This window comes from Candidatus Brevundimonas colombiensis (assembly GCA_029202665.1).
Classification (GTDB): Bacteria; Pseudomonadota; Alphaproteobacteria; order Caulobacterales; family Caulobacteraceae; genus Brevundimonas; species Brevundimonas colombiensis.
Genome location: CP119326.1, coordinates 1,020,510 through 1,923,589, shown reverse-complemented (window position 1 = coordinate 1,923,589; position 903,080 = coordinate 1,020,510). Strand labels below are relative to the sequence as shown.

General features: G+C 66.8%; 870 protein-coding genes, 8 tRNA genes, 3 other RNA genes, 5 pseudogenes and 1 riboswitch (1 of these 887 only partly in view). Of the genes and pseudogenes, 379 read left to right on the top strand and 507 right to left on the bottom strand.

The genetic code is table 11. The features are described 5' to 3' along the window. Positions 1–34 precede the first annotated feature (34 nt). The gene (locus P0Y50_09195) at positions 35–469 is read left to right on the top strand and encodes a PaaI family thioesterase (protein WEK38727.1); all 435 of its coding nucleotides are present in this window, start codon (positions 35–37) and stop codon (positions 467–469) included. Here the strand turns inward: P0Y50_09195 and P0Y50_09190 are convergent. From P0Y50_09190 to P0Y50_09175, 4 genes are all read right to left on the bottom strand, one after another. Continuing rightward, a complete protein-coding gene (locus P0Y50_09190; protein ID WEK38726.1) occupies positions 453–1,091 on the bottom strand; it encodes a YoaK family protein in 639 nt (212 codons plus the stop codon). The genes P0Y50_09195 and P0Y50_09190 overlap by 17 nt on opposite strands. A 7-nt stretch (positions 1,092–1,098) precedes the next feature. Beyond that, positions 1,099–1,719 carry a glutathione S-transferase gene (locus tag P0Y50_09185; protein ID WEK38725.1) on the bottom strand — a complete coding sequence of 207 codons (621 nt, stop codon included), beginning with the start codon at positions 1,717–1,719 and terminating at the stop codon, positions 1,099–1,101. A gap of 37 nt (positions 1,720–1,756) precedes the next feature. Next, entirely contained in the window at positions 1,757–3,031 is a 1,275-nt protein-coding gene (locus P0Y50_09180) for a nucleoside transporter C-terminal domain-containing protein (protein ID WEK38724.1), read from the bottom strand. A 132-nt stretch (positions 3,032–3,163) separates the two neighbouring features. After that, positions 3,164–4,042: a branched-chain amino acid aminotransferase gene (locus P0Y50_09175; protein ID WEK38723.1), complete on the bottom strand. Its 879-nt coding sequence runs from the start codon at positions 4,040–4,042 to the stop codon at positions 3,164–3,166. A gap of 88 nt (positions 4,043–4,130) precedes the next feature. Between P0Y50_09175 and P0Y50_09170 the strand changes: the two genes are divergently transcribed. The 3 genes from P0Y50_09170 (at position 4,131) to P0Y50_09160 (ending at position 6,815) form a co-directional block, all read left to right on the top strand. After that, positions 4,131–4,862, top strand: coding sequence for a response regulator transcription factor (locus P0Y50_09170; protein ID WEK41554.1), 732 nt, complete (start codon positions 4,131–4,133; stop codon positions 4,860–4,862). 16 nt (positions 4,863–4,878) lie between these two features. After that, positions 4,879–6,246 carry an ATP-binding protein gene (locus P0Y50_09165; protein WEK38722.1) on the top strand — a complete coding sequence of 456 codons (1,368 nt, stop codon included), beginning with the start codon at positions 4,879–4,881 and terminating at the stop codon, positions 6,244–6,246. An 86-nt stretch (positions 6,247–6,332) separates the two neighbouring features. Then, positions 6,333–6,815 carry a hypothetical protein gene (locus tag P0Y50_09160; GenBank protein WEK38721.1) on the top strand — a complete coding sequence of 161 codons (483 nt, stop codon included), beginning with the start codon at positions 6,333–6,335 and terminating at the stop codon, positions 6,813–6,815. A gap of 10 nt (positions 6,816–6,825) precedes the next feature. Here P0Y50_09160 and P0Y50_09155 read toward each other — a convergent pair whose 3' ends face one another. From P0Y50_09155 to P0Y50_09145, 3 genes are all read right to left on the bottom strand, one after another. Then, a complete protein-coding gene (locus P0Y50_09155; protein WEK38720.1) occupies positions 6,826–7,623 on the bottom strand; it encodes a pyrroline-5-carboxylate reductase dimerization domain-containing protein in 798 nt (265 codons plus the stop codon). Continuing rightward, on the bottom strand, positions 7,623–8,126 hold the full coding sequence (locus tag P0Y50_09150; GenBank protein WEK38719.1) for a YbjN domain-containing protein: 504 nt from the start codon (positions 8,124–8,126) through the stop codon (positions 7,623–7,625). The genes P0Y50_09155 and P0Y50_09150 overlap by 1 nt, the downstream gene beginning before the upstream one ends. A 76-nt stretch (positions 8,127–8,202) precedes the next feature. Then, positions 8,203–8,478, bottom strand: coding sequence for an accessory factor UbiK family protein (locus P0Y50_09145; GenBank protein WEK38718.1), 276 nt, complete (start codon positions 8,476–8,478; stop codon positions 8,203–8,205). A 174-nt stretch (positions 8,479–8,652) separates the two neighbouring features. Here P0Y50_09145 and lgt point away from each other — a divergent pair, with 174 nt between their 5' ends. The 3 genes from lgt to pgeF are packed head-to-tail and all read left to right on the top strand — an operon-like array spanning position 8,653 to position 11,406. Further along, positions 8,653–9,528 carry a prolipoprotein diacylglyceryl transferase gene (lgt, locus tag P0Y50_09140; protein WEK38717.1) on the top strand — a complete coding sequence of 292 codons (876 nt, stop codon included), beginning with the start codon at positions 8,653–8,655 and terminating at the stop codon, positions 9,526–9,528. Beyond that, positions 9,525–10,622 (top strand): SAM-dependent methyltransferase, encoded by a 1,098-nt coding sequence (locus tag P0Y50_09135; GenBank protein ID WEK38716.1) that lies wholly within the window; start codon positions 9,525–9,527, stop codon positions 10,620–10,622. The genes lgt and P0Y50_09135 overlap by 4 nt, the downstream gene beginning before the upstream one ends. Positions 10,623–10,635: 13 nt before the next feature. Further along, positions 10,636–11,406, top strand: a complete 771-nt coding sequence (gene pgeF, locus P0Y50_09130; GenBank protein ID WEK38715.1) for a peptidoglycan editing factor PgeF — start codon at positions 10,636–10,638, stop codon at positions 11,404–11,406. 110 nt (positions 11,407–11,516) lie between these two features. On the opposite strand, the gene lpxC is transcribed toward pgeF, so the two are convergent. The 8 genes from lpxC to murC form a co-directional block, all read right to left on the bottom strand. Continuing rightward, positions 11,517–12,416: a UDP-3-O-acyl-N-acetylglucosamine deacetylase gene (gene lpxC, locus P0Y50_09125; GenBank protein ID WEK41553.1), complete on the bottom strand. Its 900-nt coding sequence runs from the start codon at positions 12,414–12,416 to the stop codon at positions 11,517–11,519. Positions 12,417–12,629: 213 nt separating this feature from the next. After that, positions 12,630–14,213: a cell division protein FtsZ gene (gene ftsZ, locus P0Y50_09120; protein ID WEK38714.1), complete on the bottom strand. Its 1,584-nt coding sequence runs from the start codon at positions 14,211–14,213 to the stop codon at positions 12,630–12,632. 237 nt (positions 14,214–14,450) lie between these two features. Continuing rightward, entirely contained in the window at positions 14,451–17,867 is a 3,417-nt protein-coding gene (locus P0Y50_09115) for a TonB-dependent receptor (protein WEK38713.1), read from the bottom strand. A 233-nt stretch (positions 17,868–18,100) separates the two neighbouring features. Next, entirely contained in the window at positions 18,101–19,435 is a 1,335-nt protein-coding gene (gene ftsA / locus P0Y50_09110) for a cell division protein FtsA (GenBank protein WEK38712.1), read from the bottom strand. A gap of 13 nt (positions 19,436–19,448) precedes the next feature. Continuing rightward, a complete protein-coding gene (locus tag P0Y50_09105; GenBank protein WEK38711.1) occupies positions 19,449–20,336 on the bottom strand; it encodes a cell division protein FtsQ/DivIB in 888 nt (295 codons plus the stop codon). Then, positions 20,324–21,265 carry a D-alanine--D-alanine ligase gene (locus P0Y50_09100; GenBank protein ID WEK38710.1) on the bottom strand — a complete coding sequence of 314 codons (942 nt, stop codon included), beginning with the start codon at positions 21,263–21,265 and terminating at the stop codon, positions 20,324–20,326. The genes P0Y50_09105 and P0Y50_09100 overlap by 13 nt, the downstream gene beginning before the upstream one ends. A 224-nt stretch (positions 21,266–21,489) precedes the next feature. Beyond that, complete coding sequence (murB, locus tag P0Y50_09095; GenBank protein ID WEK38709.1) at positions 21,490–22,395, bottom strand: UDP-N-acetylmuramate dehydrogenase; 906 nt, start codon at positions 22,393–22,395, stop codon at positions 21,490–21,492. Then, positions 22,392–23,804 (bottom strand): UDP-N-acetylmuramate--L-alanine ligase, encoded by a 1,413-nt coding sequence (murC, locus tag P0Y50_09090; GenBank protein ID WEK38708.1) that lies wholly within the window; start codon positions 23,802–23,804, stop codon positions 22,392–22,394. Before murC ends, murB begins: the two co-directional genes overlap by 4 nt. Before the next feature lie 166 nt (positions 23,805–23,970). On the opposite strand from murC, the gene P0Y50_09085 reads away from it, so the two are divergent. The 4 genes from P0Y50_09085 (at position 23,971) to P0Y50_09070 (ending at position 30,911) form a co-directional block, all read left to right on the top strand. Further along, positions 23,971–26,055 (top strand): catalase, encoded by a 2,085-nt coding sequence (locus P0Y50_09085; protein ID WEK38707.1) that lies wholly within the window; start codon positions 23,971–23,973, stop codon positions 26,053–26,055. A 136-nt stretch (positions 26,056–26,191) separates the two neighbouring features. Further along, entirely contained in the window at positions 26,192–27,283 is a 1,092-nt protein-coding gene (locus P0Y50_09080) for a site-specific DNA-methyltransferase (protein WEK38706.1), read from the top strand. A gap of 196 nt (positions 27,284–27,479) precedes the next feature. Beyond that, a complete protein-coding gene (locus tag P0Y50_09075; GenBank protein WEK38705.1) occupies positions 27,480–28,595 on the top strand; it encodes a glycosyltransferase family 4 protein in 1,116 nt (371 codons plus the stop codon). A gap of 168 nt (positions 28,596–28,763) precedes the next feature. Then, complete coding sequence (locus P0Y50_09070; protein ID WEK38704.1) at positions 28,764–30,911, top strand: amylo-alpha-1,6-glucosidase; 2,148 nt, start codon at positions 28,764–28,766, stop codon at positions 30,909–30,911. Here P0Y50_09070 and P0Y50_09065 read toward each other — a convergent pair whose 3' ends face one another. Genes P0Y50_09065 through mutY form a run of 3 tightly spaced genes read right to left on the bottom strand, consistent with a single transcriptional unit; the run spans position 30,912 to position 32,474 of the window. Next, a complete protein-coding gene (locus P0Y50_09065) occupies positions 30,912–31,175 on the bottom strand; it encodes a BrnA antitoxin family protein (protein ID WEK38703.1) in 264 nt (87 codons plus the stop codon). It lies immediately after the preceding gene. Next, positions 31,129–31,407 (bottom strand): BrnT family toxin, encoded by a 279-nt coding sequence (locus tag P0Y50_09060; protein WEK38702.1) that lies wholly within the window; start codon positions 31,405–31,407, stop codon positions 31,129–31,131. Before P0Y50_09060 ends, P0Y50_09065 begins: the two co-directional genes overlap by 47 nt. An 11-nt stretch (positions 31,408–31,418) precedes the next feature. Continuing rightward, positions 31,419–32,474, bottom strand: a complete 1,056-nt coding sequence (mutY, locus tag P0Y50_09055; protein WEK38701.1) for an A/G-specific adenine glycosylase — start codon at positions 32,472–32,474, stop codon at positions 31,419–31,421. A 21-nt stretch (positions 32,475–32,495) separates the two neighbouring features. On the opposite strand from mutY, the gene P0Y50_09050 reads away from it, so the two are divergent. The 5 genes from P0Y50_09050 to P0Y50_09030 all read left to right on the top strand — a co-directional run bounded on the left by P0Y50_09050 (position 32,496) and on the right by P0Y50_09030 (position 38,284). Continuing rightward, entirely contained in the window at positions 32,496–33,062 is a 567-nt protein-coding gene (locus tag P0Y50_09050; protein ID WEK38700.1) for a DciA family protein, read from the top strand. Positions 33,063–33,157: 95 nt separating this feature from the next. Beyond that, on the top strand, positions 33,158–33,802 hold the full coding sequence (locus P0Y50_09045; protein WEK38699.1) for a DsbA family protein: 645 nt from the start codon (positions 33,158–33,160) through the stop codon (positions 33,800–33,802). 10 nt (positions 33,803–33,812) lie between these two features. Further along, positions 33,813–34,424 (top strand): thioredoxin domain-containing protein, encoded by a 612-nt coding sequence (locus P0Y50_09040; protein ID WEK38698.1) that lies wholly within the window; start codon positions 33,813–33,815, stop codon positions 34,422–34,424. Between the two features lie 12 nt (positions 34,425–34,436). Next, on the top strand, positions 34,437–37,874 hold the full coding sequence (gene smc, locus P0Y50_09035; GenBank protein ID WEK38697.1) for a chromosome segregation protein SMC: 3,438 nt from the start codon (positions 34,437–34,439) through the stop codon (positions 37,872–37,874). Further along, complete coding sequence (locus P0Y50_09030) at positions 37,871–38,284, top strand: hypothetical protein (protein WEK38696.1); 414 nt, start codon at positions 37,871–37,873, stop codon at positions 38,282–38,284. The genes smc and P0Y50_09030 overlap by 4 nt, the downstream gene beginning before the upstream one ends. Positions 38,285–38,400: 116 nt before the next feature. Here the strand turns inward: P0Y50_09030 and P0Y50_09025 are convergent, their stop codons facing one another. The 22 genes from P0Y50_09025 to P0Y50_08920 form a co-directional block, all read right to left on the bottom strand. Next, positions 38,401–38,961 (bottom strand): hypothetical protein, encoded by a 561-nt coding sequence (locus tag P0Y50_09025; GenBank protein WEK38695.1) that lies wholly within the window; start codon positions 38,959–38,961, stop codon positions 38,401–38,403. A gap of 56 nt (positions 38,962–39,017) precedes the next feature. Continuing rightward, positions 39,018–40,007 carry a contractile injection system protein, VgrG/Pvc8 family gene (locus P0Y50_09020; GenBank protein ID WEK38694.1) on the bottom strand — a complete coding sequence of 330 codons (990 nt, stop codon included), beginning with the start codon at positions 40,005–40,007 and terminating at the stop codon, positions 39,018–39,020. After that, positions 39,998–40,207, bottom strand: coding sequence for a tail protein X (locus tag P0Y50_09015; GenBank protein ID WEK38693.1), 210 nt, complete (start codon positions 40,205–40,207; stop codon positions 39,998–40,000). The genes P0Y50_09020 and P0Y50_09015 overlap by 10 nt, the downstream gene beginning before the upstream one ends. After that, positions 40,204–40,596, bottom strand: coding sequence for a phage tail protein (locus P0Y50_09010; GenBank protein WEK38692.1), 393 nt, complete (start codon positions 40,594–40,596; stop codon positions 40,204–40,206). Before P0Y50_09010 ends, P0Y50_09015 begins: the two co-directional genes overlap by 4 nt. Then, positions 40,596–43,034, bottom strand: a complete 2,439-nt coding sequence (locus P0Y50_09005) for a hypothetical protein (protein WEK38691.1) — start codon at positions 43,032–43,034, stop codon at positions 40,596–40,598. The genes P0Y50_09010 and P0Y50_09005 overlap by 1 nt, the downstream gene beginning before the upstream one ends. A gap of 3 nt (positions 43,035–43,037) precedes the next feature. Further along, positions 43,038–43,181 (bottom strand): GpE family phage tail protein, encoded by a 144-nt coding sequence (locus tag P0Y50_09000; GenBank protein ID WEK38690.1) that lies wholly within the window; start codon positions 43,179–43,181, stop codon positions 43,038–43,040. Between the two features lie 20 nt (positions 43,182–43,201). After that, positions 43,202–43,468 (bottom strand): phage tail assembly protein, encoded by a 267-nt coding sequence (locus P0Y50_08995; protein ID WEK38689.1) that lies wholly within the window; start codon positions 43,466–43,468, stop codon positions 43,202–43,204. Positions 43,469–43,478: 10 nt separating this feature from the next. Beyond that, on the bottom strand, positions 43,479–43,982 hold the full coding sequence (locus P0Y50_08990) for a phage major tail tube protein (GenBank protein ID WEK38688.1): 504 nt from the start codon (positions 43,980–43,982) through the stop codon (positions 43,479–43,481). A gap of 13 nt (positions 43,983–43,995) precedes the next feature. Next, positions 43,996–45,210 carry a phage tail sheath subtilisin-like domain-containing protein gene (locus P0Y50_08985; GenBank protein WEK38687.1) on the bottom strand — a complete coding sequence of 405 codons (1,215 nt, stop codon included), beginning with the start codon at positions 45,208–45,210 and terminating at the stop codon, positions 43,996–43,998. Beyond that, the gene (locus P0Y50_08980; GenBank protein WEK38686.1) at positions 45,203–45,667 is read right to left on the bottom strand and encodes a phage tail assembly chaperone; all 465 of its coding nucleotides are present in this window, start codon (positions 45,665–45,667) and stop codon (positions 45,203–45,205) included. The genes P0Y50_08985 and P0Y50_08980 overlap by 8 nt, the downstream gene beginning before the upstream one ends. A gap of 12 nt (positions 45,668–45,679) precedes the next feature. Continuing rightward, positions 45,680–47,767, bottom strand: a complete 2,088-nt coding sequence (locus P0Y50_08975) for a hypothetical protein (protein ID WEK38685.1) — start codon at positions 47,765–47,767, stop codon at positions 45,680–45,682. Positions 47,768–47,847: 80 nt separating this feature from the next. Then, positions 47,848–48,399: a phage tail protein I gene (locus tag P0Y50_08970; GenBank protein WEK38684.1), complete on the bottom strand. Its 552-nt coding sequence runs from the start codon at positions 48,397–48,399 to the stop codon at positions 47,848–47,850. Then, the gene (locus P0Y50_08965) at positions 48,392–49,288 is read right to left on the bottom strand and encodes a baseplate J/gp47 family protein (GenBank protein ID WEK38683.1); all 897 of its coding nucleotides are present in this window, start codon (positions 49,286–49,288) and stop codon (positions 48,392–48,394) included. The genes P0Y50_08970 and P0Y50_08965 overlap by 8 nt, the downstream gene beginning before the upstream one ends. After that, on the bottom strand, positions 49,288–49,638 hold the full coding sequence (locus P0Y50_08960) for a GPW/gp25 family protein (GenBank protein WEK38682.1): 351 nt from the start codon (positions 49,636–49,638) through the stop codon (positions 49,288–49,290). Before P0Y50_08960 ends, P0Y50_08965 begins: the two co-directional genes overlap by 1 nt. Next, a complete protein-coding gene (locus P0Y50_08955; protein WEK38681.1) occupies positions 49,635–50,246 on the bottom strand; it encodes a phage baseplate assembly protein V in 612 nt (203 codons plus the stop codon). Before P0Y50_08955 ends, P0Y50_08960 begins: the two co-directional genes overlap by 4 nt. Then, the gene (locus P0Y50_08950) at positions 50,239–50,811 is read right to left on the bottom strand and encodes a hypothetical protein (GenBank protein WEK38680.1); all 573 of its coding nucleotides are present in this window, start codon (positions 50,809–50,811) and stop codon (positions 50,239–50,241) included. Before P0Y50_08950 ends, P0Y50_08955 begins: the two co-directional genes overlap by 8 nt. After that, the gene (locus P0Y50_08945; protein ID WEK38679.1) at positions 50,808–51,266 is read right to left on the bottom strand and encodes a phage virion morphogenesis protein; all 459 of its coding nucleotides are present in this window, start codon (positions 51,264–51,266) and stop codon (positions 50,808–50,810) included. Before P0Y50_08945 ends, P0Y50_08950 begins: the two co-directional genes overlap by 4 nt. Beyond that, the gene (locus P0Y50_08940; protein WEK38678.1) at positions 51,266–51,685 is read right to left on the bottom strand and encodes a DUF1320 family protein; all 420 of its coding nucleotides are present in this window, start codon (positions 51,683–51,685) and stop codon (positions 51,266–51,268) included. Before P0Y50_08940 ends, P0Y50_08945 begins: the two co-directional genes overlap by 1 nt. Further along, a complete protein-coding gene (locus P0Y50_08935; GenBank protein ID WEK38677.1) occupies positions 51,685–52,113 on the bottom strand; it encodes a hypothetical protein in 429 nt (142 codons plus the stop codon). Before P0Y50_08935 ends, P0Y50_08940 begins: the two co-directional genes overlap by 1 nt. A gap of 2 nt (positions 52,114–52,115) precedes the next feature. After that, the gene (locus tag P0Y50_08930) at positions 52,116–52,994 is read right to left on the bottom strand and encodes a Mu-like prophage major head subunit gpT family protein (protein ID WEK38676.1); all 879 of its coding nucleotides are present in this window, start codon (positions 52,992–52,994) and stop codon (positions 52,116–52,118) included. 12 nt (positions 52,995–53,006) lie between these two features. Beyond that, positions 53,007–53,450: a hypothetical protein gene (locus P0Y50_08925; protein WEK38675.1), complete on the bottom strand. Its 444-nt coding sequence runs from the start codon at positions 53,448–53,450 to the stop codon at positions 53,007–53,009. A 2-nt stretch (positions 53,451–53,452) separates the two neighbouring features. Continuing rightward, positions 53,453–54,484, bottom strand: a complete 1,032-nt coding sequence (locus P0Y50_08920) for a phage protease (GenBank protein WEK38674.1) — start codon at positions 54,482–54,484, stop codon at positions 53,453–53,455. Positions 54,485–54,626: 142 nt separating this feature from the next. Between P0Y50_08920 and P0Y50_08915 the strand changes: the two genes are divergently transcribed. Then, positions 54,627–54,956, top strand: a complete 330-nt coding sequence (locus tag P0Y50_08915) for a hypothetical protein (GenBank protein ID WEK38673.1) — start codon at positions 54,627–54,629, stop codon at positions 54,954–54,956. 230 nt (positions 54,957–55,186) lie between these two features. Here P0Y50_08915 and P0Y50_08910 read toward each other — a convergent pair whose 3' ends face one another. The 28 genes from P0Y50_08910 to P0Y50_08775 all read right to left on the bottom strand — a co-directional run bounded on the left by P0Y50_08910 (position 55,187) and on the right by P0Y50_08775 (position 72,082). After that, positions 55,187–56,368 carry a phage minor head protein gene (locus P0Y50_08910; GenBank protein ID WEK38672.1) on the bottom strand — a complete coding sequence of 394 codons (1,182 nt, stop codon included), beginning with the start codon at positions 56,366–56,368 and terminating at the stop codon, positions 55,187–55,189. Between the two features lie 5 nt (positions 56,369–56,373). Beyond that, complete coding sequence (locus tag P0Y50_08905) at positions 56,374–58,023, bottom strand: DUF935 domain-containing protein (GenBank protein ID WEK38671.1); 1,650 nt, start codon at positions 58,021–58,023, stop codon at positions 56,374–56,376. After that, positions 58,023–59,507, bottom strand: coding sequence for a terminase family protein (locus P0Y50_08900; GenBank protein ID WEK38670.1), 1,485 nt, complete (start codon positions 59,505–59,507; stop codon positions 58,023–58,025). Before P0Y50_08900 ends, P0Y50_08905 begins: the two co-directional genes overlap by 1 nt. Continuing rightward, entirely contained in the window at positions 59,507–60,067 is a 561-nt protein-coding gene (locus tag P0Y50_08895) for a DUF3486 family protein (protein ID WEK38669.1), read from the bottom strand. The genes P0Y50_08900 and P0Y50_08895 overlap by 1 nt, the downstream gene beginning before the upstream one ends. Positions 60,068–60,070: 3 nt before the next feature. Then, positions 60,071–60,373 (bottom strand): hypothetical protein, encoded by a 303-nt coding sequence (locus P0Y50_08890; protein ID WEK38668.1) that lies wholly within the window; start codon positions 60,371–60,373, stop codon positions 60,071–60,073. Continuing rightward, positions 60,370–60,675, bottom strand: coding sequence for a hypothetical protein (locus P0Y50_08885; protein WEK38667.1), 306 nt, complete (start codon positions 60,673–60,675; stop codon positions 60,370–60,372). Before P0Y50_08885 ends, P0Y50_08890 begins: the two co-directional genes overlap by 4 nt. Next, the gene (locus P0Y50_08880; protein ID WEK38666.1) at positions 60,672–60,959 is read right to left on the bottom strand and encodes a hypothetical protein; all 288 of its coding nucleotides are present in this window, start codon (positions 60,957–60,959) and stop codon (positions 60,672–60,674) included. Before P0Y50_08880 ends, P0Y50_08885 begins: the two co-directional genes overlap by 4 nt. Then, a complete protein-coding gene (locus P0Y50_08875) occupies positions 60,956–61,402 on the bottom strand; it encodes a hypothetical protein (GenBank protein WEK38665.1) in 447 nt (148 codons plus the stop codon). The genes P0Y50_08880 and P0Y50_08875 overlap by 4 nt, the downstream gene beginning before the upstream one ends. Next, positions 61,399–62,091, bottom strand: a complete 693-nt coding sequence (locus P0Y50_08870) for a hypothetical protein (GenBank protein WEK38664.1) — start codon at positions 62,089–62,091, stop codon at positions 61,399–61,401. Before P0Y50_08870 ends, P0Y50_08875 begins: the two co-directional genes overlap by 4 nt. Before the next feature lie 107 nt (positions 62,092–62,198). Further along, a complete protein-coding gene (locus tag P0Y50_08865; GenBank protein ID WEK38663.1) occupies positions 62,199–62,621 on the bottom strand; it encodes a helix-turn-helix domain-containing protein in 423 nt (140 codons plus the stop codon). Beyond that, positions 62,618–62,830, bottom strand: a complete 213-nt coding sequence (locus P0Y50_08860; protein ID WEK38662.1) for a hypothetical protein — start codon at positions 62,828–62,830, stop codon at positions 62,618–62,620. The genes P0Y50_08865 and P0Y50_08860 overlap by 4 nt, the downstream gene beginning before the upstream one ends. After that, positions 62,830–63,348 (bottom strand): regulatory protein GemA, encoded by a 519-nt coding sequence (locus P0Y50_08855; protein ID WEK38661.1) that lies wholly within the window; start codon positions 63,346–63,348, stop codon positions 62,830–62,832. Before P0Y50_08855 ends, P0Y50_08860 begins: the two co-directional genes overlap by 1 nt. Next, positions 63,345–63,629, bottom strand: coding sequence for a hypothetical protein (locus P0Y50_08850; GenBank protein ID WEK38660.1), 285 nt, complete (start codon positions 63,627–63,629; stop codon positions 63,345–63,347). The genes P0Y50_08855 and P0Y50_08850 overlap by 4 nt, the downstream gene beginning before the upstream one ends. Then, entirely contained in the window at positions 63,626–64,153 is a 528-nt protein-coding gene (locus P0Y50_08845; GenBank protein WEK38659.1) for a hypothetical protein, read from the bottom strand. Before P0Y50_08845 ends, P0Y50_08850 begins: the two co-directional genes overlap by 4 nt. Further along, positions 64,150–64,545: a helix-turn-helix domain-containing protein gene (locus P0Y50_08840; GenBank protein ID WEK38658.1), complete on the bottom strand. Its 396-nt coding sequence runs from the start codon at positions 64,543–64,545 to the stop codon at positions 64,150–64,152. The genes P0Y50_08845 and P0Y50_08840 overlap by 4 nt, the downstream gene beginning before the upstream one ends. After that, positions 64,542–64,802, bottom strand: coding sequence for a hypothetical protein (locus P0Y50_08835; protein ID WEK38657.1), 261 nt, complete (start codon positions 64,800–64,802; stop codon positions 64,542–64,544). The genes P0Y50_08840 and P0Y50_08835 overlap by 4 nt, the downstream gene beginning before the upstream one ends. Then, entirely contained in the window at positions 64,799–65,308 is a 510-nt protein-coding gene (locus P0Y50_08830; GenBank protein ID WEK38656.1) for a hypothetical protein, read from the bottom strand. Before P0Y50_08830 ends, P0Y50_08835 begins: the two co-directional genes overlap by 4 nt. Beyond that, positions 65,305–65,532, bottom strand: coding sequence for a hypothetical protein (locus P0Y50_08825; protein ID WEK38655.1), 228 nt, complete (start codon positions 65,530–65,532; stop codon positions 65,305–65,307). Before P0Y50_08825 ends, P0Y50_08830 begins: the two co-directional genes overlap by 4 nt. Next, positions 65,532–65,870: a hypothetical protein gene (locus tag P0Y50_08820; protein WEK38654.1), complete on the bottom strand. Its 339-nt coding sequence runs from the start codon at positions 65,868–65,870 to the stop codon at positions 65,532–65,534. The genes P0Y50_08825 and P0Y50_08820 overlap by 1 nt, the downstream gene beginning before the upstream one ends. Further along, positions 65,867–66,544, bottom strand: a complete 678-nt coding sequence (locus P0Y50_08815; protein ID WEK38653.1) for a DUF3164 family protein — start codon at positions 66,542–66,544, stop codon at positions 65,867–65,869. Before P0Y50_08815 ends, P0Y50_08820 begins: the two co-directional genes overlap by 4 nt. After that, on the bottom strand, positions 66,544–66,939 hold the full coding sequence (locus tag P0Y50_08810) for a hypothetical protein (GenBank protein WEK38652.1): 396 nt from the start codon (positions 66,937–66,939) through the stop codon (positions 66,544–66,546). Before P0Y50_08810 ends, P0Y50_08815 begins: the two co-directional genes overlap by 1 nt. Before the next feature lie 11 nt (positions 66,940–66,950). Next, a complete protein-coding gene (locus P0Y50_08805) occupies positions 66,951–67,913 on the bottom strand; it encodes an AAA family ATPase (GenBank protein WEK38651.1) in 963 nt (320 codons plus the stop codon). 81 nt (positions 67,914–67,994) lie between these two features. Continuing rightward, the gene (locus P0Y50_08800) at positions 67,995–69,977 is read right to left on the bottom strand and encodes a transposase domain-containing protein (GenBank protein ID WEK38650.1); all 1,983 of its coding nucleotides are present in this window, start codon (positions 69,975–69,977) and stop codon (positions 67,995–67,997) included. Continuing rightward, the gene (locus P0Y50_08795) at positions 69,974–70,447 is read right to left on the bottom strand and encodes a hypothetical protein (GenBank protein WEK38649.1); all 474 of its coding nucleotides are present in this window, start codon (positions 70,445–70,447) and stop codon (positions 69,974–69,976) included. The genes P0Y50_08800 and P0Y50_08795 overlap by 4 nt, the downstream gene beginning before the upstream one ends. Continuing rightward, a complete protein-coding gene (locus P0Y50_08790; protein WEK38648.1) occupies positions 70,440–70,685 on the bottom strand; it encodes a hypothetical protein in 246 nt (81 codons plus the stop codon). Before P0Y50_08790 ends, P0Y50_08795 begins: the two co-directional genes overlap by 8 nt. 55 nt (positions 70,686–70,740) lie before the next feature. Beyond that, positions 70,741–70,977 carry a hypothetical protein gene (locus P0Y50_08785; protein ID WEK38647.1) on the bottom strand — a complete coding sequence of 79 codons (237 nt, stop codon included), beginning with the start codon at positions 70,975–70,977 and terminating at the stop codon, positions 70,741–70,743. Next, a complete protein-coding gene (locus P0Y50_08780; GenBank protein ID WEK38646.1) occupies positions 70,974–71,195 on the bottom strand; it encodes a hypothetical protein in 222 nt (73 codons plus the stop codon). Before P0Y50_08780 ends, P0Y50_08785 begins: the two co-directional genes overlap by 4 nt. Continuing rightward, positions 71,192–72,082: a ParB/RepB/Spo0J family partition protein gene (locus P0Y50_08775; protein WEK38645.1), complete on the bottom strand. Its 891-nt coding sequence runs from the start codon at positions 72,080–72,082 to the stop codon at positions 71,192–71,194. The genes P0Y50_08780 and P0Y50_08775 overlap by 4 nt, the downstream gene beginning before the upstream one ends. A gap of 328 nt (positions 72,083–72,410) precedes the next feature. On the opposite strand from P0Y50_08775, the gene P0Y50_08770 reads away from it, so the two are divergent. From P0Y50_08770 to P0Y50_08760, 3 genes are all read left to right on the top strand, one after another. Beyond that, positions 72,411–73,082, top strand: coding sequence for a S24 family peptidase (locus tag P0Y50_08770; protein WEK38644.1), 672 nt, complete (start codon positions 72,411–72,413; stop codon positions 73,080–73,082). A gap of 12 nt (positions 73,083–73,094) precedes the next feature. Next, the gene (locus P0Y50_08765) at positions 73,095–73,520 is read left to right on the top strand and encodes a hypothetical protein (protein WEK38643.1); all 426 of its coding nucleotides are present in this window, start codon (positions 73,095–73,097) and stop codon (positions 73,518–73,520) included. A gap of 722 nt (positions 73,521–74,242) precedes the next feature. Continuing rightward, positions 74,243–74,590 carry an endonuclease domain-containing protein gene (locus P0Y50_08760; GenBank protein WEK38642.1) on the top strand — a complete coding sequence of 116 codons (348 nt, stop codon included), beginning with the start codon at positions 74,243–74,245 and terminating at the stop codon, positions 74,588–74,590. Here P0Y50_08760 and P0Y50_08755 read toward each other — a convergent pair. The 12 genes from P0Y50_08755 to rnpB form a co-directional block, all read right to left on the bottom strand. Then, the gene (locus tag P0Y50_08755) at positions 74,511–75,686 is read right to left on the bottom strand and encodes a mechanosensitive ion channel family protein (protein ID WEK38641.1); all 1,176 of its coding nucleotides are present in this window, start codon (positions 75,684–75,686) and stop codon (positions 74,511–74,513) included. The two genes, P0Y50_08760 and P0Y50_08755, sit on opposite strands and share 80 nt — an antisense overlap. Before the next feature lie 187 nt (positions 75,687–75,873). Beyond that, complete coding sequence (gene murG / locus P0Y50_08750) at positions 75,874–76,965, bottom strand: undecaprenyldiphospho-muramoylpentapeptide beta-N-acetylglucosaminyltransferase (GenBank protein WEK38640.1); 1,092 nt, start codon at positions 76,963–76,965, stop codon at positions 75,874–75,876. Positions 76,966–77,379: 414 nt separating this feature from the next. After that, the gene (locus P0Y50_08745; protein ID WEK38639.1) at positions 77,380–78,555 is read right to left on the bottom strand and encodes a putative peptidoglycan glycosyltransferase FtsW; all 1,176 of its coding nucleotides are present in this window, start codon (positions 78,553–78,555) and stop codon (positions 77,380–77,382) included. Next, complete coding sequence (gene murD, locus P0Y50_08740; protein WEK38638.1) at positions 78,552–79,940, bottom strand: UDP-N-acetylmuramoyl-L-alanine--D-glutamate ligase; 1,389 nt, start codon at positions 79,938–79,940, stop codon at positions 78,552–78,554. Before murD ends, P0Y50_08745 begins: the two co-directional genes overlap by 4 nt. A 133-nt stretch (positions 79,941–80,073) precedes the next feature. After that, a complete protein-coding gene (gene mraY / locus P0Y50_08735) occupies positions 80,074–81,183 on the bottom strand; it encodes a phospho-N-acetylmuramoyl-pentapeptide-transferase (GenBank protein ID WEK38637.1) in 1,110 nt (369 codons plus the stop codon). 9 nt (positions 81,184–81,192) lie between these two features. After that, positions 81,193–82,611, bottom strand: coding sequence for a UDP-N-acetylmuramoyl-tripeptide--D-alanyl-D-alanine ligase (gene murF, locus P0Y50_08730; protein ID WEK38636.1), 1,419 nt, complete (start codon positions 82,609–82,611; stop codon positions 81,193–81,195). Next, positions 82,604–84,061 (bottom strand): UDP-N-acetylmuramoyl-L-alanyl-D-glutamate--2,6-diaminopimelate ligase, encoded by a 1,458-nt coding sequence (locus P0Y50_08725; protein ID WEK38635.1) that lies wholly within the window; start codon positions 84,059–84,061, stop codon positions 82,604–82,606. The genes murF and P0Y50_08725 overlap by 8 nt, the downstream gene beginning before the upstream one ends. Further along, the gene (locus P0Y50_08720) at positions 84,058–85,842 is read right to left on the bottom strand and encodes a penicillin-binding protein 2 (protein ID WEK38634.1); all 1,785 of its coding nucleotides are present in this window, start codon (positions 85,840–85,842) and stop codon (positions 84,058–84,060) included. Before P0Y50_08720 ends, P0Y50_08725 begins: the two co-directional genes overlap by 4 nt. Continuing rightward, positions 85,839–86,300, bottom strand: a complete 462-nt coding sequence (locus P0Y50_08715; GenBank protein ID WEK38633.1) for a cell division protein — start codon at positions 86,298–86,300, stop codon at positions 85,839–85,841. The genes P0Y50_08720 and P0Y50_08715 overlap by 4 nt, the downstream gene beginning before the upstream one ends. Continuing rightward, entirely contained in the window at positions 86,297–87,280 is a 984-nt protein-coding gene (rsmH, locus tag P0Y50_08710; GenBank protein WEK38632.1) for a 16S rRNA (cytosine(1402)-N(4))-methyltransferase RsmH, read from the bottom strand. The genes P0Y50_08715 and rsmH overlap by 4 nt, the downstream gene beginning before the upstream one ends. Beyond that, positions 87,277–87,753, bottom strand: a complete 477-nt coding sequence (locus P0Y50_08705; protein ID WEK38631.1) for a division/cell wall cluster transcriptional repressor MraZ — start codon at positions 87,751–87,753, stop codon at positions 87,277–87,279. Before P0Y50_08705 ends, rsmH begins: the two co-directional genes overlap by 4 nt. Before the next feature lie 441 nt (positions 87,754–88,194). Then, an RNA gene (gene rnpB / locus P0Y50_08700) (RNase P RNA component class A) lies at positions 88,195–88,572 on the bottom strand. 79 nt (positions 88,573–88,651) lie between these two features. Between rnpB and P0Y50_08695 the strand changes: the two genes are divergently transcribed. Next, on the top strand, positions 88,652–88,843 hold the full coding sequence (locus P0Y50_08695) for a hypothetical protein (protein WEK38630.1): 192 nt from the start codon (positions 88,652–88,654) through the stop codon (positions 88,841–88,843). Further along, positions 88,844–89,137 carry a type II toxin-antitoxin system RelE/ParE family toxin gene (locus P0Y50_08690; protein WEK38629.1) on the top strand — a complete coding sequence of 98 codons (294 nt, stop codon included), beginning with the start codon at positions 88,844–88,846 and terminating at the stop codon, positions 89,135–89,137. Here the strand turns inward: P0Y50_08690 and P0Y50_08685 are convergent. The 3 genes from P0Y50_08685 to sppA form a co-directional block, all read right to left on the bottom strand. Then, positions 89,134–89,895, bottom strand: a complete 762-nt coding sequence (locus P0Y50_08685) for an N-acetylmuramoyl-L-alanine amidase (GenBank protein ID WEK38628.1) — start codon at positions 89,893–89,895, stop codon at positions 89,134–89,136. The genes P0Y50_08690 and P0Y50_08685 overlap by 4 nt on opposite strands. A 12-nt stretch (positions 89,896–89,907) precedes the next feature. Beyond that, positions 89,908–90,231, bottom strand: a complete 324-nt coding sequence (locus tag P0Y50_08680) for a hypothetical protein (protein WEK38627.1) — start codon at positions 90,229–90,231, stop codon at positions 89,908–89,910. A gap of 104 nt (positions 90,232–90,335) precedes the next feature. Next, complete coding sequence (gene sppA, locus P0Y50_08675; GenBank protein ID WEK38626.1) at positions 90,336–92,114, bottom strand: signal peptide peptidase SppA; 1,779 nt, start codon at positions 92,112–92,114, stop codon at positions 90,336–90,338. 214 nt (positions 92,115–92,328) lie between these two features. Here sppA and P0Y50_08670 point away from each other — a divergent pair, with 214 nt between their 5' ends. Next, positions 92,329–92,685 carry an aspartate 1-decarboxylase gene (locus P0Y50_08670; protein WEK38625.1) on the top strand — a complete coding sequence of 119 codons (357 nt, stop codon included), beginning with the start codon at positions 92,329–92,331 and terminating at the stop codon, positions 92,683–92,685. A gap of 111 nt (positions 92,686–92,796) precedes the next feature. On the opposite strand, the gene P0Y50_08665 is transcribed toward P0Y50_08670, so the two are convergent. Then, entirely contained in the window at positions 92,797–93,594 is a 798-nt protein-coding gene (locus P0Y50_08665) for an SIMPL domain-containing protein (protein ID WEK38624.1), read from the bottom strand. A gap of 214 nt (positions 93,595–93,808) precedes the next feature. Here P0Y50_08665 and P0Y50_08660 point away from each other — a divergent pair. Together P0Y50_08660 and P0Y50_08655 are read left to right on the top strand one after the other, a co-directional pair. Then, positions 93,809–93,884, top strand: a tRNA-Ile gene (locus tag P0Y50_08660). A gap of 425 nt (positions 93,885–94,309) precedes the next feature. Further along, positions 94,310–95,098 (top strand): alpha/beta hydrolase, encoded by a 789-nt coding sequence (locus P0Y50_08655; protein WEK38623.1) that lies wholly within the window; start codon positions 94,310–94,312, stop codon positions 95,096–95,098. Positions 95,099–95,265: 167 nt separating this feature from the next. Here the strand turns inward: P0Y50_08655 and P0Y50_08650 are convergent, their stop codons facing one another. Continuing rightward, positions 95,266–95,439, bottom strand: coding sequence for a DUF1328 domain-containing protein (locus P0Y50_08650; protein ID WEK38622.1), 174 nt, complete (start codon positions 95,437–95,439; stop codon positions 95,266–95,268). A 173-nt stretch (positions 95,440–95,612) separates the two neighbouring features. Between P0Y50_08650 and P0Y50_08645 the strand changes: the two genes are divergently transcribed. The 6 genes from P0Y50_08645 to P0Y50_08620 all read left to right on the top strand — a co-directional run bounded on the left by P0Y50_08645 (position 95,613) and on the right by P0Y50_08620 (position 101,606). Beyond that, entirely contained in the window at positions 95,613–96,110 is a 498-nt protein-coding gene (locus P0Y50_08645) for a GAF domain-containing protein (GenBank protein ID WEK38621.1), read from the top strand. A 58-nt stretch (positions 96,111–96,168) separates the two neighbouring features. Continuing rightward, positions 96,169–96,846 carry an SDR family NAD(P)-dependent oxidoreductase gene (locus P0Y50_08640; GenBank protein WEK38620.1) on the top strand — a complete coding sequence of 226 codons (678 nt, stop codon included), beginning with the start codon at positions 96,169–96,171 and terminating at the stop codon, positions 96,844–96,846. Next, positions 96,846–97,676: a CoA ester lyase gene (locus tag P0Y50_08635; GenBank protein ID WEK38619.1), complete on the top strand. Its 831-nt coding sequence runs from the start codon at positions 96,846–96,848 to the stop codon at positions 97,674–97,676. Before P0Y50_08640 ends, P0Y50_08635 begins: the two co-directional genes overlap by 1 nt. Positions 97,677–97,776: 100 nt before the next feature. Continuing rightward, the gene (locus tag P0Y50_08630; GenBank protein ID WEK38618.1) at positions 97,777–99,843 is read left to right on the top strand and encodes a capsular polysaccharide biosynthesis protein; all 2,067 of its coding nucleotides are present in this window, start codon (positions 97,777–97,779) and stop codon (positions 99,841–99,843) included. A 162-nt stretch (positions 99,844–100,005) separates the two neighbouring features. Continuing rightward, on the top strand, positions 100,006–101,157 hold the full coding sequence (locus tag P0Y50_08625; protein ID WEK38617.1) for a beta-ketoacyl-ACP synthase III: 1,152 nt from the start codon (positions 100,006–100,008) through the stop codon (positions 101,155–101,157). Between the two features lie 188 nt (positions 101,158–101,345). Then, positions 101,346–101,606: a hypothetical protein gene (locus P0Y50_08620; GenBank protein WEK38616.1), complete on the top strand. Its 261-nt coding sequence runs from the start codon at positions 101,346–101,348 to the stop codon at positions 101,604–101,606. Between the two features lie 69 nt (positions 101,607–101,675). On the opposite strand, the gene P0Y50_08615 is transcribed toward P0Y50_08620, so the two are convergent. Together P0Y50_08615 and ppdK are read right to left on the bottom strand one after the other, a co-directional pair. Then, on the bottom strand, positions 101,676–102,203 hold the full coding sequence (locus P0Y50_08615) for a porin family protein (GenBank protein WEK38615.1): 528 nt from the start codon (positions 102,201–102,203) through the stop codon (positions 101,676–101,678). Positions 102,204–102,468: 265 nt separating this feature from the next. Continuing rightward, entirely contained in the window at positions 102,469–105,147 is a 2,679-nt protein-coding gene (gene ppdK / locus P0Y50_08610) for a pyruvate, phosphate dikinase (protein ID WEK38614.1), read from the bottom strand. A 213-nt stretch (positions 105,148–105,360) separates the two neighbouring features. Here ppdK and P0Y50_08605 point away from each other — a divergent pair, with 213 nt between their 5' ends. Further along, positions 105,361–105,714, top strand: coding sequence for a DUF559 domain-containing protein (locus tag P0Y50_08605; GenBank protein WEK38613.1), 354 nt, complete (start codon positions 105,361–105,363; stop codon positions 105,712–105,714). 155 nt (positions 105,715–105,869) lie between these two features. Here the strand turns inward: P0Y50_08605 and glyS are convergent, their stop codons facing one another. The 5 genes from glyS to P0Y50_08580 form a co-directional block, all read right to left on the bottom strand. Continuing rightward, positions 105,870–108,251, bottom strand: coding sequence for a glycine--tRNA ligase subunit beta (glyS, locus tag P0Y50_08600; protein WEK38612.1), 2,382 nt, complete (start codon positions 108,249–108,251; stop codon positions 105,870–105,872). A gap of 156 nt (positions 108,252–108,407) precedes the next feature. Further along, on the bottom strand, positions 108,408–109,301 hold the full coding sequence (locus P0Y50_08595; protein ID WEK38611.1) for a glycine--tRNA ligase subunit alpha: 894 nt from the start codon (positions 109,299–109,301) through the stop codon (positions 108,408–108,410). A gap of 109 nt (positions 109,302–109,410) precedes the next feature. After that, a complete protein-coding gene (locus P0Y50_08590; GenBank protein WEK38610.1) occupies positions 109,411–110,286 on the bottom strand; it encodes a 4-(cytidine 5'-diphospho)-2-C-methyl-D-erythritol kinase in 876 nt (291 codons plus the stop codon). Between the two features lie 168 nt (positions 110,287–110,454). Then, on the bottom strand, positions 110,455–112,326 hold the full coding sequence (locus tag P0Y50_08585) for a tetratricopeptide repeat protein (GenBank protein ID WEK38609.1): 1,872 nt from the start codon (positions 112,324–112,326) through the stop codon (positions 110,455–110,457). A 114-nt stretch (positions 112,327–112,440) separates the two neighbouring features. Next, the gene (locus P0Y50_08580; GenBank protein ID WEK41552.1) at positions 112,441–114,096 is read right to left on the bottom strand and encodes an electron transfer flavoprotein-ubiquinone oxidoreductase; all 1,656 of its coding nucleotides are present in this window, start codon (positions 114,094–114,096) and stop codon (positions 112,441–112,443) included. Between the two features lie 195 nt (positions 114,097–114,291). Between P0Y50_08580 and P0Y50_08575 the strand changes: the two genes are divergently transcribed. Together P0Y50_08575 and P0Y50_08570 are read left to right on the top strand one after the other, a co-directional pair. Further along, positions 114,292–115,104: a uracil-DNA glycosylase gene (locus tag P0Y50_08575; GenBank protein WEK38608.1), complete on the top strand. Its 813-nt coding sequence runs from the start codon at positions 114,292–114,294 to the stop codon at positions 115,102–115,104. 94 nt (positions 115,105–115,198) lie between these two features. Beyond that, positions 115,199–116,890 carry a lytic transglycosylase domain-containing protein gene (locus tag P0Y50_08570; protein WEK38607.1) on the top strand — a complete coding sequence of 564 codons (1,692 nt, stop codon included), beginning with the start codon at positions 115,199–115,201 and terminating at the stop codon, positions 116,888–116,890. A gap of 4 nt (positions 116,891–116,894) precedes the next feature. Here the strand turns inward: P0Y50_08570 and P0Y50_08565 are convergent, their stop codons facing one another. The 3 genes from P0Y50_08565 to P0Y50_08555 all read right to left on the bottom strand — a co-directional run bounded on the left by P0Y50_08565 (position 116,895) and on the right by P0Y50_08555 (position 118,112). After that, the gene (locus tag P0Y50_08565) at positions 116,895–117,035 is read right to left on the bottom strand and encodes a hypothetical protein (GenBank protein WEK38606.1); all 141 of its coding nucleotides are present in this window, start codon (positions 117,033–117,035) and stop codon (positions 116,895–116,897) included. An 87-nt stretch (positions 117,036–117,122) separates the two neighbouring features. Next, positions 117,123–117,773, bottom strand: a complete 651-nt coding sequence (locus P0Y50_08560) for a glutathione S-transferase N-terminal domain-containing protein (GenBank protein WEK38605.1) — start codon at positions 117,771–117,773, stop codon at positions 117,123–117,125. Positions 117,774–117,791: 18 nt separating this feature from the next. After that, entirely contained in the window at positions 117,792–118,112 is a 321-nt protein-coding gene (locus P0Y50_08555) for a multidrug efflux SMR transporter (protein WEK38604.1), read from the bottom strand. A 163-nt stretch (positions 118,113–118,275) separates the two neighbouring features. Here P0Y50_08555 and purB point away from each other — a divergent pair, with 163 nt between their 5' ends. The 4 genes from purB (at position 118,276) to P0Y50_08535 (ending at position 121,677) form a co-directional block, all read left to right on the top strand. Then, entirely contained in the window at positions 118,276–119,574 is a 1,299-nt protein-coding gene (gene purB, locus P0Y50_08550) for an adenylosuccinate lyase (protein WEK38603.1), read from the top strand. Then, the gene (locus P0Y50_08545) at positions 119,575–120,087 is read left to right on the top strand and encodes a DNA-deoxyinosine glycosylase (protein WEK38602.1); all 513 of its coding nucleotides are present in this window, start codon (positions 119,575–119,577) and stop codon (positions 120,085–120,087) included. Beyond that, positions 120,087–120,938 (top strand): formyltetrahydrofolate deformylase, encoded by an 852-nt coding sequence (purU, locus tag P0Y50_08540; protein ID WEK38601.1) that lies wholly within the window; start codon positions 120,087–120,089, stop codon positions 120,936–120,938. Before P0Y50_08545 ends, purU begins: the two co-directional genes overlap by 1 nt. Positions 120,939–121,044: 106 nt before the next feature. After that, complete coding sequence (locus tag P0Y50_08535; protein ID WEK38600.1) at positions 121,045–121,677, top strand: fasciclin domain-containing protein; 633 nt, start codon at positions 121,045–121,047, stop codon at positions 121,675–121,677. A gap of 184 nt (positions 121,678–121,861) precedes the next feature. Here P0Y50_08535 and P0Y50_08530 read toward each other — a convergent pair whose 3' ends face one another. Next, a complete protein-coding gene (locus P0Y50_08530) occupies positions 121,862–122,185 on the bottom strand; it encodes a DUF1476 domain-containing protein (GenBank protein WEK38599.1) in 324 nt (107 codons plus the stop codon). Between the two features lie 315 nt (positions 122,186–122,500). On the opposite strand from P0Y50_08530, the gene P0Y50_08525 reads away from it, so the two are divergent. The 4 genes from P0Y50_08525 to P0Y50_08510 all read left to right on the top strand — a co-directional run bounded on the left by P0Y50_08525 (position 122,501) and on the right by P0Y50_08510 (position 125,319). After that, positions 122,501–123,259 carry a phosphoribosylaminoimidazolesuccinocarboxamide synthase gene (locus P0Y50_08525; protein WEK38598.1) on the top strand — a complete coding sequence of 253 codons (759 nt, stop codon included), beginning with the start codon at positions 122,501–122,503 and terminating at the stop codon, positions 123,257–123,259. Continuing rightward, positions 123,259–123,495: a phosphoribosylformylglycinamidine synthase subunit PurS gene (gene purS / locus P0Y50_08520; protein ID WEK38597.1), complete on the top strand. Its 237-nt coding sequence runs from the start codon at positions 123,259–123,261 to the stop codon at positions 123,493–123,495. The genes P0Y50_08525 and purS overlap by 1 nt, the downstream gene beginning before the upstream one ends. Positions 123,496–123,584: 89 nt before the next feature. Next, entirely contained in the window at positions 123,585–124,064 is a 480-nt protein-coding gene (locus tag P0Y50_08515) for a YbhB/YbcL family Raf kinase inhibitor-like protein (GenBank protein ID WEK38596.1), read from the top strand. 52 nt (positions 124,065–124,116) lie between these two features. After that, positions 124,117–125,319: an MFS transporter gene (locus P0Y50_08510; GenBank protein WEK38595.1), complete on the top strand. Its 1,203-nt coding sequence runs from the start codon at positions 124,117–124,119 to the stop codon at positions 125,317–125,319. Positions 125,320–125,323: 4 nt separating this feature from the next. On the opposite strand, the gene P0Y50_08505 is transcribed toward P0Y50_08510, so the two are convergent. Further along, entirely contained in the window at positions 125,324–125,542 is a 219-nt protein-coding gene (locus P0Y50_08505; GenBank protein WEK38594.1) for a helix-turn-helix transcriptional regulator, read from the bottom strand. A 128-nt stretch (positions 125,543–125,670) separates the two neighbouring features. Here P0Y50_08505 and P0Y50_08500 point away from each other — a divergent pair, with 128 nt between their 5' ends. The 4 genes from P0Y50_08500 to P0Y50_08485 are packed head-to-tail and all read left to right on the top strand — an operon-like array spanning position 125,671 to position 127,797. Continuing rightward, positions 125,671–125,868, top strand: a complete 198-nt coding sequence (locus P0Y50_08500) for a hypothetical protein (protein ID WEK38593.1) — start codon at positions 125,671–125,673, stop codon at positions 125,866–125,868. An 11-nt stretch (positions 125,869–125,879) separates the two neighbouring features. Next, positions 125,880–126,233, top strand: a complete 354-nt coding sequence (locus P0Y50_08495) for a helix-turn-helix transcriptional regulator (protein ID WEK38592.1) — start codon at positions 125,880–125,882, stop codon at positions 126,231–126,233. Between the two features lie 33 nt (positions 126,234–126,266). Then, positions 126,267–126,929 carry a phosphoribosylformylglycinamidine synthase subunit PurQ gene (purQ, locus tag P0Y50_08490; protein WEK38591.1) on the top strand — a complete coding sequence of 221 codons (663 nt, stop codon included), beginning with the start codon at positions 126,267–126,269 and terminating at the stop codon, positions 126,927–126,929. 31 nt (positions 126,930–126,960) lie between these two features. Next, the gene (locus P0Y50_08485; GenBank protein WEK38590.1) at positions 126,961–127,797 is read left to right on the top strand and encodes a hypothetical protein; all 837 of its coding nucleotides are present in this window, start codon (positions 126,961–126,963) and stop codon (positions 127,795–127,797) included. Positions 127,798–127,804: 7 nt separating this feature from the next. On the opposite strand, the gene P0Y50_08480 is transcribed toward P0Y50_08485, so the two are convergent. Together P0Y50_08480 and P0Y50_08475 are read right to left on the bottom strand one after the other, a co-directional pair. After that, positions 127,805–127,996 (bottom strand): hypothetical protein, encoded by a 192-nt coding sequence (locus P0Y50_08480; protein ID WEK38589.1) that lies wholly within the window; start codon positions 127,994–127,996, stop codon positions 127,805–127,807. A gap of 57 nt (positions 127,997–128,053) precedes the next feature. After that, complete coding sequence (locus P0Y50_08475; GenBank protein ID WEK38588.1) at positions 128,054–128,464, bottom strand: hypothetical protein; 411 nt, start codon at positions 128,462–128,464, stop codon at positions 128,054–128,056. A 116-nt stretch (positions 128,465–128,580) separates the two neighbouring features. Between P0Y50_08475 and P0Y50_08470 the strand changes: the two genes are divergently transcribed. Beyond that, entirely contained in the window at positions 128,581–129,372 is a 792-nt protein-coding gene (locus tag P0Y50_08470) for a hypothetical protein (GenBank protein WEK38587.1), read from the top strand. A 4-nt stretch (positions 129,373–129,376) separates the two neighbouring features. On the opposite strand, the gene P0Y50_08465 is transcribed toward P0Y50_08470, so the two are convergent. Both P0Y50_08465 and P0Y50_08460 read right to left on the bottom strand, forming a co-directional pair. Then, a complete protein-coding gene (locus P0Y50_08465; GenBank protein WEK38586.1) occupies positions 129,377–129,625 on the bottom strand; it encodes a Tat pathway signal protein in 249 nt (82 codons plus the stop codon). Beyond that, positions 129,622–129,765 carry a hypothetical protein gene (locus tag P0Y50_08460; GenBank protein WEK38585.1) on the bottom strand — a complete coding sequence of 48 codons (144 nt, stop codon included), beginning with the start codon at positions 129,763–129,765 and terminating at the stop codon, positions 129,622–129,624. The genes P0Y50_08465 and P0Y50_08460 overlap by 4 nt, the downstream gene beginning before the upstream one ends. Positions 129,766–129,878: 113 nt before the next feature. Here P0Y50_08460 and purL point away from each other — a divergent pair, with 113 nt between their 5' ends. The 7 genes from purL to P0Y50_08425 all read left to right on the top strand — a co-directional run bounded on the left by purL (position 129,879) and on the right by P0Y50_08425 (position 136,001). Then, complete coding sequence (gene purL, locus P0Y50_08455; GenBank protein WEK38584.1) at positions 129,879–132,107, top strand: phosphoribosylformylglycinamidine synthase subunit PurL; 2,229 nt, start codon at positions 129,879–129,881, stop codon at positions 132,105–132,107. Further along, a complete protein-coding gene (locus tag P0Y50_08450) occupies positions 132,104–132,445 on the top strand; it encodes a DUF305 domain-containing protein (GenBank protein WEK38583.1) in 342 nt (113 codons plus the stop codon). The genes purL and P0Y50_08450 overlap by 4 nt, the downstream gene beginning before the upstream one ends. Positions 132,446–132,499: 54 nt before the next feature. Next, positions 132,500–132,757: an addiction module antitoxin gene (locus tag P0Y50_08445; protein ID WEK38582.1), complete on the top strand. Its 258-nt coding sequence runs from the start codon at positions 132,500–132,502 to the stop codon at positions 132,755–132,757. A gap of 5 nt (positions 132,758–132,762) precedes the next feature. Next, positions 132,763–133,074 (top strand): type II toxin-antitoxin system RelE/ParE family toxin, encoded by a 312-nt coding sequence (locus P0Y50_08440; protein ID WEK38581.1) that lies wholly within the window; start codon positions 132,763–132,765, stop codon positions 133,072–133,074. Between the two features lie 26 nt (positions 133,075–133,100). Further along, complete coding sequence (locus P0Y50_08435; protein WEK38580.1) at positions 133,101–134,492, top strand: cytochrome P450; 1,392 nt, start codon at positions 133,101–133,103, stop codon at positions 134,490–134,492. 182 nt (positions 134,493–134,674) lie between these two features. Then, a complete protein-coding gene (locus P0Y50_08430) occupies positions 134,675–134,797 on the top strand; it encodes a hypothetical protein (protein WEK38579.1) in 123 nt (40 codons plus the stop codon). A 112-nt stretch (positions 134,798–134,909) separates the two neighbouring features. Further along, positions 134,910–136,001 (top strand): glycosyltransferase family 4 protein, encoded by a 1,092-nt coding sequence (locus tag P0Y50_08425; protein ID WEK38578.1) that lies wholly within the window; start codon positions 134,910–134,912, stop codon positions 135,999–136,001. A 19-nt stretch (positions 136,002–136,020) separates the two neighbouring features. On the opposite strand, the gene P0Y50_08420 is transcribed toward P0Y50_08425, so the two are convergent. From P0Y50_08420 to P0Y50_08390, 7 genes are all read right to left on the bottom strand, one after another. Continuing rightward, complete coding sequence (locus P0Y50_08420) at positions 136,021–136,842, bottom strand: TIGR00282 family metallophosphoesterase (GenBank protein WEK38577.1); 822 nt, start codon at positions 136,840–136,842, stop codon at positions 136,021–136,023. Continuing rightward, a complete protein-coding gene (locus tag P0Y50_08415; protein ID WEK38576.1) occupies positions 136,839–137,384 on the bottom strand; it encodes a 5-formyltetrahydrofolate cyclo-ligase in 546 nt (181 codons plus the stop codon). The genes P0Y50_08420 and P0Y50_08415 overlap by 4 nt, the downstream gene beginning before the upstream one ends. Continuing rightward, the gene (locus P0Y50_08410) at positions 137,381–137,860 is read right to left on the bottom strand and encodes an RES domain-containing protein (protein WEK38575.1); all 480 of its coding nucleotides are present in this window, start codon (positions 137,858–137,860) and stop codon (positions 137,381–137,383) included. The genes P0Y50_08415 and P0Y50_08410 overlap by 4 nt, the downstream gene beginning before the upstream one ends. Continuing rightward, positions 137,857–138,279: a DUF2384 domain-containing protein gene (locus P0Y50_08405; GenBank protein ID WEK38574.1), complete on the bottom strand. Its 423-nt coding sequence runs from the start codon at positions 138,277–138,279 to the stop codon at positions 137,857–137,859. The genes P0Y50_08410 and P0Y50_08405 overlap by 4 nt, the downstream gene beginning before the upstream one ends. Before the next feature lie 136 nt (positions 138,280–138,415). Next, a non-coding RNA gene (gene ssrS / locus P0Y50_08400) (6S RNA) lies at positions 138,416–138,576 on the bottom strand. Positions 138,577–138,628: 52 nt separating this feature from the next. Then, positions 138,629–138,949, bottom strand: coding sequence for a cell division protein ZapA (gene zapA, locus P0Y50_08395; GenBank protein ID WEK38573.1), 321 nt, complete (start codon positions 138,947–138,949; stop codon positions 138,629–138,631). Beyond that, the gene (locus P0Y50_08390) at positions 138,949–139,215 is read right to left on the bottom strand and encodes a hypothetical protein (protein WEK38572.1); all 267 of its coding nucleotides are present in this window, start codon (positions 139,213–139,215) and stop codon (positions 138,949–138,951) included. Before P0Y50_08390 ends, zapA begins: the two co-directional genes overlap by 1 nt. Before the next feature lie 96 nt (positions 139,216–139,311). On the opposite strand from P0Y50_08390, the gene tkt reads away from it, so the two are divergent. The 4 genes from tkt to P0Y50_08370 all read left to right on the top strand — a co-directional run bounded on the left by tkt (position 139,312) and on the right by P0Y50_08370 (position 145,297). Next, positions 139,312–141,303: a transketolase gene (gene tkt / locus P0Y50_08385; GenBank protein ID WEK38571.1), complete on the top strand. Its 1,992-nt coding sequence runs from the start codon at positions 139,312–139,314 to the stop codon at positions 141,301–141,303. Positions 141,304–141,474: 171 nt separating this feature from the next. After that, complete coding sequence (purT, locus tag P0Y50_08380; GenBank protein ID WEK38570.1) at positions 141,475–142,671, top strand: formate-dependent phosphoribosylglycinamide formyltransferase; 1,197 nt, start codon at positions 141,475–141,477, stop codon at positions 142,669–142,671. Between the two features lie 312 nt (positions 142,672–142,983). Then, a complete protein-coding gene (locus P0Y50_08375) occupies positions 142,984–145,071 on the top strand; it encodes a carbon starvation CstA family protein (GenBank protein ID WEK38569.1) in 2,088 nt (695 codons plus the stop codon). Positions 145,072–145,114: 43 nt separating this feature from the next. Beyond that, positions 145,115–145,297 carry a YbdD/YjiX family protein gene (locus P0Y50_08370; GenBank protein ID WEK41551.1) on the top strand — a complete coding sequence of 61 codons (183 nt, stop codon included), beginning with the start codon at positions 145,115–145,117 and terminating at the stop codon, positions 145,295–145,297. 1 nt (position 145,298) lies between these two features. Here P0Y50_08370 and P0Y50_08365 read toward each other — a convergent pair whose 3' ends face one another. Next, a complete protein-coding gene (locus tag P0Y50_08365; protein ID WEK38568.1) occupies positions 145,299–146,552 on the bottom strand; it encodes a S41 family peptidase in 1,254 nt (417 codons plus the stop codon). 116 nt (positions 146,553–146,668) lie between these two features. Here P0Y50_08365 and P0Y50_08360 point away from each other — a divergent pair, with 116 nt between their 5' ends. The 5 genes from P0Y50_08360 to P0Y50_08340 all read left to right on the top strand — a co-directional run bounded on the left by P0Y50_08360 (position 146,669) and on the right by P0Y50_08340 (position 155,171). Then, complete coding sequence (locus tag P0Y50_08360) at positions 146,669–147,367, top strand: HAD hydrolase-like protein (protein WEK38567.1); 699 nt, start codon at positions 146,669–146,671, stop codon at positions 147,365–147,367. Positions 147,368–147,700: 333 nt separating this feature from the next. Beyond that, positions 147,701–150,994 (top strand): TonB-dependent receptor, encoded by a 3,294-nt coding sequence (locus tag P0Y50_08355; protein ID WEK38566.1) that lies wholly within the window; start codon positions 147,701–147,703, stop codon positions 150,992–150,994. 197 nt (positions 150,995–151,191) lie between these two features. Next, positions 151,192–151,506 (top strand): hypothetical protein, encoded by a 315-nt coding sequence (locus P0Y50_08350; GenBank protein ID WEK38565.1) that lies wholly within the window; start codon positions 151,192–151,194, stop codon positions 151,504–151,506. Between the two features lie 25 nt (positions 151,507–151,531). Then, complete coding sequence (gene carB / locus P0Y50_08345; protein WEK38564.1) at positions 151,532–154,831, top strand: carbamoyl-phosphate synthase large subunit; 3,300 nt, start codon at positions 151,532–151,534, stop codon at positions 154,829–154,831. Positions 154,832–154,949: 118 nt separating this feature from the next. After that, a complete protein-coding gene (locus P0Y50_08340; GenBank protein ID WEK41550.1) occupies positions 154,950–155,171 on the top strand; it encodes a DUF1294 domain-containing protein in 222 nt (73 codons plus the stop codon). A gap of 3 nt (positions 155,172–155,174) precedes the next feature. Here P0Y50_08340 and P0Y50_08335 read toward each other — a convergent pair whose 3' ends face one another. Both P0Y50_08335 and P0Y50_08330 read right to left on the bottom strand, forming a co-directional pair. Further along, a complete protein-coding gene (locus P0Y50_08335; GenBank protein ID WEK38563.1) occupies positions 155,175–156,254 on the bottom strand; it encodes a GDSL-type esterase/lipase family protein in 1,080 nt (359 codons plus the stop codon). Between the two features lie 16 nt (positions 156,255–156,270). Beyond that, positions 156,271–157,566 carry a cation:dicarboxylase symporter family transporter gene (locus P0Y50_08330; GenBank protein WEK38562.1) on the bottom strand — a complete coding sequence of 432 codons (1,296 nt, stop codon included), beginning with the start codon at positions 157,564–157,566 and terminating at the stop codon, positions 156,271–156,273. 129 nt (positions 157,567–157,695) lie between these two features. Here P0Y50_08330 and P0Y50_08325 point away from each other — a divergent pair, with 129 nt between their 5' ends. The 8 genes from P0Y50_08325 to P0Y50_08290 all read left to right on the top strand — a co-directional run bounded on the left by P0Y50_08325 (position 157,696) and on the right by P0Y50_08290 (position 162,797). Next, the gene (locus P0Y50_08325; GenBank protein WEK38561.1) at positions 157,696–157,920 is read left to right on the top strand and encodes a cysteine protease; all 225 of its coding nucleotides are present in this window, start codon (positions 157,696–157,698) and stop codon (positions 157,918–157,920) included. Between the two features lie 55 nt (positions 157,921–157,975). Beyond that, entirely contained in the window at positions 157,976–158,641 is a 666-nt protein-coding gene (locus P0Y50_08320; GenBank protein ID WEK38560.1) for a glutathione S-transferase, read from the top strand. A gap of 54 nt (positions 158,642–158,695) precedes the next feature. Beyond that, entirely contained in the window at positions 158,696–158,896 is a 201-nt protein-coding gene (locus P0Y50_08315; GenBank protein ID WEK38559.1) for a hypothetical protein, read from the top strand. A 144-nt stretch (positions 158,897–159,040) separates the two neighbouring features. Further along, positions 159,041–159,514, top strand: coding sequence for a transcription elongation factor GreA (greA, locus tag P0Y50_08310; GenBank protein WEK38558.1), 474 nt, complete (start codon positions 159,041–159,043; stop codon positions 159,512–159,514). A 4-nt stretch (positions 159,515–159,518) separates the two neighbouring features. Then, positions 159,519–159,941: a VOC family protein gene (locus P0Y50_08305; GenBank protein ID WEK38557.1), complete on the top strand. Its 423-nt coding sequence runs from the start codon at positions 159,519–159,521 to the stop codon at positions 159,939–159,941. Beyond that, positions 159,938–160,924, top strand: coding sequence for a mitochondrial fission ELM1 family protein (locus tag P0Y50_08300; GenBank protein WEK38556.1), 987 nt, complete (start codon positions 159,938–159,940; stop codon positions 160,922–160,924). Before P0Y50_08305 ends, P0Y50_08300 begins: the two co-directional genes overlap by 4 nt. 50 nt (positions 160,925–160,974) lie before the next feature. Next, on the top strand, positions 160,975–161,982 hold the full coding sequence (gene trxB, locus P0Y50_08295) for a thioredoxin-disulfide reductase (GenBank protein ID WEK38555.1): 1,008 nt from the start codon (positions 160,975–160,977) through the stop codon (positions 161,980–161,982). A gap of 20 nt (positions 161,983–162,002) precedes the next feature. Beyond that, positions 162,003–162,797: a hypothetical protein gene (locus P0Y50_08290; GenBank protein WEK38554.1), complete on the top strand. Its 795-nt coding sequence runs from the start codon at positions 162,003–162,005 to the stop codon at positions 162,795–162,797. A gap of 6 nt (positions 162,798–162,803) precedes the next feature. Here the strand turns inward: P0Y50_08290 and P0Y50_08285 are convergent, their stop codons facing one another. The 4 genes from P0Y50_08285 to P0Y50_08270 form a co-directional block, all read right to left on the bottom strand. Continuing rightward, complete coding sequence (locus tag P0Y50_08285) at positions 162,804–163,763, bottom strand: aldo/keto reductase (protein WEK38553.1); 960 nt, start codon at positions 163,761–163,763, stop codon at positions 162,804–162,806. A 71-nt stretch (positions 163,764–163,834) separates the two neighbouring features. Beyond that, positions 163,835–164,242, bottom strand: a complete 408-nt coding sequence (locus P0Y50_08280) for a response regulator (protein WEK38552.1) — start codon at positions 164,240–164,242, stop codon at positions 163,835–163,837. Positions 164,243–164,306: 64 nt separating this feature from the next. Next, positions 164,307–166,244 (bottom strand): PAS domain-containing protein, encoded by a 1,938-nt coding sequence (locus tag P0Y50_08275; GenBank protein ID WEK38551.1) that lies wholly within the window; start codon positions 166,242–166,244, stop codon positions 164,307–164,309. Positions 166,245–166,323: 79 nt separating this feature from the next. Next, entirely contained in the window at positions 166,324–167,502 is a 1,179-nt protein-coding gene (locus tag P0Y50_08270; GenBank protein WEK38550.1) for a cell wall hydrolase, read from the bottom strand. 200 nt (positions 167,503–167,702) lie between these two features. Between P0Y50_08270 and P0Y50_08265 the strand changes: the two genes are divergently transcribed. After that, complete coding sequence (locus P0Y50_08265) at positions 167,703–170,990, top strand: PAS domain S-box protein (GenBank protein ID WEK38549.1); 3,288 nt, start codon at positions 167,703–167,705, stop codon at positions 170,988–170,990. Positions 170,991–171,052: 62 nt separating this feature from the next. Here the strand turns inward: P0Y50_08265 and P0Y50_08260 are convergent, their stop codons facing one another. Beyond that, positions 171,053–171,409, bottom strand: a complete 357-nt coding sequence (locus tag P0Y50_08260; protein WEK38548.1) for a DUF6481 family protein — start codon at positions 171,407–171,409, stop codon at positions 171,053–171,055. A gap of 252 nt (positions 171,410–171,661) precedes the next feature. Further along, the gene (locus tag P0Y50_08255; protein WEK38547.1) at positions 171,662–171,844 is read right to left on the bottom strand and encodes a hypothetical protein; all 183 of its coding nucleotides are present in this window, start codon (positions 171,842–171,844) and stop codon (positions 171,662–171,664) included. A gap of 504 nt (positions 171,845–172,348) precedes the next feature. On the opposite strand from P0Y50_08255, the gene P0Y50_08250 reads away from it, so the two are divergent. Continuing rightward, positions 172,349–173,452 (top strand): cell wall hydrolase, encoded by a 1,104-nt coding sequence (locus P0Y50_08250; protein WEK38546.1) that lies wholly within the window; start codon positions 172,349–172,351, stop codon positions 173,450–173,452. A gap of 22 nt (positions 173,453–173,474) precedes the next feature. On the opposite strand, the gene nadC is transcribed toward P0Y50_08250, so the two are convergent. Genes nadC through nadA form a run of 4 tightly spaced genes read right to left on the bottom strand, consistent with a single transcriptional unit; the run spans position 173,475 to position 177,831 of the window. Beyond that, entirely contained in the window at positions 173,475–174,332 is an 858-nt protein-coding gene (nadC, locus tag P0Y50_08245; GenBank protein WEK38545.1) for a carboxylating nicotinate-nucleotide diphosphorylase, read from the bottom strand. Further along, the gene (locus P0Y50_08240) at positions 174,329–175,849 is read right to left on the bottom strand and encodes an L-aspartate oxidase (GenBank protein WEK38544.1); all 1,521 of its coding nucleotides are present in this window, start codon (positions 175,847–175,849) and stop codon (positions 174,329–174,331) included. Before P0Y50_08240 ends, nadC begins: the two co-directional genes overlap by 4 nt. Next, a complete protein-coding gene (locus P0Y50_08235; GenBank protein WEK38543.1) occupies positions 175,846–176,697 on the bottom strand; it encodes a peptidase M50 in 852 nt (283 codons plus the stop codon). Before P0Y50_08235 ends, P0Y50_08240 begins: the two co-directional genes overlap by 4 nt. A 54-nt stretch (positions 176,698–176,751) precedes the next feature. Then, positions 176,752–177,831, bottom strand: coding sequence for a quinolinate synthase NadA (nadA, locus tag P0Y50_08230; protein ID WEK38542.1), 1,080 nt, complete (start codon positions 177,829–177,831; stop codon positions 176,752–176,754). Between the two features lie 211 nt (positions 177,832–178,042). Here nadA and ilvA point away from each other — a divergent pair, with 211 nt between their 5' ends. Then, complete coding sequence (gene ilvA / locus P0Y50_08225; protein WEK38541.1) at positions 178,043–179,569, top strand: threonine ammonia-lyase, biosynthetic; 1,527 nt, start codon at positions 178,043–178,045, stop codon at positions 179,567–179,569. 121 nt (positions 179,570–179,690) lie between these two features. Then, on the top strand, positions 179,691–181,118 hold the full coding sequence (locus P0Y50_08220; GenBank protein ID WEK38540.1) for a metallophosphoesterase family protein: 1,428 nt from the start codon (positions 179,691–179,693) through the stop codon (positions 181,116–181,118). Positions 181,119–181,170: 52 nt separating this feature from the next. Here P0Y50_08220 and P0Y50_08215 read toward each other — a convergent pair whose 3' ends face one another. After that, positions 181,171–181,572, bottom strand: a complete 402-nt coding sequence (locus P0Y50_08215) for a host attachment protein (GenBank protein WEK38539.1) — start codon at positions 181,570–181,572, stop codon at positions 181,171–181,173. 255 nt (positions 181,573–181,827) lie between these two features. Between P0Y50_08215 and P0Y50_08210 the strand changes: the two genes are divergently transcribed. Beyond that, entirely contained in the window at positions 181,828–182,595 is a 768-nt protein-coding gene (locus P0Y50_08210) for a tetratricopeptide repeat protein (protein ID WEK38538.1), read from the top strand. Here P0Y50_08210 and P0Y50_08205 read toward each other — a convergent pair. Genes P0Y50_08205 through P0Y50_08180 form a run of 6 tightly spaced genes read right to left on the bottom strand, consistent with a single transcriptional unit; the run spans position 182,592 to position 186,795 of the window. Continuing rightward, positions 182,592–183,128 carry a methylated-DNA--[protein]-cysteine S-methyltransferase gene (locus P0Y50_08205; GenBank protein ID WEK38537.1) on the bottom strand — a complete coding sequence of 179 codons (537 nt, stop codon included), beginning with the start codon at positions 183,126–183,128 and terminating at the stop codon, positions 182,592–182,594. The genes P0Y50_08210 and P0Y50_08205 overlap by 4 nt on opposite strands. Further along, positions 183,125–184,246, bottom strand: a complete 1,122-nt coding sequence (locus P0Y50_08200) for an Ada metal-binding domain-containing protein (protein ID WEK38536.1) — start codon at positions 184,244–184,246, stop codon at positions 183,125–183,127. Before P0Y50_08200 ends, P0Y50_08205 begins: the two co-directional genes overlap by 4 nt. A 59-nt stretch (positions 184,247–184,305) precedes the next feature. Beyond that, entirely contained in the window at positions 184,306–184,515 is a 210-nt protein-coding gene (locus P0Y50_08195) for a helix-turn-helix domain-containing protein (GenBank protein ID WEK38535.1), read from the bottom strand. Continuing rightward, the gene (locus tag P0Y50_08190) at positions 184,508–185,209 is read right to left on the bottom strand and encodes a hypothetical protein (GenBank protein ID WEK38534.1); all 702 of its coding nucleotides are present in this window, start codon (positions 185,207–185,209) and stop codon (positions 184,508–184,510) included. Before P0Y50_08190 ends, P0Y50_08195 begins: the two co-directional genes overlap by 8 nt. 54 nt (positions 185,210–185,263) lie before the next feature. After that, positions 185,264–186,397, bottom strand: a complete 1,134-nt coding sequence (locus P0Y50_08185; protein ID WEK38533.1) for a hypothetical protein — start codon at positions 186,395–186,397, stop codon at positions 185,264–185,266. Positions 186,398–186,423: 26 nt separating this feature from the next. Beyond that, positions 186,424–186,795 (bottom strand): helix-turn-helix transcriptional regulator, encoded by a 372-nt coding sequence (locus P0Y50_08180; protein WEK38532.1) that lies wholly within the window; start codon positions 186,793–186,795, stop codon positions 186,424–186,426. Positions 186,796–186,903: 108 nt separating this feature from the next. Between P0Y50_08180 and P0Y50_08175 the strand changes: the two genes are divergently transcribed. Together P0Y50_08175 and uvrB are read left to right on the top strand one after the other, a co-directional pair. After that, complete coding sequence (locus tag P0Y50_08175) at positions 186,904–190,296, top strand: class I SAM-dependent DNA methyltransferase (protein ID WEK38531.1); 3,393 nt, start codon at positions 186,904–186,906, stop codon at positions 190,294–190,296. Positions 190,297–190,369: 73 nt separating this feature from the next. Further along, positions 190,370–192,712: an excinuclease ABC subunit UvrB gene (gene uvrB, locus P0Y50_08170; protein ID WEK38530.1), complete on the top strand. Its 2,343-nt coding sequence runs from the start codon at positions 190,370–190,372 to the stop codon at positions 192,710–192,712. Positions 192,713–192,730: 18 nt separating this feature from the next. Here the strand turns inward: uvrB and P0Y50_08165 are convergent, their stop codons facing one another. Beyond that, positions 192,731–193,477 carry a glucose 1-dehydrogenase gene (locus P0Y50_08165; protein ID WEK38529.1) on the bottom strand — a complete coding sequence of 249 codons (747 nt, stop codon included), beginning with the start codon at positions 193,475–193,477 and terminating at the stop codon, positions 192,731–192,733. 96 nt (positions 193,478–193,573) lie between these two features. Between P0Y50_08165 and P0Y50_08160 the strand changes: the two genes are divergently transcribed. Together P0Y50_08160 and P0Y50_08155 are read left to right on the top strand one after the other, a co-directional pair. Next, positions 193,574–194,035, top strand: coding sequence for a MarR family transcriptional regulator (locus tag P0Y50_08160; GenBank protein ID WEK38528.1), 462 nt, complete (start codon positions 193,574–193,576; stop codon positions 194,033–194,035). Between the two features lie 135 nt (positions 194,036–194,170). Beyond that, the gene (locus P0Y50_08155; protein WEK38527.1) at positions 194,171–194,803 is read left to right on the top strand and encodes an IS5 family transposase; all 633 of its coding nucleotides are present in this window, start codon (positions 194,171–194,173) and stop codon (positions 194,801–194,803) included. 13 nt (positions 194,804–194,816) lie between these two features. Here P0Y50_08155 and P0Y50_08150 read toward each other — a convergent pair whose 3' ends face one another. Beyond that, positions 194,817–195,857 (bottom strand): hypothetical protein, encoded by a 1,041-nt coding sequence (locus P0Y50_08150; GenBank protein WEK38526.1) that lies wholly within the window; start codon positions 195,855–195,857, stop codon positions 194,817–194,819. A 351-nt stretch (positions 195,858–196,208) separates the two neighbouring features. Here P0Y50_08150 and P0Y50_08145 point away from each other — a divergent pair, with 351 nt between their 5' ends. The 3 genes from P0Y50_08145 to P0Y50_08135 all read left to right on the top strand — a co-directional run bounded on the left by P0Y50_08145 (position 196,209) and on the right by P0Y50_08135 (position 201,576). Beyond that, positions 196,209–198,812 (top strand): TonB-dependent receptor, encoded by a 2,604-nt coding sequence (locus P0Y50_08145; GenBank protein ID WEK38525.1) that lies wholly within the window; start codon positions 196,209–196,211, stop codon positions 198,810–198,812. A 20-nt stretch (positions 198,813–198,832) separates the two neighbouring features. Further along, positions 198,833–199,735 carry a tyrosine-protein phosphatase gene (locus P0Y50_08140; GenBank protein ID WEK38524.1) on the top strand — a complete coding sequence of 301 codons (903 nt, stop codon included), beginning with the start codon at positions 198,833–198,835 and terminating at the stop codon, positions 199,733–199,735. Positions 199,736–200,076: 341 nt separating this feature from the next. Continuing rightward, positions 200,077–201,576 carry a DEAD/DEAH box helicase gene (locus P0Y50_08135; GenBank protein WEK41549.1) on the top strand — a complete coding sequence of 500 codons (1,500 nt, stop codon included), beginning with the start codon at positions 200,077–200,079 and terminating at the stop codon, positions 201,574–201,576. 115 nt (positions 201,577–201,691) lie between these two features. Here P0Y50_08135 and P0Y50_08130 read toward each other — a convergent pair whose 3' ends face one another. Further along, positions 201,692–203,044, bottom strand: coding sequence for an outer membrane protein transport protein (locus P0Y50_08130; protein WEK38523.1), 1,353 nt, complete (start codon positions 203,042–203,044; stop codon positions 201,692–201,694). Positions 203,045–203,391: 347 nt separating this feature from the next. On the opposite strand from P0Y50_08130, the gene map reads away from it, so the two are divergent. The 3 genes from map (at position 203,392) to radC (ending at position 205,759) form a co-directional block, all read left to right on the top strand. After that, positions 203,392–204,210 carry a type I methionyl aminopeptidase gene (gene map / locus P0Y50_08125; protein ID WEK38522.1) on the top strand — a complete coding sequence of 273 codons (819 nt, stop codon included), beginning with the start codon at positions 203,392–203,394 and terminating at the stop codon, positions 204,208–204,210. Positions 204,211–204,232: 22 nt separating this feature from the next. Beyond that, positions 204,233–204,949 (top strand): hypothetical protein, encoded by a 717-nt coding sequence (locus P0Y50_08120; protein WEK38521.1) that lies wholly within the window; start codon positions 204,233–204,235, stop codon positions 204,947–204,949. A 69-nt stretch (positions 204,950–205,018) separates the two neighbouring features. Beyond that, positions 205,019–205,759: a DNA repair protein RadC gene (gene radC, locus P0Y50_08115; protein ID WEK38520.1), complete on the top strand. Its 741-nt coding sequence runs from the start codon at positions 205,019–205,021 to the stop codon at positions 205,757–205,759. 180 nt (positions 205,760–205,939) lie between these two features. Here radC and P0Y50_08110 read toward each other — a convergent pair whose 3' ends face one another. Continuing rightward, positions 205,940–206,647: an NAD-dependent deacylase gene (locus tag P0Y50_08110; GenBank protein ID WEK38519.1), complete on the bottom strand. Its 708-nt coding sequence runs from the start codon at positions 206,645–206,647 to the stop codon at positions 205,940–205,942. Continuing rightward, a complete protein-coding gene (locus tag P0Y50_08105; GenBank protein ID WEK38518.1) occupies positions 206,644–207,534 on the bottom strand; it encodes a LysR family transcriptional regulator in 891 nt (296 codons plus the stop codon). Before P0Y50_08105 ends, P0Y50_08110 begins: the two co-directional genes overlap by 4 nt. A 168-nt stretch (positions 207,535–207,702) precedes the next feature. Between P0Y50_08105 and P0Y50_08100 the strand changes: the two genes are divergently transcribed. From P0Y50_08100 to P0Y50_08070, 7 genes are all read left to right on the top strand, one after another. Further along, positions 207,703–208,809: an S-(hydroxymethyl)glutathione dehydrogenase/class III alcohol dehydrogenase gene (locus P0Y50_08100; GenBank protein WEK38517.1), complete on the top strand. Its 1,107-nt coding sequence runs from the start codon at positions 207,703–207,705 to the stop codon at positions 208,807–208,809. 81 nt (positions 208,810–208,890) lie between these two features. After that, on the top strand, positions 208,891–209,277 hold the full coding sequence (locus tag P0Y50_08095) for a VOC family protein (protein WEK38516.1): 387 nt from the start codon (positions 208,891–208,893) through the stop codon (positions 209,275–209,277). A gap of 13 nt (positions 209,278–209,290) precedes the next feature. Continuing rightward, positions 209,291–210,139: an S-formylglutathione hydrolase gene (fghA, locus tag P0Y50_08090; protein WEK38515.1), complete on the top strand. Its 849-nt coding sequence runs from the start codon at positions 209,291–209,293 to the stop codon at positions 210,137–210,139. A 143-nt stretch (positions 210,140–210,282) separates the two neighbouring features. Beyond that, on the top strand, positions 210,283–211,107 hold the full coding sequence (locus P0Y50_08085) for a DUF4350 domain-containing protein (protein ID WEK38514.1): 825 nt from the start codon (positions 210,283–210,285) through the stop codon (positions 211,105–211,107). A gap of 15 nt (positions 211,108–211,122) precedes the next feature. Then, positions 211,123–211,347: a hypothetical protein gene (locus P0Y50_08080; protein WEK38513.1), complete on the top strand. Its 225-nt coding sequence runs from the start codon at positions 211,123–211,125 to the stop codon at positions 211,345–211,347. A gap of 106 nt (positions 211,348–211,453) precedes the next feature. Beyond that, positions 211,454–212,065 (top strand): superoxide dismutase, encoded by a 612-nt coding sequence (locus P0Y50_08075; protein ID WEK38512.1) that lies wholly within the window; start codon positions 211,454–211,456, stop codon positions 212,063–212,065. Positions 212,066–212,153: 88 nt separating this feature from the next. Continuing rightward, positions 212,154–213,098: an MBL fold metallo-hydrolase gene (locus tag P0Y50_08070; protein WEK38511.1), complete on the top strand. Its 945-nt coding sequence runs from the start codon at positions 212,154–212,156 to the stop codon at positions 213,096–213,098. A 3-nt stretch (positions 213,099–213,101) separates the two neighbouring features. Here P0Y50_08070 and P0Y50_08065 read toward each other — a convergent pair whose 3' ends face one another. After that, positions 213,102–213,323 (bottom strand): hypothetical protein, encoded by a 222-nt coding sequence (locus tag P0Y50_08065; protein ID WEK38510.1) that lies wholly within the window; start codon positions 213,321–213,323, stop codon positions 213,102–213,104. 257 nt (positions 213,324–213,580) lie between these two features. Between P0Y50_08065 and rpsD the strand changes: the two genes are divergently transcribed. The 4 genes from rpsD to P0Y50_08045 all read left to right on the top strand — a co-directional run bounded on the left by rpsD (position 213,581) and on the right by P0Y50_08045 (position 217,852). After that, positions 213,581–214,198, top strand: a complete 618-nt coding sequence (rpsD, locus tag P0Y50_08060) for a 30S ribosomal protein S4 (GenBank protein ID WEK38509.1) — start codon at positions 213,581–213,583, stop codon at positions 214,196–214,198. A 133-nt stretch (positions 214,199–214,331) separates the two neighbouring features. Next, complete coding sequence (locus tag P0Y50_08055) at positions 214,332–214,715, top strand: hypothetical protein (protein ID WEK38508.1); 384 nt, start codon at positions 214,332–214,334, stop codon at positions 214,713–214,715. 97 nt (positions 214,716–214,812) lie between these two features. After that, positions 214,813–217,176: an EAL domain-containing protein gene (locus P0Y50_08050; GenBank protein WEK38507.1), complete on the top strand. Its 2,364-nt coding sequence runs from the start codon at positions 214,813–214,815 to the stop codon at positions 217,174–217,176. A 295-nt stretch (positions 217,177–217,471) separates the two neighbouring features. Next, positions 217,472–217,852 (top strand): hypothetical protein, encoded by a 381-nt coding sequence (locus P0Y50_08045; protein WEK38506.1) that lies wholly within the window; start codon positions 217,472–217,474, stop codon positions 217,850–217,852. Between the two features lie 122 nt (positions 217,853–217,974). Here P0Y50_08045 and P0Y50_08040 read toward each other — a convergent pair whose 3' ends face one another. From P0Y50_08040 to P0Y50_08020, 5 genes are all read right to left on the bottom strand, one after another. Continuing rightward, the gene (locus tag P0Y50_08040; protein ID WEK38505.1) at positions 217,975–218,409 is read right to left on the bottom strand and encodes a thioesterase family protein; all 435 of its coding nucleotides are present in this window, start codon (positions 218,407–218,409) and stop codon (positions 217,975–217,977) included. After that, positions 218,409–218,762: a Grx4 family monothiol glutaredoxin gene (grxD, locus tag P0Y50_08035; GenBank protein ID WEK38504.1), complete on the bottom strand. Its 354-nt coding sequence runs from the start codon at positions 218,760–218,762 to the stop codon at positions 218,409–218,411. The genes P0Y50_08040 and grxD overlap by 1 nt, the downstream gene beginning before the upstream one ends. A 93-nt stretch (positions 218,763–218,855) precedes the next feature. After that, positions 218,856–219,761, bottom strand: a complete 906-nt coding sequence (locus P0Y50_08030) for an oxidoreductase (GenBank protein ID WEK38503.1) — start codon at positions 219,759–219,761, stop codon at positions 218,856–218,858. A 4-nt stretch (positions 219,762–219,765) separates the two neighbouring features. Continuing rightward, entirely contained in the window at positions 219,766–220,008 is a 243-nt protein-coding gene (locus tag P0Y50_08025) for a BolA family transcriptional regulator (GenBank protein ID WEK38502.1), read from the bottom strand. Positions 220,009–220,285: 277 nt separating this feature from the next. Continuing rightward, entirely contained in the window at positions 220,286–220,837 is a 552-nt protein-coding gene (locus P0Y50_08020; GenBank protein ID WEK38501.1) for an OmpA family protein, read from the bottom strand. Between the two features lie 375 nt (positions 220,838–221,212). Between P0Y50_08020 and P0Y50_08015 the strand changes: the two genes are divergently transcribed. Further along, positions 221,213–222,049 (top strand): hypothetical protein, encoded by an 837-nt coding sequence (locus P0Y50_08015; GenBank protein ID WEK38500.1) that lies wholly within the window; start codon positions 221,213–221,215, stop codon positions 222,047–222,049. 209 nt (positions 222,050–222,258) lie between these two features. Here P0Y50_08015 and P0Y50_08010 read toward each other — a convergent pair whose 3' ends face one another. The 4 genes from P0Y50_08010 to P0Y50_07995 form a co-directional block, all read right to left on the bottom strand. Beyond that, on the bottom strand, positions 222,259–222,582 hold the full coding sequence (locus P0Y50_08010; GenBank protein ID WEK38499.1) for a YnfA family protein: 324 nt from the start codon (positions 222,580–222,582) through the stop codon (positions 222,259–222,261). A 214-nt stretch (positions 222,583–222,796) separates the two neighbouring features. After that, positions 222,797–223,576 (bottom strand): RNA methyltransferase, encoded by a 780-nt coding sequence (locus P0Y50_08005; protein WEK38498.1) that lies wholly within the window; start codon positions 223,574–223,576, stop codon positions 222,797–222,799. Positions 223,577–223,639: 63 nt separating this feature from the next. Then, positions 223,640–224,659, bottom strand: a complete 1,020-nt coding sequence (locus P0Y50_08000) for a S1/P1 Nuclease (GenBank protein WEK38497.1) — start codon at positions 224,657–224,659, stop codon at positions 223,640–223,642. 122 nt (positions 224,660–224,781) lie between these two features. Beyond that, complete coding sequence (locus P0Y50_07995) at positions 224,782–226,650, bottom strand: monovalent cation:proton antiporter-2 (CPA2) family protein (protein ID WEK38496.1); 1,869 nt, start codon at positions 226,648–226,650, stop codon at positions 224,782–224,784. 155 nt (positions 226,651–226,805) lie between these two features. Here P0Y50_07995 and P0Y50_07990 point away from each other — a divergent pair, with 155 nt between their 5' ends. The 4 genes from P0Y50_07990 to P0Y50_07975 all read left to right on the top strand — a co-directional run bounded on the left by P0Y50_07990 (position 226,806) and on the right by P0Y50_07975 (position 232,243). Next, complete coding sequence (locus P0Y50_07990) at positions 226,806–228,641, top strand: von Willebrand factor type A domain-containing protein (GenBank protein ID WEK38495.1); 1,836 nt, start codon at positions 226,806–226,808, stop codon at positions 228,639–228,641. Between the two features lie 75 nt (positions 228,642–228,716). Then, positions 228,717–229,124 carry a CBS domain-containing protein gene (locus P0Y50_07985; GenBank protein ID WEK38494.1) on the top strand — a complete coding sequence of 136 codons (408 nt, stop codon included), beginning with the start codon at positions 228,717–228,719 and terminating at the stop codon, positions 229,122–229,124. Between the two features lie 75 nt (positions 229,125–229,199). Next, the gene (locus tag P0Y50_07980) at positions 229,200–229,769 is read left to right on the top strand and encodes a hypothetical protein (protein WEK38493.1); all 570 of its coding nucleotides are present in this window, start codon (positions 229,200–229,202) and stop codon (positions 229,767–229,769) included. An 89-nt stretch (positions 229,770–229,858) separates the two neighbouring features. Then, positions 229,859–232,243 (top strand): ATP-binding protein, encoded by a 2,385-nt coding sequence (locus P0Y50_07975; protein ID WEK38492.1) that lies wholly within the window; start codon positions 229,859–229,861, stop codon positions 232,241–232,243. A gap of 31 nt (positions 232,244–232,274) precedes the next feature. Here the strand turns inward: P0Y50_07975 and P0Y50_07970 are convergent, their stop codons facing one another. Both P0Y50_07970 and P0Y50_07965 read right to left on the bottom strand, forming a co-directional pair. After that, complete coding sequence (locus P0Y50_07970) at positions 232,275–233,375, bottom strand: cytochrome c peroxidase (GenBank protein WEK38491.1); 1,101 nt, start codon at positions 233,373–233,375, stop codon at positions 232,275–232,277. Beyond that, positions 233,372–235,912: a TonB-dependent receptor plug domain-containing protein gene (locus P0Y50_07965; protein WEK38490.1), complete on the bottom strand. Its 2,541-nt coding sequence runs from the start codon at positions 235,910–235,912 to the stop codon at positions 233,372–233,374. The genes P0Y50_07970 and P0Y50_07965 overlap by 4 nt, the downstream gene beginning before the upstream one ends. Positions 235,913–236,013: 101 nt before the next feature. Between P0Y50_07965 and P0Y50_07960 the strand changes: the two genes are divergently transcribed. The 4 genes from P0Y50_07960 (at position 236,014) to P0Y50_07945 (ending at position 241,375) form a co-directional block, all read left to right on the top strand. Beyond that, positions 236,014–236,754, top strand: a complete 741-nt coding sequence (locus P0Y50_07960) for a TonB family protein (protein WEK38489.1) — start codon at positions 236,014–236,016, stop codon at positions 236,752–236,754. A 255-nt stretch (positions 236,755–237,009) separates the two neighbouring features. Then, positions 237,010–239,292: a TonB-dependent receptor gene (locus P0Y50_07955; protein ID WEK38488.1), complete on the top strand. Its 2,283-nt coding sequence runs from the start codon at positions 237,010–237,012 to the stop codon at positions 239,290–239,292. Further along, positions 239,289–239,867 carry a hypothetical protein gene (locus P0Y50_07950; GenBank protein WEK38487.1) on the top strand — a complete coding sequence of 193 codons (579 nt, stop codon included), beginning with the start codon at positions 239,289–239,291 and terminating at the stop codon, positions 239,865–239,867. The genes P0Y50_07955 and P0Y50_07950 overlap by 4 nt, the downstream gene beginning before the upstream one ends. Beyond that, complete coding sequence (locus tag P0Y50_07945; protein ID WEK38486.1) at positions 239,867–241,375, top strand: PepSY-associated TM helix domain-containing protein; 1,509 nt, start codon at positions 239,867–239,869, stop codon at positions 241,373–241,375. The genes P0Y50_07950 and P0Y50_07945 overlap by 1 nt, the downstream gene beginning before the upstream one ends. 118 nt (positions 241,376–241,493) lie before the next feature. Here P0Y50_07945 and P0Y50_07940 read toward each other — a convergent pair whose 3' ends face one another. The 20 genes from P0Y50_07940 to P0Y50_07845 all read right to left on the bottom strand — a co-directional run bounded on the left by P0Y50_07940 (position 241,494) and on the right by P0Y50_07845 (position 268,343). Continuing rightward, complete coding sequence (locus P0Y50_07940; protein ID WEK38485.1) at positions 241,494–241,796, bottom strand: DUF2149 domain-containing protein; 303 nt, start codon at positions 241,794–241,796, stop codon at positions 241,494–241,496. Next, a complete protein-coding gene (locus tag P0Y50_07935; GenBank protein ID WEK38484.1) occupies positions 241,796–242,272 on the bottom strand; it encodes a MotA/TolQ/ExbB proton channel family protein in 477 nt (158 codons plus the stop codon). The genes P0Y50_07940 and P0Y50_07935 overlap by 1 nt, the downstream gene beginning before the upstream one ends. After that, the gene (gene cobN, locus P0Y50_07930) at positions 242,259–246,110 is read right to left on the bottom strand and encodes a cobaltochelatase subunit CobN (GenBank protein ID WEK38483.1); all 3,852 of its coding nucleotides are present in this window, start codon (positions 246,108–246,110) and stop codon (positions 242,259–242,261) included. The genes P0Y50_07935 and cobN overlap by 14 nt, the downstream gene beginning before the upstream one ends. A 4-nt stretch (positions 246,111–246,114) precedes the next feature. Next, on the bottom strand, positions 246,115–248,073 hold the full coding sequence (locus P0Y50_07925; GenBank protein WEK38482.1) for a TonB-dependent receptor: 1,959 nt from the start codon (positions 248,071–248,073) through the stop codon (positions 246,115–246,117). Between the two features lie 215 nt (positions 248,074–248,288). Continuing rightward, a complete protein-coding gene (locus P0Y50_07920) occupies positions 248,289–249,338 on the bottom strand; it encodes a phosphotransferase family protein (protein ID WEK38481.1) in 1,050 nt (349 codons plus the stop codon). 4 nt (positions 249,339–249,342) lie between these two features. Then, complete coding sequence (locus P0Y50_07915; GenBank protein ID WEK38480.1) at positions 249,343–250,524, bottom strand: acyl-CoA dehydrogenase; 1,182 nt, start codon at positions 250,522–250,524, stop codon at positions 249,343–249,345. A gap of 140 nt (positions 250,525–250,664) precedes the next feature. After that, a complete protein-coding gene (locus P0Y50_07910) occupies positions 250,665–251,798 on the bottom strand; it encodes an acyl-CoA dehydrogenase family protein (protein WEK38479.1) in 1,134 nt (377 codons plus the stop codon). 37 nt (positions 251,799–251,835) lie between these two features. Next, complete coding sequence (locus tag P0Y50_07905) at positions 251,836–252,618, bottom strand: SDR family oxidoreductase (protein WEK38478.1); 783 nt, start codon at positions 252,616–252,618, stop codon at positions 251,836–251,838. Between the two features lie 25 nt (positions 252,619–252,643). Further along, positions 252,644–253,903 carry an acetyl-CoA C-acetyltransferase gene (locus P0Y50_07900; protein ID WEK38477.1) on the bottom strand — a complete coding sequence of 420 codons (1,260 nt, stop codon included), beginning with the start codon at positions 253,901–253,903 and terminating at the stop codon, positions 252,644–252,646. Between the two features lie 483 nt (positions 253,904–254,386). Then, entirely contained in the window at positions 254,387–255,997 is a 1,611-nt protein-coding gene (locus P0Y50_07895) for an FAD-dependent oxidoreductase (protein ID WEK38476.1), read from the bottom strand. Positions 255,998–256,036: 39 nt separating this feature from the next. Next, a complete protein-coding gene (locus P0Y50_07890) occupies positions 256,037–257,599 on the bottom strand; it encodes a long-chain-fatty-acid--CoA ligase (GenBank protein ID WEK38475.1) in 1,563 nt (520 codons plus the stop codon). A 9-nt stretch (positions 257,600–257,608) separates the two neighbouring features. Then, a complete protein-coding gene (locus tag P0Y50_07885) occupies positions 257,609–258,619 on the bottom strand; it encodes an NAD(P)-dependent alcohol dehydrogenase (protein WEK38474.1) in 1,011 nt (336 codons plus the stop codon). Beyond that, the gene (locus P0Y50_07880; GenBank protein ID WEK38473.1) at positions 258,616–259,710 is read right to left on the bottom strand and encodes a CaiB/BaiF CoA-transferase family protein; all 1,095 of its coding nucleotides are present in this window, start codon (positions 259,708–259,710) and stop codon (positions 258,616–258,618) included. The genes P0Y50_07885 and P0Y50_07880 overlap by 4 nt, the downstream gene beginning before the upstream one ends. Beyond that, a complete protein-coding gene (locus P0Y50_07875) occupies positions 259,710–260,885 on the bottom strand; it encodes an acetyl-CoA C-acetyltransferase (protein WEK38472.1) in 1,176 nt (391 codons plus the stop codon). Before P0Y50_07875 ends, P0Y50_07880 begins: the two co-directional genes overlap by 1 nt. A gap of 29 nt (positions 260,886–260,914) precedes the next feature. After that, entirely contained in the window at positions 260,915–262,993 is a 2,079-nt protein-coding gene (locus tag P0Y50_07870; protein ID WEK38471.1) for a 3-hydroxyacyl-CoA dehydrogenase NAD-binding domain-containing protein, read from the bottom strand. 64 nt (positions 262,994–263,057) lie between these two features. Further along, a complete protein-coding gene (locus tag P0Y50_07865) occupies positions 263,058–263,375 on the bottom strand; it encodes a 2Fe-2S iron-sulfur cluster-binding protein (GenBank protein WEK38470.1) in 318 nt (105 codons plus the stop codon). Positions 263,376–263,450: 75 nt separating this feature from the next. Next, the gene (locus P0Y50_07860) at positions 263,451–265,754 is read right to left on the bottom strand and encodes a TonB-dependent receptor (protein ID WEK38469.1); all 2,304 of its coding nucleotides are present in this window, start codon (positions 265,752–265,754) and stop codon (positions 263,451–263,453) included. Between the two features lie 547 nt (positions 265,755–266,301). Next, entirely contained in the window at positions 266,302–266,937 is a 636-nt protein-coding gene (locus tag P0Y50_07855) for a TetR family transcriptional regulator (protein ID WEK38468.1), read from the bottom strand. A gap of 135 nt (positions 266,938–267,072) precedes the next feature. Then, positions 267,073–267,879, bottom strand: a complete 807-nt coding sequence (locus tag P0Y50_07850; protein WEK38467.1) for an SDR family NAD(P)-dependent oxidoreductase — start codon at positions 267,877–267,879, stop codon at positions 267,073–267,075. Continuing rightward, positions 267,876–268,343 (bottom strand): thioesterase family protein, encoded by a 468-nt coding sequence (locus P0Y50_07845; GenBank protein ID WEK38466.1) that lies wholly within the window; start codon positions 268,341–268,343, stop codon positions 267,876–267,878. The genes P0Y50_07850 and P0Y50_07845 overlap by 4 nt, the downstream gene beginning before the upstream one ends. A gap of 141 nt (positions 268,344–268,484) precedes the next feature. Here P0Y50_07845 and P0Y50_07840 point away from each other — a divergent pair, with 141 nt between their 5' ends. Genes P0Y50_07840 through P0Y50_07815 form a run of 6 tightly spaced genes read left to right on the top strand, consistent with a single transcriptional unit; the run spans position 268,485 to position 275,353 of the window. Further along, positions 268,485–269,636: an acyl-CoA dehydrogenase family protein gene (locus P0Y50_07840; protein ID WEK38465.1), complete on the top strand. Its 1,152-nt coding sequence runs from the start codon at positions 268,485–268,487 to the stop codon at positions 269,634–269,636. Between the two features lie 47 nt (positions 269,637–269,683). Next, positions 269,684–270,523, top strand: coding sequence for an SDR family NAD(P)-dependent oxidoreductase (locus tag P0Y50_07835; protein WEK41548.1), 840 nt, complete (start codon positions 269,684–269,686; stop codon positions 270,521–270,523). A gap of 11 nt (positions 270,524–270,534) precedes the next feature. Further along, positions 270,535–271,239 carry an NIPSNAP family protein gene (locus tag P0Y50_07830; protein WEK38464.1) on the top strand — a complete coding sequence of 235 codons (705 nt, stop codon included), beginning with the start codon at positions 270,535–270,537 and terminating at the stop codon, positions 271,237–271,239. A gap of 39 nt (positions 271,240–271,278) precedes the next feature. Continuing rightward, positions 271,279–272,454: an alpha/beta hydrolase gene (locus P0Y50_07825; GenBank protein ID WEK38463.1), complete on the top strand. Its 1,176-nt coding sequence runs from the start codon at positions 271,279–271,281 to the stop codon at positions 272,452–272,454. Next, entirely contained in the window at positions 272,445–274,094 is a 1,650-nt protein-coding gene (locus P0Y50_07820; protein ID WEK38462.1) for a class I adenylate-forming enzyme family protein, read from the top strand. The genes P0Y50_07825 and P0Y50_07820 overlap by 10 nt, the downstream gene beginning before the upstream one ends. Beyond that, positions 274,091–275,353: an FAD-dependent oxidoreductase gene (locus tag P0Y50_07815; protein ID WEK41499.1), complete on the top strand. Its 1,263-nt coding sequence runs from the start codon at positions 274,091–274,093 to the stop codon at positions 275,351–275,353. Before P0Y50_07820 ends, P0Y50_07815 begins: the two co-directional genes overlap by 4 nt. A gap of 96 nt (positions 275,354–275,449) precedes the next feature. Here P0Y50_07815 and P0Y50_07810 read toward each other — a convergent pair whose 3' ends face one another. The 11 genes from P0Y50_07810 to P0Y50_07760 form a co-directional block, all read right to left on the bottom strand. Further along, complete coding sequence (locus tag P0Y50_07810) at positions 275,450–276,616, bottom strand: acetyl-CoA acetyltransferase (protein ID WEK41498.1); 1,167 nt, start codon at positions 276,614–276,616, stop codon at positions 275,450–275,452. 11 nt (positions 276,617–276,627) lie between these two features. Further along, positions 276,628–277,266: a 3-oxoacid CoA-transferase subunit B gene (locus P0Y50_07805; GenBank protein ID WEK41497.1), complete on the bottom strand. Its 639-nt coding sequence runs from the start codon at positions 277,264–277,266 to the stop codon at positions 276,628–276,630. After that, positions 277,266–277,976 (bottom strand): CoA transferase subunit A, encoded by a 711-nt coding sequence (locus P0Y50_07800; protein ID WEK41496.1) that lies wholly within the window; start codon positions 277,974–277,976, stop codon positions 277,266–277,268. The genes P0Y50_07805 and P0Y50_07800 overlap by 1 nt, the downstream gene beginning before the upstream one ends. A gap of 27 nt (positions 277,977–278,003) precedes the next feature. Continuing rightward, entirely contained in the window at positions 278,004–279,266 is a 1,263-nt protein-coding gene (locus P0Y50_07795; GenBank protein WEK41495.1) for an MFS transporter, read from the bottom strand. 125 nt (positions 279,267–279,391) lie between these two features. After that, complete coding sequence (locus P0Y50_07790; protein ID WEK41494.1) at positions 279,392–281,575, bottom strand: TonB-dependent receptor; 2,184 nt, start codon at positions 281,573–281,575, stop codon at positions 279,392–279,394. A 217-nt stretch (positions 281,576–281,792) separates the two neighbouring features. Then, complete coding sequence (locus tag P0Y50_07785) at positions 281,793–282,410, bottom strand: VOC family protein (GenBank protein WEK41493.1); 618 nt, start codon at positions 282,408–282,410, stop codon at positions 281,793–281,795. Positions 282,411–282,485: 75 nt separating this feature from the next. After that, the gene (leuD, locus tag P0Y50_07780) at positions 282,486–283,136 is read right to left on the bottom strand and encodes a 3-isopropylmalate dehydratase small subunit (protein WEK41492.1); all 651 of its coding nucleotides are present in this window, start codon (positions 283,134–283,136) and stop codon (positions 282,486–282,488) included. Beyond that, complete coding sequence (leuC, locus tag P0Y50_07775) at positions 283,133–284,542, bottom strand: 3-isopropylmalate dehydratase large subunit (GenBank protein ID WEK41491.1); 1,410 nt, start codon at positions 284,540–284,542, stop codon at positions 283,133–283,135. Before leuC ends, leuD begins: the two co-directional genes overlap by 4 nt. After that, the gene (locus P0Y50_07770) at positions 284,542–285,444 is read right to left on the bottom strand and encodes a hydroxymethylglutaryl-CoA lyase (protein WEK41490.1); all 903 of its coding nucleotides are present in this window, start codon (positions 285,442–285,444) and stop codon (positions 284,542–284,544) included. Before P0Y50_07770 ends, leuC begins: the two co-directional genes overlap by 1 nt. Positions 285,445–285,452: 8 nt before the next feature. Continuing rightward, positions 285,453–286,655, bottom strand: a complete 1,203-nt coding sequence (locus P0Y50_07765; protein ID WEK41489.1) for a CoA transferase — start codon at positions 286,653–286,655, stop codon at positions 285,453–285,455. Positions 286,656–286,760: 105 nt separating this feature from the next. After that, on the bottom strand, positions 286,761–287,975 hold the full coding sequence (locus P0Y50_07760) for a cytochrome P450 (protein ID WEK41488.1): 1,215 nt from the start codon (positions 287,973–287,975) through the stop codon (positions 286,761–286,763). 234 nt (positions 287,976–288,209) lie between these two features. On the opposite strand from P0Y50_07760, the gene P0Y50_07755 reads away from it, so the two are divergent. Then, positions 288,210–289,319, top strand: a complete 1,110-nt coding sequence (locus P0Y50_07755; GenBank protein ID WEK41487.1) for a Gfo/Idh/MocA family oxidoreductase — start codon at positions 288,210–288,212, stop codon at positions 289,317–289,319. Here P0Y50_07755 and P0Y50_07750 read toward each other — a convergent pair. From P0Y50_07750 to P0Y50_07715, 8 genes are all read right to left on the bottom strand, one after another. Beyond that, on the bottom strand, positions 289,306–290,076 hold the full coding sequence (locus P0Y50_07750; GenBank protein WEK41486.1) for an enoyl-CoA hydratase-related protein: 771 nt from the start codon (positions 290,074–290,076) through the stop codon (positions 289,306–289,308). The genes P0Y50_07755 and P0Y50_07750 overlap by 14 nt on opposite strands. Further along, positions 290,073–290,435, bottom strand: a complete 363-nt coding sequence (locus tag P0Y50_07745; GenBank protein ID WEK41485.1) for an OB-fold domain-containing protein — start codon at positions 290,433–290,435, stop codon at positions 290,073–290,075. The genes P0Y50_07750 and P0Y50_07745 overlap by 4 nt, the downstream gene beginning before the upstream one ends. A 2-nt stretch (positions 290,436–290,437) precedes the next feature. After that, positions 290,438–291,607, bottom strand: a complete 1,170-nt coding sequence (locus P0Y50_07740; GenBank protein ID WEK41484.1) for a thiolase domain-containing protein — start codon at positions 291,605–291,607, stop codon at positions 290,438–290,440. A gap of 8 nt (positions 291,608–291,615) precedes the next feature. Further along, positions 291,616–292,062: a MaoC family dehydratase gene (locus tag P0Y50_07735; GenBank protein WEK41483.1), complete on the bottom strand. Its 447-nt coding sequence runs from the start codon at positions 292,060–292,062 to the stop codon at positions 291,616–291,618. A 2-nt stretch (positions 292,063–292,064) separates the two neighbouring features. After that, a complete protein-coding gene (locus P0Y50_07730) occupies positions 292,065–292,955 on the bottom strand; it encodes an SDR family NAD(P)-dependent oxidoreductase (protein ID WEK41482.1) in 891 nt (296 codons plus the stop codon). A 27-nt stretch (positions 292,956–292,982) separates the two neighbouring features. Further along, complete coding sequence (locus P0Y50_07725; protein ID WEK41481.1) at positions 292,983–293,399, bottom strand: nuclear transport factor 2 family protein; 417 nt, start codon at positions 293,397–293,399, stop codon at positions 292,983–292,985. A gap of 24 nt (positions 293,400–293,423) precedes the next feature. Further along, positions 293,424–294,224, bottom strand: a complete 801-nt coding sequence (locus P0Y50_07720) for an SDR family NAD(P)-dependent oxidoreductase (protein ID WEK41547.1) — start codon at positions 294,222–294,224, stop codon at positions 293,424–293,426. Between the two features lie 89 nt (positions 294,225–294,313). Further along, entirely contained in the window at positions 294,314–295,114 is an 801-nt protein-coding gene (locus P0Y50_07715) for a helix-turn-helix transcriptional regulator (protein ID WEK41480.1), read from the bottom strand. A 280-nt stretch (positions 295,115–295,394) separates the two neighbouring features. Here P0Y50_07715 and P0Y50_07710 point away from each other — a divergent pair, with 280 nt between their 5' ends. The 3 genes from P0Y50_07710 to P0Y50_07700 are packed head-to-tail and all read left to right on the top strand — an operon-like array spanning position 295,395 to position 297,735. After that, positions 295,395–296,618, top strand: a complete 1,224-nt coding sequence (locus P0Y50_07710) for a phosphotransferase (GenBank protein ID WEK41479.1) — start codon at positions 295,395–295,397, stop codon at positions 296,616–296,618. Continuing rightward, complete coding sequence (locus P0Y50_07705) at positions 296,615–297,382, top strand: SDR family oxidoreductase (protein WEK41478.1); 768 nt, start codon at positions 296,615–296,617, stop codon at positions 297,380–297,382. The genes P0Y50_07710 and P0Y50_07705 overlap by 4 nt, the downstream gene beginning before the upstream one ends. Before the next feature lie 32 nt (positions 297,383–297,414). Next, positions 297,415–297,735 (top strand): 2Fe-2S iron-sulfur cluster-binding protein, encoded by a 321-nt coding sequence (locus P0Y50_07700; protein WEK41477.1) that lies wholly within the window; start codon positions 297,415–297,417, stop codon positions 297,733–297,735. Positions 297,736–297,892: 157 nt separating this feature from the next. On the opposite strand, the gene P0Y50_07695 is transcribed toward P0Y50_07700, so the two are convergent. The 6 genes and pseudogenes from P0Y50_07695 to P0Y50_07670 form a co-directional block, all read right to left on the bottom strand. Then, positions 297,893–299,353: an aldehyde dehydrogenase family protein gene (locus P0Y50_07695; GenBank protein ID WEK41476.1), complete on the bottom strand. Its 1,461-nt coding sequence runs from the start codon at positions 299,351–299,353 to the stop codon at positions 297,893–297,895. Then, positions 299,346–299,579, bottom strand: a pseudogene (locus tag P0Y50_07690) (GMC oxidoreductase). Before P0Y50_07690 ends, P0Y50_07695 begins: the two are co-directional and overlap by 8 nt. Next, a complete protein-coding gene (locus tag P0Y50_07685; protein ID WEK41475.1) occupies positions 299,542–300,069 on the bottom strand; it encodes an FAD-dependent oxidoreductase in 528 nt (175 codons plus the stop codon). Before P0Y50_07685 ends, P0Y50_07690 begins: the two are co-directional and overlap by 38 nt. Next, entirely contained in the window at positions 300,066–300,383 is a 318-nt protein-coding gene (locus P0Y50_07680) for a 2Fe-2S iron-sulfur cluster-binding protein (protein ID WEK41474.1), read from the bottom strand. Before P0Y50_07680 ends, P0Y50_07685 begins: the two co-directional genes overlap by 4 nt. 10 nt (positions 300,384–300,393) lie before the next feature. After that, positions 300,394–301,671, bottom strand: coding sequence for a cytochrome P450 (locus P0Y50_07675; GenBank protein ID WEK41473.1), 1,278 nt, complete (start codon positions 301,669–301,671; stop codon positions 300,394–300,396). Continuing rightward, entirely contained in the window at positions 301,668–302,321 is a 654-nt protein-coding gene (locus tag P0Y50_07670; protein ID WEK41472.1) for an SDR family NAD(P)-dependent oxidoreductase, read from the bottom strand. Before P0Y50_07670 ends, P0Y50_07675 begins: the two co-directional genes overlap by 4 nt. Between P0Y50_07670 and P0Y50_07665 the strand changes: the two genes are divergently transcribed. From P0Y50_07665 to P0Y50_07650, 4 genes are all read left to right on the top strand, one after another. Then, positions 302,275–302,646 carry a carbohydrate porin gene (locus P0Y50_07665; protein WEK41471.1) on the top strand — a complete coding sequence of 124 codons (372 nt, stop codon included), beginning with the start codon at positions 302,275–302,277 and terminating at the stop codon, positions 302,644–302,646. The two genes, P0Y50_07670 and P0Y50_07665, sit on opposite strands and share 47 nt — an antisense overlap. 391 nt (positions 302,647–303,037) lie before the next feature. After that, the gene (locus tag P0Y50_07660; GenBank protein ID WEK41470.1) at positions 303,038–304,129 is read left to right on the top strand and encodes a Zn-dependent alcohol dehydrogenase; all 1,092 of its coding nucleotides are present in this window, start codon (positions 303,038–303,040) and stop codon (positions 304,127–304,129) included. Between the two features lie 128 nt (positions 304,130–304,257). Then, positions 304,258–305,679, top strand: coding sequence for an aldehyde dehydrogenase family protein (locus P0Y50_07655; protein WEK41469.1), 1,422 nt, complete (start codon positions 304,258–304,260; stop codon positions 305,677–305,679). A gap of 252 nt (positions 305,680–305,931) precedes the next feature. Continuing rightward, a complete protein-coding gene (locus P0Y50_07650; protein WEK41546.1) occupies positions 305,932–306,864 on the top strand; it encodes an AraC family transcriptional regulator in 933 nt (310 codons plus the stop codon). Between the two features lie 75 nt (positions 306,865–306,939). Here P0Y50_07650 and P0Y50_07645 read toward each other — a convergent pair whose 3' ends face one another. From P0Y50_07645 to P0Y50_07615, 7 genes are all read right to left on the bottom strand, one after another. Next, positions 306,940–307,131, bottom strand: a complete 192-nt coding sequence (locus tag P0Y50_07645) for a hypothetical protein (protein WEK41468.1) — start codon at positions 307,129–307,131, stop codon at positions 306,940–306,942. Positions 307,132–307,245: 114 nt separating this feature from the next. Beyond that, positions 307,246–308,544 (bottom strand): HipA domain-containing protein, encoded by a 1,299-nt coding sequence (locus tag P0Y50_07640; protein ID WEK41467.1) that lies wholly within the window; start codon positions 308,542–308,544, stop codon positions 307,246–307,248. Further along, the gene (locus P0Y50_07635; GenBank protein WEK41466.1) at positions 308,534–308,869 is read right to left on the bottom strand and encodes a helix-turn-helix transcriptional regulator; all 336 of its coding nucleotides are present in this window, start codon (positions 308,867–308,869) and stop codon (positions 308,534–308,536) included. Before P0Y50_07635 ends, P0Y50_07640 begins: the two co-directional genes overlap by 11 nt. A 171-nt stretch (positions 308,870–309,040) precedes the next feature. Beyond that, on the bottom strand, positions 309,041–309,586 hold the full coding sequence (locus P0Y50_07630) for an acyl-CoA dehydrogenase family protein (GenBank protein WEK41545.1): 546 nt from the start codon (positions 309,584–309,586) through the stop codon (positions 309,041–309,043). Between the two features lie 27 nt (positions 309,587–309,613). Then, positions 309,614–310,696, bottom strand: coding sequence for a LacI family DNA-binding transcriptional regulator (locus P0Y50_07625; protein ID WEK41465.1), 1,083 nt, complete (start codon positions 310,694–310,696; stop codon positions 309,614–309,616). Then, positions 310,635–312,836: a glycoside hydrolase family 3 C-terminal domain-containing protein gene (locus P0Y50_07620; GenBank protein WEK41464.1), complete on the bottom strand. Its 2,202-nt coding sequence runs from the start codon at positions 312,834–312,836 to the stop codon at positions 310,635–310,637. The genes P0Y50_07625 and P0Y50_07620 overlap by 62 nt, the downstream gene beginning before the upstream one ends. A gap of 90 nt (positions 312,837–312,926) precedes the next feature. Beyond that, positions 312,927–314,015: a LacI family DNA-binding transcriptional regulator gene (locus P0Y50_07615; GenBank protein ID WEK41463.1), complete on the bottom strand. Its 1,089-nt coding sequence runs from the start codon at positions 314,013–314,015 to the stop codon at positions 312,927–312,929. 265 nt (positions 314,016–314,280) lie between these two features. On the opposite strand from P0Y50_07615, the gene P0Y50_07610 reads away from it, so the two are divergent. Both P0Y50_07610 and P0Y50_07605 read left to right on the top strand, forming a co-directional pair. Continuing rightward, entirely contained in the window at positions 314,281–315,762 is a 1,482-nt protein-coding gene (locus P0Y50_07610) for a carboxylesterase family protein (GenBank protein ID WEK41462.1), read from the top strand. 187 nt (positions 315,763–315,949) lie between these two features. After that, positions 315,950–317,563 carry a tannase/feruloyl esterase family alpha/beta hydrolase gene (locus P0Y50_07605; protein ID WEK41461.1) on the top strand — a complete coding sequence of 538 codons (1,614 nt, stop codon included), beginning with the start codon at positions 315,950–315,952 and terminating at the stop codon, positions 317,561–317,563. A gap of 168 nt (positions 317,564–317,731) precedes the next feature. Here the strand turns inward: P0Y50_07605 and P0Y50_07600 are convergent, their stop codons facing one another. After that, a complete protein-coding gene (locus P0Y50_07600; GenBank protein ID WEK41460.1) occupies positions 317,732–320,611 on the bottom strand; it encodes a TonB-dependent receptor in 2,880 nt (959 codons plus the stop codon). Between the two features lie 527 nt (positions 320,612–321,138). On the opposite strand from P0Y50_07600, the gene P0Y50_07595 reads away from it, so the two are divergent. Continuing rightward, a complete protein-coding gene (locus P0Y50_07595; GenBank protein WEK41459.1) occupies positions 321,139–323,052 on the top strand; it encodes a glycoside hydrolase family 3 N-terminal domain-containing protein in 1,914 nt (637 codons plus the stop codon). Positions 323,053–323,122: 70 nt separating this feature from the next. Here P0Y50_07595 and P0Y50_07590 read toward each other — a convergent pair whose 3' ends face one another. Genes P0Y50_07590 through P0Y50_07575 form a run of 4 tightly spaced genes read right to left on the bottom strand, consistent with a single transcriptional unit; the run spans position 323,123 to position 328,131 of the window. Then, positions 323,123–325,126 carry an alpha/beta hydrolase domain-containing protein gene (locus P0Y50_07590; GenBank protein ID WEK41458.1) on the bottom strand — a complete coding sequence of 668 codons (2,004 nt, stop codon included), beginning with the start codon at positions 325,124–325,126 and terminating at the stop codon, positions 323,123–323,125. After that, positions 325,126–326,436, bottom strand: coding sequence for a citrate:proton symporter (locus P0Y50_07585; protein WEK41457.1), 1,311 nt, complete (start codon positions 326,434–326,436; stop codon positions 325,126–325,128). Before P0Y50_07585 ends, P0Y50_07590 begins: the two co-directional genes overlap by 1 nt. A 55-nt stretch (positions 326,437–326,491) precedes the next feature. Continuing rightward, positions 326,492–326,797 (bottom strand): hypothetical protein, encoded by a 306-nt coding sequence (locus P0Y50_07580; GenBank protein ID WEK41456.1) that lies wholly within the window; start codon positions 326,795–326,797, stop codon positions 326,492–326,494. After that, a complete protein-coding gene (locus tag P0Y50_07575) occupies positions 326,797–328,131 on the bottom strand; it encodes a DUF1446 domain-containing protein (GenBank protein WEK41455.1) in 1,335 nt (444 codons plus the stop codon). Before P0Y50_07575 ends, P0Y50_07580 begins: the two co-directional genes overlap by 1 nt. 100 nt (positions 328,132–328,231) lie before the next feature. Between P0Y50_07575 and P0Y50_07570 the strand changes: the two genes are divergently transcribed. Further along, entirely contained in the window at positions 328,232–329,116 is an 885-nt protein-coding gene (locus P0Y50_07570; protein ID WEK41454.1) for a LysR family transcriptional regulator, read from the top strand. A gap of 13 nt (positions 329,117–329,129) precedes the next feature. Here P0Y50_07570 and P0Y50_07565 read toward each other — a convergent pair whose 3' ends face one another. The 4 genes and pseudogenes from P0Y50_07565 to P0Y50_07550 all read right to left on the bottom strand — a co-directional run bounded on the left by P0Y50_07565 (position 329,130) and on the right by P0Y50_07550 (position 335,098). Then, positions 329,130–331,568 carry a glycoside hydrolase family 3 N-terminal domain-containing protein gene (locus P0Y50_07565; GenBank protein ID WEK41544.1) on the bottom strand — a complete coding sequence of 813 codons (2,439 nt, stop codon included), beginning with the start codon at positions 331,566–331,568 and terminating at the stop codon, positions 329,130–329,132. Positions 331,569–332,116: 548 nt separating this feature from the next. Then, entirely contained in the window at positions 332,117–333,052 is a 936-nt protein-coding gene (locus P0Y50_07560) for an aspartyl protease family protein (GenBank protein ID WEK41453.1), read from the bottom strand. Positions 333,053–333,131: 79 nt separating this feature from the next. Next, positions 333,132–333,422: an ATP-binding protein gene (locus tag P0Y50_07555; protein WEK41543.1), complete on the bottom strand. Its 291-nt coding sequence runs from the start codon at positions 333,420–333,422 to the stop codon at positions 333,132–333,134. Positions 333,423–334,576: 1,154 nt separating this feature from the next. Further along, positions 334,577–335,098 (bottom strand): annotated as a pseudogene (locus P0Y50_07550) (Plug domain-containing protein). Between the two features lie 940 nt (positions 335,099–336,038). On the opposite strand from P0Y50_07550, the gene P0Y50_07545 reads away from it, so the two are divergent. The 3 genes from P0Y50_07545 (at position 336,039) to P0Y50_07535 (ending at position 338,791) form a co-directional block, all read left to right on the top strand. After that, on the top strand, positions 336,039–336,392 hold the full coding sequence (locus tag P0Y50_07545; GenBank protein ID WEK41452.1) for a helix-turn-helix transcriptional regulator: 354 nt from the start codon (positions 336,039–336,041) through the stop codon (positions 336,390–336,392). After that, positions 336,392–337,621, top strand: coding sequence for a type II toxin-antitoxin system HipA family toxin (locus tag P0Y50_07540; protein WEK41451.1), 1,230 nt, complete (start codon positions 336,392–336,394; stop codon positions 337,619–337,621). The genes P0Y50_07545 and P0Y50_07540 overlap by 1 nt, the downstream gene beginning before the upstream one ends. 228 nt (positions 337,622–337,849) lie before the next feature. Further along, a complete protein-coding gene (locus P0Y50_07535; GenBank protein WEK41450.1) occupies positions 337,850–338,791 on the top strand; it encodes a hypothetical protein in 942 nt (313 codons plus the stop codon). Positions 338,792–338,881: 90 nt separating this feature from the next. Here P0Y50_07535 and P0Y50_07530 read toward each other — a convergent pair whose 3' ends face one another. The 3 genes from P0Y50_07530 to P0Y50_07520 form a co-directional block, all read right to left on the bottom strand. Beyond that, a complete protein-coding gene (locus tag P0Y50_07530) occupies positions 338,882–341,431 on the bottom strand; it encodes a S8 family peptidase (protein ID WEK41449.1) in 2,550 nt (849 codons plus the stop codon). 60 nt (positions 341,432–341,491) lie between these two features. Beyond that, positions 341,492–342,493: an ATP-binding protein gene (locus P0Y50_07525; protein WEK41448.1), complete on the bottom strand. Its 1,002-nt coding sequence runs from the start codon at positions 342,491–342,493 to the stop codon at positions 341,492–341,494. A 243-nt stretch (positions 342,494–342,736) separates the two neighbouring features. Beyond that, a complete protein-coding gene (locus P0Y50_07520) occupies positions 342,737–343,798 on the bottom strand; it encodes a site-specific integrase (protein ID WEK41447.1) in 1,062 nt (353 codons plus the stop codon). Positions 343,799–343,910: 112 nt separating this feature from the next. Here P0Y50_07520 and dusA point away from each other — a divergent pair, with 112 nt between their 5' ends. Both dusA and P0Y50_07510 read left to right on the top strand, forming a co-directional pair. Continuing rightward, positions 343,911–344,957: a tRNA dihydrouridine(20/20a) synthase DusA gene (dusA, locus tag P0Y50_07515; protein ID WEK41446.1), complete on the top strand. Its 1,047-nt coding sequence runs from the start codon at positions 343,911–343,913 to the stop codon at positions 344,955–344,957. Positions 344,958–345,390: 433 nt separating this feature from the next. Next, positions 345,391–345,897, top strand: a complete 507-nt coding sequence (locus P0Y50_07510) for a 3D domain-containing protein (protein ID WEK41445.1) — start codon at positions 345,391–345,393, stop codon at positions 345,895–345,897. Between the two features lie 80 nt (positions 345,898–345,977). Here the strand turns inward: P0Y50_07510 and P0Y50_07505 are convergent, their stop codons facing one another. From P0Y50_07505 to P0Y50_07495, 3 genes are all read right to left on the bottom strand, one after another. Continuing rightward, positions 345,978–346,868 (bottom strand): hypothetical protein, encoded by an 891-nt coding sequence (locus P0Y50_07505; GenBank protein ID WEK41444.1) that lies wholly within the window; start codon positions 346,866–346,868, stop codon positions 345,978–345,980. Between the two features lie 89 nt (positions 346,869–346,957). Then, positions 346,958–347,281 carry a DUF962 domain-containing protein gene (locus P0Y50_07500; GenBank protein ID WEK41443.1) on the bottom strand — a complete coding sequence of 108 codons (324 nt, stop codon included), beginning with the start codon at positions 347,279–347,281 and terminating at the stop codon, positions 346,958–346,960. Positions 347,282–347,374: 93 nt separating this feature from the next. After that, the gene (locus P0Y50_07495; protein ID WEK41442.1) at positions 347,375–349,273 is read right to left on the bottom strand and encodes a DEAD/DEAH box helicase; all 1,899 of its coding nucleotides are present in this window, start codon (positions 349,271–349,273) and stop codon (positions 347,375–347,377) included. Positions 349,274–349,479: 206 nt separating this feature from the next. On the opposite strand from P0Y50_07495, the gene P0Y50_07490 reads away from it, so the two are divergent. Further along, positions 349,480–349,689 (top strand): flagellar basal body rod C-terminal domain-containing protein, encoded by a 210-nt coding sequence (locus P0Y50_07490; protein ID WEK41441.1) that lies wholly within the window; start codon positions 349,480–349,482, stop codon positions 349,687–349,689. Between the two features lie 9 nt (positions 349,690–349,698). Here the strand turns inward: P0Y50_07490 and P0Y50_07485 are convergent, their stop codons facing one another. After that, the gene (locus P0Y50_07485) at positions 349,699–350,382 is read right to left on the bottom strand and encodes a winged helix-turn-helix transcriptional regulator (GenBank protein WEK41440.1); all 684 of its coding nucleotides are present in this window, start codon (positions 350,380–350,382) and stop codon (positions 349,699–349,701) included. Between the two features lie 59 nt (positions 350,383–350,441). Between P0Y50_07485 and P0Y50_07480 the strand changes: the two genes are divergently transcribed. From P0Y50_07480 to P0Y50_07465, 4 genes are all read left to right on the top strand, one after another. Further along, positions 350,442–350,885, top strand: a complete 444-nt coding sequence (locus tag P0Y50_07480; protein ID WEK41439.1) for a VOC family protein — start codon at positions 350,442–350,444, stop codon at positions 350,883–350,885. Further along, positions 350,885–351,367: a VOC family protein gene (locus P0Y50_07475; protein WEK41438.1), complete on the top strand. Its 483-nt coding sequence runs from the start codon at positions 350,885–350,887 to the stop codon at positions 351,365–351,367. The genes P0Y50_07480 and P0Y50_07475 overlap by 1 nt, the downstream gene beginning before the upstream one ends. Before the next feature lie 22 nt (positions 351,368–351,389). Next, on the top strand, positions 351,390–351,743 hold the full coding sequence (locus P0Y50_07470) for a DUF1428 domain-containing protein (protein ID WEK41437.1): 354 nt from the start codon (positions 351,390–351,392) through the stop codon (positions 351,741–351,743). A gap of 66 nt (positions 351,744–351,809) precedes the next feature. Further along, complete coding sequence (locus P0Y50_07465) at positions 351,810–352,676, top strand: Ku protein (GenBank protein WEK41436.1); 867 nt, start codon at positions 351,810–351,812, stop codon at positions 352,674–352,676. A 57-nt stretch (positions 352,677–352,733) separates the two neighbouring features. Here P0Y50_07465 and ligD read toward each other — a convergent pair whose 3' ends face one another. From ligD to P0Y50_07435, 6 genes are all read right to left on the bottom strand, one after another. Next, complete coding sequence (gene ligD, locus P0Y50_07460) at positions 352,734–355,292, bottom strand: DNA ligase D (GenBank protein ID WEK41435.1); 2,559 nt, start codon at positions 355,290–355,292, stop codon at positions 352,734–352,736. A gap of 34 nt (positions 355,293–355,326) precedes the next feature. Continuing rightward, positions 355,327–356,070, bottom strand: a complete 744-nt coding sequence (locus P0Y50_07455; GenBank protein WEK41434.1) for an extensin family protein — start codon at positions 356,068–356,070, stop codon at positions 355,327–355,329. Positions 356,071–356,125: 55 nt separating this feature from the next. Then, positions 356,126–356,284 (bottom strand): DUF2256 domain-containing protein, encoded by a 159-nt coding sequence (locus tag P0Y50_07450; GenBank protein WEK41542.1) that lies wholly within the window; start codon positions 356,282–356,284, stop codon positions 356,126–356,128. Positions 356,285–356,354: 70 nt separating this feature from the next. Next, positions 356,355–358,301 (bottom strand): RNA polymerase sigma factor RpoD, encoded by a 1,947-nt coding sequence (gene rpoD, locus P0Y50_07445; protein ID WEK41433.1) that lies wholly within the window; start codon positions 358,299–358,301, stop codon positions 356,355–356,357. A 74-nt stretch (positions 358,302–358,375) separates the two neighbouring features. Beyond that, entirely contained in the window at positions 358,376–360,235 is a 1,860-nt protein-coding gene (dnaG, locus tag P0Y50_07440; GenBank protein WEK41432.1) for a DNA primase, read from the bottom strand. A 267-nt stretch (positions 360,236–360,502) separates the two neighbouring features. Then, entirely contained in the window at positions 360,503–361,336 is an 834-nt protein-coding gene (locus tag P0Y50_07435) for an LD-carboxypeptidase (protein WEK41431.1), read from the bottom strand. Between the two features lie 158 nt (positions 361,337–361,494). Here P0Y50_07435 and P0Y50_07430 point away from each other — a divergent pair, with 158 nt between their 5' ends. Continuing rightward, positions 361,495–362,889 carry a Mur ligase family protein gene (locus tag P0Y50_07430; protein ID WEK41430.1) on the top strand — a complete coding sequence of 465 codons (1,395 nt, stop codon included), beginning with the start codon at positions 361,495–361,497 and terminating at the stop codon, positions 362,887–362,889. Positions 362,890–363,007: 118 nt separating this feature from the next. On the opposite strand, the gene P0Y50_07425 is transcribed toward P0Y50_07430, so the two are convergent. From P0Y50_07425 to P0Y50_07370, 12 genes are all read right to left on the bottom strand, one after another. Then, positions 363,008–364,387, bottom strand: coding sequence for a sulfite reductase subunit alpha (locus P0Y50_07425; protein WEK41429.1), 1,380 nt, complete (start codon positions 364,385–364,387; stop codon positions 363,008–363,010). Beyond that, positions 364,384–365,493, bottom strand: a complete 1,110-nt coding sequence (locus P0Y50_07420; protein ID WEK41428.1) for an FAD:protein FMN transferase — start codon at positions 365,491–365,493, stop codon at positions 364,384–364,386. Before P0Y50_07420 ends, P0Y50_07425 begins: the two co-directional genes overlap by 4 nt. Before the next feature lie 9 nt (positions 365,494–365,502). Further along, positions 365,503–366,303: a DUF4198 domain-containing protein gene (locus tag P0Y50_07415; GenBank protein ID WEK41427.1), complete on the bottom strand. Its 801-nt coding sequence runs from the start codon at positions 366,301–366,303 to the stop codon at positions 365,503–365,505. Between the two features lie 11 nt (positions 366,304–366,314). Beyond that, the gene (locus P0Y50_07410) at positions 366,315–366,827 is read right to left on the bottom strand and encodes a DUF2271 domain-containing protein (protein ID WEK41426.1); all 513 of its coding nucleotides are present in this window, start codon (positions 366,825–366,827) and stop codon (positions 366,315–366,317) included. Positions 366,828–366,838: 11 nt separating this feature from the next. Next, a complete protein-coding gene (locus tag P0Y50_07405; GenBank protein WEK41425.1) occupies positions 366,839–367,516 on the bottom strand; it encodes a PepSY-associated TM helix domain-containing protein in 678 nt (225 codons plus the stop codon). Between the two features lie 67 nt (positions 367,517–367,583). Then, a complete protein-coding gene (locus P0Y50_07400; protein ID WEK41541.1) occupies positions 367,584–368,270 on the bottom strand; it encodes a Fe2+-dependent dioxygenase in 687 nt (228 codons plus the stop codon). Between the two features lie 74 nt (positions 368,271–368,344). After that, entirely contained in the window at positions 368,345–370,678 is a 2,334-nt protein-coding gene (locus tag P0Y50_07395; GenBank protein WEK41424.1) for a TonB-dependent receptor, read from the bottom strand. 94 nt (positions 370,679–370,772) lie between these two features. Further along, on the bottom strand, positions 370,773–371,522 hold the full coding sequence (locus P0Y50_07390) for a peptidase (GenBank protein WEK41423.1): 750 nt from the start codon (positions 371,520–371,522) through the stop codon (positions 370,773–370,775). A 103-nt stretch (positions 371,523–371,625) separates the two neighbouring features. Next, on the bottom strand, positions 371,626–372,468 hold the full coding sequence (locus P0Y50_07385; protein ID WEK41422.1) for a transglutaminase family protein: 843 nt from the start codon (positions 372,466–372,468) through the stop codon (positions 371,626–371,628). A gap of 2 nt (positions 372,469–372,470) precedes the next feature. Further along, positions 372,471–373,409, bottom strand: coding sequence for an alpha-E domain-containing protein (locus P0Y50_07380; GenBank protein ID WEK41421.1), 939 nt, complete (start codon positions 373,407–373,409; stop codon positions 372,471–372,473). After that, entirely contained in the window at positions 373,409–374,830 is a 1,422-nt protein-coding gene (locus tag P0Y50_07375) for a circularly permuted type 2 ATP-grasp protein (protein WEK41420.1), read from the bottom strand. Before P0Y50_07375 ends, P0Y50_07380 begins: the two co-directional genes overlap by 1 nt. A gap of 111 nt (positions 374,831–374,941) precedes the next feature. Next, positions 374,942–376,147, bottom strand: coding sequence for an FAD-dependent oxidoreductase (locus P0Y50_07370; GenBank protein WEK41419.1), 1,206 nt, complete (start codon positions 376,145–376,147; stop codon positions 374,942–374,944). A gap of 141 nt (positions 376,148–376,288) precedes the next feature. On the opposite strand from P0Y50_07370, the gene P0Y50_07365 reads away from it, so the two are divergent. The 13 genes from P0Y50_07365 to P0Y50_07305 all read left to right on the top strand — a co-directional run bounded on the left by P0Y50_07365 (position 376,289) and on the right by P0Y50_07305 (position 388,571). Beyond that, positions 376,289–376,573, top strand: coding sequence for a YerC/YecD family TrpR-related protein (locus tag P0Y50_07365; GenBank protein ID WEK41418.1), 285 nt, complete (start codon positions 376,289–376,291; stop codon positions 376,571–376,573). A 10-nt stretch (positions 376,574–376,583) separates the two neighbouring features. Next, positions 376,584–377,465, top strand: coding sequence for an ATP phosphoribosyltransferase (gene hisG / locus P0Y50_07360; protein WEK41417.1), 882 nt, complete (start codon positions 376,584–376,586; stop codon positions 377,463–377,465). After that, positions 377,465–378,796, top strand: coding sequence for a histidinol dehydrogenase (hisD, locus tag P0Y50_07355; GenBank protein ID WEK41416.1), 1,332 nt, complete (start codon positions 377,465–377,467; stop codon positions 378,794–378,796). The genes hisG and hisD overlap by 1 nt, the downstream gene beginning before the upstream one ends. Continuing rightward, positions 378,793–380,217, top strand: a complete 1,425-nt coding sequence (hisB, locus tag P0Y50_07350) for an imidazoleglycerol-phosphate dehydratase HisB (GenBank protein WEK41415.1) — start codon at positions 378,793–378,795, stop codon at positions 380,215–380,217. Before hisD ends, hisB begins: the two co-directional genes overlap by 4 nt. Further along, a complete protein-coding gene (gene hisH, locus P0Y50_07345) occupies positions 380,214–380,816 on the top strand; it encodes an imidazole glycerol phosphate synthase subunit HisH (GenBank protein WEK41414.1) in 603 nt (200 codons plus the stop codon). Before hisB ends, hisH begins: the two co-directional genes overlap by 4 nt. Continuing rightward, positions 380,810–381,541, top strand: coding sequence for a 1-(5-phosphoribosyl)-5-[(5-phosphoribosylamino)methylideneamino]imidazole-4-carboxamide isomerase (gene hisA / locus P0Y50_07340; GenBank protein WEK41413.1), 732 nt, complete (start codon positions 380,810–380,812; stop codon positions 381,539–381,541). The genes hisH and hisA overlap by 7 nt, the downstream gene beginning before the upstream one ends. Continuing rightward, positions 381,538–382,305: an imidazole glycerol phosphate synthase subunit HisF gene (hisF, locus tag P0Y50_07335; protein WEK41412.1), complete on the top strand. Its 768-nt coding sequence runs from the start codon at positions 381,538–381,540 to the stop codon at positions 382,303–382,305. The genes hisA and hisF overlap by 4 nt, the downstream gene beginning before the upstream one ends. A 142-nt stretch (positions 382,306–382,447) precedes the next feature. Next, positions 382,448–383,077, top strand: a complete 630-nt coding sequence (hisIE, locus tag P0Y50_07330) for a bifunctional phosphoribosyl-AMP cyclohydrolase/phosphoribosyl-ATP diphosphatase HisIE (GenBank protein WEK41411.1) — start codon at positions 382,448–382,450, stop codon at positions 383,075–383,077. A gap of 42 nt (positions 383,078–383,119) precedes the next feature. Then, the gene (gene zwf, locus P0Y50_07325) at positions 383,120–384,580 is read left to right on the top strand and encodes a glucose-6-phosphate dehydrogenase (GenBank protein ID WEK41410.1); all 1,461 of its coding nucleotides are present in this window, start codon (positions 383,120–383,122) and stop codon (positions 384,578–384,580) included. Continuing rightward, positions 384,573–385,289: a 6-phosphogluconolactonase gene (gene pgl, locus P0Y50_07320; protein WEK41409.1), complete on the top strand. Its 717-nt coding sequence runs from the start codon at positions 384,573–384,575 to the stop codon at positions 385,287–385,289. The genes zwf and pgl overlap by 8 nt, the downstream gene beginning before the upstream one ends. Beyond that, on the top strand, positions 385,289–387,193 hold the full coding sequence (edd, locus tag P0Y50_07315; protein ID WEK41408.1) for a phosphogluconate dehydratase: 1,905 nt from the start codon (positions 385,289–385,291) through the stop codon (positions 387,191–387,193). The genes pgl and edd overlap by 1 nt, the downstream gene beginning before the upstream one ends. Before the next feature lie 31 nt (positions 387,194–387,224). Further along, complete coding sequence (glk, locus tag P0Y50_07310; protein ID WEK41407.1) at positions 387,225–388,196, top strand: glucokinase; 972 nt, start codon at positions 387,225–387,227, stop codon at positions 388,194–388,196. A gap of 72 nt (positions 388,197–388,268) precedes the next feature. Beyond that, positions 388,269–388,571 carry a hypothetical protein gene (locus P0Y50_07305; GenBank protein ID WEK41406.1) on the top strand — a complete coding sequence of 101 codons (303 nt, stop codon included), beginning with the start codon at positions 388,269–388,271 and terminating at the stop codon, positions 388,569–388,571. Positions 388,572–388,638: 67 nt separating this feature from the next. On the opposite strand, the gene P0Y50_07300 is transcribed toward P0Y50_07305, so the two are convergent. From P0Y50_07300 to P0Y50_07285, 4 genes are all read right to left on the bottom strand, one after another. Further along, the gene (locus tag P0Y50_07300; GenBank protein WEK41405.1) at positions 388,639–389,004 is read right to left on the bottom strand and encodes a hypothetical protein; all 366 of its coding nucleotides are present in this window, start codon (positions 389,002–389,004) and stop codon (positions 388,639–388,641) included. Then, positions 389,001–390,296 carry a homogentisate 1,2-dioxygenase gene (gene hmgA, locus P0Y50_07295; GenBank protein ID WEK41404.1) on the bottom strand — a complete coding sequence of 432 codons (1,296 nt, stop codon included), beginning with the start codon at positions 390,294–390,296 and terminating at the stop codon, positions 389,001–389,003. The genes P0Y50_07300 and hmgA overlap by 4 nt, the downstream gene beginning before the upstream one ends. Positions 390,297–390,366: 70 nt before the next feature. Beyond that, positions 390,367–390,624 (bottom strand): Lrp/AsnC ligand binding domain-containing protein, encoded by a 258-nt coding sequence (locus P0Y50_07290; GenBank protein ID WEK41403.1) that lies wholly within the window; start codon positions 390,622–390,624, stop codon positions 390,367–390,369. A gap of 72 nt (positions 390,625–390,696) precedes the next feature. Next, the gene (locus P0Y50_07285) at positions 390,697–391,209 is read right to left on the bottom strand and encodes a GNAT family N-acetyltransferase (GenBank protein WEK41402.1); all 513 of its coding nucleotides are present in this window, start codon (positions 391,207–391,209) and stop codon (positions 390,697–390,699) included. A 208-nt stretch (positions 391,210–391,417) separates the two neighbouring features. Here P0Y50_07285 and P0Y50_07280 point away from each other — a divergent pair, with 208 nt between their 5' ends. Next, the gene (locus tag P0Y50_07280) at positions 391,418–392,095 is read left to right on the top strand and encodes a bifunctional 4-hydroxy-2-oxoglutarate aldolase/2-dehydro-3-deoxy-phosphogluconate aldolase (protein ID WEK41401.1); all 678 of its coding nucleotides are present in this window, start codon (positions 391,418–391,420) and stop codon (positions 392,093–392,095) included. A 5-nt stretch (positions 392,096–392,100) separates the two neighbouring features. Here P0Y50_07280 and P0Y50_07275 read toward each other — a convergent pair whose 3' ends face one another. The 13 genes from P0Y50_07275 to P0Y50_07215 form a co-directional block, all read right to left on the bottom strand. Continuing rightward, the gene (locus tag P0Y50_07275; protein ID WEK41400.1) at positions 392,101–392,655 is read right to left on the bottom strand and encodes a periplasmic heavy metal sensor; all 555 of its coding nucleotides are present in this window, start codon (positions 392,653–392,655) and stop codon (positions 392,101–392,103) included. Further along, positions 392,652–393,059 (bottom strand): hypothetical protein, encoded by a 408-nt coding sequence (locus tag P0Y50_07270; GenBank protein WEK41399.1) that lies wholly within the window; start codon positions 393,057–393,059, stop codon positions 392,652–392,654. Before P0Y50_07270 ends, P0Y50_07275 begins: the two co-directional genes overlap by 4 nt. Next, positions 393,056–393,631 carry an RNA polymerase sigma factor gene (locus tag P0Y50_07265; protein ID WEK41398.1) on the bottom strand — a complete coding sequence of 192 codons (576 nt, stop codon included), beginning with the start codon at positions 393,629–393,631 and terminating at the stop codon, positions 393,056–393,058. The genes P0Y50_07270 and P0Y50_07265 overlap by 4 nt, the downstream gene beginning before the upstream one ends. Before the next feature lie 66 nt (positions 393,632–393,697). Further along, positions 393,698–394,348: an EF-hand domain-containing protein gene (locus P0Y50_07260; GenBank protein WEK41397.1), complete on the bottom strand. Its 651-nt coding sequence runs from the start codon at positions 394,346–394,348 to the stop codon at positions 393,698–393,700. Positions 394,349–394,394: 46 nt separating this feature from the next. Continuing rightward, a complete protein-coding gene (locus P0Y50_07255; protein ID WEK41396.1) occupies positions 394,395–397,319 on the bottom strand; it encodes a bifunctional [glutamine synthetase] adenylyltransferase/[glutamine synthetase]-adenylyl-L-tyrosine phosphorylase in 2,925 nt (974 codons plus the stop codon). A 148-nt stretch (positions 397,320–397,467) separates the two neighbouring features. Continuing rightward, positions 397,468–398,889 carry an ATP-binding protein gene (locus P0Y50_07250; GenBank protein WEK41395.1) on the bottom strand — a complete coding sequence of 474 codons (1,422 nt, stop codon included), beginning with the start codon at positions 398,887–398,889 and terminating at the stop codon, positions 397,468–397,470. Between the two features lie 133 nt (positions 398,890–399,022). Then, positions 399,023–399,694, bottom strand: coding sequence for a response regulator transcription factor (locus P0Y50_07245; protein ID WEK41394.1), 672 nt, complete (start codon positions 399,692–399,694; stop codon positions 399,023–399,025). Positions 399,695–399,778: 84 nt separating this feature from the next. Then, the gene (locus P0Y50_07240; GenBank protein ID WEK41393.1) at positions 399,779–401,317 is read right to left on the bottom strand and encodes a Do family serine endopeptidase; all 1,539 of its coding nucleotides are present in this window, start codon (positions 401,315–401,317) and stop codon (positions 399,779–399,781) included. Between the two features lie 107 nt (positions 401,318–401,424). Then, positions 401,425–401,931, bottom strand: coding sequence for a cytochrome c-type biogenesis protein CcmH (locus tag P0Y50_07235; protein ID WEK41392.1), 507 nt, complete (start codon positions 401,929–401,931; stop codon positions 401,425–401,427). After that, positions 401,928–403,916: a heme lyase CcmF/NrfE family subunit gene (locus tag P0Y50_07230; GenBank protein ID WEK41391.1), complete on the bottom strand. Its 1,989-nt coding sequence runs from the start codon at positions 403,914–403,916 to the stop codon at positions 401,928–401,930. The genes P0Y50_07235 and P0Y50_07230 overlap by 4 nt, the downstream gene beginning before the upstream one ends. Next, complete coding sequence (gene ccmE / locus P0Y50_07225) at positions 403,913–404,407, bottom strand: cytochrome c maturation protein CcmE (protein WEK41390.1); 495 nt, start codon at positions 404,405–404,407, stop codon at positions 403,913–403,915. Before ccmE ends, P0Y50_07230 begins: the two co-directional genes overlap by 4 nt. 58 nt (positions 404,408–404,465) lie before the next feature. Further along, positions 404,466–405,284 carry a c-type cytochrome biogenesis protein CcmI gene (ccmI, locus tag P0Y50_07220; GenBank protein ID WEK41389.1) on the bottom strand — a complete coding sequence of 273 codons (819 nt, stop codon included), beginning with the start codon at positions 405,282–405,284 and terminating at the stop codon, positions 404,466–404,468. Between the two features lie 68 nt (positions 405,285–405,352). Then, the gene (locus tag P0Y50_07215) at positions 405,353–406,705 is read right to left on the bottom strand and encodes a hypothetical protein (GenBank protein WEK41388.1); all 1,353 of its coding nucleotides are present in this window, start codon (positions 406,703–406,705) and stop codon (positions 405,353–405,355) included. A 159-nt stretch (positions 406,706–406,864) separates the two neighbouring features. On the opposite strand from P0Y50_07215, the gene P0Y50_07210 reads away from it, so the two are divergent. From P0Y50_07210 to P0Y50_07190, 5 genes are read left to right on the top strand one after another with little or no spacing between them, the layout of a single operon-like run. Next, complete coding sequence (locus tag P0Y50_07210; protein ID WEK41387.1) at positions 406,865–407,797, top strand: ABC transporter ATP-binding protein; 933 nt, start codon at positions 406,865–406,867, stop codon at positions 407,795–407,797. Then, complete coding sequence (locus P0Y50_07205; protein ID WEK41386.1) at positions 407,794–408,561, top strand: ABC transporter permease; 768 nt, start codon at positions 407,794–407,796, stop codon at positions 408,559–408,561. Before P0Y50_07210 ends, P0Y50_07205 begins: the two co-directional genes overlap by 4 nt. A gap of 41 nt (positions 408,562–408,602) precedes the next feature. Then, positions 408,603–409,625, top strand: a complete 1,023-nt coding sequence (locus P0Y50_07200) for a hypothetical protein (protein WEK41385.1) — start codon at positions 408,603–408,605, stop codon at positions 409,623–409,625. A 54-nt stretch (positions 409,626–409,679) separates the two neighbouring features. Continuing rightward, complete coding sequence (gene tldD, locus P0Y50_07195; GenBank protein WEK41384.1) at positions 409,680–411,110, top strand: metalloprotease TldD; 1,431 nt, start codon at positions 409,680–409,682, stop codon at positions 411,108–411,110. A 59-nt stretch (positions 411,111–411,169) separates the two neighbouring features. Beyond that, entirely contained in the window at positions 411,170–411,475 is a 306-nt protein-coding gene (locus tag P0Y50_07190) for a hypothetical protein (GenBank protein ID WEK41383.1), read from the top strand. An 18-nt stretch (positions 411,476–411,493) separates the two neighbouring features. On the opposite strand, the gene P0Y50_07185 is transcribed toward P0Y50_07190, so the two are convergent. Further along, positions 411,494–412,402: a TraB/GumN family protein gene (locus tag P0Y50_07185; protein WEK41540.1), complete on the bottom strand. Its 909-nt coding sequence runs from the start codon at positions 412,400–412,402 to the stop codon at positions 411,494–411,496. A 181-nt stretch (positions 412,403–412,583) separates the two neighbouring features. Between P0Y50_07185 and P0Y50_07180 the strand changes: the two genes are divergently transcribed. Next, on the top strand, positions 412,584–414,653 hold the full coding sequence (locus tag P0Y50_07180; GenBank protein ID WEK41382.1) for a TonB-dependent receptor plug domain-containing protein: 2,070 nt from the start codon (positions 412,584–412,586) through the stop codon (positions 414,651–414,653). A 76-nt stretch (positions 414,654–414,729) separates the two neighbouring features. Here the strand turns inward: P0Y50_07180 and P0Y50_07175 are convergent, their stop codons facing one another. After that, on the bottom strand, positions 414,730–416,661 hold the full coding sequence (locus P0Y50_07175; protein WEK41381.1) for an oligopeptide:H+ symporter: 1,932 nt from the start codon (positions 416,659–416,661) through the stop codon (positions 414,730–414,732). 285 nt (positions 416,662–416,946) lie between these two features. Here P0Y50_07175 and P0Y50_07170 point away from each other — a divergent pair, with 285 nt between their 5' ends. After that, entirely contained in the window at positions 416,947–418,095 is a 1,149-nt protein-coding gene (locus tag P0Y50_07170; GenBank protein WEK41380.1) for an N-acetyltransferase, read from the top strand. Here P0Y50_07170 and mscL read toward each other — a convergent pair whose 3' ends face one another. From mscL to aroA, 6 genes are all read right to left on the bottom strand, one after another. Continuing rightward, complete coding sequence (gene mscL, locus P0Y50_07165; protein WEK41379.1) at positions 418,096–418,515, bottom strand: large-conductance mechanosensitive channel protein MscL; 420 nt, start codon at positions 418,513–418,515, stop codon at positions 418,096–418,098. Positions 418,516–418,546: 31 nt separating this feature from the next. Then, positions 418,547–418,837: an integration host factor subunit beta gene (locus P0Y50_07160; protein WEK41378.1), complete on the bottom strand. Its 291-nt coding sequence runs from the start codon at positions 418,835–418,837 to the stop codon at positions 418,547–418,549. Positions 418,838–419,056: 219 nt separating this feature from the next. Then, entirely contained in the window at positions 419,057–420,760 is a 1,704-nt protein-coding gene (rpsA, locus tag P0Y50_07155) for a 30S ribosomal protein S1 (GenBank protein ID WEK41377.1), read from the bottom strand. Between the two features lie 201 nt (positions 420,761–420,961). After that, the gene (gene cmk, locus P0Y50_07150; protein WEK41376.1) at positions 420,962–421,606 is read right to left on the bottom strand and encodes a (d)CMP kinase; all 645 of its coding nucleotides are present in this window, start codon (positions 421,604–421,606) and stop codon (positions 420,962–420,964) included. 189 nt (positions 421,607–421,795) lie between these two features. Then, positions 421,796–421,975: a hypothetical protein gene (locus P0Y50_07145; protein ID WEK41375.1), complete on the bottom strand. Its 180-nt coding sequence runs from the start codon at positions 421,973–421,975 to the stop codon at positions 421,796–421,798. Further along, entirely contained in the window at positions 421,975–423,282 is a 1,308-nt protein-coding gene (gene aroA / locus P0Y50_07140; protein ID WEK41374.1) for a 3-phosphoshikimate 1-carboxyvinyltransferase, read from the bottom strand. Before aroA ends, P0Y50_07145 begins: the two co-directional genes overlap by 1 nt. Positions 423,283–423,407: 125 nt before the next feature. On the opposite strand from aroA, the gene P0Y50_07135 reads away from it, so the two are divergent. From P0Y50_07135 to P0Y50_07125, 3 genes are all read left to right on the top strand, one after another. Next, entirely contained in the window at positions 423,408–423,872 is a 465-nt protein-coding gene (locus tag P0Y50_07135; protein WEK41373.1) for a TIGR02300 family protein, read from the top strand. Between the two features lie 269 nt (positions 423,873–424,141). Beyond that, positions 424,142–424,217, top strand: a tRNA-Ala gene (locus tag P0Y50_07130). A gap of 320 nt (positions 424,218–424,537) precedes the next feature. Further along, positions 424,538–425,455, top strand: coding sequence for an alpha/beta hydrolase (locus P0Y50_07125; GenBank protein ID WEK41372.1), 918 nt, complete (start codon positions 424,538–424,540; stop codon positions 425,453–425,455). On the opposite strand, the pseudogene P0Y50_07120 reads toward P0Y50_07125, so the two are convergent. After that, positions 425,432–425,598: pseudogene (locus P0Y50_07120) on the bottom strand (DUF3363 domain-containing protein). The gene P0Y50_07125 and the pseudogene P0Y50_07120 overlap by 24 nt on opposite strands. Positions 425,599–425,736: 138 nt before the next feature. Then, positions 425,737–425,931, bottom strand: a complete 195-nt coding sequence (locus P0Y50_07115; GenBank protein ID WEK41371.1) for an energy transducer TonB — start codon at positions 425,929–425,931, stop codon at positions 425,737–425,739. Positions 425,932–426,015: 84 nt separating this feature from the next. Between P0Y50_07115 and P0Y50_07110 the strand changes: the two genes are divergently transcribed. The 5 genes from P0Y50_07110 to P0Y50_07090 all read left to right on the top strand — a co-directional run bounded on the left by P0Y50_07110 (position 426,016) and on the right by P0Y50_07090 (position 433,886). Then, entirely contained in the window at positions 426,016–428,184 is a 2,169-nt protein-coding gene (locus tag P0Y50_07110; GenBank protein WEK41370.1) for a TonB-dependent receptor, read from the top strand. Positions 428,185–428,286: 102 nt separating this feature from the next. Then, positions 428,287–428,787: a sigma-70 family RNA polymerase sigma factor gene (locus tag P0Y50_07105; GenBank protein ID WEK41369.1), complete on the top strand. Its 501-nt coding sequence runs from the start codon at positions 428,287–428,289 to the stop codon at positions 428,785–428,787. Positions 428,788–428,851: 64 nt separating this feature from the next. Continuing rightward, positions 428,852–429,784 carry a FecR domain-containing protein gene (locus P0Y50_07100; protein ID WEK41368.1) on the top strand — a complete coding sequence of 311 codons (933 nt, stop codon included), beginning with the start codon at positions 428,852–428,854 and terminating at the stop codon, positions 429,782–429,784. A 288-nt stretch (positions 429,785–430,072) separates the two neighbouring features. Beyond that, on the top strand, positions 430,073–433,279 hold the full coding sequence (locus tag P0Y50_07095) for a TonB-dependent receptor (protein ID WEK41367.1): 3,207 nt from the start codon (positions 430,073–430,075) through the stop codon (positions 433,277–433,279). Positions 433,280–433,370: 91 nt separating this feature from the next. Then, entirely contained in the window at positions 433,371–433,886 is a 516-nt protein-coding gene (locus P0Y50_07090; protein ID WEK41366.1) for a hypothetical protein, read from the top strand. Between the two features lie 390 nt (positions 433,887–434,276). On the opposite strand, the gene P0Y50_07085 is transcribed toward P0Y50_07090, so the two are convergent. From P0Y50_07085 to P0Y50_07040, 10 genes are all read right to left on the bottom strand, one after another. Further along, a complete protein-coding gene (locus P0Y50_07085; protein WEK41365.1) occupies positions 434,277–434,936 on the bottom strand; it encodes an energy transducer TonB in 660 nt (219 codons plus the stop codon). Between the two features lie 76 nt (positions 434,937–435,012). Continuing rightward, positions 435,013–435,435 carry a YbaN family protein gene (locus tag P0Y50_07080; protein ID WEK41364.1) on the bottom strand — a complete coding sequence of 141 codons (423 nt, stop codon included), beginning with the start codon at positions 435,433–435,435 and terminating at the stop codon, positions 435,013–435,015. Beyond that, the gene (locus tag P0Y50_07075; GenBank protein ID WEK41363.1) at positions 435,419–436,009 is read right to left on the bottom strand and encodes a biliverdin-producing heme oxygenase; all 591 of its coding nucleotides are present in this window, start codon (positions 436,007–436,009) and stop codon (positions 435,419–435,421) included. Before P0Y50_07075 ends, P0Y50_07080 begins: the two co-directional genes overlap by 17 nt. A 25-nt stretch (positions 436,010–436,034) precedes the next feature. Beyond that, the gene (locus P0Y50_07070) at positions 436,035–439,541 is read right to left on the bottom strand and encodes a TonB-dependent receptor (GenBank protein WEK41362.1); all 3,507 of its coding nucleotides are present in this window, start codon (positions 439,539–439,541) and stop codon (positions 436,035–436,037) included. Positions 439,542–439,791: 250 nt separating this feature from the next. Next, a complete protein-coding gene (locus P0Y50_07065) occupies positions 439,792–440,502 on the bottom strand; it encodes a FecR domain-containing protein (protein ID WEK41361.1) in 711 nt (236 codons plus the stop codon). A gap of 462 nt (positions 440,503–440,964) precedes the next feature. Then, entirely contained in the window at positions 440,965–441,468 is a 504-nt protein-coding gene (locus tag P0Y50_07060) for a sigma-70 family RNA polymerase sigma factor (GenBank protein ID WEK41360.1), read from the bottom strand. A 232-nt stretch (positions 441,469–441,700) separates the two neighbouring features. After that, on the bottom strand, positions 441,701–443,278 hold the full coding sequence (locus P0Y50_07055) for an alkaline phosphatase D family protein (GenBank protein ID WEK41359.1): 1,578 nt from the start codon (positions 443,276–443,278) through the stop codon (positions 441,701–441,703). Next, on the bottom strand, positions 443,278–446,550 hold the full coding sequence (locus P0Y50_07050) for a TonB-dependent receptor (GenBank protein ID WEK41358.1): 3,273 nt from the start codon (positions 446,548–446,550) through the stop codon (positions 443,278–443,280). The genes P0Y50_07055 and P0Y50_07050 overlap by 1 nt, the downstream gene beginning before the upstream one ends. Before the next feature lie 92 nt (positions 446,551–446,642). Further along, positions 446,643–447,614 carry a FecR domain-containing protein gene (locus tag P0Y50_07045; protein ID WEK41357.1) on the bottom strand — a complete coding sequence of 324 codons (972 nt, stop codon included), beginning with the start codon at positions 447,612–447,614 and terminating at the stop codon, positions 446,643–446,645. After that, positions 447,526–448,137, bottom strand: coding sequence for a sigma-70 family RNA polymerase sigma factor (locus P0Y50_07040; GenBank protein WEK41539.1), 612 nt, complete (start codon positions 448,135–448,137; stop codon positions 447,526–447,528). The genes P0Y50_07045 and P0Y50_07040 overlap by 89 nt, the downstream gene beginning before the upstream one ends. A 645-nt stretch (positions 448,138–448,782) precedes the next feature. On the opposite strand from P0Y50_07040, the gene P0Y50_07035 reads away from it, so the two are divergent. Then, entirely contained in the window at positions 448,783–449,034 is a 252-nt protein-coding gene (locus P0Y50_07035) for a DUF2171 domain-containing protein (GenBank protein ID WEK41356.1), read from the top strand. 19 nt (positions 449,035–449,053) lie between these two features. Here P0Y50_07035 and P0Y50_07030 read toward each other — a convergent pair whose 3' ends face one another. After that, a complete protein-coding gene (locus P0Y50_07030; protein ID WEK41355.1) occupies positions 449,054–449,704 on the bottom strand; it encodes a DUF1345 domain-containing protein in 651 nt (216 codons plus the stop codon). Between the two features lie 133 nt (positions 449,705–449,837). On the opposite strand from P0Y50_07030, the gene P0Y50_07025 reads away from it, so the two are divergent. The 3 genes and pseudogenes from P0Y50_07025 to P0Y50_07015 all read left to right on the top strand — a co-directional run bounded on the left by P0Y50_07025 (position 449,838) and on the right by P0Y50_07015 (position 453,362). Continuing rightward, the gene (locus P0Y50_07025; protein WEK41354.1) at positions 449,838–452,009 is read left to right on the top strand and encodes a TonB-dependent siderophore receptor; all 2,172 of its coding nucleotides are present in this window, start codon (positions 449,838–449,840) and stop codon (positions 452,007–452,009) included. Between the two features lie 82 nt (positions 452,010–452,091). Then, positions 452,092–453,183: pseudogene (locus tag P0Y50_07020) on the top strand (PepSY domain-containing protein). Beyond that, on the top strand, positions 453,180–453,362 hold the full coding sequence (locus P0Y50_07015; protein ID WEK41353.1) for a hypothetical protein: 183 nt from the start codon (positions 453,180–453,182) through the stop codon (positions 453,360–453,362). Before P0Y50_07020 ends, P0Y50_07015 begins: the two are co-directional and overlap by 4 nt. Positions 453,363–453,449: 87 nt before the next feature. Here the strand turns inward: P0Y50_07015 and P0Y50_07010 are convergent. Then, positions 453,450–453,524 (bottom strand) — tRNA-Val (locus P0Y50_07010). Between the two features lie 125 nt (positions 453,525–453,649). Continuing rightward, positions 453,650–454,006: a response regulator gene (locus tag P0Y50_07005; GenBank protein WEK41352.1), complete on the bottom strand. Its 357-nt coding sequence runs from the start codon at positions 454,004–454,006 to the stop codon at positions 453,650–453,652. A gap of 110 nt (positions 454,007–454,116) precedes the next feature. On the opposite strand from P0Y50_07005, the gene P0Y50_07000 reads away from it, so the two are divergent. After that, on the top strand, positions 454,117–454,941 hold the full coding sequence (locus P0Y50_07000; GenBank protein ID WEK41351.1) for an N-formylglutamate amidohydrolase: 825 nt from the start codon (positions 454,117–454,119) through the stop codon (positions 454,939–454,941). A gap of 244 nt (positions 454,942–455,185) precedes the next feature. Here the strand turns inward: P0Y50_07000 and P0Y50_06995 are convergent, their stop codons facing one another. Then, entirely contained in the window at positions 455,186–455,869 is a 684-nt protein-coding gene (locus tag P0Y50_06995; GenBank protein ID WEK41350.1) for a DUF599 family protein, read from the bottom strand. A 130-nt stretch (positions 455,870–455,999) separates the two neighbouring features. Between P0Y50_06995 and ppa the strand changes: the two genes are divergently transcribed. Beyond that, on the top strand, positions 456,000–456,560 hold the full coding sequence (gene ppa / locus P0Y50_06990; protein WEK41349.1) for an inorganic diphosphatase: 561 nt from the start codon (positions 456,000–456,002) through the stop codon (positions 456,558–456,560). A 94-nt stretch (positions 456,561–456,654) separates the two neighbouring features. Here the strand turns inward: ppa and P0Y50_06985 are convergent, their stop codons facing one another. Further along, complete coding sequence (locus P0Y50_06985) at positions 456,655–457,185, bottom strand: GNAT family protein (protein ID WEK41348.1); 531 nt, start codon at positions 457,183–457,185, stop codon at positions 456,655–456,657. Positions 457,186–457,305: 120 nt separating this feature from the next. Here P0Y50_06985 and hslU point away from each other — a divergent pair, with 120 nt between their 5' ends. Further along, entirely contained in the window at positions 457,306–458,607 is a 1,302-nt protein-coding gene (gene hslU / locus P0Y50_06980) for an ATP-dependent protease ATPase subunit HslU (GenBank protein ID WEK41347.1), read from the top strand. Between the two features lie 9 nt (positions 458,608–458,616). Here the strand turns inward: hslU and P0Y50_06975 are convergent, their stop codons facing one another. Further along, entirely contained in the window at positions 458,617–459,894 is a 1,278-nt protein-coding gene (locus P0Y50_06975; GenBank protein ID WEK41346.1) for a YihY/virulence factor BrkB family protein, read from the bottom strand. Between the two features lie 77 nt (positions 459,895–459,971). On the opposite strand from P0Y50_06975, the gene prmC reads away from it, so the two are divergent. Next, a complete protein-coding gene (gene prmC, locus P0Y50_06970) occupies positions 459,972–460,883 on the top strand; it encodes a peptide chain release factor N(5)-glutamine methyltransferase (GenBank protein ID WEK41345.1) in 912 nt (303 codons plus the stop codon). A 240-nt stretch (positions 460,884–461,123) separates the two neighbouring features. Continuing rightward, positions 461,124–461,480: an endonuclease domain-containing protein gene (locus tag P0Y50_06965; protein ID WEK41344.1), complete on the top strand. Its 357-nt coding sequence runs from the start codon at positions 461,124–461,126 to the stop codon at positions 461,478–461,480. A gap of 615 nt (positions 461,481–462,095) precedes the next feature. Here the strand turns inward: P0Y50_06965 and clpB are convergent. Beyond that, positions 462,096–464,696: an ATP-dependent chaperone ClpB gene (clpB, locus tag P0Y50_06960; GenBank protein WEK41343.1), complete on the bottom strand. Its 2,601-nt coding sequence runs from the start codon at positions 464,694–464,696 to the stop codon at positions 462,096–462,098. Between the two features lie 141 nt (positions 464,697–464,837). After that, positions 464,838–467,078 (bottom strand): TonB-dependent receptor, encoded by a 2,241-nt coding sequence (locus P0Y50_06955; GenBank protein WEK41342.1) that lies wholly within the window; start codon positions 467,076–467,078, stop codon positions 464,838–464,840. 160 nt (positions 467,079–467,238) lie between these two features. Between P0Y50_06955 and P0Y50_06950 the strand changes: the two genes are divergently transcribed. The 3 genes from P0Y50_06950 (at position 467,239) to P0Y50_06940 (ending at position 471,381) form a co-directional block, all read left to right on the top strand. Further along, positions 467,239–469,140, top strand: a complete 1,902-nt coding sequence (locus P0Y50_06950) for a BCCT family transporter (protein WEK41341.1) — start codon at positions 467,239–467,241, stop codon at positions 469,138–469,140. Between the two features lie 46 nt (positions 469,141–469,186). Then, the gene (locus P0Y50_06945; GenBank protein ID WEK41340.1) at positions 469,187–470,827 is read left to right on the top strand and encodes a serine hydrolase; all 1,641 of its coding nucleotides are present in this window, start codon (positions 469,187–469,189) and stop codon (positions 470,825–470,827) included. Positions 470,828–470,925: 98 nt separating this feature from the next. Then, complete coding sequence (locus P0Y50_06940) at positions 470,926–471,381, top strand: hypothetical protein (GenBank protein ID WEK41339.1); 456 nt, start codon at positions 470,926–470,928, stop codon at positions 471,379–471,381. A gap of 171 nt (positions 471,382–471,552) precedes the next feature. Here P0Y50_06940 and P0Y50_06935 read toward each other — a convergent pair whose 3' ends face one another. From P0Y50_06935 to P0Y50_06920, 4 genes are all read right to left on the bottom strand, one after another. Further along, complete coding sequence (locus P0Y50_06935) at positions 471,553–472,314, bottom strand: DUF4893 domain-containing protein (GenBank protein WEK41338.1); 762 nt, start codon at positions 472,312–472,314, stop codon at positions 471,553–471,555. 63 nt (positions 472,315–472,377) lie between these two features. Then, positions 472,378–473,085, bottom strand: coding sequence for a DUF4893 domain-containing protein (locus tag P0Y50_06930; GenBank protein WEK41337.1), 708 nt, complete (start codon positions 473,083–473,085; stop codon positions 472,378–472,380). 42 nt (positions 473,086–473,127) lie between these two features. Continuing rightward, positions 473,128–474,438: a hybrid sensor histidine kinase/response regulator gene (locus P0Y50_06925; protein WEK41336.1), complete on the bottom strand. Its 1,311-nt coding sequence runs from the start codon at positions 474,436–474,438 to the stop codon at positions 473,128–473,130. Between the two features lie 71 nt (positions 474,439–474,509). Beyond that, a complete protein-coding gene (locus P0Y50_06920) occupies positions 474,510–475,460 on the bottom strand; it encodes a DUF4167 domain-containing protein (protein WEK41335.1) in 951 nt (316 codons plus the stop codon). A gap of 371 nt (positions 475,461–475,831) precedes the next feature. Here P0Y50_06920 and P0Y50_06915 point away from each other — a divergent pair, with 371 nt between their 5' ends. Then, positions 475,832–477,040, top strand: a complete 1,209-nt coding sequence (locus P0Y50_06915) for an NAD-dependent epimerase/dehydratase family protein (protein WEK41334.1) — start codon at positions 475,832–475,834, stop codon at positions 477,038–477,040. Between the two features lie 23 nt (positions 477,041–477,063). Here P0Y50_06915 and P0Y50_06910 read toward each other — a convergent pair whose 3' ends face one another. Beyond that, entirely contained in the window at positions 477,064–477,495 is a 432-nt protein-coding gene (locus P0Y50_06910) for a protease inhibitor I42 family protein (GenBank protein ID WEK41333.1), read from the bottom strand. A gap of 94 nt (positions 477,496–477,589) precedes the next feature. On the opposite strand from P0Y50_06910, the gene P0Y50_06905 reads away from it, so the two are divergent. Then, positions 477,590–478,483: an SDR family NAD(P)-dependent oxidoreductase gene (locus P0Y50_06905; protein WEK41332.1), complete on the top strand. Its 894-nt coding sequence runs from the start codon at positions 477,590–477,592 to the stop codon at positions 478,481–478,483. A 148-nt stretch (positions 478,484–478,631) separates the two neighbouring features. Here the strand turns inward: P0Y50_06905 and P0Y50_06900 are convergent, their stop codons facing one another. From P0Y50_06900 to P0Y50_06865, 8 genes are all read right to left on the bottom strand, one after another. Further along, the gene (locus P0Y50_06900; protein ID WEK41331.1) at positions 478,632–479,243 is read right to left on the bottom strand and encodes a DUF1134 domain-containing protein; all 612 of its coding nucleotides are present in this window, start codon (positions 479,241–479,243) and stop codon (positions 478,632–478,634) included. 125 nt (positions 479,244–479,368) lie between these two features. Continuing rightward, entirely contained in the window at positions 479,369–479,872 is a 504-nt protein-coding gene (locus P0Y50_06895; protein WEK41330.1) for a hypothetical protein, read from the bottom strand. A 19-nt stretch (positions 479,873–479,891) separates the two neighbouring features. Further along, positions 479,892–482,330 carry a phenylalanine--tRNA ligase subunit beta gene (pheT, locus tag P0Y50_06890; protein ID WEK41329.1) on the bottom strand — a complete coding sequence of 813 codons (2,439 nt, stop codon included), beginning with the start codon at positions 482,328–482,330 and terminating at the stop codon, positions 479,892–479,894. 7 nt (positions 482,331–482,337) lie between these two features. Then, positions 482,338–482,814, bottom strand: a complete 477-nt coding sequence (locus P0Y50_06885) for a hypothetical protein (GenBank protein WEK41328.1) — start codon at positions 482,812–482,814, stop codon at positions 482,338–482,340. Beyond that, positions 482,814–483,206: a hypothetical protein gene (locus P0Y50_06880; protein ID WEK41327.1), complete on the bottom strand. Its 393-nt coding sequence runs from the start codon at positions 483,204–483,206 to the stop codon at positions 482,814–482,816. The genes P0Y50_06885 and P0Y50_06880 overlap by 1 nt, the downstream gene beginning before the upstream one ends. Continuing rightward, positions 483,203–483,616, bottom strand: coding sequence for a hypothetical protein (locus P0Y50_06875; GenBank protein WEK41326.1), 414 nt, complete (start codon positions 483,614–483,616; stop codon positions 483,203–483,205). The genes P0Y50_06880 and P0Y50_06875 overlap by 4 nt, the downstream gene beginning before the upstream one ends. A 12-nt stretch (positions 483,617–483,628) precedes the next feature. Further along, the gene (gene pheS / locus P0Y50_06870) at positions 483,629–484,705 is read right to left on the bottom strand and encodes a phenylalanine--tRNA ligase subunit alpha (GenBank protein ID WEK41325.1); all 1,077 of its coding nucleotides are present in this window, start codon (positions 484,703–484,705) and stop codon (positions 483,629–483,631) included. Between the two features lie 42 nt (positions 484,706–484,747). Then, positions 484,748–485,731, bottom strand: coding sequence for a polysaccharide deacetylase family protein (locus P0Y50_06865; protein WEK41324.1), 984 nt, complete (start codon positions 485,729–485,731; stop codon positions 484,748–484,750). A gap of 172 nt (positions 485,732–485,903) precedes the next feature. Between P0Y50_06865 and P0Y50_06860 the strand changes: the two genes are divergently transcribed. Then, positions 485,904–487,505, top strand: a complete 1,602-nt coding sequence (locus P0Y50_06860) for an ATP-binding protein (protein ID WEK41323.1) — start codon at positions 485,904–485,906, stop codon at positions 487,503–487,505. A 242-nt stretch (positions 487,506–487,747) separates the two neighbouring features. Here P0Y50_06860 and rplT read toward each other — a convergent pair whose 3' ends face one another. The 6 genes from rplT to P0Y50_06830 form a co-directional block, all read right to left on the bottom strand. Continuing rightward, the gene (gene rplT / locus P0Y50_06855; protein WEK41322.1) at positions 487,748–488,101 is read right to left on the bottom strand and encodes a 50S ribosomal protein L20; all 354 of its coding nucleotides are present in this window, start codon (positions 488,099–488,101) and stop codon (positions 487,748–487,750) included. A 110-nt stretch (positions 488,102–488,211) separates the two neighbouring features. Then, complete coding sequence (rpmI, locus tag P0Y50_06850; GenBank protein ID WEK41321.1) at positions 488,212–488,409, bottom strand: 50S ribosomal protein L35; 198 nt, start codon at positions 488,407–488,409, stop codon at positions 488,212–488,214. Positions 488,410–488,571: 162 nt separating this feature from the next. Beyond that, the gene (locus P0Y50_06845) at positions 488,572–489,858 is read right to left on the bottom strand and encodes an MFS transporter (protein WEK41320.1); all 1,287 of its coding nucleotides are present in this window, start codon (positions 489,856–489,858) and stop codon (positions 488,572–488,574) included. Between the two features lie 28 nt (positions 489,859–489,886). Next, entirely contained in the window at positions 489,887–491,869 is a 1,983-nt protein-coding gene (locus tag P0Y50_06840; protein ID WEK41319.1) for a S9 family peptidase, read from the bottom strand. Positions 491,870–491,992: 123 nt separating this feature from the next. Further along, positions 491,993–492,514 carry a translation initiation factor IF-3 gene (infC, locus tag P0Y50_06835; GenBank protein WEK41318.1) on the bottom strand — a complete coding sequence of 174 codons (522 nt, stop codon included), beginning with the start codon at positions 492,512–492,514 and terminating at the stop codon, positions 491,993–491,995. A gap of 125 nt (positions 492,515–492,639) precedes the next feature. Further along, a complete protein-coding gene (locus P0Y50_06830) occupies positions 492,640–493,632 on the bottom strand; it encodes a glycosyltransferase family 9 protein (protein WEK41317.1) in 993 nt (330 codons plus the stop codon). Positions 493,633–493,810: 178 nt separating this feature from the next. Between P0Y50_06830 and P0Y50_06825 the strand changes: the two genes are divergently transcribed. Further along, positions 493,811–494,551 (top strand): alpha/beta hydrolase, encoded by a 741-nt coding sequence (locus tag P0Y50_06825; GenBank protein ID WEK41316.1) that lies wholly within the window; start codon positions 493,811–493,813, stop codon positions 494,549–494,551. 136 nt (positions 494,552–494,687) lie between these two features. Here the strand turns inward: P0Y50_06825 and aguB are convergent, their stop codons facing one another. The 5 genes from aguB to P0Y50_06800 all read right to left on the bottom strand — a co-directional run bounded on the left by aguB (position 494,688) and on the right by P0Y50_06800 (position 502,994). Next, entirely contained in the window at positions 494,688–495,551 is an 864-nt protein-coding gene (aguB, locus tag P0Y50_06820) for an N-carbamoylputrescine amidase (GenBank protein WEK41315.1), read from the bottom strand. Beyond that, the gene (locus P0Y50_06815; protein WEK41314.1) at positions 495,548–496,567 is read right to left on the bottom strand and encodes an agmatine deiminase family protein; all 1,020 of its coding nucleotides are present in this window, start codon (positions 496,565–496,567) and stop codon (positions 495,548–495,550) included. Before P0Y50_06815 ends, aguB begins: the two co-directional genes overlap by 4 nt. A gap of 148 nt (positions 496,568–496,715) precedes the next feature. Next, positions 496,716–500,003 carry a TonB-dependent receptor gene (locus P0Y50_06810; protein ID WEK41313.1) on the bottom strand — a complete coding sequence of 1,096 codons (3,288 nt, stop codon included), beginning with the start codon at positions 500,001–500,003 and terminating at the stop codon, positions 496,716–496,718. Positions 500,004–500,179: 176 nt separating this feature from the next. Beyond that, entirely contained in the window at positions 500,180–501,430 is a 1,251-nt protein-coding gene (locus P0Y50_06805; GenBank protein ID WEK41312.1) for a capsular biosynthesis protein, read from the bottom strand. A gap of 406 nt (positions 501,431–501,836) precedes the next feature. After that, complete coding sequence (locus tag P0Y50_06800) at positions 501,837–502,994, bottom strand: outer membrane beta-barrel protein (protein ID WEK41311.1); 1,158 nt, start codon at positions 502,992–502,994, stop codon at positions 501,837–501,839. A gap of 154 nt (positions 502,995–503,148) precedes the next feature. Here P0Y50_06800 and P0Y50_06795 point away from each other — a divergent pair, with 154 nt between their 5' ends. Together P0Y50_06795 and P0Y50_06790 are read left to right on the top strand one after the other, a co-directional pair. Beyond that, complete coding sequence (locus tag P0Y50_06795; GenBank protein ID WEK41310.1) at positions 503,149–504,054, top strand: SDR family NAD(P)-dependent oxidoreductase; 906 nt, start codon at positions 503,149–503,151, stop codon at positions 504,052–504,054. 149 nt (positions 504,055–504,203) lie between these two features. Continuing rightward, positions 504,204–505,406: an acetyl-CoA C-acyltransferase gene (locus P0Y50_06790; protein WEK41309.1), complete on the top strand. Its 1,203-nt coding sequence runs from the start codon at positions 504,204–504,206 to the stop codon at positions 505,404–505,406. Positions 505,407–505,557: 151 nt separating this feature from the next. On the opposite strand, the gene P0Y50_06785 is transcribed toward P0Y50_06790, so the two are convergent. Genes P0Y50_06785 through P0Y50_06775 form a run of 3 tightly spaced genes read right to left on the bottom strand, consistent with a single transcriptional unit; the run spans position 505,558 to position 507,286 of the window. Then, positions 505,558–506,121 carry a demethoxyubiquinone hydroxylase family protein gene (locus P0Y50_06785; GenBank protein ID WEK41308.1) on the bottom strand — a complete coding sequence of 188 codons (564 nt, stop codon included), beginning with the start codon at positions 506,119–506,121 and terminating at the stop codon, positions 505,558–505,560. A gap of 4 nt (positions 506,122–506,125) precedes the next feature. Beyond that, positions 506,126–506,671, bottom strand: coding sequence for a disulfide bond formation protein B (locus P0Y50_06780; GenBank protein ID WEK41307.1), 546 nt, complete (start codon positions 506,669–506,671; stop codon positions 506,126–506,128). A 39-nt stretch (positions 506,672–506,710) separates the two neighbouring features. Continuing rightward, positions 506,711–507,286 carry a DedA family protein gene (locus P0Y50_06775; GenBank protein WEK41306.1) on the bottom strand — a complete coding sequence of 192 codons (576 nt, stop codon included), beginning with the start codon at positions 507,284–507,286 and terminating at the stop codon, positions 506,711–506,713. Between the two features lie 193 nt (positions 507,287–507,479). On the opposite strand from P0Y50_06775, the gene P0Y50_06770 reads away from it, so the two are divergent. The 7 genes from P0Y50_06770 to P0Y50_06740 all read left to right on the top strand — a co-directional run bounded on the left by P0Y50_06770 (position 507,480) and on the right by P0Y50_06740 (position 512,724). Next, positions 507,480–509,078: a hypothetical protein gene (locus P0Y50_06770; protein ID WEK41305.1), complete on the top strand. Its 1,599-nt coding sequence runs from the start codon at positions 507,480–507,482 to the stop codon at positions 509,076–509,078. 141 nt (positions 509,079–509,219) lie between these two features. Then, a complete protein-coding gene (gene hppD / locus P0Y50_06765; protein ID WEK41304.1) occupies positions 509,220–510,320 on the top strand; it encodes a 4-hydroxyphenylpyruvate dioxygenase in 1,101 nt (366 codons plus the stop codon). 6 nt (positions 510,321–510,326) lie between these two features. After that, positions 510,327–510,506 (top strand): hypothetical protein, encoded by a 180-nt coding sequence (locus tag P0Y50_06760; protein WEK41303.1) that lies wholly within the window; start codon positions 510,327–510,329, stop codon positions 510,504–510,506. Between the two features lie 141 nt (positions 510,507–510,647). Then, positions 510,648–510,926 carry a hypothetical protein gene (locus P0Y50_06755; GenBank protein ID WEK41302.1) on the top strand — a complete coding sequence of 93 codons (279 nt, stop codon included), beginning with the start codon at positions 510,648–510,650 and terminating at the stop codon, positions 510,924–510,926. Positions 510,927–510,970: 44 nt separating this feature from the next. Beyond that, entirely contained in the window at positions 510,971–511,990 is a 1,020-nt protein-coding gene (locus P0Y50_06750) for a fumarylacetoacetate hydrolase family protein (GenBank protein ID WEK41301.1), read from the top strand. 60 nt (positions 511,991–512,050) lie between these two features. Further along, entirely contained in the window at positions 512,051–512,587 is a 537-nt protein-coding gene (locus P0Y50_06745; protein WEK41300.1) for a DUF1453 family protein, read from the top strand. A 52-nt stretch (positions 512,588–512,639) separates the two neighbouring features. Further along, positions 512,640–512,724, top strand: a tRNA-Leu gene (locus tag P0Y50_06740). Positions 512,725–512,736: 12 nt separating this feature from the next. Here the strand turns inward: P0Y50_06740 and P0Y50_06735 are convergent. Both P0Y50_06735 and P0Y50_06730 read right to left on the bottom strand, forming a co-directional pair. Beyond that, complete coding sequence (locus P0Y50_06735; protein WEK41299.1) at positions 512,737–513,588, bottom strand: alpha/beta hydrolase; 852 nt, start codon at positions 513,586–513,588, stop codon at positions 512,737–512,739. A gap of 65 nt (positions 513,589–513,653) precedes the next feature. Next, a complete protein-coding gene (locus tag P0Y50_06730; protein WEK41298.1) occupies positions 513,654–515,696 on the bottom strand; it encodes an AsmA family protein in 2,043 nt (680 codons plus the stop codon). 182 nt (positions 515,697–515,878) lie between these two features. On the opposite strand from P0Y50_06730, the gene P0Y50_06725 reads away from it, so the two are divergent. Further along, on the top strand, positions 515,879–516,196 hold the full coding sequence (locus P0Y50_06725) for a hypothetical protein (protein ID WEK41297.1): 318 nt from the start codon (positions 515,879–515,881) through the stop codon (positions 516,194–516,196). Between the two features lie 79 nt (positions 516,197–516,275). Here P0Y50_06725 and P0Y50_06720 read toward each other — a convergent pair whose 3' ends face one another. Beyond that, a complete protein-coding gene (locus P0Y50_06720; protein ID WEK41296.1) occupies positions 516,276–518,399 on the bottom strand; it encodes a S9 family peptidase in 2,124 nt (707 codons plus the stop codon). Positions 518,400–518,530: 131 nt separating this feature from the next. Here P0Y50_06720 and P0Y50_06715 point away from each other — a divergent pair, with 131 nt between their 5' ends. From P0Y50_06715 to P0Y50_06675, 9 genes are all read left to right on the top strand, one after another. After that, positions 518,531–519,385: a 1-acyl-sn-glycerol-3-phosphate acyltransferase gene (locus P0Y50_06715; protein WEK41295.1), complete on the top strand. Its 855-nt coding sequence runs from the start codon at positions 518,531–518,533 to the stop codon at positions 519,383–519,385. After that, positions 519,382–519,840, top strand: coding sequence for a tRNA (adenosine(37)-N6)-threonylcarbamoyltransferase complex ATPase subunit type 1 TsaE (gene tsaE, locus P0Y50_06710; GenBank protein WEK41294.1), 459 nt, complete (start codon positions 519,382–519,384; stop codon positions 519,838–519,840). Before P0Y50_06715 ends, tsaE begins: the two co-directional genes overlap by 4 nt. Beyond that, positions 519,827–520,924 (top strand): phosphotransferase, encoded by a 1,098-nt coding sequence (locus tag P0Y50_06705; GenBank protein ID WEK41293.1) that lies wholly within the window; start codon positions 519,827–519,829, stop codon positions 520,922–520,924. Before tsaE ends, P0Y50_06705 begins: the two co-directional genes overlap by 14 nt. Positions 520,925–520,953: 29 nt before the next feature. Further along, complete coding sequence (locus tag P0Y50_06700; protein WEK41538.1) at positions 520,954–521,649, top strand: nucleotidyltransferase family protein; 696 nt, start codon at positions 520,954–520,956, stop codon at positions 521,647–521,649. 71 nt (positions 521,650–521,720) lie between these two features. Then, positions 521,721–524,777, top strand: a complete 3,057-nt coding sequence (addB, locus tag P0Y50_06695; GenBank protein WEK41292.1) for a double-strand break repair protein AddB — start codon at positions 521,721–521,723, stop codon at positions 524,775–524,777. Beyond that, on the top strand, positions 524,774–528,193 hold the full coding sequence (addA, locus tag P0Y50_06690; GenBank protein ID WEK41291.1) for a double-strand break repair helicase AddA: 3,420 nt from the start codon (positions 524,774–524,776) through the stop codon (positions 528,191–528,193). The genes addB and addA overlap by 4 nt, the downstream gene beginning before the upstream one ends. 289 nt (positions 528,194–528,482) lie before the next feature. Next, a complete protein-coding gene (trxA, locus tag P0Y50_06685; GenBank protein ID WEK41290.1) occupies positions 528,483–528,818 on the top strand; it encodes a thioredoxin in 336 nt (111 codons plus the stop codon). Between the two features lie 108 nt (positions 528,819–528,926). After that, complete coding sequence (locus P0Y50_06680; GenBank protein WEK41289.1) at positions 528,927–529,475, top strand: hypothetical protein; 549 nt, start codon at positions 528,927–528,929, stop codon at positions 529,473–529,475. A 51-nt stretch (positions 529,476–529,526) separates the two neighbouring features. Continuing rightward, positions 529,527–529,721: a hypothetical protein gene (locus P0Y50_06675; GenBank protein WEK41288.1), complete on the top strand. Its 195-nt coding sequence runs from the start codon at positions 529,527–529,529 to the stop codon at positions 529,719–529,721. Positions 529,722–529,894: 173 nt separating this feature from the next. Here the strand turns inward: P0Y50_06675 and P0Y50_06670 are convergent, their stop codons facing one another. The 11 genes from P0Y50_06670 to P0Y50_06620 all read right to left on the bottom strand — a co-directional run bounded on the left by P0Y50_06670 (position 529,895) and on the right by P0Y50_06620 (position 538,941). Continuing rightward, complete coding sequence (locus P0Y50_06670) at positions 529,895–531,181, bottom strand: bifunctional folylpolyglutamate synthase/dihydrofolate synthase (protein ID WEK41287.1); 1,287 nt, start codon at positions 531,179–531,181, stop codon at positions 529,895–529,897. A 5-nt stretch (positions 531,182–531,186) separates the two neighbouring features. Further along, positions 531,187–532,077, bottom strand: coding sequence for an acetyl-CoA carboxylase, carboxyltransferase subunit beta (accD, locus tag P0Y50_06665; protein ID WEK41286.1), 891 nt, complete (start codon positions 532,075–532,077; stop codon positions 531,187–531,189). 10 nt (positions 532,078–532,087) lie between these two features. Next, positions 532,088–532,927: a tryptophan synthase subunit alpha gene (gene trpA / locus P0Y50_06660; GenBank protein WEK41285.1), complete on the bottom strand. Its 840-nt coding sequence runs from the start codon at positions 532,925–532,927 to the stop codon at positions 532,088–532,090. A 301-nt stretch (positions 532,928–533,228) separates the two neighbouring features. Continuing rightward, entirely contained in the window at positions 533,229–533,705 is a 477-nt protein-coding gene (locus P0Y50_06655) for a hypothetical protein (protein ID WEK41284.1), read from the bottom strand. Continuing rightward, a complete protein-coding gene (gene trpB / locus P0Y50_06650) occupies positions 533,702–534,919 on the bottom strand; it encodes a tryptophan synthase subunit beta (GenBank protein ID WEK41283.1) in 1,218 nt (405 codons plus the stop codon). Before trpB ends, P0Y50_06655 begins: the two co-directional genes overlap by 4 nt. Positions 534,920–534,951: 32 nt before the next feature. Continuing rightward, positions 534,952–535,593: a phosphoribosylanthranilate isomerase gene (locus P0Y50_06645; GenBank protein WEK41282.1), complete on the bottom strand. Its 642-nt coding sequence runs from the start codon at positions 535,591–535,593 to the stop codon at positions 534,952–534,954. Then, positions 535,590–536,003, bottom strand: coding sequence for a type II toxin-antitoxin system VapC family toxin (locus P0Y50_06640; GenBank protein WEK41281.1), 414 nt, complete (start codon positions 536,001–536,003; stop codon positions 535,590–535,592). The genes P0Y50_06645 and P0Y50_06640 overlap by 4 nt, the downstream gene beginning before the upstream one ends. A gap of 2 nt (positions 536,004–536,005) precedes the next feature. Next, the gene (locus tag P0Y50_06635; protein ID WEK41280.1) at positions 536,006–536,266 is read right to left on the bottom strand and encodes a type II toxin-antitoxin system prevent-host-death family antitoxin; all 261 of its coding nucleotides are present in this window, start codon (positions 536,264–536,266) and stop codon (positions 536,006–536,008) included. Between the two features lie 19 nt (positions 536,267–536,285). Further along, complete coding sequence (locus tag P0Y50_06630; GenBank protein ID WEK41279.1) at positions 536,286–537,020, bottom strand: pseudouridine synthase; 735 nt, start codon at positions 537,018–537,020, stop codon at positions 536,286–536,288. 181 nt (positions 537,021–537,201) lie between these two features. Continuing rightward, entirely contained in the window at positions 537,202–538,101 is a 900-nt protein-coding gene (locus P0Y50_06625; protein WEK41278.1) for a class I SAM-dependent methyltransferase, read from the bottom strand. A gap of 39 nt (positions 538,102–538,140) precedes the next feature. Continuing rightward, positions 538,141–538,941, bottom strand: coding sequence for an undecaprenyl-diphosphate phosphatase (locus P0Y50_06620; GenBank protein ID WEK41277.1), 801 nt, complete (start codon positions 538,939–538,941; stop codon positions 538,141–538,143). A gap of 138 nt (positions 538,942–539,079) precedes the next feature. On the opposite strand from P0Y50_06620, the gene P0Y50_06615 reads away from it, so the two are divergent. Together P0Y50_06615 and P0Y50_06610 are read left to right on the top strand one after the other, a co-directional pair. Beyond that, the gene (locus tag P0Y50_06615) at positions 539,080–540,075 is read left to right on the top strand and encodes a cation diffusion facilitator family transporter (protein WEK41276.1); all 996 of its coding nucleotides are present in this window, start codon (positions 539,080–539,082) and stop codon (positions 540,073–540,075) included. Positions 540,076–540,119: 44 nt separating this feature from the next. Continuing rightward, a complete protein-coding gene (locus tag P0Y50_06610; protein WEK41275.1) occupies positions 540,120–540,806 on the top strand; it encodes a glutathione S-transferase family protein in 687 nt (228 codons plus the stop codon). Positions 540,807–540,810: 4 nt separating this feature from the next. On the opposite strand, the gene P0Y50_06605 is transcribed toward P0Y50_06610, so the two are convergent. Continuing rightward, positions 540,811–541,143, bottom strand: coding sequence for a GIY-YIG nuclease family protein (locus tag P0Y50_06605; protein WEK41274.1), 333 nt, complete (start codon positions 541,141–541,143; stop codon positions 540,811–540,813). Positions 541,144–541,202: 59 nt separating this feature from the next. On the opposite strand from P0Y50_06605, the gene P0Y50_06600 reads away from it, so the two are divergent. Both P0Y50_06600 and queG read left to right on the top strand, forming a co-directional pair. Further along, entirely contained in the window at positions 541,203–541,721 is a 519-nt protein-coding gene (locus P0Y50_06600; protein WEK41273.1) for a DUF2239 family protein, read from the top strand. 130 nt (positions 541,722–541,851) lie between these two features. Continuing rightward, complete coding sequence (gene queG, locus P0Y50_06595) at positions 541,852–542,970, top strand: tRNA epoxyqueuosine(34) reductase QueG (GenBank protein ID WEK41272.1); 1,119 nt, start codon at positions 541,852–541,854, stop codon at positions 542,968–542,970. 331 nt (positions 542,971–543,301) lie between these two features. On the opposite strand, the gene P0Y50_06590 is transcribed toward queG, so the two are convergent. Together P0Y50_06590 and P0Y50_06585 are read right to left on the bottom strand one after the other, a co-directional pair. Beyond that, entirely contained in the window at positions 543,302–543,817 is a 516-nt protein-coding gene (locus P0Y50_06590) for an FKBP-type peptidyl-prolyl cis-trans isomerase (GenBank protein ID WEK41271.1), read from the bottom strand. Beyond that, positions 543,798–545,000, bottom strand: coding sequence for a threonine ammonia-lyase (locus P0Y50_06585; GenBank protein ID WEK41270.1), 1,203 nt, complete (start codon positions 544,998–545,000; stop codon positions 543,798–543,800). The genes P0Y50_06590 and P0Y50_06585 overlap by 20 nt, the downstream gene beginning before the upstream one ends. A 177-nt stretch (positions 545,001–545,177) precedes the next feature. Between P0Y50_06585 and P0Y50_06580 the strand changes: the two genes are divergently transcribed. Next, positions 545,178–545,696 (top strand): hypothetical protein, encoded by a 519-nt coding sequence (locus tag P0Y50_06580; protein WEK41269.1) that lies wholly within the window; start codon positions 545,178–545,180, stop codon positions 545,694–545,696. Positions 545,697–545,837: 141 nt separating this feature from the next. Beyond that, positions 545,838–546,032: a hypothetical protein gene (locus tag P0Y50_06575; GenBank protein ID WEK41268.1), complete on the top strand. Its 195-nt coding sequence runs from the start codon at positions 545,838–545,840 to the stop codon at positions 546,030–546,032. Between the two features lie 25 nt (positions 546,033–546,057). Here the strand turns inward: P0Y50_06575 and P0Y50_06570 are convergent, their stop codons facing one another. The 5 genes from P0Y50_06570 to P0Y50_06550 form a co-directional block, all read right to left on the bottom strand. Beyond that, on the bottom strand, positions 546,058–546,618 hold the full coding sequence (locus tag P0Y50_06570) for a GNAT family N-acetyltransferase (GenBank protein ID WEK41267.1): 561 nt from the start codon (positions 546,616–546,618) through the stop codon (positions 546,058–546,060). A 139-nt stretch (positions 546,619–546,757) separates the two neighbouring features. Further along, a complete protein-coding gene (gene rpmA, locus P0Y50_06565; GenBank protein ID WEK41266.1) occupies positions 546,758–547,045 on the bottom strand; it encodes a 50S ribosomal protein L27 in 288 nt (95 codons plus the stop codon). A 91-nt stretch (positions 547,046–547,136) separates the two neighbouring features. Then, positions 547,137–547,646 carry a 50S ribosomal protein L21 gene (rplU, locus tag P0Y50_06560; GenBank protein WEK41265.1) on the bottom strand — a complete coding sequence of 170 codons (510 nt, stop codon included), beginning with the start codon at positions 547,644–547,646 and terminating at the stop codon, positions 547,137–547,139. 162 nt (positions 547,647–547,808) lie between these two features. Then, the gene (locus tag P0Y50_06555) at positions 547,809–548,342 is read right to left on the bottom strand and encodes a phosphoribosyltransferase family protein (GenBank protein WEK41264.1); all 534 of its coding nucleotides are present in this window, start codon (positions 548,340–548,342) and stop codon (positions 547,809–547,811) included. Beyond that, positions 548,335–549,279: a zinc-ribbon domain-containing protein gene (locus P0Y50_06550; protein WEK41263.1), complete on the bottom strand. Its 945-nt coding sequence runs from the start codon at positions 549,277–549,279 to the stop codon at positions 548,335–548,337. The genes P0Y50_06555 and P0Y50_06550 overlap by 8 nt, the downstream gene beginning before the upstream one ends. A gap of 98 nt (positions 549,280–549,377) precedes the next feature. Between P0Y50_06550 and P0Y50_06545 the strand changes: the two genes are divergently transcribed. From P0Y50_06545 to P0Y50_06525, 5 genes are read left to right on the top strand one after another with little or no spacing between them, the layout of a single operon-like run. Beyond that, complete coding sequence (locus tag P0Y50_06545) at positions 549,378–550,070, top strand: ATP-binding cassette domain-containing protein (protein ID WEK41262.1); 693 nt, start codon at positions 549,378–549,380, stop codon at positions 550,068–550,070. Further along, positions 550,067–550,981, top strand: coding sequence for an ABC transporter permease (locus P0Y50_06540; GenBank protein WEK41261.1), 915 nt, complete (start codon positions 550,067–550,069; stop codon positions 550,979–550,981). The genes P0Y50_06545 and P0Y50_06540 overlap by 4 nt, the downstream gene beginning before the upstream one ends. Further along, a complete protein-coding gene (locus P0Y50_06535) occupies positions 550,978–551,622 on the top strand; it encodes a YdcF family protein (GenBank protein ID WEK41260.1) in 645 nt (214 codons plus the stop codon). Before P0Y50_06540 ends, P0Y50_06535 begins: the two co-directional genes overlap by 4 nt. Further along, a complete protein-coding gene (locus P0Y50_06530) occupies positions 551,619–552,356 on the top strand; it encodes a lysophospholipid acyltransferase family protein (protein ID WEK41259.1) in 738 nt (245 codons plus the stop codon). Before P0Y50_06535 ends, P0Y50_06530 begins: the two co-directional genes overlap by 4 nt. Before the next feature lie 35 nt (positions 552,357–552,391). Continuing rightward, positions 552,392–553,171, top strand: a complete 780-nt coding sequence (locus P0Y50_06525; protein WEK41258.1) for a MipA/OmpV family protein — start codon at positions 552,392–552,394, stop codon at positions 553,169–553,171. A 273-nt stretch (positions 553,172–553,444) separates the two neighbouring features. On the opposite strand, the gene hisC is transcribed toward P0Y50_06525, so the two are convergent. From hisC to P0Y50_06500, 5 genes are read right to left on the bottom strand one after another with little or no spacing between them, the layout of a single operon-like run. After that, on the bottom strand, positions 553,445–554,548 hold the full coding sequence (gene hisC, locus P0Y50_06520; protein WEK41257.1) for a histidinol-phosphate transaminase: 1,104 nt from the start codon (positions 554,546–554,548) through the stop codon (positions 553,445–553,447). A 14-nt stretch (positions 554,549–554,562) separates the two neighbouring features. Then, a complete protein-coding gene (locus P0Y50_06515; protein WEK41256.1) occupies positions 554,563–555,249 on the bottom strand; it encodes a hypothetical protein in 687 nt (228 codons plus the stop codon). After that, positions 555,249–556,304 carry a DUF2125 domain-containing protein gene (locus P0Y50_06510; protein ID WEK41255.1) on the bottom strand — a complete coding sequence of 352 codons (1,056 nt, stop codon included), beginning with the start codon at positions 556,302–556,304 and terminating at the stop codon, positions 555,249–555,251. Before P0Y50_06510 ends, P0Y50_06515 begins: the two co-directional genes overlap by 1 nt. Before the next feature lie 48 nt (positions 556,305–556,352). Next, the gene (ybaK, locus tag P0Y50_06505) at positions 556,353–556,826 is read right to left on the bottom strand and encodes a Cys-tRNA(Pro) deacylase (protein ID WEK41254.1); all 474 of its coding nucleotides are present in this window, start codon (positions 556,824–556,826) and stop codon (positions 556,353–556,355) included. A 1-nt stretch (position 556,827) separates the two neighbouring features. Beyond that, positions 556,828–559,584, bottom strand: coding sequence for an ATP-dependent DNA helicase (locus tag P0Y50_06500; GenBank protein ID WEK41537.1), 2,757 nt, complete (start codon positions 559,582–559,584; stop codon positions 556,828–556,830). A gap of 195 nt (positions 559,585–559,779) precedes the next feature. Between P0Y50_06500 and P0Y50_06495 the strand changes: the two genes are divergently transcribed. From P0Y50_06495 to P0Y50_06475, 5 genes are all read left to right on the top strand, one after another. Beyond that, positions 559,780–560,019 (top strand): hypothetical protein, encoded by a 240-nt coding sequence (locus tag P0Y50_06495; protein WEK41253.1) that lies wholly within the window; start codon positions 559,780–559,782, stop codon positions 560,017–560,019. Then, the gene (locus P0Y50_06490) at positions 560,016–560,453 is read left to right on the top strand and encodes a type II toxin-antitoxin system VapC family toxin (GenBank protein ID WEK41252.1); all 438 of its coding nucleotides are present in this window, start codon (positions 560,016–560,018) and stop codon (positions 560,451–560,453) included. Before P0Y50_06495 ends, P0Y50_06490 begins: the two co-directional genes overlap by 4 nt. Then, positions 560,450–562,951, top strand: coding sequence for a ligase-associated DNA damage response DEXH box helicase (locus tag P0Y50_06485; protein WEK41251.1), 2,502 nt, complete (start codon positions 560,450–560,452; stop codon positions 562,949–562,951). Before P0Y50_06490 ends, P0Y50_06485 begins: the two co-directional genes overlap by 4 nt. Continuing rightward, positions 562,948–563,700 carry a ligase-associated DNA damage response endonuclease PdeM gene (pdeM, locus tag P0Y50_06480; protein ID WEK41250.1) on the top strand — a complete coding sequence of 251 codons (753 nt, stop codon included), beginning with the start codon at positions 562,948–562,950 and terminating at the stop codon, positions 563,698–563,700. The genes P0Y50_06485 and pdeM overlap by 4 nt, the downstream gene beginning before the upstream one ends. Before the next feature lie 108 nt (positions 563,701–563,808). After that, complete coding sequence (locus tag P0Y50_06475; protein WEK41249.1) at positions 563,809–564,273, top strand: hypothetical protein; 465 nt, start codon at positions 563,809–563,811, stop codon at positions 564,271–564,273. 6 nt (positions 564,274–564,279) lie between these two features. On the opposite strand, the gene P0Y50_06470 is transcribed toward P0Y50_06475, so the two are convergent. The 5 genes from P0Y50_06470 to P0Y50_06450 all read right to left on the bottom strand — a co-directional run bounded on the left by P0Y50_06470 (position 564,280) and on the right by P0Y50_06450 (position 568,117). Then, on the bottom strand, positions 564,280–565,587 hold the full coding sequence (locus P0Y50_06470; protein WEK41248.1) for a sorbosone dehydrogenase family protein: 1,308 nt from the start codon (positions 565,585–565,587) through the stop codon (positions 564,280–564,282). Further along, complete coding sequence (locus tag P0Y50_06465; protein ID WEK41247.1) at positions 565,584–566,009, bottom strand: hypothetical protein; 426 nt, start codon at positions 566,007–566,009, stop codon at positions 565,584–565,586. The genes P0Y50_06470 and P0Y50_06465 overlap by 4 nt, the downstream gene beginning before the upstream one ends. A 99-nt stretch (positions 566,010–566,108) precedes the next feature. Continuing rightward, positions 566,109–566,669 (bottom strand): HNH endonuclease, encoded by a 561-nt coding sequence (locus P0Y50_06460; protein WEK41246.1) that lies wholly within the window; start codon positions 566,667–566,669, stop codon positions 566,109–566,111. A 141-nt stretch (positions 566,670–566,810) separates the two neighbouring features. Then, positions 566,811–567,470 (bottom strand): trimeric intracellular cation channel family protein, encoded by a 660-nt coding sequence (locus tag P0Y50_06455; protein ID WEK41245.1) that lies wholly within the window; start codon positions 567,468–567,470, stop codon positions 566,811–566,813. After that, positions 567,467–568,117 (bottom strand): DNA-3-methyladenine glycosylase 2 family protein, encoded by a 651-nt coding sequence (locus tag P0Y50_06450; protein WEK41244.1) that lies wholly within the window; start codon positions 568,115–568,117, stop codon positions 567,467–567,469. Before P0Y50_06450 ends, P0Y50_06455 begins: the two co-directional genes overlap by 4 nt. A gap of 112 nt (positions 568,118–568,229) precedes the next feature. Here P0Y50_06450 and P0Y50_06445 point away from each other — a divergent pair, with 112 nt between their 5' ends. From P0Y50_06445 to gluQRS, 3 genes are read left to right on the top strand one after another with little or no spacing between them, the layout of a single operon-like run. Next, positions 568,230–568,478, top strand: a complete 249-nt coding sequence (locus P0Y50_06445) for a type II toxin-antitoxin system ParD family antitoxin (GenBank protein ID WEK41243.1) — start codon at positions 568,230–568,232, stop codon at positions 568,476–568,478. After that, positions 568,475–568,765, top strand: coding sequence for a type II toxin-antitoxin system RelE/ParE family toxin (locus tag P0Y50_06440; GenBank protein ID WEK41242.1), 291 nt, complete (start codon positions 568,475–568,477; stop codon positions 568,763–568,765). The genes P0Y50_06445 and P0Y50_06440 overlap by 4 nt, the downstream gene beginning before the upstream one ends. 3 nt (positions 568,766–568,768) lie before the next feature. Continuing rightward, on the top strand, positions 568,769–569,629 hold the full coding sequence (gluQRS, locus tag P0Y50_06435) for a tRNA glutamyl-Q(34) synthetase GluQRS (GenBank protein ID WEK41241.1): 861 nt from the start codon (positions 568,769–568,771) through the stop codon (positions 569,627–569,629). Here the strand turns inward: gluQRS and P0Y50_06430 are convergent. The 3 genes from P0Y50_06430 to P0Y50_06420 form a co-directional block, all read right to left on the bottom strand. Beyond that, positions 569,613–570,434 carry a TIGR02186 family protein gene (locus P0Y50_06430; GenBank protein ID WEK41240.1) on the bottom strand — a complete coding sequence of 274 codons (822 nt, stop codon included), beginning with the start codon at positions 570,432–570,434 and terminating at the stop codon, positions 569,613–569,615. The two genes, gluQRS and P0Y50_06430, sit on opposite strands and share 17 nt — an antisense overlap. After that, positions 570,431–571,354, bottom strand: a complete 924-nt coding sequence (locus P0Y50_06425) for a sulfite exporter TauE/SafE family protein (protein WEK41239.1) — start codon at positions 571,352–571,354, stop codon at positions 570,431–570,433. The genes P0Y50_06430 and P0Y50_06425 overlap by 4 nt, the downstream gene beginning before the upstream one ends. A 61-nt stretch (positions 571,355–571,415) precedes the next feature. After that, a complete protein-coding gene (locus P0Y50_06420) occupies positions 571,416–574,265 on the bottom strand; it encodes a hypothetical protein (GenBank protein WEK41238.1) in 2,850 nt (949 codons plus the stop codon). A 219-nt stretch (positions 574,266–574,484) separates the two neighbouring features. Here P0Y50_06420 and P0Y50_06415 point away from each other — a divergent pair, with 219 nt between their 5' ends. The 3 genes from P0Y50_06415 (at position 574,485) to P0Y50_06405 (ending at position 576,159) form a co-directional block, all read left to right on the top strand. After that, on the top strand, positions 574,485–574,703 hold the full coding sequence (locus P0Y50_06415) for a hypothetical protein (GenBank protein ID WEK41237.1): 219 nt from the start codon (positions 574,485–574,487) through the stop codon (positions 574,701–574,703). A 74-nt stretch (positions 574,704–574,777) separates the two neighbouring features. Continuing rightward, the gene (locus P0Y50_06410) at positions 574,778–575,275 is read left to right on the top strand and encodes a pyridoxamine 5'-phosphate oxidase family protein (GenBank protein ID WEK41236.1); all 498 of its coding nucleotides are present in this window, start codon (positions 574,778–574,780) and stop codon (positions 575,273–575,275) included. Between the two features lie 95 nt (positions 575,276–575,370). Then, positions 575,371–576,159, top strand: a complete 789-nt coding sequence (locus tag P0Y50_06405; protein ID WEK41235.1) for a hypothetical protein — start codon at positions 575,371–575,373, stop codon at positions 576,157–576,159. Positions 576,160–576,166: 7 nt separating this feature from the next. Here P0Y50_06405 and argF read toward each other — a convergent pair whose 3' ends face one another. The 5 genes from argF to P0Y50_06380 form a co-directional block, all read right to left on the bottom strand. Then, complete coding sequence (gene argF / locus P0Y50_06400; protein WEK41234.1) at positions 576,167–577,081, bottom strand: ornithine carbamoyltransferase; 915 nt, start codon at positions 577,079–577,081, stop codon at positions 576,167–576,169. 144 nt (positions 577,082–577,225) lie between these two features. Then, the gene (locus P0Y50_06395) at positions 577,226–578,419 is read right to left on the bottom strand and encodes an aspartate aminotransferase family protein (protein ID WEK41233.1); all 1,194 of its coding nucleotides are present in this window, start codon (positions 578,417–578,419) and stop codon (positions 577,226–577,228) included. Positions 578,420–578,510: 91 nt separating this feature from the next. After that, positions 578,511–579,032, bottom strand: a complete 522-nt coding sequence (locus tag P0Y50_06390) for a YcxB family protein (GenBank protein WEK41232.1) — start codon at positions 579,030–579,032, stop codon at positions 578,511–578,513. Further along, entirely contained in the window at positions 579,032–580,030 is a 999-nt protein-coding gene (locus tag P0Y50_06385) for a M20/M25/M40 family metallo-hydrolase (GenBank protein ID WEK41231.1), read from the bottom strand. Before P0Y50_06385 ends, P0Y50_06390 begins: the two co-directional genes overlap by 1 nt. Positions 580,031–580,073: 43 nt before the next feature. After that, a complete protein-coding gene (locus tag P0Y50_06380; protein WEK41230.1) occupies positions 580,074–580,904 on the bottom strand; it encodes an ABC transporter permease in 831 nt (276 codons plus the stop codon). Positions 580,905–581,225: 321 nt separating this feature from the next. Between P0Y50_06380 and P0Y50_06375 the strand changes: the two genes are divergently transcribed. After that, positions 581,226–581,765: a GcrA family cell cycle regulator gene (locus P0Y50_06375; protein WEK41229.1), complete on the top strand. Its 540-nt coding sequence runs from the start codon at positions 581,226–581,228 to the stop codon at positions 581,763–581,765. Between the two features lie 336 nt (positions 581,766–582,101). Here the strand turns inward: P0Y50_06375 and apaG are convergent, their stop codons facing one another. Then, on the bottom strand, positions 582,102–582,509 hold the full coding sequence (apaG, locus tag P0Y50_06370) for a Co2+/Mg2+ efflux protein ApaG (GenBank protein ID WEK41228.1): 408 nt from the start codon (positions 582,507–582,509) through the stop codon (positions 582,102–582,104). Between the two features lie 81 nt (positions 582,510–582,590). Here apaG and P0Y50_06365 point away from each other — a divergent pair, with 81 nt between their 5' ends. Further along, the gene (locus tag P0Y50_06365) at positions 582,591–583,616 is read left to right on the top strand and encodes a 2'-deoxycytidine 5'-triphosphate deaminase (protein ID WEK41227.1); all 1,026 of its coding nucleotides are present in this window, start codon (positions 582,591–582,593) and stop codon (positions 583,614–583,616) included. 81 nt (positions 583,617–583,697) lie between these two features. On the opposite strand, the gene P0Y50_06360 is transcribed toward P0Y50_06365, so the two are convergent. Further along, positions 583,698–584,990, bottom strand: a complete 1,293-nt coding sequence (locus P0Y50_06360) for an MFS transporter (GenBank protein WEK41226.1) — start codon at positions 584,988–584,990, stop codon at positions 583,698–583,700. 66 nt (positions 584,991–585,056) lie between these two features. Here P0Y50_06360 and dapE point away from each other — a divergent pair, with 66 nt between their 5' ends. From dapE to P0Y50_06340, 4 genes are all read left to right on the top strand, one after another. Continuing rightward, positions 585,057–586,241, top strand: coding sequence for a succinyl-diaminopimelate desuccinylase (dapE, locus tag P0Y50_06355; GenBank protein WEK41225.1), 1,185 nt, complete (start codon positions 585,057–585,059; stop codon positions 586,239–586,241). Between the two features lie 57 nt (positions 586,242–586,298). Beyond that, positions 586,299–586,790 carry a hypothetical protein gene (locus P0Y50_06350; GenBank protein WEK41224.1) on the top strand — a complete coding sequence of 164 codons (492 nt, stop codon included), beginning with the start codon at positions 586,299–586,301 and terminating at the stop codon, positions 586,788–586,790. Between the two features lie 116 nt (positions 586,791–586,906). Further along, the gene (locus P0Y50_06345) at positions 586,907–587,263 is read left to right on the top strand and encodes a hypothetical protein (GenBank protein WEK41223.1); all 357 of its coding nucleotides are present in this window, start codon (positions 586,907–586,909) and stop codon (positions 587,261–587,263) included. A 46-nt stretch (positions 587,264–587,309) separates the two neighbouring features. Beyond that, positions 587,310–587,744, top strand: a complete 435-nt coding sequence (locus P0Y50_06340; protein ID WEK41222.1) for an SRPBCC domain-containing protein — start codon at positions 587,310–587,312, stop codon at positions 587,742–587,744. On the opposite strand, the gene P0Y50_06335 is transcribed toward P0Y50_06340, so the two are convergent. The 9 genes from P0Y50_06335 to P0Y50_06295 all read right to left on the bottom strand — a co-directional run bounded on the left by P0Y50_06335 (position 587,741) and on the right by P0Y50_06295 (position 596,969). Beyond that, a complete protein-coding gene (locus tag P0Y50_06335) occupies positions 587,741–588,721 on the bottom strand; it encodes a type II secretion system F family protein (GenBank protein ID WEK41221.1) in 981 nt (326 codons plus the stop codon). The two genes, P0Y50_06340 and P0Y50_06335, sit on opposite strands and share 4 nt — an antisense overlap. Before the next feature lie 10 nt (positions 588,722–588,731). Continuing rightward, positions 588,732–589,709 carry a type II secretion system F family protein gene (locus P0Y50_06330; GenBank protein WEK41220.1) on the bottom strand — a complete coding sequence of 326 codons (978 nt, stop codon included), beginning with the start codon at positions 589,707–589,709 and terminating at the stop codon, positions 588,732–588,734. 3 nt (positions 589,710–589,712) lie between these two features. Further along, a complete protein-coding gene (locus P0Y50_06325) occupies positions 589,713–591,353 on the bottom strand; it encodes a CpaF family protein (GenBank protein ID WEK41219.1) in 1,641 nt (546 codons plus the stop codon). 3 nt (positions 591,354–591,356) lie between these two features. Next, a complete protein-coding gene (locus P0Y50_06320; protein ID WEK41218.1) occupies positions 591,357–592,898 on the bottom strand; it encodes an AAA family ATPase in 1,542 nt (513 codons plus the stop codon). Between the two features lie 3 nt (positions 592,899–592,901). Further along, positions 592,902–593,579, bottom strand: a complete 678-nt coding sequence (locus tag P0Y50_06315) for a CpaD family pilus assembly protein (GenBank protein WEK41217.1) — start codon at positions 593,577–593,579, stop codon at positions 592,902–592,904. A gap of 8 nt (positions 593,580–593,587) precedes the next feature. After that, the gene (locus P0Y50_06310) at positions 593,588–595,126 is read right to left on the bottom strand and encodes a type II and III secretion system protein family protein (protein ID WEK41216.1); all 1,539 of its coding nucleotides are present in this window, start codon (positions 595,124–595,126) and stop codon (positions 593,588–593,590) included. An 11-nt stretch (positions 595,127–595,137) separates the two neighbouring features. After that, a complete protein-coding gene (gene cpaB / locus P0Y50_06305; GenBank protein ID WEK41215.1) occupies positions 595,138–596,055 on the bottom strand; it encodes a Flp pilus assembly protein CpaB in 918 nt (305 codons plus the stop codon). Positions 596,056–596,174: 119 nt separating this feature from the next. Beyond that, positions 596,175–596,693, bottom strand: coding sequence for a prepilin peptidase (locus tag P0Y50_06300; protein WEK41214.1), 519 nt, complete (start codon positions 596,691–596,693; stop codon positions 596,175–596,177). Between the two features lie 99 nt (positions 596,694–596,792). Further along, entirely contained in the window at positions 596,793–596,969 is a 177-nt protein-coding gene (locus tag P0Y50_06295; protein WEK41213.1) for a Flp family type IVb pilin, read from the bottom strand. A gap of 238 nt (positions 596,970–597,207) precedes the next feature. Here P0Y50_06295 and P0Y50_06290 point away from each other — a divergent pair, with 238 nt between their 5' ends. From P0Y50_06290 to P0Y50_06280, 3 genes are read left to right on the top strand one after another with little or no spacing between them, the layout of a single operon-like run. Further along, positions 597,208–597,609 carry a pilus assembly protein N-terminal domain-containing protein gene (locus tag P0Y50_06290; GenBank protein WEK41212.1) on the top strand — a complete coding sequence of 134 codons (402 nt, stop codon included), beginning with the start codon at positions 597,208–597,210 and terminating at the stop codon, positions 597,607–597,609. 10 nt (positions 597,610–597,619) lie between these two features. Beyond that, positions 597,620–598,195 (top strand): pilus assembly protein, encoded by a 576-nt coding sequence (locus tag P0Y50_06285; protein ID WEK41211.1) that lies wholly within the window; start codon positions 597,620–597,622, stop codon positions 598,193–598,195. Continuing rightward, positions 598,156–598,722 (top strand): pilus assembly protein, encoded by a 567-nt coding sequence (locus tag P0Y50_06280; GenBank protein ID WEK41210.1) that lies wholly within the window; start codon positions 598,156–598,158, stop codon positions 598,720–598,722. The genes P0Y50_06285 and P0Y50_06280 overlap by 40 nt, the downstream gene beginning before the upstream one ends. 7 nt (positions 598,723–598,729) lie before the next feature. On the opposite strand, the gene P0Y50_06275 is transcribed toward P0Y50_06280, so the two are convergent. The 7 genes from P0Y50_06275 to P0Y50_06245 all read right to left on the bottom strand — a co-directional run bounded on the left by P0Y50_06275 (position 598,730) and on the right by P0Y50_06245 (position 602,958). After that, positions 598,730–600,043, bottom strand: a complete 1,314-nt coding sequence (locus P0Y50_06275; GenBank protein ID WEK41209.1) for an anthranilate synthase component I family protein — start codon at positions 600,041–600,043, stop codon at positions 598,730–598,732. Continuing rightward, positions 600,040–600,819, bottom strand: a complete 780-nt coding sequence (locus tag P0Y50_06270; protein WEK41208.1) for a tyrosine-protein phosphatase — start codon at positions 600,817–600,819, stop codon at positions 600,040–600,042. The genes P0Y50_06275 and P0Y50_06270 overlap by 4 nt, the downstream gene beginning before the upstream one ends. Positions 600,820–600,840: 21 nt before the next feature. Beyond that, a complete protein-coding gene (locus P0Y50_06265) occupies positions 600,841–601,143 on the bottom strand; it encodes a transcriptional regulator (protein WEK41207.1) in 303 nt (100 codons plus the stop codon). 2 nt (positions 601,144–601,145) lie between these two features. Then, positions 601,146–601,769, bottom strand: a complete 624-nt coding sequence (locus tag P0Y50_06260) for a hypothetical protein (GenBank protein ID WEK41206.1) — start codon at positions 601,767–601,769, stop codon at positions 601,146–601,148. 139 nt (positions 601,770–601,908) lie between these two features. Continuing rightward, positions 601,909–602,091, bottom strand: coding sequence for a DUF1328 domain-containing protein (locus tag P0Y50_06255; protein WEK41205.1), 183 nt, complete (start codon positions 602,089–602,091; stop codon positions 601,909–601,911). A gap of 112 nt (positions 602,092–602,203) precedes the next feature. Further along, a complete protein-coding gene (locus P0Y50_06250; GenBank protein WEK41204.1) occupies positions 602,204–602,614 on the bottom strand; it encodes a hypothetical protein in 411 nt (136 codons plus the stop codon). Then, the gene (locus P0Y50_06245; GenBank protein WEK41203.1) at positions 602,614–602,958 is read right to left on the bottom strand and encodes a DUF883 domain-containing protein; all 345 of its coding nucleotides are present in this window, start codon (positions 602,956–602,958) and stop codon (positions 602,614–602,616) included. Before P0Y50_06245 ends, P0Y50_06250 begins: the two co-directional genes overlap by 1 nt. Positions 602,959–603,094: 136 nt before the next feature. Between P0Y50_06245 and P0Y50_06240 the strand changes: the two genes are divergently transcribed. The 3 genes from P0Y50_06240 to P0Y50_06230 all read left to right on the top strand — a co-directional run bounded on the left by P0Y50_06240 (position 603,095) and on the right by P0Y50_06230 (position 605,410). After that, a complete protein-coding gene (locus tag P0Y50_06240) occupies positions 603,095–603,763 on the top strand; it encodes a fumarylacetoacetate hydrolase family protein (GenBank protein WEK41202.1) in 669 nt (222 codons plus the stop codon). Continuing rightward, positions 603,760–604,395, top strand: coding sequence for a maleylacetoacetate isomerase (gene maiA, locus P0Y50_06235; GenBank protein WEK41201.1), 636 nt, complete (start codon positions 603,760–603,762; stop codon positions 604,393–604,395). The genes P0Y50_06240 and maiA overlap by 4 nt, the downstream gene beginning before the upstream one ends. 94 nt (positions 604,396–604,489) lie before the next feature. Next, complete coding sequence (locus P0Y50_06230; GenBank protein ID WEK41200.1) at positions 604,490–605,410, top strand: aldo/keto reductase; 921 nt, start codon at positions 604,490–604,492, stop codon at positions 605,408–605,410. Here the strand turns inward: P0Y50_06230 and P0Y50_06225 are convergent. After that, complete coding sequence (locus tag P0Y50_06225; GenBank protein WEK41199.1) at positions 605,394–607,223, bottom strand: TonB-dependent receptor; 1,830 nt, start codon at positions 607,221–607,223, stop codon at positions 605,394–605,396. The two genes, P0Y50_06230 and P0Y50_06225, sit on opposite strands and share 17 nt — an antisense overlap. Before the next feature lie 169 nt (positions 607,224–607,392). Next, positions 607,393–607,535, bottom strand: a riboswitch (cobalamin riboswitch). A gap of 97 nt (positions 607,536–607,632) precedes the next feature. On the opposite strand from P0Y50_06225, the gene mutS reads away from it, so the two are divergent. Continuing rightward, positions 607,633–610,314, top strand: coding sequence for a DNA mismatch repair protein MutS (mutS, locus tag P0Y50_06220; GenBank protein ID WEK41198.1), 2,682 nt, complete (start codon positions 607,633–607,635; stop codon positions 610,312–610,314). 60 nt (positions 610,315–610,374) lie between these two features. Here mutS and lpdA read toward each other — a convergent pair whose 3' ends face one another. Both lpdA and P0Y50_06210 read right to left on the bottom strand, forming a co-directional pair. Beyond that, entirely contained in the window at positions 610,375–611,781 is a 1,407-nt protein-coding gene (lpdA, locus tag P0Y50_06215; protein ID WEK41197.1) for a dihydrolipoyl dehydrogenase, read from the bottom strand. Positions 611,782–612,019: 238 nt separating this feature from the next. Beyond that, positions 612,020–614,917: a TonB-dependent receptor gene (locus P0Y50_06210; protein ID WEK41196.1), complete on the bottom strand. Its 2,898-nt coding sequence runs from the start codon at positions 614,915–614,917 to the stop codon at positions 612,020–612,022. Between the two features lie 242 nt (positions 614,918–615,159). Between P0Y50_06210 and P0Y50_06205 the strand changes: the two genes are divergently transcribed. The 3 genes from P0Y50_06205 (at position 615,160) to P0Y50_06195 (ending at position 617,396) form a co-directional block, all read left to right on the top strand. Then, complete coding sequence (locus tag P0Y50_06205; GenBank protein WEK41195.1) at positions 615,160–616,260, top strand: phytase; 1,101 nt, start codon at positions 615,160–615,162, stop codon at positions 616,258–616,260. A 234-nt stretch (positions 616,261–616,494) separates the two neighbouring features. Then, positions 616,495–616,920 carry an organic hydroperoxide resistance protein gene (locus P0Y50_06200; GenBank protein ID WEK41194.1) on the top strand — a complete coding sequence of 142 codons (426 nt, stop codon included), beginning with the start codon at positions 616,495–616,497 and terminating at the stop codon, positions 616,918–616,920. Positions 616,921–616,934: 14 nt separating this feature from the next. Next, positions 616,935–617,396 carry a MarR family transcriptional regulator gene (locus tag P0Y50_06195; protein WEK41193.1) on the top strand — a complete coding sequence of 154 codons (462 nt, stop codon included), beginning with the start codon at positions 616,935–616,937 and terminating at the stop codon, positions 617,394–617,396. Between the two features lie 75 nt (positions 617,397–617,471). Here P0Y50_06195 and P0Y50_06190 read toward each other — a convergent pair whose 3' ends face one another. From P0Y50_06190 to P0Y50_06170, 5 genes are all read right to left on the bottom strand, one after another. Next, positions 617,472–617,744 (bottom strand): HPr family phosphocarrier protein, encoded by a 273-nt coding sequence (locus P0Y50_06190; protein WEK41192.1) that lies wholly within the window; start codon positions 617,742–617,744, stop codon positions 617,472–617,474. Beyond that, a complete protein-coding gene (locus P0Y50_06185) occupies positions 617,741–618,145 on the bottom strand; it encodes a PTS sugar transporter subunit IIA (GenBank protein WEK41191.1) in 405 nt (134 codons plus the stop codon). Before P0Y50_06185 ends, P0Y50_06190 begins: the two co-directional genes overlap by 4 nt. A 119-nt stretch (positions 618,146–618,264) precedes the next feature. After that, positions 618,265–618,708 (bottom strand): HPr kinase/phosphatase C-terminal domain-containing protein, encoded by a 444-nt coding sequence (locus tag P0Y50_06180; protein WEK41190.1) that lies wholly within the window; start codon positions 618,706–618,708, stop codon positions 618,265–618,267. After that, on the bottom strand, positions 618,705–620,330 hold the full coding sequence (locus P0Y50_06175) for an ATP-binding protein (protein ID WEK41189.1): 1,626 nt from the start codon (positions 620,328–620,330) through the stop codon (positions 618,705–618,707). Before P0Y50_06175 ends, P0Y50_06180 begins: the two co-directional genes overlap by 4 nt. After that, a complete protein-coding gene (locus tag P0Y50_06170) occupies positions 620,299–621,003 on the bottom strand; it encodes a response regulator transcription factor (protein ID WEK41188.1) in 705 nt (234 codons plus the stop codon). The genes P0Y50_06175 and P0Y50_06170 overlap by 32 nt, the downstream gene beginning before the upstream one ends. Before the next feature lie 249 nt (positions 621,004–621,252). Between P0Y50_06170 and P0Y50_06165 the strand changes: the two genes are divergently transcribed. Beyond that, the gene (locus P0Y50_06165; GenBank protein ID WEK41187.1) at positions 621,253–622,971 is read left to right on the top strand and encodes a hypothetical protein; all 1,719 of its coding nucleotides are present in this window, start codon (positions 621,253–621,255) and stop codon (positions 622,969–622,971) included. Between the two features lie 34 nt (positions 622,972–623,005). On the opposite strand, the pseudogene P0Y50_06160 reads toward P0Y50_06165, so the two are convergent. The 3 genes and pseudogenes from P0Y50_06160 to ahcY form a co-directional block, all read right to left on the bottom strand. After that, positions 623,006–623,310, bottom strand: a pseudogene (locus P0Y50_06160) (zf-TFIIB domain-containing protein). 473 nt (positions 623,311–623,783) lie between these two features. After that, positions 623,784–624,989, bottom strand: a complete 1,206-nt coding sequence (locus P0Y50_06155; protein ID WEK41186.1) for an NAD(P)/FAD-dependent oxidoreductase — start codon at positions 624,987–624,989, stop codon at positions 623,784–623,786. Positions 624,990–625,013: 24 nt separating this feature from the next. Next, complete coding sequence (gene ahcY / locus P0Y50_06150) at positions 625,014–626,405, bottom strand: adenosylhomocysteinase (protein WEK41185.1); 1,392 nt, start codon at positions 626,403–626,405, stop codon at positions 625,014–625,016. A 209-nt stretch (positions 626,406–626,614) separates the two neighbouring features. Between ahcY and P0Y50_06145 the strand changes: the two genes are divergently transcribed. The 3 genes from P0Y50_06145 to P0Y50_06135 are packed head-to-tail and all read left to right on the top strand — an operon-like array spanning position 626,615 to position 629,594. Next, on the top strand, positions 626,615–628,099 hold the full coding sequence (locus P0Y50_06145) for a methyl-accepting chemotaxis protein (protein WEK41184.1): 1,485 nt from the start codon (positions 626,615–626,617) through the stop codon (positions 628,097–628,099). Positions 628,100–628,142: 43 nt separating this feature from the next. Then, entirely contained in the window at positions 628,143–629,162 is a 1,020-nt protein-coding gene (gene bioB, locus P0Y50_06140) for a biotin synthase BioB (protein ID WEK41183.1), read from the top strand. 12 nt (positions 629,163–629,174) lie between these two features. After that, on the top strand, positions 629,175–629,594 hold the full coding sequence (locus P0Y50_06135) for a Tat pathway signal protein (protein WEK41182.1): 420 nt from the start codon (positions 629,175–629,177) through the stop codon (positions 629,592–629,594). Positions 629,595–629,606: 12 nt separating this feature from the next. On the opposite strand, the gene P0Y50_06130 is transcribed toward P0Y50_06135, so the two are convergent. Beyond that, the gene (locus P0Y50_06130) at positions 629,607–631,769 is read right to left on the bottom strand and encodes a primosomal protein N' (GenBank protein WEK41181.1); all 2,163 of its coding nucleotides are present in this window, start codon (positions 631,767–631,769) and stop codon (positions 629,607–629,609) included. Between the two features lie 30 nt (positions 631,770–631,799). Here P0Y50_06130 and fsa point away from each other — a divergent pair, with 30 nt between their 5' ends. The 4 genes from fsa (at position 631,800) to P0Y50_06110 (ending at position 635,262) form a co-directional block, all read left to right on the top strand. Continuing rightward, positions 631,800–632,453 carry a fructose-6-phosphate aldolase gene (fsa, locus tag P0Y50_06125; GenBank protein ID WEK41180.1) on the top strand — a complete coding sequence of 218 codons (654 nt, stop codon included), beginning with the start codon at positions 631,800–631,802 and terminating at the stop codon, positions 632,451–632,453. A 51-nt stretch (positions 632,454–632,504) separates the two neighbouring features. Continuing rightward, on the top strand, positions 632,505–633,218 hold the full coding sequence (locus tag P0Y50_06120) for a DUF484 family protein (protein ID WEK41536.1): 714 nt from the start codon (positions 632,505–632,507) through the stop codon (positions 633,216–633,218). A gap of 157 nt (positions 633,219–633,375) precedes the next feature. Beyond that, positions 633,376–634,305 carry a tyrosine recombinase XerC gene (locus P0Y50_06115; GenBank protein ID WEK41179.1) on the top strand — a complete coding sequence of 310 codons (930 nt, stop codon included), beginning with the start codon at positions 633,376–633,378 and terminating at the stop codon, positions 634,303–634,305. Between the two features lie 9 nt (positions 634,306–634,314). After that, positions 634,315–635,262, top strand: a complete 948-nt coding sequence (locus tag P0Y50_06110; protein ID WEK41178.1) for an NAD(P)-dependent oxidoreductase — start codon at positions 634,315–634,317, stop codon at positions 635,260–635,262. Here P0Y50_06110 and P0Y50_06105 read toward each other — a convergent pair whose 3' ends face one another. Next, positions 635,263–635,475, bottom strand: coding sequence for a hypothetical protein (locus P0Y50_06105; GenBank protein ID WEK41177.1), 213 nt, complete (start codon positions 635,473–635,475; stop codon positions 635,263–635,265). A gap of 211 nt (positions 635,476–635,686) precedes the next feature. Further along, positions 635,687–636,478, bottom strand: coding sequence for an SDR family oxidoreductase (locus P0Y50_06100; protein WEK41176.1), 792 nt, complete (start codon positions 636,476–636,478; stop codon positions 635,687–635,689). 144 nt (positions 636,479–636,622) lie between these two features. Between P0Y50_06100 and P0Y50_06095 the strand changes: the two genes are divergently transcribed. Next, positions 636,623–637,000 (top strand): hypothetical protein, encoded by a 378-nt coding sequence (locus tag P0Y50_06095; protein WEK41175.1) that lies wholly within the window; start codon positions 636,623–636,625, stop codon positions 636,998–637,000. Positions 637,001–637,187: 187 nt separating this feature from the next. On the opposite strand, the gene P0Y50_06090 is transcribed toward P0Y50_06095, so the two are convergent. Further along, on the bottom strand, positions 637,188–637,811 hold the full coding sequence (locus P0Y50_06090; GenBank protein ID WEK41174.1) for a recombinase family protein: 624 nt from the start codon (positions 637,809–637,811) through the stop codon (positions 637,188–637,190). A 155-nt stretch (positions 637,812–637,966) separates the two neighbouring features. Next, the gene (locus P0Y50_06085) at positions 637,967–638,500 is read right to left on the bottom strand and encodes a hypothetical protein (GenBank protein ID WEK41173.1); all 534 of its coding nucleotides are present in this window, start codon (positions 638,498–638,500) and stop codon (positions 637,967–637,969) included. Positions 638,501–638,929: 429 nt separating this feature from the next. On the opposite strand from P0Y50_06085, the gene P0Y50_06080 reads away from it, so the two are divergent. Beyond that, positions 638,930–639,154 (top strand): hypothetical protein, encoded by a 225-nt coding sequence (locus tag P0Y50_06080; GenBank protein WEK41172.1) that lies wholly within the window; start codon positions 638,930–638,932, stop codon positions 639,152–639,154. A gap of 1,234 nt (positions 639,155–640,388) precedes the next feature. Here P0Y50_06080 and P0Y50_06075 read toward each other — a convergent pair. After that, positions 640,389–640,532: a hypothetical protein gene (locus P0Y50_06075; GenBank protein ID WEK41171.1), complete on the bottom strand. Its 144-nt coding sequence runs from the start codon at positions 640,530–640,532 to the stop codon at positions 640,389–640,391. A 499-nt stretch (positions 640,533–641,031) separates the two neighbouring features. Between P0Y50_06075 and P0Y50_06070 the strand changes: the two genes are divergently transcribed. From P0Y50_06070 to P0Y50_06060, 3 genes are all read left to right on the top strand, one after another. Further along, complete coding sequence (locus P0Y50_06070) at positions 641,032–641,232, top strand: hypothetical protein (GenBank protein WEK41170.1); 201 nt, start codon at positions 641,032–641,034, stop codon at positions 641,230–641,232. Between the two features lie 498 nt (positions 641,233–641,730). Continuing rightward, positions 641,731–642,177 (top strand): hypothetical protein, encoded by a 447-nt coding sequence (locus P0Y50_06065; protein WEK41169.1) that lies wholly within the window; start codon positions 641,731–641,733, stop codon positions 642,175–642,177. A 149-nt stretch (positions 642,178–642,326) separates the two neighbouring features. Further along, positions 642,327–642,695, top strand: coding sequence for a hypothetical protein (locus tag P0Y50_06060; GenBank protein WEK41168.1), 369 nt, complete (start codon positions 642,327–642,329; stop codon positions 642,693–642,695). A 65-nt stretch (positions 642,696–642,760) separates the two neighbouring features. Here P0Y50_06060 and P0Y50_06055 read toward each other — a convergent pair whose 3' ends face one another. Next, positions 642,761–643,264 (bottom strand): hypothetical protein, encoded by a 504-nt coding sequence (locus P0Y50_06055; protein WEK41167.1) that lies wholly within the window; start codon positions 643,262–643,264, stop codon positions 642,761–642,763. Positions 643,265–643,396: 132 nt separating this feature from the next. On the opposite strand from P0Y50_06055, the gene P0Y50_06050 reads away from it, so the two are divergent. From P0Y50_06050 to P0Y50_06040, 3 genes are all read left to right on the top strand, one after another. Continuing rightward, positions 643,397–643,771: a hypothetical protein gene (locus tag P0Y50_06050; GenBank protein WEK41166.1), complete on the top strand. Its 375-nt coding sequence runs from the start codon at positions 643,397–643,399 to the stop codon at positions 643,769–643,771. Further along, positions 643,764–644,759 carry a hypothetical protein gene (locus tag P0Y50_06045; protein ID WEK41165.1) on the top strand — a complete coding sequence of 332 codons (996 nt, stop codon included), beginning with the start codon at positions 643,764–643,766 and terminating at the stop codon, positions 644,757–644,759. Before P0Y50_06050 ends, P0Y50_06045 begins: the two co-directional genes overlap by 8 nt. An 85-nt stretch (positions 644,760–644,844) precedes the next feature. Continuing rightward, complete coding sequence (locus tag P0Y50_06040; GenBank protein WEK41164.1) at positions 644,845–645,801, top strand: DNA cytosine methyltransferase; 957 nt, start codon at positions 644,845–644,847, stop codon at positions 645,799–645,801. On the opposite strand, the gene P0Y50_06035 is transcribed toward P0Y50_06040, so the two are convergent. Then, the gene (locus P0Y50_06035) at positions 645,798–646,580 is read right to left on the bottom strand and encodes an HNH endonuclease signature motif containing protein (GenBank protein ID WEK41163.1); all 783 of its coding nucleotides are present in this window, start codon (positions 646,578–646,580) and stop codon (positions 645,798–645,800) included. The genes P0Y50_06040 and P0Y50_06035 overlap by 4 nt on opposite strands. 60 nt (positions 646,581–646,640) lie before the next feature. Between P0Y50_06035 and vsr the strand changes: the two genes are divergently transcribed. The 3 genes from vsr to P0Y50_06020 are packed head-to-tail and all read left to right on the top strand — an operon-like array spanning position 646,641 to position 647,524. After that, positions 646,641–647,066 (top strand): DNA mismatch endonuclease Vsr, encoded by a 426-nt coding sequence (vsr, locus tag P0Y50_06030; protein ID WEK41162.1) that lies wholly within the window; start codon positions 646,641–646,643, stop codon positions 647,064–647,066. Between the two features lie 39 nt (positions 647,067–647,105). Next, on the top strand, positions 647,106–647,336 hold the full coding sequence (locus P0Y50_06025; GenBank protein WEK41161.1) for a hypothetical protein: 231 nt from the start codon (positions 647,106–647,108) through the stop codon (positions 647,334–647,336). Further along, entirely contained in the window at positions 647,333–647,524 is a 192-nt protein-coding gene (locus P0Y50_06020; protein ID WEK41160.1) for a hypothetical protein, read from the top strand. The genes P0Y50_06025 and P0Y50_06020 overlap by 4 nt, the downstream gene beginning before the upstream one ends. On the opposite strand, the gene P0Y50_06015 is transcribed toward P0Y50_06020, so the two are convergent. After that, entirely contained in the window at positions 647,508–647,756 is a 249-nt protein-coding gene (locus P0Y50_06015) for a hypothetical protein (GenBank protein WEK41159.1), read from the bottom strand. The genes P0Y50_06020 and P0Y50_06015 overlap by 17 nt on opposite strands. Before the next feature lie 23 nt (positions 647,757–647,779). Beyond that, entirely contained in the window at positions 647,780–648,706 is a 927-nt protein-coding gene (locus P0Y50_06010) for a hypothetical protein (protein ID WEK41158.1), read from the bottom strand. A 373-nt stretch (positions 648,707–649,079) separates the two neighbouring features. Here P0Y50_06010 and P0Y50_06005 point away from each other — a divergent pair, with 373 nt between their 5' ends. Then, positions 649,080–649,613 carry a hypothetical protein gene (locus tag P0Y50_06005; protein ID WEK41157.1) on the top strand — a complete coding sequence of 178 codons (534 nt, stop codon included), beginning with the start codon at positions 649,080–649,082 and terminating at the stop codon, positions 649,611–649,613. Between the two features lie 155 nt (positions 649,614–649,768). Then, the gene (locus tag P0Y50_06000; GenBank protein ID WEK41156.1) at positions 649,769–650,392 is read left to right on the top strand and encodes a recombinase family protein; all 624 of its coding nucleotides are present in this window, start codon (positions 649,769–649,771) and stop codon (positions 650,390–650,392) included. Between the two features lie 424 nt (positions 650,393–650,816). On the opposite strand, the gene P0Y50_05995 is transcribed toward P0Y50_06000, so the two are convergent. Then, positions 650,817–652,127 (bottom strand): site-specific integrase, encoded by a 1,311-nt coding sequence (locus P0Y50_05995; GenBank protein WEK41155.1) that lies wholly within the window; start codon positions 652,125–652,127, stop codon positions 650,817–650,819. Between the two features lie 264 nt (positions 652,128–652,391). Beyond that, positions 652,392–652,467, bottom strand: a tRNA-Ala gene (locus tag P0Y50_05990). 161 nt (positions 652,468–652,628) lie between these two features. Between P0Y50_05990 and P0Y50_05985 the strand changes: the two genes are divergently transcribed. The 7 genes from P0Y50_05985 (at position 652,629) to P0Y50_05955 (ending at position 658,663) form a co-directional block, all read left to right on the top strand. Then, positions 652,629–652,934, top strand: coding sequence for a YggT family protein (locus P0Y50_05985; GenBank protein WEK41154.1), 306 nt, complete (start codon positions 652,629–652,631; stop codon positions 652,932–652,934). Positions 652,935–653,038: 104 nt separating this feature from the next. Then, complete coding sequence (locus P0Y50_05980; protein ID WEK41153.1) at positions 653,039–653,920, top strand: 3-hydroxybutyryl-CoA dehydrogenase; 882 nt, start codon at positions 653,039–653,041, stop codon at positions 653,918–653,920. After that, entirely contained in the window at positions 653,917–654,474 is a 558-nt protein-coding gene (locus tag P0Y50_05975) for a phthalate transporter (GenBank protein ID WEK41152.1), read from the top strand. The genes P0Y50_05980 and P0Y50_05975 overlap by 4 nt, the downstream gene beginning before the upstream one ends. A 75-nt stretch (positions 654,475–654,549) precedes the next feature. After that, entirely contained in the window at positions 654,550–655,371 is an 822-nt protein-coding gene (locus tag P0Y50_05970) for a hypothetical protein (protein ID WEK41151.1), read from the top strand. Between the two features lie 24 nt (positions 655,372–655,395). Next, positions 655,396–655,767: a DUF418 domain-containing protein gene (locus P0Y50_05965; GenBank protein ID WEK41150.1), complete on the top strand. Its 372-nt coding sequence runs from the start codon at positions 655,396–655,398 to the stop codon at positions 655,765–655,767. A 41-nt stretch (positions 655,768–655,808) separates the two neighbouring features. After that, positions 655,809–657,692: a cobaltochelatase subunit CobT gene (gene cobT / locus P0Y50_05960; GenBank protein WEK41149.1), complete on the top strand. Its 1,884-nt coding sequence runs from the start codon at positions 655,809–655,811 to the stop codon at positions 657,690–657,692. Beyond that, positions 657,689–658,663 carry an esterase-like activity of phytase family protein gene (locus P0Y50_05955; GenBank protein WEK41148.1) on the top strand — a complete coding sequence of 325 codons (975 nt, stop codon included), beginning with the start codon at positions 657,689–657,691 and terminating at the stop codon, positions 658,661–658,663. The genes cobT and P0Y50_05955 overlap by 4 nt, the downstream gene beginning before the upstream one ends. A 140-nt stretch (positions 658,664–658,803) precedes the next feature. Here the strand turns inward: P0Y50_05955 and P0Y50_05950 are convergent, their stop codons facing one another. The 3 genes from P0Y50_05950 to otsB are packed head-to-tail and all read right to left on the bottom strand — an operon-like array spanning position 658,804 to position 662,806. Continuing rightward, entirely contained in the window at positions 658,804–660,216 is a 1,413-nt protein-coding gene (locus P0Y50_05950) for a trehalose-6-phosphate synthase (GenBank protein WEK41147.1), read from the bottom strand. A gap of 42 nt (positions 660,217–660,258) precedes the next feature. Next, on the bottom strand, positions 660,259–662,043 hold the full coding sequence (locus P0Y50_05945; GenBank protein WEK41146.1) for a glycoside hydrolase family 15 protein: 1,785 nt from the start codon (positions 662,041–662,043) through the stop codon (positions 660,259–660,261). A gap of 4 nt (positions 662,044–662,047) precedes the next feature. Beyond that, positions 662,048–662,806, bottom strand: a complete 759-nt coding sequence (otsB, locus tag P0Y50_05940) for a trehalose-phosphatase (GenBank protein ID WEK41145.1) — start codon at positions 662,804–662,806, stop codon at positions 662,048–662,050. A 174-nt stretch (positions 662,807–662,980) separates the two neighbouring features. Here otsB and P0Y50_05935 point away from each other — a divergent pair, with 174 nt between their 5' ends. The 9 genes from P0Y50_05935 (at position 662,981) to truA (ending at position 670,134) form a co-directional block, all read left to right on the top strand. Further along, positions 662,981–663,973, top strand: coding sequence for a KpsF/GutQ family sugar-phosphate isomerase (locus P0Y50_05935; GenBank protein ID WEK41144.1), 993 nt, complete (start codon positions 662,981–662,983; stop codon positions 663,971–663,973). A 32-nt stretch (positions 663,974–664,005) separates the two neighbouring features. After that, positions 664,006–665,262 carry a glycosyltransferase family 1 protein gene (locus P0Y50_05930; GenBank protein ID WEK41143.1) on the top strand — a complete coding sequence of 419 codons (1,257 nt, stop codon included), beginning with the start codon at positions 664,006–664,008 and terminating at the stop codon, positions 665,260–665,262. 30 nt (positions 665,263–665,292) lie between these two features. Then, complete coding sequence (locus tag P0Y50_05925) at positions 665,293–666,462, top strand: polysaccharide export protein (protein ID WEK41142.1); 1,170 nt, start codon at positions 665,293–665,295, stop codon at positions 666,460–666,462. Between the two features lie 22 nt (positions 666,463–666,484). Further along, on the top strand, positions 666,485–667,048 hold the full coding sequence (locus P0Y50_05920) for a hypothetical protein (GenBank protein ID WEK41141.1): 564 nt from the start codon (positions 666,485–666,487) through the stop codon (positions 667,046–667,048). 32 nt (positions 667,049–667,080) lie between these two features. Continuing rightward, positions 667,081–667,482: an acyl-CoA thioesterase gene (locus tag P0Y50_05915; protein WEK41140.1), complete on the top strand. Its 402-nt coding sequence runs from the start codon at positions 667,081–667,083 to the stop codon at positions 667,480–667,482. Positions 667,483–667,552: 70 nt separating this feature from the next. Beyond that, on the top strand, positions 667,553–668,128 hold the full coding sequence (def, locus tag P0Y50_05910) for a peptide deformylase (GenBank protein ID WEK41535.1): 576 nt from the start codon (positions 667,553–667,555) through the stop codon (positions 668,126–668,128). Further along, a complete protein-coding gene (locus tag P0Y50_05905; protein WEK41139.1) occupies positions 668,128–668,370 on the top strand; it encodes a hypothetical protein in 243 nt (80 codons plus the stop codon). The genes def and P0Y50_05905 overlap by 1 nt, the downstream gene beginning before the upstream one ends. A gap of 97 nt (positions 668,371–668,467) precedes the next feature. Continuing rightward, on the top strand, positions 668,468–669,391 hold the full coding sequence (fmt, locus tag P0Y50_05900) for a methionyl-tRNA formyltransferase (protein ID WEK41138.1): 924 nt from the start codon (positions 668,468–668,470) through the stop codon (positions 669,389–669,391). Next, a complete protein-coding gene (truA, locus tag P0Y50_05895) occupies positions 669,391–670,134 on the top strand; it encodes a tRNA pseudouridine(38-40) synthase TruA (GenBank protein WEK41137.1) in 744 nt (247 codons plus the stop codon). The genes fmt and truA overlap by 1 nt, the downstream gene beginning before the upstream one ends. Before the next feature lie 21 nt (positions 670,135–670,155). Here truA and P0Y50_05890 read toward each other — a convergent pair whose 3' ends face one another. From P0Y50_05890 to P0Y50_05875, 4 genes are all read right to left on the bottom strand, one after another. Beyond that, positions 670,156–671,199 (bottom strand): aspartate-semialdehyde dehydrogenase, encoded by a 1,044-nt coding sequence (locus P0Y50_05890; GenBank protein WEK41136.1) that lies wholly within the window; start codon positions 671,197–671,199, stop codon positions 670,156–670,158. A 415-nt stretch (positions 671,200–671,614) separates the two neighbouring features. Beyond that, positions 671,615–672,832, bottom strand: coding sequence for a beta-ketoacyl-ACP synthase I (fabB, locus tag P0Y50_05885; protein WEK41135.1), 1,218 nt, complete (start codon positions 672,830–672,832; stop codon positions 671,615–671,617). 66 nt (positions 672,833–672,898) lie between these two features. Then, positions 672,899–673,435: a 3-hydroxyacyl-[acyl-carrier-protein] dehydratase FabA gene (gene fabA / locus P0Y50_05880; GenBank protein WEK41134.1), complete on the bottom strand. Its 537-nt coding sequence runs from the start codon at positions 673,433–673,435 to the stop codon at positions 672,899–672,901. 69 nt (positions 673,436–673,504) lie between these two features. Then, positions 673,505–674,077 (bottom strand): SH3 domain-containing protein, encoded by a 573-nt coding sequence (locus P0Y50_05875; protein WEK41133.1) that lies wholly within the window; start codon positions 674,075–674,077, stop codon positions 673,505–673,507. 67 nt (positions 674,078–674,144) lie between these two features. Between P0Y50_05875 and P0Y50_05870 the strand changes: the two genes are divergently transcribed. Beyond that, entirely contained in the window at positions 674,145–675,131 is a 987-nt protein-coding gene (locus P0Y50_05870) for a D-glycerate dehydrogenase (protein WEK41132.1), read from the top strand. Here P0Y50_05870 and P0Y50_05865 read toward each other — a convergent pair. Beyond that, entirely contained in the window at positions 675,128–676,330 is a 1,203-nt protein-coding gene (locus P0Y50_05865) for a hypothetical protein (protein ID WEK41131.1), read from the bottom strand. The two genes, P0Y50_05870 and P0Y50_05865, sit on opposite strands and share 4 nt — an antisense overlap. 121 nt (positions 676,331–676,451) lie before the next feature. On the opposite strand from P0Y50_05865, the gene P0Y50_05860 reads away from it, so the two are divergent. Further along, positions 676,452–676,703, top strand: a complete 252-nt coding sequence (locus P0Y50_05860; protein ID WEK41130.1) for a hypothetical protein — start codon at positions 676,452–676,454, stop codon at positions 676,701–676,703. A 4-nt stretch (positions 676,704–676,707) separates the two neighbouring features. On the opposite strand, the gene moeB is transcribed toward P0Y50_05860, so the two are convergent. Continuing rightward, on the bottom strand, positions 676,708–677,445 hold the full coding sequence (gene moeB / locus P0Y50_05855) for a molybdopterin-synthase adenylyltransferase MoeB (GenBank protein ID WEK41129.1): 738 nt from the start codon (positions 677,443–677,445) through the stop codon (positions 676,708–676,710). A 44-nt stretch (positions 677,446–677,489) separates the two neighbouring features. After that, complete coding sequence (locus tag P0Y50_05850; GenBank protein ID WEK41128.1) at positions 677,490–677,900, bottom strand: BLUF domain-containing protein; 411 nt, start codon at positions 677,898–677,900, stop codon at positions 677,490–677,492. A 119-nt stretch (positions 677,901–678,019) separates the two neighbouring features. On the opposite strand from P0Y50_05850, the gene hslV reads away from it, so the two are divergent. Next, positions 678,020–678,592, top strand: coding sequence for an ATP-dependent protease subunit HslV (hslV, locus tag P0Y50_05845; protein WEK41127.1), 573 nt, complete (start codon positions 678,020–678,022; stop codon positions 678,590–678,592). A gap of 9 nt (positions 678,593–678,601) precedes the next feature. On the opposite strand, the gene P0Y50_05840 is transcribed toward hslV, so the two are convergent. After that, positions 678,602–679,183, bottom strand: a complete 582-nt coding sequence (locus P0Y50_05840) for a peptidase S14 (GenBank protein ID WEK41126.1) — start codon at positions 679,181–679,183, stop codon at positions 678,602–678,604. Then, positions 679,180–679,401 carry a hypothetical protein gene (locus P0Y50_05835; GenBank protein ID WEK41534.1) on the bottom strand — a complete coding sequence of 74 codons (222 nt, stop codon included), beginning with the start codon at positions 679,399–679,401 and terminating at the stop codon, positions 679,180–679,182. Before P0Y50_05835 ends, P0Y50_05840 begins: the two co-directional genes overlap by 4 nt. Positions 679,402–679,534: 133 nt before the next feature. Between P0Y50_05835 and hisS the strand changes: the two genes are divergently transcribed. Next, positions 679,535–681,025, top strand: coding sequence for a histidine--tRNA ligase (gene hisS, locus P0Y50_05830; protein WEK41125.1), 1,491 nt, complete (start codon positions 679,535–679,537; stop codon positions 681,023–681,025). A 352-nt stretch (positions 681,026–681,377) separates the two neighbouring features. Here the strand turns inward: hisS and P0Y50_05825 are convergent, their stop codons facing one another. Further along, on the bottom strand, positions 681,378–683,501 hold the full coding sequence (locus tag P0Y50_05825; GenBank protein ID WEK41124.1) for a peptidase M13: 2,124 nt from the start codon (positions 683,499–683,501) through the stop codon (positions 681,378–681,380). A gap of 155 nt (positions 683,502–683,656) precedes the next feature. On the opposite strand from P0Y50_05825, the gene P0Y50_05820 reads away from it, so the two are divergent. Both P0Y50_05820 and P0Y50_05815 read left to right on the top strand, forming a co-directional pair. Further along, complete coding sequence (locus P0Y50_05820) at positions 683,657–685,501, top strand: cation:proton antiporter (GenBank protein ID WEK41123.1); 1,845 nt, start codon at positions 683,657–683,659, stop codon at positions 685,499–685,501. 187 nt (positions 685,502–685,688) lie between these two features. Next, positions 685,689–686,330, top strand: coding sequence for a TetR/AcrR family transcriptional regulator (locus P0Y50_05815; GenBank protein WEK41122.1), 642 nt, complete (start codon positions 685,689–685,691; stop codon positions 686,328–686,330). A 76-nt stretch (positions 686,331–686,406) separates the two neighbouring features. Here the strand turns inward: P0Y50_05815 and P0Y50_05810 are convergent, their stop codons facing one another. The 3 genes from P0Y50_05810 to P0Y50_05800 are packed head-to-tail and all read right to left on the bottom strand — an operon-like array spanning position 686,407 to position 687,847. Continuing rightward, positions 686,407–686,994: a Smr/MutS family protein gene (locus P0Y50_05810; protein ID WEK41121.1), complete on the bottom strand. Its 588-nt coding sequence runs from the start codon at positions 686,992–686,994 to the stop codon at positions 686,407–686,409. Next, entirely contained in the window at positions 686,991–687,230 is a 240-nt protein-coding gene (locus P0Y50_05805; protein ID WEK41120.1) for a helix-turn-helix transcriptional regulator, read from the bottom strand. The genes P0Y50_05810 and P0Y50_05805 overlap by 4 nt, the downstream gene beginning before the upstream one ends. 23 nt (positions 687,231–687,253) lie before the next feature. Then, the gene (locus tag P0Y50_05800) at positions 687,254–687,847 is read right to left on the bottom strand and encodes a DUF2975 domain-containing protein (protein WEK41119.1); all 594 of its coding nucleotides are present in this window, start codon (positions 687,845–687,847) and stop codon (positions 687,254–687,256) included. Between the two features lie 454 nt (positions 687,848–688,301). Between P0Y50_05800 and rdgB the strand changes: the two genes are divergently transcribed. Further along, positions 688,302–688,904: an RdgB/HAM1 family non-canonical purine NTP pyrophosphatase gene (rdgB, locus tag P0Y50_05795; protein WEK41118.1), complete on the top strand. Its 603-nt coding sequence runs from the start codon at positions 688,302–688,304 to the stop codon at positions 688,902–688,904. Next, the gene (gene hemW, locus P0Y50_05790) at positions 688,897–690,078 is read left to right on the top strand and encodes a radical SAM family heme chaperone HemW (GenBank protein WEK41117.1); all 1,182 of its coding nucleotides are present in this window, start codon (positions 688,897–688,899) and stop codon (positions 690,076–690,078) included. Before rdgB ends, hemW begins: the two co-directional genes overlap by 8 nt. Before the next feature lie 658 nt (positions 690,079–690,736). On the opposite strand, the gene P0Y50_05785 is transcribed toward hemW, so the two are convergent. From P0Y50_05785 to P0Y50_05770, 4 genes are all read right to left on the bottom strand, one after another. Continuing rightward, positions 690,737–691,099: a helix-turn-helix transcriptional regulator gene (locus tag P0Y50_05785; protein WEK41116.1), complete on the bottom strand. Its 363-nt coding sequence runs from the start codon at positions 691,097–691,099 to the stop codon at positions 690,737–690,739. A gap of 30 nt (positions 691,100–691,129) precedes the next feature. Next, the gene (locus P0Y50_05780; protein ID WEK41115.1) at positions 691,130–691,375 is read right to left on the bottom strand and encodes a hypothetical protein; all 246 of its coding nucleotides are present in this window, start codon (positions 691,373–691,375) and stop codon (positions 691,130–691,132) included. 180 nt (positions 691,376–691,555) lie between these two features. Next, positions 691,556–691,921, bottom strand: a complete 366-nt coding sequence (locus P0Y50_05775; GenBank protein ID WEK41114.1) for a hypothetical protein — start codon at positions 691,919–691,921, stop codon at positions 691,556–691,558. 27 nt (positions 691,922–691,948) lie between these two features. Next, positions 691,949–692,569, bottom strand: a complete 621-nt coding sequence (locus P0Y50_05770) for a helix-turn-helix transcriptional regulator (GenBank protein ID WEK41113.1) — start codon at positions 692,567–692,569, stop codon at positions 691,949–691,951. A 231-nt stretch (positions 692,570–692,800) separates the two neighbouring features. Between P0Y50_05770 and P0Y50_05765 the strand changes: the two genes are divergently transcribed. Continuing rightward, positions 692,801–693,154: a helix-turn-helix domain-containing protein gene (locus tag P0Y50_05765; protein ID WEK41112.1), complete on the top strand. Its 354-nt coding sequence runs from the start codon at positions 692,801–692,803 to the stop codon at positions 693,152–693,154. 27 nt (positions 693,155–693,181) lie between these two features. Here the strand turns inward: P0Y50_05765 and P0Y50_05760 are convergent, their stop codons facing one another. The 4 genes from P0Y50_05760 to P0Y50_05745 form a co-directional block, all read right to left on the bottom strand. Further along, positions 693,182–693,532, bottom strand: a complete 351-nt coding sequence (locus P0Y50_05760) for a hypothetical protein (GenBank protein ID WEK41111.1) — start codon at positions 693,530–693,532, stop codon at positions 693,182–693,184. Positions 693,533–693,535: 3 nt separating this feature from the next. Then, complete coding sequence (locus P0Y50_05755; protein WEK41110.1) at positions 693,536–694,000, bottom strand: hypothetical protein; 465 nt, start codon at positions 693,998–694,000, stop codon at positions 693,536–693,538. 14 nt (positions 694,001–694,014) lie between these two features. Then, positions 694,015–694,356 carry a hypothetical protein gene (locus tag P0Y50_05750; protein WEK41109.1) on the bottom strand — a complete coding sequence of 114 codons (342 nt, stop codon included), beginning with the start codon at positions 694,354–694,356 and terminating at the stop codon, positions 694,015–694,017. Positions 694,357–694,443: 87 nt separating this feature from the next. Further along, positions 694,444–694,830 (bottom strand): helix-turn-helix transcriptional regulator, encoded by a 387-nt coding sequence (locus P0Y50_05745; protein WEK41108.1) that lies wholly within the window; start codon positions 694,828–694,830, stop codon positions 694,444–694,446. A 147-nt stretch (positions 694,831–694,977) separates the two neighbouring features. Between P0Y50_05745 and metK the strand changes: the two genes are divergently transcribed. After that, positions 694,978–696,183 carry a methionine adenosyltransferase gene (gene metK, locus P0Y50_05740; GenBank protein WEK41107.1) on the top strand — a complete coding sequence of 402 codons (1,206 nt, stop codon included), beginning with the start codon at positions 694,978–694,980 and terminating at the stop codon, positions 696,181–696,183. A 7-nt stretch (positions 696,184–696,190) separates the two neighbouring features. On the opposite strand, the gene P0Y50_05735 is transcribed toward metK, so the two are convergent. The 4 genes from P0Y50_05735 to P0Y50_05720 form a co-directional block, all read right to left on the bottom strand. Next, positions 696,191–697,462, bottom strand: coding sequence for a pentapeptide repeat-containing protein (locus P0Y50_05735; GenBank protein ID WEK41106.1), 1,272 nt, complete (start codon positions 697,460–697,462; stop codon positions 696,191–696,193). A 66-nt stretch (positions 697,463–697,528) separates the two neighbouring features. Beyond that, complete coding sequence (locus P0Y50_05730; GenBank protein ID WEK41105.1) at positions 697,529–698,158, bottom strand: bifunctional diaminohydroxyphosphoribosylaminopyrimidine deaminase/5-amino-6-(5-phosphoribosylamino)uracil reductase RibD; 630 nt, start codon at positions 698,156–698,158, stop codon at positions 697,529–697,531. After that, positions 698,155–698,868: a 2,3-diphosphoglycerate-dependent phosphoglycerate mutase gene (gene gpmA, locus P0Y50_05725; protein WEK41104.1), complete on the bottom strand. Its 714-nt coding sequence runs from the start codon at positions 698,866–698,868 to the stop codon at positions 698,155–698,157. Before gpmA ends, P0Y50_05730 begins: the two co-directional genes overlap by 4 nt. A 229-nt stretch (positions 698,869–699,097) precedes the next feature. After that, on the bottom strand, positions 699,098–701,830 hold the full coding sequence (locus tag P0Y50_05720; GenBank protein ID WEK41103.1) for a TonB-dependent receptor: 2,733 nt from the start codon (positions 701,828–701,830) through the stop codon (positions 699,098–699,100). Positions 701,831–702,170: 340 nt separating this feature from the next. Here P0Y50_05720 and rpsT point away from each other — a divergent pair, with 340 nt between their 5' ends. From rpsT to gyrB, 6 genes are all read left to right on the top strand, one after another. Next, a complete protein-coding gene (gene rpsT, locus P0Y50_05715; GenBank protein WEK41102.1) occupies positions 702,171–702,440 on the top strand; it encodes a 30S ribosomal protein S20 in 270 nt (89 codons plus the stop codon). 472 nt (positions 702,441–702,912) lie between these two features. Next, positions 702,913–704,376, top strand: coding sequence for a chromosomal replication initiator protein DnaA (dnaA, locus tag P0Y50_05710; GenBank protein WEK41101.1), 1,464 nt, complete (start codon positions 702,913–702,915; stop codon positions 704,374–704,376). A 173-nt stretch (positions 704,377–704,549) separates the two neighbouring features. Further along, positions 704,550–705,668, top strand: coding sequence for a DNA polymerase III subunit beta (dnaN, locus tag P0Y50_05705; protein WEK41100.1), 1,119 nt, complete (start codon positions 704,550–704,552; stop codon positions 705,666–705,668). Then, positions 705,665–706,201 carry a hypothetical protein gene (locus P0Y50_05700; protein WEK41099.1) on the top strand — a complete coding sequence of 179 codons (537 nt, stop codon included), beginning with the start codon at positions 705,665–705,667 and terminating at the stop codon, positions 706,199–706,201. The genes dnaN and P0Y50_05700 overlap by 4 nt, the downstream gene beginning before the upstream one ends. Positions 706,202–706,235: 34 nt before the next feature. After that, the gene (gene recF, locus P0Y50_05695; protein WEK41098.1) at positions 706,236–707,369 is read left to right on the top strand and encodes a DNA replication/repair protein RecF; all 1,134 of its coding nucleotides are present in this window, start codon (positions 706,236–706,238) and stop codon (positions 707,367–707,369) included. Positions 707,370–707,525: 156 nt separating this feature from the next. Further along, positions 707,526–709,961: a DNA topoisomerase (ATP-hydrolyzing) subunit B gene (gene gyrB, locus P0Y50_05690; GenBank protein ID WEK41097.1), complete on the top strand. Its 2,436-nt coding sequence runs from the start codon at positions 707,526–707,528 to the stop codon at positions 709,959–709,961. A gap of 18 nt (positions 709,962–709,979) precedes the next feature. On the opposite strand, the gene P0Y50_05685 is transcribed toward gyrB, so the two are convergent. The 6 genes from P0Y50_05685 to P0Y50_05660 all read right to left on the bottom strand — a co-directional run bounded on the left by P0Y50_05685 (position 709,980) and on the right by P0Y50_05660 (position 716,018). After that, positions 709,980–710,435 (bottom strand): hypothetical protein, encoded by a 456-nt coding sequence (locus P0Y50_05685; protein ID WEK41096.1) that lies wholly within the window; start codon positions 710,433–710,435, stop codon positions 709,980–709,982. A gap of 87 nt (positions 710,436–710,522) precedes the next feature. Continuing rightward, complete coding sequence (locus tag P0Y50_05680; protein WEK41095.1) at positions 710,523–710,915, bottom strand: DUF6491 family protein; 393 nt, start codon at positions 710,913–710,915, stop codon at positions 710,523–710,525. Positions 710,916–710,943: 28 nt separating this feature from the next. Beyond that, positions 710,944–712,773 (bottom strand): FAD-dependent 5-carboxymethylaminomethyl-2-thiouridine(34) oxidoreductase MnmC, encoded by a 1,830-nt coding sequence (gene mnmC, locus P0Y50_05675; GenBank protein WEK41094.1) that lies wholly within the window; start codon positions 712,771–712,773, stop codon positions 710,944–710,946. 87 nt (positions 712,774–712,860) lie between these two features. After that, positions 712,861–713,154, bottom strand: a complete 294-nt coding sequence (locus P0Y50_05670) for a hypothetical protein (protein ID WEK41093.1) — start codon at positions 713,152–713,154, stop codon at positions 712,861–712,863. Between the two features lie 102 nt (positions 713,155–713,256). Next, positions 713,257–714,123 carry a flagellar motor stator protein MotA gene (motA, locus tag P0Y50_05665; GenBank protein WEK41092.1) on the bottom strand — a complete coding sequence of 289 codons (867 nt, stop codon included), beginning with the start codon at positions 714,121–714,123 and terminating at the stop codon, positions 713,257–713,259. A 95-nt stretch (positions 714,124–714,218) separates the two neighbouring features. Continuing rightward, positions 714,219–716,018 carry a long-chain-acyl-CoA synthetase gene (locus P0Y50_05660; GenBank protein ID WEK41091.1) on the bottom strand — a complete coding sequence of 600 codons (1,800 nt, stop codon included), beginning with the start codon at positions 716,016–716,018 and terminating at the stop codon, positions 714,219–714,221. Positions 716,019–716,343: 325 nt separating this feature from the next. Here P0Y50_05660 and P0Y50_05655 point away from each other — a divergent pair, with 325 nt between their 5' ends. Next, positions 716,344–716,916 (top strand): hypothetical protein, encoded by a 573-nt coding sequence (locus P0Y50_05655; GenBank protein ID WEK41090.1) that lies wholly within the window; start codon positions 716,344–716,346, stop codon positions 716,914–716,916. A 76-nt stretch (positions 716,917–716,992) separates the two neighbouring features. Here P0Y50_05655 and P0Y50_05650 read toward each other — a convergent pair whose 3' ends face one another. Beyond that, complete coding sequence (locus tag P0Y50_05650) at positions 716,993–717,535, bottom strand: lipocalin family protein (GenBank protein ID WEK41089.1); 543 nt, start codon at positions 717,533–717,535, stop codon at positions 716,993–716,995. A gap of 181 nt (positions 717,536–717,716) precedes the next feature. Between P0Y50_05650 and cysD the strand changes: the two genes are divergently transcribed. The 3 genes from cysD to P0Y50_05635 all read left to right on the top strand — a co-directional run bounded on the left by cysD (position 717,717) and on the right by P0Y50_05635 (position 721,685). Then, positions 717,717–718,661: a sulfate adenylyltransferase subunit CysD gene (gene cysD, locus P0Y50_05645; GenBank protein ID WEK41088.1), complete on the top strand. Its 945-nt coding sequence runs from the start codon at positions 717,717–717,719 to the stop codon at positions 718,659–718,661. Next, complete coding sequence (cysN, locus tag P0Y50_05640) at positions 718,661–720,574, top strand: sulfate adenylyltransferase subunit CysN (protein WEK41087.1); 1,914 nt, start codon at positions 718,661–718,663, stop codon at positions 720,572–720,574. The genes cysD and cysN overlap by 1 nt, the downstream gene beginning before the upstream one ends. A 64-nt stretch (positions 720,575–720,638) precedes the next feature. After that, complete coding sequence (locus P0Y50_05635) at positions 720,639–721,685, top strand: mechanosensitive ion channel (protein ID WEK41086.1); 1,047 nt, start codon at positions 720,639–720,641, stop codon at positions 721,683–721,685. 144 nt (positions 721,686–721,829) lie between these two features. On the opposite strand, the gene P0Y50_05630 is transcribed toward P0Y50_05635, so the two are convergent. Next, a complete protein-coding gene (locus P0Y50_05630; protein ID WEK41085.1) occupies positions 721,830–723,986 on the bottom strand; it encodes a malate synthase G in 2,157 nt (718 codons plus the stop codon). 242 nt (positions 723,987–724,228) lie between these two features. Here P0Y50_05630 and P0Y50_05625 point away from each other — a divergent pair, with 242 nt between their 5' ends. Next, positions 724,229–724,603, top strand: coding sequence for a hypothetical protein (locus P0Y50_05625; GenBank protein ID WEK41084.1), 375 nt, complete (start codon positions 724,229–724,231; stop codon positions 724,601–724,603). Positions 724,604–724,628: 25 nt separating this feature from the next. Here P0Y50_05625 and P0Y50_05620 read toward each other — a convergent pair whose 3' ends face one another. Next, on the bottom strand, positions 724,629–724,787 hold the full coding sequence (locus P0Y50_05620; GenBank protein WEK41083.1) for a hypothetical protein: 159 nt from the start codon (positions 724,785–724,787) through the stop codon (positions 724,629–724,631). Positions 724,788–725,009: 222 nt separating this feature from the next. Here P0Y50_05620 and P0Y50_05615 point away from each other — a divergent pair, with 222 nt between their 5' ends. The 4 genes from P0Y50_05615 to P0Y50_05600 all read left to right on the top strand — a co-directional run bounded on the left by P0Y50_05615 (position 725,010) and on the right by P0Y50_05600 (position 730,059). Next, on the top strand, positions 725,010–726,605 hold the full coding sequence (locus P0Y50_05615; GenBank protein WEK41082.1) for a hypothetical protein: 1,596 nt from the start codon (positions 725,010–725,012) through the stop codon (positions 726,603–726,605). Between the two features lie 31 nt (positions 726,606–726,636). Then, positions 726,637–728,268 (top strand): peptide chain release factor 3, encoded by a 1,632-nt coding sequence (locus P0Y50_05610; GenBank protein WEK41081.1) that lies wholly within the window; start codon positions 726,637–726,639, stop codon positions 728,266–728,268. 109 nt (positions 728,269–728,377) lie between these two features. Next, positions 728,378–728,716, top strand: a complete 339-nt coding sequence (locus P0Y50_05605; GenBank protein ID WEK41080.1) for a hypothetical protein — start codon at positions 728,378–728,380, stop codon at positions 728,714–728,716. Between the two features lie 119 nt (positions 728,717–728,835). Further along, positions 728,836–730,059, top strand: a complete 1,224-nt coding sequence (locus P0Y50_05600) for a hypothetical protein (GenBank protein ID WEK41079.1) — start codon at positions 728,836–728,838, stop codon at positions 730,057–730,059. Positions 730,060–730,068: 9 nt separating this feature from the next. Here P0Y50_05600 and cysQ read toward each other — a convergent pair whose 3' ends face one another. Next, entirely contained in the window at positions 730,069–730,911 is an 843-nt protein-coding gene (gene cysQ, locus P0Y50_05595; protein WEK41078.1) for a 3'(2'),5'-bisphosphate nucleotidase CysQ, read from the bottom strand. Between the two features lie 96 nt (positions 730,912–731,007). On the opposite strand from cysQ, the gene P0Y50_05590 reads away from it, so the two are divergent. The 3 genes from P0Y50_05590 (at position 731,008) to P0Y50_05580 (ending at position 732,960) form a co-directional block, all read left to right on the top strand. Continuing rightward, the gene (locus P0Y50_05590) at positions 731,008–731,679 is read left to right on the top strand and encodes a histidine phosphotransferase family protein (GenBank protein ID WEK41077.1); all 672 of its coding nucleotides are present in this window, start codon (positions 731,008–731,010) and stop codon (positions 731,677–731,679) included. Between the two features lie 91 nt (positions 731,680–731,770). Further along, the gene (locus P0Y50_05585; GenBank protein ID WEK41076.1) at positions 731,771–732,148 is read left to right on the top strand and encodes a response regulator; all 378 of its coding nucleotides are present in this window, start codon (positions 731,771–731,773) and stop codon (positions 732,146–732,148) included. After that, complete coding sequence (locus P0Y50_05580) at positions 732,145–732,960, top strand: protein-glutamate O-methyltransferase CheR (GenBank protein WEK41075.1); 816 nt, start codon at positions 732,145–732,147, stop codon at positions 732,958–732,960. The genes P0Y50_05585 and P0Y50_05580 overlap by 4 nt, the downstream gene beginning before the upstream one ends. A gap of 21 nt (positions 732,961–732,981) precedes the next feature. Here P0Y50_05580 and P0Y50_05575 read toward each other — a convergent pair whose 3' ends face one another. The 4 genes from P0Y50_05575 to fliQ all read right to left on the bottom strand — a co-directional run bounded on the left by P0Y50_05575 (position 732,982) and on the right by fliQ (position 737,225). Then, positions 732,982–735,033, bottom strand: a complete 2,052-nt coding sequence (locus tag P0Y50_05575; GenBank protein ID WEK41074.1) for a response regulator — start codon at positions 735,031–735,033, stop codon at positions 732,982–732,984. A gap of 62 nt (positions 735,034–735,095) precedes the next feature. Beyond that, positions 735,096–736,172 carry a flagellar biosynthesis protein FlhB gene (gene flhB / locus P0Y50_05570; protein ID WEK41073.1) on the bottom strand — a complete coding sequence of 359 codons (1,077 nt, stop codon included), beginning with the start codon at positions 736,170–736,172 and terminating at the stop codon, positions 735,096–735,098. Beyond that, positions 736,165–736,950, bottom strand: coding sequence for a flagellar biosynthetic protein FliR (fliR, locus tag P0Y50_05565; GenBank protein ID WEK41072.1), 786 nt, complete (start codon positions 736,948–736,950; stop codon positions 736,165–736,167). Before fliR ends, flhB begins: the two co-directional genes overlap by 8 nt. An 11-nt stretch (positions 736,951–736,961) precedes the next feature. Beyond that, positions 736,962–737,225, bottom strand: coding sequence for a flagellar biosynthesis protein FliQ (gene fliQ / locus P0Y50_05560; GenBank protein WEK41071.1), 264 nt, complete (start codon positions 737,223–737,225; stop codon positions 736,962–736,964). 123 nt (positions 737,226–737,348) lie between these two features. Between fliQ and folE the strand changes: the two genes are divergently transcribed. The 4 genes from folE (at position 737,349) to P0Y50_05540 (ending at position 744,468) form a co-directional block, all read left to right on the top strand. Next, entirely contained in the window at positions 737,349–737,933 is a 585-nt protein-coding gene (gene folE, locus P0Y50_05555; protein WEK41070.1) for a GTP cyclohydrolase I FolE, read from the top strand. 63 nt (positions 737,934–737,996) lie between these two features. Beyond that, entirely contained in the window at positions 737,997–739,154 is a 1,158-nt protein-coding gene (locus P0Y50_05550; protein ID WEK41069.1) for an acyltransferase, read from the top strand. Between the two features lie 180 nt (positions 739,155–739,334). Continuing rightward, positions 739,335–741,008 (top strand): MFS transporter, encoded by a 1,674-nt coding sequence (locus P0Y50_05545; protein WEK41068.1) that lies wholly within the window; start codon positions 739,335–739,337, stop codon positions 741,006–741,008. A gap of 91 nt (positions 741,009–741,099) precedes the next feature. Then, positions 741,100–744,468 (top strand): PAS domain-containing hybrid sensor histidine kinase/response regulator, encoded by a 3,369-nt coding sequence (locus tag P0Y50_05540; protein ID WEK41067.1) that lies wholly within the window; start codon positions 741,100–741,102, stop codon positions 744,466–744,468. Here the strand turns inward: P0Y50_05540 and P0Y50_05535 are convergent, their stop codons facing one another. Further along, positions 744,469–745,080 carry a response regulator transcription factor gene (locus P0Y50_05535; protein WEK41066.1) on the bottom strand — a complete coding sequence of 204 codons (612 nt, stop codon included), beginning with the start codon at positions 745,078–745,080 and terminating at the stop codon, positions 744,469–744,471. Positions 745,081–745,258: 178 nt separating this feature from the next. Between P0Y50_05535 and P0Y50_05530 the strand changes: the two genes are divergently transcribed. From P0Y50_05530 to P0Y50_05515, 4 genes are all read left to right on the top strand, one after another. Further along, complete coding sequence (locus P0Y50_05530; protein ID WEK41065.1) at positions 745,259–746,623, top strand: DcaP family trimeric outer membrane transporter; 1,365 nt, start codon at positions 745,259–745,261, stop codon at positions 746,621–746,623. 22 nt (positions 746,624–746,645) lie between these two features. After that, positions 746,646–748,583 (top strand): acetate--CoA ligase, encoded by a 1,938-nt coding sequence (acs, locus tag P0Y50_05525; GenBank protein WEK41064.1) that lies wholly within the window; start codon positions 746,646–746,648, stop codon positions 748,581–748,583. Positions 748,584–748,682: 99 nt separating this feature from the next. Next, complete coding sequence (locus tag P0Y50_05520) at positions 748,683–749,687, top strand: bile acid:sodium symporter (protein WEK41063.1); 1,005 nt, start codon at positions 748,683–748,685, stop codon at positions 749,685–749,687. Between the two features lie 17 nt (positions 749,688–749,704). Continuing rightward, positions 749,705–749,778, top strand: a tRNA-Gly gene (locus tag P0Y50_05515). Positions 749,779–749,809: 31 nt separating this feature from the next. On the opposite strand, the gene P0Y50_05510 is transcribed toward P0Y50_05515, so the two are convergent. The 4 genes from P0Y50_05510 to P0Y50_05495 all read right to left on the bottom strand — a co-directional run bounded on the left by P0Y50_05510 (position 749,810) and on the right by P0Y50_05495 (position 752,795). Further along, a complete protein-coding gene (locus tag P0Y50_05510; protein WEK41062.1) occupies positions 749,810–750,793 on the bottom strand; it encodes a TraB/GumN family protein in 984 nt (327 codons plus the stop codon). Between the two features lie 58 nt (positions 750,794–750,851). Then, on the bottom strand, positions 750,852–751,040 hold the full coding sequence (locus P0Y50_05505; protein ID WEK41061.1) for a helix-turn-helix transcriptional regulator: 189 nt from the start codon (positions 751,038–751,040) through the stop codon (positions 750,852–750,854). A gap of 3 nt (positions 751,041–751,043) precedes the next feature. Continuing rightward, positions 751,044–751,484, bottom strand: coding sequence for a hypothetical protein (locus P0Y50_05500; GenBank protein ID WEK41060.1), 441 nt, complete (start codon positions 751,482–751,484; stop codon positions 751,044–751,046). A 93-nt stretch (positions 751,485–751,577) separates the two neighbouring features. Next, entirely contained in the window at positions 751,578–752,795 is a 1,218-nt protein-coding gene (locus P0Y50_05495) for a DNA recombination protein RmuC (GenBank protein ID WEK41059.1), read from the bottom strand. Positions 752,796–752,936: 141 nt separating this feature from the next. Between P0Y50_05495 and P0Y50_05490 the strand changes: the two genes are divergently transcribed. Next, on the top strand, positions 752,937–753,293 hold the full coding sequence (locus tag P0Y50_05490) for a hypothetical protein (GenBank protein WEK41058.1): 357 nt from the start codon (positions 752,937–752,939) through the stop codon (positions 753,291–753,293). A 6-nt stretch (positions 753,294–753,299) separates the two neighbouring features. Here P0Y50_05490 and recR read toward each other — a convergent pair whose 3' ends face one another. Further along, entirely contained in the window at positions 753,300–753,902 is a 603-nt protein-coding gene (recR, locus tag P0Y50_05485; protein WEK41057.1) for a recombination mediator RecR, read from the bottom strand. Further along, positions 753,902–754,231 carry a YbaB/EbfC family nucleoid-associated protein gene (locus tag P0Y50_05480; protein ID WEK41056.1) on the bottom strand — a complete coding sequence of 110 codons (330 nt, stop codon included), beginning with the start codon at positions 754,229–754,231 and terminating at the stop codon, positions 753,902–753,904. The genes recR and P0Y50_05480 overlap by 1 nt, the downstream gene beginning before the upstream one ends. Positions 754,232–754,389: 158 nt before the next feature. On the opposite strand from P0Y50_05480, the gene P0Y50_05475 reads away from it, so the two are divergent. After that, a complete protein-coding gene (locus tag P0Y50_05475) occupies positions 754,390–755,004 on the top strand; it encodes a malonic semialdehyde reductase (protein ID WEK41055.1) in 615 nt (204 codons plus the stop codon). A gap of 80 nt (positions 755,005–755,084) precedes the next feature. On the opposite strand, the gene P0Y50_05470 is transcribed toward P0Y50_05475, so the two are convergent. Next, positions 755,085–755,804, bottom strand: a complete 720-nt coding sequence (locus tag P0Y50_05470; GenBank protein WEK41054.1) for a cytochrome c family protein — start codon at positions 755,802–755,804, stop codon at positions 755,085–755,087. A 139-nt stretch (positions 755,805–755,943) separates the two neighbouring features. Between P0Y50_05470 and P0Y50_05465 the strand changes: the two genes are divergently transcribed. Next, the gene (locus tag P0Y50_05465) at positions 755,944–756,681 is read left to right on the top strand and encodes a 3-deoxy-manno-octulosonate cytidylyltransferase (GenBank protein WEK41053.1); all 738 of its coding nucleotides are present in this window, start codon (positions 755,944–755,946) and stop codon (positions 756,679–756,681) included. 422 nt (positions 756,682–757,103) lie between these two features. Here the strand turns inward: P0Y50_05465 and nudC are convergent, their stop codons facing one another. Then, positions 757,104–758,024 (bottom strand): NAD(+) diphosphatase, encoded by a 921-nt coding sequence (gene nudC / locus P0Y50_05460; GenBank protein ID WEK41052.1) that lies wholly within the window; start codon positions 758,022–758,024, stop codon positions 757,104–757,106. A 48-nt stretch (positions 758,025–758,072) separates the two neighbouring features. Between nudC and ffs the strand changes: the two genes are divergently transcribed. Continuing rightward, an RNA gene (gene ffs / locus P0Y50_05455) (signal recognition particle sRNA small type) lies at positions 758,073–758,166 on the top strand. Between the two features lie 257 nt (positions 758,167–758,423). Here ffs and P0Y50_05450 read toward each other — a convergent pair. Beyond that, positions 758,424–760,079: a phosphatidylglycerol lysyltransferase domain-containing protein gene (locus P0Y50_05450; protein ID WEK41051.1), complete on the bottom strand. Its 1,656-nt coding sequence runs from the start codon at positions 760,077–760,079 to the stop codon at positions 758,424–758,426. A gap of 156 nt (positions 760,080–760,235) precedes the next feature. Between P0Y50_05450 and P0Y50_05445 the strand changes: the two genes are divergently transcribed. Further along, a complete protein-coding gene (locus tag P0Y50_05445; protein WEK41050.1) occupies positions 760,236–760,751 on the top strand; it encodes a hypothetical protein in 516 nt (171 codons plus the stop codon). 145 nt (positions 760,752–760,896) lie between these two features. Here P0Y50_05445 and P0Y50_05440 read toward each other — a convergent pair whose 3' ends face one another. Next, positions 760,897–761,151, bottom strand: coding sequence for a GlsB/YeaQ/YmgE family stress response membrane protein (locus tag P0Y50_05440; GenBank protein ID WEK41049.1), 255 nt, complete (start codon positions 761,149–761,151; stop codon positions 760,897–760,899). A gap of 186 nt (positions 761,152–761,337) precedes the next feature. On the opposite strand from P0Y50_05440, the gene P0Y50_05435 reads away from it, so the two are divergent. From P0Y50_05435 to P0Y50_05425, 3 genes are all read left to right on the top strand, one after another. After that, a complete protein-coding gene (locus P0Y50_05435; GenBank protein WEK41048.1) occupies positions 761,338–761,715 on the top strand; it encodes a helix-turn-helix domain-containing protein in 378 nt (125 codons plus the stop codon). A gap of 49 nt (positions 761,716–761,764) precedes the next feature. Further along, on the top strand, positions 761,765–762,550 hold the full coding sequence (hisN, locus tag P0Y50_05430; protein WEK41047.1) for a histidinol-phosphatase: 786 nt from the start codon (positions 761,765–761,767) through the stop codon (positions 762,548–762,550). A gap of 86 nt (positions 762,551–762,636) precedes the next feature. Further along, positions 762,637–763,860: a S41 family peptidase gene (locus P0Y50_05425; GenBank protein WEK41046.1), complete on the top strand. Its 1,224-nt coding sequence runs from the start codon at positions 762,637–762,639 to the stop codon at positions 763,858–763,860. Here the strand turns inward: P0Y50_05425 and P0Y50_05420 are convergent. The 3 genes from P0Y50_05420 to P0Y50_05410 form a co-directional block, all read right to left on the bottom strand. After that, positions 763,857–764,903 carry an alpha/beta hydrolase gene (locus P0Y50_05420; GenBank protein ID WEK41045.1) on the bottom strand — a complete coding sequence of 349 codons (1,047 nt, stop codon included), beginning with the start codon at positions 764,901–764,903 and terminating at the stop codon, positions 763,857–763,859. The two genes, P0Y50_05425 and P0Y50_05420, sit on opposite strands and share 4 nt — an antisense overlap. Beyond that, positions 764,900–765,826 (bottom strand): methyltransferase, encoded by a 927-nt coding sequence (locus P0Y50_05415; GenBank protein ID WEK41044.1) that lies wholly within the window; start codon positions 765,824–765,826, stop codon positions 764,900–764,902. The genes P0Y50_05420 and P0Y50_05415 overlap by 4 nt, the downstream gene beginning before the upstream one ends. A gap of 90 nt (positions 765,827–765,916) precedes the next feature. Next, on the bottom strand, positions 765,917–766,732 hold the full coding sequence (locus tag P0Y50_05410) for a methyltransferase (protein ID WEK41043.1): 816 nt from the start codon (positions 766,730–766,732) through the stop codon (positions 765,917–765,919). Positions 766,733–766,998: 266 nt separating this feature from the next. On the opposite strand from P0Y50_05410, the gene P0Y50_05405 reads away from it, so the two are divergent. Continuing rightward, the gene (locus tag P0Y50_05405) at positions 766,999–767,463 is read left to right on the top strand and encodes an Hsp20 family protein (protein ID WEK41042.1); all 465 of its coding nucleotides are present in this window, start codon (positions 766,999–767,001) and stop codon (positions 767,461–767,463) included. A gap of 50 nt (positions 767,464–767,513) precedes the next feature. Here the strand turns inward: P0Y50_05405 and P0Y50_05400 are convergent, their stop codons facing one another. Further along, positions 767,514–767,990: an RNA pyrophosphohydrolase gene (locus P0Y50_05400; GenBank protein ID WEK41041.1), complete on the bottom strand. Its 477-nt coding sequence runs from the start codon at positions 767,988–767,990 to the stop codon at positions 767,514–767,516. Positions 767,991–768,083: 93 nt separating this feature from the next. Then, a complete protein-coding gene (locus tag P0Y50_05395; protein WEK41533.1) occupies positions 768,084–769,277 on the bottom strand; it encodes a divergent polysaccharide deacetylase family protein in 1,194 nt (397 codons plus the stop codon). A gap of 184 nt (positions 769,278–769,461) precedes the next feature. On the opposite strand from P0Y50_05395, the gene ppc reads away from it, so the two are divergent. After that, positions 769,462–772,158, top strand: coding sequence for a phosphoenolpyruvate carboxylase (gene ppc / locus P0Y50_05390; protein WEK41532.1), 2,697 nt, complete (start codon positions 769,462–769,464; stop codon positions 772,156–772,158). A gap of 147 nt (positions 772,159–772,305) precedes the next feature. Here ppc and P0Y50_05385 read toward each other — a convergent pair whose 3' ends face one another. Then, entirely contained in the window at positions 772,306–773,271 is a 966-nt protein-coding gene (locus P0Y50_05385; protein ID WEK41040.1) for a magnesium and cobalt transport protein CorA, read from the bottom strand. A 227-nt stretch (positions 773,272–773,498) separates the two neighbouring features. Here P0Y50_05385 and P0Y50_05380 point away from each other — a divergent pair, with 227 nt between their 5' ends. Next, entirely contained in the window at positions 773,499–773,786 is a 288-nt protein-coding gene (locus P0Y50_05380; protein ID WEK41039.1) for a UrcA family protein, read from the top strand. Between the two features lie 122 nt (positions 773,787–773,908). Here the strand turns inward: P0Y50_05380 and P0Y50_05375 are convergent, their stop codons facing one another. Next, entirely contained in the window at positions 773,909–776,101 is a 2,193-nt protein-coding gene (locus tag P0Y50_05375) for a M3 family metallopeptidase (GenBank protein WEK41038.1), read from the bottom strand. 129 nt (positions 776,102–776,230) lie between these two features. Here P0Y50_05375 and P0Y50_05370 point away from each other — a divergent pair, with 129 nt between their 5' ends. Beyond that, positions 776,231–777,088, top strand: coding sequence for an aspartate/glutamate racemase family protein (locus P0Y50_05370; GenBank protein WEK41037.1), 858 nt, complete (start codon positions 776,231–776,233; stop codon positions 777,086–777,088). A gap of 127 nt (positions 777,089–777,215) precedes the next feature. Here the strand turns inward: P0Y50_05370 and P0Y50_05365 are convergent, their stop codons facing one another. The 5 genes from P0Y50_05365 to argH all read right to left on the bottom strand — a co-directional run bounded on the left by P0Y50_05365 (position 777,216) and on the right by argH (position 781,924). Continuing rightward, positions 777,216–778,211, bottom strand: coding sequence for a cation diffusion facilitator family transporter (locus tag P0Y50_05365; GenBank protein ID WEK41036.1), 996 nt, complete (start codon positions 778,209–778,211; stop codon positions 777,216–777,218). 74 nt (positions 778,212–778,285) lie between these two features. Further along, positions 778,286–778,942 carry a hypothetical protein gene (locus P0Y50_05360; protein ID WEK41035.1) on the bottom strand — a complete coding sequence of 219 codons (657 nt, stop codon included), beginning with the start codon at positions 778,940–778,942 and terminating at the stop codon, positions 778,286–778,288. Between the two features lie 52 nt (positions 778,943–778,994). Further along, positions 778,995–780,269 carry a diaminopimelate decarboxylase gene (gene lysA, locus P0Y50_05355; protein WEK41034.1) on the bottom strand — a complete coding sequence of 425 codons (1,275 nt, stop codon included), beginning with the start codon at positions 780,267–780,269 and terminating at the stop codon, positions 778,995–778,997. A gap of 3 nt (positions 780,270–780,272) precedes the next feature. Continuing rightward, positions 780,273–780,515 carry a hypothetical protein gene (locus P0Y50_05350; GenBank protein ID WEK41033.1) on the bottom strand — a complete coding sequence of 81 codons (243 nt, stop codon included), beginning with the start codon at positions 780,513–780,515 and terminating at the stop codon, positions 780,273–780,275. Continuing rightward, complete coding sequence (gene argH, locus P0Y50_05345; GenBank protein WEK41531.1) at positions 780,512–781,924, bottom strand: argininosuccinate lyase; 1,413 nt, start codon at positions 781,922–781,924, stop codon at positions 780,512–780,514. Before argH ends, P0Y50_05350 begins: the two co-directional genes overlap by 4 nt. A 25-nt stretch (positions 781,925–781,949) precedes the next feature. Here argH and P0Y50_05340 point away from each other — a divergent pair, with 25 nt between their 5' ends. Then, on the top strand, positions 781,950–782,609 hold the full coding sequence (locus P0Y50_05340) for a TlpA disulfide reductase family protein (GenBank protein ID WEK41032.1): 660 nt from the start codon (positions 781,950–781,952) through the stop codon (positions 782,607–782,609). A gap of 25 nt (positions 782,610–782,634) precedes the next feature. Here the strand turns inward: P0Y50_05340 and P0Y50_05335 are convergent, their stop codons facing one another. Together P0Y50_05335 and P0Y50_05330 are read right to left on the bottom strand one after the other, a co-directional pair. Next, complete coding sequence (locus P0Y50_05335; protein ID WEK41031.1) at positions 782,635–782,943, bottom strand: hypothetical protein; 309 nt, start codon at positions 782,941–782,943, stop codon at positions 782,635–782,637. A gap of 73 nt (positions 782,944–783,016) precedes the next feature. Continuing rightward, positions 783,017–783,093, bottom strand: a tRNA-Met gene (locus P0Y50_05330). 188 nt (positions 783,094–783,281) lie between these two features. Between P0Y50_05330 and P0Y50_05325 the strand changes: the two genes are divergently transcribed. The 4 genes from P0Y50_05325 to P0Y50_05310 all read left to right on the top strand — a co-directional run bounded on the left by P0Y50_05325 (position 783,282) and on the right by P0Y50_05310 (position 788,436). Beyond that, entirely contained in the window at positions 783,282–784,523 is a 1,242-nt protein-coding gene (locus tag P0Y50_05325) for a PQQ-dependent sugar dehydrogenase (GenBank protein WEK41030.1), read from the top strand. Positions 784,524–784,582: 59 nt separating this feature from the next. Then, entirely contained in the window at positions 784,583–784,807 is a 225-nt protein-coding gene (locus P0Y50_05320) for a hypothetical protein (GenBank protein ID WEK41029.1), read from the top strand. Positions 784,808–785,020: 213 nt separating this feature from the next. After that, positions 785,021–786,226: an acetyl-CoA C-acetyltransferase gene (locus P0Y50_05315; protein ID WEK41028.1), complete on the top strand. Its 1,206-nt coding sequence runs from the start codon at positions 785,021–785,023 to the stop codon at positions 786,224–786,226. 17 nt (positions 786,227–786,243) lie between these two features. Next, the gene (locus tag P0Y50_05310; GenBank protein ID WEK41530.1) at positions 786,244–788,436 is read left to right on the top strand and encodes a 3-hydroxyacyl-CoA dehydrogenase NAD-binding domain-containing protein; all 2,193 of its coding nucleotides are present in this window, start codon (positions 786,244–786,246) and stop codon (positions 788,434–788,436) included. A 430-nt stretch (positions 788,437–788,866) separates the two neighbouring features. On the opposite strand, the gene recA is transcribed toward P0Y50_05310, so the two are convergent. The 6 genes from recA to P0Y50_05280 all read right to left on the bottom strand — a co-directional run bounded on the left by recA (position 788,867) and on the right by P0Y50_05280 (position 794,753). Further along, positions 788,867–789,949, bottom strand: coding sequence for a recombinase RecA (gene recA / locus P0Y50_05305; GenBank protein WEK41027.1), 1,083 nt, complete (start codon positions 789,947–789,949; stop codon positions 788,867–788,869). Between the two features lie 179 nt (positions 789,950–790,128). Beyond that, complete coding sequence (locus P0Y50_05300) at positions 790,129–791,976, bottom strand: M20/M25/M40 family metallo-hydrolase (GenBank protein WEK41026.1); 1,848 nt, start codon at positions 791,974–791,976, stop codon at positions 790,129–790,131. Positions 791,977–792,045: 69 nt separating this feature from the next. Then, the gene (locus P0Y50_05295) at positions 792,046–793,008 is read right to left on the bottom strand and encodes a right-handed parallel beta-helix repeat-containing protein (protein WEK41025.1); all 963 of its coding nucleotides are present in this window, start codon (positions 793,006–793,008) and stop codon (positions 792,046–792,048) included. A 1-nt stretch (position 793,009) separates the two neighbouring features. Next, entirely contained in the window at positions 793,010–793,813 is an 804-nt protein-coding gene (locus P0Y50_05290) for a phosphatase PAP2 family protein (GenBank protein WEK41024.1), read from the bottom strand. After that, the gene (locus P0Y50_05285; GenBank protein WEK41023.1) at positions 793,810–794,310 is read right to left on the bottom strand and encodes a hypothetical protein; all 501 of its coding nucleotides are present in this window, start codon (positions 794,308–794,310) and stop codon (positions 793,810–793,812) included. Before P0Y50_05285 ends, P0Y50_05290 begins: the two co-directional genes overlap by 4 nt. Positions 794,311–794,387: 77 nt before the next feature. Further along, positions 794,388–794,753, bottom strand: coding sequence for a ribonuclease (locus P0Y50_05280; protein WEK41022.1), 366 nt, complete (start codon positions 794,751–794,753; stop codon positions 794,388–794,390). A gap of 103 nt (positions 794,754–794,856) precedes the next feature. Here P0Y50_05280 and P0Y50_05275 point away from each other — a divergent pair, with 103 nt between their 5' ends. Continuing rightward, the gene (locus P0Y50_05275) at positions 794,857–795,849 is read left to right on the top strand and encodes an LLM class flavin-dependent oxidoreductase (protein ID WEK41021.1); all 993 of its coding nucleotides are present in this window, start codon (positions 794,857–794,859) and stop codon (positions 795,847–795,849) included. A 5-nt stretch (positions 795,850–795,854) separates the two neighbouring features. On the opposite strand, the gene P0Y50_05270 is transcribed toward P0Y50_05275, so the two are convergent. Further along, complete coding sequence (locus P0Y50_05270) at positions 795,855–796,838, bottom strand: alpha/beta hydrolase (GenBank protein WEK41020.1); 984 nt, start codon at positions 796,836–796,838, stop codon at positions 795,855–795,857. A 47-nt stretch (positions 796,839–796,885) separates the two neighbouring features. On the opposite strand from P0Y50_05270, the gene P0Y50_05265 reads away from it, so the two are divergent. Next, positions 796,886–797,722, top strand: a complete 837-nt coding sequence (locus tag P0Y50_05265; protein WEK41019.1) for an aldo/keto reductase — start codon at positions 796,886–796,888, stop codon at positions 797,720–797,722. Positions 797,723–797,873: 151 nt separating this feature from the next. Here the strand turns inward: P0Y50_05265 and P0Y50_05260 are convergent, their stop codons facing one another. Next, the gene (locus P0Y50_05260) at positions 797,874–798,272 is read right to left on the bottom strand and encodes an HIT family protein (GenBank protein ID WEK41018.1); all 399 of its coding nucleotides are present in this window, start codon (positions 798,270–798,272) and stop codon (positions 797,874–797,876) included. Between the two features lie 2 nt (positions 798,273–798,274). Further along, positions 798,275–799,171, bottom strand: a complete 897-nt coding sequence (locus P0Y50_05255) for an SIMPL domain-containing protein (protein WEK41017.1) — start codon at positions 799,169–799,171, stop codon at positions 798,275–798,277. Positions 799,172–799,307: 136 nt separating this feature from the next. Between P0Y50_05255 and mdh the strand changes: the two genes are divergently transcribed. Then, positions 799,308–800,270, top strand: a complete 963-nt coding sequence (mdh, locus tag P0Y50_05250; protein ID WEK41016.1) for a malate dehydrogenase — start codon at positions 799,308–799,310, stop codon at positions 800,268–800,270. A gap of 255 nt (positions 800,271–800,525) precedes the next feature. On the opposite strand, the gene zapE is transcribed toward mdh, so the two are convergent. Then, on the bottom strand, positions 800,526–801,617 hold the full coding sequence (gene zapE, locus P0Y50_05245) for a cell division protein ZapE (protein WEK41015.1): 1,092 nt from the start codon (positions 801,615–801,617) through the stop codon (positions 800,526–800,528). Positions 801,618–801,759: 142 nt separating this feature from the next. On the opposite strand from zapE, the gene P0Y50_05240 reads away from it, so the two are divergent. Next, positions 801,760–802,806 (top strand): aspartate-semialdehyde dehydrogenase, encoded by a 1,047-nt coding sequence (locus tag P0Y50_05240; GenBank protein WEK41014.1) that lies wholly within the window; start codon positions 801,760–801,762, stop codon positions 802,804–802,806. A 207-nt stretch (positions 802,807–803,013) separates the two neighbouring features. Further along, a complete protein-coding gene (rarD, locus tag P0Y50_05235; GenBank protein ID WEK41013.1) occupies positions 803,014–803,934 on the top strand; it encodes an EamA family transporter RarD in 921 nt (306 codons plus the stop codon). A gap of 3 nt (positions 803,935–803,937) precedes the next feature. Here the strand turns inward: rarD and P0Y50_05230 are convergent, their stop codons facing one another. The 8 genes from P0Y50_05230 to P0Y50_05195 form a co-directional block, all read right to left on the bottom strand. Continuing rightward, positions 803,938–805,071: a serine hydrolase gene (locus P0Y50_05230; GenBank protein ID WEK41012.1), complete on the bottom strand. Its 1,134-nt coding sequence runs from the start codon at positions 805,069–805,071 to the stop codon at positions 803,938–803,940. A 45-nt stretch (positions 805,072–805,116) separates the two neighbouring features. Continuing rightward, the gene (locus tag P0Y50_05225; protein WEK41011.1) at positions 805,117–805,950 is read right to left on the bottom strand and encodes a hypothetical protein; all 834 of its coding nucleotides are present in this window, start codon (positions 805,948–805,950) and stop codon (positions 805,117–805,119) included. 81 nt (positions 805,951–806,031) lie between these two features. After that, positions 806,032–806,301, bottom strand: coding sequence for an ATP synthase F1 subunit epsilon (locus tag P0Y50_05220; GenBank protein ID WEK41010.1), 270 nt, complete (start codon positions 806,299–806,301; stop codon positions 806,032–806,034). Beyond that, complete coding sequence (locus tag P0Y50_05215; GenBank protein WEK41009.1) at positions 806,301–806,819, bottom strand: hypothetical protein; 519 nt, start codon at positions 806,817–806,819, stop codon at positions 806,301–806,303. Before P0Y50_05215 ends, P0Y50_05220 begins: the two co-directional genes overlap by 1 nt. A gap of 2 nt (positions 806,820–806,821) precedes the next feature. Beyond that, a complete protein-coding gene (gene atpD / locus P0Y50_05210; GenBank protein WEK41529.1) occupies positions 806,822–808,378 on the bottom strand; it encodes a F0F1 ATP synthase subunit beta in 1,557 nt (518 codons plus the stop codon). Between the two features lie 16 nt (positions 808,379–808,394). Continuing rightward, complete coding sequence (locus P0Y50_05205) at positions 808,395–809,273, bottom strand: F0F1 ATP synthase subunit gamma (protein ID WEK41008.1); 879 nt, start codon at positions 809,271–809,273, stop codon at positions 808,395–808,397. Positions 809,274–809,305: 32 nt separating this feature from the next. After that, positions 809,306–810,838: a F0F1 ATP synthase subunit alpha gene (gene atpA, locus P0Y50_05200; protein ID WEK41007.1), complete on the bottom strand. Its 1,533-nt coding sequence runs from the start codon at positions 810,836–810,838 to the stop codon at positions 809,306–809,308. A 72-nt stretch (positions 810,839–810,910) separates the two neighbouring features. Continuing rightward, on the bottom strand, positions 810,911–811,465 hold the full coding sequence (locus P0Y50_05195) for a F0F1 ATP synthase subunit delta (protein ID WEK41006.1): 555 nt from the start codon (positions 811,463–811,465) through the stop codon (positions 810,911–810,913). A 332-nt stretch (positions 811,466–811,797) separates the two neighbouring features. Between P0Y50_05195 and P0Y50_05190 the strand changes: the two genes are divergently transcribed. Beyond that, positions 811,798–812,625 carry a TerC family protein gene (locus tag P0Y50_05190; GenBank protein ID WEK41005.1) on the top strand — a complete coding sequence of 276 codons (828 nt, stop codon included), beginning with the start codon at positions 811,798–811,800 and terminating at the stop codon, positions 812,623–812,625. 5 nt (positions 812,626–812,630) lie between these two features. Then, positions 812,631–813,422: a glutaminyl-peptide cyclotransferase gene (locus P0Y50_05185; GenBank protein WEK41004.1), complete on the top strand. Its 792-nt coding sequence runs from the start codon at positions 812,631–812,633 to the stop codon at positions 813,420–813,422. Here the strand turns inward: P0Y50_05185 and P0Y50_05180 are convergent. Next, entirely contained in the window at positions 813,409–813,990 is a 582-nt protein-coding gene (locus tag P0Y50_05180; GenBank protein WEK41003.1) for a DJ-1/PfpI family protein, read from the bottom strand. The two genes, P0Y50_05185 and P0Y50_05180, sit on opposite strands and share 14 nt — an antisense overlap. 129 nt (positions 813,991–814,119) lie before the next feature. After that, the gene (gene katG, locus P0Y50_05175) at positions 814,120–816,390 is read right to left on the bottom strand and encodes a catalase/peroxidase HPI (GenBank protein ID WEK41002.1); all 2,271 of its coding nucleotides are present in this window, start codon (positions 816,388–816,390) and stop codon (positions 814,120–814,122) included. Between the two features lie 140 nt (positions 816,391–816,530). On the opposite strand from katG, the gene P0Y50_05170 reads away from it, so the two are divergent. Together P0Y50_05170 and P0Y50_05165 are read left to right on the top strand one after the other, a co-directional pair. Beyond that, positions 816,531–817,430 carry a hydrogen peroxide-inducible genes activator gene (locus tag P0Y50_05170; GenBank protein ID WEK41001.1) on the top strand — a complete coding sequence of 300 codons (900 nt, stop codon included), beginning with the start codon at positions 816,531–816,533 and terminating at the stop codon, positions 817,428–817,430. 39 nt (positions 817,431–817,469) lie between these two features. Then, positions 817,470–817,748 carry a hypothetical protein gene (locus P0Y50_05165; protein ID WEK41000.1) on the top strand — a complete coding sequence of 93 codons (279 nt, stop codon included), beginning with the start codon at positions 817,470–817,472 and terminating at the stop codon, positions 817,746–817,748. Positions 817,749–817,784: 36 nt separating this feature from the next. Here the strand turns inward: P0Y50_05165 and acnA are convergent, their stop codons facing one another. Next, entirely contained in the window at positions 817,785–820,511 is a 2,727-nt protein-coding gene (gene acnA, locus P0Y50_05160) for an aconitate hydratase AcnA (protein ID WEK40999.1), read from the bottom strand. A gap of 367 nt (positions 820,512–820,878) precedes the next feature. On the opposite strand from acnA, the gene ccmA reads away from it, so the two are divergent. The 6 genes from ccmA to P0Y50_05130 are packed head-to-tail and all read left to right on the top strand — an operon-like array spanning position 820,879 to position 824,076. Further along, complete coding sequence (gene ccmA / locus P0Y50_05155) at positions 820,879–821,502, top strand: heme ABC exporter ATP-binding protein CcmA (protein ID WEK40998.1); 624 nt, start codon at positions 820,879–820,881, stop codon at positions 821,500–821,502. Then, positions 821,499–822,212, top strand: coding sequence for a heme exporter protein CcmB (gene ccmB, locus P0Y50_05150; GenBank protein ID WEK40997.1), 714 nt, complete (start codon positions 821,499–821,501; stop codon positions 822,210–822,212). Before ccmA ends, ccmB begins: the two co-directional genes overlap by 4 nt. 39 nt (positions 822,213–822,251) lie before the next feature. Further along, positions 822,252–822,971, top strand: coding sequence for a heme ABC transporter permease (locus tag P0Y50_05145; protein WEK40996.1), 720 nt, complete (start codon positions 822,252–822,254; stop codon positions 822,969–822,971). Positions 822,972–822,985: 14 nt separating this feature from the next. Continuing rightward, positions 822,986–823,201 (top strand): heme exporter protein CcmD, encoded by a 216-nt coding sequence (gene ccmD / locus P0Y50_05140; GenBank protein ID WEK40995.1) that lies wholly within the window; start codon positions 822,986–822,988, stop codon positions 823,199–823,201. Next, the gene (locus P0Y50_05135) at positions 823,198–823,758 is read left to right on the top strand and encodes a DsbE family thiol:disulfide interchange protein (GenBank protein ID WEK40994.1); all 561 of its coding nucleotides are present in this window, start codon (positions 823,198–823,200) and stop codon (positions 823,756–823,758) included. The genes ccmD and P0Y50_05135 overlap by 4 nt, the downstream gene beginning before the upstream one ends. Before the next feature lie 45 nt (positions 823,759–823,803). After that, positions 823,804–824,076, top strand: coding sequence for a hypothetical protein (locus tag P0Y50_05130; protein ID WEK40993.1), 273 nt, complete (start codon positions 823,804–823,806; stop codon positions 824,074–824,076). Here P0Y50_05130 and P0Y50_05125 read toward each other — a convergent pair whose 3' ends face one another. The 3 genes from P0Y50_05125 to P0Y50_05115 form a co-directional block, all read right to left on the bottom strand. Next, entirely contained in the window at positions 824,077–824,832 is a 756-nt protein-coding gene (locus P0Y50_05125) for a M48 family metallopeptidase (GenBank protein ID WEK40992.1), read from the bottom strand. It abuts the gene before it with no gap. Between the two features lie 178 nt (positions 824,833–825,010). After that, positions 825,011–825,085, bottom strand: a tRNA-Gly gene (locus P0Y50_05120). Positions 825,086–825,305: 220 nt separating this feature from the next. Further along, positions 825,306–826,088 carry an SDR family oxidoreductase gene (locus tag P0Y50_05115; protein WEK40991.1) on the bottom strand — a complete coding sequence of 261 codons (783 nt, stop codon included), beginning with the start codon at positions 826,086–826,088 and terminating at the stop codon, positions 825,306–825,308. A 55-nt stretch (positions 826,089–826,143) separates the two neighbouring features. Between P0Y50_05115 and P0Y50_05110 the strand changes: the two genes are divergently transcribed. Next, on the top strand, positions 826,144–826,542 hold the full coding sequence (locus P0Y50_05110) for a YkvA family protein (protein ID WEK40990.1): 399 nt from the start codon (positions 826,144–826,146) through the stop codon (positions 826,540–826,542). A gap of 146 nt (positions 826,543–826,688) precedes the next feature. Here the strand turns inward: P0Y50_05110 and P0Y50_05105 are convergent, their stop codons facing one another. Further along, positions 826,689–827,690: an NADPH:quinone oxidoreductase family protein gene (locus tag P0Y50_05105; GenBank protein ID WEK40989.1), complete on the bottom strand. Its 1,002-nt coding sequence runs from the start codon at positions 827,688–827,690 to the stop codon at positions 826,689–826,691. Between the two features lie 226 nt (positions 827,691–827,916). On the opposite strand from P0Y50_05105, the gene P0Y50_05100 reads away from it, so the two are divergent. Continuing rightward, positions 827,917–828,801: an isoaspartyl peptidase/L-asparaginase gene (locus tag P0Y50_05100; GenBank protein WEK40988.1), complete on the top strand. Its 885-nt coding sequence runs from the start codon at positions 827,917–827,919 to the stop codon at positions 828,799–828,801. Between the two features lie 94 nt (positions 828,802–828,895). Continuing rightward, positions 828,896–831,763 carry a pitrilysin family protein gene (locus P0Y50_05095; GenBank protein ID WEK40987.1) on the top strand — a complete coding sequence of 956 codons (2,868 nt, stop codon included), beginning with the start codon at positions 828,896–828,898 and terminating at the stop codon, positions 831,761–831,763. 479 nt (positions 831,764–832,242) lie between these two features. On the opposite strand, the gene P0Y50_05090 is transcribed toward P0Y50_05095, so the two are convergent. The 3 genes from P0Y50_05090 to P0Y50_05080 all read right to left on the bottom strand — a co-directional run bounded on the left by P0Y50_05090 (position 832,243) and on the right by P0Y50_05080 (position 833,941). Further along, positions 832,243–833,073, bottom strand: a complete 831-nt coding sequence (locus tag P0Y50_05090) for a serine protease (protein ID WEK40986.1) — start codon at positions 833,071–833,073, stop codon at positions 832,243–832,245. A gap of 16 nt (positions 833,074–833,089) precedes the next feature. Further along, positions 833,090–833,530 (bottom strand): DUF350 domain-containing protein, encoded by a 441-nt coding sequence (locus tag P0Y50_05085; GenBank protein ID WEK40985.1) that lies wholly within the window; start codon positions 833,528–833,530, stop codon positions 833,090–833,092. A gap of 69 nt (positions 833,531–833,599) precedes the next feature. After that, positions 833,600–833,941 carry a metalloregulator ArsR/SmtB family transcription factor gene (locus P0Y50_05080; GenBank protein WEK40984.1) on the bottom strand — a complete coding sequence of 114 codons (342 nt, stop codon included), beginning with the start codon at positions 833,939–833,941 and terminating at the stop codon, positions 833,600–833,602. 80 nt (positions 833,942–834,021) lie between these two features. On the opposite strand from P0Y50_05080, the gene P0Y50_05075 reads away from it, so the two are divergent. Both P0Y50_05075 and P0Y50_05070 read left to right on the top strand, forming a co-directional pair. After that, positions 834,022–834,930: an acyl-CoA desaturase gene (locus P0Y50_05075; GenBank protein ID WEK40983.1), complete on the top strand. Its 909-nt coding sequence runs from the start codon at positions 834,022–834,024 to the stop codon at positions 834,928–834,930. 1 nt (position 834,931) lies between these two features. Further along, on the top strand, positions 834,932–835,366 hold the full coding sequence (locus P0Y50_05070; protein ID WEK40982.1) for a hypothetical protein: 435 nt from the start codon (positions 834,932–834,934) through the stop codon (positions 835,364–835,366). On the opposite strand, the gene rlmN is transcribed toward P0Y50_05070, so the two are convergent. Then, positions 835,338–836,495 carry a 23S rRNA (adenine(2503)-C(2))-methyltransferase RlmN gene (rlmN, locus tag P0Y50_05065; protein WEK40981.1) on the bottom strand — a complete coding sequence of 386 codons (1,158 nt, stop codon included), beginning with the start codon at positions 836,493–836,495 and terminating at the stop codon, positions 835,338–835,340. The genes P0Y50_05070 and rlmN overlap by 29 nt on opposite strands. Positions 836,496–836,576: 81 nt before the next feature. Next, positions 836,577–836,876: a DUF6356 family protein gene (locus tag P0Y50_05060; GenBank protein WEK40980.1), complete on the bottom strand. Its 300-nt coding sequence runs from the start codon at positions 836,874–836,876 to the stop codon at positions 836,577–836,579. Between the two features lie 130 nt (positions 836,877–837,006). On the opposite strand from P0Y50_05060, the gene P0Y50_05055 reads away from it, so the two are divergent. Both P0Y50_05055 and P0Y50_05050 read left to right on the top strand, forming a co-directional pair. Next, positions 837,007–838,368 (top strand): trypsin-like peptidase domain-containing protein, encoded by a 1,362-nt coding sequence (locus tag P0Y50_05055; GenBank protein WEK40979.1) that lies wholly within the window; start codon positions 837,007–837,009, stop codon positions 838,366–838,368. Between the two features lie 330 nt (positions 838,369–838,698). Then, positions 838,699–839,034, top strand: coding sequence for a DUF2794 domain-containing protein (locus P0Y50_05050; protein WEK40978.1), 336 nt, complete (start codon positions 838,699–838,701; stop codon positions 839,032–839,034). Between the two features lies 1 nt (position 839,035). On the opposite strand, the gene P0Y50_05045 is transcribed toward P0Y50_05050, so the two are convergent. Together P0Y50_05045 and P0Y50_05040 are read right to left on the bottom strand one after the other, a co-directional pair. Next, the gene (locus P0Y50_05045; GenBank protein ID WEK40977.1) at positions 839,036–839,836 is read right to left on the bottom strand and encodes a hypothetical protein; all 801 of its coding nucleotides are present in this window, start codon (positions 839,834–839,836) and stop codon (positions 839,036–839,038) included. A gap of 114 nt (positions 839,837–839,950) precedes the next feature. Further along, on the bottom strand, positions 839,951–840,700 hold the full coding sequence (locus P0Y50_05040; GenBank protein ID WEK40976.1) for a Bax inhibitor-1/YccA family protein: 750 nt from the start codon (positions 840,698–840,700) through the stop codon (positions 839,951–839,953). Positions 840,701–840,830: 130 nt separating this feature from the next. On the opposite strand from P0Y50_05040, the gene thpR reads away from it, so the two are divergent. The 4 genes from thpR to mmcB are packed head-to-tail and all read left to right on the top strand — an operon-like array spanning position 840,831 to position 843,022. Further along, positions 840,831–841,370, top strand: coding sequence for an RNA 2',3'-cyclic phosphodiesterase (gene thpR / locus P0Y50_05035; GenBank protein WEK40975.1), 540 nt, complete (start codon positions 840,831–840,833; stop codon positions 841,368–841,370). 5 nt (positions 841,371–841,375) lie between these two features. Beyond that, the gene (locus tag P0Y50_05030) at positions 841,376–841,951 is read left to right on the top strand and encodes a GNAT family N-acetyltransferase (GenBank protein ID WEK41528.1); all 576 of its coding nucleotides are present in this window, start codon (positions 841,376–841,378) and stop codon (positions 841,949–841,951) included. 56 nt (positions 841,952–842,007) lie between these two features. Then, positions 842,008–842,532 (top strand): lipocalin family protein, encoded by a 525-nt coding sequence (locus P0Y50_05025; GenBank protein ID WEK40974.1) that lies wholly within the window; start codon positions 842,008–842,010, stop codon positions 842,530–842,532. 46 nt (positions 842,533–842,578) lie between these two features. Further along, the gene (gene mmcB / locus P0Y50_05020; protein WEK40973.1) at positions 842,579–843,022 is read left to right on the top strand and encodes a DNA repair putative endonuclease MmcB; all 444 of its coding nucleotides are present in this window, start codon (positions 842,579–842,581) and stop codon (positions 843,020–843,022) included. Here the strand turns inward: mmcB and P0Y50_05015 are convergent. Both P0Y50_05015 and P0Y50_05010 read right to left on the bottom strand, forming a co-directional pair. After that, entirely contained in the window at positions 843,019–843,804 is a 786-nt protein-coding gene (locus P0Y50_05015; GenBank protein ID WEK40972.1) for an NlpC/P60 family protein, read from the bottom strand. The genes mmcB and P0Y50_05015 overlap by 4 nt on opposite strands. 270 nt (positions 843,805–844,074) lie before the next feature. Continuing rightward, entirely contained in the window at positions 844,075–845,475 is a 1,401-nt protein-coding gene (locus P0Y50_05010; GenBank protein WEK40971.1) for a leucyl aminopeptidase family protein, read from the bottom strand. A gap of 88 nt (positions 845,476–845,563) precedes the next feature. Between P0Y50_05010 and P0Y50_05005 the strand changes: the two genes are divergently transcribed. From P0Y50_05005 to P0Y50_04975, 7 genes are all read left to right on the top strand, one after another. Next, the gene (locus tag P0Y50_05005) at positions 845,564–846,403 is read left to right on the top strand and encodes a tetratricopeptide repeat protein (protein WEK40970.1); all 840 of its coding nucleotides are present in this window, start codon (positions 845,564–845,566) and stop codon (positions 846,401–846,403) included. 42 nt (positions 846,404–846,445) lie between these two features. Continuing rightward, complete coding sequence (locus P0Y50_05000; GenBank protein ID WEK40969.1) at positions 846,446–847,105, top strand: HAD-IA family hydrolase; 660 nt, start codon at positions 846,446–846,448, stop codon at positions 847,103–847,105. Positions 847,106–847,297: 192 nt separating this feature from the next. Next, complete coding sequence (locus P0Y50_04995) at positions 847,298–847,753, top strand: iron-sulfur cluster assembly scaffold protein (protein ID WEK40968.1); 456 nt, start codon at positions 847,298–847,300, stop codon at positions 847,751–847,753. Between the two features lie 79 nt (positions 847,754–847,832). Next, positions 847,833–848,105 carry a membrane protein insertion efficiency factor YidD gene (gene yidD, locus P0Y50_04990; GenBank protein ID WEK40967.1) on the top strand — a complete coding sequence of 91 codons (273 nt, stop codon included), beginning with the start codon at positions 847,833–847,835 and terminating at the stop codon, positions 848,103–848,105. Beyond that, positions 848,102–850,039: a threonine--tRNA ligase gene (thrS, locus tag P0Y50_04985; protein ID WEK40966.1), complete on the top strand. Its 1,938-nt coding sequence runs from the start codon at positions 848,102–848,104 to the stop codon at positions 850,037–850,039. Before yidD ends, thrS begins: the two co-directional genes overlap by 4 nt. 87 nt (positions 850,040–850,126) lie before the next feature. After that, positions 850,127–850,633, top strand: a complete 507-nt coding sequence (locus tag P0Y50_04980) for a ferritin-like domain-containing protein (GenBank protein WEK40965.1) — start codon at positions 850,127–850,129, stop codon at positions 850,631–850,633. A gap of 123 nt (positions 850,634–850,756) precedes the next feature. Beyond that, the gene (locus tag P0Y50_04975; protein WEK40964.1) at positions 850,757–852,079 is read left to right on the top strand and encodes an ATP-binding protein; all 1,323 of its coding nucleotides are present in this window, start codon (positions 850,757–850,759) and stop codon (positions 852,077–852,079) included. Here P0Y50_04975 and dapD read toward each other — a convergent pair whose 3' ends face one another. Genes dapD through argB form a run of 3 tightly spaced genes read right to left on the bottom strand, consistent with a single transcriptional unit; the run spans position 852,080 to position 854,531 of the window. Then, positions 852,080–852,949, bottom strand: coding sequence for a 2,3,4,5-tetrahydropyridine-2,6-dicarboxylate N-succinyltransferase (gene dapD, locus P0Y50_04970; protein ID WEK40963.1), 870 nt, complete (start codon positions 852,947–852,949; stop codon positions 852,080–852,082). Then, a complete protein-coding gene (locus P0Y50_04965; GenBank protein ID WEK40962.1) occupies positions 852,946–853,605 on the bottom strand; it encodes a pyrimidine 5'-nucleotidase in 660 nt (219 codons plus the stop codon). Before P0Y50_04965 ends, dapD begins: the two co-directional genes overlap by 4 nt. Next, the gene (argB, locus tag P0Y50_04960; protein WEK41527.1) at positions 853,602–854,531 is read right to left on the bottom strand and encodes an acetylglutamate kinase; all 930 of its coding nucleotides are present in this window, start codon (positions 854,529–854,531) and stop codon (positions 853,602–853,604) included. Before argB ends, P0Y50_04965 begins: the two co-directional genes overlap by 4 nt. 145 nt (positions 854,532–854,676) lie before the next feature. Between argB and P0Y50_04955 the strand changes: the two genes are divergently transcribed. Further along, on the top strand, positions 854,677–856,023 hold the full coding sequence (locus P0Y50_04955) for a glycosyltransferase family 1 protein (protein ID WEK40961.1): 1,347 nt from the start codon (positions 854,677–854,679) through the stop codon (positions 856,021–856,023). Positions 856,024–856,060: 37 nt separating this feature from the next. Here P0Y50_04955 and putA read toward each other — a convergent pair whose 3' ends face one another. Next, the gene (gene putA, locus P0Y50_04950; GenBank protein WEK40960.1) at positions 856,061–859,192 is read right to left on the bottom strand and encodes a bifunctional proline dehydrogenase/L-glutamate gamma-semialdehyde dehydrogenase PutA; all 3,132 of its coding nucleotides are present in this window, start codon (positions 859,190–859,192) and stop codon (positions 856,061–856,063) included. Positions 859,193–859,301: 109 nt separating this feature from the next. Here putA and P0Y50_04945 point away from each other — a divergent pair, with 109 nt between their 5' ends. From P0Y50_04945 to P0Y50_04915, 7 genes are all read left to right on the top strand, one after another. Beyond that, positions 859,302–859,763 (top strand): Lrp/AsnC ligand binding domain-containing protein, encoded by a 462-nt coding sequence (locus tag P0Y50_04945; GenBank protein ID WEK40959.1) that lies wholly within the window; start codon positions 859,302–859,304, stop codon positions 859,761–859,763. A gap of 119 nt (positions 859,764–859,882) precedes the next feature. Next, positions 859,883–862,099: an AGE family epimerase/isomerase gene (locus P0Y50_04940; GenBank protein WEK40958.1), complete on the top strand. Its 2,217-nt coding sequence runs from the start codon at positions 859,883–859,885 to the stop codon at positions 862,097–862,099. Between the two features lie 86 nt (positions 862,100–862,185). Then, a complete protein-coding gene (locus P0Y50_04935; protein WEK40957.1) occupies positions 862,186–863,286 on the top strand; it encodes a glycosyltransferase family 1 protein in 1,101 nt (366 codons plus the stop codon). A 10-nt stretch (positions 863,287–863,296) separates the two neighbouring features. Further along, positions 863,297–864,796, top strand: a complete 1,500-nt coding sequence (locus P0Y50_04930; protein ID WEK40956.1) for a phosphomannomutase/phosphoglucomutase — start codon at positions 863,297–863,299, stop codon at positions 864,794–864,796. 85 nt (positions 864,797–864,881) lie between these two features. Continuing rightward, entirely contained in the window at positions 864,882–865,145 is a 264-nt protein-coding gene (locus tag P0Y50_04925; protein ID WEK40955.1) for a hypothetical protein, read from the top strand. After that, positions 865,142–865,885 carry a Crp/Fnr family transcriptional regulator gene (locus P0Y50_04920; GenBank protein ID WEK40954.1) on the top strand — a complete coding sequence of 248 codons (744 nt, stop codon included), beginning with the start codon at positions 865,142–865,144 and terminating at the stop codon, positions 865,883–865,885. The genes P0Y50_04925 and P0Y50_04920 overlap by 4 nt, the downstream gene beginning before the upstream one ends. 52 nt (positions 865,886–865,937) lie before the next feature. Next, positions 865,938–866,579 carry a helix-turn-helix domain-containing protein gene (locus P0Y50_04915; protein ID WEK40953.1) on the top strand — a complete coding sequence of 214 codons (642 nt, stop codon included), beginning with the start codon at positions 865,938–865,940 and terminating at the stop codon, positions 866,577–866,579. Here P0Y50_04915 and glmS read toward each other — a convergent pair. Next, positions 866,566–868,380, bottom strand: coding sequence for a glutamine--fructose-6-phosphate transaminase (isomerizing) (gene glmS, locus P0Y50_04910; protein WEK40952.1), 1,815 nt, complete (start codon positions 868,378–868,380; stop codon positions 866,566–866,568). The two genes, P0Y50_04915 and glmS, sit on opposite strands and share 14 nt — an antisense overlap. Before the next feature lie 161 nt (positions 868,381–868,541). On the opposite strand from glmS, the gene glmM reads away from it, so the two are divergent. Continuing rightward, the gene (glmM, locus tag P0Y50_04905) at positions 868,542–869,891 is read left to right on the top strand and encodes a phosphoglucosamine mutase (GenBank protein WEK40951.1); all 1,350 of its coding nucleotides are present in this window, start codon (positions 868,542–868,544) and stop codon (positions 869,889–869,891) included. A 47-nt stretch (positions 869,892–869,938) separates the two neighbouring features. Here the strand turns inward: glmM and P0Y50_04900 are convergent, their stop codons facing one another. Then, a complete protein-coding gene (locus tag P0Y50_04900) occupies positions 869,939–871,096 on the bottom strand; it encodes a hypothetical protein (GenBank protein ID WEK40950.1) in 1,158 nt (385 codons plus the stop codon). A 371-nt stretch (positions 871,097–871,467) separates the two neighbouring features. Here P0Y50_04900 and P0Y50_04895 point away from each other — a divergent pair, with 371 nt between their 5' ends. Further along, on the top strand, positions 871,468–872,910 hold the full coding sequence (locus tag P0Y50_04895) for a hypothetical protein (protein WEK40949.1): 1,443 nt from the start codon (positions 871,468–871,470) through the stop codon (positions 872,908–872,910). Beyond that, positions 872,907–874,376: a hypothetical protein gene (locus P0Y50_04890; GenBank protein WEK40948.1), complete on the top strand. Its 1,470-nt coding sequence runs from the start codon at positions 872,907–872,909 to the stop codon at positions 874,374–874,376. The genes P0Y50_04895 and P0Y50_04890 overlap by 4 nt, the downstream gene beginning before the upstream one ends. 46 nt (positions 874,377–874,422) lie before the next feature. On the opposite strand, the gene P0Y50_04885 is transcribed toward P0Y50_04890, so the two are convergent. The 5 genes from P0Y50_04885 to P0Y50_04865 are packed head-to-tail and all read right to left on the bottom strand — an operon-like array spanning position 874,423 to position 877,460. Further along, positions 874,423–874,743 carry a hypothetical protein gene (locus P0Y50_04885; protein ID WEK40947.1) on the bottom strand — a complete coding sequence of 107 codons (321 nt, stop codon included), beginning with the start codon at positions 874,741–874,743 and terminating at the stop codon, positions 874,423–874,425. An 11-nt stretch (positions 874,744–874,754) separates the two neighbouring features. Beyond that, entirely contained in the window at positions 874,755–875,468 is a 714-nt protein-coding gene (locus tag P0Y50_04880) for a glycosyltransferase family 2 protein (protein WEK40946.1), read from the bottom strand. Next, positions 875,465–876,091, bottom strand: a complete 627-nt coding sequence (locus P0Y50_04875) for an HAD family phosphatase (protein WEK40945.1) — start codon at positions 876,089–876,091, stop codon at positions 875,465–875,467. The genes P0Y50_04880 and P0Y50_04875 overlap by 4 nt, the downstream gene beginning before the upstream one ends. After that, complete coding sequence (locus P0Y50_04870) at positions 876,088–876,711, bottom strand: hypothetical protein (protein ID WEK40944.1); 624 nt, start codon at positions 876,709–876,711, stop codon at positions 876,088–876,090. Before P0Y50_04870 ends, P0Y50_04875 begins: the two co-directional genes overlap by 4 nt. Beyond that, complete coding sequence (locus tag P0Y50_04865; GenBank protein WEK40943.1) at positions 876,705–877,460, bottom strand: glycosyltransferase family 2 protein; 756 nt, start codon at positions 877,458–877,460, stop codon at positions 876,705–876,707. Before P0Y50_04865 ends, P0Y50_04870 begins: the two co-directional genes overlap by 7 nt. Positions 877,461–877,627: 167 nt before the next feature. Here P0Y50_04865 and P0Y50_04860 point away from each other — a divergent pair, with 167 nt between their 5' ends. Genes P0Y50_04860 through P0Y50_04845 form a run of 4 tightly spaced genes read left to right on the top strand, consistent with a single transcriptional unit; the run spans position 877,628 to position 881,179 of the window. Beyond that, on the top strand, positions 877,628–878,437 hold the full coding sequence (locus P0Y50_04860; GenBank protein ID WEK40942.1) for an ABC transporter permease: 810 nt from the start codon (positions 877,628–877,630) through the stop codon (positions 878,435–878,437). Positions 878,438–878,478: 41 nt separating this feature from the next. Continuing rightward, on the top strand, positions 878,479–879,642 hold the full coding sequence (locus P0Y50_04855; protein WEK40941.1) for a chain-length determining protein: 1,164 nt from the start codon (positions 878,479–878,481) through the stop codon (positions 879,640–879,642). After that, the gene (locus tag P0Y50_04850; protein ID WEK40940.1) at positions 879,639–880,313 is read left to right on the top strand and encodes an ATP-binding cassette domain-containing protein; all 675 of its coding nucleotides are present in this window, start codon (positions 879,639–879,641) and stop codon (positions 880,311–880,313) included. Before P0Y50_04855 ends, P0Y50_04850 begins: the two co-directional genes overlap by 4 nt. Beyond that, complete coding sequence (locus tag P0Y50_04845) at positions 880,313–881,179, top strand: hypothetical protein (GenBank protein WEK40939.1); 867 nt, start codon at positions 880,313–880,315, stop codon at positions 881,177–881,179. Before P0Y50_04850 ends, P0Y50_04845 begins: the two co-directional genes overlap by 1 nt. A 22-nt stretch (positions 881,180–881,201) precedes the next feature. Here P0Y50_04845 and P0Y50_04840 read toward each other — a convergent pair whose 3' ends face one another. From P0Y50_04840 to P0Y50_04820, 5 genes are all read right to left on the bottom strand, one after another. Beyond that, on the bottom strand, positions 881,202–884,426 hold the full coding sequence (locus P0Y50_04840) for a glycosyltransferase (protein WEK40938.1): 3,225 nt from the start codon (positions 884,424–884,426) through the stop codon (positions 881,202–881,204). Between the two features lie 70 nt (positions 884,427–884,496). Further along, positions 884,497–885,636, bottom strand: a complete 1,140-nt coding sequence (locus tag P0Y50_04835; protein WEK40937.1) for an AGE family epimerase/isomerase — start codon at positions 885,634–885,636, stop codon at positions 884,497–884,499. After that, positions 885,633–886,859: an HAD-IIIA family hydrolase gene (locus P0Y50_04830; GenBank protein ID WEK40936.1), complete on the bottom strand. Its 1,227-nt coding sequence runs from the start codon at positions 886,857–886,859 to the stop codon at positions 885,633–885,635. Before P0Y50_04830 ends, P0Y50_04835 begins: the two co-directional genes overlap by 4 nt. Positions 886,860–886,881: 22 nt before the next feature. Then, positions 886,882–887,769: a dehydrogenase gene (locus tag P0Y50_04825; GenBank protein WEK40935.1), complete on the bottom strand. Its 888-nt coding sequence runs from the start codon at positions 887,767–887,769 to the stop codon at positions 886,882–886,884. Positions 887,770–887,909: 140 nt separating this feature from the next. Then, positions 887,910–892,835: a methyltransferase domain-containing protein gene (locus P0Y50_04820; protein ID WEK40934.1), complete on the bottom strand. Its 4,926-nt coding sequence runs from the start codon at positions 892,833–892,835 to the stop codon at positions 887,910–887,912. 261 nt (positions 892,836–893,096) lie between these two features. Between P0Y50_04820 and P0Y50_04815 the strand changes: the two genes are divergently transcribed. From P0Y50_04815 to P0Y50_04805, 3 genes are read left to right on the top strand one after another with little or no spacing between them, the layout of a single operon-like run. Further along, positions 893,097–894,059 carry an NAD-dependent epimerase/dehydratase family protein gene (locus P0Y50_04815; GenBank protein WEK41526.1) on the top strand — a complete coding sequence of 321 codons (963 nt, stop codon included), beginning with the start codon at positions 893,097–893,099 and terminating at the stop codon, positions 894,057–894,059. A 49-nt stretch (positions 894,060–894,108) separates the two neighbouring features. Continuing rightward, complete coding sequence (locus P0Y50_04810; protein WEK40933.1) at positions 894,109–895,086, top strand: hypothetical protein; 978 nt, start codon at positions 894,109–894,111, stop codon at positions 895,084–895,086. Between the two features lie 17 nt (positions 895,087–895,103). Further along, positions 895,104–895,730: an SIS domain-containing protein gene (locus tag P0Y50_04805; GenBank protein WEK40932.1), complete on the top strand. Its 627-nt coding sequence runs from the start codon at positions 895,104–895,106 to the stop codon at positions 895,728–895,730. A 12-nt stretch (positions 895,731–895,742) separates the two neighbouring features. On the opposite strand, the gene rfbA is transcribed toward P0Y50_04805, so the two are convergent. The 4 genes from rfbA to rfbC are packed head-to-tail and all read right to left on the bottom strand — an operon-like array spanning position 895,743 to position 899,155. After that, positions 895,743–896,612 (bottom strand): glucose-1-phosphate thymidylyltransferase RfbA, encoded by an 870-nt coding sequence (gene rfbA, locus P0Y50_04800; protein ID WEK40931.1) that lies wholly within the window; start codon positions 896,610–896,612, stop codon positions 895,743–895,745. After that, on the bottom strand, positions 896,609–897,511 hold the full coding sequence (gene rfbD, locus P0Y50_04795; GenBank protein ID WEK40930.1) for a dTDP-4-dehydrorhamnose reductase: 903 nt from the start codon (positions 897,509–897,511) through the stop codon (positions 896,609–896,611). The genes rfbA and rfbD overlap by 4 nt, the downstream gene beginning before the upstream one ends. Further along, positions 897,504–898,562 carry a dTDP-glucose 4,6-dehydratase gene (rfbB, locus tag P0Y50_04790; GenBank protein WEK40929.1) on the bottom strand — a complete coding sequence of 353 codons (1,059 nt, stop codon included), beginning with the start codon at positions 898,560–898,562 and terminating at the stop codon, positions 897,504–897,506. Before rfbB ends, rfbD begins: the two co-directional genes overlap by 8 nt. An 11-nt stretch (positions 898,563–898,573) precedes the next feature. Then, the gene (gene rfbC / locus P0Y50_04785; protein ID WEK40928.1) at positions 898,574–899,155 is read right to left on the bottom strand and encodes a dTDP-4-dehydrorhamnose 3,5-epimerase; all 582 of its coding nucleotides are present in this window, start codon (positions 899,153–899,155) and stop codon (positions 898,574–898,576) included. Between the two features lie 136 nt (positions 899,156–899,291). Here rfbC and P0Y50_04780 point away from each other — a divergent pair, with 136 nt between their 5' ends. After that, positions 899,292–901,154 carry a glycosyltransferase gene (locus P0Y50_04780; GenBank protein ID WEK40927.1) on the top strand — a complete coding sequence of 621 codons (1,863 nt, stop codon included), beginning with the start codon at positions 899,292–899,294 and terminating at the stop codon, positions 901,152–901,154. Positions 901,155–901,755: 601 nt separating this feature from the next. Here the strand turns inward: P0Y50_04780 and P0Y50_04775 are convergent. Together P0Y50_04775 and P0Y50_04770 are read right to left on the bottom strand one after the other, a co-directional pair. Beyond that, positions 901,756–901,965 (bottom strand): transposase, encoded by a 210-nt coding sequence (locus P0Y50_04775; GenBank protein WEK40926.1) that lies wholly within the window; start codon positions 901,963–901,965, stop codon positions 901,756–901,758. Between the two features lie 432 nt (positions 901,966–902,397). After that, a protein-coding gene (locus P0Y50_04770; protein WEK40925.1) for a DUF3857 domain-containing protein crosses the window boundary here: on the bottom strand, positions 902,398–903,080 show its final stretch. It continues 2,398 nt past the right edge of the window; only the last 683 of its 3,081 coding nucleotides appear in the window; its start codon lies off the right edge, out of view; the stop codon is at positions 902,398–902,400.

The following is a 903,080-nucleotide window of genomic DNA, read 5'->3' as shown; positions in this document are numbered from 1 at the left end:
TGCACCGCACGCCCATAAGTAAGGCCCTGTCCGCATGCCGAAGAAAATCACCATCACCGAGGGCGAGTTCGCCGGCTGGCAGACCTATGATCTGCACGACACCTTCGACACCGTGGTCGGCCCGTTCTACGGCCGGCCTGACCCGGACGGGGACATGCGCTGCGCCTTCCGCGCCGAGCAGAAGCATATGAACGCCGGCGGCCGGATGCACGGCGGCTGTCTGATGACCTTCGCCGACATCGCCATGTTCCAGATCGCCTATCAGGAGATGGAGGGCGCCTCGGGCGTCACCGTGCAACTGGACTCCACCTTCATCGACGGCGGCTACGTGGGCGAGTTGATCGAGGCCACGGGTCAGGTGACCAAGGCGGGCAAGAGCCTGATCTTCGTGCGGGGTCAGATCAACACCGGCGAACGTCTGCTGATGACCTTCTCGGGCGTCATCCGAAAGTTCACGCCGCGCGGCTGAACCGGGTCGCGGCGGCCAGCACGAAGGCGAAGGCGGCCGCTGGCCACAACGCCGCCAGCCCCAGCCGTCCGAACGTCAGGGCGCCGACGACCGCCCCGCCGGTCAGGCCCAGCCACAGGATCACATACGGTCCGAACGCCCGGCGGTCGCCGCCCGTCGCGGCGGCGGCCAGGCTCTGGCCCAGCTTGACCAGCGTGCCGGTCATATAGGTCAGGCTGACGGCTACCTCGCCATTACGCAGAAAGACCGAATTCTCGGCGGCCATCGCCATGACCATCAGGCCGATGGCCACGGGCTTGTGGCCCATCCAGGCCGCCGCCGCCGCCAGCGTCAGCAGCACGCCCTCGAACGCCAGAACCCGGCTGCGCGACCGCCCCTCCTGCCCCCGCGCGATCAGGGCGCCGCAGAACGACCCCATGACGAACAGGATCAGAATGCCGGCCAAGCCCAGGGCCGCCGTCCATCGCCCCTCGGCCAGACTGGCGGCCAGGCGGGTGGAGTTGCCGCTCATGAAGGAGACGAACACCCCGCCCAGATGCAGGAAACCCAGACTGTCGACATAGCCGGCCAGCACCGCCAGCGACAGGGCCAGCGCCTGGTGCGGGGGCGCCAGGGCGCGCATGGTCGGTTCAGACCCCCGCCTTGGCCGCCGGACGCGCCCGGCAGGTTTCCAGCCAGCGCGCCAGATGCTCGAACTCGGACGGCGGGCTGTATTTGACCAGGCGCGCGAAATCCAGGCCGACCACGCCCACGATGTCGGCGATGGTGAACCGGTCCAGCGCCAGGAAGTCGCGTGTCGCCAGATGGGCGTCCAGCGTCTTCATGAACCGTTCGGCCGACAGGCGATTGTATTGCGCGATCTGCGGCGTCTGGGTCGCCTCAAGCGCGGCCAGCGCCGGATGGGTGTGGCGCACGTTCAGCATGATCGGCGTGGCCAGATAGAATTCGCATCGCCGCGTCCACATCTCGACTTCGGCCTGTTCCAGCGGATTGCGGCCGAACAGATTCGGCTCGGGGTGCAGCGCTTCCAGATAGCGGCAGATGGCGATGGATTCCGACAGGATCGTTCCATCGTCCAGCTCCAGCGCCGGCAGGTGGGGCACGCCCACGCGGTCGCGGAAGGCGGGCTTCTTGTGCTCGCCCGCCATGATGTCGATCTCGACCATCTCGACGTCAGAGACGCCCTTCTCGGCCATGACCCAACGAACCCGGCGCGGGTTCGGCGCACGGTTGGAGGTGTAGAGTTTCATGGGCGACTCTCATGGCCGATGACGACGAAGCGAAACGCTAGCGCCCGAACACCGCCGCGGGCAAGGCGCCCACGATGGCGGCGGTCATCAACGTGGCCAGGAAGCCCGCGAACAGACCTTTCCAGATCATGCTCAGAACCTCTTCGCGCCGCTCGGGCATCAGAACCGACAGACCCGTCACCGTGATGCCGACCGAGCCGATGTTGGCGAAGCCGCACAGGGCGTAGGTCATCAGCATCCGCGTCCGCTCGGTCATCTCGCCGGCCGGAACCTTGCCCAGGTCGATGAAGGCCACGAACTCGGTCAGGGTCAGCTTGACGCCAAGCAGCCAGCCGGCGACGTCGGCGTCCTTCCACTCCACCCCGATCAGCCAGGCGACGGGGGCGAAGATCCAGCCCAGCATCCGCTCGACCGTCAGCGGGGCGTCAAACACCACGAAGCCGCCCAGCATGACGTTGACCAAGGCCACGAAGGCCACGAAAACGATCAGCACCGCCGAGATGTTCAGCACGACCATCAGGCCGTCCGACGTGCCCTTGACGATGGCGTCGATGGCGCTGTCGTATTTCAGCGCCGAGTCATAGTCGGCGACCGCGCCGCCCATGCCTTCCTTCTCGGGAATGATGATCCGGGCCAGCAGCACCCCGGCCGGCGCCGAGACGATGGAGGCGACCAGAACGTGGCCCGCCGCATTGGGCAGCACCGGCGCCAGGATGGTCGCATAGGCCACCATCGTCGAACCGGCGACGGTGGCCAGGCCGACCACCATCATCAGGAAGATTTCCGACCGGGTCAGCTTGTCCAGATAGGCGCGAATGACGATGGGGCTTTCGATCATGCCCAGGAAGATGTTGGCCGCGACCGCCAGGGCAGAGGCGCCGCCCAGGCCCATCGTCTTCTGGAACAGAAAACCGAAGCCGAGCGTGATCCACTTCAGGATCTTCCAGTGCCACAAAAGGGCCGACAGGGCCGAGATCACCAGGATCAGCGGCAGAACCTGAAAGGCGAAGGTGAACAGCGCGCCCTGATTCTCCACGGCGTAGGGCTGATCCCCGCCCGCCAGATAGCCGAACACGAACTTGGTGCCCTCGGTCGTGGCGACCGCCAGCCCGTCCACCGCCCCCGTCACCGCCGCCAGCACGCCCTGCGACCCGGGAATGGCGAACAGCGCCAGCACCAGCCCCGCCTGAACCGCGATGGCCCCCAGGGTCAGCCGCCAGGGAAAGGCGCGCCGGTTCTCCGAGATCGCCCAGCAGACCGCGACGATGACGACCAGCCCCAGAAGGCTCTGGAGGTTCAGAAGGCTGAACATGAAAGACGATCCCCTATCCGGCGCGCCCGCCGGTCTTTCTTCGCTTCAAGGACAAAGTGACGCGGCTGGCAAGCGAAACGAAAAAGGGCGGCCCCTTAGGGGACCGCCCTCATCAGGCCATGGCGCCTGAGCCTACAGTTGGCCGCGCACCAGCTTGCCGTAGTGATCCATCAGGTCCAGCGACAGGGCGCCGGGGGTGAAGCGATACTCGCCCACCTCGGCGACCGGCGTCACCTCGACGGCCGTGCCCGTCAGGAAGCATTCCGAGAAGTCCGACAGTTCTTCCGGCAGGATGTTGCGCACCACGACCTCGACGCCCTTGGACTGGGCGATCTCGATGACGGTCTGGCGGGTGATGCCGTCCAGGATGTGGTCCACCTTGGGCGTGTGGAGGACGCCGTCCTTGACGAAGAAGACGTTGGCCCCGGTCGCCTCGGCGACATAGCCGCGCCAGTCCAGCATCAGGGCGTCGGCGAAGCCGTTACGCTCGGCCGTGTTCTTGGACATGGTGCAGATCATGTACAGGCCCGCCGCCTTGGCCGTCGTCGGCGCCGTCGCCGGATCGGGGCGACGCCACTTGGACCATTCCAGATTCAGACCGCGCGCCTTGACCTCGGGGTCGAAATAGCTGGGCCAGTCCCACACGGCGATGGCCAGATGGACCTTGTTGTTCAGGGCCGAAACGCTGGTCTGCTCCGCCCCCAGATAGGCGACGGGACGCACGTAGCAGTCGGTCAGACCGTTCTTGGCGCAGGTTTCGTTACACAGGGCGTCGATTTCGGCGACGCTGTAGGGTATCTCGAAATCGAGCAGGTTCGCGGACCGCTTCAGGCGCTCGGAATGCTGGGTGAGCTTGAAGATTTCGCCGCCATACATACGCTCTCCCTCGAATACCGACGAGCCATAGTGCAAGGCGTGGGTCAGAACGTGCGTTTTCGCTTCCCTCCAGGGGACGAAATCGCCATTCACCCAGATCCAGCCGTCACGATCGTCGAAAGGAACGAAGGCCATTGAAATACGTCTCCCGCGAAACTGACGGTCTTAGAGCCCCACGAATCGTTCAGGTCAACGCCCGGAGCGGGGGAAACGTCGCATGAGCATGACGGAATCGCGTCCGCACGGCCGCTCGGGCCCTATCGCCGGCCCCGGCGTCGGTCGCCATCTGCTGATTGTCGACGACGACGACCGCATTCGCGAGTTGCTGAAGGAATTCCTGGCGCGCGAGGGCTATCGCGTCACCGGCGCCGCCCACGCCGCCGCCGCCAAGCGGATGATGGAACTGATCGAGTTCGACCTGGTCGTGCTGGATGTCATGATGCCGGGCGAAAGCGGCCTGGACCTGACCTCCTGGGTCCGAAGCAAGGCCGAACTGTCCAAGACGCCGGTCCTGCTGCTGACCGCGCGCGGCGGCCCCGAGGACCGGATCGAGGGTCTGTCGCGCGGCGCTGACGACTATATGTCCAAGCCGTTCGAACCGCGCGAACTGGTGCTGCGCATCGACGCCATCCTGCGCCGCACGGGCGGCAAGCCGATCGGGCCCAAGGAAATCAAGCTGGGGGCCGCCGTCTTCGACATGGAGCGGCTGGAGCTGACCCGCGACGGCGCCCCCCAGCGCCTGACCGAGGCCGAGGCGCAACTGCTGAAGACCCTGGCGCTTCACGCCCACGCCCCGGTCGAGAGAATGAGCCTGTCGCCCGACACCGCCGACATCACCGGCCGCGCCGTGGACGTCCAGGTGACGCGCCTGCGCCGCAAGCTGGAGGTCGATCCCAAGAACCCCCGCTATCTGCAGACCGTGCGCGGCGTCGGCTATATGCTGGCCCCCGACTGAGGCGCCGCGCGACGCCATGCGGCTTCTGCCTGCCTATCTGTGGCCGCGGTTTCTGAAGCGGCGCCTGCCGACCTCGCTGTGGGGACGGTCGCTGCTGATCATCGTCCTGCCGGTGCTGGTCATGCAGATGGCGGTGACCTGGGTGTTCTTCGACGCCCACTGGCAGACCGTGACTGCACGCCTGTCCGAGGGCCTTGCCGGCGACATCGCCTGGGCGGTGCAGAGCTATGAGGACGATCCCACACAGGCCAATCTGGACAAGCTGGCCGACCGGGCCGAACGCTCCATGTCCTTGTCCATCGTGCTTCAGGAAGGCCGCACCCTGCCGACCGAGACGCGGCGCGGCCCCATCGGGGTGGTGGACCGGGTGCTGGACCGGGCGCTGCGTGCGCGTCTGGACCGCGCCTACTGGTTCGACACCACCCGCTATCCCGCCTATGTCGATATTCAGGTGCAGGAGCCGCAGGGCGTGCTTCGCATCATCGCCCCGCGCGAGCGGGCGGTGGCGACCCAGGCGCATATCTTCGTGCTGTGGCTGACCATCGCGACGGTGCTGCTGATGGGCGTGGCCATCCTGTTCATCCGCAATCAGGTCCGGGCCATCGAGCGGCTGGCCGATGCGGCCGAGGCCTTCGGGCGCGGCGAGACGGTGCCGCGTTTCAAGCCGCACGGCGCGCGCGAGGTCCGCGCCGCCGCCGTCGCCTTCATGGCCATGCGCGACCGCATCCAGCGCCATATCGACCAGCGCACCGTCCTGCTCGCCTCCGTCAGCCATGACCTGAGGACGCCTCTGACCCGTCTGCGTCTCGAACTGGCGCTGGCCCCGCCGTTCAAGCGGCAGGCCGCCATGCGTGGCGATCTGGACGAGATGGAGCATATGATCGACGAATACTTGGACTTCGCGCGCGGCGAGGCGGGCGAGCCGCCAAGGCCCATTTCCATCTCCGACGTGCTGAAGGCGGCGGCCGAGGACGCCAGACGCGCCGGCGCCGTGGTCGATGTGGTCGTGCCCGAGGGCATGACCGCCTCCTTGCGCCCCCTGGCGTTCAAACGCGCCCTTGTGAACCTGGCCGGCAACGCCGCCTCGCATGGCGAGCACGTCCGGCTGTCGGCGCGCGCCTTGGCTTCGGGGGGGCTGGAGGTCGTGGTCGAGGACGACGGCCCCGGCATTCCCGAGGCCATGTACGACGAGGCCTTCCGGCCCTTCTCGCGACTGGACGAATCGCGCAATCAGAACCGCAAGGGCGTCGGCCTGGGGCTGGCCATCGCCCGCGATGTGGCGCGCGCCCATGGCGGCGACGTCACCCTGGACCGCAGCGATCTGGGGGGGTTGAAGGCGATCGTGCGCGTGCCCGGCGCCGTCTCCATCGTCGAAAGCGTCTGAGCCGCGCGGATTTGCTGAGCCCGCCCCTAGCGGAACCGGGTGTTCGGGATCATCTTAGGCGGGACAGGGCCAGGAGATCACAACTGATGCGTAAACTCGCCTTCTTCGCACCGCTGGCGGCCACCCTCGCTGTCGCCGCCATCGCCCAGGCGCAAGTCCCCGCCCCGACCGTCAACGTCACGGTCGGCCCCGAGCTTCGGCGCGAGGTCGACAAACTGGGCGACCGCGACGTCAACGAACAGATCGCCGGCCTCCAGTCCCAGGTCGGCAAGGCCCTGGCCCAGCGCTATCCCGGCGCGACCGCCAACCTGGTGCTGGTCGATCTGAAGCCCAACCGCCCGACCATCGAACAGGTTCGCCGTTCACCCGGCCTCGACCCGATCCGCAGCGTCTCCATCGGGGGCGCGGCGATCAAGGGCGAGATCGTCCTGGCGGATGGTCAGACGCGGCCGGTCGACTACTCTTATTTCACGCCTGATCTGCGCGACGTCTGGGGCTACAGCGTCTGGCGCGACGCCGATCGCGCCTTCGAGCGTTTCGGCGACCAGATCGAGCGCGGCCGCTTCTGAGGCGGTTGGCCTAGGCGCCCATTTCACGGTTGCGGTGCACCGCCGCCGCGACCGTGTCGTCCAGCATCGTCTGCAACCGACCGTCCCGATCCAGGGCGTCCAGACCAGCGCGCGTCGAACCGCCGGGCGAGGCGATACGGCCGATCAGGGCGTCCAGCGCGTCGTCGCCCATCGAATCCGCCGCCGAGCGCAGGGTGGCGCGCGCCAGGATGTCGGCGGTCGCCGCGTCCAATCCCGCCGCCTGCCCCGCCCGCGCCAGCGCCTCGGTGAAGGCGTAGAAATAGGCCGCGCCTGATCCGGCCACGGCAGTCGCCGCGTCCATCAGGGCCTCGTCCTTCAGGACGACCGTTTCGGCCATCGCCGCAAACAGATCGCGTCCCAGCGCCTCCGCACCCGGGTCGGCTGACCAGACAGACGCCACGCCGCGCCCCCGCGACACGCCCGTCGTCGGCATGACCCGCACGATGGGCCAACCGCCGATCCCCTCCGCCAGGCTGGGCCCCGTGACGCCCGCCATCACCGACAGGATCACCGCCTGATCGTTCAGGAAAGGGGCCAGCGGGGCCATGACCTCACGCCACTTCGCCGGCTTGACCGCCAGCACCACGACCCGCGCGTGCCTCAGGGCTTCCAGCGGCGGATTGATCCGTGCGCCCCTGACGCGGGCCGCCTCGCTGGCCGGCTTTTCCGAGGGGCTGAGAACGATCAAATCCTGGGCCGCGACCGTCTCGGTCAGCAGCCAGCCTTCCAGGATGGCCGATCCCAACCGGCCGCATCCGACCAGAACGACAGGTCCCGGAACGCCCATCAGGCGGTGCCGACGGTCTCGAACAGGCAGGCATCGATGGCCTCCTGCGGCTTCTTGTTGCCGCGCACCATGAAGTCGAACGCCGGATAATAGCGGTCCGACGCCTCGATGGCCGCGTCGATCATCGAGGCCGCCTGGGCCAGCGTCGGGCGTTCGCCCATCGGCAGGGCCAGGGAGTGGCGGAAGACGATCTCGCCGTCCTCGGCCCAGACCTCGAAATGGCCCATCCAGGTGCGCTGGTTGATCAGGCCGACCAGTTCATAGGCCGCCGTCTTGCGGCTCTTGGCCACCTTCAGGTCCAGCGCGCAACACAGCTGAAGGCAGTCGCCTTCGGGACGCCAGGCGAACCACAGCTCGTAATCCTTCCAGTCGCCGGCCAGGGCGAAGGCCAGGTCGCCGTCGTCGGTGCGGTCGAACGGCAGGTTCTCGGCCGTCAGGACATGCTCGACGACCTCAAGCGGGTCGAACGGCACGTCCGTTTCCTCTGGCCGGGCGATATCCATCAATAGTCTCGATTCGAGCTGCGTCCGCGAGAATCGCGGGCGTTAACAGAACGGTAAGCCTGTTCGCAGATTCGGCTCAACCGCCTGCGTCCCCGGGTTGAGTTCCATCTGTGGACGTTCCCTCGACAGGCTTGCCGGGGGTCTTCAGCGCCGCGATCTCGGCGCGCAGGGCGGCGATCTCGTCCTTCAGCACATCGAACTCGTCGCGTCGGACCAGGTCCATCTCGGCGGCGATCCGGTCGGCCTGGGCGCGCCAGGCGGTCTTGGCCTCTTCCCCCGCCGCCTGGGCCAGGCCCATGGCGCCCGTGGTCAGCTTGGCGAACTCATCCAGGATGGGATTTCGGGTCTGCATGGCGGCCTCCGACCTTGACGTCGTTAACGAAGGTTCACCGACTATGGTGAACGAAACCTTTCTTTCTGCTGCTTCGGGTCCGCCATCAAGGCGTCGTGATACGTCTTCACAGGCGACGGATGCGGCGGCGCTTGCTAGACCGCCTTCAGAGACCGTCCATCACAGGAACGCCCCTTGCCCTTTCCCGAATTCGATCCGGTCCTGATCCACCTGGGACCGCTGCCGATCCGCTGGTACGCCTTGGCCTATGTCGCCGGCATCGTGCTGGGCTGGTGGTATGCGGCGCGTCTGGCGAAGACGCAGCGGCTGTGGGCGCCCGGCAAGGCCCCGATCACCCCCAGTCAGTTGGACGACCTGGTGCTGTGGATCGTGCTGGGCATCATCCTGGGCGGTCGACTGGGCTACGCCCTGTTCTACAAGCCCGTCATGTACGGCCAGTTGTTCACCGGCCAGACGCTGGGCGAACGGTTCGAGCTGTTCCAGCTGTGGACCGGCGGCATGAGCTTCCATGGCGGCTTCCTGGGCGTCAGCCTGGCCATCGTCCTGTTCGCCCGCGCCCAGAAGATCGACATGCTGCGCTTGGGCGATCTGGTCGCGCCGGTCGTGCCGATCGGTCTGATGTTCGGGCGGCTGGCCAACTTCATCAATGGCGAACTCTGGGGCCGCGAAACGACCGTCCCCTGGGCCATCCGCTTCTGCAACGCCCGCATCGAACAGATGTACGGCTTCTGCCCCGCCGGAAACGCGCCGCGTCATCCCAGCCAGCTCTATGAGGCGGGGCTTGAGGGCGTCGTCCTGTTCTCGGTGCTGTCCATCGCGATCTGGAAGTTCGATCTGCTGAAGAAGCCGGGCTATATCACCGGCCTGTTCCTGATCGGCTACGGCGTCTGCCGCGCGGCGCTGGAGAATGTGCGCGAGCCGGACTTCGGCATGCCGAACTTCCCGCTGGGCCTGACGATGGGAATGATGCTTTCGATCCCGATGATCCTGGTCGGCGCCTGGCTGGTCTGGCGCGCCTGGAAGCGTCCGCCGGCCGCCGCCGAGGCATGAGCCAGCCTGAAACCCTGAAGACCCGTCTGGCGCGCGAGATCGCCCTGACGGGTCCGATGACGGTCGCCGACTACGTCACCCGCTGCCTGCACGATCCCAAGGGCGGCTACTACGCCTCGCGCCCCGCCCTGGGCGAAGGCGGCGACTTCATCACCGCCCCCCTCATCAGCCAGATGTTCGGCGAATTGATCGGCCTGTGGGTGGTCGAGACCTGGAACCGGCTGGGCGCGCCCGAGCGGTTCCGGCTGGTCGAGGTCGGCCCCGGCGACGGCACGTTGATGACCGACGCGCTGAGAGCGATCGGGGGCGCCGCCCGTCTTGCGCCCGGCTTCCTGGAGGCCTGCGACCTGATCCTGATCGAGCCCAGCGGCCCTCTGCGCGATCTGCAGGCCAGGGCCCTGGCCGGCGCGGACCTGTCGCCACGTTGGGTGCGCGACCTGACGCGGATCGAAACCGACGTCCCCGTGATCGTGATCGCCAACGAGGTGCTGGACTGCATGCCCGCCCGCCAGTTCGTGCGCACCGAAAACGGCTGGGCCGAGCGTCGCATCGGCGTCGACGACCAGAACGCACTGATCTTCGGCCTGACGGCAATCACCAGCGGCTTCAGGAAGCCGGCCTTCGACGTGCCACCCGGCGGCGTGATCGAGATTTCGGACCAGCAGGCGATCTTCGGCCGCGACCTGGGTTCGCTGATGAAGGCCGCATCAGGGGCCGCCCTCTTGATCGACTACGGCCGCGCCCGACCCGAGGCGGGCGATACGCTTCAGGCCCTGTATCGTCACCAGAAGGTCGACCCCCTGGCGGACCCCGGCGCGGCGGACCTGACGCAATGGGCCGATTTCCCCGCAGTGCTGGAGGCCGCCGTACGCACAGGTGCCGACGTGACGGGCTGCCTGCCACAGGGCGAGTTCTTGCGGCGCCTGGGCGTTCATCCGCGCGCCGAGGCGTTGAAGGCCGCCCGTCCCGCGGCCGCGCCGGTGATCGACCGCCAGCTTCATCGCCTGACCGCCGACGACCAGATGGGCGCACTGTTCAAGGCCGCCGCCATCTTCGCACCCCGCACCCTGGTCGTGCCGGGCTGGGACGTCTGATACAAGGGCCAGCATGACCGACCTGGCCCCCGTCACCCACCCGCTGCTGGCCGCCGCCGGCATCGCCCACGGCTTCTTCACGCGCGAAGGCGGCGTCTCGACCGGCCTCTACGCTGGGCTGAACGCGGGCATAGGCTCAAAGGACGACCCGGCTTGCGTCACCGAAAACCGCCGCCGTGTCGCCGCCCATTTCGGCGCCGAACCGGGCCATCTGAACGGCTGCTATCAGATCCACTCCGCCGTCGCTCGCGTGGCGGAAACGCCCTGGAATGGAGACCGGCCCGAGGGCGACGCCGTCGTTTCAGCCGAACCGGGCCTGCTGTGTTCCGTCCTGACCGCCGACTGCGCCCCGATCCTGATGGCCGATCCCGAGACCCGGATCGTCGCCGCTGTCCATGCCGGATGGAAGGGCGCCCTGAGCGGCGTCGTCCATTCCGCCGTATCGGCCATGCAGGCCCTGGGCGCAGAGCCCCGCCGCATTCTAGCCGTCGTCGGCCCGTGCATCGCCCCCGCCAGCTATGAGGTCGGGGTCGATTTCGAGGACCGGTTCGTCCACCACGACCCCGGCAGCGTCCGTTTCTTCCGGCCAGGCGAAATCGACGACAAGCGCCAGTTCGATCTACCAGGCTTCGTCCTGTGGCGGCTGCAGCAGGCCGGCGTCGGCCAGGCCGTCTGGACCGGCCACGACACCTGTGCCGACGCACAGCGCTTCTTCTCCAACCGTCGCGCCTTCCAGCATGGCGAGGCGGACTTCGGCCGGTTGATCAGCGTAATCGGCGCCTGATCCCGGACGTCGCACTTCTACCGGGTCGTCATCCCAGATCCTGCGCGCAGGACGACGACTTAAGGACAGGTGGCCCGCCGCTTCAGTGGCGAAAGGCGTAGTCGCGCCTGTCAGCCCGCCTGCGCCAACTCCGGCACGCGGGTCACTTCACGCCACGCGTGGGGCGCGGCCAGAAGCGCGCGAACCAGCTTGTTGTTCAACGCATGCCCGGCCTTGTAACCTTCGTAACGACCCAGCAGCGGCGCACCCAGAACATACAGGTCGCCGATGGCGTCCAGCGCCTTGTGACGCACGAACTCGCGCTCCATACGCAGGCCGCCAGGGTTCAGGATGTCGTCGCCGTCGATGACCACGGCGTTCTCCAGCGAGCCGCCGCGCGCCAGGCCTGCCTTGCGCAATGCCTCGACCTCATGGGCGAAGCCAAAGGTGCGGCACGCCATGATCTCGCGCCGGAACGTCGCCTCGTCCACGACGAAGTCTATGACCTGGTTGCCGATCACCTTGGACGGAAAATCGATTTCGAACCGCATCTCGAAACGGTCGCACGGCATCAGGGCGGCGTGCTTGTCGCCCTCGACCACATGGACCGTTTCCAGGATTTCGATGTAGCGCTGCGGCTGCGGCTGCGGACGGAAGCCCGCCCGGTCCAGCAGCTTGACGAACTCCAGCGCCGAACCGTCCAGAATCGGCAGCTCCGGCCCGTCCACCTCGACCACGGCGTTCGACACGCCCAGGGCCGAGAAGGCGGCCATCAGATGTTCGATGGTCGACAGGCGCACGTCGTCGCCATTGGCGATCATCGTGTTCAGGCGCGCATCCACAACCGCTTCGCCCGAAACCGGGATGCGGTTGTCGCGATCGGTGATGTCGGTGCGCACGAAGACGATACCCGCGCCCGATGGCGCAGGCCGCACCGCCAGCCGCACCCGACGGCCCGTGTGCACCCCCACGCCGGCGATGATGGCCGGCGCGACGATGGTGCGTTCGTAATGGTCGTTCCTGACCGACAAACCCAAACTCGCTTCTCTCAATGCGTCCGCACCTCGTGCGGATTACGCCCCGTCGTTCGTGTAACGGGCGCGTCGCAACGACAAAACCAAAGTCCGGTTTCGGATTGTTTCGCTCTGACACAGCTCAATTGTCGCCCCCGTGAAACGCCGAACGCCCCGTGGCCCATGGCCTCGGGGCGTCCTGGTCGACCCTGGGTTCAGGATCGCGGCGTCTTAGTTCGCCAACCGACGGAGAAAGGATGGGATTTCCAGGTCGTCATCGGCCTGTCCCGCCTCCGGTTCCGGCTGCTGCGCGGCCTGGACGGAACCGCGTGTCTGTTGGCCGTGCTGGGGTGCATAACCCATGTCGGCCTGAGGTTGGGTCCGCTTGCCACGGCCGAACAGGCTCCAACCGCTGCGGCGATGATCGCGGTCGTCGTAATTCTCTTCGGCCTGCGGCTGAGACGCCGTCCGCTCACCGTACAGATCGCCCGGGGGCGCGCGGCGCGCAGCGGGCGCGCGGGTTTCATATTCCTCGACCCACGGATCGACGATGGGATCCAGGGTGCGCGGCTGCGGTTCGGCGACGCGGATCACCGGCTCGGGGCGCGGTTCCGGTTCGCGAGCGGGCGGGGCCTGAAAGGTCGGCACGACCGGCGCTGGCTCGATACGCGGTTCGGGCGCGCGGGGCGCCTCGGCGCGGACCGGCTCGCGATAGGTTTCACGCGTCGGTTCGGGCGCACGCGAGGTTTGCGTCCCATAATGACCGCCGGCGGCGCGACGGGCGTCGTGGTTGGCCAAGGGCGCGGCCCCGGGAGCCTGCGGCGCGATCGGTTCGATGCGACGCACCTCGCCCTCGTCCATGCCGGTGGCGACCACGGAGACGCGGATCTTGCCGTCCAGGGCCGGATCGAAGGCGGCGCCGAAGATGATGTTGGCGTCGCCGTCCACTTCCGCGCTGATCGCGTTCGCGGCCTCGTCCACCTCCAACAGGGTCATGTCCAGACCACCGGTGATGTTGACCAGAACAGCCTTGGCGCCCTTCAGGCTGGTTTCGTCCAGAAGGGGGTTGGCGATGGCGTTCTGAGCCGCCAGCAGCGCCCGGTCGTCGCCCGAGGCCTCGCCCGTACCCATCATCGCCTTGCCCATCTCGGACATGACGGCGCGCACGTCGGCAAAGTCCAGGTTGATCAGGCCGGGCAGGATCATAAGGTCGGTGATCGAGCGGACGCCCGAATGCAGCACCTGGTCGGCCATGCCGAAGGCGTCGGCGAAGGTGGTGCGCTCGTTGGCGACGCGGAACAGGTTCTGGTTTGGAATGACGATCAGGGTGTCGACATAGCGTTGCAGCTCGGCGACGCCCGCGTCGGCCAGGCGCATCCGGTGACGGCCTTCGAAGGTGAAGGGCTTGGTCACGACGCCCACAGTCAGGATGCCGCGATCACGCGCGCATTTGGCGATGACGGGCGCGGCGCCCGTGCCGGTCCCGCCGCCCATGCCGCAGGTGATGAACACCATATGGGCGCCTTCGAGGTGCTGATGGATCTCGTCGGCGGATTCCTCGGCGGCGTTCATGCCGACTTCGGGGTGGGCGCCGGCGCCCAGGCCTTGGGTGATTGTCTCGCCCAGTTGAATGCGGCGATCCGTCTTGGCGAAGCTGAGGTGTTGCGCGTCCGTATTGGCGACGACGAACTCGACGCCCTCCAGACCAGCGTCGATCATGTTGTTCACGGCGTTGCCGCCGGCGCCGCCGACGCCGAACACGACGATGCGGGGCTTCAGTTCAGTGTGTTGCGGCTTGACCAATGAGAGCGACATTTTCGTGTTTCCGACCTGCTGACCCGCCCCTTCCAACCAACCGACCGCCCCGCCGAATCGCTTTGGTTATGAGCGCGTTAAGGATTGCGCCCACGAAGGTTAAGAGAAGGTTACAGCGATAATGTGAGTCGGCGGTTACGCCATCCCCATCCAAAAGCTTGGCCGCAGTTTTCCTTGTACATAAAAACAAAGGGCGGCCCCGGAGGACCGCCCTTTCCTGATCGTCTTCCAGCCGACTTACCAGGGACGGTAGTTCAGGCTCACGTTAAAGCGACGTCCGTATGGATCGAAGTTTGAGTACAATGTATTCCCCAACCACGGAGCCGGCTCTTCTGCAAAGATATTCGTGACCTTTGCACGCACCGTCACTTCATCATTCACGTTGTATCGCACGCCGAAATCATTACGGATGAAGTTTCCGGTGCGAAGATATTCGATCGGGCGGTCATCAATGTTCGAGATTTGAGTACGATACTGATAAATATCCTGCGAAGTTTGGAAGTCCGTCGTCCAGGTCAAGGCAAGAGCGTCGTTTGGCATCCATGTGAGCGTGTTTGCAAAGCGTACGCGGGGGTACGAACCACCGGTCTGCAGGGTGCTCGCATATTCCGTGAAGTCATCCGGATTTGCGATGTTGTTGAACTGCTTCTGCTCAATCAGCCACGATCCCTGCAACGAGTTCGTGAAGGTGCCCAGATTCCAACTAAAGGCTTCCCGCGTGTCGATTGTGTAATTAGCCGTGAAATCGACTCCACGCGCTGTTCGTTTGGCGTAGTTGATAGCACCCTGAATGAAACCACCAAATGGACCGCCCGATCCGACCTTGAATGCTTCCGAACGATCAATGTTGTTGCCCGGATTGGCGACCGGGGTGTTCTCACGGAAGATTGTCGAGCACGCTCCGGCGTTCAGCGATGACCCGTTCACACAAACGTTCGCCGCAGTTTGAGCAGTTACGGAAGCGATAACGTTCGAAATTTCGATCTCGTAATAGTCCAACACTACGCTCAACCGAGGAGCGAAGCGAGGCTGGAAGACCGTCGAAAAGGTGAACGATTCCGACTCTTCTGGCTGGAGGAACGGGTTACCGCCGTTCACACCAGGAATACCGCTGGTGTAAAGTGGAGTGTAATCATCATCCCTGGTCTCGGTCGCTCCTGCGAAATCGTACGTCAGGTTCTTGGCCGCTGCCAAGGCCGTGCAGTTTGCTATGCGATTTGTCCGATACTCCGAGTTGGAAGCATTGTTGATCGATGAAGTGGAGCAGGGATCGGTAAAGTTGTTCGCAAACGTCTGGGTGTAAGGCGAATAAAGCTCACCAAGGTTTGGAACACGTACCGACGTGTTAAAGCTGGTCTTGAACGAAATGTCTCGAACGGGGCGATAGACCAAGTTCACCCCATAGACGTCGACGTTTCCAACATTGGTGTAATCGGAATAACGATAGGATCCGCTGAGCTCCGCGTATTCACCCAGGATGCTGTCACGGAACAGCGGCAACGAAACTTCCGAGAAGAACTCTTTGCTCTCATAGGAAGCGGGCGCGAAATCCGGGCCAGTGTTCAAGAATAACTGGCGATCACCGGTGTCCGCACTGCGCCCGATCCCTTGCGTAAATTCTTTACGCCATTCGGCACCGATGGCTACACCGATCGGCCCTGCCCCCCAGAAGTCCCAGAACTGACCGGAGAGCGAGCCAACGGCGTCTTGCTGTTCATTACGTTGGCGGACGTTCACAGACGCGTCAACGTAGTTGAGGGCGTCAGCGCTTTGGTTGCCTTTGCCGAAAATATTGAGTGGCACGCACTCATTGATGGCCGCCCGGCCTTCTGCCCGCGCGCGGACGTCGCCGTAAGTACCCGCTGTTTGCCCTGCCCGGTTGGAATAGTCACGAATTCCGCCAGCGCCCGTCTGTGCATTGGTCAAAGCGGGGTTTTGCGCATTCAGCAACTTGACCCGGCAGACCACCTCGCCGGCTCGGCCGTTAACGAGACCAAGCGTGTCAACTACTGAATCTGCAGCGAACACCAAGCGCTGCACATCGACGCCGCGCTCGTTGTTCAGGTTATCCATTCGACCATAGGTATAGCCGAGATCCCACGAAACGTTCTTTACGAAGCCAATATCGCCGTGATCTCCCTTAAATCCAATGACATAGCGCTGCAATTCGCGCTCGTTCGTCTGATCGCGGTTGGGACCAAACATTGTGTGGCGTGCCCACGGCGCGGCCGTGGCGGCTAGCGCTTGGCCCGAAGCATTCAAGGTAGGGGCACCATAGTTTGTCACAGTGTTCGCCGCAATCGCCGCCTTCAACGTAGCAGGTATGAATGCGTTGTCGGACACCCGCAGGCCGTGGCTCTGGTTGCTGGGCGCGCCACCTGACAGATAGGTGACGGGCGCAGCCCCGGCACCATAGATCGAATCGCTCAGATAGAAGTCAAAGAATGTCGGCTGCCCGACAGCATACGTATCCTCTCGCGTGTATTTTGCCTCTGCATAGGCAGAAATCTGATTGGTCACCTTGAAATTGGAACCGACCTGGAAGCGGTAGGCGTCCGTTCGCGGTAGACGATCATCCTGGCTGAATGTGCCGATCGGCTCCCCATCTCCGCCGATGTTCAATGGACGATTCGACCCCGTGTTGCCTATCCGCTGACCGAAGTTAGCCAAACGCGCCGTCGTGCCGTCAAACCACCATGTCTTGGACGGATCGACGCTGTAGCACGCCGCTGCCGTAACGCCGGTGCAGTTGGCCTGAGGAACGTTGGGGTTGGTCGTCGGGCTGGGTTGCTGCGCATTCGCCAACGTTGTGGAACCCCACCGCGGGCGGTCCAAGCGGTACAGACCGGAGAACAGCATGTTATCGTAAACGCCGTCGATCGCAGGGCCAATAGATGCGGTGATCGGGTCCGCATCAACGCCGACCAGCGCCGTGCCGCGAGCGATCCACTTGAGGTCCATGCTGTCGACCTGCGGGATACGCTCATATTCGCCGAAGCCATAAACATTTAGGCGGTCGTCGAAGAAATTCTGACCGATCAAGGCCGAGATGCGATACTGGTCGTTCCGGCCTTTTTCCGTGATCCTTGCATAGCTGGAGTCGATTTCGAGCCCTTCGAAATCCTTGCGAAGCTGGAAGTTCACAACGCCTGCAACGGCGTCAGCGCCATAAATCGAGGACGCGCCTCCCGTAATGATCTCGATGTTTTGGATCAGGAGACGCGGAATCGTATTGACCGACACGCTCAGCGTGCCTTGCTGTGAGCCTACATGACGACGACCGTCAACCAGGGTAAGGGTCCGCGAGTTTCCAAGGGCGCGCAGGTTGGCGATCGCTAGGCCGCCAGCATTGAGGGTAGATCCCGTGTTATCCGACGGAACCTGCGAGTTCGAAAGCGCGGGAATCTGCGCCAGATAGTCGATGACTGTATTCTGACCCGCGCTCAAAAGCTCTTCTCGCGCCACCTGAATTAGAGGAGTTGGCGCGGTGGTCGGATCGCGACGTATACGTGACCCCGTGACGACGATCTCGTCAACTTGGGTAGCGCTCGAAGGTTCGGCATTTTGAGTCTGAGCCGATGCTGGAGCCGACAAGGCCACAATCCCCGCCAGGATCGTCGTCCCAAATAAATAGTTACGCTTCAGCTTCATCATGGATAGCCCCCACTAAATTTAAACTTAACCGGTCGAGTCGTAACGTCTCTACGGCTTAGACTCCTTCCCTAGCGAATTATGGCGTTCAGGCAACCATTGTGTCTCAAATCGGGCCGCCTCAAGTCATTTATGTTACAGCCAAGACACAGTTATTTTGGCGGCAGGCGGATTGCAACTGTTAGGAAGTGAGGAGGCGCTGAAAGGGGGACGCTCAACCCGCACACTCCGATGTCCTACAGATTATCCCGCAACCATCCCGCCACCCGGCCCACAACGTTGCCGCGATGAACACGTGGCGCATCCGCAGCTGTGATCTGCCTGGCCATCAGCTTCCTTGCTGATACGGCTTCACGCGGGCCGTAGGCGGCGCGGAGCAGAACGCCGGCGGTGGCGCAGAAGGCGGGGCCGGAGGCGGCGTCGGCCAGGTGGGGGGCGCGTTGCGGCTTGCCCAGGCGGACGGGACGGTCGAAGACGCGGACGGCCAGTTCGCGCACGCCGTTCAGTTGGCTGGCGCCGCCGGTCAGGACCAGGCCCGCGCCCGGCTCTAGGCCCAAGCCCGCGGTTTTCAGCCGGTCGCGGAGCAGTTCCAGGGTTTCCTCGACGCGCGGGGCGATCACGGTCTTCAGCATGGCGCGCGGTACGATGACGGGGCCGGCGGAGGCGTCTTCGCCACGCGGCGGAGCCTCCAGCATTTCACGGTCTTCGTTGGCGCTGGCCATGGCCGAGCCGTGCAGGGTCTTCAGACGCTCGGCCCCGACCTTGGACGTCGACAGGCCGCGCGCGATGTCGGAAGTGACGTGGTCGCCGCCGACGTTCAGGCTTTCGATATGCAACAGCGAACGCCCGCCCCAGACGGCGGCGCTGGTCGATCCGCCGCCCATGTCGATACAGACGGCGCCCAGGTCCATCTCGTCCTCTTCCAGCGCGGCCAGCGAGGAGACGACGGGCGCTGCGGCGACGCCCTGCAGGTCCAGATGCGCCAGCTCCAGGCAATGGCTCAGGGTCGTGAAGACGTTCTCGGCCATCGACACCACCAGCAGGTCCAGCCCCAGCGAGCCGCCGCGCATCGAGCGTGGATCATGAACGCCGCGCGCGCCGTCGACCGACCAGCCGATGGGCAGGACGTGGATCGGGCGACGGTTGGGCAGGCGGATCTGGGCCAGGGCCATGCCGATGGCGCGCGCCAGATCGGCGTCTCCCACCGGATTGGCGCCCAGCGACACACGGGCCTGGACACGGTGGCTGGCCATCTGACCGATGGCGGTGGTGACGACGACGCCGGAGACCGGGCTTTGGGCCGCGCGTTCGGCGCGTTCGACGGCGTGGCCGATGGCCTGGGCGGCCTCGTCCATATTGATGATGGCCCCGCCCTTCACGCCCTTGGACTGGACGTGGCTGGCGCCGGCGACACGGATGGTGCGGTCGGCGTGACGCACGCCGTCAGGCTTCATGATGAAACACGAGACCTTGGACTGGCCGATGTCCAGGGCGGCGATCACGGGCGCGCGGCCGGCGCGGGGGTCCAGACCCCGACCCTGATCATTGGCTGCGCGCGGCTTTCCCGACATCTGGTCCTGGTCCTTAAGCGTCGCCGGTGGGTCGCACGGCGACCTCGTCCGGGGTTCTGAGATCGACGCGGGCGAAACCCAGGTCGAGCAGGCGTTCGCGCTGATCCAGCGCATCGAGGCGGATCAGGGCCGCCTCCTGTTCGGTGGCGGGCAGCTGGATCAGGCTGCCGTCCTTGAGCCGCAGATCCCAGCGCCGTTCGTCCACGCGGACCAGGGCGTCGATCTTGTTCATCAGGCGCGGACGCTGAGCCAGAAGCGGCAGGATTTCGCCCGCCGCCACGTCTGCGCCCTTGCCCACCACCAGCGGCAGCGTCGGATAGCGGCGCGCGTCGGCGCCCGTAATCACCTGACCCCGCGCGTCGATGACCTTGATCTGTCCCGCCTCTTGCCAGACGGCCAGACGGTCATGCTCCTTGACCTCGACGATCAGGGTGTCCGGCAGCAGACGCACGACCCGCGCCGACTTGACCCAGCCCACGCCCTGCACGCGGTCGCGAATGGCGTCCAGCTTCAAACTGGTGATCGGCTGACCGGAATAGAGGCCCAGCGCCTGACGGATCGCCGGTTCGGCCTCGGCCGAGGCGCCGGTGATATGCACCCGCTTCAGCGTCAGCCCCATGCCGGCCGTCAGATTGTCGACGCCATGCGAGACCGAGGCGCCGATCCGTTCAGCGCGCGCGCCCGTCGCCAGCACCCCGACCAGCAACAGCGCGCCGGCGCCCAGGGCGATGATCGCAGTCCGGGGGGAAATGTCGACACGGCCGATGGCCGCCATCTTTCCGGGAATGGCCGAGGCGTTCTGGACGCCGCCGCGCGACCGCCCGCCGTTCCTGGGTTGGGCGCCGCGTCCCGGCGCCGGGCCCGAACCCTGCCGCCGACCGCCGCGAACTACCGCGGGCATGAGGCGTCCTCCACCATCCACCGAACCAGAGCGTCATAGCTCATTCCAGCATAGGCGGCCTGCTCGGGCGCGAGCGAGGTCGGGGTCATGCCGGGCTGAGTATTGATCTCCAACAGGACCAGATCGTCCTTAACATCGTCGTAACGGAAGTCGGACCGGGACACCCCGCGGCAGCCCATGGCCGTATGGGCCAGCTCGGCCTGACGAAGGGCCGTTTCGAACACATGGGGCGGCAGGACGGCCGGCAGGACATGGACTGATCCGCCCGGCGCATATTTGGCCTCGTAGTCGTAGAAGCCCTTGGTCGGGGTGATGTCGGTGACGGTCAGGGCGCGCGGGCCGCCGGCCTCGCCGATCACGGTGACGCACAGCTCCTTGCCCGGAATATAGGGTTCGACCACCACCTGGTCGCCATAGGCCCAGTCCGGCTCGCCCACCTCGGCGACCGGGCGGTTCGCCCCTTCGCGCACCAGGAAGACCCCGACGGACGAGCCTTCGGCGTTCGGCTTGACGACATAGGGCGGGTCGATGACGTGGCGACTGGCGACCTCGTGGCGATCATACAGACCGCCGCCCGGCACCTTGACCCCCGCCATCCGCAGCACGGCCTTGGACTTGTCCTTGTCCATCGCCAGGGCCGAGGCCAGCACGCCGGAATGGGTGTAGGGAATCTTCAGCGTCTCCAGCACGCCCTGGACGCAGCCGTCCTCGCCCCAGGCGCCGTGCAGACAGTTCAGCACCACATCGGGCTTGATCAGGCCAGACAGCACATTGGCCAGGTCGCGCCCGGCGTCCACGCGGCTGACCCGCACGCCCTGATGCTCCAACGCCTGGGCGCACTGTTCCCCCGACGACAGCGACACCTCGCGCTCGGCGGACAGACCGCCCATCAGGACGGCGACGTGAAGAGAGGAGAAGGGGCGGGTCATGGGCGGCTCCAGAACCGTCTGGATGCCGCGCAGGTCGTTAACAGCCCGTCAACCAAACCCTCTTGAGGTCATTGAAGTGTTGAAGACCAGCGTGTTTCCCGCTTCGATTCCACCCGCGCAACCGCCACGCTTGGCGCAGCCGCCTCGCCCGCAACCCTGCACGGCCCGCACCGCCTCGACGCCTCGGGTCAGGTCGAGCGCCGTTTTCGCCCACGACCTGGGATTTACGACAGCGCGCGGCCGATCCGCTTGATCTCCCAGTCCAGCTGGATGCCGGTCTTGGCCAGGACATCGGCGCGGACGGTTTCGCCCAGCCCCTCGATGTCGGCGGCCGTGGCCTCGCCGGGATTGATCATGAAGTTGGAGTGCAGTTCGCTGAACATGGCGCCGCCGCCGGTTTCGGCGTGCAGCCTGCCGCGCCATCCGGCCTGATCCACCAGCTTCCATGACGAATGGCCGGGCGGGTTCTTGAAGGTGGAGCCACCGGTCTTCTCGCGGATCGGCTGGGTCGTCTCGCGGCGGCTGGTGATCTCGGCGATGCGGGCGGCGACGGCCTCGGGCGCATCGGGGGTTCCGCGATAGGTCGCCTCGACCCAGATGATGTCGCTTGGCGCCTGGGAATGGCGATAGGTGTAGCCGAAGTCGGCCAGCGCATAATCCACCCGCTCGCCCGCCCGCGTCAGACCCCAGGCCGAGACCAGAACGTCACGGGTCTCCGCGCCGTAACAGCCCGCGTTCATGGTCAGGGCGCCGCCGACCGCGCCGGGAATGCCGGCATAGAACTCCAGCCCCGCGATGCCCGCCTTGGCCGCCGCGCGCGCCACCATGGCGTCCAGCGCCCCGGCGCCCGCCGTAATGGTCAGGCCGTCGGTCGCGACCTGCCCCCAGGCGCGCCCGGCCAGGCGGATCACCACCCCCTCGACCCCGCCGTCGCGCACGATGACGTTTGAGCCTACGCCCAGCACCGTGACCGGCACGGCGGGGTCCAGGGCCTTAAGGAAGGCGGCCAGATCGTCGGCGTCCGCCGGAATGAACAGGGCGTCCGCCGCCCCGCCCACCCGGAACCAGGTGTAGGGGGCCAGGGCCTCGTTTCGCAGCAGCTTGCCGCGCACTTCGGGCAGAGCGATCACGCCAGCGTCTCCAGCTGCGCCGGCAGGGCATAGGCCCAGCTGGTGATGTCGCCGGCGCCCAGCAGCACGACCACGTCGCCGGGCCGGGCCTCGTCTTTGATCAGGCGCGGCAGGACGGCGGCGTTCTCCAGCGCCTGGACCTGGCGGTGGCCATAGCGGCGCACGCCGTCGGCCAGGGCGTGTTTGTCCACGCCTTCGATCGGCTGTTCGCCGGCCGGATAGACATCGGCGACGATCACGCTGTCGGCGTCCGAGAAGCTGGTGGAGAACTCGTCCATCAGGTCGCGCAGCCGGGTATAGCGGTGCGGCTGGACCACGGCGATCACCCGCCCCTCCGTAACCTGACGCGCGGCCTTCAGCACCGCGGCGATCTCGACGGGGTGGTGGCCATAGTCGTCCACGATGCGTACGCCGTTCACGACGCCCGTGGTGGTGAAGCGGCGCTTGACCCCGCCGAACCCGGCCAGGCCGGTGCGGATCGCCTCGTCCGACACGTCCAGTTCGCGCGCCACGGCGATGGCCGCCAGGGCGTTGGAGACATTGTGCCAGCCGGCCATGGGCAGGTGCAGGTTTTCGATCGAGTGCGTCTCGCCGTTCTGAATCACCACGTCGAAGCGACAGCCGTCTGGCCCCATCTCGACATTTTCGGCCCGCACCATGGCCTGCGGATTTGTCCCATAGGTCACGAGCCGCCGGTTATCGATGGAGGCGACCAGCTTCTGCACCTCGGGGTGGTCCAGGCAGACAGCGGCGAAACCGTAGAAGGGAATGTTCTCCACGAAGTCCACGAACGCCTTACGCACCGCGTCGAAGTCGCCGTAGTGGTCCAGATGTTCCGGGTCGATGTTGGTCACGATGGCCACGGTCGACTTCAGGCGCAGGAAACTGCCGTCCGACTCGTCCGCCTCGACCACGATCCAGTCGCCGTCGCCGACCTTGGCGTTGGTGCCATAGGCGTTGATGATGCCGCCGTTGACCACCGTGGGGTCCAGGCCCGCCGCGTCCAGCAGGGTCGCCACCATCGAGGTGGTGGTGGTCTTGCCGTGGGTCCCGCCGACCGCGATCGAGAATTGCAGCCGCATCAGCTCGGCCAGCATCTCCGCCCGGCGCACGACCGGAATGCGCCGTGCCCGCGCGGCCTTCATCTCGGGATTGTCGGCCTTGACCGCCGTCGAATGGACCACCGCCGATACGCCTTCGCCGATATGCGCTGCGTCATGGCCGATGAAGATCTTGGCGCCCAGCGTCTCCAGCCGTTCGGTGTTGGCGCTGGCCTTGGCGTCCGATCCCTGAACCGAATAGCCGATCTTCAGCATGATCTCGGCGATGCCGCTCATGCCGATGCCGCCTATGCCGACGAAATGAACAGGACCGAGGTCGAAGGGGACGGGACGAAGGCGTGCGATCATTCACAAGCCTCTTAAACGCCGTCTTGGCCACTGCGAAGGGTGCGAAGGCGTCCGGCGTGAACTTTTCTGTTCGTTCGTCACAGCCGAATTTTCTGCCGTAAGGCTGGGACCAATCCGGCCCGGCGGCGTTCGTGCTTCGCATGCCCATGCCGCCAGGGAGGTTATTATGACGAAGACCAGTAAAAGCGCCGACGCCACGCTGGGCGACGGCGGCGAACTGCACCAGACCGCCTCGACCCCGCAAACGCGCACCACCACCAATCACGGCACGCCGATCAGCGACAATCAGAACTCGCTCAAGGCCGGGCCGCGCGGCTCGACCCTGCTGGAGGACTTCATCCTTCGCGAGAAGATCCAGCACTTCGACCACGAGCGCATCCCCGAACGGATCGTCCATGCACGCGGCTCGGCCGCCCACGGCTTCTTCGAACTGACCGACAGCCTTTCCGACTTCACCACGGCGAAAATCCTGACCGAAGTCGGCAAGAAGACCGAACTGTTCACCCGCTTTTCGACCGTCGCGGGCGGGGCGGGTTCGGTGGACACGCCGCGCGACGTGCGCGGCTTCGCGGTCAAGTTCTACACCACCGAAGGCAACTGGGACCTTGTCGGCAACAATATGCCGATCTTCTTCATTCAGGACGCGATCAAATTCCCGGACCTGATCCATTCGGTGAAGATGGAGGCGGACAAGGGCTATCCCCAGGCCGCCAGCGCCCACGACACCTTCTGGGACTTCATCGGCCTGATGCCGGAAAGCACCCATATGCTGATGTGGGCGATGTCGGATCGCGCCATTCCGCGCAGCTTGCGGATGATGGAAGGGTTCGGCGTCAACACCTTCCGCCTGATCAACGCCAAGGGCGAGGCGACGCTGGTCAAATTCCACTGGCGGCCCAAGCTGGGCACGCAGTCCACCTGCTGGGACGAGGCGGTCAAGATCGCCGGCGCCGACCCCGATTATCACCGCCGCGACCTGTACGAAGCCATCGCCCAGGGCGACTTCCCCGAATGGGAGTTCGGCGTGCAGCTGTTCACCCAGGAGCAGGCCGACGCCCTGCCCTTCGACATTCTGGACGCCACAAAGCTGGTTCCCGAGGAGGACTATCCGATCCGCGTGATCGGCCGCATGGTCCTGGACCGCAACCCCGACAACTTCTTCGCCGAGACCGAACAGGCCGCCTTCCTGCCGACCAACATCGTGCCGGGGATCGACTTCTCGGAAGACCCGCTGCTGCAGGGCCGGCTGTTCTCCTATCAGGACACTCAGCTGTCGCGCCTGGGCACCGTCAACTTCCACCAGATTCCGATCAACCAGGCCAAGGGCTGCCCCTTCCAGAACTTCCAGCGCGACGGCCATATGCAGATGGCCGTGCCCAAGGGCCGCGCCAACTATGAACCCAACAGTCTGGCCCAGGCGGGCGAGGACGGCGGCCCGCGCGAGGATCCCAAGGGCGGCTTCCGCACCGCGCCCATCGCCGTCGAGGGCGAAAAGGTCCGGCTGCGCGCAGAGACCTTCGCCGATCACTACAGCCAGGCGCGTCTGTTCTTCCGTTCCCAGACCGAGATCGAGCAGGCCCACCTGGCCAGCGCCATCGTCTTCGAACTGTCCAAGGTGTCGCTTGACCATGTGCGCCAGCGCATCATGGCCAATCTCCAGAACGTAGATCAGACCCTGGCCCAGCGCGTGGCGGACGGCCTGAACCTGCCGCTGCCCAAGGCGTCCGAACCGGCCGTCGCGCCCATAGACCTGGACGCGTCGCCCGCGCTTCGCATCGTCGGCAAATATCCAGAGACGTTGAAGGGGCGCAAGGTCGCCATCCTGGTCGCCGACGGCTCCGACGGCGCGGTCGTCGATGCGGTCAAGGCGGCGATCGAAGGCGATGGCGGGTCGGTCTTCATCGTCGCGCCCAAGATCGGCGGCGCCAAGCTGAAGGGCGGCAAGACCCTGGCCGCCGACGGTCAACTGGCCGGCAGTCCGTCGGTCCTGTTCGACGCCGTCGCCATCGTCCTGTCCGAGGATGGCTGCGCGCAGTTGCTGAAGGAAGGCGCCGCGGTCGATTTCGCCAAGGACGCCTTCGGCCATCTGAAGGCGGTCGGCCACACCCCCCAGGCCCAGCCGCTTCTGGACAAGGCGGGCGTCGAGGCGGACGCGGGCGTGATCGACCTGTCCAAGGACGCGAAAGCTTTCCTCCCCGCTGCCCGCACCCGACAATGGAACCGCGAGCCCAAGGTTCGAATGCTGGCCTGATCCTGGCCGGTTTCACGTCATTCTCGCCCTTGTGGCGAGGATGACGCGTCAGGCTTTCGGATATCGCGGATTTCAACACTGCCTTAACCGTAAGGATTCACCATGACGGCTCTGTTTGTTTCGGGGCCGCGTTTCCATGTCCGATCTGAAGACCTCCCTCCTCGCCAAGGACGTCATTCACCGCGGCGACTGCATCGAGGTTCTGAAAAGCCTGCCCGACGCCTCGGTCGACATGGTCTTCGCCGATCCGCCCTATAATCTGCAGCTGGGCGGCGACCTGCTGCGTCCCGACAACTCCAAGGTCGACGCCGTCGACGACGACTGGGACAAGTTCGGCAGTTTCGCCGAATATGACGCCTTCACCCGCGCCTGGCTGGCGGAATGCCGCCGCGTGCTGAAGCCCGAGGGTTCGATCTGGGTGATCGGCTCCTATCACAACGTCTTCAGGCTGGGTTCGGCGATTCAGGACCTGGGCTTCTGGGTGCTGAACGACATCATCTGGCGCAAGTCCAACCCGATGCCGAACTTCAAGGGCACCCGTTTCACCAACGCCCACGAAACCCTGATCTGGGCCGCGCGCAGCCGCGAGCAGAAGCGCTACACCTTCAACTACGACGCGCTGAAGGCCTTCAACGAAGACACCCAGATGCGGTCCGACTGGACCTTCGCCCTGTGCACCGGCGAAGAGCGGATCAAGGACGCCGACGGCAAGAAGGCGCACCCGACGCAAAAGCCCGAGGCCCTGCTCCACCGCGTGCTGCTGTCGGCGACACGTCCCGGCGACGTGATCCTGGACCCCTTCTTCGGCACCGGCACCACGGGCGCCGCCGCCAAACGCCTGGGCCGCCATTACATCGGCATCGAGCGGGACGAGACCTATGCCGACGTCGCCGCGACCCGCATCGCCTCGGTCATCCCCGCCAGCGCCGAAGACCTCATCGTCACCAGTTCCAAGCGCGCCGAGCCCAAGGTGCCGTTCGGCGCCCTGGTCGAGGCCGGCCTGCTGCAGCCCGGCGATCGCCTGTATTGCCCCAAGGGCGAGCGCGAGGCCCGCGTCCGCGCCGACGGCTCGCTGGTTCACGGCTCTCTGACCGGGTCGATCCACAAGCTAGGCGCCCTGTTGGAAAATGCGCCCGCCTGCAACGGCTGGACCTACTGGCGGTTCAAGACCGATCAGGGGCTGAAATCCATCGACGCCCTTCGGTCGGAAGTGCGCGCCGCGATGTGATTGGCGCGACACGCCGTCGCGCCAATCACATCAATCACTTAGGCTTTCAGGGTACGATTCCGCACACGGACGGACAGGTCAGCTTCGCCGTAACCCGTCGAAACTGTTGTGAAAATTCGCTAGCGACGGCGGAACTTCGCATTTGCGAGACCATTGTTGTTCACGACCCGCCGTTGCGGTGTCGGAGCATTCCGTCATGAAAATCGCGCAGATCACCCCGCTGTATGAAGCCGTCCCGCCGAAACTGTATGGCGGCACCGAACGCGTGGTCGCGCATCTGACGGACGCCCTGGTCGATCTGGGCCACGACGTCACCCTGTTCGCCAGCGCCGACGCCCAGACCAAGGCCCGCCTGGTTCCCGTGCGCGATCAGGCTATCCGCCTGGACCCCGCGCCGTTGAAGTCCGACCTGGCCGCCCACCTGTCCATGCTGGGCGAGGTGTTGGACCGCGCCGAGGATTTCGACGTGATCCATTTCCACACCGACATGATCCACTTCCCGCTATTCCAGAAATACGCGGACAAGACCCTGACCACCCTGCACGGTCGGCTGGACATGAAGGATTTGCCCGGCGTCTATGCCCGGTGGAGCGAGTTCGGTCTGGTCTCGATTTCCGACGATCAGCGCAAGCCCCTGCACTTCGCCAACTGGAAGGCGACAGTTCATCACGGCATGCCGGGCGAGCAATATATCTTCTCGCCGAAATCCGAGGGCTATCTGGCCTTCCTCGGACGCATCTCGCCTGAGAAACGGCCTGACCGCGCCATCGAGATCGCCACCAAACTGGGCAAGCGGCTGAAGATGGCCGCCAAGGTCGACGCCGCCGACAAACGCTATTGGGAAGAGACCATTCGCCCGCTGGTCGAGGGCAATCCCCTGATCGAGTTCATCGGCGAGATCGGCGATCATCAGAAGTCCGCCTTCCTGGGCGGCGCCGACGCCCTGCTGTTCCCCATCGACTGGCCCGAACCCTTTGGCCTGGTGATGATCGAGGCCATGGCCTGCGGCACGCCGGTCGTCGCCTTCCGCTGCGGCTCGACGCCCGAGGTGATCGAGGACGGCGCCACCGGCTTCCTGGTCGATACGATGGAACAGGCCGTCGCCGCCGCCGGGCGGGCGCATCTGCTGGATCGCGAGGCCGTGCGCGCCCGTTTCGACCTGCGGTTCTCGGCCAACGCCATGGCGCGGCGTTATCTGGACGTCTATGGCGATCTTCTGGCCCGCCGTCCGTTCGCCGAGGCGCCGATCGACAGCGTGGTCACGCCGATCCGCCCCCTGTTGGAAGACCGCAGCTTCGCCGCCCTGGCCTGAGTATTTTCAGGCGCAGGACCGAGGCGTTTTGATTTTGCGATAAAATTCGGGCGGCGGAGGTGAACCCTCCGTCGCCTTCATCAGTTGACCATCCAAGCGGCCACTCAGCGCCGCATTCGGGTGTGACACGTTCGGCCGAGGCCTCACAACCAACGGGGAAGAGACCGCATGGACGACGCCTATTCCACCCAACTGACCGCCGGCGAATCCGTCGAGGCCTCGGGCCTCGAACAACTGATGGCGCTGAAGGACGGCGACACCTTCCTGGTCGCCGACGGCTGGGGCGACATGAAGGGCGGCGCCGACGGCCTGTTCGCCAACGACACCCGCGTCCTGTCGCGCTGGACCATGACGGTGGGCCTGTTGAAGCCGTCGCGCCTGTCGTCAGGCGTCAGCCAGGACAATGTCTTCTTCTCCTGCCACACCACCAACCGCCCCCTGCCCCCGATGGGCGGCCGATCCGCGCCGGCCGGGGTGCTGCATATCGAGCGCCGCCGCTTCCTCTGGGGCCGACGCATGTTCGAGCGGGTGCAGATGGTCAATCACGGGGTGGAGGACATCCTGCTTCCCCTGGCCTTCGACTTCGGCGCCGACTTCGCCGACATCTTCCAGGTGCGCGGCACGCCCCGTGCCAAACGCGGGACCATCCACACCCCGACCACCGACGGACGGCGCGTCACCTTCCGCTATACCGGGCTGGACGATGTGGAGCGGATTTCCTGCCTGGCCTTCTCCGAACCCCCGGCCCGGCTGACGCATCAGCGCGCCGAGTTCATGTTCAGCCTGCCCAAGGGCCGCACCCTGGACCTCTATATCGAATGCGGGGTGGACACCTGCGAGGCGCCCGATGACCGGCGCTGGCGGCTGAACGCGATCCAGGCGCGGCTGGCCATGCGGGCCAAACGCCGTCGCGGGGCGTCGGTGCGCGGTCCGCGCAGCCCGCGCTTCAACGACTGGCTGGACCAGTCGCGGGCCGACATGGCCCTGTTGACCACCGACCTGCCGACCGGCCCCTATCCCTATGCTGGCACCCCTTGGTTCTCTACGCCGTTCGGGCGCGACGGCATCATCGCCGCCTGGCAGATGCTGTGGCTGGACCCATCGCTGGCCCGTGGCGTCCTGACCTATCTGGCCTCCCGCCAAGCGACCGAGACCTCGCTGTTCCAGGACAGCCAGCCCGGCAAGATCATGCACGAGACGCGCGGCGGCGAGATGAGCGCCCTGCACGAGGTGCCCTTCGGCCTCTATTACGGCGGGGTCGACACCACCTGCCTGTTCGTGGCCCTGGCCGGCGCCTACGCCAACCGGACCGGCGATCTGGACCTGATCCGCAAGCTCTGGCCCAATCTGATCGCCGCCGCCAACTGGATGCGCGACTATGGCGACAGCAATAACGACGGGCTGATCGACTATCAGCGCGGCGCCGACACCGGCCTGTCGAACCAGGGCTGGAAGGACTCTGAGGACTCAATCTTCCACGCCGACGGGCGTTTCCCCAAGGGGCCGATCGCGCTGCTGGAGGTGCAAGGCTATGCCTTCGCCGCCTGGAAGGCGCTGGGCGACCTGGGCGAACGATTGCACGACGACCGCGCGCCCGAATGGCGGATGCGCGCCGAACAGGTCCGCGCCCTGGTCGAGGACAAGTTCTGGATGGAGGATCAGGGCTTCTACGCCGTGGCCCTGGACGGCGACGGGGAACAGTGCCGAGCCATCGCCTCCAACGCCGGCCATCTGCTGTTCACCGGCCTGCCGTCGCTGGAACGCGCGCGGCGCGTCAGCAAACGTCTGCTGACGACGGGGTTCCGCACCGGCTGGGGCATCCGCACGCTGGAGGTCGGCCAGGCCCGGTTCAATCCGATGAGCTATCACAACGGCTCGGTCTGGCCCCACGACACGGCCATGGCCGCCGCCGGCATGGCGGGCTATGGCGAGCGCGACGCCGTCGCCGAAATCCTGGCCGAAATTTACGCCGCCGCCGCCCATTTCCATCTGCGGCTGCCCGAACTGTTCTGCGGCTTCCCCCGCACGCCGGGCGAACCGCCCATCGCCTATCCGGTCGCCTGCCTGCCCCAGGCCTGGGCGGCGGGATCGGTGTTCCTGATGCTCCAGGCCAGCCTGGGTCTGACCATCGACGCCTGGAACGAGACCGTCGATCTGACCGACCCCGTCCTGCCCGCCGGGCTGGACAGGCTGAACATCACAGGACTGGAGATCGGCGCCTCGGTCGTCGATCTGAACATCCAGCACCTGGAAGGCCGCGCCGTCGTCATCCCCCGCCACAAGACCGGCAAGGTCGCGATCCGCACCCTGCGCTGATCACGCGGCGTTCTTGGCCAACCAGTCGCGCAGAGCCTGGTTCATTCGGGTCTGCCAACCGGCGCCGTCGCGTTTGAACGCGGCCAGAACATCGGCGTCGAACCTTATGGTGGTCGAGACCTTGTCCGCCCCCTTGGGTCGCCCCCGTCGAACCAGCGTCTCTCCGCGATGGTGATCCGCCTTTTCGAACCAGGCGTCGTCCAACTCTGGCGCGTCGTCAGGATCGACCCAGACGGTCTTCGTAGCGTCGCTGTTCACGGTCATTGGCCTTCCTCATCGAAATGATGTGGCGCGCGTCGCCGCGCGGCGTCCACACCAGCACCACCATCCGGTCGATCAAACGCCCGATGGTGATCAGGCGTCGTTCTCCATAGTCCTGACGATCATCCTCGAACGTCAGATGATCGCCTTCGAACACGATCGCCGCCTGAGCGAAATCAAGCCCTCGCTCTGCCAGGGTGCGCTCGCGCTTGCTTGGATCGAAGGTAAGGCGCACGATTTTTGTTACTACAAAAAAAGATCAGGTTCAACAAAGGCCCTATCCAGCGCCTTGGCGAAGACGGTGGGCAGGGCGGCGCGGGCGTCCTGAACCGGCATCCAGCGCCAGTCCGCGTGCGGCGTCTGGCCCTGGGCCGTCATCACCGTCAGCGTCAGGCTGAAATGGGTGAAGACGTGTTCCACCGCCCCGGCCATGCGCCAGTCGGCTGGCACGGGCGGCGGACCTGACGGGTCTTCGATGGTCCAGTCGCCGGTCGGCAGGCCCAGCATTCCGCCCAAGAGCCCCTTTTCCGGGCGGGTCTCTACCGCGACCCGGCCTTGGTCGTCGAACAGCACATAGGCCCGGCCCCGGCGGTGCGGGCGGTCCGCCTTTTTCGCTTTGACCGGAAACCGCGTCGGCTCGCCCGTCGTCAGACCCCGGCACTGGTCGGAAACCGGGCAGATGTCGCAGGACGGCGACTTGGGCCGACAGACGGTCGCGCCCAGGTCCATCAGCGCCTGCGCCCAGTCGCCCGGCCGGTCGCCCGTGACGAACAGGCCCGCCAGCCGCCGCAGCTCGGGCCGGGCGGCCGGAACCGGCGTCTCGACGGCGAACAGGCGCGCCATCACCCGCTCGACATTGCCGTCCACCACATTGGCCGCGCGGTCGAAGGCGATGGCCGCGACGGCGGCGGCCGTATAGGCGCCCACGCCGGGCAACGCCAGCAGCCCCGCCTCTGTATCCGGGAAGACGCCGCCGTGATCGCCCGCCACCGCCCGCGCGCAGGCCAGCAGATTGCGGGCGCGGGCGTAGTAGCCCAGCCCCGCCCAGGCCCCCATCACCTGCGCATCCTCGGCCGCCGCCAAATCCTCGACCCTGGGCCAGCGCGTGGTGAAGGCGTGGAAATAGGGCGTGGCGTGCGGCACGGTCGTCTGCTGCAGCATCACCTCCGACAGCCAGACGCGATAAGGCTCCGTCCGCGCCGCCCCGACCGCCGCCCGCCACGGCAGGCTGCGCGCATGAGCGTCGTACCAGGCCAGCAGCCGGGCGCGGATCGATGAGATGTCGGGAGAGACGTCGGCCATGGGATCGCGCTATATAGGCGCATGCGCCGCTCCCTGCCCACAGACGCCGAGGTCCGCGAGATCCTGTCTCGCCGCCGCACCCGCCCGGCGCCGCGCCCCGCGCCCCGCGCGGGCAAGGCGTTGACGCCCCTGATCAAGAAGCTGGACGCCCAGTTCGGGCGCGGCGCGGGCGCCCTGGAGCCGCGCTGGCGCGAGATCGTCGGCGACCGCCTGGCCCGCGTCACCCGGCCGCAGAAGCTGACCAAGGGCAAGGGCGGCGGCCCCGGCGTGCTGGAGCTGCGCGTCGCCGGGGCCGCCGCCCTGCTGGTCCAGCATCAATCCGAGGACATCCTGGCCCGCGTCAATCTGTTCCTGGGCGCCGGATCGGTGGATCGGCTGCGCATCGCCCAAGGGCCGGTCGCACCGCTGAAGGACGCCGCCGCCCGGCCCAAACGCGCCGCCAAGACCGCCCCCCTGCCCGCCCAGGCCGAGGCCGATCTGGCCGCCTCCATCGCCGCCGCGCCCGAAGAGCTGCGCGCCGCCCTGGCCCGCCTGGGGCGCGCCGCCCTTTCGCGCGCGGATCCATCCCGCCGGGAGGGGCAGGATTGACAAAACTTCGCCGCACCTGTTCTCGACTAGTCAGGGGTTGCGCCATTCCGGGGAATCGCGCCGCCATTCGCCAATGATCCGACCGAGGAAATCCCATGGCCGATACTGAATCCCGCTTCGCCCGCATGAGCCGCCGTGCGGCCATCACCGGCGCCGCCCTGGCGACCATGGCCCTGGCCGCATGCGGCGGCGGGGCCAAGGGCGCGGCCGACGGCGACATGAGCCTGGGCGCCGCCGACGGCGCCAAGGTCACGGTGGTCGAATATGCTTCGGTCACCTGCCCGCACTGCGCCCTGTGGCAGAAGAACACCTGGCCGGCGTTCAAGGCTAAATACGTGGACACCAACAAGGTCCGCTACATCTTCCGCGAGCTGCCGACCCCGCCGGTCGATGCCGCCACCGCCGGCTTCCTGGTCGCGCGCTGCGCCGGCAAGGACAAGTATTTCGACGTGGTCCACCAACTGATGGCCACCCAGCAGGAGATGCTGACCTCCTCGCCGCGCGACTGGCTGCTGCGCACCGCCCAGGCCGCCGGCCTGTCGGAACAGCAGTTCAACGACTGCGTCACCGACAAGGACGCCGTCGCCGCCATGGAGAAGCGCGTCCAGTTCGCCCGCACCCAGGGCGTGACCGGCACCCCGGCCTTCTACGTCAACGATCAGCAGATCCTGACCCCCGGCGGCGAGGGCGCCAGCCTGGCCGACCTGTCCACCGCCATCGACGCGGCCCTGGCCAAGTAAGGCGACGCCGATGATCCGCCGCGCCGTCCTGGCCCTGTCCCTGACCGCCGCCCTGTCGATGGGCGCGGCGTCATCATCGTTCGCCGCCGAGGCGCCGCCCCCCGTCACGGCCCAGGATCATGTCCTGGGTCGGGCGGATGCGCCGGTGACGGTCATCGAATACGCCTCCTTCACCTGCTCGCACTGCGCGGACTTCCACAACACGGTCCTGCCGGCGTTCAAGGCCAAATACATCGATACCGGCAAGGTCCGACTGGTCCACCGCAACCTCCCGACCTCGCCGGCCAATGTCGCGGCGGCCGCCGCCGCCGTCGCCCTTTGCGCCGCGCCCGACAAGTATTTCGACGTCGCCGCGGTCTTCATGCGCGATCAGGCGAACCTGGCCACGACCGGGGCGCAACCCTGGTTCGCCGCCGGGGTCGCCGCCAGCGGCAAGACCCACGCCGAGATCGAGACCTGCCTGCAGGCCCCCGCCACCCGCGCGGCGCTGGAAGCCCAGATCGCGGGCGCCCAGGCGGCGGGCGTCACCGGCACGCCCACCCTGTTCGTCAACGGAACACTGGTGGCTGACCATTCGCTGGACGCCCTGTCGGCCGCCATCGACCCCCTGCTGCGTCGGTGACGCTCTAGGTCCATGCAATTCCAGCGCCTCCGGCTGGTCGGCTTCAAGTCCTTCGTCGATGCGGCGGAGGTCCAGATCGAATCCGGCTTGACCGGGGTGGTCGGACCCAATGGCTGCGGTAAGTCCAATGTGCTGGAGAGCCTGCGCTGGGTCATGGGCGCCAACTCGGCCAAGGCCATGCGCGGTCAGGGCATGGACGACGTCATCTTCGCCGGCGCTGCGGGCCGCCCCCCGCGCAGCCACGCCGAAGTCCAGCTGACCATCGACAATGCGCAGCGCCGCGCGCCCCAGCCCTTCACCGACAGCCCGATGCTGGAGGTGTCGCGCCGCATCGACCGGGGTCAGGGCTCGACCTATCGCATCAACGGCAAGGAGGTGCGGGCGCGCGACGTCCAGCTGCTGTTCGCCGACGCCTCGACCGGCGCCAACTCCCCCGCCCTGGTGCGTCAGGGCCAGATCAGCGAGTTGATCGCCGCCAAGCCCCAGAACCGCCGCCGCATTCTGGAAGAGGCGGGCGGGGTCGCGGGCCTGCACACCCGTCGGCATGAGGCCGAGCTGCGGCTGAAGGCGGCCGAGACCAATCTGGACCGGCTGGACGACATCGGCCGCGAGCTGGAGACGGCGCTGAACCGGCTGAAGCGCGAGGCCCGTCAGGCCGAGAAATACAAGAAGATCTCGGCCGAGATCCGCGCCCTTCAAGCCGCGCTGCTGTTCGTCCGCTGGAACGACGCACGTCTGGCCGCAGAGGCCGCCGCCGCCGAACTGCGCGCGGCCGACGCCGCCGTCGCCGAGACCACGACCGCCGCCGCCGCCGCCCAGACCGCCGCCCTCGCCGCCCAGGAAGCCCTGAAGCCCGCGCGGGAGGAGGACGCCGTCGCCTCGGCTCTGCTGCACCGCGCCAGTCTGGAGCGGGACCGGCTGGACATGGCCGAACAGGCCGCTCGCGCCGAGGTGGATCGGCTGAAGGCCGAGGCCGCCCGCATCGCCGCCGACGCTGCGCGCGAGGACGCCATGGCCGCCGACGCCCGCCGCGAGCTGGAGCGGCTGGACCACGAGCTGACCCGGCTGAAGGCCGAAATCGCCGCCGCCCCCGAACGCGGCCCCGAACTGGACAAGGCGTTGCTGGTCGCCGAGGACGCGCGCAAGGCCGCCGACGCCGAGGTCGAACGGCTGGCCGGGACGCTCGCCGCCGTCGAGGCCCGCGCCGCCGCCGAGACGGCCCGGAAGCGCGACGCCGAGGCCCGACTGGCGCGCGTGACCGGCCAGTTCGATCAGGCCAGACGCGAACGCGAGGCGCTGGGGCCGCTTGAGACGCCCGAACTGGAGGCCGCCCGTCAGGCGCTGGAGACCGCCCAGGCCGATCTGGCCGCCGCGCGCGAGGCTGTCGAGGCCGCAGAAGCCAGACGCGGCGATCTGGCCCGCGCCGAACAGGAGACCCGCACCGCCGCCCGCACCGCCGAGGACCGGCTAGGTCGCCTGCAGACCGAGGCGCGGGGTCTGGCCCAGTTGCTGGTCACCGGTAAGCGCGACCACCCGCCCGCACTGGACAAGGTGCGCGCCGACAAGGGGTATGAGGCCGCCCTGGCCGCCGCCCTCGGCGACGATCTGGACGCCGCGCTGGACGCGCGCGCCGCTGCTTACTGGGGCGGGGCGGATGCGTCAGTTCAGACCTGGCCCGCAGGCGTCACGCCCCTGTCGGCCCATGTGCAGGCGCCGGATCAGTTGACCGCCCGCCTCGCCCTATGCGGTGTGGCGGCGAGGGCCGATGCGGCCCGGCTGGCGCAGACCCTGCCCACCGGCGCCCGTCTGGTGACGGTCGAGGGCGATCTCTATCGCTGGGACGGCTTCGTCAGCCGCGCCGAGGCGCCCCGCCCTGCCGCCGTCCGTCTGGCCCAGCGCACGCGGCTGGCCGAGCTGGAGGCCGAGATCGACAAGGGCAAGCCCGCGCTGGATCAGGCGCAGGCGACCCAGAAGTCCGCCACCGAGGCCTTCCGCGTCGCCGAGGACGAGGTGAAGGCCGCCCGCCTGAAACCCTTCGCCGCCGACAAGGCCGCGACCGTCGCCCGCGACCGGGTCGAAAATCTGGCCCGCGAACAGGCCCGTCGCGAGGCCCGCGCCCAGGCGCTGGACGACACCGTGACCCGGCTGGAGGCCGAGGTGGCCGAGGCGAAGGCCGCGCTGGACGCCGCCCTGACCGCCGACGCCCCGTCCGAGACCGTCGCCGGTCTGCGCGAGGCGCTGACGGCCGCCCGCGCGGCCGCCGACACGGCCCGCGCCGCCGCCCAGACCGCCCGCTCCGACCGCGACGCCGAGGCCCGCGACCGTCAGGGGCGCGAACAGCGGCTGGGCAGTCTGACCCGCGCCCGCGACGGCTGGGTCAGCCGGTCCAAGGACAGCACCGCCCGCATCGCCGCCCTGGCCAAGGACGCCGACAAGACCGCCGCCCTGCTGAAACAGGCCGAGGTCGCGCCCCAGGGTTTCGCCGACCAACGCGGCAAGCTGCTGGACACCCTGAGCGCCGCCGAACAGCGCAAACAGGCCGCGTCCGACGCCATGGCCACGGCCGATACGGCGGCCGGCGAAGCCGACCGCGCCAGCCGCGCCGCCGACGCCGCCGCCGCTCAGGCCCGCGAGGCCCGCGCGGGTCTGGCCGCCCGCTCGGAAGCCGCCGCCGAGAAGCTGACCGAGGCCGAGACCACCCTGCGCGAAACGGCGCAGATGTCGCCGCAGGAACTGGGTCAGAAGCTGACCGACGACGCCATCGCCCGCCCGCCCGACGCCGCCGGAGCCGAAAGCCTGCTGTTCGGCCTGGAGCGCGAGCGCGAGGCGCTGGGTGCCGTGAACCTGCGCGCCGAGGACGAGGCGGTCGAATACGGCGACCGCCTGAACAGCATGAAGTCCGAACGCATCGACCTGACCCAGGCGATCGCCAAACTGCGTGACGGCATCGACGAACTGAACGCCGAGGGACGCGAACGACTGGTCGCCGCCTTCGACGTCATCAACACCAACTTCAAGACCCTGTTCGAGGCCCTGTTCGGCGGCGGTCAGGCCGAGCTGAAGCTGGTCGAATCGGACGATCCGCTGGAGGCGGGGCTGGAGATTTACGCCTGCCCGCCCGGCAAGCGGCTGTCGGTAATGAGCCTGATGAGCGGGGGCGAACAGGCCCTGACGGCGGCGGCCCTGATCTTCGGCGTCTTCCTGGCCAACCCGGCGCCGGTCTGCGTGCTGGACGAGGTGGACGCCCCGCTGGACGACGCCAACGTCGACCGCTTCTGCCGGATGCTGCACGAAATGCGGTCGCGCACCGACACCCGCTTCATCGTCATCACCCACAACCCCGTGACCATGAGCCGGATGGACCGCCTGTACGGCGTCACCATGCCCGAACGCGGCATGAGCCAGCTGGTCAGCGTGGACCTGCATCAGGCGGAGACCCTGGTCGCATGATCGCCCTGCTGCTGGCCCTGAGCGACCCTGCCCTTGTCTCGACCGGCGTGGGACGGTTCGCCATATACGCCGACGTCGCCTCCATCGCGCGTGAGGGCGACACGGCCCGGATGCGGGAGTTGCAGGTGACCGAGACCGGCTTCAAGGTCGGCGACGTGGTCTATGTCGGCGGCTGGTCGCGGTGGGCGTTCAACTGTCGGGCCAGAACGGCGGATCGGCTGGACTTCGCCTCCCTGCGCGCCGACGGAACCGAGGGCCCCGCCACGCCTGACGCCGCTCCTGCCTATCCTGCCGCGCCGGGCGGGGATGCCGCCGAACTGCTGGCCATCGCCTGCGCGCCTGAACGCCCCGCCGAGACCCTGACGCTGGATCAGGCGATCAGGCGAGGACAGGCGGCTCTGGCGGATTGACCACTTGCCATCTCCCTCCCCTTCAGGGGAGGGTGGTCGAGCGCAGCGAGACCGGTGTAGCGCGACATTTGTTTCTGGAAATTGGGACACTTGAAGTTGGAGCAAAAGCGACGGCGTTAAGCGGCATCGGACAGGTCGATCTTGGGGCCGAAGATGGCCGGCAACGCAGTCATCGCAGACGTTAGATGTAAGGCGATGGCGTGGGCCTTGTCCAAGTGATCGGCCGCGCGCTCGGCATCGAAGCTGACCAGATGATAGTGGTGCTGGTTGCCTGCCTTCCATAAGTCGAACAACTGGTCCCGTAGCCCGGTGCCGAACAGGAAACGCGATCGGTCGATCGCATTCCGAAACTCCCGTTCAACATCCCCGACGGGCTTCTTTCCATCTTGGGCGAACCGGACCAGCCAGGCCTCGGCCGCGCTGTAGACCTTCATCCGTTCGTCGAAGAGCGCCATGCGGCCCTTCATCTCTTCCAGCTTCAGCTGGCCAGCCTGTATCTCGACCTGACGTTCGACGATCTCGGCCTGCCGCGTGGCGATGCCGACCTGACGCAAGCCGATCCAGATCGCGCCGCCGACCGCCGCCGCGCCCGTCGCAAGAGTAGCGAACGCAGTCCACGCGCCGGCAACGAAGGTGGCCGCAGCTTCCCAGGACACCGGTTCGACTTGAAATGGCATCGTCACGTCCCCTTAGCCGTGCCTGAAGGCCCCGTAATGACACCTTCAGGCGGCGATTACGACGCCTTCCTGCGGCCGGTCAGAACGGTGGTGAAGCCGCCGCTTTCATAGTCCTGGGTGTGGACGGCGGTTTCGACGATCCAGGCGCCCGACAGCTCGGCGCGCAGGCCGGTGACCGTGATGGGGGTCTGGGCGACGATGTCGGCCCGGCCGTCCATCGTCAGCTCCACCCCGTTCTCGGCGCCCTTCAGCCGGGTCAGCTCGGCCTCGGCCGCCGCCTTCGCCGCCGCCTCGTTGGGATAGAGGTTGCGCAGGGTCTTCACCGGATCGCCGCTTCCGGCCTCGGCGAACTTGGTGCGGCCGGCGCCGGTGTCGCGCCAGCGGGCGCGGACCTTGCCGTGTTCGTCTCGGTCGGCCTGGACGGCGCGCCAGCGGGTCAGATCAGCGCGATCCAGGGTGACGCCCGTCAGGGCCTGACCCGAGACCGACAGGCCCGTGGCGGTCGGTGCGAACACCAGCTTGCCATCCTTGGGCGCCGCCACCGCCCCATGCTCGCGGCCGAGCCGCGTCAGGAAGTGCAGATCACTTTCGTTGGCCTGGTCGCGGTGGGCGACGACGCGGCTGGCCAGCTCGGTCGCGACGGCCGGTTGAAGGCCGTTCTCGTCGGCGATCCGGGAGACGATGGCCCCGATGGTGGTGTTGCGGAAGGCGCGGGTGCGCTGGACCTTCAGGCCCTCGCGCATGTCGGCCGCCTTGGCGCGGATGGTGATGATGTCGGGCGGCCCTTCCGGCTCGACCTCGTCCACAGTGAACTTGCCGAGGTAGAACAGGCCGTCGTCGCGATAGCCCATCGACACGGACAGCACCCGGCCGCGCGGGGGGCTTTCGACGGCGTTGTCCCGGTCGTCGATGACGATTTCCAGCGTGTCCGATTCCTCGCCGCTGTTGTCGGTTACGGTCAGGGTCTTCAGCCGGTCGCGGACGACGGCCGTCAGATCGTCGTCGCCGAGGGTCAGGCGGAAGTCCGGGAGCGACTTCAGGCCCACAGGCGCACCGTGGGCTTGGTCTCGGCCGTGGCCAGATCGGGCAGGACAACGACGACGCCGGCCGGCAGACGCGGCGGCAGGCCGGCGAGCTGGGGATTGGCGTTCAGCAGCGCCTCGGTGGCCTCGGTGGTGCGGCCATAGACCTGCTTGGCGATCTGATCGACCACATCGCCCTGTCGGGTGGTCATCGTCCTGGTCATGCCGCGTCCTCGCCGTAGGCGCCCAGGCGGATGCGGAAGTCCTGGCGTTGGGGGACGCCGTTGGACAGCAGCTCCGATCCGCGCTCGCTCACGCCCTCGATCACAAACAGGCCCCAGACCGTCCCCGTGCCGTCCGTCAGCATCTGGGGCTTTTGAGTGCGCGCGACCTCCCGGAAGCTGTCCACCCGATCACGGGCGTGGCGCTGGCCAGGATAGCAGACGCCCTCGATGTCGATGGTCTCGTCCAGGCCAAGGGTCTGGCGGGCCGACTGGCGACCGGCGCGGGCGATCTTCGCCGTCATGATCTCCAGTTCGCGGTTCAGCGAGCGATAGGCCCCTTCCGCCACCGAAAAGCGGATGTCGCCCAAGGTCATCAGAACTTCGCTCATCAGCTCAATCCGTCATAGAGGCGCGCCCGGAAGCTGTCGGCTGCCGCGCGACCCGCCATGCCGCCCTGACGCGTCGCGTCGGCCCCGGCCGGGATCGAAACCTGAATCAAAACCTGCTCGATATGGACGCCGCCTGACGCCCCGCCACGCGTGCCGGCCGAGGCCGCATCAGGCGCGGCCGACAGGCTGGCGAGCACGGCCGGCATGGCGCTTCCGGCCGGCCCGGCCGTGGCGCCCGGCATGGCCGCCACCAGGGCACCGCCGACCGCCGCGACCTGACCGATGGCCGACCGGCCGCCACGCGTCAGGCCCATTGTCAGGCCTTCCATCGTATAGCCGCCCAGGGCTGCGAAGACGCGGCTGGGGGATTTGATGCCCAGCACGCCCTTGAACCTGCTGACGGCGCCGTTGGCCACGCCGACCACGGCGGACGCCACTTCGCCCAGCATGGCGCGGACGCCGCCGATCAGGCCTTGCATGATCGCCCGGCCGAACCCGTTGAACCGCGTGATCAGGCCGCCGAAGAAGCCGGTCACGCCCGACCAGGCCTGGCGCAGCGTCTCCATCGGCCGCCAATTCATGGCGCCCTGGATGAAGCGGAAGGCCGTCATGACGCCGCGCGCGAAGATGCCGATCGGCGACAGGTTGAAGGCCAGAACCAGCATCCGGCCGAAGTTGCGCCCGGCGTTGGACGCACCGTCCAGTTGCCCCTTCGTCGCCTGCATCGGCTGCATCAGTCGTCCGATCCAGCCGAAGAACCGACCGACCGCCCCGGCGACAGCGTCCCACAGCGGCTTCAGCGGACGCAGCGCGCCGCCGATAGCACTCAGCGCCGGGCCGAACGCTTCGCCCAATGCCGCGCCGACGCCGCCGAAGAAGGCCTTGATGGGCTGCCAATACTTGCGGATCAGGACCGCCGCCAATCCGATCACGGCGATGGCCGCCATGACGCCCAAGACGACAGGATTGGCCAGCATCGACAGATTGAAGCCGATGGCCGCCAGGCGCATGCGCCCCAGCCAGGTCACCACCTTGCCGGCCATCATACCGAAACCAGCTCCCCCTAGGCCCGACGGTCCCAGAAGCGTTTTCATGATGAAGAGCGGCCCGAGGATGCCGACGACGGCATGGCCGACCATCCCCGCTCCGACCGCCAGCCCGGCCATGCCGGCGAAGGCCCAGACGGCGGCCTTGGCGAGCCACGATCCGCTCTCGCTCGCCTCGGTCATCCAGTTGGCGACCTTGCTCAGCAGCCCGGCCGCGAGACCCACGGCCGGGGCTAGGATTGTGCCGGTGGCGATGCCGGCGATGGCGATGCCGGACTTGTAGCGATCAAACGAAGCGGCCGGCCCTTGCAGCGCGCGGTCTAGGTCCGCGAAATAGCCCTTCAGCACGTCGCCAGACTGAAGCTCACGGCTCATAGCCTTGAACTCGTCCAGGTTCTGAACCAGCGCCATCAGACCATCCTTGGCCTGTTGATCGCCGAACAGCTCCCCGATCCTGAACTGATCGGCCTTCGTCTGGCGGCCCGTGATTTCAGCGACGGTTTGGAGCGGCGAGACGCCACGCAACACCCCCGCCTTGATCTCCTTTTCCATGTCGATGCCGATCTTGGAGAAGTTCCGTAGAACCTCCGGGCTGGCCAGCTTCGACATGAGGTTGGAGATGTTGTTGGCGGCTTGGTCGTTCGACCCCGCGAGACGCTTCGCCAGTTGGTTTGCGGTCAGCAGATCGGCGAGGCCCTTCTCGTTGGCGAAGTTTAGGCCGACCAGCGCGCCCGTTTGGCTGGGCAGGAACTTGGCGAGGGTGGCGCCGCTGACACCGCCTTGCTGCGCCGACCGATTGACCATGGCGTTGGCCTGATCGAGCTGGTCCGCGCGCAGTTTGAGGCTGGACCCCATGGCGGCAGAGAAGGAGCCGGCCTCCGCATCAGACAGGGGTTCGCCCATGACGGCCTGAAGGCGCTGAAACTTCGCCATGGCGACGCCGGCGCGGGACAGCTCGCTCTCGGTCTTATAGACGCCTTCGGCGAGGACCGCGCCGAAGGTCGCCTGGACGGTGGATGGGAGGGCGCCGATCTCGTTGGCGGTGGAGAAAATGGTGGCGCGCAGCGGGGCTAGTTTGGCGTCGGTCATCTGGGCGGTGATGCCGATGCCGGTCATGCCGCGATTGAACTCGGCCGAGGCGACGACGCCTGCCTTCAGCGGACGCATCATCGCCTCGCCGGCCCGGCCGAGGCCGTCGGTCACCAGGGAGGCAGACGCCAGTCGGTTCAGACGGCTGTCGAGCTGGTCCAGCCCCTTGGACCATTGGGACGAGGCGGCGGCGGCCATCTTCTGTCCCCGCTCGATCATGCCGACCGCGCGCACCGCGCCCCTGGACGGCCCCGACAGGCGGTCCATGAAGCGCAGAGTAAGGGCGGCGACGAGGTTCTTCACGGTCTATCCAATGAGGGGGCAACGGGCGCGGCCCATGAAGTCGATCCGTTCCTTGGCGCGCGCCTGCCAAACTTCCATCTGGTCCAAGGTGAGATCGTCGAGAACGTCAGGGGTCCAACCGTAGGCGAAGGCGATGATTTCCTGCATCGCCTCCACCCGGTCGGCCGTCAGTTTCCCAGAAGGGTCTCCAGCCAGGTCTCGATCTGGCGAACGTCCACGCCGTCCATCTCGTCGAAGAGCGCTTCCGGCTGTTCGGCAAGGTTGGCCATCATAGCGAAGGTGATGTCGCCGCTCTGGGCGCCGGGTTGGGACGCCTTGTTGCGCATCTCACGGATTTCGCGCCCCTTCGGACGGCGAAGCCGCACCTGGGCGACGTTCTGCCCTTCGTGGTCGAAGGGAGCCTTCAGGTCGAAGGTCTTGTTCGGATCGATCATCACGCCCTCCTTAGACGCCCAGGGCCGCGCGACGCGCCGCCAACTGGTCAGTGCCGCCGATCCGGCGGATGCCGTTCAGCAGGTCGATTTCGTAGATTTCCTCGCCGCCGATCCGCAGGCGATAATAGTTGGGCGTCAGGGCCAGCTTGACCTCGCCCTTCTTGGGATCGCCCCACTCGCCGGGATCGGCGCTCGTGACCAGGCCACGGAACTGACCGATGACCGGGACGGCGGACGCGGTGCCTTCGCCTTCCATCGACCCGCGCAGGGTGATCGGCGTGTTGCGGCTCAGCACGGCTTTCAGGACGCGGGGGTTCAGCTCGGCGAAGGTCAGCTCGGCTTCCAGCTTTTCAATGCCGAACTCCAGCTCATCCTCACCATCCATGCCGCCGTCACGATAGGCTTCGGTCTTAGCTTTAATCGGGGGCAGCTTGCCGCCCGTGGTCAGGCCGATCATGCCGAAGCCGTCGATGAAGGCGGTGTAGCCCTTGATGGACCGGGGTAGTGTTCGCATGGCTCAGGTCTCCTTAAGCGGCTTGCGCGCCAGCGCTGGAGACCAGTTCGGCGTAGTAGCCGGTCTCGCGCTGGAACAGGAAGGTCAGGCGGTCCAGCGGGGCGGGAGCCTCGCCGTCCAGGTTCACGTAGAGACGGCCCGACCGGAACGTCGCCTCGGTGTTCAGTTCAGGGTCGAGCCAGACCCGGCCGCCGAGCTGGGCGCCACGCGCCTTGAGGGTGCGCTGATAGGCTTCCAGCTCGCCCGCGATGTCGTCCAGCAGATTGGCGCTGAACGGCCGGTCCTGCGCCCAGCGGAACGAACCCTCGATCGCGTCGAAGACCATGTCCATGCAACGGCGCTGGGCCAGGAACTCGTATTCGCCATCGTTGGGCGGGGTCCGGTTGCCGACCAAGCGGAAGCCGTCGTCGTTGACGATCACCGCCACCCCGGCCGCGTTCAGGATGTTGGAGCTGGCGGTGGCGTCCGACCGGCTGAACTCGATCGGGCGGCCGATCGAGACCACCCCGTTGAGGGTGCGGTTGGATGGCGACCACCAGAAGCCGCGCTCCTGATCGGACAGGGCGATGACGCCCGCGACATGGGCCGAGGACGGCCGCTGGACGATGGCGCCGGTACGCGCCAGGACGCCCACGGTCGGATCGACGGGATAGATGCGCTCGCCGGCCTCCAACGTCGCCTTGGACACGGCATGGCTGTCGGTATCGCTGGGCCCGTCCGCCACGACCACGGCCCGAAGGCGGTCGGCAACGCCGCGTAGGGCCATGACGACAGCGTTGGCCGCGCCGTTGGTCTGCTGATGAGTGAAGCCGGTGGCGATCAGGATTTTGGGCGTCATGCCCGTTTCGGACTTGGCCGCCAGCAGAGCGTAAACCCCGGTCCTGGTCAGCGCCGTTCCGACCACCAGCGCCTGTTGCGCCGTGGCTGAGGCGTCGGCGGCGACACGGACCACGACGATGGGCGTCCGGGTCTGGTCGTAGATGGCCTGGATCGCGGTCGGCAGGGTGCCTTCGGCGTCCAGGGCCGCGTTGGCCGCGAGGGTCTTGGTCAGTGCGGCCGCCTGGGTCGCGCTGGTCACCAGCACCGGCCGATCCAACGGGAAGGCATCGGGATCGGCGAACGGGGCGGTTCCGACCAGGCCGATCACGGCAGTGGACGGCGTGGTGATCGAGCGCGAGGCGGTCTTCAGTTCGACGACCTCGACACCGTGCAGATAGGCGTCAGTCATTTAGGTATTCTCCGGGGGTTTGGGTTTCGTCTTGTTCGGTTGGGCCGGCAGGAAGGACAGGCCAATCGATGGCGTCTGGGAAATCAGCCTGCGCCGGCACGTCGCGAAGAGCCTGGATGTGATCCAGCAGCGCGGCATAGGCGTCGGCCGACAAGGTCGTGGTCCGCTCCATCTCCGTTTCATCGCGATGGCGGTCGATCATCCAGCGCAAGTCCGCGATCTCGGCGTCACGACGGCGGCGGACGCGTTGCGCCAGGGTCTCGAACGGCGGCGCCGGGGCATCCACCGCCACCGGCGCACCGTCCGGTCCGGCCTGGATGACCTTGCCCAGGCTGGAGGCTTCCAGCAGGGCGGCGTGATCCTCGGCCGAGACCTCGGTCGCGTCATCAGGCAGAGGCGCGTCCCAGAAGGCGTCGTCATAAAAGGCGCCCGTCGACGGGCTGTAGAAGATGGTCATGTCCGTTCCTGATCAAATCTGCTGCTGCTCGTCGCCGCCGCCACCGCCGGCGCCGCCGCCGCCGCTGCCTGAGCCGCCTCCGCCGCCGGTTCCGCCGCTGCCGCCGCTGGAATAGGCCGGGTCAGGCGTGCCGCTGACGCGGCCGATCGCCAGCCATTCGAACCCGTCGAGATTGCCGGCCGAGCCGTTGGCCCGGTTGGCGAAGAAGGCGATCCGATCGATGAAGTGGCCTGCCACCTGCATGTAGTAGTCGGTGTTGATGTTGCGGCTGACGTTGCGCGGGTTGGCCAGGGCGACCAGGCAGCCGCCTCCGAAAGCGACGGGCAGAGAGGCGTGGGTTTCGCCTTCGGGGATGTTCGCCGTCGTCAGGCCCCACTGGATCATCAGGCCCGTGCCGGGGATGACGGCATAGCCCGGCGAACCCATGTTTCGGGCGAACGACCAGAGCGCGGCGGGCGTGATGAACTGATCCGTCGCCGCCCCGGCGGCGGTCGCGGTGGGCGACGCGGCATCATTAAGGTGGACTAGCGCTTGGCCGGGGGCGGCCACGGCACCATCTACACGCGCCACCATGCGTGAGCCGTTCCAACCTAGCGAGATCGCGTGGGCATAACCGTCGGGATTGAAGACATCGACCTTGCTTGCGGGGTTGAAGTTGACCGTCGTCCAGACCGTGCGCCATGGACCCCAGGCGCCGTTATTGTCGCTTCTCCGAAACTTGAACTGCTCGGACGTGTCAGTGTCTGTGATCGCTGTTTGGACGCCCCAACCCGATCCGGCGCGACGGGAGGTGAAGTAATGCCAGCCCTGCGTTCCTTGGCCGATGTTCGCGTCGCCTGAGGACACGCCGATAGGCGCGTCATCGGGGTTGCTGTTGTGCGCCCGCGTCATTGGCACACGCGAGTTCGGGTCAAAGGTCGCTGAGGTCCAGACGACGCCGCCATTCACGATCAGTGGGGCGCCAGGCATGTTGTAGTTGGCGCTGTCGAAGTAGACGTAGTGCGATAGGTCGCCGAGGTAGACGACGCCTGTGCCGTTGCCTCTGAAAGCCCGGATGTCGGCGAAGGTGACGCTGTCGCCGAGGGTGGCCTTGGTCTGGGGGCCGAAGTTCGAAGTATCCCAAACGCCGTGCGCGCTGCCCGAATGCGCGACCCAAAGGCGATTATCGTCGGCGATCCAAATGCCTCCGAGGCCAACATTCGGGTCGCTGGCCGCGACGCGGTTGGTCGGGAAATAATCCGGCTTGTTCCCCAGCTTACCCCATATGAAATCGGCGGAGGTGAGCTTAGCAGCCAGGGCGTTGCTGAGCCCGGTGACCTTCTCCATCGCCAGGGCGGGAATGCGCGCCACATCGAAGACGCCGCTGTTCGTGTCCGAAGCGTCGTGTTTGTGCCCGACCGCCGACTTGCCGCTCAGCGCCTGGGCCAAACCGTCGATGTCAGCCATGACATGGCCGTGGAGGGCGGCGGCCTTGCCCGTCAGGGCGTCAATCAGCCCGGTGATCCGGTTTTGCGGCAGCGCGGGAATGCGCGCCTCGCTGAAGGTTCCCGACGTCACGTCGCCAGCCGCGTGTTGGTGGAGAGTGTTGGCCTTGCCCGCGAGGGCTTGAGCAACCTGGTCGAAGGTCGCCTGGATCGCCGCCATCATGGCCAACGTGGCCGCCTTCAGCCCTTTGGGCGTGACCGCTTTGGAGTGGTCAGCGCCCAACACGACCTCGTCCACCGGCGCCAACTTAAGGACGCCCTGGACTGTCTCGGATGCCTGGGGGTTCAACCACCCGCCGCCGGTGAACGTGATGGCGTTGGCCTGGGGCGACGACAGCTTGATGGCGGCTTCCAGCACGGCCATGGCCGGGGCGGCCTTCTCCAGCAGGGGCGCGGCCTGGCTATAGACGCCGAAAAGAACGCCCGTGTTCAGATAGAGGCCGATCGTGCGGACGGTGTAGGTGTCTTCGGTCTGGTCGCCAGCCGAGATATAGAACTGATCGTCGGCGACCACCTGGCCAGCGACGCCGGCGATACGCTTGACCTCTCCAGGGATGGCCGCCGTCGCCGCCGTCGCCGCGATCTGGGTCGGACTGATGCCCAGGCTGGCGATCACGACGTTGGACACGCCCGAGTTCTGGGCGTTGACCAGGGCGTTCAGGCCGGCCGTGGTGATGATGATCGGAAGGGCTGACATCAGGCGGCTTGCTCGAATTCCATGCGGCGGATCACGACGGGACGAAGCGCGCCCTGGACGGCGACGCCGCCCGAGAGCGACAGGCCCTGGGTGAAGGTGAAGTGGGCGCGCGCCGGCTTGGCGCGGTCGATCTCGGCGACGACCTCTTCCACGAAGCGCGCCGTGACCGGCTCGCCCGACTGACCGTTCAGGGTCAGGACAATGGAGAAGGTGAAGGGCGGCCCCATGGGGGTGAGCTGCCACCACTCGCGGATGGCCAGCGAGCCGCCAAAAGCCTCGACTACGTCGCGGACGGACTGAACGGACCCCTTGCGGCGCGCGGTCGGGATCGCGTTCCTGACGACCGAGCGGCGCACCATCTCTGGCCAGTCGGCGTTCCAGGTGCGCAGGCCGAAGCTGTAGCCAAGCCAGGGCAGCGAGGCGACCGGGATCACGTCGGCGTTCAGCGTGTCCTTGATGGGGACTTGCAGGGCGTCCAGACGAGTCGCCAAGGCCTTCTCAAGGGCGCGTTCAAACCGGGTCGCGTTGGGCGGCAGCAAGGTCTCAGTCATCGAGACCGCCATGGGTCAGGACGACGCCGGTGCAGAAGGCGGCCTCGGTCTCGTCGCACACGATGTTGGCGGCCGGCTGAACCAGGTCCACCCGCATGACGCCCGGAACCGTCAAGGCGGCGTAGAGGGCGGACAGGTTGATGTCGCGGCCCAGGCGATGCGCCTCGGCGACATAGGCCTTCACCGCCTTGTCGGCCGCCGCCATCACCACCAGCGGATCGGGGCCGGAATAGGTGCGGATGGTCGCCTCGATCGCGAAGGGCTTGATGGTCGCGGACTGGACCTGGACGAAGTCGGTCAAGGGTCGGACGGTGTCGGCGCTGACGACGCCTTCGACCGTGGCCAGCAGCGCGGGCGCGGCCGTGCCGTCGCCTGTGCGCGCCAGCACCGTGACCACCACCACGCCCGGCGTCGGGCTGACGGCGCTGGCGTCCAGCACCTGGCCCGAGGCCGACAGCGCATGGAACTCATAGGCCCCGGCCGGACCAGCGACCGAATAGCCTTCCGGCGCCAGGATGAAGCGCTGACGGAAGGCGTCGTCGCTCTCATAGGTCGGGGCCACGCCCTCGGCCGGGTTGCCCGGATCGATGACCAGGCGCTGGATACCGACGATCAGGCCGAGGCCGTCCAGGTCCGCGCCGGTGGCCAGGGCGGGCATGACGGCGCGGACGCCGGCATTGATCTCGTTGACCTTCAACATCAGGCGGAAGGCGAAGGCGCGGCCGGCGCGAACGATCATCTCGCTCTTCAGCGCCAGCGCCGGAGCGGCGTCGGGGGCGACGGCGAGGATGTCGGCGACGATCTCGTCCCACATGGCTTCGAAGTCGAGCGGAGCCAGGGCGTCGGGCAGAGGCAGGTGCGACAGGTCGATGGTGCTGCGACCAGCCATCAGATCACCCCTTCCAGCATGACGACGCGGCCCTTGATCTCGACCAGCAGATCAAGGGACAGGCGGCCGGCGGCTGCCGACGCGACCAGGACGCGCTTCAGCACGACGCGGGGTTCCCAGCGGTAGATCGCCTCGGCGGTCGCGGCGACCAGGTCGGCGATGACGGCCGGCCCGATCGGGGCGTCCAGCAGCGCCGGAACCCGCGAGCCGAAGTCGCGGTCCATGACGCACGACCCGATCAGGGTGGTCAGGATGGTGCGCAACGACAGGCGCAGGTGATCGTCGCCCGAAACCGTGGCGCCCGTGACCGGATCGACGCCTTTGAAATCTTCCAACAGGCGCAGGGTCATGCCGCCGTCACCTTGCTCGACCCGGCCGCGATCTTGCCGCTGACCACGGCGTCGCCGACGCGGGCGACAGCCGCGCCGCCCGATCCGCCCAGGGCGACGGGGCCGTCCAGGACGATGGGCGATCCGGTCAGGGTTATCGGCTTGCCGGCAGCGGTCAGAGTGATCCCGCCGTCGCGGATATGAATCGAGAGCGGCCCGACATCGAACGTCAGGGCGCCGCCAGCCGGGATCGAGATGGCGCGGGTCTTGGTCTCTTCGTCGTAAAGGTCGGTCGCGCCATCGGGCCAGCTCGCCAGCACCGTCAGCAGCTCTTCCGACGCCGGTTCGGCGAAGTCGGCGAACGGCAGGCCACGCAGGGCGATGCCGGCGCCCAGCTCGCCGCCCGGCGAGAAGACCAGCACCTGTTCGCCGACGATAGGCGCGGACCAGGACTTCACCCGGCCGGCCGAGAGCTGGAACAGCGGAAGGTCATCGGAGACCCAGCCGTCTTCAAACTCAACGCGCACCGTCGAAGGCGTGGACGCCAGGTCGAACGACGCGACCTGACCAAAGCGGATCAGGCTGGCGAGGCGGTTGGCATTGTCGGCCTGGGCGAAGCCGTCAGTCATGACTGGCCTCACCGCCGACGATCGGGCCGAGGTAGTCGGCCTCATGCGCTGCGCCGATCTTGGGCGCCACGCCGATGTAGAGTTCGCGAAGGAAGCCGGGCGGCGGCTCTGCGTTCGCCTCGCCGTCCAGGGCGACGGGTTGATTGATCTCGATCGACCACAGGGCGCGGCCGGCCGAGAGGGTTTCGCCGCTGAACAGGTTTTGGGCGCCAGCCGGTTGCGCCGGCCGGGCGAAGGCCAGACCCCAGCGCGCGCCGATGGCCAGGCGCAGGATGCGTTCGACCGCCGCCAGCGCCGCCGTGTCGCGCGTCAGCTTGCCCACGCCATCCTTCGTGACGACGTAGATGCCCAGAACGGCGGTCGCGTCGAGGTCTTCGCCGGTCAGACCGGCAGCAGCCGGGTCGCGAAGGCCCAGCACGGCGACGCGGATAGCCGGGGCGAACGTCAGGAAGGTCTTCAGATCGGCAGCGCTGAACCGGCCCAGGTGCCCCTCGACGCCGAACGTCGGCAGCGCCGCCTTAATCGCGTCCACGACAGCGTCGCGCAGTTGGATGAGCTGGCTCATGCCGTCAGCCCCTCGATCCAGTCGCTCATAGCGTCCTCGATCTCGACGACGTTGGCGTCCGACAGGCCCAGGTGTTGGCGGGCCGGGATGGCGGCCGGCCCCGGCGCCATGTCGTCGGTCCCACCGAAGTTGAGGATGGCGGCCTGGACCATGTTGGAGCCGACGCGCAGCGCGTCGCCGTTCAAGTCCCAGGCATAGCTGTCGCGATAGGCGCCGGTGGCGACCAGAAGGGTCTGACCCTTCTTGCGGGTCGCGGCGTAGGTCTCGGACCAGGCCGCCCAGGCTTCGCCATCCGGCGACGGGCCGCCCTCGGTGATCCGATCCTTGGTCTGGTTCTCGATCAGGCCGCCGATGTTGGCCAGGCCCTGCGCCAGCCGGCGCGGCTGACCCAGCCCGTTGAGCATGGCGAGGATCGGCTGAAGACCGTCCAGCTCGGTCGTGACGTGGACCGCCATTAGAACCCCCTCAGGCGGTCGCGTGTGAACAGCTTGCCGCCTGTCGAGGCGACGATGGGTTGAGGCCGCTCGCCCTGTTGGACGCTCGGCAGGCCGAGGTTCATCTGACCTTCGGAGATGGCGCGCAGATCGGCGCGGGCCTGTTTCTCGCGATGCTTCAGATCGTCGGTGAGCTGGGCCGCATCGGCCGAGGCCAGACGCGCCATCGCCAGATCACAGGCGATGGCGGTCAGGATCATCGGCACGGCCGGCAGCGGCAGGCTGAACCGCACGGACAAGGCGGCATCGATCAGCCCGTCCGCATAGGTCAGCGCGCGCGTCACCGCCTCCGATCCATCCTCGTCGCCGGGACGGATCGAAAGACGATCGACGTTGTCGGGGCCGAAGGCCTCGACCATGTCCGCGCGCGCCGCATACATCAGCCCGCGCTCTCGGTCTGGGCGGCCTTGTCGGCCTTGGCCTGATCAGCCGCAGCCCTGGCGGCCCGCTTGGCCTCGGCCTCGGCGGCCTTCTCGGCCGCCGCCTGGGCCTTCTCGGCCGCTTCGACGCGATCCAGCAGCTCGGCGACGATGGCGTCGAACCTTGCCACGCCTTCCGGGTCTTCAGCGGTCACGCCGATCAGGTCGCGCGGCACGTCGGCGAAGACGTCCGTCACCGGATCGACCAGGCGGAAGTTGATCGCCACGTCGTCCACCAGGCGCAGGATGCGCGTGGCGTCGAGCGAGCCTTGCTCGACCAGGACGGCTTCGCGGTTGGACGCGAAGTCGATGCCGGCGCGGGTGTAGGGCGCCCGCGACGACATCAGGCCGATCATCAGCCGGGTTTTGAGGTTGGCGGTGTCCCTCATGGTCAGCCCACCCACGGGGCTTCGACGATCTCAACATCCTTGTAGAGGGTGTTGGTGTCGCCGCCGCCGACCAGCATGGTGTCGAACAGCTTCTTGGCGCGGGCGCGATTGCCCGGTCCAACGACGATCACCGTCGGGCGGACGTTCAGGACGCCGCCTTCCTCGTTGCGCTGCGAGGTCATGGCTTCGAAGGCCGCCTCATAGTTCTGGGCGGTCAGCTCGGCCTTCGAGCCGAAGGCCAGTTGCCAGAAGCCGAAGCCGGCATTGCAGCGGGTGTCCACGCCGTAGCGGAACTCCTTGGCGGTGAAGACGGCCTCGTCGGTCAGGGCCGTCATGGCCACGAACTCGGGCTTCTTGCGCTGCTGGAAGATCAGCGGCTTCAGCGGACGACGAGTGTCCAGCAGATACCAGCCCTCGCCAGCGCCCGCCTGCATGTTGGAGACCTTCGTGTCGCCGACCGGATGTTCGTCGTCGAAGAAGTTCTGGCCGTCGTAACAAGGCGTCGTGAAGCCGTTCTTCAGCAAGCCGAAGACCAGCACGTCCGGTTGTTCGGCCGCGACCTGGGCCATGCTGGCCATCATCGGGCCGTAGATGCCGAACTCGTCGTCATCGATCGCGTTGCGCGGAACGCCGACCGTGCTTTCGTAGTCCTTGTTCGTGATCTGGTAGCTGCTCTCCGACAGCGACTTTACCTGGCGATCGCCGATCCACTCGCGCATGCCGGGCCACGCGCCCAGCCAGCCATAGGTGTTGGAAGACCGGCTCGACGGCACAAGGGTGGCGACCTTGTCCCAGACCGGCTTGATGCCGGCCAGACCGGTATTGAAGTCGTTCCTGAAGCCCGTGTTCAGTGCCGCGATTGCGGCGGCGGTTACGATCATGTCGTCAGCTCCTTATCGACCGGCGCCGACGCGGACCCAAACGCCCGCGTCTTCGAGGTCATCGACGATCCCGGCTCGCGCGCGGGTGTTGTTGGGGGAGGTCTTGGCCACCGTCTCGTCATCGACGACGAAGCAAGGCTTGCCGATGTCCGCACGGGTCACGGCGTCAGTGGACAGGTTGTCGAACAGGAAGCATCCCGCCCGTGTTCTGACCCGCGCGTCGCCGTTGGCGGGACCGCCTGTCACGGCTTCCTCGGCGATGCCCACGACCTGAAGGGTCGCAGCGTCGGCGGCCTTGGCGGCGTTGTCGGCACCGGCCCCGGTGCGGCCGGGTGCGGCCCAGCCGGCAGCGAGAACGACCAGCGCCCCCGCATGGATGACGGCGTTGGCGGCGACGGGGTGACCGTGCTGCTTGCCGCCGCGTTCCTGGACCTTTCGGCCTTGGGTGAGCGCCATGGTCAGTTGGCCTTCTTCTGGTTGGACTTGAAGGTCGCCTCGTCCTGACCCAGCGCGCGACAGACCGCCCGCTCTTCATCGGTCAGGTCCGAGCCGGTGTTGGCGCTCTCGGCCTTATTCGAGGCGCGGCTTTCGGCGGCCCCGGCGATGACCGGCATGGTCTTCACCAGGTTGTTGAACCGATCCAGCCCGCCTTCGGCGGTGCACATGGCGCGGTAGTCATCCACCGAGGCGGGGATGATCTTGCCTGCGTCCTGGGCGGCCGCCAGGGCGGCGTCGATGGCCTTGGCGTGGTCTTCATCCGTCTTGGCCTTCAGGGCGGCCTCGGCGGTGTTGGCGCGGTTCACGGCGGCGTCGAGATCGGCGCGGGGCGCATAGCTCGACAGGTCCACCGATCGGTTGGCGGCTTTCGCCTCCGTCACGGCGGTGACGATCTGGTCGTCCGTCGCGTTGGCGGCCAGTCCGAGGACGGTCGCCAGTCGTTGTGCGATGCTCAAGGGGTTCTCCTGCTCGCGGTTGGGCTGATCCGTGCCGTGGTCGTCGGACTGACGATTGAGGGCCGTGAGCAGCAGATTGGGGGTGTTGGTCAGGGCTGCGCTGACAAGGCGGCGGATCACGCCGGTGACCTTGTCGTAGGCGAAGACCGGGCTGATGAAGCGATACTCGCGGGCCTCAACCATGGTTCGGCCGCGCAGGGTCCAGTCTACCCGGCCCCAGATTGCGCCGCCGTCGCGGACGGCTGTCTCTTCGATCCAGCCAGCGGCCGGGGCATCGAGACCTTGGGGGGCGCGGTTTTCGGTGGCGTGCTCCCAATCCAGCGGCAGCGGATGGGTATCGGCGGCGGTGGCAGTCACCACCCCTTGCGGGTCCGGATTGATCCAGGCGCGGCCATCACGGCCCTGCACGTCGAAGCCGGCCGGGATCAGCTCGATCCACTCGGGCGCGGTCCCCGCTTCATTGAGGGCGATCGACTGGATCGGCGTTGAGATCGTCGCGCCGGTCTGTTTGTTTGCTGTTGCCGAAGGCGTGTTCATGACGCCATGATCGGGGCGCGGACGGCGTCACCACACCCCGAAGGTTTTCGGGGTCACGTCGATTTCAGCAGGATCGCGGCGGGGTTGTTGTCGCTGCTTCGCTTCCCATGTGTCGGTTTCGACAAATCACTGGGAGGAAACCATGCCTATCACCGCCATCGACGGCCGCCGTGTGATCGAACACGGCAGCTTTGTCATCCCCCATGGATCGACGGAAGCCCGTCTCGATCTCGCGCCGCTGTTTCTGCGCATTCGGATCGACCCAAACCGGGAGGCTGGCGACACGGTCGCGGAAGGGACACCTGATGGGCCGGTGCTCTATATCGGCAAACTGACGCTAACCCAGCTCGCCGCCTGGTCCGGCCGGCTTGAAGCCGAGGGGCATGCGTTCATCATCAGCATTTCCGTTCGGGCTATCGTGACCGACGAAGTGGCGATCCACACCGTCGATTACACTGTGACCGCGCCCTAACCCTCCGCTTCCACCGTCTAAGGACGTTTAAGGCCTCTAATGACGCCCTCGGAGCCGGTTCAGGCGCGCTTGGACCGGCCCCATCCGTTTCGGCGCTCCTGACGCGTTTTCTGTGATGGGGTGACTTCGCCGGCCGAAACCCCCATATTCAACCCAGATCGGGCGAGCCATTCCGTTTCCGGGCGCTTGCGCCGCGAGGATGTAACGACCCTCCGTCCGATCTGCCTTCCCTACTTTTTCAACCCCAACCGCCGCACCTTGCGCGCGCCGATCGGGAAGAGCGACGCGAGGATCAGCTCGCCCTTCGCCGAGGTCTTGACCACGGCCTGATACCAGCCGCCGTCCATCTCCATCGCATAGACCGCGTTCGCGCCGGTGCGCTCGACCAGTTGGCCATCGTCGAGGATCGCCTGGAGCCGGCCGAGGTCCGCCGCCTTCAGCCCGCGCTCGCCGTCGCCGTGCTTCTCCAGCTTGGTCTTCAGCGTGTCGCTGGACACCATCACCAGCAGGGCCTCGGTCCCGAGTTCGTTCTGAAGCCGCGCCGGGGCGATGGCGGCCGGGGCGAAGGTGCGGGCCGGCAGATGTGTGAAGGCCTCGGGTGTCGAGCCTTTCCAGAAGTCCGTCATCAGGGCGCGCGCGGCCGGTTCGCCTGAGGCGATCAGCCGGTCGGCCATGTTGGTCATCAGGGTCTTGGCCCGGTTCAGGCCGGGGTTGGTCTGCCAGCCTGGGTCGATGCCCTGGGGAACCGTGACGCGCTCGGTCGATCCATCGTCCAGGGTCCGACTGAAGGTGCGATTAGGCACGTCGAACGGCGGCGTCACGCCGCGCCTGGTCGCCTCGGCCTTGGTGATCTGGCGCAGCCAGCATTTGCAACCCCAGCCGTTGGGCGGGAACCAGGCCGTCCAGAAGGGATCGTCCACCGGGCGGACCACGCCTTCCTTGGAGACGTGTTCGGGCCGGTGCCGTTCGCTGGGGCCGAGCTGGTAGAGATAGAAGGGCAGCACGGCCTTGGTCCGCTGGCCTCGCTCCCACTGACCGGCCGCCCGCGCGCTGCGCAGATTGGCGTCGTAGATGATCCGCAGCCGGCGCGGCGTCCCCAGCTCGCGCGGTTTGACCTCGCCGGTCGCCGGGTCGGCCATCTCGACGGCTTCGCCCCACCAGCCCTTGGCCTGAAGCGACGGCTTCAGATCGCGCGCCCACTGATCATAGGGGACGCCCTTGTCGATCGCGGTCTGAAGGCTTTCGCGGATCGCGCCCAGCACGTCGGCCGACGTGGCCTTGGCGACGGTGAAGGCATAGGCGTGTTCCTCGCCCCAGACCTCGGACCAGCGGAAGGCCGGCCGGTCTCCCTTCTGACGGAAGTAGGCGCTGACCTCAGACGGCGGTTCAGCGCTGAAGGAAAAACCCGCCACGCTGATCAGTCCTCGGGATCGTCATGCACATCGCCATGGGCGCGGGCCTTGAAGAAGGCGGCGCCCAGGGTGCGGGCCAGGACCGAGGCGTCCATGCCGGCGACGGCGTCGGAGATGCCGGCTTCGAACTCGGCATAGCTGTTCGCCGTCTTCGCCAGCCGTTCGAACGGCTCGATCATCGGATCCAAGTCTTCGGTCCAGCCGGCCATGGCTTCGGCCGCCAGCTCTTCCATCCGGTCGGCCGGCTTGCCGTCGTCGTCCTGGGCGCGATTCGCCGCGCGGGCCTGGCGGCGGTTCTGGGCCTTGTCGTCCGACGCCGCCGCCTCGACGGGGGGCGTGGTGGTCGGCTTGACCTGGGGGCCAAGAACTTCGTCGTCGCCTTCAGGCGTCTCCAGGCCGAACTTCTCGCGGAGCTGGCTGGACTTCACCTTCAGGCCGCGATCGATCATCGGCGCCAGCGCTTCCGACAGCGCCTTCAGGTCTTCGGTCTCGGGTGTTTCCAGGCGCAGGCCGGGGATGGCCGCGTCTGGGCCGTAGTTGAACAGGACGAAGGGTTCGATCACGTCGCGGCGGATCGTGCGAGCGAGCTGCTTTGCGTCGGTCTCGCAAATGTCGCCCCGGACCCCGTCCAGAACCTTGGCTTGGGCATATCCGCCGCCCGACTGCATCGACGACGTGCCATCCTGACCGACGACGGCCTTGGACACCTGCTTGTCCAGGAACTCTGCGAACTTCTGATAGAGGTCGGCGCCCGAGCCGGTGCCGCCCTCGGCCTTCACGAACTCGATCTCCATGGCCTTGGGGATCACGGCGGCGCAGTCGGTGCCGATCATGGAGACGGCGTTGAACAGGATGTCCACGTCCTTGGGCGTGGCGCTGGCGTCGTATTTGCCCAGGCGAAGCGGCTGGCCATAGCTCTCGGCGAAGGTGGCCCAATCCTTCACGCCGTAGAACTTGAACAGGAAGGCCCAGGCCGCCAGGCGCGCCAGGCCGCCGCGCACAGGCAGGCCCATCTTCAGGTTGGGACGGTGGACCGCGAACTTGAAGGGGCGAAGCTCGACGCCGTTGGCCATGTCGGCCGTGTCCAGCATCCGCAGGGAATGGCCGGTCTCGCGATCCCACTGGAACCAGCGCGGATCGCGCCACGCGTATTGGTTCGGAACCCAGCGCTTGCCGGTGGACCAGCCGATTTCGACGACGGCATAGCCTTTGCCCAGGGCATCGAGCGCGCCAGCGCATAGGTCTTCGAAGGCCTCGTCTTCAATGATCTCGGTCCTGACGGCCTCGGCGATCTCGATGTCGCGCGGGTCGTCGGAGGCCGCCTTGACGTTGCGGTCCAGGCCCATGACCGCCAGCTTCCGCTTGCCCAGCTCGGACGCATAGTGCCAGTCGCGTTCCTCCATCTCCTCGGCGAGGGTCAGATAGTCGTGGGCGTCGCCATCGGCCGCGCGCTGAAGCATCGACGCCAGGCGGCCCGGCGTCAGGCCGGCCGCGACGGTCGAGTTGTTCCAGGCCTGGCGGACGCCGGTCGTCGTCGGCCGGGCCACGACCTCGGCGATCTCGGCCTTGGTCGCGGCCGATGCGACGTTGAGCGGCCGGCCATAGAGGTCGATCAGGCCAGACTTGGAAAGGCCGGGTTGGACGAGGTCGGTCATCAGTGAATCCTTCGGCCGCCGTAACGCGAGCGGCTGACATGGTCGGACTGGCGGTCGCCTGGGCGCGGCCCGGATCGGCTGGCGCCGCGATAGTCGTAGGGCTGGTAGGGCGTGTCGGCGGCGCGGCAGGCCAGCGCCGTGGCCCAGAACTCGTCGGCGTGGACATCGCCGTCATCGACGATCCGAACCGCCCCGCCGACGCCGCCTTCCTTCTTGATCGCCCGATAGTCGGTGCGAAGATCGACCAGGGACGGGATGCGGATGGCGCAGTTTTCGACGCGATCCTTGAAGGCGGTCGCGAGGTCCAGGCGGTTGGGGCCGGTCAGCAACTGACCGACGATGCGGGTCTCGCCGTATTTGAGCTGAAGATCTTCGACGACCTTTTCACCCATGCCGGTCTGGTCGATCCAGGCCGAGGCGATGCGGCGCGTCTTCCAGATCGCGTCGAAGGCGTCGTCTTGGGCGCGGAAGGTGGCGGCCCGCGCGACCCAGCGATCACGCATCCACAGCACGTCGCCCACCAGCTCGAAGGCATGGATGACGGACAGGTCGCGGCGGCGCGCCACGTCGCGGCCCAGATAGACCAGGCCGCCCGTGTAGAGTTCCGGCTTGCCGGCGTCGGCGTGTTCGCAGGTCGAGAGCTTGACCGGGTCCAGCCACGACCCAGAGCCAGCGGCCGGGATACAGTCCAGTTCCTCGGCCGCGTCGTCGCCATAGGTGTCGCGGATGTCGGCGATCCACTCTTCCTTCGACCCGATCTGGCGGCCCTTGATCTCGGCCGACAGGCGAACGCGCTCATATAGACCGTCCGCAATCGCATCGTCGAACGTGATCGTCTGGACCTCGCCCTTGCGCTTCTTGGCGCGGATGTCGTCCAGCAGCAGGTTGAACGGGTTCGCCGATCCGTCGTGGGTCGAGACCACCACCACCTGACCGCCCCACATCAACAGGGCGACGGCGGCCTTCAGGACTTCAGCCAGGTCTTTGTGGAAGGCGGCCTCGTCGATGATGACCAGGCCCTGTTTACCGCGCAGGGCGCGCGGCACGGACGGCAGCGCCACAATCTTGAAGCCCGAGGCGAACTTCAGGCGGAAGGCCTGGACCTTCTCGCCGTCGCCTTCCAGGATTTCCTCGTCGGCCTCTTCGGCTGCGATGCCGAACGCCCTGGCCCACATGACGCACACGTCGATGAACTCGCGCGCCATCTCCTGGTCATAGCCCATATACCAGGCGTTCATTCCGCCGGCCGAACCCTGGGCGGCGGCCTTCAGCACGGCGTAGGCGGCCAGCGCCCAGGTCAGACCGATGCGCCGGCTCTTCTCGATGGCGACCAGCGACACGCCGGTCATCAGCAGTTCGAGCGTCGATGCCTGATAGCCCAAGAGCAGGTCGCCCTTCGGCAGACGCGCGAACGCGGCCTCGGCCGCCTCGCGTTCCCAGACCTTTTGATCGGCGTCGGGTTTGGCCTGGGGACGAAGGACCATCAGGCGATGCCGAGGACGGCGTGTTTGATCGCATCCATCGTCTCCTTGGTCAGGCCCTTGGCCTTGCCGACCGTTTCGACCGCCTTCGCGGCTTCCTTGGCGACTTCGACGCGCACCTTCAGCAGACGATCCGTGTCGGTCTTCTGGGCCGTGGCCAGCGATTGCAGCGACCGGGCCAAGAACATGGTGTCTTCCGGTGTGAAGGTGACGGCGCCCGGCTCGCCGTCCTCGCCCTCGGTCGTGGCGGTGATCGCCTGCATGACCAGGCCGTGCATCAGTTCGATGTTGAGGCGCGCAACGCGGTTGTCCGGTTCCTCGCCGAACCGCGAGACCAGGGCGGCGGCGACCTCGCGCGAATGGCGCAGCCGTTCGCCGACCTCGGCCAGGCCCTTGATGTGACGGCCCAGCGCCGAACGCGACACGTCGGCGTCCAGTTCGTCCAGCTTGGCCTTGATCTGGTCGATGGTCGCGCCGTTCTCGCGCAGGCGGCCGATCAGTTCCCGGATTTCGGGCGGCAGCTTGTCGATCGAGGACGGGCTACGCCGGGCTGCGCGGGCCATGGGTCAGGCGCCGGGCGTCGGCTGGGTCACGCCGTCCACGGTGATGAAACCCTTGGACACCTTGGCGCCGCGTTCGGTGATCGTCGCGACCATGACGGTGTCGCGGAACAGGTCGATGGTGACGCAGCCGGTCGTCTCCAGGAACTTCATCTGCTCGCGGACATAGGCGCGGTCCACGCCGACGCGGTGGCCCAGGCTGGTCAGCCCGGATTCGATCACCCGTTCGTTCCCCATGCCGTGGTCCTGCATCAGCAGTTCCAGGATCAACAGACGGCGGTCGGCGGTGACATCGTCCTGGTAGCTCATTTTGCGCCTCGCATCAGAAGTTGCTCGATGCGGATCACGCCCGCATCCGTGTTCTTGACCAGCTGCTCCAAGCCGTTGACCTCGGCGGTCAGGCGGGCCACGTCGGCCTTGGTGGCGACGTTCTCGAACCGGGCCTTGAACCCGGTGATGTCGTTCTCGACCAGCGTCAGCCGGGCCAGAATGGCCTTGGCGTCGTCGCTCTCGCGCCACTGGGCCGCCCGGCGATAGGTCGCCAGCAGCAGGACGACGTTGATCGCCGACAGGCCGGCGGACAACAGGATCATGACGTGGGTGAAGCTCACGGCCTGCCCCCCGCGCAGCCGTCCAGGGCGGCCTGCAGCACCGCCTCGCGGGCCTGGCGCTGATCGCGTCCAGCGATCCGCAGCTTCATCGCCTCGAAGATGTCGGCGGCCGTGCGCAGGGCCTCGTCGGAATCAACATAATCGGGCGCAGGTCCGACCGACACGCGGCACGGCGTGGCGATGGGAACCAGGACGTCCACCGTCCTGACGACAGGTTCGGGCGCCGGGCGGGTGGCGCAGGCGGTCAGCATCAGACAGGCCAGGACGACGGTGACGCGGATCATGAAAGGGCCTCTTGATGCAGCCTGAAGGCGGCGTCGCACCGGCTTTCGCCGTCGCGGGGTTGAGCCTGAAGCACTGCCCGCGCCCGGCGATCGGCGGCGATGGCCTGGGCCTGCGCGGCCTGGACCAGCCGTTCGGCGCGCGCGGCGTCCTCGGCTGCGGTCTTCTGCAAATCCCTGACCGCTTCGCTCTGGCGGTTTACGGCGGCCTCGGCGCCCGACAGGCTGGCGGCGCAGCGACCCAGACGCGCGGCGTAACCCGTCGTCGGATCGGCGATCTGGGCGTGATAGGCGTCGGCGGCGGCCTGGGCCTGCCGACGATCATGCTCGGCGACGCCACCCGTCCAGCCCAGCCAGATCGCCAGCGGGATAAAGATCAGGCAGCCGACAACGGCCGCCAAAGTGAGGCGCGACGGAAAGATGGCGCTCAGTCGGTCCAGGTTCACGAGAGCGTCTTTCGCTGGCGCGCGAACCGGGACCAGATTACGACCCCGCACCCGATCAGCGACAGCAGCACGATCAGCGCCTGAACCAGCGGCGACAGTCCGGCCGCAGGGGCCAGCTGATCACGGGCCTTGCCCAGGGTTTCGACGACTTCGGCGCTGGAAACCGCAACCAGGGGCGCGGCGGCGAGGATGCCCTGGATTTCCCCCGCCTTCAGCAGCGGACGGGCCTTGGCGTCGGCGACGCCCGCCAGACGCAGGCCCTCGTCGATCACCCCGGCCGGATAGGCGAAGCCGGCGTTTTCATGGGCGATGATGGCGACGACCAGGGGCCGCATCACCGCGACGGTGTCCACGTCCAGCCTTTGGTCGGCGTTGATGGTGCGACCCAGGCTGCGACCGACATCGCGACACACGGCGTCGATATAGGCGGCGGTGTTGTTCTCGCGCGGCGGCGCCCAACGGTTGATGATGCCGCGAACGGTCGCGAGTTTGTGCTGCTTGAAATAGGTCAACAGCGTCCGGGCCAGGGCGCGAACGCCCATCTCGGCCGAGATGAAGACGACGAAGCGCGGGTCGGTCTGATCCTTGGCCGCGCCGATCCAGTTGGTGCCGGCGACGCGGTCGATATTGCCCGGATTGTTGTTGCGAACCCCGCGCGTCGGGCGGCGGGTCTGTTGGCCCTGTGTCATGAAAAGGTGAAGCCCTGCTGACGCGCCGCCCTGCGCGGACGCAAGGGAACAGAGCCGGATCAGCGGGCTTCAACACACCCCGAAAGGTTTCGGGGTCACGGCTGAAATCAGCGGTCGAACAGGTCCAGGGTGTCGTCGTCGCGGATGGCCAGGCCGGCTTCGCGATCACGCTGCTGGCGAACTTCCACAGTCCGAAGGTGGATGCCAAGCGTTTTTGCGATCGCCGCATTGGTGGCGCCTTCGGATCGCATCCGCCGAATGGCCGCCGCTCGACGCTTGGGCGACGAGGTCGGCCCCATCGGAACCAGCAATTTGCCGACGCGCAGCGCGTCCGCCATCTGCCGGGCCGAGGCCAGGCCCAGCGCGACGGCCAGGTGATGGCCCTCGTCGATCGCTTCGGGCGTCGGAATATAGATCTCGCGGCCGCCGTAGGATCGGGCCAGGCGCAGGGCCACACCGGCGCCGCAGCATTCCGCCACCCGTTGCAGCAGTTCGGGCCAGTCGGCCCAGGTCGGCTCGGCGGCGCTCATGCCTCGGCCTCGCGGCACGCGGCGCTCAGGGCCAGTTCGGCGTTCAGGGCGGCGGCGACGGCCGCCTTCAGATCGGCCTCGCGCTGACGCTTGACGCCATGCGGGGCGAACAGCGCGCGGCGTTGGGCGGCGGCCTGTCGGGCATGGGCGTCGGCGACGGCGGCCTGAGCCCTCCGCACCGCTTCCCATTCGAACAGGCCGCCCGCCATCACTCGGCGCGCCTCGCCGCCAGGGCAGCTTCCAGCCGGGCCTTCAGCACGGCGACGTGCTGATCGCGCGGAACCAGGTATAGGTCTTGTCCCCAGCCGGCACGTTCGGCCATGGCCTTCAGCGCCTCGATCAGACGATAGGCCTGGCCCTCGTCGGCCCAGACCAGCTTGTCCACGCCCAGCTGACGCCGGCCGAAGGCTTCCAGGGCGCTTTCGCGCGGATCGCGCACGGCGCCCAGCTGGTGCAGCGAAATCCACATGGCCCGCGCCTTCTTGGCCATGCGCGATTGCGCCGGCTGGACCTTGCTGCGCGGTCCCTTCCGACCGCCCTGAACGATGCGGGGCTTCCACCCCTTGGCCTTCATCTCGTCCAGGACGCGGGCCAGTTGCGCCTCGCTGCAATGGGCGGCGGACGACTGCCCCGTGATCCGGGCCAGCATGGCGCGATAGGTGTCGTCGTCCAGCCCGAGTTCTTTGGCGGCGATCTTCACCTTGGCGATGGCGGCGCGCGGGCTCATGCCGCCTTCGCCTTCATGACGTAGCGAACTTCGATCTTCTCTTCCAGGACGGCTTTGCGAACGGGATCGATCCGAACCGTTGCGCGCCACACGGCGCCGTCGTCTGCCGTGAAGTCGGCGACATAGCTCCAAGTCCTCGATCCGACGCGGATCAGCACGTCCTTCGGCTGTGTCCAGCCGTTTGCGCCGCAAAGGCGGAAGAGCTTGGAGAACGGTTCGTCCCAGGGCAGGCGTTTTGTCTGGACGCGCGGGGTCGCCTTCCGGCGTTTACGGGTGGTCATTTGGCGGCTCCAAGGGCGCGGATAAGAAGGGCGTCAGGGCCGAGGCTTGAAACCTCGCGGTGGCTTTCCGGCCCGCGTTGCTCAACCAGACCGCGCTTGATCAGGATCGCAGCGGCGACGCGGGCATAGGGTTCGTCGGGCGCCACATCCCAGCATGACAGGTCGGCTGCGCAGGCTTCGCCCCAGCGCGCCAGCAAGTCCTCGCGATAGCGAATGAGGCCCGTCAGCCGCGCCAGCCAAACATCGACATCGACGGCGAGGTCCGCCACGGTCATGGCGCCAACGCGGACCAGTTCGCGGGCGCCCGCTGTGCTGACCGATACGATCCAGCCGGTGCCCCAGGCGGGCTGTTCGATGGTCAGCAATCCACGGACAGCAAGGCCCCTGACCGTCGCCCAGATGGGATCGAGCCTGTTCAAAATCGCCAGCCTGTTGCGCTGACCGAACCGATGGTCGCCGATGACATGGGCCATCAGATCGATCTCGTCGGCCGACAGGCTATGGACCGGAATCAAGGCGTTCATGCCGACCGCTCCCCGGTCAGCAGGGCCAGACGCGACCGGCAGTTCGCCAGGTGGTGTTCGGCCGTCACGATCTCCGCATTCAGCCAGGCCCGCTCGTCGTCTGACGCCAGGGCCAGCAGGCCGTTCACGGCTTGCGCTTCGTCCGCATCAGCTCTGATGCGCTGACCGACCTTGTCGATGGCATGGATCACGGTCGTATGGTCTCGACCGCCGAAAATCCGACCCAGGCGCGGCAGGCTCACATCGGGGCGCAGTTGGCGCGACACATACATGGCGCGCTGGCGTGGGCGGGCGATGGCGCGGCTCTGATCGCGCGCCAGCAGTTCGTCCACCGTCAGGCCTTCCAGGCGCGCGGCGGTTTCGATGACCGTGCGGATCAGGACGCGCCTCATGCCGTCCTCGGCTGTTCGATCGCTGCGCCCGCCTCGAAACAGGGGCAACGGTCGCACTGGCCGGGCCGCCACAGATCGGCGGCCAGCGCCGCCTTCGTCAGCCAGGGCGGCGTGTCTGCCAGCTTGGCGACCGCGTCGGGATGATAGTGCGCCCAGACGCACAACATGGCGGGCGCCGGGGTCGGCGACAGGCGGCGCATATCGACGCCGGTCTGATACGCGTCGGCGGCGACCAGGAAGCGGCAGGGGCGGGTCATGACCGCACCGCCCACATCACGCGCCCCAACTGCGCCTCGATCTCGCGGCCCCAGTTCTGCCGCAGCCGATCCAGGCCGGTGCGCGTCGGCGCTTCGATCCGGGCGCCGGGGAAGCTGATGGTGATCGTGAGCGGCGCGACATAGGACGCCCAGGCCGCCGCGCCGATCTGCGGATACAGCGGGGCCAGCGGATGCTCAGGGTTCGGTCCAGCCGCGCGCTGGGCCGAGGCCGGAACCTCCGTCGTCATCCATTCCTCGAACCGCTCCTGCGCCAGCCAGGTCCGGGCGTGGGGCGTGAACTGGGCGTCGAACCCCTTGGACTTCACATGGGCCGCGAAGGCGCCGGCCGCACGGACCAGCGCCTCCGGTTCTGCCCCGTCCGTCACCAGCTGGACGAAGGCTTTCAACGCCGGCTTCTTCGGATTGTCGCGGCGGGGCGGATAGGCCGCCCAGAAGCGGTCGAACGCCGCCTGGACGGCCGCAGGCACGGCGGGGGCGCGGCTCATGCCGCCATCCCCGCCGCCGTCAGGTCTTGGCGTGGGGCGGCGACCATGGCGGCCAGGGCGTCGCCGACCACGCGAGCTTCCCCGGCCGAGAGGACGCCGCGTCCGAGGACGACGCGGTCATGCGCCTCTCGCACAGTCTCGGCTTCGAAGTCGGCCAGGACTTCCCGGCGCGTGTGCATCAGCGCGTTGGCCCGGATCAGCAGGACGGTTTCGGGGGGCAGCATCAGGCCAGGCCCTCCGCAACCGCCGCCTCGCGGTCCAGCCGCTCGATCTCGGCCACGGCCAAGGCCGCCGCACGGACTAGATCACGGCGCTGATCGCCGGGCTGCCAGCTGTGACCGGGCCACGGCCAATAGAGCGAGGCGTGGGTCTGGCCGGCCGCGTCCAGGGCGTAGGCCCCAGCCGCGCGCGCCAGTTCGCGATCGATATAGGCGTCGTCCAGAACCAGCGAGTGGCCAAGTGCGACTTGGCGCTGACGCTCGGCCGCGATCTCGGCCAGCACCTTCCACAAGATGCCATCGTGCGGTTCAGCGACGACGGGATGCTCCAGCGGCGAGGTCATGCCGCCACCCCGTCGATGATCGAGGCCGAGGCCACATCGATTGTGACCGCCGACCAAGCCGCGCGCGCGTGGGGCCGCCGATAAAAGCGGACGTATTCCTTTGTCCCTTCAACCCGGATGCTCTCCTTGATCGCCTTCATGGCGCGCTTCCAGCGATCGTCGGCGATCTCAAGCCGCAACAGACCGAACAATTCGGCCCGGTTCACCAGGCCTTCCTTGTCCGTGTTGAAGGCGCGCTGAACGATGGCCTGAAGCTCGGGGCGGCTGTCCGTGGACCACTCGACCAGGCATTCATCGACAAGCTTCTTCGCCGACTGAAGTTCGGGACCGAAGGTGATCTGGTCCGCGATCGCCAGCTGCACCTTCTGGGTGCCGTCGAAGGTGGTCAGGGTGACGTTGCCCTTCGCCCCGCCCAGCTTCACGCCGTGTTCCTGGTCCAGCAGGGCCAACACAGCCGACACGGCTTCCAGCGTATAGGCCTTCAGCTTGGCGATTTGGCCGTGGGTGTCGTGGGCCAGATACATGACCCGGCGAACCGTCTCGTCCACCAACAGATCGGTCGGCTTGACGGTCTCGATCGGGACCAGGGCGCCCTTGGGGTCGGGGATGAAGGTCTTGCCGTTGACCTCCTGGGCGTTTGGCGGCGCGTAGGTCTCTGAGGTTGGGTCGGCCATTACAGGCTCCTTTCGTGGTCTTGAGGGGTGTGGCAGCGGCCGCCGTCAAAAACGGTCAGGCCGCCGTAGCGACGGCCCGCGCGGTTCTCGCCGAGGCGTCTGGGATCGGGCTTCAGCCCATCGCGGGCGAAGGCGACGCGGTCGCGCAGCGAACCCATGATCTGGTCGAACCAGTCGCGCGTCAGGCTTTGGTCCTCGGTCGCGCGGACCAGCAGATCGAGGCGGTCGCGCAGCCGTCCGTCGCGGTCCAGATCGGCGGCGACGATGGCTTGGCGGATGCGGCCGACGCGCAAGGCGAACTCGGCCTCGTCCAGGCTGCCGTGGCGGCCCCGGCGAACCAGGGCGCCGATCTCGGCCAGCAGGGCGTCCAAGGGGTGAAGGGCGTGAACGATCATCGGGGCGGCCCTCACGCGGCCATGTCCGGCGCGCGCTGCGCCCAGGCTTCACGGATCACGGCGGGCGACATCGGCGTGTCGGTCATCGCCGCCATCCGTCGCGCCAGCAGCAGGGTCTTGGTCACGCCGCGCAGGGCGCCCGGCTTCTGCGCCATGTCGCGCAGCAGCTTGATCGACGGCCCGTCCGTGACGCCGTGGGCGATCGCCAGGATTTCGGCGTCCTCGGCATAGGGGCGCGACTGACGGTGACGGATGCCGATGCGCGAATGGAACTGGGCGAAGGCGGCGCGGCGCGTCCCGTCGAACAGCTGAAACACGCTCTCGTCGCCCGAGAAGACCAGGCCGACGCCCGTGCGGTCATGGATCGACCGGAACTCGTCAACCGCTTGTTGCGACAGGTGCTGGGCCTCGTCGATCACGATCAAGCCGCCCGGCCCGGCCTTCTTCTGAACCCGGCGCGACAGGGCCTGGGGCGTTCCCTTGGCCTCGTCTTCGCCCATGGCCTCAAGCATGGCGACCAGGGCGTTGGGAACGCCCCGGCTGCTGGGCGACATGGCGGCGGTCCAGACACGCGGACGCGTCGCCTTGAACTGCGCGATGGTGTGGGTCTTGCCCAGGCCCGGCCCCATGCCGAGGACGCCCATGTCGCCGAACACCTGGCAATGCTCTAGGACGGTCAGGATTTTGACGGCCGTCTTGGTCTGTTGCCACGACGGGGCTTCCGGCACGGTCGCCACCAGGCGGGCTTGTTCTTCACGGCTAACGATCAGGCGGTGGACCTTTGCCGCGACCGTGTCGTTGTTCCCGGCATACTGACCGTTCAGCCAGGGGCCGAACGTGCCTTCAGCCACATCGGCGTCGGCGGCGAACTGGCGCTTGGTCATTCCGTTGCGCTCGATATAGGCCGCAACGTCCTGGCGCAGCTTCGCCATCTCAGCGTCGGTGAAGGTGGTTTTGCCTAGATTGGGTGACATGATAGGGTTCCTCAGTTCTCTCGGGTTTTTTGGTTCTCGGGGTTCAGGCCCGGCCGGGGTTGCAGCCCCGCCGGGCCGTCTTCATTCGATCAGCCGCAGATGATCCGGGCGCTGTCGCGCCAAGGCTTCCGCATACCGATCCATGATCTGGGCCGACGCCTCGACCGGGGCCGCCACCGGCGCCGCAGCCAGGCCGCCGAGCATCCGCACGACGCGGGTCGGCTCGGGCGTGAAGTCCTCGTCCTCGGCGACATCGGGCAATAGGTTCGCGACATCGGCCGCCGACAGCCGCCGCTCCAGCGCCAGCATGTCCTTCTGCGAGCGCAGCCAGGCCGCCTTGACCCGGCCGTGTTCACGGGCGGCAGTCGCGTCGGAGAAGCCTGACGCCTCCTGCATTTCCGCCGCGCCCAGGTAGTTGCCGCCCATCGAATAGACGTGCGCCGGCTCCTGATGCAGGCGGTCGGGGTCGAAGCGGACCACGACCTTCTCGCCGCGATGCTCGCTCAGGAACTCCGACCAGTAGCGATTGCCGAACAGGTTGACCGCGCCGGTCAGGCGGTCGGCCGTCACGCTTTCATGAGCCAGCAGGCACATGCGGAGCTGGGCCTCGGTGGGGCGGGTGATGACCGCCGTCGCGATCGAAGCCTGATAGGCCTGGTCGAACGACAGGACGCCCCGGCAGACGCGCGTCCGACGACCGACGCGGGCGTTGTGGCGGCGGATCACGTCGTTGACCACGGCCGTGAACACGTCCAGCGGCACGGCGCGGCTGGCATAGTCCTCGGGCTTCGCCATGGGGCTGTTGCCGGTGTAGGCGCCTTGGAACTCGGGATGCTTGGCGCCGTGTTCGCAAAGGTCGCGGAAGGCCCGTTCGATGGGCTTCGAACGACCTGAATAGGGCCGTGTGAAGCGCACGTCGCAGCCCGCCGCAGTTAGGACGCCGACCGGATCGGACGGCTTCACCTTGAACCGGAAACGGGTCGGCGTCCCGCCAGTGATCCATTTGGACGCAAAGCCCCGGCCGTTGTCCAGCCAGACCAGATCGGGGACGCCGTGGTCGCGGAACAGGTCGCCAAAGGCCAGGCTGACAGTGTCCGCACCCTCATTTTCGGCGATGCGCCAGGCGAGGATTTTGCCCGAATAGAGGTCTTGGATCGCCAGCATCAACGGGCGCATCGGCTTCGGTTTGTCTGGGAAGGAAACAAACACGTCCCAGCGGTGACCGTCGGCGTTGACGGCCTGAAGGGCATGGAACTCGCTGCGATCGCGGATGATCGGCGGGAACATGCGCTCCAGCTTTTCCAGTCCGTCGCGAGCCAGGACGCGCACAGGCTCGGGGATTTCCTTTTCCAGCCGGCGCGCCAGGGTCTTCGGCGACGGGATCGACCAGCCGTTCATCGCCGCCGTGTCCGACAGCCGCTCCATGCAGCTCTCGAAGGTCGGGGCCGACAGGCGCAGGTAGTCGCTTTTCAGGAACTCCCAGGCATTCGGATCGCAGTCGGCCGTCGCCGTGCGGCCCTGGTGGCGTGGCGCCAGCGCGGGCAACCAGTCGCCCTTGGCCAGACCGCGCACGGCCTTCTTCCAGTTAGCCACGGTGGCGGCGCTGAAGTCGTGTTGCGCACCTTCGCCGGCCCTGGCCTTCGCCTTGTGCAGCGCGACGACATGGGCGACGGCGCCTGTCGCCGAGGCGCCCGCCGTCCGCAGGGCTTCGATCTCGCGCAGCACGTCCAGGCGGAACCGCGCCTTGGCCTTCTTGTCGTCAGGCAGGGCGTCGAACGCGGCCCAGGCCTCGGAGGCCGGGACGACGACGGCCTGTGCGCCCTGGTTCATGACCAGGCCCCGCGCCGCCAGTGCCGCCACGGCCGGAACCGGCAGGACGGTGTAGTGATATTCCAGGCCGCCGCCGCGTCCCTTGCGGGGACGGGCCAGCCGAACGCCCGTCGCGTTGGTCCGCTCGGCCCAACCCTGCTGCGCCGCCATCTCGTTGATCTTGCGCTTGGTCGAAGGCAGGCCCGGAAGGGTCTGCATCGCCAGTTCCTGCGCCGTCCACCACACCGCGTTCATGCCGTGCGCCCTTCGAAGGGTTGGGCCTTGCCGACCAGGTCGCGCTCGATCGCGCGCAGCCGGCGCATCTCGGCCTGGACGTGTCCGAGCTGGGCCAGCACGAACTCTTCGCCTTCCAGCACCCGACAGCCGATGCGGGTCACCAGGGCATCCAGGGCGTCCGAGCGTTTGGTGGCGACGATCAGCGCAAGGAACCGCGCCACCGATATGTTGTGGCTGGTCTTCGCCGGTGCGGCGTAGGCGTAGAGCATATCGACCGAGACATCGTCCCCCAGCACCGCCGAGATGGCGGCGGCGACTTCGGCCTGCGATCGGGCGTCGTCCTGGACGATCCGCGACACCAGACCGGCGACATAGGTATCCAGGCCGGCGAGCAGCCCTTCGGTCGGCGTCACGCGGGGCGGGGCATCGAACGACAGGGCCATCTGGCGCGGGTCTTCGCGGTGGCGTTTGCGATGGTGCTTAGGCATGTCGCCGGTTCCAGACTTCAGCAGTCATGCGGCCGGCCTCGGTCAGCATGCCGTTCTCGTCGATCAGGCCGATCTCACGCATGGCGGTGATGGCCCGCGCGCGTTCGGTGAAGGCGTCTTGCGCCTCGGGCGACTGCGCTGGATGGCCGGCTTCCCAGCCATGCCAGGCCGAGCGCTGGGCCAGCAGGTTGTTCAGCACTGCGATGCCGCCGCGCGGGATGGATATGGCGTCGGTCAAAGCAGGCGCTCCTTGCCCGTCAGGCGCAGGATGATCGTGTGGAGGATGGTGAGGATCACTCGGGCCACTCCTCGCGCAGCAGCTCGACGCTGGCGTCCAGGCTGTCGTTCAGGCCATCAAGGCGCGAGATCATGCTTTCGACCTCGCCCACCATGCCCTCGTCGATGTCGGCCCAGATGCCGATCACCTCGACCAGGGACGCCTTGGCCTTGTTGATCCGGCTGACGCTGCCACGGCGCATCTGCGCCGGCTTCACGCCCAGGCTTTGGGCGCGGGTGGGTGCGGCGCTCATTGGCCTTTCTCCACGGTCCAGCCCTTCGGCAGGTCCGATTTCGACAGTGTTTCAAGAAACAGGCGGCGCTCTTTTTCGCTCGCTGATCCCCATTCGGCGGCGAGTTCAATGAGGGCGCTTTGGCTTTCGCTGCGGCGTTCACGACGCAAGCGCATGGGCGTCTTGAGGAAACCGATGACGGCTCGCTGCCACGGCTCAAGGGTGCGTGGCGGCATCATTTCGACGCCCCCGCCGTATGGCCTTCAAAGGCGCCTGATTTCATCAGCAGGTCCAGAAACTCGCGCTTGGTCTTGGCGCTCTGGCGGCTGAACTGGTCAAAGGTCTTCGTCGCCCAGAGTTCGGCCGCTGGCTTCACGGCCTTTCCGTCCAGGCGGTCGAACGCGGCGTTGACCGAGGGTGCCGGGTTCTCGGCCGCGAACAACTGGTCCAGCGCCGCCAACTGCCGCTCATGCGGTTGTTTCGACAGGGCCTCTAGGGCGGCCTGGTTCGACGCCAAGGGTGTGTCGCGCAGCCGAGCGATCGCGGCGGGCGCGAGGTTTTCGATCAACGCCACGGCGCGGAAGACGGTGCGTTCAGAAAGGCCCGTCTTTTCGGCGATGTCGGCGCTGAAGGACCAAACTGCCACGTTGGCAGTTTGGTCCGAACGGCGGTCGCCGCCGCGTTTTGCAGCCGGGTTTAGCGCCTCAAACAGCCGTTTCCGTTCCGACAGGAAACGCGCGCGATCCAGTGCCGTCAGTTCGTGACGGATCAGGTTTTCGTCGATCTCGCGCAGGCGCAGACCAGCGTCGGTCAGCGTCACGATCTCGGCGTCGATCTCTTCCCAGCCGTTGATCTGGTGAGCGCGCAGACGGTGCGCGCCATAGACCAGCCGATAGCCATCGCCTCGCTGGACCAGTTCGACCGCTTGGAGCTGACGACGACCGCCAGCCGTCTCATGCTCCAGCATGGAAGCCGCGATGACCTGGGCGTGGGCTTCGCTGATTTCGCGCAGTCGTTCGCTGGCGTCGATCTGGGCGATCTTGACCCTGACCACCGAACGAACGGCTGGCGGGTCGATCATCACGGCGGCCTGGGCCGTCATGGGCGCTTCGTCACCGCGCGCCATGTCTAGCGCGCCTCCGCAGTTAGACGGTGCGATCTACGCTGTAGCGGACTATTGTCCGCTTTCAGGGACGAATCATTGAAGCCGTAGTGCTTCGGAAAGACCTTATGGATCGGCAAATTCAGAGCGGCGGCGATCGCGGCTTCAGCACGGGAGGAACGGCGGCCTCGCAAGGTGTCGCTGACAAGCCCGCGCGGAAGATCGACGCGCTCCGAGAACGAGGCGAGCGATCCATATCGCTTTCGGAGTTCAGACTTGATGTCTTCGCAATGCATTAGCGAAATCCGTTACGTCGTAGGTATCTACGTTTTAACGGACAGTAATCCGGTATTTGGAGTCGGTCAACGTGGTTGATGACGATATTGCAGGGCCGTATTCCGATTTCGCGGATCGCCTCCGCTCGGCTATGGGTGCAGTGCCTCAGACGCTGGTGGCCAAGCGCGCGGACATGTCTCTGAGCGGGTTCAATCAGTTGCTGAAGGGCCGAAGCGAACCAGGCGCATTCAAGCTTGCGCGGATCGCTAAGGTGCTAGGCGTGAGCTTGGAATGGTTGGCGACCGGAGACGGCAAGCCAAACTCGGGGCCGTTCGGCTATGTTGATATTCCGCTGCTCGACGTTCGTCTGGCGGCTGGGGCAGGCTCGATCACAGAACTGGCAAAGCAGATCGGCGTCGTTCCGATGACGCGGGAGATGCTTCAGATCATGGGCATGGCGAATGCCGAAGGCCTGCGATTTGTCATGGCCGAAGGTGACAGTATGGAGCCGCTGATTTCTGACGAAAGCAGCGTCCTCGTCGATATTCGGGATACTCGCCTTCGCGAGGGCGTCTTCGCTTTCCGGCTTGGCGAGGAACTGCGCATCAAACGTCTGCGCCGCCTAGGCGTTGACGGCGTCGAGGTCATCTCGGAAAACCCGCGCTATGAACCCGAGGTTCTACAGGGTCACGACCTTGAACAGTTCGCCATCCTCGGCCGCGCCCTTGGCGGCTTCAACATCTATTAGGGGCGCTCCGCCATGGCCCGCATCCGCTTCCTGATCGCCCCCATGTTGCTGCTGTCAGCATGCAGCCAGGCAACCGCTCCGGCGAAAACGGGCGACATCGCGGAGACGGTGACGCTGAAGTCGTGTCCAACCCCTGACCCTGGCAGGGCTTGCGAATACGATCACGCCACCCTGCCGGGTGAGATGACGAAGGCCATGGCCGGCGACTATCAGGCCCAGCGCAACGTCTCCGAAGCCTTCACCAACGACGCGCCTTGGATCGTCAAGGATGCCGTCGCGGGCTGCGCCTGGCGGATCGTCGCGATCGCCAACCGCCCGGCCACTTCGACCTATGATGACGACGGCATGTATCGCGTCCAATGCGAGCGGCTTTCCCCGACTGACCTCGCCCAGGCTCGCGGACAGGCGGCCCAGATCACAGAAGCGGTGCGTCCCTGATGTTCGCGCGCTTCACCCAACCAGAAACGGGGCTGCCCGTCCGCATCCGCGCAGCGCGGGTCCAGGCCTTCGCCGCGACTGAAGACGGCGCCACGCGTATCTTCCTCGGGGGCGCGCTCAGTTGCCTAGTTGCAGAGGACGAAAAGACCGTCCTCGCCGCCTTGGAGCCGGCGTCAGACCAGCCGTAAAAACGGTCCCACTTCCATGCCCCGCCACGCAGGCCGCTTTCCGCCCTAAACCCAGGCGGGGCCGATATCGCCCGGTTCACACCGAACTGGGACCGCCTGGTCCCACTTCCGCCCCGCGTTCCAACAGCTGGCGCGCAGCGATCACCCGCCTCGCAATGACCACCGCCGCCGAACCCGACGCCCCATTAAAGAAGCCCGCCCCAGCAAGGACGGGCTTTAAGGGCGCTCAAACGCCCCTTCGGCAACCCTCTAAGGGATTTCTGAAGACGCTTACGACGCCGCCGCCTCCGACAAATTTTTTCTAGGTTCAAGTGGTCGGTCAGTGTCTAAATCAACCATCATGTTAGACACCGCTCGCCGCCGCCTGCCGACAAATTTTTTTGGTCGAAACCCTTATGGGGCTTGGGTTCATCCCACCCAGTCCCGGCCAATCCCGCCGTATCCCGCCCTTCTAGTTTCTAATGTCCCCTAACAACCGGGTGGGGGCGGCCCAGAATGGCGAGGATCGCAAAGGCCAGAGCGATGCGGAAGGCCATGTCCCCGCCAGAGGCCCGGCTGTGGCTGGCCTTGCGGGACCTACGAAAGCAAGGGTTTCATTTCCGCCGCCAACACCCTCTGCTTGGCTACTACCTAGACTTCGTTTGCCTGGGACGCGGCCTGGCGGCGGAGGTCGATGGCGGTTCGCACGAGGGACGGGGCGACTGGGACCGGCGACGGGACGCCGCCCTGGCCCAGTTCGGATTGAAGACCCTGCGGATAGAAGCCTCGGATATTCGGGATCGCCTGCCGGACGTGATGGACTTCATTCTTCGGGAGTTGACGGCGGCCGCCCCCACCCGGCCGCTTCGCGGCCACCCTCCCCGAGACGGGGAGGGAGACTAGCAGGCTCGCCCTGCGGCCATTCCAGACGATCGCGCGGCAGGGCCTCGCGGCAGTGATCGCGCATATAGGCCATCAGCTTCTCGCGGATTTCGCAGCGCAGATCGAAGGCCACCCCGGCGGACCGGGCGCTGGCCAGACAGCGCAGTTGCAGAACCCGTTCGGTGATGTCGGTCACCTGCATGACCTGGACGTCGCCGTCCCAGTGTTTCGACGCCTGGACAATGCCTTCGTAGGCGACGCGCAACTGATCCACCGGCGCCTCGTAATCGACGTAGAAGAAGGCCACGCCGATCAGGCGGGCGTTCTCGCGCGTCCAGTTCTGGAAGGGCGTGGTGATGAAATAGGACAGGGGCAGCACCATCCGGCGCCAGTCCCACAGCTTGACCACCACATAGGTCGCGGTGATCTCCTCGACATTGCCCCACTCCTTCTCGACGATGACGGCGTCGTCGATGCGGATCGGCTGGGTCAGGGCGATCTGGATGCCCGCCACCATATTGGTCAGGATGGGTTGCAGCGCCAGGCCGGCGATGATGCCGACCACCCCCGCCGAGGCCAGCAGACTGACGCCCCACTGGCGAAAGCCCGAAATGGTCATCAGGGCCAGGCCCACGGTGACGATGAACAGGATCACCTTGGCCACCCGCTGCAGGATGCGGGTCTGGGTCAGGTGCTTCCTGGCCAGCAGATTATCCTCGACGGCGATATTGTACCGCTTCAGGTGCATGACCGACCACATGTCCAGCACCCCCGACGCCAGCCAGCCCAGCGTCAGGATGGACAGGAACAGCAGCACCGAACGGATGTCCGCCGACGGCGCCGGGGCCATCGGCGAGACGGTCACGCCGATGCCGACGCCGATGATGATGATCAGCACGCGCAGCTTGATCCGCGCCCGCTCGACCACGCCGCGCCAGAAGACGTCCTTGGTCCTGACCACGCGGCGCAGGATGGCGAAGGCGATCTTGTGCGTCAGCCACCCGCCGCCGACGAAGACCAGCAGGACCAGGCCGGTCACCGCCCATTCGGGCAACCAGTCGAACCGATGCCACAGGGCGCGGACTTGGCGGGTCAGGGCGATGATTTCGGGCGGCATGGGAAGGCTAACGCATCAGGGTCGCAAGAGTTGAAGTCTCCTCCCTGTCGCGCAGCGATGGGGAGGTGGCGCGGCGCATCTTCGCGCCGTGACGGAGGGGTTCTTCACCGCACCGCAGGCGTCTGTGGGACTTCAAGAGCCCCTCCACCGCTACGCGGTCCCCCTCCCCACAAGTGGGGAGGAGACATCAGGTGCGCCCCGCCGTCGCCTCGGTCAGGTCGGCCAGGCGCTGGGCAGCGTCGGGGATGGCGACGGAGCGGGCGGCGGCGGACATGGCCGACAGGCGCGCCGGATCGGACAGGACGGCGGTCAGGGTCGAGGACAGGCGGTCGACGCTCAGGTCGTCCTCAAGGATCACCTCGGCCGCGCCCGCATCGACCAGAGCCTTGGCGTTCAGGCGCTGGTGATCGTCGGTGGCGATCTTCAGCGGGATCAGGACGGACGGCAGGGCGGCGACGGCCAGTTCGGCGCAGGTGGAGGCGCCGGAGCGGCCCACGACCAGATGGGCGGCCGACAGCCGCTGGGCCATGTCGCGGAAGAAGGGCGCGACCTCGGCCTCGATCCCCGCGTCCAGATAGATCTGCTGCGCGGCCTCCAGGGTCTCGGGCCGCGACTGCTGCTGCATCTTCAGGCGACGACGCAAGGGTTCCGGCAGGGCGGCCAGCGCGCGGGGCGTGGTCTCGGACAGGATGCGGGCGCCCTGGCTGCCGCCCGTGACCAGCAGATGAATGGGGCCGCCGTCGACCGGCGCGACATAGGGGCGATCGAACAGGGCGCGGATTTCGGCGCGCACGGGCGAGCCGACGACGTGCGACCGGCCCTGCACCCTGGCCGGCGCCCGCTCCAGCGTCGGAAAGGACGAGGCGACCTGGTTCACATAGGGCGCCAGAATACGGTTGGTGCGGCCCAGGACCGCGTTCTGCTCATGGATCACGGTCGGGCGCTGCGACGTCACCGCCGCCACCAGCGCGGGCGCCGAAGGATAGCCGCCGAAGCCCACCACGACATCGGCGCCCAGCCGATCGAACGCCGCCCGCGCCTGCATCACCCCCTTGAAGATCGTCACACCCGCCTTGATCAGGCCCAGCGGCCCAGAGCCTGTCGCCGCATCCAGCGCCAGCCGCTCTTCGGCGGGAAAGTCCTGGGCGTATTGCTCGCCGCGATGGTCGGTGGCCAGCACCACGCGCCAGCCCCGCGACGCCATCTCGCGCGCCAGGGCCTCGGCCGGGAACATATGGCCGCCGGTGCCGCCGGCGGCGACGACGCAGAGCTTGGACATGGGGCGGGCGCTCCGAAAAAAGAGAGTCTGAATAGTGCACTTCGTCTGAAATCCAGACGGCGGGGCGTGAAAAACACCGTCTGAATCGTGCAATTCGTCTGAAATCGGCGATGGGCGGTCGAGGCGGAAGGGATCGGCCGCAGGATCGCACGGTTTTGGGGTGTGGGCAGGAGACGGTCGCTGGTTCAGCCTAAGACATTGTCCAAGCCTGTCTCTTTTCAAAGAGGAATGATGGATGTTCCACTTTCGTCATCCTCCGGCGAGCGGAGCGAGACCGGGGGACCCAGCGGCGCCGAAGGCGATGCGTCTGCCGCACACTGTCCTGGTCACCCTTTCGGCGACAGGTTCGCGCTATCGCGCGCCGCTGGGTCCCCCGGTCTGCGCCGCAAGCGGCTTGCCGGAGGATGACGAAGTTTAAATGAGCCGCCGGCCCATCGTCAGGCTGGCGCCTGGTTCGTAGGCGCCGGGACGGCGGCGCGTCAGGGCCAGGGCGAAGCCCATGGTCAGGCCCATGGCCAGCATGGACGAGCCGCCATAGCTGATGAACGGCAGGGTCATGCCCTTGGTCGGGATCAGGTTCAGGTTCACCGCGACGTTGATGCAGGCCTGAAGCCCGATCAGCATGAACAGGCCCGCCGCCGCCGTCTGTTCGAACGGGTCGGTCAGCTTCATGGCCCGGCGCATCCCGCGCACGACGATGAAGGCGTAGAGGCCGATCATGATCAGGCTGAGGACCAGGCCGAACTCCTCGGCGCCGACGGAATAGATGAAGTCGGTGTGCAGGTCGGGCACGTGGCGCTTCATCACCCCCTCGCCCACCCCGCGTCCCAGCAGGCCGCCGGCGCGAATGGCCTGGGAGGCGCTGTCGATCTGGTGGGTGTCGGTGGTCTCGGGCGAGAAGAAGCGGCTGAGGCGGTCGCGCATATGGCCGAAGACGAAATACAGCGAGACCAGCCCCGCCATGCCCAGACTGGCCAGGACCGCCATCCATTTGAACGGCACCCCCGCCATGAAGAAGACGGCCATGAAGGTGGTGGTGATCAGCAGGGTCTGGCCGATGTCCGGCTGAATCAGCAGCAGACAGACGGTCAGGGCGTAGAGGCCGAAGGCGATGGTGACGCCCGGCACGCCCTGGCCCTTCTGCGCCTCGGCGAACATCCAGGCGGCGAAGACGATCAGGCCGGGCTTGGCGAACTCGGACGGCTGCAGGCTGAACGGCCCCAGGTTCACCCAGCGCGCGGCGCCCTTCACCGTGTCGCCGATGAACGGCAGGGCGGCCATGACGACGATGGCGCCGAACAGGGCCAGGACCGCGATCCGGCGCACCCCGCGCGGCGACATCAGCGAGGTGGTCAGCATGACCGTCAGGCCGACGCCGGCGAAGACCATCATCCGCCAGGAATAGTGGAAGGGGTCGGTGATCGATTCATCGGCCAGGATGGCGGCGGGGCTGGAGGCGAAACTGAGCGAGACGCCCAGCGCCATCAGGGCCAGGGCCGCGCCCAGCAGGCCGCGATCCACGGTCCAGAACCAGCGCGCGATCAGGCTCTGGTCGTTGCGGGAGAAGGCGGGGGTGTAAGGGGCGCTCATGCGGCGCTCTCCGGGGTGGACGCCAGGGTCTGCACGGCGGCGCGGAAGGCCTCGCCCCGCGCCTCGAAATCGGCGAACTGGTCGAAACTGGCGCAGGCGGGAGACAGAAGGACGACCTGCTCGCCCCCGGCGGCTGCGGCGTCTGCGGCGGCGGCGACGACGGCGGCGTCCAGAGTCTGAGAGATGACGTGGGGCGCAGCGCCCAGGGTCGCGGCGAAGGCGTCGGCCGCCTGTCCGATCAGATAGGCTTTGCTCACGCGCGGGAACAGGTCGGCCAGATCGTCGATGCCGCCCGCTTTGGGCACGCCGCCGGCGATCCAGAAGACGGAGGGATAGCTGGACAGGGCCTGACGGGCCGCATCGGCGTTTGTGGCCTTGGAATCGTTGACGAAACGCACGGCGCCGACCCGAGCCACCGTCTCCATACGATGGGCCAGACCAGGGAAGGTGAGAAGGCCCTTGACGGCGGCGGCGTGGGAGACGCCCAGCGCGCGGGCGGCGGCATAGGCGAAGGCGGCGTTCTGGGCGTTGTGCCGGCCGGGCAGCGAACGGGCGGGGGTGAGGTCGGCGATGTGTTCGCCGTCTTTCCAAAGGGCGCCGGCCTGCGCGACGTATCCTTCTCCCCTTGGGGGAGAAGGGATGGTGGAGACCGCGATCACGCGCTGGGACAGTTGGGACGCGATCCCCCTGCCCCAGTCCTCGTCCACGCCGATAAGCGCCACCGCATCGGGCGCCTGATGGGCGAAGATCCGGCGCTTGGCCGCCACATAGCCCTCCATGCCGCCGTGGCGGTCCAGGTGGTCGGGGCTGATGTTGGTCAGGATGGCGACGTCGGGGGCGAAGCTCGTGGTCAAATCCAGCTGATAGCTGGAGATCTCGATCACATAGACGGCGTCGGGCGTCGGTTCGGGCAGGGCCAGGACGCCGATGCCGATATTGCCGCCGACATGGACCGTCAGGCCGGCGGACTTCAGCACCCAGCCGATCAGGGCCGTGGTGGTGGACTTGCCGTTGGTGCCGGTTATGGCGACGACGCGAGGCCGCTGGTCCTTGGGACGCGCGGCCAGGGCGCGGGCGAACAGTTCGACGTCGCCGATCACGGGCACGCCCGCCTGATGCGCGCGCTCGACCGTCCAATGCGGTTTCGGGTGGGTCAGGGGCGCGCCGGGCGACAGGACCAGGGCGGAGAAACCGGACCAGTCGGCGGCGGTCAGGTCCTGGACCTGAAACCCTTCGGCCTCGGCCTGCATCCTGCCCGAGACGCCGTCATCCCACAGGATGGGGAGGGCGCCCCCGGCCTGAAGCGCGCGCGCGGCCGTGATCCCCGACCGTCCCAGGCCGAAAACCGCAACCCGCCTGCCCTCGAAACCGGGAACGGCGATCATGCCGACGCTCCGTCATCCTCGGGCTCGACCCGAGGATCGAACCGTCCGCCGCACAGGCGACCGTCCAGGCGCACGACCCGATCGGCGCCCGATCCTCGGGTCGAGCCCGAGGATGACGATTTGTGGTGCGTATTCAACGCAGTTTCAGCGTGGACAGGCCGATCAGGGCCAGGGCGCCGGCGATGATCCAGAAGCGGATGACGACGGTGGATTCCGGCCAGCCCATCTTCTCGAAATGGTGGTGGACCGGCGCCATCAGGAAGATGCGCTTCTTGGTCAGTTTGTAATAGCCGACCTGGATCATGACCGAAGCGGCCTCGGCGACAAACAGGCCGCCGACGATGCCCAGCACCAGCTCGTGCTTGGTGGTGACGGCGATGGCGCCCAGCGCGCCGCCCAGGGCCAGGGAGCCGGTGTCGCCCATGAAGATCTTGGCCGGCGGGGCGTTATACCACAGAAAGCCCGCGCCCCCGCCGATGATGGCGGCGCAGAAGATGGCCAGCTCGCCCGCCCCGGGCACATGGTGAACCTGCAGATACTGGGCGAAGACGAAGTTGCCGGCCAGATAGGAGATCACCCCGAAGGCGCCCGCCGCCATCATCACCGGCACCGTCGCCAGACCGTCCAGCCCGTCCGTCAGGTTCACCGCATTGGAGAAGCCGACGATGGTGAAAGCCGCGAACGCCACATAGAACCAGCCGATGTTCAACAGCACAGCCTTGAAGAAGGGGAAGGCGATGGAGGTCTCAAGCCCCGGCGAGGTCGGCGAACGGGTCATCCACAGCACCGTCAGCACGCCCGCGACCACGGCGACGACGGTCTGGGCCAACAGCTTCTGTTTGGAGGTCAGGCCGGCAGACGTCTGTTTCGTCACCTTGGCGTAGTCGTCGATGAAGCCCAGCACGCCGAACGCCGCCGTGACGCCCGACACGATCCAGATATAGGGGTTGGTCAGGTCGCCCCACAGGAACACCGCCACCCCGATCCCGGCCAGGATCATCAGCCCGCCCATGGTGGGGGTGCCCACCTTGGACAGGTGCGACACGGGGCCGTCGTCGCGGATCGGCTGGCCCCGGCCCTGTTTGGCGCGGATCCAGTTGATGAAGCGGCTGCCCATGGCGACGGCCACGATCATGGCCGTGGCCAGGGCCAGGGCCATACGCACCGTCTGGTACTGGACCAGGTTCAGCAGCGGATACTGGTGCGCGACATCGGCGTAATAGAGGTAGAGCAGGTAAAACATGGGTGTCCCCTATCGCGTCGCGGGCGCCGTGTCGCGGTATTGCAAATCCGCCAGCGCCTTGGCCACCAGCGAGGCCCTGGAGCCGTTCGAACCCTTGACCATGACCACGTCGCCGGGCGCGACCAGAAGGGCGGCCTCCACAGCCAGTTCGGCGGCGGTGTCGCGCCACAGGCCGCGACGCGACACCGGCAGGGCGTCATAGAGCCAGCGCATCTGCGGCCCGGCGGCGTGGACCAGGTCCAGGCCCGCCGCGTCGATGGGACCGGCCAGACCCTCATGCAGGCTGCGGCTCTGGTCGCCCAGCTCCAGCATGTCGGTCAGGACCACGACGCGGCGACCCGAGACGGCGCGGGCGCCCAGGCTCTTGAACCCGGCGGTCATCGACAGGGGATTGGCGTTATAGCTTTCGTCGATCAGGGTGAAGGCGCCGTCGCCCAAGGCCACCTGGCGCGTCTGGCCCCGACCGGCCAGGGGCTGGAAGTCGGCCAGGGCCTGAAGCCCCGTTTCCAGCGGCACGTCCAGCGCGTCCAGCATGGCCAGGACGCACAGGCTGTTCAGGCCCCAGTGGGCGCCCGATTGCGCCAGGCGATATTGCAGCGGCCGACCGAACAGCTCGGCCGCGACCGTCGCCCCCTCCGCGTCAGGCCGGAAGTCCAGCAGGCGGGCGTCGTGGCCGGCCTGGGTCCCGAAGACGACGAGGCGGGCGTTCGCCGCGCGGGCGGCCTGGGCCAGAACCCCGGCGAAGGCCACGTCGCCATTGGCCACGGCGGTTCCGCCGGGGACCAGCCCCTGGAAGATGGCCGCCTTTTCGCGCGCCACCCCGGCCTCGCCGTCGGCGAAGGCCTCGATATGGACCGGGCCGACGGTGGTGACGCAGGCGGCGTGGGGGGCGACGAAGCGCGACAGGGGCGCGATCTCGCCCGGCGCATTCATGCCGATCTCGAAGATCGCGCGCCGCGTCTCGACCGGCATCCGGGCCAGGGTCAGCGGCACGCCGATATGGTTGTTATAGCTCTTGATCGAGCCGTGAGCAGGACCGGCGAGATCGAGGCCCGCCTTGATCGCCTGAGTGACGCTGGTCTTGCCGACGCTGCCGGTGACGGCGCCGCGCTTCACATGGGGGGCGCGTTCGCGGGCGGCGACGCCCAGTGCTTCCAGCCCATGCAGGGTGTCCGGCACAACGACACAGGGTCCGCCCTCGACCGGATGGTCGACCAGGGCGGTCGCGGCCCCGGCGGCGAAGGCGTCCGCTGTGAACTGATGCCCGTCGCGGGCGCCCTTCAGCGCCAGGAACAGGTCGCCGGGGGCGATCTCGCGGCTGTTGTAGGTGACGCCCGTGATCGGGCGGTCGTCGCCGTGCAGCACGCCGCCCGTGGCGGCGGCGACTTCGGCGGCCGTCCAGAGCGGGCGGGCGGATGTATCAGGCATTCAACGACAGGGCCTCGGACGCGACAGCGGCGTCGTCGAAGGGGTGGGTCACGCCCGCGACGATCTGACCCTGTTCATGCCCTTTTCCGGCGATGACCACCACATCCCCTTCGCGCATCATTTCGACGGCGGCGGCGATGGCGGCGCGGCGGTCGCCGATCTCCAGCGCATCCGGGCAACCGGCGCGGACCTCGGCGCGGATGGCGGCGGGGTCTTCGGACCGGGGATTGTCGTCGGTGACGATGGCGACGTCGGCCAGACGCCCGGCGATGGCGCCCATCAGGGGGCGTTTGCCGCGATCCCGGTCGCCGCCCGCGCCGAACACCGCGATCAGACGGCCGGTCGCATGGGGACGCAGGGCGTTCAGCACCGTTTCCAGACCGTCGGGCGTGTGGGCGTAGTCGACATAGACCTCGCCCCGCCGCTGTTCGGCGCCGACGCGCTGCAGCCGCCCCTGCGCGCCCGTCAGACCTTCAAGCGCGCCGATCACGGCGTCGGGGGCGTCGCCCGCGGCGATGCACAGGCCCGCCGCCACCAGGGCGTTGGACGCCTGGAAGGCCCCGGCCAGCGGCAGCAGGATGTCGCGGACCTGGCCGCGCACGTCCAGGGTCAGGCGTTGACCCTCAGGCGTCGCCTTGCGGCCGATCAGCGTCAGGTCGCGGCCCCGCTCGCCCACCGCCATCACCCCCAGGCCGGCCATGATGGAGGCCGAAGCGAAGGCGGAATAGGCGTCGGAATCGGCGTTCAGGACGGCGGTGCGGCCACGCGGCAGCAGGGCCTCGAACAGACGCATCTTGGCGGCGCGATAGTCCTGCATCGTGCCGTGATAATCGAGATGGTCCTGGGTCAGGTTGGTGAAGGCGGCGGCCTTCAGCGCCACGCCGTCCAGCCGGCGCTGGTCGATGCCGTGCGACGAGGCCTCCAGCGCGACGTGGGTGACGTCCTTCCTGGCCAGTTCGGCCATCAGGCGCGCGGCCTCGGCGGCGTCGGGACTGGTCAGGCCGGGACCGGTCAGGGCGTAGGTCTTGTCGCCCTTCTGACCGACGACGCCCAGGGTGCCCATGCTGGCGGACTTGTGGCCGACCCCGGCCCAGAGCTGGCGGCAGAAGGCGGCGACCGAGGTCTTGCCGTTGGTGCCGGTCACGGCCACGCAGGTCTTGGGCTGGGCGCCGTAGAAACCGCGCGCGGCGAGGGCGTAGGCGCGGCGCACGTCGCCCGAAGTGACCAGAACCGGGGCCGCCCCATCGGGCGTATCGGTCGGGGCCAGAACCGCCGCCGCGCCCTGGGCCAGGGCCTGGGGGATAAAGGCGCGGCCGTCGGCGACGCTGCCGGGCAGAGCCACGAACAGGGCGCCGGGCGCGACCTTGCGGCTGTCGGCGGTGACGCCGGTGATGACGGGATCGGACGCCACGTCGCGGCGCAGCAGATCGGACAGGTGAAGCGCGCTCACAGTCCGTCCCCCGCCACGTCCTGATAGGCCGGAACCTTCTCGCCCATGGCGGTGCGCCAGCGGTCCTCGCGCCGTTCCACGCCGAGGAAACCCGCGATGCGGTCGGCGATGTTGCGAACGGCCGGCGCCGCGACATAGGCGCCGGTCTTGGGGTAGCTCCCCGGCTCATCCATCAGGATGAAAATGGCGTAGCGTTTGCCGTTCAGCGGGCCGTCGACGGGGAAGACCGCCGCAAAGGAGCCGAGCGCGTGGCTGGGGTCGTAGCGACCGCCGACCAGCTTGTTCGCGGAACCTGTCTTGCCGCCGACCCTGAGGCCGGGCGCATCGGCGAAGCCGCCCGAACCCTTGACCACATTGCGACGCATCAGGTCTAGAATGGCGCGCGAGGTCTCCTCGGTAACGACCTGTTGGGGCTGGACGTTACGGGCGCCACCCTTGCGCAAGCTGAGCGGGATCATCCGCCCGCCGTTGGTCAGGGCGCCCATGGCCTGGACCATCTGGGCCGGGGTGATCATGATGCCATAGCCGAACGACAGCGACGCCAGGGTCGAGTTGTCCCAGCGACGCGGGGCGACCGGCCTGGCCGATTCCTTCAGTTCGATCCGGGCGGCGTCCAGCAGGCCGAAACGCTGGAAATAGCTGCGCATCACATCCGGGCCCATCTGCAAGGCCAGTTGCGAGGTGCCGATGTTGGAGGAGTGCAGATAGACTTCCTCCAGCGTCATCACCCGGTTCTGGGCGTGGAAGTCCTTGATCTTGCGATCGCCGATCTGGAAGACCTGGGAGGCGTCGAACAGGGTGTTCATGTCGGCCCGGCCGGTGTCCAGACCGGCGGCGATGGTGAAGGTCTTGAACACCGACCCCATTTCGTAATGGCCCGAGACGGCGCGATTCAGCGTCGCGCCATCGGGCGCCGCACCGCGATTGGCCGAGTTGAAGGTCGGCCAGGAGGCCATGCCCAGCACCTCGCCGGTCTGGACATCGGTGACGATGCCCACGGCGCCCTTGGCCTGGGCCTTGATCGCCGCGGCGGCCAGCTCGTTTTCCAGCACGCCCTGGACGCGCAGGTCGATGGACAGGGGGAAGGCCTCGCCCCGCTGACCCGCCGCGCGGATTTCGTCGTTGAAGGCCAGTTCGGCGCCGGACACCCCCTGCCCGCCCGTATCGGCGTCGCCGATAAGATGAACGGCCGAGGTTCCCAGCGGATAGGCGCGCCGATCCTCAGGCTCGAAGGTCACGCCGCCCAGGGCCAGGTCGTGGACGGCGGCTTTCTCCTGCGGCGTCAGGCCGGTCAGGGCGATCAGACGGCGATCGCCGGCCAGAACCCGCTTCAGCCGGTCGCTGGAGATGCGCGGCAGGGCGCGGCGGATCTGGCGATAGGCCAGGTCGCGATCCCAGATCTCGGCCGGGTCGATATAGAGGCCGTAGTGGACGATGTTGCTGGCCAGCAGTTCGCCGTTGCGGTCCGTCAGATCGCCGCGCACCAGGGCGTCGGGATTGAGACCCGCGCCGCGTCCGCCGCCGGGCGCCAGCAGCGCCTTGTAGGAGGCGCCCAGCGCCAGCCCGGCGAAGACGCACGAAAACACCGTCAGGATCAGGAAGATGCGGACGCGCGTGTCCTCTTCCGGCCGGGCGTCGGCGCGGGCCCGTTCGAACCCGTGCTCCAGCCGCCAGACCAGTTCCGACAGCCAGCGCCAGAACGGCGACAGGCGGCCCTGCAGCCGCTCCTGGAAGTCGCCGCCCGGCGCGGGGCGGTGATAGCGATGGTCCTGAACGCTCATTGCAGCGCCTCATGAGCGGGCGTGGGCGCGGCGTCGTCGGATATGGCGGGAGCGGCGGGCGCAGGCGCAGGCGCAGGCGCGTGCGCAGGCGCAGGCTTGGCGGCGGAGGCGGTCGGCTTCAGCGCGGTCAGCCCCCCCTCCTCGGCCTGGCGACGGACATCGACCGGACCCATGCCGATCTGGCGCGACAGAGCCTCCAGCCGGGCGGGCTGCTCCAGACGGGCGACCTCGGCGCGCAGCAGGCGGACCCGCTGGCCATTCTCGCGGATGTCCTGCTCCAGCTGGGCGATGCGGCTGCTTTCGCGCGCGGCGGCGGCCTTGGCGGCATAGACCGACACGATCATGATCGCGACCAGGGCCACGCCGACGATCTCGATCCAGCGCACGCCGCGCACCTTCCAGTCGAACAGACGCTGAAGGGCCGAGCGGGAATAGGTGAAGAAGGGCGCCGTGGTCATGCCGCCGCTCTCCCGCTGATGGCGCCCCAGGCCGGGGCGTCGGTGCGGACGGCGGCCCGCAGCTTGGCCGAGCGGGCGCGGGGATTGGTCGAACGTTCCTGGTCGCCCGCCTCGCGCGCGCCCTTGAACTGCAGCGTGAAGCTGGGCTTGCGCGGATCGACGGCCATGGGCGCGTGGCGCGATCCGGCGGGGGCATTGCCCGTCCGCTCGGTCAGGAAGGCCTTGACGATGCGGTCTTCCAGCGAATGGAAGGTGACGACGGCCAGACGCCCGCCGGGGGCCAGGGTCGCCTCGGCGGCTTCCAGACCACGCTCCAGCTCGCCCAGTTCATCGTTCACGGCGATCCGCAGCGCCTGGAACACGCGCGTCGCCGGATGGATGGGCGCGCCGCGACGGCCGCCCAGGGCCTTTTCGACGACCTCGGCCAGATCGAGCGTGCGGGTGAAGGACTGCTCGACGCGACGGCGCAGGATGGCGGTGGCGACGCGGCCCGACTGACGCTCCTCGCCATACAGTTTAAAGATATGGGCCAGCGGGCCGTGATCCCAGGTGTTGACGATGTCGGCGGCGGTCGCCCCCTCATCGGACATCCGCATATCCAGCGGACCGTCGCGCATGAAGGAGAAGCCGCGCTCAGCCTGATCCAGCTGCATCGAGGAGACGCCGATATCGAAGACGGCGCCGTCCAGACGGGCCTCGCCGCTGTCGGCGAAAGCCTGGGCCAGACCCGAGAAAGGCGTGCGGATCAGCTGGAACTGGCCGGGAAAGTCCTTGGCCACGGCCTCGGCGTGCGGCTGAACCGTCGGATCGCGATCCAGGGCGACGACCCGGGCGCCGGTCTTCAGGATGGCGCGGGTATAGCCGCCGGCGCCGAAGGTGGCGTCAATCACCACGCCGCCGGGCGCGGGCGACAGAGCCTCGATCACCTCGGCCAGCAGGACCGGAGCGTGAGGATTGGGAGCGTAGGGCGCTTCGGTCACGACCCGCCTCCCGCCAGCTTCATCTGGGCCTGCAGCTTCAGGGCGCCGATCTGGGCCATGCCGGCCTTGGCCAGGGCGCGCTGTTCGGCGCGGCGGGCCGCCCATTTCTCGCGCGACCAGATCTGGAAGCGGTCGTTCAGGCCGACGATGACGACAGTCTCGTCCAGACCCGCCTCGGCGCACAGGGCCTCAGGCAAGGTGATGCGGCCGCCGGAATCATAGGCCAGGCGCACCTGTTCGCCCATGACCTGCCACTCCAGGGCCGAACGTTCTTCGGATCCGAACGGCAGCGCCTCGATCATCTCGGCATAGACGGCGAACAGGCGGTCGCCGCCCGCTTCCAGGCAGTCGGCCTCAATGGATGGGAAGATGAAGACGCCGCCGGCGGCGCCGTTTTCAGCCGTGCGGAAATCGTTGGGGATCAGGAGACGGCGCTTGCCATCCAGCTGCTTCTCGTAGGTCGAGAGAAACACGCCCTGCCCAATCGGACCCTTCGGCCCGTCCCTAGATGCCTGACGAACGCCCGCCGCGCACGCCTTATCAGCCCCAAATCATGATCCTGGGATAGCATGGGATGAAATGGGTCTCAATGGGATTGAGACTAAGATTTAACCATGTTTTGACGTGTGGCGACGTGAACACGGCCATAAACATGGAACATACACAGAACAACCGAAGTATTCACAGCCTGTGAAGCGTTCTAACCTTCGTTGAACAGACAATAGGTTAACGCCCGAAAACCTGCGGGACCCCTGCCAGAACACTGAAATGCGGGGATAATCCGCACGCGGATCGAGGCGCCAACGCGCAGACAGCGGTGCCTATCGACTGCATGGGCAACACCGCCAACAGTCTCAAGTAGGCCGAAGGCCGATAGGCCCTAAAGCTGACCTCAAGTGGGCCAAACAGATAATTATGCCAGACGGCCTGTAAGCCGGGTTTTGTTCCGCTCCGAAGAACGGCGACGATCATTCCTCTGGACCGACCATTGCTGATCGGTTCTCGCGACCTACCCGGACATCTGAGGCGGTGAGCCCCGCGAGCGAACCCGCGCGATGTCCCTATTTGGTCTTGCTCCAGGCGGGGCTTGCCATGCCGTCGACGTTGCCGCCTACGCGGTGGGCTCTTACCCCACCCTTTCACCCTTACCGGCCTCGCAAGGCCGGAGGTTTGCTTTCTGTGGCGCTATCCCTCGGGTCGCCCCGGGCGGAAGTTATCCGCCGCCTTTTCACCGTGGAGCCCGGACTTTCCTCGACGGACGCAAGGTCCGCCGCGACCGCCCAGCCGTCTGGCGCGCGCTAGATGCGCCTTGCGGCTTGAGGGGTCAATATCGGCGATGCATGATCGCGCCGATTGCGATATGATCGCGTCATGGCCTCCGCTGTTCCGAAATCCAACCACGACCATGAAACGCCAGACGAGCGCCAGGCGCGGCCGGAGCGCATGCGTGCATTCCTGAACGAAGGTTTGGCTGACATGGCCGCCGGTCATTTTATCGAAGGCGAAGCCGCCGACCGCTGGCTGGAAGGCGAGATTGCGGAAGCAGAGGACGCCGCACGCTGAATGGCGCGTCGCTATGCGCTGAGGATCGCAACGCGCGCCCAACACGACATTCTGCAGGCCAAGGCCTGGCTGACGCAGCCGGGCAGCGGCTCGCGTGGGTCGGCGCGCTACAGCAGGATCAATCGAGCCCTGCTTGATCTGAAGGATGCGCCGTTACGATGGCCGGTCGGCGATTACGGGATGCGCGAGAGGCCGGTCGAAGGTCACTGCATCTTCTACCAGGTCGATGAGGCCGCTCGGCGTGTCGCAGTGATCCGGGTTTACGGCCCCTTCCAGGACCGTCTGGACCTTTAGTTCAGCACGCCCGTGACACTGTCGGCGCTGGCGAGTTGGAGCAAGCCGACCAGGCGGGCGCGGGTTTCGCCGTCGGCGACGCCGTCGATGCGGGCCGGGCGCCAGTGGCGCTGGAAGGCGCGGACGGCGGTTTCGGTGTCCACGTCATAGTCGCCGCCGGGTTTCAGGCCGTAGCCCAACCGATGCAGGCCGGCGCGCAGGACGATGACACCGATGCCCTGATCGCCCTTCTGCAGCAGGCCGCCCAGGGCCTGGATGCGTTCCGGCGCGGGTTCGAACCACAGGCCGTGGCCCGCCTCGGCCAGACGTTTCCAGGGAAACAGTTCGCCGGGGTCTTCCTTGCGGTCCGGCGCCAGGTCGGAATGGCCGATGATGCGGTTGTCGGGGATGGTCCAGCGGCTGCGGATGTCGTCGATCAGGACGATGACCGCCGCGATCTGGGCCTCGGGAAAGGCGCGATAGCCGAACTCATGCCCCGGATTGACGATCTCTATGCCGATCGATGCGGCGTTGCAGTCGTCCTGGCCCTGCCAGACGCCGCGACCGGCGTGCCAGGCGCGGCGTTCCTCGGGCACGAGGCGGAAGATGCGGCCGTCTTCCTCGACCAGATAATGGGCCGAGACCTTGGCCTCGGGGTCGCGCAGGCGGGCCAGCGCAGCCTCGCCGGTCTGCATCCCGGTATAGTGCAGCACCAGCATGTCGGGCGGCGCGCGGCGCGCGTCGAAGCTGGGCGAAGGCGCGTCGATGAAGGCGATCATGAAGACGTCGGCTCAGCGGCCGTTGCGTTCCCAGCCATAGGCGACCCAGGCGCCGTCCACCTTGTGCGCCTCGATCAGGTCGGGATCGCCCGCGCGGCGGCGCGGCGTCATGGTGCGCCGGGTCCGCATGACCAGACCGACCAGGAAGACCAACACCCCGGCGAACAGGGCGATCACCGCCACGGCCGCAGCGGTGAAGACGGCCAGAACCGCGCCGACGGCCATGGCCGCGACGGCCGCGATCATGCCCGCGAGCCACATCGCAGAGGCGACAAAACCATTGGGACGGCGGCGGGCGGCCAAACCGAGGCTGGCGAGACGTTCAGGCTGGAACATGGATCATCCTTTCAGGCGATCCGGAGAACGCCTGATCCGCAATGTCGGTCCATCGGCCCCTGCGGTCAATGGACTGCGTCGCACGGCCGCGCACCGGCGGCCCGTCAGAACACCGGCTGGTCGGCCAGGACGACGGCGCCCTGGCTGCGCATCCGGTCGCTGCTCACCCGCTGCATCACCGCCTGGGCCTGGGGATCGGCCATCACCCCGCCCAGCATGACCAGGGCCTTGGCGGCTTCGGTCTGGACGCCGAACATTTCGGACAGGGCCTGCCACGGCGACTTCTCCTTGGGGAAGTGTTTGAAGCGCACGGACTGGTCGGCGGGAATCTTGGCCAGCTCCTTGGCCTTGGCCACGGCCTCAGTCAGGCCGCCCATCTGATCCACCAGCCCCAGCGGCAGGGCCTGGGCGCCGGTCCAGACGCGGCCCTTGGCGATCTCGCGCACCCTTTCGACCGGCAGTTTGCGGCCCGTCGCGACGCGGCTGATGAAGTCGTCGTAGATGCGGTCCATCTGGCCCGAGAAGGCCGCGCGCTGGGCCGGGGTGAAGCTCTGGCCGGGCGAGAAGGCGTCGGCGTATTCGCCGCCCACCGTCAGGCCGCGCATGTCCACGCCGAACCGGCCCAAGGCGTCGGCCAGCACGAACTTGCCGCCGAACACGCCGATGGATCCGGTCAGGGTGGTGGGCTGGGCCACGATCCAGTCGGCCTCCGAACTGACCCAATAGCCGCCCGAGGCCGCGTAGGCGCCCATGGAAACGACCACCGGCTTGCCGGCCGCCCGCGCCGCGCGCACGGCGGCCAGGATCTGTTCGGACGCCTCGGGCGAGCCGCCGGGCGAAGAGACGCGGAAGACGATGGCCTTCACGTCCTTGTCCTTGATGGCGTCGTAGATGGCCTCTGCCGTGTCGTCGGAATGGATGGAGGAGCCGCCGCCGAAGCCGCCCCCGCCGCCCCGGCCGGTGACGATGGCCCCCTCGCCGCCCACGATGGCGATGGCGTTGCGGCCCGAGCCGGTGCGTTCGCCCTTCTGGCTGAGATATTTGCCGAACTCGACGATCTCGGCGCCCTTGCCCGCGCGGCCCTTGACGGCGATCTCGGCCTCCTCGACCTGACCCACCTTGTCGATCAGCTTGTTGGAAAGCGCCTGTTCGGCCGTATAGGGGCCGGCCTCGATCAGGGTCTTCAGCGCCGGGGCCGTGGTCTTGCGATCCTTGGCGGCATTGGCCAGGGCCGTGTCGTAGATGGAGGTCATCCAGGCGGTCATGGCCTCGCGGTGGGGCCCGGTATAGTCGCTCTGGGTGTATTCGTTGACGGCGTTCTTGTATTCGTAGCGCTGTTCGAACTCGGGCTTCACGCCGTATTTCTGGAAGGCGCGGCCCAGGAACAGGCTGTCGGCCGAGAAGCCGGTCGCCTGGAAGCCGGCGGTGTTCTGCATCCACAGCTCGGACGTCGAGGCCCCGACCATATAGGTCGACATCACCGCGCCGGAGGGGGCGAAGCCCTGGCTGTGGGCGATGACCGGCTTGCCGGAGTTGCGGAAGCGGTGGATGGCCTGGCGCAGTTCGTCGGCGGTGGCCGGGGTCATGCCGCCTTCGGGCAGGCGGATCAGCACGGCCTTGACGCTGGCGTCGCCTTGCGCCTGGTGCAGGCCGTCGACCACCTGGGTCAGGGCCAGGCCCGAACCGCCGAAGGCCGCGAACGGATTGGACGAGGGCTGGTCGGTGACGCCGCTGCGCAGATCCAGCTCCAGCACCGTATTGACCGGGATCGTCGGCTTGGACGACGAGGCGACGGCGACCGTCAGCAGAACCACGGGCACGACGACCACGAACAGGATCAACCCGGTGAAGACACCCAGGACCGTCAGGAAGAATTGCTTCATCGGATGAGAAAACGCGCGTTCGCAGGCCGGAAATGGCCGGGCCAGCATAGGGTGCCGTGGGCCGCCGTCAAATGAAGCTGTCGCAGGACTTGGCCCGACGCCGCCCGTCATGTTGCAATGCAGCGGCGACGATTGATGCAGACGGCGAAAATCCCTATATGAGGCGCCTGTCGGCGCGGCTTGAAATCGCGCGTGTGTTACGAGGAGACCGCAGATGCTGGTCACCCTGATGAAGTCCAAGCTGCACCGGGCCACGGTGACCCAGGCCGATCTCGACTACGAGGGATCGATCGCGATCGACATGGACCTGCTGGACGCCGCGGGCATCTATCCGCACGAACAGGTCGACGTGCTGAACATCACCAATGGCGCGCGCTTCACCACCTACGCCATCGAGGCGCCGCGCGGTTCTCGCGTGATCGGCGTCAACGGCGCCGCCGCCCGCCTGGTCCAGAAGAACGACAAGGTCATCGTGGTCACCTATGGCCAGATGCCCCAGGAAGAGGCCCGCCAATGGAACCCGAACGTGGTGCTGCTGGACGACGCCAACGAGATCAAGCACGCCGGCTGAAGCCGCCTCTTCTCCACAGGCTGTGAAGGGCGGCGCAGGGTTCGCCCCCTATCGCCAACCGATAAAAAGGCCCGCCGTCGCCGGCGGGCCTTTCTTCTTTTCCGTCAAGGTTCAGCGACCGATGTCGTAAACGCCCGTGATGTCGATCCGCACCGTCAGTTCGCCGGCCGAGACGGGCGTCGACACGTCGGCCGAGGCCATTTGCGCGCGCGCGAACATCGGCATCGGCGGCTGGGGCGCATAGCCGCCGCCCTCGGTCAGGTTGCGGATGCCCGACAGCTGGACGTTCAGCGACTGGGCGTACAGCTGGGCCTTGGCCTGAAGGTTGCGGACGGCCAGCTGGCGCGCCTGGTTCTCGGCCGCCGTGGGGTCCTTCAGGCCGAAGCTGATGCCGTCGATCTGATTGACGCCGGCCGCGACCACGGCGTCGGCCGTCGTCCCCACCTTGGTCAAGTCGTTGATGACCACCGTCACCCGGTTGACCGCCTCATAGCCGCGCAGCTTGGGCGGCTCGTTCTGCTGATAGTCATATTGAGCGGACAGATTCAGGCCCGAGGTCTGGATATCGCGTTCGGCGACGCCCGCCCGACGCAAGGCGGCGACGACGCGCGTCATCTGGGTCGCATTGTCGCGCATGGCGGCCTGAGCGGTCGGGGCCTCCGTCTGAACGCCGAAAGTGATGGTGGCCATATCGGGCGCCGTCTTGACCTCCCCATAAGCCGACAGGTTCAGCGACGGCGCGGGCTGCATCATATGCATGGCTCCCATGGAGGGTTGGGCGGTCTGGGCCATGGCGCGCGGCGTGGCGGCGGCCATGAAGGCGGCGGCGGCGACCGCGCCGCCCAGCGCCAGCGTCTTCAGGGCGGGCGTGGTCTGGCGTTTGGCCGGGGCCGTCAGGGTGCGGGTCATGCGATTTGTCTCCGTATTCGATCCAGAAGCGACAGGCTCGTCGATCCGTTGCGTGGACCTTGGCTGTTCTCGCCTGAATGAACGCCCTTCGCGGCCTTGCAGTTTCCGTTCATCTTCATGAATTCGACGAAAGACGACCTTCTGATGCGCGCTCGCTTGGCAAATCGCGCCCGCGCCTGCTAGGCGAGACCTCTTCCGCCAAGGCGCGCCCTGGGGGCCTGTAGCTCAATGGTTAGAGCCGACCGCTCATAACGGTCTGGTTGGGGGTTCGAGTCCCTCCGGGCCTACCACCCCCTATGTTTTCGGCAGTGAAAACAAGGGGTTTAGAAGGTTTGACACTCAGGGTTTGACACGGGGTGTTCTATTTTGGCCTTTTCTAGCTTGGCGATGGCCGTGTCGGCCAGCTTCGCCTGGTCGGCCGAGCGGGTATAGGTTTCGGCCTCGTCCAAGCTGGTGTGACCGAGGACGGCGGCGATTTCCTTGGTCGTCGCGCCAGCCTCGGCCAGCCGGCGGCCTGCCGCTACGCAAACGTCGTCGATTGCCGCCAGCTTTGGATAGGCGTCAGAGGTGTTTTCTCAGTGCGACCGGGAAAGGGGAAAGTTGGTTCAATCAGCAGGGTTGACGTAGCCGGGACAAGATGCGAGGCAGCCCGAGTATCAGCACCGCCCGAGCGGCGGTTGAGATCTTTTTGGCAAAACGCCAAAGGAGATTTCATATGAGCTTTGATACAAGCCCTGCGATCATTGGTTATAAAGCGATAGGCGATGGTCCGCAGAAGGTCATCGTAATGCATGACTGGCATGGCGATCACACGACATATGATCCCATACTACCGTATCTTGACGGTAAAAATTTCCACTACATCTTTGCTGATCTTCCCGGCTACGGATTATCGAGCGAATACACGGTGCCGGTTAACATTCAAAAAATTGCATCGAATGTTATTGCATTGGTTGATTATCTTGATTGGCCCCGATTTCATATCGTAGGGCACTCACTATCTGCAATGATAGCCCAGTACGTTGCTGTATTGGCAGCAGATCGTGTGACCAGCCTTACTGCCATCTGCCCACTACCAGCCAGCGGTTCTCTTGCAAGTGATGATGCGCTGAGATTCTTCGCTTCTACGGCCAACGACGACGACGCATTTCGCAGGTTAATCGGGTTTTTGTCTGGTCAGCTATCCGATGGTTGGATGGATGCTAAACGGAACCGCAGCCGACTTTCCTCAACTTCGGAGGTGAAAATGCAGTATTTTCATCTTTTTCGGACAAATTTTTCCGCTGAGCTTTCCGGCTCGAATACCAAAGTCAATCTTATCCTTGGGGATCATGATCCAGGACTAGACGAGGCCACCCTTGCCCCTCTATTCCGCAATTGGTTTAGCAATCTAAGTTTGAATGTGATTCCCAATTGCGGTCATTATCCAATGGAAGAGGCCCCACCTTATTTTGTTTCTATTCTTGAGAAATTTTTGACAAGGACTTCCGTCAGCCTTTCATAACTAAATTACTGCCCCTTGGCTTTGTCGCCGTTCAGGCTGAGGGGCAGTCTTCAAACAACTCTCCGACTTTTAGAAGTGGCTATCTCTCACAATCGGGAGCCAACCATAAATCAACGAAAACGGCGGCCCCGAGGGGCCGCCGCGTCGGATCGAGATAACCTGATCGATCAGGTGACTTTCTTGGCGACGGTGAAGCCCAGCACCAGGAAGACCGCGAAAACGATCAGGGCCACGACGAACAGAAGTTTGGCGATGCCGGCGGCCGCGCCCGCGATTCCGCCGAAGCCCAGCAGGCCCGCCACCACGGCGATTACTGCGAAAATCAAAGCCCATTTCAACATTGTGTTCTCCTTTGACTGCACAACGACAGTTGTGCGGGCGGGTTCCGAAACCGCCAGGAAATCAGACACCGACTGGCCCGGATCGAAGGTGCGGACCGGGGCCGCGCGCCGCCCCTCCCCTCGTCGCCCCGACGGCCCTATATGGCGGACCTGATCGTTTTCGGAGTTTCCCCATGGCCTATGTCGCCCGCACCGACCGCCCCGCCGACAAGGCCGCGCGCTATGCTGAGGTGGAGGCGGAAATCCTGGCCGTGCTGGACGGCGAACCCAATGTGACGGCGCGGATGGCGACCGTGGCCTCGATGCTGGCCGATGCGTTTGACCACTATTTCTGGGCCGGCTTTTATGTCGTGGCCCCGGACAAGGCGGACGAACTGGTGGTCGGGCCGTATCAGGGGACGCTGGGATGCCTGCGGATCGCCTTTGGGCGCGGGGTGTGCGGGGCCGCCGCCGCGACGCGAAAGACGCAGTTGGTCGAGGACGTCAACGCCTTCCCCGGCCACATCGCCTGCGACAGCCGCTCGGCCAGCGAGATCGTGGTTCCGGTTCTGGACGCCTCGGGCGCGCTGATCGCGGTGTTCGATGTGGATGCGACGACCCCGGCCGCCTTCGACGCAGAGGATCAGGTCGCGCTGGAGCGTCTGATGGCGCGGGTGTTCCGCGCGGGTTGATCGCCCGGTTGATCGTGTGGCGGGCGGCTCTATGGTCCCCGGCGGGATGGAGGATGTGATGACCCAGCGGACAGTCGCGATCACCGGCGGGCACGGCGTCCTGGGCGGCGCTGTGCTGGAGGCGGCTCTGAACGCCGACTGGCAGGTGGCCGTCATCGACCATGCTGCGGGCCACGCGGCGCCGAGCGGGGTGTTGGAGGTCGGCGGGATCGACCTGACCGACGCCGACCAGGCCCAGAGAGCGGTGGATAGGGTGATCGCGCGGTTCGGACGGCTGGACGCCCTGTTGAACATCGCGGGCGGCTTCGTCTGGCAGACGACCGACGACGCCGCGCCGGCCTGGGACCGGATGCACGCCCTGAACGTGACCACGGCGCTGAACGCCAGCCGCGCCGCCCTGCCCGCGCTGAAGGCCGCGCCCGAGGGGCGGATCGTCAATGTCGGATCGGCCGCCGCGCTGAAGGCCGGGGCGGGCATGGGGGCCTATGGCGCGGCCAAGGCCGGGGTCCACGCCCTGACCCAGGCGCTGGCGGAAGAGTTGAAGACCACCCGCGTCACCGTCAACGCCGTCCTGCCTTCCATCATCGATACCCCCGCCAACCGCAAGGCCATGCCGGACGCCGATCCCGCCGCATGGGTCGCGCCGGCCGATCTGGCGGCGGTGATCCTGTTCCTGGCCTCGCCCGAGAGCCGGGCCATGACCGGCGCCCTGGTTCCCGTGACGGGGCGCGTCTGATGCGCGCCGACCGGGTCCGCAGCGTGCTTTACCTGCCCGCCTCCAACGCCCGGGCCATCGAGAAGGCGCGCACGCTTGAGTGCGACGTCGCCGTGCTGGATCTGGAGGACGCGGTGGCGCCCGAGGCCAAGGCCGCCGCGCGCGACGCCGCCGTCGCCGCGGTTCGAGACGGCGGGTTCGGGCCGCGCCTGGGGGTGCGGATCAATGCGCTGGACACCGACTGGGGGCTGGACGATCTGGCGGCGATGAAGGCGGCGGGCGCCACGCTGGTCGTCGCGCCCAAGGTGGAGACGCCCGAGGCGGTCCACGCCCTGTCCCACGGCTTGGCCAGGGGCTGCGCCCTGTGGGCCATGATCGAGACGCCGCGCGCCCTGTTGGCCCTGACCGACATCGCATCGGCGGACGGGGCGCTGGACGGGCTGATGCTGGGGGTCAACGATCTGGCCAAGACATTGGGGACCGGGGCGTCCCCGGACCGCGAGCCGTTCAAGCCGTGGCTGGCCGTGTTGGTCGCGGCGGCACGAACCAACGGCCTGCTGGCCCTGGACGGGGTGTTCAATCGGATCGAGGACGCCGACGGACTGGCGGCCGAGGCGGCGCAGGGGCGGATGTACGGGTTCGACGGCAAGAGCCTGATCCACCCGTCGCAGATCGCGGCGGCCAACGCGGCGTTCTCGCCGTCCGAGACCGAGATCGCCCACGCCCGCGCGGTGGTCGCCGCCTTCGCCGCGCCTGAGGCCCAGGGTCAGGGCGCGATCCGCGTGGGCGGGGCGATGGTGGAACGGCTGCATCTGGAGCAGGCCAAGACCTTGCTGGCGCAGGCGGATTAGCCTGTCTCCTCCCCACTTGTGGGGAGGAGACGGAAGCGTCGGGCCTAGCCGCCTTGAGCCAACCGCCCTAAACCTCGCGTCGAACCTCAGCGGACCCGCCTTGCCCCGACCGACCGATACGCCTTCGAGAAACCCGGCCTGGGTGTGCGCCCCCGGCGTGCTGAAGGTCCCGTTTCTCGATGTCTTCCTGGCCGACTACGACCTGCGGCGCCTGCCGGGGGAGGATGTGCAGGCGGTGCTGGGCTGGGGGATGAAGCCGACGGCGGCGGCGGGGCGACGGTGGGCCCAGAAGAACGGGCGGCCCTATGTGGCGCTGGAGGACGGGTTTCTGAGATCGGTCGGCATCGGTGAGGCGGGGGCGACCAGTCTGAGCCTGATCGTGGACGATCTGGGCGTCTATTACGATGCGACGCGGGCCAGTCGGCTGGAGCATCTGATCCAGACGGCCGACGACTGGTGCGACGCCGCCATGACGGCGCGGGCGCGGGGGCTGATCGACCGGATCATCGTCTCAGGCGTGTCCAAGACGAACATGGGCGAGCCGCTGGATCATGGCCTGCTGAAGCCCGGTCGGCGGGTGCTGATCGTGGACCAGACGTTCGGAGACGCCTCCATCGGCTATGGCCTCGCGACGGCCCGGAGCTTCGACGAGATGATCGCCGCCGCCCGGCGCGACGAGCCGGACGCCCAGCTGATCGTCAAACGCCATCCGGCGGTGGCGGCGGGGAGGAAGCGCGGCTGCGTCACCGATCTGGACGGCGTCACCCTGATCGACGCCGACGTGCGGCCCGCCGACCTGCTGGCGGCCGTGGATGCGGTCTATTGCGTGACCTCGGCGCTGGGGTTCGAGGCCTTGTTGCGCGGCCTGCCGGTGCGGTGTTTCGGGGCGCCCTTCTATTCCGGCTGGGGCCTGACGACCGATGCGGTCCAGACCGGACGGCGCGGCGTCGCGCGGTCCATCGAACAGGTCGCGGCCGCCGCCCTGATCGCCTACAGCCGCTATGTCGATCCGGTGACGGGGCTGCGGTGCGAGGCCGAACAGGCGCTGGAGCGGTTGATTGCGCTCCGCGACCGGGCCGACCGGCTGGCGGGATCGTGGTCGGCGGTCGGGTTCGCGCCCGCCAAGCGTCCGCCGGTGCGCCGCCTGCTGAACTCGCCCAAGGCGACGATGCGTTATTTCATGTCGCCGTCGCGGGCCGCCGCCCATGCGAAGGCGACCGATGGCCGACTGATCTGGTGGGCGGGCAAGGAGAGCGAGGCGACGCGCCGGGCGGCGGCTTCGTTTGGCGGCCCGACGGTGCGGATGGAGGACGGCTTCATCCGTTCGCGCGGCCTGGGGTCCGATTTCGTCGGCGCCCTGTCGGTCGCCCTGGACGACCAGGGCGTCTATTACGACCCGTCGCGGCCCTCGCGGCTGGAGACCCTGATCGAGACGTCCGACCTCTCGCCGGTTCAGCTGGCGCGGGCGGCGGGCTTGCGGACGCGCGTGGTCGATGCGGGCCTGTCGAAATACAATCTGAAGGGTCACGCGCCCACCGGGTGGACGCCGGACAGGATTGGGGATCGCGACATCCTGCTGGTCGTCGGTCAGGTCGAGAACGACAAGTCGATCCTGCTGGGCTGCGCGCCTGATCTGAACACCAACTCTGCCCTGGTCGAGGCGGCGCGGCGCGATCATCCCGACGCCTTCCTGGTCTATCGCAACCATCCCGACGTGCTGGCGGGCAACCGGCCTGGGCGGCTGGACGCGGGGGCCATGGCCTCGGTCGACGCAGTGGGCGACGGGCTGGACATCGTGGACTGCCTGAGCGCCTGTCGGCGGGTGGCGACCCTGACGTCGCTGACCGGGTTCGAGGCCCTGATGCGGGGCAAGGCGGTCTCGGTCTATGGGCGGCCCTTCTATGCGGGATGGGGCCTGACCGACGACCGGTTGGGGTTCGAGCGCCGCAGTCGCCGGGCGACGGTCGATCACCTGGTCCACGCCGCCCTGATCGCCTATCCCCTCTATGTCACGCCCGAGGGCTGGCCGTGCGAGGCCGAGGATCTGGTGGCCCGGCTGATCGCCGCGCGCAGCCAGCCGACGCCCAGGGCGCCGCGCGGACAGGTGCAACGCTGGGCCGCCGGCATCATCGCCAGTCTCGACCGCAGGCCGCCGCCGTCCTATTGACGCGTTCGGATGGAAACGGACTGTCCCGAAGCAGCGAGACGCCGCGCGTCGAGCGACAGGAACGACTATCCTCAAGCAGCGAGGCCTCGCGGGCCGAGCGATAGGAACGACTATCCTCAAGTAGCGAGGCCCCGCGGGCCGAGCGATAGGAAAAAGAACAAAGTGACCCACGCCGTCATCGCCTCAACCGGCCTCTTCACCCCCGAACAGTCGGTGTCCAACGCCGAACTGGTCGACAGCTACAACGCCTGGGCCGACGGCTGGAACGCCCGCCACGCCGCCCAGATCGAGGCCGGCGAACTGGAGGCCAAGGCCCACTCCTCGCCCGAGTTCATCGAAAAGGCGTCGGGCATCAAGAGCCGGTTCGTGCTGGACAAGGCCGGGATCATCGATCCCGAGCGGATGGCCCCGAACCTGGCCGAACGCTCCAACGACGAACTGTCGATCCTGGCCGAGATGGCGGTCAAGGCGGCGCGTCAGGCAATCGCGGCCTGGGGCAAGCCGGTGTCGGAGATCGGCGCGGTCCTGTGCGCAGCGTCGAACATGCAGCGCGCCTATCCCGCCATCGCCATTGAGGTGCAGCAGGCGCTGGGGATCGAGGGCTTCGCCTTCGACATGAACGTGGCGTGCAGTTCGGCGACCTTCGGCATCAAGACGGCGGCCGACTTCATCGGCGGCGGCTCGGTCAAGGCCGTGCTGATGGTCAACCCCGAGGTCTGTTCGGCCCACCTGAACTTCACCGACCGCGACAGCCATTTCATCTTCGGCGATGTGGCGACGGCGGTGATCGTGGAATCGTCCGACACGGCGGGTCCGGGCGGCTGGGACGTGTTGGGCACGCGGCTGAAGACGACCTTCTCGAACAATATCCGCAACAACTTCGGATTTTTGAACCGCAACGCCCGCGACACCGCCCATCTGGACAGCCCCCAGGCCGACGACAGCGTCCAGAACGACAAGCTGTTCATCCAGCAGGGCCGCAAGGTGTTCCGCGACGTGGTGCCGATGGTGTCGGAGATGATCGTGGATCACGCGGCGGAGCTGGGCGTCGATCCGCACGGCCTGACGCGGCTGTGGCTGCACCAGGCCAACATCAATATGAACACCATGATCGGCAAGAAGGTGCTGGGCCGCGAACCGTCCTCGGACGAGAACGTCATCATCCTGGACGACTACGCCAACACCTCCTCGGCCGGGTCGATCATCGCCTTCCACCTGCACAACGACGGGTTCGCGGCGGGCGAAACGGGCCTGATCTGCAGCTTCGGCGCAGGCTATTCCGCCGGCACCGTCTTCGTTCGCAAGCGCGCCTGACGTCTGAAAGGCGGCGTCAGCGGGTCGGATCGAAATTCGTCGTGATGTCCTCTCGTGAGAGAACCAAAGCCTGCGACCCGCGTTATCGCAGGTTAATTCGCATCCGCGCTGATTCTTTCGCGGCCACGCTTGAAACTGTCACAAGTTTTTGTCACCCATTCTTTCGTCGAGAACAGGGGACGTCCCAGATGGCTCACAACACGCCGAAGCAGGTTCTGGAAAGCTTGGCCAAGGACATCGCCGCCGTGCTGAAAAGCATGGGCGGTTCGGCGCATCAGAATATGGTTGTCGACTGCGTCGCCGCCATGAAGCGTCAGCGCGGCGAGGCGGTCAATCCGCCCGATCTGCGCCAGAAGATCATCGAAACCTTCGAACAGTATCGCGACTGGTTCGTGCGCCCGTTCGGCGAGGGTTCGCAACGCTGGGCCCTGGCCGGCGACTTCGCCTGACACTGTGATAAAAGACGAAAGGCGCGCTCCTTGCGGAGCGCGCCTCGTCGTTTGACCTGATCGTCTGGATCAGAAGCGACGGATGTAGCTGACCGAATAGGCGTCGGCCTTGCCCGCGTCGTCGCGGTAGTCGCGGCGTGTCCAGTCGGCGCGCACGCCGTTCACGCCATCCACGAAATAGTTGGCGCCCGCGCCGTAGTTCCAGCTGTCGCCGCCGACGTCGGTGTCGGCGCCCGGGAACTTCTGCTTCAGTTCGGTGTGGCCGTAGCCGCCGCGTGCGAACAGTTCCAGCTTGTCGGACACCGGCACCTTGCCGACGACATAGCCCGCGGCATCCCACTCCTGCTTGATCTCGCCATCTACGCCGGCGACGGTGAAGTCGTCATGTTTGACGCCGACCGAAGCTTCGGTCTCGACAGCCAGGTAACGGTTCAGGTTCACGCCAAGACGACCCGTGACGGCGCCGGTCGTTGCATTGTCACCTTCAAGATGAGTGTAGCCCAGCGAGCCGTAACCACGCGGCTCGGGATTGGTCTGAGCAAATGCCGGCGCGGCGATTGCGGAAACGGCGACGGCGGCGAGAAGAATGTTACGCATTGTTTCTTATTAACTCCTAGATGCGATGACCGAGCCGATCATCAGCCCCATCCAGCGAGTGCTTAAATAGGTCACGCCCTTTTCTGTTCCAGAGGCAGTCAAAAGCTGCGAATGCCTGTTGACGGCAAGACACACACGCCGTTCCGCCAAGATTGGCAGTTTTGTGACGGACACGAAAAAGGGCGGCCTCGCCGGAGGCCGCCCTTTCATCTTTTCCACCCGTCATCCTCGGGCTCGACCCGAGGATGACGGATCTTGGATAGCCCTACCGGTCCTTCTCGCGCTCCACGTTCAGCGCCGCCTGGGCGGCCGCCAGACGCGCGATCGGCACGCGATAGGGCGAGCAGGAGACGTAATCCAGGCCCGTCTTCTCGCAGAAGGCGATGGACGAAGGATCGCCGCCATGTTCGCCACAGATGCCCAGCTTGACGCCCGGACGCGCGGCGCGGCCCCGCTCGGTCGCGATCTCGATCAGGCCGCCGACGCCGTCCTGATCCAGACGCACGAAGGGATCGTTCTCGAAGATGCCCTTGTCCAGATAGGCCTGCAGGAAGCGGCCCGAGTCGTCGCGGCTGATGCCGAAGGTCGTCTGGGTCAGGTCATTGGTGCCGAAGCTGAAGAACTGGGCGTATTCGGCCAGGTCCCCGGCGCGGATGGCGGCGCGCGGCAGTTCGACCATGGCGCCGACCAGATAGTCGACGTCCTGACCCGCCTCGGCGAACACCGCCTTGGCGGTGCGGTCGGTCAGTTCGCGCAGATATTTCATTTCCAGACCCGTCGCCACCAGCGGGTGCATGATCTCGACGATCGGCGCCTGGCCCGACTTGGACTTCACATCCAGAGCGGCCTCCAGCACGGCCCGGACCTGCATCTCGTAGATTTCCGGATAGGCCACGCCCAGGCGGCAGCCGCGATGGCCCAGCATGGGGTTGGTTTCGTGCAGTTCCCTGGCGCGCCGCTTCAGCTTGTCGGCGTCGATGCCAGACGAGGCGGCCAGGGCGTCGATGTCCTCGTCCGTGTGCGGGATGAACTCGTGCAACGGCGGGTCCAGGAGGCGCACCGTGACAGGCAGGCCCGCCATGATGGTGAACAGTTCCACAAAGTCGGACTTCTGGAACGGGGCGATCTTGGCCAGGGCGGTGCGGCGGCCCTTTTCGTCGTCGGCCAGGATCATCTCGCGCACGGCGGCGATGCGGCTGTCGTCGAAGAACATGTGCTCGGTGCGGCACAGGCCGATGCCCTCGGCGCCGAAGCCGCGCGCGGTCTTGGCGTCCAGCGGGGTTTCGGCGTTGGCGCGGACCTTCAGGCGGCGCACCTTGTCGGCCCAGCCCATCAGGGTCTGGAAGTCGCCGGTCAGCTCCGGTTCGATCATCGGCACGGCGCCGTCCAGAACCTCGCCCTTCGAGCCGTCTATGGTGATGATCTCGCCGGCCTTGAAGGTGCGGCCGCGCGCGGTGAAGAGGCCCTTGGCCTCGTCGATATGGATTTCGCCGACGCCGGACACGCAGGCCCGGCCCATGCCGCGCGCCACAACGGCCGCGTGGCTAGTCATGCCGCCGCGCGCCGTGACGATGCCGCGCGCCGCGTGCATGCCGTGGATATCCTCGGGTGACGTTTCCTCGCGCACCAGGATGACCGCCTCGCCCAGGCCGGCCGCGCGTTCGGCCTCGTCGGCGTCGAAGACGATCTTGCCGGTCGCGGCGCCGGGCGAGGCTGGCAGACCGGCGGCGACCACGGTGCGGGCCGCGTCAGGGTCCAGCGTCGGGTGCAGCAGTTGGTCCAGCGCCGACGGCTCGACCCGGCTGATGGCCTCTTCCCGAGAGATCACGCCCTCGGCGGCCAGATCGACCGCCACCTTCAGCGCCGACTTGGCCGTGCGCTTGCCGTTGCGGGTCTGCAGCATCCAGAGCCGGCCCTGTTCGACCGTGAACTCGATGTCCTGCATGTCGCGATAATGGCTCTCCAGCGTGTTCACCACCGTGACGAACTGGCCGAACACCTCGGGCATGGCCTCTTCCATCGAGGGGGCGGTCTCGCCCATCTCCTCGCGGCCGACCTTGGTCAGGCTCTGCGGCGTGCGGATGCCCGCGACGACGTCCTCGCCTTGCGCGTTGATCAGGAACTCGCCGTACAGGCGCGCCTCGCCGGTCGAGGGGTTGCGGGTGAAGGCCACGCCCGTCGCGGACGTCTCGCCCATGTTTCCGAACACCATCGACTGGACGCTGACGGCCGTGCCCCAGCTTTCGGGGATGTCGTGCATGCGGCGATAGAATTTGGCCCGATCGTTCATCCAGCTGGCGAAGACGGCGCCGATCGCGCCCCACAACTGGTCCTTCGGGTCCTGCGGGAAGGCGTGGCCCAGTTCGCGCTCGACCACGGCCTTGTAGTCGGCGACCACCTTCTGCCAGTCCTCAGCCGTCAGGTCGGTGTCGACCGTGACGCCCAGACGATCCTTGTGCTGGTCCAGCACCTCTTCGAAATCGTCGTGGCTGAGGCCCAGCACCACGTTGGAATACATGGTGATGAAGCGGCGATAGGAGTCGAAGGCGAAGCGGCGATCGCCCGACAGGGTCGCCAGACCCTCGACCGTCTGGTCGTTCAGGCCCAGGTTCAGCACCGTGTCCATCATGCCCGGCATGGACGCCCGCGCGCCCGACCGCACCGAGACCAGCAGCGGATTGCTCACGTCGCCGAACACCTTGCCGACGATGCCCTGAACCTTCTCCAGCGCGGCCTGCACCTGGGTCTCCAGATCGGCCGGATAGGTTTCGTTATTGGCGTAATAGTGGGTGCAGACTTCGGTGGTGACGGTGAAGCCCGGCGGCACCGGCAGGCCCAGGGACGACATCTCGGCCAGATTGGCGCCCTTGCCGCCTAGAAGGTTCTTCATCGACGCATCGCCGTCGGCGGAGCCTCCGCCGAAGCCGTACACCCACTTGGTCATCTTGCAGTCCCTGAGCTTTTCGGATCGTCCGGCGGGTTCGCCCCGCTCGCACATGCAGCACGATCTAGCGCGGAGGAACCGGCTTGGCCATGGCGGATGTAACAATCCGTGACCGGACGGGCCGTTTCCTTGACGGCGAGCGTGCACAACCTTGACATCCTTGTCCCCTCCCCATGGAATGGGGAGGGAGACGGCGAAGCCGTGGAGGGGTTCTTGACGAACGACGGCTCCGTCTCACGCGCTCGCATTCTGCGTCGCGCTCTGACGCCGCCCGAAGCCCGACTTTGGGTCAACCTGCGCCGCCGCGCGCTGGGTGGTCTGAAGTTCCGCCGCCAGCATCCGGTCGGCGTCTATGTGCTGGACTTCTATTGCGCAGAGGCGATGCTGGCGGTCGAAGTGGATGGCGAAAGCCACGAGGGTCGTGGCGAGCACGATGCGCGACGCACGCGGTGGCTTGCGACCCAAGGCATTGCTGTCATCCGCGTCTCCGCGGAACAGGTGCGGGTGCATCTCGGTGACGTTCTCGATTTCATCGCCGACAAGGCGAGAGAGCGCATTCAAAGCTAACACATCCGTCTCCTCCCCATTCCATGGGGAGGTGGCTCGGAGCGCAGCGGAGAGACGGAGGGGTTCATCACCACATCGCAGGTTTGGGACGTCAAAAGCCCCTCCACCACTTCGTGGTCCCCCTCCCCACAATTGGGGAGGAGACGATGCGGCCCCTACCCCGCGATCTGGCCGAAGTCGGCGACCTGGCCCATCACGTCGCGGACCTGACCCAGCAGTTTCAGGCGGTTGTCGCGTTCGGCCGGGATGTCGGAGTTGACCATGACCGCCTCGAAGAAGCCGTCCACCGGGGCGCGCAGGGCGGCGAGGGCCGTCATGGCGGCGGCGAAGTCCTCGGTTTCCAGCGCGGCCTCGACGGCGGTGCGGGCGGCGCCGACGGCGAAGGCCAGGGTGGTCTCAGCCTCGGGTTGGTTCGCAAGGCCGGTCTGGACCATGCCGGTCGGCAGGGGGCCTTTCTTCTCTTCAGCGCGCAGGATGTTGGAGGCGCGCTTGTAGCCGGCCAGCAGATTGGCCCCGTCGTCCGTGGCCAGGAAGGCGGCCAGCGCCTCCACCCGACGCACGATCCGCACCAGATCGTCGTCGCCTAGGGCGAAGACGGCAGCGACGAGGTCGTGGCGCTGGCCACGGTCGCGGAGAAGGACGGTCAGACGGTCAGCAAAGAAGGCAAGTAGGTCGCCCGCAAGCGGCTGCAACTTCTTCCCGATCTCCGCGCGCTGTTTGCGGAGGCTCTCAGGAATTTCTGTTCCCCGCCCCTCAGCCTCCCAGAGGCTGATTGGATAGTTCACCAGACCTTCGAGAACCTCCGGAAGAGAGCGTTCCAACTCGGCAAGCTCGCCAATCGTTTGGCCCGGTGCAAGACTGTAGAAGCCATCTTTGAAGGAGCTCAGGTACCTGTCAACCGTCCCATCCTGGGTTACGATATACCCCCAGACGCCTACTCGCTTCATCTCTCCGACGAACGAGAGGATTTCCTGCATAGATCCAGCAGCGCCAATTAGCTCGGTTCGAGGGAAATCCCGAAGGTTCATGTGCTCAAAGTTGATAAGCGCCGTTTCGGTAAACACCTCAATCAGAGACGCCCGCACCCCATTCTCCAGCAACAACCGGATCACGCCCAACGCCGCTCTCCGCAGAGCGAACGGGTCCTTCGACCCCGTGGGCTTTTCGTCGATGGCGAAGAAGCCGACCAGGGTGTCCAGCTTGTCGGCCAGGGCGACGGCGACCGTGACGGGCGCGGTCGGGACCGTGTCGGCGGGGCCTTGCGGCTTGTAGTGGTCGCGCACGGCGTCGGCGACGGCGTCGGAATGGCCGGCGAGACGGGCGTAGTATCCGCCCATGATCCCCTGCAGTTCCGGGAATTCGCTGACCATGCCCGACAACAGGTCGGCCTTGGATAGGCGGGCGGCGGTTTCGGCCTCGTCGGCGTCGGCGCCGACCAGCGGGGCGATCTCGCGGGCAAGCGCCGCGATGCGTTCGACCCGCTCGGCCAGCGTGCCCAGCTTGGCGTGGAAGGTGACGCCGGACAGTTTGGCGTTCCAGGCGTCGAAGCCGACCTTCTGGTCCTCCTCCCAGAAGAAGCGGGCGTCGTTCAGGCGGGCGGACAGCACGCGGCTGTTGCCGGCGGCCAGGGCCTTGCCGCCGTCGGTGGCCTCGACATTGGCGACGACCAGGAAGTTGGGGGCCAGGCCCTCCTTGGACGGATCGCGGACGGCGAAATATTTCTGGTGGACCTTCATCGACAGACGCACGACTTCCAGCGGCAGGGCCAGGAACTGCGGGTCCATGTCGCCCAGGATCGGCGTCGGCCATTCCGCCAGACCCGCCACCTCGTCCAGCAGGCCGTCGTCATCGACCAAAGCCAGCCCCCGCGCGGCGCAGGCGGCCCTGGCCTGTTCCAGAATCCGCAGCTTGCGGTCGGCCACGTCGATCAGGACGAAGTTCTTCTCCAGCTGGGCGCGGTAGTCGGCGAAGTCGCTGACCCGCAAGGGGGCGCCCGAACCCATGAAGCGGTGCCCCTCGGTGATCGCGTCGGACGCAATGCCGTCGATCTCGAACGGGACCACCGCCCCGTCGAAGATGCACAGGATGCGTTTGATCGGCCGCACCCAGCGCAGGCTTCCCGTGCCCCAGCGCATCGACTTGGGCCAGGGGAAGGCGCGCACGATCTGATCGACCGTCTCGGCGACCAGATCGGCGGTCGCGCGCCCCTTGGACGACAGGACGGCGAACAGGACGCCGTCGCGCTCCACCAGCTGTTCGCGGCTCAGGCCGGTCTTCCTCAGAAAGCCTTCCAGCGCCTGGGGCGGGGCTGAGGCTTTCGGTCCCTTGACCTCTTCCTCGCGGTCGGGCGTGGCGGCGGGCAGGCCGTCGATCACCAGCGTCAGGCGGCGCGGTCCGGCATAGGTGGTCAGCGCGTCCCACGTCAGGCCAGCGGCCTTCAGACGCTCGGTCGCCATCCGCTCCAGGTCGCGCGCGGCGCCCTGCTGCATCCGGGCGGGGATTTCTTCGGAGAAGATTTCAAGGAGGAGTTGGGGCATCAGGGTCTCAAATCTGTCCGCTCATCCCCGCGAAGGCGGGGACCCAGCGCTTTGGGCGCACAACCGGCGCCGTATGGGCTTCAACCGCAATCCTAGACATCGCGCCTCGCGACAGGACTGGGTCCCCGCCTTCGCGGGGATGAGCGGAAGGGAAAATCACGCCGTTTTCCGCTCTTGTTCGACGTAAGCGAGGGCGCAGGCTTTGCAGAGTTCGCGGATGCGGCCGATGTAGCTCTGACGTTCGGCCACGGCGATGGCGCCGCGCGCATCCATCAGGTTGAACAGGTGGCTGGCCTTCAGCACCTGATCATAGGCGGGCAGGACCAGGGGCTGGCCCTGCGGCCCGCGCATGTCCAGAAGGCGCTGAACCTCGGACACCATGTCCTCGAACCGGCGCTTCAGCCCGTCCACGTCATAGCCGTGGAAGTTGGCCTCTGACTGCTGGCGCTCGTTCTCCAGGAACACCTCGCCATAGGTCAGACCCTCCTTGGTGAACTTCAGGTCGTACACATTGTCCACGCCCTGCACATACATGGCCAGACGCTCCAGCCCGTAGGTCAGCTCGCCCGACACCACATCGACCTCGATGCCGCCGACGCCCTGGAAATAGGTGAACTGCGTCACCTCCATCCCGTCGCACCAGACCTCCCAGCCCAGCCCCCAGGCGCCGACGGTGGGGTTTTCCCAGTCGTCCTCGACGAAGCGGATATCGTGCAGTTTCGGGTCGATGCCGATGGCGGCCAGCGACCCCAGATACAGTTCCTGCAGATTGTCCGGGTTCGGCTTCAGTATGACCTGATACTGGTAATAGTGCTGGAGCCGGTTGGGGTTCTCGCCATAGCGGCCGTCGCCGGGACGGCGGCTGGGCTGGACATAAGCGGCCTTCCACGGCTTTTGCCCCAAGGCGCGCAGGACGGTCGCCGGGTGCAGCGTCCCCGCCCCCACCTCGATGTCATAGGGTTGCAGGATGGCGCAGCCCTGATCGCCCCAATAGCGGTGAAGGGTCAGGATCAGGTCCTGAAACGCGAGCGGCTCAGTCGGGGTGGTCAAATCGGGCTCGGGAGGGGCTGCAAAAAAGACGGCGGACCATAGGGCCCGCCGCCTCTCGCTTCAACACGCCGCGTCCCTACATTCTGCGGCGGACGCGGATCGGTCCGTTTCAGGGCTGCGCCGCCAGCCGGGTCGACTGAACCCAGGCGGTCGGATGATGGTCGGCCAGGGCGACAGCCGCCGCCCTGGCGGCCTCGACAGTGGGATAGAAGCCAGCCACCGTCGCGCCGGACCCGGACATCCGCGTCAAGGCGACGTCGGGCGTGGCGGCGACGGCGTCGAGGGCGTCGGCGATGGCGGGCGTCAGGGCCACAGCCGGCGCCTCTAGATCATTGCGCTGGGCCGACAGCCAGTCGATCACGCCGCCGACGCTCCAGTCTGCGGGCGGCGCGGGGCGGTCCGCCGACGCGACAGGACCGGCGTCATAGGCCCGGTAGACGCCGCCGGTGGGCGACGGGACGCCCGGATTGAACAGGACGACCGGCAGGGGCGGCAAACGCGGTTCGTCGGTCAGCAAATCGCCGCGCCCCTCGGCCCAGGCGCTCCGCATCCGCAGGCACATGGGACCATCTGCGCCGACCACGGCCGCCACCGCCTCAAGCCCCGCATCATCAATGTCGAGCGCCAGGACTTCGCGCGCCAGCTTCAGCGCCGCGCCCGCGTCGGACGATCCGCCGCCCAGACCCGCCGCGATGGGCAGCCGCTTGTCCAGCACCAGCTTCAACCCCGGCTCGCCTACACCCGTCGCCTCGCCCAGCCGCCGCAGGGCCCGCAGGATCAGATTGTCCCCGTCGCCCGACAGGCCGCCCGCGAAGGGACCGACGATATCCAGCGACAGCCGCGCGGCGGGCTGAGCCGACACCCGGTCGCCCACATCGGCGAAGGCGACCAGACTGCTGAGCGGATGATAACCGTACCCGTCCACGAGCCCGACATGCAGGAACAGATTGATCTTGGCCGGGGCCAGGGCGGTGCGGACGGTCATGGGCGCTGACTAACCCAAGCCCTTGCACATTTCATCCGCTCATCCCCGCGAAAGCGGAGGCCAGTGCTTTCGCGCCACCCAGAGAACTCTCCATTCGTCATTCCGGGGCTGAGCGCAGCGAAGAACCCTTCGGACGCCCCGGAATGACGGTTCAGCGCCGTGCGCGGATCAGTTGGAGACGCCGCCCGTCGAACCCGGCTTATCCAACCCGTCGGCGATCTTGCGTTCGACTTCGGCGCGGCGTTCGTCGTCGGGGTCCAGCACCAGGACGCGGTTCCACAGCCAGACGGCCTCGCGCTGGCGGCCCACCTTCCAATAGGCGTCGCCCAGGTGGTCGTTGATCTCGGCGTTGGCCGGCTCCTTGTCGACGGCCTGTTCCAGGTTGTCGACGGCGGTCTCGTACTGGCCCTGTTTGAACTGGGCCCAGCCCAGCGAGTCCTGGATGTTGCCGTTGTCGGGTTCCAGCGCATGGGCGCGGGCGATCATGGCGGCGCCTTCCTGGATCCGCAGCCCCTTGTCCACCCACAGATAGCCCAGATAGTTCAGCATGTCGGCGTCGTTGGGCGCGGCCTGAAGCGCGGCCCACAGTTCGGCCTCGGCCTCAGTCGTGCGGTTCAGCGCCTCATAGGCGGCGCCGCGCAGGAAGTGGACGCTGGCGCCCTGATCGGCCGTGTTCAGCACCGGGCCGTCCAGCAGGGCCAGCGCCTCTTCATGCTGCTTCAACTGCATCAGCTGACCGGCCAGAACCAGGGCGATCTGGCGATTGTCGGGGCTGGCGGCCGAGGCCCGGCGCAGTTCGGTCAGGGCGTCCTGCGACTGCCCCTCCTCCTCCAGGCTGACGGCCATCTGGGCGCGGGCGGCGGCGTAAAGGGTCGCATCCCCGGCCCCCACGCGCGACAGGGCGGCGCGGGCCGAGCTTTTCAGCCCGGCGCGGGCCAGGACCTGGGCCAGCTGATATTCGGTCTCGTCGGCGGGATAGAGGTTTTGCGCCAGGCGCAGATAGACGGCGGCGAATTCGTTGCCCCGCTCGGCCGAGGCCTGGGCGGCGGCGGTGATCAGGGACTGGGATGCGCCCTCGCGCAGATCGGGCAAGACGGGGGCCCGTCCGCCCGTCTCGGCCCGTTGCAGGGCGCGCGTCACGCCCGGATCGACCGGCTGGACGGCCATGGCCGCGCGATAGAGGGCGATGGCCTCGTCGCGGCGGCCGCGCCGCTCCATGAACTCGCCATAGGGGCGTTTGAACAGGGCGCCGATGGTCGGAGCATCGGCCGCCGCCTTCAGTTCGACCTCCGCCTCGGCGTATTTGCGGCGGCGCTCAAGCAGGGCCGCGCGATTGATGCGGGCGAAGGCCAGGGTCAGCGGGTCGCCGGCGGTCGGCGCGGGCTGCAGCGCGCGGGTCCAGTCGCCGGCCGCCGCCGCGATCCACGGCGAGACCAACAGGCCGGCGCGGGCGTGCGGCGCCCCGATCGGCTGGGCCGCCAGGGCGGCGTCGGCGGCGCGGGCGTCGCCGTGGGCGTAATCCTGAACCAGCCGCACCAAGCGCCCGCCCTCGACGAAGGCAGGCGACGCCGTGGCGTCGGTCGGGGCCAGGGCCGCCGCGACATCCAGGTCGCCGGTCAGAAGCGCGGAGGTGAAGGCCTGTTCGCGCACGCGGGGCTGTTCCGGCGCCAATCGCTCGGCCTGGGCCAGATAGTCGGAGCCTTGCGCGCCCTCCCCCTGCATCAGGGCCAGCTTGCCGGCCAGATACAGACCATAGGCGCTGCGGCCCTCGGCGTTGGTGGGGATGGGTGCCCAGACCGCCGGAATGGCCGGCGTCGCGGGCGTGTCGGTGATGATGATGTGCGGATCGGGCGCCGCATCCGGCGTGGTCGGCGTTTCCTGACCGGGAATGGGCTGGCCCGGCTCCAGGATCACAGCCGGCGGATGGCTTTGCGGCGTCGGGGCAGGCGGCGTCGTGTCCTGGGCCGAAGCGTGACCAGCAAGCGCCACGGCGAGCACGGTCAGGGAGGCGGCGAACAGGCGGGAACGGGAAGCGATCATGCCCGGACCCTTCACGGTTTCATCCGCCCCCGCAAGGGGACAATGCCCCTCTATCTTTTCCGCTCATCCGCGCTTTCGCGGGGATGAGCGGGCCATAGGATGCGTGAAGGGACCCTACATATTCGGATAGTTGGGGCCGCCGCCGCCCTCGGGCGTGGTCCAGACGATGTTCTGCGACGGGTCCTTGATGTCGCAGGTTTTGCAGTGGACGCAGTTCTGGGCGTTGATGACGAAGCGCGGATCGGCCTTGGCCGCCTCGTCGCCATAGACGACCTCATAAACGCCCGCCGGGCAGTACAGCCGCGCCGGCTCGCCGTATTCGGGCAGATTGACCCGGATCGGGATCGACGGGTCCAGCAGCTTCAGGTGCGCCGGCTGGTCTTCGGCGTGATTGGTGTTAGAGATGAACACCGACGACAGCTTGTCGAACGACAGCTTCCCGTCCGGCTTGGGATACTGGATCGGCTTGTGGTTCGCCGCCCGTTCGGTCGAGGCGGCGTCGGTCTTCTCGTGCTTCAGCGTCGGGATCGGGGACCAGCCGCCCAAGAGGGTGCGGCACCACATGTCGATCATGCCGAACGCCCCGCCCAGGGTCGTGCCGAACTTCGACAACAGCGGCTTGGCGTTGCGAACGACCGACAGCTCCTTATGGACCCAGCTCTTTTCGAAGGCCGTTTGATATTCGACCAGTTCGTCGCCCGACCGCCCGGCCTGAACCGCCTCATAGGCGGCGTCGGCGGCCAGCATGCCGGTCTTCATGGCGTTGTGACTGCCCTTGATGCGCGGCACGTTCACGAAGCCGGCCGAACAGCCGATCAGGGCGCCGCCGGGGAAGCTGAGTTTCGGGATCGACTGCAGCCCGCCCTCGGTGATGGCCCGCGCGCCGTAGGAGATGCGGGTCCCGCCCTCCAGGTGCTTGGCGATGTCGGGATGGTGCTTGAACCGCTGGAACTCGTCGAACGGCGAGAGGAAGGGGTTCTTGTAGTTCAGGTGGACGACATAGCCGACGGCCACGTAGCGGTCGCCGAAATGATACAGGAAGCTGCCGCCGCCGGTGTGTTCGTCCAGCGGCCAGCCGGTCGTGTGCTGGGCCAGGCCCGGCTGGTGCTGTTCGGCCGGCACCTGCCAAAGCTCCTTCAGGCCGATGCCGTATTTCTGGGGCGACCTGCCGTCCTGAAGCTTGTGGCGGGCGATGATGGTCTTGGCCAACGAGCCGCGCACGCCCTCGGCGATGAAGACATATTTGCCGTGCAGTTCGATGCCGGGCTGGAAGTCGTCGGTCGGCTTGCCCTCGCGGTCGATGCCGAACACCCCGGCGACGACGCCCTTGACCCGTCCCGTCTCATCGTCCCAGACCACATGGCTGGCGGCCATGCCGGGATAGACCTCGACGCCCAGCGCCTCGGCCTGCTCGCCCAGCCAGCGCGTGACATTGCCCAGAGAGGCGATGTAGCAGCCGTGGTTGTGCATGAAGGGCGGCAGCAGCGGCATCGGCAGGGGCGCCGACCCCTGCGGCCCCAGCAGCAGGAAGCGATCCTTCGTCACCGGCGTCTCCAGCGGCGCGCCGCGTTCCTTCCAGTCGGGGAACAGTTCGTTCAGTGCCTTGGGGTCGATAACGGCGCCCGACAGGATGTGGCCGCCGACCTCGGCCGCCTTTTCCAGCACGGCGACGCTGACCTCCTTGCCGTCCTTTTCCGCACGCTGCTTCAGGCGGATGGCGGCCGACAGGCCCGCCGGGCCGCCGCCGACGATCACGACATCGTAGTCCATCACCTCGCGCTCGACGCCGTTCAGCGCCTCCAGCGGCGGCAGATTGTCGATGATGGCGTCCTGACGGGCGTTCTTGGCGCCGCCTTCGATGACGTCTTCGGCCATATTTCCCCCTGAATCCCGGTTGTCCGTGTGGTTATGCCGCTTATCGGAAGGTGACGCGAGGGCGGTCAAGGCCTATCGGTACCCTGGACCATGAACGCGCAACCCCATGACATCGCTGCAGTCGAAAGCCTGCTCGCCTTCTGGCGAGATGCGGGGGTCGACGCCTGCTATGGCGATGCGCCGGTCGATCACACCCATATCGCGCCGCCCCCGGCGGTTAAGGCGGTGCTGCGCGCGACCGCCTCGGTCGCCCCGCCCCTGGCCGGACACGCCGCCGAGGACGCGGCGGCCGAGGCCCGTCGGCTGGCCGCGGGCGCCGCGACGCTTCAGGATCTGGCCGCCGCCGTCGCCGCCTTCGAGGGCTGTCCCCTGCGCGGCATGGGCGCGACCCAGTCGGTGTTCGGGCGCGGCAATCCCAACGCCCCGGTCCTGATCGTCGGCGAAGGCCCCGGCGCGGAAGAGGATCGGATGGGCCAGCCCTTTGTGGGCAAGGCCGGTCAGTTGCTGGACCGGATGCTGGCGGCGGCGGGCCTGACGGACAAGGTCTTCATCACCAACACCGTCTTCTGGCGCCCGCCCGGCAACCGCACGCCCAGCCCGCAGGAGCAGGCGGTCTGCGCCCCCTTCGTCGACCGCGCCTTCGCCCTGCTGAAGCCGCGCGCGGTGCTGCTGCTGGGCGCCGCTTCGTCCAAGTCCGTGCTTCAGGCCGAGGAAGGGATCATGAAGCTGCGCGGGCGCTGGCACGAATGGCGGCTGGCGGAAGGCGGCGTTTCCGCCCCCGTCATGCCGACCCTGCACCCGGCCTTCCTGCTGCGTCAGCCCCAGGCCAAGCGTCAGGTCTGGGCCGATCTGCTTTCGCTGGCGGTTCGCCTTGAAACGGACTCGGTTGAAGAACAAGGCTAACGGCGGCATTGTGACATGCTGACGACCATCGCCATACACGCGCCGCCTTTGTGCTTATGAAGGACGGCCGTCGCCAACGAGGGGGCCGCCGCTTATGCACCTGTTCCGCCGCGCGTTTCTTGCGCCGACGCTGGCTGTCGCCGTCTGCGCCGTATCGTGCGCGGCCTTGGCCGAGACGCCCTATGCCGGTTCAACGGCCGATTCGAGCGCCGGTTCCGGCCGCCCCGTCGCCCTCAGCTCCGCCGACCGGATTTCCTATACGACCGCCTTCGACGCTCTGCGGCGCGGCGACATCGAGACGGCGCGGACCTCGGCCCGCCAGGCCCAGGACCGTGTTCTGCTGGGCCAGGTCGAGTTCGAGAGCCTGTTCCACCCCGATCACGTCGCCACCTATGAAGAGCTGACGGCCTGGCTTGAGACCTATTCCGACCTGCCCTGCGCCGACCGCGTCTATACGCTGGCGCTGCGTCGCCGTCCGGACGGCGCGCCCGAGCCGACGCGCCCCGGCGGCGTGATCGGCCGGACGTGGAACAGCCTGGTGACGGCCGTTTCCGGCGGCGGCGGGGTCGACGATCCGGCCAAGGCGGCGCGGGTCGCCTACAATAACGACGACCTGACCGGCGCCTCGGCGGTCGGTCGCCAGATCGGCGACTGGTGGACGGTCGGCCTGGCGGAATGGCGGCTGGGCCAGTTCCACGAAGCCTTTTCCGCCTTCGAACGCGTCGCCAATGATCCGACCGAGGACCCGTGGGTGCGCGCCGGCGCCGCCTACTGGACCGCGCGGGCGGCGTCGCAGTCCGGCCGCCAGGACCGAGTCAACGAATACCTGCATCTGGCCGGTCAGTGGCCCGCCACCTTCTATGGCCAGATCGCCCTGCGTCAGCTGGGCGAGGAGCCGACCATCGAGAACATGGGGCCGCGCGCCTATGAAGCCGAGCCGCGCCTGCGCCGCGCCGCCTATGTGCCCCAGAGCGCCAGCGTCGAGGCGACAGCGCTGGAGGCCTTCGTCCAGACCGACGCCCGCGCCCGCCGCACCGTCGCCTTCTACGAGGTCGGCCGCCGGGCCGACGCCGAGACCGAACTGCGCTCCAACCTGCGCACCGCCGTCGGCGACGCCGCCAGGATGTGGACCGCCCTGGCCCGCGCCATCCTGCCGGTGAACACCGCCGCCGAGGCCAGCCGCATCGACGCGACCCGCTATCCGATGCCCGACCTAACGCCCGAGGGCGGCTTCGTCATCGAAAAGGCGCTGGTCTATGCGCTGGCTCGCAAGGAGACCGACTTCAACGCCACAGCCCGCTCCAGCGTCGGCGCCTATGGGCTGATGCAGGTGATGCCGACGACGGCGGCGGAGCTGAGCGGAGACCGGGGCTTCGTCAGCAATCCGACCCGTCTGTTCGATCCGGCGGTCAATCTGCGGCTGGGCCAGGCCTATATCAACCGGATGCTGGCCCTGCCCGCCTTCCAGGGCGATCTGCTGCGGGCCGTGGCCTCCTACAACGCCGGACCGGGCCCGATGCTGGCGGCGGTCAGGAAGCTGGGACCGGACGCCGATCCTCTGCTGCTGATCGAGACCATCGACGTGCCCCAGGCCCGCGACTATGTCGAAAAGGTCGTGGCCAGCTACTGGATCTATCAGCGGATGTTCGGCGGGCCGTTGAAGACGCTGGACGCCCTGGCCTCGGGCGCCCGGGCCGCGCCGATCGCCCTGGATTACGTCGCCCCGCCGCCTCAGGCCGAGCCGGTGCTGATCGCCCAAGCCAGCGCCGTCGGCGGCGAGCGATAGCCGCCTAGAAGATCGCCACCAGCAGACTGGCCCAGAAGGCCGCGCCGATCAGGGCGGCCAGACCATAACCCACGACCGGATGCATGACGCGCGGCGCCGCGACCTCGGTCTGGGGTTGGATGATCGGCATGGCCGGGTGGGTCATCTGACAGGTCCGCATGTGGGGTTCGCCGCGCCTTCAAGGTAACGGCGTCAGCTTAACGCGCCGTCTGCCGAAATGGTTCTCGGGCAATTAGGATTGAACCCCAGCCTCGACCTCCCACTGCCTGAAATCAGGGTGCGCCAGAAGGGCCGCCAGATAGTCGGCGCCCACGCCGTCGTCGCCGTGATCGGCCAGATCGATCTGGAAATGGCGCAGCCGGGCCGCAACCGGCGTATAGAAGACATCGGCGATGCAGCGCCTTGAGAACAGCCAGGGGCCGCCTTGGCCGAAGCGCGCCCGCATCTGGCCGAACAGCGCCACGAGCCGGGCCAGATCGCGGTCCAGCGCCGGATCGGACGGCGTCGCGGCCCGAGCGTCGCCCACCATGGGATGATCCGGCCCCGTGCCGCAGATGCTGCGAAGCGCCACGAAGCCGGAGTGCATCTCGGCCGCAACCGAACGCGCCACGGCCCGCGCCGAGGCGTCGGCAGGCCACAGCCCGGCCTGCGGATAGGTCTCGGCCGCCCACTCGGCGATCGCCAGAGTGTCCCAGATCACCTCGCCCCCGACCCGCAGCACGGGCACGAAGCCGGACGGCGACAGCCGTTCCAGCGCGGCCTTGTGTTCGGGCGTGTCATAGCGGGCGTCGATCACGGCGAAGTCGGCGCCGGTCATCTTCATCGTCAGCCAGCCGCGCAGCGACCAGGTGGAATAGGCGGGCGGCCCGATGATCAATTCCATGACAACCCTCTCCGACCTCTAATGGGCGGACGCCAGTTTCAGCACGATCAGGCCCGACGCCACCAGGGTCACGCCCGCGATCCTGAGCGGCGTCAGCGGCTCGCCCAGGAAGACCGCCCCGACCGCGAAGGCGCCCACGGCCCCGATGCCGGTCCAGATGGCGTAGGCCGTGCCCAGCGGCAAGGTCTTCATCGCCATGGACAGCAGGCCGAACGACCCGATCATGAAGACGATCATCCCCACCGTCGGCCACGGGCGCGTGAACCCGACCGACGCCTTCATCAGAAAGGCCCAGACCACTTCGAGCAGACCGGCGAAAAGAAGAAACACCCAGGCCATGACATATCTCCCTGCATGGCGCCGGGTCGTCCCGGCGTTGATCCCATGTGGGGGAGGTCGTCCTCCTGAATGCGCGCTCAATGTGGGACAGGCGCGCGTAAAGTCAAGGCCGGGGCCCGGCGAACCTTGACTCCGGGGGCTGTCGGACCGACACGACCCGCCCATGATCACGCGCTATTCCCGCCCCGTCGCCGCCGCCCTCTGGTCGCAAGAGACCAAGTACAAAATCTGGTTCGAGATCGAGGCCCACGCCGCCACCAAGATGGCCGAGCTGGGCGTCATCCCGACCGAGGCGGCCCAGGCCATCTGGGCCAAGGGCGAGAACGCGACCTTCGACGCCGACCGCATCGACGAGATCGAACGCACCACCAAGCACGACGTCATCGCCTTCCTGACGCACGTGGCCGAGATCGTCGGCGACGAGGCCCGCTTCCTGCACCAGGGCATGACCTCCTCGGACGTGCTGGACACCTGTTTCGCGGTTCAGCTGGCCCGGTCGTCGGACCTGCTGATCGAGGGCGTGGACCGGGTTCTGGCCGCGCTGGAAACCCGCGCCAAGGAGCATAAATACACCCCGACCGTGGGCCGGTCGCACGGCATCCACGCCGAGCCCGTCACCTTCGGCCTGAAGCTGGCCGGCTATCACGCCGAGTTCCAGCGGGCCAAGCGCCGCCTGATCACCGCCAAGGAAGAGATCGCCACCTGCGCCATCTCGGGCGCCGTCGGCACATTCGCCAATGTCGATCCGGCGGTCGAAGCCTATGTGGCCGAAAAGATGGGTCTGCAGGTCGAGCCGGTCTCGACCCAGGTGATCCCGCGCGACCGCCACGCCGCCTTCTTCGCCGCGCTTGGCGTCGTCGCCAGTTCGGTCGAACGCCTCGCTGTCGAAATCCGCCATCTTCAACGCACCGAAGTCCTCGAAGCCGAAGAGTTCTTCGACAAGGGCCAGAAGGGCTCGTCGGCCATGCCGCACAAGCGCAACCCGATCCTGACCGAGAACCTGACCGGACTGGCCCGTCTGGTGCGTTCGGCAGTCACGCCCGCGATGGAAAACGTCGCCCTGTGGCACGAGCGCGACATCAGCCATTCCTCGGTCGAACGCGGCATCGGCCCGGACGCCACCATCCACCTGGACTTCGCCCTGCACCGCCTGGCGAACGTGGTCGAGCGGCTGAACGTCTATCCCGAGAACATGCAGAAGAACATCGACCGCCTGGGCGGTCTGGTTCATTCGCAACGGGTCATGCTGGCCCTGACCCAGGCGGGCATCTCGCGCGAGGCCGCCTATGCCGCCGTGCAGGAAAACGCCATGAAGGTCTGGCGCGGCGAAGGCGCCTTCCTGGACTTCCTCAAGGCCGACGAACGCGTCACCCTGCCCCACGACCAGCTCGAAGCCCTGTTCGACCTCGGCTATCACACCAAGAACGTGGACGTGGTGTTCAAGCGGGTGTTCGGAGACTGAGTGTCCAACCCGCGCCGCATCGGCTTTGATCCCATTGTCGATGCGGACACGCGCCTGCTGATCCTGGGCAGTCTGCCGGGGGACGCGTCTCTCAAGGCGGCGCAGTATTATGGCCATCCCCGCAACGGCTTCTGGCGGCTGATTGGCGGGGTGTTGGGCGAAGACCTGCCCGCCCTGCCCTATGAGCAGCGTCTGGCGCGGTTGAAGACGCGAGGCGTCGGGCTGTGGGACGTAATCGCCTCGGCGGAGCGGTCGGGCAGTCTGGATGCGGCCATCCACTCGCCCGAGGCCGCTGACCTGCGCGGACTGATCGCAAGCCTGCCGGAATTGCGCGCGGTCGCCTTCAATGGCGGGCTGGCGGCCAGGCTTGGGCGGCGCATTCTGAGCAGCCTGGATGGGGTCGAACTGGTCGATCTGCCGTCATCCAGCCCCGCCCATGCAATATCTTTGTCGGCAAAGTCGCAAACCTGGGCCATACTGGGGAAGTTTCTCCCGGATAAGCCTGCCGACTGATGATCCTGACCCTTTCCTGCCCTGACCGCCACGGCATCGTCGCGGCGGTTTCCTCATTTCTGCTGGCGCGCGACGCCAATATTTCGGACGCGCAGCAGTTCGGCGACGCCTTCAGCGCCACCTTCTTCATGCGGGTCGTGTTCGAGCCTGCCGAGGGCGACGTCGAGGCCACGGTCCGCGAGGCCTTTGCGCCGCTGGCCGAACGGTTCCAGATGGACTGGACCCTGCGCGGCGCCGAACCGCGCAAGGTGATGATCCTGACGTCGCGGTTCGATCATTGTCTGGCGGACCTGCTGTACCGCTGGCGGATCGACGAACTGCCGATGCAGGTGACCGCCATTGTATCGAACCATCCGCGCGAGCTGATCGGCCATGTCGATCTGGGCGATCTGCCCTTCCATCACCTGCCGCTGAAGGCCGGGGACGCCGCCGCCAAGGCCGAGCAGGAACTGATGCTGCTACGCCTGATCGAGGAGACCGGCACGGAGCTGGTCGTGCTGGCGCGCTACATGCAGATTCTGTCGGACGACCTCAGCCGGGCGCTGGCGGGACGCTGCATCAACATCCACCACTCCTTCCTGCCGGGGTTCAAGGGCGCCAAACCCTATCATCAGGCCCATGCGCGGGGCGTGAAGGTGATCGGCGCCACGGCCCACTATGTCACGCCCGACCTGGACGAAGGCCCGATCATCGAACAGGACGTCGAGCGGATCAGCCACCGCGACACGCCCGAAGACCTGATCCGCAAGGGCCGCGACATCGAACGCCGCGTACTGGCGCGCGCCGTCCGCCGCCATCTGGAAGACCGCGTTTTGCTGCATGGCGCAAAGACGGTGGTGTTCGAAGACTAAGGGGTGAAACCGCGATGTCTTGTCGCGCGACACGCATCCTTTCGCCTCTCCCAAACGTAACGTTCCCGTTACCGCCTCGTGAGCGGCAAATAGGGAACGAAACATCATGACCAATCTTCGCAATCTCATGCTCGTCGCCGTGTCCGGCGGAGCGCTGATGGCGCTGGGCGCCTGCAACAACAACGAGCCGGCCAAGACCGCCCCGGCGGAATCGACCGCCATGGCGCCGGCCGAGGGCGCAGCCATGTCTCCCGCCACCGATCCGATGGTCGGCGGCGCGGCGATGAGCCCGAACGACACCATCGTCGCCAACGCCTCCAAGGCCTCGAACCTGACCACCCTGGTCTCGGCCGTCAAAGCCGCCGGTCTGGTCGACACCCTGCAGGGCGCAGGCCCCTTCACGGTCTTTGCGCCCGACAACGCCGCCTTCGAGAAGATCCCCGAGGCGACGCGCACCAGCCTGATGCAGCCCGCGATGAAGGCCGACCTGACCAAGATCCTGACCTATCACGTGGTCGCCGGTCGTTTGACCGCCGCCGACATCGCCGCCCAGGCCCAGGCCAACGGCGGGACCGCCACGCTGAAGACGGTTCAGGGCGAAGAACTGAAGGTTTCGGCCGGCTCGAACAATACCTGGGTCATCACCGACGCCAAGGGCGGCAAGTCCACCATCACCCAGGCGGACGTGGCCCAATCGAACGGCATGGTCCACGTCGTGGACACGGTTCTGATGCCGTAAAAAATAATTTGGTTTCGGCGCTTCGGCGCTGAAACCAAAATCGTGCGCCCGTGTTCTTCTGGGGCGCGAGACGCACAGTACGCCGGGTGAGACATCCCCCAACGTCCCCGGCAAAAAGAAAGGGCCGCACTTTCCCCCGGGTGCGGCCCTTTCGAATTCCAGAATGGCCCGAAGGCCGATCGCCTTACTCGCCGGCGCGAATGCCTTCGCGGGCGATTGAGGCCAGTTCGTCGATCTTGGAGCGAATTTCGCCTTCCGATACCGACAGGCCTGAGGCCTTGAAGTCGCCGGCCACCTTGCGGAACACGTCCTCGTCGCCCGGCTGCTCGAAATCGGCGCGCACCACGGCGGCGGCGTATTGATCGGCGCTTTCGCTCGAAAGGCCCATCTTCTCGGCGGCCCACAGGCCCAGCATCCGGTTGCGCCGGGCGATGGCCTTGAACTCCTGCTCCTGATCGAGGACGAACTTGGCCTCGAAGGCCCTTTCCCGATCGTCGAAGGTCGTCATTTCGCTCAGCATAGCTCCGTACGCCCCGCTAACGTCGGGGCACCGGCCGTCTATAGCCCGCCCGGCCATGAACGCAACCTGACTTCCGTCGGGTGGGACGCACTGTCCTCATCGTTCGCCTTCGCCGCCACCTTGTCGGCAGGGCGCGCACGCCTTCCTCATTTGTATCGAAGCCCGCCTTCGGCTAAGGAGACCCGGAACGAGATTGACTGCCCGAACGATTCCAAAACGCGCCGCCAGGACCGGGTCTTGCCCTTCCACTCATGGCCGCGCGATTTTTGTTTCTGGAGGGCGCCCGTAAGCCGGGACCGGACGATGAACAGCAAGCGCAAGAAAATCTACGAAGGCAAGGCCAAGATCCTTTACGAAGGACCCGAGCCCGGCACCCTGATCCAGTATTTCAAGGACGACGCCACCGCCTTCAACGCCCAGAAGAAGGCCGTGCTGGAAGGCAAGGGCGTGGTCAACAATCAGATCAGCGAATTCATCATGTCGCGCCTGAACGGCATCGGCGTGACCAACCACTTCATCAAGCGCCTGAACCTGCGCGAGCAGTTGATCCGCGAAGTCGAGATCATTCCGCTAGAGGTCGTGTGCCGCAACATCGTCGCCGGTTCGATGAGCCAGCGCCTGGGCATCGAGGAAGGCACGCCCCTGCCCCGCTCGATCATCGAATTCTACTACAAGAAGGACGAGCTCAACGACCCAATGGTCACGGAAGAGCATATCACGGCCTTCAACTGGGCCTCGACCCAGGAACTGGACGACATGCTGGCCATGACGGTGCGGGTTAACGACTATCTGTCGGGCATGTTCGGCGCCGTCGGCATCACCCTGGTCGACTTCAAGATCGAGTTCGGCCGCGTGTGGGAAAACGACTTCAGCCGCGTGCTGCTGGCCGACGAGATCAGCCCCGATAGCTGCCGCCTGTGGGACGCCTCCACCGGCGAGAAGCTGGACAAGGACCGCTTCCGCCGCGACCTGGGCAATGTGATCGAAAGCTATACCGAGGTCGCGCGTCGCCTGGGCATCATGAAGGGCATGCCCACGGTGATCCAGGGGGGGCTGCACTGATGGCTAAGGTCAAGGTTCACGTCTTCCTCAAGCCCGGCGTGCTGGACGTTCAGGGCAAGGCCGTAGAAGGCGCCTTGCAGGGCCTGGGCTGGCCCGGCGTGTCCAACGCCCGCGTCGGCAAGCTGATCGAATTCGATCTGACCGGCGTCGAAGACCCCGAAGCAGAAGCGAAGAAGATGTGCGAGCAACTGCTGGCCAATACGGTGATCGAAAGCTACCGGATCGAGGCGGCTTAAGGATCGCGTTTCCATTTCATGGAGAGAAGACGGTTGCATCCTTCGACATCGACGCCAGTTTAGCAGACGGCTTGATCGACGGAGCGCCCATGACCTTCACCCTCACCTCCACCGACATTCAGGACGGCGGCGTGCTGCCGGACGCCCAGGTGCACGCCAAGGGCAACCTGTCGCCGCAGTTGGCATGGTCCGGGGCGCCCGAGGGGACCAAGAGCTACGCCGTCACCTGTTTCGATCCAGACGCCCCGACCGGTTCGGGTTTCTGGCACTGGACGGTGGCCAATATTCCGGCGGACGTGACGGAACTGGCGGCGGGAGCCGGGTCGGCGGGCGGTCAGTTGCCGCATAGCGCGATCCAGGGCCGCACCGATTTCGGCCAGACCGGTTTCGGCGGCGCCGCCCCGCCTCCCGGCCACGGGCCGCACCGTTACATCTTCACCGTATTCGCGGTGGACGTGGAAGGCCTGGACGTGACGGCGGACAACTCCGGCGCCGTGTTCGGTTTCAACCTGCATTTCCACACCCTGGCCAAGGCGTCGATCACCGCGACCTACGAAAACCGGGGCTGATCACGGCTTTGCCCTTGCCGGGTCATCAGGCGCGCCTATGTTGCGCCGCAACATGACCCAGGCCGCTCTCGCTCCCGAATCGCCCAAGCTTTCTCGCGGTGCGGTGGCGCTTGTGCTTGTGGCGCTGGCCATGGGCGGTTTCGCCATCGGCGTGACCGAGTTCGCGGCGATGAGCATTCTGCCCGATTTCGCCGCCGGCCTGGGCGTCGATGCGCCGACCGCCGGTCATGTCATCAGCGCCTATGCGGCCGGTGTCGTGGTCGGGGCGCCGATCCTGGCGGTGCTGGGGGCGCGTCTGCCGCGCTGGCGATTGCTGATCGGCTTCATGGCCCTGTTCGCCATCGGCAATGTCGCCAGCGCCCTGGCCCCCACCTATGGCTGGATGCTGGTCTTCCGCTTCCTCAGCGGCCTGCCGCACGGGGCCTATTTCGGCGTGGCGGCCCTGGTCGCGGCCTCTGTCGTGCCGCTGCATTTCCGCACCCGCGCCGTCTCGACCATATTGATGGGCCTGACAGTGGGCACGGTTCTGGGCGTGCCGGTGGTCAATATCATCAGCCACGCCTACGGCTGGCGCTGGACCTTCGCCATCGTCGGCGTCCTGGCCGTGGCGACCATGGCGCTGGTCGCCCTGTTCGCGCCGCGCGATCCCGCCCATCCCGACGCCAGCCCCTGGCGAGAACTGGGGGCCCTGAAACGGGGGCAGGTCTGGCTGACCCTGGGCGTCGGCGCGGTCGGCTTTGGCGGGATGTTCGCGGTCTACGCCTATCTGGCCTCGACGCTGCAGGCGGTCACGGGCGCGGGCGCGGACGTCATGCCCTGGGTCTTCGCCGTCTTCGGCGTGGGAATGTTCATGGGCAATATCCTGGGCGCCTGGGCGGCCGACCATGTGGGGTTCAAGGCGGCGGGCGGCCTGTTGCTGTGGAGCGCGGCGGCCCTGGCGCTCTATCCGATGGCGGCGCCGCACCTGTGGGCCATGATGATCGTGGTCTTCCTGATCGGGGCCGGCGGCGGTCTTGGGTCGATCCTGCAGACCCGGCTGATGGACGTGGCCGGCGACGCACAGACCCTGGCCGCGGCGCTGAACCACTCGGCGTTCAACACCGCCAACGCCATCGGCCCGCTGCTGGGCGGCATAGCGATCGCGGCCGGCTATGGCTGGACGTCCACCGCCTGGGTCGGCGTGGGCCTGTCGCTGGGCGGTTTCGCCATCTTCGTCGTCGCCTGGCTGACAGGGCGGGCGAACGGGCCAGACTAAGGCGTCAGGAGGCGTCGGGACGCACGAACAGCGCTGACGGCGACACGTTCATCGCTGCGGCGATCGCGACGATGGTTTCCAGCGATGGATTCTCCTCGCCCCGTTCGACACCCGCCAGATACCTCAGGGACAGATTCGCCTCGCCCGCGAGGGTCTGCTGCGACCATCCCTTCGCCTTCCGACACTGGCGGATGTTCCGCCCCAGCCACACCTTCCAATCCATGCGGGGAGGCGTCGTCGGAACCGCAGCGATTGGAAAGGTGATATACTACCAGCAATATGTTGCTTTGATAAAATACACCCTTATGTTAGCAGCTTGACCATTCTCGATTGCAAGAATGGGGCTGGGCGGTGATTACCAACGACTTGCTGGAACGAATCGGGCAGGTGGCGCTGGAGATCGAGGAAGGGTGTCGGCCGCCGCAAACGGCGGACCAGATCCATTTGGCGCTGAGCGAGTTGAACCGCGCGATTCGCCTGCCGCCGCGCGACGCCCAACGCGCCAAGATACTGAATCGCGTCGCCGCCCTTCTGCGGACCCTGGACTGAGGCCGCCGCCCATGACGCCGCAACCCGTCGACATCGAGGTCGGTCGCCGCATCCATGCCCTGCGCCGCCGGCTGGGTCTGACACGGCGCGACCTGGCCCAGGCGGCCGGGGTCACCTTTCAGCAGATCCAGAAGTATGAGGACGGACAGAACCGGATATCGTCCGCCCGTCTGGCCGCCATCGCCCTGCGGCTGGGCGTCTCGCCAGCGGCGCTGTTCGGCGAAACGGCCGACCCGGCCCAGCAGGCCGCCGAAATCGAGACCCTGCTGACGGCGTTCGATGACATACAGGACCCCGCCCAACGGCGCAGCCTGCTGACGGTGGCGACGACGATGGCGCGCGCCACGGGTCGCCTGCCCCGCTGACAAAGCCTTCCATCGGTGCTAGAGGCCCGCCCCATGAGCGCCGCCGTCATCGTCTTCCCCGGGTCCAACTGCGATCGCGACTGCAAGGTCGCCGTCGAACGCTCTACCGGCGAGGCCGTCAGCATGGTCTGGCACGCCGAGACGGAACTGCCCCAGGGGCTGGACCTGATCGTCATTCCCGGCGGCTTTTCCTATGGCGACTATTTGCGCTGCGGCGCCATGGCGGCCCAGTCGCCGGTGATGCAGGCGGTCAAGCAAGCGGCTGATAGGGGCGTCGCCGTGGTCGGCATCTGCAACGGCTTCCAGATCCTGTGCGAGGCCGGACTGCTGCCCGGCGCCCTGTTGCGCAATCAGGGTCTGAAATACGTCTGCAAACCCATCGCCCTGACCGTGGCCAACGGCCAGACCCGTTTCACCGCCGGCTATCAGGGCCAGCGCGAGGTGACGATGACGCAGGGCAACGGCGACGGAAACTTCTTCGCCGACGCCGAGACCCTGGCCCGCATCGAGGGCGAAGGTCAGGTCGTGTTCCGCTATGTCGACAATCCCAATGGCTCGGTCAACGCCATCGCGGGCATTCAGAACGCGCGCGGCAATGTGCTGGGCATGATGCCCCACCCGGACCGCGCCTTCGAGGCCGAACTGGGCTCGGCCGACGGCGCGGTGCTGTTCCAGAGCATCTACGCGGCGGCTTGACGGCAATCTGAAGTTGGCGCCCATTCAGGCGATGCATGATCGCCTTCGATTCACCGCCGCCTTGCTGACGCTCGCCGCTGCAACGCCTGCTCTGGCTCAGGAAACCCCGCCTCCGGCCGAGGACTGGATGCTGGCGTCCGTGCCGGAGCGGAAAGCCACGATCGCCACGATCAACTTCACCTCCGATCTGGGTATCGTGGCCCGATGCGTCGACGGGGTTTACGACATCCTGATCACCGGCCTGCCCGAAGCGCCGCGGCGCGCCATGTCGCGCGATCTGGGCATCCAGGTGGGCGATCAGGAAGAGCCCTATACCTCCGTCTGGACGGTGGGCACGAACCGCAATACGGCGTTCAGCCGCATTCCCGCCGTCGTGGCGCGCGATCTGGCGAAGGGCGGTAAGCTTCAGGTCATCGTGCCGCCGCCGACGCCCGGCGCCCCGCGAACGCGCTATGTCATGGACCTGAACCCGTCCAGCACGGCCATCGAGCAGACCCTGACAGCCTGCGGTCGCCCCATGGTCGATCCGCGCGAGGTCCGAGCCGAAGAAATCGACGGCAATGGTCAGGACGGCCTGCCGGATACGGTGCAGTGGGAATCCTTGCCCCGCCCGACCTTCCCGGAATCGGTCAACGGCCGCAGCCCGCTAGAGGGCTATGTGGTCCTGTCCTGCGTCCTGACGGCCGAGGGTCGGATGACCGAGTGCCAGACGGAAAGCGAACAGCCGTCGGGCTACAATCTGTGGCGATCCGTCGAACGCTCGCTGCCACGCGCCCGTTTGAAGCTGTCTGACGAAGCGGCTGCGGCCGGCCTGTCTCTGGCCGGCCGAATGGTCCGTTTCTCGGTCAACTTCAAGATGGAGCCGTAAGACGGTCTCAGACCTCCTTGATCTGAGCGCGTCCATCCGACAGGTCGGCGCCGTCGTGGTCTTCGTCGTCCACGGCCTTTTCACCGGCCTCGCGCTGGGCGGCCAGTTCGCGAGCGCCGACGCCCAGGCCCTGTTCGATCGCCAGATTGGCCTGGACCTCGTCGGTCAGGTTCAGATCTTCGTTGTCCGGGTCGGCCATGGTCGCATCCTCTTTCAGGGGTTCCCGCGAACAACCGACCGCAGGCGTCTTCGGTTCCTAGCGGCTGAAGAAGGGCTCCAGGCTGGCGCGCGACAGGGGGCGGAACACCAGGAACTGGCCGCCCACCGTCACCGTGACCTCGTGCGCCTGGGGACGTTGCATCAGCGCCGGATCGTCCAGCGACACCGCGCGGCCCGAGGCGATGTCGCGGGCGTCCATCGGCGGCGGGGTGGGACGCCGTTGCCACGCCGCCAGCGCCGACAAGAAGCCGCGCACGGCGTTGGCCTGCTGGGCGGGGGTCAGAGCGGCGCGCACCTGCCCCCAGGCGTCCAGAACCGAGGCGGGCAAGGGCGTCGTCTGGCCGGTCGATTGTTGAGCGGTCGAGGGCTGCGCGACGGCCGGAACCGAGGCGGCGGCGACCGCCGCAAGGGCGAGGATCGACAGGAGCGGGCGATGAAACAATAGCATCCGCGCACCAGACCCTACCCACCGCAGGCAATGCAAGCTTCACTTTTCCGCCCCGCCAGGTGAACCTCCGGGTCTCCGGCGCGTATGGCCCGGACAAGCGTCGCACTGGAAAGCTCATGTCCTCCATCATTCGCCCCACGCCCCGACAGCGCACCCGCCGCCTGGTGGTCCTGGCCGCCGCCCTGTTCGCCATCGTCGTTCCCCTGGTCCAGACCCTGTCCGGCCTGGGCCTGACCCAGGCGGAATTCGCCGCCGAGGGGAACAGCACCCTGCGCGTCGCCGGTTACGCCTTCTCGATCTGGGGGCTGATCTATGCGGGCATCCTGGCCTACGCCGTGCGTCAGGCCCTGCCCCAGACAGGAGAAAGCCCGCTGCTGACGCGGATGGGCCTGCCATCGGCGGTCGCCTTCTTCGGCATCGGCTTCTGGATCGTGGTGGCGGCGATGAACCTGAAGGCGGCCAGCGTGGCGGTGATCTTCGCCGCCCTTCTGGCGCTTCTGCTGCCGTTGCTGACGGTTTCCGGCGCCGTGCGCGCTCTGCCGCGCATGGATCGCGAGCGTCTGTTGCTGGTCTGGCCCCTGGCGGCGCTCGCGGGCTGGTTGACCGTGGCGGCGCCGCTGAACCTGATCACCACCCTGACCGCCTTTGACGCCCTGCCCGCCGCCCTGTCGCCCAGCCTGTGGGCCATCGTCGCCATCGTGGCGGTGACGGTCGTGGCGCTGGGGGTGACGGCGATCCTGCGGACGATGGCCTATCCGCTGCCTGTCGCCTGGGGTCTGCTGGGGGCGTTCGTCGCGGAACAGTCCGAAAAGCCGGCCGTGGCCTTTACCGCCCTGGCCGGCGCGGTCGTCCTGCTGATCGCCGGCGTGCTGTTGAGCTTCCGCCTGCGCCCCGGCGTGGAGCGCTGATCCGTCAGGGCTTTGCAGGCGTGACGATCGCGTCGTCCTGAGGATCGTTGTCGTCCGCGCCCACGTCGAAGGCCCCGACGCTGTCGAAGTCGACGCTGCCGACGCCGACGGCCGATCCGGTCAGGCGTTGACGGCTGGCCAGGGCCGCGTCCGGCGCGGCGGCGTCCAGTTCGGCGGTGGTTTCGGGATCGTTCGAGCGATCCATCTGCTGGCCCGACGCCGGGACGATGCGTTCGATGCGCGGCTTGCTCATTGGTCCTTCTCCTCGGCGTCGCCTTCAGCCTTCTTCTGAGCGGCTTCGGCCAGGGCGGAGGCGCCCGCGTCGTCGGCGGCGATTTCCGGCCGGTCGTCGTCGTCCGGCGTTGCGGCGGGGTCGATAGGCGTGTCGGTCATGATCGGCTCCTTGAAGACTGTCGCCGGAATCAACCGTCCACGATGGTCGATGTTCCCCGATCTTGCGCCGTGCGGGCTGACATTTCCCCCATCTGCGGCTAGAAGCCCCGCCCATGAGCGCACCTGAAAAGACCCCCGCCAAGTCGATGGCCGAACTGGCCGCCGAATACGGTCTGGCCCCGAACGAATATCAGGTCGTCCTGGACCGACTGGGGCGCGAGCCGAACCACGTCGAATTGGGCGTCTTCTCGGTCATGTGGTCCGAGCACTGCTCCTACAAGTCCTCCAAGATCCATCTGGGCAAGTTCCCCACGACCGGCGAGCGCGTCATCTGCGGGCCGGGCGAGAATGCGGGCGTCATCGACATCGACGACGGCGACGCCTGCATCTTCAAGATGGAGAGCCACAACCACCCCTCCTACATCGAACCCTATCAGGGCGCGGCGACGGGCGTGGGCGGCATCATGCGCGACGTCTTCACCATGGGCGCGCGCCCCGTGGCCCTGCTGAACGCCCTGCGTTTCGGCGATCCCAGCCACGAGAAGTCCAAACGTCTGGTCAAGGGCGTGGTCGCCGGCATCGGCGGTTACGGCAACTGCGTCGGCGTGCCGACGGTGGCGGGCGAGACCAACTTCCACAAGGGTTACAACGGCAACATCCTGGTCAACGCCATGTGCGTGGGCCTGGCCCGCGCCGACGAGATCTATTATTCGGCCGCGCCCGAGGCGGGCCATGACGTGGTCTATTTCGGCTCCAAGACCGGCCGCGACGGCATCCACGGCGCCACCATGTCCTCGACCGAGTTCGACGACGAGTCGGAGGCCAAACGCCCGACGGTCCAGGTCGGCGACCCCTTCGCCGAAAAGCTGCTGATCGAGGCGACGCTGGAGCTGATGGCCTCGGGCGCCGTCGCCGCCATTCAGGACATGGGCGCGGCCGGCCTGACGTCTTCGTCCGTCGAAATGGCGGGCAAGGGCGGCGTCGGCGTCGAGCTGAACCTCGACAAGGTGCCCCAGCGCGAAACCGGCATGACGGCCTATGAGATGATGCTGTCGGAAAGCCAGGAGCGGATGCTGGCGGTGTTGAAGCCCGGCTATGAAGACGTCGGCTATCGCATCTTCCAGAAATGGGGCCTGGACTTCGCCGTCATCGGCAAGACCACCGACACCGGCCATCTGGTGCTGACGCATCATGGCGAGACGGTCTGCGACGTGCCTCTGGCGCCCCTGTTCGACGACGCCCCCCTGTATGACCGCCCCTGGGTCCAGCCTGAGCTGCAGCCGACACTGAACCACGCCGAAATCCCCGCCCCCGCCAACTGGGCCGATGCGGTGATGAAGGTCGTCGCCTGCCCCGACATGGCCTCCAAGCGCTGGATCTGGGAGCAGTACGACCGCCACGTCATGGCCGACACCCTGCAGGATTCCGCCACCGGCGCCGACGCGGGCGTGGTGCGGGTGCATGGCACGGACAAGGGTCTGGCCGTCACCTCGGACTGCACCCCCCGCTATGTCCAGAACGACCCTTATGAGGGCGGCAAACAGGCGGTGGCCGAGGCGTGGCGCAACCTGACCGCCGTGGGCAGCCGCCCCATCGCCATCACCGACAATCTGAACTTCGGCAATCCGCAGCGGCCGGAGATCATGGGCCAGATCGTGCGCGCCATCGACGGCATGGCCGAGGCCTGCCGCGAACTGGTCTTCCCGGTCGTGTCCGGGAATGTGTCGCTGTATAATGAGACCAACGGCGTCGCCATTCCGCCGACCCCGACCGTCGGCGCCGTGGGCCTGCTGCCCAACTACGACGTCGTCACCGGCTTCGGCGGCATGGCCGAGGGCGATACGCTGGTCCTGATCGGCCAGACGCACGGCGAACTGGGCGCCTCCATCTATCTGCGCGAGGTTCTGGGCCGCGAGGACGGCGCACCGCCGCCCGTCGACCTGAGGCTGGAAAAGCAAACCGGCGACTTCGTGCGCGGCCTGATCGAGGGCGGCGACCTGACCGTGGTTCACGACCTGTCCGACGGCGGTCTGATCGGCGCCGCCGCCGATCTGGTGCTGGCCTCGGACGTCGGCGCAACGTTGGACGCCTCCAGCGCCGCCCACGCCCACATCTTCCTGTTCGGGGAGGATCAGGCTCGTTATCTGGTCGCCGTGACCGACGCCGACGCCCTGATCGCCAAGGCCCAGGCCGCCGGGCTTCACGCCTCGGTCGTCGGCCATGCGGGCGGCGACGCCTTCGCCTCCAAGGGCGACAAGGGCGAACTGTTCAGCATTCCCGTCGCCCATCTGCGCGAATGGCACGAAGGCTGGATGCCCGGCTGGCTGGGCGACGCCGCATGATCCGCGCCGCCGTTCCCGTCGCCCTGGTCCTGATGCTGGGGGCCTGCGACGGCGGCGGCGATCCGGTGCAGCAGGCGCTGCGCGACACCTCCGCCGCCAATCACGCGGCGGCGGCCCACACGACGGCCGAAGCCGAGGCCGCCAGCCAGACGGCCGATCAGGCCTATGTCGCCAAGATGATCGCCCACAACGAGGGCGCCGTCGCCATGGCCCGGATCGCCCTGCGCGACAGCCGCGACCCCGCCATCCGCCGCATGGCCCAGACCGTGATCGACACCCGGTCCCGCGAGATCGCCGAAATGAAAGCCTGGACTCCCGCGACGCCGCCGACGCGCTGACGCCCCCTTGCATCGTCCTCGATATTCCTCACATTGAGGACGGAGGAGAGCGCCATGTCCACTTCCATGACCCTCAATGTCCGCGTCACCGGGCCGTTGAGCGAGTTCGTCGCTGCCAATGTGGGCGAAAACGGCGCCTATGAGAACGTCAGCGAATATGTCCGCGACCTGATCCGGCGCGATCGCGAGCGGGTGGAGGCCGAACGGTTCGAACGGCTGAAGGCGGAGCTGACCGCCGCGTTCGATGCGCCGGAAAGCCGTTATTGTCCGCTCGACGCCGAGGCTGTGTTCGCGCGCAACGCCCGGCGCTAACGGACATGGCCGGCTTTCGCATTCAGGACGCGGCCGGCCGGCGCCTCGACGACATCTACACATACAGCCGCGACGCCTGGGGCGAGGCGCAGGCGCAGACCTACATCCGCCAGCTCTTCGTCTGTTTCGAGGACATCGCGGCCCGCCGTGTCGCGTGGCGCGCCATTCCCGCCGAGTTCGGCGTCGACGGCTTCTACGTCCGATGCCGCCATCACTATGTCTATTGGCGCCTGTTGTCCGACGGGTCGGTCGGGATCGTGACGATCCTGCATGAACGCATGCATCAGATCGCGCGTTTCGAAGAGGACGCGGGTTGAGCCGTCGATCAGTGAAGGAGCGTGCGATGGACGCCATAACCGCCGATGTTTTTCGTCCCGCGATCCCGCCGCGACGCACGGGCAAGCCGTTGTCGCTGCTGCCCTTCCTGTGGGTCAGCTGGCGCGATCCCATCCGCATGTGGTCGGAGCGGCATTTCACCGAGCCGCAGATTTACGGCCGGTCGGCCTTTGGCGAGGTCCTGGTGGTCAGCCACCCGCAGGGCGTGCGTCACGTCCTGACCGAGAACGCCGCCAACTATGAGAAGGGCGAGTTGCAGCGTCGAGTGTTGGGGCCGATGCTGGCTGACGGCCTGTTGCTGACCGAGGGCGACACATGGCGCCGCGCCCGGCGCATCCTGGCGCCGCTGTTCACCCCGGCGAAGATGGCCACCCTGAACGCCCGCATGGCCGAGGTCTGTCACGCCCGCGTCGCCGCCTGGGCGCTTTCGGCGCGCGGGCGGGTGCTGGATGTGGATTCCGAGATGTCGGGCCTGACCTTCGACATCCTGTCGGCGACCATGTTCTCGGACGAGCTGGGCGGCGAGGCGCGCGGCTTCGAGCGGGCCCTGAACCAGTTTCTGGCCAATGGCGCCCGCATCGATCCGCTGGACGTGCTGGGCGCGCCGGACTGGGCGCCGCGTCTGGGCCGGCTGGCCAGCTTCCGCTCGGCCCGCTTCTTCGAACAGCGCGTGACGCGACTGGTCGAGGCGCGACGCGCCCATATCCAGGCCGGCGACGCCCCGCCCGCCGATCTGCTCAGCGCCCTGCTGCTGGCCAGGGACGAGACCGGCGGCCCCGGCCTGTCGGACGAAGAGGTCGCCGCCAACATCCTGACCTTCATCCTGGCGGGCCACGAGACCACGGCCCGCGCCCTGGGCTGGACCCTGCACCTGCTGTCGCGCCAGCCTGAGTATCTGGCCCGGTTGCAGGCGGAGGCGGAGGGTTTCGACGTCGGCGATCCCAAATGGGCCGAGGCCCTGCCCTGGACCCGCGCCGTGCTGGAGGAGACCATGCGCCTGTTTCCGCCCGCCCCCACCATGGCCCGCACGGCCCTGGCCGATGACGAGATCGGCGGGCAGGCGATCAGGGCGGGCGCCACGGTCATCATCTCGCCGTGGATTCTGCAACGCCACCGGCTGCTGTGGGACGATCCCGACGCCTTCCGGCCCGAACGCTTCCTGCCCGAGACCCGCAAGGCCGTGGACCGATACGCCTACATCCCCTTCAGCGCCGGTCCCCGGGTCTGCATCGGCGCGGCCTTCGCCATTCAGGAGGCCATGATCGCCCTGGCCGCCATCCTGCGCGTGGCCGAGGTGGAGCCCCTGACCATGGCGGAGCCTCGTCCGGTCCACCAGATCACCCTTCGCAGCCGCGAGCCGATGCGGTTGCGCCTGCGGGCGCGCCGCAAGGCCGCCTAAAGCCCCAACTCGGCCCGACTGCCGCGGGTCGTTCAAATTACTGTTGCGATGAGCCGATAGGGTGGTCGTCAAACGAACCTTGACCCGCATGACCCCCGGCATTTTCCCTACACCAACCGCGGCATCGGTATCTGCGGTCAGGCCAAGTGAACCGATCGGGATTTCAGCACAGCATACGCCTGGTGGTGAACCTGCTCGATGTGATCCGAATTCGTCCTGGCGTGATGGACAGGTCATCGACGGCGTTCGGCGCATCGCGCCCCAATCCGCACGACGAAGCGATGAAGCGCACCGGCGCGCGATGAAGGACGGAACTGAACCGCCACCACCTTTGAGGCGCCCAGCGACAACCAGCGGGGGCGCTTTCCGACCGACGATGTACGATATCAAAACTCAATCTCTCTCAGGCCTCCTCTCGTGAAGATCGCGATCGTTCTCGCACCCGGTAGCCGCTTTTCGCAGTCGCGCCCGAACTCGATGGAGACAGTGGTGCGGACCCTGGCGGAGGTCAGCCGTTATCGGTCGTCGATCCGCATATTCTGCCCCGAGGGCGCCGACGACCATGGCGACTTCGATGTCCAGACCGTGACGGAAGGCCGGAACGTCCGTATCGAGGCCCTGACCCGTTGCATCAGCGACTATGCCCCTGACCTGATAGAAGTGCACCAGAAGGTCGTGGATGCCACCCGTCTGGCCCGCCGTTTTCCGCACGCGACCCATCTGCTGTACCGCCATCACGCGCTCAAGTCCCCCAAGACCCTGCTGGATCGCTGGCGATACCAGGTGCGTTACGGGATACAGGATGGGCTGGTGTTCGTCAGCCAATCAGAACGCGACCGTTTCGTCGCCCAGCATCCCCGACTGGCGGACAAGAGTTTCGGCATTCCCAATCCTATTCAGGCAGGGCCGTGGCTGGCGTCGCCCCTTGATCGCGAACAGGTCATCGCCTTCGCTGGCCGCGCCATGCCGGAAAAGGGGTTGGACATCCTGTGCGCCGCCCTGCCCGCCGTGCTGGACAGGCATCCGCACTGGCGCGCAGTTCTGATGCTGAACGACTGGGACGACCATTGCGAATGGGCAGCCCCCCATGTCGCGCCGCTTCTGCGATACGGGGATAGGGTGACCATCCTGCACTCGGCCCCTCTGGGCCAGGTGCGCGAGATCATGAAGACGGTCGCCATTGCTGTGACCCCGTCCGTCTGGGCCGAACCTCTGGGCCTGACAGCGTTGGAAGCCCATGCGGCGGGCGCCGCCCTGATCTCTTCCGGACGCGGCGGCCTGCGCGAGGCCAGCGGTCCCCACGCGCTGTATGTTGATGAGGTGACGCCCGCCAGCCTGATCGACGCGATGGAGACCCTGATTGCGGACCCGGTCCGCCGCACCACGATGGCCGTCGACGCCCAACGCCATGTGCTCAGCACCCATGCCCCCGACCGACGTTCGCGCGAGTTGGACGCCCTTCGGCTGAAACTGCTGTCGAAGCGGACGACCGCGCGGGTTCCGGCCTGATCCGGCGCCCGAACCGTCGTCAGACGACCGGGATCGCCTGAGACAGTCGCCCGCCGACGCGGATCGGCTCGACGCGCGTGGCCAGGCCGGTGCGGTCGTCGGTCTCGACGAAGACGCCGCAGATGGTGGCGGGGCCGGAGGCGGGCGTGTAGCGGCCGCCCGAGATGCGGGTGGTGAAGCGGCGCAGCGGCTCTTCCTTCTCGTTGCCGATGACGCTGTCATAGTCGCAGCAGCCGCCCGCGTCGGTCTGATAGGCCGTGCCGCCGGGCAGGATCTGGCAGTCGGCGGTCGGGACGTGGGTGTGGGTGCCCACGACCAGCGACGCGCGCCCATCGCAGAAATGGCCCATGGCCATCTTCTCGGACGTGGCCTCGCAGTGCATGTCCACGATCACCGCATCGGCGACGGCGCCCAGGGGGGCGGCGGCCAGTTCACGCTCCACCGCGCCGAATGGATCGTCCATCGGGTCCATATGCACCCGGCCCAGCACGTTCATGACCAGGACGGTGCGGCCCGAATGGGTCTCGAACAGGTTGGCGCCCGCGCCCGGCGCATCCATCAGACGCGGATAGTTGGCCGGACGGATCAGGCGCGGCTCGCGCACGATATAGGTCAGGGCCTCGCGCTGGTCCCAGCTGTGGTTGCCCAGCGTCAGACAGTCGGCGCCCGCCATGAACAGCTCGCGCGCCGTGTTCTCGGTGATGCCGAACCCGCCCGCCGCGTTCTCGGCGTTCACCACCACGAAGTCGAGCTTCAGGTCGCGCTTCAGGCCCGGAAGATAGTCGCTGATGCCGTCACGGCCGGACTTGCCGATGACGTCGCCGAAAAATGCCAGTCTCATTCGAAAGCCGTATAGCCGTTCTGGGTCAGAACGCCATGCAGGCGGATGTCGTGTTGCTCCAGCGCCAGCCGTTCCACCGCCTGTCCGGCATAGGCGAAACCGACGCGGACCGTCTGCGGACGCTGGGCGAAGGTGCGGTCGTAATAGCCCCCGCCCTGCCCCAGCCGCCCGCCGAATCGATCGAAGGCCAACAGCGGCGTCAGGATCAGATCGGGATCGACCCCCTCCGCAAGGGGTAGGGGCGCGGGGCATCCGGCGACGTCCATCTCCAGTGGTTCGCCGGGCGACCAGGCGCGAAAGATCATGGGCGCGTCCCGGTGCAACACCACCGGCAGGCACAGCCGCCGCCCCGCCGCCTGCAGCGCCACGGCCAGTGCGTCGGTGTCCAGTTCCGACCCCATGGCCCGGTACAGGGCCACGGTTTCACCGGCGGGCAGTTGATCGACATGGCCAGCCGCCCGCCCCGCAGCCTCAGGTTCCAGTCCCGCCAGATGTTTGCGGATCGCCCGCATGGCGGCGCGCTGTTCTGATTTCTGGATCATGGGAACAGTCTCGCATCCCAATAGACGGGGGTGTTCAGACCGGTCGTGACCCGACCAAACTCGGCATGGGACGGATTGATCAGGATGTTGCTGTCCAGCCGCGCCACCACCGACGGCACGATCAGGATCAGCGACCGTCCCGCCCTCTGCCACTGACAGCCGAACGCCCGGCTGACGGCGCCATTGGCCAGGTCCCAGCCCGAATGGGCGGCGGGCTGGAACACCTCATAGCTGGCGCCCGCCGGTATGGTGATCTCGACATAGTGCTGGTTCGGCGGCAGGGCGCCCGAGCCATGCACCAGCTTCTCCAGCAGGGTGGTGGAATAGTGCTGCGCTGCATAGATCAGCGGATGGACCGGGTCGTTCCAGCGCCCCGGATTGATGGTCGAGCCGGTGGCGTCGAAAATCGGATAGGCCCCCGCGGGATCGCCGATCCGATAGGCGGTCAGCCCCTGGTCCAGCCGCTGGGGCTTCAAGCCGCCGAGCCGTAGCGCAGTCGGCCCAGGATGTCGCAGACCAGTTCGGCGCCCAGTTCACTGCCGATCGCCACCGTCATCGGCGCCTGGTTCTCCAGCATGGCGTGGGGCCGGAACAGGAAGCCGCGCGCCGCGACGTCGCCGCCCCAGACCGACACAGCCTCGGCCCAGACCCGGGCCACGCGGGCGACCCGCTCGCTGGCGGCGGGCGACAGCAGGCCCGACTTGTTGCGCGCCGCCGTCGCACGCGGCACGACCCGGTGACGGAAACCGTTGTCGTCAGGGCTGACGGCGTCGGCGACCAGGGTCAGGGCCCGCGTCGGCAGGCCCGCGCTGACCGAACGCGCTAGATCCATCGGCGAAATGCTGGCGGCGTCCTCGACCCCCAGCGCATAGGCGACGGCGGAATAGTCAGACATGATCGACCTCGCTCAACACAGACAATATCTCGTCTCGCATGAGACAATTGTCAATATTCGCTGGGCCGCACGACCACGCGCTCAGGCCATGCGCGACCGCGTCGCGCGCGTTAGCGCACTAAAATAAAGAGAAGGTGGCGGCGCCGCGCGAACCGTGAAGAACGTTTAAATCCTCTCGACCTGGGTAGCCAGGTGGGCTCCATATGCCCAGGCCCTCGAGCCCGGACAGGGACAGATCCCGTAGAGTGAATTAAGGTCAGAAGGATATGTTGTCTTCGACGTGGGCCGCAGCATGACCCGCCGTCGGGCAAGATAGGGCCTTGCGGCCGAACGCGCCAGCGGCCGGGCCTCAGATATTTTGCGCGATCTTCTCGATCCGCGCCGCGACGGCGTTCAGGGCTTCGGCCACGCCATCGGGCGACGGCGCGGGCTGGGCGGGCGGCGCGTGACCCGGCTTGCCGCTGCTCAGCCGCGCCTCATGCAGTTCGTCGGCCAGGATCAAGGCCGACATCAGGAACAGGCGCAGGTCGCCGACCTGGCCCACGTCCTGGGCCACGGCCCGGACCTGGTTGTCGAACTGTTTGGCCAGGATGCGGACCCGCTCCTCCTGACCGTCGGCGCAGCCGACCGCATAGGGGCGGCCGTTCACATCCACCGTCACCGTGGCCATCAGCGGTCCTCGCCTTGCGTTGCGTGCTCGGCTTCGTTCAGCACCTCGCGCACGGCCTCGGCGGCGCGGCCCAGGGCGTCGGACGCCTGGCGTCCCGCGGCTTCCAGCTCGGCCACGCGCGCATCCGACGGCCGGGGCGCGAACAGGTCGTCGTCCGCCACGGCGGGCGCCGAGGCCGGACGCGCCTTCAGCTCCAGGATCTTGCGTTCCAGATCGGCCAGGGCGCGATCGATGCGCGCCCGTGCGGCCGTGGTGGCGTCTGCCATCGGTCGCTCCTTGCAAATTGCGTATAGAACCCGAGCACGCGCCGGGGTAAAGCGGCGCCGCCTCTTAAATTCCGCATCGCCCGAAAGGTCTCCGCCATGACCGACGCCAAATCCGCACCGAAGGCCACCCCCGAGCAGATGGCCAACGCCATTCGCGTCCTCGCCATGGACGGCGTGGAGAAGGCCAAGTCGGGCCACCCCGGCATGCCGATGGGCATGGCCGACGTCGCCACGGTGCTGTTTTCGAAGTTCCTGAAGTTCGATGCGTCGCGCCCCGACTGGGCAGACCGCGACCGCTTCATCCTGTCGGCCGGTCACGGCTCGATGCTGATCTACGCCCTGCTGCACCTGACGGGCTACAAGGCCGCGACCAAGCAGGAACTGTCCAACTTCCGCCAGTGGGGTTCGAAAACCGCAGGCCACCCGGAATACGGCCATATGCCGGGCGTCGAGGTCACGACCGGCCCGCTGGGTCAGGGTCTGGCGACCTCGGTCGGTTTCGCGCTGGCCGAGCGGCATCTGGCCGCCAAATACGGCGACGACTTGGTCGATCACCGCACCTGGGTCATCGCCGGCGACGGCTGCCTAATGGAGGGCGTGTCGCAGGAAGCCATCGCGCTCGCCGGCCGCTATAAGCTGAACAAGCTGACCGTGCTGTGGGACGACAACGAAATCACCATCGACGGCAAGGTGTCGCTGTCGGACGCCGTGGACCAGAAGGCCCGCTTCAAGGCCGCCGGTTGGGCGGTCAAGGCCGTCGACGGCCACGACATGAAGGCGATCAAGTCGGCGATGCAGTGGGCGATCCGTCAGGACAAGCCCGTCCTGCTGGCCTGCAAGACCAAGATCGGCAAGGGCGCCGCCACCATGGAAGGCAGCCACAAGACCCACGGCGCGGCCCTGGGCGCCGCCGAGATCGCCGCCACCCGCCTGGGTCTGGCCTGGGATCACGCCCCGTTTGAAATGCCCGAGACCATCCTGTCGGCCTGGCACAAGGTCGGCCGTCGGGGTTCCAAGGACCGCAAGAAGTGGGAGGCCCGCCTGGCCGCCTCGGCCCAGGCCGCCGACTTCACCCGCGCCATGAAGGGCGACCTGCCCGAGGCCGCCTTCGACGCCCTGAACGCCAAGATCGCCGAACTGATCGAGACCCAGCCCGCACAGGCCACGCGCCAGTCGTCGGGCGCCGCGCTGGATGAACTGTTCGCCGCCATCCCCGAACTGGTCGGCGGCTCGGCCGACCTGACCGGATCGAACAACACCTTCGTCAAGGGCACGCCGATCCTGGACGCCCCGACCTATGAGGGCCGCTACGTCAACTGGGGCATTCGCGAGTTCGGCATGGCCGCCGCCATGAACGGCCTGGCTTTGCACGGCGGCGTCATCCCCTATGGCGGCACCTTCATGGTGTTTTCGGACTACAGCCGCCCGGCCATCCGTCTGGGCGCCCTGATGGGGGTGCGCGCCATTCACGTCCTGACCCACGACTCCATCGGTCTGGGCGAAGACGGCCCGACGCACCAGCCGGTCGAGCATCTGGCGGCGCTTCGCGCCATTCCGAACCTGTTGGTCTTCCGCCCCGCCGACACGGTCGAGGCGATGGAGTGCTGGCAGGTCGCGCTTCAGACCAGGACCGCCCCCTCGGCCCTGGCCCTGTCGCGCCAGAAGACCCCGGCTGTCCGCACCGTCCCCTCGGGCGAGAACCTGTCGGCCAAGGGGGCCTATGAGATCAAGGCCGCCGATGGCGAGGCCAAGGTCACCCTGTTCGGCACCGGCACGGAACTGGCCCTGGCGCTGGACGCCGCCAAGGTTCTGGAGGCCGAAGGCACGCCCACTCGCGTCGTCTCCGTCCCCAGCTTCGAATTGTTCGAACAGCAGGACGCCGCCTATCAGGCCGCCGTCATCGGTCGCGGCACGGTGCGCGTCGCCGTCGAGGCCGCCATCAAACAGGGTTGGGAACGCTTCATCGGCGAGGACGGCGCCTTCATCGGCATGTCCAGCTTCGGCGCCTCGGCCCCGGCCGAAATCCTCTACGAAAAATTCGGCATCACCGCCGAAGCCGTCGTCGCGGCGGTCAAGGCCCGGCTGTAAGAACACGACCCTTCTCCCAATGGGAGAAGGTGGCCCGCAGGGCCGGATGAGGGTCGGCGGGCGGACCAGTTCGCACCGTCCGGCCCTCACCCTTTCGCGCGAGAACGACGCTTCGCCGCCGTGCGCTCAAGCCCTCTCCCAATGGGAGAGGGACAGAATGTGGAGCCTTCGATGAAACTCGGCACCCCGCTTTCCGACACCGCCGTCCGCGTCATGCTGCTGGGAGCGGGCGAACTGGGCAAGGAGGTCGCGATCGAGCTTCAGCGGCTGGGCTGCGAGGTCATCGCCGTGGACCGCTATCCGAACGCCCCGGCCATGCAGGTGGCGCATCGCAGCCATGTCATTCCGATGACCGACGCCCAGGTGCTGAACGGCGTCATCCTGGCCGAGGCGCCGCACATCATCGTGCCCGAGATCGAGGCCATCGCCACTGAGGTTCTGGCCGACATCGAGGCGGCGGGCATGGCGCGCGTGATCCCCACCGCCCGCGCGGTGCAGCTGACCATGAACCGCGAGGGCATTCGCAAACTGGCGGCCGAGGACCTGGGACTGCCCACCAGCCCCTACGCCTTCGCCGGTTCGGCCGAGGAGCTGGCGGCGGGCGCCGAGGCCGTCGGCTATCCCAACTTCGTCAAGCCGGTCATGTCGTCGTCGGGCAAGGGGCAATCCTTCGTCGAAAGCCCCGATCAGATCGCCGACGCCTGGACCTATGCCCAGGAAAGCGGCCGGGTCGCGGGCGCCCGCGTCATCGTCGAGGGCCGGATCGACTTCGATTTCGAGATCACCCTGCTGACCGTCCGCTCGCGCGGGGCCGACGGCGAGACGGGCACGGATTTCTGCGCCCCCATCGGCCACCGTCAGGTCAAGGGCGACTATGTCGAGAGCTGGCAGCCCCAAGCCATGAGCGCGGCCGCCCTCGCCTCGGCCCAGGACATCGCCGCCAAGGTCACGGACGCTCTTGGCGGTTACGGCGTGTTCGGCGTGGAGTTGTTCGTCAAGGGCGATCAGGTCTGGTTCTCCGAAGTCTCGCCCCGTCCGCACGACACCGGCCTGGTCACCCTGGCCAGCCAGATCATGAGCGAGTTCGCCCTGCACGCCCGCGCCATACTGGGCCTGCCGGTCGATGTGACCCAGCGCGAACCCGCCGCCAGCGCCGTCATCTATGGCGGCATGGAGGCGCAGGGCGTGGCCTTCGAAGGCGTCGCCGAGGCCCTGTCGGTCCCCACCGCCGACCTGCGCCTGTTCGGCAAACCTGAAGCCTATGAGCGCCGCCGTATGGGCGTCGCCACCGCGCGCGGCGCCGACGTGGACCAGGCCCGCGAGCGCGCGCGGGAAGCCGCCGGGCGGGTGAAGGTGGTTCGGGCGTAGTCTCCTCCCCACCCGTGGGGGTGGGGCCTTTTACTGTCTCCTTTCGTCATCCTCCGGCGCGAAGCGACCTGGGGACCCAGCGGCGCGCGAGAGCGCGAACCTGTCGCGCACGCATAGCTTCAACAGTCTCGTGGCGGCTGCATCGCCTTCGGCGCCGCTGGGTTCCCCGGTCTGCGCCGCCAAGAGGCGGCTTGCCGGAGAATGACGAAAGAAGATCGGCGTCCTCTACGACTTTGGTCGATTGGCCTTGTCCCGCATTGTGGTGCAAACCAAGGGCGAGGGCCGCAGTCAGTCGGTCGGGAGGAATCTGTCGTGGGCAAGCTGAGCACACCCATAATCTTCGGCGCTATCGCCATTCTGGGGGCCGTGTCCCTGGGCGTCATCGCCCTGCATCAGGGCGAGAGCATCAGCGCGGTCTGGATGGTGGTCGCCGCCGTCTGCACCTACGCCATCGCCTATCGGTTCTACGCCCGGTATCTGGCCAACAAGGTCATGGGGCTGAACGCCGCGCGCCCGACGCCGGCCATGCGCCGCAACGACGGGCTGGACTATGTGCCGACGCCCAAAAACGTCCTTTTCGGCCACCACTTCGCCGCCATCGCGGGGGCCGGGCCGCTGGTCGGGCCGGTGCTGGCCGCCCAGATGGGCTATCTGCCCGGCGTATTGTGGATCCTGGTCGGCGCCGTTCTGGCGGGGGCGGTGCAGGACATGATGGTCCTGTTCATGTCCACGCGCCGCGACGGCAAGTCGCTCGGAGATATGATCCGCACCGAAATGGGCAATATCCCCGGCATCATCGCCCAGGTCGGCGTCCTGATGATCATGGTCATCATCCTGGCCGTCCTGGCCCTAGTGGTGGTCAAGGCCCTGGCCGAAAGCCCGTGGGGAACCTTCACCGTCGCCGCCACCATCCCCATCGCCATTTTCATGGGTCTTTACACTCGCTTCCTGCGGCCCGGCCGTGTGGGCGAGGTGTCGGTGATCGGCGTGGTCCTGCTGATCCTGGCCATCATCGGCGGCGGCCATGTCGCGGCCGATCCCTACTGGGGCCCGGCCTTCACCCTGACCGGCCCGACGCTGGCCGTGCTGATGATGGTCTATGGTTTCATCGCCTCGGTCATTCCGGTCTGGCTGCTGCTGGCGCCGCGCGACTATCTGTCGACCTTCCTGAAGATCGGCGCCATCCTGGCCCTGGCCATCGGCATACTGATCGTGCGTCCGCATCTGCAGATGCCCGCCATCACCCCCTTCATCGACGGCACGGGCCCGGTGTTCGCCGGCGCCCTGTTCCCCTTCCTGTTCATCACCATCGCCTGTGGCGCCGTGTCCGGCTTCCACGCCCTGATCTCGTCAGGCACCACGCCCAAGCTGCTGGAGAACGAAGCCCAGATTCCGATGATCGGCTATGGCGCCATGCTGTGCGAAAGCTTCGTCGCGGTCATGGCCCTGATCGCCGCCACGGTTCTGGACCCGGCGGTCTATTTCGCCATGAACAGCCCGGTCGCCGTGATCGGCAAGGACGCCGCCTCGGCCGCCGCCGCCGTGGCCCAGTGGGGCTTCCACATCACGCCCGGAGAGCTTGAGCAGTTGGCCCGCGACGTGGGCGAACACTCGATCCTGTCGCGCGCGGGCGGCGCCCCGACGCTGGCGGTCGGCATGGCCCACATCCTGTCCAACGTCATCGGCGGCAAGGCCATGATGGCCTTCTGGTATCACTTCGCCATCCTGTTCGAGGCCCTGTTCATCCTGACCACCGTCGATGCCGGCACCCGCGTCTGCCGCTTCATGATCCAGGACCTGCTGGGCGTCGCGGTTCCCAAGATGCGCGAAACCAAGTCCTGGGGCGCCAATGTCGTGGCCACCGCCCTGACGGTCAGCCTGTGGGGCTATTTCCTCTATACGGGCGTGGTCGACCCGCTGGGCGGCATCAACAGCCTGTGGCCCCTGTTCGGCATCGCCAACCAGATGCTGGCGGCGGTCGCCCTGATCCTGGGCACGGTCGTCCTGTTCAAGATGAAGCGCGAAAAGTTCGCCTGGGTCATGGTCGTCCCGGCGACCTGGCTTCTGATCTGCACCCTGACGGCCGGTTTCCAGAAGCTGTTCCACCCGGACGTCCGCATCGGTTTCCTGGCCCACGCCAGAAAGTATCAGGAGGCCCTGGGCGCCGGCGACTTGATCGCCCCGGCCAAGTCGGCGGCGGACATGCACCGGATCGTGGTCAACGACTACGTCAACTCGGCCCTGACGGCGGGCTTCCTGTTCGTGGTCATCACCATGGTCGTCTATGGCGTCCTGGCCTGCCTGAAGGCCTATCGGAACAACCGCCCGACCGTGCGCGAATATCCCGAGAGCCACGCGCTGACGGCGGCCGACGACGCGGCGGACGTCGCCCGTGCCTGATCCGTCGCAAGACGATCTGCTGTGCCTGTGCCGCGACGCCGCCCTGCGGTGGGGTCGCGGCGTCCGGCGCACGGCCGGGGCCATGATCGGCCAGCCCGACTATCAGGCCTATGTGGATCACGCGGCGGCGACCCATCCCGACCAGCCGCCGATGGACAAGACCGCCTTCTTCCGCCTGCACGAACAGCGCCGTTTCGGCGGGGCGGGCGGATTCAAATGCTGCTGACCTAAAGCCCCGTGGCCGCGGCCCGGTCCCTGCCGCGAAGCGCCGCGATCGCCGCTTCCAGCGTCGGGTCGTCGCCGGCGCGACGCTGGGCCACGGTGCGGGGGGCGGCGACATCCGGCGTCACCCCGCGCTTTTCCAGCCGCATCCCCCCGGCCGTCACGAAGTCCGCCCGGCTGAGCGTCAGCCGACCGCCGTCGGGCAGATTGGTCTCCTGCGCGATCAGGACCGAGCCGCCGGTCCTCTCCCCCACCACGATCCCGCGACGCGCCTCCTGCAACGCCGCCGGCGTCAGCTCCGCCGCGCTGCGGCTGCCCTGATCGACCAGCACCGCGACCGGATTGGCCAGTGGATCGCGCCGGTCGCCGCAGTTTCCCGCCGCCCTCAGCACCACCGCCCGCCCCGTGCGCCCGGTACGTGTGGCCCAGGCCTGACCGCGCGGCAGGAAACAGGTCAGCACCGATTCCGCCTCCATCAACCGCCCGCCCGGATTGCCGCGCAGGTCCAGAACCACGTCCACGTCAGGCGGCAGACCCTCCAGCGCGCTGCCCATCCACGGCCCCAGCCCCTTGTCGAACTGCTCGACGCGCAACACCAGAACGCCGGGCCGCGATGTATCGGCGACGAAGGGCTGGACCGCCTCCATGATGCGCGGCGTCAGGGTGATCTCGCGCCTTTGACCCGTTTCATCGGTCAGGACCAGACGCACGGGCCGACCGTCGAACGTCTCCACATCCGGCCCCCACGGTTGTCCATCGACGCTGTTCAGCGCCCAGCCGATCTGAACCCCCGCCGCCTCGGCCGGAGAGCCGGGACGAACGCGCTCTACAGTCCAGTCGTCCGGCGTCGCCCCGAGCATCAGGGTCAAGCCCATCACCGCGCGGCGCGCGAACTGCGCCTCCTGTCTTCGAACCGCCGCCGGCGGGCTGGCGGCCGCATGGCCGTCGTCCAGCAGGTCCAGCATGGCGTTCAGCACCCGGTACAAGGCCCGTTCGTCCGGCGCCGCCAGGGCCTGGGGTCGGAACTGCGCCCGCGCGACGCCCCAATCCACCCCATGCAGGCTGGGGTCGTAATAGCCGCGCCTGACCTCGTCCCACACCCGGTCGAACACCTGCTGGTTCAGCCGCGCCTGCTGGCGTGTCGGCCCCGCCGCCACGACCGCCGCGCCCGGGTGCGCCGCATCGGCCGCCGCCGCCTGCCCCATGGGCAAACCCAGCAACAGGACGCCGAACAGCCGTGCGGAAAAGGAAAGGCGCATGAGCTTCATCTGACCCACGGCCCGCCCGGCCTCAAGTCACGAATGCGCGTCATTCGGGCGCGTCGATCCGCTCATCGCGTCTCCCGTCGCGTCGCATCCCATGATAGGGGCGCGGCATGAGCATCACCACGGTCGGCCTGGATGCCGACGACACCCTTTGGCACAACGAGACGATCTTTCGCCTGACCCACGCGCGATTCGTCGATCTGCTGTCCGACCACGGCGACGAGGCGGCCATCGAGGCGCGCCTGGCCGAGACCGAGCAGCGCAATCTCCGCCTCTACGGCTATGGCGTGAAAGGCTTCACCCTGTCGATGATCGAGACGGCGATGGAGCTGACGGGCGGCGCCGCGCCGCCCCACGTCGTGCGTGAAATCCTGGCCGCCGGCCGCGAAATGCTGGCCCACCCCGTCGAGACCCTGCCCGGCGTGGACGAGGTGATCGCCGAACTGGCCGACAAATACCGCCTCGTTCTGATCACCAAGGGCGACCTGATGGACCAGGAGCGCAAGCTGGCCGCGTCCGGCCTGGGGGAACGGTTCAGCGCCGTCGAGATCGTGTCGGAAAAGGACAGCGCCACCTATCAGCGCGCCTTCGCCCGTCACGGCACCGGCGCCGCAGAGGCCGTCATGGCCGGCAACTCGATGAAGTCCGACGTCCTGCCCGCCATCGCCGCCGGCGCCTTCGGCGTCCACATCCCCTACGCCGTCACCTGGGCCCACGAACTCGCCGACGCGCCCGAGAACGAGCCCCGCTACGTCTCCCTGGCCCGCATCGACGAACTGCCCGACTGGATCGCCGCGGTCCAATGTTGACGCCGGACCTGTTCGATGAGTCATATGGTCACAGTTGAACTCAACGCAAAATGCTGACCGTGAATCTTAAATAACATTCGACAACGCCAAAGCTCAGTAAAAGCGAAGCTTCGAGAACTGAAGAGAAAGTGTGTCTATTGCAAAACACCCCCTATGTATAACGTCGTTATGTTCCCCATACGCGACCTCTAACTTGACGCCTCCTTCTGTGTCAGGTTTGTGACCCGCAAGCGGCGGATCAACGACGTCCTTTGACGCCCTTCCCCATCGGCCGCGCTATACGGAGTCCATATGCGAAATATTCTATTGTCTTCGACAGTCCTTGCCGGTGCCTTGATCGCCACCACCGCTTTCGCGCAAGATTTGCCGACCCAAACTACCTCTCCCTCAGACGCATCAGCCACACAACTTGATGAAATCATCGTCACCGGCTCGCGCATTCGCCGCAGCGCCGCCAATGCACCAACGCCTCTGATTCAAGTATCGCAGGACGAAATACTGTCGACCGGTCAGACGAGCGTCATCGATTATCTGGCCACAATTCCTGCACTTCAGAACTCCACCGTACCCTCAGACACAACGGGTTCGAACTTGAACACCGGCGGCCTTTCCCTGCCCAACCTCCGCTCGTTGGGCGCCGGTCGCACTCTGACGCTAGTCGATGGCCGCCGTCATATCGGTTCTTCCGGCGGTGAGTTGTCGGTCGATGTGGATACGATCCCCCGCCTCTTGATTCAGAATGTGGAAATTATCACGGGCGGCGCCTCCTCGGTCTACGGGGCGGACGCAGTTTCAGGCGTAGTCAACTTCATCCTAAAAAAGGACTTTGAAGGCCTCGAGATCGACGCCAATTATGGCCAAATCAACGATAATGGTGAGGCCAGCCGCCGCATTTCTGGCCTGATCGGCAAGAATTTCTTCGATAACCGGTTGAACGTCTATGCCCACGCTGAATATGAAAAGATCGACAACGTCGATTCGATGGACATCGACTGGATTCGCCGTGCGCCGATCCGCTTGTCGATCGACGCCGATCCGACGACCGCTCCTTATGATGGCCGCCTTGATGCTGCAGTCTTCTATGGCGTCAACCGGCTGGACATCCTGCCTTGGGGGCAAACCACGCTGGCCAACCTCCAGCAGCCCAGCAACCTGACCAATCCCAACATCCCGTATCAGAATTGCTTTAGCGGAGGCAATTTCACCTACGCTGCAAACTGCTACGGCATTACGCCTGGCAAGACTTATGTTTACGATGGCGCCAACGGCCGCCTGGCTAACTTCGGTCAGCGCGTCGGCAACGTTGGCATCAACCGTCCCTATAACATCGGTGGCGACGGGATGCCGTTGGGCGAAGTGGCGGGCTACAGCCGCGTCCCTGCGTCCGAATCGCAGCGTTATCAGGTCGGCGCCAACTTCAAGGTCACGGATGCCATCAGCTTTTATACAGAAGCGAAATACGTCACTGAAGATACCTTTATGCGGGGTCAGCGGACCTTCTTCGATGTCGATTTGGACAATGACTCCTACGGTACGAACGACACAAACTCCATTTGGGCTAACTCGGCGTTTGACCTGCGATGGGATGACAATGCCTTCCTGCCGCTAAACCTGAAAACGGCGATCGCAGCCAATCGGATCGATATTTACGCGCCGCCCACTGCGGCGAATGCCGGCGAGTTGATCCGCAGCCAAGCGTTGCCGATCGCACGTCACAGCTTCTTCGGCCCTGACCGCACGCAATCGAACACCCGCGACATTCAGCGCTATGTTGCTGGTTTCAAGGGCGACCACGGTCCAATGGGCTTCGCCAAGTCGCTGTCTTGGGACCTTGGCTACACCTACGGCAAGGCCGAGATCGAAAACATCGAGCGCGCTGTCGATTCGCAACGTATGGCTCTCGCCGCCGACTCCGTGATCGACAGACTGGGTGTCGCTGGCCCGGCAGGGTCCATCGTCTGCCGATCCAGGCTGCTTCAGGCGCAAGGCGCAACCTTCATCGCCGACAAGCACCGCAAGGACGCAAACGGCGATCCTACCAACCTGCTGGACACGGAATACGGCCGCAACTCGATCGCCCAGTGTGCGCCGCTGAACATCTTCGGCGCCGGCAATCAATCGGCTGAAGCGCTGCAGTATGTGGACGCCGCCGTTGTTGTTAAGGAGATGAACGAACAGCAGCAGGCTGTTGGCTCGATCTCGACCGAGCTCTGGGATCTCTGGGGCGCCGGCAACCTCGGCTTCGCCTTCGGCGGTGAATGGCGCAAGGAAACGACATCGGCCATCGGTCGTAGCGCGACGGCCGGCGATCGCCTGCTGTTCCTCAACACCGGGGCGGACTTCCCTGAAGTCAGCTATGAGTCCAAGGAATTGTTCACGGAGCTGTCCGTGCCGCTGTTCCGCGACTCCCGTCTTGGTGAATACGCCGAACTCAGCGGTTCGTACCGCTGGGCTGACTATTCGACGGTTGGCAATGTCGATGTGTATGGCGTGAACCTGGTTTATCGCCCGATCCGCGACATCACCTTCAAGACCAGCTTCAACTCCTCGGTTCGCGTTCCGAACCTCGGCGAGAACTACGCACCGTTCGGCCAAACCTTCGCGAACAACTTCGTTGATCCGTGTGCGACCGCTAGCATCGCCGCGGTGAATGACCAGGAAACCAAGGCCAACCGCATCAAGAACTGCACGGCCTTGGCCGCGCAGAAGGGTCTGACGTTCGACTTCGCCGGCGCGACCGCCACCAACACCGACGACTTCCGCCCGGACTACACCTCGGGCATCGCAGGCGTCAGCGGCGGCAACCCGAACTTGGTGCCGGAAGAATCCGAATCCTTCACCTTCTCGACCGTGTTGCAGCCGCGCTTCATCCCCGGCCTGACCATGACGCTGGATTACTATGAAATCCGCATCGACAAGGTGATCGCCTCGGTTTCGGCTGAAGGGATTGCGAACAACTGCGTCAATGGCGCGGAACTGAACCTGGACGCCTGCAACTCGATCTTCCGCAACTCGCCGAACATCCCGTTCGGTGTCGGCGCACCGTCCGGCAATGCGATCGGCGGCTTTATCGAGCGGTCGTTCAACTACGCCGCTCTTGAAACCCGCGGACTCGATTTCGGCGCCAACTACACGCTGGAAACGGCTGACTTCGGCAAGAACTGGGGCGCCTTCGACTGGCGTGTGAACGGCTCGTGGCTGATTGAGCAGAAGCAATATCTGAACGAATCTGACCCGAGCGACTACGATGAACTGGCCGGCAGCATCGGTCTCAGCGGCACCAACGTTTATCCGCGGGTGCGACTGAGCTCGTCTCTGGCATGGCGTCCGAACGACACTTGGAACATCAACTGGACGGCCGATTGGCAGTCGAGCGCCAACATCATTCGGGCGCGCGACTTCGTCAACAACGCCGACGCTCGCTTGGTCGATCAGATGGATACTGGACCGTTCGTCCGTCACGATCTGACCGTACGCTACAAGGTGCGGGACGATCTGACGCTGCGCGCCGGCGTCGTGAACCTGTTTGACGCAGAACAGCGCGACATCCTGGGGACGACCATCTATTCCAACTTCGACCCCTACGGCCGTCGCTTCTTCGTCGGCCTGAACTTCCGCCCCTTCTAAAGCGGGTTCACTCCTGAGAATGAAGGGCGGCGTCGCAAGACGCCGCCCTTTTTCTTTGCCTGACGTCACCCCCACCTTGTCAGGGGGGATGACCCTCTCTAAACGGGCCGCTTAACCGACAACCCGACGCGAACGTCGCATGGCCCTGCCGTGCGGGGGCTTCTCGCGCGCGTAGAGACCGAAGGAAGACGCCGCACTTGCTCGCCCCGGACATCAGTCATGACGAACGCGACGCCATGGTGCGCGCGGCGCTGGCCGAACAGGGCGACAGCGGCCTGACGCCGCGCCACACGCGGTTCTACTTCTATGGCGAGGGCGATCATGGCGACCTGAACGAGGTCGCGCGGCGCGCGGGCTTTCTGACCAGCGGCGCCGACGATTCCACCATTCTAGAGACCACCATGGCGGTGGATGCGGCGTCGTTCGCTGCGACCTCGGCCATGATGCAGACCTGGGCCGCGGCCTTCCAGCTGGACTATGACGGCTGGGACTGCGCGGTCGTGACCCATTAGCGTTCAATAAGAAGAAGAGCTGGCGATGCCCAAGCGCACAGACATCAAGTCCATCCTCATCATCGGCGCCGGCCCGATCGTCATCGGCCAGGCGTGCGAGTTCGACTATTCCGGCGTTCAGGCGTGCAAGGCGCTGAAGGCGGAAGGCTACCGGGTCATCCTGGTCAATTCGAACCCCGCCACCATCATGACCGACCCGGAGGTGGCCGACGCCACCTATATCGAGCCGATCACGCCCGAGATGGTCGAGAAGATCATCATCAAGGAAAGGCCCGACGCCCTGCTGCCCACCATGGGCGGCCAGACGGCGCTGAACACGGCGCTGGCCCTGCATGAATCGGGCGCCCTGGCCCGCCACGGGGTCGAGATGATCGGCGCCAAGGCCGAGGTCATCGACAAGGCCGAGGACCGCCAGAAGTTCCGCGACGCCATGGACAAGCTGGGTCTGGAGAGCCCCCGCTCCAAGGCCGCCCATTCGATGGAAGAGGCGCTGGAGGGGCTGGAGTTCGTCGGCCTGCCCGCCGTGATCCGCCCGTCCTTCACCCTGGCCGGCACCGGCGGCGGCATCGCCTTCAACCGCGAGGAGTTCGAGGAGATCGTCCTGCGCGGCCTGGACCTGTCGCCGACGACCGAGGTCCTGATCGAAGAATCGGTGCTGGGCTGGAAGGAATACGAGATGGAGGTCGTCCGCGACACGGCGGACAACTGCATCATCATCTGCTCCATCGAGAACGTCGATCCGATGGGCGTCCATACGGGCGACTCGATCACCGTCGCCCCCGCCCTGACGCTGACGGATAAAGAATATCAGCGGATGCGGACCGGCTCGATCAATGTGCTGCGCGAAATCGGCGTGGAGACGGGCGGATCGAACGTCCAGTGGGCCATCAACCCTGCCGACGGCCGCATGGTCGTGATCGAGATGAACCCGCGCGTGTCGCGCTCCTCGGCCCTGGCGTCCAAGGCCACCGGCTTCCCCATCGCCAAGGTCGCGGCGCGTCTGGCGGTCGGCTATACGCTGGACGAGCTTCAGAACGACATCACCCAGGTCACGCCCGCGTCGTTCGAGCCGTCGATCGACTATGTCGTCACCAAGATCCCGCGCTTCGCCTTCGAGAAATATCCCGGTTCCGAGCCTCTGCTGGGCACCTCGATGAAGTCGGTGGGCGAGGTCATGGCCATCGGCCGCACCTTCCAGGAATCGATGCAGAAGGCCCTGCGCGGGCTGGAGACGGGTCTGGACGGCTTCGACGAGATCGAGATCGAGGGCGTGGCCGGGGCGGCCGACGACGCGACCGCGCGCGGCGCCGTGGTGCGGGCGCTGGGCGTGCCGACGCCCGACCGCATCCGCGTCATCGCCCAGGCCTTCCGCCACGGCCTGTCGGTGGAAGAGGTCAACGCCGCCTGCGCCTATGAGCCGTGGTTCCTGCGCCAGATCGCCGACATCGTGCGCGAGGAGGGCCACGTCCGCGTCAAGGGCCTGCCGACCGATCCGACCGAGTTCCGCCGCCTGAAGGCCAAGGGCTTCTCCGACGCCCGCCTGGCCCATCTGACCGGCGCGACCGAAAAATCCGTGCGTCTGGCCCGTCGCGGCCTGAACGTCCGTCCGGTGTTCAAACGCATCGACACCTGCGCGGCCGAGTTCGCCAGCGCCACCGCCTATATGTATTCGACTTATGAGACGGGCGCCCTGGGCCAGATTCCCGAGTGCGAGAGCGCGCCGTCGGACAAGAAGAAGGCCATCATCCTGGGCGGCGGTCCCAACCGGATCGGCCAGGGGATCGAGTTCGACTACTGCTGCTGCCACGCGGCCTTCGCCTTCGACCAGATCGGCGTCGAATCGATCATGGTCAACTGCAACCCTGAGACCGTCTCGACCGACTACGACACCTCCGACCGCCTGTATTTCGAGCCGCTGACGGCCGAGGACGTGCTGGAGCTGATCGAGGTCGAACGCTCGAACGGCGAACTGATCGGCTGCGTCGTCCAGTTCGGCGGCCAGACCCCGCTGAAACTGGCCCATGCGCTTCAGGACGACGGCATTCCGGTGCTGGGCACATCCGTCGACTCCATCGACCTGGCCGAGGACCGCGAACGCTTCCAGCAGATGCTTGAGGGCATCGGCCTGCGCCAGCCGCCCAACGCCCTGGCCCGTTCGGCCGAGGAAGCCGCGCAGAAGGCCGAAGAGGTCGGCTATCCGGTCGTCCTGCGCCCCTCCTACGTCCTGGGCGGACGCGGCATGATGATCGTCCACGACCGCGAGCAACTGGACCGTTACGTCCATGAGGCCATGCGGGTGTCGGGTTCCGATCCCGTCCTGATCGACCACTATCTGAACCGCGCCACCGAGGTCGACGTCGACGCCCTGTGCGACGACGAGACGGTCTTCGTCGCCGGCGTGCTGGAACATATCGAGGAGGCCGGGGTCCACTCGGGCGACAGCGCCTGCTCGATGCCGCCCTACTCCCTGTCCGCCGAAACGGTGGCCGAGCTGAAGCGCCAGACCACCGAAATGGCCAAGGCCCTGAAGGTGCGCGGCCTGATGAACGTGCAGTTCGCGATCGAGGAGCCGCACAGCGCCGAACCCCGCATCTTCGTGCTGGAGGTGAACCCGCGCGCCAGCCGCACGGCGCCGTTCGTCGCCAAGACCATCGGCCAGCCCATCGCCGCCATCGCCGCCAAGGTCATGGCGGGCGTGCCGCTGAAGTCCTTCGGCCTGACCGACAGGTCTTACGACCATATCGCGGTCAAGGAGGCGGTCTTCCCGTTCGCCCGCTTCGCCGGGGTCGACACCATCCTCGGCCCGGAAATGCGTTCGACCGGCGAGGTCATGGGTCTGGACTGGAAGCGCGACGGCGAGGCCGACATGGCCCCCGCCTTCGCCCGCGCCTTCGCCAAATCCCAGATCGGCGGCGGCGTCACCCTGCCGACCTCGGGCTGCGCCTTCATCTCGGTCAAGGACGAGGACAAGCCCTTCATCGTCGACGCCGCCCGGACCCTGCTGGCCGAGGGTTTCAGCCTGATCGCCACCGGCGGCACCCACGCCTATCTGGTCGAACAGGGGCTGGAGGTGAAGCTGGTCAAGAAGGTGCTGGAAGGCCGCCCGCACATCGTGGACGCCATGAAGAACGGCGAGGTCCAGCTGGTCTTCAACACCACCTCGGGCAAGCAGTCGCTGCAGGACAGTTTCTCCCTGCGCCGCACCGCCCTGATGATGAAGATGCCCTACTACACCACCACCGCCGGCGCGCTTGCGGCGGCCCAGGCCATCGGCGCCATCAAGGCCGGCGACCTGGATGTGAAGGCGATCCAGGCCTACGGCTGACATTCAGTCATCGGCCGCACCCTGCGCTGACGGTGCGGCCGATGACAGGGAAACCCTGACGATTTCGACGCTCGACAAGGCCCTGATCGCCATTCTGATCGCGGAGGCGGCGGGCTTTCTGGCCTTCGCCTGGGACAAGCGGAAGGCCAGGAGCGGCCTGTGGCGCACGCCGGAATCGACGCTCCTGCTGTTCGGCCTGATCGGCGGCCTGGGCGCTTGGATGGGCCAGCATCTGATGCGCCACAAGACGCGCGAGGAACCGTTCAGGACGCGGTTCGGCGTGGTGGTTTCGCTGCACCTGATCCTGCTGCTGGCCGGGGCGGCCTGGGTCGTCTTCTGACCGTCAGGGCGTGGGCCGCCAGTCGCCGTCCATCGTCGTGATCGCCCGCTCGACCAGGCTCGCCAGCTTGACGTGATCGGCCTGGGACGGGTGCCAATCGCAGGCCTGCAGGTCCAGCCCGTCGGACGGGAGGGCGGTGGCCAGGTTCGGCGTCCGCGCATTCACCGTCGCCGCCACCTGGGCGATGTCCGCCCCCACGGTGTTCACCCATCCCATCAGGATGAACCGCGCCTGGGGCTGAGCCCGGTGCAGCTCTTGAAGGAAATCCACATAGCGCCGGCGATAGGCGTCGCGCAGGGCCGCCTCGTCCGCCCAGGCTTCGCCCGCGTGCAGCGGGGTCGAGAAGTCGTTGACGCCCAGGTTGACGACGATGATCGCAGGCCTCCAGTCCGGGTCCGCACCGACCGCCGCTCGCGGATCGTCCGGCTTCAGGCGCGCATAGAGGGTCGGCAGGCTGGCCCCCGGGTCCTTGCCGCCATAATTGCGAACGACGCCATAGCCGGAATAGGCGTTGATCCGGTAATCGGCGTCGAACCGGCGCGCCACCAGCGGACCGAAGGCGCGCTGGGTGTCGGTCGTGTCATGAATTTCCTGCGGCGTGCAGGTGCGGGCCGACGACACGTCGCCATAGCCCACCGAATAGGAATCGCCGATGAACTCGATCTGGCGGCTGCGCGCCGGCGCCGGCAGGGGGCGGCCGTCGCCTGTCGGGAAGAAGCCCGTGAACCGCCCGCCGCCGGTCTGGCTCTCGCTCTGTTTCTCCAGCCGCACGACGTGATCCCCGGCCCCCAGGTCCTCCAGCGTCAGATCGACGCGTCCGGCGTTTCGGAACAGGGTGCGCTCGCGCCCGTCGACCAGCAGCCGCAGGTTCTGCTCTGGCGCGTCGAAACGGACCCGCACCCCCGTCCCGTTGAAGCGACTCTCGAAATAGACGCACGGCCAGCCGAAGCTCAACCCGTCCGCCGCGCGGATCACCCGCCCGCCGACATGGACCGGCAGGGGTTCGCTCGACGCCATCGCCGGCGTCTGGATCAGGGCCAGGGCGGTCAGGCCGAACGCGGCGGCGACAGGAAGCTTGGGCACGGGCAAGGTTCGATCCCTATTCGATGTCAGGTGTGGCAGCGGCGTCATCCCGCCCCGCCACGATCCGGGTTGCGGCGAGGTCGGCGGTGACATTGCCGACGGTGCGGAAGATGTCGGGGATGACCTCGACCGCCAACAGCAGCGGCAGCACACCGAGCGGCAGGCCCATGGCCAGGCAGATCGGCCCGATGGCGGCGAAGAAGCTGACCTGGCCCGGCAGGCCGACCGAGGCGATGGACACGGCGATGGCCGTCAGCCCGCCGGCGATCAGCACGCCGAGGCCCAGATGCACCCCGTTCAGCTGCGCCACATAGAGGCAGACCGCCAGGTTGGCGACGGGGCTGGTGATGCGGAACACCGCCACCGCCAGCGGCAGAACCAGGCCCGCGGAGGTCTGGGGCACGCCTAGCCAGTCGCGCGCCCGTTCGATCATCACCGGCAGGCTGGCCAGCGACGACTGGGTCGAGACGGCGACGACCTGGGCCGGGGCCGCCGCGCGCGCAAACCGGGCCAGCGGGATCCGCCCCCAGACGATGGCGACGACATAGGTGATCAGGATCAGACCGATCTGGCTCAGGCAGACAATGGCCACATAGTGGGCCAGCGTCCCCGCCACCCCCAGACCGGCGCGCAGACCCACGCCCAGCGCCAGGGCGAACACCCCGAACGGCGCGGCCAGCAGCACCCAGTGAACGATCACCACCATCGTCTCGGCCACCGCCTCGAAGAAGCCGGCCAGCGGTCGACGAAGCTCGGTCTTGATCCGAGTGGCGGCGAAACCGAACGCCACGGCGAAGACGACCACGGCCAGCACCCCGTCGTCGGCGGCCGCCTTGACCACATTCGCCGGCGCCAGACTGGCCAGGAAGGCGCGCAGGCCATCCGTCCGCGCCGCGTCGCCCACGGTCGCCAAGGCGTCCGCGCTGACGCCCGACAACAGGCTCTGGCCCGCCTCCGGGTCAATGGGCCAGATCGCCAGAAGCCCCAGCCCCGCCAGGATGGCATAGACCGTAGCCCCGACCAGCAGCACGCCGAACACCCCCAGCGACCGCACCGCGATCCGCCCCGTCGCGGCGGCGTCGGCGATGGAGACGATGCCCGTGACCAGCAGGCTGAACACCAGCGGAATGACGGTCATGCGCAGCGCGTTCAGCCAGACCTGGCCCAGACTTTCGACCACGCCCAAACCGCCCGTCAACCACGGCGCGTCGGCGCCCTGGGCCATGGCCCCGACCACCACGCCCGCGACCAGGGCGGCGATGACGAAGAAGCTGAGAGAGGTGAAGAAGGCGGCGAGACGGGAAGAGCGCATCGGCCAGAGCTAGCACCCCTTTTCGCCATGCGCGCGCCAAACCTTCTGACGCCCGTTGGCAGATCAGGTCGTCGCAGCACGAAACGCGAACCGCGCCGGTGCGTTTGGACAGGAACAAGGAGATCAACCATGTCCCGTCTGCACAAACTGGTTCCCATGATCGGCGGCCTCTTGCTGTCCAAGGCCGGACGCCGCCTGGCGGGCCGTCACGCCGGAAAGCTGGCCCTGGCGACCTTGGCCTATGAGGTGTGGCGCAGCCGCCGTAACGGCGCCCGCCCCCAGGCCGCCTCTCAGACACAGGCGCAGGATCGCCCACGCGCCCGCAATCGCTGGAGCGGCCGCGCGCCGCGATAGTCCTCGACTTCCCCCGGGCGCGCCCCGATAGTCGACGCCCGCCCGGAGATGAGCCATGATCAAAGTCCATCACCTGAACGACAGCCGCTCGCAGCGCGTCCTGTGGCTGCTGGAAGAATTGGGGCTGGACTATGAGGTGGTGCGTTACGAGCGCAATCCCGGCAACCGGCTGGCCCCGCCAGAACTGCTGAAAATCCACCCGCTGGGCAAGTCGCCGGTGATCGAGGACGGAGAGATTACGGTCGCAGAGACCGGCGCCGTCGTCGAATATCTGCTGGATGCCTATGGCGCCGGCCGGCTGCGCCCGGCGGCGGGCACAGAGAATGCGCGCCGATTCACCTATTGGCTTCACTACGCGGAAGGGTCGGCCATGCCGCCGCTGCTGCTCAAGCTGGTCTTCAGCATAATGCCTCAGCGCGCGCCCGGGCTGATGAAGCCCCTGGTCAAGGGCGTTGCGAACAAGGCCCTGGCCAGCTTCGTCGAACCGCAACTGCGCACCCATGTCGCCTTCTGGGAGGCCGAACTGGAACGGTCAGAATGGTTTGCGGGCGATCAGTTCACCGCCGCCGACATCATGATGAGCTTTCCGGTCGAGGCCGGGGCCGACCGAGCCTTCGACGCCGCGACCAAGCCGCGCCTCAGGGCGTTTCTGGACCGAATTCATGCCCGCCCCGCCTACCGTCGCGCCTTGGAGCGGGGCGGCGAATATAGTTATGCGTGATCGGATCGTGATCGGTTGATCGCAACCCGACGAGGCGCAAGACGTTAACAAGCCATGCGCCTTCACACCATTCAGATCATCGCCGGGCTCGCCGCCGCCGTCGCCTTCGTTCTGGCCTTCATGGCCGCAGGGGCCGCACTCATTTCCGGCCTGTTCATGTTCGCCGGACTGGCCGCCATCGGCTGGTTGGCCTATAGTCTGATCAAGGGCGTTCTGCGCCGCGACCCCAAGTCGGAGCCTCCTGCGCGTGCCTGAAATATGGCTCGCCTGGGGTGGCGCTCTTGATTTCAGGACCGATATCCCCTAGCTTTGATGCCCGGCCGCGCCCGCCCCGCGGCCTTTTGTGTGCCTATTTCGCGTCTTTCCAGTCTCCGGGCGAACAAGAAAAATCACGACACAATGGAAAAAGTGCCGATGACGGCCGAGGGCTATCGCGCTCTCGACGATCAACTGAAGCAATTGAAGTCGGTCGAAAGGCCCAGCGTGATCGCGGCCATTTCAGAGGCCCGCGAACACGGTGACCTGTCCGAAAACGCCGAATATCATGCCGCCAAGGAGCGGCAGGGCTGGATCGAAGGCCAGATCGCCGAGATCGAGGACAAGATCAGCCGCGCCCAGGTCATCGACGTGTCCAAACTGTCCGGCAACCAGGTGAAGTTCGGCGCCACCGTCACGGTGGTGGACGAGGACACCGAGGAAGAGAGCCGGTACCAGATCGTCGGCGAGCATGAGGCCGACGTGAAACAGGGCCGCATCTCCATCGCCTCGCCGATCGCCCGCGCCATGATCTCCAAGGAGGTCGGCGACGTGGTCGAGGTCAACACCCCCGGCGGGGTGAAGGCCTATGAGATCCTCAAGGTCGAGTGGAAATAAGACCGTGACCGACGCCGCCGAAACACGCCCGCCCCTGGTGTCGCATGTTTCGGTGGGCGTCACCGATCTGGTTCGGACCGGCGTCTTCTACGACGCCGTGTTCGCAAGCCTGGGCGTCGGCCGGGTGATGGAACATCCGATGGGGCTGGCCTATGGCCGCGCCTTGCCCGAATTCTGGGCCTCCATCCCTCACGACCGTCAGGCCGCCTCGGCCGGCAATGGCGCCCATGTCTGTTTCGCCGCGCCGGATCGGGACGCGGTCGATCGCTTTCACGCCCAGGGCCTTGCCGCCGGCGGTCGCGACGATGGCGCGCCCGGTTTCCGCCCCGACTATGCGCCCGGCTATTACGCCGCCTTCCTGCGCGATCCTGACGGCAACAAGATCGAGGCCATGACCTGGGTTCGGGCCGCGCCCGGCCAGGCGTGACGTCCATTCCGCCGTCCCGCCCCCTCAGCGTCTGGGTGGTCTCGGACGGCCGCGCCGGGATCGAGAACCAGGCCCTGGGCCTCGCCGAGGCGGTGCAGCGCCTGACCCCGGCCGAAGTCACGATCAAACATATCCGCTGGCGGGCTTTGTTCGACCGCTGGCCGTCGGCGTTGAAGACGCGGGCGATGCTGGACCCCGCCTCGGACGCCCTCGCCGCCCCCTGGCCCGATCTGTGGATCGCGACGGGCCGCGCCACCCTGCCGCTTTCGACACGGGTCAAACAATGGAGCGGCGGCAAGACCTTCGTCGTTCAGACCCAGGACCCGCGCTGGGCCAACCCCCGCTACGACATGATCGTCGCCCCCGCCCACGACAACCTGTCGGGCGACAATGTCTTCGAGATCACCGGCTCGCCGCACCGCATCACGCCCCAGCGGATCGCCGAGGCGGCCCCCGACTTCGCCGACCGGATCGCTCCCCTGCCCCATCCGCGCATTGCGGTCCTGATCGGCGGTCGGTCCAAGGCTTTCGACCTGCCCGCCGCCCATGCCGCCGCTCTGGCCGACCGGATCGCGGACGCCGTGCGGGCGGCGGGCGGATCGCTGATGCTGACCTTCTCGCGCCGCACGCCTGAGCTGGCCAAGGCGGCGATGACCGCACGCCTGTCCGACCTGCCCGGCTGGATCTGGGACGGGACCGGCGACAACCCCCTGTTCGGCTTCCTGCATTACGCTGACCATGTGCTGGTCACAGAGGACAGCGCCAACATGGCCGCCGAAGCCGCCTCGACCGGCAAGCCGGTTCACATCCTGCCGATGGTCCCGCTGAAATCCCCCGGCAAGTTCGCCCGCCTGCACGATGATCTGCGTTCGCGCGGCGCCGCCCGGCCGTTCGACGGCGCGCTGATCCCCTGGACCTACGAACCCCTGGCCGAAACCGACCGCGCCGCCCGCGCGGTTCTGGAGGCGATGCGGACGCGATAGAAACTGAGGACCAGCATCGCGCAAACGGGAATCACCGCCTAAATAGGCGCATGACCCAAGCTCGTACCGTTCGCGTCGCCATCATTGGTTCCGGCCCCGCCGGCTGGACCGCCGCCATCTATGCGGCCCGCGCCTCCCTGAACCCTGTCGTCATCGCCGGCATCCAGCCCGGCGGCCAGCTGACCATCACCACCGACGTCGAAAACTATCCCGGCTTCGCCGAGACCATCCAGGGCCCGTGGCTGATGGAGCAGATGCAAGCCCAGGCCCTGCACGTCGGGACCGAGGTCATCCACGACATCGTCACCTCCGCCGACCTGTCCCAGCGTCCGTTCCGGCTGAAGCTGGACGGCGGCGACGAGATTCTGGCCGAGACGGTCATCATCTCCACCGGCGCCCAGGCCAAATGGCTTGGGCTGGAGTCGGAGGCCGCCTATCAGGGTTTCGGCGTCTCGGCCTGCGCTACCTGCGACGGCTTCTTCTATCGCGGCAAGGAAGTGGTCGTGGTCGGCGGCGGCAATACGGCGGTCGAAGAGGCGCTGTTCCTGACCAACTTCGCCTCCAAGGTCACGGTCATCCACCGCAAGGACGAGTTCCGCGCCGAAAAGATCCTGCAGGACCGCCTGTTCGCCAACCCCAAGGTCGAGGTGATCTGGAACGTCGCCATCGAGGAGATCGTCGGCGTGGTGGACGGCATCGCCCGCAACGTCACGGGCGTCCGCCTGAAGAACGTCAAGGACGGATCGACCCGCGACATCCCGGCCGACGGCGTCTTCATCGCCATCGGCCATGCCCCGTCGTCGGAACTGTTCAAGGGCCAGTTGGAGACCAACTCGGGCGGCTATCTGCGGGTCAAGCCCGGCACGGCGTCCACCGCCATCGAGGGCGTCTGGGCCGCCGGCGACGTCACCGACGACGTCTATCGCCAGGCCGTCACCGCCGCCGGCATGGGCTGCATGGCCGCGCTGGAGGCCGCCCGGTTCCTGGCCGAAGAAGACCACGCCAAGGCCCACCACCCCATCAGCCACGCCGAGGCGGAAAAGATCGGCGTCTGGTAAGGCCGCGAGGAGGACGGATCGTGAAGGGATCGATCACGCTAGGGATGGCGGTCGCTGCGGCGCTGCTGATCCTCCCGGTCACGACCGCGAAAGCTCAAATCACCGAGCCTGAACCGTCTCGGTTTTCGGACGCCATCGTCTTTCCCGTCGTCTTGAGGCCGACGCGAAATCAGGCCTCGACCGAACCCGGCTATTTGTTCGACTTCCGCCTGTCGAGGATCGCCGCACGAAGCGTGGCGCGCGAGATTCCGGCCGCCGGGTTCGGCGAAGAAGCCATCAAGATCGACGATCCGCTTTGGATGGCCGCCACCACGCGGTCGGGCCAGACCGTCTATTGTTCGGACCAGAACTATTCAGCGCGCTGTCTTCGCGACGCCGACGATGATGGTCGGTTCGAGCAGTTCTGGTGGGCGATGCGGGGCGGCTGCAGCCTTCTGCGCGAGGCGGCGTGCCGCGAACCCACGCCGCTGGCCTATCAGGGGCGACAAACGATAGAGGGCGGGCCGGTCGCCTATTCTGCGCTGAATGCCGATCATCTGACCGATCCGCGCGCCCTGAGCGGCCAGGCGCGCGTGATCTGGAACCGCCGGGCGGGCGCCTATGAGGTGGTCCTATCGACGGGCGAGGGACGGCGCAAACGTCCGCTGGCCAGCCCTTTCACGCCTATCCGGCCGCAGACGCCGCGCGGACCGGCCCTGCTGGACCAGCACGGCCTCAAAGTGCGGATCGAGGGCGTCGATCCCAGCGGCGCGGTGACGATCGGAAGCGCCGAACTCCCTGCCGAGTTCGGCGGCTTCTTCATGCCGATCGGCTAAGGTCCTTCAGTAGGCGCTGGCTTCCGTCAGCTCCGTCACATCCTCGGGCGATAGGGTCAGACCGGCGGCCTTCAGCGTATCGGCCAGTTGCGCCAGCGTCGTGGCGCTGACGATGGGCGCCGTGACGCCGGGTTGGGCCAGCAGCCAGGCCAAGGCGACCTGGGCGGAGGTGGCCTCGTTGCGCTGAGCCACGGCGTCCAGCACCGCCAGGATGCGCACGCCCCGCTCGTCGAACCGGCCCTGCAGCATCCCTTCGCGCTTGGTCCCGGCGATCTGATCGGCGGTCTTGTACTTGCCGGTCAGGAAGCCGCTCTCAAGGCTGAAATAGGTGATGACGCCCAGCCCCTTTTCGATCGCGACGTCCTGCAATGGCCCTTCGAAGGTGTCGCGGCTGTAGAGGTTGTAGTGGGGCTGGATCGAGGCGTAGGCGGCCAGGCCGTCGCGCTCGGAGATGGCCAGGGCCTCGGCCACCTGGTCGGCGGAGTGGTTGGACGTGCCGATGGCGCGCACCTTGCCCGCCTTCACCAGATCGTCGAGCGCGCGCAGGGTCTCTTCCTGGGGCGTCTCCGGGTCGGGCCAGTGGGTCTGATAAAGGTCGATATAGTCGGTCTGGAGCCGACGCAGGCTGTCCTCGACCGCCTTGCCGATCCAACCCGGCGACAAGTCCTTGCGGCCCTGCCCCATGTCCGACCCGACCTTGGTGAAGATTTTCACCGCGTCACGACCGCCGCGCGCCTTCAGCCACTCACCGATGACCGTCTCGCTCTCACCGCCCGAATGTCCCGGAACCCAGCGCGAATAGGCGTCGGCCGTGTCGATGGCGTCGAACCCGGCCTCGACGAACCCATCCAGCAGGTCGAACGACGTCTTACTGTCCGCCGTCCAGCCAAAGACGTTTCCGCCGAAAACGAGCGGGGCGATGTTCAGGCCGCTGCGGCCCAGGGCGCGTTTGTCGGGATTGCTCATAAGGGAGGCTCCGTTTCGGGGAGCCCTGCACATAGGCGACAGCGAAGCGACCGCAACCGCTGCGGTGGCGATCACCCGAACAGTTGAAGTCCGGGCGGCGCGTAATCGGTCGGCTGACCCTGCCGACGCCGCAGGGCGTAGTCCACGGCGGTCTGAACGGCCCGTTCGTCGGTGGGCTTGGACAAGACGCCGATGGTGCCGGCCACGCCGTCGCGAACCATGCCGGGATTGGCGGTCATGAACAGGACGCTGACACCCATTTCCTGGCCCAGCTCTCGACCCAGTTCGATCCCGGTGGGACCATCGGAGAGGTGAATATCGACCAGGGCCAGATCCACATCATTTTCGCGCACGAGATCCTGCGCGGCCTTTGCGGTCGCGGCGACACCCATGACCTGATGACCCAGGTCTTCCAGGACGAACCGAAGCTCCATGGCCACCAGGGCCTCGTCTTCGATGATCAGGATACGCGCGGTCATGATTCAAGCTTGTGATCGTTGGCGTACCTAACGCAGGTTCTCGATATCGGTTTCATACTAAAGACTAGATTCTTCCGGAAACGGCGGCTCTGCGGCGCGAAAGGGCTGTCGCCGGCAGGTCGACAATCACCTTCAGTCCGGCCGCGTTCCACTCGCGCTGGAGTTTTCCACCCAGTTGCCCCTCGACCGACAGGGTCGCCAGCGACGAACCGAAGCCCGAACGCGAGGGCGGCCCGTCGATGCGGGGACCGTCACGTTCGCTCCAGGTCAGGACGAAGCGATCGCCGTCCTGCGCCGTATGCAGCAGAACGCTGCCCTCCTTTTGCGATAGGGCGCCGTATTTGGCGGCGTTGGTGGCCAGTTCGTGGAACAGCAGGGCGACCGACGTGGCCGCCTGATCATCGAACACCGCATCGTCCCCGCTGATGATCACCCGCGCCAGACCCACATCGTCGGCATAGGCCTTGAACAGGTCCGCCAGGAAGGTGTGCAGCGTGGTGGCGCCGACCGTGGGCTGGGACGTCTCGGTGTGCGGCCGCACGAACTCGTGCGCGCGGGCCAAGGCGGCGATGCGGGTGCGCAGCGACGCGGAGAACGCCTTGGCCTCCGGATACTGGCGAGCCGACAGGGCGACCAAGGCAGAGACCACAGCGAAGATGTTCTTGATGCGGTGGCTTAGCTCCTGGCTTACCAGTTCACGACCCTGCTCAAGCCGCTTCAGTTCGTCGATATCGGTGCAGGTGCCGAACCAGCGGGTGATCCGCCCCTCTTCGTCGTGGATGGCCACCGCGCGCCCCAGGGTCCAGCGATAGGCGCCGCTGTGGTGCTTCAGCCGATATTCGATCTCGTAGGGATCGCCCGTCTCCAGCGAATGCCGCCACGTCGTCCAGGCGCGTTGCTGATCGTCGGGATGGAAGATGTCGCTCCACCCCTGCCCGTCCGTGGAGCCGACGGGAACGCCGGTGAATTCATACCAACGGGCGTTGTAGTAGTCGTGGAACCCGTCGGGCCGGGTCGACCAAACCATCTGCGGCATGGCGTCGGCCAGGATGCGGAACCGGGCCTCGCTTGCACTGAGCGCGCGTGCAGTCTCGGCCAGATCGGTCTCGGTCTGTTTGCGCTCGGTGATGTCGACAGCGACGCCGGGCAGGCGCACCGCCGCGCCGGAGCGATCATATTCGACCCGACCGCGCGCCAGCATCCATCGCACCCGTCCGTCGACGACGAGCCGGTATTCGCTGACGAACAGCCCCTCGCCGTCCAGCGCACGCTGGATGTCCGCATCCCGACGAACGAGGTCGTCGGGATGGACGCTGGCGCGAAACACCGCGATGGGCGCGCCTTCGCGCGCGGCGACGGGATCGACGCCGTACATCCGCGCGAACCGCTCGTCGGCCACCACGCGGTCGGTGGCGATGTCCCAATCCCAGGCGCCGACATAGGCCGAGGCCTCTATGGCCAGCCGGGCGGTCTTCTCGCTGCGGTCGCGGTCCAGCAAGGCGCGACGCAGCTCCAACTGGGTCATCACCTGGTCCGCCAGGGTCTGCATCGCCAAGGCCTGAAGTTCGGTCAGCCCTTCCGGACGCGCGCGACGGTCCAGAACGCACAGCGCGCCGAGCGGCACGCCCTCGGGCGTCTTCAACGGATAACCGGCGTAGAAGCGTATATTGGGCGCGCCGGTGACCAGCGGATTGTCCGCGAAACGCGCGTCGAGACAGGCGTCGGTCACCACCATCGGCCGGTCGCTGACCATGGCGTGGGCGCAGAAGGATGTGGGACGCGGCGTCTCGGACACGCCCAGCCCGACCTCGGCCTTGAACCACTGACGCTCGGCGTCCACCAGACTGACGGCGGCCATGGGGGCCTCGCACAGCCGCGCCGCCAGATTGGCCAGATCGTCGAACGCGGCCTCAGGCGTCGTGTCCAGCACCCCGTATCTCTTGAGCGCCGCAAGGCGATCCGCCTCGTCCCACCGGGAACGGCCGACTTCTGGGTGGTTCAACGAGGCATCCTCTTAAGCCCGGCGCGCTTGTGTGAGTTCATCAATGCCCCGAGCCGCGAAACCGTTGCAAGCCGGCTTTTCAGTTCGTCGGCCGACCGACTTCCTCGACATCCATGGTCGTGACGCCGGCGGGCGCGGGCGCCGCGGCCTTGGGGCGCTCCAGCACGGTCAGACGGGCGTTGATGGCGGCGACCTCCTCGCGGGTCGGCAGGCGCCGCCCGCCCAGACTGGCGACGCCGACGACGCGCTGCTGGCCGTCGATCTCGACCGTCCGCAGGGGCGCGTCCTTCACCGCGGCCGCGGGGGCGTCGGGATCGGGTCCGCCGGTCGCCGCGCCGGCGGGCAGGACCGCGCGCGGACGCGAGAAGCGCGCCTCGTCGATCGCAGGCTCGCGCCCCTTGTAGACATTGCGCAAGGCGGCGGGTTCGCCATAGACGCCCTTCCAGCGATAGAAGATGTGCGCGCCGATCTGCGTCACCTTGGCGACCGTGGGCGCCCACCAGGGGTGCACATAGTCGGCGTGATAATGGGTGGCGGCGCCGACCTGCTGCGCGACCGCGCCGTCCAGCGCCTTTTCCGCCACGCGACGGGCCCGATCCCACGCCCAGGGGACCGTAGACTGGGCCAGGGAGCCGTCGCAGGTGAAGCTGAACTGGCAGCCCGTGGTCCGTTCGGCGCCTTCGAACACCACGCCGCAGACGGTGTTGGCGTAGTTGGGATCGCGCACCCGGTTCAGAACGACCTGGGCCACGCCCGCCTGGCCGCTGTCCGGCTCCAGCGCCGCCTCGAAATAGACCGCCTGGGTCAGGCAGCGCAGCGCGCGGCGGCGATCCTCGGCGCTGCCTTTGAAGATAAAGGGCTGGGCGGGACGCAGGGCGCCGGGGGCGGGCGCCATGGCCGCGTTCAGGCGCTGGGCCTCCAGCCCGCTCTTGCCCGGCTCAAGCCCAGGCTTGCCGGCCAGGGTCAGGCTTTCCCAACCGGGCGTCAGTCCATAGAGGGCCGGCTGCAACAGCGCAGGGTCGTGACGCATGGCCTCGGCCAGCTGGGCCGGGGTCAGGCGCGCCTTGATCGCCGCCAGACCATCCACGCCCAGATCGCCGCCGGTGATGCGCGACACCGCCTCGGCCGTGCGGTCGGCGTCGGGCCGCACGCTGGACCCGGCGGCCATGGCGACGCCCAGCACCGCGCCCGCCGCCGGCAGGGCCGCCGCCGACCGCCGCAGCGTCTTCAACATCGTCTTCCAGGGCGTCAGGGTCATTCACGGTCCGAAGAGGCGTTCGACAACGTCGCCGATCGCCAAAGGTTCGCGCCTTTTAACGGCAAACCTAGACCAATTTCCGGCGCCCGGGCGACCACCGTTACGTCGTGCGTCGGCAGGCGCGGTTCAAGATGGGGTGGCCGGTCGCGATGCAAGGTGTAAAGCTATGTGGAGTTCGCCTGATCGAGACGGGACCGGGGATGCGAAAAACCAGGGACGACAGGGCGTCGTCGTGGCGCATGGCGGCGGCGGACAGCTGGCTGATTGGCTTGGCGCGGTTGTCGACCCCTTCCATGTTCAGCCGCCTGGTGATCGGTTTCGGGTTCGCGGCCGCAGCCCTGCTGGGTCGGGCCGCCCTGTCGACGGTCTATGGCGACGTGACCAGTTTCTCGATTCTGCTGCCGGCGATCAGCCTGGCGGCGTTGGCCGGCGGATGGACGGCCGCTCTGACGGCCTTGATCGTCTGCATCGGCGGCGGCTGGGCCATCGTGGGTTTGACCGCGACCGGTGAGGACGGCGTGCTCAACGCCATCGCGGGCGTCGCCACCGTCAACTTCGTCATGGTCGGCTTGTTCATGGCCGGGGTCAGCGCGGCCCTGCGCGGCGCTTTGCTGCGTATCAGCGAAAGCGACACCCGGTTCCGGCATCTGGCCGACACCACGCCCTCGCCCATCTGGCTGCGCAACGCCGACGGCGCGTTCGAATTCGTCAACGCCGCTGTCCTGGATCTGCACGGCTTGGACAAGGCGGACCTGGCCGACGGCGGGTGGCGCCAGGTCTTTCATCCCGACGATCTGGCCACGATCGACGCCGTGGAAGCCGAGGCCGCCAAGGACCGCAAACCCTATGCATTCGAGGCCCGCGTGCGCGGGACCGACGGCGACTGGCGATGGATGCGGGCCGTCGCACGCCCGCGGTTCGACGAACAGGGGCGGTTCCTGGGTCACACCGGCATCGCCTTTGATGTGACCGACAGCCACGAGGCGCTGGAGGCGTCGGCCCGGGCGGAACGCCGCCACGCCTTCCTGCTGGACCTCAGCGACCGGCTGCGCGACCAGACCGATCCCGACGAGATCATGGGCCAGGTCGAAAGCGCCCTGGGCGGCCTGTTGGACGCCGAACGGGTGGGCTATGGCGAGGTCGACCAGACGGCGGGCGTCGTGTCCATGACACGCGACTGGACCGCCGGCGTCGCCAGCGCCCAGGGCCAGTTCAGCCTGCACGCCTTTGGCGAGGGCCTGATCGCGGATCTGGCCGAAGGCCGCACGATCCAGATCGAGGACGTGCGCAACGACCCCCGCACAGCCGCCTTCGCCGGCGCCTTCGACGCCATCCAGACCCGCGCCCTGATCCGCGCGCCCCTGATTCGAGGCGGCCGCCTGCGCGCCTTCCTCTATGTCCACGCCTCGCAGCCGCGCGCCTGGACCGAGGCCCAGGTCAGCCTGGTCGAGGAGGTCGCCGACCGCACCTGGGCCGAGGTCGAGCGCGCCCGCGCCGAGAACGAGACCCGCGAGAGCGAGCAGCGCTTCCGCGTCATCGCCGACACCGCCCCCGTCCTGATCTGGGTGACCGGTCAGGACGCGAGGCGCAGTTTCGTAAACCAGACCTATGTCGACTTCTTCGGCGCGGGTTACGAGGCGGCGCGCGACCTGGACTGGCGCGAGGCCATCCACCCCGACGACCAGGCGCGCATCCTGGCCGAAGCCGTGGCGGGGGAGGCCTCGCACGCGCCGTTCTCGCTGGAGGCCCGCTATCGCCGACACGACGGCGAGTGGCGCTGGCTGAAGTCGTTCTCGCGCCCGCGCCTCAGCGGTTCTGAGGTGATCGGGTTTGTCGGCGTCGCCTTCGATGTGACCGAGACCCGCGCGGCCCAAGCCCGGCTGGAGGAATCCGAGAACCGTTTCCGCACCGTCGCCGACAGCGCGCCGGCCCTGATCTGGATGAGCGACGACGCCGCCCAGCTGGTCTTCGCCAATCGTCGTTACCGCACCTTCTTCGGCGTGCACGGCGAGGTTCATCTGCCCGACAGCTGGCGCGCCCTGGTGCATGCCGACGACGAGGCGGTCTTCTCGGCGGCCTTCATGCGCGCCTTCGAGGCGCGGGATCGTTTTGAGGCGCTGAGCCGGGTGCAGCATCCGTCGCTGGGCCTGCGCTGGCTGCGTACAGAGGGGGTGCCGCGCTTCGACGCCTCCGGCCTGTTCCAGGGCTATGTGGGGGCTTGTCTGGACGTCACCGACGCCAAACGGGCCGAGGACGATCTGAAGCGGATCAACGAACTGCTGGAAGAGCGGGTCGACGAAGCCTTGATCGAAAAGGCCCAGGCCGAGGCCCAGTTGATGCACGCCCAGCGGATGGAGGCGGTCGGACGGCTGACTGGCGGGGTGGCGCACGACTTCAACAACCTGCTGACCGTGGTGATCGGCGCGCTGGACATCATCCTGCGCAGTGACGATCCGGCCAAGCGCCGCAAGCTGGGCGAAGCCGCCCTGGCCGCCGCTCGCCGTGGCGAAAGCCTGACCCACCAGTTGCTGGCCTTCTCGCGGCGTCAGGCCTTGCGGCCCGAGCCCATTGACCTGAACGCCCTGATCCGCGAGGGCGAACCCCTGTGGCGTCGGGCGGTGGGCGAGACGGTGGACTTCAAGGTCAAATTGAAGCGCGGCGGCGCGCGCGCCAACGTCGATCCCGCCCAGTTCGAGGCGGCCCTGCTGAACCTGATCGTCAACGCCCGCGACGCCCTGGGCGACGTGACCGGGCCCAAGGGGCGCGGCGGCGCGCGCATCACGGTGCAGACGCGCGAGCTTCAGGTCGCGGCCGGCCAGGTCGCCGAACTGGCGCCGGGCGCCTATGTCTGCGTCGCGGTGATCGACAACGGCGAGGGGATGTCGCCCGATATCCAGGACCGGGTATTCGAGCCCTTCTTCACCACCAAGGGCGTCGGCAAGGGCACGGGCCTGGGTCTGAGCCAGGTCTATGGTTTCGCCCGCCAGTCGGGCGGCGGGGTGCAGATCGTCTCTGCGCCGGGACGGGGGGCGGAGATCCGGCTCTATCTGCCGCCCTTGTCGCCTGACGAGGCCGCCAGCGACGGCGCCCCGGTCGAGACCGACGCCAGCCGTATCGAGGGCGGCCGGCTGCTGCTGGTCGAAGACGATCCGGGCGTGGCGGCGGTGGCCCTGGAAATCCTGGAAGAGCTGGGTCTGGACGTCGATCTGGCCCAGAACGGTCAGGACGCCCTGCGCGCGCTCGAGCAGGCTGCATTCGACATGATGCTGACCGACGTGGTCATGCCGGGCGGGATGAGCGGCGTCGACCTGGCGCGCGCGGCGGCCCGATCCTGGCCCGAGATGCGGATCGCCCTGGTGTCGGGTTATGTCGGCGAGGATGTGGACGAGGTGCTGTCCGACACGCCCTGGCCGCTGCTGCGCAAACCCTATTCGTCGGACCAGCTTCGCGGTCTGCTGGAACAGCTGACGACCACGCCGGTCGCCTGACCGGAAAAGAAAAACGCGCCGCAGAGCCTGCGGCGCGTTGATCGTTCAGAAGCGGGCGATGCTTAGCGACGCGCCTTGCGGGCGGCGTAGCGGGCGTCGCGCTTGGCCTTCTGCTCTTCCTTGGTCAGTTGCTTGCGAGCCTTGCGGTCCGCGCGCTTCTCGGCGTCGATCTCTTCCTGAGCGGCCAGTTCGGCCGCCATGCGGGCGGCTTCCTTCTCGGCCTTTTCGCGACGAAGCTCGGCCTTGGCCAGTTCGTGCTGCTGGCGCAGGGCTTCCTTTTCGGCGGCGCGCTTCTCGGCCAGCTTTTCGAATTCGGGATCAGGCGCGGCGGCCTTGGGCTTGAACTTGGCGAGCAACGCCTTCTTGGCGTCCTGCTGGGCGGTAATGCGGTCGGAGAATCCGGTCTTCAGATCTTTCATGCGAAAGCGTCAGGGTTCCTTGTGAGCGGCCAGGAGCGGCCGTCGGGGGTCAGGCGGCGAAGAAAACGCGCGGCCTGAAGCGGGGCGCACAAAGCCGATATGCGAGCAAAAATCAAGGTTCGCGGCGACGAAATCGACGGCAAAGCCCGATTCAATGGGTCGCGGCGGCGCGGGCGCAACACCGCCCGAACAGAGAGGGCGCGCCCGTCGGACGGCGAGAGCCGCCTTTCCGAATGACGCGCCGCTCAGGGCTCAGCGCGGCTTCTGCGACTGGCCGACCGCGGTTCCAGCTGCGCCGCCGACGGCCGCGCCAACCGGGCCGCCGACGACGGCGCCCGCGACCGCGCCGCTGGCGGCCTTCTGTTCGATGGTGGCCCCGCAGGCGGCGAGGGCCAGGGTTCCCAGGACGGCGACGGCGGTGATGACGGTTTTCATGAGGTCTCTCTCCAAAAGCCACGCTTGAACGCCGAAAGCCGTGTCGCGGTTCCGATGGCGGATTTCAGTCACGGATCAGACGCGATGTCACATTTCAAAACCATGCAGGGACGGTTTTTTAGTCATCAACATCAAATACGCCGATTTGTGACAAAGTGAACAAATGAAGCAATACAGTATTGGCGATATCGATTGCACCTCCAACGTCCGTTTTTGGTCACATCGCAGGCGACTGCTGAAAAATACATAGACGCTTCTGTCGCTTAACCAACCGATTGCGAATCGACCACATTACCGCCATAAAGGGCTGGCTATAGGCCCGTCCTCGACGCCCGGGCCAGTGAGCCGAGCGCCGGAATTGCAGGCTGGAAAGCGACCGCCAGTGTCGCCTGGCCGGCAAGACTACCCCCGGGGGCCGCGTTTCTCGCCCTGCTGAACAGGACTACCTCGTTGTCGCATTCTTCGCAGACGCGCGCCTTTCTGCGCGCCGATCGTGTGGCCAGAATGAAGCCCATTACGGCCGCCGCAGCGATCGGCGGTCTGGTGGGTCTGGCGATCGGATGCGCCTATCTGGGCGGCACGGCGGCGCGCGCGACGACGCTGCGCGCCCAGGCCGAGCGGATACAGGGCGCGACCTCCGCCGGTTTCACCGAAGAAGCCCTTGCCGCCGCCGCAGGCGGTCTGGACGCCAGCGCCCTGACCATCGCGCGTCGGCATGATCCCTACACCAGCGCTGGGTCCGCCCAGCGCGACCGCCAGTCCGAACTGCTGGCCGCTCGTCTTGAACAGCTTCGCACCTCGGATGGTTCCAATCTTCGTCGCGCCAGCCTGACGGCGCCCGACCCCGCCCGCCCCTTCCGCATGGACCACGCGCTGGACGCCAGCCGCGATCTGGATTGCCTGACCCAGGCCGTCTATTACGAAGCGCGCGGCGAAGGCGCCGACGGCATGAAGGCCGTGGCCCAGGTGGTTCTGAACCGCGTTCGCCACCCCGCCTTCCCCAAGACTATCTGCGGCGTGGTCTTCCAGGGCGCCGCGCGCAGCAGCGGGTGCCAGTTCTCATTCACCTGTTCCGGCGCGATGCGCGGCCGGGTCAACGCCTCGGCCTGGAGCCGCGCGCGTTCGGTGGCGTCCAGCGCCCTGTCGGGGTCGGTCTTCGCCCGCGTCGGCAACGCCACCCATTTCCACACCACCCATGTCGCGCCCGGTTGGCGGTCGTCGCTGGTGCAGGTCAGCCAGGTGGGCAGCCATCTGTTCTATCGCTTCGGCGGACGTTCGGGCGGGAGCAACGCCTTCACCTACGCCGCCCATCCGTCGTCCGAGGTCGAACGTCCCCGTCTGGTTCAGGCCAGCCTGAACCCGGTGGAGACCGCCCGTCAGGCGGGGCAGGCCGTGGCCTATTCGCTGGTGCTGGCCCAAGATGGTCTCAGCGTTCCGACCGCCCACGCGGCGTCGCCCCAGGCGCGTCCGGCCAACGCGCCGACACAGACCCCGGCCCCGCCCGCCGCTCGCACGACCGGCGCCCCGGCCCCTGCCGCGCGGCCCGCCCGCCCCGCCGAGACGGCCGCCAAGGCCGAGATGGCCGAAACCGCCGCCAGCCCCGCCTGACCGGCGGCGGCGGTGGCGCGGCTCAAAGCGCGTCCAGACCGATATCCAGAACCGGCGCCGAATGGGTCAGGGCGCCGACCGAGATGACGTCCACGCCCGTCTCGGCGATGGCGCGCACCGTGGTCAGATCGACCCCGCCCGACGCCTCCAGCACGATCCGGCCGGCCACGCGACCGACCGCCGTGCGAAGATCGGCCAGGCTGAAGTTGTCCAGCATGATCACGTCAGGCGCCGCGCCTTCGTCGATCAGGGCCAGAACGGCGTCCAGCTGATCCAGGCCGTCGACCTCGACCTCCACCTTCATCAGATGCGGCGCAAAGGTCCGGGCGCGACGCACCGCCTCGGCGACCCCGCCGCAGACGGCGACGTGATTGTCCTTGATCAGAATGGCGTCATCCAGACCGAAGCGATGGTTCATGCCGCCGCCACAGGCCACGGCGTGCTTCTCCAGAGCGCGCAGGCCGGGGGTGGTCTTGCGGGTGTCGGCGATCCGCGCAGCCGTGCCCGAGACGGCCTGGACATAGGTCCGGGTCAGGGTGGCCACGCCCGACAGCCGCCCGACCAGGTTCAGCGCCGTGCGTTCGGCCGACAGGAAGGCGCGGGCGTCGGCCTCGACCACCGCGATGACCGCTCCGGGCGTCAGGGCGTCGCCGTCGTACAGGCGCTGATCGATCCGCGCCTGGGGATCGAGGGCCAGAACGGCCAGACGCACGGCGTCCACGCCCGCCAGCACGCCGAAACTGCGGCTGGCGAAGGCCGCCGTCATCCGCGCATCCTCGGGGATGCAGGCCATGGCGGTGACGTCCCCCGCCCGGCCCAGGTCCTCGGTCAGGGCCAGTCGCACGACCGGTTCGATCAGGATGTCGGGCAATCGTCTCATTCCGCCGCCTCCAGCGCCGCCGGGGTCGCCAGCCGCACGCGCGTATGTTCGGCCCGGGCGGCCGTTTCGGGGTGGTCGGCGCGGTAGTGGCCGCCACGGCTCTCGCGCCGGTCCAGCGCCGCCTGCGCGATCAGCCGCGCGGCCAGCAACGCGGCCGCCGCACCGTGCCGCGCCTCCAGATCGTCGATCAGGGCGATCAGGGTCGCCAGCCCCTCGGCCGTCCGCACCACGCCCGCGTGGGTCGTCATGGCGTCCCGCAGGTCCGCCAACGCGGCGTCCGGCAGGTCCGGCGCGATCCGGACGGGGTTGGGCCGTCCACCGCCCGTCTGGGCCGCCGCCGCCCGCCCGGCGCGACGCCCGAAGGCGGCGGCTTCCAGCAGGGAGTTCGAGGCCAGGCGGTTGGCGCCATGCACCCCGGTCGCGGCGCATTCCCCCACGGCGTAGAGGCCGGGCGCCGTCGTGCGTCCGTCCACGTCGGCGGCGATCCCGCCCATGTGATAATGGCAGGCGGCCATCACCGGAATGGGGCTAACACGCGGGTCCAGGCCGGCGCGCATACAGGCGGCGAAGACGGCCGGAAAGGCGTGGGGGAACTCGTCCCCGATGGCGGTTCGCGCATCCAGATAGGCCCCGCGCCCTTCGATGCGCGCGGCGTGAACGGCGCGGGCCACGACGTCGCGCGGCTTCAGATCGGCGTCGTCCGCCGCGCCCAGCAGGAACCGCCCCTCGCCGTCGATCAGCCGTGCGCCCTCGCCGCGCAGGGCCTCGGTGGCCAGCGGCGCCGGGTCCAGCCCCACGTCGATGGCGGTGGGATGAAACTGCACGAACTCGGGATCCATGATCTCGGCGCCCGCCAGGGCGGCCAGGGCCATCCCCTCCCCCTTCAGGGCCGAGGGCGTGGTGGTGGCGGCGAACAGGCCGCCCGCCCCCCCGGCGGCCAGAACCACCGCCGTCGCCGTGATCTCGACCCGGCGCCCCGTCGGTCCGCGCGCGATAACGGCCCCGACCACCCGGCCGTCGGCGTCCTGCGTCAGGGCCTTCAGCCGCGCGTCGTCCCAGATCGTGATCCGTTTTTCAGCCCGCACCGCCGCGACCACGGCCGACAGGATGGCCCGGCCCGCGCCGTCGCCGCCGACCCGCGCCACGCGGGGGGTGGAATGGGCGGCCTCCAGGCTGACGACGAAGCCGCCGTCCGCATCCCGGTCGAACGGGGCGCCCAGGGCGGCAAGCCATTCCACCGTCTGACGTCCCACGCCGGTCAGGGCCCGCGCCGCCGTCGCCTCGACCAGACCGGCGCCCGCCGCCTCGGTGTCCCGCGCGTGCAGTTCGGGGGAGTCGATGGCCGTCAGGGCCGCGGCCATGCCGCCCTGCGCCCAGGCCGAGGAACAGGCGTTCAGCAGCGGCTCGGGCGTGACCACCAGCACCTGCGCCCCCGCCCGCGCCGCCTCCAGCGCCGCAGACAAACCGGCCAGGCCCGCACCGACGATCAGCGGGCCGTCGTGTCGCATCCGGTTCATCGTCCAACCCCGAGATAACTCAGTCCCAGCCGCACCGCCCCGGCCGGGTCGCCCTCGGTCAGGGGCAACAGGGCGCCGATCGACGCCGCCGCGCAGATCGCCAGGGTCAGCAGATACAGGGCCAGGCTCTTGCCCGCCTCGGACCAGCTCAGCGTGCCCCAGGCCGCGCGCCAGACGCCGCGCTTCAGATGGGCGAAGACCGACAGGGCCAGGAAGACGGCCAGGATGAACCGGCCCGTGGACACGCCCCACCAGACCACGGCCACGCCGACCGCCAGCAACACCGCCTGCTCCAGCCGGGGATGCACCCGCGTCAGCACCGGCCCCAGCGCCTTGGACCCGTCCAGCGGCGGAGCGGGAACCAGGTTCACCAGATTCAGCAGGGCGATGAAGAAGGCGCCGGCCAGCCATTCGGGCTGCCTCAGAACCAGACCCACGGCGACGAAGGGAATCATGGCCAGAAGGCCGAACGCCGGCCCGGCCAGCGACACCAGAACCCCGTGCCATTCGCTCTTCGGTTCGCGCCGCGCCTTGGCCAGACCGCCCAGGAACGGGATGATGTAGATGCGCGCCGGTCCCATGCCCAGCCGGTTCATGGCCAGGGCATGCCCAGCCTCATGCACGAACAGGCCGATCAGGACGGCCCCAGCGACGACGGCGCTGCCGCTGATCCACCACAGGAAACCGCCCATCAGCGCCGTCGAGGCCAGGGCCAGTATCAGGCTCTGATCCTTATCGGCCGGCCGTTCGGCGACAGCCGGGGCGACGGCGGGTTCGGGCGTGCGGGGCGCCGCTGGCTGGGCGTCCCAGGGGCCGGGCTTGCGGGAGGGTGTGTCGATGTCGCTCATGGCGTCCAGATGGGCGTTGCGCCCGGCCCTGACGACAGGACCGAACGCCGCGCCTCAGATCAGCTCCACATCGACGTGATGGCGCGCCTTGACGATGTCGTAGCGCGCCGGAACGGCGGGCGGCGGCAGGTCGATCATCCGCTGCACCGCCAGACGCCCGCGTTCGATCATCTCCTCGGGCACCGTCACCTCGAACTGCAGGTTCACCAGACAGTCGCGGATGTTCTGGAGCGTGATCCGCTTCATGTGCGGGCACAGGTTGCAGGGGCCGACGAACTCCACGTTGGGCACGTCGCCCTTGATGTTGGACGCCATCGAACATTCGGTGATCAGCACCACCCGTTTGGGTTTGCGCTGTTCGACATAGTCGGTCATGGCCGCCGTCGATCCGGCGAAGTCGGACGCCGCCAGGATTTCCTCCGGGCATTCGGGGTGGGCCAGAACCTCGGCGTCGGGCCAGGCGTCGCGCATGTCGGCGATGTCCTGGGCGGTGAAGCGTTTGTGGACCTCGCAGTGGCCCTTCCAGGCGATGATCCCCACCGTCGTCTGGGCCGCGACATTGCGCGCCAGGAACTCGTCGGGGATCAGGATGACGCGGTCCACGCCCCATTCCCTGGCCGCCCATTCCACCACCTGCACGGCGTTGGCGCTGGTGCAGCAGATGTCGGTCTCGGCCTTCACCTCGGCGGTCGTATTGACATAGGTGATGACCGGCAGGCCCGGATAGCGCTGCTTGATCAGCCGCACGTCCGCCCCCGTGATCGAGGAGGCCAACGAACAGCCCGCGCGCAGATCGGGGATCAGCACGGTCTTCTCCGGCGACAGGATCTTGGACGTCTCGGCCATGAAGTGGACGCCTGCCTGGACGATGACCCTGGCGTCCGACCGCGCGGCCTCCTTGGCCAGGCCCAGGCTGTCACCGACATAGTCGCCGACGCCGTGGAAGATTTCCGGCGTCATATAGTTGTGGGCCAGGATCACGGCGTCGCGCTCGCGCTTCAGCCGGTTGATCTCGCTGATCAGCCGCGCCTGCTCGGGCCATTCCAGCGGCGTGACGTGGTCCCTGACCTTGGCCCACACCCCGGCGGTCTCCCGCTCCAGATCCTTCGTCAGACCGAACATGCCGTCCGCCATGACCGCCTTCTCCCTACCCTTATGCTCAGAGTTAGCATAAGCAGGATCAATGTAGGCCGATGCAGACCCCGCGCAAGAGAAAACAGACGCGGATGTGACGTGGACCACGGACGAACCCAGCCAATGGCGCAAAAACCTTGCCCAACAGTGGGGCGATCGCCTAGACGAAAGCCCGTTTCGTTTCCCACTTCAGCGTCTTTTCGATATTTCCATGCAGGACACCATCCGCCGCATCCTGACCGCCCGCGTCTATGACGTGGCCGAGGAGACGCCGCTTGATCCGTTGCGCCGTCTGTCGGCGCGACTGGATCGGTCCATCCTGTTGAAGCGCGAGGACCTGCAGCCGGTCTTCTCGTTCAAGATCCGGGGCGCCTACAACAAGATCGCCGGCCTGTCCGAAAGCGAACTGGCGCGGGGCGTCATCTGCGCCTCGGCGGGCAATCACGCGCAGGGCGTGGCCCTGGCGGCGGCGCGACGCCATACGCCCGCGACCATCGTGATGCCGACCACCACGCCGGGCATCAAGGTTGCGGCCGTGCGCGCGCTGGGCGGCGAGGTCGTGCTGCATGGCGACAGTTTCGATGAGGCCTATGCCCATGCGCGACTGCTGGAGGAGCAGACCGGGGCGGTCTTCATCCATCCGTTCGACGATCCCGACGTCATCGCCGGCCAGGGCACCGTGGGGCTGGAGATCGCCCGCCAGCACGCCGATCCGATCGAGGCAGTCTTCGTGCCCATCGGCGGCGGGGGCCTGGCCGCCGGCGTCGCCGCCATCGTCAAATTCCTGAGGCCCGAGACCCGGGTGATCGGCGTAGAGCCGGTCGACGCACCGACGATGAAATCCGCCCTGGACGCCGGTCAAGTCGTGACGCTGAACGAGGTCGGCCTGTTCGCCGACGGCGTGGCCGTGCGCCGGGCGGGCGAACGGACGTTCGACCTGTGCAAGACCCTGCTGGACGAGATCGTGCTGGTCGATACCGACGCCATCTGCGCGGCGATCAAGGACATCTTCGACGACAGCCGTGCCATCGCCGAACCGTCCGGCGCCGTGGCCCTGGCCGGTCTGAAGGCCTGGGCGGCCGCCAATCCCGGCCCCGATTTCAGAAAGGGATCTCTGATCGCGATCAATTCGGGCGCCAACGTCAACTTCGACCGGCTGCGTCATGTCGCCGAACGGGCCGAGATCGGCGAGGGCGCCGAGGCCCTGCTGGCCGTGGCGATGAAAGACGACCGCGACGACTATCGCCGCTTCCTGGACAGTCTGGACGGCCGGGCGGTGACCGAGTTCAACTATCGCTGGTCCGGCGACGGTCAGGCCCAGATCTTCGTCGGGGTGGCGCTGAGAAACGGCCCGCACGAGCGCGACGACCTGATCGCCGCCCTGCGATCAGGCGGCTATGCCGTCGAGGACATGAGCGACAACGAGACGGCCAAGCTGCACGTCCGCTACATGGTGGGCGGCCGCACCGTGGGCCTGCCGCACGAACGCATCCTGCGCTTCCAGTTCCCTGAACGGCCCGGCGCCTTCCTGCGCTTTTTGAACAGCCTGCAACCCGCCTGGGCCCTGACCTTGTTCCACTATCGCAACCATGGCGACGATGTGGGTCGGGTGCTGGCCGGGATCAGCGTGCCGCCGCAGGATCAGGATCGCCTGGCCGCCGCCCTGGCGGACCTGGGCTATCCCTACGTCGAGGAGACCGACAATCCCGCCTGCCGCCTGTTTCTGGACGGCGTCTGAGGAACGGGCGGCGACGATCCGTCGCATGGGGACGGAGCGATCATGACGAAACCGTCGCATCTTCGTCGCCGACTCGACACGCGACGCCCCTAGCTGGCCTCGGATCGATCGGGGGACCGCCATGCGACTGTTTTCGACCATCGCGCTTTGCGCGCTCATCGGCGCGGGCGCCGCCCAGGCCCAGATCGTCGCGCCGCCCGATCCCGATCCCCTGCCCCCGCCCGCCCAGGCGCCGAACGGCCGCTACGCCGCCAAGGGCTGGGCCGACCGGATCGTGCTGTCGCCCGGCGCCGACGCCGCGCGCGCGATGGCCGTCGCCTGGCGCACCGACACGCGCCAGACCCGCGCGGAAGCCCAGATCGCCCTGGATATCGCCGGCCCCCTGCTGGGCCATGCGGCCCGAACGGTGACGGGGGAAACCCTCGCCGCTACGGCCGAGAACGGGCCCGCCCATCACCACCACATCCGCTTCACCGACCTGACGCCGGGCGCCCGCTATGTCTATCGGGTGAAGGCGGCCGACGGCTGGTCGGAATGGCTGCCCTTCACCACCGCCAAGGCCGAGCCTGCGCCGTTCCGCTTCCTCTATTTCGGCGACACCCAGAACGACATTCTGGAGATCGGATCGCGCGTCATTCGCCAGGCCTTCCTGTCGTCCGGCCCGGTCGCCCTGGCGGTCCATGCGGGCGACCAGGTGGCCCAGCGCGAGACCAAGGTGAACGACGACGAATACGGCGAATGGACCCAGGCGGGCGGCTACGCCTTCGCCATGATCCCCCAGGCGGTCGCCGCCGGAAATCACGAGTATCGCGACGCCATCGCCGCTGACGGCTCCGAGACCCGCGAGCTGGGACCGGGCTGGACGCCCCACCACGCCCTGCCCGCCAATGGCGCGGCTGGCGCCGAGGCGACCTCCTATGTCTTCGACTATCAGGGCGCGCGGTTCGTGGTGCTGGACGGCACCTCGGCCATCGACCTGGGCACGCTGGACAGCCAGACCGCCTGGCTGGAGCGGGTGCTGACCGAGAATACGGCCCGCTGGACCATCGTCCTGATGCACCAGCCGATCTTCACCTGCGCGCGGCCGAACGACACCGCCGCCCTGAAGACGGCCTGGAAGCCAATCTTCGAACGCCACAAAGTCGATCTGGTCCTGCAAGGCCATGATCACTGTTACGCCCGCGTTTCCAATGATGCCGGAGCGGCCGCGTCTCGCGCGGCGTCCGATGCGGGACAGCCGGTCGGGCCGGTCTATCTGGTCTCGGTGACGGGGTCCAAGATGTACGGGCTGAACGACCGCGCCGACACCCAGCCGGTGCGCGCCGCCGAAAACACCGAACTCTATCAGGTCATCGACGTCGCCGACGACCATATCGCCTTCCAGGCCTTCACCGCCGACGGCGGTCTCTATGACGCCTTCACCCTGCAGCGAGGGGCGGACGGTCGCAATCGACTGGTCGAGACGGATCGGCCGCTGGTCGCCGCCCGTCGCTGCGACGGCGCGATGGGGCCGGACGACGGCCCCTGCACCGCAGAGATCAAGGACTGACGACAAAAAAGGGGGCGCTTGCGGCGCCCCCCTTTATGCATCGGCTTCAGCCTCACGCCTTGGCGATGGCCGTCGCGATCTGGTCGGTGGAATGGCCGGTCAGGTCCTTGGCGATCTCGCCGACCAGCTTGCTCTGCAAATCCTTGTGCCAATGTTTTCGCAGTTCGCCCAGGGTCTTGGGCGCGGCGATCACCAGCAGTTCGTCGGTCTTGTTGGTGACCGACCATTTGTTCAGCACCTCGGCCACGCCCATGGCGAACCCGTCCTCCGCCTGGGTGTCGTTGTCGGGATTGGCCTCATTGGAACGGCGTCCCGCCGAGCCGGAGACACGGTCGGCGATGGGCGGATTCTCCAGCGGGACTAGGGTGATGTCCGATCCGTTCGTGTTCTTGAACAGGGCCAGTTTCTCGCCGTCCACCACGGCCACCAGCGCGCCATTGGAAAGTTTCATCATCGGTTCTCCAGTCTCTTTCGGGTTGGAGATAACGAACCCAGGCCCATGCCGTTGCCTGACGGCGAAGAGGCCCGATGTCGCGGACGCGTCGTCGAAAAAGGCCATGAGCGGCGCCGCTCCGCTCCACGCGCTGAACACCCGCCGCGCAGGATGGGCTCGCAACCGCCCCCAGGTTGTGGTTAGGCTTCACCCGGTCTGGGGGAGTAGATCGCGATGTTGAAAATTCTGGCTGCGGCCTTGGCGATATCGACGGCCGTGCTGACGACGAGCCCGACGCTGGCGCGCCCATCCGCCGCCGTCGCCGCCGCGCCGCAGATGTCGCGACAGGAACGCCAGGACCACGACCTGTTCGTGCGGGCCAACACCGAGTTTCAGCGCCAGGGCTATCCGGCCCTCGCCCGCCGCCTTCCCGCTCTGCGCCAGGCGCTGGATCGCATGCCGGCCGATTACGGACAGGCGTTCGAGCAGGACGGTCAGACTGTCGTTCGACTGACCGATCCGGGCGATGTGCTGGTCAGCATGGTCGCCGTGTCCGCCGCCGCGAAGGGCGGAGAGGCCAAGGGCGCGACGGCCATGCCGAACGTCTATGGCGACATCGCCCTGATGCTCGCCTCCGAAGCGGTCGAGGCGCGTCGTTATGAGGAGGGCATCGCCTATCTGGATCGCGTTCTGAAGGTTCAGCCCAAGAACTGGCTGTTGCTGGTCGAAAAGGCGGCCGCCTTGCAGGGACTGGCCCGGTGGGACGACGCTCTGACCTTGGCGGACGCGGCCCTGGCCGACGATGATCTGCTGATGACCCTGCATCGCGGGCCGTTTCATCGCCGCCGGGGGTTCAGCCTGATCGAACTGGGTCGGCTGGACGAGGCCAAGGCCGCCTATGACGCCGCGCTGGCGATCGACCCGGACGACGCCAACGCCAAACGCGAGCTGGAGTATATTTCACAGCTGAAGGCCGGGGCGGCGCCCACCCCGCCCCAGGTGGTCGCACCCCTGTCCCCGGTCCCGCCGCCTCCGACCCGCTAAAGCAGCCGGCCGGCCGCCTCGTGCGCCAGCAGCCAGCGTTTGCGCTCCAGGCCGCCCGCATAGCCGGTCAGGGTTCCGTTGGCGCCGATGACCCGGTGGCAGGGCACGATGACGCCGACGGGGTTTGCGCCGTTCGCCAGGCCGACCGCCCGCACCGCCTTGGGCGCGCCGATGGCGGCGGCCAGTTGGCCATAGGTGCGCGTCTCGCCTGGGGGGATGTCGCGAAGGGCCCGCCAGACCGCGCGCTGAAACACGGTGCCGCCGGTGCGGACCTCAAGTCCGTCGAAGGCGGTCAGGTCGCCGCCGAACCAGGCGGCCACGGCGTCGCGCACCAGCTGCGGCGCCCGGCCTTCGCTCAACGCAACCGCGCCATAGTGCCGGTTCAGCAAGCGCCGCAGCCGGGGCTCATAGTCGTGGAAATCCAGTGCGCGAACCGCGCTGTCCGCGTCGGTCACGACCAGCACCTCGCCGACCGGCGAAGCGATCCGGTCCAGGGTCAGCGTCAAGGCAGGGGCCGTCTCTTGCGGGGTCATTTCGCCATTCCTTCACTCAAGGTCCAATAGAGGGCGCCATAGGCTCGCCACGGCCGCCATTGCTCCGCGCGCGCCAGCAGATCGCCGTCGGTCGTCGTCAGCCGGTCGCTGGGTGCATCCTCGCCCGTGTCAATCCAGTCGCCCGCCGGTCTCAGCCCCGGCCGCGCCTGCAGCGCCGCTTTGAGCCGGGGATCGGCCGACAGGTCGCGCGTGATCGCCTCGGGATCGGCGGCCAGGTCGAACACGCGCCGTATGCGGGCCAGGACGCCCGGCAAGGCCTTCAGCTCGCCGATCCGCGCCTGGACCGCGGCCTTGCCCTCGGCGGCCGGACGGACAGTCACTGATCCGTCCGTGCCGTCCACCGCCGCGCGCAGTCGTCGCGTCCAAACACCGTCGGCCACCGTTTCGTCCTCTGCGTCGCGCGTCGCCAGCGCGTCCATCATGGCCGGCCAGTCGTAGGGCGGGCGATAGGCCAGGCCGATCCTGATCGTTCCGCCCGCCTCGCCGCCGACTTCGCCGTCAAACTTGCGACGCCGCAGATCCGACGGCGCGCGTCCATACAGGGCCTGAAACGTCTCATTGAAGCGCCGCACGCTGCCGAAGCCCGCCGCCAGCGCCACATCGGCCATGGACAGATCGGTCTCGTGGATCAGCTGTTTGGCCAGAAGCACGCGCCGTGTCTGGGCCACGCTGACCGGGGCGGCGCCCAGATGCTGGCGGAACAGACGGCGCAACTGACGTTCGCCCAGACCCAGGCGTCCGGCCAGGGCCTCCGTGTCGCCCGTGTCCAGCGCCCCCGCCTCGATCAGGGCCAGCGCCCGGCTGACCGTGTTGGAGGTTCCGCGCCAGGCGCCGCCGCGCGCGGTCTCGCCCCGCCAGCCCGCGAAATCGGGGGCCGTTTCGGGCCGGCAGCGCAAACAGGCCCTGAGGTTCGCCGCCTCCGCCGCCGCCGCCGTGCGGTGGAAGACCACGTTCTCGCGCTTGGGTGTTCGCGCCGGGCAGACCGGACGGCAGTAGATGCCGGTCGAGACGACGCCGGTGAAGAAGCGCCCGTCGAAACGGGCGTCCCTCGCCACCACCGCGCGCCAGCAGGCGTCCTGATCCAGACCTGTGTCCATAGGAGGCAGGATGCCCCGCCCCGCGCGTCATGTCTCGCGGTTTTCGGACATGGATCGGATCAGTCCTTCAGGAAGAACAGCGCCTCCACCGTGGTCTCCAGCGCCCGCGCCAGATCCAGAGCCAAAAGAGTGGAGGGAATGAAGACCCCGTTCTCCACCGTATTGATAGTCTTGCGCGAGACCCCGGCCTTGTCGGCCAGCGCCTGTTGCGTCAGGCCAGCGGCGGTGCGGACGTCCTTCAGCCGCGACCCCAGGCGCGGATCACCCATCGCGGCCGGCCTCCCTGTCCAGCCAGGCGAAGCGCAAACCCGCCGTGGCGCCGCCCAGCGCCAGCACATAGGGCAGCGCCATCACCCCGTAGTCGGCCCGCCACAGCCCAAGGCCGAGCGCCATCGTGATCCCGCCCATCAACACGACGAAGGCCAGGATCATCGAACGCGCCCGCATGACCTGGGTCAGTTCGTCCTCCAGCAGGCGGCGGTTGCGTCGGGCATGCAGGTCCCAACCCATGACCAAAACCGGGATCAGCCAGCCGTACAGGACGGGCAACACAATCTGCACATAGGCGCCCAGGTTGTGATCACCGCCCAGCACCCGCTGCATCCCCATCTGCGCCTGAGCCATGAACATCAGCAGCACCAGGGGGAAGACCACCAGTTGGCGCGTCCGTTCGCGTTGCAGCTTTTCGCGACGGACGCTGTCGCGACTGGCGGCCGGATCGACCGGCCTTCCCGGCCGGCCCCACCACATCGCAAGCCCTCCCAGCACAATGAAGGCCAGGCCCATGCCCGCCGCGACTCCGGCGATCGTCGCCCGGTCGCCGTCGGTTCCGTTCACCAAGGCGAACCCCGTCCCGCCGATCAGGCCCAAGGCGCCGATGAGAGCCAGGGCGACGCCGGCCCACCAGCATCGCCCTCGCTCCGTCGTCACCCGCCGCACGGCGTTCGCTTCGTCATTGGTCATCGCAACCTCCTCAAGTCACCTTGAGGTTACATATCACCTATAGGTTACACGGCGTCAAGCCGTCTTCGACTCGGCACCGACGATCAGACGCGCCGACGCCCCGACGATGCGCGCCACCTCGACCGCAAAGGCCCAGACCACGACCACCATCAATAGGGTCGCCAGGCCGCCGACGTGATCGCCATCGCGCTCGAACAGCAGCCTCACCCTCTGGTAGAAGTCCGTCGCCGTGCCGACCCAGATCACCGGGGACAGGGTCGACCAGAACCAGATCCACAGCACGCCCCAGGCGGCGGCCAGACCGAACAAAATATCGCCCGCCGCCGTCAGCCGCACATTCCCGCCAGAAACCGCGCGCATCAGGTCGAAACCGATGCGGCACACAGCGAACAGGATGACGGGCCAGTAGGCGGCGGCGAACATCTGGCCCAGGATGCGGCCATAGTTCACGCCGTCCACGACGCCGGCCCATTCCTCCGGCTGGATCGGCCGAATCTGAAGCAGGCCCGTCCACCACAGCAGCAAGACCGACCAGCCGATAGCGCTGGCCACGGCGCGCGCGACAGGCGACATCTGGGCGCCCTTGCGAACCTCGCGACCCGATTTCGACGGGTGTTCGCGCCCCCGGCTGAACCATTCGCCCCTGGCGATCCGTTCGCTGGTCCAGCGCTCCGGGTCGAAGTCGCCGCCCAATTCGAACACGCCCAGATCCTTGACCCGCCAGTTGGCGATGAAGTCGGGTTTCTTCTCCTGTCGTTCCAGGAAGAAACCGGCGAGCGTCAGCAGACCGATCACGGTGACGGCGCCGCTGAACAGGCTGGCGAAGGCCTGGCCCACAGCCTGTCCCACATAGACATCCCCGACCAGCACCCGGACCGCCAGACCGACCAGGGTGACGCAGGCCATGACGACCAGACCGACCTTTGCCCCGAACAGCCACCACGGATAGAGCGTCGGCCCGATCAGCGCCTGCGGCCCGGGGCGATAGCGGGCCGCCACGCTCAACGGATGCCCCACCTCGCGCAGCAGGGCCTCGATTTCGCCGTCCGTTGGCGCGCGCCCCAACCGCGCTTCCAAGGCCTCCAGCCGCCCCATGATCTCGTCGCGCAACTCCGCCACGATGTCCTCGCGAACAGCCTTGGGCAGCTGCGCCGCCACGGCGTTCAAATAGCGTTCCACCAGGTCCATCCCTGTCCCTCCTCCGATCCCGTTCTTCACAGCATTTTCTCCAGCGAGGCCGACAGAGCCCGCCATTCCGCCGCCAGCCGCGCCAGCATCGCTTCGCCACGCGGCGACAGACGGTAGAACCGCTTCTTGCGCCGCTCTTCCTCGCGCCACTCGCTGTCCAGCAAACCCTGGCTCTCCAGCCGACGCAGCAGCGGATACAGGGTGCTCTCCTCCATCTCGACCCCCGCCTCGCCCAGCGCGACCCGCAGCGAATAGCCGTATTGTTCGCGCCTCAGGCTGGCCAACACGGCCAGGATCAACGACCCCCGCCGCAGTTCCAGCCGCAAGCTCTCGAACAGCAGCGCCTCTTCATTCTGGCCCAAAATCACGCCCCGGATGCCATATAGTGTACGATACACAGTGTATGCGACATACTGTACGACCCTGTCAAGGACGGACGGCCCAACCTGCGATCTTGCAAATACTATTTCTACGTGTGTTATTGCATCATCGCACGCGGGGGCTGCATGAATATCGACGCCTTCATTGCGTTCTGGGCGAATACGGAAGGCGGCGCCGAACGCGCCAATACCGCGCCCTATATTCTGGGGCTGCTGCGGGCGCTGGGTTTGCCGCCGCCCGACCCGGCCGGGGCGACCACGCTGCACAACGACTATGTGTTCGAGCGCGCCGTGCGTCCCAGCTTCCATTCGGGCCACCCCAAACGCATCGACCTCTACAAGCGCGGCTGCTTCCTGATGGAGGCGAAACAGTCGCGCCTGTGCGGCACATCGAAGCTGTCGCCGTTCGGGGATTTGCCCAACCCTTCCCCGCTGTCGCACGGCCCCGGCTGGGACACCCTGATCCGGAATGCGCGCGCTCAGGCGTTCGCCTATGTGTCGATGTTGCCGGCCGATCATGTCGCACCGCCCTTCGTCATCATCTGCGACGTGGCGCATTCATTCGAAGTCTGGGCGGATTTTTCCGGCACGGGTCGGGGCTATGCCCCCTTTCCCGATCGCCTGGGCCATCGGTTCACCCACGCCGATCTGGCCAGACCTGAAATTCAGGCCAGGCTGCGCGCCATCTGGACCGACCCGCACAGTCTGGACCCCGCGCGGATCGCCGCCGTCGTCACCCGTGAGATCGCCGACGAACTGAGCGTCATCTCGCGGCGACTGGAGCAGCAGGGGGTTTCGGCCCAGGATGCGGCCCATTTTCTGATGCGGTGCATCTTCACCATCTTCATCGCCGACGTCGATCTGATCCCCAAACCCAGGCTGGTCGAGATGCTGGAGGGCTGCGTCCGTTCTCCAGCGCGTTTCGCCCCGATGATGGAGGATATGTGGACCCGCTTCGATCAGCCGGCCAGGCCCAAGAGGTTCTACTCGGGTTTCGGGGACTATCTGCCCCACATCAATGGCAACCTGTTCGCGGATTCGCGCGCCTTTCCTCTGGGCGCGCCGGAGATTCGCCGCCTGATCCTGGCCGCCTCCAAAGATTGGAAGGATGTCGAGCCCGCCATTTTCGGCAGCCTGCTTGAGCACGCGCTGGAGCCGACCGAACGCCGCCGGCTGGGCGCCCACTACACCCCGCGCCGCTTCGTCGAACATATGGTCGAGCTAACGGTGATGGAGGTGCTGCGCGCCGACTGGTCACAGGTTCAGCAAAGCGTCGAAATGGCCTGTGACGAAGGCGATGCGCGCGGCGCCGTGCGACTGGTCAAGACCTTCCACCAGACCCTGTGCCGGACGCGCGTGCTGGACCCGGCCTGCGGCACCGGCAACTTCCTGTACGTCGCATTGGAACAGATGAAAAAGCTGGAGGGCGAAGTCCTGCAGACGCTGCTGGACCTGGGCCAATCGGACACCTTGGCCCTGGATACGGTGGATCCGCATCAGTTCCTGGGGCTGGAGTTGAACCCGCGCGCCGCGGCCATCGCCGATGTCGTGCTATGGATCGGTTTTCTGCAGCAGCATTACCGCAACCACACAGGTCACCCGTCCCAACCCATCCTGAAGGCGCACGGCAACATAAGATGCACCGACGCCGCGTTGGATTGGGATGGCGCCCCGGCGGTGGTGACCGGCTATCACGACGGCGCGCCGGTTCAGCTGTGGCCCAATCCCCGACCGGCGACATGGCCCGAGGCGGAATTCATCGTCGGCAACCCGCCCTTCATTGGCGGCAAGGACCTGCGCTCCCGACTGGACCCGGGCTATGCCGAAGCCTTGTGGGCGGCGCATCCGCGCATGAACGAAAGCGCCGATCTGGTCATGTATTGGTGGGATCAGGCCGCCGACATCCTGACGCGGCCCGGCGCGACGCTGCGTCGCTTCGGCTTCGTCACCACCAACTCGATCACCCAGGTGTTCCAGCGCCGCACCGTCGAGCGCTGGCTCGACGGCCCTCGCCCGCTCAGCCTGATCCATGCAGCGCCGGACCACCCCTGGACCAAGGCCAGCCGCGACAGCGCCGCCGTCCGCATCGCCATGACCGTTGTTCAGGCCGGCCGTCACGACGGCACGCTGCTGACGCGGGTATCCGAGTCCGCGCTGGATACGGATGAACCCGTCATCGAACTGGCCGTCTGCTCCGGCCGCATCAATGCGGACCTGACCATCGGCGTCGATGTCACCAAGGCCCTGGCGCTGAAGGCGTCGTCCGGCCTTTGCTCGCCGGGCGTCAAACTGCATGGCTCCGGCTTCATCGTCACCAAGCCCCTCGCCATTTCGCTCGGCCTTGGACGCCGCCCCGGGCTGGAACGTCACATCCGCCCCTATCGCAACGGCCGCGACCTGACCGGGCGATCTCGCGACGCCTGGGTGCTGGACTTCTTCGGCCTGACGGCGGACGACCTGCGCCTGCACTTCCCAGAGGCCTATCAGCATGTGGTCGAACAGGTGAAAGAGCTGCGCGACGACCAGGGCGTCCTTGTTGGTCGCGACGCCAACCGCCGCGCCTGCTACCGCGACAACTGGTGGACGTTCGGAGAACCGAGGTCCGATTTCAGGCCCGCGATCGAAGGCCTTCACCGCTACATCGCCACGGTCGAAACCGCCAAGCACCGGGTGTTCCAGTTCCTCGACGCCGAGATTCTGCCCGACAACAAGCTGATCGCCTTCGCCCTCGATGACGCCGCCGATCTGGCCATACTCAGCTCCCGGACGCATACGGCCTGGTATCTGGCCAATGCGGGCAAGCTTGGCGTCTATGACCGTGACGCCGTCTATGTGAAATCCCGTTGCTTCGACCCCTTCCCTTTCCCGCCCCGCGACGAGACCATGCGCCAGCGCCTGCGCGAGGCGGGCGAAGCCCTGGACGCCCACCGCCGCGCCGTCCTCGCCGATCATCCCGACCTGACCCTGACCGGCCTCTACAACTGTCTGGAGCAGGTTCGGTCCGGCGTTCCGCTCGACGCCAAGGCCGAAGACGTGAAACAGCGGGGCCTGATCCTCATCCTGCGCGACCTGCATGACGTCGTCGATCGTCTGACCCTCGGCGCCTACGGCTGGCCGGACACCCTGACCGAGGCGCAGACCGTCGCCCATCTGGTCGCTCTGAACGACGAACGCGCTGCCGAGGAACGAAATGGCCGTGTCCGCTGGCTGCGTCCCGCCTATCAACAGCCGCGCAGCGGACTGGCCCCGGCGCAGGCCCGCTCGCTGTCGCTGGTGCCGCTGGCCGCCCAGACCAAACGCGCCCGCCCGGCCTTTCCCAAGGACCGGTACGAGCAGCCGCTGGCCATACAGGCCGCCCTTCAAACCATCGGCCCCGTCGCCCCGCCCGAACTCGCCCTCCGGTTCAGCGGCGGCTCCCGGCTGGAGCCGCGCATCACGCGCGTCCTGGCGACGCTGCACCGCTATGGCCATGTGGAGCGTCTGCCCGACGGACGCTGGATCACATCCCGCGCCGCCTGACGCATCCTGGCCGCAACCGTCTTCGGCGCGGCGCGCTATGGCGTCGTCCCACCCCGCGCACTAAGTTCTGTTCATGAACCGTTCTTCGACGCCGAAGCCCGCCGCCGCAAAGCCCGCCAAGCCCGTCCACGTCCCCAATCCGGGCGTGCAGGAGGCGTCGGCCGCCTTCATTCGCGATACGGGCAAAATGCCCATGTTCGCCCCCGTCTCCGGCCCGCGTCTGACGCCTGAGGAGCCGATCGCCGCGCCATCGGACTGGGTCCCGCACCGTCCCTCCCGCGAGGGCACGAAGAAGGGCGGCGTTTTCCGGCTGGAGACTAAATACACGCCCGCCGGGGACCAGCCCGCCGCCATCGCCGAACTGGTGGCCCAGGCGGATGCGGGCGACCGGGACCAGGTGCTGCTGGGCGTCACCGGCTCGGGCAAGACGTTCACCATGGCCAAGGTCATCGAACAGACCCAGCGTCCGGCCCTGATCCTGGCCCCGAACAAGACCTTGGCTGCCCAACTCTATTCCGAGTTCAAGAGCTTCTTCCCGGACAATGCCGTCGAATATTTCGTCAGTTATTATGACTATTATCAACCGGAAGCTTATGTCCCAAGAACAGACACTTACATCGAAAAGGACTCGTCCATAAACGAGCAGATCGACCGGATGCGCCACTCGGCGACGCGGGCGATCCTGGAGCGGGACGACGTGATCGTGGTCGCTTCGGTCAGCTGCATCTACGGCATCGGGTCGGTCGAGACCTATACCGCCATGACCTTCACCCTGAAGGTCGGGGACCAGATCGACGAGGCCAAGCTGCGGGCCGATCTGATCGCGCTGCAGTACAAGCGCAACGACCTGAACTTCGAACGGGGCATGTTCAGGAAGCGCGGGGACGTGATCGAAATCTTCCCGGTCCACCTGGAGGACCGCGCCTGGCGCATCAGCCTGTTCGGGGACGAGCTGGAGACGATCCAGGAGTTCGATCCCCTGACGGGCAAGAAGACCGCCGACCTGACCGAGATCACCGTCTATGCCGCCAGCCACTATGTCACCCCGCGCCCGACGCTGAACCAGGCGACCACCGGCATCAAGGCCGAGCTGAAGGAGACGCTGGACTGGATGGTCGAGAACGGCAAGCTCTTGGAGGCGCAACGACTTGAGCAACGCACCCGCTTCGACCTGGAGATGATGGAAGCCACCGGCAGCTGCGCCGGGATCGAGAACTATTCCCGCTGGCTGACCGGCCGCGCGCCGGGCGAGCCGCCGCCGACCTTTTTCGAATACATCCCCGACAACGCCCTGCTGTTCGTGGACGAGAGCCACGTCACCGTCGGCCAGATCAACGGCATGTTCCGGGGCGACTACCGCCGCAAATCCACGCTGGCGGAATACGGCTTCCGCCTGCCCTCCTGCATCGACAACCGCCCGCTGAAGTTCGAGGAATGGGAGGCCATGCGCCCCCAGACGGTTCACGTCAGCGCCACCCCCGGCCCGTGGGAGATGGAACAGGCGGGCGGCGTCTTCGTCGAACAGGTCATCCGCCCCACCGGCCTGATCGACCCGCCGGTCGAAATCCGCCCAGTCAGCGGCAAGACCCGCAACCAGGTCGACGACGTCATCGACGAGGTCAAGGCGACGACCGCTAAAGGCTATCGCAGCCTGGTCACCACCCTGACCAAGAAAATGGCCGAGGACCTGACCGAATATATGCACGAACAGGGGGTGCGCGTCCGCTACATGCACTCCGACGTCGACACGCTGGAACGGATCGAGATCCTGCGCGACCTGCGGCTGGGGACGTTCGACTGTCTGATCGGCATCAACCTGCTGCGCGAGGGGCTGGACATCCCCGAGTGCGGCCTGGTCGCCATTCTGGATGCGGACAAGGAGGGCTTCCTGCGCTCCGAGACCAGCCTGATCCAGACCATCGGCCGCGCCGCCCGCAATGTGGACGGCCGCGTCATCCTGTACGCCGACCGCATGACCGGCAGTATGGAGCGCGCCATCGCCGAGACGGACCGCAGGCGCGAACGTCAGGTCGCCTACAACACCGAACACGGCATCACGCCCGAAAGCGTCAAGCGCGACATCAAGGAGATCATGGACAGCCCCTATGAGTCGCGCGAACTGGACCGCCTGACCCGGCCGGGCGTGGCCGAGGCCTCCAAACCCTTCGTCGGCTCCAACTTCCAGGCCGCCCTACGCGATCTGGAAGGCCGCATGCGCGAAGCCGCCTCCAACCTGGAGTTCGAGGAAGCCGCCCGCCTGCGCGACGAGATCAAGCGCATGAAGCTGATGGACCTGGAGTTCGCCAACGAAGCCCTGACCGGCGCGGGGGAAGAGGTGGACAAGTCCGCGCCGAAGAAATGGCGCAAGGAGGCGGCGGCGGAAGCGCAGGAGCGGTTCAGGAAGGGGCGGCTGTAAACGCCCCTTCCCCCGGCGCTACTGCGCCATCATCCCCGCATCGACCAGATGCTCGGCGCCAGTGATATAGGAGGCTTCATCGGACGCAAGAAAGAGCACCAGATTGGTTACTTCGCTCGCCTCGGCAATACGGCCCAGCGGGATCATGGCGACGGCCTCTCCACCATTCTCATCGGTTCCCTCGACCATCATCGGCGTGCGGATGAAGCCTGGATGCACGGAGTTAACGCGGATATTGTTGGCGCCGTACTCGATCGCAGTCGCCTTGCTCATGCCTCGGACGGCGAACTTGCTGCCCACATAGGCGAGGCTGGGGAAGCCGTAGTTGGCGGCGATGCCGGCGATGGACGAGACGTTCACAATCGATCCGACGCCCGCACGCAGCATCGATGGGATCGTCGCCTTCATACCCAAGAAGACGGCGGTCTGGTTCACGGCGCAGACCTTGAGGAAGGCGTCCTCGGAAATGTCCGCCGTCTTGGCGATCGGACCGAGGATGCCGGCGTTGTTCACGAGAATGGAAACGTCACCGAACGCCGCCACCGCCCTGCTGACCACGTCGGCCCAACCTTCGCTGCTCGTCACATCGTGATGGACGAACAGCGCATCATGGCCGAGCTTCGCCGCGAGCGCCGACCCGGCCTCGCTGTTCAGATCGGTCATGACGACCTTAGCGCCTTCCGTGACGAACCGCTGCGCGTGCGACGCGCCCATGCCCTGCGCCGCGCCCGTGATGATCGCGACCTTGCCTGTCAACCTGCCCATCGGGTCTTTTCTCCTTTATGCGTCGCCATCCCCATTGGATGGTCTGGTCCACATCGGAGACGGGACATGGGTAATAGATGACGAGTCAACAATAGCATGTCTGTTAAATCCACCGATGATTGGGCCACTTCGCTCACCTGGACGCTGCTTCCGGTCGGTAGGGCTTGGCAGAAAGCCGCCGGGATGGAGTTCAATCGGTTGGGAATGTCGCTATCGGAGGGGGCGGCCTTGCTGGTCGTCGCTCGCTTGGGCGACGGCGTCAGCCAGCGGGATGTTGCGGAAGAGGCAGTCATAGACCCCGCCGCGATCGCGCGATCAGTATTGGCCTTAGAGAGAGACGGACTTCTTGCGCGGCGGCGAAACCCCACGGACTCCAGAGCGAAGGCGCTGTTTCTGACGCCGGCTGGCGCCAGCCGCGCGCAACAGCTCGACGCTGCGTTGCACGAACTGCGAAGTCGTGCGCTGGCGGGATTAGACGACGCCGACGGCCGCGCCGCCGTCCGCGTATTGGTCACGCTGGATCGGGCATGTCGGGCCATGCTGACGACGCCTTCCTGAACTCGCGCCCGTTACAAACTCGGCGGCGACGCGACGACGCGGCATGCGTCGTAAAGTATGCGGCTGTCGACTTATCGGCGATAAGCGCCCATTTGCGCGGCGTCGCACACTCGCGATCTCCGGCGTTTCCAGCGCGTGTGGGTCCGTTTCGGACCTGTCTGTAGCAGCCGCCGGTTCCTCAAGTTCATTCGCTGCCCGGACACGCGGGGCGGCGCCCGATCTACCCCGCAGGCCCGCTGTCGCAGGCCCCGTCGGGACTGGCGGTGCGCGGCCCGACGGCGTTTCGACCCTGGTTCGGGCCCACCAGCAGGCGACGACAGGCCGGGGCAGCGGTTCAAAAAAGGGGGCCTCGATCCGGCTGCGGGGCGTTCCCGAGGCGGACTGACGACCAGGGTCCACATGGCGTGCGACACGCTCGGGCGGCCTGTCCGGCTCTTGATCGCACCCGGTCAGAGCCACGACATCCTCGCCGTCCCGGCGCTTCTGGAAGGTCACCGCCCCAAGGCCGTCCTGGCCGACAGGGCCTATGATGCAAACAGTCTTCGGGCGCATCTGGCCGGGATCGGCGCCGAGGCCGTCACCCCCTCGACCTGCTCACGCAAAACCCCGATCCCGCACGATCCCCTGATCTACAAGCTGCGCAATCGCATAGAGCGATGCTTCAACACGCTCAAACACTTCCGACGGTTCGCCACCCGCTTCGACCGGGTCGCCCGACACGACCTTGCCTTCGTCCACATCGCCGCATCAATGATCTGGATGCGGTGAATGTCGATTCGTCCTAGTCCCTGCTGAAGAGCACCTTGGCCCAGTGAGAAAACTGGCGAACGGCCTCATCCTGGCGTTGATGCCCGGCGTTCGCTGATCGGCCGACGCTCAAAATCCAGTGGGAGAGGAGCACGCCGTCAAGGCGTGTCAGGTCCGGTGCGACCGGTGTGAGGAATCGCAGGGTGTTGAGGCCGCGACTGTAACGGACCCTCGCGGCGAAGGGCGTCAGGGCTTCGTCGCGCGTGGCCGCCAAAAAGAAGAGTTCGAAGGCGCCGGCGCCGGGCGCGCCCGCGCTGATGTCGAGCATCGACGAGAGGTGCAGGCCCAGGTCGCCATGTTCGGCCGTGCGGCCCCCGGGGCCTTGGGCGGCGTCGACGAGACGTTGATAGAGACAGGCGTAGCCGGCGGCTGTCAGCGCCGAACGCGTGGGGAAGTGGTGGGTCACGGCGCCCAGGCTCAGCCCCGCCCTCTTTGCCGCCGCCCTATGGGTCAGTCCCTCTTCGCCGTCTTCATCGACTGCGGCGACGACGGCTTGCGCGATGCGTGCGGCGGCGCCCGTCAAGGGCGGGAACCCCGTCTCCTGCTGGGTCAATCGTTCGGCGCCGGAACGCCAGGGCGAAGCTCTCGCCAGAAGCGAGGCGTCTCCCGACAACCGGGCGACCAGCCGGACGCAGACCTCTTCGAGCCCGGCGCGATCATGCGGCCAACGCCAGCGCGCCAGATGAGCCAGCCGTTCGGACTGCAGAATGGACGAGACGATGGGCGCGTGCTCGGGATCAAGCGTGAACAGGGGCAGAAGCTGCACCCAGAATTGATCCCACAGATCGATCCACAGGGGGACGGTCTCCGACGGAACCCGCGATCGGCTCATGAGATCGCAGGCTTCGGCCTGGGCTTCGACCCTGCGAGTGTCGACCCAGGCGTCGATCATTTCGGCCGCAAAGGCGGGAAAGGCCTCGGCGGGCCATGGAGCGCCCGCAGCCGCATCCATCAATCGGCTGTCGAGCCAGCTGTCCGCCTGTTGGATGGCCCGCCTTTGGCTGGACCCGTACAATTGTTCTATCGATCCAAAATGGTAGTTGATCGAGGATGCGGAGGCGGAGGCGCGAGTCGCGACATTTCGTGCGGACGCCCCCTGCGCCCCCGAGACGGCCATCTCAGCCAGGAAGGCGTCAACAAGCGCGTCAGCACGACTAGAGGCGGCAAGGTCCACAATAGGGACGGGTGCGGATGGCTTTGGCATGCCCCTGATGTGCCCGCAGATGACGCCTCAGGCAATGGCGGCGATCCGCCGTCGCAAAAGCGTCGCCGGAACATCTTTGAAGAGACGTACATATGTTCGAAATTTGAGAAACAATCGTTCTAATTCCCCCGGCCAAGCTTTGAGGCCGAAGGGGGCGCCATCATGATTTTTCACCACAGTTTTTCCTCACGCGGCGCCTTGTGCGCTGGCGTCGCGACAGCAGCTCTGATCGCGGGCGGAACCGCTCAGGCGCAGGACGCCGCGCAAGAAGCCGCCGAGGTCGATGAAATCGTCGTCACCGCTTCGCCCATCGTCGGCAGCCAGCGCGCGGCCCTGCGCCAACAACGCAACGCCGACAACCTCATCAACGTCATCGCCGCCGACACGGTCGGCCAGTTTCCGGATCAGAACTCGGCGGCCGCCCTGGCGCGGCTTCCGGCCGTGGCGGTGCAACGCGACCAGGGCCAGGAACGGTATCTTCAGGTGCGCGGCGGTCCGAACCGCTGGACCAGCGTCTCGATCGACGGCGTCAACATCATAGGGGTCGACGAGGGCGGCGAAGGCCGCGCCTTCCGCTTCGACGCCGTGCCGGCGGTGATCCTGAGCGCGCTTGAGGTCAACAAGTCCCTGACGCCGGATCTGCCGGCCGAGGCGGTGCTGGCGCGGGTCAATCTGAACACCTTCTCGCCGTTCCAGCAGCGCGGTTTCCACGCCTTCGCCGACCTCGGCTATGGCGAGATGAAACTGGGCGGCGGCGCCCAGGAACAGGCCGCCGCACGCGCCTCCTGGTCGGGCGACCGTTTCGGAATCGTGGCCGCCGCCTCTCATTACGAGCGTGAACAGACTACCGACAACCGCGAGTTCGACTATGACACCGCGGGTCTGCCGACCCAGTTCGACTTCCGCTCCTATCAGGTCACACGTTCCAGCGACGCCGCCATGCTGGGCCTGGCCTTCCGCCCGGCCGAAGGCCACAAACTGTTCTTCAACTCGCTCTATTCGGACTTCAACGACGAGGAGAAGCGCAACCAGTATGTGTTCCTGCTGGGCGGCGCGCGGCGCACCCTGTCGCGCACCAGCGAGTCCGGCGATCTGGTCGGGGTCGGCGTCCGCGGCATGTTCAACCGCGGCGAATACGAGAACAGCAACTGGATCAACACCCTGGGCGGCGACCATCGGATCGGCGGCTGGGACGTCGACTGGCGGATCAACTACACCGAGACCGAGAACACCACCTTCCTGCCCATCGTCCTCCAGAACCAGACTTCGAACACCGACCGGGTGTCGCTGACCTATGACGCCAAGGACCGGAACTTCCCGATCCTGAACCTCTACGACACGGTGGTCGACGGCGCCGGCGTGCTCCAGCGCGGGACCGCGCGCACCTCGCTGAACCAGGGGGCGTTTGGCATGAACCTGCTGTTGCCGATCGTCGGAAAGATCGAGACCGAAAGCTGGGTCTACAAGCTGGACGGACGCCGGTCGTTCTTCCTGGCCGGCCGAGACGTCGAGCTGTCGGCCGGCCTGTCCTACGACAGCCGCAGCATCAAAGGCTCCTCACTGGTCCAGGGGTCGCTGATCAATGTGACCTCGGCGATCAAGGCTGCGGACTATGTGACGGACGATCTCTGGGACAGCCGGTTCCCGCGCGGCTTCGACGTCCGCAAGGTCGACAACGACCGGATGCGCGACGATATCGACCGCGTGCTGGCCGCCGCCGCCTTCGACCGCCAAGCGATCGTCAAGCCCACCGACCGTTATGACATCGACGAAGACGTCATCGCCGGCTACGCCATGGCGAAGTTCCGCCTGGGCCTGGCCCAGATCGTGGCGGGCCTCAGGATCGAGCAGGCCAGCCAGGACATCGCCGGCTTTGTCGACACCACGCCGGCCACGGGCGGCGACCGCGTCTATTCGTCCCTGACCGCCAGCCAGGACGACACCAGCGTCTTTCCCAGCATCAACGCCAAGTTCGACCTGACGGACGACATCGTCCTGCGCCTTTCCGCCCAGACCGGAATCTCGCGCCCGTCTTTCGCCGTGGTTCGCACCAGCGCCTCGATCGACGATACGAACACCACCGTGAAGGCAGGCAATCCGTGGCTGGAGCCCGAGCGTACCTGGGGCGGCGACGCCTCGCTGGAATGGTATCTTCCGGGCGCGGGCCTGGCCTCGGTCAGCGGCTTCTACCGCAATGTCGAGAATGTGCTGTTCAACAGCACCACCAAGGTCCGCGACAACCGCTACAATGCGCCGGGCATCGACCGCTCGAACTATGACTACGTCACCACCCTGAACGGCGGCGAAGGCAAGCTGTATGGCCTGGAAGTGTCCTATCAGCAGCAGTTCGTCTTCCTGCCGGGCGCCTGGGAGGGTCTGGGCTTCCAGGGCAACCTGGCGATGCTGGCCGGCGACTTCGAGGCGCCGGGAGGACGCACCGTCGACTTCCCCGGCGTTTCCGACACCATCGCCAACGCCTCGCTGTTCTATGAGAAGTACGGGATTTCGGCGCGGGTCAGCTGGCAATGGCGTTCGGACTGGATCGACACCCTGGACTTCGGCGGCTGGGGCGACCAGACGCGCGCGGCCTATGAGAGCGTCGACGTATCGCTGCGTTATGCGATCAACGACCGCGTGTCCCTCTATCTGGACGCCAACAACCTGACCGACGAACAGTACATCGCCTTCGAGGGCGACAAGGACCATCCGACCGAAGTGGAACAGATCGGCCGTCGCATGATGGCTGGCCTGCGCCTTCGCTTCTGAAATAAAAAAGGATCAATGGGATGAAACGCCTTCTTCTTTGCGCCGGGGCGATCGCCGCCCTGGCCTTGTCGGCCTGCGCCACGAGCGCTTCCGTTTCGGCCGTCCAGGCTCAGGCGACCCAAGGTTCGGCGGCCGCCCCGAATGCGCCGGCCGATCACGAGCGTCTGCTGCCGCTTCAGGGGGTTCAGAACGCCCGCGACATCGGCGGCTATCGCACCGTCGACGGCCGCACGGTGAAATGGGACGTCATCTATCGCACCGGCGAATTGTCCGCCCTCACGCCCGATGATGTGGCCTTCCTGCGCGGGCATGGACTACGTGCGATCCACGACCTGCGCACGGTCGAGGAACGGCGCAGCCACCCGACGGCCTGGACCGGCGAAGGCGCGCCGCCGATCACGGCCACCGACTATACGCTGGACATGCTCAGTTTTTCCGACCTGTTCAAGGACGGCGTTCCCACGGCTGAGCGAGCGCGCGAAGTCTTCACCGCCTCCTATCCCCAGTTGCTCAAGATGCAGCGGCCCCAGCACCGGGCGCTGTTCGCCGACCTGCTGAAGGGCGACGGACCGATCCTCTATCATTGCACGGCCGGCAAGGACCGCACCGGCATGGCGACGGCGCTGATCCTGTCGGCGCTCGGCGTGCCGCGCCAGACCATACTGGCCGATTATGAGCTGTCGAACCGCTATTATCGCGGCCAGGCTTCCGCCGCGGGCGCCGAGGCCGATCCAGGCATGTCGGCCTTCCTGCAGATGCCGCCAGACGTCCGCGCCGTGTTCATGGGGGTGGACGCCCGGTATCTGCAGGCCGTTTTCGATCTCATCGATCGCGACTACGGTTCGGTCGAAATTTATCTGGATCGCGAACTGGATGTGGACGCGGCCGACCTCCAGCGACTGCGCACCCTTTACACGCAGTAAGGCGGAGTTCTCCACCGCGCCTGTTCGCCCCGCCTGTGCACCACGGCGGGGCGTCCACTGTTGACTTATCGGCGATAAGCGCCCATTTGCGCGGCGTCGCACACTCGCGATCTCCGGCGTCTCCAGCGCGTGTGGGTCCGTTTCGGACCTGTCTGTAGCAGCCGCCGGTTCCTCAAGTTCATTCGCTGCCCGGACACGCGGGGCGGCGCCCGATCCACCCCGCAGGCCCGCTGTCGCAGGCCCCGTCGGGACTGGCGGTGCGCGGCCCGACGGCGTCATGCCATGGCCGATGCGCGTCGCCGCACGCGAAAGACATTGCTGTGAGCATCACCTTCGAATCCATGGGCCTGAACAAGGCCCTTCTTCAGGCTTTGGCCTCTACCGGCTATACCAAGCCCACGCCGATCCAGGAAAAGTCCATCCCCGACGTCATGGCCGGCAAGGACCTGCTGGGCATCGCCCAGACCGGCACCGGCAAGACCGCCGCCTTCGCCCTGCCGATCCTGCATCGCCTGGCCGAGAACCGCATTGCGCCAAAGCCGCGCACCACGCGCGTGCTAGTCCTGAGCCCCACGCGTGAGCTGGCGACCCAGATCGGCGACAGCTTCAAGGCTTACGGCGCCCACCTGGGCTTCCGGGTCGCCGTGATCTTCGGCGGCGTGAAATACGGCGGTCAGGAACGCGCCCTGCAACAGGGTCTGGACATCCTGGTCGCGGCGCCCGGCCGCCTGCTGGACCATATCCAGCAGAAGAACCTGGACCTGTCCTCGACCGAAATCTTCGTGCTGGACGAGGCCGACCAGATGCTGGACCTGGGCTTCATCAAGCCGATCCGCCAGATCGTCAGCCGCATCCCGGCCAAGCGTCAGAACCTGTTCTTCTCGGCGACCATGCCGTCCGAGATCGGCAAGCTGGCGGGCGAACTGCTGAAAGACCCGGTCAAGGTTCAGGTCACCCCGCAATCGACCACCGTCCAGCGCATCAGCCAGTCGGTGGTCTATATCGAACAGGGCAAGAAGCGCGCCCTGCTGACCGAAATGTTCAGCGACCCGGAATACAAGCGCTGCCTGGTCTTCACCAAGACCAAGCATGGCGCCGACAAGGTCGCCGCCTATCTGGAGACCGGCGGCGTGGAAGCAGGCGCGATCCACGGCAACAAGTCCCAGCCCCAGCGTGAACGCACGCTGGAAGCCTTCAAGAAGGGCAAGCTGCGGGTGCTGGTCGCCACCGACATCGCCGCGCGCGGCATCGACGTGGACGGCGTCTCGCACGTCGTGAACTTCGAACTGCCGCACGTGCCGGAAAGCTACGTCCACCGCATCGGCCGCACCGCGCGGGCGGGCAAGGACGGCACCGCCGTCAGCTTCGTGGCGGGCGACGAGATGAAGCTGCTGCGCGACATCGAAAAGGTCACGCGCCAGAAGATCCCGGCTGCGGATCGCCGCAACGACAAGCAGCTGGCGGCTCTGGACGCCTCCATCATGTCGGCGGGCGTGGCCAAGAAGGCGACCATGCCGGAACGTGAGGGCGGCGAGCGCAACGAAGGCGGCCGTGGGGGTCGTGGCGGCGGGCGCAACCGCGCGCCGCACCGCGAGGGCGTCCGCCCGGAAGGCGGCGGCCAGCCCCACCGTCAGCGTCGCAACCGCCCCGGCGGCGAGGCGGCGGCTCCGCGTCCCGAGAAGACCTACAACCCGATGGCGGGTGAAAAGACCACGCCGCGCGAACCCCGCCCGTCCGACAACCGTCAGTCCGAGCCGCGTCCCGAAGGTGAAATGAAGCGCCGCCCCCGTCGCCGCCCGTCGAACGGCGGCAAGGGCTATGGCGCGGCCGCCAAGGGATAACAGCTTGCCGTCACCCTCGGGCTTGACCCGAGGATGACGCGGAGAAAAAGGCGGGCGATAAAAAACGGCGGCGTCTTTGCAGACGCCGCCGTTCTCATGTCAGCCTGTACGGACCTTAGAAGTTCCAGGTCGCGCCCAGCGAGAAGCCGACGCCATTGCCCTTGGCCTCGCCGCGCAGGTTCGAGACGACCAGGCCGTTGCCATAGACATCGCGCGTGTCGTTGATCGCGGCGTCGCTGATGTCGATATAGGTCACGGCGCCATCGAAGGTCATCGCCCCCACCGTCTTGGACAGACCGGCGGCGTAGAGCCAGCGGTCGCCGTCCGGGATGCGGGCGGTGCGGTGGTCGTCCGGGGTCGGGGTCGGGTCATAGCCCACGCCCGCGCGGAAGGTCATGGTCGGGTCGATCTTGTAGTCGAAGCCGACCGCGCCGGTGGTGACGTCGTCATAGTCCTGAACGATGATCGAGGAACCGTTGGCGCCATAGTTGACGCGGATGGCGTCGAACTTGCTCCAGCCGATCTGGTTGACTTGGGCGTTCAGCGTCAGGCGGTCGTTGACGGCGTAGCGGGCCGAGACGGTCGCGTACCAGGGCGTGGTGAACTTGGCCGTGCCGTCCGCCGAGACGTTGCCGCCGGCCAGGACGCCGGTCAGACCCGAGATGTTCACCGTGCCGTCAAGCTCGTGCTTGACTTCCGACCGGTAGGACAGACCCAGGTCCAGCTTGCCGAAATGCATCTGGGCGCCGGCGTTCCAGCCATAGTTCCAGCCGTCGCCTTCCAGCTGGTTGCGGCCGTCGGTGGACGGCGAAATCACATAGGCGGGGGACAGGACCGCCGGGATCGGCGCGTTCGGAAGGGCCGCCGACAGCGTGGACTTGGCGTACTGGGCGTCAAAGCCCGCGCCGATGTCCAGCCAGTCGGTGACCTTGGCGGCGGCGACCAGGCTGACGTTGGCCGAGCGCAGTTCCGAGGTCAGGGCGTCGTAGCGGGCGAAGTCGTCCGGCAGATATTTGGTGGTGAAGTTGTAGGGCGCCTGGACGGCCAGAGCGACGTTGAACCGGTCGCCGATGGGGGTCGAGATGGCGAAGTTCGGTACGATGCCGCTTTCGACCACGTCATGGACGTGCGGATCGCCGTTGACGGGATAGGTGCGGCTGACCACGCCGACGCCGGTGACGGGGACGTTGTACGTCAGGCTGGAGCCGCGGTCGTCGACGCTGGAATCCAGGATCAGGCCGTGCATGCCCATATAGACTTCGCGCTGGGTTCCGGCGATGGCGGCGGGGTTCCACCACAGCGACTGGACGCCCTTGTCGGCGCCGACGCCGGCGTTGGCGCGACCCTGCGCGCGGGTCGACTGTTCCTGAACGTAGAAGGAGCCGGCCATGGCCGGGGCGGCGACGCCGGCCAGCAGGGCGGTGGTCAGGGCGATGCCGCCCATGCGAGCGATGTTCCTGGAGGTCATGTACCATTCCTAAGTGGAGCCCCCGCCATCAAACGCGGCGGTGGGGTGTCGGGGGAGAGACGTTGCCGCAGCGCTTTCGACCAGAAAGCGTTGCACGCATGGCCGCTCTCTGCTCCGATCCGGGCGAAACTGTGTCGCAAAAGCTGCACAAGATCACACCCGCGCGAGGTTCCGTTGCGGCAAGATGCTGTCGCTGAATCACACACTTACGCAGCGGAAAGGGCGCGACAGGCCGCTGCGGCGGATTTCCTTACCCGGCCTCGGTCGCCCCAAGATCGCCTTGTGCATCCGTGATATAAGGGCCATCTGCACCGCGCCCCGCCGTAAAGCCTGATCGAAGCTCCCCCATGTACGAAACGCCCGAACTGGAAACCGACGTCCTGATCCGTTCCAGCGCCATCCGCGTCCACACCCCCGAAGATTTCGAGGGGATGCGCAAGGCCGGCCGGCTGGTCGCCGAAGCCCTGGACATGATCGCCGCCCATGTGAAGCCGGGCGTGACGACCGGAGAGATCGACGACCTGGTGCGTGAGTTCACCCTGGACCACGGCGGCCTGCCCGCCTGCCTGGGCTACAAGGGCTATGAGAAGACCGTCTGCACCTCGATCAACCACGTCGTCTGCCACGGCATTCCCGGCGACAAGGTTCTGAAGGACGGCGACATCGTCAACATCGACCACACGGTCATCGTCGACGGCTGGCATGGCGATTCCAGCCGCATGTACGCGGTCGGCGAAATCAACGCTCGCGCCAAGCGCCTGATCGACGTCACCTATGAATCGCTGGAGCTGGGACTGGAACAGGTCAAGCCGGGCAATACGTTCGGCGACATCGGCTTCGCCATCCAGAAGTTCGTCGAGGCCCAGCGCATGAGCGTGGTGCGCGACTTCTGCGGCCACGGCATCGGCCGCGTCTTCCACGACAGCCCCAATGTCCTGCACTACGGCCGTCGCGGCGAAGGCGCGGTTCTGAAGCCCGGCATGTTCTTCACCGTTGAGCCGATGGTGAACCTGGGCAAGCCGCAGGTGAAGGTGCTGTCCGACGGCTGGACCGCCGTGACCCGCGACAAGTCGCTGTCCGCCCAGTGCGAACACACCATCGGCGTGACCGAGGACGGGCTGGAAATCTTCACCGCCTCGCCTGCGGGCCTGTTCCGCCCGAACTGATCGTGAGAGGGGCGGGATTCGCATGAAACAGGCTGCGATCCCACTTCTTCTTCTCGTAGTCGGTTGTGCGCCCAAGTTCGACCAAGCGGGAATGTTGGTTCAGTTGGACACTGGCTACAGCCAGATTTCGATTCCGTCCGAAGAGAGGCCGGCTGCTCAACTTCAATCCTATTCCGCGAGAGATCTGGCGCTTTGGCTCGTGCCTGAACGCGCGGATGATATCGAGACCGCATCCGTGGTGTCGTCCGCACCGTTCGGGAACGTCGTGCTCGAACTTGTCGAAACGACCCAAGCGCGCGCCGGAAACGTATGCGAGACAGCATTGAACACCTTCATCGGCACTGACCAAACGGTCCAAGGCAAGACGGTCGTCAAGGTATTCAGTGGATATCGTCAAATCCTCTATCGCGCCGGCGACGAAAGCGGTGGCTGTCGCCACAGGACAGGGACACCCTCTGGATTTGCAGCGCCGTCATCCGACGTCGCAACCGAAATGCTGCGCGCCTATCAGGATGCGGTGCAAGCCATGCCGAAAAAGGATCGCGCGTCCGACCCTTCGCCGAATTTTGTCTCGCCTGATCGGATCGTCTCGGCGACGCCATGCTTGGCTGAAGCAAGATGCCTTTCCTTCAGGCTGGCCCCATCACAGGCTGCGCCTCATGGGTGGGACGTGACATATCGATATGGCCTGCTCCGGCGGACGCGATTGGAAGTCGTGTCTCCGCCCCCAACGTTCTAGCTTGGATATGACAGCGCACCCTTGATCCTCCCTCGCATTCCGCACAGGTTGCAGGCAACGGAGGGGGATATGCTGGACAGTGGGGAGTCGGATCAAGGCGCAGCCAAGCCCAAGCCCCGCCACAGCGGCCATCGCGACCGCTTGCGCGAGCGGGCGGCGAAGGGGGGACTGGGCGCCCTGCCCGACTATGAGCTGCTGGAGCTGCTGCTGTTCCGCAGCGTGCCTTACAGGGATGTAAAGCCCCTGGCCAAGGACTTGCTCGCGCGGTTCGGGGGGCTGGAGGGGATCGGCGCGGCCAGTCACGAGGCCATCGAGGATCAGGTGGCGCGGTCGATGGGCTATGTCGCCGGCAAGGCGACGCGGGCGGTGGCGCTGGACCTGCAGCTGATCTTCGACGTGACACGGCGTATCGCGCGCGAACCGGCCGCCAAACGCGCCGTGATCTCGTCGTGGACGGCGTTGCTGGCCTATGTCCGCATCGCCTTACAGCATGAGCCGCGCGAACAGTTCCGCGTGCTCTATCTGGACAAGAAGAACCAGCTGATCCTCGATGAGGTGCAGAACAAGGGCACGGTCGATCATGCGCCGGTCTATCCCCGCGAAGTGGTGCGCCGCGCGCTGGAGCTGTCGTCCAGCGCCCTGATCCTGGTGCACAACCATCCGTCGGGCGATCCCACCCCCAGCCGCGCCGACGTGGAGATGACGAAACAGGTCGTGCTGGCCGGGCGCGCCCTTAACGTCGAGGTTCACGATCATCTGGTCGTCGGCCGCGACGGCGTGGCCAGTCTGAAACAATTGGGGCTGATGTGACGACCACGCTGACGACGTAACGCCCGGTCCTGAAGAACCGGGGCTTCACCGCCTTCATCATCGGCCGCGTCTATCTCTTCGCGGGTTGGTTGTGCCTCGTTGTGCGCGTTGTGATGAAACCCAGGTGTCTTGCTGAGGCCCGCTATCGCGGAGCGGACGCGCCAAAACGCGATGTGATTCTTAAGGTTTCAGGACGTTGAAAAAGGTCGGCACGGCCTGCGTCGCCGGGCCATAGACGCCTTCGTCGAACAGGCGCGCGCCTGTGGTCGGCTCCAGATTGATCTCCACCGTCCGCGCCCCGGCGGCCCGCGCCGCCTGGACAAAGCCCGCCGCCGGATAGACCGCGCCCGAGGTGCCGATGGACACGAACAGGTCGCAGGCCTCCAGCGCCCGCTCGATGCGTTCCATCCGCAGCGGCGTCTCTCCGAACCAGACGATGTGCGGCCGCATCCGACCCAGCGGATGATGCGGCGAGGCCTGATCCGCCGCCATGTCGCCTGTCCAATCCATAACCGCGCCGGAGCGGGTGCAGCGGCCTTTCAGCAGTTCGCCGTGCATATGGATCAGTTCGAACCCCTCGGCCGGCTGCGTCTCGGCGTGCGCCCGGTCGTGCAGATCGTCCACGTTCTGCGTCACCAGCAGGAAGTCGCCCGCCCACCGCGCCGCCAGGTCCGCCAGCGCCCGATGCGCCGCATTGGGCCGAACCTGCGCCAACTGCCGCCGCCGCTGATTGTAGAAGTCCTGCACCAGGGCCGGGTCCGCCGCATAGCCCTCAGGCGTCGCCACATCCTCGACCCGATGGCCGCACCACAGGCCGTCCGACGCCCGAAACGTGGGCACCCCGCTCTCGGCCGATATGCCGGCGCCGGTCAGGACGACGAGGTTCATGCAGGAGCTCTCCGGGCGGACGACAGACGATCATACAGCCAGTCGATCATGGCGCGCACCTTGGGCGGGACGTGGCGGGGATGCGGATGGACGGCCCAGACGCCTTCATCGGGCGGGCGGGCGTGATCCAGCAAGGACACCAGGGCGCCCGACGCCAGGGCTTGTGTCACATAGAAGTCCGGCAACTGGCACAGGCCCAGCCCCTGCAACGCCGCGTCCAGCACCGCAGCGCCCGAGTTGCAGCGCCAGCGGCCGATGGGGCGCAAGGCCACCTCGCGTCCCGCCTCGGTGAAACGCCAATGCTCGGCCGAGCCGATCAGCCCGTCATGGCTGGCGATTTCAGACAGGTCGCGCGGCGCGCCCCGCTTCTCCAGATAGTCGGGACTGGCGCACAGGATCAGCCGCCGCGACGCCAGACGCCGCGCCATCAGCCGCGAGTCGGTCAGATGCCCAAACCGCACCGCCAGATCATAGCCATCGCCCACCAGGTCGCGCAGCCGATTGTCCAGGTCCAACTCGATCCGCAGTTCCGGGTTCTGGCGGGCGAAGGCGTTGACGGCGGGAGCAATGAACCGCTCGCCATAGGAGACGGAACAGGTCATCCGCAACAGACCGCGCGGGGCCTGGTCATCGGGCTGGACGGCGGCCAGAGCCTCGTCCCGGTCGTCGATCAGCCGGCGACAGCGCCCCAGGAAGTCGCGGCCCGCGTCCGTCAGTTCCACCCTGCGGGTCGTGCGATGAAGCAGCCGGGTCTGCAGCCGATCCTCCAACCGCGCGATCTCTCGGCTGACGGCCGAGGTCGACAGACCCAGCCGACGCGCGGCGGCCGAGAAGCTGGCCTGTTCGGCGACAGCGGTGAATTCGTCGATCCCGTCCCAGCGGCTCATGCGAGCCTTGGATCAGGATTGTTGCGACACGACAATAATGTTTTGCGTTTGTCGCGCTTTTAACGCTCGGCCTGAGGCGTAGAAGAAGCCCAATACACTCACCGCCTGTCCCTCAAGCAGCGCGCCGCCGCGCGGCAAGCGATAGGGACGTCCGAAGGACCAAGAACAATGAAAACTCGCGCCGCCGTCGCGTTTGAAGCCAAACGTCCGCTGGAGATCGTCGAGGTCGATCTGGAGGGGCCGCGCGCGGGCGAGGTGCTGATCGAGATCAAGGCCACCGGCATCTGCCACACCGACGCCTATACGCTGGACGGTCTGGATTCAGAGGGCATCTTCCCGAGCATCCTGGGCCACGAAGGCGCGGGCGTGGTGGTCGAGGTGGGGCCGGGCGTGACCTCGGTCGCGGTCGGTGATCACGTCATCCCGCTCTACACCCCCGAATGCCGCCAGTGTAAGTCGTGCCTGTCGCGCAAGACCAACCTGTGCACCTCGATCCGCGGCACGCAAGGCAAGGGCCTGATGCCGGACGGCACGTCGCGCTTCAGCTACAAGGGCCAGGCCATCGCCCACTATATGGGCTGTTCGACCTTCTCGAACTTCACCGTCCTGCCCGAGATCGCGGTGGCGAAAATCCGCAAGGACGCGCCCTTCGACAAGGCCTGCTACGTCGGCTGCGGCGTGACCACCGGCGTGGGCGCCGTGGTCAATACGGCCAAGGTCGAGCCGGGCGCCAACGCCGTGGTCTTCGGCCTGGGCGGCATCGGCCTGAACGTCATCCAGGGGCTGAAGATGGTCGGCGCCGACATGATCGTGGGCGTGGACATCAACGGCGACAAGGAAGAATGGGGCCGTCGCTTCGGCATGACCCATTTCGTCAACCCCAAGGACGTGCCGGACGTGGTGGCCCATCTGGTCGACCTGACCGGCGGCGGCGCGGACTACACCTTCGACTGCACCGGCAACACCGTGGTCATGCGCCAGGCGCTTGAGGCCTGCCACCGCGGCTGGGGCGAAAGCGTCGTCATCGGCGTGGCCGAATCCGGCAAGGAGATCGCCACCCGCCCGTTCCAGCTGGTCACCGGCCGTGTCTGGCGCGGTTCGGCCTTCGGCGGCGCGCGCGGCCGCACCGATACGCCCAAGATCGTCGACTGGTACATGGACGGCAAGATCGAGATCGACCCGATGATCACGCACACCTTCGCCCTGGAAGACATCAACACCGCCTTCGACCTGATGCATGAGGGCAAGAGCATCCGTTCGGTCGTGGTGTTCTGAAGCAAGCGTTGCCAAACGAAACTAAGTCCGCCTAGGTTGCGACGCCCGGTGAAACGGCCGGGCGGTTGGAGCGAGAGAATCATGTTCACCCACGTCACCCTGGGCGCCAATAACCTTGAGGCGTCGCAAAAATTCTATGATGCGGTGCTCGGCGCCCTCGGTCACCAGCCGGGCGTGGCCAGCGACCTTCCCATGCCGGGAATCTGGTACATGACGCCGCGCGGGATGCTGGGCGTGGTCAAGCCGCGCGACGGTCAGGCCGCCTGTCACGCCAACGGCGGCACCATCGGCTTCGCCGCCGCCACGCCTGAGGCTGTTGTCGCCTTTTCAGAGGCGGGCGCCGCAGCGGGCGGCACGGTGATCGAAGACCCGGCCGGTCCGCGCACCTCTCCGTTCGGTGTATTGCATCTGGCCTATCTGCGTGATCCCTCGGGCAACAAGATCTGCGCCGCCCACCGGGCGAGCTGAAACAGAAGACGTCATGCAAACCACAAAGACCCACATCGTCCACGGCGGAAGCCTTCGCTATCTGAAGCATGACAGCGAGACGACCGGCACGCCCATGACCCTGTCGGTCTTTGTCCCCGCCGGAGACGGACCGTTTCCGGTCCTGATCTGGCTGTCGGGCCTGACCTGTACGGAAGACAACTTCACCACCAAGGCCGGGGCCTATGCCGCCGCCGCGGAACACGGCGTCATCATCGTGGCGCCCGACACCTCGCCGCGCGGCGCCGATCTCAAGGGAACGAGTGTGGCGGACGACCCGGCCTATGATCTGGGGCAGGGAGCGGGCTTCTATGTCGATGCGACCGAAGGGCCGTGGGCGGCGCATTTCCGCATGGAATCCTATGTCGTCGGCGAACTGGTCCGCCTGATCGACGACAATTTCCCCACGACCGGCGTGCGTTCGATCAGCGGCCATTCGATGGGCGGGCATGGCGCCCTGACGCTGGCGCTGAAACACCCCGACCTGTTCCGCTCGGTCTCGGCCTTTGCGCCCATCGTGTCGCCATCCGTGGTGCCGTGGGGCGAGAAGGCCTTCACCGCCTATCTGGGCGAAGACCGCGCCGTCTGGGACCAGCATGACGCCGCCAAGCTGATTGCATCAGGCCGGGCCAAGGGCGTCTTCGACGACATCCTGATCGACCAGGGCGACGCCGACAGCTTCCTGACCGACCAGCTGAAGCCCGAACTGCTGCAAGCCGCCGCCGACGCCGTGGGCCAGAAGGTCACCATCCGCATGCAGCCCGGCTACGACCACTCCTACTTCTTCATGACCAGCTTCATCGCCGACCACATCGCCTTCCACGCCGAACGGTTGAAGGGTTGAAAGCGATGCGGCGCCGCAGTCTGCTCCTCGGTTTCGCCGCCTTGACCGCCTGTCCGATGGTCGCGATAGCGCAGGAGCAGGTCCCGGACTTGGAGTGGAGACCGGCCGTACCGGCGCCTGCCTACGCTTCGGCCTCCGGCCCGATGATCCTGATCGACGAGGCGCACGATACGCTTCAGACTGTGCACGGTCGATATTCCGGCTTCGCAGCTCTAGCGCGCGCCGATGGTTATCGCGTGCAGCCTTTGCGCCGACGTCTGGATGAGCCGGACGCTCTGCGAGAAGCGGATGTGCTGGTCATTTCCAATCCGCGCCTTGCCTCATCCGAAACCGGCCCTTCCGCGTTCTCCGACACGGAAATCGCCGCCGTCGCGACCTGGGTCGAACAGGGCGGCGCGCTTCTGCTGCCGATCGATCATGCGCCCTATGGCGCGGCGGCCGAGGCGTTGGGGCGTCGGTTCGGCGTGACTATGGGCAAGGGCTACACCTTCCAGCGCGTGGGGAACGACCTCACGACCAATCTCGCCTTTCCGTCGCCAGCTCTGGCCAATCATCCGATCATCCACGGTCGCTCCCCAACCGAGATGGTGCGCACGTTGCGGACCTTCACTGGACAGTCTCTGCGCGGGCCTTCCTCGGCCGCCATCCTTCTGGCTATGAGCGACGATGCGTACGAGGCGCCCGACTTGGCTGCGCTTCAGACCATTCGAGAGCGTTTGCGGGCTGGCGAGGACGCCAGGATCGTGACGACCGAACTGGCGCGTCCCGCGCTTCCCGCGCAGGGTTTGGCGTTCGCCTTCGGGCGCGGTCGGGTGGTCGTTCTGGGCGAGGCTGGGATGCTGACGGCGCAGGTGGTGCGCTTTCCCGATGGACGCCCACCACGCAAGATGGGGCTGAATACGCCGGGACACGACGACCAGCAGTTCGCGCTGAACCTTCTGCACTGGCTGTCGCGTCTTCTTCCCTGATGATACAGGGGCCCCATGAGCGCCCCCGACCCTTACGAACCCCTATTTTCCGCCCTGTGCCGCGAGGTGGGGTTTTGCCTGCACGAGAAGGGTCAGAAGCGGGTGGTCGAGGCCCTGCCCAAGGGGCTGGACGCCGCCGTGCGCGCGGTCTTCGCCGCCGAGGGCGTGGATGAGCCCAATGCGCCGGGCGATCTGAAGCGGGCGGTGCGCGACTGCCTGAAGGCGAACTTGCCAGCTTGACCGTTCCGGGCCGATAAGTCGGAACGAATCCGGGCTTTGTCGCTTGGGTTTTACGAACGGGCGCCTATGTGCAGCCCATCAAGATTTGTCGCGAGAGGAACCTCCCATGGCCTTCACCCTGCCCCCGCTGCCCTACGCCTATGACGCGCTGGAACCGGCCATCGACAAGGAGACGATGGCCTTCCACCACGACAAGCATCACCAGACCTATGTCGACAATCTGAACAAGGCGGTGGACGCCGACGCCAGCCTGCAGGGCAAGTCGCTGGAAGACATCTTCGCCAACATCTCCAAGGCCCCCAAGGCCGTGCGTAACAATGGCGGCGGTCACTGGAACCACAGCCTGTTCTGGGAACTGCTGGCTCCGGCCGATCAGGCCGGCGAACCCTCGGCCGAGCTGAAGGCCGCCATCGACGCCGATCTGGGCGGGATGGACAAGTTCAAGGAAGACTTCAACGCCGCCGGCGCCGCGCAATTCGGCTCGGGCTGGGCCTGGCTGATCGTTCAGGACGGCAAGCTGAAGATCACCTCGACGCCGAACCAGGACAATCCCCTGATGGACGTCGCCGACGAGAAGGGCGCCGTCGTCCTGGGCGCCGACGTCTGGGAACACGCCTATTATCTGAAATACCAGAACCGCCGCGCCGACTATCTGAAGTCCTTCTGGACGGTGGTGAACTGGAACAAGGTCAACGAACTGTACGCCGCCGCCAAATAAGGCCCGTTAGAGATCGAGACATGACGACGCCCGCCGGAACCTCCGGCGGGCGTTTTCGATTCTGCTCTCGCATGTGGAGGACCAAGCGATGCGGATGTTGATGACGGGCGGGGCATTGGCCGGCCTGATGCTGGCGGCCTGCCAGCCGGCGAACGACAAAAAGCCCGGCGATCCCGCCCCGCCCAATCCGACCCAGACAGTCGCGGCTCCGGCCGAGAAGCCTGTGTATCGCTTCAAGATCGGCACCCTGGACGCCATCGCCTTGTTCGACGGTCAAAATCCCGTCCCGAACGACAACAAGGTCTTCGGCGTCGGCCTGACGCCTCAGGCGGTCGCCGCGCCCCTGACGGCCGCCGGCCAGCCGACGGATGTGATCATGCTGGAGATTCATCCGCTGCTGGTCAGGAAGGACGACCGGACAATGTTGTTCGACACCGGTCTGGGCGAAGGCAAGGGGCTGTTGATGCAGAGCCTGCGCACGGCGGGCGTCGAGCCGGCCAGCATCACCGACGTCCTGATCTCGCACGGACACCCCGACCACATCGGTGGCCTGGTCGCGAACGGCGCCTTGGCCTTCCCCAACGCCGCTATTCGAATGTCGGAGGCCGACTGGGCCTTAATCCGCGCCAATCCCGAACTGGCCGATCTGGTGCGGATCATCACGCCCAAGGTCCAGACCTTCAAGCCGGGCGCAGAGGCGGCGCCGGGCGTCACGGCCCAGGATACGGCCGGCCACACGCCGGGCCACGTCGCCTATCTGATCGCCGATGGTCAGAACCAACTGCTCTATACCGGCGACCTGATGCACCACTGGATTCTGTCGGTTGAGCACCCCGACTGGCGCGTCGGCTACGACGACGATCAGGCGGCGGGCGAGAAGGCGCGGCTGGACGAGGTGACGGCGCTGCGCAACTCCGGCGCTCACATCTATGCCTATCATTTCCCCTTCCCGGGTCTGGGCAAGATCGCCACGCGCGAAGGCCGCGCCATGTTCATCTCTGAAGCCCAGTCGACCCAGTCGGTCTCGAAATAGATCTCAGACGCGCAAGTCCACGCCAGGCGGCATCAGATCCTGCATCCGTTCGGCGTGATGGCGGCGCACCGCGCGGCGCTGGCGCAGCATTTCATGGATGCCGTCGGCCAGTTCCAGAAGCTGGCCGTCGGTCAACGGTTCCACCAGATCGACCAGCTGACGTTTCAGCGCCTCGAAGCCCTGGTCCGACAGGCCTGTCTGGAAGCTCTTGTCTTCGCGATGCATTCTACTCTTCCCTTGTCCGAATGCGGGGTTCGGTTGCGTCACAAGGCAGAAGGGCGGGATCGCGCGTTCGTTCCCCGCCATCGTCCTTAACGGACCCGTCCGCCTTGACTCTGCGGGCGCGTCTGGTCATAAGCGCCGCCTTCCACGTCCGACGGTTCGCCGCCGGGCGCGGTCATGACGGAAGATGCGTGGACCGCCGTTGAGATCGCATTCCCAATCGAGGGGATGCCGGGCCGTATCGTTGAAAAGAGAATAGAATGTCCAAGCGCCACAGCGCCAAGTACAAGATCGACCGGGCCATGGGTGAGAACCTGTGGGGCCGCGCCAAGTCGCCGGTCAACAAGCGTTCCTACGGTCCCGGCCAGCACGGCCAGCGCCGCAAGTCCAAGGTTTCCGACTTCGGCCTGCAACTGAAGGCCAAGCAGAAGCTGAAGGGCTACTACGGCAACATCACCGAGAAGCAGTTCGCCAAGACCTATGACGAGGCCGCTCGCCGCAAGGGCAACACCTCGGAGAACCTGATCGGCCTGCTGGAATCGCGCCTGGACGCCGTCGTCTATCGCGCCAAGTTCGTCCCGACCGTCTGGGCCGCCCGCCAGTTCGTCAGCCACGGCCACGTCCTGGTCAACGGCAAGAAGGTCGATATCGCCTCTTACCGCGTGAAGCCGGAAGACGTCGTCACCGTGAAGGAAAAGTCGCGCAACATGGCGCTGGTGCTGGAAGCCCAGCAGTCGTCGGAACGCGACGTGCCGGACTATCTGGAACTGTCGGATCGTTCGTTCTCGGTCCGTTATGTCCGCGTGCCGGAACTGTCGGACGTGCCCTACGCCGTCAAGATGGAACCGAACCTGGTCGTCGAATACTACGCTTCGTAAGTCGAGCCTCGACCCATCGAGTTGCAAGGGCCCCGGATTCGTCCGGGGCCCTTCGTCTTTCACCCTGTTCCCTTGACGGGCGAACAGGCGCACTCTGGGCCGATCAGGCTTGGAGATCTGGGGAGGTCGTCAGTTGAACGGCTCCATCATCAAACGCTTCGTCGTCGTCGGCGCCCTGGCCTGCGCCGCTGTCGTGTCGGGCTGCGCCACGTCGGAGCCGACCGTCTCGACGCGCGGCATGCCCGGACAGCTTGAGTCCATACACGCCGCGACCTTCACCAAGGACGAGGCCATCTTCTGGGTCAGTTCCAACGGCTGCACCAAGAAGGACGACCTGATCCCCATCGTCAGCCTGCGGGATGGTCAGGCCGTCATCACCCTGCGCCGCATCGACGAGGACAAGTGCCGTCAGGACCTGGTCGAGGGGGTCGAGCTGAAGTGGTCGTTCCAGGAACTGGGCCTGACGCCCGGCGCGCCGGTCAGCGTCAACAACCCCTACCAGTTGCCGCGCTCCTGAGCCTTTCATCCATAGGGTTTCGTTAAGCCTGTTCGGGCGCGTCTGGTTAAAGTTCGTTCGCTATCGAAACGGGCCGTGTCCCTCTGGTTCGTAGTCCATGCGTTTCTTCACCTGCCTGACCGACAACCATAATCTTTGGTTGGTCGGCCTCGCGGCCGTCCTCTGCCTGATCGGCTCCATCATCACTTTTCGGCTTTTCCGGCGCCTGCGCGCGGCCGAGAAGGGCACACGCCTGGCCTGGAGCTTCATGGGCGCGGTGGCGACCGGGGCGACGATCTGGTGCACGCATTTCGTGGCGATGATCGCCTATGAACCGGGCGCCATCGTCCACTACGAACCCCTGCTGACCGGCCTGTCGCTGGGTGTGGCCATGTCGGGCAGCGGCGCGGCCCTGTGGGTCGCCTCGCGCGCCATGCGCGGGTCCGCCGAGCTGGGCGGCGTGCTGTTCGGCCTGACCGTGGTGGCGATGCATTATACCGGCATGGCCGGCTTCGCGACGGACGCGATCATTCATTGGTCAATGGCCTATGTCGCCGCCTCGGTCGCCGGGGCCGTGGTGTTCGGCGGTCTGGCCTTCCATCTGGCGCGACGCCCCGGCAAGCTGGCGCCGGTCGTCCTGATGGTCCTGGGCATTGTCGCCCTGCATTTCACCGGCATGGCCGCCATGACGGTGATCCCGCTGGCGCCCGTGACGGACGCGACGGCGGCCGATAGCGCCAATGTGGTTCTGGCCTTCGCCGTCGCCGCTGTCGGTCTGATGATGCTGGGCACCGGCATCGCCACCCACGCCCTGGACATGCAGTTCCGCATTCAGGCCAAGGCGCGGCTGGACCATCTGCTGGAAGGCAGCGTCGATGGCATGGTGGTCGAGCAGGACGGGCTGATCCTGGCCGCCAACGCCGCCTTCGCCGATCTGGTCGGCGTCGATCACGGCGCCCTGGTCGGCGAGCCCATGTCGCGCTGGATGGAGGACGCCGCCCATCTTCATGTCGGCGCCCTGACCCAATCGCGCCTGATCGGTCCTGGAGGACTGGATATCCCGGTCGAGATCGCCGCCCGTCGCGACGGCGGCCGTGCGGTCGAGAGCGACCTGATGATCTATGCCGTGCGCGATCTTCGCACGCGTCTTGCTCAGGAACGTCGCATCGCCCATCTGGCGCGCAACGACAGTCTGACCGGCCTGCCCAACCGCTCGTCCTTCCTGGAATGGCTGACGCGCCAGACCGCCGATCCCGTCCCCTCCGGCAAGGTCGCCCTGCTGGCCATGGACATGGATCGGTTCAAGGAGGTCAACGACGTCCACGGCCACGCCGCCGGCGACCAGTTGCTGATCCAGGTCGCCGAGCGGATGCGCGCGACCCTGCGTCCGGGCGAGTTCGTGGCGCGTCTGGGCGGGGACGAGTTCGTCGCCGTCGTGCCGGTCCAGCGTCGCGAAGAGGCTTTGGATCTGGCGGAGCGCCTGCGCGCCGCCGTCACCGCGCCCGTCATGCTGGATCACGCCGAGGTCTCCTGCGGCCTCAGCGTCGGCATCGCCGTCTGGCCGGACGACGCCGACAACGCCTCTGCCCTGATCAACGACGCCGACCTGGCCATGTATCGGGCCAAGGCTTCTCTGGGCGTGGACGTCTGCTTCTACGAGGAAGAGATGGACGAGGCTGTCCGCAGCCGCCGCCGCATGGCCCAGCAGATGCGCGAGGCCCTGGACCAGGGGCAGTTCAGCCTGAACTGGCAGTTGCAGGCCGCCGTCGATACGGGGACGATCACGGGCTATGAGGTGTTGCTGCGCTGGATCCAGCCGGACGGGACCTTCATCTCGCCGGCCGACTTCATCCCCCTGGCTGAGGAAAACGGTCTGATCCTGCCGATCGGGGAGTGGGTGCTGCGCACCGCCTGCGCCGAGGCGGCCCTCTGGCCCGAGCCGCACAAGATCGCCGTCAACCTGTCGCCGGTCCAGTTGGGCCACGTCGACCTGCCGCGTCTGGTGCATCAGGTCCTGATCGAGACCGGCCTGTCGCCCTCGCGGCTGGAGCTGGAGATCACCGAAACCGCCATGATCACCGACATGGAGCGCACGACCCACGTCCTGCGCCAGTTGAAGCTGCTGGGCGTCTCCATCGCCATGGACGACTTCGGCACCGGCTATTCCTCGCTGTCGACCCTGCGCGCCTTCCCATTCGACAAGATCAAGCTGGACCGCTCCTTCATGTCGGAACTGGATGGCGGGCCGGAATCCGCCGCCATCATCCGCGCGGTCCTGGCCCTGGGCGAAAGTCTGCACATCCCGGTCCTGGCCGAGGGGGTCGAGACGCTGGATCAGCTCAGCTTCCTGCGCGATCAAGGCTGCGACGAGGTGCAGGGCTATCTGCTGGGTCGACCGCAAAAGACGGTGGAGGGCGAAATCCAGGCCGCCGCCCGCGTTCTCTGGGACACCGCCCCGGTCAAGGTTGCAGCCGCGGCCTGACGGAGCGAACGCTCGTCCTGGACGCGTCCGAGGGACGAACCCGGAATCCAGGGGGCCAATAGGGCGTGGGACGCCATGGGTCTCCGCCTTTCCGATTGTTCATCCAGCTTGCCGATAATTCACGTGTGCGGACGCGGCCCTCGCGGCACAAAGGGTCAAGCTTTCAATGGGGAACCCAAATGCTTCGTCTCGCTCTCGCCATCGCCATCGCCGCGCCGCTGCTGTCGGGCTGCATCATCGTCTCGACCGAAAAGCCGACCACGCGCGTCATCACCGCTCCGGCTGCGGGTCAGTAATGCGGGTTCTGGTCAAGGGTCTGGCGGCGGCGGTCCTGGCCGCCCCCCTGCTGTCCGCCTGCGTCATCTATGACAGCACCGCGGGCGAGAACGTCTCGGTCAACGTCACCCGCAACGACGCCCCGCCGGCCGAGGCCATACGCGAGGCTCGTTTCGCCGACGGCGCCCTGGTCGTGCGCGTCGATTCCAACGGCTGCACCCAGGCCTCGGATTTCGAAGTGGCGGTGGCGGACAACAACCCGGTGGAGATCACCCTGCGCCGCACCAGTCCGGACCTGTGCAAGGCCCTGGTTCCCAACGGCGTCGAACTGCGCTGGACCTACGTCGACCTGGGCCTGGACGCCGGCACGCCCGCCCGCATCCTCAATCCGCTGAAATAACGCGCAGAGCCCTCCATCCAAATCATCATCCTCGCCCTTGTGGCGAGGATCCCTACTCCCGGCATGTCCGCGACCTACGCTGAGGTCGGACAAAGGCCCAGGAGGACGGGGCGTTGAAAGGCTCAGCCTGCCGCTGTCTCGAACACGCTCAGCATGTCGGGCGGAATGCGCTGGGGCCTCAGGGTCTTTGCATCGACCAGCACCCATTCGGTCACGCCCTGGGCGCAGACGCGGCCCTGGTCATCCTCGATACGGACATAGCGGTTGAAGCGGGGGCCTTGCGGTTCTCCGACCCAGGTGCGGGCCGCGACGCCCGTCGCGCCGGGCGCGATGCCGCGCAGATAGTCGATCTCGTGCCGGGTCGCGACCCACGACCATTTCGCCCGCGTCGCCTCGTCGAAACGCGCGTTCCAGTGGGCCGTGCCCGCATCCTGCAGCCAGCCGACATAGACCACGTTGTTCACATGGCCGTTGGCGTCGATATGCTCGGGCCGCACGTCCAGCGGCACGACGAAGACCTCCCGGTCCTCTCTTGGCGTCAGCGTCTTGCGGGCCATCAGGCCTCGCCGAGCGGAACGCCCTTTTCGACCATCAGCGCCTGAAGTTCGCCGGCCTGGAACATCTCGCGGATGATGTCCGATCCGCCGACGAATTCGCCCTTCACATACAGCTGCGGGATCGTGGGCCAGTCGGTGAAGCTCTTGATGCCTTCGCGCAGGGCCTCGTCCTGCAGGACGTCCACGCCCACGAAGGCGGCGCCGACATGATCCAGGATCTGAACCGCCAGGGACGAGAAACCGCAGCGCGGCTGATCCGGCGTGCCTTTCATGAACAGAACCACGTCGTTCTGGGCGACGGTTTCGCCGATGAAGGCGTGGACGGGATCGGCGGCTTGAGCGGTGTCGGTCACGGGAAGGGCCTTTCGTGAAGCCCGTCAGCTAGGGAGCGCAAAGGGCGCGGTCAAGGCGTGCGCGACGATCCGCCCGCCTTTCGCGCCAATGAATCAGGCGGCGCTGGCCGCAACGCGCGCCATCTCGATCTGGGCCGCCAGACCCGGCGGCATGTCGCGTTCGGGCGCTGCGGCCAGCACGGCCAGCCGGTCGGTGTCCGTCGGTCCCACGATCACGCTGGACACCGACGGATCGGTCAGGACGTAGGACAGGCAGATGGCCTCGGCCGTCCAGTTCGGGGTGCGATAGAGGAACCCGAAGGCGTCTGTCTTGGGCGTCTCCACCGCCCGCCTGCCGCCGCCCAGGCCGAACAGCCCCTTCTTGAACACCGGCGCGTCGGGCTGGCGCGTGCGCCGGTCGATGAAGACGTCATAGGCGAAGACGGCCATGTCCTGTTCGCGCGCCGAGCGGATGCGGTTGCGGATCGGCCAGCCGACGTTGATGTCGAGCGGGGTCAACAAGGCGTCGAACGCGCCGGTCGAGACATAGGCGTCCATCACCGAACCGCCCCCGGCGATGCCCAACAGACGGATGCGTCCGGTCTTGCGCAACGCCTTCAGCGCCGCCAGCGACGATTGCGCCAGCTCGGTCTCGCCCGGCTCTTGCAGCACGGCCATGTCGATCCAGCCCAGGCCCGAGAAATGCAGCACCCGATCGATGGCGCTGGTCATGCCCTCGGCCGAGAAATCGCGCGCGCCCGCCTCTCCCTGGCCATCGCCGACCCCCAGGGTCACGCTGACATAGACCAACTTGCGCTCCACATGCGCCAGGGCCTCGCCCAGCACCTCGGCCGCCACGGGGTCGGCGGTCTCCAGCCGATAGCTGTTAATCCCCGCCTCCAGCGCCGAATATAGCAGGTCCAGTCCCGCCGCCCGCCCGCGCGCCAGCGCCGCCGCCCCGAAACTGAGCGTCAGGTTCGAGATCGCGGCGCCGGAAACGCCGAACGGGCGATAGCGCATGGCTCTATCCCTCCTTGGCCGGCGCCGAGGTTTCCAGCGCCAGGGCGTGCAGCTCGCCGCCCATCTGCCCCTTCAGCGCCGCATAGACCATCTGGTGCTGGCGCACGCGCGACAGGCCGGAAAAGGCGTCGGACACGATGCGGGCGCGGTAATGGTCGCCGTCGCCGGCCAGATCCTCGATGGCGATCTCGGCGTCGGGAAAGGCCTGGACCAGATGCTGGCGCAGGGTTTCGACGGGCATGGGCATGGGCGAGACTCTCGGAACTATCCCCGCCAGCGTGACCTATAAACCTTAATGGCTGACTACGGGGCGTCGCCAGCGCGTTCGAACAGCCGGACCTGATGGTCGTTGCAGGTCGCCTCGGCGCAGGGCCGCCAGCCGATGCGCAAGACCTGTTTCAGCAAGACTAGGGTGTCGGGGGAAGTCAGGCAGACGGTGCGCCGAGCGCCCGGACGGCGTTCCGCACCATTAAAAAGGCGGCCGCATCGCTACGGCCGCCTCTTCGGTCTCGGCGTTCGGCGGATCAGGCCAGGACGACGATGGTCACGCGGCGGTTCTGCGAACGGCCTTCGGGCGTGTCGTTCGAGGCCACCGGCTGTTCCTGACCATAGGAGATGGTCGCCATCCGGTTCAGGGCGACGCCCTGACGGTTCAGGAAGCGACGAACGGCCTCGGCGCGCTGCTCGCCCAGCTGATCATTGTGCTGGGGCGTGCCGGTCGCGTCCGTATAGCCCTGGATTTCCAGATAGACGTTGCGGTTTTCGCTTTGCAGACGCTGGGCGAACTGGGCCAGGCGCTGTTCGGCTTCCGGCGACAGGGCCGCGGCGTCGGTGGGGAATTTCACGGAATCGTCGGACAGCACGACCTGATAGAGGAACTTGCCCTCGGCCAGCTTGTGCGCGTCATTGGCGCGTTGCAGGGCCTGACCCGCCGTGCCTTCGACGGTGGTCACGCGGTTGTCGACGACTTCGACCTGATCACGCACGAAACGATGGCTGGCGCAGCCGCTGGCCGCAAGGCCGAGGGCGATGAGGGCGCCGCCGACGACCGCCGTCCTGAGTTTCGATCTGCTCAAGTTCTGTCTCCTTCTAGCCGGGGGCGCCACGCCCAGTTCATGCGCAAGATGAAAATGGCGTAGGCTGAAAGGCGGAGTAATGACGTGCGTTGGGCAGGAAAATGTCAGCTTGACCATAAGCGACTGCTCCGGTTTCGCAGATTTTCACCACCGCATGGAACCGACGAGCGAGATGCGACGTTGGTCCGCCGACGGCCATGCCGGAGGGCGGCCTGCCTGATCTCAATGAAATCTGAAACGTCGCCCGGTTGTATTGGGCCTGCGCCTCTTTCCTGACGCGCCCGAATGTTTTCAACAGGCCATCGTGATTTTTTACAGGCGTTTCGTTGCGATGACCATGCGACCAAGGCTGCCGGCCTCATCACGGATCGGCGATTGAGACCGGCGCGGACACGGCGATGGGCGCTGGCGGCGACGCCGATCCTGGCGGCGCACCTGGGCCTGGGTCTGCTGATCGCCGCCCAGACGCCGGCCGCGCCCGGGGCGCCGGAACCGCCGTTGATGAGCGTCGAGCTGGTCGATCCGCCCCCGCCCCCTGCCCCGCCACCGCCCGCCCGCGTCATCGCGCCCGAGCCGTCGCCGAAGCCTGACGCCCCGGCGGCCGCGACGTCGGCCGCGCCGCCGAAGCCTGCGCCGCAAGCGCGTCCCCCGGCAGTGGCCGCGGCCCGACCGCGCCCGGTCGTCGCCAAACGCCCGCCCGACGTCGAACCGCTGCACGTCGCCCCCGCCCCGCCGGGACCACCCCTGCCTCTGCTGGGTCCGGCCGAGATCGCCGGCGCCCTGACCGTGGGCGCTGGACCGGGCGGAGGCGGCGGCCAGGGCCCTGGCGCGGGCGTCGGCGGCGGGCCGGGCGGGACCGGAACGGGACGCGGCGGCGGGTCGTGCGACATGGTGCGCTGGGTCCAGGACGCGGTGCGCGACGACGCCGCCGTGCGCCGCGCCGTCATCGACGCCGCCCAATCGATGAACGCCTCGGGCCGCGCCATCCTGGTGTGGAACGGCGACTGGCTGCAGAGCCGAAATCAGTCGGGCAAGGGTCTGGCCGGGGTGCGCCAGGCCATCGCCCTGGAGGTCGCCTTCGCCCCGGCCGAGTGCAAGGCCCAGCGCATGACCGGGCTGGCGGTGCTGAAGCTGGAAGACCGCCCCGGCGGCGCGCAACTGGCCCTGGGCAGGGGCAGTTGGCGGTGGTCGGACCTGCTGGGCGCGGGTTAGGAAGCCGCCGTTGTTTCAGACGGTCGGCTGCAAAAAACACCGTCTGAATAGTGCACATCGTCTGAAATCCGCGCTCCCCGGCTGTGTGTCCCATCCATCGCGGACGAGCGGAGACAGGATCGCACGGATTTGAACGGCGACCGGAAAGATGACGCTGGCGGGCGGCAGGGCGTTGAAATCCTTGCGATCAGACGTCGCGAATAGGACGGCTAGGCCCTGGGACCAAACAGGATGATCCCCGCGCCGGCCAGGCAGACCAGCCCGCCCAGCCCGTCCCACCGATCCGGCGCCGTCTTCTCGACCACGGCCATCCAGACGAGCGAGGCGCAGATATAGACCCCGCCATAGGCCGCGAACGCCCGCCCCGCCGCCTCGCTGGGGACCAGGGTCAGCAGCCAGGCGAAGACGATCAGGCAGGCGACGCCAGGCGCCAGCCACAGCGGCGAGCGATCCAGCTTCAGCCAGGCCCAGAAGGCGAAACAGCCGCCGATCTCCGCCAGCGCGGCGAGGGGGTAGATGAGGATGGGTTTCATCGCAGCTTCTTACGCCGCCCTTCCCGTCCTCGTCATCCTCGGGCTTGACCCGAGGATCGGATCGTCCGCCTGAAAACTGGCGGAAGGGGATTGGCGCCCGTTCGGCCGCATCCTCGGGTCAAGCCCGAGGATGACGGAGGAGAGGCAGGCGCCACGTGGGATGAGAGGGCGCCAGGCTCCGGGTTCTTCGCTGCGCGAAGCCCCGGAAGGACGATCAATCTGCGTCCTTGGCCGCCCGTTCGGCCGCCAGCTTGGCCAGCACCCGGCCGCGACCGCGCGATAGGGCGTGGATGGCGCCGCGCATGGTGGCGACCTCCTGTTCGGAGAAGGCGGCCCGGCCCAGCATGACGCGCAGGTTCTGGCTCATGGAGCGCTTCTTCTCGGGCGGATAGAAGAAGCCGCCGTTCTCCAGCTCATCCTCCAGATGTTCGTACATGCCGATCAGCAGGGCGTTGGAGGCGGGCGGCTCGCCGTCCCGGAAGCGCGGCGGCGGGGCGTCCAGGATCAGGGTGCGCCACTCATAGGCGTTGATCGCCACGGCCTGCGCCAGGTTCAGCGAATGGTGTTTCGGGTCGATGGGGATGGTGACGATGCCGGCGCACAGGGCGATGTCGGTCGTCTCCAGACCCGCCCGCTCGCCGCCGAACAGCAGGCCGGTCTTCAGGCCCGACGCCGTGTCGTCATACAGGACGCGGCTGGCCTCACGCGGGGTGCGGACGGGCTGGCGCGTCTCGCGCGGGCGGGCGGTGGTGGCGAAGACGGTGTTCAGGTCGGCGATGGCCTCGGCGACGCTATCAAACACCCGCACGCCTTCCAGCACCCAGTCGGCGCCGGACGCGGTGGCCCAGGCCCGTTCCTGAGGCCAGCCATCGCGGGGGCTGACCAGGCGCAGGTCCGTCAGGCCGAAATTGGCCATCACCCGCGCCACGGCGCCGATGTTCTCAGCCATCTGGGACTTGTCGAGGATGACGGCGGGGGGAGTGAGGTCGGACATTCGATGCACATACTCTTTCCGCTCATCCCGGCTTTCGCCGGGATGAGCGGATTCAAACGAAGATCAGTCCTGGCCCACCATGGCGATCCAGGGGTCGGCGGTTCCGGCCTCGACCTCGGCGACCTTGACGGCGGGCCAGCCGATGGAGGCGCTGCTGGATGCGGTCCAGGCGGTGACGATGAAGTCGCGCAGTTCGCCCGCGCCCGCCGCCAGACGTTCATTGACGAAGGCCGCGCCGCGCGGGTCGGCGTCCTTGAAGCCGCCGGCCTTTTCCAGCCGATAGAAGGGGATCACCGTGCCCAGGGTGGTCTTCAGATAGGCGACGGTGCGCGCCTTGGGATCGAAGCCGTCCAGGTTTGCGGCGGGCATGGCGGCCTCGATGGCGTCCAGACGGGCGACGCGATTGGTGAACTCACCCTCGAACAGGGCGTGGGTCTGGCGCGAGTTGGTGAAGCCTTCGGGGTTCGGGAAATCGCCCCAGCCGTTGAAGTGAATGCTGGTGTGATGCGGTTGCGAGCCGTCGCCGACATAGTGGCCCATCACGCCGATGTCGCGCAGGATCAGGGCCTCGCGACGCAGGCGGTCGGCCCGATACCAGGCCTGGCGTTCCATGTTCGTCTCGCGCTTTTCGGCGGCGTTCAGCACGCGCCAATAGGCGAAGTCGCGGCCCAGCTGCTGCCAGCCGTCGATCATGGCGTAGGGCAGATAGCCGGCGTCGTTGACGTCCAGCCCGGCCTTGGTCAGGGCGGCGTCATATTCGGATTTCAGGCGCGGCAGGTCGTCGATGCTCATGCCGCGCTGGTCGAAGACATGGCCCTGGTCGTCCAGATCGACGAAGTGGGCGGTGTCGCGCTCGCGGTCGTGCGGTTGGCCGGCGCCCTTCCAGCGGTCGGGTTCGCGCGCCAGTTCGCCGACGTCGGCGATGGCGCCGGGCGTGCGCAGGAAGGCGGGCAGGTCGTCCGGCAGGGCGCGCATGGCCGCCACCCCGATCAGGCGGTGGCCGGTGTTGCCCCAGGCGGTGACGGTGACGGCCGGCGCGGCGACCGCGACGAGGGCCAGGGCGGCGATGGCGAGACGTTTCATGAGAGGACTCTGACGAGGGGTTTGTCAGCTCCTAAGAGCATGATCGGGGGTGGGTGAATAGTGTTCGTGAGCAAGGGGTGAGCGGCTGGCCGGACGCTGGCGCGCACTCTTTATCCCCCTGTTCAAACCACCGGCTCGCGCGCGACCGGCGCGGGCGGGCCCGCCTCGTCGTCGTTCAGCAGGCGGCCTTCGCGGCGGGGCTTGATGTAGGGGGCGGGCTGGGGCGTGGGGATATTGCCGCGCATCAGCTGACGGCCGGCCTTGAGGCCGCCGGTCAGTTGCAGGTCCAGACGCGCGTCGTCGCGGCGGCGCACGTCGCCGATGGTTTCGGCCGCCTCCTGCTCGTCCAGCCCCAGTTCGACCAGGGCGCGCTCGCCGAACTTCAGGGCGGATTCGAAGGTCTCTCGGATCTGATAGTCGACCCCGGCCTGGATCAGACGCATCGAATGGCCGCGGTCGAAGGCGCGGGCCATGATCTTGGTGGTCGGGAACTCGGACTTGACCAGTTCGACGATGCGGTCGGCGGCCTCGGGCTTGTCGACGCAGACCAGCACGATCTCGGCCTCCTCCGCGCCGGACGCTCTGAGGGTGTGCAGCTGGGCGCCGTCGCCGTAATAGACCTTGAACCCGAACTGGGAGGCGGCCTGGATCATCTCCACGTCGTTCTCGATGATCGAGACGTCCACGTCGCGGGCCAGCAGCGGCTGGGACACCACCTGGGCGAACCGGCCGAAGCCGATGATCAGCACCTGGCCGCGCAGGTCCTTGGCGAAATCCACGCCGTCGGTGTCCTCGGCCGACAAGGTCGGCTTGGGCAAGAGGCGCGCGATCAGGATCGAGGTCAGGGGCGTCAGGGCCATCGACAGGATGACCACCGCCGACATCATCGCCCCGATCCGGGCGTCGAACAGGCCGGCGGCGACGGCGGCGCCATACAGGACGAAGGCGAACTCGCCCCCTTGCGCGAACAGGCCCGCGCGCTCGACCGCCTCATGGTGGGACGCCCTGAACAGGCGCGCGACCACATAGATGCCGACGCCCTTGACCAGCATGAAGACCACGACCCCGCCGATCACCAGACGCCAGTCGGCGATCACCACCGACACGTCCAGCGACATGCCGACCGACAGGAAGAACAGGCCCAGAAGGATGGCGCGGAACGGCTCCACATCCGCTTCCAGCTGATGGCGGAAGGTGGATTCCGACAGCAGCACCCCGGCCAGGAAGGCGCCCATGGCCATGGACAGGCCGCCCAGAGACATGGCCCAGGCGGCGCCGACCACGACCAGCAAGGCGGCGGCCGTCATCACCTCGCGCCCGCCATAGCGGGCCAACAGGCGAAAGATCGGATTGACCGCGTACCGGCCCGCCAGCAGCACCCCGCCGACCGCCGCGACCGCAAGACCGACGGTCTGCCACAGGGGCGGGGCGTGTTCGGCGGCGCGGCCGGTCAGGGAGGCCAGGACGGCGACGATGGCCAGAAGCGGCACAATGGCCAGGTCTTCCAGCAGCAGGATGGAGACCGCCCGCTGGCCCGGGCCGCCCGCGATCTCGCCCCGCTCCTCCAGCATCTGCATGATGACGGCGGTGGAGGACAGGACGAAGCCCATGGCCCCGACGAAGGCGACCGAGGGCGAAAAACCCGCCAGCATCGCCGCGCCCGTCAGGATCAGGCCGCAGAACAGCACCTGGGCTGCGCCCAGGCCGAAGATGTCCTTCCTCAGGCCCCACAGGCGTTTTGGCCGCATCTCCAGTCCGATGATGAACAGGAAGATGACCACGCCGAATTCGGCGACGTGCAGGATGGTCTGGGGCTCGCGGAACAGTTTCAGGCCGAAGGGGCCGATGGCCAGACCGGCCGCCAGATAGCCCAGCACGGACCCCAGGCCGATGCGTTTGAACACCGGCACCGCCAGCACCCCCGCCGCCAGGAGGGCGGCCGCCGCGCCCAGATCCAGTCCCGCCGTCGCCTCGGCCATCGCGCACCCCATCAAGCTTGGCCCCTATTGTGGGGCGCGCCGCGCTCTATTGCGAGAGGACGCAAAAGACACGGTCGAAGATCGTCGTGCGGCGGAGCGGTTCGACCGCCACAGTTTCGCCCCAGGCCGACCCGCGACTGGCGGTGACGAAACAACCGGAGGAAGCCATGTCACGCATCACCAGGATCGCGGCCCTATCCGTTCTGAGCCTGTCGTTCGCCGCGCCGCCGGTGGCCATTCCGACGGTCGCCCTGGCCGAGCCGCTGGATGGCGAACCGACGCAGGCGGCGTGCCTGCCGCTGGGCTTCAACATCGATCCGCCCCTGGTCCAGCCGGTCGCCGCGCAGCCTTTGCGGCGCAACCTTCCGCCGCCGGTGAACATAGCGCCGACCAAGAAAGAGGATCGCGTCGAATACGCCGCGCCGCCCCCGCCCCCGCCTCCGGCCCCGCCGCCTCCCCCGCCCCCGCCGTCTCCGATGACGGGCGATATCGCCGTCACGGGTTCCCGGGTTTCGCCCATCATGCCCGCGCCCACGCGCCTGCCCGCGCCGGCCGACACCGAACGCTATCCCGACGCCACGCCCAATCCCGTGAAGCGGACCAGCGATCAGCCGGTCTCGACCTTCTCCATCGACGTGGACACGGCCTCCTATTCGAACGTGCGGCGCTTCATCGACGAGGGGCGCGCGCCGCCCAAGGATGCGGTGCGGGTCGAGGAGATGATCAACGCCTTCTACTATGACTACGCCCGGCCGACATCGCAGAACCGCCCCTTCGCCATCACCACGGCGGTCGCGGCCTCGCCCTGGGGGCCCCAGGGCCAGAGAGGGGGGCGTCAGATCGTTCATATCGGCCTGCAGGGCTATGAGTTGCCCGCCGAGCAGCGGTGTCCGCTGAACCTGACCTTCCTGGTCGATGTGTCCGGGTCGATGCGCAGCCCCGACAAGCTGGACCTGGCCAAGAAGGCGATGAACCTGGCCATCGACCGGCTGCGGCCCCAGGATACGCTGGCCGTCACCTATTACGCCGAGGGCGCGGGCACCACCCTGCAACCGACGCCGGGCGATCAGAAACTGAAGATGCGCTGCGCGGTCGCCAGCCTGCGGGCGTCTGGCGGCACGGCCGGGGCGACCGGCATGACCAACGCCTATGACCAGGCCCAGGCCAGTTTCGCCCGCGACAAGGTCAACCGCATCCTGATGTTCACCGACGGCGACTTCAACGTGGGCGTCACCGACAATAAGCGGCTGGAAGACTATGTCGCCGAACGGCGCGGGACCGGCGTCTATCTGTCGGTCTATGGGTTCGGGCGCGGCAACTATCAGGACGCGCGGATGCAGACCATCGCCCAGGCGGGCAATGGGATCGCGGCCTATGTCGGGGACCTGAGGGACGCGCGCAGGCTGTTCGGCCCGGCCTTCGACAAGGGCGCCTTCCCCATCGCCGACGACGTGAAGATTCAGGTCGAGTTCAATCCCGCCCGCGTCGCCGAATGGCGGCTGATCGGATACGAGACCCGGCTGCTGAACGAGCAGGATTTCGCCAACGACCGCATCGACGCGGGCGAGGTCGGATCGGGCGCCAGCGTCACGGCCCTGTATGAGATCACCCCCGTCGGCGGCCCGACGCAGATCGCAGAGCGGCGCTATCCCGACAACCGCATCGGCGTGGGCGGCGGCGATCCGAACGGCGAGATCGGCTTTGTCCAGGTGCGCTACAAACAGCCGGGCCAGAGCCGGTCGGAGCTGATCCAGCAGCCGCTGACCAATCGCGCGTCCGGCCCCGTCAGCGCCCAGCCGCCCGAGGCCACGCGCTGGGCCCTGGCCGTCGCCGCCTTCGGCCAGAAGTTGCGCGGCGATCCGTGGATGGCCGCCGACTATGGCTGGGACCGGATCGTCGAACAGGCGCAAGGGGCCAGGGGCGACGATCCCTATGGCGACCGGGCCGAGTTCGTCCAGCTGGTGCGGGCGGCCGGAACCCTGCCCCCGCAACGAACGCCATGATGGGGACGCCCTGACCGGAACCGCCACGCTCGCGGCGGGTTTTCAGCGCAACCTTCACCTCAAAGGAAGCCTGCCATGAAGATTCGCGACGTGATGACCAAGGACGTTCATCTGGCCCGCCCCGGCGACACCATCCAGGACGTCGCCAGCCGCATGGCCAAGGGCGGTTTCGGCTTCGTGCCCGTGGCGGACGGCGACCAGCTGATCGGCACGATCACAGATCGCGACATCGTCGTGCGCGCCCTGGCGACCGGCGCGGCGCCCAGCGCGACGGTGGTGGAGTTCATCACCCGCGACGCCCAGACCGTGCTGGACACCGACGACCTGAAGATCGTGCTGGACCTGATGGGATCCAAACAGATCCGCCGCGCGCCGGTCGTGGACAAGCACGGCCGCGTGGTCGGCGTGGTCTCGCTGGGCGACCTGTCGACGCGGGTGAAGGAAAAATACGCGGGCGAGACGCTGGAAAGCATCTCGCGTTAAGGTCTGCGTAACCGCGCCCTCACACTGGGCGTCAACGATCGTCATTCATCCTGACCTTTGGTTTCGGAGAGTGGCATGGCGCGTGCGCAGTTCCAGAAGGGTCAAAAAGTCTGGGTCGAATGCGTGGGCGCCTGGGCGTTCGTCGAACAGGTCCAGCCCGTCTGGGCCAAGGGGTTCGACGAACCCGTGCGCGTCACCTACGACGTCGGACTGGGGCGCGAGTTCTTGGCCAACGAGCTGATGATGGCCGCCGACGACCCCGGCGCCGACCGGGGCGGCGAGGATTGGCGGATTCTGCGCGCCCGCAACAAGTGGCAGCAGCCCGAGGACTGTCTGCATCATCCCCAGCCCGGCACCTATCCGGTGGTGGTGACGGATCGGGCCGACTGGGGCGGCTGGCGCGTGCCCGGCGCCGAATACGACCGCGACCCCCAGCAGATCGAACGCCAGGCCCGTCTGATCGCCTGCGCGCCGCAACTGATGCAGGTGGCGCAAGGGCTGGTGGATCTGGTGTCGGAAAGCCCCGACGAGGCGCCGCCCGCCGTGCTGGGGCTGGCGCGACAGGCGCGCGATCTGCTGCAAGGCGTGAACCGGGTGCTCGAGGCGCCCCCCCACCGCCTGCCCGCCCCCGTCGTCGCAGCCTAAATCCGACGAAAAGACCGGTCGAAGGGTCGACACGAATCCGCGACGCAGCCTAGATTCCCGTCTCGACTGGATTTGCCGGGAGGGGTGGCTTGCGCGACGCGGAGCGGCGGGAACATGGGCGGGGACGACGCGCGTCGGACCGCGCCCCTGGCGCGCCCGCCTGGCTGCGCATCGGGGTGCTGGTCGCAGCCCTGCTCTCGACCGGTTATGTGCTTCTGGCGTCTCGTGAAATCAGCCGGCCGACGCGCGAGGCGGATCGGCTGACGGTCGAGAATCTGGTGCTGACCGCCCGACTGGCGGCCAGCCGGATCGAGGGTCTGACGCGCGCGGCGGACGCCGGTCTGGCCGCCGGAACCGCCGTCGCCGCCACCGGCCGTCCTGCCGCCGAGGTGATCGAGGCCGCGCGCCGCGCCGCCCCGGAAGCCGGGTTCGCCTTGATCGGCTCGGACGAAACCGTGCTGGCCCGCGTCGGCGACGGCGCCCTGCCGGTCGGTTCGGCGACGACACGCGCCGGCCGGCTGGAGGCGCGCATCGCCCCCCCGACAGAGGTCGCCAAAGGGATGCGGGTCGTGTCGCCCGCCGGAGTGGTCCTGGCCTCCGCCCGCAACGCCGAGATCGGCCAGCCGATCCGCGCCCTGATCGGCGCGGACGTCGCCGCCCTGGATCAACTGACCACGCCGGGGCCGCTGTCCATCGCGGGACAGGAGCGGCTGACGGCGTCGGCGCGCGCGGGGGCGCAGGGCCCCTATGTGATCGTGACGGCGGATCATCCGGGGTCGGCGCTGTTGGACGACGCCTGGCTGATCGGGTCGCCGCTGCTGCTGGGGCTGGCGGTCGTGGCTATGTTCGCCATCTACGGTCTGCGCCGCAATCGCCAGCATCGCGACCGGATCGCCACCGAAAAGCGGTTCCGTATCGCCGTGGAGGCCGCCCGCTGCGGCGTGTGGGAATGGGACCTGGCCAGGAACGAGGTGTCCCTGTCCGACTATATGGCGACGCTGCTGGGCTTTCCGCGCGGAGGATCGGCCACAGCGGAAGAGGTGATCGCCCGGGTTCATCCGCGCTTTCACGAGGATTTCCGCCACGCCCTGCGTCAGGCGGCGGCCTATGGCGCGTTCGAGATCACCTTCCCCGTGCCGGGCGCGGACGGGCGTGCGCGCTGGATCGACGCGCGGGGCCAGGCGCGCGGCCCGCGCGGGGATGCGGGCTTCTCAGCCATATTGGGCGTCGCGCTGGACATCACCGAGGCCCGCCGCGCCAGGGCCGCCGCCCAGGCCGCCGAGAGCCGGCTGCGCGACGGGGTGGAGAGCATTTCCGACGCCTTCGTCCTGTTCGACCGCCAGGGGCGGCTGATCCTGTGGAACCAGGCGTTCGAGGACGCCTTCGGCTTCGACAACGGCGTGGTGCGGCGTGGCGCCCTGAAGGACGAGTTGAACCGCATCGCCGGTCTGGCCATCAAGGCCGAACATCCGCCGGCGGGCGGACGGGCGGGCCTGCGCGAGGTCGAACTGCACGACGGGCGCTGGCTGCAACTGTCCGAACGCTTCACCTCCGAGGGCGGCTCGGTCGTCACCGCCGCCGACATCACCGCCATCAAACGCGAGGAGGCCGAGCGCCGCCGCGCCGCCGACGACCTGCGCGCCACCGTCGACCAGCTGGAATCCAGCCAGGAGAAGCTGTCCCTGCTGGCCCGCAAATACGAGGTCGCCATGACCCGGGCCGAGGCCGCCAACCAGGCCAAGTCCGAGTTCCTGGCCAATATGAGCCACGAGCTGCGCACGCCGCTGAACGCCATCAACGGCTTCTCCGAGATCATGGCCAGCGAGTTGTTCGGGCCGCTGAACGAGAAGTACAAGGGCTATGCCGCCGACATCCTGAAGTCGGGCCAGCATCTGCTCAGCCTGATCAACGACGTGCTGGACATGGCCAAGATCGAGGCCGGCAAGATGACCCTGCACTATGAGCCGGTGTCGTTGCAGGCGGTGTGCGAGGACGCCGTGCGCCTGATGCGCGGCAAGGTTCAGGACGCGGGGTTGAAGATCGCTGTCGAGGGCGGCGACATGCCCGACATCGAGGCCGATCAGCGCGGCGTCAGACAGGTGATGCTGAACCTTATCTCCAACGCGGTGAAGTTCACCCCCGAGGGCGGGGCGATCACCCTGTCCTTGACGCCCTTCGTCGGCGCATCGGGTGAAGACCGCATCCGCGTCGCCTGCGCCGACACCGGCATCGGCATCGCGCCCGAGGACCTGGTCCGCCTGGCCCGCCCGTTCGAACAGGTCGAGGGCCAGCACTCCAAGACCACGCAAGGGACAGGCCTGGGCCTGGCCCTGACCAAGTCCCTGATCGAAATGCACGGCGGCCAGTTGACCATGGAAAGCGAACCCGGCGTCGGCACGGTCGTCAGCTTTGACCTGCCGGTCAAACGCCCCGACCAGACGGTTCAACCGATCCGGGCGGCCTTCGCGGCTTAGGGCTCACGCCTGGCGCCATGTCCGTTGATCGTCACAGCGTTCCCAGGAACGCCGTCACGTCCTCACGCTCGTCCGCAGTCAGATCACGGCGGCGCAGCAGACGATCGGTTTTCGGAAACAGCGGATCGTCCGCTTGATCGGGCCGGGGGCGAGGGTTGGCGCCGCCCGCATTGTAGAAGCGCAGCACATTGTCCAGCTCGCTGAACAGGCCATTGTGCATATAGGGCGCAGTCCTTCGCACGCCGAGCAGGCTGGGGGTGCGGAACGCGCCGACGTCCTCGGGCTGGCCTGTCACCTGATAACGCCCCAGATCTTCCAGCGCCCGCCCATAGAAGTGAAGGCCCAGGTTGTGGAACTTCTGGTCTGTGAACAACGGACCATTGTGACAGTTGGCGCACCCCGCCTTGGTCCGGAACAGGTGAAGCCCGCGCAGTTGCTGGTCCGTCAGCGCCGCGCGATCCCCATTTATGAACCGGCGCCAGCGACCGCCCGCCGGCTTCAGGGATCTCTGGAAGGCGGCCAGCGCCTGGGCGACGCGCGGCATGGTCACTTCGGGATCGCCAAAGGCGGCCGAGAACAGCGGGCCATAGGCCGCCTCCGCCGCCACCTGACCGCGCACAGCGTCCAGCGACCCCGCCATCTCCAACGGATCGACCAAGGGGTGCAGGCTCTGCGCCTCCAGGGTCGTGCTTCGGCCGTCCCAGAACAGGCTGTCCATCCAAGCCGACACTGCGACAGAGGGCGCATTGCGCGCGCCCCGCTGGCGGTCATGACCGAACGAGGTGCGCAGACCGTCGGCGAAGCCCAGCTCTTGCAGATGACAGGAGCCGCAGGCGATCTGGCCCGACCGCGACAGCTTCGGATCCTCGAAAAGCCGTGCGCCCAGAGCGACCTTTTCCGGCGTCGTCGGATTGTCCGGCGGAGACGGCGCAGGCGGCAAGGGGCCGAACTCCGTGAAGTTCGCGCCCGGTTCCAGCGTCGGCCGCGGCCACGTCTCGGGCGCGCCTTGATAGGCCAGGCGCAGTTCGCTGATCGTCGCCGGCGCCTGGACGCGCGACATCGCCGCCCCGGCCGCCGCGAACATCACGGCCGTGGCGGCGAGAACAATCAGACTGTCGCGTGCGGTGCTCAATACCGATACTTCAGCGAAATCCAGGTATTGCGCCCCATCTGATACGGTTGGGACGTGCTGGAGTAATCCTGCTCCAGGACAGTGTTGAACAGGTTGTTGACCCGAACATCCAGCAGCGCCGTGCCCCACGAAGTGCGCGCCAGCTCCAGCGAGGCGGACAGATTGGCGCTGAACGAGGAGGAGAACTTCACCGTGTCGAACACATCGTAGCGCACGCCCCCGACCATGATGTTGACGCCCGTGTCTTCAATCCGCTCGAAGCCGTCCCGCCAGTGTGCGTTGACATTCGTCCGCAGCCGTCCGCCGAACCAGTTGGCGCCCCAGTCTGCGTTCAACATCAGCGGCGCCGCATAGTCGGCCAGTTGGTTGTCCGCCGTCACCTCAAGCAGCGGCCTGATCTCACCTTGGTAATAGACTAGGGTCTGATCGTATTCAGTGTCGTCCGCCAGGTCGAAATAGCTGATGTTGGACGATGAGGTGTGGGAGACATTGGCGCTGAAGGTGATCGCGTGATGGTCCCCAAGTTGCCTGACATACTCCAGCGACAGCCCCTTGTACCGGGTCGAGCCGTCATTGGTGATCGTATAGATTTGACGCGTCGAGGTTCCGCCCGTCTCGCGGTCATAGACCTGACTTGTGGCGCGTGAACTGGCGAACTGGTCCTCGCCGTTTCGCGTGATCCCCTTCAGGCGGAAGTCGCCGCCGATCACCGGCACGCGTCCTGTCAGCACCGCCGTCAGCTCGTCCGAGTAAGGCGTCGCCAGATTGGCGTTCGAATATCCCGCCGTCTCGGAATGGTTGGTCAGATACCAGGTGTTCGACCAGATCCGCTGCGTCCCCACGATGGTCGGTCGGCGTTGATAGATGCGGTTGCCGGGATAGTCCTCGCGCAGGGCGTAACCCAGGAAGCTGCGGCCGTAATACCGGTTCGCCCCGACCGTCAGGTTCAGGTTCCACGGCAGATCCCGGCTGATCGACAGGCGGGGCGCCAGATTGTGGTTGCCCAGGAAGGTCTCGTAGTCGTAGCGCAGCCCGGCCCGAACCATGAATCCGCGCAAGTCCGTCTCGTACTCGGCCCACAGTCCCGTGCTGGTCAGATCCCTCTTGGTGTGGAAGGCCGTCGCGTCGTTGCGTTGGGCCAGGGCGTAGCGCCCGGTCACGCAGGTGCCCGCCGCCTCCTCCGCCGGATCGGCGCAGACGGTGTTCGGATTGATCTCGTTCGGGATGACCGGATAATCCTTCGTGCTGACGTGACGATAGGCGGCGCTGTAGGGCTGCCCCTTTTCCCCTTCGATGTAGGCGAGTTGGAATCCGGCGCTCAGCGCGCCTCCCAGCAACGGCTGCGCCCACCGACCCTCCAGACCGGTCTCGCTCTGGCTCTGCTCCAATATGCCCGGCCCGCCCAACGAACAGCTGCTTCCCGAGCACCAGTCGATGCCCGACCCGCCGCCGGTGTTCACATTCACCGTTCCGGGATGATCGCTGTCACGGTCGTTGTTCGAGAAGGCGTGGCTGAGTTGCAGCTCCCAGCGCCCCACGCCCAGCCGCCCTTCCAGCCCCATCTTGCCGGTGAAGCCGCCGCCGTTCAGGGTCACATAGTTGTCGATCCCGTTGGCGTGCGACGAGCGGCTCTCATATGGACTCCAGACGAACTGCGACGTCAGCAGCAGGTTCGCCCCCAGGTCCGCCTCCGCCTTCAGCATCACCGTCTCGTTGCGGCTTGTCAGGCCATAGTCGCCGTACTTCAGCCAGTTCGGCCCGCGATAGTTGGTCACCGTCACATCGGACAGGTTGTAGGCCAACAAAGTCCGGACCCGATCTCCGAACGGCATGTCGATCGTCAGGCCATAGCGATGTTTCTCGTAGTCCGGCTCTTGCGGCAGCGGCCCTGTGATCGCGTCCCGAACGCGATCCGACACCCGAAACTCCGCGAGCCCCGGACTGGTCTCGCCATAATAGGTCTCCGCCCCGAAGCGTCGCCCTGGTCTGCGCGTCGCGATCTCCAGCACGCCGCCGGTGAACTGGCTGTATCGCGCCGACACGTTGGAATCGCGCAAGGTCAGCGATTCCACCAGATTGGAGTCCACCCACACCGTCTGGGCCGACGCCGCAGTATTGCCATCGATATAATGCTGCGGATTCGTGCCCGACACGTCCAGGCGCGAGTTCACGCCCACGCCGTCGATGACGAACAGGTTCTCATAGATCGACCCGCCCGAGATCGACAGATTCTCGGGCCTCAAGTCCTGCAGTTCAGTCCGTGTGGCGCGGCCCTGCCGGCTGCTGAACTGTACGGTCGGCAGCGCCTTCAGCACCTCGTTGACATCGCCTGATCCTGGCGCACGGCTCTCGACCGAGCCACGATCGATCTTCGTGGTTCCCGAATCCACGGGGTCCCCGAAGCGATAGACCGGGGCCGCCTTCTCGTCCGCCTCGACCACCACCGTTGGAATCTGGGTCTCCTGTGCAGCGGCCGGAACCGCGATCGCCGCCATCATCGCGGCAAGACTGGAGGTATGCAGAATAAACGTTCGCATGGCGGCCCTTCCCAAAACTGGCGGGCGGCTTAGCGGCGCGACTTCATTAATGCAAGCGATTCGCAATTGCATATCATGTCCCCATCCCTTAGGGGGACCGCATGCGCGGACATACCCTCCAGATTCCGCTGCGGGGTTTTGTCGTTCTGTCGGTGACGGCCGCCCACGCGGCCCTGTTTCTGGCGAACCTGCCGCCCGAACACCCGGCCCTGCAAACGCAAGGGGGCGCGCCGGTCGTCAATCTGACGCTGGAGCCTTCGCCCCGCTTCGATGACACGTCTTCAGCCGCCAGCCAGGTCGCGCGCCCCGCCCCGGCCGCTTCGTCGAAACGGCCTGCGCCCCAGCCCAAACCCCGCCAGCCGCTCCTGCATCCCTTGGCGCCCGAAATGGTGTCCGTGTCTCCAGACCCGGCGCCCCGGTATGTCGCACAACCGCCGACATCATCCGTCGCCAGCATCGCGCCCGACGTGCCTAGCTTGACCTGGAACAGCGACATCGCCCCCTCCCGCGCCGGCCGGACGCAGGGCGGCGGCGCCCGCACCCTGGGCGCGACCGCCACCCCGGACGAGGATCGTTACGCCGCCCGCGTGATCGCCTGGGTCGAGGCGCACAAGGGTCGTGCGGCCGGACGAAGCACGGGCGTCGCCACCATTCGCTTTGTTCTGAACCGTAGGGGCGGCGTCGATGACAGCGCCGTATTCGCCACCAGCGGCGATCCGGGCCTGGACGCCCTGGCGCTTGACGCGATCCGAAACGCCACGCCCTTCCCGCGCGCGCCCAGAACCGCCGACTGGCGCACGCGGACATTCTTCGTGCGCATCGACTATCGTCGCAAAGCTTAGGCCCCATCGATAGTCCGCCTCGAAACCTCATTCGCGGTGTCAAAAACACGAAAAGGCAAACCGGCAGGCGGCGCCCGGCGTCGAATGCGTGCGAAAGTGTTCCGGGTTCCTCGCCCATGCTAGCCTCGCAATACCCATCCGACGCGGTTCATGACCGATCCCCTATCATTATGGCGATGGGCGAGGACAGGAAAATGCGATTGACTTGCAAAACTATTCTCATTAGCCCGCTCCAGTCATTCGCGGAGGGGCGTCATGTCAGGCAATCAAGGGTTACTGCTGGCCGGCGTTGGGCTGGCGGCTCTTCTGACAGCGGGTTCCGCTAGCGCACAGTCGCAGTCCGAGGCGACCGCGCTGGAAGAGATCATCGTCACCGGCGAAAAAACCGATCGCGCGCTTCAGGACACGCCGACCAGCGTGGGTGTCACCACCGCGCGCCGCATCGAACGCGAGGCCATCCAGACCCTGGGCGAGGTGTTCGAGCGGACGGCGAACCTGACCGAAACCTTTGGCCACGCGGGTTTCACCATTCGCGGCATCGGAAATCAGGGCGTGTCGGGCGGCGGGGACGCAGCCCTGGCGACCATCTATGTGGACGGCGCGCCCATGCCGCCCACCCTGACCTTTTCTGGTCCGACCGACGCCTGGGACGTGCGCCAGATCGAGATCTTCCGGGGTCCCCAATCCACGCTGCAGGGCCTGAACGCCCTGGCTGGCTCGGTGGTGATCCGCACGGTCGAGCCGGGGTTTGACTGGGACCTGCGCGCGCGGGCCATCATCGCCGATCCGAAGGAGACCGCTTTTGCGGTCGCCGGCGGCGGGCCGCTGATCAAGGACGAACTGGCGTTCCGCATATCGGCCGAGAAGCGGGACGGCGACGGCTTCGTTCACAACGAAACACGCGACGCCCCGGAAGACCCGATCGACAAGCTGACGGTGCGCGCCCGCCTGCTGTGGACGCCCAAGACCCTGCCGGGCTTTGAGGCGCGGCTGGGCTACACCCACTATGAAAGCGACGGCGGCTATCTGTTCGTTTACGCCAATACCGACGTGCCGAACTTCTACAAGAACCGCCGGGCCTTTTCGAACACGCCGGACAGCAGCCATATCGAGACGGACGTGACGACGCTGGAGCTGACCCAGGCCCTGTCGCCCTCTCTGACCCTGTCCAGCGCCACATCGTGGAGCGACGTCAAACAGTTCCAGCAGTTCGACAGCGACGCCACGGCCGCCAATCTGGGCTATGGCTTCAACGACTATGACTACACCACCCTGACGCAGGAGGTGCGGCTGAACTATCGCGGGTCGCGCGCGCACGGCCTGATCGGCGCCTTCTATTTCGACCGCGATCAGAAGCGCGATTCCGGCAGCCGCGCCTTCGTACCGACCCCGGTCAGCACGATCTTGGCCCTGCTTCAGGGCAGAGTGTCCACCGACGACGCGAAAAGGATTGCGGGAAACTATGTCAGCGCGCTGCCGGCCATTCCGGTCGATTATGCGGCTCAGTATCCCGTTCAGGTGACGACCTACGCCCTGTTCGGCGACGGGGAATGGTCGCTGAACGACCGCCTTTCGCTGGTCGGCGGCTTCCGCTGGGACCATGAAGAGAACACTGTCCAGGTCACGCAGACCGCCCTGTTCGCCGGCGTCTATCCCGATCCGGACGCCTTCGCCCCCGCCGGGACGCTGGAGAACGCCATAATCAGGGGCATCAACGCGGGCGTGGCGAGCATCGTGGGTCAGGCCAACTCCAACACGCCCGAGGAGACGCGCGACTTCGACGCCTTCCTGCCCAAGCTGGGCGTGCTCTATAAGCTGACGCCGGACATGACGGCGGGCTTCGTCGTCCAGCGGGGCTATCGCTCGGGCGGGTCCAGCGCCAATGTGGCGCGCTCTCAGGTCGTCGCCTATGACCCCGAATACACTTGGAACTATGAGGCGTCGTTGCGTTCGTCGTGGCTGGACGGCGCCCTGACCGTCAACGCCAACGCCTATTACATCGACTGGAAAGATCAGCAGGTGGCGGTCAACTTCGGTCTGAACCTGTATGACTATCACACGGTCAACGCCGGAAAGTCGCACCTTTACGGCTTCGAACTGGAGGCGACCCACCGGCTGTCCTCGGCGCTTCAGGTCTATGCCTCCGCCGGCTATTCCCGCACCAAGTTCGATGAGTTCGTGTCCCAGACGAACGGGACGGCCAGCGATCTGTCGGGCACGGAGTTCGCCTATGCCCCCCGCTGGACCCTAGCGGTGGGCGGCGACTATCGCTGGCGTTCGGGCTTCGTGGCCAATCTGAACGCCAACTACCGCTCGGAGGTCTTCACCGAGACCGGCATCTACCAGCCGGGCAGCCGGGTGGCCGCACGCACCCTGGTCAACGGGCGCTTCGGCTATGAAACCGAACGGTGGGGCGCCTATGTCTATGGCAAGAACCTGCTGGACGAGCAGTATCTCAGCTATGACCGATCATCGACGAACCAGGCGGTGCTGGGCGACCCGCGCGTCGTGGGCCTGATGCTTCAGGCCCGCTGGTGAGCCCGGAGCTGACGACGACCCTGTGGACCGTTCCCGTGCTGGCCGGGGCGCTGTGCGCCGCGCAGCTTCTGCGGCGCGCGTGGAACGACCGCACGGCCTCGCGGCCCGGCTGGATCATCGCCGGCTGGTCCGCCGTGGCCGTCGCCACCCTGTTCTCCGCCCTGGTCCTGGGCGGGGCGCGAGGCCCGTTCATCGCCTGGACGCTTGTTTCGGTCGCGGCCCTCGCCATCGTGGCCAGGGGCGTACAGGTCCGCGCCGCCCGCGAGCGCGCCGAGCGGGGCCTGGCGCCGGAACCGTCTGATCGGGTGTCCAAGGCCTGGCGCGGCTGGTTACGCGCCCTGCTGGCGGGACCGCTGGGCATGATCGCGGCCATGGGCATGGCCATCGCCTTCGTCGCCTTCTGTCCCGGCGCCGCCCAGACGCGGTTGATCCTCGGCGGGCTGATGGTGCCCGTGCTGTGGGGCGGGGCCATGGCCTGGACGCTGGCGGACGACAAGATTCTGCGCGCCACCGCCGTCCTGATCGGCGTCGCCGTGGCGACTTTCACCGCCGCCGTTCTGAAGGGCTTCTCGTGATGACCGATACGCCCCGGAAGCCCGGCAAGCCGATCTGGCCCAAGGTTCCCGCCGGTTTCGTGCGCTCGGTGCTTGCGGGTCACTCCGCCCTTGGCCTGGCCTTCGCGGCCCTGATCTATCTGGTCTGCTTCTCCGGCTCGGTCGCCGTTTTCGCGCGCGAGTTCCAGCGCTGGGAACAGGCCGACGCCCCCGCCCTCGTCCAGGTCACGCCCCGCGCGGTCCAGACGGTGATGCAGGAGGCGCTGAAACACGCCGGGGCGGACGTCGAACATATCTACATCACCCTGCCGACGCCCGACCTGCCGCGCCTGTCGGTCATGACGGACGCGCACGGCCAGCGTCACACCTATCTGGCGAACGCCTCGGGCCAGTTGGTCGAAGGGGGTGAAGCGGTCTGGACCGAGTTCATGACGCGGCTTCACATCCATCTGCACCTGCCCCAGACCTGGGGCATGTTCGTGGTCGGCCTGACCGGGGTGGCGCTGCTGTCGTCGCTGATCTCCGGGGTTCTGGCCCACCCGCGGGTGTTCAAGGACGCCTTCCACCTGCGCTGGGGCGGTTCAAAACGCCTGCAGGAGGCCGACATTCACAACCGGCTCGGCGTCTGGGCCCTGCCCTTCCATGTGATCGTGTCCCTGACCGGCGCGCTGCTGGGTCTGACCACCCTCATCGTCGGCGTGCTGGCCATGGCCATGTTCCAGGGCGACACCTCAAAGGCCTATGCCCTGTTCCTGCCGCCGATCGTCGATGACCCGCGCCCGGCCGCCGCCCTGCCCGACCTGGTCGCAGCGATGGAGGCCACCCAGAGACTGGCGCCCGGCTCCCGCCCCACCTTCGTCGGCCTTGAGCACCCGACCGAGCGCGGACAGGCCGTGATGGTCAATGTCGCCACGCCCAACACCCTGGTTTCGGGACAGACCTATTATTTCGACGGTCGGGGCCAGACGCTCGGCGGGGTCAAACGCGACAAGCCTGTTCTGGGCGAGAAGATCCAGAGATCGCTGGGCCCTCTGCATTTCGGCTGGTACGGCGGCATCGTCATCAAACTGGCCTATGGCCTGCTCGGCCTGGCCCTGACCTCGGTCACGGCCAGCGGCGTCGCCATCTGGCTGGCGCGGCGTCGCGACAAGGGCCGACCGGCGCCGCGTTGGGAACGCCTGTGGATCGGCACGGTCTGGAGCCAGCCTCTGGCCTTCGCCGCCTCGGCCCTGGCGACGATCGGACTGGAGGCGGGCCGACTGGGGGCGAGCGATGCCGTCGCGGTCGCCGTTTGGGCCGCCGTCACCCTGGTCACGATCGCCGCCTCGTTGGCGTTCGAGCCCGCGCGACTGTCGCGCCTGCTGCGCCGCGCCTCGGCGGCCTTGATCGCGGCGACCGTCGGCCTTCATCTGATCCGCTACGGCGGCGTCTACGCCGATCCCGCCGCCTGGGGCGTGCAACTGGCGCTGCTGGGCGTCGCCGCAGCCCTTATTCTGACGACGCTGCCTCGGCGAAAGTCGGCGACTTAGCGGTGATTTTGGCGCGTTCGGTCCCACGACCGAACGCGTCGCCCGACACGCGCGCCCATAGTCGCCGGATCGTCTCGTACGGACTGCCGGTTTCTACAGGTCCTTGTTCACAAACCCTCTATTCCGGCACATAGATCAGGTTGCCGTTCGGCAGGCGATAGGCGGACCCGGCCTTTTCGCCCTGGCCCTCGCCGATCTGACCCTGGGATTCGTAGCGGGTCAGGTCTTCGCCTTCCTTGACCGTGATCCGCATATTGGCCTCGCCCGGATTCTCGATCACCACCAGATTGCGGGCGTTGAAGGGGTTCAGCGGGTTCTGGACCAGCACGACCAGCAGTATGGCGATGATGACCACGAACAGGTCCACCAGATTGACGACCGAACTGATGGGATCATCGTCGTCCTCGTCCAGGAAACGCATCAACGGCTCTCCCGCGCGCGCTCGATGGCCCGCAGGTCCTGCAGCAGCCAACGGCGACGCACCGTAAGGACATAATGGGCGATGCTGGCCGCGATCAGCGCCAGGGTGACGCCCGAGAAGGCCACCACCATGTTCTGCCCGACACCCGATGCGTCGCCACGCCCCAGGGACAACAGGGCCGGTCCCATCGGGATCATGGTGGCGACCAGGCCCAGCATCGGCGCGCTGCGCGACACGATGCGCAGACCCTCCAGGTCTTTCAGGATCATCAGTTCCAGGTCGTCACTGGCGGCGTCCGTCCGGGCCTGACGACGCGACAGCGACGAGCGCCAGCCGGGACGTCGGCGTTGCACGGCCTCGACGACAAAGGCCCCCAGGGCGAAGACGGCGTACAGCAGGGCGGCCAGGATCAGGACCAGGGCCGGGATGAGGAACAGGCTGGAGACCTGATAGAGACCGGCTTCAAGTTGAGGCATGGGCGAACTTTCGACGGAAGAAGAGACGGCTGGCGCCGCCGGCGAGAAAGACGAGAACAAGGATCAGACCACCCCAGGGCGCAGGCGAAGCGGGGGGCGCGGGGGGGGTGATCCTTTCCAGAACCTGGCCGCGAATCCTGTTGGGGGCCGCCGGCGGCGCCGCTTGCGCCGTCGTGGGGGCCGAGCCCGTGTCAGGCGCAGTCGCCGCCGCCTGCGCTGTCAGCCCGCCGCGACCGAAGCCGGCGGCTGCTGCGCGGGGCGCGGGGGCGCCGATCTGGGCCAGACGCGCGTCCAATTCACGGCGGGTCTGGTCGTCCGGCGTCCAGAACCCCTTGCCGATCGCGTCCTTCAGGCGATTCAGAACCTGCCGCTCGGCCGAGGGATTGTTCGCCGCGAACCAGTCCCGCACGCCCAGGCCGCGTTCATCGCGGACATAGACGTCATGCAGGGCCTGCCATTGATCCGGCCGAACCATGCCGGGCGCCGTCGCCTGCCAGCCGAACAGATTGTCGGCAAGATCGACCACCGCCAGGGTTCCGGCATAGCCTTCGGCCTGCATGGCCTTGATCCAGCTGCGGTTCAGGTAGCGGCTGCGCATTTCGGCGGCCAGAAAATCGCGCGCCGCGACCGTCGTGGGCGCGCCCGCGCGCGCGTCGGTGATGTAGAGCGACGGCGCCGTCCCGCCCGCGCGACGGATGGCCAGCGACAGGCCGCCCAGATATTCGAACGGATGGTCGGTCGACAGGACGCCGTGCAGATTGCTGGAGCGCGACAGGGCGGCGGCCTGCACCCCGGCCAGTTGGGCGGCGAAGACGTCGGCGCCCTGAACCTTGGCGCCCCAACGGCCCGCGCCATAGACATAGCCCAACCGATCCAGGAACGGGTCCGCCAGGGCGGCCGGATCGTCCCAGCCCGCCGTATCCCGCACGGCGTCGGGCAGGCCGCTGCCGTAATCGCCGGGCGCATTGCTGAAGATGCGCGCCCGCCCCAGCGTCGTCGCCGTCTCGGCCTCGACTCCTTCGGCCATCAGGCGCCGGGCGGCGATCCGACTGTTTTCGGCGACCGGATCGTTCGGCTCGTCCAGGGCGACGATGCGATCCACCGCATCGGCCAGAAGGCGCAGGAAGCCGTCGAACTGATCGCGATAGACCCCGGTCGCGTGAACGACGACGTCGATGCGCGGCCGGCCCAGCTCCGCCGCCGGGATGATGTCCAGGGCGACCACCCGCCCGCCGTCGTCCCAGCGGGGACGCAGGCCCAGAGCCTGCAGGATCTCGCCCTCGGGCAGGCCAAGGGTGCGGATGGTTTCGGATGACCACAGGGTGATCGCCAGCTTGGTCAAAGGCCGCCCCTGATGGTCGTCGGCATAGGCGTCCGCCAGGGTCTTCAGGGCGCCGGCTGCGGCGGCATAGGCGGCGGGGGCGGGCATCTTGTCCGGCTCGAAGGCGTAGAGGTTGCGCCCACCGACGGCGTCGGGATTGCGGATGGGATCGCCGCCTTCGCCTGGCCGAACGAACCGGCCCGCCAGGGCCTGAAGCAGCCCCTCGGTCTCGCCGGTCTCGGCCAGACGCTGATCCAGCAATCTCGCGCGCGTCAGCGGCTCACGCATTGGGGCTTCGGCCGTCTCGATCGGCAGGCCGTCCCGCAGATAGGATTTCAGGATGGTGAAGGCGCGGCTGGACCGCAGGCCCGCCTCGTCCCTGGCCATTGTCTCGGTGTCGTCCTCGCCCAGGGCGTCGAAGAAGGGGCGGCCCAACTGCTGCAGCACCGTCGTCAGACGATGGTCCGGCGAGGCCGGACGGCCGAAGGTGTGCAATCCCATTGGCGTCGGCGCCCCGCCCACCTGATGCAGATAGTCGTGAAGCTCGCCCAGGAAGACCGGCAGGTCCGCGCGCGCCCTGGCCGGGGTCCAGCCCATGTCCGCATCAATGTGTCGCTGGGCCGCAAGGCTCAGAATCTGGTCGCCCACCGCGTCGCGCACCGCCCCTTCGTCCACCAGAAGATATTGATGGATCAGGTCGTGCAGGGTCTTCAGCTCGTCATTCAGCCCGGCGGGCGCGAACGGCGGGGTCTGGTGGCTGACGGTCACGGCGCGACCCCGGCGCTTGGCCTGGGTGGCCTCGCCGACATTGTCCTGAATATAGGGATAGATGACCGGCAGGTCGCCCAGCGCCAGAAAGGCGTCGTCGGCGACCGAAAGCCCGCGATCCTTGCCGGGCAGGAACTCCTGCGTGCCATGGGTTCCCAGATGGATCAGGGCGTCCGCCCCGCTGACCTCGCGCACCCACAGATAGGCCGCAAGATAGAGGTGGTCCGGCGGCACGGCGGTGTCATGATAAGCCTCTCCCACCCGCGCGGCCCGCGGCGGCTGCGGCATGACGGTCAGGGCGCCGTCCTGGAAGGCGGGGATCAGGAAGACCGGCTCGCCATTCACCGTCCGCACCGCCCAATGCCGCGCCGGATCGCCCCAGCGCGCCAGGATCGGGTCGCGGCTGGCCGCCGGCAAGGCGTCCAGCCAGGCGCGGTATCGGGCCACCGGCAGGGTCGCCACCAAGCCCTGAGCCGACAGGTCGTCCAGCGTCTCATGTCGATAGAAGGCGCCCAGCATGGCGCGGGCCGCCTCGATCCAACGGGCCTCCGCAAGGGGCGGAACAGCATAGCCGGCGGCGTTCAGATCCGTGCTCATGGCCTCCAGACTGCGCGGGACATTGAGGTTCGAGGCCGAAATGTTCGCTTCCCCGCCCGGATGGTTCCAGAACATCAGGGCCAGCCGTTTTTCGGCGTTGGGCGTGCGGCGCAGGGCGACCTGACGCGCAGCGCGGGCGGCGACGGCCTCGATCTGTTCGGGGATGGGAACAAGCGCGCCCCGATCGACGGCGGAGACGATCATCGGATCGCTCATCCCCCAGGTCTCGGCGGGGGCCATAAGGGCGGCGGCCGAACGGCTGTTCAGGCCCGCCGAAGCCGCACGCCAGGCGGCGGCGTCCCCTTCGCGATAGGAAAAGGTCATGACGGCGGGCACGTCCAGTTCGACCAGTTGATCGCGGATTACGCCCCCGGCGACGATATGCTGGGTGTTGATCAACAGATCCGGATTCAAAGGCCGCACCGCCTCGATCAGGCCACGGGGCAGACGCTGGTCGAACCACACGGCCACGCCGTCGACGCCATGCGCGTCCAAAGCGGCGATCAGGGCGTCGACCACGCCCGTATCATCGTCCGCTATCGTCGAACTGCTGATCAGTATGGCGGCGCGGGGCCGGTCGGGCCGGGTTGTCCGCCAGGCGGTGAAAGCATCGGGCGCATAGGTCGGCGCGGCCGGATGATAATAGCCGACCGCGCCCAGCGGGGCGGGCGGCGGCACGGCCGACAGGTCGCCGCCCGTCTTCCATTGTTTCAGATAGGCGAACAGGGCGGTGAAGTTCCGCCTCCCGCCGGCGGCGTAATAGGCCGCGATCCGGCGCGCGACCTCTGGCGACAGACCGCCAAACGCGGGCGGGCCGCCGCCGATCCGCACCCAGGGCCGGTCCTGCGCGCGCAACGCCTCGCCGATGCGCGCCTCCACCGCCTCCGCATCGGCCGGACGCGGCGTGTCCAGAATGATCAGGTCCGCATCGCCCCAGATCGCGGACGGGGGCGGCGCAGACACGGACGATCCGCGCACCGTCACGCCCTCTGACCCCGCGAAGGCGGCCAACCGCTCATATTTGGCGGGCAGGACGAAGTCGCTGCCGATCACCTGAACCTTCACGGTCGGCGCCGACTGGGCGATCGCCGCGCCCCCGACGGCCATGACGCCCAGGACCGCGAGCAACAGCGCGTGAACAAGCCGCTTCAACAGCTTAGAAACCCGCCGTGAAGCTGAGGTAGTAGAAGCGGCCCGGCTCGGCGAATGAGAAATAGGACGATTCATCGGCCAGCCGCACGTCGCCCAGGTTCTGCACCCCCGCCCGGACCCACAGATTCTCCTCCAGCCGCAGCCCGCCTTCCAGCGACACAAGGGTGTAGTCCGGCACGCCGTACTGGACGGAGTTCGACAGCATTTGCTGCTCACCCACATATTCGCCGCGCACCTGTACGAAGCGACGATCGTCAGGCTCCCAGCGCAGGGTCGCATGGCCACTGTGGCGCGGGCGTTCCGACAGGACCTGTTTCGTCGTCCGGTTCTCGCTGTCCAGATAGGTGTAGTCGCCGCGCAGGCTGAACCCGGCAGGGAGCCGCGTCTCGCCGCCCAGCTCCAGACCGGTGATCCGGGCCTCGTTGATGTTCTGATACAGCCGCACCTCACGCCCACGCACGCCGCAGAAGGCCGTGCAGCGCGTCTCGATCAGGTTCTCGATGTCGTTGACGAAGCCGCCCAGATGCACCGCCCAACCATCGCGCCGATAGTCCGCCGACGCCTCATAGGATGTGCCCACCTCAGGCTTCAGGTCGGGGTTGCCATAGATGGTGAAACGCCCCCCGGCGGCCACGGTCACGAACTCGGACGACAGCTGTTTCAGGCTGGGCGACTTGAAGCCCCGGCCGCCCCCGCCCTTCAGGGTCAGACCCGCGACCGGCGTCCAGACGGCGTAGAGGCGTGGGCTGGTCTGCCACCCATACTGGTCGTGATGGTCGAAGCGGGCGCCGCCGGTCAAGGACAGCACGGGCGTCAAAGCCCATTCGTCCTGAGCGAAGATCGCATAGCGCTCGCTCGTCAGCCTGCCCGACACGGCCGCCGCTGCATCTTCAAGGTCTTCGCGCCGCCATTCGCCCCCAAGGCTGAAACGATGGCCGGCGATGGCGTCCAGGGTGGCGCGTCCGTCGACGATGTCTTCCTGCATGTCGACCGGGCGCGACGCCGTCTGGCCGTTGGTGACGGTGTTGGTCCGGTCCAGGGTCGAGCGATAGGCGCGAACCGCGGTCTCGCCCCACCCCCATCGTCCGGTGTGCGACAGGGCGTACTGCCGCCGTTCCACCGCGTCGGCATAGCGGTAATAGACCGGCCTGCCGCCTGTCGTGACGGTGTCGCGCTTGCGATCGTCGCGCCCGGCCAGAACGGTGAAGTCGATGCGCTGGGCCGCATCGGGCGTCCAGCTCAAGGTCGCCGATCCGGACAGGGATTCGCGGCCCTCCAGGTCCGACAGGCGGGCGTCGGCGGCCTGGGGCGTATCGCCCCGCGCCTTTGATTCCGCATAAAGGCTCAGACCCAGACGGTCGCGGATCAGCGGCCCGCCCGCATAGGCGCCGAGCTGATAGGTCTCGCCGCCGCGCCCATCCTCGCGCAGGCCGCCCATGGCCCGCAGACTGCCGCGCCAGGTGTCGGTCGCGCTGCGGGTGATGACGTTCACCACCCCGCCCAGGGCTTCTGAGCCATAGAGGGACGACATCGGGCCGCGCACGATCTCCACCCGGTCCATCGCCTCGACCGGGACCCAGTTCAGCTCGAAATCCGCGTGGGCGATGGCGCTGGCCGAACCGTTGACGCGCCGCCCGTCGACCAGAAACAGCGTGTGCTCGCTTGGCATGCCGCGAATGGAGATCCCGCGCCGCGTCAGACCGGCGCCGTTCACTGTCACCCCTGGCACGTCACGCAGGATATCGGTCAGATCCTGAACAGGTCGGCGCGACAGGGCCTGCTGATCCACCACCGTGACGCTTGCCGGCGCCGTCCGAAGCGCCCGGGGCGTCGCCGTGGCCGTCACCACGACGTCCGCCAGGGCCTGCGGTGCTTCGACCTCGATCTCGGCATGGGCCGACAGGCCCGGCCACGAGACGGCGACGAAGACGGCTGCACCGGATGCGGAACGAATAAATGACATGAACGACCCCTTTAGAAGGCCGCGTAATGTTATTACGTAACGTTTCTGTCAATCTCTTTTGGGTTTCGGGTGTGGACAGGCTTGGGACGACGCTGTCGCCATCGACCTGAGCGGGCTGGAACGCCTCGCGTCGTCCTGTGAACGCCGGATCGAACCACACGACCGCCTTTGAGACGCGAACAGAAGCCTCGTCACGCCGTCCCCGCGCCGTTCCGTCACAGCCTCTCGGCGATCCGGCGGGCCGCGGCGGCCAGGACATCCATCTGCGGGATCATGGCGCCGGCGTCGGCCGACGAGGCGTTGCCACGCAGCATGCGCCCCTTGATGCCGTGAATGATCGCCGCCAGCCGGAACAGGTTGAACACGATATAGGCGTCCAGATCGGGAATGGCGTTTCGCCCGGTTCGACGGCAGTAGGCGGCGACGTAGTCCGCCTCGCTGGGCAGACCCAGCGCTTCAAGGTCGTATCCAGCCAGGCCCCAGGGGATGTCGGCCGGCGCGCGGTACATCATCACATTGTAGGTGAAGTCGACGAGCGGATGGCCCAGCGTCGAAAGCTCCCAATCCAGCACCGCCGCCACCTCTGGCCGGGAGGGATGGAAGATGATGTTGTCCACGCGGAAATCGCCGTGGACGATGCGCATCTCTTCGTTGTCCGGCGCATGGGCGGGCAGCCACTCCACCAGGAAATCCATATCCGCCGTGCGCCCGGCCAAGGCATCGTCCTGATACTGGCGCGACCAGCGGTCAATCTGGCGGGCGAGGTAGCGCCCGGGGCGCCCATAGTCGCCCAGGCCGATGGCATTGGGATCGAGATTGTGAAGCCGAGCCAGCACGGCGTTCATCGCGTCCATGTGCGCCGGCCGAGCTTCACGCGGCGCTTCGGGGAAGGCGCTGTCCCAGAAAATGCGCCCGTCGATCAGGTCCATCACATAAAAGGCCGTCCCGATGACGTCGTCATCCAGACACAGGCCATGGACGTGCGGCGCGGGAAAACCCGCGCCTTCCAGAGCCTGCATGACGCGCGCTTCGCGATCGATCGCATGGGCGCCCTTCAGCAAGGGCCCAGCAGGCTTGCGACGCATCACATAGGATCGGTCAGGCGTTGAAAGCCGGAAGGTCGGATTGGACTGGCCGCCGCTGAACTGAGCCACATGCAGCGGCCCGGAAAAGCCGGGGATGTGGTCCGTCATCCAACGCGCCAGCGCCTCTTCGTCAAACCGCGCATTGCCGCGCACCGCTGTCGTCGCTCCGCCCACGCTCATGACGTCACTGCCCCTGAATGGCGTTGCGTTTGATGGTCTTGGCCAGGCTCCATTTATGGACCTCGGTAGGGCCGTCGTAGATGCGGAAGGCGCGAACCTCGCGGAACACCTGTTCGACGATGGTGTCGCCCGAGACGCCGGTTCCCCCCATGACCTGCACGCAGCGGTCGGCGACACGCATCAGCGCCTCGCTGACGGACACCTTGGCCATGGAGCTTTCGACCGTGCCCAGGGCGCCGGTGTCGAGAACATCGGCGCACCAGTCGATCATCAGTTCGGCCTGTTTCAGGTCGATCATGTTCTCGGCGAGCATGAATCCCACGCCCTCATGATCGATCAGGGCCTTGCCGAAGGCCTGCCGTCTGACTGCATAGGCGACGGCGATCTCCTGGGCGCGCGTACAGGCCCCCAGCCAGCGCATGCAGTGGGTCAATCGCGCGGGCGCAAGGCGCACCTGCGTCAGCTTGAACCCCTCGCCCGGCTGGCCCAGGACCTGATCGTGCGGCACCCGAAGATCGTCCAGGGCGACCACCGAATGGCCGCCCGGCATGGAACTGTCGATGGTGTCCAGCACGCGTTCGATCCTGACGGAAGGGTCGGGCAGGTCCGCGAGGAACAGGGTGGCCCCCTCCTCCGTGCGCGCCATGACGATCCCGACGCTGGCGCCCTGGGCGCCGGTGATGAACGCCTTTCGACCCCGGATCAGCCAATGGTCGCCATCACGGACGGCGGTGGTGCTGAGCAGCGACGGGTCGGAACCCGCGCCGCCATCCTCGGCCGGCTCGGTCATGAAGAAGGCCGACCGCGCACGCCCCCTGACCAGCGGATCGAGAAAGCGGCTCTTCTGGGCCGACGTCGCCACACGGCCCAACAGATACATATTGCCCTCGTCCGGCGCCGCCACATTGACCGCAACGGGGCCGAGCGGCGAAAGGCCGGCCGCCCGCAGCACACGGGCCGTTTGACGATGCGACAGATGACCGCCGTCGGACAGGATATGCGGCGTCATCAACCCAGCCTGTCGCGCCAGATCGCGCAATTCCTCGACCAGGTCTTCTGCCGGGCCATGCGCCCCCAGACGGGAATCCCGCTCATAGTTCGCGACCGTTTCGCGCACGAAGGCCTCGACACGCGCGGCGATCTGATCGCCGCGATCCTCGCGCGGCGCAGCGTCGGAAATCGTCATCTTCTACGGTCCTTCAAACTCAACGATACGGCTCTTCGTCCCACAACGGGCCAGCCTTGGCCACGACAACGTCGACGATGCCGTCCCTGACGCTGAACCGGATCGCCTGGCTCGTGACGGGAGGTCCCGTCTCGATGCCGTCATTGATCGAGAGTCCTGGCGATCAGGACCTTCATGATCTCGTTCGCGCCGCCATAGATGCGCTTGACCCGGACATCCTTGTACATCTGCGCGATGGGATATTCGGTCATGTACCCATAGCCCCCGAACAGTTGCAGACAGGCGTCGACGATCTTCTGGGCCCGCTCCGACACCCAGTATTTGGCCATGCTGGCGGTGGCCGCGTCCAGCGCGCCTTCGCCGAAACGCACGATGCAGTCATCGACGAAACTGCGCGCGATCGTCGCCTCGGTCTTGCATTCCGCCAGAACGAACTGCGTGTTCTGAAAGTCCAGAAGACGCTGTCCAAAGGCCCGGCGCTCGCGGACATAGGCGATGGTGTGATCCAGCGCGGCCTCCATGATCGCCACGCACTCGATGGCGATGATCAACCGCTCCTTCGGCAGTTCCTTCATCAGCTGATAAAGGCCCTGGCCTTCTTCGCCGCCCAGCAGGTTTTCGACCGGCACGCGGACACTGTCGAAGAAGAGCTCGGAAGTGTCGCCCATCTCCACCCCGATCTTGTCGAGGTTTCGTCCGCGACTGAATCCCGGCGCGTCGGCCGTGTCGACCAGCAGCAGCGAGATTCCCTTTCCACCCGCCTCGGGATCCGTCTTGGCGACGACGATGATCAACTCGGCCAGTTGGCCGTTGGTGATGAAGGTCTTCTGCCCTTGCAGGACGTAATGGTCCCCTTCACGGCGCGCCGTGGTTCGGATGCCCCTCAGATCGGATCCGGCGCCCGGTTCGGTCATGGCGACCGCCGTAATGCGTTCACCCGAGACGATCAGCGGCAGCCAGCGCTGTTTCTGGGCTTCCGTGCCGTACTTCTCGATGTAGGCGGCGCAGATGGCGTTGTGCAACGGGATCGCCCAGCCTTCGGCGCCGATCACCCCCAGGCGGCGCATGATCACCGCCTCATGGCGGAAATCGCCGCCCGCGCCGCCATAGTCGGGCGATACGGAGACGCCCAGGAGGCCCGCCTGCGCCGCCTCGGTCCAGGCGGCCCGGTCCACGATGCCGTCCCGGCGCCAGTCCTCCATCCGCTGCGCGGTCGCCGCTTCCGCGAAGAAGCGCGCGGTCGATTCCTCAAACAGGATCGTCTCTTCGTCCATCCATCGCGATGGAGCCGCGAAAACTCCCGACATCAGATCACCGGGGAGCCATGCGGATGCCGCCGTCCAGCCGCACGTCTTCGCCGTTGAAATAGCTGTTCTCGATCATGGTGAGCGCAAGATTGGCGTATTCACGCGGATCGCCGAGACGTTTGGGGAAGGGTACGGATGCGGCCAGGGCGTCCTTCACCGTCTGCGGGGCGCCCAGCATCAGCGGCGTATTGAAAATGCCGGGCAGGATGGTGTTGACCCGCACACCCTCTCCCATCAGGTCCCGCGCGATGGGAAGCGTCATACCCACGACGCCGCCCTTGGAGGCGGAATAGGCCGCCTGGCCCATCTGACCGTCCTCGGCGGCGACGCTGGCGGTCATGACCACAGCGCCCCTCTCGCCGTCCTCGAGCGGCGACAGCGTCAACATGCCTGCGGCCGCCTTGGCCACGCAGCGGAACGTGCCGACCAGGTTGATCTGAATCAGCCAGTTGAAGGCGTCGAGCGGGAAATGCTTGATGCTGCCGTCCTCTTTAGCGCGGCTGGCGGTCTTGATCGCATTGCCCGTACCGGCGCAACAGACCAGGATTCGTTCCTGACCATGGGCCGAGCGGGCCTTGGCGAATCCCGCATCGACGCTCTCGTCGCTGGTGACGTCGACCTTGCAGAACACGCCGCCGATGTCGGCGGCGACCGCCTGGCCCTTCTCGTCCTGAAGATCAAAGATGGCGACCTTGACGCCCTTGGCCGCCAGGGCGCGGGCCGTCGCTTCGCCCAGCCCCGATGCGCCGCCCGTGATGACCGCAGATACTGTGTCGTTGAGTTGCATGAAATTCCTCCCTTAGCTCGTCAGCTCAGCTGTCGATCCGTTCGATGATGATCGCCGGCGCCATGCCGCCTGCGGCGCACATGGTGACCAGGCCGTAGCGGCCGTTGGTCCGTTCAAGCTCGTCCAGGATGGCGCCGATCAACATCGCGCCGGTCGCGCCGATCGGATGGCCCAGCGCGATGGCGCCCCCGTTCACATTGACCTTGGCGGGATCAAGCCCCAGGTCCCGAATGAACTTCACGGCGACGACGGCGAAGGCTTCGTTGATCTCCCACAAGTCGATGTCATCGACCGTCAGGCCGGCCTTGGCCAGGACCTTGCGCGCCGCCGGAACCGGCGCATTCAACATCAGGGTCGGGTCATCGCCGAGGTTCGCCGTGGCCACGATCCGGGCCCGCGGCTTGAGGCCATTGCGTTCCGCATAGGCGCGAGACGCCACGACGATGGCTGCTGCGCCGTCCACGACGCCCGAGGAATTGCCGGCGTGATGGACCGGCTCGATCTTCAGATCGGGATAGCGGCGCTGAATCTGACCCCGGAAAGTGTGTCCCTGCTCGTCGTAGGCCCAGTCCGCCAGGGCGGTGAAGGCGGGCTTGAGTTGGCTCAGCCCCTCCAACGTCGTCTCAGGCCGGGGATATTCGTCGTGGTCCAGAATAATATTCCCGGCATCGTCCTTGACCGGCACGATCGACCGGTCGAAGCGGCCCTCATCCATCGCCACCTTGGCCCGCCGCTGGCTTTCCAGACCGAAGGCGTCCAGGGTTTCCCGGCTGATCCCCTCCAGGCTGGCGATGGCGTCGCCGCACACGCCCTGATGCGACTGTGGGTGGCGCGCATCCAGGTGTTCATTGGCCGAGCCCATCAGAGCAGGGGCAAAGCCCGCAGCCTGCTCTTCGGCGGCCACGGCATTGGTGTAGCTCATCATCTCGACGCCGCCGGCGATCACCAGATCCTCCATGCCGGACATCACCTGGGCGGCGGCGAGATTCACCGCGGTGATGCCGCCCCCGCAGAACCGGTCCAGGGTCATGCCGCTGGCCACGATGTCGTAGCCCGCGTCCAGCGCCGCCATGCGGCCCAGATCGCCGCCCTGCTTGCCCTTCTGCGTCGACGTCGACCAGATGACATCCTCGACGTCGGCCGTATTGAGGCCGTTTCGTTCAGCGACGGCCGCCAGCACGACCGCCGCCAGATGCTGGGGATGCAGATGCGCCAGCGCACCCTTTCCAACCTTGCCGATCCCTCGCGGCGTACGCACTGCGTCGATGATGAGCGCTTCGGACAACAGACATCTCCTGCAAATAGGCTGAAGTGTAATTGACCGATTAAATAACTATAGGCAACGCTTTTTACGCTGTCGCATCGCGTGAAGCCTCACCCACCGCCAGGATGCTGGGCTCCACAGGCTTCAGCACCCCGGCGGAGATACGTCGGGCGGCGTCCTCAAGGGCTGTCGTCAGCCATTTGCGCCGGATCGATTCGCCATGGCTCCGGCCAGTGGCGCAGGCCACAGCGGGGCCGCCGACAAGGCGTCCGTGCAGGCGTGGCGGCGCTTAGGGCGACGCAAGGGACGGCGACGACCTTGGTCGCGAACGGCCGACAGGCGGCGAGGTCGGCGGTCGTCGGGGATCGGGGTCGGACGCCTGTGAACGCCCTTGTCGCCCGCCCTAAAAACAAGGAGTCGCGAGACGGCGCCCTGGTCGATGGCTCGCGCCCGAATGAGCGTGGCGGGCGTCCAGAACTGGACGCGCCGATCCTGCGATCTGGCTTATGCGGCGTCTGTCTCCCGCAGGATGATGTCGGCTGCACGCCAGGCCATGGCCATCGTCGGACCGTTCGTATTGCCTGAAGGGATTATCGGCATGACCGATGTGTCGATGACACGCAGCCCCTCGACGCCCCTGACCCGCAGGGCGGGATCAACCACCGACGCGGGGTCGCGGCCCATCCGGCAACTGCCGACGGCATGATAGCCGCAGGTGCCGAAGCGGTCATAGGCTTCGAGGATCTGATCATCGGTCTGATAGCCGGGCCCCGGCAGGGTCTCCTCGACGATCATATCGGCGATCGGCGCCTTGCCGGCCCAGTCGCGGACACCGCGGATAGCGCCGATCATCGCCAACCGATCCTGTTCGGTCGCTCGGTAGTTGGGTTTGAAGCTGGCCGGAACATTCTCGTCCAGGGTTTCGATATGGATGGAGCCCTGCGACGTCGGCCGCAGCGGATAGACCACGGCATTCATGCCGGGGAAGCGTTCCAGCGCGGTGCGCTGTTTCTCCATATCGAAGCTGTAGGGTGCGAGCAGCATCTGGACGTCGGGCCGGTTCAGGCCGGGCTGCGACTTGAACCAGCCGCCGATCTCATAGGCGGCCGACGCCATCGGACCATCGCCCGTGAGATAGTATTTGGCCACAGCTCGAAGCAGCCGCCATCCGCCGAATTCGCGGTTTTGGGAAAGACTGGCGGTTTTCAGCTTCCACTGCACGATCAGGCCGCGATGCTCGATCAGCCCCTCGCCCACCTCGGGGCTGTGATGGACGACCGTCACACCCAGCGCTTCGAGGCGGGACGCGTCGCCGATGCCCGATCGCTCAAGGACGCCCGGACTGGCCATTGCGCCGCCGCACAGAATGACTTCGCGTCGGGCATGGACCGTCTCCAGCGCGCCGCCGTGACGGATTTCAACGCCGGTCGCGCGTCCTGCCTCGAATACAACGCGGCGAACGGTGCGATCCGTCAGCACGGTCAGATTGGGACGTTTTTCCGCTGGCCGAAGAAAAGCGGTCGCGGCGCTCTGCCGCTTGCCGCGAAAAATCGTGCGCGGCGAATAGCCGAAGCGGGCGACGTCGTCCGGCTCGTTGATATCGGACTTGATGGCCCAGCCCATGGCGCGTGCCGCCAGGACCTGCGCCTCGCTGAGCCGATTGCGAATGGTGGGCATCGAGATTCGAAGCGGACCCTTTTCACCCCGCGTCGGCGCCGCCCCCAGCTCATGAGCCTCCAGGGCGCGGTAGGCCTCGGCGATGCGCGCCCAGCCCCAGTCGTCGCTGGTCTGTTCGGCGATCGCCTCGAAATCCGCCGGCTGGCCCCGCACATACATCATGCCGTTCACGGAGGACGAACCGCCCAGCACCCGGCCCCGCACCCAGGCCTCTGACTGTTGAGCCGTGGAAGCCTCGGGCTGGCTCATATGCACCCACAGGTGCGCAGGATCCGCCATTACCTTCGCCAGGCCCTTCGGCATGGTGATGTAGGGATGAGAGTCGCGCGGCCCGGCCTCGACGAGGGCCACCTTGATGGCCGGATTTTCGCTGAGCCGATAGGCCAGCACGCACCCGGCCGCCCCGGCGCCGACAATGACGTAATCAAAGTCCGTCATGCATTCCTCCCGGGACTTTGGCCCCTTTATCTATTCACATTAGGTAAGGGGGTCGGGCGTGGTCTGGCAAGCGGCGTAACGGGCGCGCAACTCGGTTTTCAGCACTTTCCCGGCGGTCGAAAGCGGCAAGGCGTCGAACACGGCCACGGTCTTGGGAATCTTGTAGCCCGCGATCAGCCTGCGGCAGTGCTGGCGCAGCGTCTCGGCCGTCGCCACGGCCCCCGGCTGGAGAACGACGACCGCATGCACCCGCTCGCCCCAGCGGTCGTCCGGCAAACCGATGACGGCCGCCTGAATGACGTCAGGATGGGCGGTCAGGGCGTTCTCGACTTCGGCCGAATAGACGTTCTCGCCGCCGGTCACGATCATGTCTTTCAGCCGATCGACGACGGTCACATAGCCCTGATCATCCATCCAGCCGACATCGCCGGTGTGCATCCAGCCGTCGCGCAGCGCCGCCAAGGTCTGATCAGGCACCCCCCAGTAACCCAGCATCACGCCGCCGCCCTTCGCCACGACCTCCCCGCGGTCGCCGCGCGGGACCTCCTGACCGTGCGGATCGACGATGCGGACTTCGGTCGATGTGGTGGCCCGCCCTGCCGACCGACCGCGACCCTGGCGCCGCGCCGCCTCGCTGTGATCGTCCGGCCCCAGCAGGGTCGCGATCGGAGACAGTTCGGTCATGCCATAGGCCTGAACAAAGGCGGCGCCAGGCAGCAATGTCATGGCCTGATCCAGCAGGGCGTCGTCGATGGACGAACCGCCGTAGACGATCCGCTCCAGGCTGTTCAACAGGCCCGGCGCAAAGCCGGGATCAGACAGAATGGCGCGCAGCATGGATGGCACCAGAAAGACGTCCGAAACCTGTTCGGCGCCCACGGTTTCGATGACCCGTGCTGGATCGAACGCGGGAAGGAAGACCTGCGTGGACCCCGCCATCAGCGAGGTGAACATCCCCGACAAGGCCCCGATGTGGAACAGGGGCGCGACATGCAGATAGCGGGCGCCGGGCCGGGCGCCCGGAAACGCCAGATAGCCGTTCGCCGAGGAAAGCAGATTGACGTGGCTGAGCATGACGCCCTTTGGCCGACCTGTGGTGCCGCCGGTGTAGAGGATGGCCGCCAGCGTCTCGCCGGACGCCCGGACGTCTTCCGGACCAGGCGCGTCCGCGATCCAGCGCTCGAAGGCGATGACGTCTCCGCCGGGCGCGCCGCCCCGCTGAACCACGATGTCCAGGCCGGGCGCCGCCTCCCTGATTGCCGGAATCAAGGCGGAGAACCGATCCTCGACGATCAGCAGGCGCGTTTGGCAATCCTCGAGGGAAAAGGCGATCTCAAGCGGCGACCAGCGCGTGTTGACCGGATTTATGACGGCGCCTGCCCAGAACACACCCAGCACATAGTCCAGATGAATGTCGCCGTTGCTGGCCAGCAAGGCCACACGATCGCCGGGCCTCACCCCCGAACGGACCAGGGCCCCGGCAAAAGCTCGGGCCGCCGTTGCGACTTCGGCCCAGTCGCGCCTGCGGGCGCCGTCGATCGAGGCCAGGGCGTCGGGCGCGCGTTGAACCAGGCGGTGAAGAGATTGGGTTCCATAAACCATGGCGCGCGATCAGACTTCCACCACGATCTTTCCGAAATGCTTCTGGCGGGCCAAGGCCTCAATCGCCTCGTGCGTCGTCTCGAGGTTGAAGACGCTGTCGATGACCGGCCGATATCCGCAATGCTCGACGCCCCTGCACATGGCCTGAAGATCGGCTGTCGAGCCCACGGTGACGCCGCGCAGGGTGGCGTTTCGCGCCATCACGCGGTTCAGCGGGAAATCCGGGGCGCTCAGGCCGGTCAGCACGCCGATGACCGACAGATGCCCCCCCGTCTTCACCGCCCTGACGGCTTCGCCCAGGGTCGCGCCCCCTCCCACATCGACGATCAGGTCCGCCCCCTGCCCGTCGGTCGCATCGATCACGGCCCGCGACCATTGCGGGGTCCGACGATAGTTGACGAGGATGTCGGCGCCGAGCGCGCGGGCCCGCTCCAGCTTCTCGTCCGAGGACGAGGTTATGATCGTTCGTGCGCCCAGCATCTTGGCAAAGCCCAGGGCGAACAGGGAAACGCCCCCCGTGCCCTGAATCACGACCGTCTGACCGGGACGGATGCCCGCCTCGACGACTACGCTGCGCCAGGCGGTCAGTCCCGCGCATCCCAGGGTTGCGATCTCCTGGTGACTGAGATGGCTCGGCGCGCGGGCGACGGCCTGGGCCGGCACGCAAAGATGGGACTGCAGCGTCCCATCCAGATGATCGCCCAGGATCCGCCCCAGCGCCCGTCGGGTCGGCGGTCCGCTGCGCCATTCCAAAAAGAAGCTTGGAATCACCGCATCGCCGACATGGAATCCCTCAACGCCGGGCCCAAGGGCCTCCACGGTCGCCGAAGAGTCTGAGAAGGGCACGCGAGGCACCGGCAGCCCCGGCAAACCGCCCCGCACCCCGATCATGTCATGATAGTTGACGCTGGTGGCATGGACGCGCAGCAGCAGTTCGCCGGGCCCGGGTTCGGGCATCGGCTGGACCAGCACCGGCGAGAGGCGACCGTCGCCGACGACCTGACGCGCTCTGCGGGTCATGACGCCACCTGCTGGGACAGACCCTGGACCAGGACCTGATCGGCGCCGGGCGTCGGCGGAGGGGTGGGCGCGGCGCACGGCGTTGCGGAGTAACGGGGCGCGGGCGCGGGCTGAACCACGCCGCCGACGTCGATGAAGACGTTGCGGGCGCGATTATGCGGATGCTGGACGGCCTCGGCGAAACCAAGCACGGGCAGACAGCAGGCGTCCGTGCCTTCCAGCAGGGTCGACCAGTCTGCGCGGGTGCGGGTGCGGAAGATCGCGGCCAGCGCCGCCTTCTGTTCGGGCCATCGGCTGGGATCGTCCTGGCTGTCCAGATCGCGCCGATCGGCGATCCCGACGCGTGCGCGAAACTCGGCATAGAACTGGGGTTCGATGGCCCCCAGCGCGACATGGCCGCCGTCGGCGGTCTCGTAGGTGTCATAGAAGGGCGCGCCCGTGTCGAGCAGGTTGACGCCGCGCGCATCACGCCATTCGCCCTGGGCTCGAAAGCCCCACATCATCGCCATCAGCAGGGCCGAACCGTCCGTCATGGCGCAGTCGACCACCTGCCCGGATCCGCCCATTCGAACATGCAGCAAGGCGGCCGTCATGCCGAACGCCAGCATCATGGCGCCGCCGCCGAAGTCTCCGGCCAGATTGATGGGAGGCGTGGGCTTGTCGCCCTCCCGGCCGCACGCCGCGAGGACGCCCGAGAGCGCGATATAGTTGATGTCGTGGCCGGCGGCCGACGCCAGAGGTCCATGCTGGCCCCAGCCCGTCATGCGCCCATAGATCAGCTTGGGATTGTCGGCCAACAGGATGTCGGGCCCCAGGCCCAGACGCTCCATGACGCCCGGCCGGAAGCCTTCGATCAAGCCGTCGGCTGAGCGGCAAAGATCGCGCACCCTGTCCCGATCTTCGTCGGACTTCAGATCGAGAACCACCGACCGACGTGATCGCAGCAGGGGATCCGTCGGGTTGGCGACGGCGCCGGGCCGCTCTATGCGAATGACCTCGGCGCCATGGTCGGCCAGCATCATCGCCGCGAACGGCCCTGGGCCGATGCCGGCGAATTCGATGATCCTGAGTCCCGACAGCGGCCCGGCCATTACAGGGCTTCCAGGATTGTCACATTGGCGACGCCGCCGCCTTCGCACATGGTCTGAAGTCCATATCGCCCGCCGCGCGCGCGAAGGGCGTGGATCAGGGTGGTCATCAGTCGGGCGCCCGAAGCGCCGAGCGGATGGCCCAGGGCGATGGCGCCGCCGTTGACGTTCAATCGATCCGGGTTGCCGTCCAGGGCCTGAAGCCAGGCGAGCGGGATGGGCGCGAAGGCCTCGTTCACCTCATAGAGATCGATCTGATCCAGCGAGAGACCGACGCGCCGCAGAGCCTTGCGTGTCGCCGGTATCGGCTCTTCCAGCATGATGACGGGATCCCCCGCCGTCACCGTCAGCCCATGAATGCGGGCCAGCGGCGTCAGCCCATGGGTCTTCAGGGCGCGCTCGCTCACGACCATGACGCCTGCAGCGCCGTCGCATATCTGGCTGGCGGTGGCGGGGCTGATGCGACCGCCCTCCTGAAGAGGCTTGACCGCGCCGATGCTTTCCAGCGTGGCGTCGGGACGCACCCCCTCGTCCCTGACGTGCTGGCCGCGGACGCCGTTTTCGTCCTCGATCGTCAATGCCGTGATCTCGGCGTCGAACCGTCCGGCCTCCTGTGCGGCAGCGGCTCGGCGGTGACTTTCCAGTGCGAACTGGTCCAGACGTTCGCGCGACAGACCGTATTTCTCGGCGATCCGTTCCGCGCCGGAGAACTGGCTGAACTCGGCGACGCCATAGCGTTCCAGAATTCGCGGCGACCACGCCCCTTGGCTGAGACCGTGCTGAGCGGGCAACCAGGCCGCCATGCCCATCGGCACGCGTGTCATGCTTTCGACGCCTGCGGCGATCACGATGTCCTGCGTACCGGACATCACAGCCTGGGCGGCGAAATGCACGGCCTGCTGAGATGATCCGCACTGACGATCGATGGTGACCGCCGGCACGCTGTCGGGCAGGCTTGAGGCCATGACGGCGCTACGCCCGACCTGCATGCTCTGCTCGCCGACTTGTCCGACGCACCCCATGACGACGTCATCCACCGCCGCCGGATCAAGACCGGTGCGCGCGATCAGCGCGTCCAGAACAGCGCCGCCCAGGTCAGACGGGCGCCAGTCTTTCAGCCGGCCGTTGCGCCGGCCTCCGGCTGTGCGGGTGGCGGCGACGATATAGGCTTCGGGCATCGATCGATCCTGCAACAAATGGGAGGGGTTCAGTCGCGAACGAAGCGGCGGCCTTCGGCCGCATACCGTTCCAGAAGGGGAGACAGGACGATCGCCTCACCTGCCGCGATCCGCGCCTTAAGACGGTCGACGATCCCCTGGAGGCCCACGGTGTCGCCCCAGAACATCGGCCCGCCCTGATAGACAGGCCAGCCATACCCCGCCACCAGAGCCATATCGATGTCGGAGGCCCGCAGGGCGATCCCTTCGTCGAGAAGGCGCACGCTCTCGTTCACGACCGGGTCAAGCAGTTCGTTCAGCAACTCCGCGTCGGATCTGGGCCGCTGCGATACGCCCGCGCGGGCACGGATCGTCTCGATCGCTTCGACGGCCGCCCTGGATGGCTCGACCTGTCCTTGCGGCCCATATTCGTAGTATCCGATCCCGGTCTTCTGTCCCCAATGCCCCGCCTCGCACAGGATTTCCTGGACCGTGCGTCCGGCGCTGGCCTCGCGATCCCAGCCGATGACGTCCAGCCCGACCAGGTCCATCATGGCGAAACTGCCCATCGGGAAGCCGTAGACTTCCAGCACGCGATCGATGTCCCTGGGCCAGGCGCCTTCCAGAATCAGGCGATCGGCCGCCTCGCCGCGACGCGCCATCACCCGATTGGCGATGAAGCCGTCGCAAACGCCCGACAGAACCGCCACCTTGCCCAGGCGACGGCCGAGCGCCATGGCCGTGACCAGAACAGCATCTGACGTCTTCGCCCCGCGTACGACCTCAAGCAATCTCATGATGTTGGCGGGCGCGAAGAAGTGAAGACCGACCACGTCCTGGGGACGCGAGACCACGGAAGCGATGGCGTCCAGATCCAGGAACGACGTGTTGCTGGCCAGAACGGCGCCCGGGCGCGCCAAGGCGTCGATCTCCTTGAAGACACCCTGTTTGAGGTCCAGCCGTTCGAACACGGCTTCGATGATCAGATCGACCTGTCCCACGGCTGTCAGGTCGCTGGACGCGGTAAGGGCGCCAAGACAGGCCTGAGCCTTCTGCTGGGTCAATCGTCCCTTCCTGACCAGATCCTGGTATGTCCGGTCGATACGCGCCACGGCCTTGTCCAGCGCCTCTGTCGCGCGATCGATCAGCGTCACCGCGATCCCCGCGGACAGCAAGGCGATCGCGATGCCCGTCCCCATCGTCCCGGCGCCGATCACGGCGGCGCTCTGTATGTCCAGAGGTCTGACGTCGGCGGCCAAGCCGGGAATTTTGGAGACGGCGCGCTCGGCGAAGAAAATATGGCGTTGCGCGGCCGATTCATCGCTGGCCATCAAGGCGTTGAAAAGCTCGCGTTCGCGCTCAAGGCCAGCGTCGAAGGAACGGTCGGTCGACGCCTTGACGGCCAGCAGAATATGCCCCGGCGCCTTGAACCCGTTGAACAGCTTGGGATTACGCGCCTGATAGGCCTCGGCCGCCGCCTCGGCCGCTTCCGGCGTCAGATCCACCGAAAGATCGCGCGCGCGTCTCAGGGGCGCGCCATCGCTGGCTAGATCGCGCGCATAGTCGACGGCCGACTCCAGCAGATCGCCGCCTTCGACCACACGATCGATCAGTCCCATCGCCAGGGCGCGCTCGGCATCGACAGGCGCGCCGGCTGCGATGAGTTCGATCGCCGCCGCGACGCCGACCAGCCTGGGCGTCCGCTGCGTCCCGCCTGCCCCAGGCAGAAGCCCCAGGCTGACTTCAGGCAATCCCACCTTCGCGCCGCGCGCGGCGATCCGGTAGTGGCAGGCCAGGGCCAGTTCAAGCCCGCCTCCCAAGGCCGTGCCGTGCAGTGCGGCGACGATGGGGACGGAGGCGGCCTCCATGATTTCGAACACCTGGTTCAGATCCGGCGCCGAGAGGGGGCGACCAAACTCCGAGATGTCGGCGCCTGCGCAGAAGGTGCGACCCGCGCAATGCAGAACCACGGCGCGGACGTCGGGATCGCCAAGCGCCTGGCGCAAGGCCAGGCTGACGCCTTCCCGAACGGGCTGCGACAGGGCGTTCACAGGCGGCGAATCGATGATGACGACAGCGACGTTCTGACGATGATCGAGGCTGACGACGGAGTTGATTGAGGAGGACACGATTAAATCTCATGGCGACGTCCGACGACGCCGTTGGAAGGAATGGCGAGAGGTCGACGGGCTTTCAGTCTTCGGGGGCGATGGTCACACGCAGCCCCTCGAGATCGGGACCGAACGGGATTTGACACGACAGCCGCGAGTTCGCGGCGCGATGCTCCGAACTGTCGAGAAGATCGCTTTCGGTCTCGCTGAGTTCAGGAAGGCGGTCCAGGTCGGCCTCGTCGACATAGACGTGGCAGGTCGCGCAGGAGCAGGAGCCGCCACACAGGGCCAAAACCTCATCGAAGCCCGCCCGACGCAGCGTCTCCATCAGACTGCGCCCCCCTTCGCCTTCGACCTGGTGCTGGACGCCGTCGCGTGACGTCACCGTGAGTTGGGGCATCAAGACTGTTTCTGTTCTTCAAAATCGGTTGAGCGGGAAGACAGCGCAGGGATGGCCCTGCGCTGTCCTGGGTGATCAGAACTTCCAGGCGAACTCGATCAGGACCTCGCGCGGGTTGTCCACAAAGGCCGACATGTCGGCGACGACGCCCGAGGTCGTGCCCGTCCCCGTGCCGCCGGCGAACGGAATGTCGTTTGCGGCCGCGACGACCAGTTCGTCGGTGAGGTTGCGTCCGATCAGGGACACGGTCCACCGCTCGTCCGGCGCCACGAGACTGATCGACGCATCGACCTTGTAGAAGCCGTCCTGAACCGCATCGGGCCGCAAGGCGTCCGAGAAGTTGTAGGAGGAGGTGTAGCTGACGTCGCCGTTGACGCGCAGCATGACCCCCGACCCCGTCACCGAACGTTCGAAGGTGCTGCCGAGACGTGCGGCGAATTCCGGCGCCTTGGGCGGCCTTTGGCCATCATAGTCCTGACCGTTGAAGACGCCGCCCGCCGGCAACAGGTTGCAGCCGCCAGCGACCGTCTGGCCCGAATAGCACTGGCCGATGTAGTTGCGATACTCCGCGTCGTTCCATGCGGCCGAGCCGCGTAGGCTCAGACCGTCGATGGTGGGCATGCGATAGCTGAAGTCCGCCTCGATCCCTTGCGTCAGCAGTTCGCCCGCGTTCCCGGCTGTCAGCGACACCGTTGCGGGATCGAAGAACTGCACCTGCAGATCGGAATAGATGTATCGATAGGCGGTGATGTTGAAGCTGAGATTGCGGGCGAACGCCAGGGTGCGAAGACCGACCTCGCCGCCCTCGGCCGTTTCGGCGCCGAAGCGTCCCGCTGCGACGGTCGACGCCGGGGTCAGCACCTGCGAGATGTTGTAGCCGCCCGCCTTGAACCCCTGCTTGTAGGCCGCATACACCGTGGTGTCGCGGCTCGGCTTGTACCGAAGGGTGACCTCGGGCGAGAAGTTGGAGTCGTCGTAGCTATCCTTCAACTCGAGCCCGCCCGTGAAGGCGGCAGCAAAGGCGCTATGGGCCGCCAGGGAGCGCTGGTAGCTGTCACGCTCTTCCCAACTGTAGCGGCCGCCGGCGCTCAGCTCCCACCGTTCGGAGAAGTTGTACGTCCCCTGCAAGAACAGCGATCGGGAATCCGTATCGAACCCGTTATCGCGACTGAAGGTCGTATAGGTGTTCGTCGTCGGATCCAGCGGCACGGGGAAGATGTAGGCGTCCGTGTTGAACTCGAACTCGCCGTGCGCCCAGAAGCCGCCGAACAGCAGATTTAGCGGCCCGTCGAACTTGGTCTGAACCCGCACCTCCTGGGAGGTCTGCTTGAAATCCGCGAACTGGCTGAAGCTCGCCGGATAGCCTTCGCCGGACACATTGCTCAGGTCCGTCTGGCGGAAGTGATAATAGCCGGTGACCGAGGTGACATCGAACTTGTCCGCCTCGTAGCTGCCGGTCAGCACGGCGTACTGGGATGCGAAATCGCCGTACATCTTGCCGTCACGCGCCCAGCGGTAGTTGGCGTTCACCACATCGGAGGGCAAAGAGGCGCTGTCGGAACGACCGTCGATCCGGCAGTCGGCGTTCGGGCTCGGCGGGACGCCGTTGGCGGACAAGGGCGTCGTGCGCCCGCCGCCGCAGAGACGTTCGACGATGTCTGTCGGACCGCCGTCCTTGACGGAGGTGGCGCCGGCCTTGAACTTCACATTCAGAGCCGAGCTTGGATCCCAGTCCAGGCTCAGGCGGGCGCTGGCGCTTTCGGACCCGCCACGGCGGGCTCCCGTGCTGGTGCGGACCTGGCCGGGGATCGGCGTCGGATAGGTCTCGGCGGCCGTGTTGGTGAACGCCCCCTCGCTGTCCGACAGACGAGCCGCCAGCCGCGCCCGCAGCGTGTCGCTGATCGGACCGGAAACATAGGCCTCGCCATACTTGTCGCGCGCCTCGAACCCATAGCCTACGCGTGCGCCAGCCTGGAAATTCGACGTCGGATTGTTGGAGGCGATGCTGATCAGGCCGCCGGTGGTGTTCTTGCCAAAGAACAGGGCCTGTGGTCCGCGCAGAACCTCGACGCTTTGAATGTCGAACTGCGGCAGACTGATCTCGCGTCCGCGGCTCATCGGGAGGCCGTCGATGACGAAGGAAACCGACTGGTCAAAGCCAGCCGACAAGGCCGTGGAGCCGACGCCGCGCAGGAAGATGCTGGCCGACGAACCCGACGCGGCCTTGCCCGCCACCATCGACGGCACCATGGTCGCCAGATCACTGACCGTCGTCACGGCATAACCGTCCATGGCCTCGGCGCTGACGGCGGTGACCGCCACGGGAACATCGAGCAGACGCTCATCCTTTCGACGAGCCGTGACGAGAATCTCGTCCAATTGCGTCGGATTTTGCGGGTTGGCCTCCGCGGTTCTGGTGTTGTCGACGACGTCCTGCGCCGCCGCAGACCCCGCCGAACACGCAGCCGCCAATGCAACCCAGGCCGCACCCGCGCAAAGATATGCCTTGCCTCTCATTTCACCCTCCCAGACGCCGATTTTTCTCGGCTTATCGATGGCAGTTTAGACCTCCGTTCAGGCCTGAGGTCAAATTGTTTTAATCGATTGATTAGTTTCAGGCTCAGCCCGAACGCCAACCGCCCGGCGCGACGCCCTTAGGCCGGCCATTCCGCGAAGCGAAGATGGCCTCCCTTTTGCATTGAGGTTTAGTCTTGGCGCGTCCCTCATCCTCAGAGATGGGACCGGCAAAGCGGCTCTAGACGTCGTGGGTGGAGTTGGTACAGCCAACTCAGCTTCGGTTTTATTCCCAGCACGGGTGCTGTGCGGCAGCGCCGGCTATCACATCCTCCATAAAGGCCTTTTTGGCCCCTTCAGGAAAACCTGATTCCGTTAGATTACGGTCGCAAGCGCCGCCGTCGTATGCGCGTCACGGCTTCGCCAGGATTCCGCCGAAGCAGAGGTCGATTACATGCTGCGCATAGGCCTGTTTGGTCTCTTCGGTCAGGCGCTCGATGCCGAGGGTCGTGGGGATGGAGTAGGAGGCGTAGAAGATATGCTCGCACGCGCCGACAGTGCTGTAATACAGCATGCCTGGGTCCACCGACCGGAAACGTCCTTCGTCGACGCCCTGACTGACGATCCGCCGGTAGGCGTCGATCATCGGCTCGACGAAGATTTCGGCCACTCTTTGGGCCGAAGCCGGCTGGCCCTGGACGATCATATAGTTGATCAGCCGGTTGATATAGGGTGACCGGTAGTAGGTGTTGATGATCCCCTTAATATGGATTTTCAGCTTCTGCTCGGCGGAAATCGGCATGTCGACGAGCTCCGAAAGCGCCTCCATCGACGCCTCGGCGTCCCGCTCCAGGACAGCCATGAACAGGCCCTCCTTGCTGCCGAAGTAGTATTTGATCAGCGCCGAATTCAATCCGGATCGCACGGCGATCTCGCTCAGCGACGTATCGGGAATAGACTTCTCTGACAGCAGTTGGGCGGTCGCAGAGATCAGCGCCAGCCGGGACTCCGGCCTAACCGCCTTCTCCAATCTGCTTTTCAACGCCATTGCATCGCAACCTCAGTGTCAAATCGGGGTAACCGTTTGACTAAATTACGTCAACATCTATGGGCCCCAAGCTTGGCTCCAGGCGCGCCGAGCGCTTAATCATGTGATTTTGTCGGGCGAGACATCCCCAACCTGTTAAGCGGGTTCGTCGCTCGCCACAGGCTTGTTGGAAGAATAGGCGCCGCAGCTCCAACCGCCGTCGACCACGAGTTCCGTCCCCGAGATGTAGCCGGCCTCCCGCCCCAGGAGAAAGGTGGTAGCCGAGGCGACCTCTTCTGGTTCGCCGACACGATTCATGGCGACTTCGGGAAACCGGTCGGCGAAGGCGCCTTTCGACCCGCGGCTGAGATCGGCGAACATCTTGGTGTTTATCGCTCCTGGGTGGACCGAGTTCACCCGGACGCCAAACGGACCCAGTTCCTTGGCCGCCGTGCGCGTTAGTCCCCGCAGTCCCCACTTCGCCGTCACATAGGCCCCTTGTCCAGCGCGGCCCATCAGGCCGGCGATGGAGGAGACGTTCACGATAGCCCCCCGGCGGGCGGCCTTCATGCTCGGCGCGACAGCCCGGATGCCCAGCCATGGCCCCAGCAGATTGATGTCAAGAACCTGATGGAAGACGCTTTCCTCAGTCTCGTCCAATCGGCCTGTCGCATAGATGCCCGCATTGTTGACCAGGCCGTCGATCCGACCATGCGCCTTGAGCGTCGTCTCCGCGAGCGTCGCCCAGTCCGCGGCCGAGGCGACATCCAGACGAGAAAAGGAAGCGGTCCTTCCAAGACTGCGGGCGACATCTCGGCCCATCTCTTCGTTGATGTCCGCCAGGATCACCACAGCGCCATCTGCACATAGCCGTTCCGCCGTTGCGCGTCCCATCCCCTGACTGGCCCCGGTTACGATGACCACGTCGGGAGAACTGGAGGGAGAGCTTGCGGCGCCCGTCATGCGCTTTCGCCGTTCTGGCTCGTCATCGCGCGAAGAAGCCTGGCCCGGATTGGGTCTGGCAGGCGCACGGCCGCCTTCCCAGCGACATAGGCGAAGGTGGCGTCGCAAAGCGAGACTGGCTTGTCGTCCTGGGTCGCCAACTGATGCGTCGAGAAGGATTTCTCGCCCACGCGCACAACCGCATTGTGAATGACGATAGGGGCCGGATAGTGGGTCTCGGCGATGAAATCGATCTTGAGAGACGCGACCATCATCACTCCCTCGGCGCCGATGTCGTCGCGCGCCTGCGGAGCCGTCCAGACGCCATAATCCATGTAGAACCGCGTCCGACCGTCCTCGTAAACAGCCGCGAGCGCCAGGTTGTTGATGTGGCCCAGATCGTCGACATCGGCGTAACGTGAGGCGATCTCGACAGCATGCGGGTAATAGTCGAGCCTGAATCGCCGAAGATCGTGTCTGTCCATTACGGCCCCTTCTTCATTCGGTTATGACCCTCTCGTGAGGCGCGAAGCAGTCCCCTCCGCAGGTGACTCCGCCGTGCGATATCTTGACCTAGTGCGATTAGACTTGGCGCGGCGCGCCGCGCTGCAAGGATAAGTCCAAAGATGACTGTCACCGACCTTTCCCGCCCCCGTTTCCTTGAAGACGAGGACGTGTCGATCTTCGAGCGTTCCGTCATCCGCTTCTTGGACGATCAGATCGACGAGACGGTCATTCAACGGTGGCGAGACCAGAAATCGGTGGGCCGCGAAATCTGGCGCGAAGCCGGCGCGGCAGGTCTTCTTGGCGTCAGCGTGCCGGAAGCCTACGGTGGCTCAGGGGGTGATTTCCGCCACGAGGTCGCGATCATCCAGGCGGTGTGCCGCATCGGCGCCGAGGCCTTTGCGATCGCCGTCCATAACCCGGTCGTGCTGCCCTATCTGGTGGAGTTCGGCACGGAAGCTCAAAAACAGAAGTGGCTGCCGGACCTGTGCACCGGCGACCGCATCAGCGCGATCGCCATGACGGAGCCTGCCGCCGGGTCCGACCTGCGGGGCATGCGCACGACCGCCAAGAAGGTTGGCGACACCTATGTTCTGAGCGGGCAGAAGACCTTCATCACCAATGGCCAGCTGAGCGACTTCATTCTGGTGGCGGCGAAAACCGAAGGCGGCATCTCTCTGTTCGTCGTGGAGCCGGACAAGGTGGAAAGCGGCTTCGAGCGGGGGCGCAACCTCGACAAGATCGGACTGGAGGGCCAGGACACATCCGAACTGTTCTTCGACAACCTCGTCCTGCCGGCGGAAAACCTTCTGGGCGAGCAGGAAGGTCAGGGCCTGCGTCAGCTGATGGCCAAACTCGCCCAGGAACGCATCGTCATCGCCTGGCAATCCATGGCCATGATCGAACGCGCCCTTTCCGAAACAATCGCCTATGTCCGCTCGCGCGAGATGTTCGGACAGACTCTGGCGGACTTCCAGAACACCCAGTTCAAGCTCGCCGAATTCAAGACCGAGGCGACCATAGCCAAGGTCTTCATCAACCACTGCACGGAGCTTCTCCTGGAAGGCAGTCTGGATGGGGACAAGGCGTCGATGGCGAAATACTGGATTTCGGACCTGCTGGGCAAGATCGTGGATGGATGCCTGCAGTTCTACGGCGGCTACGGCTTCATGAAGGAATACCCCATCGCCCGCATGTATCAGGATAGCCGAATCCACCGCATTTATGGCGGCGCCAACGAGGTCATGAAGCTTCTTATCGCCAGGAACCTGTGACCTCGCCCGCCACGGATCCGCGCCTGTTTCAGGCCGAGATCATCGCCGTGACAGGCGGCGGATCCGGCCTGGGCCGGCGATACTGCCTTGATCTCGCTGCTGCTGGCGCGCGGGTTCTTGTGGTCGGGCGAGGAGACAATGTCCACACGACCGCCGCGGCGATCCGCGACGCCGGCGGCGACGCCCGAGCCTGCCGGGCGGCTGTGGACGACGGCGCGACCGTCGTCGCAGCCGCGCTCGACTGGGCTGGAAGACTGGATGGTCTGGCGCTGAACGCCGGTCACGTCCAGGATCGCAGCTTCGCAAAGATGAGCACAGACGAATGGCGCGACGTGATCCAGGTTCACCTCAACGCGGCCTTCGCCCTCGCCTCGGCGGCTTGGCCGCATCTGGCCGCCGCCCCTGCCGGACGCCTGGTCTTGACGACTTCAGGCGCGGGCCTTCATGGCAACTTCGGACAGGTGAACTACGCGGCCGCCAAGGCCGGTCTCATCGGCCTCATGAAGACTTTGTCCATCGAGGGCGCACGCCATGGAATCAAGGTCAATGCGGTCGCTCCTATGGCGGCGACGGCGATGACCAACGGGATATTCGATCAACAGGTCGCCGCCGCCCTGTCCGACGAGGGCGTGTCGCCGTTCGTGATGGCGCTGCTTCACCCCGGCTGTGAAATATCCGGGCAGATTCTCGAGGTTGGAGCGGGTTGGGCGGGCGTCGTTCGCTGGCAGCGCTCGCAAGGCCTGCGCGTCGGCGCAGGAGCGGCCGGCGCCGCCGAAGTTCTAGCCGGATGGGACCAACTGCTTGATTTCGAACGCGGCTCCGATCATCCGACCTCGGTCCGCGACAGTCTGCGCGGTGCCCTTCCCCATCTGTTTCCCACAGCGTAGCCAGAGCGCCGATGTTCTTTGAATTCAGACTCTACAAAGTCGTCGGCGGGCGGATGAAGGACATCCACGGCCGCTTCCGTGACAAGCTGCCCCCGCTCTTCGCGCGCCACGGCATCCGCAACATCGGATGTTGGACCGCCCTCTCAAGCCCTGCCGGACCGACGTGGGTCTATCTGCTCGCCTATACCTCCCTCGCCGAACGCACCCATCAATGGGACAGCTTCTATGCGGACCAGGATTGGTGGAAGGCGCGTTCGGAGACCAACGATGGCGAGGAAATGGTGGAGCGTTTCGACACCCACTTCCTGACACCGAACCCCGTATTGGAGATTCCACGGCCCGACCCCGCCTCGCCAGGACTGGACGAACTGCGCTTTGTCGAGATCGCCCTGGGGCAGACAGCGGCCGCCAACACCTTGTTGCGTGACGTCTATCTGCCAAAGATCGTAGCTTCAGGCGGCAGGCCGAGGCTGGTGGCCGACGCCCTGACCGGCCCAAGCCTGCCGCGCGTCGCCCTGCTCATTCGGTGGCCGGATGCGGAGGTCTGGGCCGCCGCCCGCGAGGCCGAGGAACGCGACCAGACTCTTTCGAGCCTCGCGAAAGACCAGCGGGCTTCGATCGGCCGGACCCTCCTGGGCCGCTCAGAAACCTATCTGCTCCGGCCTGCGGAATGGATCACCGCAGGGCTTTGGGACTGGATCCACGTCCCGGCGTGAAGGGACAGGCACGCAGCGACGCGACCGTTACCTTTAGGCATGGATACTGAACGCGAACTCGAATTCGAATGGGTGCATCTCGCCTACGACGAGACGGCGAGTTTTGCAGAGACCTACGGATTCTCGGGCACCCAGGGCGCGGTGAACATCGAAGGCGTGAGAATACGGCCCAAGGGCGTCGCCTCCGACACTCTGTTGATCTTCATGCATCCCGCATCAACCTTGCAGCTTCTTCCGGCGCCGCGCGAAGCGGCCCGGCAGGGCGCCCACGTTCTGTGCGCCGGCAGCCGTTACGCGCGCAACGACACGGCTGGCATCCTGGAGAAAGTCCTCCTCGATCTGGGCGCCTATATTCGGCACGCCAAGACCGTATGGGGCTATACCAAGGTTGTCCTTGTTGGGTGGAGCGGGGGCGGTTCGCTGTCGTTGTTCTATCAATCCCAGGCGGAGCGCCCGACGATCACCGCAACCCCCGCCGGCGATCCGGTCGATCTCGTCAAGGCGAGGCTCATTCCCGCCGACGCGGTGATTTTTCAGGCGGCCCACATCTCGCGGGCGCGGCTTCTTGTCGACATCATCGACCCTTCGGTGATCGATGAGACCAACCCTGATCTTCGGGATCCGGAACTGGACCTCTATGATCCAGCCAATTCCAATCAACCGCCGTACAGCGACGAGTTCATCACGCGCTACCGCTCCGCGCAGGTGGCGCGGGTCAGACGTATAACGGCCTGGGTGAAGCAAACGCTCGACCAGTTGCGCGCCGCCGGGGGCAAGGAGGTGGAACGCGGTTTCGTGACCCATCGAACCTTGGCCGACCCACGTTTTCTCGACGCCGCCCAGGATCCGAATGATCGGCCCATCGGCCGTTGCTATCTGGGGGACCCTGAGACTGTGAACAGCGGCCCCGTCGGCCTGGCGCGCTTTTCCACCTTGAGAGCCTGGTTGTCTCAATGGTCGATCGACGACAGTCGGGGAGATGGGATCGCCTGCGCCTCCGTCATATCGGCGCCCCTGCTGGTGATCGAGAACACGGCCGACGACGCGGTTCCTCAACCCCATGCACACCTTGTTTTCGAGGCCTCGGCGTCCGTCGACAAGCAGTTTGCGCGCATCCACGGGGCCTCGCACTACTATATGCAACAACCCGAACTTCTGGCGGAAGCGACGGGTGTCATTCGAACCTGGCTGGAGGAGCGCGGGCTTTGGAACTGAACGATTCAGCCCCCTACGGCCGGACGCGGATCGAACGCGAACGCTTCTATCGGGAACGCGGCCTCTGGACCGATGAATGCCTCGGCCTGCTTCCCGCAACGGCCGCAAGCCGCTGGCCGGACCGGGAGTTCGTCTATTGCGACGGGCGTCGCTACACCTATCAGGAATTCTGGCGCTGGACGCTGGCCGTCGCGCACGACCTGACGGCGCGCGGCCTCAAGCCGGGCGACCACATTCTCCTTCAGATGGCCAACGGCATGGAGGTTCTGGTCCTGCAGTTCGCGGCCTGGCGCATCGGCGCCGTCTCGATCCCGGTCGTTCCAATGTTCCGCCTCCGGGAGCTGACCACTATCGTCGATGAGCTGCACCCCAAGATGATCGCGGTTTCCGCCCAGGTGGGATCGCGCAATCTGGCGGACGAAGTCGACAAGGTGGTCGCCGAGACCGGGCTCAAGCCTTTGGAAATGTATCTGGTCGGGGGAGCCGACCGCGGTGGATGGCGCCGCCTCCCCGCCTCGCCCGCGCCATCGACGCCTCTCGATGAGGCCGGGCTGCCTTCGCCGCCGCCCGCGGACAAGTGCTGTCTGACCCTATACACATCGGGCTCGACGGCCGCCCCGAAAGGCGCGCTTCTGACGCCGCGCGCCATTCTGTCCAACTCGATGACCTATCGGCTGACCCACGGGCTGGACGAATCGATGGTCGCCCTCGCCGCCTCGCCGCTGGCCCATGTCGCAGCGCTCGCTACCGGAATAATCAACCCGATGACGGTCGGCGGCCGCACCGTCGTCATGTCGACCTGGCGTCCCGAGGCCGGCATTCAACTTATCGAACAGGAACGGGTGACCCATTTCGGTACGGTGGTGACCTATCTCCAGGACATCGTCGAACTCTATGAAAAGGGCGACGGCGGCGATCATCGCATTCGCATCGTTTCCGTGGGCGGCGCGCCGACGCCCCCGACGCTCATCCATCGCGCCGATGCGATCGGCATCGGCGCGATCAATCAGTATGGAATGACAGAGGTCGCCTGCAACTCCACCTTGGGCCGCCCCGACCATCCACTGGAGCGTCGCGCAGTGAACTCCGGGCGCGTTGTGTATGGCACCGAGATACAGGCCGTCGACGAGGACCGCAGGGCCCTGCCGCCTGGCGAGGTCGGCGAGCTGCGTATTCGCAGTCCCCAGTTGATGTTGGGCTATACGAGCCCAGAGGCCACGGCGGAGTGCATGGACGAGGATGGCTGGTTCTACACAGGCGACGTCGGTTCGGTGGACGACGAGGGCTGGTTGCGTATCCACGGACGTATCAAGGACATCATCAATCGCGGCGGCGAGAAGTTTTCGGCCCAAGACATCGAGATCGCCTTGGCCGGCTTCCCCGGAGTCGCCGCCGTCGCCGCCGTCGGCGCTCCCGACGCGCGGTTCGGCGAGGTTGTCGCCGCCTTTGTCAAACTCGCCCCCGACGCAGAATGGGCCGGCCCGGAGCCGCTTCTGGCGCATCTGGAAACCCTGCGCATGGCGCGGTCGAAATTCCCGGTCATCTGGCGGGTGGTCGACCAGTTTCCAGTAACGGCTGCAGGAAAGATTCAGAAGCAGGCTCTGCGCGACCAGCTGAAAGCCGAGATGCTGGTCGAATGATCAAACAGCAGCTGCCTAGACCTCTAAACGGCGAAGAACCTCATGGCGTGGTCATCGTCGGGGCCGGACATGGCGGGGCGCAAACGGCCATCGCCCTACGGCACGCCGGTTTCGCCGGACCCATCACCCTGATCGGCGACGAACCTGATCAACCCTATGATCGCCCGTCGATGTCCAAGGACTACCTGGCCGGAAAGAAAGCCTTCGAGCGCACCCTGCTGCGGTCGTCGGCCTTCTGGGCGGATCGGAACATCGGGCTGCGGCTTGGAGAGCGCGTCGTAGGGGTTGACGCCGCTGAGCACTGCGTAACGCTCGGATCGGGCGAAGCCATTGCCTATGACAGGCTTGTCTGGGCGGCCGGCGCGGCGCCGCGACGACTGCCTGACGTAGAGACGCTGGCCGGTGTTCACGCCATCCGGGGTCGCATGGATGTGGACGCGATGCTCGCCGATCTGCCGGATGCACGCCGCATCGTCGTGGTGGGCGGCGGCTACATTGGATTGGAAGCCGCGGCGGTCCTGCGTGGTTTCGAAAAGTCCGTCACCGTGCTGGAGGCGGCGGACCGCGTTCTGGCCCGTGTAGCCGGACCGGAGATTTCCGGGTTCTACGAGCAACAGCATCGGGCCAAGGGCGTGGACGTCCGCACCGGGGTTGGGGTCGCGGGCTTGTCGTCCCAGGCAGGGCGCGTGACTTCCGTCGACCTCGCCTCGGGTGAATCGCTCGTGGCGGATTTGGTCATCGTGGGCATCGGCGTCATCCCTGCGGTGGCTCCTCTTGTCGAAGCCGGCGCCCAGGCCGGGGACGGCGTAGAGGTGGACGCCTATTGTCAGACCTCGCTGCCCGATATCTTCGCCATCGGAGACTGCGCGAACCACGCCAATAACTTCGCCCGAGGCGCGCGACTGCGCCTTGAGTCGGTCCAGAACGCCATGGAGCAGGCCAATGTCGTCGCCAAGGCGATCGTCGGAGCCCCCGCGCCCTACGATAGTCTGCCGTGGTTCTGGTCGAACCAGTATGAGTTCAAGTTACAGACGGTGGGTCTTTCTCGCGGCTATGACCAGATCGTCGTGAGAGGCGCCCCGGAGACCGCCAGCTTCTCGGTCGTCTATCTTCATGACGGCAAGGTGGTGGCGCTGGATTGTGTCAACGCCGTCAAGGATTACACGCAGGGACGGGGCCTGATTCTCTCGGAGATCAGGCCGTCTATCGCCAGTTTGATAGATCCCTCGACGCCGCTCAAAGCCCTTCTTCAGGTTTGACCCTCTCGACGTTGAACCATCAGTCAGCAATGTCGGTTTGGGTCCGGGCGATTTAGGCCTCTCCCGCGTGACAATCCGATCGACGCATAGCGATCCTCAGCGAACCCGCTCGAGGATTGAGACATAGTTGGCCACGCCGCTGCCCCCCATGTTGAAGACCCCGGCGATCTGGGCGTCGGGGATCTGCATCCCTTCCGGCGCCTGGCCGCAAACCTGCATTGCGGCGATGGCGTGCATGGAAACGCCGGTGGCTCCGATAGGGTGTCCCTTGGCCTTCAGCCCGCCTGACGGGTTGATGGGGAGGCGGCCGCCGATTTCGGCCAGTCCTTCTTCGACCACGCGGACGCCCTGCCCCGGCGCGGCAAGCCCCATCGCCTCATATTCGATCAGTTCAGCGATGGTGAAACAGTCGTGCGTTTCGACCAGATCAAGGTCGGCCAGGCTCATTTGGGCCGACGCCAGCCCTTGTTTCCACGCCTTGGCGCAGCCTTCGAATGCGATGGGATCGCGGCGCGACATCGGCAGGAAGTCCTGAACGTGGGTCATGCTGCGTAACCGAACGGCGCGCGGCGCACTGGCTGCCAGGTCGTCGCGGGTCAGCACCACTGCGGCCGCTCCATCCGATACAGGCGAACAATCCGTTCGTTTCAGGGGCCCCGCGACGAAGGGATTGCGGTCGCTGGGCGTGCGACAGAAGTCGTAATCCAAATCCTTGCGAAGATGCGCATAGGGGTTCGAAAGCGCGTTGCGATGACTTTTGGCGGCGATCCGCGCCAACGCGTCGCTCTGGTCGCCGTATGTCGCGAAATACCGGGACGCGATCTGGCCGAAGACGCCGGCGAACCCACCCTGTATTTCACCGTCCTCGGGCAGATAGGCCGCGCGAAGCAGGTTGGCGCCGACCTCCGCACCCGAACACCCGCTCATGGTCTCCGCTCCCACGACCAGGACGGTCCGGGCGTCGCCGGCGCGGATCGCGCGCGCGCCCTGAAACAAGGCGGCCGAGCCGGTGGCGCAGGCGTTCTCGACCCGTGTGGCGGGCTTGAAACGCAAGGCCGGATCCGCCTGATGGACCAGACTCGCCGTAAAGCCCTGGCGTGAGAAGCCGGTGTTGAAATGGCCGAGAACGACCTCGTCAATATCTACAGGCGACAAACCGGCGTGGGCGATCGCCTCGCGCGAGACCTCCACGATCAGGTCTTCCAGCGTCCGCGCGTCCAGCTTGCCGAAGGGCGTGTGCGCCCAGCCGATGATCATCGTCATGGAAATCTATCTCAAGCGGTCACGAATGCAGCGGTCGTGCGATCGCGGACATCGTCGACCGTGACGCCCGGAGCCGTCTCGACCAGCACGAACGGAGAGCGCCTGTCCGGGCGCCGGAAAACGCAGAGATCGGTGACGATCATATCGACGACCCCGCGTCCGGTAAGCGGAAGCGTGCAGGCCGGAATGAACTTGGGCGATCCGTCCTTGGCGCAGTGGTCCATGGTGACGATGATCCGTTTTACGCCCGCGACCAAATCCATGGCGCCGCCCATCCCCTTGATCATCTTGCCGGGGATCATCCAGTTGGCGATGTCGCCGGTCTCCGAGACTTCCATCGCCCCAAGGATCGTCAGGTCGATGTGACCGCCGCGGATCATGGCGAAACTGTCGGACGACGAGAAGAAGCTGGACGACGGCAAGGCCGAGATGGTCTGTTTGCCCGCGTTGATCAAATCCGCGTCCACCTCGTCGTCGTAGGGGAAGGGTCCGATGCCGAGCATGCCGTTCTCCGACTGAAGGGTGACTTCGACGCCGTCGGGAATAGTGTTGGCCACCAGGGTCGGGATGCCGATGCCCAGGTTGACATAGTATCCATCCTGTAATTCGCGCGCCGCGCGCGCGGCGATCTGTTCACGCGTCCACGCCATCAGGCGACCTCCCTTTGGCGAACTGTGCGAAACTCGATCTTCTTTTCCGGGGCGGGGTTGAGGAACACCCGTTTCACGAAAATCCCCGGGACATGGATCGTGTCCGGGTCCAGCGAACCGGTCGGAACAACCTGTTCCACCTCGGCGACCGTCACCGCCCCAGCGGTCGCCATCGGCTCATTGAAGTTTCTCGCTGTCTTTCGAAAGACCAGATTGCCCGCTTCGTCGGCCTTCCAGGCCTTGATAATGGACAGATCGGCCTTGATGGCGTGTTCGAGAAGATAGGTCTCTCCCTCGAACTCGCGGATCTCCTTGCCCTCGGCCACGACCGTTCCGACGCCGGTTCGGGTGTAGAAGGCGGGTATTCCCGCCCCGCCCGCTCGGCAACGCTCGGCAAGCGTGCCTTGCGGGCAGAACTCGACCTCCAGTTCCTTGGCGAGATATTGCCGCTCGAACTCGCGGTTTTCGCCGACGTAAGAGCTGATCATCTTGCGGATCTGTCGCGACCGCAGCAGCTTTCCCAACCCTTCGTTATCGACGCCGGCATTGTTCGACACGCAGATCAGGTTCCTGACGCCACTGTCGCGGATGGCGTCTATGAGCCTTTCCGGCACGCCGCATAGACCGAACCCGCCCGCGCAGATCGTCATGCCGTCGAAGAGCAACCCATCCAGGGCGTGGCGGGCGTCAGTGTGAACAGGTCGGGCCATTGGGCTCCCTCCAATGCGAGCCTCTTTTTAGGAGGGTTGCCTTCCCTCGGACGCCCCCGTCGCCGGGGACCGCGAGCCCAGCACGCGCGACGTCCAATAATAGGCGCCGGCGGCCATCAGATAGACGGGAGCGAGAAGAATGAGGGCGACCGTCAGGCCCTGCTGACCCAGACTGGGCGTCAGAGCGTCGCTGACCAAACCGACGAACAGTGGTCCCCCTCCCTGGCCGACGATATTGCCGCAGAACATATAGATCGCCGAGAACAGACTCCGCTGATCTGGAGCCGAGGCATTTTGAACCAAGGCTGTCGCAGGCCCCAGATAGAGAAGACCGAACAGGGTCGGGAGCATCAGAAGCCCCAGCGCGACGGGCCAGGCGTCGGCCAGGAGGGCGATCACCAGGGTCGGAGCCGCCACAAGCACCCCGCCCATGGAAACCAGGGCGTACATCCTTTCACCGCCCCGGCGCACCAGGACCTGGGCCAGATATCCGCCCAGCCAAAGGCCAAGCGCCATCGAGATTGCGTTGGTCACGCTATAGTATTTTCCCACCTCCCCCAGATCCATGCCCCGCACGCGTATCAGATAGGTCGGCGCCCAAACCAACAGGCCGAGGAAAACGAAGGAGGTGAGCGAGGTGGCGACCGTCGTTCGCAACAAAACCGGGGTGCGGAGATACTGCAGGATTCCCGTCATCAATGGGACGGACGGCTGGGGTGATGAAGCTGCGCCGTCCAGACGGCCACGGGTCGGTTCACGCACCAGCACCAGCAGTAGGATCGACATGACCAGGCCGGGCGCGGCGGCGACGTAGAAGGCCGTCCGCCACCCATGAACCGCCGCGATCGAGCCCGCGATCGCAATGCCGCAGCCGATACCGATCGGAAAGCCCAGGTTGAAGACCGCCATGGCCAGCCCGCGCCTTTGCGGCGGGAAGTAGTCCGAGATGAGAGAATAAGACGGAGCCGCTCCGCCCGCCTCGCCGATCCCGACGCCTATACGCGCGAGCACAAGCATCAGGGCATTGATGCTGGCGCCCGAAATAGCCGTGAACAGACTCCACAGGGCGCACGCCGCCGCCACGATCCGCACGCGATTGGCCCGGTCCGCCAATTTGGCGATCGGAATGGCGACCGTCATGTAGAAGGCGGCGAAAACGATCCCGGACAAGAGCCCCAACTGCGTGTCCGACAAGGCGAACTCCGCCTTGATGGCTTGCGCCAGAATCGGCAGCAACTGCCGGTCCATCAGGTTCAAGGCGTAGATTGCCGTCAAGATCGTCAGGACCATCCACGGAGGGGCGCCTTTCGACCGCGAGGTTGAGGTCGTTTCGGTCATTTAACGTCCTTGGACTGAAGATGATGCGCCCGGATCGAGCGCTCGCGGCGGGGCGCTCCAAGCCCCGCCGCCAGGCTTCAGAAACGGACGCTGAAGTCCACGCCGTAGGTGGCGGGCATTCCCGCGTATCGGACCACGGCGTCTCCACGCCGAGTTGCTGTCGTCCAATAATATTCGTCGGTGACGTTGCGGCCGTACACGCCCAACCGCCAGTTTCCGCCGTCGCTTTCAATACCAGCGCGCAGATCGATCAAAGTATAGCCATCGATCGCCAGGCGAGGGTCCGGCTTGAAGTCGCCGTTCGTATCGCTTCGATAATTGGCGTTGGCCCCGACATAGGCCCCCAGCGTATCGGACACCGGCCATCTGTATTCGACACTGGCGTTCGCCTGCCATTTCGGCGTGTTGGCGAACCCATAGCCCTTGAAGTCGATCGGCTGACCGAAAGCCGAGAAGTTGTTGAATGTGCCCGTGATCTCGGTATCGAGATAGGCTGCGCCCAATCCAAACCTCAAACCCGTGACGGGCAGCCAGTCGATCTGGATTTCAGCACCCTTGATCGAGGATTCCGGCACGTTCACCAGGGCTTCCAGGAAGTTGAAGATCGGCACGTTGGTGCGCCCCTTCACCTGCTTGTCCGCGTAGTCGTAGTAGAAGACGGCGCCATTGAGCTGAAGCGTGCGTTGCGCCAGCGAGGTCTTGAAGCCGATTTCATAAGCGGTCAGTTCTTCCTGCTTGACCGGCCGATATTGATCTTCGCTCGAACCGGGCAGATTGGAATAGCCGCCAGCCTTATAGCCCCGGCTGATATTGGCGTAGATGAGCATCCGTTCGCGCGGCGTGTAATCTAGGCCGACGCGCCATGAAATATTGTCCTCGCTGATATTTCCCGACGCCTGGCCGAACTGAGTGACGCCGTTGCGGACGACGATGGTCGAGCATTGGCCGATCGGAATGTTGGGAATGCCCAACAGGCGGCTGAAGCCCAGTCCGCGCGACCCGTTGCCGCCGTTGATGACGCACCCGGTGAAATCGGTGGTCGTGTCAGTGTAGCGCGCGCCCGCGTGCAGCTTCAGTTGTTCCGTCAAGTCGTAGTCGACGTTGGCGAAAATGCCGTAGCTTTCATACGTCGTGTCGGTGATCTGCGGAATAATGTCGAACGGGGCGACGCCCAGACCGGCGAAGGCGCCGGCCGACGACGAGTTCAACAGGCGCTGCTCGACCAGTTCCGGCCCGCCGCTATGTTCGTAGTTGGCGCCCAGGATCCAGGAGCCGCGCGTGAAATCGCCCTGAAGACGCAGTTCCTGGAAGTAGGATTCGACGTTGCCGGTGATCCGCAGGTCGGAGATGATCAGGTCTGTGCCGTCGCCGTCCTGCGTCTGGTCCTGCCGGTATTTCGAATAGGATGTGAGCGAGGTCAGCGTCAGGGTTTCGGACAGGTTGTAGTCCAGGCGCAAGCTGCCCTGGAACAGCGTGTTGTCGCGCGACCACGGGAAAGTCGCGCCCCAGTCCGCTTGTCGGGCGTTGTCGATCGCTGCCGGATAGGTGACCAATCGCGGGTTCAACACAGAACTAACGGTCTGTTTGAAGGGTTCGACAAACTGCGGCGCTTGGGTGTCCGACCGATCGATAAAGCCGCTTAGCGTGAGCGTGGCTTGCAGCGCATCGTTCGGGCGCCACTGCAAGGCCAGACGGCCCTGGGTGAAGTTTCGCGCGCCTAGACTGTCATCGCGCGTGGTGCTTCGTTGCCAATCGTCGCGCACCTCACGCCGAACGGCCAAACGCGCAGACAGCGTATCGGTCAGCGGCCCGCTCAAGAAGCCGGTCGTTTCCAGTGCGCCAAAGTTGCCGGCGCTTCCGCTGAGGCCGGCCTTGAAAGTGTCGGTCGGTTTGGCGGCGATGTAGTTGATCGCACCGCCGGTGGCGTTGGAGCCGAACAGAGTGCCCTGGGGCCCCTTCAGAACCTCGACGCGTTCCAGGTCGAACGCCGCCCCGGCCGTCATGTTGGAGAAGGCCAGGGGAATTTCGTCGACATAGACACCGACCGTCGGCTTGGCGACCATGGTCGTCTCGAAATAGCCGACCCCGCGCAAATAGTAGACCGGCGAACCGTAGCTGGAATCCACGGCATTGAAGCCTGGCACGATCTTGGTCAGGCTGCCCACGTCGGTAACGCCGAGCGATTGCAGAGCCTGCCCTGTCGCCGCCGTGATCGACATGGGCACGGTGTTGACCGCCTCCGAACGCTTGGTGGCGGTCACGACGATCTCGTCAAGAACGCTGGCGGTGCTTTGTTTGGCAGAGGCCGGATCGGGCTCCGTTTGCGCTGACGCCGCGGTCGTGGTCTGGGCCAATGCCGCCGTTCCGAAGACTGACGACAGGGCAATGACGGATACACCCGCCAATATGCTTCTCATGTTACACTCTCCCCGGTTGTTATTATTGGTTTTATTTCTAGTCCATCTGATGATGGTCTCTTTACTCGAGACTTTTGGTCGATTTTTTTTTCTTTATTACGTCGATCATGAACTGAGAAATACTTCCGCCGGCGGCCACGGCGTCTCGTTTCGCGGCGTTCCACATATCCAGATCCGCCTTGGCCTGATCGCAGTGACTGTTCCATTCCAAGTCCAGGGGCGTGGTGATCTCCAGACGCATGCCGTTCGGATCCTTGAAGTAGATGCTGTAGATCAGACCGTCGTGATTGGTTGGGCCAACGACTTCTATGGCGTTGCTCGCCAGCCAGGCGTGCCAGCGATCAACCTCCTCAGGACTTTCGACTTCCATCGCGAAGTGATCGAAGATGTTGTACGCTGCATGCGTCACTGCGGGACGCGCGGGCAGCCCCGGCACCTCGAAGAAGGCGATCGTCGATCCGTCCCGCATTTTGAAGAAGATGTGGAAGTAAGGCAGATCGTCGCCGGTCGATGGCACTCGCGCACCATAGACGGTGCTGGCCAGTTCCATGCCCATGATGCGGGTGTAGAAGTCCGCCGTCGCCTCCACATCATGCGTCACCCATGCGGCGTGATTCAGCATAAGCGGGGTCAACCCCGGATTGGCCCGCTTCTCGCGGCCGTCGGCTGGCGTGGTCATGTGGGCGGGTCCCTATCCAGGCGGCGTTCAGTTGCTGGATGGGAGTTTGGCCAAGACGCCGGAGGGCCGCAGTCCCTATCCGGCGGGACGACGCCGGAGCCCTGAAACCGCCGTCGACGTCGACGGGAAGCGATAGGCCTCCGCCTGCCGGCCGGTTTCGAAGGCCTCGATCCGGTGCAATAGGCGCAGGGTGCCGCCGATTTCGTCCAGCCCTTCGACAAGCCGTTTCTTGGCTCCGGGCGCGATGTCGAAGGCGAAGCGTCGGTCGCCCGCCTGCAGCGTCTGCTCCGGTAGATCGACGGCCAGGACGGCGGTCTCGGGTTTGCTGACACGGTCGATCAGCCAGTCGATATCCGCGCGGGTGAGAACCACCGGCAAAATACCGTTCTTGCTGCAGTTATTGGCGAAGATGTCCGCGAAGCTTGGCGCAACGATGCATCTTACGCCGAAATCGGCCAGCGCCCAGGGTGCATGTTCGCGACTCGACCCGCACCCGAAATTGTCGAGCGCCACGATGAAGACCGCATGGTCGTAAGGCGGCTGATTAAGGACGAAGTCCACACGAGGCGCGCCATCCGGGTGGCGTCGCATGGAATCGAACAACGCCTCGCCCAATCCTTCTCTCTTGATGGTCTTCAGGAAACGTCCTGCCAGGATTTTATCGGTGTCGATATTGGTGATCGGCAGGGGGGCCGCGACCCCGCTCAGGGTGGTGAAGGGGGTCACGAGAGCATCGTCCTGACATCCACGATCCGGCCGGTCACCGCGGCGGCGGCCACCATGGCGGGCGACATCAGATGAGTGCGGCCGCCGGGGCCCTGCCGTCCCTCGAAGTTCCGGTTAGACGTGGAGGCGCAGCGCTCTCCAGGCTGAAGCCGATCAGGATTCATGCCCAGACACATGGAGCAACCCGCCTCGCGCCATTCGAACCCGGCCTCGATGAAGACGCGATCCAGGCCCTCTTGTTCGGCGGCGGCTCTGACCAGACCGGACCCCGGCACCACCAGCGCCCGAACGCCTGGCGCGATCCGTCTCCCCCGCGCGACCAACGCAGCCGCTCTAAGGTCTTCCAGCCTGCCGTTCGTGCAGCTGCCGATGAAGGCGACGTCGATGGGAAGGCCACAGAGCGGGCTATCGGGATCAAGACCCATATAGGTCAGCATCTGCTCGACCTGCTGTCGGGACGCCTCATCCGCGAGCGCCGACACTTCGGGGGTCCGTCCGCCCACGGCCACCACCGCCTCGGGCGTCGTGCCCCAGGTGACCATCGGTTCGAACTGCGAAGCATCCAAGGTCACCCCGGCGTCGAACACGGCGTTCGCATCCGAGGCCAGGGTTCGCCATCGGGCGATGCTGCGTTCTAGATCGCCGCCCTTGGGGGCATGCGGGCATGTCCTCAGATAGTCGAACACGACGTCGTCCGGGGCGATCAGGCCCGCTCTGGCCCCCGCTTCGATCGACATGTTGCAGACCGTCATTCGGCCCGCCATGTCCAGGCTGCGGATCGCGCTGCCGGCGTATTCGATGACGTGGCCTGTGGCGCCCGCAGTCCCCACGGCCTGGATGACGCTCAGCACGATGTCCTTTGCGGTGACGCCGACCGGGGCCCGGCCGTCGACCTTGACCAGCATCGTCTTGGCCTTGCGCTCGACCAGGGTCTGGGTCGCCAGCACATGCTCGACTTCCGAGGTTCCGATGCCGAACGCCAGAGCGCCGAAAGCGCCGTGGGTGGACGTATGACTATCCCCGCAGACGATCGTCATTCCGGGCAGGGTCAGGCCCAACTCGGGACCGATGATATGCACGATCCCCTGGCTGGCGCTATCCAGCGGCACATAAGGAACGGCGAACTCCCGGACATTCGCCTCCAGCGTCTCAACCTGCAGCCGGCTTTCGGGATCCTGGATGCCCGCGCGGCGGTCCGTCGTCGGGACATTGTGGTCGGCCACCGCGATGGTGTTCTGGGGACGGCGGACCGAACGACCGTTGACCCGCAGCCCCTCGAAAGCCTGCGGGCTGGTCACTTCATTGACCAGATGCCGGTCGATGTAGAGCAGCGTCAGACCGTCGCCGAGTTCATCGACGGCATGATCGTCCCAGATCTTCTCGAACAGGGTCCGCGGCTTTGTCATCAGGCCGCCCTGCAGGCGTCGCGGCGCGATATGGCGGTGCGGACCCTTCCGCCGGTTTCCGCCCCGGGAAGCGCTACAATCTCTGCGGCGACAGGAAGAAGACGATCGAAATCGACTCCCGTGCGGCGCCCCATGCCCTCGAACGTCCAGACGACGTCTTCCGTGGCGACATTTCCCGTCGCGCCGGGCGCAAAGGGGCACCCGCCAAGGCCGGCGATGGATGCGTCGAAGGTGCGCACGCCCGCTTCATACGCCGCCAGAACGTTCGCCACGCCGACGCCATAGGTGTCGTGGCCGTGAAAGGTCCAGGACGCGGCCTGGGGAAAGCGTTCCTGCGCGCGGCTGAAGAGACGTCGCACATGGTCGGGCCGGGCGCGCCCGGTCGTGTCGCACAGCGTGAACTCCGCATCGGGCCGCAGACCGACCAGGGCGTCAAGGAGCGCCAGAGTCGCGTCCTCCTCCACAAGTCCGGTTTCGGGGCAGTCGAAAGCCGTCGCCACATTGACCCGCAGACGGACACCAGCCCGAACCACGTCCACGATCCGGGCAAATTCCGCGACCGACTCGAGGGGCATGCGCCGGACGTTGTTCAGATTGTGCCACTCGGACACGGACAGGACAAAGCCGACGTGATCCACGCCCGCCGCCATCGCACGCTCCACCTGACGAAGCGTCGGCGCCAGGACTTGGGGATCCAGACCGGGAAGATCGCACGCGGCCGACCAGACGGCCTCGGCATCGGCCATTTGCGGCAGCGCCGTAGCGCTTACAAAGGAGCCGACCTCGATCCGACGCATCCCGGCGGCGTAAAGCGCCTTGATCAGCGCGATCTTGCGATCTGTCGGAATGAAGGGATCGACAGCCTGAAAGCCGTCGCGGGGGCCCACCTCGACCAGGGTCACATCAGCGCTCACGCCACCACCCCCCGTTCGCGAAGGGTCGCGATCCTATCCGCCGAAAGGCCGGCGACATCCGTGAGCACCTGATCGGTATGTGCGCCGATGCTCGGTCCAGGCCAGCGAATGTCCGCCGCGGTCCCCACGACGCGCGGCACGATGCCGGTGTGAAGAACAGATCCAAACAATGGATCCGCCACCTCCCGCACCATGCCCCGGAACCGGAACTGTTCATCCGCCGCGCAGTCGGCCGCAGTATAGACCTTGCAGGCTGGCACGTCCGCCGCCTCCAGGCGCGCCAGCAATTCGGGCGCCCCGGTCTGTTGCGACCAGTCCGAGATCAGCGTGTCCAGATCGACCGCATTGGCCACGCGGGCGCGATTGTCGATGAACCGCGCATCTGTGGCCAGCTCGGGTTGGTGCATTAGGGCGGCGAGTTTGGCGAAGAGAGGGTCGGAGTTCGCCGCGATCAGCACCCAGTCGCCATCGGCGGTCGGATAGGCGTTGGAAGGCGCAGCGGTGGCGATCGCCCCCCCTGTCGGCCGTTTCACACGCCCAAGGGCGCCATATTCGGGCAGCATGGCCTCCATCATGCTGAAGACGGACTCGGTCAGGGCGACGTCGAGCGTTCGTCCCGCCCCATCGCCGCCCGGCTTGTCCCGGGCCCAGAGCGCCGCCATCACGCCGAAAGCGGCGTAAAGGCCTGCGATCGAGTCGCCGATGCTGACACCGACACGGACAGGCGGTCGGTCGTGATCGCCTGGCGCATCGTTCGTGAGATAACGAAGTCCTCCCATCGCTTCCCCGATCACGCCAAAGGCCGCACGGTTGCGATAGGGGCCGTCCTGGCCGTAGCCGGAAATACTGGCGATGATCAGCCCGGGTCGCCGCGCCCTCAGCGCGTCGGGTCCCAGACCCAGCCGCTCCAATTGCCCAGGGCGGAAGTTCTCGACGACGACGTCGCAGGACTCCACCAGGTCCAGCACCAGACCCTTGGCCTCTTCAGACTTCAGGTCCATGGCGACGCTGCGCTTGTTTCGCCCATGGACGGACCACCAGAGGCTGGCCCCATCGACCTGTGCGCCCCATTTGCGCACCGGGTCGCCGGCGATCGGTTCGATCTTGATGACATCGGCGCCGAGGTCGGCGAGAAGACGCGTGCAAAACGGTGCAGCCACGAAGTGACCGATCTCCAGAACCCGGAGACCAGACAGCATCGGGGCCAAGTCAGGCGAGGCGGCGAGCGTCAAGACGTCAGTCCTTATCCAACCCGCGCACCGGTATCGCTCCGCGGGCGTTTCCGTGTTTCAGAAGGGGGGTGGTTATTTCCACACAACCCGTAGCGGCAGGGAATCCAGCGTCCTTAGTTGGTTCATCGGCCGAAAGATCGGCTCGCCCGCCAGTTCGATCGTCTCGATGCGGCTGACCATCTCGGCCAGGAGCGCCTCCGCTTCGAGCCGGGCCAGCATCTGGCCGATGCAGGCGTGGTCGGCCGTGCCGAAGGACAGGTGGACGCCAGCGGATCGACGGGTCAGGTCGAAGCGGTCGGCGTTCTCCCACTTGCGCGGATCGCGGCCGGCCGCACCCAGGAAGACGCCGATCTTGGCGTCTCCTTCCAGCGCGAAACCCGCCAGCTCGGTCGGACCGCGCGTAGTGCGGTAGGTGACCTGGAACGGCGCCTCCATGCGGATGCCTTCGTCGAGCGCGGTTTTCACCTTGGAAGGGTCCGCCGCCAGAATCGCCCATTGGTCGGGGTCCTGGGCGAGATGACGCACCGTCGTGCCCAGGCCGCTTATGGTCGAATCCGTTCCCCCGCCGACAAACGAGCGGACAATGTTCGAAGCGACGCCTTCTGGAAGCGAACCCGCATCCTCGGCGTCGAACAGGAGGTCCGAAATGGATCCCGAAGCCACCTTGGCGCGTGAGCAGCTTTCCTCAAACCACTCGAGATAGGGCTGCGCATTGGCGATGGCCCGATGATAAAGAGCGTTGGGCGGACCCGACTGGTTGAAGCGCATCTCGCCGATCGCGAGGGTCTCGGTGCGCGGCAACTGTACGCCGACAACCTTGGGAAAGGCGCGCAGAACATAGGCCTCGACCAGATCATCAACGCCATTGAACGCTTCGCGGTCGCGAAGACCGTCCAGGACGGCCTCGGCCTCCTGCTTCACATCATCCTTGGCTTTTCGGATGACGAGAGGACTGAGGATGCGGTTGACGACCGTGCGAATGGCGGTGTGATCAGGCGGGTCGTTCTCCAGCAAACGACTGGGAATACGAAAATTGCCAGGCTTGCGAATGTCCTGAAGCCCGATCCCGGCGCCAGCCATGAAGCGGCTATGGTCCGTCAGAACAGACTTGGCTTCCTCGTGGCGACCCACGGCGTAGATATCATGCTCCGCAATCCTCACGACTGGACCGGCGTCCCGCAACGCAGCCTGGAATGCATAGGGCGCCTCAAGCACCTCGAGGCCGTAAGGATCGGTGGCGAACGCTGGCGGCTGTTCCGCGCGGACCTCCAGAGCGTCGGTCATCATCAATGGCTCCCAAATGATTGGCGGAGGCGGCGATCAGCGTTTGCTTCCCCGCCTGAGGCAGCCAGTCTATCACCCGATCATTGGCTTCCGCAGGCCTCCGGTCTGTCCCTTTGCTTGGGGACCAGCCTGAGGGTCGACTTAGGCGGCGGTCCCTCCCGCCCGGGATAGGATACGGGCCGGCATCGGCTATGCTTCTTATTCAAAAGGGAAATGCAGATGTCAGCGACCGTCGGCGTGGGGATCATCGGATTGAGCGCCAATGGGGGATGGGCCGCCAACGCCCACCTGCCCGCGCTGCGGGCGCTGGGTTCACGATATGAGGTCAGGGGCCTTTGTGGATCCTCGCCGGAGGCAGCTCGCGCCGCAGGCGAGAAGCACAACGTCGCCTTTCACACTGACGACCCCCACGTCCTGGCGAACCGTCCCGATATCGACTTGATCGTGATCGCCGTCAAAGTTCCGGAACACAAATCCTTGACGGAAGCCGCGATCAGCGCGGGCAAGGCTGTCTATTGCGAGTGGCCCCTGGGGAACGGCCTGGATGAAGCGATCTATCTGGAGCGGCTGGCCGCAGACAGAGGCGTCGCGAACTTCGTCGGGCTTCAGGCGCGCTCCGCCCCGGTTCTGCGCCAGGTCCGAGATCTGATCGCCAGCGGCTATGTCGGTCGCGTTCTCTCCACAACGATTGTCGCGGACGGCGGACGACCATGGGGCGGCGTCACCTATCCTTCAGGCGTCTATCTCAACGACGTCTCGACAGGGGCGACAATGTTGACGATCCCCTTCGGACACACTGTGGATCTGGTGCAGTGGGCGTTGACCCCGTTCCAAAACGTGTCGGCCACGCTCGCCGTTCGGCGCCCGCTGGTGGAGGTCATTCCCGGGGGTGATCGTATCAAAGCCACGGCGCCCGACCAGGTCGCCGTGCATGGCGAACTGCAGGACGGCGTCGTGGCCGCATTTCATTTCCGGGGAGGCGCATCACGCGGCCCGAACTTCAACTGGCAAATCCTGGGCGACGAAGGCGAACTCTGGATATCGGGCGGCAACGGCCATCTTCAGTATGGCCAGGTCACGCTTTCAGGCGCGCGCGACGCAGCGAAAGGTCTGGCCCCGATGCCCGAACCCGACTTCATGCAGGATTTCGATGTCCCGCCGTCATCCCATGCCTTCACCGTGGCGAACGCCTATGCTGCGCTTCACAGCCAGCTGACCCGTCACATCGGAGACGTCCCGACCTTTGCCGACGCCGTGAAGACACACCAGCTCATTCAGGCCATTCAGACGTCTGCGACAGAAGGGCGCCGTATGGCTGTGGAAGACGTCCGGCTCAACATCCCCTGAACTGCGGGATGCGTCGCTCCATAATGGCCGCCACGGCTTCCGCATGGTCCTGGGTCAAGAACGCCGCGTCCTGACTACGAACTTCTTGAGCAAGGGCGTCTTCCAACGTCGCGTCTTGCGCGAAATGAACGCCTTGGCGGATGAGCGCATAGGCGCGGGTGGGACCTGTCGCGAACCGTTCCGTGGCTTCAAGGGCGCGGTCGAGCAGCGCCTCGTCGTCCACCGCGCGGTAAATCAGGCCCCAGCGTTCGGCCAAATCCGCAGGCGTCCGCTCGGCAGTCAGCAACATGGCGTTAGCGCGCGCGCGCCCGATGAGCCGGGGAAGGACCCAGGTCGCACCTCCGTCAGGCGCCAGCCCCACGTTAGCGAAAGACTGCTGGAAAAAGGCCGACCGGCCGGCAAGGACAAGATCGGCGCACAGCGCCAACGAGCAACCGATGCCTATCGCGGCGCCATTCACCGCTGCGACGACCGGAAGCTCCAAGGCGAAAATCATCTGGATCAGCGGATTGAAATGGCTCTCCAGCACGCGTGGGGTTCGGGCGCACGGATCCCTCAGATCGGCCCCCGTGCAAAAGGCACGCCCAGATGCATTGATCAGCAGAGCGCGAGACCCGTCTGCTCGCACCTGCTGCAGCAACTCCAAGAGCCGATCGACCATCTCGAGGCTGAAGGCGTTCAGCACATCGGGCCGATTCAATGTGAGGACCGCCATGTCGCCCTCGCGGCGATGGAGGATCGACGGTTCGGCGGTCACGTCAGCAGAGCGAAGCAAGGCGCAGGGGCTCCACCGAGGTCCCGAACGACCATTGAGACCTCCGCGCCGATGACTATGGTTTCCGGCGTGCAATCGACGATGCGCGTCAGAAGCGTTGGCCCCTCCTCCAGAATGACCATGGCCAGCACAAAAACGTCCGGTCCCATGCGACGCACGGCGCTGAAGGCATAGATGCGCCCTTTGCCCGATGCGGCCACGGCGTCGGCGACGTTGAGCGTTCGCGGCGCCAGGGGGCGCGGCGGGTAGAACGCCGATCCGGTCACCGTATCCCGACCGATCAACAGAGCGCCCTCCGGCGACAGCCAAGCCGGAGCATTCACGTCGATGACTTCACCCATGGCTAGATTCTTTCCAGAATGACGGTGGCCGCGCCATGCCGGGTGGGAAGGTAGCCCCCCAGACCGTTGACGAGCGCCAGACCACAGTTCGGAACCTGAACCGCCGGATGCGCCTCCCCCCGCAGTTGTCGAACGGCTTCGATCATCTTGGGCATCCCGCCTCGGAAGGCAGGGTGATTGTTGCAGAGCCCGCCGCCGTCCGTATTCACCGGCAGGGAACCGATCCCCGATATGAGCCCCCCGTCGGCCACGAAACGTCCGCCCCGCCCCTTGGGACAAAAGCCGAGGTCTTCAAGCTGCACGATCACGGTGATCGTGAAGCTGTCGTAGAGGGAAGCGTACTGGATGTCCGTCGGCTTGACCCCCGCCTCTTTAAAGGCGATCTCACCCGAGACGGCCGCCGCAGATGTGGTGATGTCGGGCGATGCCGCATCAAGATAGCTGATGGCCTCGCCGGCGCCGCGAAGCTTGACCATGGGGCGCGCCAGGCGGCGAGCGACTTCCGGGCTGACGATCACCAGCGCGCCGCCCCCATCGCTCGTGACGCAGCAGTCCAGCTTGTGCAGGGGGTCGGCGATCATCGGCGACGCCAGCACATCATCCACGGTCACGACATCCCGCAACATGGCGTGGGGGTTGTGTCGGGCGTGTTCTGACGCCGCAACCTTGACCCATGCAAGCTGCTCGCTCGTGGTGCCGAACTGGTGCATGTGACGCCCGGCTGAGAGCGCGTAGAGACCCACGGTGGCGGGATTGAAGGGTAGTTCGTAGGGCACGTCGGGCGCCGCGGGATCGCTCATGTAGGCGATTTCGCCGCCCACCGATTGCCCCATGCGCGGCATGCCGGCCATGGTGATCAGAACCACGGAGCATTTCCCCGTCGCGATGGCCTGGGCCGCATGGCCGACGGCCAGGATATAGGCCGATCCGCCGGTGTTCGTATTGTCGACGTAGCGCGGCCGGATACCCAGATACTCCGCCATCGACAAGGCGCCGAGGCCAGGCGCATCGCTGGCGCAGAAATAGCCATCCACGTCGGACAGACTGAGGCCGGCGTCGTCCAAGGCTCCCTTCGCCACCTCGGCATGCAACTGGGCGATCGTCTTGCCGATCGCCTTGCGGGTCGGGTGTTCGAATGCTCCCGCCACATAGGCGGCGCCGTTCAGACTCATCGCGGACCTCAATCGAGATAGAGAAAGATATAGCTCGCGATCAGCGCCGGTTTTTCCAAGCCCTCGATCTCGATGGCGAGTTCACAAGTGACGCGCGCACCGTTGGAAACGGCGTCACAAGCTTTCGGGCTGACCCGCGCCCGGATCCGTGCGCCAGACGGGACGGGCGCCAGGAACCTCAGCTTGTCGACGCCATAGTTCAGGACCGTACGAGCCTGAACCGAATAGAGTTCGGGGATCAGCCGTCCCAGGAGGGAGAGCAGCAGATATCCGTGAGCGATCGTCTTGCCGCCGGGCATCTCGCGCGCGGCGCGATCAGGATCGGTGTGAACCCATTGGCGGTCGCCGGTCAGGTCGGCGAAGGCGCTGATCATCTCCTGATCGACCGTCAACCATGACCCGGGACCGAAGGTTTCTCCGATGGCGTCGGCCAGTTCAGAAGCAGCGCCGAACATCCTCATTCGGGCGCGTCCCAACGACCGACGGCGCGAAGACGCTCTTCGAACCGTCCGAAGGATCCCGGCACGCTGGGAATGGGCCTCTTCAAATCGCGGATCGTGTCGATGGACTCGGCCACCATCTGCGGCGTCACCGAAGCCAACGGATCAAACTGAACGCCTTCGGTCTCGAAGTAATGGTACCGAGCGAATCCGCCCGCTGCCGCCCAGAAAATTTCGCCTGACACATTGCATTCGTCGCTGGCGAGCCAGGCGACCATGGGCGAGATAAGGGCAGGGTCCAGATAGGGGACCAGATGCGCTGGATTGACGGCCTCCGTCATACGGGTCTGCGCGCCGGGCGATACGGCGTTGATGAGCACATTGCTCTTGCGCCCCTCCAGAGCGAGACAGTTCATCAGGCCGATCATACCCATCTTGGCGGCGCCATAGGCCGACTGGCCAAAGTTGCCATTGAGGCCGGCGACCGAAGTCGTCAGGATGACCCGTCCATGCTTCTGCTCGATCAGATGCGGCCAGGCGGCATGGGTGCAATAGATCGCTCCCATGAGGTGGACGCGCAGGACCAGTTCGAAATCGGCCAGCTCCACCTTGGCGAACGACCTGTCGCGCAAAATCCCGGCGTTGTTCACCAGAATGTCCAGCCTTCCGAACGCATCGATTGCGGTGGCTATGATCCGCTGCGCAGCGACTGCGGTGTCCACGCTGTCGTAGTTGGCGACGGCCTTTCCCCCAAACGCGCGGATTTCGTCCACGACGCGATCGGCCATTGGCGCCTGGGTTTCCGGGTGCGCGCCGATGTCGTTGACCACCACTGAGACGCCATGACGGGCCAGCAGGATCGCGTGTTCGCGCCCCAGACCGCCGCCTGCCCCCGTGACGATGGCCACCCTGTTGTCATAAGTCACAGTCATGCCTCAGGCCTTATGCAAGGCGTTAAGCTCGTGTGTGTCCCAGTAATAGGGACGTGTACGGATGATCTTTCCGTCCTTGAATTCCCACAGTTCGAAGATGGTGGTGTCGAAGGTCTTGCCGGTGACCGAGGATGCGCCGCTCACGCGATACATTTTTCCGAACTGGTCGCCATTCGGATCGCCGATGGTCCATAGCGGCGTGACGCGAACCGGATTCCAAATCGTTTTGATCGTCGCGATCAAATCGCCCCAACCCTTGAGACCGCGGTAGGTCCCGCCATAGGGAAGACCCGGCGCCTCGATGATTTCGAAGTCTTCATGCAGCAGGGACTGCTGAATCTTGAGCGCGTCGTCGGCGTCCTTGGCGAAAACCGCCGCCTTTCCAAAGCGGTTCAACTTGTCCAGGTTTGTGTCGGTCACGTCAGACTCTTTCGATGTTGGGTGTCATTGTTTCTGCGCGGTCGCCGCATAGCCGGACGACAAGGCCGCCGTTCCGCCGTCGACATTCATGATCAGTCCGTTGACGGACCGCGCCCGATGGGACGCCAGGAAGACGATCGCATCCGCCTGGTCGTCCGGTTTCGCCGCGATACCAAGAGGAATACGGGCGAGGCGTTGGGCATAGGCGTCAGCGCGCCCTTCCCAGGCCGAGACGACCATGGGCGTCTCCGTCAGCCCCGGGCAAACGGCGTTGACGCGAATGCCGCAAGGTCCCCATTCGACAGCCAGCGCCTTGGTGAGGCCGACGACGCCGTGTTTGGCGGCGGTGTAGGGCGCGGACCCCGGTCCAGCTACCAAGCCGGCCAGCGAGGACACATTGACGATCGCCCCCTCGCCCTGGCGCAACATGCTGTGTCGCGCCGCTGCTTGCGACCAGAAAAAGACGCCGTCCAGGTCGACCGCGATGACCCGACGCCACGCCTCCGCCGATACGTCTGCGGCGGGTCCGTGGTAGAACACACCCGCGCTGTTCACGAGCACGTCGATCTTTCCATGACGCTCGACAACCGTCGCCACCGCCTGATCAACGGCTTCTGGATCGGTGACGTCCGCGACAGCAGCCGACGCTCGATATCCCTTCGAAACAAGATCATCGACAACGACGCCCACGGCGTCGGACGTCCGGTCGTTTACACAGACAGCGGCGCCCAGACGGGCGAAGGCAGCCGCCGCAGCCAGGCCGATGCCTGAAGCGGCCCCTGTCACCAGGACCGTCTTGTCGACGAAATAATCCGCGTCCGTCAAAGCCAAGCCACCCAGCGATCCCAACCACCCATCGGATATCGCACCCTATCGCGGACTCGCGTGCGGACTATCCCCCCGAAAGGGGACCGTCAGTGAACCAGCGGCTGTCCGGACGCCGACGACGCGAGGCAGCCGCGCACCTGGCTCCATTGACGCAGATACCAGACCAGCAACTCGCGCTGGCTGCCGATGGCGAGACGCTGATAGATTCGCTTGCGATAGGTCATGACGGTTTCCTCGCCGATCCCGAGATCGGAGGCGATCCCGGCTGTGGCGACGCCATAGAGAATTCGGGCGCAGACCTCGGCTTCCCGGCGCGGGAAACTCTCTTGCGCGGCGGCGATCGCCTCTTCGATTTCACCCAGAGACGTCAGCGAAATCGACAGATCGAACCGGGGAAAGCTGAACCGGGCGTGGCGATCGACCAGCGTCAAGAGCGTCGCCGCCGCCTTGGTCAATCCATCAAGCTCGGCGTTCGAAAACGCGCCCCGGCTATGAGATCGAAGCAGGCTTAGTCCAATGGTGGCGTGTTCGGTCTTGCCCACCATCAACACGCGCTCGCAGATTTGCTTGCTGCCGTAGATCAGGTCCCGCAGCTCGTTGTGGGGCAGGCCCTGAACATTCATCCGGTAAAGCCCCGATCCACCGTCGCTCATGGCCTTGCGGGCCTCGATCATCGTGGGGTCGCGCCGCCAGTGCTGGCCATTGAGATAGAGATTGGTCTGTCGGTGCGCCGTGTCCGTGCCGTCAAGGCTGCTCGACAACAGCTCATTGGGTCTTCCCTGATCGAACAGGAAAGCCGCAAAATGTTCAGCTCCACAGGTCTCGGACAGAAAATCCAGAAGCCGGCCGGCAAACGCCTGCTCTCCGATCGCTCCTATCACACTCATCGGCAAAACGCCCGCGATCGGCTGCGTCCCGTCCAGCGCGGTCGTAGAACAGGCCGTCAAGCTTGTTGATAACAAAGCCGTTCTCCCCAATAAATGTGACCAGCCTTCTTATGATGAGCCGGTTCAAGGTCTCCACTATATGCAAATGGCGACCATCAGCAACAATAGCGGATTTAGGAATCCGGGCCGTCCCTCGCGCAAGGGACACCCTCAGACCCTTCCTCGCCTTAGTCTCGACGCCGCCTGAACCCTCTCGGGCCATGACGGCGGGGACTGACGAATGCGCGCTGGCGCGGCGGCCAAGACTGTTCAGGCGTCCGCGAAGGTCGCCAGCGACCTATTGCGCGCTCGCATCCGCCATCGCCATGTTCATGTCGCCAAGGAAATACCCGGATCGTTGAGCGAACTCACCTGCGCGTGGCTCACGGATGTTCTGTGCCGCGACAGCCCCGGAGCGCGAGTCCTCTCGTTCCGTTTCGGCGCGGGAAGCCGAGGGACGCACGAGCGACGCGCGTTGATCCTAAGCTATAACGAACTGGGTGAGCGAGATCCCGCATTGCCGGGTTCTGTGTTCACCAAGACCCTGCCGACATTCCTCACGCGGATGCTGGTCGGCTTCATGGGCCATGCCCGTTACGAGATGCTGTTCTACACCCGCATCAGGCCGCACCTCTCCATCGATACGCCGCATTGCTACTATTCGGCCTCCGATCGCGAGACCTTCGCGGCCATCCACGTCATCGAGGACGTCGCTGCCTCAGGCCGTACGGAGTTTTGCGACGAGCGCACCCTGATCGATCTGGGTTCCGCCGAAAGCATGGTGAATCTGTTGGCGGACTACCACGGTCCGCTTCTGGGCGACGCGCGTCTGGATCAGGATTGGCGCTGGCTGCTCGGTTATGACGACTGGTTCCGAGCCGGTATCGAGAAGGTGCAGCTCGACCACAACAGCCGGCGTGCGATCGCCAAGGCCGCGCACGTCATACCACCCCGCCTGCTGGACCGCCGAAATGAAATCTGGCCTGCGACGCTGAAGGGACTTTCGCTCCACGCTCGCGGCGCAGCCAAGAGAACGGTCCTTCATTCCGACGTGCACATCGGCAACTGGTATCGGCGCCCGGAAGGCCCGATGGGTCTTCTGGACTGGCAATGCATTTCACAGGGTCATTGGGCGCGCGATCTAAGCTACGCCCTGTCCAGCGCTCTGAAGATCGAGGATCGACGCGCCTGGGACCGCGCGCTGATCGCCCGCTATGTCGCGCGCATGAACGACAAGTGGAATGCGGGCATCGATCCGACGGATGCCGTCCTCCGCTATCAGCAACAGCTTTTCCACGCCTTGGCCATGTGGACGCAGACCCTCTGTCATCCTCTGTTTCAACCTAATTCTCAGCGCGACGAGATGACGTACGAGTTGATCAGGCGGATCACCACCGCCATCGACGATCACGACAGCCTCGACAGCTTCAGCGCGCCTGGAACCGTCGCGGGATATTCGTCATGATCGTGGACCTGACCGGCCGGACCGCCATCGTCACCGGCGGATCGCGCGGCATCGGCAAGGCGATCGCGACCGCGCTCGCGAAGGCGGGCGCGTGCGTCACCATCGTTTCGCGCAAGGCCGAGGTCTGCGCGCAGGCGGCCGCCGATATAGGCCACGGTTGCGCCTGGATCGCCGCCAACGTCGGAGACGAACAGGCGGCGGCGGATGTGGCGCGCAAGATCGTTGCAGCCCAAGGCCGCATCGACATTCTGGTGAACAACGCCGCCACCAACCCCTATGTCGGACTGACCGTCGATGTCGATCTGGCCAGGTGGAACAAGACCCTCCAAGTCAACCTCACCGCCCCATTGCTATGGACGCAAGCCGTATGGCGCGCCGCGATGCGCGACGGAGAAGGCGGTTGCGCGATCCTGAACGTGGCGTCGGTCGGAGGACTTTGGACCAGCGTCGATCATGGCGTCTATGACGTCAGCAAGGCGGCGCTGATGCATCTTACCCGCCAGCATGCCGCCGAACTTGGCCCGAAAGCTCGCGTCAACGCCATAGCGCCGGGCCTGACCAAGACCGATTTCAACGCCGTGATGTTTACCGACGATCCAGAAGGCCAGCGATACGCCCAGGACTATCCGATGCAGCGCTTGGGCGATCTGCAAGACATGGCTTCGGCCGCAACCTTCCTCTGTTCGGATCACGCCGGATGGATCACGGGCCAGACGCTCGTGATCGACGGCGGCGGACAAACCGGCTTCGCCCGCGTGGGCTGATCAACCCCCACCTCTTTCAAGGACACAGACCAGTGAACCATGTCATCGTGATCGGACGAAACGGCGAGGCATCGCGAATTTCCGCCGAGCCAGGGCTTTCCCTGATGGAGGTCATTCGCGACAGCGGCTCTGACGAACTCCTGGCGATTTGCGGCGGCGCCTGCGCCTGCGCGACCTGCCACGTCTATGTCGATGAGCGCTGGTACGAAGCGGTCGGCGCCCCCGGCGAAGATGAAGACGAACTGCTTGAAGCGTCCGACGTTCGAAAGACGACCTCGCGCCTGTCATGCCAGATCGGCTTCAATCCCGACTTGGACGGCCTGCAGGTCGAGGTCGCACCCGAAGGAGAATAACCGAGCCGCTTTGGCCTGGTGGATCCCGGTCTTGAGGTGGGCCTCGACCTTGTCCTTCGTGTCGAGGGGTCGCGCAAAATGGGATTGAGCGATGGCTCGAGCAGTAGCCTGGGTGGGTTGAGCCGACGTGACAGTTCTGGCCTAAGAGACGTCAGCTTCAGGCGTGGATGGTCAGGGGTGAGGACGCGGCAGCCTCGGGGTCGAAGCCGATGATCGATTTGACTTCCACGAAAGCCTCCAGGCCGTAAGGTCCATATTCTCGACCGTTGCCCGAATGCTTGACCCCGCCGAATGGCGCGGCGAGGTCGGGAGCCGCACTGTTCACGATCACCTGACCGGCGACCAGTCGGTCAGCGACCGAGATCGCCTCTTCCAGATCTCCGGCCTCGACATAGGCCGCGAGCCCGTAGTCTGTGTCGTTCGCCAGAGCGATGGCCTCGTCGACATCGTCATAAGCCTGAAGCACCAGCACGGGACCGAAGATTTCTTCTCGAACGATCGTCATATCCGGCGTCGTGTCGGCGAACACCGTCGGCTGGACATAGAATCCGGTCTCCAAGCCATCGGGTCGGCCAGGACCGCCGATCAGGGCGGTCGCGCCTTCGGCCACGCCCTTCTCGATCAGGGCTTGAATGCGCGAAAACTGCGAAGCGTTGACGACGGGTCCAATATAGCCCTTTCCGCCAGGCGCGCTCGGCTGAATCGCCTCGGCGACCTCGGCGACCGCTTCCCTCACAAGATCCATCTGAGCCTTGGGCACGAGCATCCGCGACGGCAATGAGCACCCCTGCCCACCGTTGATCATCAGCATCTTCACGCCACGCGTCACCGCCGCCTTGATATCTGCGCTGGGCAGGATGACGTTGGCGCTCTTGCCGCCCAGTTCCTGATGGACCCGCTTAATGGTCGGCGCGGCGGCTTGCGCGACCGCGACGCCGGCTCGGGTGGATCCGGTAATGCTGACCATGTCGACATCAGGATGGCTGGAGATCGCCGTACCGACAGTCTCTCCGTCACCGAACACCAGGTTGAACACCCCTTCAGGCGCGCCGGCCTCGTGCAAGATCTCAGCGAACAGGCGCGCAGAGATGGGCGAAAACTCCGAGGGCTTCAGCACCATGGTGCAGCCCACCGCCAAGGCTGGAGCCACCTTGCAAGTGATCGTTGAAACCGGGAAGTTCCAAGGCGTGATCAGGGCGCAGACACCGATCGGGACCATCCGAACCATCGTGGAGCCCATTGGACGGTTGAACTCGAAAGTGCGCGCATGCTCTGCCGCTATGCGCACATGCGCGATGGCCAGGGGGATTTGCGCGCTTTCGGCAAGCCAGGCCGGGCAACCCATTTCCTCGGACACAGCGCGCGCCAACGCCTCGGCGCGCGCCTCCATGCACTGCGCAATGCGGTCGAGCAGGGCGGCCCGGTCCTGGACAGTCCAGCGCGAATAGGTCGGCAGCGCTCGACGCGCAGCGGCGACGGCCGCATCAGCATCAAGGGCGTCCCCCATCCAGACCTCGCCGATCTTGCTCTCAATGGCCGGGTTGATGAGATCGTGGCGACGTGCGCCCCGCGACTTCACCCAGGCGCCGTCGATGTAGTTCTCGTCAAACTTAAGCATAGGCTTTCTCTCTGACTTGGTTGGTCGGTCGCACCTCGGCTGGGGGCAGGACCTTTCCTCGAATGAGATCTGCGGCTCTCTCGCCGATCATGATGGAGGCGGGGTTGGTGTTGCACGAGACGACCACCGGCATGACCGACGCATCGACGACGCGAAGCCCGTCGACCCCGCGGACCCGCAGGTTCTCGTCAACGACGGACAGGTCGTCCTGCCCCATCCGGGCCGTAGCCTCCGCCGATAATGCAGACCTTGCGATCCGGCGATAGCCGCTCAACCAGATCGTCCGCGTCGGCCAGGTCCCTGAGATAGACCACCCCGTCCAAATCCGCGCCAGGCAGGGGCAATCGTCGTGCGCGACCACCCGCCGCCCAGACCAGGTCGCCGTAGCCTACGATTTCGCCATTCCCGAGGGTTGCCGAGCGGGTTTGCGGATCGACGGCCACGACAGGCTGACCGAGACGCAACACGGCGGAAGCGGCGCCCCAGTAGGCCGGCTCACGCAGGGCCAAACCCGCGCGATCCAAGTCGCCCTTGAGATAGGCCTTGGACAAGGGCGGGCGTTCGTAGGGTTGATGCGGCTCGTCGCCGATCAGCATGACCGAGCCCGCGTAGTTGTTCTGCGCCAGCGAAAAGACCAACTGCGCCCCGGCATGACCGGCGCCGACAATAACAATGTCCGCGTAGGTCGAAGATTCTGATCGCGGCCCTCTCGTCATGAGTTGGCGGCCGCCCGGACGGTCAAACCATTCAAAGCCGGCGACAAGGTCAGCTGACAGCAGAGACGGCTGTTCGGCTGCAGATCCTCGACGACCTCGAGCATATCGTGCTCGTCGGCGCCGGCCGGCCCGACAGCCTCCATCCACTCCCGCTCGACGTGCACATGACACGTGCCGCAGCTGAGATCACCGCCGCACTCTCCTACGATGCCCGCCACGTCATTATTGACGGCGAGGGACATCAGATCTTGTCCATCGCGCCCCTCCAGAGTTCGGGTTTCTCCGTTGGCGTCGATAATATGTACTTGAACCATCTCTAGACTTTCAGGCCGCCGCCTTGCTCGTGGTGCGAACTTCGGCGGGGTTTCTGGGGGTAAATCTGACCGGGAGGCGTTTCAGCCCCGCGGTGTTCGTCGAGGCTACCCATTCGGCCTCGCCGGCTGCGTGGATGTCCGGGAAGGCGCCGAAGATTCTATCGAGCAGAATCTGGATTTCGAGACGCGCCACGTTGCGGCCCAGGCACAGATGTTCGCCATCGCCGAAGCCCAGATGCCGATTTGGGGTGCGGTGGATGTCGAACACCTGGCCGTCGGGGAAGACGTCCTCGTCGCGGTTGGCTGAAACGACCCAGCCGACCACCCAGTCGCCCTTCTTGATCGACTTGTCTCCGATCTGACAGTCCGCCATCGCCATGCGCAGCCGATTTTTCGACGGGGTGACCCAGCGAATGATTTCTTCGGTGGCGCTCTTCGCGACGGCGGCGTTACCCGGGATCAGTCGGGACTGTTCCGGGCGGGCCATCAGTTCCATCATCCCGATAGCGACGGCGTTCCGGGTGGTTTCGAGCCCCCCCGCCACCACCGAGAAGGACATCCAGGCGGCGTCACGCGGGTCCAGAAGCTTGCCGTCGACTTCGATATTGGCGATCAGCGAGGCGAAGTCCTCGGTCTTCTTGCCACGACGCGAGCTCGTATGGGCGGCAAGATAATCGTAGAGTTGCGCGAAGGCGGACACTTCCACTGCGCTGGCGTCCTTGCCCGCGTTATGCTCGGGATCCTGGGCGTGCAGCATGGTGACAGTGATGTCCCGCAGATGCCGCCAATCCGATTTGGGAATGCCCATCAGCGACAGGAACAGGTTCACCGGCAACTGGGCGGCAATATCCTCGACCAGCTCCGCCTCGCCCTTTTCAGCGATATTGGCGAGGATGTCGTCGACGATCTCTTCGCACTGCTGATCCCACTTAGAGACCCACGGCACGCTGAAGTACTTGTTGAACGGGCGTCGCTTTTGCATGTGGATCGGTGGGTCCTGCGCCACGAGCTGGACGTCAAATCCCATGGCGTAGCGTTCTTCCGCCGTCAGCTCGCGGCCGGAGGGCGGCAGGTGCGGCCCCAACTGGTTGCTGAACAGCTCGGGCTCTTCAAGCAGGCGCAGGCAGTCCGCATATTTGGTCACCGACCAGAAGGGGCGACCATAGTTCGCGCTGTCGGTCCACCGGACGGGCTCGGCGGCCCGTAGGTGGGTGAACAGGTCATGGTAGCCCGGCCCGGCGAAGAAGGCCGCGTTCGTCAGCTTGTTATCGATGTCAGTCCAGATCATGCGTCGGCCTTGTTGGTGTCGCCCGGACCTTCGGCCTGGACGAGCGAGGGGTTGTGCCCGGCGCGCCAGTCCTCGAGGCGGCGGGAAAGCGTATCGACGGGTGCGGGATGGGTGAGACAGTAGGGACGGTTCTGCTCGATCGCCTCGATCACCATCGCCCCTACGCTCTCGGCCGCGACCGGCGCATTGTGCGCGCGCGGAGGCAAGGTGAAGGGATAGGGCGTCACGCCTCGCGCGTCGGATCGGTCGGCGGCGTCCCGGAGCCGTTCGCTGGTCCCGATACGTGTGGGCACATAGCCAGGATACAGGATGGTGACGCCGATATCCTGAGCGTGGTCTTTCAACTCAGCGCGGAGCGCGTCCGAGAAGGCGTCGACCGCGCCTTTCGACGCTCCGTACATCGCATGACCCGGCACCTCTTCCAGCGTCACCATCGACGAGGTGTTGACGATGTGCCGGTGGCCCGTCTGGGTCATCATGCGAGGCAGGAACGCCAGCACGCCGTGCACGACGCCGAAATAGTTGATCTCCATCATCCAGCGATAATCACGGATGTCGGCTTCCCAGATCGCCCGGAAAGGCCGCATCGTGACGCCGGCGTTGTTGCAGAGAATATCGACGCGGCCAAACTCCGCGAAGATCGGCTTCACCGTCAACTACGCCCCGGACGAGCAGAACCTGTTCACGAACTACTATGAGGGCCGTGTTTACGGCATCGGGCTGCTGCCCAACCGTCCCTTCGACATGGCGTCCGTGGTTGCGAGCTATAACGGCCTGGGTCGCCCCGGTCTGGACGCCATCGCCCCGACCGGAGAGAGCGACGACCATACGGTGTCGGTGATCGGCAGCTACGCCTACCGTCTCAAGCCCGGTGTCTTCCTGCAACCCGGCGCCGGCGTGGTCTTCAATCCGTCCTTCTACCCCAAACGGGACACCGCCCTGAACCTCTACCTGGGCGTCACCTTCATTCTGTAGCGTTTTTGCGCCTGCCCACGCGACAGGACTGAACCGCGCCGGTTTTCCCGGAGGCTCCAACTCCTGAGTAGGAGTGAGCCCGATGGGCAAGACGACCAACTAGTTTTCATCTGACGTCCGCGATCGTGCGGTGCGGATGATGCTGGCTCATGGCGAGGAGCATCCGTCGCGCTGGGCGGCGGTTGTTCCGGTGGCGAACTTGCCTCTGTCGTCGTTCACAACGGACAGCGTGCGCGACGGGATCGGGCAATAATTAGACAAGATCGGGCTAAAAGACCCCTGCGGGGCTTGCCAGATCATCTCCTGACAATCTGCTGCAGGAGAATGGCCCGATGGTTCGGGGTCCTGCAACCGGTTCAACGATCTTGAACGCTAGTCAGGAGGAACCATCGTGAAAGCATCCATCTGCAAGGGGCCGGGCCAGGGCTTCACCGTCGTGGAGATCGAGATCGATCAACCCAAGGGTCGAGAGGTTCTGGTCGAGGTCAGGGCGTCGGGGCTCTGCCATACCGACCTCACCATGTCAGAGTCGGATTTTGGCCTGCCTCTGCCGGCCGTCCTCGGTCACGAGGTGGCGGGCGTCGTGCTTCAGGTGGGGCCGCAGGTGACGGACATCGCCGTCGGCGATCATGTCGTGGCCTGCCTGATCCAGTTCTGCGGCAGGTGCATCGCCTGTCTTGGCGGCCGGACGTTCGAATGCACCAATCCAGACGCCACATTGCGCGCGCCTGACGCATCGCCGCGGCTTTCCGGCCCTGATGGACCTGTCTACCAGTTCGTCGGCATCGGCGGTTTCGCGGAACAGGTCCTGGTGCATGAAAACCAGCTCGCCGTCGTCAACAAGACCATTCCATTTCCTCAAGCGGCTGTGCTGGGTTGCGGCACAGTCACGGGCGCGGGCGCCGTCATCAACAGCGCGCAGGTCAGACCTCGGGATAGCGTCGCCGTATTCGGAACAGGCGGCGTCGGTCTGAACGCCATCAACGCCGCCCGGCTGTCGGGGGCGTCCATCATCGTCGCCGTCGATCTCGTCGACGCCAAGCTGGAGCGCGCCCAGCGCTTCGGCGCAACCCACGTCGTCAACCCAGGCAAGACCGATCCTATAGAAGCGATCCGCGCGATCACCGGGACGGGCGTCGATTATGCGTTCGAGGTGATCGGCCTTCCGGCAACGCAACAGCAGGCCGTCGAAGCCACGCGCCCGGGCGGCACGACCATGCTGGTGGGCATGGGGAAGCCTGGCTCTGCGATCACCTTGCCGACCTCGATGGAGATGCTGCTCGGGCACAAAACGATCAAGCCGGTGTCGATGGGCTCGACCCACCTCAAGCGCGACATTCCCTATTACGCGGACATGTATGTCGACGGGCGGCTTCTGCTCGATGAAATCGTCACCCAGGAAATCGCGCTAGACGAGATCGACGCCGCCTACGAGCAGCTCAAGCATGGCGAGGGCATTCGCTCCGTCATCACCCGCTTCTGAGACCCGGCGACGATCAAAGATCCGAGCGTACAGCGCGCTTCAACATAGAGGGCGGCTCAGACCGCCGCCCCGCCAAATCAACCCGTTACGCCACGCCAACCAAGGCAATACCAGGGAAGACATCAGATATGGACGACCATCAATCAAAACGGGCGACCCCATCGACGTCCGGGACATCGACCGACGCCTACCGCACGTTCAACCCGGCCACCGGTGAACTGGTAAAGGTCTTTCCAACGCTCGCGGACGCCGAGGCGGATGCGCTGCTTTCGCGCGCCGACGAGGCGTTTTCATCCTGGCGCTCACAGCCGGTGGCGCGTCGTGTCGAACTCTTCCTCACCCTTGCCGACCTTCTGGACGCCAATCTCGACCGGATCGCCCGCCAGGTGACGATCGACATGGGTAAACCGCTGGCGCAGTCCAAGATGGAAGCTCAACTCGGCCCGGTGATCCTGCGATACTACGCCGAACACGCCGAGAAGTTGCTGGCGGGCACGGACGTCGCCCTGGCTGGATTTTCCCGGGTCTATACACTTCGGGAGCCGATCGGTGTCGTTGTCGCCATCGAGCCCTGGAATGGTCCGGTCTATCAGGCGGTTCGCGCCATCGCGCCAAACCTGATGGTGGGCAACACCGTGATCCTGAAACCGGCCGAGATCGTCGCGGGAACCACGCTGATCCTGGACGAACTGTTTGCCGAAGCCGGCTTCCCGCCGTCCGTCTACCAGACGGCGCTCGCCTCTCGCGAGCAGATATCAAGATTTATCGCCGATCCGCGCGTACGGGCCGTCACGCTCACCGGATCCGATCGCGCCGGTGCGTTGATCGGCGAACAGGCCGGTCGCAATATCAAGCCGGTGGTGCTTGAACTCGGCGGATCGGACGCCTTCATCGTCCTTGATTCCGCCGATATCGCCGCGGCGTCGCAGATGGGAGCAGTCTGCCGCCTTGCCTTGGGAGGCCAAATCTGCGTTTCGCCGAAACGCGTGATCGTCACCGAGAAGGTCGCCGACGAATTCATCCGGCAATATACTGAGGTCTTCGCCAGCCAGAAAGTCGGCGATCCGTTCGATCCCGCGACGACGCTTGGGCCGTTGTCAAGCATCGAGGCCGCCGATGCTCTTCAGACACAGTATCAGGATGCGCTCGACAAGGGCGCGACAGTGCTGCTGCCGGGCGGGCGGGCGGAAGGCGCAGGCGCCTTTTTCAAGCCTGCCGTGCTGACCGGGATCACGCCCGACATGCGTCTCTATCACGAGGAAGCCTTCGGCCCCCTGGGCCTCATATTCCGGGCGCCGGACGCGGACGCGGCCATCGCGCTCGCCAACGACACCAAGTACGGTCTCGGCGGCACAGTCTATGGACAGGATCTCGATGAGGCTCGCCGTGTTGCGCAGGCGCTCGACACCGGCATGGTCGGCATCAACCAATATCTGGGCGCGCCGATCGAGATTCCGTTCGGTGGAACCAAGTCATCCGGCGTCGGTCGGGAACTCGGGTTGAGCGGTATGGACGCCTTCTCCAACATCAAGACATACGCAGTCGCCTGAGCTTGCCGCTCCTGGGTCGGGACGATCTCACGGCCCAGGGGCGTTCGCAGGTTCTCGGTCCGCTCGCAACCGGATCAGGCAATTGTTGTCATCCTCTACAATCGACCGGCGGGCTTACTATTTCTCTGTGCGACCACGAGGAGGTTCCAACGATATGGGCGTTGGGCTCATAGAGACTTGAGCGAGAAAATGTCGAACCGAACACGGGACAGGGATGCCAACGAGGCTTTGCTAGAGGCCATTCGTGAACGGATGGCCCAGGTCATAACCCGTCATCTGGGACAGAGGCCGTCAAGCGACACCTGCATATCCGGGCTATCCCTACATCGGCAAACATCCCCGTTCGGACCCAAGTCATATTTCTTCGAGCCGTCATTCACGTTCACGGTCCGGGGGATGAAACGCGTTGTCCTGGGCGACGAGACTTACGCCTATGATCAGTCCCATTTTCTGCTGACGGCGGTCAACCTGCCCACGGTGATGCAGGTTTTACAGGCATCGGACGAACATCCCTACATGTGCGTCATGCAGAAGATCGATCTGGAACTCGCCCGCTCTCTGATGACGGAGATGGATGCGCAGAGGGGGGAAACCTCAGCCGACGATGCCGGGCTGGTGCTCGGCCCAGTGACCATGCCGCTCGCTGCGGCGACAATGAATCTGCTCGATCTGATCGAGACGCCGCAGGATGCGCCTTTTCTGGCTGAATCCACCCAACGGGAAATCTTGTTTCGGCTGCTGACGAGCCCTGTAGGCGGCCGCCTACGTCAGGCGGTTCAGGTCGGAACGCGAACCAACGGCATATCAAAGGCGATCCGGTGGATTCGCGATCATTTCGCCGAGCCTTTGCGCGTTCAAGACCTGGCGGGAATCGCGAGCATGGGCGAGTCGACATTTCACCATCATTTCCGCGCGCTCACCACCATGAGCCCGCTTCAGTATCAGAAGCAGTTGCGCTTGCACGAGGCGCGCCGGCTCATGATCAATGACAAGATGGACGCGAGCCTTGCCGCCCATCGCGTCGGTTACGAGAGCGCGACCCAGTTCAATCGCGAATATCGTCGTCTCTTCGGCGCCCCACCCAAACGCGATATCCGATCCATTACCTTCTCTGATCGAGCGTTTTTCGACGAGGGGTTTCCGGTGATCGGGCAACCTCAATCGGGGCCGGCAACGCTGCAATGAGCGCCATAGGATGGCTGCGGCCTGTTACGCGCATGGCACCCTCCACAAATCGCGCCCGGTCGTCTGGCCTTCCTCTCAGCCGTCAAGCAGCGGACCAAGAGCGTGACGGACGCGCTGCAATCGCTGTTCTTGTCGAGACCGTGCAGGTCTCAGGCCGTGCACTGCGGCGGCATGTGAGAGGACCATCTTGATCGCGCCAATGTCGACGCCCAGCGTCATCGGGCCGGCGCCTTCGGCTGCGCGCTCCCGTCCGAAGTCGATGAACAACTGCCTATCTTGGCCACCCTCGAAAGAATCTCCCGCTGACCCCAAGCCCTGCGATGCGTGCGCCAATCGGTTCAGCTGGGTCTTCCTGACCTTGTCCGTTTTTGCCGTCTCCCGTCACAAATCGTCTGGAGCGCCGTCGACATAGCCTTCGAACGCATAGTCGTTGAGAAACTGCCGTCGCCACAGGAACGTCCGATCGACCTCGCTCAACTCCGCTTCGTCACAAACCTCGACCCACCCGGCCCGAATGCTCGCGATCTGGCTCGCAATCACATCGCGTGCGTCCGCATCACTCAGCAGGAAAGACGAAGCCGAGAGTCGGCAATTCTGCAGCAGGCTACGGCGATCCTCACCATGAACCGCCATCGCCTGGTTCGTCTCGCGTCCGGTTCGGGCCTGCGGGCAGATGTCGTAGGCGGGGGTGAGCGTCAGATTCGCGCCATCCCAGAAGGCGGCATGGTTGCGGGCATGATCGTCGCTGTTGCCGGTCAGCACATTGAACACCATGCGCGCGAATAGTTCGCGCAGCGTCGGTTGCGCATCTGTGAAGCGCGCGCGCACGATCTGGGCCAGGTCGATATAGCTGGCATAACGCGCCTGCATCTCGCTGAGGCCGAGCATCGTCAGGGCGGAGACCATACCGCGGCGTCGCCAGGCGCCATCCCGATATTCGCGATCGAAGCGCTGCACGAGCAAGACATCCTTTCCGTTCGCTCTGGCCAGTCGCACCGGCGCGACCTGCAATCCCGCCAACAGGGCCAGACGCATGGCGACATATTCGGCCTTCACGACCGCATAGGTGTCGTTGGTCGCCGAGAACTTGGCGATGAACTTGGTGTCGCCATCCTGGATCAATGCCTTGGGCCGTGCGCCGCCGATCGAACTGCCGTGGAACAGCGCCTTGTCGAGTGCGGGTGGAACGGGCTCACCCCGTTCGACCCGCTCGGCGGCCTCAAGTAGCTCCTCAAGCGTTGCATTCTCCTGCTCGCGCGCGACATAGCACTCCGCCGACGCCTGAAAATCGAGTGCGCCGATCCGGTCGGAACCGGAGTTGAGCATGAAGGTCAGTTCGTCGAACTCGACGTTCTGCGCCGCCGCGCCGCCAAGCCCGGTCAAACGATTGATGATTACGCGCCGTCCCCAGGCATCGGGCGCCCCGTCGCGCAGGCAACTGGCCATGTCGAGCGGCGGCGTGGGCGTCATCGCACCCCGCCCAAGGGGAAGCTCGGGCAGATAAATCGGGACCGCATCGGCCCGCTTCAGGTAGGAACGGCCATAGTTGAAGACGTACAGGCTGCCTTCCGGCGCGATCCGGCCGGCCACGACCGGCTTGACCGCGCCGGGCAACCATATCCACACATAGGCTTCATCCGCCGGGCGGCCTTGTCCGGCGGGCTTCGGTTCAGAAGTCATCCTTCACCTCCGAACGGCGCTGGCGAACGGCCTGGGGCAACAAAGCCAACTTATCCTCTATCCGCTCGATCTGGGAGGTGAGCCGAGACGGCTCGGATACGAACAGCGGCACGCCCACGAGCGTGGCGGCCTCGAACACCAGACCGATCTCCACCTTCTCATGACCCTTTTCGATCAGTTGCAGGGTGCTGCGCGCGATCCCGATGCGCCCCGCCAGATCGGCCTCGGACATCTTGCGCTGTTTACGGGCAAGACGGATTTGCCCTCCCATCAGAATGAGTGCCTCCTGGGTTGTGCGCGAATAGGTGCGAATATGAGTTCCCATGCTAAAGTCGCCTGTTCTAGCGGTCACAAAGCTATTTTATGACCGCAATATCGGTCATCTAACATTTCCGAACCCAACAATCAATAAATTGACCGGCAGGACAGGCATAGAAGGCCTTAATGACTGCTATAACGGTCAAAATAATTGTTTGCTTTCAGCTATCGAGGGCAGTCAGCCCGTCGCGGAGAAAAGCCAGGCAAGTTCGTGATCGGTGAGACGAAGACCAACGCGGTTCTCAACCGGATCGCGGAAACCCAGGCAGAGATCATTCAAACCGCCCGAGATGACCGGAACGTCCCAGGGCTGACCGACGCAGACTGCAGCGACATGAATGCGACCACGGTCCAGAACCTTCATTGCAGTTCTGAAGCCAAAACCTTCCTTACCGCCCAACACAGCGGTCGCCGGCACGCGCACATCGTCCGGGAAGACATCGGCCGACAAAGCGCCCCCCCTGCCACATCTTCCGATCCTTTGCACCGATGCGCACGCCGGGGTCCCAGCCGGAACAAGGAACGGCGTCACGTGAGCATTGCCGGGCAGACGATCCGCAGCCGTTCGCGCCATTACGGTGATCAAACCAGTCATCGGGGCATTCGTAATGTAACGTTTGGCGCCGTTAAGAACATCGTCTTCACCGTCCCGAACGGCCGTGGACATGAGAGCAGCGGCATCCGAACCTGAGTCTGGCTCGGTTAAGGCGAAACTGGCGGTGATCTCCCCCGAAGCGATACGCGACAGCGATCAGACGCCTTTGCGCAGATTCACCGTCATCGGCGGGGGTGCAGGCGATCGGGTCAGAAGCATGTCGAGCGCTGCCCGCGCCATGGCGGCCAGGGGGGCCACGCCACGGGTCACGCCGGGGGCCAGCAGGCGAAGGCTGCTTGTGTCTTCCAGACAGATCAATGGCGGGGGCGCCTCTTCTTCCCCCTCCCACGCCGACAGGAACCCATGGGCGAAGGTGGCGGATTCGCAAAGGAACACGGTTTGCCCATAGTCCGTCCGACGGACCGCTTCCCCATAGGCCCGCCCGGTGTCGAAACCGCCGTCGCCAACCGCCTCAAGCGTGAACGACAGGCCGACTGAAGCCATGGCGGCCCCAAGCGCCTGCCCTCGCAACCGGCCCAGCCAGCCCTGGCTGTCGGATTGAGCAAAGACCAGTGCGTCATGCCCTGCCGTCTTCGCCACCTCGACCATAAGCCCCTGGTGATCCACGGCGATCAGACCGGCCGGATTGGCCGGGTCTGCGTCGATGCGGGCGTAGGGGACCTGTCGGCGCTCCAGCATGGCCAGGACTTCCGGATCATCGGCCGTTCGGTTCCAGAGGATTACGGCCTCTGGTCGCACGCGATCCAGGACGCCTTCGATCAGCGGCGTCGGCGCGGCTCCGCCCGGCGCACGCTCAACGATCAGATGATAGCCCAGTTCGCGGCAACGCAGCAGCGCGTGACGCTGGAATTCGCCCGAAGCATCCGGCGTCTCGGGGACGATCACCATGACGACGATGAAGGAGCGGTCGCTGGAGAGCCCCCGGGCGAATGCGTTTTGCTGGAAGCCCAGGGCGACCACCGCCTCCTTCACACGCTTGGCCGCCTCAGCGCTGACATATGGCTGGTTGTTCAGCGCACGCGAAGCCACCATGACGGAGACCCCCGCATGTGCCGCAACATCCTTGATCGTCGGGCGCCTCAACTCGGCGTTGCTCCAGGTTGGTGTGGGGTCGGGCACGCCCTGAGGACGACAGATTGATTGCGACGTCAATGATTCACGGCCGAAGACGCGCCGCCCGCACCCGCGCCGAACCTTCCAGGACGGGGGTCGCGGCATCCTCGCCGACAAAGACGCGATAGACGCCGCCGGCCAAGGCCCAGCCATGTCGCCCTTCGTCCCAATCGGCGAGCAGTCGACGATCCGCGGTGACGGAGACGCTGCGGCTCTGACCCGGCTCAAGCGTCACCGCCTCGAAGCCGATCAGGCGCTGTTGCGACCGAACAGGCGAATCCGACAGATAGACCTGCGGCACGTCCGTCCCCGCGCGTGAGCCGGTGTTGGTGATCTTGAAGCGAACGGTCACGGTCTGGCCGCCCTCGACCTTCAGGTCGCTGTAGGCGAAGTCGGTGTAGGACAGGCCGAAGCCGAAGGGGAACAGCGGCCGCTGGTTCCGGGCCTTGAACCAACGATAGCCGATATCCGAGCCTTCGATGTTGTAATCGATCGGGAAGCTCGCCTGCGTTTGACCCATTGCGACCATGCCCACAGGCTTCAGATCGATGCCGGGCAGGACGGGACGGGGCAACTGCTCCGTGGCGGCGGGGAAGGTGACCGGCAGGTGGCCGGATGGATTCACATCACCAAACAGAATGTCGGCGATGGCCTCGCCGCCCTTTGCACCCGAATACCACGCCTCCAGCACGGCCGGCACGTGGTTCAGCCACGGCATGGCGACCGGGCCGCCCGTCTGCAGGACCACGATGGTGTTGGGGTTGGCGGCCGCCACGGCCTCGATCAGGGCGTCCTGACCGTTCGGCAGCGACAGGTCGGGAACATCCACCGCCTCCGTGGTCCACTGACCGACGAAGGCGATGACCACATCGGCCTCCTTGGCCAAATGCACGGCTTCGGCCGGATAACGGCCCGTCGCGAACCGCACCGTGGCGTTGGGCGCTTCCGCCTTGATCGCCGCCAGGGGCGAAGACGCATGATAGAGGGCGTTGCTGAAGGGCCCCAGGGCGTTCTCACCGCCGATGCGGACCGTCGCGGCCGGACCGCCGGGACCGGCGACTTGAGAAGATCCGCCGCCTGACAGGACGCCCACGTCCGCTTGGTCGCCGATCACCAGGATATTGCGCGCCGTCCGGGCCAATGGAAGCGCGCGCCCCTCGTTGCGAAGCAGAACAATGCCCCGCTCGGCCACACGGCGGGCGACCTGGGCGTTCTGGTCGAAATCGATGGCGCCGCCCGGCGTGACGGGATTGTCGAGCAGGCCGGTCGCGGCCATGGTTCGGACGATCCGTCGCGCCGCGTCATCGACCCGCGCCGCATAACCGGCTTCACCGGCCGACAGCGAATTCAGCAGCAGGCTTCCGAAGAAGGGCGCGCGATCCAACTGTTCGCCCGACTGCTGGTCGAGGCCATGCAGCAATGCGGCGGTCGAGTGGACGGCCCCCCAGTCCGACATCACCCAGCCCTTGTAGCCCCAGTCGCGCTTCAGCACGTCGTTCAGCAGGGTCGGGTTTTCGCAGGCATAGACATCATTGACCCGATTGTAGGCGCACATCACCGAACCCGGCTGTCCGCGCTCGATGGCGATCTGGAAGGCCAAAAGGTCGCTTTCCCGACCGGCCGCCTCACCAATGTTGGTGCTGTGGAAATTACGGCCGTTCTCGTTTCCGTTGAAGGCGAAATGCTTGATCGTGGAGATGATGTGGTTGCTTTGAACGCCACGGATGGATTCACCCGCCAGAATTCCCGCCAGCAGAGGATCCTCGCCCAGGTACTCGAAATTCCGGCCATTGCGCGGATCGCGTGTCAGATTGACGCCGCCCGCCAGCAGGACATTGAAACCCTTGGCTCGGGCTTCACTGCCGATCATGACGCCGCCTTCGTAGGCCAAGGCGGGGTCCCAGGTCGCCGCCAACGCGACGCCCGAGGGCAGCGCAGTCGCCCCATCCCCTCTCAAACCCGCCACCCAGGACACGCCCAGGCTGGCGTCGGTTTCCTTCAGCGCGGGCACGCCCAGCCGCTCGACGCCAGTGATATAGCCCGCCCCGAAGATCGCGCCCGTCGGTATCGGGGCATCACCAAAGAACGGTAACGGCATTGTCCCGTGCAGCAGCGACACACGCTCTTGCACTGTCATCCTGCCGACCAGTTCGGCCGCGCGTGCGTCAGGATCGGCGGAAACCGAGGGGGTGGCCGCCGCCAGGACGCCGACCAAAGCAGTGGACGCGAAAAGGGTCTTCAACATCGGTCGGTTCCTGGACATGTGGGGGCTGGCTCCCCAGCTTTGAATTTAAGACAACGTTACCATATCGCGTCCAAACGAAACCGCAATGCCTCAGCCCACGATTTCGTCAGAGCGCTTGGCGCTTCTGACCGCGCCGGGATTCGGCGGCGAAATGGTAGCTCCGGCAAGCTGAACATAGTCCAGAACCGATGCAGGCGGGGCGTCGCCCAGAATGATGGCATGCGCCGCATCAATGGCGGCCCGCGCCATTTCGTATAGGGGTTGTCGCACGGTCGTCAGTGTCGGCCAGCCGTCGAGAACAGTCGACAGACCATCGAAGCCGACGACAGACAGATCGACGGGCACGGTCAGGCCGCGTTCCCGGGCGGCGCGACGGACCCCCACCGCCATATTGTCGTTGGACGCAAAGATTGCGGTGGGCGGGTCGGCGACATCCAGCAGAAGCCGAGCCGCTTCGAAGCCGGACTCTTCGGTGAAATAGCCCTGCGCGATCAGCGCCTCGTCGATGTCGAGACCTGCCGCCAAGAGTGCGCGGACATGCCCGCGACGCCGTTCCGAAGCCGAGCCGTGACGGGGGTGGCCCGCCACCAGGCCGATCCGGCGATGACCGGCCTCGATAAGCGCAGTGGTCAGAGCAAAGGCGGCGGCGTCATCATCCATCCGCACATGGGCGGTGCGATCCAAACCCCAGGTCGGCGAAAAACGAACAAGAGGCGCGCCTGTTTTTTCCAGGGCCGCCAACACTTCGGCGTCGTCGGACACGGGCGGCAACAGGATCAGCGCATCTCGCGCCATGCCGCCAAGAGCCGCGCGCAGTTCATCCTTTGGATCCGCCTCGGCGCGGACCACCTCTATCGCCAGGCTGTAGCCAAGCTCCCGACACCGGTCGAGCAGCCCCGCCTCTATGGCCAGCAGATAGCTGTAGTTGTCGCGGAAGTCCTCTTCCGTCTGCTGACTGATCAGTCCGATCAGGAAGGAACGGCCGCCGCTGAGGCTTCTGGCGGCGAGATTCGGCTTAAAGCCCAAGGCCTCGACCGAAGCGTTGACCCGTTCGCGCAATTCGGCGCGTACGCCGGGCTCGTTGTTGACCACGCGAGAGACGGTCTTGAAAGACACACCCGCGTGCTGCGCCACATCCTTGATGGTCGGTCGGCGCTGCGAAGAAGAGGTCTCGGTCACGAGCGAGATAATAGGCCATGATCAGGTTTTTCGCCAACACCAGCCGCGAAGACTTGACCTCGATGAGGAACTGGATAGCGTGTAAGGTAACGTTGTCACGCGCCATAGAGCCGGGCTGAGGGAGAGATCGGGAATGCAAACGAAACAGGGGTCCCGTTTTGGCGACGTGCCGCGTGGTGCGTATCAGCGATTAGGCTTGGCGGTCTGTGCAGCCGCGCTGCTGATCGGCGGCGGCGCATCTGCCGGTGATCGGCAGGGCCCCGTCGTGGCCACAACGGACGGGCAGGTGGCCGGCGCGGTCGCCGATGGCGTGGCGTCCTGGAAGGGCATTCCTTTCGCACAGCCCCCTGTCGGCGCTCTGCGCTGGCGTGCGCCGCAGGCGCCCGCACCTTGGTCGAACGTTCGGCCTGCAACCGCCTACAGCCATGACTGCATGCAGATTCCCTTCGCCGGGGACGCCGCACCTTTGGGGACGCCGCCGACTGAGGACTGCCTCTACCTCAATGTGTGGCGGCCCGCTGCGGCGGCTGCGAACGCCAAACTTCCCGTCATCGTCTGGATTTATGGAGGCGGCTGGGTGAATGGCGGGGCGTCCCCCGCTGTTTATGACGGCTCGCCGTTGGCGCGCGAGGGCGTCGTCGTCGTCAGTTTCAACTACCGCCTCGGCCGCTTCGGCTTCTTCGCCCACCCGGCCCTGACCGCCGAGAACGCTGACGCCGGCCTGCTTGGCAACTATGGCTATATGGATCAGGTCTCAGCGCTGAAGTGGGTCAACGCCAATATCGCGGCCTTCGGCGGCGACCCCGCAAACGTCACCATCATGGGGGAATCCGCCGGTGGCGGATCGGTCCTGAACCTGATGACGACGCCATTGGCCGAGGGCCTGTTCCAGCGCGCGATCGCCATGTCGGCGCCCGCCCGCATGGACGCGACAATGAAGCCTCTGCATGCGGACAACGGCCCGGACGCGGAAGATGACGGCGTCGGCTTTGCGAATTGGGCCGGCGTGACCGGCGAGGACGCCGCCGCCCTGGCTGCGCTGCGCGCCCTCCCGGCGGACAAGGTCGTGGCCGGAACCGGCATGGCTGAGCGCCCCGTTGCGCCGGCGAGCGGACCGATGCGCGACGGCCGGGTCATCGTCGGCGCGAGCCAGGCCTTCCGTGACCTGCGCCAGGCGCATGTGCCCTTGATGGTCGGCGCCACCAGCCGGGACATCGGGTTCGGTCCGCCGACAAGCCGTGAACAGCTCTATGCACAGTTCCCGGACCCTGCCGCCGCCCGCGCCGCCTACGACGGCATCACCGACGACACGGCATTCCGTCAGGCCGTGTATTCGGACATGTTCATGGTCGAGCCCGCGCGTTTCGCCGCGCAGCAGCAGACACGCCTCGGGCAACCGGCCTGGCACTATCGTTACGGCTACGTCGCTGAGACGATGCGCGCCGAATGGCCGGGCACGCCGCACGCGACCGAAATTCCGTTCTTCATGGGCACGATCAAGGCTCGCTATCCTGACAAGGTGACGCCGGCCGACCAGGCGGCCTCCGCGTTGATCGTCGGCTATGTGGTCAACTTCGCCCGCACGGGAAATCCAAACGGGACAGGCCTGCCCCAATGGCCCGTCTATGAAGACGGCGGCCGCCCCGTCATGAACTTCACCAACACCGGCGTTCGCGGTGGTCAGGACCCCTGGCGCGCACGCCTGGACATCACCCAGGCCGCCGCCGAGCGGCCGTCGGCCCCTTGACGCCCCCTGAGGCGAACTCGGGCGCCGCAATCACTGCGGCGCCTTTTTTTACGAAAGCCCAAGATTCCCGATCTTCGGAGCCGCCGCCGTCGCGAAAGAGCGGGCCTTGCACATCGTCCGCTAAATCATTCACCTGAAGAGGCGTCTTCAGCCTCTGCCCAAACCCGGATTTCAAGGGGGTAAAGCCATGAGACTGCTTCTGCTCGCCACCACGGCCATGGCCCTGATAGGCTTTTCTGGAAAAGCCATGGCCATGGACACCGCCTGTCTGGACCTGAAAGGCAAGGTTGTCGGCGACGCCGCCGTCCTGACCTCCGAAGCCGTCGAAAACCGATTCATCGCGCCCGGGGGACAAGCCTTCGAAACCGGCGCCTTCTGCCGCATCGTCGCGCGCGCCACGCCCTCCCCGCAGTCGAACATCGTCATGGAGATCTGGCTGCCGGACGCGCAGCGTTGGAACGGCAAATTCTTGGGCACGGGAAACGGCGGCTTCGCGGGGGATATCCGTTACGCTGGGCTGGCGGGCGGCCTAAGACGGGGCTACGCCGTCGCCAACACCGACATGGGCTCCTATCCGGCCGCTGCGGCCGGCGTCGGTTATGAGGCGGGCAACGAACGCCCTGAGGTGGTTCGTGACTGGGCCTATCGCGCCACACACGAGATGACCCTGGTCTCAAAGGCGATGGTCAGTCGCTACTATGGCCGCAGGCCCGACTACAGCCTGTTCGCAGGCTGTTCGACCGGCGGACACCAGGGGCTGATGGAAGCCCAGAGATACCCGGAGGATTACGACGCCATCCTGGCCGGGGCGCCTGGGCACAACCGCACCCATCTGCACGCCGCCTTCACCCATCTGGCGCTGGCGACGCGACAGTCGGGCGGCGACATCGTCTCTCCCGCCAAGCTGGGGCTGTTCTCCGCCGCAGCACTGCGGGCCTGCGTCGGCAAGGACGGCGGGGCGCCTGGCGACAGCTTCCTGACCGATCCGACCAAATGCGGCTTCCGCCCGCAGGACCTTGCCTGTCGCCCGGACCAGGTTTCGGCGGAGTGCCTGACGGCAGGCGAAATCAAGACGCTTCAATGGACTCTGGATGGGATACGAAACCCGCGCACGGGTGAGCTGATCTATCCAGGCCTGACCCTTGGCTCCGAAGGAATTCTGGCGTTTCTCGCAGGCGGTCTTCCAAACGGTCGACTGCCGGCGGAACTGGCGCGATGGGTGTTCGGGCCCGACTGGGATCCCTCCACCTTCAGCTTCGACGCGGACATGACGCGCGTCGACAACGAACTGGCGCCGATCGTCAACGCCATGGACGCCGACCTCAGCCGCTTTGTGGCGCGGGGTGGAAAGCTGATCCTCTATCACGGCTGGTCCGACTTCGTGGTCCGGCCGATCGATTCCGTCCTATATTATGACCGTCTGACGGCCGCCGGTGCAGACCAGACCGAGTTCGCGCGACTGTTCATGGCCCCAGGGGTGAGCCACTGCCAGGACGGCCTTGGTCCTGATAATTTCGGCCAGAGCGCCGAAGCGGTCACCGAAGGCGGCCCTGACACCGATTTGCTGGCGGCCCTGGATCAGTGGGTGACGACCGGCGTGGCTCCTGAGCAGGTCATGGCGACACGCTTCGACCAGCCCCGCTCGCCGGAGCGCAAGGTGATCGCGACGCGGCCGATCTGCGCCTATCCGAAGGTGGCGAGATACAATGGCCATGGCGACGCCGCCCAGGCCGATAGTTTTGACTGCTCGGCGGCGGAGCCGGCCCGCTACGAGCCTCCGGCGCAGGCCTATCTGCGCTGACCGCACGCACAGGACGCCTTGGTAACGCCGCCGGAGTTCGCTCCGGCGGCTTTTTTCTGGAGCCTATGCCCTGGTCCCGGTTCATCCTGGCCAAGAAAAAGGCCGCCTCGGGGTCGAGGCGGCCTGAGCAGGTAAGGATGCTTTAAACCGCGGCTACCGCCGAAGTTTCTAGAAACTGGCCGTCAACTGGGCGCTGAAGGTCCGGCCATAGGGGTGCGAATAGGCCCCGTTGAAGGCGCCCTGGCTGGTGATCACATAATGCGGATCTTCATCCGTCAGGTTCTGGACCGTCAGAGAGGCGCGGAACCCCTTCACGAACCCGGCCGCCGGCGTCGCAAAGGCCGTGGCGTAGGCCAGGGTGAGATCGGACGTGATCCAGGCGTCGACCTTTTGAGGAGGGATCGACACCCCCATCGCGTTGACCGCCAGGTCGTTGGTGTAGCCTCCGGTGTAGTTGATGAAGAGGTTCGCGCTGTAGTCCTGCCAGGCGGCGCCCACAGAGGCGCGGCCGCGCCATTCGATCGGCGTGCTGTAAAAGCCCAGACGATCTTCGAACGGCTGGCCTTCGGCGACCTGCTGGTCATTGCTCATCGTCCAACTGACCGCGAGTGAGGCGTTCATCTTCACCTCGCCGACATCACGCGTGTAGAAGGCGCTGGCGTCGAGGCCGTCCTGACGTGTGGCCGCCAGGTTGGTGTTGCGCTGATCGATCAGGACGTTCACGGCGCAATAGTCCGGGATACCGCCGTAGAGCACCGTCCGTCCCAGATAGGCCTGCAGGACCGGATCCGCCGTCGACAGATTGGAATTGGAGCACGTCGCCGGATTGTTGATTGGAATAATGTTCGGCGCAAAGCCGCGGTAATCGGGGTACAGCCCCGCCTGGTAGGCGGCCAGCGCATCAGGCTGTGCAATCCGGCCGGTATAGGCGATGTTGTAGTAGGACAAGCTCAGTTTCAGACTGCCCAGATCCAGATCGGCCCCAAGCGACCAGTTCGTGGCCTCTTCCGGCTTCAGGTCAGTGTTGGACCCAAGGATCAGACCCACATTGGCCAGGGTGAGCCCGGCGCCCGGCAGGTCAAGAAAGCCGTTCTTGACACGCGGGTCGCTGTTCGAGGACGGGAAGCCAGCCGATGCCGAGAAGGCGAACAGATTGACGTCAGGCAGAGACGGCGCGCGGAACGATGTTCCCCACGACCCCCGAAGGCTCAACACGTCATTGACGTCCCAGGTGACGCCGATCTTGGGATTGGTCGTGCTGCCGACATCGGAATAGTCGTCATAGCGAATGGCGGCGTCCAGGATCAGGCCCTGAACAAGCGGCACATTCATCCCGGCGCCGATCAGCGGGACGTACAACTCCCCGAAGACTGAAGTTATCGACCGATCAAGCTTGCTTGTCGCCTCGGTCGTATCATACTCGAAACCATTGAGCGCCGTGCGGTTTGCGCCGTTGACGTTGTAATTATAGGACGTGTTGTACTCGCCGCCGAAGGCTGCGCGCATCATGCCGCCCGGAAGCTCGAAAACCGGGCCGTTGAACTTCACGACAAGGTCGTCCAGGCCGTTGCCGCTGCTCTGGATATTGTCCCCAAGCAGCATCGCCAGCTGTGCGCTCGTCAGCGGGTCGCTGCTGAGCGGGTTAATCTCACCGGTGTTGATGCGATACTGCAGCGCCGTGGGATTCAGGTTCAGCCTAGTCTGGCAGTAGTTGCATGCTTCATCTCGCGCATAGGTATAGGACGCATCCATTTTCCAGTTAAACGGAAGCATCGCGCGGAAACCTGCAGTTACGCTGTAGGTTTCGGAATAGTTATCGAAATTGCTGGAACCGATGTCCTTGAACGCGCCATATTGAACATTCAGGGGCGCCCCCGGCGCAACGCCCGGCACGCCGGCGATGTAATAGGGATTGGGCGTCGCGGTCGGATTGCCCGCGGCGTCGAACAGAACGGGTGACAAGGTCACGTTTCGCGTCAGTGTCGCAGCCGAGCGCGAATAGGTGTCACGCTTGTTGTACGACGCCTGTAGGAAACCCTCTATGTGCTGTCCGAACTGCTGGTTCGCAAACAGCGAAACCTGGTGCCTTTTGGACTCGCCGACGTAATCTGTATAGTAACCCGTGTCGGTGAGATTAGGCTTGTTCAACAACAGGGCCGACGCAGACAGACCGACATTCGATCCATTGGGAAGTCCGTAATAGGTAAAGGCGCCGGCGCGCGGCAGGGTGGTGTTTTGAGAGCCATCCGCGTTCTGAACATAGATGTTGGCAGGGCCCGATACGGTCGCCGTCGTGCCGTTCAATCGGTTGTCCGGGCCGCCGAAAGCGGTCAGATCCTGCATCAGCAAGGGATTTTTGGAGCGCAGATAGCCGTCGCGGGACGTGTATTCGTAGGCCAGCAGAACATTGCCGCCGCCTAGACCGCCCAGGTCGCTCCAAGCCTTACCTGTGGTGATCGCCGGAGTGTACTCCATGCCGCCGGTCTGGTTGGTGACCCGCACCGAGGCCTCGACGCCATCAAAGTCCTTGCGCAGCACATAGTTCACCACGCCGGCGACGGCGTCCGAACCATAGAGCGCCGAGGCCCCGTCCGCGATCACTTCGATCCGCTCCACGGCCGCCAGCGGCACCTGATTGGCCTCGGTGAAATTCGACGCCGCGCCTGTCGCCACCAGGCGATGCCCGTCAACGAGGGTCAGCGTCGCCTGCGCCCCGAGCCCGCGCAGGTTGATGGCGTTGCCCTGTTGCGAATTGTACGAACCCTGGGTTCCACCCTCGCGGAAGTCGCCCAGATTCCGGACCTGGGGCAGCGTGCGGACCGCGTCGGCGACGTTGCTGACGCCGCTCGACATGATGTCCTCACGCGACAGTGTGACGGTCTGACTGCCCACGGGTTTCACGCCGGCGATATTGGTGCCCGTCGCGGTGACGATGATGTCGTCGAGTTGGGTTTCGTCCTGATCTTCATTGACGGGGTCGGCGACCTGGGCCCAGGCGCCAGAGGCCGCCAGGCTGACAGCCAGGGCGCCGGCCGCCGCTGCGGTCATCCAGCGCCTGCGGCTGCTCGCGTTCGGAATAATTGGATTCATTTGACTTCCCCTCCTGCGAGGCTGCGCCTCGCTTATGTTTGTTAGCGCACTCAAACCCACCGTCGGTCGACCAGCGGCGACATCTTCCGGAAATGCGGAATGCGTTTCTGTCCTCCGTCCCCCTGATCTCAGCGCCAGGTCGGACCGCTGCGAAGCATAACCCCGCCTATCGTTTTTGACAACGATACCATTTCAGCGTGATCGTCGTTTTCCAAATGGGCTGTAGCGCCGCGTACGGGATGCGCCGCCTCACCCGACGCGGCCCCGCGAAAGCGGAATGATGCAAGACGTCTCCCTAGACGCGTGCAGCTTTGCTTGCGCCAATGATGCGAACCTCCCGCTTGATGACAGCGCTGAAAGGCGATGCTAAGCGATATGGTAACGCTGTCAAGCACGGCAATTTTCAAGGGGAGGAACAGACCATGATCCCATTTCCATCGCTTCGCAGAGTGCTTTTGGTCGGGTGTGGGGCCAGCCTATTGGCCATGCCGGGCGCGGGACGCGCCGATACGCCCGTCGACGCCGCCGCTTCCCTTGCTGTGGACGGTCAATCGTTTCGCGACCTAAATCATAACGGGAAGCTGGATCCCTACGAAGATCACCGCCTGCCGATGGACGCCCGGATCGCCGACATTCTGGGGCGCATGACCCTGGCGGAAAAGGCGGGGCTCTTGGTGCACGGCACGGCTCCGGCCCTGCCCGACCCTGCCGGCGGCGGCCTTCCGGGAGCCGGTCAGGCGGCCTATGACCTCAAGGCTTTCGAAGGCTTGGTCGAACGCACCCACATCAGCAGCGTCATCACCCGCCTGTCGGTCGAACCGCGTCGCTTCGCTGAACAGAACAACGCGCTTCAGAGCGTCGCCAGCCGATCCCGGCTGGGCGTTCCCGTGACGATCAGCACCGATCCCCGAAATCATTTTCAACATGTCGACGGCGCCAGCGTGGCGGCCGGCGGCTTCTCACAGTGGCCAGAGACGCTGGGTTTGGCCGCCATCGGCGATGCAGCACTGGTTCGCCGGTTCGGCGACGCCATTCGCGCAGAGTACCGCGCGGTCGGCATCCATATGGCCCTGTCGCCTCAAGTCGATCTGGCGACCGAGCCCCGCTGGTCGCGCATCAACGGCGCGTTTGGCGAAGACGCACAGTTGGCCCGCCGCATGACGCAGGCCTATGTGATCGGCTTCCAGGGCGGGCCCCAGGGCCTGCGGCCGGATGGGGTGGCCACCGTGGTCAAACACTGGGTGGGATATGGCGCCTCGCCGCAGGGCTGGGACGGCCACAACTATTACGGCAGATTCTCCAGGCTGAGCGATTCGGACCTGGCGCAGCACGTCATTCCCTTCCTGGGGGCCTTCGACGCGGGGGTCGCCGGGGTCATGCCCACCTACAACATACTCCAGGGCCCCACGCTCAACGGTCATCCGCTGGAAGCGGTCGGGGCCGGTTTCAGCCGGGAGCTGCTGACAGACCTGCTGAGGGGTCGATACGGCTTCAAAGGCCTTGTCCTCTCGGACTGGGCGATCACCAATGACTGCAACGACAACTGCCGAACCGGCGCTCGGCCGCATGGATTCGGTGACATCGCCATGCCCTGGGGGGTCGAAGACCTCAGTGAAACCGAACGGTTCGCCAAGGGCGTCAACGCCGGGGTCGACCAGTTCGGCGGCACCGACAGGTCGGACCGCATCGTCGCGGCTGTACAAGCCGGCGACATTCCCGTCGCCCGCATGGACGAGGCGGCGCGCCGGGTTCTGCGGCTCAAGTATGAGCTAGGCCTGTTCGACAATCCGTTCGTCGACCCCGATCAGGCCGCCGCCACGGTGGGCCGACCGGATATCCAGGCGGAGGCCGACGCCGCGCAGCGGCGCGGAATGGTAGTGCTGGAGAATCGGCTGCCGAAACCCCTGGCCGCTGGCGCGCGGATTCATCTGACTGGCATCGAGGCCGAGGCGGCGCGCCGGGCCGGGCTGGTGGTCGTCGACGATCTGTCCCAGGCGGATTTCGCCCTGGTCCGCACGGTCGCGCCGTACGAACGACCGCACCCGAACTTCTTCTTCGGCAGTCGCCAGAACGAGGGATCGCTGGCCTTTCTTCCCGATCATCCGGCGCTGACGCAGGTTCGGAGAGCGGCGGCCGCAGACGTGCCGGTCATCGTAGGCGTTTATCTGGATCGACCCGCGATCCTGACGCCTCTGCAGCCCCTGGCCGACTTGTTGCTGGGCGAGTTCGGCGCGAGCGACGCGGCGTTCCTGGCCGTCGCCATGACCCCCTCGCTCGCCGAGGGACGCCTGCCCTTCGCTCTTCCGCGCTCAATGGCCGAGGTCGAGGCCCAGTCGCCGGGCACGCCGAACGACCTGCAGGACCCGCTGTATCCTATCGGATATCACAAGGCCGATTAGCGCCTTCGACACTGATCGCATCCGGCCCCGCGCCGGATGCGATCAGCGGCGCACGCGGCGTCATCGGGAATCACGGGGTCGGCCTGAGGATGCTCGACGCCTCCGCCTCGGTGATCAACCGCGCCGCGTCAGCCGGCAGAAGAAAGCGTTGATCCACCAGTTGCCGGGTCGCACGACGAACGGCGGCCACATAGCCGGCATGGTCGCGGTAACGTTCTTCAAGCGACAAACGCGGATCACCCGCCGCCTCACGCTCGGCTCGGGTGGAGTGGAACGGGATGAAACCGCCCTGAAAGCCGCAGCCCTGTCCCGCATAATAGCCCGACGCCTGCTGGTTCCAACCGAGGTAGGAGCCCAGAGGCGCCATATAGAGGGCCGACTTGACGCCGACGCGCTCGTTGCCGTCCGCGTCCACCCGCGGCGCGCGTTGCGGAATTTCACGCACGACCGTCGGCGGGACCTGGCTCATGACCCCGGTCAGGTCGTCGGGTTGGAAACCCGCGCCGAAATCATAGACGAGGAAGCTGTTGATCTTGCCGTCCGGCGACGGAACGCCCGGGATAGTCGGAAAGCCGAGCGCCTCTGTCGTGGGTTCGACCAGTTCGCCGGACGCCAGGGTGGGATAGACGCTCGGCGGCGGTTCGACGCCCTGGGCGACCCAGGCGGTCAGCGACACGGTCAGAGCCTTCAACGTGTCGTACGTCGGATTGGGATTGCCGGGCAGCACGCAGCCGACCGTCGGCGTTCCCACACTGTCGAACCCGCCCGGACCGCCGCCATGCGTCGTGCCCGGGAAATAATAACGGCGGACATTGTCGGGCAACGGCAGGTCGGCGACCGCGTCCATGCCGACAAGATTGGGCGACATGCGAAGCCCCCAGAACTCCGCCGAAGTGAAGGTCTCGAAAATCCGGGGACACGTCCTGGTCGCGGTGCAGCGCGCCTGCAGACTGGTCGGACCGCGCCCTCGAACGACGTCGTCATAGGTCGCCCACCAGAGCGGCCCCTCGCTGCCCGCCTCGTAAAGCTGCGCCGCTCCGCCAGGGACAGCAAAGCGGAAATTCAGCGGCGTGTGCCGGGCGGCGATCTGGGGATTCAGGCCGTCGAAAACGATCCTGCCCGCCTCGTCAGCATTGAAACCCAGATGCAGGAAGCCCCGCAGATAGTTTCCGGCCTGGCTGACGCCCACGCCGATGGTCCACCTCGCCTGGCCGGCTATGGGGTTCACCGCCTCGGCCGAGCCGCGACTGTACCTCAGGAAGCTGACCAGATCGCGCGTCGCCGCATAGCCGACGCCAAGCACCAGCGGGTCCTTGCCGGTGTAGGTCAGTTCATAGGCGAAGGCCGGATCAAACCCCTCCTTCAGGCACAGGCTGGTCGGATCCGGCGTGCCGGGAAAGGCCATGCCGGTGCAGTCGCCGAAAGCCCAGGCGTCCGGCGCAATGACTTCCGCCGTCGCATGATCGCCCCGCTTGCGCACCAGACGAGCGGAATGGGTGTCCAGGCTTGCCGGATGGGGGCGCTGGACCCCGGCCCCGATCCCGCCCCGGATCGGCAGGGTCGTCGCCCCCGCGGGCGCATCGACGAACCGGACCAGGATCGGCCCGGTCAGGCTTTTTCCGCCGGCCCCGCGCGCCGTCGGAACGGTCAGGGTCTGAAGGGCGCCGGAGGGAGCGATATCGCCCTGCCAGCCGCTGACCAGATGAATGTGGCCGTCGGCGTCGCCGCCGATCCGGAAATTGCCCCGGTTGGGCACGTCGTAGAAGAGAAAACCGCTGGCCTTCGCCGGGTCCGCAGGCCTGCTCAGGGCGAAGGTGGCCGAATACTCCACCCTGCCCCGGGCGTTGCGCGGCGCATGGTCCAGATCGGTGATGATCGCATTGGAGGGATGGTTCGGGTCCAGTTCTCCGAACACGTGACCGGTCAGAAGTTCGTAGCCGCCTGCCGCGCCGAACTCGCCCGCAATGGGTGCCCGGGTATCGATCTGAACACGGACGATTTCCGCCTCGGACGCTTGCGGCGCCAGGCTGAGAAGAGCAGCGCCGGATACGGCGACGAGACTGCGTGACTTCATCAGAGTGCTCCGGTGAGGGCCGCCACAGCGGTCATCACGAGGGTGGTGGCGAACGCCCATTTGAACGCAAACCTTTGGTGCTGCCGAAGCGTGACCCCGGACAGACCCAGAAGGATGAAGGTGGAGGCGGTCAGGGGGCTGAGCGGGAAGCCGGTCGTCATCTGGCCCATCAGGGCGGCGCGACCGATGGCGACGGGGTCATGCCCGACGGCCGCCGCCGTCTCGGCGAAGACCGGCAGAACGCCGAAATAATAGGCGTCCGGCGTGAACACGAGGCTCAACGGCATGCTGGTGACGGCCACGATTCCGCTGAGCCAGGGCGCCAGCGGCTCAGGCACGGCGCCGGCGAGAACCTCGGCCATGGCGGTGATCATGCCACTGCCGTTCAGCACGCCGGTGAAGACGCCGGCAGCCAGGATCATGGACGTCACCAGCACCACGCTCGGTGCGTGATTGGCCAGCTGCACCTGTTGTGCCGCCCAATCGCGGCGATTGACCGGAAGCGCTATGGCGAAGGCGCCCATGAACAACAGGGGTGCGGGAAGGGTCGGCAGACCGATCGCATCAGCATACAGGCCCTGGAACAGCAGGACGATCAGCCCCACCGTCAGGACGGCGTTGAAAATGAAAAGACGGTCGATTCTCACCGGCTCGGTTGGGTCCGCCTGCGGTCCGCCCACGGGCGGGCCGGCCAGCGCAAGGCGGCCGCGTTCCGATCGTCCCATGAGATAGGCGGCCAGAAACACCCAGGCGATCCCCGCCGTCATGGCGGGCAGAAGCGGAATGAAGATCTGCCCGACATCCGCATTGAGGGCCGTCATGGCGCGGGCGGTCGGCCCTCCCCAAGGCAGGAGGTTCATCACGCCTGCCGAAAGCGCCACGATCCCCGGCAGAACCACAGGCTGCATGCCCATTCGCCGGTGCACCGGCAGCAGAGCCGTGACCGAAATCAGGAATGTGGTCGCCCCGTCGCCGTCGAGGGCGACAAGCATCGGAAGGGCGGCGGTGACCAGGCACAGCCGCACGGGGTCGCCGCCCGCCAGACCCACCAGTCCCCTGACCAGCGGTTCGAACAGCCCCGCGTCAAGCATGAGACCGAAATAGAGAACCGCGAACATCATCAGGGCGGCGATCGGCGCCACTGTCCGCAGCCCGTCTATCGCCATCCCGCTCATCTGATCCGAAACACCGCCGACGACGGCGGCGGCGATCGGCACGAGAATCAGCGCCACCAGTACGGGCGTGCGGGTGAGCAACACCAGACCCAAGAAGGCCGCGAGCGTCAGAAAACCCAGCAACGCCAGGTCCATGTCCCCTCCTCCCAACGGCGGCGGGCGTCCCCCCGCTTCACCGCTCTCTCTATGTTCAGTCAGCCACTTCCAGGCCCAGCAGCCACGCGCCGAGACATTTGCCATGGGCGTCCAGCGCCGCCGAGCGGGTCACGCCGCCGGCCAGAAGACCATGAATGACGAAGTTCAGCGCGCTCAAGGTCGGCAGTTCATGACGTTGGATGGTCTGGACCTCATCCAGCCCCAACCGCGCACGAACGCGCGCAGGCGTCAGAAACGCGGACAGCCGTTGATAGGCGGCGGGATCGTGCGCGACGACGGCGATGTTCGACACATCGCCCTTGTCCCCGGTTCGGGCATGCGCCAGGTCTCTCAAAATCATCAGCTGATCTCCCAGGTCAGGCTTGTCACGACGCGGTCACGGTCGATCAGAGCCGACACGATGCCCACGACCGCCTTGACCGTGCTGGCCGCTCCGCCGCCGCCCGCCGGTCCGTTGGTGTAGAGGCCGGCGACCTCGCGGCCGACGCGACGCGCCTCGGCCTCTGTGCGCACCCGGCAGGCGACGCGCGCCCGGACTTCATACGGCTCCCTGTCGCCGTCGGAGGATCGTGAGACGGCGTCAATGCCGATCAGGTCGAAGCGCGCATCCAGCACCTCCACGCCGGTCAGGGAAAGCCGCTCATCGACAATGGCCAAGGCCAGATGCCCGCGCGCCACACAGCCCGGCCCCGCATAGGATATCTGTCCTTCGCCCAGCCAACCCTCGTCGATCCCGACCGAGACCTTAAGCCGCCGGGGACGCTCGCGCCCCCCGCCGCCGGACAGGGCGACACGATCCTCCCCGAGGTCTTCAAATCGGATCGAACTGAAGTCCGCCGTGACGTCCGGGGTCAGATAGGCCGATGGATCATGCAGTTCGTAGAGCAACTGCTCCGTACAGGTCGCAACCGAAAGCCGTCCGCCGGACCCTTCCAGCTTGCTGAAGACGGCCGTGCCGTCCGAACGGACTTCCGCGATAGGGAAACCAAGCCCCGCAAGATTCGGGACGTCCTTGACGCCCGGGTCCGCGAAATATCCGCCGGTCAGTTGACCCGCGCATTCCAGCAGATGTCCAATGGCGGTGCCGCGCCCAAGCCTCTCCCAGTCATCCTCATCCCATCCGAAGGCGTAGGCCATCGGCGCAAGAAACAGGGAGGGGTCCGCCGTTCTGCCGGTCAGGACGACGTCTGCGCCGTCGCGCAAAGCCTCGACGATGCCTTGATGTCCGACATAGGCGTTGGCCGATATCGGCTGTTCATAGGGCAGGCCTTCGTCGGTGAACGGTTGCAGGGATTCGAGGCGATCCGAAACGTCATCGCCCTGCACGGCTGCGATCTTCAGGCCTTTCAGGCCCAGGCGCCGTGCGATGTCGGCCACCCGACGCGCCGCCCCCGCCGGATTGGCCGCGCCCATGTTGCTGACGATGGTGACATGGTTGCGGACGCAGTGCGCCAGCACTTCTCCGATCCGCTCGTCCAACAGGGGATCGAACCCCGACGCATCATCCAACCGGCGCGCGGCGACCGCCTGCGCGATCGTGCGCTCGGCAAGGCATTCGAACACCAGCACGTCCAGACGGCCATGCATGGCCAGGTCGACCGCCGGATCGATCCGATCCTCAGCAAAGCCCGCGCCCGAACCGATGCGCAACGTCTCGTATAGCCCTTCCCTCATATGGACATTAGGGGCGCCCGAAACCCTGATGGCAAAGACCGAATGATGATGGTCTCATCAGGATTTTGCATGAAGCGCTTTTTTGCTATGCAGCATTTCAATGACGTTCGACCTGCGCAACCTTCAGCATTTCATCGCCGTAGCCGATAACGGCAGCTTCACCGGAGCGGCGGATGCGCGCGCTCTGTCCCAACCCGCTCTCAGCCGCGCCATCCGGCTGCTTGAGGAGGATCTGAACGCCCGCCTGTTCGATCGCGAAGGGCGCGAGATCAACTTGACGCCGGCCGGGCTTCGCCTGCTTCCGATCGCGCGCCGTCTGGTGCGGGAGGCCGAACTGGGCCTTCATGACATGCAGGCCTTCATTCAGGGCTCACGCGGGCGGGTGGTCGTCGCGGCCCTGCCCTCTCTGGCAGCAACCCTGCTGCCCGACGCCTTGGCCGCCTTCAGGGACGCCCATCCTGACATCGACGTCCAGGTTCTGGACAGACTGGCCGGCGAGGTGATCGCTGCGGTCAACGAGGGTCACGCCGACGTCGGGTTGACGATCCGGCCGACCGATCCGTCAGAACTGCGTTTCAACCACCTTCTGGACGATCCGTTCTGTCTTGTGCGGAGCCAGGATGGCGAACCCGTTCCAGAGAGCGTGAGTTGGGCCGAGCTCGCTTCGGCGCCCTTCATCGCCATGGCGAAAAATACGAGCGTGCGCGAAACCACAGACCGCGCCTTCGCCGAGGCCGGCAAGGCCCCCCGCCCGCTTTTTGAATGCAGTCACGTCGCGACCGTCGGCGCCCTGGTGGCCAAGGGATTCGGCGAGACGGCCCTGCCTGCGCTGACCCTCAGCCATCTGGCCAGCGACCGACTGGCCTGGGCGCCTCTGGTGCTGCCCATGGTCTGCCGCGACATCGGCCTGGTGACGCGTCCGGACCGCGTTTCAACGCAGGCGCGCCAGTTTGCGGACCTGATCATGTCGCAACGGGCGACATGATCAGGCGACGCCTTCACAGGCCCATTCTTGCGACCGGCGGACAGACGGCGCCCGGCGCGGGCGCCGCAATCACGATGTCGGCGAGCGAGAGGCGCGCCGGTCCCATGGTCATCAGGGTGAAGGGGTGATCCACCGAGGACAGATCGACGCCAGCCGCCGTCAGGCATGACAGGGGTATCGAGAGGGTCTTCCATTCGCCGACGCCCGGCAGCAAGGGCTGAAGATCGAGCAACGAGAAGCCCATGCCGACCATCATTGACGCCGCCGGCGCCGCATCCAGCCGCAGCCTGAACGTCAGCGCCCGTTCCGCCACGGGCGAGAAGTCACTGGCGTCACCGGCGATCTGGACCATTCCGCCTTGCGGCAGGGTCAGGGAAAAACCGTCCTCCTGCGCGCTGGAATCAACCTTGGCATAGACCACGCCCTGGGGCGTGGTCAGGGCCTCGGTCCCCAGTTCGGTGACGCCGGCCATGTCTCGAAATGTGAGCGTCCAGGGGGCCTGGGCGCCGCCGCCCGTAAAGAGCCGATCCAGATTGACGATGACCGGCGCCACGCCGGATTCTTCGGACAGAGCGCCGACATGACCAGGCGTCCGATATGTCAGGCCGTATCCATAGGCGAACAGCGGATCATAGTTTGGCTGGCCGATGTTCAGCGGCTCTCCGACCGCCGTCCTGGGCCATGAGAACGACAGGCGCCCGACGAAGTCATTGCGGGGCTTGCCGTCGCGCCCGGCCACCAGCACCTCGCCCACGGCGCCCGCCTGACTGCCTGGCAGCCATCCCGCGACGAAGGCGTCGGATGCGTTGAGCTCGGGATTGACCCACAAGGGGCGTCCGGACAGGAAGACCGACACGGTCGGTATGCCCGCCGCCTTCAGACGTCGCAGGATGGCCAGGGGTTCCTCAGGCCGATACTCCAGGTTCCGCACATCCCCCAGGGTTTCGGCATAGGGCTGCTCGGAGAAGACGACGATGGCGACGTCGGGTTTCTCGCTGAAACTGCCGTCACCGCTCAGATTTGCGCGACCGCCGATTTCGCGGACCGATTCCTCTATGCCGCCGAAGACCGACTGGCCCAGCGGGAAGTCGGTGTTCTTGTTGCCCGTGCCCTGCCAGCTGATGGTCCATCCGCCGGACGCCCGACCGATATCGTCCGCGGCCGGCCCAGCGACCAGAACCCGCGCCCCGGGACGAATGGGCAGAACCGAACCTTCGTTTTTCAGAAGCACGATGGACTTGCGCACCGCTTCTCGGGCAAGCGCGCGATGCTCGTTGGTGTTGAGCAGATCGAGACGCCCTGCGATCTCATGCCGCTTCGCATCGAACAGGCCCAGTTTCACCTTGACGCGAAGTATCCGCGTCACCGCCTCATCCAGCCGCTGCATAGGGATTTCGCCGGAACGCACCTGAGCGAGCGTGTTGTCGTACAGGCCTCGCCAGCTATCCGGCGCCATGAACATGTCGAGGCCCGAGTTGAACGCCAGGGCGCAGCTGGTATTCGAACATCCCGGCAACTGACCATGGGCGTTCCAGTCGCCGATCGTGAAGCCCTTGAAGCCGAGCGGACCACGCAGGACGTCGGTCAGCAATGACCGATTGCCCGTCACCTTGACCCCGTTCCAACTGGAAAACGACGGCATGATCGTCAGGATTCCGGCGTCGATGGCCTGGGTGTATCCGCTCAGATGAATATCGATCAATTCCTGCTCGGACATCTCCGCATCGCCCTGGTCGCGACCATCGGTCGTCCCTCCGTCAGCCAGGAAATGCTTGGCCGAGCCTGCAATGTGATAGGGGTCGACCGGGCGGCCAGCCTCCAGACTCCCCTGCAGCCCTTGCGTCATCTGGGCGGCATAGGATCGCTGAACCTCAGGGTTTTCGCTGTATCCCTCGTAGGTCCGGCCCCAGCGATCATTGCGCGGAACCGCCAGCGTCGGCCCAAACGTCCATTCAGCGCCAACGGCGGCCACTTCCTGGGCCGTCGCCGTTCCAATTCGATGGATGAGATCCGGATCGCGCGCCGCGCCCAATCCGATGTTGTGGGGGAAGATGGTGGCGCCCGGCACATTGTTGTTGCCATGAACGGCATCGATGCCGAACATCAACGGCACCTGTGCGCCGGGACGCTGCTGCGCGGCCTCTCTGAACCCACGGATCAGGTCGACCCATGCCGTCGCCGAAGCCCTGTCATCGCCGCCGGGCCCGGAACTGCCGCCAGCAAGAACGGAACCCAGCGGATATCTCAGCAAATCTTCCGCGCGGATCGATGCAATATCGGCCTGAATGGTCTGGCCGACTTTTTCCTCGATGGTCATCCGCGCCAGCAATGCGGCGATGAAACCTTCGCTTTCGGGGTCAGATAGGACAGAAGGGCTGGCGGAATGCGGCCAGATTGCCGGATGAGCCTGCGATGATGCGACATCTCGCACCGTCTGCGCCGAAGCTGACATCGCCAGCGACGAGACCGCCGCCACCAACGCGACGCGGCTGATCATTTTCTGAATCATCTCTTCCCCCGATGAACCAACTTTTCGCGGCTCTTAAACCTATCCCCACTGACAACGCTACCATTTACAGCCTGATTGGCAAGGGACTCCGTCAGACGATCCAGAACTGTGGCGCTTAAACGCTGAGACTTGTCGTCAAAGCCCTGACAATCAGCACCTCCGCCGGTGATGGCTGATCACCCTGGTGGGCTGAGAGACAGCTCGGGTTGGGACAGGGATCAGGTCGGGCCGGCCTCCTGGCCTATCCCCTCCGACTTCCGCCATGCCGCGGCGTCCGCGCTGGCCCCGCCCTCTTGATCATCCCGCCCCGCCGTTTTCCATCGAGCCTCAAGAAGGTCGCAGGGCCGATGCCACGACTGCTGAACCCCATCGCTTTCGATATCGGCAACATCGCGGGCGGCGCAGGGTTGAGGATGCACGGCCGGCGAAATTAAGCCGACAACCCTCTGGATAAGCGGCGAGCACTCAAGCTGACTGCGCCACGGCGCCGGTCACGGAACGCGGATCAGCAGTTCGGCCTTGGGGAAGTCGAGGGCGAAAGCGTCGAGCGCGCCAAGCAGGTCTGAGCCTAGGATGAGAGTGGGCTTGGGCGCCGTTTCGGCGGCCTTTTCCGCCGGGACATCCGGCGTGAAGACCAGGTTCAGGTCACGGAAATTAACCGGGCCGAGCCGAACGAGGCCGACATGGCCGGATTGGACCAACGTTTCCTGACGTCCTGCACCGGTGATGGCGCCGGCGGGCTTCAGCCGCGGATCATTCGGACCCCAGCCCAGCGCTTTCAGCGCGCCGCCCGACGCGACCGAGACCGCAGCGCCCGTATCGACCAGGGCGTCGAACGCCACGCCGTCGATTTCCACCGGCACGACCAGCAGACCCGTTTCGTCCAGCCGCCCCTTGACGACGGCGTAGCCTTCAGCGGGCGCATCCGACGGCTGATAGGTGACGGCGTGAGCGGCTGGGTCGAACGTCAGCCGCCCCCCGGCGAACATTTCCATCCCCACGATGCCGCGCGCCTCGGTGGCGCCGGCGTTGGGAAGGGCGAGCAAGGCGACACCCTCGGCGTCGAATAGATCCGTCGAGAAGCGATCGACGCCGTAGAGGTCGGCCTGAACCTGACCGCTGGCCCCGGCGATGCTCATCTGCTGGCCCAGCGCGGGCAGACCCAGGTCGCGCGCCAGCGGCGCGGTGACAAGACTGGTCTGGGCCGCGGTGTCCAGCACCATGGCGTAGGCCCCCTGTCCGTTGATCGTCGCCGCGATGATCGGTCGCCCCCGCGTGTCACGCGACAGAGGTGTGGACCGGGACGGCGATACGGCCGGCGCGCGATCGGCAGCGGACGCCGCCGCAGGCGAAGCAGTTTGGGCTGGGCTGTGAACGGCGCCATGGGCGGCGCTCAGCGTGACGGTGGCGAGAAGGGAAACGAGCAAGGCGACCTCCGATTTCCTTTCAGGCTAAGATCGCAAGCTGATCGGAAGCTGGCGCCGCAAGTTTGGGGAGCGGGCGCAATCAGCCCGGCGTCGCGGGCGAGAAACGCAGCGACACCTCGGCCCCGCCGGCCTCCGCCGCCTTGACCTCAACGGCGCCGTCATGGCGTTCGACGACAGCCTTGACGATGGCGAGGCCGAGGCCATAGCCGCTGCGCCCGGTCGAAAAGCGGGTGAAGGGTTCGAACAGGTCCTTGATCTGCTCCTTGGGAATGCCCGGACCCTGATCGCGAACGCGCACCCAGCCGTCCTTGTCCAGCCTGACCGTGACCCTCTGGCCTTCGGCCGAGAAGGACAAGGCGTTGTCGACCACATTACCGAGTAAACCTTGCCGGCCGGCAGTGTCTTCAAGACGCCGTTCATTTGAACGTCGTAGGTTTCCAGACGGGATGATCGACCTTCACGCGCGTCGCGATAATAGAAGTCCGCGATACTCGAACCGCCGCCGTCGGCCGTCGATTTCCATGGGTTGAAAGCCTGACTGGCGTTCGCGCTGCTGAGCGCCAGACATTGGCGATCGAACGCCGCCCTCATGCCGTCACGCACATTCGCCGCGTAGCGATTGTTCGCGATCAGGAAATTGTAGCACGAGAAGCCTGTCGGTGACGAGGAATTCCTAACGAAATCTGCAAGTGAGTTGAACACCATTTGATCGCCGCCGGATACCGATTGCGACGTAGTGTAGTTGGCCTCGATCCGGTTCTCGTCGTTCAGCTTGAAACGAACGCCCGCATTGATGTTCCAGGACTTGTAGGTGTTCTCGATGTGCTCGCTGGTTAGAATACCGGCCTCCACCTCGGAACGAGGATTATAATAGACATCGACGCCAGGACTGAATGTGCTGAAATTGTAGGCCGGGAACGGGTTATAATACTGACCCGGAGCCATAGTGAGGCGAATGCCCGAAAATTCGATCTCCTGAGTATTTTTTGAGCGCGAATACAGTCCGCTGTCAAAAACACTCAGACAAATGGTCAATTTTTGCTCAAAATTCAGGGTCAGACTGGCGTTTTCCGTCTCGTTGCCCGCATACTTCGGCACGAAGTCAGGCAGGGGTTCACGTCCGATGGTCAGGAAGTCCGCAATCGCCGGACGCTCGGTGAAGCCAGGACGAACGGTCAGGCCACGGGGCGTATAGACGGAATACCCCAAGCTTGGATCGTATACATACTGAGGCTGGTCGATGACGCCGGGCTGGAGACCTTGCGTAGACCTACGTCGATCCCAGTTGGGATTGCCGCTGTAATAGCTGGAATAGTCGTTGGTGACGTAGCCGGTCTTGCGATTAAGGATCGGGTCGCGACGACTGTAATCCAACGTGCCTGTCAGATTGCCGCCGCGCCAGCTGTAACTGGAAAACAGGCTGATGCGGCTGTTGTCCGCGCCGTTATTCGAATACTCGGTCTGAGCCGTCACCGTCGTGCCGACGAAATCGCGCTTCAGAATGAAGTTGATGACGCCCGCCGTGGCGTCCGCACCGTAAACTGCGGACGCACCGCCAGTCGTGATTTCGACGCGGGCTATAGCGCTCAACGGAATGCCGTTCAGATTGGCGAAGCCGTCCTCGATCCCGGCTGCGCCGGCGACCCGGCGACCATTGACCAGAACCAGCGTATTGCCCGCGCCCATGCCGCCTAGATTGGCGGCGGAGACACCCAGCGCCCAGGCGCGTACCGGTGCCGTGCGGTCCCGCAGAGGTCCCTTGGCGCGCGCATTGGTCAAGGCCCCGACATTAGCTACATTTTGCGGCAGGGTGCGGATCAACTCCTCGATCGAGGTGACGCCACGCGCCTTGATTTCCTCTTCAGTGATGACCTGAACGTTTGCCGTGACATCTCCATTTCGCAGACGGCTTCCGGTAACCTGAACCTGCTCGACCTCAGCCGGCTCATTGCTGGTCTGCGCGGGCGACGTGCGCGCCGTCACCTGCGGGTTTGCAGCTGTCGTCGCACTCGCCTGCGCCCAGGCACCTCCCGCACCCGCACTCATGGCCAGCGCCAAAACGGAAGTCATCATTCCACGCGTCGTCACAGTTCCCCCAGACCAGCCCTCGGCCGATGCGATTGCTCCTCGCCAGACAGCCGTGCGCCGACACGCCCTTCCCCGACGCGCCTGCGACAAACCTGTCGCGACACCGTCACCATTAGGTCTTCAAGCTTGCACCAATCTGGCGCGACGTCGCCATTCAGTCGATTATTCCATTACCCGATGCTGCAGTGCGACATGACGCACGGAATGACGCCCTAATGCCTTGCTGGCGCAATACGTTCACGAAAGCCCCTGGAAACCTGGTCGCCATTGCGATCAAGCGAATGCGCCCTTGCCGCGCTTACTCAGCCGGGCTCAGGACTCATTGATTCAGAGATTATGACGGCGGCCATGGATGTATCGCCTCGCATCATCGCGTTCGAGAAAGGTCTCGCCTATATAGCGACCTTTCATTCCCACCTGAATCCGCCATGTTCCGGATGGAAGTGTCGACTACGTCGCCATTTCGCGTGCGGCCTGTGTGATGAGTTGTCGAAACTCCAGAGAAGACGGCGTAAAATCTAGCGCCCTCGCCGCCTTACAACTTTTTGATCTTACTGAAGTAATGCTGAAAAATCAAGATCGTAGGCTGTCCGTGGCGCCGATGATGGATCGGATAACTTATTGATTTAATTCAATAAGTTACGAGTGCGCGTGTGCGAAATTTGCACACACAGTTCCCATTTTCTTTCCTTTTCGTTCTTCCGATATCGCGCGATTTTCCCCTTACGCTGCGGAAGGATCGCTCGAAATCGCCCTTTAAGCGGTGACGACGGCGTGCCCCTCGGCGTAACGTCTTCAAGAAAGCCTATATCGATTTAATTGATCATATATGGCATATTGAGGCTTACAGTTTGTCACATACGGTGCTCTTATGGGATCGCCCAAGTCAAAACCCGCCTTGGAACGTCTGGGCCGCGATCTGCGGGGAGCCCGGCTGCGACGCCGTATGGCCATTGCGGACTTGGCCGTGCGGGCGGGAACCTCGCCGAGCACCCTGACGCGCCTCGAGAAAGGCGACGCCGGCGTAGGGCTCGGGACCCTAGCCGATGTTCTCGTCGCCCTGGGCCTTGTCGATCGGCTTGCCGATCTGATCGACATCCGGTCCGACGATCTCGGCCTGGCGCTTTCCGAGGAACGCCTGCTCAAGCGCGGACGATCGTCCAGCGCGCGCCTGCGCAGGGCCGTATCCTCGGATGCGAAGGCGGCGGGCGCGGGAACGGACATCGTGGATCCGGACGGGGCGGCCTTCTGATGACGGACTTTTCAGCGCAGGTCTCGCTCGGCGAAAGTCTGGTCCGGATCGGACGGCTGCGTTTCACCCATGCCGGACCGCGTCAGTTCTCCAACTTCACCTATGACCCGGACTGGGTCGAGGATGAACGGGCCTTCGCGCTTCAGCCTGATCTCCCTTTGGATGGCGCATCCTTCTACGCATCGGGACAACCGGGTCACATGAGGGATGCTCTGGCCGGCGTCTTCTCGGATGGGGCGCCGGACACCTGGGGGCGACGTCTGCTCGAGCGGGCCTACGGCGCCGGCCTGTCGGAATTTGAATACCTCACCCTGTCGGACGACACCTGCCGACAGGGCGCCCTGCGTTTCCTGGATGAGGAAGGCGAGGTTATTCGAGGCGCGGCCGAGGCGGTGCCCCGTCTGGTCGATCTGGAAGCGATTACACAGATCGCGCGGGCCTATGAACAGGGGCAGGACATCTCCGCCGCCGACATGCAGGCCCTTGCGGGCGCGGGCGGCTCCGGTGGCGCTCGCCCCAAGGCCAATGTCCAGGACGGAGACGCGCTCTGGTTGGCGAAGTTCACTTCGGCCCACGATCAGGCCCCGATCGAGCGGGTCGAGGTGGCGACGCTGCGTCTGGCTCGGGCCTGTGGGATCCGGACGCCGGAGGTGCGTCTGGAACTGGCGGGCAGCACCTTTCCCGTGGCTCTCATCCAGAGGTTTGATCGGCGCGGTAGAGCGCGCATCCCCTATATCTCTGCGCGCACCGCTCTTCTGAAGACCGGCGCCGAACTCGGAGCCTATACGGAAATCGTCGACTTCATCCGCAGCTGGGGCGCCGATCCTGCAGCGGATTTTCGCGAGCTCTATCTGCGCCTGATATTCACTATCCTGGTCTCTAACAAGGACGACCATCTCAAGAACCATGGCTTCCTCTATGTCGGCGGCCAGCGCTGGCGTCTGTCACCGGCCTTCGACATCAATCCCGCGCCGGACCGAAACCCTCACCTAGAGACGGCGATCATGGAAGGCGGAACGCACGACCGGTCTATCCTCCTGGCCCTGAAAGCCAGCGCCTTCTTCGAGATACCGAAACAGGAGGCCAAGACCATGATCCGAGCGGCCGCCGAGCAGATCGCCCGGCGTTGGCGTGAGGCGTTTCGCGAGGTCGGCGTCACCGGGGACTTGGCCCGCGCCTATGAGTCTGCTTTCGATCACGCCGAGGCCGATCTTGCCTTAGGCTTGTAAAAAGATCAGATTTGAACGTTTTTACCTCGTTACTGGTCATATACGGCTTATTAAAGCGCTTTTGACGTCGCGCGACGATCCTCTGGTCGGATCAAAGCCCTCAATCCGATCCTGGTCGGCGCTGTCGGCTCCTTCTGCGCCGACTTCTTGTCCGAGGCGCTCTGACACTGACCTGCTCCTGAAAACTAGAACGACTTGAGCTAGAGTCTTCCGTCTCGCCTATGAGCCATGGTCGGCAACCGCCTCGCCGGCGGCGACGACGCCGCAACCGCCGTGAGGCTCGGCGGCTGCAGCGGCGCACCGATCGATGCCGATTGGCCGCAGGCCGTGCCGCAGAAGGAGGCGCTCTGGTACCAAGCGGCCGCCGTCGAGCGCCAGCTTGGTCTTAACATCGGCGTCGGGGCCGAGGTGCAAGCGCGTGTGCGCGGCCGGCGCATCATCGCCTTCGAGCTGGCCTTTGGCTTCAGCCGTCTTGAGGATGCGGCGCTCGGCACCTCCGTGGACGAGCTCGTCGATGCCCTACGAAATGGGGCGCGCATCGTAGCTCACGTCGATCGGGGCGGTCTAGAAAGCGTCGAGTCGGCCATCCATGAGGTGGCCGATGTCATGCCTTGGGAGGCCCTACCCGTAGATCTGGCCGAGCCTCGAATTTGTGCCCCGGTCGACGATGCGGTCGCTGTGTTCGTCGTTGGCAATGTGCTGCGCGACCCTGCTTTCGACGTCGCAGCCTTGGCGGCGCGGTTTGAAGCTGCGCCGGACACCGCCCTTCTCGGCCCGATGGTGAGGCGGTGGGACGGGCCGCTTACGGTCGACCTCGACGCCGTGCCCGCGAGTCTCGCGGCCACAGCCCTCATCATCCGTCCGCCCGTGGGAGACGCCTCCCTCCTGATGCTGGCGAGCTTCCGGATATGGGAGTGGCTGGAGCGATCAATCACCGCACGACGACTGGAATCGGTCCTCGCCGGCCGGATCGCGGCGCAGTGGTCCCATCTCGCCGACCGGGCGCAGTTCGCCCTTCGCACGCCGGTCCTGACGGCTCCGGCGATCCGGCAGGCCGCCCGGGACACCGTGCATCGGCGGTCCCTCGGTAGACTCCTGCTGGCCGCTAACGACGCTGTGCGACCAAATCTCGGAGAAGGTGCCAAGGCGGCAATCCGAGCGACCTTCTGAGCATCGAATTTTGAAAGCTACACCAAGGTTAGTGAGTACCGATTGCTCGTCGGAAGAATGTGCTCCGATCTGTACAATCCACAAGAGCCGTTAGACTTCGATCTCGGCCGCCTTGGCTTCCACTAACGCCATTACCTCGCTGTGCAGGTCAATCTCCTGCCCCGGTGCCGAGATGGTGACAGTCAGACTGTAACGGCAACGGTCGGTGACTCGCCGTTGGCCCAGATGGGATTTCCACCAACCACCGACGGGAACGATGGCGATGGCGTCATGCAGCGCCAGATCGACCGCGTGGCCTCGCCATAGATCGCAGTGGAGTGACCCTGCCGAGATCGCGTTCGGCCCCAACAGCCAATAGTCAGCCTCACCGTCGGCAGCGTCACCGTCGTGTTCCTGAGCCGCGTTGACACGCGCCCGGAACTGCTCGGTCGTCTCACCACGCTTCTTGATGCGAAAGCGCAGGCCGAAGGAGCGATAGGTATCTGGTCGTGTCGCAGCCCGGCCGGTCAGGTTGGGCTCTATGAAATAGGAGAGCGTCACCTTCATCGTGACGATCGTGTTCTCCAACTGCTGCAAGGCCTCACGGGGCCACGGCAGGTCGTAGAAGTGCATATCGTTGTAGACGGCAGACCCGCCGTTCTGGGACAGGGCAAACGGTTGGAGCTCTGCCTGCGCGGTCAGTGTCAGATCATTCATGGCCGAGGCCGTGGTGCGCGACACGTCCGGCACGCCGTAGCCGACGCGGCGCAGAAGCTTCTGCTTGGCCGCCTTTGTGGCCACCGCTCTGCCCGAACTCCAGTGCGCGCCACGCCCCACCAGGGCCGTTTTGATTGGCGCGGGCCAATTGGCGGACTGGACCGTGAGTGCGCGATAGGTTTCAGGCCACAAGCCGGGTAGAGTCGCTTCAAGCTGTCCGAGGAAATTGCCGGCAATCCCTGTCGCGGCGCTCGTCGCCCAGATCGGCGTCAGGGGTTCGACCGCGACATCATTCCCGGCGCTCAGCAGGGACACCGAAGGACTCCAACCGCAGAAGTCCGCCGCATCGGCCAGCATGTTGCCGGCCTCGAACAGCACCTCGGGTTTGATCGGGGTCAGGTCGTCTGGCAGCATGTCGGAGCTGCGCGAGAAGGGGCTGACCGTATTGGCGGGGGCGACCGCCGTCTTGTTTCCATCCTCGGCCGCCAGCCGGTCCAAGGTGGTGTAGCCACCCACAGTCAAAGCGTTCCAGCTTTGGGCTGGGTCTTCGATCGGATGGTGAGCGGTCACGAAGTCCCGCATTCCGCCCTCGACGTTTCCGGCAGACACGACAAGCAACCGTTTTGGCCGGTCGTGGGCAGGCAGGGACGGATCTCCGGCGTCGCCGACGGAAGATCCCGCTGCGATCTGATCGAGAGCGCCGCTCCACGCCGAGGGCCGCTCGGGCGCGAACTCGTCGGTGGTCACCGCCATGCAGAAGGTTCGCACGGCAACGCCGTGTGCGATCTCGACCTGGGCGATCGCGCCTTGGGTGATAAGGCCATAATGTTGGGGCGCGTTCGGCGGCATCCCGCCTGGCGGCAGGAGCTTCATGGAAACGACGCCATGGGTCAGGTCAACGGCCCGGTTGTCCTGCATGGAAAACGAGAGGTCGCCATAGAGGATCAGGCTACTCATCCCGGTCCCGTGACCGCCGCCGCCGATATGGTCATCGACACCCCAGGCGTCGTCGTAGGCATAGGCTCCGGCCAAGCCGGGTGCGATCAGAGGGTGTTCACCGGCGACCCCGGTATCCAGCAGACCGACTAGTGGCGCTTCTGCACTCGGCGCGCTTACGCGCCCCGTCAGGTCCGCGACGAAGTCCGCCTGACCGACAACGGTGTCGCCGCGTTCAAGGAAGGGACAGATGGTGCCCGTGGCGGGCCGGATCTCAGCGATGGCCCCCGGCGTCTGCTGCGCGAAAAGAAGAAGATCAGCAGGCCGCGCGTGGACAAGGACTACAGTCGTGTCGGGGAAATACAGGCGCTCGCCGTGCACATCGAACTCCCGTGCGCGAGCGGCGACGGCAACGCCGTCCGCGACCGACTGCCGGGCCCAGAGTTCCCACCAGATCGCCGGCCCATTCGGATCGATTTCGACCGCAAACAGGGAGGCCGCGGTCGTGGCGGCGATGGTCTCCACGACTTCGAACCGATCAACGTCCGGCCGCTTGGCATTCCCGAGGTTGGCGTTCCCGTAGCCCGCGACCCGACTCCTGAGGTAGGCCTGCGAGGTATCAGGGACAAAGACGATCGCGCCCTCGGTTCGATCATCTCGTCGTTCCGATCGGAGGACGACGATGTCTTGAGCTGTGAAGTCGAACCCGGTCGGCATCTTCACAGCCTTGGTGCGTGCGTTCTCGTCGGGCGCGAGGGTGCCGACCGCGATAAGTGTACCGGGTTGAAGACCATTGAGCCGAGTTCGGGTGTCGGCGTCCGGAGCCGGTGGCGGCGGCAAGGCGGCCGCGAGTTGCTCGAGCAGCGCCCGTCCATGTGCGACGTAGTCATCACGCAGCGGCTTACGCTGCTGTGCGCGTTGCGGAAACTCATAGCCGACACTCTCCCGCCACGCGTCTATCGCGATGTGGGGCTTATCTCGCTTGTCGAAGTCGTTTGGCTCGGCCATCGGCCCCTACACACAACGAATCGTTGAAAGGGCTTATTGTCCGATTCGAGCGACGTTCGCTCAAGCCGTCCGATGGAACTGCGCGCGGAAAGCCTGTCGGTCTTTCAGGGCCTTGCCCAGAGCATCGGCAGGTGCGGTTTTGCTGCCTTCCAGAATGGCCAGCTTCACGACCGCGTCGGCTGCACGCGTAAGTTCACCCTGGCTGAGACCTTCGGCGTCGTCGGCGACGCCCTTCCAAGCCTTGTCGGTCAGCTTGAACCGCCCCAAACGCCGCCTCACCACTTCGCGCGCGCCGGCGGCGTCGGGCAGTTCGTAGGAGACCACTTCGTCGAACCGGCGCGCCAAGGCCGTATCCAGCACTTCGGCATGGTTGGTGGCGGCGATGACCAGGCTGTCGGTTGAGTTGGGCTCTTCCATGAACGCCAACACCGAATTTAGAACGCGCCGAATCTCGCCCACATCGTTGGATTCGGCGCGGCGTTGGCCGATCGCATCGAATTCATCGAGCAGATAGACGCCGCGCGTCTGGGCAACCTGATCGAACAGCAAGCGAAGTTTGCCAGCGGTCTCACCAAAGAAGCGGCTAAACAGAGATTCCAGCCGCACGGTGAAAAGAGGCAGACGAAGTTCGCCCGCTAAGGCTGACGCTGTCATAGTCTTGCCGGTTCCCGGTGGGCCGACCAGAAGAAGGTGGGTCGCCGGCGCCTGGCCATGATCGCGCAGAACGGCGCGCTCCTGCTGTTCCCGCACCAACCGATCGAGCCTCGAACGGACGTCGTCGGACAGGACCATGCTGTTCAAGGTCGTCTTGGGATAGGTGCTTTCGACGAGACCCTGGAGTTCTCCCCGAGGACGCGCGAGCGGAACAGGCGTGGCGCGGCCCGCTATGGGCGCGCGCTTCTGATCACGCGCACGTTGAACGATCCGCTTCAGGCGTTCCGCATCATCGGTGCGACCGGCTCGCGCTTCGCTGGCGGCTACCTGCAAGGCGATCGACAGGAATTGTTCGTCATCGCCCTCGATGTGGGAGGTCAGGAGAGCGGCGATCTGCTTGACGGACATCGACTCCCCTCTTTCTGGTCTGGGCGGATCTCAGCGAGCAGCATGTGGCCCGTGCGCCGCTTAATAGCGGGTTAAAGTAGCCTTAACTCTACTCAACGGCGGACGCCACGGTTACACACTGCTCACAACGGTCTTGCCTACGAGAGTTGGACGCCGTTGCCGAAACGCACTCGTGTATATGAATGTTCCTCTTTTGTTCCAATCGTCAAGGGTGCTTGATGATTGGAACCTTTGGTGGCAAAGCTACGCAGCGAGGCTTGCTGCGAACAGATGTAGAGATTCTGGACGCAGGTGTGTGTAACGCCGGAGCATCTTCCAATCCTTGTGCCCGGTGACCAGGGCGACCTGCTGGATCTGGAAACCCGCCTCAAACAGTCGGCTGGTCCCTTCGTGACGAAGATAATGGAAGTGCAGGTCGACGATCCCAAGATTCTTGCAGGCCCTGGTGAAGGCCGTGCCGGCCGAGCGATGGTTGAACGCAAAGATACGCTGTTCAGCGTTGGTGCGTGATGAACGCCGGGCTTCGATGAGGGCCACGGCATCAAAGCCGGAGACCGCGAGAAGGGGGATGCGCTGATCATTTCCGGTCTTCTCCCGCGGATCCTTTCGGTCGCGGATCGTCAGCATCTTGGTTCGGGCGACATAGTCGTCCCAGACGACGCGAAAAATCTCCTCCTGGCGCATCGCCGTGGCGATGGCGAACCGGATGATCTCTCCCATGGGAATGGTCTGACGCGGATTGCCTTCGAAGTGGGCGAGCAGACGTTCGATCTCATCTTCTGTAGGGCGCCGATCACGCTCGACGCCTTTCCCGACGAGCCCCAACCGCTTGAGTGCGAGACGAGCCAGGTCCACGACCTCTGTCGAGATCGCCAAGTCGTGCACCGCGGCGGCATGCGAGATGACCAGCTTGATCGCGCCGATGTCGATGCCCAGCGTCATTGGGCCGGCGCCTTCGGCTGCGCGCTCTCGTCCGAAGTCGATGAACAACTGCCTATCCAGTTGAGCGATCTTCTTTCGTCCGAGACGGGCCTTGAGCATCTTCAGCGTGGCGGCCTTCGAACGCCTTGGCGCTTTCCCGACGGACTTCATGTCCGCGATATGCAGGTCGATGAGTTCCCCGAACGTCCGGAGCTTCGCTGCACGCGATGGTGTTGGCGTCTCGCCGCGATCAATCCTCCCCTCGGCTTCGGTCGCCCATCGCCGTGCGTCATCGCGTTTGAGGAAGGTCTCGCTTATATAGCGGCCCTTCCTTCTCACTTGGACCCGCCACGATCCTGACGGGAGTTTCGAATACGTCGCCATTTCGTGTGCGCTCTATGTGCACCGGGGTGTCGAAAAGCCGGAAAAAACGTCGCAACACGTCGTAAATTCGAGTGCTTCAGCCGCCGTCCAACTTTTTGATCTTACTGGAATAATGCCGAAAAATCAAGATCATAGGCTGTCCGTCGCCCCGATGATGGACTGGACCGACCAGCATTGCCGGGCGTTTCATCGGGCGCTGTCGTCGCGGGCTTTGCTGTATACGGAGATGGTGACGGCGCCGGCGGTGGTGCATGGGGATCGCGAGCGGCTGCTGGGGTTCGAGGGGTTGGAGCATCCGGTGGCGCTGCAGATCGGGGGGTCCGATCCGGCGCAACTGGCCGAGGCCGCCCGGATCGGCGAGGCCTTCGGCTATGACGAAATCAATCTGAACGTCGGCTGCCCGTCCGACCGGGTTCAATCGGGCAGGTTCGGAGCGTGTCTGATGCGCGAGCCGGCGCTGGTCGCTGACTGCATGGCCGCGATCCGCGAGGCCGTCAGCGTGCCGGCCACCGTCAAATGTCGCATCGGGGTGGACGATCAGGACCCCGAGATCAGCCTGTTCGCCACGGTGGACGCCTGCGCCGCCGTCGGGATCGAGGTGTTTATCGTCCATGCGCGCAAGGCCTGGCTGAAGGGGTTGTCGCCCAAGGAGAACCGCGACGTGCCCCCGTTGGACTATGGTCTGGTGCGCCGGTTGAAGCGCGAGCGGCCGCATCTGAACGTGTCGATCAACGGCGGGATCGCGTCGTTGGACGCCGCCGAGGCGCTGCTGGCCGAGGACGAGGGCGTGCGGTTGGACGGGGTCATGCTGGGGCGCGCAGCCTATCACCAGCCGGCCATCCTGGGTCAGGCGGATCGCCGGCTGTATGGAGAAGCGATCGCCGACGTCGACGCCTTCCAGGCGGTCGAGCGTCACCGGGCCTATATGGCCGCACGTCTGGCCGAGGGCGTCGCCCTGTCGGCGATGACGCGCCATATGCTGGGGCTGATGCACGGCCGACCAGGGGCGCGGGCGTACCGGCGCATCCTGACGGTGGAGGCGATCCGGCCGGGCGCGGGACTGGAGGTCGTGGACCAGGCCCTGGAGGCCGTGCGCGAGGCCGAAACGCGGCGCGACAAGGCGGCGGACGAGCCGTCTGCCCAGGGCCGCGCGGCGTAAGCCGATCTTTGAGCAGGGCGGTCAGCCTGGATCGCCCCCTTCAGTTGGCGGACCCCCGATCTCGCCTCGCCCGCTGGCCGTCGCCGCCTGCAATGTGCGCCTAGCGCCAGAGGGTCCGGGGGCGGCTATGACGTTCTGAATTGGGATGGGCGCCGGTCGTACAGGCTGGCTTTAATGCTTGATACCAAGCCTCCAAGGCGCGGCCTACAGCGACCTGCCAGCCGATCGACACCGAGAAAAACGTCATATATTCAACTAGTTAACCACGAAACAAATCGTAATACGACGCGCGCCGACCAGGTTCGCCGCTTTCTCGCCACAAGTTAACGCGACAAGGTGCGCGCCGGCGGCGTTGGGAGCCGGTGTCTCCTGAGCCAAGCCTATGATCGGCGCATCCGCTGCTCTCGCCATGTTTTGGGCCGCCCTATCGTCGATGACGACCGGACCCGTCCCCTACAATGTCGCAGTCGCGGCGGATCAAGTCAGGGCTGAAACCCCTGCCGAGACGATCGGTTCCGAAGCTGTTGAGACGGCGCTGAACGCCGAACAGACCGAGTTGATGGCCAGCGATCCCGACTGGCGCGCCTCGGCCCGCCTCTATCACGCCGGCGGCGGCGGAGCGACGGGCAATGATTCTCTGGGCTGCCGTCCGATCGCCATGCGCACCGTCGCGGTCGATCCGCGCGTCATTCCCCGCCGCACCAAGCTGTTCATCCGCGAGACGGTCGGCATGCGTCTGGCCGATGGCACGATCCACGACGGTTACTGGTATGCGTCCGACACGGGCGGCGCGATCAAGGGTCAGAAGGTCGACCTGTTCACCGGCAATGGCCGTGGTTCAATGACCCAGGCGCAACGTCTGAACATGCGCACCCTGACCATCGTGGACGCCGGTGATTTCGATGGCTGCCCCCCGGCCTGGACCAACGCCTCCAACTGATCCCGCCCGCATGAAAAACGCCGGCTGACCGTTCGGGTCAGCCGGCGTTTTCGCGTCTGCGCCAGGACGCCCGACGGGCGTCAGTCCAGTTCGGACACTTCCAGCGTGGATTGGACCATGTTGTCGTTATAGGTTCCGACCCAGATGTCGTAGCGGCCCGCCTGCGGGTTGGTGATCGTGACCTTGGGATCCAGCTGCCCGGCGCTGTCGTCGTCGCAATAGAAGCGGCCGTTCGGCGTGTTGACCAGAAGGGTTGTGTCCTCGGACGCGCGAACGCGTAAGGTCAAATCGCCTTCGCCCGGCTCGAAGAAGATCTGGAGGTCCGGCGCGGCGCTGACCGACCCCGAGCAGCCGGACTTGGCGGCCGAAGCGGGCACGGAACCACCGGCCAGGATCGACTTGGTCCACGGATCGGGCGTGAAGCCGCCGCGCAGATTGACCGTGCCGTAGTTGGGCTCCAGATTGATATCGGGCGCGGCGCCGGACGTGCTGTCCGAACCGCCCAGTTCGCTGATCTGCAGCGTCGACTGGACCATGTTGTCGTTATAGGTGCCCAGCCAGATGTCGTAGCGACCGCTTTCGGGGTCGGAGATGGTCACCAGCGGATTGTACTCGCCGCCGCCGTCATCGTCGCAATACCAGCGCCCGCTGGGCGTGTTGATCAACAGGGTGGTGTCCTCGGACGCCACGGCGCTGATCGTCAGGTCCAGGTCGCCGGCGGTATAGTTCAACTGCAGATCGGGGGCGGCGCTGACCTTGCCCTCGCAATCGGACTTGGCGGCCGAGGCGGGAATGGAGCCGCCGGCCCGGATCGACTTGGTCCACGGATCGGGCGTGAAGCCGGCCTCCAACCGCACCGAGCCGTAGTTGGGCTGCAGGGTGAAGTCGGGCTTGGCGGCGCTCTTCTGAGCCAGGCTGACGCCGGGGGCCAGAAGGACCGAAGCGGCGGCGACGAAGGCGATGGATTTCATTGAGGCTCCCTCCAGCAACGGCAGACCGCCGCGGGCGACACCCTAATGGCTTTCAGGTAATGGCGCAGCTTAAAATCGACGCCTTCGCCTTAGAACTTTCGGCGACCTGTCACCGTCTCGAAGAACAGGCGAAAATCGCCCCTCAGGCTCCAGAGCGGATATTTGAATGTCGCCGGACGGTTCTTCTCGAAGAAGAAATGGCCGACCCAGGCGAAGCCGTAACCCACCAGCGGCATGGCCAGCAGCCACCATGGGTTCCAAGTCACCAGGAACGCCGCGAAGGCCAGAATGACCAGCCCCGTCCCCACGACGTGGATACGCCGACAGGTGCGGTTGGAATGCTCGTGAATATAATAGGGATAGAAGGCCTCGAACGAGGCGTATCGTCCCTCGGGCGCGGACGGCGTGCTCATGGGCGAAGGGTGCGCCGGGATGGGGCCGGTTGGCAAGCACCCTCTATTCCGCGCCCGTCCCCGCCTACGCGGGGATGAGCGGAGATTTCGAGATCAGCCCTTCGGCTTGCCCTTGAAGCCGTCCTTCTTGAAGCCGGGCTTGGCCTTGAAGGGCTTCTTGGCGAAGGGCTTGTCGCCCGATGCGTTCGAGCGCGGATTGCCGCCGCCGTCGGCCTTCGGCGCCCAGGGCTTCTTCTTGAACGGCGGGCGGGCGTCGCCCTCGCCGCCCTCGGCGCGTTTGTAGGGGGTTTTCTTGAAGGGGCGATCGCCGTCTTCACGCGACTTGCCGGCGAAACGGCTGGCCTTCATCGACCCCGGCGTGGGGGCTTCGGACGGGGTGATGCGGACCTCGTCCTTGGACGCGGCGATGGCTTCGCGGAACGCCTTCTCGTGGGTCTTGGCGATCTCGAACCGGGTCTCGTCGGGGAAGGTGCGGATCGCGCCGATCTGGGGCTTGGAAATGCCGCCGATGCGGCAAATCAGCGGGATCAGCCACTTGGGATCGGCGTTCTTGTTGCGGCCCACGTCCAGGCGGAACCAGGTCACGTCATCGGCGCCCAGGCGTTCGCCCGGCCAGGGCGTCGCCGACGTGCCGTCGTCGCTGCGAACCACGCGTTCGCGTTTGGCGGGGCCGCGGTCCGAACCCGGATCGGACAACTCCTCGGGCGCGGGCTGTTCCTTGCGGAGCAGGCGCACCAGGGCGGCGGCGATCTCGTCGGGCGTGCGCTCGGCGATCATGCGCTTGGCCACGACCATGTCCTCGTCGGACACGTCGGCCTCGAAGAACTCGGGCGACAGCAGACGGCCTTCATCGGCCTTGCGGATTTCATCGAAGGTCGGGGCGCCCGACCACACGGCGTCGACCCCGGCCTCGTCCATCAGACGCTCGGCCTTGCGACGGCGCGAGTGCGGAACCAGCATCACCGACACGCCCTTCTTGCCCGCCCGGCCCGTGCGGCCTGAACGGTGCAGCAAACCGGCGCGGTTCATCGGCAGTTCGGCGTGGATGACCAGACCCAGGTCCGGCAGGTCGAGACCGCGCGCGGCGACGTCGGTGGCGACGCAGACGCGGGCGCGGCCGTCACGCAGCGACTGAAGCGCATCGGTCCGCTCGCGCTGGCCCATTTCGCCCGACAGGGACACGGTCGAGAAGCCGCGCTCCAGCAGCGAGGACTGCAGGTGACGCACACTGTCGCGCGTCGAGCAGAAAACCATGGCGCGCGGCGCCTCGTACCAGCGCAGGGTGTTGACCACCGCGTGTTCGATCTCGTTGGGCGCGATGCGATAGGCGCGATATTCGATGTCGGCGTGCTGGCGCGTCTTGTCCGTCGCGTCGATGCGGACCGCATCCTTCTGGTAGCGCTTGGCCAGGGTGACGATGTCACGCGCGATGGTGGCCGAGAACAGCAGGGTGCGGCGTTCGGCCGGGGCCTGGTCCAGAATGTGCTCCAGGTCCTCGCGGAAGCCCATGTCCAGCATCTCGTCCGCCTCGTCCAGGACGGCGACCTTCAGTTCGGACAGGTCCAGATTGCCCCGGTCGATGTGGTCCTTCAGGCGACCCGGCGTGCCGACGACGATGTGAACGCCGAAGCCCAGAGCGCGGGCCTCGCGACGGGCATCCATGCCGCCGACGCAGGTGGCGATCTTGGCGCCCGAGTCGGCGTACAACCATTGCAGTTCGGCCGCGACCTGCATGGCCAGTTCGCGGGTCGGCGCGATGGCCAGGCACAGCGGCGCGCCGCCGGGGCCGAAGATCGGCTTGTCGCCCAGCAAGGTCGGGGCGGCCGCCAGACCGAACGCCACCGTCTTGCCCGATCCGGTCTGGGCCGAAACCAGCAGGTCGCGATCCGCGTGTTCGCCTTCCAGCACGGCGGCCTGAACCGGGGTGGGTTCGGCATAGCCCTTGTTGATCAGGGCGCGGTCGAGCGCGGGGTGGACGGCGGGAAAGGGCATGGGAAACCTGGAACAACGGACAAGGGCGGTCGCCGAAACGACCGCGCCCGGCCGAGGTCAGACCTCAGGCCGGGCGAATGGTGACGCTCTATACACGGATAAAGGCTGAAGCGGGGCGGAAAACGCCGTTCACCCTGTTCCTTCAGGCGATGTTGACCCGAAAGACGCACTTTGGCGAAAGACAGAACCTTGCCCGGAGCCCGCCCTTGCAGGCCCTTTCCATCGCCGCCGCCGGAATGGCCGACGCCCAGCAGCGTTTCGAGACCAGTGCGCGCCGCACCGCCCAGGCGCCGCTGGACGATACCGCCGAAGCCGTCGTCGACCAGATCGAGGCCAAGACCGCCTTCAAGGCCAACGCCGCCGTCCTGCGCACCGCCGACGACATGACCCGAACCCTGCTGGACATCCTGGCCTGACCCTGCTGCTCAGACGGCGGCCTTTTCCGGCAGGTTGAAGAAGCCGACGAAGCGGTCGAACACGGCCCTGTCGCCGGTGATCGTCATCAGCCCCTCGGCCTCAAAGGCGGCGGGGGGAGCCTTGCCATAGACACAGGCCGCGACCAGCGGCGGCTGGGTCGTCACGACGACCTCGGCGTCGGCCGGGGCGCCCCGTGCCGTCGTGATCTCTCCGTCCGCGATCCGCACCACGAACGACTCGTCGCCGAAGACGAAGCCCAGGGTCATGTCCGCATCGCCCGCCAAGGCCGGATCGAACATCGTCTCGAACGACTGCATGATCGACACCGCGCTGATCGGCAGGGTCGGATCGTGCAGCGGCGAGCGCGCGGCCCAGCGGCCCAGCACCATGAAGACCGGCTTGATCTCGTACCCCCAGGCCGTCAGCTCATAGACCTGAACCGACGCGGGCGGCGGCAGCTTCCGACGTTGCACGATACCAGACGCCTCCAGCCCCTCCAGCCGCTGGGTCAGCACATTGGCCGACAGGCCGTGCAGGTCCTTCCTCAAATCACCGAACCGGCGCGGCCCCATCATCAGTTCGCGGATGACCAGCAGCGCCCACCGCTCGCCGATCAGGTCCAGGCCGTGCGCGGCCCCGCAGGCGTCGTGATACTTGCGTCCCGGCTTTTCAGTTATCTTTTCTAACTTCATGGTTGACTATCGTAATCATCGGAGTCAGGTTTCGCAAATAACAAGGATAAGGAAACGCCGTGCCCCAGCTGATTTTCATCAACCTGCCCGTCGCCGACCTGCCCAAGTCCATCGCCTTCTACGAGGCCGTCGGCGCGGCCAGGAACCCCATGTTCAGCGACGAGACCGCCGCCTGCATGGTCGTGTCGGACGTGATCCACGTCATGCTGCTGACCCACGACAAATGGCGCACCTTCACCGACCGCCAGATCCCCGACGCCCACGCCTCGGCCCAGGTTCTGCTGTGCCTGTCACAGGACAGCCGCGCGGCGGTCGACGCGGTCGTCACCCAGGCCGGGCCTGCGGGCGGCAGGGTCGATCCCAACCCGACCCAGGACTACGGTTTCATGTATGGCCGCAGCTATGCGGACCCGGACGGCCACATCTGGGAGGTCATGTGGATGGACGCCGCCGCCGTCGCCGCCGGTCCCGAAGCCTTCGCCGCCGACGCCGGGGTCTCGTGATGACCGACAAGATCGTTCCCTGCCTGTGGTTCGACGGCGAGGCAGAGGCGGCGACCGCCTTGTATGTCGGCCTGCTGCCCGACAGTCGCGTCACCGCCGCCAACCGTTCGCCGGTCGATACGCCGTCAGGCCCCGCCGGTTCGGTGCTGACGGTCCAGTTCGTCCTGGCGTGCCGCGAATATGTGGCGCTGAACGGCGGATCAGCCTTCCGTTTCACCGAGGCCGTCTCCTTCATGGTGATGACCGAGGATCAGGCCGAGACCGACCGACTGTGGAACGCCCTGATCGCCGACGGCGGGCGCGAGAACGCCTGCGGCTGGCTGAAGGACCGCTGGGGCCTGTCGTGGCAGATCACGCCTCGCCGGTTGATGGACCTGACCACCGACGCCGATCCGGCCCGCGCGGCGGCGGCCATGACGGCGATGATGACCATGACCAAAATCGACATCGCGGCCCTGGATCGCGCCGTCGCCGACCTCTGACCCTGCGCCAAGGAGACGACCGATGACCTATGTGACCGGCTTCCTGACGCCCGTGAAGGCCGAGGACAAGGCGCGCTACGTCACGTCCGCCCAGGCGTCCTGGCCCCTGTTCCAGACATACGGGGCCCTGTCCCAGACCGAGACCTGGGGCGAGGACGTGCCGGACGGCGCCCTGACCAGCTTCCCCATGGCGGTGAAGCTGGAAGAGGGCGAGGTCGTGGTCTTCTCCTGGGTGACCTGGCCCGACCGCGCCACCGCCGACGCCTGTTTCGCCAGGATGCAGGACGACCCCGGTTTCGCCGACATGGACATGCCTTTTGACGGCAAGCGCATGATGTGGGGCGGGTTCGAGATGATCTTCGACGGCAAGGCCTGACCGCCGGCGGCCAAGTCCGAACGCAAATCGTCCTGGCGCATTGTCAGGGATCGAGGAGGAATCGACATGGCCGCCCGCCCAACCTGGCAAGGACATCTGAAGCTGTCGCTGGTCACCTGTCCGGTGGCGCTCTACACGGCGACGACCAGCACGAACGACGTGCGGTTTCACCTGGTCAATCCCGACACCAACAACCGCATCCGCATGGTCCCGACCGACCCGGACGTCGGCCCGGTCGAGCGCAGCGACCTGGTGCGCGGCTACGAGGTGTCCAAGGACGAATATGTCCTGTTCGACGACGCCGATTTCGACAAGGTGAAGCTGGAAAGCACCAAGACCATCTCGATCGACAAGTTCGTCGACGAGGCGGATATCGACCGGCTGTATTGGGACGATCCCTTCTTCGTGGTTCCGGAAAAGGGCGCGGGCGTCGAGGCCTTCGCCGTCATCCGCGACGCCATGAAGAAACAGGGCAAGGTGGCGCTGGGCCAGTTGGTTCTGCGCGGCAAGGAACGGCAGCTGGCGCTGGAGGTCCGGGGCAAGGGGCTGGTCGCCTACACCCTGCGCGCCCATGACGAGGTGCGCGATTCCGACGACTATTTCGATGATATTCCGACCGTGAAGGCCGATCCCGACATGGTCGAGATCGCCGCCCGCATCATCGGCCAGAAGGAGGCGGAATTCGATCCGTCCGACTTCAGGGACGGCTACGATGACGCCCTGCGCGCCATGATCAAGGCCAAGTCCAAGGGCGGCAAGGGCGTGGTCGACGTCGCCGAACCCGACGACACCAATGTCATCGACCTGATGGCGGCCTTGCGGAACAGCCTGAAGGGTTCCGCGACGGGGGCGCAAAAGCCGGCGAAGAAGACGCCGACGAAAAAGGCTCCCGCGAAAAACAAGACCGCTGCAAAGAAGAAGACTGCCGCCTGACGCATTTCATATCCGATCATCCCGGCTTTCGCCGGGATGATCGGGGTCAGGTGACAGCTAAATTCCCATCTTTCTCAACGCCGGTTTCAGACTGACCGCCGAGGCTCGGAAATCCGCCCACGGATCGGGCTTTTTCAGCAGCGTCTCATAGGTCCAGAGATTGAACGCCGCCGGGTCCAGTCCCACCTTCACCTGGCCCCATGACAGCGGGAAGGCGATCCCCGCGCCCGGCCGTGCGCGCGGCGACCACGGCGCGACCGCCGTCGCCATCCGGCCGTTCCGCAGATAGTCGATGAAGATCTTTCCGCCCCGCGCCTTCTTGGCGAGGGTGATGGTGAACCGATCCGGCGCATCGGCGCGAATGGCCTCGGCCACAGCCTTGGCGAAGGCCTTGTTCTGGTCCCAGGTCACGCGGGATCGAGCGTCGGTCTTGATGGGGACGACGACGTGCAGCCCCTTGCCTCCCGTCGTCTTGACGAAGGCCGCCAGGCCCAGCCGCTCGATGCGTGTCTTCACGACTTTTGCCGCCGCGATCACGTCGCTGAAGTCCAGCCCTTCGTCGGGGTCCAGGTCGAAGGTGATCTGTTCGGGGACTTCCGGCATGCCCGGCGCGCAGCCCCAGGGATGCAGTTCCAGCCCGCCGGATTGCGCGATGGCGGCCAGGCCGCCCACATCTATGGCGGCGACATAGGGCGTGCGCGCCTTCACGTCGATCAGCTTCAGGCGTGGGTTGGACCCCGCCATGGCGTGACGCTGGAAGAAGGTCTCGCCGCCGATCCCCTCGGGCGCCCGGATGATCGACGTCGGCCGGTCCGAGACATGGGCCAGAATCCGCTCGGCCGCCGCCTCATAGTATCGCGCCAGATCGGCCTTGGTGATCGCGGGCCGGTCGCCCACAGCGGGCCACAGCACCTTGTCGGGGCTGGAGATCGTCACCCCCGCCACGACCACCTTCCCGGCCTTGCCGGCCGCGCGCACGGTCGTCGTCTTTTTGGCCTCGCCCATCTCGGTGGGCGGCTGGGGCGCGTCGGTCACCTCGGCGGCCGCCTTGTCTTCGCGCAAGCCCTTGAACGCCGCCTGCCTCAGCGAGCCCGCTTCGGTATAGCCGCCATGCTCGACCTCGGCGACCAGCACCGGCTTGACCCAGTGAACGTCCTTGGCGGTCTTGGGCGCGCCCTCGCCGGTAAAGGGCGACCTGTCCGCCGCCACGCCCTTCAAGGCCGGAACCAGCGTCTTCGTGACCGCCTCGCCATAGCCGGTTCCAACCCGGCCCAGATAGCGCAGACCCTTCCTGTCGCGCACCCCGACCAGCAGCGAGCGGAACCGGGTTCCGCCCTCCGACGACCAGCCGCCGATCACTACCTCGTCGCGGCCCCGGCATTTGGATTTCAACCAGGTCGACGACCGCCCCGCATGATAGGGCGCGTCCAGTTTCTTGGAGATCACCCCTTCCAGATCCATCCGACAGGCACTCTCCAGCACCGCCTGCCCGGTCGAGGCGAAATGTTCGACGTAGCGCAGGCGCCCCGCCCCTGGCTTGCCGATCCGGTCCACATAGGCCTGCAGCCGCGCCTTGCGATGCGACAGCGGCAGCTTGCGCAGATCCTCCGCCCCTTCGAACAGCAGGTCGAAGGCGAAATAGACCAGGCCGCCCGTCTTCTCGTCCGAAATGGCCGCCTGCAACGCCCCGAAGTCCGGCATGTGATCATCGTCCAGCGCACACAGTTCGCCGTCGATCACCGCATCGGGCCAGGTCGCCGCATCCGACGCCAGGTCAGGGAAACGGTCGCTCCAGTCCAGGCCCTTGCGCGTCCTCAGCACAGCACGACCGCCGCCGACGCCGATCTGGATGCGGTAGCCGTCGAACTTGATCTCGTGCGCCCAACCCGTCCCGCCCGGCGGATGGTCGGCGACCTTGCACAGCTGGATCGGGACGAAGGCTGGCGGCTTTGTCGCCTTCGTCGCCGCCTTTGACGGCTTGGGCTTGGCCGGCCCTTTGCGCTCCGTGGGCTTTGACGCCGTCCATTCCCTGGTCCCGTCCGCGATCTCGGCCAGAGACCGCCCGGTCGTCACCGAGGCGTCGATCTCGGCCAGGGCATCCCCCTCGCCAGCCACCGCGAAATCGTCCTTCTCCTTCAACAGCAGCCAGTTGTTCCGTTTGGACGGCTTGCCCCGGTCGCTTTTCAGCCGGATCAGCGCCCATTTCCCTTTCAGCCGCTCGCCGTGAAGGATCATCTTGATCTGGCCCTTGGCCCAGGCCGCCTCCAGGTCCGGCTCCTGCGGCTCCCAGGTCCCGACGTCCCACATCTGCACCGTGCCGGCGCCATAGTTGCCGTCGGGGATCGTGCCCTCGAACGATCCGTAATCCAGCGGATGATCCTCGACCTCGACCGCCAGCCGCTTGACCGCCGTATCGCGCGACGGCGCCTTGGTCACGGCCCAGGATTTCAGCACCCCGTCCGCCTCGATGCGAAAGTCGTAATGCAGACGCGTCGCCGCATGACGCTGGATCAGATAGCGGAACCCGCCTTTCGAGCGGCCGCCCTTGGCGCCCTTGGGCTCTGGCGTCTCGCCGAACCGGCGCTTGGCCTGATAGGTTTTCAGTTCACCGCGCATGGGGGCGTAATCCCCCCCGGCCGAAAGCGTTGCGTTAGCGGCAGAAGCGCGTGTCGGTCGCCTCAAGATGCAGGTGGTCGTGGTGGACGGCGTTGTAGTCGGGGCTCAGGGTCGTTCCGAAGATGCGGCAGGCGTCGTCGCGGATGCGGCGCAGGAAGCGCGCCTCGGCCGTGTCGCCCGACCAGTCCCTGGTCACCGTGATCCGCCGGCCATCCCTCAACCGCACCCCGGCGAAGTCCAGCGCCGCCGCCTGGGCATGGGCGCTGATGCGGTTAGACCCCACGCCGTTGTTCACGTTGCGACAGGCATAGGCGCCCATGTGGTCGATCTGGACCACGTCCGAGCCTAGGATCTCGCGCGCCGCCGGTTCCAGCGATTGACGCCGCCAGATGCTCAGGGCCAGCGCCGTCTGGCACGTCATCTCCACATCGCCCGGCGCCATGCGCGCCACCGTGCCCAGGTCGGCGCCCAACACGCCACCCTGGCTGAGGCCGCAGACGGCGGTGTTCTGGCGATCCGGCACGGGGCTGAACCGCACCCGCGCGGCGTTCAACTCGGCCAGGCACCGCCCCAGATCGCCGCCCTCGCGCACGACCAAGGCCTGGGTGCCGCCGTCAATCGGCCGGTCCACCAGCCCGCCGACCAGCGGCGCCTCGGTGCGAGACGGATAGGGCGAAGACGGCCGCAAAGGCTCGGGCGGCCGCCGCACGCAGCCGCTCAGGATCAGGATGATACCGACAGCGATCAGAAACGGCGAAGCGCGGAACACGGAGAGCATGGATCAGACGCTATCTGATTCCCCGAACATCCGCGGTCACGAGGCGGAGAGCCGCCTATCGCGGGTCGTCGGACGCACCCTTGGCCCGGCATCGATCCGAGCAGAACCGCACCTGACCCCAGTCGCGCGCCCACTTCTTGCGCCAGGCAAACGGCAAGCCGCAGGCGACGCAAACCTTCTGCGGCAGGTCGGACTTGGCGGGCGCCGCGCCCAGGTTGACATGTTTTCAGGCCATCGGTTCGCAACGAAAAAGGGCGGCCCTTTCGGCGCCGCCCCTGATCGTATCAGCTGTCCAGGAAGGACCGCAGCTTACGCGACCGCGAGGGGTGCTTCAGCTTACGCAGCGCCTTGGCCTCGATCTGACGGATGCGTTCGCGGGTAACGCTGAACTGCTGGCCGACTTCTTCCAGCGTGTGGTCGGTGTTCATGCCGATGCCGAAACGCATCCGCAGGACCCGTTCCTCGCGCGGCGTCAGGGACGCCAGAACCCGCGTCGTGGTCTCGCGCAGGTTCGACTGGATGGCGGCGTCGATGGGCAGGACGGCGTTCTTGTCCTCGATGAAGTCGCCCAGGTGGCTGTCTTCCTCGTCCCCGATGGGGGTTTCGAGGCTGATCGGCTCCTTGGCGATCTTCAGGACCTTGCGCACTTTTTCCAGCGGCATGGCCAGCTTTTCGGCCAGCTCTTCCGGTGTCGGCTCGCGGCCGATCTCGTGCAGCATCTGGCGCGAGGTGCGGACGATCTTGTTGATCGTCTCGATCATGTGGACCGGGATGCGGATGGTGCGCGCCTGGTCGGCGATGGACCGCGTGATCGCCTGCCTGATCCACCATGTGGCGTAGGTCGAGAACTTGTAGCCGCGACGGTACTCGAACTTGTCGACCGCCTTCATCAGGCCGATGTTGCCCTCCTGGATCAGGTCAAGGAACTGCAGGCCGCGGTTGGTGTATTTCTTGGCGATGGAGATCACCAGGCGCAGATTGGCCTCGACCATCTCCTTCTTGGCCTGACGGGCTTCGCGCTCGCCCTTCTGCACCGTCTGGACGATGCGGCGGTAGTCGTCGATCGGCAGTCCGGCTTCCAGCGCCACCGCCGCCACGTCGGAACGGATGGTGGCGATCTGGTTGGCTTCATTCTCGCTGAACTTGGTCCAGCGCACGCCCTGTTCCTTGATCCGATCCGTCCAGGTCGGGTCCAGTTCGGCGCCGAAATAGGCCTTGAGGAACTCGGGGCGCGAGATGCCGTAGCTGTCGGCCAGACGCAGCAGGCGGCCTTCAAGACCGATCAGGCGCTTGTTGATCGCATAGAGCTGCTCGACCAGCGCCTCGATGCGGTTGTTGTTCAGCTTCATCGTCTTCAGACGGTCCGAGATGGACAGCGTCAGCGCGCGATAGGCCTTCTCGTCCTTGGCGCTCAGCACCTCGCCCTTAAGGCGGGTCTGGACCAGCTTGTCCTGCAGGCCGCGGAATTCGCCGAAGTCGGCGGCGATCAGGTTCAGAACCTCCATCACCCCGTCGCGCAGCTCGGCTTCCAGCGCCGAGATGGACATGCCGCCGCCGTCGTCGAAATCATCGTCGTCGTCGTCATCGGATTCAGGCTTGTCTTCGGCCGCCGGCTTTTCCTCGGCCTCTTCTTCCTCTTCGCTCTCGGGCTGGGCGGCGCCCGGCAGGGAGGAAGGGTTCAGAACGCCGTATGTCGCGTCCAGGTCGATGACCTCACGCAGCAGGATGCGGTTGTTCTCAAGCTCGTCGCGCCACACCATAATGGCTTCGAACGTCAGGGCGCTTTCGCACAGACCCGAGATCATGGCGTCACGACCGGCCTCGATCCGCTTGGCGATGGCGATTTCGCCCTCGCGGCTCAGCAGTTCGACCGAACCCATTTCGCGCAGATACATCCGCACCGGATCGTCGGTGCGGTCATAGGCGGCCTTGGCGGGCGCCTCGGCCACGCCGGTCGATGCGGCGGCGGCGACGTCGGTGGACTGCTGCTCCTGCGCGTCCTCTTCGGCCTCGACGACGTTGACGCCCATCTCAGACAGCATGGCCAGGGTGTCCTCGATCGCGTCGGGGGTCACCTCTTCGGACGGAAGAACCTTGTTCAGTTCCTCCATCGTCACATAGCCGCGAGCTTTCGCCTGCTTGATGAACTTCTTGACGCCGGCGTCGGTCAGATCGAGCAGGGGTCCATCGGTCGAAACCTCGGCGTCCTGCGTCTCGGTCTGTGCGTTCATATTCAGTCCGTCTCCAGCCGGAGGGGTGATCAATCCGCCCCGGCGAAAAATATAATGCCTGACGGGGCGTAAGGTTACGCGCCCGCGCTGTCTTCCCAAATCGTCCCGGCTTTGATCGCACGGCGAAGCGCATCCCGCTCGGCCTTCAGCCGACGGAAAGCTTCATCCTGCCCAGGCACGCCACGCGCCTGGGATAAGGCGTCCTCCAATGCGGCGACCCGCATCGAAGCGTCAAACGCCTGCGACCATCGGACCCTTGCCTCGGCGAGGGGCGCATTTGCGGCCAGGAATGGCGCGCCGGACTTTGCCGCCGCCTTCTCGACCTCGCGCACTAAGGCATCATGACCCGATTGCGCCAGATGGCGTCGCATGGCGGCAGAGTCAAGAGATCGTCCCGACAGACGTAGGCGAACAAGCTCCTGCGCCAACCCGTCCAAACCCTTGTCGCCGAAACCGTGGGCCGAAATCTCCTCCAGATGATTGTCCATCCGTTCGGGATCATCGATGGCGCCGTGGGCCAGGGCGGCGGGCACCGGCTCGATGGCGCGAAACAACGACTGCATGGCCTGGGCGCCCTCGGCGGTCTGGCCCAGTTTCGGCGGCGGGCCGAACCGACCCCTGCCCTGCCCCGGCGTCCAGGGCGCGCGTTGAGGCGCGCGCGGAAAGAGCGCGTCGAACCGCTCGAACAGGTCGCGCCTGTATTGTTCGGCCAGATCCTTGTCCTGAATGGCCGACGCCGTGTTGCGCAGGCGCGCCTTGAAGCCCGCCTTCCGCTCCGGCGTGTCCAGCGGCTCCAGTTCCTGTTCGCGACGGAACAGCACCTCGGCGAAACCGTGTGTCTCGGCCAGAGCCTGCCGCAAGGCCGGCGCCCCCTTGTCGCGCAGAATGTCGTCGGGGTCCTGACCGCCGCTCAGCAGCGAGAACCGGAACGACCGCCCCGCCTTCAGCAGCGGCAGCGACCGTTCGATGGCGCGATAGGCGGCGCGCAGGCCCGCCGCATCGCCGTCGAAACACAGCACCGGCTCGTGCGACACGCGCCACAACCGCTCCATCTGTTCTTCGGTCAGGGCCGTGCCCATCGGCGCCACGGCCGGCAGGCCCGCGCGCTGACAGGCGATGACGTCCATATAGCCCTCGACCACGATGATGGCCTGATCGTTCCTGGATTCCGCGCCCAGAATGCGCCGCGCCTCGGGCAGGCCGTAGAGCGTCGCGCCCTTGTGAAACAGAGGGCTTTCCGGGCCGTTCAGATATTTGGCCCGGTCGTCGGGGTTCATGGCCCGGCCGCCGAAACTGACGATGCGGCCGCGCGCGTCCAGGATCGGGAACATCAACCGGTCGCGGAACCGGTCATAGGGCTGTCCGCCGCTTTCGGGCGAAATCAGCAGGCCCGCCTCGACCAGTTCGGCGGGCTTGGCCCCGCGCTGGACCAGCGCCTGTTTCAGCCCCTCGCGGTCGTTGGGGGCGTAGCCAAGACCGAACCGCTCCCACTGATCCTCGGGCAGGCCGCGTTTTTCCAGGTATTCGCGCGCCGCCTTGCCCGGCGTGCGTCGCAGATTGGCGGCGAACCATTTCTGGGCCAGGTCCATCCAGTCCGACAGGCCCGCCCGCTTCTGCTCGCGCTCGGCCTCCTTGGGGTCTTCGGCGGGCAGCTGCATCCCCGCCTCGCCCGCCAGACGCTGCACCGCCTCGACGAAGCTCAGCCGCTCGGTTTCCTGCAGGAAACTGATGATGTCGCCGTGCTTTCCGGACGAGAAGTCGTGGAAAAAACCCTTGTCGTCATTGACGAAGAAGGACGGCGACTTCTCCTTCGAGAAGGGCGACAGACCGACGTATTCCCGCCCCTGACGTTTCAGCTTCACCGTCCGCCCGATCACGTCGGACGGCCGAAGGCGGGCCTTCAGTTCATCGATGAATCTTTCGTCGAAACGCACGCGGCGATCCTTAGGCGTTCAGCCCCTTCACGTCGACGGAATAGGGGGCGATCAGGCGGTTCATCCAGGCATCCCCCGAATTCCAGATGAACCGCCGCATCGCAGAAGGCGTAAACCGCAGCGTCCCCCAACGCCTTGGCTTAACGAAGTCCTAACGCCTCGCGGACCTGCATCTGACGTTGAGACCCGGCCGCTGTCGAGAGGGGCGCAAGCTTTGCCTTACCGATCAAGGCAAGACTGTGTCTTTTGCGCCGCGCACGGTTTGACTCATCGAAGGCCGAACGGCACGATCTTGTTGGCGCCGTCGTGCCCGATATCCGCCGATCCAAGGTAGGCTATGCCCGATCTGAGGCACCAGTACCGGACGATCTCTTCCGGTGTCTGGCCAAAATCGGGATCATTTTCCGGGACGTCCGACACGCGCCCAAGGCGAACACCCGCAACTCGACGAATGCTGGCCTGGCCCGTCAAATGAAACATCATGCGGTCGACACGATAAGCCGCCTCGGCCACCTCCTCCAGCATCAGGACATGGCCGGTTAAATCCGGCTCCAGAACCGTGCCCAGCAGTTGGTCGATGATCGTCAGGTTGAAGGCGACGGCCGGACGTGGATCATCGGCCAACGACGGTTCGATCCAGTCGCTGCGTCCGGTGGTCAGCCAAGCGACGGCGCCCGCAGCCGTCTCATCATGGCGCACGGAATCCGAGGCCATCGGCCCGTGGGCCAGATGCGGAAACCCGGCCTTGTACAGTCCAGCCAACAGGCTGCCCGCGTCGGAATAGCCGAGGTAGCGTTTCTTGCGCGCCACCGCATTCAGCCGGGGAATGACGGATTCGGCGATGCGGCACGATCCGTATCCGCCGCGTGCGAACCATATGGCGTCGATGCGCGGATCATTGGCGAACTCGACAAAGGCGTCGGCCCGCGCCCGGTCGTCGCCCGCGAAATGGCCGTGCTTGAGGAAACAGGCGGGATGAAAGACCACCGCCACATCACCGTCGGGATGGTGTTCAGCGAACCAGGCATTGATGGCGTCGGCCCGCTCACGGGAGAAACGTGAACTGGCGCAGACGATGCCGATCTTGAACGTCTTGCTCACGCCGTCGTCTCCAGCGCGCCCTGGATCCCCTTTTGCAGGTCGATCATCACCAATGCGGTCTTGCGGGGATCGCGTTCCGGGGCCACGACATCTCCTGACGGATCTACTTGCACTTCGCAGGCGCCGCCGTCGGGCGCCGACGGCATTCCTATCGCACCATGACCGACACCGTCTCCTACTTCTTCTGCGGCATCGGCGGGTCCGGCATGCTGCCGCTGGCCATGATCGTTCAGGCGCAGGGCCATGCCATCGAAGGCTCTGACCGCGCGCTGGATCAGGGCCGCACGCCCGATAAGTTCGACTGGCTGCGCGCCCATGGCGTGACCCTGCACCCGCAGGACGGATCGGGCGTCACCCGCGCCAGCCAGCAGGTCATCGCCACGGGCGCCATCGAGGAGACGGTCCCTGACATAGGCGCGGCGCGGCGCGCGGGCGCCCGCATCCAGACGCGGCCCGAACTGCTGAGCCAGTTGTTCAACGCCGCCCCGACCTCCATCGGGGTGGCGGGCACCAGCGGCAAGTCTACCATCACCGGCATGATCGCCTGGATCCTGCATCAGACGGGCCGAAACCCCACCGTGGTCAATGGCGCGGTGATGAAGAACTTCACCGACGCCGACCACCCCTTCGCCAGCGCCCTGATCGGCGGTCCAGACGTGTTCGTCGCCGAGGTGGACGAAAGCGACGGCTCCATCGCCCGCTACGACCCGACCGTGGCGGTCGTGTCCAACATCTCGTTGGATCACAAGTCGATGGAGGAGCTTCGCGACCTGTTCGGCGGCTTCACCAACCGGGCGACGACGGCGGTGCTGAACCTCGACAATCCCGAGACGGCGGCGCTGGCCCAGACCCTGCCTGCGGGCAAGGCCATCACCTTCGGTCTGGGCGAGGAGCAGGCCGACCTGTCCGCTCACGACCTGCAGCCGCTGCCGACCGGAATGAAGTTCCGCCTGATCGCGGGCTGGACCGAATATGACGCCGTGCTGAACGTTCCCGGCGCCCACAATGTCGCCAATGCGCTGGCGGCGCTGGGCGCCGTCAAGGCGCTGGGCGTGCCGGTGGGAGAAGCGGTGAAGGCGCTGGAGACCTTCGCCGGCATCCGTCGCCGCATGGAGGTCGTGGGGACCGTCAACGACATCACCGTCATCGACGACTTCGCCCATAACCCGGACAAGATCGCCGCCACGCTGAAGACCTTGCACGCCTTCGACGGTCGTCTGCTGATCCTGTTTCAGCCGCACGGCTTCGGGCCTCTGAAGCTGATGAAGCATGAGTTCATCGAAGGTTTCGCCGGACTGATGCGTCCCGACGATGTGCTGCTGATGCCGGAGCCCGTTTACTACGGCGGCACGACCGACCGCAGCGTAGGGTCCGAGGACATCGCCTCCGGCGTTCGCGCCGCCGGGCGTCAGGCCGAGGCGCTCGCGACCCGCGCCGACTGCGGCGACCGGATTCTGGCGCTGGCCAAGCCGGGCGACCGGATCATCGTCATGGGCGCCCGCGACGACACCCTGTCGACCTTTGCGGCGGAGTTGCTGGGACGGTTGGGCTAACCTTTAAGTCGTCATCTTCGCCCTTGTGGCGAGGATCCATACTGCCGATGACGGCCGGGTCTCACCTTCATCGACGAGCGTATGAATCCCAGGCGCAGGGCCTAGGATGACGGATCTTTTAGTACACGTCCCGCCGATAGCGACCGTCTTCCAGCATCCGCAGCAGGACATCGGCGCCCAGCCCCTGTTCCAGCGCGGCGTGAACGCCGGACGCCATGCCCTCCAGGCTGCCGCAGACATAGATGGCCGCCCCGCGTGCGATCCAGTCGCGCAGGTCATCCGTCGCCGCCGCGACCAGGTCCTGAACATATCGTCCATCGCCTGCATCACGCGAGAAGGCGCGATCCAGCCGCCCAAGCGCGCCAGACGCCAGCCAGGCCTGAACTTCGGCGTCGAAAAAGGCGTCGTGCGCCCGCGTGCGTTCGCCGAACAGCAGCCAGGCCCCGCCGCCCGCCGCCGTGCGCGCCTTCAGATGGGCGCGCAGCCCGGCGATGCCCGTGCCGTTGCCGATCAGGATCATCGGCGTCTCGTTCGATGGGCCGTGGAAACTGCGGTTGGTGCGCAGCCGCATGCCGATCTGCTCGCCAGGCCTCAGGTCCTGCGTCAGCCAGCCCGAGGCCAGGCCGGGCGTCCCGTCGGGATGGCGCATCAGGCGGATCAGCAACTCCACACGGCCGTCCGACGGCAGGGAGGCGATGGAATATTCGCGTGAACCAGGCGTGACGCCCTCCCGTTCCGGCAAACCGACCTCGGCGATGTCTCCCGCCGACCAGTCGGGCCCCGCGCCCACGGGTTCGAACGCCAGAAGCCAGGCCTCGCCGCCCGGACTGCCGGGATTGACCAGGGTCCGCTGGACCAGCCGCCAGGGATCATAGGCGGGCGGGGTCCAGTCGGCGACCGCGACGCGGCCGGTGATATGGTTCAACTGATGCTGCCAGTGGCGGATGGCGCCGGCCTCGCCGTTGTCGACCTCGACTGTGTCGAACAGGGGCTCGGCGCCCGCGCGCCGCAGCCAGCCGTCCACCGCATGGCCGAAACCGCAGAACTGGTCGTAGCTGCGGTCACCCAGAGCCAACACCCCGAACCGCAAATCGGCCAGGTCGGCGGGAGCCGCCATCGTCTTTCTGACGAAGCGGGCGGCGTTATCGGGCGGATCGCCCTCGCCCGTCGTGGAGACGATCAGCAAGGCCCGATCCGCCGCCTTCAACGTCTCAAGGTCCAGATCGGCGAAGGACAGAACGCGTGCGCCCGCGCCGCCATCGCCCGTCGCCCCTGACAGCGCCCGGGCCGTCATCCAGGCCAGTTCCTCGGCGAATCCCGTCTGGCTGGCGAAGGCGACCAGCACCGGCTTGCCGTCACCCGCGCCGGCCATGGCGTCGGACCGGGCGCGGGCCAGGGCGGCGGCGCGGCGTTCGCGCCAGATCGTGACGGCGATCAGGACCAGCCAAAGCACAACTGCCCCGACCGCCCACAGCCAGCGCTGCGGATCGGCCGTCACCCCGGCCGGTCTCCGTCTGGATCGTCCATCATGGCGGCGAAGGCCGGCGTCATCCGCTCGATCGGCCCGCGTTCGGTGCGCTCGACGAAATGGGCGGCCAGGCCCAGCGCCTCGGCATATTCCGGCCCCTCGAACGGCCCCATGACCGTCAGGGCCGTGGCGTAGGCGTCGGCCATCATGGCCGAGGCGTGCAGCACGGTGACAGAGCCGAGATGGTTGTTGACCGGACGTCCGGTCGAGCCATCAAGCGTATGCGGATACCGCCGACCGTCATGGACGAAGGCGCGACGGTAATCGCCGCTGGTCGCCACGGCCAGGTCGAACAGGGCCGCCACGGTGCGGGGCGCGGGGCTGTTCTCGACGCGCTCGATCTCGACCCACCAGGGCTGGGCGTCCGGCTTGACGCCGCGCCCCTTCAACTCGCCGCCGATCTCGATCAGGTGCGAGGTCGCGCCCATGGCCGTCAGCCGGTCGGACACGCGGTCCACCGCATGACCCTTGGCGATGCCGGAGAAGTCCAGCTTCATGCCCCCCATCTGCATCACGCCGCGCGCATCGGGATTCAGTCGCAGCTTCCGCCAGCCGGAGACGGCCATGGCCGCCGTGATTTCCTCCTCGGACGGGACCGGCAGAAGGGTCGGGCGCGGTCCGGGCGGCCCGAAGCCCCACAGATCGACAAGGGCGCCCAGTGTCGGATCGACGGCGCCGTTCGTCTCGTCGCCCAAGGTCATCGCTGCGTCCAGCAGGTCCCAGAACGGCTGGGACACCGCCCACATGCCGGCGGGGGCGGTGTTGAAGCGGCTGATCTCGCTGGACGGCTCCCACGGGCTGAACAGGGCGACGACGGCGGCCAGTTCTTGCTCGATCGCTTCGCGAACGGTCGCTTCGTTCATGGCGGGCGGGGCGATGACGCGCGCGCTCCAGGTCGTGCCCATGGTCTGGCCGCCCAGCGAACGGATCAGGTCACTGGGCGGACGCGGCGGCGCGCCCTCGATCACCGGGACCAGGACGCGATTGTCGGCCCGGTCCGCCAGGGGACCGGGGTCGCCGAGAACGATGGCGGAGGGGGCGGCGCGCGAGCCGCGCGAGAAGGGCGTGTCGGACATCCCGCTCGCTTAGGGCAGGACTTCCACCGCCGCCACATAGCTGGCGCTGGAACCGAGCGTTTCCCCCTGTCCTTCGGTGCGGACCGAGGCGTTCAGCCAGTACATGCCGGCCGCCGGCCAGGTGATGGTAAAGGCGCCGTCTGCGCCGGTCGTCACCGTCGATTCCTCGGGATTGTCGCGATAACGGATGCCGCCGCGCGCCACCGTGACCGTCAGCCCCGACGCCGGCTGGCCATTGTTCAGCAGTTTGAACGTCGCCGGCTCGCCTGCCGCCAGGTCGTTGGGATGGGTCACGGGCGCCAGTTCCAGCCCCTCGCCGGTCGTCTTGAAGACCGTGTCGGTGGGGTTGTTCAGGGTGACGAAGGTCTCGATGCGGCTGGCGGTGCGGGTCGCCTGGATGTCGGTCGCGCCCGCCGGCAGGGCGGCGGGATATTCGGCGGCGGTTCCGCGCCAGCGCTTCTGTTCGCCGTTCAGCCTGTAGCTGGCCATGACGCCGCTCATGACGTTGGCGACCTTGTAGGTTCCGTTCTGCGTCAGATGGACGTCGAAGGTGGAACGGTACTGGCCCTGCATGGCGTGTTCGGGCTGAACCGCCGAACCGTCCGGCGCGGTGATCGTCAGGCCCGTCATCCGCATGGCGGCATGGTCGGGATCGAACACCTTGTTGGACATGCCCGCGTCGAAACCGACCCAGGCGTCGGTCCCCGACAGGGTGGTGGCGGTCGGCGCCATCCAGGCGCGGTGGGCCTGGGCGGCCATCGGCGCCGCCAGAGCCGCCGCCAGCGTCAGAAGGGCGATCGTCTTCTTCATGGTCGTGATCCTCAGCGAGAGACGGCGACGCGCACGGCGCCCAGTTCGGAGGCGCCGGTTCCGGTCCCGGTGTTCGCCGCGCCCCAGCGGAAGGGCACGCGCACGACCTCGCGACCGCCCAGTTCGCGCGCCGCCTCGACGACGATATTGTACTGCCCCGGCTGCAGGCCGTTGAGGCGCGCGGCGGGCACGGTGATCGTCTGGCGGCCCGGCGCGCGCGTGGCGCCCGACACGCCGTCAGCCGGCAGGCTCATGGCCCGGCCGCCCTTGCGCCACCAGGTGCGCAGATCCTTCAGCCAGTCCTTGCCGTCGCCCTCGTTGTTGCGGGTCTGCTGATACCAGACGGCCAGGGTCCGTTCGGCCGACTGATCCGGCTTCTCGATCCACACGGCGACATAGGGACGGTGGTAGGAGGCGGTGTTCAGCCGGGGAATTTCGACCGAGACGGTCAGGTCTGCGGCCAGGGCGGGCGCGGCCGCCGCAGCGAGACCGACCGTGGTGATGACGACGGGAAGAAGGCGCATCGGAAAACTCGTCAATGAATGAAGATCAGGGCGATGACGACGGGGATCAGCAGGCCCAGCGCCGCCAGCGGCCAGGTCGATGGCCGACCCTTGGCGTGCAGCACCATCAGGCCCAGGCCCGTGACGGCGAAGATGACGCAGGCCGCCGCGAACACGTCGATGAACCAGAACCAGACCGATCCGGCGTTGCGGCCCTTGTGCAGGTCGTTGAGGTAGGCGATCCAGCCCCGCGTGGTCTTTTCATGCAGGGCCTCGCCCGTCGAACGGTCGATCGTGACCCATCCGTCGCCGCCCGGCATGGCCAGGGCGACATAGATTTCTTCCGGCGTGGTCTCGGTCGGCTTGCCGGCGATCTCGACCCTGAACGCCTCGGAGGCCCAGCGCGCCACGGCGTCGGGCACCGGCTGAGTGGTCTCCTCCGGGAAAGTCTTCAGGCGTTGCAGCAGCGGGGCCGGCAGAGTCTGGGTCTGTTCGACCGTCACCGGCTTTCCGGGGATCGAGGCTGCGTGATTCAGGGTGATGCCGGTAATCGCGAACAGGATCATGCCGACCAGGCTGACCGCCGCCGAAATCCAGTGCCAGCTGTGAAGCTGCTTCAGCCAGAATGATCGCGCGCCGTTCAACGCCGCCTTGGGCTTCGGTCCCTTGGCTTCGGGTTCGGCCTGACGCTGTGCGGCGAGTTCGGTCACGCGCTCGCTGTGCCATTGTTGCGAACGTGTTGCAATAGCGTTCAGCGGGCCCGCGACACGACGTCCATCACGCCTCGGCCCAGCGCCGCAACAGATTATGATAGACGCCGGTCAGTTCGATCACCGCCTGATCCTTGGGCCCCTTCTCGCGTCCGACGCGCTGGGTCGCCACGTCCAGCCGGAACAGGATTTCGCGGTCGCCGTCGTCGCGGACCAGGCTCTGCATCCACATGAAGGACGACACCCGCGCGCCGCGCGTCACGGGCATGACCTTGTGCAGGCTCTTGGAGGGGTAAAGGACCAGATCGCCCGCCGGCAGTTTGATCGACTGGGCGCCGTACATCTCTTCGATGATCAATTCGCCGCCGTCGTAATCCTCGGGCTCGGACAGGAACAGGGTCGCCGACAGATCGCTGCGGATGCGCAGTGTTCCCCCGCCGCGCGCCTGTCGGATGGCGTTGTCGACGTGCAGGCCGAACTCGCCCCCGCCCTCGTAGCGATTGAACAGGGGCGGAAAGATCGTGTGCGGCAAAGCCGCCGCCACGAACATCGGATTGGCGTTCAGAGCCTGCACCACCAGGGCCGAGACCTCTCTGGCCACGTCGCAGTCCTCGGGCAGTTGCTGGTTTCGCTTGGCCGTGGCCGACTGATGGCCCGAGGTGATGTTGCCGTCCGCCCACGGCCCGGCGTCCAACCGCTGACGCAGGGCCTGAACCTCAGCCTTGGAAAAGACTTCCGGGATCTGCAGCAGCAAAAGCATTCTCTCTGGAAAGAAAACGGCCCCGCAGTGGATCGCGGAGCCGCCAGTTTAGGCCGGGGAGTAGGCCTTTAGAAGCGCATGTTCAGCGTCAGGGTGGCGGCGCGCCCTGGCGCCGGATCGGCGTGGTGAACGCCGTTGGTGCGCATGATGTAGCGTTCGTCGCCGGCGTTCTTGACGTTTAGCCGCAATGACGCGGTGTCGGTCAGATCAAAGGCGACGTAGGCGTCCACGCGGGTGTATTCCGGCGCATAGATGCGGTTTGTCCCGCCGCCGGCCCCGCCCTGGTTGCCCCCGTTCGAACGAGAGACATAGTAGACGCCGCCGCCCAGGGTCAGCCGCGGCATGACGCGATAGGTGGTGAACAGGCTGGCCGAGTTCTTGGGCGTATTGGCCAGCGCTTCGCCGACATTCAGGCTGTTCGAGGCGCCGCGCACCAGTTCGGAGTCCATGTAGGTGTAGCCGCCGAATACCTGCCACGCCGGCGTGATATTGCCCGAGACGCTGAGTTCGACGCCCTTGACCTCGACCTCCCCGACCTGGGCGTAGGTGGCGGGCGGGCCGGAATCGACCAGCAGTTGAGCGTTCTTGCGGGTCAGACGATAGCCGGACAGACCGACGGCGAGACGCTCGTTGAACAGATTGGCCTTGGCGCCGATCTCATAGGTCTCGGTGTCCTCAGGCTCCAGGATGTCGTCGGCCAGGTTGCCGGACCCCTGCCCCGTACCGGCGGCGTTCTGGTCGCCGCCCGCGACAAGGGGCGGCGTCGAGGCCGTGGCGTAGGAAACATACAGGCTCGAATAATGCGTCGGCTTGAAAACCAGACCGGCCTGATAGTTAACGAAATCCCACTTGCGCTTGGGCAGCGCGACCACCCCCGACGTCCCATTCGGCGTGGCGGGGATCAGGGGGTTGATGGTCCAGACGCCGTTCGTCTGGGTGGAGGAGATGTTCACGCCCTGAGTTTGATAGCTGTCCCAACGGACACCCAGGTTGAGCAGGAAGCGGTCGGTAAGCGAGATGCTGTCGAAGGCGTAGAGGCCGACGGTTTCGGTGATCGAACGACTGGGGGTGCTGCGATTGATCACGCCGGTCCAGTTATCGGCCGGGTTCGGATCATAGACCGGCGTGCAGTCGAACCCCGTCAAGGGCGCGGGGCAGGCCGAACCGGAGGTCGTGAACGTCGAATAGCTGGCGTTGCGATTGACTTCGCGCGTCAGCTCCAGGCCCAGATCGTAGCTGTGCCTGATCCCTCCGGTCGAGATTTTGCCGAACACATCGGTGACGTTGGCCAGTGTTTGCGCGGGGTTCCAACGGGTCTTTGTGCCGCGCTTCATCCACCAGACGCCGCCGATCTGTTGGGCTGATCCGCCGTCGCCGGGATTGGTGACGATGTAGTCGTTCAGCGTCATCGACAGGCGGCTGACGTTGCGGACCGTCAGGGCCTCGCTGAACCGATGCGTCCAGTCGAAGGTGAAGGAGTCCACCGTATTGTTCAGATAATCACGCGCCTTCAGACCATACAAGGCGTCGCGGCTGACGTTCAGCACGCCGGACGCATCGGGTCGGGGCGCGGCGCCTCCGCCCAGCTTGGTGTAGAGCGGTATGCCGTAGTCGGGCATCTGATTGCTGTCGAGGTGATAGTAGCTGGCGACGATCGTGCTGCTGGCGCCCAAGCCGACCGCGAAAGACGCTGCGACGCCCCATTTGTCATAGTCCACGGCGTCGCGGCCCGCGACATCGCCCGCCGCCCCCATCAGATTGATGCGCAGCGCCGCTGTCTCTCCCAGAGGCATGTTGGCGTCGATCGTGCCGCGCAGGTAATCGTCCGTGCCGATACCCGCCGAAACATTGGTGAAGGGCGTCAGTTTCGGCGACTTGGAAGCCAGATTGATGCTGCCGCCCCCGGAACCGCGTCCAGAATAGACCGAGTCCGCCCCCTTGATGATCTCGACCTGTTCCAGGTTGAAGACTTCGCGCTGCTGACCGCCGGTATCGCGCACGCCGTCCACGAAGATATTGTTGCCCGAGGACTGGCCCCGGATGACCGGACGATCGGCCAGCGGTTGGCCGCCCTCGCCTGCACCGAAGGTGATGCCGGGCGAGTTGCGCAGAATGTCTTGCAGCGAGTCCGCCCCTGTCTGTTCGATGATGGCCTGCGGGATCACGGTGACCGATCGCGGCGTATCAAGCAGCGGCGCGACATATTCTGGAGAATGGGGCGCCGGCTTCCGGACCTGGCCATTGACGTCGATAGTCCCCAGATTGGCGGGCTGCTGCTGGTCAGCCGTGACGATCACGCTATCGCCGGCGTCGGCGGCGACAGCAGGCGCGGCGACAAGCATTCCGGCGGCGCTGGAGGCGAACAGAAGCGTGCGGAGCGCGGCGGCGCGGGACTCGGACATTTTCTTGCGACCTTTTGGTCTGATTTTGCGATGCAGTCGCAATAACCAGCTTCAATATGTCGCACAAGGAGAATTGCAAACAACTCGCAACAAACTAGCCGGCCACGGACATCGCCTTCGGCGCCGGAGCGGTTTCGACGCCCGTATTCAACCACGTCGGATCGGGAATCGCCTTGTGCGCGGAGGCCATGGCTTCCGACCAACGACGCGCCAGATCGCGGAAATAGGGATCTTCGGCCTCGATGCGTCGGGCCACGCCGCTCAGGCGATCGCGCGGAATGACGACCAGATCCAACGGCGGCCCGACCGCGATGTTGGAGCGGATGGTCGAGTCGAACGAAATCAGTCCCAGCTTCACCGCCTCCGACAGGGGGGTGGCGCTATGCAGGGCGCGATCGAGGATCGGCTTGCCGTATTTCAGTTCGCCGATCTGCAGATAGGGTGTGTCCGGCCCGCACTCGATGAAGTTGCCCTGACCATAGATCAGATACAGGCCCATCTTGCCGCCCGCGATCTGACCGCCCAGCAGCATGGAGGCCGAGACGTTCAGCGCATCGGCGGCCGGCGTCGGCGGCGTGTTGATGCTGGCGCGCACGCTGGCCATCGCATGGCCCAGCAACTGCGCCGCGCGGAACAGGGTCGGCGCCGTTTGGAGCGTTTCGGGCGCCGCCGAGTCCGGCAGCTTGATCCCGGCCGCGACCATGGCCAGCGCCGTCTGCGTCACCGACAGATTGCCCGCCGTCGCCACCGCCAGCATCCGCTCGCCCGGCGACTGAAGCAGGTGCAGTTTTCGATAGGACGAGATGTTGTCCACGCCCGCATTGGTGCGCGTGTCAGCGATCATCGCCAACCCCTCGTCCACCAACATGCCTACGCAATAGGTCACTTCGCTCTATTCGCTCCCCGCGTTGCGAATCCCCTGACGCTAACAGATTCGTGCATCATGCCTATCGGGGCCATCCGCTGGATTGCAGTTGTTGCTGGCTCTGTTGCACCGGCCGCACATTCAGGGCGACCGTCAGGCTCTCCTGACCGCCGCCATAGCTCGTGCCCCGGATCGGCGTGGCGCCGCGCGCGTCCAGCCCCACGGCGACACGGACATAGTGTTCGGTCGGACAGATGCCATTGGCCGGATCGAAGCCGACCCAGCCCAGGTTTTCGACCCAGGCCTCGGCCCAGGCATGGGCGGCGTCCTGATCGTGCTGTCCATCCTGACGGCTGAGGTGGCCCGAGACGTAGCGCGCCGGCACCCCCATCCGCCGCGCCGCCGAAATGAAGATCTGCGAATGATCCTGACAGACGCCGCGCCGCTGGGCGAAGGCCTCCGCGGCGGTGTGGCTGGCCGAGGTCGATCCTACCTCGAACGCCACCGTCTCCTTCAGCGCGCCCATCAGCCGGTGCATCCGGTTCAATGTCGCCCCCTCCGGGATCGAGCAGGCGAAATCGACGATGCCGGCGTCCGCCGTGGTCATCGCGGTTTCGCGCAGATAGACCAAGGGCGACAGGCGTTCGGCCTGCCCCTTCACCACCCCGCCCGTATCGATGGTGGAGACCTCGCCGGTGACGCGGATGGTCAGGGCGTCGGTGGGCCGCTCGGTATAGAGGCTGTGGACGATGTTGCCGAACGCGTCCTCGCTGCGTCGCAGTCGGGCGTCAACGTCGGTTTCGATGCGCCAGTCGCGCACCTGCTGGCCCTCGCACGACCTGGGCGTCAGACGCAGCATCTGCACGATGAACCGTGCAGGACGCGCATAGGCGTAGCGGGTGGAATGATCGATCCTTATCCGCATGGTCAGACCAGATACTGTTCGTGGATAGCGCCGGCCAGCGCATTGTTCTCGTTCAGGAAACGCTGGATGTATTCATGCAGGCCCGACTGGAAGATGTCCTCGATCTTGGCCTCGTTGAACTGACCCAGGCGGTTGGAGGCCAACCTCTGCGCCGGGCCGCGCCGTCCGTAATCGGTCGCCAGTTGCTCCAGATAGCTGACGATCATCCCCTGGCACGAAGCCAGCGAGCGCGGCATCTGGCGGTTCAGCACCAACAGGTCCGCCACCAGCCACGGCCGCACGCTCTCGCGGTAGACCCAGCGATAGGCGGTCAGGGCCGAGACCTCGCGCAATAGGGTCGTCCATTGGAAATAGTCCAGCTGACCGCCCACCCGTTCGCCGGGCGGCAGCAGCAGATGGTATTTCACGTCCAGCAGGCGGGCGGTGTTGTCGGCCCGCTCGATCGCCATGCCCAGGCGCAGGAACCAATAGGCGTCGTTGCGCAGCATGGTCCGCGACGAGGCGCCCTCCACCGCCAGGGACGTCGATTTCACGAAGTCGAGGAAGTTGGTGAAGTCGTCGCGCCGGGTCGGTTCGCCCAGTTCGTTCAAGCCGTTCCAGGCGCCGTTGATCGCCTCCCACAGTTCGATGGTCAGGGCGGTCCGCACCGAGCGCGCATTGGTCCGCGCCTTGGTTATGCAGGCCTTGATCGAGGTCGAATTGTCGTAGCCGAAGGCCAGATATTCGCGGACGGATTTCTCGGAGATCGTCCGCCCCGAGGCGTCGAACCCGCTTTTGACCCCCGATGAGGCGATGGCGCCCGCCCAGGCCGTGACCGTGGCCTGGTCCTTGGCCGGCAGGGCGGCAAGGCGGATCGCCGCCTCCAGAATGCGTGCGAGAAAGTCCGCCCGCTCCATATAGCGGCCGGTCCAGTAGAGGCTGTCTGCGGTGCGTGAAAGCATCAGTTGTCCAGCACCCAGGTGTCCTTGGTTCCGCCGCCCTGGCTGGAGTTGACCACCAGCGACCCCTGTTTCAGCGCCACCCGCGTCAGGCCGCCCGGCGCGACCCGCACGCCGTCCGGGCTGGACAGGACGAAGGGCCGCAAGTCCACGTGGCGCGGCGACAAGACGCCGCCGTTCAGCGTGGGCGCCGTCGACAGGCTCAGCGTCGGCTGGGCGATGAAATCGTCGGGGTCGGCGATCAGCTTGGCGCGAAACGCCTCGATCTCGGCCTTGGTGGAGGTCGGCCCGACCAGCATGCCATAACCGCCCGATCCGCCCACTTCCTTGACAACCAGTTCGTCCAGCCTGCCCAGCACCTCTTTCAACGCCTCCGCCTCACGGCAACGCCAGGTCGGGACATTCTTCAATATGGCGTCCTCGCCAGTGAAGAAGCGAATAATCTCGGGCATATAGGTATAGACGGCCTTGTCGTCCGCCACGCCCGTCCCGACCGCATTGGCCAGCGTCACCCGGCCCGCGAAATAGGCCGACATCAAACCCGGCACGCCGATGGTGGAGGAGGGCATGAAGGTCAGGGGATCGATGAAGTCGTCGTCGATGCGGCGATAGATGACGTCCACCCGCTTCGGCCCCTCGGTGGTGCGCATGAAGACCGTGTCATCGTTGACGAACAGGTCCGTGCCTTGGACCAGCTCGACCCCCAGCTTGTCGGCCAGGAAGCTGTGCTCGTAATAGGCCGAGTTGAACGGGCCGGGCGTCAGGACGACGATGGTCGGATCGGCCCCCGCCCCTGCCGGCGCGGACGCCTGCAAGGAGCGCAGCAGCATGTCGGTGTAGATTTCGACCGGCCGCACCGCATGTTCCGCGAACAGGTCGGGGAACAGCCGCATCATCATCTCGCGGTTCTCCAGCATGTAGGAGACGCCGGACGGGGTGCGGCAGTTGTCTTCGAGAACATAGAAGCCGTCCTCGCCGGTGCGCACCAGATCCACGCCCGAGATATGGCACCAGACGTCGCCCGGCGGACGACGACCCTGCATCTCGGGCCGATAGTGAGGATTGGTCAGGATCAGGTCGGCGGGCACAATGCCCGCCCTGATGCACTCCTGCGCGCCATAGATGTCCTTCAGAAAGGCGTTGATGGCGGCGACCCGCTGCTTCAACCCCTTTTCCAGCCCGCTCCACTCATCCGCGCCGATAATGCGCGGCACGACGTCGAAGGGAATCAGCCGCTCGTTGGATTCCTCGTCGCCATAGACGGCGAAGGTGACGCCCATCCGCCGAAAGAACAGCTCGGCCTGGCGCGAGCGCGCCTGCAGCAGATCGACCGGCGCGTTTTCAAGCCAGGCCGCCAGGGTCTTGTAGCTGTCGCGGATCGCACCCGATCCGTCGCCGCTCATTTCGTCGAACGCTCTCGTCATCCGCCCCGCCAAGAAGAAACCACAGAGTGAGGGCCTCGGAACGGAAAGCGCAACAGTTTTGTTGCACTGCGGCGACGACGTCTTCTCCCCGCTTCGCGGGGGCGGAGACGATCAGGCGGCGACCGCCTTCATCGACACCGCCATGTCCGCCAGTCTGTCCGCGTCAACGGGCGTCGCCTTGGCGATCAGCTGCTTGCCGGCCATGAACTCGGGCGGCGCATTCACCGCCTCGACGCAGACGATGCGGTTTCCGGCCAGATGGAACACCGCAAAGCTTCCGGCGGCTGGATCGCCGCGCACCACCTGACCATCCGCCTCGAACGGCAGGCCGGCGATCTGCAGCTTGTAATCATACTGGTCTGACCAGAACCACGGCACCTCGGGCGAGGGCCCGGGCCGTCCGACGATGGCGGCGGCCGCCTGTTTGGCCTGTTCAAGCGCATTGGGCACGCTCTCCAGCCGATGATGCACCCCGCCATGGACGGGGATCGGACGGCGCGTCATGTCGCCGACGGCGAAGATGGCGGGATCGCTGGTCCGCGCCTGATCGTCCACCACCACCCCGTCGTCGCACCGCAGGCCCGCCGAGCGGGGCAGGCCGTCGCAGGCCAGGGCGCCGACCCCGACCAGCACCGCATCGGCCTGAACCACCGTTCCGTCCGCCAGGGTCACGCCGTCCCGCGCCACGGCGACCACTTCGGCCGCCGTCAGGATTTCGACGCCGCGCGCCCGGTGCTGCGCGGTATAGAAGGTCGACAGGGTTTCCGACGCCACCCGCGCCAGCACGCGCGGCGCCCGTTCGATGACGATGGCGTCCGCCCCCAGGGCGCGGGCGGACGCCGCCGCCTCCAGCCCGACATAGCCGCCCCCGACCACCGCCAGACGCCGGCCCGGCCCCAGCACGGCCTTCAAACGTTCGGCGTCCTTCAGCGTCCGCAACTCCAGCAGATCGGGATGATCGCCGCCCGGAACCGGCAGTTTGCGCGCCGTCGATCCGGTCGCCAGCACCAGGACGTCATAGGTCTCGGACGATCCGTCATGGAAGGCGACGGTCTTGGCTTCCGGGTCGATGGACACCGCGACGGTCGAGGGCCGGAAGTCGATGTTCTGCTCGGCGTAGAAACTCAACGGCCGCAGCAGAAGCCCGTCCAGATCCGCCTCCCCCTTCAGCCACGCCTTGGACAGGGGCGGACGCTGATACGGCGGCGCAACCTCCTGACCCGCCAGAACGATCGGCCCCTCATGTCCATATTGCCGAAGAAAGGCCGCGACGGAGCCGCCCGCGTGTCCCGCGCCGATGATGAGAACCTTGGTCATGGAATCCATTTAAAGCGACGAGTGACGAGTGGCGAGTGGCGGGCACGGAACAGTCGTCCAGTTTTCCTCGACACTGATCACTCGCCACTCGCCACTAACCTCCCCTTGACCGTTCCACTGTTACAGCATAATGGAACGCGCATGACGACCCCGCCCGCCCGCGCCGCCCTCTATGACGCCCTGCTGTCGATGCAGACGCATGGGGAGATCGACGCCTTCCTCGCCGACCTCTGCACGCCCGCCGAACTGCGCGCCTTCGCCGAACGATGGCAGGTCGCGCGTCTGCTGGACGCTGGGGGCAAGTCCTATCGCGAGATCGCGGCCGAGGCCCATGCCAGCCCAACCACCGTCGTCCGCGTCGCCCGTTATCTGAAAGACATGCCGCATCAGGGATACCGCATCGCCCTGGACCGGCTGAAAAACTGAGAATCCGAACATGAGCACTGTCCAGGGTCGGCTCCGCATCGCCGTCCAGAAATCCGGCCGTCTGGCCGACCGCAGCCTGGACCTGATCCGGGACGCGGGCCTGAAATGGGTCAAGGGGCACAACGATCTGCTGTACCGGGTCGAGAACTACCCCATCGACCTGCTGCGCGTTCGCGACGACGACATCCCCACCTTCGTGGCCGACGGGGTCTGCGACCTCGGCATCGTCGGCGAGAATGTGCTGGAGGAAGGCAGGAACGGCGGGGCGAACGCCTCCATCGTCATGCCGCTGGGCTTCGGCCGCTGCACCCTGAAGATCGCCACGCCGCCGAGCCTGGCCTATGACGGCCCGGCCTCGCTGGAGGGCCTGCGCATCGCCACCTCCTATCCCAAGATCCTGCGTCGCTTCCTGGACGAGCGCGGGGTTCAGGCCGACATCGTCGTCATGCGCGGCGCCGTCGAAGTCGCGCCCCGGCTGAAACTGGCCGCCGCCATCTGCGACCTGGTCTCGACCGGCGCCACGCTGGAGGCCAACGGCCTGGGGGCCAAGGACACGGTGCTGGAAAGTCAGGCCGTGCTGATCCAGTCGCCGACCGCGCCCGAGCCGGGCCTGCAGCCCCTGCTGGACAGCATCATCGAACGGATGGCGGGCGTGGTGTCCTCGCAGGGCGCCAAATACGTCATGCTGAACGCGCCGCGTTCGGCATTGGATCAGATCACCGCCATCCTGCCGGGCGCCGGTTCGCCCACCGTCATGCCCCTGATGGGTCGCGATGATGCGGTCGCCGTCCACGCCGTCTGCCAGGAAGCTGTCTTCTGGGAGACGCTGGAGAAGCTGAAGGCCGCCGGCGCCTCGGCCATTCTGGTCCTGCCCATCGAGAAGATGATGTGATGAGCGACCTGTTCAAACGCATCGACTGGTCGTCCCTCGACGCCGCCGGAAAAAAGGCCGCTCTGGCCCGCCCGACGCAACGCACGGCGGGCGACGTGACCGAGGTGGTCCGCACCATCCTGGACGACGTGCGGATGCGCGGCGGCGCGGCCGTCACCGACTGGTGTCTCAAGCTGGACAAGGCCCCGCCGCGCCGCATCGCCATCACCGAACAGGCGGTGGCTGAGGCCCGCAACGCCCTGCCCCCCGGCGACGTGCGCGCCCTGCGGATGGCGGCCGACAACATCCGCGTCTTCCACCAGGCGACCCGGCCGGAAGACACCCCCTTCGTCGAGACCACGCCCGGCGTGCGCTCCAAACTGGCATGGCGGCCTATCGCTTCGGCGGGCCTTTATGTCCCGGGCGGCACGGCGCCGCTGTTCTCGTCCCTGTTGATGCTGGCCATCCCGGCCGGGGTCGCAGGCGTGGGCGAGCGGATCGCCGTCACCCCGCCGGACAAGGATGGCGGCGTCCACCCCGCCATGATCCTGGCCGCCGCAGAGGCCGATCTGGACGCCCTGTGGCTGATGGGCGGGGCGCAGGCCATCGCCGCCCTGACCTTCGGCGCCGAACTGGAGGACGGGATCATCCCGCCCTGCGACAAGCTGTTCGGACCGGGCAACGCCTATGTCGCCGAGGCCAAGAAACAGGCGTCCGCCTTAAGTCGTTTCGGTGGGGGTGGCCCCGCTGTCGACATGCCCGCCGGGCCGTCCGAGTTGATGGTCATTGTCGACCGCGACGCCGCGCCCGAGATCGTCGCCGCCGACCTGCTCAGCCAGGCCGAACATGACGCCGACGCCCAGGTTCTGCTGGTCTCCACCAGCCGCGCCACCATCGACTACATCCTGACCGAGGTTGAGGTTCAGGTCGCCACCCTTCCGCGCGAAACCATCGCCCGCGCCTCGTTGCAGGAGGCCCGCGCCATCCTGGTCCGCGATCTGGAGGTCGCCGCCGAAGTCGCCAATCTGTATGGTCCAGAACACCTGGCGATCCAGATCGACGATCCCGAAGCCCTGGTCGATTCGATCAACGCCGCCGGAGCCGTCTTCGTCGGTCGGTTCGCCGCCGAGACCCTGGGCGACTACGCCGCCGGTCCCAGCCACGTCCTGCCGACCGACGGCGGGGCCAGGACCCTGGGCGGGGTGACCACCGCCAGCTTCATGACCACCATGTCGGTGCAACGGGTCACCGAGGCCGGGGCCCGCGCCCTGGCCCCCATCGCCGCCCGTCTGGCCCGGATGGAGGGGCTGGAGGCCCACGCCCGCGCCGCCGATCTGAGGGCCGAGGGATGAGCCTGCCCGCCCCCTATCCTCCGCTGGTCTCCGGCGGCGAGGGTCTGGATCGTTATCCCGGCGACGCCCAGGCGTTGGCCGCCCGCATGGCGGCGATCTATGCCACGCCGGTCGAGACCGTTCTGCCCGTTCGCGGCCTGACCCACGGGCTGGAGCTGGCCTGGCGCCTTGCCGCCCGCGACGGCGGTTCGGTCAAGGCGCCCAAGGCCGATCCCTATGACAGTCTGAGCGCCATCTATCCGGCGAAGGGCGATCCCGCCGTCGTCGTCATCCGCGCCCTCGGCTCACCTGAAGCCGTCGCCGAAATGGCCGCCCGCGTCGCCCCCGCCCTGCTGGTCGTGGACGAGGGGCTGATCGAGTTTTCCGACAGCGCATCCGCCGTGACCGTCGTCGCGGACCAGCCGAATCTGGTCGTCCTGCGCAGCCTGTCGCTGGCCTATGGGCTGGCGGGCGCGCGGGTCGGGGCGGCCATCGCCCAGCCCCAGACGCTGGCCCGGCTGGCGTCGGTGCTGGAACCCTACGCCCTGCCCGAACCGCTGGTGCGGCTGGCGCAGCAGGCGCTGGACCCGTCGCGGATGATCGAGACGGCGGAACGCATCGCCGCCGTCCGGCGCGAGCGTGAGCGGGTCGCCCGCGAGTTGGGTCGCCTGACGCCCGTCGAACCCGGCGTCGGCCCCATCATCCTGACGCGGCCGGAAGACCCGGCGGCGGCGCTGGCGGGTCTGAAAGCCTATGGCGTCGAGGGCGAAATGTCCGGCGACCGTCTGCGCCTGCCCGTCTCGATCAAGCCCGAGGTCAACGACCGGCTGCTGGCCGCCTTCGGCCTGACGCCCGCCAAGCGTCGTCCGTCCCGCGTGGGTCAGGCCGTGCGCGACACCAAGGAGACCCGCATCGTCTGCGCCGTCGATCTGGACGCGCCCGGCCCGGTGAAGATCGAAACCGGCGTCGGTTTCTTCGATCACATGCTGGAGCAGATCGCGGCCCACGGCGGCTTCTCGCTACGGCTGCAATGCGAGGGCGACCTGCACACCGACCCGCACCACACCATCGAGGACAGCGCCATCGCCCTGGGCCAGGCGCTGAAACAGGCGCTGGGCGAACGGAAAGGCATCGCCCGCTACGGCTTCGTCCTGCCGATGGACGAGGCCAATGCGACCGTCTCCATCGACCTGTCCGGGCGCCCCTATCCGCTGTTCGAGGGGACGTTCGAGACCCCCTATATCGGCGAATACCGCACCGACCTGACGGCCCACGTCTTCCGGTCTCTGGCCGAGGCCATGGGCGCCGCCGTCCACATCAAGGTCACGGGCCAGGACGACCACCACAAGACCGAGGCCGTCTATAAAGCCTTCGGCCGCGCCCTGCGCCAGGCCATCCGCGTCGAGGGCGACGCCGTGCCTTCCACCAAGGGGGTGCTGTGACCCAGGTCGCCGTCATCGCCTATGGCGCGGGCAATGTCGCGTCGGTTCAGTTCGCGCTGGAACGGCTGAGCGCGACCGTGCGCCTGACCGCCGATCCGGCCGAGATCGCTGAGGCCGAACGGGTCATCCTGCCCGGCGTCGGGGCGGCGGGCTACGCCATGTCGCGTCTGGCCGAGCTGGACCTGATCGAACCCTTGCGCGCCTTCGAACGCCCCCTGCTGGGCGTCTGTCTGGGCCAGCAACTGCTGTTCGAACGCAGCGACGAGGGTGAGGACGTCGAGATGCTGGGCCTCATCCCCGGCACGGTGAAGCGGCTGGAACCTGAGGGCGCCCTGCCCGTGCCGCACATGGGCTGGAGCCGTCTGACGCGCGACCGCGACGATCCGCTGCTGGAGGGTGTCGCCGACGGCGCCTACGCCTATTTCGTCCACGGCTTCGTCTGCCCGGATGGGCCGGCGACCCTGGCCCGCGCCGACTATGGCGGGCCGGTTCCGGCCATGGTGCGATCCGCCAACCGCTGGGGCTGCCAGTTCCACCCCGAGCGCTCGGCCGAGGCCGGAGCCGTAATCCTCAAGAATTTCCTGAGCCTGCCATGCTGATCTATCCCGCCATCGACCTGAAGGACGGCGTCTGCGTGCGCCTGATGCACGGCCGGTTCGATCAGGTGACCCGATATGACGAACAGCCAGCGGCCCGCCTGACCGCCTTCGTTGCGGAAGGCGCCGAATGGATTCACGTCGTCGATCTGGACGGGGCTGAGGCAGGGCAGGCCATGCAGCACCAACTGATCGGCGAACTGGCCAAGGCCATCGATGTCAGGATCCAGTCCGGCGGCGGCGTTCGCAGTCGCGACGACGTATCCAAGCTGCTGGCCTCGGGCGTGGACCGCGTGGTGATCGGATCCCTGGCCGTGACACGGCCGGACGAGGTCGCCGAATGGCTGGCTGACTTCGGACCGGAAAGGATCACCCTGGCGCTGGACGTCAAGATCGAAGACGGCGTGCCCGTGCCCGCGCTGAAGGGCTGGACCCAGTCGTCGGGCGTCGATCTGTGGACCGCGCTGGACCGCTATCCCAAGGGGACCGCCAAACACATACTGGTCACCGACGTGGGCCGGGACGGCGCCCTGACCGGCCCCAATCTGGAGCTTCTGGCCGAAATCCGTCGTCGCCGCCCCGATCTGGTGCTTCAGGCCTCGGGCGGGGTGTCGTCGCTGGACGATCTGGCGGCGGTCAAGGCGCTGGGCTGCAACGGGGCCATCGTGGGCCGCGCCCTGTACGAGAACCGTTTCACCCTGACCGAAGCCATCGCGGCCGCCGCATGACCGCCCGCCGGATAATTCCCTGCCTGGACGTCAAGGACGGCCGGGTCGTCAAGGGCGTGAAGTTCGTGGGCCACGCCGACATGGGCGACGCCGCCGAACTGGCCGCGCGCTATCGTGACGAGGGCGCCGACGAACTGGTCTTCTATGACATCACGGCCAGCCCGCAGGGTCGGACGCTGGACTATGGCTGGATCAGGGATATCGCCCGGTTGCTGGACATCCCCTTCTGTGTCGCGGGCGGCATCCGCAGCGTGGAGCAGGCCTCCCGCTGTCTGGACCACGGGGCGGACAAGGTGTCGATCAACTCTCCCGCGCTGGAACGGCCCGAACTGATCGCCGAAATGGCCGAACGACTGGGGTCGCAATGCGTCGTCGTCGGCGTCGACAGCCGCCTGGAAGACGGCGAATGGGTGGTCCACAAATACACCGGCGATCCCGATGCGCGCCGCCATGCGGGCAAGCGGACGCTGGACTGGCTGGATCAGGCGCAAGCGCTGGGCGCGGGCGAGATCGTGCTGAACTGCATCGATCAGGACGGGGTGCGTCAGGGCTATGACGTGGCGCAATTGTCGGCGGCCCGCGCACGACTGACCATCCCCCTGATCGCATCAGGCGGCGCGGGCGCCCCCCAGCATTTCCGCGACGTGTTCGAACAGGCGGATGTATCGGGCGCCCTGGCCGCCAGCGTCTTCCACACCGGCGCCATCGCCATACCGGACCTGAAACTATACCTGGCCGACGAAGGCTTGGAGATGCGGATATGATGTCAAGTCTCCGCTCATCCCCGCGAATGCGGGGACCCAGCGCTTTGGGCGGTCATCGTCGCCGATCCGGCGCAGATCTCCATCCAACACCCGTCAGACAAGAGAACTGGGTCCCCGCGTTGGCGGGGGTGAGCGAAAACAAATGATCGATCCCGACTCCATCGACTTCGAAAAAGGGAACGGCCTTGTTCCCGTCGTCGTGCAGGACGCCGCAACCCTGCAGGTGCTGACCCTGGCCTATATGGATCGCGTCGCGCTGGACGAGACGATCCAGTCGGGCGAGGCCACCTTCTTCTCACGCTCGCGCGGGGGGCGATGGAGAAAGGGCGAAACCTCGGGCGACCGGCTGCATGTCGTGGGCATCATGCCCGACTGCGACAACGACGCCCTGGTTTTGTCGGTTCGACCCGTCGGCGACGCCTGCCACCTGCACCGCACCAGTTGTTTCGGCGACGCCGATGCGCCGGGTCTGGGCCGCATCGCCCGGCTGGAGCGGACTATCGCCGAACGCGCCGCCACAGATTCGTCCGAAAGCTGGACCGCCAGACTGATCGCCGAAGGCCCCAAACGCATCGCCCAGAAGGTCGGCGAAGAGGGCGTCGAGACCGCCTTGGCGGGCGTCGCTGGCCCGGACGAGGAACTCGCCAGCGAGGCTGCGGATTTGATCTATCACCTGCTCGTTCTTCTCCATGCCCGTAACATGGTGTTTCAGGACGTGCTGGATGTGTTGGCCTCGCGCGCCGAAGCGGGCAAAGGCCAACCTGCACCTTAACGGCGTCGGTCCCACAAAGCGGGATCGCTGAAGGGAAATTTCATGGCGGCACTTATTCTGTTCGGCGGCGGCGGCGATCTGGCGATGCGCATGTTGCTGCCGTCGCTGTATTTCCTGGAACACGACGGCCTGCTGCCAGAGGGGCTGAAGATCATCGGCGCCGCACGTTCGGAAGAGAGCGCCGACGACTATGTCGCCAAGGTCCACGACGCCGTGAAGACCAAGGCCGAGGCCGACAAGGCGTGGGACGAGGACAGCTGGGCGCGGATGAAGGCGCGACTGGACTATCTGGCCGTGGACGCCACATCGGCCGACAGTCTGAAGCCGCTGAAGGACAAGGTCGGCGACGGCGAGGTCACGTCCTTCCTGGCGGTGTCGCCGTCGCTCTACGCCCGCATCGTCACCGCCATGAAGGCGGCGGGTCTGGCCGAAAAGAATTGCCGCATCGTTCTGGAGAAGCCGGTCGGGCGCGACCTGAAATCCTTCCTGGAAATCGACGACGCCGTGGCCCACGCCTTCAGCGAGAACCAGGTGTTCCGCATCGACCACTATTTGGGCAAGGAGACGGTGCAGAACCTGATCGCCCTGAGGTTCGGCAACACCATCTTCGAGCCGCTGTGGAACAATCTGTCGATCGACCACGTCCAGATCACCATCGGCGAGACCGTGGGCGTCGGCGACCGCTGGCCCTATTACGACGAATACGGCGCCCTGCGGGACATGCTGCAGAACCATATGCTGCAGCTGCTGTGCCTGGTGGCGATGGAGCCGCCCAGCGACCTGGACCCGGATTCGGTGCGCAATGAAAAGGTCAAGGTGCTGCGCTCGCTGCGTCCGATCACCCCCGATGAGGCCGAGCGCGTCACCGCGCGCGGCCAGTACGTCGCCGGGACCAGCGAGGGCAAGCCGGCCAAGGGCTATGACGAGGAGCGGGGCCAGGATTCGGATACCGAGACCTTCGTCGCCATTCGCGCCGACATCGACAACTGGCGCTGGGCCGGCGTGCCCTTCTTCATGCGGACCGGCAAACGCCTGCCCGAGAAGCGCACCGAGATCGTCATCCAGTTCAAGCCCGTGCCCCACTCCATCTTCGACCGCGACGATCGCGGAGAGGTCAAGGCCAACCGCATGATCATCGAGTTGCAGCCCGAGGAAGACATCTCCCTGACTGTGATGAACAAGCGCCCCGGCCTGGATCGCCGAATGCAGCTTCAGCCGATCAAGATGAGCCTGTCGTGGGGGGTAGATGGCAAGGGCGACGCCCCGCCGCGCCGCCGCATCGCCTATGAGCGTTTGCTGCTGGATGCGATGGCGGGCGATTCCACCCTGTTCGTGCGCCGCGACGAGGCGGAACAGGCCTGGAAATGGGTGGACGAGGTGTCCGAGGCCTGGGCCGAATCGGGCTTGAAACCCGACGAATACGTCGCCGGAACCTGGGGTCCCGACAGCGCCGACATGCTGATGATGCGGACAGGGCGCGACTGGAACACGACCGATGTCTGAGACACCCGCCATCGAAACCTTCGCCGGCGTCGACGCCTGGGCCGAGGCCATCGCCTCGCGTCTGAGCGAGACCCTGGCGACCGCCTTGCGCGACAAGGGCGCGGCCCTGTTCGCGGGGCCGGGTGGTTCGACCCCCGCCCGCGTCTATCGCCGGCTGGCGACGACCGACCTGGACTGGTCCAAGGTCGCTGTTACCCTGGTGGACGAGCGCTACGTCCCCGAAACCTCGCCGGAGTCCAATGCCCGTCTGATCCGCGACGTGCTGTTGCAGGACAAGGCGGCCTCCGCACGGTTCATCCCCCTCTATACGCCCGAGGTGACGGTGGACCGGGCCGCCATGGTCGCGGCCCATGCGCTGGCCGCGGCGGGCGGGCGGTTTGACGCGGTCCTGCTCGGCATGGGCGAGGACGGCCATATCTGCTCCATGTTCCCTGAAAGCCCGACGCTGAAGACCCTGCTGACGCCGACGCTGAAACCGACGGTTCTAGGCGTGCCCCACGGGCGCGACGGCATGGCGCCGACCATCGAACGCCTGTCGATCAACCTGCCCTATCTGATGTCGGCCGGTCGGGTGATCCTGGGTCTGAAGGGCGCCGCCAAGCGCCGGGTGTTCGAAGACCAGGCCCAGGGCGATCCCAAGATCCAGCCCATCGCCGCCCTGATCGCCGCTGGCGTTCCCCTCGAAGTTCTGTGGACGGAGGAAGGCTAATGGCGCTTCACCCCACCGTGGCGGCCGTCACCGCCCGCATCGTCGAAAAAAGCCGCGAGACCCGCGCCGACTATATCCGTCGCATGGACGCCGCCCGCGACAGCGGGACGGGCCGAGCCAAACTGTCCTGCGCCAACTGGGCCCACGCCTTCGCGGGCCAGACCGTCGCGGACAAGCTCACCGCGATGGACGGGTCCAAGCCGAACCTGGGCATCGTCACCGCCTATAACGACATGCTGTCGGCCCACCAGCCGTTCGAGCGTTTCCCCGACGTGGTGCGCGCGGCCGTGCGCGAGGTCGGCGCCACGGCGCAGGTGGCGGGCGGAACCCCCGCCATGTGCGACGGCGTGACCCAGGGTCGTCCGGGCATGGAGTTGTCGCTGTTCAGCCGCGACGTCATCGCCATGTCGACCGGCGTGGCCCTGACCCACGACGCCTTCGACGCCGGCCTGATGCTGGGCGTCTGCGACAAGATCGTGCCCGGCCTGTTCATGGGCGCCCTGGCGTTCGGACACCTGCCCGTCGTCTTCGCCCCCGCCGGCCCCATGCCGTCGGGCATCCCCAATGCGGAAAAGGCTCGCGTCCGCGCCGAATACGCCCAGAACAAGGTCGATCGTCAGACCCTGCTGGAAAGCGAGATCGGCAGCTATCACTCGCCCGGCACCTGCACCTTCTACGGCACGGCCAACTCCAACCAGATGATGATGGAGCTGGGCGGGTTGCACATGCCCTCCACCGCCTTCGTCCACCCCGACACCGGCCTGCGCGACGCCCTGACGGCGGCGGCGGCGAAACGGGCGGTCGAACTGGCCCGCAGCGGCGAATGCCGCATGGCCGACGTCATCGACGAGAAATCCATCGTCAATATGATCGTGGCCCTGCTGGCCACCGGCGGATCGACCAACCACGCCATCCACCTGGTCGCCATGGCGCGGGCGGCGGGGGTGCTGATCGACTGGACCGACATGGACGAGCTGTCCTCGGTCACGCCGCTCTTGGCGCGGGTCTATCCCAACGGTTCGGCCGATGTGAACGCCTTCCAGGCCGCCGGCGGCGTCGCCTTCATCGCGCGTGAGCTAGCGATGGCGGGCAATATCCACACCGACGTCACCACCATCATGGGCCCTCCTGAAAAAGGCGGGGGGATCGAAGCCTATTTCCAGGAACCGTCGATGGTGGACGGGGAACTGGTCTGGCGCGACGGCGTCAGCGAAAGCCTGGACCGCGATATCCTGCGCCCCGCCTCCGACCCGTTCGACCATGAAGGCGGCCTGCGTCTGGTCAAGGGCGACCTGGGCCGGGCGGTCATCAAGATCTCGGCCGTGAAGCCCGAGAACCGCATCGTCGAAGCGCCCGCCGCCGTCTTCGAAACCCAGGAAGACGCGCTGCAAGCCTTCAAGGACGGCAAGCTGTTCCGCGACGTGGTCGTGGTCCTGCGCTTCCAGGGGCCGAAGGCCAACGGCATGCCCGAACTGCACAGCCTGTCGCCCGCCCTGTCGGTCATTCAGGACAAGGGGTTCAAGGTCGCCTTCGTCACCGACGGCCGCATGTCGGGCGCCAGCGGCAAGACGCCCGCCGCCATCCACGTCTCGCCCGAAGCCCTAGCGGGCGGTCCCTTGGCCCATGTGAAGGACGGCGACATCATCCGTCTGGACGCCGAGGCCGGGGTGCTGACCACCGTCGGGATCGCCGACCTGACCGCCCGACCGGCCGCCGCACGCACGCCCGCCATCGCCCAGGGCTCGTCCTGGGGCTATGGCCGTGAACTGTTCGGCGCCTTCCGCCACGTGGTCACGACGGCCGAGCATGGGGCCACCGTCTGTTTCGCCCTGCCCAGCGCAAGCAACGGCCACGACGACACGCCGCCCAACCCCAACTTCGTCGACCGGACCGTGGACGCCTGATCCACCGAACCGACCGCAGGAAACGCCTGAAATGAATGACAAGACCCTTCTCGTCGGCGACGTCGGCGGCACCAACGCCCGCTTCGCCCTGGCCCGCATGGTGGACGGCCAGCCCGTGCTGGACCATCACGATAGCTTCCCGGCCGAGACCTATCCGACCTTCCTGGAGGGCGTCGCCGCCTTCATCGACGGCTGCGAGGTCAAGCCGACCGGCGGCGTGATCGCCGTCGCCGGTCCCGTCACCGACGGCGCCATCGACCTGACCAACTCGCCTTGGCAGGTGTCCGAGAGCGAACTGCAGACGCTGGGCCTGAAGCCGGTCAAGCTGATAAACGATTTCGAGGCCCTCGCCTGGGGCGCGCCCGTGGTCCCGGCGGACCAGTTGGAAAGCCTGGGCGGGCCGGTCGATGGCGATCCGCATTCGACCGTGGCGGTGCTGGGCCCGGGCACCGGCTTCGGCGTCGCGGCCCTGGTGCGCGACGCCCACAGCAAGGAAATGGCCATGCCGTCCGAGGGCGGCCACGCCTGTTTCCCGCCCGGCGATCCGGTCGAGGACGAGATTCTGCGTATCCTGCGCCGCCGCTATGATCGCGTCTCCATCGAACGGCTGATCTGCGGGCCGGGCCTTTTGAACATGCACCGCGCTCTGGCAGAGATCGACGGGCGTGAGACACATGTGGATGATCCGGCCGAGATCACCAAGACGGCTCTTGCCGATCCGAACAGCCCCTGCGGCGCGACCCTGGCCCGCTTCTGCGCCATTCTGGGCGCGGTCGCAGGCGACATCGCCCTGACCACCGGGGCGCGCGGCGGCGTCTATATCGCCGGCGGCATCGTTCCGCGCATCCTGCCCTTCATCAAGGCCAGCCCCTTCCGCCAGCGGTTCGAGCGCAAGGGCCGGTTCAAGGACTATATGTCCGAGATTCCGACCAAGGTGATCATGCACAAACACGCGGCCCTGCTGGGCGCCGCCCGCGTCGCCTTCGCCGAGTCCGGACAATAATTTATCACGGCGGTGTGAACCCTTCGTGAGGCGTGGCGTTTTTCTGGTCCAACAAGCTTTGGAGGAAGTCTCGTGAAAAAACTTGTCGTAACCGCTGCCGCCCTGTTCGCCGTCGCCGGTCTTGCCGCCTGCCAGAAGCCCGCCGAAAAGGCCGCTGACTCACAGGCCGACGCCATCCATGCTCAGGGCGACGCCACCGCTGACAGCCTGAACGCCCAGGCCGACGCCACTGTCGCCCAAGGCGAGGCCAACGCCGACGCCGCCAAGGCCGAAGCAGAGCGTCAGGCCGAAGCGCTGAAGCAGCAAGCCGACCAGACGCAGGCCGCAGCCGACAACCGCGCCGGCGCGGTCAAGGACGCCGCTCAGGGACATTAAGCCCCGAAGCGATGCAAGAAGCCCCCGCTGGAAACAGCGGGGGCTTTTTCATGCGTCTTGGCGCGTGTCAGTCCACGCAGAGCGTCGGGCCGGCCTTGCCGTCCGTGACCGTGGCGTGGCAGCCGAAGCGGTCGCTGGTCGCCTGGCAGACCCCCGCGGTCGCCGCTCCCGCCGCCATGCCCGTATTGCCCTCGACGCGGCAATCGCCCTGGCACTGGGCGCCGTCGGTGCAGCGCTTGCCCGCGTCGGCATAGCTGATCACGCACTGCCAGGACTGCAGCCGTCCGACCTGTTTCATCGTCCCGCCGCGCGTGGCGCAGGCCGAGGCTTCGGCGCTCTGCATCGGCGCGTCGGAACCCGCGCCCGTCGTGGTCTGCGGCGTGCAGGCGGCCGCCAGAAGCGCTGCGGCGGCGATCGTCGACATGCGGATCATGAAACCTGTCCCTTGGCGAACCCCGACCAGACGTCGTCGTAGTCCAGCTGCATCTGGGGTGATTCCGACGCCCATTTCGTGACGCGGATCGGCGCGCGGGTCTCGAACATGAAGGCCAGGGTGTTCTCGATCTTGTGGGGCTTCAACTCGGCCTTGATCGCGCCCTCGTAGCTGGCCTGATCCGGGCCGTGTCCGCTCATCCGGTTGTGCAGCGACGCTCCGCCCGGCGCAAAACCGCCCGCCTTGGCGTCATAGGCGCCGGTCACCAGCCCCATGAACTCGCTCATCACGTTCCGGTGGAACCACGGCGGACGGAAGGTGTGTTCGGCCACCATCCAGCGGGGCGGGAAGATGACGAAGTCGATGTTGGCCGTGCCCGGCGTCTCCGAAGGGCTGGTCAGGACGGTGAAGATCGACGGGTCCGGGTGATCGTAGCTGACGGTGTTGATCGTGTTGAACCGCGCCGTGTCATAGCGGCAGGGCGCCAGATTGCCGTGCCAGGCCACGACGTCCAGCGGGCTGTGATCGAACGTCGTGGCCCACAGACGACCGCCGTATTTCTGGACGCACTGGGTCGGACGATCCACGTCCTCATAGGCCGCGACGGGCGTGTCGAAATCGCGCGGATTGGCCAGGCCGTTCGCGCCGATGGGGCCCAGGTCCGGCAGGCGGAACGGACTGCCATAGTTCTCGCAGACATAGCCCCGCGCCGGCCCCTCGACCTCCACGCGGAACCGCACGCCGCGCGGGATCAGGACGACATGGCCGGGCTGGGCCTCGATCACCCCCATCTCGGTGACGAAACGGTGCGCGCCCTCCTGCGGCACGATCAGCAGTTCGCCGTCGGCGTCATAGAAGACGCGGCCTGTCATCGAGCGGTTGGCGACATACAGATGGACGCCCGCGCCCGCCCCGGCGTCCGGCTCTCCATTTCCGCCATAGGTCGTCAGCCCCTCGACCCAGTCGGTCGGGGTTTCGGGGATCGGCAGCGGGTCCCAGCGCATCCGGTTGGGATTGGGCGGCGTCTCGTCGAACGGGCCTGAGCGAACGCGTCCCTGGTCAAAGGCGACATAGGGGCCATGCTGGGCCGAGGGCCGCAGGCGATAAAGCCAGCTTCGGCGGTTCTCGGCGCGCGGGGCGGTGAAGGCCGTGCCGGACAGCTGTTCGGCGTACAGGCCCATCGGCGTCTTCTGCGGCGAATTCTGGCCTTCCGGCAGGGCGCCGGGCGCGGCCTCGGTCGCGAAATGATTGCCGAAGCCGGTCATATAGGCGGGCGCGTTGGATCGCGTCATGGCGTGTCTCCCTTTGACGCCCGGTTTAGCCCTCGCGCACGCCAGCGTCACCCTTTCGCACCAGCGGCCATCAGCCTCTGGACGGCAGGAAGGGCGAGAAGGTGATGACGGTGAAGGTGTCGCGCACGTGCGGGCGCGTCTGAACCTGTTTGGTCACGAAGGTTCCGATGTCGGCCTCTCGCGGCAGGTTGAACTTGGCCAACAGATCATGCTGGCCCGAGGTGGAATAGACCTCTGACACGTTCTCCACATTGTCCACGATGTCGGCCGCCACGTCGTTGGCGTAGCCCAGCTCGCATTTGATGAAGACAAAGATGGCGGTCATCATGGCCGTAGCCTTCCTGAAGTTTGGACGCCTTCTAGCCGATGGCGACCGCCGCCGAAACGCCGAAGGCCCCGATCAGCGCAGCCGCTTGCTGACCCAGACCAGGGTGGGATCGTCCTCGACCGGAGCGACGTCGAATCCCATGTCGTTTTCGACCTGCAGAGCGGCGTGGTTGGCGCGGTCCTCCAGCGATTCCACCACCGCATAGCCGCGCGAACGCGCCTCGGCCACCAGCCGTTCCAACAGGGTCCAGCCGATCCCCTGCCCCTTCAGGTCACCGCGCAGCAGGATGGCGGCCTCGGCCCGTTCACCCGCCGCATCGCCGGCCAGGACGGCGGTCGCGGCAATGGCCCCGTCCTCGCCCCAGGCGATCAGGCTCTCGCCATCCGCCGACGGCTTTTCGATCAGGGCCAGAAGCTGGTCGTGACCCGGCGTTCCCAGGGTGGAGAGGAAACGGAACCGCATATCCTCAGGCGTCACCTTGGCGAAGAAGGCGGCCAGGGCGCGCTCGTCCTCGCCGCGCGCCGCGCGGACCTCCAGGCGCAAACCTGTGCGGGTGACGAGCCGTTCGCGATCAAGCAGGGTCATGGGCTTCTCCTTCGAGCCGACCCTGGACCGTTCGGGGCGTCCGCGCCTTGACCTCGATCAAGACCGGCGGATGAAACAATATGTTCCGTCGCTTCACGGCGAAGCCGGCGCGCAAGGCTTTGGCCCGGACCGCCGGTGGGCTAAGCAGAAAGCTGACAGGCCGCCTCTCGACCCCCGGCCCATTCGACCCGCCGACAGGAGACAGACCATGGCCCACGATCGCGTCAGCGTGCTTCAGGCGCTTGAGACCCAGGGCGTCTGCCCCGTCTTCTATCATCCCGATCCCGAGGTCAGCCTGAACGTCATCCGGGCCTGCGCGCGCGGGGGCGCGCCGGTGGTGGAGTTCACCAATCGCGGCGACTTCGCCTGCGACCTGTTCGGCGAGATCAATCGCGAACTGATCAGGACCGATCCGCACATCGTGTTGGGCATCGGTTCGGTGGTCGATAGCGGCACGGCGGCCCTCTATCTGAACCGGGGCGCGCGTTTCGTGGTCAGCCCGTGCCTGGTCCCCGACGTGGCCAAGGTCTGCAACCGGCGCATGGTCGCCTATTTCCCCGGCTGCGGTTCGGTGACGGACATCGGCGAGGCCCACGAACTGGGCTGCGATATCGTCAAACTGTTCCCCGGATCGTCGGTCGGCGGACCGGACTTCGTCAAGGCGGTCAAGGGGCCGATGCCCTGGGTCAAGATCATGCCGACCGGCGGCGTCGATCCCGACGAAGGCTCCATCGCCAAATGGTTCGGCGCCGGCATCGTGGCGGCGGGCATGGGCTCGAAACTGGTGACGGACGCAGCGGTCAAGGCCGGCGACTGGACCGCTATCGAGACCTCGGTGCGCGCCGCCGTGGACGCCGTCGCGGCCTTCCGCGCGAAGGCCGCCTAACGCTTTCAGCGGGCGGAATGGTCGATTCGGGCCGGGGCGGCGCCGTCCTGGGTGCGCGTTTCGGGGCTGCGCGCTTCGGGACCGTCGTGACGCGCGGCGTCGCGACGGGCGCCGCCCTTGCGCTGCAGCAGGGGCGTCATCGCCTTGCGTTCTTCGGGCGTCAGGGTCGCCAGCAGCGCCACCGCCCCCCTCTCCAACCGCTGGCGGCCGCGCATCTCGGCGTCGCGGGACTGCTCCAGCAAAGCCTGGACACGCGGCGCGTCCAGCGTCGGCTGACCGGCGACGGCGATGGCCTCGCGTCGCGCCGCCCGCGCCGCCTCGAAATCGGGCCGGGCCGTCAGGGCGGTTTCACGCAGGGTCGCGCGCACGCGCTGGCGCACGGCGGGGTCCAGCCCGGCCAGCACATCGGCCAACGGCCCTTCGCGGCCGCCCCGGCGCTGCTCCTCGATCCGGCGTTCGATCTTGTCGCGGCCGACGATATAGGTCACGCCCCCCGCCACGGCGAACAGGTTCAGCGCCACCGACACGGCCAGGGCGATCTTCAGCGTCTTGTTCGTCATCCCAGAACCTCGGTGTCGTCCACCCCGGTCAGGGCCGATTGATAGAGCACCGCGTCCGCACGCGCATCGGCGGTCAGATGGCTGGTCAGGCCGACGCCCGCCACAACGCCGGCGCAGGCCGCCGCCGCCCATCCGGCCCCCAGATACCAGACCGCCTGACGCCACCAGCCTCTCGCCCTCGGCCGGGGGGCCGCGGCAAGGATGCGCGCCGCCAACCCAGCCGACGGGACCGGGGTCGGCGCCGCATCCAGCAAGGCGTCCAGCGCCGCAGCCTGGTCCAGCACGCCCCGCAAGGACGGATCGGCGGCCAACAGGCTTTCGGCGAAGGCGCGCTGGTCCGCCGGCCAGCGACGCAGGTCCGCGCCATAGGCGTCCGCCAGGGCCTGCAACCGTTCCGCCTTCATCGTCCGTCTCCCTTAGTCGCGCCCACCGGCGCCATATCCGAAAGCGCCTGACGCAATGCGCGACGAGCGCGCGACAACAAACTCTCCAGCGCCTCGACGCTGATCTCCATCAGGGCGGCCGCCTCGATATTGGACAGCTCCTGATAATGGCACAGCACGATGGCCTCGCGCTGGCGGTCCGGCAGCCGCTTCAGGGCCGCCGTCACCCGCGCGCCGGTCTCGGCGGCCAGAAGTCCCCGATCCGGCGCCGGTCCTTCGTCCGGCCGATCCGGCGGCGCATCGGTCGGGATTTCGCGACGACGCCTCAGCCGGTCGTAACAGAGGTTCAGCGCCACCCGGTGCAGCCAGGTGTCGAACCGCGCCTGGCCCGGCCGCCATTTCGGGGCCTGTCGCCACGCCCTCAGCATGGCCTCCTGCGCCACATCCTCGGCCTCGACAGCGTCGCCCAGCATCCGCTGCGCCAGGGCCAGGATGCGCGGCAGCTTGCGCGCGACCAACGCCTGCGACGCCGCCGGGTCGCCCTGACCCACGCGGCGCACCAGATCCTCGTCGGGGTCGACGATCGCGACCAAATCCGCCTCTTCCGCTGCTGACGAAAGGGACCGATTCGTCCATGACGGCCGACCCCGACACCGTTCTTACTCCGAAGCCGGAGCCGGGCTAGCGGCTTGTGGCGCCGGACGCCCGGCCTGACGCTGGGCACGGCGGGCCTGACGTTCCGCGCGGTGGGCGGTCATGGCGGCGCGGCGCTCGGCGGGCGAGATCACGCCGTCGTGGTCCGCGTCCATCTTGTCGAACCGTTCGCCCAATTTGGCGGCGACCTCCGAGATCACCACCGGACCGCGTTCGCGACCGTCACGACCGGGACCGCGCATGGCGTGACGCGGACCGCCGCGACGACCTTCGCGGGCGCCGGCGGGTTGGACGTGCGGGCCGCGATCGGGACGCGCGGCGTGGCCGGCGTCGAACTCGGCGCGGCTGATGGAGCCGTCGCCATTGGCGTCCAGCTTGGCGAAGCGTGCGTCAGCATGTGCCGCGCGCCGGGCCTGCATCGCCGCTTGGCGTTCCTCGACGCTGATCGTCCCGTCGCGGTTCGTATCCAGGGCCGTCAGGCGGGCGACACGCGCATCGACGAACTCGGCGCGGGTGATCTGGCGGTTCGGCTCGCCCCTCGCGTGATGCGGCGCAGGCGCCCCGGCCGGCGGCGCAGGCGGGGTTTGAGCCGTCGCGGCGCCGGCGCTGACAGCCAGAGCGATGGCGCCCAGGCCGGTCAGAAAGGTCTTTCTCATCTCGATCATCTCCTTGGGCCGCACGCGGCGGCCTGAAATCGCCCTGTCAGGAGATTGAACGCTGCGTCTCCGAATCTCCGTCGCGACCCGCCGGAACCACCCGTTCGAAGGCCTTGCGGGCGCGGGCGCGCAGGTCCGTCAGTTCGGTCTTCAACGTCTCGAAGTCTGGCGCGCCCGCCGCCTCGGCCAGACGCAGCTGGAAGACCGACGGCTCCGCCTCGGGATCGACCCGACCCTCGAAGGCGGCGGCCAGCAGATGGGCCAGCCGCTGCTGCACCCGCCACGCCTCGGCCAGGACCGGATCGTCGTGCAGCGCCTCCAGCGTCGACAGAGTCAGCGGCTGGCCGGCGGCGGCGGCCTGAAGCTGGCGGAACTGGGCCGCGAACTCTGCGTCCACCTGTCCGCCGGGCGACAGCTTCAGGTCCCAGAAGCCGTGCGGACGACGCTCGCGGTCCATCAGGCCGCGCATCTTGCGCACGTCGGCGGCGACATCGACGCCGGGACGCGGACGGCGCAACGCCGCCTCGATGGCCGCCGAGACGCGTTCGCCGAAGGCCGGATCGCTGGCCCAGACCACGCGGGCGCGGGTCAGGACCATGAACTCCCATGTCTCCGCCTCCTTGGCGTAATAGGCGTCGAACGCCGACAGGCGCACCGACACCGGCCCCTTCGATCCGGTGGGCCGCAGACGCATGTCGACCTCGTACAGCCCGCCTTCGGCCGTGTGCGCCGACAGCGCCGCGATCAGCCGCTGGGTGAAGCGGGCGTAGAAGACGTCGGCCGTCCAGTCTTTCAGGGTCGAGGTCGCCTCCGGCGGCGCCTCGTAAAGGGTCATCAGGTCCAGGTCGGACCCGGCCGTCATCTCGCGCGATCCGGCCTTGCCCAGCGCCACCACCGCGACCGCGCCCGGAAAATCGCCGCCCAGCCGCACCGTTTCGACCAGGGCCGCCGGCGACAGGGTCCGCATGGCCGCATCGGCCAGGGCGGCATAGGCCCGGCCGGCCGCCTCGGTCCCCGCCCGCCCGGTCAGGGCGTGGATGCCGATGCGGAACATCTGCTCGCGGTGCAGGCGACGCACCGCGTTCATGGCCCCCTCGAAATCCTCGGTCTCGCCCGCCTCGCGCAGGATTTGCTCGCTCAGGCCCATGTCATCGGACAGGTCGGTCAGGAAGCGCGCATCCAGCACCCCGTCCAGCGCCGCCGGCTGACGCCCCAGGGTGCGGGCTAGGCGCGGGGCGAAGGCCATGACGCCCAGGACCATTTCGAACAATCTGGGCTGGTTCAGGAACAAGGCCTGGACCTGCACCCCCGCCGCCAGACCCGAGAAGAAGACGGCGAACCGGCGAAAGGCGTCGTCGGGCGCGCCGGATCGCGCCACCGCCTCCAGCAGGCGCGGCGCCAGGCGGGTGAACAGTTCGCGGCCCCGCTCGGTGCGGGTCGCCGGGATGCGGCCGTGATGCCAGGCCCGGATGGTGTCGGCGACCGAGGCCGCCTCGGAAAACCCCATCCGTTTCAGGGTCTCCAGCGTCTCGGGATCGTTCTCGACGCCGGTGAAGACCAGGCTGCCATAGTGGGAATCCAGCTCCTCCCCGCCTTCGAACAGTTCGCCATAGCGCGTGTTCACCCTCGCCAGCAGGGCCTCGACATGGGCGTCGAAGGCCGCAAGGTCCGACCATCCGGCCAGGGCGGCGACGGCGGCGCGCCGTTCGGCGTCCTCGGGCAGGCGGTGCGTCTGTTCGTCGTCCAGCATCTGCACCCGATGCTCCAGCCCCCGCAGCTCGACATAGGCGGCCGACAGTTCGTCGGCGACGGCGGGGGGAATATGGCCGGCGGCGGCCAGGGCGTGGAGCGCCTCGATGGTTCGCGGCGTCCTCAGGGTCGGATCGCGGCCGGCCAGGATCAGTTGCTGGGTCTGGGCGTAGAACTCGATCTCGCGGATGCCGCCCCGCCCCAGCTTCAGATTGGCGCCCGCCGCCGCCAGGCCCTCGCCGGTCTTGTGGACGTGGATCTGTTTCTTGATCGACTGGATGTCCAGCACGGCGGCATAGTCCAGACTGCGCCGCCAGACGAAGGGTGTCAGCGCCTTCAGGAACCGTCCCGCCGCGCGAAGGTCGCCCAGCACCGGTCGCGCCTTGATGAAGGCCGCCCGTTCCCAATTCTGGCCGACGCTTTCGTAATAGGCCAGGGCCATGGGGGCGGCGACCACGGGCGGCGTCGACGAGGGATCGGGCCGCAGCCTGAGATCGACGCGGAACACATAGCCGTCGGCCGTCCGTTCGCTGAGCAGGGTGGCGATCCCCTTGCCGACGCGATTGGCGAAGTCCTGCATCTCCACCCCCTCGGCCAGGGCCAGGGTGGTCAGACGCGGCTCGAAGAAGAGCGAGATGTCGATGTCGGAGGAATAGTTCAGCTCGTCGGCGCCGTGCTTGCCCATGGCCACGCCGAACAGGCCGGGCACGGGGCCGCGCGAATCGTCGGGCGGCGAGACCAGCCGACCCCGCACCCGCTGCTCGGCGGCGACGGCGCGCAGGGCGGCGCGGCAGGCGGCGTCGGCGAACGACGACAGGGCGGCTGTGACCTGGTCCAGCCCCCACACGCCCCCCAGATCGGCTAGCGCCGTCAGCAGATGCAGATCGGCCTTCAGCACCCGCAAGGGCGCGCGCACGTCGTCGGGCTCGCCACCCAAGGCGTCGGTGTCGTTCAGGATGCGAGCCAAGCTCTCGGCCGGATCGACCTCCAGCAGGCGGCGCAGATGGGCGGGCCGCCGCCGCATAAGCCCAGCCAGATAGGGCGAGGCCCCGGCGACGGAAGCCAGGGCGGGCCAGGCGGCGGTCAGGGTTTCAGCCCAGCCGTCGGCTGTGGCAGCCTCGGTCAAGGCCTCATGCAGACGGTCGGCGGCGGCCGCGTTCGCGATGGGACCGGCAGGGGTGAGGGATCGGACCAAAGGGATCAGGGATTCGGTATCGGGCATCAAATCATCCGCTCATCCCGGCGAAAGCCGGGACCCAGTGCTTTCGTTCGGCAATGCGTTGGACCACGATCCAAAGCGCCCCCACAAGCCCGCGCGCCCAAAGACCTGGGTCCCGGCTTTCGCCGGGATGAGCGGAAATGAGGGGGAATCAGGTCGAGGCCGAGGCTGGCGGCAGCACCAGCGCCACCCGCAGTCCCGGCCCGAACTCACCGTAAGCCCCCGGCCCCTCGTCCAGCACCACGCGACCGCCGTGCGCTTCGGCCACGGCCGTCACCAGCGACAGGCCCAGGCCCGAGCCCGGCTCGGTGCGGCTGTTGTCCAGGCGAACGAACCGCTGGACCACCCGCTCGCGGTCCTCTTCAGGCACGCCCGGCCCGGTGTCGGTGACGGAATATTCGATCTCGCCCGACGACCGCCGACGCGCCCGCAGCTTCACGGCTCCACCTGCCGGCGTATATTTGATGGCGTTGTCGATCAGATTGGCCAGGGCTTGGGCCAGGAAGGGCTGGTTGCCCTCGATCATCAGTCCCCGGTCGATCTCGGCGGAGAAGTCGATGGATTTGTCCTCGGCCGCCGGTTCGTAAAGCTCGGCCATGTCGGCGGCCAGATCGGCCGCGTCCATCACCTTCGGATCGGGCGCGCCCCCCGCCTGCAGCCGTGCGATGGCCAGAACGGTATTGAAAGTCTTCAGCAGATGATCCGCTTCGTCCAGCGCGATGCCCAGGGCGTCGACGCCGTCGATCTTGCCCGCCTCGGCGTCGATCAGCGCCACCTCCAGCTTGGCGCGCATCCGCGTCAGCGGCGACCGCAGGTCGTGGGCGATGGCGTCGCCGGCATGCCGGATCGAGGCCATCGACGCCTCCAGCCGGTCCAGCATGGTGTTCAACCCCTGGCCCAGTTCGTCCAGTTCGTCGCCCGAATGGCGAACCAGCGCCCGCTGCTTCAGATCGCCCTCCTGCACGGCCTGCACGACCTGGTTCAGCCCGGCCATCGACTGCTCCACCCGCCGGCTGATGTAGAGGCCGCCCGCCAGGCCCAGCAGCATGACCAGGGCCATGGCGCCCCACAGCGCCTGGGTCAGGCGGGCCAGATAGGCCTCGATGCCGCCGATGTCCTCGCCCACGAACAGGGTGTCGCCCCCGGCCAGAGGCAGGACCACGCCGATGGAGCGCCGGTTCTGAACCCGCCCCTCGTCGTCGGTGCTGGTCAGGCGAAAGGTGCTCCATTCGCCCTTGCCGACCTGGGGCGGCTCCTTCAGGTCGAACGGCATGACCGACAGATTGCCGGTGACGATCTTTCCGTCCGGCCCGGTCAGCAGATACAGATAGGGGCCGCCGCGAATGGTGCGTTCGACCAGCGCCTGGTTCAGGGCGTCGATGCCGCGCGTGCGATGGATGGCGGTCAGGGCCCCCAGTTCGCCCTCCACGTCCGCCCTCGCCCGCCCCTGCGCCTCCGACGCCGAGGCGAAATAGACATAGGCCAGGATCGCCCCCGCCGCCGCCACGAACAGCGCCAGGAACAGCAGCGTCAGCCGAAACGGCGTGCGGCGAAGGACGGAGGGGAGGCGCATGGCTTTTAGTGGCGCGTGATTAGTGGCGAGTGACGAGTGGGCGCAGGAGAGCACTTACGATTGGACACCGCTCACCTCTCGCCGCCGAATTTCATCCTCGTCACTCGCCACTAACCACGCACCACTCCGAACTTCACGCCTCCAACCGATACCCCGCGCCGCGCACGGTCTGCAGCATGGCCTTGTCGAAGCCCTTGTCGATCTTGGAGCGCAGGCGGCTGATGTGGACGTCGATGACGTTGGTCTGGGGGTCGAAATGATATTCCCAGACCTTTTCCAGCAGCATGGTGCGCGTCACCGACTGGCCGGCGTGGCGCATCAGGAACTCCAGCAGTTGGAACTCGCGCGGCTGAAGGTCGATCTCGGTCGTTCCGCGATGCACGGTGCGGCCGATCAGGTTCATCTCCAGGTCGCCGACCTTCAGCACGGTCTGCACCCCGCCCGTCTCGCGCCGACGCGCCAAAGCCTCGACCCGCGCGATCAGCTCGGCGAAGGCGTAGGGTTTGACCAGGTAGTCGTCGGCGCCGGCCTTCAGGCCCGTCACCCGATCCTCGACCTCGCCGAGCGCCGACAGGAACAGGACCGGCGTCTGATCGCCGCCCTTCCTGACCGTCTCGACCATGCCCACGCCGTCCAGACGCGGCATCATCCGGTCTACCACATAGACGTCGTAACCGCCCTTCTGGGATTCCAGCAGCCCGAAGGCGCCGTCCACCGCATGGGTCACCTCGTGCCCCGCCTCCGACAGGCCCCGCACCATGGCGGTCGCCGCTTCGGCGTCATCCTCGACCACCAGAATCCGCATCGAAACCCCTCCCGGAATCAAAATCGCCGCCGATGTTAGCGCATCGGCGGCGATTGACGAGTTAAGGCTTGGTCAGAATGCCGATCAGTTCTTCGGCAGTTCAAGAACGACGGACGTCGCACCGCCGCGTTGCGTTCTGACCATCAACAATACGCCTGGACGACCCGCAGCGCGCGCGGCGGCGATGGCGCGCTCCAGATCGGCCGCCGACGTCACGACCTGATTATTGGCGCGCTGGATCACCGCTCCGGCGGGAATGCCGAGTTCGGCCGCCTTTGAGCCTGACACAGTTTCGTTCACCACCACGCCCTGAGCCTCGGCTGGCAAGCCCAGACGTTGGCGGATCGCTGGATTAAGCGGCCCGACCTTCATGCCTTCCACGGTCGCGCCTGTGGGCGCGCCTGGCATCTGCGTGCTGCGGTTCTCGCCAGATGCCGCCGCCAATTCTTCTTCGGATGGCCGCTTGGCCGCGCGAATGTTGATCTCCTGGCGCCGACCGTCACGAATAACGGTGAGACGCACATTCTGTCCGGCCTCCGTCGCGGCGACCATACGACGCAGTTCGGTCGATCCGTCGATGTCACGACCATTGACCTGAACCACGACGTCACCGACCTGAACTCCAGCCTTCTGAGCGGGCCCGTCAGCCGTCACCTCGCCCACGTAGGCGCCCTTGGTGTTGGCGGGAAGGGCGAGCGCTTCCACTGCGCCCTTGGGAATATCCTGAATGGACACACCCACGTATCCACGCTCGATCGTCTGGCCCTGCATCAGGCGCGTCGTGACGTTCTTGGCCGTCTCGGCCGGAATGGCGAAGCCGATGCCGACCGATCCGCCGGTGGGCGAATAGATGGCCGAGTTCACGCCGATGACGCGGCCGTAGATGTCGAAGGTCGGGCCGCCCGAGTTACCCCGGTTGATGGCCGCGTCGATCTGGATGTAGTCGTTGTAGCCCGACGGATCGATATCGCGCGCCTTGGCCGAGACGATGCCCGCCGTGGCGGTGCCGCCCAGGCCGAAGGGGTTGCCGATGGCGATGACCCAGTCGCCCACGCGGGGCTGGGCCGTCTCTTCGAAGCTGACGTATTTGAAGTCGTTGCCCTCGACCTTGATCACCGCCAGGTCGGTGCCGGCGTCGCGGCCGATCAGGCGGGCCGGCAGCTCGCGGCCGTCCGACATCTTGACCTTGATCTCGGTCGCGTCGGCGACGACGTGGTTGTTGGTGACGATGAACCCGTCCTGAGAGATGAAGAAGCCCGAACCGGCCCCTTGCGTCGTCTGCGGCTCGTCATCGCCGCCCCGACCGCCGCGGCCTTGCGGCGGCACGAACTGGAACGGCAGGCCGGGAATGGTGAAGGCGCCGCCCTGGGGCTGATCCACCTTGACCGTCACGTCGATCTGAACGACGGCCGGGGCCACCTGTTCGAAGATGGTCGCGAAACTGCTGGGCGCGCCGGGAGGGGGCGTGAAGGCGTCGCCATTGGCCGGGACCGGGGTGATGCGGTTGACCGCCTGGGGTTCGGCATGCGCGCCGGGCCAGTTGATCACGCCGCCGGCGGTCGCCGCCGCCGCCAGGGTCAGGCCGGCCGCGGCCCCGAGAATGAACTCCTTGCGCTTCAGCATCGTGGTCCTTGCGATCCTCTGTCCAACGCCAGACGGGCGCCGGTTTCGCGATTGATATAGGCCGGAAGGCGTTTGCGCCAATGCCGACGTTCGATGGTTGATCCCGACTAAAGCCCGTCGTGAGGCGAGGTTGCGTCAGGATCGCGGCGAAGCTTCTCATTTCGTAGAACTTCGTCCAGGCGCCGTTCCTCGTCGGGCGTCAGGCCGGGCGCCTCGGCGGGCCTGCGCCTGGCGCGCAGCACCAGAAGGATCCCGGCCAGCACGACCAGGGCGAACGGTCCGAACCACAACAGCCAGGTTCCCGCCCGCACCGGCGGGGTGAACAGCACATAGTCGCCGAACCGGCGCACCAGATCGTCGCGCACCGCCTGGTCCGTGGCGCCCGCCGCGATCTCCTCGCGAATCAGGCGGCGCATGTCGCCCGCGACGCCCGCCGGGCTGTCGGCGATGGCCTCGTGCTGACAGACGACGCAGCGAACGTCCTTGAACAGGGCCTGGGCGCGGGCCTCCTGCGCCGCATCGGGAAGGGGCCGGTCGGGCGCGGCAGGCGGCTCGGCCGCCGTCAGCATCAGCGCCAGGATGGGCGCGGCCAGAAGGACGCTCAGACGCCTCATGCCGCCTTGCGCCGTCTTTGACCCACGCCCAGACGCAGCCGTCGATCCATCAGAGACAGCGCCCCGCCCAGGGCCATGATCGCCGGCCCCAGGAAGATCAGCCGCGCCCACGGGTTCCAGTACAGGCGCACCACCCAGGCCGGTTGCTGCGGACTGCCGGCCCGCTCGCCGATCACCACATAGACGTCGTCCAGCCCCCGGAAATCCAGCCCGACCTCGGTGGTGGTCTGGCCGCCGGCGGGGAAGAACCGCCGCTCGGCCGTGACGGTCGTGGCCCGGCCCCGGTCGTCGGCGGGGCGCACGGTCAGCCGCCCCTGTTCGGCCAGATAGTTGGGGCCTTCGACCACGCGGACCTCGTCCAGCGTCACGGTCCACGGGCCCGCCGACACGCTCTGGCCGATGCTGAGCGACCGCGCCGCCTCGGCCTTGAACCCCGTCTCGACCACCGCGCCTAGGATGAAGACCCCCACCCCCAGATGGGCCAGGGTCATGCCCCAGGCGCCCAGCGGCAGCCCCTTCGTCCGTCGCCAGATTTCAGCGCCGGGCGCGCGGAACAGGCGGATGCGCTCGGCGACCTCGGCCAGCGATCCCGCGATCAACCACGCCCCGACGGCGACCCCGATGGCGGCCAGGGCCTTTCTGGGCTCCCACAGGGCATAGGCGGCCAGGGCCGACAGGATGGCCACGCCGCCCGCCACGGCCAGCCTCTGCATCGCGCCGGGCAGATCGCCGCGCTTCCACGCCAACAACGGCCCGGCCGGCAGGATCAGGAAGGCGACCATCATCAAGGGCGTGAAGGTGGCGGCGAAATAGGGCGGGCCGACCGAGATGGTCGCGCCGGACGCGGCCTCCAGGATCAGGGGATACAGGGTGCCCAGCAGAACCGTCGCGGCGGCGGCGGTCAGGAACAGGTTGTTCAGCACCAGCGCGCCCTCGCGGCTGATCGGCGCGAACAGGCCCCCGCCCTTCAACTGCGGCGCGCGCCAGGCGAACAGGGCGAAGGCCGCGCCGGCCGTCACGCCCAGTATGGCCAGCAGCATCATCCCCCGTTGGGGATCGACGGCGAAGGCATGAACGCTGGTCAGCACGCCCGAGCGCACCAGGAACGCCCCCAGCATGGAGAAGGTGAAGGCCAGAAGCGCCAGGAACACGGTCCAGCCCGCCAACGCCCCGCGCCGCTCCGTCACCACCGCGCTGTGCAGCAAGGCCGCGCCCGCCAGCCAGGGCATGAATGACGCATTCTCGACCGGGTCCCAGAACCACCAACCGCCCCAGCCCAGCTCATAATAAGCCCAGAACGATCCCAGGGTTATGCCGACCGTCAGCAGGGCCCAGCTGGCCAGGGCCCAGGGCCGCACCCAGCGCCCCCATGCGGGCCAGAAGGCCGTCTGCGCCCGCCCCTCGATCAGGGCCGCCACCGCCAGCGAGAAACAGACCGAAAACCCGACATAGCCCGCATAGAGCAGCGGCGGATGCACCGCCAGCGCCGGGTCCTGCAGCAGGGGGTTCAGCGACGCGCCCTGGAACGGCGCGGGGTCCAGACGGGTGAAGGGGCTGGAGGTGAAGACGGCGAAGGCCAAAAACAGCGACCCCAGCGCCCCCTGAACCGCCACCGCTGACGCCTTCAGCCCGAACGGCAGCCCGCGCGCCCGCGCCAACGCCCCGCCGAACACGGTCAGCACCAGACACCACAGGAGAAGCGAGCCTTCATGGCTGCCCCAGGCGCCCGCCACCTTGTACAGCATCGGCTTGTCGGTGTGGCTGTTGGCCGCCACGTTCGAGACCGAGAAGTCGGATGTGACGAAGGCGTAGATCAGGGCCGCGAAACTGAGAACGACCGCCGCCGCCGCCGCCAGTGCGGCGCCCTGGGCCGCGCCGGCCAGCACCGGACTGCGCCGCACGCGACCGGCCGCAGATAGCGCCGTCTGAAGGATGGACAGCGCCAGCGCCAGCGCCAGGGCGAAGGCCCCGAATTCGGCGATCATGAGGGCATGGTCTGGCTGACGGCCGCTGCCGTCGGCGTCGCCTCCGGCCGCCATTCGCCTTTTTTCTTCAGGCGGTCGGCGACCTCGCGCGGCATATAGTTCTCGTCGTGCTTGGCCAGGACCTGACTGGCGTGGAAGGTGCGGTCTGCGCCGAACGCCCCCTGCGCCACGATCCCCTGCCCTTCGCGGAACAGGTCGGGCAGGTCGCCGTGGTAGACGACGCGGGTCACGCCCACATTGTCGGTGACGGAAAAGGCCACCAAGCCGTCGTCCGACCTGTGCACGCTGCCGACCTCGACCAGGCCGCCCAGGCGGATGTTGCGCCCTTCCGGCGCCTTGTCGGCGGTGGCTTCGGACGGGGAATAGAAGAAGGTCACGCTGTCCTGCATCGCCCACAGCGACAGGCCGACCGCCAACGCCAGGATCGGCGCGACGGCGGCGACGACCCACAGGCGACGACGGGCCTTTGGCGATCTGGGCAGCCAGCTCATGCGACGGACCTTTTCGGTTCGACGCCGTATAGCCCCGGCGCCGGGCGCGACCAATGCGTCATTGCGGCCTCGCCTCGGGCAGGCGGCGTTCCAGATCCTGGCGGCGCGGATCGGCGGGATCGAGAGCCGCGATCAGGGGCGTCCACAGGTCGCGGGCCGCCGTCCGGTCGCCGCGCCGCAAGGCCGCCTCGCCCAAAAAGAAGCGCGCGCCCAGCTGATCGGGGTCCAGGGTCAGCGCCTGGCGGAAGGCCGCCTCGGCGTCGCCGCCGATCTGGTTGTCGTTGGCGACCACCAGGCTTTCGCCCAGCCGCGCCCAGGCCTGGGCGTCCTTGGGGTCCAGGTCGATCAGGCGGCGAAAGGCCGAGGCCGCCCCCAGCGGATCGTCGGCGGCGAAGCGCGCGGCGCCCAGCATGGCCAGGGCCTGACGATCGCCGGGCCGCTCCTTGGCGACGCGGGCGGTCACCGCCGCCAGCTGCGCCGGCTCCAGCCCGTTCAGATCGGCCGACCAGGCATCCACGCGCCGCTCATAACCCTGGTCCGGCAGACCCGGCGCCCCGGTCGCGACATAGAGCCCCAGCGCCGCCGCGACCGTCACGCCGATCCCGCCCAACACCCACAGCCGATCCCTGACGCCCGCGACAGGCGCCGCCGTCGCCGTCAGAGCCAGAAGCCGTCGGCCCGCCTCGGCCCGCGCCGCCGAATGGGCGGCCTCGTCCAGAAGGCCCCGCGCTTTCAGCCGGTCCAGCTCCTCGATCTCGCGCGCTCCAGCCTGCGTCTCGACGTCCGCCGCGGGTTCGGCCCCGCGCCGTGCGCCGGCCAGCACCAAAAGGGCGGCCAGGGCCGCCGCCAGTCCCGTCATCATCCAGAAGGCGATCATGATTCAGGGGTCTAGCCGATCAATGGGCGTCGGGCGAGACGCCTTTCATCGCCCCCCTCCGCCCGGCCTTACGCCAGACGGGCGGTCTCCGCCGTCGCCGCGCGCCGGCGAACCGCTCGGGCCGCCTCCAGCGCCTCGATCAGCGTCAGGAAACGCGCCGCGATCCCGATCAGCCGCAGCGCCTGGTCCGGGTTTTCGACCTCGCCGTCCGCCATGCCGTCCAGCGCTTCATTGGCCCAGGTGGTCAGATAGTCGGTCATCTCGGTCTTCAGGGCCGCGCGGTCGGCCTCGCAACCGAATGTGACCGCCGCCCCCCGCAGGGCCGCCGCCGCCGCAAGCAGGGCCGCCGCCGCCTCGATCGGCTCGCCGTCCGCCGGCGCCTCCAGCCAGGGCGACATCCGGGTCATGCGGCCGGCGATGGCGCGGCGCTTCATCGGCAAGGCGGCGTGAACCGCCGCCGCCGTCGATTTCATCAGGCCGGACAGCTGGCCCGACACCTGCACCCGCGCCATCCGCGCCGTCTTGCCCCAGCTGGAGTCCGGCCGAATCTGCAGCGTGAGGTCCATCTCGGCCAGGACCCCGGCGCACCAGCCGACCTGATCCACCACCGCCCGCATGGCGTCCTCGGACAAGGAAGACCGCAGCGCCGCCATCCCCTGCACCCGCGTCTGGACCGAGGCCAGCAGCCGCTCGACGAAGACGCCCATGTCCGAATGGCTCAGCGTCACCTCGCGGTCGGCCAGGCGGCTGGTGCGCGTCACCACCCTCAGCATCCGCTCGGCGTCCGCCACATGGGCGAACAGAATATCGATCATCCGCCGCCCGCCGTCCGGCGCCACGACCAGACAGTCCTGGATCAGCAGGCGCAGGCCCGCCAGCTGGTTGTCGTCCGGCCGCTCCAGCCAGACCGACAGGCGCGGCAGGGCCGTCCGGGCCAGCGGGGTCAGGTCGAAACATCCCGCCAGCTCGGCCGGGGTGGAAGGGGGCGCCCCGTCCGGCGGGCGCTGGAACTCCGGCCAGACGTCGCGGGGCCGGTCACGCAGCACCGCCGCCGCCCGCGCGCACAGCCGATCCGCCGCCAGGGTCCATTCGCCGTCGACCGTCGCCGCCCCGTCCAGCAAGGGCAGAAAGGCCTCCTCGCCGATCACCGCCTCCCGCCAGACACGCGCCAGCACCACGGGCGGAAAGGTCAGGGCCGGCACGCCGTCGGCGCGAGCCTGAAATAGGGGCAGCAGGGGCGCAAAGGCGGTGGCGCGCCGGGCGCGATCGCGCGCCTGCTCGCCCACGATGACCGCCAGCTCCGCCGCCTTTTCGCCCGGCAGGGCCGCGACCGCCCCGCCCAGCTGCGCCAGCGACGCATCGGGACAGGCCTCGACGACCGCCGTCAGGGCGGCGCGGTGGGCGGGGGACAGGGACGGCACGCTAAGCTCCCGTCGAAATCAGGCACAGGCGGCCACGGTGAGCCAATCGGGTTAACAACGGCTTGGCGAACGCATCCGCCCCTTGAGTGCGGGCGGCGGAACGCCATATTGCCGCCACATCCGGCAAGCGCCCATGCGCCTGCCGCGCCAGGAGACTGTATGCCCGTTATCCAGATCGAAGACCTGACAAAGACCTACAAGTCGGGGCTTCAGGCGTTGAAACGTATCGACCTGAGCATCGAAAAGGGCGAAATCTTCGCCCTTCTGGGACCGAACGGGGCGGGCAAGACCACCCTGATCTCCATCATCTGCGGCATCGTCACCCCCTCGACAGGCACGGTGATCGCCGACGGTCATGACATCCAGACCGACTTCCGCGCCGCCCGCACCAAGATCGGCCTGGTGCCGCAGGAGCTGACCACCGACGCCTTCGAGACGGTCATGGCCACCGTCACCTTCAGTCGGGGCCTGTTCGGCAAGGCGCCGAACCCGGCCTTCATCGAGCAACTGCTGCGCGACCTGTCGCTGTGGGACAAGCGCGACGCCAAGCTGCGCACCCTGTCCGGCGGCATGAAGCGGCGCGTGATGATCGCCAAGGCCCTCAGCCACGAACCGGACATCCTGTTCCTGGACGAGCCGACGGCCGGTGTGGACGTGGAGCTGCGCCGCGACATGTGGGCGATGGTCCGACGCCTGCGCGAACGCGGCGTCACCATCATCCTGACCACCCACTATATCGAGGAGGCCGAGGAGATGGCCGACCGGATCGGGGTGATCCTGAAGGGAGAGCTGATCCTGGTCGAGGAAAAGACGGCCCTGATGAAGAAGCTGGGCAAGAAGACCCTGACGCTGAACCTGGTCGATTCACTGGACGCCCTGCCCGCCGAACTGTCCGACTGGGATCTGACGCTGAAGACCGGCGGAGGCGAGCTGGAATACAGTTTCGACGCCAATGCCGAGGATACCGGCGTGCCCTCGCTGATCCGACGGCTGGAGGGTCTGAACATCGGCTTCAAGGACCTGAACACCCGCCAGAGCTCGCTGGAAGACATCTTCGTCAGCCTGGTCCATACGAACGGAACCGCCGCATGACCTTCAATGCCTACGGCGTCTGGGCCATCTATCGCTTCGAAATGGCCCGCGCGCTGCGCACCATCTGGCAAAGCATCGTCACGCCCGTCATCACCACCGCCCTGTATTTCGTCGTCTTCGGCGGCGCCATCGGCAGCCGGATGCAGGAGGTCGGCGGCGTGCCCTATGGCGCCTTCATCGTGCCGGGCCTGATCATGCTCAGCCTGTTCACCCAGTCGATCTTCAACGCTTCGTTCGGCATCTATTTTCCCAAATTCACCGGCACCATCTACGAAATCCTGTCCGCGCCCGTGTCGTCGCTGGAGATCGTTCTGGCCTATGTCGGGGCGGCGGCGACCAAGTCGGCGGCGCTGGGGCTGATCATCCTGGCCACGGCGGCCTTCTTCGTACCGCTGCAGATTCTGCATCCGGTCTGGATGATGACCTTCCTGATCCTGATCTCGGTGACCTTCAGCCTGTTCGGCTTCATCATCGGGGTCTGGGCCGACGGGTTCGAGCAGTTGCAGATGATCCCCATGCTGATCGTGACGCCGCTGACCTTCCTGGGCGGCGCCTTCTATTCCATCGACATGTTGCCTGAGGGTTGGCGCACCGTGACCCTGTTCAATCCGGTGGTCTATCTGATCTCGGGCTTCCGCTGGGCCTTCTACGGCCAGGGGGATGTGGCGATCGGCGTCAGCGTGGCGGCGACCCTGGGCTTCTTCGCCGTCTGCCTGGCCATCGTCATGTGGATGTTTAAAACCGGCTACCGGCTCAAGAACTGAACCGTCACGAAACGGGCCAGATCGCCAGCGATTGAGAAACCATGTCCGACGACCAGAAGACCCCGCCCGAACCCTTCGCCCGCAAGCCGGCGCAGTGGGGTCGCATGCCCGCGACGACCTTCCACGTCGGCCCTGTTCCGGTCGCGCCCAATCCGCTGGACCGCATTCCCAATCCGCCGCCGCGCAAGCCGTCCCCGCAACAGCAGCAGGGTTCGATCCAGACCCGGAGCCTTGCGTCCGGCGTGGCGCCGGTTGCCGGTCAGTCGCCTGCACAGGGTCGAGGACCGACGCCCCGTCCCGCGCCGCGCCCGCAAACCGGAAGCATCCTGGGCGGATCGCTGATCCCCACCGCGCGTCCGGTCCCGGCCGCAACGCCTCAGCCCGTGTCGCAAACCACGCCATCGCCAGACGCCGATCTGACCGTGCGTCCGCTGCCAGGGCCGCCGACCGCGCCTGCGCCTGCGCCGAAGCCGATCGAGACCCCGCCCGTCGCGGCCGATCCCATCGTCGCCGCGCCTGCGCCCCAGGCGACGCCCGGTTTCGCCCGGGCTCCGGCCAGGCGGTCGCGCCTGCCGCTCTACGTCGGCGCAGGCGTCGCCGCCCTGCTGGCGATTGGGGGCGGCCTGTGGTTCACCCTACGGCCCACACCGTCGGCCGTATCGGGCGAGACGGCCGCCGCGCGTCATGACGTCCCGCTGACCGCTCCCCCCGCTGAGACCGTCCCGACGGGCGCAGCGGCCGTCGTTCAGGCTGAAACCCCGGCGCGCGGGCCCCTTTCGCCCGCCCCAGCCCCCGTTAAGGCCCAGACCTCTCCGACCCCGGCCGCCCCCACGACGGCGACGGCGACGGCGAGCGCTCAACCTCGTCCAGCGACCGCTGCGCCGCGCCAACCGGCGCCCGTTGCGGCTCAGCCTGTCACGGCAAAGGCCGCGCCCGCCCCGACGGTCACGACCGAGCCGCTGGTGATCGTCCCGACCACGCCGACGTCCGCCCCGACCGCCGCCCGTCCATCGACCAGCGATCCCGACGCCCCCGTCGTAACCCGGCCCCAAAGGCTGGACTGATCCTTTCGCGCGCGGGCAGGTGACGAAGCGGCTTGCAACCCCTACCTAGCGTCCATGACCGTTTCCGCCTCCCCGCCGCCCCTCCTTGACGCCGCCGGCGTCGACGTCGACGAAGCCCTGTCCATCCTGAAGACGGCCCTGACGGGGGCCGACGATGGCGAACTGTTCCTGGAGCGCTCCGAGAGCGAGAGCCTGGTGTTCGACGATGGGCGGCTGAAGTCCGCCGCCTATGACGCCACCGAGGGGTTCGGCCTGCGTGTCGTGGCGGGCGAGACCGCCGGATACGCCCACGCCAACGAGATTTCGACCGCCGCCCTGCGCCGCGCCGCCGACAGCGCCGCCCTGGCCAAGCAGGGCCACGAGGCGCGCGTCGCCGGCGCCCCCCGCGCCACCAACCAGAAACTGTATGGCGAGATCGACCCCCTCGCCTCGCCCGCCTTCTCGGACAAGATAGCACTGTTGGCCGAGATCGACGCCTGGGCGCGGGCGCGCGATCCGCGCGTGGTCCAGGTGTCCGCCTCCCTGATCGGTGAGCGACGGGCCATCGAGATTCTGCGCGCCGACGACCGGGCCGTGCGCGACATCCGCCCGCTGGTCCGGCTGAACGTCTCGGTCACCGTCGAGCAGAACGGGAAGCGCGAAAGCGCCTCGTCCGGCGCGGGCGGCCGCGCGGGCTTCGAGGAATGGGTCGCCCCCGACCGCTGGCAGGCCCAGGTGGACGAGGCCCTGCGCCAGGCCCTGGTCAATCTGGACGCCATCGACTGTCCGGCGGGCGAGATGGACGTGGTGCTGGGCGCGGGCTGGCCCGGCGTGCTGCTGCACGAAGCCATCGGCCACGGCTTCGAGGGCGACTTCCACAGGAAGGGTTCATCCGTCTTCAACGGCATGATGGGCAAGCGCGTCGCCGCGCCGGGCGTGACCGTGGTGGACGACGGCTCCATCGCGGGACGCAGAGGTTCTCTGTCCGTCGACGACGAGGGCACCCCGACCGGCCGAACCGTCCTGATCGAGGACGGCATCATGGTCGGCCTGATGCATGACCGGCTGTCGGCGCGTCAGATGGGCGTCGCCGCCACAGGCAACGGCCGTCGCCAGTCCTTCGCCCATATGCCCATGCCGCGCATGACCAACACCTTCATGGAGGCGGGCCGGGACAGCCGCTCCGACATGATCGCCAATACGAAACGCGGTCTTTACGCCGCCAACTTCTCGGGCGGTCAGGTGGACATCACCAACGGCAAGTTCGTGTTCCAGTGCAATGAAGCCTATCTGATCGAGGACGGGGTCATCACCGCCCCCGTGCGCGGCGCCACCCTGATCGGCGACGGGGCCACGGCCCTGACCCGGATCCAGATGATCGGAGACGATTTCGCCTTCGATCCCGGCGTGGGCGTCTGCGGCAAGGCGGGCCAGGGCGTGCCGGTCGGCATCGGCCAGCCCAGCCTGAAGATCGGCGGCCTGACTGTCGGCGGCACGGCCGTCTGAGCCAGCGGAACCGTATCGCGACGCAGGGTGTTTCCCCGCCACACTGGAGAGGAAACACCATGCCCACCGAGCGCACCGTCGAGCATCCCGATGGCCGGGTCGAACGCATCACCGAAACCAACGCCGCCCCCACCACCGTCGTCGAGCGTCGCGGCGGAAGCGGCATGGGCGCCATCGTCGCCCTGATCATCGGCCTCTTGGCCGTTCTGGTGATCGGCTACTTCCTGATGAACATGAACCGCAGCGACGCGGCCAAGGACAACGCCATCGCCGGCGCCGCCGAGAGCGTCGGCAACGCAGCCGACAACATCGGAAACGCGGCCCGCGACGCCGTGCCGGAACGCGCACCGGCGCCGGCCAACTGATCGGTCAGACCCGAAGGATCAGGGCTGGGGCGGGCGCCAATCGGGGCCCATCGGCTCCAGCCCGTCCGCCGTCAGCCGATCCAGCACCCCGTTCGGCTCGGCCAACAGTTTCAAGGGCGCGATGGCGACGGTGACTCCCGGCTCGGCCAGGGATGTGTCCACCGCCGCATTCCAGATTCCACGCAGTCGCTGCCCCTCGCCCATCACCGTCCATAAGGAACAGGCGGTCGAAGCGCGTTCGAGCGGCGAGGCCAGAACAGCGGGTATGCGCCGCAGCCGCCAGTTCTCCGCGCGATCAGCGCCGCTTTCAGGCCCCGCCTCGGCCGCTGTCGCCGCCGCCTCCACGCAGCCCAGATAGGCTTCAGGCGGCGTGGTCAGCACATTGTCGATCAGTTCGTCGCCGCGATAGACGCCCACCGGCTCGGCGGCTTTCTTGTTGGCGCGGGCGGCGCGGCGAACGATGTCGGAGACGGAGCGCACGCGCTGCGCATAGCCGCCATGTTCCATCAGGTCCGCCGACAACATCAAAAAGCTCTTGCGGCTGGGGCCCTCGCCGGTGATCCGTTCGACCCGCGCCTCCAGATCGGGGGACAGATAGTCGGCGCTGGTCCGATCGTTGGGCAGGCGAGTCAGGGTGCGGATCCGCCAGATCACCCGTCCCAGGTCCGCCAGCGACGCCTGCCCCTGCACCGGGAACAGCACCCTGTCGGCGCGCTCGACAGCCGAGACCAGGGCGTCGGTGCGCCATTCCATGTCGCGCGACAAGCCTTCGATGGCCCCCACCAGGATCAGGACGCTGTCGCCGCGTCGCACCTCCCAGATCGGGGCTTCGACGCGCCGGGCGGTGACCACGATGTCTTCCACCGCATCGGCCGAGGCCGGCTCCTGCGCCGTCGCTGCGCCCGCACACAGGGCCGCCGCCGCCATGATAGACAAGAACAGGCAAGAAGAGCGTGCGGTCATTAGGACGATATACGATCTTTTACTGTCCTGCATGTAATGAAATCCCTGTAATGATGTCGCCGATTTAATCCACCTTGCCGCATTGTAACTGGAGATGAAGCAGGCGGATCGGCACACCTCTCGCCAACGAACCGAGGGGAAACCAATGACCAAGACCCTGCTGCTGGCCAGCACCGCCCTGCTCCTGAGCGCCGCCTCCGCCTTCGCCGGCGACGAACCGCAGGTGGCCGAGGCGCCCGTGCCCACCGGCCCGACCAGCCAGGCGCCGCTGGCCGACGCCGCCCAACGCGGGGTGCTGGTGTTCACACCCGACTTCTTCGCGGCCCAGCGCCCCAACACCGCCCTGGACATGGTCAACCGGGTGCCGGGCTTTTCGGTCGATGACGGCTCCGGCGCGCGGGGCTTCGAAGGCGCGGTCGGCAATGTGCTGATCAACAACAACCGCCCGGCGTCCAAGAACGACTCTGGTTCCAACGTGCTGAGCCGGACCCCGGCCGATCAGGTCGAGCGCATCGAACTGATCCGGGGCGGGGCCGCCGGCGTGGACATGCAGGGCTATGCCGTCGTGGTGAACGTGATCCTGAAATCCACCGCAAGCCGCCAGTCGATCCTGACGTGGAACGCGCGAATATTCGCAGGCGGTCACGACGTCTACGGCGGTTCCTATCAGTTCACGGCGCGCAAGGGCGACCGCAGTTGGGGCGTCACCCTGTCCGACGGCACGAGCTCCAGCGATTCCAACGGCGTCGGGCGTTCGGTCCGCACCAATGCGGCGGGCATGGTGATCCGCGACGAGCGGTTCGAAAACGACGGCTGGGGCGGCGGCGACTCGATCCGCGGCAACTACTCCGGCCCTTTGCTCGGCGGCAAGGTCGAAAGCACCGCACGGTTCGGCGTCAACGACTGGCGGCAATGGTCCGAGCTGAGTTCGGACGTCTCCCTGCGCCGCAACGACTACGAAGAAACCAGCCATTCCGGCGAACTGGGCGTGACCTGGACCCGGCCCTTGCGTCCCAAATGGCAGTTGGAAACGCGGTTCATCCATGAATTCAGGTCATTCGACAACACGTCGAACAGCAACGAACGGCTGAACGGCGTGACCGCGCCAGAACAGCAGTTCACCTCCGACGGCGATTCGTCCGAGACCATTCTGCGCGGCCTGATTCGTCACGAACGCTCGCCCGCCCTGACGCTCGAAGCAGGCGGCGAGGTCGCCTACAACATGCTGGATGTCCATCAGGGCTTCACCATCGGCGGCGCGGCCATCGACCTGCCCAGCGCCTCGGTCAAGGTCGAGGAGACGCGCGGAGAGGCCTTCTCCAAGGCCACCTGGCGGCTGAACCCCAAGCTGACGCTGGAAGGCGGCGTGCGGCTGGAGGCGTCCACGATCAAACAGTCGGGCGACGCCGACCAGGAAAAGAGCTTCTTCTTCGCCAAACCGCGCTTCCTGGCCACCTGGACGCCGATGGCCGACAATCAGGTGCGCCTGCGGTTCGAACGCGAGTTGGGCCAGTTGGACTTCGGGGACTTCGCCGCCTCCGCCGACCTGGGCGACAACAACGTCTATGGCGGCAACGTCAATCTGGAGCCGGAGCAACGGTGGATTTCCGAGCTTAGCTACGAGCGCCGCTTCTGGGGTCAGGGCGTGGTCTCCATTGGCCTGCGCCATGACGAGATCATCGACGTCATCGACCGCCTGCCCCTGCCCGAGGGCCTGTCGGCGGTGGGCAACATCGGTGACGGCACGCTGGACCGGCTGTCGCTGAACGTGACCCTGCCGCTGGACAAGCTCGGCGTCTCTGGGGCGCGTTTCACCTTCAGGAATGACTGGAACAAGACCCGCGTCACCGACCCCACGACTGGCGAGGAACGGCCGATCTCGGGCGTGCGCGCCAGCCAGGCCAACGTCGGTTTCGAACAGGACATCACCAGTTGGAAGACCCAATGGGGCATCAACTGGCTGCCGCGCCTGGGCCAGGCGACGTATGGACCGGATCAGATCAGCGCCTGGCGCGGCGCCGACTACATAGAGGCCTTCGCCGAATACAAGCCGACCTCTACCCTGGCGATCCGCGCCCAGCTTAACCTGTGGGATGATTTCACCAGCCGTCGCACCGTGTTCGATTCGCGCAATCCCCGCACCGTCGCCTTCGTCGAAGACCGCACCATCGACCCGCGCACCTTCGTCTCGCTTCGGGTGCGCAAGACCTTCTGATCCCGACAGCAGGCAAGGAAAAAGGGCGGCGTCCGCATGGACGCCGCCCTTCCGTTTGGTCGATCCGCTGTCTGAATCAGCCGACCGTGGAGGTGCGCGGGGCGGCGAGGTTGCCGTCTTCCTGACCGCGATCGTTCAGCGCCGGACCGGGATGGTCGCCGCCGCTGTTGGCCCCATGCGACCAGCCCTTGATGACGAAGCTGATCGCGATGAAGGCGATGCCGATGCCCATGCCCCACAGGCCCAGAAGCTTGAACACTTCCAGCGAGGTCTGAAGCGCCAGACCGGGGTTCAGCACCTGGCCGCCCACGGTCTCCGTCCCCGCCATGCCGGCGATCAGGCCGCCGACATATTGGGCGATGGAGCTGGCCAGGAACCAGACGGCCATCATGAAGCTGACCACCTTGGCCATCGACAGTTTGGTGATCTCCGACAGGCCCACCGGCGACAGGAACAGCTCGCCCGTCGTGTGGAACAGATAGAGCAGACCCAGCAGCAGCAGCGGCATCTGGAAGGCCGAACTGGCCATGCCGGCCCCCCACACCACCACCATGAAGCCCAGTCCGACCTGCAGCAGGCCCAGGCCGAACTTCATCGTCGGATTGGGGTCCAGGTTGCGCTTGGCCAGGAAGGCCCACAGCGCCGCCATGATCGGCGCGAAGATCAGGATGAAGCCCGCGTTGAACGACTGGGTCTGGGCGGCCGTGATGGTCGCGTCGATCCACATGCCGCTGGGCGTGATGCCCGCCGCCGCCAGCTGCGCCGGTGTCCCCACCGTCATGCCCAGGAATTGGAAGGCGTGCGGCGTGATGGACAGATCCACGTTCCGGTCGGCGAACAGGTTAAGCGAAGTGCCGGCCTGTTCGAACAGGGTGAAGAAGACCACCGAGCCGAAGATCAGCACCAGGGCCAGCATCATCCGCTCGCGCTGGGCCTTGCTCTCGCACACCTTGACGATGACATAGAGGATGAACAGCAGCGAGGCGACGGTCGCGGCGGCCAGAACCCAGCCCACCAGGGCGTTGCGCTGAACCATGAACCAGACCACGCCGACGCCCAGGATGCTGGCCAGATAGATCGACCATTCGCGGTTGATCGGGCCCAGCACGGGCTTGTTCAGATTGGCCTCGGCCGGGGGTTCGCCCTTGCCCTGCAACAGGGGTTTGCCCAGCATGAAGACCACCCAGCCCAGGGCCATGCCGACCCCGGCCAGGCCGAAGCCCGCCCACCAGCCGACCGTCTGGCCCAGAAGACCGCACAGGACGGCGGCCCAGAAGGCGCCCAGGTTGATGCCGTAGTAATAGAGGGTGAAGCCGGAATCGCGTCTCGGATCGCCCTGCGGATACAGTTGGCCGACGATGGTTGAGATGTTCGGTTTCAGGAAGCCGACCCCCATGATGATCAGCGAAACGGCCAGATAGAAGACGTTCACGCCCGCCAGATCGCGGGTCGTCTCGATTTTGTAATCGGCGGTCGGAATGACGGCCGGCAGGGTCGAGGCCGCCGGCAGGCCCTGGATGGCCAGGCCGTTCTCGGCGGGTTCGAACTTGTACTTCTGGCCGTCGACGACGATGGAGACGTCACGCGCCGCGCCGCGCCCTTCGGCGTCGATCTGATAGGTCTGGCCGGCATAGGTCAGGGTTTCCGTCGCCGGACGTCCCTCGAAGGCCATCATGCCGTGACCGGCGACCAGCAGCAGAGCGCCGAAGGCCACGGCCTTGCGCGTGCCGATGAAACGGTCGGCCATGATGCCGCCCAGCAGCGGCAGCAGATAGACCAGCGAGGTGTAGGAGCCATAGGTCGACCCCGCCATGGCGTCGTCGAACAGGAAGTGTTGCGTCAGGAAGAAGATCAGGATCCCGCGCATGCCGTAGTAGGAGAACCGCTCCCACATCTCGGCGAAGAACAGGATGATCAGTCCGCGCGGATGGTTCTTGAAGATCTGCATCATGACCGGCACGCCGGTCGCGAAGGTGATGATCAGCCCGAGGGCGACGACGATATTCATCCCGCCACCCCACATCGAAGACCGTTGCCGCGGCGCGTAAGTCGCGCTCCTCCCATGTCCGTTTTTGTCAACGGCTCACTCCTGACTGCTGCGCCCTCACCGGCGCACGAAAGGCGCATAAGCAGCACGGCCGGGAAATTCGAACAAGGGTTAAGGCCGTCATGGGACAGGGTGACGCGAGCGCGCCGGCCAAGCGAACAACCTATGGTTATTCTCTCTGGCGCATTGTCTGCATTGGACTGGTGCGAAAACGGTTGCGGTTTCATTTTGGGAAGGACCGACCTGATGGCTGTTCGGCCTATCGTCAGATCCGATCACGAGGCGCTGAACCGGCTGCACCGCGAGGTGGGCTGGCCCGAACGGTCGCCCGCAGGGTGGCGCTGGCTGGAAGGCAATCCGGCGCGCGAGGCCCTCGGCGCGCCCGCCGGATGGGTGATTGCCGACGCGCATGACCAACCGGCGGCCATGCTGGGCAACTTCGTCCAGAGGTTCCACCACGGGTCGCGGACGCTGTATGGCGCGACGGGCTTTTCGATCATCGTGCCGCCCAGCCGCAAGGGCGCCAGCCGGCCGCTGATTCGGGCGTTCCTGAACCAGCCCGGACTGTTCGCCCGCTACACCTTCAACGCCAATGCGCGTTCGGCGCCCCTGTACGGGCTGTTTAGCCTGAAGCCCTGGCCGGAGCAGACGCACGACCTGAAACTGTCCTGGACGACCGATCGGCTGGCCTGCGCCCAGGGGCGGGTGCTGCGGACGCTGCTGGGTCGCATCTCGGCCGAAACGGCGACCCGGCTGGGCGAGCGACTGATGAACGCCAGGGTGTTCGGCCGCCGCGATCTGGACCTTCCGGCTGGCGTGACGGTTCTGCGCGATCTGTCGGACGCGTCGGCGTACGGCGACTTCTGGACCCGGCTGGCCAGAGAAGATCGCCTGCTGGCGGATCGCAGTCCGGCGACCCTGCGCTGGCGCCTGTCGGACCCTGACCTGACGCTGCCTCCGGTGATGCTGACCTGCGTGCGCGGCGGCGCCGTGGTCGGCCTGGCCATGGGGCAACTCACCAAGACCAGCCTGATTGAACCGCCCTGTCTGGACATCGTCGATCTGATCGCCCTGGACACGGATCAGGACGCCCTGCCCCTGCTGACGCGGGCTCTGATCGCCAATGCGCGGAACCTGGGCGCGGCCAAGGTGCGGCTGCCGATGACAACGCCGCGCCTTCTGGCGGCGCTGGGCGATCTGAGCCAGACCGCGCGGCGCGAGGGCGGCTGGGGTCATTGCCACGCCATCGTGGACGATCCGGCCCTGGCGACCGCCTGGGCGCCGACCCCGTTCGACGGCGACTATGGCATCTGCGCGCGCAATCCGCCCGCGCCGAGCGTGCGTCGCCGCTCGACCGCCCTGGCCGCATCACGCGGCCGGGCGGCCAAGGCCTGATCAGCCGTTCGGCCGGGCCTTCAACTCGTCGCGGATTTCGGTCAGCAGGGCCTCGGTCGCGGTCGGCGCGGCGGGCGCCGGATCGGGCTTGGCCGCTTCCTGGCGACGCATCTTGTTTATCAGCTTCACCATCATGAAGATGACGAAGGCCACGATCACGAACTGGATCAACACATTGATGAAGGCGCCGTATTCGATCACGGCGGGTTCACCGGTCGGATTGGTCGGATTGACCGGCAGGGTGATCTTCAGGTCCGAGAAATTGATCCCGCCGATCAGCCAGCCGATGGGCGGCATGATCACCTGATCGACCAGGCTGGTGACGATCTTGCCGAACGCCCCGCCGATGATCACGCCGACAGCCAGATCAACGACGTTGCCCTTGACCGCGAACTCGCGGAATTCAGTCAGAAGCCCCATACATTATCCCTTTATGTTTAGATCGGCCGGTTCAAGCGTCGCCCGAGGCGTTCAGGCGCTCGCGCAGCTCCTTGCCGCTCTTGAAGAAGGGCACGGCCTTGGCGGGGACTTCGACGGCCTCGCCGGTGCGGGGATTGCGCCCCGCCCGCGCCGGTCGCCCCCGCACCGACAGGGCGCCGAAACCGCGCAGTTCGACCCGGCCGCCATCGGACAGGGCCGTGGTCATGGTGTTCAGAATGGCGTTGACCAGCCGCTCCACCTCCGCATGGGTCAGGTGGGTGTTCTCCATCGCCAGCTTTTCGATCAGCTCGGACTTGATCATCGGCGTCCCCGGTCGGTCGTGAGGACGGGCTGTTTCGCCATCCTCGATCCAGATAGCGCACCCTAACGCCCGACTGGCGTTCTAAAAAGCCCTTATCCGACAAGGACGCAAGCCAACGGCCGGAATTGCGTCCGCTTTCGCACACCGCCGCGCTTTGGACAGAAAAAAGGGCGGCGGGATCGCGCCCGCCGCCCTTCTTCACCGGTTTTCAGACCAGGATTATTCCTTGGAGCCGGCGTTCTTCAACGCGGCGCCCAGGATGTCGCCCAGCGAAGCGCCCGAATCGGACGAGCCGAACTGTTCGATCGCTTCCTGTTCGTCCTTCATCTCCAGCGCCTTGATCGACACCGAGATGCGGCGCGAGGCCTTGTCCACGGCGGTGATCATGGCGTCGACGCGGTCGCCGACCGAGAAACGCTCGGGGCGCTGCTCGTTGCGGTCGCGCGACAGGTCCGACTTGCGGACGAAGGCCGTGACCGGAGCGTCGTCTTCACCGAACTTGACCTCGATGCCGCCCGACTCGATCGACGATACGGTGACGGTGATCTGCTGGCCGCGACGATAGGTGTCGCCCTCGCCGATCGGATCGCCGCCCAGCTGCTTGATGCCCAGCGAGACGCGTTCCTTCTCGACGTCGACGTCCAGGACCTTGGCCTTGACCATTTCGCCCTTGCGGTAACGCTGGATGGCTTCTTCACCCGACACCGACCAGTCCAGGTCGGACAGGTGGACCATGCCGTCGATGTCGTTGTCCAGGCCGATGAACAGGCCGAACTCGGTGGCGTTCTTGACTTCGCCCTCGACGGTCGAACCGATCGGGTGGTTGGCGACGAAGGCGTCCCACGGATTGTCCTGAGCCTGTTTCAGGCCCAGCGAGATGCGGCGCTTGGAGGCGTCGACATCCAGAACCACGACGTCGACTTCCTGCGAGGTCGAGACGATCTTGCCGGGGTGGACGTTCTTCTTGGTCCAGGACATTTCCGAGACGTGCACCAGGCCCTCGACACCGGCTTCCAGCTCCACGAAGGCGCCGTAATCGGTGATGTTGGTGATGCGGCCCGTGTACTTGGCGCCGACCGGATATTTGGCTTCCACGCCGTCCCAGGGGTCCGACTGCAGTTGCTTCATGCCCAGCGAGATGCGCTGGGTGTCCGGGTTGATCTTGACGATCTGCACCTTGACGGTGTCGCCGACGGCCAGCACCTGCGACGGGTGCGAGACGCGCTTCCACGACATGTCGGTGACGTGCAGCAGGCCGTCGATGCCGCCCAGATCGACGAAGGCGCCGTAGTCGGTGATGTTCTTGACGACGCCTTCGCGGACTTCACCCTCTTGCAGCTGGCCGACCAGCTCGGTGCGCTGTTCGGCGCGGGCTTCTTCCAGGATGGCGCGGCGCGAGACGACGATATTGCCGCGCGGACGGTCCATCTTCAGGATGGCGAAGGGCTGTTCCTTGCCCATCAGCGGACCGACGTCGCGGACCGGACGGATATCGACCTGCGAGCCGGGCAGGAAGGCCGAGGCGCCGCCCAGATCGACGGTGAAACCGCCCTTGACGCGGCCGACGATGGCGCCGTTGACCGGCTGGCCCTCGGCGAACACGACTTCCAGACGGGTCCAGGCTTCTTCGCGACGGGCCTTGTCGCGGCTGATGACGGCCTCGCCCAGGGCGTTCTCGACGCGCTCCAGGTAAACCTCGACGTTGTCGCCGACCTTGGGCAGCTTGCCGTCTTCGCCTTGGCCGAATTCGCGCATGGCGATGCGGCCTTCGGTCTTCAGGCCGACGTCGATGATGACGATGTCTTTTTCGATGCCGACGACGCGGCCGTGAACGACCTGGCCTTCGCCGAAGTCGCGGCCCGAGAGTTGTTCGTCGAGCAGCGCCGAGAAGTCGTCGCGCGTGGGGTTGAGAGTATCAGACATGAAGCTCTGGTGTTTCCGGTAGGGCTGAGGCGCGCGACGAAAACGCCGTCCCGCGCGAGGTGAAACCCCTCACGCAACCGATGGCCGCGCGCGAGGCGATTGAGAAGAGATGAAGTCAGGTCGTCGGGATGCGAGGCCGTTCAGAACGATCAAAACGCCCGCGGAAGCCGAGGATGGGAGCGTTGGATTTGCGAGAAACGATCAGAGATCGTGTTTCGCGCGCGCCGCCTCGACGATACGGCGGGCCGCATCGAAGGCCGCCTCTATACCCATGTCGGTCGTATCCAGCAAGACCGCGTCTTGCGCCTGGACCATAGGCGCCGATCCGCGCCCGGCATCCCGATCGTCGCGCCGCTGAATATCGGCCAGCATGTCGTCGAAGGAAATCTCGATCCCGCGCGCCGTCAGCTGTTTCCAGCGGCGCATGGCCCGAACCTCGGGCGCGGCGGTGACGAACAGCTTGGCGGGGGCGTCAGGCGCGATGACCGTGCCGATGTCGCGCCCGTCCAGCACCGCCCCGCCGGCCTGAGCGGCGAACCCCTGCTGCAACTCCAGCAGGGCGGCGCGCACACCGGAAAAGCCCGCGACCCGGCTGGCCGCCTCGCCCGCCTCGCCCGTCGTCAGGCGCGTATCGTCCGACAGCCCCGCCGCATCCAGATCCCGCGCGGCCTGGGTCGCCGCCGCCTCGTCGTCCAGAGAACCGCCGCCTTCCAGCACCCTGGTCCCCACCGCCCGATACAGCAGCCCCGTGTCCAGATGCGGCAGGCCATAGGTCCGGGCCAGACGCGCGGCGATCGTCCCCTTGCCAGAGGCGGCCGGTCCGTCGACGGCGATGATCAGGGTCAAGCAGGTCTCCGCAGCGCAAGTCGCGCTTTTTGAATCGACGTCCCGATTGCACGGGAGGGCGAACCAGATAGCGAGGATCGTCGTATCGATCCAGCCGCGCGGCTCAGGCCCAATCCCTCCAGCGCATCAGGACCAGGACCGCGAACGCCGCAAGGCCCAGCCAGATGAGGCACGCCGCCGCGTTCAGGATTACAGTCGAATAGAAGAAAAAATCATCGTCGGCGCGCAGATGAACGACGCCATGCCTCCCCGCACCGCGCCGGTTGAAGCCGCCCCCCAGACGACCCAGCCCGTCCATGCGGCGCCGCCCAGGCAGCCCAGGAGCGCCAGAACCGCAAGGCCGCGATGGAAGACCTCGTGAACCTGCATCAGGCGATCGGGCCGCCCAGCCCGTTCATCATCCCGACGAAGCCGGGGAAGCTGGTGGCGATCATTTCGGGGTCCAGCACCGACACCGGCTGTTCGGCGGCCAGGCCCAGGACCAGATGGCTCATGGCGATGCGGTGGTCATGGGCGGTGGCGACCGTGGCCCCGCCGCGCACAGGTCCGCCCGTCACCAGGAAGCCTTCGGGCTCTTCCTCGACCTGAACGCCGCAGGCGCGCAGGCCATTGACCATCAGCGATATCCGGTCGCTTTCCTTGACCCGCATCTCGCCCACGCCGCGCATGACGGTGACGCCCTCGGCAAAGGCGGCCGTCGCCGCCAGGATCGGATATTCGTCGATCATCGACGCGGCGCGATCCTCGGGAACCACGACGCCCTTCAATCGGGAATAGCGGGCGGTGATGTCGCCGACGTCCTCGCCCCCGGCTTGGCGGCGGTTACGGATGGTCAGGTCGGCGCCCATTTCGATCCAGGTTTCGAACAGGCCGGTGCGAAGCCTGTTCAGCATCACCCCCTCGACCGTCACCTCCGACCCCGGCACAATCAGGCCCGCCGCCAAAGGAAAGGCCGCAGACGACGGATCGCCCGGAACCGCCACATGGGTCGCCTTTAACGGCTGTCCGCCCTTGAGCGTGATCTTCCAGCCCTCGCCCTGCGCCTCGACCCCGACTTCGACGCCGAAGGCCCGCAGCATCCGTTCGGTGTGGTCCCGGCTCTTTTCCGGCTCGGTCACGGTCGTCACGCCCTTGGCGTTCAGGCCGGCCAGCAGAATGGCCGACTTGATCTGGGCCGAGGCCACGGTCTGCACATAGTCGATTCCCTTGAGCGTCCCGCCGGTCAGGGCCACCGGCACGCGGTCTTCCGCCGCCAGCCAGCCGAACCGCGCGCCCATGTCGGCCAGAGGCCCGGTCACCCGCTTCATCGGCCGTTTGCGCAAGGAGGCGTCGCCGTCGAAGGTGGCAGTCAGCGGATAGCCCGCCGCCGCCCCCATCAGCAGACGCACGCCGGTTCCGGCGTTGCCGCAGTCGATCACAGACAGGGGCGTCTTGAAGCCGCCCGCACCCTCGATGCGCCATTCGCCCTCGCCGGTCCGCTCGACCTTGGCCCCGAAGGCTTCGACGGCGCGGCCGGTCGCCAAAACGTCATCGCCTTCCAGCAGACCCTCGACCGTGGTCACGCCAGCGGCCATCCCGCCGAAGATCATCGCGCGATGCGACATGGATTTATCGCCGGGCGCACGGACCTTTCCGGCAAGGGCGGAAGAACGTCGAGCGGTCAGTTGGGAAGGCATATTCACCCGCTTCAGGCTTCAATGGCGAAAGGAGTGCGCGGGCGGCGCGAAAGACAGCTTTTGACAGCGGCCCTAAGGGGTGGCAAGGGACCGCCCCGAATTCAACCCGTTGAAAGTGTCCCCCCGTGGCCAATCCCGAACTGGGCGCCAAACAGGTCTGCCCCAACTGCCAGGCGAAATTCTACGACCTGAACCGCCGCCCGGCCCACTGCCCCAAGTGCGGCACGGACTTCGATCCTGAAGAAGCAATGAAGCTGCGCAGCCGCCGCGCCCGTCCCGGCTATCCGGCCGACGACGAGGATACCGAAGATCAGGTCAAGGCCAAGACGACCGACGGCGACGACGACGAAGAGGACACTGAAACCTCCACGCCCGAAATCGACGAGGAAGGCCACGAGCCCATCCTGACGCCGGACGACGATGATGACTCGCCCGCCGACGCCTCGGAAGAGCCCGGCATGGGTTCGACGGACGGCGATGACGACGACCTGCTGGCCGATGACGATGACGATTCCGTCCCCTTCATCGAGGACGAGGACGACGACTCCATCGACGACGAAATCGCCAAGCCATCGCGCGACGACGACTGATATCCACCCCGAAGTCGGCGCCGCCTCGCTTTGTGGGGATAAGCGCGGATTTCTGTTGCGCCCGCCGCATTTCCCGCTAGGGAAGTTGCGGCGGGACCGCAGCTGTTTTGAACCGTTTCGGCTTGAAATATCTGCATATTTTCACCTTTAGGAACGCGGTGAAAATAAATCTCGAAACGGGCTTGATCGCAGAAAAAGCCTGACATAGTTTCCGCCGCCTCGCCGGGGGCCATCGCAAGATGAACCGGGCGAACCAGACCGCAAGGTCCGGGGCTTTAGCTCAGTTGGTAGAGCGCTTGCATGGCATGCAAGAGGTCAGCGGTTCGACTCCGCTAAGCTCCACCAGTTTCCAAGGGGTTAGCAGGCGACTGCTAACCCCTTTTGCTTTTCGGCAGCACACGGACAGCAAACAGCGCGTTCAAGACCATCGCGCGTTCGGCGATGAGAACCCAGAGGCGTCCCACGAACTCACGGTCGGGGGGCCGGAGGCTCGCATCTCCTCAGCGCTCCGATATGGCGCAGCCGGCATTCTTCGCCGAGCTTCGGCGCCGGCTTGAGCCTCTGATAGTGCAGCCCTTCAGAGTGACACTTGCCGTCAATATTACGCGGGTGTTGTTGACGCACGATTTTTGTCCGGACATTAAAACTCATCGAACTTTGGTCTTATGCGCGTGCCCAACCTTGTCTCCAACGGCATCCAACTGGCCTATGACAGCTTCGGCGACGAAGCCGACGAAGCGATCCTGCTGATCGCCGGGTTGGGCACGCAGATGATCCGATGGACGGGTCCGTTCTGCGGCGAACTGGCGGCGCGCGGCTATCGCGTAATCCGTTTCGACAACCGCGACGCTGGCTGTTCGACACATTTCAACCAATGCTCTCCGCCGGATTTCGGGGCGCTGGCCGCAAGGCTTATGGCCGGACAACGGCCGGATGTTCCCTATACCCTCTACGACATGGCCGAGGACGCAATAGGCCTGCTCGATACGCTCTCCATTGATCGGGCGCATGTCGTCGGTCGATCAATGGGCGGCATGATCGCGCAGATCATGGCGAGCGAGCATCCCGAACGCGTGCTATCCTTGACCTCGATCATGTCGAGCACGGGCAATGCCGGGCTTCCGCAAGCCGCGCCGGATGTCATGGCGATGATGACGCGGCCCGCCCCCGATCCCTTCTCGGACGAAGTGGGGTTTCTGGCGCAGTCCGTCGCCTTCGCGCAACGCATCTCTGGATCTCGATATCCACTCGACGACGAGGCTCACCGTCTCCTTGTGCTGGAAGAAATCCAGCGCGCATATGATCCTGCCGGCGCCGCGCGGCAGATCGCGGCGATAGCTGTAACCGGCGACCGTCGTTCACGGCTGGCAACCATCACGGTTCCCGCGCTCGTCGTGCATGGGGCCGACGATCCGCTCATTCTTCCAGCCTGCGGCGAGGATACCGCCATTTCGATCCCAAATGCGCAACTCATGATGATCCAAGGCATGGGTCATGACTTGCCGCCCGCGCTTTATCACACGGTTGCCGAGGCGATTGACCAAACGGCTCGGCGAGCTTCAACGATTGAAACCTGTTCCTGAGTGTTCGGAGGGAAATCCCGGCTGCCTTCCCAACCGCCACGCCACCGATCTCCCTGTATGATCCCCATAACTTCGCGCCCAAGCTGGCGCTCGATCACCGGCCGCCATGGGATAAGTGTGAACTCGAAGCTCTGTTCGATGACGTGGCGCCGTTTCTCATCCAGCCATGACGAGAGTCTTAGGTCCGGGCTCATCTGGCCCAGATCACGATGGCGACGACGCGACAAACCCCGCGAGACAATTGCTTGCGGTCTGGTCGTGACCGTCCGCTTTTCCTGCCGTCACCGCCCCCGCGTGAAGAATTCGACCGGGACGATCAGGGTGATGCGTTCGCCGGGCGTCTCGGCGGGTGGCGCGGGCAGCGGCTGGGCGCGCTCAAGCAGGGCCAGGGCTTCGCGGTCCAGGGCGGCGTGGCCCGAGCTGCGCTCCAATACGGCGGAGAGCACCCTGCGGTGCTCCTTGGGAGCCTGGTTCATATCAATGGGTCCTGAGCCTAGTCATTGCGAGTAAGCCCCCCTAAGATCCACCCCTAGTTGTGGCTCTTTCAGCGAGGCGCGGAGATGGCTTGGTTGCCGCTAATCGTTGCTTTCGTCGCGACGCATGGCGGCGCCGCACCAGAACTGGTGGAGACATCGCAAACGCAAGTCATCACTCGGGCCCAAAATGATCCCGTCCAAGTCGACGATGTCGAGGTGTTCGGCCGTCGCGGCGCCGCGCTCATGCTGCCGGAACTCGAATTGGATGGCGCCAACATCGACGCGCTTCGCGCGTGGAGCATTGACGAAGTGTTGCAGCGGATGGGTGAGACCCTCTCACTTGGCGAGCAGCCCATGGTTCTCATAAACGGGCAGCCCACGCCGAATCTTTCGGCCTATACCGGCTTCCCGCCCGACGCGCTCGTGCGTGCTGAGGTGCTTCCGCCGGGGGCGGGTGGACTCTATGGCGCGACCGCCGGACAGCGGGTCATCAACCTCGTTCTGCAGCCGCAGTTCTCAAGTCACGACGGCCGTCTCGTCGGTGCGCGGCCGACCCAGGGAGGGGCATCCTCGCTTTCGGGCGACCTTCGACGTTCCGCCATCACCGGCCGCAACACTCAACAGATTGGCCTGAGACTGACGCGTGACACGGCGCTCAGGGCGGGCGAACGGAAGGGCTATCTTGCGCGGGACGCATCCGATGACGAGGCCGTGACGATCCGGCCTCAATCGGCCTCCGTAGCCGCCAACTTCAGCGCGACGCGAGCGTTTGGAGACTGGTCGGGCGTATTCAGTGTGAATGGCCAGACCCAGGATAGTCATGCCGTCGTGCGCTTTGGAGACGAGGTGGTCGCGACGCGCCGGTCGTCCGACACCCTTACAGCTTCGGCGGGATTCAGCGGGCAGGCTCTCGGGTGGTTCTTGCAAACCAACCTCAATGGGCGCGCGGCCTGGAGCCGTGAACGTGGGCTTCAGGATCTCAGAAACGAGTCCCAGGCGTTCACCGCCACTGGATCCGCACGTCGCTCGCTTGTCGAACTCCCGGCCGGCGCGCTGACCGCCAATCTGAACACCAGTCTGATGACGAACCGCACAGTCGGGACGCGGGATGGAGCCTCGATAGACAACGCGTTCCAGTCCCAAGACCTTCAGGGCCTTCTTGCGGTTCCGCTTTCGAAGGCGGACGCCGCTTCATTCCCCAGCCGGCTGATCGGCGAACTCGCGGCGACGCTCGGCGCGGGCGTGAGGCAAGGCGGCGGCGGTGGAGGCGAGGAATTGCGCGCGGGCCTGTCATGGAGCCCCCGCCGTGGCATCCGGCTCAATGGCGAATGGACCGGATCAACGGAGAGCGTGCCAGATATCGTCAGGACGGAGCCGGAGTATTACGGCGCTCCAATCGTCGTCTTCGACTTCCGAAACGGCGAAGCGGTCGAGATTCTCCCGCTGCGGGGCGGTAATCCAGACTTGGTACCGCCCCAATCCGAACGGTTCTCGCTCACGACCGCTCTTGGTCCGTTCACTTCCTGGGCGGTCTTGGCGAACCTGACCTACCAGCGCGCCAAGGCGTCCGACGGCATCGGCGCCCTGCCGGGTTTGACCGAGGATGTGGAGGCGGCGTTTCCCGACCGTTTTCGACGCGATCCGCAAGGGCGCCTGACCAGCATCGACTACCGTCCGATGAACCTCAACTCAACCCTGAGCGAGAGCCTGAGCACGAGCCTGAATTTCAACCTTCCACGCCCGACGCGACCTGGCGGGGATCGCGCGACCGTGCTGCGCATCGCCATCAATCATACGCTTCAAATGTCGAGCCTGGTTCAACTCCGCGCCGGCCTTGCTGAACTGAATCGTCTGCAAGGCGATGGCGGCGGCCTGTCGCGGCAGAGCGCCCGCTTGATGGTCGATGCGCGGCGAGGGCCGTGGGGCGCGAATGTCTCCGCACAATGGCAGGACGGCTATCGGACCCGCCGCGTCAGCGGGCAGGACGGGCTGGACGATCTCGTCGTCGCGCCCTTCACGACGGTCGATCTGCGTTTGAGTCTTCAGTTGACTCCAGACGGATCGAGGAAGGCGGTCGAAGCGGGTCCTCCACGTAGAGGCGGAGGCATTCAGTTCAATTTCGACATCGAGAATCTGTTCGATGCCCGCCGGGAAGCGCGTCTCAGCAATGGCTCCGCTGCACCAGGATACGGTCGCGACGTCCAGGACCCGCTTGGCCGGACCGTGCGGGTGACGTTGCAGCGGCGCTTCTAGGATCGCTCGTGGATTGACGCGCACGCCAACCTTACACCACAGTGTCCTCGAGCGAACGATGGTCCCGGGAGGGTCGTAGTGAAGCCGCCAGCACCTAGTCCAATGGTCCAGGATTTGGACGAGGCTTTTCGGTCGAGCGCCGCCGGTCTGCACGCCATAACGCGCCGCGTCACAGGGGAAGAGGCCGATCTGGCGCAGGATGCGTGCCTCAGGCTGGTCGAGACTGCGACCCGCGAGCCGGTGGCGGCGCCGACGCACCTCCTGTACCGACTGGCCCGGAACCTGGTGATTGATCGGCTCCGCTCGCGTGCCTTGGCGACCCAGGTTTTCCGATCGAACGCGGCGAGCGATCATCATCCGTCTCCCGAAGCCGATCCTGAGCGCGCGCTGCTGGCCAACGATCGTCTCCGTCGGGCGATGAAGGTGATCGAAGCCATGCCGGAGCGGCGCAGGAAGGCTTTTCTGATGCATCGTATCGACGGATTGAGCTATCTCGAGATCGCGCGCGCCATGGGCGTCAGCATCAAGGCGGTGGAAAAGCATATTTCGGCGGCGATGCTGGATCTCACCCGGAAAATGCACGCCGAAGAATTCGACAGGTAGGGAATAGCGCCGTTCGTTCGTCTATAGGGATAGTCCGCCCTCCCCGGTCGATAGCGCTCCGCTCATGTTCTTAAACGACGACATTCATGAAGAAGCGGCCCGATGGTTCGCCGCTCAGCGGCGAGGCCCGATGTCGCTGGACGAACGCCAGGCGTTCGACGCCTGGCGCACCGATCCTTTGCATCAGGCTGCGCTTAACCGCATGCACGAAGTCTGGGGGGAATTGGCTGCGGTTGGAAGCGTCGCGCCCCGGACCGATCACCGGCCGATCAGACGTCGGACGGCGATCGCCGCTGTTCTTGTGCTCGGCGTGACAGGCCTGACGTTAGGCGCGGGCTGGAGGCTTCATCAGCCATCGGCCATGACCGGCGTCGGCGAACAGCGCAGCCAGGAATTGCCGGACGGCAGCATTCTCGCACTGAACGTGGTGACAAAGGCGCGCTACGACATCAACGCCCGTGAGCGGCTGGTGCATTTGAGCGAGGGCGAGGCGACTTTCGTGGTGCACAAGGATCCGGAGCGCCCTTTCCTCGTCCGCGCGGCGGGATATGAGGTTCGCGCTGTGGGCACGGCTTTCAACGTCCGCAATCGCGATCACAGCCTGGACGTCGCCGTCAAGGAAGGCGTCGTCCAGGTCCGGCGTCTGGCGGGAAACGACAAACCCGTTTTTCTCCGCGCCGGTCAGCGACTTCAAATCCGCGACACCGCCGACGTGGCCCAGACGCCGCTGAAGATTTCGGAGATCTCGCCGGGCGCGGTCGACGAATGGCGTCAGCGCGTCCTGACCTATGAAGACACCTCGGTCGATCAGATCGTGCAGGACGTCAATCGCTTCTATGAACGTCCCCTTGCCGCCGACGTCGACCTAGGCCGACGTCACGTGACATTGAGGCTGGTGATCGATGACCGCGCCGACACGGTGAAACGGTTGGCCTTGCTGCTGAACGCACATGTTGAGACCAACGGTCGCAAGGACCGGCTCAAGCCGCTTGCCTAGAGCGAAATCGGTCGAGTTGGGCGCGGCTCTGATTTCGCTCCAGCCCTGCCTGAAGGCTGATTCACGGCATCGGCGGAATCGCGAAGCGATTCCACCTCAACCGGTCAGGTTCCAGGGTTCTTCGCGAAACCGAAAAATATTTGCCGGAGCGAGGTAGGGTTTTTCCCGACTGAATCGTCAATCCCTTCAAAACAACGATCTCTTGGGAGGGAGAGGCCTATGATGTTGCGGCTTTCGCATGTCCGTTTTTCGCGTTTGCGCATGTTGGCGGGGGCTGGCTGCGGCGCCTTGCTGATTGCGGCGGCGCCGCTGGGGGCGGCGGCCCAGTCTGCGGTGGCGTCGTTCAACATCCGGCCCGCCCCTCTGTCCCAGAGCCTGTTGGAGTTCGGACGTCAGGCCGGCGTCTCCGTCGCCGCCGATCAGTCCCTCACCTCCGGGCTGCGCGGCCACGCCGTTTCGGGCGATCTGCCGGTTGAGGACGCTCTGCAACAGCTCCTTGCCGGCACCGGCCTCAGCGCCGAATTCTTCGGTCCGAACGCTGTGCGTCTGGTGCGTTCGGGCCAGGGGGACGCCGGGGGAAACGACCTGGGCGGGCGGCCCCAGGACGCTCAGGAGCCGACGACCGTCGCGGACATCGTCGTCACCGCCCAGAAGCGTGAGCAATCGATCCAGGACGTGCCGATCGCCGTCTCGGCCTTCTCGGCCGAAAACCTCGATGCGATGAAGATCGAGGGCGGGTCCGAACTGTTCCGCGCCGTGCCGAACGTCACCTTCTCCAAGGGCAATTTCAGCATGTACAACTTCTCGATCCGGGGGATCGGGACCAAGGCAGTGTCGGCGTCGTCAGATCCAGCGGTGGCGGTCAGCTTCAACAACACCCCGCTGATCCGCAATCGCCTGTTCGAACAGGAATATCTCGACGTGAACCGCGTCGAGGTCCTGCGCGGACCGCAAGGCACCCTTTACGGGCGCAACGCGACGGCCGGCGTCGTCAACATGTTCCCCAATCTGCCGGGTCCGGACTTCGACGCCATGCTGAAGGCTGAGACGGGCAACTACGGCTCGGTTCGCGGCCAGATGATGATCAATATCCCGCTGACCGACACCCTATGGATTCGGGCGGCGGCCGGCCTGACCAAGCGCGACGGCTTCGACTACAACACCTTCAACGAAACTCACGTCAACGGGCGCGATCTGCACTCGGTCCGTCTGTCGGCGGCCTGGGAACCGACAGAACGTTTCCGCGCCAACCTGATCTGGGAGCATTTCGGCGAGGACGACAATCGCGCGCGAACCGGCAAGCAACTCTGTACGACCGATCCGGGCCCCACGCAGGTGGGAAGCTACACCCTCACAAGTGCCTTCCTGAGGGGGGTTCTGAGCCAGGGCTGCAAGCCCGGCAGCCTCTTCGACGATGCGGCCTACGGCACACCCAACGGCACCAGCATGGGGCAGATCTGGGCGGCGGCGAATGTCACCTACGGCAATCGCCTCGTCAACGGCAGGTTCACTGGGGCCAACGGCGTTTCCCAGGGCCTAAACCCCTATGCGGGCGTCACCCAGTCGACGAACCTTCGCGAGATCGCCACCAGCTATGATCCGCGGTTCCGTGCGACCAATGATGTCTATCAGTTGAATCTCGAATTCGACCTGTCGCCGTCCCTGAAATTCGTCTCCCAGACGACCTTTGCAAAGGACGACTTCTGGTCCACCCAGGACTATATGCGGTATGTCTCCAACGAGATATTCAATCGCAGCGACTATGACGACTACATAGATATCTATAGAAGACCACAGAAGATCCACGAGACAAAATATAATGCGGCTCCGGGCGGCGTATATACGGACCCGCAACTCGGACCATCAAAACGGATGCTGGCTGTCGACCTGAGCACGTCGAAGAACGAGCAATTCTTCCAGGAATTCCGTCTGCAATCGAACTTTGACGGACGATTCAACTTCAACCTCGGCGCGAACTATCTGAAGTTCGACACCAAGGATGACTATTACGTCTTCAACAACGTCTTCACCCTGATCGCCGAGCAGTGGTACAATCAGATTCTTGTTCCGGGACAGACAGGCGATGGCATGTCCATCCCCTGCACGGATGGCAGCCTGAACGAATGTGTCTATGTTGACCGGTCCTCGATCGCCAACATCGCCGGCGACGGCCATAACTATTTCCGCAGCAAGAACGAGGTGACGACCGAGTCCTACGGGATATTCGGCGAGGCCTATGTCGATCTTTCTGACGCCTTCCGCCTGACGGCCGGCCTGCGCTACACCGACGACAGCAAGACGACGACGCCCTACCCCACGCAGTTGCTGTTGGGGACGCGGGACAGCCTCGGCTACGGGCACCTGACCGGCGGCTCGATCGCCAGAGGCTTTGTGGCGCTTCCCGATATCGAGCAGAACTGGGCCGAGACCACGGGACGCCTGGTGCTGGACTGGAAGCCGACAGCCAATCTGATGGCCTATGTCTCCTACGCCCGCGGCTACAAGGGCGGCGGAACCAACCCGCCCCGCGCCGACATCAACCCGCGCACGGTGCAGTATCTGCCCCAGTCCAGCGTCTTCGACCCCGAATTCCTCAACGCCTATGAGGTGGGGATCAAGAGCAATCTGCTGGATCGGCGTCTGCGGCTGAACGCCACGGCCTTCTACTACGACTATAAGGACTATCAGGTCTCTCAGATCGTCGATCGCATCTCGCTGAACGAGAACTTCGATGCGGAAAGCATGGGGCTGGAACTGGAAGCCGCCTATCAGGTGACGCCCAGCTTCCGGATCAATGCGAACTTCGGCTATCTCAAAACCCGTATCGCCGATGGGGAAGGTTCCATCGATGTGATGAACCGGACGCAGGGCAATCCGGATTGGATGGTGCTGCGCCCCTGGGTCCAGGTGCCGTCGAACTGTGTGGCGCCGACCGCGATCGTCGAGAAGATCGTCCGCAGCAGCTATGGCGACAGTTTGAACCAGCTCGCGCTTCAGGTTCTCTGCGGCGGCTCCAAGAGCTACGGCTCCTTCGATCCGACCTTTGTCGGCGGCACCCCCTTCTGGGCTCTGTACGGCATCACCTATAATCCGCTGAAAGACGCGCCGAACAACGGCCGCGGCTTCATGGCGGATCTGGGCGGGAATGAACTGCCGAACTCGCCGCGATGGACCGCCAGCATCGGCGCCGAATATGTCTGGAATATAGGCAACACGGATATCACCCTCAGAGGAGACTACTATCGTCAAGCTGAGAGCTACTTCCGCGTCTATAATACCGAATACGACCGCCTTAAGGGATGGGGCAACGCGAACGTCTCGATTGCGATTGAGAACGCCTCATCTGGGGTGACAGTCAGCGCCTATGTAAAAAATGTCTTTGACGACAGTCCAATAGTCGATGCGTTCACAAACAGCGACGACACGATGTTAACCACGAACGTATTCACCCTGGACCCCAGAATCTTAGGAGTCTCAATATCCAAGACGTTCTGAAATAAACATTGACTCTCTGCGGTTGATTTATAATATATCACTGCTAGAAAAATTATTTTCTAGATCAACTCTGACGAAGAAGGTACGGATCATGAATAAGATGCTTGCTGTAGCCTCGTCCATTGCTGCTATCACCTTGTTTGGCGCCGCTTCCGCTAGTGCTGCAGACTTCGCAACGGCGCCCGGAACCTATCGTGCTGAAGGCGATTTGGTACTCTATCAGACGATTCCGAATGTTTCCTGTCATGTCACGATGGATATCGCTGTCGACGCCGCCGGAAATGCAAAAACGACGAGTGTTGTCTTCAGTCCTGGCAACACCACGCTGTGCGGGTCACTGATCCGCCCTCTGACAACCAACTGGGATCTCGTGAAGATTTCCAGCGGCGTGAACACCGGCCAGTTCCAGTTTCAGAACGTCAGCGTCCAAGCCGGTGCGGGCACCTGCACCGGCACCTTGACGCCTCTGACGCTTAACTGGGGCGGCGCGAACCAGATCGCGGCCACCACGGCCCTGGTTTCCGGTTCGCCGACCGTTTGCCAAGTGTCCGGCGTCCTCGATGTCACTCAGATCAGCGGCGCATCGGGTCCCCTCCGGATGCCGTAATCGTCCGAACACGAACAAGCGCCTTCCCCTGCGCTTGCGCCTCGGCCGGACGTTCGCCGTCCGGCCGAGGGCCTCGTTCCCGGGGCTTCCTGCAGAAACTAAGCCGAGCGTCATTCGCTCGGCCATCTTTTTAGACGACCCCCATCAACTTCTGAAACCTCTTGAGTTCTTCTGTTGGAACCGCTCGCAACCACCGGCAACTGACCAGCGCAGCAGATCGCCGACAGGAGGAGGTTGTCCATATATTGGTGATGGGCATGTTCGGCGTCGACCTAGGCATACGCCATACAGTTTTCCCGCAAGGCGAAAGTCGAGGGGCTTACGGCTGAATGACGCCGGCTACCGACATTGGCCTCATGGTCGAAAACTGACCGTCCGCCTTTCCTGCCGTCACCGCCGCCGCGTGAAGAATTCGACCGGGACGGTCAGGGTGATGCGTTCGCCGGGCGTCTCGGCGGGCGGCGCGGGCAGCGGCTGGGCGCGCTCAAGCAGGGCCAGGGCTTCGCGGTCCAGGGCGGCGTGGCCCGAGCTGCGTTCCAATGCCGCGGACAGCACCCTGCCCTGCCGGTCCATTGTGAAGCGGACGTAGGCCACGCCCTGCAGGCGTCGCGCGCGGGCTTCGGCCGGATAGCGTTTGTGGCGCTCCAGATGGGCCAGAAGCCGGCCTTGCCAGGTCTGAGACGCGGCGGCGGTCGAGGCGGCGGGCGGCGCGGGTCGGCTGGGCGGGGCTGTGGTTTCGGGCGCAGGCGGGGTCTCGGCAGCGACCGCTGGTCGAGGTGGCGGGGCCGGCAACGGCTCGACGGCGGTGACGGCCGCGACCTGAAGGCGGGGCTGGATGGGGAGTTTGGGCACGGGCTTCTGGGCGACGGCCTCGACCTGGGTCGGGCCGGGCGGCTGTTCGGACGGCGGGCGCGGCGGCGCCTGCAGGCGAACCAGCTCGACCTCAAACACGGTCTCGGGCGGCATGATGCGGGGCGGACGCGACATCCAGAAGCCGCCCGCGACAATCAAAGGCGTGGCGTGCAGCAGAAGCGAGACCGCAACGCCCACGGCCCACCGGCCCTTAGGTCGAGAGCCGACCCGGGGCCGGAAATCCGGCGTTGACGGAGGCGGGACCGATGTCATGTCAACCGCCATCCCGGCCTCCCGGCGACGGACGCGAGGCGACAAAGATCGCGCAGGCCGCCATGACCACTGCGACGGCCAGCCCGAGCCAGAGACCGGGCCGGACCGCCAGCCAGAACAGGCCGTAACCCAGCGCCATGCCGAGGCAGGCGGCGATCTTCGCCCGGCGCGGCGCCGCCCCCTCGGCCCGCCAGGCGCGCAGCGTCGGCCCGAACCTGGAATGGTTCAGCAGCCAGGCCTCCAAGCGGGGCGACGACCGCGTGAAACAGGCGGCGGCCAGGATGATGAAGATGGTCGTCGGCATCAGCGGCACGAAGACGCCGACAAAACCCAGACCGACCAAAATCAGACCCAGGACCAGCCATCCAGCTCGCAAGGAGCCCTGGCCCATCGCCATCGTCGTGACCTCAGCGAAGGGCGGCATTGGCCAGGGCCTGAACTCGCGCGAAGGCGGCTTTGGCTCCGGCGACGGCGCGGGCTTCTTCATCACCGGTCAGGACCGCAGCGTCCAGCGCGCCGGTGAAGACGCGCCAGTGGGCGGCCGGTCCGCCGCCCGACGGGGCCAGATGCCGCGCGCCATGGCTGTCGGACAGGCCCAGCCTGGCCGCCTCCTTGCGCAACAGGGCGGCGCCCAGGTTCGAGCCCTCGGCCACATAGAGCCACCCCAGGGCCGTCGCCACATCCGCGGGCCGATCCCGCAGGAAGACCGGCGGCGCCTCGACCGACGGAAGGGCCAGACCCAGATCTGCAAGGTCGGCCGCGATCAAGGCCATGCGCCGACGCTCGGCCAGTCCCGGCAGCAGGGCGATCAGGGCTGCATCATCATAGAGGGCGTCGATATCGCGGTGGAACGTCCACTGCACCCCGGCGAACCGGCCATAGCCCTCCAGGCTGTCGAACGACGAGGCCTCCATGATCGACTTGTCCAGCCGATCATGGATGTCGTGCGTCAGCGCCTTCAGCCGCTTGGACCGGGGCAGATCAATCGTGTCGGTCATCTTTGAATTCCTATTGGGGCTGGGGTCAGAAACGGTAGCTGAGGCCGATGCGGACGGTGTGAAGATCCGCATCGGAACGGACCTTGCGTCCTTGGATAATATTGACGCTGCCCGGGCCCGACGACGTCACACGCACTCGCGCTCCCGTTACGGGGTCCCGCACGAAGCCTGAGAAGTTGTAGGCGAGGCCGACGCCGGCGCGCGCGTCTTCGAACTCAAAGGTCTCGCGGCCGAAGTGCGCGTAGTTGTATTCGGCGCGCAGCGACCACCGGACGTCGATGGCGCGCTCGACCCCGGCGCCCAGAACGGCCCCGGTTCGAACATGGCGATCCTGCTCGGTGAAATAGTGTTCGAGCGGAATACTGCCGGGACTATACGAACTGATGCCGAAATCACTCCGGCTCGCAGGCGGGGTGGAGCGGTACTGATTGCGCGACTGGGTTTCACGCATCCAACCCACGCCGGCGGTTGCGTAAACGAGGGTCTGGCCCAGCGAATAGCCCAGCTTGCCGCGCAGGGTGATGAGCCGGTCCCATTTGTAGCGCGTGTCCGACTCCAGAATACTGGCGGCGCGCAATGAGGCGATGCTGGGGCTTTCGCCCGATGTGGAGGAGACGCGCACGCCTGACCAGGCGGCCAGGTCGCCTGTCGTGACATCCGTTTCCAAACCCATGACGACATTGTTTGCGAACTGATAATTATAGCCCGCATGCAGACCGCCGACGAAGTTGCGCGGCTTTTCGTTGATGCGGCTGCCGTTTTCGAGATCAGACGGTTTGCCTGCGCCGTCGGTCACATCGCCTTCCGTCCGGCCCGAGCCGTAGCCAAAGTCCAACCCCGCGTAGGGGCCGGTCCAATCGACCACATCGACAGGGTCCGCCCCGCCGAACCAGTCAGCCAACCCCAGACCGCCGCGTGAACCCAGGGTCTGGGTCAGACCAATACGGAACGTCCGCCCCGGCGCCGGGATGAAGCCCAGGCTCATCGGCTCCGTATAGTAGCGGTCGGTCAGATTATCGACGCTCCAGTTGAGTGACAGCCCCTCATTCACCTTGAAGCTGCCGGTCAGGTCGACCAGCAAATAGGGATGCCAATCAACGGCGGTGATCAAGGGCAGGAAGCCCGTCAGGGGCTTCTCGGCGCCGATCGAGCGGTCGCCCATATAGGTCAGGCGTGCTCCGAGCATGGCCCGGTCATTCAGGAATTTCTGATTGACCGACAGATTGGCGGACCAATCCGGCGGGATGTAGTTGGTGGCGTAATCCGAGGCCAACGAACTGGCGATGCAGTTTTCGCCCGGGCGACAGAACCGTATCCTGTCGTAATAGGTCACGCCCGCATCCAGGCTTAAGCCCCCGGCGCTGTAGCTGAGATTGGCTTCCAGCCCGCTGAACTGCGCCCGATCAATATTGTACATCTGCATCGAGGCTTGCTGCAGCAGGTATCGACGCGAGATGTAGCCATCGATGTCGTTGTCGAACCAGACCAGCTTCAGTCCCAGTTCGTCATCCTGCGAGAAGACGTCGTAGCGGAGATAGTTGGCGCCGACCTCCCAGTTTTGCGCGGTCTCCTTGTGGAGATCGGGATTGGCCACCATGAAGAAATTGGTGGTCGCCTCCAGCAGCGACGGCAGGCGCGAGGCGTGCTTGTAGTTGGCGAACAGCTGCAGCCCGTCCAGCGGCGTCACCATCGCGCCCAGCGACCAGTTGAACGCATCCTCGCTGCGTTTCAGGCGACCGCCATAATGGACCGTGCCCGACTGTTGATCTTCAAGCGTATAGTTCTGGTATCGCCCCCCAGCGGTCAGGCGCAGCCACGTCGTCGCTTCAAGCGCCGTATCGGCGAACAGGCTGTATTCGCTGCGGGCGCCTTCGCGACCGGGCGGATTGGAGGTGACGACCGACCAGCCTCCTCTCGGCCCGGCCTTTTCATGCAGGTAGGAGGCGCCGTAGTCGGCGGAGAACTGGCCGATGGGTGTCGGCGACCTTGATGAATTGCCGACGTCCGCCCCCCAACTGTCGACATAACGGCGCGACAGGTCGGAGTTATAGAAGGAAGGCGCATTCTCCTTCAGTTTCGACAGCCAGGCGTTCAGCCTGAGGTCGATGAGATCGTTGTCCGGATTCCAGCGATGGCGCGCCGTGAAGCGATCAAGTTCTGTCTTGGACAAGACCGTGTTCTGAAAGACCGCGCCCGTGGTGCTTGCGAGGGTGCCGGGATAGTTCTCGCCGAACGTGCTGCGATAGCCGCCATAACCCAGTTCCAGGACATGATCCTGGGCGGGGCGGATCACCGCCTTCAGCAACACCGACTCGCTTTCGTTCGACGTGTTGTAGACCTCTTCGCCGCCCACAAACGATGTGGAGCCATGCATGTCATAGAAGGCGACAGCCCGTTCGCAGAGCTGCTTCAGCACCGCCTCATTGGTGCCCGCCGCGCAGAACGGCGACAGGGCGCCAGTCGCCTTGGGCGCATATTTGCCGCTGGCGCCCGCGAAATAGTTGCCCGTGTTGCGATAGGAATAGCCGGCGAGCAGATCCACCCTGTCATCTTTGCGGGCGAAGACGAGACTGGCGGAACCGCCGCCGGGCGTCAGCACGCCAGGCCTGCCGCGCCCGCGCGTCGCGGCCAGAGGATCACCATAGAAGCTTAGCGGTTCCAGAATGTTCCGCGTCATGTTCGATCCGGGCGTCGTATTGTTGCCGGTCAGCGAAGCCATAAACCGCAGGCCCATGACGTCGCCCTCAGGGACGATGTCGTCGACCCCCAGCGTCTTCATCGAGACCGAGCCGCCTATGCCGCCCGCGATGGCGTTGCCCATCGACGGCCCCTTCTCGATGGCGACATGGCTGATGAAGTCGGGGTCGACGAAGCTGCGGTTGCTTGTCCCCTGATAGCCGCGATAGACGGTCGTCCCGTTGATTGCGCCATCGACCGTCACGGGCACACGCCCCTGTCCCTGCAGACCCCGGATGTTGACATCGAGACCGCCGCTGCTGCGCGCCTCGCCCGAGATGATGCCCGTTGTCCCGCGCAGCATGTCGGCCGGAGCCTGCGCCGGATAGGCTTCCAGCTGGTCGCGGGTGATCACGCTGACCGATCCCGGCGTCACATAGATGGAATCGCCCGACCCATCCCAACCCGCAACATGTCCATCGCCGCCGACCGAACCGGCGCCGCCCCCCTCGACCCGCACGGCGCCCAGCTGGATTGTTCCGGGCTGGGTCTCGGGCGCGCGTTCCAGCGTGACCACGTTCCCGCTAATGCGATAGGTCAGGCCGGTCCCGGCGAGCAACCGGCCCAACGCCTCTCCAGGGCTCATCGCGCCCGACACGGCGACTGAATTGCGGCCGTTCGCCAGAGCGGCAGGCACGCTGACCTGCAGATCAGCCTGACGACCGAAGACCGCCAAGGCCGAGGAAAGCGGTTGCGCGGGAATGCTAAAGCTCCGCTGTCCCTGGCGCGCTTGCGCCACGACAGGGGTCGTCCAGGCGACGCCCGAGATCGTCGTCGTCGCCAGCAAGACGCCCACCCATAGCGCGCGCCGCCTGATCCGGCTTGCTCGGCCCCAATCGTTCGTCATCCATCGTCCTCCGTCGACACCATTTGATGAGGGACGCTGTCGGTCTTTTCTTGCAAACGCGATGCAAGAGCAACATCCTCACATTGTATCGACAGAGGAGGTCGAGTTTTTTTCGCCAAATAATGAGACGGGCTCAGGCTTCACGACATATTCGGTATATTTTACAATCAGTTATTCAGATTAAATATTTCAGCAGCGCTCAATCGTCCGACAGGATCAGCAGCCACGGCGTCACTTGCGTGACGCGCCCCCCGTGGGCGCGGGTCAGGGCCGCCATGGCGCCCGCCGTATCACGCAGGTCATAGATGCCGGTGACGCGTCGCCCGGCAAGCACGCCAGGACGCACCAGGATCATGCCGCGATACCAAGGTCGCAGCGCATCCACGACTTCGCTGACCGGCCGATCCTGGACAGCAAGCCGTCCATCGCGCCAGGCGCCAATCAGTTCAGATGGCGCCGATCCCTGCACGGCTTTCCCGGTCGGATCCATGGATACCGTCTGCCCGGCGAAGAGCCGTTCCGAAATCGTGCGCCCGGTCCCTGCATCGTCGACGCGAACAATCCCATGTCCGACAGCGACACGGATCGCGCCGTCAGTCAGCCCGACCTCGAAGGCCGTTCCGATGTCGGTCGTCTCGACATTGCGCGCGACGACATGAAACGGCCTGGGGTCATCCTGCACGTCGAACCATGCCTGCCCTCGGATCAGGCCGATCCGCCGATCCGCCGCAGAATAGTCGATGCTGACAGCCGAACCTGGCGACAGGCTGATGTGGCTTCCATCCGCTAACGTCATCGTGCGCACCTCGCCGGTCCCGGCGATCGCGTCGGCCTGCCAACGCACGGTGGCTTCAGGCAAGGCGACGGCGATTACGAGCGCAGCCGCGGCAGCAGACAGAGCCGCCGCCATGGGTCTGCGCACCCGGCCGGCGGCGCGACGCGCCTCGGATCTCGGTCCAGGCGGCGATTGACGTCTGAAAGCGCCGGAGATTGAACGGATCGGAACGGCGTCATGCCGTTCACGCGACCTCGCCCAGTGTTCGGAATGGACCGGGCGGGTCTCGCCTATCCCTGCATAGACCCGCGCGCTCTCGTCCCAGGCCCTGGCGTTGGCAGGGGCGGCGGCGAGCCATTGGCGGAAACGCCTCCGCACCTGGTGATCCTCCGGCGCCTCCTGCAGAGCGACGATCCAGTCCAGAGCCTCAGCTTCGGCGCGTTTCCGGTCAGGGTCAGAAGCTTCAGTCATCCAAGTCTCCTCGCCCGGTTTGCATCAAAAAGACTGTCCCCGGCGCCGACTTCACAGGCGTCACTTGATATCGACTGTCGAGCAGCCGCTTTTTTCGGATAATTCGCTCCCCGGCTTCATCACGGATCACCGCAGCCGCGAACGGCAATGGGCGACGCCGGTAACGACCAGCTCATGCGCGACCGTCACGGACACGCCCAGTTCGGCGGCGATCTCACGCAGCCTCGCACCCCCGAACCGGTGCATTTCAACGGCGATCCGCACGCGCTCGGGCAGTTCGGCAAGAGCCGCCTCCAGCCGGGTCAGTTCATTCCGCGTAAGGACGACCTGCTCCGGCGTGGGCTGGTCGGCGGCCAGACTCTCGAGGGCGACCTGACCATCCGGAGCGAAAACTTCGCCGTCCCGGCGCGACCGCCACAGCCGATCTATCGCCAGATTTCGGACAATCCGGGCAAGATAGCCACCGGGACTCGCCAGTTGCTGTTTCCTGGCCATCTCGCCAAGTCGCACATAGGCTTCCTGCACCACGTCTTCCGCATGATCACGGTTGCCTGTGATCCGACTCGCATAGCGGATGAGGTTTTGGCGCTGCTCTTCAAACTCCTGGTATTGAAGCCTGGTCCGCCCCACATTAATCGCCTTGCGCGCAGCGACCTCCCCCCAGGGCGGCGCCTAACCGACACTCGCGACAAATTGCGAATGGTTTGCAATCAATAGACATAGCGCTGGATGAGCGCAAGGCTGTTGTTCAGCGCGGTGCTCAAGGCCTCACGACTGCGCTCATACCCCCGGTCTCGGCGAGGCCGGAAGCCGCACGCCAGGCATCGGCGGCGCCTTTGCAGGCCATCATCAACCAATCGCCTTATTCCAGAACAGGCCGCCCCGGCTCCACGGCGAAGGAGGCCAGCGTGCTCAGCGCGCCGCCCGGTCTCTGGATACGGTCCAGCACCTTCACGTCCGTCCGCCACTCGCGGGGCGTCACGTCGAAGGTCTGATAGCCCCGTTGGGCGTTGACCAGCTTCATGTGCGGACTGCCGGCCAGCATGGCCTTTGTGCCTTCCGTCTCGGCGGCGCCGTCCCCGCCCGACGCGATGGAGGTGGCCAGGAATTCGACGGCGGCGGCGGGGCCGTCAGGCTCGTCGTCTCGGAGAGGCACGGTTCCAACGGCGTGGATATGGGCGTCGCCGGACGCCACCACGACATTGCTCAGTTTCAGGTCCGCGATGGTCCTGACCAGCCGCGCCCGCGCCTCGGGATAGCCGCCCCAGGTGTCGCCGCCGCCGGCCCGCACTTCGCCCGACGGCGCCTTTCGAAGCACAGGCATGACGAAAACCTGCTGGGCGATCAGATTCCACGCCGCTTCGTTTCGCAGACCCTCGGCCAACCAGCCTTCCTGGGCCGCGCCCAGCATGGTGACATCGGACGCCCTGGGCGGCCGGCAATGGGTTTCGTCCGGGCGTTCACACGGCTGGCCGCTGCGGTAGGAACGGGTGTCGAGCACATGCATGCGCATCAGCCGTCCATAGTCCAGTCGACGGTGCATGGTCAGGCCGTGCGCGCCTGGCATCTGGGCGCGGCGAACCGGCATATGTTCATACCAGGCCTGCATGGCCGACTGGCGGCGCAGGATGAAGGCCTCGGGCGGCGTGCCGTCCTGGTCGAAATCGCCTGCCCAGTTGTTATCGACCTCGTGGTCGTCAAAGCTGACGATGAAGGCGGCGGCGGCGTGGGCGGCCTGCAGGTCCGGGTCCGTCTTGTATTGAGCGTAGCGGCGACGATAGTCGTCAAGGCTGTACAGCTCGCCGCCGACATGGCGACGATCCGCCGGTCGGCCCCGGGCGTCCAGGATGACCGGCGGATCAGCGACCGGCCCGCCTTCGTAGATATAGTCGCCGTAATGGAAGACGGCGTCCAGATCAGGCTCCTGGCTCAGATGCCGCCAGGCGTCGAACCAGCCGCCCTGATAGTGCTGACAGCCCGCCACCGCCAGACGCACCCGATCCGGGTCGTCGTGAGCGGCGGGCGCGGTGCGCGCCATGCCGATCGGACTGGCGTCGCCGCCCTCCAATCGGAACCGGTACCAGTAGGGCCGACGGGGGTTCAGTCCCGCCACCTCGATGTGCAGACTGTGGGCCAGTTCAGGGCGCGCCATCGCCTCGCCGCCGCGCACGATGCGGGCGAAACGGTCGTCCTCGGCCACCTCCCAGCGCACGGCGACGGGGCGCAGCGGCATCCCCCCATGCTCGTCCAACGGACGCGGCGCCAGGCGGGTCCATATGACGAATCCGTCCGGCGCCGGGTCGCCCGAGGCCACGCCCAGGCTGAAGGGATAGTCGCCCAGGCGCGGGGCCGCCGCCAATCGGACCGGCAGGCCCGACACCAGCAGCAGCCCGCCGCCCCCCGCCAGCAGGCGGCGGCGATCCGTCAGCAGCGCCGCCATCAGAACACCGCCCTGACGCCGAAGCTGCCGCTCATTCCGTATTCGCGATAGTCGCCGGCGTGGTCGGCGATGCGGCCGTTCGGCGTATCCACGCCCGGCAGCATGATATTCATCGGCTCGTTCAGCAGGTTGCGCACCGAGAAGAAGGCGCTGACGCCGCGCCGCATGTTCCACGACCCCGACAGGTTCATGGCCGTCCGCGCCTTGATGTAGGAGCCGGTCGCGACGCTGTTCAGCTTGTCGCCGCTCCAGGCCGTATTCAGGTTCAGCCGCAGCGGCCCCTTCTGGTAGGCCAGCGACAGGGCGCCGAAATTCTCGGCCGAGCCGGCGATGGGGATCTGGGGGCTGTTGTGCGTGAAGGAACCGCGCACGGTCAGGCCGTCGAACGGACCCGGCAGATAGGTCAGGCTGTGGTTGAACTCGACCTCATAGCCCTCGATGCTGATCGCATCGCCGCTGACGCGACGCGTGGTGCGGAAGGTGTAGCCGGCGTATTCCGCGCCGGTGTAGCCGAACTCCTCGGCCGTCATTTCCTCTGTCTGGAACAGGCCCTTCACGTCGTTGCGATAATAGTTGAACGCCACCAGGCCGACCGGCTCGAAATATTTGGCCAGACGCACCGAGAGATTATCCGAGAGTTCGGGCTCCAACCCCGGATTGGGAGCCGTGACGATCCGGTCCTCGTCATTGACAGACCAGACGCCCGCCAGAACATTGACCTCGGGCCGCCGGATGGTGCGGCTGTAGCCCAGTTGCAGGTCCATACTGTCGCTGATGGCGAACTTGGCCGAGGCGCTGGGGAAGAAGTGATCGTACTTCCCTTCGCGATCCACCTGAGGGCGGCTTTCGAACTGATACTTCAGCCCGTCGATGGTGGTGGCCCGTCCGGTCGTGCTTGAGACCGCGTATCCCGCCGCTTTCACATCGGCGACGGACAAGGGATCGACCTCGCGCGAACGGGTCAGGGTCTCCTCCCAGCGCAGACCGGCGCGCAGCGTCAGGCGGTCGTTCAGCTTAGAGGTCGCCATGAGATAGGCCGCGTTCGAATCCTCCTCGAAGTGACGGCGGTTGGCGATATAGGCGGTGTAATAGTTGGCCGCCGTCAGCACGGGCTGGAACAGGTCGGGTCGGCTCTGGAACAGGGCGCCGATCTTGTAGTTGCTGGGCATGAACAGGGTGTTCGAGCCGGACAGCGAGGCGTATTCGATGCCCATGTCGTTGAAGTTCAGCCCATTGGCGCTGGCGTTCTCGGCCATGAAGTCCGCCACACCCAGAGGGCCGGCATAGCGATACTGATGGGCCACGCGCTCATTGCCGAAATCATAGACCGAACGCTTGGCCTTGACGCCGGTCTTGAAGGTGATCGGCGCGAACGGCGTATTGACGTCCACCGTCAGGTTCAGCCCGCCGTTGGTCAGTTCGGTGCTGGCGAAACGTCCGTCCTCGGTGTTGAAGGTCAGGGCGTTGGCGCGCGAGAAGCTTTTCGGGTCGGACCAGTCAGGACCGCTGACCTGCTGGATCCGAAACTGGGTGCTGTCGATCCCCGGACGGTAGAGGCTGAAGTTCCCCGAAGCCCACGGCGCGGTCACGAAACTGTAGACCGCGCCCTCCTTCAAGGGATCATAGGTGCTGGTGGAATCCGAATACGACAGGGCGCCGTCCAGCAGGAACCAGTCGCCCCGATATTCGAAGCTGGGCACGATTGTCGTGCCCTCGCCCCGCTTGGCGATGATGTTCGATCCCGCCGATACGCCCTCGGCGCTCGCCGGTTGTCGGGTGGTGAAATCGAGCGCTGCGTCGCCGATCACGCCATAGGTGCGCGCGCCGGTCGTGAAACTGTAATTGCGCTGCCCGGACCACAGGTAGGAGTTGTTGTAGATCGAGGCCAGCGACAGGATCAGACGGTCTGTCGCCTTCCAGTCCAGGGTCAGCGACCCGGCGAAGCGCGACACCTCCTGCCCGCGCATATGGACGAAGATGCTGTTCATCGCCATCGGGTCTGGGCTGACCGTATTGGGGACGTAGGAGCGCGGATAGTAGGACTGCTCCATCTCCGTATAGGTGTTCGACTGGCTGATCGACGCCACCACGCCCAGACGCCGGTTCAAGAAGACATCGGAATATTCGATCTGGCCGTTCGGGATGACGCGCGCTTCATGTTCACCCTCGCCTGGCCCCGTCACCCGGTCGTTCCACATGTCCGAATGAGTGAAACCCGAGACCGAGGCGGTGATCCTGCGTCCCCGACGGTCGAAGGCGCGTTTCGTACGCAGATTGATGGTTCCCGCCGGGGCGTTGGCGTCCACGTCGGCGCTGACCGTTTTGGAGATTTCGATGGCGTCGATGCTGCTCAGCGAGACCTGCTCGAAGCTGAACGAGCGCGAGGTCGAAGACCCGGCATTGGCGTCCGCCGCCGCCATGCTGACCCCGTTGACGGTGATCGAGGCGTATTCGGGCGGCAGGCCGCGCAGGCGGACATAGCGCACCGTGTCATCGCCTTCGCCCTCGGCGTCCACGCCCGGCATATAGCGGATGAACTCGCCGACATTGCCTTCGTCGATGGCGCCGAAGGATTCCGAGGACAGACTGTTCTTGATGTCCATGGAACGGCGCTGGCTCATGATGGCGCGGGCGTCGCCGTCCCGCGACGAGGCCGTCACCACCACATCGGCCACCGCCACCGCCTCACCGCCCTGGCCCGGACGAAAGAGATCGAAGTCCAGTTGCGCCGTCTCGCCGGACCGGATGACGATGCGGGCCGTCTGGTCGACATAGCCGGTGAAGCTGATGCTGGCCTCGGCCTCGCCCGGCGCCACACCCGTCAGGCGGAACTCGCCGCGCTCGCCCGCCAGGACGGTGCGGTGTTGGCCCGAGGCGTCGGTCACCCGGATCACGGCGTTGGGCATGTACTGACCTGTCGCCGGGTCCAGCACCCGTCCGGTCAGAACGCCCGGCGCGCCCTTCGCAGCCGAAGAGCGCAGCGTCACCACCCCGCCCTCGTGCGCCGCCACCCGCAGAGGTGTTCCGGCGATCAGACGCGCCAGAGCCTCGCGTACGTCCAGATCGCCGCTGACGGCCGGCGTTCGCACGCCATCAAGATCGCGAGCGGGCGCCACGACTTGGATTTGGGCCTGACGCGCGAACTCGGGAATGGCCGAAACGGCGGGCTGCGCCGGAAGATTGAAACGGCGCGTCTGGGCCGAGGCCTCGGAGGCGACACAAAGAACCAGGGCGGCGACGCCGCACGACAGAAGGCTGCGATTGGAAGGCATGGATGTTCCCCGATGCGCCGACGGCGCTTTCAGGGACGAAGAGGCGGCAGAACACCGCCACCGCCATGCGTCACGAAACTTTCGCCCAGCCTTTACCGAACGATCATCAGCCCCTTGTCCGAAGACTGCACGCGGGCATCCAGAGCCAGGGCGGCGGCGCGACTGAAGCCGACCGGATCATTGGCCGCGAACAGGCCGGTGATCGGCTCCTGCGCCAGTCCGGGATCCGATATGCGAATGGGCGGCCCGCCGTAACGCGCAAAGGCGCTGGCCGCCTGGGCCAGGGTCTCGCCCTCGAAGGCAAGCTTGCCCTCGCGCCAGGCCAGCGACCGATCAATGTCGCGCGCCGCAACCGTAACCATCTCGGCGCCGCCGTCGGCGCCGAGCACCACCCGGGCGTTGGCGCCCACCGGACGATCCCCCCCCGCCGTATCCAGCCGGACGTCGCCGCTCTGGATGGTCACCTCGGAACGTCCCGCATCCAGACGTTGGACGGTGAAGGCGCCGCCGATGGCCTGCACCGAACGCGCACCGAATTTCACCACGAAGGGATGGGCGACGTCGCGCGCCACCGCGAAATAGGCCTCGCCCCGCGTGACCTCGACCTCGCGCCGGCCCTTGCCGAATCGCACGACGGCGCGGCTGTCGGTGTTCAAGGTCATGGTCGATCCGTCCGCCAGCGGCACCAGTCGCACCTCGCCCACCGCCGTGGCGTGCGCCTCTCCGGCCGTCAGCAAGGGAACCGTCACAGCCCCGGCCGCCAGACAGGCCGCCGCCGCCGCCCCGCCCCAGGCCAGCAGCCGACGCCGCGAAGGCGCCGTCGATCCCGCCGCGCCGGCCGGCGTAAATCGACCGGGATCAAAGTCCGTCCCCAACGCCCGCGCCGACCGCGTCTCAAGCGCCACGGCCTCGGCGCGCAACAGCGCCCCCGCCGCACGGACGTCGCTCGACAGCCAAGCCTCCAGAGCGACGCGATCAGCCTCGGACAGGACGGCCCGGTCGCGGCGGGCGGCCCAGTCTGCGGCCTGGTCGTCGATCTGTCGGCTGGTCGGTCTTTCGCCCATCGGGAGCGCCTGTCGCTGGTTGCATGAAGGAAGAGGATCGGGGCGGCGCCTTTCCACCACCCGTTCGCCAGGCGATCAGCAATCGCAAGCCCCGAGCGATGTGCTTTTCGACCGTATTCTCGGAAATGCCCATGCGCCGCGCGATTTCTTTTTGAGACAAATCGTGGACCCGTCGCAGGATCAAGGCGCGTTGCGCCTGGGGCGGCAGAGCAGCGATCGCCTCGGCCAGCCGCCGCAACGCATCCCGGTCGGAGGCGATACGCTCTGGCGACGGCGCAGTCTCGGGCAAATCCCCGTCGTCCAGATCGTCAAGGGCCTGGAAGGGAACAATCCGCGTCCGCCTGACATGAGCCGAAATCAGCGACCGCGCCGTCTGAAACAGATAGGCCTTGGGGTGCCGGATATCGTCGACCCGATCCCGCGCCGCTAGAAGGCTGTACGCCTCCTGGATCACATCGTCGGGGTCGAGGCCATCCACCCGGCGACGCAGCAGCCAGGCCCGCAAGGCCGGTTCATGCGGCATGATCTCCCGCAACAGCCAGCGCGCGCGCCCTTCATCAAAGTGGTGCGCCACGGCGGGCCTCTTCCTCGGAAGCGCCTCTCCTAATGGTCAAGCTTGGCGCGAAAATCACCGGTTTATGACATGATGACGACAGACAGGCCTGACTGGCGGGCGTCCGCGCCTCTCGGGTCGGACGGTCCGCAGCCATGAAGGACGACAGGCTGTTCGGGGACGCCCCCGCGCAGAACGGCATAGGTGGAATGGCAGACGCCGGTCTTTGCGGCGACGTCCTGCGGAGAGCCGCCGGCATAGACGGCAAGCCCACCGGCGCACCCCGACGTGAGCAATCCGGCGGCGCCGGAAAGCACAAGGCCGCGTCTGGAAAGCGTCATGATGCAAACCCAGGTTGGACACATGGCTGATCCGCCGCAGGGCGGATTGCGACACCCATGACACCGGCGAGACGCCTGCGAAAGCGGCTGTGCGCGCTCGTTCAATGCCGATCTGATATCAAACCTGACCAAAGGCGACAGGTGCGCCGGCTGCAAGCGGACGCTGGCCTCGACCGGCTATCATTGTCGCCACCACAGACGGCCCATCCGTCGGGAACCTGAACCATGCCGCCGCGCTCCTCTTCCGGAGTCTGTTTCAACCAGGAGAACGACGATGAGCGAGATCAAGGAAGGCATGGAAGTCATCGGCGCCGACGGCGTCCATGTCGGCACGGTGGACCGCCTGGACGGCGACCGCATCAAGCTGACCCGGCGCGAGAACACCGGCGCCCACGGCGACCATCACCACTATATCGAAAAAGGCTTCGTCGCCGATGTGGAGGGCGACAAGGTGCGCCTGTCGGCCAACGCCGACGTCGCCGTGACCCTGGAAGAAGAACAGTCCGGCAAGCCGGTCGACCTCTGAACCAAGTCGGCGGCGGCGTTCAGAACAGCGCCGCCGCCAGATTGACCGTCAGCGCCAGAATAACGGCGTTGAAAAACCAGGCGATCAGGCAATGCAGCGTCGCCAGCCCGCGAAGCTTGCGGCTTGAGATCTGGACGTCGGCCGTTTGATTGGCCACGCCGATGATCAGACTGAAGTGCAGAAAGTCCCAATAGTCGGCGTCCTCCTCGCCCGGAAACATCAGGCCGCCCTGGTCGCCCTTGCCCTTGTCCTTGGGCGCATAGAAACCATGGGCGTAATGCAGGGCGAAAATCACGTGGACATAGAGCCACGACAGCCCGACCGTCAGGATCGAAAAACCCGCCTGAGCCAGTGACGGCTTGCCGCCGTGCATCAGGGCCAACACCAGCACGACCAGGCTGGCGACGGCCGCCGTCAGACTGAGCGGCAGGACCAGCGCGCCCGCCTGATCCAGTTCCGCCGCCCGTCGCCGGATGGCCTCCTGCGAGCTTGAGCGCATGATATGCGCCAGCGTCAGGATCAGAAAAGCCGCCACGCCGGCGTCCCAACCCGCCGCAAGCCGCAGCGCCAATCCCGCCGACGCCGGAGTCGCCAGTGTGACGACCGCCAGCATCGCCACCCCCAGCCACAGGGAGAAATGCAGACGGAACAGGCGCGTGACGAACCCCATGCCCCGGGATCGCGCATTTGCCGGTCCCCGTCCACAGGCAAACCCGATGACGCGACCGCAATGCCGCAGTTGTCACCCGGTCGTTAGGCGAGTATTGCGACGCATTCTTATAATCAAAGGCTATCCTCTCCCGATGCGTGTTCCCCTGTTCGGCCTTCTGGCGTCCGCCTCCGTCGCGACGCTGCTCGGCGCCGCCCCCGCCCTGGCCCAGCAGCAGGATGCGCCGACCACCCTGTCGGATATCGTGGTGACGGGATCGCAGGTCGCCCTGCCGCCCGCCTATGCCGGCGGTCAGGTGGCGCGGGGCGGACGGGTCGGCCTGTTCGGCGCCTTGAACGCCATGGACACCCCCTTCTCGTCCACCAGCTTCACCGAGAAGCTGGCGCGCGATCAGCAGGCCCGCAGCGTCGGCGACGTGCTGCAGAACGATCCCGCCGTGCGGCTGACCAAGGGGTTCGGCAACTTCCAGGAGCTGTATGTGATCCGGGGCTTCCCGGTCTATTCGGACGACATGACCTATAATGGTCTCTACGGCGTCCTGCCGCGCCAGTTCGTGGCGGCCGAACTGCTGGAGCGGGTCGAGGTCTTCCGCGGCGCCACAGCCTTCCTGAACGGCGCGGCGCCGGGCGGCAGCGGCGTGGGCGGAGCGGTCAACCTGGTGCCCAAGCGCGCGGGCGATGCGCCCCTGAACCGTCTGACGGCCGGGTGGGAAGGCGGCGATCAGATCTACGCCGCCGCCGACCTGTCGCGCCGCTTTGGACAGGACGGCGACTGGGGCCTGCGCCTGAACCTGGCCAGCCGCGCCGGCGAAGCCGGGATCGAGGGCGAGCGCCGCGACATGAAGGTGGTGGGACTGGGTCTGGACCACCGCGGCGACCGGGCTCGCTTTTCGGCCGATCTGGGCTGGCAGGACAATCGCATCGATGCGCCGCGTCCGCAGGTGACGCCGAACGGCGCCATTCCGCGCGCGCCAGACGCCGACAAGAATTTCGCCCAGCCCTGGACCTATACGGACGAGACCCAGTTGTTCGGCGCCATGCGCGGCGAGTTCGACGTGACCGACGCCGTCACCGTCTGGGCGGCCGTGGGCGGTCGCGACGGCAAGGAGCGCAACAGCCTGGCCAATCCCCGCGCCACCGCGGACGGATCCTTGAACGCCTATCGGTTCGACAACGGCCGCCGCGATCAGGTCTTCTCGGCCGATGTGGGCGTGCGCGCCGATTTCGCCACGGGTCCCGTCCGCCACCGTCTGGTCGCCTCGGCCGCCCAGGTGCAGTCGCGAGAGAAGAACTCCTACGCCTTCTCGAACTTCGGCGGCTTCGCCAGCAACCTGTATGATCCGGTCTTCACGCCCGCCCCGGAGCCGACCGCCCTGGCCGCCGGCTCCCTGACCGACCCGACCGTGGTGGGACGGGTCCGGACCAACAGCGTCGCCATCGCCGATATGGCGTCCTTCCTGGACGACCGCCTGATCGTCACCCTAGGCGCCCGCTATCAGGATATCGACACCCGATCTTACGACTACAACACCACGGCCCGCACCGGCGGTTACGCCAGCGATGCGGTCACGCCGGTCTTCGCCGTGGTCTATCGTCCGATCGACAAAGTCTCGCTCTACGCCAACTATTCGGAGGCGCTGGTGCCCGGAAAGACCGCACCGGGCGCGGTCAATGGCGTGCCCGTCGCCAACGTCGGCGAGGTGCTGGAGCCGTTCCGCGCCGAGCAGAACGAGATCGGCGTGAAATACGACGCCGGGTCGTATGGCGTCACGCTGAGCGCCTTCCGCACCACCCTGCCCAGCGAGTATTTTGACACCGCGACGCGCACCTACTCCGCCGGAGGAGAGCAGGAGAACCGGGGCGTCGAACTGACCGTCTTCGGCGAACCGCTGGACGGCGTGCGCGTGATCGGCGGCGCGACCTGGCTGGACGCCGAGATCAAGCGCGCCCTGAACCCGGCGCTGAACGGCAAGTCGGCCATCGGCGTGCCGGACTTCCAGGCCAATCTGAACGTCGAATGGGACGTGCCCGCCATCGACGGGCTGACGCTGGAAGGCCGGGTCGTGCACACCGGGGCCCAGCCCGCCAGCGCCGACAACGCCGTCGAGCTGGACAGTTGGACCCGCTACGACGCCGGCGTCCGTTACGCCTTCGAGGCGGGCGGCAAGCCGTTGACGCTGCGGGCGCGGGTCGAGAACCTGGCCGACAAGGATCAGTGGGTCGCCGTCGGCGGCTATCCGGGGTCCAATTATCTGACGCTGGGCGCCCCGCGCACCCTGCGCCTGTCGGTTTCGGCCGAGTTCTGATCCCGCTCCATCGCGACATGATGACGCCCCCGAACGGAGCCAGGCCCTGGTTCCGTTCGGGGGCGCGCCGTTCTAGAGGCGACCGATGAAAGCCCAAACGATCCGCGCCTGGTCCTGGGTCCACAAATGGTCGAGCCTTGTCTCGACCCTGTTCCTGCTGATGCTGTGCGTCACCGGCCTGCCGCTGGTGTTCACCCACGAGCTGGACGAGGTGCTGCTGCACGAACCGTGGCAGCCGGCAAACCCGGACGGACCGCTGCTGAACCTGGACCAGGTCTTGGACACGGCCCTGGCCCTGCATCCCGGCGAGGTTCCGTCCTTCATGAGCTTTGACGAGGTGCGGCCGGTGGTGAACGTCACCAGTCGCGCGCCCAACGCCCCGGCCGGCAAATACAGTTTCGAACCCATCGACCAGACCAGCGGCGAGGTCGCCCCCCTGGTCGCCGGTCATCCGGTGATGGAGTTCCTGCTGCAACTGCACACCGACATGTTCCTGGGCCTGCCGGGAATGCTGTTCCTGGGCGTCATGGGGCTGATGCTCGTGGCCGCCCTGGTGTCGGGGGTGGTGCTGTATTCGCCCTTCAGGCGCCGCCTGCCGTTCGGCACGGTCCGGGCGTCAAAGGCGGCGCGGACCCGCTGGCTGGACTATCACAACCTCCTGGGCGCCGTGACCCTGGGCTGGGTGCTGGTGGTGGGGGCGACCGGCGTGGTCAACACCCTGGCCACGCCGATCATCGCTTTCTGGAAGGATACGGCGCTGAAGGAGTTGACCGTCGCCTACGACACGCCCGCGCCGGCCGGTCAGCGCGCATCCCTGGACGCGGCGGTCAAACGCGCCCAGGCCGCCCTGCCCGGCATGAAGCTGCAGTTCGTGGCCTTTCCGGGATCGACCTATTCGACAGACCATCACTATGCCGTCTTCTTCCACGGCGACACGCCGTTGACCAAACACATGACCACGCCCGCCCTGATCGACGCGCGCACGGGCCAGCTGGCGGCGGTGGCGTCCATGCCTTGGTATGTGAAGACCCTGTCCCTGTCCCAGCCGCTGCACTTCGGCGACTATGGCGGGCTGGGGCTGAAGATCGTCTGGGCGCTGCTGGACATCGCCACGATCGTCATCCTGATCTCCGGCCTCTATCTGTGGCTGGCCAAGCGCAGGAAGACGTCATGAGCCGCAAGGACCTGAGCCTGCGGGCCATCTTCGGCGTACCCGCCGTCCTGTTCGTCCTGACCCTGACCGGCCTGATCGGCGCCCTGCTGGAAGACGGCCTGTGGGACATCCTGGGCGCCGCCCTGCTGACCGCCTGGCTGATCGTCCTGATCTGGGCGCTGATCCGCCGTCGCCGCTGATCCGCCACGCGCGACTGCGCCTGAAGCCCGCGCAGCCGAAAACGCCCGCGATCGCGGCGGCAGGCTTGACGATGTCTGGAAAGAAAATGGTGGACGCGACAGGGATTGAACCTGTGACCCCCTCGATGTCAACGAGGTGCTCTCCCGCTGAGCTACGCATCCGCCGTAGGGCTCCGAAAAATGGTTCGGAGCGGGAAGAGCGGTCGTATAGCGGCGCGGCCTGTCGGCATCAAGCCGATTTCACGGCCAGAAAGAGATTTCTGGAAAAACGTCGTCGGATCAAGGCGTCAGGCGGCGACCATGCGCTCAACCTCATTGACCAGGTCGCGCAGATGGACAGGCTTGGACAGGACTTTGGCGTCCGGCGTGGCCTGGGCGGCGCTGAGGGCGACGGCGGCGAAGCCGGTGATGAACATGATGCGCAGGCCCGGCTGGCGGGCGGCGGCGACGCGGGCCACCTCTATCCCGTCGGCGCCCGGCATCACGATGTCGGTCAAAAGCAGGTCGTAAGGGCCGTGCTCCAGGGCGTCGATGGCGTCGTCGCCGTTCTCGCAGTCGATCACCTGATGGCCCGCGCGCTCCAGCGCACGGGTCAGGAAACCGCGCAGGGAGCCGTCGTCTTCGGCCAGGAGGATACGCGCCATGGAAAAACACCCTTGAAACTGGCGGCCAGCCTAAGAGGCAACGGTAAACCGCCCATGAAATTCAACGATCAGCCGACTTCCTTCCACAGCGAAACCCGTTATGCCGGGGCATGACCGACGCCGGCGACAGCTTCTGGATCACCGCAGCGTCGCCGACGGCCGAGGCGACGGCCCTGGTGTTCGCCTCGCCCCATTCCGGCGACCGCTATCCCGAAGACATGGGGGCGGCGCCGGGCCTGAACCGCGCCAGTCTGAGAAGCGCCGAAGACGCCTTGATAAGCCGACTTGTTGCTGAGGGTCCGCATCGGGGCGCGCCGCTGATCGAGGGGCGGATCGGCCGGGCCTATGTCGATCTGAACCGTGATCCCGGTGAACTGGACCCGACCCTGATCGAGGGCGTGGACGGCGCGGTCGGGGCCAAGACGGCGGCGGGTTATGGCGTGCTGCCGCGTCTGGCCGGCGACGGGACGCCGCTGTACGCCCGGCGTCTGACGCGCGAAGAGGCCGAGGCGCGGATCGCGGCGGTCCATCGTCCCTATCATCAGGCGCTGGATGAGCTGATGCAGGTCACGCGGGCGCGGCACGGGCGGGCGGTGCTGATCGACTGGCATTCCATGCCGGCGCGGGCGGTCGGGGCCGAGGTCGTGCTGGGCGACCGCTATGGCTCGGCCTGCGGCGCGCGCCTGACCCGCCGGCTGCGCGACCTGTTCGAGGGGCTGGGCTGGCGGGTGTCGCTGAACCGCCCCTACGCCGGAGGATGGTCCACCCAGTGCTGGGGCCGGCCGGACCAGGGCTATGAGGCGATCCAGATCGAGATCAGCCGGGGTCTTTATCTGGACGAGGCGACGCTGGCGCCCGGCGCCGGCTATGGCCGCACCGAAAAGGCGCTGGGGCGGGTCATCGCCGCCCTGTGCGCGGACCGCTGGGCTGACTGATCGCCGATCAGATCAAAAAAAAGCCGCACCCGAGGGTGCGGCATTTAAGTCTATAGGGAGGAAACGCCCAGGAAGGGCAAGACGTCCGGAGACGTCGAAGAGCAATCTAGGTTGCATTGCACAATAGGTCAAGGCCCCAGTCGACAGGCGGCGGTCACGCCGTGTTACGCAATTCCAGCGACCTGGCGATATCTTCGCCCAAAGTCAGGCCGTGGCCGATTTCGCGGTTGCGAAGACGGGCGGCTCAGTGCTCCAGCAACCGGCGGGCGTTGCGGATGGCGCGGGCTGCCGGCGACGCCTCCTGGCGATAGATCAACAGACCGAACGCCGAAGCCACCCCCAGCGCCAGCCACAGCGGCCCGAACAGCCAGGCTGCAGCCGCCAGCGCGAAATAATAGCCCCGCACCCCCTGGCTGAAGGCGCTGAGCGCCGGGTTCAGCAGTTGCCCCGCCGCCTCGCTGAACGCCTTGCGGTCGGTGTTGGAATGCAGTTCCGGCGCCGATCCGATCAGGGCCAGCGTATAGTTCATCTGACGCAGGGCCCAGATGAAATCCAGGAAGCCGCGCGCCAGGCAGACCAGGACCAGGGCCAGTTTGGCCTCCAGAATCCGGGGCGGCACGTTCTCGGCCCCGACCGCCGCGAACCCCTGCAAGGCGCTCTCGCCGCCGAACAATATGCCCGCCACCGCCGCGATCAGCAGCAGATTGGTCGAGGCGAAGAAGGAGGCCGAATTGATCGAATGGCCCATCAGCTGGCTGTCGATCAGCTTCATCTCGCGATGGGTCATGGACCGCATCCACATGGCGCGCACATGGGTCATGTCGTCGTTCAGCGACCCGCCCTTCCTGCCGATGAAGGACAGGATGGGGCCATAGCCCAGCCAGCAGATGAAGAAGAGGGCCAACGCCGCCCAGTCGATCCAGCTCATGACGCCATGATGTCCGCGATCCGCCGAGCCTGCGCAAGCCCGTTCGCCACACGTCGCGCTTGCCGTCCGCGCGCGCGCGGCCTATCACCCTTCGCCTTTCAGAATTTCGCAGTCGCAGCAAAGACCCGCCATGAACCTGGACGCCATTCCCGTCGGTCCGAACGCCCCCTGGGACATCAACGTCGTCATCGAAATCCCCCAAGGGGGCCTGCCGGTGAAATATGAGATGGACAAGGAATCGGGCGCCCTGTTCGTCGACCGCTTCCTGCACACCGCCATGTATTATCCGGGCAACTACGGCTTCATCCCGCACACCCTGTCGGACGACGGCGATCCCTGCGACGTGATCGTGCTGAACCCCACGCCGGTCGTGCCGGGCTGCGTCATCCGCTCGCGCCCCATCGGCGTGCTGATGATGGTGGACGAGGCCGGCGGCGACGAGAAGATCCTGGCCGTGCCGGTCGACAAGCTGAACCCCTATTACACCGACGTCGCCAGCTATCGTCAGCTGCCGGCCATCCTGATCGAGCAGATCGAACACTTCTTCACCCGCTACAAGGATCTGGAGAAGGGCAAGTCGGTCACGGTCAAGGGCTGGGGCGACGCCGGCGACGCGGCCGCCCTGATCGAGGTCGGGATGAAGGCCCACCAGGACAAGCTGGCCCAGAAGAAGGCCGCCAACGCCGCCTGATCCGGCGACATCGGCACGTTCTCGAGAAAGGCGTTTTCCGATCCGGGGGGCGCCTTTCTGCTGAGCCCCAGCCCCTGATCTTCGGCCTTGGCCTTCAACCCTCCCGCTCGCGCTTCAGCAGGGCGTACTGATAGGTGTTGACGTAGATCGGCCGGCCTTCGCTGTCCGCCTCGAACGATATGAAGTCGAGGAACAGCCCCTCGCGCCGCATTCCCAACCGTTCGCACAGCCGCTGGGACGCCAGATTGTCATCCTCGACATAGGCATAGAGGCGACGCGCCGCCCGGTGCGCGAACAGATGATCGACCAGGGCCGCCGCCGCTTCGGACGCATAGCCCGCCCCGGTGAAGTCGCCGTTGAAATGCCAGCCGATGGACCAGGTGTCCGGCTCCTCGAAATGGGCGAAGACTTCGCCGATCACACGCCCGTCGGCCCTGGACTGGACCGCGATGATGTCGTCGGCGCCGCTGCGACTGATCGCTTCGGCCTCGGCCGCGCCCATGTCCTGAAGCCGCATCGACAGGAAACAGGCGGCGCGCGGCTGGCGCAGATAGGCGAAGAGGTCTGCGGCGTCGCCCGCCTGGAAACGTCTCAGGATCAGACGATCTGTTTCTATCGGCGTCATCGTGGCTCTCCGGGGTTCGCGCCGGTCATAGCTCAGGTCGCGGACGGGAAGGACAGGATTTGACGCGCTGCGACGCACTACCCTCTCCCGCAACCGTTTGCGGCCTCCTATCTGGTCCGCATGACTGAACTGACCCCCCGCGAGATCGTCTCGGAACTGGATCGCTACATCGTCGGCCAGAACGACGCCAAGCGCGCCGTCGCCGTCGCCCTGAGGAACCGCTGGCGCAGGAAGCGCGTGCCGGCGGATCTGCGCGACGAGGTGACGCCCAAGAACATCCTGATGATCGGGCCGACCGGCGTGGGCAAGACCGAGATCGCGCGGCGCCTGGCCAAGCTGGCCGGCTCGCCCTTCCTCAAGGTCGAGGCCACCAAGTTCACCGAGGTCGGCTATGTCGGCCGCGACGTGGACCAGATCGTGCGCGACCTGGTCGAGAGCGCCCTGGTCATGGTGCGCGACCGCAGGCGCGGCGACGTGCGGGCCAAGGCCGAGGCCGCCGCCGAGGACCGTATCCTGGACGCCCTGGTCGGGCCGGGCGCGGGCGCGGCGACGCGCGACAGTTTCAGGAAGAAGCTGCGCGCCGGCGAATTGGACGACAAGGAGATCGAGGTGTCCCTGGCGGACACCGCCTCGCCCATCCAGGGGCTGGACCTTCCCGGCGGCGGCAATGTCGGCCTGCTGAACCTGTCGGAGATGCTGGGCAAGATGGGCGGCGGACGCACCAAGACGGTCAAGCTGACCGTGCGCGACGCGACAACGCCCCTGATCGCCGAGGAAGGCGACAAGCTGCTGGATCAGGACAGTTTGACCAGCGAGGCCCTGTCGCTGGCCGAGAACGAAGGCATCGTCTTCCTGGACGAGATCGACAAGGTGGCGGCGCGTCAGGGCGCATCCGGCGCCGACGTGTCGCGCGAGGGGGTGCAGCGCGACCTCCTGCCCCTGATCGAGGGCACTACGGTCTCGACCAAATACGGGCCGGTGAAGACCGACCACATCCTGTTCATCGCCTCGGGCGCCTTCCACGTCGCCAAGCCGTCGGACCTGTTGCCCGAGCTTCAGGGCCGCCTGCCGATCCGGGTCGAGCTGAAGGCCCTGACGCGCGACGACTTCAAGCGCATCCTGACCGAGCCGGAGGCCAATCTGATCCGTCAGAACCAGGCGCTGCTGGCCACCGAGGATGTCACCCTGGTCTTCACCGACGATGCGGTCGAGGCCATGGCCGATGCGGCGGTGGCGGCCAACAGCGCGGTGGAGAACATTGGCGCGCGCCGGCTTCAGACCGTGCTGGAACGGGTGCTGGAGGAGACCAGCTTCAAGGCCTCGGACTTGTCGGGCCAGACCGTCACCTTCGACGCCGAGGCCGTGCGCGGCCGCATGGACGCCCTGACCCGGGACGTGGACCTGAGCCGGTTCATCCTCTGATCCAGGGCCTTACCGGCCGTTGCGCTTCAACCGGCGTTTCAGCAGCTTGTCGGCCACCGCCTCGGCCTGGCGCTGGGTGAAGGCCAGGGCGGCAGGGTTGCCGCGTCGCGGCCCCACGCTGTCGGCGACCATCGCCCCCCGCTGGCCCAGGGGCAGGGGCTTGCCGGTGGTGGTGTCCACGGCGGTCTGATGCTCGATCTCGGCGTTCAGCGCCGCGCCCAGCAGGATCACCTGCACCGACAGCCAGGTCCACAGCAGGAAGCCCATCATGGCCGCCAGCGGGCCATAGCTGTCGGTCCGCACGAAATGGCTCAGATACCAGCTGAACACCAGGGACAGGCTGACGCTCAGGGTCGCGGCGAAGATCGCACCGGGCGTCAGCCAGCGCCAGCGCGCGTTCTGGCGGCACGGGCCGTAGCGATAGATGCCCATCAGGGCCAGCACATAGCCGGCGAACAGCAGGGGCCAGCGCAACGGCGCGAACAGGCCCCACTCCTCCTCCAGCCCGAACAGGCGCACCACCACCGGCACGCCCACCACCAGACCCGACGTCACCAGCAACGCGATCAAGGCGCCGATGGTGAAGGTCAGGCAGACCAGGTTGTAACGAATGAAGTTGCGCTTCTCTGTCTCGTGGTAGGCGACGTTCAGCCCATAGAACAGCATCTTGACCGCGCCGCTGGCGGCCCACAGCGACAGGATCAGGGTCCAGATCAGGGTCAGGGTCAGCTGGGTGCTGGGGTTCTCGGCCAGGCGCTGCATCTGGGCGCCCAGGAATTCGGCGATGCTGTCGGGCATCAGGGCGTAGAGGAACTGAAGTCGGCCCCAGGCGTCGGCCGGGTCGGCGAACAGGCCGTACAGCGTCACGAACGAGCCCAGCAGCGGGAACAGCGACAACAGGGTGAAGAAGGTCACGCCCCCGGCCACGAAGCCCACCCGGTCGCCGAAATAGGAGGCTCCGGCCCGCCAGACGATGTCGGTCCAGCCTTTATGCGGTATCCGGTGCGGGCGGTCGGCCAGACGCCCGCGCCCAGGCTCCTTGGCGTCATAGTCGGCGGGCGTGGGCGGCGGAGGCGGCAGGACCTCGGGCCGGGGGGCGCGCAACTCCACCCCCACCTTGTGCCCCTGGCTGTAGAGCAGATGCGCCGCCCCCGCCCCCGCCGCCAGGCCGCCGGCCGCCGCCGCCAGATAGCGCCACAGGCCGCCCCCGGTTCGTCCGCGACGCTGCGGCGAGCGGGCCGCGACGGCGGCGGTCAGACGGGACAGGGGCGAAGCGTGCTTGGACATGGTCAGGCGAACGGTATAGCTGGCGGCCCGTTCCGCAAATGCTTGAAATCGTCGTCGGCTGGGGCCAATCAACAGCCATGACCGACCCGATCACGCCCAAATCCGCCGACGACGCCCCCACCCTGCTGACCGCCTGGAAGGCCGCGCAGGCCCGGTTGAAGACCGGCCGCATCGACAGCCCCGCCATCGACGCCCGCCTCTTGCTGGAGGCCGCCGCCGGGGCCAGCCGCATGGACATCCTGACCGATCCCTATCGCCCCATCACCACCGATCAGCTCCGCGTCTATGAGGCCATGGTGGACCGTCGGCTGAAGCGCGAGCCGGTGTCGCGCATCGTCGGCAAGAAGGGGTTCTGGAAGATCATGCTGAACGTCACCCCCGACGTGCTCAGCCCCCGCCCCGACACCGAAACCCTGATGGACGTGGCCATGCTGGCCTTCAGCAAGAACGAGGCGTTCGACGCCATCGACCTGGGAACCGGCTCGGGCGCCATCCTGCTGGCCCTGCTGGCCGAGCGACCGGCTGCGCGCGGCGTGGGGACCGACATCTCGTCCGAGGCCCTGGCCGTGGCCAAGGAGAACGCCGCCAACCTGGACCTGAACGAACGCGCGACCTTCCTGCGCACCGAATGGGCGGCGGGCTTCGGCGACGCCAGCTTCGATCTGGTCCTGTCCAACCCGCCCTATATCCCGACCGGCCATATCGCGACCCTGGACCCCGAGGTCCGCGACCACGACCCGCACCTGGCCCTGGACGGCGGCCCCGACGGCCTGCAGGCCTATCGCGACCTGGCGCCCGAGGTGAAACGCATCCTGAAACCGCTGGGCGTCTTCGCCGTCGAGATCGGTTTCGACCAGGGTCCGCAGGTCAAGGCGCTGTTCGAGGCCGCCGGCTTCACCGACGTCAAGATCATCAAGGACCTGGGCGACCGCGACCGCGTCGTCACCAACGGCCCGGACCCGCGCACCAACCCGATCCCGCAGGACTGACCCATTTCAGACGGTCGCCCGCGAAAAACACCGTCTGAATAGTGCAATTCGTCTCAAATCCGCCCTCCCCGGCTGCGCTGTGCGTCCGATATGGACGAACGGAGACAGGATCGCACGGTTTTGGGCGATGGGCAGTAGAAGGACGCTGGTGGGCGACAAAGGGTTGAAATCGTTCGCCCCCTTTGTCGCAGGTATGCAAGCTGGCGATTTTGGGTCAGGGTTCGTGTGGAGGCGCCGCACATGACGACCAACCGTCTGACGCCACGTTCGCGCGGACTGCGCCAACTCAGCGGCCTTGCCGAGGACCGCATCTGGGCGCGACTGCGCGGCGGCGCCGTCGATGGCTGGAAGGTGCGCCGCCAGCACCCCATCGGTCGCTACGTCGTGGATTTCGCCTGCGCGCCCTTGCGGCTGGTCATCGAGATCGACGGCGGGGTGCATGAACGCGATGAGGTCGTGCTGAACGACCACTACCGCCAGCAGGAGATCGAGGCGCTGGGCTGGACCGTCATCCGCTTCACCAACGCCGAAGCCCTGACCGACCCCGCCCGCATCGACGCCGCCATCCGCGAACGCGCCAAGACGCTAGGCCTTTAACCCTCCCTCTCCCATTGGGAGAGGGCTTGAGCGCACGACGGCGCAGCCGTCGTTCTTGCGCGAAAGGGTGAGGGTCGTCCGCCGCCCGCCAACCGCTGCGACGGCTCACGCCGACTTCAACACCCGACCCTCATCCGTCCGCTTCGCGGCCACCTTCTCCCAATGGGAGAAGGATCGGAGCCTACTTCTTCTTGTCGGGACGCTGGGAAAGGGCCGACCCCGCCGCACTCTTGGAATCCTTGCCCGTTCGGTCATCCCGCAAAACTTTCGAAGCGGACTTACCGGCCTTGTCGCCGGTCTGCTCATTCTTTGCCATGAGAGCCTCCTAAAATCAGACAAGTCTATAGCGTCAATGTTCACGTTTAGTTCCCAACACCCTCTCCCATTGGGAGAGGGCTTGAACGCACGGCGGCGCAGCCGTCGTCCTTACGCGAAAGGGTGAGGGTCGTCCGCCGCCCGCCGTTCGCTGCGGCCCGACCGCTGCGACGCCTCACGCCGACTTCGCCACCCCGCCCCTCATCCGACCGCTTCGCGGCCACCTTCTCCCAATGGGAGAAGGCGCTGTCACAACGGCAAGCACGATCACGGCTAAAGCCGTCATGATGAGAAGCGTGATCAATGCACCCGCACCTTCCCGATCTCCAATCCGCCTTCGCCGGCGGTGACGGCGATCACCCCGCCGTCCTCGATCTCGCCGGCCAGCAGTTTGCGGGCGATCGGATCGACCAGATCCTTCTGGATGACACGCTTCAGCGGCCTTGCCCCATACGCCGGGTCGTAGCCGCGGTCGGCGAGCCAGGCGAGGGCGCTGTCGTCCAGATCCAATGACAGGCGGCGGTCGGCCAGCAGCTTTTCGAAGCGTGACAGCTGGATACGGACGATGCCGCCCATCTGGTCGCGGCCCAGGCGGTGGAACAGGATGATCTCGTCGATCCGGTTCAGGAACTCGGGCCGGAAGTGGGCGCGGACGGCGTCCATGACGAAGGGACGCACAGCCTCCACGTCATCCCCCTCGCCCTGTTCGGCCAGGAACTGCGACCCCAGGTTGGAGGTCATGATGATCAGGGTGTTTCGGAAGTCGATGGTGCGGCCCTGACCGTCGGTCAGGCGGCCGTCGTCCAGCACCTGCAACAACACGTTGAAGACATCGGGGTGGGCCTTTTCGACCTCGTCGAACAGGACGACCTGATAGGGGCGACGGCGCACGGCCTCGGTCAGGGCGCCGCCCTCGTCATAGCCGACATAGCCGGGAGGCGCGCCGATCAGGCGGCTGACCGAATGTTTCTCCATATATTCCGACATATCCAGGCGGGTGATTGCCGCCTCGTCGTCGAACAGGAACTCGGCCAGGGCCTTGGTCAGTTCGGTCTTGCCCACGCCCGTCGGCCCCAGGAACAGGAAGCTGCCCAGCGGACGGTTCGGGTCGTTCAGACCGGCGCGGGCGCGGCGCACGGCGTCGGAGACGGCGGCCAGAGCCTCATCCTGACCCACGACGCGGCCGCCCAGCGCGGTCTCCATCGTCAGCAGTTTCTCGCGTTCGCCCTCCAGCATCTTGTCGACCGGCACGCCGGTCCAGCGGCTGACCACGGCGGCGATCTGTTCGGCGTCGACGACCTCGGGCGTCAGCGGGCCGCCACGACCCGAGGCGCCGGAGGTTTCATTGGCCTCGGCCTCTTCGAGCTGTCTTTCGATCTGGGGGATCTGGCCATAGGCGATCTCTGACGCGCGGCCCAGGTCGCCCGCGCGCTGAGCGTTGGCCAGTTCCAGGCGCAGACGATCCAGGGTTTCGCGCAGCTGGGCGCCCTGGCCGACCTTGTCCTTTTCGGCCTTCCACTGAGCGGTCAGGTCGTCGGACTGGCCCTCCAGATCGGCGATCTCGTCCTCCAGCTTCTCCAGACGATGCTGGGAGGCGGTGTCCGTCTCCTTCTTCAGGGCCTCGCGTTCGATCTTCAGCTGGACCAGGCGGCGGTCGATCTCGTCCAGGGCCTCGGGCTTGGAATCCACGGCCATGCGGACGCGGCTGGCGGCCTCGTCGATCAGGTCGATGGCCTTGTCCGGCAGGAAGCGGTCGGTGATGTAGCGGTTCGACAGGGTGGCGGCGGCGACGATGGCGCTGTCGGAAATGCGGACCCCGTGGTGGACCTCATATTTCTCCTTCAGGCCGCGCAGGATTGAGACCGTGTCCTCCACCGTCGGTTCGGCGACGAAGACCGGCTGGAAGCGACGGGCCAGGGCCGCGTCCTTCTCGACGTGCTTGCGATATTCATCCAGGGTGGTGGCGCCGACGCAGTGCAGTTCACCGCGCGCCAGGGCGGGCTTCAACAGGTTCGACGCATCCATCGCCCCGTCGCCCTTTCCGGCGCCGACCAGGGTGTGCATCTCGTCGATGAACAGGATGATCCCGCCCTCGGCCGCAGAAACCTCGGACAGGACGGCCTTCAGCCGCTCCTCGAACTCGCCACGGTATTTGGCGCCCGCGATCAGGCTGCCCATGTCCAGCGCCATGACGGTCTTGTCGCGCAGGCTTTCCGGCACGTCGCCATTGACGATGCGCAGGGCCAGACCCTCGACGATGGCGGTCTTGCCCACCCCCGGCTCGCCGATCAGGACGGGGTTGTTCTTGGTGCGGCGGGCCAGCACCTGGATGGTGCGGCGGATCTCCTCGTCGCGGCCGATGACCGGATCGATCTTGCCGTCGCGGGCGGCCAGCGTCAGATCGCGGGCGTAGCGTTTCAGGGCGTCATAGCCGTCCTCGGCGCCCGCGCTGTCGGCGGTCTTGCCCTTGCGGACCTCGGCGATGGCGGCGTCCAGCTTGTCGGCCGTGACGCCCGAGGCCTTCAGCACCTCGGCCGCGACCCCGCCTTCCTTGGCCAGGGCGGCCAGCAGGCGTTCGGTGGTGACGAAGGCGTCGCCGGCCTTTTTCGAGGCCTCCTCGGCGGCGGCGAAAACGCGGGCGGTGTCGCCGTCCAGATAGAGCTGGCCCGAGCCGCCCGAGACCTGGGCGCGCTTCTTCAGGGCGGTTTCGACATCGGCCTCGGCGCGGCGGGCGTCGCCACCGGCGGCGGTGATCAGGTTGCGCGCCAGGCCATCGCGTTCTTCCAGCAGCACCTTCAGCAGATGCTCGGGCGCGAACTGCTGGTGTCGGCGCGCGAGCGCCAGCGACTGTGCCGACTGAACGGCCTGTTTGGCGCGGTCGGAATAGAGTTCGAGATTCATAAGGGTCCCCTCATCAGGCGGATTTCCGCCCGCGACGCCCTTTCAGGAAGCGACATCGCGGGTCTGTGAAACCGAGATGGTGTGGCGGATGAGGCACACAAGGGGTCGACCAAAGGAGATTTTCGCCTCCGTCACAGGCTGTCAGCCGCCCGATGGACCGGTCGAGAAGTCGAACTGTTCCGGCTGGCGACGCTGGCCGCCGCCGAAGTTCCAGGTCAGGCCGACGTAGAAGGCGCGCAGCTTGATCTTCTGCTCCGTCCGCTCGCTGAACAACGGCGTGTCATAGACGGTGGTGTTGCTGAACGAGTTGAACAGGTCGCGGCCGGTGAAGTTGAGCGACAGGGTGTCGCTGAGCTTTCTGCGATAGCCCAGATTGACCATGCCGCCGGCCTCGCGCGTGCCTTGCGCCAGCAGGCTGTCGCCCTGCCAGAAGCCGCTCAGCTGAATGAAATCCTTGGTCGTGGGTTGCCAGTTCAGGCTGAGGCGGCCGCTGGCCAGCGTGGCGTCGCGATCGCCGCCGCCGGTCACGGCCCCGGCGTCGATATCCTGGCGGAAGACGTTGACGCTGGCGTTGTAGCGCAGGGTCGGATGCAGGCGGCCGTTGGCCGTCAGCTCCAGACCGATGTCGCGGCGCGACCCCAGGTTTTCCGGGCGCGTCAGCAGGACGCCCCCGCCAATGTCGGTCGCCACGTCGGTGAAGGCCTTGTCGGTGTCGCGCAGATAGGCGGTGGCCTGATAGAAGCTCTGGCCCTTTCGCATCTGCCACATGGCCTCGAACGAGTCCGTTTCCTGCGGCTGAAGGTCGGGATTGCCGGACCGGCGGTTCAGCGGATCCTGATACGAGACAAAGGGGTTCAACTGGCTGGGCTGGGGCCGCTGGATTCGGCGCGAATAGCTGGCGCGCAGGGTCTGTTCGGGGTTTAGCTGGTATTGCAGATGCGCCGTCGGATAGGCGCGGAAATAGTCCTGGGACGCCGTGGCGCCGCCGGTCAGATCCTCGATCTTGATGTCGGCCTGTTCCAGCCGCAGCCCCAGCTGGGCCGACAGCTTCTCGCCCATCGGACGCTCATAGGTGGTGTAGAGGGCGTGGACCGTCTGGCGCGCCTCGAAACGATTGTTCAGGGCCGGAACCGGGACCACCGCCGCTTCGGACGCGCCGCGCAGGAAGTCGGTGCGCTGTTCCGGGCGCTGGTCGTTCAGTTCATAACCCAGGCGCAGCTTGCCGCCGTTCGACAGCGGACGGGTATAGGCGCTGGTGAAGCCCCAGTTGACCTGGTCGGTGGTGTTGGCGGTCCGCTCATGGACCGTGGCCCCGGCCGGGGTCAGATAGTCTGTTACCGCCAGGCCCGAACTGTCGTTGCTGTTGTTGTCGTAGCGCAGCTCGTTCGACCATTCGTGACCCGCGTCGTCGAAACGGTGCAGCACCCGCGCCGTCGCCCCCCAGTTGGCGAAGTCGAAGTCCGACGCCCCGTCGCGGCGATAGGCGCTGGTCAACGCCCCATTGGCGTCGCGCGTCTCGAACAGACCGCCGCCCACGCCGTTTCCGTCGAAGACCACGCCGCGCAGTTCGCCGGTCAGCTGGGTCTTGTCGTCCAGCTTGTATTCGGCGGTGAGCCGGGCGAAGGCGCCGTTCTGTTCCGAGGAGATGTCCTGATCCATCCGTGTGGTCGCCACCGTGGCGCCGGTGACGGGATCGCGCTGGTCGCGCTGACGCAAGATGGTGATATCGGTAGGATCGGCCCGGTAACTGACGTCGCCCGACAGGGTCAGCCGATCCTTCTGATACGATCCGCTGAGGCCCGTATTCCAGCGGCCGTTGTCACCGACATTCACCCGCAGCGAGCCGGTGGTCTGGGTTCCGGGCTTGGGCGCCGTAGGCTTGGTGATCAGATTGATGACCCCGCCCGAGCCTTCGGGGCTGTAGGCGGCGGAAGGGTTGGTCATCACCTCGATGCGCGCATACTGGCTGGCGGGCAGTTGGATCAGGGCCTGGCCGCGCCCCGGCCCGGTCAGGATGCCCGAGGGGCGGCCGTCGACCAGGATGGTGACGTTGGCGTCGCCGCGCAGCGAGACATTGCCTTCCGGGTCCACATCGACCGAGGGGACGTTGCGCAGGGCGTCCGCCAGGCTGCCGGTCGTCGCCTGCAGGTCGTTGGACAGGCTGTAGCTGATGGAATCGATGGAGGTGCGGACATCGGCGGCGCGGGCGTTGACCACCACGTCGCCGACGCTGGCGGGCTGCTGTTGCGTCGATTCAGCCGGAGGCGACGTCCGGCTGGCGGGGGTCTGGGTCTGAGCCGGCGGTTGCGACTGAGCCAGCGCGGCGCCGGGCAGGACGGCGGCGGCGGCGCCCAACATGAGAACGAGTTTGGAAGAGGTCATGCCCCGACGATCCTGAAAGAGAGCGCAGGCGTCTGAAGCGCCCGTCGACGCCCGTGACTATCGACGATGCTTTGAAATGCAAAGTTACATCTTTTTCATGCGCGCGGCAGGGTTGCAGTCAAGCTTGGGAACCGTCAGCTTCGCCATACGCTTCAGCCCGATGCTGACCACGAAAATGAACCCCCGCGTCTTCTGGGGCGCCAGCGGCATCGCCGGCGTCCTGCTGTTATCGACGCTGGTGGCGCCCCGAACCTCGGACCTGATCTTCAGCCATGCCCAAGCCTGGGTGATCGACACCTTCGGCTGGTTCTATGTCGCGGCCGTCGCCGGTTTTCTGGGAGCGGTCGTCTGGCTGGCGGCCGGGCCGACCGGGCGGCTGAAGCTGGGGCCGGACGACGCCGAACCGGACTTCCCCTATCTGTCCTGGCTGGCCATGCTGTTCGCCGCCGGCATGGGCATCGGCCTGATGTATTTCGCCGTCGCCGAGCCGGTGCAGCACTATATCGCTCCGCCCGACGAGGCGCCGGGCACGGTGAATGCGGCGCGCGAGGCCATGGTCATCACCTTCACCCACTGGGGGGTTCACGCCTGGGCCATCTATGCGGTGGTGGGGCTCAGCCTGGCCTATTTCGCCCACCGCAAGGGTCTGCCCCTGACCATGCGGTCGGGCCTGTTTCCCCTGTTGGGCAAGCGGATCAACGGCCCGATCGGCGATGCGGTCGACATCTTCGCCATCTGCGGCACCCTGTTCGGCATCGCCACCTCGCTGGGCCTGGGCGTGGCCCAGATGGCGGCGGGCCTGGACTATGTGTTCGGCATACCCAACACGGTGCTGATCCAGGTCGGGCTGATCGTGGCGGTGATGGGGGTCGCGACCCTGTCGGTGATGTCGGGCGTCGAAAAGGGCGTGCGCCGGCTGTCGGAGCTGAACCTGATCCTGGCCGTCTGCCTGATGCTGTTCGTGCTGTTCGCCGGGCCGACGCTGTTCCTGATGCGGGCGCTGGTCCAGAATTTCGGCCTGTATCTGGATCACTTCTTCCAGCGCACCTTCACCCTGTACGCCTATGAGCCGCGGGCCTGGATGGCGGACTGGACCCTGTTCTACTGGGCTTGGTGGATCGCCTGGTCGCCGTTCGTGGGCATGTTCATCGCCCGCATCTCGCGCGGGCGCACGGTGCGCGAGTTCGTAGTCGGGGTGCTCCTGGTCCCGACCGGCTTCACCTTCCTGTGGATGACGGTCTTCGGCAATACGGCCATGGCCTATGACATGGGCCAGGCGGCGGGCGCGATCTCGCAGGCCGTTCAGGCCGACCTGTCGACGGCCATGTTCCACTTCTTCGAACAACTGCCAGGCACGATGTTCACCTCGACCCTGGCGATCCTGCTGGTGGGGGTGTTCTTCGTCACCTCGGCGGATTCCGGTTCTCTGGTGATCGACACCCTGGCCTCGGGCGGGGCGGACGACACGCCGCGATGGCAGAGAATCTATTGGTGCGTCATGCAGGGGGCGGCGGCGGCGCTGCTGTTGCTGGCGGGCGGCCTGGGGGCCTTGCAGGCTGCGACCCTGGTGGCCGCCCTGCCCTTCTGCATCATCATGATCCTGCTGGTCGCGGGCCTGTTCCGCCAGATGAACGCCGACCTGAAGGGCGAAACCCTCAACACCGAAGGGGCGCCCCTGTCGCAGCAGTTGAAGCGGATCATGACGCCCGCCAGCCGCGCCGACATCTTGAAGGAGATCGAGCGTCAGGGCCTGCCCGCGCTGGAGACGGTCTACGCCGCCCTGGGCGCCGAGGACTCCGACGCCGAGATCGGCCGCGACGAGGCGGCGGCCTGGCTGACCGTCCGCCACGCCGACCGGGTGTTCATGTACCGGCTGGGGGCCCGTTCGCGCGCCCGTCCCGCCATCACCCAGCGCGACGCCCCGGTCGGCCGCCGCCCGCTGGAATGGCGCCTGACCGCCCAGACCGGCGCCGGTGAACGGCCCCACGACATCACCGGCTTCACCCAGGGCCAGATCGTCGCCGATGTGCTGGACAAGCTGCAGGGGTGGCGACTGGCGTAAGGCGACGCGGGGCGCTAGCGTCGCGGCGTCTTCGTCGGAGTTCGCCATGTCCCTTCGCCTTTCGCGCCGATCCCTGTTCGCTTCGGGAGGGGCCGCAGCGCTGGCGGCCGGGCCGGCCTTTGCTCAAACACCTGCCGCGAACGACGACGCCTCGCTGGTTCAGGCGGTGGACGCCTATGTGAAGACATGCATGGCGGCCTGGCCCGATCAGCCCGCGCTGGGCGTCGCGGTGGTCAAGGACGGGGCGACCGTCCTGGCGCGCGGCTATGGCGTCAAGGTGCAAGGCAAACGCGACCTAGCCGACGAACACACCCTGTTCGCCATCGCGTCGAACACCAAGAACGTCACCGCCGCCGCCCTGGCCATCCTGGTCGACGAGGGCAAGGTGAAGTGGGACGAACCCGTCAGAACCTATCTGCCCGACTTCAAACTGTCCGACCCCTATATCGGCGAACACATCACGGTGCGCGACACCCTGAGCCACCGGGCCGGGTTCGGCCTGGGCGCCGGCGATCTGCTGTTCTGGCCCAATTCGGACCGGACCCGCGCCGAGGTGGTGGCCCAGGCCGCCTTCGTGCCGATCGAGGACGGGTTCCGGGCCCATTATCACTACTGCAATCTGATGTTTGTGGTGGCGGGGGCGGTGCTGGAGGCGGTGTCGGGCATGGCGTGGGAGACCTTCATCCAGACCCGCATTCTGGATAGGGTCGGCATGACCGAGACGGTCCCGCTGGCGCGTCTGGCCGATGCGTCGAAGTCCGCCCTGCCCCACGCCCGCGTCGGGCCGCCGCTGCGCACCCACGGGCCTATGGTCCAGATCGCACAGTCCATCGCCGAGGTCTGGAACTGGGATTCCGCCGCCGCGGCGGGCGGCATCTGCACCACCCCGACCGACTGGGCCAAATGGATCGCCGTGCGCCTGAACGAGGGCAGGCTGGCCGACGGTTCGCGCCTGTTCTCCGAAGACGCGGCGCGCGAGATGTATCGGCCCAACATCATCGTCGGTTCGTCGCCGGGACCGACGGCGGAACTGCCCAATCGGTCGATCGCCTCGACCTACGCCATGGGTCTGCAGGTTCAGGACTATCGCGGCGAGCGGATCGCCAGCCACGGCGGCGGCTCGCCCGGCGGGATTTCCTCGACGGTGCTGATTCCCGGCCGCAAGACCGGCTTCTGCATCTTCTCGAATGCGGAAGAGAGCTTCCTGCTGCGCGCCCTGCGCTCGGGCATTTCCGACCTGTGCATGGGCAAGGTCGACGTCGACTGGATCGCCGATTCCAAGAAACTGGAAGCCGAGGGCGAGGCCAAGTCCCAGGCCGCCGCCGTCGAGATCGACGCCAAACAGCGTGCCGGCGCCCCGCCCGCCATGCCGCTGGACGCCTATGCCGGAACCTGGCGCGACCCCTGGTACGGCGACATCGTCATCGAACCGCGCACCGAGGGCCGGGGTCGCAATCGAAAGAGCGGCCTGTGGCTGCGTTTCACCCACACCCCCGCCCTGCAGGGCTGGCTGGAGCCGTATGACGGCGAAACCTTCCGCACCCGCTTTTCCGACAAGCGCGAAGAGGACGCCTTCGTCACCTTCGCCATCCAGACGGCCCGCCCGGCGACCGCGACGATGAAGGGCGTCAGCCCCGACATCGACTTCAGCTACGACTATCAGGACCTGCGCCTGACGCGGGTCTGAACGCGGATGGTCCGGCGGCCCTGTGACCCAGGGTCGCAAAGCCGGAACGGGGTCTGAAGCGGGGCGCTGTCTTCCCATCAATCCAAAGGGAGACCGTCATGTCCAAGACTCAGAACCCCCGCGCGCTCGACCGTGACGAAGCGCAGATGGTGGAACAGTCAAAGGCCCTGAGCGATCATAGCCCCGCCGAACTGCGCGACCTGATCGGGCGGTTGAGGGCGCGCCGCGACCGGGTGCAGCGTCAGATCAGAACCCGCGTCCGCGACGGGCGCGACGGGCCGGACACGGGTGCGCGCGACAAGAAGGCCCTGCTGACCGAGGCCATCGACCGCGTCGCCGACGCGATGGCGGCGCGCAAGGACGGGCGTTCCGCGACCGCCAATCTGCGCAAGGCCGTGGCGCAAAAGGCCGAAACGCCCCGCTGGATCGGGCCGGACGACCGCACCGCCGACACCGGCCCGGCCGAGACCCCCAACACCAAGATCGCCCCCTCCGGCGCCCTTCACGCCGAAGGCATGCGCGCCGCCATCGCCCGCTCGACCGGGGCGCGGTGAAGGGCAGCCGAACCCGTCCCGGATCGTCCTTCCGGGGCTGAGCGGAGCGAAGAACCCGGAACCCAGGGCTACGGTCGCGCCGTTCAACGCATTCGACGCCGCACGCCATCCCCCCTGGGTTCCGGGTTCGCCCTTCGGACGCCCCGGAATGACGGCACAGCGAAATCAGGCCTACCGAACGATCTCCAGCAGCTCCAGCTTAGCCTCCTGCTTGGGCCAGGGGATGACCAGACGCCAGCGGTTCTGGCCGATCCGCTCCAGCACGCCCAGCTGGTCGCGCTCGGGCGTCTGGCCATAGCGGGGATAGTGGGCCTCGTCGCCCCAGGCCTGGGCGCCGACATAGACCAGACGGCGATCCGTGTCGGGATACAGCAGCCCCTGCGTCCGCTGCGAGCCGGTGCTCTTGCTCAGGATCAGATCGCCGCCGGGCGTCAGTTCCACCGAACAGGCGAACCAGGGATAGTCGACATAGGCCAGGCCCGCCCCGTCGCGGCTGCCCATCTTGATGTTGCGGCAGCGATAGGGTCCGGGCGCGGGTTGAAGGCGGCCGCTCTGGGCTGCATTGGGATCGGCGAGAGGCCCCAGCGCCTCGACCTGACGCGCGTATCCGCCCTTCTCGGCCTCGGCGCGGGCCAGACGCCAGGCCTCGTCCATGCGGCCAAGGGCGGAGGCGTCGTCGGGCTTGGCGACCTTGCGCCAGTCGTCGGTTCCGCCCTGCATGCCGCCGCCTGTGGAAGCGTCTGGTGTCGCGGCCTGTTGTTGCGGCGTGGCGGCGGCTTCCGGCGCGGCCTGGGGCGGGACGCCGGCGGCGGGTTCGGACACGGCGGGCGAGGTCTCGGCCGGCCCTGCCGGACGATTGTCGCCGCAGGCCGCCAGGGCGGCGGACAGGGCCGTCGCCGTGGTCAGGGACAGGATGAGCGATGTGCGGCGCATGGGCGTCTCCTTCGATTGCGACAAAGGAAACGCGGCGGCTCGCGCCCGGTTCAGCCTTAAGGATCAGGCCGGCGCGCGACCGGGGACCAGTTCGATCAGGTCCAGGTTGGATTCGTTCTGCGGCCAGGGCAGGACCAGCCGCCAGCGCGCCTCTCCGATCCGTTCCAGCACGGCGACCAGATCGCGCTCGGGATTGCGGCCATACGAGTTGGCGGCCGGCTCCTGGGCCAGGGCCATCGACCCCAGCATCACCATGTGGCGGTCGTTCTCGGGGAACAGCAGGCCGGACGGGCGCTGCGAGCCGGTCAGTTTGGAGAATTTCAGCCCGCGCGACGTCTGTTCGATGCGGCAGGCGAACCAGCCATAGACCACATAGCCCAGCCCGTCCTCGCCGCCTTGCGACCCCAGTTTGACGGTGCGGCAGCGATAGTCGCCGGGCGGGGGCGCGACGCCCGGCCGCCCCGCCTTGGGCTGGATCAGGTCGCCCAAGCCGCTCAGATCGCCCGATCCAGGCTGGCGCCGCGCCTGTTGCAGGGCCAGGGTCCAGGCGGCGTCGACGCGTTGATAACGGTCGCGGTCGCCCGAGGTGATGACGCCGCGCCAGTCCATCAGAGGCGCAGCGCCGCCCGCGCCCGTCGAGGTGGGCGGCGGCGGAGGCGGGGGCGGCGTGGCGGCGCAGGCGGCAATGGCCGCCAGCCCGCCCATCAGGGCCAGGCGCAAGCCCACGCGCGCGCGAAGACGGGACGAAACCAACCGGACGAACTGAGGCATCGAACGCTGACCTTGGGCGGACCTGACGGCGAGATCGGTCCCTTAGGCCCTTTGACGCCGGTCCACGTCAAGGCCGCCGCCCGTCTCCGGCCGGGACAGGACGCGAGACAGGGCGTCCGCCAGGGCGTTCAGGTCCAGTGGCTTGGTCAGATAGGCGTCAAACCCCGCCGCCCGTCCCCGTCGCCGATCCGATGGGCCGCCGGCCGCCGTCACGGCCAGGACGGGAATGTCGCGCGTGACCGGATCGGCGTCCAATCCCGCCTTCACCTCAAAACCGTCCATGCCGGGAAGCCCCAGATCGAGCAGGATCACGTCCGGCCCCAGGGCGTGCGCCAGCTCCAGCCCCTCCGGCCCCGTCGTGGCGGCGTGCAGCGTCAGGCCCAGCGCCTCGGCCGCCTGACGCATCAGGGCGACATTGGCCGGATTGTCCTCGACATAGAGGGCCGTCGCCTGCGGGCGTCCCCGCGCCGCCGGGTCCGCGCCCGCCACCGGCAGGACAAAGGAGAAGGTCGTCGCGCCCCAGGCGTCGCGCGCGGCGTCCAGGCGGCCGCCCATCCGCTCGGCCAGCCGTTGCGCCGCGCCGAGACCCAGAGCCGTGCCGCCTCGCGCATCCTGCCCGTCCAGCGGCTGGAACGGACGGGCGGTCGCCGCCTCGGGCGGTCGGGCGGGATCGTGGACATCGACCGTCACCCGGTCCCCCTGTCGCGCCGCCGTCATCCGCACCGTCGCGCCCGGTTGCGAATGCGACAGGGCGTTGGCGACCAGCCGCCGCAGGATACGGCGCACAGGAACCGGATCGGCCATGACGCCGAGGCCCGGTTGCGCATCGGGACAGGCCAGGGTCACGCCCGCCTTTCGCGCCTCCGGCTCCAGCCCGTCGCAGACCTGGCGCAGGGCCAGGCGCAGATCGACCCGCTGCAGGAAGGGGGCGGCGCGTGTGTCGCCCGAGACGACGAAATCATCCGCCTCTTCGATCAGGGCCAGGACGACCGCGCCGGCCCCCTCGATCTGACGCACGCCCTGCGACTGGCGCGGCGTCAGCCGATCGGCCTCGGCATGGGTCCGCAGCAGCTGGGTGAAACCCATTATGGTGGTCAGGGGCGTGCGCAGTTCCCGCGTCAGGGCCTGGATGACCTCGCCCTTGGCGGCGTCCTCGGCGCTCAGCCGATGAACCTCGGCCTCGACGACGGACAGGGCCTGACGCTGCGTCTCGGCCGTCTGGGCCAGACGATGCTCAAGCCGCGCTCGATCCCGCGTCAGGCCCTCGACCGCGCCTAGGGCGCGGAGCCAAAGCCAGATTCCCGCGCACGTCCCCGATAAGGCCAGGGACAAAACCCACAAGACAATATCCATGACGCCCTCCCAAGCGTCACGAATAACACGTCAGGGTTGCGATACTGTAAAGCGTCTATTTTGGGTCGTCGTCAGTCCTCGCTGACGGCGGTCTCGGCCTTGCGACGCGGAGCGCGGCGACGCACGGGAGCCTCGGCCTCGCCTTCCGCCGAAGCCGCAGGCGCAGCGGCGACCGGCGCGCGGGTCAGAAAGCCCGGCAGGTCGGTCGGGGCCTCGCCCTCATCCGACGCGGCGGCGGCGGCGGTGCGACGCGGGCGACGGGCGGGACGGGCGGCGACAGGTTCAGCCGCAGGTTCGGCGGCCGCCTCCGCAGATGTCTCCATGGCCGGGCTGTCGGCGGCGGGCGCATCGATCGGGGCGGATTCGGCGTCGGCGCGGAGTGCGACGTCCTCGGCGCCCTCCTCGCGGTTGTCGAAGCGGCGGTTGCGTTCCTCGCGGCGACGCTCCCAGCGTTCGCGGCGGCTTTCGCGACGACCGCCGCCCTCGCCCTCGGCGCGGGCCTCGCCGTCTTCACGCGGCTCGCGGGGTTCGCGCGGCTCGCGCTGTTCACGGTTCTGATCGCGGTCCCGATCCCGGTCGCGGTTGTAGTCGCGGTCCCGGTCGCGGGGTTGATTCTGGTTCTGCTCGGCGCGCTCGGCGGTCTCCTGCGCCTGGCGGTCGGCCGCCTGCTGGGCGGCGACGAAGGCGGCGGCCTGGGCGCCGGATTCGTCTTCGAAATCGATGTCGAAGCCTTGGTTCGACTGTTCGCGCGCCGCGATGTCGGAGAAGGACCGCTGGGGCTGAAGCGCCCTGAGCACGCGGTAATAGTGTTCGGCGTGCTGCTGATAGTTTTCGGCCAGCACCCGGTCGCCGCCGGACGAGGCGTCGCGGGCCAGCTGCTGATAGCGTTCATAGACGGTCTGGGCGTTGCCCCGGACCTTGATGTTCTCGGGGCCTTGCGAATCCCACGAACGATTCGGATTGGCGTTGTTGGCGTTGTTCGCGCCCGCCTTGTTCCGATTGCGTCCGCGCTGACGCTTCATGCCCTTGAAATCTCTCATTCGCGCTACCGTGTGCAGGGACGAGGCCAGGCCAATGGCCGGGTTCGTCCGTTTCTGGGTTCCGTTTCGCTCGGGGCCGATCCCCGATTGTCGATCTGTCGGAATGCCTTGTCGCCCGCATGGTGCGCCGGTCCTTTCGGGACCGACCGTCATGATCGGCTCAAGCCGCGAACAGCCGGGTATGCGCCCGGAAAGCTGCGTTTGAGTGGGAGACAAGCCAGACTTAGCCTGTGCGCGACGCCTTTCCAAGGGGGATTCGTCAAAGCGTCGCACCGGGACTTTAACAGCCTGGCTTTGCCGCGACCGCTCCGCTGGGCTAGGCATGCGGTTTGAGACGACGACGAGGCTTCCCTATGCGTGTTCTGGTTTTGGGCGGCGACGGTTTCTGCGGCTGGCCCACGGCCCTGCACCTGTCGGCCAAAGGGTGGGACGTCACCGTCGTCGACAACCTCAGCCGCCGCAACATCGACAACGAGCTGGAGATCCAGTCCCTGACCCCCATCCGCACCATGGGCGAGCGGATCAAAGCGTGGAAGGCGGTGTCGGGCCGCGACATCGGCTTCGTCAATATGACCGTGGGCAAGGAGTTCGACCGCCTGGTCGCCCTGATCCGCGACCTGGCGCCCGACAGCGTGGTCCATTTCGCCGAACAGCGCGCGGCCCCCTATTCGATGAAGTCGGCGCGGCACAAGCTCTACACCGTCGACAACAACATCAACGCCACCCACCATCTGCTGGCCGCCATCGTCGAAAGCGGACTGGACGTGCATCTGGCGCACCTGGGAACCATGGGGGTCTATGGTTACGGCACCGCCGGCCTGCGCATCCCCGAGGGCTATCTGAAGGTGACGGTGGACACCGACGCCGGCCCCGCCGAACAGGAAATCCTGTTCCCGCCCAATCCGGGCAGCATCTATCATATGACCAAGACCCAGGACGCCCTGCTGTTCCAGTTCTACGCCCGCAACGATCAGATGCGGATCACCGACCTGCACCAGGGCATCGTCTGGGGCGCCCAGACGCGCGAGACCAAGGCGGACGCGCGGCTGATCAACCGTTTCGACTATGACGGCGACTATGGCACGGTGCTGAACCGCTTTCTGATACAGGCGGCCCTGGGCCATCCGCTGACGGTGCATGGATCGGGCGGCCAGACGCGGGCCTTCATCCATATCCAGGACACGGTGCGCTGCGTCGAACTGGCGCTGAAGAACCCGCCGCGCCGCGGCGACCGCGTCAAGATCCTGAATCAGATGACCGAGAGCCGCCGGGTGCGCGACCTGGCCCGGATGGTGGCGAACCTGACGGGGGCTGAAATCCAGCACCTGCCCAATCCGCGCCAGGAGGCGGACGAGAACGATCTGGTGGTCGCCAACGACCAGTTCCGCGAACTGGGGCTGAAACCCATCACCCTGGCCGAAGGGCTGATGCAGGACGTGACCGACATCGCCCGCTGTTACGCCGACCGCGTCGATCTATCGCGCGTCCCCTGCGTCTCGCCCTGGAATCACAGCCGGGCCGAGGCGCTGGAGACGGCGGGCGCGACGCCCGTGAACGCTTGATCCACCCCCGCTGACGTCAGAGGCTACTGTGCGTCGAAGACGAAGTGCATGACGCGATCATCAGACGTGGTCTCCATCCAGGGCTGTTTGTAAACCAGCGCCAGGGACGCAGACCCCTTTCCACGCGGCGTGATGCGGATCACCGCCGTGCCGGGCGCACCGACGATGGGAACGCCGGACGCGGGCGCCTGTTCGATCGCGAACGGTTCTTCCACACGCAGATTGCGGGCCTCCAGGACTTGCCAGCCGAAGCCGGTGCTGGGGTTGCTTTCCAGCCGCAGGGTCGAGGTCGCGCCCACGGGCAGAACCGCCGGCTTGACGGCGTCCGCCTCGGACAGAACCACCGGCGCGGGATCGGCCGCCGCGCCGGCATGGACGGGCGCGCCCGCCGACAGGGCGGCGACGACGGCGGCGAGAAGCAGGGTGTTGGTCATGATGAACCCGGATGTGGTCAAGCGCGTTGTCGAAAGCATAGAATGAAATTCGCTTTCAAGGCCACCGGCCTTTCGACGTTCTGTGAAACACGCTCGTTCCTGTTTGAAGATCGCCATGCCTGACGCCGCTCCCGCCCCGTCTCTGCTTGTTTACGGAGGAGGCTATGTGGGACGGGCGGCGGCGCTGGAGGCGATCCGGCGCGGGGGGCGGGCGACCGCCACCTCACGCAGCGCCGACCGTCGACGCGTGCTGGAGGCCGAAGGGATCGCTGCGCTCAATCCGGGCGACACCGCCGCCCTGAAGACCGCGCTGGAGGCCGCCGGCGCCGTGCTGATCACCGCCGCGCCTGACGCCCACGGGTGCCCCGCCCTGCGCGCCCTGGGCCCGCTGTCCGGCGACGCCTGGCCCGACTGGATGGGCTATCTCTCCTCGACCTCCGTCTATGGCGACCGGGCGGGCGGCTGGGTGTTCGAAGACGGCCCGCTTAACGCCGCCACTCTGGAGGGCGCGCGCCGCGTCCGGGCCGAGCGGGACTGGCTGGACGGGGCGCGGGGCATGGGGTTGACGGTGCAGATCTTCCGCCTGCCCGGCTTTTACGGCCCCGGCCGCAATGTGGTGGAACGCCTACGCGACGGCACGGCCCGTCTGGTCAGGAAACCGGGCCAGATCTTCAACCGCATTCATGTCGACGACATCGTTTCGGGCCTGTTCGCCTCGATGGCCCGGCCGCGTCCCGGCGCAGCCTATAATCTGATCGACGACGAACCCGCACCCGCCGATGTGGTGATGGAATGGGCGGCGGACCGCATCGGCCTGCCCCGCCCGCCCGAGGTCGACTGGACCGACGACAGCGTCAGCGAGGCCATGCGCCGCTTCTACCTGGATTCCAAACGCGTCTCCAACGCCCGGGCCAAGGCCGAACTGGGCTGGCGGCCGCAATATCCGACCTGGCGCGAAGGCTTGGCGGCGCTGATGGACGCTCCCCCGCCGTTGCGGTTGGTAAGCTGATATCCACCCGTCCTGACCCTAGCCCCCGTCATCCTCGGGCTTGACCCAAGGATCGGATGGTCCGCCGCGCGTGCGACAGGATCGGCGCACAGTCCAACAAACGCCCGGTCCTCGGGTCAAGCCCGAGGATGACGGACGGCGTTCTGACTTAGAACGGCAGCAGGTTGCGCTGGCGGCTGTAGCTCATGGTGCCGACATTGGCGCCCAGGCGCAGGCCGACGCCGGTGCGGATCGGCGCCAGGACGATGCCGTCCGCGCGCTGATAGTTCACGCCCAGGCCCGCCACCAGATAGGCCGACCCCTCGACCCCCGGATAGCGGCGATAGATCATGTCGGGGTGATACAGGCCATAGACCAGGGTGAAGACCCGGCTGGCGTTGCCGCCCCAGTCCCAACCGATCGACGCGCCCTGCCAGAACACCTCCTGCGAGGCCGACAGGTCCTTCATATGCAGGGCCCCGCGTCCGTAACGCGCGCCCACGACAACGGCGCCGGAACCTTCCTCGCCCGCGATATAGGCGGTCGGGCGGTCGCCCTGATCGGCGAAGACGCGCTCGATGGCGCCGCCCACGACCTCGGCCGCGATGCCCAGTTCGCGCGACCCGGCCGAGACCAGTTCGTCGAAGCTGTAGGCCTGTGCGTTCTGATCCGACGCGATGGGATAGTTGGGATTGCGCGCCGGCGTCGAGGCGCAGGCCCCCAGGGACGACGCCCCGGCGGCGGTGGCCAGGCCGGACAGAATCAGTTGGCGACGATGCATGAGGGGCGCTCCGAGAGGCGGCGGGAAGACGGCCGGCTGAGACGCCGAACTTGACGCTACCGTCCCCGACCTTTGCGGCAGCCTTGCGGCTTCAAGGTTAACGGGAACTTACGGGCATGGATTGATCAGCTTTTACAAGCGGTCGAACCCACTCCAAAACCGTATCGTGAGTAGATGGCGGAATCGGAAGGGCCGCCATTGAAGGCGGCCCCATCAATCCACGCAACGACGAACTCACCATCTTGTACAGGGTGGAACAGCGTCACGATGTACCCGATCCGGGGATCGTCGAACCGATAGAAAGCGCCGAAAAGGTCGCGGTTCGCCAAGGCGGTCGCCATCGGAATCGGCGTATCGAAGCGATTCTCGTGGATCGTGAAATCGCCAGCCGGGCCTCGAACGGTGACGCTGCCTTCGTCTCTGCTGACGACCGTCTCGTCCGCGTTCAGTTGAAACTGGCCTGTGGCGAGGCAAAGAGCGTCTGCGCCTTCGGTTTCCTGTCCGATGCGGTCGATTCGCTCCGGCCAAAGCCGGCCGTCTCGCACCGCCCGTTCGGGCGCAGTCGCGCAGGAGATCAAAGCTGCACTGAAGCCGAGTGTGGCCGTTGCTTTAAGCCAGCAGGATTTCAAGCCGCATTCCCCTTACGGTTTAAGCCCGCAACCTGCCGCCCTGCTTTTCAACCGCCGCCACGATATTGGCGGTCAGGGATTCGATCTCGGCTTCGGCCAGGGTGGCGTCTCGCGGCTGGATGACGACCTCCAGGGCGACGGACTTGAAGCCGTCGTCCACGCCCTTGCCGCGATAGACGTCGAACACGCGGACGTCGGCGATCAGGGCCTTGTCGGCGCCCGTCGCCGCCCTGACCAGATCACCCACCGGCTTTGCATCCTCGACCACGAAGGCGAAGTCGCGGGTCAGGGGCATGAAGGCCGACAGGTCGGCGGACCCGCGCGCCTTGCCGGACCCATTCTTACCTTTCTGGCCCCGCGGCTCGGGCACATTGTCCAGCACGATCTCGAACGCGACCATCGGGCCGTCCGCATCCAGCGCCTTCAGCACGCGCGGGTGCAGTTCGCCGAACTCGACCATCACATTCTTCGGCCCCAGTTGCAGCCGGGCCGAACGGCCGGGGTGCCACCAGTCGCGGTTCTGGCCCTGAACCAGTTGCAGCGAGGCGACCGGCGCGCCGATCTCCTCCAGCACGGCAGTCAGGTCGCCCTTCAGCGCGAACAGGGCGTCCTCGGCGGGACCGCCCCAATGACGGGCGGCGTGCGGCGCGATCAGGCCGGCGATGATCGTGCGCTGATCCTTGGGCCCGTCGCCCAGATAGACCGGGCCGATCTCGAACAGGGCCGCGTCGGCGAAACCGCGCGCGGCGTTGCGGGCGGCGGCCTGGATCAGGTTGGGCAGGGCCGAGGGCCGCATGCAGTCCAGATCGGCGGCGATGGGGTTCTCCAGCACCAGTCTGTCGTCGCCCCCGCCGAACAGGGCCGCCGTCGACTGTTTGGTGAAGGACCAGGTGACGGCCTCGGCGTACCCCAGCGCCGCCAGCGCCCGGCGCGCCGTGCGGACGCGGGCCTGACGCGGGTTCAGCACGCCTCCGGCGGCGTTGGCGACCGGCGGCAGGGCGACCTCGGGCAGATTATCGAAGCCTTCGATGCGGGCGACCTCCTCCACCAGATCGGCGGGGCCTTCCACGTCGCGGCGCCAGGACGGCGGGGTGACGATCCATGGCGCGGCCTGACCGGCGGGCGCGGCCTGAACCAGGAAGCCCAGCTGGCCCAGGATGGTCCCGATCCGGTCGTCGGCCAGATCCATGCCCGTCAGACGCTTCACATGGGCGGGATCGAAGGCGAAGGGCGCCGGGCCAGCCGGGGGTTCGCCGACGAAGACGATGTCGGACGGCTCGCCCCCGCACAGGTCCAGGATCAGGCGCGTGGCCAGTTCCAGCCCCGGCGTGACCGAGACCGGATCGACGCCGCGCGCGAACCGGTACTGGGCGTCGGAATGGATGCCCAGCGTCCGCCCCGTCTGGGCGATGACCAGCGGATCGAACCAGGCGCTTTCCAGGAAGACATCGGTGGTGTCATCGTCGCAGCCGGTCGATTCCCCGCCCATGACGCCGCCCAGACCGATGGGGCGTTCGCCGCCCGCATCGGCGATGATGCAGTCGGTCGCGGCGGCTGTGTAGGTCTTGCCGTCCAAGGCGATCAGGTGCTCGGCCTCGCCCGTCTCGGCCGAAGCCTGACCCGCGCGCACCACGATCTCGGTCCCGGACAGCTTGGCCAGGTCATAGACGTGCAGCGGGCGAGCGCGGTCGTAGGCGATCAGATTGGTCACATCGACCAGACGGTTGATCGAGCGCAGGCCGATGGCGGTCAGGCGCTTCTGCAGCCAGGCCGGCGACGGGCCATTCTGCACGCCGCGAATGACGCGACCGGCGAAGACCGGGCACATCTCGGGCGCCTCAAGCCGCACCGCGATCGGCGACGGAAAGCCGCCGCGCACCACGGCGATGTCGAAATGCTTCAGCCCGCCCACGCTGGCGGCGGCCAGATCGCGCGCGATGCCCGCAACGCCCAGCCAGTCGGGCCGGTTCGGCGTCACCTCGAAATCAATGACGGGTTCGGCGCCGAACAGGCCCGCAACCGGCGTCCCGACCGGAATCTCGGGCGGCAGTTCCTGAATGCCCTCGCTCTCATCGGACAGTTCCAGCTCCGACGCCGAACACAGCATCCCATTGGACACCACGCCGCGCACCGGCTTCTCGACCAGGGTCACGCCCAGGCCGGGCACATAGGCGCCGATGGGGGCGTAGATGGTGGTCAGGCCCGCGCGCGCATTCGGGGCGCCGCAGACGATCTCCTTCATCCCGTCCACCGTCTCGACCTGACAGACCTGCAGCCGGTCGGCGTTCGGATGCCGCTCGGCCGAGATGATCCGGGCCACGGTGAAGGGCGCCAGCTTGGCGGCGGGATCGAGAACGTCCTCGACCTCCAGCCCGGCCATGGTCATGGCCTCGGCGATCTGATGCACGTCCGCCTCGGTCTCGAGGTGGTCCTTCAGCCAGGAGAGGGTGAATTTCATTGGGAACTCAAAGGCACGGATTCATGACGGGTTCACGCGGGATCGACAGCAGGTCATCAATGTTCGAACGCACCGCCTCAGGCCCCTGCTCGCGAAGCGCGCGATACATCTCGACGGCGTCCCTTTGTCGGCAAAGGCCACGATCAAGCTCGGCTCTTCGCTGACGCCGCGCGTCATCCAGCCCTTGGCGCGATACAGGCGTGCGGCTGTTGGCCATAATGAAGTTTTCGATCCGGCCTACGCCGTCACGCAATTCTTCTCTTAGGGCGGCGTCGCGATTGCGATGGCAAGTCTCGCCGATGATCGCCATCGTGTCGTACAACGTCCACGCGCACAGAACGGCGCCCTTGCCGCTGACATCGGTTTGAACCGTCCAGCCATCCTGCGAGAATTCGCGAATGTGCTTATCTGGCGGCCCCTCTTGCGACGAGGGCGCCATGCCGCACAGCAAAAGGGCCAGGCCGACAGCCAGGGGCGATCGCATTAGTTCGTACCCGCTGCCGTCGGCACCGCGGCCAGTTGATCCAGAATGTCCTTCGCGCCGGTGAAGCCGACATTGTAGAACTCGCATCCGATGAAGGTGCAGTCATGCATCGGCACGGTGCCCAGCGCCTTGTCGCCTATCGGCTGTAGCAGCAGGTTCTTCATCCCCCCACGCGGATCGCCGAAGTTGGTCTCGTCGAAGGTCGTGCCGCCGCCAATCAGCACGATCGCCGGCCCCTGAAGCCGGCAGCCCGTAAAGGTTCGGCCGACAATGGCGCCCTGCTCCTGGTGAGCGGTGTAGAGATCGTAGAGATTGATATCGACGTCGACGAAATCCATCTGCGTCAGAGACTTGGCGATACTGATGGGACGGTTGATCGGCAGGCGGCTCATGCTTGGGCCGCCCGTGCGCTCAGAAGGTTGGTTTCGATCTGCTGCAGCAGTTCCGGCGATCCGGTGAAGCCGATCTGCACGAAGCGGCAGCGGACGAAACGGCAGTTCGCCATCCCTACGACGCCCGCGATCATGTCGCCCAAAGGCTGGAGCAAAAGGGTGCGCGGGTCAGAGGCCACGCCCATGTTGCAACCGTCGAACGTCGTGCCGTTCATGACCGCCATCACCGCAGGCCCTTCGATCAGGCATTCGGTGAAGGTCTTATCCTCGATGACGGTCTTGCCGGCGTTCATATGATGCACGGCCAGCGACGGCAGCCACACCGCTTCCTTTTCAAAGGTCGTGCGCGCAACCAGCTCACGTCCGAACTTCTCGTCAGGCGACATCGGCGTTTGGGGTTGATCGGTCATCTGGAAACTCGTTCAGCTCAGGCCCGAGGCCGGGTTGGGGGCGGCGAAGGCGGAGAAGCCGTAGTGGGCCAGCCAGCGGGTGTCGGCCTCGAACATCGGGCGCAGGTCCGGCACGCCGTATTTCAGCATGGCCAGCCGGTCCACGCCCATGCCGAAGGCGAAGCCCTGATATTCGTCCGGGTCGATGCCGCAGTTTTTCAGCACATTGGGATGCACCATCCCGCAGCCCAGAATCTCCAGCCAGTCGTCGCCGGTGTTGAACACCAGTTTCCCGCCCGAACGGTCGCAGCGGATGTCCATCTCGGCCGACGGCTCGGTGAAGGGGAAGTGGTGCGGCCGGAACCGCGCCTGAACCGCGTCCAGTTCGAAGAAGCGGGCGATGAAGGTTTCAAGCGTGGTCTTCAGATGGCCCATATGGATGTCGCGGTCGATCACCAGACCTTCGATCTGGTGGAACATCGGCGTGTGGGTGGCGTCCGAATCCTTTCGGAAGGTGCGGCCCGGCGCGATGATGCGGATCGGCGGTTTCTGCGACATCATGGTGCGGACCTGCACCGGGCTGGTGTGGGTCCGCAGCACCTTGCGCTCGCCCGTTTCCGGGTCGGGCTTCAGGAAGAAGGTGTCGTGCATCTCCCGCGCCGGGTGTTTGGGCGGGAAGTTCAGGGCGGTGAAGTTGTGGAAGTCGTCCTCGATGTCCGGGCCTTCCGCCACGGCGAACCCCATCTCGGCGAAGACGGCGACCATCTCGTCCATCACCTGCATTGTCGGATGGACCCCGCCCTTGCGGCGCGGCCGGGCCGGCAGGGTCAGGTCGATTCGCTCGGCCTGAAGCCGGGCGTCCAGTTCGGCCGCCTCCAGCGCGGTCTTGCGGGCGGCGATGGCCGAGGCGACCCGGTCACGCAGGCCGTTGATGATCGGCCCCTGTTCGCGCCGCTGATCGGGGCTCATGGCCCCCATCCCCTTCAAGAGGCCGGAGATCGAGCCGGACTTGCCGAGCGCGGCGACACGCACCTCTTCCAGGGCGGCGACGCTTTCGGCCGAGCCTATGGCGTTGATCAGTTCGAGTTCGAGTGTGGCGAGATCGGTCATTATGGCTGACGCCTTAACGGCCCCGAGCCGTTTCGTCACCCTTCAAGGCGTGGTTTGGCCCGCCGCGATGGCTTCGAGCTGAGACGCGGGCGCGGCATTGGCCGCCTCGATCCAGGCGGGCGGCTTGGGCTCCCAACGGATCGGCCGGCCGTCGGTCTGGGTCCAGCGATGCAGCCAGGAGATTCCGTTGGCCGCGACGAAGCCGTCGGCGTGGGCGTAGATCGGATCGGCCAGCGCCGCCTCCAACGGCACGAAGCGATAGCCGCGCGCCAGATAAAGGGCGTGAATCTGCGGATAATAGGCCTGGTTCAGGCTGTTGGCGTGCAACAGCAGCACCTGCGCCGGCTCCCGCCCGCCGGTCAGTTCGGCGCTGTAGGGCTCCAGGAAATCCAGCACCGTGGCCATGTGCGCCACATAGGCCGCGCCGATCCGCTGTTTCAGCGCCTCATCGCCGATCTGCTCGGCCTTGCGATAGACGTCGGCGAACATCCAGTCGTTGTTGTCCAGGGTGACAGGCGCGGTGATATAGCCGCGCTGGGCCAGACCGGCGGCCAGGGCGTCATGTTTGGCCTGGGTCTCTCCGGTGAACAGATAGGGGTGACGGAACCAGCGCAGGTGCATCCCGCGCGCCTCCAGCGCCGCCCGCACCACCGGCTCCCCGGCGTCGACGTCGGCCAGATAGGCGTCCGGCGTGGTGCGGTGGATGTTGATGTGGCTGAAGCTGTGGTTGCCCAGGTCCAGGCCCGCGTCCAGCCAGACGTTCAGCACGCCCGGCAACACGGCGTCACGCTGGGCCTCGCACATCCGCCCGGCGTTGACGAAGGCCGTGGCATGGGTGTTCAGCGGCTTCAGCATGGCGGTGAAGTCGCGCGTGATCGCCATCACCCTGGCCGGATCGCACAGCGTCGCCGCATCCGCCTGGAACGGCAGGTCGTCGAAGGTGACGGCGACGCGCCGATCCTGCGCCATCGCGGTTTGGGCGAGAACGAGGGCCGCAGCCAGGCCGCAGATCAGGGCGCGCATCATGCGGCTGAGCCTAGCCGCCGAACGCCCCGATGGGAACGCCGATTTCACCACGACGCCGTTTTGATCCGATTACGGATCAACTGTCGAAAACCCGCCGCGAAACCTTCATGAACGGCAAAGCTGGCGTTAAATATCGCCCGTTATGGCGATGGCGGAACAGGTGGGGACCGCGATGCCGCTGATCGGTGATTTCGTCGACTTGATCGCGCCCGTGGCGCCGTCCACCCTGGGCGCAGAGGTGTTCGAGCGGTTTCAGAACGAGCCGAACACCCTGGCCCTGGCCGTGGTCGACGATCAGGGTCGACCGCTGGGCGTCATTGAACGCAACGCCTTCACCCTGCGCATGGCGGCCGAGTTCGGGCGCGCCCTCTACGCCCGCAAGCCCGCCGACAGCCTGATGGACCGCAATGCGCCGGTCACGGAGGCCTCGACCAGCGCCGAGACCTTCTTCCACGCCTATGACGCCGCCGAACTGGGCGCCCTGCTCAGCGGCTTCATCGTGGTGTCGAACGGGCGGTACGTCGGCGTCGGAACGGCGCTGCAGGTCGTTCAGGCGGGCGCCGCCGTCCACCGCCAGCGCGCCGAGGCGATGAGCGCCCTGGCCCGCGACCTGGCCCTGGCCGAGGCCGAGGCCGTCGCCTCCAGCCGCGCCAAGTCCGAGTTCCTGGCGGTGATGAGCCACGAGATTCGCACCCCCCTGAACGGGGTGCTGGGCGTCGCGGCCCTGATGGACAAGAAGCTGGAGCAGGAGGAACTGCGTCCCTACGTCCGCACCGTGATCGATTCGGGCCAGAGCCTGTTGCGGCTGTTGACCGACGCCCTGGACATGTCGCGCGCCTCGGCCGGGATGCTGACTTTGGAAGAAGAGCCGCTGGACCTGTCGGCCGTCGCCTTCGACATCGACGCCCTGTGGCGCGCGCGGGCCGAGGAAAAAAACCTGTCGCTCAGCGTCCGCACCGAACTGGCGATCCCGTTCGTCCAGGCCGATGGGATGCGGCTGAAACAGTTGCTGAACAATCTGATCGGCAATGCGCTGAAATTCACCCTGACCGGCGGGGTCTCGGCCCTGATCGAAAGCCGCGCGGACGGCCAGGTCACCCTGACCGTGGACGACAGCGGCCCCGGCGTGCCCGAAGCCGCCGCCGCGACCATCTTCGAGCCGTTCAACACCGGCAAGGCGGGCCGCGAGGGCGCCGGCGCGGGCCTGGGCCTGGCCATCTGCCGCCAGATCGCCGAGCGGATGGGCGGCGACATCGCCCTGGGCGCCTCGCCCCAGGGCGGCGCGCGGTTCCAGGTGCGTCTGCCCCTGCGCCCGGCGGTCCAGGCCCAGGCGGCGGCGCCGGACATGGTCGCCCCCACCGCGCACCCGACGCTGCATGTGCTGGTCGTCGATGACAACGCCGCCAACCGCTTCGTCGCCGGAAAGCTGCTGGAGATGTTCGGCTGCACCGCCGAAATGGTCGAGAATGGCTGCGAGGCCGTCGCCGCCGTCGCCGCCCGCCCGTTCGACCTGGTGCTGATGGACATCAAGATGCCGGTGATGGACGGGGTTCAGGCCACCCGCGCCATCCGCGCCCTGCCCGCCCCCGCCGGCGCCCTGCCCATCCTGGCCCTGACCGCCAACGCCGACGAGCGTGATGAAATGGACTATGTCGCCGCCGGCATGAACGGGGTGGCGCAAAAGCCGATCCAGCCCGACGCCCTGCTGAACGCTATCCGCCTGGTCATGACCGCCGCCGCCGAAACCGCCGCCCCGGCGCAGCAGGCCGCTTAGAGTTCGTCCTTCGGGGAGGGGGGCCGCAGGACGAACCCGGAACCCAGGAGAGCCTCCCCGGCGGCCGATGCGTCTAACCGCGCGACAGCCCCTGGCTTGCGGGTTCCTCGCTCCGCTCGGCCCCGGAATGACGCTGCAAAGCGACGCCTGAAAACGAAAACGCCCGCCCCGGCGAACCGGAGCGGGCGACATTCTTATGCGCCAGGCTCGCGACGCGATCGCTCGCGGCTTGAGCGCGGCTCTTACGCCAGGGCGGCGCGAACCTTGTCGGCGACGGCCTTGAAACCGGTCGCGTCGGCGGCGATGGCGGCCAGGACCTTGCGGTCCAGTTCGATGCCGGCCTTGTTCAGGCCGTTGATGAACTGGCTGTAGGTGAAGCCTTCGATGCGGGCCGCAGCATTGATGCGCTGGATCCACAGGGCGCGGAAGTTGCGCTTCTTGGCGCGACGGTCGCGATAGGCGTATTGCCCGGCGCGGTCGACGGCGGCCTTGGCCGTGCGGATCGTATTCTTGCGGCGGCCGGAGAAGCCCTTGGCCTGCTCCAGAACCTTCTTGTGCTTGGCGTGGGAGGTTACGCCACGTTTAACGCGAGCCATTATTTTGTTCCCTTCGGGAAGTCCCTATCGTTCGCCGCGCGGCGGCTCACTGTTTGAGGGACTATCTGTTCAAATTCAGTGCGGAAGATCGTCTGCGAACCCGGCGCCGATCAGGCGTAGGGCATGTAGGACTTGATCTTCTTGGCGTCGGCGTCGGCCATGACCGAGGTGCCGCGGTTCTGGCGGATGTATTTCGAGTTGTGGCTGATCAAGCGGTGACGCTTGCCCGCAACGCCGGCCTTAACCTTGCCAGTGGCCGTGAATTTGAAGCGCTTCTTGGCGCCCGACTTCGTCTTCAGTTTCGGCATTTCAGTCTCCTTTTTGAGTGGGCTACCGCTCTTCGAGCTACTTGAGCCCGATTTGCGATCCCTCTCAGAGTTTAAGAACCGCCCAGGCATGCCTGTTCGCCCGACGGTTCGGTACGCGAAGGCGCGGCTTCTACGCCAAGACGCCCCCCGACGCAAGGCGAGTCAGTTCAACGGCTTGGCGGCGCTCTGGGCCCGCCGGATCGCCCGCCCGGCGTTGATCGCCATCACCGCCGCGGGAACGGTCAGAAGCGCCCCGATCAGGAAGGGCCAGTCGTGCCCCAGGCCCGAGAACAGGGCGCCGGCGATCATCGGCCCGAAGATGCGCGCCACCGAACTGGACGCCATGTTCAGCCCCAGCATCGCCCCCTGCCGGTCGGGCGGCGAGGCCCGGCTGATCATGGCCGAGATATTGGGCATGGCCAGCGACATGCCGCACGCCCCCACCGCCATGACGATGGGAATACTCCAGCCCTGCACCACCGGGATCGACAGGGCGCCCAGCGTCAGCTCCGTCGCCGGAAACCAGGCGACGGGGGCCAGCACCTGCAGCACCAGCGAGGTTCCGAACAGCAGCATCCCGGTCGCCAGAACGCGCGATTCTCCGAACCGCCGCGCCAGCCGCCCGGCCAGGAACCCCTGGTTCAGGGTCGAGATCACCCCCACGATCATGAAGCTGAGCCCCACCTCGCGCGCGCCCCAATGATAGCGGCTCTCGGCCCACAGGCCGAACACGCTCTCCATCGCCGAAAATCCGGCCATATAGATCAGGGTCACGACCAGAACCCGCGACACCACGTCATTGTCGCGCGCCGCCTTCAGGCCCGACAGGAAGGCCGGACGCGGCGCGGCCGGATCGGCCTTGGCCCGGCTTTCGCGCAGGAAGATGATCACCCCGACCGCCGCCAGCGCCGCCAGGGCCGAGGCCAGGAAGATCGGCAACTGATAGCCGATATGGCCCATCTGCGGCTGGGTCAGCAGCCCGCCCAGTCCCGGCCCGACGATGAAGCCCAGACCGAACGCCGCCCCGATCAGCCCCATCCGCCCCGCCCTCTGCTCCGGCGGCGTCACATCGGCCACATAGCCCTGGACCGTCGAAATATTGCCCGCCCCCAACCCGGTGAACAGCCGCACCGCGATGGCCAGCCAGATGTTGGGCACAAAGGCCAGCATCAGATAGCCCAGCGCATTGGCCACCAGCGTCACCAGCAGCACCGGCTTTCGCCCGATCCGATCCGACAGCCGCCCCCAGAACGGTTCGGCGAAGAACTGGCCCAGCGAATAGGCCGAGAACATCAGCGTGATCTGCCACGCCTCGGCCTTCAGGCTCTGGGCGAAGAAGGGCAGCAGCGGCACCACCAGTCCAAACCCGACCAGGTTGATGAACACCACGGAAAACAGCACGGCCAGGGCGGATGCATGAATTTTAGGCGGAGCGGCAGGCGTCGTCATGCCGATGATCTAGCTCGGCGCCGGCCGACTAGCGAGGCGGATTGTTCGCCTCCAGAAACCGCACCGTCTCGCGCAGCGCCCTCAGCCGGGTGTCGGCCCGCGACATCCAGTGATCCTCGCCCGCCAGTTCGATCATCTCCACCGGCGTTCCGGCGCGCCGCATCGCCTCGGCCATGACGCGGCTCTGCTCGATGGGCACCACCGTATCGTCGCGGCCATGGATCAGCAGCAGGGGCTTGTCCACCGTCGCGGCCAGAAAGGCGGGCGACAGCGCGTCCAGCGCCCGGTCGTTCAACCGCGCCGCGCCCATGAACCGGTTCCAGTAGCGCACCGTCTGGCTTTGCCGACGTCCCTCCTGACGGGCTTCCCAGTTGACCATGCGGCGCAGGTCGGACACGCCCGCGAAGGCCACGCCGCAACGATAGACGCCCTTGTCCAGCGTCAATCCGGCCATGGCCGCATAGCCTCCGTAGCTGGCGCCGACGATGCAGACGCGGTCCGGATCGACGATGCCCTGCGCGCTCAGCCAGCGCACGCCGTCGGACAGGTCCGTCTGCATCTTGCGCCCCCACTCGCCGTAACCGGCCTCCAGGAAGGCGCGTGTGTAGCCCGTGGAGCCGCGGAAGTTGGCCTGCAGAACCGCATAGCCGCGCGACGCCAACGCCTGGGCCCACCAGTCGAACCCCGCCACGTCGCGAGACGCCGGCCCGCCGTGGGCCAGCACGATCAGCGGCAGTTTCTCTGGCGTTTCGACGCCGGGCGGCAGGGTCAGGTAGCCGGGGATTTCCAGCCCGTCGGCGGCGGCATACCGAACCTGGCGCACGGCCCCGACCTGAGCGGGAGAAATGTCTGGATACGGTTGCGCCAGGATTTCAGCCACCCCTCGGTCGAAGTTCACCAGCTGATACACGCCGGCCTCGTCCTTGTCGGTGAAGACGAGCGCCAGCGTTTGATCGTCGTTCCAGGACACCAGACGCGGCGCCTTGTCCACGAAAGCCCGCTCGATCGCTCTCCATCGCCTTGCGGCTTCCGGCTCCAGGAATTCATAGCGGGTTCCGTCATCATCCTCGCGCAAGGCCCCCAGGAGAAGCCGGCTCGCGGAATGGTGGATCAGGCCGTCGGGGTGATGGTCAAAGGGCAGACGCGTCCACTCGCCCGTGTCCACATTCACCTCGAACATCACGGCAGGCGTCGCTCCGTCCGGGTCCTGCTCTGCAAGATCGGGGCGATCCGCGCCGACGATGATGGTCCGGGGCGTTCGGCCCATGCCGAACAGGGCGGGCGCATCGACCGGCGCATCGACGCTCCAGGCTTCGTACAAGCCTCGACCGCGCGGCAGCATCAGCGTCCATCGGCCGCTTCGTTCGACATAGCGCGACATGGCGATGACCTCGCCCTGGCTGTCCAGCACATAGTCCGCCGTCTCGCGTGTCATGATCTTCACGACACGACCGCGCCCGGTATTCAGGTCGATCTGATGCAGGTTGATCTGACCGGTGACCAGATTGACCCCGCGCGCAAACAGCGCCTCACCGCTTGCCGTCCTGCGAATGGAAGGCTGGCCGTAAAGCACCGTCAGGACGTCGGGCGTTTTGTCCAGAACCTGAACCAGCTTCTTTTGCTCAAGATCGACGATCTGGCCGAAGTAGAGTTCCGAAAGCGGCACCCCCAGCGCTGGAATGCTGCGGCTCTGGGACGTGATCACCAGAACCCGCCGCTCTCCGACCCAGCGCAGGTCGCGGACCTTGATCTCGCCGACAGTGGCTTTGAACACCAGCGCGCCCGTGGCCATGTTCGTTACGGCGATGGCGCGCGTTTCTCCGACGACCGCGATCAGAGCCAGCTGATCGCCGCTGGGCGACAACTCCATCATCTCCACCGCTGGGGAAGCGCTGTAGGCCTCCAACGCAGGGGGCGCGTTCTGCGCCTGCGCCGAGGACAGGACGCCGCCGTTCAGGGCGACCACGCTTAGGATGGCCAGAAGCCATCCCGACAGACCACGCCTCATCATCCACGCCCCCGTTCACGGCCAAGCTCAACCAGAACAGTTCGGCTGGCGCAAGCGCAGGATGCGAAAACGAAAAACGCCCCGGCCTGGCGACCGGGGCGTTTCATAGTCACGGAGGAACCGCGATCAGCGCGGGGCCAGGATCATGATCATCTGGCGGCCTTCCATCTTGGGCGCGAACTCGACCTTGGCGACCTCGTCGAAGTCGGCTTGCACCTTGTGCAGCAGCTTCATGCCCAGTTCCGGGTGCGCCATTTCACGACCGCGGAAACGCAGGGTGACCTTCACCTTGTCGCCCTCGTCGAAGAAGCGGTGCATGGCCTTGGCCTTCACCTCATAGTCGTGGGTGTCGATATTGGGCCGCAGCTTGATTTCCTTCAGCTCGACGACCTTCTGGCGCTTGCGCTGTTCGGCCTTCTTCTTCTGCTCCTGGAAACGGTGCTTGCCGTAATCGAGGATCTTGGCCACCGGCGGCTCGGAGGTGGAGACGATCTCGACCAGATCCATCCCGGCTTCCTCGGCGGCTTCGAGCGCGGAAGAGGTGGGCATGACGCCTTGTTTTTCGCCGTTCTGGTCGATGAGCAGAACGCGAGGGGCGCGGATATCCTGGTTCATACGCGGCCCGTCTTTCACGGGCGGCGCTTGCATGGGACGGCGAATGGGCGTCGTTTCCTTATGTGGTCAGATGAAGCGTGTGTCTTGATGAGCAGAAACGCGCGGCTGTCGCCACGTTCCCCTCAAGGTCGGCAATATGCGCCGGGAAGCCCGGTTTTTCAAGGCTTCGACGGCGTTTCGCCGATGTAGGCGTCATGCAGGGCCAGCACCGCGTCGAACACATGGTCGACCGTCAGATCCTCGATGGGGGCGAACTGGCCGCGCGTCTCGTTCGACGCCGCCGTGCGCGTCTTCGGCCCCCAGGGCCCGTACAGCCACCATTCGGTCGGTCCGAACAGGCCCAGCGTCGGCCGCCCCAGCGCCGCCGACACATGCATCAACCCCGAATCATTGCCCACGAACAGGTCGGCCCGGTCGATGGCGGCGGCCGAGGCCAGGATGTCGCCCTTGCCCACGAAGTCGATACCCCTCGGCCCATTCTCAGCGTGATTGGCGGCTTCCAGCGCGGGCGTCGCCGGCGGCCGGTCGCCCGGCCCGCCCACGGGCATGAAGCGCCAGCCGTCGAACCGCGGCTCGGCCTTCAGCTTTTCGACCAGCGCGCCCCAGCGGTCGGCGGGCCAGCTCTTGCCCGGCTGGTGCGCGATGGGCGCCAGGGCGATGATCCGACCGGGATCAGCGCCCTCCGCCAGTTGCGGATCGATGACGGCGGCGGCCTCGGCCCGCGCCTGGTCGTCCAGGAAGATTTCGGGGTCCAGCGGCGCGGGCGATCCCATCAGCCGCGACACCATCTCGACCTTGCGCAGGCCCGTCTCCCAGCTGCGGTTATAGATGACGCGCCGCTTGGCCGGGATCAGATAGCCGAGCGCCGAACCCCGGATGTCGATGACCAGGTCCCAGCGCGTGCCGACGACCTGTTTCCACAGGTCCAGCCAGTGGCCCGACAGCTTCTTCTTGTCCAATATGATCGTCCGCACCACGCCGGGCGCCGAGCGGAAGAAGGGCGCGGGCGGCCGACCGCAGGCCACGGTGATCTCGGCCCCCGGAACCTGCCGGCTGATCTCGCGGATCACCCCGGACGAGATGACGCAGTCGCCGATGCGGTTGGAGGTGACGAACAAGACCTGGGGTGCGGACACTTCTTCCTCCGTCATCCTCGGACTTGACCCGAGGATCGGGGGCGTCGCGCGGAAACTGCGTGACGCGGGTTACGGCCGGGACCGCCTTCGACCGTCCGTGTGCGTCACGCCCGATCCTCGGGTCAAGCCCGAGGATGACGACGAAGGGAACATCGGGATGACGCAACAGAAAAGTCGGGGCACAACACCGTTCATGACCGACATTCAGCACCTGTCCCGCCCCGATGGCGAAACCCTGGCCTTCAAACGCGTCGAGGGCGACGGCCCGACCGTGATCTGGGTCGGCGGTTTCCGCTCCGACATGGAGGGGACCAAGGCCCTGGCCCTGGACGCCGCCGCGCGCGAACGCGGCTGGAACTTCGTCCGCTATGACCATTTCGCCCACGGCCGCTCCTCCGGCGACTGGCGCCAGGCCACCATCGGCCGCTGGCGAGACGACGCCATCGCCCTGATCGACAGCCTGTCCGGCCCGGTCATCCCCGTTGGATCATCGATGGGCGGCTGGGTCTCTCTGCTGGCGACCCTGGCGCGACCGGATCGGATCAAGGGGCTGGTTCTGGTCAATCCGGCCCAGGACTTCACCGAACGGCTGATGTGGCCCGGCCTGGCGGATCACGAGCGCCAGGCCATCCTGCGTGAGGGCGAGACCCTGATCGTCGAGGAGGGCCTGGGCGAATACGTCCTGACCCGCCGGATGTTCGAAGAGGCGAAGGACTGGTTGCTGCTGGACGGCGTGATCGACATCATCGCCCCCGTCCACATCCTGCAAGGCCGCGCCGACGATGTGGTGCCCTGGCGTCATCAAATGAAACTGGTCGAACGCCTGACCGGCGGCGACGTGCGCCTGGACCTGATCGAAGGCGGCGACCACCGCCTGTCCACGCCCGCCGACCTCGACCGGCTTGTCGCGGCGGTGGAGGCGATGCGTCCCTAACGCCGCTCATCCCCGCGAAGCGGGGACCCAGCGCTTTGGACACTCCTGCGCCTCACGCTCACTCCGAAGCCGATCCAACGCATGGTGATGCGTAAAGAACTGGGTCCCCGCCTTCGCGGGGATGAGCGGGTTGTTTTCAACCCTTGCCCGTCAGCGCCCCATACAGATCCGTCCGCCGATCGCGGAAGAAGCCCCAGGCCGCGCGATACCGATCCAGTTCGTCCAGATCGAAGGCGTGCACCAGCACCCCCTCCTCCTCGGCGCCCATCTGCTCGACCAGTTCGCCCTGCTGGTCGGCGATGAAGGAATGGCCATAGAAGGTCTGGCCGACCTCCGTCACCGTCTCGCGCCCGATGCGGTTGGCGCCGACCACCGGCACGGCGTTGGACACGGCGTGGCCCTGCATGGCCCGGCGCCACGGCTGGGCGGTGTGCAGGGTCGCGTCGTGCGGCTCGGTGCCGATGGCGGTCGGATACATCAGGACGTCGGCGCCCATCAGCATCATGGCCCGCGCGCATTCCGGGAACCACTGGTCCCAACAGATGCCGACTCCGACCTTGCCGAACCGGGTGTTCCAGACCTTGAAGCCGGTGTCGCCCGGTCGAAAATAGTATTTCTCCTGATAGCCGGGACCATCGGGAATATGGCTCTTCCTATAGACGCCCAGCGCCTCTCCGTCCGCGTCCAGCATGACCAGCGAGTTGTAATATTGCGGCCCGTCCTTCTCGAAGATGGACACCGGAATGGCCACGCCCAGTTCCTTGGCCACCGCGGACATCGCCGTCACGCACGGATGTTCGCGCCATTCATAGGCGTGGCTGAACCAGTGCTCCTCCTGCGACACGCAGAAATACGGCCCCTGAAACAGCTCCGACGGCAGGATCACCTGCGCGCCCTTCCCGGCCGCCTCGCGCACGAAGCCGATGGTCTTGTCTATATTGGCCTGCATGTCCTCGCCATACGAGGTCTGGATGCCGGCGACGGTGATCTTGCGGGTCATGCGGGCTCCTGCTGGGAGATGCAGTGGAACGAGCCGCCGCCGGTCAGTATGGCGTTGGAGGGCAGCGGAATGATTTCACGGTCCGGGAAGGCGTCGGCCAGGGCGGCGCAGGCAAAGCGGGCGGCTTCTTCATCGCCATAGGTCGGCACCACCACCGCGCCATTGGCGATCAGGAAGTTCATGTGGCTGGCCGGAATGGGGCGTTCGTCCTCGTCCAGCACCAGTCCGGGCGACGGGATGCGAACGACCTTCAGCCTGCGCCCTGCCGCGTCCGTCATGGCCGACAGATCGCGCGCCGTGGCGTCATAGACGTCGGCGTTGACGTCGGTCCGTCCCCAGGCGATCGGGCAGGCGACCACGCCCGGCGCGACGAAGCGGGCCAGGTTGTCGACGTGGCCGTCCGTGTGGTCGTTCAACAGGCCGTCGCCCAGCCACAGCACCGCCCTGGCGCCCACGGCCTGTTCCAGCGCCGCCGCCGCGACGGCCTCGTCCTGGTTCCAGGCCGGGTTGCGGTTGGGGTTCAGCAGGCACTGGCGCGTGGTCAGGACCGTCCCCTCCCCGTCGTGATCCAGCGACCCGCCCTCCATGACAAAGTCGTTCCAGGTCAGGGGCGTACCCGACCGTTCGCCGATCTGGCCCGCCACCAGATCGTCGCCCGGCATGTCGTATTTGCCGCCCCAACCGTTGAACCGGAACGCAGCCGCCATCTTTGACCCCGCGCCAAAGATCGGACCGGTGTCGCGAAGCCAGATGTCACCGAACGCGCCCGCGACGACCTCGACATTCTCGACGCCCGTAAACCGCGCCTGAACCTCGGCTGCGAGTTCGGGTTTGCCGACCATCAGCCGAACCTGCTCGCGACCCGGCCCCGCCAGGGCCCGCACCAGCCCCTCAACCTCGTCACGCGCCTGCTCCAGCGCATCGAACCAGTATTCCGCATGGGTCGGCCAACCCACCCACATGGCGCGGTGGGGAGCCCATTCGGCGGGGATGGCGGCTGCAACGGGGGCGGTCATTAAGACGTCCTCACGGGGCGAAACCCGGCCAAACCGCCGGACCGCGCCATATGGCCCCAACCCCCGCCGACTTCAACGCCACGCCCCGGACAAACAAAAAGGGCGGCCCGCGAACGGACCGCCCTTCGTGATGGTAATCAACTGATAATCAGAACTGGTAGCGAACGCCTAGTTTGATTTGCCACACCGCGTTGACGCTGGGCACCGATGGGCTGCGATTGGAGAAGTTAGTGTAGGTGTAGCGATTATTGGCGATCGTCGCATCCACATTGCCGGATGTATAAGGGAAACCGATCTGTTGGATCGAACCCCATTCGTCGTTGATCAGATTGCCAAGATTTTCGATGTCCATATAGCCGATCAACTTGGCGCCGCCCGGGAAGAAGGCCGGAAGCTCCTGCTCGATGTGCATATCCACCGTAGTTACGTAAGGAGACTTGAAGGCGTTACGCGGCGAGATTTCACCAGCGTAGTCGATCAGACCCGTTCTCTTCAAGAAATCGTTGAAGTTCGCGACATTGAAGTTGGCGCCGTAGCTGACACGCGGGTCACTTGTGGCCGTAATGTTCCCCGACGAGTCCACTTGCGGCACATACAGCAGTTGGCGCGACGTGGTGATGTATTCACCGAAGTCAGCGTTGCCGAACGTGTAGCTATAGGCCAAGCCAGACCTGCGTTGCGCATACAGATTAATGCGCGTCCGATAGTCACCGAAGAATGCGCGAGAATAGCTGACATTCAGCTTCAACGCGTGTTCGATCTCGTAGCTAGACGTCGCCAGCGGCGCGTCATTCGGATCCGACAGGGCGATGTTGCCGAAGTTGGAGCTGGCCGTCGACGATGTACCGCCAGACGCATCCTTGCTGTCCAGATAGGTGTAGGACAGATTGAATCCGGCCCCGTTCAGCCAACCATCATACCAATCCTTGCCGACAGCAAAGGCGAACTGATCAGCCTTGCCGCCATCGATGTTGGTCAGCATCAAGACTTGCTGACCGCGACGTACAGGGTTCGGCCCAAACACCGGACGACCATCAGGAGCCGCGCCATTTTGCGTACGAGCCAAGGACAGATCGACCCAACCGATCGCGTCTTCAAGTTCGGAGTGAACATACTCAGCCGTGACTCGCCAGCCTTCGCCCATCCGGAAGCGGCTGAAGTCGAACGATTTGGTCGCGCCAAGCGATGTCTTCCAGATCGACGGCGTTTTGAAGGTCGGGTCGGTCAGGTTGATATTGCCTGTGCCCAAAGCGGCGCTGGTGGTGACGGCCTGCTTGGCCACGTCGGCAACCTGAAGGCCATTGACGTTGGCAAGCGCCGAACGTTCCTCCGCGCTACACACGGCAAAGTTACGCGCGAACTGCGACTGGTAGTTGGCGGCCGTCTTGCATTGGAACGAGCCAAGCAGATTGCCAGGGTTTGAATAGGCGTTGGACAGCCACACGTTTGGCGAACCACCCTGGAAGCGCCCGAAACCGCCATAAACCGTGACGTCCCACGGAGCACGCCAGTTGAAACCGAAACGCGGCTGAAGGCTGGAAATGCCGTCGATGGTAGCGTTGTTAGCGAAGCCGAAGCGTTGGACGAACCCTGGATTCACCTGTGGCTTATCGTCGGTCGTGTACCAATCGTACCGCAGACCAGCGGTAATGGTCAGGTTAGGCGTCGCGCTCCATTCATCTTGGAAATACAGCGTATTTTGCGCATACTTGAACGAGGCAGCACCATCGTTCTTATTGTTGCTTGCTGCATTGGAGTAGCCGATCGAAGCGGCTTGACGGTTGCGGAAGCTGTCGATCGAATCGAACTCATATTCTCCATTCGCGACTTGGACGAACAGATTGAACACATCCTGTTCTTCTCGTTCGAACCCGCCGGTAAATCGGTGCCCGAAGCCGGCATCGTATTTTGCGACAGCGCGATACAGGGTGGTCTCGACTGTCAGGCTGTTCGCATGGCGCGAACGCTCTGGACCGAAGCGGATCGACCGGCGCGTGCCCGCCTGCGCTCCATAAGGCGAGTCCAGATACACTTGCATGGCAGCAAAATCGTTTCCGGCTAGGCTGTTGGAAATGTTCTCCACCTCCTTACGGCTGACGGACAATTCGGTGGAGAACCGGTCAGTCCAATCCGAGAACAGTTGTGCACGATACACCTTCAAGCTGGTGTCGAACTTGTAGGCCGACGACAGCAAACCCACCGATACATTGGTGCCGCTGGTAGTGGTGTTATTCAACCGAAGTTCACTAGCTTCAGTTTGCTGGTAGGATACTACGGCCCGATGGCGATCGTTGATGTTCCAGTCGATCTTGGCGAAGTATTTTTCATCTTGGCTGCCCAGATTGCTCGCCCGCCAGTCCAGCGGATCGAAATTGTAAACAGTCTTGGCAATTTCGCGAACTTGATCGATCTGGGACTGAGTGATGCCTTCGGCTTCGTTCGGCAAGCCCGCACCAGCCGGTCCAGCTAGAACTGGAGTTGTCTGCTCGTTCTTTTCATAGTTCAACAGGAAGAACAGTCGGTCACGAATAATCGGGCCACGCAGAGTAGCGCCCCAGGTTTTGTCCTCAAACTCACCGGTGAGGCTACGGTCTTGACGCTGACCCGAAACAAAATCCTTGTAGCTGAAGGTTTCGCCACGCAAATCTTGATCCGTTTTTTCGTAGAAGATTTCGCCGTGGAAATCGTTCGTACCCGATTTCGTAACCGAGTTGACCACGCCTCCAGTGAAGGAACCGTACTGCACGCCATAGGGCGCAACATCTACGGTGACGGCTTCGATCACCGACCGGGAAATCGGCGAGTTAAGCGTAGGATAGCCGTTGCCGTTGAGGCCGAAGTCGTCGCTTTGACGAATGCCGTCAAGCAGAATGGCGTTGTAGCGAGTGTTTTGCCCGCCAATTGACAAAGCGTCTTGGTTGGTGGGATCAACAGTCGCGAACGGCGTGGTGCGCACAATGTCTTTGATGTCGCGACCAATTGACGGCAGCGTCTCAATGTCGCTGAGGTTCAGGTTGGCGCGGGGCGAAGTCCGCAGGCCGCCCGAACGGATACCTGTCACAACAACGTCCGCCACTTGGGAAGCGCTCCCGGAGGCACCTGCGACAACCAATTCGACTGCAACAGGCGTGCCGATGCCGATCGACGAGACTTGGCTGGAAGCATCGCCCGACGTCGAGACGCTGCGCACGGTATAAGGTCCGCCCACACGCAGGCCACGAGCGGAGAATTGTCCCGTCTGATCCGTGACGGTCGTTGAGGTCGTTCCCGAAGGCGTGTGGGTGACAGTCACAGTAGCACCGGCGAGGGGCGCTCCCGAGGCGTCGTATACAAACCCGGTGATCGCCCCGGTAGTTTCCTGCGCGAAGGCACCCGTTGAAGCGGACATGAGGATGGCGACGGCAGAGGCGCCATACGCCAGGTTGCGGAAGGTCATTAAGCTATCCCCAGCTGGTGGACCGAAAATGGTCGAGGACATGTCTAAGGCATGTCGCAATCCAGCCTCCTCTAGGGCCGATGTCCGACCCTGCGACGACAGTTATGTCACAGAAATATGACAGCCCAGGAGGAGTGGTGTGGGCGCCACACTAATGCAGACCATCAAAACGCGGATCAGCGGGCGGCGCGCTCGAAGACATCGGCAACGCCGCGCGCGGTGGGCAAAATGGCGTGGGGCTCGTGGAAGTTGCCGTTGACCTGGCTTTGGGCGATCACATGAGCTCGGAAACGGGTGAACAGGGCCGTGTCCGGCGCCTGAGGGGCGGACCAGAAGCCGTCGATGGACTGCTGGTCGGTCAGTCCCTCGAAATCGAAGAAGGCGTCGCCCATCACCTTGACCGGCGTGTGGAAGCCCAGGGCCGACAAGGCGGCGCTGGAGTTGTTGACCACCATGCCCCGCGACGCCCGGCACAGGGCCGCCAGATTGCCGCCGTCGATGAAGTCGACCCTCCCCTCCAGTCCATGCTCGCGCGCCAGGCGCAGAGCCACCTTGCGCAGGTCGATGACGCCCGGATCGAGGGGGTGGTTCTTGACCACCAGCCGGCTGGCGCCGGGCGCCTGTTCCGCGAAGCTCTTGATGACCGCCGCCAGGAAGGCGGTGTTGTCGGCATAGCGCGAATAGCGCAGCAGCTGGGCGTCGCCCTCGCGCTGAAGACAGGCGATGAAGAAGTCGCCCTTGGCCCTGATGAGATCGGCGTCGCAGTTTTCGGGACGGCGGAACGCCAGGCTGACGTAGCGGCGGATATGACCCGCGCATTGTTTCAGCGGAGAAAAGACATAGGGGGCCGCGTAGTTCGGAAACAGCGCGCCGCCCAGGACCTGGGCTGTATGATAGGCGCTGATATTGGCCACGTGGTGGGGCAGAATCTTGCCGACTTGATGCGGCTCGGGCAGATGAGGCGCGGGTTCGGGATAGCCGTCGCGGAAGCGCGGCAGGGCGCTGGACCCGTTGACGCCGTTGCGCTCCACCGTGATCCAGTCCGGGCGGAAATAGCCGTTCTCCAGCACCCAGATGCGTGCGTACAGGGCGTCGGCCGCCGCCAACACCGCGCGATTATAGGGACCCGCCTCGCCAAAGACGATGATGTCGCTATAGGCGTCGAGGGCTGAAATCCCGTCCGCCCACGCCTGCGCCGTGCCCTTGAAGCGAACCCCGCCCGCGCGACGCCAGTTCATCGCATCGCCAGCGTTGAAGATCATGCGATCGACGCGGGCGCCCCGGCCTTCCAGCACGCCGGCCAGAGCCATGCCGAAGGCGCCGAAGGGCGCCGAGACGATCAGAAAGCGGCGACCTTCCAGACCATCGCGCGCGCGGGGCGTCGGCGCGGGGAAGGCTGAAATCGTCGCGGAATCGGCCGTTTGCACAGATCGAACGCGCAGAACCGTGTGACGCTGCTCCGTGTCCGCACGCAGACGATAACGGCGACGACGGCGCGCCGAAAGCATTCGAGAAGACGATCTGAGATTCGTCATCTGACCGGCCTGCCCGCGAACGATCCGACCTTATCCACCGACTCGCGGCCGCGAACAATGCAATCAGGACGTTCAAACAAGGCAGTCATTCCTTGCCTTGTGTCGCGCTGGTTCCACGCGATCAACAGGAAAGATGGATCCAGGCGACGTTTCCAAAAATGGGACTGCCGACTGTGACTTAATCGCACAAAAGCCGCCGCCGCCCTTGAGACGACGACGGCTTCCGGTTTCGAAATCGACGTCTTCATCGATCCTCTAGATCGCCGGTCTGGTGTCCAGACCGGCTTTCCATTGGGTCTTAGAAGTTGATGTCGATGGTCGCGCGGCGGTTGAGCGGTTCACGCACGCCGTCGGCGGTGGGCTTGGCCAGGTTGGTCTCGCCCTTGCCGTCCAGGGCGATCACGCCGCCGTTGACGCCTTGAGCCACCAGGGCGTCCGCGACGGTGCGCGAACGACGGTTGGACAGACCCAGGTTATAGGCGGCCGAACCCGAGGTGTCGGTGTAGCCGACGATCAGGACGCGCGTCGGACGACCCGACTTGGCGTAGTTGGCGGCCTGCGTCACCACCGAACGGGCTTCCGCCGTCAGGTCCGAGCGATCCCAGTCGAAGTAGACCACGAACTGGCGAGCGACCGGGGTCTGAGCGACCGGAGCCGGCGGAGGCGGCGGAGGCGGCGGCGGCGGCGGCGGGGGCGGGGGCGGGGGAGGCGGCGGCGGCGGCGCGTCTTCAGCGCCGAAGCTGTAGCGCAGACCCAGGGTCACGGTGTGCGACTGATCATAGTCGCCATCCCAGGTGCCGAACGACGTGGCGCCCACGCCGGTGCCGGCCGTGGTCGAATCCCACGAGGCGTCGCCCGTCAGATAGCGGTAGGTCAGGTCGATGTTGGCGCGGTCGCTGATCGCCCAGGCCAGACCGGCGATCGCCTGAGCGGCGAACTTGGTCGAGCTGTCGTCAGCGGCGAACGCAGCCAGACGGTTGGCGCGCAGCGCGCCGACGGTGTCGACGTTGACGCGGTTCACACCGGCGCCCAGACCCACGAACGGACGGATGCCCCAGGCTTCGTAGCCGAAGTCATAGATGACGTTGGCCATCAGGGTGGCGGATTCGATGTCGCCTTCCGGCGAGAAGCAACCGCCCGTCGCCGGGGTCAGGTTGCACAGGCCTTGCGTGCCGGAAACGGCGCGGACCTTGCCGATGTCGCCCGAGCGGTAGCCGCCTTCGAGCTCGACGCGCCAGTTGGGGTTGAAGCGATAGCCCAGGCGCGCAAAGGCGGCCCAGCCGTTGTTCACTTCATAGTTCCAGTTGGCGCCGGTCGTCGACGACTCGGCGTTGATGTCGTCGATCATGTGGTAACCGGCGTCGATGGCGCCGTACCAACCATTGGGTTCCGCCGATGCGGCGCCGGCTGCGAACAGTCCGGCCGCGGCGACGGAGGCGAGAAGTTTGAGCTTCATAGCTTCCTCACTGTGTGAATGCGCGAAGCTGCGCACTAGCACAGCATTCACCCGACCGAACGGCGTGGCTGGCGCACGGTTCCGCACTCAGGTTAGGATTGTGACGACTGTGGCGCCGTTTCAACACATTGGGCGCCTGCGAAGGGAAGCGATTATGGCGATACGGTTCGACGGACAGGTGGCGATCGTGACGGGGGCGGGCGGCGGCCTGGGCCGGGAGCATGCTCTGGCGCTGGCGGCGCGGGGCGCCAAGGTGGTGGTCAATGATCTGGGCGGCGCGCGCGACGGCTCGGGCGGATCGGCGACGGCGGCCGAGGCCGTGGTCGCGGAAATCGAGGCGGCGGGCGGGCAAGCCATCGCCAATGCCGCCTCCGTCACCGACTTCACCGCCGTTCAGGCCATGGTCGATCAGGCGGCGGCCAAATGGGGTCGGGTCGACATCCTTGTGAACAACGCCGGCGTGCTGCGCGACAAATCCTTCGCCAAGATGGAGTTGGACGACTTCCGCTTCGTGCTCGACGTCCACCTGATGGGGGCGGTCAACTGCACCAAGGCGGTGTGGGAGATCATGCGCCAACAGAACTATGGCCGGATCGTGATGACCACCTCGTCGTCGGGTCTGTACGGCAACTTCGGCCAGGCCAATTATGGCGCGGCGAAGATGGCGCTGGTCGGGCTGATGCAGACCCTGGCCATCGAGGGGGCCAAGAACGACATCCGCGTCAACAGCCTGGCGCCGACCGCCCACACCCGCATGACCGAAGACTTGGGCGCCGCTCTGCCGCTGGAGGCGCTGGAGCCGTCGCTGGTCACGCCGGGCCTGCTGTATCTGGTCAGCCGCGACGCGCCCACGCGCGCGATCCTGGCCGCCGGCGCCGGCGGCTTCGAACGCGCCTATGTCACCCTGACGCAAGGCGATTTCATCACCGGGGCCGACGCCCCCGAACAGGTCGCCGCCCGCTTCGACGCCATCTCGGACCGCGAGGGCGAGATCGTGCCGGAAATGGGCGCGGCTCAAGGCATGATCGAACTGACCAAGGCCCAGAAGGCGCATTCCTGATCGTCATTCGCGGGCTGAGGCGAGCCCGAGGATGACGAGGTGCGGATGGTGTCTTGCGTTAACGTGGCGTCAGGCGCCTAACTTCGTCTCAGAGGAACAACGGCCTCAACCAGCCCAAAGGGCGATAGGCCAAGCGAAAGAGAGCATCCATGCGCGAAGCCGTCATCGTCTCCACCGCCCGCACGCCGATCGGCCGGGCCTATCGCGGCGCCTTCAATGACACCCAGGCGCAGCAGTTGGGCGCCCACGCCGTCCGCCACGCTGTCCAGCGCGCCGGTGTCGATCCGGCCGAGATCGAGGACGTGGTCATGGGTGCGGCGCTTCAGCAGGGTTCCACCGGCACCAATGTCGCGCGTCAGATCGCGTTGGCCGCCGGTTTGCCGTCCTCCGTGCCGGGCATGAGCCTGGACCGCCAGTGCGCCTCGGGCCTGATGGGCATCGCCACGGCGGCCAAACAGGTCGTCTTCGACCAGCAGAAGATGGCCGTGGGCGGCGGGCTTGAGTCCATCTCCCTGGTGCAGAACCAGAACATGAACCTGTACCGGATGAAGGACGAAGCGCTGCTGAAGCTGTCGCCCCACATCTATATGTCGATGCTGGAGACGGCCGAGGTGGTGTCGCGCCGCTACGGCATTTCGCGCGACCGTCAGGACGAATACGCCCTGCAATCCCAGCAGCGCACCGCCCAGGCCCAGGCCGATGGCCGTCTGGACGCCGAAATCGTGCCGATGACCACCACCATGCTGGTCATGGACAAGGCGACCGGCCAGACGTCCTCGAAGGAAGTCACCCTGTCCAAGGACGAGGGCAACCGCGCCGACACCACGCTGGAAGGCCTGAAGGGTCTGAAGCCCGTCTTCGGCGGCGGCGAGGAAATCCAGCAGGGTGAGTTCGTCACCGCGGGCAACGCCTCACAATTGTCGGACGGCGCCTCCGCCGCCGTCGTCATGGAGGTCGGCGAGGCGGTGAAACGCAATCTGCAGCCGCTCGGCGCCTATCGCGGCATGGCCGTGGCGGGCTGCGAGCCGGACGAGATGGGCATCGGCCCGGTCTACGCCGTGCCCAAGCTGCTGAAGCGCCACGGCCTGACGGTCGACGACATCGGCATCTGGGAGCTGAACGAAGCCTTCGCCGCCCAGGTCCTGTATTGCCAGGACCAACTGGGCATTCCCGACGACCGGCTGAACGTCTCGGGCGGCGCCATCTCCATCGGCCACCCCTACGGCATGTCCGGTGCCCGCATGACCGGCCACGTCCTGATCGAGGGCAAGCGTCGCGGCGCCAAATATGGCGTGGTCACCATGTGCATCGGCGGCGGCATGGGCGCGGCCGGGCTGTTCGAAATCTTCTGAGAACGGCCACCTGTCTCCTCCCCATTACATGGGGAGGTGGCTCGCAGCGAAGCGGAGAGACGGAGGGGCTCTTCGACGCCGGTGGGATTTTAAAAGCCCCTCCACCACTTCGTGGTCCCCCTCCCCGCAAAGCGGGGAGGAAACGCCGCCCTCAAACCTTCTCGCTGACCTTGATCGCCACCCGGCATCCCGCCTTGATCACGCCCGACAGCAGCCGATAGGCCGGGGCCTCGCGGCTGCCGTGTTCGATGGCATGGTCGTGGTGAGCCAGTTCCTCGTCGCGGAACTGTTTCAGCTCGGCGGCCAGGGCCGGGTCGCGCTCGCCGATCTCGGCGATCTGGTCGGCATAGTGTTTCTCGATCACGCTCTCGACCGCCTCGGTGCAGGCGTGGGCGGCCTTCTCGCCCATCAGGGCCGTGCCGGCGCCCAGGGCCGAGGCCGCGATCCGCCACAGGGGCGTCATCACCGTGGGCCGCACCCGGCGTTCGTTCAGCAGGCGGTTGAAACGGTCCAGATGCACCGCCTCCTGATCCTGCATCTCGGTCAGGTCGCGCACCATGTCGCCATGGGTCTTGCGCCCCTCGAACACCGCCTTCTGCGCGCGATAGATCAGGACCGCCGCATATTCCCCGGCGTGATCGACACGCAGGATCTCGTCCATCCGGGCCTTGTCGGCGCCGCGTCCGGGACGGGCGAGAGGAATGGAGCCGCTCATTGCATCAGGCCCTTTCGATCCGGGGCGCGCGGGCGTCCTTGGGCCGTTTGGCGGCCAGCAGGCTGAAGACCGCCAAAGCCGAGGCGATGATGGCGTTCCACCCCGCCATCGACAGGCCCAGCCAACTCCACGCCACGTCGCCGCAGCCGATCACCTTCACCGTCGGCCCCGTGCCCAGCGCCAGCGCCGCCAGACTGTCCATGTCGATGCTGCCGCCGCCCGACGCGCAGGTCGCCGGCAGGGCCCACCACCTGTACTCGCCGCCCATGTGGAAAATGGCCGTGACCGCGCCGGTGGCGAAGACGGCGGCCAGGAGGAAGGCGGCGATGCGCGGCGTGCCGCGCCGTCCGCCGCTGAACAGCGTCCAGGCCGTGGCCAGCCCCCCCACGACGACCGCCGCCCAATAGACCTCGCGCTGCTTCAGGCACAGATTGCACGGCGCCAGCCCGCCGAACCGCTGAAACGCATGGGCCGCGCCCAGCATCGCCAGCGACGCGGCCAGGGCGAAGGCGGTCCACCAACGGGTCAGAAGGCGATAGGCGTCTGTCATCGTGCTTCGCTCTTAACCCGCCTGCCCCGATCCGTCGACTTACAGAAGCTTCAGCACGACGATCAGACCGATCAGGGCGACCAGGCCTGCGCCGGTCCACAGCGCCAGCCGTTTCTCCACCTGGGCCAGCATGGCGGGCCCCCACCGTTTCAGGATCCACGCCTCCAGGAAGAACCGCCCGCCGCGCGTCGCCACCGAGGCGGCGATGAAGATCGGGAAGCTGAACGCCGCCAGACCGGAAGCGATCGTCACCAGCTTGTAGGGAATGGGCGTCAGACCCTTGATCAATATGACCCACAGGCCCCACTGATCGAACCACTGGCGGAACTGCTCCACCCCGTCCGAATGGCCCAGCACCCGCATGATGGCCAGACCCACATCCGTCAGGAAATAGCCGATAGCGTAGCCCAGCATCCCGCCCAGCACCGAGGCGATGGTGCAGACGGCCGCATAGAAATAGGCCTTCTGCGGCCGCGCCAGGATCATCGGCGCCAGCATCACGTCGGGCGGAATGGGAAAGAACGAACTCTCGACGAAGGAGACCACGGCCAGGGCCTTGGTCGCGTGCCGGCTGCGGGCCAGTTCGAACACGCGGTCGTACAGTTTGCGAAGCATGCGGATCCCCGACGTCTAAACCGACGCCCTTCCCGACGCCGATAACACGCCGCGCGACGGTGCGTCATCCGCCCGCATCCGATGCAAACCGTCTCTGGCGCCGAAAGCGATTCCAAGTCCAGCGTCGCCACGAAATCGCCTGAATCGAAAACGCCAGTATGCTGACGCTTACACTCCAGGAGCTCTGACCCAGATGCAGTCGAAATGGATCGGAGCGCTCGCGGTCACCCTGACCCTGACTTTGGGCATGACCGCTCCGGCAAATGCCCAGCAGGCGGCGACCATCGAGGCGCGCACGGCCCCCAGCGGCGTCGCCGTGACCTGGCGGCTGGCCCAGCCGACGACCGAAGTCGCCTTCTTGGACACCGACATCATTCGCACCCTTTGGACCGTGACCACGCCCGGCCTTAGCCTGGCGGACGGGGTGGTGAAGTCCGATCGACCGTTCGACACCTTCGAAATCCTGATCGCGCCGGACGCAGCCGAGGTCGACCGCGTCTATATGGCCCTGGCGCGCGTCGGTGCGGGCCATGTCCTTTACGGCCCCGGCCTGGCGCTGAAGGGGATGGACGCCGAACTGACCGCGCGGCCTGTCGCGGGCGAAACCGCCCTGCCCCGGACCGATGCGATCAAGGGCTACGCCTATCTCGGCCCGGAAGCGGCGGTTACGCGTCGGGACGGCGGGACGGTGGTGTCCGGCGCCTCGGTCCCCGCATCGCTGTCCAAGCTGATGAGCGACGGTTTTCTGGCGGCGCAGACCTTCTATGGCGCACGGCTTGGCCGCGACCTGCCCTATCAGCCTGTTTTGATCGTCACGACCGACGGCCCCGGCCCCTCGACCTTTCGCGGCGACGTGACCGACACCGGCGTCATCTCCACCCGCTTCTTCGGCGCGTCCTGGGATTCGCCGGACGAGGACGTGACCGGCCCCCTGTCAACCTTCGTCTGGCATGAGACCTTCCACCTGTGGAACGGCCACGGGCTCACTGTGAAGGACGGCGACACAGCGCCGTGGCTGCACGAGGGTGGAGCCGAATACGGCGCCCTGGCGGCCGCCGCCTCCTCGGGCGTCATCGACGACGCCCAGACCAGAACCTCCCTGGCCCAGCGACTGAACGGCTGCCGATCCACTCTGGGAAACCGCGATTATGATCCCCGCCGTCTGCGTTCCGGGTCGGGCGTCTACGATTGCGGCGTGGTGATCCAGTGGGTCGCCGATCTGGAGGCGCGCAAAGCGTCCCAAGGTCGGCGCGATGTCTTCGACCTGTGGAAGACGATGCTGGACGCCGGGCGCGCCGGCGACGGCTATGGCGTGACGGACTTCCGCGCCCTTCTGCCGGCAGACAGCGGAATCCATATCCTGCTGGACGGACCCGGCGCGGATCGTTGGGCGGGGATCGAGGCGAGGCTGGCGACCCTGGGCGTCGCCTTAAAGGACGAACCCGGCCGAGGCGACTATCGCCGCGCCGCCCTGTTCCACATGAACGGCCAGAATTGCACCGGCGGCTCGACAGGCTTCTACCAAGTCCCAGAGGGCATTAAGCTGGACACCACCGACAAATGCGGCGTCCTGGCCGGATCACCAGTTCTGGCCGCCATAGAGGATCACGACCCCTACGCCGACGCAGAGGCCATGTTCTTCGCCGTCCAGACCCGCTGCGCGGCCGACCTGCCGGTGCGCTATCGGTTCCAGGACGGCCGATCGGTCGAGGCGGTCTGCAAGGCCCCGCTCGCAACGCCTAAGGCCTGGGTGATCACGGCGGCCCCGTCCCTGAAAACCCGCAGCGCCTGATTTCTCGCTCCTTGCGCCGGGACGGGTCATCACGTCCCCGTGGCTTCGTCTTGGCTCCGTCGCCTTCCCCGACTAGGTTCCGCGCCAATCGGCGGCCCCTTTCGGTTAAGTCCGCCTCAAAATCCGTGCGGGAGACGCGCCATGAACGACATGACCAAGACCCAGATCGAACAGCTTGACCAGGACAACCCCCTCGGCGTCGACGGTTTCGAATTCGTCGAATTCACCGGGCCCGAGCCCAGGGCGATGATCGCGCGCCTGGAGACGATGGGCTTCACCCAGACGCATGTGAACCCCAGGACCGACGTGGTGCGCCTGAAACAGGGCGACATCAGCTTCCTGGTGCATCGTTCGCCAGCGGCCCACGCCGCCGACTTCGCCCGCGACCATGGTCCGTCGGCCAACGGCATGGCCTTCCGCACCACCGACGCCAAGGCCGCCTATGAGGGCGCGGTCGAGCGCGGCGCAAAGCCGGCCCAGGGCGTCGACGGCGGGGCGCTGGGCGACGACTATCCCTATATCCTGGAAGGCATCGGCGGTTCGCTGCTCTATGTCATCGACCAGTATGGCGACGCCGGCTCCTTGTATGACGCCTGGGACGAGATCGAGGGCTGGGAAGAGGCCGAGCGCAAGAACAACGTCGGGCTGGAAGTGCTGGACCACCTGACCCACAACGTCCGTCGCGGCCAGATGCGCACCTGGTCGGGCTTCTACGGCTCGGTGTTCAACTTCGAGGAGCAGAAGTATTTCGACATCAAGGGCAAGGCGACGGGCCTGTTTTCCCAGGCCATGATTGCGCCCGACCGCGCCATCCGCATCCCCCTGAACGAGAGCCAGGACGAGAACTCCCAGATCGAGGAGTTCATTCGGCGCTACAACGGCGAGGGCATCCAGCACATCGCCCTGACCACCCAGAATATCTTCGAGACGGTCGAGGCCATGCGCGAGCGCGGCGTGGACTTCCAGGACACCATCGAGACCTATTTCGAACTGATCGACAAACGCCTGCCCAACCACGGCGAGGACGTGGAGCGGATGCGCAAGAACCGCATCCTGATCGACGGTTCGGACGAAGAGGGCCTGCTGCTGCAGATCTTCACCCAGGACGCCTTCGGCCCGATCTTCTTCGAGATCATCCAGCGCAAGGGCAACGAGGGCTTCGGCAACGGCAACTTCCAGGCCCTGTTCGACTCGATCGAACTGGACCAGATCCGTCGCGGCGTCATCAAGGTCGACGCCTGAATGCGGATGCGGCCGCCGACATGGCTGCCCTGGCTCGGCCCGGTCCTCGCGGCCGGCGCCGGGGCCCTGGCGGGCGAATACTGGCTGGGCGGCGGCTTCTGGCTGGTCCTGATCGCCGCCCTCCTCTGCGGCTTCGCCCCGATCATCGGCTATCAGGTGTGGAAGCGGCTGCATCATCGAAGCTGAAGCCGGGGCAGTGAAAGCGCGCGCCTGCTGAACAAAGACGTCGCCGTCCAGCCCCCCGCCAGATGCAATATGAGCGCCGGACCGCCTCATTTTGCGGCGCCGCGCAATAGCGCCCACTCTGATTTTCTTTAAGCTGATCCCATGCCCGCACCCGACGATGAACTGACCCTGATGGCCAATGAGGAGCTGGACGCGGCCTGCGCCATGCCCTTCGTCGAGGTGAAGAAGATCACGCCCTGGGGCGACAGTTACGAAGGGTTCGCCCCCTCCGGCCGCACGGTCGAGATCGAGCGGCGCTACCTCTGGGCGATAGAGCCGGAAGGCGGGGTGATCGTGGAGGTCGAGGTGCGTGACCGGGCCGCCCGCCCAGGCTCAGCGGCGGGGGCCGAAGCCCGCGCCCTGCTGACGGCGGCCGATTGATCCGGCCGGTTCCCAATCCCGCAAATCCGGTCTAGGCCTTGGTCATGAAACTCGCCTCGCTCAAGCACGGCCGCGACGGCCGCCTCGTGGTCGTCTCTCAGGACCTGAACTGGTTCACCGACGCCTTCCTGATCGCCCCGACGCTGCAGGCGGCGCTGGATGACTGGGACACCTGCGGCCCCCGGCTTCAGGCCCTGGCAGAAAGCCTGGAGCATGAGGGCGTGCCGCGCGGTCGTTTTCACGAACGCGACGCCGCCTCGCCCCTGCCTCGCGCCTATCAGTGGGCCGACGGCTCGGCCTATGTGAACCATGTCGAGCTGGTTCGTAAGGCGCGTGGGGCGGAAATGCCCGCCAGCTTCTGGACCGACCCCTTGATGTATCAGGGCGGCTCCGACGGCTTCCTGTCGCCCCGCGACGCCATCCCCCTGGCCGACGAGGCCTGGGGCTGCGACCTGGAGGCCGAGATCGTCGTGGTCGTCGGCGACGTGCCGCAAGGGGCGACGCGCGAGGAGGCGCTGGCGGCCATCCGCCTGGTCGGCCTGGTCAACGACGTGTCATTGCGCAATCTGATCCCGGCCGAACTGGCCAAGGGCTTCGGCTTTGTCCAGTCCAAGCCCGCCAGCGCCCTGTCGCCCGTCCTGGTCACGCCCGAGGCGCTGGGCGACCGCTGGAAAGACGGCAAGCTGCACGGCGAACTGACGGTCCAGCTGAACGGCGAAGACTTCGGCAAGGCCGACGCCGGCGTCGACATGACCTTCGACTTCGGAACCCTGATCGCCCACCTGGCCAAGACCCGGTCGCTGGGCGCCGGCACGATCATCGGTTCGGGCACCGTGTCGAACAAGGACGCCGATGGCGGCCCCGGCAAGCCGGTCAGCGAAGGCGGTCTGGGATATTCCTGCATCGCCGAGGTCCGCACCGTCGAGACGATCCTGCGCGGCGCCGCCGAAACCCCCTTCCTGAAGCACGGCGACACCGTGCGGATCGAAATGCTGGACGACCGCAACCACACGATCTTCGGCGCCATCGAACAGACCGTGGCCCCGCTTTCCAGTGCGGGCTGACGGCGCTAGGCTGATCGCAGCGGCCTGAAGGGGCCGAAAAGGTCTTTGGGGAGAGACGTCGTGCCGCCTGAAAAACTGATCCCGCTGCTCATGATCCCGATCATGCTGGTGGTGGTGCTGCTGAAGAACCGCAGGAAGCGGGTGTTGAAGCCGCAGTTCCTGTGGATCATGCCGGCCATCGTCCTGCCTCTGATCGGTCTGGGCCTGTGGGGCATGACGCAGAACCCCAACACGACGCATGCGCCGTTCGGGCCCGACGCCTGGGCGGTTCTGGCCGTCGGCGGCGTGCTGGGCGGGATAGTCGGCTGGTATCGCGGCAAGACCGTCACCATCGAGCGCGAGCCGAACGGCGTGCTGATGGCCCAGGCCTCGCCCCTGGGCCTGATCCTGCTGGTCGCCCTGTTCGCCGGCCGGTCGCTGCTGCGCGACCTGATCGAGGGCCACGCCGCCCAGTGGCATCTGAACGCCATGGCCGTCACCGACGCCTTCCTGGTCTTCGCCATGGCGTTGATCGTCATGCAGCGCGTCGAAATGTACATCCGCGCCCGCCGCGTCCAGGCCGGCCGCCTGGACAGCCATGTCGAGGTCGTGGCGTAAGGTTGCGCTGGACGCGGCCTCGGCCCTTGTGGCATGAGGCGGTCCTTCCGCTGCGGGCGTGGTGGAATTGGTAGACGCGCTGGATTCAAAATCCAGTTCCGAAAGGAGTGCCGGTTCGACCCCGGCCGCCCGCACCACTCGTCGTCGGTTCAGCCCAGCTGCCGATGGAAGAACCCCGTCACATCGGCCAGGACCGTCGCCTTCTTGCGGAACAGGGGCGAGAAGGTCGCGATCAGGTCGGCGTGGTCCAGGCCGGGATACAGCTTGGCCTCCGAGCGTCCGCCGACGGCCCGCATCCGTTCGTCCAGGATGATCGTGTCCTCATCGTGGACCACCGTGTCGGCCGTGCCGTGGCCCAGCCAGATCGGCGGGGCGTCGGCCCGCACGAAGGTCACGGGCTGGGTCAATGTGGGGTCCGGGGCGCGGCCGAAGGCGTTCCTGGACGCCGCCACATCCAGAGGTAGGAAGTCATAGGGTCCGGCCAGGCCCGCCGCCGCCTTGATCAGGCCGGGTTGGCCGACGGCGGCCATATAGCGTCGGTCCAGGGCGATCATCATCGCCAGATGCGCCCCGGCGGAATGGCCGAGAACGCCCAGCCGGGCGGGATCGCCGCTGTACTGGCCCACGACCTCGGCCGCCCTGGCCGTGGCCGCCGCCGCATCCTCTATGAAGGCCGGGAAGACGACTTGGGGCACGATCCGGTAGTCCGGCAAGGCCACAACGAATCCCCGGGCCGCCAGGGCCTGGGCGGCCCAGCCATACTGGTCTCGCGAGCCGGAATCCCAGCCGCCGCCATAAAAGAAGACCAGGGTCGGATATGACCCCGGCGCCGTGGGGGCGTAGAGGTCCATGCGCTGGCGGGGATCGTCGCCATAGGCGATGTCGCGCGCGACGCGCCGCACGCCGGGATCGCGCGGCCCCAGGGCGTTCAACAGGTTCAGCGGCGAACAGGCCGCGGCGACGAACCCCAGGGCGGGTGCGAACAGGCCGCGGCGGGTCATGCGTGATGGTCCATAGGCCTCAATACGTCCGGCGCGCCGATTCGGTCGTCATGCGAAGCGGCATCCTATCGTGCGCCGGCGATCAGACGACCGCAGTCGGCGTCCTCGGCCAGACCGGGATCGACGAAGGCGAACAGGGCCGTCACCGGCGCCACCACGGCGCCGAGCAGACCCGCCAACCCGCCCTGGCCCGCCACGCTGCCGACATCGACCCCGACCCTGGGAGCGCTCAAGGCCCCGGACACGGTGATCGGCGCCCACAGGCGCAGCAGGCGCGGCTTCTTGGATTCGCCTTCGATACGCAGGTTCAGCGTCTCGGCCCCCAGGTCGATCGACCCCTTGCCCTGGGCCAGGACGACGTCGGTGTCGATGACGAAGGTGCGGGCCGTCGCCGTGCCGCCGCTGACGTTGAAATCGGCCACGGCGCAGCGAATCTGACTCTCGGACTGATCGCCGCTGAGCAGCTTCAGCAGGCCCGCGCTGGCGTTGATGCCCAACAGTTCGGCGAAGGCCGCGCGCATCCGCCCATTGGGGACCACCAGGCTCATCGACCCCTTGGACGCGGCGGCGAAGTCGTGGATCGAGGCGCCCGGCCCCTCCAGCCGCGCCCGGCCGAGGGCGCGCCCGCTCAGCGGAACCGAGCCGTTGCGCGCGGGGATGATCGATTCCAGCGGATAGCCGGCCAGCCGCAGATCGACGGCGCTGTAGGGGGTGTCCCGGGTCGCATTGATTCGCGCCGTGCCGTTCAATGCGCCGCGATTGAAGTTGAAGCTGATGGGATCCAGCTTCAGAACGCCGTCCTTGAGATCGGCGCCCAGATCGACCGCGCGCACGTCGAACGCATTCGCCTTCACCGCCGCCGCGCGATAGGTCAGCGACCCGTCCATGGTGCGCAGCCGCTCGGTCTGCAGCTTGGCGTCGGGCAGCAGCCTGCCCCCTGCCACGACCGGGGCCTCTGTATTGGTGCCCGCCGCATTGGTGCGGGTCCGCGCGCCCAGGACGGCGGCCAGATCGTCGATATCCAGCCGCCGCGAGCGCAGGTCTGCGTCCACCCTCAGGCGCTGGGCGGCGTCCACCCGCACCTCGCCCGACAGGTCCGACGCCCCGACCCGGCCGTCGAAATCCTTGAAGGTCCAGACCCTCTCGTTGCGGTTCAGCGCCCCCGACAGTCGATAGGGCGGGGTGTTGGGCAGGGTCAGCCCGGTCAGCAGATACAGGTCCGACAGATCGCGTCCCTGCATCGTCAGGGTCGCGTCGAACCGGCCCAGATCGAACGGCCGCGTGATCGCCCCCTTGGCCGTCAGGGACGATCCCGCCCCGCTGACCTCGGCCTCGAACCGATAGGGCCGGTTGCGGCGGATGTTGATGAAGGGACCGCCCTCGATCTTCAGCGTCAGCGGCGATCCGTGGACCGTGCCGCGCCCCTCCAGCAGGAAGCCCGCCACCCCGCTCGTCGCCTCATGGGCGTTGACGGCGGCCTGCAGCGTCATCTCCCGCCTCTGTTCGTTGAAGGACAGCTGACCGTCGGTGATGACCAGTTGCTGGATGACCGGCAGTTTCAGCCCCTCGCCGGTATCGGGCTTGTTCGGGTTCAGGTCCCAGCTCTTGCGGCCGTCCCGGCTGGCGATCAGCACCACCTTGGGCCGGGTGAAGCGGAGCAGCGGCATCTCGATCTGGCCCGCCAACAGTTTTCTCAGCCGTACGGAGGCGTGGATCTCGTCCACATCGGCCGTGTCCTGCTGGCGCGCCCAGTCCGGGCCGCCGATCTTCAGGCCGCGCACCACCGCCGAAGGGGTCCAACTGAACAGATTGACGTCCAGGTCGCCGGTCAGGGCGATCTGGCGGTCGTATTTGGCCGAGGCCCAGCGGCCGATCGGTCCGCGCAGCATGTTCCAGTCGAACAGAGCCAGGAACAGCGCGACCGCCAGCATCAGCCCCAGAACCAATCCCAACGCCCATTTCTCGGCCGCGCCGGGATGGCGGGCCGCCGCATAGACCGGATCGTTCTGACGCACCCAATCGCGCCAGGCCCGCGCCCTCGCGGCGGCCGGGGCCACGGCGCGACGGTGAACGCCCGATCCAAAGTCTCGCCAATTCAGGGGTTTCACCAAGCGCCCGCCTCCAACCTGAGGAGCAAACGCACCACCGGCGGTTTGGCGCCGCAACGTCAACAAGGCGTCCCACGTCGCGGATTTGACGCTTATCTGTCGTATATTCTTTACAATTGAAAATATCGGCGCATATTTCATCCGAGTCCTGATGTTAATTCGGGAAATGGAGGAGGTTTCCGATGATCCGTTTCGCTACGCCCGCCTTGATCGCCGCCGCCCTGATGGCTTCGGCCGCCCCGGCTCTGGCCCATTCGCCGCGCGAGGTGTCGCGCCAGACCCTGCGCGCCGAGACGCTTCAGACCGTCATGGTCTGCGCCGGCGATACGCAGGCGCGTCGCGCCTACCAACAGACCTATGGGGCGACGCCGTCGTTCGTCACGGCCCAAGAGGCCCTGGCCGCGCGCCAGACGGGCCAGCGCTGGGCCACGCCGCGCTGCATGACCGCCCATCAATACAATCGCCTCGCCGGCCCGCCGGTCCAGCGCGCCGCGCTCTAGGCCGTTCGTTTCGAGGCGAAAAAAGAGGGGCGCGGTCGGCCGACCGCGCCCCTCTTTCCTTGTCCGCTCAAAAGCCGGATCAGCGCGCCGGCGTCAGATATTTGTTCAGCCAGCCGAACACCTCATTGTGCCATTGCAGGCTGTTGGCCGGCTTCAGCACCCAGTGGTTCTCGTTGGGGAAGACGATCAGGCGGCTGTCGATGTTGCGGCCCTGCAGGGCGGTGAAGGTCGACAGCCCCTGCGCGGTCGGGATGCGGAAGTCGCGATCGCCCTGAACCACCAGCATCGGCGTCTTCCAATTGTCGACGTGATTGGCCGGGTTGAACTTCTGATAGCCCTCGGGATTGCGCCACGGCGCGCCGCCGTATTCCCACTCGGTGAACCACAGCTCCTCGCTGGAATACCCCATGGCGAAGGTGTCGAAGACACCGTCATGGTTGACCAGGCACTTGAACCCGTCGGGCCAGTTGCCGGCGATCCAGTTGATCATATAGCCGCCATACGAGGCGCCGAGCGCGCAGGCGTTCTGGCCGTCCAGGAAGCCGTATTTGGCCTGCGCCGCCGACCAGCCCTTCTTCAGGTCCTCCAGCGGGCGATCGCCCCAGTGCTGGCTGATCGCGTCGGTGAAGGCCTGGCCGTAGCCGGTCGAGCCGTGAAAATCGATCATCACCACCGCATAGCCAGCGCCCGCATAGGTTTCGGGGTTCCAGCGATAGGACCAGCCGTCGCCGAACGAGCCCTGCGGCCCGCCGTGGATCAGGAAGGCGACCGGATATTTGCGGCCCTCGACATAGCCGACCGGCTTGATGACATAGCCGTGGACCGTCTCATTGTTCCAGCCGGGGAAGCTGAACTGCTCATAGTCGCCGAACGCCTTGGCGGCGAGGGCGGGGTTCGACTGCGTCAGGCGACGGGGCGTCTCGCGACCCAGATAGGTCTTGAAATACAGGTCGCCCGGCTCGCGCAGGCTGTCCTGGGCGAAGACGAAGCCCGAGGCCGTCTGCTGGAAGGCCGAGACGTGGCCCGGCCCCGTGATCGGCGTCACCACGCCGTTGCGCGTGTCCACCGCGAACAGTCTGGTCGAGCCGACGTCGCCGGCGGTCGTGTACAGGGTCTGGCCGTCGCGCGACCATTGCAGCGTATCGGCCGACCGATCCCAGTTGGAGGCGATCTCGCGCTTCTGGCCCGTCGCCACGTCCATCAGCACGATCTGATAGCGGTCCGCTTCAAAGCCCGGCCGCGCCATGGCGCGATAGGCCAGGGTGCGTCCATCGGGCGAAAACACCGGACCGGCGTCCCAGGCCTTGTTGTCCGCCGTCAGATTGGTGAAAGTCCCGTCGCCAGACAGGCCATTGGTCTTCCACAGGTCGAAGTTGGTGCTCCACGGCTCGGTCTGGCCCGCCAGACGCGCGGAAAAGACCACGGCGTCGCCCGCCGGGGTGAAGACGAAATCGCTCTCGTCGCCGAACGGCTTGGAGGGTGTGTCGCCGTCGAAACCCTTGGTCACCCAGGCCGGGGTTCCCGTCGCCTTACCGTCGCGGCCGATGGACTGGACGAACAGATGGTTCTGGGTGTGGTCGTTCCACGTATCCCAGTGGCGAACGAACATGCGGTCATAGACCTGGCCGGTCGACTTCCGGTCGGCCATCGCCTTGCCCATCTCGACCGAGGCGTTCAGGTCGGCCGCGTTCGGATAGACGGCCAGGGACGCCGCCACCTTGTCGCCGGTCGGGCTGACGCGATAGGCGTTCACGTCCAGCGGCAGATTGGTCACCTGAACCGGCGCCGCCGTGGGCGAGGCGACGCGCCAGACCTGGCTGGCCCCCGACTTGCCCGACAGGAAATACAGATTGCCGTCCCCGCCCCAGCGCGCGGTGTTGGCGCCCTGGTCCGAGATGGCCAGCCGGCGCGGCGCGGCGTCCGGCGTGTTCAGGTCCAGCATCCACAGGCTGCCCGAACGGCTGTTGGCCGCCACGTCCGTCGTCGTCACCGAATAGACGACATAGCGCCCGTCCGGCGAAACCTGCGGATCGCCCAGCCGGTTGGCCGAGATCATGTCCTGATAGGTGAAGGCGTCCGACGTCGCCGGAACCGCCGGCTGCGGCGCGGCCGGAACCTGCGCCAAAACAGGCGCGGCGGCCATCAGGGCGCCCGACAAGGCGATGCTCGCGCAGGCGGCGGACAGAAGGGAACGGTGGCGCATCAAGCTCTTCCTCGGAAATCTTGCTGCGGCAAGGCGTAGCACCGCCGCACCTCGGGCGAAAGTTGCCGTGAACGGAGGTGGAGATCGCGCATCTTGCCCCTTTGGACCGAACCGGCGACAAGCGGTCTTCCATGGATTCAGTCTCCCTCCCCGTCCGACGTCAGCCGCACATCGTCGATGTGCTGATCGCCGAGCGGGCGCCGCGGCTGACCGCCTCGCCGCTGTGGCCCGTGGTGCGTCCGGCGCTTTACGGGGTGCTGGGCTACGGGGCGGCGGTGCGGATGGCCGACGCGATACAGCCGCTGTCGGGGGCCGGGACCTTCGACCATGTGTCCGACCTGCTGAGGCTGAAGGTGACGACGACCCATTTGGACCGCCTGCCCGCGACCGGCCGCTGCGTCGTGGTGTGCAACCATCCCACCGGCATCGCCGACGGGGTCGCCGTCTTCGATGCAATCAAACAGCGGCGCAAGGACATGATCTTTTTCGCCAACGCCGACGCCATCCGCGTCTCGCCCCGGCTGGACGAGACCATCATCCCCGTCGAATGGGTGACCGACAAACGCACCCGGGAAAAGACCCGCGCCACCCTGAACGCAGCCAAGGCGGCGTTCGAGTCCGAACGCTGCGTCGTCATGTTCCCCGCCGGTCGTCTGGCGCGCGAGCAGAACGGCGTCCTGACCGATCCCGAGTGGGCGCCGACCGCCGCGTCGATGGCGCGCAAATACGATGCGCCGGTCGTGCCGATGCACGTCACCGGCCCCTACAGCCGCCTGTTCCACCTGTTCGACAAGGTCTCGCAGGAGTTGCGCGACGTGACCCTGTTTCACGAGTTGCTGAACAAGGCGGGCAAGCCGTTCGGCGTCGATGTCGGCCTGCCCATCCCCGCCGACCGGCTGGACGTGGACGCCGCCAGGGCCACCGAGGCGTTGAAGACCTTCACCGAACGCACCCTGGCCGCCGATCCTGACGCGGTGTTCGCATGAAGATCGCCCTGCCCGACGCCGAGGCCACGACCCGTCTGGGTCAGATCATCGCGCCCCTGCTGGCGCCCGGCGACAGCGTCCTGCTGTACGGCCCGCTGGGCATGGGCAAGTCGACCCTGGCGCGCGGCCTGATCCGCGCCCTGACCACGCCGGACGAGGATGTGCCGTCGCCGACCTTCACCCTGGTCCAGTTCTACGACAGCGATCCGCCCGTCGCCCATTTCGACCTCTATCGCCTGACCCGGTCCGAAGAGGCGTTCGAGATCGGGCTGGACGAGGCGCTGGACGAAGGCTGCGCCGTCATCGAATGGCCCGAACGGCTGGGCGACGATCCCGGCCCCTTCCTGGGGCCCGACCGGCTGGTCGTCGTCCTTTCCGAGCAGGGCGACGGCCGCCTTGCGACCGTTTCCGGCGCAGGCCGGTGGGAAACCCTGATCGACCATGTCCGTCCCTGACCGCGAAACCCTCCGTCTCGACGTCCTGAAGGCCGCCGGCCTGTCCGAGGCCGTGCGCGCCCCCCTGCCCGGCGACGCCTCCACGCGGCGGTACGAACGGCTGACGCCCGCGACCGGCCCGACCCTGATGCTGATGGACCAGGCGCCCGCCGCCGAAAGCCCGCCCTGCGATCCGTCGTGGACGCCGGACCAGCGTCGCGCGGCGGGCTGGAACGCCGTCGCCCGCCTGTCGGCCGGACGGATCGAGGCCTTCGCCGCCGTCGCCGCCCATCTGAAGTCCCTGGGCCTATCCGCCCCCGAAATCCCGGCCCTCGATGCGCCGAACGGTCTGGCCGTGCTGGAGGATTTCGGCGACGCCCTGTTCGCCCGCGTCATCGAGAAAGGCGCGGACGAGACACCGCTTTATCTGGCCGCCATCGAAGCCCTGGCCGTCCTGCACGCGGCGGGCGATCCGCCCGAGACCCTGCACGGCCCCGGCGGCGACTGGCCCCTGCTGACCTATGACGAGACGGCGCTTCAGGGCGGGGCCGACCTGTTCGTCGACTGGCTGCCGAAGCTGGACGAGCGTGTCCGCTTCGACGCCGCCGCCATCGCCGACTGGCGCGCCGCCTGGGCGCCCCTCGTCGCCTCGGGCGCGGCCGGGGCCTCGGTCATGGCCCACCGCGACTATCACGCCGAGAACCTGATCTGGCTGCCCGAGCGCGACGGCGCCGCGCGCGTCGGCATGATCGATTTTCAGGACGCGGTGCGCGCCCACCCGTCCTGGGACCTGCACTCTCTGCTTCAGGACGCGCGGCGGGACGTTTCGCCCGCGCTGGAGGCCGAAGCGCTGGACCGCTATTTCGCCCTGCGTCCGGGCGTGGACCGCGCGGGCTTCATGGCCGATTACGCGGGGCTGGCGGCGCTGAACCAGGCGCGGATCATCGGCATCTTCGCCCGTCTGATCGCCCGCGACGGCAAGCCGCGCTACCGCCAGTTCCTGCCCCGGATGTGGCGGCATCTGAACGCCAATCTGGACCAGCCGTCGCTGGCGCCCGTCGCCCGCTGGTTCGACCGCCACGTCCCTGCCGAGGTTCGCGCATGACCGCCCCGAAGATCGCGCCCAAAACGGCCATGGTGCTGGCCGCTGGCTTGGGCACCCGGATGCGTCCCCTGACGGACGACCGGCCAAAGGCTCTGGTCGAGGTCGGCGGCCGCGCCCTGATCGACCATGTCCTGGACCGGCTGGCCGAGGCCGGGGTCGAACGGGCGGTGGTCAACGTCCACTGGTTCGCCGACCGGCTGGAAAGCCATCTGGCGGCGCGCGGTCGCGGCCCCGACATCCTCATCTCCGACGAACGGGCCGAACTGCTGGAGACCGGCGGCGGCCTGAAGAAGGCCCGTCCCCTGCTGGGCGACGCGCCGGTCTTCGTCGCCAATATCGACAGCGTCTGGATCGACCGGGGCGATGCGCTCGCGGACCTGATCCGCCTGTGGAACCCCGAAACGATGGACGCCGCCCTGCTGCTGGCCCGCCGCGAAGGCTCCATCGGCTTCGAGGGCGACGGCGATGTCTTCCTTTCTGACGATGGCCGCCTGACCTTCCGCGGCGACGCCCCGTCCGCCCCCTTCGCCTATATGGGCGTCCACATCACCCGCCCCGGATACGCCGACGCCGGCCCCGAGGGCGCCTTCTCCCTCAGCCCCCTGTGGCGCAAGTCGGCCGCCGAGGGTCGCCTGTTCGGCTGCGTTCTGAACGGCGACTGGATGCACGTCGGCGACCCGCAGGCGCGGGACGACGCCGAGGCGAAACTGGCGGGAGCGGCGTGAGCCTGTTCGATCCCTTTTCGGACGCCACTCAAGCAGCCGACCGCCGCGCGGTCGGCGCTAGGGAAACAGGAATGCCCCCGCGCTGGTACGCCATCCCCGCGCACCGGCCCTTCCTCGAAGACCTGGCGGCGGGGGTGCTGGCGTGGCTGGGCGACCTGCCGCCCGAGACGCTGTCGGACGCGACGATCCTGCTGCCCAATCGCCGTGCCGCGCGCGCCTTCACCGGCGCCCTGTCGAAACTGTCGGGCGACCGACCCGTTCTGCTGCCGCAGGTGCGTCCGCTGGGCGATCTGGAGGAGGACGAGCCGCCCTTCACCCCCGGCGCCCTGGGCCTGGACCTGCCGCCCGCCATCCCCGCCCTGACGCGCCGGTTCGAGATGGCGCGGATGATCGTCGAACGGTTCGATCCCGCGCTGACGCCGCTGCGCGCGCTGGACTTGGCCGATGCGCTGGGCGGCTTCCTCGATTCCTGCCAGCTGGAGGAGGTTCCCAACCCTGAGCGGATCGCCACCCTGGTCGACGGCGAAATGGCCGAACACTGGGAACGGTCGGCGAAGTTCCTGGGTCTGGCGGTCGAGGCCTGGCCCAGACGGCTCGCGGAACTGGGTCTGGTCGATCCGGCCTGGCGCCGCGCGACCCTGCTGAAACGCCTCGCCGAACTGTGGGACCAGACGCCTCCGACCCAGGCCGTGATCGCCGCCGGTTCTACCGGCACCGTCCCCGCCGCCGGCCAGGTACTGAAGGCGGTGGCCAAGGCGCCGCTGGGTTGCGTTGTCCTGCCCGGTCTGGACCTCGATCTGGACGCGGACGTCTGGGACCGGCTGGACGAGCAGCATCCGCAGAGCGCGATGAAACGGCTGCTGGATCGCTGCGAGATCGCGCGCGGTAGCGTCCGTCCCTGGTTCCGCCCCGCGACATCCGCCGCCGTCGAGGCGCGGGGTCTGGCCCGCCAGCGGGTGGTCAACGAGGCCCTGCGTCCGGCCGAGGCCACCGACGACTGGCGCGGCGCCATCCGCGACATCCGCGCCGCCGCTGTCGTGCGCGGCGAGGCCCGCGACCCCATCGCCGAGGGCTTGCAAGGTCTGTCGCTGCTGACCGTCCGCGCCGAGGAAGAGGCCGCCGCCGCCATCGCCCTGATGATGCGCGAGGCCCTGGCGACGCCCAATCCTGATGGAACGGGCAGGACCTGCGCCCTCGTCACGCCGGATCAGGCCCTGGGTCGCCGCGTCGCTGCCCGGCTGGAACGCTGGGGCGTCATCCCGGATTCCTCGGCCGGCAGCCCCCTGTCGCGCCTGCCCGCCGGCGCCCTGGTCGATCTGTGTGCGCGTTGGATCGCCGATCCGGTCCAGCCGCATCTGCTGCTGGCCGTGGTCAAACATCCGCTGGTCCGGTTCGACCTCGGCGATGCGTCTCAGGCGGCGGCGGTCGCCGCGCTGGAGGAGCACGCCCTGCGCGGTCCCCGCCCGCGCGACTTTTCCGCCCTGCATCGCCGCCTGCTGGAGGCGGTCCAGCCCGACCGGCGCGGCAAGGCCCCGCCCGAGTGGAAACAGGCCCGGCTGTCCGCCGCCGCCCGACTGGTCGACCATCTGCAAGCCGCCGTCGAGGCGGCGACCGCCGTCTTTACGCCCACGGCCGACCTGAACCTCGCCGCCTCGGTCCTGACCCGGCTGATCGAGACCCTGGCGGGCCAGAACGCCTGGGCCGGTCCGGACGGAGAGGCCGCCGCCGGCCTGTTGTCCGGCCTGATCGAGGGCGGGGCGTCGCTGGGCCGGGTCCGGCGCGCGGAGCTGGCCGAACTGGTCGCCGCCCTGGTCAAGGAGACGGTGGTGCGGACCGGCGGGGCCACCCATCCCTCGCTGCGGATTCTGGGCGCCATAGAGGCGCGGCTGGTCCGCGCCGACCGGATGATCCTGGCCGGGCTGGAGGAAGGCGTCTGGCCCCAGGCCGCCCCGACCGATCCCTTCCTGTCGCGCCCGATGCGCAAGGCACTGGGCCTGCCGCCGCCCGAACGCCGCCTGGGCCAGACGGCGCAGGACTTCGTCCAGGCCGCCTGCGCCGACGAGGTGATCCTGGTCCACAGCGAACGACGCGGCGGCCAGCCCGCCGTCCGCTCGCGCTGGCTTTGGCGGCTGGAGATGCTGACGCGCGGCGCCGATGCGAAGGAGACGCCCGTCGCCCTGTCGCGCCCGACGACCGTGCTGGACTGGGCCCGCGCGCTGGACGCCCCCCCGCCCGGCCCGCCGCGCTTCGCCAAACGGCCCGAGCCGCGCCCGCCGGTCCATCGCCGCCCGCGCAGCCTGTATGTCACCCGCATCGAACGCTGGGTGCGCGACCCCTACGCCATCTACGCCCTGTGGGTGCTGGGGCTGGAGGCGATGGAGCGGCCCGGCGCCTCGGCCGAAGCGCTGGCGCGCGGCAACGCCGTCCACGCCGCCGTTGAACGGATGACGCTGGACTGGCCCAACGCCCTGCCCGACGATTGCGAATCTATCCTGCACGACCATCTGCTGCGCGAACTGGGCGCGCGCGGGTTCGAGGACGCGGCCATGGCGCGCGAGGCGCCCCTGGCCCGCAACTGCGCCCGCTGGCTGACCGAGTTCGAGCGTCGGCGTCGCGCGCGCGGCATCGACATTCTGGTCGAACAGCAGGGAACGATGACCTTCGACGCCCCCGCCGCTCCCTTCACCGTCAAGGCCTTCGCCGACCGGATCGAGCTGGCATCCGACGGAGCGGCGGTGATGGACTTCAAGACCGGCGCGGCGCCATCCGCCAAACAGGTCAAATCCGGCTTCGCCCCGCAACTGACCCTGACCGCCGCCATCCTGGCCGACGGCGGATTCGAACGCACCAACGGCCCGGTCACGCCCGACGAACTGACCTATGTGCGCGTGGTGGGGCGCAAGACGGCGGGCGAGGTCATCACCCGCGCCTCGGGCCTCGAAGCCGCCGACCTGGCCCAGGCGGCGCTGGACGGGCTGAAGCGCCGCGTCGCCCGGTTCGACGACGAAAACACCCCCTACGTCTCCTGGGCCGCGCCCCAGTTCATGGGCAATCAGGGCGGCAACTACGACCATCTGGCCCGCGTCTGGGAATGGTCGGTCATCGGCGACGGGGACGACGGCGAATGAGCATCTCCCCCCAGACCGTCGCGGCCGACCCGCGCCTGACCGTCTTCGTCACCGCCAATGCCGGCTCGGGCAAGACCACCACCCTGGTCAACCGGGTGGCGCGGCTGCTGCTGGATCAGGTCGATCCCGGCGCCATCCTGTGCGTCACCTACACCAAGGCCGCCGCCGCCGAGATGCAGGCCCGGCTGTTCGACCAGCTGGGCGGCTGGGCCGTGCTGGACGACGCGGCCCTGTCGCGCGAACTGGCCCGGCTGGACGACGGCGACCCGCAGGCGATGGACCATGCCGCCCTTTCGCGCGCCCGCAAGCTGTTCGCCCGCGCGCTGGAGACGCCCGGCGGGCTGAAGATCCAGACCATCCACGCCTTCTGCGAAAAACTGCTGCGTCGGTTCCCGCTGGAGGCCGGGGTCTCGCCCCGCTTCACCGTGCTGGAAGACCAGGCCGCGACCGCCCTCAGCCATTCGGCGCGCGAGGATCTGGCCCGCGCCGCCGTCGCCGACCCGGACGGTCCCATCGGTCTGGCCTACAGCCATTTCGCCGTCGAACTGGACTGGCAGAGGTTCCAGGCCCTGCTGTCGATGATCGAGGCCCGCCGCGCCGACCTCTTGGACTATATCGACCGGGCCGAGGCCGGAACCGCGCCCGATCCCTGGTCCCTGACCGGCGCCGAGCGCGACCGCGCGCCAGAGGATCTGGAGCGGGATTTCGTCGCCTTCATCGACCCCGGCGAATGGAACCGCATGGCCGAGGCCATGGAAACCGGCTCGGCCAACGACAGGAAGATCGCCGACGCCATGAGCGTGGCCGCCCCGCCCTACGCCGGTTTCGCGGCCCTGGCCGGGGTCTTCTGCACCCAGGCGGGCGAACCGCGAAAGAGCATGGGCACCAAGTCGGCGCCGCAGGGGTCGGTCGGGTGGCTGCTGGACATGCAGGCCAAATTCCTCGCCACGCGCGACGCCCTGCGCAAGGCCAAGGTCGCCGACGACACGGTCAAGGTCCTGACCCTGGCCCGCGCCCACTCCGCCTTCTACGAGACCGCCAAGGCCCAGCGCGGGGCGCTGGACTTCCCCGATCTGGTCGCCCGCGCCGCCGCCCTGCTGACCCGGAGCGGGGCCGCCGCCTGGGTGCTGTACAAGCTGGACGGCGGGGTCGATCATGTCCTGATCGACGAGGCTCAGGACACCGCCCCCGAACAATGGGCCATCGTCCGCGCCCTGACCGGCGAATTCTATTCCGGCGAGAAATCCGGCCGCACCGTCTTCGCCGTCGGCGACGAGAAACAGTCGATCTATTCCTTCCAGGGCGCCCGGCCCGAGCGGCTGCGTCAGGAAAGCGGCGCCTTCCTGGCCCTGGCCGAGGGCGCGGGCGAGCCCTTCGCCGGGCCGGAACTGAACACCTCCTACCGTTCGACGGAGGAGGTGCTGGCCTTCGTCGACGCCGTCTTCGCCGATCCCGACCGCACCCGCGCCCTGACCGGCCCGCAGGGCGACATCGCCCGCCACATCCCCGCGCGCACGGGCCAGCACGGCGCCATCGACCTGTGGCCCCTGTTCCTGGACGAGCCCGCGCCCGAGACCGACGCCTGGGACGATCCGGTCGATCAGGAAGGCGCCGGCAGCGCCAGAAAACGCCTGGCCCGCGACCTGGCCCGCGAAATCCGCCGCCAGGTCGAAAGCGGCGTCGCCGTCTTCGACCGCACCACCCGCGACCTGCGCCCGGCGGGATACGGCGACTATATCGTCCTGGTCCGCCGCCGCGATGCGACCTTCGAGGAGATCATCCGCGCCCTGAAGACGGAAGGCGTCCCCGTCGCGGGCGCAGACCGGCTGAAACTGTCCAGCCATGTCGTGTTCGACGACCTGATCTCCCTGGCCCGGTTCGCCCTCTTCCCCGACGACGACCTGTCCCTGGCCGAGGTGCTGCGCAGCCCCCTGTGCGACGTGGACGAGGACGGCCTCTACGCCCTGGCCGGGCGCGAGAACCGCAAGCCGGGCCAGTTGTGGCGCGACCTGCGCGACCGGGCCGGCGAACGCCCCGAATGGACCCGCGCCCGCGACGCGCTTCAGGCCGCCATCGGCGCGCGCGGCGGCGATCCCTTCGCCTTCTTCTCCCAGGTCTTGAACCGGGTGGACGACTCAGGGGTTTCGGGTCGCGCCCGCATCCTGGCCCGGCTGGGCCGCGAGGCGGAGGAGGCCATAGACGAGACGCTGAACCAGGTTCTGGCCGCCGAGAACCGCGGCGCCGTCGATCTGGAGACCTGTCTGGCCCAGCTGGAGGCCGCCGACGTCGAGGTGAAGCGCGAGCTGGAGGGCGCGCGCGGCGAGGTCCGCGTCATGACCGTCCACGGCGCCAAGGGGCTGGAGGCGCCCATCGTCATCCTGCCCGACACGACCATGAAGGCCAAGGCGCAGGGCCCGTCCCTGATGCCCGCCGTCACCCCGGAGGACGAAGGCGAGGCCTGGCTGATGGCCCCCGGCTCGGCAAAGGACGACTGCCCCGCCTCGGCCGACGCCCGCGCCGCCCGTCAGACGCGCACGGACGACGAGACCCTGCGCCTGCTCTATGTCGCCCTGACCCGCGCGCGGGATCGGGTCATCGTCATGGGCCGCGCCTCCAGCCGGGGCGCCGAGGCCGGCAGCTGGTGGTCGATCATCGCGGACACCTTCGACCGGCTGGGCGAGCGGGTGCGCGAGGTCGAGAACGGCGTGCGCCGCTTCGGCGTCGATCCCGAACGTCGGCCGGTCACGGCCGCCCCGGCCGGATCGGCCGCCGTCCTGCCCGTCTGGGCCGCCGCCGCCCCGCCCGCCGACGCCGCCGCCCGCTTCGCCTCGCCGTCGCGGATGGAGGGGCAGGTCCGCATCCCCGCCCCTTCGCCCCTGGCCCGCAGCGAATCCGGCGGCGCGTCCCTGGGCCGGTTCAGGCGCGGCGACCTGATCCACCGGCTGCTGGAGCGGCTGCCCGACATCGCCCCCGCCGACCGGGCGGACGCGGCCGCGCGCCTGTTGTCGCGAGAGACCGATCTGGACGCGGCCCAGCGCGCCGAGATGATCGCCGCCGCCTTCTCGGTGCTGGACGACGCCCGGTTCGCCCCCGTCTTCGGCACAGGGTCACGCGCCGAGGTCGCCCTGACCGGGTCCGCGCCCGACCTGCCGCCCGGCGTCGCCATCAACGGCCGCATCGACCGGCTGGTGGTCATGCCGGAACGGGTTCTGGTCGTGGACTACAAGACCAACCGTCCCGCCCCCGCCGCCCTCGACGCCGTCGATCCGGCCTATGTGCTTCAGGCGGCGGTCTATGTCGCCGTCCTGAAACGCCTCTATCCCGACCGCCCGGTCGAGGCCGCCCTGGTCTGGACCGACGGCCCGCAACTGATGCCGATCCCGCAGGCGATGCTGGAGGCGGCGCTCACGCCCTGACCCGCGTCATCTTCAGGCTCGCCTCGTCATCCTCGCCCTCCCCCGTCATCCTCGGGCTCGACCCGAGGATCGGGCGCACCGCCGCTCATGCGAACGGGCCACGCACCGCCCGATCAAGACCCGGCCCTCGGGTCGAGCCCGAGGGTGACGGCGGATGAAGGGAAGAGTTGAATTGCCCGCGATTCGCTCCCACATCTGCCCCAACGCCGGGGTTGGTCCCGGAGCCCACAACACGCGCTCAAGCAGCGAGGCCCCGCGGGCCGAGCGATAGCGCCCCAAGGAGCCATTCATGGCGACTGTAAAAGTCACCGACGAAAGCTTTGACGCCGACGTCCTGAAAGCCTCGACCCCCGTGCTGGTCGATTTCTGGGCCGAATGGTGCGGCCCCTGCAAACAGATCGGTCCGGCGCTGGAACAGATCGCCGACGAACTGGGCGGCCAGGTCACGGTGGCCAAGATCAACATCGACGACAGCCCCATGACCCCGTCCAAACTGGGCGTGAAGGGCATCCCGACCCTGATGCTGTTCAAGGACGGCCAGATGACCTCGATGAAGGTCGGCGCCATGCCCAAGGGCAAGATCGTCGAATGGCTGGCCGAGGCCGGCGTCAAGACCGACGCCTGATCCTTCGCCGCCGTTGAAGATTCAATCGCCCGCCGGTCCCGACCGGCGGGCGTTTTCTTTGGCTTGGACCGGATTGACCGCCCGTCACAATCGCGCGACCGTCAGACGATGAAACTACAGGCCTCGCTGAGCGCATCCGTCCTGCTGTTGTTCACCCCGGTTTCGGCCTGTGCGCAAGCCGCCGAATGGGTCCAGTCGGAATATGGCTTTAATGTCAGTTTTCCTACCCATGCGACGGTGTGCGACGCCGTCTCGGGCGACCACAAGGTCGGCTGGTTTCTGCCGCTAGAGGGCGACTGCAACGGTGCGACGCGACGTGTCATCGTTCTGGCCAGCTATAACGCCGCCTTCCAGACCTCGCCTGACGCCATAACCGACTGCAAAGGCGCCCGCGCCAAGCGCGGCGGCGTCGATCTGGCGTTCCTCGGCCATCGGTCAGCGACCTGCCTTGAACACCGCCCGGATGGCGCAATCTTGGCGACAGTGGCCACCCAGGCTTGGCCTCAGCCCGCGCCGTCGGGCGATACGGGGGAAGATAGGGCGCCGTGGATCAACTATTACGCCTATTTGGAGAGTACGCCCTCAAGGTTGGATGAAGACATGCGGACCTTCCGCCGTGTGGTTGAAACCGTAAAGATCACTTCACCTGCGCCCTAGCCATCGGCTGCGCGGCTGCGCGGTTGCGCTGGCCGTGCTAGGCATGCCGCCATGAGCGACGAAGACCCCATCATCAAGCCGGCGGACGCCGACGACATCCCCGGCGAAACCCCGGTCCAGAAGGCCCTGCGCCTGAAGACCGCCAGGCTGGACGCCCGGCCCAAGCCCCCGCGCGGCGGCCGTTTCCAGCGCGAACAGGCCGCCCGCGTCGCCGCCGGCAAATCCAAGCCCTGGATGACGCGGTAGTTGTCGATCGCCCTCCCCGTCCCGGGGAGGGTGGTCGCGCCAGCGACCGGGCGTGGGCGGGTCGCCAGGGGCGCGCTTTACGGATTTGCGAAGCGTTGCACGGCCGCCCCCGCCCGACCTCGCTATGCTCGGCCACCCTCCCCCGCAGGGGGAGGGAGAGGGTCTGGCGATGCTCAGTCCGGCCAGGTCTCTCGGCTGGCCCCCAGCACCTCGCCCGCCAGATACAGCGAGCCGCAGATGGCCACGCGGCCGGCGCCTAACCGCAGGGCCAGCCTCAAGGCTTCATCGACCGATCCGACGGGCGTGGCGGCCAGGCCATGGCCGCGCGCCACGGCGGCCAGGGCCGCAGGATCGGCCGCCGCGCCGTCGAAGCCGACGGTGAAGACGGTGGCGTGGCTGTCCTTCAGGGCGGCGAAGAAACCGCCCGCGTCCTTGTTCGCCAACATGCCGCAGATCAGGGCCAGCGGACGCGGCGCCCGCGCCTGACGCTCGGCCAGAAACGCGGCCAGCGCCCGCCCGGCATGGGGATTATGCCCCCCGTCCAACCACAGTTCGGCCTCGGCCGCCCTGGCCGCCTCGCCATAGGGACCGGCCGAAATCCGTTGCAGCCGCGCGGGCCAGCGCACGGCCTTCAGCCCCTCGGCGATCGCGGCCTCGGGCAGGTCCAGCTCGATCGCCGCCGCCACGGCCAGGGCCGCATTGTCGATCTGGTGCGCGCCCGCCAGGGCCGGCGCGGGCAGGTCCATGAACAGTTCGGCGGTCTGGAAGGCCATGCCGCCCCGCTCGGGCCAGGCGTCGAAATCCACGCCCAGCACCGTAAGGCGCGCGTGGACGTCGGCGGCGCGGCGTTCGATGGCGGCCATCGCCTCTTCCCGCTGACGCGCGATCACCGCCGGGGCCCCGGCCTTCAGCACCCCGGCCTTTTCCGCCGCGATGCCCGCCAGATCGGTCCCCAGGAATTCGGCGTGGTCATAATCGACCGGCGCGATCACGCTCAGCAGCGGCCGCTCGATCACATTGGTCGCGTCCAGAACCCCGCCTAAGCCCACCTCGATGACGGCCAGGTCGGCGGGCGTTTCCGACATGGCCAGGAAGGCGGCGGCGGTGGTGCTTTCGAACACCGTCGCCTCGCTGCCGGTCTCGGCCATCGCCGCCTCGATCCGGTCCAGGATGGCGTTCAGCGCCTGATCCTCGATCAGTTTTCCGGCCAGCCTGATCCGCTCGTTGAACCGCACAAGATGGGGCGAGGTGTAGGCGTGGACCCGCAAACCCGCCGCCTCGGCGATGGCGCGGATCATCGCCACGGTCGATCCCTTGCCGTTGGTGCCCGCCACATGCACCACCGGCGGCAGTCGATGCTGAGGATCGCCCAGCGCCGCGCACAGCGCCCTCATCCGATCCAGCGACAGGTCGATCCGTTGCGGATGCCGCGCCCGAAGACGCTCGGAGATCGGGTCCAAGGCGGTCAGGCCGCCTGGCGGTTTCCGCCCATCAGCATGGACAGGATCTGGCCCAGGGTGCGCGGCAGGTCGGCGCGGGCCACGACCCGATCGACCATGCCCTTTTCCTGCAGATATTCGGCGCGCTGGAAGCCCGGCGGCAGTTTCTCGCGGATGGTGGCCTCGATCACGCGCGGGCCGGCGAAGCCGATCAGGGCGCCGGGTTCGGCCAGATGCACGTCGCCCAGCATGGCGTAGGAGGCCGTCACCCCGCCGGTCGTCGGGTCGGTCAGGACCACAGCATAGGGCAGTTTCGCCTGTTTCAGCTCCTCGATGGCCAGGGTGGTGCGCGCCATCTGCATCAGCGACAGGGCGCCTTCCTGCATCCGCGCGCCGCCGGCGGCGGTGAAACAGACCAGCGGAACCTTGCGGGCCACGGCCTCGCGCGCGGCCTTGATGAAGGCCTCGCCCGCCGCCATGCCCAGCGACCCGCCCATGAAGGTGAAGTCCTGGACGATCACCACCGCCGTCTGGCCGCCCACCGGGCCGACGCCGATGGCCATGGTGTCCTTGCGCCCCGCCGCCTTGCGCGCCGCGTTCAGCCGGTCCTTGTAGGACTTGCCGTCCGAGAATTTCAGCGGGTCTTCAGGCACGTCGGGGCTGTCGATGGTTTCATAGACGCCGCCATCGAAGGTGGCCTTCAGCCGCGTCGGCGCGTCGATCCGCATATGGCGGCCCGACGGCGTGACCCACAGGGCGGCCTCCAGATCCGACCGATACAGCATCTCGCCGCTGTCGGGGTCCTTGACCCACAGATTGTCCGGGGTGTCGCGGCGCGAGACGATCTTGCGCACGCCGGGCGCAAAACGGCTGAGCCAGCCGACGCGCTTTTCCTGAGGCTTGGTCTTGTCGTTCATCCGCGCGCTCTTAGACGGTTTCCGCCACGGAAGCACTAGCGACGGATCGCACCGCGTCGCTCAGCCGCTTCACCTGGGCCAGAACGCGCGGCGCGGCCGGTTCGTTCGCAGCGACGGCGGCGGCGACCTCCTCGACCAGGGCCGATCCGACCACCACGGCGTCCGCGACCCTGGCGATGGCGGCGGCGCGTTCCGGCGTCTTGATGCCGAAGCCGACCGCGACCGGCAGGCCCGAGGCCGCCCGCACCCGCGCGACGGCGGGCGCCACCACATCGGCGTCGGCTTCCTTGACCCCGGTCACGCCCGCAACGGCGACATAATAGACGAAGCCCGAGGTGCCCTGGACCACCACCTTCAACCGCTCGTCATCGGACGTCGGCGTGGCCAGGCGGATCAGCGAGATCGACACCTTGTCCAGAGCCTCGATCAGGGGCGCGGCCTCTTCCGGCGGGCAGTCCACCACAATCAGGCCGTCCACGCCCGACGCCGCCGCATAGTCGGCGAAGGCGTCATACCCCAGGCTCTCGATCGGATTCAGATAGCCCATCAGCACGATGGGCGTGGCGTCGTCGCCTTTGCGGAACTCCTTGGCCAGATCCATCGTCGAACGCAGGCCGAAACCGGCCGCCAGACCCCGGATCGCCGCCTTCTGGATCGGCGGCCCCTCGGCCATCGGATCGCTGAACGGAAAGCCCAGTTCGATGATGTCGGCGCCGGCGGAAGGCAGGCCTTTCAGGATCGCCAGCGCCTCCTCACGCGACGGATCGCCCCCCATCACATAGGGAATGAAGGCCGCACGGCCCTGGGCCTTCAGCGCCGTGAAGCGCGCATCGATACGGGCGGTGGTCATTGGGTTGCCTGACAAGATTCTCGCGACGTCTTTAGAGATGCTGCGAACCATTGGAAGTCTGTGACTGGATAGCACCGAGAGCCATGCGCGACATCAAATGCTGATGGGATCAGGTGCCGATCACACACCATCAGATCGCGGACAAACGCACGTTCAATAGTTCGGATATGTCCATCCTTGCCACAAGCAACAAGATCAGGCGAACGAGCGACAATTCGAGTCACCGCTTCCACCGAATTGTCGGTTGCTGGTGACGCACAAGAAACCAGCAGTCCCATCAAACCTACGATGGCAATGCGGTTCATCGCGGCTGCGCCGGAGCCTGCTCCACAGATGGCGGGGCGGCCGATCGCGCGGCGCACACGTCGCCGGGAATGGTGGCGAAGCCCAGATAGGCGGGCAGTTCGGCGACGGCGGTCTTGGTCGTGTCGTAGAAGGCGACCATCTGCATCCCGTCGCAGCCGCCGGCCTCGCGGCGTTTGATAAGGACGACGCGGTTCTCATCGCCGCCCGCCGTCAGCCAACCCTTGGACGCCAGGTCGGCGATATAGGCGTCGGCCAGGGCGCCGATCTGGCCTAGTTGGGCCGTGACGCACCAGGCGCGGCCCGCCAGATTGTTCAACGCCCCGCAATCGGATGAAAGCTCTGCGCCGGGCAGCAGGCCGACATCGGCCGGTCCGCCCTGCGGCGGCGTCGGGGGCGCGGCCGACGTCTGGGCCTGGACGGCGGCGGCGGACAGGACGAGCGTGGCGCCCGCAACCATCAGAGTACGGATCACAGTTCCACTCCCAGATGTTTGGCGACCTGGAAGATGTCCTTGTCGCCACGGCCCGACATCAGCAGGACGACGTCGCCGCCCTTGCCGACTTCCTTTGCGATCTCGCCGGTCCGCGCCAGGGCGTGGGCCGGTTCCAGCGCCGGAATGATGCCTTCCAGTTTCGAACACAGCTGAAACGCCTCCAGCGCCTCGTTGTCGGTCGCCGAGCGGTATTCGGCCCGGCCGATGTCGTGCAGCCAAGCGTGTTCCGGCCCGATGCCCGGATAGTCCAGACCGGCCGAGATCGAATGCCCCTCGACGATATTGCCGTCGTCGTCCTGCAGCAGATAGGTCCGGTTGCCGTGCAACACGCCGGGTCGCCCGCCTTTCAGCGACGCGGCGTGATCGGGCGTATCCAGCCCATGACCCGCCGCTTCGACGCCGATCAGGCGCACCGCCCCGTCCTCGATGAAGGGGTGGAAGGCGCCGATGGCGTTCGAGCCGCCGCCGATGCAGGCGACCACCGCTTCGGGCAACTTGCCCATCTGGGCGCGCGACTGGGTCTTGATCTCCTTGCCGATCACCGACTGGAAATCGCGCACCATGGCCGGATAGGGGTGCGGACCCGCCGCCGTGCCGATGATGTAATAAGTGTCGGCGACATTGGTGACCCAGTCGCGCATCGCCTCGTTCATCGCGTCCTTCAGGGTCGCGGCGCCCGCCGTGACCGGAAAGACCTCGGTTCCCAACAGGCGCATGCGGAAGACGTTCGGCTGCTGCCGCTCCACGTCCACCGCCCCCATATAGACGGTGCAGGGCAGGCCGAACCGCGCGGCGACGGTGGCGGAGGCCACGCCGTGCTGGCCCGCGCCGGTCTCGGCGATGATGCGGGTCTTGCCCATGCGCCGGGCCAGCAGAATCTGGCCCATGCAGTTGTTGATCTTGTGCGCGCCCGTGTGGTTCAAGTCCTCGCGCTTCAGCCAGATGTTCGCCCCGCCGAAATGCTCGGTCAGACGTTCGGCGAAATACAGCGGGCTTTCCCGGCCGACATAGTGGGTCAGGAAGCCGTCCAACTCGGCCTGGAAACTGGGGTCTGCCTTGGCCGCCTTATAGGCCGCGTCCAGTTCGTGGATCAGCGGCATCAGGGTCTCGGCCACGAACCGGCCGCCATAGGGGCCGAAACGCCCCTGCGCATCAGGCCAGGCATAGGTGTTCGTAAGCGTCGTTTCGGTCACGAGGTCAGCTTTCACGCAAGGCGGCGTCGGAATTACGACCGGCGCACGGCCTCGATGAAGGCCGCGATCCGGCCCGCGTCCTTAACACCCGGCGCGCTTTCGACGCCAGAGGAGACGTCCACCATCGGCGCGCCCGTGATCCGCAGCGCCTCGGCCACATTGTCCGGGTTCAGACCACCCGCCAGGAACCAGGGATGACGAAACGCCTGGTCCGCCAACAGGGTCCAGTCGAAAGCCACCCCATGTCCGCCGCTGTAGGCCGCCCCCTTGGGCGGCTTGGCGTCCAGCAGCAGATGGTCGGCCGCTGCCTCTATCGCTTCTGATCCGATCAGGTCCTTTGCGTCGGATACCCCCACCGCCTTGATCACCGGAATATCGTAGTCGATCCGCGCATTGCTAATTTCTAACGCAGTCTCTCGACCGTGCAGTTGGATAATGTCTGGTCGGAGATCGTGAACCAAAACGTCCATTTCAGGACCGACCCCATCCGCAAACAGCAGCACAGTTTTGGCCCGGCCACGCGCCCGATCAACCAGCCGCTTCGCCAATGCCGGTCCGGCGTAACGCGGACTGGCCTTCACCATGACGAAGCCGACAAAGTCCGCCCCGCCGTCCAACGCCGCATCCAGCGTGTCCGGCGTGGTCAGGCCGCAAATCTTGATCTTGGTGGTCATAGGGAAACGACCTCAACGCCTTCCAGACGCGCGGCCGCAGCCAGATCCTTGTCGAGCGTCGCCATATCGCAGCCATGCCGCAAGACCACGGCGAGGTGCAGGGCGTCTGGCGTCCTCAGGCGAACCCCTTGGCGCAACAGCAGCCGACAGCGCGAAAAATCCTGATCGTCCATGCGGCATTCCCCGCGACCTCTGCGCCATCCATCGAACAGGTCTTCGATTTGGGCGCGCTTGTCGGCCTTCAAGGCGCCGGACCTGACCCGCAACCCCAGAGCCGAACTGAACTCTGTTTCGGCCCAACGGCTGACCACGACATCCGTTCGACGGATAAGCAACGCCGCCGCCCATTCGGAATGGTCGTCCTGCACGAAGGCGGAAACCAGGACGCTCGTATCCAGATAGAGGGCCAAGATCAGTCGTCGTCGCGCATCTGACGAACCAGATCGACAGCGTTCAGTCCATCTGTGGGCTTTACGCGCACGCGTCTGAACCAATCCAGATCGACAGTTTGAGGCGCTGGAACGCTATCTTGCGCCGGCTCCAGCCGCGCCACGGGCACCCCGCGCCGGGTGATGGTCACGGCTTCGCCCGCCAGCATGCGATCCAGCAGCTTGGGCAGGTTGTTCTTGGCCTCGGCGACGGAATAGCTGGACATGGCCATCAAGATAGCCATCTGGCCGCCTAATGTCCAATCAGCCGAAGATCGACGCGATCTCTTCGGGGTTCAGCAGCCGCCATTCGCCGGGCGCCAGATCGGGCGGCAAAACCAGCCCGCCCATCCGCTCGCGATGCAGGGTCTCGACGTGGTTGCCGACGGCGGCGAACATCCGCCGCACCTGATGATAGCGGCCTTCGGTTACGGTCAGCAGGGCCTCGGTCGGCGTCACGACCTCCAGCCGGGCCGGCGCCAGGGGCTTGTCCTCGCCCTCCAGCACCAGGTCTCCGGCGGCGAACAGATCGCCTTCGGTCCCGGTCAGCGGCCGCGCCAGGCCGGCGCGATAGACCTTGGCCACATGGCGTTTGGGGCTGATGACCCGGTGCAGCAGGTCGCCGTCGTCGGTCAGCAGCAACAGGCCCGTCGTCTGCTTGTCCAGCCGCCCGATGGTCGAGATGGCCGGATCGCGCCGACGCCAGCGGTCGGGCAGGATGTCATAGACCAGCGCCCCCTCTTCCTTGTGCGAACAGGTCATGCCCAGCGGCTTGTTCAGCATCAGGACCAGCCCCGGCACAGGGTCCAGCGGCTCTCCGTCGATCTCCATCCGGCCGGGCAGGTCGGGCGTCACCGGAATGCGTTTCGACACATCCGTCAGGTCCGCGCCGTCCAGCACGATGCCGCCCGCCCGCGCCATCCGCGCCATCTCGGCCCGCGAGCCATAGCCCATCGACCCCAGCAGACGGTCGACGCGGGATGTTGGGGTTTTCGCCATAGCTTTCGTCATCCTCCGGCGCGAAGCGACCGGGGGACCCAGCGGCGCGCGCGAGCGCGAACCTGTCGCGCGCCCGGTTCTTGAACATCGTGCGGCGGATGGATTTCGCCTTCGGCGCCGCTGGGTCCCCCGGTCTGCGCCGCAAGCGGCTTGCCGGAGGATGACGAGGCCGAAAGGAAACTCACTTCACCGCCTCGAACAGCTTGTATCCGCCCGCTTCCGCGACCAGCCGCACGCGCTTGAACGCCGCGTCCAGCTCCGCCTCATAGGGCAGGTGCCGGTTGGCGACGATCCAGGCGACGCCGCCCTTCTTCAGCAGTTCGGCGGCCTTCCTGATAAAGGCCTGGCCCAGCCGACGATCCTCGGCGCCGCCATCGTGGAAGGGCGGGTTGGAGACCACGAAATCCTTGTCGCCCCTGGCCTCCAGCGTGCGGGCGTCCGACCACCAGACCTTGGCCCGGTCGTCGGTGATGTTCTCGCGCGCGGCCCGGATGGCGCGGCGGTCCAGATCGACCAGCTTCAGCTTCGTCACCGCCGGCGAACGCAGCACCACGGTCGCCAGCGCGCCATAGCCGCAGCCCAGATCGACCCCCTCGCCCTTCATCGGCGGCAGATGTTCGGCCAGCAGCGCCGAACCCGGATCGATCCGGTCCCAGGCGAAGATTCCGGGCTGGGACCAGGCGTCCAGACCCGCCACCCTCTGCGGCCCGCCCGCGGCGATGGCCGCCTCGATCCCCTCGACCGTCTCGGGCCGGATGACGGTGCAGCGGCGGTGGTGGGCCTTGGCCGTTTCGGCGACCTCCACCCCGAACGCCTTCAACTCCTTGCCCAGGCGCGAACCGCCCTTGTCTTTGGGCGCCATCACGTCCAGCCGCCCGCCGACTTTGAGCGCCTTCAGCGCCAGGGCCAGGACATAGCGCCGCTCAAGCACGCCGGGCGGGGCGTAGATCATGATGCTGTCGGCCGAACCGACAGGCTGGACCTCCAGCGCGGCGGAATCAGGAATCAGCGGCGAGGTCTGGGTCGCATCGCCGGGCGGATCGAAGACGACCGGCGGGCGGCCATAGAGAAGCGTGGTCATGCCCGCCCCTTAACGCCGCAAGGCGGCGCGGGCCAGTCTTCAGAACCCCATCTGCAGCAGGACCAGACCGACCACCCCGACCGCGATCCGCCACCAGGCGAAGACGCCGAACCCGCGCCTGGACACGAAGTCCAGCAGGAACCGCACCACCGCCAGCGCTGAGAGGAAGGCCACGACAAAGCCGATGGCGATCAGGCCGATGTCGCTGAAATCCAGGGTCTTGTGGTTCTTCAGCAGGTCATAGGCGACCGCCGCCCCCATGGTCGGAAGCGCCAGGAAGAAGCTGAACTCGGCCGCCGAACGCTTGTCCGTCTTCAGCAGCAGGCCGCCCGCTATGGTGGCGCCGGATCGCGACACCCCGGGGATCATGGCCAGGCACTGGAACAGGCCGATCAGGAAATAGACCCGCATCGGATAGGTCTCGGCGTTCAGCCACTGGGGCCGCTTGTCCATCCGGTCCAGCGCCAGCAGGATCACCCCCCCGACGATCAGGGCGATGCAGATGACGACCGGCGTCTCGAACAGCACGGTCTTGATGAAGTCATAGGCCAGGAAGCCGATCACCACGGCGGGCGCAAACGCGACCAGCAGCCCGATCAGGAAACGCCGCGCCTCCGGATCGAACGGCCAGCGCGTCGCCAGCGCCCACAGCCGTTTGAAATAGACGCTGATGATGGCCAGCAGGGCGCCCAGCTGGATCACGATCTCGAAGGTCTTGCCCGCGCTTTCGAAGCCCATGAAATGGCCCAGCAGCAGCATATGGCCGGTGGAGGACACGGGTATGAACTCGGTCAGCCCCTCGACCAGACCCAGGATGATCGCTGCAAGCCAGTCAGCCATAAGGCCCTCGAAAACGGATGCGCCCGGAACGCCGCGCGCCCGAATGATTTCCCCTTAGAGCATGATCGGTTTGGACGGAACGACCCGTTTGGGCCAGCGGTTGGCTTTCCGCCACGATTGCGCGAAAAGAAGCCGACAATGACGACGCCCGCCCCCGCCCCCCTCGAAGACGCCCATCTCGCCACGCGGCGCATCACCCGGCTGTCGGTCGGGGTCGCGGTGGTGCTGATCGCGCTGAAGGCCTTCGCCCTGGGCGCCTCCGGCTCGGTCTCCATCCTGGCCAGCCTGGCGGATTCGGCGCTGGATCTGGCGGCGTCCCTGACCACCTTCTTCGCCGTGCGCTGGGCCGCCGCCCCGCCGGACGAGGATCACCGCTACGGCCACGGCAAGGGCGAGGCCCTGGCCGCCCTGGTCCAGGCCGGGCTGGTGTTCGCCTCGGCCGTCTTCATCGGCTGGGAGGGGCTTCAGCGCATCTTCGACCCGCGCCCGGTCACCGCCGGCGCCTGGGCCGTCGGGGTCATGATCGCGGCCATTGTCATCACCGGCTGGCTGGTGTGGATGCAGACCCAGGCCCTGAAGAAGACCGGCTCCCTGGCCGTCGCCGGGGACCGCGCCCACTACGCCGCCGACCTGGCGGCCAACGCCGTGGTGCTGATCGGGGTGGCGTCCGGCGCCTTCCTTGGCGCGCCGGGTCTGGATGCGGCGGCCGGGATCGTCGTCGCGGTCTGGCTGTTCTGGGGCGCGACCGGCATGTTGCGGGCCGCCGCCGACCACCTGCTGGACCGCGCCGCGCCCCAGACCGACCGCGCCGCCGTCACCCAGGCCGTGTTGGCCGACCCCCGCGTCACCGGGGTTCATCAGCTTCGCACCCGCATGGTCGGCCCGGTGATGATGATCCAGATGCACGTCGATCTGGACGGCGACCTGACGCTGGACGCCGCCCACGCCATCGTGGTCGAGGCCGAGCGCCGGGTTCTGGCGCGGTTCCCCGATGCCGACATCCTGATCCACGCTGATCCGCGCGGCCACCCTCTGCCCCCCGCGTCCGCTCCCGTCGATCCGACCCGCCCGCCGTCGCCGGAGCCCTCCGAAGCGTCCCCGGCCGCGCCGGTCGCCAAGGGCCCGTGGTCCTGAAGCGGTAAACGGCGATTTAACGGGTCTGGGCGCATCAAGCCGTGATGGCCGATCCTTGCGTTCTCTTCCACTTCGCCTTCCAGCCCGCCTCGCGCGCCGCGCGTCTGGCGCTGGGCGAGGCGCGGATCGACTGGACCGACACGCCCGTCCGGCCGTGGGAAGAGGACTGCCCGGTCAACGACTTCAACCCCTCGGGCCTGCCGCCCGTGGTGCAGACGACCGACCGGGGCCGCCCCCTGACCCTGTGCGAACTGCCCGCCGTCCTGGGCTGGATCGAGGATCAGCAGAAGGGGCCGCTGCTGCTGCCCGCCGACGCCGCCGAACGGGCCGAGGCGCGGCGCCTGACCGGCTGGTTCGAGCGTCGCTTCACCGATGACGTCGACGCCGTCCTGCTGCACGAGCGGATGGAGAAGCCCCTGCTCAAGCTGGGCCCGCCCGAGGCCCGCGCCCTGCGCGACGGCCGCGACGCCCTGAAGTCCCACCTGGCCATGCTGGAGGACCTGGTGGCCGCGCGCGACTGGCTGGCCGGCCGCCGCCTGTCGCAGGCCGATCTGATCGCCGCCGCCCACCTGTCGGTGCTGGACTATTTCGGCGAGATCCAGTGGAAGTCCTGGCCCGCGCTGAAGACCTGGTATTCCAAGCTGAAATCCCGCCCCTGCTTCCGCCCCCTGCTGGCTGACCGCTTCGTCGGCGTGCCGCCCTCGGGGTGGTATGCGGATCTGGATTTCTGAGACGCTAGAGCGCCTCCGCGCCCAGCCGCGCGATCCACAGTTTGGCGCGCCCCGCCAGTTCGTCCTTGCGTCTCAGGTCCGAGATATCCTCTGGCAGACGGTCCAGCTGCTCGAACCTGAAATCCTCGGGCCCGTGCGCCGTCCACGCCGCCTGAAGCGACCGATACGGGCTGCCGCCATGGCGCAACGCGAACCAAAGACCGTTCTGTTCGGTGTCGATGTGGCGGCTCTTGCCGACCCAGACCTGGCCCGTCGCGCTGCAGATCACGGCATAGATGCCGGCGATGGTCGGTCGCTCCTTGTATTCGGCGATCAGGGCCTTGCGGCTTGTGGTCATGGCGGTTTTCCTTAATATCCGGGTATTATCATAGGCGTTAAATTTATCCGGGTAAATATATGGGCGACGAAATTCGCGAACTGGTCCTGTTCGATGGCTCGGATCGGATCGCCAAGGGGTCGGAGACGGTCGTATCAGGCGCCTTCCAGGCCGCCCTGTCGGCCTCGCCCCAGGCGATGCTGCGTGTCTTCGACCTGGCGACCGGCCGTCCGGTCGATCTCGATCTGCGGCCTGCGCCCCCGCCGCGACGCGGCCGCCCGCGCCTGGGCGTCGCCGCCCGCGAAGTGACCCTGCTGCCCCGGCATTGGGACTGGCTGGCGACCCAGCCGGGCGGCGCCTCGGCCGCCCTGCGCCGTCTGGTGGACCAGGCGCGAAAGACCGGCTCAGCCGACGATGACCGTCGCCGCCGCACGGAGGCCGCCTATGGCTTCATGGTCGAAATGGCCGGCGACGCCCCCGACTTCGAAGAGGCCAGCCGCGCCCTGTTCGCCGCCGACCGTGCGCGCCTGATCGCCCTGATCGCGCCCTGGCCCACGGATGTCCGGGCGCAGATTCTCGAACTGTTCGACGGCGCGTAGCGTGGTGGAGGGACTCTTGAAGTCCCCCGGACGCCTGCGATGCGGGGACGGCCCCTCCGTCACGGCGCGAAGACGCGCCGCGCCACCTCCCCGCTCCGCAGGGCGGAGACTTAATGCTATCCCCCGCCCCGTGTCCGACCGCCTGAAAACCTTCATCCGCCAGCGCGCGGCCGAGCTGGGCTTCGATGTCTGCCGCTTCGCCTCGGCGGCCGACGCCTGGCCGGCGGGCGAGCGGCTGCGCCATTTCGTGGACGAGGGCCGGCATGGCGACATGGAATGGATGCAGACGACGCTGGATCGCCGCCAGCACCCCACAGCCATGTGGGACGAGGCGAAAACCGCCATCGTCCTGGGCATGAACTATGGTCCCGAGGAGAACCCGCTGGATCAGCTGGCCGACCGTTCTGCGGGATACATCTCGGTCTATGCGCGCGGGGACGATTATCACGAGGTCATCAAGGGGCGGCTGAAACAGCTGGCGGGTCAGATCGCGGCCCGCAACGGCGCCGACATCAAGGTCTTCGTCGACACCGCCCCCCTGATGGAAAAGCCCCTGGCCCAGCGCGCGGGCCTGGGCTGGCAGGGCAAACACACCAATCTGCTCAGCCGCACCCACGGCAACTGGCTGTTTCTGGGAACCATCCTGACCGCCGCCGAGATCGCGCCGGACGACGCCGAAACCGAACACTGCGGCCGCTGCACCGCCTGTATCGACGCCTGTCCGACCCAGGCCTTCCCCGCCCCGTTCCAGCTCGACGCCCGGCGCTGCCTGTCCTATCTGACCATTGAGTTCGCCGACCCCTGGCCGGTCGAGTTTCGCGTCGCGACGGGCCCGCGAATCTATGGCTGCGACGACTGTCTGGCGGTCTGTCCATGGAACAAGTTCGCCCAGGAAGCCCGCGAGATCCGGCTTTTGCCACGCGAGGCCTTCGAAAGCCCCCGGCTTCACGACCTCCTGGCGCTGGACGACGCCGCCTTCCGCGCCCTGTTCACCAAGAGCCCGGTCAAGCGGATCGGCCGCGACCGCTTCCTGCGCAACGTCCTCTACGCCGTCGGCAATTCGGGCGACGCCAGCCTGATCGCCCCAACCCAGGGGCTGCTGGCCGACCCGTCGCCCCTGGTGCGCGGCGCCGCCGTCTGGGCCTTGTCGCGGCTGATGACGGCGCAGGCGTTCGCGGCTCTGTCCGCCGCGACGACCGAGACCGACGCCAAGGTCCTGACGGAGTGGCGACGGCCCCAGCCCGCATAACCGCCGTAACGAACCCTGGCGATTTCAATGCCTTGACGACGACCAGCGACCGTTACCCTACCGGCCCTGCACGTCGGTCTATAGTGCTCGCCTGGTCTTTGACATTCGCCGAACGACAGAGTTGCAAGCCGCTCGCAAAAATCTGCACGAGAGTGCACTCTAAAAATTCAAAGTGCACTTTTCGTCTCCTCCCCACTTGTGGGGAGGGGGACCGCGAAGCGGTGGAGGGGCTGTTCAAGTCCCACAGGCGCCTGCGATGCGATGAGCGCCCCTCCGTCTCTCCGCATCGCTCCGTGCCGCCTCCCCACAAATGGGGAGGAGACGGCGGCCGTCACCCCATGCCGATTCCGGCGCCCGATCCGCCGCCGGGCACCTTGGCCACGTCCAGCAGCTTCAGCCGGAAGATCAGCACCGAATTGGCCGGAATCTTGGGATTGCCCTGCTCGCCATAGCCCAGCTCGGGCGGCACATAGAGCAGCCATTCGTCGCCGACCCGCATCTTCTGCAAGGCTTCGGTCCAGCCCTTGACCACCTCCTCGGGCGTGAACACCGCCGGGGCGCCGCGCGCGAACGAGCTGTCGAACACCGTATTGTCGACCAGCTTGCCCTCGTAATCGACCTTGACCAGATCGTTGCGGTCCGGGCTGACGCCGCCCGCCGGTCCCGCCTGCACCACCTTGTATTGCAGCCCGCTGGGCAGCGTGACCACACCCTCTTCCTTGGCGTTCCTGGCCATGAAGGCGGCCGCCTCGGCCTTGCCCACGTTCGGATCGACCGGCGCGGCCTGGCCACAGCCCGCCAGCAGCACAGCAGCGAGCAGCGCCGCCCTACCCCATCCGAAGTTCATAGCCGCGTTCCTTCAAGGCCTCGCCGATCTCGTCGGCGTGGGCGCTATCGCGCGTTTCGACCATGATGTCGAACTCGGCGCCCTTGGCCGGAACGTCCAGGGCCAGACGGTTGTGGACTACGTCGATGATATTGCCGCCCAGCCCCCCGATCACCGCCGCCATGGCCGACAGCATCCCCGGCCGGTCGTCGCCCAGGATGCGATAGACCAGCAATCTCCGTTCACGGACCATCTCACGGTTCAGCACCACCGCCAGCATCCGTGCGTCGATATTGCCGCCGGTCAGCTCGATGCCGACCTTCATCCCCTTGAACCGCTCGGGATAGCGCAGCAACGCCGCCAGACCGCCGGCCCCGGCGCCCTCGCACACCGTCTTCTCCATCGTCGCCATATAGGAGACGCCGCGTTCGAAATCGGCCTCGTCCACCACGAAGACCTCGTCGATCAGCCGGTCCGCCAGGCCGAAGGGGATGTCGCCCACCGCCTTGATGGCGATGCCCTCGGCGATGGTCTGGCCGGTGCAGACCGGCGGCTGGCCCGCCCGTTTGGCGGTGAAGGACGGATAGCGGGCCGCCTCGACGCCATAGACCTTGATGTCCGGCCGCATCGCCTTGGCCGCGATGGCGCAGCCGGCGATCAGGCCCCCGCCGCCGATCGGCACGATCAGGGCCTCGATCTCGGGCGCGTCCTCCAGGAACTCGATGGCGCAGACGCCCTGGCCCGCCACGATCCCCTCGTCGTCGAAGGCCGAGACGAAGACATAGCCGTTCTGGGCCTCCAGCCGCTTGGCCTCCTCGGTCGCGCCGGTGAAGTCCAGGCCGTGGATCACCACCGTCGCCCCGTGCTGGCGGGTGCCGTTGATCTTGGCGAAGGGGGTGCCCTCGGGCATGACGATGGTCACCGGCACGCCCAACCGCCCGCCGTGATAGGCCAGGGCCTGGGCGTGGTTGCCGGCGCTGGCCGCCACCACGCCGCGCCGGCGCTCGTCCGGGCTCAGCAGCAGCAACCGGTTCAGGGCGCCGCGCTCCTTGAAGCTGCCGGTGAAGTGCAGATTGTCGAACTTGACCCAGACCTCGGCCCCGGTCAGCTGCGACAGCCGGCGGGAATGGCGGGTCGGGGTGTGGTCGACAGAACCGGCGATGCGGGCGCGGGCGGCTTCGATGTCGGCGAAGGTGACGGTCATACGGGCGGTTTCCAGGCGTTCGCCTCGAAGGGGGGCGAGTTCACGGGGGCCTGTTTCGCGCGTTGTCGCGCCCCGGTCCAGAGCCGCGCGATCTTGACCGTGGAAGTCGGCCCCGCGGTCGTGCGATAGTGGCGCGGGTCGTCCCCCGCGGCCCGTCTGCTTTCGGAGGAAAAGCCCATGTCCCGCCGCCTCACCCTCGCCGCGACCGCCATCGCTGGCCTGACCCTGACGGCGCTCGCCGCCTGCGCCCCCACCGTCGGCGGCGGCCTGCCCGGCCGCGCCGCGCCGGGCGCCTTCATCGAATCGGATTTCGCCTGGTCTCAGGTTCCCGGCCGCAACGCCATCCAGGGCCAGATCGCCTTCGCCCAGGACGGCAAGACCTTCGCCTGCGTCGGCAACATCGGCCTGACGCCCGACACCCCCTACACCCGCGCCCGCTTCCGCACCCTGTACGGCTCGACCGAGCGCGCCGCCATCCCGGCCGCCGTGGTCCGCGCCCGCACCGTGGCGGACGCCAACGCCAACTATTCGTCCTATGTCCGCTCAGAACAGTGCCGGGACGGCCGTTTCCAGTTCGACGGCCTGCCGGATGGCGGCTGGTTCGTGATCGCGCCGGTCAAGGCCGACGGCGATCCCATCGTCCTGATGCGCCACGTCCAGACGCGGGCCGGACGGGTGGTTTCGCTGACCCTCTAGCGCCATCGGATCAAGGTCCGGGCTGTGGCGCCGGCACCGCGTGTCACGAAGATGCGACCCCGGTAACGCGGGTCGCCATCTTCTGGCCGCGAGCGCCGCGGACTGATCCAGGCTTCTATGCGCCAGTCGGGGGAGCGTTTCTTGTCCCAACACAATATCATCGGATCCGAGGCCTTTACGCGCGGCCCCTCGGTCATCATCCGCAAATACAAGTCCGGCGGGCTGCGCCGCAGACGCGCCAAGACGGTGACCACCTTCATCGCCGGGGCCGCCGCGATGCTGACGGCCGGACTGATCGCCGCGGCGGCCATCTACGGCCCCGCCCTGGCCAGCTGACGCCGGCCCAGGCGGGGCGGTCGCGTCAGGCCAGCCAGACCATCATCCGCGTATCCGCCTCGGCCGCCCGCGCCCGGCTCCAGGCGCGGCGCGTTTCGCCGGTGTAGAGGAAGCCGGCCTTCTCCAGCACCCGGCCCGAGGCGGGGTTGTCGGCGAAGTGGCCGGCGACCAGCGCCCGGCGCTTCCACTTGCGGCTGGCCCAGACCAGGGCGGCGTCCAGCGCTTCGGTGGCGAAGCCCCGACCCCAATACTCCCGCCCGATCCAGTAGCCGACCTCGGGCGCCCGATCCTCGCCCTCGAACAGGCCGATCACGCCGATGGGGCCGACGTCCTCGTGGTCGATGACAAAGGTGTTGGCCCGCGCCGGGTCCTGGGACGCGACCTGCAGCACGAAGTCGTCGGCGTCGCGAACCTGAAACGGGTGCGGCATCCGCTTGGTCATGCGCGCGATGTCCAGGTCGTTCGCCAGGGCGGCGATGCGCGGCGCGTCCTGGGGCGCTGGCGCGCGCAGCATCAGACGCCGCGTCTCGACGACGGGGGAGGTTTCAATGACGCACATGGCGATCGCCTCGATTCTATCGACCATCTCCTTGAAGGGCTCGGACGGTCTTCGAGGCGGGGAACGCAAACGGGGAGCCTGGTGATCCAGACTCCCCGCGGAATATTTTCCCTGGTCCGGATCGGCTGCTTTGTGAGCAACGCGATCCGGTCAATTCCAGACTGCGTTACTCGGCGGCGAGCGCCTGTGCGGCGTCGTCATTCGCCGCGAGAATCGATACGTAACAACGGCCGCCACGTTTGGTGGTGAACTTCACCGCGCCCTGGGTCAGGGCGAACAGGGTGTGGTCGCGGCCCATGCCGATGTTGTCACCCGGATGGAAGGTGGTGCCGCGCTGACGCACGATGATGTTGCCGGCCAGCACGCGCTCGCCGCCGAACTTCTTCACGCCGAGGCGCTTGGACTGGGAGTCGCGACCGTTACGCGACGAACCACCGGATTTCTTGTGAGCCATTTGATCGCTCCGTTCCTATGGCCGGGCCCACGGGGCTCAGCGCAGTTCTTGTTCCAACACCTGGGCGCCGCTGCGGGTGCCGCAGAAATTCTTAAGCTTCGTCGCCTGCGGCTTCAGCCTTGGGCGCAGCCTTCTTCTTGGCCGGCGCCTTCTTGGCGGGAGCGGCTTCGACTTCGGTCTCAGCAGCGACCGGCTCGGCGGCGCCGCGGGCGGCCAGATTGCGGGCCCGCAGATTGATCTCGGCCTTGGTGGTCAGGTCGACCGTGCCGTCCCACTTGGCGGTCTCGCCGGCGCCTTCGATGCCGGTGATGCGCAGGACCGATTCCATCTGACGGTGGCCGTTGGTGCGGCGATAGCCCTGACGGCGGGTCTTCTTGAAGATCTTGATCTTCTCGCCCTTGCGGGTTTCGACCAGGGTCGCGCCGACGAAGGCGCCGTCGATCAGCGGGGCGCCCAGGGTCACGCCCTTGTCGCCGCCCAGCATCAGGACGCTGTCGAACTTCAGCTCCGCGCCGGCGTCGCCGTCGAGCTTTTCGACGACGATGGTGTCGCCCGGTTGGACCCGGTACTGCTTGCCGCCGGTCTTGATCACCGCGTACATGTTGAAGCCTCAGCGCAAACGCAAAAAAAGATACGCCCCCCGGAGATACCCCCGGCGGCGAAGAGCGGCGACATATACGGAAGGGCGTCCGAGAGTCAACGCCGAACCCGGCGGAAATTCAGCCCTGGCCGGATTATCCCCCCGCCGTGCGCCAGCCCGTGCTCAGTCCAGGGCGCAGATGTCGGGCAGGCCGCGCAGGGCGCCCGCGTGGTCCAGGCCGTAGCCGACCAGGAAGCGGTTCGGGGCCTCCCAGCCGACGAAGTCGGGTTCGGGCGCGCGAGGCCTGGGCCAGGGCTTGCGGGCGAAGACGCAGGTCAAAACCTCGGACGCCCCGGCCTGCCTGGCGATACGGACGGCCTCGGCCAGGGACAGGCCGGTGTCGAACACGTCGTCCAGTATAAGGACGCGCCGCCCCGCGATGGGACGCTGGAACGGGGCATAGATGTCGATCCGGCCCCGGCTGGTCTGTTCGTCGCCGTAGGAAGCCAGCCACAGGGCGTCGAAGCGGACGTTGCGGCCGACGCGGGCCAGGGCGCGGGTCAGGTCGGCGGCGAACCACAGGCCGCCGGTCAAAAGGACGGCCGCAACCGTCTCGTCGTCGATCACGGGTGCGATTCGCGCTGCCAGTTCGGCGACGATGCGGGCGACATCGGCCTCGGGCAAAAGGACGGTCGGCGTCGGGGAGGGATCAGCCATGATGCGAGGCCGATACCGCCTGGCCATGGGGCTTGTCCACCGCCGGCGTGTCCGCGGCCGCGCCGGCCGGACGCGCCTCGACCGGCGCGGCGTGCGGCGCATCGGCGCCGGGCGCGGTCGCCGAACGCAGGCCGTGCGAGGCCGAGGATGGCGCGGGCGAAGCCGCCGGCTGGGACGCCGGGGGCTGGGTCGTCGTGTGGGGCTGGGCCGGGGCGGGGGCAGGCGGCGGGGGCGCGAAATCCACGCCGATGCCCGCGCCGTGTCCGCCGGGATCGGGGATCAGGGCGGCGAACCCCTGCACCTTGCCGGGCAGGACGGGCGGTCCGTCGATCTTGACGATCTTTGAGCCGACCTCGGCCCCTTGCGCATCCAGCAGGGCGACGCGGATCGGGGGGGCCACGATCTCGACGTCGCGCACATTCCGCACCGCGCCGGAAACCAGGACCATGCCCGTCCGGTTCGGGGCGGACTTGGCGGTCAGGGCCTCGAAGTCCAGACCCACCAGGTTCACCGGGGCGCCGATCATCGCATAGGCGGAGGCCGCGCGGGGGAAGGCCTGAACGATCTGGACCCGGAACACGAAGGCGGCCGCGATCAGGCCGATGAAGATCGCCGCCAGTCCGGCCCAGACCACGCCGTGGGCGGCGGCCCGCCGCAGCTTCTTCTGGCGTTCGGCGCGGGCGCGAAAGGCGCGGGGCAGCTCCGGCGCCGGGGTCTCGGCCAGGCTGGCGGCCTCGGGCTCCGGCTCGGGGGATATGGCGGGGGCCACAGACGCAGCGGCCGCCGGCTCGGGCGTCAGGGTCAGTTCCAGCGGTTCGTCGGGGGTCGCGCGCCACACCTCGCCGCAGGACTGGCAGCGCACCTTGCGCCCTTCCGGGCCCACGGCGTCGTCGCGAATGAAATAGCTGGTGGCGCAGGCCGGGCAGGTCAGTATCATGTGGCTGACTGCGAGGCTGTCGCCCCCTCCCATAAGGCGCGACGTCGCGCCCCTGTTCCTGAACCCGTCATCGCATGCCGTCCGCCGAACCCGCCCTCATGACCGAGACCATGACCGAGACCGTGCGCCTGTCGGGCGTCGGCTTCGGCTATGCGGGCGCGCCCGACGTGCTGCGGGACGTTAACCTCATTCTGCCGCGCGGCTCTTTCCACTTTCTTACCGGCCCGTCGGGGGCTGGCAAGTCCTCGCTGCTGCGCCTGCTGACCCTGGCGGACCGTCCGCTGAAGGGAAGCCTTCGCCTGTTCGGCGCCGATGTCACCCATATCGATCGGCGCGACATCCCCGCCTTTCGTCGGCGCATGGGGGTGGTGTTCCAGGATTTTCGTCTGCTGGACCATCTGTCGGCCTTCGACAACGCCGCCCTGCCGCTGCGGCTGGCGGGAGGCGCCGAGGCCGATTACGCCGCCGATGTGGAGGAGATGCTGAAATGGGTGGGGCTGGGCCGGCGCATGGACGCCCGCCCCCCGGCCCTGTCCGGCGGCGAGAAGCAGCGGCTGGCCATCGCGCGCGCCGTGATCGCCCGGCCCGGCCTGATCCTGGCCGACGAACCGACCGGCAGCGTCGATGCGGTGATGGCCGACAAGCTGCTGCGCCTGTTTCAGTCGCTGAACAAACTGGGCGCCACCGTCCTGATCGCCAGTCACGACCAGGGGCTGGCCGAACGCTCCGGCGCGCGCGTCCTGAGGCTGGAGGGCGGGCAGTTGCATGAGCCGGGGCGGGCCGCCGCATGATCCGCCTGTCCGATTTCAGCCTGTCCAGCCGCCGCGCCGGCCTGTTGCCGCCCGCCGCCGCCGGAGAGCCGTGGCTGATGACGGTGATCGCCGTGCTGTGCTTCCTGGCCTGTCTCGCCGCCGTGGCCGCCTCCGCCGCCGACCGCGCCGCCCACGGCTGGGCGCGGCAGCTGGGCGCCGAGGCCACCGTGCAGGTGCGCCCCCGCGTCGGCGAGACCGGCGACACCGCCGCCGCCCGCGCGGCCGAGACCCTGTCGGGCGTCGCGGGGGTCGAGGAGGCCGCCGCCCTGGACCGCAAGGCGGCCGAGGATCTGCTGCGGCCTTGGCTGGGCGACGCGGTCCTGCCCGACCTGCCCCTGCCCCATCTGGTCACGGTGCGGCTGGACCCGCAGGCGCCCGCCAGCGCCGTGACCCTGAGCCGGGCGCTCGCCGAGGCGGGGCTGGACGCCACGGTCGACGACCACAGTCTGTGGCGCGGCGAGGTCGAACGTTCGGCCAATCTGATCACCGCCCTGGCCGGGGCGGCCTTCCTGGCGACAGCCCTGGCCGCCGCCGCCGCCATTGCCTACGCCACCCGCGCGGGCCTGGCCGCCGGGCAGGGCGTGATCGAGACCCTGAGCCTGAACGGCGCGACGGACGGTCTGATCGCCGGCCTGTTCCAGCGCCGGTTCGGCCTTCTGGCGGCGGGCGCCGGCGCGATCGGTGCGGGGCTGGCGGCGATCCTGGTCGCCTTGATGCGGCTGCTGGGCGGATCGGGCGGGCTGACGGCGGCCCTGCCGGTGGCGTGGGGCGACCTTGTGCTGCTCTCGCCATGCCCGCTGCTGGCGGCTACGGTTGCGGTTCTGGCCGCGAGATTCGCCGCCATGCGGGTTTTGGCCTCAGGCGCGGCCGCGAGCTGGAGGGACGCATGAGACTGTTGAGCGTCGTCTTCATCGCCGGTCTGATCTGGCTGGTCGGCCTGTTCGCCTTCGCCCACCGGGTGCGCGAACTGACGCCGCCCGACGATCCCGCGCGCGCCGACGCCATTGTGGCCCTGACCGGCCCGTCGGCCGAGCGCGTCAACGCCGCCATCCGCCTGCTGGAACAGGGCAAGGGCGAACGGGTGCTGATTTCCGGCGTCAACCGCGAGGTCCGTCGCCGCGAACTGCGCGAACTGACCCCCGGCTCCAGCCGCCTGTTCAACTGCTGCGTCGACCTGGGGTTCGAGGCCGAGGACACGGTCGGCAACGCCCAGGAGATCGCCGCCTGGGCGCGGTCCAAGGGCTATCGCAGCCTGATCGTGGTGACATCCGACTATCATATGCCGCGCTCGCTGGTGGAGATCCGGGGTCAGCTTCCGGGGGTCAAGCTGACGCCCTACGCCGTCGCGACCCCGTCGCTGGACAATACGCGCTGGTGGCGGGCGGCGGTCACGGCGCGGCGCATGACGCTGGAATATATGAAATACCTGGCTGTCCTGGGACGCGAGGGCGTGCGTCGCCTGACCCGCGACCGGCCCGCAGCCGCCGCCACGCCCATTTCCGCAGCCGAAGAAAAGGCCCCGCCTAAGTGAACATCCTTCGGTCCCTCCTCTTCACGGCCTGGCTTTATCTGTCGATGCCGGTCGTCGCCGTCGGCCTGTCGCCCGCCCTGCTCCTGCCGCACCGCTTCGCCATGGGCGTGGTCAGGTTGTGGGCCAGGATCGTCCTGTTCGGCCTGCGCTGGATCGCGGGCGTGAAGGTGGAGTTCCGGGGTCTGGAGAACTGTCCCTCCGGCGCCGCCCTGGTCGCATCCAAGCATCAGGGGATGCTGGACATCGTGGCCCTGCTGGCGGTGTTGCCCGACGCCTGTTTCGTCATGAAGAAAGAGCTGATGCCCCTGCCCTTCTTCGGCTGGTTCGCCTGGAAGGCCAGGATGATCGCCGTGGACCGCGCCGGTCACGCCAAGGCGTTGAAGGACATGACCCGCCAGGCCAGGGACCGCCTGAGCGAAGGCCGCCAGATCGTCATCTTCCCCGAAGGCACACGCAACGATCCCGGCGCGCCCGGCGATTACAAGCCCGGCGTCGCGGCCATCTATCGCGATCTGGAGGGGCCCTGCTGGCCCGTGGCCACCAACTCGGGCGTCCACTGGCCGGCGCACGGCTTCCGTCGCCGCCCCGGCGTGGTGGTGTTCGACTTTCTGGAGCCGATCCCCGCCGGGCTGAAGCGCGGGGCCATGATGGCGTTGCTGGAAAGTCGCATCGAGACGGCATCATTGGCCTTGTTGGAGCCAAAAGCGACGCTTACGCATTCCGACCCGGCCTGAACTCCCCGCTCAGTCGCAGTGAAATGGAAACGCCCGTGCTTCGTCCCCTTCTTCTGTCCGTCGCCTTCGCCGCCATCGCCGGTTCGGCCTTGGCCCAATCCCAGCCCTATGAGGAGGTCGAAACGCCCAAGACCTGGCGCGTGGATGTCGGCGGCGGCATCACCCACGGCTTCAGCGCCACGGGCAATACGGGCGACGACATCAACTACACCGCCTGGGGTTCGGCGACCTACAAGGACATCGTCTACGCCAACGGCCTGGACGGCGTGGGGTGGAATGCGGTGAAGACCGACGACCTGCGCGCGGGCGTGCAGATCCGCCCGCGATTCGCCGCCGGCGACATCGAGGGCTCCAGCCTGGATCGGCCGGGCCTGGGCGCCGATGCGGCCCTTTACGCCTACAAGCGGTTCGGCGGGATCGTGGTCGGCGGCCGCATCGCCCAGGACGTTTCGGGCGACCACGCGGGAACCCAGTATTTCGCCTCGGTCGGACACCAGCGCGTCACGCCCGTGGGCCTGCTGCGCGTCACCGGCTATGTCGTCGGCGGCAGCGACGAGCGTATCCAGCGCTATTACGGCGTCACCGCCGAACAGGCGCCCGGCAGCGGCTTTCAGCCCTATAATCCGTCCGGCGGCCTGTCAGGTGCGGGCGCCGTCGCCTTCCTGGCCATTCCGATCGGCAAACGGTTCGGCGTCGGCGGCTTCGTCAACTACGAACAGCGCCTGGGCGACACCAAGGACAGCCCTCTGGTCAGCGACGACCACGTCTGGCGCGCCGGCCTGATCGGCGTGGTGCGGTTCTCCAGCGCGGATTGAAGCTCAAGCACCCTTTGGATGCCGCTCCTGCCATGTCTGGCGAGAGCGGCGTACATCGGCCTCGCTAGCGTGCGGATCGATGTTACACCCGTAAAACTGTCCCGGCATGGTCCTGCCGTTCGCATCCAAGATAGGCGGTCCTTCGATAGCCAATCCACCCATGGCTTCGCATCGTTGAGACGGATCAGTCGGCAAAGGCTGCAAGCGTGCGGCACAGGCTGACAGACCTAATGCCGCACCGCAGACCATCCCCAACCGGCGAACAATCATGGTCTATTGCGCCGCAAACTCGCTCAGAGCGTCGATCACGGCCCGGTTCTGGTCTTCCGTGCCGATGGTGATGCGCAGGGCCTGCGGCAGGCCATAGCCGCCGACGGGGCGGACGATGATGCCCTTGAGGTTCAGATAGTCGTTGGCGGCGGTGGCTTCATCCGCCCCCTTGAACACCACCAGCACGAAGTTGCCCGCGCTGGGCAGGACCTCGAAGCCGAAGCCGCGCAGGGCCTGGGTCAGGCGCGGCTTCCATGTCGTGATCAGTTCGCGCGAGGCTTCCTGGTGCGCCGTGTCGGACAGGGCGGCCGTCGCCGCCTCCAGCCCCGGAACCGAGACGTTGAACGGCAGGCGGATGCGGTCGATGGCCTCGGCCACCGCGACCGGCGCATAGCCGAAGCCGATGCGCAAACCGCCCAAGCCGTGGATTTTGGAGAAGGTGCGGGTGACGACGACGTTCGATGCGTCCCTGGCCAGCGGGAAGGCGGTCTCCCAGTCGGCCTCGGTCACATATTCCGCATAGGCCTCGTCCACGACCAGGATGACGCGGCTGGGCAGGGCGGCGTGCAGACGGCGGATTTCCTCGGCCGTGTTGTAGCTGCCGGTCGGGTTCGACGGATTGGAGACATAGACGATCCTGGTCCGCTCATCGACCTGGGCCAGCAGGGCGTCGACCTCGGCCTTGAAGTTCGGCTCGGGCGCCAGCTTGACCTGGGCTTCGCAGCCCAGGGCGCTGATGCGGTAGGCCAGGAAGCCGTACTGGCCGCAGACGATGTTGTCGCCCGCCGTCAGATAGGTCTGGTTCAACAGGGCGAAGACCTCGTCCGAACCATTGCCGAAAATCAGCCGCTCGGGCTCCAGCCCATGCAGTTCGGCGACCGCGTCGCGCAGCTTCGTCGCGCGGCCGTCGGGATAGATGTGGATGTTCTTTACGGCGGCCTCATAGGCGGCGCGCGCCTTTTCCCCGGCGCCCAGCATATTCTCGTTGGACGACAGCTTCATCGGCTCGGCGACGCCGGCGATGGACGACTTGCCGCCCACATAGGGCGCGATATCGAGGATGCCGGGCTTCGCCACGGGGCCTTGGGGTGCGGTCGCGTCGGTCATGAAAAGCCTTGATCTCAGAAGATGGGGGCGGCGCCGATGACGCCGTTCAATCGGCCGGGCGCGGTCTTCAGCCGCCCGTCGTCGGCCTGCACATAACCCGTCAGCACGAACAGCTTCAACCCGCCCGCCGCCGCCAGGGGGTCGGCGATCAGCCCCGCTCCACTCAGCGCGTCCGCGATCTTGACCTCGGACCAGCCGCTGTCGGTGACCCAGAAGCTGCGGTCGTCGCCGCTGGGGCCGGACGGCTCCCTGGACACGACAAAGGCCTGGGGCCGCCCGCGCCGGTCGTCGGGCAGGGCGGCGACGATCCGAAGGTCCGGCCGCGCCAGCAGCCGCCCCCACCATGGCCGATCGGACGTCAGGTCGATCACGGCGCGCGATCCCGAATCCGCCGCCTTCAGCGCGTCCTCGGCGGACAGGGGGCGGACGCCCAGGCCGAACCGGTCCGTGGCCAGGGCCTGGGCCAGACCGCCGCTGGCGACCAGGGCCGGGCCGGTCGCCGCATCCAGCCGGCCCCAGACCGTCCGGATCACGGCGGCCTCGGTGGGCGACAGGCCCTCCAGCAGCGCGCGCAGGGCGATGGCGGCGGCGTCCGGCCGGTCGCGCGGCCCGGCCGCGATGCGTGCGGCCACGGCGCGGACCACCGCCCGGTCCAGCGCCAGCAGGTCGCGGTCCATCTGCGGTTCGTCCAGCAGGGTCATCAGAACAGCTTCGGCGCCGGGGCCAGGGGGAAGGGCCCCAGCCAGGTTCGACCGTCGCGGAACACCAGCGTCAGGGGCAACTGCTCCTGCCCCGCCGCCTCGGCGGCCCCGGCGGCGGCCGCCGCGCCCGCCGCGCCGATGCGGTTGACCGTCCCCTGCCGCGTCGCCATCAGGCCTGACAGTGCCGGCAGAGGCTTTTGCGCCTGAAGCGACACCTGTCCCGTCAGCCGCCCGTTCGCATCCGCCTTCAACAGGTCGCTGGTCAGGGTGGCGCGGCTGTCGCCTGCCTGAAGATCGCCGCGCACGTCGCGAAAGGCGCCACCCGCCCGGGTCCAGGCGGAAAAGACCCCGGCGGCGTCCCCGCCGGTCTTCAACAGGCTGGCCCGGCCGATCACGGCCTCCAGCTGGGTGGTCAGATAGCCGTCCTGGGCGAAGCCCTCGACCGGCCCGTCGGCGCGCCCCTGACCACCGACCAGACGGAACATCACATCGACATCGTCGGCCGGCGCGGTCGAGCCCTCCAGATGCGGCCGGGCGTATAGTTCGATCCGTTCGGCGCGGGCGATGGGAAAGGGCTCGGCCCCCGTCTGGGTCGTGAAGATCGGATTGACCATCTCCAGCGCCAGATTGGGCCAGCGCTGATCGATGCCGCTCGCGCTCATGCGGATGGCGTCGCCCTTGACCGCCACCTCGCCCTTGCCGGCGCGGGTCAGGACCAGCCCTTGCGGCGCCACGACCACCCATTTGGTCGGCTGATAGGCGTTGGCCTCGGCGGTCAGTTCGGGCGCGGCCAAAGCGTGGCCCGACGGCATGCCGATCACCAGCCTGTCCAGCATGACATGGGTGCGGAACGGCCAGCCGGTGATGGTCTTGTCGTCATAGCGCACGGTCCAGCCGCCCTGGCGCAGGGTCTGGACCTGGGCCTCCAGCCGCGTGTCGATCTGGCGCGTCAGATAGAACCACCAGCCGGTCCAGCCCGCCAGGACGATCAGCACCAGGATGAAGGGCGAATACAGGCCCTTGCGGCTGTGTCGTTTCGGCGGGGTTTCGGTCATGCAGGCTCCGGTGTTCGACGCCCTATACCGCAGTCGGGCGATGGGTTTCTAGGCGGTCAGATCGGCCATGACGGCGTCGGCGGCGCGCCGCGCGTCCTCGGGCGCGATCTCCAGCAGAAGGCCCCGTTGTCCCGCATTGATCAGGATGCGGTCGAACAGGATCGCCGTCTCGTCAAGGGCGGTCCTGACGGCCTTTCGCTGACCGAACGGGCTGACCCCGCCGACCTTGAAGCCGGTCAGCCGCTCGGCGTCGGCGGGCTTCATCATCTGGGCCGACTTGCCCCCGAACACGGCCGCCAGCTTCTTCATGCTGACCTCGCAGTCGGAGGGAACGACGACGCAGGCGGGCGCGCCGTCGACCAGGGTCATCAGGGTCTTGAACACCTGTTCCGGCGCCCAGCCCAGGGCCTCGGCCGCCTGCAACCCCGTGCGCGGCGCGTCGGGATCGTAGTCGTAAGGGTGCAGGTTGAAGGCGATCCCACCCTTGCTCAGGGCGACGGTCGCGGGCGTGGTCTTCGACATTTCAGGTCGTCTCGGAATTGAGGAAGCTTTTCGTCAGTTCGACCGCATCGGCCAGACCCATGCGCTGGACCTCGGTCCCCGGCGGCAGGCTGGCGAACAGGCGGGTGGGGGTGGCGGCGTCCAGCATCAGAAACACCCCCTTGTCGTCGCCGCGCCGGATCAGCCGCCCGAAGGCCTGGGCGATGCGGGCGCGGGCCAGGGCGTCGTCGTAGCCTTTTCCTCCCAGCCGCTCGCGCCGCGCCTTGTGCAGCAGGTCCGGGCGCGGCCACGGCACGCGGTCGAAGGCCAGGACGCGAAGGGACCGGCCCGGCACGTCCACCCCGTCGCGCACGGCGTCGGTGCCCAGAAGGCACGAGTTCTCCTCCACCCGGAACATGTCGACCAGCGCCCCGACCTCCAGCGGATCGACGTGCTGGGCGTACAGCGGCACGCCCGATCGGGCCAGGTCCGGCCCCAGCCGTTCATAGACCGCCTTCAGACGACGGATGGCGGTGAACAGGCCCAAGCCCCCGCCGCCCGCCGCCAGGAACAGTTCGCGCATCGCCGCCGCCGTCTGGCGCGGATCATCCTTGACCAGGTCGTTGACGACGATGACCCGGCTGTTGGCCGCATAGTCGAACGGGCTTTCGACCTTCAGGGTGCGCGGCGGCTCGATCAGGCGCGCCGATCCCGTCCGCATCCGCGCCAGATCGAACGGGTCGTCCTGCAAGGGATCGGACAGGGTGGCGGACGTGACCAGCACCCCGTGCGACGGCGCGATCACGGCGGCCTCCAGCGGCACGGTCGGGTCGATCCAGTGACGGCGCAGGGCCACGTCGTGGATGCGGCCGAACGCGGTCTCGGCCGACAGCCAGTCGACGAAATCGGGATCGGGCTGGTCGCCGCCGTCCTCCAGCGCCGCCAGCATGGATCGCCACCCCGGCAGGGTCATGCGCGCGCGCCGGTCCAGCCCGCGCAAGGCCCCCTCGATCCGCGACCGCTGCGACCCGTCCAGCTCGGCCGCCTCATCGTCCAGAATGTCCTCCAGATGCCGCGACAGGGCCAGCAGCGGCGCCTCTATGGCCGCCAGCGACTGCGCCGCCGCACGCGCAGCCTCCGCCACCTGATCGGTCACCGGCTTCAGCGCGCATTCCATGCCGAACTCCGGCCCGCCATAGGTGTTCGTCTCGGCCGTTCGCGCCCTCAGCTGATCAAGCGCGGCGGCCAGAAACGCCTCGATCGGCCCGATGGGATTGACCTCGCCTGAGGCCGGGGCGACCCGACCCGACACCCCCTCGCCCGGCAGGGCGGCCGAGGCGCGGATGGCGTCCTGAAGCGATTTCAGCGCCGCCTCGTTGTCGTTGACCATGTCGCCCAGACGCTGCTCCAGCCCGCGCCCGCGACGGCCCCGCCCCTCCGGCCCGCGTATCCAGCGGCGCAGTTCGGCCGCCTCCTGACCGGACAGACAGGCGGAAAAGGCGCTGTCGGCGGCGTCGAACAGGTGGTGGCCCTCGTCGAAGACGATCCGCTTCAGCGCCGCCGTCTCGCCGTCCTGCTGCTGGCCCCGCGCCGACCGCGCCCCGTCGAACGCGGCCTGGGTCAGGACCAGCGCATGATTGGCCACCACGATGTCGGCCTTGCGGCTGGCGCGGATGGTCTTCTCCACGAAACAGGTGCGGTAGTGCGGACAGGCGGCGTGGACGCATTCGCCGCGCCGATCCACCAGATTGGCCGCCCCTGCCGCATGGGCCGGGGGCGTCGCGAACAGGCCGGGCAGCCAGCCGGGAAAATCCCCGCCGGTCATGTCGCCGTCGCGCGTGTGCAGCGCCCAGCGACCGGCCAGGGCCAGGCCGATCAGGTCGCCGTTCCCCAGCTGGGCCGCCTGAACCATATCCTGCAGGTTCAGGACGCACAGATAGTTCTCGCGCCCCTTTCGGATCACCGCCTTCTTCTTGCGTTCGGCCGGGTCGGGCCACAGCGAATGGCTCTCGCGGTCGATCTGGCGTTGCAGGGCGCGGGTGTAGGTGGAAATCCACGCCGCCCCCTGGTTCCGCTCGGCCCACAGGGAGGCGGGCGCCAGATAGCCCAGGGTCTTGCCCGTGCCGGTCCCCGCCTCGGCCAGCAGCACGCGCGGGCGACCTTCTTCATTCCTCGGCGAAAAGGCGAAGGCGGCCTCGGCGGCGTAATCCGATTGCGTCGGCCGCGTCTCATCCAGACCCGAGGCCTGAAGCAGTTTCTCCAGCCGGATGCGCGCGCTCTCGCTGTCGACCGGCGCCGACCCCGCCTCGCCGCGCGGCGCCTCGTCCTCCCATTCGGTCAGGCGCGACCACGCATCCAGCCCCGATCCACGATGCTGGCGCGCCCGCACCCCGCCCGCCTCCAGCGCCTGAACCACCCGATCCCCCCAGGCCCAACCGGCGCGCTGCATGGTCAGAGCCAGAACATAGGCGGCCTCGCGTTCCGGATAGGCCGGCTGGGCCAGTTCGCCCAGAAGGGCCTGCGCCGCTTCTCGCAGCGCCGCCGCCTGATCCTCGGGCGATTTCGGCTCGGCTCGCCCCAACGCCAGCGCCAAGCCCGTCGGCGACGGGGCGCAGAACCGCGCTGGACGCACGAAGGCGTACAGCTCCAGCACATCCATCAGATCGGACGATCGCCCAGGCGGCGTCAGTCCCAGCCGCCGCGCCGTCAGCGACGCATGGGCGACCAGCACCGGCCCGGTCGAAAACACCCCCTCGGCCGCCCCCCGCCCGATCTTCCTGGCCCCCGCCCCATCGCACACCGCCCCCGCCCCCGGCGGCGTCGCCAGCGCAGGCGGCAGATCGGCCCAGGGCTCGGCGCCCGTCGGGCGGGTTTCAGCGATGACGGATTCGTCGGACACGTCGGCAACATAGCGAGCCGAACATCGAAACGGAACGGGAACATCTGGTTTCGGTTGTCATACGGCTCTATATGTCGGGCGAACGAGGAGATCGCCGTGAACAAACCGATTGATCCTACGAACTGGCTGGTTGCGATGGCCGAAAAGATCGAGACCGAAGGCCCTCAGACGATCGAGGTCGCCGGCCACGGTCGTGTGACCTTGATCGCCGAGACCGAATTCCGGCGATTGAGAGAAAGAAAGCCGAGTTTCAAGGAATGGCTTCTGACAGGCCCCAGGCTCGACGACGTTGAAATCGAGCGCGATCCACGTCCCAGCCGAGACTTTTCTTTTTGAAATATCTGCTCGACACGAACGCCATCAGCGAAACGTTGAAGTCCCGACCCAATGAGGGGTTTCTCGACTGGCTGGACACGGTCGTCTCGCTGCCTGAAGAACTCGACGACACCCTATACGTCAGCGTTCTGTCGTTGGCCGAAATGCGACGCGGCGCTCTGAAGCTGCCGTCCAGCCCACGACGCGAGGAGATCGAACGGCGCATTGCGGGGATGGTCGAAGATTACAATGATCGGCTTCTAACCGTGAATCTCGCGGTCGGAGAACAATGGGCCATACTGGCCGAACATTATAAGCGAAGCGGGATCACAGTTGGATTGATCGACGAGTTGATCGCTGCGACCGCCCTCGCCAATGATCTGACCCTGGTCACACGCAACATTCGGCACTTCGAACATTCCGGGTGCAAGCTGCTGTCGCCTTGGAGCGAATGACGCCGCTTCCCCCGCTCTTCGCCGACTGGTTCGCCAGCCGTGGTTGGTCGCCTCGGCGGCATCAGCTGGAGATGGTCGCGGCGGGCCAGGCGGGTCGGCACGCCCTGCTGGTCGCGCCGACCGGCGGGGGCAAGACGCTGGCGGGGTTTCTGCCCAGTCTGATCGACCTGGCCGAACGGGGGCCGAGGCCGCAGACCGGGCCGGGGTCGGGGGTGCATACCCTCTATCTGTCGCCGCTGAAGGCTCTGACTACCGACGTCGAGCGCAATCTGATGACGCCGATCCGCGAGATCGGGCTGAACATCCATGTCGAGACGCGCACCGGCGACACCAAACAGTCCAAGCGCCAGAGGCAGCGGGACTTTCCGCCCGACATCCTGCTGACCACCCCCGAGCAGTTGGCCCTGTTCTGCGCCTGGGAAGGGGCGCGGGCCTATTTCGCCGACCTGAAATGCGTCGTGCTGGACGAGGTCCACGCGATCTGGAGCGGCAAGCGCGGCGATCTGCTGTCGCTGGGTCTGGGGCGGCTGCAACAGTTTTCTCCGGGGATGCGGCGCGTTGGCCTCAGCGCCACCATCGAAGACCCGGACCTGATCCGGGGGTGGCTGAGCCCGTCGCCACGCATCGCAGATGTCGATCTGGTCAAGGGCGACCCCGGCGCGCCCGCCGTCATCGACGTGCTGATCTCGGAGGGCAAGGTGCCGTGGGCGGGCCATACCGGCCAGCACGCCATACCCGAGGTCTATGCCGCCATCCAGCGCGCGACCCTGGCCCTAATCTTCGTCAACACCCGCTGGCAGTCCGAGTTCGTGTTCCAGCAGCTGTGGGCGATCAACGACGATAATTTACCCATCGGTCTGCACCATGGCTCGTTGGCGGCCGAGCAGCGGCGCAAGATCGAGGCGGCGATGGCGCGGGGCGATCTGCGCGCCGTGGTCTGCACCTCGACCCTTGATCTCGGCATCGACTGGGGCGACGTGGACCTGGTCATCCAGATGGCGGCCCCGAAGGGCTCCAGCCGCCTGGTCCAGCGCATCGGCCGCGCCAACCACCGCCTGGACGAGCCGTCGCGCGCCCTTCTGGTCCCCGCGAGCCGGTTCGAGATGCTGGAATGCCAGGCCGCGCGCGAGGCGGTCGCCGCCAACGCCTTCGACTGGGAGCCGATTCACATCGGCACTCTGGACACCTTGGCCCAGCACGTCATGGGGGTCGCCTGTTCCGAGGCCTTCGACATGCAGGCCCTGTATGACGAAATCATCGGCTGCGGCCCCTATCGCGGCCTGATGTGGGAGCAGTTCGAGGAGGTGGTCGATTTCGTCGCCACCGGCGGATACGCCCTGCGGACCTATGACCGTTTCGCCCGCATCGTGCGGACGCCCGACGGCCGCTGGAAGGTCAGAAACCAGCACATCGCCCAGCGGCACCGGATGAACGTCGGCGCCATCGTCTCGGCCGGAACCCTGAACGTGCGGGTCGCCAGCCGACGCGGCGGGGCGTCGCGCCAGCTGATCGGCGGGCGCAAGGTGGGCGAGGCCGAGGAGTGGTATTTCGAACAGCTGACCCCCGGCGACACCTTCCTGTTCGCCGGTCAAGTCTGGGCGTTTCAGGGCATCACCGGGACCGACGCCCTGGTCACACACGCCACCGACAGCGATCCGAAGATTCCGTCCTGGGGCGGGTCGAAGTTCCCGCTGTCCACCTCTCTGGCCGACCGTGTCCGCACCATGATCCACGACCGCGATCACTGGCGCGTCCTGCCGCCCGACGTGCAGGAATGGATGGAGTTGCAGGAAACCCGCTCGGTCATTCCCGACGCCGAGTCCATGCTGGTCGAGACCTTCCCGCGCGGCAGCCGCCATTTCCTGGTCGCCTATCCGTTCGAGGGCAATCTGGCGCACACCACCCTGTGCATGTTGCTGACGCGGCGGCTGGACCGGCTGGGCGTCGGGCCGCTGGGGTTCGTCGTCACCGACTATGCCCTGGCCATCTGGTCGATCCGGCCCATGGACGGGATCGACCTGGACGCCCTGTTCCAGTCCGACATGCTGGGCGACGATCTGGAGGCATGGCTGGAGGAAAGCTTCATGATGAAGCGGTCCTTCCGCAATTGCGCCCTGATCTCGGGCTTGATCGAACGCCGCCAGCCGGGCGCCGAGAAGACCGGCCGCCAGGTGACCTTCTCCACCGACCTGATCTACGACGTGCTGCGCCGCCACCAACCCGACCACCTGCTGCTGAAGACCGCCCGCGCCGACGCGGCCTCGGGCCTGCTGGACGTGTCGCGCCTGGGCCAGATGCTGGCGCGGATCGAGGGGCGCATCCGCCATCAGCCCCTGACGCGTCCGTCGCCCTTCTGCGTGCCGGTGCTGGTCCAGATCGGGCGCGAGCGGGTGGGCGGCGACGCCGCCGAGATGATCCTGGACGAAAGCGCTGAAATGCTGATCGCCGAGGTGATGGACGACGACGAACCGGAAACCCACGTCGGCGGCGGCGCATGAACGCGGCCCTGCGCCAGACCCTGGCCCCGGCGCGTCGGACCTGCGGCGCGCTCAGCGTACAGGTGGCGGGCGAGATGTGCGTGCTGCGCTGTTCCGGGGCCATGTGGGTTCCGGCCCATCGCGCCCTGATCGTCGCCGACCTGCACCTGGAAAAAGGATCGGCCTTCGCCGTGCGCGGCCAGATGCTGCCCCCCTATGACAGCCGCGCAACCCTGGATCGGCTGGAGGCCGAGATCGAGGACTTGGCGCCCGACCGCGTCATCCTGTTGGGCGACAGCTTTCATGACACGCGGGCGGTCCCGCGCATGGCGGCCCAGGATCGGGCGCGGCTGGATCGGCTGGCGGCGGGGCGCGACTGGTTGTGGCTGGAGGGCAATCACGACCGCGAGGCTCTGAAGCGCGACGCCGAAAGCGCCGCCCGCCTGCCCGGCCGGATCGTCGGCGACATGATCCTGGGCGCGCTGCGGCTGACGCACGAACCGGAACCCCTGTCGGCCGACGACGACCGTCATGGCGAGGTGGCGGGCCACCTGCATCCGGCCGCCCGCGTCGCCGCCTATGGTCGCGGCGTGCGCCGGCCCTGTTTCGTCACCGACGGGCGGCGCATCGTCCTACCCGCGTTCGGGGCCTTCACCGGCGGACTGAACGTGCGCGACCCGGCCATCGCCGACCTGTTCGCGACGCCGCCACTGGCCGCCGCCCTGGGCCGCGACCGGGTTCACGCCCTGGCCTGGTCGGTGCTGCGCTGAGCGCATGATCCTCCGGCCGTTCGTAAAGCGTTCAGCACGTCGCTTCACCGCGTCTTTGCGGGGTCTGTGCAGGATGACGGCGGATCGACATCAGGGACGCCTCGACACATGCTCACGCCGCGCCGCATCGTCCTGGCCGCCCGCCTGGTCTTCGTGTTCGCCAGCCTGGGCATGGCGTTGCTGATGCTGGGGCCGTTCCAGGGCGCGGAGCAGATGTTCGGCCTGAACGACAAGGCCGCCCATGTCATCGCCTTCTATGGCATGGCCAGCGGCCTGTTCCTGATCGCCCCGCGCCAGCGTCGCGACGACCTGGCCCTGTTCGTCATCGCCGCCGCCTTCGCCGCCGAACTGTTGCAGGGGCTGACAGGCCGCAGCGTCTCGATCATCGACTTTCTGGCCGGATCGGCCGGTGTCGCCGCCGCCTGGGCGCCGGGCCGCATCGAACAGCTGCGCGACGCCTTCCGCCGCGCGCCCGACCTGACGTTGGGCGAGATCGCCCGCGTCGAACGCCGTCGGCGTCAGGGAGTGGATGCAGGCCCCCGTCCGTCGCCCGCCCTGACCGGGCGTGACTGAACGACTTCAGCCGCGCGGGGCGATCCGCCAGATGGTGTTGGACAGGTCGTCGGCGACCAGCAGGATGCGCTTGTTCTGGTCGAACGACACGCCTACCGGACGACCGCGCGCCTCGCCGTCCTTCAGGAAGCCGGTTGCGAAATCGATCGGCTGGCCGCTGGGTCGACCATTGTTGAACGGCACGAACACGACCTTGTAGCCGGAGGGATCCTGCCGGTTCCAGCTGCCGTGCATGCCGATGAAGGCGCCATTGGCGAACGGCCCGCCGAAGCCGCCGTTGCGCGCGAAGTCCAGGCCCAGCGCCGCCACGTGCGAACCCAGAGCGTAGTCGGGCTTGAGGGCGCGCGCCGCCAGATCCGGCTTTTGCGGCATCACGCGCGGGTCCAGGTTCTGGCCCCAATAGCTGTAGGGCCAGCCGTAGAAGGCGCCGTCCCGCACCTGGGTCAGATAGTCGGGGACCAGTTGAGGACCCAGTTCGTCGCGCTCATTGACCACCGACCACAACAGGCTGGTGCCCGGTTCGATGGCCAGGGCGGTCGGATTGCGGATGCCGGTCGCGATGGTGCGCCGCGCGCCGGTCGCGCGGTCGATCTCCCACACCACGGCGCGTTCCTCCTCGACCTCCATACCCCGCTCGCCGATGTTTGAGTTGGAGCCTATGCCGACATACAGTTTGGTCCCGTCCGCACTGGCCGTCAGGGACTTGGTCCAGTGGTGGTTCACCCGCGACGGCAGTTCGGTGACCCGTTCGGGCGGCGTCGCGATGCCGGTCTGACCGGGCTGGAATGGGAAGCGGACCAGGGCGTCCTGTTCGGCGACATAGAGATAGCCGTCCACCCAGGCCAGGCCGTAGGGGGCGTTCAGATTCTCGACCAGAACGGTGCGCAGTTCCGGCACGCCGTCGTTGTTGGCGTCGCGCAACAGGGTGATGCGGTTTCCGCCGTCGATCTTGGTGTTGCCCTGTTTCTTGATGACGCCGGCGATCACATCCTTGGGCCGAACGGCCGGCGCCCCGCCGCCGCGGCCTTCGGCGACCAGAACGTCGCCGTTGGGCAGCACCAGCATCTGGCGCGGAATCTTCAGGTCGGTGGCGAAGGCGTTGATGGTGAAGCCTTCGGGCACGCTCGGCGTCTCGCCGTTCCAGGCGGTCGGGGGGCTGATCTTCATCGCCGGAACCAGGGTCTGGTTGATCCGGGGCAGATCGGGCGTCGCGCCCTGCTGGTTCAGCTTGGGATCGCTGGAGGATCCGCATGACGCCACCGTCAGGGCCATGGCCAGGGTCGCGGCGCTGGCAGCCAGGAGGTTCTTGTTCATCGGACGATCTCCCGCGCGGCATAGGCGGTCCAGCCGGCGACCAGGACCAGCAGCGTGCAAAGAAGCGACAGGATCAGGCCGAAGGCGCCGACCGAACTCCAAGCGTCCTGGCTGTGTTTGAAGGCGTTCATCAGGCCCAGGATCCAGGCCAGCGCCAGGCTGACGACGTGGATGATCCGCCAGTTCGACCGTCCATGACGCAGAGACAGCACCAGGTCGACGATCGAAAACACGCCCGCAACCCCGCCGAACACCAGCGCCAGCGCGATCGACCAAGCCGAGAAGTTCGACCACTGCATCTCCGCCGTCCGCAGATAGGCGATGTCGGTGAACAGGGCGAAGGTGAACAGGGCGATCGGAAACGCCAGCAACAGCCTGTGCAGCGGCCGGATCACCGCCCCGGAAATCTCGTGGGTGTTCATCCCTGCCCTCTTCCTGTCTCAGAAAAGGCTAACAATCCTGCCGCGAAATGGTTCACCGCCCGCCCGCGCCGACCGTGCGTCATCGCGCTGCACGACCCCTCACGGCTCCAGCTCGATGTCCCAGTACAGATAGTCGAGCCAACTCTGGTGCAGATAGTGGGGCGGGAAGCGGCGGCCGGCGTCCTGGAGCTGCCAGGCATTGGGGCGATAGGGCTCGCGGCGGATCGGCATCATGGCCTGGCGCGGCGTGCGGCCGCCCTTGGCCAGGTTGCAGGGGCTGCAGGCGGCGACGATATTGTCCCAGGTCGTGCGGCCGCCCTGGGAACGGGGGACGACATGGTCGAAGGTCAGTTCGGTTGACTGTCCGCAGTACTGACAGGCGAAACCGTCGCGCAGAAAGACGTTGAAACGGGTGAAGGCCGGGCTGCGATCCTGATCGACATAGGATTTCAGCGCGATCACGCTGGGCAGCTGCATCTCCATCGAAGGAGAGCGCACGACCTTGTCGTACAGAGACACGACATCGACGCGGTCCTGATAGACCGCCTTGACCGCCTCCTCCCACGGCCAGAGCGACAGGGGGTAGTAGGACAGAGGCCGGAAATCGGCGTTCAGGACCAGGGCCGGAAAGCCTGAGGGTGGTCGATGGAGAACCTGCATCAGGCCCTCCCGCGCGGACGGGGGGATTTTGAGGCGACAGAGGTGAGGACACGTCTCCTTCCCTAGTCTTACGTCGTTAGCCTACGCGTGATTCCCGTTCATCGCCATGACCGACGTGCAGCGTTTTCGTGACGCCGCGCTTCAGCCGCGCGCGGCGTGCGTCGGGAACCCCGGCAGGGTCCACCCCCACCGCAGGGCCGCCGCCCGCAACAGGAAGCCGCACAGGGCGGCGGCGATCGCGGCGGGCCACACGCCGACGCCCGGCGCCCGCAGCGCCATATAGACGGTCGCCGCCAATATGGCCGCCGTGACGTTGATCTCTCGCCGCAGCAGAATGGAGGGCTGGCCCGCTAGGGTGTCGCGCACCACCCCGCCGAAACACGCGGTCAGCACGCCCATGACGATGCAGATCAGGGCGGGCGCGCCCGCCGCCTCGGCCTTGGCCGCCCCCATGACGCCATAGGCCGCAAGGCCGGTCGCATCCAGCCAAAGCAGCGCGCGGAAACGCCAGTCGCGCTGGCCCACCAGCCACAAGGCCGTCGAGGCGAACAGGCAGACGGCCAGATAGCGCCAGTCCTGAACCCAGAACACCGGCAGGCCCAGCAACAGGTCGCGCAACGTCCCGCCCCCGACCCCGGTGATGGCGCCGAAGAAGGCGAAGGTGACGACGTCGTGCTTTTCGCGCGCGGCGGCCAGGGCGCCGGTGGCGGCGAAGACGGCCACGCCCGCGAAATCCAGCGCCGTGAGCACGGTCTGCGGATTGCGAAGCGGTTCGGTCAGGACGGGATCAAGCGGGGTCATTGCGGCGCATCCAGCACGATCTCGCCGCGCTTGACGCCCGTGTACCAAGCCCACAGCAGATGGGTCGCCACCGCGCGATAGGGCCGCCAGACCTCGGCGCGGGCGTAGGCCGCCTTCTGATCGGGCCGGACCTCGGCGCCGTCGGCCCAGCGGATCGCCTCCTGCAGGGCCACATCCCCGCCCGGAAACACGTCCAGCCGCCCCTCGCACATCAGCAGATAGGCCTCGGCCGTCCACAGCCCGACCCCCTTCAGCGCGGTCAGGGCCGCGATGGCCGCCGCGTCGTCCAGGTTGGACAGATGCTCCAGGTCGATCTCGCCGGCCATCTGGGCGCGGGCCATGCCCTGACCATAGGTCGCCTTCTGGCGCGACAGACCCATGGCGCGCAACTGATCCAGGTCATGGGCCAACAGGCGTTCGGGGGTGATCTCGCCCATCCCTTCGCGCAGCCGCGCCCAGACCGAGGCGGCCGAAGCCACCGACACCTGCTGCTCCACGATCATGCGGAACAGGCCCTCGAACCCGCCGACCCGCAGCCGCCATTCGAACGGCGGCGTCCGGGCGTGCACCTGCGCCAGGGCGGGATCGGCGGCGACCAGCGCCTCGCGCGCGGCGGCGATGTCATCGGGCGTGGGTTGAAGCGGCATGACCTACCTATGACGCGACAGCGCGCTCATGGAAATGCGGGCGATGGCGGATTTCGGCTGGCGACAGAGCGCACCAATAACTATTATTGGTCGCTGCATCGAGGAGATCGCCATGACCATGACCGTCGAACTGGGCGCCTTGGAACAGGTGGTGGACCGACTGGTCCGCGACGGACGCTATGGCTCCAAGAGCGAAGTGCTGCGCACCGGCGTTCGTCTGGTTCAGGAGCATGAGGCGCGGCTGGCGGTGCTGTTGGGCAAGCTGGAAGAGGGGATCGCCGACGCCGACGCCGGCCGGTTGACGCCCCTCGAAGACGCCCGCGCGGCGTTTGAGGCGCGCTGGGCAGCCGAAGGCGAATGAGGGTTCGGCTCGCCGACGCCGCCCTGCGCGACCTGACCGCCATCGAGACCCATGTCGCTTTGGACAACCCGAACGCGGCGCGGCGATTGGTCAGAACGCTTTTCGAACGGTGCGAAACTCTCGCCCGAAATTCCCGGCGCTATCCAGAGGCCGGCATCGCCGATCTGCGAAAGCGCCCAGAAGGCGCCTATCTGATTTTCTACAGGGTGGCGGGCGAGGTCGAAGTCGTCCGCATTCTTCATGCGGCCCGCGACTGGACGCAACTGCTGGCGTCGAGCGACGACTGAGCCGTGTTCGCCACCCGTTTCGCCCCCTCTCCCACCGGCCGTCTGCACAGGGGCCATGCCTATTCGGCCCTGACCGCCTGGTCGGCGGCGAAGGCGGCCGGCGGGCGGTTTCTGCTGCGGATCGAGGACATCGATCCGACCCGCTGCCGGCCCGAATACGAGGCCGGGATTCTGGAGGACCTGGCCTGGCTGGGGCTGGACTGGGAGACGCCGGTCCGGCGGCAATCCGATTATCTGGGCGACTACGCCGCCGTGATCGAACGCCTACGGGCGCGCGGATTGCTCTATCGCTGCTTTCGCACGCGCAAGGCTATCCTGAACGCCATTGGCGACGCGCCGCACGGGGCGATGGAGGCGGTGCGGCCCGGCCCTCATCCCGCGGACGAAGAGGCGCGACTGCTGGCCTCGGGCGCGGCCTTCGCCTGGCGGCTGTCGCTGGACCGGGCGCGCGAGGCGCTGGGAGAGGCGGTCTGGCAGGGGATGACATTCGTCGAAGAGGGCGAAGGCCCCGACGGCGAGACCGGCGTCCTGCCCGTCGATCCGATGGCGGCGGGCGACGTGGTGCTGGCGCGAAAGGATACGGGCGTCGCCTATCATCTGGCCGTGACCCATGACGACGCCCTGCAGGGCGTGACCCATGTGATCCGGGGTCAGGACCTGTTCGCGGCGACCCATGTGCAGCGGCTGATCCAGACGCTGATGGGATGGCCCGCCCCGACCTATCGCCATCATCGGCTGCTGGCGGGACCGGACGGGCGGCGCTACGCCAAGCGGGACCGCTCGGTCACTCTGGCCGAACTGCGGGCCGGCGGATTGACGGCCGAAGCCTTGCGCGACGAACTGGGCTTCAGCTGCGGCGGCTGAAGATGCGCGAGGCGCCATAACCGGTCAGGGCCGCCAGCACGACGCACAGCACCCCGTAAAGCCACGGCCGCCGATGGGCGAACTCATAGATGTCGCGCTCCAGCCCCACCTTCTCGACCGTCAGCGTCAGGTTGGAGACCGACTGCGGCTCGCCGTCCTGGAACAGCCAGACCTCGGCGTAGTATTTGCCCGTGGGCGCGACGGTCGGCAGTTTGACCTCGGCGCGGAACAGCCCCTTGTCCACGAACTCGACCCCCTGGGAATCGGTGTCATAGAGGGCGGCGGCCTCCTTCAGCCGGATCACGGCGCGGCGCCAGTCCAGATAGTCGTCGCCCAGACGGCTGACCACCACATCGCGCACGCCGTAGCGCGAGACTGTGCGACTTTCCTGCGGCGCGTCGATGCGCAGGTGGTCGACACCGACGCCCAGACGACGCAACTGGCCGAAGTCGGCGATGTCGCTGAGCGGACGGGTCGAGGCGGTCATGTAGAAGCCGGGCGCCCCCTCGAACAGCACCGGCCGGCTGTTCAGCCAGACGCCCGAGGTGCGCGTCTTCTTGACCAGACGAATCGGGGCGTCCGGCCCGCGCACCACAACGACCACATCGGTCGGATCGGGGGTTGGGTTGAACACGGCGCCGTAAAGAACGATGGACGCGCCCCGAAAGCCGGAATCGACATGGACCTGGGCGTCGGTCAGGGCGGCGGCGACACGCAGGGCGCCGGTGGTCGCCTCCGAGCGGTCGGAGGCGGGTGCGACGACGGCGGCCGGGACCGAGGCGGGCGGCGGCAGGGCCTGGATCATTCCGGTATCCCCGGCGCCAGCATGAAGATGTCGGCCGGCCGCACGAACAGCTCCAGTCCCATCTGTATTCCGACCAGCAGCACGATCAGCCCCAGAGCCGCCCTCAGTTCCTCGGCGCGGAACCGGCCGGCGAATCGGGCGCCGATCTGAGCCCCGACCACCCCGCCCAGCAGCAGGATTGTGGACAGGACGATATCGACCGTCTGGTTGCGCCCGGCCTGCAGGATGGTGGTGATGGCGGTGGTGATGATGATCTGAAACAGGCTGGTGCCCACCACCGCGCCCGCCCGCATCCTGAGGATATACAGCATGGCCGGCACCAGGATGAAGCCGCCCCCCACCCCCATGATGGCCGACAGCACCCCGGCGAAGACGCCCAGGCCGAACGGCGGCAGGGCGCTGATATACAGGCCCGACTTGGGGAATTTCATCCGCAGCGGCAGGCCGTAAAGCCACATGGGCCGACGACGTTCCTTGCGCGGCGCCGCCACGCCCCGACGACGACGCAGAATCTCCGTCAGGCTCTCGTTCAGCATCAGACAGCCGATGGCGCCCAGGAAGACCAGATAGGACAGGGCCACGACCAGATCGGCCTGGCCCAGCAGGCGCAGGTAGCGGAACAGCTCCACACCGGCCAGGGCGCCGACCGCCCCCCCGGTCGCCATCACCGTCCCCATCTTGAAATCGACCGCGCCCTGCCCGGCGTAGCGGATCACGCCCGAGGTCGAGGAGGCCACGACGTGGCTGGCCTGGCTGGCCACGGCCACGGTCGGGGGGATCCCCAGGAACACCAGGATCGGCGCCATCAGGAAGCCGCCGCCGATGCCGAACAGGCCCGAGACGAACCCGACCACCGCCCCCAGGATCACCAGGGTCGGCCAGTTCACCGAAACCTCGGCGATCGGCAGATAGATGTCCAAAGGACGGGCCTTCGGCTGGAGCGGTTACAGGTTCGCCGTCAGGCGGGGCGGAGGCGGTGTCTTAGCCCGAAGCCTGCGACGCTGTCTGCGGCGCAGGCCGGGTTTGGGCCACAAAAGCATCGGCGGCGGTGCGGGCGGCGCGCTGATCCACAGCGCTGGCCTGCGGGCGCAACCGTGTCACGGCGGCCTGGGCCTCTGAATCCCCGCCACGCGCGGCGATCATGTACCACTTCAGCGCCTCGGTCGGGTTCTTGGCGACGCCGTCGGCCCCGGTCTCATAGATGCGGGCGACGTTGTACTGGCTGTCGGGCAGACCGCCCTGGGCCGCCTTCAGCAGCCACGACAGGGCCTCGGACTGATTGGTCGCGCCGCCGTCGCCTTCATAAAGCTGCATCCCATACAGATGCATCCCGCGCGGATCGCCGCCCTCGGCCGCGCGGCGGCCCCACTGGCGGCTCTTGGCGGGATCGGCCGGCACCCCGGCGGCGCCGTCCAGATACAGCTGGCCCAGATAGGTCTGGGCCGGGGCGTAACCCAGGTCGGCGGCGCGGTTCATGCCCGCCAGACCCGACATGTCGCCGCCGTCCAGCTTGCCGATCGCGGCCTCGTAGTCGGCGGCGCCCGGGCCCGCGATGTCGAAGGCGGCGCGCGGTCCGGTCGGCGTCACGGCCGAGGCGGCCAGCGGCGTCGCCGGCGTCTTCTGATCGCCCGCCGTCGCCGATCCCCCGCCCAGGTTGGGCAGTTCGAAACCGGGCGTCCCGCCGTCCGTCAGCGACAGATAGCCATAGACGCCCCCGGTCAGGGCGACGGCCGTGACCGAGGCCAGGAAGGTCTTCTTGACGGTGGAGCCGTCGCGGGCCGCCTGTCGGTCCAGCCGCTCCTGCAGCTTGGACTTGCCGCCGCGCTTCAGGCCGAAGCCCTGACGCGGCGCCGGTTCCGGCTCGGCTGGAGCGGTGATGGCGGCGCGGGCGGCGTCGATGGTGGAGCGGGTCGAGGCGGCGCGTCCGGCCGCGGCCGCCGCACCCATGCTGGCGCGCAGCTGGCGCGGATCAACGAACTCGGTCTCGGCGCCGAAATCGTCATCGTCGACGTCCAGCCCCGTCGTTGGGCGGAGCTCCGGCGCGGTCGGCGAAGCGGAGAACCCGGGCGAGGTCGCCTCCAGCGCATCGTCCACATCGGCGCCGCCAAAGCCGCTGAACGGCTGGATGACGGGTTCGCTCTCGGCGACCGGAGCCTCGACCGCTTCGGCTTCAGCCTTGGGCTCCAGGAACATGCTCGCCGGGAAGGGCGCGGCGTCGGCGACGGCCGGGGTCACCGGATCGCTGGACCAGTCGCCCGATTCGACGAAGGTCTCATCGGGAAAGGCGGCGGCGCGCCAGTCGCTTTCGATAGCCGCGGACTGGATCGGCGCAGGCGCCGCCCGTTCGGCTGTGGCGCGCGACTGGGCGCTGTCCAGCGGCTTGTCGCGGATCGGCGTCGGTCCGCGAGTCTCGATGCTTTCGCGCGCTTCGGCCAGCAGGCGGGCGGTGCGCTCCTCGCTCATCCGCATCCGCTCGGCCAGTTCGCCCGAGGCGCGGTCGTAGCGCTGCTCGATCTTGTCCGAGCTTTCCGACAGGCGACGGCCGATGTCTTCCAGCGCCTGCTGGGAACGCCGTTCGGACTGGGCGATGCGATCGCTCAGCTGGTCCGAGATGCGGGTGATCTCGCCGCCCAGCTTCTCCAGCGCCAGGGCGTGGCGGTCGTCGCTGGCCGTCAGCCGCTGATCGACGCGGTCCAGATGGCGGGCGAAATCCTGATCCAGGCGGGCGGCGCGGCGCGCGACCTCGGTCTCGATGTTCTGGCCGACCGCATCGGTCACGGCGCGGCCGATCACGTCGGCGCGGCCTGCGGCGTCGCCCTCCACCTTCTGAACGCGGGCGCTCAGATTGCGGGCGATGCGCATGACCTCGCGGCCCATGGCCTCCAGGCCCACGGCCGACTTCTGTTCCGAGACCTTCAACTGATCGCCCACGGCCTGGACCGCGCGTTCGATGCGGTCGATCCGCGCGCCGGTCTCGGCGGCGTCCAGCCGCTGCATCATTTCGGCGCGGTTGGTCTCGATCTGGCGCGACAGGCTTTCAGCCAGCTTCTCGAAACGGGCGGCGTCGCGCGCGCCTTCCGGTTCGACCCGGCTCTCGGCCGTCCGCATCCGCAGGTCCAGCTCGGCGAACGAGCGTTCCAGCGTCTTCAAGGCGTCGGTCGTACGGTTCTGAGCCGCATCAAGACGCGCCCCGACCTGGGCCATCAGTTCCGAGCCGACGCCGGGACCGGCGGCCTTTTCGACCGCCTCCATCCGTTCGCGCAGGTCGTTGACGCCCAGGCGCTGGCGCTCCTCGATCTCGTACAGCCGCCCCGACAGGGCGCCCAACGCGGTCTCGACCTTGGCGAAGCCCTCCTGCGTCACCGGGCCGGTGTCGCGTTCGAAGGCGCGCAGGCGGCGATGGCCCTCGCGCAGTTCCTCGGCGATGTCGTCGATGCGGCGGGCGTGGCCTTGGGTTTCGACGTCCTGGCCGTCCAGACGGCGCATCAGGCCGGCGACGGCCTGGTCCACGCCCTGAATGGCGGCGGTCGAACGGCGCTCGGCGGCTTCCAGCCGCGCGGCGATCACGTCGATGGAGGCGCTGATGCGATGACCGTCGGGTTCGGGAAAATCATAGGCGTCGTCCAGACGGCGGCTGCGGCTGCGGCGCTCATAGCTGTCGGCGGCGCCGCCGCGACGCGGCAGGGTGGCGTAGCCCTCGTCCTCGTCTTCCATGATCATGGAGTTGAGCCACTCGCCCAGCGTCATGCCGGAACGACGCGCGAGATCCTTGGCGACTTCTCGCGCCTTCAGATCAATCCCCTTAACGCTCCACGGCGCCGCTGCGCTCACTGATTCGTCTCCCGGCCCATGCGACGAAGGCTATACCGTCAATATCGAGGGTGTAAACTGATGGTTAACCGCAATATCTAGCAGCGGTCCGCCAATCCTGTGGACAGGGCCGCAAGAGTCTCGGATTACTGAAACATCAGGGTTAATCCATGGTGAAGATTAACCTCCGGGCAAGGGTTTCGCTTGCCAAGCGCGGCGGCTTTCGCCACCTGCGAAATCATGAGCCTGACCGTCACCGTCATCCTGCTGGGCCTGGCCCTGGCCGTCATGGTCTTCACCGGCTGGCGCGGCGCCCTGCCCCCCGATCCGATGAAGGGGCCGCGCCTGATGCCGTGGCGGTTCCTGATGATCGGGGCCGCCGCCGCGGCCCTGTTGCTGCTGATCCATCTGGCGACTCTGTTCGGGGCCGAGCGGCCGCCGTGGATTCCCGGCCGCTGACCCGGGAAGCTGGACCTTAGGAACCCGACATACGCCGGACGGTTGATGGTGCGACACATCAACGGAGACGCCGCATGAGCGACCAACTGACCCCTGCCGAGGCCGAGAAGGAATTCTGGAAGAGCCTGAAGGAATCCAACACCGGCATGTTGGGCCTGGACCGCCCCGGCTATCACCACCAGCCGATGACCGGCTATGGCGAAGACGACACCGGCACGATCTGGTTCTTCACCCGCGACGACACCGACTTCGCCCGCGACGTCGCCTCGGGCGGTCAGAAGGGGATGTTCTGCTATCAGGCCAAGGACCAGAAGGTTCAGGCCTGCATCCACGGCGGCCTCAGCATCGATCAGGACCGTGCCCGGATCGACAAATACTGGAACCCCGTCGTTGCCGCCTGGTACCCGGACGGCAAGGACGACCCCCACCTGACCATGATCCGCTTCGACGCCGACGACGGCCGCGTCTGGGTCTCCGACAAGGGCGCCATCGGCTTCGCCTACGAAGTCCTCAAGGCCAATATGACCAAGTCCATCCCCGACGCCGGCGGCGTGTCGGACGTGAAACTATAAGCTGACGTCGAACGACCACAGTCCCAGCTTGACCACAATTCCGCCGTCTTGGGTTGCGCGATTTGCAATCCAGACAAGTCAGAAGGGTTATGTTGATGCTGGGACTGTTGACCGCCGCCGCCGCCGTCTGCGCGCCGCCGGAAGGCGTGACGGGTTTGCTGGATCGACCCGAGCGGGTCGTCATGATCGGCGAGTTGCATGGCACGGCGCAGGCGCCGCACGCAGTCGGCGAAATCGCCTGCGCCGCCGCGGAACGAGGGCCGGTCGTCGTCGCGCTTGAGCTTGAAGACACGCTTCAACCGACCCTCGACGCCTTCATCGCGGCGCCCGACCAAGCCTCGGCCTTGGCCACCTTGAACGGATCATCATTGACGAACCGCGCGGTGCAGGACGGCCGCACCAGTCAGGCGCTTCTGGACCTGCTGACCAGGGTGCGAGAGTTAAAGGCGGCAGGCCGCGACATCAGTTTGCATCTCTTCCAGCCGTCGAGCCTGGGTCGTGGCGACAGCTTGGATCAGGCTTGGTACGAGTTGAACATGGGGTTTCTGATAGGGCGCGCGCGCCAACTGCACCCAGACGCCCGCGTCATCGGTCTGGCGGGCAATATCCACGCCCGAAAGACACCGATTGATCGCTATCCCGATCTGGGCATGCCCGCCGCCGGTCACCTGCCCTCGCGGGAAACCATCAGCCTCAAGATCGCCCAGCAAGGCGGCGAAGCTTGGAACTGTTCCAATGATGCGTGCGGGGTCAATCCGTCTCACGCCAGCTATGATACGAATGCGCGCGGCGTGATCATGACGCCACCGGAAGACGGCGGCTACGACGGCGTTCTGGCGCTCGGGCCTTGGACCGCGTCTCCACCGCTTAATGTCGGACCCTGAGGCGCGATCAGCCGCCGAAGCACCAGGCCAGGACGGCCTTCTGGGCGTGGATGCGGTTTTCGGCCTCGTCCCAGACCAGCGAGCGCGGGCCGTCGATGACGGCGTCGGTGACTTCCTCGCCGCGGTGTGCGGGCAGGCAGTGCAGGAAGACGGCGTCGGGATCGGCAAGCTCCATCAGAGCCTCGTCCACCGAATAGGACTCGAACGCGGCCAGGCGCGCCTCATAATCCTGATCGCCCATCGAGACCCAGGTATCGGTGACGACGACATCGGCGCCCTTGACGGCCTCGCGGGGGTCGCTGGTCAGGGTGACGGCGTCGCCGCCCTTGGCCAGGTCGCGCAGGTCGGGATGATATTCCGCCGGGCAGGCGACATTCAGGTGGAAACCGAACTTGGGCGCCGCGTGCATGAAGCTGTGGCAGACATTGTTGCCGTCGCCGATCCAGGCGATGGTCTTGCCGGCGATCGGCCCGGAATGTTCCTCGATCGTCTGCAGGTCGGCCAGGATCTGGCACGGGTGCGAACGGTCGGTCAGGCCGTTGATGACCGGCACGGTCGAGACGCGGGCGAAGCGTTCGACATCCTCGTGGTCGTTGGCGCGGATCATCACCGCATCGACCATGCGCGACAGGACGCGGGCGGTGTCCTCGACCGGCTCGCCCCGGCCCAGCTGCATGTCCGAGGCCGTGGCGATGATCGAGGCGCCGCCCAGCTGACGGATTGCGGCGTCGAAGCTGAAGCGCGTGCGGGTCGAGTTCTTCTCGAAGATCATGGCCAGAACCCGATCCCGGCCCGGCGCATCGGCGTCGGCCCGCCCCTGTGGCCAACCCTTGCGGGCGGCCTTGCGGGCATGGGCGTCGTCCAGAATGGCGCGCAGGTCGGCCGCGTCGAGCCGATGGATGTCGAGGAAGTGCCGGACCATTGCCTAACTCCGCTCATCCCCGCGAAAGCGGGGACCTGGTGCTTTGGGCGACGGGCGCCCGTTATGAGGTTCATCCGCCGATCCAGCGTCCTTCGCGTGGAAAAACTGGGTCCCCGCCTTCGCGGGGATCAGCGGAGTTTGAGATCAGCCCGCCAGGTTTTCGCGCGCCGCCTCGCAGGCGCCTTCGAAACGGGCGATGGCCTCGCGCGCCTCTTCCAGCGTCAGGTTCAGCGGCGGCAGCAGGCGCACGCAGTTGTCGCCGCCGCCGGCGACCAGCAGCTGCTGCGTGTCGCGCGCCAGGGCCATGAACTCGCGATTGTTCGGGACCAGCTTGACCCCGATCAGCAGACCCTTGCCGCGCACGTCCACGATCACGTCGGGGAAGCGCGCCTGGAGCCCCGCCAACTGCTGCTTCAGATAGCCGGCGATCTCGGCGACATTGTTCAGCGTCTCGGGGCTGTTGATCAGCGACAGGGCCTTCTGACCCACCGCCATGGCCAGCGGATTGCCGCCGAAGGTGGAGCCATGGACGCCGACCGTCATGCCCTTGGCCGCCTTGGCCGAGGCCAGGCAGGCGCCGATGGGGAAGCCGCCGCCCAACGCCTTGGCCACCGCCATGATGTCCGGCGCCATGCCGGCCCATTCGTGCGCCCACAGCCTGCCGGTCCGGCCCATGCCGCACTGGACCTCGTCGAAGATCAGCAGCACGCCATTGGCGTCGGCCTGTTCGCGCATCCAGCGCAGGTCCTCGACCGGCGTCTCGCGGCAACCGCCCTCGCCCTGAACCGGCTCAAGGATCACGGCCGCCGTGGTCGGATTCTCGAAGGCGGCCTTCAGCGCCTCCTTGTCGCCCCAGGTCAGCTGGTGAAAGCCCTGCATCGGCGGGCCGAAGCCCTCGGTATAGCTGGGGTTGGCGGCGGCGTTGATGGCGCCATAGGTCCGGCCGTGGAACGAGCCGTCGAAGCCGTAGATGTCGATCCGCTCAGGCTGGCCGTTGGCCGAGTGATATTTGCGCGCCGTCTTCAGCGCGCACTCGACCGCTTCCGTGCCCGAGTTGGTGAAGAAGACCACGTCGGCGAAGCTGCTGGCGCACAGGGCGTCGGCCAGGGCTTCCTGCCCCGGAATGCGGAAGATGTTGGACACATGCCACAGCTTCTCGGCCTGATCCTTGACCGCCTGGACCAGTTCGGGGTGGGCGTGGCCCAGGCCGTTGGTCGAGATGCCGGCGACGCAATCGAGATATTCGGTCCCGTCGGTCGCCCACAGACGCGCGCCTCGGCCGCGTTCCACTTCCAGCGGCGCGCGATTGTAGACACCCATCAGATGTTCAGTGGACACGGGACCAAGACCTCCAAAAGCGAGACGGCCCCGGCGCGAGCGCGACGGAGCCGGATTGATACGGACAGGCGTTGTCGGATGAGCGACGGTGTTAGTCAACACCGGCGCCGAGGACGCCCCTTCGGTCAAGATCATCGACGAGAGTTCGCAGGTCCTGCGCCTGCTCATCCGTAAGCAGCCGTTTGGGCAGGACCGGATTATGACCCGGCAGCACAAGGAAGACGAAGCGATCCCGCTCTTCCTTCATGGCCTTGATCGCCTTCCAGTCGGTCCGGTTGGCCTGAAGAGGCGTATCGAAGGTCAATCCTGCTTCCGAAATGGACCATCGCCAATCCAGACTTCCGGCAGGCGCCGCCATCGTCGCCTTGGCGTTCACCCATGCGGACAAACGATAAGACGCGGCCCAGACGAGAAATGTGCCCGCGAAGAAAACGAACAGCAGGCCTGGCGGATAGGCGTCGCCGTTCGGTCCCAGCGCCACCAGCCCGAACACCAGAAACCCCACGAAGCCGATGTAAAGCGGCACACAGGCGACCCAATGCAAAGCGCCCCATCCAGACTGAAGCGGGCGCAACTCCTTTGCCGTCGGCCTTACGGCCTCGACGACAATCATCAGTCTTCGCCACCCGGCGCCGGCGCGGTTTCGGCGGCGACGGCGTCGGCCTGGGCCTGGTTCTCGACCAGCCGCTTGTCCAGGGCCAGGCCCAGGTCGGCGATGAACAGGCCGAACCGGGCGACGTCCACGCCCTTCAGATACGACAGCCTGTCTTCGGTCGAGTGGATGCGTTGGAACACCGGCGGGACGAAGCCCTCCTTCAGGCCGTTGTTCTCGCCGCCGTTAAAGGCCAGCCACATCTGGTGGGCGCCGATCGCATCCTGGGTTCCCAGCGACACCACCGGCACGCCGGCGGCCGAGAAGGCGCGGTCGTCGCTGGGCGGATAGGTCGGATAGGGCATGCAGTCGAAGTTACGCTCGGCGCACAGGCTGCGCAGCGTCTCCAGCACGAAGCGCGACTGCTCGCCGTTGTTCTCGCCGTACATGACGGTCTGGCCATAGGCGGCGACATCGGCGTTGACGACGGCGGCGATGCGGTCCTTGCCGTGGCTGGCTAGGAAGGCCTTGGCGCCCAGCAGGCCCAGTTCCTCCTGGTCGGTGAAGACGAAGACGAAGCGGTGGGCGACCGGCTGACCCTCCAGCGCCATGTCCAGCGTCTTGGCCGCCTCCATCATCGCCATGACCGAACCGACGTTGTCGACGATGCCCTGCGACAGGGTTCCGTCACGCAGTTTGACCGCGTCATAGTGGGCGGTCATCACGATGTCCTTGTCGCCCTGGCCCACGGTGACGACGACGTTGGAGCCCTGCATGGGTCCGCTGGCGCGATTGCCGCCCTCGAAGGTCTGAACCTCGGGCGTGAAGCCCAGGGTGGTCAGGAAGCCGACCAGGACCTGGGTCCGTTCGGCGTTCGTCGGCTTGATGAACTGGGCGGCGCCGGCGGCGATGTCGGGTCGGTCGCCGGCCTGGGGCGTGGCTTCCTGGGCGAAGGCGGGGCCAGAAACAGGGGCGGCGGCCAACAGGGCCGCGGCGGCGACGAGCGAACGGAACAGCATGACGGACCTTTCCGGGGAGGAGCGATCCGCAACAGGTAGCGATCTAGCTCTTCAGACGCCACCCCGAGCGGAACACCAGCCAGCAGACCGCGCCCAGGGCGATCATCAGCACCGCCGAACCGATCACCCCCACCGTCAGATCGCTCTCGGCGTGACCGATGAAGCCATAGCGGAAGCCGTCGATCAGATAGAAGAAGGGGTTGAAATGGCTGATCGCGCGGAACGGTTCGGGCAGGTTGTCGACCAGATAGAAGGTGCCGGACAGGAAGGTCATCGGCATGACGATGAAGTTCTGGACCGCCGCCAGATGGTCGAACTTCTCGCTCCACAGCCCGGCCAGCACCCCGACCATGCCCATGATGAAGCTGGCCGCCAGGGCGAACCAGATCACCGCAAACAGGTTGGCGATATGCAGGGGGGCGAACGGCAGGACGCAGATCGCCGTGACCAGGCCGACCGCCAGCCCACGCGTCGCGGCGCCCAGCGTAAAGCCCAGCGTCAGCTCCAGCGGGCTGAGCGGCGGCGTCAGGAAGTCGGTCGCCGTGCCCATGATCTTGGCCTGGATCAGACTGGACGAGGCGTTGGCGAAGGCGTTGTTCAGCATGGCCATCATGATCAGGCCGGGCGCGACGAACAGGGCGAAGGGCGTGCCGTGCAGCGGGGGCCGCGCGTTCTGCAACGCCACCACGAAGACCAGCATATAGAGCAGGGTCGTCACCACCGGCGCGGCCACCGTCTGGGCCCCCACCTTCCAGAAGCGCCGCACCTCGCGCAGATACAGGGTCTGCACCCCGATCCAGTTGATCCCCGGATAGCGGCGCGGCTGCGGCAGGCCGGCGGGGCGGGTGGAGATCAAGGCGGGCGTATCGGTCATGGGCCGCCAGATGCGCTTTGAGGCCTTGCTTCGCAAGGGAGTGGCGGGTGGTTAGTGGCGAGCGCCGAGCAGGCGCGGGCGCTCGAAAGTGCGAACCACAGCGAACGGCGGGGTCAAAACCGGCGTCTCGCGCTCACCCCTTGCTCACTCGCCACTCGAAGCCGCCTTAACCTTAACGATGATTCAATATCTGGTTTCTGTGGACAGGATGATTCGCACATCTTGCGTCTCTTAACGGCTGGTTTACGATTAGTTGTAGGTCAAGACCCCGGAGGGGGCGCCTAGGCCTAGATATTGAATCCAAACTCGCTGGAGGGTGGCATGACCGCAGGCTGGACCGACGACCGCGTAGGCGCGCTGAAGAAGCTCTGGCTGGAAGGCCAGTCCGCGAGCCAGATCGCCAAACAACTGGGCGGCGGGGTCACCCGCAACGCCGTGATCGGCAAGGTGCACCGCCTGGGCCTGTCGGGCCGCGCCGCGCCTTCGCAGCCGGCGCGCACCGTCGCCGCCACCTTCCGCACCAGCCGCCCGCGCCCGGCCGCCACGCCCGCCCCGGCGCCGGCCCAGCCTTCGGCCCCGCGCCGCCTGGAAGCCGTCCAGCCCAAGCCGGTCCAGCCGGCCGCGCCCGTTCCCGCCCCGATGCCGGACCTGCCGGGCACCGCCACGGTCATGACCCTGGGCGCCCACATGTGCAAATGGCCGATCGGCGACCCGTCCTCGCGCGAGTTCAGCTTCTGCGGCCGCCGCGCCTCGGAAGGCGTCTATTGCGTCGAACACGCCCGCGTCGCCTATCAGCCCCAGGTCAAGCGCGGCAAGGACGGCTCGTCCGACCTGGCCCGCAGCCTGCGTAGGTATATTTAAGAGGCGCTACCGCGCTTCGCGCGACTTGAGCGCGGCATATCCAAAGGGCGCTACCGCGCTTCGCGCGACTTGAGCGCGGCGCTTCGCGCAGATCCCCCTCGCCGGCTCGCGCAAACGACCGGCGAGACTTCAGGGGGCGGGGCTGCGGTTCATCCGGGTTGACGCAGCCCCATCCGCCTTCGACCGACAACGTCCTTCCGGGACGTCCGAAGGACGACCCCGGAACCCAGGAGGCGTGCATCCGACACTGGATGCGTTCAGCAGCGCTACCGAGGCCCTGGTTTCCGGGTTCCTCGCTACGCTCGGACCCGGAATGACGCCCCAAAGCGATCTGGGCTAGTTCAACACTCGCCGCGCATCCGGGGTGTCCAGCGAAAACGCCGGAATATCCGCCTCGAAACTGCGGCCTTCCGCATCCGTCATGAAATAGGCGCCGACCATGGAGCCGCTGTCGGTCGGCAGCGGACAGCCCGAGGCGTAGGAATAGCTGGCGCCCGCCGCGATCACCGGCTGTTCGCCGATCACGCCGGGGCCGCGCACCTCCTCGACATGGCCGTGGGCGTCGGTGATGGTCCAGCGGCGCGCCATCAGCTGCACCGTCGATCCCGACAGGTTCACGATCTCGACCTGATAGGCCCAGACCCAGCGCCCCGCCTCGGGGTCCGACTGGCCCGCCAGATAGGAGGGCCGCACCCGGATCAGGATGCCGTTCGTTTCGGCGCTATAGGCAGGACCATCGTGCATGGGCTATATGCTCGCCCCGCCGCGCGCGGGCTGCAAGCGCGACTTGAAGACAAGTCGTGAAATCCGTGTGAGACAGACGCCATGAGCATTTTCCAGGCGCCGCGCCCCGGCATCCTTCCCGCCCAATCCATCGAGACGCTGATCGCCACCGGCGCCATCACGTCCGATACCGCTTTCGATCACGATCAGGTCCAGCCCGCCAGTCTGGACCTGCGCCTGTCGGACCAGGCCTGGCGCGTCCGCGCCTCCTTCCTGCCCGGCCGACGCAAGGTCGAGGAACGGATCGCCGACGTGGCCATGCACGCCATCGAGATCACCGACGCCGGCGTCGTTCTGGAAAAGGGCTGCGTCTATATCGTGCGTCTGCAGGAGCGGCTGAAGCTGCCCCAGGGTCTGATCGCGCGGGCCAATCCCAAAAGCTCGACCGGCCGGGTCGACGTCTTCGTGCGCCTGCTGACCGATCAGGGCGCCAGTTTCGACGACGTGGCCGAAGGCTATGACGGTCCGCTCTATATGGAGGTCGCGCCCCAGACCTTCTCCATCCTGGTCCGCCCCGGCACACGCCTGAACCAGTTGCGCCTAAAGGCGGGCGATCCGCCCAAGCTGGAGACCCGTTCGGTCGGCGTCGATCTGCAGGGCGGCGACATCGTCGGCTTCCGCGGCCGCCGCCATGCGGGCGTGGTCGATCTGGACCACATCGACGGCCATGACCCGCGCGATTTCTGGGAGCCGCTGTCCTTGCGTCGCGGCGAACTGCTGCTGGATCCGGGCGAGTTCTACATCCTGGCCTCGTCCGACGACGTGGAGATCCCGGTCGATCAGGCCGCCGAAATGACCCCGATCGATCCGTCAGTCGGCGAGTTCCGCGTCCACTACGCCGGTTTCTTCGATCCCGGTTTCGGCACCGATGAGGCGCACGGCGCGGGATCGAAGGGCGTGCTGGAGGTCCGCACCCACGACACCCCCTTCCTTCTGGAACACGGCCAGATCGTCGCCCGCCTGGTCTATGAACCCCTGACCGAACGCCCCAGCCGCCTGTATGGCGAAAGCGGCAGCCACTATCAGAACCAGGGCCTGAAGCTGTCGAAGCATTTCAGGGTGTGGTGAGGCCAAAAGTGACGAGTGGTTAGTGACGAGTGGCGAGTTGGCCGCATTCGCCTCGCCATTTCGTCACTCGCCACTAACCACTCAACTTAGTCGATCCGCCTTCCGCAGCCCCGGGAACATCGCCGACCATGCGCCGGTCGCCGCCAGGGCGCCGACGCCGCCGAACACCGCTGCGCCGACGGCGCCCAGCAGGCGCACCATCAGGCCGGAATAGGCCTCGCCCAGTTCATTCGAGGCGCCGATGAACAGCATGGACACCGACGACACCCGTCCACGCATGTGATCGGGCGTGGCCAGCTGGATCAGGGTCTGGCGCACATTGACGCTGATCATGTCCGCTGCCCCGCCGATGAACAGGGCCACGCCCGACAGCCAGACGATCCTGGACAGGCCGAAGGTGATGGTGCAGGCGCCGAACACCGCCACCGCCGCGAACATCCAGACGCCGCCATGTCGCACGATCGGATAGCGGCTCAGATAGATGGCCATCCCCATCGCCCCCACGCCGAAGGCGGCGCGCAGCAGGCCGAAGCCTTGCGGCCCCACATGCAGGATGTCGCGCGCGAAGATCGGCGTCAGCAAGGCGACGCCCGCCAGGAGCACCACCACCAGATCCAGCGAAATGGCGCCCAGAACGATCTTGGTCTTCCACACATAGGCCAGCCCCTCCTTCACGGACTCGACCGGCGACAGGGGATTGGCCTGGGGCGCAGGCCGCCCGCTGGTTCGGATCAGGATGAAGGCGGCGACGGCCATCAGGAACATGCCCAAAGACACCGCATAGGCCAGGGGCACATTGACCCCCACAATCACCCCGCCCAGGGCCGGGCCGGCGATGGCGCCGGTCTGAAAGGCGATGGACTGGGCGGCGATGGCCGGCGGCAGGGCCTTTCGCCCCACCACCATCGGCAGGAAGGCCTGGCTGGCGGGGGCCAGGAACGCCCGCGCCGCCCCGAACACGGCCGCGACCGCCAGCAGCCCCCACAGCGGCGGAGCGCCATGCAGCGCCATGGCCAGGAACGATCCCGCGCAGGCCGCCTCGACCAGGATGGAGATCCACACCGTCGTCTTGCGGTCGCGCCGATCCGCCATGGCGCCCGCAGGCAGCGTAAACGCCAGCAGCGGCAGGAACTGACACAGGCCGACCAGCCCCAGATACAGGCTGGCCTCCTCGATCGGGTGATCCCGCCGGGCGATCTCATAGACCTGCCACAACAGGGCCGAGGACTGGATCTGGATGGCCAGCACCGCCACCACCCGTCCGAACCACAAGAGGCGGAAGTCGCGAATGCCCCACGGGCTGGAGGGGCCGTCTGGCGGAGCAGGCGGAACGGGCGGGGCGGCGGGGGCGGCAGAGACTGATTCTGTGGTCACGGTCTTCGGATTGCGGGGGCGGCGTGGACTTCTCGCGAGCGCGGAACATCCCTAAAGCATAGGCGCATGAGCCGTGCACCTGTTGATCCCGTCGAACTGACCCAGGCCCTGATCCGCCGCCCCTCCGTCACCCCGGCCGACGAGGGGGCGATGGCGGTGCTGGAGCGGCATCTGACGGACCTGGGCTTCACCTGCCGCCGCCTGGCCTTCGAGGGGCCGGGGGGACAGGGCGTCCATGCGCGGATCGAGAATCTGTACGCCCGGCGCGGGACCGCCTCGCCCAATCTGTGTTTCGCGGGTCATACGGACGTGGTCCCGACCGGCCCCGCGGACCAGTGGTCGGCCCAGCCGTTCGAGGCCGAGGTCAGGGACGGCGTCCTGTATGGCCGGGGCGCGGTGGACATGAAGGGCGGGATCGCCGCCTGGGTCGCGGCCGTGTCGCAGGTGCTGGCCGAGGGCGAACCGGACGGCTCCCTCTCCTTTCTCATCACCGGCGACGAGGAAGGCCCGGCCCTGCACGGCACCAAACGGGTGGTCGAGGCCCTGGCCGCCGAGGGCGAAGTCATCGACGCCTGCGTGGTCGGCGAACCGTCCTCGTCGCAACAGCTGGGCGACATGATCAAGGTCGGGCGGCGCGGCTCGCTGAACACCTGGATCACGGTTCACGGCAAACAGGGCCACGTCGCCTATCCCGAACGCGCGGCCAACCCCGCCCCGGTCATCGCCCGGCTGATGACGCGGCTGAACGACCATGTGCTGGACGACGGCTATAAGGGTTTCCCCCCGTCGAACCTTGAAATCACCACCATCGACATCGGCAATCCGGCGACCAACATCATCCCGGCCGAGGCCAAGGGGCGGCTGAACATCCGCTTCAACCCCAGCCACACCGGCGACAGCCTGATCGACTGGCTGAACCGCGAGGCGGGCGCCGTCCAGGCTGAAACAGGTCTGCAGATCACGCTCGAACACCTGTGCTCGGGCGAGGCCTTCCTGACCGAACCCGGCGCCTTCGTCGCGGCGGTGCAGGACGCGGTCGAGGCCGTCGTCGGCCGTCGCCCCGAAGCCTCCACCACCGGCGGCACCTCAGACGCCCGCTTCATCCGCGCTCTGTGCCCGGTGCTTGAGCTGGGACTGGTCGGCCAGACCATGCACCAGATCGACGAGCGCGTGCCGGTCATGGAGTTGGAGATGCTGACGGCCGTCTATCGCCAGGTCATCGAGACGGTCATGGCGCGACTGGCCGGCTGAGGGAACAGCCGGGCCGCTCTCTACGTTCGATTTGAAACTCGTGAAAGGATCATCGTCATGTCGCTGCGCGCCGCCCCTGTCGTCCTTGTCTCCGCCTTGACGGTTTCGATCGCCGCCTGCGGCTCGCCCGAGCGATCGGAGGCGCCGGCCGCGCCCGCGCCTGCGGCCCAGAGCGCCCCGCCCGCCGTTCCGGCCGCGACGGACTGGACCTCGCTGAACGCCCTGGTCGGCCAGGATCCCAACGCCAGCAAGCTGATCGAGGACAGCGTCGTCACGCCCCACCTGAAGGCCCTGCTCGGGGACAAATACGAGACGCTGCGGGCCAATATGCAGACGCAGTCGCCGCTGGAGCGCGAGGGGTCGGTCCTCTACACCTCGGGCAACAAGGCGCACGAGGGCGGGATCAACGCAGCCTATATCCTGATCGACCCGACGCAGAGAGGCATGGAGGTCGGGCTGTGGGAAAACGGCAAGCTGACCACCTATACGACCCAGGGCGCCGCCCTGCCCAAGCCCAAGGATATCCAGACGATGATCGCCAACGGCTGATCGAACGGGGTCGCCCTGTCGGCGTCTGTGAAGCTGGCGTGAAATTTCGATCCGTCCGCGCATGACGTCTTCACGACCGCTTGTGCAAGTCGTCGCGAACGGCGATCTCTTGCGGCATGGTCGACAAGGACTTCAAGAGCGCGAAGACGCAGTGGCGGGACGTCGTTCTGGTCTGCCGCAAATGCTCCAAGAAGCTGGACGGCGGCTTTGGCCCCGACGGCGATCTGACGCTGAAGAAGGCGCTGCGGAAATATCTGCGCCTCAAGAAGGGCAAGTCGGGGCGCCAGGGTGAACTGGTCGTCACCGGGGCCGACTGTTTCGATGTCTGCCCCAAGGGGGCGGTGGTGGCGGTCAATGCCGCCCAGCCGAAGAAGCTGCTGATTGTGCCGGCCGGGGCGGACCTGTTCGAGGTCAAGACCCGGCTGGGGCTGGACGACGGGCGGCGGCTGAAGCGGATCGACGCCGCGGACTGAGCGCTGGCGCCTTCCTTCCAGCGGCCAGCCGTGCCAGAGCGAAATCATGGATGACACTCGCATCGAAAAGCGCGTCGGGGTTCAGGCGACCTCGGACCGGATTTGGGATCTGGTCGCGGACCTGGCCGGCTGGGGCGCCTGGAACCCGGTCGACGCCGAGGTCGAAGGCGTCATCGCCTTCGGCGGCCGCCTGACCATGACCGAGGCCTGGCCCGAGATGGCGCCGCATCAGGCCCTGGCCCAGATCGTCGAATGGCAGCCGCGCGGACGGCTGGTCTGGGCCGAACGACGCGGGTTCCTGTTCCAGAGCCTGCGTTACATCCAGATCGACGAACTGGCGCCGGGCAACTGCATCGTCGCCGCCGGCGTCCGCTTTTCAGGCCTGCGCGGCGAACTGTTCCATGACAAACATCGCCCTGCGATCCGCAAGGCCCACGACGCCATCGCGGAAGGGCTTAAAGCCGCCGCCGAAGCGGCCTAGTTGCCCGCCTTCATCATGTCGATGACGTTCAGGATCGCCGGCCCCAGGATGACGATGAACAGCACCGGCAGGAAGAACAGGATCATCGGCACGGTCAGTTTGGCCGGCAGGGCGGCCGCCTTCTTCTCCGCCGCCGACAGGCGCAGGTCACGGTTTTCCTTGGCCATCACGCGCAGCGCATTGGCCAGCGGCGTGCCATAGGTTTCCGCCTGGGTCATGGCCGTCGCCACCGCCTTGACCCCCGGATGGTTGGTGCGCTTGCCCAGGTTTTCATAGGCCACGCGACGGTCCGGCAGATAGGACAGTTCGGCCGACAGCAGCGACAATTCCTCGGCCAGGTCGATGGACGACGGCCCCATCTCCTGGCTGACCTTGGTGATCGCCGCCTCGATGGACATCCCGGCCTCCACACAGATCAGCATCAGATCCAGGGCGTCCGGGAACGCCTGCATGATGGAGGCGCGGCGCTTGTCGATGCGGTTCTTCAGATACAGGTTGGGCGCATAGAAGCCCGCTACCGCCGCCGCCATCACCAGCGTCAGCTTGTTCATCGTGGGCCAGTCCACGACCTTGATGACGAACATGTAGAAGGCCGCCACGATCATGAAGATGAAGGGCGAGGCGAAACGGAAGAAGTAGAAGGTGGTCAGCGGCTTTGGCCCGCGAAAACCGGCCTGCACCATCTGGCCGGCGACCTTGGGGTCTTCCAGCAGCTTGGTCAGGTTCAGCCGGTCGACCACCCGTTTCTTGAACCCTTCGTCGGTGTGACGCAGCGCGCCCGGGCCAGCGCTCATACTGGCGCGCGACCGGCGTTTCAGATCGTCGCGGCGTTCCGCGACCGCCTTCATCCGCTTGTCCAGCTTCACCCCGCCGGTCATCGACGACATCAGGGTCAGGACGGTTGCAAAGACCAGCACGCCCACGCCGATGCTGAGCAGGTTCTGCGGATCGGTGATGAAACGGATGAAGCCTTCCATGCCGCCTGCCTCAGAACTTGAACGAGATCATGCGCTTCATCACGAAGACGCCTGTGGCCATCAGCGCCGCCGCCACCAGCAGCATGAAGTTGCCCCGGATGTCGTTGAACAGCGGCATCATATAGGCCGGGGTCGTCAGCATCACCATCAGCATGACCGCCGGCGGCAGGGAGGCGATGATGCCGGCCGAGGCCAGGGCCTCGGACGACAGGGCCTTGATCTTCTCGCCCATCATCCGGCGCGCGCGCAACACGGTCGACAGATTGCTCAGCGCCTCGGCCAGATTGCCGCCCGTCTTCTGTTGAATGGCGATGACGATGGTGAAGAACCGCAGTTCGGGCGTCGGCATCCGCTGGTACATCCGGTCCAGCGCCTGCTCCAGGGTCATGCCCACGCCCAGTCCCTCGACCAGCCTCTGGAACTCCGGTCCCAGCGGCAGGGGGCTTTCACGGCCGATGATCTTGAAACACTCGTGGACCGGCAGGCCCGACTTGATGCCGCGCACGATGATGTCGACGGCGTTGGGAAACTCCAGCGAGAACTTCTTCATCCGCCGGCTGGCCAGGAAGCCGACGACCCAGCGCGGCGCGCCCAGGCCGAAGATCAGCCCTACGCCGATCACCACCAGGATCGGCAGGCCCAGCACCAGGGCGACCAGCAGGGCGATCATGCCGACCACGGCCGAGACGATGTAGAAGGCCCGCACGCCCGCGCTCAACCCCGCCTGTTTCAGGCGCGAGTCCAATGTGGTCCGCGCCTTGCGCTCGCGCCGATCCGCCTCCTGCAGCTGAACCAGGATCTGCTTGCGACGCGCTTCGGGCGTGTTGGCGACGGCGGCCTTGCGGGCGACGGCGGGGTTCTTCTTGCCTTCGGCCAGGGTCTGGGCGCGCTTGAGCGCCTGGGACGAGGAATCCTCGCCGCCGACGAAGACCCAGCCCAGGCCGCCGATGGTGATGAAGGCCAGAACGGCGGCGAGGATCGGCAGCATGATCTATTCCGCCGCGTCCAGGGCGTCGGCCAGTTCGCGCTCCAGTCCATAGTAGCGGGCGCGGTCCCAGAAGCGCGGGCGGGCGATGCCGGTGGAACGGTGACGGCCGACGATCTTGCCGTTCTCGTCCTCGCCGGTGATGTCGTAGACGAACAGGTCCTGGGTCACGATCACGTCGCCTTCCAGGCCCACGACCTCGGTGATGTGGGTGATCCGGCGCGAGCCGTCGCGCAGACGGGCGGCCTGGATGATGACATCGACCGACCCCACGATCATCTCGCGGATGGTGCGTGACGGCAGGCCGTATCCGCCCATGGTGATCATGGACTCCATTCGGCTGATGGCTTCGCGTGGGCTGTTGGCGTGCAGGGTGCCCATGGAACCGTCGTGGCCGGTGTTCATCGCCTGCAACAGGTCGAAGGCTTCGGGTCCGCGCACCTCGCCGACGATGATCCGTTCGGGACGCATCCGAAGGCAGTTCTTGACCAGATCACGCATGGTGATGGTGCCCTGGCCTTCCAGGTTCGGCGGGCGGGTTTCCAGACGCACGACGTGCGGCTGCTGTAACTGCAGTTCGGCGGCGTCCTCGCAGGTGATGACGCGCTCGGTCGGATCGATGAAGGCCGTCAGGGTGTTCAGCAGCGTCGTCTTGCCCGAGCCTGTGCCGCCCGAGATGACCAGATTGCATCGCGACGCGCCGATGACGCCCAGGACGCGCGCGCCCTCGGGACTGATGGAGGCGTACTCCACCAGATTCTTCATCGTCAGCTTGTCCTTCTTGAACTTACGAATGGTCAGGGTCGGACCATCGATGGCCAGGGGCGGCGCGATGACGTTGACGCGCGACCCGTCCGGCAGACGGGCGTCGCAGATGGGACTGGATTCATCGACGCGGCGGCCGACCTGCGACACGATCCGCTGACAGATGTTCATCAGCTGGGAGTTGTCGCGGAAACGGACGTTCGTCAGCTGGACCTTGCCCGCGACTTCGATGAAGACCCGCCCCGCGCCATTGACCATGATGTCGGCGATGTCGTCGCGCGCCAGCAGCGGTTCCAGCGGACCATAGCCCAGGACGTCGTTGACGATGTCCTGAACCAGATGCTCCTGCTCGGCGACCGACATGGAGACGTTCTTGATCGCCACCAGTTCGGAGACGATGTCGCGGATTTCCTCCGACGCGGCCTTCTGATCCAGATGCGCCAGTTGGGCCAGGTCGATGGTGTTCATCAGCGCGTTGAAGATGGTCGTCTTCGTGGCGTGATAGTAATCGCTCTGTTCGCGGACGATCTCGGCGACCGCCTGGGCCTTCTTCAGCTGTTCCAGCCCGGCGGTGGGCTTGGGACCCGCGCCGCCAGCGGCCGGACGCGGCGCCTCTGGCTTGGAACGCGGACGCGACGCCAAGGCGTCCAGCCGGTCGATCGAGGCCGTCGCGGGTCCGCTTGACACAGGCGGCGCATCGGCGCGGGCGAAGGCCTCGGCCGCCGGTTCGAACGCCTCGTCGGCGAAGGCGTAGTCAGGCGCCGGCTTGGCGGCGGGCGCGGCCTCCGTCTTGAACACCGACACAGGCTCGGCCGCGGCCGCCGGGGCGGGTCGCGGGGGCGCCGGGGCGACGCCGGGCTGGCCTGTGCGCTTGCCGAACATCCGTCAGCGCTTCTTGAACATGTTTGCGAACAGCGACTTGGACGCGCCATCGACGGGCTTGGCCGCCTTTTCCGCCTTGCCTGGCTTGGCCGTCCGACCCTTGGGACCGGCGACGGCGGGCAGTTCACGGCGCGACACGATCTGGGCCAGGGTCTGGAAAGCCTCGGCGGCCTTGGTCTTGGACCCGGCGTCCAGGATCATCTGACCATTGTTGGCCGCCGCACCGAAAGTCTTGGCGTCGAACGGGATCATCAGGCTGGCGTGGACGCCCAGGGCGGCGCCGAAGTCCTTGGCCGGAATCTCGGGCCGTCCCGGCACGCCGATCTGATTCAGCACCAGACGCGGCGGCGCATCATTGGGCCGCCCCTGGCGGATCAGGTCGATCATGTTCTTGGCGTTGCGCAGGGACGCCAGGTCGGGCGTGGCCACCACCACCACCTCGTCGGCGCTGATCAGGGTGCGGCGCATCCACGGCGACCACAGATGCGGCAGGTCCAAAACCACAAAAGGCGCGGTGGCGCGGATCTGGTTCGTCACCTCCTCGAACGCCTCGGTGGAGATGTCCCAGTCCGTGTCCAGACTGGCGGGCGCGGCGAACAGGCTCAGCTTGTCGGTGCAGCGGACCATCATCCGATCCAGCAGCGTTGCGTCCAGCCGGTCGGGCTGGCCCAGGGCGTCGGCGACGCCGCTCAGCGGATCCTGGTTGAAGTCCAGTCCCGCCGTGCCGAACGGCAGGTCATAGTCGACGATGACGGTGTTGGCGCCGATCCGCTCCGAGATCGCATAGGCGGTGTTGTGCGCCACGGCCGAGGCCCCCGCCCCGCCTCGCGCGCCGACGAAGGCGATGGTGCGGCCGACGAAGGGCTGGGCCGGGTCGTTGAACAGGCCGCCGATGGCCGCGATCAACTGCAGCGGCTGAAGCGGCGCGACCAGATATTCGCTGACCCCGCGCCGCATCAGTTCGCGGAACAGGATGATGTCGTTGGTCGCCCCGACCACGATGACCTTGGTGCCGGCGTCGCAGACCTCGGCCAGTTGATCGACCTCCCACAACAGGGTCTGCGGATCCTTCAGGCATTCCACGATGATCAGCGGCGGCGTCGGCTCGTGCTGATAGGTCTCGACCGCCGCGGCCACGCCGCCGATGCGGATCTGGGTGGTGGCGCGCGACAGGCGGCGATCCTGGGCCGCGCGCTCGGCGGCCGCCAGGGTGTCTTGACGCTCGGCGAAGACGTGGATGGCGATGCGCGGCACCGACACCTCGCCGATGGCGGCGGCGGGCGCCAGACCGGTCGGCGTCAGGGCCGCAGGCGCCAGTTCCGTCGTCGCCGGATAGGGTTCGGCCAGGCTGGCCTCGGCCTGGGCCACGACCTCGCCCACGGGATTGTATCCGCCGGCCGACGCCGCGTCCGCCGCATCCATGAACGGCATGGGGCCGCGCGCCGGACCGGCTGTACGGACCGCCGGCGCGTCGTCGAACTCCATGTCCACGTCGAAACCTTCGTCGAAGGCTTCGAAGGATCGGGGGGCGGGCGCTGTGCTCATGACTTAGTTCACCGCGCGGGAAACGGCGGTCTCCCGCACCAGGGTTTCCGCCTCGGCCGCGGTCTGTTTGCCGGCGCGGTACTGGTCGAAGACCACGGTGCGACGACTGGCGTCGGCGGGGGTCATGGCGCGCGGACGCTGGATGTCGCGCGGATCGGCGATCTGGGCGGCCAGATTGGCCGTGACCGCGCAGCCGAAGTTTGAGGCGGACTGGTTGTCGCCCGAACGGCTCAGATTGCCCCAGTTGCGCCCGCACTGGGGCACCACGGCGTGCAGGGTCTCGAAGCCCACGACCACCGGCGCGCGCGGATCGGGCGCGGCATAGCTGACCAGACGGATGCGTTCGGCCGGCACGCCCCAGGCGGACAGGGCGGCCTGGACGGCGTAGGCCTGGTTGAGGGCGACCGGATCGGCGCCGGCCGGCGCCTCGATCACCAGCGGCCCGCCCTCGACCTGGGCGTAGCGGCCGATCAGGGCCTGAAGGGCCGCATTCTGGGCAGGCGACAGGCCGGCGTCATGAACCGCCAGGGCGATCCGGTCCAGGTTTGGTTCGACCTGCAGCGCATAGCGCGATGTCGGCGTCAGCGGCGGCTCGCCGCCCAGGCTGGCCGGCCCGCCGACGCAGGCGCTCAAGCCCAGGGCGGCGACAACCAGAACGGCGACAATCGGGGTGCGGATCATGGGGGCGCTCACTCGATCACATAGCCGACCGAGCCGGCCGGGGGCGCGTTCGGCAGGCCATAGACCTGGTTCAACTGGCCAAAGAGAATGGTCTGGCTGTCGGAGGCGATGCGCAGGCCGTCCGCCGGCGTCTGCATCCGATCAGGCGAGGTCGGGCCGACGATATAGGGCTCCACGATCACCACCAGTTCGGTCTCGCCCATCAGATAGTCACGCGACCGGAACAACTGGCCCAACACCGGCAGATTGGTGACGCCGGGCAAGGAATCGACGGCCTGGCGGCTGTTTTCCTGCAGCAGGCCGGCGATCATCATCGAGCCGCCGGAGGGGATTTCGATGGTGTTCTCGCTGCGGCGCACGGTCAGGCCCGGCAGGGTGATGGACGAGGCCGTGCCGGCGCCGATGGTCAGGCCGCCCTGGGACGACAGTTCCGACACCTCCACCTTGACCTGCAGGCTGATGCGGCCGCCCGACAGAACGATCGGACGGAAGGCCAGACCAACGCCGTAGGGTTTGTATTGAACGGTGATCTGGCCCTGGGCGTCGCGGCTGGCCGGCACGGGGAACTCGCCCCCGGCCAGGAAGCTGGCGGACTCGCCGTTGACCGAGGTCAGGTTCGGCTCGGCCAGGGTGCGCAGCAGGCCGACCCGCTCGAACGCCTTCACCATGGCCTCGCCCTTGTTCAGGCCATTGGAGCCGGGGCCCGTGCCGGGCTGGGCGGTGTCCCAGTTCGAGGGATCGCCAGGCGCGCCGCCATGCACCGTGTAGGGGCACAATGCGCCGGGCTGCCAGCCCGCCCCGACGCAAGGCGCCTGCATCTGATAGTTCTTGGTCGTGTCGATCGACGAACCGGCGCTGATGCCTCCCAGCAGCGCGCCGTTGACTCCCCAGGTGGCGGCGTTGCTCAACAGCCATTGGGTGTCGCCCAGCCGTCCGACCACCGCCGAGGTGTTGAAGCCCAGTTGTTTGATGACGTTGCGCTGAACCTCGACCACGCGGACCTTCAGGGTCACCTGGTCCGAACCCGGCACGGTGATCAGGTTCAACACCTTCTCGGGCGCGGAAACGAAGGCCGTGGCGATGCGCGTCGCCTGGGCCGATGCGGCCGGATTGTCCGCCACGCCGCTCAGGATGATGCTGTCGTTGACGGCCTCGGCCTTGACCTGACCGCCGGGGATCATCCGGTTCAAGGTGTCCTGAAGCGCGCTGGTGCCCGCGTCCACCCGCACCCGCAGGCTCAGGATGGTGCGGCCGACGCCGTCCAGGAAGACCGCGTCGGTCTCGCCCGGCGCCACGCCGATGACGGTGATGCGGCGCGGGGAATGCAGCATGGCCTCGGCCACCTGCGGGTTGGAGACGATCACGTCGCGCGCGTCGGCCGGCAGATCCACGGCGAACGACGTGCCGCGCGGCAGGTTGATCAGTCGAGGGGCCGCGCCCGTCGACACGGCGGCGCGGGTCTGGGCTGCGCCGGCGGGCGCGACGGCCAGGCCGGCCAGCAGCGCGCAGGCGATGGCGACGGTCTTTTTCAACAAGGGCGGGCGCATCGGATCGGCTTTCATGGCACGGCCACCACTTCGGGCGCGCCGCCGCGATAGATACGCACCGCTTGCGGGCGGGACTGGCCGGCTGTGGGTCTGCGCGTGGCGCCGGACGGCCCGGCCGTGTCGGCATAGGAGCGCAGCGACAGGGACAGTTCGCCTTCCGACTTGGCCTGCGCCACCAGGACGGCGTCCTGCGGACGAACCTCCAGGGTGGCGGTCGCGCCGACCACGGCCTGGGCGTCGTCCCCGACCCGCGTGGCCTGGTCGATGGCCAGAACCTTGATGTTCTGCAGAACCACGCCCGACACGTATTTGGACTTAAGCCCGCCTTCGATCGCGCCGTCGCGGTTGGTTTCGGCGGTCATGACGACATCGACCCGGTCGCCCGGCAGGATGAAGCCGCCGGCGGCGGATTCCACCGTGACCGCGATGGCCATGGCCCGCATCCCCGGCTCAAGATAGGCGGCCATATAGCCGCTGTCGCCCGCCCGCACGATCTTGCGCGCCAGGATCGGCTCCCCCGCCAGAATGGATTCGCGCACGACGGCGCCGATATAGTCGGACTTGGCGCCGGTTCCGGCGATCTCGGTCGCCGCCTTGGCCACCCGCTCTGCCGCACCGGCGGCCTTCTCGGCAGGGCTATCCTGGACGGGCTTTGCGGGTCTTGGGGTCGAGCCGTCGGTGATGAAGACCGGCGCGACCTCGTCGACGGGCCAGTCCTTCCAGGACAGATCGGCCTCGGTGATCCGTTTTCCGGGCTGCAGATCTTTGGCCGCGACCAGAACCTTGGCCATCGGACGGACTTCGACGGGTGCGGCGGCGGCCGGAGCGACGGGTTCGTGAGACGACGATCCCATGGCCCGGACCACCAGGGCCAGTCCAATGGCGGAAACGGCGGCGATGCACAGAACGACGATACGGGCGGGCTTCATCCAGACTGTCTCCGGCGGGCGTTCTGATCACGGATTCAGTCCCCGACGCCTACCGTTAACGATCATGCCGCCTATCGGTTAACGCTTCCTAAGCACGCCGAACGTCGGTCAGCCTGGCCTTAACGCCCAGAGGCGAAAGCCATGACCAGTCCGCTCTCGGGCAAGGCCATCAGGGCGCCGATGGCGATGGCGACGCCATAGGGAATGTCGCCTTTGGGTTGCATCAGATTGACCACCCAGCCCTGGGTCACGAAGGGCGAAACCGCCGAGAAGTGCTGACGCGCGGCCATCAGCAATAGGCAGAAGGCGCCGCCAGCTACGCCCGTCCACAGAAGGAAAGGCGCCACGCCGCTCAATCCCATCCACAGGCAGCCTGCGGCCAACAGCTTGGCGTCGCCGCCACCGATCCAGCCAAAGGCGAACATGCCCATACCCGCCAGCAGGGCGGCCAGACCGATACCCACGTGAATGGCGATGTCGATCGGCGCGGCGCCGACCAACAGGGCGGCTGGAAAGAAGGCGCCGACCAGGGCCAGCGAAATCCAGTTGGGAATCTTCATCGTGGTCAGGTCGTTCAGACCGCCGACGATGACCAGAGCGGGAAACACGCCCAGCATGATGAGCAGAAAGATGTCCATGTCGGTCATATTCTCGGGCAGGACTTAAGGTTGGGTTTCCGCCAATAAGAAAGGGCCGAGGCGCTTGCCCCGGCCCTTCCCATTGTAGTTGTCGTCGACTTACTTGTTGGCCGCCGTCAGCGAGTCTTCGACCTTCTGGAACGTCTTCTGCAGTTGACCGCTCATGGTGCCGAGAACGGTGATCAGGGCGACAGCGATCAGGGCGGCGATCAGGCCGTATTCGATGGCGGTGGCGCCCGATTCGTCTTTGGCGAAGCGCGAGATGAACTTGGTCATTGGGATAGTCCTTTTTCAAATGGTCTAGCGAGCAACTTGGCGGGGGGAGCCGGTAGCCCGCTTGACCCCCAAACGCAGGATGACAATGCCGCGCCCCCGTTAAATCGGAGTCACGAGGTGTGGTTACGCGCGGATTCACCAAAGATAATTCTCATTTTCGGGCTTCAGCCTTTGTTGAGGATCGCCGGGCCATCATGCGCGTGTCCGCGTCCGCACGCGCCGTTATTCAGAGCCGCCGATGTCCCGCATCCCCGCCGTTCTCCTGGCCGCCGCCCTGTTGGCCGGCCCTGTCGTCGCCAAGGCCCAGGACGGCGCGCTGAACGTCGAGATCGATCGGTCCGCCCGTGTCCAGTTGCGCGGGGCCGCCGCCTCCATCATCGTCGCCAATCCTCAGATCGCCGACGTCTCCATGGTGGACGCCAACACCCTGTTCATCGTCGGCAAGGGCTATGGCGTGACCGAGGTGGTCGCCGTCGACGGCGTGGGCCGCACCCTGTTCCAGCGCGAGATCGTGGTGTCGGGCGGCGCGACCGGCTCGGTCCGGGTCTGGCGCGGCGCCCAGGCGACGGAAATGACCTGCGGCGCCTCCTGCTCGCCCAGCGTTCGCAGCCTGCCCGCCCCCGCCACGACCGCGCCCTGATCCGCCGACCATGATCGCGCACACCCTTCTGGCCGCCTGGATGCGGAGCGCACGCCGCCGCCAGGGGCGTGACGGCGTCGCCGCGATCGAGTTCGCCATGGTGGCGATCCCCTTTCTTCTGATGATCTTCGCCATTCTGGAACTGGGCATGGTCTTCGTGATCGATTCCATGCTGGAGACGGCGACGACGCAGGCGGGCCGCCTGATCCGGACAGGGCTGGCCGATCAGCAGAAGTTCACAGCAGCCCGGTTCAAGACCGAGCTTTGCGACCGGATGACGCTGTTCAAGAGCGATTGCGCCAGTCGCGCCACCGTCGATGTGCGCGTCATTCCCCAGTTCTCTGCGCCCGATCCGCTCGACCCCATCACCGACGGCCAGATCGACCCGACCAAGGCGATCTTTGAGGGGGGCAATCCGGGCGATCTGATCCTGGTGCGCGTCTGGTACGTCCACCCGCTGGTCACGCCCCTGCTGAACCAGGCCACGTCACGCGTGGGAAATGGCAAGGTCCTGCTGGTGTCGGCGACGGCATTCCGAAACGAGCCGTGGACCAAGTCGACGACATCGACGACGTCGAAGTCATGATGCGGCTCCGCACCCTGGCGAAGGACGCACGCGGCGCCGCCGCCGTGGAGTTCGCCTTCCTCGCCCCCATCCTGATCCTGCTGTACTTCGGCATGGTCGAATATTGTCAGGGCTATATGGCGCTGAAGCGCACCGGCCATGTGGCTTCCATGGTCGCCGACCTGGTGTCGCAGAACAACACTGTGACCAAGACCGAGCTCGACGACATCTTCGCCATCGGCGATCAGATCATAAGGCCGTTCCCCAATGCGCCGCTGTCTCAGCGGGTCAGCAGCGTCACCCGCGTCAACGCCACCACCTACAGGGTCGACTGGAGCGTGGGGCGGGGCATATCGGCCAAGCTGACCGTGGCGGATGCGAAAATCCCGTCGGACATGCTGGCGGCCGGCGAATCCGTGATCGTGGCCGAGGCGAACTACGACTACGCGTCGCCGTTCGATATGGTCGCGCCCTATTTCACCCGGTTCGAACGGATGGCCTATCTGCGGCCGCGCGCGGTCAATCTGATCGCCTGTTCCAGCTGCTGATCCGCCCTCAGCGTCCGATCAGGGCCTCGCGCATCGCAGAGATCTTGACGTCTGTCTCGGCCTCTTCGGCGGCCGGATCACTGTCGGCGACGATGCCGGCCCCGGCCAGGCTGCGATAGCGCCACAGCCCGTCCGCCCGCTCGAACCCGGCCGTGCGGATCAGCACCGAGGCGGTCAGGTCTCCCCCCTCCCCGATCAGGAACAGCGACCCGCACCACGGGCCGCGCGGCGGTTCATGATCGGCGATCACCTTCATGGCCTGGTGCTTGGGCGCGCCGGTGATCGAGCCGGGCGGAAAGGTCGCCTCCATCAGCTCGGCGGCCCCCACGCCCTTCCGCGCCGTCGCCGTCACGGTCGAGACCAGATGATGCACGGTCGGATGTCGTTCGACCGCGAACAGCCGCTCCACCCGCACCGAGCCGGGCTCTGACGCGCGCGCCAGATCGTTTCGCATCAGGTCCACGATCATCAGGTTCTCGGCCCGGTCCTTGGGGCTGGCCACCAGGTCGCCCGCCAGGGCCGCGTCCCGCGCCGGATCGGCGTCGCGCGGCCGGGTGCCCTTGATCGGCCGCGCCTCGATCCGGCGGCTGGCCCCCTTGAAGCTCAGGAACAGTTCGGGCGAGTTGGAGGCCAGCGCCCGGTCCCCGATCCGCCAATAGGCGCCGAAGGGCGAGGCCCGCGTCTGTTGCAGCCGCACGAAGACATCGAACGGATCGGCCTCGGGCCTCAGTCGGCCCGACCAGGCGCGCGCCACATTGGCCTGAAACAACTCGCCCGCCGCGATCCGGTCCACGACGTCCGCCACCGCCGCGCGATAGGCTGCCGCTGGCGCCTCGGCCTGAAAGACTTCGGCCGGTGGGGCGGGCATGGCGAGGGGACGCGCCGTCGTCAGCCAGCCCAGGGCGCGATCCGCCGCCGCCTCGGCTCGGGCGACCGTCGCCCCTCGCCCGATCGCCTGAACCCGGCGCGCCTGATGGTCGAAGGTCAGCATGGCCGGATAGCGGGCCAGCATCAGATCCGGCCACACCGTCTCGCGCCGTCCCGTCGCCGGTCGCGCCCCGGGGTCGTAGGCGGCCAGCCCCACCGTCCCGGCCGCGAACGCGGGATCGCGCAGCGGGTCGAACAGCGCCGCACCCTTGACCGGCCCGACCTGAACCCGGTCCGGCTGGGTCGCGACGTGCGACCAGCGTTCACCCGACGCCCCGTCCGACACCAGGGCCAACAGCCCGTCCCCGCCGTCCACCGCCAGCCCCGCCGCCACCGTCGCCGGCTCGACCCAGGCGGCGTCGCGCACCGCCCGATGGCGCAGCACGTCGCTCACGCCGACAGCCGCTCCACGATCCGTTCGCGCCGCGCGCTATCGATTCCCAGGGCGTCGCGCAGATAGGCGTCGATCGAACCGTGCCGGGCCTCGACTTCGGCCAGGGCGGCCTCCAGATAGGCGGCTTCGACGCCCAGGAAGGCCACCACCGCGTCGTCGGCGGCGAGGCGGCCGGTCATCTTGTGCAACTGGCGCGCGATCGACGGCGCCCGCCCCTCAAGGTCCACCGCCGTATTGGTCAGCAGATAGTCCTCGACCATGTCGTCGCGCGACACCCCCAGCAGGTGATGGGTCAGGGCGGCCAGGAAACCGGTCCGATCCTTTCCCGCCGCGCAATGGATCAGGACCGGTCGATCCTGATCGGCCAAGGCCTGGAAATAGCGGCCGAACACCTCCCTGTGCGCCGCATCGAACGGCAGGCGACGATAGGTGCCCTGCATGAACCGTCGCCCCGAATCCGGCGTCAGGTCCTGGGTCTTCAAAAAGGTGATGTGGGGCGCCTCGACGCCGTCATCGATCCCGCCCGCGATCACCAGGCCGGACCAGCCATCGGGCCGTCGCGACGGCTGGTCGCGGCGTTCGCCGGGGCGGCGCAGATCGACCACCGCACCGAGATCCAGCGCCGCCACTCGCGCCAGGTCCGCCTCGCTGGCCCGCGCATGGTGGGCCGAGCGGAACAGTCGGCCGGGCCGCACCCGGCGCCCCGCCGTCGTGGCGTAGTCGCCATAGTCGCGAAAGTTATCGATGGCCTCGAAGGCGTGAAGACGGTCGCTCATGCGCCGCCTTCTAGCCTGTTTTTATCGCGTGGGCAGCAGATCCGACATCGCATCCAGATAGGCCACGAAGGCGGTGCGCCCTTCTTCGGTCAGACTGGCCTCCGTCAAGGGCTTTCGGCCCCGAAAGCTCTTGGTCACGGCGACGAAGCCCGCCTCTTCCAGCTTGCGCAGATGAACCGACAGATTGCCGTCCGTGGTCTGCAATCGCGCCTTCAGGGTGGCGAAGTCCGCCGTGTCGGCCCCCGACAGAAAGGCCATGATCCCCAGACGAATGCGGCCGTGAATGACGTCGTCGATGCGGCCGATGTCGAAGTCGTCGGCCATGCTTAGACGATCTCCGCCGGTTCCTGGCGCATGAGGATGAGGCCGGGAACCAGGGCGACGGCGAACAGGACGACGGCGTACACCGGATAGATCAACGGACTGCCGACGAACCAGGCCACGGCCACGGCGCCGACATAGGCGGCCAGCGCCGTCATCGACATCCACCGCGTCCGCGTCATCGCCGCCCCGATCATCCAGGCCGAGCCATAGGCGACTAGCACCGCCGTCGGCATCACCGACATCCACGACCAGTTTCCGGTCTTCAACGCCATGGCGACCAGGGCCAGCCAGGTGACGAAGATGCCGTAGCCGACCGCTTCCCAGGCCGCGCCGACCGCCTTGTTGCCCGCCGAACGCACGCCGGGCTTGGTTTTGATACGGCCGATCAGAATGGTCAGGGCGACGGCGAACACCGCGCCTGCGACGACCCAGATCCAAAGCTGGAACCAGGGATTCAGCCGCAGCACGCCCGATTGAATGGCCCAGTGGATCAGGCTGGTCGATCCAAAAATCACGCCTGCCGTGACCAGGATCGGTCCCGCCAACAAAGGCGCTTGGCGCCCTTCATGCGCCAAGCCGCGCAGATAGGCGATGTCGTCCTGAATGGCCTGGGTGTCGCGGGTCATGAGGGTCTCCTCCCTAAATCGATGAGGAAGGATCGCCCGCAAACTTTGAAATGTAAAGTTCTTTCTACGCACCCTTCGCAGGCATGAAAAAAGGGGACGAAGCCGAAGCCTCGTCCCCTGATTTCTGATCGGTCGCGCCCTATAGTCGGGGCGTGCCGCCGCGTCCGCGAAGTCCGCCGGCCACCAGGGCGATGACGAACAGGATAATGGCGACGACGGCGACGAATTTGGCGATTTCGAACGAGAAGTTCGCAATGCCTCCGAAGCCGAGAACGGCCGCGACCAAGGCCACGACCAGGAAGATAATTGCCCAGCGCATCATGGGGTTAGCTCTCCTGCGTTGATGTTTCCGTCGGCGACCCTTAGGGCCGTTTGTCGGTCCGCTGCATCAACGTCGTGGCGTCTTGGCCGTTCCCTTGCTGGCTCAGATTCCCCTAGCGACGGCGACGGCGCGAATAGCCGCCCTGGTCCATTTTGCGGTCGGCCACCATGCTGGCGACGATGGCCGCAAGCGCGGGATTGCGCAGCAACAGGAAGGCTGCGCCCAGACCGCCGACCGCGCCGACGATGGGGCGTTCGCGAACAATATGGATCACCTTGCCCAGCAGGCCCGACGGTTCGTCCTCATCCTCTTCCTCGTCGTCCGCGCCGCTGCGCAGGAAGACCAGGATCACGATCAGGGCGACCAGGGCGAACAGGCCGAAGGTCACGGCGGCGGCGCCCAGCGGCGTCAGTTTGAGGCTGAGCCCATAGAAGATGGACAGCCCCAGGAAGATGACGGCCAGAAAGGCGCTGGCCGCGACGACGGCCGTCGCAACCAGCTTTTTGACGAGGCCCTTGAACATCAGCGGCGACGACCGGCCAGCAGCATGCCCAGAATGACGCCGACGCCCAGCGCCACGGCGGTCGACTGCAGCGGACGTTCCTGGACCCGTTCGACCACATAGCGTTGCGCCTCGTCCAGGCGTTCGGCGGCGTCGTCGTAATACTCGCGACCGCGCGTGCGGGCTTCGTCGTAATAGCCGCGGGCCTGTTCGCGCACTTCCTCGCCCTTGGCGCGCAGCTTGGCCTCGGCCTCGGCCGCCTTTTCGCGCAGGCGCTGGGTTTCCTCGCGGGCGCCGGTCTTCAGATCCTCCTTGAGGGTTTTCAGATCGGCCTTGATGTCTTCTCGGGCCTTGGTGCTGGCCATGATGCGCGCTCCGTTGAAAGCTTGGCGGTAGAATAGAGAACCCCGTCTGGCAACGCCACACTCCTGACGAGGTTCCACCAGATGGGCGCCCGCCCATGCCCTCGCCACGGGCTTTTCGCCGCACTAGAAGGTTCGCATGACCCAATGGCTGTTTGCGCCCCGCCCTGTCCCGTCGCTGCCGATCGTCGGATCGGACCAGAGGTTTCCCGTTCGCCGCATCCTGTGCGTGGGTCAGAACTACGCCGCCCATGCGCGCGAAATGGGGTCGGACCCGGACAAGCAGACGCCCTTCTTCTTTTCCAAGCCCGGCGACGCCCTGGTGTCGGACGGCGCGGACCCGACCTATCCGTCGGCGACCGCGAACCTGCATTATGAGGCCGAACTGGTCGCGGCCATCGGCCCGCTGGCCGACGGCCGGATCGGCGTCGTCGGCTGGGCGGTCGGTTGCGACCTGACCCGCCGCGATCTGCAGGCCGAGGCCAAGAAGGCCGGCCGGCCGTGGGATGCGGCCAAGGGGTTTGATCAGTCGGCGCCGTGCGGCCCCATCACCCTGGGCGCCCTGCCCGATCCCGCCGGCGCCATCCGCCTGACCGTCAATGGCCAGCCCCGTCAGGACAGCGTGCTGGACGACATGATCCTGAATCCCGATCGCATCGTCGAGGCGGCCGGCGCCCTGTGGTCGCTTCAGCCCGGCGACCTGATCTTCACCGGCACCCCGTCCGGCGTCGGTCCGGTCCAGCCGGGCGACCGGGTGGTGGCGACCATCGACGGTCTGGAGACGCTGAGTTTCGAGGTCCAGCCGTGATCCTGCATGGCTACTGGCGCTCGGGGGCCAGCTACCGCGTCCGGATCGCCCTGAATCTGAAGGGCCTGGGTTACGACAGCGCCGCCCACGACCTGCGCAAGGGCGAGCAGAAGGCGGCCGATTATCTGGCGCTGAACCCGCAGGGCATGGTTCCGGCGCTTCAGGACGGCGACCTGATCGTCACCCAGAGTCCGGCCATTCTGGAGTGGTTGGAGGAGACGCATCCAGAACCGGCCCTGTTGCCTCGGGCGGCGAACGACCGGGCGGCGGTGCGCGCCATGGCCGCCCTGATCGGTTGCGACATCCATCCATTGAACAATCTTCGCGTGTTGAAGGCGATCCGCTCGACCTTCGGCGCCGATCCGTCCGCCGTGGACGCCTGGGCCGCGGGATGGATCGCGCCGGGCTTCGATGCGCTTGAGGCCCTGATCGCCCGCCACGGCGCCGGCTGGAGCTTCGGCGACGCCCCGACGCTGGCGGACTGCTATCTGATTCCTCAGATGTATTCGGCGCGTCGCTTCAACATGGACCTGTCGCCCTGGCCCCATCTTCTGGATGTCGAAGAGGCCGCGCGCGCCCACGTCGCCTTCGCCTCGGCCCACCCGGATCGACAGCCCGACGCCGATGCCTGATCGGCGCCGGCCTGCGCATATCAGCGGTGGATAAGTAGGGTTCGCTTAAGGTCTCGCTCAGCGTCCCTTAAGCATTGCGCGTCAAAGTGCGGGAGTGTCGTATTCCCCCGCCACACCTTCGGCGTCGTCGCCCATCCATCGCCTGGCCCTGGCCGTGGTGACCACGCCCGAGCGCGCGCCCGGCGCCTTCATGACCGCGCCCTCCGGCGCCCGCGAAGACGCCATGCGCTTCCTGCTGCAAACGGGGGCCGACGCCGGCGTCAAACTGATCGCCACCCGCCCCGAGGGCGACGGCGAACGCCTGCTGGGTCAGGCCTGGCCCTTCCCCTCGCCCTTCCAGGTGACCGTGCGGACCGTGCCGCTGAGCGAAGGTCTGGACCGGGTCGAGGCCCGCGCCCGCCGCTCGCTGGAGCGTATGGGCCTGCCGCGCGGCGACGTGCTTCTGATCTCGAACGCCGCCGATCTGGCCGGCGTCGAGGGCCGCGCCCTGTGGGACCGCGCCCGCAGCCTGAAGGATCGCGGCCTGTTCCGCCGCATCGGCTTCTGCGCCTCGATCGAGGATGGTCCCGCCCTTCTGGCCCGCCGCCTGGAGGCCGATGTGGTCCAGACGCCATGCAGCCTTCTGGATCAGCGCGCGGCCCAGGACGGCGTGCTGGAGGCCATCGCCGATACGGGCGCGGCCGTGCATCTGTCGTCCGTCTTCGCCGACGGCCTGCTGTTCGCCGGCGGCGAGGACCTGCCGCCCGAACTGGCCCGCCATGCCCAGGCCCTGTCGCGCACCCGCCGACGTCTGGCCGAACAGCGCTGCGACCCCATGCAGGCCGCCCTGGGTTACGCCCTGTCTCTGAAGGGCGTGGACAAGGTGGTGGCCAGCGTCGCCTCGGCCGCCGAACTGCGCGCCATCCTGGCCGCCGCCCACGCCCCCTGCCCCGATCTGGACTGGTCGGCCCTGGCGCTGGAGGCGCCGGCGGCCTTCACCGCCGACGCCCGCGCCCGGATCAGTAGCGCAGCCTGATCCCGACATAGCCGGACAGACCGGCTTCGCCATAGCCCAGCAGACGCTGATAGTGTTCGTCGAACAGGTTCTCGACGCGCGCCGTCAGGGTGACATTGTCCGTCAGCGCATAGGCGCCGTTCAGGTTGGTGATGACGAAGCCGTCACGCATTCCGCCCGAATCCGGCATCTCGCCCTCCGCGCGCACCGTCACGGCGCCCGACAGACGCTGGCCCGTCCAGCCCAGGGTCGCCGAGCCCGAGTGTTCGGCGACGCGCAGGATCGGCGCCTTGGTCACCGCATTCTCGGCGTCGGTCCAGGCATAGGCCGCCGTCAGGTCGAAGCCGTGCCCCAGAGCCGCCCGCCCCTCCAGCTCCACCCCGTCGGTGCGGGTGCGGATCAGGTTGACGTAGTAGTATTCAGTGGTGGCGGCGTCGTAGTAGCCGTCGATCTGGTTCTCGACCTCCAGATGATAGACCGTCACGCGGCCGTCGAAGCGGCCATCGTTCGAGCGCCAGCCCAGGGCCAATTCGCTGCTTTCCGAGGTTTCAGGAACCAGTTCAGCGACCGTCGTGCGCGGCAGGATGAAGCAGAAGTCGCAGACGGTCTGAGCCACGGACGGCGTCTTGAAGCCCGTGCCATAGGCGCCGCTGAACGTCAGGCCCGCACCCAGATCGTAGGCCGCCGAGATGCGGCCGGTGGTCTTGCCGCCGTAGGTGTCGGTTTCGTCGTGACGCAGACCGGCGGTGACGCTGAGGCGGTCCGTGGCGTTGAAGCGAGCGACACCGAACACCGAGTCCACGCCCAGCTCCGCCTTCACCGAACCATTCAGATCGGCCTGGGTGTCTTCATGCTCGGCGCCGAAGCTGTAGGCCAGACGCGCGTTCTGATCCCGGCTGTCGGCCTGCCAGCGGTAGAGGCGATGCTCGCCGGAATAGACCGACGGGAAGGCGCTCTTGCTGACGCGGTCGATATCCGACGCCGCGACCGTGAACTTGTGATCCAGTCCCAGCACGTCGGCGACGCGCAGGCGCACCAGGCCCGACTGGTTGACCGTCGCGGCGGTGTCCAGCGCATCGACCGGGCCGAAACCATCGACATCGGCGTCGGTGTCGGAGTGACGATAGCTGGCGTCGACGCCGAGGCGGTTGGTCAGTTCATAACGCGCGCGCGCATTGACGGTGGTGTTGTCGAAACCGTCCTTCTCGGTGTTGCCGTTGATCTTGTCGGCGGCCGAGAAACCGTCACTGTGGAACTTCGACACGGACACGCCATAGGCGAATCTGTCGGTCGCCACGCCCAGGCCCAGGCGGCCGCGCGCGGCGCCGTAGGAACCGGCTTCGACATTGGCCGAAACGCCGTTCAGTTCCGTGGTGTTGATGGCGATGACGCCGCCGATGGCCGCCGAACCCCACAGCGACGATTGCGAGCCGCTGAGCACTTCAATGCGCGAGACGTCGCCAAGATCGAAGCCGGAGAAGTCGAAACCACCAGCGGGCTGCGACGGGTCGTTGACCGGCACGCCGTCCACCAGCACCAGGCTCTTGTCCTGGCTGGCGCCGCGGATACGCACCGAGGCGACGCCGCCGAAGCTGGCGCGATAGACCGACAGGCCGGGCACGTCGGACAGGATGTCGGTGGCGAAGACGGCGCCGCGTTGTTCGATCGTCTTGCTGTCGATGACGCGGGCGCCGGGCGTGTCGGCGACGATGGCCGGCAGGCGGGTGGCGGTGACGACGACGTCATCCAGCTGGGCGGCGTCGTCAGCGGCGAAGGCGGGTGCGGCGAAGGCGGCTGTGATCGCCGCCGTCGATAAAAGAATGGAACGCTTCATTGAGCGGGATCCCCGGTTCCGGTCCCGCGAATGCGCGCGAGAGACTGTCAGGAGCGAACCGACCCGCCAGACCGCGAGGGTCCGGGCGGCGCAAGGTCGGGTCGCTGCGACGAGAAGAGTCCCCGCGCCCCTGCCTGGTCCCGGACAGCGACAAGCGACACAGGCGGCCAGGTCTCCTGGCTTGCGGGTCAAAAACCGCTGTCCTCGCCTTCCCAGTCGCCCAGTGGCGCCGAGGTCGTCAGACCCCGGACGGACGACGCTCTCGCCGCCTACAGTTGCGGGCACAGCCACGGCGTCGCACCGTGTTCCCTAAACCGCCTGGCGCGGCCTATCGCAGGGGCGAGAAGCCTGTGCAAGAGCCGGTTAACGGACTTGAGCGGTCGGGCGCGATCCGTCACCCTGTCGCCACATGAACGCGCCTGTGTCTCACCCGCCCGAAATCGCCGCCTCGTTGGAGGGCGCGACGCCCTTCATGGCGCAGTATCTGACGGCAAAGGCGGGTCAGCCGGACGCCATCCTGTTCTTCCGCATGGGCGATTTCTACGAGCTGTTCTTCAAGGACGCCGAGGTCGCGGCGGCAGCCCTGGGCATCACCCTGACCAAGCGCGGCAAGCATCAGGGCGAGGACATTCCGATGGCCGGCGTGCCGGTCCATGCGATGGAGGGCTATCTGGCCCGCCTGATCCGCATGGGCCACAAGGTCGCCATCTGCGAACAGTTGGAAGACCCAGCCGAGGCCAAGAAGCGCGGCGGCAAGGCGGTGGTCCATCGCGGCGTGGTGCGGGTCGTCACCCCCGGCACCCTGACCGAGGACAGTCTGCTGGACGCGCGCGGCGCCAACCGTCTGGCGGCGGTCGCGGTCAGAAAGGGTCGGGCGGCCGTGGCCGTGGTCGAGCTGTCCTCTGGCGCGGTCGACAGCGTCGCCTGTGCGATTGAAGACCTGGGCGCCGCCCTGGCCGCCTTCCGCCCGTCCGAAGTCCTCGTCACCGACCGGATGTATTCGGACGAGACGACGCGCGACGCCTTGGACGGCTCGGGCGGAGTGGTTCAGGCCCTGGCCTCGGCCATCGCCGAGCCCCAGGCCGCGCGCACGCGGGTCGAGCGGCTGTATGGCGTGGCGGCCCTGGACGGTTTCGGCGCCTTCGAGGAGGCCGAGGTCTCGGCGCTCGGCCTGATCGCCGCCTATCTGGAGACGACCCAGGCGGGCAAGGTTCCGGCGCTGGCCCCGCCCCGTCGTCTAGGCGACAGCGGTTTCATGGCCATCGACCCGGCGACCCGCGCCAGTCTGGAGATCGACCGCACCCAGAGGGGCGAACGCGAAGGCTCCCTACTCGCCTGCATCGACCGCACCGTCACCGCGGGCGGGGCGCGGGCGCTGGCGGAAAGGATCGCTCGCCCCTTGCGCGATCCCCTGGCCATCAACGAACAACTGGACGCCGTCGAATGGATGCTGGAGCGGCGCGATCTGCGACGCGACCTGCGCGACGGTCTGAAGGCGTCGTCGGACGTGGCCCGCGCCGTCGGGCGTCTGGCGCTGGGACGCGGCGGCCCGCGCGATCTGGCCGCCGTCCGCATCGGCCTGTCGATCGCCGAGGCCATCGCCGGTCTGTTCATCGGTCAGGTCGATCCCCTGACCGGCCAGCCGCGCCGCATCGCCCTGGCGCTGGACCGGCTGACCCTGTCGGCGGATCTGTCGGGGTTGAAGGCCGATCTGGTCGACGGCCTGGTGGACGAGCCGTCGCATCTGGCCCGCGACGGCGCCTTCGTGCGCCCCGACTATCGCCCCGAACTGGACGCCGCCCGCACCCTGCGCGACGACAGCCGCCGCGTGGTCGCCGATCTGGAGGCCCGCGCCGTTTCCGAGTCCGGCGTGCCGTTCAAGGTCAAGCACAACGCCGTCCTGGGCTATTTCCTGGAGACCTCGGCCAAGGCGGCGGAAGGGTTGCTGCGCGCGGGTCCCGACAGCCCCTTCATCCACCGCCAGACCCTGGCGAACCAGGTCCGTTTCACCACCGTCGAGCTGTCCGAACTGGACGCCAAGATCAGCCAGGCCGGGCACCGCGCCCTGGCCATCGAGGGCGAAACCTTCGAAACCTGGCGGCGCGAGGTCGCAGCCCTGGCCCAGCCGCTGCAGGCCGTCGCCGAAGCCCTGGCCGAACTGGACGCCCACGCCGCCCTGGCCGAATGGGCGCAGGAAGTCGGCGCCGTCCGTCCCGCCGTGGACGACACCCTGACCTTCTGCGTCGAGGCCGGTCGCCACCCGGTGGTCGAGGCGGCGGTCAAGGCGGCGGGCGATCCCTACACCCCCAACAACGCCCGGCTGGACGGATCGGGCCAGGACGGATCGCGTCTGACCATCGTCACCGGGCCGAACATGGCCGGTAAGTCGACCTTCCTGCGCCAGAACGCCCTGCTGGTGATCCTGGCCCAGGCGGGCGCCTTCGTACCGGCCCGTTCGATGCGTCTGGGCGTGGTGGACCGGCTGTTCAGCCGCGTCGGCGCGGGCGACGATCTGGCGCGCGGCCGCTCCACCTTCATGATGGAGATGGTCGAGACCGCCGCCATCCTGACCCAGGCCACGCCCAGAAGCTTCGTGGTGCTGGACGAGATCGGGCGCGGCACCGCCACCTATGACGGCCTGGCCATCGCCTGGGCCACGGCCGAGGCCCTGCACGAGACCAACCGCGCCCGCACCCTGTTCGCCACCCACTATCACGAGTTGGCCCAGCTTGAGACGCGGCTGGACCACGTCTGCAACCTGTCGATGGTCGCCAAGGAATGGAACGGCGATCTGGTCTTCCTGCACGAGGCCGCGCCGGGCGCCGCCGACCGTTCCTATGGCGTTCAGGTGGCCAAGCTGGCGGGCGTGCCGACCTCCGTCGTCGCCCGCGCCCGCTCGGTGCTGGAGCGTCTGGAGGGCGAAAAGGCCGCCGCCGCCCGCCTGGACGACCTGCCCCTGTTCGCCGTCGCCGAGCCGGAGCCGGTGCGCGGCCCGTCGCCGCTGGAACTGGCGTTCCGTGACGTCGATCCCGACGACCTGACCCCGCGCGAGGCGCTGGAGGCGCTCTATCGGCTTAAGGGTCTGGCCTGATGTGAAGAAGGCCCGGACGTCGCCGTCCGGGCCTTGCTTGCAACCTCGATCCGTTTCGGATCAGGCCTGCATCATCCAGCCTTCGACATCCATGGCCGCCTGACGGACGGCTTCCGAACGGGTCGGGTGGGCGTGGCAGGTGCGGGCGATGTCTTCCGAGGCGCCGCCGAAGCTCATGGTGATGGCGGCCTCGTGGATCATTTCGCCGGCCTGCGGACCCATGATGTGGACGCCCAGCACCTTGTCCGTCGCAGCATCGGCCAGAACCTTCACGAAGCCGTCGGTCTCGTGGTTGATCTTGGCGCGGCTGTTGGCGGCGAAGGGGAATTTGCCCTTCTTGTACTGGACGCCGGCGGCCTTCAGCTGGTCCTCGGTCTGGCCGACCCAGGCCACTTCGGGGAAGGTGTAGACCACGCTGGGGACCAGGGCGTAGTCGACGTGGCCGTATTTGCCGGCGATGGTGTCGATCACGGCGACCGCGTCCTCTTCGGCCTTGTGCGCCAGCATCGGGCCATGGGTCACGTCGCCGATCACCCAGACGCCATCTGCGACCTTGAAGTGGTCATGGTCGATGAAGCCGCGCTTGTCGGGCGTGGCGCCCACGCTCTCCAGACCCAGACCGTCCGTATAGGGACGACGGCCGATGGCGACCAGGACCACGTCGCCCTTGATCGTTTCCGCCGCGCCGCCGGCCGACGGCTCGACCGTCAGTTCCACGCCATCCTTGCCAGACTTGGCGGCCGTGACCTTGGCGCCCAGTTTGAAGACCATGCCCTGTTTGGCCAGGGTGCGCTGGAAGGCGGTGGCGACCTCGGTGTCCATGCCGGGGGTGATCCGGTCCAGGAATTCGACCACCGTCACCTCGGCGCCCAGACGGCGCCAGACCGAACCCAGCTCCAGGCCGATAATGCCGGCGCCGACCACGATCAACTTCTTGGGCACCGACGGCAGCGACAGGGCGCCGGTGGAATCGATCACCTTGCCCGCTTCGAACGCGACGCCCGGCAGCGGGGTCGGTTCCGAGCCGGTGGCGATGACGATATTCTTGGCGTCCAGCGTCTGGACCGCGCCGTCGGCGGCGGTGACTTCGACCTTGCCCTTGGCGACGATCTTGCCCTTGCCCTTGATCCACTCGACCTTGTTCTTCTTGAACAGGAACTCGATCCCCTTGGTCAGGGCCAGGACGCTGTCGTCCTTGGCCTTGTGCATCTGGGGCAGGTTCAGCTTGGGCGAGACCTCGATGCCGATCTTGGCGAACTCGCCATTGGCGGCGTCCCACAGCTCCGAGGCGTGCAGCAGGGCCTTGGACGGCATGCAGCCGACGTTCAGACAGGTGCCGCCCAGCGTCGAACGCATTTCCACGCACGCGACCTTCAGGCCCAGCTGGCCGGCGCGGATCGCGGCGTTATAGCCGCCCGGCCCTCCGCCGATGATGACGACGTCGTAGGGAGCGGTGGCTTCGGCCATGATATCCTCTGATCGTTCAGCGCTTGCAATGCTGCGCGGGGCTTAGGCGCCAGACCCGCCGGGGTCAACCGCCGCGCTCCATATGGGGACGGGTTTGCGACCTTTGGAGGCCCTGTGAGCAGGATGTGACCACGCCCATCGAAACAGACCGCGTCCGGCGGGAGCTTGCGCGTCTCGACAAACGAAAAGGGCCAGGCGTCGCCGCCCGGCCCTTGGGTCGTCTCCGAACCTTGGAAGGTCAGAGCTTGAAGCGCACGCCGACGAAGACGTTATAGCCGAACTTCTCGTACTCGTAGGTCCGCTCCTTGACGCCGTAGTAGCGCACGCCGGCGCTGTCGGTCAGGTTCTTGGCCTCGCCGAACAGCTCCACCCCGTTGCCGAAGTCGTAGCTGGCGGTGAAGTCCAGCTGACCGCGCCCCTCGACATACAGGTCCAGACCCGGCCGCGTGGCGTTGATCTCTTCCAGGAACTCGCTGCGGTGGGTGTAGGACAGGCGCGCGCTGAGACCGTAACGCTCATAGAACAGGGCGGCGTTATAGACCGTGTCCGACTGGCCGGGCAGGGTGAAGGTGTTGCGGCCGGCGTAGGAGGCGCTGGTCTCGATCTCGGCGTCGGTCAGGGTCAGGTTGGCGAAGACGCCGAAGCCCGAGGCCCAATCCGGCAGGAAGTCGAACGTCTGCTGCCAGTTCAACTCGATCCCCGCCAGATGGCCGTCGGCGTTCAGGGCTTCGGTGACGTCGGCCGTGCCGGACGGCGCGGGCTGATAGGGCACGCCTGCCGTGACCAGGGTGAAACGGTAGTCCGACAGGTCCTTGTAGAAGGCGTTGGCCGAGATCACGCCCAGCGGACGCAGATAATATTCCAGGCCCAGGTCGATATTGTTCGACAGGGTCGCCTTCAGATCCGGGTTGCCGCGCGAGACAGTGGTTCTGACGCGGGTCTGGCCGTCGTCCGTGACGTTCTCGCTGGTCTCCAGCAGGCGCGGCACGACGTCCTTGTAGTCCGCGCGCGAGATGGCGCGGGTCAGGGCGAAGCGACCGATCAGGTTGTCGCTGAAGCTGTGGCGCAGGGTCAGGTTGGGGAAGAAGTCGGTCTGGTCGCGGCTGACGTTGACCGGGACGGGATCACCCTTGGGCGGGACGCTGACGGCGGAGCCTTCGAAGTCGGTCTTCTCGACGCGCAGGCCGATCAGGACGTTGGTGGCGCCGACATCGAAGCGCGCCTGGCCATAGGCGGCCAGGATGTCCTCGTTGGCGGTATAGTCGGCGCTGACCGACTGGGGCATGCGGCGGGCCGTGGCGGACTTGGATACGCCCTGGGCCGCATTGTCCAGATACTGGGCGACCAAACCATGATCCATCTTGAAGCCCAGATCATAGCCGTAGTTGCGGGACTCGCGGTCGCTGATCAGCGAGGCCAGCGTGCCGGGATCGGGCGGAGGAAGCTTGTCGTCCGGCCGGGCGCGGAAACGTTCCTCGTCGGAGGAGACGTCGCGGGTGCTGTATTTGCCGCCGAACTTCAGCGTCACTTCGCGGCCGCCGATCACGGTCGGCAGTTCGTAGCTGGTCTTGAAGGAGACGTCTTCCTGCTCGGTGGTGTTGTCGCGGAAGGTGTTCTCACGGAACTTGTAGTTGCCGGGCGTCTGGTAATAGGTCGAGGCGAAGCCGTCGTAGGTCGGCTGATAGTGGTCGGCGGTGTTGTAGCCCAGGGTCAGGCTGTCGGCCGAACGGAACACCAGTTCGTCGCGGTGCGGATAGGTCTGTTCGCTCTTGGCCCAGGCCAGGGTGGCGTCCCAGACCGCGCCATTGCCGAAGGTGTATTCGGCCCCGGCGTTCAGGGTGGTGATCTGGTTGTTCTGTTCGCGGTGGCGCAGGGCCTTGTAGATGCGCGCCTTGGAATAGGTGGCGGCCTGATCCGTCACCGTGCCCGTCGCCGTGCCGTCCGAGAAGTTGAAGCGCAGGGTGTCGCGGTATTCATCGTCATTGAACTCGGCGAACGAACCGCGCACCCAGGCGCGAAGCGCGTCGTTGGGCCGCCATTCCAGGGCGCCGGTCACCGCCTTGCGGGTGCGCTCGGTCTCATAGTCCTTGAACAGGGCTTCCTCGAGCACATAGTGGCCGAACGCCGGGTTGGGCGTCGTGCCTTTCAGGAACGCGTTGTCGTCGAAGATCCAGGCGTTCTCGACATTGTCGGGGCGGCGGTTGGTCTGGGAATAGCTGAGCGAGACCAGGGCGCCGAAGGTCTGGCCCGGGCCGAACACGTTCGACGCCGTGGCGGCGGCGCGGGTGTCCGAACCGCCGTAGTCGTTGTAGCTGCCGCCGGCATAGCCGCTGATGGCCAGACGACGCTTGTCGAAGGGCGAGCGGGTCTTGATGTCCACGGCCCCGGCGATGGAGTCCGCGTCCTGGCTGGGGCGCAGGGTCTTGGAGACCTCGACGGTGGAGACGATGTCGGACGGCAGGGTGTCCAGATCGACCGCGCGGGTCGACGGGGACACGGCGGGGATGGCCACCCCGTCCACCGAAACGGCGGTGAAGGACGACGGCGCGCCGCGCACGTTGATATAGCGGCCCTCGCCCTGGTCGCGCTGGATGGCGATGCCCTGAACCCGCTGCAGGGATTCCGCGACGTTCGGGTCGGGATAGCGGCCGATGGCGTCGGCCGACAGGATATTGACGGTGCCGTCGGCGTTCTTCTGCTGGTTCAGCGAGCGGGCGACGCCGTCGGTGATGACGCCGGTCACGATCACGTCCGCCACGTCGGTCGCCGAGGCCGACCCCAGGACGATGGCCACATTGGCGTCCTCGCCCGGCGTGGTGACGACCGACTGGCTGGCCGAGGGCAGGCCCAGATAACGCACGTCCAGAACCATCTGGCCCGCCGCGGTCGGCAGGGTGAACTCGCCCTGGGTGTTAGTCACGACCCGCTGGCCCGAACCGCGCACCACCACCTCGGCGCCCGGCAGGGGCGCGCCCGAGGCGTTGGTCACGCGACCATAGATCACGTCTCCAGCGACGGAGGAGGCGGCCACGGCGTCGGCGGTCTCGGCGTGCGCGACGGCGGCCATCGGCGCCAGGATCATCGGCGCCATCAGCACGGGCTTGAGCGCGGCGCTCATCAGCAGGTTCAGCTTCATCTCATGTCCCCTTCGATCGGCGACATTTCGCCTGGACCGATAAGGCGGCGCTTAACCTTTGGCGACGACGCGAAAACGACGGTTTCACGACGCATGTTTCGCGATTTTCAGACAGTCACGAGACGATTGATCCTTTTTCGGATCATTGGTCATCAACGCGACGCGCAACCGTCACGACACCGCCGTTGACCGCGCCGCTTCCATGGCGAAAGGACGCCGCATCCCGTTTCGGAGCCCACCCCATGCGCCGCCCTCGCCTTCGCCTGCCGACCGCCTGCGCCCTAATGTCGCTGCTGGCTGGCTGCGCCGCGCACGAGGTGGATTTCCAGGGTGAAGGCGGCGGCCTCGTCGGCCCTGGCGCGCCCGTTCACGCCATCCTGGAAACCCCGCCTGTCGGCGCCCCCGGCCAGGACGCCGCCGACGACCCCGCCGTCTGGGCCAGCACAACGCCGGTCATGGTGATGGGCCAGGCCACGCCCGGCTTCGTCGCCGGCACCGACAAGAAGTCGGGTCTTTATATCTATGGCTTCGACGGCCGCATCCTTCAGTTCCTGCCCGAGGGTCTGTTGAACAACGTCGATGTGGTCGAGGGCCTGTCGATCGACGGCCGGCCGCAGGTCGTGCTGGGCGCCAGCGACCGCACGCCGGGCAAGACCGGCGTCTCGCTTTATGTCTTCGACCCGGCCGGGACCGGCCAGAACGGCGTGCGCTACTGGGGCCATGTGGCGACCGACGTTGTCGAACCCTACGGCTTCTGTTTCGCCCGTCGCGGCGCCGAGGTCCACGCCATCCTGGTCGGCCATGAGGGCGAACTGCGCCAGTTCATCCTGACCGCCGACGCCGCCGGCAAGCCCGTGGCCCGCCTGGTCCGCACCGCCGAGATCGGCTCGATCTCCGAAGGCTGCGCCGCCGACACGACCGGCGACGCCCTCTATATCAACGAAGAGAACATCGGCCTGTGGCGCTATGGCCTGGACCCGGCCTCTGGCGCGACCCGCACCCTGATCCAGCCCATCGCCAAGGACATCCTGGTCGCCGACGCCGAGGGCCTGACCACCATCGCCGACGCCTCGGGCCGTTATCTGATCGCCTCCAGCCAGGGCGATTCCACCTTCCCCGTCTGGCGCATCGACGGCCCGGCGCCGCAGTACAAGGGCCGGTTCAAGGTCGTTGACGGCGCGGTGGACGGCGTCACCGGAACCGACGGCCTCGCCGCCGCCAGTGGGCCGGTCGGCCCCTTCCCCGAAGGCGTCGTGGTCATCCAGGACGACGTCAACGACGGCGGCGCCCAGAACTTCAAATACGTCGACTGGCGCGACATCCGCCGGGCGCTGGGGCTGTAATCCCCGCGCCGCATCCTAGAGCGTGGCGTCAGCAGGATCGGCGCGGCCTTACAGGCGCGACCTGACCATCAGAAAAGCCGTGTCGGACAAGCGTCCGCTGGCCAGCCGCTGCGGCGGATAGACAGCCCGCTCCAGGTTGGAAATCCCAGGGGATTTTTAATTGCACACAATTTAATTGTGTAAAACTGTTTCTCGATTTACAGAGAGGCATCTTGCATAAGAAGGAAAGCCGCGATGAGCGCGATCTACTCCACCACAGCCTCCGCCACCGGTGGACGCCACGGCTCCGTCCGAACGAACGACGGTCTGCTGGATCTGCCGCTGGCCCTGCCCAAGGAACTGGGCGGCAAGGGCGGGGCGACCAACCCCGAACAACTCTTCGCCGCGGGCTATGCGGCCTGTTTCGAGAACGCCGTGATCCACGTGAGCCGCAACAAGGCGACCAAGGTTCGCGACGACGACATCGACGTGGCCGCAACCGTCGGCCTCAGTCCTGACGCCGGCGGCGGGTTCGCACTGACTGTCGCTCTTGACGTTGTCATCGCCGGCGTAGACCAGGCGACGGCGGAGAACATCGTTCAGGAAGCCCACGCCACCTGCCCCTATTCCAATGCGGTGAAGGGCAATGTCGACGTGGCGCTGACGGTCAGCACGCGGTGATGCAAGGAGGCAGGATGGAAGACCCATCGAGCAAGGCCGTGGTTCTGCGGCTTGAAGACCAGATGTGCTTCCCGCTCTATGCGGCCTCCAACCTGCTCAATCGCCTCTATCGCCCGATCCTGTCCGACCTGGGCCTGACATATCCGCAGTATCTTGTGATGCTGGCGCTGTGGCAGCAGGCGCCAAAGACGGTCAGCGCACTGGGCGAGGCCTTGCTGCTGGACAGTGGAACCCTGACCCCCCTGCTCAAGCGGATGGAGACGGCTGGCCTCATCACGCGGGAACGCGACAGCCGGGACGAGCGGCGGGTGCAGATCGACCTCACCCGCAAGGGGGACGCCCTGCGCGATCAGGCGGCGCACATACCGGCGCTCCTGGCCGCCCGCACCCAGGTCACCCAAGACCAGGCCGACGAGGTTCGTCGGATCGTGCGCGATCTGATTGCGGTGCTCGGCCGTTGCGAACCTGGCCAATGACGGTCGTGCGTCGGCGTTAGATCATACGGCTAAAGGCTCGCCGTTCGGGTCGATCCTCGCGGGCCGGGCCGAGGCCTACTGATCCTCGTCGAACTTGCGTGCGACCAGGTCGCTCAAGGCTTCCATCGCCTCCTCGGCGTCCGGCCCCTCGGCCGACACGTCGATGCTGCAGCCGATGCCGGCGCCCAGCATCAACAGGCCCATGATCGAGCGGGCGTCCACCGTCACGCCATCGCGCGCGACGTGGATTTCGCTTTCGAAACTGGAGGCCAGTTTGACGAACTTGGCCGAGGCGCGGGCGTGCAGGCCGCGCGTGTTGCAGATGTTCAGGGTCGCCTTGACGCTCATTTCTCGCCCGCCAGCACCCAGGAGGCGACCGAGATGTATTTGCGCCCGGCGTCCTGCGCATGGGCCACGCACGCCTCCAGCGTCTCGCGCCCGCGCACGCTGGCCAGTTTGATCAGCATGGGCAGGTTCAGCCCGGCGATCACCTCGGCGTGGGTCTGCTCCATCACTGAAATGGCCAGATTGGATGGGGTGCCGCCGAACATGTCGGTCAGCAGGATGACGCCGTCGCCGTCGTCAACCGCCGCCGCCGCATCGACGATGTCGCGCCGCCGACGCTCCATGTCGTCGTCGGGTCCGATGCAGATGGCCGCGACCCCGCGCTGCGGGCCGACCACATGCTCCATCGCCGAAAGGAATTCTGACGCCAGCCCGCCGTGGGTGACGATGACCAGACCGATCATGAGGACTTCACTCGCATCCCGCCCCGAACCGTCCCGAACGTTCCCCCGCCCGGCGAGGAGGCCGGACGCCGCCCTCCTTGGACCGCAAGGGGGGTGTCATAGACCCGTCTTGCAGCGTTTCAAAGCGTCTCCAACGCCGCTGCGACCACATCGACGGCCGAGGCGGGGCGCGGGTCCAGCGTCAGGAGGGGCAGGTCCACCCCGCAAAACGCCCGCGATCGCGGCTCCGGCAGGCGTTCGACCGGCTCACGCGTGCAGGCGACGGACAGGGCCGCTCTGACCATCGGCCGTGTCGCGGCGGACACGATTCCCAGGCCGCGAACCTCGATCCGGCCGGCGATGGCGACCGGCGCGCGGGCGTAGAGGGCGCCGCCCGAGGCCCAGACCTGGGTATAGTCGTCGCTGACCAGCCGCCAGCCGCGCCCGATCAGCCTCAGCGCCAGATCGCTCTTGCCCGCTCCCGACGCGCCCAGGATCATCACCCCGCGCCAGCCTTCTGTGCGGCGCACGGCGACCGTCGTGGCGTGGATGGGGGCGGCATGGATCGGGGCGGCGGACCTCATGCCCGGCGGCCGACCGCCGGGAACAGGATTTCGAACCGGGCGCCGACGACCTGCCCGTCCTGCATCTGGTTCTCGGCGTGGACGCGTCCGCCGTGCGCCTCCACGATCTGACGCACGATGGACAGGCCCAGACCCGAGTTGGAGCCGAACTTGGCCCCCTGCGGCCGCGAGGTGTAGAAGCGTTCGAACACCGTCTCCAGGTTCTCGGGCGGGATGCCCGGCCCCTGGTCTTCGACCCGCACGCGCACCGGCAGGTCGTCGGTCGTCTCCTCCAGACTGACGCGCACCGCCCCATCCGCCGGACTGAAGGAGCGGGCGTTGTCGATCAGATTGCGGAACACCTGACCCAGCGGCCCGTCGCGGCCCATGACGCGCAGCGCCGTCTCGGGCGCCTGGAACAGCACCGGAATGTCGCCCGGCTTGGCCGTGGTGTCATAGACGCCGACGATGTCGGTCAGCAGCTGGTTCAGCGTTATGGGGCGCGGCCGGTCGCGCGACAGCTCCGCATCCAGGCGCGAGGCGTTGGAGATGTCGGTGATCAGCCGGTCCAGCCGCCGCACGTCCTGCTGCAACAGGGCCGTCAGCTTCTCGCGATGCGCGTCGGTCTTGACCAGCGGCAGGGTCTCCAGCGCCGAACGGATAGAGGTCAGGGGGTTCTTGATCTCGTGCGACACGTCGGCGGCGAACCGTTCGATGGCGTCCATGCGGGTGGACAGGGTGTCGGTCATGGATTCCAGCGACCGCGCCAGATCGCCGATCTCGTCCTTGCGGTCCTCCAGATCGGGCAGGGAGATGGCGCGCGCGCGTTGCAGCTTGACCTGATCCGCCGCCGCCGACAGCCGCATGATCGGGCGCGCCACGAACAGATGCAGCAGAAGCGAGGCCAGCAGATTTACCCCCAGCGCCACCAGGGCGAACGGCACCAGGGCGCGCCGCTGGGCGCTGAGGATCTCGTCCACATCACCGGATTCGACCGTCAGCACCCCCAGCACCTGACGCACGTGGCGCACGGGAATGGAGACCGACACCACCCGGTCCCCGGATTCGTTGCGGCGCAGCGTCGCCTGGGGCGTTCCGTCCAGCGCCGCGCTGACCTCGGCGGCCAGTTCGCTGTCGGCGCGTTCAAGCCGCCGTTCTTTGACGATGTCAGAGACGCCGTCGTCTTCGGTGGGCGATCCGGCACGTCGCGCAGGCGGCAAAGGCCGTCCGCCGATGGCTTCCGTCACCTGATAACTGTCAACAAGCAGCAGCCCATTGATGTCGTAAAGCCGAACCCGCTGTCCTGCCGGAATAAAGCGGTCGGTCAGCCACAGCGAGGCGCGGATGGGGTCCAGTTCGGGCGTCGGTTCACCGCGCGTGACATCCTTCTCGCGCAGAATATTGGCGAGGAGTTCGGCCTGAACCGTCAGGGATTCTTGGCGCGCCTGTATCAGGCCCGGCCGCCATTCGTTCAGGGCCAACGCCCCGCCGAACAGGATCAGCAGGCTGAGCAGATTGAGCGCCAGGATGAAGCCGCCCAGCCGCGATCCGCCGAGGCGGAACAACGGCCGGCGCACGCGTTCCTCGTCGGGCTCGCGCCCGTCGGGCCGATCAGCTCTCGCGGTAGCGGTAGCCGACGCCATACAGGGTCTCGATCGCGTCGAACTCGTTGTCCACAGCGCGGAACTTCTTGCGCATCCGCTTCACGTGGCTGTCGATGGTGCGGTCGTCGACATAGACCTGATCGTCATAGGCGGCGTCCATCAGGTTGTCGCGGCTCTTCACGAAGCCGGGCCGCTGGGCCAGGGCCTGCAGCAGCAGGAACTCGGTCACCGTCAGCTTGACCGGCTTGCCGTCCCAGGTCGATTCGTGGCGCGCCGGGTCCATAGACAGCTTGCCGCGCTTGATCGCCCGGCCCGAGACCTCGGCGGCGGCTTCCGGCTCTCCGCCGTCGGCGCCGGTGCGGCGCAGCAGCGCCTTGACCCGCTCGATCAGCAGACGCTGGCTGAAGGGTTTGTGGATATAGTCGTCGGCGCCCAGGTTGAAGCCCAGGATCTCGTCGATCTCCTCGTCCTTGGACGTCAGCATGATGACCGGGATCTGCGAGGTCTGGCGCAGGCGGCGCAACACCTCCATCCCGTCCATGCGCGGCATCTTCACGTCCAGAATGGCCAGATCGGGCGGCGCGGATTCCAGGGCGGCCAGCCCCGAGGCCCCGTCGTGATAGGCGGTGATCTTGTGGCCATGGCTTTCCAGCGCCAACGACACGGACGCCACGATGTTCTCGTCGTCATCGACCAGGGTGATGTTCGCCAAGGGTGTCTTCTCCTGAACTTTGCGGTCCTGCGAGCAGGAACGCGCTTCAAGCGTAACCGTTCGATCACGGTCACATTAGGGCCATGACGCCCCGACCAGAAGGGAATTCGGTTCGAACGCCCTCGCGCAAGTCTCGGCGAAGATGGTTGGTTCCGCTCGCGATTTCAACGCGCAGGCGCCCCAGCCATGTTCCGGGGCGCCCGGGGGGATGAAACTTAGCCTTAAAGGCTTGGGGTCCAAGGAGGCCCGATGGCCGGTCCGATCCACTACGAAGTCTATGTCCGCAAGACCGCGCCCGCGGCCTGGACCCTGCTGATCGCCACCGAGAACCGCAAACAGGCCATCGAGGCGGCCGAGGATCAGTTGAACGACCGGCTGGCCGTCGCCTCGCGCGTGACCAAGGAGACGCTGGACCCGGAGACGATGGAGTTCGCCTCCGTCACCATCCTGACGCTGGGCGCGCCCGAGCCGCTCAGGAAGAAGGCGGTCGCTCCTGCGGCGCGCCCCGCCTGCACCAGCCCGGCCGAACTCTATTCGCCCCATGCCCGCGCCCTGATCGGCCGGGTGCTGGAGGACTGGCTGCGGCGTGAGGGCGTCACCGCCTTCGAACTGCTGCACCGCCCCGACGTGGCCGAGCGGCTGGAGGCGGCGGGGATCGAGCTTCAGCACGCGATCCAGAAGGTCGCCGTCCCCGAAAGCCAGTCGACCGGCCAGGACGTCCACGCCCTGGTCCGCCACTATCACAAACTGACCGAACAGACGATCGTGCGGCTGCGCAAGGCCGGGCGCGACGGCCTGTTCCCGTCGTTGCAGGACCGCTCCATCGCCGACCTGGCCCATCGGTTCAGCGGGGCGCCGGATCGCGCCTTTCGCATGGGCGGAGTGGTCGCCGGCGCCCTCGCGGGCCAGAGCGGCCCCCGCGCGCGGCTGTCGACCCTGATGGACCTGATGGACGCCGCACCGGCGGACGGCCCGCCCCGCGCCCTGATCGTGGTGGCGGTGGAGCAGATCGTCGCCGAGATGCTGGCCCTGCGCCAGAACCTGAACGCGGTGTTGGGCCCGGCGCTGGACCAGGGCGCCAATCTGGCCGCCATCGTGCGGATGGTGGCCCCGGACGAGATGGACGGCCTGTTGAAGCTGGACCCGCGCCTGTCTCTGATGATGCCGGCCATCGACGGCCCCGCCGCCCGGCTGGGCGTGCATCTGGCCGCCGGCGAGTTTCCGCTTCTGGCCGCCGCCCTGGCCCGGATGGTGACGCGCGAACTGACCAGCCCGCGCCGTCTTCGGCCGCACGATCCGGTGGGCGAGATCGACATCCTGCGGCTGTTGGCCATGGCGTTGACGGCCTCGGCCGGACGGCTGTTGACGCTGGAAGAGGTCCAGACCGCCTTCGTGGAGCGGTCCAAGAGCCTGGTCACGGCCGATTTCGTCGCCGCCTATGTCGCCGGCTGCCAGAGCGTGCTGGCCGAGGCCGAACACTTGACCCGCCTGTGCGAGAATGTGACCGGCGGCGCCAACAAGCGCGCGGCCGCCCGCTGGCTGGGCGCCTGCATCGGCTCGCTGCGGTTCGAGACCGAGATGCGTCAGGTCGCGCCCGGCGGTCCCTCGCCGTCGCAGAAGCTGGCCATACTGGCGCGACTGCAACGGGCGACGCGCACCGCCCATCTGGCCGAACACGACCAGGCGCATATCTCCAAGGCCATCGGCGCGGTAGGCGCCCGTCTGGAGGTCGACGCCGGCCTGGTCGCCCAGATCGTGCGCGCCCCGGCCCCCGCGCCGCAGAAACTCGCCGCCCTGCTGAAACTGGCCGCCGGCGAGGCGGGACCGCTGGGGCCGTCGGCCGAGCGCGCCCGCGCCGAGGCCGTCCGCCTGCTCCGCGCCCCGGAAACCCGCACCGCCCTGTCCGCCGCCCCCGACAGCGTCGCGGCGCTTCGCGGCCTGATGCAGGCGGCGGGTCTGGCGGCGTGAGGGGCGGGGTCGAACCGGGGACGCCCCCGCCGTCTCAGTCGAAGATGTCGAAGATGCTGTCGCGCTTCTTTTTCTTGTAGCGATGGTCGCCGTCGCGATGGCGGTCGTCCCGGTATCGCGCCTCGCGATAGGGCGGGCTGTGACCCCACGTCTGACCTTGCGGCGGCGGCGGCTGCGGCGGAGGCGCGGCCTGCACGGCGGCGGCGCCCGACATCAGTTTTTCCAGTTCGCCGGATCCAGCCAGACCCCGCGACAGGTCGGACACATGTCGAACTGCACGCCGTCTCGTTCCAGCGTCTGCATGGCGGCGTCGTCATTGGGGCACATCAACAGCGGCATTCGGGCTTTCCGTTCACAGTGGTCGGGCGGTCGACGCGACAGAGGCCAGGAGGGGAAGAAAGCCCAGCCGCGTCGACGCACCCGTGCGGTCCGACATCGCGCCCGGCGGCCCGGCGAAAGGAAGGGGAAGACGCCAGGTCGCGGTGACGCCAGAGGGGCCCGTTCCGCCGTTCCAAGCTAGGCGCCGCCCCGCTCCTCCGCCATGCGTCGCGCGGCCGCAGGACGTTTCGTCGCCGCCTGCCGTCCTATCGGCCGAGACGAAGACGCGTCTTTTCCATGGGTTGCGTCGGACAAGCGACCATCTGCCTGTCGCGGCGTCCAGCCCGGTTAGACTGTCGCCCCGGTCTTTGACATCGTCGCGCGCCCAGACAGAGATCGGCTCGATCTGGACATTTCAGACTATTCAGACGTTTTTTTTGGCGTCCGTCTCTGCCCTGTCGGCGGAAAAGCGCACTGATTGCACCCTGAAAAAATCAGCAGACCTGTCCGGCCGCCCAGCCCGAGGACCAGGCCCACTGGAAATTATAGCCGCCCAGCCAGCCGGTCACATCGACCGCCTCGCCGATGAAATACAGGCCCGGAACCGCCCTGGCCTGCATCGTCTGCTGGTCCAGCGCGGCCGTATCGACCCCGCCCAGGGTGACCTCGGCGGTGCGATAGCCTTCCGACCCCACCGGCTTGACGCTCCAGGCGTTGACCGCCTGATCCAGCCTGCGCAGCACCTTGTCCGACAGGTCCGCCAGATTGCCCGCCGCCCCCTCGCGCGCGCACAGGGTCTCGGCCAGACGGCGCGGGATGATGTGGCTCAACGCCGTATGCACGGCCTGGCGCCCGTTCGCCGCCTTGGCCGCCTTCAGTTCGTCGAAGATGTTCCGGCCCGGCGCCATCGCGGCGACGATGGCCTCGCCCTCGCGCCAGTAGGAGCTGATCTGCAGGATGGCCGGGCCGCTCAGCCCGCGGTGGGTGAACAGCATCGCCTCGTTGAAGCTGGCCTTTCGCGCCTTCTCCGACGGGGCCGAGGCCACGCTCGCCTCCACCGCCACGCCCGCCAGCGGGGTCAGCGTCTCCAGCAGGCCCGCCTCGAACGTCAGGGGAACCAGGGCCGGGCGTGTCTCGGTGACACGGATGTCGAACTGGCGCGCGACCTCATAGGCCCAGCCGGTCGCGCCCATCTTGGGGATGGACTTGCCGCCCGTCGCCACGACCAGGGACCCCGCCGTGACCTGTGATCCGTCCGACAGATTGACCGTGAAGCCGTCGGCGTTGCGGGCCAGACGGTCCACGCCGGTCTTCATCTTCAGCATCACGCCCGCCGCCGACAGGTCATCCGTCAGCATACGGACGATCTGCTTGGCGCTGTCGTCGCAGAACAGCTGGCCCAGCGTCTTTTCGTGCCAGGCGATCCCGGCCTTATCGAGGCGCTTGATGAAGTCGTGCTGGGTGTAGCGGCGCAGGGCCGAGGTGGCGAACCGGGGATTCTCGCCCAGGAAATTCGCCGGTCCGCAGCCCAGATTGGTGAAGTTGCAGCGCCCGCCGCCGGAAATGCGGATCTTCTCGCCCGGCCGTTCGGCGTGATCCACAACCAGCACCCGGCGGCCGCGCCGCCCGGCCTCGATGGCGGCCATCATGCCCGCCGCGCCAGCGCCGACGACGAGGACGTCGCAGGACGCCCTCGTCATTTCGCAGCCTGCGTGAACAGAGGCCTAGTAACGGTAGTGATCCGCCTTGAACGGGCCTTCTTGCGGCACATTGATGTAGTCCGCCTGGTCCTTGGTCAGGGTCGTCAGCTTGGCGCCCAGCTTGGCCAGGTGCAGGAAGGCGACCTTTTCGTCCAGATGCTTGGGCAGGGTGTAGACCTGATTCTCGTACTTGTCGGCGTTGGTCCACAGTTCGATCTGGGCCAGGGTCTGGTTGGTGAAGCTGGCCGACATCACGAAGGACGGGTGGCCCGTGGCATTGCCCAGGTTCACCAGACGGCCTTCCGACAGCAGGATGATCTTCTTCCCGTCCGGGAATTCGACGTGGTGGACCTGATCCTTGATCTTGTCCCACTTGAAGTTCTTCAGGCCCGCGACCTGAATCTCCGAGTCGAAGTGGCCGATGTTGCAGACGATGGCGTTGTTCTTCATCTGCCGCATGTGATCGACGGTGATGACGTCCTTGTTGCCTGTCGTCGTCACATAGATGTCGGCGCGGCCGGCGGCGTCATCCAGGGTCTGGACCTCATAGCCTTCCATCGCCGCCTGCAGGGCGCAGATCGGGTCGATCTCGGTCACGATCACGCGGGCGCCGCCGTTGCGCAGCGAAGCGGCCGAACCCTTGCCCACGTCGCCATAGCCGCAGACCACGGCGACCTTGCCCGACAGCATGACGTCGGTGCCGCGACGGATGGCGTCGACCAGCGATTCACGGCAGCCGTACAGGTTGTCGAACTTGGACTTGGTGACGCTGTCGTTCACATTGATGGCGGGGAAGGGCAGTTCGCCCTTTTCGGCCATCTGATACAGGCGGTGGACGCCCGTGGTCGTCTCTTCCGACACGCCGCCGATGGCGTCGCGAATGGCCGAGTAGAAGCCGGGCTTTTCCTTCAGGTAACGTTTCATGACCGAGAAGAGCGCTTCCTCTTCCTCGTTCTGCGGGTTGTCGAGCACCGAGATGTCCTTCTCGGCCTTGGGACCAAGCACGCACAGCAGGGTGGCGTCGCCGCCGTCGTCCAGGATCAGGTTCGGATAGCCGCCGTCCGCCCATTCGAAGATCTTGTGGGCATAGTCCCAATATTCCACCAGCGTCTCGCCCTTGAAGGCGAAGACCGGAGTGCCGTTGGCGGCGATGGCTGCGGCTGCGTGGTCCTGGGTCGAGAAGATGTTGCAGGACGCCCAGCGCACCTCGGCCCCCAGAGCTTCCAGCGTCTGGATCAGGACCGCCGTCTGGATGGTCATGTGCAGCGAACCGGCGATGCGGGCGCCCTTCAGCGGCTGGGTCGCGCCGAACTCGTCGCGCAACGCCATCAGGCCCGGCATTTCGGTTTCGGCGATGGCGATTTCCTTATCGCCCCAGTCGGCCAGGGAAATGTCGCGGACGATGTAGTCGGTCATGGCTCGGGCTCCTGGCCGAATGGGGGGTCGAAAGAGGGATTTGGCGCCTCATAGCCCGAGAGCCGCGCGGGGGCAATGATCGTATAAAGATATCCTTATGCGATCCGACACAGAACAAGCGTGGCGTTAACGCCCGCAAAACCCCCACTCGCTAAAGGGACATGGCCGTGACGGGGGCGTCCGGCCAGTATGAGTAGAGTTCAAAAGCCATGTCCGACATCGCGATCCAACAGCGCACAGCCTTCGCCGGACTGGCCGAGCCGTCGGCCGCCTACCACGCCATGCAGGACATCCTGCGCGCCGCCGCGCCGGGCGCCCTGGACGCCTTTTACGACCGTATCCGCGCCACCCCCGAAACGCGGCGCTTCTTCCATGACGACGCCCATATGACCCGCGCCAGGACCGCCCAGATCGGACACTGGGACGCCATTATCGACGGGCGGATCGACGAGGACTATGGCCGCGCCGTCACCACCATCGGCCGCACCCACGCCCGCATCGGCCTGGAGCCGCGCTGGTACATCGGCGGCTACGGCGTGCTGCTGGGCGAGTTGATCAAGGCGGTGGCGACCCGCCCGCGCAAGATCTTTGCCGGCCCCGCCCACGACCGTCAGACGGGCGAGGCCCTGGCCGAGCTGAACCAGCGCGCCCTGCTGGACATGGACCTGGCCATCGCCACCTATCTGGACGCCCTGGCGATCGAGCGCGATCAGGTCGCCGCCGCCAAGGCCGAGGCCGAAGCCCGCCAGACCCAGGTGGTCGCCGCCCTGGGCCAGGCGCTGAAGACGCTGGCCGAAGGCGACCTCGGCGTCGCGATCCAGGCCGACTTCCCGCCCGAATACGCGACGCTGAAGGACGATTTCAACGCCGCCGCCGCCAGCCTGCGCCAGGCCTTCGGCGCCGTGGCCGACAGCGCCGAAGCGGTCCGGACCGGCTCGGGCGAACTGGCCATCGCCTCGGACGACCTGGCCGTGCGCACCGAACGCCAGGCCGCCGGGCTGGAACGCACCGCTGCAACCGCCGAGGAGATCGCCGCCGGCGTTGAACAGACCGCCATGGGCGCCCAGGACACCGCCCAGGCCGTCGTGGCCGTCCGCCGCGACGTCGAACATGGCGGCTCCGTGGTGGACGAGACCACCCAGGCCATGGCCGCCATCCGCGATTCCTCGCAGGAGATCGCCCGCTTCACATCCCTGATCGACGAAATCGCCTTCCAGACCAATCTCCTGGCGTTGAACGCCGGGGTCGAGGCCGCGCGCGCCGGCGACGCCGGTCGCGGCTTCGCCGTCGTCGCCGCCGAAGTCCGCGCCCTGGCCCAGCGCTCGGCCGAGGCGTCGGGCGAGATCCGCACCCTGATCGCCACATCGGCCGCCCAGGTGGCGCGCGGCGTCGAACTGGTCCAGCGGACTGGCGAAGCCCTGCACAGCATCGGCGTGCGCGTCGCGGCGGTCGACGACCTGGCCGGCGGCATGGCCACGGCTTCGCGCCATCAGGCCGATCGCCTGGCCGAGGTGCGACAGGCCCTGGGACAGCTGGACGAAATCACCCAGCAGAACGCCGCCATGACCGAACAGGCCACCGCCGCCAGCCGCCAGCTGGCCAACGAGGCCGAAACCCTGGCCCGCCAGATCGCGGGCTTCCGTTTCGACCAGGCCGACGTCGCCCAGACCAGCCGCTCGCGTCGCGCGGCGTAGCCACGGCTTTCCTCATGCGGCCGGCGAATGCTAGTCGTGCGGCATGGCCGATGATCTGTCCCCTTATCTTTCCGCCCGCCTCGACGCGGCGCAGCCCCGCCACGACTGGACTCTGGATGAGGTCGAGGCCCTGTTCGCCCGCCCGTTCATGGAACTGGTGTTCGACGCGGCCTCGGTCCACCGTCGCTGGTTCGACCCCAGCCAGGTCCAGAAGTCGCAGCTGCTGTCGATCAAGACCGGCGGCTGCGCCGAGAACTGCGGCTATTGCTCGCAATCGGCCAGTTTCAAGACCGGGCTGAAGGCCGAAAAACTGATGGAGCCGACCGCCGTCATCGCCGAGGCCATGGCCGCCAAGGCCGGGGGCGCCAGCCGCTTCTGCATGGGCGCGGCCTGGCGCGAGCTGAAGGATCGCGACACGCCCAAACTGGCCGCGATGATCGCGGGCGTGAAGGCCCTGGGGCTGGAAACCTGCGCCACCCTGGGCATGTTGACCGCCGATCAGGCGCGTCAGCTCAAGGACGCGGGTCTCGACTATTACAACCACAATCTCGACACCGGCCCCGACTACTACGCCGAGGTCGTCACCACCCGCAGCTATCAGGACCGGCTGGACACGCTGGAGCACGTCCGCGACGCGGGCATGAGCACCTGTTGCGGGGGCATCGTCGGCATGGGCGAGGCGCGACGGGACCGCGCCGGCCTGCTGCACGCCCTGGCCACCCTGCCCGTCCACCCCGACAGCCTGCCGGTCAACGCCCTGGTGCCCGTCACCGGCACGCCGCTGGGCGAGCGCGTTCTGAAATCGGGTGAGATCGATCCCATCGAGTTCGTCCGCACCGTCGCCGTCGCCCGCCTGGTCTGTCCCAAGGCGATGGTGCGGCTGTCGGCCGGGCGCGAGACCATGAGCCCGGAGATGCAGGCCCTGTGCTTCCTCGCCGGCGCCAACTCCATCTTCGTCGGAGGAAAGCTGCTGACCACGCCCAATCCCGAGCAGGACGAGGACGCCCGCCTGTTCGCCCTGCTGGACCTGAAGCCCATGCCGGTCGGCGCAACGGCGGGTTAAAGGATTCGGGCTATGGCTTCCTGCATGGAACGCCGCGCCCTTTTCGGACTGGCCGTCGCCGCGACGGCGGCCGCCGCCACCGCCCCCGCCGCCCGCGCCTCTTCGGAAGGCGGCGGCGCGGCCTCGGCCGAGACCTATTTCCGCCTGCCGATCATCACCGCCTCGATCATTCGCGCCGACGGGCGGCGGGGGGTTCTGACCATCGAGACGGGCGTGGACGTACCCGACGCGGCGCTTCGCACCCGCGCCCAGCAGTCCGCGCCCCGCCTGCGCGCCGCCTACAACACCGCCGCCCAGCGGTTCGGCGCGGGCCTTCGCCCCGGCGCCGTGCCCGATGTCGACCGCCTGGCCGCCGATCTTCAGGCCGCCACCAATACGACCCTGGGCCGCCCCGGCGCCCGCGTCCTGCTCGGCACGGTCATGGCCATCTGAACCGGGCCGTTCCTAAAGGAAGGAATAGGGGTCCACGTCGACCGTCAGCCGCACCGAACCCGGCGCCTTGACCCGCGCCAGCCAGGCCCGCAGGAAGGCCTGAAGGTTCACGTCCCGGTCGGCCCGCACCAGCAGCCGCTTCCTGCGCCGCCCCCGCACCAGGGCCAGCGGCGCATCGGCGGGGCCATAGACCTCCAGCCGTTCGGCGTTGGGGATGGCCTGGGCCAGGTCGGCGGCCGTCTTCTCCAACGCCTGCGCATTCTCGCTGGACAGGATGATCGCCGCCAGACGGCCATAGGGCGGCAGGGACGCGGCCTCGCGCTCGGCCATCTCGGCCTCGACGAAGGCGTCGCGGTCGCCCGCCGCCAGGGCCATTAGCACCGGATGTTCGGGCGTCCAGGTCTGCAACAGGGCCCGGCCCGGCTTGTCCGCCCGCCCCGCCCGCCCCGTCGCCTGGGCCATCAGCTGATAGGTCCGCTCGGCCGCCCGCAGGTCGCCGCCGCGCAGCCCAAGGTCCGCATCCACCACCCCCACCAGCGTCAGGCGCGGGAAGTTGTGACCCTTGGCCGCGGCCTGGGTCGCCACCAGAATATCGATCTCGCCGTCCGTCATGCGCTTGATCAGGGCGCGGGCCGATTTGGCGTCGGGCGCGGTGTCGGAGCTGAAGACCGCCGTCCGCGCCTCGGGGAACAGCTGGCGCACCTCTTCCTCGACCCGCTCCACGCCCGGCCCGACCGAGACCAGCGAATCCTCGGCCCCGCACGACGGGCACAGTTTCGGACGCGGCATGGAAAAGCCGGTCAGGTGACAGACCAGCCGCCCGGTGTAGCGATGCTCGACCAGCCAGCTGTCGGTATCGGGCGCCGTCAGCCGATGCCCGCAGGCCCGGCACAGGACCACGGGCGCGTAGCCGCGCCGGTTCAGGAACAGCAGGGTCTGCTCGCCCCGCGCCAGGGTCTCGCCGATGGCCAGGCGCAACGGCTGCGACAGCCAGGTCTGGGGATCGGGCGGCGCGGCGCGCAGGTCGATCAGGTCGATGTCGGGCAGCACCGCCGTGCCGTGACGCGCGCCCAGCTTCAGCCAGTCGTAACGCCCGCTCTGGGCGTTCCACAGCGTCTCCAGCGACGGCGTCGCCGAGGCCAGGACCACCGCCGCCCCCTCGATCCGCGCCCGCGCCACCGCCAGGTCGCGCCCGTGGTAGACCAGCCCCTCCTCCTGTTTGAAAGAGCCGTCGTGCTCCTCGTCCACCACGATCAGCCGCAGGTTGACGAAGGGCAGGAACAGGGCCGACCGCGCCCCCACCACGATGTTGCAGCGGCCGGCGACCACCGCCTCCCACACCTGTCGGCGGCGCGGCGGGGCGACGCCGGAATGCCATTCGGCCGGAGCCGCGCCGAACCGGGCCGTGATCCGTTCGATCAGGGCCTGGGTCAGGGCGATCTCGGGCAGCAGGATCAGGATCTGGGCCGCCGGATCGGCCCGCAGCACCCGCGCGACCGCCTCCAGATAAGCTTCCGTCTTGCCTGATCCCGTGACCCCATCCAGCAGGAAGGGACGGAAGCCGCCGCCTGCCGCGCCGTCCGCCATGGCCTTGGCCGCCGCCGCCTGGTCGCCGTTCAGCGACGCGGGCGCATGGTCGGGATCCGGCCGGTCGAAGGCCGCCCGGGCCTCGATCTCGATGACCTCCAGCACGCCTTCGTCGATCAGCCCCTTGACCACGCCGGACGAGACGCCCGCCGCCCGCGCCAGGTCGGTCGCCGTCATCGCCCGCTCGCCCAAGGCCTCCAGCACGCCGGTCCGCGCCGGGGTCGCCCGCGAGGGCGCACGCTGGCCGATCCGCCGCACCCGACGCTCGGGCCGGGGACGCGGCGCGCGCAGGCCCTTCAGCGCCGTCGCCGCCATCTCGCCCGGCGCCGACAGGGTCCAGCGCCCGGCCCATTCCACGAAATCGACCACGCCCGGCGGCAGGGCCGGATCGTCCAGCAGACTGTCCACCGCCTTCAGCCGCCGGTTCGAGCCCGTCGTCTCGAACACCTCCGACACCACGCCCCGGATCAGGCGCGGCCCCAAGGGCACGGCGACCTGATCGCCGCGCGTCAGGGTCAGCGCCTCGGGAACCTCGTAGTCGAAGGCTTCGGGCACCGGCAGGGGAATGAGGACCGACGCGACTTTCACCAGACTTCGCTCTCGGCTATGAAGCCGCCCATGAAACTCTTTCTCGATACCGCCGATGTCGCCGTCATCAAGGACATGGTCCCCACCGGCATGGTGGACGGCGTCACCACCAATCCGTCGCTGATCGCCAAGTCGGGCCGTAACATCGCCGAGGTCATCGCCGAAATCTGCGCCCTGGTCGAGGGGCCGATTTCCGCCGAGGCCGTGTCGCTGGATTTCGAGACCATGGTCAAGGAGGGCGACAAGCTGGCCGCCATCGCCCCGAACGTGGTCGTCAAACTGCCGCTGACCTGGGATGGGCTGCGCGCCTGCCGCGTCTTCTCCGACAAGGGGATCAAGACCAACGTCACCCTGTGCTTCTCGGCCGCCCAGGCCCTGTTGGCCGCCAAGGCCGGCGCGACCTTCGTTTCGCCCTTCGTCGGCCGGCTTGAGGACAACGGCGCCGACGGGATCGGTCTCTTGGAAGAAATCCGCGTCCTGTACGACGTCCACGGTTTCGAGACCCAAATCCTGGCCGCCAGCTTGCGCAACGTCGGCCATGTGGCCGCCGCCGCCGTCGCCGGATCGGACGCCGCCACCTTCGGCGCCGACACCTTCAAGGCGCTGGTGAACCACCCGTTAACCGACAAGGGTCTTGATGCCTTCGTGGCGGACTGGGCCAAGACGGGCCAATCCATCTTGTAGTCGGCTATTCTGTAGCATCGCACGTCCCGGAGAGGTCTGTTGAGCGGCTCATTGGACCTCTTCGAAACGTCGGAAACGGACGTAACCCCGCACATCGGCGATGGCCTGCATTGGCCCGAGGTGCGCGGCTGGTTGCAGACTCACCCGCAGACCCTGCTGGACGACCGCTCCCTGCTGGAAGAAATCGGCCTGCGCCCGCACGGACGCAATGTGGTGGACTTCGGCGCCGCCGCCCTGACCCGGCTGGAAGCCGTCGCCGAGCGCGAGGCCGGCGCCCGGCGCGAGGTCGAGATGGTCGCCCGCGCCAACTTCGCCGCCCAGACCCAGACCCACGTCTCCACCCTGGACCTGATGGAATCGCGCAACCATTCCGACCTGGCGCGGCGTCTGGACGGCGCGGCCCAGGCCCGGTTCGGTCTGGCCGGGGCCGCCATCGCCCTGGAAAAGCCCGGCGGCGTGCCCTTCGGCTGGCGCGCGCTGGAAGAGGGCGACGTCGACAACCTTCTGGGCGAACACGGCCTGACCTGGCTTGGGCCGATGATCACCGGGCTGAATTTCTTCGGCGCGGCCGAGGATCAGGTGAAGTCCATCGCCCTGGTCCGCATGGCCCCGCACCTGACGCCCGGCGGCCCGCCGCGTCCCTGCCTGTGCGCCTTCGGCTCGCCCGAACCCGAAGGTTTCACCCCAAACATGGGCTGCGAGCTGGCCGCCTTCCTGGCGCGCGTGGTTGAGCGGATGGCCGAGCGATGGCCCATTCTGAACTGATCACAGCCCAATCTTTCACCGTCACCCTCGGGCTTGACCCGAGGGCCGGATGGGCCGTCGCAAGTGCGAGCAGGTTGGCGCACGACCTCCACCGTTCGTCACGCACGACGCCCGATCCTCGGGTCGAGCCCGAGGATGACGGATGGAAAATGGACCGATGACCGCTCCCGACGCCCTGCGCGCCTGGCTGGATCATCTGGCGCACGAACGGCGGCTGTCGCCCCGCACCCTGGAGGCCTATGGCCACATCGGCCGGCTGTATGTCGCCTTTCTGGAGCGCCATCGCGGCGAGGCGCTGTCGCTGGGCGATCTTGGAACCATCACCGCCGCCGAAGTCCGCGCCCATATGGCCGAGCGCCGCCAGGGTTCAAAGGCGGCGGGCGATCATCCGCTGGCGGCCCGTTCGCTCAGCCAGACCCTGTCGGCCATCCGCGGCTTTCACGCCTTTCTGGACCGGCGGCTGGATACGCCCGCGCCGCAGCTGGCCCTGGTGCGCGGTCCCAAGGCCAAGCCCAGCCTGCCCCGCCCGGTCACGGAGGATCAGGCGCGCGGCCTGCTGGCCGAACCGGACGCCGATCCCGACGCCGAACCGTGGGAGGCCGCGCGCGACCGCGCCGTCCTGACCCTGTTGTACGGCTGCGGCCTGCGGATATCGGAGGGGCTGTCCCTGACGCGCGCCGACGCGCCGCTGGGCGAGGCGTTGCGGATCGTCGGCAAGGGATCAAAGACCCGGATCGTCCCCGTCCTGCCCGCCGTGCGCCAGGCGGTGGACGCCTATCTGGCGCTCCAGCCGTTTCCGCTCCAGCCCGCCGACGCCCTGTTCCGCGCCCGGCGCGGCGGACCTTTGAGCCCCCGCCACGTCCAGGCCTCGGTCCAGCGGCTGCGTGGACGTCTCGGCCTGCCCGAACGCACCACCCCCCACGCCCTGCGCCACAGTTTCGCGACCCATCTGCTGGGCGCCGGCGCCGATCTGCGCTCCATTCAGGAGTTGCTGGGCCACGCCAGCCTGTCGACCACCCAGAAATACACCGGCGTCGATGCGGATAGACTTTTGAACGCCTATGCGGCCGCCCATCCGCGCGCCTAGAAGGGTCGCATGAGCATCGACATACTGGTGATCGGCCTGCCCGCCCTGGCCGACGACATGCTGACCCGTCAGGCGCCCGACCGGGGCTGGACCCTGCATCGTCCTGGCCCGGACGGCCTGCCGCGGCCCGAAACGGCCGGGCGCATCCTGGCCATCGCGGCGTCCGGCGCCGTCAGCGTGGACGCCCGGCTGATCGACACTCTGCCGGCCCTGAAGATCATTTCGGTTCACGCCGTCGGCTATGACCTGACCGACGTGGCCCACGCCCGATCGCGCGGCGTGGTCGTGACCCATACGCCCGATGTGCTGAACGACGACGTGGCGGATCTGGCCCTGCTGCTGGCGCTGGGGACGCTGCGCCGACTGCCCGCCATGGACGCCTATGTCCGCGCCGGACGCTGGGCGTCGGAGGGGCCGCCGCCCCTGTCGCGCCGCGCTGCAGGGCTGAGATACGGACTGCTGGGTCTGGGCCGCATCGGCCGGGCCATTGCCGAACGGCTGGCGCCGCTGGCTGGAGAGATCGCCTATCACACCCGCCGCCCCGTCGCCGACGCGCCCTGGCGGCATGTGCCGGACCTGGTCGATCTGGCGGCCCAGGTCGATGTGCTGGTCGTCATCGTGCCGGGCGGCGCCTCGACGCGCGGCCTGGTCTCGTCCGAGGTGCTGAAGGCCCTGGGTCCAGACGGCGTCCTGGTCAATGTGGCGCGCGGCGAGGTGGTGGATCAGGACGCCCTGGTCGCGGCCCTGACCTCGGGCGCCTTGGGCGGCGCGGGCCTGGACGTCTTCGCCGACGAGCCCAACGTGCCCCAGGCCCTGATCGACAGCGATCGCTGCGTCCTGACGCCCCACGTCGCCTCGGCCACCGTTCAGACGCGAGAGGCCATGGCCGAACTGATGATCGCCAATCTGCAGGCCGTGCTGTCGGACCGCCCGCCGATCAGTCCGGTTCCCGACTGATCAGCGAGGCCGGGGTGCGAAGGGTCGGGGCGCAGGCGAGGCTTGTTCCGATTGAAGCAGATTGCGCCCCAGCGCCGCCCCCTGCCCCGACACGTCGTAACTGATCGGCGTCGGGCAACCGGCCCCGTCACGCAGGTCGAACAGCAGATACCGCCGCGCCTCGCCTGCATCGCGCGCGGTCGAGCAGAAGACCCGATCGCGCAGCCGCCACACCGGGCCTGTGCTCCGCCGCCTCCAGCAACATCGAATCGCAGGCCGTCACCGTCCGGTCCACGACCGGCGCGGGCTGGGCTATCGCCGTCTCCACCGCGGGGCCGGCATGGGCCACAGCCGCGCCATCGACGACGATCCGCATCAACAAGGACAGCAGCATCGCAAAACCTCCAGCCTGAGCCGGCGGGCTACACCCGCAACCGTCGATTGCTTAGATCGCCTTGATCGCCCCGCCGTCCAGCCGGATCAGCGAGCCGGTGATATAGGCCGCCAACGGGCTGGCCAGGAAGGCGGCGGTCGCGCCGAACTCCTCGGTCGCGCCGATGCGGCCGACGGGAATGGACCTGACAGAATCCGCGCGCGCCTGTTGCGGCGTCACGCCCGTTCGCTCGGCCGCCGCCTGATCCAGCCTGGCGATGCGCGGCGTGTCGATCCGTCCGGGCAACAGGGTGTTGACGGTCACGCCGTCCGGTCCGACCTCGTTGGCCAGGGTCTTGGCCCAGGCGGCGACCGAGGCCCGCAAGGTGTTTGACACCCCCAGCGCCGCCGACGGCTCGACCACCGTGATCGACGCCACATTCAATATCCGCCCCCAGCCCGCCGCCCGCATGGCCGGCAGCACCCGATCGGTCAGGCGGAAGATCGACAGCACCATGGATTCGAAATGGTCGCGCCAGACGTCGGGTTCCAGCCCTGAAACGCCGGACGGCGGCGGCCCGCCGGTGTTGTTCAGCAGGATCTCGACCGGCCCGCCCAGCTGCACCTCGGCCTGATCGACGGCCTTCAACAGGCCCGCATGGTCGGCCAGGTCCGCCGTGACGAAGCCCGCTCGCCCCGGCCCCATGGCGTTCAACGCCTCGGCCGCCTCCGTCAGAGCCGCCGCGTCGCGCGACAACAGGACCACGTGGACGCCCTCGGCCACCAGGGCCATCGCGACCGCCCGCCCCAGGCCGGACGAACCGCCGCAGATCAGGGCGCGCCTGTCTTGAAGTTTCAGGTCCATGGTCGTCTCCGCAGCGAGGGTGGGTCTTCCTGATATCGGGCTTCCGGCCCGGCGACGCAAACGCGGCGTTAACCGGTTCGGCGCAACCCTTGGCCCCAAGCGGCCCCGAAGGCCGTCAGCGCAGGCCGGGGAGGGCTCAAGCCCATGTCGACCAAGATGACGTCCAGCACCCGCCGCTACAGCGACCATTTCGAGCCGCAGGACACCGATCCGCAGGAACAGCGCCGCCTGCGCGGCCAGCTGGAGCAGATCGACTACGCCGCCTATATCGCCAACAGGGAGGTGATCGGCCAGGCCCTGAGCGGCGTGGACGCCGCATCCCTGCAGAAGCTGGCGGTCATGACCGCCACGGCGCGCGCAAAATGGGTGGCCGAATCGCTGCGCCTGGCCCACTCAGGCTCGGCCGTCACCCCCGACCAGATCGCCCGCCTGACGGCGGCCCGCACCGCCTTCGACGAACTCGCCGAAGCCTACGAAGCCCTGCGCCGCATCATCGAACGCGGCTACATCGCCCTCCGGTAAAGCCTCCCTCCGCGCACGACCGCACCCTCATGTCTGAAAGCCGCCTGGTGGAGCCGAGGGGACGACCTTTGGGTCGGTTTCGTCGGTCATGGAGGTGCTCTGCGACTCGGGAGTTCGAGGCGGCAGGAGAGTCTGATGTCAGGCAGGGGTCAACGTCTTCCACGGCCCTCTATGACCGCCCCTGACGTCAGGAGGCAACGCTCTCCAGACGATCTTCCTCGACCGTGAGCATGGCGCGTTTGATGCGCTGGACCGAGGCCGTGGAGGTGCCGGTCGCCTTCGCTACCGCCCGGATGCTCTGACCGTCCTTCAGGGCCTTCTCGACCCCCGCCACACGGTCGGGCGACAAACTGGGCCGACCGAACGCGACGCCCTTGGCACGAGCGCGAGCGAGGCCCGCTCGGACCCTGCCCCTGACCAGTTCGCGCTCGAATTCGGAAAACACCGCCAGCATCTGGAAGAGCATGCGCCCCGAGGGCGTCGAGGTATCGACCGACTGCTGGTGAAGGTAGAGGTCGCAGCCCCGAGCTTGGATGTCGCCGAGGAAGGCCACCAGATCGGTCAGGGAGCGTCCCAGACGGTCAACGGCGTATGCGGCCACGATGTCCACCTCTCGACGATGGACGGCCTTCAGAAGGGCGTCGTAGCCCGGCCGTTGATCCCGCCCCTTCGCGCCGCTGATACCGGCATCCTCGAACACCCTGACGATGGTCCAGCCGGATCGCTCGGCCACCTCGGTCAGGATGCGGAGTTGGTTCTCGGTCGTCTGCTGATCGGTCGAGACCCGAAGATAGATGCCAGCGCGCTTCATCGACCAGAAGGTCTCACGGATCGGCGGGGCGTCAATCAGATGTGGTTTTCGCGGGTATCTTTCAGCACGGCTGAAACGGGTTCTGCGTGGCCCGGATTTGCTGGGGCCAGAAGGGCGAATTTCGGAGGGGTTTTTGGAACACCCCAACCCTGCTTTTAGAAGCCCTCGGACACACCCTTCCGGTAATCCTCGATTTCCTTGATCTGGGTCTGGTTCTTCATCTTGGAATCTACCTTCACCCCGAGTTTGTCGAGGAAGGCGAGGGCGTTGTCGCGCTTCACAGGATCGACCGGCGGCGGCGGCGGCGGTGCGGGAGGCCAAGGTTTGGAGCCGAGCAATCGTTGCCCGTGGTCCATGACCTTGCCTGTCCGCAGGTGCTCCTCGACCCATGCCCGTGGGTAGAGCGCGATGTGTCCATGCCCCTTGTTGAAGAAGGGGGGACTGGCGTCAGGGTTTTTCTCGATCCAGCCCGTTGTCGTCGGCGGGTCCATCATCGCGGCGACGTCCTCGCGAGTCAGGATGTCCCTAACCGGCATGCCCAGCCGAGCGGCTAACTCCTGCTTCGCCTGATCCTTTTTCGACGCTCTGGCCAATGCTGCCTCCAAATCTGTCGAAAGAAGCGGTGGCAGATCGGTCGTTAAGATCGGCAGAATCGTCGCCGCGATCCTGCCGCTGGCGGCAGATCGCACACCCTCGAAAGCAGGTCAGCAGCCTCATGAGCACTCTGGCGGCAGATCGGCGTCTGGCCATCACCACCATGTCGATTCTGCCGCCAGCACGCAGCTATGCAACCCGCCGCCATCTGGCATTCTATTGATGTCTGGCCAGACCGAGGCGGGTTATCACGCCCTCCCGTAGAGACCTCATCCGGGTCTCATCAATACCCCGAGGCGAGGGATCGTCCTCACCTCTGACGGGACTTCCATCCCGATACGACGACTACCGCTCCGAACACAGCTTCGGGGCAGCGATGAACTGTGGGCGCCCACCAACCAACCGAATGCGACGTGCGTGAACATCAACCCATCGGCCCAACGGCCACACACATGAAGGACAACGACGATGACGAAGACGAAAGGAGCGGGCGGGATCGTCCGCAAGACACTGGAGGACCAAGCATGATCAAAATCATCGACATCTCCGGTGGATTTCCACTGACGCTTCACGGGGGCTGGGACCGCGCGACCATGGCCGCCTCGGTGGCAAGCTGGTGCGCCGACAACGCCAATGCCGCGTGGTGTCTGGCCCCCGATCACCGTGGCGAGCTTGAGGTGACATTCGCTTTCGCGAACGATCAAAGCGACTTTATCCGCTGGCTTGCCAATAGTGGGGGCACGCAGTGACCCAATCGGGTTCAACCGGATTGAAGGCGTCCGACCATAGGCAGTGGGTTAAAGACCTTCGAAGCCGACCGAGAGCAGAGGCTGCACGGTTGATTTCCGAGCGATATCCGCACCTGTCCGCCGAAGAAGTTGAAGAAAGGCTGGCAGTCCTCGACGCCCCGCCACCTCCAATCAAGATGCCAGCCCAACCGACCAAGCGCGCAGCAAAGGCTCAAGCTGCGTTGAAGAGAGCGATATCGCGGGCACGAAACAGCCAACCCGCAAAGCAGGACGAACTGTCCAAAAAGCTGCTCGCCCATGTCGAGGAAGGCCGCCTCCGAGACCTGCAAAAATCAGGAAACTTCCATGGTCTCGGTCGTCGAAAAATAATGTGCGGGCCGGGTCAATCGGGTAAGATTGATAAATAGATCAAAGCTCTCTGGTTTGGGTCCAGACGGAAGCAGGTTGTCAGGAGATTGCTCCGGCGTCTCATGATCCAGCCCCGGCCGGTGACCCAAACCCGGTCGGGGCCTTTCTAATTCGACGTGTCGTCAGACAGCAATCTGGCGAGGCTCATAACACTCGGGGGCATAGAGGCGGGCGGCCCCACTCGCAGAACTGGAAAAGGCCGGGATACAGGACCGGCACAGGCGCCAAGGGTGGGCAAGTGGAATCCGATCTGTCGGAGCCGTCCACGCTACAAGGTCCGAAAGGATCGTCGTCCGTTGCCACGGGCGTAGGCAAACCGATCCGGGGTCCATCGAGACAGAGTTGATCCCCGGAACCTCATGGCTCGTTCCCCTCGTTCTTGCGGCCATGAGGGGCGCCGCCCTTGTGCATTGGGCGGTCAACCGTTGTGAGGTGATACGTCACTCTGAACCAGCCATGGAATGGCAGCGGATCGTCCGAAGCGACGACGCGGTTCTGATACCCCTGTCACTATTCAGGATGGGGGCGATTTGCTGGCACCGGGCAACCACCAGCGGGATAACACCCAAACGTCGCCGAACGAGGTTCATACCGACTCAGGAATGAAGATCATCCCCTGCCTTTCCCACCTCTGCCCCGGCTACGCCGGATTCCAGTGTGTGGGAGAGGCAGGGGGAATTGTTCAATTGATCTTGGAATGAAGGAGATCAGTTTCCAGAATGACCTTTCTCTCCGCTCTCAAACGTCTTGGCCGCGAACGGTAGTGAGCGAGCCAAGCGCGCAGAGAGCCGTTCGAGCGTAGCTCGGACGCCACTGCACCCAGACCTCACTGACGGCAGATCGGCTCCTGCCGGTTGAAGCGATCCCAGATCACGACCGCTTCAGAGCGAACCATGGCGCAGTTGATCTCCACGCCATGCTCGTTGTCGCAGATAGCCGTCACGCGGCTGTAGCTGGTCCCGGTCTGCATGCAGTTGATGCGGCGGCCCGCGAGCCTTTCCAGCGCAGCCTTGCTGGTTGAGGCTGATGCACTTGGACACGGATGACCGGGCGAGCAGGAACCGTCCAGTTCTCTGGCTGCGATGGCGTGTAAGCGCACACGCGTCCCATCCTCACATCGAAGGGTGTCGCCGTCATTTACATAGGCGACATCGCACGAGAAGTCGTAGGTCTGATCCGCTGTCTTTACCGCCGTCCAGACATCTGGCCGCCAGAGCAATATTGCGGTGAAGGCGACTACGGCCGCAACAGCGACGATGCCATAGAATCGCAGATCGTGTCGCTTGAGATGACCGCGATTCCTGATGACCTTACCCCGTATCCTGCATGCTGATCATGGACTCTCTGACGTCCAGATAACTCATCGAGCGGTCATACATACTGACAGGGTTGGCTCATATGATGCCAGCCTGCGGTTTCAGAGATTTTGAAATCGACACCGACGAAAGAACAACGGTAGCAACACGGCTATGAAAACAGTCAAGTTCATCGGCGGTCATGGGTCTCCCCAAGCCGGAAAGCCGGTTCATGTTAATCCTGAAGCCGTGGGTATCGTTTTTGAGGGGCAGGGGTCCAAACACGACCGGCCCGTCACCGCGATCCACTGTGGCGGTTTTCCGGTGTTGGTTGCTGGGAGCATTGAAGATGTGCTGGCGGCTCTGCACGAATGAGACATTGCGCCGCGACTTCAGCGTTCCCGATTTTTGGGGGCTCGATCTGAAAGCTACTTGGTAAGGTAACGTGTCGATATTCAATGCAAACAAGGTCATCCAGACCATTGAGGACGTCGAAACGGCTATGCGTCGCGTCGGCATGAGGACCGAGTTCCGAGGAAAGGGAACGGCTATGCCTCATTTGGTTGTTAGCGCAAATGGAAGCTCACCTTTCATCATCGGGCAGTCAGAGTTGGGTTTGTCATTCGGCTCTTCGGTGCTTTCCACATCCCCGGATTGGGAAAGACTAATGTCTTGGAATGCCAAAGCGGCGTTTGCTTCAGCCTCATATATTCAGGACAACCGTCCACGTTACTTGATCACCTACGCTCTGATTTCCGAGGGTGGGCTGTTGCGCCACAACGTCCAGCAACTGGCGCAGACTTGGCCCTCTCGGGTCCAAAGTTTCCTGAAGCACATGGGGCTGTCGGAATCTTCGGTTGTGAGGCCCTGACCATGACCAATCAGATCGTTCCACAACTGACCTATGGCCAGATCGCCGACATCGCTTCGTCAGTCGGCCTTACCTCCACCATCGAACGCCACGACAAGGCTGGTCCGCATGTCCAGTGTTCGTGGAGGGTGCCGGGCGCCGAGACGTTGATGTTTCGGGCCATAATCGGCGAAGACGGGTTCTACGTTCGACTGCTTGGCGAGGTCGAAATCGGTGAGCTTGGCTGGATCAATCTGGCCAACGCTTGGAACGCCTCGGCCACTCCCATCACGCCCGCCGTTCCCATCAGCACCGGCTATGTTCTGACCCACTGCACGACCTTCAGGCACGGGATCACAACCTACAATTTCGCCCGCGTCCTGCGAACTTTCGCCCATGCCCAAGGGCAGCTTCGAGAGAGGGCCGTCGAGGCGCATGCCGACGCTCGGGACGCCGCTTCGGCCCCGTAGCTTACGCACCCCCACGCATTAGTGCACGATAGGGCATTGACGCAGGGGGCTATACTATGGTTCAGGGGGCGATGGCAACGCACTTCAGCGCGGGGCCGCCTCCAACGCCGTTGGAGGTCAGTTCAACCGGATAACGAGAGAGTTTTCCTATGCCCAAGACCGACACCGCCATAGCCGCGATCCTCGAAAGCAGCCGCGCCGACCTGCTGGATCACGTCAACAAGACCTTCGACGCCCTGAAGGCCCAACTGGTGGACGACGCGGCGGCCCTGCCCAAGAACGACAAAGTTCCGACGCTGGAGCAGTGCCAAGACCCGGCGAACAAGGAGGGCGCCAACCTGACCCCCCGTGGCGTCGAAATCCTCTACCGCCTGTTCGATGACGGCGCCGGTTACAACCGCGCGTCGAAGGCCCTCGGGATCACACAGACAGCGGCTCGCAACCGCAAGGGTCTCTGGGAGAAGAAAGAAGGCGGCCTGTCTCGTAAGCGCGCCTTCGTAGAGGGCATTGACGACTAATCGGCGAGCATTTTCATGAACGAGGCCCCCGGAGAAATCCGGGGGCCTTCTTTGTCTATCGCCTTTCACTCCGGCGGGAACAACTCGTCCTCAATCGCCATCCAAGCCATCACTGAAGTCCCTACCGTCGAGCGGGTCGACTCCAGCCACATAGGGTGGTCGATGGACAACGCAGCGCATCGGCGAAGCATTCCGGTCTTGAAGATTTCGAAAGCTGCCTTGCTGGTTGTCGCTTGAACGAACTCCGCTTCATTCTCGGCTTTGATCCGCTGAAGGATCACATTGTAGCGGTTCAGAAAGGCCCCAAAATCCTCGGGGTCCGTGGCATTGATAGTGCGCCACAGGTCAGCCAGATCGCTCTGAAATGTCTGGGGGTGAGCAGTGTAGCCAAGCGCGCCGCATGCGCGCATATCCTCTCCGGCACTAACTCGGTTCTCGACGAGGGTGCCATTCTCGAACTGCCGATATATGACCAGCATTTCCGCGTCTGACGGGCGCGAAGGCGAGACCTGCGCTTGCGCGGTGCTGGCAAGAAGGATCGGGATAAGAGCTACAGACAACTTCAGCATGAGAACGACCTACCCCAGCTTTGCTGGACAGCCGAATTGATTCTCATTCGGCATCGGCACTTCGGAGAAGCGATTTGGTTGACGGATTCAGCTTCCATGAGACGCTGAAACTCCACCATAAATGGAGGTCAGTTGGCGCCGTTCGAAGAACCGCTGCGATGTCTCGCGGTCAGCGTAATCCTTGATGAGTCTGGCGAGGTCGATGGCATCGAACTCGAAGCATTCCTGAACCACGTTGCGGGCCGACATCACTGGCTATCAACCACGGAATGGCTTTTCGTCGAACCTCCGGCCGAGGCTGAAGGGCATGTCACCGTGCCCGTGGTGATGCCGGAGGGGACAGCGGTTCAGGCGATCCTGAACGATCTGACCAACGAACCGCAGCGGATCATCTTCGACCTGCCGACAACCCCGGCCGAAACGCGGAAGTGGCGGTGGGTCGCGTTCCAGAGCGCGCCGAACAATCAAGGGCAGGGCCGCTTCCCATGGGAGGCCGCCCATGCGTGATGGCGGCTTGCTCGGCTGGTGCACCGAAGCTCTGGTGAAGCTGGATGACACCGCCCCCGGTGTTCTGGCGCGCGTGCTGACGGCGGCGCCCGCTCGCAGACAGGCGATCTTCGCTGCTTTGGCCTCGCAGGAAGAAAACGTCGAGCTTTTTGAAATTGGGGACGATCTGTTCCCAGCGTCGTTCGCGGAATTGATCCGACACGGCCGGTCGGGCGATATCTTGCGACGAGCGTTCGGCGACGTCCCCGAGGGCCTCTCGGGCATGCTGGCGCAGATCGGCGAACGACCGCTCTCGCGCGCGAAAGACTACATCGCTCTGCACGATCTCCTCGCTGACGCTGATGTGCGAGCGGCTGAAGCTTTACGCGGTTCAGGTCGGATTACCTGTCGGAAGCTGGATGTCTTGAACGCGCTCGATCCACGCTGGCGTCATGCCAACACGCTGGAGCGGATCGACAGCGGCGGCGAAGCCCTGATGTTCAATCAGGCCATCAGCTTCATTCAGTCGCTGAACTCGAAGGCAACCGATGAAGCGATAGCTGGAGCTATCGCCGCGATGCGCCCGACCTCTACGCTGGCTCGACTACTCGACCGGCTCCTTCAACGCGCGGATCACCTGCCCGCGCATCCCATCGCAGAGGGCGACAACGAATTGCGCCCTCTGCTCACGATGAGAAACGTGCTGGAAGCTGGCCGGAGGTATCGAAACTGTCTCCGTCATCGCCTTGCCGACGTGGCGGTCGGCCGAATAGCTCTGGCCGAATACCGGGGTGAATGCCTCGTGGAATTCCGCCCGCTGACTGCCGGAGTGGGTTGGCTTCTTCGAGATGTCCACATCGCACGCAATCGCCCCGTGTCGTTGAGCTTGTTCGCTGACGTCGAGATGAAATGCGACGAAATCGGCATCCCCCGGATCAATGAGGCCGGAGGTGGCGACGGTCGGTCGAGCTACCGGCACTTCACAAAGGAACTGGAATGGGCAGCTTAAAACTCTGCCGTTCCCTTTGTGTTCGACTTTTCCTCAAGCACGAGGCAAATCTGCCTTGGTGCGCTTACGCGATTCGGGGTGAACCATGCGTCTGACATCAGTTGAAATGTGTGCTGGAGCAGGTGGTCAGGCTCTTGGCCTCGAACAGGCCGGGTTCGACCATTCCGCTGCGGTCGAAGTGGATAACTGGTGCTGCGAAACGCTTCGGCTCAATCGACCTCAATGGGGAGTCCACGAAGGCGACCTCGCGGAGTTCGATGGACGGCCGTTCAAGGGGATTGATCTACTTGCTGGTGGACTTCCTTGTCCGCCGTTTTCGGTGGCTGGAAAGCAGTTGGGCGAGCGTGATGAGCGCAACCTATTTCCTACCGCTCTCCGTCTCGTTGATGAGATGCGGCCACGCGCCGTCATGATCGAGAATGTCCGAGGCTTTCTCGATGCCGTATTCGAGGACTATCGGGAACACCTTCGGTCACAACTGACGAAGCTCGGCTACACAACGGAATGGCGCCTCCTCAACGCATCGGATTTCGGCGTTCCGCAACTTCGTCCGCGTGTGGCGATCATCGCGCTCAAGTCTGAAATCGCAGATCGTTTCGAGTGGCCTGCCGTAGACTCCCACAACCCTCCGACTGTTGGCGACACGCTCTACGATCTGATGTCCGCAAACGGGTGGCGTGGCGCGAAGAAATGGAAAGATGGGGCGAATGAGATCGCACCGACTTTAGTTGGCGGATCGAAGAAGCATGGTGGTCCAGACCTCGGTCCAACCCGCGCCAAGAAGGCTTGGGCTTCTCTCGGGGTCGATGGCATGGGGATCGCAGACGCTCCCCCTGCTCGCGACTTCGTTGGTTCGCCACGACTGACTGTCGAAATGGTCGCGAGAATTCAGGGCTTCCCCAACGATTGGAAGTTCGCTGGCAGGAAAACCGCTGCGTATCGGCAGGTCGGCAACGCCTTCCCGCCACCAGTGGCGAAAGCAGTGTCCTCGCAGATCGCGTCCGTGCTTCAGCAGTCCGTGGTGCACAGAGCCTTCGGCTAATTCGAGCGGGCCTTTCTGTTCACTCTCTCGAATTCTTTGATCAGGAATTTATGATTTTCAGGGAGCGGCTTCCACTCGCGTAGTGTGTAGGCCGCTTCCCATTTCCCGGCTGGATTCTTCCGACGCGATGCGGCGATCTCGTATCCGATCACTGGATATCGTAGCTCTCGCAGACGCTTCTGCCAGTCTTCCTGAAAATCGTCGGCGTTTGCGACGAACTGAAGAAGCCAAGCTGGAGTCGGGCTACCCTCGTAGATGCGGAGCGTCTCCGCAATGCGCTCGTAGACGCTATCCTTTGCGAGAATACGGGTCATTTCGTCGTCATTGAACGTCGCGAAGAAATCTCTCTTCCCACCGTTGCAGAGGCCGCAGATCGCCCAGAGATTTTCCTCAACCGTGAGACCACCCCAGTTGCGTGGGATTTTGTGATCTATCTCAAGCTTGATGTCGTCATCGGCAATCGTTCGCCCGCACATTTGGCACTTGCCATGGGCCGCATGCAGTAATTTGGCGCGTAGGGCAGAACTGATGTGGCCACCATCAGAAAGCCCCTCCTCACGCTCGCCCTCGTAGACGTAGACGGCCTTGCCGCCGATCCTTCGCAGCGGAACCTTATGCGTATAGCGAAGCTCTCTCACCCGCTTGTCGAGGTGCTGCTGGACATCCAAATCTGCGATCTGATCTCGGATTTCGTAGATCGTCAGACCTGTGGGGGTGGCCTTTAGCAGGTCGAGAATTTTGTGGTGGATCGCACCAAGCTTCGTCGCCGTTGTGGCCATTAGAAATCTCGCGCCGATTCGGCATTAACCCTAATGTGGGTCCATCGGCGAAGGAATGGAATGACGGATAAGCTTTCACCGGCCGCACGATCCGAAAACATGAGGCGGATTCGGAGCCAGAACACCAAGCCCGAGTTAGCGGTCAGAAAACTTCTTCATAGGCTTGGCTATCGCTATCGCGTCCATCTCCGCGACCTGCCGGGAAAACCCGATCTGGTATTCTCCGCGAGGCGAAAGGTGATCTTCGTGCACGGCTGCTTTTGGCACGGGCACGACGCCGATTCTTGCCCAGACCGGCGCACTGTGAAGAGCAACTCTGGCTACTGGGTGCCAAAAATTGCTGGCAACATTGCGCGCGACGAGCGTCACGCGAAGGCACTACAGGATGCGGGATGGGAGGTAGCAGTCGTTTGGGAGTGCCAGATGAGGCAACCTGATCGCGTGGGTGCTGAACTTACAAGCTACCTCGGACCAGCGCGGCTTTAGACCCTGCCGGGATAAATATCGGAAACGAAAGGCTCCGATATGGACATCTACCACTACTTTCTGGAACGCGGGCTGACCGATTCACGCAGACATTTCTCGTCCGCATGGCTCGGCCGCGCGGAGAATTATTTGTGTCTTCGGGCTGGCCGTGAGGCGTCCGCCGACGCCCTCATCGAACTATTTCAAACGCTGGTTCGAGAGGGAAAGCTGGTGCTTGCTGTGAGGGTCGCGTGGGCGGTCCTTTGGATGAAACCGGAGGCGCGGCGATGACTGATAACGACCTCCTGTTTGGCATAGACGACCTCGAACGCTGGAAGCGCGGTGACCACTCGGAAGTTTGGCTTGAACAGCAGAAAGCTCAACTTCTTGCGCGCTCTCAAGCCCAGTCGGCTGGGCTAAAGCAGCTTCTGGCTTCCGCCAACCCAGCATTGGTTTCGCGCCTCAACAAACCGCTCTGAAGCCCGCCAAGGCCGCACCGCCGAAATGATCGGCATCTACCTCACATTCGGAAGCGTCGATCTCAAATCCGGCATCGGCAGCGATGGACCTCACGAAAATCCAGTCCCGAGGCTGGACGCTGAATATCCAACCATCGTGACCTTGATCGAGGCGGTGCGGGACGTGGTGAGCAGCGAGGGCTTCAGCCATGGGGCCGGGCGTGTCGTGTTCAACCCATAGGATGATCTTCATGAGACTGATCCTTCGATGAGGGATCACGCGGCCCGCCGAAGGCTCATTCGAGCCACGGCAGTCCGGTCGAGGAAGATGCGCGGCATGACGCCACCCGGCGGGATGAAGTCAGGCTGATCGCGATTCACCAGCATCGCCTTCATGTCCTTCGCCCAGAGCCGAGGTTCCTCGGGATTGTAGGAGATGAACTTGGCCACATCCTTCAGGGTCCGGGGCGATCCATCCTCCAGACGAAGCAGATTTTTCGTGAACCACTCCAGCGCGCAGTTCTGACTATCGGGAGAGATCGAGGTCTTCTCATCCGGCTTGTGGAGCATGCGCTTGCAGATCGCGAGGTAGCAGGAAAACTCCCACGCGGTTTGCCGGTCGGCACCGATGTAGAGCGGAGCGACCCGCGACCGTAGCGCGCTGACGTGGGGGCGCATCTTCGGCTCAAACTGGCTATCTTTCCGCAAGTCCTTGTTCGACGTGAGGACCAGTGGTGCCGTCAGAGGAATGTGGACGATCTGCTTCACCAACTTGCCGTCCTCATCCGGCACCTTGCGTTCAGTCGTGTGTATACGCCGCCCGGCCTGATCCATCGCCTCCTTCAAGATATTTGCCTGTCCTTCGGACTTCAGCACGTTGTCGGCCTCTTCGAGGATGAGCGGCTGGCTCGTGCGGTGCGCCAACTCGAAGGCATCAAGAAGCTGGCGAAGATCGGTATGCTTGAAGAACACCCCTTTCAGCCCAGCAGTGCGGAGTGCTTGCCGAATGGCCTCGCTTTTTCCCAAGCCGGGTTGCCCGCAAAGGATTGCTGCGGTTTCGGCGGTCTTGGTTTTATCGAACACATAGCCGAGTTTCCGCGCAGCATCGTCGATATCGTCGCATAGGGGATTGGTGTTCGGCACCGCCTCCCAATCCTCCAGTGTCTTGCGGACGATCCCGCCCGCTCCTTTCGTCTTCGTCATCGTCGTTGTCCTTCATGTGTGTGGCCGTTGGGCCGATGGGTTGATGTTCACGCACGTCGCATTCGGTTGGTTGGTGGGCGCCCACAGTTCATCGCTGCCCCGAAGCTGTGTTCGGAGCGGTAGTCGTCGTATCGGGATGGAAGTCCCGTCAGAGGTGAGGACGATCCCTCGCCTCGGGGTATTGATGAGACCCGGATGAGGTCTCTACGGGAGGGCGTGATAACCCGCCTCGGTCTGGCCAGACATCAATAGAATGCCAGATGGCGGCGGGTTGCATAGCTGCGTGCTGGCGGCAGAATCGACATGGTGGTGATGGCCAGACGCCGATCTGCCGCCAGAGTGCTCATGAGGCTGCTGACCTGCTTTCGAGGGTGTGCGATCTGCCGCCAGCGGCAGGATCGCGGCGACGATTCTGCCGATCTTAACGACCGATCTGCCACCGCTTCTTTCGACAGATTTGGAGGCAGCATTGGCCAGAGCGTCGAAAAAGGATCAGGCGAAGCAGGAGTTAGCCGCTCGGCTGGGCATGCCGGTTAGGGACATCCTGACTCGCGAGGACGTCGCCGCGATGATGGACCCGCCGACGACAACGGGCTGGATCGAGAAAAACCCTGACGCCAGTCCCCCCTTCTTCAACAAGGGGCATGGACACATCGCGCTCTACCCACGGGCATGGGTCGAGGAGCACCTGCGGACAGGCAAGGTCATGGACCACGGGCAACGATTGCTCGGCTCCAAACCTTGGCCTCCCGCACCGCCGCCGCCGCCGCCGGTCGATCCTGTGAAGCGCGACAACGCCCTCGCCTTCCTCGACAAACTCGGGGTGAAGGTAGATTCCAAGATGAAGAACCAGACCCAGATCAAGGAAATCGAGGATTACCGGAAGGGTGTGTCCGAGGGCTTCTAAAAGCAGGGTTGGGGTGTTCCAAAAACCCCTCCGAAATTCGCCCTTCTGGCCCCAGCAAATCCGGGCCACGCAGAACCCGTTTCAGCCGTGCTGAAAGATACCCGCGAAAACCACATCTGATTGACGCCCCGCCGATCCGTGAGACCTTCTGGTCGATGAAGCGCGCTGGCATCTATCTTCGGGTCTCGACCGATCAGCAGACGACCGAGAACCAACTCCGCATCCTGACCGAGGTGGCCGAGCGATCCGGCTGGACCATCGTCAGGGTGTTCGAGGATGCCGGTATCAGCGGCGCGAAGGGGCGGGATCAACGGCCGGGCTACGACGCCCTTCTGAAGGCCGTCCATCGTCGAGAGGTGGACATCGTGGCCGCATACGCCGTTGACCGTCTGGGACGCTCCCTGACCGATCTGGTGGCCTTCCTCGGCGACATCCAAGCTCGGGGCTGCGACCTCTACCTTCACCAGCAGTCGGTCGATACCTCGACGCCCTCGGGGCGCATGCTCTTCCAGATGCTGGCGGTGTTTTCCGAATTCGAGCGCGAACTGGTCAGGGGCAGGGTCCGAGCGGGCCTCGCTCGCGCTCGTGCCAAGGGCGTCGCGTTCGGTCGGCCCAGTTTGTCGCCCGACCGTGTGGCGGGGGTCGAGAAGGCCCTGAAGGACGGTCAGAGCATCCGGGCGGTAGCGAAGGCGACCGGCACCTCCACGGCCTCGGTCCAGCGCATCAAACGCGCCATGCTCACGGTCGAGGAAGATCGTCTGGAGAGCGTTGCCTCCTGACGTCAGGGGCGGTCATAGAGGGCCGTGGAAGACGTTGACCCCTGCCTGACATCAGACTCTCCTGCCGCCTCGAACTCCCGAGTCGCAGAGCACCTCCATGACCGACGAAACCGACCCAAAGGTCGTCCCCTCGGCTCCACCAAATCCTTGCAGAGCAAGGGTTTGGACGGAAACAGGCGATAAATCTGACACCACGCTGCTACACACGGTCCCACAGCGACCGTCGAGAAAGCGTTCCCCTACAGTCAGTTCGCCGTCCCGAGGCTGTAGCACCACCTCATCACACACACCGTCCAAACGGCCCCTTCAACCGTCTCCTCGGTCACCTGATGCTCGGCGTCGGCAATCGTCTGGCCTGATCGTTCGGGGATCGACCTACTACCTTCGACTTCGTGTTCGTTCACGCGCAGCGGGGACGATCAGGTCATAGCGTCTCGTTCGGGATCAGATGCGAGAGGTCGAGGTCGGGGTAGGCGATCCGACCCATCGCGTCATAGAGCGTCTGCGCGCGGTAGCCTCGGCCGTAGGCAGCGGCGGTTTCACCCCCTTCGCTGCCGTTGCCCGAAGACCAACCTCCGAGTGCGAGGGCGACCTCATGCTCGATCCGGGCCTCGCGCAGGGCGTCCCGGTAGCAGTGTCTGAAAGAGTGAAAGCAGGTCTTCTCACGAGACGCCCCAGCGCGCTCAAGGAACCGTCTGAACCACTTGCTGAACGGGTCGCTGTAGTAGCCGGTGCTGGACTTCTGGAGTTCGGAAAATAGGCGCACGGCGCCAGCCGTTCGCCTCTGCTCCACGAAGGACAAGAACCCGATCTCGACCAGTTGGGGGTGGATAGGGATGAACCGTTCGCTGGCCGCTGTCTTCAGGCGTTTCCCGCTGTCGGCGTCAGACGGTCCTTCCGTCACGAAGAAGCAGTCCACGTCGTCGAGTCGGTGGATGTCCGCGACGTGTAGCTGGCAAATTTCGTTCATCCTCATGCCCGAGAAGAGGGCGATGAGGGGCACCCAAAACCGCCCACGACGCGGGTGCGCGTAGCCGGGTGTGGAGTATCCGGCCCAATCGTCAACGCAGCCTCGGTAGATCGGCGCATCGAAGATCAGGCGTAGCTGTTCGGCGGAAAATGGTAGGCGTTTATCCCGCCGTCTCACCCGGTCGATGACCTGAAGCCCCTTGGCTGGGTTCCGTTCGATCCAGCCCTCATTCTGGCAGAAGTTCATCACCGACCGGAACTTGCACATGTAGCCGTTAACCGAGGCGGGCGAGAGCCGCCCGGTCAGGCCCTTCTCTTTCGCCATCCTCGAAGCCGCGAGAGGCGACAGCTTCGGGAACTTCTTCTCGGCGTTCGCGGGCAACCACAGGAGCACATCGAGAAGCTCGCGTGACGCCTCCCGGTCGATGGAGCGGATCGTGCGGCTTTCACCCCAGAGGCCGACAGTCAGTTCGATGAGGTTGAGATAGTGGAGGTCAGTCTTTCGAGAGCGGTGCTTCGAGGGGTCGGTTCGAAACAGTTCGAACGCTTGGCGAAGCGTCTTGTCCGCTGGTGACGCAGAAGGCGGCGGCACGGGCTTCGGTCGCTTGGACGGCTTGGCAATGACAGGCCGAACACCGTGAGTCTCGATGTCCCGCCACTCCTGCTCGAACGCCGCTGCGACGATCCGAGCTTTGCGGACGGCATCAGACCGATAGCCGGTGCCGAGAGATTTCATGACCTCCGTCTTGCCGATGATCCCGGCCAAGGAGCGCGGAACACGAAGTCGAAGGTAGTAGGTCGATCCCCGAACGATCAGGCCAGACGATTGCCGACGCCGAGCATCAGGTGACCGAGGAGACGGTTGAAGGGGCCGTTTGGACGGTGTGTGTGATGAGGTGGTGCTACAGCCTCGGGACGGCGAACTGACTGTAGGGGAACGCTTTCTCGACGGTCGCTGTGGGACCGTGTGTAGCAGCGTGGTGTCAGATTTATCGCCTGTTTCCGTCCAAACCCTTGCTCTGCAAGGATTTGGTGGAGCCGAGGGGAGTCGAACCCCTGACCTCGTCATTGCGAACGACGCGCTCTACCAACTGAGCTACGGCCCCGTTCCGGCGCTGGATCGGGTTTCACAGGCGAGGCGGACATAGAAGGCGGGCGGGCGCGGTGTCAACGGGCTTGTGCGCGCAATCGGCGCAGGCGCGACACGGCCGTTGTCGGGCGGGGGGCGAACCGCTAGAAGCGCCGTTCGGCTATAGAGGCAGGGTTCATGGGCTACGCGATCGTCTGGTTGATCAACACCATCATCAGTCTGATGATCTGGTTCATCATCGCCCAGGCCATACTGAGCTGGCTGGTGGCGTTCGACGTCGTCAACTATCGAAACCGCTTCGTCTATTCGGTGGGGACCTTCCTGGACCGGGTCACCGCCCCGCTGCTGGAGCCGTTCCGCCGCATCATTCCCAACCTGGGCGGCATCGACATCTCGCCCATCGTGGTCATCCTGCTGTTGCAGTTCATCGGCGTGCTGTTCAACCGCACGGCGGCGCCGGCGCTGATCCAGCTGCTGGGCTGAGGCGACACGGCCGGCGGGAATCTGGTCCTCGGGCGCCGATCCGCTCTTGCGCCGCGCGCCGTCCTTCCTAAAGGTGCCCGCCCGACCACTATCGACCAGGGTTCATGAGCACGATTTCCACAGTCGCCATTCTGGGCGCCGGACAGATGGGCGCAGGCATCGCCCAGGCCGTCGCGCTGGGAGGCTATTCGGTGCGGCTGTACGACATCGTCGCCGACCGCCTGCCGATGGCCCAGGGCGAGATCGCCGCCAGTCTGGCCAGGCAGGCGGGGCGCGGCCTGGTCGACCAGGCGGCCGCCGACGCCGCCCTGGCCCGCATCACGCCGGCGGCCGGGATCGCCGAGGCGGTGGCCGGCGCTGATCTGGTGATCGAGGCCACGCTGGAGGACGAGGCGGTCAAGAAGGCCGTTTACGCCGAAGTCCTGCCGCACCTGGGGCCGCAGACGCTGATCGCGTCCAACACCTCGTCCATTTCGATCACTCGTCTGGCGTCCGCGACGGACCGGCCGGACCGGTTCGTGGGCCTGCATTTCATGAAGCCGGCGCCGATCATGAAACTGGTCGAGATCGTGCGCGGCATCGCCACCTCGGCCGAAACCCATTCCGCCGCCGTCGCCTTCGCCGAAAGCCTGGGCAAGACCACGACCGACGCCGAGGACTTCCCCGCCTTCATCGTCAACCGCATCCTGGTGCCGATGATGAACGAGGCGATCTTCGCCCTGTACGAAGGGGTCGGCAACGTCGCCTCCATCGACAAGGCCCTGCGTCTGGGGGCCAACCATCCGATGGGACCGCTGGAGCTGGCGGACTTCATGGGGCTGGACGTCGTCCTGGCCATCATGAACGTGCTGTATGATGGCCTGGCCGACAGCAAATACCGGCCCTGTCCGCTGCTGGTGAAATATGTCGAGGCCGGTTGGCTGGGCCGAAAGAGCGGACGCGGCTTCTACGACTATTCCGGCCCCACGCCGGCGCCGACGCGATGAGCCGGTTCGAGACCTATTCCGACCTGCCCGGTCAGACGACCATCGCGGCGCGCCCGGCGCCGCTGTATCCCGTTCTGGCCTGTCTGGCGGGCGCGGCCTGGCCGCCGCTGTGGCTGACCCTGCTGGTCTGGCGGCCCCATGCGGTCATGCCGGGGCGCGACACGGACTGGCGGCTGGTGGTGCTGTTGATCGGACTGATCGCGGTTCCGCTGGCGCTGTATCGCATCCTGACCGAGCGGCGGCGCGATGGGCGGCCCGGCACGCGGCTGGGCGTGGTGTGGCGCTTCATGCTGTACGGCGGCATGGCGGCGGCCCTGGTGCAGGTCGTCGTCGCCCTGGGCATGAGCGTGATGGGCTGGTTCGAGGCGACCGACGTCATGCAGGCGCTGGGGGCGACGGAGACGACGCTGCTGATCTTCGGCGTCGGCGGCCTGCCCCTCGCCATGGTGGTGGGCGTCAGCTACGCCCTGTGGGCCGGTCTGTGCGCCGCCTTCATCGCCTTCGAGGCCAAGCCGGCCGTGAAGGATCGTCTGGGCCTGATGCCCAGGAGCTGAGGACGCGCGTCGGGGATTGACGCCGACGTGCCGGATGCGGAACTCTGGCCCGACCGACCATCGGGGGCGTTGAGGATGCTGCAGCCAGACACGCCCGCCGCGCCGGTCGTTGAACGCATCGCCACGCTGGATCTGGTGCGCGGCCTGGCGGTTCTGGGCATATTGGCGGTCAACGCGGGCGGGTTCGCCGCCACCCTGTCGGCCTATGGCGGTTCCGGCCTGTGGCCCTTTCCCGACACGGGCGCGTCGGCGGCGGCCCAGTGGGTTGTGGACGCCTTTTTCCATCAGAAATTCATCGCCCTTTTTTCGATGCTGTTCGGGGCCTCGCTGTTCCTGGTCGGGGGAGAGCGGTCCGATGCCCAGCGCGGACGGCGGGTGCGGCGTCGGCTGGCCTGGCTGACGGTCATCGCCCTGGTCCACGGGCTGGCGATCTGGTGGGGCGACGTGCTGCTGCTCTACGCCTGGTCGGGCCTGTTCGTGATGCTAGCGCGGTCGTGGCGGACGGTTATGCTGTTCCGCGTCGGGCTCGTGCTGTTCGGGCTGTTCTCGCTGGTCCAGATCGTCGGGCCGCTGAGCCTGTATTTCGCGCCGCCCGACGTACAAGCGCGCATCGCCGCCGAACTGACCCCGACCGCCGCCCAGATCGCCCAGGTGCGGGCCGACATCGCCGAGGCGGCGGGGTCGCTGGCCGGCGCCTATCGCCAGAACTTCAGCGCCTGGGTGGAGCTGCAGCTGTCCAGCCTGATGGTCTTCGTCTTCCCGACCGTCGGTTTGATGATGATCGGCCTGGGCCTGTTCAAGACGGGTTTCTTGAGCGGGGCGCTGTCCGCGCGCCTGTATCGCGGCGTGACGGCGGCGGGCGCCGCGGCACTGGCGGTCGTCTGCGGTCTGACCTAGCTCGACGACATGGCCCATGCCCGGATGATGTGGACAGCCGGGATCGAGGGGTTGCTCAATCCCTTGATCGGCCTGGGCTACGCCTCCGTGCTGATCCTGATCTGGAAGGCCGGACGTGCGGGCGTGTTGAGGCCGCTGGCGGCCGCGGGCCGGATGGCGCTCAGCAACTATCTGGCCCAGTCGATCATCATGACCAGCCTGTTCTGGGGCGGGCGGGGGCTGGGGCTGATGGGCCAGATAGATCGACCGATGCTGTGGGCCGTCGTGGTCGGGGTGTGGGCGTTGCAGCTGATCTGGTCGCCGCTGTGGCTGTCGCGCTTCGCCATGGGGCCGGCCGAATGGCTGTGGCGCTGCCTGACCTATGGGCGGCGGCTGCCGATGCGAAAACCGGCCTGACGACGCTTTTATCGCAGGCGCGAACCGACTAACTGAGGGGCATGGCCGCCACGGACACCCCCGCCGAAACCTTCAAGCGCGCGCTGGGCCACGCCGCGCGGGCCCTGGCCGAACAGCCTGAGCTGGAGGTCGCCTTCGGATCGGACGGGCCGCGCCTGTCGAACGGCGTGCTGACCCTGCCCCACCCGCCGCGCGATCCATCCGGGCCAGAGAGCGCGGCCCTGCGCGGTCAGGCGGATCGACTTGCCCTGCGTCTGGCCAACCACGATCCGGCGCTGGACGGCCGGATGCGCCCCGCCGACGCCAAGGCGGCCGAGGTCTTCGATGCGGTCGAACAGGCGCGGGTCGAGGCGTTCGGTTCGGAGCACCTGGCCGGGGTGCGCGACAATCTGGGGGCCGCCCTGGTGACGCGGCTGGAAAAGACCGGCGCCCTGCGGATCAACGAGGCCGAGCGCGTGCCGGTGTCGGAGGCGGTGGCCCTGCTGGTGCGCGAGCGGCTGACCGGGCGGCCCGCGCCGGGTGGCGCCAAGGCCATGCTGGATCTGGTGCGCGCCAATATCGAGGCCAAGGCCGGCGCCCGGCTGGACGCCCTGGCCGGAACCGCCGGCGATCAGGAAGCCTTCGCCCGCAAGATGCACGAGGTGCTGCGCGCCCTGGACCTGGACCCCGGCGACGGACGCGGCGAGGACGCCTCCGAAGACCCCGGCGACGAGGAGCCGGACCCTCAGGACCCCGCCTCCGACGACGATCAGGATCAGGAGGAGGAAGAGGACGGCGGCGAAGGCTCCCAGTCGATGGAGGGCGACGCCGACGATCAGTCCTCCGACGAAGAACGCGAAAGCCGCCCGGACGGCGCCCCCGCCGATCCGCAAGGCGAAGGCGCCGACGACGGCCCCGAGCTTCAGGAAGGCCAGCAGCCGAACCGTCAGCAGACGGCCGACGACGGTCGGGCCGTGGACATCTACCGTGTCTTCACCACCGCCTTCGACGAGGTGATCGACGCCGCCGACCTGTGCGATCCGGTCGAGCTGGATCGGCTGCGCGCCCTGCTGGACGGCCAGCTGGCCATCCTGTCCAGCGTGGTGTCGCGCCTGGCCAACAAGCTGCAGCGGCGCCTGTTGGCTCAGCAGAACCGCTCCTGGGTCTTCGATCTGGAAGAGGGGATGCTGGACACCGCCCGCCTGACCCGGATCGTCACCGATCCGACCGCCCCCCTGTCGTTCAAGGCCGAAAGCGAGAGCCCGTTCCGCGACACGGTCGTCACCCTGCTGCTGGACAACTCCGGCTCCATGCGCGGGCGGCCGATCATGGTGGCGGCGGTCTGCGCCGACATCCTGGCGCGGACGCTGGAGCGGTGCGGGGTCAAGGTCGAGATCCTGGGCTTCACCACCCGCGCCTGGAAGGGCGGCCAGAGCCGCGAGGCCTGGATCACCGCCGGCAAGCCGCAGAATCCGGGCCGCCTGAACGACCTGCGCCACATCATCTACAAGGCCGCCGACGCGCCCTGGCGCCGGGCCAAGAAGAACCTGGGCCTGATGATGCGCGAGGGGCTGCTGAAGGAGAATATCGACGGCGAGGCCCTGCAATGGGCGCACGGCCGCCTGTTGGCGCGCACCGAGCAGCGCCGCATCCTGATGGTGATTTCCGATGGTTCGCCGGTCGATGATTCGACTCAATCGGCCAATGCCGCCCTGTATCTGGACAAGCACCTGCGTCAGGTCATCGCCGAGATCGAGGACCGTTCGCCGGTCGAGCTTCTGGCCATCGGCATCGGCCACGACGTGACCCGCTGGTATCGCAAGGCCCTGACCATCGTCGATGTTGAGCAGCTGGCCGGGGCCATGACCGAAAAACTGGCCGAACTGTTCGAGAACGAGGGCGCCGCCGCGCCCGCGCGCCGATCGAGGCGCAGAATCACGGCATGAGCCGGTTTCGCCGCCTGGCGGTCCTGTGGGCCGCCCTGTCCCTGACCGCCTGCGCCGCATCGCTGGGCGCGCCGCGACCCTATCCGCTGTCGCAGGACGGCTGGACCCCGGCCGTGGCGGAACTGCGCAGCGTGGGCCTGGGGCTGCCCGGCGGCGCGGTGCTGGCGCAGGGCGTGCACTTCGTAGGCGGACTGAACATCCTGTCGGCGCCGACGTCGACCCTGCACAGTCTGTCGGACCTGAAGCTGACCGGAGACGGCGGCTTTGTCACCGTCTCGGACGTCGGCGATCTGGTGCGCGGCGACATCCGCCTGGACGCACGCGGGCGTCTGATCGGCCTGGATCATTTCCGCACGCGGCGGCTGACGCTGGCGGACGGGCGACCCATTTCCGACAAGCAGGATGGCGACGCCGAGGGTCTGGCCCTGACCGCGTCCGGCGATCTGCTGGTCAGTTTCGAACGGCGTCACCGCATCTGGAACTATGGACCGCTGAACGCCCTGACCGACCGGCCGACGCCGATGCGCTCGCCCGACTTTCCCTTCACCGAGAACGACGGGATGGAGGGGCTGGCGGCCGGACCGAACGGCTGGCGCGTGGGCGGGGAGGCCGGCGGGGTGTGGGACTGCACGCCCGCGCGCTGCACCGTCGTCACGCCCGCGCCCGCCACGCCGATCCCCGACAGCGAATACCGCATCACCGGAATCGACCGCGATCCGTCCGCTGACGGATGGTTCATCGTCCAGCGCCGCTATCGCGCCCCTATCGACGCCCGCGCCCATGTGCGCCGCATGGCGGCGGACGGAACGCTGGGGCCGGTTCTGATCGAACTGAAACTGCCCGGCACGACCGACAATTTCGAGGGGATCGCCGCCGAGCGCCGCAACGGGGCGATGCGGATCTACATCCTGTCGGACGACAATTTCAGCCCGGTCCAGCGCACCCTGATGCTGGCCTTCGACGTGCGATAAATTCTCCCCTCGTCACCCTCGGGCTCGACCCGAGGGCCGGACGTTCCGCCGCTTTGCGTCGCCGTTCAAGACAATGCCCAACCCGCCCCCGATCCTCGGGTCGAGCCCGAGGATGACGGCGGAGGGATCGCGAAATTCGTCTAGGCCGCCCCCGCCCACTGGGTCGGCTGGGCCGTCGTCTCGTCGGCGCGCAGCGCCCGCACGAAATCGTCGCGCCAGATGCCGACATCGGTGGCGCGCACCACATCCATCAGGGCCTGCCATTTGCGAATACGCTCGGCCTGGGGCATGGTCAGGGCCTTCTGGATGGCGTCCGACAGCTCCTCGCGGCTGTAGGGATTGACCAGCAGGGCCTCCCCCATCTGTTCGGCCGCCCCGGCGAAGCGCGACAGGATCAGGACGCCGGGATCCTCCGGGTTCTGGGCCGCCACATATTCCTTGGCCACCAGGTTCATGCCGTCGCGCAACGGCGTCACCAGCCCGACCCGCGCGGCGCGATAGATGCCGGCCAACTGATCGCGGCGATAGGTGCGGTTCAGATAGCGGATCGGCTGCCAGTCCATGTCGGCGAAGGCGCCGTTGATCCGCCCGGCCAGGGCGTCCAGCCGCGAGCGGATGTCCTGATAGCTGTCCACGTCGTCGCGCGAGATCGGCGTGACCTGCAGCAGGAAAACCTTGTCCCGCATCGCGGGGTTGTCGTGCAGGAACTGCTCATAGCCCAGCAGCCGCTCTTCCAGACCCTTGGAATAGTCCAGCCGGTCCACCCCCACGATCATGGACCGGAACGCCGCGGACGCCGACATCCGGTCATAGGTTCGGGCGCCCAGGGTCGAGTTCCGCGCCGCCAGGAAACCGTCGACATCGATGCCGATGGGGAAGACGCCCGTCTGGACGCGGCGGCCGAAACACTCCAGCCCCCCGTGACCGAACAGCTCGCCTTGCGCCTCCGAGACCACATAGTCGGTGAACAGGTCGCACCATTCGCGGGTGTGAAAACCGATCAGGTCGAAGTCGAACATGGACTCCACCAGCCGCCGGTGATGCGGCAGGGTCACCAGCAGCTGACGCGCGGGCCAGGGCGTGTGCAGGAAGAAGCCGATCCGGTTCCTGATCCCCAGACGGCGCAGGTCCCGCGCCATCGGGATCATGTGATAATCGTGGACCCAGATGATGTCGTCCGGCTGGATCAGAGGCGCCAGCACCTCGGCGAAGCGGCGGTTCACCCGCTCGTAACCCTCGCCGTACGACCGCTCGTACTGCGCTAGGTCGATGCGGTGGTGGAACAGCGGCCACAGGGTCTTGTTGGCGTAACCGTTGTAATATTCGTCGACGTCCTGAGCTTCCAGGTCGACAAGGCCGACGGTCACGCCGGCGCGATCCTCGATCTTCACTTCGCCGGTATAGTGTTCGACCGTTTCACCCGACCAGCCGAACCAAAGTCCGTCGTATTTTCGCAGCGCCGCCGACAAGGCCATGGCCAGGCCGCCGGCGGACCCGGCGGCAGGGTCGGTCGGGGCGGACACCCGATTGGAAACGACGATAAGTCGGCTCATGATTTCACTTCATTCGGCGGCCCCAGCCCCGGGGCCAGACAATCAACGCACGTCGGTCCAGGAACGGCTCAACAACACCGCACAATTGATGATGCCGACCAGGGAATAGGTCTGGGGATAGTTGCCCCAAAGTTCGCCGTCCTCGATGGAGATGTCCTCGCTGAGCAGGCCGGCGGCGGTGCGACGATTCAACATCTCCTCGAAGATGGCGCGCGCCTCCTCGATCCGGCCGTTCTGATGCAAGGCCTCGATGAACCAGAAGGTGCAGAAGTTGAAGGCGGTCTCCGGCTCGCCGAAGTCGTCCGGTTCGACATAGCGGAACAGGTTGCCGCCCTTCTTCAGGTCGCGTTCGATGGCGTCGAAGGTGGCGACCTGACGTGGATCGTGCGCCTCCAGGAAACCGAGATCGGTCATCTGCAACAGGGAGGCGTCCAGCTCGCGCCCGCCATAGCTGGCGGCGAACCGCCCTTCATCCGGCAGATAGGCCTCGGCTTCGATCCGCTCACGGATGATACGCGCCCTTTCGCGCCACGCCTCGACCCGATCCGGCAGGTTCAGATGCTGGGCCGCCTTGGCCAGCCGGTCGCAGGCGGCCCAACACATGACCGACGAATAGGTGTGGACCCGCGCGATGGTGCGGAACTCCCACAGGCCGGCGTCGGTCTGATCGTGCATGGCGAAGGCCCGCTCGCCCACCTTTTCCAGCGCATGGAAATCCTCGATGGTGCCGGGACGCAGCAGACGCTGGTCGTAGAAGGCCTGAACCAGTGGCAGGACGATCTGTCCGTATACGTCGTGCTGCAGATGCTCGTGCGCCTGATTGCCGATCCGCACCGGCTTCATGCCGCGATAGCCCTGCACCGTCTCGACGATGCTCTCTCCGATGCCCGGCTCCAGCCCCACGCCATAGACGGGCTGGACGTGGCCGCCGGCGGAATCGTCGACCAGATTCCTCAGATAGACGAGATAGTTCTCAAGAATGTCCACCGCGCCCAGCCGGTTCAGCGCCCGCACCGTGTAATAGGCGTCGCGGATCCAGCAGTAGCGATAGTCCCAGTTGCGCCCGCTTTCCTTGAATTCGGGCACCGAGGTCGTCATGGCCGCGACGATGGCGCCGGTCTCTTCATAGGCGCACAGTTTCAGCGTGATCGCCGCCCGGATCACCGCCTCCTGATAGTCCAGGGGCAGATAGAGTTTGCGCACCCAGTCCTGCCAATAGGCCACCGTGCGGTCCAGCGCCGCCTGGACGCCGTGGCCGACGTCCTGATCATAGCCCTCGTCCGGCCCCAGGAAGAAGGCGTGGGCCCGTTCCAGCCGGAACACCCGCTCCTCCAGAATATGCGACACCGGGCAGTCGGTGGTCAGGCGGAACGTCACCTCGGCGCACTGATAGCGGATATGGTTGGAGCCGGAGGTATGGGGCGCAGGACGAGCCCCCCAGTCGGTCGACGGCCTCAGGCGCACGCGGATGCGCGGCGTTCCGGACAGGGGCCGCACGATCCGCGCGAAGGCCAGCGGGCGATAGGTGCGCGAATGTTTCGGATGGCGCGGGGCGAAGTCGATGATCTCGCACGAGGCTCCGTCCTCGGCGGTCATCACCGTGCGCAGGACCGGGGTGTTGCGGACATAGGCCTGTTCGATCGCGGCCATGCCGTCCAGCTCGATCGACCAGAATCCGTGATCAGGCGCCGAGCCGTCCATCAGGGCCGAGAAGACGGGATCGCCGTCAACCCGGGGCGCGCAGGCCCAGACGAACCGCCCCTGGCGGTCGATCAGGGCGCTGACCGCGCAGTTGCCGATGGGAAACAGGTCCAGATTGGGCGTCATCGGTTCAGGCCTTTGCAACGGCTTCGAGCCAGGTCAGGACATCGTCCACATCGTTCAGGCGGTATCGCGCCGCCGTCTTTCGCTCCGGGCCGACCAGGACGCCGTAACCGCCCAGCGCCGCCGCCGCCTCAAACCCGTATTCGTCGGTCAGATCGTCGCCCAGCATCACCGGCGCGGCGCCCTTGAACGGCGCCTCGCGCATAAAGGCGGCGACGGCCGTGCCCTTGTCGGCGCCGGGCGTCTTTAACTCCAGCACCATATGGCCGGGCTGGCAGGTCAGGCCGGTCTGGTCCGCCAGATCGCGCGCCAGCGCCCGGGCGGCCTCGGCCGCGTCGGGAGCCAGACGATAGTGCAGGCCGACCGAGACGCCCTTGTCCTCGACGATCACACCGGGCCGGTCGGCGGCGAAGGCCCTGAAGGCGGTCAGCGCGCGGGCCACGCCCGCATCGGCGGGGCGGCGCTGGATCGAGCCGTCCTTCAGACGACGCTCCAGTCCATGGACTCCCGAGCCGGACACCAGGGCGTTGTCGGAAATCCGGTCGATCTCGACGAGGGTGCGGCCGCTGACGATGGCGACGCGGCCGGCCAGGCGCGCCTCGACGGCCTTCAGCGCCGCCGTCCGGCGCGCGACCGGCCCCACGGCGTCCGGGGTCGGGGCCATCGGAGCCAGCACCCCGTCCATGTCCAGAAATAGCGAAATCCCGTCGGCGACGACAGGCGGACGCGCAAGCAACAGTTCGGCGGCTCCGGCGTGAGACGGCATGGATCGTAAGGCTCTTTTTCTACTTCCCCAGCGACGACAACGCGCCAGCGCGGCAAAGGTTGACCCGAAACCGACAAAGTCGTCTGAAAGGGAGACGCCGCACCGTCGCGCGCAACTGTCGCGGGGCGCGCGCCTCGACAATAAGGAGAGCCCGGTTGCGGGCCGCTGGTATCAATGAACGAGATCGCCCATTCCGCCCCTCAGGACATCGCCGCGATGACCGACCACGCCCGAGAGGTCGTGCGGCTGAACATTGAGGCGCTGGAGGCGCTGGAACGCTCCATCGACGTGTCGCTGGCGCGCGCCGTCGACGTGATCATGAGCCGTCCGGGCTATGTCGTGGTCACCGGCATGGGCAAGTCGGGCCACATCGGGGGCAAGATCGCCGCCACCCTGGCCTCGACCGGCACCAGCGCCTTCTTCGTTCACCCGGCGGAGATGAGCCACGGCGACCTGGGCATGCTGCGCCCCGACGTGACCCTTCTGGCCATTTCGAACTCGGGCGAGAGCCGCGAACTGCGCGACCCGCTGATCTATTGCCAGCGCAACAACATACCCGTCATCGCCATCACCCAGCGACCGGCCAGTTTCCTGGGTCGAAACGCCGCCGTCTGCCTGACCATGCCCAGCGTCGCCGAGGCCTGCCCCAACGGTCTTGCGCCCACCACATCGACCCTGATGACCCTGGCGCTGGGCGACGCCCTGTCCATGGTGCTGATGGACCGGCGTCAATTCACCGCCACGGACTTCGGCCTGCACCATCCGGGCGGCGCCCTGGGCATGAGCCTGCAGAGCGTGCGCGAATGGATGGGCGACAACGCGGCCGTGCCGGCCAGCGTGCCGCTGAGCGCCGATTTCGGCGAGGTCGTCTCGGCCATCACCGAGGGCCGCAAAGGCGCCGTGGCGGTGCTGGACGAGGCGGGCGCCCTGGCCGGGATCGTCACCGACGGCGACCTGCGCCGCGCCTTCCAGCGCGACACGAACAATCTGAAGGCGTCCGACATCATGGGCGCCAATCCGATCACCGTCGATCCCGACGCCCGGATGAGCGACGTCGTCGATCTGCTGACGGCCAACAAGATCGCCAACCTGTTCGTGGTCGAGGACGGGCGACCGACGGCCATCGTCCATATCGCCGAACTGATGCAGGCCGGCTACGTCGCCTGATCATGCGGATTCTTTACGACGCAAGCCGGCTGATGAGCCGGGCCGACCGTTCCGCGCCGACCGGGGTGGACCGGGTCTGTCTGGCCTATGCCGAATGGCTGCTGACGACGCCCGGCGTGACCGTCCTGCCCGTGCGCGGACGCAAAAACCGGCTGGTTCCGGTCGATCCCGCATGGTTCGGCCGCTTCGTGGGCGACCTTCGCAGCCGCTGGAACGGCGCCGCCTCCACGACCGCGGACCGCGCCCACGAAGCCCGATTGCTGGAGGCGCTGACGGCGCCGGCGCGGCCCGCCGCATCGGTGATCGGCGCCCCGCCCGCGCCGGTTCAGAACAAGCCCGCGGACAAGACGCGGGTGCTGAAGCAATTCTTTCGCTCCCGCCACGCCACGCCCCTGCCCCACGCCGACCTCTATCTGAATGTGGGCCACACCACCCTGCATGAGCCGACCGCGCTCAAGGACCTGGAGGCAGCCGGGATAGACCGGGTGATCCTGATCCACGACCTGATCCCCATCACCCATCCCGAGTTCTGCCGGCCGGGCGACGGCGACAAACATCACGCCCGCGTCGCCAACACCCTGCGACACGCCAGCCGGATCATCGTCAACTCGGCCTATACGGGCGACGAACTGCGCGCCTTCGCCCAGCGTGAGGGCCTGCCTCAGCCGCCGATCCACGTCGCCCACTTGGGGCTGGAGCCGGCCTTCGCCGCCGGCGACGCGGTCGCCGCCGCCCGCCCCTATTTCGTCCACGTCGGCACCATCGAGGCGCGCAAGAATCTGGCCCTGCTGCTGACCCTGTGGCGACGGCTGGAAGAACGAATGGGCGGTCGCACGCCGTCGCTGGTTCTGGTCGGGCGTTACGGCTGGGAAAACGAAGCCGTTCTGGATCACCTGCAACGCTCGCCCAATCTGCAGGGCGTGGTGCATCAGGCGTCCAACCTGTCGGACGCGGCCCTGGCGCGGCTGATGCGCGGCGCACACGCGATCCTGGCCCCATCCTCCGTCGAAGGGTTCGACCTGCCGGCGGTCGAGGCCTGCGCCATGGGATTGCGTTTGATCGCCTCGGACATTGCGCCCCACCGCGAGTTGACGCCGGGCGCAGAGCTGATCGATCCGCTGGACGGCCTGGGCTGGCTGGACGCCATCGAAAGCGCGACGATCGCGACGCCTTCAGCCCCGTCGGAAGGCTATGCCGCGCCCGACTGGACCGGGCATTTCCGCATCGTCGCCCAGGCCATCGGACTTCGGAGCGCTTCGCCTCTGGCGAGCGCGACCAAAGGCTTGTAATCAATCCGCGAACAAGGGCTATCAAGCTTCATGACGCGCACCATCCTGCCGCTTGCCATCGTCGCCATCCTGGGCGGCTGCTCAACACTGCCGCGCGACGGGCCGTCCGGCGCCTCCGTTAACTCCGGGGCCACCACCGCCTCGGCCCTGGGCAGCTACGCCCTGGTTCCTCTGACCTATGAGGTCACAGAGCGGATGAAGCAGGTGCCCCCGCAGTTCTTCGGCACCCTGGCCGCCGGTTCCAGCGACCAGCCCGCCGACATCATCGGCGAGGGCGACACCCTGGCCATTTCGATCTTCGACCCGTCCGGGTCGCTGTTCGGTGGAACCCTGGGCTCCGGGTCGTCGTCCGGCCGCAACGCCGCGACCATGTCCGGCGGCAATCAGGCGCTGCCGGGCGCCACGGTGGATCGCACCGGATCGGTCACCATTCCCTTCGGCGGCCAGGTTCGCGTCCAGGGCCTGACCTCGACCCAGGCGGCGGCGGCCATCCGGCGCGCCCTGGTCGGCAAGGTCGCCAATCCGCAGGTGCTGGTCTCCATCGCAGGCAACGCCTCCAACACCGTCAATGTGCTGGGCGACGTGCGCCAGCCTGGCCGCGCGCCGCTGGGCGTCAACAGCGACCGTATCCTGGACGTCATCGCGGCCGCCGGCGGTTCGGCCCGCACCACCGACGACCTGACCATCAGTATCCAGCGCGGCGGCCAGACCTATACCGCGCCTCTGTCGGCGGTGACGACCGAGTTCGGCGAGAACGTCCGCCTGCAACGTGGCGACGTAATCAACGTCCATTACAAGCCCCGCCGCTTCTCCACCTTTGGCGCCTTGAACGCGGTGGCTCAGGTCGACATGCCCGCCGGACCAATGACCCTGACCGGCGCCATGTCCAAGGTCGGCGGTCTCAACACGGCGACCGCAAACGCGCGTCGTGTCTTGATTTTCCGTTTCGAACGTCCCGAGGTGGCCCAGGCCCTGGGCATCACCCAACCCGCCACCCCGCGCGGCGTTCCGGTGGTCTATGAATTGGACTTCAATGACGCCGCCAACGTCTTCGCCGCCACCAATATGCAGGTCATGCCCGAGGACGTGATTTACGTCCCGCTGGCGGGCGCCGCAGAGATGCGCAAGTTCTTCGAGGTGGTCCAGAGCCTGACCCGCGTCGTCTATGACGTGTCGGTGACCAGCACGCTGAACCGCTGACGTCATGGTCGGGGGGCGGTCTTTGATCTCGGGCCTGTTTCGACGCAGGTCCGACGTCGCCTCCGACCCCGATGTGGTCGATCCGTTCGACCGCCCCGACGATGCGACGCCGGTCGAGCCCGATCCGCTCAGCCTGGCGCTGGATGAGATCGAGGCCGGCGCCCTGGCCGTCTATGCGGCGGCGGGTTTGCCGACCCAGGCCGGCCATTATCGACGCGAACGGGATGACGAGCGCTGGGTCTTCCTCGCCGCCCAACTGACGCCCCAGGAACGGTTCGCCCTGACGCTGGAGCATTCGCCGGAACAAGGGTGGCGCTTCGCCCGGCTGCAGGACCTGGGCGCGCGATCAGAACGCGAGGATCTGCGCGCCGCCTCGCGATTGCTGGCCGACATCGCGCGCATTCGGGCGTCACGTCGCGAAATCCTGACCCAGGACCACCTGCTGACGGCGATGGAGCTGGGCGCCGCCTGGCGGGCCCTGCGCGACAGCCAGCCCGTGCGCGGCTCTCGCCTGACGCTGTCCGCCCCGGAGCAATCGGACAAGCCGCCCGCCACGGCGCGCGACAAGCGGCGAAAGCCGCGATAAGGACGCCGCCTCCTCACCATCAGGTTCCCCCCATGTCCGACGCCCCCGAACGCCCGCCCGAGTTTCAGCCCGTCGGCCGCATCATCGCCATGCCGGCCGACACCAACCCCGAGGGCGACATCTTCGGCGGCTGGCTCCTGGCGCAGATGGACCTGGCGGGGGCCACCCCGGCGTTCGAACTGGCCTGCGGACGGTGCGCCACCGTCGCCCTGGACGGCATGGTCTTCCACCAGCCCGTCTCGGTCGGCGACGAGGTCAGCATCTACGCCCACGTCATCGGTTCGGGCCGAACCTCGATCCGCGTCCAGGTCGAGGCCTGGAAGCGCGCCCGGGGCCAGCCCCAGGCCGCCTCGGTCCGCGTGACCCAGGGCGTCTTCACCTATGTCGCCATCGACGAGAACCGCAAGCCCCGCCCCCTGCCTGGCAAGGCCTGAGACCCCGCCAAGTCCGACCGCGACGGTGGGAAATCTTGACCTGACGCCGGGGCGCGCCTACGTCCCGGCCATGGCCATCCGACGCATCCTCACCATCGACAACGCCGCCGATCTGGCGATCCTGAAAAAGGTCTCCACGCCCGTCGCGGCGGTGGACGACGCCGTCCGCGCCCTGATGGACGATATGTTGGAGACCATGTACGACGCGCCCGGCATCGGCCTGGCCGCCGTTCAGATCGGCGCCTTGGACCGGGTGATCGTCATGGACCTTGGCGACAAGGACGGCGTGGTCTGCGAAACCGAGGAAGAGGCGGCGGAAAACGCCGAGGCGCGCAAGAATCCGCGCTTTTTCGCCAATCCCGAAATCCTTTGGACCTCTGACGACCTCTACACCTATGAGGAAGGCTGTCTGTCGATCCCGGAGTATTTCGACAAGGTGGAACGCCCCGCCCGCGTCCGCATTCGCTATCTGAACCGTGACGGTCAGTCTGTGGAGGAGGAGGCCGAGGGCCTCTACGCCGTCTGCATCCAGCACGAAATGGACCATTTGAACGGCGTGCTCTTCATCGACCACCTGTCGCGACTGAAGCGCGAACGCGCCGTGACCAAGGTGAAGAAGGCCGCCAAGGACAGGATCGCCGCCTGATGAAACGCCAACCCCGTCCCAATATCCGTCGTGGTCAGTCGCTTGTCATCGACACCGAGGGCCGTCGTCGTCTGACTCGCAGCCAGAAGGTCGGCGTCGCGGGCGTGGCCACCCTGGCCGGTGTGGCCCTGATCGGCGTGGTGGCCGGCCTGCTGCTGGACCGCCTGCTCGACTTCGACGACGCGCTGGACGCGGGCGGCGAATGGGATGAGGGCGGCGGCGTCTTCACCCGCTGGCAGTAGGCGACCTAAACCGTCTTTCTTCGAGAGCATGATTCACGCCCCGGCCTGAACCGCATTGCGGTTCCGTCCGAAACGATCATGCTCTAAAGCCGTGCCCATGCGCCTTGCCTTCATGGGAACTCCCGACTTCGCCGTGCCCTCTCTGGCCGAGCTTATCGCTTCGGGCCACGAGATCGTCGCCGTCTATTCGCAACCGCCGCGCCCCAGGGGCCGGGGCCAGAAGCTGACGCCGTCGCCGGTCCACGCCTTCGCCGAAACCATGGGTCTGCCCGTCTTTACGCCCGAGAGCCTGAAGGCCCAAGACGCCATCGACACCTTCCAGAGCCTGGACCTGGATGCGGCCTGCGTGGTCGCCTATGGCCAGATTTTGAAGCCTGCGGTGCTTGAGGCGCCGCGTCTGGGCTGCCTGAATCTGCATGGGTCGCTGCTGCCGCGCTGGCGGGGCGCGGCGCCGATCCAGCGCGCCATCATGGCCGGGGACGCCCAGACCGGCGTCCAGATCATGCAGATGGGCGAGGGGCTGGACGAAGGCCCCATCCTGCTCAGCGAACTGATGGACATCCGCCCCGACGACACGGCGGCCAGCCTGTCGGAACGCATGGCCCATGTCGGCGCCGCCCTGTGGCCCCGCGCCCTGGCGGCCATCGAGCGCGGCGGCGTCACCCCTTCGGAGCAGGTCGGAGAGCCGACCTACGCCAAAAAGATCACCCCGGCCGAGGCCCGGATCGACTGGACCCGCCCGGCGGCCGAGGTGGACGCCCATATCCGCGGCCTGTCGCCCTTCCCCGGCGCCTGGTTCGAAACCCCGTCCGAGGACGGCCCCGTGCGGATCAAGGCCCTGCTGTCGGCTCTGGCCGAGGGTTCGGGGACGCCGGGCGCGGTGCTGGACGACGCCCTGACCGTGGCCTGCGGGACCGGGGCCGTGCGTCTGATCCGCGTCCAGCGCGAGGGCAAGGCGGCGCAATCGGCCGAGGAGATGCTGCGCGGCTTCCCCCTGCCCGCAGGGACCCTGCTCGGCTGATGCCGCGCTACAAGTTGACGATTGAATACGACGGCACGGCCTACAACGGCTTTCAGGCCCAGGACGGCCAGCCGACGGTCCAGGGCGCGGTCGAGGACGCCATCGCGGCCTTTTCGGGCGAGCGCATCCGCATCGCCGCCGCCGGCCGCACCGACACCGGCGTCCATGCAACGGCCCAGGTCATCCATGCCGATCTGGCGCGCGACTGGCCTGTCGACACGGTTTTGAATGCAATGAACGCCCATCTGATCAAACAGGATGTCTGTGTCCTGTCGGCGGAATACGCCCCCGATCCCGACTGGCACGCGCGGTTCTCGGCGACGGGGCGGGGCTATCTGTACCGCATCCTGAACCGCCGCCCGCAGCCTGTGCTGGAGCGCGACCGCGTCTGGCACGTCAAGAAGACGCTGGACGCCGAGGCCATGCACCACGCGGCCCAGGTGCTGGTGGGCCATCACGATTTCACCACCTTCCGCGACATGGGGTGCCAGGCGAAATCGCCGGTCAAGTCGCTGGACGTGGCCCGCGTCAGCCGTTTCGGCGAGGAGGTGCATCTGGTGTTCCAGGCGCGCAGCTTCCTGCACCGTCAGGTCCGGTCGATGGCAGGGACGCTGGTCGAGGTAGGTCTGGGCCGCTGGACCGCCCATGACGTCAAGACGGCGCTGGAGGCGAAGGACCGCGCGCGGTGCGGCCCCGTCGCCCCCTCGGCGGGGCTCTATCTCAGCGGCGTGCGCTACGACTGAACCCCGCCTGTTCCGGACGGATCAGCCGTTCTGCTGGACCAGAACCTCGGCGATCTGGACCGCGTTCAGCGCCGCGCCCTTTCTCAGGTTGTCGTTGGAGACGAACAGGGCCAGGCCGTGTGCGACGGTCGGATCGGGACGCACCCGGCCGACGAAGACCGGGTCCTTGCCCGTGGCGTCCAGCGGGTTCGGCACATCGGTCACCACCACGCCCGGCGCCTGACCCAGAATCTCCAGCGCCGCCGCGACCGAGATCGGGCGTTCGAACTCGGCGTTGATCGACAGGGAATGGCCCGAATAGACCGGCACGCGGACGCAGGTGCCGGACACCGGCAGGCCGGGGATTTCCAGAATCTTGCGGCTTTCGTCGCGCAGCTTCAGCTCCTCGTCGGTATAGCCGTCCTCCGACAGGCTGTAGTTCAGGGCCACCACATTGTTGGCGATCGGCACGACCCACTTCTCGGGCCCGCCGAAATCGACCGCGCCGCCGTCACGGGCCAGGGCCGCACCCTGATCGACCGAGGCGCGCGACTGGGTCTCCAGCACGCGGATGCCCTCGACGCCGCCGCCCGATACGGCCTGATAGGTCGAGACGGTCAGACGCTTCAGACCCGCCGCCTCATGCAGGGGCTTCAGCACCGGCATGGCGGCCATGGTGGTGCAGTTGGGGTTGGCGATGATGCCCTTGGGACGGTCGGCCAGAGCGTGGGGGTTCACTTCGGCGACGACCAGCGGCACGTCCGGGTCGCTGCGGTAGGCGGACGAGTTGTCGATCACTACGGCGCCGGCGGCTGCGACCTTGGGGGCCAGGGCGCGCGAAGTCTCGCCGCCCGCCGAGAAGAAGACGATGTCCAACCCGGCGTAGTCGGCGGTCGCCGCATCCTCGACCACCACGTCGACATCGCCGAAGCGGATGGTCTTGCCCGCCGACCGGGCCGAGGCGAACAGGCGCAGCGAGGCCAGCCGGAAGTTTCGCTCGGCCAGCAGATTACGCATCATCTCGCCGACGAGGCCGGTGGCCCCCACGATGCCGATATGGGGCGGATTGGACGGGGAAAAGGTCATGAAAGGCGTCTCCTGGGAAGGTGGGAGGCGCGGGGTGTTCGATCCGGCTGGACCGCCCCGCGCGTCGGCGGGGCTGGGGATCGGGGTTCGTCGCTAGACCTTGCGCACACCCGAAACCGCCCCGCCTAGGCAGGTGGTTTTCGTGGTAATCGCTTTGGTCATGAGCATGGACACGGCGACGCTCTCTAAGGGCGAGAAACGGTCGTGTAAACCGGCTGCGGCGAAAGAAACGACGCCCGGAGAAATGAAACAGGCTTTTCACGGCAATAAAGCCGTCGCACCCCTTCCCCGTCATCCTCGGGCTTGACCCGAGGATCGGATGGTCCGTCGCATTGCCGACGATCCAGGCGCACCGCCCGACCAACGCCCGGTCCTCGGGTCAAGCCCGAGGATGACGGGGCCGGATTGAGGCGTATCAGACCTTCGACAGGATCAGGGCGCCGTTGGTGCCGCCGAAGCCGAAGCTATTGGACATGACGTGGATCAGTTCGCCCTCGTGGCGCTGACGCAGGATCGGCATGCCCTCGAACGCCGGATCGAGGGTCTCGATATGGGCGCTCTCGGCGGCGAAGCCGTTCTGCATCATCAACAGGCAGTAGATGGCTTCCTGCGCCCCCGCCGCGCCGAGCGAGTGGCCCGTCAGCGACTTGGTCGAGGAGATCATCGGCATCTGGTCGCCGAAGACGGCGCGAACAGCCTCCATCTCCTTGGCGTCGCCCACGGGGGTCGAGGTGCCATGCGGGTTCAGATAGTCGATCTTCGGGTTGCCCGCCTGCTCCAGCGCGATCTTCATGCAGCGTTGGGCGCCCTCGCCCGAGGGGGCGACCATGTCATAGCCGTCGGCGTTGGCGCCGTATCCGGTGACTTCGGCGTAGATGGTGGCGCCGCGCGCCTTGGCCCGCTCGTATTCCTCCAGCACCACGATGCCCGCGCCGCCGGCGATGACGAAGCCGTCGCGATTGGCGTCATAGGCGCGGCTGGCGACCGAAGGCGTTTCGTTGAAGTCCGAAGACATGGCGCCCATGGCGTCGAACATGTTGGACATGGACCAGTCGATGTCCTCGCAGCCGCCGGCGAAGACCACGTCCTGCTTGCCCCACTGGATCTGTTCGACCCCGGCGCCGATGCAGTGGGCCGACGTCGCGCAAGCCGAGCTGATCGAATAGTTGATGCCGCGCATCTGGAACCAGGTCGACAGCACCGCCGAGGGGCCGCTGGCCATCGCCTTGGGCACCGCGAACGGGCCGATGCGCTTGGGTGCGCCCTTCTCGATGGTGGTCGCCGCCGCCTGCAGGATCACCTGGGTCGAGGGGCCGCCCTCGCCGACGATCAGGCCGATGCGGTCGTCGCGGATTTCCTCGGCCGTCATACCCGACGATTTCAGGGCCTCTTCAAAGGCGATGTGCGCCCAGGCGGTGCCGTTGGCCAGGAAGCGGGCGGCGCGCCGGTCGACCAGTTCTTCCCACGGGCCGATCCTGGGCGGCGCCCAGACCTGGCTGCGGAAGCCGTATTTGGCGTGATCGGCGGCATGGACGACGCCCGAGCGGGCTTCACGCAGGGATTGGGTCACCTCTTCGGCGCCATGGCCGATGGAGGAGACGATGCCGAGGCCGGTGACGACGACACGACGCATGGTGTTTCCTTCTTGATGCTTCCTGGCCCGAGGACCATCCGCCCTGTTCGCGGTTATATAGGGGCCTTAGCCGCCCGCCGCCTCGTCCTTGGAAGCGCCGAACAGTCCGACCCGCATATCATTGCAGGTGTAGATGACCTGGCCGTCAGCCTCCAGCACGCCGTCGGCGATGCCCATGACGAGCTTGCGGTTGATGACGCGCTTCAGATGAATCTTATAGACCACCTTTTTGATGTCGGGGGTCACCTGGCCGGTGAACTTGACCTCGCCGACGCCCAGCGCGCGGCCGCGCCCCGGTCCGCCGATCCAGCCCAGATAGAAGCCGACCAGCTGCCACATGGCGTCCAGGCCCAGGCAACCGGGCATGACCGGGTCGCCGATGAAGTGGCACTGGAAGAACCAGAGCTCGGGATTGATGTCGAGTTCCGCCTCGACATAGCCCTTGCCGTGATCGCCGCCATCGGCGTTGATCGTGACGATGCGGTCGAACATCAGCATCGGCGGGGCGGGCAGCTGGGCGTTGCCGGGCCCGAACAGCTCGCCACGGCCCGAGGCCAGCAGGGCCTCATGATCAAAGGACGAAGGATATTGGGACTGGGTCAAGGCGCTTCCGTTTTTCAAGGCGTTGCGCGCGGGTTACACGACCGCGCCGCTTCGCTCAACAGCGGCGCATCAGCCCCGCCCCGTCCCGGCGGGCCGGTTGGCGTTGCACAGGGCCCGTTCCTGGGTTCCGAACACGGCGCGCTGAGGCGCCCAGCCCTCCATCCGGCGCGCGCGGACCTTGCACCAGCCGTCCTCGCAGTCGTCCAGAGCGATCAGGGCGCGCGGCGACAGGCGGGCGCGCACCGAAGACGTCTCGGACCGGCCCGAACGGATCGGAATTTCCTCGGCCGTCGTGTTGAAGACGTAGCGGCGCCCCGACGACACCGTGCGGTGGATCCAGGCCACCGCCCCGTCGGGATCGCAGATTTTTCGCCATTCGCTGGTCTCGGCGATCACCTGAACCGGCAGGCCGGCGGCGCGATATTCCCACAGGATCGGATAATCCAGCCCCGGTCCCTGTCGCGCCCGAACGTGCGAGGACTTCAGCGAAATCCAGCGCGGCACCTCCAGGCCCGTGGGCGTGGGGCGGCCGTCGGGCATGGTCGCGCCCGCGCCAGACATCACCGCCAGGCCCATCAGGGCCAGGACCGCGACCATGCGGCGTCGCAGGCTTTGGAAGATGGCGGCGGCTTTGCTAGACACTGAATGGAACGACCCGTCGCGCGGGCTTTCGTCCCGAAGAACCGCCGCCCGCAAACCAAGGCCGAGAATGTCCGCCCGCAAGCTTAAGGTCGTATTAACCAGACGCCTGCCCGACGCGGTGGAAACGCGGATGCGCGAGCTTTTCGACGCCGAGCTGAACCTGAAGGATCAGCCGATGGACCGCGCCGCGCTTCAGGCCGCGGTCCAGCGCGCCGAGGTTCTGGTGCCCACCATCACCGACGTCATCGACGCCGACCTGATCAACGGCGCGGGCGAACAGCTGAAGATGATCGCCAATTTCGGCGCAGGCGTGGATCATATCGACATCGACGCCGCCGTGGCGCGCGGCATCATCGTCACCAACACCCCCGGCGTCCTGACCGAGGACACCGCTGACCTGGCCATGGGCCTGATTCTGGCGGTCAGCCGCCGCATCGTCGAAGGCGCCGAAGTCATCGCCGAGAACAAGTTCGAGGGCTGGACCCCGACCTGGATGTGCGGGCGCAAACTCTGGGGCAAGCGGCTGGGGATCGTCGGCATGGGCCGGATCGGTCAGGCCCTGGCCCGCCGCGCCAAGGCGTTCGGACTCCAGGTCCATTATCACAACAGAAAGCCCGTCTCGGCCCTGATCGAGGAGGAACTGGGCGCCACCTACTGGGACGATCTGGATCAGATGCTGTCGCGCATGGACATCATCTCGCTGAATTGCCCGGCGACCAAGGACACGCACCATCTGCTTTCGGCCGGACGGCTGGCCCGGCTTCAGCCCCACGCCATACTGGTCAACACCGCGCGCGGCGAACTGATCGACGAGGCGGCCCTGGCCCAGGCGGTGGCCATGCGGGCGATCTCAGGCGTCGGCCTGGACGTGTTCGAGAACGAGCCGGACATCCATCCCGGCCTGCTGGGCCAGCCCAATGTCGTGCTTCTGCCCCACCTCGGTTCGGCGACCCTTGAGGCGCGTCAGGATATGGGCGATCGGGTCATCGCCAATGTCATGACCTACCAGAACGGCCACCGTCCGCCCGACCGCGTCATCCCGGCGATGCTTTAGGCCGAGGCCAGCAACCGTTCGGCGGCGTCCGGGTATTTCTGCGCCAGTCGCGCCGCCCAGTCGTCTTTCAGCGCCAGCGACGCCCGGACCTCCCTGATTCGACGCTCGACCAGGGCGGCGGCCTCGCGGTGGGCGGGCCAGTCCATCAGGAAGCCCAGCGCCGCTTCGAAATCGGCATGGGCGGCGACGTAGGCCAGGGCGCGATCCAGCGCCTCCACGTCGTCGAAGTCCGGCAGGCGCGCCAGATAGGTCCTGAGCACAGGCGCCGACAGATCGCGTTCGAACATCACCCAGCGCAGGTCCTGCGCCTCGTCCTTGCGCCCTTCCACCTCCATCAAGTCGATCGAGGCCGCCTCCCACGCCGGCGTCAGGCGCGGGGCGCCGTCGGGCGAGCGGCCGAAGGTCCAGCGACGGTTGGCCGGCGACGGCGACAGGGCGCCTTCCAGCGCCTGACGCGCCTCGGCGATACGGCCCGCGATCAGTAGACGCCGCGCCATCGCGGCGGCGAAGTCCGGCGAACCGCGCTCCTCGGGCGTGACCAGCGACAGCCACAGGTCCAGGTCGTCCGCCCGATCAGCCAGCCGCCGCACCGCCGTCCGCAATCCCCGCGCGCCCGACGTCGCATCCAGCCGCTCCAGCAGGCGCCGCGCCAGATCGGGCGTCAGCGCCTCGCCGCCCGCCCCGATCCAGCGGGCATAGTCCATCGGATGGTCTTGAACGGCCTCGGCCAAGGCTTCGGCGACGGCGGGATCGGCCTGAACCGCCGCATCGGCCGCCTGCCACAGGGCGGGCGCCGCCGTTTCGAACACATCCGCCACCTCGCCACGCGGGTCCTTGACCCGCGATGTCAGCCCGCGAAACAGGTCGAACCAGGCCATGCGCCGCATCAGCCCCTCGGCGGGCGACAGGCGGCTCAGGGTCTCGACGCCTTCGCTCAGCACCCACAGGTCGCGCACCAGATCGGGCCGCTTTCGCCACGACACCCGCGCCCGGCTGGCGGCCATGGCGGTCAGCCGCTTGTCCAGTTCCAGCGCCAGGGCGTCAGGCCCCGCCTCGGCCGCCAGGATCAGGCGCAGGCGGCGTTTCAGGATCGGGTCTGCATCGGCCGCCTGCATCAGCAGTTCCCCCAGCCGATCCGCCCCCAGCCCGGTCAGATTGGCGGCGTTCAGACGTTTCGGCGCGGCGGGTCGTCGGGCCATCTGGCCTCCTTTTTCACAAGTCTGTCGAACGCGCCTAATACGGCTGTCGAAAACCACGGGCAGGAGCGGAACCGCCGCAGACGAACTTCGTTTCCGGCGTCCTGTCTGAGGAAGTGTTGCGTTGGACTCCTACTATTGCATCGTCAATCTGCCCGGCGTGCCGGTCAGGGACATCTGCGTTCTGGACGCCTCGAACGACCAGAACGCCAATCAGGCGCTGGACGGCGTGGCCCGCAACTGGGTCGGATACGAGACCCTGTATCTCTATTGCGGCGAACGGCTGGTGACGGTGTTAAGCAACCCCGCACTGGGTTTCGCCGCCCCTCTGGCCGATCTGGATATGGCCGACATCCGCTTCGCCAGCGCCGCCTGAGCGGTCAGCCGCCGCACACCGGACAGGTCGGATCGGCCGCGACCCGGACCGTGCGCGCTTGGCCCGCCAGACCGTCGTAAAGCAGCAGCCTACCGGTCAGGGCGTCGCCCGCGCCCGTCAGCAGCTTGATCGCCTCCAGCGCCGCCATCGAGCCGATCACCCCGGCCAGGGCGCCCACGACCCCGACGCGGGCGCAGGTTTCGGCGTCCGGCGGAATCTCGGGCACCAGGCAGCGATAACAGGGCCGGCCCGTAAACACGCCGACCTGCCCGCTCCAGCGACCCAGGGCGCCCGACACCAGGGGCCGACCCGCCGCGAAACAGGCCGCATTGACCCACAGCCGCGTCTGGAAATCGTCGGTCCCGTCCAGCACCAGATCATAGGCGCCGATCCGCTGGACGGCGTTGTCCTGCGTCAGGCGTTCGGCATGGGTTTCGACAACCACATGAGGGTTCAACCCCGTCAGCCGATCCGCCGCCGCCTCGACCTTAGGCCGCCCGACCTCGGCGGTGGAAAAGGCGATCTGGCGCTGAAGATTGGACAGGCCCACGACGTCGTCGTCGATCAGCCCCAGCGTCCCCACGCCCGCCGCCGCCAGATACAGGGCCGCCGGCGTCCCCACGCCGCCCACGCCGACGATCAGGACGCGGGCGCGCTTCAGCGCCTGCTGCCCCGGCCCGCCCACCTCGGACAGGACCAGGTGGCGCGCATAGCGTTCGACTTCGTCTTCGGAAAAGATCACGCCCCCATCTAGCGATCCCGAGAGCGGATCGCGAGGCCCGACGCTCAGACCGTGTCGGCCGCCGTCGGCGAAAGATCGGTCAGAATGCGATCCAGAACGGCCGGCACGTCTTCCCGGCCGATGTCGGCGCTCAGGAAACGCGCCGCCTCCGGCGTCGCCTCGACGCGCGCCATGGCCCAGCCGGGAAACAGCCGCGCCTCCACGGGCCGGTCGGACAGGACCGTCAGATCCGCGTGGCGTCCATCCGACCGAACCCGCGCCAGCGTCCGATCCAGATCGACCCGCGCGCCTTCCAGCACCTGCAGAAAACGCCCCTCATGCCGCATCAGAACGCCCGTCAGCTGATCTCGGCGATTATTTCGGTCCGATACGCCGATGATGTCCACCAACGGCATCAGACCCGATGCGGCGGGCCCGGCGGCCTGGCTGACATAGACGATACGAAACAAGGGCATGGACACACTCATACGCAACTGCGGGCCGCGGCCCGGGCAAGACTGCTAGGCCATGAGCGTTAACAGAATGCAGCGTCCGCGCCCTTGATCGCACGACCGGTCCTGTCCATCTGTCGGCCATGACCCGCCCCTTCGACACGACCGCCTCTTCCTTTCCCGACTGGCACGGCACGACCATTCTGGCGGTGCGCAAGAACGGGCGCACCGTGATCGCCGGCGACGGCCAGGTCTCGATGGGGCCGACCATCGTCAAGGGCGCGGCGCGCAAGGTGCGGACTCTGGCGGGGGGCAAGGTGTTGGCCGGTTTCGCAGGCGCGACCGCAGACGCCTTCACCCTGATCGAACGGCTTGAGGCCAAGCTGGAACAGTATCCGGACCAGTTGGCTCGCGCCTGCGTCGATCTGGCCAAGGACTGGCGCACCGACCGCTATCTGCGTCGGCTGGAGGCCATGCTGCTGGTGGCGGACAAGTCCTCGATCTTCACCGTCACCGGTGTCGGAGACGTGCTTGAGCCGGAATACGGCGTCGCGGCCGTGGGTTCGGGCGGCAACTACGCCTTGTCGGCCGCCCGCGCCCTGATCGAGGAAACCGAGCTGGACGCCGAACAGATCGCGCGCAAGGCGATGAAGATCGCCGCCGAAATCTGCGTCTACACCAACGGCAATCTGACGGTGGAAACCCTGGGCGACTGAGGCGTCGTCTTACAGCACGCCGGCGATCAACCCCAGGGTCTTGGCCTGCTGCGCCTCGATATACCAGTTCTCCGGCGCGCGTTTCAGAACCTCGTCCATGGTGACGGCGCTGCCGCGCACCAGGTTTTCGAAACCCTCGTCCTGAATGGCGATGGAGTGTTCCAGCTCATTCAGCATCGCCTTGACCGAGGCGATGCAGGTGGTCAGCGGGCCGGTGATGTGCAGTTGCTTGTCCATCTTGCGCTCATGGATCATCACCCGCGTCCCGCGCGTCAGATAGCGGTTTTCCACAGCGAAAAAGCTCATGAAGGTCGCGCCGGCCGAGTAGATGGCGGCCTTGCCCAGAAACACCAGCCGTCGCCCGGAATTGATGTCGCTATGGAACCGCACGTCCTCGCCCATCATCCGCGCCACCTCGGGATCGCCGCCCAGAGTGGACAGTTCGATGACCGCCAGGCCGCTGTCCGGCGCCTGGGAAAGCTGGTCCCGGAACCGGTCGTACATGGCGTAGTCCACCGCCCCGGCCAGAAGAATACGGGGCCTGTCGAAGGCGGCGGCGTCCAGCGGTCCCGTCAAGGACACGTCGGTCATCGGGTGTTCCGGGCGTCCGCCTCATCGACCGGATAGCCTTGCGCCGAGGCCCAGGATTTCGCCTCCCCCAGGGAAAAGAACGCCTGATCGAGCACCCGTCGTGCGCCCGTTTCGTCGATCAGTTCGCACTCGAACCACCGGATGGTGCGTCTGTCCGACGTATTGCAGGTGCGGGGAAAAATCAGGGCGTGCGGCGTCATGGCGTCCCAACGACACATCACCGACACAGTTCCTTCCTGCGTGGGATTTTTCCTTTCGCAACAAGATATTGCCAAGGCGAACGGCCCGACCATGCGATGAGGCGATGCGTGACGATTTGCGCCGTCGCGCCCCTTGGCTTAAGCGCGCGCCATGACTGACGAAGCCCCCATCCGCCCGCTCGCCCGTAATCCGCGCGGTTTCGCCGACAAGCGCGGGCGCGACCTGACCGCCGAACGCCGCATCGTGGCGCGCGTGTCCGAGGTCTATGAGCGCTGGGGCTTCGAGCCGCTGGAGACCCCGGCCTTCGAATACGCCGACGCCCTGGGCAAGTTCCTGCCCGACGCCGACCGTCCGAACGAAGGCGTCTTCGCGCTGCAGGATGACGCGGGTTCGGACGAACCGGGCGACTGGATGGCCCTGCGCTATGACCACACCGCGCCCCTGGCCCGGTTCGCGGCCCAGACGTGGGAGACCCTGCCCAAGCCGTTCCGCCGCTACGCCTATGGCCCCGTCTGGAGAAACGAGAAGCCCGGCCCCGGCCGTTTCCGCGAGTTCTGGCAATGCGACGCCGACACGGTCGGTTCGGACCGGCCCGAGGCGGACGCCGAAATCATCGCCATGGCCTGCGAGGGTCTGCGCGGGGCAGGACTGGATGCGGGTCAGGCGCAGATTCGCGTCTCGAACCGCAAACTGTTCGACGGCCTGTTCGACGCGGGCGGCGTGACCGAGGCGGGCCAGCGCCTGACCGCGCTGCGCGCCATCGACAAGTTCGACCGTCTGGGCTGGGACGGCGTGGTCCAACTGCTGGGCGAGGGCCGCCTGGACGAATCCGGCGACTACACCAAGGGCGCACAACTGCCCGCCAAGGTGACGGGGGCCATCGAAGCCTTCCTGGTCTCGGCCAACACGCCCGGCCTGTCGCGCGCCGAGACGCTGGACGCCGTTGCCCGTTCGGGCGATCTGGGCGCGGCGGGACAGGCGGCGCTGAATGAACTGGGTGCCATCGACCGGGCGCTGACCGCCATGCGGGTTGATCAGGACGCGGTGAAGTTCGATCCGACCATCGTGCGCGGTCTGGAATATTATACCGGGGCCGTGTTCGAGGCCGAACTGCTGCTCGACACCACCGATGACAAGGGCCGCCCGGTCCGCTTCGGCTCCATCGGCGGCGGCGGCCGTTATGACGATCTGGTCGCCCGGTTCACGGGTCAGAGCGTTCCGGCGACCGGCTTCTCCTTCGGCGTCTCGCGTCTGGCCTCGGCCCTGCGCGCGGCGGGACGGGGCGCAGAAGATGCGGTGCGCGGCCCGGTCGTGGTCATCGTCTTCTCGGAGGACGACATGGGCCATTACCTGAACGCCGTCGCTGAACTGCGCGCCGCCGGCATCGCCGCCGAGCTTTATCTGGGCCGGGCGGGCATGAAGGCCCAGATGAAATACGCCGACCGGCGCGGCGCCCCGGCCGTGGTGATTCTTGGCGGCGACGAGATCGCGGCGAACGAGGTGACCATCAAGGATCTGGACGCGGGCCGCGCCGCCGCCGCCGCCATCGCCGACAACGACGCCTGGAAGGCCGAACGTCCGGGCCAGATGAAGATCCCCCGCGAGGGTCTGCTCGCCGCCATCAGGAGCATTATCGAATAAGCTTCGATAATTATGGGGCGGCGAAATGGGTTATCATCGATAAGTCGAAGAAAGTTCGACTCTGGCGAAATGCGCCGTTGACGCCCGACCTGCCCTTGCGTCAAATGAACTCACTCGAGGGCAAGCGTTGCTCAAGCGCGCAGCACTCGAAGGCGTTTCGGGGAGGAAACGTCCGCTCTTTAAAGAGCAAGATAGCCCGCTGCGATGTATCCCCCGCAGCGGGCTTTTCTATGCCTGAAATCCAGATCCGCCCTGGTCTCGACGCCCATAGAATCCGCGCCTTCACCGTGCGTCGGCCATGAAAAAGGCCGGGGCGGACCCCGGCCTTTTCCGTCTATCGAAGACCCGTCGCTTACCAGAGGCGAACGCGCTGGTCCGGCGTCAGATAGTATTTCGTGCCGGGCTGGACGTCGAAGGCGTCGTACCAGGCGTCGACGTTGCGCAGCGGGCCGATGACGCGGAACTGGGCGGCCGAGTGCGGGTCGGTGGCGACCTGCTGCTTCAGCGCCTCGTCGCGATACTTCGACTGCCAGACCTGGGCCCAGCCGTAGAAGAAGCGCTGGTCGCCGGTCGTGCCGTCGATCACCGGCGCGGCCTGACCGTTCAGCGACAGGTGATAGGCCTCCAGACCCACGGCCACGCCCGAGGCGTCGCCGATGTTCTCGCCCATCGTCAGGCCGGGGTTGATATGATAGCCGGCGATCGGCTCATAGGTGGCGTATTGCTCGCCCAGGCGCGTGGTCAGGGCCTCGAACCGGGCCTTGTCCTCAGGCGTCCACCAGTTGCGCAGCACGCCGTCGCCGTCGGACTTGGAGCCCTGGTCGTCGAAGCCGTGGCCGATCTCGTGGCCGATCACGCCGCCGATGCCGCCATAGTTGACCGCCGCATCGCCGTTCGGATCGAAGAAGGGCGGCTGCAGGATGGCCGCCGGGAAGACGATCTCGTTATTGGCCGAGTTGTAGTAGGCGTTGACCGTCTGCGGGGTCATGCCCCACTCCGACTTGTCGACCGGCTCGTTCAGGCGCGACAGATCATAGTTCCATTCGAACAGGCCGCGACGCTCGGCGTTGCCGACCAGGTCGTCGGCGCGGATGTCCAGGCCGGAATAGTCGCGCCACTTGTCGGGATAGCCGATCTTGACGGTGAATTTGCGCAGCTTCTCCTGCGCCGCCGCCTTGGTCTCAGCCCCCATCCAGGTCAGGTTCTCGATCCGGCGCGACAGGGCGGTGCGCAGATTGGCGACCAGTTCTTCCATCTTGGCCTTGGATTCGGCCGGGAAATACTGGGCGACATAGAGACGGCCCGTCGCCTCGCCCAGCGAACCCTCGGCGAAGGAGATGGCGCGCTTCTCGCGGGTGCGCTGCTCGGGCTGGCCCGACAGGTCGCGCGAACGGAACTCCCACTGGGCGTCCGAGAACCGCTTGGACATCAGGGGCGCCATGTCGTCGGCGGTGTGGAAGGCTTCCCACGCCTGCAACAGGGCCACCGGCGTCTCGGCGTAGATGGCCGCGATCTTGGGCATGGCCGTGTCCTGGCGCACGATCAGGCGCGGCACGCCCCCCAGTTCGGCGGCGTCGTAATAGGCCTGCCATTCGAAGCCCGGCGCCTGCTGGGCCAGCTGGGCGATGGTGAATTCGTTATAGGTCTTGTCGCGATTGCGGTTCTCGACCGGGGTCCAGTGGGCTTCGGCGATCTTCTGTTCCAGCGCCACGATCTGGGCGGCGGTCTCGGTCGGGTCAGCCCAGCCGATCATCGTCAGCATACGGCCGACATAGGCCTGATACTTCTCCTTCTTGTCCGCATAGCGGGCGTCCAGATAGTAATCGCGGTTCGGCAGGCCCAGGCCTGACTGGCCGGTCGAGACGACGTAGCGGGTCGGCTGTTTCGCATCGATGGTGATGCCGGTGCCGAAGAAGGACGAACCGAAGCGGCCGACCGTCTGGCCCATATAGACGGCCATCTTGTCATGGCTGTCGGCGGCGCGGATCGCGGCCAGATAGGGTTGCAGCGGCTGGGCGTCCAGCTGCTCGATGCGCGCCTCGTCGATGTAGGAGCGATAGGCGTCGGCGATCTTGGCCTCGTCCGAACCGGCGGCCAGATCGCGACGCGCGGCCAGACCCGTCACCAGTTCCTTCATGCGGTTGTCGGACAGTTCGCGCAGCAGGGCGAACGAGCCGTAGCTGGTGCGGTCCGACGGAATGACCAGCTTCTCCAGCGCCTTGCCGTTGGCGTATTCGAAGAAGTCGTCGCCAGGCTTCACCGCAGTGTCGCGGCCCGCCATGTCGAAGCCCCAGGTTCCGTAACGCGGCGCCGTCGTGCCCTGCCAGCCGGCGGCGGTCTCCTCGCCCGAGAACAGGGAGACGATCGAGCAGGTCTCGTCGATGCAGGCGTGGTCGTGGTCGGCGTCTTGAGCGAAGGCGGCGCTGGCGGGCAGCAGAAGGGCGCCGACGGCGGCGCCGATAAGCAGTCGTTTCATCACTGGGTCCTGGGCTCCGCCCCGAAAATGGGCGGTTCGGCGCGGACCCTAGACCCAGACAGGGGGCTGTCGCCTTAAAAAAAATTCATGAAAGCGCTGCGACGTCTCGCCACAGTCGCCGGTTCGGGGTCAGATGAGACGACCACGGAGGGGCGATGCACGGACACGGCGCAGACTATAAGGACCTGGTGGTCTTCCTGGCCGCGGCGGGGGTCATGGTGCCCCTGGTCAACCGGCTGAAGATCAGCCCGGTGCTGGGCTTCCTGGCGGCCGGCGTCGTTCTGGGACCGGACGGTCTGGCCCGGTTCGCCCACGCCCTGCCCTTCCTGTCCTATTTCACCATCAGCGATCCGGGTCAGCTGGCGCAGCTGTCCGAGCTAGGCGTGGCCTTCCTGTTGTTCATGATCGGGCTGGAGCTGTCGTGGGAGCGGCTGCGCGCCATGCGCCGCCTGGTCTTCGGCCTGGGGATGATGCAGGTCGGGGTCTGCGCCGCCGTGATCGGGGGCGGCTTCCTGTTGATCGGCCAGACCCTGGCCAGCGCGGCGGTGCTGGGCATGGGACTGGCCCTGTCCTCGACCGCCGTGGTCATGCCGGTGTTGGCCGAGCGCGGGCGGCTGAAGGGCGTGGTCGGCCGTTCGACCTTCGCCATACTCCTGGCCCAGGACCTGTCGGTCGCGCCCATTCTGATCACCGTCACCGTCCTGGCCGCCGTGGCCCAGCAGGGCGGGGCGCTGGACGCCGCCATCCTGGGCCGGTCGCTGTTCACCCTGATCCCGGCGGCGGTCGGCCTGGGGCTTCTGGTGCTGCTGGGTCGGGTGGTGCTGCGTCCCATGTTCCGGTCGGTGGCCAAGGCGAGAAAGGCGGCCCAGGGGGGCGAACTGTTCGTCGCCGCCAGTCTGCTGGTCGTGGTCGGGGCCGGTCTGGCGGCCCAGGCCAGCGGCCTGTCCATGAGCATCGGCGCCCTGGTCGCGGGCATTCTTCTGGCCGAGACCGAGTTCCGGCGCGAGGTCGAGGTGTCGATCGAACCGTTCAAGGGCCTGCTGCTGGGCGTCTTTTTCGTCGGCGTCGGACTGGGGCTGGACCTGGACGCCATCGCCGCCGATCCCGTCGGGGTGTTCGGCCTGGCCCTGGCCCTGACGGCGGTCAAGACCGGCGTCATCTTCGCCCTGGCGCGGTTGTGGGGATTAGGCGCGCGGCCGGCGCTGGAAACGGCCCTGGTCCTGGCCCCGGCGGGCGAGTTCGCCTTCGTGATCTTCGCCACCGGCATGGTCGAAGGCCTGGCCCCGCCCGGTCTGACCAACGCCGTCGCCCTGTCGGCGACCGTCAGCATCTTCTCCATTCCGCTGCTGGCCATGATCGGTCAGAAACTGGCGAAACGGCCCGAACAGGATTCGACGGCCCTGCCCGATATTCCCGCACCGACGGGGGCGGACGGCGCCGTCATCATCGTCGGTTTCGGTCGGGTGGGCCGTCTGATCGGCGAGATGCTGAAGGCGCATGATCAGGCCTTCATCGCCCTGGACACCGACGCCGCCGCCGTCGCCGCCGGTCGTCGCGACGGGTTCGAGGTCTTCTATGGCGACGCCGGACGACGCGAGATGCTGCAGCATTGCGGCATCCAGTCGACCCGCGCCCTGATCGTGACCATGGACGCCCCCGCCAAGGTGGACGAGGTGGTCCAGACCGCGCGGGCGATGCGCGACGACCTGATCCTGATCGCCCGCGCCCGCGACGACCAGCACGCCATGCGTCTCTACGGCCTGGGCGTCACCGACGCCGTGCCGGAGACGACCGAGGCCAGTCTGCAGCTGGCCGAAAACACCCTGGTCGACCTGGGCGTGCCCATGGGTCTGGTCCTGGCCTCGATCCACGAACGGCGCGATCAGTTCAGAAGGGCGTTCCAGGCGGCGACGCCGGCGGAGCGTCGCAACCGCCCCAGCCGCGCCCTGCGCCGCACGGCCCGCGCTTTTCGTCCGGAACCCGCGCCGACTAAGGATTGACACCTATGGTCGTATGGCGGACCCATTTTCGTCATGGTTCCGTGATGCAAGCGCTGTTACGCCTTTGCCGCCTTCATGGCGCAGAACGCGCTTGTCCGTCCCGCCGTCGGGCCGCGATCTTCACCTCAAGTCGCTTTCGGGCTATCCGCAGCGTCCGAGACTTAAAGTAGAGTAAAAGCCTGATTTCATGACAGATACCGTCGCAACCCTCGCCGTCGAACCTCGCTTGAACCGCCGCCAGGTCGCCAAGATCCGCACACGGCAAAAGGTTCTGGACGCCGCCCGCTCGCTGTTCGCCGAGCGGGGCTACGAGCCCGCCACCATCCGCGACATCGCCAAGGGCGCGGGCATGTCCACCGGCGCCGTCTTCGCCAACTTCCAAGACAAGGCCGAACTGTTCGAGGCCGTCCTGACCGAGGACATGACGCGCCTGGCCGAGGTGGTCGAAGCCGCCGCCCCCGAGGGCGAGCCCGTCCGCCAGCGTCTGCTCAGCGCCCTGACCGCCGGCTATCAGTCGTCGCTGGACCAACTGCCGCTGTTCCAGGCCATTGTCGCCCGCTCCTGGTTCCAGCCCCTGGCCGCCGAGATGCGCGCCCGCGCCGCGACCAAGAACCTGCTGCTGGCCATCGGCGGCATTCTCCAGGGCGCCGTCGCCAAGAACGAGCTGAACAAGGACGCCGACATCCGTCTGTTGGTCGAGCTGATCTGGGACGCCTATCTGTCCAACTATCGCCGCGCCGCCTACGACGATTGGGATGCGCAGGCCCTGTCGGACCATATGGGCAAACAGATCGACGTGATCCTGGCCGGCGCGCTTGCCGCCAAATAGGCCTGCCTTGGCAAGTCTCTAAAGCCGATAAGTCGAAAGGCCGGGTCCGCCAGCGCGGGTCCGGCCTTTTCTCATGTCAGACGCGGCGCTTCAGGGTGACGTAGAAGGCGCCGTTTCCGCCGTGCCGCTGATGGGCGACGGTGAAGCCGGATACGACGCCGCGCAGGGCGGGCGACTGCATCCATTCGGCGAAGGCCGCGCGGATCACCCCGCCGCCCATCCGGCCCTGGCCGGTGATGACCAGAACCGCCCGCATCCCGCGCGCCTGGCATGATGTCAGGAAGCCGCGCAGTTGATCCTCGGCCTCGAAACGGCCGAAGCCGTGCAGATCGATGCGCGCCTCGATGGGGTCGCGCTCGCGCGACAGCCGCTGCTTGCGACGCGGCTCCAGATTTTCCGGCGCCGGCTTGGGCCGTGTCGGAGAGACGCGCTTTTTATCGACGGGCGCGGCCGGCGCCGGCCGCGGAGCCGACGACTTCGGCGGCGGTCGCAGAGAGGCTTTTGGCTCAGATGCGATCACGGGAGGTTGCGTCTCGCCGCCCGGCGTGACGCGGGCGGCCTTTCTCGCGCGCGGAGGGACGACCGAGTTGGACACCCGGGTCCAGATGCGACGGTCCTCGGGCGTCAGTCCGTCAGCGTCGCGTCCCGTCCCCTTTCGCCTCATGGCGTCTCGTCGTCCTCGAAAACGTCGCCCGGCCCCGGTTCGTGCGCCAGAAGGTCGCCGGGCTGACATTCCAGTTCGCGGCACAGGGCGTCCAGGGTCGAAAACCGCACCGCGCGCGCCTTGCCCGTCTTCAGGATCGACAGATTGGCCACCGTCACGCCCACCCGATCCGCCAGTTCGGTCAGGGACATGCGGCGTTCGACGAGAACGCGGTCGAGCTGGACGCGAATGGCCATGCGGAAATCCTAGTCGAAACGGCTTAGATCGTCAGTTCGGATTCGCGGCGCAGGCGCGCGCCCTCGCGGAACACCTCCGCCAGCACGAAGACGATCAGAACGGAGAAGATGGGGGTCAGCAGTTCGCCCAGACCTTGCGGGTCCATCACCCCGGGCGCCAGCCGCTTGGCCACGAACCCCTGCGCCAGCCAGACGCCGCCGGTCACCACCGCCAGGGTCAGGCCGATCTGACGCAGACGGCGCACATTGTCGGGCTGGAAGGGGTCGCCCATGGTCAGGGTGCGGATGATGCGGCGCAGGCTGCGCAGGATCAGCATGAAACCGCCGAAATAGGCCGTCGCGGCGCCCAGACCGAACAGCAAAAGCGTGCGCGTCAGCGGCAGCTGCTTGCCCCCGGCGTCGCCGCTGACGGTGATGTTCACATTGTCCAGAGGGATGAAGATGGCCGCGATCACCAGCAGCAGCAAAAGCCCGGTGATCAGCCACAACAGCACATAGGCCACGTCCAGCACCATCTTCAGCACGCTGGACACCGACCCCGGCCCCATGGCCTTCAACCACGTCAGGGATCGCGCCTCGCCTCGCTTCGTCGGATATCGCGGCGTCGGCAGGCGCATGGCGGGTCTGGTCTCAGGTCTGAAGAAGGCGGGCGGCGACCGCGCGGGGTCCAAAGAACCCGCGCGCGGCTCTATACATCGCGGTCTTCATGCGGATCGTCAAAACTCTCGTGATCGAAATGGCGTAAGGATCAGAAGGCTTGCATCAGCACGGTGACGAAGGCGGTCGGCAGGGCGGCGATCAGAACCGTGGTGACGAAAGCAGCGCCGACCTTGTCCAGCCACATCGAGGTGTTCATCGTATGCATCTTATTTCTCCGTCTTTCCTGAAGGGCGATTATCGCCCCGTTTGTTTTTAGATCGCATGAATGTTTCGGATTTGGCCGAACTCAAGAACGTTGCGACCTCGTTCTTGATGATCAAGAGATAGGCCGTGCGACGCGGAAAGACACGTTACATATCGTTTAACGATATTAAACTTTGGCAATAGACCGTTTCAACGGCAGGAGCATCGATGAACCTCAAGCTAATCAAGGGGATGCGGATCGTCGTCGCGACCCATAATCCCGGCAAGGTCCCGGAAATCTCGGCGCTGCTCGGCGGAGATTACGAGATCGTCACCGCAGGCCAGCTGAACCTGCCCGAGCCGGACGAGACCGAGACCACCTTCGCGGGCAACGCCATGCTCAAGGCGCGCCATGCGGCGGAGCGGTCGGCCGAGGTGTCGCTGGCCGATGATTCCGGCCTTTCGGTCGCGGCCCTGGACGGGGCGCCGGGCATCTTCTCCGCGCGCTGGGCCGGGCCAGGCAAGGATTTCGCCGTCGCCATGAGCAAGGTGGAGCAGCGGCTGGAGGAGATCGGGGCCGCCGACCGCACCGCCTGGTTCACCTCGGCCCTGGCCGTCGCCTGGCCCGACGGACCGTGCGTGGTGGTGGAGGGCGTGGTCGATGGCCATCTGACCTTCCCGCCGCGGGGCGCGCGGGGTTTCGGCTACGACCCCCTGTTCATCCCCAACGGCGGCGCCCTGACGTTCGGGGAAATGGAGCCGGCGGCCAAGGACGCGATCAGCCACCGCACCCGCGCCTTCGAAAAACTGAGGGCCGCCCTGATTGACTGACGCATCGCGGCTTGACCGGGGGCCGCCTGACCCGGGCTCGGATGTCGCCCTCTATATCCACTGGCCCTATTGTTCGCGCATCTGCCCCTATTGCGACTTCAACGTCGTGCGTGACCGGGGGCGGGCGGCGGAGCAGGGCGGGCTGGTTGAGGCCATCCTGGCGGACCTTCAGGCCCAGCGGGCGCTGACCGGCCCCCGGCGGCTGGCCTCCATCTTCTTCGGGGGCGGCACCCCCTCTCTGATGCCGCCCGAGGCCGTGGCCCGCATCGTGGAGACGGCCAAACGCCTCTACACCCCCGCGGGCGCGATCGAAATCACGCTTGAAGCCAATCCCACCGACGCCGAGGCCGCCCGCTTCGCCGCCCTGGCCCAGGCCGGAATCAATCGCCTGTCGATGGGGGTCCAGGCGCTGGACGACGACGCCCTGCGTTTTCTGGGCCGGGACCATTCGGCGGCCGAGGCGTATCGCGCGGTCGATCTGGCGCGCCGGGCCTTCGATCGGCTGTCCATCGACCTGATCTACGCCCGGCCGGATCAGACGCCGCAGGATTGGAGCGCCGAACTGACCGCCGCCCTCGACCTCGGGTTCGAACACGTCTCGCCCTATCAACTGACCATAGAACCGACCACCGCCTTCGGCCGGGCCTTTGTGCGGGGAACCCTTACCCCGCCCGACGAAGACGTCGCCGCCGCCCTGTATGAGACGACACAGGCGGTTCTGTCGGAGGCCGGCTTCGACGCCTATGAGGTGTCCAACCATGCGCGCGGTCCGGACGCCCGGTCGGCGCACAATCTGCATGTCTGGCGCGGCGGCGACTATCTGGGCCTCGGCCCCGGCGCCCACGGGCGGCTAACGCTGGACGGGACCAGGACCGCCACCGTCGCCCACCGCCGCATCGCCGACTATGCGTCCGGCGTAGAGGCGTCGACGCCCTGGTCGGACCGCGAAATCCTGTCGCCCGCCGACGCGGCCGAGGAGCGGTTCCTTCTGGCGCTCCGCACCACCGAGGGGGCGCCGGCCGCCCTTCTGACCACTCTGGGCTTGGCGCCCGAGACGGCGCCCGTCGCGGACCTGATCGCCGACGGCTTCCTGACGCTGCGCCACGGCCGGCTGATCGCCACCGACCGGGGCCGGCCCGTCCTGGACGGCGTGCTGAAGGCGCTTCTGACTTAGAGCTCGCATCCAATGGCGTTGGATTGATTGTTTGTGACTCAAACTTTTGAGGATGCTTGGGTCATGGCGGCCATTTCGGGTTGTCGGACAAGCAATTTGCGGTGATCGAACCGCACATTCCAAGGTCTACACAGGCAAGCGGCGCGTCGATAATCGCTGGATGATCGCCGGGATTGTGCGTCGGCTTCGTGAAGGCCGTCGCTGGCAAGCTCTATGCAAACTTCCCGTTCGCTTGCGCTCGTGTATCAAGCGCGGTTTCGAGCCTTTAAACGCGCGCTAGATGCAATAAAGGTCGTCAACTCGAAAGCCCTCCAACAACCGTCAGAGCAATGCGCTGCCATCTGGCCAGCATCGGATTCGAGGCCGTCATCCCCTCGACCAACTCGAGAAAAGCCCGATCTCGCACGATCTCCTGCTCTACAAACTACCCAACTGTATCGAGCGCTGCTTCAACAAGTTCAAGCATTTCCAACGCTTCGCCACGCAGTTCGACAAGCAGGCGCGACCTGAAGAAGCCACGACATAGATGTCTTTAATAGGTGATTTTGGGCCAACGATTCGCCGCCTTATGCGCCCAGCCTTGAAGGTACTCGCACTTCAGGAACACACATCGCAAGGCCTGGTGTTTTCTCTGGTTGCCCGACCGCTTTCCTCTAGGCTATCGGCGCACGTCCGCCAGCGCCCGCGCTGTAGTCAGCAAAGCATCACGTTGGCGCTTGCCCATCTTGTCATAAAGGCCAGCGAGTTCACCCAGCACATCCTGGCGTCCAGGCTGTGCTTCGTCGACTTCGGTTTTGGGATAAAAGTCGGTGATCGAGCAGTTCAGCGCCGCTGCGGCACGGGCGAGCGTCGAGGCCGCCATGCGGTTCACGCCCTTCTCGTATTTCTGGACTTGCTGAAACGTCACACCGAGCGCACCGGCCAGTTCAGCCTGAGTCAGTCGAGCCGTGGCGCGAAGGGCTTTGAGTTGCGCCCCCACATGAATGTCGATTGGGTCGAGGTCGTCACGTTGCATCGTCATCGGCATAATCCCATCGTGGCCAGTCCGCTTCTATAACGAAGGTTGTCTGGCGCGCCAGATGACGCCCGCCAAAAGTGCGGCGATGACCGCGATGTTCCAGACATAATAGGCTGATACATAGGCCCACTGCTCCAACGCTCGATTACTGGCGAAAGCGTAGTGGGTGGCCAGGATCAACAGCTGGAACCCCGCAGCCGGCTGGGTCCAGCGTCGGCCGGATCGCAGGGCCGCGTACAGCAGGAACAGGAACACCATTCCGTCGGACACAACAGCCACCCAGGGGATTTGGCGACGATCGAACGGGCCGAGAGCCGTCAAAAGCCAAGCGAGAACAAGCACGCTTGCGACCGCCCGCTCCCACCATCCCCCTCGCCAGATGGCGAGTGTCGTGGCGACGATCAGAAATCCCAGGGTGATGAGGTATATGGGCGACATAGCCCCATCACCCTGTATGATTCAGGCTGCGTCCTCAACGACGCGCAGTCCCGTCGCTTTGGTCACGCGCGGCACAGGCTCGTCTTGCTTGTCCAATCCGCCCAGTCGAACGGAGCGGAATCTGGTGCGCCCTTTCACTTCGGCGAGCGCCTCGTGCAAGTCCACCATCGCGCTCTGGGCCTCAATCTGTGCGGCGAGAGCTCGGGCCAGGGCATCGAAGGCCGGCTGACCCACCGTCGCAGACAGGCCGGCTTCCCGGCGGCTGCGCGTCATGACCTGAGTCAGACGGCCAAGGCGTTGAATGGATTGGTCCTGCCCGGCCTCGGCTTGAAGCAGGGCGTGTTGAAGGCGAGCGGCTATGGCCGTCGCCTGGTCGGCGCGTTTCATGTCTATGGTCCGATGATGAGCCGAGGTTCAGCCGCCGTAGCGCAGTTTCTGCAACAAGAGGGCGAACTGTTCTGCCCCGGCGAGGGCGGTTACAATCCAGGCTGCAGCGGCTGCGACGCCGAAGACAACGAGGATGCTGCCGAGTTGCCGGTAGCCGATATCGACGGGCTGAACTTCACGTCCATCATGGCCGAGGCGATATAGAACACTTCGGTCATGACTGCGCCGGGCGTCAGAAAGATCGCTTGCTTGCGCGTCCCGTCCACCAGGTGTCGAACCATCATCCGTTTCGTATCCGTCGTCGCCAGACCCATGAGAATGGTTTCCATTTCGCGCCAGCTGACCGGCGGAATGGTGTCGTCGATAAGCGTCATGAGGCCTCCCTTCAGCCGCCTCATTCCGCTCGCCCACCGTCGTTGCGGCCATTGGGAGCGTCTCGGGGTGCGAATTTGTCGGTGTGGTTTCTGACGCCGCCAGCACGAGGGCGGCGGCGATCCGGCTCTCCACCTGAAGCTTGCGCGCCGCGTTCTCACAGTGTTTGTCCACCGTGCCAGGCTTGATGCCGAGCGCTCGGGCGATCTGTTTGGAATTATGGTGTGCGTGAACCAGCCGCAGGCATTCCCGTTCGCGCTCCGTCAGCATCTCCATGGACTGCGGCAAAGGCTCTACGTCTCCTCGACATCCATTGAACTTTCACCCGATCAACCGCCTTAGACAACACTCTATGGGTTGCCGCCACGACCGGCGCCAAGTCACATATCCTCGCGGTTGAATTCCTGTTGGCCGACGCAAGTAACACCCCTTAGGTTGCAAGCTTTGGCTTGACGTGGAGGGCGTTTTGGGGCCTTGGCACCGCATCAGATCTGACCGTAGGCCCAAATGAACGACGCAGTTGATCCCGTAGACATCGCTATTGGCGGACGCATCCGCGCGCGTCGCGAGGAACTTCGCATCACCCAGGCTCAGTTGGCCGCCGGCGCGGGCGTCACCTTCCAGCAGATTCAGAAGTACGAGCGGGGCGTCAATCGCGTGTCCGCCGCGCGCCTGCTGCAGATCGCCTCCGTCCTGAAATCGACCGGCGCGGCCCTGCTGGGCGAACTGGAGACGGCCGAGGGCGACGAGCTTGCGCTGGCCGCCCCAGGCGTGGCCGAACTTCTGGCAGCCTTCCGCGGCATTCAGGACCCCGCTCAGCGCGACGCCCTGTTGATCGTCGCCAAGGGGCTGCGCGGCTGATCTGCCGCCGCCCCCTGACGGATTGAATCAGACCTGGGCCTGACGCAGCAGCCGCTCGACCGGCTGATCGTCGGCCTGGCCCGTCGCATGGTCGGCCAGCCAGCGCTGGACGGCCGCGAGAGCGCGAAGGTCCAGGCCGTCCGAACGGCCGGCGTCGATCATGTTCTGGCGCACCACTTCCAGCATGCAGGCCGCCTCTGCGGCGCTGACGGGCGTGTGGTTGAGCAGGCTCGGCTCGGCTTCGACCATGAGCCCTAGATCCAGCTCGGCCAGCAGGTTGTCGGGACTGCCCGACACGCCGACTTTTTCGGCCATGGCCGCGGTGTCGAACCAGGAGCGGAAGAGGGGCAGGAAGCCGCTGGCGTTTTCAGTGATCACGGTTCAGATCCTTTGAGTGCGTGCGCTGTCGGGCGTTTCCCGCAGCGATGAAGAAGATCGGGCGTAGGGCGCACGGCGCGCTTCCCACACCCCGAAGAGGGCCAAGAACATAATCTCGACCCAGACGGTCATGCGCGCGGTGACGATGGACCAGGTCAGGGCGCCGGGACCGAGCAGCGAAGACAGATGGGTGACGAAGGCCAGCAACTGGGCGCCGGCGGCCAGCAGCAACCACCACCGATCATAGCGAAGGGCGAGCCTGATCAGCAGGGCCAGCAGGCCGAAGGAAATCGCCGCGACCGCCCATCGGAACTGACCGATGACCAGATGATCGACCCAGCCCGACAGAATCTGGGTGAGAAACAGACCGAGAGCGGCTTCGCGCTCAGGCCGTCGCCCTTTCCAAACCAGAAGGCAGAGGGCGACCACGGTCATACCCGAGCCGAACATCAGCAACGGCGAGGGCATGGGGTCGCCTCCGATCAGGCGGCCAGTTTGACGACATCGAGGCTGGCGGTCACCTTGGGATCGGTCTTGCTTTCACCCATTCCATCCATGCGCCAGCCGATGCCGTGATCATCGGCGACCGTCGCCAGATCGGCATGACCCGCGACGACACTGGCGCGCACGGCAGCCAATTGGCCCAGACCCGCGATGATATGTTCGATGGCCGACTGCCCTACCTCGGCGGCCAGACGGCTCTCCACGCGGCCTTCCAAGGAGGTTTGGACCAGGCGGCAAACCTCGATCATGGCCTGGTCGATCGCGTGTTCCGCCGTGCGGACCTGTCGTGCGACCCTGACGCCAACCTGCATATTTCTCATTGGTCGATCCTTTAGAATGATGTCCGCGTCAGCGAGCCCATTCGGGAGCGATCCGGTCGAAAAGGGCTGGAACCCCCATACCTGCCGTCACGATCCCGAGGGCGAGCAGCAGGGCGACGACGGCTCCGGCGGCATGATCCCCAACCGCGCACCGATCCCGCGAGGCGGGGAAGGCAGAGGCCAGGACGGCAGGACTTCGGCGCTGTCGTCGACCGACCGTTCAGCCGACGCCGGATCAACTGGCCCGGAAGCGACCGGTTCGGGAATGAGTATCGACGCCTCTGAGTAGGCGATACTCAGTCGGCGGGCGGCCAGTTTGCGGTCGGATACGCCCAGTTTGGCGTAGGCGCGGTGCAGGTGATTGCCGACGGTGCGAGGCGATATGCCCAGACGCGCGGCGATCTCCTTGTCCTCCAGCCCCTGGCCGGCAAGGTGCACGCATTCGCTCTCTCTTGTCGTCAGGCTGTCGGGCATTGGATCTCCGAAGCCCTGTTTACCGTATTTGTCGCGGGTGTCAGCCGCATAAGCTGCGCTTGAGATGATACGCTCTGCCGTCAGGTCGCTTGAAGATATAAGCATATCTTTATATGTCTGAAGGCCTGACACAGACAGGAGCCACCCTTGGCCGCTCGTTCCTCCTTCCTCTTCACCTCGGAAAGCGTTTCCGAGGGCCACCCCGACAAGGTCGCGGACCGCATCTCCGACACGGTCGTGGACGCCTTCCTGGCCCAGGATCCCGAAGCGCGCGTGGCGTGCGAAACCCTGGTCACGACCCAGCGCATCGTGCTGGCCGGAGAGGTGCGCGCCACCCAGCCGGGCGCCACCAAGGAACAGAACGAAGCCTTCACCCAGAGTATCATCGACAGCCTGGAGCCGCTGGTCCGCGCGGCGGTCAGGGACATCGGCTACGAGCAGGACGGCTTCCACTGGGAGACGGCGGAATACGCCTGCTATCTGCACGCCCAGTCGGCCGACATCGCCGTCGGCGTCGACTCGACCAACGAGAAGGACGAAGGCGCGGGCGACCAGGGGATCATGTTCGGCTATGCCTCCAACGAGACGCCGGAACTGATGCCGGCGACCCTGCAGTACAGCCACAACATCCTGAAGCGACTGGCCGAGGTGCGTCACGCCGGCGGCTCGCAGCTGGAGCCCGACGCCAAGAGCCAGGTGACGATCGAATACCAGGACGGCAAGCCGGTCCGCGCCACCTCGATCGTTCTGTCGACCCAGCACGCCAAGGGTCTCAGCTCCGAACAGGTCGCCGAGATCGTGAAGCCCTATATCCTCGAAGTGCTGCCCGAAGGCTTCACCGACGAGAACACCGTCTGGCACATCAACCCGACCGGCATCTTCGAGATCGGCGGCCCTGACGGCGACGCCGGGCTGACCGGACGCAAGATCATCGTCGACACTTATGGCGGCGCGGCGCCCCATGGGGGCGGCGCCTTCTCGGGCAAGGACCCGACCAAGGTGGACCGTTCGGCCGCCTACGCGTGCCGCTATCTGGCCAAGAACGTCGTCGCCGCAGGGCTGGCCGACCGCTGCACCATCCAGATCTCCTACGCCATCGGGGTCGCCAAGCCCCAGTCGATCCACATCGACCTGCACGGCACCGGCAAGATTTCCGAAGCGGTGCTGGAAGACAAGATCCTGGACCTGATCGGCGGCGCCACGCCGCGGGCCATTCGCCAGCATCTGCAACTGAACAAGCCGATCTACGCCCGCACCACCGCCTACGGCCATTTCGGCCGCGAACCGGACGCGGACGGCGGTTTCAGCTGGGAAAAGACCGATCTGGTCGATCAGCTCAAGGCATTGGCCTAAGCCGAGGTCAGGCGGTCTGGTCGTCGACGATCAGGCCGCGCACGCCCGTCAGATTGGCCTCGGTCAGATCGATCTGACGGGTCTGGGCGCCATGCAGGATCGCCCGGCCCAGGTCCGCGCCGGCCAGCACCGCGCGTTTCAGATCGGCGCCAGACAGGTCCGCGCCGCGCAGCACGGCCCCGGTCAGGTCGGCGGGCATCAGCCGGTCCGCCGCGATCAGCAACGGCCCCAACTGCGCCTCGCGCAGGTCCGCTCCGTTCAGCCGCGCGCCCATCAGACGCGCCCCGCGCAGATCGGCGCGACGCAGTCTGGCGGACCTGAGGTCGGCGTTTTCCAGCTGGGCGCCCTGCAACTGGACCCCCTCCATGTCCAGGCCGTAGAAAACCGCCCCTTTGGCCGACAGGGCCGTCAGGTTCAGTCCGGTGATGGATTTCAGCGGGCGCAGATCGACGCCGTCGAAGACGGAAGGCTGGCCCTCGGCCCCGCCCGTCTCGCACCAACGGGCGTGTTCGCGCAGCATTTCGGCCGCGGGCATCCGATCCACGGACTCGCAGGCCGACCTCTTGTCCGTCAGCGCGCCCTGCATGTCCGCCCCGTCGGCGCGCCACAGAGTGGTCTTGCACCCGACCAGAATGGCGTCGCGCAGATCCGCGCCGGACAGGTCCGCCCCCGACAGGTCGGCTCCGGCCAGGTCCGCGCCGCGGAAGTCGGCCTGTTTCAGATTGGCCCGCACCAGCTTGCAATCCTTCATCACAGCGCCCGAGAAATCGGCCTTCATCGCGATGACGCCCGACATCTTGGAGCGCTGGAGATTGGCGCCGGCCAGACAGGCGCCGCTGGCCTCCGTCTCGTCGCGATGACGCGGCTCGATGACCTTGAAGCCCAGTTTGGCGTCGGCGGCGGCGATCGTGCCTTCGCGCAGGTCCGCCTCGAACATGTCGGCGCCGGACAGATCGGCGCCGCGCAGACAGGCGCCGCGCAGATCGGCGCGCCGCAGGCTGGCCTCGGCCAGGATGGCGTCCTGCATGTCCGCGCCGAAGAAGTTGGCGTTGTCCAGCTTGGCGCCCGTCAGGTCGCAGCCCTCCAGACAGGCGGCGGCGAAATCGGCGTCGGCCAGATTGCGGCCCTTCAGGCTGAGGCCCGACAGGTCCATCCAGGCGAAGACCGCGCGGGCGCCGCCAGGGCGGGCCTGGAACAGCCTGTCATGGCGGGTGCAGACCCCGTCCAGTTCCGCCTGCGTCAGACGTCGTCTCACCAAGGGTTCCGCAGCCTGGGCCATCGGATCACCCTAAGGCCGGTCGCTTAAGAAGCCTTGAACGGCGTCGTCCAGCGCGTCAGACGCCGTTCAGACCGTCAACAGGCCCTGTTCGGCCAGGACGTCGGCCAGTTCGCCCGGGCCGGTCCACAGGCGGGTGTAGCCCGCTTCGCCCAGCCGCTTCAGCTCCGTCACCAGATCGGCCTTGGGCGAGGCGACGAAACGGCCGTCGAAGCCGGCCCCGTCCGCGCTGATCCGCACCATGGGGCGGCCGGTCTCCAGACGATGCAGGAAGCCTTCGCACAGGGCCTCGCCCTCTTTGCACATCAAGCCGGTCTCTACCGTCAGGCCCTGCGCGCGCAGCCGCTCGGTGCCGCGCCCGGCGGCGAAGGGCGAGGGGTCGAGACAGGCGATGACGACCCGCGCGACGCCCGCCTCGGTCAGGAAATGGGCGCAGGACTTGCGGCCCGAGGACCGGGCGCCGCACGGCTCCAGCGTGACATAGACGGTCGATCCCGCAACCTCGGTGCCCCCGGCAGGCACGGCCTGCTCCTCGGCATGAGGGCGCCCACCCGGCGCCGTGGCGGCCTGGGCGATCACACGGCCGTCCTTGACGATGACGCAGCCGACGGCCGGATTGGGCCAGGTCTCGCCCATGCGGCCGGTCGCCAGGGCGATGGCCTGGGCCATGAAGCCCCGGTCGGCGTCGGTCCAGCTCATGCCGCCTCGGGCAGGGCTTCGGCCCGGTCGGCGTCCAGATAACGCGCGCTCACGGGCTTCAAGGCGGCGTCCAGGTCGATCTCCAGCGGATTTCCGGTCGGGATTTCGACGCCGACGATCTGGTCGTCCGGCACGCCGAACAGCAGTTTGACGATGGCGCGCAGGGAATTGCCATGGGCGGCGATCAGCACGTCCTCGCCTGCCTTCAGGCGGGGTGCGATCTCGGCGTCCCAATAGGGTTTCACCCGGTCCAGCGTCGTCTTCAGGCTTTCGGTGTCCGGGATGGCCTTGCCAGCATAGCGGGGATCGGCGTTGAAATCGAACTCGCCGCCGGGGGCCAGCGGCGGCGGCGGCACGTCATAGCTGCGGCGCCAGACCCTGACCTGATCCTCGCCATGCTTCTGGGCGGTCTCGGCCTTGTTGAGCCCCGTCAGGCCGCCATAGTGACGCTCGTTCAGGCGCCAGTCCTCGATCACCGGCACATCCGTCAGTCCCGCCGACTGCAGGGCCAGGGCGCCGGTGCGTTTGGCGCGCGTCAGGACCGAGGTGAACATGACGGCCGGCTTGAAACCGGCCTGGGCGATCAGTTCGCCGCCGCGACGCGCCTGGGCCTCGCCCTCCGCCGTCAGGTCGACATCGACCCAGCCGGTGAAGCGGTTTTCGAGGTTCCATTGGCTCTGGCCGTGGCGGAGAAGGATCAGGCGCGGCATCTTGGTCGGTCCTTGGGCGTCGGTCTGACAGGCAGACGGTCTCGTGCGGGGTAGGCCGCCGTCAGAAATCGGTCAAGGTTCGCCGACGGGGCGCGTGCTTGTCGCGCGCCGCGCGGAGGCGTAACCAAGGGACCATGTCCGATCGCGTCTTCTTCGCCCTGACCTTCGGCGCCGCCGCCGTCATGATCGCGGTCGCCGTCGTCTGGCCCTGAGGCGACCCGCGCGTGGGTCAGAACAGGATCTTGCGCAGATTGATGCGGAAGACGCGGCCCTGCGGGTCCAGATAGTCCGACTGATAGTTGATCGGGGTCGCACCATCGCTGCTGGTCACGGAAATCCGGTCGTCGAAGATGTTCTGCACGCCGAAGCCGATGCGCGCGCCCTTCAGGATCGGGAAACGCTCCACCCAGGCCTTGCGCTGGGTCAGGTCGGCGAAGGCGAACAGATTGACGGTGGTGCGCCCCGAGAAGTCCAGATCTGGCGACCCCAGCGCATCGCCCTTGACCGTCGTGCCCGAGCGCCAGTTGGCGTTGACGAAGGCGCCCAGTCCGTTCTTGAACAGACCCGTCTGCAGTTGAACCTCATGACGGGACTGACCGCCCGATCCCGAGATGGAATCGCCGTTCAGCAGGTCCAGCGGCGCCAGACCATCGCGGATCGTCACCTCGTCCTGAACGCGCCAGGTGTGGGTCAGCGACAGGTTGAACATCCCCTGCCCGGGCTGCATGCCCGGCCCGCGCGCGCCGCGCATCCGCCCCGGAGGGCCGCCCGGTCCGCGCGGTCCGCCAGGACCGGGGCCCATCATGCCGGGTCCGCCGGGAGGGCCGCCGGGTCCACGACCCGCCATCGACGGGTCCGGCTTGCCGAACGGGCGCGAGAAGTTGAAGCCCCATTGAACGTCCTGCTGCTCGCGCTTGAAGAAGTTCAGCGGGCGGGCGTCGATGGACAGCAGATCGCCGTCCGCATCGCGCACGAACCGATCCGGCAATGCGGCTTCCAGATCGGGAGTGATGGCGGGGAAGCTGGCGATCTCATTGTCCGCCTCGGTGCGGGTATAGGCCAGGTTCAGTCGGAGATCCTTGTCCGACACCGGCTGCCAGTTGACGCCCAGCTTCAGGATGCGCCGATCCTCGGCCTTCAGATTGGGATCGCCGCCGGTGATCTGGGTGATCTCGACCGTCCGGTTGGTGTTGAAGTCGAACACCGGCGTATTGGGGGTGGCGACGGTGGGATCGTTCAATTGCTGGACGGTCGGGGCCTTGCCCTCGTCCGAATAGTTGGCCGACAAAGACAGCCGTTCGACCGGCGACCAGTTCAGACCCGCCCCTATCGACGACACGCCGCCGAAATCGGATAGGTCCTGATAAGCTAGGTTCAGATTGGCCGACAGGTCGCCGATCCTGGGCAGGACGCCGCGTTCGACGTTCGAGATCGGCAGGTCGAAGTTGGCCTGGACGCTGCCCGAGTTGCGCGATTGCGACCGATCGACGGCCACGCCGCCGCGCACGCTTTCGGAATCCAGGGACTGATAGCCGGCGCCGACCTTGAAGGTCGACGTCACCTCGCCGGCCGGCAGTTCGAACGGGCGGCCGTTCAGCACCAGTTCGCCGGTCGCCGTCTGGGCGGTCGACCGGGCCGTGTCGCGGGCCCGCTCGCTCACCCGGCCGCCGATGTCGCCGAACGGATTGACGGACGGGTCGTTCGACGTAACCGCCGCCTGCAGGGCAGTCGCATCCAGGCCGCGGCCGGTCGAGGTGTCGGTCACGACGCGATTGTAGTCGCCCGTCGCGGTCCAGCGCCAATCGCCGAGATAGCCGTCGAACACCGTGCCCAGACCGATGGTGCGCGTATCGGTCTGGCGCGTCAGGGCGTCGGGGCGATCCACATAGCGATACAGCAGCACGTCGTCGCCGAACGGCGAAAAGGGGTTGGCGGACGGCAGGGTCAGGGTGACGCCGGGCAGGCCCAGATAGCTGAAACTGCTGGCGTCCTCGATGCTGCCGCTCAGGGTCAGTCCCACCTTGTCGTTCAGGTCGTGCTTGTAGGTCCCCGCGATCGAGGCCTGATCGGTCTGGGGCAGCAGGGTGCGATAGGCGTTCAGGTCGCCCGCGCTCGCCACCCCCGCCGTGGAGACGAAATCGGACAGGCTCGGCGCGCCGCTCTCGCCCGATGCGGGAACGCCCGCCATATAGACCGTCGATCCCGCCAGGACCGACAGGGCGGGATCGATCCCGGTGTTGGCCGGATCGACCTGACCCGCCCTGGGCACGCCTTTCAGGCCCGTGACATTGCCCCGACCGTCGAACAGAACGCCTGAGGTCGTGCGGTCGATGTTGCGCTCGGTCTCGAACAGGGTGTTGGAGGTCGTGCCGTTGATGTCCAGCGACCAGCGGTCCGACCCGGCGATGCGCAGGACGTTGTTCTCGCTGGCGGTCGTGGTGCGGCCGCCCTGCTCGGGCCGGCTGACGTTGACCGAGGCGGTCAGCGACTTGAAGTCCGCCTTCAGGACGATATTCACCACCCGCTGATTGGCGCTGTAGCCATAGGACAGGGCCGTCTCTTCCGGCAGGATGTCGAAACGATCGATGGCCTCAGGCGGGATGCCCCGGATTTCCCGGAAGCCCGAGATGCGCCGGCCATTGACCAGAAAGACCGGAGAGCCGCCGCGCGCGCTGCGGGTCTGGGCCTCCAGCAGGGTCACCAGTTCGCCGATGTTGGTCGCGCCGAACGCTTGGATCTGCGCCGTGTCATAAGAGACGATCGGTTCCTGTCCGCCCAGCGCCACGCCGCGCCGGGCGGCCGTGACCTCGACGTCTGGCAACACGACCGTCGCCGCGTCCTGCTGGGACGGGGGCGTGGCGGCCTGCGGCAGGATCGCCTGGCCCGCAGCCGGCTCCGCGGCTGCGGGCTGGACGGCGGCGGCGGGGGCCAGCGCGAGGAGTAGAAGCGCGGTCTGGGTCATGGAACGATGATCCGAGCGATGATTTCAGCCCCTTGGAGGACGGCACAAACATGGCCGTAAAACGACAGAATTCATGAAGAAACATAAAGCGTTGCGCGTTTCCAACAGGGTTGAAAAACCTGCGACGGAAAGCGCGATCCGGCGCGTTCAAGACAGTCGGGGTGCGTCCGGGACGCGATCCGCAAAGACACAGGGGACCATGTCGTCTGGCCCAATCGCAGAGTCGATCAAGGAAGACTCCGCGTTGACCGCCTCCGGGCTTTCGGCTATAGGCCCGCCCTCTTGAGATTTCCGCGCCGTGGACGTGTGCTCCGCGGCGTTTTCCGTTCGAAGGTTTGACATGGCCAACAACCCCGGCGCCCGCAAGGCGATCCGCAAGATCGAAGCGCGTACCGAAGTGAACAAGGCGCGCCGTTCGCGCGTCCGCACCTATCTGCGCAAGTTCCAGGAAGCTCTGGCCGGCGGCGACGCCGCTGTCGCCAAGACCGCTTTCGTCGAGGCGCAATCCGAGCTGATGCGCGCCGTCTCCAAGGGCGTCGTTCACAAGAACACGGGCTCGCGCAAAGTGTCGCGCCTGGCCGCCCAGCTGAAGAAACTTTCGGCCGCCTGAGCCGGAATTAATTCCACAGCGAACGGAACGGCTGTCGCTGTTTCGTTACGGGATTATCAAGCGATTACAACGGCGAAGAAGCATCTGCTTCTTCGCCGTTTTGCGTTTGTCCTCTAAGCCTTATTAGGCCTGAACTGCGGTCGCCGAGCGTCGATCCTGCGAAAATTCCAAGCGGGAACAGGGTTTGACGGAGTCAAACAATTTAACTGCGAATCGACCAACGAATCAGCGTTGACCCACCCGGCTCGCAGCGTAAGTTTTGGCCTCTAACGCACTTCCATCCCAATACGGATGAAGACGGCGCGGGACTTCAGTTTCGCGTCGGCGGGAGATGTCTGTCCAGGAGCTCGGCCCCGCCCGAAAAGCATCGCTTTTCGGCGCAGGAGAAGTCGTCCCTGAACCATCCCCCTGAAGTGCGGAAGGTCGGATTGGTTTTGGAGCGGCGGGCAAGATGGTTGGGGGCGCAACGGCGATGACGGGCGGAATGAAGACGTCGGGACTGACGGACCCTGATCGCATCTGGAGCGAGGCCTCCGTGCGTCTGCGCGCCGAGATCGGCGACGGCCCCTTCTCGTCCTACATCGCCCCGTCGGCGGTGCGCCTGGACAACGCCGGCGGCCTGATCCTGGTCACCCCCACCGCTTACGCCCGCGACTGGGTGCGCAAGAACGCCCTGCGCCGCATGAACGAGCTGTGGCTGGGCCTGGACGGCCTGTCGCGCCGGCTTGAGGTCCGCTGCCGCGCCGAGGTGGGGTCCGCCCCGCCGGCCTCGGCCGTGCTGTCCGGCGCCGGCGCCGGAGCCGGCAATGTGGTGGACGCCGCTCCGCGCCTGGCCGCCTTCGCGTCCGCACCCCAGGCCGCCCCCATCAGCGCCGACGGCGCCCGCGCCGTGCGCGCCGCCGGCCTGCAGGAGCGCCTGACCTTCGACAGCTTCATCGAGGGTCAGGGCAACGCCTTCGCCCTGGCCATCGCCAAACAGGTGGCCAGCTGGGCCGACGGCCATTTCAACCCAGTCTTCTTCTGCGGCCCCTATGGCTACGGCAAGACCCACCTGTTGAACGCCATCGCCTGGGAAGCCCAACGTCTGCGGCCTCAGGCCAAGGTGGTCTATCTGACCGCCGAACGTTTCCTGTCCACCTTCGTCAAGGCCATGCAGGACCGTTCGACGGCCGCCTTCAAGGAAAGCCTGCGCTCGGCCGACATGCTGCTGCTGGACGATGTGCAGTTCGTGGGCGGCAAGACGAGCACCCAGGAAGAACTGCTGTCGACCCTGACCGCTCTGATCGAGGATGGCAAACGCATCGTCTTCTCGGCCGACCGCGCCCCGATGGCCCTGACCGAGGTCGAGCCGCGCCTGCGCAGCCACCTGGCCGCCGGTCTGACCTGCCCGGTCGAGGCAGGCGATCGCGAACTGAAGATCGCCGTGGCCCAAAACCGCCTCAAGGCCCTGTCGGCCTTAGGCGTCGTTCAGGGCGAGGCCGCGCCCGAGGTCCTGGCTCAGCTGGTCGATCGCACCCCCGGCTCGATGCGTGAGCTTGAGGGCGCCGTGAACACCCTGGCCGCCGCCGCCGGCGCGCGTCTGTCGTCGGTGTCGGTGGACGAGGCCTCAAACCTGCTGGGCGCCGCCCTGCGCGGCGGTCCCGAGCGCCGCATCACGGTCGATGAAATCCAGAAGACGGTGGCCGACCACTTCAACATGAAACAGGCCGACCTGCTGAGCGAGCGCCGCACCCGTTCGGTCGCCCGTCCCCGCCAGATCGCCATGTATCTGTGCAAACAGCACACGACCCGTTCCTATCCCGACATCGGTCGCCGGTTCGGCGGACGCGATCACACCACCGTCCTGCACGGCGTGCGCAAGATCGAGGAGTTGATGCCGCAGGACGACCAGATCGCCCGCGACGTCGAAGCCCTGACGCGCAAGCTGCGAGGCTGATTTCACTGATGCATGGCGCGTGACGCGGGGCGGGCGTCTGATTTGTTCACTTATCCACTCGACACTCGCCACTATCCACTCGCCGCTTCCTTGCCCTCGCCGCCTGATCCGCTAGTGTCTCAGGTCACTTAACCGCGGCTGCTTCGAGAATCGGCCGCGCCGGGCGAGACGACATGCAGCTGACCATCGAACGATCCGCGCTCCTGAAGGCCCTCGGCCACGTGCAGAGCGTCGTCGAACGTCGAAACACCATTCCCATCCTGTCCAATGTGCTGCTGAGCGCGGGCCGGGATCGTCTGGCCTTCGCCGCCACCGATCTGGACATGGAAATGGTGGACGAGGCCGAGGCCCAGGTTCAGGTCGAGGGCCAGATCACCGCCCCCGCCCACACCCTGTACGAAATCGTGCGCAAACTGCCGGAAGGCGCCGAGGTCTCGCTGCTCTATTCGGGCGATGACCCTCGTCTGGTGGTGGCGGCCGGCCGTTCGCGCTTCAATCTGCCGGTCCTGCCGGCGGGCGACTTCCCCGTCATGTCCGCCGACAGCGCAGGCGCGTCCTATGTGCTGCCCAAGGAGGACTTGGCCCGCCTGATCGACAAGACCCGGTTCGCCGTCTCGACCGAAGAGACGCGCTACTATCTGAACGGTCTGTATCTGCACACGGTCGCCGAAGCGGGCATTCCCCTGCTGCGCGCCGTGGCCACCGACGGCCACCGTCTGGCCCTGGCCGAGACCCCGGCGCCGGAGGGCGCGGCGGGCGGCCCCGGCGTGATCGTGCCGCGCAAGACCGTCGATCAGGTTCGCCGCCTGCTGGACGATGCGGGCGGCCCGGTCGAGGTGCAGGTTTCCGCCCAGAAAATCCGTTTCCAGATGGGCGAGGCGTCCCTGACGTCCAAGGTCATCGACGGCGCCTTCCCCGACTATCTGCGCGTCATCCCGCGCGGCAACGACAAACAGGCCGATATCGACAATGCCCTGTTCGCCAAGGCCGTCGACCGCGTGGCCACCATCTCGGCGGAAAAGAGCCGCTCGGTGAAACTGGCCTTCGACAATGACCGGGTGAAGCTGACCGTGCGCAACATGGAAGCGGGTCAGGCCGAGGAAGAGGTCGAGATCGGCTATTCCGACGAACCGTTCGAGATTGGCTTCAACGCTCGCTATCTGCTGGACGTCGCCGGCCAGATCACCGGCGAAAACGCCGCCTTCCGCTTCGCCGATCCGGCCTCCCCGACCCTGGTGCTCGATCCGGGCGATCCGGGCGTGCAGTATGTGCTGATGCCGTTGCGGGTGTGACCAGCCTGGACGCGACGCAGGCCGATGAACGGCTGGTGCTGACGACCCCGCGTAGCGCCGTGCTGCTGTCCTTACCGATCTTTCTGGCGACGGCGGCGCTTGGGCTGTGGTTCATCGGCCAGTCCACCAACTTCATCGACACGGCATGGAGCTGGTTGGGGGTGGTTTTCCTGCTTGCGGGGGCGGCGGTTTCCGTCGTCTCCCTGTTCAGGCCGACCCGGCTTATCCTTACGCCAGAAGGCTTTCATCTGACCGGCCCCTTTTCGCCGGGCTTGATCCCGTGGGGCGAGGTCGAGGTCTTTACGGCCTACAGCGAGCCCGCGTTTTTGGACGCAGACGGTCTGCCGGTGGGCGGGGTTCCGCTCTATGCGGTCTGGCGGCTTTACGAAGCTTCGGATTCCTCCAAACACATGGTGTCCCGATTGAGCCGGGCGGCGGACATGCCGTTCGACGGGGCCCTGCCGCGCAACATCGGTCTTGACCCGGACGCGCTCGCGGAACTGTTGGAGCAATGGCGCGTCCATTACGGATGAGCCGCTGGCCGCTCGGCGGCGCGAAGGCCATGTCTTGATCGCCTCCCTCACCCTCACCGACTTTCGTTCCTATGCGGGCGCGCGGCTGGCGATGACCGCTGGCCCCGTGGTGCTGCATGGGCCGAACGGAGCGGGAAAGACCAATCTCCTGGAGGCGATCAGCCTCTTGACCCCCGGCAAGGGGCTGCGGGGCGCCACCGCCGCCGAAATGGGCCGGCGCGAGCCGGGCGAGGCGGTCGGCCGCGCCTGGGCCGTCATGATCGAACTGGACGACGCGACGCGACTGGGCACCGGGGTTCAGACGGCGGGCGCGACGCGCCGCATCGTCCGCATCGACGGCGAGACGGCCCCGCCGGGTCGGCTGCTGGACTATCTGCGGCCGGTCTGGGCCACGCCCGAACAGGACCGGCTGTTCTCGGATGCGCGCGCCGAGCGGTTGAAGTTCTTCGACCGTCTGGTCTTCGCCGCCGATCCCGATCACGCCGCCAGCATATCGGCCTATGACAAGGCCCTGCGTGAGCGGTTGCGCCTGCTGAACGACGCTGCAGATGGGCGCGAGGCCGATCCCGTCTGGCTGGATGCGCTTGAGGCACGTCTGGGCGAGGCGGGTGCCCGTGCAGCGATGGCTCGCGTCGCCGCCCTCCATGCGCTGCAGGCCGCCATCGACGCCCGTGGCGACCGGCCCTTCCCGCAGGCGGACCTGGGGCTGGACGGGGCCGTCGAGCAGATGGCCGAGGCAGGCGCCGAGGAAGACGAGATCGCCGCCGCGATCCGCGAGGGTCTGGCCCGCGCCCGCGCCCGCGACGGCGCCGCCGGTCGCTCCCTGTTCGGGCCGCACCGCACCGACCTGACCGCCCTGCATCGCGAGAAGAACCGTCCGGCGTCCGAGGGGTCGTCCGGCGAGCAGAAGGCCCTGGTGCTGAACCTGATCCTGGCCCAGATCGCGCGCCTGTCGGACCCCGCCGTCGCCGGGACGGCCCGGCCTGTCCTGCTGCTGGACGAAGCCCCGGCTCATCTGGACGAACGCCGCCGCGACGCCCTGTTCGACGAGATTACGGCCCTTGATCTTCAGGCCTTCATGACCGGCACCGAACGCGGCCTGTTCGCCGGTCTGGAAGGCCGCGCCCAGTTCGTCCGCGTCGCAGGCGGGGCGCTGGAAACGGACTAGCCGACAGACACCTCGGAAACACGGTCAGGTCTCGCTTTTTCGCCGAAATTTCCTATATGTTGCGGACTTCGGCGCGGTGCGACCCCGCCGCCGATTCGAGCGTTCTTCGCGGCGCTCCATCCCTGTCCCGGTCGGGACTTCAGAGCCAATGACTTCATGACCGATCCGATTGCCGAACAGCCTGAATACGGCGCCGATTCCATCAAGGTTCTCAAGGGCCTGGACGCGGTGCGCAAACGGCCGGGCATGTATATCGGCGACACCGACGACGGCTCGGGCCTGCACCACATGGTCTATGAGGTGGTCGATAACGCCATCGACGAGGCTCTGGCCGGTCACGCCGATCTGGTTCAGGTGATCCTGAATGCGGACGGTTCGGTCACGGTGACCGACAACGGCCGCGGCATTCCCACCGACATCCACGCCGAGGAAGGCGTGTCGGCGGCCGAGGTCATCATGACCCAGCTGCACGCGGGCGGTAAGTTCGACCAGAACTCCTATAAGGTGTCCGGCGGTCTGCACGGCGTGGGCGTCTCGGTCGTGAACGCCCTGTCCGACTGGCTGCAGCTGAAGATCTATCGCGACGGCAAGCAGCACGAGATGCGTTTCGAGCGCGGCGATACGGCCAAGTCGCTGGAAGTCACCGGCGTCGCCCCGATCCGCACCGAAGGCCCCAAGGCGGGTCAGCCGTTGAGCGGCACCGAGGTCACCTTCTATCCGTCGGTCACCACCTTCAGCCACATCGACTTCGACCTGAAGACGCTGGAGCATCGCCTGCGCGAGCTGGCCTTCCTGAACTCGGGCGTGGTCATCAGGCTGGCGGATCAGCGTCACGCCGAACCCATCGAAATGATGCTGCATTACGAGGGCGGGGTCGAAGCCTTCGTGCGCCACCTCGACAAGTCCAAGACGCCGATCCTGAAGGACGTCATAGTCATTCGCGGGCGTAAGGACGGGATCGAGCTGGACCTGGCCCTGTGGTGGAACGACAGCTATCACGAGACCATGCTGTGCTTCACCAACAACATCCCCCAGCGGGATGGAGGCACCCACCTGTCGGCCTTCCGCGCGTCGCTGACGCGGGTTATGGGCGGCTATATCGAAAGCTCGGGCCTGGCCAAGAAGGAGAAGGTCGCCCCGACCGGCGAAGACGCCCGCGAAGGCCTGACCTGCGTGCTGTCGGTCAAGGTGCCGGACCCCAAGTTCAGCTCTCAAACCAAGGACAAGCTGGTCTCGTCCGAGGTGCGTCCGGCGGTCGAGAACCTGTGTTCCGAGGGCCTGTCCACCTGGTTCGAGGAACACCCGGTCGAGGCCAAGCTTATTGTTTCGAAGATTATCGAAGCTGCTTCGGCCCGTGAAGCCGCACGCAAGGCCCGCGATCTGACGCGGCGCAAGTCGGCGTTGGAGATCTCAAGCCTGCCCGGCAAGCTGGCCGACTGCCAGGAACGCGATCCGGCCAAGTCCGAACTGTTCATCGTCGAGGGCGATTCCGCAGGCGGCTCGGCCAAACAGGCCCGCAACCGCGAGAACCAGGCCGTCCTGCCTCTGCGCGGCAAGATCCTGAACGTAGAGCGCGCTCGCTTTGACCGGATGCTGTCGTCGGACCTGATCGGCACCCTGATCCTGGCCCTGGGCACCGGCATCGGGCGGGACGATTTCAACGCCGACAAGCTGCGCTATCACAAGATCATCCTGATGGCCGACGCCGACGTCGACGGCGCCCACATCCGCACCCTGTTGCTGACCTTCTTCTATCGTCAGATGCCCGAGCTGATCGAGCGGGGCCACGTCTATATCGCCCAGCCGCCGCTCTATAAGGTCTCCAAGGGCAAGCAGTCGCGCTACCTCAAGGATCAGGCCGAGATGGACGCCTATCTGATCGAGGAAGGCTCGTCGGAGGCCGAACTGGACCTGTCGAGCGGCGAGCGGCGCCTGGGCCTGGACCTGCAGTCGCTGGTGCGAGAGGCCAAAACCTTCAAAGCCGGCGTGGATCGGCTCAGCCAGCGCGCGCCCGCCTTCGCCATCGAGCAGGCGGCCCTGGCCGGTCTGTTCGCCGAGGAGGCCGACATGGCGACGGCCTCGGCCGCCGCGGCCGTGCGTCTGAACCTCTATGCCGAAGAAGGCGACGGGGAATGGACCGGCGCGCCTGGCGAACAGGGCGCCGTGGTCTTCACCCGCACCCGCCGCGCGGTGCAGGAGACCATCGTTCTGGAAGAAACCCTGGTCCGGTCGCTGGACGCCCGACGCCTGGCCGAACGCGCTGCGGCATTCGACGGCGTCTTCGCCGCCCCGGCCGTCTATCGCCGCAAGGACAAGTCCACCGACATCCGTGGGCCGCTGGACCTGCTGAACGCCGTGCTGGACGCGGGCAAGAAAGGCCTGTCCATCCAGCGCTACAAGGGTCTGGGCGAGATGAACCCCGAGCAGCTTTGGGAAACGACGCTGGACGTCAACGCCCGCACCCTGCTGCAGGTCTCGGTCGAGCACGAAGAAGACGCCAACGACCTGTTCGCCAAGCTGATGGGCGACGTGGTCGAGCCCCGCCGTGAATTCATCCAGGAAAACGCCCTGGACGCCGCCGTCGACGTCTGACGCCAAACGGGGCGCGGCCTACTGGCTGCGTCCCGCCGCGATGAAGGCCTGGATGGTGGGGAAGCGGGCGGCTTGCGGCCGCAGTTCCTCGCAGGCGAAGGATTTGATGGCGCCGTAGATGCCGCCGGTCGGGGTCGCCTCCCACGGCGTATCCTCCGAATAGCGGTCGGTTTCCGCCCCGTCCTTGCCGTAGGTCACGGTTGCGCCCGAACGCGACTGGCCGTCAGAGCAGCGCACCATCACCTCTTCGGTCTCATAGCTGAGGTCCGTCGCCTCGCCGCGCGCGTGGACCCGCGCCATCTTGGTGGTGACGACGCCGTCCACCGACGCCATGGCGTCGAGGTCCACCAGATAGACCGTGGCGTCGCTGCGCGAAAAGGCCGCCCAGCTTTCCGCCGCCGCCGGCGACGCCAGCCCGAACACAGCAAGGCCGAGCGCCGACGCGGCGACGGCGATGTCTATCGTTTTGATCATCCTCTTCCCTCCCCAGGCAAGGCGGCCATTCCATACCTGGGCGAGACGAATTTCAATCGCCGTCGGACAGGTTTTACGCAGGCGGCGTCAGGGGCGGTCGCGCGACGGCAGGGCGGCGATCTCGTCTGAGGTCAGTCGGCGGACGACGCGGACGCGGCACGGCTCGGCGCCGGTCGTCGGGCTGCGCAAGCGCGCCGGGTCGCCCACGCAAAGACGGCTGCTTGCATCCATCGGAACCAAAGCGATGGACACAGCCTGGGGCAGGTCGCGGCACACGGCGGCGTCGATCTGGAAGACCTCCGTCGCCGAGGTGCGGACATACAGGGTCTGCTCGTTGGGCGCCGTGAAGTTGCGCACCAGATTGGGCCGGAAACAGGGGTTGGCGGCGGTGCGCGTGGCGGACGGCGACAGACCGGACCCGGTCGGGGCGCAGGCGGCCAGGGCCAGAAGGGCGGATGAAGCGAGGACAAGGCGCAGCATGGTGTTCTCCTGACGACAGCCCCGCGCCTCAATCCTCTCGCCGGGGGGTGTCGGGCGCAAGCGAAATCGTCTGCACGGCAGGGCGGCGGGGCGAGACCCGGCTGGCCAGATCGCGCGGCAGGGGCGACGGCCGGTTCAGGATCAGCGCCGCCAGATGCTCGCCCAGCAAGGGCGCCACGCAGAAGCCGCGCGACCCCAGTCCGCCCAAGATATAGAGGCCTTCGTCCAGGGCGCCCGCCAGGGGCAAGCGGTCCGGCGTCGTGGCGCGAATGGCGGCTCGGCTGCGGGTCACGCCGGCGGACGTCACGCGGTCGGCTAAGGCGGGCAGCCGCGCCCGCAAGGTGTTCAGATTGCGGGCGCTGTCGCTGGGGCGCGGCGCGACATCCACCTCGCCCCGATCATGGGTGGCGCCGTAGAGGAACCCCTGGCCCGTCGGGGCGACATAGCCGCCCCAGGCCATGGCCTGGATCGATCCCGCATCCTCGATCCAGTCCGCCTGACCGCGCACGGGCGACAGGCGCGGGGCGGCGTCGCAGCCTTCCAACAGGTCCGCGCCGCCCCAGCCGGCGGCGACCACCACCACATCGACCTGGGCCAGCACCGCGCCGGCGTCGTCCAGCAGCCGCCAGCCCTCGTCGCCGCGCAACAGGCGCGCGACACGCGCCGTCCGCATTTCCGCATCCGCCAGCCAGTCGGACAGGATGGCGGCCGGATGGACCGCGCAGGCGTCCTTCATCAACAGCCCGCCCGCCCCGACCGGCTCGCCGGCCGTGGCGTCGGCCACACCGGCATCCATGATCGTCATGGCGTCGGCCGGCCAGATCGGCTGATCCGCGACCTTCTCGAACCGGCCCCGATCGCGCGGCGCCTGAGGCAGTTGCAGCACCCCCTGGCCAAGGATGGCGTCCGGCGTTTCGGCATAGAGCGTGCGCGCCCGTTCCAGCGCCTGGGCGTGGAAGGCCGCGATGCCCGGATCGCCCGCGTCCAGGCGTGGAGTGACCAGGCCGGCGGGAAAGCCGGAGCCGCCAGCGCCCGGCCGGTCGGCCTCGAACACCACGGCTTTCACGCCTTGCGCCCTCAGAGCCCGCACGACGGAGGCGCCGGCCACGCCCGCCCCGATCACGGCCACGCGCGGATGTGTTTCGGGATCGACCGGCGTCGGCATACGGGCCTCCAGCCGCTCGCGTTTGCGGCCGTGGCCGGGGCGCTTGTCGACGACGAAGCCATTCTCGGTCAGGCTGCGCCGCACCGCGCCCGCGACGGTGAAGGTGGCCAGTCGCGCGCCCGGAGCCGAACGGGCGGCGATCAGGCCCATCACCTCTGGCGACCACATCCCCGGATTGAGGGCGGGCGAAAACCCGTCGAGGAACCAGGCGTCGGCCGCGCCCGACCACTGCTCCAACGCCCAGGCCGCGTCGCCGATGGCCAGATCCAGCACAGCGTTGAAGCCCGGCAGATCGATGCGGTGAAAGCCCGGCGTCGCCGCCGGCCAGGCGGCGATCAGGGCATGGGCCGCGTCCGAAAGTTCGGGCCAGTTGGACAGGGCGCGCCCCGCCTCCTGCGCCGTCAGCGGAAAGCCTTCGACCGAAAAGATGTGCAGCCGCCCGTTCGCCGGGCCTGAGCAGCGCCACAGGTGCAGCAGGGCCGCGATGTTCAGCCCGGTGCCGAAGCCCAGTTCCGCGACCGTGAAGGCCGTCCGCCCGGCCCAGGCGTCCGGCAGGCCGCACCCCTCCAAAAATACCGCCCGCGTCTCCGCCAAACCGTCGTCGCGCGAGAAATAGACATCGCCGAACCGGCCCGAGCGCGGTTCTCCTTCATCGGTCCAGGTCAGGCGGGGCGAGGCGTCGTCGGTGGGCATGGCTGGGCCTTTAGCATTGTCGACGCCGCAACGAAAAAGGCCGCCTCCATCGGAAGCGGCCCTTGATGCGGTCAGGCCCTGTGAGGATCAGTGGCCGGAGGGCGCCGGAACCGGCTGGGGCGCAGGCGGCGTGGTCGGGGCCGCGCCCTCGACCGGCGGCGTCGCGGCGGGGGCGGGGGCCGTATCGTTCTGGATGGCCTGGTTGGCGGCGGCCTCGGCGTCGCGCGCGGCCTGATCGACGGTCACGGCCGCCTCTTCGGCGCTGCCAGCGGCCTCGACCGCGTCGCTGGCGGGCGCCTCGGCCTTCTTTTCAGGCGACGGGCCGCAGGCGGCGACGACGAACAGGGCGGCCGACACGGCGGCGAGGAGGGGCATGCGCATGAGAGGTCTCCGAACGGTTCGCGAGGCGGCGCGCCTCATGCCCCACGATAGGGCGGCGGCCTGCAAGGGGGCAAGTCGGGATCGACGCCGCGTCGATCCGGCTCAGTCGGCGGTGATGCTGTTCAGCGCCTCTTCCATTTCACCGAACGAAGGCTGGGCGACGGAGGGGATGTCGCCCCGGCCGATCTCTACCGAAATCTGGGCGGCGTTGCCGTGCAGATGAGCCACCAGCACCGACTGGATAATCTTGTAGTAGGCCGCTTCCTCGTTGAGGATCGCGGTCAGGCGCGCGGCGAACGGGCCGACCAGTCCATAGGCCAGAAACACGCCCAGGAAGGTGCCGACCAGGGCGCCGCCGATCATGCCGCCCAGGACTTCCGGCGGCTCGGTGATCGACCCCATGGTCTTCACGATGCCCAGAACGGCGGCGACGATGCCCAGGGCGGGCAGGCCGTCGGCCAGGTTCTGCAGCGCATGGGCGGCTTCAAGATGTTCGTGATGGTGCTTTTCCAGCTGTTTTTCCATCGCGTCCTCGACCTGGTGGGGGTCTTCCAGGTTCATGGTCATCATCCGCAGGGTGTCGCAGATGAAGTCGACGGCGAAATGGTCCTTCAGCACCTTGGGGTATTTCTGGAAGATCGGGGATTCCTTGGGTTTCTCGATGTGGCTTTCCAACGCCACCACCCCCTTGGACTTCATCGTCTTGGTCAGCTGGAACAACAGGCTGAGCAGGTCCTTGTAGTCCTGCTTTTTCCATTTCGGCCCGGCGAACGCCTTGCCGAACCCGCCGAGCGACGCCTTGATCACCGGCATGGAGTTGGAGATCAGAAAGGCCGCGACGCCGGCGCCGCCGATCGCCATGAACTCATGCGGCAGGGCGTGGGCGATGACGCCGAACTTGCCGCCCGCGAGAATATAGCTGCCGAACACCATGCCGAAGAGCATGACGATGCCGATGATCTGGAACATGGAGGCCGACGATCCTGACGCGAGAGGTCGAGATCATCCCCATTAATCATTAAGACCGCGTTTCGCGAACGGCGTCCGGCGACCGAAAACCAGGGTCAGAGACGCCCCTCGCCCTTCAGGATCGCCGTGCGCGCCGCCGCTGTCAGCTTCTGATAGCCGGACTTGCCGCCGCGCACATAAAGCGCCGAACCGGTCTTTTCGGGGTCGAACCCGTCGGCGACCAGATCGGCCTTGCGATACTTGAACGTGCCGGTCGTTTCCGCCGACTTGATCAACCGCAGGAAGACAGGCTGGGCATAGGCGGGCAGCTTGGCCTCGACGTGATCGGAGAAGGCCTGGGCGTCGAACTTGCCGTCGACCACCAGGGCCGCCATGCCGGCCTTGCCGTCCTGGGCCGGCACGGGCACGCCATAGACGATGGCTTCGGCCACGCCCGGCCCATCCATCAGCACCTGTTCGACCTCTGACGTGGAGACGTTCTCGCCCTTCCATCGGAAGGTGTCGCCCATCCGGTCCACGAAGTAGAAATAGCCTTCCGCATCCTGCTTCATCAGATCGCCGGTGCGGAACCAGCGGTCGCCCTTCTTGAACACATCGGTCAGGATTTTCTTCTGCGAGGCGGCCTTGTCGGCATAGCCCGAGAAGTCATGGCGGATGTCGTTGCCGATCAGGCCGATGGCCTCGCCCACCTCGCCCACGCGCGCCTGCCGGCACAGGCCGTCGGACCCGCGGATCGGTTGTTCGGTGTCCACATCGAACTCGACCAACCGAATGTTGATCTGGGATTTCAGATAGCTGGGCACGCGGCCGATGGCGCCCTGTTTGCCGTCGAAGTTGAACAGCGACACATTGCCTTCGGTCGAGCCATAGAACTCCAGGATTTCGGGAATACGGAACCGCTTCTGGAAATCGGGCCAGACGTCGGCGCGCAGGCCGTTGCCGAACGCCAGACGCAGCTTGTGCTTGGTTTCGTCCTCTTGCGGCGGACAGTTGACCAGATAGCGGCACAGCTCGCCGATATAGACGAACATGGTCGCGCCCGAAGCGCGCACATCGGGCCAGAAACTGGTGGCCGAAAACTTCTTGCGGATCACCAGTCGCGCGCCATTCAGCAGGGCGGCCCCTACCCCGACCAGGCCCCCGGTCGAGTGATACAACGGCAGGACGTTGAATATCCGGTCCTCGGGCGTCGAGCGCGTCGCCCCGGCGAAGGCGCGCATATAGGTGCGGGCGCGAGAATGCGGGATGCGCGCGGCCTTGGGCAGACCCGTCGTGCCGGAGGTGTAGATGTAGAGCGCCGTGTCGCGGTTGGTCAGACCCTCGCGGGCCAATTTGGATGGCCGTACCGACGAGCCGCCGCGCACCGGCTTGTCCAGCCCCCGACGGTCGCTGGTCTCCAGATCGTCGGCCATGCCCAGCACCCACAGGGCCAGAGTATGATCGACCAGAGGCCGCGCCTCCTCGATCTGGCGCCAGCAGTCCTCGTCGGCGACCACATTGAAGGCCTTGGATATGGCCAGACAGTGCGCCAGCCCCTGACCGTTCAGGTTGGTGTTGATCAGCGCCGTGGCGATGCCGACCTTTGAAAAGCCGATCCACGCCGCCAGATATTCGATCCGGTTCGTCATCATCAGGGCGATGGTGTCGCTGCGGCGCAGGCCCCGGTTCTTGGCCCAGTGGGCGAAGCGGTTGGCCATGGCGTCCAGGTCGCGATAGGTCAGGGTGCGCTGACCGTCGTCGATGGCGATGTTGTCCGAGAACTTGTCGACGGCTTCCTCGAAGTCGTCGCACAGCAGCACATCGCTATCCAGCTGGATCGGCTTGATGCGTTTGAGCAGGCGGAACAGGCCGCGCGCGAACCGCACGTCCCGACGGATATTGGCTACAAAACCCATGCGCGCCGTGCCTCCGGTCAATGCGTGTTCCACCCCTCCGGTGATGGACGAAGGCGGGCGGTCGGGTCAACCGCGCCGATGGCGATCCCTGACGGACCCCGGCGGATTGGCGACACTCCTGACCCATTTGTTCTGTTGACGCGGGGGAAATCCAGAGGTGTGGGGTGCTTTTTATCGCCGCATTCCCCGATCCTCCGACCACAAAGGGCGCGGTCAGCGCCTCATTTCAGGCGGAAACAGTATTTCTTCGGGGCTTTTGAGCTGTCGGCGGAACAACCTCGGCAAACGGCGTATTGGTTGATCGACGTTATGGAGGACAGAAACAATGTCGATGACCTACGCCAACGCCAATACCGAGACCCGCGCCGAGGAAACCTTCGTGCCGCGTTACGCCCGCCCCGCCAAATCCAGAAAGTCGGTAAAAACCTGGATGATCCTGGCCCCGATCGGAGCCGTTGTGCTGCTGGGCGCCGGGGTCGCCATGATGATGGGCGGCGGTGAGCAGGCTGCGCTTGCACCTGCGGCCGAAGCCACGGCGCCCGCGATGCAGACCGCCCCGGCCGCGATGAGCGCCGCCCAGGGGCCGGTTGCAGCCGTCGCCCCGGGCGAGCCCGCAGCTTCGCCTACCGCGGCGCCCGCCCCGGTCGCGCGCCGCGCGGAACCGCGTGTTGAGCCCGTCGCTCGCCGCGCCGCGCCAGTGGTTGAGCGTCCGGTCGCAGCGCGTGTCGAGACGCCAGCCGCGTCAACAGGCCCTCGGCCTTATTCGGCGCCTGGCGACGCCGCCGCGAGCACGAGCCAGCTGAACAGCACCCCAGCGGCGACGCAGCCGCCTGCTCGCGTCGTGATCGCCCCGGTCCAACCGACCGCCCCGTCGATCACGGGGCAACCGCTGAACTGATTACAGTCTGACAAACGAAAGCCCCGGCCCAGGTCGGGGCTTTTTCCATGGCGGTCGAACCCTGGGTCCGGGCGGATCAGCGTTCGGGTTGGGCCGGGAACTCCAGCCGACGGACGTCATAGCCCAAGGCGCGCGCTCGTTCGGTCAGGTTGCGCACCTGGGCCCGGGTCGGCAGGTTGCGAGTGTAGATGAACAGCCGGTCGAAGGTCGGATCGGCCGAGATGAACCAGCTGTAGTCGTCCGCCCGGTCCAGCACCCAGTAGTCCCAGGTCACGAACCCGGCCAGGTATTTGACCCTCAACTTGGCATTCGCGCCGGGATCCAGGATCTCGCCGCGTCCGCCGATGGATTTTTCCCTGCCCTGCGGCGAGCCGACCTGACAGGTGTCGCGCACGTCGATGCGTGAACCCTCCACCGGCGTATAGATGGACGCCCCCGCCACGCAGCCGTCGGTCAGACGATCCGGCAGGCGCGCGATCTCATGCCAGCGGCCGGACCACAGACGCTGGACATCCACCGGCTTGGCGGGCTGAGGCGCGTGATATTCCGAAGGAGAGGGGGCCGTCACGCAGCCGGTCAATGCGACCACGGCGACGCTCGAGCCTATCAGGGATTTCATGCTGAACATGAGCGGTTCCGTTCAAGGACATAGGCCGCGCTCCGCGACCCTGGTTCCTTTACGGTCCACCATCGTCATCGGACGCCGCAGGCCGAAAATCTCATAGCAAGCAGCAGTATCCATCGCTTGTTCCGAGACGCGCATTGGCGTTGTCACATTGGCGTTCGACGGAGACGCCTCGGTGAATATCGCCACCCTGACCAGAAGCCGCATCGCCCTGCCCCCCGCACGCCTGACCCATCTTCAGCGTCTGGAGGCCGAGAGCATCCACATCCTGCGCGAGGTGGCGGCCGAGGCCGAGCGGCCGGTGATGCTGTATTCGATCGGCAAGGATTCCGCCGTCATGCTGCATCTGGCGAGGAAGGCCTTTTATCCGTCCAGGCCGCCGTTTCCCCTGCTGCACGTCGACACGACGTGGAAGTTCCGCGCCATGTATGCGATGCGCGAACAGGCGGCGGCGGACCTGGGCGTGGAACTGCTGGTGCATCAGAATCCCGAGGCCGTCGCGCGCGGCATCAATCCCTTTGATCACGGCTCCGCCCTGCATACGGACCTCTGGAAGACCGAAGGGCTGAAACAGGCCCTGTCGCACTATGGTTTCGACGCGGCCTTCGGCGGCGCCCGACGCGACGAGGAGAAGTCGCGGGCCAAGGAGCGCATCTTCTCCTTCCGCACCGCCGAACATCGCTGGGACCCCAAGAACCAGAGACCCGAACTCTGGCGGCTCTACAACACCCGCAAACATCCGGGCGAGAGCATCCGCGTCTTCCCCATCTCCAACTGGACCGAGTTGGACGTCTGGCAATATATCCACCTGGAGCAGATCCCCATCGTGCCGCTGTATCTGGCGGCGGAGCGGCCGGTGGTGGAACGCGACGGCGCGCTGATCATGGTGGATGACGACCGGTTCCGGCTGCATCCCGGTGAGACGCCGCAGATGAAGTCTGTCCGTTTCCGCACCCTGGGCTGCTACCCCCTGACCGGGGCGGTCGAGAGCACGGCCGCGACCCTGCCCGAGGTCATCCAGGAGATGCTGCTGACCACCACCTCGGAACGCCAGGGGCGCATGATCGACCACGACCAGTCAGCGTCGATGGAGAAGAAGAAGCAGGAGGGCTATTTCTGATGGCCCACCAATCGGAGCTGATCGCCCGCGATATCGACGCCTATCTGGACGCCCACCAGCACAAGAGCCTGCTGCGCTTCATCACCTGCGGCAGCGTGGACGACGGCAAGTCCACCCTGATCGGGCGGCTGCTCTATGATTCCAAGATGATCTTCGAGGACCAGATGGCGGCCTTGGAGGCGGACAGCCGCCGCATCGGCACGCAAGGCGGCGACATCGACTTCGCCCTGCTGGTCGATGGTCTGGCCGCCGAGCGGGAACAGGGCATCACCATTGATGTGGCCTATCGCTTCTTCTCGACCGAAAGACGCAAATTCATCGTCGCCGACACGCCCGGCCACGAACAATACACCCGCAACATGGTCACCGGCGCCTCCACCGCCGACGCCGCCGTCATCCTGGTCGATGCGCGACGCGGGGTGCTGACCCAGACGCGGCGGCACGCCTATCTGGTCAGTCTGTTGGGCATCCGCCACGTCATTCTGGCGGTGAACAAGATGGACCTGATGGGCTGGTCGCAGTCGGTGTTCGACGCCATCGTCGCCGACTTCTCGGCCTTCGGCGAGCGGATCGGGCTGAAGACCTTCGAGGCCATTCCGATGTCGGCCCTGCGAGGCGACAACATCACCGAAGCCAGCGCCCGGTCGCCCTGGCATTCAGGTCCGCCGCTGATGCAGGTGTTGGAGAGGCTGGAGGTCGGCGACGACCTGCAGACCGATGCCTTCCGCCTGCCGGTGCAATGGGTCAACCGACCCAATCTCGACTTCCGCGGCTTCGCCGGCCAGATCGCGGCCGGGACCGTGCGGCCAGGCGATCCGGTGCGTGTCCTGCCCTCGGGCAAGACCTCGACCGTCGCCCGGATCGTCACCGCCGACGGCGATCTGGACCAGGCCGTCGCCGGCCAGTCGATCACCCTGACCCTGGCCGACGAGATCGACGTTTCGCGCGGCGACGTCCTGGCCTCGGCCGACGCCCCGCCCGAGGTCGCCGATCAGTTCGAGGCCACGGTGGTCTGGATGGACGACGAGCCCCTGCTGCCGGGCCGGCCCTACCTGCTGAAGATCGGCGCAAGACTGGTCGGAGCGACCATCACCGAGCCCAAGCACAAGGTGAACGTCAACACCCTGGAGCAGCAGCCGGCCAAACGGCTGGAGCTGAACGAGATCGGCGTCTGCAACCTGTCGCTGGACGCCCCCGTCGCCTTCACCCCTTACAGCCGGAACAAGGATCTGGGCGGCTTCATCCTGATCGACCGGATCACGAACCGGACGGTCGGCGCGGGCCTTTTGAACTTCGCGCTGCGCCGCGCCCACAACATCCATTGGCAGGCCCTGTCGGTGGACAAGGACGCCCGCGCCGCCATCAAGAACCAGAAGGGCCGCGTCATCTGGCTGACCGGCCTGTCGGGCGCGGGCAAGTCGACCATCGCCGACCTGGTCGAAAAACGGCTGCACGCCGACGGACGCCACACCTATCTGCTGGACGGCGACAATGTGCGCCACGGGCTGAACCGCGACCTGGGCTTCACCGAGGAGGATCGGGTCGAGAACATCCGGCGCGTCGCGGAGGTGTCGAAACTGATGGTGGACGCCGGCCTGATCGTCCTGGTCAGCTTGATCTCGCCCTTCCGCGCCGAGCGCCGCATGGCCCGCGACCTGTTGAGCCAGGGCGAGTTCGTGGAGGTCCACGTCGACACCCCCCTGGCGGTCGCCGAGGCCCGCGACGTCAAGGGCCTGTACAGGAAGGCGCGGGCCGGCCAGTTGAAGAATTTCACCGGCATCGACAGCCCTTATGAGGCGCCCGAGACGCCCGAGGTCGTCGTGGACACCACCACCATGTCGCCGGAACAGGCGGCCGAACGGATCGTGGCCTGGCTGGACGGCCGGTTCTGGAACGAGGATTTCAGCATCTGACTTGCAGACCGGCGGCGCGCGACGCACGGGAACCTTGACTGTTTCTGGCGCGCTGTAGAGGCCGATGACCCTGCCGATCCAAAAGCTGGACCTGACCGCCATAGAGCGGTCGCAGATCGCCCGCATCGCCGGGACGAACCTGACGGTGGGCGGCCTGATCAGCGCGGGCGTCATCGTGCTGATCGCCTTCGCCGCCCACTGGCTGGTGACGCGCTCGCTGCGCCGGGTGCGCGAACGAGCGGATCGCAGCCGTCAGGCCGTCTATCTGCTGGAGCGGTTGGCGGGCTACGGCATCATCGTGGTCGGGGCGATGGCGGCCCTGTCTGCTGCGGGGCTGAACCTGTCCTCCCTGGCCGTGTTCGCGGGCGCCCTGGGCATCGGCGTGGGCCTGGGCCTTCAGGGCGTGGTCAAGGAGTTCGTGTCCGGTCTGTTCCTGATCTTCGACCGGATGGTGTCGGTCGGCGACTATATCGAGATCGAGGACATCGGCATTCGCGGCGCCATCATGGAGATCGGCCCGCGCGCCACCCGCGTCCGCACCAACGACAACGTCAATGTTCTGGTGCCCAACTCGCGCTTCATCGAACAGCCGGTGACCAACTGGACGCTGAAGGGCGACACGCGCCGCATCCATGTGCCCTTCACCGTCGCCTATGGTTCGGATCGGGGTCTGGTGCGCGACGCCGTTCTGAAGGCCGCCAAGGCCAGTCCCTTCACCCTGCCGGAGACCGAGGCGCGCAAGAGCCAGGTCTGGCTGGTGGCGTTCGGGGATCGGGGGCTGGCGTTCGAACTGGTGGTCTGGCCCACGCGCGACGCCGTGAAACGCCCCGCCGCCATGCACGCCGCCTACACCTGGCTGATCGCCGATGCCCTGGATGACGCAGGCGTCGAGGTGCCGGTGCCGCAGACGGACGTGCGCCTGCGCCGCGTCTTCGGGCTGGAGGGCGACGAGGCGTTGAAACGTCTGGGCCACGGAGACGCCGTCCCGCCCGCGCCGACCGGGCCTCAACGCAGCGCCCAGACCGCCAACGACGCCGCCGCCGACGTCATGGCCGCGGATGAGGAAGAGGCGGCGGATACGCCCGCCTCTCACGGCAAGACGATGGGCTGAGCGCGCGCGCCTTTTACCCCCAAACACTCCGTCACCCTCGGGCTTGACCCGAGGGGCGGATGTTCCGCCGCATTGCGCCCAAAGGCCAAGCACAGCCGATCCGCGCCCGGCCCTCGGGTCAAGCCCGAGGGTGACGGAGTTCAGTCAAGCGGCCGCCGCCTTCGCCTTCAGCCGATAGGCGTGCAGCAGGGGCTCGGTGTATCCGTTCGGCTGTTCGACGCCTTCGAACACCAGGGCCCGCGCCGCCTGATAGGCCAGGCTGGCGTCCGGGTTGGGCGCCATCGGCCGGTACAGCGGATCGCCCGCATTCTGGCCGTCCACCTTGGCCGCCATGCGCAGGAAGGCGGCGTCCACCTGCTCCGCCGTGCAGACCCCGTGCAGCAGCCAGTTGGCGATATGCTGCGAACTGATCCGCAGGGTGGCCCGGTCCTCCATCAGGCCGATGTCGTGGATGTCCGGCACCTTGGAGCAGCCGACGCCCTGATCGATCCAGCGCACCACATAGCCCAGAATGCCCTGGGCGTTGTTGTCCAACTCGGCCGCCACCTCGTCCTCCGACCAGTTGACGCCATTGGCCAGCGGCGGGGTCAGCAGAGCCTCCAGACCCGGCGTGGGCTGGGCTGCGACCGTCTTCTGGACCGCGAACACATCCACCGCATGATAGTGCAACGCGTGCAGGGTCGCCGCCGTGGGCGAAGGCGTCCAGGCGGTGTTGGCGCCCGTCCTGGGGTGGCCGATCTTCTGCTCCAGCATGTCGGCCATGCGGTCGGGCGCGGCCCACATGCCCTTGCCGATCTGGGCCTTGCCCGACAAGCCGCATTTCAGGCCGATGGCGACGTTCCTGGCCTCATAGGCGGCGATCCAGGCGCTGGACTTGATGTCGGCCTTTCGCACCACCGGCCCGGCCTGCATGGCGGTGTGGATCTCGTCGCCGGTGCGGTCCAGAAAGCCGGTGTTGATGAAGACGATCCGGTCCTTCACCGCATGGATGCAGGCGGCCAGATTGGCGGATGTCCGCCGCTCCTCGTCCATCACCCCGACCTTGATCGTGTGGCGCGGCGCATCCAGCAGGTCCTCGACCGCGTCGAACAGGCGATCGGTGAAGGCGGCCTCGTCCGGCCCGTGCATCTTGGGTTTGACGATATAGACCGAGGCCTCGGTGCTGTTTCGGAACGGTCCCCCATCCCCGCCATTCTGGCCCTTTATGTCGTAAAGCGCGATCAGGCTGGTCACGATGGCGTCCATGATCCCCTCGGGCGCATCCGATCCGTCCGCCAGACGAATGGCGGGCGTGGTCATCAGATGGCCGACGTTGCGCACGAACAGCAGGGACCGCCCTTTCAGCGTCAGGCTCGATCCGTCCGGCGCCGTGAAGCCCCGGTCCGCCTCCAGCGCGCGGGTCAGGGTCTCGCCGCCCTTACTGAAGGTCGCCGACAGGTCGCCCTTCATCAGGCCCAGCCAGTTGCGATAGGCCTCGGCCTTGTCGGCGGCGTCGACGGCGGCGACGGAATCCTCCAGATCGACAATGGTCGTCAGGGCCGATTCCAGCACCACGTCCGCCTGGCCCGACGGATCATTGCGTCCGACAGGATGCGTCCGGTCGATCACCAGTTCGATATGCAGGCCATTGTGCTTCAGCAGGATCGAGGTCGGCGCCGAGGCCGGACCCGCAAAGCCGACAAACTGGCCCGCATCCTTCAACGCGGGCGACAGGGCGCCGTCGACCACCGACCATCCGGCGACATCGGCGTGCGATCCCGTGGCCAGGGGCGCCGCCTCGTCCAGAAACGCCTTGGCGCGGGCCACGACCCGCGCGCCGCGCGCGACATCATAGCCCCCGCCTGCGGGCGGATCGCCCAGCGCATCCGTGCCGTACAGGGCGTCATACAGGCTGCCCCAGCGCGCATTGGCGGCGTTAAGCAGGAAGCGGGCGTTCAACACCGGCACCACCAGCTGCGGTCCGGCCATCCGGGCGATCTCGGCGTCCACGCCCTGGGTCGTGATCGTGAACGGCTGCGGCTCCTCGACCAGATAGCCGATCTCGCGAAGGAAGGTCTCGGACGCCCCGACATCATAGGGTTGGCCTCGCCGCGCCCGATGCCAGTCGTCGATCCGGGCCTGCAGGGCGTCGCGCCGGTCCAGCAACGCGCGGTTCTCCGGCGCGAACCGTTCGAAGATCGTCGCCGCGCCCGACCAGAACCTGGCGGCGTCAAGCCCCAGCCCCGGCAGCACCTCCTGTTCGATCAGGGCGATCAGTTCGCCCGCAACGCTCAGTCCGGCGCGATCTTCGTAGGTGGTCATGACGGCGGCTCCCTGCGGTCGGCGCCAAGGCTTGGGCCAACCTGTAACAATGCGTGATCAGGTAAGCGGAGCCCGCCCGCCCGCGCAAGGGTCACGTCGCGTCATCGCCGTCGCTTTTGGTCTAAGGCCGGATACGGCTGGTCAGAAACGCTTAACCGCGTCCGTGAACGAGACCGCAAGCGGCGGCGCCTATTGTGGCCTTACGGACGACATCACGTCCGGCCCGGTCGAGCGTGTTTCCGATGCTGTTTCTTCTGAACGATGTGGTGTTCGACCTGGACGAGGCCTGCCCGGTCACGCCCGCCGACACGCGCCGGTTCGAGAAGCTGTCTTTCGACTATGTGCTGGAATTGGGCTGCGAACTGTTCGCCGAGGATCCGATGCTTCACCGCAACGACCCTCAGCGTGCGCGACGCCTGGCCTGGCTGATCGCCGAGCGCAGCCCGGACGTGAACGCCGCTCTGTTCGCGGCGCCGACCGTCGCCTGCGACCCCGACCTTGTCGAGCCGCGTTTCTGCGCCCTGCCTGATCTTGTCATGCGACAACTCCAGGCCAAGGGCCGTCGCCTGAACGCCGTCGCCGCCGACCGCGCCGTCTGGAACCGCATGGCCGCCTGAAATCAGGCGGCCCAAGGACGTCTCGTCACATCACCGCGTTGAACACGACGTGCACGATCGTCGCCGCCACGAAGATGAAGCCGAAACCGACTGCAAGCCCAAGGGCGGGATGCAGCGGCCGGCGCACGGCATGGCGATCGGCGCGAAGGTGGGCGATGCGGTCTTGAGGATGGATCACAGCCATCGTTCGTTTCCTTTCCCTATGACCCCGGAAAATCCGGGAGAGGGCGTCAGACTCTGTCGGTCCGATCGGTTCCTCGGACCTGACCATGACTCCAATAGCCCCTTGTGGCCAGGGGTTATTTGATCTGGCGCAACATTGTGATGTCATGTGCGCGCGCACTTTGGTCTTTACTCTCGGGCGCAACCGCTGCGATCATGAAACCTCAGCGGGGCGGGGTTGTTCATGAAGCGTCTGATTGCGACCGGCGTAGCGGCGGTTGTGGCAGGGGTGTCTGCATGGGCCACGCCGATGGCTGCACACGCGGACTGGCTGCGCGCCGAAAGCGAGCGGTTCATCGTCTATAGTGACGGGGGCGAGCGCCCCCTGCGCGACTATGTGCAGAAGCTCGAGATTTTCGATCGGGTGATGCAGTTCCGAACCGGAACCCCGATCGCCACGATACCTGCGCGCAAGATGCCGATCTATCTGGTCAGCAACCGCCGCGGGCTAACACGCGTGAATCCCCAAAGCGGCGCCAATACGATGGGCACCTATTTTCCGACCGAGGAGGACATCTTCGCGGTCGCGATCCGGGGCGACGGCAACGGCCTGTCGGGCGACGATGTTCTAATGCATGAATACGCACACCATTTCATGCTCGGCAACTTCCCCGGCTCTTACCCCGCCTGGTTCGTCGAGGGTTTCGCCGAATACTACATGACCGCCGACATTGACGTTCGCGAACGTAAGGTGGTGTTGGGGCAATATAATCAGAGCCGCGCCTACTGGATCGTGTCCGAAAGCTGGATCCCGCTGGACGTGCTTTTGACGAAGCGGCTGAGCGAGGTTCGGTCCGACAGCCACAAGGCGACCTACTATCCGATCGCCTGGCTGCTGACCCACTGGTTCGTCAGCGACCCGGCGCGTCTCGAACAACTTCAGGACTATTTGAGGCGTGTCGCGGGCGGCGAGGAGTCCGTGTCCGCGATGGAGGCCGCAACCAACATGACCCTGCGCGATCTGCAGAGCGCGCTTCGGCGGTATGCGCGGGGTCGACTGGTCGGCAGGACCATCACCGGCCAGTTTCCGACGGCGGACATCGTGGTCACCCGCCTTGCCCCCAGCGCCAACGATCTGCTGCTCATCAATCAGCGCCTCAAAATCGGCGTGCCGGACGGCGATCGCCAGGCCTTGGGCCAAGAGGTCGCCCGGCTTGCCGCCCGGTATGGCGACGATCCCCTGGCGCTTCTGGCTGCCGGTCACGCCGGCGTGCATTTCGGCGACCGAGCCGCCGGCGAGCGCGCTCTTCAACGACTTCTGGAGATCGAACCGGATCATGTAGAGGCCCTGCAGTTCCTCGCTCAAGAACGATTGAAACAGGCGCGCGAGACCGATGACGACGATCAGGCGCAGCAGCTTCGCGTTCAGGCACGGGACTATCTGGCGCACGCCTATCAAGTCGGCCAGAACGACTATCGCACATTGATGTTGCTGTCGGAGTTGCGCCAGAGCCAACCCGGTTATCCCAATGAGAACGACATTTTGACCCTGGGATTGGCATTGGACCGCGCGCCGCAGTTGGCCGCCGTTCGGTTCCAGTACGCCCGCGCCCTGGTCAAGACCGGGAAAAGAAGTGAAGCCATCGACATTTTGAAGCCCCTAGCGAACAATCCACATGGCAGCCGGGCCTCCGCACTGGCGTCGCGCATGATCTCGGCCATCCAGAACGCTCAGGAATTGCCGACTTCGATGGACGCCGCCGCAGAGTCTCAGATCAGCGAGCCGGAGGAAACGCCGGAAAGCCCGCCTGAATCCACCCCTGCCTCCGCCAGCGAGTGACTTTCGGCGCGCGGCGGGGTAGTCGCGCGCCATGTCCTCACTGACCCTGCCCGAAGAAGCCGCGCGCCGCCGGACCTTCGCCATCATCGCCCACCCCGATGCGGGCAAGACGACCCTGACCGAACATATCCTTCTGGCCGGCGGCGCCATTCGCGCGGCGGGCGCGGTGCGGGCGCGCGGCGAGAACCGGCGAACGCGCTCGGACTGGATGAAGATCGAGAAGGAGCGCGGGATTTCCGTCAGCGCCTCGGTCATGACGTTCGAGCACGACGGCAAGATGTTCAACCTGCTGGACACGCCGGGGCACGAGGACTTTTCCGAAGACACCTATCGCACCCTGACCGCCGCCGACTGCGCCATCATGGTGCTGGACGCCGCCAAGGGGATCGAGCCGCAGACGCTGAAACTGTTCGAGGTCTGCCGCCTGCGCGACATTCCGATCATCACCTTCATCAACAAGCTGGACCGCGAGGCCCAGGACCCGATGGCCCTGCTGGACGACATCGCGTCACGGCTGCAACTGGACCCGGCGCCGATCTGGTGGCCCGCCGAGAGCGGCAATCGTCTCAGAGGCATGGTCGAGGTCGGGACCGGCCGGTTCCAGCCCTATACCCGCAAGATCGCCGGCTCGGCCGAAGACCCCGGCCACCCCGCCGCCCTGCCGCTGGATCAGGCGGCGCAGTATTTCGAGGCGGGCGAGCAGGACTCCCTGGCCGAAGCTGTCGAACTGGTCGAGGGCGGCTATCCGGCGTTCGACCGTCAGGCCTTCCTGGAAGGGCATCTGACGCCCGTGCTGTGGGGCTCGGCCCTGCGTCACTTCGGCATCGACGAACTGCTGAAGGCCATCGGCGACTGGGCACCCGCGCCCAAGGTCATGAAGGCCAAAAAGGAATTCCCGCCAGAGACCCGCAACGCCCCCGCCCCGGTCGAAACCGAGGTCGAGCCGGGATCGAACGAGGTCACCGGCTTCGTCTTCAAGGTCCAGGCCAATATGGACCCCAACCACCGCGACCGGATCGCCATGTTCCGCATGGCGTCGGGCGCCTTCAAGCGCGGCATGAAGCTGAAGGTGCAGAACACCGGCAAGTCGCTGTCGGTCAATGCGCCGATCATGTTCTTCGCCAGTGACCGCGAACTGGCCGACGACGCCTTTGCGGGCGATGTGATCGGCATTCCGAACCACGGAGTGCTGCGGGTGGGCGACAGTCTGTCGGAAAGCGGCGTGGTGCGGTTCGCGGGCCTGCCGAACTTCGCGCCCGAAATCCTGCAACGGGTCCGGGTGAAAGACCCGCTGAAGGCCAAGCACCTGAAGAAGGCGCTGGAGGGTCTGGCCGAGGAAGGCGTGACCCAGTTGTTCCGGCCCGAGATCGGCTCGGACTTCATCGTCGGCGCCGTGGGCCAGCTGCAATTCGAGGTCATGGCCGACCGTCTGGGCGAGGAATATGGTCTGGACGTCATTTTCGAACCCAGCCCCTACGCCGAGGCGCGCTGGATCGGCGGGACGGAGGCGGATGTCGAGGACTTCAGCGGCAAATACCGGCCGCAGATGGCGCGCGACATCGACCAGGCCCCGGTCTTCCTGGCCAAGTCCAGCTGGGAGACCGGCTATGTCGGCGAACGTTTCCCCAAGATCGCCTTCACCAAGACCAAGGAACGCGGCTGAGACGCGCCGGACCGCCGCACGGCGCACGGCGCAGCTTCGGACTTTATTCGGCCCCGCGTCTGGGCCATGGTCGGATGTCGGGCGCCATCGCGCCGGAGGACCGATGCCCTTGCTGTTCGCCCTAACCAGCGCCGCCCTGATGCTGCAGGCCGCACCGTCCGTGGGGTTGATCTCCTATGACGAGGCCGTGCGGTGCGCGGGTCTGACCCAGGCGGCGTCGGAACTGGAGGGCAGCGAAAGCGCGCAAGGGCGCAGGCTTTACGACGCGGCGCTTTACTGGTCGCTGGCGGCGATGCAGGCGGCGACCGTCGCCGGCAAGCCCGCCCCCGCTGCTGAGGCCGACCAGACCCGCGCCCGCATCGCCGCCGTACGCCAGTTGAACGGCGATGCGGCCGAGGCCAGGGCCACCCTGCTACGCTGCCAGCAGAAGACGCCGAACCTGGGCTGAGGCCCACAACCGCGTCTGTGGATAAGACCGACCGAACCGCTTCGGCGGCGCTGCGTTTGCATTGGACGCCGCAGGAGACGCAGTCTGCGTCTCGAAGCGGGATTACAGAGGTCCAGCGCATGTTCGAATTCGGCCGCGATCTTCGAAAACTCTTCGCCCAAGCGAGAGAGAGCGAAGACCTGGGCTGGGTCGAGTTGATCGGTCCCGACCTGCTGCGGGCCGAGGCGTTGCGCGAATCCATCGATGCGGGCCGGGTGTCCTGCAACCGACCGTTCGAGATCGAACACCGGGCCGCCGCCCTGTGGCGCGAACACGCCCGGCGGACGGGCGCCGCCGAAAGCCTGGACCGGGCGGACCGCTGCGCCGACAGCCTGGCGCGGTCGGCGGCGAACGAGGATCAGAGGGCGCTGGCGGCGGCGGACGGCGCCGCGGCGGCCATGCTGCGTTTCGATCTGTGCGGCGGACCGGAACGGCTGGACCAGGCCCTGGCGCGGCTGGCCAGCGTTCGTCGCCCGCGCGGCAGGCGCGCCGCCTCCACATTGGCGGCGATCCATGCCCGGCTGAAGGCCCGCATGGCGCGGCTGGCTGGGGACATCGACAGTCTGGCCGAGGCGGGCGGGCTGATGGAAGCGGCGGTTCAGGGCGATGCGGCCGAGGATCTGGACCTGAGGATGGATCACGCCGCCCTGACCCTGGAGACGGGCGTGGTGCGGCGCGACGTGCGTCTGCTGGACCAGGCGGGTCGCAGCCTGGGCGCCCTGGTCGAGATCGCCTCGCCGGATCATCGACCGCTGACGCGCGCGCGGGCGCTGGCGCTTTGCGGCGCCGGTCTGTCGGCCCTGGCGGCCGTGGCGGGACATCAGGCGGCGCGGGCTCAGGCGCGGACCATGTTCGACGCCGCCGCCGACCAGTTCACCCCGGACCACAGCCCCCTGGACTGGGTCGCCATCCAGATTCTGCACGCCGGAGACGCGGCGCAGTCGCTGATGCTGCTGGCCCAGGCGGAAAGCCTGACCCAGGGCCGGGAGCTGGTGCTGGGCGCCCTGGTGCGCGAGCGGCGGATCACCCGTGAAGTCGCCCTGGCCGAGGCGGTCGGCGACCTGGCGGCCCTGATGACGTTGGAAACGCGGCTACGCGCCCGGATGACGGAGGCGACGCCGCTGGACTGGTCTGCGGATCAGATCGGCATGGCCGAGATTCAGCTGTCGCGCCGCCGGTTAACGGGCGTCGAGGCCGGCGGCCTGGGGCTGATCCTGGGCGAGGCGGCGATGACGGCGCGCGAACGGGGCGTGGATGTTCTGGCCGAACGGGCGGACAGCCTGTTGACCACGTCGCGGAGCTAGAGGCGCGCCTCAGCCGCCCATGGCCACGAAGGCGCCGTTCAGGAACCGGGGCTTGCCGTAGCTCAGCCGCTGACCCTCGTCGGCCAGGACGCGGCCGCCGGCCGCCTCCAGCACCGCCTGGCCCGCCGCCGTATCCCATTCCGAGGTCGGGCCGGTGCGGGGATAGGCGTCGAACCGCCCCTCGGCGATCAGGCAGAACTTCAGCGAGGAATCGGTACCCTGCCAGTTCGTGCAGCCATGACGGGCCGCCAGACGCGCCGCCTCTTCATCGGTGACGCTATGGCTCAACAGGGCCAGGCCCTCGCGAGGACGGTCGCGCACGCGGATGGGACGCCAGTCCTCGCCGGCATGGGCCTCCCCGGCCTGAAGGGCGCCGAACTGACGCCGGAAGGCGCCGCCCTCGGGCCTGTCGGTGCGCCAAGTGGTCGAGGTCGCGGGCGCCGTCACGACGCCGGCCACCGGATAGCCGGCGTGGACCAGGGCGATATTGACGGTGAAGGCCTCGCCCCCGCGCACGAACCCACGTGTTCCGTCCAGAGGATCGATCAGCCAGAACCAGTCGTCGGCCGAGGCGGGCGCGCCGCTTTCGGCCACCGCCTCTTCAGCCACGGTCTGGACGCCGGGATAGGCGACCGCCAGCCGTTCCAGGATCAGGGCCTCGGCCGCGCGGTCCGCCTGGGTGACGGGGCTGTCGTCGGACTTGGTCTCGACTGGCGTGCCGGCCCGCCAATAGGGCAGGATCAGCCGCGCGGCCTCCTCCGCGATCTCGGCGATGGCCAGGGACAGGGCGCCCGACTTCAGATCGCGCTCGAGATCGACGTGGGACGGGACAGAGGAGGAGGCGGTCGTCATGGGCGGGTCGATAGACCATCCGGGCGGTTCCATGAACCGGCAAATCACGTCAACTTCGCGCGCGATACGAACTGTGACCTGAGTGCTCCAGCCGCCATGACCCTGACCGACGCCGCCGACGCCGCTCCGATCGACCTTCCCGTCGACGGAACCGAACTGGCCACCTATGTCGCGGCCAAGCTGTGCCATGACTTCATCAGCCCGTCCGGCGCCATCGTCTCGGGTCTGGATCTGATGCAGGATCCGGCCGCTCAGGACATGCGCGACGACGCCATGGCCCTGATCGAGCAGAGCGCCCGCAAGATGGTCGCCCTGGTCCATTACGCCCGCGTGGCGTTCGGCGCCGCGACCACCAGCGAGCGGTTCACGGCGCGCGAGCTGGAGCATCTGCTGGTCGGCATGACCCAGGGCGGACGGGCGTCGCTGGACTGGCGCATAGCGGACGGCGAGTTCTCCAAGCCCCAGGCGCGCGCCCTGACCAATCTGGCCTATCTGACCGTCGGGGCCTTGCCGATGGGCGGCGCGGCGGTGATCCAGACGCGGACGGAAGAGGGGTTCCTCTATCTGGAGGGCTTCGCCGAGGGCGCCCGCGCGCGACTGAAGCCCGAGGCCGTCGTGGGACTGGCGGGCGAACGCCTGACCGAAGGCCTGGCGGGCCAGTGGATCCAGCCCTATTGGCTTTGGCTGACCGTAACCGAGGCCGGCGGCGCGCTGCACGTCAAGGTTGAGGACGGAAAGGTCGCCCTGGTCGCCCGGATGCCCGCCTGAGGCCGTTTCCAAACGACTCGTTAACTGGCATCAGCGCTATAATCGGCCCGAATCCAGGGAACGAGTGCGCCGCGCCATCGAGGAGAGGGCCATGAATTTTCGAACCTGCCTGATCGTCGACGACAGCCGCATCATCCGCAAGGTTGCGCGTCGGGTCATCGAGGGCCTGGGCTATGAGGTCGACGAGGCCGCCGACGGCGCCGAGGCCCTGGCCTATTGCATCGGGGCCATGCCCGACGTCGTCCTGGTCGACTGGAACATGCCGGTGATGGACGGGATCACCTTCCTGCGCCGCCTGCGCGCCACCGCCGGCGGGGATCGGCCCAAGGTGTTGTTCTGCACCATCGAGACCCGGCCCGAACGGATCGCCGAGGCCCTGGCCGCCGGCGCCGACGACTATGTGATGAAGCCCTTCGACGGTGAAATCCTGCAGTCCAAGCTAATGGAGGTCGGAGCGATCGCCGCATGACGCCGGACGATTTCGACAAGCTGCAATCCCTTCTCGCCACCCGCGCCGGCTATCGCCTGTCGCGGGATCGCATCCACCTGGCCGAGCATCGCCTGGGGCCGGTGGCGCGGCGCGAGGGATACGCCAATGTCGAGGCGCTGCTGGCCAATCTGTGGGCCAGTCCGGTGGCCTCCCAGGCCTGGGCGGTGATCGAAGCGCTGCTGAACGCCGAGACCTGGTTCCGGCGCGACCGCGAGCCGTTCCGCATTCTGGAGGCCGAGCTGTTGCCGGCGCTGGCCAAGGCCCGCCCCAACGGCCGCGTCAGGATCTGGTCGGCGGGCTGCTCCACCGGCCAGGAAGCCTGGTCCATCGCCATGGCGGCGCTGGAGACGGACGCCGCCGTCGATCTGATCGCCACCGATCTGTCGCAACGCGCCATCGAGAAGGCGCGCTCTGGCCTCTACACCGGTTTCGAAATCCAGCGCGGCCTGACGGCCCGGACCATGCTGCGCTGGTTCGAGCCGATGGAGGACCAGTGGATCGTCAAGGCGGAACTGGCCGACGCCGTGCGGTTCGGCCGCGCCAATCTGCTGGACGAGCCGACCGACGACGTCCGTTTCGACGTCATCTTCTGCCGCAACGTGCTGAGCGACATGGAGCCGGCGCGGCGCGCGCGGCTGCTGGACGGGCTGGAGCGCCGGCTGGTGGACGACGGCTGCCTGTTCCTGGGCGCCGACGAACGCCTGGAAGGCGAGACGGTGGCCTTCCGTCCCGTCAACGGCCGACGCGGCCTGTATGTGAAGGCGCCGTCCGCCCTGCGACGCGCCGCCTGACCCGCGCGCAGCACGCCGCCGTCAGGCCGCGTGAAGCTCCTGCTTCACCCGTTCGGCCAGGGTCTTGATGTCCAGCGGCTTGGGCAGGAAGGACACGCCCGTCTCGTCCTGCAGCAGGTCCGAGAAATCGCTTTCGGCATAGCCGGAGATGAACATGACCGGGGCGTCGCCCAGATAGGGCCGCGCCTTCTTCAGAAGCGACGGACCGTCCAGGCCGGGCATGATGACGTCCGAGATCATCATGTCGATCTGGCCGGCGTGCTCCTCGGCCAGCAGCAGGGCCTCCTCGCCGTCCGCCGCCTCGATCACCTCATAGCCGCGCTGGCGCAGCAGGCGGGCGGCGATGCCGCGCACGGCGTCCTCGTCCTCCACGAACAGGATGCGGCCGGCGCCGGACAGGTCGCGCGGCGCCTTGACCTTGACCTCGACCGGCTGCACCTCGGCCAGCTCCGCCTCGCCGGCGGCGGGCAGGAACAGGCGGAAGGCCGCGCCGACGATCCTGGCGTCCGGGCCTTCGACATTGCTGACCGCAATATGGCCGCCCGCCTGCTGGGCGATGCCATAGACGGTGGCCAGGCCCATGCCGGTGCCCTCGTTGACCGCCTTTGTGGTGAAGAAGGGCTCGAAGATCTTGTCCAGCAGTTCGGGCGGCACGCCGGGACCGTTGTCGGACACCTCGATCAGGGCGACCTCGTGGGTCGGGGCATCGGCCCAGCCCAGGCCGCGCGCCTCTTCGGCGGTCAGACGCCGCGTCGAGATGGTGACGACGCCCGACCCCGGCTCGACCACGCCGCGCATGGCGTCGCGAGCATTGACGGCCAGGTTCATCACAGCCGTCTCCAGCTGGGACTTGTCGGCCAGAACCACCGGCAGATCGCGGCCGTAGTCGGTCTCCAGCCGCACGTCCTCGCGCAGCAGCCGACGCAGCAGGATGGCGAACTCGCCCACCAGTTCGCCTAGGTCCAGCCGCTCGCGCCGCACCGTGGACTTGCGCGAGAAGGCCAGCAGCTTGCGCACCAGATCGGCGGCGCGAATGGCCGTCTGGCGGATTTCGTTCAGCCCCTCATAGGACGGATCGCCAACCGGGTGGCGCTCCAACAGGCCCGACAGCTGAAGCTGGATCGCGGTCAGCAGATTGTTGAAGTCGTGCGCCACCCCGCCCGCCAGCTGGCCCACGGCCTGCATCTTCTGGGCCTGGTTGAGCTGAAGCTCCATCGACTTCTGCGACGAGACGTCGAACAGCCAGATCCGGCGGCGCTCGCCCTCGGGCGCGACATACAGGTGAAGCATCTTGTCGGGATAGGCGCGCGCGACCAGTTCGACCGGGCCGGACGATCCGGCCGCCAGCTTGGCCCGCGCCTCCGCGACGCCCGCGGGGTCGAACAGATGGCCGAAGGCGGCGTCGCGCGCCGCAGCCGGGCCGGTCAGGACGGCCAGCGCCGGATTGGCCTCTTCCGCCCGCCCGGCGAAGAGGTCGTCGCCGCCGATGACGGCCGAGCCGAACGGCGCGCCGGCGGCCATGGCCCGCGCCTCTCCGGTCACGGCGGCCGCTGTCGAGACCATGTGAGACGAAGCGATGGGCAGGACCGCGTCCGGCGCCGCCCGCATCAGGAACCGCCCCTCTCCGACCCGGCCGATCACCACCTCGACCTCCCGCTTGCCGATCAGGACGATGGCGCGACCGGGTTCGCCCTTCCGAGCCTGGGCGAAGGCCATGTAGAGGGCCTGGGCCGACTTGCCGCGCGGCAGGGCGGTCGTGGAGCCGTTGGCCTCGGCCCAGGCGGCGTTGAAGGCCAGGATCTGCCCCGAATCCCACACCACGGCCGCCGGCTCGGCCATGGCGTCCAGCATTTCTATCGTCGCATCACTATTGGGCCTGGCGTTCGCCGCCCGCCTAAAGCCGAACAGGCCGATCAAGGCGATCGCCCCGACCGTCAGGATCAGCATCAGCCCCGGTGCCGAGGTCGGATTGTCGCGAAACGCCGGATAGGCCAGGGACGCGATCGCCACGACGACGCCGAACGCCATCACGGCGGACAACAGATCGAATGGAGAACGGCGGGTGGACGTCATACGGCCTCGCGAATCAAGGACTTCATCATACGCTCAAATCCTGACGCACCCTTACCGCCGCCCTATCGACGCGCACGCGACTGGAAGACGAAGCCGATGATCTTGGCGGCGGCGTCGAAATGTTCGCGCGGAATGACCTCGTCCACCTCGACCGTCGCATAGAGGGCGCGGGCCAGGGGCACGTTTTCGACGATCGGCACGCCGTGTTCGGTCGCCACTTCCCGAATCCGCATGGCCAGGGCGTCGACGCCCTTGGCCACGCAGATCGGGGCGCCGTCGCCCTGATCCGGCTCATAGCGCAAGGCCACCGAATAGTGGGTCGGGTTGGTGACGATGACGGTGGCCTTGGGCACATTGGCCATCATCCGCTGGCGGCTGCGCTGCATGCGGATCTGCTTCAGCTTGGCCTTGACGTGCGGGTCGCCCTCGGACTGTTTGTAGTCTTCCTTCAGCTCTTCCTTGGTCATCCGCATCCGCTTGGCGAAGCGCATCTTCTGCCAGATAAAGTCGGCCCCCGCCGTCGCGCCCAGCAGGATGATGGCCGAAACGAACAGTGAGATCGCCATGTCGCGCGCCAGCGGCAGTATGGCCAGAGGGCTGACGGCGACCAGATTTTCGAACTCGCGCGCGTGCGGTTTCAGCACCATCCAGCAGATCAGGCAGACGGCGACCAGTTTCAGCAAGGTCTTGAGGAACTGCACCAGACCGTCGGGGCCGAACAGGCGTTTGAACCCCTGCAACGGACTGATCGCCGACCATTTGGGCTTCAGCTTCTCGGCGGTGAAGATCAGGCCCGACTGCGCCAGATTGCCGCCCGCGCCGCCGATGATGGTGGCCAGCATGACCGCCCCCAGGAAGGGCGCGACGGCCCAGACCGCCCGCACCATGATCTGATTGCCCGCGCCGGAGTTCAGCGCGCCCAGCATCTGGTGCGGGGCGGCGATGAAGGGCAGCATCTGTTCGGCGATGGATGAGGCGAACCAGCCGCCGGTCATCAGGATCACCGCCGCCGCCCCCGCCAGGGACAGGACCTGGGCGACGTCCGGCGATTTGGCGACGTCGCCCTTCTTTCGCGCGTCCTCGAGCTTTCGCGGGGTCGCCTCTTCGGTTTTCGATTCGGGATCGGCGCCTTCAGCCACCGGCGCCTCCCCCCGGACCGCCGAACACGAAATACTCCGCCACACGGCGGTATCGGTCGATGAAGATGACGCCGAGCGCGCCCAGGCTCAGGGCGAAGATCGACAGGCCCAGAATGACGCTGAGCGGGGCGACGGCGAAATAGACCTGGAAGGCCGGCATGACCCGCGCCACCAGACCGGACGCCAGGTTGAAGATCAGGGCGAAGACCAGGACCGGGGCCGCCAGCTGAACCCCCAGCATGAAGCTGTCGCCCAGGGTCCGCACCGCCATCTGGGTGAAGTCGGCCATGATCAGCGGCTTGGCCGGGGCGATCAGTTGATAGGATCCCACCATGCCGGCGATGAACAGGTGATGGGTGTCTGTGGCGAACAGCAGCGTCACCCCCAGCAGGGTCAGGAAGGCGGCGATGGTCGTGCCCGGCTGGGCCTGCATGGGGTTGGCCGTCTGGGCGAAGCTGAGCGTGGTCTGCAGCGACACGATCTCGCCGGCGGTCGACAGGGCGGCCATGAACATGCGCAGCAACAGGCCGATCATCAGCCCGACGACCACCTCGCGGATGATCCAGCCGACCATCAGCCCCAGGCTGTCAGGCAGGCCCGGCAGGGCGCCGCGCACGACAGGCCACAGCGCCAGGCTGATGACCAGCGCCAGCGACAGCCGCACGCGCGGCGGCACATAGGTCTCGCCGAAGCCGGGGATCAGCATCAGGATCGCCGCGATCCGGGCGAAGATCAGCCCCCCCGCCCAGACCTGATCGGCGGTTGCCCAGGAGTCCATAGGCGCCTCCGCTACATCCCCGCGATGCGGGCCGCGATCTGACGCATGAAGCCGCCCAGCAGCGCCCCCATCAGCGGCAGGAACAGGATCAGCGACACGAAGATGGCGATGATCTTGGGCGCATAGATCAGGGTCTGCTCCTGGATCTGGGTCAGGGCCTGGAACAGGCCGATCACCACGCCGACCACCAGCCCGACCAGCAGGACGGGCAGGCAAAGCTGGATCGTCAGCCAGATGGCGTCGCGGCCAACGTCCAGAACTTCGGCGCCGTTCATCGGCCTGCGCTCCTGCAAATCACTGGGCAGAAAATGCCGACAGGATGGTTAACAGGCCGCTAACCCGCGCCTTCGCGACGCAGCCCCTCCCCTTCCGTTTCGCTTGTGTCTATGTAGCCGACCATGACCGACGTTCGCTCCCCCAAAGTCACCCAGGCCGAAGCCGAAGCCGCCGTGCGCACCCTGATCGAATGGGCGGGCGACAATCCCTCGCGCGAGGGCCTGCTGGAAACCCCCGCCCGCGTGGCCAAGAGCTATCGCGAGCTGTTTCAGGGCTATGAGGTCGATCCGCTGTCCTATCTGGAGAAGACCTTCGAGGAGACGGGCGGCTACGACCAGCTGGTGGTGCTGAAGGACATCCGCTTCGTCAGCTTCTGTGAACACCACATGCTGCCGGTCGTGGGCAAGGCGCATGTCGCCTATCTGCCGACCGACCGGGTCGTGGGCATCTCCAAGCTGGCGCGGGTGGTGCGCGGCTTCGCCCGACGGCTTCAGATCCAGGAAAAGATGACCTCCGAGATCGCCGAGGCGATCCATACCGTGCTGCGCCCGCATGGCGTCGGCGTGGTCATCGAGGCCGAGCATTCCTGCATGACCCTGCGCGGCGTCAATGCGCCGGGCGCCAGCCTGTCGACCAGCCACCTGATCGGCGTGGTCCGCGACGATCCCCGTACGCGCGAAGAATTCCTGCGACTGGTGCGCGGCTGATTTTCCACCCACGGGTGAACTGGCGCAGCTTTTGCGTCTGACGGACCAGAGGAGGCGCTGACGATGCCCTGGTCCCTGGTTTCGACCCGCAATGAGACAGTTCGGATTGCGCGCGGCGGATGGCTGGATGCGCTGCGTTTCATCGTGGCCTTCCTGATCATCCTGCATCACTTCCAGGCCGCGGGACCTGAACCGCTGGCGCATGTGATCAATCCGATCTTCGAGCGCGGCGGCTTTCTGCTGACCAACTTCTTTCTGATCGACAGCGGCTATGTGCTGATGCGCGTCTATGGGGCGGCGGTGGACAAGGGGCGGATGTCGCCGGGCGACTTCTTCCTGAAGCGGTTCCTGCGCGTGGTTCCGGCCCATCTGATCATGGGTCTGTCGCTGGTCGGGTTCGTGCTGCTGGCCACCGCGGCCGGCGTCCCGCCGCGCAATCCCGAATGGTTCGCCTGGGACCAACTGCCCGCCCAACTGCTGCTGCTGCAGTCGTATGGCGTGCATGGCGGCCTGGGCTGGAACGCGCCGACATGGTCGATCTCGGCCCTGATCGGCTGTTACCTGGCCTTTCCCTGGATCATTCGCGGCCTGATGCGGCTGGGGCCGTGGTCGGCGCTGGCGATCGGCGTCGGCGTCTATCTGGCCGCCAATCAGCTGTGCTGGTCGTTCCTCGGCTATCCCGTCTATCAGATGCCGATGGGCTACGGCATCGTGCGGGCCCTGCCCCTGTTCTTCCTGGGAATGTGCCTGGCCTGGTTCGCCCAGAAGGTCTGGATCGCGCCGCGCCTGGCCGGCTGGGCAGGCGTCCTGGCCGCCATCGGCTTCTTCGCCCTGGAGCTTCACGACAAGCACGCCCTCATCGCCCTGGCGCTGATCTCGATCATCATCCTGGCCGCCGGCGCCGTGCCGGTGAAGCGGCCTTCCAAGGTGGTCGAGACGGCCGCCATGGTCTCCTTCTCCATGTTCATCTCCAACGAGGTGGTCCGCATCGCCTGGTTCGGCGTGGTCAACGCCGTGGAGGCCCGCTTCGCCCTGCCCGTCGCCGCGCAATGGGGCCTGTGGGGCCTGGGCGTCGCGGCGGCCGTGGGTTTCGCCTTCGCCTTCCACTTCGCCATCGACAACCCGATCCAGACCCGCATCAGAGGCTGGCTGAAACGCCGCAGCGCCCGGCGCGGCCAGCGCCAGCCCGAGCTTGGCCCGGTCATCTCCATCGACGGTTAGCCCGCCTCCCAGGTCGCCCTGGCGACTGACGATCCTCAACCCCAAGGTCGCCGTGGCGACCGACGATCCTCGACCAAAGTCGCTCTCTCCAGCCGTCCCGCTCTGGGTCAATGTCGGCGTCCACGCATCCTGAAGGATGTGCAGAACGGCCGATAACGGCGACTTGGGAGGAAATGGATCATGGCAACCGACGCACCCATTGCGTCCGGGGACGGGGAGCACACGGTCGATCGCAGCGATCGGCTTGTGATCCTGGCCTCGTCGGTCGGCACCGTCATCGAGTGGTACGACTTCTATCTTTACGGCTCGCTGGCGGCGATCATCACCGTCCAGTTCTTCTCGGGCGTCAACGAGACGACCGGCTATATCTTCGCCCTGATGGCCTTCGCCGCCGGGTTCGCGGTGCGGCCCTTCGGCGCCATCGTCTTCGGACGTCTGGGCGACCTGTGGGGACGCAAGAACACCTTCCTGGTGACCATGCTGCTGATGGGCCTGTCGACCTTCGTCGTCGGTCTTCTGCCGCCCTATGCGGTCATCGGCATCGCGGCGCCGATCATCCTGGTGCTGATGCGCCTGATCCAGGGCCTGGCCCTGGGCGGCGAATACGGCGGCGCCGCCACCTATGTCGCCGAACATGCGCCCAAGGGCAAACGCGGCTTCTACACCTCCTTCATCCAGATCACCGCCACCGCCGGCCTGATCCTGAGCCTGGCCGTCATCCTGGGCGTGCGTTTCGCCGTCGGCGAGGAAGCCTTCGCCGAATGGGGCTGGCGCATTCCCTTCCTGGTCTCGATCCTGCTGCTGGGCGTGTCCCTGTGGATCCGCCTGAAGCTGGCCGAAAGCCCGTCGTTCAAGAAGATGAAGGCCGAAGGCAAGGGCTCCAAGACCCCGCTGAAGGACAGCTTCGGCAAATGGCCCAACCTCAAGCTGGTGCTAATCGCCCTGGTGGGTCTGACCGCCGGTCAGGCCGTCATCTGGTACACCGGCCAGTTCTACGCCCTGTTCTTCCTGGAGCGGGTGCTGCGGGTCGATGCGACCCTGGTCTATGTGCTGCTGGCCATCGCGCTTCTGGCGGCCTCGCCCTTCTTCATCTTCTGGGGCTGGCTGTCGGACAAGGTGGGCAGAAAGCCGATCATCCTGGCCGGGTGCCTGATCGCGGCCCTGACCTATATGCCGCTGTTCAACGCCCTCACCCAGGCCGCCAATCCGCGCCTGGCCCAGGCCGCCGCCTCGGCGCCGGTTGTGATCTACGCCGATCCCGCCGACTGCCACCTGCAGTTCGATCCGGTCGGCAAGACGGTGTTCAACCACTCCTGCGACGTGGCCAAATCCTATCTGGCCAAGGCGGGCGTGACCTACACCAATGTCGCGGCCCCGGCCGGCACGGTGGCCCAGGTCCGCATCGGCGACCGCGCGGTGGTCGACAGCTTCCGCGGCGACGCCATGGCCCCGGCCGACTTCGCCGCCCGCAAGAAGACCTGGGACAAGGGCCTGGGCGAGGCCCTGACCGCCGCCGGCTATCCGGCCAAGGCCGACAGCGCCCTGGTCAACAAGCCGATGGTGGTGCTGATCCTGTTCATCCTCGGCTTCTATGTGACCATGGTCTACGGGCCGATCGCGGCGGCCCTGGTCGAGATGTTCCCGACCAAGATCCGCTACACCTCCATGTCCCTGCCCTATCACATCGGCAACGGCTGGTTCGGCGGCTTCCTGCCGACCACCGCCTTCGCCATGGTGGCCGCCACCGGCAACATCTACTACGGCCTGTGGTATCCGATCGTCGTGGCGCTGGCGACGGTCGTGCTGGGCTTCCTGCTGGTCAAGGAAGGCAAGGACGTCGATCTGAACGCCTGATCCTGCTTTCAGGCGCAACGGTGAGGCGGGTCGTCGAAAGACGGCCCGCCTTTCGCTTGTGAAACACCCCCCGCCCGGTTCAGATGCCCCCATGTTCAGCCTGACCATCCTCGGCCTGGTCGCCGCCTATATGGCGGTGCTGTTCGCCGTCGCCTGGCATCAGGAACGGCCGGCGGCCAGTGCGCGCGGCAAGGGGCTGGGGCCGTCGGTCTATGCCCTGTCGCTGGCCATCTACTGCACCTCCTGGACCTATTATGGCGCGGTCGGCACGGCGGCGCGCGACGGGTGGGAATATCTGCCCATCTACATCGGGCCGGTGATCGGCCTGACCCTGCTGTTCCCGCTGTGGCGGCGCATCGCGGCGGCCGCCCGGCGCGAGAACGTCGGCTCCATGGCCGACTTCGTGGCCTCCCGCTACGGCAAGAGCCAGACCCTGGGCGCGGCCGTCACCGTCGTCGCCATCCTGGGGTCCCTGCCCTATATCGCGCTGCAGCTGAAGTCGCTGTCGATGGCCGGCGCCCTGTTGACGGCGGGCACGCCGGTCGCGGGATCAGAGCGTCTGACGGTGCTGGTCCTGGCCGGGGTGCTGGCTTTTTTCGCCATCCTGTTCGGCGCGCGCCGGCCCGATCTGACCGAACACAATCGCGGCCTGATCCAGGCCATCGGTCTGGAATCGATGGTCAAGCTGGGCGCCCTTCTGTTCGTCGCCGTCTTCGCCCTGGTCCTGCTGCTGAACCAGGGATCGCCGCCCCGCATCATGGAGGGACTGGGGGCGCTGGCCGCGCCGCCTGACGTCACGCCGCGCTTCACCGCCATCACCCTGTTGTCGACCCTGGCGATCTTCTGCCTGCCACGTCAGTTTCACGTCGCCTTCGTCGAGGGCGCACAGCCGTCCGATGTCAGGCGGGCGCGCTGGATCTTTCCGCTCTATCTGATGCTGACCAGCCTTGCGGTTCTGCCGCTGGTGGCGGCGGGCGCGCTGTTCGCGCCCACGGTGAACCCCGATCTTCTGGTGCTGGGCCTGCCGTTCCAGCGCGGCGAGACCCTGCTGACCGCCATCGTCTTCGTCGGCGGTTTCTCGGCCGCAACGGCCATGGTGATCGTCGAGGCCGTGGCCCTGTCGGCCATGGTGTCCAACAGCCTGATCCTGCCCTTCCTGGCGCGCGATCGCTGGCGGGTGCGGGGCGACGCCTCGGACATGGCGGGGACCATCCTGCAGGTCCGGCGCGGGGCGATCGTGGCGGTCCTGCTGCTGGCCTGGCTCTATTACCAGGCGACGGATCAGTCGCACGGGCTGGCGGCCATGGGGCTGGTGTCCTTCGCCGCCCTGGCCCAGTTGGCGCCGGCCCTGTTCGGGGCGGTGCTGTGGCGCGGCGGCCATGCCCAGGGGGCGCTGGCGGGCATGGGGGCGGGCATGGGCGTGTGGATCGTCATGCTGGCCCTGCCGCAACTGGCCCCCGGCGCGCCCTGGCAGATCTATGTCATGCTGGGGATCAGGGATCCGCTGGCCCTGGGCGTCTTCGTCAGCCTGGGCCTGAACCTGGCGGCCTATGTCGGGGTGTCGCGCCTTGCTCGGCCGCGGTTGATCGACCGGGTCCAGGCCCGCGCCTTCGTGGATCGGCTGGGGCCGGACTGGATGGAGACAAGGCCCTCGCCGGCGGGGGCGTCGGTCGGCGACCTGCGCGCCCTGGTCGCCCGCTTCATCGGCGACGAACGGGCCGAGCGCGCCTTTTCCGCCTGGGGGCGAGAGACGGACACCAGGCTGCGCGACGCCGACCCGGCCGACGCCGCCCTGGCCCGCGCGGCCGAGCGGATGCTGGCGGGCGCCATCGGTGCGGCCTCGGCCCGCCGGGTCATCGCCGCCGCCCTGGCCGGGGTGGGCCGGGCGCCCGAGGACGTGGTGCGGATGCTGGACGAGGCGTCCCAGGCCGTCCAGTTCAACCGCGACCTGCTGCAGACCACGCTGGACAACATCGACCAGGGCGTGATCGTGGTGGACGAGGATCTGCGCGTCACCGCCTGGAACCGGCGCTATGTGGCCATGTTCGACCTGCCCGTCGGTTTCGTCCACGTCGGCCTGCCGATCGCCAACATCTATCGGCTGAACGCCGAGCGGGGCGAGAGCCCGAACGACATAGAGGTCTGGGTCGAACGGCGGCTGGAGGCCCTGAGCCGCCGCATCCCCCACGACCACGAACGTCAGCAGCCGGACGGACGGGTGCTGCGGTCATCGGGCGCGCCCATTCCCGGCGGAGGCTACGCCACCAGCTACACCGACATCACCGCCCTGAGACGCGCGGCGCGCCAGCTGGAAGAGGCCAACGAACGGTTGGAGGCGCGGGTGGCCGACCGCACAGCCCGACTGGACGAGGCCCGCCAGATCGCCGAGGACGCCACCGCCTCAAAGACCCGGTTCCTGGCCGCCGCCAGCCACGACCTGCTGCAGCCGCTGCACGCCGCGCGCCTGTTCATCGCCGCCCTGAAGGAGGAGCCTGCGCTTCAGGAGACGTCCAGCCGCGCCCTGGCCGTCAACGCCGATCGCGCCATCGACAGCGCCCACCGCCTGCTGACCGCCCTGCTGAACCTGTCCAAGCTGGAGGCCGGGGGCGTGCGGACCAATGTGACGCGGGTGTCGCTGGGGGGCCTGTTCGACGATCTGCGGCGCGAGTTCGCACCCGTCGCCGAGGCCAAAGGTCTGCGCCTGACGCTGACGCCGACGCGGCTGTGGGTGACGTCGGACCGCGACCTGCTGCGCTCCATGCTGCAGAACCTGGTCGCCAACGCGATCCGCTACACCGACCGGGGCCGGGTCCTGGTCGGGGTTCGACGCTGCGGCGAGACGGTGCGGCTGCTGGTCTGCGACACCGGGCGCGGCATTCCCCAGGCGCAGCAGGAGACGGTGTTCAACGAGTTCGTGCGCCTGCCGGGCGCGGCGGTGGACGAACCGGGCGCGGGCCTGGGGCTGGCCATCGTCAAACGCCTGTCCAGCCTGCTGGACCATCCGCTGTCGCTGACCTCAGACCTGGGGGCCGGGGCGACCTTCCGCATCGACCTGCGCCGCTGCGCGCCCGACGTGATCGCCGAGGTCGCGCCGTCGCACGATGTTCGACTGCCGCTGGCGGGGCTGAGGGTCCTGTGCGTGGACAACGAACCGGTGATCCTGGAGGCGCTGAACGCCCTTCTGACCCGCTGGGGCGCGCGGCCGACGCTGGTTTCCAGCGTCGAGGCGGCCATGGCGTCGAAAGGGCCTTTCGACGCCGCCGTGGTCGATCTTCATCTGGGCGACGGGCCGGAAGGCTTCGCCGTCATCGACTGGCTGCGGCCCCACGGGGTGCGCCGCATCGCCCTGGTCACCGCCGACACGCGCGAAGGGCTGAACGAACAGGCTGCGGCGGCCGGCGCCGTTCTGCTGCCCAAGCCGATCAAGCCGGCGGCGCTGAAAGCCTTTCTGTCCAGCTGATCAGCCAGGGTCCATCTGCTTGGCCAAGATGACCGCCTGGGTGCGGTTCTGGACGCCCAGCTTGCGGAAGACGCTGGTCAGGTGCGCCTTGATGGTGGCCTCAGACACGCCCAGGTCGAAGGCGATCTGTTTGTTCAGCCGCCCGGCTTTCAGCCCCTCGAGAATGCGCAGTTGCGAGGGCGTCAGGCTGGCCACCCGTTCGGCCAGATCGTCGTCCTCGGCCTCGGGCACGTCCGGGGCCCAGCCGTCGCCGGCCAGAATGGCGGCGATGGCTTCGACCATCTGCGGCAAGGCTGTGGACTTGGGAATGAAGCCGGCGGCGCCCAGACCCAGGGCGTTTCGCACCACCGGCGCATCCTCGCTGGCCGAGACCACCCCCACGGGCGCGGCCGGATGTTCGGCCCGCAACGCCGCCAGCCCCGCCATCCCTTCGCTGTCCGACAGTTTCAGGTCCAGCAGCAACAGGTCCACCGGACCCGCCTGCAGCGCCGCCCGGGCCTCGGCCAGGCTGGCGCATTCGATCACCTCGGCGCCCGGCGCCGCCTTGTCGACGGCCGAGCGCAAGGCGGCGCGAAACAGGGGGTGGTCGTCGGCGACGACGATGCGATCCATAGCGTCCTTCCCCTTGGGACGTCGTTCCCATGCGCGGCGTCTGATCGGCCGCGTCGTCGCCATCATGGCGCCGTTCGACTTTGGTCGAAACTAGACCAATGGCCAATGGTCTGGCGACGACATAGGCGGAATGCTTCGATCAAGGACGCCTGCGGAGACGGGCGCGGAGGAGCTCAGCATGACCAGGACCACCCTTTTCGCGGGCGCCGCCGTCGTCGCCCTGTTGTCCGCGCCGGGCATCGCCTCGGCCCAGTCCAGCCAGGCCGCGCTGGAGGCGCGCATCGCCCAGCTGGAAGCCGAACTGAACGCCCTGAAGGGCGAGGTCGTCGCCGCGCGAACCCAGCAGGCCGCCCAGGCCCAGGACATCATCCGGCTGGAAACCCGCCCCGCCGCGGCCCCCGCCAATCAGGGCCCGGCTCAGCAGGCCGCCCTTCCCACGCTGAGTGAAGGTTTCCGCATCGGCGATCACACCGTCAAGTTCGGCGGCTTCGTCAAGGTCGACGCCTACGCCAGCCGCTACTCCGGCGGGGATCCGGTCAATGGCGACGCCCTGCGCGAATTCCACATCCCCGGCTCCATCCCCATCGGCGGATCGAAGGAGGATACGGCCACCGACTTCAACGCCCGCCAGACCCGCTTCTGGCTGACCACCGACGGGATGGTGGGCGGCCACAAGATCGGCACGCGCATGGAGATGGACTTCCAGACCCTGCCCGGCGCCGGCGATCAGCGCACGACCAGCCCGGCCAATCCGGCCCTACGCCGCGCATTCATCACCATCGACAACTGGCTGATCGGCCAGGAATGGACCAACTTCCAGAACACCGCCGTCCTGCCCGAATCCGCCGACTTCGTCGGTGCGGCCGAAGGCACGGTCTTCGCCCGCCAGGTTCAGGTCCGCTATACGCGCGGCCCCTTGTCGGTCTCGGTCGAGAACCCCGAGACCACCGTGACCCCGTTCGGCGGCGGGGCGCGCATCGTCGCCGACGACAACAGCCTGCCGGACTTCACCGCCCGCTATGCGGTGTCCCGGCCCTGGGGCGATTTCCAGTTCGCGGGCCTGCTGCGCCAGCTGAAGTATCAGAATCCGGCGACCAGCATCGATTCCACCACGACCGGCTGGGGCCTGTCGGCCTCGACCAAGATCAAGGTCGGGTCCAAGGACGACCTGCGCCTGATGGTGACCGGGGGCGAAGGCATCGGCCGCTATGTGGGGCTGAACTTCTCCAACGACGCGGTGCTGAACGCCTCGGGCGATCTGGACGCGATCGGCGTGGTCGCCGGCTTCGCCGCCTATCGGCACGTCTGGGCGCCGGGCTGGCGCTCCAGCCTGATCTGGTCGGGCCAGAAGGTGGACAACGACATCGCCTTCACCGGCCTGGCCGCCAACCGGTCGGCTCAGAGCATCCACGCCAACTTGATCTGGTCGCCGGTTACGGCGTTTGATGTGGGCGCCGAGCTGATGTTCGCGGATCGCGAGATCGAGACCGGCGCCAGCGGCGACATGACCCGTCTGATCCTGTTCGCCAAATACGGATTCTGATTCCCTGCCGGAGACGCCGCGCGTGCCTGATCAAGACCTCTATCCCGTCCCCGCGGACTGGGCCGCCAAGGCCCATATGAACCGGCAGGCCTATGAGGCCGCGCGGGTCGCCGCCCGCGAGACCCCCGACGCCTTCTGGGCCGAACAGGCCAAACGACTGGACTGGATCACCCCCCCGACCAGGATCAAGGATGTCTCCTTCAGGAAGGAGGATTTCCGCATCCGCTGGTTCGAGGACGGGGTGCTGAACGTCTCGGCCGAGTGCATCGACCGCCACCTGCCGCACCGCAAGGACGAGACGGCCATCATCTGGGAAGGCGACGATCCCGCCGACAGCCGCCGCATCACCTATGGCGAGTTGCACGCCGAGGTGTGTCGCATGGCCAATGTGCTGAAGGCGCACGGGGCCAAGAAGGGCGACCGCATCACCCTGTATCTGCCGATGATCCCCGAGGCCGCCTACGCCATGCTGGCCTGCGCGCGGATCGGCGCGGTCCATTCGGTGGTGTTCGGCGGATTTTCTCCAGACAGCCTGTGCGGCCGGATCGAGGACTGCGGCTCCAACCTGGTCATCACCGCCGACGAGGGACTGCGCGGCGGCAAGCACGTTCCGCTGAAGGCCAATGTCGACGAGGCCCTGAAGAAGGTGAAGGTCGATACGGTCCTGGTGGTGCGCCGCACCGACCGCGACGTGCCGATGACCGAAGGGCGCGACTTCGACTATGGGCTGGAGGCGGCCAAGGCCGACGCCGACTGTCCGCCCGAGCCGATGAACGCCGAGGACCCGCTGTTCATCCTCTACACCTCCGGCTCGACCGGAAAGCCCAAGGGGGTGCTGCACACCACGGGCGGATACCTGTTCTGGGCCGCATGGACGCACGAGATCGTCTTCGACTACCGCCCCGGAGAGGTCTTCTGGTGCACCGCCGACGTGGGCTGGGTCACGGGTCACTCCTACATGGTCTATGGGCCGCTGGCGAACGCGGCGACGACCCTGATGTTCGAGGGCGTGCCCAACTATCCCGACGCCGGCCGGTTCTGGCAGGTGGTGGACAAGCACAAGGTCGAGATCTTCTACACCGCTCCCACGGCGCTTCGCGCCCTGATGCGCGAGGGCGACGGACCGGTGAAGGCCGCCTCGCGCGCCTCGCTGCGCCTGTTGGGCACGGTGGGCGAGCCGATCAACCCCGAGGCCTGGCGCTGGTATCACGAGGTGGTCGGCGACGGCCGCTGCCCCATCGTGGACACCTGGTGGCAGACCGAGACCGGCGGCCATCTGATCACCCCCCTGCCCGGCGCCACGGACCTGAAGCCCGGATCGGCCACCCTGCCCCTGCCGGGCGTCGAGCTTGAGATCGTGGACGCCGACGGTCAGCCGCTTGACGGCGCCGTGTCGGGCAATCTGTGCATCACCGACAGCTGGCCCGGCCAGATGCGCACCGTCTATGGCGACGACCAGCGCTTCTTCGACACCTATTTCTCGACCTATCCGGGCCGTTACTTCACCGGCGACGGCTGCCGCCGGGACGAGGACGGATACTATTGGATCACCGGCCGGGTGGACGACGTCATCAATGTGTCGGGCCACCGCATGGGCACCGCCGAGATCGAGAGCGCCCTGGTGCTGCACGACATCGTCGCCGAGGCGGCCGTGGTCGGCTTCCCCCATGACATCAAGGGTCAGGGCATCTACGCCTATGTCACCCTGAACCGAGGCGTCGAGCCGACCGAGGAACTGAGGAAGGCCCTGGTCGCCCATGTCCGCCAGGAGATCGGCCCCATCGCCGCGCCCGACGTCATCCAGTGGGCGCCGGGCCTGCCCAAGACCCGATCCGGCAAGATCATGCGTCGCATCCTGCGTAAAATCGCCGAGAACGAGATCGGCGCCCTGGGCGACACCTCGACCCTGGCCGATCCCTCGGTGGTGGACGATCTGGTCAAGAACCGCGCCGGGGCGTGACACGGGGTTTCAACACGGGGTTTCAACAGGGGGGCATAGCGGCCTATCAGGGGCAAGGGCGCTTGCGCCCTTGCCCCTGACGCCGACCGAGCCTGTTCCATGCCCCGTTTCCTGTCCCGCCTGCCGATCGACCGCTATCTGCTGGCCCTGATCGGCATGGTCGTGCTGGCGGCCTTGCTGCCGGCCAGGGGACAGGCCGCCGAGGGGCTGGACCGCGTGGTCAAGGTCGCCATCGCCCTGCTGTTCTTCCTGTATGGCGCGCGGATGTCGCCGGCGGCGATCAAGGCCGGCGTCCTGCATTGGCGCCTGCAGGGGACGGTGCTGGCCAGCACCTTCGTCATCTTCCCCATCCTGGGGCTGATCCTGGTGTCCGCCATGCGCGGCTGGCTGCAGGCCGACCTGCTGACGGGCATGCTGTTCCTGTGTCTGCTGCCGTCCACGGTGCAGTCGTCGATCGCCTTCACCTCGATCGCCGGGGGCAATGTGCCCGGCGCCCTGACCAGCGCCAGCCTGTCGCAGATGCTGGGCGTCATCGCGACGCCGCTTCTGGTCGCCTGGCTGATCGGGGGCGAAGGCGGCGGCGTGCGCCTGCAGTCCATCATCGACATCGCACTTCAGATCCTGGCGCCCTTCGCCGTGGGCCAGTTGTGCCGGCCGTTGCTGAAAGCCTGGCTGGACCGCCACGCCAAACTGACCAGCATGGTCGACCGCGGCTCGATCCTGCTGATCGTCTACGCGGCCTTCAGCGAGGGCATGGTCGCGGGCGTCTGGTCCCAGGTCTCGCTGGCGGATCTAGTCAAGGTCCTGGCCCTGAACGTCGCGCTGCTGACCGTCGCCCTGACGGTGACCCTGTCGCTGGGGCGCCTGCTGCGCTTCGACCGGCCGGATCGGATCGTCATCCTGTTCTGCGGATCAAAGAAGAGCATCGTCACCGGCATTCCCTTGGCCGGCATCCTGTTCGCCGGTCACGAGGTCGCGCTGATCGTCCTGCCGATCATGCTGTTCCACCAGATCCAGCTGTTCGCCTGCACCGTCATCGCCCAGCGCTACGCCCGAGAGAATGCGGCGCGCGCATCGCTTGAGCCGGCGGCCGGGTTGCGATAGACCGCCCTCAGGCCATCGCGGGCATGATGTAGTGGTAGCCTGAAAGCTTCCCAAGCTTTTCGTGCGGGTTCGATTCCCGCTGCCCGCTCCAGCCGTCGCGATGCGGCGCCCGGTCCTTCGCCTCAGTCCACCGCCTCAACCGTGACGCCGCGCCTGGCCAGGATGGCCTGGACGCTGTCGTCGCCCGCCAGATGTCCGGCGCCCACGGCGATGAAGGCCGTGCCCGAGCCCTGGAGCAGGGTCTGGATCTGGTCGGCCCAGTCGGTGTTCCGGTTCACCAGCAGCGCCTGATAGAGGGCGGGCGAGGCGTCCTTCATCTCCTCGACCATGACACGGTCGATGGCGTCCACGTCGCCCCTGGCCCAGGCCGAGACCATCTCGTCCAGCTTGATCGTGGCGTTCTCGTAGTCCTTCAGCGTCTCGCGCAGGAAGGCCATCTGCACGTCGTCGGGCAGGTCGGCCAGGATGCCGATCTGTTTGTCGAGGGTCTCGAAGCCGTGGATCGGCTTGCCGGCCGCCTCGGCCCGCGCCTTCAGCACCAGTTCGACGCCGGACTTGGGATCGTAACCGGCCTTGACCAGGGGCGCGACCGACAGGCTGAGCGCCGCCAGCCACGGCCGCATCGGCTGAAGCTGGGCGGCGGACGCGCCCATCGCCTTGGCCGCCTCGTCCAGCCTGACGTTCTCCTCGGGCGTCAGACGGCTGGACAATGGCGTGTCGAGCGACAGGCCGCGCTGCTGGATCAGGGGCATCAGCGCCGCCTGATCGTCGGGGTTGCTGATCTCGAACCAGATGTCCGAGGCGCTGTCGAAGGCGGCCTGGACGCGCGGGCTGGCCCAGCCCGTCGTCGGGCGCAGCACATGCACCGAACCGAACAGATACAGGGTGGAATCCGCGTCCTTGACGACCCACAGCGCCGGTCCCTGGCCCTGGATCGGCGCCGGGGCTGCGACGGGGGCGGGGGCGGCAGCGGCCGGCTGGGCCTGCGCCAGGGCGTCGGCCGGGGCGACCGCGACGGCGGCCAGCACGGCCAGACCGCCAGCGACGCCGACGACGCTGCGAGCGACGGTGAAGACCGAGGTCTTGAGCAGGCGAACGAGGGTCATGTCTGGTCCTTGATTGAACGAAAGGAGGCGATCGGCATGGCGCGCCCGCCGGGCCGGACTATTCGGAAAAGATGGATTCGATGGGCTGGCCGAAGACGCGGGCGATCTTGAAGGCCAGCGGCAGGGACGGGTCATAGCGACCGGTCTCCAGCGCATTCACGGTCTGGCGCGACACGCCCAGCTGTTCGGCCAACTGCGCCTGGCTCCAGTCACGCTCGGCGCGCAGGACCTTGAGACGGTTATTCATGGCTCAGCCCCGCATCCGCGCCCACCACCAGCCCCAGGCGAGGGCGTAGCCCACCACCTGGAACAGCAGGATGCTCATCATGCCGCCGACGACGAGGTCGATCGGTTTCGTGTCCGCCGACAGGATGCCGCCGAGGTCGACATGGCGGATCGCCAGGGTGAAGACGACGGCGAGGCCCAGCATCATCCCGGCGCTGCCGCCCCAATACCACGCCCATTTGTGCGCTTCACGCGCCGCCTCGTCGAGATTGCGCCACCACCAGATCGACAGGGCCAATGCGGCCGCCATCACGACGACCAGGAAGACCGCGGAGCCCACCAGCCCGCCGACGCCGGGGCGTTCCGACAGGAAGCCTGCGCCGAAGCCGCCGATCATGCCCAACACGCCGATGATCAGCATCAGACCCAGAATGCCGCCAGCGCTCATGGGTTTGACGGATTTCATGAATGGCCTCGCCGCGCGCTGAATGTTTAGACAAGCGTCTTTTACATCAGCCCTTCACGATGTCAAACATGCTTTCCAAGACCGTAAAAGGCGTCAGTCGCCGGGTTGGGCGGCGATCAGTTCGGGACGGCTGAGGACGCGCGGGGCGGTTTCGACCGGCGCCAGGTCAGGCAGGGTCTTGCCCTCGTGATCGACCTGCAGATCCTCGAACCGTTTGGCCGAGACCATGACCTGGCTCTCCAGCGAACCGACGAACTGATTGTATTTGCCCACGGCCTGATCCAGTGCGCGGCCGACGGCCGAGGCGTGACCGCCCATGACGGACAGGCGCTTGTAAAGCTCGCGCCCCAGGGCGGCGACCTTGTCGGCGTTGGCGGCCTGCTCCTCGGCCCGCCAGCCATAGGCCACAGCCTTGCACAGGGCGAATAGGGTGGAGGGGGTGGCGATGACGACACGCGATTCCATCGCGTCGGACAGGAGATCCGGCGCATGGTCCAGCGCCACGGCCAGGAAGCTGTCGCCCGGCACGAACAGGACGACGAAGTCCGGGCTGGGCTTGAACTGGTCCTGATAGGCCTTGGACGACAGCTGGCGCACATGGGTCTTCAGGCTGGCGGCGGTGCGCAGGCCCACCGAACGGGCGCGCGCCTCCTCGTCGCCGTCGTCGTCCTCGAAGGCCAGGGGCACCTTGGCGTCGATGACGAACATGCCGCCGCCGGGCAGACGCACGATGAAGTCGGGCCGGGTCTGACGCCCGTCGTCGTCGGCGCTGGAGGTCTGTTCGGTGAAGTCGAACCGCCCCGCCATGCCGGCGGCCTCCAGCACATTACGGCAGGTCTGCTCGCCCCAGCGGCCGCGCCGGCCGGTGTTGCCGCGCAGGGCCTCGGTCAGTTTGCGCGCCTCGTCGCGCGTGGCCGAGGACGCCGCCATCAGGGCCGCCAGCTGTTCGCGCAGGCCCCCCGTCTCTTCCGACCGGGCCTTCTCCAGCGCGGCGACATGCTCCTGAAAACGGGTCAGGGTGTCGGAGACGGGCTTCAGCTGGGCGGCCATACGCTCGCGCGCCAGCAGGTCCTGGGCGCGGAAGGTCTCGGTGGCGCGACTGACCATCTGGTCGGCGACGACCTGGGCCGACTGGGCGGCCTGGGCCTTCAGATAGTCATTCATCGTGACCCGGCTTTCCTCGATCAGGTCGATGCGCGCCAGGGCCGTCGCCAGTTCGCCGCGCGTCCTCTGCCAGCCCATGAAGGCCCACAGAAAGCCGCCTGCGAGGGCGGCGGCGACCAGAGCGAGAATGACGACGATCATGTTCATGCTCCGTTCCTAGCGGGAGTCGCTGGAGATGAGAAGCGTTCCGCCCCGCGTCGCGTACGGGCCGCGAGCGGCCGGACGTCGCGTTCAGGAACGCAGCCGTTCGCGTCACGTTGGTTTGATTGAAATCGGAGGAGGACCAGGATGAACCCGCAAGAACCCGCCCGCCACGACAAGGCCGCCGACGCCGTGCACGACGGTCGGCCGGTCGATGCCGAATATGTCCGCGCCGGCAGGAAGAGCCCGCGCATCCTGGTGCTGCTGGTGGTGTCCACCCTGGCGGCGGCGGTTCTGCTGCTGGGCTTCTGGTTCGTGTCGAACGGCGCCTTCGAATCGCAGAACCCGACGACCGGCGAACAGGCCGCCGACGCGCGCGCCTTCGACGGCGACAGCCGGACGCCGCCCGCCGCCGACGCCCCGACCGACGCCACGGGCCGCGCACAGCCGGTTCAGACCGGCGAGGCGCCGAACGTCAACGCCCCGACCCAGCCCTCGAACTGAGCCTGATCAGGTCGGGCGGCGCGCCTTCAACGCCTGGACGATGGTGCCGTCGTCCAGCCAGTCCAGTTCGCCCCCGACCGGCACGCCGCGCGCCAGGGACGTGACCTCCACCTGCGGCCCGGCGATGCGCTCGGCCACATAGTGGGCTGTGGTCTGGCCGTCGACAGTGGCCGGCAGGGCCAGCACGACCTCGCGCACGCCGCCGCCCCTTACCCGCCCGACCAATTCGGTGATGCGCAGATGCTCAGGCCCCACGCCGTCCAGCGCGGACAACAGGCCGCCCAGCACGTGATACTTGCCGCGAAAGGCGCCGGACCGCTCCATCGCCCACAGGGCGCCCGCCTCCTCGACCACGCAGATCAGGCCGTTGTCGCGCGCGCCGTCCGAACAGATGGCGCAGGGATCGCGGGTGTCCGGCGCGCCGCAGACCGAGCAGGACACGACCTTTTCCGCCGTTTCGGCCAGGGACGCCGCCAGCGGGACCAGCAACTGCTCGCGCCGCTTCAACAGGGCCAATGCCGCGCGCCGGGCCGAGCGCGGACCCAGGCCCGGCAGTTTGGCGAGAAGCGAGATGAGCCGTTCGATCTCCGGTCCTGCGGAGGCGGCCATCAGAACAGTTTCGGCATTCCGGGAATGTTCATCCCGGCCATCGGACCTGCGGCCTCGCGCATCAGGGCGTTGTTCTGTTCGTCCAGCTTGCGCTTGGCGTCCGCATGGGCGGCGACGATCAGATCGGCCAGGATGTCGCCTTCGCCCGGCGTCAGCAGGCTGTCGTCGATCTTGATGGCCGTGATCTCGCCCGGGCCCCTGAGGGACACGGACACCAGGCCCCCGCCCGAGGAGCCGTCGGCCGTGGTCTCGGCCATCCTGGCCTGGGCGTCCTGCAGCTTTTGCTGCATCGCCTGAGCCTGCTGCATCAGTTGAGTCAGATCTTTCATGGTCCCTAGATAGGGCGAAGACGGCCCATGCGACAGGGGTTTCGGCGGCGGGTCGCAGAATCGGAAACGCTGAGGCGCCGCATTGGCTCTTGCGGCGTCGGCGAAAGGGCCTAATTAGCACCCGACTACGTTGCTATTCCGATCCGAAAGTCAGTTTCATGGCCTATGACGCCCCTACCCAACGCGACGCCCCCCTGTCGGACGCCGCCCTGTCGCAGCTGTTCACCGAGGCGCGCACGCGCAACGGCTGGACCGACCGGCCCGTCGCTCCGGAACTGTTGCATCGGCTCTATGAGCTGACCAAGTTCGGCCCGACGGCGGTCAATGGTTCGCCCGCCCGTTTCGTCTTCGTCACCTCGCCCGAGGCCAAGGCGCGCCTGATCCCGCTGATGAGCGAGGGCAATCGCGACAAGACCCAACAGGCGCCGGTGACGCTGATCCTGGGGCACGACATGGACTTCCACGACCATCTGGACGCCCTGTTCCCGCACGCGCCGGGGGCCAGCGCCTGGTTCTCGGACGAGGCTGGCCGTCGCGAGACCGCCTTCCGCAACGCCTCGCTGCAGGGCGGCTATCTGACCATCGCCGCCCGCGCCCTGGGTCTGGACGTCGGGCCGATGTCGGGCTTCGACGCGGCGGGGGTGAAGGCCGCGTTCTTCCCCGACGGCAATGTCGAGCCGAACTATATCCTCAACCTGGGCTATGGCTCGGACGAGAACCTGTTCCCGCGCTCGCCGCGCCTGTCGTTCGACCAAGCGGCGCAGATCCTCTGAGCGAGCGGTTCATCGCCGGAAATGAAGAAGGGCGGCCCGTCGGGGCCGCCCTTTTTGTCGTCCTGACGTCGCCGTGGCGATCAGTGGTTGGCCGGCGCGGGGCTGGTCGCCGCGGGCGGGGCGGCCGCGGCAGCCTGGGTCGCGGCCGGCGCGCCCTCGGCGGGGGTCTTGGCGGTCGCCTCGGTCGCCGCGGCGCCTTCGGCCACGGGGGCGGCGCCGGGGGCGGGGGCCGCAGCGCCCGGCTGACGCGAGGGATCGGGGGCGGGAATTGCGAAACCGCCGGACCCTTGCGTCCGCAGCCAGGCGATCAGATTGATGCGCGTCTGCGTATCCCGGATGCCGGCGAAGGACATCTTGGTGCCCGGCACATATTTGGCCGGGGCGGTGATGAAGCTGTTGATCTGGTCATAACCCCAGGTCGAGGTCTCGGCCTTGTGCTTGGTCATGGCGTCGGAATAGGCGAAGCCCGCCCGGTGCTCGACCGGACCGCCGACCACGCCCCACAAGTTCGGACCGATCTTGTCGGCGCCGCCCTGGTGCGCGTCGTGACAGGCCTGGCAGCGCGCGAAGGCGGCCTCGCCGGCGGCCAGATCGGCGGTCGGCAGGACCGTGCCCCAGTCCGGCGCCAATTCCGGCGCTTCAGCCCCCGCCGCCTCGTCCGGCGCATCGACGAAATAGCCCATCTTTTCCGGTGGCGCGGAATGATAGACCAGGCCCGAGGCCTGCTGCACCACCAGGATGACGAACGCCGTCCCCAGGGCCGCGCCGAAAATCTTGTTCCACTTCAGATCGCCGCTCATGCGCCCCGTCGCTCCCCTCTGCCGCTTCCAGGCCGTTGAACCGCCCGGTCATAGTCTTGCCTTGGCGTGTCTGGCACGCTAGCGCGGCCTTCGCAACCGGCCGGGCGGCCGCCCGGCACGTAAGGCGTCAGGGAAGTCGATGAATCCTTTGATAATGATACCCGCTCGCATGGCGGCGACCCGTCTGCCGAACAAACCGCTGGCCCTGATCGGCGGCGTGCCGATGATCGTGCGCGCCTATCGCCAGGCCGAGGCTTCGGGCCTGCCGGTCGTGGTCGCGGCCGGCGATGCCGAGATCGTCGAGGCGATCGAGGCCGAGGGCGGGCGCGCCATCCTGACCGACCCGGACCTGCCCAGCGGGTCCGACCGCATCCGCGCCGCCGTCGACGCCATCGATCCCGAAGGCGATTTCGACGCCGTGATCAATGTCCAGGGCGACATGCCCTTCGCCAGTCCCGGCCTGGCCACGGCCTGCGCGGCCATTCTGCATGGCGAGCCGACTTGCGACATCGCCACCCTGGTCGCCGCCGAGGCCGACGCCTCGGACCGCGCCAATCCCGACGTGGTCAAGGCCGTTTTGGCCCTGGGTCAAGATGAGAGGGGCCAAAGCGAGCGCCAGGGCCGCGCCCTCTATTTCACCCGCTCGACCCTGTACGGCGATGCGCCCGTGTGGCGGCATATCGGCGTTTATGGCTACCGCCGCGAGGCCCTGAACCGCTTCTGCGCCGCGCCGCAGTCGCCGCTGGAGAAACGCGAAAAGCTGGAACAGCTGCGGGCGCTGGAGATGGGGATGCAGATCTGGGCCGCCGTGATCGACGAAGCCCCGCTGTCGGTCGACAATCCGTCCGACCTGGAGGCGGCGCGGGCGCTGGCCTAGGTCGATAATTGCACCCTCGGAAAACGGTGCAATAGGGTGCAATTAGCGCAGAGAGCGCTGATTTCGTTCGAGAAACTTTTCGGCGAAATTGCACGGGTGCAGTTTCCGACTTTCCGTCTCGGCCGCGCCCCCGCCACGCAACGATGTCAAAGACCTGGCGGGGATCATAGCCCAGGTCGGACCCCTGTAGGGCAGACGGTCGATGCCGAGCCGCAAGCCACTGAAATCAGTCGCATTCCGTCTTTGAAATAGGATGGAAGCCGATCTTTTCTCCCTCCCCCTGCGGGGGAGGGTGGCCGAGCGCAGCGAGGTCGGGCGGGGGCGGCCGAAAACGCTTCACGGACGTCGCCTTGATCAAAACAGCCGTCCCCACCCGGTCGCTGCGCGACCCCCCTCCCCGCCCCGGGAAGGGAGAAGTCCGTTCACGCCTCCTCCACCCAGGCCCGGATCAGGCTGTGGGCGATGGCGAAGACCGGGGGGGCGCTGATGGTCGGATGGTCGCCATCCAGCACCGCCCGGGCCTCGGCGCGGGTCAGCCAGGCGACCGATTCCAGCTCGGTCTGGTCTGGGGCCGCCTGATCGTCGGACACCTCGGCCAACAGGCCGATCATCAGCTGGGAGGGAAACGGCCAGGGCTGGCTGGAATGATAGGTCGTGTCGATGACCGTCAGGCCCGCCTCCTCCTTCACCTCGCGGGCGCAGGCCTCCTCGATGGATTCGCCCGGCTCCAGGAACCCGGCCAGGGCCGACATCCGCCCCGGCGCCCAGGCCGCCTGACGTCCCAGAAGGCAGACCGGCTCGGCCCCGCCCTTGTAGATCGGCAGCATGATGGTGACGGGATCGACGCGGGGGAAATGCTCGGTCCCGCAGGCCGGGCAGCGCCGCTTCCAGCCGCCCGAGGCCGTCTCGCACAGGGCGCCGCAGTTGGCGCAGAACCCGTGCCTGCGCCGCCAGTCGAACAGGCTCTTGGCCCCGCCCGCCATGGCCGCGTCCGACGCCGGCAACAGGGCCGCCGCCGCGCGCATGTCGTGAAACACGCCCAGCCCCCCGACCGGCCCGTCCACCGGGTCGATAGAGCCTTCGAACTCGATGGCGAAGACCGGCTCGTCCTTCCACAGACCCAGAAACGCCTCGCGGTCGCGCACCAGTGTCCGCGCATGTTTCATCGACAGCCAGGCCAGACGCGCCCCCTGATCCGTCTCCTCGATCAGCGGCCGACCCTCCCACATCACCAGGGCCTGGGCGTAGGGCTTGTCCGCCTGTTCGGCCAGCCAGTCGGGGTCGTTCCTGAGATCACCGGCCCGGTCGAGCGGATTGCCGGCGAAGATGTTCTGATGAGCCATGCGTCCTTGTAGCTCTTGATTCCCGCCGTCGCACCCGTCATATCCCCAATCGGAGATCGCGGGCGAAGGCTTCGCCAATCTGGTCAGGGCCGGAAGGCAGCAGCCACAACGAATTCCCCTTCGGGTCGCGGTCTCTACTTCTCTTTTTTTGCGCTAACGCTCGCCGCGCGGCGGCTCGCTGCTTAAGCGCGCGTTTGCGCTAACGCTTGCCGCTTGAGCGCGGCTTGCTGCTTGAGTGCGTTGTTAGCCAACGCCCGCGACGCGCAGTGGCGAGCGGATTGAGCACGCGCAGCACCTTCCGGCGCTTCGCCACGCGGTTCGACAGCCTGGCGCGACACGACCTCGCCTTCGTCCATATCGCCGCTTCCATAATCTGGATCAGGTGAATGTCGACCCGGCCTAGCTCTTCTTCAGGCCCAGCATCCCCAGCCAACCGCCGCTGGTCAGCAGGGCCACGTCCAGCAGGGCCAGCGGCAGGGGGGTGGAGACGGGCGCGGCGATGAAGCGCGACCGCCAGTCGGGCGCGAACTTGGCCTTGTAGCTGCGCAGGCCCTGGAAACCGTAGAGCGCCCCGCCCTCGTCGAACACCAGGGCGCCGACGCGGGCGAACACCGGCGCGATCCGGCGATCCTCCAGTCCCGCCAGCGGCGCCATGCCCAGGTCGAAACTGGCCAGTCCCTGATCCTTGGCCCACTGGGCGCAGCGGATGAACAGATAGTCCATCACCCCGTTCGGCGCCTCCGGGTGATGGCGCATCAGATCGACCGCCGCCTCGTCCGGCGCGGTCAGCAGATTGGCGAAGGCGACAATGCGTCCGCCTTGGCGCACCACCGCCAGAGGCGTCAGGTCCAGATAGTCGACGTCGAACCGGCCCAGGGAAAAGGCCTTTTCCGCCCCCTCGTGCATGGCCAGCCAGGCGTCGGACACCGCCTTCAACTCGCCCGCCAGGGGGCCGGCCGATCCGGGGGGCAAGATTTCAAAGACGGCCCCCTCGCGTTCCGCCCGATTGACGGCCGTGCGCAGATTCTGCTTGGGCTTGCCCTCCAGCGAGAAGGCGGCGGTGTCGATCACCGCCGTCTCGCCGACCTTGCGCACGGCCAGTCCCATGGTCGCCAGATCGCCCAGCACATCTTCACTGACGGAATAGAAGACCGCCGACCCGCCGTAACTGTCGGCCGTCTCGGTGAAGGACCACAGCAGTTCGCGCCGTTCGGACTTCAGACCGGCCGGTTCGCCCATGGCGATCCACCGCCGCCCCCGCACGCGATAGGCCAGGAAGCTGGCCCCCGACGGGCTGAACATCAGGGCCTTGTCGCCCAGCATGGCCAACCAGGCCTCGGGCGTGGCCGAATCGGCCGTCGCCAGCGCCGCGCGGGCGCGTTCGATGTCGGCGGGCTTGGCCGGACCATGGCTGTGGGACCCCGGCGAACTGAGCAGCGACCGGCCCGCCACCACCAGCGTCAGGATCGCCAGCACCAGGCCCGCGCGCAGGAAGCCCGAGGCCTGGCGATCGCTGAGGAAACGCCACCACAGCTCGTCATTATAGTCCACGTCGCGATAGGCGAAGAAGCCCAGCCAGAGCATGGCCGCCACCACCGCCGTCAGAAGCAGCAGCCAGCTGGGCCGCAACGGCTCGCTGAGACGCGAACGACGGTTGAAGGCGGTGCGGCAGGGCGCCAGCAGCGCCGCCACGATCAGAAGATCGGCCGCCTGCTGCCAGTCCAGCCCCTTCAATACCGAGAACACCGCCCCGATCCCCAGCACCGCCAGCGCCGCCCAATAGGCGCCCCGCCGACGTCGCCACAGGCCCGCCGACAGCAACAGCAGCAGAAATCCCGCGATGCTGCCGACGAAGTGCGACAGGTCGACCAAAATCGGGGACACCACCCCGGTCAGCTTGCGCAGCCGGTCGTCGAACTCGGGCGTCACCGCCGAAACCAGCATCAGGGCCCCTGCGCCAAAGGCCAGGACTGCGAAAACCAACGGCGTCAGCTCATAGGCCAGGCCCAGAAGGCGGCGTATCAGGCCAGAGGTGTGCGCGGGGCGGTGGGACAAGCGGCAGGCCTTCGATTCGCGAGCGCCCGACCATAGACCAAGAATCGTCCAACCGGGGCGCTCGCGAGGTCATTTCGAGGCGGACGAAACAATCCGTAACCTGGGGAGTATATTTCGGTGCGGGCGTCGGGCCCGCGTAACAGGGGACAGCTTCCCATGACCATCAAGACCGCTCTTCTGGCCAGCGCCGCCGCCTTCATGTTCGCCGCGCCCGCCCTGGCGCAAGAAACGCCCGCAACCGCACCGACCCAGGCGCCCGCTGCGGCCGCCGCTTCGCAACAATCCCTTTCGCTGAACCCCGGCATGACCGTCAGCGGTCCTGACGGCGAACTCGGCAAGCTGGAAGGCGTGCAGAACAACGCCGAAGGCAAGCAGGAACTGACCGTGCGCGGCGCCGACGGTCAACTTCGCGCCGTGCCGCTGAGCGGCATCCGCCAGGAAAACGGCGGGGTGGCCGTGGCCTACACCAAGGCCGAGTTCGACGCCGCCGCCGCCATCGCCGGCGCGGCGGCCGCCCCGGCCGCAGCACCGGCCCCGTCTGCCGATCCCGCCGCCGCTCCGACAGCGCCGGCTGCGGATCCGATGGCCGAGCCGACCGATCCGTCGGCGACGCCGCCGACGACGGCCCCGGACGCCGCCGACCCGGCCCCGGCTCCGACAGAACCCAACTGATCGGCCGATAGACGAACAGGAAGAGGGCGGTCGGGTCATCCCGACCGCCCCTTTTTCTGGCCTGAAACCGCGCCGCGCCGCTGCCCGGACGCAGCAAAAAGGGCGGCTCTTTCGAGCCGCCCTCTTCAGTTGGACGCTGCTGCGATCAAGCGCGACGCTTGACCAGTCCCAACAGGAACAGCAGCAGGCAGGCGCCCAGGAACGCCACGATCAGCGTCACGAAGTTGAAGCCGCCGACCGGCGCGCCGAAGACATTGTTGGAGATGAAGCCGCCGAGCAGAGCGCCGATGACGCCGACGATCAGATTGGTGAGCAGGCCGTGATTGCGGCCCATGACTTTTTCAGCCAGCCAGCCGGCGACGATGCCGATGACGAGCCAACCGATGATTCCCAAACCCATGCTGTGGTTCCTTCCTGTAAAAGCCAAGCTGTTGCAGTAAATGCGGCTCGGGCCATACGGTTGCGTGGTTCGCCGCTTGAGCGCCGCAATAGCGTGAAACCGCCGCCCGTCTTTTCGGCACGGCCATTGCCGCCATCGATGCCTGTCGTCCCGCTTCGGGACAGACGTCGCGACGAGGATTATGTCATGGCCGACGATATCGACCTGCATCTGGGCCGCCGCCTGCGTCGGCGCCGACGTCTTTTGGGCCTGACGCAGCAGCAGCTGGCCGTTCAGGTCGGAATCCGTTTCCAGCAAATCCAGAAATACGAATGCGGCGCCAACCGCATCTCGGCCGCGCGCCTGTGGCAGCTGGCCGAGGCGCTGGAGACCCCGGTCGCCTATTTCTACGACGGCCTGGCCGAGGCCCTGAACAAGGACGCCGCGCCGATCAAGGGCGGCGAGGTCTTCTCGCGCAAGGAGACCCTGGACCTGATCCAGGCCTATTATCAGTTGGACGAACGGCCCCGGCGCCGCCTGCTGGACCTGGCCAAGTCCCTGCATTCCGACAGTCCCCCGCCCTGAGGTCGCATCCGGGGCGCCCAAACCGACGAAAGCGGGTTAAGGGAGCCGCATGACCGAATACGAAGCCTTCGCCATCGAACTGGCGCGCGAAGCCGCGCGCGTCACCCTGCCTTTCTTCCGCTCGGACATCGGGCATGAGGACAAGGGCGGCACGGCCGGCTTCGATCCCGTCACCGAGGGCGACAAACAGGCCGAGGCGGCCATGCGCCGCCTGATCACCGAACGCTATCCCGACCACGGCGTCATCGGCGAGGAATACGGCGCCGACCGTCCCGAGGCGGACCATGTCTGGGTGCTGGACCCCATCGACGGCACCCGCGCCTTCATCTCGGGCCTGCCGCTGTGGACGACCCTGATCGCCCTGCGCCAGGCCGGAACCCCAACGGTCGGCGTCATCGCCCAGCCCTATCTGGACGAAATCTTCATCGGCGGCCCGTCCGGCGCGCGATTGCTGCGCGGCGATGTCGAGACGCCCCTCGCCGTCAGGGCGTGCGAAAGACTGACGGAGGCGGTCATCTCCACCACCGACCCCGACATCTTCAACGGCGCGGAACTTGGCGCCTGGACCCAGGTGCGCGCCGCCGCCCGTCTGGCGCGGATGGGCTGCGACGCCTACGCCTATGCGATGGTGGCGGCGGGCAGGATGGACCTGGTCGCCGAGACCAGCCTGAAGCCCTGGGACTGGTCGGCTCTGGTCCCCGTGATCCAGGCCGCCGGCGGCAAGGTCGTCAACTGGCGCGGCGCAGCCCCCGACGACAACGGCCAAATCCTGGCCGTGGGCGACGCCCGCCTGATCGACCAGGCCCTGGTGACATTGAAGCGGGCGGCGATCTGAGCGGTCTTACAGGTTTTTAACTGGCCCCTCCTTCCGCCGAAGGTCCACAAGCTCCGAAGATTATCTGTCGAATAAGGGGGCGGCGCATGGATCGGCGTCTATTGTTGCGGGCGGGCCTGGCGGCGGCGGTCGGATCGACATTGAGCGGCGCGGCCTGGGCGGCCGAGCCCGATCATGACGTAACCTTCCTCAATGATTTCGATGAGTTGTGGGAAACGCTGCGCGATCGCTACTGTTTCTTTTCGGAGAAACGGACGGACTGGAACCGCGTGCGCGACCTCTACCGGCCGTTGGCGCGGTCCGCCGATACCGACGACGCCTTCGCCGAAGTCCTGCGCCGCACCCTGGCGGAACTCTATGACGCGCACACCTCGCTGGCCAACCCGCCCGACGGATCGCAACGGCTGCCGATCTCGGACCTGATCGTCGAGTCGCGCAACGGCCAGGCCGTGATCGTCGCCCTGGCGCCCGACAGCATGGCGGCCGAGACGGGACTGGCGCTGGGCGACGTCATCCTGTCCTCTGATGGGCGGCCCGTGGCGCCGCTGGTCAAGGATTTGCTGCCCAGATGCCTGACGCGGCCGGACCCGGCGGCCGAAGCCTACGCCCTGAACAGCGCAGTGGCCGGTCGTCGCGGTCAACCGCGGCGCTATCAGGTGGCCACCGGCGGGTCCGAACCCCGCGATGTCCTTCTTCCGGTCCGCCAATCGCCGCCGAAGCCGAACGTGGAATGGCGCCGGCTGGACGACGGCGCCGGCTATGTCGCCATCCGCAGTTTCGCCGACGACGCCGTGACGGCAAGCTTCGACCAGGCTCTCGCCGCGCTGCAGGACGCGCCCGGCCTGATCATCGACGTGCGCGACAACGGCGGCGGCGATACGGCGGTGGCGCGCCCGATCATGGGTCGCTTCATCACCCAGACCAAACCCTACGCCCGAATGCGTCGACGGCAAGGGCGGGGCCTGGGCGAGTTCTGGACAGAGACGGTCGAACCGCGCGGGCCCTTCACCTACACCCGCCCGGTCGTGGTCCTGACCAACCACTGGAGCGGCAGCATGGCGGAGGGCTTTCCCATGGGGATGCGGGGCCTGGGGCGCGCAACCGTGGTCGGCACGCCGATGATGGGTTTAGGCGCGGCCGTCTTTCCCATCACCCTCGACCGCACCGGCCTGAAGGCCCAGTATTCCGCAGAACCCGTCTATGACGTGAACGACCGGCCCCGCTGGCTGATGCAGCCGGACATCGCCGTATTGGACGGACAGGATATTCTGACGGCGGGCCGTCGCATCCTGGCCGCCGCGACCGCCTAGATCCCCGCCGGTTCGGCCGTGACGTCCACGGTGCGCGCCGATGGATCGACGGCCGCATCCGGCGTCGGCGACACCAGGTCGGCCATGGCGTCGAATTCCTTCAGGAAGACGGCGCGCATGTCGTCGGCCTCCATGATGACCTCGTGCTTGGCGCCCGCGACCTCGACATAGCGTCCGCGCGGCAGGCGTCTGGCGGCCCAGCGGGTGGTCTGTTTCCACACCACGTCGTCGGCGTCGGCCTGGACGATGGCGACCGGGACGCGCACCGCCTTCAGCGCCTTGGGCTTCAGCGCCCGCTCGCCGGCGTCCAGCGCAAAGGCCAGCCAGCCATAGGTGGGTCCGCCGATGGCCAGATGCGGGCAGGCGAACAACTGCTGTCGCCACATCTCGTAGCGGCTGTCGTCCGAGGTCAGGGCGTCCTCGGCGAAGTTGTGGTCGAACGGATCGTCCGGATCGCCCAGGACATAGTCGCCGGCCTGGCCGTGGCGGATGTTCCAGCGCACCACCAGCTTGACCGACCACATCGACCGCTTGCCGGTCTTGATGCGCAGCATGGGGCTGGACAGGACCGCGCCCGCGAACCGCTCCTCGCCGCCTTCCAGCGTCAGCAGGTTCAGGCAGGCGCCCATCGAATGGCCCACCATGATCCACGGTTTGGGGCACTGGGCCTCATAGGTGTTCAGGAGGCGGTTGTAGTCGTCCAGAAACTCCTCGACCGCGCGGGCATGGCCCTTCAGCCGGTCGGGCAGCAGGCGGGCGGACAGGCCCTGGCCGCGCCAGTCGTGGGTCAGGACGCACCAGCCCCGCGCCAGGAAGTTGCCGATGACCTCATAGTATTTCTCGATCGGCTCGGTGCGGCCGGGACTGAGGACCACCGTGCCGCGCACCTTGTCCGCGCTCAGGTGCGAGGGCGACCACAGGCCTGCGCGCAGGCGCATCCCGCCCGCTCCTCGAAACCAGTCCCCCTTGCCGCCAGGGGGCGGATAGGCGCCGGGCACCCCCATCAGGGGGGCATTGGCGGCGAAGGCTTGGGCGCGGTTCACTCGGGCTTCCTGAACTTCAAGGTCATGCGATCGCTCTCGCCGATCGCCTCGTATTTGGTGCGGTCGAAGGTCGGATCGGCCGGTTGTCCGCGCGGCGCGGTCAGGCGGGTCGGCGCCAGGGTGTCGACCCCGAACGGATGATCCTTGGTGTCCTTCGCATTGGCGTTGATCTCGGACGCCTCGACGAAGACGAAGCCCGCTTCGGCGGCCAGCTGGCGCACGAATCCCTCCTGGACATAGCCGTTGGCCGCGACCGGGTCCTGGTCCTGCGCCGGGGCCAGACGATGCTGTTCGATGCCCAGGACGCCACCCGGACGCAGCGCCGCGAAGGCGTCCGCGAAAGCCTTTTCGGCGATCCCCGCCGCCATCCAGCCATGCAGGGTCCGCATGAACAGGCACAGGTCCGCCGCGCCCGGCGTCGTCACCGGTCCCGACGCCGCGCCGAACACGCTGAACTGCGGCTCGCCATACAGTTTCTTGTCGCTGGAGAAGCGGGTGCGGAAGGCCGCGTTCAGCACCGCCTGGGCCGGATCGGCCGTCGGGCCTTCGGGGAACAGGGCCGCCACATAGGTTCCGCCGCCCCGGGTCAGATAGGGGGCCAGGATTTCGGTGTACCAGCCGCTGCCGGGCCAGAACTCGACCACCGCCATCTTGGGCTGCAACCCATAGAAGCGCAGCGTCTCCATCGGGTGGCGGAAGGCGTCGCGCGCCCGGTCCTGGGCCGAGCGCCACGGCCCCTGAACCGCCCAGTCCAGCGAGCCTTCCGGCGGGCCGGAGGGAGCGGGCGGAGCGTTCGGGGCGGCGGGCGCCTCGACCTTGTCCTTGCGGCCGCAAGCCGCCATGCCGGTCAGCGTCAGAGCCGTCGCGCCGCTCAGCAGGAACCGGCGCGACAATCCGCGCCCCTTCGCCTGACTTTCCGCCATTCCATACTCCCGCGAGGGTGCGGCCCCGCGCCCGACACACCCGACGGATCGGGCTTAATCGGGTTCGCGGGCCGGGTCAAAACGGAACGGCTATTCCGGCTTTCTGAACCGCAGGGTCATCCGGTCGCTCTCGCCGACGGCGTCGAAGGCGGCCCGTTCCTGAGGCGTCAGGGCGCGGCCCGACGGGTCGTTGCGCGCCGCCGACTGGCGAATGGGCGGCAGGGTCCAGACGCCGAACGGATGGTCGTGATCGTCCTTGGGATTGGCGTTCAGCTCGCTGCGCGCCTCCAGCACGAAGCCGGCGTTGCGCGCCTCATGAATCACATAGCTTTCGGGCACATAGCCGGTGGAGGCGACCTCGGCGGCGTTCAGCCCCTCGGCGCTGCGGTGCTGTTCGACCGCCAGGACCCCGCCGGGCTTCAGCGCCTTGAAGAAGGCCTGCAGATAGGGCTGGGTGCGGCCGTCGCGCGCCCAGTTGTGGAAGGCGCGCGCCACCAGGATCAGGTCCGCCTGACCTTCAGCCACGCCCATGCTTTCCAGCGGCTTGTTGACCGGGACATAGCGCCCGCCGGTCGCGGCCGCATAGGGTTCCAGGATATGCCGCCACCAGCTGGCGCTGCCCGGCTCGATCTCCACCACCGTCATGCCGGGCGTCAGTCCCCAGAAGGTCAGGGCCTCGTAGGGGTGGCGATAGACGTCGCGCGCCCGATCGGCGGCGGGGCGGGTCTCGGCGGCGACGGCGGCCTGAAGCGCCGTATCCTCGGCGAAGGTCGGCATGGCGCTGGACAGGGCCGAACGCGGCGGCGTCCAGGCTCCCTCGGTCTGGGACGCCGGGGGCGCGGTCTGGGCCATCGCCGGCGCGGCGGCGGCCGCAAGGGCGAGAAGGCTGAGGGCGGCGAGACGCATGGGCGGACGATCCTGCTCTAAGGGGCGTCTCTCCATAGGCCGCCCTGCCCCCGACGCAAAGGACGATGGCGCGACGCCGACGATCCGTCGCAGCCCGCCGATGCGCCCCTTGACGCCGCATTCGGCGTTCCCATCTGATTTCCTGAGAGCGCCGATTTCGGGTTCTCCAGACTGACGGCGCCGCTCGCGGGTCGTCGGACTGCGTCCCTACCGTCCGGGCCAAACCGCCGGGCGGCTCAACCTTGCTGATCCTCAGGAGGATGCTGATGCGTACCTATGATTTCTCGCCGCTGTACCGTTCGGCCGTCGGTTTCGACCGCCTGGCCAATCTGCTGGAAAGCGCCTCGCGCACCAGTTCGGAAGGCGGCTATCCCCCCTACAACATCGAGACGACGGGCGAGAACGCCTATCGCATCGAGATCGCCGTGGCGGGCTTCACCACCGACGAACTGAACATCGAGGTGAAGGAGAACCTGCTGACCGTGACCGGCCGCAAGACCGCCAACGACGACGCGGCGCCGCAGAAGACCTATCTGCATCGCGGCCTGGCCGAGCGGGATTTCGAGCGCCGCTTCCAGCTGGCCGACTATGTCGTCGTGACCGACGCCGACCTGGTCAACGGCCTGCTGTCGATTTCGCTGAAGCGCGAGCTGCCCGAGGCGCTGAAGCCCCGCCGCATCGAAATCGGCGCCGGCTCGACCCTGATCGAGGGCAAGGCTGAAGCGGCCTAAGCTGTCTTGCGGCAGACTATGGAGGGGGCGGCGTTCGCGCCGCCCTTTTTCTATGCGGCCAGATGGGCGAAGGCGGCTGCGACCTGCTCATAGGCCGGGCGTTTGAACGGCACGATCAGGTCGCAGGCCTCGGACAGATCGCCCCATCGCCAGGCGTCGAACTCCACGTCCTTGTCCGCCTCCAGGTCGATCTCGGCCTCGTCGCCGGTGAAGCGGAAGGCGAACCACTGCTGCTTCTGGCCCTTGAATCCGCGCCAGGCCTTGGCGTTGTTCATCGCCTCGGGCGGAAAGTCATAGCGGATCCAGTCCGCCGTCCGGGCCAGCAGCTCGACCGAGGTGACGCCCGTCTCCTCGTGCAGTTCGCGTCGCGCCGCCGCCTCCAGATCCTCGCCCTCGTCGACGCCGCCTTGCGGAAACTGCCAGTTATAGGGGCCGGGCGTGGCGTGGCGGCGCCCATACCAGACGCGGCCCTCGCGATTGAACAGCACGACGCCGACGTTGGGGCGATAGAGGGTGAGGTCGGTCATGGATTCTTGGTGAGGCGTGCTAGTGAGCAAAGGGTGAGCGAAGGCGCATCTGGCTCACTTCTCGCTCACTAGCACGCCTCACCCAAAACCTGATCACCGCCCCGGCCGCATCGACATGGACGAGGCGGGCGCAAGCTGCAGGCCGCGCTGGTCCAGACCGGCGGTCCAGCGGGCGGCGGCCTCGACCGTCACCGGATAGCTGAAGCCCGTCCCCAGGGCCGAGCCGCGCAGCTTGGCCTGGGCCTCCAGACCGTTCAGGGCGGCGATGATGGCGGCGGGCGACTGGGTGCGGTCGATGATGCGGTCGGCGCTGGCCCGCGACCAGGCGCCCGGCCGACGCTGGACCGAGCCGTCGTCCAGGAAGGCCACGCCCTTCTGGCGCAGCACCGTCAGGAAGGCGTTCATGCCCGTGTCCGAGGCGGCGAAGCGGTCGCCCAGATAGTTGGTCACGCCGAAATAGCCGGTCGCGCGGCCCAGCAGCCAGTCCATCTTGGCCGCCACGTCGTCGGCGCCGCCGTCGGCCAGCAGCGTATAGGGGCCGGGATCATTGTCGGGATAGCCGGTCGGCTCCATCGGCATTTCCAGCATCACCTCGTGACCCTGGGCCCGCGCCTGATCGATCCAGCTCTGCAGATTGTCGGCATAGGGCACGAAGCTGAGCGTCACCTCGGGCGGCAGGCGTTCGATGGCGGCGCGGGTCGTCACCGCGTTCAGCCCCAGCCCGCCCACGATCAGGGCGACGCGCGGCTTGCCGTTCGGGCGGAAGGGACGGGCATAGGCCTGGGCCGGCACGCGGCCGTCCGGCGCGATCATCGGCAGGGGGCCGTTGGGACCGGGTTGCGACAGGCCCGCGATCGGCGCCTTGGTCAGGGGCGAGGCCGCATGGACCGGCGCCGTATAGGCCGTCGGCGCGGCCCCCGACACGCTGCCGCCGTCCGGCAGGGTGATGACCGCCTCGCCGTTTGCGGCCGGATCGCCGCCGCCCGCCAGATTCTGATAGAGTCCCATCGCCCCCAGGGAAAAGGCCTCGAACCCGCTCGGCGCCGGGGCCGCAGGCGCAGGCTTGTCGCGCTCCAGCGCCACATGGGCCGAGGGCGCGCCGGCGTTGGGGTCGCCCAACACCGTCAGGAACAGGGCGCCGGCGCCCAGCAGCAACAGGCCCGCCAGGCCCGCCGCGACCGGCGGCTTCTTCAGCGCCTCGACGATGGGTTTGAAGCTCGCGCCGTCCCTGACGCGCGGAGCGGTTCCGGCGGCGGCGGCGAGTGCGGACTGGCGTTTGGCGAACATGGGCACGGGCGGGACCGATCTGGACTCCTACGCCCCCATCATCGCCATGCGCCGGTTAAGAAACCCTAACGGCCGGTTCACCATGATCGGCATTTTCGGTTCTGACATGGATCGTGCGTTGACGTGGCGGTTTGGCATACTTCACATGCGCATCCTCCCGCCCAAAACCTCGGATCAAGCAATGATGAGCCCCGCCGCCGACGACGCCCTGCGCGACGAAGTCCGTCTGTTGGGCGGTATTCTGGGCGACATCATCCGCCAGGAAGGCGGTCAGGCGCTGTTCGACCACGTCGAGGCGGTGCGCCAGGCCTCCATCGCCTATCACCGCGACCCCGCCTCTCATCCGGGCAAGCGGCTGGAGAAGCTGTTGACCGCCATGTCGGTGGATCAGGCCGCGGGTCTGGCCCACGGCTTCGCCCTGTTCTCCCTTCTGGCCAATATCGCCGAGGATCGCTCGACCCGCAGGCGGGCGCAGGATCAGGCCGAGGCCGGCGCCCGCCCCGACACCCCCGAAGGCGCGCTGAAGCGTCTGGCCGACCAGGGCGTTGATCGCCAGGCGGTGCGCGAACTGCTGGACGAGGCCCTGATCTCGCCCGTCCTGACGGCCCATCCGTCCGAAGTGCGCCGCAAGAGCGTCATCGACCGGATCGCCGCCATCACCGACATCCTGGATGTTTGCGACAAGGCCGGCGACGCCTGCACCCCCGCCGCCGTGTCGGAGCCGCTGCGCCGTCAGATCGTCATCCTGTGGGCCACCCGTCTGGTCCGCACCCAGGGGCTGGTGGTGCAGGACGAGATCGACACCGTCGTCTCCTTCCTGGACCGCATCTTCCTGCACGTCGCGCCCCGGCAGTTGTCGGCGTGGCGGCGGCTGCTGGACGCGCCGGACCTGCAGCCCTTCATGCGGGTCGGCACCTGGGTCGGGGGCGACCGCGACGGCAATCCGAACGTGGACGCCACGGTCATGGCCGCCGCCTTCCGCACCCAGGCGCGGGCGGTGCTGGCCTTCTATCTGGAAGAAGTCCACGCCCTGGGCGCCGAACTCAGCCTGGCCACCGAACTGGCCCAGGTGTCGCCCGAACTGCAGGCCCTGGCCGACGCCGCGCGCGATCCGTCGCCTCACCGGGCGGACGAGCCGTATCGCCGCGCCCTGACCGGCGTCTATGGGCGCCTGGCCGCCACGCATCAGACGCTGGGCGACGCCCCCGCCCCGCGCCGCGCCGTGGTCGAGGCCGAACCCTATCCCGGTCTCGACGCCTTCGAGGCCGATCTGAGGACCCTGCACGACAGCCTGGTCTCGCACCACGGCGGCGTCTTCGCCGACGACCGGCTCAGCGACCTGATCACCGCGGTCGAGGTGTTCGGCTTCCATATGGCGACCCTGGATATGCGCCAGAACGCCGACGTCCATGAACGCGTCGTCGCCGACCTGCTGAAGGTGGCGGGCGTCCAGTCCGACTATCTGGCGCTGGACGAAGAGGGACGGCTGAAGGTTCTGGCCGCCGAACTGGCCTCGTCCCGCCTGCTGTTCAGCCCCTATGCCGACTATGAAGCCGAAACGCTGAAGGAGCGCGCCATCCTCCAGGCCGCCGCCGGCGCCCTGGCCGCGTTCGGCCCTCAGGCGATCCGCACCCACATCGTATCCAAGACCGACGCCGCCTCCGATCTGCTTGAGGTCTATCTGCTGCTCAAGGAGGTCGGTCTCTACCGCCCCGAGGACCCGGCCGCCTGTCCCATCCAGGCCGCCCCCCTGTTCGAGACCATCGAGGATCTGCGCGCCGCCCGCCCCACCCTGGAAAGACTGCTTCAGGAACCGTCCGCCCTCGCCGTCGCCCAGGCGCGCGGGGTGCAGGAGGTGATGATCGGCTATTCGGATTCGAACAAGGACGGCTCCTATCTGACCTCGGGCTGGGAGCTGCACGAGGCGTCGCGCGCCCTGGTCGAAGTGACCCAGAAGCACGGACTGAAGCTGCAACTGTTCCACGGACGCGGCGGCACGGTCGGGCGCGGCGGCGGTTCGGCCTTCGCCGGCGTCCTGGCCCAGCCCGAGGGCACGGTCCAGGGCCGTATCCGCACCACCGAACAGGGCGAGGTCATCGCCAACAAATACGGCGAGCCGGAAATCGCCCTGCGCAATCTGGACGCCCTGACCTGCGGCGCCGTGCTGGCTTCGCTGGGCCAGGGGACCGACCACGCCTTCACCGCCGAACACGGTGCGACCCTGTCGGACCTGTCGGCCCGGTCGATGGCCGCCTATCGCAAGCTGGTCTATGAGACCGACGGCTTCGTCGACTACTACCGCGCCGCCACCCCCATCGCCGAGATCGCCGACCTGAAGATCGGCTCGCGTCCGTCGTCGCGCACCGCCTCGACGCGGATCGAGGACCTGCGCGCCATTCCCTGGGTGTTCAGCTGGTCGCAGAGCCGGGTCATGCTGCCCGGCTGGTTCGGCTTCGGCTCGGCCGTCCAGGGGTGCGATATGGGCGAGTTGAAAGCGATGGCCGAGGCCTGGCCCTTCTTCAAGACCCTGGTCCAGAACATGGAGATGGTCATGGCCAAGTCCGACATGACCATCGCCCGCCGCTATGCGACCCTGGTCCCGGATGCCTCGCTGGCGGCGTCCATCTATGGCGAGATCCGCGCCGAATGGGACCGGACCCACGACGCCATCCTGGCCATCAACGGCCATGACAGGCTGCTGGGCGGCCAGCCCGAGCTGGACCGGCTGATCCGCCTGCGGATGCCCTATGTCGAGCCGCTGAACCACGTCCAGATCGAACTGATCCGCCGCCGCCGCGCCGGCGACGACGATCCCCGCGTCCGCGAAGGCATCCTGCTGGCCATCAACGGCGTGGCGGCGGGGTTGAGGAACAGCGGCTGAGGCGGCGGATCAATCTGCCCGCTCACTGTCATCACCCTCGGGCTTGACCTGAGGGCCGGACTTTCCCCTGCATCGCGTCAGCGGCGACACACAACCCGATCCGCATCCGATCCTCGGGCCAAGCCCGAGGATGACGGCGGCCACAGGCTACAGCCACTTCGTCTTCTTGAACGTGATGAACAGGCCCGTGCAGATGGACGCCATCAGGGCCAGCGCGGCGAGGTAGCCATAACGCCAGTGCAGTTCCGGCATGAACTCGAAATTCATGCCGTAGATGCCGGCGATGGCTGTCGGCACGGCCAGCAGCGCGGCCCAGGAGGCCAGTTTTCGGGTGATGACGCCCTGACGCTGCTGTTCCAGCAGATTGGCGACCTCGAACACCGACGACAGAATGTCGTTCAGCCCGCCCAGCCGACTGTTGACCCGCCGCACATGGTCGCCGACGTCGCGAAAATAAGGCCGCACGTCCGGGTCGATACAGGGCAGGTCCAGCGACTGCAGCCGCCCCAGCAACTCCTCCATCGGGCCCAGAATGCGACGGAACTTCAGCAGTTCGCGACGCAGGGTAAACAGACGCCGAATCTCGACCCGCGACAGAAAGGCGTCCAGCGTCTTCTGCTCCATCTCCAGCACGCTGTCCTCGGACTCGTCGACGATGGGCGTATAGGCGTCGACGATGAAGTCCAGAATGCCGTGCAGCACGAAGTCCGGCCCGCGCTTCAACTCGTCCGGCGAGGCCTCAAGCTGGGCGCGCAGGCTGTTGTGGGCGCGTGACGAGTCGTGGCGGATGCTGATGACGTGGTCGTCCCCGACGAAGATATGGGTCTCGCCATAGCTGATCCGTTCGTCGATCCGCGCCGCCGTCCGGGCGACCACGAACAGTTCGCGGCCATAGACCTCGACCTTGGGCATCTGGTGCGCGGCCAGGGCGTCCTCTACCGCAAGGGGATGCAGGTGGTAGCGTTGGACCAGGACGTCGAACTCCTCGTCGGTCGGGTCATAAAGACCGATCCAGACGAACTCGCCCGGTTCAAGCCGCAGCCCCTCGGCCGTCAACGGCGCCTCGCGCACGCGCTGGCCGTCACGATAGACATAAGAGGCGACGACCGGCATGGACGCTCCGTGGGTGAACCGCCTCAGACTTAAAGGGTGCGGCGGCGGAGTTGAAGCGTCTCCGTCGCCACGACGCGCGGCCGGCGGCTGCAACCTGACCGAAATGTCATGACGTCGAATTATGAAAGCGCCGTCTTTCAGCCGCGGAAGCTTCGCCGTTTCGATCCGATCCAGCGTCACCGTTCCCTGCCCCGACCAACAAGGGGCGGAAAAATGGAAACAGGATCATGTTCAGGATCGCCTCTCTGACGACCGCCGCCCTCCTCGCCGCCGGCTCGGCCGCCGCCGCCCCGTTCGAAGCCCGCATTCCTTATGGCGACCTCGACCTGTCGAGCCGCGCGGGCGCGACCGCGTTCGACAGCCGTGTTCGAAAGGCCGCCGACCGCTTCTGCCGCAGCGTCCGCTCCATCGAGCGTCCCGTCTGCCGCAACGCCGTGCGCGAAGAGGCGCTGGCCCTGCTGCCCGACCGCGCCCGCGCCGATTACGCCCGGGGCCGCTTTGCTCACGAGGCCTGAAACGCAGGACGCCGCCGGACAGGTCGTCCGACGGCGTCTCATTGCCCAAGCCCTTCAGCAGGCGCGAAGGGCTATCGCCTTCTTCCGGGCCTCAAGTCGCCCGAAGGGCGGCAGGCCCGGCGTCAGGAAACCGGGAAGCCCCGGACCTTCAGCAGGGCCGCCACGTCCGGGTCGCGACCCCGGAAGGCGCGGTAGGCTTCCGCCCGATCGGTCGTGTTGCCGGGCGCCAGCATGATCGACTTGAAGCGGCCGGCGATGTCCGGATTGAACACGTCGCCCGACTCCTCGAAATAGGCCCAGGTGTCGGCGTCCATCGTCTCGGACCACAGATAGGAATAGTAGCCCGCCGAATAGGCGTCCGAGGTGAACAGGTGATTGAACTGCGGCAGGCGGTGCCGCATCACGATCTCCTTGGGCATGCCGATCCGCGCCAGGCTGGCCTTTTCGAACGCATCGATGTCGGTCGGTGGCACGGCCTGGGTGTGCAAGTCCATATCGACGATGGCCGAGGACAGATAGCTGACCGTCGCATAGCCCTGGTTGAAGGTGGCGGCGGCCTCGATCTTGTCCACCAGCGCCTGCGGCATGGCCGCGCCCGTCTGATAGTGTTTCAGGTAGCCGTCCAGGATCGGGCGGCTCAGCACCCAGTGCTCATGCACCTGCGACGGATATTCCACGAAGTCGCGCGGCGTATTGCCGAACGACGGATAGGTCACCACCGACGAGAAATAGTGCAGGGTGTGGCCGAACTCGTGGAACAGGGTCTCGGCGTCGTCCAGCGAGATCAGGACCGGCTCGCCCGGCTCGGGCTTGGTGAAGTTGTTGTTGTTGGACCCCAGGATGATCTTGGAGCCGTCCAGCGTCGAGAACGACCGATAGGTGGTCATCCAGGCGCCCGAACGCTTGCCCGGCCGGGCGTAGTCGTCGGTGTAGTACAGGCCGATCAGCTTGCCCGTGGCCTTGTCGTGCAGCTCATAGACCTCGACGTCCGGCTCGAAGGTCGGGACCGAGCCCTTGGGCAGTTTGGTGAACTGGAAGCCATAGAGGCGCTCGGCCATGGCGAAGGAGCCGGCGCGCACGGCGTTCAGCTCGAAGTAGGGCTTCAGCTGGTTCTGATCCAGGTCGTACTTGGCCTTCCTGACCTTCTCGGCGAAATAGAGGTAGTCCCACGGCTCGATGTCGAACCCGGCGATCGCCTTCATGTCGGCGACCTCTTCGGCGACGCGGGCCTTGGCCGGCGCCCAGACGCGGTTCATCAGGGCCTCGGCCGCCGCCGGGGTCTTGGCCATGGTGTCCTGCATCCGCAGTTCGGCATGGTTGCGATAGCCCAGCAGCTTGGCCCGCTGATCGCGCAGCTTCACGATCTCGGCGATGGTCGAGTTGGTGTCGTTGGCGTCGCCGTTGTCGCCGCGATTGACGAACTTCTTCCAGACCTGCTCGCGCAGGGCCCGGTCGTCGGCGAAGGTCAGGAAGGGATCGACCGCCGAACGGGTGTTCAGGATGGCCCAGCCCTGGATGTTGCGGCTGCGCGCCGCGCCGGCGGCGGCGGCCTTGTTGGATTCGGGCAGGCCCGCCAGACCCGCCTCGTTCGGGATCACCGTCCAGGCGTTCTCGTCGGCGACGACCTTCTGGCCGAAGCGGGTGAAGGCGTTGGACAGGGCGGTGTTGATCCGACCCAGCTCGGCCTTGCCGGCCGCGTCCAGATTGGCGCCCGAGCGGATGAAGGCGTCGCGGCGACGTTCGGCCAGACGCTTCTGCTGGGCGCTCAGGCCCGCCGCGTCGGCGGTGTCGGCGACGGTCTTGACCCGCTGGAACAGCTTTGCGTTGAAGGTGATCTCGTCCGAGGCGGCCGACAGCAGGGGCGACAGTTCAGTGTCGACCGCATCATAGGCCTCGCCGCCGATGTTGGAGGTCATGACGCCATAGACGTTGGACGCCCGGTCCAGCGGCTCGCCCGCCAGCTCCAGCGCCGCCATGGTGTTGGCGAAGGTCGGGGCCTCGGGGTTATTGGCGATGGCGGCGATGTCGGCGCGTTGCAGTTCGATGCCTTCCAGCATGGCTTCGCGCAGCTTGGCCGGCGTCACCTTGTCGAACGGCGGCACGCCGTCATATTTGCCGGTCCAGGCCTGCAGCAACTCCGCGCGCGGCGTCTGGGCGGGCAGGACGGCGCGGGCGATGCGCGCTTCCTCGGCGATGCTGGCGGCCGAGGGCGCGGCGGCGGACCCGCCCGAGGCGGCGCCGGAGGCCCCGGCCGAGGCGCAGGCCGACAGGGCCATCAGGCTGCCGCCCGCGATGAGAAGCTGGCGTCTATGCATGGAATGCTCCGAAACAAGATCATGGTTGCGACACACTTAGGCGCACGGAACGCCCCCGTCACCTGATGGAGGCGTAATCTTGGCGCCAATCCGGTTGGATACGTCGTCGCACTGTTCTAAAGCCCGCGCATGGCCATTGGTGTTTTCGACTCCGGCGTGGGCGGCCTGACCGTCCATCGCGAACTGACGCGGCGCTTCCCCCAGCGCGACTTCGTCTATCTGGCCGACCAGGCCCACGCCCCCTATGGCGGGCGCGGCGGCGAGGACATCGTCAACCTGACCAAGGCCGGGTGCGAGCGATTGTTCGAGGCCGGGGCCTCGGTCGTGGTCCTGGCCTGCAACACCGCCTCGGCCATCGCGCTTCGTCGCCTGCAGCAGACCTGGCTGCCGGGTCTGCGCGAGCGGCTGGGCCGGCCGGTCAACATCCTGGGCATCATCGTGCCGACCATCGAGGCGGCGACCGGCAAGCCCTGGAGCTTCGAGGCCGAGCGCCCGCAGGAGGGCGAAAAGGTCGCCTCCATCGACATCACCGGCGTCTTCTGCACCGCCGCCACCGCCATCAGCCGTGTCTATGAGATCGAGATCGACAAGCGGCGCGAGGACATCGCGGTCTTTTCGGAGCCCTGTCCCGGCCTGGCGGGCCTGATCGAGCTGGGCGCCCCGGCCGAGGAGCTGAAGGTGGTGATCGACGACCATGTCGACGCCCTGCGCCGTCGCATCGGCCGCCACCCGGACAAGGCCATCCTGGGCTGCACCCACTATGAGATCGTCGCCGAACTGTTCGCCCAGGCCCTGCCTGCGGGAACGGTGCTGATCGAACAGCCGACGGCGGTCGCCGAGGCGCTGGACCGCTACTTCAGGCAACATCCCGAATACGACCTGGGCGACAGCGGCCGCCGCGACTTCCTGACCACCGGCCAGGCGGGCCCGCAATCGGAACTGGTCGCCCAGTTCTGGGGCGCGCCGGTGACGTTCGAACAGGCGTAAGGGCTGGCGCCTTTCCATCGTCATCCTCGGGCTTGACCCGAGGATCGGACTGTGGCTGGACGTCTGGCTCCAAGCGTCGGAAGGCCCGCCCCTCGGGTCAAGCCCGAGGGTGACGGCTGTTTTTAGATCAACACCCCGGACAATCCGGCAGCGGCTCGTTCTCCAGCTGCAGCGTCGTGTGATTGATGCCCTGGCGCCGCGCCGCCGCCTGGGCCTCGCCGATCAGCGCCGCCGAATCCGGCCGGTCGTGAACCAGATGCGCGGTCAGGGCCGTCTCTGTGGTCGACAGGGCCCAGACGTGCAGGTCATGCACCGCCCGCACGCCCGCCAGGTCGAGCAGAGCCTTCTCCAGCACCGGCACGTCCACGCCGCTGGGCGCCCCGTCCATGGCCAGATTCACCGAATCCTTCAGCAAGCCCCAGGTGGACCACAGGATCACCACCACGATCACCAGGCTGACCAGCGGATCGACCACCGACCAGCCGGTCGCCAGGATGACCGCGCCCGCGACCACGACGCCTAATGACACGCCCGCATCGGCCATCATGTGCAGATAGGCGCCCTTGGCGTTAAGGTCGTGCTGGGACTTCATGAACAGCAGCGCGGTGCCCAGATTGATGACGAAGCCGATCCCGGCCACCACCATGATGGTCGCGGACCCCACCGGCGCCGGTTCGTTGAAGCGCCGCACGGCCTCGAACGCGATGGCTCCGCAGGCGAAGATCAGCAGCAGCGCATTGCCCAGCGCGGCCAGCACCGTCGCCTTGCCGAACCCATAGGTCCGCCGCCCGCCCGCCGCCCCGTGCGCCCCGCGCCGCGCCAGCCAGGCCGCGCCGCCCGCCATGGCCAGGCCCAGGACGTCGGACAGATTGTGACCCGCGTCGGCCAGCAGGGCGGTGGAATCCGCCATCAGCCCGGCCCCGAACTCGCACGCCACGAAGATCAGATTGACCACCAGCCCGACCGCATAGCGCCAGTCGCCGGTGTCGACGGGACCGTGGCTGTGGCCGCCGGGGCCATGGCTGTGACCATGCCCATGCGAATGCCCGCGCCCTGGCTCGGCGTGATCGTGTCCATGATCGGCGTGATCGTGGTCGGAGCTGTGATCGTGCGCGGCGTTCATGGTTTCGCCTATACGCCCTTTGGCCGAACAGCCAAGCTGCTAATTGATAACATCTTGAATGTTATCACATAATATCAGTGCTGGTGCATGGCCACAACCAGACCCAACGCGATCAGGGCCAGACCCAGCACCGCCCCTTCGTAACGCGCCCACCGCTCCAGCCGCAGGATGGAGGCGCCGGCGCTGGCCAGGGCGGTGAATACGGCCATACCGGCGACGGTGCCGACCGCGAACACCAGCGTCAGCATCGCCAGGGCGCCGATCCCCGCGGAGGCCGAGGACAGATAGATGGGCAGCAGCACCTCGCCCGGCGACACCGCCAACATGGCCACCAGACCCAGGAAGGCGGCCTTGTCCGACACGGCCGGCTCGGGCGTTTCGACGGCGGGGCCGCCGGCCAGGGCGGGCCGACGCAGCGCCGAACGCGCCAGATAAAAGGCGCCGAACAAAAACAGCAGCACCGCCGCCAGGTGCGGCAGCACCCCCTCGATCCATTGATCCAGCGCCAGGCCCGCCGCCACGATCAGGCCGCCGACCACCGCCGTCGTGGCGATATGGGCCAGGCCCGCCGCCGTCACGGCCAGCAGAACCCGATGCGGCCGCCACCCCTGCGCCCGTCCGACCAGGGTGAACGGCAGCCAGTGTGTCGGCAGGGCGGCGTGCAGAAAGGCCGCGACGAATCCGCCGCCCAGCAGGGACAAGAGCACGGACTGTTCGGCGCCGGGGGACATGAGGCGGCCTATAGCCTGTTACTTTATAACAGTCGAGCGGAATTCGACTCGATTACAGCCAGTCGGCGAACGGCTCGCGATCCAGCATCTCTTCATAGGTCGGGCGCGGGCGGATCACGGCCCACCGGTCGCCGTCCACCAGCACCTCGGGGACCAGGGGTCGGCTGTTGTATTCGCTGGCCATGACCGCGCCATAGGCCCCCGCCCCGGTGAAGACCACCAGATCCTCGGCCTCCAGCGGCGCCAGGTCGCGGTCGCGCGCAAAGGTGTCGCCCGTCTCGCACACCGGCCCGACGACGTCATAGGCCAAGGCCTTGCCCCCGCGCGGCGCGACCGGCCGGATGTCGTGGAAAGCGTCATACAGCGCCGGCCGCATCAGGTCGTTCATCGCCGCGTCCAGCACCAGGAACCGGCGCCCGTCCGAGCGTTCATTGACCTGGATCACCTGGCTCAGCAGCACGCCCGCATTGGCGGCCAGCAGCCGCCCCGGCTCGAACGCCGCCTCGACGTCCAGGCCGTTCAGCACCCGCGCGGCCATGGCGACATAATGGGCTGGCGAAGGCGGTTCGGCGCCGCCCGAATAGGGCACGCCCAGCCCCCCGCCCAAATCCAGTCGCGTCACCGCATGACCCAGCGCCCTCAGGGCCCGCGTCATCTCGGCCAGGACGGTGAAGGCGGCCTCCAGAGGGGCCAGGTCGGTGATCTGGCTGCCGATGTGACAGGCCAGGCCGACCGGCGTCACATGGGGCGAGGCCGAGGCCCGGGCGTAGAGGTCCATGGCTTCCTCGACCGGCACGCCGAACTTGTCGCCCTTGCCGCCCGTGGTGATCTTGGCGTGACCGCCCGCCCCGACATTGGGATTGACCCGGATGGCGATGGGCGGCGCCGCATCCATCATCGCCGCCACGGCGATCAGCCGGTCCAGCTCGGCCCCGGACTCGATGTTGATCTGGCGCACCCCGACGCTGATGGCGAAGGCCATCTCCACATCGGTCTTGCCCACGCCGGAGAAGATGATCCGGTCGGCCGGAACGCCCGCCGCCAGCGCGCGTCGGATTTCGCCCTCGGAGACGGTGTCGGCGCCGGACCCCAGCTTGGCCAGGGTCGCCAGGACCGACAGGTTGGAGTTGGCCTTGACCGCAAAGGCGATCAGGGCCTCGCCCAGCGCGTCGCGATGCGCGTCGGCGGCGGCGCGCAGCAGGCCGTAGTGCCGCTTCAGCGTCGCCGTCGAATAGACATAGGCAGGCGTGCCCACCTCGTCGGCGATCAGCTCCAGCGGCACGCCCTCGGCATGGAGGGCCCCGTCCTTCAGGTCGAAATGATGCAAGGTCTAGCGCGGTTCGTTCTGGGCGGCGCCGGCGCCGATGGGGTTGGACGGGCCGCCGTCGATGGGAATGCTGCTGGACGGACGGTTCATCGTCGCGGGTTCGGGCAGATGCGGCGCACGGCTGTCGCGCGGCGCACGTTCGGTCTGGCGCACCGGCGATTCCAGATCGGCCATGCGACCGCAGGCGGCGGTCAGGAGGGCGAGCGCGCCCACGAGGATCAGGGTCTTTTTCCCAGGAAGGTTCACAGGCGATCTCTCCAGTCGGCGATGCGCGCACGGACCTGTTCCGGCGCGGTTCCCCCATAGCTCTGACGGCTTTCGCACGAAGCCTTGGCGGTCAGCACCTTGTAAACCGCTTCGGTGATCCCCGGCTCCAGTTTCTGCATTTCCTCAAGCGGCAGTTGCGCCAGGTCCACGCCCAGCGCCTCGGCCCGCTTGACCGCCGCCCCCGTCACATGGTGCGCCTTCCTGAACGGCAGGTTCAGTTCGCGCACCAGCCAGTCGGCCAGATCTGTGGCGGTCGAGAACCCCGCGCCCGCCGCCTGGGCCATCCGTTCGGTATTGGGCTGCAGCGCCGCGACCATGGCGGTCATGGCGTTCAGCGCCAGATCGAGCGCGTCGAACGCCTCGAACACCGGCGGCTTGTCCTCCTGCATGTCCTTGGAATAGGCCAGCGGCAGGCCCTTCATGACCGTCGACAGGGCGACCAGCGACCCCATGATCCGCCCGGTCTTGGCCCGCACCAGTTCGGCGGCGTCCGGGTTGCGCTTCTGCGGCATGATGGAGCTGCCGGTGGTCAGGTCGTCGGGCAGGGTCGCGAAGCCGAACATCGGCGTCATCCACACCACGATCTCCTCGGCCAGACGCGACAGGTGGCCCGCCGTGATCGAGGCGGCGGCCAGGCTTTCCAGCGCGAAATCGCGGTCGGACACGGCGTCCAGGCTGTTGGCCATCGGCCGGTCGAAGCCCAGTTCGGCCGCCGTCATGTGGCGGTCGATGGGAAAGGGCGAACCGGCCAGGGCGGCGGCGCCCAGCGGACTTTCGTTCATGCGGGCGCGCGCGTCGGCGAACCGGCCCGCATCCCGCCCGAACATCTCGACATAGGCCATCAGATGGTGGCCCAGCGTCACCGGCTGGGCGGTCTGAAGGTGGGTGAAGCCCGGCATCAGGTCGCCGGCGTGCTGTTCGGCCCGGTTCAGCAGGGCGGCCTGCAATCCCTTCAGCTGGGCGACCGCGCGGTCGCAGGCGTCGCGGACCCACAGACGGAAGTCCAGCGCCACCTGGTCGTTGCGGCTGCGCGCCGTGTGCAACCGGCCCGAGGGTTCGCCGATCAGCTCGTTCAAACGGGCCTCCACATTCATGTGGATGTCCTCGAACTGGTCGCGGAACGGGAACGTCCCGCCGACGATCTCGCCCTCGACGGCGTCCAGCCCCCCCAGGATGGCCTCGGCGTCGGCCGGGGCGATGATCCCCTGTTCAGCCAGCATCCGGCAGTGGGCGCGCGACCCGGCCAGATCCTGACGCCACAGACGCTGGTCCACGCCGATGGAGACGTTGATCGCCTGCATGATTTCGGCCGGGCGCGACGAAAAGCGTCCGCCCCACATGTCTTGACCCGCGGGCTTCACCGGCGCAGTCGAAACGGCGGATGGCATGGCGTCGGCAGGAGTGGATTGGGTCATGAGCGGCTCTAGGAAGGCGATCTGGGCGGTCATCGGCGCGGTGGTCGTGGTCAGCACCATCGCCGGCGCCGGCGGCATGGCGATGTCGCTATACGCCAATCACCGCCAGAAGGCGCAAGTGCAAGAGGCCGCAAACGCCAATGCGACGCCGAAAAGCGACCTGGCGCGCTTCGCCGTCGGTTCGCTCGCGGCCCTGAGCACCCCGGCCCAGCCCACGCCCGCGCCCGAATACGCCTTTCGCGACCGCACCGGCACGGCCGTCCGCTTCTCGGCCTTTCACGGCAAGGTGGTGGTGGTGAACCTGTGGGCCATGTGGTGCGCGCCGTGCAAGGCCGAGATGCCCACGCTCCAGGCCCTGGCCAAGGCCTATGCCGCGAACGAGGATCTGGTGGTCCTGCCCATCAACGTCGATGCGACGCCAGAGGCGGCGGCCGAGGCCAGACGCTTCCTGGACGACCACGCGCCCCTGCCCTTCTACAGCGACGCCAGGTTCCAGCTGCCGTTCGAGTTTCCGGGCAAGGGCGCCATGCCCCAGACCATCCTGCTGGATCGCGAGGGCCGCATCCGCGCCGTCAAGACGGGCGAGGCCGACTGGTCGGCCCCCGAGGCGCGCGCCCTGATCGACGCCATCCTGGCGGAAGGCCCCAAATCCGAGTGACGCTTCCCGCCCGATCGGCTGGGGATCAGTGCTTGGCCGGAACCCGCGTGTCGGTGGCGGGATCGATGGCGCCGGGCTTGCCCTCGGCTGCGGCCTGGGCCTGCTCGGTCTCCAGCTTGTCGGCCACCTTGCCGGCGCCGCTCTCGACCGCCTGCGCGGCCTTCATCGCCCCGCCTTCGATCACTTCGCCCGCCTGAGACGCGGCGCTGGCGGTCTTGTCCGCGGCCGTCTCGGCATGGACTTCGGCCTTGTCCTGTTCAGCCTGGGTGCAGGCGGCGGCGCCCAGCATCAGAACGGCGGCCGCCGCCGTCAGGGCTTTGGTGCGAATGGTCACGGCGTATCTCCGGTCACGGTTGAAAGCTCGACCGTAAACGCAGGATGTCGGCGCGGGTTGCAGCAGAGAAGGGTGGTGACTGGAGGCGGGATCGAACCGCCGACCTGTGGGTTATGAATCCACCGCTCTAACCATCTGAGCTACCCAGTCCCGGGCGTCGCGGGGCCGTGGCCGGCCGCGAAGGAGGCGTGCCTATATCGCCGTCGGGCGTCGGGTTCAAGTCGTCTCGATCCAGATCGTGCGGCGATACGGCGCATGACCGCCTCCGACCGGAACGGTAACGCTGGAGCCGCCGTTTTTGTTGGATGCCGTTTCTCGCCTTTTTCGGAGCCTGAGCCATGCGTTTGATCGCCGCCGCCGCATCCACGTCCCTGCTCGTTCTGGCCGCCGCCTGCGGGGCCAATGGCGAAAGCGCGTCCTCGGCGTCCCAGGCGCAGTCAGGCGCCCCGCTGGAGACGCGGCCGGCGAACAATCCGGACCAGCAACCGGCCTTCGCCGGCCAGACGCGCGCGCCGGGCGTAAAGACCGAACAGGCCATGAGCCACACCGTCGTCGCCTCGGGCCTGGTTCATCCGTGGGGTCTGGCGGCCCTGCCGGACGGCCGCTGGCTGGTGACGGAAAAGCCCGGTCGCCTGCGTATCGTCACCGCCCAGGGCCAGATCAGCGCGCCGGTCGCGGGCCTGCCCGCCGTCGATACGCGCGGCCAGGGCGGTCTGCTGGACGTGATCGTCGGGCCCGCCTTCGCCCGTGACCGGATGATCTACTGGAGCTATGCCGAGCCGCGCCAGGGTGGCAACGCCACCTCGGTCGCGCGTGGGCGGCTGTCCGACGACGGCGCGCGCGTGGAAAACGTCCAGGTCATCTTCCGCGCCCTGCCCGTCTATGACGGAGACAAGCATTTCGGCTCGTCCCTGGCCTTCGACCCCGCCGGACATCTGTTCGTCACCCTGGGCGAACGATCCGACAAGCCGATGCGGCCCCAGGCCCAGGACCTGGGCTCGCACATGGGCAAGACCATCCGCATCAACGCCGACGGCTCGGTTCCCGCCGACAATCCCTTCGTCGGCCGCGCCGGGGCCCTGCCCGAGATCTGGAGCCTGGGGCATCGCAACGTTCAGGGCGTCGCCATCCAGCCCGGAACCGGCGCCGTCTGGACCATCGAACACGGCACGCGCGGCGGCGACGAGGTCAATATCGACAAGGCCGGGGTGAACTACGGCTGGCCCGACGCGGCCTATGGCATTGAATATGCGGGCGGCCGGATCAACGACGGCGCGACCCAGGCGACCGGCACGGAGCAGCCCGTCTATTACTGGGACCCGGTGATCGCGCCGGGCGGGGCGACCTTCTATCAGGGCGCCATGTTCCCTGGTTGGCAGGGAAACCTGCTGGTCGCCGGTCTGAAGGAAAAACACATCGCCCGGTTGGTGATCCGGAACGACCGCGTGGTCGGCGAGGAGCGATTGCTGACCGACCTCGGCGAACGAATCCGCGACGTGGCGGTCGCCGCCGACGGCGCAGTCTGGGCCGTCACCGACGAGGAAAACGGCAAGCTGGTCAGGCTGGCGGCGACGCAGTAGTCTTCCTGGGCCAGGGGGCGAAGCTGGGGCGCGCGCGTCCCAAAGGGAGCAACCGAGCCATGCGTATCCTTATTCTCACCACCGCCGTCGCCCTGCCGCTGCTGGCGGCCTGCGGCACGACGGGCGGCGTCAGCTCGTATCAACGTGACCTGGACGCGCTGGAAAAAACCTGCACCCAGCGTCAGGGCATACTGACCCCGACAGGGCTGCAGACCGGCAAGCCGGAAACAGAATACGCCTGCACCATCACCGGCGGCGCGACCCGGATTCCGCGCGCCAACTAACCGTTCGGGCCGACGACTTGGTCGGCCCGACGCCTGTTCCGACAGCGATGTTTGACCATCGGCCCGCCCTGGCATGGCATGGGCATCACGCGGCTTATTACTTGACGTTGACGTAAACGTAGGGTTCTTGGCTTTTACGTTTCGAACCGCCTTCGCCTCGAGCCGCGCGCCCTCACATATCGCGCACAGGGGCCAAACATGGAGACGCCTCTCATGGCTGACGCCTATATCTACGATGCCGTCCGCACGCCGCGCGGCAAGGGCAAGAAGGACGGCTCGCTGCACGAGATCACCGGCCTCAGCCTGGCGACCCAGGTTCTGCAGGCCCTGCGCGACCGCAACGATCTGGACACGTCCAAGGTCGATGACGTCATCCTGGGCTGCGTGACGCCGGTGGGCGAACTGGGCGCCGACATCGCCCGCACGGCGGTCCTCTCGGCCGGCTGGTCGCAGGATACGGCGGGCGTTCAGGTCAACCGCTTCTGCGCCTCGGGCCTGGAAGCCGTGAACATGGCCACGGCCAAGGTGAAGTCCGGCGAGGCCGACTTCGCCGTCGGCGGCGGCGTCGAGGTCATGAGCCGCGTGCCCATGGGTTCGGACATGGGCGCCTGGCCGACCGACCCGTCGGTGGCCTTCCCCTCCTATTTCGTGCCTCAGGGCGTGTCGGCGGACATGATCGCCACCAAATACGGCTTCAGCCGCGACGACGTGGACGCCTATTCGGTGGAAAGCCACAAGCGCGCCGCCAAGGCCTGGGCCGAGGGCCGGTTCAAGAACTCGGTCCTGGCGGTCAAGGATCAGCTGGGCCTGACCATTCTGGATCATGACGAGACCATTCGTCCGAACACGGACATGCAGACCCTGGGCGGCCTGAACCCCTCCTTCGCCATGATGGGCGAAATGGCCTTCGACGCGGTGATCAATCAGCGCTACCCCGAAGTCGAGCGCGTCAACCACGTCCACACCCCCGGCAACTCGTCCGGCATCGTCGATGGTTCGGCGGGCGTGCTGATCGGTTCGCTGGAAGCCGGTCAGGCCCTGGGCCTGAAGCCGCGCGCCAAGATCCTGGGCGGCGCCTCGATCGGCTCGGAGCCGTCGATCATGCTGACCGGCCCGGAATATGTGACCCGCAAACTGCTGAAGAAGCTGGGCATGACGCCCGACGACATCGACGTGTGGGAGCTGAACGAGGCCTTCGCCGCCGTCGTCCTGCGCTACATGCAGGCCCTGAACATCGACCACGCCAAGATGAATGTGAACGGCGGCGGCATCTCGATGGGCCATCCCCTGGGCGCCACCGGCGCCATGATCACCGGCATCGCCTTGGACGAGCTGGAACGCTCGAACAAGTCGACCGCCCTGGTCACCCTGTGCATCGGCGGCGGCATGGGCACCGCCACCGTCATCGAACGCGTCTGATCCGGGAGCGAATGAACATGGAAAACTTCAAGATCGACATCGACGCCGACGGCATCGCGCTCGTCACCTTCGACGTGCCGGGCCGTTCGATGAACACCCTGACCGGCAAGGTGATCGCCGAGGTCCCGCAACTGGTCGAACGCATCAAGACCGATGACGCCATCAAGGGCGTGGTCATCACCTCGGGCAAGGCGTCGGGCTTCTGCGCCGGGGCGGACCTGGGCGACATGGCCGGCGGCGTGCTGTCAGGCGGCGGCGACTTACAGAAGGCGTTCGACGCCGGCTGGACGCTGAACGGCGCCTTCCGCGCGCTGGAAACCTCGGGCAAGCCCATCGCCACGGCGATCAACGGCCTGGCCCTGGGCGGCGGGCTGGAGTTCACACTGGCGACCCACTACCGCGTGGTCGAGAACGACAACAAAATTCAGCTGGGCCTGCCCGAGATCAAGGTCGGCCTGTTCCCCGGCGGCGGCGGCACCCAGCGCCTGACCCGTCTGGTCGGCGTCCAGAACGCCTTGATGGCCATGAGCGAGGGCAAGTCCTTCCGCCCGAACGACGCCAAGGGCGCGGGCATCGTCCATCAGGTTGTCGAAAAGGGGCAAGGCGTCGAGGCCGCCAAGGCCTGGATCAGGAACGGCGGCAAGGCGGTCCAGCCGTGGGACGAGAAGTCCTTCAAACTGCCCGGCGGCGGTCCCTTCCATCCGGCGGGCATCCAGAACTTCATGGTCGGCAACGCCATGCTGCGCAAACAGTCCTACGGCAACTATCCGGCCGTGGTGAACCTGATGAAGGCCGTGTTCGAAGGCACGCAGGTTCCGATGGACGCGGCCCTGCGGATCGAGACCCGCTACTTCATCAAGACCCTGATGACGCCGCAGGCCCAGGCCATGATCCGCTCGCTGTTCCTGTCGAAACAGGAACTGGACAAGGGCGCCGTCCGCCCCGCCGGCGTGCCCAAGTCCGATCCGAAGAAGGTCACGGTCATCGGCGCCGGCATGATGGGCGCGGGCATCGCCTATGTGCAGGCGCTTGCGGGCATCGAGACCATCCTGATCGACCAGACCCAGGACGCCGCCGACAAGGGCAAGGCCCATGTCGAGGAGCTGCTGAAGAAGCGTCTGTCGCGCGGTCAGCTGACGCAGGAGAAGTATGACGCCCTGCTCGGCTCCGTCACCGCCACCACCGACTATGATCTGATCAAGGGATCCGACCTGGTCGTCGAGGCCGTGTTCGAAAACCGCGAGATCAAGGCCGATGTGACCAAGCGCGCCGAAGCCCAGTTGGCCGAGGGCGCCGTGTTCGGCTCCAACACCTCGACCCTGCCGATCACCGGCCTGGCCGAGGCCAGCGTCCGTCCCGAGGACTTCATCGGCATCCACTTCTTCTCGCCGGTCGACAAGATGATGCTGGTCGAGATCATCCTGGGCGAAAAGACGGGTCAGGCCGCCATCGCCAAGGCGCTGGACTATGTGCTGAAGATCAAGAAGACGCCGATCGTCGTCAACGACTCCAGAGGTTTCTACACCTCGCGCTGCTTCTCCACCTTCCTGATGGAGGGCATGGCGATGCTGGAGGAGGGTTACGGCCCGGCTCTGATCGACAATGTCGGCCGCATGACCGGCATGCCGCGCGGCCCGCTGGAGATGCACGACGACGTGGCCCTGGACCTCAGCTACAAGATCGCCAAACAGACGGCGATCGATCTGGGCGACAAATATGTGCCGTCGGAAGGCGCCGACATCGTCGCCAAGATGGTCGAGGGCGGACGTTTCGGGCGCAAAAACGGCAAGGGCTTCTACGACTATGACGCCAAGCCCAAGACGATCTGGACGGGCCTGTCCGAACTGGCCCCGACCACCAAGGGCATCGACCAGCCGGAAGAGCCGACCGCCTTCGCCCAGATCGACGAACTGAAGACGCGCCTGCTCTATCGCCAGGCGGTCGAAGTGGCCCGCTGCTGGGAAGAGGGCGTCATCGACGACCCGCGTGAGGCCGATCTGGGCGCCATCCTGGGCTGGGGCTTTGCGCCCTGGACCGGCGGCCCGATCAGCTTCATCGATGGCATCGGCCTGGCAAAGTTCGTGGAAACCGCTGACCGTCTGGCGCAGACCTATGGCGACCGCTTCAAGGTCCCGCAGCTGCTGCGCGACATGGCCGCCAAGAACGAGACCTTCTACGGCCGGTTCGCGCCGGAGAAGGCCGCCGCCTGATCGGCAGCGGACATCCTTGACCTACGGAACGGGCGGCCTTCGGGTCGCCCGTTTTCGTTTGAGGGCTTCCGTTTTTCTTTCGTCATTCCGGGCGAAGGGCCGCTTGGCCCGAAGACCCGGAACCCAGCGGCGCCGAAGGCGAAATACGGCTGCCGCAGAACATTTGAAATCGAATCCGCGGCAACTTCGCGCTCACGCGCGCCGCTGGGTTCCGGGTCTCCGCTGCGCCTCGCCCGGAATGACGAAAGAAATATCAGCGCGTCGCAAAGAAAAGACCCGCCCGACACGAGGTCGAGCGGGTCGCTCCGCCGCCCTTCGCGGGGGTCGGTGGCGGGTCGCTAGGGGCGACGGAGTAGCGGTGAAGGGGTCGGGCCGCAGCCGAAGCGAACGCTCAAAGTCCGCCCCAACCGCGCGACCCCGTGTCCTGGCGTCAGCCTTCCAGATCCTGGCCTTCGTCCGGCTCGGGCGTGCCCAGCAGTTCGTCGGCGATCTTGTTGGTCGAGGCGCGCACGGCCTTTTCGATGGAGGCGGCGATGTCGGGATTCTGTTTCAGGAACTCGCGCACATTCTCGCGGCCCTGGCCGATGCGGGTGGAGTCATAGCTGAACCAGCTGCCTGACTTCTCGATGATGCCGGCCTTGACGCCCAAGTCGATGATCTCGCCCAGTTTGGAGATGCCCTCGCCATACATGATGTCGAAAATGACCTCGCGGAACGGCGGGGCGACCTTGTTCTTGACCACCTTGACCCGGGTGGTGTTGCCCACCACCTCGTCGCGGTTCTTGATCGCGCCGGTGCGGCGGATGTCCAGACGCACCGAGGCGTAGAACTTCAGCGCATTGCCGCCCGTGGTCGTCTCGGGCGAGCCGTACATGACGCCGATCTTGTGACGGATCTGGTTGATGAACAGGACGATGCATTTGGACTTGGAGATGGAGGCGGTCAGCTTGCGCAGCGCCTGGCTCATCAGGCGCGCCTGAAGACCCGGCAGGCTGTCGCCCATTTCGCCCTCGATCTCGGCGCGCGGCGTCAGCGCGGCGACCGAGTCGATCACCACGATGTCCACGGCGCCCGAACGGACCAGGGTGTCGACGATCTCCAGCGCCTGCTCGCCCGTGTCGGGTTGCGACACCAGCAAATCGTCCAGGTTCACGCCCAGCTTCTGGGCGTAAACCGGGTCCAGCGCATGTTCGGCGTCGACGAAGGCGGCGACCCCGCCCTTCTTCTGCACCTCGGCGACCGTGTGCAGGGCCAGGGTGGTCTTGCCGGACGATTCCGGACCGAACACCTCGATCACCCGCCCGACCGGCAGGCCGCCGATGCCCAACGCCATGTCCAGGCCCAACGAGCCGGTCGAGACGCTGTCGATCTCGGCCACCACGCCCGCCTTGCCGAGCTTCATCACCGAACCCTTGCCGAAGGCGCGATCGATCTGCGCGATCGCCGCCTCCAGGGCGCGTTGCTTGTCGCCGTCGTCCTTGCCCACCAGTTTCAATGCCGCCTGTGAAGCCATCGCCTTCGTCTCCCTTGCCATGATTCCCGTCATTAAGCTTGGGAGAGACCCGCCTGGACCCGCCCCCGTTTCGTGAGGGCGACTATGTGCACGGTTTGTTCTGGTTCACAAGATGTTCTCTTCGATCAAAACAAGAACACCGAGCAGATGCGACCGATTTTGACGTAGCAAAGATTGGCTCAGACGATCACTCGCGCGCCGAGACCGATGGCCAGAGCCGCAATGATCAGCCCGGCCGCGCTCAGACCCAGCCCCCGCACGCCGCCGTGGGCGGTTGGCGACAGGGGCCGGGCCAGATGCACGATCAGAAGCGCGATCACGCCCAGAACACCGGGCAAATCCATGCCGACGCCGAGAAACACCCCGTGCCCCTGCATCAGCAGCCAGCCCCCGACCACAGCCGTCGCCAGGGCCGCCGGGATCAGCGCTGTCCAGGTCGTCAGGCGCACCGAGATCAGGGCGGCGGCGGCGGCCGTCAGGGCGGCGATCAGGGCGGGCCAGATCAGCAGGAAGGCCGCCTCGGGCGCCACGGTCTGAACGACGGCGCCCATCACCAGCACCAGTCCGATCAACCCCAGCCAGCCGCCCCAAGGCGTTTCCTCCGCCCCGCGCGGCCACAGGCTGAGACCGACGGCGACCGCCGCCGCGCCCAGCACCATCGGATCGACCCCCGCCAGGACCGTCGTCAGCGCCGCCGCCGCGACGAGGCCGACGGCGACCGTCCGCCCGCCGGCGCGTCCCGCGATCAGCAGCAGCGCCAGACCCGACAACGCCAGGGCCACGCCGATCTCCAGCACCGGCAGCCGGCGCAACAGCGCATAATAGGTCTCGGGCGACTGGACACGACCGCCTATCGGCCCGGCCAGAACGCGCACGGCCTGCCCCACGACCACCGCGCCCGCCATCAACCACAGCCCGTCCGCCGCGCCGCGAACGACCGCCCTCAACCGCAAGGTCTCAACGCGACGCACGCGGCCGACCACGAAGCCGGTCGCCAGCACGGCCATGGCCAGCACGGCCCAGCCCGCGGCGGCCGGATGCCGTAAGATGGCCAGGCCGAACAGGTCGGCGTAAACGGCGTTCTGCGTCGCGTGAGGCAGGGTCGGCGCGCGCAGCCAGGCGTCCGCGACCTCCAGCGCCTGCGACCCGATGTGCTGCAGGCTGCCTTGATCCAGGGCGTCGGGCGTCGCGGCGGGCGAATGATACTGATCCGGCCGTCCGATGAAGGCCAGGTTGATCCCCGCCATCTCCCTGGCCGCCGCTATGGTGAAGTCCGTGCCGTTCGGCATCAGCCGATAGACGAAGACGGCCAGGGCGTTGCTGGACGGGCCGCCCGTCGCGCCGCCGGTCGCCCGGGCGTAGTCGGCGATGGTCTGGGCGTTGCCCGGCCCGGTCTCGAACATCATGGCCCGTCCGCCGCCGCCTCGCGCCTCCAGATTGACCACGGCGCCGATCCGGTCGCGCCACGGATGGGCGGCGAAGAAGGCCCGCGCCCCGTCCAGATTCAATTCCTCGGCGTCGGTCAGCAGGATGATCAGGTCGCGGTCCGCCCCGCCGCGCGCCCGGATCGCCCGCACCGCCTCCAGAATGGCCGCCACGCCCGTCGCGTCGTCGGCCGCGCCGGGCGAGCCGGGCACGCTGTCGTAATGGGCCATCATCAGGACTGCGGGTCGGCCGGGATCACGTCCGGGCAGAACGCCGACGAGATTGGCGGCCGTCAGCCCGTTCGCGCTCACGCCCTCGCGCTCCAGCAGCCGCATCGCGCGGGACGACAGGGGGCCGGTCTGGATATGAGGGTCCAGACCCAGGGCTGTCATACGTTGCATCAGATAGGTCTGGACCCGCGCGTGTTCGGCGGACCCGACCGGATGCGGCGCCCGGGCGATCTCGCGCACGTCCGCCATCGCGCGTTCGGCGGCAAAGGTTTCGGGCGGGGTCGAGACGGGCCGGGGCGCGGGCGTCTGGCTGGCGATCACGGCCAGGCCCAGGGCGACGGCCAGCGCCGTGAACAACAGGATCAGCCGCATCGTCTTCTCTCCCGATGGCGATCCGTTCAGTCAGCCCTGCCCGGTCGCCCGGCGCAAGAGGCGATCCGCTCAGCGGCGAACCGTGTTGCGCGCCGTCAGATTGTTCGTGGCGCCGTCACCGTCGTCGATGCTGGAGCCGAAAGGCCAGCCCCGGTCGTCGCCGCAATAGGGTCTGCGCCCGTCGCGCGAGCCGATCACCACCGCACGCGGCCTCAACCATCCTGCGCCGGTGAAGACATTGTCCGTGATCTGATTGTAGGACGGCGTCTGATGGCGGATCACCCCGTCCTCGCCGCAGTTGCGGTACAGAAAGACCCCGCCCTGCCCCCCCAGGGCCAGCCGGTTGCCGACGATGCGGTTGGCGCCCGATCCGTCCACGGCGATCTGTTCGCGCCCGGTGCGGATGTCGAAATCATTGTCCTGGATCAGGCCCCCGGCGCTCTCGGCGTCCAGATAGATCGCCACAGAGGTCGACCGGCCCGAAAAGCGCGAGCGCGTCACCGTGGTTCGCGTCACCCCCGGCCCGACATAGAGGGGGATGGTCCCCACGCCCTCAAATCGAACCCGATCAAGCACCACCCGGATCGGCGCCGCCGACTGGGCCGCCCGCGTATGGCCCGCCGTGCGCGACGAGGCCAGCAGGTCCCGCATCGATCCGCCTGCGCCCATGCCCCAGATGCGGACATTGCCGACAACGCCGCAGTTGCGAACGGCCACGTCGCTGGGCCGGGACCAGCCGTCCCCCTGGCGGCGCGACCAGACGGCCACGGTCGGGGCGGCCGTAGTCGCCTGGCCAGGCGCGCGGATTTCGCCGCCGCCACAGTCCAGCGACGCGCCGGACGCGGCCTGACCTTCGATCAACACCCGGCGGCGAACATCACGCCCGGATGTGTCGGCCTGGCACGTCAGGCGATAGGGCTGGTCCGATGGCGTGGTCAGGTCCGCCAGCTCCTGCGCGGTGCAGGGCCGGGCGGCGGGCAGGTCGGACGGCGCGGCCTGGAGCGCGACCGCCAGGGTGAACCAGCCCGCCATCTCAGGGCAGAACGGTCGCCAGGGCCGCCCGTTCGGCCGCGCATCCGGGATTGGTCAGGCCCGTGCGGCGGGCGGCGGCCAGTTCGGCGCGCGCCGCCGCCACATCCGCCTGGAAGGCCGGGACCGCGATGGCCTGGGCGGCGACCTGGCGACCGATCGCCTCGCCCGCCGTCACGTCGCTGGGATAGTGCATGGCGCAGACCAGGCGGCTGACCCCGATCTGATGGCCGATGCGGCGCACGGCCTCGGCGCGATCCGGCTCCAATGCCGCGAACGCCTCTGCATAGGCGACGCCGACCGCCGCACTGCCCGAAGGATAGGAGCCGCTGCGCCGCGCCGCCGCGTCCAGGGTCTGACAGGCCCGGCGGCGGGGATCGTCCGCCACGGGGCGGGGGCGCATCTGGCGCGCCTTGACCTGTTCGGCGACGCTGGCGGCGTCGTGGAACAGTCGGCCCATCATCCGGTCCAGCACGGGCGTCTCGGCCGAGCCCAGCCGAACCCCCAGGGCGCAATCGAAATGCTGCAGGGCCAGCGGCGGCCTCACCTCGGCGTGGGATGTGGCCAACAGCCAGCGGTCGCCGTCCTCCAGCGCCGCATAGCGGGCCGAGGCGGCCTTGTCCGCCAAATCCTGAGCCGAACCGGCGGCCGGCGGCGGCGGCGATGCGGCGGCCATCTCGGCCAGAACGCCCGCTGACAGATAGCCGTCCTTGGGCATGGTCACGACGGGCTTCTGCGATCCGGCGCAGGCGGCCAGGACGAGGACGGCGCCCGCCGCCGACGCCAGCCGCGCCGCGCGACCGATCACGACCCGGCGCTCCAGTTCATATGGACCGAGGTGGCTCCGTCGGGGCCGGGCGCGGCGACGACCTGCAACGAGGGACCATCGGGGTTGTCGCCCGCCGCGCCATAGGCCCGCGCCTCGCCCTGGTTCATGCCGGTGACGGATTTCAGCCCGGCGGCCTCGGCCCGCTCGCGATAGAAGGCCACGACCTGATCCGGCGTGGCCTCGGTGGTGAAGTTGACCAGGCCGCCCGGCCCGGCCGCGCCGTCCGCCGTCAGGGGCGCGCCGTCGATCCGAGCCCCGGGATAGAGGGCGGCGAAGGCGGGCGCCGTCCCAGTGGACGCCGGTGAAGGCGCGGCCATATCCCCGGACGCGGCGCCCTGTGAATCCGCCGTCTCGGCGGGCGCGACAGGCGCGGCCGTCTCCGCCTCTGCGGTGGGTTGGGGCGGCGCCTTCGCCCGGTCGCACCCGGCGAGACTGAACAGAACAACGGCGGAAACCGCCGCCAAACGAAGCATCATCGAAGAAGCGTCCCTGGACCGAAGGGTCTAAGCGCCACCGTGGCGCAGGCTTGCGGCGGCGGCAAGGCGTCGCGCGCCTATTCCTTGCGCGCGCCTTCGGCCGGATCGCCGCCCGATGCGCCGAAATCCCGCCCGGAGCCCGGAATTCCGTCGGGATCGGCGTCGGACGGAGAGTCGGGATCAGCCTCGGCGCGGCCTTCCGCGGCCAGGGCCGCGTTGATCCTGCGCGAATCGGGATCGTCGTCCGAGCCGCCGGCCGATCCGCCCCGCAGCGAACCCGCGCGGGTGTCCGAACCGGAATCGCTGCCATCCAGGGCGTCGATCAATGTGTCGGCCTTGTGGCCCAGGTCAGGCCGTTCGCCCATGTCGGCGGCTTCGCGCGCGTCGTCGCATTCGGCGTCGGGCTTGGGGGTTTCGTGCGGGGCGGGGTCGGCGTCCGTCATGGCGCGGCTCTTTCATGGTGGAGACAATTTAAAGCGCCCGACGCCGTTGCGGTTCCCGACCGCCCGCCCTTGAACGCCGCGCGTCAGTCCCGATCTAGTCGGGATGATCCGGTTCTCAGTCCTCGACCTGTCGCCCATCATCGAAGGCGGCGACGCCCGCCGCGCGCTGGACGAAACCCTGGCCTTCGCCCAGGCCGCCGACCGCCTGGGCTATCAGCGGTTCTGGCTGGCCGAACACCACAACATGCCCGGCATCGCCAGCGCGGCGACCGCCATCGTCATCGGCCATGTGGCGGCGGGCACTCAGCGCATCCGCGTCGGTTCGGGCGGCGTCATGCTGCCCAACCACGCGCCCCTGGTCGTGGCCGAACAGTTCGGCACGCTGGAGACCCTGTTCCCCGGCCGCATCGACCTGGGCCTGGGCCGTGCGCCCGGCACGGACGGGGCCACCGCCCGCGCCCTGCGCCGCTATTTCGAAGGCGCCGATCAGTTTCCGCGCGACGTGGTCGAACTGATCCAATGGTTCGAACCGGCGGCTGAGAACCAGCCCGTCCGCGCCGTGCCGGGCGCGGGCCTGCGGGTGCCGATCTGGCTGCTGGGCTCCAGCCTGTTCAGCGCCCAGCTGGCCGGACAATTGGGCCTGCCCTACGCCTTCGCCAGTCATTTCGCCCCCGAGCTTCTGCTGGAGGCTCTGGCCCTGTACCGCCGCAGCTTCACGCCTTCCGACCGCCTGGCCCAGCCCCACGCCATGGCCGCGATCAACGTCTTCGCCGCCGATACGGACGTGGAGGGGGTGCGGCTGTCCACCTCCATGCAGCAGAGCTTCGCGCGCCTTTCCACCGGCAAGCCCGGCAAACTGCCCCCGCCCGTGGACGACATCACCACCGTCCTGACGCCCCAGCAGATCGAGGGCGCCAAGGGTCGCCTGCTTTATTCCGCCATCGGCGGGCCGGAGACGGTCAGGAAGCAGCTGGCCGACTTCATCGCCCTGACGCAGGTGGACGAGTTGATGGTCACCGGCATGGCCTTCGACAACGCCGCCCGCATCCGCAGCCTGGAAATCGTCGCCGAGGTGCGCGAGCAGTTGGCGGCGTAACCTTTCTAGCCCGTCAGAGGCAAACCGCCCAGAAACTCCAACAGCAGGGCGTTCACTTCGTCCGGCCGCTCCTGCTGGATCCAGTGTCCGGCGCCTGGCACGACCACAGACCGCGTCAGGTTCGGAACCCAGTCCTTCAGCCCCGGTTCGGCGCTCCCGGCGTAATGGCGCACCGGATCGTCCTCGCCGACCACGAACAGGGCGGGCGGGGTTATCGTCTGGTTCTGCACGAAGGCCGTCTGCGACCAGTTCAGGTCCAGCGCGCGATACCAGTTCAGCGGCCCGTCGAACCCGCCGGCTGAAAAGGCCGGAACATACTCCGCGAAATGATCGGCGCTCATCCATGGCGGCAGGGTCGCCGCGTCGTCGATGGTGTCGAGCAAGGCCACGCCCTCGGGCAGGAAGCCGGTGGAGCGCCGATCCGCCGGCGTCGCCCCGTCATAGGCGTAGAACAGTTTTCGCAGGGTCTTCGCCGGATCGGCCTCCAGCGCCAGATGCGCGTCCGCCGCCTGGAAGCGCACGATATAGAGGTCGCCCAGCCCCGCCCGTTTCGAGATCGCGGCCATGGCGGCCGTCGGCGGTCCCTTGATGCGACGCGGCTGGAACGGCGCCGACAGGCCCGCGACGGCGCGAAACACGTCCGGCCGCAGCAGGGCGCAATGCCAGGCGACCGGCGCGCCCCAGTCGTGGCCCACGACGACGCACTGGGTACGGCCCAGCGCCCGCACCAGATCGATCATGTCGCCGACCAGGTTCAGGATCGAATAGGCCGCCGCGCCTTCGGGCTTGTCGGTCCCGCCGTAGCCCCGCATGTCGGGCGCGACGACGTGATAGCCCGCTTCACCCAGCGCCTGGACCTGGGCGCGCCAGCTGACGCCCAGTTCGGGAAAACCGTGGATCAGCAGGACCAGCGGCGCGTTGTCCTTCTCGAACCCGCCTTCCAGCACCTGTTGGACAAGCCCGTCGGTCTTGATAAGCCGCGTTCGCATTCCAACCCTCCCGGTGGTGTTCTCACCACGCTTCGTTCAGGACGGACATGACCCGCCTCGTGACATTCGCCGACGGTACGACCGTTCCCGCCCTCGGCCAAGGCGCCTGGGAGATCGGCGACGACCCCGCCTGGCGCGACGAGGAGCAGCAGGCCCTGTCGCGCGGCATCGACCTGGGCATGACCCTGATCGACACGGCCGAACTGTATGGCGACGGCCGCTCGGAACGGCTGGTGGGCGAGGTGATCGCCGGGCGTCGCGACGAGGTCTTCCTGGTCTCCAAGGTGCGGCCCGAGAACGCCTCGGAAATGAAGATGATGCTGGCCTGCGAACGTTCGCTCGAGCGGCTGAAGGTCGACCGGCTGGACCTCTATCTGCTGCATTGGGAAGGTCATGTGCCGCTGGAAGAGACGGTGGCGGCCTTCCGCGAGTTGGTCGACGAGGGGATGATCGCCCGCTGGGGCGTGTCCAACCTCGATCTCGACGCGATGGAGCGGCTGATGCAGATCGACGGGGCCGAGGACTGCGCCGTCAACCAGCTGCTCTACAACCTGGGTTCGCGCGGGGTGGAGTTCGACCTTCTGCCGTGGATGCAGGCGCGCGACATGCCGATGATGGCCTATTCGCCCCTGGGGCGCGGCGGCCTGCTGGAACGTCCGCTGATCCTGGACATCGCCAACCGCCATTCCGCCGAGCCGGCCCAGGTGGCCCTGGCCGCCGTCCTGCGTCACGACGGCGTCATCGCCATCCCCAAGGCCGGCCGCATCGAACACGTCGAGGCCAACGCCGACGCCCTGGACATCCAGTTCGACCTGGAAGACCTGGAACGGCTGGACCTCGCCTTCCCGCCGCCGAAACAGGCCGTTCCGCTGGACATCATCTAAAAAATCTTCGCCGTCATTCCGGGGCCGCGCGAAGCGAGGAACCCGGAAACCAGGACCGTCGCACGCTCGGCGATACAGCCTGCCGGTGATGCGCCCCTGGGTTCCGGTTCGTCCTGCGGACGCCCCGGAAAGACGATGCGGCGGCGGCGGCTCAGCCGCCCCTGATCACACCCAGCAACCGCGCCCGCTCATCCTCCGCATAGGGAACGGGCGCCCCCCGCCCCCAGACCGGATCGGGCCACAGGCCGTCGTCGCGGCGGCGGCCGACCACATGGACATGCAGTTGCGCCGTCACATTGCCGATGGCGCCGACATTCAGCTTCTCCACCTGCCCCAGCCGCCGAACCAGCGCCCCGGCCCGCACCGTCTCCTCCATCAGCATCGCCCGCTGATCCGCGCTCAGATCCTCCAGCTCGACCACCCCCTCGACGCGCGGAATCAGGATCAGCCAGGGGAACCGCGCATCGTCCTGCAGCCGCACATGGCACAGGGGCCATTCGGCGGCCGCGATCGATCCGGCCGCGAAAGCCGGGGCGACGACAAACCCCATCCTCAGTTCAGCCCGTAGATGACGCAGGCGCTGTCGGTCAGTGTCCTCAACGGCGGCTGAAGCGCCAGTCGCGCCGCCTGGATGTCCGCCTCGCTGGGGCCTGCCCCGCCGGACGCCGGCGCGGGCGGCGGCGGGGGCGCGGCGAATTCCATCTTCGCCTGGACCCGCGATCCCGTCACCACCACCTCGTCCAGCGTCGTCTCCTGACCGCCGCCCGCGGCATAGGAGGGCCAGCCCGCCAACACGTCGGTCTGACAGACCCGGCCTGACGGGTCGATGATCTTGACCCGGCCCAGGGTCGCGCCCGCATTGGCGGCGGCCGCCTCGGCGCGGCGGCGGGCGTCCTTCATCGCCTCGGCCTGCAGATTGGCCTTCCAGCTGTTCTCCGGCTCAAGGTTGAAGTTCACCTGTCCGATCGACGTCGGGCGCGCGGCCACGATGGTCGCATAGACCCGCTCGATCAGGGCCACGTCGCGCACCGTCACATTGACGGCCGCGTCGGCCTGATAGCGGGCCACCCGGTCGGCGCGCACATTGTCGCGCATCACCCCGTCCGCGTCGCGATACTGGTCATAGATGGGTCGTGTGGTGACGCTGGTCTCGACCCGCACCTTGTCCGCGCCATAGGCCGACAGCGACTGGCTGAGCGCCCGCACCTGATCGGCGGCGGCGCGCGAAGCCTCGGTCACGCTGCGATCCACCGACTGGAAGCTGGCCGAGACGAAGGCGCGGTTGGCCTGGATCTCGACCCGCACCTGACCGATCGAGGCGATCACCGGATCGCGCATCCACCAGGGCGCGGGAATATAGCGGTCGCCGATGGTCGCGGGCGGCGTCTGGGCCAGAACGGGTGTCGCCGCGGCGGCCAGCAGCAGGGCGAAAACAAGCGAACGGCGCATGGAAATCCTCCGGTTGGGCCACGAGCTTCGCAAGCCTGATCCGTGTCGTAAAGCGAGGTTCTTGCGACAGCCGCGCCACGGGTCTAGACCGCCCGCACGATTTATCCTTTCGCACACGCAAAAAACGGAGACATCCATGGCTCGCGCGAAGATCGCCCTTATCGGCGCCGGCATGATCGGCGGCACCCTGGCCCACGTGGCCGCTCGCGAAGCCCTGGGCGACGTGATCCTGTTCGACATCGCCGAAGGCACGCCGCAGGGTAAAGCCCTGGACATCGCCGAGGCTTCGGCCGTCTTCGGCCAGGACGTGGCCCTGAAGGGCGCCAACGACTACGCCGACATCGCGGGCGCCGACGTCTGCATCGTCACCGCCGGCGTGCCGCGCAAGCCGGGCATGAGCCGCGACGACCTGATCGGCATCAATCTGAAAGTCATGAAGTCCGTCGGCGAGGGCATCAAGGCCCACGCCCCCAACGCCTTCGTCATCTGCATCACCAACCCGCTCGACGCCATGGTCTGGGCCCTGCAGAAGTTCTCGGGTCTGCCCAAGGAGAAGGTCGTCGGCATGGCCGGCGTGCTGGACTCGGCCCGCTTCGCCTATTTCCTGGCTGAAAAGACCGGCGTCTCGGTTCAGGACATCCACGCCTGGACCCTGGGCGGTCACGGCGACGACATGGTGCCGATGGTGCGTCACTCGACCGTCGGCGGCCTGCCCCTGCCCGACGCCGTCGCCGCAGGCCTGCTGAGCCAAGCCGATCTGGACGCCATCGTCGACCGCACCCGCAAGGGCGGCGGCGAGATCGTGGCCCTGCTGAAGACCGGCTCGGCCTTCTACGCCCCGGCCGAATCCGCCATCGCCATGGCCAAGTCCTATCTGCTGGACCAGAAGCGCGTCCTGCCCTGCGCCGTCTGGCTGTCGGGCGAATACGGCCTGTCGGACCTCTACGTCGGCGTCCCCGCCCTGATCGGCGCCAACGGCGTCGAAAAGGTGGTCGAGTTCACCACCAACGACGAAGAAAAGGCGATGTTCGAAAAGTCCGTCGCCTCGGTCCAGGGCCTGCTGCAAGCCTGTAAGGACATCGATTCCTCGCTGGCTTGATAGCCGGCGAAGGGCGCTATCGCGCGGCTCGCGGAGCCGCGCTGCTTGAGCGCTTTTGGGATACGGAAAGGGCCTGCGGAGCGATCCGCAGGCCCTTTTTTTCTCCCTTCTCCCATTGGGAGAAGGTGGCCCGCAGGGCCGGATGAGGGTCCGGCGGCGGGCGAAAACGCACGCGCGCGACCCTCACCCTTTCGCACGAGAACGACGGCTGTCGCCGCCGTGTGCTCAAGCCCTCTCCCAACGGGAGAGGGGGCCTCAATCCCGGACGTGGGCCAGCCAGTCCTTGCTCTGCATCTCGTTGAAGCGGGACACGGTGCGTTCGAACTCGAACGCCCCCACACCTTCGGTATAGAGGGCCTCGGGCCTGGCCGCCGCCAGCACGATCAGCTTGGTCTTGGCCTCGTACAGGGCGTCCACCAGCGTCACCAGACGCCGCGCCTCATGGTGGTTGGCCGAACTCAGGATCGGCACATCCTCCAGGAACAGGGTGTGGAACCGCTGGGCGATGGCCAGATAGTCCTGCGGCCCCAGCGGCCGGGCGCACAGTTCATTGAAGGTCGCCCGCGCCATCGACCCCACGGTCCGCTCCACCACCACATCGCGGCCCAGCACAGCCAGATGCGCGGGTTCTTCCGGCTCGCCGCCCTTCAGTTCGCGCCACAGGTCTTCGAACCCTGTCCGATCCTCGGGCGTGTGCCACACCTGGGCCGAGGTCATCCGGTCCAGCCGCCAGTCGCGCGCCCCCGCCGTCTCCACCACCACGCAGCGTTCACGGATGATGTCGATGAAGGGCAGGAAAAGCTGGCGGTTGATGCCGTTCTTGTACAGGTCCTCCGGTGCGCGGTTCGAGGTGATGGCCAGCACCACCCGATCCTCGAACAGGGCCTCGAACAGCCGCCCCAGGATCATGGCGTCGGCGATGTCGGTCACCTGAAGCTCGTCGAAACACAACAGCCGGGCTTCCGAGGCGATCAGCTTGGCGATCGGCGGGATCGGGTCGTCGCCCTTATGCGTGCCGAACACCGCCTTGCGCGTCCTGGCGTCCCCCTCGCGCCACTGTTTCACCAGATCGTGGATGCGGGCCATGAAGGCGTGGAAGTGGGCCCGGGTCTTTCGCGGCTCGGGCGTCGCCGAATAGAACAGGTCCATCAGCATCGACTTGCCGCGTCCCGGCGGGCCGTACAGATAAATTCCGCGCACCTCGGGCGGCTTGCCGAACAGGCCGCGCCAGGCCAGGTCGGTCTCCAGCCGCTCCAGCGCGGCGATGACGCTTTCCTGCGCCGGATCGGGCGTCAGCACCCCCTCTTCCACGCGGATGTCGTAGGCGTTGCGGATGCGCGAGGTCATGGGAGGATCGCTTAACGCCCCATTCGCCGAAAAGCGATTGCTTCGCGCCTGCGAAAGCCTATTTGCACAACACACCATAAATCGCGCTCAAGCCGCTCGGCCCCTCTGGCCAAGCGCCAGCGCGTCCGAAGGACCAAGCATCATGGGTTATCGCGTCGCCATCGTCGGAGCCACGGGCAATGTGGGCCGCGAAATGCTGAACATCCTGGAGGAGCTGGAATTCCCCGTCGATGAAATCCATGCCATCGCCTCGCGCAAGTCCAAGGGTGTCGAGGTTTCGTTCGGCGACAAGACCATCAAATGCCAGGACATCGAACAGTTCGACTTCTCCACCGTCGACATCGTCCTGATGTCCGCCGGCGGCGCGGTGTCCAAGGAATGGTCGGAGAAGATCGGCAAGGCCGGTCCCATCGTCATCGACAACTCCTCGGCCTTCCGCAAGGACGCCGACGTGCCGCTGATCGTGCCCGAGGTGAACCCCGACGCCATCAAGGACGCGACGAAAAAGAACATCATCGCCAACCCCAACTGCTCGACCATCCAGCTGGTCACGGCGCTGAAGCCCCTGCATGACGCGGCGAAGATCAAGCGGGTTGTCGTCTCGACCTATCAGTCGGTGTCCGGCGCCGGAAAGGAAGGCATGGACGAGCTGTGGAACCAGACCAAGGCCATCTACGGCCTGGGCGACGCGCGTCCCAAGAAGTTCCCCAAACAGATCGCCTTCAACGTCATCCCCTACATCGGCGCCTTCCTTGAGGACGGCTCGACCGATGAAGAGCAGAAGATGTCGGACGAGACGCACAAGATGCTGGACCCGGACATCAAGGTTTCGGTCACCTGCGTCCGCGTGCCGGTCTTCGTCGGCCACTCCGAGGCCGTGAACATCCAGTTCGACCGCCCCATCGCCCCCGACGAGGCCCGCGCCATCCTGCGCGAGGCGCCGGGCGTTCTGGTCATCGATAAGCAGGAGCACGACGGCTATATCACCCCCGTCGATGCGGCGGGCGAACACGCCGTCTATGTGTCGCGCATCCGCAAGGACCCGACCGTCGAGAACGGCCTGAACCTGTGGGTCGTCTCCGACAACCTGCGCAAGGGCGCCGCCCTGAACGCGGTCCAGATCGCCCAGCTGCTGGACGAGACCGGCGTCATCAAATCTTCGTCCGGCTATCGTTCGATCACGGTCTGACTTTTCCTGTCGTCATCCTCCGGCAAGCCGCGCCTGCGCGGCGCTGACCGGGGGACCCAGCGGCGCGCGACAGCGCGAACCTGTCGCGGGTGCGCCGGTCGACCATCATGCGCCGGAGAGATTTCGCCTTCGGCGCCGCTGGGTCCCCCGGTCTCGCTGCGCTCGCCGGAGGATGACGAAAGAAACGACGACAAGGGACATTCGCCCATGACCTCCGCCACCCCCAGCGATCCCCGCGCGGTCGGCACGGCCGTCGCCTGCTACACCCTGTGGGGCCTCCTGCCGCTGTTGTTCATGGCGATGGCGGCGCATGGGTTCGGCGCCCCCGAGATCCTGGCGCACCGGGCCGTCTGGTCGGTCTTCGTGGCCGGTCTGTTCCTGCTGCTGGCCGGCCAGTGGGGCGAGGCGCGCACGGTTCTGGCCACGCCGCGCACCCTTGCCTGGCTGGCTCTGTCGGCCCTGCTGATCGGCGCCAACTGGAGCCTCTACGTCTTCGCCACCACCCATCATGCGACGCTGGAAGCCAGCCTGGGCTATTACATCAATCCGCTGCTGAACATGGCGGCGGGGGCGGTGCTGTTCCGCGAGAAGATCGACCGCTGGAGCGCCGCCGCCATCGGCATGGCCGCCATCGGCGTGGTCATCCAGACCGTCGCCCTGGGCCATGTGCCGATCATCGGCCTGACCCTGGCCGTCACCTTCTGCGCCTATGCGGTGATCCGAAAGCGGGTTCCGGCCTCGGCCCAGACCGGTCTGTTCGTCGAATGTCTGGTGCTGCTGCCCATCGGCGCGGTCTTCCTGATCTGGTTGACAACGCACGGCCAGGCGGTGGGCTTTTCGTCGCCGTCCGGTCTGGCCTGGGCGCTGGTGAATGGGCCGGCGACGGTGATCCCGCTGGTCCTGTTCGCCTGGTCGGCGCGGCGGCTGCCCCTGTCGACGGTGGGCTTCATCCAGTTCCTGGCCCCGACGCTTCAGTTCGCCTGCGGCGTCCTGACCGGCGAGGCTTTGACCCCGCTGCGCATCGTCTCCTTCGTCTTCATCTGGACCGGCGCGGCCGTCTTCGCCCTGGGCGCCCTCAGCCGTTCACGCGCCGCCCGTCGCGCCGTCGTCCTGAGCGAAACGGTCTGATCGTCACAGGGCCGCGTACAGCGCCTCCAGCAACCGCCGGGGCCGAGGGTCGCCGATCAGGTGCGGCGACTGGCGCGTCATCACATAGGCGGCCGACAGACGGCGCGACGGATCGGCCATGGCCATCGACCCGCCCCAGCCGTAGTGGCCGAACGCCTCATCGGGCCCGAACACCTTCAGCCCGTCGTTGCGCATCAACCCCGCCGCCCAGCTGATCGTATAGGGCAGCACCTTGTCCGGCCCGTGGATGCGTTCGCGCGTCAACTGCTCCAGCGTGCCCGCCGACAGCACCGAACGGCCGTCGAGCGCGCCGCCATTGGCGACCACGCCCAGCATCCGCGCCAGCCCCAGGGCCGTGCCGTGCAGGTTGGCCGAAGGGATCTCCATCCTGCGCCACTCCGCCGAGCCGCGCCCGCCCGGCGCCGAGCCGCGATCCAGGAAGGCCGCCTGTTTGATCGGATCGATGGTCCCCAGACTGGGCGCCGCCGTCGGTTTCCTCATCTGGGCCACGCGTCCGTGTTCGCTGTCGGGCAGGCCGATCCACAGGTCCAGATCAGCGAAGTCCTGGCGCAGGGCCTGCCCCATCGTCCGCCCGGTCGCCCGGCGATAGACTTCGTTGGCCAGATAGCCGACCGTGATCGGGTGATAGCCGGACGCCGTTCCCGGCGCCCACATCGGCGCCTGGGCCGCCAGCCGCTCCAGCACGGCGGGGATGTCGAACCAGATCGACGGGTCCACCGCCTCGGAAAAGCCCGGCAGGCCCGACTGATGGCTCAACAGCTGGGCCACCGTCACATCCTGTTTGCCCGCCGCCCCGAACGCGGGCCACAGCGAGGCGACCGTCTGGTCATAATCGATCTGCCCCGCCTCGACCGCCGTGGCCATCAGGATGGCCATCACCGCCTTGCCGGTCGAAAAGACCGAGGTCAGGGTCGTGTCGGTGAACGGCGTCGTCCTGGCCGTATCGGCATGGCCCGCCCACAGATCGACGACGGCCTCGCCCTCGACCAGCACGCTGAACCGCGCCGCCTGTTCGTTCAGCCCCTCTGGCGCCTCGGTGAAGTTGGCGGCGAACGCCTCGCGCACGGCCTCGAAGCCGGGCGCGCAGAGGCCGTGAATGTCGATCGGATCGGTCATGGGCTGGTCTTAGCCTCCTGCGGCCGATCTGTCAGCCGGCCCTGCCTAGTCCAGCAGGCCCCGCGTAGAGGTCTCGCCGGGCGTGAGGTTCAGGATCAGCTCCAGCCGCGCGCCCTCCGCCGGCGCCCCCTCCACTGTCGCAGTGGGACGGTGGGCCGTCAGGGTCATGCCGTGCCCGCGATAGCGTTGCGCCGTCATCTCCGGCAGCGTGATCGGCGCGCCGTCCTTGCGCCACCCCTCGCTCTCCAGACGCGCTAGCGCCGTCTGCGCCGCATCCGCATAGCCATAGACCTGCACCTGACAGGCCGGATCGTGGAAGGTCACGAAGGCGGCCATGCCATGCCCATTGCTGGGCGGATCGGCGATGACCGCGGTAAAGCCCATCGTGCTGTACGACGCCGCCTCGCGCATTTCCGGCAGAGGGATCATCTGCACCGGCGCCCCGCGACCATAGCCGGCGTCGAAGGCGGCCTGACGCAGCCCTTCCAGCGAATAGGGCTGGTCGCCCAGGAACCAGCCGCAGAACCTGTCGACACCGTTCAATATGGCGGCGACCGGCTCCACTGGCGCGGGCGGCGCAGGACGCGCCGGGGCCTCGGTTGGCGCGGTCCCCGAGGCCTGGGTCGCGATCATCTGCGCCGCGACAACCTGGGCTTCGGCCCTGGCCCGCGCGATCCGCGCCTCCGAGATCGCGCTGGACGGGCATGACGCGGGAATATGAATGACCTGACCGGCGCCGCCCAGACGCATCGGCGGCTGATAGATCGCCATGGCCGGGCGGCACCCGTTGGCGTCCAGGTTCGGCTCGGCCATGGCCGCGCAGCCAGCCGTCGCGCCCAGCGGCGCCAGCATCGCAAACAGGGTCGGGACGCGCTTCATGACCGCCTGGACAAGAATTGGAAACGGCCCCGACGCGATCACGCCGGAGCCGTTTCCGTCAACTGAATGCGCGTTCGACAATCAGCCCGCGACGACCTCGGTCGCCTGTTCGGCCAGGATGGTCAGGCCTTCGCCGTTGACGTCGGCGAAGCCGCCGTGGACGTCGTACTGGGTCTTGGCCCCGCCGTTATAGACGGTGACCAGGCCCTCGCGCAGGGCGGTCATGAAGGGCGCATGGTCCGGCAGCACGCCGAAGTCGCCCTCGACGCCCGGCGCATCCACCTGGTCCACGAGGCCCGAAAAGACCTCGCGTTCCGGCGAGACGAGGGAGAAGTTCAGTTTGCCAGCCATCAGTCCGATGTTCCGATTTGATAGGAGGCGATGGAAACCGGGTAAGCGGCGCCCGCGCCCCATATCGCCAAATAGATTACGCCCTCGCCGACGGCTCTTTTAAACAGGACGCCCTTGCCGTTGACGTCGTTCGACTCGCTATCGAACGTCCAGGTCGATTCCGCGCGGGTTCTGGTTATGAACCTGTCGCCGGTTTCCGGCCCGTTCATATCCATGATGTTGCAAGTCTCACCGCCCGGCGCGGCCGGTCGCACCACCATGATACGTACAGGGTCCAAGGGCGTCCCTGATCGCGTATAGGTGTGCGACACTTCGTCTGTGTTGATGGTGGACGCCGCGCCCTTGAAACCTCTTTCAAGGAAGAAGCCAGCCTCTGCCGAGACCGGCACCATGCGCCCGTCCGCCATGAAGGCGTCGCAGGCTCCCGCCATCGCCTCGAAATCTCCGCTCTCTTCGGCCGTCGCCGAAACCGGCGTGGCCAAAGCGAAGAGACACAGGCCGACGAGAGCCTTTCTCATGATCAGGCTTCCGCCGCCATCTTCTCGGCCTTGGCGACGGCCTCTTCGATGGCGCCGACCATGTAGAAGGCCGATTCCGGCAGGTGGTCGTACTCACCGGCGACGATGCCCTTGAACGAGCGGATCGTGTCGGCCAGCTCGACGAACTTGCCGGGCGAGTTGGTGAACTGTTCGGCCACGAAGAAGGGTTGCGACAGGAAGCGCTGGATCTTGCGGGCGCGCGACACGACCAGCTTGTCCTCTTCCGACAGCTCGTCCATGCCCAGGATGGCGATGATGTCCTTCAGGCCCTTGTACTGCTGCAGCACTTCCTGGACCGAGCGGGCGACCTGATAGTGTTCCTCGCCGATGACCAGCGGGTCCATGATCCGCGAGGTCGAGTCCAGCGGATCGACGGCGGGGAAGATGGCCTGGGCGGCGATGTCACGCGACAGCATGGTCGTTGCGTCCAGGTGGGCGAAGGAGGCGGCGGGCGCCGGGTCGGTGGGGTCATCGGCCGGGACGTAGATGGCCTGGACCGAGGTGATCGAGCCCTTCTTGGTCGAGGTGATGCGCTCTTGCAGATTGCCCATCTCGGTGGCCAGCGTCGGCTGATAGCCCACGGCGGACGGGATGCGGCCCAAGAGAGCCGACACTTCCGAACCGGCTTGCGTAAAGCGGAAGATGTTGTCGACGAACAGCAGGACGTCCTTGCCTTCCTCGTCGCGGAAATACTCGGCCTGGGCCAGGCCGGTCAGGGCGACGCGGGCGCGGGCGCCGGGCGGTTCGTTCATCTGGCCGTAAACCAGGGCGCACTTGGAGCCTTCGGTCGAGCCGTCGTTCTTGGTCGGGTCCACGTTCACGTTGGACTCGATCATCTCGTGATACAGGTCGTTGCCTTCGCGGGTGCGCTCGCCCACGCCGGCCAGGACCGAATAACCGCCGTACGCCTTGGCGATGTTGTTGATCAGTTCCTGCATGGTGACGGTCTTGCCGACGCCGGCGCCGCCGAACAGGCCGATCTTGCCGCCCTTGGTATAGGGGCAGATCAGGTCGATCACCTTGATGCCCGTGACCAGGATTTCCGACGAGGTGGTCTGTTCCTCGAAGCTCGGCGCCTCGCGGTGGATCGGACGATATTCCGTGGTCTGGATCGGACCGGCTTCGTCGATCGGCTGACCGACGACGTTCATGATGCGGCCCAGCACGCCCGGTCCGACCGGGGTCTGGATCGAGGAGCCGGTGTCGGTCACGGGCTGGCCGCGCGTCAGGCCCTCGGTCGTGTCCATCGCGATGGTGCGGACCACGTTCTCACCCAGGTGCTGGGCGACTTCCAGAACCAGGGTGAAGGGCTCGCCCGTCTTCTGGTCGATGTTCTGGGTGTGCAGGGCGTTCAGGATCGCCGGCAGATGGCCGTCGAACTCAACGTCGACGACGGCGCCGATGACCTGGGCGATGCGGCCGCCGGCGGCGGCGTTGACGGGCGCGGCGTCCGGTGCGGCCTTCTTGGCGGCGGGCTTGCGGGCGGCGGGCTTCTTGGGGGCGACGGTGTCGGTCATGGCTGGGGTCCGTGTCGGAATGTCTGTGCGGTCGGGATCAGAGGGCTTCGGCGCCGGCGATGATCTCGATCAGCTCGGTGGTGATCTGGGCTTGGCGCTTGCGGTTGTATTGCAGCGTCAGGGCGTTGATGAGGTCGCCGGCGTTGCGCGTGGCGTTGTCCATCGCCGCCATCTGCGAGCCGAAGAAGCCCGCCTGGTTCTCGTACAGAGCGGCCAGGATCTGGGTCGTCAGATTGCGCGGCAGCAGGGTCTCGAGGATTTCCTCTTCCGAGGGCTCGTATTCATAGACCGCGCCGTTCAGGTCGATCGGCTGCGCATCCCCCTCCACCACGGCCGGGATCAGCTGTTTGCCGGTCGGGACCTGCTGGATCACCGACTTGAACTGGCTGTAGAACAGAGTGACCACGTCGGCCTGGCCGTCCTCGAACGCCGTGGCGATCATTTCGGCGACCGGCTGGGCCGAGGGCAGGCCAATGGTCTTATGCTCGGACAGTTCGAAGGTGTGGATCACCTTGTCGCCATACAGACGCGTCAGCTGGTCGCGCGACTTCTTGCCGACGGCGATGATCTTCACGTCCTTGCCGTGGGCGATCAGGCTGTTGATCCGTTCCCGCGCGGCGCGGATGACGTTGGTCGAGAAACCGCCCGCCAGACCCTTGTCCGCCGTGGCCACCACGATCAGGTGACGCTGGTCGCCTCCCGTGCCGGCCAGCAGGCGCGGCGCATCGGCGCCGGACACGCCGGCGGCCAGATTGGCGATGACCGAGGCCATCTTCTGCGCATAGGGACGGGCGCTTTCGGCCTGATCCTGAGCGCGTTTCAGCTTGGCCGCGGCGACCATCTGCATGGCTTTCGTGATCTTCTGCGTGGCTTTCACGCTTCCGATCCGATTGCGCATTTCCTTTAGGCTGGCCATCCGGCTTTACTCTCTCAGCTTTCCGGAGGGGCTCAGGCGAAGGTCTTCACGAAGGCGGCCAGGATGTCCTTCAGCTCGGCTTCCAGCTCGGGCGTCAGGTCCTTCTTGGCGCGGATGCCTTCAAGCAGGCCGGCGTGGTTCGCATGGATGCGGGCCAGCAGCTCCCGTTCGAAGCGGCCGACGTCGCCCACCGCGATGCCGTCGATATAGCCGCGCGTGCCGGCGTAGACCGAGACGACCTGCTCTTCCATCGCCAGCGGCGAGTACTGCGGCTGCTTCAGCAGCTCGGTCAGGCGGGCGCCGCGGGCCAGCAGCTTCTGGGTCGAGGCGTCCAGGTCCGAGCCGAACTTGGCGAAGGCCGCCATTTCGCGATACTGGGCCAGCTCGCCCTTGATGGTGCCGGCGACCTTCTTCATCGCCTTGGTCTGGGCCGACGAGCCGACGCGCGACACCGAGATGCCGACGTTCACGGCCGGACGGATGCCCTGATAGAACAGGTCCGATTCCAGGAAGATCTGGCCGTCGGTGATCGAGATCACGTTCGTCGGAATATAGGCCGAGACGTCGTTGGCCTGGGTCTCGATGATCGGCAGGGCGGTCATGGAACCCGAGCCATAGTCTTCGTTCAGCTTGGCCGAACGTTCCAGCAGGCGGCTGTGCAGATAGAAGACGTCGCCCGGATAGGCTTCGCGGCCGGGCGGACGGCGCAGCAGCAGCGACATCTGGCGATACGCAACAGCTTGCTTGGACAGGTCGTCATAGACGATCAGGGCGTGCATGCCGTTGTCGCGGAAGAACTCGCCCATGGCGGTGCCGGCGAACGGGGCCAGGAACTGCAGCGGGGCCGGCTCCGACGCCGTGGCGGCGACGACGATGGTGTATTCCAGCGCGCCGGACTCTTCGAGGGTCTTGACGATCTGGGCCACGGTCGAGCGCTTCTGACCGACGGCGACGTAGATGCAGTAGAGCTTGGCGCTCTCGTTATCGGTCTTGTTGACGTTCTTCTGGTTCAGGATGGTGTCGACGGCGACGGCCGTCTTGCCGACCTGGCGGTCGCCGATGATCAGCTCGCGCTGGCCGCGGCCGACGGGGATCAGGGTGTCGATGGCCTTCAGGCCGGTCTGCATCGGCTCGTGCACCGACTTGCGCGGGATGATGCCAGGGGCCTTGACGTCGACGCGGCGGCGCTCGGTGAACTGGATCGGGCCCTTGCCGTCGATCGGCTCGCCCAGCGGGTTGACGACGCGGCCCAAGAGGCCCTTGCCGACCGGCACGTCCACGATCTCGCCCAGGCGGCGCACGTCGTCGCCCTCGGCGATGGCGGCGTCGGCGCCGAAGATCACGGCGCCCACATTGTCGCGCTCCAGGTTCAGGGCCATGCCCTTCACGCCGGCCTTGGTGAACTCGACCATTTCACCGGCCTGGACATTGTCCAGACCGTGGATGCGGGCGATGCCGTCGCCGACGGACAGCACGCTGCCGACGTCGGAAACATCGGCTTCGACGCCGAAGTTGGCGATCTGCGACTTGAGGATGGCCGAGATTTCAGCGGCGCGGATGTCCATGGGATCTCTCTGTCTAGGTCTTCGTCGGGGCGAGCCGGTCGGGCGCGCTGCAGTCTTTGGGGCTCAGAACGCTCAGGCGCGCTTGAGGGCGAATTTCATCTGGTCGAGCTTGGTCTTCAGCGAGGCGTCGAACAGTTTCGACCCCACCTTGACCTTCAGGCCGCCCAGGATCGACGGATCGACCCGCGTGGTCAGCTCCGGCGCCTTGCCCAGGCTGGCGTTCAGGGCGGTCTTGATCGCGGCCAGCTGTTTGGCGTCCAGCGGCTGGGCGGACACCACCTCGGCGGCGACGATCCCGGCGTGTTTGGCGTACAGGCGTTCGAAACCGGCGATCACGGCGCCCAGGTCCCTGGCGCGGCCGTTCTGGGCCAGCAGACCCAGGAAGTTAACGGTGTTCTTCTCGAACCTGGCCTGGGTGGCGACGGCGACCAGGCCCTTGACCTGATCGTCGGCCGAAATGACGGGGGACGTCGCCAGGCGGCGCAGGTCGGCGCTCTCGCTCCAGGCGGTCTTCAGCGAGACGACGTCGGCCCGAACGGCGTCCAGACGGCCGGTTTCCAGCGCCAGGTCAAACAGCGCCTGTGCATAGCGATCACCGACTTCCGTCGTTCTGAAATCATCAGCCACTGATTAGGGTCCGAGGTCGTTGTGTCAGGGTCGCGACCGAATGCGAAGGTTCACAACGGTCAAAAACTTGAAATGCTTAGGGAAAGCACGACAGAGGCCGTATCCGTGAACACGCCCCCTTCAAGCCGGGCGCCTGATAGCACGGGGTTTCACCGCTCGCAACATTCCGTGAAGGCGCGTCGATGCCGCAGGGGGCGCAAACAGCCGCGCACGTCTCATTCCCGCCGCGATGGCTGGGGGTGCGACCATGACGCCGCACCCGGCCGCTTGATCGGAACCGGCGTCGGCCCTAGCGATTTCCGCTCAAGATTTCATCCCCTTCAGGACCCCCGATGCTCGACAGCATAACCCCGCTTTTCTCCGATCCGGCCGCCTGGGCCGCATTGGTGACCCTCATCGTGATGGAGGTGGTGCTGGGGATCGACAACCTGATCTTCATCTCCATCCTGTCGAACAAACTGCCCGAGCATCAGCGCTCCAGGGTGCGGCGCATCGGGATCGGCCTGGCCCTGGTCATGCGCCTGGCCCTGCTGTCGATCATCGCCTGGCTGGTCGGTCTGGTTCAGCCGGTCTTCACCGTCATGGGCAACGAATTCTCCTGGAAAGACCTGATCCTGATCGCGGGCGGCCTGTTCCTGGTCTGGAAGGCGACAAAGGAGATCCACCACACGGTCGATCCCACGCCGACGCCCGACGTCCTGGACAAGAAGGACGTGATGATCACCAACGCCGGCGCCGCAATCGTCCAGATCATCATTCTGGACATCGTCTTCTCGATCGATTCCATCCTGACCGCCGTAGGCATGACCGAACACCTGCCGATCATGGTGGTCGCCGTGCTGGTCGCCGTGACCGTCATGCTGCTGGCCGCCGACCCCCTGGCGAACTTCATCAACAAGAACCCCAGCGTGGTCATGCTGGCGCTCGGCTTCCTTCTGATGATCGGCATGGTCTTGATCGCCGACGGCTTCGGCTATCATGTGCCCAAGGGCTACATCTATGCGGCCATGGCCTTCTCGGCCGGTGTGGAGGCGTTGAACATGCTGGGTCGCAGGTCCGCGTCCAAGAAGGAAAAGGCCGAACTGGCCCGCAGCGAGGCCAACGCCGCCGAGGCCCGCGCCCGGAAGGCCGAGGCCGAAGCCGCCGCCGAGCGGGGCTGAGGATCATGGTGCGTGCGTCGTCCCGCCCGGCCGGCCTTTTCGCGGGTCTGCTGCTGACGGCGGGCGGTCTGTTCGGCCCAGTCCTGTCAGGCCCCGCCTCCGCAGAGGTTCCGGTCCAGCCCTATGAGGTCGTGCGCGCCTATCCGCACGACCGCACGGCCTTTACCGAGGGCCTCTTCTTCCACGACGGCGCCCTCTATGAAAGCACCGGCCTCTATCCCTCCTTCATCCGCAAGGTGGACCTGGAGACCGGCGCGGTTCAGCGCCAGCGCGACCTGCCGACGATCTATTTCGGCGAGGGCATGACCACGCTGAACGGCAAGCTCTACAGCCTGACCTGGCGCAACCACATCGGCTTCATCTGGAAGCTGGACGACTTCTCGCCGCTGGGCGGCTTCTCCTATCCGGGCGAGGGCTGGGCCCTGGCCACCGACGGGCGGCGCCTGATCATGAGCGACGGCACCGACCAGCTGCGCTTCCTCGACCCCGAGACCCTGGCCGAGACCGGCCGCGTTTCCGTCACCGCCGACGGCAAGCCTCTGGAACAGATCAACGAACTGGAATGGATCGACGGCGAGGTCTTCGCCAACATCTGGCAGGACAGCCGCATCGCCCGCATCGATCCCGAGACGGGGGTGGTCAAGGCCTTCATCGACCTGACCGCCCTGGTCCCCAAGGACGCGGGTCTCGATCCCAACGACGACGTCGCCAACGGCATCGCCTGGGACGCGGCGGGCAAGCGCCTGTTCGTCACCGGCAAACGTTGGCCGCAGCTGTTCGAGATCAGGCTGCGCTGATCGCCGCCGCGTGCTCGGCGCCGAAGAGACGCAGATAGGAATCGAGTTCGGCGTTCCGCAGACCCAGCGATTCCAGCACGGCGCCCATGAAGCTGACCGGGGCCGCGCCGGCGGCGGTCACGATCCGGTCGGCCAGGACGGCCTGCGGCTGGTCGCGATAGTGGACGGCGCCGGCATAGCCCGTGACCGACAGACTGTCCGGCACATTGGCCGTATGGGCCACATGGTCCAGCAGGCCGGCCCGCGCCAGGGCGAGGGTTCCGTCGCAGATGCCGCCCACCGTCTTTCCGGCGGCGTTCGCCTGACGCAGCAGATCGGACACGTCCGGCGCATCCGGCGAACGCCAGATGGATCCGCCGTTGACCAGGATCGCGTCCACCTCCTCGATTTCGATGTCCTCGATCGAAAGATGGGGAACGACCAGCAGCCCCCCGGCGGACACCACCTCCTCGCCGTCGGGCGAGGCGAACAGGGTGTCGATCCCATAGTGGCTGCGGGCGGCGGCCATGATCAACGCCGTTTCCCAGTCCGCATAATCGGGCGTCAGAAGCGTTACGATTGCAGTCACGGCGGCCTCCCTTGGATCTCGCTTCACTCTAGCGAAGCCGCATGACAGTTCGCCCATCAGGAAGGGGCGGACGCCCTGCGACGTCCGCCCCGCCTTGCCGCCCCGCCTTGCCGCCATGTCAGGGCCGGATCAGCCCCGCAGGTCGAACCGGTCCAGCTCCATCACCTTGGTCCAGGCCGCCACGAAGTCCGCGACGAACTTTCCTTGCGCGTCCGACCCGGCATAGACCTCCGCCAGCGAGCGCAGCACGGCGTTGGAGCCAAACACCAGATCGACCCGCGTACCGGTCCATTTGGCTTCGCCCGTCCGCCGGTCGCGGCCTTCGAACACATCCTTGGCGTCCGAGGTCGCGGCCCACTTCACGTCCATGTCCAGCAGATTGACGAAGACGTCGTTGGACAGCACGCCCGGCCGTTCGGTCAGCACGCCGTGCGTCGCGCCGCCCGCATTGATGTTGATGGCGCGCAGGCCGCCGATCAGCACCGTCATCTCCGGCGCCGTCAGGGTCAGGCGCTGGGCCTGGTCGATCAGCAGGGCCTCGGCCGGCACGCTGAAGCGCGCCTTCTGATAGTTCCGGAACCCGTCGGCGACCGGCTCCAGATAGCCGAAGGATTCGACGTCCGTCTGGGCGGCGCTGGCGTCCGTCCGACCGGGGTTGAACGGCGCCTCGACCGTATGTCCGCCCGCCTTGGCCGCCTGTTCGACGCCTAGATTGCCGGCCAGCACGATCAGGTCGGCCAGGGACACGGCCTTGCCGTCCGTCTGGTCCTGGTTGAAGGCGAACCGCACCCGCTCCAGCGTCTTCAGCACCCGCTCAAGCCGTTCGGGCTGGTTGACGGCCCAGTCCTTCTGCGGGGCCAGACGGAGGCGCGCGCCGTTCGCCCCGCCGCGCTTGTCCCCGCCCCGGAAGGTCGAGGCCGAGGCCCAGGCGGTCGCGACCAGTTCGGCCGGGCTCAGGTCCGTCGCGGCGATCCGCGCCTTCAGATCGGCCGCGTCCGCCGCATCGATCAACGGATGATCCACGGCCGGGACCGGGTCCTGCCAGGTCAGCACCTCACGGGGGATTTCCGGCCCCATATAGCGCGAACGCGGCCCCAGGTCGCGGTGCGTCAGCTTGAACCAGGCGCGCGCGAAGGCTTCGGCGAAGGCCTGCGGATTGTGCAGGAAGCGGCGCGAAATCTTCTCGTATTCCGGGTCGAACCGCAGCGACAGATCGGTCGTCAGCATGGTCGGCCGCTTCTTCCTGGACGGATCGTGGGCGTCGGGAATGATGTCGCCGGCATCCTTGGCCACCCACTGGTGCGCGCCCGCCGGCGACTTCTCCAGCTCCCATTCGAAGCCGAACAGGTTCTCGAAGAAGAAGTTGCTCCACTGGGCCGGGGTCTGGGTCCAGGTGACTTCCAGCCCGCTGGTGATGGCGTCGCCCGCCTTGCCCGAACCGAAGCTGGACGCCCAGCCCAGGCCTTGCGCCTCCAGCCCGTCGGCCTCCGGCTCGGGGCCGACATGATCGGCCGGGCCTGCGCCGTGGGTCTTGCCGAAAGTATGGCCGCCCGCGATCAGGGCCACCGTCTCCTCGTCGTCCATGGCCATCCGCTTGAAGGTGTCGCGGATGTCGTGCGCGGCCGCCAGCGGATCGGGATTGCCGTCCGGGCCTTCCGGGTTGACGTAGATCAGCCCCATCTGCACCGCCGCCAGCGGGTTCTCCAGATCGCGCGAATGCTCATGGCCGTCCGCGTCGTCGTCCGACACCAGCACGGCCTCGTCGGCCGGTTTGTCCACCCCGTGCGAGCCGTGGGCGTAGCGCTGGTCGCCGCCCAGCCAGGTGCTTTCGCGCCCCCAATAGACGTCCTGATCCGGCTCCCAGACATCCTCGCGCCCGCCTGCGAACCCGAAGGTGCGGAAGCCCATCGTCTCCAGCGCCACATTGCCGGTCAGGATCAGCAGGTCGGCCCAGGAAATGGCCTGGCCGTATTTCTGCTTGATCGGCCACAGCAGGCGGCGCGACTTGTCGATATTGACGTTGTCGGGCCAGGAGTTCAGCGGCGCGAACCGCTGCTGGCCCCGGCCGCCGCCGCCTCGCCCGTCGCCGACGCGATAGGTGCCGGCGCTGTGCCAGGCCATGCGGACGAACTGGGGCCCATAGTGACCGAAGTCGGCCGGCCACCAGTCCTGGGACTCGGTCATCAGCTTGCGCAGGTCCGCCTTCAGCGCCTCGTAATCCAGCGTCTTGAACGCCTCGGCGTAGCTGAAGCCCTGGCCCAGCGGGTCGGAGCGGTTCGAATGCTGGTTCAGCAGATCGGTGCGCAGTTGGCCCGGCCACCAGTCGCGGTTCTGCGTCCCGCCGCCCGCGACCGGCTCGCTCTTTCGGCCGGAGAAGGGGCATTTGGCTTCGGTGGTCATGATCGTCTCTCCCGGATGGGGATGGCGGCGCGGCGCGCGGCATTGCCCCTGGTGGTCACAGGGACATTTGCCGTCAGACCGACCGATAGATCAAATCGATTGTCTTTGATTTTCTCATAGGCTGACCCTATATCTCAGTCATGCTCCCCACTCTGCGACAGCTCCAGTATCTCAAGCTCCTGGCCGAACACGGCAGTTTCTCGCGCGCCGCCGAGGCCGCCCACGTCAGCCAGCCCGCCCTCAGCGCCGGGGTGCAGGAGTTGGAGCGCATCCTGGGCGCCCCGGTCGTGGAACGCACGCGCGGCGCCGTCATCATGACCGCCGTGGGCGCCGAGGCCGTGCGCCGGGCCGAGGATGTGCTGGCCCGCACTGAGGACCTGGTCGAGGCGGCCAAGAACGCCGGCCGCCTGCTGTCCGGCCGGTTCCGGCTGGGCGTCATTCCGACCGTCGCCCCCTTCCTGCTGCCCGCCAAACTGCCGTCGGTGAAGGCCGCCTATCCCAGCCTGAAGCTGTTCATCCGCGAGGACCTGACCCCCCGGCTGATCGCGGCGCTGAAGGCGGGTCAGATCGACGCCGCCGTCATCGCCCTGCCCTATGAGGCGCACGGCATCGAACACGCCCGCATCGGCGACGACGAGATCATGGCCGCCGCCCCCCACGACCACGCCCTGGCCGCCCCCGGCCCCATCCGTCCGGGCGCCTTGAAGGCGCAGGATCTGATCCTGCTGGAAGACGGCCATTGCCTGCGCGACCATGCGCTGGCGGCGCTGGACATCGAGGCGCCGCGCGGCGACGACGTCTTCGCCGCCACCAGTCTGCACACCCTGGTCCAAATGGTCGGCTCTGGGCTGGGCGTCTCATTCCTGCCCAGGATGGCGGTTCAGGCCGGTCTGGCCGACAATCCGTCCGTCGCCATCCGCGCCTTCGAGAACCAGGCCGATGGCGCGCCGCCCCACCGCGAGATCGTCGTCGCCTGGCGATCCGGCTCCAGCCGCGCCGCCGAAGCCCGACTGCTGGCCGAGGCCCTGAAATTGAACTAACAACTCACAGGGGAACACACTCGATGGAACAACCTGTGCGTGCTAGACCGCATCAGTTTCGTTTCGGGACAGGCGGGCATGGACAGAAAGCGGTTCGAAACCCTTGCGGCTGAATGGCTGGTGCGTTCTTTCGACGAGCCTTCACCCATGATGCAGGAAGCGTGCGTGCATATGGCGAGCATGTGCGACGCCATGGCTGAATTCTCGGAACGGCTGAACAGGCTCTCTGTTCCCGACGCATCCGACAGCGCCCTGATGCCGCCCCCGCAGTCCGGGCCGGATACGCATTCACCCAAGAGCCTCTCGACTCCTGGGTGAACACAGGCGCTCAGGGGCGCCGGACGGCTTGCGCGATTACTCGGCGGCGATCGGCGCTTCCGTTTCCGGGCCGCGCGCCAGGTTGCGCAGGACGTAGGGCATGACGCCGCCGGCCAGCAGATAGTCCAGCTCGGTCTGGTTATCGATGCGGCAACGGACCGGGAAGCGGGCCATCTTGCCGTCCGACGGGCGGAACAGCTCGACCCACAGGTCCTGACGCGGCTTCAGCTTGCCGATGTTGGCGTCCGACAGGCCGCGGATCGTGACGATCTCTTCGCCCGTCAGGCCCAGCTTCAGCCAGCCGTCCTGCTTGAACTGCAGCGGCACCACGCCCATGCCGACCAGGTTCGAACGGTGGATGCGCTCGAAGCTTTCGGCGATGACGGCGCGCACGCCCAGCAGACGCGTGCCCTTGGCCGCCCAGTCGCGCGACGAGCCGGTGCCGTATTCTTTGCCCGCGAAGACGACCAGCGGACGGCCTTCCGACTGATACCGCATGGCGGCGTCATAGATCGACATGGTGTCGCCCGACGGGAAGTGCTTGGTCACGCCGCCTTCGATTTCCGGCGTGATGCGGTTCTTGATGCGGATGTTGGCGAAGGTGCCGCGCATCATGACTTCATGGTTGCCGCGGCGGGCGCCATAGCTGTTGAACTCGGCCGCCTCGACGCCGTGGTTGGTCAGATAGACGCCGGCGGGCGAGGTCTTCTTGATCGAACCGGCCGGGGAAATGTGGTCGGTGGTGATCGAGTCGCCGAAGATGGCCAGGACGCGCGCCTCGACCACGTCCTGAACCGGGGTCAGGTCCATCGACAGGCCTTCGAAATAGGGCGGGTTGGCGACATAGGTCGACTTGTCGTCCCACTCATAGGTCTGGCCGCCGGTGACCTTGATCGCCTGCCAGTGCTTGTCGCCCTTGAACACGTCCTTGTAGCGTTTGGCGAACATGGCCGGGGTGACCGACTTCTTCTGGATGTCGGCGATCTCTTGCGAGGTCGGCCAGACGTCCTTCAGGAAGATGTCATTGCCCTTCTTGTCCTGGCCAATCGGGTCCTTGGTGATGTCGATGCGCATCGAACCGGCGATGGCGTAGGCCACGACCAGCGGCGGCGAGGCCAGATAGTTGGCCTGGACGTCCGGGTTCACGCGACCTTCGAAGTTGCGGTTGCCCGACAGGACGCTGGTCGCGACCAGGGCGTTGTCGTTGATCGCCTTGGAGATGGCGGGATCGAGCGGGCCCGAGTTGCCGATGCAGGTGGTGCAGCCATAGCCGACCAGGTTGAAGCCCAAGGCGTCCAGGTCCTTTTGCAGGCCCGCGTCGGTCAGATAGTCGGTGACGACCTGCGATCCCGGCGCCAGCGAGGTCTTGACCCACGGCTTGGCCTTCAGGCCCAGGGCATGGGCCTTGCGCGCCACCAGACCGGCGGCGATCAGCACCGACGGGTTGGAGGTGTTGGTGCACGAGGTGATGGCCGCGATGACCACGTCGCCGTCGCCGACGGTGAAGGTCTCACCCTCGACCTCGGCGCGCGGGGCGTCGGTCGGGCGGTTGAAGACTTCGGTCAGGGCGGTTTCAAAGGCCGGGGCGGCGGTGGTCAGTTCGACGCGGTCCTGCGGACGCTTGGGACCGGCCAGCGACGGCACCACGGTCGAGATGTCCAGTTCCAGCACGTCGGTGAAGACCGGATCTTCCGAGGTTTCGTCGATCCACAGGCCTTGCGCCTTGGCATAGGCTTCGACCAGGGCGACGCGCGCCTTGTCGCGGCCCGTGGCGGTCAGATAGCCGATGGTGGCGGCCGAGACGGGGAAGAAGCCGCAGGTGGCGCCATATTCCGGGGCCATGTTGGCGATGGTCGCCTGATCTTCGATGGTCATGTTCGGCAGGGCGTCGCCGAAGAATTCGACAAACTTGCCGACCACGCCCTTCTTGCGCAGCATCTGGGTGACGGTCAGCACCAGGTCGGTGGCGGTGGCGCCTTCCGGCAGACGGCCGGTCAGCTTGAAGCCGATGACCTCGGGGATCAGCATCGGGATCGGCTGGCCCAGCATGGCCGCCTCTGCCTCGATGCCGCCGACGCCCCAGCCCAGGACGGCCAGGCCGTTGATCATGGTGGTGTGGCTGTCGGTGCCGACGACGGTGTCGGGATAGGCGACGGTCTTCTTGCCTTCGTCCAGCGTCCAGACGGTCTGGGCCAGGTTCTCCAGGTTCACCTGGTGGCAGATGCCGGTGCCGGGGGGCACGACGCGGAAGTTGTTGAAGGCCGACGAGCCCCAGCGCAGGAAGTTGTAGCGCTCGATGTTGCGCTCATATTCACGCTCGACGTTCTGGCCGAAGGCTTTGGGCGTGCCGAAGTTGTCGACCATGACCGAGTGGTCGATGACCAGATCGACCGGCACCAGCGGGTTGATCTTGGCGGCGTCGGCGCCCAGGGCCGACATGGCGTCGCGCATGGCGGCCAGATCGACCACGGCGGGAACGCCGGTGAAGTCCTGCATCAGGACGCGGGCCGGGCGGAAGGCGATCTCGTGCTCGACCGCGCCCTTGTTCTCGACCCAGGCGGCGACGGCCTTCAGGTCGTCCTCGGTGACGGAAACCCCGTCCTCGTTGCGAAGCAGGTTCTCCAGCAACACCTTCATGGAGCGCGGCAGGCGGGAAATCCCGGCAAGCCCTGCTTCCTCGGCGGCGGGAAGGCTGTAATAGGCGTATTTCTTACGCCCGACGGAAAGGTCCTGGCGGGTCTTGAAGCTGTCGATCGACGGCATGGAGAGTTCCTCTGGTCAGCGCCGCCCGACAATCCGGTTGCGCCTTCGCGCGACAGACGCAGCGGCTCACAGGGCCCCTGCGCGCGCGGCGAAAGCCTGCTGCGGCGACCGTGCCTATAGCCCCGCCGGATCGCAGCGTCCATGTGTCCACACCCTCGACAAGGACATTGAGAAGGGTTCGCAAAATTCGCCCCACATCTCTCCCTCCCCGCATCGGGGAGGGGGGTCGCGCAGCGACCGGGCGGGGGCGGCCCGGCAGGGACGCACGGCCTGATGCAAGGCGGATCGGTGATGGGGCGCAGCGCCACCCCCACCCGACCTCGCTGCGCTCGGCCACCCTCCCCGAACCGGGAAGGGAGAATCCGCGATGATCCATACCCTCGCCCTTTCCGGCCTGACCGTCTCGCGCGGCGAGCGGCGGCTGTTCGACGGCCTGGACCTGACGCTGCGCGCCGGCGAGATCCTGACCCTGACGGGCGCAAACGGGGCGGGCAAGACCAGCCTGTTGCGCGCCATCGCCGGCCTGCTGCGGCCCGACGCAGGCGCGGTCGCCTTCCACGACGGCGACGGCAATCCGCTGGACGAGCGGCAGGCGCGCGGCCGAGAGACCCATTTTCTGGGCCATCTGGACGGGCTGAAGGGCGGACGCACGGCGCGCGAGGAACTGGGATTTCAGTGCGACTGGCTGGGCCACACCCAATATGGGGTCGATCACGCCGTTCAGGCCTTTGGCCTGGCCCCGCTGCTGGACCTCGAGGTGCGCCGTCTGTCCGCCGGCCAGCGTCGCCGCCTGGCCATGGGCCGGCTGGTCGGATCGCCCCGCGCCCTCTGGCTGCTGGACGAACCCATGGCGCCGCTGGACGCCCGCTGGCGCACGGCCTTGGCCGAACAGATGCAGCGCCACCTGGACGCCGACGGCCTGATCGTCGCCGCCGTCCACGATCCCCTGCCCCTGCCCGCGCGCAGCCTGGACCTGGGAGGCCTGGCATGAGCCGTCCGCCTGCGCGGGATCAGGAGCCGCGTCCCCCCGGCCTGCGCGGCGCCACCCGCGTCCTGCTGGAGCGCGAGTTGGACCTGGCCTGGGGCGGGGGCGGGGGTCCGCTTCTGGCCTGCGGCTTCTTCGCCTGTCTGACCGCCCTGCTGCCGCTGGCGGCGGGCGGCGATCCGCGCACCCTGGCCCCGGTGGCGGGCGGCGTCGCCTGGCTGGCCCTGGCGCTGGCGTCCCTCTTGTCGCTGGAGCGTTTGTTCGAGCGCGATCTGGAGGACGGCGCCCTGGACCTGCTGGCGCTCGGCCATCTGGCGCTGGAGCAGGTGGTGCTGATCAAGGCCCTGTCCCAGTGGATCGCCATCGGCCTGCCCCTGGCCCTGACCGCCCCCGTCGCCGCCCTGGCCCTGGGCCTGCCGGCGTCGCTGACGCCTCTGGTCGCCCTGACCGCCCTGATCGGCGGGGCGGGTTTCGCCTTCACCGGGGCCCTGGGCGCGGCCCTGGCGCTGGGGGCCAGGCGCGGCGGCCTGCTGATCGCGGTGGTGGTCCTGCCCCTGTTCATCCCGCCCGTGGTCTTCGGCGCGGGGGCCCTGGAGCGCGCCGCCTCGGGCCAGCCTGTCGGCCCGGCCCTGGCCCTGCTTTGCGCCTATGTCCTGTTCGCCGCCGTCGTCGCCCCCTTCGCCGGGGCCGCCGCCGTTCGCAACGCGCAAGGGTGAGCTTGCCCGCCGCCCCTTCGCCGCGTAAGCGCTGAACCGATGTTCGGCCTGTCCAATCCGCAGCGCTTCATGGCCTTCACCGGCCCGTTGACGCCCGTCCTGTGGGGGCTCGCCGCCGTTCTGCTGTGTGTCGGCGTCTGGCTCAGCTTCTCCGTCCCGGCCGATTACCAGCAGGGCGACACGGTGCGGATCATGTTCGTCCATGTCCCCGCCGCCACCTGGGGCCTGGGGGCCTATGCGGCGCTGGGCGTCTCCAGCTTCTTCGCCCTGGTCTTCCGTCACGCCCTGGCCGACGCCGCCGCTCGCGCCGCCGCCCTGCCCGGCGCGGCCTTCACGGGCTTGGCCCTGATCACCGGCTCCTTGTGGGGACAGCCGATGTGGGGGACATGGTGGGTGTGGGACGCGCGACTGACCAGCGTCCTGGTGCTGTTCCTCTTCTATCTGGGCTATATGGCGCTCAGGGCCTCCATCGACGACGAGCAGAAGGCCGGACGCGCCGCCGCCGTCCTGGGCCTGGTCGGTCTGATCAACCTGCCGATCGTCAAATTCTCGGTCGATTGGTGGAACACCCTGCACCAGCCCGCCAGCTTTCTGACCCCCGGTTCGTCGGGGCTGGACCCCGTCTATCTGCCGCCCTTCCTGACCATGCTGGCGGCCTATGGGACCCTGTTCCTGGCCCTGTGGCTGACGGCGATCCGCACCGAAATCCGCCGCCGCCGCGTCATGACCCTGCGCGCCCGTCTGGCCCAGGAAGCTTAAGGAGCCAGGCGTAGATGCTCGATCTCGACATGACCCCCTACGCCGCCTTCGTCTGGCCCGCCTGGGGGATCAGCGCCCTGGTCCTGGCCGCCCTGACCGTCCGCGCCTTCGCCGCCGCCCGCAAATGGAAGCGCGAACTGGCCAGACTGGAAGCGGCCGACAACAAGACCGATGGCCCTCAAGCAGCGCGAAGCGCGATAGGGCCAAAAGAAAACGGGCTTCGCCCGTGAGTCGCTGGCTGGCCCTTCTGCCTCTGGCGGTCCTGGCGGCGCTGGCCGCCCTGTTCATCGGCTGGTCGCTGAAGCGCGACCCCGCCTTCAAGCCCGACGCCCTGGTCGGCCAGACCCTCCCCGAGACCGTCCTGCCCCTGCTGTCGGGCGATCAGGCAGGGCCGGGACATCTGGACCTCAAGACCGCCGGCGTGGGCAGGCCGATGCTGGTCAACGTCTTCGCCTCCTGGTGCGCGCCCTGCCGGATCGAACACCCCAAACTGCTGGCGTTGAAGGCGCGCGGGATCGCCGTCGTCGGCGTCGCCTACAAGGACGAACCGGTCGCCGCGCGCGCCTTCCTGGACGAGATGGGCGATCCCTATGCGATGGTTCTGGTGGACCGGGAGGGCCGGGCGGGCCTGGACCTGGGTATTTCGGGCGTGCCCGAGACCTTCGCCGTCGACGCCCTGGGGCGGATCACCGCCAAACAGTCCGGCCCCCTGCTGGACGACGCCGACATCGAGCGTCTGGTCGCCTCGATGCAGGCCCCGGCCCGTCCCGCGCCGACCCGGCGATGAGGCGCCGTTAACCCTTTTTCGAGGGATTGCGTTAACCATGCCGGCATGAGCGCGATTCGCCCCGGCCTGCCGTTGAACACGCCCGCCCAGGGCCTCGATCTGCCCAGTGCGCGCAACGCACAGGCGGCCTTCTTCCGCGCCGCCCTGAACCAGACCGCAGCCCCTCAGTCCGCCCCCGCTCCGGCGCCGGCCGCGGCCGTCATGTCCGCGATCCGCACCGCCACGCCCGCCCGGCCGGTCCAGGCGCCCGCCGCCCCGCCCCCGCGCGAGGAGCCGCGGATCATGCGCCCCGGCTCCTATCTCGACATCCGCGTCTGATCAGTTCCAGCCCCGGCTGGCGATATACTGCTGCAGCATCTCGATGCGCGTCGCATCCGACGGGTGGGTCGAGGCGAATTGCGGCGTCTGGGTCTGGCGCTGCGCCGCCATCAGCCGCCACAGGGCCACAGCCTGCGACGGCCTGAACCCGGCCCCGGCCATATAGTCCACGCCCAGCCGATCCGCCTCCAGCTCGTCGCGCCGCGAATAGGGCAGCAGCAGCCCATACTGCGCCGCCAGCCCGCCATAGGCGTTCACCGCGTCGCCATAGCGCCCGGCCGCGCCGCCGACCGCCGCCAGGCCGATGCTGGTCGCCGTCTGGCTGGACGCCCGCTCGGCCGCGTGGTTGGCGACGACGTGGCCGATCTCATGGCCGATCACGCTGGCCAGCTGATCGTCGTTCTGAACCAGGGCCAACAGGCTGGTCGTCACCCCGATCTGGCCGGACGGCAGGACGAAGGCGTTGGGGCTGGCCTCGGTGAAGACCGCATAGTCCCAGGTCCGGTTCCCCAGACCCGCCGCCTGCACCAGCCGGTCGCCGACGCGCCGGATGCGATCCACCTGGGCGCCGGTCGTCTTCACGCCCGGCTTGGCGATGGCCTCGCGCCACGCCGCCGACGACTGCTGCGACAGGGCCGCATTGTCCACCAGCAGAAACTGATTGCGTCCCAGCGCCTCGTTATAGGCGCAGGCCGACAGGGCCGAGGCCGCCACGGCGGCGATCAGGACGAGAGCGGAACGGCGGGGCGGAATCACGAGGCGGCCTCCTTTGGATATTGGCGCAACAGCCAAGCAAATCCCGCCCCCTCGGTCCAGGTTCCAGCTCGCCTGACCTCGGAATCGCCGACCCCGCTTCCGTCGTCATCGCGTCTGGCCCAAACGCAAAAACGGGCCTGACCGACTGGCCAGACCCGTTTTTATTTGCGTCCCGACATGGAGCGGGCGAGGCGATTCGAACGCCCGACCCCAACCTTGGCAAGGTTGTGCTCTACCCCTGAGCTACGCCCGCAATCCGTAAGGCGCTACGTGTGCGCCCCGTCGAGGAGGGGGCGTATAGCGGAGGGTTGAACGATCCTGCAAGCTCTTTTTTCGGCTATCTCGCTTCGCGCGACCTGAGCCGGATCGGCCCCTGGACCGCCGCCTCTGAAACACCCTACCGCTCGCCGCCCGAGCGCCTTCGCGCTCAAGCAGCGAGCCGCCGGGCGGCCAGCGATAGCGCCCTCAAAAAGTCAGCGCGGCGCCAGTCTGATGGCCCCGTCCAGGCGAATGCATTCGCCGTTGATATAGACGTTGCGCGCCAGCTCCAGCACCAGCGAGGCATAGTCGGCGGGCGTGCCCAGGCGGCTGGGGAAGGGGATGGCGGCGGCCAGGCTGTCCTGAACCTTCTGATCCATGCCCGCCATCATCGGCGTCCACATGATGCCGGGCAGGATGGTGTTGCAGCGCACCCCTTCCTGGGCCAGATCGCGCGCGATGGGCAGGGTCATCGCATAGACGCCGCCCTTGGACGCTGAATAGGCCGCCTGGCCGATCTGGCCGTCCTGGGCCGCCACCGAGGCGGTGTTGATGATCAGGCCGCGCTCGCCGTCCGCCATCGGCGCCAGCGCCACCATGCCCGCCGCCGACTGCGACAGGACGCGGAAGGTGCCGAACAGATTGACCCGCACGGTCCGCTCGAACTGGGCCATGTCGTGGGCCTTGATCTCGCCGGTGTCCTTCTTGCGCGAGACGGTCTTCTGGCCGGTGGCGATGCCGGCGCAGTTGACGGTCAGCCGTTCCTGGCCGTGGGCGGCGCGGGCCTTTTCGAAAGCGGCGGCGACCGAGGCGTCGTCGGTCACGTCGACCTGGCAGAAGACGCCGCCGATCTCGGCCGCGACGGCCTCGCCCTTTTCGGCGTTCAGGTCGAACAGGGCGACCTTGGCCCCGGTGGCGGCGATGGCGCGGGCCGTGCCCTCGCCCAGCCCGGACGCCCCGCCCGTGACCACTGCGGCGATACTGCTGTCGAGTTTCATCCTGATCGTTCCTATATTGCGTTGAACCTGAGTTTCGTTTGAGGATTTAGCGGCCATGACCGCCAAAGCCAAACCCGCCGATCCGTCCGACGCCCTGGACCCGAACAAGGCGCTCGTCCCGTCCGTGGTCAAGGTCAACGAGGTGCGCGTGACCAAGGGCTTCTGGCCCAAGATCCGGCGCACGGCCGCCCGCATCCCCTTCGCGGACCAGGCCCTGGCGGCCTGGTATTCGGCGCGCGATCCCGAAACGCCGCTGGCTGCCAAGGGGATGATCTTCGCCGGCCTGGCCTATTTCATCATGCCCGTGGACGCCATTCCCGACATCTTCGCGGGCATCGGCTACACCGACGACGCGGCCGTGATCACCGCCGTCCTGGCCATGGTCGGCGCCAACATCAAACGCCGCCATCGCGACCAGGCCGAAGAGGCGCTGGAGCGGCTGAAGGCCAAATAGGCGGCTCCATTACTGTCCGTCATCCTCGCCCTGGTGGCGAGGATCCCTACGCCCGGCGCCTCAGAAGGGTGCGCCGTCGTCGGATACCGGGCGTATGGATTCCTGGGACAGGCCCTGGGATGACGAAAACGGGCGGGTGGCGGCCCTCAGCTCTCCACAGTCACCACGATCTTGCCCAGGGCCTGACGGTCGCCCAGGGCCTGGATCGCCTCGCCGGCCTTTTCCAGCGGGAAGGTTTTGGACACGCGCGGTTTGATCTTGCCGTCGGCGTAGAACTGCATCAGCTCGGCCATATTGGCGGCGTGACCCTGGGGATCGCGCGCGACGGCCGCGCCCCAGAAGACGCCGATCACCGACACGGACTTCAGCAGGGTCAGGTTCAGCGGCAGGGACGGAATGCCCGCCGGGAAGCCGACCACCAGATACCGCCCGTTCCAGTCCATGGCCCGCAGCGCCGGATCGGCGTAGTCGCCGCCCACCGCGTCATAGACCACGTCCGCCCCGTCGCGGCCGGTCGCCAGCTTGAACTCGCCCGACAGCTCCTTCTGCGCCGCCCTGTCCATCGGGCCGGACGGATAGATCAGGCCGTTGTCGGCCCCCAGGTCCAGGGCGAACTGCACCTTGTCGTTGGTCGAGGCGGCGGCGACCACGCGCGCGCCCATGGCCTTGCCCAGTTCCACGGCGGCGGCGCCGACGCCGCCCGCGGCGCCCAGCACCAGCAGGGTCTCGCCCGGTTGCAGGTTCGCCCGGTCCTTCAACGCATAATAGCTGGTGCCATAGGTCATGATCAGGGCCGCCGCCTCCTGGAAGCTCATGGCCTCGGGGATGGGGATGACCGTCTCGGCCCGCACCGCCAGCCGTTCGACCAGGCCGCCCCAGCCGGGCACGGCGATGACGCGGTCGCCCTTGCGCACGCCCTTGACGCCCTCGCCCACCGCCTCGACCACGCCCGCCACCTCGGCGCCGGGCGAGAAGGGGCGTTCCGGCCGGAACTGATACTTGTCCTCGATGATCAATGTGTCGGGATAGTTGATCCCCACCGCCTTGACCTCGATCACCACCTCGCCGGCCTTCGGCGTGGGATCGAGGACATCTTCCACCACCAGGGTTTCGGGACCGCCGGCGGCCTTGGACAGAACAGCGCGCATCAAGGTTTCCTTTCTTGGCCTACCGCGCTTCGCGCTGCTTGAGGCCGGTTGATGGCCTACCGCGCTTCGCGCTGCTTGAGGCCGTTGTTGATGGCCTACCGCGCTTCGCGCTGCTTGAGGCCGTTGGTCTATTGGACAAGCCGACATGGCGCGGCCTTCATCGCGACGCTAAAGAGCGCCACGCCCGTTTGAAAGAGGCGACCGCAACAAGGCTCAGGACAATCCCATGACCGCCCTCATCCTTCACGGCGGCGCCGGCGCCCGGCGCGAACGCAACTATGACGCCGAGGTCGTGCACATGCGCCAGGTGGTCGAGGCGATGAAACTCCGGCTGGACGCGGGCGACAGCGCCGTGGACGTGGCTGCGGCCGCCGTCGTCATGCTGGAGGATTCGGGGCTTTACGTCGCCGGCAAGGGCGCCTCGCCCAATCTGGCCGGCGCCTATGAGCTGGACGCCAGCATCATGGACGGATCGACCCGGCGCGCGGGCGCCGTCGCCGCCCTGCAGGGGTTCAGGAACCCGGTCGTCGCCGCCCGCGCGGTGATGGAGCGCACGCCCCACGTCATGCTGGTGGGCGAGGGCGCGGCCCTGTTCGCCCACGACCAGGGGCTGGAGCCGATCGCCGACGAGGCCGCCTGGTTCACCAGCGCCGGCCAGGGCGAGGACAATCATCCGCCCGGCGCCCTCAGCCACGGCACCGTCGGCTGCTGCGTGCTGGACAGCCAGGGGCGTCTGGCCGCCGCCACCTCCACCGCCGGGGTGTTCGGCAAGATGCCGGGCCGGGTCGGCGACACCCCCATCCCCGCCGCCGGAACCTGGGCCGACGACCGGGCCGCCGCCTCCTGCACCGGCCAGGGCGAATATTTCATCCGCGTCGCCGCCGCCGCCCAGGCCGCCTGGCGCGTCGCCGCCGGCCAGACCCTGTCCGACGCGACCCATGCCGTGATCGACCAGATCGGACAGCTTGACGGCGAAGGCCGGGGCGGCGACGGGGGCATGATCGCCCTGGACGCCGCCGGCAACATCGCCGCCCCCTTCAACAGCCAGGGCATGAAACACGCCTGGCTGACCCCCGAGGGCGAGATCGGCGTGCGCGTCTTCCCCGACTGATCGGGGTCGGCCGTTTCATTACATCTCGGTAGTGCAAGACGCACAATCACTGTTAGGGTTCCTGCGCCCGGCGTTCCGGGCTTGGGAGCCTCGTATGAATTTCCGCCTGACCGCCACGCTCAAGGTCGGGGCCGCCGCCTCGGCCCTCCTCCTGGGCCTCGCCGCCCCTGCCTTCGCCGACAGCGCGCCCGCCCCTGCAGCTGTCCAGACGCCGCAGGGCGTGACCGTGCCCCCGCTGGGCTTCGCCAGGCGCGTCCTGCCCAATGGGCTGGAGGTCTATACGGCGCTCGATACGGCCGCCTCCAACGTGACGGTCCAGGTCTGGTACAAGGTCGGCTCCAAGGACGATCCGGCCGGCCGGTCCGGTTTCGCCCACCTGTTCGAACACCTGATGTTCAAGTCCACCCGGAACCTGCCGCCCGAGACCTTCGACCGGCTGACCGAGGACGTGGGCGGCTCCAACAACGCCTTCACCGCCGACGACACCACCGCCTATTTCGAGACCGTGCCCGCCAACCACCTGGAGCGGATGCTGTTCGCAGAGGCCGATCGCATGGGCTCGCTGGTCGTGGACGAACCCACCTTCGTCGCCGAGCGCGACGTGGTGAAGGAAGAATATCGCCAGCGCATCCTGGCCAACCCCTACGGCCGTCTGTTCGGCCTGTTCGTGCCCGAGACCATCTATCAGGACAGCCCCTATCGCCGCCCGGGCATCGGCTCGATCGAGGAGCTGGAGGCGTCGTCGCTGGACGACGTGCGCCGCTTCCACGCCACCTATTATCGGCCCGACAACGCCTATCTGATCGTGGCGGGCAATTTCGACCAGGCCCAGCTGGACCGCTGGGTCGATCAGTATTTCACCCCGCTGAAGAACCCGACCACGCCGATCCCGGCCAATCATGTGGTCGAGCCTGAGCCGACCGGGCCGCGCAACGTCGCCTATTATGCGCCGAACGTGCCCCTGCCGGCGGCGGTCATCGCCTGGCCGACGGTCAAATACGCCGACCCCGACCGCGCCGCCCTGACCGTGCTGGACGGCGTGCTGTCGACCGGCGAGTCCAGCCGCCTGTATCGTTCGCTGGTCTATGACAAGCAGATCGCGGCCCAGATCGGCTCCACCCCCGACTTCGCCCAACAGGCCGGCAATCTGTCGGCCCTGGCCATCATGGCCCAGGGTCACACGGCCGAAGAGGGCGTCGCCGCCCTGAACGAAGAGATCGCCAAGCTGCGCGATGCGCCGATCACCGCCGAGGAGCTGTCCGAGGCCAAGAACGAGATCGTCGCCAACACCCTGCGCAGCCGCGAGACGGTGGACGACCGCGCCACCGCCCTGGGCTTCTCGCTGATCAACACCGGATCGGCCGCCGCCGCCGATCAGGAGGTGGCCCAGATCCAGGCCGTCACCATCGCCGACGTCCAGCGCGTCGCCCGCAAATATCTGACGCCGCAACGCCAGTCGACGATCACCTTCCTGGCCGCCGACGACAAGAACCCGGCCTCGGTGCAGAAGATGAACGTGGACGCACCGGTCAAGGTCGCCGACCTGGCGCCCGCCGGCGAACCCGCCGTCCTGCTGCCCGAGGCGGAACGCGCCCGCCTGCCCCAGCCGGGACCCGAGGTCGCCCCCGCCACCCCGGCCGTCGCCGACTTCCGCCTGTCCAACGGCCTGCGCGTCCTGGTCGCCCCGACCAACGGCCTGCCGCTGATCTCGGCCCGCCTCAGCTTCAAGGCCGGGTCGTCCGACGATCCGGCGGGCAAGGCCGGGGTCGCCGCCCTGACCGCCTCCCTGCTGACCCAGGGCACCAAAACGAAAACGGCGCCCGAAATCGCCACCCAGATCGAACAGCTGGGCGCCGCGGTCGGCGCGGCGGCCGGCGTGGACTTCTCCAACGTCTACGCCAACGCCCCGGCCAACGCCTTCCCCGCGACCGTCGCCCTGATGGCCGATCTGGTGAAGAACCCCGCCTTCGCCGGCGAGGAGCTGGAGCGCCAGCAGGCCCAGACGCTGGACGGCCTGCGCGTCGCCCTCAGCCAGCCGGCCGCCATCGCCGGCATGACCGTGGGCCGCGTCATCTATGGCGACGCCCCCTATGGCGCGCCGGGAACGGGCACGCCCCAGACGGTGCCGACCATCACCCCGGCCGACGTCGCCGCCTTCCACGCCGCCCGCTATCGCCCATCGGACGCGACGCTGGTCTTCTCGGGCGACATCACCCCCGACGCCGCCCGCGCCCTGGCGCAGCAGGCGTTCGGCGACTGGCGTCCCAGCGGCGCCGCCCCGACCGCCGCCGCCCATCCGGCCGGTCAGGCCCTGGCGCCGCGCATCGTCGTGGTGAACCAGCCGGGCGCCGGTCAGGCCGCCGTGGTCGCCGCCGTGCGCGGCGTCGCCCGCACCGACGCGGACTTCTTCCCCCTGACCCTGGGCAACAGCCTGTTGGGCGGCGGCTTCTCGTCGCGGCTGAATCAGGAAATCCGCATCAAGCGCGGCCTGTCCTACGGCGCCTCGTCGTCGCTGGGCGCGCGGGCCGATGCGGGGGTCTTCACCGCCTCGACCCAGACCAAGAACGAGACCGCCGACGAGGTCGCGGACCTGATCCTGGCCGAGATCGCCAAGCTGGGAACAGACACCCCGACCCAGGCCGACCTGGCCCCGCGCCGCGCCACCCTGATCGGCGGCTTCGGCCGCTCGCTGGAGACGGTGGACGGTCTGGGCGCGCTGGTCGCCAATCTGGCGCTCTATGATCTGCCGATGAGCGACCTGGCCGACTACGCCGGCCGCGTCCGCGCCGTCACGCCCGACCAGGTCCAGGCCGCCTTTGCCGAACACCTGCCGGCCAATCGCGCCAGTCTGGTGATCGTCGGCGACGGCTCCAAATTCCTGGACGATCTGCGCGCCAAACACCCCAACCTGGAAGTCATCGAGGCCGGCGCCCTGAACCTGAACACCGGCGCGCTGAAGTAGGGCGCGTCAGACGCCAAGTGCAAACAAATCTCCCTCCCCCTGCGGGGGAGGGTGGTCGCGCAGCGACCGGGTGGGAGCGGCCCCCAAGGCCGCACACCCTAAGGCCAGCAGGTCCGTGAGGGGGCGTCCGCCGCCCCCACCCGACCTCGCTACGCTCGGCCACCCTCCCCGTCTCGGGGAGGGAGAGGCGCCGTTGATCGCCAGCCATCGCATGGCGGCAGCCGAAACATCGTCTTTTCAACGCCTTGCCGACCGGCAGCGTCTTTCAGCCATACGCGGTCCGAACCGGAAGTATGATCTCCCCCGGTCTTTGACATCGCGATCCCAAACGTTTCGGACGTTCTCCAGCACCCGAGGTTCACGCCGACCCCGTCAAATTGCACAGGTGCAATTCCGCCTTGTAGTTTTCTATTCTTTTACAGAAGCTTGGAAAACCAATTGCACCCCATTGCACCAATTTCGCGGGTGCAATTCGGCCCTCAGACCGCCAGACACACCACCTGGGCCACGCGCAGGTCGCGTCTCAGCATATTCGACACCTGGCCATAGTCTTCGGTCGTCACCGCCGGACCTCGCGCCGCCTCCGCCCGGGTCTGTTCGCCCCGGATCGCGCGGCCGAAGGTCTCGGGCGCGGTCGTATAGATGCGGCCCCGGCGTGGCGCCTCGGCGATAGTCACGCCCACCACGCGACCCTGCGAATCCAGCGCCGGCGCCCCCGACAGGCCCGACAGCGTCCCCTCCAGCCCGTCGGTGCGCCCGACCTCGGCCCAGGCCAGAACCGGCTCCTCGCGCGCGCCGCGTCCGAACACCTTCAGCGTCTCGCGGCCCAGCAGGCGCGACGTCACCTCGCCCGGCCGCCCCTGGGGAAAGCCGGGGTGGAACGCCCGTTGTCCTTTTCTCAGCGGATCGCGCACCGCCACGGGCAGGGCCGCCGGCCCGCCGTCGGTGATCAGAAGCGCCACGTCCGCGCGCGGCGCCAGCCGCACGTCGGCGGCCACCGCCCGGCCCGGCCCCACCACCAGCGCCGGCTTGCGACAGCCCTCGACCACATGGCGCGCGGTGATCCAGCGTCCGCGCCCGGCGATGGAGAAGGCGGTGCCCGCCGAAGGCTGGAACGGCGTCTCGCCCGCGTCGATGGTCACGGCCGTATCGAACGGCGTGATCGGCCCCAGCAGCGGCCCCTCCTCGCCATCGGTCGCCGTCAGCGCGGGCGGCGCGTCGGCGTTCTCGCGCCGGCCCAGCGACACGGCCAGGAGGACGGCCGCCACCGCCCCGTAGATGGCCCAGTCCGGCAGACGCGGAAACTGCATGACGTCGCCCGGCCGATCAGCCGGTCAGGGCGGCGGACAGGATCACCGCCGTGGCCAGCTTGGCGCCCAGCAGCACCACCGCCGCCGAAATCTCTCCGTGCCGGATCCGCTCGGGCAGGCCGGTCAGCAACAGGTCCACGACCCGGAACGCCAGCAGCTGCAGCACCACCGTCGCCACGCCCCAGATGGCGATGTCGCGCACCGAGGTCGACACCGCCAGAGACACCGCCAGCGGCACGGCCAGCCCCACCAGCACGCCGGCGAAAGCCATGGCCGCCGCCGTATTGCCCTGACGGATCAGCTCCACCTCTTTCCACGGCGTCAGCATCGCATAGACCGTCGCCCCCGCCGCCAGCAGCAGCAGGGTCACGATCAGGTGCATCACCATGACCGGAAAGCCCGAGGCGAAGGCCTGCACCTCGGCGCTCGACAGCACGTTCGACAGGGACGGGTCCATACCCAGACGCCTTGCCCGATTGCCGCCCCAATCCGCAAGCGCGGCGCGGCCACACCTTGTGACTAAAGATTACGCGGCGTCGTCGCCCCGGTTGTCCTTTCGCGCCTTGGCCAAGGCCGCGCTTTCGCGTTTCAGCGGCTTGGCGACCGGACAGACCTCCTGGACATAGCCGTTCAGGGTGTTGGTCAGTTGATCGGGCGCCAGGCTGTAATGGACGTACTGGCCCTTCTTCTCGCTGGTCACCAGACCGGCGACTTCCAACACCGAAAGGTGTTGCGACACCGCGGGCTTGGAGATTTCGAACTTGGCCGCGATCTCCCCCGCCGTCAGGTCGGCATGGGCCAGATAGGCCAGGATCTTGCGCCGGATGGGACTGGAGAGGGCTTCGAACACGCGCTGCATGATCGACATTTAAGCGATTTGCTAACGGCTTGCCAGAGGATCGCTTCAGTGTTTAAGTTATTACCTAAATACCTATCTGGAGCACCGCCATGACCGACCATGACCCCTGCGCCGTGAACCATCTGATCGAGACGCCCGACTGCAGTCCGGTGAAGGGGCGGGTCGTCTGGGACCCGGTCCCCTCCCTGTGGAACGGGACCATGCTGGCCGTGACCCTGATCTTCGGCGCGGCGACCTTCAGCCTGGGCGCCCTTGCCGTCTTCATCGTCACGACGGGGACGACCCTGTTGTTGGGTCATTCGGTCGGGTTTCATCGTCGGATGATCCACGGCAGTTTCGACTGTCCGCTGTGGCTGGAGCGGTTGCTCTCCTGGTTCGGAACGGTGGTGGGCATGAGCGGCCCGTTCCGCATGATCCGCGCCCACGACATCCGCGACTGGGCCCAGCGCCAGTCGGACTGCCACGACTATCTGGCGCACCGGCGGCCGATGCTGATCGACGCGATCTGGCAGATGCACGGCCGACTGGTGCTGGAACGCCCGCCCGCCTTCGACCTGGGCCGGATCGGCCGCGATCCCGTCCATCGTTTCCTGGAACGGACATGGATGCTGCAACAACTGCCCGTCGCAGGCGGCCTGTGGTTGCTGGGCGGCTGGGGCTTCGTGGTCTGGGGCGTCTGCGCCCGCGTCTCCATCAGCGTGATCGGCCACTGGTTCGTGGGCCATCTGGCGCATCGGCGCGGCCCCCAGACCTGGCAGGTCGTCGACGCAGGCGTCCAGGCCCACGACGTCCCCTGGGCCGCCATCCCCACCATGGGGGAGGCCTGGCACAACAACCACCACGCCTGGCCTGGCTCGGCCCGCATCGGCCTCTATCCCGGCCAGAGCGACTGGGGCTTCCGCTTCATCCAACTGTTGGAACGGCTAGGTCTGGCGTGGAACGTCAGGACGCCGGAGAGGATGACGATGAGGCATACTCAGCTAGAAATGGTGAGGTGACATGATCCAGCTTGGGAAGTTTCTTGGCGCGTCAGGCGCGGCGGCTCTAACCTCAGGCCTGATGCTGAGTCCAGCCTTGGGCTTATGGCTTGCGGTTCTCGACTACCGACAGGGCTTCTGGATGGCCTTAAGCAATGGCGCACTGGTGACCGTGATGATGCTCCTGCTGCTGCCGATCACGATCTCGGCCTTCTTCATCGGGAGCCTGTGCTTAGGCACGCCATTATTTCTGATCGTGGCGAAGACTGGACGTACTGGGGTGATGACCGCCATAGCACTCGGAGCGATCCTCTCCGGCGGCGTTGCGTGGTTGCTGTTCGGGTATCTAGGTGGCGACAGCTGGGTGCCGCCAGTTGCCGTTTCAGGTGCGATCGGAGCTCTTGCTTTCCGCGCCGTCGCGCGGCGGCCTATGCCGCCGCCTGCTCCGCCTTCCTGAGCGCGCTGGCGCGGACCTTTTCGCTTTCGGACTTCAGCTGGCCGCAGGCGGCCAGGATGTCGCGGCCGCGGGGGGTGCGGATGGGGCTGGCGTATCCGGCCTTGTTCAGGATGGCGGCGAACCGTTCGATGGTCTTCCAGTCCGAGCATTCGTAGTCGACGCCCGGCCAGGGGTTGAACGGGATCAGGTTGATCTTGGCCGGGATGCCCTCGATCAGCTTCAGAAGGGCGCGCGCCTCTTCGGGGCTGTCGTTGACGCCCTTCAACATGACGTATTCGAACGTCACCCGCCGCGCGTTCGACAGGCCCGGATAGGCCCGGATGGCCGCCATCAGCTGGTCCAGCGGATATTTCTTGTTCAGCGGCACCAGCACGTCGCGCAAGGGGTCGTTGGTGGCGTGCAGGCTGATGGCCAGCATGGCCGCCGTCCGCTCGCCCAGCGCCTGAAGCTGCGGCACCACGCCCGAGGTCGAGACCGTGATCCGGCGGCGCGACAGGGCGATGCCTTCGTTGTCCGAGATGATGTCGATGGCGTCGGCGACATGGTCCAGATTGTAGAGGGGTTCGCCCATGCCCATGAAGACGATGTTCGACAGCCGCCGGTCTTCTTTCGGCGACGGCCATTCGCCCAGGTCGTCACGCGCCACCTGGACCTGGGCCACGATCTCGGCGGCGGTCAGGTTGCGGACCAGCTTCTGCGTGCCGGTGTGGCAGAAGGTGCAGTTCAGGGTGCAGCCCACCTGGCTGGACACGCACAGGGCGCCGGCCCGGCCCACGTCGGGGATATAGACGGTCTCGATCTCGATGCCCGGCGCGGTGCGGATCAGCCATTTGCGCGTGCCGTCCTTGGAGACCTGGCGCTCGACCACCTCGGGCCGGGCCAGGGTGAAATGCTCGGCCAGTCTGGCCTGCATGTCCTTGGCGACGTTCGACATGGCCGCGAAGTCGGTGACGCCATAGTGGTGGATCCAGCTCCACACCTGGCTGGCGCGCATCTTGGCCTTCTCGGGCGGGCAGACGCCCGCGTCGATCAGGGCCTGGCGCAGGCCCGCGCGCGTCAGACCGCTGAGGTTGACGGGGGCGTTGGGAGCGGCGTTCGAGACGCGCGAAAGATCGAGCGTGATGCTCAAGGCGGCGATCCTGCGTGAGGTTTAGCCGGCCTCTATAGCACAGAAGCCGGCGATTGCATGACCGGGACGGATTCGAAGCCCCTAGAGCCCCACGTCCCAGACGCCGGCGTCGCGCATCCGGCTCTCTTTCGCCTCTTCGGCCCGGCCGCCCATGTCGCGCGCCATGCCGCGAATGGCGGTCGAGACCGTGGTCCTATGCAGGCCCGGCACGACGGCGTGGACGAAGGCGGCCCCGGCCAACCCCATCAGCTTGAAGCCGAAGCGGGCCGAGGCGGCCATGTGCTGAAAATAGGTTTCGCCCACCTCGCGCGGATGGTCGCGGAACAGCCGGGCGAACGGGGTCGCGCCGGGGCGGCTGCGGTCCATCGTCGTCTGGCTCATGGCGAGGCTCCTGGTTCGGCTTCGGCGGCATGGTCATGCCGGACGGCGTCAAAAGCAAGTCCCGCACATCCTCAACGAACCCATCGTCAGAGACGAAAACTCCGTCTAGGGTCGGGGTTCGATCAAGGGAATGCTCATGCCGATCCGCTCCAAGGCCGTCTCCTCCATCGCCCTCGCCCTGGCTCTGGCGGCCGCCGCGACGCCCGTCCTGGCCCGCCCCGCCGCCCAGGCCGACACGCGCACGACCGCCGCCGGCCTGCCCTATGATGCGCGGCGCGGCGTGTTCAGCTTCTCTTCGGGGCTGGAGGGTTCGCTGCCGGCGGTGGTGCAGGTCACGACGCTGGGCCAGTCACGCGGCCCCAGCTCGGATTCGACCGATCCCAAACCCTACGCCTCCGGCTCGGGCGTCATCGTCGATGCGGCCGAGGGGCTGGTCATCACCAACAATCATGTGGTCGAGGGCGGGCGAAAGTTCACCATCGACCTGACCGACGGCCGCCTGTTCGACGCCGTGCTGGTCGGGGCGGACAAGGCCACCGACATCGCCGTGCTGCGCATCACCCCGGACGGACGGCCGCTGAACCTGAAACAGGTCCAGACGGTGGATTCCGACACCCTGCGCACCGGCGACCTGGCGTTTGCGGTCGGCTATCCGCTGGGCCTGGACCAGACCCTGACCATGGGCGTCATCTCGGGGTTGAACCGCTCCGGTCTGGGCGATGCGGTCGAGGACTATATCCAGACCGACGCGGCCGTGAACTCGGGCAACTCCGGCGGGCCGCTGCTGGACAGCCGGGGTCGGCTGATCGGCATCAACACCTCGATCCTGTCGGGCGGTCTGGGCGGCGGCAACGACGGCATCGCCTTCGCCGTGCCGACGCGGATCATGCTCTACGTGGCTGACCAACTGAAGGCCAATGGCGAGGTCAAGCGCGGCCAGACCGGCGCCATCTTCGGCTCGCTGAACGCCGAACGGGCGCGCGAACTGCATCTGGGCATCGTGCGCGGCGCCGTCGTTGCCGACGTGGCCCCCGGCTCTCCGGCCGAGCGGGCGGGCCTGCGCCACAACGACGTCATCACCCGCCTGCAGGGCCGGCCGGTCGCCAATGCGGGATCGGTCAACGCCACGGTGGGCATCGCCGCGCCGGGTTCGGACCTCAGCGTCTCCTATCTGCGCGACGGCCGCGACGCCACGACCTCGCTTCGCGTCGAGACCCCGTCCGACCAGCCGGTGACGATCGGCGCCCAGTCGGTCGTGGCCTATGGGGCCGCTCTGCGAAATCAGGACGGCGGCGCCCAGGTGGTCAGCGTCCAGGCCGGGTCGGCGGCCGCCCAGGCCGATCTGACGGCCGGCGACGTCGTCACCGCCATTGCGGGCGCCCCCGTCGCCGACGCGCGCGCGGCGGCCGCCGCCTTGCAGACCGCCAGCGGCGCGGTGGAACTGACGATAACGCGGGGCGGCGAACGCCAGGCCCTGACCCTGAACCTCTAGACGTCGCAGCGCCAGGCGGGTTCCAGACAGCGAAACGCCCGCCTTGCCAGGGAGGGGGAGGGGAAAGGCAGGGCGGGCGCTCGCTTGGAGGAAGCATCGGCCGCCGGAGCCCGTAAACTGGAAACATCCAGGGGGGCTGGGGGGGCTGTTCAGGATCCGGGACGCTTCCGAACTCCGACGAGCCGATGATCGATATTTCGGCGGCCATGCAGGCGGGCGAAGGACCGAAACGGGGCCATTTCGTGTCTGGGTCGATTTTCCTCCGCGCCGGTTTCCACCGCCCGCGGCTCGCCTCTGGCGTCGCCCGAGGGTCGGCCTAAGTTGAGAGGTATGAGCATGACCCCTCACGACACGGCGCCGGCCCCCGGCCCCGTCTTCTTTGACCGGCGCGAACTGGACCCCATCCTGCGCGTCTATGGCCGGATGGTCGCTCAGGGCGAATGGCGCGACTACGCCATGACCGGCCACAAGGACTTCGCCGAGTTCGCCGTCTTTCGTCGCACCGGCGACGCCCCCGCCTACCGCATCGAAAAACGCCCGGCCCTCCAGACCCGCCAGGGCCAATGGGCCGTCATCGGCGAGGGCGGCCAAATCCTGAAACGCGGCCGCGACCTGGGACAGGTGCTGCGGGTCTTCGACGGTCGCAGGTTCCAGGTCGTGGATTAGATCATCGGCGTGCGGGCGGCGTCGCGTCGCGAATACGCGCGCCTTCGACTGCCCATAGCTTGTCGTCGGCCATAACATAGATCGGCAGTCGATTAAGCAGGGAGAGAAAAACGTGCACCTCCAGCGGCTGCGGCGCCACGACGATATTCGTGACCAGACCGACGGTTTGCCCCCCCTGTTGAGCTTGCCGTCTATCCATATCCAGGCAACCGCCGGATAGCTGCTCTCGCTTCTCCACGGTCTTACCGTCCGCGCTGACACGGAAGCGATAGTGGCCGCCCATCGGCACGACATTGGCCTGTGTCGTAGAGGCCAGAAGCCAGACCAGCCAGCCCTCGCCATCCGGGTCTTTCAGCACCACAGCATTATACCGCGGGGCGCAGCGTAGCGGACCGATGGCCTGGGCCGCAGAATTGCGCGCCGCGAACTGGGCCAGTTCCTCGGGCGTCAGTTCGGGATTTTCAGCGTCGATGACCGCCCCGGCCTTGAACTGCGAATCCACCAGGACGTCCTTGAACGCTCGTGGCGCATCAGGTTCGCCGGCAAGGAAGCGGACCCGCTGGGCGTCACCCTCTGGCGTCACGATCCAGCCGATCAGCCCTTCGGGCGCCTGACCGCCAGACTGCGCCAGCAGCGCATCGGTGGCGCGTGCGGCCGCGCCGTCCTGACGCCAGATCGCCTGACCCAACCGCCCTGTCTCGGCAATCGAAAACGTCTGGACGAGTGCGGGACGCTCCTGCGCGATGACCGGGTCGCCCACCGCGCACAAGGCGAGAAAGAGCGATAAAATTCGACGGTTCATAAAGCGCTTTCGATTTAGGGCGACCAATCCGCACAACCCTGACGTATCCACACCATCACTCAAAAAGAAAGGGCCCCGAGAGGGGCCCTTTCCGCATCCGTCTTTCGAGGCTGCTTAGTTGCGGTTGCCGCCCATGAAGCGCAGCAGGAAGAGGAACAGGTTCACGAAGTTGATGAACAGGCTCAGCGCGCCATAGCTGGTGGCGACGCCCATGGCGTTCCTGTCGCCCTCAAGCGCATAGTAGCTCATCTTCAGGCGCTGGGTGTCGAAGGCGATCAGGCCCGAGAACAGCAGCACGCCGGCGGCGCTGATGATCCAGTACAGGACCCCGTTCGGCCAGAACATGTTCACCAGCGAGGCGATGATCAGGCCGATCACGCCCATGATCAGGAAGGTGCCCATCGGCGAGAGATCGCGCTTGGTCGCGTAGCCGTACAGGCTGAGACCGCCGAACGCGGCCGCTGTGACCAGGAAGGTCGAGGCCACGCTGGCGCCGGTGTAGATCAGGAAGACCCAGCCCAGCGAGGCGCCCATCGTCGCCACCACCAGCCAGTAAAGGATGTTGGTGCCCGCAGCCGTCGGGTTCTTCATGAAGAACATCGAGCCGAAGATCAGCACCAGCGGGGCGAACTGCACCGCCATGCCCAGGATCGTCATGCCCATGCGTCCGTCGGGACCGACGGTGTAGAGCAGTTGCTGGACGGCGGGGACGTTGCCGGTCGTGTAGGCCAGGGCCGCCGCGACCACCAGGCCCAGGGCCAGCTTGTTGTAGACGCCCAACATGAAGGCGCGCAGGCCGGCGTCGACCGACATGTCGGCCGTCTGCGGCAGAGGGCGGGCGTAGCCGTTGTTTAAATCGCTCATGGCGACGAACTTTCTCCGGTTGGCCGGAGAGACTTCTCCGGTCGTCAGCCTCGAATATCGTCAGCCGAGGCCCTGACTGCAAGGAAAACCGGGCTTGGAGCCATGCGTTCCCGTCGCTACCTTCCGTCGCATGGTTCGTCTGTTCGCCGCCCTGACTCTGCCGCCCGATGTCGCCGACACCTTGAAGCGGCGGCAATCCGGCCTGCCGGGCGCGCGCTGGCGGCCGCTGGAAGCGCTGCACGTCACCCTGGCCTTCTATGGCGAGATGGACGAGCGGCGCGCCGACGACCTGGCCTCGGAGCTGGCGCGCGTGACCGGCGAGCCGTTCCAGATCGCGTTGAAAGGCGTGGGCGCCTTTGGCGACGACCACCGCAGCCATACGCTGTGGGCCGGTGTGGAGACGCCCAACGACCGGCTGTCGGTCCTGGCCGGGCGCTGCAAGGCGGCGGGCCAGCGCGCGGGCGTGGCGATGGAGGCGCGCGACTATCGGCCCCACGTCACCCTGGCCTATCTGAAGCCCCAGACCCGTCCCGACCGCATCGGCGCCTGGATGGCGGGACACAATCTGCTGCATTCGCCGTCGATCCGCGTCGACCGCTTCGGCCTGTATTCCAGCGTCCTGACCGACGCCGGCAGTCATTACGCACTGGAGCGGGAGTATCTGCTGTGACCGACATCGCCCATGCCGTCCCGCCCCATGTCGCCCTGGGTCCCACCCTGGAAACCGAGCGGCTGATCCTGCGTCCGCCGGCGGTGGAGGATTTTCCACGCTGGGCCGAGTTCATGGCCGATGCCGAAAGCACGCGCTTCATCGGCGGGGTTCAGCCCGCGCCGCAGGTCTGGCGCCTGATCTGCACCGTCGCCGGCATGTGGGCCCTGACCGGCGAGGGGATGTTCTCGATCCTGGAAAAGTCCAGCGGACGGTGGATCGGCCGCATCGGTCCGCTCCATCCGTATGGCTGGCCCGGTCGCGAGGTGGGCTGGAGCCTGCACCCCGACGCCATGGGCAAGGGCTATGCGGTCGAGGCCGCCGCCGCGAGCCTGGACTATGCTTTCGACGTGCTGGGCTGGGACGACGTGATCCATTGCATCGCGCCCGACAACACCGCCTCGGCGGCGGTGGCGACGCGGCTGGGATCGCGCAGTCGCGGCCCCGGCCTGTTGCCCGAACCGCTGCAGGACGAAGTGGTGAACCTGTGGGGCCAGACGCGCGCGGAATGGGCGCTCAACCGCCAGGCCCTGATGCGCTGAAGACAACCGATCGCGTCCGCAACGCGTATGTCCTCATATCGAACGAGGACACGCCCATGTTTCGCGCCCGCCTGATCGCCGCCTTCGCCGCCCTCGCCTTTCTGCCCGCCACGGCCTTCGCCCAGGCGCAAAGCGTGGATCTGGATCGGTTCGACGGCCGCTGGTTCGAGATCGAGCGCAATCACAACACCGTCCAGAAGGACTGCAGCCGCGCCCAGATCGATTTCACCCGGCGTGACGCCGCCGACCGCTACGCCATCGCCGTGACTTGCACACGCCGCGCCGACGGCAAGGTGGAGGTGCTGCGCGCCAACGCCCGCGTCACCGACACCGCGACCAACGCCAAGTTTCGTTTCAGTCTGACGGGCCTGCTCAGTTTCGGCGGTCTGGCGGGTCAGAACTACTGGGTCTACGACCATGCCCCCGACTACAGCTGGGCCATCATGGGCCTGCCCGACAAGTCGAACTGGTGGATCTGGCATCGCAATCAGAATGCGTCGCAGGCGGAACGCGACCGCATCCTGGCCCGCGTGCGCGCCCTGGGCTTTCCGACGGGACGGCTGGTCCACACCGGCCTGTAAAGGCGGCGCTTGCGATGGGAACGTAGGCGGAACATAAGCTGTCGGCATGTCCGCCGCCGTCCATCTCGAACTGGTCTTCAGCCGCCCGGAGACAACCCTGTCGGTGACGCGCGGCGCGGCCCGTCTGCTGATGGACATGGGCTATGCGCCGCTGCTTGAGGTCTGTCTGCCGAACGGACGACGCGCCGACGTCATGGGGATCGGGCGCAAGGGCGATATCGTGATCTGCGAGGTCAAGTCGGGCGTCGACGACTATCGCGTCGACCGCAAATGGCAGGAATACGGCCCCTTCTGCGACGCCTTCTATTTCGCCGTGGCGCCTGAGTTTCCGCAAGCCGTCCTGCCCGACGCGCCCGGTCTGATCGTGGCCGACGGCTTCGGTGGAGCGGTGGTGCGCGACGCGGGCGTCACGCCCCTTGCCCCCGCCCGGCGCAAGGCCCTGACCCTGGCCTTCGCCCGACTGGGCGCCCTGCGGACGATGCGGGATTAAAGCCGGCGGAACAGCGCCATTTCGAACCCTTCGGCGACCAGACGCGCCTCGACCTCGGCCAGGGGTTCGATGACCACCCCCTTGCCGCCCGTGGCGTGGATGATCCGTTCGCCGTCCAGCATCAGGGCCGAATGGCCGGTCCAGTCTTGATCGCCCGGGGGCGCCAGCCAGACCACGATGTCGTTGCGCCCGGCGTCGGCCGCCGCGACCGCGCGCCCCAGCCGCGCCTGCGCGTCCGACCGGCGCGGCCCCGCCAGACCGCAGGCCAGCAACGCCTGCTGCACCAGACCCGAACAATCGGTGGAGATCGAGGATCGCGCGCCCGGTTCATGCGGGCGGCCCAAAAGGCGTTCGGCCACAGCGGCCAGATCGGTTTCGAAGGCGCCCACGGGGCTGAGATCGGCGGGGTCCAGTCCCTCGGCCTTCTCGACCACCAGGGCGTTCAGCGGCAGGGCCGCGTCCACGCCCGCCACCCGATGCGTCGCCAATGGCGCGCCGCCCGACAGACTGTCCGTCACCACCCAGCCGACCACGCCGTCGCGCCGCGCCCGGCCCCAGGCCCGGCCGTTCGATCGCTCCAGAACGTCGAAAATCTCACCATGCAGCAGTTGGTCGATCCGCACGTCGGCGTCCGACAGCACGTCCGCGACGGCGATGCGGCAGTGCATCGCCTCGGTCGCGCGGTACGCCCCGGCGCGCACCAGACCCTCCAACGCCTGTTCGGCGAGGTCGGGGCGGGCGAGACGGTCGCCGGGCGGAACAAGATCGAGGACGTCGGTCAACGTGAACTCGCGTGATTGAACCCACACCCTATCCCCCGATGGCTTAGGGGCCGTTAACGCGCGTCGCTTTTTCAAAGGAAATCAACAGAACTGCGTTCTTCCGATTTCCCATGACCTTGCGTCAAATCGTCATTCCGGGGCGTCCGAAGGACGAACCCGGAAGCCAGGCGTGCGCCCCGATGGTAGATGCGGATAGGTGTCACCCGCCCCCTGGTTTCCGGGTTCTTCGCTACGCTCGCCCCGGAATGACGCCGCAAGGCTGTTTCAAACCTACCCCGGATAGCGCGCCTTCAGCATGGCGTAGCAGGCGCGCAGGGCCTGCGCCTCGCCGCCCTCGGGCCAGCCGGGGCGGGCGCGGGGGTTCCAGGCGAAGATGTCCATGTGCGCCCAGGCCCCGGTCTCGGGCGCGAACTTTTGCAGGAACAGGGCGGCCGTGACCGATCCGGCCTGGGCCCAGCCGGCGGGATCGTTCCTGAGGTCGGCGATATCCGCGTCCAGCGCCGCGCGATAGCCGGGCCACAGGGGCATCCGCCACAGCGGATCGCGCACCTCGGCGGCCGCCGCCAGCAGCTGACCGGCCAGTGTCTCGTCGTCCGTATAGAGCGGCGGAAGCTCCGGCCCCAGGGCGATCCGCGCCGCCCCGGTCAGGGTGGCGAAGTCCAGCGTCAGATCCGGTTCGTGCTCGGCCGCCCGCGTCAGGGCGTCGGCCAGGACCAGCCGGCCCTCGGCGTCCGTATTGCCGACCTCGATGGTCAGGCCCTTGCGGCTGTTCAGGATGTCGCCGGGGCGGAAGGCGTCGCCGGACACGGCGTTCTCGACCGCCGCCACGATCACCGCCAGCCGCACCGGCAGGTCGGCCTGCATCACCAGCCGCCCTAGCGCCAGGGCGTGGGCCGACCCGCCCATGTCCTTCTTCATGTTGCGCATCCCGGCGGCGGGCTTCAGGTCCAGCCCGCCGGTGTCGAACACCACCCCCTTGCCGACCAGGGCCACCAGCGGTAGGTCGGTGCGGTCCAGCTTCCAGCCGATCTCGATCAGGCGCGGCGCCCGGTGCGGGGCGGCGGCGCGGCCGACGGCGTGGATGGCCGGATAGTTGTCGTCCAGCAGGGCGTCGCCTTGCGTCACCGTAATCACCGCTCCGGCGCTCTCGGCGATCTCGCGGGCGATGGTCTCGATCTGCAGCGGCCCCATGTCGGCGGCGGGGGTGTCGACCATCTCGCGCGCCAGGGCGCAGGCGGCGGCGATGCGCGAGGCCTCGGCCGCGTCCAGCCCCTCGGGCGCGACCAGCCGGACCGGCGCGCGGTCCGGCCGGGCCTTGTAGCGGTCGAACACATAGGCCCCCAACAGGAAGGCCAAAGCCGCCTGATGCGCCGCCTCGCCCTCCAGAACCAGCCGGTACAGGCCGCCCGGCAGCCGCGCCGACAGGCCCCGGGCCGTCATCGGATCAAAGGCCTGACCGGCGCCCAGCAGCACCTCGGCCGCCGCACCGTCGGCGCCCGCGACGACCAGCAGTTGGCCCGCCTTGCCCTCGAACCCGTTCAGCGCGGCCCAGCGGCCTGAGACGCCGTCCAGCGTCTGGCCCTCCAGCGTCTGGCCGGTCGACACGATGCGGATCGGCACGGCGTGCGCGGCCTCGGCGGCGGCGGCCAGAAGGGGATGCAGGGCGGACATAGGCGGCCTCGAAACGCGGTTAACCATTGGTTGACGCAGAGCGGCGACCCTGAGCGCTCAAGACCCAAGGACCGTTCGGACCTTTCCCATGTCGCCCATGCCCGCCCTGATCGCAACCGTCGCCCTGACCGCGGCCGCGACCGTCGCATCCGCGCAAGCCGCCGACCCCGCGCCGGTCGCGGCCCAGCAGCAACGCGGCCCGTCTTCGCCCCAGGTGCGCGCGACCTATGACCGGATGGACGCCCTGTCGCGGTCGGTCTTCTGGGCGTCGGAGCAGCAGGCCGATCCGACCGATGCGGTCGCGGGGGTCAAACTGGCCCAGGCCCTGCGCGAACTGGGTCGCTACGATCAGGCGGCCGAGGCGGCCCAGGCCACGCTGACCATGAAGCCGACCGATCTGGACGCCCTGTTGGAGCTGGGTCGCGCCCATATCGCGCGCGGTCAGGCCTTCTACGGCGTGGCCCCGCTGGAGAAGGCGCGCGACCTGGCGCCGCGCGACTGGCGGCCCTATTCGCTGCTGGGCGTGGCCTATGAGCAGGTGCGCCGCTTCGACGACGCCCGCGCCGCCTGGAATCAGGCGCTGGTCCTGTCGCCCGACAATCCCGATGTCCTGACCAACGCCGCCACCGCCGCCCTGACGCACGGCGACGCGCCGGGCGCCGAGACCCTGCTGCGCCGCGCCGCCGCCCAGCCCACCGCCTCGGCCAAGGTGCGCCAGAACCTGGCCCTGGCGCTAGGTCTGCAGGGCAAGATGGGCGAGGCCGAGCAGATCCTGCGTCGTGAACTGCCGCCCGAACAGGCCGAGCAGAACCTGCGCTGGCTGCGCGCGCGTTCGACGCCAGGTGCGACGGCCGCCGCCGCGCCAGTCGCCGCCCCAACCCCGGGCGGCGACACGGCCCGGACCTGGAATTCCCTGCAAGGCGGCTGATCCGACCGTTGCGGCGGACGCCCGCGCGTGGTGGATGAGGCCATGACCCGCCTCCCCGCGTCCCGCCCCTACCACGCCTTCCTGTTCGACATGGACGGCACATTGATCACCTCGACCGCCGCCGCAGAACGGGTCTGGACCCGCTGGGCCGAGCGCCACGGTCTGGACGTGGCGGCCTTGCTGTCCGTCATGCATGGCGTGCGGGCCGTCGACACCATCCGTCGCCAGAACCTGCCCGACATCGATCTGGACGCCGAGGTCGCCTGGGTCGAGCGGGGCGAGATCGAGGATGTGGAGGGCGTGGCGCCCATTCCCGGCGCCGTCGATTTTCTCAAACGCCTGCCGCCCGACCGCTGGGCGGTCGTCACCTCCGCCTCCGTTCCCTTGGCCCGCGCGCGCCTGAAGGCCGCCGGCGTCACGCCGCCCGTCGTCCTGATCACCGCCGAGGACGTCGAACGCGGCAAGCCCGACCCGGCCGGCTATCTGAAGGCCGCCGCCGCCCTGGGCGTCGACATCGCCGACTGTCTGGTGTTCGAAGACGCCGAGGCCGGCATCGCAGCCGGCGAAGCGGCCGGGGCCGATGTGGTGGTGGTGACGGCCGCCTGGACGCATCCGCTGGAGACGGCCCACCCGACGCTTTCGGACTATGCGGAGGTGGAGCTTGAGGTCACACCGGATGGATCTTTGACGTTCGGATGCTGAACGCGAACCCGGCCTGAAGTCAGCACCCGCCGTCATTCCGGGGCGTCCGAAGGACGAACCCGGAACCCAGGAGGACACCGCCTGCGCCAGAGCAGCCATCAGCGCGTTCGCCCTGGCATCCGGCCGGAATGACGGAGCATGTTCGGCAGGGAGAGGTTTCGCGGCGGCGTCGAACCGCCTATCTTTGCGCGCATGATCGACGACCTCTACAGCGCGCGCATCCTGACGCTGGCGGCGAACCTGCCGCACGCGGGGCGCCTGCCGACGCCGGACGGCACGGGCGAGCGGACAGCCAAGCTGTGCGGGTCGCGGGCGACGGTGGATGTGACGCTGGACGACCAGGGCCGCGTCTCCGGCTTCGCCCAGGACGTGAAGGCCTGCGCCCTGGGCCAGGCCGCCGCCGGGGTATTGGGCCAGCACGTCATCGGCGCTTCGGTTCAGGACATCCAGGGCGCCCGCGACGCCCTGATCGCCATGCTGAAGTCCGGCGGCGACGGCCCGACCGGCCGGTTCGAGGACTTGCGCCTGCTGAAACAGGTCGCCGACTATCCGGCCCGCCATGCCTCGACCCTGGTCTCGCTGGAGGCGACGCTGGAGGCCATGACGAACGCCCTGACGGCGCGAACTCGTCTCGCCGGTGCGGCCTGACGGGCGCAGCCGGTTGATCCCCCTGCGATGACGGGGGATAAGCGCAGCGAACCCTAATCAGCCCCCGGCGAAGGGACGAATGTCTCTCTATGAACGCGGCGTGCGCGCGGCCCATCGCGGCTACAAGCTGACGCTGTCCCCCCTGATCGGCCAGCAGTGCCGGTTCCTGCCGACCTGTTCGGACTATGGGCGCGACGCCCTGATCCAGCATGGACCGGTCCGGGGGGGATGGCTCACCGTGCGCAGGCTCTGTAAATGCCATCCCTTCGGGGGATCGGGATACGACCCGGTCCCGCCACGCGAGACCGCCTTGGCGGCGAGCGCGAGAGAAAAGCCAAAGACTGACACATGATCGACCTGAAATTCCCCGACGGCGCGGTGCGCCAATACCCTGAAGGCTCCACGGCGCGCGATGTCGCGACCTCGATCTCGCCGTCGCTGGCCAAGAAGGCCGTGCTGGCCGAGCTGAACGGCGAACAGCGCGACATGGGCCGGGTGCTGGAGACGGGCGGCGATTTCCGCCTGATCATGCGCGACGATCCGGCCGCCCTCTACACCATCCGCCACGACACGGCGCACGTGCTGGCCGAGGCGGTCCAGACCCTGTTCCCCGGCACCCAGGTCACGATCGGCCCGGCCATCGAGGACGGCTTCTACTACGACTTCTATCGGGACGAGCCCTTCTCGACCGACGACTTCGCCGCCATCGAAAAGGAGATGGGCCGGATCGTGGATCGCGACGCCAGGTTCGAGCGCGAGGTCTGGGAACGGGACGCGGCGATCCAATTCTTCGAGGCGCGCGGCGAGAAGTTCAAGGCCGAACTGATCCGCGACCTGCCGGGGACCGAGACCATCACCCTGTACAAGCAGGGCGACTGGATCGACCTGTGCCGGGGGCCGCACTTCCCCTCGACGCGCCACGTCGGCAAGGCGTTCAAACTGACCAAGCTGGCGGGCGCCTATTGGCGGGGCGATTCCAAGCGTGAACAGCTCCAACGCATCTATGGCACCGCCTGGGCGACCAAGGAGGACCTGGACGCCTATATGCAGCGGCTGGAAGAGGCTGAAAAGCGCGACCACCGCAAGGTCGGCAAGGCCATGGAGCTCTTCCACATGCAGGAAGAGGGCCGCGGCATGGTCTTCTGGCACCCCAAGGGCTGGGTGCTGTGGCGCGTGCTGGAGGCCTATATGCGCCGCCGCCTGGACGCCGCCGGATACGTCGAGGTCAAGACGCCCCAGGTTCTGGACCGCAAATTCTGGGAACAGAGCGGCCACTGGGACAAGTACCGCCCCAATATGTTCGTCTGCGAGACGGTCGAGGGCGAGACCCTGTCGCTGAAGCCGATGAACTGCCCCGGCCACGTCCAGATCTTCGACCAGGGCCAGCGGTCGTATCGCGAACTGCCGCTGCGCATGGCCGAGTTCGGCGCCTGCCACCGCTATGAGCCGTCCGGCTCGTTGCACGGCCTGATGCGCGTGCGCGGCTTCACCCAGGACGACGCCCACATCTTCTGCCGCGAAGACCAGATCGTCGAGGAGACGGCGGACTTCATCAAACTGGCTCGCAGCGTCCACGCGGACCTGGGCATGGAAACGGCCTACATCAGCCTGGGCACCCGGCCCGAGAACCGCGCCGGTTCGGACGAATTCTGGGACAAGGCCGAGGCCCTGATGGCTGAGGCCGCCCGCGCCGCCGGGACCGAGCCGGTCGTGACCGAGGGCGACGGCGCCTTCTACGCGCCCAAGCTGGACTTCATCGTCAAGGACGCCATCGGCCGCGAATGGACCTGCGGCACGATCCAGCTGGACTATGTCCTGCCCGAACGTCTGGACGCGACCTATATCGCCGAGGACGGCCAGAAGCACCGGCCCGTCATGCTGCACCGCGCGATCCTGGGATCGTTCGAGCGGTTCATCGGCATCATGATCGAGAACTACGCGGGCGCCTTCCCCCTGTGGCTGGCCCCGACCCAGGCTGTGGTGGCCACCATCACCTCCGACGCCGACGACTACGCCCGCGACGTCATGGCTCGCTTCAAGGCCGCCGGCCTGCGCACCGAGATCGACCTGAGAAACGAGAAGGTCGGCTACAAGGTCCGCGAACACTCGGTCGGCAAGGTCCCGGTCATCGCCGTCGTCGGCAGGAAGGAAGCCGAGGACGGCATGGTCGCCATCCGCCGCCTGGGCTCCCAGGCCCAGACCCTGGTCACGGTCGAAGAGGCCATCCGCCTCCTGACCGACGAGGCGACGCCGCCGGATCTGAAGCGGGCCGCCGCCCAGGCCTGAGCCTGAAACCGCACACAGGAACATAAGCCCACAGGATCGCTTGTGCTGGGACGCATCCCCGCATTTCCAGCGCAAGCGAGATATCCCATGGCCGAGAAGACCCTCGACACCCTGTTCCACGACACCTTGCGCGACATCTATTACGCCGAGCGCAAGATTCTGAAGTCCCTGCCGAAAATGGCGCGCGCAGCTCAGTCGCCGGAGTTGAAGGCCGCCTTCGAAAAGCACAAGGATCAGACCGAGGGCCAGATCGAACGCCTGCAGCAGGTGTTCGAGATCATCGGCAAGGCTGCGCGGGGCAAGACCTGCGACGCCATCGAAGGCATCCTGGCCGAAGGCGAGGAGATCATGGATGAATACAAGGACAGTCCCGCCCTGGACGCCGGCCTGCTGGCGGCCGCCCAGGCTGTCGAACACTATGAGATCACCCGTTACGGCACGCTGAAGCGCTGGGCGACGGTTCTCGGCATGAAAGACGCGGCCAAACTGCTGGATCAAACCCTGCAGGAAGAATCTCAGACGGACGAAGACCTGACCGGCATCGCCGATGCGGCGGTGAATGCCGAAGCCATGGCCCCGACCAGGCCCGCCTGACGGTCTGCATGACCGGCAAGAAGGGTGCGCCAGCGTACACTGAAACGGAATAAGTCGTTCATTCACCGTCTCTTAGCGGATGGAATGCCATCGTTCGGCGATCAAATGTGCGAAAGTGCGGCCATGCTTCCTGACGATACCGTCCAGCGCCCGCTTCTTCATCGGCTCATAGCAGCCGGCGATCTGCGATATTGGCTGATCGCCAGTTGGGCGATGGCTCTGCTGACCACCACCAACCTCGTGATCGCGGGCGCGTGGTTCCTCGTCACCACAGCCGCTGGCGTGGCGCGCGGCGTTATCGACAGACGGGCGACGCCGAGGACGCGCCTGATCGTGGCGACCCTGTCCTGCACCTGCTGGGCGGCGGCCCCGATCCTGTCGTTCCGATATGGCAATGTCTACGGCATAGCCCTGGCTGTCGCGCTTCTGATGGCGGGCTATGTGCTGGTCTTCACCCAGATGCGCGCCGCCCCGCGCGAAGCCCTGATCGTATCGGCGCCCTATTCCGTGGCGTCGTTCTGGCTGCTCGTCCAGGAATTGGGATCACCGGGCTTCTGGGTTCTGCTGGCCATCACCCCCGTCCTCGGTCTGGCCCTGCTCATCAAGGTCACGATCACCCAGATGAGGGATTCGGAACTGGAAGCCGTCAACCACCGACAGGCCGACCTGATCGCGGAACTGGAGATCGCCCGGGACCGCGCCGACGCGGCCAACGCCGCCAAGTCCAACTTCCTCGGGGTCATATCCCACGAACTGCGCACGCCGATGAACGGGGTGCTGGGGGCTGCGCAACTGCTGCGGATGTCCGATCTGAACCCGCGCCAGTCCAGCTTCGTCGACATCATCACCCAAGCCGGCGACGGACTGCTTGTGCTGCTGAATGACATTCTGGACCTGACGAAGATCGAGGTCGGCCGCATGGACCTCGCGCCTGTTCTGATCGAGACAGAGGGGTTGATGGAGCGCCTCATCGGTCCGTTCGGCGCCCAGGCGGAAGCGAAGGGCCTGCGTTTCTCCGCCGAACAAAGCGGCGAGTGGCCTGCCCTTGCCTGTCTGGATCCGCTGCGTCTGGCTCAGATCAGCAACAACCTCCTGGGCAACGCCATCAAGTTCACCCCTGCCGGCGAGGTCCGGTTTGTCATGGACGGGGAACGCCGCCCCGATGGCCGGCTGGCGTTACGCATCGACATTCACGACAGCGGCATCGGCATCGCGCCGGAGGATCAGGCGCGTCTGTTCCAGCCCTTCACCCAGGTCGACGATTCCTCCACCCGGCGGTTCGGCGGCACCGGCCTGGGCCTCAGCATCTGTCACCGCCTCGCGGTGCTGATGGGCGGTCGGATCACCGTGCAGTCCGAAGCCGGGCGCGGCTCGGTCTTCACCCTCGCGATCGTGGTCGACGCGCCCGAATGGACGGCCGACCCAACCCTGTCCGACGCCGCCTGATCAGTCGCGCAGCAGTTCGTTGACGCCGGTCTTGGCCCGCGTCTGGGCGTCCACGCGCTTGACGATGACGGCGCAGTAAAGCGACGGCCCGCCTTTGGGATCCGGCAGAGAACCCGGCACCACGACCGAATAGGCCGGCACTTCGCCACGGAAGACTTCGCCGGTCGCCCGATCCACGATCTTGGTCGATCCGGACAGATAGACGCCCATGGCCAGAACCGCGCCCTCACGCACGATCACGCCCTCGGCGACCTCGGCGCGGGCGCCGATGAAACAGCCGTCCTCAATGATGGTCGGATTGGCCTGCAGCGGCTCCAGCACGCCGCCGATGCCCGCGCCGCCCGACAGGTGGACGTTCTTGCCGATCTGGGCGCAGGAGCCGACCGTGGCCCAGGCGTCGACCATCGAACCCTCGTCGACGAAGGCGCCGATGTTCACGAACGACGGCATCAGCACGACATTCCTGGCGATATAGGCGCCCTGACGAACGATGGCGCCGGGCACCGAGCGGAAGCCCGCCGACTGATAATCCGCCGCCGTCCAGTCGCCGAACTTGTTGGGCACCTTGTCCCAGAAGGGGCCGACGGCGGCGGGGTGTTCCGCCGACAGCGGCATGACAGAGGCATGGCCCGCCCGCATGATCTGGTTGTCGTTCAGGCGGAAGGACAGCAGCACCGCCTTCTTCAGCCATTGATGCGTGGTCCAGACGCCGTCTTCGCCGCGCGAGGCCACGCGCGCCTGGCCGGAATCCAGCAGGGCCAAGGCGCTTTCCACGGCGTCGCGGACCTCGCCCTTGGTGGCGGTCGAGACCTCGGCGCGGTCCTCCCAGGCGGCCTCGATGACGGATTCGAGATGCGACAGGTCGGTCATGCGGCGTCCTTGAAGGTCAGGTCGGAAAGGAAGTCGAGAAGATCGGGGGCGATGATGTCGATGTGGTCGCCCAGGGGTTTGCCGTGCCCGTCGCCGATCAGGATGGTGGCCATGCCCAGCGCCTTGGCCGGCTCAAGGTTCTTCGGCGTGTCTTCAAAAAAGGCGGCGTGATGAGACTGGATGTCGAACCGCTCCAGCATCCGCCGGAAGGTCGCCGGGTTGGGCTTGGGCGTCAGATCGCCGTCCTCGATGGCGAAGACGCCGGCGAAACAGTCGGAAATCCCGATCCGGTCCAGCACCCGGTGGGCATAGTCGCGCGCGCCGTTGGTGAAGACGAAACACTGGCCCGGCAGGGCCTTCAACCGTTCGGCCAGACGCGGGTTCGGCTCGACCGAATCCAGCGGCACGTCATGCACTTCCTTCAGGAAACGATCGGTGTCGACGGCGTAGTTGGCCATCAGGCCCGCCAGCGTCGTGCCGTGTTCATCCAGAAACTGACGCTGCATCACCGCCGCCTCGTCCGGCGCCAGACCCACGGCCTCGACCACGAAGGCGTTGATCCGCGCCTGGACCAGCCGCATCAGCCCCTGCTCGCGCGGGTACAGGGTGTCGTCCATGTCGAACACCCAGGCGTCTACATGCGACAGGTCGATCAAGACGCCTTCACCAGGGTGCCCGCGCCGAACTCTGTGAACAGCTCCACCAGCATGGCGTGCGAACGGCGGCCGTCCAGAATGACCACGGCCTCGACGCCTGCGCGCACCGCCGCCATGGCCGTCTCCAGCTTGGGGATCATGCCGCCGGTGGCGACGCCGGTGTCGATCAGGCCTTGCGCCTCTTCCAGCGTCATCTGGCGGATGATCTCGCCGTCCGCGCCCTTGACCCCCGGCACGTCGGTCAGCAGCAGCATCCGCTTTGCGTTCAGCGACCCGGCGATGGCGCCCGCCACCGTGTCGGCGTTGACGTTGTAGGTCTGGCCGTCCTCGGCCACCCCGATCGGGGCGATGACCGGCACCCAGTCCTCGGTCTCAGAGGCGATCAGGCCGGCGATCAGCTTGGGATCGACCTTGGTCGGCTCCCCCACAAAGCCCAAATCGACCTCGTGCTCGATCATGCTGTCGGGATCGCGCTTGGTCCGGCGCGTCTTCTCGACCGTCAGCAGACCCGCGTCCTTGCCCGACAGGCCGACGCCGCGCACGTCCGCCTCCTTGCCGGCCATGGTGATCCAGTGGGCGATCTCTTTATTGACGGCGCCCGACAGCACCATCTCGGCGACCTCCATCGTCGCCGGATCGGTCACCCGCAACCCATCGACAAACGCCGACTTCACCCCCGCCTTATCCAGCATGGCGCTGATCTGCGGCCCGCCGCCGTGCACCACCACGGGGTTGACCCCCATCAGTTTCAGCAACACCACATCGGCCGCGAACTGCCTGGCCACCGCGCTCTCGCCCATGGCGTGGCCGCCGTATTTGATGACCACGGTCTCACGATCATAAACCTGAATATACGGCAGGGCCTCGGCGAGCGTCTTCGCCGTCTCCCAACTGCGTTCCTCTGACTGGCGCTCGATTTCGTTCATCACGCGCGGGAGATAGCGGGGGATGGGGATGGTGTCACGCGGGAAGGCCGGACTTTGGCCCAGCGGACGCGGCCGTTGCCCGGTGGCCAGCCCATCATGCGCCGTGTTAGGCCAGCGCTCGCCCCACGAAGCCACGAGACGCCTGATGCCGCCAAAGCCGCCCACCAGCGCCCCAGCCTCGTCGATCTGCGTGGACGGGTTTAATCTGGCCGCGTCGCAAGGCACCGGAATCGCCACCTACAGCCGCAACCTGCTTGAGGCTGCAAGTCGTATGGGCTTTCGCACCGAGGCCCTGTTCGGCCCCGCGATTCCGACCGCTTCGGTTCGCCCCTTCGGCGAGGTCGCCATTCTGGATCCCGCACGTCCGGCTGGTCCTTTGCGTTTAATGCAGAAGCTGGAGCGTGACGTTCGCACTCGGCTAACCCCGCTTGGCCGTACCGCTCACCCCGTCGCGATCTCCGAGGACGTCATCTGGCCCGGCGGTCCTGCGGCCCGTCCCAGTGCGGACGGTTTCTGGGCCAGCGATCAACTTTATTTCTATGCCAATAGCTGCTTCAAAAAGCACCGCCACGGCACCCCGATACGCTTCGACACGACCGAAGCCGCCGCACCCGCCGTCATGCATTGGACGACGCTGTTACCCCTGCATGCCAAGAACGTGCCCAACATCTATACGATCCACGACCTCATTCCGCTTCGACTTCCACATACGACGCTTCACAATAAGGCCGTGTTCCTCGATCTGTGCCGAGAGGTCGTTCGCCGCGCAGATCACATCGCGGTCGTCTCCGAAGCTACCCGCCAGGACGTCATCCGCATGCTGGGCGTGCCGGAAGACCGGGTCACAAACACCTACCAGGCCGTCAGCCTGCCGAAGGCGCTGGTCGCGCGCCCAGAGGCGGAGGTGGCCACAGAACTGGAAGCCACTTTCCAACTCGGTTGGGGAGAATATTTTCTTCATTTCGGCGCCATCGAGCCCAAGAAGAACCTCGGTCGGGTCGTAGAGGCCTATCTCGCCTCAGGCGTCACGACGCCACTTGTGGTCATCGGCGGTCGTGGTTGGCTGAGCGAGCCGGAAACTGCACCGATCACCCACTTAAAGTCTGTAGGGGGGCCCAGCGCTGATCGGATTCATTTCTACGAATATATGTCCTTCAGCACCCTGATCAGTCTGATCCGTGGGGCGCGGGCCGTCCTATTCCCATCTCTTTATGAGGGGTTCGGCCTTCCGGTGCTCGAAGCGATGAGCCTGGGTACGCCCGTCCTGACGTCAAACCAAGGCTCCCTTCCCGAGGTCGCAGGCGAAGCCGCCATTCAAGTCGATCCCTACGACATAGATGCTCTCGCCAGAGCCATACGAATGATCGACGCCGACGGGGACTGGCGAGCGGAAGCGTCCGCGCGTGGCCGAACCCAAGCCGTCCTCTTCAACGACGACGCCTACGACGCCCGCTTACGCCAACTCTACGAAAAAGTGGGCATCCGCAGTTAGACGGGATGGGCCCCGCATTTGCTATCCTCAAGTCAGATTACAAATTCAACAGCGCCGGATCTCCGCCTTGGGCCGCGATGTTCACACTGATCGCCTTCTCGGCTGCGTAGCGGATCAGGCTGTTCGGACCGCCTGCCTTCGGGCCGGTGCCGGAGAGGCCCTCGCCGCCGAAGGGTTGGACGCCGACGACGGCGCCGGTGATGGAGCGGTTGACGTAGACGTTGCCGGCGGGGACCAGGGAGACGACTTCGTTAGCGAAGGCTTCGATACGGCTGTGGACGCCCAGGGTCAGGCCATAGCCGCGGGCGGCCAGCTTGCTGGCGACCGTTTTCAGGTCGGACGGGGCGTAGCGGTAGATGTGCAGGATGGGGCCGAAGACCTCGCGTTCCAGGAAGTCGGGCGTGGGGATTTCGGCGATGGTGGGGGCGAACAGGTCGCCCTTTTCGGCGCCCAGCGGCAGGTCCGCGCGGGCGATGATTTTCGCCTCCTTCGACAGGCGCTCGACGTGGGCTTCCAGGGCGCGGCGCGATTCCGGGTCGATGACGGGGCCGATGTCGGTCTTGGGGTAGGCGGGATCGGCGACGGTCTGGACAGCAAGCGCGCCCTTTAGGCCCTCGATCAGGGCGTCGGCCGAATCCTTGGGCACATAGAGGACGCGAAGCGCCGAGCAGCGCTGGCCCGCTGAACCAAAGGCCGACAGAATCACGTCGTCGATGACCTGTTCCTTCAGGGCCGTGGTGTCGATGAACATGCCGTTCAGGCCGCCGGTCTCGGCGATGAAGGGGATGATGGCGCCGGGACGGGCGGCGATGGAGCGGTTGATGGCCGCCGCCGTGTCCGTGCCGCCGGTGAAGGCGACGCCGTCGATGCCGGGATGGGCGACCAGCGCCGCGCCGACCGTCTCACCGCGTCCGGGGGCCAGGGCCAGGAGGTCAGGGTTCAGGCCCGCCTTGTGATAGAGGCGCACGGCCTCGGCCGCGATCAGGGGCGTCTGTTCGGCGGGCTTGGCCAGGACGGCGTTGCCGGCGGCGAGCGCCGCGGCGATCTGGCCGGTGAAGATGGCCAGCGGGAAGTTCCACGGCGAAATGCAGGCGAAGACGCCGCGTCCGTGCAGGATCAGCTGGTTGGTCTCGCCCGTCGGGCCCTTCAGGGTTTCCGGCGCGGAGAAGTCACGCTCGGCCAGCAGGGCGTAATAGCGGCAGAAGTCGGCGGCCTCTCGCACCTCGGCGACACCGTCGTTCAGGGTCTTGCCTGCCTCGCGGCTGAGCAGGGCGACCAGGCGGTCCATATCCGCCTCCAGCGCATCGGCCATGGCGCGCAGGGTGACGGCGCGCCTGGCGCCGCCCTGACGGTCCCAGGCGACCTGGGCATTGGCGGCGGCCAGGACGGCGGCCTCGATGTCGGCCGTCTCGGCTTCCGACACATGACCCAGCACCTGCGCGCGGTCGAAGGGATTGGTGACGTCCTGAGCATTGATCCCGGCGCGCAGCTTGCCGCCGACGATGGGGCCGGAGGTCAGCTTCTCGCGGTCCACCAGCTGCAGCGCCCGGGCGTGGGCTTCACGGTCTGCGGCCTGACTGTAGTCGCGGCCGAGGGAGTTCTGACGATCGCCGTACATGTCTTTCGGAACCGGAATCTTGGGGTGACGGTCGGGCGCCTGCTCGACCAGGGAGATGGGATCGGCCGCGACGGCCGAGGCGGGCACGCGCTCGTCCAGCAGGGCGTGGACGAAGGAGGAATTGGCGCCGTTTTCCAGCAGGCGCCGCACCAGATAGGGCAGCAGTTCTTCGTGGCCGCCGACGGGCGCATAGGCGCGCACGATCACCGTCTCGTCGGACCATTTGTCGATGGCGGCGTCGTACAGGGCCTCGCCCATGCCGTGCAGGCGCTGATGCTCGACCGTGACGCCGCGATCGCGCGCCATGCGGCGCACGGCGGCCAGGGTGTGGGCGTTGTGGCTGGCGAACTGGGCATAGAGGGCCGGCGCCGCCTCGATCATGGCCCGCGCGCAGACCAGATAGTTCAGATCGGTCGCCGCCTTGGTCGTATAGACCGGGTAGTCGGTGCGGCCGAAGACCTGGGCGCGCTTGATCTCGGTGTCCCAATAGGCGCCCTTGACCAGACGCACCATCAGGCGGCGGCCCGAGCGGCGAGCCAGGTCGGCGACCCGCTGGATGGTCTCCAAGCCCCGTTTCTGATAGGCCTGAACCGCCAGACCCAGCCCGGTCCAGCCGCCCAGCGATGGCTCGTGCGCCAGCCGATCCAGCAGCTTCAGCGACAGGGCCAGACGGTCCGCCTCCTCGGCGTCCATAGTGAAGTTGATGTCGTATCGGGCGGCGGTCTGGGCCAGCCGCAGGATGCGCGGATACAGAGCGTCCCACACCCCGTCCTCCTGCGTCGCCTCATAGCGGGGCGACAGGGCCGACAGTTTCACCGACACGCCGTGACCGTATTCCGGCCCCTGGCCCTTGGAGGTCTTGCCCACCGCCTCGATGGCGTCGGCGTAGATTTTCTCGTAGCGGTCGGCGTCGGCCAGGGTCCGCGCGCCCTCGCCCAGCATGTCGAAGCTGCACAGCCAGCCTTCCTTGTTCGACCGTTTCAGCGCCGCCTGGATGGTGCGGCCCACGACGAACTGCTCGCCCATGATCTTGACGGCGGTGGCCACGGCCTGACGAATGACGGGTTCGCCCAGACGGCCCGCAATTCGCTTCAAAAAGCCGGACAGGTCGGTCTTGGCCTCTTCATCGACATCGACCAGCTTGCCGGTCAGCATCAGGCCCCAGGTCGAGGCGTTGACGAACAGGCTGTCGGATTGGCCCAGGTGCGAGGCCCAGTCGGCGGAACCGATCTTTTCGGCGATCAGACGGTCGCGTGTCTCCTCGTCCGGCACGCGCAGCAGGGCCTCGGCCAGACACATCAGGGCCAGTCCCTCGCGGGTGCCCAGGCTGAACTGCTGAAGGAAGCTTTCGACCACCCCCTGTTTCTTCTGGCTGCGGCGGGCATGTTCGACCAGGGCCGTGGCCTCGGCGACGACGGCCAGGCGTTCGTCCGCATTCAGCGGAATGCGAGCCAGATTGGCGGCGACGGCCGCGCGCTCGTCGCGGAACTTATCGGCGTCCAGACTGTCCCAAGCGGCCAGGCTAGACGGCGTGAAGGCTGAAGTGGTCATGGCGGACAAATCCTGTGGATTCATCCCCTATATGTCGGAGTTCATTGAAGGTGCTTCGTATGATAGATCAACAAGCCGAAGATCATTCGTCTTCAAGGACATTTTGCCGATGATCGAGATCGACGCCATCGACCGCCGCATCCTGCGGGTGCTGCAAACCGACGCCCGCATCTCCAACGCCGAACTGGCCCGGCGCTGCAACCTGTCGCCCGCGGCCTGTTTCGAGCGGGTCAAACGGCTGCGCGAAAAGAAGGTCATCACCGGATACGCCGCCATGATCGACCCGGCCCAGGTCGGACGCGACCTGCTGATCTTTGTCGAGGTGCTGCTGGACCGCACCACCGGCGATGTCTTCGAGGCCTTCGCCGAGGCCGTCCGCACCCAGCCCGAGGTTCTGGAATGCCACATGGTCGCCGGCGGCTTCGACTATCTGATCAAGGCCCGCGTCGGCGACATGGACGCCTATCGCGCCTTCCTGGGCGACGTCCTGGTGCGGATGCCGGGCGTGCGCGAAACGCGCACCTATGCGGTGCTGGAAGAGGTGAAATCGACGACGGTTTTGCCGTTGTAGCGTGCAGAAGCCCACCTTGGATTGCTCGACCTACAGCTTGAACTTTCATGCCAGGTGACGAACGCATCCAGTTCGCCTAAGCCTCATGTCCCAATACACCGAGGGTCATCACCGCGCCGATGTCGGTCATCTTTCCTGTCATCATGTGCGGCGGCTCCGGCACGCGGCTGTGGCCCGCCTCGCGCCCGTCGCGGCCCAAGCAGTTCATTCCCTTGGCGGGCAATCGGTCGCCGTTTCAGGAAACGGTCGAGCGTGTGGCCGACCTGGCCGGCCCCAATGGGCGCTTGATCGTCATCGGCGGCGTGGCGCATCGGCAGGCGATCTGCGAGCAGCTGAAGGAACTGGGACGCAACGCCATCGTGCTGCTGGAGCCGCAAGCGCGCGATTCCGCCGCCGCCATGGCCGCCGCCGCCATCTGGACCAAGCGCCAGGACCCTGAGGCGGTGAATCTGTTCGTGGCGTCCGACCATCATATTCCGGATGGCGCCGCCTTCCGCGACGCCGTCCGAACCGCCAACGAGGCTGCATCGGCCGGCCGGATCGTGACGTTCGGCGTCGTGCCTTCCGGCCCCTCTTCGGCCTACGGCTATATCGCGCCGCGCGGCGAGGGCTTGGCGGAGGTCGAGGCCTTTGTCGAAAAGCCCGACGTCGCCACGTCCGAACGTTACATCGCCAATGGCTATCTGTGGAACAGCGGCAACTTCATCGTCCGCGCCGATGTGCTGAAGGACGAGTTGCGTAAGACGACCGCCGGCTTGATCGAGGCGGTGACGGACGCGCTTGATTCCGCGCTGATGGACGGCGGCGCCCTCATTTTGGGCCGCCGGTTCGGCGATGCGCCCCGAATCTCGATCGACTACGCGGTCATGGAAAAGACCCGGCGCGCTTCGGTGCTTCCGGTCGCCTTCGATTGGTCAGACCTCGGCGCCTGGGACGCGGTTCACAGGTCGGGGGAGGGCGACGTCGGCCTTCATCTGTTCGAGGACGCCGAGAACTGTCTGGTGCGCGCCTGCGACGGCGTTCTGGTCGCCGCCGTCGGTGTGTCCGACCTCGCCATCGTGGTGGAGCGGGACGCCGTCCTGGTCACCGACCTGGCGCGAAGCCAGGACGTGCGAAAGATCGTGAAACGACTGGAAGGCCTGTCGCCTCGCCATCTGGATTTCCCTCAGCCTCCTAAGGAAACGCTTGAGCAAGGCGCGGTTCGCTTCGCGGCCTGGATGCGGCAATCGGCGCTGCCGACCTGGTGCACCCTGGGTCAGAACGCCGAAGGCGGATTTGAAGAGTTGCTGTCGCACGACGGACGACGACTTCAGACCTCGCGTCGGGCCGTGGTGCAGGTGCGCCAGCTTCAGGTCTATGCCGAGGCAGGCCGCCTCGGCTGGTCAGGTCCATGGCGGGCAGGGGTCACGTCAGGTCTGGACTGGACCCATCAACGTCTGATGAAGGCCGACGGTCGCGTGCGGACCCGACTGTCTTCATCCGGCGCGCCCGAGGACGAGACGACGGCCGTCTATGATCAGGCCTTCCTCCTGTTCGCCCTCGCCGGCGTTTCGGTCGCCGCCGCGAACGCGGATGTCGAGAATCAGGCGACCCGACTGCGCGATTCGCTGATGGCGTCGATGGCGGCCGACGGCGGGGTGGTGGAGGTCGGCGCCCATCCCTACCAGGCCAACGCTCACATGCACCTGCTGGAAGCCGCGCTGGCCTGGGAAGACGCTGGCGGCGACGCCTCCTGGATGGCGCTGGCGGACCGGATTGTTCATCTGGCGCGCAGCCGGTTCATCGATCCCCAAACCGGAATGATCAGAGAGTTCTTTTCGTCCGACTGGTCTCCGGCAAAGGGATCGGACGGATCACTGGTCGAGCCGGGTCATCAGTTCGAGTGGGCCTGGCTGTTGGCCCGGCACGCCAAATCCCGAGATGACGCCGAGGGGTTGAGTGTCGCATGGCGGCTGTTCGAGGCTGGATTGAAAGGTATCGATCCGGCGCGCGGCGTGGTGATCGACGCGATGAATCTGGATGGCTCGGTCCGCAGCGCCCGGGCGCGCCTGTGGCCCCAGACCGAATGGCTGAAGGCCTCCCTGATCCTGGCGTCCTTGGCCGACGATCGGCAGCGCGATCTATGCCTGATGCAGGCGGCCAGAGCGCAGCGCGCCCTGTGGCGTTACCTGACCCCGGTCGGCCTGTGGCATGACAAGATGCTGGAAAGCGGCGACTTCATCGACGAGCCCGCGCCCGCCAGTTCCCTCTATCACATCATGGCCGCCTATGGTCAGGTCAGGGCTACGGTCGGATCGCTTCGCCCGGACCTGGCCTCGGCCCTGGCCTTGTCATGAGGCGCCACGACATCCGTCTCGCCATCGTCATTCGAACGGTCTAGAAGTTCCGCCCTTACTTAACGGCTCAGGGTCCGCCCGCCTCAATGCGCATCGTTCTGGCCACCGACGCCTGGGAACCTCAGGTCAATGGCGTCGTCCGCACCCTGACCCGCACCGTGGCGGAATGCCGGGCCATGGGGCACGAGGTCGAGGTCATCGAGCCCAGCCTGTTCAAGACCATCCCCTGCCCCACCTATCCGGAAATCCGGCTGGCGTTGGGGGCGGAGGAGGAAATCCGCGAGATGCTGCGGGCCTTCGAGCCGGAGGCGGTGCATATCGCGACCGAAGGCCCCATCGGCATCGCCACCCGCCGAATCTGCGTGGAATGGAAGCTGCCGTTCACGACCAGTTATCACACCAAATTCCCCGAATATGTCTCGGCGCGTTTCCCGATCCCGGTTCAGGTCGGCTACGCCTATATGAAATGGTTCCACAAGCCGTCGGGCCGGCTGATGGTGGCCACGCCGACCCTGCGCGACGAACTGGTGGAGCACGGCTTCAAGAACGTCTCGCCCTGGTCGCGCGGCGTGGACACCGAGGTGTTCAACCCCGACCTGGAACGCATCTATGATGAACTCGGCGGCCCCAATGATCCAGGCAAGGACTGGCCGCGTCCGTTTTTCCTGAACGTCGGTCGGGTGGCGGTCGAGAAGAACATCGAATCCTTCCTGCAGCTTGATCTGCCCGGCACCAAGATCGTCGTCGGCGACGGGCCCGCGCGCGCTGAGTTGCAGGAAAAATATCCCGAGGCCAAGTTCCTGGGAGCCAAGTTCGGCGACGACCTGGCCCGCTGTTTCCGCGACGCCGATGTCTTCGTCTTCCCCAGTTGGACCGACACCTTCGGCCTGGTGATCCTTGAGGCGATGGCCACCGGCACGCCCGTGGCCGCCTATCCGGCGCATGGGCCCATCGACATCATTCCGGGTTCGAATGCGGGGGCGATCGACAAGGATTTGCGGACCGCCTGCCTGGCCTGCCTCGATCTGGATCGAAAGGCCGTTCGGGCCTATGCGGAGAAGTTCAGCTGGCGCGCCTCGGCCGAGCAGTTCGTCGAGAACCTGCAGCCCTATCCAGAGCCGGAACGCGGACGGTTCTGGCGTCGCCTGCGTCGCATCGCGCGTATCCGCAAACGCGCGGCGGCCTGAAGCGCGCGGAATGTTCAAGCCTCGTCAGGATTTGACGCCAAACACGGCGGACTACGAAAACTTGGCCTTTGTGAAGCCGACGGGCTTTCGCGAATACGATGCGCGGTGGATCCTGGAAAAGGAGATCAATCTCCTCGGCATCCAGGCGCTGGGTCTGGGCTTGGCCACCTATGTTCACGAGATCGGCGTCGCGCCTCGGATCGTCGTCGGTCATGACTTTCGCGGCTACAGCCTCAGCGTCAAACAGGCCCTGATCATCGGCCTGCTGGAGGGCGGAATGGAGGTTCTGGACGTGGGCCTGGCCCTGTCGCCCATGGCCTATTTCGGCCAGTTCGAACTGGACGCCCCCTGCGTCGCCATGGTCACGGCCAGCCATAACGAGAACGGCTGGACCGGGGTCAAGATGGGCGCGAACAAGCCCCTGACCTTCGGCCCCGACGAAATGGGCCGCCTGAAAGAGATCGTGCTGGGCGGTCAGGGCGTGGCCCGCGACGGCGGGAAACTGGTGCGCATCGACGGCTTCCGCGAAACCTATATCACCGACGTGGCGTCCAAGGTTCAGATCAAGCGTCCGCTGAAGGTGGTCTGCGCCTGCGGCAACGGCACGGCCGGCGCCTTCGCCCCCGACGCCCTGCGCCGCATGGGCGTCGAGGTGATCGAGATGGACACCGACCTCGACTACAATTTCCCCAAATACAATCCGAACCCCGAAGACCACGCCATGCTGGTGCAGATGGCCCAGCGGGTTAAGGAAACGGGCGCCGACCTGGCCCTGGGCTTCGACGGCGACGGCGACCGCTGCGGCGTGGTGGACGACACGGGCGAGGAAATCTTCGCCGACAAGATCGGCCTGATGCTGGCCCGCGACCTGTCCAAGGTTCACCCCAACTCGACCTTCGTCGTCGATGTGAAATCGACGGGCCTGTACAAAACCGACGAGGTGCTGAAGGCCTATGGCGCCGAGGTCGTCTATTGGAAGACGGGCCATTCCTACATCAAGCGCAAGACCGCCGAGCTGGGCGCCCTGGCCGGGTTCGAGAAGTCGGGCCACTTCTTCATGGCGGGCGATCTGGGCCATGGCTACGACGACGGCCTGGTTGCGGCGGGCGCGGTTCTGGCCATGCTGGACCGCAATCCCGGCAAGAGGCTGAGCGAACTGAAGTCCGCTCTCCCCGACGCCTGGACCAGCCTGACCATGTCGCCGCACTGCGACGACGAACTGAAGTACGGCGTGCTGGAGCGGATCGTGAAGGAATACTCGGACCTGGCCGCCGCCGGGGGCGAAATCCTGGGCCGCAGGATCGTCGAGGCCATCACCGTCAATGGCGTCCGCGTGCACCTGGACGACGGATCCTGGGTCCTGGTCCGCGCCTCGTCCAACAAGCCCGAACTGGTCGTGGTGGTCGAAAGCATGCGCAGCGAAGAGGACATGCGCGACCTGTTCCGCAAGGAGATCAAGCCGCGCCTGGCCGCCTATCCCGAGATCGGCGCCTTCAATCAGGAAATCTGATCGCGATCAGTCCTCTATGTGACCGGACGCTGAACCAAACGGCGTCCCGGTCGCTTCCTCCCAAACCTCAAGGCGGGAGGACCGATTGCCACGTTATTTTTTCCATACCCAGAACGGCGACTGTGTTCGCGACGATCAGGGCGAAGATTTGAAGGGCGTGGACGCCGCGCGCGAGGAGGCGGTGGCGGTGCTGGGTGAAATCCTGCGCTATCGCGGGGCTTCCTTCTGGGACACCCGAGCCTTCAGCGTGATCGTCACCGACGCCGACGGCGAGACGGTGGTCAGCATCACCGCCTCGGCCTCGGACGCTGCGCCGGACGGCTGGACCCTGTCGGAGGGGCTGCGGTGATCTCCGACAAGAAAATCCCCCGCGTCAGCACGCTTGTCGACAAACTGTCCCTGCGCGACCGGGTGTCGGCGCAAGAGATCGCCGCCCTGGAAGCGGTCCTGGACGCGCCCAAGACCATCGCCGCCGGGGCCGATATCGTGCGCGAACACACCCGACCGATGCACAGCACCCTGCTGATCTCGGGCTTCTCCGCGCGCTATTCGACATTGGAAGACGGCGCGCGCCAGATCACCGAAATCAATGTGTCGGGCGACTTCATCGACCTGCACAGTCTTCTGATGAAACAGATGGATCATGGGGTCGTGGCGCTGAGCGATTGCATGATCGCCGAGGCGCCGCACACAGGCCTGATCGACATCACCGAACGTCATCCGCACCTGGCGCGCCTGTTGTGGCTGGACACCATCATCGACGCGGCGATCCATCGCCAATGGCTGGTGGCCATGGGGCGGCGCAGCGGGCTGAGCCATCTGGCGCATCTGGTGTGCGAGCTCTATCTGCGGCTTCAGGCGGTGGGCCAGACGGGCGAGATGAAGTTTGACCTGCCCCTGACGCAGGGCGTGCTGGGCGATGCGCTGGGGTTGTCTTCTGTCCACGTCAGCCGCCTGATCTCCGAACTGAAGGGCGAAGGCCTGGTCAGTTGGTCGGGCGGCCGCATCGACATTCTTGACTGGCGACGCCTGGCCGAAATCGCCGAGTTCGACCCGACCTATCTGCGCCTGCAGAACGAGCCGGTCTGACGGCTTAACCCATGTTATCGCAGAAGGCTTCGAGCGCGGCCTAAGACGCCTCATGCACCGATCCACCCTTGCGCCCACCCTGTTGTCGCTGCTGGCGGTGCGGGGCGTGGATGCGGGCGATGCGATAGCGGCGCAGGCGGGACAGGGCACCGTCCCTGCGCGAAACGGCGAACGGCTGGTCACCTTGATCCTCGACGGGGTTCTGGCGCGGTTGCGCGCGGACCAGCGGCTGTGCCGGGGCTTGGCGAGCAGCGGCGAACTGATAAATCTCGACGCTGCTGCGGCGGAGGCCGAGGACGAAACCGCACTGTGGCTAACGCCTGGCCGGTTCGTGTCCGTGCCGGCCGCGTTGCTAATCCAGCACCTCGATCCCGACATCCTGGCCGCCACCGCCTTGACCGACCTGCGCGCCCGCAACGCCGCGCTGCAGACGGAGTTGACCCGGCATGCGACGCTGAAGGTCACGCAACGCCTGGCCGCTCTGCTGCTCGACATCGCCGAGCGCGGCGGCGTCGAACAGGTGCCCCTGCGTCAGAGCGATCTGGCCGACCTGATGGCTGTGCGCCGCGCCAGTATTTCCGTCGCCTCGACAGAGCTATGCGTCGCCGGCGCGATCCGGCTACGCCGCGCGGCGATCCAGATCACCGATGCTCACGCCCTGGCCGTCGCGGGCCGGGCGTTTATTCGACCGTGACGGACTTGGCCAGGTTGCGGGGCTGATCGACGTCGGTGCCTTTCTGGACGGCGGTGTAATAGGCCAGCAGCTGCACCGGCACGGCATAGACCAGGGGCGCGATCAGCGGGTGACACTCGGGGGCGTCGACGCGGCTGATCCCGGCGCCGTGGGGATCGGGCGCGGACTGCGGCGCGATCATGATGACCGGGCCGCCGCGCGCGGCGACCTCCTGCAGGTTCGAGGCCGTCTTTTCGAACACGTCGTCCATGGGGGCCAGGGCTATGGTCGGGGTCGCCTCGTCGATCAGGGCGATGGGACCGTGCTTCAGTTCTCCGGCCGCATAGCCTTCGGCGTGGATGTAGCTGATCTCCTTCAGCTTCAGCGCGCCTTCCATGGCCAGGGGGAACATGGCGCCGCGTCCCAGGAACAGCACGTCGTCGGCCTTTGACAGGTCCTGAACCACCGCGCGGATGCTGTCGCCCATGGTCAGGGCCTCGGCGATCAGACGGGGGCTCTCGAACAGGGCCCTGACCAGTTCGGCCTCCTCGGCGGCGCCGATCCGGCCGCGCGCCACGCCGGCCGCCACGGCCAGGGCCAGCAGGGCGGCGACCTGGGCGGTGAAGGCCTTGGTCGAGGCCACGCCGATCTCGGGACCCGCATGGGTCGGCCACAGCACATCCGCCTCGCGCGCCATGGAGGAGGAATGGACATTGACCACGGCGGCGGTCTGCAAGCCTTGCGCCTTGCACCAGGTCAGGCTGGCCAGGGTGTCGGCCGTTTCGCCGGATTGGCTGACCGCGACCGCCACGGTGCGCGGCGACACGGCGGGCGAGCGATAACGGAACTCCGACGCGATCTCCACGTCGCAGGGCAGGCCCGCAAGCCTTTCGAAGGCGTAGCGGCCGATCTGGGCGGCGTAAAAGGCGGTGCCGCAGGCCACGATCTGGATGCGGTCGACGGCGGAGAAATCCACGCCCTGCGGCTTGGCCTTGCCGGTCACCAGATCCAGATATTCCGACAGGGTGTGCTGAACGCTGTCGGGTTGTTCGTGGATCTCCTTTTCCATGAAGTGGCGGTATTCGCCCTTCTCGACCATGGCCGAGGAGGCCGCGACCTGGACCACCGTGCGCTCGACCGGCTGACCCGAGGCGTCGAACATCTGGGCGCCGCCATGGCTCACGGCGACATAATCGCCCTCTTCAAGATAGGAGATTTTCTGCGTGAAGGGGCCGACCGCAAGGGCGTCAGAGCCCAGATACATCTCGTCCTCGCCCCAGCCGACGACCAGGGGGCTGCCGCGCCGGGCGCCCAGGATCAGGTCGTCCTCGCCGTCGATCAGCACGGCCAGCGCATAGGCGCCTGTCAGACGGTCCAGCGTCGCCTTGAACGCCTCCAGCGGCCTGCGCCCGGTTTGAAGCTCGGCGTCCAGCAGGTGGGCGATGACCTCGGTGTCGGTCTGGCTTTCGAAGACATGGCCCTCGGCGGCCAGCTCGGCCTTCAGCTCGGCGAAGTTCTCGATGATGCCGTTGTGAACCAGCGTGACGCGCCCGGCCTTGTGCGGATGGGCGTTGGCCGTCGTCGGCGCGCCGTGGGTGGCCCAGCGGGTGTGGCCGATGCCGACCGTGGCCTTCAGCGGATCCTCGGCCAGCACGGCCTCCAGATTGCGGATCTTGCCCTGGGCGCGGCGGCGCTCGACATGGCCGTCCACCACGGCGGCGACCCCAGCCGAGTCATAGCCGCGATATTCCAGCCGTTTCAGACTGTCGATCAACCGGGGAACGACTGGTCCGTTGCCGGTGACGCCGATGATGCCGCACATTTGCGAAGGCTCCGAAAGGTCAGACAGGCCCGCCGCTTTGCACTGGCGGCGTTCCGAGGCTAAGCCACACGTCTAGCCCCAACGGCCGTCTAAGCAATCTTGATACGGACTGCATCAAAAATGGGGTTTCGGATCGTTACCCGATACGTAAGGACCAAGCCTTGGGCGACAGAAAATATTTCGGCACCGACGGCATTCGCGGGCGGGCCAACAATTATCCGATGACGGCCGAGGTCGCTTTGCGGGTCGGTCTGGCGGCCGGCAAGCTGTTTCGCACCGGCGACGACCGGCGCCATCTGGTGGTGATCGGCAAGGACACCCGCCTGTCGGGCTATATGATCGAACCGGCCCTGGTCGCCGGTTTCGCCTCGGTCGGGATGGACGTGCGGACCTTTGGCCCCGTGCCGACGCCGGGGGTGGCCATGCTGACGCGGTCGATGCGGGCCGACCTGGGGGTGATGATCTCGGCCTCGCACAACGACTATGCCGACAATGGGATCAAGCTGTTCGGGCCGGACGGCTACAAGCTGTCAGACGAGATCGAGCTGAAGATCGAGGCCATGATGGACCAGGGCCTGGACCAGGGGCTGGCGCCGTCCAACAAGCTGGGCCGGGTCAAGCGGATCGACGACGCTCAGGCGCGCTATATCGAGATCGCCAAACAGGCCTTCCCCCGACGCCTCAGCCTGAAGGGCCTGCGCATCGCCGTCGATTGCGCCAATGGCGCGGGCTACAAGGTCGCGCCCACGACCCTGTTCGAACTGGGCGCCGAGGTCTTCCCCGTGGGCGTGGAGCCGAACGGGACCAACATCAACGCCGAGTGCGGCTCGACCCACCCGGAGACCCTGTCGGCGGCCGTCAAACGCTATCGCGCCGACATCGGCATCGCCATGGACGGCGACGCCGACCGACTGATCGTCTGCGACGAAAAGGGCCAGGTGGTGGATGGCGACCAGATCATGGCTCTGGTCGGCCTGGACTGGGCCAAGCGCGGCATCCTGACCGGCGGCGGGATCGTCGCCACCGTCATGTCGAACCTGGGGCTGGAGCGCCGGTTGAAGTCCAGCGGTCTGACGCTGGAGCGGACCAAGGTCGGCGACCGCTATGTCATGGAGCGGATGCGCGAGGGCGGCTTCAACATCGGCGGGGAACAGTCGGGTCACATCATCCTGCACGATTACGCCACGACCGGCGACGGCCTGATGGCGGCGCTGCAGGTGCTGGCCGTCCTGGTCGAATCCGCCAAGCCGATGAGCGAACTGGCCCGCCAGTTCGACCCTGTGCCGCAACTGCTGGAAAACGTCCGCTTCACCGCCGACAAGCCGCTGGAGACCGACAAGGTCAAGGCCGCCATCGCCGAGGCGGAGACGGCGCTGTACGGTCAGGGCCGGCTGCTGGTCCGCCCCTCCGGCACCGAAAAACTGATCCGCGTCATGGCCGAGGGCGACGACGAAGCCCTGGTCAGGAGGGTGGTGGCCGAGGTGGCCGGGGCGGTAAGAACGGCGGGCTGAAGTCCGACATCCGGCGCCATAAACTTAACCTGCATGCGGGCCCTGTTTCAGGGTGCCGTGCTGATCCAGTAATGATGATTGCGTAGATAGATCTCACTTTCTGAAGGATAGGTCAGGCGCCAGCGATAGTAGTCAGGATCGAACAGGTTCGCCTCGGGGATTAGGTAGGCGAAGATCATCCAGTTCAACCAGCGCAGCCATTCTTCCGCGTCTAGCCGGGGTTGGCCGGATCCGAGGTCCCAACCGCCATCCGCGAAAGGGGATTGGCCCAGGACGGACACACGGACGCCGCGAAGCATGCCTTCGAGCGCCATGCTGGAGTTGACGGTGACGAGGTGGTCGATCCGGGTCAGAAAATCGGCAGGCGTCGAGGATTCGTCCCAGGAAACGCCTGGCATCTGAAACTTCTGGACCATGGCAGGATGAGGTCGAGCGAGGATGTCGTCGCAATAGCGCCGGGCCGTCGCGAGGGCGTCGAAAGAGCTGTATCCGTTTCCGAAGGCGATGAGATTGGAATCGTCGGCGACCTGAAGGGCGACTCCCATGCGGTGGCGGGACACGATGGAGGCTTGGGGAGCGACGATCTGCAGTAACTCCAGAAGGGCTTCCCGCGCCAACAGGGGAACGTCCGCATTTTCTGCCCGAAACGCCGCCCAGCGAGTGGCCGCCGAAGTCGAGCCGTTCACACCCTCGAAGTCGAAATAATTGGTCTTGCGGAACCAAGGAGCCCTCAGCGGACCCAGCTCATTGTGGATGGAGGGGATGCCCATAACCCGCGCGGCCGCCTTGGCCGCACGACAGTTGGTCCAGAACATGAGCGCTTCCGGCCGTTGCGGAAGCCTCACCAAAGCGGCCACGACGGCGCGTTCGAACTCGGGCAGACGATCATTGATTGTCTCCGCCCACATCGCGCTGGGTCGGGTGTGGCGTTGCGTCGTCTGCGACAGGGTTCCAGCTTCCAGAGCGGACAGGTGGATCTTCGCGGCCATCTGTTCCGGCGCGGGAACCGTGTATCCGAAATAATTCTGGGTCGCTTCCTGCATGGCCCATCCGGCGGCCGCATGACGTCCGGGATAACCGGTCACGTAGGCTGACGGGCCGACAAATCCCATTTCGGGGAGCGAATGCAGCGCGCGGTACATGACCCACTCATAGAGGAGCGGGTCATTCCTGACCGCCATGGGCAGGGCGAACATTGCGAACATGAAGGAGCGACCAGAGGCGATTAGTGGAGTGCGCCTCGTCTGGCGCGATCCAAACTACCAATGTCGCCAAGCCGCTGTCTCGGCTCATTTTGCGAGCCTGTTCGCGGCTCGGATCGATTTTCCGCACAATCAGAACGCCGGCCGACGCTAAGATTCCTCTGCGCCCTGTCAAACGGCAGTCGTCCTTGACAGGTCAAACGACAGCTGGCGGGTCTCAGGGAGAAGAGCGTTTTGTCTATCAAAGGTTGGCGCGCCAAACTTTGGGTCTTTGCAACCTCTTTGCCGTGCTGCCTGCAAAGTGGGAACACTGGTGCCGGTCAGATCCTCGTGTATAACGCCGGCCATCGTAAACGGTTCGAGATTGCGTCCACATGTCTGCGGCCGAACATAGCGCCAACCAACTGCTGCAACGTTGGGTCGATAGCGGCTATGCTCAGGGTTTTTCGGAGCTGTTTGAGAGACCTCACGCGGAGATTTGTGAAGCTTTCGCCGCGTTGAGAATTCTTCGCGCGCACGAGTTCGACCAAGCCGCATCCCGCGCGCGTACGATCATTTGGCGACTGGAGGACCGAGATCAGGCTGCGCTCGCCCTTCAGCTCGACGCCTTGACTGAAGCGAGGGCTCAGGAGGCGTTCGAACGGCATTTTCTCACCCTGACGCAGCAAGAATTGTCGCGCAGCCTGGGTTCGGCACAGCTGGCCAATCGGTTGGCGTTCGATGCATTTCTCCGGTCCGCCGAGGTCGAAAGCTGGCCTAGCGAGAGGATGGTTCTGGCCTTCGTCTTCGCGGGCGATTCCAAACGGGAGTATGGCCTTAAGGTGCTGGAAACGGGCCGCTCCGATGAGGAACTGGACCGCGTTCGCGCGGCACTGACCCGCGAGACGTCGCCCGCTCTGACGCTGGACCGCCCTCTCAGGATCGCATGGTGCGTTTCGGGACAGTTACGCGGTTACCAGGCCGCGGCGGCGAGCTGGCGACACATCGGTCTTGAGGAGCACGAAGTGTCTACCTTTGTGCATGTGTGGAGCAAGGTGGGATGCAAACATCCCGAGCCCGGGCAGCTGGAGAGGTGCTTCTCCGGCGAATTGCTGCAAGCGCTGGAAACCGCACTTCTTGAATTGGGCTGGGCGGAACTGTCGCGGCGCTATCGCCATATATTCAATTGGTTTGGCAACGTCGACAAAGTCGATGAGGCCTACCTGAAGAATTTCTACGGTGCTGAAAAGGTCATCGTCGAAGACGATACCAGCGCCGAGTTCGATCATTGGTCGAATTACCGAAAAATGTACTATAAGATCAGCGGCGCCCACCATCTGGCGGAAGGACAATTCGACCTTGTCGTCAGAATCCGGCCTGACAAGTCGTTGAGTGGCGTTTTCCCTTGGCGGGATCTGGCTGAACGGGCGAGCCAAGGAAAGCTGGTGTTTGTCGACTTTCCCTACAACCATCATCCGTCTGTCGGCTTTGTCGTAGGGGACCAGTTCGCCGCCAGTTCACAGGCATCGATGGACGCCTATGCCTCCGTGTATCGCAAAACAGTCGAGAGAGATTTAAGCCAGGTGCAGCCTGTCGATTTCGAGCCCCATGCGAATCTTGCCTACAATCTCGCCCTCGGTGGTTTCGAGGTCGAGCGGCCGGCGGGTCTTGGCTTCGGCGATCTTTTGGGCCCGCCGCCCATCGGTGCGTCCGTGGCCTTGTCGTTGATCGAGGAAGCCATAGGCGAGCCAGACCGGATCGACTTAGCCGTAATGGCGGCGGCCCGCCATGACGCGGAGCGCGAGCAAATCGAGCACGAAGGCAAGATTCAACCGTGAGTCGCATCTCGCCCCTGCCGACCTGGGCGGTGATGTGCGGCGCAATTCGGCGCCTAGTAGAGTTCAAGTTCAGCATCGGCGAACTGGTTCGCCTGAGGCATGCAGGGCTTGTCGACGAGATCGTTCTGTCGACCTGGAACGGCGAAATCGACGCGCATGGCGGTCTGCGGGCGTCGTTGCTGGACCTCGGAATTCACATCGTTGAATGCGCCCCGCCTGCGAACATCGGGGCTTGGGCGATTTTCGGGCAGCACAAGAACATGCTCGAGGCGCTGGCGATCTGCCCCGCCGATTGCTTCGTCTTCAAGCATCGGACCGATAAGGCGTTCGAAATGACCTGGTCGTTCCACGATTTCCTCGTGAACGGTCCGCCCCGCACCGCTGGCGCCGAACAATACGGTGGTTTCAGGCACAAAGTCGTCTGCACGCGATTCAGCACGACGCTGCCCCTCTATGTGGCGGACTTCTCCTTCCTGATCTACAGCCGCGATCTGCGGCAGTTGCTTAATTTCGACGGCTATTTCGACAATGAGGTTGGCGGCACTGCCCTGCCGGAGACGCGCTGGTTCGCTCCTCCCTTTATACGGGCCTCGAAATTCCTCGACTGGTGGTTTCGCCACGTCGCGCTGATCGAACTCAGTGAAGCTTTGATGGCCTATGCCGCCGACGGGGCGAGGGAACCTCTTCCCGATATCATACGTGACGCGGTGGGGCTCGGGATTCGCCTCCTTGACGACAACTTCGTCACGACCCTGTCGGAGGACTGGAGCCCCAACTTCGACGGCCGCAGCCTGTTCACGGTCCCCGAGCCCGGCTTCGCCGGTCCGATGACCCAGCCCGGCCAGCGCTGGACGCTGATGATGACCGGCAACCTGCTGGGGAACTTCATTCGCGGCGAGCATCGGCAGCCTCTGCCGAACCTAGACGCGATCGCGGAGGCCGCCCGGGGGGAAGTCCAGGCCCTCTGCGATCGGACCGTGTCCCAAACGGACATGGACGAAGTCCGCCGATTTAGCGAGCGCTGGCGACCGGGCGCGCCTTTCCGCTCCGACGCGGTCCATACGGCCGCGCGTGCAAGCTTAGCTGACCCGGAGGCGGCGACCGCGGCTTTGAGAATCTGGGCCGACATCGGTATCGGCGAAGCGGAGTTTCGGTTGCTCAGGCCAGGCATTGAATCGACCGCCGGCGGCTATGGGGTGCCTTTCGCCCTGCGCCACGCTGCAATGGGATGTCCTGCGGACGATGATCTCCAGTCCCACCGCTTCAAGCTTCTTGAGGCGGCCGCCAACCTCCAGGATCTGGAAAGCGCACTGTTGTTGGCCGAGCACTACCTTGACGGGCAGGCGCCTGGGGACCATCTGAAGGCGGAGAGCTATGTCGAACTGGCGGCGGACGTCGCGCGGCGTTTTGATCCGGGAAGTTTAGAACGGATCAACATCCTGCGCGAGCGGCTCAGATCCCCCTGACGCCCCGCCTGGCGAATCCTTCGTGCTCGCTAGGCGCCGCCAGTCCTTAGAGGACGTATTTGTCGTCAGGGGCGGAGGGCACCTTGACCACGACGGTGACGACGTCGGTCAGGGCAAGAAAGTCGGTCGCCTCACCGGGTTCGATGGTCAGGATGTCGCCGGCACCCCACTCGGCGCCCAACATCTGTACGCGGCCGGACACGATCGCCGTGATTTCCGTGGCGATCTGATGGTAATGGGCGCCCTCGTGGTCGCCTTCGGCATAATGCTTGATCGCCACTTCGCAGGCCTTGCTGTTCAGCGAAGTAGGCAGGAAGTCGCCGACGAACCAGCCCTTGGTCATCGTCTCCAGTCTGTCGTGCCGCATCGGTCCGAATCCTAGCTTCTGTAGCCCATCTGATCGACCTGCCTCTGGTCTTTCAGGGGATGGTACTGGTCGTGTTCGAGATGATAGCCGGAGATCCGACGGCCGGCGAGCACGAGCTCGTTGAGCGACGGGCTGATATAGAAGACACCGTTCACATGGGCGTCCTTGAGAATCATGTCCTGCAAGCTGGAGACAAAATCCGAAGCCTTGGCGTACCAGTAAAAGCCCGCGCTGGCCCGACGGCTGATCGGCCGCTTCTCGGCCGCTTCAACGACCCAGCCTTTCTCGTCGACTGCGACATAGGCATAGCGTGGATGAAGGGATTCGAAGGTCACCAGGCCCACGTCCGCCTTCTGATCGCGGAAGGACTGTATGATCGTTGAATAGTCGGCTTCGACATAATCGGTCGCGCTCGCTACAATGAGCTCGGATTCCAAGTCCAGCGCCCCGATCGCGAGTAAGGCGGTGCAGGCTGCTCCTGCTGTCTGGCGTTCGATCGGGATAATTGTGGAGTTCGGTGAAATCTGGGTGACGATGTCGTTGACGTGATGCTCGTCGATGTCAGCCTTCGTCAGCGCGAAGATGAAATTCGACGAGTCCTTGATGCTAAGGGAAGCAACCAGGCGCTCCATGACCAAGCGGCCGTCGATTTCGGATAGCCAGACAGGATAGGCTGCGCGATCTTCGAGGGCTTGGGGCCCGGCGGCAAGGATCAGGACGTTCATGCACCTTCCTCCACTTCCTTGATCCGTCTTGTGATGTTGGCGAGGTTAACTTCCTCGACGGATTTCACGACCAGAACATGGGCGCCCGAAGCACGTGCCGCACGAATACCGTGGTCGTTGTCCTCGACGATTAGAGCCTCCGAAGGGTCCACTCCGAGGCGTCGCATGGCCTCGATATAGATGTCGGGTTCCGGCTTGGCCTTGGCCACGTCCTCGTTGGAAAGCATCGTGTCGAGATAGCGATCCAGCCGCGAGCGCTCCATCATGGAGACGACGCTGTTGCGCACGGAGTTCGACGCGACCGCCAGCTTCAACCCGCGATCCTTCAATCTGGCCAAGGCGTACTCGTGGACGAAAGTCGGGCGACAGCGCGAGTTCACGATCTCCATCGTATAGGCTTGCTTGAGCGTATTGACGAAGCCGTGCAGTTGCTGCGGAAACCCGTGGGTGATGGTCAGCATCTCCAGCTTGCGTCGCGTCGGCAAGCCGTCGAAGGTCGTCAGGTGATCCACCCGGCTGATCTCCAGTCCGAACAGCTTCAAAGCCTTGTTGAGGGCGTCATAGTGCCATTCCTTGGCGTCGATCAGGACGCCATCCATGTCGAAAATTACAGCTTTGATCATCGGGGAAAGCGGGCCTTGGCGTCGTCAGGGGTGTCAGTGCAAAGCATCAATGCATCGTTCCCCACTGCAGCGAGGGGCTCGATCATCGACCAGAAGGGGTCGGGCGCCCGCCCGTGCAGCTCTGGAGATACCAGGCAAACTCGCTTCCCGTTGTCGAGATGGGTCTGGATCACAGAGGGGGTGATCCAGTCATGGCCGGTGAAGGCGTCGAGCCAGACGCCGTTCGCCTCGGCATAGAGTGCCGGTTCGGGCTCGATGTCGCTGTGGCGGGTGAAGAAGGGGAGGCCGGCGCGGGCGTAACGGACGGTCTCCGGCCCCGACATATCAAATGCGAACCAGTCGATCCCGCTGTCCGCGAACGCCTCGGCGAGCATGGAGGAAAGACCATCGGCTTTGATGTTCACGGCCAGCGGAAGTCCAGAGTCCCGGAACAGCGCGACGACCTCAACCCATCTGCGGGCGCCTGCCATGGGCGGATCGTGCGATACGACCAATTCACCGTTCAGATCGCGGACGTCGGTTTCGGTTCCATAACCTGAAGAGACAGTCCGTTCGAACGCGACCCAAGCGTTCTTTTCCTCGGCTTCACGCCAGTATCCACGATGGCTGAGAATCAGCATCTGCGCGCAGCGACCTTCTCTGCCATGCCCAAGGAATTGAACAGATCCAGATCGGCCGGAGTTCCGAGGCCGTACATGCCCTTTGCTTCTGAACCCACGTTGAAGATGCGAACCTGGGCCCCCTCTTCGATCAGTTGATTGTATACGGGGGCGACGTAGAACTCGCCGTTCACGCGCAGATCGCGCGCGATCATCTGTTCCGCGGCGCGCACGAAATCCGAACCGTTCGCGAAGTTGTATATCCCGACCGTCGCCTCATCTGAGATGACTTCCTTTTCGACCACGCGCGTCACGTGCTCATCGGCATCCAAGGCGACAAAGGACCACTTCGGATCGTTGGCCGTCATCGTCATAATGAGGCCTCGCGTTCCTTCTCCGTCCTGCACTGACAAATAGTCGGCGATTGAGATGTCAACGTATTGATCGCTGTTTGCGATCATCAGGGGAGCGTCCAGGATGTGTTCCCGAGCGGTCAGAACGGTGCAGGCAGCCCCTTCGGTTACACCGTCCAGCTCAACAATCAGGCATCCGGGGGCCCACGCCGAGAGGCGTTCTCTCAATCCGTAGTCCGCCACATGCTGTCGCTGGCAGACAAAGATGAAACGATGTTCCCGGGGTGGAGTCAGATTGTCGATCACGAGCTTGATCATCGGCTCGCCCGCGACCGGAATCAGCGGCTTCGGGTCTGCATACCCAGCATCGCTGAAACGGCTTCCGCGACCCGCCATGGGGATCAAAATATTCAGCATATGTTGGGCCCGCCATGCAAAATGCGTTTGCACCTGCGAGCTTAATAGCGAATGGGTTTGAAATGCGAAGTCAGAAATTAAGGCTTGGGTGATTTTGCTTGAGTGGCGAAGGGGTTCAAGGCAGAAGCAGCGTCAGCGACCCGCGCTGGAGTTCAGCTGGCGGCGGCATGGTGAAGCGTGAAAATCCGGTGTCCCTGAAATCGTTTCTACGCAGCGGCCGCAAGCAGGGCCGGATCATTGGCGCGCTAATCATGCGGGAAATCGTCACTCGCTACGGCCGCGAAGGACTGGGATTTCTCTGGCTTATCTTAGAACCGTTAGTCTTCTGCTTCGGCGTTATGGCGCTCTGGACCCTCATGAAACCGGAGTATGAGCATGGCATCCGCGTCGCACCTTTCGTGATGACGGGTTACATGTGCCTGCTGCTGTTCCGCCACATTGTGGGCAGTTTCGGAGGCGCCATCCTCGCCAATGTCGGACTGCTGCATCATCGCGACGTCAAGCCAGTTCATCTCTACTTCTCAAGAGCAGTTATAGAGCTCGCGGGCGGGGCCATGGCCTTTTTCGTAGTCTATATAGTTCTCCTCGCTCTCGGGGCGGTCAGCCCGCCTCGCGATTATGTGATGCTTTACGGGGCCTACCTGATTCTCGCTTGGCTATCTTCCGGATTTGGGATGACGATGGCGTCTTTGGCGATCCGTTACGAAGTCGTCGAGCGGGTGATGCCGGTTTCAATGTATCTGATGATACCGCTTTCGGGCGCGTTTGTGATGGTGGATTGGCTTCCCCATCGCTATCAGTGGATTTACCTACTAAACCCACTGCCCCATACGGTTGAAATGGTGAGATCTTCGGTGTTCGGCGAATTCGTGCCGACTCACTTCAACCCGTTATATCCGATCGCTTGGGCTGCCGGACTGACCCTAGTCGGTCTCCTGCTGCTCGCACAGACACGCCGCTATCTTGATATCGATTGACAGATTCTCGATCATTTTGACCGGACCTTCAGGCTTCCACCATGGCTGAATCCAAGCTCACATATCTCGGTCCCACGTCGCAGATTTCGGGTCTCTCGACCAGGAAATCGTGGTTCAGCCGCGTGCCAATCGCCTTCCTGGTCATCGTCGTCCTGCCGACCTTGATCACCGCTATTTATTTTCTGCTGATCGCTTCGCCACGATATGTCTCGGAATCCTCATTTGTGGTGCGCGCACCTTCACAGCCTCAGGTTTCACAGCTTGGCATGGCCCTACAAGGGGTCGGGCTGTCAGCCGGTTCGACCGACGCCTATGCGATCCACGAATATGTGCGTTCGGCGGATGGTCTGCGCGAGCTCATGACAAAGGTTGATGTGGCGGCGGCCTATGATCGGCCCGGCATCGATCCTCTGTCTCGGCTGCCTCGCCCCTTCGCGAGCCAATCGTTCGAGAGCTTCCGTAAGGGCTTTAACAGCTTCGTGACTATCGGCTACGATTCACAAACTGGGATAAGTACTCTTCGCGTCCAGGCGTTTACCGCACGCGATGCCCAGCGCATCAACGCAGCTCTGCTAGTCAGCGGTGAAGGCCTTATCAACCGAATGAATGCGCGGGCAGCCGCCGACACCGTGGCGCAAAGCCAGCTATCGGTGCGTCAGGCCCAAGCTAGGTTAGGCGCCGCCCAGGCGGCTCTGACCAACTTCCGCAATCGTGAAGGGATCATCGATCCCGCCCGATCGGCTGTGGCGGGCTCGCAGATGATCAGCGAGTTGAGCGTCAAACTGGCGACCCTTAAGGCAGAACGGGCACAACTAGCAGCCGATGCCTCGGATAGCCCCTTGGTGCCAGCCCTGGACAGTCGAATCCGAGCCTTTGAAAGGCAGATTGAGATCGAACAGCAGAAGATCGTCGGCAATGCCGATTCCCTGGCGCCAAAAATTTCAGTTTACGAAGAGTTGACGCTGGAGCGTGAGTTCGCGGACAAGCTTCTCGCCTCCGCGACGGCCGAGCTGTCAACGGCCCAGGTCGAGGCCCGTCGCCAGCGGCTTTACTTGGACACTGTCGTGGCTCCCGATGCCCCGGACTACCCCAAGGAGCCGCGACGGCTTTGGGCGATCCTCACCGTGCTAACCACGACTTTGGTCATCTATGGCATAGGCTGGCTGGTCTGGGCAGGCATTCGGGAAAGCCGCGTCGAAGAATGACCACTGAATCCGAGCTCGGACTTTCGGTCCGGCAACTTGGCATGACCTACGCTGCGCATGGTTCCAAGCCAGTCTTCAACAACTTGAGCTTCGATGTTGGTCGGCAAGGCCGTCTAGGCATTCTCGGTCGGAACGGTCAGGGAAAATCGACGCTCATCAAGATTCTAGGCGGAGCACTGATCCCTACCGCGGGGCAGGTGCGTTGGGGCATGAGTTGCTCTTGGCCGATCGGCTTCAATGGTGGATTCCAAGGCAGTTTGAGCGGTATCGATAACATCCGTTTCATCACCAGAATCTATGGGAAAAAGTACGAGAACGTCTATGCGCGGGTGGAGGGCTTTGCCGAACTGGGCATGGCCATGCATAGGCCTGTTAAGCACTACTCGTCCGGCATGCGGGCGCGACTCGCCTTTGGCCTATCGCTGGCAATCGAGTTCGATTGCTATCTGATCGACGAACTGGTGGCTGTTGGTGATGCTCGTTTCCAGCGTCGTTGTAATGAGGAACTGTTCGAGCGGCGCGCCAACCGCGCCTTCCTGATGGCGTCCCACGACACTCATTTGATCCGGCAGTATTGCTCTCGGGCCTTGGTGATCGAAAGCGGCCGCGCCAAGGTCTTCGACGATATCGATGAAGCGATCGACGTCTATTCGTGGTTGAGGGCAGCCTGATGTCGCGACGGCATGTCCGTGTCGTGCATCTCCCGACAGCGAATACGGAGGCTTGGATCGCCAGTCTTCGTCGCGGAGCGGAGACCGGCGGCTGGGCCTTCCACACCCATGACTGGGGCGAGGATGCGCCCGCTCTGGAGGACGGACGTTCAACCTTGGTCGCCGGCTACTGGGACCTGGCCCCCGAGGGGCCTCCCACGGACTGGATCGTCCAAGTCGCTTCACCGGCGCAGGTGGTCGCGGCTGTGGCGACTAACCATGAAATGTCAGAGCACGACATTCTTTATGAGGCGTCGCTTCGCCTCGCCGCCGCAGATATCGCTCTGCTCAACGGCGCGACGCGTGCGAGCGTGGACGATTCCGAACTGGATGTCCCGGGTCTCGGCGTCGTCACACGGATGGAGGACGGCGGCAAGACAAGCCCGGCCGTGGACGCACTGCCGCTCGACATCTATTCCGCCCTACCTGCCGAAGAACATGCGGCGGCGATCTGGCACGCCGAGATTTTTAACTACCCTGATGCGCCGGCAACACCGGGCATTCTTCCTCTCGTCGGGCGTCGCAGACTTTTGCTGAACGGACCCAATATCACCATTCCGGCCGGCCGCTGGACCCTCGTCGCCGACGTGACGGTCGAGGCGAGCCCCGTGGCCGACTTGCTGATGGAATGGGGACGCGGCGACGACGTGACCGGTTTCCGGCACGTGTTCGGCGTGCCTGGGCGTTACCGCATCGAGATTACCCATGACTGGACCTGGTATGGGACGGCGGATTTTCGGGTCAGCCTGATGATGCCTGCTCTCGACGGCGAGTTTATCCTGCACGACGTCAAAGTCCGGCGAGAGCGGCGTCTGCCTGGAGCTTGATTCCCTAAAGGATGACCGGCCCTCAAAACGTCGGCCGGTCATCCTTCAGCAGAGCGGCTTCGCGGATGATTTGCGCATAAGACTCGACCATGTCCCGATAACTAGGAAGGCTGGCCAGGACGGCGGCGCCGGCCATGCCCATGGCCCGGCCCCGTTCGGGGTCGGAGACTAAGGACAGCAGGATGCGCGCCAAACCGTCGATATCTCCCGGTGCGTAAAAAAGGGCGTTGATCTCGGGGCGGACCATTTCAGGAATGCCGAAAACGGGTGTCGTCACGATTGGAAGACCAAAGGCCATGGCCTCAATCATCACACGAGGCGCACTTTCCATGCGGGACGTGCAGACGATCATATCGGCGGCGGCGTAGTAGGGCGCCATGTCCGCCACCGATCCAGTCACGGTGACGGCCTTATCAGCGCCGGGAATTTCCGCTAGGGTGGCGCGTATCTGCTCTTCGTAGTCGGGTTCAGCCACGGCGCCGGCGATTAAGCAACGCACCGGCCGTGCGGAAAAGGCCATGACTGACTTCAAGGCCTGCACCAGGTCCAACTGACCCTTGCGCCTACAGACCGTTCCGAGAAGACACAGAACGGTTTCGTCCTCCCGGACGCCCAGCGCCGATCGCGCAGCGTCACGGGTCCATCGTCCCACCTCTTCGGCGAGACGGACGGGCGGCACGCCGTGGCGTATGATCTGTGAGGACTGACGGGTTTGCACCCCGGCCCAGGCGCGGCGAGTCGCCTCCGCGACATAGGTGATTCGGTAGGCCTGGCCGAAGGCCGCATAGGCGAAGCTTCTGACCCCCGGCTCCAGGTAGTCGAAATAGGTCTCCCAGGGTTCGCTTTCGTGCTGAAGCCAGATCGCCGGCGTTCCGATCCGGGCGGCGGCATTAACCCCATAGAAGGCGCGAAGCGTATTGGCGACGACCATTTCCGCGTTCCATCCTTGGATGACCTTGGCCAGTCGTTCCAGGCCGCTTTCGAACACGGCTGCCTCACGCGCGGGTTCGGTGAAAAGGCGGACGTCGACGCCCAGTTGTTCGTAGTCGTCGCGGAGAGGGCCGTCTCTTGGAGACAGGATGAGCGGGTCCACGATTCCGGCGGCCTTTAGCCCCGCGATCAGGTCGAACAGGGTGTTGGGGGCGCCCTCCCGACTGAGGTTGTGGCTGATGAACACGGCCCTGACCGGCCGGCGGGCCCGCATAGGGAGACGGCGTGCGCTGATCTCGAACCGATCACTGTCCAGGGAAAGATTGGGGTTGTACCAGGGGTCGCGCCAATCGCCGTAAAGGCGACGCAAGTTGGCGACCTCGATCGGGTTATCCGAGTATCCGCGAGTCTTGCCTTCGTAGTGGAACAAGACTGCGTCCGGGCAATAGACGCAACTGTAGCCCGCCTCGACCAGTCGGAAACAGTAGTCGACGTCGTTGTAGGCCACGGCGAAGTTCGAGGTATCGAAACCGCCGGCTTCAATGAAGAGATCGCGCCGGGTCAGCATGCAGGCTGCCGTGACACCGCTGTATTCTCGCGCGGTGCGAATGAAGCCCATATAGCCCCAGTCGTGCGGCGGAGCATGGCGAAAGGCGTGTCCGACAAGGCCGTCGTTCGGCCCGTGAACGATGCCTGCGTGTTGGACAGAGGCGTCGCCGAAGCGAAGCAGGGCGCCTACACAACCCACCCCCTCGATCTGACCATAGCCGACCATCTGGCTGAGCCACCTGGGGCTGATGACCTTGGTGTCGTTGTTGAGGAACAGGACGTACTCGCCGCTTGCCGCCGCGACGGCCTCGTTCATTAGGGCCGAGAAGTTGAAGCCTTCCGAACGTCTAGGGATTCGCAGAACCGTCGTGTGAGGGGTCTGCGCCAATTCCGCGAGCAGAGCGAGGGCGTCCGCCTCGTCGCTTCCGTTGTCGATGATTAGGACGTCGTAGTTCGAATAGGTCGTCTGCCTCAGAGACTCGATGCAGTCTCCGAGCAGGTCGGCCCGGTTGTAGGTCGGCACGATGAGGGTCACGGACGGGCCATCGTCGGGAAAATCGAGCGAGAACATGCCGACTTTCGCCTCCGCCGCCCAATCGGGCTGACAGACGACGGCCTTGACGCCGCGACGATCCAAGGCCTGCTGGACGGCCTCCCGACCGGCCCGAAAGCTTTCCGGCTTGGCGTCGCCGGACACGGCGGTGGAGCCCGCCGCGGCGCGCCAGTGGTAGAGGACCCGGGGCACATGGCCGACATGGCGAGCCTGCTCGGCGGCCCGGAGGGCGAAGTCATAGTCCTGGGATCCGTCGAACCGGCTCCGGAACCCGCCCAGCGCCATGAACAGGCTTCGGCGAACCGTCAGGGCGTGGCTGAGGTACATGAACGATAGCAGAAGGACCGGGGACCAGTCCGGCTTGAACTGCGGCGCATAGCGTCGGCCTGAATCGTCGATCTTGTCGTCGTCGCTGTAGACCAGATCGGCCTCGGGATGCGCGCTGTAATAGAGCGCCAACTCCGCCAGACAGTCAGGCGTCAACAGGTCGTCGTGGTCTAGGAACAGGAGGATCTCGCCAGTGGCGATTTCCGCCGCGTCATTGGTGGCGTTGCTGATGCCGCCCGTGGTTGCGCGGCGATGCACCAGGATGCGGGGGTCGGAGCCTTCAAGGATGTCGAGCGCGGAGATCGTTTCCGGAGACGTGCTGCCGTCATCGACAAGACAGAGCTGCCAGTCGCCGTAAATCTGGCCGAGAACCGAACGAATCGTCTCTTGGAGATAGTCTGGGCGGGTGTTGAAAACGGGCGTCAAGATCGAGATCGAGGGCAGGTCGGCGGCTGATGCAAGCGCTGTCTTCAAGTCTTCGACGGATGCGGTCGTGACGCGGTTCGCCGCCATCCAGGCTTCGTAGGGGGACAGCTTATCGAAGAAGGGCTTGATCGGCGTAGGAGCGAGCGCCCGGGCGGCGCCGAGGACGCCGCCGAGATCCGCCTTCTTCGCTCGCCCCTCCGACCACAGGCCGAGTTGGCGCAGTCGGCGGCGTAGAACCCGCAAGGGGCGCGGAAGGGCTTTCGGCGCCGCCTTCAGCCGAGCGGCATCATCCTGACGTCGGTGGATTTCCGCCAAGGCGGCTTCGGTCGCTTGGAAGCGCACCGTGAGGTCGGCCAGCCCCCTTTCTAGTTTCGCGAGCGGATCGACCGACACGGAAGCGGTCGCATCCGCATCGGCGATCTCCGACAACGGGAAGATCTGGGGTCTGCGAGTATTCATCATGGGAACTCGACCGCGATGCGCGCGGTTCAACAAGTTGCTTTACGGACTGCGCGAATGGGCGGACCGAACGTCAAGGCGTCGCTCGGGTCATTTCCATTACAGCGCAGGTGATATGGTATAAGGAACTCGCCCTGATCGGCTCATCCACGGGGTGGCCCGAGGCGTCCAGATGCTCCCACCAGCCGCCGCGAACTGGGCGGTGTGTGTAGCGGAGCAGGCCTGTCGCGGCGGCTTCCATCTTATGATGCGCATACCGTCGCTCGTCCTCGTCGGTCGCGACCCAGCCAAGGGCGACAAAGGCCTTGATGCGTTCGGTCTGCGGCCAAAGACGGTGCAGGCCGCTGCGGACGGACAGATCGGGTCCCAGTTCGTTAACAGCCAAGTCCTGTGTTGAGACGCCATGGTTCTCGGCGATTTCAATGAGGCGCCGCCCCGCTGCGACGGCGTCGGTTCGTTGCTTGCGTAGGCCCCACCGGATGAGCAGCCAAGCCCACTCCGACTGATGACCAGGCTCGACCACGTCATAGGCGGCGCCGTCGATCAGTCGCCAGTCCCCGTCGAAATACTCTCTCAACGCGCCCGTCTTCGGGTCGAGGAAGTGCTTGAGGCAGAGGCTGACGATCTCGTCCGCAAGAGCGTCCCAAACCCCATCGGGGTCGAAGACCTCACACCAGGCCAAGGATGCCTCCAACATGTGCATATGGGGGTTGGCTTTAAGAGGCAGGGTCCGGGGCCGTCCCTCCTCGAAACCGGCGACGGGATGGCTGTAGCCGGACCGCATTTCCACAAGAATCTCCCGCGCCATGTGCGACAATTCCTCGGTTGATTCGCCCAGGCTCGCTGCCGCCGCCATCCCGAACAGGACAAAGGCCTGATCGTACAAGTCGAAGCCTTCGACGGCGGCTGCGCCGTCGCGGGGCGACAACGGCGCCACCTTTCCGTCCCTCACGACCTCCGAAAGCAGATAGTCCTGGCCGTGTCGCACTACCTCGCGTGCGGGTCCCGTCCAGCCCAGCTGGGCGGCGATCGAGAAGGCGTAGATTTGGCGCCCGACCAGCCGTGCACGGAGCGGGCGCGGCAGAACCGCGCCGCCGCCGTCCAGTAGTTCGATGAAACCGCCGTTGGATAGGTCTATCCCGGTCGTGGCCCACAGGGGAAAGGCGTCCTCGAAAAGCCAGTCCCTGAGCTGAAGGAAGGTCTGGGAGCTCATATTACGTCCTTGCGATCGGATGACGTCAGCAACGGGGCCAGGAATGCATCTAGACGACCTCCAGTGAAGAGCTCGCCCTTCAAACCGGCGGCCTCCGCCGCCTGGATATCGGTCTGGTTGTCGCCGATCAGAAGGCTGCGGGCACGATCGACCGGCCAGGATTTCAGCAGATCCAGAACCATGCCGGGAGCCGGCTTTCGCCAATCGCTGACGACTCGATAGTCGGCAATGACGCCGTCAGGGTGATACGGGCAGAAACGCACGTCATCGATCCTGCCACCGATCTCGGCCAAACCTTGATCGATATGATCCATGACGGTCTGATAGTCACCCTCGGTATAGTAACCCTTGGCGATGCCCGCCTGATTGGTAACCACGAATACATAGTAGCCCAAGGTGTTGGCCGCCTTGATGGCCTCGCGGGCGCCTTCCACCCACTCAAACCGGTCCATCGACCCGACGTGGCCCTTGTCGAGGTTGATCACGCCATCCCTGTCCAGAAAGAGGGCGGGGCGGCGGACGAAGGCCGGCACGCTGGTCTGGGCGCTGGCGAAATCTTCGGGCACGCCGATATCGAGAAAGAATCCGTTGACCGGAAGGCCACGCAACCGGCCTTGCACGGCCAGATCCGGCAGCAGTTCGACCTCCATGGAGCCGGTCGGTTTGAGGCCGTCCACCATAGTCTTGCGGAAGGCGGCGACGCCGCCGTTGATGTAGACTGGGCCGTCGTCTAGCGGCGGGACGCCGAAGGCCGTGATGGCGTCGCCTTCCAGAACCGTGACGCCGTAACGGCCGGCCTGTTCGAGCCGACGCAAGGCCATCGCGCCGATCGCCTCGGGGTCGTCGAGAAGGGCCGCCAGCCGATCCAGCGGCGTGTCGAGCAAGGTGTCGCCGTTGAATAGGAAGAAGGCGTCGTCCAGCATGGGACGGGCATTGTAGAGGGCTCCGCCGGTGCCTGCCCGATCCGGCTCTATGACCACTAGGACCTCGACATCGCCCCCGAGCGCCTCGACGACCGATCGGGCGAAACTCTCGATCTGTTCCGACCTGTATGCGGCGAGCAGCAGAAAGCGGCGGACGCCATAGCGCGTGATTTCCCGCATCAGGATCTGCAGGAACGGCGTTCCGTCGACGGGCAGGAGCGGCTTTGGGGTTTCCGCCGTGAGGCTTCCAAGCCGGCTGCCCAGCCCCCCACAGAGGATGACGCCCTGTTCTATCCGCATGAACAGCGCCTTGAGACGGAGGTCAGTACCGCCATGTTGCTGTGCCTCTGTGTGTCAATTTGATCGTGCTGGCCTGGCCTCCGGCCTGGTTGAGGGCCTGCACCAGCCGGTATCGGTTCTCGGGATGCACGAGAAAGAACATGAAGCCGCCGCCGCCGGCCCCGGAGACCTTACCGGCGAGGGCGCCGTTGGCCATAGCGCAATCGAAGATCGCGTCCAAGACCCCCGTGGAGACCCCGGCGGCAGAGGCCTTCTTGGCTTCCCAGGAACGGCTGAGAATGGCGGCCATGTCATCGATGTCGCCAATCAACAGAGCGCGCTTCATGTCGATGGCGTCGGCCTTCAAGCGATGCATGGCGTCTATGGTGTCGCTGTTCGGCTTGCGCAGCCCGGCCGTCTGCTGGTCGATTATGGTCGCGGAATCGCGAGAGCGACCCGAGAAGCAGATCACCAGGGAACTCTCGAACTCGTTGAGGATGTCGTCGGAAATCCGGAGCGGATTCACGATCACCCTGTCGTTCTGAAGAAATTCGATGAAGTTCAGTCCGCCGAAGGCCGCAGCGTACTGATCCTGTCGTCCGCCAGACAGGGCGAGGTCCAATCGTTCGATTTCGAAGGCCAGGTGAGCGACGTCATAATTGCCCAGGGGCGCGCCCAGAATGGAGCGCATGCCGTCCACAAGGGCGACGACCAATGCCGACGACGAGCCGAGGCCCGAGCCCGCCGGGGCGTCGACGGTCGTCTTGATGGTCAACGACAGGGGGCGGCCGCCGTTGAACTCGCTGATCATGCGTTGGTAGACGCCCCGATGCAGGGTGAGCTCCGAATGCAGGGCTTCGCCGGGTTCGAAGGTTTCGGAAATCCCCAGGTCGTCGGCTTCGAAGACGATCCGGCCGTCGGTGCGCGGCACGAAGGACGCGAAGGCGTACCGGTCGATCGTGACATTCAGGACCGCGCCGCCGAACTCGTCGCAATAGGGGGACAGGTCGGTGCCCCCGCCGGCGAGGCCGAGCCTCAGGGGCGCGCGCGCCCGCGTCTTCTCAAGAACTTTCACTGATCCGTCCCCTTCAGAAGCTCCGGAACCTCGACGCCGAGGAGGCCGCAGAAGGCCTCTTCCGAATAGAACCGGCGCAGGAAGTCGATGGCCCGGCGCGCCCGCGCGAGCGCCCCGTCACGGTCGCCGGCGGCGGCGATCACGGCGTCGGCGAAATCACGCGGCGTATTGGCCACGAAGCCCATGTCCTGCGCCTCCGGAATGCCCTGCGCCCCAATTTCGGTCATGACGACGGATATGCCGCGGGCGAAGGCTTCGATCACCTTGCCCTTGATGCCGCCGCCGAACCGCAGCGGCACGATGGAGACACCGGATCGCCGATAGAGTTCGAGCAGTTCCTCCTCGCTCAGTCGACCGAGCATGGTCACTCCGGGCTCGTTCCGCTCGCGCAGCGAGGCGGGCATTTTCGAGCCGCCGACCTTCACCGAGAAGCGGCTGTCCGCCGCCCGAAGAAGCGGCCAAATCTCATCGAGGAACCAGGTGACGCCGTCGCTATTCGGGCCGTGGGCGAACCCGCCGACGAACATCAGCGCATAGGGATCCACTTCACTCTGGTCGTCGATGGCGGCCTCGGCCGCTTCGAATTCCGCATTGTCGAAGATGGTGATCGGCGGCCTGATGACGGCGTGCCCCTCGGGCAACCGCGAGACCATGAACTCGATCTCTTCAATGCCCGGATACATCACCACATCGGAGCGTCGGCTGATGCCGACCTCGCGCGTTTCCCAGAGTTCCGCCTCCTTCAGCACCTCGTGGGCGCCGGTGAGGGCGTACTCCGAACGGGCCCGCATGCAGTGGAGATCGTGGCCGTAGTAGATCATCTTGACGCCGTGGCGCTCCACCGCGTCGATGTAGTTTTCCGCGATATGGGGGCGGCTAAGGAAGGCGTAGTCCAGATGTTTCTGGTTCTCCTTCAGCCACTGACTGAAGCGTCCGCCGTACTGATGGCCGTAGATCACTTCCACGCCGAGCTTCTGAAGCTGGGGCGTATAGGTTCGATCCTCGAAAAGATTGTCGGGCCAGAAGGTGACCTGGAAGCCGCGGTTCACGAAGGCGCGAATGAAGTGGAACATGGTCCGCGAACCCGCGTCCTGATCCCATTGCGGCAGGTAGTGGTCGACGATCACGATGTGAGGCTTGTTGCGCGACCGGTCGCGGGCCACGAACAGCTCGGTCCCGTTGGCGAAATTCTCCGCCTTCAGCGTATCTCCCCAGCGTTTCAGGAACTTGTCCTGGTTGATGACCTGATAGGCCTTGATGCCGGTGGCGACATCGCGACCGTGGCTCCGTCCCTCATGGTGCACGAGCGCGGAAAGGGGTTGATAGACTGTCCGAAGGCCCGTCTGGCGAACACGGAAGGCGATGTCGGAGTCCTCGCAATAGGCCGGACTGAAAGCCTCGTCGAAGCCGCCCAGGCGTGACCAGACGGCCGACGGCAGGGCGATGGAGGCGCCGGACACATAATCGGTGTCCTTCAGATAGTTGAACTCCGGAAGCAGGGAGTCAGAGTCGCGGCCGTAGTTCCACGCCGAACCATCGGCCCAGAAAATCCCTCCGGCTTCTTGCAGGGTGCCGTCGCCGTTCAGGAGTTTCGAACCGATGAAGCCGATCCGCTCGTCCGCGTCCATGGCCTCGATCAGATGATCCAGCCAACCGGGAAAGACGATGGTGTCGTTGTTCAGAAGCACAATGTATTCGCCGCCAGCGAACCGGGCAGCTGCGTTGCAGTTCCGCAGGAAGCCGAGGTTCTCGGCATGCCGAACGTGGCGGACCACGCCGCCGATGGACGGGATCACCCAGTCGGTCGCATCGGACGAACGGTCGTCCGCGACGATGATCTCGAAGGAATAGGCCGGCGCGCTTTCGAGAATCGAGACGATGCAGGTCAGGGTGTACAACAGGTTGTTGTAGACCGGGATGATGATCGAGGCGGTCGGACGTCCCTGGACGGTCACCGCGGAGAGCGCCTTGGCGCGCTGCAGCAGCATCTCTGCGTCCCGGCTGCCGGCGAAGGCGTCCGGCGTGTCCGCGAACTTCTCGATGACCGAGAACAGATAGGAAAAGAGATCGATGGCCTTCTCGCCATACCGATCCACGATCACGTCCCGCAGACGCTGGGGGAGCCAGTATTCGCCCGTCGATAGCGGGGGCCAGATGCTGTCGCCTAGCGGACGCAGATGCGCCTTGGGATCGCCCCCGTCGATGAGCTCAAGCGCGTTGACCCCGTCGAAATGCGGCGTCAGCCAGTTGAGATCGAAGATGCGGGCGCTGGGGATACGCCCCTCCTGGCGACCATAGGCGACGAAGTGGGAGTAGGGGTCCATTCCGCTGGCCGCGACGTCCGGATATCGGTCGAGATAGAAGGTCCGGTCAAAGAACGGATGGGGCTGGCGACCTTCCGCGCCCCCGGATTCGATGTAGTGCCTCAGCGGTTCCCTGCCGTGCGCCAGCACGTCCTCGTACTGCGTCAGATACCAAGCCGGATCGAAGAGCCGGTTCGGCGTCCGGTTTTCTTTCCAGCCGTGAGCCAGATAGTGGGCGAGGGGATTGATCCGGCTGGCCGCCACGTCCGCGTTCATGCGGAGATAGTGGGTAGCGTCGAACAGCGGGTGCGGCGGCAAGCCGTGCAACTCGACCCGGTTCGCATAGGCGATCAGATCGAAGGGCTCCGGCCAGAGGCCTCGAATCCACTCCATATCGATCAGGGGGTGCGTCGACAGGCCCTTTTCCCGCCCGATGCGGAGATAGTGATCGAAGGGGGTTTCCCCCGGACGCAGCGAAACCTTGTTGGCCGACAGATAGTAGTCCGCGTCGAACATGGCCGCGACGCCGGGGTTCGAAAGATCGGCGGTCGGCGTTCGATCGACGGCGCGCCGAAGCGAGTATTGCAGCTTCTGCAGACGGGAGGCCGCGCTCGGCGCTCCGGGCCTGACGGTCTCGGGCGCCGCCGGCAATTCCGCAGCGGCGACGACCGCCCAGGCTCGGGCGGAGGCGTTCCGGAGGTCCTGCTGGATGCCTTGCACGGCGGCCGCGGCGGAGAGGCCGGCCCGGAAATCCTCGATCTGCTGATTCGCCAGGGCCTGCTTCTGAAGATCGAGATCGCGCGCGAAATGGGCGTCGCGCACGCGCCGGGCGTTCGGCAAGTCCGGCCTGCGGCGATCGCCTCGGCCGGTCACGGCCGCGTGGCTGTCGGTAGAGATCACGGCATCGGTCGACGGCGGCGGATTGAGGCGCGCGGCGAGCCGGTCGCGCGCCTCGTTCAACTGGGTCAGAAGGGTGTCGATCTTGAGGTCGGCGTCGGCTGCCTGGGCCTCAAGCGCGCCTTGGGTCTCGTTCAGGCGCTCGAACAGGATGGCGATCTGGGTCTGGCCCTCCTCCACAGCCTTGCTGCTTTCTTCCCGCTCGCGAAGGCGCTCGGCCTGCGCCTCGGCGGCGGCGGCCAGCGCCTGTTCCAGCGCAGCGGTCTTTTCCGCCCGCTCAGCTTCCAGCCCCTGGATATCCTCCATGGATCGATCAAGGCGCTGGCTGAGGTCGTCGGCCTGGGCCAGCGCCTGTTCCAATGCAGCGGTCTTTTCCGCCCGCTCAGCTTCCAGCTCCTGGATATCCTCCATGGATCGACCAAGGCGCTGGCTGAGGTCGTCGGCCTGGGCCAGCGCCTCGGCGGTGGAGGCCAGCGCCTGTTCCAATGCAGCGGTCTTTTCCGCCCGCTCAGCTTCCAGGCCTTGGATATCCTCCATGGATTGCCTAAGGCGCTGGCTGAGGTCGTCGGCCTGGGCCGTGGCTTCGGCGACCGCCCGAGCGGCGTCCTGCGCACTCTGCTCGGCGGTTGCCGCCAGCCGGACCTGAACCGCCTTCTCCGCCTCCAGATTGGCTAGCTGGAACTGAAGCGTCGCCTTGCTCGCCGCAATCCGGCTGAGCGTACGAACCAGTCCGGGCAGGTCGGTCGGGGCGTCTTCGCCGACGATGTCGCCGACCATAGGTGCGACGATGGACAGCGCCGTCTGGCTCGTCTGGTCCTGGGGAGCGCCGAGGCGTTCGAGGATGCCGATCTTGTCTCGGGCGTTCTCGAGATCGCGCAGAACCCGGTCATGGTCCGCGACGCGTCGCCGAAGCTCCTCGTCCTCGTCGTGAACGCCGGACGCCCACCGGATCAGGCCGGAATGCTCCGCCCAGAGGTCCGGCTCTCCCGAGAGAAAGATCGAGTCCATTCCCTCTATCGCGGCGATAGGCTCGTCGCTGACGACGCACACCACATATGCCGGATCGGCCAGACGCACGATCCCGGCGCTCGTCGACGGCGCGGAACCGGGCGCGATAGAGGCGGTGTACCCTCTGTAGTCCGGAGTATTGGGCGTTTTAGCCAAATTGACCGGGCTGAGAGAGGAGGCCAGAATCATCCGCTGGCCGAAAACGGCGACGTGGGCGAAATGACTTTCAAGAGTAGAGGTGAACTCGCCGATCTCCATCTCGCTGAGATGGAAGCGGTTGGGCTCTTTAAGACCTCTGTTGTAGATGCTCTTGTTCGGGGAAGAGATGACGGCGAAGCCGCCCTTTTTGAGAACCCGTTTGATCTCCTTGAGGAGGCTTTGCGGGTGCTCAATGTGTTCGATGGTCTCGAACGAAACAACTGCATCGAACGTCTGATCTCCGAAAGGAATAGCGTGGGCGTCCCCGACTTGGTACTCTAGAACTCCACTCCGACCATATCGGATGTTCGCTGAAGCGACGGCTTCGGCGTCGATATCCACGCCGGAGACCTTCGCCGCGCGGGCCGCCAGCATGGCCGAGCCGTAACCTTCGCCGGATGCGATATCGAGGACGTTCAGGCCCGATACGCGTTCGCCGGCGAACGCGTATCGGTGGAAATGTTCATATTGTATGCGTCCCGAAACGCTCAGATCGTATCGTTCGAGTTCCGACATCCGTTTCACAATTCCATAATTTTGCGGCACGGTCAGCTCTTGGCCTTCGGCTCGCATCACGTCGCCGGTGATAGGGTGCTGCGTCGTGCAAGTCTACCGAACGAAATCGCGATGTGCGTCTCTGAATTGCAGCAGCATTGCGATGTTTCAACGTCGTGAATTCTTGTCCGTGCATCCGGCCGGCCGCCGGGACCTTATCCCGCGGTTGTTTCGCCTATCGTCGCACTTTATGCAGCGGCTCTAGCTTGTTGGGGAGCCTTGATGACATCCGTTCGACATTTGATCACTGGAGGCGCGGGCTTTATCGCCGTGAACTTGGCTCGGGCCCTGATCGCCAGGGGCGATTTCGTAGTCGCCGTAGACGATCTTTCCCGAGGCGGCATGTCCTTGATCAGTGACCTGTCGCCTTTGCCGGAATTCAGCTTTCACCAACAGGACTGCGCGGACGTCGAAGGCCTGCACGCCGTGGTCCGGGGTGAAGGGCGGATCGACGAGGTTTGGCACCTCGCGGCCAATTCGGACATCCCCGCGGGGGTAGAAGACGCTCGGGTCGACCTTGACCGCACCTTTATGACGACCTTCGCGACCTTGGAGGTGATGAAGCGGGCCGGCATTCCCACCCTTCATTTCGCATCCAGCTCGGCTGTGTACGGGGATCGCGGCGCCGAGGCCGTCGGCGAGGACAGCGGCCCACTTCGACCGATCTCCAACTATGGCGCGATGAAGCTGGCCTCCGAGGCTCAAATCTCCGCAGCGCAGGAAACGTTTCTGGAGCGGGCCGACATCTTCCGCTTCCCTAATGTCGTGGGCACGCCCGCGACTCACGGGGTGATCCTCGATTTTATCGGCAAGCTACGGCGCGATCCCAAGCGGCTCGATGTTCTCGGCAACGGCCGCCAGCAGAAGCCCTACCTTCACGTTCATGAACTGATCGCCGCCATGCTGCATATCCGGGCTGTTCCGGGACGGGGCCAAGTCGTGAACATCGGCCCTGACGACGACGGCGTAACGGTGGCGCGGATTGCCCAAGCTGTGCGCGATCATGTGTCTCCGTCCGCCTCCATCGTCTACGGGCAGGAGGCTGCGGGCTGGGTCGGTGATGTGCCGCAGTTCCGCTATCTGACTCGCCGGCTTTCCGATCTCGGTTGGCGGTCGGCCCTGTCGTCGGAGCAAGCTATCGTACGCGCTGTCATGGAAATCGCCACGCAGGAAGAGATGTCTTGAGCGGCAGCAAGGGGGCGCCGGCGCGCGCAGATCGGATTTCCGCATGATTATGAGCCAGACGCCGCTTCGCATGAGCTTTGTGGGGGGGGGCAGCGACCTTCCCGCCTTCTATCGACGCGGCGGCGGAGCCGTGCTCAGCACGGCGATCGACAAATATGTCTATGTCAGCGTCAACCCCAAGTTCGACGGCGGCATCAGGCTTGCCTATTCCAAAACTGAAGAAGTCGCCGACCTGGGACAGATCGAACATCGTCTGTTCAGGGCGACCTTTGAGGACATGGGGGTTACGGGCGGCGTGGAGGTGACGACGACAGCGGACATCCCTTCCCGGGGCACAGGTCTCGGGTCGTCAAGCACCTTTACCGTCGGATTGCTCAACGTGATGTCGAGTTACCTGGCGCGGACGTCCTCGGCGGAGCAACTGGCCAGACAGGCCTGCGCGATCGAGATCGAGCGTTGCGGAGAACCTATTGGAAAGCAGGATCAGTACGCTGCGGCTTTCGGCGGACTGAACCTGATCGCATTCAATCCGGATGACACGGTAAGCGTGGAGCCGGTGGCCATCGATGCCGACGTTCAAGCGCGGCTCCAGGATGAGCTCCTCGTCTTCTATACAGGGAAGCAAAGAAGCGCTTCCCACATACTCCAGCATCAGACCGAAGAAGTGGCTTCCAACCCACGAGTTCGCGAGGCTCTGGGTCGCATGGCGGAGTTGGCCTATGTGTTGCGCGACGAACTGCAAGCGGGACGCTTGGACGGCTTTGGCGAAATCTTGCGCGAGAATTGGGCTCTGAAGAAACACCTCTCCAACGGCATCACCAATGAGGCCATTGAGTCATGGCATGATGCGGCAATGGCCGCGGGCGCGACCGGCGGCAAGTTGATGGGCGCCGGCGCCGGCGGCTTCCTCATGTTCCATGCGCCCCAGGATCGACACGAGATGATCACGCGCGCCGTCGGTCTGCGTCGCGTGAAGATGGAATTCGAGGGCAGAGGGTCGCGAATTTTGTTCCCCAATCCGCGCTGATCGCACTATTTGGGCGTATGCTTCTATTCCCTGATCGACCGTTCGAAACCGCTGGGGGCTTTGCCGACGCCTATTTCGATCAGCTGAGCTTGGCCTGGATGAGCGTGGATCGGGGCGCTATCCAGAGCGCCAGCAAGATGTTGGCCGCAGCCGTTGCAGCCGACGTCTCGATCTTTTCCTGTGGAAACGGGGGGTCCGCCGCGATCTCCAACCACCTGCTTTGCGACTGTCTCAAGGGCGTCCAGGCTGGAACGGCTCTGCGTCCGCGCGTTCACAGCCTTTCGAACGGCGTCGAACTGATCACGGCCATCGTCAACGATATCGGGCCCGAAGAGATGTTCGCCCTGCCTCTGAGGTCATTGGGACGAGCCGAAGACGTCCTGATCGCGATCAGTTCCTCAGGCGCATCCCGGAATGTCGTCCGCGCCATCCAAACGGCCGCAGATATCGGCATGAAGACGATCGCCATGACAGGGTTTGACGGCGGAGAGGCGGCGAAACTGGCCAACGTCTCGCTTCATGTTGACGCGGCGAACTACGGGATCGTTGAGGACGTGCATCAGTCGCTGATGCATATTCTGGCTCAGAATCTCAGGCAGTCCCATCTCGCGGATCGCGGTCAGTTCGGGGCCGTTCGCTTCTAGGCCAAAGCTCGATCATCTCTGGAGGACAATGTTCCGGAGATATTGGCCGTAAGCGCTCTTGCCTAGCCTGACGGCCAGTTCTTCCAGTGCGGCTGCGTCGATAAATCCCTTTTCGAAGGCGACCTCTTCCGGGCAGGCGATCTTGAAGCCCTGACGTTTTTCAAGGACACGCACGAACTCGGCTGCCTCTAGTAGGCTGTCCGGCGTACCGGTGTCGAGCCAGGCGTAGCCCCGGCCCATAATTTCAACCGATAGTTTCCCTCGCTCTAGATAGATTCGATTGACGTCGGTGATCTCCAGTTCGCCGCGCGCGGAAGGCTTGAGATCGCGAGCGATCTCGACCACATCGCTGTCGTAGAAGTACAGCCCGGTGACCGCCCAGTTCGACCTGGATTCGGCGGGCTTCTCCTCGATCGATAGGGCTCGCATCGATCTGTCGAACTCGACCACGCCGTATCGTTCCGGATCGATGACGTGATAAGCGAACACTGTCGCGCCGTTCGGGCGGCCCATGGCCGAGGTGAACAGCTCGGTTATGCCGTGGCCGTAGAAGATGTTGTCGCCCAGGATCAGGGCCGACGGGCTGTCGCCGACGAAGTCCGCGCCGATGATATAGGCCTGGGCTAGGCCGTCTGGGCTAGGCTGGACGGCGTACTGGATTTCCATACCCCATTGAGAGCCGTCGCCGAGCAGAGCCTGAAAGCTGGGCACGTCGCGCGGGGTGGAGATGATCAGCACCTCGCGGATGCCAGCCAGCATCAGAGTCGACAGCGGATAATAGATCATCGGCTTGTCGTAGACTGGCATCAGTTGCTTGGATGTGACCAGGGTCATCGGGTGCAGCCGGGTTCCGGAGCCGCCGGCGAGAATGATGCCCTTCATGACGAGGACCCTCCCGGGGTCAGTTCAGTGATGATTTCGGCCACGGCCGCCTGCCAGGGCCGGGGCTGAACGCCGTAGTCCGCCGTCAGCTTCGCCGTCGACAGACGGGAGTTGGCCGGACGTCGGGCCGGGGTCGGATAGTCGGCGGTGATAATAGCCTCGACCGTAGCGAAAGGACCGCCACGTGCGCGGCTGAGGGCGAAGACTTCGGCGGCCAGGCCGGCCCAGGTCGTCGCGCCGGCGTTGACGAACTGGTAAACACCGGTCGGCGCCTCGGGATCGGCGATCATTCGAAGAGCGATGGTCTTCAGCGTGGACGCGATGTCGCGCGCCGAGGTCGGGCAGCCCGTCTGGTCGCCGACGACCCGCAGGTCCGGGCGGTCGGGCGCGAGCCTCAGCATGGTCTTCAGGAAATTGGCGCGGTGAGCGCTGAGCACCCAGGCCGTGCGCAGCACGACGGAGCGCGAATTGCCCGACCGTACCGCCAACTCGCCCGCCAGTTTGGAGGCGCCGTAGACGCCGAGCGGTCCGACGGGATCATCTTCGACATAGGCGCCGTTCTTGGAGCCGTCGAAGACATAGTCGGTCGAGACTTGGATCAGGGGAACACCACCCGCCCCAGTGACTGCGGCTAGAATGGCCGGGCCCATAGCGTTGGCGGCGAAGGCGGCGACGACCTCAGTCTCGGCCTTGTCGACGGCGGTATAGGCGCCCGAGTTGATCACGGCGGCAAAGGGCGTGGCGGCGAAAACGGCGCGCACCGAGGCGATGTCGCTAAGATCCAATTCGTTCCGGGTCGGAGCGTGCAGCATAACTCCGACGGGCCAGTCAGCGGCCAGCAGCTCCAGCCCGATCTGTCCGGTCCCGCCGGTGACCAGGATGTGAACCGGATCAGCCATTGGCGACGCCCAGCCTTTGGGTGGCGTAGCGGGCGTCAAGGATGTCTTGCCACCAGCTCTGGTTCTCCAGATACCAGGCTACCGTCTGCGCGATACCTTGTTCGAAGGTCACCGACGGCGTCCAGCCCAAGTCGGTGCGAATCTTCGACGCGTCGATGGCGTAGCGGTGGTCGTGGCCGGGCCGGTCGGCGACATGTGTGATCTGATCGGCGTAGGCCTTGCCGTCCGCACGCGGGCGCAGGCGATCGAGGATAGCGCAGATGGCCTGGACCACCTCGATGTTCCTGCGCTCGGAGTCGCCGCCGACGTTGTAGGTCTCGCCCGGCGCTCCCTTTTCAAACACTGCCTGCAGGGCACGGGCGTGGTCATCCACGAACAGCCAGTCGCGCACGTTGGACCCGTCGCCATAGACCGGCAGAGGTTCGCCGTTCAGAGCGCGGATGATGATCAAGGGGATCAGCTTTTCAGGGAAATGATAGGGGCCATAGTTGTTCGAGCAGTTGGTCACCAGGACAGGAAGGCCGTAGGTGTGGCCCCAGGCGCGGACCAGATGGTCGGACCCCGCTTTGGACGCTGAATAGGGCGAGCGCGGATCATAGGGGGTGGTCTCGGTGAAGAAGCCGTCCTCTCCCAGCGATCCGAACACCTCGTCGGTCGAGATGTGGTGGAAACGGAAGGCGGCCTTCCGAGCCTCGGGCAGGCAGCGCCAGTAGCCCAGGGTCTGGTTCAGCATGACGAAGGTGCCGACCAGATTGGTCTGAACGAAGGCGCCCGGACCGTCGATCGAGCGATCCACATGGCTTTCCGCCGCCAGGTGGGCAACCACGTCCGGCCTGAAGTCGTTCAACGCCTTGGACACCGCTGCGGCGTCGCAGATGTCGGCCTGAACGAAGCTGTAACGACTGTTGGAAACGACCGGCTCCAAGGAGCTCATCACACCTGCATAGGTCAGCTTGTCGAACACGAAGACCTCGTGATCCGTGTGCTCGATCATTCGGCGAACGAGGGCCGAGCCGATGAAGCCGGCGCCGCCGGTGACCAGAATTCGCATGTCGATCTTCCTTAGAGCGCGGTCAAGGGTTCGAGCGGACGGCCGTCGTAGTCGAACGGGCTGTCGAATTCGGCTAGGGTCGGCAGAATCTTGTCCTTGTCGGAGAGGATGGGTCCGGCGGCGGGCAGGGGCCAGTCGATGCCGATCGTCGAGCAGGACCATAGGATCCCGCCGTCGCAATCCGGCGCATAGACATCGGTCACCTTGTAGGCCACCTCGACGTTCGGTTCGAGGGTGACGAAGGCGTGACCATAGCCGACTGGCACATAGAGCTGTTCGCCGCCCTCTGCCGTCAGCCTGGCTGCGACATGATGTCCGTAGGTTGGGGATCCGCGCCTCAGATCAATGGCGTAGTCTAGGATCGCGCCGCGCACGCAGCGCACCAGCTTGGCTTGGGCGTGCGGGCCCTTCTGGAAGTGAATGCCCCGAATCGTGCCTTCGAAGGCCGAGAACGACTGGTTGTCCTGCACGAAGCGGTCTTTGATCCCGGCGCCGGCGGCGGCGGCTTCGGAATAGGTTTCCATGAACCAGCCGCGATCATCCCCGAAGCGGCGCGGCCGAAGAAGGACGGGAGTGGTCGAACTGTCGCGCATGGAGTGTCGTTTTAGTAGATGCGGCTGGCTTGACAACCATTCCTGTCAAAGTCGTAGCCTCGCCTTGCCGCTCTCGCTACCCCCAGTATATGCAGGGGCGACCTTATGACGGGGCCCGTGGCTCCGGGAGACCGGCGTGGGACGGAACTGGCGTCAGAAATTTCGTGAGGCCTGGGCCGAAATGGCGGCGGCGCTTCGTGAGCGGCGGCGTTCGGCTTCGGGCGTCGCCTTGGCGGATGGGCAGCGTCGTCAATCCGACTGGAACGCGGCGGTCGCGAGCTACAGGAAATATCTGCGGCGGCATCCGCGCGACCTCGGCGTGCAAATCCGGTTGATCCGGACCCTCTATTCGGCCGGCCGTTTCGACGAAGTCGACGCAGAGCTAGTCCAAGCGCGGGCGGCGCGCCCCGACAAGACGGCGCTTTCCGACATCGCCGCCGACCTTCGTGCCGCCCGGGCCGCCTCCATCCCCGCCACGGACTACAACCGATTCCGGCGAGAGCTCCGGATCCTCGCCCCGCCCGCTTGCGAACGTCTGATCGATGACATCCTAGTCATCGTGGACGCAAGCGCCTGCGCTTCCGATACGACCGAGATCACGCTCGCCAGTCTACGGCAATCGGCAGTCCGGGCCGAAAGGGTGATCGTGTGGTCCGACGAGGCGGAACCGCCGCTCTGGGACGCGACTCTCGTATTGATGATCCAGGCCGGGACGACCCTCGACCGCGAGGCACTGGGTTGGCTGTCTCACGCCCTCGCGGTCACCGGCGCCGTGGCGGCCTATGGCGATGACGACCTCGTCGTCGATGAGGACAGGACGGTTGAGGGGGGTAGAGTCTGGTTCGACCCCGCCTTCCACGCCGCCCCCCATCCCTTCGATCTGGGCTCCACGCCCCGCGTTCCGGCCGCCATCCTGTTCGACGCTCGCGCCCGCCCCGGACCGACTGAAGCGGCCAAGCCCCGCTCGGCCTTGATGGCGGCCTTCGGCGTCGGCTCGGTGGCCCATGTACCCCTGCTTCTGGCCGCCAGGCGCGTCATGGAACGGGCGACGCCGGAAATCCTCGTCCCCGACCTCCCCGAAGCGCAGGATGTCGGCATCCTGGCCATCGTTCCCACGCGGGACGAAGGCGCTGTCCTGTCGGTCATGATCGACAGCCTTGAAAGCCTGGCCGCCCGCCGCGACCGGCTCGAGATAGTGGTGGTCGACAACGGCAGTCGGGATCAAGAGACCCTTGCCCTGCTCGAACATCTCCGCCGCGAAGGACGGATCCGAATACTGACCGTTGATGAGCCCTTCAACTGGTCCCGGCTGAACAATCTCGCAGCGGCCGGGGCTGGGGCGGAGATTCTTCTATTCGCCAACAATGACGTGCGGATGCTTACTGAAGGCTGGGACGATCGCCTTCGCCAAATCCTGCTCCAGCCCGGCGTCGGCGTGGTCGGCGCACGTCTGGTTTATCCGAGCGGGCGCGTGCAACACGCAGGGATGGCGCTTGGCGCTCTGAACGGCAGGCCGGTGCACGAGGGCCTGGGCGCCTCGTGCGGCGACGGTGGCCCGCTTGAACGATGGCGCAGGAACCGGCCGGCGGCAGCGGTGACCGGCGCCTTCATGGGGGTGCGACGCGAGGTGTTCGAACAGGTCGGCGGTTTAAACACCGTGGAGTTCGCCGTCGGCTGCAACGATATCGACTTCTGTCTGCGCGTTCGGGAATCCGGCTGGTCGGTCATCTACGCCGCCGATCTAGCGTTGATCCATCTGGAATCCCACAGTCGGGGCCACGATGACGACCGGATGCGGAGGCAGCGGGCGCAAAGAGAATTGGACGCCATGTTCCGGATCTGGGGCGAAGAAGCTGTGCGGGACCCGGCACGCAATCCGCATTGGGTCAATCACGAGACCCAGCTGTTTCATGGTCTTCGGCAACCTGATCGAGAAGACGTCGAGGCCTGGATCGCGCGCAGTACGGATCTATGGCGTGTCAGACCGCGCGGAGGTTAGATCTCAGTGACGACTTGGCTATTTGCGCAGGGTATGGTGACGGCAAGCATGCTGAAATCTCCTGTCGGGAATTGCCCGACGCGGAGTGACAACCAAGGGCTTCTAGCCTGCGACAGGTTGGGGCGGCTCGTTCGCCTCGTCAACGCACTGTGGTAGAGTCAGACATTCAGGTCGCGACAGTACCACGGACGGCTAGTGTCCGGCCGTAGTCGCCAAGGAGACCCATGACGCCGACAGTCTACCTGCCTATCTGGCCGAAATCGACGTTAGGGCTGTTGTCCCCTTGACCCGATCACGCAAGAGCTCGTTCCCCACGAGCCGCTGATCCAGCGCTTGCATAACAGGAGCGGGCGATGCTTCAACAAGCTTAAGTATTCAGATGCTTCGTCACACGCTTTCGTCACCTCGCGCGGCATCCACTCGCCTTCCCCACGTTGCAGCCTTCGTAATCTGGATGCGATGAGGGTCGATTAGGGTCTGGACTCATTTGGTCCAGAGGGTGATTGCGGCGACGAGCCATAGTCCGGCGAGGTGGTTTCTGGCGGTTTTGTCATATCGGGTGGCGACGACGCGGAAGTCCCCGGGGCGGCAGAAGGCGCGTTCAACGGCGTTGAGGAACCTGTAGGCGGCGGTTCACGCGGTTGACCTTGTTGGAGATCACCGGGGTCGTGCCGCGCTCGCTGAGCAGGCGCCGCAGGGCGTCGCCGTCGTAAGCGCAGTCGGCCAACAGGCTCTGGCTGGGTCGGGCGCCGAGGATCAGTTCAGGGGCCGCGACGATGTCGGACGCTTGACCGGGCGAGAACTGGAGCACGCGGGGCCGACCGCCGCACGAACGGCCTATGTCTCGGAACGAGCACCCTCCTCCGCACCGACTCCGAACGGTGCGCCTTGACCCAGATTGAGTAAATCATCGCCAGGACGGGCGGATCGGCATCTTCGTTCAGGGTCGTCAGTAACGGCTTTAACGATTGAACATTGTTATGTGAAGACCATAGACATCCGGAAAAGGATGCCAGCGACAGCTCTCGCATACCTTATGCACAATGCCAGAGATCACTCGTCGATCATCGACTCGGCGCTTGCCCGCGTGGATCTTGGGGATGTGCGTCTCGACAACCACCCACTGTACGTCCGAGAGCCAGAAGTGATCCGCCATGTCCAAGCTTCCTCAGAGGCTTGAATCACAGCCGGTCAATCAACCCATTGGTACAGACCCCAGCCCCTCCAGCGCGCCGTTTTCGCTTCAGCCGGCGACACGGACAGCGATCATACCCTCGTCGGCAGTCTCGCCCGCCGTTGCGTCGGCGGCCAAGGCCGCAGCCATGAGCGCCTCGCCTTCGTCGGTCTGTCCGGTCTCCCTAAGTATCCGGCCGAGACCGTATTTCGCCTTCTGATTGGACGGATCGAGGTCCGTCGCCCTGCGATAGGCCGTAACGGCTTCGGTCTTGCGATTGAGGAACCGAAGCAAAAACCCGCGCCGCATGTGGAGCTCGACATCGTCGCTCTTCTGCTGGATCGCCTTGTCGCACATGTCCAAAGCGACGTCCCGACTGATCCGGAGAAGCCGGTCCGACACGCAGGCTTGTGCAACGTCGTCGAGATCGATGGTGGTCAGCGCCGTAAAGCGCGCCCTGTCCTCGCCAGCGCCGCGCGTGTCGCCGAGCCTGTCGCGGACACCCGCCCGATCGATCAGCAGAGCGGGGAAGTCGGTCTCGACCGACAGGGCGTTAGTGAGCACAGTCTCCGCCTTGGCCGGATCCGACGCCTTCAAGCCTGAGGCTAGAGACTGCGTCATGGCGATGAATATCCCCACCTGCGCTTCGGCATGTCCGAGCGATTGCGCCAAGACCTTCGCCTGGTCATAGGCCGCTTGCGTCCGCCCCATGCGCATGAGCTGCACCGCCAGCGCCATCTGGGCTGTTTGGT

Coding starts and splice junctions, on each gene's coding strand:
- P0Y50_08685 (WEK38628.1), bottom strand. CDS start 89,895: ATGATCGCCTTCATCGACGCGCCTTCGCCCAGCTTCGACGCGCGCCGC.
- P0Y50_05380 (WEK41039.1), top strand. CDS start 773,499: ATGTTCAGGATCGCCTCTCTGACGACCGCCGCCCTCCTCGCCGCCGGC.
- P0Y50_08065 (WEK38510.1), bottom strand. CDS start 213,323: ATGCATCGCGAAGACAAGAGCTTCCAGACAGGCCTGTCGGACCAGGGC.
- P0Y50_07675 (WEK41473.1), bottom strand. CDS start 301,671: ATGATCTGGACTGACATCGATAACAAGCTGACGAACGCGGCCTTCTTC.
- leuC (WEK41491.1), bottom strand. CDS start 284,542: ATGACAAAGCCGCGGACCCTGTTCGAGAAGATCTGGGACGATCATGCC.
- P0Y50_08815 (WEK38653.1), bottom strand. CDS start 66,544: ATGGCCGACCCAACCTCAGAGACCTACGCGCCGCCAAACGCCCAGGAG.
- P0Y50_08100 (WEK38517.1), top strand. CDS start 207,703: ATGAAAACTCGCGCCGCCGTCGCGTTTGAAGCCAAACGTCCGCTGGAG.
- P0Y50_05770 (WEK41113.1), bottom strand. CDS start 692,569: ATGGAGATGCTGACGGAGCGCGAACGGGAATGCCTGCGGCTGGTTCAC.
- P0Y50_08775 (WEK38645.1), bottom strand. CDS start 72,082: ATGGCGCGCGGTGACGAAGCGCCCATGACGGCCCAGGCCGCCGTGATG.
- P0Y50_06405 (WEK41235.1), top strand. CDS start 575,371: ATGCTGGGACTGTTGACCGCCGCCGCCGCCGTCTGCGCGCCGCCGGAA.
- P0Y50_09155 (WEK38720.1), bottom strand. CDS start 7,623: ATGGGCGTTCCGGGACCTGTCGTTCTGGTCGGATGCGGCCGGTTGGGA.
- P0Y50_07825 (WEK38463.1), top strand. CDS start 271,279: ATGGATACTGAACGCGAACTCGAATTCGAATGGGTGCATCTCGCCTAC.
- P0Y50_08250 (WEK38546.1), top strand. CDS start 172,349: ATGAAGCCCATTACGGCCGCCGCAGCGATCGGCGGTCTGGTGGGTCTG.
- P0Y50_07765 (WEK41489.1), bottom strand. CDS start 286,655: ATGCTGTCTGGTCTCCGGGTTCTGGAGATCGGTCACTTCGTGGCTGCA.
- P0Y50_07980 (WEK38493.1), top strand. CDS start 229,200: ATGGCGCGTGCGCAGTTCCAGAAGGGTCAAAAAGTCTGGGTCGAATGC.
- P0Y50_07430 (WEK41430.1), top strand. CDS start 361,495: ATGACCGACACCGTCTCCTACTTCTTCTGCGGCATCGGCGGGTCCGGC.
- P0Y50_06025 (WEK41161.1), top strand. CDS start 647,106: ATGGACATCTACCACTACTTTCTGGAACGCGGGCTGACCGATTCACGC.
- P0Y50_05385 (WEK41040.1), bottom strand. CDS start 773,271: ATGCCGGTCGTCGCCTCTTATGTCTATCGTGACGGCCAGCGCGTGCGC.
- P0Y50_04850 (WEK40940.1), top strand. CDS start 879,639: ATGACCACTGAATCCGAGCTCGGACTTTCGGTCCGGCAACTTGGCATG.
- P0Y50_05630 (WEK41085.1), bottom strand. CDS start 723,986: ATGACCACCTACGAAGATCGCGCCGGACTGAGCGTTGCGGGCGAACTG.
- P0Y50_05835 (WEK41534.1), bottom strand. CDS start 679,401: ATGTGTCGTTGGGACGCCATGACGCCGCACGCCCTGATTTTTCCCCGC.
- fghA (WEK38515.1), top strand. CDS start 209,291: ATGCAAACCACAAAGACCCACATCGTCCACGGCGGAAGCCTTCGCTAT.
- P0Y50_06720 (WEK41296.1), bottom strand. CDS start 518,399: ATGCGCCACCGTTCCCTTCTGTCCGCCGCCTGCGCGAGCATCGCCTTG.
- P0Y50_08945 (WEK38679.1), bottom strand. CDS start 51,266: ATGGCGGTCCACGTCACGACCGAGCTGGACGGTCTTCAGCCGATCCTC.
- P0Y50_08010 (WEK38499.1), bottom strand. CDS start 222,582: ATGAAACCCATCCTCATCTACCCCCTCGCCGCGCTGGCGGAGATCGGC.
- P0Y50_04880 (WEK40946.1), bottom strand. CDS start 875,468: ATGAACGTCCTGATCCTTGCCGCCGGGCCCCAAGCCCTCGAAGATCGC.
- P0Y50_06735 (WEK41299.1), bottom strand. CDS start 513,588: ATGACCCGCCGCGGCCTGTTCGCACCCGCCCTGGGGTTCGTCGCCGCG.
- P0Y50_05730 (WEK41105.1), bottom strand. CDS start 698,158: ATGAGCTGGACCGACGCCGACCGGGGCTTCATGGCCCAGGCCATCGCC.
- P0Y50_08110 (WEK38519.1), bottom strand. CDS start 206,647: ATGAACCTCGTCGTCCTGACCGGCGCCGGCATATCGGCCGAGAGCGGG.
- P0Y50_06290 (WEK41212.1), top strand. CDS start 597,208: ATGTCCCGCATCCCCGCCGTTCTCCTGGCCGCCGCCCTGTTGGCCGGC.
- P0Y50_09175 (WEK38723.1), bottom strand. CDS start 4,042: ATGGCCTTCGTTCCTTTCGACGATCGTGACGGCTGGATCTGGGTGAAT.
- P0Y50_06015 (WEK41159.1), bottom strand. CDS start 647,756: ATGAAGATCATCCTATGGGTTGAACACGACACGCCCGGCCCCATGGCT.
- rarD (WEK41013.1), top strand. CDS start 803,014: ATGACCTCCGCCACCCCCAGCGATCCCCGCGCGGTCGGCACGGCCGTC.
- P0Y50_08870 (WEK38664.1), bottom strand. CDS start 62,091: ATGACACAGGGCCAACAGACCCGCCGCCCGACGCGCGGGGTTCGCAAC.
- P0Y50_07530 (WEK41449.1), bottom strand. CDS start 341,431: ATGGCCGAGCCAAACGACTTCGACAAGCGAGATAAGCCCCACATCGCG.
- P0Y50_06630 (WEK41279.1), bottom strand. CDS start 537,020: ATGGCGAAAACCCCAACATCCCGCGTCGACCGTCTGCTGGGGTCGATG.
- P0Y50_07000 (WEK41351.1), top strand. CDS start 454,117: ATGACCGACGCCGGCGACAGCTTCTGGATCACCGCAGCGTCGCCGACG.
- P0Y50_05230 (WEK41012.1), bottom strand. CDS start 805,071: ATGACCGATCCGATCGACATTCACGGCCTCTGCGCGCCCGGCTTCGAG.
- P0Y50_06550 (WEK41263.1), bottom strand. CDS start 549,279: ATGATACTGACCTGCCCGGCCTGCGCCACCAGCTATTTCATTCGCGAC.
- P0Y50_07395 (WEK41424.1), bottom strand. CDS start 370,678: ATGTCCGAGTCCCGCGCCGCCGCGCTCCGCACGCTTCTGTTCGCCTCC.
- P0Y50_08165 (WEK38529.1), bottom strand. CDS start 193,477: ATGGGCAGGTTGACAGGCAAGGTCGCGATCATCACGGGCGCGGCGCAG.
- P0Y50_06975 (WEK41346.1), bottom strand. CDS start 459,894: ATGTCCAAGCACGCTTCGCCCCTGTCCCGTCTGACCGCCGCCGTCGCG.
- greA (WEK38558.1), top strand. CDS start 159,041: ATGGAAAAAGTGCCGATGACGGCCGAGGGCTATCGCGCTCTCGACGAT.
- P0Y50_09145 (WEK38718.1), bottom strand. CDS start 8,478: ATGCAGACCCGAAATCCCATCCTGGATGAGTTCGCCAAGCTGACCACG.
- P0Y50_05580 (WEK41075.1), top strand. CDS start 732,145: ATGACGCCGGACGATTTCGACAAGCTGCAATCCCTTCTCGCCACCCGC.
- P0Y50_05840 (WEK41126.1), bottom strand. CDS start 679,183: ATGACCGACGTGTCCTTGACGGGACCGCTGGACGCCGCCGCCTTCGAC.
- P0Y50_08745 (WEK38639.1), bottom strand. CDS start 78,555: ATGAGCGCCCCTTACACCCCCGCCTTCTCCCGCAACGACCAGAGCCTG.
- P0Y50_08330 (WEK38562.1), bottom strand. CDS start 157,566: ATGCGCTCTTCCCGTCTCGCCGCCTTCTTCACCTCTCTCAGCTTCTTC.
- P0Y50_08360 (WEK38567.1), top strand. CDS start 146,669: ATGAGCATCACCACGGTCGGCCTGGATGCCGACGACACCCTTTGGCAC.
- P0Y50_06860 (WEK41323.1), top strand. CDS start 485,904: ATGCCGCTGATCGGTGATTTCGTCGACTTGATCGCGCCCGTGGCGCCG.
- P0Y50_06750 (WEK41301.1), top strand. CDS start 510,971: ATGAAACTCGCCTCGCTCAAGCACGGCCGCGACGGCCGCCTCGTGGTC.
- P0Y50_08480 (WEK38589.1), bottom strand. CDS start 127,996: ATGGCCGACCCGGACAACGAAGATCTGAACCTGACCGACGAGGTCCAG.
- P0Y50_07255 (WEK41396.1), bottom strand. CDS start 397,319: ATGCCCGATACCGAATCCCTGATCCCTTTGGTCCGATCCCTCACCCCT.
- hisIE (WEK41411.1), top strand. CDS start 382,448: ATGATCGATCCCGACTCCATCGACTTCGAAAAAGGGAACGGCCTTGTT.
- P0Y50_05930 (WEK41143.1), top strand. CDS start 664,006: ATGAGCCGGGCCGACCGTTCCGCGCCGACCGGGGTGGACCGGGTCTGT.
- P0Y50_04895 (WEK40949.1), top strand. CDS start 871,468: ATGTCTGCGGCCGAACATAGCGCCAACCAACTGCTGCAACGTTGGGTC.
- zapE (WEK41015.1), bottom strand. CDS start 801,617: ATGACCTCGCGCATCCGCAACGCCTACGACATCCGCGTGGAAGAGGGG.
- P0Y50_07915 (WEK38480.1), bottom strand. CDS start 250,524: ATGACGATTTCCGACGCTGCGCCGCGCGAGGATCGCGGCGATCAGATC.
- P0Y50_08185 (WEK38533.1), bottom strand. CDS start 186,397: ATGGACCTGGTGGAACGCTATTTGAACGCCGTGGCGGCGCAGCTGCCC.
- P0Y50_05950 (WEK41147.1), bottom strand. CDS start 660,216: ATGAGCCGACTTATCGTCGTTTCCAATCGGGTGTCCGCCCCGACCGAC.
- P0Y50_05045 (WEK40977.1), bottom strand. CDS start 839,836: ATGAACCGTCGAATTTTATCGCTCTTTCTCGCCTTGTGCGCGGTGGGC.
- P0Y50_07895 (WEK38476.1), bottom strand. CDS start 255,997: ATGACGGACTTTGATTACGTCATTGTCGGCGCCGGGGCGGCCGGGTGC.
- murC (WEK38708.1), bottom strand. CDS start 23,804: ATGATCGCACGCCTTCGTCCCGTCCCCTTCGACCTCGGTCCTGTTCAT.
- P0Y50_05370 (WEK41037.1), top strand. CDS start 776,231: ATGGCCATTGGTGTTTTCGACTCCGGCGTGGGCGGCCTGACCGTCCAT.
- P0Y50_07625 (WEK41465.1), bottom strand. CDS start 310,696: ATGCCGCGACCCCCGTCCTGGAAGGTTCGGCGCGGGTGCGGGCGGCGC.
- P0Y50_08045 (WEK38506.1), top strand. CDS start 217,472: ATGCGGGTTCTGGTCAAGGGTCTGGCGGCGGCGGTCCTGGCCGCCCCC.
- P0Y50_06145 (WEK41184.1), top strand. CDS start 626,615: ATGTCCGACATCGCGATCCAACAGCGCACAGCCTTCGCCGGACTGGCC.
- prmC (WEK41345.1), top strand. CDS start 459,972: ATGACCGACCCGATCACGCCCAAATCCGCCGACGACGCCCCCACCCTG.
- P0Y50_05720 (WEK41103.1), bottom strand. CDS start 701,830: ATGACCCAGACCGCGCTTCTACTCCTCGCGCTGGCCCCCGCCGCCGCC.
- fabB (WEK41135.1), bottom strand. CDS start 672,832: ATGCGTCGTGTCGTCGTCACCGGCCTCGGCATCGTCTCCTCCATCGGC.
- motA (WEK41092.1), bottom strand. CDS start 714,123: ATGTTCCAGATCATCGGCATCGTCATGCTCTTCGGCATGGTGTTCGGC.
- P0Y50_08435 (WEK38580.1), top strand. CDS start 133,101: ATGGACGCCATAACCGCCGATGTTTTTCGTCCCGCGATCCCGCCGCGA.
- P0Y50_07940 (WEK38485.1), bottom strand. CDS start 241,796: ATGCGTTTCCTGGACGAGGACGACGATGATCCCATCAGTTCGGTCGTC.
- P0Y50_06165 (WEK41187.1), top strand. CDS start 621,253: ATGGCCGGTCCGATCCACTACGAAGTCTATGTCCGCAAGACCGCGCCC.
- P0Y50_08900 (WEK38670.1), bottom strand. CDS start 59,507: ATGGTCCTTCGTCCCCAGGCCAAACCCGACGCCGATCAAAAGGTCTGG.
- P0Y50_08835 (WEK38657.1), bottom strand. CDS start 64,802: ATGACCCGCCCCTGCCGCTTCCTGGTCGCCGCCGACGCGTATCAGACC.
- rpsT (WEK41102.1), top strand. CDS start 702,171: ATGGCCAACAACCCCGGCGCCCGCAAGGCGATCCGCAAGATCGAAGCG.
- rfbD (WEK40930.1), bottom strand. CDS start 897,511: ATGGCTGATCCGGTTCACATCCTGGTCACCGGCGGGACCGGACAGATC.
- P0Y50_05635 (WEK41086.1), top strand. CDS start 720,639: ATGACCCTGCCGATCCAAAAGCTGGACCTGACCGCCATAGAGCGGTCG.
- P0Y50_05535 (WEK41066.1), bottom strand. CDS start 745,080: ATGGATCGCATCGTCGTCGCCGACGACCACCCCCTGTTTCGCGCCGCC.
- P0Y50_05425 (WEK41046.1), top strand. CDS start 762,637: ATGGATCGGCGTCTATTGTTGCGGGCGGGCCTGGCGGCGGCGGTCGGA.
- P0Y50_08080 (WEK38513.1), top strand. CDS start 211,123: ATGAGCGCCCCCGACCCTTACGAACCCCTATTTTCCGCCCTGTGCCGC.
- addA (WEK41291.1), top strand. CDS start 524,774: ATGAGCATCTCCCCCCAGACCGTCGCGGCCGACCCGCGCCTGACCGTC.
- ppdK (WEK38614.1), bottom strand. CDS start 105,147: ATGACCAAGTGGGTGTACGGCTTCGGCGGAGGCTCCGCCGACGGCGAT.
- P0Y50_07965 (WEK38490.1), bottom strand. CDS start 235,912: ATGCGAACGTTTATTCTGCATACCTCCAGTCTTGCCGCGATGATGGCG.
- P0Y50_04820 (WEK40934.1), bottom strand. CDS start 892,835: ATGTCGGAACTCGAACGATACGATCTGAGCGTTTCGGGACGCATACAA.
- P0Y50_07025 (WEK41354.1), top strand. CDS start 449,838: ATGCGTGTTCCCCTGTTCGGCCTTCTGGCGTCCGCCTCCGTCGCGACG.
- P0Y50_09185 (WEK38725.1), bottom strand. CDS start 1,719: ATGAAACTCTACACCTCCAACCGTGCGCCGAACCCGCGCCGGGTTCGT.
- rfbB (WEK40929.1), bottom strand. CDS start 898,562: ATGCGAATTCTGGTCACCGGCGGCGCCGGCTTCATCGGCTCGGCCCTC.
- ppc (WEK41532.1), top strand. CDS start 769,462: ATGAGCCCCGCCGCCGACGACGCCCTGCGCGACGAAGTCCGTCTGTTG.
- P0Y50_04870 (WEK40944.1), bottom strand. CDS start 876,711: ATGCTGATTCTCAGCCATCGTGGATACTGGCGTGAAGCCGAGGAAAAG.
- P0Y50_08420 (WEK38577.1), bottom strand. CDS start 136,842: ATGAGACTGGCATTTTTCGGCGACGTCATCGGCAAGTCCGGCCGTGAC.
- P0Y50_08800 (WEK38650.1), bottom strand. CDS start 69,977: ATGAACGCGGTGTGGTGGACGGCGCAGGAACTGGCGATGCAGACCCTT.
- P0Y50_06060 (WEK41168.1), top strand. CDS start 642,327: ATGCCCAAGACCGACACCGCCATAGCCGCGATCCTCGAAAGCAGCCGC.
- P0Y50_05205 (WEK41008.1), bottom strand. CDS start 809,273: ATGGCCAGCCTAAAGGAAATGCGCAATCGGATCGGAAGCGTGAAAGCC.
- P0Y50_05765 (WEK41112.1), top strand. CDS start 692,801: ATGAACGACGCAGTTGATCCCGTAGACATCGCTATTGGCGGACGCATC.
- tkt (WEK38571.1), top strand. CDS start 139,312: ATGACCGACGCCAAATCCGCACCGAAGGCCACCCCCGAGCAGATGGCC.
- P0Y50_07885 (WEK38474.1), bottom strand. CDS start 258,619: ATGACCCGCAGAGCGCGTCAGGTCGTCGGCGACGGTCGCCTCTCGCCG.
- P0Y50_08575 (WEK38608.1), top strand. CDS start 114,292: ATGAACGCGCAACCCCATGACATCGCTGCAGTCGAAAGCCTGCTCGCC.
- P0Y50_07505 (WEK41444.1), bottom strand. CDS start 346,868: ATGAAATCCATCGCCTTCGTCGCCGCCGCTTCGGTCCTTCTGGCCCCC.
- P0Y50_07105 (WEK41369.1), top strand. CDS start 428,287: ATGGTCCAGGATTTGGACGAGGCTTTTCGGTCGAGCGCCGCCGGTCTG.
- P0Y50_06460 (WEK41246.1), bottom strand. CDS start 566,669: ATGCAGGTTCTCCATCGACCACCCTCAGGCTTTCCGGCCCTGGTCCTG.
- edd (WEK41408.1), top strand. CDS start 385,289: ATGGCGCTTCACCCCACCGTGGCGGCCGTCACCGCCCGCATCGTCGAA.
- thpR (WEK40975.1), top strand. CDS start 840,831: ATGGTTCGTCTGTTCGCCGCCCTGACTCTGCCGCCCGATGTCGCCGAC.
- P0Y50_08765 (WEK38643.1), top strand. CDS start 73,095: ATGGCCCGCATCCGCTTCCTGATCGCCCCCATGTTGCTGCTGTCAGCA.
- P0Y50_05365 (WEK41036.1), bottom strand. CDS start 778,211: ATGAACGCCGCGCACGATCACAGCTCCGACCACGATCACGCCGATCAT.
- smc (WEK38697.1), top strand. CDS start 34,437: ATGCAATTCCAGCGCCTCCGGCTGGTCGGCTTCAAGTCCTTCGTCGAT.
- P0Y50_06945 (WEK41340.1), top strand. CDS start 469,187: ATGTCCCTTCGCCTTTCGCGCCGATCCCTGTTCGCTTCGGGAGGGGCC.
- P0Y50_06205 (WEK41195.1), top strand. CDS start 615,160: ATGCGCCGCCCTCGCCTTCGCCTGCCGACCGCCTGCGCCCTAATGTCG.
- P0Y50_08255 (WEK38547.1), bottom strand. CDS start 171,844: ATGAAAACCGTCATCACCGCCGTCGCCGTCCTGGGAACCCTGGCCCTC.
- P0Y50_07800 (WEK41496.1), bottom strand. CDS start 277,976: ATGGCCCGACCTGTTCACACTGACGCCCGCCACGCCCTGGATGGGTTG.
- P0Y50_07390 (WEK41423.1), bottom strand. CDS start 371,522: ATGATCGCTGACACGCGCACCAATGCGGGCGTGGACAACATCTCGTCC.
- P0Y50_05010 (WEK40971.1), bottom strand. CDS start 845,475: ATGTCCGCCCTGCATCCCCTTCTGGCCGCCGCCGCCGAGGCCGCGCAC.
- P0Y50_05680 (WEK41095.1), bottom strand. CDS start 710,915: ATGCTGCGCCTTGTCCTCGCTTCATCCGCCCTTCTGGCCCTGGCCGCC.
- P0Y50_08085 (WEK38514.1), top strand. CDS start 210,283: ATGATCCTGATCGACGAGGCGCACGATACGCTTCAGACTGTGCACGGT.
- P0Y50_08640 (WEK38620.1), top strand. CDS start 96,169: ATGACCCAGCGGACAGTCGCGATCACCGGCGGGCACGGCGTCCTGGGC.
- P0Y50_06940 (WEK41339.1), top strand. CDS start 470,926: ATGTCCAAGACTCAGAACCCCCGCGCGCTCGACCGTGACGAAGCGCAG.
- P0Y50_07575 (WEK41455.1), bottom strand. CDS start 328,131: ATGAGGGAAGGGCTATACGAGACGTTGCGCATCGGTTCGGGCGCGGGC.
- rpsA (WEK41377.1), bottom strand. CDS start 420,760: ATGTCTGATACTCTCAACCCCACGCGCGACGACTTCTCGGCGCTGCTC.
- P0Y50_08135 (WEK41549.1), top strand. CDS start 200,077: ATGGGCCTGAACAAGGCCCTTCTTCAGGCTTTGGCCTCTACCGGCTAT.
- P0Y50_07990 (WEK38495.1), top strand. CDS start 226,806: ATGTCACGCATCACCAGGATCGCGGCCCTATCCGTTCTGAGCCTGTCG.
- P0Y50_07910 (WEK38479.1), bottom strand. CDS start 251,798: ATGGACGAAGAGACGATCCTGTTTGAGGAATCGACCGCGCGCTTCTTC.
- P0Y50_05040 (WEK40976.1), bottom strand. CDS start 840,700: ATGAGCGATTTAAACAACGGCTACGCCCGCCCTCTGCCGCAGACGGCC.
- P0Y50_08895 (WEK38669.1), bottom strand. CDS start 60,067: ATGGCCCGCGCAGCCCGGCGTAGCCCGTCCTCGATCGACAAGCTGCCG.
- P0Y50_08920 (WEK38674.1), bottom strand. CDS start 54,484: ATGAACACGCCTTCGGCAACAGCAAACAAACAGACCGGCGCGACGATC.
- P0Y50_07595 (WEK41459.1), top strand. CDS start 321,139: ATGCCGGGCGCGGGACGCGCCGATACGCCCGTCGACGCCGCCGCTTCC.
- P0Y50_06325 (WEK41219.1), bottom strand. CDS start 591,353: ATGTTCGGCAAGCGCACAGGCCAGCCCGGCGTCGCCCCGGCGCCCCCG.
- P0Y50_07125 (WEK41372.1), top strand. CDS start 424,538: ATGCGCGTGCCCAACCTTGTCTCCAACGGCATCCAACTGGCCTATGAC.
- P0Y50_08530 (WEK38599.1), bottom strand. CDS start 122,185: ATGACGACCTTCGACGATCGGGAAAGGGCCTTCGAGGCCAAGTTCGTC.
- P0Y50_07655 (WEK41469.1), top strand. CDS start 304,258: ATGGACGACCATCAATCAAAACGGGCGACCCCATCGACGTCCGGGACA.
- P0Y50_07280 (WEK41401.1), top strand. CDS start 391,418: ATGGCCCACGATCGCGTCAGCGTGCTTCAGGCGCTTGAGACCCAGGGC.
- P0Y50_05270 (WEK41020.1), bottom strand. CDS start 796,838: ATGCGAACGCGGCTTATCAAGACCGACGGGCTTGTCCAACAGGTGCTG.
- P0Y50_08950 (WEK38680.1), bottom strand. CDS start 50,811: ATGAGCCAGCTCATCCAACTGCGCGACGCTGTCGTGGACGCGATTAAG.
- sppA (WEK38626.1), bottom strand. CDS start 92,114: ATGAAGCAATTCTTCCTGACGGTCCTGGGTGTCTTCACCGGGTTGATC.
- P0Y50_06985 (WEK41348.1), bottom strand. CDS start 457,185: ATGACGCCGATAGAAACAGATCGTCTGATCCTGAGACGTTTCCAGGCG.
- trxA (WEK41290.1), top strand. CDS start 528,483: ATGGCGACTGTAAAAGTCACCGACGAAAGCTTTGACGCCGACGTCCTG.
- P0Y50_07030 (WEK41355.1), bottom strand. CDS start 449,704: ATGGGGTTCGTCACGCGCCTGTTCCGTCTGCATTTCTCCCTGTGGCTG.
- gpmA (WEK41104.1), bottom strand. CDS start 698,868: ATGCCGCGCCTGATCCTTCTCCGCCACGGCCAGAGCCAATGGAACCTC.
- P0Y50_07855 (WEK38468.1), bottom strand. CDS start 266,937: ATGGCGTTGAAAAGCAGATTGGAGAAGGCGGTTAGGCCGGAGTCCCGG.
- P0Y50_06055 (WEK41167.1), bottom strand. CDS start 643,264: ATGCTGAAGTTGTCTGTAGCTCTTATCCCGATCCTTCTTGCCAGCACC.
- P0Y50_06090 (WEK41174.1), bottom strand. CDS start 637,811: ATGAAGCGCGCTGGCATCTATCTTCGGGTCTCGACCGATCAGCAGACG.
- P0Y50_08980 (WEK38686.1), bottom strand. CDS start 45,667: ATGACCATCTTCTACAGCCCGTCGACGGGCGCCTTTTATGACGACGCC.
- recA (WEK41027.1), bottom strand. CDS start 789,949: ATGGCTTCACAGGCGGCATTGAAACTGGTGGGCAAGGACGACGGCGAC.
- P0Y50_07995 (WEK38496.1), bottom strand. CDS start 226,650: ATGGGGTGCGCGATGGCCGAGGCGACGGCGGGACTGGATCTGGGCGCG.
- radC (WEK38520.1), top strand. CDS start 205,019: ATGCTGGACAGTGGGGAGTCGGATCAAGGCGCAGCCAAGCCCAAGCCC.
- putA (WEK40960.1), bottom strand. CDS start 859,192: ATGACCACTTCAGCCTTCACGCCGTCTAGCCTGGCCGCTTGGGACAGT.
- apaG (WEK41228.1), bottom strand. CDS start 582,509: ATGCACGATGGTCCTGCCTATAGCGCCGAAACGAACGGCATCCTGATC.
- aroA (WEK41374.1), bottom strand. CDS start 423,282: ATGCCTTCCCAACTGACCGCTCGACGTTCTTCCGCCCTTGCCGGAAAG.
- hmgA (WEK41404.1), bottom strand. CDS start 390,296: ATGACGCGATCCAACGCGCCCGCCTATATGACCGGCTTCGGCAATCAT.
- P0Y50_07065 (WEK41361.1), bottom strand. CDS start 440,502: ATGGCGGCGGCTCTGTCTGCTGCCGCGGCTGCGCTCGTAATCGCCGTC.
- P0Y50_08195 (WEK38535.1), bottom strand. CDS start 184,515: ATGGGTGATCCGCGCCTGGGGTCGCGGCTGAAGGACGTCCGCACCGCC.
- argF (WEK41234.1), bottom strand. CDS start 577,081: ATGGTCCGGCACTTCCTCGACATCCATCGGCTCGACGCGGCCGACCTG.
- P0Y50_07015 (WEK41353.1), top strand. CDS start 453,180: ATGAGCCGCAAGGACCTGAGCCTGCGGGCCATCTTCGGCGTACCCGCC.
- P0Y50_06795 (WEK41310.1), top strand. CDS start 503,149: ATGGCGATACGGTTCGACGGACAGGTGGCGATCGTGACGGGGGCGGGC.
- P0Y50_04915 (WEK40953.1), top strand. CDS start 865,938: ATGCACCGATCCACCCTTGCGCCCACCCTGTTGTCGCTGCTGGCGGTG.
- P0Y50_06580 (WEK41269.1), top strand. CDS start 545,178: ATGTCCCGCCGCCTCACCCTCGCCGCGACCGCCATCGCTGGCCTGACC.
- P0Y50_06250 (WEK41204.1), bottom strand. CDS start 602,614: ATGTTCAAGGGCCTCGTCAAAAAGCTGGTTGCGACGGCCGTCGTCGCG.
- P0Y50_07985 (WEK38494.1), top strand. CDS start 228,717: ATGAAGATTCGCGACGTGATGACCAAGGACGTTCATCTGGCCCGCCCC.
- ccmI (WEK41389.1), bottom strand. CDS start 405,284: ATGATCGCCTTCTGGATGATGACGGGACTGGCGGCGGCCCTGGCCGCC.
- P0Y50_07385 (WEK41422.1), bottom strand. CDS start 372,468: ATGCGGATAAGGATCGATCATTCCACCCGCTACGCCTATGCGCGTCCT.
- P0Y50_09150 (WEK38719.1), bottom strand. CDS start 8,126: ATGGATATCGCCCGGCCAGAGGAAACGGACGTGCCGTTCGACCCGCTT.
- P0Y50_05480 (WEK41056.1), bottom strand. CDS start 754,231: ATGAAAGATCTGACTCAACTGATGCAGCAGGCTCAGGCGATGCAGCAA.
- P0Y50_07845 (WEK38466.1), bottom strand. CDS start 268,343: ATGGACAGACACGATCTTCGGCGATTCAGGCTCGACTATTACCCGCAT.
- P0Y50_07465 (WEK41436.1), top strand. CDS start 351,810: ATGGCCGCCCGCCCAACCTGGCAAGGACATCTGAAGCTGTCGCTGGTC.
- P0Y50_05260 (WEK41018.1), bottom strand. CDS start 798,272: ATGGGGTTTGTCGTCGCCCCGGCTTTCGCGGCCGGATCGATCGCGGCC.
- P0Y50_05615 (WEK41082.1), top strand. CDS start 725,010: ATGAAGCGTCTGATTGCGACCGGCGTAGCGGCGGTTGTGGCAGGGGTG.
- P0Y50_06265 (WEK41207.1), bottom strand. CDS start 601,143: ATGGCCGACGACTTCGACATCGGCCGCATCGACGACGTCATTCACGGC.
- P0Y50_08840 (WEK38658.1), bottom strand. CDS start 64,545: ATGAGGCGCGTCCTGATCCGCACGGTCATCGAAACCGCCGCGCGCCTG.
- P0Y50_06315 (WEK41217.1), bottom strand. CDS start 593,579: ATGATCCGCACCCCGATTGTCGCCGTTCTGGTTGTCGCCGCCCTGGGC.
- P0Y50_05325 (WEK41030.1), top strand. CDS start 783,282: ATGCGTTTGATCGCCGCCGCCGCATCCACGTCCCTGCTCGTTCTGGCC.
- P0Y50_06320 (WEK41218.1), bottom strand. CDS start 592,898: ATGAGCACAGCGCCCGCCCCCCGATCCTTCGAAGCCTTCGACGAAGGT.
- P0Y50_08270 (WEK38550.1), bottom strand. CDS start 167,502: ATGACCCTGACGCCCTGGAAGACGATGTTGAAGACGCTGCGGCGGTCG.
- P0Y50_08285 (WEK38553.1), bottom strand. CDS start 163,763: ATGAGCAATCCCGACAAACGCGCCCTGGGCCGCAGCGGCCTGAACATC.
- P0Y50_07640 (WEK41467.1), bottom strand. CDS start 308,544: ATGACTTCTGAACCGAAGCCCGCCGGACAAGGCCGCCCGGCGGATGAA.
- P0Y50_06155 (WEK41186.1), bottom strand. CDS start 624,989: ATGACGAGGGCGTCCTGCGACGTCCTCGTCGTCGGCGCTGGCGCGGCG.
- pheS (WEK41325.1), bottom strand. CDS start 484,705: ATGACCGATCTCGCCACACTCGAACTCGAACTGATCAACGCCATAGGC.
- P0Y50_05785 (WEK41116.1), bottom strand. CDS start 691,099: ATGACGATGCAACGTGACGACCTCGACCCAATCGACATTCATGTGGGG.
- P0Y50_08075 (WEK38512.1), top strand. CDS start 211,454: ATGGCCTTCACCCTGCCCCCGCTGCCCTACGCCTATGACGCGCTGGAA.
- P0Y50_07455 (WEK41434.1), bottom strand. CDS start 356,070: ATGCTCTCCGTGTTCCGCGCTTCGCCGTTTCTGATCGCTGTCGGTATC.
- P0Y50_05300 (WEK41026.1), bottom strand. CDS start 791,976: ATGCGGCTGATCCTGTTGTTCACGGCGCTGGCCGTCGCCCTGGGCCTG.
- P0Y50_05320 (WEK41029.1), top strand. CDS start 784,583: ATGCGTATCCTTATTCTCACCACCGCCGTCGCCCTGCCGCTGCTGGCG.
- P0Y50_06775 (WEK41306.1), bottom strand. CDS start 507,286: ATGCTTCGCAAACTGTACGACCGCGTGTTCGAACTGGCCCGCAGCCGG.
- P0Y50_06600 (WEK41273.1), top strand. CDS start 541,203: ATGGGCGACGAAATTCGCGAACTGGTCCTGTTCGATGGCTCGGATCGG.
- P0Y50_04830 (WEK40936.1), bottom strand. CDS start 886,859: ATGCGGATAGAACAGGGCGTCATCCTCTGTGGGGGGCTGGGCAGCCGG.
- accD (WEK41286.1), bottom strand. CDS start 532,077: ATGAACGACAAGACCAAGCCTCAGGAAAAGCGCGTCGGCTGGCTCAGC.
- P0Y50_07650 (WEK41546.1), top strand. CDS start 305,932: ATGGCCCAGGTCATAACCCGTCATCTGGGACAGAGGCCGTCAAGCGAC.
- P0Y50_07170 (WEK41380.1), top strand. CDS start 416,947: ATGGCTGTTCGGCCTATCGTCAGATCCGATCACGAGGCGCTGAACCGG.
- P0Y50_06605 (WEK41274.1), bottom strand. CDS start 541,143: ATGACCACAAGCCGCAAGGCCCTGATCGCCGAATACAAGGAGCGACCG.
- P0Y50_05935 (WEK41144.1), top strand. CDS start 662,981: ATGAACGAGATCGCCCATTCCGCCCCTCAGGACATCGCCGCGATGACC.
- P0Y50_05745 (WEK41108.1), bottom strand. CDS start 694,830: ATGCCCGACAGCCTGACGACAAGAGAGAGCGAATGCGTGCACCTTGCC.
- fliQ (WEK41071.1), bottom strand. CDS start 737,225: ATGAACGGCGCCGAAGTTCTGGACGTTGGCCGCGACGCCATCTGGCTG.
- P0Y50_09135 (WEK38716.1), top strand. CDS start 9,525: ATGAGCCAGCCTGAAACCCTGAAGACCCGTCTGGCGCGCGAGATCGCC.
- P0Y50_07495 (WEK41442.1), bottom strand. CDS start 349,273: ATGCCCTTTCCCGCCGTCCACCCCGCGCTCGACCGCGCCCTGATCAAC.
- P0Y50_08955 (WEK38681.1), bottom strand. CDS start 50,246: ATGACTGACGGCTTCGCCCAGGCCGACAATGCCAACCGCCTCGCCAGC.
- P0Y50_05545 (WEK41068.1), top strand. CDS start 739,335: ATGGCAACCGACGCACCCATTGCGTCCGGGGACGGGGAGCACACGGTC.
- P0Y50_07160 (WEK41378.1), bottom strand. CDS start 418,837: ATGATCAAGTCCGAGCTGATCGAAAAGCTGGCGATGGAGAACACCCAC.
- P0Y50_06340 (WEK41222.1), top strand. CDS start 587,310: ATGGATGACACTCGCATCGAAAAGCGCGTCGGGGTTCAGGCGACCTCG.
- P0Y50_07740 (WEK41484.1), bottom strand. CDS start 291,607: ATGAGTCTGAACGGCGCCGCCTATGTGGCGGGAGCATTCGAACACCCG.
- P0Y50_05055 (WEK40979.1), top strand. CDS start 837,007: ATGCTCATGCCGATCCGCTCCAAGGCCGTCTCCTCCATCGCCCTCGCC.
- P0Y50_05985 (WEK41154.1), top strand. CDS start 652,629: ATGGGCTACGCGATCGTCTGGTTGATCAACACCATCATCAGTCTGATG.
- P0Y50_07945 (WEK38486.1), top strand. CDS start 239,867: ATGACCGATACGCCCCGGAAGCCCGGCAAGCCGATCTGGCCCAAGGTT.
- P0Y50_07180 (WEK41382.1), top strand. CDS start 412,584: ATGACCAAGACCCTGCTGCTGGCCAGCACCGCCCTGCTCCTGAGCGCC.
- pgl (WEK41409.1), top strand. CDS start 384,573: ATGTCTGAGACACCCGCCATCGAAACCTTCGCCGGCGTCGACGCCTGG.
- P0Y50_06410 (WEK41236.1), top strand. CDS start 574,778: ATGAGCGACCAACTGACCCCTGCCGAGGCCGAGAAGGAATTCTGGAAG.
- trxB (WEK38555.1), top strand. CDS start 160,975: ATGACCCAAGCTCGTACCGTTCGCGTCGCCATCATTGGTTCCGGCCCC.
- recR (WEK41057.1), bottom strand. CDS start 753,902: ATGGCCGCCTCCGCAGGACCGGAGATCGAACGGCTCATCTCGCTTCTC.
- P0Y50_05650 (WEK41089.1), bottom strand. CDS start 717,535: ATGAAATCCCTGATAGGCTCGAGCGTCGCCGTGGTCGCATTGACCGGC.
- P0Y50_08470 (WEK38587.1), top strand. CDS start 128,581: ATGTCCTCCATCATTCGCCCCACGCCCCGACAGCGCACCCGCCGCCTG.
- P0Y50_08445 (WEK38582.1), top strand. CDS start 132,500: ATGTCCACTTCCATGACCCTCAATGTCCGCGTCACCGGGCCGTTGAGC.
- P0Y50_09045 (WEK38699.1), top strand. CDS start 33,158: ATGGCCGATACTGAATCCCGCTTCGCCCGCATGAGCCGCCGTGCGGCC.
- P0Y50_07075 (WEK41363.1), bottom strand. CDS start 436,009: ATGACCGACACGATTGATCTGCCCCGGTCCAAGCGGCTGAAGGCGCTG.
- P0Y50_07810 (WEK41498.1), bottom strand. CDS start 276,616: ATGACGATGATCATCGGCTGGGCGCACACGCCCTTCGGCAAGCTGGAC.
- P0Y50_07475 (WEK41438.1), top strand. CDS start 350,885: ATGACCGACAAGATCGTTCCCTGCCTGTGGTTCGACGGCGAGGCAGAG.
- P0Y50_06620 (WEK41277.1), bottom strand. CDS start 538,941: ATGGCTGACTGGCTTGCAGCGATCATCCTGGGTCTGGTCGAGGGGCTG.
- P0Y50_08860 (WEK38662.1), bottom strand. CDS start 62,830: ATGGCGGGCGGCCTGTTCGAATGGGAAGCGGTGCGGAGGGCTCAGGCC.
- P0Y50_09160 (WEK38721.1), top strand. CDS start 6,333: ATGCGTAAACTCGCCTTCTTCGCACCGCTGGCGGCCACCCTCGCTGTC.
- P0Y50_07410 (WEK41426.1), bottom strand. CDS start 366,827: ATGCGCCTTCTTCCCGTCGTCATCACCACGGTCGGTCTCGCTGCGGCG.
- P0Y50_06815 (WEK41314.1), bottom strand. CDS start 496,567: ATGACCGCCCCCGTTGCAGCCGCCATCCCCGCCGAATGGGCTCCCCAC.
- P0Y50_05170 (WEK41001.1), top strand. CDS start 816,531: ATGCTCCCCACTCTGCGACAGCTCCAGTATCTCAAGCTCCTGGCCGAA.
- rplU (WEK41265.1), bottom strand. CDS start 547,646: ATGTACGCGGTGATCAAGACCGGCGGCAAGCAGTACCGGGTCCAACCG.
- P0Y50_08265 (WEK38549.1), top strand. CDS start 167,703: ATGCGAAAAACCAGGGACGACAGGGCGTCGTCGTGGCGCATGGCGGCG.
- P0Y50_05965 (WEK41150.1), top strand. CDS start 655,396: ATGATGTGGACAGCCGGGATCGAGGGGTTGCTCAATCCCTTGATCGGC.
- P0Y50_08905 (WEK38671.1), bottom strand. CDS start 58,023: ATGACCGACCTCGTCCAACCCGGCCTTTCCAAGTCTGGCCTGATCGAC.
- P0Y50_06045 (WEK41165.1), top strand. CDS start 643,764: ATGCGTGATGGCGGCTTGCTCGGCTGGTGCACCGAAGCTCTGGTGAAG.
- P0Y50_07365 (WEK41418.1), top strand. CDS start 376,289: ATGACGACCCCGCCCGCCCGCGCCGCCCTCTATGACGCCCTGCTGTCG.
- P0Y50_07830 (WEK38464.1), top strand. CDS start 270,535: ATGTTCTTTGAATTCAGACTCTACAAAGTCGTCGGCGGGCGGATGAAG.
- P0Y50_07110 (WEK41370.1), top strand. CDS start 426,016: ATGGCTTGGTTGCCGCTAATCGTTGCTTTCGTCGCGACGCATGGCGGC.
- zapA (WEK38573.1), bottom strand. CDS start 138,949: ATGGCCACGGTGACGGTGGATGTGAACGGCCGCCCCTATGCGGTCGGC.
- P0Y50_08140 (WEK38524.1), top strand. CDS start 198,833: ATGAAACGCCTTCTTCTTTGCGCCGGGGCGATCGCCGCCCTGGCCTTG.
- P0Y50_07270 (WEK41399.1), bottom strand. CDS start 393,059: ATGAAGGCGGAACGGTTGCAGGCCCTGGCGGACGCCTATGGCGCGGAC.
- P0Y50_07370 (WEK41419.1), bottom strand. CDS start 376,147: ATGACCAAGGTTCTCATCATCGGCGCGGGACACGCGGGCGGCTCCGTC.
- P0Y50_06285 (WEK41211.1), top strand. CDS start 597,620: ATGATCGCGCACACCCTTCTGGCCGCCTGGATGCGGAGCGCACGCCGC.
- P0Y50_06295 (WEK41213.1), bottom strand. CDS start 596,969: ATGACCAAGTTCATCTCGCGCTTCGCCAAAGACGAATCGGGCGCCACC.
- P0Y50_07300 (WEK41405.1), bottom strand. CDS start 389,004: ATGATCCGCATGTCGACGATCGCCGCCGCAGCGCTTCTGGCGGCCGCC.
- P0Y50_06555 (WEK41264.1), bottom strand. CDS start 548,342: ATGGCTGATCCCTCCCCGACGCCGACCGTCCTTTTGCCCGAGGCCGAT.
- P0Y50_09025 (WEK38695.1), bottom strand. CDS start 38,961: ATGCCATTTCAAGTCGAACCGGTGTCCTGGGAAGCTGCGGCCACCTTC.
- P0Y50_06430 (WEK41240.1), bottom strand. CDS start 570,434: ATGATCCAGGCCCTGCCGCCGCCCGCCTCGGTCCCGGCCGCCGTCGTC.
- P0Y50_05085 (WEK40985.1), bottom strand. CDS start 833,530: ATGGACCCGTCCCTGTCGAACGTGCTGTCGAGCGCCGAGGTGCAGGCC.
- dnaN (WEK41100.1), top strand. CDS start 704,550: ATGCAGCTGACCATCGAACGATCCGCGCTCCTGAAGGCCCTCGGCCAC.
- P0Y50_08755 (WEK38641.1), bottom strand. CDS start 75,686: ATGCCGCCCGAAATCATCGCCCTGACCCGCCAAGTCCGCGCCCTGTGG.
- P0Y50_06625 (WEK41278.1), bottom strand. CDS start 538,101: ATGACCACGCTTCTCTATGGCCGCCCGCCGGTCGTCTTCGATCCGCCC.
- P0Y50_06335 (WEK41221.1), bottom strand. CDS start 588,721: ATGGAAGGCTTCATCCGTTTCATCACCGATCCGCAGAACCTGCTCAGC.
- P0Y50_07175 (WEK41381.1), bottom strand. CDS start 416,661: ATGAATATCGTCGTCGCCCTCGGGCTGATCATCACCTTCGCGACCGGC.
- P0Y50_05575 (WEK41074.1), bottom strand. CDS start 735,033: ATGACGTCCACCCGCCGTTCTCCATTCGATCTGTTGTCCGCCGTGATG.
- P0Y50_07115 (WEK41371.1), bottom strand. CDS start 425,931: ATGAACCAGGCTCCCAAGGAGCACCGCAGGGTGCTCTCCGCCGTATTG.
- P0Y50_05475 (WEK41055.1), top strand. CDS start 754,390: ATGGCCTATGACGCCCCTACCCAACGCGACGCCCCCCTGTCGGACGCC.
- otsB (WEK41145.1), bottom strand. CDS start 662,806: ATGCCGTCTCACGCCGGAGCCGCCGAACTGTTGCTTGCGCGTCCGCCT.
- P0Y50_08050 (WEK38507.1), top strand. CDS start 214,813: ATGCGTTTCTTCACCTGCCTGACCGACAACCATAATCTTTGGTTGGTC.
- P0Y50_06770 (WEK41305.1), top strand. CDS start 507,480: ATGCAGTCGAAATGGATCGGAGCGCTCGCGGTCACCCTGACCCTGACT.
- P0Y50_07285 (WEK41402.1), bottom strand. CDS start 391,209: ATGACCCTGCTTGATCGCGAACGGCTCGTCACCCGCACAGGTTTGCGC.
- P0Y50_06875 (WEK41326.1), bottom strand. CDS start 483,616: ATGACCGATCAACCCCAAACGCCGATGTCGCCTGACGAGAAGTTCGGA.
- mnmC (WEK41094.1), bottom strand. CDS start 712,773: ATGCCCACCGACGACGCCTCGCCCCGCCTGACCTGGACCGATGAAGGA.
- P0Y50_05070 (WEK40982.1), top strand. CDS start 834,932: ATGATCCAGCTTGGGAAGTTTCTTGGCGCGTCAGGCGCGGCGGCTCTA.
- argB (WEK41527.1), bottom strand. CDS start 854,531: ATGAACGAAATCGAGCGCCAGTCAGAGGAACGCAGTTGGGAGACGGCG.
- P0Y50_06545 (WEK41262.1), top strand. CDS start 549,378: ATGACCGAGACCATGACCGAGACCGTGCGCCTGTCGGGCGTCGGCTTC.
- cysQ (WEK41078.1), bottom strand. CDS start 730,911: ATGACGACCGCCTCCTCCTCTGTCCCGTCCCACGTCGATCTCGAGCGC.
- P0Y50_07875 (WEK38472.1), bottom strand. CDS start 260,885: ATGCCCGAAGCCTATATCGTCGCCGCCACCCGCACAGCCGGAGGCCGG.
- P0Y50_06470 (WEK41248.1), bottom strand. CDS start 565,587: ATGAACAAGAACCTCCTGGCTGCCAGCGCCGCGACCCTGGCCATGGCC.
- P0Y50_05215 (WEK41009.1), bottom strand. CDS start 806,819: ATGAGAAAGGCTCTCGTCGGCCTGTGTCTCTTCGCTTTGGCCACGCCG.
- P0Y50_06760 (WEK41303.1), top strand. CDS start 510,327: ATGCGGCCGCCGACATGGCTGCCCTGGCTCGGCCCGGTCCTCGCGGCC.
- P0Y50_08000 (WEK38497.1), bottom strand. CDS start 224,659: ATGAAACGTCTCGCCATCGCCGCCCTGGCCCTCGTCGCGGTCGCCGCG.
- P0Y50_08405 (WEK38574.1), bottom strand. CDS start 138,279: ATGTCTGACTATTCCGCCGTCGCCTATGCGCTGGGGGTCGAGGACGCC.
- murG (WEK38640.1), bottom strand. CDS start 76,965: ATGTCCAAGCTCTGCGTCGTCGCCGCCGGCGGCACCGGCGGCCATATG.
- P0Y50_07055 (WEK41359.1), bottom strand. CDS start 443,278: ATGGCGGCGCTGCTGACGGATCGCCGCCGCCTGCTGGCGGGGGGCGGC.
- P0Y50_08040 (WEK38505.1), bottom strand. CDS start 218,409: ATGGCCCGCAAGACGCTGACGCCAAGAGAGGACCGGGAGGTCTTCGTC.
- P0Y50_07805 (WEK41497.1), bottom strand. CDS start 277,266: ATGGCGTGGACGCGTGAACAGATCGCCGCGCGCGCGGCGCGCGAATTA.
- mraY (WEK38637.1), bottom strand. CDS start 81,183: ATGTTTTACCTGCTCTACCTCTATTACGCCGATGTCGCGCACCAGTAT.
- P0Y50_06785 (WEK41308.1), bottom strand. CDS start 506,121: ATGAGCGGCTCCATTCCTCTCGCCCGTCCCGGACGCGGCGCCGACAAG.
- P0Y50_04940 (WEK40958.1), top strand. CDS start 859,883: ATGTCGGTCATCTTTCCTGTCATCATGTGCGGCGGCTCCGGCACGCGG.
- P0Y50_09065 (WEK38703.1), bottom strand. CDS start 31,175: ATGACCGTGAACAGCGACGCTACGAAGACCGTCTGGGTCGATCCTGAC.
- P0Y50_07525 (WEK41448.1), bottom strand. CDS start 342,493: ATGTCCGTCAAGCAGATCGCCGCTCTCCTGACCTCCCACATCGAGGGC.
- P0Y50_07145 (WEK41375.1), bottom strand. CDS start 421,975: ATGCAGGTTCACGAGGTCTTCCATCGCGGCCTTGCGGTTCTGGCGCTC.
- P0Y50_05400 (WEK41041.1), bottom strand. CDS start 767,990: ATGACCGACCTCACCCTCTATCGCCCCAACGTCGGCGTCGTGCTGTTC.
- rpoD (WEK41433.1), bottom strand. CDS start 358,301: ATGAACGCACAGACCGAGACGCAGGACGCCGAGGTTTCGACCGATGGA.
- P0Y50_06380 (WEK41230.1), bottom strand. CDS start 580,904: ATGACCGATACGCCCGCCTTGATCTCCACCCGCCCCGCCGGCCTGCCG.
- P0Y50_05295 (WEK41025.1), bottom strand. CDS start 793,008: ATGGCGGGCTGGTTCACCCTGGCGGTCGCGCTCCAGGCCGCGCCGTCC.
- P0Y50_05075 (WEK40983.1), top strand. CDS start 834,022: ATGACCGACCATGACCCCTGCGCCGTGAACCATCTGATCGAGACGCCC.
- uvrB (WEK38530.1), top strand. CDS start 190,370: ATGAACCGTTCTTCGACGCCGAAGCCCGCCGCCGCAAAGCCCGCCAAG.
- hisD (WEK41416.1), top strand. CDS start 377,465: ATGAGCGACCTGTTCAAACGCATCGACTGGTCGTCCCTCGACGCCGCC.
- P0Y50_05500 (WEK41060.1), bottom strand. CDS start 751,484: ATGAAATCCGTCAAACCCATGAGCGCTGGCGGCATTCTGGGTCTGATG.
- P0Y50_07620 (WEK41464.1), bottom strand. CDS start 312,836: ATGTTGAAGACCCTTTTCGCGTCCACTGCTTTGGTCGGCGTCCTGGCG.
- P0Y50_06725 (WEK41297.1), top strand. CDS start 515,879: ATGATCCGTTTCGCTACGCCCGCCTTGATCGCCGCCGCCCTGATGGCT.
- P0Y50_06800 (WEK41311.1), bottom strand. CDS start 502,994: ATGAAGCTCAAACTTCTCGCCTCCGTCGCCGCGGCCGGACTGTTCGCA.
- P0Y50_08585 (WEK38609.1), bottom strand. CDS start 112,326: ATGATCGCTTCCCGTTCCCGCCTGTTCGCCGCCTCCCTGACCGTGCTC.
- P0Y50_06535 (WEK41260.1), top strand. CDS start 550,978: ATGAGACTGTTGAGCGTCGTCTTCATCGCCGGTCTGATCTGGCTGGTC.
- P0Y50_04815 (WEK41526.1), top strand. CDS start 893,097: ATGACATCCGTTCGACATTTGATCACTGGAGGCGCGGGCTTTATCGCC.
- truA (WEK41137.1), top strand. CDS start 669,391: ATGCCGCGCTACAAGTTGACGATTGAATACGACGGCACGGCCTACAAC.
- P0Y50_05750 (WEK41109.1), bottom strand. CDS start 694,356: ATGAGAAATATGCAGGTTGGCGTCAGGGTCGCACGACAGGTCCGCACG.
- P0Y50_05405 (WEK41042.1), top strand. CDS start 766,999: ATGCGTACCTATGATTTCTCGCCGCTGTACCGTTCGGCCGTCGGTTTC.
- P0Y50_06080 (WEK41172.1), top strand. CDS start 638,930: ATGATCAAAATCATCGACATCTCCGGTGGATTTCCACTGACGCTTCAC.
- P0Y50_06610 (WEK41275.1), top strand. CDS start 540,120: ATGGCCGATCCTTGCGTTCTCTTCCACTTCGCCTTCCAGCCCGCCTCG.
- P0Y50_06485 (WEK41251.1), top strand. CDS start 560,450: ATGACGCCGCTTCCCCCGCTCTTCGCCGACTGGTTCGCCAGCCGTGGT.
- P0Y50_06445 (WEK41243.1), top strand. CDS start 568,230: ATGACCATGACCGTCGAACTGGGCGCCTTGGAACAGGTGGTGGACCGA.
- P0Y50_07865 (WEK38470.1), bottom strand. CDS start 263,375: ATGCCCCAACTCACGGTGACGTCACGCGACGGCGTCCAGCACCAGGTC.
- P0Y50_05465 (WEK41053.1), top strand. CDS start 755,944: ATGAATCCTTTGATAATGATACCCGCTCGCATGGCGGCGACCCGTCTG.
- P0Y50_08120 (WEK38521.1), top strand. CDS start 204,233: ATGAAACAGGCTGCGATCCCACTTCTTCTTCTCGTAGTCGGTTGTGCG.
- addB (WEK41292.1), top strand. CDS start 521,721: ATGCCCCCGCGCTGGTACGCCATCCCCGCGCACCGGCCCTTCCTCGAA.
- P0Y50_08325 (WEK38561.1), top strand. CDS start 157,696: ATGTCCCGTCTGCACAAACTGGTTCCCATGATCGGCGGCCTCTTGCTG.
- P0Y50_06310 (WEK41216.1), bottom strand. CDS start 595,126: ATGCGCCCGCCCTTGTTGAAAAAGACCGTCGCCATCGCCTGCGCGCTG.
- P0Y50_08985 (WEK38687.1), bottom strand. CDS start 45,210: ATGACTGACGCCTATCTGCACGGTGTCGAGGTCGTCGAACTGAAGACC.
- P0Y50_05190 (WEK41005.1), top strand. CDS start 811,798: ATGCTCGACAGCATAACCCCGCTTTTCTCCGATCCGGCCGCCTGGGCC.
- rpmI (WEK41321.1), bottom strand. CDS start 488,409: ATGCCGAAACTGAAGACGAAGTCGGGCGCCAAGAAGCGCTTCAAATTC.
- hisF (WEK41412.1), top strand. CDS start 381,538: ATGACCGCCCGCCGGATAATTCCCTGCCTGGACGTCAAGGACGGCCGG.
- P0Y50_09015 (WEK38693.1), bottom strand. CDS start 40,207: ATGACCAGGACGATGACCACCCGACAGGGCGATGTGGTCGATCAGATC.
- P0Y50_08865 (WEK38663.1), bottom strand. CDS start 62,621: ATGAGCGCCGCCGAGCCGACCTGGGCCGACTGGCCCGAACTGCTGCAA.
- P0Y50_05870 (WEK41132.1), top strand. CDS start 674,145: ATGTCCGCCCGCAAGCTTAAGGTCGTATTAACCAGACGCCTGCCCGAC.
- thrS (WEK40966.1), top strand. CDS start 848,102: ATGATCGACCTGAAATTCCCCGACGGCGCGGTGCGCCAATACCCTGAA.
- P0Y50_09190 (WEK38726.1), bottom strand. CDS start 1,091: ATGCGCGCCCTGGCGCCCCCGCACCAGGCGCTGGCCCTGTCGCTGGCG.
- P0Y50_05470 (WEK41054.1), bottom strand. CDS start 755,804: ATGAGCGGCGATCTGAAGTGGAACAAGATTTTCGGCGCGGCCCTGGGG.
- P0Y50_07815 (WEK41499.1), top strand. CDS start 274,091: ATGATCAAACAGCAGCTGCCTAGACCTCTAAACGGCGAAGAACCTCAT.
- P0Y50_05655 (WEK41090.1), top strand. CDS start 716,344: ATGTCGATGACCTACGCCAACGCCAATACCGAGACCCGCGCCGAGGAA.
- P0Y50_07795 (WEK41495.1), bottom strand. CDS start 279,266: ATGGTCCTGACGATCTTGACGGCAATCTACGCCTTGAACCTGATGGAC.
- P0Y50_07380 (WEK41421.1), bottom strand. CDS start 373,409: ATGCTTTCACGCACCGCAGACAGCCTCTACTGGACCGGCCGCTATATG.
- P0Y50_06715 (WEK41295.1), top strand. CDS start 518,531: ATGGATTCAGTCTCCCTCCCCGTCCGACGTCAGCCGCACATCGTCGAT.
- P0Y50_08880 (WEK38666.1), bottom strand. CDS start 60,959: ATGATCCGCGTCACCGTCGTCCTGGCCTGTCTGATGCTGACCGCCTGC.
- P0Y50_06075 (WEK41171.1), bottom strand. CDS start 640,532: ATGCAGACCGGGACCAGCTACAGCCGCGTGACGGCTATCTGCGACAAC.
- P0Y50_06585 (WEK41270.1), bottom strand. CDS start 545,000: ATGACCGTCACCTTCGCCGACATCGAAGCCGCCCGCGCCCGCATCGCC.
- P0Y50_08450 (WEK38583.1), top strand. CDS start 132,104: ATGATCCGCGCCGCCGTTCCCGTCGCCCTGGTCCTGATGCTGGGGGCC.
- P0Y50_07415 (WEK41427.1), bottom strand. CDS start 366,303: ATGAAGAAGACGATCGCCCTTCTGACGCTGGCGGCGGCTCTGGCGGCG.
- P0Y50_06540 (WEK41261.1), top strand. CDS start 550,067: ATGATCCGCCTGTCCGATTTCAGCCTGTCCAGCCGCCGCGCCGGCCTG.
- P0Y50_05550 (WEK41069.1), top strand. CDS start 737,997: ATGCCCTGGTCCCTGGTTTCGACCCGCAATGAGACAGTTCGGATTGCG.
- hisA (WEK41413.1), top strand. CDS start 380,810: ATGCTGATCTATCCCGCCATCGACCTGAAGGACGGCGTCTGCGTGCGC.
- P0Y50_05660 (WEK41091.1), bottom strand. CDS start 716,018: ATGGGTTTTGTAGCCAATATCCGTCGGGACGTGCGGTTCGCGCGCGGC.
- P0Y50_08280 (WEK38552.1), bottom strand. CDS start 164,242: ATGACCGCGCGTATCCTGATCATCGAAGACGAGGCCCTGGTGGCCATG.
- P0Y50_05145 (WEK40996.1), top strand. CDS start 822,252: ATGTTCGGCCTGTCCAATCCGCAGCGCTTCATGGCCTTCACCGGCCCG.
- aguB (WEK41315.1), bottom strand. CDS start 495,551: ATGACCCGCAAGATCACCGTCGCCGGCATCCAGACCTCGTATGGCGAG.
- hisC (WEK41257.1), bottom strand. CDS start 554,548: ATGACCGACGCGACCGCACCCCAAGGCCCCGTGGCGAAGCCCGGCATC.
- P0Y50_06100 (WEK41176.1), bottom strand. CDS start 636,478: ATGGACCTGAAACTTCAAGACAGGCGCGCCCTGATCTGCGGCGGTTCG.
- P0Y50_08415 (WEK38576.1), bottom strand. CDS start 137,384: ATGATCCAGAAATCAGAACAGCGCGCCGCCATGCGGGCGATCCGCAAA.
- P0Y50_07500 (WEK41443.1), bottom strand. CDS start 347,281: ATGAGCACGCCGTCCGCGCCCGAGGGACGATACGCCTCGTTCGAGGCC.
- dnaA (WEK41101.1), top strand. CDS start 702,913: ATGACGGGCGGAATGAAGACGTCGGGACTGACGGACCCTGATCGCATC.
- P0Y50_04860 (WEK40942.1), top strand. CDS start 877,628: ATGGTGAAGCGTGAAAATCCGGTGTCCCTGAAATCGTTTCTACGCAGC.
- P0Y50_05440 (WEK41049.1), bottom strand. CDS start 761,151: ATGGGTTTGGGAATCATCGGTTGGCTCGTCATCGGCATCGTCGCCGGC.
- P0Y50_06020 (WEK41160.1), top strand. CDS start 647,333: ATGACTGATAACGACCTCCTGTTTGGCATAGACGACCTCGAACGCTGG.
- tsaE (WEK41294.1), top strand. CDS start 519,382: ATGAAGATCGCCCTGCCCGACGCCGAGGCCACGACCCGTCTGGGTCAG.
- P0Y50_06515 (WEK41256.1), bottom strand. CDS start 555,249: ATGACCCTGCTGGACGAACCGCAGATGGACCGCGACCTGCTGGCGCTG.
- P0Y50_05080 (WEK40984.1), bottom strand. CDS start 833,941: ATGTCGATCATGCAGCGCGTGTTCGAAGCCCTCTCCAGTCCCATCCGG.
- P0Y50_04885 (WEK40947.1), bottom strand. CDS start 874,743: ATGCGGCACGACAGACTGGAGACGATGACCAAGGGCTGGTTCGTCGGC.
- fliR (WEK41072.1), bottom strand. CDS start 736,950: ATGGACTCCTGGGCAACCGCCGATCAGGTCTGGGCGGGGGGGCTGATC.
- P0Y50_06510 (WEK41255.1), bottom strand. CDS start 556,304: ATGACCGAAACCCCGCCGAAACGACACAGCCGCAAGGGCCTGTATTCG.
- P0Y50_09075 (WEK38705.1), top strand. CDS start 27,480: ATGAAAATCGCGCAGATCACCCCGCTGTATGAAGCCGTCCCGCCGAAA.
- P0Y50_08465 (WEK38586.1), bottom strand. CDS start 129,625: ATGAGCAAGCCGCGCATCGAACGCATCGTCCCGGCGTCGGGCCAGCAG.
- P0Y50_06925 (WEK41336.1), bottom strand. CDS start 474,438: ATGGATATTGTCTTGTGGGTTTTGTCCCTGGCCTTATCGGGGACGTGC.
- P0Y50_06885 (WEK41328.1), bottom strand. CDS start 482,814: ATGCGATCGCCCCTGGCTGTCGGCCTGGCCCTTTTGCTGTGCGGCATG.
- P0Y50_07230 (WEK41391.1), bottom strand. CDS start 403,916: ATGATCGCCGAATTCGGGGCCTTCGCCCTGGCGCTGGCGCTGGCGCTG.
- P0Y50_05600 (WEK41079.1), top strand. CDS start 728,836: ATGTTCGAATTCGGCCGCGATCTTCGAAAACTCTTCGCCCAAGCGAGA.
- P0Y50_04980 (WEK40965.1), top strand. CDS start 850,127: ATGGCCGAGAAGACCCTCGACACCCTGTTCCACGACACCTTGCGCGAC.
- P0Y50_08555 (WEK38604.1), bottom strand. CDS start 118,112: ATGGCCTGGGTGTTTCTTCTTTTCGCCGGTCTGCTCGAAGTGGTCTGG.
- katG (WEK41002.1), bottom strand. CDS start 816,390: ATGACCACCGAAGCCAAATGCCCCTTCTCCGGCCGAAAGAGCGAGCCG.
- P0Y50_05805 (WEK41120.1), bottom strand. CDS start 687,230: ATGGCCATTCGCGTCCAGCTCGACCGCGTTCTCGTCGAACGCCGCATG.
- rplT (WEK41322.1), bottom strand. CDS start 488,101: ATGGCTCGCGTTAAACGTGGCGTAACCTCCCACGCCAAGCACAAGAAG.
- P0Y50_05395 (WEK41533.1), bottom strand. CDS start 769,277: ATGTTCGCCAAACGCCAGTCCGCACTCGCCGCCGCCGCCGGAACCGCT.
- P0Y50_06115 (WEK41179.1), top strand. CDS start 633,376: ATGACCGCTCCCGACGCCCTGCGCGCCTGGCTGGATCATCTGGCGCAC.
- P0Y50_08850 (WEK38660.1), bottom strand. CDS start 63,629: ATGACCACCCGTAAACGCCGGAAGGCGACCCCGCGCGTCCAGACAAAA.
- fmt (WEK41138.1), top strand. CDS start 668,468: ATGCGCCTTGCCTTCATGGGAACTCCCGACTTCGCCGTGCCCTCTCTG.
- P0Y50_06035 (WEK41163.1), bottom strand. CDS start 646,580: ATGGCCACAACGGCGACGAAGCTTGGTGCGATCCACCACAAAATTCTC.
- vsr (WEK41162.1), top strand. CDS start 646,641: ATGACGGATAAGCTTTCACCGGCCGCACGATCCGAAAACATGAGGCGG.
- purU (WEK38601.1), top strand. CDS start 120,087: ATGATCCTGACCCTTTCCTGCCCTGACCGCCACGGCATCGTCGCGGCG.
- P0Y50_07890 (WEK38475.1), bottom strand. CDS start 257,599: ATGGTTTATGGAACCCAATCTCTTCACCGCCTGGTTCAACGCGCGCCC.
- P0Y50_05275 (WEK41021.1), top strand. CDS start 794,857: ATGATCCGGTTCTCAGTCCTCGACCTGTCGCCCATCATCGAAGGCGGC.
- hslV (WEK41127.1), top strand. CDS start 678,020: ATGACCCGCCCCTTCGACACGACCGCCTCTTCCTTTCCCGACTGGCAC.
- P0Y50_09070 (WEK38704.1), top strand. CDS start 28,764: ATGGACGACGCCTATTCCACCCAACTGACCGCCGGCGAATCCGTCGAG.
- P0Y50_06190 (WEK41192.1), bottom strand. CDS start 617,744: ATGAGCGTCAAGGCGACCCTGAACATCTGCAACACGCGCGGCCTGCAC.
- P0Y50_05495 (WEK41059.1), bottom strand. CDS start 752,795: ATGAACATGATCGTCGTCATTCTCGCTCTGGTCGCCGCCGCCCTCGCA.
- P0Y50_04995 (WEK40968.1), top strand. CDS start 847,298: ATGATCGACGACCTCTACAGCGCGCGCATCCTGACGCTGGCGGCGAAC.
- P0Y50_05585 (WEK41076.1), top strand. CDS start 731,771: ATGAATTTTCGAACCTGCCTGATCGTCGACGACAGCCGCATCATCCGC.
- P0Y50_08990 (WEK38688.1), bottom strand. CDS start 43,982: ATGCGAACACTACCCCGGTCCATCAAGGGCTACACCGCCTTCATCGAC.
- P0Y50_07200 (WEK41385.1), top strand. CDS start 408,603: ATGTCCGACGACCAGAAGACCCCGCCCGAACCCTTCGCCCGCAAGCCG.
- ccmB (WEK40997.1), top strand. CDS start 821,499: ATGAGCCGTCCGCCTGCGCGGGATCAGGAGCCGCGTCCCCCCGGCCTG.
- P0Y50_07205 (WEK41386.1), top strand. CDS start 407,794: ATGACCTTCAATGCCTACGGCGTCTGGGCCATCTATCGCTTCGAAATG.
- P0Y50_05800 (WEK41119.1), bottom strand. CDS start 687,847: ATGCGCCTGCCGACGCCGCGATATCCGACGAAGCGAGGCGAGGCGCGA.
- fsa (WEK41180.1), top strand. CDS start 631,800: ATGAAACTCTTTCTCGATACCGCCGATGTCGCCGTCATCAAGGACATG.
- P0Y50_07715 (WEK41480.1), bottom strand. CDS start 295,114: ATGAGTGTGATAGGAGCGATCGGAGAGCAGGCGTTTGCCGGCCGGCTT.
- P0Y50_08970 (WEK38684.1), bottom strand. CDS start 48,399: ATGACTGAGACCTTGCTGCCGCCCAACGCGACCCGGTTTGAACGCGCC.
- P0Y50_08690 (WEK38629.1), top strand. CDS start 88,844: ATGGCGCGTCGCTATGCGCTGAGGATCGCAACGCGCGCCCAACACGAC.
- P0Y50_05130 (WEK40993.1), top strand. CDS start 823,804: ATGAGCGCGATTCGCCCCGGCCTGCCGTTGAACACGCCCGCCCAGGGC.
- P0Y50_08995 (WEK38689.1), bottom strand. CDS start 43,468: ATGATCGATCCGAACAAGACCTTCGACCTGAAGGCTCCCTTCGACCAC.
- P0Y50_07470 (WEK41437.1), top strand. CDS start 351,390: ATGACCTATGTGACCGGCTTCCTGACGCCCGTGAAGGCCGAGGACAAG.
- ilvA (WEK38541.1), top strand. CDS start 178,043: ATGCAGGACACCATCCGCCGCATCCTGACCGCCCGCGTCTATGACGTG.
- P0Y50_06935 (WEK41338.1), bottom strand. CDS start 472,314: ATGCGCCGCACATCGCTCATCCTGTCCCTGACCACGGCGACGGCCCTG.
- P0Y50_08650 (WEK38622.1), bottom strand. CDS start 95,439: ATGTTGAAATGGGCTTTGATTTTCGCAGTAATCGCCGTGGTGGCGGGC.
- bioB (WEK41183.1), top strand. CDS start 628,143: ATGGCCGATGATCTGTCCCCTTATCTTTCCGCCCGCCTCGACGCGGCG.
- carB (WEK38564.1), top strand. CDS start 151,532: ATGCCCAAGCGCACAGACATCAAGTCCATCCTCATCATCGGCGCCGGC.
- P0Y50_07695 (WEK41476.1), bottom strand. CDS start 299,353: ATGCTTAAGTTTGACGAGAACTACATCGACGGCGCCTGGGTGAAGTCG.
- P0Y50_05280 (WEK41022.1), bottom strand. CDS start 794,753: ATGACGGACGCCGACCCCGCCCCGCACGAAACCCCCAAGCCCGACGCC.
- P0Y50_06135 (WEK41182.1), top strand. CDS start 629,175: ATGGCTTCCTGCATGGAACGCCGCGCCCTTTTCGGACTGGCCGTCGCC.
- P0Y50_05000 (WEK40969.1), top strand. CDS start 846,446: ATGACCCGCCTCCCCGCGTCCCGCCCCTACCACGCCTTCCTGTTCGAC.
- P0Y50_09080 (WEK38706.1), top strand. CDS start 26,192: ATGTCCGATCTGAAGACCTCCCTCCTCGCCAAGGACGTCATTCACCGC.
- P0Y50_06475 (WEK41249.1), top strand. CDS start 563,809: ATGCTCACGCCGCGCCGCATCGTCCTGGCCGCCCGCCTGGTCTTCGTG.
- zwf (WEK41410.1), top strand. CDS start 383,120: ATGGCGGCACTTATTCTGTTCGGCGGCGGCGGCGATCTGGCGATGCGC.
- P0Y50_06200 (WEK41194.1), top strand. CDS start 616,495: ATGAGCGCGATCTACTCCACCACAGCCTCCGCCACCGGTGGACGCCAC.
- P0Y50_04875 (WEK40945.1), bottom strand. CDS start 876,091: ATGATCAAAGCTGTAATTTTCGACATGGATGGCGTCCTGATCGACGCC.
- P0Y50_06350 (WEK41224.1), top strand. CDS start 586,299: ATGTCGCTGCGCGCCGCCCCTGTCGTCCTTGTCTCCGCCTTGACGGTT.
- P0Y50_07955 (WEK38488.1), top strand. CDS start 237,010: ATGTCAGGCAATCAAGGGTTACTGCTGGCCGGCGTTGGGCTGGCGGCT.
- P0Y50_08845 (WEK38659.1), bottom strand. CDS start 64,153: ATGAACGCCTTGATTCCGGTCCATAGCCTGTCGGCCGACGAGATCGAT.
- rdgB (WEK41118.1), top strand. CDS start 688,302: ATGAACCTCAAGCTAATCAAGGGGATGCGGATCGTCGTCGCGACCCAT.
- P0Y50_04935 (WEK40957.1), top strand. CDS start 862,186: ATGCGCATCGTTCTGGCCACCGACGCCTGGGAACCTCAGGTCAATGGC.
- P0Y50_06240 (WEK41202.1), top strand. CDS start 603,095: ATGACCCAATGGCTGTTTGCGCCCCGCCCTGTCCCGTCGCTGCCGATC.
- P0Y50_06345 (WEK41223.1), top strand. CDS start 586,907: ATGGTCGACAAGGACTTCAAGAGCGCGAAGACGCAGTGGCGGGACGTC.
- P0Y50_05490 (WEK41058.1), top strand. CDS start 752,937: ATGAACCCGCAAGAACCCGCCCGCCACGACAAGGCCGCCGACGCCGTG.
- P0Y50_06570 (WEK41267.1), bottom strand. CDS start 546,618: ATGGTCGATAGAATCGAGGCGATCGCCATGTGCGTCATTGAAACCTCC.
- P0Y50_09030 (WEK38696.1), top strand. CDS start 37,871: ATGATCGCCCTGCTGCTGGCCCTGAGCGACCCTGCCCTTGTCTCGACC.
- P0Y50_08670 (WEK38625.1), top strand. CDS start 92,329: ATGCTGGTCACCCTGATGAAGTCCAAGCTGCACCGGGCCACGGTGACC.
- P0Y50_05095 (WEK40987.1), top strand. CDS start 828,896: ATGAATTTCCGCCTGACCGCCACGCTCAAGGTCGGGGCCGCCGCCTCG.
- glmS (WEK40952.1), bottom strand. CDS start 868,380: ATGTGCGGCATCATCGGCGTCACCGGCAACGGACCAGTCGTTCCCCGG.
- P0Y50_08240 (WEK38544.1), bottom strand. CDS start 175,849: ATGAACCGGATGCGACACGACGGCCCGCTGATCGTCGGTGCGGGCCTG.
- dapD (WEK40963.1), bottom strand. CDS start 852,949: ATGACCGACCTGTCGCATCTCGAATCCGTCATCGAGGCCGCCTGGGAG.
- P0Y50_07185 (WEK41540.1), bottom strand. CDS start 412,402: ATGGCGGCGGCGGCCCTGTGTGCGGGCGCAGCGACGGCGCAGGAGCCG.
- P0Y50_07275 (WEK41400.1), bottom strand. CDS start 392,655: ATGACGAACAAGACGCTGAAGATCGCCCTGGCCGTGTCGGTGGCGCTG.
- P0Y50_06615 (WEK41276.1), top strand. CDS start 539,080: ATGACGACGCCCGCCCCCGCCCCCCTCGAAGACGCCCATCTCGCCACG.
- P0Y50_07605 (WEK41461.1), top strand. CDS start 315,950: ATGAGACTGCTTCTGCTCGCCACCACGGCCATGGCCCTGATAGGCTTT.
- P0Y50_06995 (WEK41350.1), bottom strand. CDS start 455,869: ATGAGCTGGATCGACTGGGCGGCGTTGGCCCTCTTCTTCATCTGCTGG.
- P0Y50_05520 (WEK41063.1), top strand. CDS start 748,683: ATGCCCCGTTTCCTGTCCCGCCTGCCGATCGACCGCTATCTGCTGGCC.
- P0Y50_06330 (WEK41220.1), bottom strand. CDS start 589,709: ATGCTGCCGATCCTCGCCGCCGTTCTGGCCTTCATCACCATCGGCGGC.
- P0Y50_08665 (WEK38624.1), bottom strand. CDS start 93,594: ATGACCCGCACCCTGACGGCCCCGGCCAAACGCCAGACCACGCCCGCC.
- P0Y50_05755 (WEK41110.1), bottom strand. CDS start 694,000: ATGCCCTCGCCGTTGCTGATGTTCGGCTCGGGTATGACCGTGGTCGCC.
- P0Y50_07260 (WEK41397.1), bottom strand. CDS start 394,348: ATGAGAAAGACCTTTCTGACCGGCCTGGGCGCCATCGCTCTGGCTGTC.
- P0Y50_06675 (WEK41288.1), top strand. CDS start 529,527: ATGAGCGACGAAGACCCCATCATCAAGCCGGCGGACGCCGACGACATC.
- P0Y50_07570 (WEK41454.1), top strand. CDS start 328,232: ATGACGTTCGACCTGCGCAACCTTCAGCATTTCATCGCCGTAGCCGAT.
- P0Y50_08820 (WEK38654.1), bottom strand. CDS start 65,870: ATGACCTCGCCGCTGGAGCATCCCGTCGTCGCTGAACCGCACGATGGC.
- mscL (WEK41379.1), bottom strand. CDS start 418,515: ATGGGGCTTCTGACTGAATTCCGCGAGTTCGCGGTCAAGGGCAACGTC.
- P0Y50_06110 (WEK41178.1), top strand. CDS start 634,315: ATGAGCATCGACATACTGGTGATCGGCCTGCCCGCCCTGGCCGACGAC.
- P0Y50_08510 (WEK38595.1), top strand. CDS start 124,117: ATGACCCAGGCCGCTCTCGCTCCCGAATCGCCCAAGCTTTCTCGCGGT.
- P0Y50_06455 (WEK41245.1), bottom strand. CDS start 567,470: ATGACCCCGCTTGATCCCGTCCTGACCGAACCGCTTCGCAATCCGCAG.
- P0Y50_08855 (WEK38661.1), bottom strand. CDS start 63,348: ATGAGCCCGCGCGCCGCCATCGCCAAGGTGAAGATCGCCGCCAAAGAA.
- P0Y50_05060 (WEK40980.1), bottom strand. CDS start 836,876: ATGAGCCAGACGACGATGGACCGCAGCCGCCCCGGCGCGACCCCGTTC.
- P0Y50_08390 (WEK38572.1), bottom strand. CDS start 139,215: ATGGCAGACGCCACCACGGCCGCACGGGCGCGCATCGATCGCGCCCTG.
- hppD (WEK41304.1), top strand. CDS start 509,220: ATGAACGACATGACCAAGACCCAGATCGAACAGCTTGACCAGGACAAC.
- ppa (WEK41349.1), top strand. CDS start 456,000: ATGAACCTGGACGCCATTCCCGTCGGTCCGAACGCCCCCTGGGACATC.
- P0Y50_08235 (WEK38543.1), bottom strand. CDS start 176,697: ATGAGCGACATCGACACACCCTCCCGCAAGCCCGGCCCCTGGGACGCC.
- P0Y50_06070 (WEK41170.1), top strand. CDS start 641,032: ATGAAAACAGTCAAGTTCATCGGCGGTCATGGGTCTCCCCAAGCCGGA.
- P0Y50_06920 (WEK41335.1), bottom strand. CDS start 475,460: ATGAAGCGTCAGCGCGGACGCAATCGGAACAAGGCGGGCGCGAACAAC.
- P0Y50_09115 (WEK38713.1), bottom strand. CDS start 17,867: ATGATGAAGCTGAAGCGTAACTATTTATTTGGGACGACGATCCTGGCG.
- P0Y50_09105 (WEK38711.1), bottom strand. CDS start 20,336: ATGCCCGCGGTAGTTCGCGGCGGTCGGCGGCAGGGTTCGGGCCCGGCG.
- P0Y50_05810 (WEK41121.1), bottom strand. CDS start 686,994: ATGAGGCGAAAGGGGACGGGACGCGACGCTGACGGACTGACGCCCGAG.
- P0Y50_09165 (WEK38722.1), top strand. CDS start 4,879: ATGCGGCTTCTGCCTGCCTATCTGTGGCCGCGGTTTCTGAAGCGGCGC.
- map (WEK38522.1), top strand. CDS start 203,392: ATGTACGAAACGCCCGAACTGGAAACCGACGTCCTGATCCGTTCCAGC.
- P0Y50_07005 (WEK41352.1), bottom strand. CDS start 454,006: ATGGCGCGTATCCTCCTGGCCGAAGACGACGGCTCCCTGCGCGGTTTC.
- P0Y50_06300 (WEK41214.1), bottom strand. CDS start 596,693: ATGGACATCTTTCTGCTCATCATGCTGGGCGTGTTTCCCGCTCTGGTC.
- P0Y50_05970 (WEK41151.1), top strand. CDS start 654,550: ATGCTGCAGCCAGACACGCCCGCCGCGCCGGTCGTTGAACGCATCGCC.
- P0Y50_05850 (WEK41128.1), bottom strand. CDS start 677,900: ATGCCCTTGTTTCGTATCGTCTATGTCAGCCAGGCCGCCGGGCCCGCC.
- P0Y50_05915 (WEK41140.1), top strand. CDS start 667,081: ATGTCCGACGCCCCCGAACGCCCGCCCGAGTTTCAGCCCGTCGGCCGC.
- P0Y50_07960 (WEK38489.1), top strand. CDS start 236,014: ATGCGCGGACATACCCTCCAGATTCCGCTGCGGGGTTTTGTCGTTCTG.
- mdh (WEK41016.1), top strand. CDS start 799,308: ATGGCTCGCGCGAAGATCGCCCTTATCGGCGCCGGCATGATCGGCGGC.
- P0Y50_06930 (WEK41337.1), bottom strand. CDS start 473,085: ATGCCTCAGTTCGTCCGGTTGGTTTCGTCCCGTCTTCGCGCGCGCGTG.
- clpB (WEK41343.1), bottom strand. CDS start 464,696: ATGAATCTCGAACTCTATTCCGACCGCGCCAAACAGGCCGTTCAGTCG.
- hisS (WEK41125.1), top strand. CDS start 679,535: ATGACTGACGAAGCCCCCATCCGCCCGCTCGCCCGTAATCCGCGCGGT.
- P0Y50_05610 (WEK41081.1), top strand. CDS start 726,637: ATGTCCTCACTGACCCTGCCCGAAGAAGCCGCGCGCCGCCGGACCTTC.
- P0Y50_06680 (WEK41289.1), top strand. CDS start 528,927: ATGAAACTACAGGCCTCGCTGAGCGCATCCGTCCTGCTGTTGTTCACC.
- P0Y50_07100 (WEK41368.1), top strand. CDS start 428,852: ATGTTCTTAAACGACGACATTCATGAAGAAGCGGCCCGATGGTTCGCC.
- P0Y50_08525 (WEK38598.1), top strand. CDS start 122,501: ATGAACAGCAAGCGCAAGAAAATCTACGAAGGCAAGGCCAAGATCCTT.
- P0Y50_08175 (WEK38531.1), top strand. CDS start 186,904: ATGAATATCGACGCCTTCATTGCGTTCTGGGCGAATACGGAAGGCGGC.
- nadA (WEK38542.1), bottom strand. CDS start 177,831: ATGGCGGACGGCATGTTCGGTCTGACGAAGGATCTGGAGCGGGAGACC.
- P0Y50_07375 (WEK41420.1), bottom strand. CDS start 374,830: ATGACGAGAGCGTTCGACGAAATGAGCGGCGACGGATCGGGTGCGATC.
- P0Y50_08915 (WEK38673.1), top strand. CDS start 54,627: ATGCCTATCACCGCCATCGACGGCCGCCGTGTGATCGAACACGGCAGC.
- ccmD (WEK40995.1), top strand. CDS start 822,986: ATGCTCGATCTCGACATGACCCCCTACGCCGCCTTCGTCTGGCCCGCC.
- cysN (WEK41087.1), top strand. CDS start 718,661: ATGGCCCACCAATCGGAGCTGATCGCCCGCGATATCGACGCCTATCTG.
- P0Y50_06375 (WEK41229.1), top strand. CDS start 581,226: ATGACCGCAGGCTGGACCGACGACCGCGTAGGCGCGCTGAAGAAGCTC.
- argH (WEK41531.1), bottom strand. CDS start 781,924: ATGCCATCCGCCGTTTCGACTGCGCCGGTGAAGCCCGCGGGTCAAGAC.
- P0Y50_05815 (WEK41122.1), top strand. CDS start 685,689: ATGACAGATACCGTCGCAACCCTCGCCGTCGAACCTCGCTTGAACCGC.
- P0Y50_06450 (WEK41244.1), bottom strand. CDS start 568,117: ATGCCGCTTCAACCCACGCCCGATGACATCGCCGCCGCGCGCGAGGCG.
- P0Y50_05285 (WEK41023.1), bottom strand. CDS start 794,310: ATGATGCTTCGTTTGGCGGCGGTTTCCGCCGTTGTTCTGTTCAGTCTC.
- P0Y50_08635 (WEK38619.1), top strand. CDS start 96,846: ATGCGCGCCGACCGGGTCCGCAGCGTGCTTTACCTGCCCGCCTCCAAC.
- P0Y50_08715 (WEK38633.1), bottom strand. CDS start 86,300: ATGACCACGGCGCCCTTCTTCACCTATTCCCGCTCGGCCCTTCAGCGT.
- P0Y50_05865 (WEK41131.1), bottom strand. CDS start 676,330: ATGGCCCGACGACCCGCCGCGCCGAAACGTCTGAACGCCGCCAATCTG.
- P0Y50_07585 (WEK41457.1), bottom strand. CDS start 326,436: ATGGACCTGGCGTTGCTGGGTTTTCTGACGCTCGCGGCCTTCTTGGGT.
- P0Y50_05050 (WEK40978.1), top strand. CDS start 838,699: ATGAGCATGACCCCTCACGACACGGCGCCGGCCCCCGGCCCCGTCTTC.
- P0Y50_07565 (WEK41544.1), bottom strand. CDS start 331,568: ATGTCAGCTTCGGCGCAGACGGTGCGAGATGTCGCATCATCGCAGGCT.
- P0Y50_06185 (WEK41191.1), bottom strand. CDS start 618,145: ATGATCGGTCTGGTCATCGTCACCCACGGCGGGCTGGCGTCAGAATTC.
- P0Y50_07250 (WEK41395.1), bottom strand. CDS start 398,889: ATGCGCCTCCCCTCCGTCCTTCGCCGCACGCCGTTTCGGCTGACGCTG.
- P0Y50_06000 (WEK41156.1), top strand. CDS start 649,769: ATGAAGCGCGCTGGCATCTATCTTCGGGTCTCGACCGATCAGCAGACG.
- P0Y50_08145 (WEK38525.1), top strand. CDS start 196,209: ATGATTTTTCACCACAGTTTTTCCTCACGCGGCGCCTTGTGCGCTGGC.
- P0Y50_06440 (WEK41242.1), top strand. CDS start 568,475: ATGAGGGTTCGGCTCGCCGACGCCGCCCTGCGCGACCTGACCGCCATC.
- P0Y50_08645 (WEK38621.1), top strand. CDS start 95,613: ATGGCCTATGTCGCCCGCACCGACCGCCCCGCCGACAAGGCCGCGCGC.
- P0Y50_05825 (WEK41124.1), bottom strand. CDS start 683,501: ATGAAACGACTGCTTATCGGCGCCGCCGTCGGCGCCCTTCTGCTGCCC.
- P0Y50_07635 (WEK41466.1), bottom strand. CDS start 308,869: ATGGGAACTCATATTCGCACCTATTCGCGCACAACCCAGGAGGCACTC.
- purB (WEK38603.1), top strand. CDS start 118,276: ATGATCACGCGCTATTCCCGCCCCGTCGCCGCCGCCCTCTGGTCGCAA.
- P0Y50_05905 (WEK41139.1), top strand. CDS start 668,128: ATGAAACGCCAACCCCGTCCCAATATCCGTCGTGGTCAGTCGCTTGTC.
- P0Y50_07580 (WEK41456.1), bottom strand. CDS start 326,797: ATGATTTTGAGAGACCTGGCGCATGCCCGAACCGGGGACAAGGGCGAT.
- P0Y50_08160 (WEK38528.1), top strand. CDS start 193,574: ATGTCTGTTAAATCCACCGATGATTGGGCCACTTCGCTCACCTGGACG.
- P0Y50_06390 (WEK41232.1), bottom strand. CDS start 579,032: ATGATTGTCGTCGAGGCCGTAAGGCCGACGGCAAAGGAGTTGCGCCCG.
- P0Y50_06245 (WEK41203.1), bottom strand. CDS start 602,958: ATGGCCAGCACCAAGGCCCGAGAAGACATCAAGGCCGATCTGAAAACC.
- P0Y50_06915 (WEK41334.1), top strand. CDS start 475,832: ATGCGTGTTCTGGTTTTGGGCGGCGACGGTTTCTGCGGCTGGCCCACG.
- P0Y50_05225 (WEK41011.1), bottom strand. CDS start 805,950: ATGAAGCGCGTCCCGACCCTGTTTGCGATGCTGGCGCCGCTGGGCGCG.
- P0Y50_08785 (WEK38647.1), bottom strand. CDS start 70,977: ATGAGCGCCGCACCCACCCGCGCCCAAAGCCTGGGCGTGAAGCCGGCG.
- P0Y50_05240 (WEK41014.1), top strand. CDS start 801,760: ATGGGTTATCGCGTCGCCATCGTCGGAGCCACGGGCAATGTGGGCCGC.
- P0Y50_07290 (WEK41403.1), bottom strand. CDS start 390,624: ATGATGACCGCCATCTTTGTCTTCATCAAATGCGAGCTGGGCTACGCC.
- P0Y50_06065 (WEK41169.1), top strand. CDS start 641,731: ATGACCAATCAGATCGTTCCACAACTGACCTATGGCCAGATCGCCGAC.
- P0Y50_07190 (WEK41383.1), top strand. CDS start 411,170: ATGCCCACCGAGCGCACCGTCGAGCATCCCGATGGCCGGGTCGAACGC.
- P0Y50_09010 (WEK38692.1), bottom strand. CDS start 40,596: ATGAGCGAAGTTCTGATGACCTTGGGCGACATCCGCTTTTCGGTGGCG.
- glk (WEK41407.1), top strand. CDS start 387,225: ATGAATGACAAGACCCTTCTCGTCGGCGACGTCGGCGGCACCAACGCC.
- hisG (WEK41417.1), top strand. CDS start 376,584: ATGAGCACTGTCCAGGGTCGGCTCCGCATCGCCGTCCAGAAATCCGGC.
- cpaB (WEK41215.1), bottom strand. CDS start 596,055: ATGAAGCCCGCCCGTATCGTCGTTCTGTGCATCGCCGCCGTTTCCGCC.
- P0Y50_04855 (WEK40941.1), top strand. CDS start 878,479: ATGGCTGAATCCAAGCTCACATATCTCGGTCCCACGTCGCAGATTTCG.
- P0Y50_05685 (WEK41096.1), bottom strand. CDS start 710,435: ATGATCAAAACGATAGACATCGCCGTCGCCGCGTCGGCGCTCGGCCTT.
- P0Y50_08655 (WEK38623.1), top strand. CDS start 94,310: ATGAGCTTTGATACAAGCCCTGCGATCATTGGTTATAAAGCGATAGGC.
- P0Y50_07600 (WEK41460.1), bottom strand. CDS start 320,611: ATGACCGCAGCGGCGGCCGGCGCCCTGGCTGTCAGCCTGGCGGCCTCT.
- P0Y50_05415 (WEK41044.1), bottom strand. CDS start 765,826: ATGGCGGAAAGTCAGGCGAAGGGGCGCGGATTGTCGCGCCGGTTCCTG.
- gyrB (WEK41097.1), top strand. CDS start 707,526: ATGACCGATCCGATTGCCGAACAGCCTGAATACGGCGCCGATTCCATC.
- P0Y50_08515 (WEK38596.1), top strand. CDS start 123,585: ATGACCTTCACCCTCACCTCCACCGACATTCAGGACGGCGGCGTGCTG.
- P0Y50_07210 (WEK41387.1), top strand. CDS start 406,865: ATGCCCGTTATCCAGATCGAAGACCTGACAAAGACCTACAAGTCGGGG.
- P0Y50_05890 (WEK41136.1), bottom strand. CDS start 671,199: ATGACCTTTTCCCCGTCCAATCCGCCCCATATCGGCATCGTGGGGGCC.
- P0Y50_07040 (WEK41539.1), bottom strand. CDS start 448,137: ATGCCGCATGAACCGGCCTTGCGGGCCTGGCTGCTGCGTCGCCGGGTG.
- P0Y50_06645 (WEK41282.1), bottom strand. CDS start 535,593: ATGACCACCAAGATCAAGATTTGCGGCCTGACCACGCCGGACACGCTG.
- tldD (WEK41384.1), top strand. CDS start 409,680: ATGACCGTTTCCGCCTCCCCGCCGCCCCTCCTTGACGCCGCCGGCGTC.
- P0Y50_07485 (WEK41440.1), bottom strand. CDS start 350,382: ATGAAGTTAGAAAAGATAACTGAAAAGCCGGGACGCAAGTATCACGAC.
- P0Y50_05090 (WEK40986.1), bottom strand. CDS start 833,073: ATGCAGTTTCCGCGTCTGCCGGACTGGGCCATCTACGGGGCGGTGGCG.
- P0Y50_08960 (WEK38682.1), bottom strand. CDS start 49,638: ATGACCCTGCGCCTGTTGGAAGATTTCAAAGGCGTCGATCCGGTCACG.
- atpA (WEK41007.1), bottom strand. CDS start 810,838: ATGGACATCCGCGCCGCTGAAATCTCGGCCATCCTCAAGTCGCAGATC.
- P0Y50_05110 (WEK40990.1), top strand. CDS start 826,144: ATGACCGCCAAAGCCAAACCCGCCGATCCGTCCGACGCCCTGGACCCG.
- purS (WEK38597.1), top strand. CDS start 123,259: ATGGCTAAGGTCAAGGTTCACGTCTTCCTCAAGCCCGGCGTGCTGGAC.
- P0Y50_04945 (WEK40959.1), top strand. CDS start 859,302: ATGATCGAGATCGACGCCATCGACCGCCGCATCCTGCGGGTGCTGCAA.
- P0Y50_05775 (WEK41114.1), bottom strand. CDS start 691,921: ATGAAACGCGCCGACCAGGCGACGGCCATAGCCGCTCGCCTTCAACAC.
- P0Y50_06755 (WEK41302.1), top strand. CDS start 510,648: ATGCCCGCACCCGACGATGAACTGACCCTGATGGCCAATGAGGAGCTG.
- P0Y50_07240 (WEK41393.1), bottom strand. CDS start 401,317: ATGCTGAAGCGCAAGGAGTTCATTCTCGGGGCCGCGGCCGGCCTGACC.
- purL (WEK38584.1), top strand. CDS start 129,879: ATGAGCGCACCTGAAAAGACCCCCGCCAAGTCGATGGCCGAACTGGCC.
- P0Y50_09195 (WEK38727.1), top strand. CDS start 35: ATGCCGAAGAAAATCACCATCACCGAGGGCGAGTTCGCCGGCTGGCAG.
- P0Y50_07850 (WEK38467.1), bottom strand. CDS start 267,879: ATGACGGGCGCCGCAAGCTCTCCCTCCAGTTCTCCCGACGTGGTCATC.
- P0Y50_09050 (WEK38700.1), top strand. CDS start 32,496: ATGCGCCGCTCCCTGCCCACAGACGCCGAGGTCCGCGAGATCCTGTCT.
- P0Y50_06950 (WEK41341.1), top strand. CDS start 467,239: ATGCTGACCACGAAAATGAACCCCCGCGTCTTCTGGGGCGCCAGCGGC.
- P0Y50_07680 (WEK41474.1), bottom strand. CDS start 300,383: ATGGTTCAAGTACATATTATCGACGCCAACGGAGAAACCCGAACTCTG.
- P0Y50_08475 (WEK38588.1), bottom strand. CDS start 128,464: ATGCTATTGTTTCATCGCCCGCTCCTGTCGATCCTCGCCCTTGCGGCG.
- P0Y50_05105 (WEK40989.1), bottom strand. CDS start 827,690: ATGCGCGCTGTTCTGTCCAAGGCCGCCGGCGGTCCCGAAACCCTGGTG.
- P0Y50_08495 (WEK38592.1), top strand. CDS start 125,880: ATGACGCCGCAACCCGTCGACATCGAGGTCGGTCGCCGCATCCATGCC.
- mmcB (WEK40973.1), top strand. CDS start 842,579: ATGTCCGCCGCCGTCCATCTCGAACTGGTCTTCAGCCGCCCGGAGACA.
- P0Y50_07540 (WEK41451.1), top strand. CDS start 336,392: ATGACGGACTTTTCAGCGCAGGTCTCGCTCGGCGAAAGTCTGGTCCGG.
- P0Y50_06040 (WEK41164.1), top strand. CDS start 644,845: ATGCGTCTGACATCAGTTGAAATGTGTGCTGGAGCAGGTGGTCAGGCT.
- P0Y50_07685 (WEK41475.1), bottom strand. CDS start 300,069: ATGACGAGAGGGCCGCGATCAGAATCTTCGACCTACGCGGACATTGTT.
- P0Y50_08315 (WEK38559.1), top strand. CDS start 158,696: ATGCGCCTTCACACCATTCAGATCATCGCCGGGCTCGCCGCCGCCGTC.
- P0Y50_04930 (WEK40956.1), top strand. CDS start 863,297: ATGTTCAAGCCTCGTCAGGATTTGACGCCAAACACGGCGGACTACGAA.
- P0Y50_05540 (WEK41067.1), top strand. CDS start 741,100: ATGTTCAGCCTGACCATCCTCGGCCTGGTCGCCGCCTATATGGCGGTG.
- P0Y50_06865 (WEK41324.1), bottom strand. CDS start 485,731: ATGATGCGCGCCCTGATCTGCGGCCTGGCTGCGGCCCTCGTTCTCGCC.
- P0Y50_09085 (WEK38707.1), top strand. CDS start 23,971: ATGACGAAGACCAGTAAAAGCGCCGACGCCACGCTGGGCGACGGCGGC.
- ftsZ (WEK38714.1), bottom strand. CDS start 14,213: ATGTCGCTCTCATTGGTCAAGCCGCAACACACTGAACTGAAGCCCCGC.
- P0Y50_05265 (WEK41019.1), top strand. CDS start 796,886: ATGACCCGCCTCGTGACATTCGCCGACGGTACGACCGTTCCCGCCCTC.
- P0Y50_07590 (WEK41458.1), bottom strand. CDS start 325,126: ATGAAGTCACGCAGTCTCGTCGCCGTATCCGGCGCTGCTCTTCTCAGC.
- folE (WEK41070.1), top strand. CDS start 737,349: ATGACCGACGTTCGCTCCCCCAAAGTCACCCAGGCCGAAGCCGAAGCC.
- P0Y50_07785 (WEK41493.1), bottom strand. CDS start 282,410: ATGACCACGCCAGCCGACGGCCGCGAGAAGCGGGCCAATCCGGGGTTG.
- P0Y50_04810 (WEK40933.1), top strand. CDS start 894,109: ATGAGCCAGACGCCGCTTCGCATGAGCTTTGTGGGGGGGGGCAGCGAC.
- P0Y50_08590 (WEK38610.1), bottom strand. CDS start 110,286: ATGACCGTCCGCACCGCCCTGGCCCCGGCCAAGATCAATCTGTTCCTG.
- P0Y50_08805 (WEK38651.1), bottom strand. CDS start 67,913: ATGTCACCCAATCTAGGCAAAACCACCTTCACCGACGCTGAGATGGCG.
- P0Y50_06810 (WEK41313.1), bottom strand. CDS start 500,003: ATGACCTTCCGCAACCTGGCGTATGGCGCCTCTGCCGTCGCCATCCTC.
- P0Y50_08460 (WEK38585.1), bottom strand. CDS start 129,765: ATGACCGACACGCCTATCGACCCCGCCGCAACGCCGGACGACGACGAC.
- pheT (WEK41329.1), bottom strand. CDS start 482,330: ATGAAATTCACCCTCTCCTGGCTGAAGGACCACCTCGAGACCGAGGCG.
- P0Y50_04845 (WEK40939.1), top strand. CDS start 880,313: ATGTCGCGACGGCATGTCCGTGTCGTGCATCTCCCGACAGCGAATACG.
- P0Y50_09180 (WEK38724.1), bottom strand. CDS start 3,031: ATGTTCAGCCTTCTGAACCTCCAGAGCCTTCTGGGGCTGGTCGTCATC.
- P0Y50_06260 (WEK41206.1), bottom strand. CDS start 601,769: ATGACCCGCGACACCCAGGCCATTCAGGACGACATCGCCTATCTGCGC.
- mutY (WEK38701.1), bottom strand. CDS start 32,474: ATGGCCGACGTCTCTCCCGACATCTCATCGATCCGCGCCCGGCTGCTG.
- P0Y50_06635 (WEK41280.1), bottom strand. CDS start 536,266: ATGGCTATCTTGATGGCCATGTCCAGCTATTCCGTCGCCGAGGCCAAG.
- mutS (WEK41198.1), top strand. CDS start 607,633: ATGAACGCGCCTGTGTCTCACCCGCCCGAAATCGCCGCCTCGTTGGAG.
- P0Y50_06700 (WEK41538.1), top strand. CDS start 520,954: ATGGTGCTGGCCGCTGGCTTGGGCACCCGGATGCGTCCCCTGACGGAC.
- P0Y50_08720 (WEK38634.1), bottom strand. CDS start 85,842: ATGAGCGTTCAGGACCATCGCTATCACCGCCCCGCGCCGGGCGGCGAC.
- P0Y50_07235 (WEK41392.1), bottom strand. CDS start 401,931: ATGAGGCGTCTGAGCGTCCTTCTGGCCGCGCCCATCCTGGCGCTGATG.
- P0Y50_04865 (WEK40943.1), bottom strand. CDS start 877,460: ATGCTGAATATTTTGATCCCCATGGCGGGTCGCGGAAGCCGTTTCAGC.
- P0Y50_08940 (WEK38678.1), bottom strand. CDS start 51,685: ATGTATGCGGCGCGCGCGGACATGGTCGAGGCCTTCGGCCCCGACAAC.
- P0Y50_08560 (WEK38605.1), bottom strand. CDS start 117,773: ATGGAATTGATCATCGGGCCGCCCGCCTATTCCACCTGGTCGCTGCGC.
- P0Y50_06905 (WEK41332.1), top strand. CDS start 477,590: ATGCCTGACGCCGCTCCCGCCCCGTCTCTGCTTGTTTACGGAGGAGGC.
- dusA (WEK41446.1), top strand. CDS start 343,911: ATGCCGAAAAATCAAGATCATAGGCTGTCCGTCGCCCCGATGATGGAC.
- P0Y50_06175 (WEK41189.1), bottom strand. CDS start 620,330: ATGGCGTCGGCTACCGCTACCGCGAGAGCTGATCGGCCCGACGGGCGC.
- P0Y50_07880 (WEK38473.1), bottom strand. CDS start 259,710: ATGGCCGGGCCGCTGTCGGGACTCAGGATCATCGAATTCGCCGGCATC.
- P0Y50_08830 (WEK38656.1), bottom strand. CDS start 65,308: ATGAGCCGCGCCCCCGCCGTGCCTGCGGCCGTCCAGGCGGCGTTCGAC.
- P0Y50_08565 (WEK38606.1), bottom strand. CDS start 117,035: ATGACCCACCCGGCCATGCCGATCATCCAACCCCAGACCGAGGTCGCG.
- hisB (WEK41415.1), top strand. CDS start 378,793: ATGAGCCTGCCCGCCCCCTATCCTCCGCTGGTCTCCGGCGGCGAGGGT.
- ahcY (WEK41185.1), bottom strand. CDS start 626,405: ATGACCGACTACATCGTCCGCGACATTTCCCTGGCCGACTGGGGCGAT.
- P0Y50_05505 (WEK41061.1), bottom strand. CDS start 751,040: ATGAATAACCGTCTCAAGGTCCTGCGCGCCGAGCGTGACTGGAGCCAG.
- rpmA (WEK41266.1), bottom strand. CDS start 547,045: ATGGCTCACAAGAAATCCGGTGGTTCGTCGCGTAACGGTCGCGACTCC.
- P0Y50_06965 (WEK41344.1), top strand. CDS start 461,124: ATGACGACCAACCGTCTGACGCCACGTTCGCGCGGACTGCGCCAACTC.
- P0Y50_07925 (WEK38482.1), bottom strand. CDS start 248,073: ATGTCATTTATTCGTTCCGCATCCGGTGCAGCCGTCTTCGTCGCCGTC.
- P0Y50_07050 (WEK41358.1), bottom strand. CDS start 446,550: ATGCCTTCCAATCGCAGCCTTCTGTCGTGCGGCGTCGCCGCCCTGGTT.
- P0Y50_08365 (WEK38568.1), bottom strand. CDS start 146,552: ATGCGCCTTTCCTTTTCCGCACGGCTGTTCGGCGTCCTGTTGCTGGGT.
- P0Y50_08580 (WEK41552.1), bottom strand. CDS start 114,096: ATGGACTACGATGTCGTGATCGTCGGCGGCGGCCCGGCGGGCCTGTCG.
- P0Y50_08680 (WEK38627.1), bottom strand. CDS start 90,231: ATGTTCCAGCCTGAACGTCTCGCCAGCCTCGGTTTGGCCGCCCGCCGC.
- P0Y50_08935 (WEK38677.1), bottom strand. CDS start 52,113: ATGAGGGACACCGCCAACCTCAAAACCCGGCTGATGATCGGCCTGATG.
- P0Y50_06255 (WEK41205.1), bottom strand. CDS start 602,091: ATGATGCGCTGGGCAATTATCTTCCTGGTCGTGGCCTTGGTCGCGGCC.
- P0Y50_06365 (WEK41227.1), top strand. CDS start 582,591: ATGAGCATTTTCCAGGCGCCGCGCCCCGGCATCCTTCCCGCCCAATCC.
- P0Y50_06010 (WEK41158.1), bottom strand. CDS start 648,706: ATGACGAAGACGAAAGGAGCGGGCGGGATCGTCCGCAAGACACTGGAG.
- P0Y50_08220 (WEK38540.1), top strand. CDS start 179,691: ATGCGACTGTTTTCGACCATCGCGCTTTGCGCGCTCATCGGCGCGGGC.
- P0Y50_05975 (WEK41152.1), top strand. CDS start 653,917: ATGAGCCGGTTCGAGACCTATTCCGACCTGCCCGGTCAGACGACCATC.
- P0Y50_05945 (WEK41146.1), bottom strand. CDS start 662,043: ATGACGCCCAATCTGGACCTGTTTCCCATCGGCAACTGCGCGGTCAGC.
- def (WEK41535.1), top strand. CDS start 667,553: ATGGCCATCCGACGCATCCTCACCATCGACAACGCCGCCGATCTGGCG.
- P0Y50_07760 (WEK41488.1), bottom strand. CDS start 287,975: ATGATGACCGACGCTCTGGAGGTCCGCGCGGAACAGCCGCCAGCGTTC.
- P0Y50_08205 (WEK38537.1), bottom strand. CDS start 183,128: ATGACCCCGCAAGAGACGGCCCCTGCCTTGACGCTGACCCTGGACCGG.
- P0Y50_07035 (WEK41356.1), top strand. CDS start 448,783: ATGAGCGAGATCAAGGAAGGCATGGAAGTCATCGGCGCCGACGGCGTC.
- hslU (WEK41347.1), top strand. CDS start 457,306: ATGACTGAACTGACCCCCCGCGAGATCGTCTCGGAACTGGATCGCTAC.
- P0Y50_06780 (WEK41307.1), bottom strand. CDS start 506,671: ATGACAGACGCCTATCGCCTTCTGACCCGTTGGTGGACCGCCTTCGCC.
- P0Y50_07710 (WEK41479.1), top strand. CDS start 295,395: ATGCGCGCTGGCGCGGCGGCCAAGACTGTTCAGGCGTCCGCGAAGGTC.
- P0Y50_08925 (WEK38675.1), bottom strand. CDS start 53,450: ATGGCGCTCACCCAAGGCCGAAAGGTCCAGGAACGCGGCGGCAAGCAG.
- yidD (WEK40967.1), top strand. CDS start 847,833: ATGTCTCTCTATGAACGCGGCGTGCGCGCGGCCCATCGCGGCTACAAG.
- P0Y50_08260 (WEK38548.1), bottom strand. CDS start 171,409: ATGAAAGATCTGAAGACCGGATTCTCCGACCGCATTACCGCCCAGCAG.
- P0Y50_04955 (WEK40961.1), top strand. CDS start 854,677: ATGCCGCCAAAGCCGCCCACCAGCGCCCCAGCCTCGTCGATCTGCGTG.
- P0Y50_08795 (WEK38649.1), bottom strand. CDS start 70,447: ATGCCTAAGCACCATCGCAAACGCCACCGCGAAGACCCGCGCCAGATG.
- P0Y50_08070 (WEK38511.1), top strand. CDS start 212,154: ATGCGGATGTTGATGACGGGCGGGGCATTGGCCGGCCTGATGCTGGCG.
- P0Y50_08810 (WEK38652.1), bottom strand. CDS start 66,939: ATGATCGTTCACGCCCTTCACCCCTTGGACGCCCTGCTGGCCGAGATC.
- P0Y50_06825 (WEK41316.1), top strand. CDS start 493,811: ATGACCGACATTCAGCACCTGTCCCGCCCCGATGGCGAAACCCTGGCC.
- trpA (WEK41285.1), bottom strand. CDS start 532,927: ATGACCACCGCCCGTATCGATGCGCGCTTCACGGCGCTGAAGGCCCAG.
- P0Y50_08485 (WEK38590.1), top strand. CDS start 126,961: ATGCATGATCGCCTTCGATTCACCGCCGCCTTGCTGACGCTCGCCGCT.
- P0Y50_06180 (WEK41190.1), bottom strand. CDS start 618,708: ATGAGGTCCGCCGCCCCGATCCATGCCGCCCCCATCCACGCCACGACG.
- P0Y50_05510 (WEK41062.1), bottom strand. CDS start 750,793: ATGACCCTCGTTCGCCTGCTCAAGACCTCGGTCTTCACCGTCGCTCGC.
- P0Y50_07840 (WEK38465.1), top strand. CDS start 268,485: ATGACTGTCACCGACCTTTCCCGCCCCCGTTTCCTTGAAGACGAGGAC.
- P0Y50_05360 (WEK41035.1), bottom strand. CDS start 778,942: ATGTCCCCCGGCGCCGAACAGTCCGTGCTCTTGTCCCTGCTGGGCGGC.
- ccmE (WEK41390.1), bottom strand. CDS start 404,407: ATGAGCTGGCTGCCCAGATCGCCAAAGGCCCGTCGTCGCCTGTGGGTC.
- P0Y50_05955 (WEK41148.1), top strand. CDS start 657,689: ATGAGCCGGTTTCGCCGCCTGGCGGTCCTGTGGGCCGCCCTGTCCCTG.
- P0Y50_05530 (WEK41065.1), top strand. CDS start 745,259: ATGACCAGGACCACCCTTTTCGCGGGCGCCGCCGTCGTCGCCCTGTTG.
- P0Y50_05925 (WEK41142.1), top strand. CDS start 665,293: ATGACGCGCACCATCCTGCCGCTTGCCATCGTCGCCATCCTGGGCGGC.
- P0Y50_05980 (WEK41153.1), top strand. CDS start 653,039: ATGAGCACGATTTCCACAGTCGCCATTCTGGGCGCCGGACAGATGGGC.
- P0Y50_08930 (WEK38676.1), bottom strand. CDS start 52,994: ATGATCGTAACCGCCGCCGCAATCGCGGCACTGAACACGGGCTTCAGG.
- P0Y50_05310 (WEK41530.1), top strand. CDS start 786,244: ATGGAAAACTTCAAGATCGACATCGACGCCGACGGCATCGCGCTCGTC.
- P0Y50_05590 (WEK41077.1), top strand. CDS start 731,008: ATGACCCTGACCGACGCCGCCGACGCCGCTCCGATCGACCTTCCCGTC.
- P0Y50_04840 (WEK40938.1), bottom strand. CDS start 884,426: ATGATGAATACTCGCAGACCCCAGATCTTCCCGTTGTCGGAGATCGCC.
- P0Y50_09170 (WEK41554.1), top strand. CDS start 4,131: ATGACGGAATCGCGTCCGCACGGCCGCTCGGGCCCTATCGCCGGCCCC.
- P0Y50_07935 (WEK38484.1), bottom strand. CDS start 242,272: ATGCCTCAACTTGAAGCCGGTCTCTATCAGGTCTCCAGCCTGTTCCTC.
- P0Y50_05025 (WEK40974.1), top strand. CDS start 842,008: ATGTTTCGCGCCCGCCTGATCGCCGCCTTCGCCGCCCTCGCCTTTCTG.
- purT (WEK38570.1), top strand. CDS start 141,475: ATGAAACTCGGCACCCCGCTTTCCGACACCGCCGTCCGCGTCATGCTG.
- P0Y50_08200 (WEK38536.1), bottom strand. CDS start 184,246: ATGGACACAGGTCTGGATCAGGACGCCTGCTGGCGCGCGGTGGTGGCG.
- P0Y50_07045 (WEK41357.1), bottom strand. CDS start 447,614: ATGGGCGAAAGACCGACCAGCCGACAGATCGACGACCAGGCCGCAGAC.
- P0Y50_06955 (WEK41342.1), bottom strand. CDS start 467,078: ATGACCTCTTCCAAACTCGTTCTCATGTTGGGCGCCGCCGCCGCCGTC.
- P0Y50_04975 (WEK40964.1), top strand. CDS start 850,757: ATGCTTCCTGACGATACCGTCCAGCGCCCGCTTCTTCATCGGCTCATA.
- infC (WEK41318.1), bottom strand. CDS start 492,514: ATGCAAGCGCCGCCCGTGAAAGACGGGCCGCGTATGAACCAGGATATC.
- P0Y50_06790 (WEK41309.1), top strand. CDS start 504,204: ATGCGCGAAGCCGTCATCGTCTCCACCGCCCGCACGCCGATCGGCCGG.
- dapE (WEK41225.1), top strand. CDS start 585,057: ATGAGCCGTGCACCTGTTGATCCCGTCGAACTGACCCAGGCCCTGATC.
- P0Y50_08025 (WEK38502.1), bottom strand. CDS start 220,008: ATGCCCATGCCCGTCGAAACCCTGCGCCAGCATCTGGTCCAGGCCTTT.
- P0Y50_08130 (WEK38523.1), bottom strand. CDS start 203,044: ATGACCTCCAGGAACATCGCTCGCATGGGCGGCATCGCCCTGACCACC.
- P0Y50_05375 (WEK41038.1), bottom strand. CDS start 776,101: ATGCATAGACGCCAGCTTCTCATCGCGGGCGGCAGCCTGATGGCCCTG.
- P0Y50_07905 (WEK38478.1), bottom strand. CDS start 252,618: ATGCAACTCAACGACACAGTATCTGCGGTCATCACGGGCGGCGCATCG.
- P0Y50_05435 (WEK41048.1), top strand. CDS start 761,338: ATGGCCGACGATATCGACCTGCATCTGGGCCGCCGCCTGCGTCGGCGC.
- P0Y50_08440 (WEK38581.1), top strand. CDS start 132,763: ATGGCCGGCTTTCGCATTCAGGACGCGGCCGGCCGGCGCCTCGACGAC.
- P0Y50_05005 (WEK40970.1), top strand. CDS start 845,564: ATGTCGCCCATGCCCGCCCTGATCGCAACCGTCGCCCTGACCGCGGCC.
- hisN (WEK41047.1), top strand. CDS start 761,765: ATGACCGAATACGAAGCCTTCGCCATCGAACTGGCGCGCGAAGCCGCG.
- nudC (WEK41052.1), bottom strand. CDS start 758,024: ATGGCTCATCAGAACATCTTCGCCGGCAATCCGCTCGACCGGGCCGGT.
- P0Y50_06705 (WEK41293.1), top strand. CDS start 519,827: ATGTCCGTCCCTGACCGCGAAACCCTCCGTCTCGACGTCCTGAAGGCC.
- P0Y50_05340 (WEK41032.1), top strand. CDS start 781,950: ATGAGCGGCTCTAGGAAGGCGATCTGGGCGGTCATCGGCGCGGTGGTC.
- P0Y50_08005 (WEK38498.1), bottom strand. CDS start 223,576: ATGTCCGACCTCACTCCCCCCGCCGTCATCCTCGACAAGTCCCAGATG.
- murD (WEK38638.1), bottom strand. CDS start 79,940: ATGATCGCCGTTCCCGGTTTCGAGGGCAGGCGGGTTGCGGTTTTCGGC.
- P0Y50_04805 (WEK40932.1), top strand. CDS start 895,104: ATGCTTCTATTCCCTGATCGACCGTTCGAAACCGCTGGGGGCTTTGCC.
- ftsA (WEK38712.1), bottom strand. CDS start 19,435: ATGTCGGGAAAGCCGCGCGCAGCCAATGATCAGGGTCGGGGTCTGGAC.
- murF (WEK38636.1), bottom strand. CDS start 82,611: ATGCCTGATACATCCGCCCGCCCGCTCTGGACGGCCGCCGAAGTCGCC.
- P0Y50_06210 (WEK41196.1), bottom strand. CDS start 614,917: ATGAAGCTGAACCTGCTGATGAGCGCCGCGCTCAAGCCCGTGCTGATG.
- P0Y50_07735 (WEK41483.1), bottom strand. CDS start 292,062: ATGTTCGGCGCTGCTTCTGAACTGGCCGACGCCATCGGAGAAACCTTC.
- P0Y50_04900 (WEK40950.1), bottom strand. CDS start 871,096: ATGTTCGCAATGTTCGCCCTGCCCATGGCGGTCAGGAATGACCCGCTC.
- cobT (WEK41149.1), top strand. CDS start 655,809: ATGGCCGCCACGGACACCCCCGCCGAAACCTTCAAGCGCGCGCTGGGC.
- P0Y50_08505 (WEK38594.1), bottom strand. CDS start 125,542: ATGGATTGGAAGGTGTGGCTGGGGCGGAACATCCGCCAGTGTCGGAAG.
- P0Y50_06095 (WEK41175.1), top strand. CDS start 636,623: ATGTCGACCAAGATGACGTCCAGCACCCGCCGCTACAGCGACCATTTC.
- P0Y50_05625 (WEK41084.1), top strand. CDS start 724,229: ATGCTGTTTCTTCTGAACGATGTGGTGTTCGACCTGGACGAGGCCTGC.
- P0Y50_05445 (WEK41050.1), top strand. CDS start 760,236: ATGACCATCAAGACCGCTCTTCTGGCCAGCGCCGCCGCCTTCATGTTC.
- P0Y50_04835 (WEK40937.1), bottom strand. CDS start 885,636: ATGAGCTCCCAGACCTTCCTTCAGCTCAGGGACTGGCTTTTCGAGGAC.
- P0Y50_08105 (WEK38518.1), bottom strand. CDS start 207,534: ATGAGCCGCTGGGACGGGATCGACGAATTCACCGCTGTCGCCGAACAG.
- pdeM (WEK41250.1), top strand. CDS start 562,948: ATGAACGCGGCCCTGCGCCAGACCCTGGCCCCGGCGCGTCGGACCTGC.
- P0Y50_06225 (WEK41199.1), bottom strand. CDS start 607,223: ATGAAGCGTTCCATTCTTTTATCGACGGCGGCGATCACAGCCGCCTTC.
- P0Y50_05620 (WEK41083.1), bottom strand. CDS start 724,787: ATGGCTGTGATCCATCCTCAAGACCGCATCGCCCACCTTCGCGCCGAT.
- P0Y50_07535 (WEK41450.1), top strand. CDS start 337,850: ATGGTCGGCAACCGCCTCGCCGGCGGCGACGACGCCGCAACCGCCGTG.
- P0Y50_09000 (WEK38690.1), bottom strand. CDS start 43,181: ATGCAGGAAATCATCGCCTTCGCCTACGGTTGGACCCCTGACGTTCTC.
- acnA (WEK40999.1), bottom strand. CDS start 820,511: ATGCCGTCGATCGACAGCTTCAAGACCCGCCAGGACCTTTCCGTCGGG.
- P0Y50_09040 (WEK38698.1), top strand. CDS start 33,813: ATGATCCGCCGCGCCGTCCTGGCCCTGTCCCTGACCGCCGCCCTGTCG.
- P0Y50_05315 (WEK41028.1), top strand. CDS start 785,021: ATGGCTGACGCCTATATCTACGATGCCGTCCGCACGCCGCGCGGCAAG.
- P0Y50_06590 (WEK41271.1), bottom strand. CDS start 543,817: ATGAACTTCGGATGGGGTAGGGCGGCGCTGCTCGCTGCTGTGCTGCTG.
- rfbA (WEK40931.1), bottom strand. CDS start 896,612: ATGAAGGGCATCATTCTCGCCGGCGGCTCCGGAACCCGGCTGCACCCG.
- P0Y50_05115 (WEK40991.1), bottom strand. CDS start 826,088: ATGAAACTCGACAGCAGTATCGCCGCAGTGGTCACGGGCGGGGCGTCC.
- P0Y50_07520 (WEK41447.1), bottom strand. CDS start 343,798: ATGGCGACGTATTCGAAACTCCCGTCAGGATCGTGGCGGGTCCAAGTG.
- P0Y50_08615 (WEK38615.1), bottom strand. CDS start 102,203: ATGCGTAACATTCTTCTCGCCGCCGTCGCCGTTTCCGCAATCGCCGCG.
- P0Y50_06415 (WEK41237.1), top strand. CDS start 574,485: ATGAGCCTGACCGTCACCGTCATCCTGCTGGGCCTGGCCCTGGCCGTC.
- P0Y50_07745 (WEK41485.1), bottom strand. CDS start 290,435: ATGGGTGAAGTCATCGACGTGAATGCTCCGGCTTGGCTGTCGCCGGAG.
- rpsD (WEK38509.1), top strand. CDS start 213,581: ATGTCCAAGCGCCACAGCGCCAAGTACAAGATCGACCGGGCCATGGGT.
- P0Y50_06830 (WEK41317.1), bottom strand. CDS start 493,632: ATGACGGAGGAAGAAGTGTCCGCACCCCAGGTCTTGTTCGTCACCTCC.
- P0Y50_07920 (WEK38481.1), bottom strand. CDS start 249,338: ATGAGCGTGGGCGGAGCGACGACAGCGGTGCGCGGCAATGCGCGGTTT.
- P0Y50_06270 (WEK41208.1), bottom strand. CDS start 600,819: ATGAGCGACCGTCTTCACGCCTTCGAGGCCATCGATAACTTTCGCGAC.
- pgeF (WEK38715.1), top strand. CDS start 10,636: ATGACCGACCTGGCCCCCGTCACCCACCCGCTGCTGGCCGCCGCCGGC.
- P0Y50_05255 (WEK41017.1), bottom strand. CDS start 799,171: ATGCGCCGTTCGCTTGTTTTCGCCCTGCTGCTGGCCGCCGCGGCGACA.
- P0Y50_07090 (WEK41366.1), top strand. CDS start 433,371: ATGAATAAGATGCTTGCTGTAGCCTCGTCCATTGCTGCTATCACCTTG.
- P0Y50_05820 (WEK41123.1), top strand. CDS start 683,657: ATGCACGGACACGGCGCAGACTATAAGGACCTGGTGGTCTTCCTGGCC.
- P0Y50_06840 (WEK41319.1), bottom strand. CDS start 491,869: ATGATGAGGCGTGGTCTGTCGGGATGGCTTCTGGCCATCCTAAGCGTG.
- P0Y50_05220 (WEK41010.1), bottom strand. CDS start 806,301: ATGGCTGGCAAACTGAACTTCTCCCTCGTCTCGCCGGAACGCGAGGTC.
- P0Y50_07245 (WEK41394.1), bottom strand. CDS start 399,694: ATGCGGATTCTGGTGGTCGAGGATGACGCCGAAGCGGCGACCGCCATG.
- lpdA (WEK41197.1), bottom strand. CDS start 611,781: ATGGCCGAAGCCACCGCTCCCTACGACGTCGTCATCATCGGCGGAGGG.
- P0Y50_08570 (WEK38607.1), top strand. CDS start 115,199: ATGCACCTGTTCCGCCGCGCGTTTCTTGCGCCGACGCTGGCTGTCGCC.
- nadC (WEK38545.1), bottom strand. CDS start 174,332: ATGAGACGATTGCCCGACATCCTGATCGAACCGGTCGTGCGACTGGCC.
- P0Y50_08760 (WEK38642.1), top strand. CDS start 74,243: ATGTCCCCGCCAGAGGCCCGGCTGTGGCTGGCCTTGCGGGACCTACGA.
- P0Y50_05670 (WEK41093.1), bottom strand. CDS start 713,154: ATGCGCATGCCCCTCCTCGCCGCCGTGTCGGCCGCCCTGTTCGTCGTC.
- ybaK (WEK41254.1), bottom strand. CDS start 556,826: ATGTCGAAGACCACGCCCGCGACCGTCGCCCTGAGCAAGGGTGGGATC.
- P0Y50_08695 (WEK38630.1), top strand. CDS start 88,652: ATGGCCTCCGCTGTTCCGAAATCCAACCACGACCATGAAACGCCAGAC.
- P0Y50_06195 (WEK41193.1), top strand. CDS start 616,935: ATGGAAGACCCATCGAGCAAGGCCGTGGTTCTGCGGCTTGAAGACCAG.
- P0Y50_08215 (WEK38539.1), bottom strand. CDS start 181,572: ATGATGAAACTTTCCAATGGCGCGCTGGTGGCCGTGGTGGACGGCGAG.
- P0Y50_09100 (WEK38710.1), bottom strand. CDS start 21,265: ATGACCCGCCCCTTCTCCTCTCTTCACGTCGCCGTCCTGATGGGCGGT.
- ligD (WEK41435.1), bottom strand. CDS start 355,292: ATGCGCGGTGAACTGAAAACCTATCAGGCCAAGCGCCGGTTCGGCGAG.
- P0Y50_05410 (WEK41043.1), bottom strand. CDS start 766,732: ATGCGTCTCGCCGCCCTCAGCCTTCTCGCCCTTGCGGCCGCCGCCGCG.
- P0Y50_05185 (WEK41004.1), top strand. CDS start 812,631: ATGGTGCGTGCGTCGTCCCGCCCGGCCGGCCTTTTCGCGGGTCTGCTG.
- P0Y50_08825 (WEK38655.1), bottom strand. CDS start 65,532: ATGCTGCCCCCCGAAACCGTCCTGCTGATCCGGGCCAACGCGCTGATG.
- P0Y50_08780 (WEK38646.1), bottom strand. CDS start 71,195: ATGATGCCGCCACGCACCCTTGAGCCGTGGCAGCGAGCCGTCATCGGT.
- P0Y50_07510 (WEK41445.1), top strand. CDS start 345,391: ATGACGACCGGACCCGTCCCCTACAATGTCGCAGTCGCGGCGGATCAA.
- P0Y50_08095 (WEK38516.1), top strand. CDS start 208,891: ATGTTCACCCACGTCACCCTGGGCGCCAATAACCTTGAGGCGTCGCAA.
- P0Y50_08890 (WEK38668.1), bottom strand. CDS start 60,373: ATGAGCTACCAGGACGATGTCACCGCCGACCGCCGTCTGTTGATCCTG.
- P0Y50_07420 (WEK41428.1), bottom strand. CDS start 365,493: ATGTCCGACACGCCCTTCTCGCGCGGCTCGCGCGCCGCCCCCTCCGCC.
- P0Y50_05100 (WEK40988.1), top strand. CDS start 827,917: ATGACCGCCCTCATCCTTCACGGCGGCGCCGGCGCCCGGCGCGAACGC.
- P0Y50_07080 (WEK41364.1), bottom strand. CDS start 435,435: ATGCCGCCCTTCGCTGAGGTCACGACGATGGCGATGGGCCAGGGCTCC.
- P0Y50_06465 (WEK41247.1), bottom strand. CDS start 566,009: ATGAACACCCACGAGATTTCCGGGGCGGTGATCCGGCCGCTGCACAGG.
- P0Y50_08535 (WEK38600.1), top strand. CDS start 121,045: ATGACCAATCTTCGCAATCTCATGCTCGTCGCCGTGTCCGGCGGAGCG.
- P0Y50_06385 (WEK41231.1), bottom strand. CDS start 580,030: ATGCTGTTCCGTTCGCTCGTCGCCGCCGCGGCCCTGTTGGCCGCCGCC.
- P0Y50_07705 (WEK41478.1), top strand. CDS start 296,615: ATGATCGTGGACCTGACCGGCCGGACCGCCATCGTCACCGGCGGATCG.
- P0Y50_08320 (WEK38560.1), top strand. CDS start 157,976: ATGATCAAAGTCCATCACCTGAACGACAGCCGCTCGCAGCGCGTCCTG.
- glyS (WEK38612.1), bottom strand. CDS start 108,251: ATGCCCCAACTCCTCCTTGAAATCTTCTCCGAAGAAATCCCCGCCCGG.
- P0Y50_08030 (WEK38503.1), bottom strand. CDS start 219,761: ATGCGCTATCGCCCGTTCGGCGTTTCCGGCGCCGCGATCTCGAACCTG.
- P0Y50_06900 (WEK41331.1), bottom strand. CDS start 479,243: ATGCATCGTCGCCAACTGATTCTGTCCGGCCTGGCCACCGCCGCCGGG.
- P0Y50_06880 (WEK41327.1), bottom strand. CDS start 483,206: ATGAGCCGCCTGCCGATCAACCGTCCCATCAGTATCGCCAAGTCTCTG.
- P0Y50_06845 (WEK41320.1), bottom strand. CDS start 489,858: ATGACGACGCCTGCCGCTCCGCCTAAAATTCATGCATCCGCCCTGGCC.
- P0Y50_08965 (WEK38683.1), bottom strand. CDS start 49,288: ATGGCTGGTCGCAGCACCATCGACCTGTCGCACCTGCCTCTGCCCGAC.
- ccmA (WEK40998.1), top strand. CDS start 820,879: ATGATCCATACCCTCGCCCTTTCCGGCCTGACCGTCTCGCGCGGCGAG.
- P0Y50_08620 (WEK38616.1), top strand. CDS start 101,346: ATGGCTCACAACACGCCGAAGCAGGTTCTGGAAAGCTTGGCCAAGGAC.
- P0Y50_05735 (WEK41106.1), bottom strand. CDS start 697,462: ATGGCCCAGGCTGCGGAACCCTTGGTGAGACGACGTCTGACGCAGGCG.
- rfbC (WEK40928.1), bottom strand. CDS start 899,155: ATGCGCGACAGTTCGACCACTCCCGTCCTTCTTCGGCCGCGCCGCTTC.
- purQ (WEK38591.1), top strand. CDS start 126,267: ATGAGCGCCGCCGTCATCGTCTTCCCCGGGTCCAACTGCGATCGCGAC.
- P0Y50_08190 (WEK38534.1), bottom strand. CDS start 185,209: ATGACCAATGACGAAGCGAACGCCGTGCGGCGGGTGACGACGGAGCGA.